The 891,793-nt window shown below is 72.9% G+C and carries 844 protein-coding genes, 8 tRNA genes, 8 pseudogenes and 2 riboswitches; of the genes and pseudogenes, 354 read left to right on the top strand and 506 right to left on the bottom strand.

Features of this window, described 5'->3' with window-relative positions:
* Positions 1-43: 43 nt before the first annotated feature.
* Entirely contained in the window at positions 44-1,000 is a 957-nt protein-coding gene (meaB, locus tag ABFY03_RS25945) for a methylmalonyl Co-A mutase-associated GTPase MeaB (protein WP_319009548.1), read from the bottom strand.
* 30 nt (positions 1,001-1,030) lie between these two features.
* A complete protein-coding gene (locus tag ABFY03_RS25940) occupies positions 1,031-2,233 on the bottom strand; it encodes an acetyl-CoA C-acetyltransferase (protein ID WP_346170954.1) in 1,203 nt (400 codons plus the stop codon).
* Between the two features lie 138 nt (positions 2,234-2,371).
* Between ABFY03_RS25940 and mce the strand changes: the two genes are divergently transcribed.
* The 7 genes from mce to ABFY03_RS25905 all read left to right on the top strand — a co-directional run bounded on the left by mce (position 2,372) and on the right by ABFY03_RS25905 (position 12,440).
* Positions 2,372-2,824 carry a methylmalonyl-CoA epimerase gene (gene mce / locus ABFY03_RS25935; RefSeq protein WP_319009550.1) on the top strand — a complete coding sequence of 151 codons (453 nt, stop codon included), beginning with the start codon at positions 2,372-2,374 and terminating at the stop codon, positions 2,822-2,824.
* Between the two features lie 200 nt (positions 2,825-3,024).
* Positions 3,025-7,350 (top strand): polarized growth protein Scy, encoded by a 4,326-nt coding sequence (gene scy, locus ABFY03_RS25930; protein ID WP_346170953.1) that lies wholly within the window; start codon positions 3,025-3,027, stop codon positions 7,348-7,350.
* 114 nt (positions 7,351-7,464) lie between these two features.
* A complete protein-coding gene (locus ABFY03_RS25925) occupies positions 7,465-8,400 on the top strand; it encodes a coiled-coil domain-containing protein (RefSeq protein ID WP_319009552.1) in 936 nt (311 codons plus the stop codon).
* A gap of 79 nt (positions 8,401-8,479) precedes the next feature.
* On the top strand, positions 8,480-9,493 hold the full coding sequence (locus ABFY03_RS25920; RefSeq protein WP_346170952.1) for an ABC transporter ATP-binding protein: 1,014 nt from the start codon (positions 8,480-8,482) through the stop codon (positions 9,491-9,493).
* A gap of 3 nt (positions 9,494-9,496) precedes the next feature.
* The gene (locus tag ABFY03_RS25915) at positions 9,497-10,276 is read left to right on the top strand and encodes an ABC transporter permease (protein WP_319009554.1); all 780 of its coding nucleotides are present in this window, start codon (positions 9,497-9,499) and stop codon (positions 10,274-10,276) included.
* 179 nt (positions 10,277-10,455) lie between these two features.
* The gene (locus tag ABFY03_RS25910; protein ID WP_319009555.1) at positions 10,456-11,607 is read left to right on the top strand and encodes an ABC transporter ATP-binding protein; all 1,152 of its coding nucleotides are present in this window, start codon (positions 10,456-10,458) and stop codon (positions 11,605-11,607) included.
* Positions 11,604-12,440, top strand: coding sequence for an ABC transporter permease (locus ABFY03_RS25905; RefSeq protein WP_319009556.1), 837 nt, complete (start codon positions 11,604-11,606; stop codon positions 12,438-12,440). The genes ABFY03_RS25910 and ABFY03_RS25905 overlap by 4 nt, the downstream gene beginning before the upstream one ends.
* A gap of 3 nt (positions 12,441-12,443) precedes the next feature.
* Here ABFY03_RS25905 and ABFY03_RS25900 read toward each other — a convergent pair whose 3' ends face one another.
* Positions 12,444-12,770 (bottom strand): ATP/GTP-binding protein, encoded by a 327-nt coding sequence (locus ABFY03_RS25900; RefSeq protein ID WP_319009557.1) that lies wholly within the window; start codon positions 12,768-12,770, stop codon positions 12,444-12,446.
* A 198-nt stretch (positions 12,771-12,968) separates the two neighbouring features.
* Between ABFY03_RS25900 and ABFY03_RS25895 the strand changes: the two genes are divergently transcribed.
* Positions 12,969-14,003, top strand: coding sequence for an LLM class flavin-dependent oxidoreductase (locus ABFY03_RS25895; RefSeq protein WP_346170951.1), 1,035 nt, complete (start codon positions 12,969-12,971; stop codon positions 14,001-14,003).
* Between the two features lie 128 nt (positions 14,004-14,131).
* On the opposite strand, the gene ABFY03_RS25890 is transcribed toward ABFY03_RS25895, so the two are convergent.
* Entirely contained in the window at positions 14,132-14,524 is a 393-nt protein-coding gene (locus tag ABFY03_RS25890; RefSeq protein WP_031006219.1) for an SCO5389 family protein, read from the bottom strand.
* A 227-nt stretch (positions 14,525-14,751) separates the two neighbouring features.
* On the opposite strand from ABFY03_RS25890, the gene nucS reads away from it, so the two are divergent.
* Positions 14,752-15,423, top strand: a complete 672-nt coding sequence (gene nucS / locus ABFY03_RS25885; RefSeq protein WP_319009559.1) for an endonuclease NucS — start codon at positions 14,752-14,754, stop codon at positions 15,421-15,423.
* A 70-nt stretch (positions 15,424-15,493) separates the two neighbouring features.
* Here nucS and ABFY03_RS25880 read toward each other — a convergent pair whose 3' ends face one another.
* The 3 genes from ABFY03_RS25880 to ABFY03_RS25870 form a co-directional block, all read right to left on the bottom strand.
* Positions 15,494-18,202: an ATP-binding protein gene (locus tag ABFY03_RS25880; RefSeq protein WP_346170950.1), complete on the bottom strand. Its 2,709-nt coding sequence runs from the start codon at positions 18,200-18,202 to the stop codon at positions 15,494-15,496.
* A gap of 218 nt (positions 18,203-18,420) precedes the next feature.
* Positions 18,421-18,744, bottom strand: coding sequence for an STAS domain-containing protein (locus ABFY03_RS25875; RefSeq protein ID WP_030210572.1), 324 nt, complete (start codon positions 18,742-18,744; stop codon positions 18,421-18,423).
* A 127-nt stretch (positions 18,745-18,871) separates the two neighbouring features.
* Complete coding sequence (locus ABFY03_RS25870; RefSeq protein ID WP_346170949.1) at positions 18,872-19,720, bottom strand: 3-hydroxyacyl-CoA dehydrogenase family protein; 849 nt, start codon at positions 19,718-19,720, stop codon at positions 18,872-18,874.
* A gap of 346 nt (positions 19,721-20,066) precedes the next feature.
* On the opposite strand from ABFY03_RS25870, the gene ABFY03_RS25865 reads away from it, so the two are divergent.
* Both ABFY03_RS25865 and ABFY03_RS25860 read left to right on the top strand, forming a co-directional pair.
* Positions 20,067-20,201: a hypothetical protein gene (locus ABFY03_RS25865; RefSeq protein ID WP_386723592.1), complete on the top strand. Its 135-nt coding sequence runs from the start codon at positions 20,067-20,069 to the stop codon at positions 20,199-20,201.
* A 13-nt stretch (positions 20,202-20,214) separates the two neighbouring features.
* On the top strand, positions 20,215-20,787 hold the full coding sequence (locus tag ABFY03_RS25860) for a cob(I)yrinic acid a,c-diamide adenosyltransferase (RefSeq protein WP_346170948.1): 573 nt from the start codon (positions 20,215-20,217) through the stop codon (positions 20,785-20,787).
* On the opposite strand, the gene ABFY03_RS25855 is transcribed toward ABFY03_RS25860, so the two are convergent.
* Positions 20,707-21,351, bottom strand: a complete 645-nt coding sequence (locus tag ABFY03_RS25855; RefSeq protein WP_346170947.1) for a hypothetical protein — start codon at positions 21,349-21,351, stop codon at positions 20,707-20,709. The genes ABFY03_RS25860 and ABFY03_RS25855 overlap by 81 nt on opposite strands.
* A 172-nt stretch (positions 21,352-21,523) precedes the next feature.
* On the opposite strand from ABFY03_RS25855, the gene ABFY03_RS25850 reads away from it, so the two are divergent.
* The 3 genes from ABFY03_RS25850 (at position 21,524) to ABFY03_RS25840 (ending at position 25,328) form a co-directional block, all read left to right on the top strand.
* A complete protein-coding gene (locus tag ABFY03_RS25850) occupies positions 21,524-22,720 on the top strand; it encodes a sensor histidine kinase (RefSeq protein WP_319009564.1) in 1,197 nt (398 codons plus the stop codon).
* The gene (locus tag ABFY03_RS25845) at positions 22,717-23,361 is read left to right on the top strand and encodes a response regulator transcription factor (RefSeq protein ID WP_319009565.1); all 645 of its coding nucleotides are present in this window, start codon (positions 22,717-22,719) and stop codon (positions 23,359-23,361) included. Before ABFY03_RS25850 ends, ABFY03_RS25845 begins: the two co-directional genes overlap by 4 nt.
* Before the next feature lie 122 nt (positions 23,362-23,483).
* Positions 23,484-25,328 (top strand): glycosyl hydrolase family 18 protein, encoded by a 1,845-nt coding sequence (locus ABFY03_RS25840; RefSeq protein WP_487222185.1) that lies wholly within the window; start codon positions 23,484-23,486, stop codon positions 25,326-25,328.
* 59 nt (positions 25,329-25,387) lie between these two features.
* Here ABFY03_RS25840 and ABFY03_RS25835 read toward each other — a convergent pair whose 3' ends face one another.
* From ABFY03_RS25835 to ABFY03_RS25715, 25 genes are all read right to left on the bottom strand, one after another.
* A complete protein-coding gene (locus tag ABFY03_RS25835; protein ID WP_150233122.1) occupies positions 25,388-25,834 on the bottom strand; it encodes a DUF2550 domain-containing protein in 447 nt (148 codons plus the stop codon).
* A gap of 147 nt (positions 25,835-25,981) precedes the next feature.
* Positions 25,982-26,356, bottom strand: coding sequence for a F0F1 ATP synthase subunit epsilon (locus tag ABFY03_RS25830; RefSeq protein WP_031006240.1), 375 nt, complete (start codon positions 26,354-26,356; stop codon positions 25,982-25,984).
* A gap of 180 nt (positions 26,357-26,536) precedes the next feature.
* Positions 26,537-27,976 carry a F0F1 ATP synthase subunit beta gene (gene atpD, locus ABFY03_RS25825; RefSeq protein WP_031006242.1) on the bottom strand — a complete coding sequence of 480 codons (1,440 nt, stop codon included), beginning with the start codon at positions 27,974-27,976 and terminating at the stop codon, positions 26,537-26,539.
* Positions 27,976-28,893, bottom strand: a complete 918-nt coding sequence (locus tag ABFY03_RS25820) for a F0F1 ATP synthase subunit gamma (RefSeq protein ID WP_319009566.1) — start codon at positions 28,891-28,893, stop codon at positions 27,976-27,978. Before ABFY03_RS25820 ends, atpD begins: the two co-directional genes overlap by 1 nt.
* 20 nt (positions 28,894-28,913) lie before the next feature.
* A complete protein-coding gene (atpA, locus tag ABFY03_RS25815; protein ID WP_031006246.1) occupies positions 28,914-30,518 on the bottom strand; it encodes a F0F1 ATP synthase subunit alpha in 1,605 nt (534 codons plus the stop codon).
* Positions 30,519-30,655: 137 nt separating this feature from the next.
* Complete coding sequence (locus ABFY03_RS25810) at positions 30,656-31,471, bottom strand: F0F1 ATP synthase subunit delta (protein WP_319009567.1); 816 nt, start codon at positions 31,469-31,471, stop codon at positions 30,656-30,658.
* Positions 31,468-32,013, bottom strand: coding sequence for a F0F1 ATP synthase subunit B (locus tag ABFY03_RS25805; protein ID WP_319009568.1), 546 nt, complete (start codon positions 32,011-32,013; stop codon positions 31,468-31,470). The genes ABFY03_RS25810 and ABFY03_RS25805 overlap by 4 nt, the downstream gene beginning before the upstream one ends.
* A 44-nt stretch (positions 32,014-32,057) precedes the next feature.
* Complete coding sequence (gene atpE, locus ABFY03_RS25800) at positions 32,058-32,288, bottom strand: ATP synthase F0 subunit C (RefSeq protein WP_006346597.1); 231 nt, start codon at positions 32,286-32,288, stop codon at positions 32,058-32,060.
* Between the two features lie 90 nt (positions 32,289-32,378).
* Positions 32,379-33,188, bottom strand: a complete 810-nt coding sequence (atpB, locus tag ABFY03_RS25795; RefSeq protein ID WP_319009569.1) for a F0F1 ATP synthase subunit A — start codon at positions 33,186-33,188, stop codon at positions 32,379-32,381.
* A 225-nt stretch (positions 33,189-33,413) separates the two neighbouring features.
* Positions 33,414-33,827 carry a Cg1360 family ATP-synthase-associated protein gene (locus ABFY03_RS25790; RefSeq protein WP_031006255.1) on the bottom strand — a complete coding sequence of 138 codons (414 nt, stop codon included), beginning with the start codon at positions 33,825-33,827 and terminating at the stop codon, positions 33,414-33,416.
* Positions 33,828-34,110: 283 nt separating this feature from the next.
* The gene (locus tag ABFY03_RS25785; RefSeq protein WP_031006257.1) at positions 34,111-35,418 is read right to left on the bottom strand and encodes an MraY family glycosyltransferase; all 1,308 of its coding nucleotides are present in this window, start codon (positions 35,416-35,418) and stop codon (positions 34,111-34,113) included.
* A gap of 108 nt (positions 35,419-35,526) precedes the next feature.
* The gene (locus ABFY03_RS25780; protein WP_346170946.1) at positions 35,527-36,774 is read right to left on the bottom strand and encodes a serine hydroxymethyltransferase; all 1,248 of its coding nucleotides are present in this window, start codon (positions 36,772-36,774) and stop codon (positions 35,527-35,529) included.
* A 545-nt stretch (positions 36,775-37,319) separates the two neighbouring features.
* Complete coding sequence (locus ABFY03_RS25775; RefSeq protein ID WP_319009571.1) at positions 37,320-37,967, bottom strand: arsenate reductase/protein-tyrosine-phosphatase family protein; 648 nt, start codon at positions 37,965-37,967, stop codon at positions 37,320-37,322.
* On the bottom strand, positions 37,964-38,611 hold the full coding sequence (locus ABFY03_RS25770) for an L-threonylcarbamoyladenylate synthase (protein WP_319009572.1): 648 nt from the start codon (positions 38,609-38,611) through the stop codon (positions 37,964-37,966). Before ABFY03_RS25770 ends, ABFY03_RS25775 begins: the two co-directional genes overlap by 4 nt.
* 37 nt (positions 38,612-38,648) lie before the next feature.
* Positions 38,649-39,494: a peptide chain release factor N(5)-glutamine methyltransferase gene (prmC, locus tag ABFY03_RS25765; protein WP_031006266.1), complete on the bottom strand. Its 846-nt coding sequence runs from the start codon at positions 39,492-39,494 to the stop codon at positions 38,649-38,651.
* Positions 39,495-39,537: 43 nt separating this feature from the next.
* The gene (gene prfA, locus ABFY03_RS25760) at positions 39,538-40,614 is read right to left on the bottom strand and encodes a peptide chain release factor 1 (protein WP_031006268.1); all 1,077 of its coding nucleotides are present in this window, start codon (positions 40,612-40,614) and stop codon (positions 39,538-39,540) included.
* 97 nt (positions 40,615-40,711) lie between these two features.
* Positions 40,712-40,936 carry a 50S ribosomal protein L31 gene (gene rpmE / locus ABFY03_RS25755; protein WP_030761597.1) on the bottom strand — a complete coding sequence of 75 codons (225 nt, stop codon included), beginning with the start codon at positions 40,934-40,936 and terminating at the stop codon, positions 40,712-40,714.
* A 146-nt stretch (positions 40,937-41,082) separates the two neighbouring features.
* Positions 41,083-42,180, bottom strand: coding sequence for an LCP family protein (locus tag ABFY03_RS25750; RefSeq protein ID WP_319009573.1), 1,098 nt, complete (start codon positions 42,178-42,180; stop codon positions 41,083-41,085).
* Between the two features lie 211 nt (positions 42,181-42,391).
* The gene (rho, locus tag ABFY03_RS25745) at positions 42,392-44,392 is read right to left on the bottom strand and encodes a transcription termination factor Rho (protein ID WP_319009574.1); all 2,001 of its coding nucleotides are present in this window, start codon (positions 44,390-44,392) and stop codon (positions 42,392-42,394) included.
* 430 nt (positions 44,393-44,822) lie between these two features.
* On the bottom strand, positions 44,823-45,740 hold the full coding sequence (gene thrB / locus ABFY03_RS25740; RefSeq protein WP_319009575.1) for a homoserine kinase: 918 nt from the start codon (positions 45,738-45,740) through the stop codon (positions 44,823-44,825).
* A 321-nt stretch (positions 45,741-46,061) separates the two neighbouring features.
* Entirely contained in the window at positions 46,062-47,132 is a 1,071-nt protein-coding gene (thrC, locus tag ABFY03_RS25735; protein ID WP_031006277.1) for a threonine synthase, read from the bottom strand.
* A 6-nt stretch (positions 47,133-47,138) separates the two neighbouring features.
* Positions 47,139-48,428: a homoserine dehydrogenase gene (locus ABFY03_RS25730; protein ID WP_319009714.1), complete on the bottom strand. Its 1,290-nt coding sequence runs from the start codon at positions 48,426-48,428 to the stop codon at positions 47,139-47,141.
* A gap of 139 nt (positions 48,429-48,567) precedes the next feature.
* Positions 48,568-49,959 carry a diaminopimelate decarboxylase gene (gene lysA / locus ABFY03_RS25725; RefSeq protein ID WP_319009576.1) on the bottom strand — a complete coding sequence of 464 codons (1,392 nt, stop codon included), beginning with the start codon at positions 49,957-49,959 and terminating at the stop codon, positions 48,568-48,570.
* Between the two features lie 15 nt (positions 49,960-49,974).
* Positions 49,975-50,937, bottom strand: coding sequence for an ArgS-related anticodon-binding protein NrtL (gene nrtL / locus ABFY03_RS25720; protein WP_346170945.1), 963 nt, complete (start codon positions 50,935-50,937; stop codon positions 49,975-49,977).
* Between the two features lie 115 nt (positions 50,938-51,052).
* The gene (locus ABFY03_RS25715; protein ID WP_319009715.1) at positions 51,053-51,514 is read right to left on the bottom strand and encodes a response regulator; all 462 of its coding nucleotides are present in this window, start codon (positions 51,512-51,514) and stop codon (positions 51,053-51,055) included.
* A gap of 169 nt (positions 51,515-51,683) precedes the next feature.
* On the opposite strand from ABFY03_RS25715, the gene ABFY03_RS25710 reads away from it, so the two are divergent.
* The 4 genes from ABFY03_RS25710 (at position 51,684) to ABFY03_RS25695 (ending at position 53,863) form a co-directional block, all read left to right on the top strand.
* Positions 51,684-51,755 (top strand) — tRNA-Arg (locus tag ABFY03_RS25710).
* A 189-nt stretch (positions 51,756-51,944) separates the two neighbouring features.
* Entirely contained in the window at positions 51,945-52,580 is a 636-nt protein-coding gene (locus ABFY03_RS25705; RefSeq protein WP_346170944.1) for a hypothetical protein, read from the top strand.
* A 214-nt stretch (positions 52,581-52,794) separates the two neighbouring features.
* Positions 52,795-53,049: a hypothetical protein gene (locus ABFY03_RS25700; RefSeq protein WP_346170943.1), complete on the top strand. Its 255-nt coding sequence runs from the start codon at positions 52,795-52,797 to the stop codon at positions 53,047-53,049.
* A 1-nt stretch (position 53,050) separates the two neighbouring features.
* Complete coding sequence (locus ABFY03_RS25695; protein WP_346170942.1) at positions 53,051-53,863, top strand: protein phosphatase 2C domain-containing protein; 813 nt, start codon at positions 53,051-53,053, stop codon at positions 53,861-53,863.
* 1,154 nt (positions 53,864-55,017) lie between these two features.
* Here ABFY03_RS25695 and ABFY03_RS25690 read toward each other — a convergent pair.
* The 3 genes from ABFY03_RS25690 to ku all read right to left on the bottom strand — a co-directional run bounded on the left by ABFY03_RS25690 (position 55,018) and on the right by ku (position 59,438).
* Positions 55,018-55,617, bottom strand: coding sequence for a hypothetical protein (locus tag ABFY03_RS25690; RefSeq protein ID WP_346170941.1), 600 nt, complete (start codon positions 55,615-55,617; stop codon positions 55,018-55,020).
* Between the two features lie 1,016 nt (positions 55,618-56,633).
* Positions 56,634-58,136, bottom strand: a complete 1,503-nt coding sequence (locus ABFY03_RS25685; RefSeq protein ID WP_346172302.1) for a M4 family metallopeptidase — start codon at positions 58,134-58,136, stop codon at positions 56,634-56,636.
* 330 nt (positions 58,137-58,466) lie between these two features.
* Complete coding sequence (ku, locus tag ABFY03_RS25680) at positions 58,467-59,438, bottom strand: non-homologous end joining protein Ku (protein ID WP_346170940.1); 972 nt, start codon at positions 59,436-59,438, stop codon at positions 58,467-58,469.
* A 50-nt stretch (positions 59,439-59,488) separates the two neighbouring features.
* Between ku and ligD the strand changes: the two genes are divergently transcribed.
* The 7 genes from ligD to ABFY03_RS25645 all read left to right on the top strand — a co-directional run bounded on the left by ligD (position 59,489) and on the right by ABFY03_RS25645 (position 69,449).
* Positions 59,489-60,373, top strand: coding sequence for a non-homologous end-joining DNA ligase (ligD, locus tag ABFY03_RS25675; RefSeq protein ID WP_319009579.1), 885 nt, complete (start codon positions 59,489-59,491; stop codon positions 60,371-60,373).
* On the top strand, positions 60,370-61,299 hold the full coding sequence (locus ABFY03_RS25670) for an ATP-dependent DNA ligase (protein WP_346170939.1): 930 nt from the start codon (positions 60,370-60,372) through the stop codon (positions 61,297-61,299). The genes ligD and ABFY03_RS25670 overlap by 4 nt, the downstream gene beginning before the upstream one ends.
* Before the next feature lie 299 nt (positions 61,300-61,598).
* Positions 61,599-63,731, top strand: a complete 2,133-nt coding sequence (locus ABFY03_RS25665; protein ID WP_346170938.1) for a HEAT repeat domain-containing protein — start codon at positions 61,599-61,601, stop codon at positions 63,729-63,731.
* A 392-nt stretch (positions 63,732-64,123) separates the two neighbouring features.
* Positions 64,124-64,918, top strand: a complete 795-nt coding sequence (locus ABFY03_RS25660; RefSeq protein ID WP_386723593.1) for a hypothetical protein — start codon at positions 64,124-64,126, stop codon at positions 64,916-64,918.
* Positions 64,915-66,201, top strand: a complete 1,287-nt coding sequence (locus ABFY03_RS25655; protein ID WP_319009583.1) for a HAMP domain-containing sensor histidine kinase — start codon at positions 64,915-64,917, stop codon at positions 66,199-66,201. The genes ABFY03_RS25660 and ABFY03_RS25655 overlap by 4 nt, the downstream gene beginning before the upstream one ends.
* A 198-nt stretch (positions 66,202-66,399) precedes the next feature.
* On the top strand, positions 66,400-67,800 hold the full coding sequence (locus tag ABFY03_RS25650) for an FtsW/RodA/SpoVE family cell cycle protein (RefSeq protein WP_319009584.1): 1,401 nt from the start codon (positions 66,400-66,402) through the stop codon (positions 67,798-67,800).
* Positions 67,797-69,449: a penicillin-binding transpeptidase domain-containing protein gene (locus tag ABFY03_RS25645; protein ID WP_346170937.1), complete on the top strand. Its 1,653-nt coding sequence runs from the start codon at positions 67,797-67,799 to the stop codon at positions 69,447-69,449. The genes ABFY03_RS25650 and ABFY03_RS25645 overlap by 4 nt, the downstream gene beginning before the upstream one ends.
* A gap of 31 nt (positions 69,450-69,480) precedes the next feature.
* On the opposite strand, the gene ABFY03_RS25640 is transcribed toward ABFY03_RS25645, so the two are convergent.
* Positions 69,481-70,599, bottom strand: coding sequence for a ferritin-like domain-containing protein (locus ABFY03_RS25640; protein ID WP_319009586.1), 1,119 nt, complete (start codon positions 70,597-70,599; stop codon positions 69,481-69,483).
* 170 nt (positions 70,600-70,769) lie between these two features.
* Here ABFY03_RS25640 and ABFY03_RS25635 point away from each other — a divergent pair, with 170 nt between their 5' ends.
* The 4 genes from ABFY03_RS25635 (at position 70,770) to ABFY03_RS25620 (ending at position 74,381) form a co-directional block, all read left to right on the top strand.
* Positions 70,770-71,705: an AurF N-oxygenase family protein gene (locus ABFY03_RS25635; protein WP_319009587.1), complete on the top strand. Its 936-nt coding sequence runs from the start codon at positions 70,770-70,772 to the stop codon at positions 71,703-71,705.
* A gap of 138 nt (positions 71,706-71,843) precedes the next feature.
* Positions 71,844-72,566 carry a TetR/AcrR family transcriptional regulator gene (locus tag ABFY03_RS25630; RefSeq protein WP_319009588.1) on the top strand — a complete coding sequence of 241 codons (723 nt, stop codon included), beginning with the start codon at positions 71,844-71,846 and terminating at the stop codon, positions 72,564-72,566.
* Between the two features lie 37 nt (positions 72,567-72,603).
* Positions 72,604-72,933, top strand: a complete 330-nt coding sequence (locus tag ABFY03_RS25625) for a hypothetical protein (RefSeq protein WP_319009589.1) — start codon at positions 72,604-72,606, stop codon at positions 72,931-72,933.
* 89 nt (positions 72,934-73,022) lie between these two features.
* On the top strand, positions 73,023-74,381 hold the full coding sequence (locus ABFY03_RS25620; RefSeq protein ID WP_346170936.1) for a C40 family peptidase: 1,359 nt from the start codon (positions 73,023-73,025) through the stop codon (positions 74,379-74,381).
* Here the strand turns inward: ABFY03_RS25620 and ABFY03_RS25615 are convergent.
* The 5 genes from ABFY03_RS25615 to ABFY03_RS25595 form a co-directional block, all read right to left on the bottom strand.
* Complete coding sequence (locus ABFY03_RS25615) at positions 74,354-75,589, bottom strand: styrene monooxygenase/indole monooxygenase family protein (protein WP_319009591.1); 1,236 nt, start codon at positions 75,587-75,589, stop codon at positions 74,354-74,356. The two genes, ABFY03_RS25620 and ABFY03_RS25615, sit on opposite strands and share 28 nt — an antisense overlap.
* Positions 75,590-75,628: 39 nt before the next feature.
* Positions 75,629-76,270, bottom strand: coding sequence for a GTP-binding protein (locus ABFY03_RS25610; RefSeq protein WP_319009717.1), 642 nt, complete (start codon positions 76,268-76,270; stop codon positions 75,629-75,631).
* Positions 76,271-76,340: 70 nt separating this feature from the next.
* Entirely contained in the window at positions 76,341-76,754 is a 414-nt protein-coding gene (locus ABFY03_RS25605; protein ID WP_319009592.1) for a DUF742 domain-containing protein, read from the bottom strand.
* The gene (locus tag ABFY03_RS25600; protein WP_346170935.1) at positions 76,751-77,263 is read right to left on the bottom strand and encodes a roadblock/LC7 domain-containing protein; all 513 of its coding nucleotides are present in this window, start codon (positions 77,261-77,263) and stop codon (positions 76,751-76,753) included. The genes ABFY03_RS25605 and ABFY03_RS25600 overlap by 4 nt, the downstream gene beginning before the upstream one ends.
* Positions 77,260-80,331 (bottom strand): nitrate- and nitrite sensing domain-containing protein, encoded by a 3,072-nt coding sequence (locus ABFY03_RS25595; protein WP_346170934.1) that lies wholly within the window; start codon positions 80,329-80,331, stop codon positions 77,260-77,262. Before ABFY03_RS25595 ends, ABFY03_RS25600 begins: the two co-directional genes overlap by 4 nt.
* 396 nt (positions 80,332-80,727) lie before the next feature.
* Here ABFY03_RS25595 and ABFY03_RS25590 point away from each other — a divergent pair, with 396 nt between their 5' ends.
* Complete coding sequence (locus tag ABFY03_RS25590) at positions 80,728-81,510, top strand: hypothetical protein (RefSeq protein WP_319009595.1); 783 nt, start codon at positions 80,728-80,730, stop codon at positions 81,508-81,510.
* Between the two features lie 12 nt (positions 81,511-81,522).
* Here the strand turns inward: ABFY03_RS25590 and ABFY03_RS25585 are convergent, their stop codons facing one another.
* Positions 81,523-81,972: a MarR family winged helix-turn-helix transcriptional regulator gene (locus ABFY03_RS25585; protein ID WP_319009718.1), complete on the bottom strand. Its 450-nt coding sequence runs from the start codon at positions 81,970-81,972 to the stop codon at positions 81,523-81,525.
* A 701-nt stretch (positions 81,973-82,673) separates the two neighbouring features.
* Between ABFY03_RS25585 and ABFY03_RS25580 the strand changes: the two genes are divergently transcribed.
* The 3 genes from ABFY03_RS25580 to ABFY03_RS25570 all read left to right on the top strand — a co-directional run bounded on the left by ABFY03_RS25580 (position 82,674) and on the right by ABFY03_RS25570 (position 85,933).
* Positions 82,674-83,507 (top strand): lysozyme, encoded by an 834-nt coding sequence (locus ABFY03_RS25580; RefSeq protein ID WP_346170933.1) that lies wholly within the window; start codon positions 82,674-82,676, stop codon positions 83,505-83,507.
* Positions 83,508-83,733: 226 nt separating this feature from the next.
* The gene (locus ABFY03_RS25575; RefSeq protein ID WP_346170932.1) at positions 83,734-84,618 is read left to right on the top strand and encodes a lytic polysaccharide monooxygenase auxiliary activity family 9 protein; all 885 of its coding nucleotides are present in this window, start codon (positions 83,734-83,736) and stop codon (positions 84,616-84,618) included.
* A gap of 163 nt (positions 84,619-84,781) precedes the next feature.
* Entirely contained in the window at positions 84,782-85,933 is a 1,152-nt protein-coding gene (locus ABFY03_RS25570; protein ID WP_319009598.1) for a carboxylate-amine ligase, read from the top strand.
* Positions 85,934-85,989: 56 nt separating this feature from the next.
* On the opposite strand, the gene lon is transcribed toward ABFY03_RS25570, so the two are convergent.
* On the bottom strand, positions 85,990-88,401 hold the full coding sequence (gene lon / locus ABFY03_RS25565; RefSeq protein WP_319009599.1) for an endopeptidase La: 2,412 nt from the start codon (positions 88,399-88,401) through the stop codon (positions 85,990-85,992).
* Between the two features lie 200 nt (positions 88,402-88,601).
* Between lon and ABFY03_RS25560 the strand changes: the two genes are divergently transcribed.
* Genes ABFY03_RS25560 through ABFY03_RS25545 form a run of 4 tightly spaced genes read left to right on the top strand, consistent with a single transcriptional unit; the run spans position 88,602 to position 93,677 of the window.
* Entirely contained in the window at positions 88,602-89,363 is a 762-nt protein-coding gene (locus tag ABFY03_RS25560) for a TnsA-like heteromeric transposase endonuclease subunit (RefSeq protein WP_386723594.1), read from the top strand.
* A complete protein-coding gene (locus ABFY03_RS25555; RefSeq protein WP_346170931.1) occupies positions 89,363-91,396 on the top strand; it encodes a Mu transposase C-terminal domain-containing protein in 2,034 nt (677 codons plus the stop codon). Before ABFY03_RS25560 ends, ABFY03_RS25555 begins: the two co-directional genes overlap by 1 nt.
* Positions 91,393-92,478, top strand: a complete 1,086-nt coding sequence (locus ABFY03_RS25550; RefSeq protein WP_346170930.1) for a TniB family NTP-binding protein — start codon at positions 91,393-91,395, stop codon at positions 92,476-92,478. The genes ABFY03_RS25555 and ABFY03_RS25550 overlap by 4 nt, the downstream gene beginning before the upstream one ends.
* A complete protein-coding gene (locus ABFY03_RS25545; protein WP_346170929.1) occupies positions 92,478-93,677 on the top strand; it encodes a hypothetical protein in 1,200 nt (399 codons plus the stop codon). Before ABFY03_RS25550 ends, ABFY03_RS25545 begins: the two co-directional genes overlap by 1 nt.
* On the opposite strand, the gene ABFY03_RS25540 is transcribed toward ABFY03_RS25545, so the two are convergent.
* A complete protein-coding gene (locus ABFY03_RS25540; protein WP_346170928.1) occupies positions 93,663-94,616 on the bottom strand; it encodes an SUKH-3 domain-containing protein in 954 nt (317 codons plus the stop codon). The two genes, ABFY03_RS25545 and ABFY03_RS25540, sit on opposite strands and share 15 nt — an antisense overlap.
* Before the next feature lie 113 nt (positions 94,617-94,729).
* Here ABFY03_RS25540 and ABFY03_RS25535 point away from each other — a divergent pair, with 113 nt between their 5' ends.
* Positions 94,730-95,233 carry a hypothetical protein gene (locus tag ABFY03_RS25535; protein ID WP_346170927.1) on the top strand — a complete coding sequence of 168 codons (504 nt, stop codon included), beginning with the start codon at positions 94,730-94,732 and terminating at the stop codon, positions 95,231-95,233.
* A 455-nt stretch (positions 95,234-95,688) separates the two neighbouring features.
* Here the strand turns inward: ABFY03_RS25535 and ABFY03_RS25530 are convergent, their stop codons facing one another.
* A complete protein-coding gene (locus tag ABFY03_RS25530; protein ID WP_319009601.1) occupies positions 95,689-96,330 on the bottom strand; it encodes a TetR/AcrR family transcriptional regulator in 642 nt (213 codons plus the stop codon).
* Positions 96,331-96,540: 210 nt separating this feature from the next.
* Between ABFY03_RS25530 and ABFY03_RS25525 the strand changes: the two genes are divergently transcribed.
* The 7 genes from ABFY03_RS25525 (at position 96,541) to ABFY03_RS25495 (ending at position 105,037) form a co-directional block, all read left to right on the top strand.
* Positions 96,541-96,777 (top strand): hypothetical protein, encoded by a 237-nt coding sequence (locus ABFY03_RS25525; RefSeq protein WP_346170926.1) that lies wholly within the window; start codon positions 96,541-96,543, stop codon positions 96,775-96,777.
* 185 nt (positions 96,778-96,962) lie between these two features.
* On the top strand, positions 96,963-98,033 hold the full coding sequence (gene surE, locus ABFY03_RS25520) for a 5'/3'-nucleotidase SurE (protein WP_346170925.1): 1,071 nt from the start codon (positions 96,963-96,965) through the stop codon (positions 98,031-98,033).
* Between the two features lie 113 nt (positions 98,034-98,146).
* Positions 98,147-98,830: a spermidine synthase family protein gene (locus ABFY03_RS25515; protein ID WP_319009604.1), complete on the top strand. Its 684-nt coding sequence runs from the start codon at positions 98,147-98,149 to the stop codon at positions 98,828-98,830.
* 60 nt (positions 98,831-98,890) lie between these two features.
* Complete coding sequence (locus ABFY03_RS25510) at positions 98,891-99,625, top strand: response regulator transcription factor (RefSeq protein WP_319009605.1); 735 nt, start codon at positions 98,891-98,893, stop codon at positions 99,623-99,625.
* Positions 99,622-100,716, top strand: coding sequence for a HAMP domain-containing sensor histidine kinase (locus ABFY03_RS25505; protein WP_319009606.1), 1,095 nt, complete (start codon positions 99,622-99,624; stop codon positions 100,714-100,716). The genes ABFY03_RS25510 and ABFY03_RS25505 overlap by 4 nt, the downstream gene beginning before the upstream one ends.
* A 269-nt stretch (positions 100,717-100,985) precedes the next feature.
* Positions 100,986-104,771: a multifunctional oxoglutarate decarboxylase/oxoglutarate dehydrogenase thiamine pyrophosphate-binding subunit/dihydrolipoyllysine-residue succinyltransferase subunit gene (locus ABFY03_RS25500; RefSeq protein ID WP_319009607.1), complete on the top strand. Its 3,786-nt coding sequence runs from the start codon at positions 100,986-100,988 to the stop codon at positions 104,769-104,771.
* Positions 104,772-104,854: 83 nt separating this feature from the next.
* On the top strand, positions 104,855-105,037 hold the full coding sequence (locus ABFY03_RS25495; protein WP_019075209.1) for a DUF6104 family protein: 183 nt from the start codon (positions 104,855-104,857) through the stop codon (positions 105,035-105,037).
* Positions 105,038-105,103: 66 nt separating this feature from the next.
* On the opposite strand, the gene ABFY03_RS25490 is transcribed toward ABFY03_RS25495, so the two are convergent.
* A complete protein-coding gene (locus ABFY03_RS25490; RefSeq protein ID WP_346170924.1) occupies positions 105,104-105,919 on the bottom strand; it encodes a hypothetical protein in 816 nt (271 codons plus the stop codon).
* A 178-nt stretch (positions 105,920-106,097) separates the two neighbouring features.
* Between ABFY03_RS25490 and ABFY03_RS25485 the strand changes: the two genes are divergently transcribed.
* A complete protein-coding gene (locus ABFY03_RS25485) occupies positions 106,098-106,967 on the top strand; it encodes a DUF4097 family beta strand repeat-containing protein (protein ID WP_346170923.1) in 870 nt (289 codons plus the stop codon).
* Position 106,968: 1 nt separating this feature from the next.
* Positions 106,969-107,946, top strand: a complete 978-nt coding sequence (locus ABFY03_RS25480; protein WP_346170922.1) for a helix-turn-helix transcriptional regulator — start codon at positions 106,969-106,971, stop codon at positions 107,944-107,946.
* Positions 107,947-107,964: 18 nt separating this feature from the next.
* Here ABFY03_RS25480 and ABFY03_RS25475 read toward each other — a convergent pair whose 3' ends face one another.
* The 3 genes from ABFY03_RS25475 to ABFY03_RS25465 all read right to left on the bottom strand — a co-directional run bounded on the left by ABFY03_RS25475 (position 107,965) and on the right by ABFY03_RS25465 (position 111,886).
* Positions 107,965-109,386 carry a cellulase family glycosylhydrolase gene (locus ABFY03_RS25475; RefSeq protein WP_346170921.1) on the bottom strand — a complete coding sequence of 474 codons (1,422 nt, stop codon included), beginning with the start codon at positions 109,384-109,386 and terminating at the stop codon, positions 107,965-107,967.
* 87 nt (positions 109,387-109,473) lie between these two features.
* The gene (locus ABFY03_RS25470) at positions 109,474-110,439 is read right to left on the bottom strand and encodes a zinc-binding dehydrogenase (RefSeq protein ID WP_319009612.1); all 966 of its coding nucleotides are present in this window, start codon (positions 110,437-110,439) and stop codon (positions 109,474-109,476) included.
* 235 nt (positions 110,440-110,674) lie between these two features.
* Entirely contained in the window at positions 110,675-111,886 is a 1,212-nt protein-coding gene (locus ABFY03_RS25465) for an NAD(P)-dependent malic enzyme (RefSeq protein WP_319009613.1), read from the bottom strand.
* 546 nt (positions 111,887-112,432) lie between these two features.
* Between ABFY03_RS25465 and ABFY03_RS25460 the strand changes: the two genes are divergently transcribed.
* Genes ABFY03_RS25460 through ABFY03_RS25450 form a run of 3 tightly spaced genes read left to right on the top strand, consistent with a single transcriptional unit; the run spans position 112,433 to position 115,147 of the window.
* On the top strand, positions 112,433-113,392 hold the full coding sequence (locus ABFY03_RS25460) for an ABC transporter substrate-binding protein (protein WP_319009614.1): 960 nt from the start codon (positions 112,433-112,435) through the stop codon (positions 113,390-113,392).
* 40 nt (positions 113,393-113,432) lie between these two features.
* A complete protein-coding gene (locus tag ABFY03_RS25455; protein WP_319009615.1) occupies positions 113,433-114,383 on the top strand; it encodes an amino acid ABC transporter permease in 951 nt (316 codons plus the stop codon).
* Positions 114,380-115,147, top strand: coding sequence for an amino acid ABC transporter ATP-binding protein (locus ABFY03_RS25450; RefSeq protein WP_031014262.1), 768 nt, complete (start codon positions 114,380-114,382; stop codon positions 115,145-115,147). The genes ABFY03_RS25455 and ABFY03_RS25450 overlap by 4 nt, the downstream gene beginning before the upstream one ends.
* Positions 115,148-115,209: 62 nt before the next feature.
* On the opposite strand, the gene ABFY03_RS25445 is transcribed toward ABFY03_RS25450, so the two are convergent.
* Positions 115,210-115,959, bottom strand: a complete 750-nt coding sequence (locus ABFY03_RS25445; RefSeq protein ID WP_319009617.1) for a class I SAM-dependent methyltransferase — start codon at positions 115,957-115,959, stop codon at positions 115,210-115,212.
* Positions 115,960-116,074: 115 nt separating this feature from the next.
* Here ABFY03_RS25445 and ABFY03_RS25440 point away from each other — a divergent pair, with 115 nt between their 5' ends.
* Complete coding sequence (locus tag ABFY03_RS25440; RefSeq protein WP_319009618.1) at positions 116,075-116,704, top strand: CGNR zinc finger domain-containing protein; 630 nt, start codon at positions 116,075-116,077, stop codon at positions 116,702-116,704.
* On the opposite strand, the gene sodX is transcribed toward ABFY03_RS25440, so the two are convergent.
* Entirely contained in the window at positions 116,608-117,033 is a 426-nt protein-coding gene (gene sodX, locus ABFY03_RS25435; protein ID WP_346170920.1) for a nickel-type superoxide dismutase maturation protease, read from the bottom strand. The two genes, ABFY03_RS25440 and sodX, sit on opposite strands and share 97 nt — an antisense overlap.
* Before the next feature lie 142 nt (positions 117,034-117,175).
* On the opposite strand from sodX, the gene sodN reads away from it, so the two are divergent.
* Entirely contained in the window at positions 117,176-117,571 is a 396-nt protein-coding gene (sodN, locus tag ABFY03_RS25430) for a superoxide dismutase, Ni (RefSeq protein ID WP_030207400.1), read from the top strand.
* Positions 117,572-117,691: 120 nt separating this feature from the next.
* Here the strand turns inward: sodN and ABFY03_RS25425 are convergent, their stop codons facing one another.
* Together ABFY03_RS25425 and ABFY03_RS25420 are read right to left on the bottom strand one after the other, a co-directional pair.
* Positions 117,692-118,132: a nucleoside deaminase gene (locus tag ABFY03_RS25425; protein ID WP_346170919.1), complete on the bottom strand. Its 441-nt coding sequence runs from the start codon at positions 118,130-118,132 to the stop codon at positions 117,692-117,694.
* Positions 118,129-118,392 (bottom strand): annotated as a pseudogene (locus ABFY03_RS25420) (LLM class F420-dependent oxidoreductase); the annotation flags it as partial. The pseudogene ABFY03_RS25420 and the gene ABFY03_RS25425, both read right to left, overlap by 4 nt.
* Here ABFY03_RS25420 and ABFY03_RS25415 point away from each other — a divergent pair.
* A pseudogene (locus tag ABFY03_RS25415) lies at positions 118,391-118,510 on the top strand (Lrp/AsnC family transcriptional regulator); the annotation flags it as partial. The pseudogenes ABFY03_RS25420 and ABFY03_RS25415 sit on opposite strands and share 2 nt — an antisense overlap.
* Here the strand turns inward: ABFY03_RS25415 and ABFY03_RS25410 are convergent.
* On the bottom strand, positions 118,504-119,481 hold the full coding sequence (locus tag ABFY03_RS25410; protein WP_346170918.1) for a LysR family transcriptional regulator: 978 nt from the start codon (positions 119,479-119,481) through the stop codon (positions 118,504-118,506). The pseudogene ABFY03_RS25415 and the gene ABFY03_RS25410 overlap by 7 nt on opposite strands.
* Positions 119,482-119,669: 188 nt before the next feature.
* On the opposite strand from ABFY03_RS25410, the gene snpA reads away from it, so the two are divergent.
* Positions 119,670-120,317 (top strand): snapalysin, encoded by a 648-nt coding sequence (snpA, locus tag ABFY03_RS25405; RefSeq protein WP_319009624.1) that lies wholly within the window; start codon positions 119,670-119,672, stop codon positions 120,315-120,317.
* 48 nt (positions 120,318-120,365) lie between these two features.
* On the opposite strand, the gene ABFY03_RS25400 is transcribed toward snpA, so the two are convergent.
* From ABFY03_RS25400 to ABFY03_RS25380, 5 genes are all read right to left on the bottom strand, one after another.
* Entirely contained in the window at positions 120,366-120,785 is a 420-nt protein-coding gene (locus ABFY03_RS25400) for a DUF6304 family protein (RefSeq protein ID WP_319009625.1), read from the bottom strand.
* Between the two features lie 42 nt (positions 120,786-120,827).
* Positions 120,828-121,148, bottom strand: a complete 321-nt coding sequence (locus ABFY03_RS25395; RefSeq protein ID WP_346170917.1) for a hypothetical protein — start codon at positions 121,146-121,148, stop codon at positions 120,828-120,830.
* A gap of 36 nt (positions 121,149-121,184) precedes the next feature.
* Entirely contained in the window at positions 121,185-121,772 is a 588-nt protein-coding gene (locus tag ABFY03_RS25390) for a dihydrofolate reductase family protein (RefSeq protein WP_346170916.1), read from the bottom strand.
* A gap of 118 nt (positions 121,773-121,890) precedes the next feature.
* Positions 121,891-122,940: a family 2 encapsulin nanocompartment cargo protein polyprenyl transferase gene (locus ABFY03_RS25385; RefSeq protein ID WP_346170915.1), complete on the bottom strand. Its 1,050-nt coding sequence runs from the start codon at positions 122,938-122,940 to the stop codon at positions 121,891-121,893.
* 80 nt (positions 122,941-123,020) lie between these two features.
* A complete protein-coding gene (locus ABFY03_RS25380; protein ID WP_346170914.1) occupies positions 123,021-124,436 on the bottom strand; it encodes a family 2B encapsulin nanocompartment shell protein in 1,416 nt (471 codons plus the stop codon).
* Positions 124,437-124,688: 252 nt separating this feature from the next.
* Here ABFY03_RS25380 and ABFY03_RS25375 point away from each other — a divergent pair, with 252 nt between their 5' ends.
* Both ABFY03_RS25375 and ABFY03_RS25370 read left to right on the top strand, forming a co-directional pair.
* Entirely contained in the window at positions 124,689-125,279 is a 591-nt protein-coding gene (locus tag ABFY03_RS25375; protein ID WP_319009630.1) for an N-acetylmuramoyl-L-alanine amidase, read from the top strand.
* Between the two features lie 216 nt (positions 125,280-125,495).
* Positions 125,496-126,386: a 1-aminocyclopropane-1-carboxylate deaminase/D-cysteine desulfhydrase gene (locus ABFY03_RS25370; protein ID WP_346170913.1), complete on the top strand. Its 891-nt coding sequence runs from the start codon at positions 125,496-125,498 to the stop codon at positions 126,384-126,386.
* Here the strand turns inward: ABFY03_RS25370 and ABFY03_RS25365 are convergent.
* Positions 126,383-127,975: a Na+/H+ antiporter gene (locus tag ABFY03_RS25365; RefSeq protein ID WP_319009632.1), complete on the bottom strand. Its 1,593-nt coding sequence runs from the start codon at positions 127,973-127,975 to the stop codon at positions 126,383-126,385. The two genes, ABFY03_RS25370 and ABFY03_RS25365, sit on opposite strands and share 4 nt — an antisense overlap.
* A 77-nt stretch (positions 127,976-128,052) precedes the next feature.
* Between ABFY03_RS25365 and ABFY03_RS25360 the strand changes: the two genes are divergently transcribed.
* From ABFY03_RS25360 to ABFY03_RS25350, 3 genes are all read left to right on the top strand, one after another.
* Positions 128,053-128,313 (top strand): UBP-type zinc finger domain-containing protein, encoded by a 261-nt coding sequence (locus ABFY03_RS25360; RefSeq protein ID WP_031013142.1) that lies wholly within the window; start codon positions 128,053-128,055, stop codon positions 128,311-128,313.
* Between the two features lie 287 nt (positions 128,314-128,600).
* Positions 128,601-129,014 (top strand): ATP-binding protein, encoded by a 414-nt coding sequence (locus ABFY03_RS25355; RefSeq protein WP_030492700.1) that lies wholly within the window; start codon positions 128,601-128,603, stop codon positions 129,012-129,014.
* Positions 129,011-130,039 carry an RNA polymerase sigma factor SigF gene (locus ABFY03_RS25350; protein WP_386723595.1) on the top strand — a complete coding sequence of 343 codons (1,029 nt, stop codon included), beginning with the start codon at positions 129,011-129,013 and terminating at the stop codon, positions 130,037-130,039. The genes ABFY03_RS25355 and ABFY03_RS25350 overlap by 4 nt, the downstream gene beginning before the upstream one ends.
* 3 nt (positions 130,040-130,042) lie before the next feature.
* On the opposite strand, the gene ABFY03_RS25345 is transcribed toward ABFY03_RS25350, so the two are convergent.
* Positions 130,043-130,456, bottom strand: a complete 414-nt coding sequence (locus ABFY03_RS25345; protein WP_319009634.1) for a hypothetical protein — start codon at positions 130,454-130,456, stop codon at positions 130,043-130,045.
* A 105-nt stretch (positions 130,457-130,561) separates the two neighbouring features.
* Between ABFY03_RS25345 and ABFY03_RS25340 the strand changes: the two genes are divergently transcribed.
* A complete protein-coding gene (locus ABFY03_RS25340; protein ID WP_319009635.1) occupies positions 130,562-131,530 on the top strand; it encodes a diacylglycerol/lipid kinase family protein in 969 nt (322 codons plus the stop codon).
* Positions 131,531-131,848: 318 nt separating this feature from the next.
* On the top strand, positions 131,849-132,106 hold the full coding sequence (locus ABFY03_RS25335; protein ID WP_003953983.1) for a WhiB family transcriptional regulator: 258 nt from the start codon (positions 131,849-131,851) through the stop codon (positions 132,104-132,106).
* 184 nt (positions 132,107-132,290) lie between these two features.
* On the opposite strand, the gene ABFY03_RS25330 is transcribed toward ABFY03_RS25335, so the two are convergent.
* Positions 132,291-133,757, bottom strand: a complete 1,467-nt coding sequence (locus tag ABFY03_RS25330; protein WP_346172299.1) for a sensor histidine kinase — start codon at positions 133,755-133,757, stop codon at positions 132,291-132,293.
* A 341-nt stretch (positions 133,758-134,098) separates the two neighbouring features.
* Positions 134,099-134,704, bottom strand: coding sequence for a TetR/AcrR family transcriptional regulator (locus ABFY03_RS25325; protein ID WP_346170911.1), 606 nt, complete (start codon positions 134,702-134,704; stop codon positions 134,099-134,101).
* Positions 134,705-134,786: 82 nt separating this feature from the next.
* On the opposite strand from ABFY03_RS25325, the gene ABFY03_RS25320 reads away from it, so the two are divergent.
* Positions 134,787-135,539 carry an SDR family oxidoreductase gene (locus tag ABFY03_RS25320; protein ID WP_319009637.1) on the top strand — a complete coding sequence of 251 codons (753 nt, stop codon included), beginning with the start codon at positions 134,787-134,789 and terminating at the stop codon, positions 135,537-135,539.
* A 241-nt stretch (positions 135,540-135,780) separates the two neighbouring features.
* Positions 135,781-136,566 carry a glucosamine-6-phosphate deaminase gene (nagB, locus tag ABFY03_RS25315; protein WP_319009638.1) on the top strand — a complete coding sequence of 262 codons (786 nt, stop codon included), beginning with the start codon at positions 135,781-135,783 and terminating at the stop codon, positions 136,564-136,566.
* A 108-nt stretch (positions 136,567-136,674) separates the two neighbouring features.
* Here the strand turns inward: nagB and ABFY03_RS25310 are convergent, their stop codons facing one another.
* The 4 genes from ABFY03_RS25310 to ABFY03_RS25295 form a co-directional block, all read right to left on the bottom strand.
* Entirely contained in the window at positions 136,675-138,201 is a 1,527-nt protein-coding gene (locus tag ABFY03_RS25310; protein ID WP_319009639.1) for a glycoside hydrolase family 3 protein, read from the bottom strand.
* 9 nt (positions 138,202-138,210) lie between these two features.
* The gene (locus tag ABFY03_RS25305) at positions 138,211-139,047 is read right to left on the bottom strand and encodes a carbohydrate ABC transporter permease (RefSeq protein ID WP_319009722.1); all 837 of its coding nucleotides are present in this window, start codon (positions 139,045-139,047) and stop codon (positions 138,211-138,213) included.
* Positions 139,048-139,106: 59 nt separating this feature from the next.
* Positions 139,107-140,129: a carbohydrate ABC transporter permease gene (locus ABFY03_RS25300; RefSeq protein WP_319009640.1), complete on the bottom strand. Its 1,023-nt coding sequence runs from the start codon at positions 140,127-140,129 to the stop codon at positions 139,107-139,109.
* A 127-nt stretch (positions 140,130-140,256) separates the two neighbouring features.
* Positions 140,257-141,546: an extracellular solute-binding protein gene (locus tag ABFY03_RS25295; RefSeq protein WP_319009641.1), complete on the bottom strand. Its 1,290-nt coding sequence runs from the start codon at positions 141,544-141,546 to the stop codon at positions 140,257-140,259.
* A gap of 282 nt (positions 141,547-141,828) precedes the next feature.
* On the opposite strand from ABFY03_RS25295, the gene ABFY03_RS25290 reads away from it, so the two are divergent.
* The 3 genes from ABFY03_RS25290 (at position 141,829) to ABFY03_RS25280 (ending at position 144,196) form a co-directional block, all read left to right on the top strand.
* Positions 141,829-142,593 carry a GntR family transcriptional regulator gene (locus ABFY03_RS25290; RefSeq protein ID WP_031013165.1) on the top strand — a complete coding sequence of 255 codons (765 nt, stop codon included), beginning with the start codon at positions 141,829-141,831 and terminating at the stop codon, positions 142,591-142,593.
* 318 nt (positions 142,594-142,911) lie between these two features.
* The gene (locus tag ABFY03_RS25285) at positions 142,912-143,094 is read left to right on the top strand and encodes a hypothetical protein (protein ID WP_319009642.1); all 183 of its coding nucleotides are present in this window, start codon (positions 142,912-142,914) and stop codon (positions 143,092-143,094) included.
* Positions 143,095-143,437: 343 nt separating this feature from the next.
* A complete protein-coding gene (locus ABFY03_RS25280; RefSeq protein ID WP_346170910.1) occupies positions 143,438-144,196 on the top strand; it encodes an AfsR/SARP family transcriptional regulator in 759 nt (252 codons plus the stop codon).
* Between the two features lie 20 nt (positions 144,197-144,216).
* On the opposite strand, the gene ABFY03_RS25275 is transcribed toward ABFY03_RS25280, so the two are convergent.
* Genes ABFY03_RS25275 through ABFY03_RS25245 form a run of 7 tightly spaced genes read right to left on the bottom strand, consistent with a single transcriptional unit; the run spans position 144,217 to position 151,915 of the window.
* The gene (locus ABFY03_RS25275; protein ID WP_346170909.1) at positions 144,217-145,452 is read right to left on the bottom strand and encodes an endonuclease/exonuclease/phosphatase family protein; all 1,236 of its coding nucleotides are present in this window, start codon (positions 145,450-145,452) and stop codon (positions 144,217-144,219) included.
* Positions 145,449-146,456 (bottom strand): glycosyltransferase, encoded by a 1,008-nt coding sequence (locus ABFY03_RS25270; RefSeq protein WP_346170908.1) that lies wholly within the window; start codon positions 146,454-146,456, stop codon positions 145,449-145,451. The genes ABFY03_RS25275 and ABFY03_RS25270 overlap by 4 nt, the downstream gene beginning before the upstream one ends.
* Before the next feature lie 37 nt (positions 146,457-146,493).
* On the bottom strand, positions 146,494-147,426 hold the full coding sequence (locus tag ABFY03_RS25265; protein ID WP_346170907.1) for a UbiA prenyltransferase family protein: 933 nt from the start codon (positions 147,424-147,426) through the stop codon (positions 146,494-146,496).
* A gap of 11 nt (positions 147,427-147,437) precedes the next feature.
* Positions 147,438-148,460: an NAD-dependent epimerase/dehydratase family protein gene (locus ABFY03_RS25260; protein ID WP_319009647.1), complete on the bottom strand. Its 1,023-nt coding sequence runs from the start codon at positions 148,458-148,460 to the stop codon at positions 147,438-147,440.
* The gene (locus tag ABFY03_RS25255; RefSeq protein ID WP_319009648.1) at positions 148,454-149,854 is read right to left on the bottom strand and encodes an aspartate aminotransferase family protein; all 1,401 of its coding nucleotides are present in this window, start codon (positions 149,852-149,854) and stop codon (positions 148,454-148,456) included. The genes ABFY03_RS25260 and ABFY03_RS25255 overlap by 7 nt, the downstream gene beginning before the upstream one ends.
* Positions 149,841-150,908: a lysylphosphatidylglycerol synthase domain-containing protein gene (locus ABFY03_RS25250; protein ID WP_319009649.1), complete on the bottom strand. Its 1,068-nt coding sequence runs from the start codon at positions 150,906-150,908 to the stop codon at positions 149,841-149,843. Before ABFY03_RS25250 ends, ABFY03_RS25255 begins: the two co-directional genes overlap by 14 nt.
* Positions 150,905-151,915, bottom strand: coding sequence for a glycosyltransferase family 2 protein (locus tag ABFY03_RS25245; protein ID WP_319009650.1), 1,011 nt, complete (start codon positions 151,913-151,915; stop codon positions 150,905-150,907). The genes ABFY03_RS25250 and ABFY03_RS25245 overlap by 4 nt, the downstream gene beginning before the upstream one ends.
* 123 nt (positions 151,916-152,038) lie before the next feature.
* Here ABFY03_RS25245 and ABFY03_RS25240 point away from each other — a divergent pair, with 123 nt between their 5' ends.
* The gene (locus ABFY03_RS25240) at positions 152,039-153,196 is read left to right on the top strand and encodes an endonuclease/exonuclease/phosphatase family protein (protein ID WP_346170906.1); all 1,158 of its coding nucleotides are present in this window, start codon (positions 152,039-152,041) and stop codon (positions 153,194-153,196) included.
* Here the strand turns inward: ABFY03_RS25240 and ABFY03_RS25235 are convergent.
* The gene (locus tag ABFY03_RS25235) at positions 153,129-154,055 is read right to left on the bottom strand and encodes an aldo/keto reductase (RefSeq protein ID WP_346170905.1); all 927 of its coding nucleotides are present in this window, start codon (positions 154,053-154,055) and stop codon (positions 153,129-153,131) included. The two genes, ABFY03_RS25240 and ABFY03_RS25235, sit on opposite strands and share 68 nt — an antisense overlap.
* 242 nt (positions 154,056-154,297) lie before the next feature.
* On the opposite strand from ABFY03_RS25235, the gene ABFY03_RS25230 reads away from it, so the two are divergent.
* From ABFY03_RS25230 to ABFY03_RS25205, 6 genes are all read left to right on the top strand, one after another.
* Entirely contained in the window at positions 154,298-155,284 is a 987-nt protein-coding gene (locus tag ABFY03_RS25230; protein ID WP_319009653.1) for a helix-turn-helix transcriptional regulator, read from the top strand.
* Between the two features lie 111 nt (positions 155,285-155,395).
* Positions 155,396-155,650, top strand: coding sequence for a DUF3311 domain-containing protein (locus ABFY03_RS25225; protein ID WP_319009654.1), 255 nt, complete (start codon positions 155,396-155,398; stop codon positions 155,648-155,650).
* Complete coding sequence (gene mctP / locus ABFY03_RS25220; protein ID WP_319009655.1) at positions 155,647-157,272, top strand: monocarboxylate uptake permease MctP; 1,626 nt, start codon at positions 155,647-155,649, stop codon at positions 157,270-157,272. Before ABFY03_RS25225 ends, mctP begins: the two co-directional genes overlap by 4 nt.
* A gap of 89 nt (positions 157,273-157,361) precedes the next feature.
* Positions 157,362-157,865 (top strand): GNAT family N-acetyltransferase, encoded by a 504-nt coding sequence (locus ABFY03_RS25215; RefSeq protein WP_319009656.1) that lies wholly within the window; start codon positions 157,362-157,364, stop codon positions 157,863-157,865.
* Positions 157,866-157,905: 40 nt separating this feature from the next.
* Positions 157,906-158,050: riboswitch (cobalamin riboswitch) on the top strand.
* Between the two features lie 133 nt (positions 158,051-158,183).
* Positions 158,184-160,556: a ribonucleoside-diphosphate reductase subunit alpha gene (locus tag ABFY03_RS25210; RefSeq protein ID WP_346170904.1), complete on the top strand. Its 2,373-nt coding sequence runs from the start codon at positions 158,184-158,186 to the stop codon at positions 160,554-160,556.
* Positions 160,556-161,569 (top strand): ribonucleotide-diphosphate reductase subunit beta, encoded by a 1,014-nt coding sequence (locus tag ABFY03_RS25205; RefSeq protein WP_346170903.1) that lies wholly within the window; start codon positions 160,556-160,558, stop codon positions 161,567-161,569. The genes ABFY03_RS25210 and ABFY03_RS25205 overlap by 1 nt, the downstream gene beginning before the upstream one ends.
* A gap of 68 nt (positions 161,570-161,637) precedes the next feature.
* On the opposite strand, the gene def is transcribed toward ABFY03_RS25205, so the two are convergent.
* From def to ABFY03_RS25165, 8 genes are all read right to left on the bottom strand, one after another.
* Positions 161,638-162,288: a peptide deformylase gene (gene def / locus ABFY03_RS25200; RefSeq protein ID WP_031013186.1), complete on the bottom strand. Its 651-nt coding sequence runs from the start codon at positions 162,286-162,288 to the stop codon at positions 161,638-161,640.
* A 67-nt stretch (positions 162,289-162,355) separates the two neighbouring features.
* Positions 162,356-163,336 carry a tetratricopeptide repeat protein gene (locus ABFY03_RS25195; RefSeq protein ID WP_031013187.1) on the bottom strand — a complete coding sequence of 327 codons (981 nt, stop codon included), beginning with the start codon at positions 163,334-163,336 and terminating at the stop codon, positions 162,356-162,358.
* An 80-nt stretch (positions 163,337-163,416) separates the two neighbouring features.
* Complete coding sequence (locus ABFY03_RS25190; protein WP_319009659.1) at positions 163,417-164,673, bottom strand: HD-GYP domain-containing protein; 1,257 nt, start codon at positions 164,671-164,673, stop codon at positions 163,417-163,419.
* The gene (locus ABFY03_RS25185; protein ID WP_346172298.1) at positions 164,670-166,022 is read right to left on the bottom strand and encodes an HD-GYP domain-containing protein; all 1,353 of its coding nucleotides are present in this window, start codon (positions 166,020-166,022) and stop codon (positions 164,670-164,672) included. Before ABFY03_RS25185 ends, ABFY03_RS25190 begins: the two co-directional genes overlap by 4 nt.
* A gap of 120 nt (positions 166,023-166,142) precedes the next feature.
* Positions 166,143-166,469 (bottom strand): mycothiol system anti-sigma-R factor, encoded by a 327-nt coding sequence (gene rsrA, locus ABFY03_RS25180; RefSeq protein ID WP_319009660.1) that lies wholly within the window; start codon positions 166,467-166,469, stop codon positions 166,143-166,145.
* A complete protein-coding gene (locus tag ABFY03_RS25175; RefSeq protein WP_030492724.1) occupies positions 166,466-167,122 on the bottom strand; it encodes a sigma-70 family RNA polymerase sigma factor in 657 nt (218 codons plus the stop codon). Before ABFY03_RS25175 ends, rsrA begins: the two co-directional genes overlap by 4 nt.
* Before the next feature lie 251 nt (positions 167,123-167,373).
* Positions 167,374-168,018: an alpha/beta hydrolase family protein gene (locus tag ABFY03_RS25170; RefSeq protein WP_319009661.1), complete on the bottom strand. Its 645-nt coding sequence runs from the start codon at positions 168,016-168,018 to the stop codon at positions 167,374-167,376.
* Between the two features lie 30 nt (positions 168,019-168,048).
* A complete protein-coding gene (locus ABFY03_RS25165; RefSeq protein WP_319009662.1) occupies positions 168,049-168,864 on the bottom strand; it encodes an SOS response-associated peptidase in 816 nt (271 codons plus the stop codon).
* Positions 168,865-168,913: 49 nt separating this feature from the next.
* On the opposite strand from ABFY03_RS25165, the gene ABFY03_RS25160 reads away from it, so the two are divergent.
* The 4 genes from ABFY03_RS25160 (at position 168,914) to ABFY03_RS25145 (ending at position 172,435) form a co-directional block, all read left to right on the top strand.
* Entirely contained in the window at positions 168,914-169,597 is a 684-nt protein-coding gene (locus ABFY03_RS25160; RefSeq protein ID WP_319009663.1) for a M50 family metallopeptidase, read from the top strand.
* A gap of 20 nt (positions 169,598-169,617) precedes the next feature.
* Positions 169,618-170,994, top strand: coding sequence for a 3-phosphoshikimate 1-carboxyvinyltransferase (aroA, locus tag ABFY03_RS25155; protein WP_319009664.1), 1,377 nt, complete (start codon positions 169,618-169,620; stop codon positions 170,992-170,994).
* A 3-nt stretch (positions 170,995-170,997) separates the two neighbouring features.
* Positions 170,998-172,008, top strand: a complete 1,011-nt coding sequence (rsgA, locus tag ABFY03_RS25150; protein WP_319009665.1) for a ribosome small subunit-dependent GTPase A — start codon at positions 170,998-171,000, stop codon at positions 172,006-172,008.
* A 103-nt stretch (positions 172,009-172,111) separates the two neighbouring features.
* Positions 172,112-172,435, top strand: a complete 324-nt coding sequence (locus ABFY03_RS25145; RefSeq protein ID WP_030492730.1) for a DMT family transporter — start codon at positions 172,112-172,114, stop codon at positions 172,433-172,435.
* Here the strand turns inward: ABFY03_RS25145 and ABFY03_RS25140 are convergent.
* On the bottom strand, positions 172,327-172,962 hold the full coding sequence (locus ABFY03_RS25140) for a TetR/AcrR family transcriptional regulator (RefSeq protein ID WP_319009666.1): 636 nt from the start codon (positions 172,960-172,962) through the stop codon (positions 172,327-172,329). The two genes, ABFY03_RS25145 and ABFY03_RS25140, sit on opposite strands and share 109 nt — an antisense overlap.
* Before the next feature lie 124 nt (positions 172,963-173,086).
* Here ABFY03_RS25140 and hisN point away from each other — a divergent pair, with 124 nt between their 5' ends.
* The 3 genes from hisN to ABFY03_RS25125 all read left to right on the top strand — a co-directional run bounded on the left by hisN (position 173,087) and on the right by ABFY03_RS25125 (position 174,952).
* Positions 173,087-173,899 carry a histidinol-phosphatase gene (gene hisN / locus ABFY03_RS25135; protein ID WP_346170902.1) on the top strand — a complete coding sequence of 271 codons (813 nt, stop codon included), beginning with the start codon at positions 173,087-173,089 and terminating at the stop codon, positions 173,897-173,899.
* A gap of 140 nt (positions 173,900-174,039) precedes the next feature.
* The gene (locus ABFY03_RS25130; RefSeq protein ID WP_319009668.1) at positions 174,040-174,429 is read left to right on the top strand and encodes a CBS domain-containing protein; all 390 of its coding nucleotides are present in this window, start codon (positions 174,040-174,042) and stop codon (positions 174,427-174,429) included.
* A 106-nt stretch (positions 174,430-174,535) separates the two neighbouring features.
* Entirely contained in the window at positions 174,536-174,952 is a 417-nt protein-coding gene (locus ABFY03_RS25125) for a Fur family transcriptional regulator (RefSeq protein WP_319009669.1), read from the top strand.
* 102 nt (positions 174,953-175,054) lie between these two features.
* On the opposite strand, the gene ABFY03_RS25120 is transcribed toward ABFY03_RS25125, so the two are convergent.
* The 4 genes from ABFY03_RS25120 to ABFY03_RS25105 all read right to left on the bottom strand — a co-directional run bounded on the left by ABFY03_RS25120 (position 175,055) and on the right by ABFY03_RS25105 (position 180,432).
* Positions 175,055-175,128: transfer RNA gene (locus ABFY03_RS25120), tRNA-Met, on the bottom strand.
* A gap of 47 nt (positions 175,129-175,175) precedes the next feature.
* Positions 175,176-177,206, bottom strand: a complete 2,031-nt coding sequence (locus ABFY03_RS25115) for a tetratricopeptide repeat protein (protein ID WP_346170901.1) — start codon at positions 177,204-177,206, stop codon at positions 175,176-175,178.
* 202 nt (positions 177,207-177,408) lie between these two features.
* Positions 177,409-177,482 (bottom strand) — tRNA-Met (locus ABFY03_RS25110).
* Positions 177,483-177,525: 43 nt separating this feature from the next.
* Positions 177,526-180,432 (bottom strand): UPF0182 family membrane protein, encoded by a 2,907-nt coding sequence (locus ABFY03_RS25105; RefSeq protein WP_319009671.1) that lies wholly within the window; start codon positions 180,430-180,432, stop codon positions 177,526-177,528.
* A gap of 135 nt (positions 180,433-180,567) precedes the next feature.
* Here ABFY03_RS25105 and ABFY03_RS25100 point away from each other — a divergent pair, with 135 nt between their 5' ends.
* Positions 180,568-181,107 (top strand): PPA1309 family protein, encoded by a 540-nt coding sequence (locus ABFY03_RS25100; RefSeq protein ID WP_319009672.1) that lies wholly within the window; start codon positions 180,568-180,570, stop codon positions 181,105-181,107.
* Between the two features lie 34 nt (positions 181,108-181,141).
* Here the strand turns inward: ABFY03_RS25100 and ABFY03_RS25095 are convergent, their stop codons facing one another.
* From ABFY03_RS25095 to ABFY03_RS25080, 4 genes are all read right to left on the bottom strand, one after another.
* A complete protein-coding gene (locus ABFY03_RS25095) occupies positions 181,142-182,230 on the bottom strand; it encodes a YlbL family protein (RefSeq protein ID WP_346170900.1) in 1,089 nt (362 codons plus the stop codon).
* Positions 182,231-182,314: 84 nt separating this feature from the next.
* Positions 182,315-182,527, bottom strand: coding sequence for a hypothetical protein (locus ABFY03_RS25090; protein ID WP_346170899.1), 213 nt, complete (start codon positions 182,525-182,527; stop codon positions 182,315-182,317).
* 139 nt (positions 182,528-182,666) lie between these two features.
* Positions 182,667-183,128 carry a molybdenum cofactor biosynthesis protein MoaE gene (locus ABFY03_RS25085; protein ID WP_031013218.1) on the bottom strand — a complete coding sequence of 154 codons (462 nt, stop codon included), beginning with the start codon at positions 183,126-183,128 and terminating at the stop codon, positions 182,667-182,669.
* Between the two features lie 80 nt (positions 183,129-183,208).
* The gene (locus ABFY03_RS25080) at positions 183,209-184,318 is read right to left on the bottom strand and encodes an SDR family oxidoreductase (protein WP_319009675.1); all 1,110 of its coding nucleotides are present in this window, start codon (positions 184,316-184,318) and stop codon (positions 183,209-183,211) included.
* A 191-nt stretch (positions 184,319-184,509) separates the two neighbouring features.
* Between ABFY03_RS25080 and ABFY03_RS25075 the strand changes: the two genes are divergently transcribed.
* Together ABFY03_RS25075 and ABFY03_RS25070 are read left to right on the top strand one after the other, a co-directional pair.
* Complete coding sequence (locus tag ABFY03_RS25075; RefSeq protein WP_319009676.1) at positions 184,510-185,937, top strand: zinc-dependent metalloprotease; 1,428 nt, start codon at positions 184,510-184,512, stop codon at positions 185,935-185,937.
* Positions 185,934-186,455 (top strand): NUDIX hydrolase, encoded by a 522-nt coding sequence (locus ABFY03_RS25070; protein ID WP_319009677.1) that lies wholly within the window; start codon positions 185,934-185,936, stop codon positions 186,453-186,455. The genes ABFY03_RS25075 and ABFY03_RS25070 overlap by 4 nt, the downstream gene beginning before the upstream one ends.
* Positions 186,456-186,522: 67 nt before the next feature.
* On the opposite strand, the gene ABFY03_RS25065 is transcribed toward ABFY03_RS25070, so the two are convergent.
* The 4 genes from ABFY03_RS25065 to ABFY03_RS25050 all read right to left on the bottom strand — a co-directional run bounded on the left by ABFY03_RS25065 (position 186,523) and on the right by ABFY03_RS25050 (position 190,429).
* A complete protein-coding gene (locus tag ABFY03_RS25065) occupies positions 186,523-187,278 on the bottom strand; it encodes an AIM24 family protein (RefSeq protein ID WP_319009678.1) in 756 nt (251 codons plus the stop codon).
* A 19-nt stretch (positions 187,279-187,297) separates the two neighbouring features.
* Positions 187,298-187,978, bottom strand: coding sequence for an AIM24 family protein (locus ABFY03_RS25060; protein ID WP_319009679.1), 681 nt, complete (start codon positions 187,976-187,978; stop codon positions 187,298-187,300).
* Positions 187,979-187,992: 14 nt separating this feature from the next.
* Complete coding sequence (locus tag ABFY03_RS25055) at positions 187,993-189,654, bottom strand: TerD family protein (RefSeq protein ID WP_319009680.1); 1,662 nt, start codon at positions 189,652-189,654, stop codon at positions 187,993-187,995.
* Between the two features lie 112 nt (positions 189,655-189,766).
* Positions 189,767-190,429 (bottom strand): M48 metallopeptidase family protein, encoded by a 663-nt coding sequence (locus tag ABFY03_RS25050; protein WP_386723602.1) that lies wholly within the window; start codon positions 190,427-190,429, stop codon positions 189,767-189,769.
* A gap of 41 nt (positions 190,430-190,470) precedes the next feature.
* Between ABFY03_RS25050 and ABFY03_RS25045 the strand changes: the two genes are divergently transcribed.
* Both ABFY03_RS25045 and ABFY03_RS25040 read left to right on the top strand, forming a co-directional pair.
* Positions 190,471-191,685 (top strand): ThiF family adenylyltransferase, encoded by a 1,215-nt coding sequence (locus ABFY03_RS25045; protein ID WP_346170898.1) that lies wholly within the window; start codon positions 190,471-190,473, stop codon positions 191,683-191,685.
* Positions 191,678-193,027 (top strand): ABC1 kinase family protein, encoded by a 1,350-nt coding sequence (locus ABFY03_RS25040; protein ID WP_319009683.1) that lies wholly within the window; start codon positions 191,678-191,680, stop codon positions 193,025-193,027. Before ABFY03_RS25045 ends, ABFY03_RS25040 begins: the two co-directional genes overlap by 8 nt.
* Positions 193,028-193,036: 9 nt before the next feature.
* On the opposite strand, the gene ABFY03_RS25035 is transcribed toward ABFY03_RS25040, so the two are convergent.
* The 5 genes from ABFY03_RS25035 to ABFY03_RS25015 all read right to left on the bottom strand — a co-directional run bounded on the left by ABFY03_RS25035 (position 193,037) and on the right by ABFY03_RS25015 (position 196,920).
* Complete coding sequence (locus tag ABFY03_RS25035; RefSeq protein ID WP_319009684.1) at positions 193,037-193,219, bottom strand: hypothetical protein; 183 nt, start codon at positions 193,217-193,219, stop codon at positions 193,037-193,039.
* Between the two features lie 99 nt (positions 193,220-193,318).
* Positions 193,319-193,678, bottom strand: coding sequence for a hypothetical protein (locus ABFY03_RS25030; protein WP_319009685.1), 360 nt, complete (start codon positions 193,676-193,678; stop codon positions 193,319-193,321).
* Complete coding sequence (locus ABFY03_RS25025) at positions 193,675-194,043, bottom strand: WhiB family transcriptional regulator (protein WP_031013886.1); 369 nt, start codon at positions 194,041-194,043, stop codon at positions 193,675-193,677. The genes ABFY03_RS25030 and ABFY03_RS25025 overlap by 4 nt, the downstream gene beginning before the upstream one ends.
* 170 nt (positions 194,044-194,213) lie before the next feature.
* Positions 194,214-194,528, bottom strand: a complete 315-nt coding sequence (locus ABFY03_RS25020) for a hypothetical protein (protein ID WP_031013887.1) — start codon at positions 194,526-194,528, stop codon at positions 194,214-194,216.
* A gap of 175 nt (positions 194,529-194,703) precedes the next feature.
* Positions 194,704-196,920, bottom strand: coding sequence for an ATP-dependent DNA helicase UvrD2 (locus ABFY03_RS25015; RefSeq protein ID WP_346170897.1), 2,217 nt, complete (start codon positions 196,918-196,920; stop codon positions 194,704-194,706).
* Positions 196,921-197,116: 196 nt separating this feature from the next.
* On the opposite strand from ABFY03_RS25015, the gene ABFY03_RS25010 reads away from it, so the two are divergent.
* Positions 197,117-197,371, top strand: a complete 255-nt coding sequence (locus tag ABFY03_RS25010; RefSeq protein ID WP_037881113.1) for a mycoredoxin — start codon at positions 197,117-197,119, stop codon at positions 197,369-197,371.
* Between the two features lie 65 nt (positions 197,372-197,436).
* Here ABFY03_RS25010 and nudC read toward each other — a convergent pair whose 3' ends face one another.
* The 7 genes from nudC to ABFY03_RS24975 form a co-directional block, all read right to left on the bottom strand.
* Positions 197,437-198,384 (bottom strand): NAD(+) diphosphatase, encoded by a 948-nt coding sequence (gene nudC / locus ABFY03_RS25005; RefSeq protein WP_319009687.1) that lies wholly within the window; start codon positions 198,382-198,384, stop codon positions 197,437-197,439.
* Positions 198,385-198,440: 56 nt separating this feature from the next.
* Entirely contained in the window at positions 198,441-199,859 is a 1,419-nt protein-coding gene (locus tag ABFY03_RS25000) for a dipeptidase (RefSeq protein WP_346170896.1), read from the bottom strand.
* A gap of 10 nt (positions 199,860-199,869) precedes the next feature.
* Complete coding sequence (locus ABFY03_RS24995; RefSeq protein ID WP_346170895.1) at positions 199,870-203,214, bottom strand: ATP-dependent helicase; 3,345 nt, start codon at positions 203,212-203,214, stop codon at positions 199,870-199,872.
* 106 nt (positions 203,215-203,320) lie between these two features.
* Entirely contained in the window at positions 203,321-204,133 is an 813-nt protein-coding gene (locus ABFY03_RS24990; protein WP_319009690.1) for a hypothetical protein, read from the bottom strand.
* A gap of 73 nt (positions 204,134-204,206) precedes the next feature.
* On the bottom strand, positions 204,207-204,974 hold the full coding sequence (locus ABFY03_RS24985) for a LolA-like protein (RefSeq protein WP_346170894.1): 768 nt from the start codon (positions 204,972-204,974) through the stop codon (positions 204,207-204,209).
* 169 nt (positions 204,975-205,143) lie between these two features.
* Complete coding sequence (locus tag ABFY03_RS24980) at positions 205,144-208,551, bottom strand: ATP-dependent helicase (protein ID WP_386723597.1); 3,408 nt, start codon at positions 208,549-208,551, stop codon at positions 205,144-205,146.
* Positions 208,552-208,904: 353 nt separating this feature from the next.
* A complete protein-coding gene (locus tag ABFY03_RS24975; RefSeq protein WP_386723598.1) occupies positions 208,905-209,297 on the bottom strand; it encodes an MGMT family protein in 393 nt (130 codons plus the stop codon).
* 161 nt (positions 209,298-209,458) lie between these two features.
* Here ABFY03_RS24975 and ABFY03_RS24970 point away from each other — a divergent pair, with 161 nt between their 5' ends.
* Entirely contained in the window at positions 209,459-212,113 is a 2,655-nt protein-coding gene (locus ABFY03_RS24970) for a lysylphosphatidylglycerol synthase domain-containing protein (protein WP_386723599.1), read from the top strand.
* A 7-nt stretch (positions 212,114-212,120) separates the two neighbouring features.
* Here ABFY03_RS24970 and ABFY03_RS24965 read toward each other — a convergent pair whose 3' ends face one another.
* On the bottom strand, positions 212,121-212,861 hold the full coding sequence (locus ABFY03_RS24965; protein ID WP_346170892.1) for a YwiC-like family protein: 741 nt from the start codon (positions 212,859-212,861) through the stop codon (positions 212,121-212,123).
* A 139-nt stretch (positions 212,862-213,000) separates the two neighbouring features.
* On the opposite strand from ABFY03_RS24965, the gene ABFY03_RS24960 reads away from it, so the two are divergent.
* From ABFY03_RS24960 to narI, 4 genes are read left to right on the top strand one after another with little or no spacing between them, the layout of a single operon-like run.
* Positions 213,001-216,642: a nitrate reductase subunit alpha gene (locus tag ABFY03_RS24960; protein WP_346170891.1), complete on the top strand. Its 3,642-nt coding sequence runs from the start codon at positions 213,001-213,003 to the stop codon at positions 216,640-216,642.
* Between the two features lie 2 nt (positions 216,643-216,644).
* Positions 216,645-218,174, top strand: coding sequence for a nitrate reductase subunit beta (gene narH / locus ABFY03_RS24955; RefSeq protein ID WP_346170890.1), 1,530 nt, complete (start codon positions 216,645-216,647; stop codon positions 218,172-218,174).
* A complete protein-coding gene (narJ, locus tag ABFY03_RS24950) occupies positions 218,171-218,800 on the top strand; it encodes a nitrate reductase molybdenum cofactor assembly chaperone (protein ID WP_346170889.1) in 630 nt (209 codons plus the stop codon). The genes narH and narJ overlap by 4 nt, the downstream gene beginning before the upstream one ends.
* A complete protein-coding gene (gene narI, locus ABFY03_RS24945) occupies positions 218,800-219,522 on the top strand; it encodes a respiratory nitrate reductase subunit gamma (protein WP_319009698.1) in 723 nt (240 codons plus the stop codon). The genes narJ and narI overlap by 1 nt, the downstream gene beginning before the upstream one ends.
* Positions 219,523-219,533: 11 nt before the next feature.
* Here the strand turns inward: narI and ABFY03_RS24940 are convergent, their stop codons facing one another.
* Entirely contained in the window at positions 219,534-219,890 is a 357-nt protein-coding gene (locus tag ABFY03_RS24940; protein WP_346170888.1) for an HGxxPAAW family protein, read from the bottom strand.
* A 104-nt stretch (positions 219,891-219,994) separates the two neighbouring features.
* Here ABFY03_RS24940 and ABFY03_RS24935 point away from each other — a divergent pair, with 104 nt between their 5' ends.
* The 3 genes from ABFY03_RS24935 (at position 219,995) to ABFY03_RS24925 (ending at position 223,741) form a co-directional block, all read left to right on the top strand.
* Positions 219,995-220,474: a MarR family transcriptional regulator gene (locus ABFY03_RS24935; RefSeq protein ID WP_319009700.1), complete on the top strand. Its 480-nt coding sequence runs from the start codon at positions 219,995-219,997 to the stop codon at positions 220,472-220,474.
* Positions 220,475-220,540: 66 nt separating this feature from the next.
* Entirely contained in the window at positions 220,541-222,121 is a 1,581-nt protein-coding gene (locus tag ABFY03_RS24930) for an alpha/beta hydrolase (RefSeq protein WP_319009701.1), read from the top strand.
* A 54-nt stretch (positions 222,122-222,175) separates the two neighbouring features.
* Positions 222,176-223,741 (top strand): alpha/beta hydrolase, encoded by a 1,566-nt coding sequence (locus tag ABFY03_RS24925; RefSeq protein ID WP_346170887.1) that lies wholly within the window; start codon positions 222,176-222,178, stop codon positions 223,739-223,741.
* Between the two features lie 76 nt (positions 223,742-223,817).
* Here ABFY03_RS24925 and moeZ read toward each other — a convergent pair whose 3' ends face one another.
* The 7 genes from moeZ to ABFY03_RS24890 form a co-directional block, all read right to left on the bottom strand.
* The gene (moeZ, locus tag ABFY03_RS24920) at positions 223,818-224,996 is read right to left on the bottom strand and encodes an adenylyltransferase/sulfurtransferase MoeZ (protein ID WP_319009703.1); all 1,179 of its coding nucleotides are present in this window, start codon (positions 224,994-224,996) and stop codon (positions 223,818-223,820) included.
* 63 nt (positions 224,997-225,059) lie between these two features.
* On the bottom strand, positions 225,060-225,809 hold the full coding sequence (locus tag ABFY03_RS24915; RefSeq protein ID WP_346170886.1) for a spherulation-specific family 4 protein: 750 nt from the start codon (positions 225,807-225,809) through the stop codon (positions 225,060-225,062).
* Entirely contained in the window at positions 225,797-226,768 is a 972-nt protein-coding gene (locus tag ABFY03_RS24910; RefSeq protein WP_319009705.1) for an NAD-dependent epimerase/dehydratase family protein, read from the bottom strand. The genes ABFY03_RS24915 and ABFY03_RS24910 overlap by 13 nt, the downstream gene beginning before the upstream one ends.
* 125 nt (positions 226,769-226,893) lie before the next feature.
* Positions 226,894-228,459, bottom strand: coding sequence for a hypothetical protein (locus tag ABFY03_RS24905; protein WP_346170885.1), 1,566 nt, complete (start codon positions 228,457-228,459; stop codon positions 226,894-226,896).
* Entirely contained in the window at positions 228,452-230,107 is a 1,656-nt protein-coding gene (locus ABFY03_RS24900; protein ID WP_346172296.1) for a glycosyltransferase, read from the bottom strand. Before ABFY03_RS24900 ends, ABFY03_RS24905 begins: the two co-directional genes overlap by 8 nt.
* Before the next feature lie 279 nt (positions 230,108-230,386).
* Positions 230,387-231,979: a DUF3152 domain-containing protein gene (locus tag ABFY03_RS24895; protein ID WP_346170884.1), complete on the bottom strand. Its 1,593-nt coding sequence runs from the start codon at positions 231,977-231,979 to the stop codon at positions 230,387-230,389.
* 82 nt (positions 231,980-232,061) lie between these two features.
* Positions 232,062-233,042 carry an alpha/beta fold hydrolase gene (locus tag ABFY03_RS24890; RefSeq protein ID WP_346170883.1) on the bottom strand — a complete coding sequence of 327 codons (981 nt, stop codon included), beginning with the start codon at positions 233,040-233,042 and terminating at the stop codon, positions 232,062-232,064.
* A 196-nt stretch (positions 233,043-233,238) separates the two neighbouring features.
* Between ABFY03_RS24890 and ABFY03_RS24885 the strand changes: the two genes are divergently transcribed.
* The 4 genes from ABFY03_RS24885 (at position 233,239) to ABFY03_RS24870 (ending at position 235,315) form a co-directional block, all read left to right on the top strand.
* Positions 233,239-233,454: a hypothetical protein gene (locus tag ABFY03_RS24885; protein ID WP_031014186.1), complete on the top strand. Its 216-nt coding sequence runs from the start codon at positions 233,239-233,241 to the stop codon at positions 233,452-233,454.
* Between the two features lie 279 nt (positions 233,455-233,733).
* The gene (locus tag ABFY03_RS24880; RefSeq protein ID WP_031014188.1) at positions 233,734-234,393 is read left to right on the top strand and encodes a TetR/AcrR family transcriptional regulator; all 660 of its coding nucleotides are present in this window, start codon (positions 233,734-233,736) and stop codon (positions 234,391-234,393) included.
* A gap of 136 nt (positions 234,394-234,529) precedes the next feature.
* Positions 234,530-234,757, top strand: a complete 228-nt coding sequence (locus tag ABFY03_RS24875; protein ID WP_031014189.1) for a DUF3107 domain-containing protein — start codon at positions 234,530-234,532, stop codon at positions 234,755-234,757.
* Between the two features lie 282 nt (positions 234,758-235,039).
* Positions 235,040-235,315 (top strand): hypothetical protein, encoded by a 276-nt coding sequence (locus ABFY03_RS24870; RefSeq protein WP_346170882.1) that lies wholly within the window; start codon positions 235,040-235,042, stop codon positions 235,313-235,315.
* A gap of 84 nt (positions 235,316-235,399) precedes the next feature.
* Here the strand turns inward: ABFY03_RS24870 and ABFY03_RS24865 are convergent, their stop codons facing one another.
* Positions 235,400-236,152: a ferritin-like fold-containing protein gene (locus ABFY03_RS24865; RefSeq protein WP_319009710.1), complete on the bottom strand. Its 753-nt coding sequence runs from the start codon at positions 236,150-236,152 to the stop codon at positions 235,400-235,402.
* A 484-nt stretch (positions 236,153-236,636) separates the two neighbouring features.
* Between ABFY03_RS24865 and ABFY03_RS24860 the strand changes: the two genes are divergently transcribed.
* Positions 236,637-239,327: a DEAD/DEAH box helicase gene (locus ABFY03_RS24860; protein ID WP_346170881.1), complete on the top strand. Its 2,691-nt coding sequence runs from the start codon at positions 236,637-236,639 to the stop codon at positions 239,325-239,327.
* A 137-nt stretch (positions 239,328-239,464) separates the two neighbouring features.
* Entirely contained in the window at positions 239,465-240,376 is a 912-nt protein-coding gene (locus ABFY03_RS24855) for an alpha/beta fold hydrolase (protein ID WP_346170880.1), read from the top strand.
* Here the strand turns inward: ABFY03_RS24855 and ABFY03_RS24850 are convergent.
* Positions 240,360-241,298: an NYN domain-containing protein gene (locus tag ABFY03_RS24850; RefSeq protein ID WP_386723649.1), complete on the bottom strand. Its 939-nt coding sequence runs from the start codon at positions 241,296-241,298 to the stop codon at positions 240,360-240,362. The two genes, ABFY03_RS24855 and ABFY03_RS24850, sit on opposite strands and share 17 nt — an antisense overlap.
* Positions 241,299-241,470: 172 nt before the next feature.
* Between ABFY03_RS24850 and ABFY03_RS24845 the strand changes: the two genes are divergently transcribed.
* Entirely contained in the window at positions 241,471-241,623 is a 153-nt protein-coding gene (locus ABFY03_RS24845) for a hypothetical protein (protein WP_346170879.1), read from the top strand.
* A gap of 87 nt (positions 241,624-241,710) precedes the next feature.
* Here ABFY03_RS24845 and ABFY03_RS24840 read toward each other — a convergent pair whose 3' ends face one another.
* The 4 genes from ABFY03_RS24840 to ABFY03_RS24825 all read right to left on the bottom strand — a co-directional run bounded on the left by ABFY03_RS24840 (position 241,711) and on the right by ABFY03_RS24825 (position 244,877).
* Positions 241,711-242,316: a MarC family protein gene (locus tag ABFY03_RS24840; RefSeq protein WP_319012449.1), complete on the bottom strand. Its 606-nt coding sequence runs from the start codon at positions 242,314-242,316 to the stop codon at positions 241,711-241,713.
* A gap of 237 nt (positions 242,317-242,553) precedes the next feature.
* The gene (locus tag ABFY03_RS24835) at positions 242,554-243,417 is read right to left on the bottom strand and encodes a PHP domain-containing protein (protein WP_346170878.1); all 864 of its coding nucleotides are present in this window, start codon (positions 243,415-243,417) and stop codon (positions 242,554-242,556) included.
* Between the two features lie 121 nt (positions 243,418-243,538).
* Positions 243,539-244,177 carry a DUF6758 family protein gene (locus ABFY03_RS24830; protein WP_319012447.1) on the bottom strand — a complete coding sequence of 213 codons (639 nt, stop codon included), beginning with the start codon at positions 244,175-244,177 and terminating at the stop codon, positions 243,539-243,541.
* Positions 244,178-244,286: 109 nt separating this feature from the next.
* Positions 244,287-244,877: a suppressor of fused domain protein gene (locus tag ABFY03_RS24825; RefSeq protein WP_319012446.1), complete on the bottom strand. Its 591-nt coding sequence runs from the start codon at positions 244,875-244,877 to the stop codon at positions 244,287-244,289.
* 423 nt (positions 244,878-245,300) lie between these two features.
* Between ABFY03_RS24825 and ABFY03_RS24820 the strand changes: the two genes are divergently transcribed.
* Positions 245,301-246,428 carry a magnesium and cobalt transport protein CorA gene (locus ABFY03_RS24820; protein WP_319012445.1) on the top strand — a complete coding sequence of 376 codons (1,128 nt, stop codon included), beginning with the start codon at positions 245,301-245,303 and terminating at the stop codon, positions 246,426-246,428.
* Positions 246,429-246,453: 25 nt separating this feature from the next.
* On the top strand, positions 246,454-246,951 hold the full coding sequence (locus ABFY03_RS24815) for a hypothetical protein (RefSeq protein ID WP_346170877.1): 498 nt from the start codon (positions 246,454-246,456) through the stop codon (positions 246,949-246,951).
* Between the two features lie 12 nt (positions 246,952-246,963).
* On the opposite strand, the gene ABFY03_RS24810 is transcribed toward ABFY03_RS24815, so the two are convergent.
* Entirely contained in the window at positions 246,964-247,449 is a 486-nt protein-coding gene (locus ABFY03_RS24810; RefSeq protein ID WP_346170876.1) for a YybH family protein, read from the bottom strand.
* A 60-nt stretch (positions 247,450-247,509) separates the two neighbouring features.
* Between ABFY03_RS24810 and ABFY03_RS24805 the strand changes: the two genes are divergently transcribed.
* On the top strand, positions 247,510-247,878 hold the full coding sequence (locus ABFY03_RS24805) for a winged helix-turn-helix transcriptional regulator (protein WP_319012442.1): 369 nt from the start codon (positions 247,510-247,512) through the stop codon (positions 247,876-247,878).
* Positions 247,879-247,881: 3 nt separating this feature from the next.
* On the opposite strand, the gene ABFY03_RS24800 is transcribed toward ABFY03_RS24805, so the two are convergent.
* The gene (locus ABFY03_RS24800) at positions 247,882-248,661 is read right to left on the bottom strand and encodes a hypothetical protein (RefSeq protein ID WP_386723657.1); all 780 of its coding nucleotides are present in this window, start codon (positions 248,659-248,661) and stop codon (positions 247,882-247,884) included.
* 327 nt (positions 248,662-248,988) lie between these two features.
* Here ABFY03_RS24800 and ABFY03_RS24795 point away from each other — a divergent pair, with 327 nt between their 5' ends.
* The 3 genes from ABFY03_RS24795 to ABFY03_RS24785 are packed head-to-tail and all read left to right on the top strand — an operon-like array spanning position 248,989 to position 252,006.
* On the top strand, positions 248,989-250,257 hold the full coding sequence (locus ABFY03_RS24795) for a magnesium transporter MgtE N-terminal domain-containing protein (RefSeq protein WP_319012441.1): 1,269 nt from the start codon (positions 248,989-248,991) through the stop codon (positions 250,255-250,257).
* Entirely contained in the window at positions 250,250-250,828 is a 579-nt protein-coding gene (locus ABFY03_RS24790) for a DUF1003 domain-containing protein (RefSeq protein ID WP_319012440.1), read from the top strand. The genes ABFY03_RS24795 and ABFY03_RS24790 overlap by 8 nt, the downstream gene beginning before the upstream one ends.
* A 44-nt stretch (positions 250,829-250,872) precedes the next feature.
* Positions 250,873-252,006, top strand: coding sequence for an Mrp/NBP35 family ATP-binding protein (locus ABFY03_RS24785; protein WP_031014211.1), 1,134 nt, complete (start codon positions 250,873-250,875; stop codon positions 252,004-252,006).
* A gap of 50 nt (positions 252,007-252,056) precedes the next feature.
* Here ABFY03_RS24785 and ABFY03_RS24780 read toward each other — a convergent pair whose 3' ends face one another.
* From ABFY03_RS24780 to sigE, 5 genes are all read right to left on the bottom strand, one after another.
* Positions 252,057-252,659 carry a hypothetical protein gene (locus ABFY03_RS24780; RefSeq protein ID WP_319012439.1) on the bottom strand — a complete coding sequence of 201 codons (603 nt, stop codon included), beginning with the start codon at positions 252,657-252,659 and terminating at the stop codon, positions 252,057-252,059.
* 109 nt (positions 252,660-252,768) lie between these two features.
* A complete protein-coding gene (locus tag ABFY03_RS24775; RefSeq protein WP_319012438.1) occupies positions 252,769-253,221 on the bottom strand; it encodes a sec-independent translocase in 453 nt (150 codons plus the stop codon).
* Between the two features lie 94 nt (positions 253,222-253,315).
* Positions 253,316-254,977, bottom strand: coding sequence for a S1C family serine protease (locus ABFY03_RS24770; protein ID WP_346170875.1), 1,662 nt, complete (start codon positions 254,975-254,977; stop codon positions 253,316-253,318).
* A 75-nt stretch (positions 254,978-255,052) separates the two neighbouring features.
* The gene (locus ABFY03_RS24765) at positions 255,053-255,904 is read right to left on the bottom strand and encodes a zf-HC2 domain-containing protein (protein ID WP_319012436.1); all 852 of its coding nucleotides are present in this window, start codon (positions 255,902-255,904) and stop codon (positions 255,053-255,055) included.
* A complete protein-coding gene (gene sigE, locus ABFY03_RS24760) occupies positions 255,901-256,659 on the bottom strand; it encodes an RNA polymerase sigma factor SigE (protein WP_078868384.1) in 759 nt (252 codons plus the stop codon). Before sigE ends, ABFY03_RS24765 begins: the two co-directional genes overlap by 4 nt.
* 142 nt (positions 256,660-256,801) lie before the next feature.
* On the opposite strand from sigE, the gene ABFY03_RS24755 reads away from it, so the two are divergent.
* A complete protein-coding gene (locus ABFY03_RS24755; protein WP_319012435.1) occupies positions 256,802-257,467 on the top strand; it encodes an O-methyltransferase in 666 nt (221 codons plus the stop codon).
* A 91-nt stretch (positions 257,468-257,558) separates the two neighbouring features.
* Here the strand turns inward: ABFY03_RS24755 and ABFY03_RS24750 are convergent, their stop codons facing one another.
* Positions 257,559-257,726 carry a DUF3117 domain-containing protein gene (locus ABFY03_RS24750; protein ID WP_009997451.1) on the bottom strand — a complete coding sequence of 56 codons (168 nt, stop codon included), beginning with the start codon at positions 257,724-257,726 and terminating at the stop codon, positions 257,559-257,561.
* Between the two features lie 312 nt (positions 257,727-258,038).
* Here ABFY03_RS24750 and chcB point away from each other — a divergent pair, with 312 nt between their 5' ends.
* On the top strand, positions 258,039-258,842 hold the full coding sequence (chcB, locus tag ABFY03_RS24745; protein WP_346170874.1) for a 2-cyclohexenylcarbonyl CoA isomerase: 804 nt from the start codon (positions 258,039-258,041) through the stop codon (positions 258,840-258,842).
* 16 nt (positions 258,843-258,858) lie between these two features.
* Here chcB and ABFY03_RS24740 read toward each other — a convergent pair whose 3' ends face one another.
* A complete protein-coding gene (locus ABFY03_RS24740) occupies positions 258,859-259,443 on the bottom strand; it encodes a DNA-3-methyladenine glycosylase I (RefSeq protein WP_346170873.1) in 585 nt (194 codons plus the stop codon).
* Complete coding sequence (locus ABFY03_RS24735; RefSeq protein ID WP_319012432.1) at positions 259,440-259,769, bottom strand: DivIVA domain-containing protein; 330 nt, start codon at positions 259,767-259,769, stop codon at positions 259,440-259,442. Before ABFY03_RS24735 ends, ABFY03_RS24740 begins: the two co-directional genes overlap by 4 nt.
* Positions 259,770-259,890: 121 nt before the next feature.
* Between ABFY03_RS24735 and folP the strand changes: the two genes are divergently transcribed.
* Positions 259,891-260,751, top strand: coding sequence for a dihydropteroate synthase (gene folP, locus ABFY03_RS24730; RefSeq protein WP_319012431.1), 861 nt, complete (start codon positions 259,891-259,893; stop codon positions 260,749-260,751).
* Positions 260,752-261,027: 276 nt separating this feature from the next.
* Here folP and ABFY03_RS24725 read toward each other — a convergent pair whose 3' ends face one another.
* Together ABFY03_RS24725 and dapE are read right to left on the bottom strand one after the other, a co-directional pair.
* Entirely contained in the window at positions 261,028-261,777 is a 750-nt protein-coding gene (locus ABFY03_RS24725) for an LOG family protein (RefSeq protein WP_319012430.1), read from the bottom strand.
* Between the two features lie 87 nt (positions 261,778-261,864).
* Positions 261,865-262,968 (bottom strand): succinyl-diaminopimelate desuccinylase, encoded by a 1,104-nt coding sequence (gene dapE, locus ABFY03_RS24720; protein ID WP_346170872.1) that lies wholly within the window; start codon positions 262,966-262,968, stop codon positions 261,865-261,867.
* 29 nt (positions 262,969-262,997) lie between these two features.
* On the opposite strand from dapE, the gene ABFY03_RS24715 reads away from it, so the two are divergent.
* Together ABFY03_RS24715 and ABFY03_RS24710 are read left to right on the top strand one after the other, a co-directional pair.
* Entirely contained in the window at positions 262,998-263,909 is a 912-nt protein-coding gene (locus tag ABFY03_RS24715) for a VldE C-terminal domain-containing protein (protein WP_319012428.1), read from the top strand.
* Positions 263,910-264,265: 356 nt separating this feature from the next.
* On the top strand, positions 264,266-264,715 hold the full coding sequence (locus ABFY03_RS24710) for an ATP-binding protein (RefSeq protein ID WP_319012427.1): 450 nt from the start codon (positions 264,266-264,268) through the stop codon (positions 264,713-264,715).
* A gap of 73 nt (positions 264,716-264,788) precedes the next feature.
* On the opposite strand, the gene ABFY03_RS24705 is transcribed toward ABFY03_RS24710, so the two are convergent.
* Both ABFY03_RS24705 and fdxA read right to left on the bottom strand, forming a co-directional pair.
* Positions 264,789-265,883: a bifunctional succinyldiaminopimelate transaminase/glutamate-prephenate aminotransferase gene (locus ABFY03_RS24705; RefSeq protein WP_319012426.1), complete on the bottom strand. Its 1,095-nt coding sequence runs from the start codon at positions 265,881-265,883 to the stop codon at positions 264,789-264,791.
* 92 nt (positions 265,884-265,975) lie between these two features.
* A complete protein-coding gene (gene fdxA / locus ABFY03_RS24700) occupies positions 265,976-266,296 on the bottom strand; it encodes a ferredoxin (RefSeq protein WP_030207635.1) in 321 nt (106 codons plus the stop codon).
* Positions 266,297-266,408: 112 nt separating this feature from the next.
* Between fdxA and ABFY03_RS24695 the strand changes: the two genes are divergently transcribed.
* Together ABFY03_RS24695 and ABFY03_RS24690 are read left to right on the top strand one after the other, a co-directional pair.
* Positions 266,409-267,410 carry a GNAT family N-acetyltransferase gene (locus tag ABFY03_RS24695; protein ID WP_346170871.1) on the top strand — a complete coding sequence of 334 codons (1,002 nt, stop codon included), beginning with the start codon at positions 266,409-266,411 and terminating at the stop codon, positions 267,408-267,410.
* A gap of 7 nt (positions 267,411-267,417) precedes the next feature.
* Positions 267,418-268,275, top strand: coding sequence for a transglutaminase family protein (locus tag ABFY03_RS24690; RefSeq protein WP_346170870.1), 858 nt, complete (start codon positions 267,418-267,420; stop codon positions 268,273-268,275).
* Between the two features lie 185 nt (positions 268,276-268,460).
* Here the strand turns inward: ABFY03_RS24690 and ABFY03_RS24685 are convergent, their stop codons facing one another.
* The 7 genes from ABFY03_RS24685 to ABFY03_RS24655 all read right to left on the bottom strand — a co-directional run bounded on the left by ABFY03_RS24685 (position 268,461) and on the right by ABFY03_RS24655 (position 273,829).
* On the bottom strand, positions 268,461-269,276 hold the full coding sequence (locus ABFY03_RS24685) for an inositol monophosphatase family protein (RefSeq protein WP_319012423.1): 816 nt from the start codon (positions 269,274-269,276) through the stop codon (positions 268,461-268,463).
* A gap of 55 nt (positions 269,277-269,331) precedes the next feature.
* A tRNA-Ala gene (locus ABFY03_RS24680) sits at positions 269,332-269,406 on the bottom strand.
* Between the two features lie 92 nt (positions 269,407-269,498).
* A complete protein-coding gene (locus ABFY03_RS24675) occupies positions 269,499-269,861 on the bottom strand; it encodes a DUF1304 domain-containing protein (RefSeq protein ID WP_319012422.1) in 363 nt (120 codons plus the stop codon).
* A 93-nt stretch (positions 269,862-269,954) separates the two neighbouring features.
* A complete protein-coding gene (locus ABFY03_RS24670; RefSeq protein ID WP_346170869.1) occupies positions 269,955-272,165 on the bottom strand; it encodes a peptidoglycan binding domain-containing protein in 2,211 nt (736 codons plus the stop codon).
* A 151-nt stretch (positions 272,166-272,316) separates the two neighbouring features.
* Positions 272,317-272,670, bottom strand: coding sequence for a DUF6113 family protein (locus ABFY03_RS24665; RefSeq protein ID WP_346170868.1), 354 nt, complete (start codon positions 272,668-272,670; stop codon positions 272,317-272,319).
* A complete protein-coding gene (mshB, locus tag ABFY03_RS24660; protein ID WP_319012419.1) occupies positions 272,667-273,587 on the bottom strand; it encodes an N-acetyl-1-D-myo-inositol-2-amino-2-deoxy-alpha-D-glucopyranoside deacetylase in 921 nt (306 codons plus the stop codon). Before mshB ends, ABFY03_RS24665 begins: the two co-directional genes overlap by 4 nt.
* 41 nt (positions 273,588-273,628) lie before the next feature.
* Complete coding sequence (locus tag ABFY03_RS24655) at positions 273,629-273,829, bottom strand: hypothetical protein (protein ID WP_319012418.1); 201 nt, start codon at positions 273,827-273,829, stop codon at positions 273,629-273,631.
* A 225-nt stretch (positions 273,830-274,054) separates the two neighbouring features.
* Between ABFY03_RS24655 and ABFY03_RS24650 the strand changes: the two genes are divergently transcribed.
* Positions 274,055-276,241, top strand: coding sequence for a S9 family peptidase (locus ABFY03_RS24650; RefSeq protein ID WP_319012417.1), 2,187 nt, complete (start codon positions 274,055-274,057; stop codon positions 276,239-276,241).
* Here ABFY03_RS24650 and ABFY03_RS24645 read toward each other — a convergent pair.
* From ABFY03_RS24645 to ABFY03_RS24575, 15 genes are all read right to left on the bottom strand, one after another.
* The gene (locus tag ABFY03_RS24645) at positions 276,217-277,155 is read right to left on the bottom strand and encodes a hypothetical protein (protein ID WP_319012416.1); all 939 of its coding nucleotides are present in this window, start codon (positions 277,153-277,155) and stop codon (positions 276,217-276,219) included. The two genes, ABFY03_RS24650 and ABFY03_RS24645, sit on opposite strands and share 25 nt — an antisense overlap.
* A gap of 188 nt (positions 277,156-277,343) precedes the next feature.
* A complete protein-coding gene (locus ABFY03_RS24640; RefSeq protein WP_346170867.1) occupies positions 277,344-278,495 on the bottom strand; it encodes an ABC transporter ATP-binding protein in 1,152 nt (383 codons plus the stop codon).
* Positions 278,488-279,471 carry an ABC transporter ATP-binding protein gene (locus tag ABFY03_RS24635; protein ID WP_319012414.1) on the bottom strand — a complete coding sequence of 328 codons (984 nt, stop codon included), beginning with the start codon at positions 279,469-279,471 and terminating at the stop codon, positions 278,488-278,490. Before ABFY03_RS24635 ends, ABFY03_RS24640 begins: the two co-directional genes overlap by 8 nt.
* 6 nt (positions 279,472-279,477) lie before the next feature.
* On the bottom strand, positions 279,478-280,470 hold the full coding sequence (locus ABFY03_RS24630) for an ABC transporter permease (protein ID WP_319012413.1): 993 nt from the start codon (positions 280,468-280,470) through the stop codon (positions 279,478-279,480).
* Positions 280,463-281,386, bottom strand: a complete 924-nt coding sequence (locus ABFY03_RS24625) for an ABC transporter permease (protein ID WP_319012412.1) — start codon at positions 281,384-281,386, stop codon at positions 280,463-280,465. The genes ABFY03_RS24630 and ABFY03_RS24625 overlap by 8 nt, the downstream gene beginning before the upstream one ends.
* A 102-nt stretch (positions 281,387-281,488) precedes the next feature.
* A complete protein-coding gene (locus ABFY03_RS24620) occupies positions 281,489-283,117 on the bottom strand; it encodes a peptide ABC transporter substrate-binding protein (RefSeq protein ID WP_319012411.1) in 1,629 nt (542 codons plus the stop codon).
* Positions 283,118-283,283: 166 nt separating this feature from the next.
* Complete coding sequence (locus tag ABFY03_RS24615) at positions 283,284-284,372, bottom strand: ABC transporter ATP-binding protein (RefSeq protein WP_319012410.1); 1,089 nt, start codon at positions 284,370-284,372, stop codon at positions 283,284-283,286.
* A complete protein-coding gene (locus tag ABFY03_RS24610) occupies positions 284,365-285,414 on the bottom strand; it encodes an ABC transporter ATP-binding protein (RefSeq protein WP_386723658.1) in 1,050 nt (349 codons plus the stop codon). Before ABFY03_RS24610 ends, ABFY03_RS24615 begins: the two co-directional genes overlap by 8 nt.
* Positions 285,415-285,437: 23 nt before the next feature.
* Positions 285,438-286,388, bottom strand: coding sequence for an ABC transporter permease (locus ABFY03_RS24605; protein WP_319012408.1), 951 nt, complete (start codon positions 286,386-286,388; stop codon positions 285,438-285,440).
* On the bottom strand, positions 286,381-287,313 hold the full coding sequence (locus ABFY03_RS24600) for an ABC transporter permease (RefSeq protein WP_319012455.1): 933 nt from the start codon (positions 287,311-287,313) through the stop codon (positions 286,381-286,383). Before ABFY03_RS24600 ends, ABFY03_RS24605 begins: the two co-directional genes overlap by 8 nt.
* 174 nt (positions 287,314-287,487) lie before the next feature.
* Positions 287,488-289,125 carry a peptide ABC transporter substrate-binding protein gene (locus ABFY03_RS24595; protein WP_319012407.1) on the bottom strand — a complete coding sequence of 546 codons (1,638 nt, stop codon included), beginning with the start codon at positions 289,123-289,125 and terminating at the stop codon, positions 287,488-287,490.
* A 453-nt stretch (positions 289,126-289,578) separates the two neighbouring features.
* Positions 289,579-291,480: a translational GTPase TypA gene (typA, locus tag ABFY03_RS24590; protein ID WP_346170866.1), complete on the bottom strand. Its 1,902-nt coding sequence runs from the start codon at positions 291,478-291,480 to the stop codon at positions 289,579-289,581.
* Positions 291,481-291,755: 275 nt separating this feature from the next.
* Positions 291,756-294,122 (bottom strand): ABC transporter family substrate-binding protein, encoded by a 2,367-nt coding sequence (locus ABFY03_RS24585; protein ID WP_346170865.1) that lies wholly within the window; start codon positions 294,120-294,122, stop codon positions 291,756-291,758.
* Between the two features lie 155 nt (positions 294,123-294,277).
* Positions 294,278-295,048, bottom strand: a complete 771-nt coding sequence (locus ABFY03_RS24580) for a transglutaminase domain-containing protein (RefSeq protein ID WP_346170864.1) — start codon at positions 295,046-295,048, stop codon at positions 294,278-294,280.
* Between the two features lie 100 nt (positions 295,049-295,148).
* Positions 295,149-296,177 (bottom strand): glycoside hydrolase family 18 protein, encoded by a 1,029-nt coding sequence (locus ABFY03_RS24575; protein ID WP_319012403.1) that lies wholly within the window; start codon positions 296,175-296,177, stop codon positions 295,149-295,151.
* A 147-nt stretch (positions 296,178-296,324) separates the two neighbouring features.
* Between ABFY03_RS24575 and ABFY03_RS24570 the strand changes: the two genes are divergently transcribed.
* Positions 296,325-298,424, top strand: a complete 2,100-nt coding sequence (locus ABFY03_RS24570) for a TPM domain-containing protein (RefSeq protein WP_346170863.1) — start codon at positions 296,325-296,327, stop codon at positions 298,422-298,424.
* Between the two features lie 50 nt (positions 298,425-298,474).
* Positions 298,475-299,185 (top strand): PspA/IM30 family protein, encoded by a 711-nt coding sequence (locus ABFY03_RS24565; RefSeq protein ID WP_319012401.1) that lies wholly within the window; start codon positions 298,475-298,477, stop codon positions 299,183-299,185.
* A 16-nt stretch (positions 299,186-299,201) separates the two neighbouring features.
* Here ABFY03_RS24565 and ABFY03_RS24560 read toward each other — a convergent pair whose 3' ends face one another.
* From ABFY03_RS24560 to ABFY03_RS24535, 6 genes are all read right to left on the bottom strand, one after another.
* A complete protein-coding gene (locus ABFY03_RS24560; RefSeq protein WP_346170862.1) occupies positions 299,202-301,787 on the bottom strand; it encodes a SpoIIE family protein phosphatase in 2,586 nt (861 codons plus the stop codon).
* A 144-nt stretch (positions 301,788-301,931) separates the two neighbouring features.
* Positions 301,932-302,354: an ATP-binding protein gene (locus ABFY03_RS24555; RefSeq protein WP_319012399.1), complete on the bottom strand. Its 423-nt coding sequence runs from the start codon at positions 302,352-302,354 to the stop codon at positions 301,932-301,934.
* 160 nt (positions 302,355-302,514) lie between these two features.
* Positions 302,515-302,961: a (deoxy)nucleoside triphosphate pyrophosphohydrolase gene (locus tag ABFY03_RS24550; RefSeq protein ID WP_346170861.1), complete on the bottom strand. Its 447-nt coding sequence runs from the start codon at positions 302,959-302,961 to the stop codon at positions 302,515-302,517.
* A 22-nt stretch (positions 302,962-302,983) separates the two neighbouring features.
* Positions 302,984-303,160, bottom strand: coding sequence for an SPOR domain-containing protein (locus ABFY03_RS24545; RefSeq protein WP_319012397.1), 177 nt, complete (start codon positions 303,158-303,160; stop codon positions 302,984-302,986).
* A 155-nt stretch (positions 303,161-303,315) separates the two neighbouring features.
* Complete coding sequence (locus ABFY03_RS24540; protein WP_319012396.1) at positions 303,316-305,109, bottom strand: purine-cytosine permease family protein; 1,794 nt, start codon at positions 305,107-305,109, stop codon at positions 303,316-303,318.
* A gap of 150 nt (positions 305,110-305,259) precedes the next feature.
* Positions 305,260-306,012 (bottom strand): GntR family transcriptional regulator, encoded by a 753-nt coding sequence (locus tag ABFY03_RS24535; protein WP_319012395.1) that lies wholly within the window; start codon positions 306,010-306,012, stop codon positions 305,260-305,262.
* A 195-nt stretch (positions 306,013-306,207) separates the two neighbouring features.
* Here ABFY03_RS24535 and ABFY03_RS24530 point away from each other — a divergent pair, with 195 nt between their 5' ends.
* Positions 306,208-307,560 (top strand): glycoside hydrolase family 18 protein, encoded by a 1,353-nt coding sequence (locus ABFY03_RS24530; RefSeq protein ID WP_346170860.1) that lies wholly within the window; start codon positions 306,208-306,210, stop codon positions 307,558-307,560.
* 215 nt (positions 307,561-307,775) lie between these two features.
* Here ABFY03_RS24530 and ABFY03_RS24525 read toward each other — a convergent pair whose 3' ends face one another.
* Positions 307,776-308,987: a DUF4190 domain-containing protein gene (locus ABFY03_RS24525; protein WP_346170859.1), complete on the bottom strand. Its 1,212-nt coding sequence runs from the start codon at positions 308,985-308,987 to the stop codon at positions 307,776-307,778.
* Between the two features lie 166 nt (positions 308,988-309,153).
* Between ABFY03_RS24525 and ABFY03_RS24520 the strand changes: the two genes are divergently transcribed.
* On the top strand, positions 309,154-310,356 hold the full coding sequence (locus tag ABFY03_RS24520) for a serpin family protein (protein WP_346170858.1): 1,203 nt from the start codon (positions 309,154-309,156) through the stop codon (positions 310,354-310,356).
* A gap of 59 nt (positions 310,357-310,415) precedes the next feature.
* Here ABFY03_RS24520 and ABFY03_RS24515 read toward each other — a convergent pair whose 3' ends face one another.
* The 4 genes from ABFY03_RS24515 to ABFY03_RS24500 form a co-directional block, all read right to left on the bottom strand.
* Positions 310,416-311,990 carry a S8 family peptidase gene (locus ABFY03_RS24515; protein ID WP_346170857.1) on the bottom strand — a complete coding sequence of 525 codons (1,575 nt, stop codon included), beginning with the start codon at positions 311,988-311,990 and terminating at the stop codon, positions 310,416-310,418.
* Positions 311,991-312,378: 388 nt separating this feature from the next.
* Entirely contained in the window at positions 312,379-313,137 is a 759-nt protein-coding gene (locus ABFY03_RS24510) for a DUF4232 domain-containing protein (protein WP_346170856.1), read from the bottom strand.
* 99 nt (positions 313,138-313,236) lie between these two features.
* Complete coding sequence (locus ABFY03_RS24505) at positions 313,237-315,897, bottom strand: AfsR/SARP family transcriptional regulator (protein ID WP_346170855.1); 2,661 nt, start codon at positions 315,895-315,897, stop codon at positions 313,237-313,239.
* Positions 315,898-316,025: 128 nt separating this feature from the next.
* On the bottom strand, positions 316,026-316,583 hold the full coding sequence (locus tag ABFY03_RS24500) for a hypothetical protein (protein WP_346170854.1): 558 nt from the start codon (positions 316,581-316,583) through the stop codon (positions 316,026-316,028).
* Between the two features lie 368 nt (positions 316,584-316,951).
* On the opposite strand from ABFY03_RS24500, the gene ABFY03_RS24495 reads away from it, so the two are divergent.
* The 4 genes from ABFY03_RS24495 (at position 316,952) to ABFY03_RS24475 (ending at position 324,012) form a co-directional block, all read left to right on the top strand.
* Entirely contained in the window at positions 316,952-318,001 is a 1,050-nt protein-coding gene (locus ABFY03_RS24495) for a hypothetical protein (RefSeq protein ID WP_319012386.1), read from the top strand.
* A gap of 688 nt (positions 318,002-318,689) precedes the next feature.
* Positions 318,690-319,394, top strand: coding sequence for a hypothetical protein (locus ABFY03_RS24485; protein ID WP_346170853.1), 705 nt, complete (start codon positions 318,690-318,692; stop codon positions 319,392-319,394).
* A complete protein-coding gene (locus ABFY03_RS24480; protein WP_346170852.1) occupies positions 319,304-320,296 on the top strand; it encodes an effector-associated domain EAD1-containing protein in 993 nt (330 codons plus the stop codon). The genes ABFY03_RS24485 and ABFY03_RS24480 overlap by 91 nt, the downstream gene beginning before the upstream one ends.
* Positions 320,297-320,337: 41 nt before the next feature.
* Positions 320,338-324,012 (top strand): DEAD/DEAH box helicase, encoded by a 3,675-nt coding sequence (locus tag ABFY03_RS24475; protein ID WP_346170851.1) that lies wholly within the window; start codon positions 320,338-320,340, stop codon positions 324,010-324,012.
* A 106-nt stretch (positions 324,013-324,118) separates the two neighbouring features.
* On the opposite strand, the pseudogene ABFY03_RS24470 reads toward ABFY03_RS24475, so the two are convergent.
* Positions 324,119-324,338, bottom strand: a pseudogene (locus ABFY03_RS24470) (tetratricopeptide repeat protein); the annotation flags it as partial.
* Here ABFY03_RS24470 and ABFY03_RS24465 point away from each other — a divergent pair.
* Together ABFY03_RS24465 and ABFY03_RS24460 are read left to right on the top strand one after the other, a co-directional pair.
* Entirely contained in the window at positions 324,306-324,755 is a 450-nt protein-coding gene (locus tag ABFY03_RS24465) for a tyrosine-type recombinase/integrase (protein ID WP_346170850.1), read from the top strand. The pseudogene ABFY03_RS24470 and the gene ABFY03_RS24465 sit on opposite strands and share 33 nt — an antisense overlap.
* Positions 324,665-324,988 carry a tyrosine-type recombinase/integrase gene (locus ABFY03_RS24460; protein ID WP_346172295.1) on the top strand — a complete coding sequence of 108 codons (324 nt, stop codon included), beginning with the start codon at positions 324,665-324,667 and terminating at the stop codon, positions 324,986-324,988. The genes ABFY03_RS24465 and ABFY03_RS24460 overlap by 91 nt, the downstream gene beginning before the upstream one ends.
* A gap of 108 nt (positions 324,989-325,096) precedes the next feature.
* Here the strand turns inward: ABFY03_RS24460 and ychF are convergent, their stop codons facing one another.
* Positions 325,097-326,185 carry a redox-regulated ATPase YchF gene (gene ychF / locus ABFY03_RS24455; RefSeq protein ID WP_319012380.1) on the bottom strand — a complete coding sequence of 363 codons (1,089 nt, stop codon included), beginning with the start codon at positions 326,183-326,185 and terminating at the stop codon, positions 325,097-325,099.
* Positions 326,186-326,446: 261 nt separating this feature from the next.
* Here ychF and ABFY03_RS24450 point away from each other — a divergent pair, with 261 nt between their 5' ends.
* Entirely contained in the window at positions 326,447-327,031 is a 585-nt protein-coding gene (locus ABFY03_RS24450) for a DUF6542 domain-containing protein (RefSeq protein WP_386723650.1), read from the top strand.
* Between the two features lie 39 nt (positions 327,032-327,070).
* On the opposite strand, the gene ppgK is transcribed toward ABFY03_RS24450, so the two are convergent.
* Together ppgK and ABFY03_RS24440 are read right to left on the bottom strand one after the other, a co-directional pair.
* On the bottom strand, positions 327,071-327,811 hold the full coding sequence (gene ppgK, locus ABFY03_RS24445; protein WP_346170849.1) for a polyphosphate--glucose phosphotransferase: 741 nt from the start codon (positions 327,809-327,811) through the stop codon (positions 327,071-327,073).
* A 29-nt stretch (positions 327,812-327,840) separates the two neighbouring features.
* Positions 327,841-328,842 (bottom strand): 4-hydroxy-3-methylbut-2-enyl diphosphate reductase, encoded by a 1,002-nt coding sequence (locus ABFY03_RS24440; RefSeq protein WP_319012378.1) that lies wholly within the window; start codon positions 328,840-328,842, stop codon positions 327,841-327,843.
* A gap of 54 nt (positions 328,843-328,896) precedes the next feature.
* Here ABFY03_RS24440 and ABFY03_RS24435 point away from each other — a divergent pair, with 54 nt between their 5' ends.
* From ABFY03_RS24435 to ABFY03_RS24420, 4 genes are all read left to right on the top strand, one after another.
* A complete protein-coding gene (locus ABFY03_RS24435; protein ID WP_346170848.1) occupies positions 328,897-330,267 on the top strand; it encodes an APC family permease in 1,371 nt (456 codons plus the stop codon).
* A gap of 137 nt (positions 330,268-330,404) precedes the next feature.
* A complete protein-coding gene (xseA, locus tag ABFY03_RS24430) occupies positions 330,405-331,610 on the top strand; it encodes an exodeoxyribonuclease VII large subunit (protein ID WP_319012376.1) in 1,206 nt (401 codons plus the stop codon).
* Positions 331,611-331,670: 60 nt separating this feature from the next.
* A complete protein-coding gene (locus ABFY03_RS24425) occupies positions 331,671-331,904 on the top strand; it encodes an exodeoxyribonuclease VII small subunit (RefSeq protein WP_319012375.1) in 234 nt (77 codons plus the stop codon).
* Between the two features lie 477 nt (positions 331,905-332,381).
* Positions 332,382-332,972 (top strand): malonic semialdehyde reductase, encoded by a 591-nt coding sequence (locus ABFY03_RS24420; RefSeq protein ID WP_319012374.1) that lies wholly within the window; start codon positions 332,382-332,384, stop codon positions 332,970-332,972.
* A 63-nt stretch (positions 332,973-333,035) separates the two neighbouring features.
* Here ABFY03_RS24420 and ABFY03_RS24415 read toward each other — a convergent pair whose 3' ends face one another.
* Complete coding sequence (locus ABFY03_RS24415; protein WP_319012373.1) at positions 333,036-333,560, bottom strand: DUF4245 domain-containing protein; 525 nt, start codon at positions 333,558-333,560, stop codon at positions 333,036-333,038.
* A 127-nt stretch (positions 333,561-333,687) separates the two neighbouring features.
* On the opposite strand from ABFY03_RS24415, the gene glpX reads away from it, so the two are divergent.
* On the top strand, positions 333,688-334,719 hold the full coding sequence (gene glpX / locus ABFY03_RS24410) for a class II fructose-bisphosphatase (RefSeq protein WP_319012372.1): 1,032 nt from the start codon (positions 333,688-333,690) through the stop codon (positions 334,717-334,719).
* A gap of 97 nt (positions 334,720-334,816) precedes the next feature.
* On the opposite strand, the gene ABFY03_RS24405 is transcribed toward glpX, so the two are convergent.
* A complete protein-coding gene (locus ABFY03_RS24405) occupies positions 334,817-335,188 on the bottom strand; it encodes a WhiB family transcriptional regulator (protein WP_030496058.1) in 372 nt (123 codons plus the stop codon).
* Between the two features lie 151 nt (positions 335,189-335,339).
* Complete coding sequence (locus ABFY03_RS24400) at positions 335,340-336,002, bottom strand: DUF1707 SHOCT-like domain-containing protein (RefSeq protein ID WP_319012453.1); 663 nt, start codon at positions 336,000-336,002, stop codon at positions 335,340-335,342.
* Between the two features lie 394 nt (positions 336,003-336,396).
* Between ABFY03_RS24400 and ABFY03_RS24395 the strand changes: the two genes are divergently transcribed.
* Positions 336,397-338,070, top strand: a complete 1,674-nt coding sequence (locus ABFY03_RS24395; protein WP_319012371.1) for a fumarate hydratase — start codon at positions 336,397-336,399, stop codon at positions 338,068-338,070.
* Between the two features lie 166 nt (positions 338,071-338,236).
* A complete protein-coding gene (locus tag ABFY03_RS24390) occupies positions 338,237-338,863 on the top strand; it encodes an HAD family acid phosphatase (RefSeq protein ID WP_319012370.1) in 627 nt (208 codons plus the stop codon).
* A gap of 36 nt (positions 338,864-338,899) precedes the next feature.
* On the opposite strand, the gene ABFY03_RS24385 is transcribed toward ABFY03_RS24390, so the two are convergent.
* Positions 338,900-339,400 (bottom strand): dirigent protein, encoded by a 501-nt coding sequence (locus tag ABFY03_RS24385; RefSeq protein ID WP_319012369.1) that lies wholly within the window; start codon positions 339,398-339,400, stop codon positions 338,900-338,902.
* A gap of 101 nt (positions 339,401-339,501) precedes the next feature.
* Between ABFY03_RS24385 and ABFY03_RS24380 the strand changes: the two genes are divergently transcribed.
* Positions 339,502-340,119 carry a lipoprotein gene (locus tag ABFY03_RS24380; protein WP_346170847.1) on the top strand — a complete coding sequence of 206 codons (618 nt, stop codon included), beginning with the start codon at positions 339,502-339,504 and terminating at the stop codon, positions 340,117-340,119.
* Positions 340,120-340,204: 85 nt separating this feature from the next.
* Here ABFY03_RS24380 and ABFY03_RS24375 read toward each other — a convergent pair whose 3' ends face one another.
* On the bottom strand, positions 340,205-341,731 hold the full coding sequence (locus ABFY03_RS24375) for a ricin-type beta-trefoil lectin domain protein (RefSeq protein ID WP_346170846.1): 1,527 nt from the start codon (positions 341,729-341,731) through the stop codon (positions 340,205-340,207).
* 134 nt (positions 341,732-341,865) lie between these two features.
* On the opposite strand from ABFY03_RS24375, the gene ABFY03_RS24370 reads away from it, so the two are divergent.
* From ABFY03_RS24370 to ABFY03_RS24360, 3 genes are all read left to right on the top strand, one after another.
* On the top strand, positions 341,866-343,266 hold the full coding sequence (locus tag ABFY03_RS24370; protein WP_346170845.1) for a class II fumarate hydratase: 1,401 nt from the start codon (positions 341,866-341,868) through the stop codon (positions 343,264-343,266).
* Positions 343,267-343,365: 99 nt separating this feature from the next.
* Positions 343,366-344,040, top strand: coding sequence for a cytidylyl-2-hydroxypropylphosphonate hydrolase (fomD, locus tag ABFY03_RS24365; RefSeq protein ID WP_346170844.1), 675 nt, complete (start codon positions 343,366-343,368; stop codon positions 344,038-344,040).
* 309 nt (positions 344,041-344,349) lie between these two features.
* Positions 344,350-346,299: a SpoIIE family protein phosphatase gene (locus ABFY03_RS24360; protein ID WP_346170843.1), complete on the top strand. Its 1,950-nt coding sequence runs from the start codon at positions 344,350-344,352 to the stop codon at positions 346,297-346,299.
* A gap of 62 nt (positions 346,300-346,361) precedes the next feature.
* Here the strand turns inward: ABFY03_RS24360 and ABFY03_RS24355 are convergent, their stop codons facing one another.
* A complete protein-coding gene (locus ABFY03_RS24355) occupies positions 346,362-348,629 on the bottom strand; it encodes a transglycosylase domain-containing protein (RefSeq protein WP_346170842.1) in 2,268 nt (755 codons plus the stop codon).
* 273 nt (positions 348,630-348,902) lie between these two features.
* On the opposite strand from ABFY03_RS24355, the gene ABFY03_RS24350 reads away from it, so the two are divergent.
* Genes ABFY03_RS24350 through ABFY03_RS24340 form a run of 3 tightly spaced genes read left to right on the top strand, consistent with a single transcriptional unit; the run spans position 348,903 to position 352,446 of the window.
* Complete coding sequence (locus ABFY03_RS24350) at positions 348,903-349,427, top strand: PadR family transcriptional regulator (protein WP_319012362.1); 525 nt, start codon at positions 348,903-348,905, stop codon at positions 349,425-349,427.
* Complete coding sequence (locus ABFY03_RS24345; protein WP_346170841.1) at positions 349,424-350,098, top strand: ABC transporter ATP-binding protein; 675 nt, start codon at positions 349,424-349,426, stop codon at positions 350,096-350,098. Before ABFY03_RS24350 ends, ABFY03_RS24345 begins: the two co-directional genes overlap by 4 nt.
* Positions 350,086-352,446 carry an FtsX-like permease family protein gene (locus ABFY03_RS24340; protein ID WP_386723651.1) on the top strand — a complete coding sequence of 787 codons (2,361 nt, stop codon included), beginning with the start codon at positions 350,086-350,088 and terminating at the stop codon, positions 352,444-352,446. Before ABFY03_RS24345 ends, ABFY03_RS24340 begins: the two co-directional genes overlap by 13 nt.
* An 88-nt stretch (positions 352,447-352,534) precedes the next feature.
* On the opposite strand, the gene ABFY03_RS24335 is transcribed toward ABFY03_RS24340, so the two are convergent.
* A complete protein-coding gene (locus ABFY03_RS24335; protein WP_319012359.1) occupies positions 352,535-353,497 on the bottom strand; it encodes a LysR substrate-binding domain-containing protein in 963 nt (320 codons plus the stop codon).
* Between the two features lie 133 nt (positions 353,498-353,630).
* On the opposite strand from ABFY03_RS24335, the gene ABFY03_RS24330 reads away from it, so the two are divergent.
* Both ABFY03_RS24330 and ABFY03_RS24325 read left to right on the top strand, forming a co-directional pair.
* The gene (locus ABFY03_RS24330; protein WP_031011300.1) at positions 353,631-354,185 is read left to right on the top strand and encodes a peroxiredoxin; all 555 of its coding nucleotides are present in this window, start codon (positions 353,631-353,633) and stop codon (positions 354,183-354,185) included.
* 2 nt (positions 354,186-354,187) lie between these two features.
* Positions 354,188-354,721: an alkyl hydroperoxide reductase gene (locus ABFY03_RS24325; RefSeq protein ID WP_031011298.1), complete on the top strand. Its 534-nt coding sequence runs from the start codon at positions 354,188-354,190 to the stop codon at positions 354,719-354,721.
* A gap of 67 nt (positions 354,722-354,788) precedes the next feature.
* Here the strand turns inward: ABFY03_RS24325 and ABFY03_RS24320 are convergent, their stop codons facing one another.
* The 5 genes from ABFY03_RS24320 to ABFY03_RS24300 all read right to left on the bottom strand — a co-directional run bounded on the left by ABFY03_RS24320 (position 354,789) and on the right by ABFY03_RS24300 (position 360,484).
* A complete protein-coding gene (locus ABFY03_RS24320) occupies positions 354,789-355,469 on the bottom strand; it encodes a hypothetical protein (protein ID WP_319012358.1) in 681 nt (226 codons plus the stop codon).
* Positions 355,466-356,875 carry an AI-2E family transporter gene (locus tag ABFY03_RS24315; RefSeq protein WP_319012357.1) on the bottom strand — a complete coding sequence of 470 codons (1,410 nt, stop codon included), beginning with the start codon at positions 356,873-356,875 and terminating at the stop codon, positions 355,466-355,468. The genes ABFY03_RS24320 and ABFY03_RS24315 overlap by 4 nt, the downstream gene beginning before the upstream one ends.
* A 100-nt stretch (positions 356,876-356,975) precedes the next feature.
* Positions 356,976-357,698, bottom strand: coding sequence for an aggregation-promoting factor C-terminal-like domain-containing protein (locus ABFY03_RS24310; RefSeq protein ID WP_319012356.1), 723 nt, complete (start codon positions 357,696-357,698; stop codon positions 356,976-356,978).
* 391 nt (positions 357,699-358,089) lie between these two features.
* Positions 358,090-359,415, bottom strand: a complete 1,326-nt coding sequence (phoH2, locus tag ABFY03_RS24305; protein WP_319012355.1) for an RNA 5'-3' helicase PhoH2 — start codon at positions 359,413-359,415, stop codon at positions 358,090-358,092.
* Between the two features lie 307 nt (positions 359,416-359,722).
* Positions 359,723-360,484 (bottom strand): isoprenyl transferase, encoded by a 762-nt coding sequence (locus tag ABFY03_RS24300; RefSeq protein WP_319012354.1) that lies wholly within the window; start codon positions 360,482-360,484, stop codon positions 359,723-359,725.
* A 129-nt stretch (positions 360,485-360,613) separates the two neighbouring features.
* Here ABFY03_RS24300 and mgrA point away from each other — a divergent pair, with 129 nt between their 5' ends.
* Entirely contained in the window at positions 360,614-361,651 is a 1,038-nt protein-coding gene (gene mgrA, locus ABFY03_RS24295) for an L-glyceraldehyde 3-phosphate reductase (RefSeq protein ID WP_319012353.1), read from the top strand.
* A 341-nt stretch (positions 361,652-361,992) separates the two neighbouring features.
* Here the strand turns inward: mgrA and ABFY03_RS24290 are convergent, their stop codons facing one another.
* Positions 361,993-362,730 (bottom strand): A24 family peptidase, encoded by a 738-nt coding sequence (locus ABFY03_RS24290; RefSeq protein ID WP_319012352.1) that lies wholly within the window; start codon positions 362,728-362,730, stop codon positions 361,993-361,995.
* A gap of 29 nt (positions 362,731-362,759) precedes the next feature.
* Here ABFY03_RS24290 and ABFY03_RS24285 point away from each other — a divergent pair, with 29 nt between their 5' ends.
* On the top strand, positions 362,760-363,164 hold the full coding sequence (locus tag ABFY03_RS24285; RefSeq protein ID WP_319012351.1) for a DUF192 domain-containing protein: 405 nt from the start codon (positions 362,760-362,762) through the stop codon (positions 363,162-363,164).
* Here the strand turns inward: ABFY03_RS24285 and ABFY03_RS24280 are convergent.
* Positions 363,125-364,255: a mannosyltransferase family protein gene (locus ABFY03_RS24280; RefSeq protein ID WP_346170839.1), complete on the bottom strand. Its 1,131-nt coding sequence runs from the start codon at positions 364,253-364,255 to the stop codon at positions 363,125-363,127. The two genes, ABFY03_RS24285 and ABFY03_RS24280, sit on opposite strands and share 40 nt — an antisense overlap.
* Before the next feature lie 54 nt (positions 364,256-364,309).
* Positions 364,310-364,699, bottom strand: a complete 390-nt coding sequence (locus ABFY03_RS24275; protein WP_346170838.1) for a DUF7674 family protein — start codon at positions 364,697-364,699, stop codon at positions 364,310-364,312.
* Between the two features lie 155 nt (positions 364,700-364,854).
* Between ABFY03_RS24275 and ABFY03_RS24270 the strand changes: the two genes are divergently transcribed.
* The 6 genes from ABFY03_RS24270 to ABFY03_RS24245 all read left to right on the top strand — a co-directional run bounded on the left by ABFY03_RS24270 (position 364,855) and on the right by ABFY03_RS24245 (position 370,367).
* Positions 364,855-365,724: an endonuclease domain-containing protein gene (locus ABFY03_RS24270; protein ID WP_319012348.1), complete on the top strand. Its 870-nt coding sequence runs from the start codon at positions 364,855-364,857 to the stop codon at positions 365,722-365,724.
* Positions 365,725-365,873: 149 nt separating this feature from the next.
* Positions 365,874-366,407 (top strand): DUF6232 family protein, encoded by a 534-nt coding sequence (locus ABFY03_RS24265; RefSeq protein ID WP_346170837.1) that lies wholly within the window; start codon positions 365,874-365,876, stop codon positions 366,405-366,407.
* Position 366,408: 1 nt separating this feature from the next.
* Positions 366,409-366,753: a hypothetical protein gene (locus tag ABFY03_RS24260; protein ID WP_319012346.1), complete on the top strand. Its 345-nt coding sequence runs from the start codon at positions 366,409-366,411 to the stop codon at positions 366,751-366,753.
* A gap of 117 nt (positions 366,754-366,870) precedes the next feature.
* The gene (locus tag ABFY03_RS24255; protein ID WP_346170836.1) at positions 366,871-367,752 is read left to right on the top strand and encodes a hypothetical protein; all 882 of its coding nucleotides are present in this window, start codon (positions 366,871-366,873) and stop codon (positions 367,750-367,752) included.
* A 30-nt stretch (positions 367,753-367,782) separates the two neighbouring features.
* Positions 367,783-368,277, top strand: coding sequence for a hypothetical protein (locus ABFY03_RS24250; RefSeq protein ID WP_346170835.1), 495 nt, complete (start codon positions 367,783-367,785; stop codon positions 368,275-368,277).
* A gap of 5 nt (positions 368,278-368,282) precedes the next feature.
* Complete coding sequence (locus ABFY03_RS24245; RefSeq protein ID WP_346170834.1) at positions 368,283-370,367, top strand: ATP-binding protein; 2,085 nt, start codon at positions 368,283-368,285, stop codon at positions 370,365-370,367.
* Here the strand turns inward: ABFY03_RS24245 and ABFY03_RS24240 are convergent.
* The 14 genes from ABFY03_RS24240 to ABFY03_RS24175 all read right to left on the bottom strand — a co-directional run bounded on the left by ABFY03_RS24240 (position 370,342) and on the right by ABFY03_RS24175 (position 380,586).
* On the bottom strand, positions 370,342-370,941 hold the full coding sequence (locus ABFY03_RS24240) for a hypothetical protein (RefSeq protein ID WP_346170833.1): 600 nt from the start codon (positions 370,939-370,941) through the stop codon (positions 370,342-370,344). The genes ABFY03_RS24245 and ABFY03_RS24240 overlap by 26 nt on opposite strands.
* 92 nt (positions 370,942-371,033) lie before the next feature.
* Positions 371,034-371,717 carry an OmpA family protein gene (locus tag ABFY03_RS24235; RefSeq protein ID WP_386723653.1) on the bottom strand — a complete coding sequence of 228 codons (684 nt, stop codon included), beginning with the start codon at positions 371,715-371,717 and terminating at the stop codon, positions 371,034-371,036.
* 9 nt (positions 371,718-371,726) lie between these two features.
* Positions 371,727-372,296, bottom strand: coding sequence for a hypothetical protein (locus tag ABFY03_RS24230; protein WP_346170832.1), 570 nt, complete (start codon positions 372,294-372,296; stop codon positions 371,727-371,729).
* A gap of 14 nt (positions 372,297-372,310) precedes the next feature.
* Positions 372,311-372,928, bottom strand: a complete 618-nt coding sequence (locus ABFY03_RS24225; protein WP_346170831.1) for a pilus assembly protein TadG-related protein — start codon at positions 372,926-372,928, stop codon at positions 372,311-372,313.
* 47 nt (positions 372,929-372,975) lie between these two features.
* The gene (locus tag ABFY03_RS24220) at positions 372,976-373,185 is read right to left on the bottom strand and encodes a Flp family type IVb pilin (RefSeq protein ID WP_346170830.1); all 210 of its coding nucleotides are present in this window, start codon (positions 373,183-373,185) and stop codon (positions 372,976-372,978) included.
* Positions 373,186-373,281: 96 nt separating this feature from the next.
* Positions 373,282-373,446 (bottom strand): hypothetical protein, encoded by a 165-nt coding sequence (locus ABFY03_RS24215; RefSeq protein WP_346170829.1) that lies wholly within the window; start codon positions 373,444-373,446, stop codon positions 373,282-373,284.
* Positions 373,447-373,666: 220 nt separating this feature from the next.
* The gene (locus ABFY03_RS24210) at positions 373,667-374,554 is read right to left on the bottom strand and encodes a DUF5936 domain-containing protein (protein ID WP_319012451.1); all 888 of its coding nucleotides are present in this window, start codon (positions 374,552-374,554) and stop codon (positions 373,667-373,669) included.
* A 30-nt stretch (positions 374,555-374,584) separates the two neighbouring features.
* On the bottom strand, positions 374,585-375,529 hold the full coding sequence (locus ABFY03_RS24205; RefSeq protein ID WP_319012337.1) for a type II secretion system F family protein: 945 nt from the start codon (positions 375,527-375,529) through the stop codon (positions 374,585-374,587).
* 12 nt (positions 375,530-375,541) lie between these two features.
* Entirely contained in the window at positions 375,542-376,894 is a 1,353-nt protein-coding gene (locus tag ABFY03_RS24200; protein WP_346170828.1) for a TadA family conjugal transfer-associated ATPase, read from the bottom strand.
* A complete protein-coding gene (locus ABFY03_RS24195; protein ID WP_346170827.1) occupies positions 376,891-377,358 on the bottom strand; it encodes a TadE/TadG family type IV pilus assembly protein in 468 nt (155 codons plus the stop codon). Before ABFY03_RS24195 ends, ABFY03_RS24200 begins: the two co-directional genes overlap by 4 nt.
* Positions 377,355-377,726, bottom strand: a complete 372-nt coding sequence (locus ABFY03_RS24190) for a TadE/TadG family type IV pilus assembly protein (RefSeq protein ID WP_319012334.1) — start codon at positions 377,724-377,726, stop codon at positions 377,355-377,357. The genes ABFY03_RS24195 and ABFY03_RS24190 overlap by 4 nt, the downstream gene beginning before the upstream one ends.
* 3 nt (positions 377,727-377,729) lie before the next feature.
* Entirely contained in the window at positions 377,730-378,989 is a 1,260-nt protein-coding gene (locus tag ABFY03_RS24185; protein ID WP_346170826.1) for a CpaE/TadZ family protein, read from the bottom strand.
* Between the two features lie 9 nt (positions 378,990-378,998).
* Positions 378,999-379,709 carry a Flp pilus assembly protein CpaB gene (gene cpaB, locus ABFY03_RS24180; protein ID WP_319012332.1) on the bottom strand — a complete coding sequence of 237 codons (711 nt, stop codon included), beginning with the start codon at positions 379,707-379,709 and terminating at the stop codon, positions 378,999-379,001.
* A 22-nt stretch (positions 379,710-379,731) separates the two neighbouring features.
* Positions 379,732-380,586 (bottom strand): hypothetical protein, encoded by an 855-nt coding sequence (locus tag ABFY03_RS24175; protein WP_346170825.1) that lies wholly within the window; start codon positions 380,584-380,586, stop codon positions 379,732-379,734.
* Between the two features lie 288 nt (positions 380,587-380,874).
* On the opposite strand from ABFY03_RS24175, the gene ABFY03_RS24170 reads away from it, so the two are divergent.
* Both ABFY03_RS24170 and ABFY03_RS24165 read left to right on the top strand, forming a co-directional pair.
* Positions 380,875-382,596: a chitinase gene (locus tag ABFY03_RS24170; protein ID WP_386723654.1), complete on the top strand. Its 1,722-nt coding sequence runs from the start codon at positions 380,875-380,877 to the stop codon at positions 382,594-382,596.
* Between the two features lie 306 nt (positions 382,597-382,902).
* The gene (locus ABFY03_RS24165) at positions 382,903-384,246 is read left to right on the top strand and encodes a M14 family metallopeptidase (RefSeq protein WP_346170824.1); all 1,344 of its coding nucleotides are present in this window, start codon (positions 382,903-382,905) and stop codon (positions 384,244-384,246) included.
* Between the two features lie 16 nt (positions 384,247-384,262).
* Here ABFY03_RS24165 and ABFY03_RS24160 read toward each other — a convergent pair whose 3' ends face one another.
* From ABFY03_RS24160 to ABFY03_RS24145, 4 genes are read right to left on the bottom strand one after another with little or no spacing between them, the layout of a single operon-like run.
* Positions 384,263-384,787, bottom strand: coding sequence for a hypothetical protein (locus ABFY03_RS24160; protein WP_346170823.1), 525 nt, complete (start codon positions 384,785-384,787; stop codon positions 384,263-384,265).
* A 43-nt stretch (positions 384,788-384,830) separates the two neighbouring features.
* Positions 384,831-385,241 (bottom strand): RidA family protein, encoded by a 411-nt coding sequence (locus ABFY03_RS24155; RefSeq protein ID WP_319012327.1) that lies wholly within the window; start codon positions 385,239-385,241, stop codon positions 384,831-384,833.
* Complete coding sequence (locus ABFY03_RS24150; RefSeq protein WP_319012326.1) at positions 385,234-386,010, bottom strand: IclR family transcriptional regulator; 777 nt, start codon at positions 386,008-386,010, stop codon at positions 385,234-385,236. The genes ABFY03_RS24155 and ABFY03_RS24150 overlap by 8 nt, the downstream gene beginning before the upstream one ends.
* A complete protein-coding gene (locus ABFY03_RS24145; RefSeq protein ID WP_346170822.1) occupies positions 386,007-387,152 on the bottom strand; it encodes a sugar kinase in 1,146 nt (381 codons plus the stop codon). Before ABFY03_RS24145 ends, ABFY03_RS24150 begins: the two co-directional genes overlap by 4 nt.
* 137 nt (positions 387,153-387,289) lie before the next feature.
* Between ABFY03_RS24145 and ABFY03_RS24140 the strand changes: the two genes are divergently transcribed.
* Positions 387,290-388,558 (top strand): amino acid deaminase, encoded by a 1,269-nt coding sequence (locus ABFY03_RS24140; RefSeq protein ID WP_319012324.1) that lies wholly within the window; start codon positions 387,290-387,292, stop codon positions 388,556-388,558.
* 12 nt (positions 388,559-388,570) lie between these two features.
* Positions 388,571-390,169, top strand: coding sequence for an N-acyl-D-amino-acid deacylase family protein (locus ABFY03_RS24135; protein WP_346170821.1), 1,599 nt, complete (start codon positions 388,571-388,573; stop codon positions 390,167-390,169).
* A gap of 33 nt (positions 390,170-390,202) precedes the next feature.
* Here ABFY03_RS24135 and ABFY03_RS24130 read toward each other — a convergent pair whose 3' ends face one another.
* From ABFY03_RS24130 to ABFY03_RS24110, 5 genes are read right to left on the bottom strand one after another with little or no spacing between them, the layout of a single operon-like run.
* On the bottom strand, positions 390,203-391,201 hold the full coding sequence (locus ABFY03_RS24130; RefSeq protein ID WP_319012322.1) for a LacI family DNA-binding transcriptional regulator: 999 nt from the start codon (positions 391,199-391,201) through the stop codon (positions 390,203-390,205).
* Complete coding sequence (locus ABFY03_RS24125; protein WP_346170820.1) at positions 391,198-392,976, bottom strand: glycoside hydrolase family 36 protein; 1,779 nt, start codon at positions 392,974-392,976, stop codon at positions 391,198-391,200. The genes ABFY03_RS24130 and ABFY03_RS24125 overlap by 4 nt, the downstream gene beginning before the upstream one ends.
* Positions 392,977-392,978: 2 nt before the next feature.
* Entirely contained in the window at positions 392,979-393,815 is an 837-nt protein-coding gene (locus ABFY03_RS24120; RefSeq protein WP_319012320.1) for a carbohydrate ABC transporter permease, read from the bottom strand.
* Positions 393,812-394,705: a carbohydrate ABC transporter permease gene (locus tag ABFY03_RS24115; RefSeq protein ID WP_346170819.1), complete on the bottom strand. Its 894-nt coding sequence runs from the start codon at positions 394,703-394,705 to the stop codon at positions 393,812-393,814. Before ABFY03_RS24115 ends, ABFY03_RS24120 begins: the two co-directional genes overlap by 4 nt.
* The gene (locus ABFY03_RS24110) at positions 394,702-396,090 is read right to left on the bottom strand and encodes an ABC transporter substrate-binding protein (RefSeq protein ID WP_319012318.1); all 1,389 of its coding nucleotides are present in this window, start codon (positions 396,088-396,090) and stop codon (positions 394,702-394,704) included. The genes ABFY03_RS24115 and ABFY03_RS24110 overlap by 4 nt, the downstream gene beginning before the upstream one ends.
* Before the next feature lie 156 nt (positions 396,091-396,246).
* Between ABFY03_RS24110 and ABFY03_RS24105 the strand changes: the two genes are divergently transcribed.
* Both ABFY03_RS24105 and ABFY03_RS24100 read left to right on the top strand, forming a co-directional pair.
* Positions 396,247-398,217, top strand: coding sequence for a hypothetical protein (locus ABFY03_RS24105; protein ID WP_346170818.1), 1,971 nt, complete (start codon positions 396,247-396,249; stop codon positions 398,215-398,217).
* Positions 398,214-399,383: an aminotransferase class V-fold PLP-dependent enzyme gene (locus ABFY03_RS24100; RefSeq protein ID WP_346170817.1), complete on the top strand. Its 1,170-nt coding sequence runs from the start codon at positions 398,214-398,216 to the stop codon at positions 399,381-399,383. The genes ABFY03_RS24105 and ABFY03_RS24100 overlap by 4 nt, the downstream gene beginning before the upstream one ends.
* Here ABFY03_RS24100 and mptB read toward each other — a convergent pair.
* Both mptB and ABFY03_RS24090 read right to left on the bottom strand, forming a co-directional pair.
* Entirely contained in the window at positions 399,346-400,755 is a 1,410-nt protein-coding gene (gene mptB, locus ABFY03_RS24095) for a polyprenol phosphomannose-dependent alpha 1,6 mannosyltransferase MptB (protein WP_319012315.1), read from the bottom strand. The two genes, ABFY03_RS24100 and mptB, sit on opposite strands and share 38 nt — an antisense overlap.
* A gap of 46 nt (positions 400,756-400,801) precedes the next feature.
* Positions 400,802-401,257 (bottom strand): hypothetical protein, encoded by a 456-nt coding sequence (locus ABFY03_RS24090; RefSeq protein ID WP_319012314.1) that lies wholly within the window; start codon positions 401,255-401,257, stop codon positions 400,802-400,804.
* Between the two features lie 121 nt (positions 401,258-401,378).
* On the opposite strand from ABFY03_RS24090, the gene ABFY03_RS24085 reads away from it, so the two are divergent.
* The 6 genes from ABFY03_RS24085 to ABFY03_RS24060 all read left to right on the top strand — a co-directional run bounded on the left by ABFY03_RS24085 (position 401,379) and on the right by ABFY03_RS24060 (position 407,754).
* On the top strand, positions 401,379-402,590 hold the full coding sequence (locus tag ABFY03_RS24085) for a pyridoxal phosphate-dependent aminotransferase (protein ID WP_319012313.1): 1,212 nt from the start codon (positions 401,379-401,381) through the stop codon (positions 402,588-402,590).
* Positions 402,591-402,676: 86 nt separating this feature from the next.
* Positions 402,677-403,066 (top strand): SCO4983 family protein, encoded by a 390-nt coding sequence (locus tag ABFY03_RS24080; RefSeq protein ID WP_319012312.1) that lies wholly within the window; start codon positions 402,677-402,679, stop codon positions 403,064-403,066.
* 132 nt (positions 403,067-403,198) lie between these two features.
* On the top strand, positions 403,199-404,323 hold the full coding sequence (locus ABFY03_RS24075) for a hypothetical protein (protein WP_346170816.1): 1,125 nt from the start codon (positions 403,199-403,201) through the stop codon (positions 404,321-404,323).
* Positions 404,320-405,576: a toxic anion resistance protein gene (locus ABFY03_RS24070; protein WP_319012310.1), complete on the top strand. Its 1,257-nt coding sequence runs from the start codon at positions 404,320-404,322 to the stop codon at positions 405,574-405,576. The genes ABFY03_RS24075 and ABFY03_RS24070 overlap by 4 nt, the downstream gene beginning before the upstream one ends.
* Positions 405,573-407,177, top strand: coding sequence for a substrate-binding and vWA domain-containing protein (locus ABFY03_RS24065; RefSeq protein WP_346170815.1), 1,605 nt, complete (start codon positions 405,573-405,575; stop codon positions 407,175-407,177). Before ABFY03_RS24070 ends, ABFY03_RS24065 begins: the two co-directional genes overlap by 4 nt.
* The gene (locus tag ABFY03_RS24060; protein WP_346170814.1) at positions 407,164-407,754 is read left to right on the top strand and encodes a hypothetical protein; all 591 of its coding nucleotides are present in this window, start codon (positions 407,164-407,166) and stop codon (positions 407,752-407,754) included. The genes ABFY03_RS24065 and ABFY03_RS24060 overlap by 14 nt, the downstream gene beginning before the upstream one ends.
* Before the next feature lie 128 nt (positions 407,755-407,882).
* Here ABFY03_RS24060 and ABFY03_RS24055 read toward each other — a convergent pair whose 3' ends face one another.
* Positions 407,883-409,700 carry a phosphoenolpyruvate carboxykinase (GTP) gene (locus ABFY03_RS24055; protein WP_319012307.1) on the bottom strand — a complete coding sequence of 606 codons (1,818 nt, stop codon included), beginning with the start codon at positions 409,698-409,700 and terminating at the stop codon, positions 407,883-407,885.
* Between the two features lie 197 nt (positions 409,701-409,897).
* On the opposite strand from ABFY03_RS24055, the gene trhA reads away from it, so the two are divergent.
* The gene (gene trhA, locus ABFY03_RS24050) at positions 409,898-410,596 is read left to right on the top strand and encodes a PAQR family membrane homeostasis protein TrhA (RefSeq protein WP_346170813.1); all 699 of its coding nucleotides are present in this window, start codon (positions 409,898-409,900) and stop codon (positions 410,594-410,596) included.
* 17 nt (positions 410,597-410,613) lie between these two features.
* Positions 410,614-411,210, top strand: coding sequence for a TetR/AcrR family transcriptional regulator (locus ABFY03_RS24045; protein WP_319012305.1), 597 nt, complete (start codon positions 410,614-410,616; stop codon positions 411,208-411,210).
* Here the strand turns inward: ABFY03_RS24045 and ABFY03_RS24040 are convergent.
* From ABFY03_RS24040 to ABFY03_RS24030, 3 genes are read right to left on the bottom strand one after another with little or no spacing between them, the layout of a single operon-like run.
* Positions 411,176-412,192 (bottom strand): glycoside hydrolase family 26 protein, encoded by a 1,017-nt coding sequence (locus tag ABFY03_RS24040; RefSeq protein WP_346170812.1) that lies wholly within the window; start codon positions 412,190-412,192, stop codon positions 411,176-411,178. The two genes, ABFY03_RS24045 and ABFY03_RS24040, sit on opposite strands and share 35 nt — an antisense overlap.
* A gap of 1 nt (position 412,193) precedes the next feature.
* A complete protein-coding gene (locus ABFY03_RS24035; RefSeq protein WP_346170811.1) occupies positions 412,194-412,850 on the bottom strand; it encodes a vitamin K epoxide reductase family protein in 657 nt (218 codons plus the stop codon).
* Between the two features lie 17 nt (positions 412,851-412,867).
* Positions 412,868-413,371 carry a DUF5949 family protein gene (locus ABFY03_RS24030; protein WP_346170810.1) on the bottom strand — a complete coding sequence of 168 codons (504 nt, stop codon included), beginning with the start codon at positions 413,369-413,371 and terminating at the stop codon, positions 412,868-412,870.
* Between the two features lie 151 nt (positions 413,372-413,522).
* On the opposite strand from ABFY03_RS24030, the gene ABFY03_RS24025 reads away from it, so the two are divergent.
* Both ABFY03_RS24025 and ABFY03_RS24020 read left to right on the top strand, forming a co-directional pair.
* A complete protein-coding gene (locus ABFY03_RS24025; RefSeq protein WP_346170809.1) occupies positions 413,523-413,915 on the top strand; it encodes a tyrosinase family oxidase copper chaperone in 393 nt (130 codons plus the stop codon).
* Positions 413,899-414,765 (top strand): tyrosinase family protein, encoded by an 867-nt coding sequence (locus tag ABFY03_RS24020; RefSeq protein WP_319012300.1) that lies wholly within the window; start codon positions 413,899-413,901, stop codon positions 414,763-414,765. Before ABFY03_RS24025 ends, ABFY03_RS24020 begins: the two co-directional genes overlap by 17 nt.
* An 80-nt stretch (positions 414,766-414,845) precedes the next feature.
* Here the strand turns inward: ABFY03_RS24020 and ABFY03_RS24015 are convergent, their stop codons facing one another.
* From ABFY03_RS24015 to ABFY03_RS23990, 6 genes are all read right to left on the bottom strand, one after another.
* The gene (locus ABFY03_RS24015) at positions 414,846-415,124 is read right to left on the bottom strand and encodes a chaplin (protein WP_319012299.1); all 279 of its coding nucleotides are present in this window, start codon (positions 415,122-415,124) and stop codon (positions 414,846-414,848) included.
* 342 nt (positions 415,125-415,466) lie between these two features.
* Positions 415,467-415,979 (bottom strand): hypothetical protein, encoded by a 513-nt coding sequence (locus tag ABFY03_RS24010; RefSeq protein WP_346170808.1) that lies wholly within the window; start codon positions 415,977-415,979, stop codon positions 415,467-415,469.
* Between the two features lie 123 nt (positions 415,980-416,102).
* Positions 416,103-417,119, bottom strand: a complete 1,017-nt coding sequence (locus tag ABFY03_RS24005) for a hypothetical protein (RefSeq protein ID WP_346170807.1) — start codon at positions 417,117-417,119, stop codon at positions 416,103-416,105.
* A 162-nt stretch (positions 417,120-417,281) separates the two neighbouring features.
* Entirely contained in the window at positions 417,282-417,554 is a 273-nt protein-coding gene (locus ABFY03_RS24000) for a hypothetical protein (RefSeq protein ID WP_319010010.1), read from the bottom strand.
* A gap of 242 nt (positions 417,555-417,796) precedes the next feature.
* Entirely contained in the window at positions 417,797-418,597 is an 801-nt protein-coding gene (locus ABFY03_RS23995; protein ID WP_346170806.1) for a hypothetical protein, read from the bottom strand.
* 275 nt (positions 418,598-418,872) lie between these two features.
* Entirely contained in the window at positions 418,873-419,112 is a 240-nt protein-coding gene (locus ABFY03_RS23990) for a chaplin (protein ID WP_319010012.1), read from the bottom strand.
* A gap of 379 nt (positions 419,113-419,491) precedes the next feature.
* Between ABFY03_RS23990 and ABFY03_RS23985 the strand changes: the two genes are divergently transcribed.
* The 9 genes from ABFY03_RS23985 (at position 419,492) to ABFY03_RS23945 (ending at position 430,212) form a co-directional block, all read left to right on the top strand.
* Positions 419,492-420,553, top strand: coding sequence for a DUF3344 domain-containing protein (locus ABFY03_RS23985; RefSeq protein ID WP_346170805.1), 1,062 nt, complete (start codon positions 419,492-419,494; stop codon positions 420,551-420,553).
* 1 nt (position 420,554) lies between these two features.
* Complete coding sequence (locus tag ABFY03_RS23980; protein WP_346170804.1) at positions 420,555-421,691, top strand: glycosyltransferase; 1,137 nt, start codon at positions 420,555-420,557, stop codon at positions 421,689-421,691.
* Positions 421,688-423,142 (top strand): sugar transferase, encoded by a 1,455-nt coding sequence (locus ABFY03_RS23975; protein WP_346170803.1) that lies wholly within the window; start codon positions 421,688-421,690, stop codon positions 423,140-423,142. Before ABFY03_RS23980 ends, ABFY03_RS23975 begins: the two co-directional genes overlap by 4 nt.
* 1 nt (position 423,143) lies before the next feature.
* Positions 423,144-424,484 carry an O-antigen ligase family protein gene (locus ABFY03_RS23970; RefSeq protein WP_346170802.1) on the top strand — a complete coding sequence of 447 codons (1,341 nt, stop codon included), beginning with the start codon at positions 423,144-423,146 and terminating at the stop codon, positions 424,482-424,484.
* A 130-nt stretch (positions 424,485-424,614) separates the two neighbouring features.
* The gene (locus ABFY03_RS23965) at positions 424,615-426,510 is read left to right on the top strand and encodes a lipid II flippase MurJ (protein WP_346170801.1); all 1,896 of its coding nucleotides are present in this window, start codon (positions 424,615-424,617) and stop codon (positions 426,508-426,510) included.
* Positions 426,407-427,210, top strand: a complete 804-nt coding sequence (locus tag ABFY03_RS23960; RefSeq protein WP_319010018.1) for a polysaccharide deacetylase family protein — start codon at positions 426,407-426,409, stop codon at positions 427,208-427,210. The genes ABFY03_RS23965 and ABFY03_RS23960 overlap by 104 nt, the downstream gene beginning before the upstream one ends.
* Positions 427,207-428,346 (top strand): glycosyltransferase, encoded by a 1,140-nt coding sequence (locus ABFY03_RS23955; protein ID WP_319010019.1) that lies wholly within the window; start codon positions 427,207-427,209, stop codon positions 428,344-428,346. The genes ABFY03_RS23960 and ABFY03_RS23955 overlap by 4 nt, the downstream gene beginning before the upstream one ends.
* Positions 428,347-428,392: 46 nt before the next feature.
* Positions 428,393-429,073 (top strand): YveK family protein, encoded by a 681-nt coding sequence (locus ABFY03_RS23950; protein WP_319010020.1) that lies wholly within the window; start codon positions 428,393-428,395, stop codon positions 429,071-429,073.
* Between the two features lie 2 nt (positions 429,074-429,075).
* The gene (locus tag ABFY03_RS23945; RefSeq protein ID WP_386723656.1) at positions 429,076-430,212 is read left to right on the top strand and encodes a GNAT family N-acetyltransferase; all 1,137 of its coding nucleotides are present in this window, start codon (positions 429,076-429,078) and stop codon (positions 430,210-430,212) included.
* Positions 430,213-430,802: 590 nt separating this feature from the next.
* Here ABFY03_RS23945 and ABFY03_RS23940 read toward each other — a convergent pair.
* Positions 430,803-431,927: pseudogene (locus ABFY03_RS23940) on the bottom strand (glycoside hydrolase family 26 protein); the annotation flags it as partial.
* Positions 431,928-432,087: 160 nt separating this feature from the next.
* Here ABFY03_RS23940 and ABFY03_RS23935 point away from each other — a divergent pair.
* Entirely contained in the window at positions 432,088-433,389 is a 1,302-nt protein-coding gene (locus tag ABFY03_RS23935; RefSeq protein ID WP_346172294.1) for a carboxylate--amine ligase, read from the top strand.
* A 44-nt stretch (positions 433,390-433,433) separates the two neighbouring features.
* Positions 433,434-434,696, top strand: a complete 1,263-nt coding sequence (locus tag ABFY03_RS23930; RefSeq protein WP_346172293.1) for an FAD-dependent oxidoreductase — start codon at positions 433,434-433,436, stop codon at positions 434,694-434,696.
* 75 nt (positions 434,697-434,771) lie between these two features.
* Here ABFY03_RS23930 and ABFY03_RS23925 read toward each other — a convergent pair whose 3' ends face one another.
* Entirely contained in the window at positions 434,772-435,005 is a 234-nt protein-coding gene (locus ABFY03_RS23925; protein ID WP_319010021.1) for a chaplin, read from the bottom strand.
* Positions 435,006-435,179: 174 nt separating this feature from the next.
* On the bottom strand, positions 435,180-435,590 hold the full coding sequence (locus ABFY03_RS23920; RefSeq protein ID WP_319010284.1) for a rodlin: 411 nt from the start codon (positions 435,588-435,590) through the stop codon (positions 435,180-435,182).
* Between the two features lie 214 nt (positions 435,591-435,804).
* Between ABFY03_RS23920 and ABFY03_RS23915 the strand changes: the two genes are divergently transcribed.
* Positions 435,805-436,215, top strand: a complete 411-nt coding sequence (locus tag ABFY03_RS23915; protein ID WP_319010022.1) for a rodlin — start codon at positions 435,805-435,807, stop codon at positions 436,213-436,215.
* Between the two features lie 117 nt (positions 436,216-436,332).
* Here the strand turns inward: ABFY03_RS23915 and ABFY03_RS23910 are convergent, their stop codons facing one another.
* Positions 436,333-436,716: a hypothetical protein gene (locus ABFY03_RS23910; protein ID WP_346170800.1), complete on the bottom strand. Its 384-nt coding sequence runs from the start codon at positions 436,714-436,716 to the stop codon at positions 436,333-436,335.
* A gap of 72 nt (positions 436,717-436,788) precedes the next feature.
* On the opposite strand from ABFY03_RS23910, the pseudogene ABFY03_RS23905 reads away from it, so the two are divergent.
* The 3 genes and pseudogenes from ABFY03_RS23905 to ABFY03_RS23895 form a co-directional block, all read left to right on the top strand.
* A pseudogene (locus ABFY03_RS23905) lies at positions 436,789-437,547 on the top strand (transposase); the annotation flags it as partial.
* Between the two features lie 422 nt (positions 437,548-437,969).
* Positions 437,970-439,004: an LCP family protein gene (locus ABFY03_RS23900; RefSeq protein ID WP_319010023.1), complete on the top strand. Its 1,035-nt coding sequence runs from the start codon at positions 437,970-437,972 to the stop codon at positions 439,002-439,004.
* Positions 439,005-439,099: 95 nt separating this feature from the next.
* A complete protein-coding gene (locus ABFY03_RS23895) occupies positions 439,100-439,498 on the top strand; it encodes a rodlin (RefSeq protein WP_031013054.1) in 399 nt (132 codons plus the stop codon).
* Positions 439,499-439,574: 76 nt separating this feature from the next.
* Here ABFY03_RS23895 and ABFY03_RS23890 read toward each other — a convergent pair whose 3' ends face one another.
* From ABFY03_RS23890 to mca, 3 genes are read right to left on the bottom strand one after another with little or no spacing between them, the layout of a single operon-like run.
* Positions 439,575-441,599 (bottom strand): thioredoxin domain-containing protein, encoded by a 2,025-nt coding sequence (locus tag ABFY03_RS23890; RefSeq protein ID WP_319010024.1) that lies wholly within the window; start codon positions 441,597-441,599, stop codon positions 439,575-439,577.
* Positions 441,600-441,653: 54 nt separating this feature from the next.
* On the bottom strand, positions 441,654-441,896 hold the full coding sequence (locus ABFY03_RS23885; protein ID WP_319010025.1) for a hypothetical protein: 243 nt from the start codon (positions 441,894-441,896) through the stop codon (positions 441,654-441,656).
* Positions 441,889-442,770 carry a mycothiol conjugate amidase Mca gene (gene mca, locus ABFY03_RS23880; RefSeq protein ID WP_319010026.1) on the bottom strand — a complete coding sequence of 294 codons (882 nt, stop codon included), beginning with the start codon at positions 442,768-442,770 and terminating at the stop codon, positions 441,889-441,891. The genes ABFY03_RS23885 and mca overlap by 8 nt, the downstream gene beginning before the upstream one ends.
* 99 nt (positions 442,771-442,869) lie before the next feature.
* Between mca and ABFY03_RS23875 the strand changes: the two genes are divergently transcribed.
* Positions 442,870-443,271 carry a DUF4307 domain-containing protein gene (locus ABFY03_RS23875; protein WP_346170799.1) on the top strand — a complete coding sequence of 134 codons (402 nt, stop codon included), beginning with the start codon at positions 442,870-442,872 and terminating at the stop codon, positions 443,269-443,271.
* A 189-nt stretch (positions 443,272-443,460) separates the two neighbouring features.
* Positions 443,461-443,958 carry a transcription elongation factor GreA gene (gene greA, locus ABFY03_RS23870; RefSeq protein WP_031013045.1) on the top strand — a complete coding sequence of 166 codons (498 nt, stop codon included), beginning with the start codon at positions 443,461-443,463 and terminating at the stop codon, positions 443,956-443,958.
* 74 nt (positions 443,959-444,032) lie between these two features.
* Here the strand turns inward: greA and ABFY03_RS23865 are convergent, their stop codons facing one another.
* From ABFY03_RS23865 to ilvA, 3 genes are all read right to left on the bottom strand, one after another.
* Complete coding sequence (locus ABFY03_RS23865; RefSeq protein ID WP_346170798.1) at positions 444,033-444,878, bottom strand: ABC transporter permease; 846 nt, start codon at positions 444,876-444,878, stop codon at positions 444,033-444,035.
* The gene (locus ABFY03_RS23860; protein ID WP_319010029.1) at positions 444,875-445,912 is read right to left on the bottom strand and encodes an ATP-binding cassette domain-containing protein; all 1,038 of its coding nucleotides are present in this window, start codon (positions 445,910-445,912) and stop codon (positions 444,875-444,877) included. Before ABFY03_RS23860 ends, ABFY03_RS23865 begins: the two co-directional genes overlap by 4 nt.
* 63 nt (positions 445,913-445,975) lie before the next feature.
* Positions 445,976-447,205: a threonine ammonia-lyase gene (gene ilvA, locus ABFY03_RS23855; protein WP_319010030.1), complete on the bottom strand. Its 1,230-nt coding sequence runs from the start codon at positions 447,203-447,205 to the stop codon at positions 445,976-445,978.
* Positions 447,206-447,351: 146 nt separating this feature from the next.
* On the opposite strand from ilvA, the gene ABFY03_RS23850 reads away from it, so the two are divergent.
* The 4 genes from ABFY03_RS23850 to ABFY03_RS23835 all read left to right on the top strand — a co-directional run bounded on the left by ABFY03_RS23850 (position 447,352) and on the right by ABFY03_RS23835 (position 448,866).
* Complete coding sequence (locus tag ABFY03_RS23850; protein ID WP_346170797.1) at positions 447,352-447,852, top strand: MarR family winged helix-turn-helix transcriptional regulator; 501 nt, start codon at positions 447,352-447,354, stop codon at positions 447,850-447,852.
* 65 nt (positions 447,853-447,917) lie between these two features.
* A complete protein-coding gene (locus tag ABFY03_RS23845; protein WP_346170796.1) occupies positions 447,918-448,373 on the top strand; it encodes a sigma factor-like helix-turn-helix DNA-binding protein in 456 nt (151 codons plus the stop codon).
* A complete protein-coding gene (locus ABFY03_RS23840; RefSeq protein WP_319010033.1) occupies positions 448,370-448,618 on the top strand; it encodes a hypothetical protein in 249 nt (82 codons plus the stop codon). The genes ABFY03_RS23845 and ABFY03_RS23840 overlap by 4 nt, the downstream gene beginning before the upstream one ends.
* Positions 448,619-448,674: 56 nt before the next feature.
* Positions 448,675-448,866, top strand: a complete 192-nt coding sequence (locus ABFY03_RS23835; protein ID WP_319010034.1) for a DUF1059 domain-containing protein — start codon at positions 448,675-448,677, stop codon at positions 448,864-448,866.
* 63 nt (positions 448,867-448,929) lie between these two features.
* Here ABFY03_RS23835 and ABFY03_RS23830 read toward each other — a convergent pair whose 3' ends face one another.
* Positions 448,930-450,084, bottom strand: coding sequence for a cystathionine gamma-synthase (locus ABFY03_RS23830; protein ID WP_319010035.1), 1,155 nt, complete (start codon positions 450,082-450,084; stop codon positions 448,930-448,932).
* A 72-nt stretch (positions 450,085-450,156) separates the two neighbouring features.
* Here ABFY03_RS23830 and ABFY03_RS23825 point away from each other — a divergent pair, with 72 nt between their 5' ends.
* Together ABFY03_RS23825 and msrA are read left to right on the top strand one after the other, a co-directional pair.
* Entirely contained in the window at positions 450,157-451,263 is a 1,107-nt protein-coding gene (locus tag ABFY03_RS23825) for a hypothetical protein (protein ID WP_319010036.1), read from the top strand.
* Between the two features lie 79 nt (positions 451,264-451,342).
* The gene (gene msrA, locus ABFY03_RS23820) at positions 451,343-452,002 is read left to right on the top strand and encodes a peptide-methionine (S)-S-oxide reductase MsrA (protein ID WP_319010037.1); all 660 of its coding nucleotides are present in this window, start codon (positions 451,343-451,345) and stop codon (positions 452,000-452,002) included.
* On the opposite strand, the gene ABFY03_RS23815 is transcribed toward msrA, so the two are convergent.
* The 3 genes from ABFY03_RS23815 to ABFY03_RS23805 form a co-directional block, all read right to left on the bottom strand.
* A complete protein-coding gene (locus tag ABFY03_RS23815) occupies positions 451,942-452,340 on the bottom strand; it encodes a DUF1330 domain-containing protein (RefSeq protein WP_319010038.1) in 399 nt (132 codons plus the stop codon). The genes msrA and ABFY03_RS23815 overlap by 61 nt on opposite strands.
* 114 nt (positions 452,341-452,454) lie before the next feature.
* Positions 452,455-453,723 (bottom strand): L,D-transpeptidase, encoded by a 1,269-nt coding sequence (locus ABFY03_RS23810; protein WP_319010039.1) that lies wholly within the window; start codon positions 453,721-453,723, stop codon positions 452,455-452,457.
* Positions 453,724-453,920: 197 nt separating this feature from the next.
* Positions 453,921-454,280: a hypothetical protein gene (locus ABFY03_RS23805; protein ID WP_319010040.1), complete on the bottom strand. Its 360-nt coding sequence runs from the start codon at positions 454,278-454,280 to the stop codon at positions 453,921-453,923.
* A gap of 143 nt (positions 454,281-454,423) precedes the next feature.
* Here ABFY03_RS23805 and ABFY03_RS23800 point away from each other — a divergent pair, with 143 nt between their 5' ends.
* Positions 454,424-455,581, top strand: a complete 1,158-nt coding sequence (locus tag ABFY03_RS23800) for an RNA-guided endonuclease InsQ/TnpB family protein (protein ID WP_346172292.1) — start codon at positions 454,424-454,426, stop codon at positions 455,579-455,581.
* Between the two features lie 166 nt (positions 455,582-455,747).
* Positions 455,748-456,011: a hypothetical protein gene (locus tag ABFY03_RS23795; RefSeq protein WP_319010285.1), complete on the top strand. Its 264-nt coding sequence runs from the start codon at positions 455,748-455,750 to the stop codon at positions 456,009-456,011.
* 15 nt (positions 456,012-456,026) lie between these two features.
* Here the strand turns inward: ABFY03_RS23795 and ABFY03_RS23790 are convergent.
* From ABFY03_RS23790 to ABFY03_RS23765, 6 genes are all read right to left on the bottom strand, one after another.
* Positions 456,027-456,856 (bottom strand): IS5 family transposase gene (locus tag ABFY03_RS23790; RefSeq protein ID WP_428838207.1). Its coding sequence is split into 2 segments (ribosomal slippage): positions 456,027-456,502 and positions 456,502-456,856, totalling 831 coding nucleotides; the frame shifts between segments, so codons are not numbered across the junction.
* 114 nt (positions 456,857-456,970) lie between these two features.
* A complete protein-coding gene (gene hutH / locus ABFY03_RS23785; RefSeq protein ID WP_346172291.1) occupies positions 456,971-458,512 on the bottom strand; it encodes a histidine ammonia-lyase in 1,542 nt (513 codons plus the stop codon).
* 79 nt (positions 458,513-458,591) lie between these two features.
* A complete protein-coding gene (locus ABFY03_RS23780) occupies positions 458,592-459,725 on the bottom strand; it encodes a GGDEF domain-containing protein (RefSeq protein ID WP_319010042.1) in 1,134 nt (377 codons plus the stop codon).
* Positions 459,726-459,810: 85 nt separating this feature from the next.
* A complete protein-coding gene (locus ABFY03_RS23775) occupies positions 459,811-460,599 on the bottom strand; it encodes an enoyl-CoA hydratase/isomerase family protein (protein ID WP_346170795.1) in 789 nt (262 codons plus the stop codon).
* A 51-nt stretch (positions 460,600-460,650) separates the two neighbouring features.
* The gene (locus tag ABFY03_RS23770) at positions 460,651-461,823 is read right to left on the bottom strand and encodes an adenylate/guanylate cyclase domain-containing protein (RefSeq protein ID WP_319010044.1); all 1,173 of its coding nucleotides are present in this window, start codon (positions 461,821-461,823) and stop codon (positions 460,651-460,653) included.
* 115 nt (positions 461,824-461,938) lie between these two features.
* Complete coding sequence (locus ABFY03_RS23765) at positions 461,939-462,790, bottom strand: biotin--[acetyl-CoA-carboxylase] ligase (RefSeq protein WP_319010045.1); 852 nt, start codon at positions 462,788-462,790, stop codon at positions 461,939-461,941.
* A gap of 134 nt (positions 462,791-462,924) precedes the next feature.
* Between ABFY03_RS23765 and ABFY03_RS23760 the strand changes: the two genes are divergently transcribed.
* Together ABFY03_RS23760 and ABFY03_RS23755 are read left to right on the top strand one after the other, a co-directional pair.
* Positions 462,925-464,529 (top strand): acyl-CoA carboxylase subunit beta, encoded by a 1,605-nt coding sequence (locus ABFY03_RS23760; protein ID WP_319010046.1) that lies wholly within the window; start codon positions 462,925-462,927, stop codon positions 464,527-464,529.
* A 20-nt stretch (positions 464,530-464,549) separates the two neighbouring features.
* Positions 464,550-464,762, top strand: coding sequence for an acyl-CoA carboxylase epsilon subunit (locus ABFY03_RS23755; RefSeq protein ID WP_319010047.1), 213 nt, complete (start codon positions 464,550-464,552; stop codon positions 464,760-464,762).
* A 74-nt stretch (positions 464,763-464,836) separates the two neighbouring features.
* Here the strand turns inward: ABFY03_RS23755 and ABFY03_RS23750 are convergent, their stop codons facing one another.
* Positions 464,837-466,228 carry an MFS transporter gene (locus tag ABFY03_RS23750; RefSeq protein ID WP_346170794.1) on the bottom strand — a complete coding sequence of 464 codons (1,392 nt, stop codon included), beginning with the start codon at positions 466,226-466,228 and terminating at the stop codon, positions 464,837-464,839.
* A 36-nt stretch (positions 466,229-466,264) separates the two neighbouring features.
* On the opposite strand from ABFY03_RS23750, the gene ABFY03_RS23745 reads away from it, so the two are divergent.
* From ABFY03_RS23745 to ABFY03_RS23735, 3 genes are all read left to right on the top strand, one after another.
* Positions 466,265-466,930, top strand: coding sequence for a TetR/AcrR family transcriptional regulator (locus ABFY03_RS23745; protein ID WP_346170793.1), 666 nt, complete (start codon positions 466,265-466,267; stop codon positions 466,928-466,930).
* Between the two features lie 215 nt (positions 466,931-467,145).
* On the top strand, positions 467,146-467,274 hold the full coding sequence (gene mmpB / locus ABFY03_RS23740; protein ID WP_319010050.1) for a morphogenic membrane protein MmpB: 129 nt from the start codon (positions 467,146-467,148) through the stop codon (positions 467,272-467,274).
* A gap of 13 nt (positions 467,275-467,287) precedes the next feature.
* Positions 467,288-467,908: a nucleoside triphosphate pyrophosphatase gene (locus ABFY03_RS23735; RefSeq protein WP_346170792.1), complete on the top strand. Its 621-nt coding sequence runs from the start codon at positions 467,288-467,290 to the stop codon at positions 467,906-467,908.
* Positions 467,909-467,914: 6 nt separating this feature from the next.
* On the opposite strand, the gene ABFY03_RS23730 is transcribed toward ABFY03_RS23735, so the two are convergent.
* On the bottom strand, positions 467,915-468,382 hold the full coding sequence (locus ABFY03_RS23730) for a hypothetical protein (protein ID WP_319010052.1): 468 nt from the start codon (positions 468,380-468,382) through the stop codon (positions 467,915-467,917).
* A gap of 373 nt (positions 468,383-468,755) precedes the next feature.
* Here ABFY03_RS23730 and ABFY03_RS23725 point away from each other — a divergent pair, with 373 nt between their 5' ends.
* Entirely contained in the window at positions 468,756-470,510 is a 1,755-nt protein-coding gene (locus ABFY03_RS23725; protein ID WP_346170791.1) for an acetyl/propionyl/methylcrotonyl-CoA carboxylase subunit alpha, read from the top strand.
* Between the two features lie 125 nt (positions 470,511-470,635).
* Here the strand turns inward: ABFY03_RS23725 and ABFY03_RS23720 are convergent, their stop codons facing one another.
* Complete coding sequence (locus tag ABFY03_RS23720) at positions 470,636-471,562, bottom strand: DeoR/GlpR family DNA-binding transcription regulator (protein ID WP_386723627.1); 927 nt, start codon at positions 471,560-471,562, stop codon at positions 470,636-470,638.
* A gap of 225 nt (positions 471,563-471,787) precedes the next feature.
* The gene (locus ABFY03_RS23715) at positions 471,788-473,227 is read right to left on the bottom strand and encodes an NAD(P)H-quinone dehydrogenase (RefSeq protein ID WP_319010055.1); all 1,440 of its coding nucleotides are present in this window, start codon (positions 473,225-473,227) and stop codon (positions 471,788-471,790) included.
* Positions 473,228-473,459: 232 nt separating this feature from the next.
* Between ABFY03_RS23715 and ABFY03_RS23710 the strand changes: the two genes are divergently transcribed.
* The 3 genes from ABFY03_RS23710 to ABFY03_RS23700 all read left to right on the top strand — a co-directional run bounded on the left by ABFY03_RS23710 (position 473,460) and on the right by ABFY03_RS23700 (position 477,173).
* Positions 473,460-473,897, top strand: a complete 438-nt coding sequence (locus ABFY03_RS23710; protein ID WP_031012990.1) for a gamma-glutamylcyclotransferase family protein — start codon at positions 473,460-473,462, stop codon at positions 473,895-473,897.
* A 174-nt stretch (positions 473,898-474,071) separates the two neighbouring features.
* Positions 474,072-474,875, top strand: a complete 804-nt coding sequence (locus ABFY03_RS23705; protein WP_319010056.1) for a purine-nucleoside phosphorylase — start codon at positions 474,072-474,074, stop codon at positions 474,873-474,875.
* 645 nt (positions 474,876-475,520) lie between these two features.
* Positions 475,521-477,173 (top strand): phospho-sugar mutase, encoded by a 1,653-nt coding sequence (locus tag ABFY03_RS23700; protein WP_346170789.1) that lies wholly within the window; start codon positions 475,521-475,523, stop codon positions 477,171-477,173.
* Between the two features lie 61 nt (positions 477,174-477,234).
* Here the strand turns inward: ABFY03_RS23700 and ABFY03_RS23695 are convergent, their stop codons facing one another.
* From ABFY03_RS23695 to ABFY03_RS23685, 3 genes are all read right to left on the bottom strand, one after another.
* A complete protein-coding gene (locus tag ABFY03_RS23695) occupies positions 477,235-477,879 on the bottom strand; it encodes a PH domain-containing protein (protein ID WP_319010058.1) in 645 nt (214 codons plus the stop codon).
* Between the two features lie 212 nt (positions 477,880-478,091).
* Complete coding sequence (locus ABFY03_RS23690) at positions 478,092-478,721, bottom strand: class F sortase (protein ID WP_319010059.1); 630 nt, start codon at positions 478,719-478,721, stop codon at positions 478,092-478,094.
* Between the two features lie 121 nt (positions 478,722-478,842).
* Positions 478,843-480,351 (bottom strand): hypothetical protein, encoded by a 1,509-nt coding sequence (locus tag ABFY03_RS23685; RefSeq protein ID WP_346170788.1) that lies wholly within the window; start codon positions 480,349-480,351, stop codon positions 478,843-478,845.
* 322 nt (positions 480,352-480,673) lie between these two features.
* Between ABFY03_RS23685 and deoC the strand changes: the two genes are divergently transcribed.
* The 4 genes from deoC (at position 480,674) to ABFY03_RS23665 (ending at position 485,433) form a co-directional block, all read left to right on the top strand.
* Positions 480,674-481,639 (top strand): deoxyribose-phosphate aldolase, encoded by a 966-nt coding sequence (gene deoC, locus ABFY03_RS23680; protein ID WP_319010061.1) that lies wholly within the window; start codon positions 480,674-480,676, stop codon positions 481,637-481,639.
* 5 nt (positions 481,640-481,644) lie between these two features.
* Positions 481,645-483,081, top strand: a complete 1,437-nt coding sequence (locus tag ABFY03_RS23675; protein WP_319010062.1) for an aldehyde dehydrogenase family protein — start codon at positions 481,645-481,647, stop codon at positions 483,079-483,081.
* Positions 483,074-483,964 carry an aldehyde dehydrogenase family protein gene (locus tag ABFY03_RS23670; protein WP_319010063.1) on the top strand — a complete coding sequence of 297 codons (891 nt, stop codon included), beginning with the start codon at positions 483,074-483,076 and terminating at the stop codon, positions 483,962-483,964. Before ABFY03_RS23675 ends, ABFY03_RS23670 begins: the two co-directional genes overlap by 8 nt.
* An 89-nt stretch (positions 483,965-484,053) precedes the next feature.
* Entirely contained in the window at positions 484,054-485,433 is a 1,380-nt protein-coding gene (locus tag ABFY03_RS23665) for a TerD family protein (protein WP_346170787.1), read from the top strand.
* Positions 485,434-485,443: 10 nt separating this feature from the next.
* Here ABFY03_RS23665 and ABFY03_RS23660 read toward each other — a convergent pair whose 3' ends face one another.
* Positions 485,444-485,848 (bottom strand): hypothetical protein, encoded by a 405-nt coding sequence (locus ABFY03_RS23660; protein ID WP_319010065.1) that lies wholly within the window; start codon positions 485,846-485,848, stop codon positions 485,444-485,446.
* A gap of 52 nt (positions 485,849-485,900) precedes the next feature.
* Between ABFY03_RS23660 and ABFY03_RS23655 the strand changes: the two genes are divergently transcribed.
* Positions 485,901-486,596, top strand: coding sequence for an ATP-binding protein (locus ABFY03_RS23655; protein WP_319010066.1), 696 nt, complete (start codon positions 485,901-485,903; stop codon positions 486,594-486,596).
* A 135-nt stretch (positions 486,597-486,731) separates the two neighbouring features.
* Here the strand turns inward: ABFY03_RS23655 and ABFY03_RS23650 are convergent, their stop codons facing one another.
* Entirely contained in the window at positions 486,732-487,451 is a 720-nt protein-coding gene (locus ABFY03_RS23650; RefSeq protein WP_030496877.1) for a SigE family RNA polymerase sigma factor, read from the bottom strand.
* 172 nt (positions 487,452-487,623) lie between these two features.
* Here ABFY03_RS23650 and afsQ1 point away from each other — a divergent pair, with 172 nt between their 5' ends.
* The 5 genes from afsQ1 to ABFY03_RS23625 all read left to right on the top strand — a co-directional run bounded on the left by afsQ1 (position 487,624) and on the right by ABFY03_RS23625 (position 491,349).
* A complete protein-coding gene (gene afsQ1 / locus ABFY03_RS23645; RefSeq protein WP_031009200.1) occupies positions 487,624-488,301 on the top strand; it encodes a two-component system response regulator AfsQ1 in 678 nt (225 codons plus the stop codon).
* Complete coding sequence (locus ABFY03_RS23640) at positions 488,298-489,848, top strand: ATP-binding protein (RefSeq protein ID WP_346170786.1); 1,551 nt, start codon at positions 488,298-488,300, stop codon at positions 489,846-489,848. The genes afsQ1 and ABFY03_RS23640 overlap by 4 nt, the downstream gene beginning before the upstream one ends.
* Complete coding sequence (locus ABFY03_RS23635; protein WP_319010068.1) at positions 489,845-490,447, top strand: hypothetical protein; 603 nt, start codon at positions 489,845-489,847, stop codon at positions 490,445-490,447. Before ABFY03_RS23640 ends, ABFY03_RS23635 begins: the two co-directional genes overlap by 4 nt.
* A 39-nt stretch (positions 490,448-490,486) precedes the next feature.
* The gene (locus tag ABFY03_RS23630; RefSeq protein WP_319010069.1) at positions 490,487-491,053 is read left to right on the top strand and encodes a VanZ family protein; all 567 of its coding nucleotides are present in this window, start codon (positions 490,487-490,489) and stop codon (positions 491,051-491,053) included.
* 89 nt (positions 491,054-491,142) lie between these two features.
* Positions 491,143-491,349: a PspC domain-containing protein gene (locus ABFY03_RS23625; RefSeq protein ID WP_319010070.1), complete on the top strand. Its 207-nt coding sequence runs from the start codon at positions 491,143-491,145 to the stop codon at positions 491,347-491,349.
* A 104-nt stretch (positions 491,350-491,453) separates the two neighbouring features.
* Here the strand turns inward: ABFY03_RS23625 and ABFY03_RS23620 are convergent, their stop codons facing one another.
* Positions 491,454-491,837, bottom strand: a complete 384-nt coding sequence (locus tag ABFY03_RS23620; protein WP_031009192.1) for a hypothetical protein — start codon at positions 491,835-491,837, stop codon at positions 491,454-491,456.
* Between the two features lie 182 nt (positions 491,838-492,019).
* Positions 492,020-493,174, bottom strand: coding sequence for an adenosine deaminase (locus ABFY03_RS23615; RefSeq protein ID WP_319010071.1), 1,155 nt, complete (start codon positions 493,172-493,174; stop codon positions 492,020-492,022).
* Positions 493,175-493,277: 103 nt separating this feature from the next.
* On the opposite strand from ABFY03_RS23615, the gene ABFY03_RS23610 reads away from it, so the two are divergent.
* Both ABFY03_RS23610 and ABFY03_RS23605 read left to right on the top strand, forming a co-directional pair.
* Positions 493,278-494,051 carry a GNAT family N-acetyltransferase gene (locus ABFY03_RS23610; protein WP_346170785.1) on the top strand — a complete coding sequence of 258 codons (774 nt, stop codon included), beginning with the start codon at positions 493,278-493,280 and terminating at the stop codon, positions 494,049-494,051.
* An 88-nt stretch (positions 494,052-494,139) separates the two neighbouring features.
* Positions 494,140-494,919: an alpha/beta hydrolase gene (locus ABFY03_RS23605; protein WP_319010073.1), complete on the top strand. Its 780-nt coding sequence runs from the start codon at positions 494,140-494,142 to the stop codon at positions 494,917-494,919.
* Here the strand turns inward: ABFY03_RS23605 and ABFY03_RS23600 are convergent, their stop codons facing one another.
* Positions 494,920-495,897 carry a LysR family transcriptional regulator gene (locus ABFY03_RS23600; RefSeq protein WP_346170784.1) on the bottom strand — a complete coding sequence of 326 codons (978 nt, stop codon included), beginning with the start codon at positions 495,895-495,897 and terminating at the stop codon, positions 494,920-494,922.
* 63 nt (positions 495,898-495,960) lie between these two features.
* Between ABFY03_RS23600 and ABFY03_RS23595 the strand changes: the two genes are divergently transcribed.
* The 3 genes from ABFY03_RS23595 (at position 495,961) to ABFY03_RS23585 (ending at position 499,080) form a co-directional block, all read left to right on the top strand.
* The gene (locus ABFY03_RS23595) at positions 495,961-497,220 is read left to right on the top strand and encodes an MFS transporter (protein WP_346170783.1); all 1,260 of its coding nucleotides are present in this window, start codon (positions 495,961-495,963) and stop codon (positions 497,218-497,220) included.
* Positions 497,221-497,321: 101 nt separating this feature from the next.
* A complete protein-coding gene (locus tag ABFY03_RS23590; protein ID WP_319010076.1) occupies positions 497,322-498,029 on the top strand; it encodes a L,D-transpeptidase family protein in 708 nt (235 codons plus the stop codon).
* Between the two features lie 79 nt (positions 498,030-498,108).
* Positions 498,109-499,080, top strand: a complete 972-nt coding sequence (locus ABFY03_RS23585; protein WP_319010077.1) for a sigma-70 family RNA polymerase sigma factor — start codon at positions 498,109-498,111, stop codon at positions 499,078-499,080.
* On the opposite strand, the gene ABFY03_RS23580 is transcribed toward ABFY03_RS23585, so the two are convergent.
* From ABFY03_RS23580 to ABFY03_RS23520, 13 genes are all read right to left on the bottom strand, one after another.
* A complete protein-coding gene (locus tag ABFY03_RS23580) occupies positions 499,077-499,343 on the bottom strand; it encodes an STAS domain-containing protein (protein ID WP_319010078.1) in 267 nt (88 codons plus the stop codon). The two genes, ABFY03_RS23585 and ABFY03_RS23580, sit on opposite strands and share 4 nt — an antisense overlap.
* A 43-nt stretch (positions 499,344-499,386) precedes the next feature.
* Complete coding sequence (locus ABFY03_RS23575) at positions 499,387-499,974, bottom strand: Uma2 family endonuclease (protein ID WP_346170782.1); 588 nt, start codon at positions 499,972-499,974, stop codon at positions 499,387-499,389.
* A 107-nt stretch (positions 499,975-500,081) separates the two neighbouring features.
* On the bottom strand, positions 500,082-501,359 hold the full coding sequence (locus ABFY03_RS23570) for a thymidine phosphorylase (protein WP_319010080.1): 1,278 nt from the start codon (positions 501,357-501,359) through the stop codon (positions 500,082-500,084).
* Positions 501,360-501,442: 83 nt separating this feature from the next.
* On the bottom strand, positions 501,443-501,844 hold the full coding sequence (locus ABFY03_RS23565; RefSeq protein WP_319010081.1) for a cytidine deaminase: 402 nt from the start codon (positions 501,842-501,844) through the stop codon (positions 501,443-501,445).
* Positions 501,841-503,103: an ABC transporter permease gene (locus ABFY03_RS23560; protein ID WP_346170781.1), complete on the bottom strand. Its 1,263-nt coding sequence runs from the start codon at positions 503,101-503,103 to the stop codon at positions 501,841-501,843. Before ABFY03_RS23560 ends, ABFY03_RS23565 begins: the two co-directional genes overlap by 4 nt.
* Positions 503,100-504,218, bottom strand: coding sequence for an ABC transporter permease (locus tag ABFY03_RS23555; protein WP_319010083.1), 1,119 nt, complete (start codon positions 504,216-504,218; stop codon positions 503,100-503,102). The genes ABFY03_RS23560 and ABFY03_RS23555 overlap by 4 nt, the downstream gene beginning before the upstream one ends.
* Positions 504,215-505,822, bottom strand: a complete 1,608-nt coding sequence (locus ABFY03_RS23550) for an ABC transporter ATP-binding protein (RefSeq protein ID WP_319010084.1) — start codon at positions 505,820-505,822, stop codon at positions 504,215-504,217. The genes ABFY03_RS23555 and ABFY03_RS23550 overlap by 4 nt, the downstream gene beginning before the upstream one ends.
* Before the next feature lie 215 nt (positions 505,823-506,037).
* Positions 506,038-507,090 carry a BMP family lipoprotein gene (locus ABFY03_RS23545; RefSeq protein ID WP_346170780.1) on the bottom strand — a complete coding sequence of 351 codons (1,053 nt, stop codon included), beginning with the start codon at positions 507,088-507,090 and terminating at the stop codon, positions 506,038-506,040.
* A 231-nt stretch (positions 507,091-507,321) separates the two neighbouring features.
* Complete coding sequence (locus ABFY03_RS23540) at positions 507,322-508,527, bottom strand: amidohydrolase (RefSeq protein WP_319010287.1); 1,206 nt, start codon at positions 508,525-508,527, stop codon at positions 507,322-507,324.
* A 128-nt stretch (positions 508,528-508,655) separates the two neighbouring features.
* Positions 508,656-509,828, bottom strand: coding sequence for a hypothetical protein (locus ABFY03_RS23535; protein ID WP_319010086.1), 1,173 nt, complete (start codon positions 509,826-509,828; stop codon positions 508,656-508,658).
* Positions 509,825-510,718: an N-acetylneuraminate synthase family protein gene (locus tag ABFY03_RS23530; protein ID WP_030496851.1), complete on the bottom strand. Its 894-nt coding sequence runs from the start codon at positions 510,716-510,718 to the stop codon at positions 509,825-509,827. The genes ABFY03_RS23535 and ABFY03_RS23530 overlap by 4 nt, the downstream gene beginning before the upstream one ends.
* A gap of 13 nt (positions 510,719-510,731) precedes the next feature.
* A complete protein-coding gene (locus ABFY03_RS23525; protein WP_346170779.1) occupies positions 510,732-511,940 on the bottom strand; it encodes a cytidylyltransferase domain-containing protein in 1,209 nt (402 codons plus the stop codon).
* Positions 511,940-513,265 carry a DUF6716 putative glycosyltransferase gene (locus tag ABFY03_RS23520; protein WP_346170778.1) on the bottom strand — a complete coding sequence of 442 codons (1,326 nt, stop codon included), beginning with the start codon at positions 513,263-513,265 and terminating at the stop codon, positions 511,940-511,942. The genes ABFY03_RS23525 and ABFY03_RS23520 overlap by 1 nt, the downstream gene beginning before the upstream one ends.
* Positions 513,266-513,484: 219 nt before the next feature.
* Between ABFY03_RS23520 and ABFY03_RS23515 the strand changes: the two genes are divergently transcribed.
* Together ABFY03_RS23515 and ABFY03_RS23510 are read left to right on the top strand one after the other, a co-directional pair.
* On the top strand, positions 513,485-514,516 hold the full coding sequence (locus ABFY03_RS23515; protein ID WP_346170777.1) for a glycosyltransferase family 2 protein: 1,032 nt from the start codon (positions 513,485-513,487) through the stop codon (positions 514,514-514,516).
* Positions 514,513-515,838: a polysialyltransferase family glycosyltransferase gene (locus ABFY03_RS23510; RefSeq protein WP_319010090.1), complete on the top strand. Its 1,326-nt coding sequence runs from the start codon at positions 514,513-514,515 to the stop codon at positions 515,836-515,838. Before ABFY03_RS23515 ends, ABFY03_RS23510 begins: the two co-directional genes overlap by 4 nt.
* 59 nt (positions 515,839-515,897) lie before the next feature.
* Here the strand turns inward: ABFY03_RS23510 and ABFY03_RS23505 are convergent, their stop codons facing one another.
* The 3 genes from ABFY03_RS23505 to ABFY03_RS23495 are packed head-to-tail and all read right to left on the bottom strand — an operon-like array spanning position 515,898 to position 519,052.
* Positions 515,898-516,719, bottom strand: a complete 822-nt coding sequence (locus tag ABFY03_RS23505; RefSeq protein WP_346170776.1) for a MerR family transcriptional regulator — start codon at positions 516,717-516,719, stop codon at positions 515,898-515,900.
* 37 nt (positions 516,720-516,756) lie between these two features.
* Positions 516,757-517,413: a leucine efflux protein LeuE gene (leuE, locus tag ABFY03_RS23500; protein WP_319010092.1), complete on the bottom strand. Its 657-nt coding sequence runs from the start codon at positions 517,411-517,413 to the stop codon at positions 516,757-516,759.
* A gap of 58 nt (positions 517,414-517,471) precedes the next feature.
* Positions 517,472-519,052, bottom strand: a complete 1,581-nt coding sequence (locus ABFY03_RS23495) for an acyl-CoA mutase large subunit family protein (RefSeq protein ID WP_319010093.1) — start codon at positions 519,050-519,052, stop codon at positions 517,472-517,474.
* A 205-nt stretch (positions 519,053-519,257) separates the two neighbouring features.
* Between ABFY03_RS23495 and ABFY03_RS23490 the strand changes: the two genes are divergently transcribed.
* Positions 519,258-520,118 carry a L,D-transpeptidase family protein gene (locus ABFY03_RS23490; RefSeq protein WP_319010094.1) on the top strand — a complete coding sequence of 287 codons (861 nt, stop codon included), beginning with the start codon at positions 519,258-519,260 and terminating at the stop codon, positions 520,116-520,118.
* Between the two features lie 156 nt (positions 520,119-520,274).
* On the opposite strand, the gene ABFY03_RS23485 is transcribed toward ABFY03_RS23490, so the two are convergent.
* Together ABFY03_RS23485 and ABFY03_RS23480 are read right to left on the bottom strand one after the other, a co-directional pair.
* Positions 520,275-521,426 carry a hypothetical protein gene (locus tag ABFY03_RS23485; protein WP_346170775.1) on the bottom strand — a complete coding sequence of 384 codons (1,152 nt, stop codon included), beginning with the start codon at positions 521,424-521,426 and terminating at the stop codon, positions 520,275-520,277.
* Positions 521,426-522,121 carry an RNA polymerase sigma factor gene (locus ABFY03_RS23480; protein WP_319010096.1) on the bottom strand — a complete coding sequence of 232 codons (696 nt, stop codon included), beginning with the start codon at positions 522,119-522,121 and terminating at the stop codon, positions 521,426-521,428. Before ABFY03_RS23480 ends, ABFY03_RS23485 begins: the two co-directional genes overlap by 1 nt.
* A 423-nt stretch (positions 522,122-522,544) precedes the next feature.
* On the opposite strand from ABFY03_RS23480, the gene ABFY03_RS23475 reads away from it, so the two are divergent.
* Positions 522,545-523,291 (top strand): Clp protease N-terminal domain-containing protein, encoded by a 747-nt coding sequence (locus tag ABFY03_RS23475; RefSeq protein ID WP_346170774.1) that lies wholly within the window; start codon positions 522,545-522,547, stop codon positions 523,289-523,291.
* A 3-nt stretch (positions 523,292-523,294) separates the two neighbouring features.
* On the opposite strand, the gene ABFY03_RS23470 is transcribed toward ABFY03_RS23475, so the two are convergent.
* The 3 genes from ABFY03_RS23470 to ABFY03_RS23460 all read right to left on the bottom strand — a co-directional run bounded on the left by ABFY03_RS23470 (position 523,295) and on the right by ABFY03_RS23460 (position 526,270).
* On the bottom strand, positions 523,295-523,825 hold the full coding sequence (locus tag ABFY03_RS23470; RefSeq protein WP_319010098.1) for a hypothetical protein: 531 nt from the start codon (positions 523,823-523,825) through the stop codon (positions 523,295-523,297).
* A 66-nt stretch (positions 523,826-523,891) separates the two neighbouring features.
* The gene (locus tag ABFY03_RS23465) at positions 523,892-524,527 is read right to left on the bottom strand and encodes a DUF4328 domain-containing protein (protein WP_346170773.1); all 636 of its coding nucleotides are present in this window, start codon (positions 524,525-524,527) and stop codon (positions 523,892-523,894) included.
* A 105-nt stretch (positions 524,528-524,632) separates the two neighbouring features.
* Positions 524,633-526,270, bottom strand: coding sequence for a beta-N-acetylhexosaminidase (locus tag ABFY03_RS23460; protein WP_346170772.1), 1,638 nt, complete (start codon positions 526,268-526,270; stop codon positions 524,633-524,635).
* Between the two features lie 162 nt (positions 526,271-526,432).
* Here ABFY03_RS23460 and ABFY03_RS23455 point away from each other — a divergent pair, with 162 nt between their 5' ends.
* The 5 genes from ABFY03_RS23455 to ABFY03_RS23435 all read left to right on the top strand — a co-directional run bounded on the left by ABFY03_RS23455 (position 526,433) and on the right by ABFY03_RS23435 (position 530,640).
* The gene (locus ABFY03_RS23455) at positions 526,433-527,047 is read left to right on the top strand and encodes a 2-oxo-4-hydroxy-4-carboxy-5-ureidoimidazoline decarboxylase (RefSeq protein WP_386723626.1); all 615 of its coding nucleotides are present in this window, start codon (positions 526,433-526,435) and stop codon (positions 527,045-527,047) included.
* A gap of 193 nt (positions 527,048-527,240) precedes the next feature.
* The gene (gene sdhC, locus ABFY03_RS23450; RefSeq protein WP_015035721.1) at positions 527,241-527,621 is read left to right on the top strand and encodes a succinate dehydrogenase, cytochrome b556 subunit; all 381 of its coding nucleotides are present in this window, start codon (positions 527,241-527,243) and stop codon (positions 527,619-527,621) included.
* Between the two features lie 8 nt (positions 527,622-527,629).
* Positions 527,630-528,103 carry a succinate dehydrogenase hydrophobic membrane anchor subunit gene (locus ABFY03_RS23445; RefSeq protein WP_031009103.1) on the top strand — a complete coding sequence of 158 codons (474 nt, stop codon included), beginning with the start codon at positions 527,630-527,632 and terminating at the stop codon, positions 528,101-528,103.
* A 24-nt stretch (positions 528,104-528,127) separates the two neighbouring features.
* Positions 528,128-529,882, top strand: coding sequence for a succinate dehydrogenase flavoprotein subunit (gene sdhA, locus ABFY03_RS23440; RefSeq protein ID WP_319010101.1), 1,755 nt, complete (start codon positions 528,128-528,130; stop codon positions 529,880-529,882).
* Complete coding sequence (locus ABFY03_RS23435; protein ID WP_319010102.1) at positions 529,882-530,640, top strand: succinate dehydrogenase iron-sulfur subunit; 759 nt, start codon at positions 529,882-529,884, stop codon at positions 530,638-530,640. The genes sdhA and ABFY03_RS23435 overlap by 1 nt, the downstream gene beginning before the upstream one ends.
* A 67-nt stretch (positions 530,641-530,707) precedes the next feature.
* On the opposite strand, the gene ABFY03_RS23430 is transcribed toward ABFY03_RS23435, so the two are convergent.
* Positions 530,708-531,247 (bottom strand): MarR family winged helix-turn-helix transcriptional regulator, encoded by a 540-nt coding sequence (locus ABFY03_RS23430; protein ID WP_346170771.1) that lies wholly within the window; start codon positions 531,245-531,247, stop codon positions 530,708-530,710.
* Between the two features lie 85 nt (positions 531,248-531,332).
* On the opposite strand from ABFY03_RS23430, the gene ABFY03_RS23425 reads away from it, so the two are divergent.
* Positions 531,333-532,547 (top strand): MFS transporter, encoded by a 1,215-nt coding sequence (locus ABFY03_RS23425; protein ID WP_319010104.1) that lies wholly within the window; start codon positions 531,333-531,335, stop codon positions 532,545-532,547.
* Here the strand turns inward: ABFY03_RS23425 and ABFY03_RS23420 are convergent, their stop codons facing one another.
* Positions 532,548-533,336: an alpha/beta fold hydrolase gene (locus tag ABFY03_RS23420; RefSeq protein ID WP_346170770.1), complete on the bottom strand. Its 789-nt coding sequence runs from the start codon at positions 533,334-533,336 to the stop codon at positions 532,548-532,550. It lies immediately after the preceding gene.
* Positions 533,337-533,461: 125 nt separating this feature from the next.
* Between ABFY03_RS23420 and ABFY03_RS23415 the strand changes: the two genes are divergently transcribed.
* From ABFY03_RS23415 to ABFY03_RS23405, 3 genes are read left to right on the top strand one after another with little or no spacing between them, the layout of a single operon-like run.
* Positions 533,462-533,896 carry a hypothetical protein gene (locus ABFY03_RS23415; protein WP_319010106.1) on the top strand — a complete coding sequence of 145 codons (435 nt, stop codon included), beginning with the start codon at positions 533,462-533,464 and terminating at the stop codon, positions 533,894-533,896.
* Positions 533,897-533,901: 5 nt separating this feature from the next.
* A complete protein-coding gene (locus ABFY03_RS23410) occupies positions 533,902-534,324 on the top strand; it encodes a thiol-disulfide oxidoreductase DCC family protein (protein ID WP_346170769.1) in 423 nt (140 codons plus the stop codon).
* A 10-nt stretch (positions 534,325-534,334) separates the two neighbouring features.
* Positions 534,335-535,129 carry a TetR/AcrR family transcriptional regulator gene (locus ABFY03_RS23405; protein WP_319010108.1) on the top strand — a complete coding sequence of 265 codons (795 nt, stop codon included), beginning with the start codon at positions 534,335-534,337 and terminating at the stop codon, positions 535,127-535,129.
* Between the two features lie 46 nt (positions 535,130-535,175).
* Here ABFY03_RS23405 and ABFY03_RS23400 read toward each other — a convergent pair whose 3' ends face one another.
* The 3 genes from ABFY03_RS23400 to ABFY03_RS23390 form a co-directional block, all read right to left on the bottom strand.
* Complete coding sequence (locus ABFY03_RS23400; RefSeq protein ID WP_319010109.1) at positions 535,176-536,729, bottom strand: ABC transporter substrate-binding protein; 1,554 nt, start codon at positions 536,727-536,729, stop codon at positions 535,176-535,178.
* 207 nt (positions 536,730-536,936) lie between these two features.
* Positions 536,937-538,208, bottom strand: a complete 1,272-nt coding sequence (locus tag ABFY03_RS23395) for a metallophosphoesterase (RefSeq protein ID WP_346170768.1) — start codon at positions 538,206-538,208, stop codon at positions 536,937-536,939.
* Between the two features lie 19 nt (positions 538,209-538,227).
* Positions 538,228-538,455 carry an SCO4848 family membrane protein gene (locus ABFY03_RS23390; RefSeq protein ID WP_346170767.1) on the bottom strand — a complete coding sequence of 76 codons (228 nt, stop codon included), beginning with the start codon at positions 538,453-538,455 and terminating at the stop codon, positions 538,228-538,230.
* A 55-nt stretch (positions 538,456-538,510) separates the two neighbouring features.
* Here ABFY03_RS23390 and ABFY03_RS23385 point away from each other — a divergent pair, with 55 nt between their 5' ends.
* Complete coding sequence (locus tag ABFY03_RS23385; protein ID WP_030687556.1) at positions 538,511-538,750, top strand: SCO4848 family membrane protein; 240 nt, start codon at positions 538,511-538,513, stop codon at positions 538,748-538,750.
* Between the two features lie 285 nt (positions 538,751-539,035).
* On the opposite strand, the gene ABFY03_RS23380 is transcribed toward ABFY03_RS23385, so the two are convergent.
* Both ABFY03_RS23380 and ABFY03_RS37945 read right to left on the bottom strand, forming a co-directional pair.
* On the bottom strand, positions 539,036-540,832 hold the full coding sequence (locus tag ABFY03_RS23380; protein WP_346170766.1) for a recombinase family protein: 1,797 nt from the start codon (positions 540,830-540,832) through the stop codon (positions 539,036-539,038).
* A gap of 54 nt (positions 540,833-540,886) precedes the next feature.
* Positions 540,887-540,961, bottom strand: a pseudogene (locus ABFY03_RS37945) (SCO4848 family membrane protein); the annotation flags it as partial.
* On the opposite strand from ABFY03_RS37945, the pseudogene ABFY03_RS23375 reads away from it, so the two are divergent.
* A pseudogene (locus tag ABFY03_RS23375) lies at positions 540,960-541,949 on the top strand (D-alanyl-D-alanine carboxypeptidase family protein); the annotation flags it as partial. The pseudogenes ABFY03_RS37945 and ABFY03_RS23375 sit on opposite strands and share 2 nt — an antisense overlap.
* A gap of 355 nt (positions 541,950-542,304) precedes the next feature.
* Here the strand turns inward: ABFY03_RS23375 and ABFY03_RS23370 are convergent.
* The gene (locus ABFY03_RS23370; RefSeq protein ID WP_319010113.1) at positions 542,305-543,303 is read right to left on the bottom strand and encodes a YihY/virulence factor BrkB family protein; all 999 of its coding nucleotides are present in this window, start codon (positions 543,301-543,303) and stop codon (positions 542,305-542,307) included.
* Between the two features lie 126 nt (positions 543,304-543,429).
* On the opposite strand from ABFY03_RS23370, the gene ABFY03_RS23365 reads away from it, so the two are divergent.
* The gene (locus ABFY03_RS23365) at positions 543,430-544,704 is read left to right on the top strand and encodes an FAD-binding oxidoreductase (RefSeq protein WP_346172290.1); all 1,275 of its coding nucleotides are present in this window, start codon (positions 543,430-543,432) and stop codon (positions 544,702-544,704) included.
* A 22-nt stretch (positions 544,705-544,726) separates the two neighbouring features.
* Entirely contained in the window at positions 544,727-545,482 is a 756-nt protein-coding gene (gene dprE2 / locus ABFY03_RS23360; protein WP_319010114.1) for a decaprenylphospho-beta-D-erythro-pentofuranosid-2-ulose 2-reductase, read from the top strand.
* Positions 545,483-545,492: 10 nt separating this feature from the next.
* Here the strand turns inward: dprE2 and ABFY03_RS23355 are convergent, their stop codons facing one another.
* Together ABFY03_RS23355 and trpS are read right to left on the bottom strand one after the other, a co-directional pair.
* Positions 545,493-546,074, bottom strand: a complete 582-nt coding sequence (locus ABFY03_RS23355) for a 2'-5' RNA ligase family protein (protein WP_346170765.1) — start codon at positions 546,072-546,074, stop codon at positions 545,493-545,495.
* 105 nt (positions 546,075-546,179) lie between these two features.
* Positions 546,180-547,196, bottom strand: a complete 1,017-nt coding sequence (trpS, locus tag ABFY03_RS23350) for a tryptophan--tRNA ligase (RefSeq protein WP_319010116.1) — start codon at positions 547,194-547,196, stop codon at positions 546,180-546,182.
* Positions 547,197-547,252: 56 nt separating this feature from the next.
* On the opposite strand from trpS, the gene ABFY03_RS23345 reads away from it, so the two are divergent.
* Positions 547,253-547,849, top strand: coding sequence for an RNA polymerase sigma factor (locus ABFY03_RS23345; RefSeq protein WP_319010117.1), 597 nt, complete (start codon positions 547,253-547,255; stop codon positions 547,847-547,849).
* The gene (locus ABFY03_RS23340; RefSeq protein WP_346170764.1) at positions 547,842-548,627 is read left to right on the top strand and encodes a hypothetical protein; all 786 of its coding nucleotides are present in this window, start codon (positions 547,842-547,844) and stop codon (positions 548,625-548,627) included. The genes ABFY03_RS23345 and ABFY03_RS23340 overlap by 8 nt, the downstream gene beginning before the upstream one ends.
* A 28-nt stretch (positions 548,628-548,655) precedes the next feature.
* Here ABFY03_RS23340 and ABFY03_RS23335 read toward each other — a convergent pair whose 3' ends face one another.
* Positions 548,656-549,933 carry a serine hydroxymethyltransferase gene (locus ABFY03_RS23335; protein ID WP_319010119.1) on the bottom strand — a complete coding sequence of 426 codons (1,278 nt, stop codon included), beginning with the start codon at positions 549,931-549,933 and terminating at the stop codon, positions 548,656-548,658.
* 66 nt (positions 549,934-549,999) lie between these two features.
* A riboswitch (ZMP/ZTP riboswitch) is annotated at positions 550,000-550,090 on the bottom strand.
* A gap of 107 nt (positions 550,091-550,197) precedes the next feature.
* Between ABFY03_RS23335 and rocD the strand changes: the two genes are divergently transcribed.
* The gene (gene rocD, locus ABFY03_RS23330) at positions 550,198-551,403 is read left to right on the top strand and encodes an ornithine--oxo-acid transaminase (protein WP_346170763.1); all 1,206 of its coding nucleotides are present in this window, start codon (positions 550,198-550,200) and stop codon (positions 551,401-551,403) included.
* Between the two features lie 102 nt (positions 551,404-551,505).
* Here the strand turns inward: rocD and ABFY03_RS23325 are convergent, their stop codons facing one another.
* Both ABFY03_RS23325 and ABFY03_RS23320 read right to left on the bottom strand, forming a co-directional pair.
* A complete protein-coding gene (locus ABFY03_RS23325) occupies positions 551,506-552,687 on the bottom strand; it encodes a glutathionylspermidine synthase family protein (RefSeq protein WP_346170762.1) in 1,182 nt (393 codons plus the stop codon).
* 18 nt (positions 552,688-552,705) lie between these two features.
* Positions 552,706-553,011, bottom strand: coding sequence for a hypothetical protein (locus tag ABFY03_RS23320; protein WP_319010122.1), 306 nt, complete (start codon positions 553,009-553,011; stop codon positions 552,706-552,708).
* Positions 553,012-553,162: 151 nt separating this feature from the next.
* Between ABFY03_RS23320 and ABFY03_RS23315 the strand changes: the two genes are divergently transcribed.
* Complete coding sequence (locus ABFY03_RS23315; RefSeq protein ID WP_346170761.1) at positions 553,163-554,026, top strand: hypothetical protein; 864 nt, start codon at positions 553,163-553,165, stop codon at positions 554,024-554,026.
* Positions 554,027-554,030: 4 nt separating this feature from the next.
* On the opposite strand, the gene ABFY03_RS23310 is transcribed toward ABFY03_RS23315, so the two are convergent.
* On the bottom strand, positions 554,031-555,050 hold the full coding sequence (locus tag ABFY03_RS23310) for an RNA polymerase sigma-70 factor (protein ID WP_346170760.1): 1,020 nt from the start codon (positions 555,048-555,050) through the stop codon (positions 554,031-554,033).
* Positions 555,047-556,585, bottom strand: a complete 1,539-nt coding sequence (gene pdxR, locus ABFY03_RS23305; protein WP_346170759.1) for a MocR-like pyridoxine biosynthesis transcription factor PdxR — start codon at positions 556,583-556,585, stop codon at positions 555,047-555,049. Before pdxR ends, ABFY03_RS23310 begins: the two co-directional genes overlap by 4 nt.
* A 46-nt stretch (positions 556,586-556,631) precedes the next feature.
* Between pdxR and ABFY03_RS23300 the strand changes: the two genes are divergently transcribed.
* On the top strand, positions 556,632-557,138 hold the full coding sequence (locus ABFY03_RS23300) for a carboxymuconolactone decarboxylase family protein (RefSeq protein WP_319010126.1): 507 nt from the start codon (positions 556,632-556,634) through the stop codon (positions 557,136-557,138).
* 201 nt (positions 557,139-557,339) lie between these two features.
* Here ABFY03_RS23300 and ABFY03_RS23295 read toward each other — a convergent pair whose 3' ends face one another.
* The 4 genes from ABFY03_RS23295 to ABFY03_RS23280 form a co-directional block, all read right to left on the bottom strand.
* The gene (locus ABFY03_RS23295; protein ID WP_319010127.1) at positions 557,340-558,329 is read right to left on the bottom strand and encodes a malate dehydrogenase; all 990 of its coding nucleotides are present in this window, start codon (positions 558,327-558,329) and stop codon (positions 557,340-557,342) included.
* 177 nt (positions 558,330-558,506) lie between these two features.
* Positions 558,507-559,598 (bottom strand): DUF2690 domain-containing protein, encoded by a 1,092-nt coding sequence (locus ABFY03_RS23290; RefSeq protein ID WP_346170758.1) that lies wholly within the window; start codon positions 559,596-559,598, stop codon positions 558,507-558,509.
* A gap of 221 nt (positions 559,599-559,819) precedes the next feature.
* Positions 559,820-560,305 (bottom strand): DUF3017 domain-containing protein, encoded by a 486-nt coding sequence (locus tag ABFY03_RS23285; RefSeq protein ID WP_319010129.1) that lies wholly within the window; start codon positions 560,303-560,305, stop codon positions 559,820-559,822.
* 1 nt (position 560,306) lies between these two features.
* Positions 560,307-561,167 carry a bifunctional methylenetetrahydrofolate dehydrogenase/methenyltetrahydrofolate cyclohydrolase gene (locus tag ABFY03_RS23280; protein ID WP_319010130.1) on the bottom strand — a complete coding sequence of 287 codons (861 nt, stop codon included), beginning with the start codon at positions 561,165-561,167 and terminating at the stop codon, positions 560,307-560,309.
* 270 nt (positions 561,168-561,437) lie between these two features.
* On the opposite strand from ABFY03_RS23280, the gene ABFY03_RS23275 reads away from it, so the two are divergent.
* Positions 561,438-562,001, top strand: a complete 564-nt coding sequence (locus ABFY03_RS23275; RefSeq protein WP_319010131.1) for a hypothetical protein — start codon at positions 561,438-561,440, stop codon at positions 561,999-562,001.
* Between the two features lie 62 nt (positions 562,002-562,063).
* Here the strand turns inward: ABFY03_RS23275 and ABFY03_RS23270 are convergent, their stop codons facing one another.
* From ABFY03_RS23270 to purN, 3 genes are all read right to left on the bottom strand, one after another.
* A complete protein-coding gene (locus tag ABFY03_RS23270; protein ID WP_346172289.1) occupies positions 562,064-563,500 on the bottom strand; it encodes a DUF2079 domain-containing protein in 1,437 nt (478 codons plus the stop codon).
* Between the two features lie 101 nt (positions 563,501-563,601).
* On the bottom strand, positions 563,602-565,161 hold the full coding sequence (gene purH, locus ABFY03_RS23265; protein WP_319010132.1) for a bifunctional phosphoribosylaminoimidazolecarboxamide formyltransferase/IMP cyclohydrolase: 1,560 nt from the start codon (positions 565,159-565,161) through the stop codon (positions 563,602-563,604).
* Positions 565,142-565,771 (bottom strand): phosphoribosylglycinamide formyltransferase, encoded by a 630-nt coding sequence (gene purN, locus ABFY03_RS23260; RefSeq protein WP_319010133.1) that lies wholly within the window; start codon positions 565,769-565,771, stop codon positions 565,142-565,144. Before purN ends, purH begins: the two co-directional genes overlap by 20 nt.
* Before the next feature lie 218 nt (positions 565,772-565,989).
* Here purN and ABFY03_RS23255 point away from each other — a divergent pair, with 218 nt between their 5' ends.
* Positions 565,990-566,721, top strand: a complete 732-nt coding sequence (locus ABFY03_RS23255) for a hypothetical protein (RefSeq protein ID WP_346170757.1) — start codon at positions 565,990-565,992, stop codon at positions 566,719-566,721.
* Here ABFY03_RS23255 and ABFY03_RS23250 read toward each other — a convergent pair.
* Positions 566,718-568,199, bottom strand: a complete 1,482-nt coding sequence (locus ABFY03_RS23250; protein WP_346170756.1) for a cell division protein PerM — start codon at positions 568,197-568,199, stop codon at positions 566,718-566,720. The two genes, ABFY03_RS23255 and ABFY03_RS23250, sit on opposite strands and share 4 nt — an antisense overlap.
* Before the next feature lie 119 nt (positions 568,200-568,318).
* Between ABFY03_RS23250 and ABFY03_RS23245 the strand changes: the two genes are divergently transcribed.
* The gene (locus tag ABFY03_RS23245) at positions 568,319-569,569 is read left to right on the top strand and encodes a helix-turn-helix domain-containing protein (RefSeq protein ID WP_346170755.1); all 1,251 of its coding nucleotides are present in this window, start codon (positions 568,319-568,321) and stop codon (positions 569,567-569,569) included.
* A gap of 78 nt (positions 569,570-569,647) precedes the next feature.
* On the opposite strand, the gene sucD is transcribed toward ABFY03_RS23245, so the two are convergent.
* From sucD to ABFY03_RS23215, 6 genes are all read right to left on the bottom strand, one after another.
* Entirely contained in the window at positions 569,648-570,532 is an 885-nt protein-coding gene (sucD, locus tag ABFY03_RS23240; RefSeq protein WP_031009020.1) for a succinate--CoA ligase subunit alpha, read from the bottom strand.
* 21 nt (positions 570,533-570,553) lie between these two features.
* Entirely contained in the window at positions 570,554-571,732 is a 1,179-nt protein-coding gene (gene sucC, locus ABFY03_RS23235) for an ADP-forming succinate--CoA ligase subunit beta (protein ID WP_319010137.1), read from the bottom strand.
* Positions 571,733-572,141: 409 nt separating this feature from the next.
* Positions 572,142-573,311: a VWA domain-containing protein gene (locus tag ABFY03_RS23230; RefSeq protein ID WP_346170754.1), complete on the bottom strand. Its 1,170-nt coding sequence runs from the start codon at positions 573,309-573,311 to the stop codon at positions 572,142-572,144.
* On the bottom strand, positions 573,308-575,644 hold the full coding sequence (locus ABFY03_RS23225) for a DUF5682 family protein (protein ID WP_346170753.1): 2,337 nt from the start codon (positions 575,642-575,644) through the stop codon (positions 573,308-573,310). The genes ABFY03_RS23230 and ABFY03_RS23225 overlap by 4 nt, the downstream gene beginning before the upstream one ends.
* Positions 575,641-576,798 carry an ATP-binding protein gene (locus ABFY03_RS23220; protein WP_319010140.1) on the bottom strand — a complete coding sequence of 386 codons (1,158 nt, stop codon included), beginning with the start codon at positions 576,796-576,798 and terminating at the stop codon, positions 575,641-575,643. The genes ABFY03_RS23225 and ABFY03_RS23220 overlap by 4 nt, the downstream gene beginning before the upstream one ends.
* Before the next feature lie 119 nt (positions 576,799-576,917).
* Complete coding sequence (locus tag ABFY03_RS23215; RefSeq protein ID WP_319010141.1) at positions 576,918-577,331, bottom strand: hypothetical protein; 414 nt, start codon at positions 577,329-577,331, stop codon at positions 576,918-576,920.
* Between the two features lie 171 nt (positions 577,332-577,502).
* On the opposite strand from ABFY03_RS23215, the gene ABFY03_RS23210 reads away from it, so the two are divergent.
* Positions 577,503-578,843 (top strand): SWIM zinc finger family protein, encoded by a 1,341-nt coding sequence (locus tag ABFY03_RS23210; protein WP_346170752.1) that lies wholly within the window; start codon positions 577,503-577,505, stop codon positions 578,841-578,843.
* A 118-nt stretch (positions 578,844-578,961) separates the two neighbouring features.
* Complete coding sequence (locus ABFY03_RS23205; protein ID WP_346172288.1) at positions 578,962-580,530, top strand: DUF5691 domain-containing protein; 1,569 nt, start codon at positions 578,962-578,964, stop codon at positions 580,528-580,530.
* A 271-nt stretch (positions 580,531-580,801) separates the two neighbouring features.
* On the opposite strand, the gene icmB is transcribed toward ABFY03_RS23205, so the two are convergent.
* A complete protein-coding gene (gene icmB, locus ABFY03_RS23200) occupies positions 580,802-581,212 on the bottom strand; it encodes a coenzyme B12-dependent isobutyryl CoA mutase small subunit (RefSeq protein WP_030494332.1) in 411 nt (136 codons plus the stop codon).
* Between the two features lie 290 nt (positions 581,213-581,502).
* Between icmB and ABFY03_RS23195 the strand changes: the two genes are divergently transcribed.
* Entirely contained in the window at positions 581,503-582,297 is a 795-nt protein-coding gene (locus tag ABFY03_RS23195) for an esterase/lipase family protein (protein WP_346170751.1), read from the top strand.
* Between the two features lie 242 nt (positions 582,298-582,539).
* Positions 582,540-584,081 carry a M23 family metallopeptidase gene (locus ABFY03_RS23190; RefSeq protein ID WP_346170750.1) on the top strand — a complete coding sequence of 514 codons (1,542 nt, stop codon included), beginning with the start codon at positions 582,540-582,542 and terminating at the stop codon, positions 584,079-584,081.
* Between the two features lie 56 nt (positions 584,082-584,137).
* Here ABFY03_RS23190 and pcrA read toward each other — a convergent pair whose 3' ends face one another.
* The gene (gene pcrA, locus ABFY03_RS23185; RefSeq protein WP_319010145.1) at positions 584,138-586,606 is read right to left on the bottom strand and encodes a DNA helicase PcrA; all 2,469 of its coding nucleotides are present in this window, start codon (positions 586,604-586,606) and stop codon (positions 584,138-584,140) included.
* Between the two features lie 135 nt (positions 586,607-586,741).
* Positions 586,742-587,095 (bottom strand): hypothetical protein, encoded by a 354-nt coding sequence (locus tag ABFY03_RS23180; RefSeq protein ID WP_319010146.1) that lies wholly within the window; start codon positions 587,093-587,095, stop codon positions 586,742-586,744.
* A 345-nt stretch (positions 587,096-587,440) separates the two neighbouring features.
* Between ABFY03_RS23180 and ABFY03_RS23175 the strand changes: the two genes are divergently transcribed.
* A complete protein-coding gene (locus tag ABFY03_RS23175; protein WP_346170749.1) occupies positions 587,441-588,571 on the top strand; it encodes a C40 family peptidase in 1,131 nt (376 codons plus the stop codon).
* 24 nt (positions 588,572-588,595) lie between these two features.
* Here the strand turns inward: ABFY03_RS23175 and ABFY03_RS23170 are convergent, their stop codons facing one another.
* Positions 588,596-589,327 carry a response regulator transcription factor gene (locus ABFY03_RS23170; protein WP_319010148.1) on the bottom strand — a complete coding sequence of 244 codons (732 nt, stop codon included), beginning with the start codon at positions 589,325-589,327 and terminating at the stop codon, positions 588,596-588,598.
* Entirely contained in the window at positions 589,324-590,589 is a 1,266-nt protein-coding gene (locus ABFY03_RS23165) for an ATP-binding protein (protein ID WP_319010149.1), read from the bottom strand. The genes ABFY03_RS23170 and ABFY03_RS23165 overlap by 4 nt, the downstream gene beginning before the upstream one ends.
* Positions 590,590-590,757: 168 nt before the next feature.
* Between ABFY03_RS23165 and ABFY03_RS23160 the strand changes: the two genes are divergently transcribed.
* Both ABFY03_RS23160 and ABFY03_RS23155 read left to right on the top strand, forming a co-directional pair.
* On the top strand, positions 590,758-592,125 hold the full coding sequence (locus ABFY03_RS23160; RefSeq protein ID WP_319010150.1) for a PspC domain-containing protein: 1,368 nt from the start codon (positions 590,758-590,760) through the stop codon (positions 592,123-592,125).
* A complete protein-coding gene (locus ABFY03_RS23155; RefSeq protein WP_319010151.1) occupies positions 592,112-592,372 on the top strand; it encodes a hypothetical protein in 261 nt (86 codons plus the stop codon). Before ABFY03_RS23160 ends, ABFY03_RS23155 begins: the two co-directional genes overlap by 14 nt.
* Here ABFY03_RS23155 and ABFY03_RS23150 read toward each other — a convergent pair.
* From ABFY03_RS23150 to guaA, 4 genes are all read right to left on the bottom strand, one after another.
* Positions 592,282-592,797: a DoxX family protein gene (locus ABFY03_RS23150; RefSeq protein WP_319010152.1), complete on the bottom strand. Its 516-nt coding sequence runs from the start codon at positions 592,795-592,797 to the stop codon at positions 592,282-592,284. The two genes, ABFY03_RS23155 and ABFY03_RS23150, sit on opposite strands and share 91 nt — an antisense overlap.
* Before the next feature lie 90 nt (positions 592,798-592,887).
* On the bottom strand, positions 592,888-594,138 hold the full coding sequence (locus ABFY03_RS23145) for a hypothetical protein (RefSeq protein ID WP_319010153.1): 1,251 nt from the start codon (positions 594,136-594,138) through the stop codon (positions 592,888-592,890).
* A gap of 152 nt (positions 594,139-594,290) precedes the next feature.
* Positions 594,291-595,079: a class II aldolase/adducin family protein gene (locus tag ABFY03_RS23140; protein ID WP_346170748.1), complete on the bottom strand. Its 789-nt coding sequence runs from the start codon at positions 595,077-595,079 to the stop codon at positions 594,291-594,293.
* 114 nt (positions 595,080-595,193) lie between these two features.
* Positions 595,194-596,786 carry a glutamine-hydrolyzing GMP synthase gene (guaA, locus tag ABFY03_RS23135; protein ID WP_319010155.1) on the bottom strand — a complete coding sequence of 531 codons (1,593 nt, stop codon included), beginning with the start codon at positions 596,784-596,786 and terminating at the stop codon, positions 595,194-595,196.
* 358 nt (positions 596,787-597,144) lie between these two features.
* Between guaA and ABFY03_RS23130 the strand changes: the two genes are divergently transcribed.
* The gene (locus tag ABFY03_RS23130) at positions 597,145-597,435 is read left to right on the top strand and encodes a chorismate mutase (protein WP_319010156.1); all 291 of its coding nucleotides are present in this window, start codon (positions 597,145-597,147) and stop codon (positions 597,433-597,435) included.
* Between the two features lie 673 nt (positions 597,436-598,108).
* Here the strand turns inward: ABFY03_RS23130 and ABFY03_RS23125 are convergent.
* The 6 genes from ABFY03_RS23125 to ABFY03_RS23100 all read right to left on the bottom strand — a co-directional run bounded on the left by ABFY03_RS23125 (position 598,109) and on the right by ABFY03_RS23100 (position 610,970).
* Positions 598,109-599,932, bottom strand: a complete 1,824-nt coding sequence (locus tag ABFY03_RS23125) for a GMC oxidoreductase (RefSeq protein ID WP_346170747.1) — start codon at positions 599,930-599,932, stop codon at positions 598,109-598,111.
* 50 nt (positions 599,933-599,982) lie between these two features.
* Positions 599,983-601,650, bottom strand: coding sequence for a succinic semialdehyde dehydrogenase (locus ABFY03_RS23120; RefSeq protein WP_319010158.1), 1,668 nt, complete (start codon positions 601,648-601,650; stop codon positions 599,983-599,985).
* Between the two features lie 154 nt (positions 601,651-601,804).
* Positions 601,805-603,472, bottom strand: coding sequence for a serine/threonine-protein kinase (locus ABFY03_RS23115; protein WP_346170746.1), 1,668 nt, complete (start codon positions 603,470-603,472; stop codon positions 601,805-601,807).
* A gap of 191 nt (positions 603,473-603,663) precedes the next feature.
* Positions 603,664-606,612, bottom strand: a complete 2,949-nt coding sequence (locus ABFY03_RS23110) for a protein kinase (protein WP_346170745.1) — start codon at positions 606,610-606,612, stop codon at positions 603,664-603,666.
* Positions 606,613-606,666: 54 nt separating this feature from the next.
* Positions 606,667-609,036: a protein kinase domain-containing protein gene (locus tag ABFY03_RS23105; RefSeq protein ID WP_346170744.1), complete on the bottom strand. Its 2,370-nt coding sequence runs from the start codon at positions 609,034-609,036 to the stop codon at positions 606,667-606,669.
* Between the two features lie 197 nt (positions 609,037-609,233).
* Entirely contained in the window at positions 609,234-610,970 is a 1,737-nt protein-coding gene (locus tag ABFY03_RS23100; RefSeq protein ID WP_319010162.1) for a glycerol-3-phosphate dehydrogenase/oxidase, read from the bottom strand.
* Between the two features lie 253 nt (positions 610,971-611,223).
* Here ABFY03_RS23100 and ABFY03_RS23095 point away from each other — a divergent pair, with 253 nt between their 5' ends.
* The gene (locus tag ABFY03_RS23095; protein ID WP_319010163.1) at positions 611,224-612,465 is read left to right on the top strand and encodes a nucleotide sugar dehydrogenase; all 1,242 of its coding nucleotides are present in this window, start codon (positions 611,224-611,226) and stop codon (positions 612,463-612,465) included.
* Positions 612,466-612,562: 97 nt separating this feature from the next.
* A complete protein-coding gene (locus ABFY03_RS23090) occupies positions 612,563-613,153 on the top strand; it encodes a hypothetical protein (protein ID WP_319010164.1) in 591 nt (196 codons plus the stop codon).
* A gap of 74 nt (positions 613,154-613,227) precedes the next feature.
* Here ABFY03_RS23090 and ABFY03_RS23085 read toward each other — a convergent pair whose 3' ends face one another.
* The 4 genes from ABFY03_RS23085 to ABFY03_RS23070 all read right to left on the bottom strand — a co-directional run bounded on the left by ABFY03_RS23085 (position 613,228) and on the right by ABFY03_RS23070 (position 617,547).
* The gene (locus tag ABFY03_RS23085; protein WP_150230835.1) at positions 613,228-614,352 is read right to left on the bottom strand and encodes a GuaB3 family IMP dehydrogenase-related protein; all 1,125 of its coding nucleotides are present in this window, start codon (positions 614,350-614,352) and stop codon (positions 613,228-613,230) included.
* Positions 614,353-614,458: 106 nt separating this feature from the next.
* Positions 614,459-615,961 (bottom strand): IMP dehydrogenase, encoded by a 1,503-nt coding sequence (guaB, locus tag ABFY03_RS23080; RefSeq protein WP_319010165.1) that lies wholly within the window; start codon positions 615,959-615,961, stop codon positions 614,459-614,461.
* 140 nt (positions 615,962-616,101) lie between these two features.
* Positions 616,102-616,704 carry a sigma-70 family RNA polymerase sigma factor gene (locus ABFY03_RS23075; protein WP_030750140.1) on the bottom strand — a complete coding sequence of 201 codons (603 nt, stop codon included), beginning with the start codon at positions 616,702-616,704 and terminating at the stop codon, positions 616,102-616,104.
* Positions 616,705-616,935: 231 nt separating this feature from the next.
* Positions 616,936-617,547, bottom strand: a complete 612-nt coding sequence (locus ABFY03_RS23070) for a response regulator transcription factor (RefSeq protein ID WP_003948568.1) — start codon at positions 617,545-617,547, stop codon at positions 616,936-616,938.
* A 437-nt stretch (positions 617,548-617,984) separates the two neighbouring features.
* On the opposite strand from ABFY03_RS23070, the gene ABFY03_RS23065 reads away from it, so the two are divergent.
* Positions 617,985-618,359 carry a WhiB family transcriptional regulator gene (locus tag ABFY03_RS23065; protein WP_319010166.1) on the top strand — a complete coding sequence of 125 codons (375 nt, stop codon included), beginning with the start codon at positions 617,985-617,987 and terminating at the stop codon, positions 618,357-618,359.
* An 81-nt stretch (positions 618,360-618,440) separates the two neighbouring features.
* Here the strand turns inward: ABFY03_RS23065 and ABFY03_RS23060 are convergent, their stop codons facing one another.
* Entirely contained in the window at positions 618,441-619,340 is a 900-nt protein-coding gene (locus ABFY03_RS23060) for a LysR family transcriptional regulator (protein ID WP_319010167.1), read from the bottom strand.
* A gap of 90 nt (positions 619,341-619,430) precedes the next feature.
* Here ABFY03_RS23060 and ABFY03_RS23055 point away from each other — a divergent pair, with 90 nt between their 5' ends.
* From ABFY03_RS23055 to ABFY03_RS23020, 8 genes are all read left to right on the top strand, one after another.
* Positions 619,431-620,117 (top strand): MOSC domain-containing protein, encoded by a 687-nt coding sequence (locus tag ABFY03_RS23055; protein ID WP_346170743.1) that lies wholly within the window; start codon positions 619,431-619,433, stop codon positions 620,115-620,117.
* A gap of 94 nt (positions 620,118-620,211) precedes the next feature.
* Positions 620,212-620,985: an SDR family NAD(P)-dependent oxidoreductase gene (locus tag ABFY03_RS23050; RefSeq protein ID WP_346170742.1), complete on the top strand. Its 774-nt coding sequence runs from the start codon at positions 620,212-620,214 to the stop codon at positions 620,983-620,985.
* A gap of 126 nt (positions 620,986-621,111) precedes the next feature.
* Positions 621,112-622,221, top strand: coding sequence for a substrate-binding domain-containing protein (locus tag ABFY03_RS23045; protein WP_319010170.1), 1,110 nt, complete (start codon positions 621,112-621,114; stop codon positions 622,219-622,221).
* Between the two features lie 150 nt (positions 622,222-622,371).
* Positions 622,372-623,688 (top strand): ABC transporter substrate-binding protein, encoded by a 1,317-nt coding sequence (locus ABFY03_RS23040; protein WP_346170741.1) that lies wholly within the window; start codon positions 622,372-622,374, stop codon positions 623,686-623,688.
* Between the two features lie 4 nt (positions 623,689-623,692).
* On the top strand, positions 623,693-624,583 hold the full coding sequence (locus ABFY03_RS23035; RefSeq protein ID WP_319010172.1) for a carbohydrate ABC transporter permease: 891 nt from the start codon (positions 623,693-623,695) through the stop codon (positions 624,581-624,583).
* Positions 624,580-625,428: a carbohydrate ABC transporter permease gene (locus ABFY03_RS23030; RefSeq protein WP_319010173.1), complete on the top strand. Its 849-nt coding sequence runs from the start codon at positions 624,580-624,582 to the stop codon at positions 625,426-625,428. Before ABFY03_RS23035 ends, ABFY03_RS23030 begins: the two co-directional genes overlap by 4 nt.
* A 17-nt stretch (positions 625,429-625,445) precedes the next feature.
* Entirely contained in the window at positions 625,446-626,465 is a 1,020-nt protein-coding gene (locus tag ABFY03_RS23025) for a hydroxyacid dehydrogenase (protein ID WP_346170740.1), read from the top strand.
* A 43-nt stretch (positions 626,466-626,508) separates the two neighbouring features.
* Entirely contained in the window at positions 626,509-627,207 is a 699-nt protein-coding gene (locus ABFY03_RS23020) for an ester cyclase (RefSeq protein WP_319010175.1), read from the top strand.
* 63 nt (positions 627,208-627,270) lie between these two features.
* Here the strand turns inward: ABFY03_RS23020 and groL are convergent, their stop codons facing one another.
* The gene (gene groL / locus ABFY03_RS23015; RefSeq protein WP_319010176.1) at positions 627,271-628,899 is read right to left on the bottom strand and encodes a chaperonin GroEL; all 1,629 of its coding nucleotides are present in this window, start codon (positions 628,897-628,899) and stop codon (positions 627,271-627,273) included.
* 109 nt (positions 628,900-629,008) lie between these two features.
* Entirely contained in the window at positions 629,009-629,317 is a 309-nt protein-coding gene (groES, locus tag ABFY03_RS23010; RefSeq protein ID WP_004955293.1) for a co-chaperone GroES, read from the bottom strand.
* Positions 629,318-629,595: 278 nt separating this feature from the next.
* Between groES and ABFY03_RS23005 the strand changes: the two genes are divergently transcribed.
* Positions 629,596-629,919, top strand: a complete 324-nt coding sequence (locus tag ABFY03_RS23005) for a DUF6234 family protein (protein WP_346170739.1) — start codon at positions 629,596-629,598, stop codon at positions 629,917-629,919.
* A 33-nt stretch (positions 629,920-629,952) separates the two neighbouring features.
* Here ABFY03_RS23005 and ABFY03_RS23000 read toward each other — a convergent pair whose 3' ends face one another.
* Both ABFY03_RS23000 and ABFY03_RS22995 read right to left on the bottom strand, forming a co-directional pair.
* The gene (locus tag ABFY03_RS23000) at positions 629,953-630,123 is read right to left on the bottom strand and encodes a hypothetical protein (protein WP_319010178.1); all 171 of its coding nucleotides are present in this window, start codon (positions 630,121-630,123) and stop codon (positions 629,953-629,955) included.
* On the bottom strand, positions 630,120-631,043 hold the full coding sequence (locus tag ABFY03_RS22995; RefSeq protein WP_319010179.1) for a polysaccharide deacetylase family protein: 924 nt from the start codon (positions 631,041-631,043) through the stop codon (positions 630,120-630,122). The genes ABFY03_RS23000 and ABFY03_RS22995 overlap by 4 nt, the downstream gene beginning before the upstream one ends.
* 127 nt (positions 631,044-631,170) lie before the next feature.
* Between ABFY03_RS22995 and ABFY03_RS22990 the strand changes: the two genes are divergently transcribed.
* Positions 631,171-632,346 (top strand): THUMP-like domain-containing protein, encoded by a 1,176-nt coding sequence (locus tag ABFY03_RS22990; RefSeq protein ID WP_346170738.1) that lies wholly within the window; start codon positions 631,171-631,173, stop codon positions 632,344-632,346.
* Here ABFY03_RS22990 and ABFY03_RS22985 read toward each other — a convergent pair.
* The 8 genes from ABFY03_RS22985 to tsaB form a co-directional block, all read right to left on the bottom strand.
* Entirely contained in the window at positions 632,291-632,947 is a 657-nt protein-coding gene (locus ABFY03_RS22985; protein ID WP_346170737.1) for a hypothetical protein, read from the bottom strand. The two genes, ABFY03_RS22990 and ABFY03_RS22985, sit on opposite strands and share 56 nt — an antisense overlap.
* Positions 632,948-632,957: 10 nt before the next feature.
* Positions 632,958-634,193: an RNA polymerase sigma factor gene (locus tag ABFY03_RS22980; protein ID WP_319010292.1), complete on the bottom strand. Its 1,236-nt coding sequence runs from the start codon at positions 634,191-634,193 to the stop codon at positions 632,958-632,960.
* Positions 634,194-634,254: 61 nt separating this feature from the next.
* Positions 634,255-634,620 carry a YciI family protein gene (locus ABFY03_RS22975; protein ID WP_319010182.1) on the bottom strand — a complete coding sequence of 122 codons (366 nt, stop codon included), beginning with the start codon at positions 634,618-634,620 and terminating at the stop codon, positions 634,255-634,257.
* Positions 634,621-634,734: 114 nt separating this feature from the next.
* Positions 634,735-635,598, bottom strand: a complete 864-nt coding sequence (locus tag ABFY03_RS22970) for a polysaccharide deacetylase family protein (protein WP_346170736.1) — start codon at positions 635,596-635,598, stop codon at positions 634,735-634,737.
* Between the two features lie 77 nt (positions 635,599-635,675).
* On the bottom strand, positions 635,676-635,930 hold the full coding sequence (locus tag ABFY03_RS22965) for a hypothetical protein (protein WP_319010184.1): 255 nt from the start codon (positions 635,928-635,930) through the stop codon (positions 635,676-635,678).
* Positions 635,927-637,033, bottom strand: coding sequence for a tRNA (adenosine(37)-N6)-threonylcarbamoyltransferase complex transferase subunit TsaD (gene tsaD, locus ABFY03_RS22960; RefSeq protein ID WP_346170735.1), 1,107 nt, complete (start codon positions 637,031-637,033; stop codon positions 635,927-635,929). Before tsaD ends, ABFY03_RS22965 begins: the two co-directional genes overlap by 4 nt.
* A complete protein-coding gene (gene rimI, locus ABFY03_RS22955; RefSeq protein ID WP_319010293.1) occupies positions 637,033-637,494 on the bottom strand; it encodes a ribosomal protein S18-alanine N-acetyltransferase in 462 nt (153 codons plus the stop codon). The genes tsaD and rimI overlap by 1 nt, the downstream gene beginning before the upstream one ends.
* A 35-nt stretch (positions 637,495-637,529) precedes the next feature.
* The gene (gene tsaB / locus ABFY03_RS22950; RefSeq protein WP_346170734.1) at positions 637,530-638,189 is read right to left on the bottom strand and encodes a tRNA (adenosine(37)-N6)-threonylcarbamoyltransferase complex dimerization subunit type 1 TsaB; all 660 of its coding nucleotides are present in this window, start codon (positions 638,187-638,189) and stop codon (positions 637,530-637,532) included.
* 123 nt (positions 638,190-638,312) lie between these two features.
* Between tsaB and ABFY03_RS22945 the strand changes: the two genes are divergently transcribed.
* Entirely contained in the window at positions 638,313-638,879 is a 567-nt protein-coding gene (locus tag ABFY03_RS22945) for a hypothetical protein (protein WP_386723623.1), read from the top strand.
* 45 nt (positions 638,880-638,924) lie between these two features.
* Here the strand turns inward: ABFY03_RS22945 and ABFY03_RS22940 are convergent, their stop codons facing one another.
* The 8 genes from ABFY03_RS22940 to glmS form a co-directional block, all read right to left on the bottom strand.
* Positions 638,925-639,101: a hypothetical protein gene (locus ABFY03_RS22940; protein WP_346170733.1), complete on the bottom strand. Its 177-nt coding sequence runs from the start codon at positions 639,099-639,101 to the stop codon at positions 638,925-638,927.
* A gap of 110 nt (positions 639,102-639,211) precedes the next feature.
* The gene (gene tsaE, locus ABFY03_RS22935; protein ID WP_319010188.1) at positions 639,212-639,712 is read right to left on the bottom strand and encodes a tRNA (adenosine(37)-N6)-threonylcarbamoyltransferase complex ATPase subunit type 1 TsaE; all 501 of its coding nucleotides are present in this window, start codon (positions 639,710-639,712) and stop codon (positions 639,212-639,214) included.
* 10 nt (positions 639,713-639,722) lie between these two features.
* Positions 639,723-640,853 (bottom strand): alpha/beta fold hydrolase, encoded by a 1,131-nt coding sequence (locus tag ABFY03_RS22930; RefSeq protein WP_346170732.1) that lies wholly within the window; start codon positions 640,851-640,853, stop codon positions 639,723-639,725.
* A 6-nt stretch (positions 640,854-640,859) separates the two neighbouring features.
* A complete protein-coding gene (gene alr, locus ABFY03_RS22925) occupies positions 640,860-642,011 on the bottom strand; it encodes an alanine racemase (RefSeq protein ID WP_319010190.1) in 1,152 nt (383 codons plus the stop codon).
* 21 nt (positions 642,012-642,032) lie between these two features.
* Positions 642,033-642,902 (bottom strand): L,D-transpeptidase family protein, encoded by an 870-nt coding sequence (locus ABFY03_RS22920; RefSeq protein WP_319010191.1) that lies wholly within the window; start codon positions 642,900-642,902, stop codon positions 642,033-642,035.
* Positions 642,903-642,993: 91 nt separating this feature from the next.
* Entirely contained in the window at positions 642,994-644,445 is a 1,452-nt protein-coding gene (locus ABFY03_RS22915; protein ID WP_346170731.1) for an NAD(P)H-hydrate dehydratase, read from the bottom strand.
* A gap of 329 nt (positions 644,446-644,774) precedes the next feature.
* On the bottom strand, positions 644,775-645,143 hold the full coding sequence (locus tag ABFY03_RS22910) for a holo-ACP synthase (RefSeq protein WP_319010193.1): 369 nt from the start codon (positions 645,141-645,143) through the stop codon (positions 644,775-644,777).
* A 10-nt stretch (positions 645,144-645,153) separates the two neighbouring features.
* A complete protein-coding gene (gene glmS, locus ABFY03_RS22905; RefSeq protein ID WP_319010194.1) occupies positions 645,154-647,001 on the bottom strand; it encodes a glutamine--fructose-6-phosphate transaminase (isomerizing) in 1,848 nt (615 codons plus the stop codon).
* A 130-nt stretch (positions 647,002-647,131) separates the two neighbouring features.
* Between glmS and coaA the strand changes: the two genes are divergently transcribed.
* Complete coding sequence (gene coaA / locus ABFY03_RS22900; protein WP_319010195.1) at positions 647,132-648,139, top strand: type I pantothenate kinase; 1,008 nt, start codon at positions 647,132-647,134, stop codon at positions 648,137-648,139.
* A gap of 18 nt (positions 648,140-648,157) precedes the next feature.
* Entirely contained in the window at positions 648,158-649,108 is a 951-nt protein-coding gene (locus ABFY03_RS22895; protein WP_319010196.1) for a DUF389 domain-containing protein, read from the top strand.
* 79 nt (positions 649,109-649,187) lie between these two features.
* Here ABFY03_RS22895 and glmM read toward each other — a convergent pair whose 3' ends face one another.
* The 4 genes from glmM to ABFY03_RS22875 all read right to left on the bottom strand — a co-directional run bounded on the left by glmM (position 649,188) and on the right by ABFY03_RS22875 (position 653,776).
* Positions 649,188-650,546 (bottom strand): phosphoglucosamine mutase, encoded by a 1,359-nt coding sequence (gene glmM / locus ABFY03_RS22890; RefSeq protein ID WP_319010197.1) that lies wholly within the window; start codon positions 650,544-650,546, stop codon positions 649,188-649,190.
* 141 nt (positions 650,547-650,687) lie between these two features.
* A complete protein-coding gene (rpsI, locus tag ABFY03_RS22885) occupies positions 650,688-651,200 on the bottom strand; it encodes a 30S ribosomal protein S9 (RefSeq protein WP_031012128.1) in 513 nt (170 codons plus the stop codon).
* 42 nt (positions 651,201-651,242) lie between these two features.
* The gene (rplM, locus tag ABFY03_RS22880; RefSeq protein WP_030494272.1) at positions 651,243-651,686 is read right to left on the bottom strand and encodes a 50S ribosomal protein L13; all 444 of its coding nucleotides are present in this window, start codon (positions 651,684-651,686) and stop codon (positions 651,243-651,245) included.
* Positions 651,687-652,153: 467 nt separating this feature from the next.
* The gene (locus ABFY03_RS22875; protein ID WP_319010198.1) at positions 652,154-653,776 is read right to left on the bottom strand and encodes an ABC-F family ATP-binding cassette domain-containing protein; all 1,623 of its coding nucleotides are present in this window, start codon (positions 653,774-653,776) and stop codon (positions 652,154-652,156) included.
* A 56-nt stretch (positions 653,777-653,832) separates the two neighbouring features.
* Between ABFY03_RS22875 and ABFY03_RS22870 the strand changes: the two genes are divergently transcribed.
* Positions 653,833-654,813 (top strand): hypothetical protein, encoded by a 981-nt coding sequence (locus ABFY03_RS22870; protein ID WP_319010199.1) that lies wholly within the window; start codon positions 653,833-653,835, stop codon positions 654,811-654,813.
* A 16-nt stretch (positions 654,814-654,829) separates the two neighbouring features.
* Here ABFY03_RS22870 and truA read toward each other — a convergent pair whose 3' ends face one another.
* From truA to ABFY03_RS22705, 33 genes are all read right to left on the bottom strand, one after another.
* The gene (truA, locus tag ABFY03_RS22865; protein ID WP_319010200.1) at positions 654,830-655,687 is read right to left on the bottom strand and encodes a tRNA pseudouridine(38-40) synthase TruA; all 858 of its coding nucleotides are present in this window, start codon (positions 655,685-655,687) and stop codon (positions 654,830-654,832) included.
* 83 nt (positions 655,688-655,770) lie between these two features.
* Positions 655,771-656,241 carry a 50S ribosomal protein L17 gene (rplQ, locus tag ABFY03_RS22860; protein ID WP_031012120.1) on the bottom strand — a complete coding sequence of 157 codons (471 nt, stop codon included), beginning with the start codon at positions 656,239-656,241 and terminating at the stop codon, positions 655,771-655,773.
* Positions 656,242-656,389: 148 nt separating this feature from the next.
* Positions 656,390-657,412, bottom strand: a complete 1,023-nt coding sequence (locus ABFY03_RS22855) for a DNA-directed RNA polymerase subunit alpha (RefSeq protein WP_004946635.1) — start codon at positions 657,410-657,412, stop codon at positions 656,390-656,392.
* A 138-nt stretch (positions 657,413-657,550) separates the two neighbouring features.
* On the bottom strand, positions 657,551-657,955 hold the full coding sequence (gene rpsK / locus ABFY03_RS22850) for a 30S ribosomal protein S11 (protein ID WP_003956432.1): 405 nt from the start codon (positions 657,953-657,955) through the stop codon (positions 657,551-657,553).
* Between the two features lie 66 nt (positions 657,956-658,021).
* Positions 658,022-658,402: a 30S ribosomal protein S13 gene (gene rpsM / locus ABFY03_RS22845; protein WP_015035595.1), complete on the bottom strand. Its 381-nt coding sequence runs from the start codon at positions 658,400-658,402 to the stop codon at positions 658,022-658,024.
* A gap of 191 nt (positions 658,403-658,593) precedes the next feature.
* Positions 658,594-658,707, bottom strand: coding sequence for a 50S ribosomal protein L36 (rpmJ, locus tag ABFY03_RS22840; protein WP_003956441.1), 114 nt, complete (start codon positions 658,705-658,707; stop codon positions 658,594-658,596).
* Positions 658,708-658,770: 63 nt separating this feature from the next.
* Positions 658,771-658,992 (bottom strand): translation initiation factor IF-1, encoded by a 222-nt coding sequence (gene infA / locus ABFY03_RS22835; protein WP_003956442.1) that lies wholly within the window; start codon positions 658,990-658,992, stop codon positions 658,771-658,773.
* A gap of 163 nt (positions 658,993-659,155) precedes the next feature.
* Entirely contained in the window at positions 659,156-660,007 is an 852-nt protein-coding gene (map, locus tag ABFY03_RS22830; protein ID WP_319010201.1) for a type I methionyl aminopeptidase, read from the bottom strand.
* A gap of 97 nt (positions 660,008-660,104) precedes the next feature.
* The gene (locus ABFY03_RS22825) at positions 660,105-660,752 is read right to left on the bottom strand and encodes an adenylate kinase (protein WP_319010202.1); all 648 of its coding nucleotides are present in this window, start codon (positions 660,750-660,752) and stop codon (positions 660,105-660,107) included.
* Positions 660,752-662,071, bottom strand: a complete 1,320-nt coding sequence (secY, locus tag ABFY03_RS22820; protein WP_346170730.1) for a preprotein translocase subunit SecY — start codon at positions 662,069-662,071, stop codon at positions 660,752-660,754. Before secY ends, ABFY03_RS22825 begins: the two co-directional genes overlap by 1 nt.
* A gap of 217 nt (positions 662,072-662,288) precedes the next feature.
* Positions 662,289-662,744, bottom strand: a complete 456-nt coding sequence (gene rplO / locus ABFY03_RS22815; RefSeq protein ID WP_030494264.1) for a 50S ribosomal protein L15 — start codon at positions 662,742-662,744, stop codon at positions 662,289-662,291.
* Positions 662,745-662,746: 2 nt separating this feature from the next.
* Positions 662,747-662,929: a 50S ribosomal protein L30 gene (gene rpmD / locus ABFY03_RS22810; protein ID WP_005313525.1), complete on the bottom strand. Its 183-nt coding sequence runs from the start codon at positions 662,927-662,929 to the stop codon at positions 662,747-662,749.
* On the bottom strand, positions 662,929-663,534 hold the full coding sequence (gene rpsE, locus ABFY03_RS22805; RefSeq protein WP_030201551.1) for a 30S ribosomal protein S5: 606 nt from the start codon (positions 663,532-663,534) through the stop codon (positions 662,929-662,931). Before rpsE ends, rpmD begins: the two co-directional genes overlap by 1 nt.
* A 45-nt stretch (positions 663,535-663,579) precedes the next feature.
* Positions 663,580-663,963, bottom strand: a complete 384-nt coding sequence (gene rplR, locus ABFY03_RS22800) for a 50S ribosomal protein L18 (RefSeq protein ID WP_319010203.1) — start codon at positions 663,961-663,963, stop codon at positions 663,580-663,582.
* A 3-nt stretch (positions 663,964-663,966) separates the two neighbouring features.
* Positions 663,967-664,506, bottom strand: a complete 540-nt coding sequence (gene rplF, locus ABFY03_RS22795) for a 50S ribosomal protein L6 (protein WP_031012105.1) — start codon at positions 664,504-664,506, stop codon at positions 663,967-663,969.
* A 20-nt stretch (positions 664,507-664,526) separates the two neighbouring features.
* The gene (gene rpsH, locus ABFY03_RS22790) at positions 664,527-664,925 is read right to left on the bottom strand and encodes a 30S ribosomal protein S8 (RefSeq protein ID WP_031012103.1); all 399 of its coding nucleotides are present in this window, start codon (positions 664,923-664,925) and stop codon (positions 664,527-664,529) included.
* Between the two features lie 223 nt (positions 664,926-665,148).
* Positions 665,149-665,334 (bottom strand): type Z 30S ribosomal protein S14, encoded by a 186-nt coding sequence (locus tag ABFY03_RS22785; protein ID WP_003956452.1) that lies wholly within the window; start codon positions 665,332-665,334, stop codon positions 665,149-665,151.
* 5 nt (positions 665,335-665,339) lie between these two features.
* The gene (gene rplE, locus ABFY03_RS22780; protein WP_265864084.1) at positions 665,340-665,897 is read right to left on the bottom strand and encodes a 50S ribosomal protein L5; all 558 of its coding nucleotides are present in this window, start codon (positions 665,895-665,897) and stop codon (positions 665,340-665,342) included.
* Positions 665,894-666,205, bottom strand: coding sequence for a 50S ribosomal protein L24 (gene rplX, locus ABFY03_RS22775; protein ID WP_030494259.1), 312 nt, complete (start codon positions 666,203-666,205; stop codon positions 665,894-665,896). Before rplX ends, rplE begins: the two co-directional genes overlap by 4 nt.
* A gap of 2 nt (positions 666,206-666,207) precedes the next feature.
* Entirely contained in the window at positions 666,208-666,576 is a 369-nt protein-coding gene (rplN, locus tag ABFY03_RS22770) for a 50S ribosomal protein L14 (RefSeq protein ID WP_003956455.1), read from the bottom strand.
* Between the two features lie 97 nt (positions 666,577-666,673).
* Positions 666,674-666,955 carry a 30S ribosomal protein S17 gene (gene rpsQ, locus ABFY03_RS22765; RefSeq protein ID WP_024755411.1) on the bottom strand — a complete coding sequence of 94 codons (282 nt, stop codon included), beginning with the start codon at positions 666,953-666,955 and terminating at the stop codon, positions 666,674-666,676.
* Positions 666,955-667,179 (bottom strand): 50S ribosomal protein L29, encoded by a 225-nt coding sequence (rpmC, locus tag ABFY03_RS22760; RefSeq protein WP_030494258.1) that lies wholly within the window; start codon positions 667,177-667,179, stop codon positions 666,955-666,957. Before rpmC ends, rpsQ begins: the two co-directional genes overlap by 1 nt.
* Positions 667,179-667,598 carry a 50S ribosomal protein L16 gene (gene rplP / locus ABFY03_RS22755; RefSeq protein WP_030494257.1) on the bottom strand — a complete coding sequence of 140 codons (420 nt, stop codon included), beginning with the start codon at positions 667,596-667,598 and terminating at the stop codon, positions 667,179-667,181. The genes rpmC and rplP overlap by 1 nt, the downstream gene beginning before the upstream one ends.
* Positions 667,599-667,603: 5 nt before the next feature.
* Positions 667,604-668,434 (bottom strand): 30S ribosomal protein S3, encoded by an 831-nt coding sequence (rpsC, locus tag ABFY03_RS22750; RefSeq protein WP_030759375.1) that lies wholly within the window; start codon positions 668,432-668,434, stop codon positions 667,604-667,606.
* The gene (gene rplV, locus ABFY03_RS22745; RefSeq protein ID WP_031012097.1) at positions 668,434-668,781 is read right to left on the bottom strand and encodes a 50S ribosomal protein L22; all 348 of its coding nucleotides are present in this window, start codon (positions 668,779-668,781) and stop codon (positions 668,434-668,436) included. The genes rpsC and rplV overlap by 1 nt, the downstream gene beginning before the upstream one ends.
* 44 nt (positions 668,782-668,825) lie before the next feature.
* Entirely contained in the window at positions 668,826-669,107 is a 282-nt protein-coding gene (rpsS, locus tag ABFY03_RS22740) for a 30S ribosomal protein S19 (RefSeq protein WP_030759378.1), read from the bottom strand.
* Between the two features lie 12 nt (positions 669,108-669,119).
* Positions 669,120-669,956, bottom strand: coding sequence for a 50S ribosomal protein L2 (gene rplB / locus ABFY03_RS22735; RefSeq protein ID WP_030494254.1), 837 nt, complete (start codon positions 669,954-669,956; stop codon positions 669,120-669,122).
* Positions 669,957-669,995: 39 nt separating this feature from the next.
* The gene (rplW, locus tag ABFY03_RS22730) at positions 669,996-670,313 is read right to left on the bottom strand and encodes a 50S ribosomal protein L23 (protein WP_030494253.1); all 318 of its coding nucleotides are present in this window, start codon (positions 670,311-670,313) and stop codon (positions 669,996-669,998) included.
* Positions 670,313-670,963, bottom strand: a complete 651-nt coding sequence (gene rplD / locus ABFY03_RS22725; protein WP_319010204.1) for a 50S ribosomal protein L4 — start codon at positions 670,961-670,963, stop codon at positions 670,313-670,315. The genes rplW and rplD overlap by 1 nt, the downstream gene beginning before the upstream one ends.
* Positions 670,964-670,967: 4 nt before the next feature.
* The gene (gene rplC, locus ABFY03_RS22720) at positions 670,968-671,612 is read right to left on the bottom strand and encodes a 50S ribosomal protein L3 (protein ID WP_031012092.1); all 645 of its coding nucleotides are present in this window, start codon (positions 671,610-671,612) and stop codon (positions 670,968-670,970) included.
* Between the two features lie 13 nt (positions 671,613-671,625).
* Positions 671,626-671,934: a 30S ribosomal protein S10 gene (gene rpsJ, locus ABFY03_RS22715; RefSeq protein WP_003948644.1), complete on the bottom strand. Its 309-nt coding sequence runs from the start codon at positions 671,932-671,934 to the stop codon at positions 671,626-671,628.
* 447 nt (positions 671,935-672,381) lie between these two features.
* Entirely contained in the window at positions 672,382-673,620 is a 1,239-nt protein-coding gene (locus ABFY03_RS22710; RefSeq protein ID WP_346170729.1) for an RNA polymerase sigma factor, read from the bottom strand.
* Entirely contained in the window at positions 673,617-673,979 is a 363-nt protein-coding gene (locus ABFY03_RS22705) for a YciI family protein (RefSeq protein ID WP_319010206.1), read from the bottom strand. The genes ABFY03_RS22710 and ABFY03_RS22705 overlap by 4 nt, the downstream gene beginning before the upstream one ends.
* Positions 673,980-674,265: 286 nt before the next feature.
* On the opposite strand from ABFY03_RS22705, the gene ABFY03_RS22700 reads away from it, so the two are divergent.
* Positions 674,266-676,179, top strand: coding sequence for a PIG-L family deacetylase (locus tag ABFY03_RS22700; RefSeq protein ID WP_346170728.1), 1,914 nt, complete (start codon positions 674,266-674,268; stop codon positions 676,177-676,179).
* Positions 676,180-676,315: 136 nt separating this feature from the next.
* Here the strand turns inward: ABFY03_RS22700 and tuf are convergent, their stop codons facing one another.
* From tuf to ABFY03_RS22675, 5 genes are all read right to left on the bottom strand, one after another.
* The gene (gene tuf / locus ABFY03_RS22695; protein ID WP_031012088.1) at positions 676,316-677,509 is read right to left on the bottom strand and encodes an elongation factor Tu; all 1,194 of its coding nucleotides are present in this window, start codon (positions 677,507-677,509) and stop codon (positions 676,316-676,318) included.
* A 161-nt stretch (positions 677,510-677,670) separates the two neighbouring features.
* Positions 677,671-679,797, bottom strand: coding sequence for an elongation factor G (fusA, locus tag ABFY03_RS22690; RefSeq protein WP_319010207.1), 2,127 nt, complete (start codon positions 679,795-679,797; stop codon positions 677,671-677,673).
* Positions 679,798-679,836: 39 nt separating this feature from the next.
* Positions 679,837-680,307, bottom strand: coding sequence for a 30S ribosomal protein S7 (gene rpsG / locus ABFY03_RS22685; protein ID WP_030494244.1), 471 nt, complete (start codon positions 680,305-680,307; stop codon positions 679,837-679,839).
* Positions 680,308-680,309: 2 nt separating this feature from the next.
* A complete protein-coding gene (gene rpsL, locus ABFY03_RS22680) occupies positions 680,310-680,681 on the bottom strand; it encodes a 30S ribosomal protein S12 (RefSeq protein WP_003948652.1) in 372 nt (123 codons plus the stop codon).
* 421 nt (positions 680,682-681,102) lie between these two features.
* Positions 681,103-681,552 (bottom strand): helix-turn-helix transcriptional regulator, encoded by a 450-nt coding sequence (locus ABFY03_RS22675; RefSeq protein ID WP_319010208.1) that lies wholly within the window; start codon positions 681,550-681,552, stop codon positions 681,103-681,105.
* 237 nt (positions 681,553-681,789) lie between these two features.
* Here ABFY03_RS22675 and ABFY03_RS22670 point away from each other — a divergent pair, with 237 nt between their 5' ends.
* Genes ABFY03_RS22670 through ABFY03_RS22660 form a run of 3 tightly spaced genes read left to right on the top strand, consistent with a single transcriptional unit; the run spans position 681,790 to position 683,065 of the window.
* The gene (locus ABFY03_RS22670) at positions 681,790-682,140 is read left to right on the top strand and encodes a WhiB family transcriptional regulator (RefSeq protein ID WP_319010209.1); all 351 of its coding nucleotides are present in this window, start codon (positions 681,790-681,792) and stop codon (positions 682,138-682,140) included.
* Positions 682,137-682,868, top strand: coding sequence for a hypothetical protein (locus tag ABFY03_RS22665; protein WP_319010210.1), 732 nt, complete (start codon positions 682,137-682,139; stop codon positions 682,866-682,868). Before ABFY03_RS22670 ends, ABFY03_RS22665 begins: the two co-directional genes overlap by 4 nt.
* Positions 682,862-683,065 (top strand): MerR family transcriptional regulator, encoded by a 204-nt coding sequence (locus ABFY03_RS22660; RefSeq protein WP_319010211.1) that lies wholly within the window; start codon positions 682,862-682,864, stop codon positions 683,063-683,065. Before ABFY03_RS22665 ends, ABFY03_RS22660 begins: the two co-directional genes overlap by 7 nt.
* Positions 683,066-683,145: 80 nt before the next feature.
* Here the strand turns inward: ABFY03_RS22660 and ABFY03_RS22655 are convergent, their stop codons facing one another.
* Positions 683,146-683,976: an ATP-grasp domain-containing protein gene (locus ABFY03_RS22655; protein ID WP_346170727.1), complete on the bottom strand. Its 831-nt coding sequence runs from the start codon at positions 683,974-683,976 to the stop codon at positions 683,146-683,148.
* Between the two features lie 395 nt (positions 683,977-684,371).
* Here ABFY03_RS22655 and ABFY03_RS22650 point away from each other — a divergent pair, with 395 nt between their 5' ends.
* The 4 genes from ABFY03_RS22650 (at position 684,372) to ABFY03_RS22635 (ending at position 686,284) form a co-directional block, all read left to right on the top strand.
* Positions 684,372-684,779, top strand: a complete 408-nt coding sequence (locus tag ABFY03_RS22650) for a hypothetical protein (RefSeq protein ID WP_319010213.1) — start codon at positions 684,372-684,374, stop codon at positions 684,777-684,779.
* A 118-nt stretch (positions 684,780-684,897) separates the two neighbouring features.
* Complete coding sequence (locus ABFY03_RS22645) at positions 684,898-685,503, top strand: phage tail tube protein (protein ID WP_319010214.1); 606 nt, start codon at positions 684,898-684,900, stop codon at positions 685,501-685,503.
* Positions 685,504-685,592: 89 nt separating this feature from the next.
* Positions 685,593-685,883 carry a hypothetical protein gene (locus ABFY03_RS22640; RefSeq protein WP_031009417.1) on the top strand — a complete coding sequence of 97 codons (291 nt, stop codon included), beginning with the start codon at positions 685,593-685,595 and terminating at the stop codon, positions 685,881-685,883.
* Positions 685,884-685,996: 113 nt separating this feature from the next.
* A complete protein-coding gene (locus tag ABFY03_RS22635; protein ID WP_346172287.1) occupies positions 685,997-686,284 on the top strand; it encodes a hypothetical protein in 288 nt (95 codons plus the stop codon).
* A gap of 45 nt (positions 686,285-686,329) precedes the next feature.
* Here the strand turns inward: ABFY03_RS22635 and ABFY03_RS22630 are convergent, their stop codons facing one another.
* Positions 686,330-687,154, bottom strand: coding sequence for a hypothetical protein (locus tag ABFY03_RS22630; RefSeq protein WP_346170726.1), 825 nt, complete (start codon positions 687,152-687,154; stop codon positions 686,330-686,332).
* Between the two features lie 306 nt (positions 687,155-687,460).
* Here ABFY03_RS22630 and ABFY03_RS22625 point away from each other — a divergent pair, with 306 nt between their 5' ends.
* The 14 genes from ABFY03_RS22625 to ABFY03_RS22560 all read left to right on the top strand — a co-directional run bounded on the left by ABFY03_RS22625 (position 687,461) and on the right by ABFY03_RS22560 (position 699,639).
* Positions 687,461-687,673 (top strand): hypothetical protein, encoded by a 213-nt coding sequence (locus ABFY03_RS22625; protein WP_319010217.1) that lies wholly within the window; start codon positions 687,461-687,463, stop codon positions 687,671-687,673.
* A gap of 93 nt (positions 687,674-687,766) precedes the next feature.
* Positions 687,767-688,753, top strand: coding sequence for a hypothetical protein (locus ABFY03_RS22620; protein WP_319010218.1), 987 nt, complete (start codon positions 687,767-687,769; stop codon positions 688,751-688,753).
* A 30-nt stretch (positions 688,754-688,783) separates the two neighbouring features.
* Positions 688,784-689,992 carry a phage tail protein gene (locus ABFY03_RS22615; protein ID WP_346170725.1) on the top strand — a complete coding sequence of 403 codons (1,209 nt, stop codon included), beginning with the start codon at positions 688,784-688,786 and terminating at the stop codon, positions 689,990-689,992.
* Positions 689,989-691,284, top strand: a complete 1,296-nt coding sequence (locus ABFY03_RS22610) for a phage tail family protein (RefSeq protein WP_319010220.1) — start codon at positions 689,989-689,991, stop codon at positions 691,282-691,284. The genes ABFY03_RS22615 and ABFY03_RS22610 overlap by 4 nt, the downstream gene beginning before the upstream one ends.
* 41 nt (positions 691,285-691,325) lie before the next feature.
* Positions 691,326-692,249, top strand: coding sequence for a phage distal tail protein (locus ABFY03_RS22605; RefSeq protein WP_319010221.1), 924 nt, complete (start codon positions 691,326-691,328; stop codon positions 692,247-692,249).
* An 89-nt stretch (positions 692,250-692,338) separates the two neighbouring features.
* Positions 692,339-693,535, top strand: coding sequence for a hypothetical protein (locus tag ABFY03_RS22600; RefSeq protein ID WP_319010222.1), 1,197 nt, complete (start codon positions 692,339-692,341; stop codon positions 693,533-693,535).
* Positions 693,536-693,584: 49 nt separating this feature from the next.
* Complete coding sequence (locus ABFY03_RS22595) at positions 693,585-694,787, top strand: hypothetical protein (RefSeq protein WP_319010223.1); 1,203 nt, start codon at positions 693,585-693,587, stop codon at positions 694,785-694,787.
* Between the two features lie 37 nt (positions 694,788-694,824).
* Positions 694,825-695,967 carry a hypothetical protein gene (locus ABFY03_RS22590; protein ID WP_319010224.1) on the top strand — a complete coding sequence of 381 codons (1,143 nt, stop codon included), beginning with the start codon at positions 694,825-694,827 and terminating at the stop codon, positions 695,965-695,967.
* A gap of 7 nt (positions 695,968-695,974) precedes the next feature.
* Entirely contained in the window at positions 695,975-697,075 is a 1,101-nt protein-coding gene (locus ABFY03_RS22585; RefSeq protein WP_346170724.1) for a hypothetical protein, read from the top strand.
* On the top strand, positions 697,075-697,713 hold the full coding sequence (locus ABFY03_RS22580; RefSeq protein ID WP_346170723.1) for a hypothetical protein: 639 nt from the start codon (positions 697,075-697,077) through the stop codon (positions 697,711-697,713). The genes ABFY03_RS22585 and ABFY03_RS22580 overlap by 1 nt, the downstream gene beginning before the upstream one ends.
* A 31-nt stretch (positions 697,714-697,744) precedes the next feature.
* Positions 697,745-698,158, top strand: coding sequence for an ATP-binding protein (locus tag ABFY03_RS22575; RefSeq protein ID WP_346170722.1), 414 nt, complete (start codon positions 697,745-697,747; stop codon positions 698,156-698,158).
* 73 nt (positions 698,159-698,231) lie between these two features.
* Entirely contained in the window at positions 698,232-699,143 is a 912-nt protein-coding gene (locus ABFY03_RS22570; protein WP_346170721.1) for a peptidoglycan-binding protein, read from the top strand.
* Between the two features lie 12 nt (positions 699,144-699,155).
* A complete protein-coding gene (locus ABFY03_RS22565) occupies positions 699,156-699,389 on the top strand; it encodes a hypothetical protein (protein ID WP_319010229.1) in 234 nt (77 codons plus the stop codon).
* Complete coding sequence (locus ABFY03_RS22560; RefSeq protein ID WP_319010230.1) at positions 699,376-699,639, top strand: hypothetical protein; 264 nt, start codon at positions 699,376-699,378, stop codon at positions 699,637-699,639. The genes ABFY03_RS22565 and ABFY03_RS22560 overlap by 14 nt, the downstream gene beginning before the upstream one ends.
* 56 nt (positions 699,640-699,695) lie before the next feature.
* Here the strand turns inward: ABFY03_RS22560 and ABFY03_RS22555 are convergent, their stop codons facing one another.
* The 10 genes from ABFY03_RS22555 to ABFY03_RS22510 form a co-directional block, all read right to left on the bottom strand.
* Positions 699,696-703,595: a DNA-directed RNA polymerase subunit beta' gene (locus ABFY03_RS22555; protein WP_319010231.1), complete on the bottom strand. Its 3,900-nt coding sequence runs from the start codon at positions 703,593-703,595 to the stop codon at positions 699,696-699,698.
* Positions 703,596-703,693: 98 nt separating this feature from the next.
* The gene (rpoB, locus tag ABFY03_RS22550) at positions 703,694-707,176 is read right to left on the bottom strand and encodes a DNA-directed RNA polymerase subunit beta (protein WP_319010232.1); all 3,483 of its coding nucleotides are present in this window, start codon (positions 707,174-707,176) and stop codon (positions 703,694-703,696) included.
* A 546-nt stretch (positions 707,177-707,722) separates the two neighbouring features.
* Complete coding sequence (gene rplL / locus ABFY03_RS22545) at positions 707,723-708,109, bottom strand: 50S ribosomal protein L7/L12 (RefSeq protein ID WP_031009366.1); 387 nt, start codon at positions 708,107-708,109, stop codon at positions 707,723-707,725.
* A gap of 111 nt (positions 708,110-708,220) precedes the next feature.
* Positions 708,221-708,751: a 50S ribosomal protein L10 gene (rplJ, locus tag ABFY03_RS22540; RefSeq protein ID WP_030494216.1), complete on the bottom strand. Its 531-nt coding sequence runs from the start codon at positions 708,749-708,751 to the stop codon at positions 708,221-708,223.
* Positions 708,752-708,997: 246 nt separating this feature from the next.
* A complete protein-coding gene (locus tag ABFY03_RS22535; RefSeq protein WP_319010233.1) occupies positions 708,998-709,936 on the bottom strand; it encodes an SCO4651 family lipoprotein in 939 nt (312 codons plus the stop codon).
* Between the two features lie 160 nt (positions 709,937-710,096).
* A complete protein-coding gene (gene rplA / locus ABFY03_RS22530; protein ID WP_030494214.1) occupies positions 710,097-710,825 on the bottom strand; it encodes a 50S ribosomal protein L1 in 729 nt (242 codons plus the stop codon).
* An 82-nt stretch (positions 710,826-710,907) separates the two neighbouring features.
* Positions 710,908-711,342, bottom strand: coding sequence for a 50S ribosomal protein L11 (gene rplK / locus ABFY03_RS22525; RefSeq protein WP_030494213.1), 435 nt, complete (start codon positions 711,340-711,342; stop codon positions 710,908-710,910).
* A 173-nt stretch (positions 711,343-711,515) separates the two neighbouring features.
* On the bottom strand, positions 711,516-712,409 hold the full coding sequence (nusG, locus tag ABFY03_RS22520; protein WP_319010234.1) for a transcription termination/antitermination protein NusG: 894 nt from the start codon (positions 712,407-712,409) through the stop codon (positions 711,516-711,518).
* A 44-nt stretch (positions 712,410-712,453) separates the two neighbouring features.
* Positions 712,454-712,741, bottom strand: coding sequence for a preprotein translocase subunit SecE (gene secE / locus ABFY03_RS22515; RefSeq protein ID WP_319010235.1), 288 nt, complete (start codon positions 712,739-712,741; stop codon positions 712,454-712,456).
* Positions 712,742-712,844: 103 nt separating this feature from the next.
* Positions 712,845-712,917: transfer RNA gene (locus tag ABFY03_RS22510), tRNA-Trp, on the bottom strand.
* A gap of 203 nt (positions 712,918-713,120) precedes the next feature.
* Between ABFY03_RS22510 and ABFY03_RS22505 the strand changes: the two genes are divergently transcribed.
* Both ABFY03_RS22505 and ABFY03_RS22500 read left to right on the top strand, forming a co-directional pair.
* The gene (locus tag ABFY03_RS22505; RefSeq protein WP_319010236.1) at positions 713,121-714,347 is read left to right on the top strand and encodes a pyridoxal phosphate-dependent aminotransferase; all 1,227 of its coding nucleotides are present in this window, start codon (positions 713,121-713,123) and stop codon (positions 714,345-714,347) included.
* Between the two features lie 132 nt (positions 714,348-714,479).
* Complete coding sequence (locus ABFY03_RS22500) at positions 714,480-715,520, top strand: adenosine deaminase (protein WP_346170720.1); 1,041 nt, start codon at positions 714,480-714,482, stop codon at positions 715,518-715,520.
* Here the strand turns inward: ABFY03_RS22500 and ABFY03_RS22495 are convergent.
* The 6 genes from ABFY03_RS22495 to ABFY03_RS22470 all read right to left on the bottom strand — a co-directional run bounded on the left by ABFY03_RS22495 (position 715,510) and on the right by ABFY03_RS22470 (position 718,053).
* Positions 715,510-716,565: a UDP-N-acetylmuramate dehydrogenase gene (locus ABFY03_RS22495; RefSeq protein WP_319010238.1), complete on the bottom strand. Its 1,056-nt coding sequence runs from the start codon at positions 716,563-716,565 to the stop codon at positions 715,510-715,512. The two genes, ABFY03_RS22500 and ABFY03_RS22495, sit on opposite strands and share 11 nt — an antisense overlap.
* A 52-nt stretch (positions 716,566-716,617) precedes the next feature.
* Positions 716,618-717,046 (bottom strand): MaoC family dehydratase, encoded by a 429-nt coding sequence (locus ABFY03_RS22490; protein WP_346170719.1) that lies wholly within the window; start codon positions 717,044-717,046, stop codon positions 716,618-716,620.
* Positions 717,047-717,048: 2 nt separating this feature from the next.
* Positions 717,049-717,501, bottom strand: a complete 453-nt coding sequence (locus ABFY03_RS22485; protein ID WP_319010240.1) for a MaoC family dehydratase N-terminal domain-containing protein — start codon at positions 717,499-717,501, stop codon at positions 717,049-717,051.
* Between the two features lie 82 nt (positions 717,502-717,583).
* Positions 717,584-717,748, bottom strand: a complete 165-nt coding sequence (gene rpmG, locus ABFY03_RS22480; RefSeq protein ID WP_003956487.1) for a 50S ribosomal protein L33 — start codon at positions 717,746-717,748, stop codon at positions 717,584-717,586.
* 115 nt (positions 717,749-717,863) lie between these two features.
* Positions 717,864-717,936: transfer RNA gene (locus ABFY03_RS22475), tRNA-Met, on the bottom strand.
* Between the two features lie 44 nt (positions 717,937-717,980).
* Positions 717,981-718,053, bottom strand: a tRNA-Thr gene (locus ABFY03_RS22470).
* A 207-nt stretch (positions 718,054-718,260) separates the two neighbouring features.
* Between ABFY03_RS22470 and ABFY03_RS22465 the strand changes: the two genes are divergently transcribed.
* Together ABFY03_RS22465 and ABFY03_RS22460 are read left to right on the top strand one after the other, a co-directional pair.
* A complete protein-coding gene (locus ABFY03_RS22465) occupies positions 718,261-719,520 on the top strand; it encodes an amidohydrolase family protein (protein WP_319010241.1) in 1,260 nt (419 codons plus the stop codon).
* Positions 719,521-719,536: 16 nt separating this feature from the next.
* Positions 719,537-720,193 carry an NAD(P)H-binding protein gene (locus tag ABFY03_RS22460; RefSeq protein WP_319010242.1) on the top strand — a complete coding sequence of 219 codons (657 nt, stop codon included), beginning with the start codon at positions 719,537-719,539 and terminating at the stop codon, positions 720,191-720,193.
* Positions 720,194-720,257: 64 nt separating this feature from the next.
* On the opposite strand, the gene ABFY03_RS22455 is transcribed toward ABFY03_RS22460, so the two are convergent.
* Positions 720,258-720,339: transfer RNA gene (locus ABFY03_RS22455), tRNA-Tyr, on the bottom strand.
* A gap of 184 nt (positions 720,340-720,523) precedes the next feature.
* Between ABFY03_RS22455 and ABFY03_RS22450 the strand changes: the two genes are divergently transcribed.
* From ABFY03_RS22450 to ABFY03_RS22435, 4 genes are all read left to right on the top strand, one after another.
* Positions 720,524-721,015: a YajQ family cyclic di-GMP-binding protein gene (locus tag ABFY03_RS22450; RefSeq protein ID WP_031009290.1), complete on the top strand. Its 492-nt coding sequence runs from the start codon at positions 720,524-720,526 to the stop codon at positions 721,013-721,015.
* Between the two features lie 74 nt (positions 721,016-721,089).
* On the top strand, positions 721,090-721,596 hold the full coding sequence (locus ABFY03_RS22445; RefSeq protein ID WP_319010243.1) for a methylated-DNA--[protein]-cysteine S-methyltransferase: 507 nt from the start codon (positions 721,090-721,092) through the stop codon (positions 721,594-721,596).
* Positions 721,593-722,219, top strand: coding sequence for an alpha-ketoglutarate-dependent dioxygenase AlkB family protein (locus tag ABFY03_RS22440; RefSeq protein WP_319010244.1), 627 nt, complete (start codon positions 721,593-721,595; stop codon positions 722,217-722,219). The genes ABFY03_RS22445 and ABFY03_RS22440 overlap by 4 nt, the downstream gene beginning before the upstream one ends.
* A gap of 8 nt (positions 722,220-722,227) precedes the next feature.
* Positions 722,228-723,454, top strand: coding sequence for an APC family permease (locus tag ABFY03_RS22435; protein ID WP_346172286.1), 1,227 nt, complete (start codon positions 722,228-722,230; stop codon positions 723,452-723,454).
* Here the strand turns inward: ABFY03_RS22435 and ABFY03_RS22430 are convergent.
* The 14 genes from ABFY03_RS22430 to ABFY03_RS22365 all read right to left on the bottom strand — a co-directional run bounded on the left by ABFY03_RS22430 (position 723,420) and on the right by ABFY03_RS22365 (position 736,257).
* A complete protein-coding gene (locus ABFY03_RS22430) occupies positions 723,420-724,436 on the bottom strand; it encodes a hypothetical protein (protein WP_346170718.1) in 1,017 nt (338 codons plus the stop codon). The genes ABFY03_RS22435 and ABFY03_RS22430 overlap by 35 nt on opposite strands.
* A 3-nt stretch (positions 724,437-724,439) precedes the next feature.
* Positions 724,440-724,868 carry a YccF domain-containing protein gene (locus tag ABFY03_RS22425; RefSeq protein WP_319010246.1) on the bottom strand — a complete coding sequence of 143 codons (429 nt, stop codon included), beginning with the start codon at positions 724,866-724,868 and terminating at the stop codon, positions 724,440-724,442.
* Positions 724,865-725,728 carry a zinc metalloprotease HtpX gene (gene htpX / locus ABFY03_RS22420; protein ID WP_319010297.1) on the bottom strand — a complete coding sequence of 288 codons (864 nt, stop codon included), beginning with the start codon at positions 725,726-725,728 and terminating at the stop codon, positions 724,865-724,867. Before htpX ends, ABFY03_RS22425 begins: the two co-directional genes overlap by 4 nt.
* 153 nt (positions 725,729-725,881) lie before the next feature.
* Positions 725,882-726,340 carry a large conductance mechanosensitive channel protein MscL gene (gene mscL, locus ABFY03_RS22415; protein ID WP_319010247.1) on the bottom strand — a complete coding sequence of 153 codons (459 nt, stop codon included), beginning with the start codon at positions 726,338-726,340 and terminating at the stop codon, positions 725,882-725,884.
* Between the two features lie 33 nt (positions 726,341-726,373).
* Positions 726,374-727,906: an NADH-quinone oxidoreductase subunit N gene (locus tag ABFY03_RS22410; protein WP_319010248.1), complete on the bottom strand. Its 1,533-nt coding sequence runs from the start codon at positions 727,904-727,906 to the stop codon at positions 726,374-726,376.
* On the bottom strand, positions 727,906-729,483 hold the full coding sequence (locus tag ABFY03_RS22405; RefSeq protein ID WP_346170717.1) for a complex I subunit 4 family protein: 1,578 nt from the start codon (positions 729,481-729,483) through the stop codon (positions 727,906-727,908). Before ABFY03_RS22405 ends, ABFY03_RS22410 begins: the two co-directional genes overlap by 1 nt.
* A gap of 3 nt (positions 729,484-729,486) precedes the next feature.
* Entirely contained in the window at positions 729,487-731,469 is a 1,983-nt protein-coding gene (locus ABFY03_RS22400) for an NADH-quinone oxidoreductase subunit 5 family protein (protein ID WP_346170716.1), read from the bottom strand.
* Positions 731,466-731,825, bottom strand: coding sequence for an NADH-quinone oxidoreductase subunit NuoK (gene nuoK / locus ABFY03_RS22395; RefSeq protein ID WP_319010251.1), 360 nt, complete (start codon positions 731,823-731,825; stop codon positions 731,466-731,468). The genes ABFY03_RS22400 and nuoK (ABFY03_RS22395) overlap by 4 nt, the downstream gene beginning before the upstream one ends.
* Positions 731,825-732,376 carry an NADH-quinone oxidoreductase subunit J family protein gene (locus ABFY03_RS22390; protein WP_319010252.1) on the bottom strand — a complete coding sequence of 184 codons (552 nt, stop codon included), beginning with the start codon at positions 732,374-732,376 and terminating at the stop codon, positions 731,825-731,827. The genes nuoK (ABFY03_RS22395) and ABFY03_RS22390 overlap by 1 nt, the downstream gene beginning before the upstream one ends.
* Positions 732,373-732,936 (bottom strand): NuoI/complex I 23 kDa subunit family protein, encoded by a 564-nt coding sequence (locus ABFY03_RS22385; RefSeq protein ID WP_319010253.1) that lies wholly within the window; start codon positions 732,934-732,936, stop codon positions 732,373-732,375. Before ABFY03_RS22385 ends, ABFY03_RS22390 begins: the two co-directional genes overlap by 4 nt.
* Positions 732,937-733,905: a complex I subunit 1/NuoH family protein gene (locus ABFY03_RS22380; protein ID WP_031009261.1), complete on the bottom strand. Its 969-nt coding sequence runs from the start codon at positions 733,903-733,905 to the stop codon at positions 732,937-732,939.
* Positions 733,902-735,284, bottom strand: coding sequence for an NADH-quinone oxidoreductase subunit C (locus ABFY03_RS22375; RefSeq protein WP_346170715.1), 1,383 nt, complete (start codon positions 735,282-735,284; stop codon positions 733,902-733,904). Before ABFY03_RS22375 ends, ABFY03_RS22380 begins: the two co-directional genes overlap by 4 nt.
* Positions 735,281-735,874, bottom strand: coding sequence for an NADH-quinone oxidoreductase subunit B (locus ABFY03_RS22370; RefSeq protein ID WP_031009256.1), 594 nt, complete (start codon positions 735,872-735,874; stop codon positions 735,281-735,283). The genes ABFY03_RS22375 and ABFY03_RS22370 overlap by 4 nt, the downstream gene beginning before the upstream one ends.
* Positions 735,865-736,257: an NADH-quinone oxidoreductase subunit A gene (locus tag ABFY03_RS22365; protein ID WP_031009254.1), complete on the bottom strand. Its 393-nt coding sequence runs from the start codon at positions 736,255-736,257 to the stop codon at positions 735,865-735,867. Before ABFY03_RS22365 ends, ABFY03_RS22370 begins: the two co-directional genes overlap by 10 nt.
* Before the next feature lie 155 nt (positions 736,258-736,412).
* On the opposite strand from ABFY03_RS22365, the gene ABFY03_RS22360 reads away from it, so the two are divergent.
* The 6 genes from ABFY03_RS22360 to ABFY03_RS22335 all read left to right on the top strand — a co-directional run bounded on the left by ABFY03_RS22360 (position 736,413) and on the right by ABFY03_RS22335 (position 743,868).
* On the top strand, positions 736,413-737,597 hold the full coding sequence (locus tag ABFY03_RS22360; RefSeq protein ID WP_319010255.1) for a sensor histidine kinase: 1,185 nt from the start codon (positions 736,413-736,415) through the stop codon (positions 737,595-737,597).
* Between the two features lie 174 nt (positions 737,598-737,771).
* Positions 737,772-739,058, top strand: coding sequence for a sensor histidine kinase (locus ABFY03_RS22355; protein WP_319010256.1), 1,287 nt, complete (start codon positions 737,772-737,774; stop codon positions 739,056-739,058).
* Positions 739,059-739,230: 172 nt separating this feature from the next.
* Positions 739,231-739,890 carry a response regulator transcription factor gene (locus ABFY03_RS22350; protein WP_031009246.1) on the top strand — a complete coding sequence of 220 codons (660 nt, stop codon included), beginning with the start codon at positions 739,231-739,233 and terminating at the stop codon, positions 739,888-739,890.
* A gap of 276 nt (positions 739,891-740,166) precedes the next feature.
* Entirely contained in the window at positions 740,167-742,104 is a 1,938-nt protein-coding gene (locus ABFY03_RS22345; protein ID WP_319010257.1) for a 2-oxoacid:acceptor oxidoreductase subunit alpha, read from the top strand.
* Entirely contained in the window at positions 742,097-743,149 is a 1,053-nt protein-coding gene (locus ABFY03_RS22340; RefSeq protein ID WP_319010258.1) for a 2-oxoacid:ferredoxin oxidoreductase subunit beta, read from the top strand. Before ABFY03_RS22345 ends, ABFY03_RS22340 begins: the two co-directional genes overlap by 8 nt.
* A 437-nt stretch (positions 743,150-743,586) precedes the next feature.
* Positions 743,587-743,868 (top strand): hypothetical protein, encoded by a 282-nt coding sequence (locus ABFY03_RS22335; RefSeq protein ID WP_346170714.1) that lies wholly within the window; start codon positions 743,587-743,589, stop codon positions 743,866-743,868.
* 42 nt (positions 743,869-743,910) lie between these two features.
* Here ABFY03_RS22335 and ABFY03_RS22330 read toward each other — a convergent pair whose 3' ends face one another.
* Positions 743,911-744,246, bottom strand: coding sequence for a winged helix-turn-helix transcriptional regulator (locus tag ABFY03_RS22330; RefSeq protein ID WP_346172285.1), 336 nt, complete (start codon positions 744,244-744,246; stop codon positions 743,911-743,913).
* A 159-nt stretch (positions 744,247-744,405) separates the two neighbouring features.
* On the opposite strand from ABFY03_RS22330, the gene ABFY03_RS22325 reads away from it, so the two are divergent.
* The 3 genes from ABFY03_RS22325 (at position 744,406) to ABFY03_RS22315 (ending at position 747,219) form a co-directional block, all read left to right on the top strand.
* The gene (locus tag ABFY03_RS22325) at positions 744,406-745,281 is read left to right on the top strand and encodes an NAD(P)H-binding protein (protein WP_319010261.1); all 876 of its coding nucleotides are present in this window, start codon (positions 744,406-744,408) and stop codon (positions 745,279-745,281) included.
* Positions 745,282-745,385: 104 nt separating this feature from the next.
* Complete coding sequence (gene rarD / locus ABFY03_RS22320; protein ID WP_346170713.1) at positions 745,386-746,474, top strand: EamA family transporter RarD; 1,089 nt, start codon at positions 745,386-745,388, stop codon at positions 746,472-746,474.
* 277 nt (positions 746,475-746,751) lie between these two features.
* Entirely contained in the window at positions 746,752-747,219 is a 468-nt protein-coding gene (locus tag ABFY03_RS22315) for a VOC family protein (protein ID WP_319010264.1), read from the top strand.
* A gap of 28 nt (positions 747,220-747,247) precedes the next feature.
* On the opposite strand, the gene ABFY03_RS22310 is transcribed toward ABFY03_RS22315, so the two are convergent.
* The 5 genes from ABFY03_RS22310 to ABFY03_RS22290 form a co-directional block, all read right to left on the bottom strand.
* Positions 747,248-747,688 carry an RNHCP domain-containing protein gene (locus ABFY03_RS22310; RefSeq protein WP_346170712.1) on the bottom strand — a complete coding sequence of 147 codons (441 nt, stop codon included), beginning with the start codon at positions 747,686-747,688 and terminating at the stop codon, positions 747,248-747,250.
* Between the two features lies 1 nt (position 747,689).
* Entirely contained in the window at positions 747,690-748,040 is a 351-nt protein-coding gene (locus tag ABFY03_RS22305) for an RNHCP domain-containing protein (protein ID WP_346170711.1), read from the bottom strand.
* 272 nt (positions 748,041-748,312) lie between these two features.
* The gene (locus ABFY03_RS22300) at positions 748,313-748,795 is read right to left on the bottom strand and encodes a DUF1203 domain-containing protein (RefSeq protein ID WP_319010267.1); all 483 of its coding nucleotides are present in this window, start codon (positions 748,793-748,795) and stop codon (positions 748,313-748,315) included.
* A gap of 55 nt (positions 748,796-748,850) precedes the next feature.
* Positions 748,851-750,014 carry an esterase-like activity of phytase family protein gene (locus tag ABFY03_RS22295; protein ID WP_346170710.1) on the bottom strand — a complete coding sequence of 388 codons (1,164 nt, stop codon included), beginning with the start codon at positions 750,012-750,014 and terminating at the stop codon, positions 748,851-748,853.
* 119 nt (positions 750,015-750,133) lie between these two features.
* On the bottom strand, positions 750,134-750,538 hold the full coding sequence (locus ABFY03_RS22290; RefSeq protein ID WP_346170709.1) for a VOC family protein: 405 nt from the start codon (positions 750,536-750,538) through the stop codon (positions 750,134-750,136).
* A gap of 97 nt (positions 750,539-750,635) precedes the next feature.
* On the opposite strand from ABFY03_RS22290, the gene ABFY03_RS22285 reads away from it, so the two are divergent.
* Entirely contained in the window at positions 750,636-751,067 is a 432-nt protein-coding gene (locus ABFY03_RS22285) for a hypothetical protein (protein ID WP_319010270.1), read from the top strand.
* A gap of 185 nt (positions 751,068-751,252) precedes the next feature.
* Here the strand turns inward: ABFY03_RS22285 and ABFY03_RS22280 are convergent, their stop codons facing one another.
* Positions 751,253-751,954: an alpha/beta fold hydrolase gene (locus ABFY03_RS22280; RefSeq protein ID WP_346170708.1), complete on the bottom strand. Its 702-nt coding sequence runs from the start codon at positions 751,952-751,954 to the stop codon at positions 751,253-751,255.
* A gap of 119 nt (positions 751,955-752,073) precedes the next feature.
* Positions 752,074-753,186 (bottom strand): FAD-dependent monooxygenase, encoded by a 1,113-nt coding sequence (locus ABFY03_RS22275; RefSeq protein ID WP_346170707.1) that lies wholly within the window; start codon positions 753,184-753,186, stop codon positions 752,074-752,076.
* 174 nt (positions 753,187-753,360) lie between these two features.
* On the opposite strand from ABFY03_RS22275, the gene ABFY03_RS22270 reads away from it, so the two are divergent.
* Both ABFY03_RS22270 and lepB read left to right on the top strand, forming a co-directional pair.
* Positions 753,361-754,338 (top strand): TetR/AcrR family transcriptional regulator C-terminal domain-containing protein, encoded by a 978-nt coding sequence (locus tag ABFY03_RS22270; protein ID WP_346170706.1) that lies wholly within the window; start codon positions 753,361-753,363, stop codon positions 754,336-754,338.
* 122 nt (positions 754,339-754,460) lie between these two features.
* On the top strand, positions 754,461-755,114 hold the full coding sequence (lepB, locus tag ABFY03_RS22265; RefSeq protein WP_346170705.1) for a signal peptidase I: 654 nt from the start codon (positions 754,461-754,463) through the stop codon (positions 755,112-755,114).
* Between the two features lie 28 nt (positions 755,115-755,142).
* Here lepB and ABFY03_RS22260 read toward each other — a convergent pair whose 3' ends face one another.
* Both ABFY03_RS22260 and ABFY03_RS22255 read right to left on the bottom strand, forming a co-directional pair.
* A complete protein-coding gene (locus ABFY03_RS22260; RefSeq protein WP_346170704.1) occupies positions 755,143-755,529 on the bottom strand; it encodes a hypothetical protein in 387 nt (128 codons plus the stop codon).
* 60 nt (positions 755,530-755,589) lie between these two features.
* Positions 755,590-756,501 (bottom strand): hypothetical protein, encoded by a 912-nt coding sequence (locus tag ABFY03_RS22255; protein WP_346170703.1) that lies wholly within the window; start codon positions 756,499-756,501, stop codon positions 755,590-755,592.
* A gap of 116 nt (positions 756,502-756,617) precedes the next feature.
* Here ABFY03_RS22255 and ABFY03_RS22250 point away from each other — a divergent pair, with 116 nt between their 5' ends.
* From ABFY03_RS22250 to ABFY03_RS22240, 3 genes are all read left to right on the top strand, one after another.
* Entirely contained in the window at positions 756,618-757,160 is a 543-nt protein-coding gene (locus ABFY03_RS22250) for a VOC family protein (RefSeq protein WP_319010277.1), read from the top strand.
* Positions 757,153-757,956, top strand: a complete 804-nt coding sequence (locus ABFY03_RS22245) for a MerR family transcriptional regulator (RefSeq protein ID WP_346170702.1) — start codon at positions 757,153-757,155, stop codon at positions 757,954-757,956. Before ABFY03_RS22250 ends, ABFY03_RS22245 begins: the two co-directional genes overlap by 8 nt.
* Positions 757,957-758,298: 342 nt before the next feature.
* A complete protein-coding gene (locus tag ABFY03_RS22240) occupies positions 758,299-759,603 on the top strand; it encodes a M28 family metallopeptidase (protein WP_346170701.1) in 1,305 nt (434 codons plus the stop codon).
* A gap of 76 nt (positions 759,604-759,679) precedes the next feature.
* On the opposite strand, the gene ABFY03_RS22235 is transcribed toward ABFY03_RS22240, so the two are convergent.
* Together ABFY03_RS22235 and ABFY03_RS22230 are read right to left on the bottom strand one after the other, a co-directional pair.
* Complete coding sequence (locus ABFY03_RS22235) at positions 759,680-760,858, bottom strand: LolA family protein (RefSeq protein ID WP_346170700.1); 1,179 nt, start codon at positions 760,856-760,858, stop codon at positions 759,680-759,682.
* A gap of 155 nt (positions 760,859-761,013) precedes the next feature.
* Positions 761,014-762,024, bottom strand: a complete 1,011-nt coding sequence (locus tag ABFY03_RS22230; RefSeq protein ID WP_346170699.1) for a polyprenyl synthetase family protein — start codon at positions 762,022-762,024, stop codon at positions 761,014-761,016.
* A 351-nt stretch (positions 762,025-762,375) separates the two neighbouring features.
* On the opposite strand from ABFY03_RS22230, the gene ABFY03_RS22225 reads away from it, so the two are divergent.
* A complete protein-coding gene (locus tag ABFY03_RS22225; RefSeq protein ID WP_346170698.1) occupies positions 762,376-764,376 on the top strand; it encodes a CocE/NonD family hydrolase in 2,001 nt (666 codons plus the stop codon).
* Positions 764,377-764,439: 63 nt separating this feature from the next.
* Here ABFY03_RS22225 and ABFY03_RS22220 read toward each other — a convergent pair whose 3' ends face one another.
* Positions 764,440-765,804, bottom strand: a complete 1,365-nt coding sequence (locus tag ABFY03_RS22220) for a COG1361 family protein (protein ID WP_319007465.1) — start codon at positions 765,802-765,804, stop codon at positions 764,440-764,442.
* Between the two features lie 284 nt (positions 765,805-766,088).
* Between ABFY03_RS22220 and fahA the strand changes: the two genes are divergently transcribed.
* Positions 766,089-767,315, top strand: coding sequence for a fumarylacetoacetase (gene fahA / locus ABFY03_RS22215; RefSeq protein ID WP_319007464.1), 1,227 nt, complete (start codon positions 766,089-766,091; stop codon positions 767,313-767,315).
* On the opposite strand, the gene ABFY03_RS22210 is transcribed toward fahA, so the two are convergent.
* Both ABFY03_RS22210 and ABFY03_RS22205 read right to left on the bottom strand, forming a co-directional pair.
* Positions 767,312-768,130, bottom strand: a complete 819-nt coding sequence (locus tag ABFY03_RS22210; RefSeq protein WP_319007463.1) for a dioxygenase family protein — start codon at positions 768,128-768,130, stop codon at positions 767,312-767,314. The two genes, fahA and ABFY03_RS22210, sit on opposite strands and share 4 nt — an antisense overlap.
* Positions 768,131-768,170: 40 nt before the next feature.
* Entirely contained in the window at positions 768,171-769,088 is a 918-nt protein-coding gene (locus ABFY03_RS22205; protein ID WP_319007462.1) for a helix-turn-helix domain-containing protein, read from the bottom strand.
* A gap of 222 nt (positions 769,089-769,310) precedes the next feature.
* Between ABFY03_RS22205 and ABFY03_RS22200 the strand changes: the two genes are divergently transcribed.
* A complete protein-coding gene (locus ABFY03_RS22200) occupies positions 769,311-769,883 on the top strand; it encodes a hypothetical protein (RefSeq protein ID WP_319007461.1) in 573 nt (190 codons plus the stop codon).
* A 70-nt stretch (positions 769,884-769,953) separates the two neighbouring features.
* Here ABFY03_RS22200 and nuoN read toward each other — a convergent pair whose 3' ends face one another.
* Genes nuoN through ABFY03_RS22130 form a run of 14 tightly spaced genes read right to left on the bottom strand, consistent with a single transcriptional unit; the run spans position 769,954 to position 785,755 of the window.
* Positions 769,954-771,603, bottom strand: coding sequence for an NADH-quinone oxidoreductase subunit NuoN (gene nuoN, locus ABFY03_RS22195; protein WP_319007460.1), 1,650 nt, complete (start codon positions 771,601-771,603; stop codon positions 769,954-769,956).
* Positions 771,600-773,186, bottom strand: a complete 1,587-nt coding sequence (locus tag ABFY03_RS22190; RefSeq protein WP_319007459.1) for an NADH-quinone oxidoreductase subunit M — start codon at positions 773,184-773,186, stop codon at positions 771,600-771,602. Before ABFY03_RS22190 ends, nuoN begins: the two co-directional genes overlap by 4 nt.
* A gap of 5 nt (positions 773,187-773,191) precedes the next feature.
* Positions 773,192-775,084 carry an NADH-quinone oxidoreductase subunit L gene (gene nuoL, locus ABFY03_RS22185; protein WP_319007458.1) on the bottom strand — a complete coding sequence of 631 codons (1,893 nt, stop codon included), beginning with the start codon at positions 775,082-775,084 and terminating at the stop codon, positions 773,192-773,194.
* Between the two features lie 11 nt (positions 775,085-775,095).
* Entirely contained in the window at positions 775,096-775,395 is a 300-nt protein-coding gene (gene nuoK, locus ABFY03_RS22180; RefSeq protein ID WP_031012459.1) for an NADH-quinone oxidoreductase subunit NuoK, read from the bottom strand.
* A complete protein-coding gene (locus ABFY03_RS22175; RefSeq protein WP_319007457.1) occupies positions 775,392-776,216 on the bottom strand; it encodes an NADH-quinone oxidoreductase subunit J in 825 nt (274 codons plus the stop codon). The genes nuoK (ABFY03_RS22180) and ABFY03_RS22175 overlap by 4 nt, the downstream gene beginning before the upstream one ends.
* Entirely contained in the window at positions 776,213-776,863 is a 651-nt protein-coding gene (nuoI, locus tag ABFY03_RS22170; RefSeq protein WP_386723628.1) for an NADH-quinone oxidoreductase subunit NuoI, read from the bottom strand. The genes ABFY03_RS22175 and nuoI overlap by 4 nt, the downstream gene beginning before the upstream one ends.
* Positions 776,823-778,184, bottom strand: coding sequence for an NADH-quinone oxidoreductase subunit NuoH (gene nuoH, locus ABFY03_RS22165; RefSeq protein ID WP_319007455.1), 1,362 nt, complete (start codon positions 778,182-778,184; stop codon positions 776,823-776,825). The genes nuoI and nuoH overlap by 41 nt, the downstream gene beginning before the upstream one ends.
* Positions 778,181-780,676, bottom strand: coding sequence for an NADH-quinone oxidoreductase subunit G (locus tag ABFY03_RS22160; RefSeq protein ID WP_346170697.1), 2,496 nt, complete (start codon positions 780,674-780,676; stop codon positions 778,181-778,183). Before ABFY03_RS22160 ends, nuoH begins: the two co-directional genes overlap by 4 nt.
* A complete protein-coding gene (gene nuoF / locus ABFY03_RS22155) occupies positions 780,673-782,022 on the bottom strand; it encodes an NADH-quinone oxidoreductase subunit NuoF (protein ID WP_319007453.1) in 1,350 nt (449 codons plus the stop codon). The genes ABFY03_RS22160 and nuoF overlap by 4 nt, the downstream gene beginning before the upstream one ends.
* The gene (gene nuoE / locus ABFY03_RS22150; protein WP_346170696.1) at positions 782,022-782,780 is read right to left on the bottom strand and encodes an NADH-quinone oxidoreductase subunit NuoE; all 759 of its coding nucleotides are present in this window, start codon (positions 782,778-782,780) and stop codon (positions 782,022-782,024) included. Before nuoE ends, nuoF begins: the two co-directional genes overlap by 1 nt.
* Positions 782,777-784,099, bottom strand: coding sequence for an NADH-quinone oxidoreductase subunit D (locus ABFY03_RS22145; RefSeq protein WP_319007451.1), 1,323 nt, complete (start codon positions 784,097-784,099; stop codon positions 782,777-782,779). Before ABFY03_RS22145 ends, nuoE begins: the two co-directional genes overlap by 4 nt.
* On the bottom strand, positions 784,096-784,827 hold the full coding sequence (locus ABFY03_RS22140; protein ID WP_346170695.1) for an NADH-quinone oxidoreductase subunit C: 732 nt from the start codon (positions 784,825-784,827) through the stop codon (positions 784,096-784,098). The genes ABFY03_RS22145 and ABFY03_RS22140 overlap by 4 nt, the downstream gene beginning before the upstream one ends.
* Positions 784,824-785,378, bottom strand: a complete 555-nt coding sequence (locus ABFY03_RS22135) for a NuoB/complex I 20 kDa subunit family protein (RefSeq protein ID WP_003998928.1) — start codon at positions 785,376-785,378, stop codon at positions 784,824-784,826. Before ABFY03_RS22135 ends, ABFY03_RS22140 begins: the two co-directional genes overlap by 4 nt.
* Positions 785,379-785,395: 17 nt before the next feature.
* On the bottom strand, positions 785,396-785,755 hold the full coding sequence (locus ABFY03_RS22130) for an NADH-quinone oxidoreductase subunit A (protein WP_030494815.1): 360 nt from the start codon (positions 785,753-785,755) through the stop codon (positions 785,396-785,398).
* 691 nt (positions 785,756-786,446) lie between these two features.
* Between ABFY03_RS22130 and ABFY03_RS22125 the strand changes: the two genes are divergently transcribed.
* Positions 786,447-787,364, top strand: a complete 918-nt coding sequence (locus ABFY03_RS22125) for a C40 family peptidase (RefSeq protein WP_319007448.1) — start codon at positions 786,447-786,449, stop codon at positions 787,362-787,364.
* Positions 787,365-787,445: 81 nt separating this feature from the next.
* Here the strand turns inward: ABFY03_RS22125 and ABFY03_RS22120 are convergent, their stop codons facing one another.
* Together ABFY03_RS22120 and ABFY03_RS22115 are read right to left on the bottom strand one after the other, a co-directional pair.
* The gene (locus ABFY03_RS22120) at positions 787,446-788,732 is read right to left on the bottom strand and encodes a geranylgeranyl reductase family protein (protein WP_319007447.1); all 1,287 of its coding nucleotides are present in this window, start codon (positions 788,730-788,732) and stop codon (positions 787,446-787,448) included.
* Between the two features lie 423 nt (positions 788,733-789,155).
* Positions 789,156-789,851: a demethylmenaquinone methyltransferase gene (locus tag ABFY03_RS22115; protein ID WP_319007446.1), complete on the bottom strand. Its 696-nt coding sequence runs from the start codon at positions 789,849-789,851 to the stop codon at positions 789,156-789,158.
* A gap of 123 nt (positions 789,852-789,974) precedes the next feature.
* On the opposite strand from ABFY03_RS22115, the gene ABFY03_RS22110 reads away from it, so the two are divergent.
* Both ABFY03_RS22110 and ABFY03_RS22105 read left to right on the top strand, forming a co-directional pair.
* Positions 789,975-790,520, top strand: coding sequence for a SigE family RNA polymerase sigma factor (locus ABFY03_RS22110; protein WP_346172284.1), 546 nt, complete (start codon positions 789,975-789,977; stop codon positions 790,518-790,520).
* An 8-nt stretch (positions 790,521-790,528) separates the two neighbouring features.
* Positions 790,529-791,299, top strand: coding sequence for a hypothetical protein (locus ABFY03_RS22105; RefSeq protein ID WP_346170694.1), 771 nt, complete (start codon positions 790,529-790,531; stop codon positions 791,297-791,299).
* Here the strand turns inward: ABFY03_RS22105 and ABFY03_RS22100 are convergent.
* From ABFY03_RS22100 to ABFY03_RS22090, 3 genes are all read right to left on the bottom strand, one after another.
* Entirely contained in the window at positions 791,284-791,883 is a 600-nt protein-coding gene (locus ABFY03_RS22100; RefSeq protein WP_319007445.1) for an imidazolonepropionase-like domain-containing protein, read from the bottom strand. The genes ABFY03_RS22105 and ABFY03_RS22100 overlap by 16 nt on opposite strands.
* Before the next feature lie 7 nt (positions 791,884-791,890).
* Positions 791,891-793,090, bottom strand: a complete 1,200-nt coding sequence (mqnC, locus tag ABFY03_RS22095) for a cyclic dehypoxanthinyl futalosine synthase (protein WP_346170693.1) — start codon at positions 793,088-793,090, stop codon at positions 791,891-791,893.
* 268 nt (positions 793,091-793,358) lie between these two features.
* Complete coding sequence (locus ABFY03_RS22090; RefSeq protein ID WP_346170692.1) at positions 793,359-794,225, bottom strand: menaquinone biosynthetic enzyme MqnA/MqnD family protein; 867 nt, start codon at positions 794,223-794,225, stop codon at positions 793,359-793,361.
* Between the two features lie 285 nt (positions 794,226-794,510).
* Between ABFY03_RS22090 and ABFY03_RS22085 the strand changes: the two genes are divergently transcribed.
* The gene (locus ABFY03_RS22085; protein ID WP_030235313.1) at positions 794,511-794,714 is read left to right on the top strand and encodes a cold-shock protein; all 204 of its coding nucleotides are present in this window, start codon (positions 794,511-794,513) and stop codon (positions 794,712-794,714) included.
* Between the two features lie 119 nt (positions 794,715-794,833).
* Here the strand turns inward: ABFY03_RS22085 and ABFY03_RS22080 are convergent, their stop codons facing one another.
* Positions 794,834-795,718 carry a M23 family metallopeptidase gene (locus ABFY03_RS22080; RefSeq protein WP_346170691.1) on the bottom strand — a complete coding sequence of 295 codons (885 nt, stop codon included), beginning with the start codon at positions 795,716-795,718 and terminating at the stop codon, positions 794,834-794,836.
* A 136-nt stretch (positions 795,719-795,854) separates the two neighbouring features.
* Here ABFY03_RS22080 and ABFY03_RS22075 point away from each other — a divergent pair, with 136 nt between their 5' ends.
* From ABFY03_RS22075 to ABFY03_RS22045, 7 genes are all read left to right on the top strand, one after another.
* Positions 795,855-796,265 carry a DnaJ family domain-containing protein gene (locus ABFY03_RS22075; protein ID WP_319007441.1) on the top strand — a complete coding sequence of 137 codons (411 nt, stop codon included), beginning with the start codon at positions 795,855-795,857 and terminating at the stop codon, positions 796,263-796,265.
* Positions 796,265-796,777, top strand: a complete 513-nt coding sequence (locus ABFY03_RS22070) for a mycothiol transferase (RefSeq protein ID WP_346170690.1) — start codon at positions 796,265-796,267, stop codon at positions 796,775-796,777. Before ABFY03_RS22075 ends, ABFY03_RS22070 begins: the two co-directional genes overlap by 1 nt.
* A 148-nt stretch (positions 796,778-796,925) precedes the next feature.
* Positions 796,926-799,127: an FG-GAP-like repeat-containing protein gene (locus ABFY03_RS22065; RefSeq protein ID WP_346170689.1), complete on the top strand. Its 2,202-nt coding sequence runs from the start codon at positions 796,926-796,928 to the stop codon at positions 799,125-799,127.
* 133 nt (positions 799,128-799,260) lie between these two features.
* Entirely contained in the window at positions 799,261-801,489 is a 2,229-nt protein-coding gene (locus tag ABFY03_RS22060) for an FG-GAP-like repeat-containing protein (RefSeq protein WP_346170688.1), read from the top strand.
* Between the two features lie 119 nt (positions 801,490-801,608).
* The gene (locus tag ABFY03_RS22055; RefSeq protein WP_346170687.1) at positions 801,609-803,885 is read left to right on the top strand and encodes an FG-GAP-like repeat-containing protein; all 2,277 of its coding nucleotides are present in this window, start codon (positions 801,609-801,611) and stop codon (positions 803,883-803,885) included.
* A gap of 23 nt (positions 803,886-803,908) precedes the next feature.
* Positions 803,909-806,167: an FG-GAP repeat domain-containing protein gene (locus ABFY03_RS22050; RefSeq protein ID WP_346170686.1), complete on the top strand. Its 2,259-nt coding sequence runs from the start codon at positions 803,909-803,911 to the stop codon at positions 806,165-806,167.
* 19 nt (positions 806,168-806,186) lie between these two features.
* Entirely contained in the window at positions 806,187-808,448 is a 2,262-nt protein-coding gene (locus ABFY03_RS22045) for an FG-GAP repeat domain-containing protein (protein WP_346170685.1), read from the top strand.
* On the opposite strand, the gene ABFY03_RS22040 is transcribed toward ABFY03_RS22045, so the two are convergent.
* Entirely contained in the window at positions 808,449-808,871 is a 423-nt protein-coding gene (locus tag ABFY03_RS22040) for an ATP-binding protein (protein ID WP_346170684.1), read from the bottom strand. It lies immediately after the preceding gene.
* A gap of 91 nt (positions 808,872-808,962) precedes the next feature.
* Between ABFY03_RS22040 and ABFY03_RS22035 the strand changes: the two genes are divergently transcribed.
* On the top strand, positions 808,963-809,826 hold the full coding sequence (locus ABFY03_RS22035) for a helix-turn-helix domain-containing protein (RefSeq protein ID WP_346170683.1): 864 nt from the start codon (positions 808,963-808,965) through the stop codon (positions 809,824-809,826).
* Positions 809,823-810,068 carry a DUF397 domain-containing protein gene (locus tag ABFY03_RS22030; RefSeq protein WP_346170682.1) on the top strand — a complete coding sequence of 82 codons (246 nt, stop codon included), beginning with the start codon at positions 809,823-809,825 and terminating at the stop codon, positions 810,066-810,068. The genes ABFY03_RS22035 and ABFY03_RS22030 overlap by 4 nt, the downstream gene beginning before the upstream one ends.
* A gap of 46 nt (positions 810,069-810,114) precedes the next feature.
* Here ABFY03_RS22030 and ABFY03_RS22025 read toward each other — a convergent pair whose 3' ends face one another.
* The 4 genes from ABFY03_RS22025 to ABFY03_RS22010 all read right to left on the bottom strand — a co-directional run bounded on the left by ABFY03_RS22025 (position 810,115) and on the right by ABFY03_RS22010 (position 813,606).
* The gene (locus tag ABFY03_RS22025; protein ID WP_346170681.1) at positions 810,115-811,248 is read right to left on the bottom strand and encodes a transglycosylase family protein; all 1,134 of its coding nucleotides are present in this window, start codon (positions 811,246-811,248) and stop codon (positions 810,115-810,117) included.
* A 94-nt stretch (positions 811,249-811,342) separates the two neighbouring features.
* Entirely contained in the window at positions 811,343-812,686 is a 1,344-nt protein-coding gene (locus ABFY03_RS22020; protein ID WP_346170680.1) for an FG-GAP-like repeat-containing protein, read from the bottom strand.
* Between the two features lie 160 nt (positions 812,687-812,846).
* On the bottom strand, positions 812,847-813,020 hold the full coding sequence (locus ABFY03_RS22015; RefSeq protein WP_319012167.1) for a hypothetical protein: 174 nt from the start codon (positions 813,018-813,020) through the stop codon (positions 812,847-812,849).
* Positions 813,021-813,309: 289 nt separating this feature from the next.
* A complete protein-coding gene (locus ABFY03_RS22010) occupies positions 813,310-813,606 on the bottom strand; it encodes a hypothetical protein (RefSeq protein WP_319012166.1) in 297 nt (98 codons plus the stop codon).
* Between the two features lie 174 nt (positions 813,607-813,780).
* Between ABFY03_RS22010 and ABFY03_RS22005 the strand changes: the two genes are divergently transcribed.
* A complete protein-coding gene (locus ABFY03_RS22005) occupies positions 813,781-814,779 on the top strand; it encodes a helix-turn-helix domain-containing protein (protein ID WP_346170679.1) in 999 nt (332 codons plus the stop codon).
* Positions 814,780-815,297: 518 nt separating this feature from the next.
* Complete coding sequence (locus ABFY03_RS22000) at positions 815,298-817,283, top strand: serine/threonine-protein kinase (protein WP_346170678.1); 1,986 nt, start codon at positions 815,298-815,300, stop codon at positions 817,281-817,283.
* 19 nt (positions 817,284-817,302) lie between these two features.
* On the opposite strand, the gene ABFY03_RS21995 is transcribed toward ABFY03_RS22000, so the two are convergent.
* Together ABFY03_RS21995 and ABFY03_RS21990 are read right to left on the bottom strand one after the other, a co-directional pair.
* Entirely contained in the window at positions 817,303-817,701 is a 399-nt protein-coding gene (locus ABFY03_RS21995) for a Zn-ribbon domain-containing OB-fold protein (protein WP_319012163.1), read from the bottom strand.
* Complete coding sequence (locus ABFY03_RS21990; RefSeq protein WP_319012162.1) at positions 817,701-818,150, bottom strand: DoxX family protein; 450 nt, start codon at positions 818,148-818,150, stop codon at positions 817,701-817,703. The genes ABFY03_RS21995 and ABFY03_RS21990 overlap by 1 nt, the downstream gene beginning before the upstream one ends.
* 160 nt (positions 818,151-818,310) lie before the next feature.
* Here ABFY03_RS21990 and ABFY03_RS21985 point away from each other — a divergent pair, with 160 nt between their 5' ends.
* The 5 genes from ABFY03_RS21985 to ABFY03_RS21965 all read left to right on the top strand — a co-directional run bounded on the left by ABFY03_RS21985 (position 818,311) and on the right by ABFY03_RS21965 (position 827,058).
* Positions 818,311-819,456 (top strand): flavin-containing monooxygenase, encoded by a 1,146-nt coding sequence (locus ABFY03_RS21985; protein WP_319012161.1) that lies wholly within the window; start codon positions 818,311-818,313, stop codon positions 819,454-819,456.
* 146 nt (positions 819,457-819,602) lie between these two features.
* A complete protein-coding gene (locus ABFY03_RS21980) occupies positions 819,603-821,825 on the top strand; it encodes an acetate--CoA ligase family protein (RefSeq protein WP_319012160.1) in 2,223 nt (740 codons plus the stop codon).
* 7 nt (positions 821,826-821,832) lie between these two features.
* The gene (locus ABFY03_RS21975) at positions 821,833-822,618 is read left to right on the top strand and encodes an enoyl-CoA hydratase/isomerase family protein (protein ID WP_319012159.1); all 786 of its coding nucleotides are present in this window, start codon (positions 821,833-821,835) and stop codon (positions 822,616-822,618) included.
* A gap of 474 nt (positions 822,619-823,092) precedes the next feature.
* Entirely contained in the window at positions 823,093-826,392 is a 3,300-nt protein-coding gene (locus ABFY03_RS21970; protein WP_346170677.1) for a hypothetical protein, read from the top strand.
* A gap of 60 nt (positions 826,393-826,452) precedes the next feature.
* Complete coding sequence (locus ABFY03_RS21965) at positions 826,453-827,058, top strand: flavin reductase family protein (RefSeq protein WP_319012157.1); 606 nt, start codon at positions 826,453-826,455, stop codon at positions 827,056-827,058.
* On the opposite strand, the gene ABFY03_RS21960 is transcribed toward ABFY03_RS21965, so the two are convergent.
* Complete coding sequence (locus ABFY03_RS21960) at positions 827,045-827,494, bottom strand: hypothetical protein (protein ID WP_346170676.1); 450 nt, start codon at positions 827,492-827,494, stop codon at positions 827,045-827,047. The two genes, ABFY03_RS21965 and ABFY03_RS21960, sit on opposite strands and share 14 nt — an antisense overlap.
* Positions 827,469-828,782, bottom strand: a complete 1,314-nt coding sequence (locus tag ABFY03_RS21955) for an MFS transporter (protein ID WP_346170675.1) — start codon at positions 828,780-828,782, stop codon at positions 827,469-827,471. The genes ABFY03_RS21960 and ABFY03_RS21955 overlap by 26 nt, the downstream gene beginning before the upstream one ends.
* A 131-nt stretch (positions 828,783-828,913) precedes the next feature.
* Here ABFY03_RS21955 and ABFY03_RS21950 point away from each other — a divergent pair, with 131 nt between their 5' ends.
* Positions 828,914-829,909, top strand: a complete 996-nt coding sequence (locus tag ABFY03_RS21950) for a GlxA family transcriptional regulator (RefSeq protein WP_346170674.1) — start codon at positions 828,914-828,916, stop codon at positions 829,907-829,909.
* Here the strand turns inward: ABFY03_RS21950 and ABFY03_RS21945 are convergent.
* From ABFY03_RS21945 to ABFY03_RS21930, 4 genes are all read right to left on the bottom strand, one after another.
* On the bottom strand, positions 829,870-830,469 hold the full coding sequence (locus ABFY03_RS21945) for a hypothetical protein (protein ID WP_346170673.1): 600 nt from the start codon (positions 830,467-830,469) through the stop codon (positions 829,870-829,872). The two genes, ABFY03_RS21950 and ABFY03_RS21945, sit on opposite strands and share 40 nt — an antisense overlap.
* A gap of 10 nt (positions 830,470-830,479) precedes the next feature.
* Positions 830,480-831,700 (bottom strand): MFS transporter, encoded by a 1,221-nt coding sequence (locus ABFY03_RS21940; RefSeq protein WP_319012152.1) that lies wholly within the window; start codon positions 831,698-831,700, stop codon positions 830,480-830,482.
* 359 nt (positions 831,701-832,059) lie between these two features.
* The gene (locus ABFY03_RS21935) at positions 832,060-833,109 is read right to left on the bottom strand and encodes a Zn-dependent alcohol dehydrogenase (protein WP_319012151.1); all 1,050 of its coding nucleotides are present in this window, start codon (positions 833,107-833,109) and stop codon (positions 832,060-832,062) included.
* 30 nt (positions 833,110-833,139) lie between these two features.
* Positions 833,140-834,054 carry an SDR family NAD(P)-dependent oxidoreductase gene (locus tag ABFY03_RS21930; protein ID WP_346170672.1) on the bottom strand — a complete coding sequence of 305 codons (915 nt, stop codon included), beginning with the start codon at positions 834,052-834,054 and terminating at the stop codon, positions 833,140-833,142.
* A gap of 84 nt (positions 834,055-834,138) precedes the next feature.
* Between ABFY03_RS21930 and ABFY03_RS21925 the strand changes: the two genes are divergently transcribed.
* Positions 834,139-835,065, top strand: coding sequence for a cyclase family protein (locus tag ABFY03_RS21925; RefSeq protein ID WP_319012173.1), 927 nt, complete (start codon positions 834,139-834,141; stop codon positions 835,063-835,065).
* Positions 835,066-835,222: 157 nt separating this feature from the next.
* Here the strand turns inward: ABFY03_RS21925 and ABFY03_RS21920 are convergent, their stop codons facing one another.
* From ABFY03_RS21920 to ABFY03_RS21905, 4 genes are all read right to left on the bottom strand, one after another.
* Positions 835,223-835,666 (bottom strand): ATP-binding protein, encoded by a 444-nt coding sequence (locus ABFY03_RS21920; protein ID WP_319012149.1) that lies wholly within the window; start codon positions 835,664-835,666, stop codon positions 835,223-835,225.
* A 329-nt stretch (positions 835,667-835,995) separates the two neighbouring features.
* Positions 835,996-836,859 carry an acyl-CoA dehydrogenase family protein gene (locus tag ABFY03_RS21915; RefSeq protein WP_346170671.1) on the bottom strand — a complete coding sequence of 288 codons (864 nt, stop codon included), beginning with the start codon at positions 836,857-836,859 and terminating at the stop codon, positions 835,996-835,998.
* An 8-nt stretch (positions 836,860-836,867) separates the two neighbouring features.
* Positions 836,868-838,001 carry an acyl-CoA dehydrogenase family protein gene (locus ABFY03_RS21910; protein WP_346170670.1) on the bottom strand — a complete coding sequence of 378 codons (1,134 nt, stop codon included), beginning with the start codon at positions 837,999-838,001 and terminating at the stop codon, positions 836,868-836,870.
* The gene (locus ABFY03_RS21905; RefSeq protein WP_319012146.1) at positions 838,001-839,191 is read right to left on the bottom strand and encodes an amidohydrolase family protein; all 1,191 of its coding nucleotides are present in this window, start codon (positions 839,189-839,191) and stop codon (positions 838,001-838,003) included. The genes ABFY03_RS21910 and ABFY03_RS21905 overlap by 1 nt, the downstream gene beginning before the upstream one ends.
* A gap of 155 nt (positions 839,192-839,346) precedes the next feature.
* On the opposite strand from ABFY03_RS21905, the gene ABFY03_RS21900 reads away from it, so the two are divergent.
* Positions 839,347-840,873 (top strand): class I adenylate-forming enzyme family protein, encoded by a 1,527-nt coding sequence (locus tag ABFY03_RS21900; protein ID WP_386723712.1) that lies wholly within the window; start codon positions 839,347-839,349, stop codon positions 840,871-840,873.
* Here ABFY03_RS21900 and ABFY03_RS21895 read toward each other — a convergent pair.
* A complete protein-coding gene (locus tag ABFY03_RS21895; protein ID WP_346170668.1) occupies positions 840,845-841,294 on the bottom strand; it encodes an STAS domain-containing protein in 450 nt (149 codons plus the stop codon). The two genes, ABFY03_RS21900 and ABFY03_RS21895, sit on opposite strands and share 29 nt — an antisense overlap.
* Positions 841,295-841,493: 199 nt before the next feature.
* Here ABFY03_RS21895 and ABFY03_RS21890 point away from each other — a divergent pair, with 199 nt between their 5' ends.
* Positions 841,494-842,072: a sigma-70 family RNA polymerase sigma factor gene (locus ABFY03_RS21890; RefSeq protein ID WP_319012143.1), complete on the top strand. Its 579-nt coding sequence runs from the start codon at positions 841,494-841,496 to the stop codon at positions 842,070-842,072.
* Positions 842,069-843,270: pseudogene (locus ABFY03_RS21885) on the top strand (maleylpyruvate isomerase N-terminal domain-containing protein). The gene ABFY03_RS21890 and the pseudogene ABFY03_RS21885 overlap by 4 nt, the downstream one beginning before the upstream one ends.
* Positions 843,271-843,666: 396 nt before the next feature.
* Here ABFY03_RS21885 and purU read toward each other — a convergent pair.
* Together purU and ABFY03_RS21875 are read right to left on the bottom strand one after the other, a co-directional pair.
* A complete protein-coding gene (gene purU / locus ABFY03_RS21880) occupies positions 843,667-844,518 on the bottom strand; it encodes a formyltetrahydrofolate deformylase (protein WP_319012141.1) in 852 nt (283 codons plus the stop codon).
* 57 nt (positions 844,519-844,575) lie between these two features.
* Positions 844,576-845,079: an SCO4402 family protein gene (locus ABFY03_RS21875; protein WP_319012140.1), complete on the bottom strand. Its 504-nt coding sequence runs from the start codon at positions 845,077-845,079 to the stop codon at positions 844,576-844,578.
* 143 nt (positions 845,080-845,222) lie between these two features.
* Between ABFY03_RS21875 and ABFY03_RS21870 the strand changes: the two genes are divergently transcribed.
* Complete coding sequence (locus tag ABFY03_RS21870) at positions 845,223-846,512, top strand: ABC transporter substrate-binding protein (RefSeq protein WP_319012139.1); 1,290 nt, start codon at positions 845,223-845,225, stop codon at positions 846,510-846,512.
* 24 nt (positions 846,513-846,536) lie between these two features.
* Here ABFY03_RS21870 and ABFY03_RS21865 read toward each other — a convergent pair whose 3' ends face one another.
* Both ABFY03_RS21865 and ABFY03_RS21860 read right to left on the bottom strand, forming a co-directional pair.
* Positions 846,537-847,982 (bottom strand): hypothetical protein, encoded by a 1,446-nt coding sequence (locus tag ABFY03_RS21865; protein ID WP_346170667.1) that lies wholly within the window; start codon positions 847,980-847,982, stop codon positions 846,537-846,539.
* Between the two features lie 126 nt (positions 847,983-848,108).
* Positions 848,109-849,491, bottom strand: coding sequence for an NsdA family TPR-like regulatory protein (locus ABFY03_RS21860; RefSeq protein ID WP_319012137.1), 1,383 nt, complete (start codon positions 849,489-849,491; stop codon positions 848,109-848,111).
* A 291-nt stretch (positions 849,492-849,782) separates the two neighbouring features.
* Here ABFY03_RS21860 and ABFY03_RS21855 point away from each other — a divergent pair, with 291 nt between their 5' ends.
* The 3 genes from ABFY03_RS21855 (at position 849,783) to ABFY03_RS21845 (ending at position 853,014) form a co-directional block, all read left to right on the top strand.
* On the top strand, positions 849,783-850,463 hold the full coding sequence (locus ABFY03_RS21855; RefSeq protein ID WP_319012136.1) for a bifunctional DNA primase/polymerase: 681 nt from the start codon (positions 849,783-849,785) through the stop codon (positions 850,461-850,463).
* 86 nt (positions 850,464-850,549) lie between these two features.
* Positions 850,550-851,407: an ABC transporter ATP-binding protein gene (locus ABFY03_RS21850; protein ID WP_346170666.1), complete on the top strand. Its 858-nt coding sequence runs from the start codon at positions 850,550-850,552 to the stop codon at positions 851,405-851,407.
* Positions 851,404-853,014: a transporter gene (locus ABFY03_RS21845; protein ID WP_319012134.1), complete on the top strand. Its 1,611-nt coding sequence runs from the start codon at positions 851,404-851,406 to the stop codon at positions 853,012-853,014. The genes ABFY03_RS21850 and ABFY03_RS21845 overlap by 4 nt, the downstream gene beginning before the upstream one ends.
* Positions 853,015-853,070: 56 nt before the next feature.
* Here ABFY03_RS21845 and ABFY03_RS21840 read toward each other — a convergent pair whose 3' ends face one another.
* The gene (locus ABFY03_RS21840; protein ID WP_319012132.1) at positions 853,071-853,442 is read right to left on the bottom strand and encodes a hypothetical protein; all 372 of its coding nucleotides are present in this window, start codon (positions 853,440-853,442) and stop codon (positions 853,071-853,073) included.
* 141 nt (positions 853,443-853,583) lie between these two features.
* On the opposite strand from ABFY03_RS21840, the gene ABFY03_RS21835 reads away from it, so the two are divergent.
* Both ABFY03_RS21835 and ABFY03_RS21830 read left to right on the top strand, forming a co-directional pair.
* A complete protein-coding gene (locus tag ABFY03_RS21835; protein WP_319012131.1) occupies positions 853,584-854,594 on the top strand; it encodes a hypothetical protein in 1,011 nt (336 codons plus the stop codon).
* A gap of 33 nt (positions 854,595-854,627) precedes the next feature.
* Positions 854,628-855,026: a hypothetical protein gene (locus ABFY03_RS21830; RefSeq protein WP_346170665.1), complete on the top strand. Its 399-nt coding sequence runs from the start codon at positions 854,628-854,630 to the stop codon at positions 855,024-855,026.
* Here ABFY03_RS21830 and ABFY03_RS21825 read toward each other — a convergent pair.
* The 4 genes from ABFY03_RS21825 to ABFY03_RS21810 all read right to left on the bottom strand — a co-directional run bounded on the left by ABFY03_RS21825 (position 854,980) and on the right by ABFY03_RS21810 (position 857,713).
* On the bottom strand, positions 854,980-855,456 hold the full coding sequence (locus tag ABFY03_RS21825; protein ID WP_319012129.1) for a glutaredoxin domain-containing protein: 477 nt from the start codon (positions 855,454-855,456) through the stop codon (positions 854,980-854,982). The two genes, ABFY03_RS21830 and ABFY03_RS21825, sit on opposite strands and share 47 nt — an antisense overlap.
* Positions 855,453-856,076 carry a DUF6058 family natural product biosynthesis protein gene (locus ABFY03_RS21820; RefSeq protein ID WP_346170664.1) on the bottom strand — a complete coding sequence of 208 codons (624 nt, stop codon included), beginning with the start codon at positions 856,074-856,076 and terminating at the stop codon, positions 855,453-855,455. The genes ABFY03_RS21825 and ABFY03_RS21820 overlap by 4 nt, the downstream gene beginning before the upstream one ends.
* Positions 856,077-856,130: 54 nt before the next feature.
* Positions 856,131-857,183 (bottom strand): hypothetical protein, encoded by a 1,053-nt coding sequence (locus ABFY03_RS21815; RefSeq protein WP_346170663.1) that lies wholly within the window; start codon positions 857,181-857,183, stop codon positions 856,131-856,133.
* A gap of 119 nt (positions 857,184-857,302) precedes the next feature.
* The gene (locus ABFY03_RS21810) at positions 857,303-857,713 is read right to left on the bottom strand and encodes a hypothetical protein (RefSeq protein WP_319012126.1); all 411 of its coding nucleotides are present in this window, start codon (positions 857,711-857,713) and stop codon (positions 857,303-857,305) included.
* 82 nt (positions 857,714-857,795) lie between these two features.
* Between ABFY03_RS21810 and ABFY03_RS21805 the strand changes: the two genes are divergently transcribed.
* Positions 857,796-858,614, top strand: a complete 819-nt coding sequence (locus ABFY03_RS21805; protein ID WP_321192751.1) for a helix-turn-helix domain-containing protein — start codon at positions 857,796-857,798, stop codon at positions 858,612-858,614.
* A complete protein-coding gene (locus ABFY03_RS21800; RefSeq protein WP_346170662.1) occupies positions 858,611-858,784 on the top strand; it encodes a DUF397 domain-containing protein in 174 nt (57 codons plus the stop codon). The genes ABFY03_RS21805 and ABFY03_RS21800 overlap by 4 nt, the downstream gene beginning before the upstream one ends.
* 72 nt (positions 858,785-858,856) lie before the next feature.
* Here the strand turns inward: ABFY03_RS21800 and ABFY03_RS21795 are convergent, their stop codons facing one another.
* From ABFY03_RS21795 to ABFY03_RS21775, 5 genes are all read right to left on the bottom strand, one after another.
* Positions 858,857-860,068, bottom strand: coding sequence for an FG-GAP-like repeat-containing protein (locus ABFY03_RS21795; RefSeq protein WP_319012123.1), 1,212 nt, complete (start codon positions 860,066-860,068; stop codon positions 858,857-858,859).
* A gap of 76 nt (positions 860,069-860,144) precedes the next feature.
* Positions 860,145-861,368: an FG-GAP-like repeat-containing protein gene (locus tag ABFY03_RS21790; RefSeq protein WP_346170661.1), complete on the bottom strand. Its 1,224-nt coding sequence runs from the start codon at positions 861,366-861,368 to the stop codon at positions 860,145-860,147.
* A gap of 104 nt (positions 861,369-861,472) precedes the next feature.
* Entirely contained in the window at positions 861,473-862,759 is a 1,287-nt protein-coding gene (locus tag ABFY03_RS21785; RefSeq protein WP_346170660.1) for an FG-GAP-like repeat-containing protein, read from the bottom strand.
* Positions 862,760-862,888: 129 nt separating this feature from the next.
* Entirely contained in the window at positions 862,889-863,242 is a 354-nt protein-coding gene (locus ABFY03_RS21780) for a hypothetical protein (protein ID WP_346170659.1), read from the bottom strand.
* A 98-nt stretch (positions 863,243-863,340) separates the two neighbouring features.
* Positions 863,341-864,477, bottom strand: coding sequence for an alpha/beta fold hydrolase (locus ABFY03_RS21775; RefSeq protein WP_386723711.1), 1,137 nt, complete (start codon positions 864,475-864,477; stop codon positions 863,341-863,343).
* Between the two features lie 510 nt (positions 864,478-864,987).
* Between ABFY03_RS21775 and ABFY03_RS21770 the strand changes: the two genes are divergently transcribed.
* Positions 864,988-865,761 (top strand): hypothetical protein, encoded by a 774-nt coding sequence (locus ABFY03_RS21770; protein WP_319012119.1) that lies wholly within the window; start codon positions 864,988-864,990, stop codon positions 865,759-865,761.
* A gap of 52 nt (positions 865,762-865,813) precedes the next feature.
* Here the strand turns inward: ABFY03_RS21770 and ABFY03_RS21765 are convergent, their stop codons facing one another.
* Positions 865,814-866,503: an iron-dependent transcriptional repressor DtxR gene (locus ABFY03_RS21765; RefSeq protein ID WP_319012118.1), complete on the bottom strand. Its 690-nt coding sequence runs from the start codon at positions 866,501-866,503 to the stop codon at positions 865,814-865,816.
* Between the two features lie 184 nt (positions 866,504-866,687).
* Here ABFY03_RS21765 and ABFY03_RS21760 point away from each other — a divergent pair, with 184 nt between their 5' ends.
* Positions 866,688-867,443, top strand: coding sequence for an SIS domain-containing protein (locus ABFY03_RS21760; RefSeq protein WP_319012117.1), 756 nt, complete (start codon positions 866,688-866,690; stop codon positions 867,441-867,443).
* 43 nt (positions 867,444-867,486) lie between these two features.
* Here ABFY03_RS21760 and ABFY03_RS21755 read toward each other — a convergent pair whose 3' ends face one another.
* From ABFY03_RS21755 to ABFY03_RS21745, 3 genes are all read right to left on the bottom strand, one after another.
* Positions 867,487-868,812: a PAS domain-containing protein gene (locus ABFY03_RS21755; RefSeq protein WP_319012116.1), complete on the bottom strand. Its 1,326-nt coding sequence runs from the start codon at positions 868,810-868,812 to the stop codon at positions 867,487-867,489.
* A 108-nt stretch (positions 868,813-868,920) separates the two neighbouring features.
* Positions 868,921-869,583, bottom strand: coding sequence for a response regulator transcription factor (locus tag ABFY03_RS21750; RefSeq protein ID WP_319012115.1), 663 nt, complete (start codon positions 869,581-869,583; stop codon positions 868,921-868,923).
* Positions 869,584-869,669: 86 nt separating this feature from the next.
* On the bottom strand, positions 869,670-870,902 hold the full coding sequence (locus ABFY03_RS21745) for a sensor histidine kinase (protein WP_346170658.1): 1,233 nt from the start codon (positions 870,900-870,902) through the stop codon (positions 869,670-869,672).
* A gap of 107 nt (positions 870,903-871,009) precedes the next feature.
* On the opposite strand from ABFY03_RS21745, the gene ABFY03_RS21740 reads away from it, so the two are divergent.
* Together ABFY03_RS21740 and ABFY03_RS21735 are read left to right on the top strand one after the other, a co-directional pair.
* The gene (locus tag ABFY03_RS21740) at positions 871,010-871,948 is read left to right on the top strand and encodes an ABC transporter ATP-binding protein (RefSeq protein ID WP_346170657.1); all 939 of its coding nucleotides are present in this window, start codon (positions 871,010-871,012) and stop codon (positions 871,946-871,948) included.
* Positions 871,949-871,950: 2 nt separating this feature from the next.
* The gene (locus ABFY03_RS21735; RefSeq protein ID WP_346170656.1) at positions 871,951-872,727 is read left to right on the top strand and encodes an ABC transporter permease; all 777 of its coding nucleotides are present in this window, start codon (positions 871,951-871,953) and stop codon (positions 872,725-872,727) included.
* A 313-nt stretch (positions 872,728-873,040) separates the two neighbouring features.
* On the opposite strand, the gene pdxH is transcribed toward ABFY03_RS21735, so the two are convergent.
* On the bottom strand, positions 873,041-873,694 hold the full coding sequence (gene pdxH, locus ABFY03_RS21730) for a pyridoxamine 5'-phosphate oxidase (protein WP_386723710.1): 654 nt from the start codon (positions 873,692-873,694) through the stop codon (positions 873,041-873,043).
* Between the two features lie 197 nt (positions 873,695-873,891).
* Here pdxH and ABFY03_RS21725 point away from each other — a divergent pair, with 197 nt between their 5' ends.
* Complete coding sequence (locus tag ABFY03_RS21725) at positions 873,892-874,992, top strand: citrate synthase 2 (RefSeq protein ID WP_319012111.1); 1,101 nt, start codon at positions 873,892-873,894, stop codon at positions 874,990-874,992.
* A 20-nt stretch (positions 874,993-875,012) separates the two neighbouring features.
* On the opposite strand, the gene ABFY03_RS21720 is transcribed toward ABFY03_RS21725, so the two are convergent.
* Complete coding sequence (locus ABFY03_RS21720) at positions 875,013-876,077, bottom strand: isopenicillin N synthase family dioxygenase (protein WP_319012110.1); 1,065 nt, start codon at positions 876,075-876,077, stop codon at positions 875,013-875,015.
* 364 nt (positions 876,078-876,441) lie between these two features.
* Here ABFY03_RS21720 and ABFY03_RS21715 point away from each other — a divergent pair, with 364 nt between their 5' ends.
* Both ABFY03_RS21715 and ABFY03_RS21710 read left to right on the top strand, forming a co-directional pair.
* The gene (locus tag ABFY03_RS21715; RefSeq protein WP_319012109.1) at positions 876,442-877,485 is read left to right on the top strand and encodes a M4 family metallopeptidase; all 1,044 of its coding nucleotides are present in this window, start codon (positions 876,442-876,444) and stop codon (positions 877,483-877,485) included.
* A gap of 42 nt (positions 877,486-877,527) precedes the next feature.
* Positions 877,528-878,487 carry a threonine ammonia-lyase gene (locus ABFY03_RS21710; RefSeq protein ID WP_346172282.1) on the top strand — a complete coding sequence of 320 codons (960 nt, stop codon included), beginning with the start codon at positions 877,528-877,530 and terminating at the stop codon, positions 878,485-878,487.
* 20 nt (positions 878,488-878,507) lie between these two features.
* Here ABFY03_RS21710 and ABFY03_RS21705 read toward each other — a convergent pair whose 3' ends face one another.
* The 9 genes from ABFY03_RS21705 to ABFY03_RS21665 form a co-directional block, all read right to left on the bottom strand.
* Positions 878,508-879,128, bottom strand: a complete 621-nt coding sequence (locus ABFY03_RS21705) for a TetR/AcrR family transcriptional regulator (RefSeq protein ID WP_319012108.1) — start codon at positions 879,126-879,128, stop codon at positions 878,508-878,510.
* Positions 879,116-879,847, bottom strand: a complete 732-nt coding sequence (locus tag ABFY03_RS21700) for an enoyl-CoA hydratase family protein (protein ID WP_319012107.1) — start codon at positions 879,845-879,847, stop codon at positions 879,116-879,118. The genes ABFY03_RS21705 and ABFY03_RS21700 overlap by 13 nt, the downstream gene beginning before the upstream one ends.
* A 10-nt stretch (positions 879,848-879,857) precedes the next feature.
* Positions 879,858-881,435 (bottom strand): AMP-binding protein, encoded by a 1,578-nt coding sequence (locus tag ABFY03_RS21695; protein ID WP_319012106.1) that lies wholly within the window; start codon positions 881,433-881,435, stop codon positions 879,858-879,860.
* A gap of 142 nt (positions 881,436-881,577) precedes the next feature.
* The gene (locus tag ABFY03_RS21690; protein ID WP_346170655.1) at positions 881,578-882,246 is read right to left on the bottom strand and encodes an excalibur calcium-binding domain-containing protein; all 669 of its coding nucleotides are present in this window, start codon (positions 882,244-882,246) and stop codon (positions 881,578-881,580) included.
* A 106-nt stretch (positions 882,247-882,352) separates the two neighbouring features.
* Positions 882,353-883,486: an acyl-CoA dehydrogenase family protein gene (locus ABFY03_RS21685; RefSeq protein WP_319012104.1), complete on the bottom strand. Its 1,134-nt coding sequence runs from the start codon at positions 883,484-883,486 to the stop codon at positions 882,353-882,355.
* Positions 883,483-885,396: an acetyl/propionyl/methylcrotonyl-CoA carboxylase subunit alpha gene (locus ABFY03_RS21680; protein ID WP_319012103.1), complete on the bottom strand. Its 1,914-nt coding sequence runs from the start codon at positions 885,394-885,396 to the stop codon at positions 883,483-883,485. The genes ABFY03_RS21685 and ABFY03_RS21680 overlap by 4 nt, the downstream gene beginning before the upstream one ends.
* Positions 885,397-885,404: 8 nt before the next feature.
* Positions 885,405-887,003: an acyl-CoA carboxylase subunit beta gene (locus tag ABFY03_RS21675; protein ID WP_346170654.1), complete on the bottom strand. Its 1,599-nt coding sequence runs from the start codon at positions 887,001-887,003 to the stop codon at positions 885,405-885,407.
* On the bottom strand, positions 887,000-888,721 hold the full coding sequence (locus tag ABFY03_RS21670) for an acyclic terpene utilization AtuA family protein (protein ID WP_319012101.1): 1,722 nt from the start codon (positions 888,719-888,721) through the stop codon (positions 887,000-887,002). The genes ABFY03_RS21675 and ABFY03_RS21670 overlap by 4 nt, the downstream gene beginning before the upstream one ends.
* The gene (locus ABFY03_RS21665) at positions 888,718-889,521 is read right to left on the bottom strand and encodes a TIGR03084 family metal-binding protein (RefSeq protein ID WP_319012100.1); all 804 of its coding nucleotides are present in this window, start codon (positions 889,519-889,521) and stop codon (positions 888,718-888,720) included. The genes ABFY03_RS21670 and ABFY03_RS21665 overlap by 4 nt, the downstream gene beginning before the upstream one ends.
* A gap of 224 nt (positions 889,522-889,745) precedes the next feature.
* Here ABFY03_RS21665 and ABFY03_RS21660 point away from each other — a divergent pair, with 224 nt between their 5' ends.
* Complete coding sequence (locus ABFY03_RS21660) at positions 889,746-890,318, top strand: dihydrofolate reductase family protein (RefSeq protein WP_319012099.1); 573 nt, start codon at positions 889,746-889,748, stop codon at positions 890,316-890,318.
* A gap of 75 nt (positions 890,319-890,393) precedes the next feature.
* On the opposite strand, the gene ABFY03_RS21655 is transcribed toward ABFY03_RS21660, so the two are convergent.
* The gene (locus ABFY03_RS21655; protein WP_346170653.1) at positions 890,394-890,573 is read right to left on the bottom strand and encodes a DUF1272 domain-containing protein; all 180 of its coding nucleotides are present in this window, start codon (positions 890,571-890,573) and stop codon (positions 890,394-890,396) included.
* 140 nt (positions 890,574-890,713) lie between these two features.
* Positions 890,714-891,652 carry an EamA family transporter gene (locus ABFY03_RS21650; protein ID WP_319012169.1) on the bottom strand — a complete coding sequence of 313 codons (939 nt, stop codon included), beginning with the start codon at positions 891,650-891,652 and terminating at the stop codon, positions 890,714-890,716.
* Positions 891,653-891,793 lie beyond the last annotated feature (141 nt).

The raw sequence follows: 891,793 nt of genomic DNA, 5'->3' as shown, positions 1-891,793 counted from the left end.
ACGGGGAGGCCCTTCCGCGTTCCGGCCGGCCGGGGCCGGCCGGTCAGTTGCCGGTCAGGCTCGCCAGGAGCTCGTCGGAGGCCGCGTACGGGTCGAGCGCGCCGGTCGCGATCCGCTCGGCCAGCGCGTCGAGCCGCCGGTCCCCGTGCAGGTCGCCGATCCGCTCGCGCAGCGCCGTGATGGTGATGGTCTCCACCTCGCGGGCCGCCCGCGCCTTCCGGCGCTCCGCCAGCACCCCGTGCTCCTCCATCCAGGCCCGGTGCTTCTCCAGGGCCTCCACCAGCTCGTCCACGCCCTCGCCGCGCGCCGCGACCGTCTTCACGATCGGCGGCCGCCAGTCGCCCGGGCCGCGGGCCTCGCCGAGGCCCAGCATGTGGTTGAGCTCGCGGGCGGTGGCGTCGGCGCCGTCCCGGTCGGCCTTGTTGACCACGTACACGTCGCCGATCTCCAGGATGCCCGCCTTGGCGGCCTGGATGCCGTCGCCCATGCCCGGGGCCAGCAGCACCACCGAGGTGTCCGCCTGCCCGGCGATCTCCACCTCGGACTGGCCGACGCCGACGGTCTCCACCAGGATCACGTCGCAGCCGGCCGCGTCGAGCACCCGGATGGCCTGCGGGGCGGACCAGGCGAGACCGCCCAGGTGCCCGCGGGTGGCCATCGAGCGGATGTAGACGCCGGGGTCGGAGGCGTGCTCCGACATCCGCACCCGGTCGCCGAGGAGCGCGCCGCCGCTGAACGGCGAGGACGGGTCGACGGCGAGCACGCCGACCCGCTTCCCGGCCCTGCGGTACGCGGTCACCAGCGCCGAGGTCGACGTCGACTTGCCGACGCCGGGCGAGCCGGTCAGGCCCACCACGTAGGCGTTGCCGGTGAGCGGGGCCAGCGCCGCCATCACCTCGCGCAGCTGCGGCGACGCCCCCTCCACGAGCGAGATCAGCCGGGCCACGGCCCGCGGCCGGCCCTCCCGTGCCTGGGCGACCAGAGCGGGGACGTCCACCATGCGTGTTTCTCCCTGTGACGTGGTGCTGTCTTACTTGCCGGCGACGCGGATGATCAGGGCGTCGCCCTGACCGCCGCCGCCGCACAGCGCGGCCGCGCCGATGCCGCCGCCGCGCCGCTTCAGCTCCAGGGCGAGGTGGAGCACCACACGGGCACCGGACATGCCGATCGGGTGTCCGAGCGCGATGGCGCCGCCGTTGACGTTCACCTTTTCCGGGGACACGCCGAGGTCCTTCATGGACTGCACGGCGACCGCGGCGAACGCCTCGTTGATCTCGATCAGGTCGAGGTCGTCGACGGTCAGGCCGTCCTTCTTCAGGGCGTGCCGGATGGCGTTGGACGGCTGCGACTGGAGCGAGTTGTCCGGGCCGGCCACGTTGCCGTGGGCGCCGATCTCGGCGATCCACTCCAGGCCCAGCTCCTCCGCCTTGGCCTTGCTCATCACGACCACGGCGGCGGCGCCGTCGGAGATCTGCGAGGAGGTGCCGGCGGTGATCGTGCCGTCCTTGGCGAAGGCCGGGCGGAGCTTGCCGAGGGACTCGACGGTCGTCTCGGCGCGGACGCCCTCGTCCTTCGCGAAGACCACCGGCTCGCCCTTGCGCTGCGGGATCTCGACCGGGGTGATCTCGGCCTCGAAGACGCCGTTCTTCTGGGCGGCGGCGGCGCGCTGGTGCGACAGGGCGGCGATCTCGTCCTGCGCAGCGCGGTCGATGCCGAGGCGGGTGTTGTGCTTCTCGGTGGACTCGCCCATCGCGATGTTCTCGAAGGCGTCGGTCAGACCGTCGTACGCCATCGCGTCGAGCATCTCGATCGCGCCGTACTTGAACCCCTGGCGGGACTTCGGCAGCAGGTGCGGGGCGTTGGTCATGGACTCCTGGCCACCGGCGACGATCACGTCGAACTCGCCGGCGCGGATCAGCTGGTCGGCCAGCGCGATGGCGTCCAGGCCCGACAGACACACCTTGTTGACGGTGAGGGCGGGGACGTTCATCGGGATGCCGGCCTTGACCGCGGCCTGGCGGGCGGGGATCTGCCCGGCGCCCGCCTGGAGCACCTGGCCCATGATCACGTACTGCACCTGGTCGCCGCCGATGCCGGCCCGGTCGAGCGCGGCCTTGATGGCGAAGCCGCCCAGGTCGGCGCCGGAGAAGGAGGCGAGCGAGCCGAGCAGGCGACCCATGGGCGTGCGGGCGCCCGCGACGATCACTGAGGTGGTACCGGTCGTTCCAGACATGAGGCACGGCCCCTTGGGGATGAGGAGTGAACGAGGGTTTACCGCCAATGTACTGAGCGGTGCGGCGCGAGGTCACCGGCCTGCCGGTGTGACGGCGCGCACGTTGCGTAACCACCCCGCCGGGGGTGCACTGGAGCCATGCTGACGCGTATCGACCACATCGGGATCGCCTGCTTCGACCTGGACAGGACCGTCGAGTTCTACCGTGCCACGTACGGCTTCGAGGTCTACCACTCGGAGGTCAACGAGGAGCAGGGCGTCCGCGAGGCCATGCTCAGGATCAACGCCACGGACGACGGCGGCGCCTCCTACCTCCAGCTCCTGGAGCCCACCCGCGAGGACTCCGCGGTGGGCAAGTGGCTGGCCAAGAACGGCGAGGGCGTCCACCACATCGCCTTCGGCACCGCGGACGTCGACGGCGACGCCGAGGCGATCCGCGGCAAGGGCGTCCGGGTGCTCTACGACGAGCCGCGGACGGGCTCGATGGGCTCCCGGATCACCTTCCTCCACCCCAAGGACTGCCACGGCGTCCTCACCGAACTGGTCACCTCGGCACCGGCTTCCGCTGACCACTCCTCAGCGGAGCACTGACCTCCGTATTCCCGGCCCGGTAGAGTGGGCGACTCCGGGCCGGGGCCGGTCGGGGCCGTTCGCGCGGCACCGTAGTCGGGATGTCGGGGTCGTCCGATCTGCCACGATTCCCCGGGGGGCCGTTCTGTCCAGCTGAACGGTGCTCGTCGGAAAGTTGCGACCGGGTTGGGGACTCCCCTGCTCGCAGAGCTCGGGGAAGGATGGACCGCGCAGTGCGGGGCTACGAACGCCAGGAGAGCCACCGAGCTGAAGACGACCATCTCTCGCGGTTCGAAGCCGAGATGGACCGGCTGAAGAAGGAGCGAGAGAAGGCCGTCCAGCACGCCGAGGACCTCGGCTACCAGGTCGAGGTCTTGCGTGCCAAGCTCCACGAGGCGCGGCGCACCATCGCGTCCCGGCCCGCCTACGACAGCGCGGACATCGGCTACCAGGCCGAGCAGATGCTGCGGAACGCGCAGGCGCAGGCCGAGCAGCTCCGCCAGGACGCCGAGCGCGAGCTGCGCGAGGCCCGGGCGCAGACCCAGCGGATCCTCCAGGAGCACGCCGAGCACCAGGCCCGGCTCCAGGCCGAGCTGCACAACGAGGCCGTCCAGCGCCGCCAGCAGCTCGACCAGGAGCTGAACGAGCGCCGCCAGACCGTCGAGGCGCACGTCAACGAGAACGTGGCCTGGGCCGAACAGCTGCGCGCCCGCACCGAGTCCCAGGCCCGCCGCCTGATGGACGAGGCCCGCGCCGAGGCCGAGCAGTCGCTCGCCGCCGCCCGCGCCGAGGCCGCCCGCCTCACCGAGGAGACCGGCCGTCGCGTCGGCGCCGAGGCGGAGGCCGCCCGCGCCGAGGCCGAAGCGATTCTGCTGCGCGCCCGCAAGGACGCCGAGCGGCTGATGACCACCGCCTCCACCCAGGCGCAGGAGGCCACCGGCCACGCCGAGCAGCTCCGGACCGCCGCCGTCGCCGAGACCGACCAGGCCCGCCGCCAGGCCGCCGAGCTGACCCGCGCCGCCGAGCAGCGGATGCAGGAGGCCGACGAGAAGCTGCGGCAGGCCCGCGCCGAGGCCGACAAGGCGCTCGCGGAGGCCAAGGACGCCGCCGCGAAGACGATCGCCTCCGCCGACTCCGTCAACGAGCAGCGCACCCGCACCGCCAAGTCCGAGATCGCCCGGCTGGTCGGCGAGGCCACCGAGAAGGCGGAGCAGCTCAAGGCCGAGGCCGAGGAGAAGCTCCGCGAGGCCACCGCGCACTCCGAGAAGGTCCTCGCCGAGGCCACCGAGAAGGCCCGCGCCAGCGCCGCCGAGGACTCGGCCGCCGCGCTCGCCAAGGCCGCACGCAGCGCCGAGGAGATCCTCAGCAAGGCGTCCGAGGACGCCGCCGAGACCACCCGCAAGGCGTCCGAGGAGGCCGAGCGGATCCGCCGCGAGGCGGAGACCGAGGCCGACCGGCTGCGCTCCCGCGCCGAGGAGCAGGCCGACGAGCTGCTCGGCTCGGCCAAGGACGACACCAAGGAGTACCGGGCCAAGACCGTCGAGCTCCAGGAGGAGGCCCGGCGGCTGCGCGGCGAGGCCGAGCAGCTGCGCGCCGAGGCCATCGCCGAGGGCGAGCGGATCCGCGGCGAGGCCCGCCGCGAGGCCGTCCAGCAGATCGAGGAGGCGGCGAAGACCGCCGAGGAGCTGCTGGCCAAGGCGAGGGGCGACGCCGACGAGCTGCGCGCCAACGCCGGCGCGGAGAGCGAGAAGGTCAAGTCGGAGGCGATGGAGCGCGCCCAGACGCTCCGGACCCAGGCCGAGGAGACCCTGGAGCGGACCCGCGCCGAGGCGGAGCGGCTGCGCGCCGAGTCCGAGGAGCAGGCCGAGTCGGTCCGGGAGTCGGCCGAGAAGGCCGCCGCCGAGCTGCGCGCGGACGCCGAGCGGGCCGCCGAGGCCCGCCGGGCCGAGGCCGCCGAGGAGCTGACCCGGCTGCACGCCGACGCCGAGGCGAAGCTGGCCGCGGCCGGGCAGGAGCTGACCGACGCCCGCGCGGAGGGCGAGCGGATCCGACGCGAGGCCGCCGAGGAGACCGAGCGGCTGCGGACCGAGGGCGCCGAGCGGATCAGGGCGCTGCGGGAGCAGGCCGAGCAGGAGGCCGAGCGGCTGCGGGCCGAGGCCGCCGCGGACGCGTCGGCGTCCCGCGCCGAGGCCGAGGCGACCGCGCAGCGGCTCACCTCCGAGGCGGAGACCGAGGCCGAGCGGCTGCGGTCGGAGGCCCAGGAGACCGCCGACCGGGTACGGGCCGAGGCCGCGGCCGCCGCCGAGCGGGTGGCCGCCGAGGCCGCCGAGGCGCTGTCCGCCGCCCAGGAGGAGGCCGTCCGGCGCCGCCGGGAGGCCGAGGAGACGCTGGAGTCGGCCCGTTCCGAGGCAGGCCGGGAGCGGGAGCACGCCCGCGAGCAGTCCGAGGAGCTCCTCGCCGCCGCCCGCAAGCGGGTGGAGGAGGCGCAGGCCGAGGCGCAGCGCCTGGTCGAGGAGGCGGACGCGCGGGCGACCGAGATGGTCGGCGCCGCGGAGCAGACCGCGCAGGAGGTCCGCGACTCGGTCGCCGGGCTGCGCGAGCAGGCCGAGGAGGAGATCGCCGGGCTGCGCTCGGCCGCGGAGCACGCGGCGGAGCGGACCCGGACCGAGGCGCAGGAGGAGGCGGACCGGGTCCGCGCCGACGCGTACGAGGAGCGGGAGCGGGCGTCGGAGGACGCGGCCCGCACGCGCGCGCGTGCGCAGGAGGAGTCCGACGCGGCGAAGGCGCTGGCCGAGCGGACGGTCGGGGACGCGATCGCGGAGGCGGAGAAGCTCCGTTCGGACACCGCCGAGTACGCGCAGCGGGTGCGGACCGAGGCGACGGACGCGCTGGCGTCGGCCGAGCAGGACGCGGCCCGGACCCGGGCGGACGCCCGGGAGGACGCCAACCGGATCCGTTCGGAGGCGGCCGAGAAGGCCGAGGGCGTGGTCGGCGAGGCGACGGCCGAGGCGGAGCGGATCGCGGCGGAGGCCGAGCGGGTCCTCGACGAGGCCCGGCAGGCCGCCGACAAGCGCCGCCAGGACGCCGCCGAACAGGCCGACACCCTCGTCGGCGAGGCGACCGCCGAAGCCGAGCGGATCGCGGCGGAGGCCGAGCGGGTCCTCGACGAGGCCCGGCAGGCCGCCGACAAGCGCCGCCAGGACGCCGCCGAACAGGCCGACACCCTCGTCGGCGAGGCGACCGCCGAAGCCGAGCGGATCACCGCCGAGGCGGCCGAGCTGTGGGAGACCACCGAGCGGGACGCGGCCCGGCTGCGCACCGAGGCCGAGCAGGTCAAGACGGACGGCGAGGCGCACGCCCAGGCGCTGCGGACCGCGGCCCTGGCCGACGCCGAGCAGATCCTGGACGAGGCCCGTCAGGCCGCCGACAAGCGCCGCCAGGACGCCGCCGAACAGGCCGACGCCCTGGTCGCCGAGGCGACGGCGGAGGCCGGCCGGATCACCGACGAGGCCGGCGAGCTGGCCGACTCGGTGACCGCCGACGCCCGGGCCGAGGCCGAGCGGACGATCGCGGACGCCGCGGGCGAGGCCGAACGGCTGCGGGCCGAGGGCGCCGAGGCGCTGGAGTCGGCCCGTCAGGACGCCGAGCGGATCCGTACGGAGTCGGCGCGGGTCAGGGAGGACGCCGAGGCGGCGGCCGAGCAGATGCGCGCGGAGGCCCGCGAGGAGGCCGACCGCACCCTGGACGAGGCCCGCGAGGCCGGCGCGAAGAAGCGCGCGGACGCGGCCGAGCAGGCCGACCAGCTGATCGCCAAGGCCCGGGAGGAGGCGCTGCGCGCCACCGCCGAGGCGGAGACGCAGGCGGACACGATGGTCGGCGCCGCCCGCAAGGAGGCCGACCGGATCGTCGCCGAGGCGACCGTCGAGGGCAACGCGCTGGTGGAGAAGGCGCGGACCGACGCGGACGAACTCCTGGTCGGGGCGCGGAAGGACGCGACCGACATAAGGGAGCGGGCCGAGGAGCTGCGGGGCCGGATCGAGGGCGAGATCGAGGAGCTGCACGAGCGGGCGCGGCGCGAGTCGGCCGAGCAGATGAAGACGGCCGGCGAGCGCGTCGACAAGCTGGTGAAGGCCGCGGAGGAGCAGCGGGCCGAGGCCGCGGAGAAGGCCAAGGAGATGGTCTCCGAGGCGAGTTCGGAGGCGAGCAAGGTCCGCATCGCGGCCGTCCGGAAGGCGGACGCGCTGCTCAAGGAGGCCGAGCAGAAGAAGAGTTCGCTGATCGCCGAGGGGGAGCGGATCAAGGCGGAGGCCGAGCGGCTCAAGGTGGAGGCGGAGGCCGAGGCGGACCGGCTGGTCGAGGAGGGCCGGCGCGAGCTGGAGACGCTGACCCGTCGCCGTACCGACATCAATGCCGAGATCTCCCGTGTCCAGGACGTGCTGGAGGCGTTGGAGTCTTTCGAGACTCCGTCGGCGGGGGCGAAGGACGGGCTCAAGGCGGGCGCTTCCTCGGGTTCCACTCGTTCGAGTGGCAAGTCCCAGGACGGCTAGCCACTCAAAAGGCTGGACATTCTCCAGATCAAACGGGCATACGCTCGATGACACGCCGCTTCGGCCCCTAGGATTCCCTCTAACACCTCACCGGTCTCATTCGACAGGAACCCCATGAGCGACACTTCCTCCCCCTTCGGCTTCGAGCTCGTGCGGCGTGGTTACGACCGCGGTCAGGTGGACGACCGCATTACCAAGCTCGTCGCCGACCGTGACAGCGCACTGGGCCGCATCACCTCCCTGGAGAAGCGCATCGAGGAGCTTCACCTCGAAACGCAGAACGCCCAGGCGCAGGTGACCGACGCGGAGCCGTCGTACGCCGGTCTCGGCGCGCGCGTCGAGAAGATCCTCCGTCTCGCCGAGGAGGAGGCGAAGGACCTGCGCGAGGAGGCCCGTCGCGCCGCCGAGCAGCACCGCGAGCTGGCCGAGTCGGCCGCCCAGCAGGTGCGGAACGACGCGGAGTCGTTCGCCGCCGAGCGCAAGGCCAAGGCCGAGGACGAGGGCGTCCGGATCGTCGAGAAGGCCCAGGGTGAGGCCAACTCGCTGCGGGCCGAGGCGCAGAAGGACGCGCAGTCGAAGCGCGAGGAGGCGGACGCCCTCTTCGAGGAGACCCGCGCCAAGGCCGCCCAGGCCGCCGCGGACTTCGAGACCAACCTGGCCAAGCGCCGCGAGCAGTCCGAGCGCGACCTGGCGTCCCGTCAGGCCAAGGCCGAGAAGCGCCTCGCCGAGATCGAGCACCGCGCCGAGCAGCTCCGCCTGGAGGCCGAGAAGCTCCGCACGGACGCCGAGCGCCGGGCCCGCCAGACGGTGGAGACCGCGCAGCGCCAGGCCGAGGACATCGTGGCCGACGCCAACGCCAAGGCGGACCGGATCCGCTCGGAATCGGAGCGCGAGCTCGCCGCGCTGACGAACCGCCGCGACTCCATCAACGCGCAGCTGACCAACGTCCGCGAGATGCTGGCGACGCTGACCGGTGCCGCGGTGGCCGCGGCCGGTTCCCCGCTGGACGAGGAGCGCTCCGCCGGCGTGCCGGCCCAGCAGACCCGCTGAGGCCCCGCCCGCCGTCGCGCCTTCGAACCCCCCGTCACTCCGGTGGCGGGGGGTTTCGCGCGCCCTTAGCTTGGTACGCATGATCGAGCTTGACGGGCTGACGAAGCGGTACGGGACGAAGACGGCGGTCGATCATCTCTCCTTCCGGGTCCGGCCGGGCATGATCACCGGCTTCCTGGGGCCCAACGGGGCGGGGAAGTCGACGACGATGCGGATGATGCTCGATCTGGACAACCCCACGAGCGGGACGGTGCGGATCGACGGCCGGCACTACCGCGAGCTGGACGAGCCGCTGAAGTACATCGGGGCCCTGCTCGACGCCAAGGCGATGCACGGGGGCCGGTCGGCGTACAACAACCTGCTGTGTCTGGCGCAGTCGAACCGGATCCCGGAGAGCCGGGTGGCCGAGGTGCTGGACCTGGTGGGTCTGACGGCGGTGGCGCGGAAGAAGTCGAAGGGCTTCTCGCTGGGCATGGGGCAGCGGCTCGGCATCGCGTCGGCGCTGCTCGGCGATCCCGAGATCCTGATGTTCGACGAACCCGTCAATGGTCTGGACCCCGAGGGAATTCACTGGATCCGCAATCTGATGAAGTCGCTGGCCGCGGAAGGCAGAACGATCTTCGTCTCCAGTCATCTCATGAGTGAAATGGCGCTGACGGCAGATCATCTGATCGTGATCGGGCAGGGAAAACTGCTGGCCGACATGTCCATGGCCGATTTCATCCAGCGGAATTCGCGGAGTTTCGTCCGGCTCCGCTCTCCCCAGCAGGAACGGCTGCGGGACGTGCTCCACGCCGACGGATTCGTGGTGGTCGAGGCCGGGAACGGGACCCTGGAGGTCGACGGCGCCACCACCGAGCGGCTGGGCGAGCTGGCGGCGGCGCACCAGCTGACGCTGCACGAGCTGAGCGCCCAGCGCGCCTCCCTGGAGGAGGCGTTCATGCAGATGACGGCGGGCGCCGTGGAGTACCACGCGCACGGCACCGACACGCACGGCGGCGGGCCCGCCGCGCCCGGCCCCGCGTGGGGCGCGCACTCCGGCTGGGGACCCGCGCAGGACCCCGGGGCCGGCTCGACCACCGAGGGGGTCTGATCCATGGCAGCGGTACCGGCGGTCCTGCAGTCCGAGTGGACCAAGATCCGGACGGTCTCGTCGACGGTCTGGACCCTGGCGAGCGCGCTGATCGTCACGGTGGCGATGAGCGCGGCGCTCTCGGCGGTCCTCAACTCGACCTTCGACGACCTGTCCGAGCTGGAGCGGGCCACCTTCGACCCGACCTTCGTCAGCTTCTCCGGGATGGTCCTCGGCCAGCTGGCGATGGTGGTCTTCGGCGTCCTCGTGGTGGGGACCGAGTACTCCTCGGGCATGATCCGCACCTCGCTCGCCGCCGTCCCCCAGCGGGCCACCTTCCTCTTCTCCAAGATCGCGGTGGCGGGGGTGCTGGCCCTGGTGGTCGGCCTGGTCACGAGCTTCCTGTCCTTCTTCCTCGGGCAGGCGCTGCTCGGCGAGCACCGGACGACGATCGGCGCGGACAACGTGCTGCGGGCGGTGGTCGGCGGCGGGATCTACATGGGGCTGATCGCGGTCTTCTCGATGGGCGTGGCGGCGATGCTCCGCTCCTCGATGCTGTCGCTCGGCATCCTGGTGCCGTTCTTCTTCCTGATCTCGCAGATCCTGTCGGCGGTGCCGAAGGCGAAGGAGGTCGCCAGGTACTTCCCCGACCAGGCCGGCTCCAAGATCATGCAGGTGGTGCCGGACGCGCTGGGCTCGGAGAAGGCGCCGTACGGGCCGTGGGGCGGGCTCGGGATCATGCTGGCGTGGGTGGCGGCCGCGCTGATCGGCGGCTACCTGGTGCTGAAGCGGCGGGACGCCTGAGGACCGGGGCGCGCCCTCGGGGCCCGTCCCGGATTTCTCCCTGAGGTTTCGCTTCGGTCTCGCTTCGCCGGAGCGGGAACCGTTCCTGGCTGGATAAGCTCCTGACTCGTACGGGGGCCTTCCGGCCGCGCGCCGCCCTGCCCCTTCGCACACCACCGACCTGTCGATGGGGCTGGAGAATGATCGAGGCAGTCGGCCTGACCAAGCGCTACGGCGCGAAGACGGCCGTGTACAACCTTTCCTTCCAGGTGAGGCCGGGTGTCGTCACCGGCTTCCTGGGCCCGAACGGCTCCGGCAAGTCGACCACCATGCGCATGATCCTCGGCCTGGACCAGCCGACGTCCGGCCATGTGACGATCGGCGGCCACCCCTTCCGGCAGCTGCCGAACGCGCCCCGGCAGGTCGGCGCCCTCCTCGACGCCAAGGCCGTGCACGGCGGCCGCAGCGCCCGCAACCACCTCCTGTCGCTGGCCCAGCTGGCCGGCATCCCGGCCCGCCGGGTGGACGAGGTGCTGGGCGTGGTGGGCCTCCAGGACGTGGCGAGGCGCCGCTCCAAGGGATTCTCGCTCGGCATGGGCCAGCGGCTCGGCATCGCCGCCGCGCTGCTCGGCGACCCGCAGGTGCTGCTCTTCGACGAGCCGGTCAACGGCCTGGACCCGGAGGGCATCCTCTGGGTCCGCAACCTGATGAAGAAGCTGGCCGCCGAGGGCCGCACGGTCTTCGTCTCCAGCCACCTCATGAGCGAGATGGCGCTGACGGCGGACCACCTGATCGTGATCGGCCGGGGCCAGCTCCTCTCCGACATGCCGGTGAAGCAGTTCATCTCGGCGAACTCGGCGGACTTCGCCCGGGTCCGCGTCCCGGACGGCGAGGCCGGTCCCCGGGAGAAGCTGTCCCGGGTGCTGGTCGAGTCCGGCGGCCAGGTCCTCTCCGAGCCGGACGGGGCGCTGCGCGTCACCGGCCTGCCGCTGCCGAGGATCAGCGACCTGGCGCACGAGGCGGGCGTACGGCTCTGGGAGCTGTCCCCGCACCAGGCGTCGCTGGAGGAGGCGTACATGCGGCTGACGCAGGGCGCCGTGGACTACCGCTCCAGCGACGACAAGCTGGCCCACCTCCAGGCCCCGCCGCAGCCCGGCCGGCCGGGGTACGGGATGCCGCCGCAGCCGCCGCTCCCGACGGAGGTGCCGCAGCAGGGCTGGTACGCCCCGCCGCCGCCCGGCCAGAACCCGTACGCGGCCCCGCAGCCGCCCGCCGCCGCGCCGGGCACGCCGCCGCCCGCCCCGCAGCCGAGCCTCCAGAAGCCGAGCGACACCACCGAGGACGCCCGATGACCGCCCCGACGCCGACCCCGACGCCTCCGCCGCCGTACGGCTACGTCTCCCCCATCCCGGTGCGCCGGGCGCACCTCGGGGACGCGCTCGCCTCGGAGTGGACGAAGATCCGCTCGGTGCGGTCGACCATGTGGACGCTGGGGACGATGGTCCTGCTGATGCTGGTGATCGGCCTGGCGGTGGCCGCCGTCGCCGCCACCGAGGGCGGCAACATGGGCGAGGAGTCGGCGCTGCCGCTGGGCTTCTTCGGGATGCTGCCGGCGTCGATCTGCGTGATCACGCTGGGCGTGCTGACCATCTCGTCCGAGTACGGGACGGGCATGATCCGGACCACGCTGACCGCGTGCCCGAGCCGGGCCCGGGTGCTGACGGCCAAGGCGGTCGTCTTCTTCCTGCTGGTCTTCACGGTGACCCTGGTGGTCGCGTTCGCGGTGGCGACCGCGCAGGTCGCGATGGTGGACGCGGCGGAGCCGACGGGCGCGGAGTGGGCGCGGGCCACGGTCGGCGCGGCCGGCTTCCTGGCGGTGCTCGGCCTGCTGTCGATGGCGGTGGGCGCGCTGGTGCGGCACTCGGCCGGGGCGATCACGGTGATGATCGGTCTGCTGCTGCTGCCGCTGGTGGCGGCCCTGTTCATGTTCTCGCCGGCGCTGAAGGGGATCCAGGAGGCGCTCTTCACCTACTCGATCCCCTCCCAGATGATCGCGCTGTACTCCGCGGAGCCACCGTTCGGCGACAGCGGCCCGGCGGGCTGGGAGGCGCTGTTCACCCTCACGGGCATCGCGGCGGTGGTCCTGGGCGCCGCGTACGCGCTGCTGAACAGCCGGGACGTCTGAGCCTCAGTACTTCGGCGCGTTGCGGGACCGCTGCACCCGGGTGGTGCGGCGGTCCTTCGCGTTCCAGCACGCCTTGTGCCAGTGGCGGCGGTCGTCGACGCCGCCGTACTCGGGCCAGGCGACGACGTGCGGGGCGCCGGGCGGGATCTCCTGGTCGCAGCCGGGGCAGCGGTAGCGCTTGCCCGGGGAGCTGGCGCCGGCGACGAGGCGGACGTACCACTCCTCGCCCTGCCAGGTCTCGGTGCGCTGGGAGCCGCCGTACCGGTCGTCGCGGTCCTCCTGCGCCGCCGGCTTGGCGGAGCGGCGGGGGCGGTGGTGACGCGGGGACACAGCACACCTCACGGAGTCGGGGAACACGGACCGTTCTTCCCAGCGTACGGGCCGCGACGGGCTGCCCGGGGCCCCCGTCCGGACGCCCGGACCGAAAATCGCAAGAACTTCATGTTCGGCCGTTGCCTTTGGCACGTGTCAGACGTTGTTGCCGTAGGAGGGGGAGTGAACGCGTCGGCCGCGAGGAGGCAGAAGGCGATGCGCGTAGGGACATTCGTTCTGGCGGCTCAGTTTCCGGGCCAGGGGCAGGGAGAGGCGCTGCACCGTGCGGTGCGGACCGCCGAGGTGGCCGAGGAGGCGGGCCTGGACTCGGTCTGGCTGGCCGAGCACCATTTCGTACCGTACGGCGTGTGCCCGTCGGCCGTGACGCTGGCGGCGCTGCTGCTCGGGCGCACCCGGCGGCTGCGGGTGGGCACGGCGGTGAGCGTGCTGCCGACCGTCCACCCGGTCGCGCTGGGCGAGCAGGCGGCGCTGCTGCACATCGCCTCGGGCGGCAGATTCACCCTCGGGGTGGGGCGTGGCGGGCCGTGGGTGGACCTGGAGGTGTTCGGCGCGGGTCTGGAGGCGTACGAGCGGGGTTTCCCCGAGGCGCTCGACCTGTTGCTGCGCTGGCTCACCGAGGCGCGGGTGGGTGCCGAGGGAGAACGATTCTCCTTCCGTGAGGTGGCCGTGGTGCCCCGGGCCGGCGAGCTGATCGGCGGCGAGCCGTCGCCGGAGGTCGTCGTCGCCTGCACCTCGCAGAAGAGCGTGCGGCTGGCGGCCGAGCGCGGGCTGCCGATGCTCCTCGGCATGCACTGCGGCGACGAGGCCAAGGCGGAGATGGTCACGGCCTGGGCGCGCTGGGCGCGGGAGGCCGGGCGGGATCCGGACGAGATCGCGCGGATCGGCGCCGGGCACGTCTCCGCGGGTGTCGTGCAGCTCGCGGACCGCACGCAGGAGGCGGCGGAGACGCTGGTGAAGGCGATGCCGGGCTGGCTGAAGCAGGGGCTGGACGCGCATGTGACGGTGGACGGCCGGCACCGGGCGATGCGGGACCCGGTGGCGTACACCGAGCTGCTCTGCTCGCTGCACCCGGTCGGCACCCCGTCGCTGGCGGCGGACCGGCTGGCGGCGACCGCGGAGCGCACCGGCATCACCCGCTTCGCGCTGCTCGCCGAGGGCTCCGGCGATCTCGCCGGCACCGAGGAGAACCTGCGGCGGCTCGGCGCCGAGGTCCTGCCCCGCCTGGACTGAGGGCCGGGACCCGCCGCCGCTCCGGCGTCCCCGCGGGACGGTGCGTGTCGGCACGCACCGATCGCGGCTCCCGCTCCGCGGAGCGGCGGCGTTCGAGTCCCGGTGGATCCCGGTGACGACGGCCGGGCTCAGCAGTCGCGCAGTTCCGGCGACTGGTTGAGCAGCTGTCCCCGGATCGAGGTGAAGCGGGCGAGGCGCTCGTCCACCGCCGGGTCCAGCGGGAAGACCGCCACCCGGTGGCAGTTCTGGAAGGCCAGACGCACCCCGAAGTGACGCTGGAGCGCTCCGCGGATCGCGTCGCTCGCCAGCGCGCGCAGCAGCTGACCACGTGCCTGCTCGTTCGGCGGCGGCGTCTGGTTGTCGGCGAACTCGCCGCCTTCCACCTCCAGCTGGGCCACCAGAGAACTGATCATCTCCCACGCGAAGGGCAGGGAGGTCCGGACGCAGTCGACGAAGGCGGCTTCGTCGACCTCGCCTCGCTCGGCCTGTTCCAACAGTGCCGGTGAGACGTCGAGCGACATGGGTTCTCCTCTCGCGACCCCGCGGACGGGGTCTGTGCGGGCAGGGTCGAGGACCGACGTACGCCACGCAGCGTGCACGGACGACGACCTCCAGCTTCCACGGTAAGCGCGCGGTCCGGCCCGCACCAGGCGATTGGGCACACAACAGGCCGATAACCGACGGGTGTTCGTCTCACTCGGGTGCCCGAATCGCGTAGAAGGGCGCTCCTCTTGTAGCGTTGGCGACCATGCGTCTCGTCATTGCCCGTTGCTCCGTGGACTACGCGGGCCGGCTCACGGCCCATCTGCCCTCCGCGCCCCGTCTGATCCTGATCAAGGCAGACGGCAGCGTCTCGATCCACGCGGACGACCGGGCGTACAAACCGCTCAACTGGATGTCGCCGCCGTGCACCCTGAAGGAGGGTGCCGATGGTGAGGCCGGCGTCTGGACCGTGATCAACAAAGCGGGCGAGAAACTGATCATCACGATGGAGGAGATCCTCCACGACTCGTCCCACGAACTGGGCGTGGACCCGGGTCTGATCAAGGACGGCGTCGAGGCGCACCTCCAGGAGCTGCTGGCCGACCGCATCGAGACGCTGGGCGAGGGCTGGACCCTGGTCCGCCGCGAGTACCCGACGGCGATCGGCCCGGTCGACATCCTCTGCCGGGACGCGGACGGCGCCACGGTCGCGGTCGAGATCAAGCGGCGCGGCGAGATCGACGGCGTCGAGCAGCTGACCCGGTATCTGGAGCTGCTCAACCGCGATCCGCACCTCGCCCCGGTCAAGGGCATCTTCGCGGCCCAGGAGATCAAGCCGCAGGCGCGGGTCCTCGCGACGGACCGCGGGATCGACTGCGTGGTGCTCGACTACGACGCCCTGCGCGGCATCGAGGACGACAAGCTGCGGCTGTTCTAGCACGGTACGGCGAAGGGGACGGCCCCGGGCGCGTGGAGCGCCCGGGGCCGTCCCCTTCCGCGTCGCGGTCTCAGCTCACGGTGGCGGTGTCGGAGGCGGTGGGGGTGCCGTCGAGGGTGGAGGAGGCGGAGTTGCTCGGGGCCTCGCTGCTCGACGTCTCGCTCGGCGTCGACGTGGGGGACGGGGGCTGGGAGGTCGTGGTCGGCTCGGGATCCGGACTGGTCGACGGCGACGAGGGCGACGAGGACGGCGACGACGAGGTCGGCTTCGGTCCCGTGGTCGAGGACGGCGGCCGGGTCGTGGTCGGCCGGCCCGGCGGCGGGGTCGTCGGCGCGTCCGTCGTCCCCGTCCCGGTGCCCGGCGCGCTGGTGGCCGTCGGGTCCGGTTCGCCGGAGGTGCTGGTGGACGGCGAGCCCGTCGCCGTCGGGTCCGTGGCGGAGCCGGACGGGGTGGTGCCCGGGGTGGTGGGGCCGGGCGAGCCGGAGGTGCCGGGCGTGCCGGTCTCGGTCGGCTCGCCGGGCTCGCCGTCCGCCGGGGCCCCGTCGTCGGTGCCGGGGACGTCGCCGACGCCCTGGTCGGCGGTGGTGTCGGTGGTGACGGTGCCGGAGGTCGGCGTGTCGTCGTTGCCGGAGGTGGCGCCGAGCGTGACGACGGTGCCGAGGACGGCGACCAGGAGGAGGCCGGCGCCGACGGCGGCGAGGTTGCGGCGGGTGCCGTCGAGGATGCCCGCCTTGAGGCTCCGGCGGGGTTCGTCCGCCGGCGTCGTCTCGGGGCGGGTGATGAGGGTGGGGCCCTGGTCCGCGAAGTCGGGGAAGGCCGGGAAGGCGGGCGGGGTGACGGCGCCGGTGCCGGCGGCGGGGACCGGGGGCAGCAGTGCGGTCGGCGGCTCGGCGGGGGCCGGGGCGGCGGCCCGGGCGGCGGGCACGCCGCGCGGCGGGGAGTCGGTACGGGACGGCAGCGGCGGCTGCGGCGGCTCCTGCCCGCGGCCGAGGTCGGCGACGAGGGCGAGCGCCCGGCGGCCGGCGACGGTGCCGCGCTTGTCGGCGAGGACGCCGCGCAGGCCGATGGACGCCTCCAGTTCGGCGCGGGCGCGGGCGAGGTTGCCGGCGCAGAGGGCGAGGACGCCGAGTTCGTGGTGGAAGTACGCCTCCTCGGCGACGTCCCCGGCGAGCCGGGCGGCCTCCTGGCCGGAACGCAGGGCGCGCTCCCAGGCGCCCCAGTGGAGGCCGGCGGCGAAGGCGGGGGCCGCGGCCCGGGCGAGGGCGACGGCGGTGGCGCGGGGCCCGTCGCCGGCCTCGCCGGATCCGGCCGCTTCCCCGCTCGGGTCGCCGGCCGCGCCGCCCGGCGTACCGCCGACGAGGGCGGCGAGGGCGGCGAGCAGGGCGTCGGACTCGGCGGCGGCCCGGTCGGGGCCGACCGAGGGGTGGCCGGCCCACCAGGCGTAGTGCTGGGCGGCGGTGTGGACGCGGTCGGCGGCGTCGAGGCCGTAGCCGTGGGCGAGGAGCTGGGTGAGGACTCCGCCGGCGAGCCGGTAGCGGGGGCCGACGGGGGTGAGCAGGCCGCAGGCGCGGAGCTCGCCGAGGGCCGCGTCGGCGTGGGTGTCGCCGACGAGGGCCGGGAGGTGGGCGTGGTGCGGGAGTTCGCCGCCGAGGGCGACGGCGAAGCGGAGGGTGGTCTGGGCGGAGCGGCTGAGCCGGGAGGCGAGCAGCGCGGCGGGGGCGGCGCCCTCGCCGAGGCTGGGCAGCGGCACCTCGTGCAGCTCGACGTCGGGGTCCTCGTACGGGTCGGCGGCGGGGCCGGTGGAGCCGGTGCCCGGTCCCGTGCCGGACGGGCCGAACGCCTCCTCCAGCGCGCCGAAGGCGTCGAACTCGGCGGGGGTGACGCGCAGCCGGTCGCGCTGCCGGAGCAGGGCGCCGGCCTGGACGAAGCGGAGGGCCAGGCCCTCGGACTCGAACCAGAGGTCGCCGGCCCAGTTGGCCTCCTCGTCGGTGAGGCGGCGGCCGACGGCGGCCTCCAGGAGGGCGAGGGAGGCGGCGCGGCCGAGGCCGGGGAGGGCGACCTCCTCGATCGGGGCGTCGGCCGAGGGGGCGGGGACGCCGGGGGCGGCGGCGAGGAGGAAGGCGCACTCGGGGGCGGCGGCGAGCAGCTCGTCGAGGGCGGCGCCGCCGAACTCCAGGTCGTCCACGACGACGACGGCGCCGATGCCGGCGAGGTCGGCGCGGAGCCCGTCGGGGTCGGGCCGGTGGTGGGGGGCGTGCAGGACGGCGGTGCGGAGCTCGTGGAGGAGTTCGCCGGTGGTGCGGTGGTGGCCGGAGAGGCGGACGACGCCGTCCGGGGCGAGCGTGGCGCAGTCGTCGGCGACGGCGTCGAGAAGGGCGGTGCGGCCGGAGCCGTCGGGGCCGGTGAGGCGGGCGCTGCGGCCGCGCGTCAGGGTCTCGGTGAGCCGGGCACGCTGCTCCTCGCGTTCCAGGAGGGGCAGCTCGGGGGCGGCGGGGCCGGGCGGCGCGGGGACGGTGGCGGCGCGGGCGGCCTCGGCGCGCTCCTCGGGGGTGCGGCGGCGTGCGGCGGGGGGTTCCTCGCCGGGCGGGCACGCCTCGATCTCGCTGCCGTCGACGGGGTTGACGGTGAGCAGCAGTCCGCCGGAGACGATCCGGGTGACGCGCGCGCGGGCGGGTGCCGCGGCGGCGCGCTCGGGCAGGGCGGTGGGCTGTGCGGGGCGGGCGTCCTCGGCCGCGGTGTCGTGACCGGACTCGTCCGGCCCCCGGTGTATCGGGTCCATGGTCAAAGCCCCCAAGAGCGGTGGTGCGGAGCCCGCCGGCTGGGTGTGTCGAAGGGGTGCGGGCGACCGAACCCTAGACGGTCGCGGGGCGCCCGGGAACAGCCGGGGTGCCGTCGAGCCCAAGACGTCACGGTCTTGTGAGGATTGAGCGTGACGCCTGGTTCGCACAGGGGCTTCACAGACGGTTCACCCCCGGGGCCGGGCCGCGGGCCGTCCGTTCAGACGCGGGGCAGCGACTCCAGGGCGAGGCCGCCCTCGATGGCGAGGATGCGGTGGAGGCGGGTGGCCACGAGGAGCCGCTGCATCTGCGGCGGCACCCCGCGCAGGACGAGCCGGCGGCCGCAGCGGCCGGCCCGCCGGTGGGCGCCCATGATCACGCCGAGCCCGGTCGCGTCCCAGGAGTCGAGCCCGGTCAGGTCGAGCACCAGGTCGCCGACGCCGTCGTCGACGGCCGAGTGCAGGACCGTACGGGCGTCCGCCGCGCTGCGGACGTCGAGGCGGCCCCCGACGACCAGCTCGACGTGGTCGCCCCTGATGTGCATAGTCGCTCCCCGGGAAATGCTCCGTCTTCGCAACAACTGACTGCTGCCTCGGCAGATACGTTGCGCCTTGTCAGCAAACCGATACCGAAATTCACCCCGCGGAGTGATGCGGGATGGCGTACTGCGCTCAGTACGTGTAGAAGCCCTGCCCGCTCTTGCGGCCGATGTCACCCGCGTCCACCATCCGGCGCATCAGCTCCGGCGGCGCGAACTTCTCGTCCTGGGACTCGGTGTAGATGTTGTTCGCCGCGTTGACCAGGATGTCGATGCCGGTGAGGTCGGCGGTGGCGAGCGGGCCCATGGCGTGGCCGAAGCCCAGCTTGCAGGCGATGTCGATGTCCTCGGCGGTGGCGACGCCGGACTCGTACAGCTTGGCGGCCTCGACGACGAGGGCGGAGATCAGGCGGGTGGTGACGAAGCCGGCGACGTCGCGGTTGACGACGATGCAGGTCTTGCCGACGGACTCGGCGAACGCGCGGGCGGTGGCCAGGGTCTCGTCGCTCGTCTTGTGGCCGCGGACGAGCTCGACGAGCTGCATCATCGGCACCGGCGAGAAGAAGTGGACGCCGACGACGGCCTCCGGGCGCCCGGTCACCGCGGCGATCTTGGTGATCGGGATCGCGGAGGTGTTGGAGGCGAGGACGGCGCCGTCCTTGACGATCTTGTCGAGCGAGCGGAAGATCTCGTGCTTCACGTCGAGGTTCTCGAAGACGGCCTCGACGACGACGTCCGCGTCGGCCACGGCGTCGAGTTCGGTGGTGGCGGTGATCCGGCCGAGCGCCGCCTCGGCGTCCTCGGCGGTGAGCCGGCCCTTGGCGACGAACTTGTCGTACGACGCCTTGATGCCGTCGGTGCCGCGGGTCAGGGCGGTGTCGGTGACGTCGCGCAGGACGACGTCCCAGCCGGCCTGGGCCGAGACCTGAGCGATGCCGGACCCCATGAGTCCGGCCCCGATGACGGCGAGCTTCCCAGCCACGAATTCCACCCCTCAACACCTGTTCACTTCTGGCTCTCCGGCGGAGATTAGCGGGCCCGGGGCGCCATGTGACCGTGAAGTAATGCGCGTCACGCTCTCTTTGACGGACGTCACACTCGCGACACCCCCGTGGGGCCCGACGGCCCGGACGGCGGCGCGGCTCCCGGCCGGTGCGGGGCGTGCGGGGCGGGCGTCTCAGCCCTCGCGCACGGCGTACGCCAGGACCCCGCCAGACCCTGCGCTCCCCGTTCCAGATCTTCTTCGGCGCCCTGATGCCGCTGCTCTACCTGCTCCTCTTCGGGCCGCTGCTCACCGGGCTGCCGCTCGGCCGCGAGGGCGACTTCTGGTGGACGCGGTGCGGGAGGCGTACCTCGGGCACTACACGAGCCCGGCCATGCTCTCCGGGGTGCTGGTCGCCGCCGCCCTGACGGCGCTCGCCGTGACGGTCGGCACACGCGCGTTCCGGAGCGCCGGAGCGTAACTAGGCTGGTCCCATGGTCAATCTGACGCGCATCTACACCCGCACCGGCGACCAGGGCACGACGGCCCTGGGCGACATGAGCCGCACCGCCAAGACCGATCTGCGGATCGCGGCCTACGCCGACGCCAACGAGGCCAACGCCGTCATCGGCACCGCCATCGCGCTCGGCCGGCTCGACGAGGGCGTGGTGAAGGTCCTCGTCCGGGTCCAGAACGACCTGTTCGACGTGGGCGCGGACCTCGCCACCCCGGTCGTCGAGAACCCGGAGTACCCGCCGCTGCGGGTGGAGCAGTCGTACGTCGACAAGCTGGAGGCGGACTGCGACCGCTTCCTGGAGGAGCTGGACAAGCTGCGCTCCTTCATCCTGCCCGGCGGCACGCCCGGCGCGGCCCTGCTGCACCAGGCGTGCACGGTGGTCCGGCGGGCCGAGCGCTCGACCTGGGCCGCCATGGAGGTGCACGGCGAGACGATGAACCCGCTCACCGCGACCTACCTCAACCGCCTCTCAGACCTGCTCTTCATCCTTGCGCGGGTGGCGAACAAGGGGGTCGGGGACGTGCTCTGGGTCCCGGGCGGGGAGCGCTGAGCTCCGCTCCCGGCCTGCCTCCGGGTCGCCCGCCGGGGCCTTCTTCGGCCAGACCGCGTAGCTGAGGGCGATCAGGCCGTGGATGCCGACGGCCCGCCAGACTCCGCCGATCGAGGCCTCCAGCTTCGAGGTGTCGCCGGCGGCGCCGACGTACCGGACGGCGGCGAGGAGCAGCGCGGAGGCGACGGCGCCGGCGACCAGCGTGCCGAGCCAGATCTGGGCCTCGTGGCGGGCGCGCGCCATGCCGTGGCGGGGCGGCTTCGGGGGCGGCGGGCCGCCGCCGAAGCGGTGGGCGGCGTGGCCGTCGAGCCACTTCACGGTGCGGTGCCCGTGTCCGACGGTGTAGCCGATGTAGATCGCGGCGAGGCCGTGCCGCCAGCTGGGCTCGGCGCCGTTCCTGAGGTCGATCGCGGAGACGACCAGGAGCAGGACCTCCAGGAGGGGCTCGCACAGCAGCAGCGCCGCGCCCAGCCTCGGCATGCGCAGCAGGTAGCGGGCGCCGAGTCCGGCGGCCAGCAGGACCCAGAACCCCACCTCGCAGACCACGATCATCGTGACGATCACGGGCTTCCCCTTTCCTTCCCCCGTCGGTTCCCTCCCAGCGTCCCGTGCGGGCGGGCCCGGATCGTCGTCGCGGGTGAGGAAACCCGCCTACATCCTTCGATGGAGGCGCGCCCGGGCCCGGATCGGCCCGGACGCCGACGTCCGGGGGCCGGCGGGCGTGTTGGATGGGTACGTGACCCTCCCCCGCCCGCACCGCCATGACGTGCTCATCGCCCTCGCCGGTCTCTCCGTCGGCGTGCTGCTCTGGTCGTACGGGCTGTACACCACCGGCGACCGCGTCTTCGACCAGCGCTGGGCGGCGCTCGTCCCGCTGTCGGCGATGGCCGTGGCGGAGGCGCTGCGCCGGGCGGCCCCGCAGACCGCGCTGCTCCTGGGCACCCTGGCCATCGTGGGCGACCAGTTCACCAACGGGAACCTGGCCACGGTCCTGATGTTCACGGACGTCGTCTACGCGGCGGTCGTCTACGGCACCCCGGCGCAGGCGCGCCGCATCCCGTACACCACCGCGCTGGTCACCGTCGCCGCCACGGCGGCGTTCCTGGTCTGGTGGCAGAACGCGATCGCCCTGCTGGTCGGCGTCATCACCGGCATGGTCTCCTTCCTTCCCGCCGTCACCGGTTCGATCGTGCGCAACCACCGCGAGGCCGCCGAGGCCGCCCGGCTGCGCGCCGAGCAGACGGCGCTGCTGGCCGAGATGGACCGGGCCCAGGCGGTGGTGGCGGAGCGGGCGCGGATGGCGCGGGAGCTGCACGACATGGTGGCCAACCACCTCTCGGCGATCGCGATCCACTCGACGGCGGCGCTCTCCCTGGACGATCCCGGTACCACCCGGCAGGCGCTGTCGGTGATCCGGGAGAACAGCGTGGCGGGGCTCGCGGAGATGCGGCGGCTGATCGGGCTGTTGCGGGACAGCGGCGCGGAGGCCGAGCCGGCCGCGACGGCGACCCTGGCGGGTCTCGACGCGCTCGTCGGGCAGGCGCGGGCGAACGGCACGGCCGGCGGGCTGCGCTTCACCCTGGACGACGCCCGGCGGGAGGGTCCGGGACTGCCGGCGCCGGTGGAGCTGGCCGCGTACCGGATCGTGCAGGAGTCGCTGACGAACGCGCTGAAGCACGCGGTGCCGGGCGAGGTCCGGGTGGCGCTGGCGCACCGGGACGGGGCGCTGCGGGTGACGGTGACGAGCCCGTACGGGCAGCGGCCGGGGCCGCGCGCGCCGGGGTCGGGGGCGGGCCTGGTGGGCATGCGGGAGCGGGTGGCGCTGCTCGGCGGCTCCCTGGAGGCCGGTCCGGTGACCGGGGACGGGGGCGCGGAGGTGTGGCGGGTGCGGGCGGAGCTGCCCGTGGGAGCGAGCGAGGAGGAGCGGGCATGACGGTGCGGGTGGTGGTGGCCGAGGACCAGGCGGCGGTACGGGCCGGGCTGGTGCTGATCCTGGGCAGCGCGCCGGACATCGAGGTGGTCGGGGAGGCCGAGGACGGCGAGCGGGCGGTGGAGCTGGCCCGGGAGCTCCGCCCCGACCTGGTGCTGATGGATGTGCAGATGCCCCGGATGGACGGGGTGACGGCGACCCGTCTGGTGGTGGCGGAGGGGCTCGCGGACGTGCTCGTGCTGACCACCTTCGACCTGGACGAGTACGTCTTCGGGGCGCTGCGGGCGGGGGCGTCGGGCTTCCTGCTGAAGAACGCGGACGCGCGGGAGCTGGTCGAGGCGGTCCGGACGGTGGCGCGGGGGGAGGGACTGATCGCGCCGGCGGTGACCCGGCGGCTGATCGCGGAGTTCGCCTCCCCGTCGCCGCCGGTACGGAGTGACCCGGCGGCCCTGGACGGGCTGACGCCGCGCGAGCGGGAGGTGCTGGCGGCGCTGGGGGCGGGGCTGTCGAACGCGGAGGTGGCGGTCCGCCTGGACATGGCGGAGGCGACGGTGAAGACGCACGTCAGCAAGGTGCTGGGGAAGCTGGGGCTGCGCAGCCGGGTCCAAGCGGCGGTCCTGGCACGGGAGTTGGGCCTTCAGTAGACCGGAAGCGACGTTGGTCTGGACCTCTTGACGATTGGTCCAGACCTTCCTACGCTCGCGGGGCGCGCGCAACTCTCCACGGACCACCCCCACCCCGAACGTCCGCAACTTGAGGAGCACCGTTGAGCACTCAAGCACCGACGCGCCGAAGAGGACTCAAGGCGAAGGCCGCCGCCGGCCTGACCGCCCTGGCCCTCCCCCTCGCCGCGATGGTCGGCCTCGCCTCCCCCGCGGAGGCCGCCACCTCGGTCACCGCGACCTATACCAAGACCCAGGACTGGGGCACCGGCTTCGGCGCCAACTGGACCATCAAGAACACCGGCACCACCACCATCTCCTCCTGGAACCTGGAGTGGGACTACCCCTCCGGCACCAGGGTCACCTCCGCGTGGGACGCCACCGTCACCAACAGCGGCGACCACTGGACCGCCAAGAACGTCGGCTGGAACGGCACCCTGGCCCCCGGCGCCTCCGTCTCCTTCGGCTACAACGGCACCGGCTCCGGCGCCCCCTCCGGCTGCAAGATCAACGGCGCCTCCTGCGACGGCACCCAGCAGCCGGGCGACGCCCCGCCCTCGGCCCCCGGCACCCCGACCGCCTCGAACGTCACCGACACCTCGGTGAAGCTCAGCTGGGGCGCGGCCACCGACGACAAGGGCGTCAAGAACTACGACGTCCTGCGCGACGGCACCAAGGTGACCACCACCACGGGCCTCACCTACACGGACCAGGGCCTCACCGCCGGCACCGACTACAGCTACACCGTCGTCGCCCGCGACACCGCCGACCAGACCGGCCCCGCCGCCGGCCCCGTCGCGGTCCGCACCACCGGCGGCGGCACCCAGCCCCCGCCGAAGGCCGTCAAGATGGGCTACTTCACCAACTGGGGCGTCTACGGCCGCAACTACCACGTGAAGAACATCGTGACCTCGGGCTCCGCGTCCAAGATCACCCACATCAACTACGCCTTCGGCAACGTCCAGGGCGGCAAGTGCACCATCGGCGACGCCTACGCCGACTACGACAAGGCCTACACCGCCGACCAGTCCGTCGACGGCGTCGCCGACACCTGGGACCAGCCGCTGCGCGGCAACTTCAACCAGCTGCGCAAGCTGAAGAAGGCGTACCCGAACATCAAGATCCTCTGGTCCTTCGGCGGCTGGACCTGGTCCGGCGGCTTCGGCCAGGCCGTGCAGAACCCGGCCGCGTTCGCGCAGTCCTGCTACGACCTGGTCGAGGACCCGCGCTGGGCCGACGTCTTCGACGGCATCGACCTGGACTGGGAGTACCCGAACGCCTGCGGTCTCACCTGTGACACCAGCGGCGCCGCGTCCTTCAAGAACATGATGCAGGCCATGCGCGCCAAGTTCGGCGCCAACAACCTGGTCACCGCGGCCGTCACGGCCGACGCCTCCGCCGGCGGCAAGATCGACGCCGCCGACTACGCGGGCGCCGCGCCGTACTACGACTGGCTCAACGTGATGACGTACGACTTCTTCGGCGCCTGGGAGGCGAAGGGCCCGACCGCCCCGCACTCCCCGCTGACCTCGTACGCCGGCATCCCGCAGGCGGGCTTCAACTCCGCCGAGGCGATCGCCAAGTTCAAGGCCAAGGGCGTCCCGGCGAACAAGCTGCTGCTCGGCATCGGCTTCTACGGCCGCGGCTGGACCGGCGTCACCCAGTCCGCCCCCGGCGGCACGGCGACCGGCCCGGCGCAGGGCACCTACGAGCAGGGCATCGAGGACTACAAGGTCCTCAAGACCTCCTGCCCGTCCAACGGCACCGTCGCCGGCACCGCCTACGCCCACTGCGGCACCAACTGGTGGAGCTACGACACCCCCGCCACCGTCACCTCCAAGATGAGCTGGGCCAAGAACCAGGGCCTCGGCGGCGCCTTCTTCTGGGAGTTCAGCGGTGACACCACCAACGGCGAACTCGTGAACGCCATCAACGGCGGACTGAGCTAGCACCCCGGGCACGACGAAGCGGGGGACGGTGCAGCACACCGTCCCCCGCTTCAGCCGTTCTACGCGACGTTCACCCTCTGGCCGGGAGGCGCCGCCTCCAGCCAGGCCATGAAGCCGGTCCGGGCGTCCTCGCTCATCGCGAGCTCCAGCCGGACCCCGTTGTACATGCAGGGCTGGATCACCGAGTCGGACAGGAGCGCCAGCTCCTCCTCGCCCTCCGGCATCCGGCGCTCCAGGGCCACGATGGCCGAGCGCTCCAGGAACCGGCGCGGCCGGGGCGCGTACGAGAAGACCCGGAACCAGGCGATCTCGTCACCGCTGTACCGGGCCACGCCGTACACCCAGCCCTTGCCGGACAGGTCCGGCTCCTCCGGAACGTCCCAGCGCAGCGAACAGTCGAAGGTGCCGCCGGCCCGCTGGATCAGCCGCCGGCGCAAGCCGAAGACGAAGAGCCCGATCACCACCAGTGCGACGACCAGGCCGCACACGAGCAGCGCGAGGAACATCTTCACCGACCTCCTCGCTGCGTCCCGTGACCGGCGCCGCCGGCCTCACCGAATACAACCTGCATCTGCATCGCCTCAGCCGCGGCACGGTCTGGAACATTCCAGCCGTGCCGCGGCTGAGGGCACTACTCTTCGGTCGCGGGTCCGCTAGCGGACCGCTACCGCGCGCAGCCGGACCTCGGCGCGCCGCTCGGCGGCGGCGTCCTCGTCCGACTTCGCACGCTCCAGCGCGCGCTCGGCGCGCTGGGCGTCGATCTCGTCCGCCAGCTCGGCGATCTCCGCCAGCAGCGACAGCTTGTCGTCCGCGAAGGAGATGAAACCGCCGTGGACGGCGGCCACGACGGTGGCGCCCTCGCTCGTGCGGATGGTCACCGGGCCCGACTCCAGCACACCGAGCAGCGGCTGGTGACCGGGCATGACGCCGATGTCGCCGGAGGTGGTACGCGCGATGACCAGGGTGGCCTCGCCGGACCAGACACTCCGGTCCGCGGCGACCAGCTCGACATGCAGCTCAGCAGCCAAGGGTGGGCTCCTCGGTTCACCACCCGGCGGGCCGGCCGGGTGTTGGGTCAAAGTCTAGTAGGGCGCCCGGCACCGAAGTGCCGGAGCCCGCCCCCGGCGGGTGAGAGCCGGAGGATGCAGCTAGGGGGCGTGGTGAGGGGGGCGGGAGCGGATCCCGCCCCCCTCGGGCGAGCACGGGGCTCAGGAGACGCCGAGCTCCTTGGCGTTCTTCTTGAGGTCCTCGAGACCACCACACATGAAGAAGGCCTGCTCCGGGAAGTGGTCGAACTCACCGTCGCAGATCGCGTTGAACGCGGCGATCGACTCGTCGAGCGGAACGTCCGAACCGTCCACACCGGTGAACTGCTTGGCGGCGTGGGTGTTCTGCGACAGGAAGCGCTCGACACGGCGGGCGCGGTGGACGACGAGCTTGTCCTCCTCGCTCAGCTCGTCGATACCGAGGATCGCGATGATGTCCTGGAGGTCCTTGTACTTCTGCAGGATGCCCTTGACGCGCATGGCGGCGTCGTAGTGGTCCTGCGCGATGTAGCGCGGGTCCAGGATCCGGGACGTGGAGTCCAGCGGGTCCACGGCCGGGTAGATGCCCTTCTCGGAGATCGGACGGGAGAGAACCGTCGTCGCGTCGAGGTGGGCGAAGGTGGTCGCCGGCGCCGGGTCGGTGAGGTCGTCGGCGGGGACGTAGATCGCCTGCATCGAGGTGATCGAGTGACCACGGGTCGAGGTGATGCGCTCCTGGAGGAGACCCATCTCGTCGGCCAGGTTCGGCTGGTAACCCACCGCGGAGGGCATACGGCCGAGCAGGGTCGACACCTCGGAACCGGCCTGGGTGAAGCGGAAGATGTTGTCGATGAAGAACAGCACGTCCTGCTTCTGCACATCGCGGAAGTACTCCGCCATGGTCAGACCGGCGAGGGCCACACGGAGACGGGTGCCCGGGGGCTCGTCCATCTGGCCGAAGACCAGGGCGGTCTTGTCGAGGACGCCCGAGTCCTCCATCTCCGCGATGAGGTCGTTGCCCTCACGCGTACGCTCGCCGACACCGGCGAACACGGAAACACCCTCGTGCAGCTTGGCCACACGCATGATCATTTCCTGGATCAGAACGGTCTTGCCGACACCGGCGCCACCGAACAGACCGATCTTTCCACCCTTGACGTACGGGGTGAGAAGGTCGACGACCTTCAGGCCGGTCTCGAACATCTCGGTCTTCGACTCGAGCTGGTCGAACGCCGGGGCCTTGCGGTGGATGGACCAGCGCTCGCCGACCTCGGACTCGGCCTCCGGCTCGTTCAGGATCTGACCGAGCGTGTTGAACACGCGGCCCTTGGTGACGTCGCCGACGGGCACCGTGATGCCGTCGCCGGTGTCGACCACGGGGGCCTGGCGGACCAGACCGTCGGTGGGCTGCATCGAGATGGTGCGGACCATGCCGTCACCGAGGTGCTGCGCGACCTCGAGGGTCAGCGTCTTGGTGCCCTCGCCGGCCGAGTCCGGAACCTCGACGTTCAGCGCGTTGTAGATCTCCGGCATCGCGTCGACGGGGAACTCCACGTCGACGACCGGGCCGATGACCCGGGCGACGCGGCCCGTGGCAGCGGCGGTCTCAACAGAGGTCGTCATTACTTGTCACTCCCCGCGGTCGCGTCGGCCAGGGCTGCGGAGCCACCGACGATCTCGCTGATTTCCTGGGTGATTTCGGCCTGTCGGGCCGCGTTGGCAAGTCGGGTCAGGCTGGTGATCAGCTCGCCCGCGTTGTCGGTCGCCGACTTCATCGCGCGCCGCGTCGCGGCGTGCTTCGACGCCGACGACTGGAGCAGCGCGTTGTAGATGCGGCTCTCGACGTAGCGCGGCAGGAGGGCGTCCAGGACGTCCTCCGCCGACGGCTCGAAGTCGTACAGCGGACGGAGCGTGTCCGTCTCGCCGGCCTCCTTCGCCACCTCGTCGAGGCTGAGGGGCAGCAGCCGGGCCTCGACCGCCGTCTGCGTCATCATCGAGACGAACTCGGTGTAGACGATGTGGAGCTCGTCCACACCACCCTCGGCCGTCGCCTTCTCGATCGCCTCGATCAGCGGCTCGCCGATCCGCTTGGCGTCCGCGTACGTCGGCTCGTCCGTGAAGCCCGCCCACGTGTCGGCCAGCTTGCGCTCACGGAAGTTGAAGTGCGCGATGCCACGACGGCCGACGACGTAGATGTCGACCGCCTTGCCCTCGCCCTCCAGCCGCTTGATGAGCTGCTCCGCCGCCTTGATGGCGTTGGAGTTGAAGGCGCCGGCCAGGCCGCGGTCGCTCGACAGGAGCAGAACCGCGGCGCGGGTCGGGTTCTCGGCCTCGGTGGTCAGCGGGTGCTTGTCGTTGGCGCCCGTGGCCACCGCGGTCACCGCGCGGGTGAGCTCGGTGGCGTACGGGGTCGACGACTGCACCTTGCGCTGAGCCTTGACCACGCGCGAGGCGGCGATCATCTCCATCGCCTTGGTGATCTTCTTCGTCGCGGTGACGGATTTGATGCGACGCTTGTAGACCCGGAGCTGCGCTCCCATGAGTCAGGTCCCTTCCGTCGTCACTTCGAGACGTTGACGGCGGCGGGAGCGGCAGCGTCCTCGCCGAGCAGCTTGCCGTCAGAGGTCTCGAACTGCTTCTTGAACTCCGCGATGGCGTCGGCCACGGCCGTCAGGGTGTCGTCCGACATCTTCTTGCCCTCGCGGATGGAGGTCATGAGGCCGGAGTGGTTCTGGCGGAGGTACGCCAGGAGCTCGGCCTCGAAGCGACGGATGTCGGCGACCGGGACGTCGTCCATCTTGCCGGTGGTGCCGGCCCAGACGGAGACGACCTGGTTCTCGGTCGGCATCGGCTGGTACTGAGCCTGCTTGAGCAGCTCGACCATCCGCTGACCGCGCTCCAGCTGCGCCTTCGAGGCCGCGTCCAGGTCGGAACCGAAGGCGGCGAACGCCTCCAGCTCACGGAACTGGGCGAGGTCCACGCGGAGGCGACCGGCGATCTGCTTCATGGCCGGGTGCTGGGCGGAGCCACCGACACGGGAGACCGAGATACCGACGTTCAGGGCCGGGCGCTGGCCGGCGTTGAACAGGTCGGACTCCAGGAAGCACTGGCCGTCGGTGATGGAGATGACGTTGGTCGGGATGAACGCCGAGACGTCGTTGGCCTTGGTCTCGACGATCGGCAGACCGGTCATCGAGCCGGCACCCAGCTCGTCCGAGAGCTTGGCGCAGCGCTCGAGCAGGCGGGAGTGCAGGTAGAAGACGTCACCCGGGTAGGCCTCGCGGCCCGGCGGACGGCGCAGCAGCAGCGACACGGCGCGGTAGGCGTCGGCCTGCTTCGACAGGTCGTCGAAGACGATCAGGACGTGCTTGCCCTGGTACATCCAGTGCTGGCCGATGGCCGAGCCGGTGTACGGGGCGAGGTACTTGAAGCCGGCCGGGTCGGACGCCGGGGCGGCGACGATCGTCGTGTACTCGAGCGCGCCGGCCTCCTCCAGGGCGCCGCGCACGGACGCGATGGTGGAGCCCTTCTGGCCGACGGCGACGTAGATGCAGCGGACCTGCTTGTTCACGTCGCCCGAGCGCCAGTTGTCGCGCTGGTTGATGATCGTGTCGACGGCCAGGGCGGTCTTGCCCGTCTGGCGGTCGCCGATGATCAGCTGACGCTGGCCGCGGCCGACCGGGGTCATGGCGTCGACGGCCTTGTAGCCGGTCTCCATCGGCTCGTGGACCGACTTACGGGCCATGACGCCCGGGGCCTGCAGCTCGAGGGCGCGGCGGCCCTCGGTCGCGATCTCGCCGAGACCGTCGATCGGGTTGCCGAGCGGGTCGACGACGCGACCCAGGTATCCCTCGCCGACGCCGACGGAGAGGACCTCGCCGGTGCGCTGCACCGACTGCCCCTCCTCGATGCCGCTGAACTCGCCGAGGACGATCGCGCCGATCTCGCGCTCTTCGAGGTTCAGCGCGAGGCCGAGGGTGCCGTCCTCGAACTTCAGCAGCTCGTTCGCCATGGCCGAGGGAAGACCCTCGACCTTCGCGATGCCGTCGCCGGCCAGGCTGACCGTGCCGACCTCCTCGCGCGAGGCCGCGTCCGGCTGGTACGACTGGACGAAGGTCTCCAGTGCGTCCCGGATCTCCTCCGGCCGGATCGTGAGCTCCGCCATCTGGGTTCCCTGCTCTCCTTGTTGGGCCCGAAGTTTCTTAAGGGGTCTGGGGGCCGACCCCCAGGAATCTTCTGCAATCTCTGCACGGCCCAACCGGGCCGCTGTGATGCGTGTTGTGTTGCCGGCGGCTGCTGCCGTCAGCCGGCCAGCCGCCGCTTCGCCTCGCCGAGGCGCTCGGAGACCGTGCCGTCGATGACCTCGTCACCGACTCGCACCGAGATCCCGCCGAGGACCGCGGGGTCCACGTCCAGGTTCAGGTGCATCTCGCGGCCGTACAGCTTCGCGAGGACGCCTCCGAGGCGCTGCTTCTGCTGATCGGTCAGCGGGACCGCCGAGGTGACGACGGCGACCATCCGGTCCCGGCGCGCCGCGGCGAGCTTGGACAGGGACTCGAGTCCCGCTTCCAGGCTACGTCCCCGGGGCTGGGTCACCAGACGGACGACCAGACGCTCGGTGGTCGAGTGGGCCTTTCCGCCGAGCAGGCTGCGGAGCAGCTCGCCCTTGGCGGTGGCCGTGGCGGTCTTGTCCGTCAGCGCCGAGCGGAGCTCGGTGCTGGAGGACACGATCCGGCCGAACCGGAACAGCTCGTCCTCGACGGAGTCGAGGGCGCCCGCCTTCTGGGCCGCGGTGAGGTCGGCGGTGTTCGCCAGCTCCTCGACCGAGTCGACCAGGTCGCGCGAGCGCGACCAGCGGGACCGGACCATGCCGGAGACCAGATCGACGGTCTCCCCGCCCACCTGACCGGTCAGGAGTCGCTGCGCGAGCTCGGCCTTGGCCTCACCCGCCTGCGCGGGGTCGGTCAGGACCCGGCGCAGCGACACCTCGCGGTCGAGCAGGGCGGTGACTGCGGCCAGCTCGTCCGCCAGCTTCGTCGCGTCGACCGAGGTGTTGTCGGTCAGCGCGTCGAGGGACTCGCGGGCGGCGGCCAGTGCCTCACGGCTCGCTCCGTTCATCGGACGGCCTCAGCCTTCTCCTCGAGCTCGTCGAGGAAGCGGTCGATCGTGCGGCTCTGGAGGGCGGTGTCCTGGAGGGACTCGCCGACCAGCTTGCCGGCCAGGTCGCTGGCGAGCTTGCCGACGTCCTGGCGCAGGGAGGCGGCCGCGGCCTTGCGGTCGGCCTCGATCTGCGTGTGGCCGGCGGCGATGATCTCCTCGCGCTGGCGCTGGCCCTCCGCCTTCATCTCCTGGATGATCGCGGTGCCCTGCTCCGTCGCCTCCTGGCGGAGACGCGCGGCCTCGTGGCGGGCCTCGGCAAGCTGTGCCTTGTACTGCTCCAGCACACTCTGAGCCTCGATCTGGGCCGACTCGGCCTTCTCGATGCCACCCTCGATGGCCTCGCGGCGCTCGACCAGAACCTTGTTGATGTTCGGGAGGAGCTTCTTGGCGAGGAAGCCGAAGACGATGACGAAGGCGATCAGGCCGATGACGAGCTCGTCAAGATGCGGGAGGAGGGGGGGCTGGGGCTCCCCCTCGGCCGCAAGAAGCAGAGCGTTCACATCAGTGCCTTCCGTGAAAATGTGGCTGTCGTCGAGAAGCAGGCTTAGTAGACGAAGCCCATGACGATGCCGATGAGGGCGAGCGCCTCACAGAAGGCGAAACCCATGATCTGGTTGGTGCGGATCAGGCCGGCCGCCTCGGGCTGGCGGGCGAGGGCCTGGGTGCCGTTACCGAAGATGATGCCGACGCCGACGCCGGGGCCGATCGCGGCGAGGCCGTAACCGATGGCGGCGACGTTGCCTTCGACAGCAGCAAGGGTCTGGAGAGCGGACATGCCGGTTCTTCCTTCTCTTTCAAGGACCCGGTGGGGGTTGGCCACCGGAGACTGCGGGGTGGGTGGAGGAGCTGGTCCGTGGCAGGGGGCTCAGTGGTGCTCGGAGAGCGCGCCCTGGACGTAGCTGCAGGCCAGGAGGACGAAGACGTACGCCTGGACGGCCTGGATGAAGAGCTCGAAGGCGGTCATCACGAGGACCATCACGAAGGACGTGCCCGCGTAGACGACGCCGATGCCGTTGAGCAGGTACCAGGAGGCCAGCGAGAACATCACGATCAGCAGGTGACCGGCGAACATGTTCGCGAACAGTCGGACCGCGTGCGTGAAGGGCCGGATGATCAGGTTCGAGAAGAACTCGAGGACGACGACCAGCGGCAGGATCGGGCCGAGCGACTTGTCCCAGCCGACGATGTTCTTCCAGCCGCCGACGAAGCCGTGCTTCTTGAAGGTCAGCGTCACCCAGAGCACGTAGACGATCAGCGCGAGGGCCGCCGGGAAGGCGATCAGCGAGGTGACCGGGAACTGGGCGAGCGGGATGATCGACCAGAGGTTCATCATCCAGACGAGGAAGAACATCGAGACCATGAAGGGGACGTACTTCTCGCCGTCCTTCTTGCCGATGATCTCGTAGACGATGCCGCGGCGCACGAAGTCGTAACCGGCCTCGCCGACCATCTGCATCTTGCCGGGGACCAGCTTCGGCTTGCGGAAGGCCGCCCAGAAGAAACCGACCACCACGACCGAGCTCAGGACCGCGAGCAGCATGGGCTTGGTCAGCTCGAAGCTGCCCCACGTCGCGATCGGCTCGTAGATGAACGTGTGCAGGCCCGGAGCCGGGAAGCCACATCCGGTGAAGATGTGGCAATCCGGGTCGAAGGCAAGCGTCTGGTCAGCACTCACCGCGGGCTCCTTCAGCGTGGCGCATAGGTACGGCAACCTCGTTGTGTCGGCGCGGCGCGCAGCCGCGGGTCGGCACTGGACTGGTCTTACGGATAAGGGGGCGGCGGTTCGGCATCGAGCCTCGCGCTGGGACAGGCGCCGCTTCGGATGCCCGCGCCCGCAGTGCCGCAGTTGGCACCGGACGATAGCAGGAAGCAGAACGCGTCTTTATACCGGCCCTACCCCTCACGGCTTCGAACCCGTTTTCTCGGGCTCGACGTACGCGATCTTGGCCTTCATGTAGGCACGGGCCTGGGCCGCGACCCACACCACGGTCGCCGCGAGCAGCGTGAAGGCGAACGCCTTGAAGTCGAACACCGTGGTGCCCTTCAGCAAGGCCAGGAAGACGAAGAGAACCAGCAGCTGGGTCGTGTAGAGCAAGAGCCCCATGGCCTGGAACAGCTGCGGAAGTTTCTTTGCCGTCCGCTGGAGCACCAGCATCCCGATGCCCATGAAGAGGATCACGACCAGGGTGCCGAGCACGGCGCCGATCGCCCCCTTCCCGCCGGCGACGATCCCGCTGACGACCGTGGCGATGGCGCCGACGGCGGCAGTGGGTACGACGGCCGAGAGAAGAAGGCGTGCGTCGGTGGAAGGCATGGCGGTGTCTCCGCTTGCTGGAGGGGGCGATGGTGTCGTCAGGGACGAGCGTATGCCCGGTCCGAGGTGGGTCTCGGGGCCAACAGACCGTCGCACTACGGTCTTTCGGCACTGTCGCCGGGTCTCGTGAACCGTATCACAAACTATTTGAATAGGTCTTTACTCATGGGTGTGCCAACTGTCACACATGAGGGCTACAACGCGCGGTTGTGCGCGACAGCGAGGTGGCTTGTCTGGTATTGGGCGCCGCTGCGGCATTCGGACGGGCGTCCTTGACGCCACGTCAACTCGGCGTTCCGGCCTTCCGCCGGTCGGAGAAGCGCGAACGGTGACCGATGGCCGTCGAGCCGTGCAGCCCGGCCGGCACCGGAACCCGCTCGTCCGCGGCGGCCTCGTGCTCCGGCTCCGGTTCGGGCACCGGCTTGCGGCGCCGGTACCGCGGCGGGACGACGGCCTCCGCCCAGCGGGGCGCCCGCGGCGAGAAGCGCGGCAGCAGGAGGAGCACCAGACCGATGGCGCTCAGCACGGTGATGACCAGCACGATCCACATCGACGTCGAGTGCACCGAGTACGCGAGCGTGCCGAAGGCGATCAGCGCCGACCAGAAGTACATGATCAGCACCGCCCGGCTGTGCGAGTGGCCGATCTCCAGGAGCCGGTGGTGCAGGTGGCCGCGGTCGGCGGCGAAGGGCGACTGGCCCTTCCAGGTGCGCCGCACGATCGCCAGGACCAGGTCGGTCATCGGGATCGCGATGATGGTCAGCGGCAGGATCAGCGGGATGAAGACCGGCAGGGCCGCGTGGGTGGCCTCGCGGGTCGAGCCCTCGAAGATCTTCAGGGTGTCGGGGTCCACCTGGCCGGTGATCGAGATGGCGGACGCGGCCAGGATCAGCCCGATCAGCATCGAGCCGGAGTCGCCCATGAAGATCCGCGCCGGGTGCATGTTGTGCGGGAGGAAGCCCAGGCACATGCCCATGAGGATCGCGGCGAAGAGGGTCGCGGGGGCCGCCGCCTCGATCGTGTAGCCGTACCAGAGCCGGTACGCGTACAGGAAGAAGGCGCCGGTGGCGATGCAGACCATGCCGGCGGCGAGGCCGTCGAGGCCGTCCACGAAGTTGACCGCGTTGATCGTGAGGACCACCAGGGCGACCGTCAGCAGCGTGCCCTGCCACTGGGTCAGGGCGACCGTGCCGACGCCGGGGATGGGCAGCCACAGGATCGTCAGGCCCTGCGCCACCATGACGCCGGCCGAGATCATCTGGGCGCCCAGCTTGATCAGCGCGTCCAGTTCGAACTTGTCGTCCAGGACGCCGATCAGCCAGATCAGCGCGGCGCCGGAGAGCAGCGCCCGCGGCTCGTTCGACTGGTCGAAGACGCTGTTGAGGTTCTGGAGGTGGTCGGCGACGAGCAGGCCCGCGCAGAGACCGAAGAACATGGCGATGCCACCGAGCCGCGGAGTCGGTTCTCGGTGCACGTCCCGCGCGCGGATCTCCGGCATCGCGCCGGTCGCGATGGCGAACTTCCGCACCGGACCGGTCAGCAGATAGGTCACCGCGGCCGTGACACAGAGCGTCAGCAGGTAATCACGCACGGGCTGTCCCCACAGGAATCGCTGGCCATCTCAGCCCCACACCCTAGCCGTGCCGTCCATGTGGTTGGAGACACCGGGGGCCGCGGAACGGTTGCGGCCGCCCCCGGCTCACCGTCCATACGGGGGAAAACTCCTGGTCAGCTCGCGTACCTCGGCCCGTACCCGAGCCGTCTCCTCCGGTTCATCGCGCAGCGCCGCGGTGAACAGGGCGGCGATCCTGGCCATCTCCGGGGCGCCCATCCCCTGCGTGGTGATCGCGGCGGTGCCCAGCCGGATCCCGCGCCCGTCCCCGTAGGGCAGCGCGCAGGTGTCCAGGACCATGCCGGCCGCGGCGAGCCGGGCGCGGGCGGTGCGGCCGTCGACGTCGAGCGGGGAGGGGTCGGCGGTGATGAGGTGGGTGTCGGTGCCGCCGGTGGTCAGCGCGAAGCCCTCCGCGGCGAGCGCGGCCGCCAGCACGCGCGCGTGGTCGACCACCCGATGGGCGTACGCGGTGAACGCCGGAGTGGACGCCTCCCCCAGGGCCACCGCCTTCGCGGCGATGGTGTGCATCTGGGCGCCGCCCTGGGTGAACGGGAAGACGGCACGGTCCACCCGCTCGGCCAGCTCCGCCGTGCACAGCACCATCCCGCCGCGCGGGCCGCGGAGCACCTTGTGGGTGGTGGCGCAGACGACGTCGGCGTACGGCACCGGGTTCGGCGCCGCTCCCCCGGCGACCAGCCCGATGGGGTGGGCGGCGTCGGCGATCAGATAGGCGCCGACCTCGTCGGCGACGGCCCGGAAGAGGGCGTAGTCGGGGTGGCGGGGGTAGGAGATCGAGCCGCAGACGATCGCCTTCGGCCGGTGGTGACGCGCGAGCGCGGCGAGCTGCTCGTAGTCGATGAGCCCGGTCTCGGGGTCGACGCCGTACGGGACGAAGTCGAACCAGCGGCCGGAGAAGTTCGCCGGCGAACCGTGGGTGAGGTGCCCGCCCTGGTCCAGGCCCAGGGCGAGGACCGTGTCACCGGGCCTGAGAAGGGCCGCGTACGCCGCCAGGACGGCCGAGGAGCCCGAGTGCGGCTGCAGGTTCGCGTGATCCGCTCCGAAGAGCGCGGTGGCCCGTTCCACGGCGATCCGCTCGGCGGCGTCGGCGTACGCGCAGCCGCCGTGGTACCGGGCGCCGGGGTACCCCTCGGCGTACTTGTTCGCGAGCGGCGACCCCAGCGTCGCGAGCACCGCCGGCGAGGTGAAGTTCTCCGCCGCGATCAGCTGCAGCGTCTCGGCCTGCCGCCGCGCCTCCCCGAGCAGCACGTCGGCGATCTCCGGATCCTGCCGCCGCAGGACGTCGAGGACCTCATCGGGTGGCGCGCTGACGGACATGGCTGACTCCGTGCCTGGAGGGACGTAGCACCAATGTAGGCGCGCGGTCCCCCCCGCGCCCCCTGGACGTCACCCCCGCGTCGGGACGCCCGTCAGGGCCGTGACGACCGGGAGCCTGTCCTGGACGCGCCCTCTCGCACCGATCGGCCCCGGGGGCCTCCCGGGCTTCGGGGCGCTGCGTCGGCCTCCGGCCGCCGGGGCCGGGGCAGCAGGGCCGCGCTCCCCCGTCACCCCCGCGTCGGGACACCCGTCAGGGCCGTGACGACCGGGAGCCTGTCCCGGACGCGCCCTCTCGCACCGATCGGCCCCGGGGGGCCTCCCGGGCTTCGGGGCGCTGCGTCGGCCTCCGGCCGCCGGGGCCGGGGCAGCAGGGCCGCGCTCCCGCGTCACCCCCGCGTCGGGACGCCCGTCAGGGCCGTGACGACCGGGAGCCTGTCCTGGACGCGCCCACTCGCACCGATCGGCCCCGGGGGGCCTCCCCGGCTTCGGGGCGCTGCGTCGGCCTCCGGCCGCCGGGACCGGGGCAGCAGGGCCGCGCTCCCGCGTCACCCCCGCGTCGGGACGCCCGTCAGGGCCGTGACGACCGGGTCCAGGGCCTCCTGGATCTCGTCGCCGATGGAGCGGAAGACCGTGATGGGGGCGCCGTAGGGGTCGTTGACCTCGTCCGCTTCTGCGGAGGGGGCCAGGAGCCACCCGCGTAGAGCCGCGGCCGCGCGGACCAGGGCGCGCGCGCGTTCGACCACGCCGTCGCGCGGGTCCGGGAGGGTGGCGGGGTCGATGGCGCGGACCAGCCGGGTGAACTCCTTCAGGGTGAAGGTGCGCAGGCCGGCCGAGTGGCCCATCGAGATGACCTGCGCGCGGTGGTCGCGGGTCGCGGTGAGGACGAGGTCGGCGCGGATGACGTGCTCGTCGAGGAGCTCGCGCCCGACGAAGCCGCTGTGGTCGGCGCCGAAGTCGGCGAGGACCAGTTCCGCGTTGGTCTCCATGGGGGCGCCCTCGTGGCCCCAGGTGCCGGCGCTCTCCACGATGAGGCCCCGGCCGAGCCCGTCGCCGAGCCGCTGGCCCAGGGCGTGGCGGGTCAGCCGCTCGGTGATGGGCGAGCGGCAGACGTTGCCGGTGCTGACGTGGAGGATGCGGAAGGTGCCGACGTGCTGCTCGTACCCCGCTATGCCACGCCCCTCAGGGGCGGTCAACTGGCCACCTCGAGGTCGGGTACGACCTTGCGGAGCTCCTCCGGTGACAGCGCGCCCTCGCGCAGCAGCACCGGGACCTTGCCCGTGACGTCGACGATGGAGGAGGGGACGATGCCCGGGGTCGGGCCGCCGTCGAGGTAGACGGAGACCGCGTCGCCGAGCATCTGCTGGGCGGCGTCGCAGTCCTCCGGCGCGGGGTGCCCGGCGGCGTTCGCCGAGGTGACGGCCATCGGGCCGACCTCGGTGAGCAGCTCGATGGCGACCGGGTGGAGCGGCATCCGGATGGCGACGGTGCCGCGGCTGTCGCCGAGGTCCCACATGAGGGACGGCTGGTGCCGGGCGACCAGGGTCAGCGGACCGGGCCAGAACGCGTCGACGAGCTCCCACGCCTGCTCGGAGAAGTCGGTGACCAGGCCGTGCAGGGTGTTCGGGGAGCCGATGAGGACGGGCAGGGGCATGCCGCGGCCCCGGCCCTTCGCGGTGGCGAGGTCCGCGACGGCCTCGCTGGAGAAGGCGTCCGCGCCGAGTCCGTACACGGTGTCGGTGGGGAGCACGACGAGCTCGCCGCGGCGGACGGCCGACGCGGCTTCGCGCAGGCCGGTCGCGCGGTCGGTCGCCTCGTTGCAGTCGTATCGGCGTGCCATCAGTCGCGCTCCTCCTCTGTGGTGGTGCGGTGCCGGCTCATGGCATCGCCTTGCGGGCGGTCGCGAAGCGCGGCCGGTTGTTGAGGTCGGGGTGGTCGGCGGCGTCCGCCCAGCCGGCCTCCTCGTTGAAGATCCACGGCACCTGGCCGCCCTGGGTGTCCGCGTGCTCGATGACGACGAGGCCGCCGGGGCGGAGCAGCCGGTGCGCGGTGCGCTCGATGCCGCGGATGGTGTCGAGGCCGTCCTCGCCGGAGAAGAGGGCCATCTCGGGGTCGTGGTCGCGGGCCTCGGGGGCGACGTACTCCCACTCGGTGAGGGGGATGTACGGCGGGTTGGAGATGACCAGGTCGACCTGGCCGTTGAGCTCCGGGAGCGCGGTGAGCGCGTCGCCCTGGTGGACGGTGACGCGGGAGCCCTCGGCGTTCTTCCGGGTCCAGACGAGGGCGTCCTCGGACAGCTCGACGGCGTGGACCCGGGAGCGCGGCACCTCCTGGGCCATCGCGAGGGCGATGGCGCCGGAGCCGGTGCACAGGTCGACGATGAGCGGCTCGACCACGTCCATGGCGCGGACGGCGTCTATGGCCCAGCCGACCACGGACTCGGTCTCCGGGCGGGGCACGAAGACGCCGGGGCCGACCTGCAGCTCCAGGTAGCGGAAGAACGCCCGCCCGGTGATGTGCTGCAGGGGTTCGCGCGCCTCGCGGCGGGCGATGGCCTCCCAGTAGCGGGCGTCGAAGTCGGCGTCCTTGACGTTGTGCAGCTCCCCCCGCTTGACGCCGTGCACGAACGCGGCGAGCTCCTCGGCGTCGAAACGCGGTGAGGGAACGCCGGCGTCGGCCAGCCGCTGGGTGGCCTGGGCCACCTCGGCGAGCAGCAGGTTCACGCGGTCCTCCGTGGTGCGGGGTGGGGCTGGGGAACGGCCTTGCTCAGGTCGCGGCGAGCTTCGCCGCCGAGTCGGCGTCGACGCACGCCTGGATGACGGCGTCGAGCTCGCCGTCGAGGACCTGGTCGAGGTTGTACGCCTTGAAGCCGACGCGGTGGTCGGAGATGCGGTTCTCCGGGAAGTTGTACGTGCGGATCTTCTCGGAGCGGTCGACCGTGCGGACCTGGCTGCGGCGGGCGTCGGCGGCCTCGGCCTCGGCCTTCTCCTGGGCGGCGGCGAGGAGCCGGGAGCGCAGGATGCGCATGGCCTGCTCCTTGTTCTGGAGCTGGCTCTTCTCGTTCTGGCAGGAGGCGACGATGCCGGTCGGCAGGTGGGTGATGCGGACCGCGGAGTCGGTGGTGTTGACCGACTGGCCGCCGGGGCCGGAGGAGCGGTAGACGTCGATGCGCAGGTCGTTGGCGTGGATCTCGACGTCGACCTCCTCGGCCTCCGGGGTGACGAGCACGCCGGCGGCGGAGGTGTGGATGCGGCCCTGCGACTCGGTGGCGGGCACGCGCTGCACGCGGTGGACGCCGCCCTCGTACTTGAGACGGGCCCAGACGCCCTGGCCGGGCTCGGTGGCGCCGTTGCCGCCCTTGGTCTTCACGGCGACCTGGACGTCCTTGTAGCCGCCGAGCTCGGACTCGGTGGCGTCGATGATCTCGGTCTTCCAGCCGACGCGCTCGGCGTAGCGGAGGTACATCCGGAGCAGGTCACCGGCGAACAGGGCGGACTCGTCGCCGCCGGCGCCGGCCTTGATCTCCAGGATGACGTCCTTGTCGTCGCTGGGGTCGCGCGGGATCAGCAGGAGGCGGAGCTTCTCGGTGAGCTCCTCGCGCTGCTTCTCCAGCTCCTTGACCTCGGCGGCGAAGTCGGGATCGTCGTGCGCGAACTCGCGCGCGGTCTCGATGTCGTCCCCGGTCTGCTTCCAGGAGCGGTACGTGCCGACGATCGGGGTCAGCTCGGCGTAGCGCTTGTTCAGCTTGCGCGCGTTGGCCTGGTCGGCGTGGACCGACGGGTCGGCGAGCTTCTTCTCGAGGTCGGCGTGCTCGCCGACCAGTTCCTCGACCGCCTCGAACATCTTCGGGCTCCTGGTTTCGTCAGTTGCTACGGGGACGCCAAAGCGCCGGTCCCGGCCGCCCCGCTCGGGGGCGGCCGATGACCGGCGCGGGGGCTCGCTACTTCTTGGCGGAGCCGGCGGCCTTGCCGAAGCGGGCCTCGAAGCGGGCGACGCGGCCACCCGTGTCGAGGATCTTCTGCTTGCCCGTGTAGAACGGGTGGCACTCGGAGCAGACCTCGGCACGGATGGTGCCCTCGGTGAGGGTGCTGCGGGTGGTGAACGACGCGCCACAGGTGCAGCTGACCTGGGTCTCGACGTACTCGGGGTGAATCTCGCGCTTCAAGGTGTCTCCTAGTTCCGGGAGGGCGCCGGGTCGTCGCCGCGGGTTGCGGCGGACGTGAACCGGGGCCGACGTACCAGTCTGCCAGGACCGGCCGCATCTCCCCAAACCGGGGTGCGAGCGCCGGTATTCCCCGGGGGTCCGCGGGGCTAGCGGACGACGCCGTCGGCCTTGCCCGTGGCGGTGTCCTTCGTGGCGGAGGCGGGGATCGGGAGGTCGCCCTCGAGGGCCGTCCAGACCTGCTTCGCCTTCTCCTCGACGGGCACGACCCGGTTGGGGTCCACGGGGTCGTACCGGACGGGGAGGGTCACCATGTGGACGTTCCCGGCGGAGATGCCGGTGAGGCCCTGGGCGAAGCCCATCAGCTCCTGGACGGAGTCGAGCTCGGAGTCCGGGGTGATGGCCTTGGTGGCGGCGTCGGCGACGTCCAGGAGCTTCTTGGGGTTGGTGCCGAGGCCGATGCCCTTGACCTGGTCGATGAACGCCTTCATGAAGGCCTGCTGGAGCTGGATGCGGCCGAGGTCGCTGCCGTCGCCGACGCTCTTGCGGGTGCGGACCAGGCCGAGGGACTGCTCGCCGTCCAGGGTGTGGGTGCCGGGCTCCAGGTCGAGATGGCTCTTGGAGTCCCTGATGGCCCGGGTGGTGGTGATCTCGACGCCGCCGAGGGTGTCGATGAGCTTCTTGAAGCCGGTGAAGTCGACCTCGATGTAGTGGTCCATGCGGATGCCGGACATCGCCTCGACGGTCTTGACGGCGCAGGCGGGGCCGCCGACCTCATACGCGGTGTTGAACATGGCGCGGCTCTCGCCGGCGACCTCGGTGCCCCGTCCGTCGGTGCAGGCGGGGCGGTCGACGAGGGTGTCGCGCGGGATGGAGACGACGCTCGCCTTCTTGTGGCCCTCGTAGACGTGGACGACCATCGCGGTGTCGGAGCGGGCGCCGCCCTCGTCCTTGCCGTAGGCGCCGTTGTCGCCGGAGCGGGAGTCGGAGCCGAGGACGAGGATGTCCATCGAGCCGTTGTCGACGTTCTTGGGGCGGTCGGTGCCCAGCTGGGCGTTGATGTCGACGCCCTGGATGTTCCCGTCGAGCTTGAGGAACACGTAGCCGAGTCCGGCGCCGGCCAGGACGAGCACGGCGGTGGCGCCGGACACGGCTATGCCCACCCGGCGGCGGCGTTTGGCGGGCGGTTTGCGGCGGCGTCCGGTGGCGCCTCCGCGTGCGCGCCCGCTCTGGTTCTGCTCGGTCATCGTCTTCCCTCGGGCCTATGGTTCACCTTTTGTGACGGCGAAGCACCCGAAAGGGTTGCATACGGACCTGTGAGGTTTCGGTGAGCGAGCTGCCGACAACGCGCTGTGCCCGCCACTCGATGAGTGGCGGGCACAGTGTTCGCGCAGGTCACGAACGGATCTCGGCCCTGGGGCCGGCCTCCGTCGTGTGACCGAGGTCTCCTCGGCGACCTCAGTCGTTGTTGCCGCCCGGCGTCGTCTTCTGGATCTGCAGCAGGAACTCGCCGTTCGACTTCGTCTGCTTGAGCTTGTCCAGGAGCAGCTCGATGGCCTGCTGCTGGTCGAGCGCGTGCAGCACGCGGCGGAGCTTCCAGGTGACGGCGAGCTCGTCGCTGCCGAGGAGGATCTCCTCCTTGCGGGTGCCCGAGGCGTCGACGTCGACGGCCGGGAAGATCCGCTTGTCGGCGAGCTTCCGGTCGAGCTTGAGCTCCATGTTGCCGGTGCCCTTGAACTCCTCGAAGATCACCTCGTCCATGCGCGAGCCGGTGTCGACCAGCGCGGTGGCCAGGATGGTCAGCGAGCCGCCGTCCTCGATGTTGCGCGCGGCACCGAAGAAGCGCTTCGGCGGGTAGAGCGCGGTCGAGTCGACACCACCGGACAGGATGCGGCCGGAGGCGGGCGCCGCGAGGTTGTACGCGCGGCCCAGGCGGGTGATGGAGTCCAGCAGGACGACCACGTCGTGACCCAGCTCGACGAGACGCTTGGCGCGCTCGATGGCCAGCTCGGCGACGGTGGTGTGGTCCTCGGCGGGGCGGTCGAAGGTCGAGGAGATGACCTCGCCCTTCACCGACCGCTGCATGTCGGTGACCTCTTCCGGACGCTCGTCGACCAGGACGACCATCAGGTGGCACTCGGGGTTGTTGTGGGTGATCGCGTTGGCGATCGCCTGCATGATCATGGTCTTGCCGGTCTTCGGCGGGGCCACGATCAGACCGCGCTGGCCCTTGCCGATCGGCGACACGAGGTCGATGATCCGCGTGGTCAGCACGCCCGGGTCGGTCTCCAGGCGGAGCCGGTCCTGCGGGTAGAGCGGGGTCAGCTTGTTGAACTCGGGGCGGCCGCGGCCGGAGTCCGGCGCCATGCCGTTGACCGAGTCCAGGCGGACCAGCGCGTTGAACTTCTCGCGGCGCTCGCCCTCCTTCGGCTGGCGGACCGCGCCGGTGAGGTGGTCGCCCTTGCGCAGACCGCTCTTGCGGACCTGGGCGAGGGAGACGTACACGTCGTTCGGACCGGGCAGGTAGCCGGAGGTCCGGATGAACGCGTAGTTGTCGAGGATGTCGAGGATGCCCGCGACGGGGATCAGGACGTCGTCGTCGGAGACCTGCGGCTCGCCGGCGGCGAACTCGTCGCGCCCGCGACGCCCGCGGCGGTCGCGGTAGCGGCCGCGCCGGCCGCGGCGGCCGCCCTCGAAGTCGTCGTCGTCCTGGAAGCCGCCCTGCGGCCCCTGGCCCTGGCCCTGCTGCTGCCCCTGGCCCTGGCCCTGGCGCTGCTGGTCCTTGCGCTGGCCGCCGCCCTGCTGCTGGTCGTCGCCCTTGCCGCGCTCGCGCTGGCGGTCGCGGCGGTCACGGCGGTCCCGGCGGCTGCGGCCCTCGGCGCCGTCGACGGCGGCCTCGGCCTTGTCGCCCTGCGGCTCGCCCTTGGCCTCGGTACGCGTCTCGGCCTTGACGGCCTGCGCGCCCTCGGCGCCCTCCGGCGAACCGGCGGGGGCGGTGGCACGGCGGCGGCGGCGCTCGCCGGCCGGCTGCTCGTCGGCCTGCTCGGCGGACTTCGACGGCTGGCCCGGGATGTCGATCTGCTGCTGGGCGGGGGCCGGCTCGGCCTTCTCCGCCTTCGGCGCGGCGGCCTCGGCGGTCTCGCCCGTGCGGGCCTTGGAGGTGGCGCGGCGCTTCGGCTTGGTCTCGGCGGCGGCCTCGGCCTTGGCGGGGGCGGCGGAGCCGGAACCGGCCTGCGCCTCCTTGATGACCTCGATCAGCTGGCTCTTGCGCATCCGCGCGGTGCCCCTGATGCCGAGGCCGGACGCGACCTGCTGCAGCTCGGCCAGGACCATGCCCTCGAGGCCGGTGCCGGAGCGGCGGCGCCGTGCGGTGCCGCCACTGGCAGCACCTGCGGCGGGCGCGGCGGCGTCGACGGTCTCGTCGGCAGTCACGCCCATCAGATCGGTGGTGTCGCTCACGAAGGGTCCTTCCCTGGAGCGGACGTCGGCCCTGTGGCTCGGCGACCGGTTGTGCTGTCCGGCAGCGGTCCTGGTTGGCGGACCGTGTCCGGGGCGGTGGTCCCGCCGGGATGCGGCGAGAGGAGAGAAAACGTGCTGTGGGTCCGGCCCGAGCGCCCCCTGCTCGGCCCTCGCATGGGAAGAGCGAGGGGTGTCGTGCCGGTTCCGGAGCGTGCTCGAAACTGCTCAGGCAGGCTGCTCAGGCAGTTGGGGAGGCTCCCGGAAGAATGGGTGGTCCCTGAGGGGACACTCCGCACCGCTCCACAAAGAGGTCGGGTGCAGACTTGAGGTTAACACTACCGGCTCCAACAAACATTCCCCCTCTCACTCACCGGCAATCGCGTGTTCAGGACGCTGCCCGGCGTCCCGTACGGCGTCCGCCGCCGCGCCCTCAGGGCGCCAGCGGCAGCACGCTCGCTCCGGACGCGTCGAGGTCGAGCCGGTTGGCGGCCCAGCCCTCGCCCGCGAGCAGGGCGACCTTGTCGGCCGTCCCGTTGTCGGCCAGCGCGAGGACCGTGGGGCCCGCGCCGGAGATGACCGCGGGCACGCCGTCCGCCCGCAGCCGGTTCACCAGTGCGATGCTCTCCGGCATCGCGGGGGCCCGGTACTCCTGGTGCAGCCGGTCCTCGGTGGCCGCGAGCAGCAGCTCGGGGCGGCGGGTCAGGGCCTCGACGAGGAGGGCGGCGCGACCGGCGTTGGCGGCGGCGTCGACGTGCGGGACGGTGCGCGGCAGCAGGCCCCGGGCGGTCTCGGTCAGCACCGGCTTCCCGGGCACGAAAACCACCGGAACGATGGAATCCGAGGGATCCATCCTGATCGCCCGCGCGGCGCCGGCCTCGGTCCACGCGAGGGTGAAGCCGCCGAGCAGACAGGCGGCGACGTTGTCGGGGTGGCCCTCGATCTCGGTGGCCAGCTCCAGGAGGGCGGCCTCGTCGAGCTTGGCGTCCCCGCCTATGGTCACGGCGCGGGCGGCGACGATGCCGGCGCAGATGGCGGCGGAGGAGGAGCCGAGGCCGCGGCCGTGCGGGATGCGGTTGGCGCAGACGACCTCAAGGCCGCGCGGCTGCCCGCCGAGCAGGTCGAAGGCCGTGCGCAGGGAGCGTACGAGCAGGTGCTTCTCGTCGCGCGGGAGCGTCTCGGCGCCCTCGCCGGCGATGTCGACGTGCAGCCCGGAGTCGGCGACCCGGACGACGACGTCGTCGTAGAGGCCCAGCGACAGGCCGAAGGCGTCGAAGCCCGGGCCGAGGTTGGCGCTGGTGGCGGGGACGCGCACCCGTACGGCGGCGGCGCGGAACGCGGGACCGGCCATCGCTCGATGACTCTCCTTGACTGCGGCAACGGGGTGTTCAAGAGAAGTGCTGGGGAACCCGGGGGGCCGTTTCGGCCGTTCGGTCGCGAGGAGGCGACCACGGCGACGACACCGCGCATATGCGCCGGGGCGGGTTCGGTACAGCCTATCGAAGGAAGGTTCTGTGGCGACATAGGGCGCACGGGAGGCGCACGATGCGTGTCGCGCGCCAACCTGTGCGCCTATGTACGTTCCTGATCGGGTTTCGACCAGGGGCCTCACCCGGCCGGGGGAACTTCCGCTCGTTCCCGAGCATCCGCTCCCCCGTCCGGGGCATCGGGATCAGGCCAGTCCGAGCCGCTCGGCGGCGGCCGCGGCGTCCACCGGGACGGTGACCGGCTGCGGGGCGCCGGCGACGGCCCAGTCGGGGTCCTTCAGGCCGTTCCCGGTGACCGTGCAGACGATCCGCTGGCCCGGGTCGACCTTGCCCTGCTCGGCGGCCTTCAGCAGACCGGCGACCGAGGCGGCCGAGGCGGGCTCCACGAAGACGCCCTCCTGCGCGGCCAACAGGCGGTAGGCGCGCAGGATCTCACGGTCCGTCACCTCGTCGATGAAGCCGCCCGACTCGTCGCGCGCGGCGATCGCGTACTGCCACGAGGCCGGGTTGCCGATGCGGATCGCGGTGGCGATGGTCGACGGGTCCTTGACGACCTCGCCGCGCACCAGCGGGGCCGAACCGGACGCCTGGAAGCCCCACATCCGCGGCCGGTGGGTGGCCATACCGTCGGCGGCGTACTCGGTGTAGCCCTTCCAGTAGGCCGTGATGTTGCCGGCGTTGCCGACGGGCAGCACGTGGATGTCGGGGGCGTCGCCCAGCATGTCCACGATCTCGAACGCGGCGGTCTTCTGGCCCTCGATGCGGACCGGGTTGACCGAATTGACCAGCGCCACCGGGTAGTTCTCGGAGAGCGAGCGGGCCAGCGTCAGGCAGTCGTCGAAGTTGCCGTCGACCTGGAGGATCTTCGCGCCGTGCACGAGGGCCTGGCCCATCTTGCCCAGCGCGATCTTGCCCTGGGGCACCAGCACGGCCGAGACCATCCCGGCCCGCACCGCGTACGCGGCGGCGGAGGCGGAGGTGTTGCCGGTGGAGGCGCAGATGACCGCCTTGGCGCCCTCCTCCTTGGCCCGGGTGATGGCCATCGTCATGCCCCGGTCCTTGAAGGAGCCGGTGGGGTTGGCGCCCTCGACCTTGAGGTGCACCTCGCAGCCCGTGCGCTCGGAGAGGACCTGAGCGGGGACGAGCGGCGTGCCGCCCTCACGGAGCGTGACGACCGGCGTCGTGTCCGTGACCGGAAGGCGGTCCCGGTACTCCTCGATGATGCCGCGCCACTGGTGGGTGCCCTGGTTGGTCATGGGTCCTTACTCCCCTTCAACACGCATGATGCTGGCGACACCGCGCACGGTGTCGAGCTTGCGCAGCGCCTCGACCGTCCCGGAGAGGGCGGCGTCGGCCGCGCGGTGGGTGACGACGACGAGGGACGCCTCGCCGTCCTTGCCCTGCTGGCGCACGGTATCGATCGATACGCCGTGCTCGGCGAAGACCGTCGCGACCTGGGCGAGGACGCCCGGCTTGTCGGCCACGTCGAGACTGATGTGGTACCGCGTCACCACGTCGCCCATGGGGCTCACGGGCAGCTGGGTGTACGCGGACTCGCCGGGGCCCGTCGCCTCGTTGAGACGGTTGCGGCAGACGGCGACGATGTCGCCGAGGACGGCCGAGGCGGTCGGCGAGCCGCCGGCGCCGGGGCCGTAGAACATGAGCCGCCCGGCGGCCTCCGCCTCGACGAAGACCGCGTTGTACGCCTCGCGGACGGAGGCCAGCGGGTGGCTCAGCGGGATCATCGCGGGGTGCACGCGCGCGGTGACGGACCCGCCGTCGGCGGCCCGCTCGCAGATCGCGAGCAGCTTGATGGTGCAGCCCATCTGCCTGGCGGAGGCGAAGTCGGCGGCGGTGACCTCGGTCATGCCCTCGCGGTAGACGTCGTCGAGGCGCACGCGCGTGTGGAAGGCGATCCCGGCGAGGATGGCGGCCTTGGCGGCGGCGTCGAAGCCCTCCACGTCGGCGGTCGGGTCGGCCTCGGCGTACCCGAGCGCGGTGGCCTCGTCCAGGGCCTCCTGGTAGCCGGCGCCGGTCGAGTCCATCTTGTCGAGGATGAAGTTGGTGGTGCCGTTGACGATGCCCATCACCCGGTTGATCTTGTCGCCGGCGAGGGACTCGCGGAGCGGCCGGATCAGCGGGATGGCGCCGGCGACGGCGGCCTCGTAGTAGAGGTCCTGCCCGTGCTGCTCGGCGGCCGCGTAGAGGGTCGCGCCGTCCTGGGCGAGCAGCGCCTTGTTGGCGGAGACCACGGAGGCGCCGTGCTCGAAGGCGGTGGTGATGAGGGTGCGGGCCGGCTCGATCCCGCCGATGACCTCGACGACGACGTCGATGTCCCCGCGTTTGACCAGGGCGGTCGCGTCGGTGGTGATCAGGGCGGGGTCGATGCCGCCGCGGACCTTGTCGGGCCGGCGGACGGCCACGCCGGCGAGCTCGATCGGCGCGCCGATGCGCGCGGCGAGGTCGTCGGCGTGCGTCGTCATGATGCGCGCCACCTCGGAGCCGACAACTCCACAGCCCAGCAGCGCCACCTTCAGCGGACGCGTACGCATCATCCGACCTCGTTTCTCGTACTTCTGATTCGTATCTCTACGGTTCTGGCGGGGGTGGGAACCAGTCTCACTCACCGGACGGACGATTCAGCCGCCCGTCCGGATCCTGAGACATCGATTCCACCACTCGACTATTTCATCAGCCGACGTCGAGACGCAGGAGATCTTCCTCCGTCTCGCGCCGGACGATGACCCTTGCTTCGCCGTCCCGGACCGCCACCACGGGCGGCCGGAGGGCGTGGTTGTAGTTGCTCGCCATGGAGCGGCAGTAGGCGCCGGTGGCGGGCACGGCGATGAGGTCGCCGGGCGCCAGGTCGGCGGGGAGGAAGGCGTCGCGCACGACGATGTCGCCGCTCTCGCAGTGCTTGCCGACGACCCGGGAGAGCATCGGCTCGGCGTCGCTGACGCGCGAGACGAGGCTGACGCTGTACTCGGCGTCGTAGAGGGCGGTGCGGATGTTGTCCGACATGCCGCCGTCCACGCTCACGTACGTGCGCAGCCCGTCGAGGGGCTTGATGGTGCCGACCCGGTACAGGGTGAAGGCGGTCGGGCCGACGATGGCGCGGCCCGGCTCGACGGAGATCCGGGGGGTGCGCAGTCCGGCGGACTCGCACTCGCGCGTCACGATCTCGCTGAGCGCCTTGGCGATCTCGTGCGGCTCGCGCGGGTCGTCCTCGGAGGTGTACGCGATGCCGAGGCCGCCGCCGAGGTCGATCTCGGGCAGCTCGACGCCGTGCTCGTCGCGCACCTCGGCGAGGAGCTGGACGACGCGGCGGGCGGAGACCTCGAAGCCGGCCATGTCGAAGATCTGGGAGCCGATGTGCGAGTGGATGCCGATGAGCTCCAGGCCGTCGAGCTTCAGCGCCCGGCGTACGGCCTCGGCGGCCTGTCCGCCGGCGAGGGCGATGCCGAACTTCTGGTCCTCGTGGGCGGTGGCGATGAACTCGTGGGTGTGCGCCTCCACGCCCACGGTCACCCGGATCTGGACGCGCTGCCGCTTGCCGAGGGACTGGGCGATGTGGGAGACCCGGACGATCTCCTGGAAGGAGTCGAGGACGATCCGGCCGACGCCGGCCTCGACGGCCCGCCGGATCTCGGCCTCGCTCTTGTTGTTGCCGTGGAAGGCGATCCGCTCGGCGGGCATCCCGGCGGAGAGGGCGGTGGCAAGCTCGCCGCCGGAGCAGACGTCGAGGTTGAGCCCCTCCTCGTGCAGCCAGCGGACGATGGCGCGGGAGAGGAACGCCTTGCCGGCGTAGAAGACGTCGGCGTCCGGCCCGAAGGCCTCGGCCCAGGCGCGGCAGCGGGTACGGAAGTCGGTCTCGTCGAGGAAGTAGGCGGGGGTCCCGAACTCCTCGGCGAGGTCGGTGACGCGGAGTCCGCCGATGGTCGCGATCCCCTGCTCGTCGCGGGCGACGGTCCGCGCCCACACCTTGGGGTCGAGCGTGTTCAGGTCGGCGGGCGGCGCGGTGTAGTGGCCCTCGGGGAGGACGTCGGCGTGCCGGGGGCCGGCGGGGTGGGCGGAACGGCTCATGTCTGGTCAGCTCTTTCAGATCCGGTCGGGTGCGCTGATGCCGAGCACGGAGAGGCCACCGGCGAGCACCGTCCCGGCGGCTTCGGCGAGCGCGAGCCGGGAGCGGTGGGCGGCCGAGGGTTTCTCGTCGCCGAGCGGCAGAACGGTGTGCTGGAAGCCGAGCAGCGCGTCGGCGACGGCTTCGAGGTGCCGGGCGACCCGGTCGGGGGCGCGGTGGCGGGCGGCGGCGAGGAGGACGCCGGGGTGGTCGCGGAGCAGCGCGGGGAGCGGGTCGTCGACCTCGGTCTCGTATCCGGGGAGGACGCCGAGCCGGGCGCCGTTGGCGAGGAGCCGCCGGGTCCGGGAGTGGGCGTACTGGACGCGGAAGAGCGCGTTGCGCTCGTGCCGTACGAGGAGCGGGGGCCCGTCGAGGGGCCGGTCGTGGGGCGCGGCCCGCAGCAGCCGCCACCGGGCGGCGTCGGTCCCCAGCGCGTCGACGTCGTACGTACCGGGGTGGACGTACGGCCGCTCGCCGCCGGCCTCGACGCGGGCGTCGGCGCCCTGGCCGCGCAGCAGCCCGGTGAGGCAGCCGGCGACGACGGCGGCGCGGGCCTCGGCCGGCGGCGCGAACCGCACGGCCTGCCCGGCGAGCGCGTCGCCCTGCCCGTACGAGAGCCCGGCGGCGCGGACGGCCCGGACGAGTGCGGCGCCGTCCTGCGGGCGGAGGGTGAAGTTCAGGAAGCCGGGCCCGGTGATGTCCACGGCGAGGATCCCGGCGGCGCCGTCCAGCCGCTCCTTGAGCAGCGAGGCGATGTCGAGCGCGGGCCGCCCGGCGGGCCGCGCGAGGGTGAGGGCGACGCTGCTGGCGTACTCCCCCACCCCTCCGGGCCGGGCCTTCTCGACCTTGACGCGCGAGGGGACGTCGACCCGCAGCGCACCGTCGTCGACCGCACGGCGCACGGCGTGCTGCACGGTGAGGGAGAGGTCCGCGGGGGTCACGGTCCCAGCCTAGGGGAGGAGGGGGGGCGGAACGCGAACCGGTTTCGCCATCCGGGCACCTGCCCGGCGGTCCCGGCGGGATCCGCGGGGCGACGGGGGTCGTCGCGCCCCCTGCTCACCGCCCCGGGCGCACGCTCCCGGCCGCGGGTCTGCCCTGGCCGCCGTCCCCTGCGGACGGCTCCTCTCCCGCGTCGGGCGCACCGGCCTGTCGCCGCTGCCGGGGCTCCCGGTGCAGCAGCTGCCGGACGACCCGTACGAGCTCCGCCGGCTCGAAGGGCTTGGCGAGGAAGGCGTCCGCGGCCGGGGCGGCCTCGCCCTCCCCGCAGGCGCTGATGATGGCGACGGGCAGATGCCGGGTCCGCGGGTCCTCCCGCAGCTTCTGGGCGGTCTTGATGCCGTCGAGCCGTGGCATGACCACATCGAGGGTGACGACGTCGGGCCGGACGCGGTGCACGACGTCCAGACACTCGGCACCATCGGCCGCGGTCACGACCTCGAACCCCTCGAGTTCGAGATTGACCCTGATCAACTGCCGGATGACCTTGTTGTCGTCGACAACGAGCACCCGCCCGGGCATGCCTGACACGTGAACGAGAGTAGGCCGCCCCGAGGGGCTGCGTCCGGGTTTTGCCCACTTCCGACCCCTGCGAGCGAACACCCCCCTGGTGACGCCCCGGAAATACCTGTTCACAGGCACCCCGCGAGAGCTGGTAAGGTTTCACCCGTCGCCGCCAAGCAGCGACGAAGCCCCCGTAGCTCAGGGGATAGAGCAACGGCCTCCGGAGCCGTGTGCGCAGGTTCGAATCCTGCCGGGGGCACTTCGCAGAAGTGCCACACAGACCCCGTGATCAGCGGAAACGCTGAAAACGGGGTCTTGTTGTATGTGCAGGCGTATGCCGGGGTGAGCGGCCGTGCGACAGGGGTCGCGGCCTATTCGCGGCCTGGGCCGTGGGGTGTCGGCGCAGGTCAGGGCCGGGACTCGGGTGACGAACGAGGGGGAGCAACGGATGGGTTCGGGAGCCGAGGAGACCGCGGCGGAGCCGGTTCGACCGGCGTGGGTGCTGACCCCGTTGGAGAGCGTCGGCCCTCTGCGCTTCGGCATGTCCGCCGACGAGGTCCGCGCCGCTCTTCCGGAAGCCGTCGAGTTGAGCCGCTTCTCCGCCGAGCCCTCCTACCCGGAGATCTACGGCCTCCAGCTCGGCTTCCACCCAGCGGTGCCGGCTGTCTACGCATACTTCGAGGGCACCGGCCGCCTCTTCTGCGTGGCTGCCGACGCCGCCCACGGACCGCGCGTGACTCTGGACGGGCTGGAGCTGACCGGTCGCGTGCCTGCCGTACTCCAGGAGACCGTCCTGGACCTTCATTCCTCGGGCACTCACCACGTGTCGTACGGTCCGCGAGGCAATCCGGGGATCAACGACGTCGGCATGGTCCTGCGCGTCCAGGACACCGAGGACGGGATCCTGACCCGGCCCGTTCTTGTGGGCCGCGAGTGGGCGGACCGCTGCACCGACGACTGGGAGGGATCCGTTCCCGAGTGCGAGTGGCTGGGCCGTCAGTGGTACGTGTACGAGGGGTCGGACATGTACCCCCATCCCCGATACGCGACGAACTGGCCGGCAGGGTGGACTGCTCCGTTCTAGGCGGGGAGGAGAACGCAGAAGGCCCCCGGACAGGTCCAGGGGCCAAAGCGCGTGGGCTTCACGCAGTGCTACTCGCCGACGTCGCCGGTGACGGCCGAAGCGCTGGGCAACGACCCTCGAATCTCCTTCGAGACCCTGCCTGACGGACGCTGGGCACTCAACGAGCGAGAGAGCAGCACCGTCCACACCCCCCAGCGACAACCCCGAAGACCCGATGCCGACGGACATCGCCTACCTCGGCAGACTGCCCAGGCCCGACAGGCGAGGCACCTTCCTCCTCATCGCCGGCGTGCACGCAGCCGGTTCACTCGGCGCGGCTCACTTCCTGTCCGAGAACATCGCCGACATCTACAAGCAGGCGGGCACTGCCCCGTTCTCGATGGTCATCGCCGCCGACTTCGAGCCGGGTACGAAGACGATCGTGGGCAGCCGAGCCGTGACCGACGTCCTGCACCACGAACCGGCCTAACGTGCTCGTTACCGAATCCAGCGTCCCGCGCCCCCACGGGGCCAACGAAGACTTCGCGATCTCCGGCCCCACCGCGGCCGTGGTCCTGGACGGCGCCGGCATGGCACCCGGGATGGAGTCCGGGTGCCGTCATGGCGTGGCTTGGTACGTCGAGCAGCTGGGCAGGCGCATGCATGCCGAGGCAGCCCGGCAGGACTCTCCTCTAGCCGACTGCCTTGCCGCGGCCATCGAGTCGACCGCCAAACTCCACCGCCACACCTGCGCAATCGACGACCCCCTTTCGCCCTCGGCAACGGTGGCCATCACACGGGTACGAGACGACGCATTCGAATGGCTCGTCCTCGGAGACTGCACGGTCCTCATCGACGTTGGCGGAACAGCCCAAGCCCACTCAGATGACCGCCTGGCCCACGTAGCTCCAAAAGCCCGCCAGCTCCTCGCGACACGAACCCCAGGGACCCCAGAACGCCAGAAGGCCCACGAAGCCCTAGTCCACGAAGAACGCACACGGCGCAACACACCAGGCGGGTACTGGGTAGCGGCAGCCGACCCAACGGCGGCACACGAAGCACTCACAGGCATGGAGAAGGTGTCTCACACCCGGCGCGCGGCTCTCCTGACAGACGGTGCGGCAAGGCTCGTCACGACCTTCCACCAGACCGACTGGACTGGCTGTCTGGATCTCCTCAGCGACTACGGCCCCGACCACGTCATCCGCAAAGTCCGCGAAGCGGAGAAGCCCGACCCCGATCTCGGCCGGTGGCCCAGGAGCAAGCAGCACGACGACGCCACGGTCGCCTACGTCCGCCCTTAGGGCTGTTACAGATTTCTCTACCTCATCAAGGCACCCGCCGCGCACGGCGCGGCGCGCGCGGCCCGTCGCCCGGGCCTGCGCTCCTGTCTTCGCCCCGCTCCAGCCCGGCCGCCGGCCGCACGCCTGACAGCTTGGGTTGATGGGTGGTGAACCCGCGATGCGGTCGACGCGGTACGCGGGTACGGCTGAAGACCATGCCTCCGGCGGGGGCGCTCAGGCTCCGGGATGGAGGGGGCTCGTACGCGGGTGCCGGCCGTGCGGTGTTGCGGTGGGGAGCTCCCATCCCATCTGCCGTCGACCCAGGCAGAGCCGAGCAGACACGGCACCGGGCGTCCAGGTCGTTCGTCCAGTGGGGCGCTCCACCTGGACGCCCGGCACCGCGCCTGCTCCACGGTGTGTGGGTCGACGGCAGACGGGATGGGAGCTGGGGAGGATGGGGCAGGGGTGGCAGTTCGTCTTCTGCACCGCCCCTTGGTCTCAGCGTCGGCGCCGGCCCAACGTTGGAAGGCCACCAGACACAGTCCGAACGCTGCTGCTCTTTTCAGCAACCGGCGAAGCCCCAGGGAGCGGCGTACTGCGCCAGCCCGGCTCTCCGGGCTCAGTGGCTTCCGCTTGATAGTCTTCGACGAGCTTCCGAAGGGCGCGCCGACCTTCCTCTGCGTCATCCAGGCCGGTTAGCTGACGGACGGCCCCCCTGGAGCGCGTGAGCAAGTCCTGGACGTACACCGGATTCTTCGGCAGCTCGATGGTTGTGTGCCGTATCCCAGCGATGGGATGCAGAGCCACTCGCGGCTCTCCCCGTTCGTCGATCCACAACCACACACGAATCTGTGGCCAATGCTCATGAACGCTTGCGTCACCCATCCCGGCATGGTGCCCGGCCCAGTTCTCCCTGGGAAGAGGGCGTGGACCCCCGTGCCCCATCCGTGCCCGAGCACGCGGGGAGTCACGGGCAATCACAGTGCCGAACGGGCCTCGGGCACGGAAACGGCCCCTGACCGTATGAACTGGTCAGAGGCCGTTCACCTGCGCGGTGGGTGTGGGATTTGAACCCACGGTGACTCGCGCCACGACAGTTTTCAAGATTCCCTCAAAGAGCGATCTCCCATTTGAGGGTTCATCACCCCTTTCGCCCGAGCAGACAGACCCGCACCTCAATATATGGAAAGTGGCGGCACCTTCACCCTCAAACCCGCCTCGCGCAATTTCTGCTGCCAGTTCACCTCTATCTCCGCAAGGCTACGACGGAGCTCTCCCCACCCTTCAATGGAATTTGGAAATTCTTCTCCCCTGGCCCAAGCACCCATCAACATCCGGGTTTCACTCCTGGAAAGAAAACCCACCTCTGCGATCGAGTACCCGCCCACGTCCCCATCTGTGGCGATGTCGAGGATGTAGCATATCTCGGCGACACGTTGACGCAGCTCGGCATCGAGGATAAATGACTGCTCGAAACCCAACGTCAAGCATATCTTGGTGACACTCAGCACCGTTTCCTCATTGGCTTGATCCACGAGCCTGATTGGGTTTTCAAGATAGGCGGATAAAATGTTTTCTACGGCAACCCTCTCCCTGGCCTCCTTCTCTCTCCTGCTATCGTCTTCAATGGCCTGACTTCGAGCAATATTTGCGTCCTCTAGGGCCTCCTGTCGGGCTATCTGCGCTTGCCGACGAGCTCCCATCCTTCCAATAGTTTCACCACCCAATCCGATTAGTCCACCGAGAAGGACAGTTACGATTGTCCCCCATTCCATATTCCCTCCCTGCTTAAGAACCGCATCTTGCAAGGATGCCGATCGATATCCGCACTTCCCAAGTGCGGCCAGCGCAGTGCGCGGCCACGAGTGGAAGGCAGGCTCTCGGCTAACCATCCCCACGCGCGAGAGTCGGCATGCATCATCGCCAACGACGGTCTTCAACCGCTCTCCTGAAGCGGTGCTCGATCGTGCCTCACGCCCTCTTGGCGCACTGATGCGACATGCCTGAAACCCAGGACTAGCGATCCAGGGCGGCACGATACTAAGCGCAGCCAAGGGAGGGGTGTGTTGCCGATGTTGAGACGGTGGGCACAGCGACGCCACGACAAGGCACAAGCGGAGTACTGGCAAAGCATGGAGCCGGTACTTGAGCCTGAGGAACAGAAAGTTGCTACTGCGCCTGCTCTGAACCTTTGGGACGGCCCACAGCAGGGCGTTCTCTTCCTCACGGACCGCGCCATCTACTGGGGCGCCTGGTTGGGGCAAGGGAGGCAGACCAGGCCCATGTTCGTCCAGGAGCTCCGAGAGTGTCCAAGTGTGCGGATCGGCGAACAGGGCACGTTGGACGTAGCAGTTAGCGGTGAGCACCCAGGATCGTTCGCATCGTTTGCGCCGGCCCCCGGCGCTCAGTGGAGCTTCACCGAGTTCTGTAGAAGCTTCGGTCAAGTCATAGAGAGCAGCAGGCCACTGCCCCAGGCTGACGAGAGTTCTACGGAGACTAGGTAGCAGGCCCCGGACGTCTCGCTGGAGTAACCGCCAGTGCGATGCGCGGCCTACCCGTGGACGGCGAAGGCACGCCGATGCGCTCGCGCGCGTCTGACCAGCGGTAATGCACAGAATGCACGCGCCCTCCGGAGCCGTGTGCGCAGGTTCGAATCCTGCCGGGGGCACTTCGTGAGAAGTGCCGGAAGGACCCCGTGGTCAGCGGAAACGCTGACACGGGGTCCTTTTGCGTGGGCGTGGGTCGGGCTGGGGGTGTGCCCCCGGCGGGTGGCCGGGGGCACGGTGTCACGTCACTTGACGTTGACGGCCTTCCAGGCGGCGTTGACCGCGTTGTACTCGGGGGAGGTCGCGCCGTAGAGGTCCGAGGCCGCCGAGAGGGTGGCGGTGCGGGCGCCGGCGTAGGTGGTGGAGGAGGTCATGTAGGTGGTGAGGGCCTTGTACCAGATCTGGTAGGCCTTCTCGCGGCCTATGCCGGTGAGGGTGGAGTTGTCGTAGGTCGGGGAGTTGTAGGTGACCCCGTTGATCGTCTTGGTGCCGCTGCCCTCCGCCAGGAGGTAGAAGAAGTGGTTGGCCGGGCCCGAGGAGTAGTGGACGTCGAGGCGGCCGAGGCTGCTGGACCAGTAGTCGGCGGAGTTGCCGTCCCGGCTGGGCTTGTCCATGTAGCGGAGCGGGGTGCCGTTGCCGCGGATGTCGATCTTCTCGCCGATGAGGTAGTCGCCCGCGTCGGAGGCGTTGTCGGCGTAGAACTCGACCGAGGTCCCGAGGATGTCGGAGGTCGCCTCGTTGAGGCCGCCGGACTCCTTGCTGTAGCGGAGGTTCGCCGTGGAGGCGGTGAGGCCGTGGGTCATCTCGTGGCCGGCGACGTCGAGGGAGGTCAGCGGCTTGGCGTTGCCGGCGCCGTCTCCGTACGTCATGCAGAAGCAGGAGTCGGACCAGAAGGCGTTGACGTACGCGTTGCCGTAGTGGACGCGGGAGTAGGCGGCGACGCCGTCGCCGCGGATGCCGTTGCGGCCCAGCTCGTTCTTGTAGAAGTCCCAGGTGACGGCCGCGCCGTAGTGGGCGTCGGCGGCCGCGGTCTCGCGGTTGCTCGCCAGGCCGTTGCCCCAGGTGTCGGTGGAGTTGGTGAAGAGGGTGCCGGTGCCGCTGGTGGCGCCCTTCAGGTCGTACGTCTTGTGGCCGCCGCGGGCGGCGTCGGTGAGGGTGAAGCCGGGCGAGGTGCCGAGGGTGACCTGGCCGCTGTACTGGGTGTTGCCGACGCCCGTCTCGATCGCCTCGTAGGAGTGCAGCTCCTTGCCGGTGGTGGCGTCCGTGATGACGTGGCGCTCGCTCGGCGTGCCGTCGTGCTGGTGGCCCGTCTCCACGGTCTCCCACGCGAGGACGGGCTTGCCGCCGGCCGCCCAGATCACCTTGCGGGCGCCTTCGCGCGCGCGGACGGCGGACGCCGTGGTCGGCACGGAGATGCGGGCCGAGGTCGCCTTGGTGGTGGAGCGGGCGCCGTTCTTCTTCTGGTGGACCACGAGGTCGCCGCCGAGGACCGGCAGGCCGTCGTAGGTGCGCTCGTACCGCGTGTGGACGGTGCCGTCCGCGTCCTTGACGACGTCGCGGACGACCAGCTTCTCCCGGTCGGCGAGGCCGATCGCCTGGGCGGTGGCGGCGGCCGAGGCCTGGGCCTGCTGGATCGCGGCGGCCCGCTGGGGGGCGCTGAGGACGAGGGCGGTGGCCCCGGCCTCGGTGCCGGTCTCGTTGACGACCGCGGCTCCGGCGGTGCCCGTCTGGACTCCGACGACGACCATGGCGGCCGAGGCGACGAGGGCGGCGGTGCGGACGACGGTCCGGCGGTGCGAGGACTGCTGGCGGATCACGCGGGCTCCTTCGCTGAAACGCGTGGGGGTTCATGTGGGGGGTGACGCGGAGGGGAGCGTGCCAGGAGAACGCGCTGTTTGACAGGTATACAACAAGAATTTGACCATCTGTTGTCCGAAGGACGGCGCGGGGTGTCCGCTATGCGGCATGTCAACCGGGCGCGGGGCGCGCGGAGTTCGGGCATGACTCGGGCCCCCTGCCTCCGGGGGGGAGGAGGCAGGGGGCCCGTGGCCGTGGCGGTTCCGGGGCGCCGGCCCGGGTCAGGCCGTGCGCTTCTTCGGGGTCGCCTTCCTGGACGTCGCCTTCTTCGCCGCAGCCGTCTTCTTCGTCGTCGCGGTCGTCTTCTTCGCGGCTGCCGTCTTCTTCGCCGCCGTCGTCTTCCTGGCCGCCGGCGCCTTCTTGGCGGTCGTCTTCTTCGCCTTGATGTCCGTGACCTCGGCCGGCTCGCCGCGGGCCTCCTTCGCCTCGCGGACGCTCTTCTCCAGCGCCGCCATCAGGTCGATCACCTGGCCGCCGCCGCCCTCCCCGCCCGGCTCCGGGGGTGCCACGCCCGCGCCGCCCGCCGCCTTCGCCGCGATCATCTCCTCCACGGCCTCGCGGTAGTCGTCGTGGAGGGTGCTGAGGTCGACCTCGCCGAGGGTGGCCATCAGGGCGTCCGCCAGGTCGAGTTCGGCGTCACGGACCGTGACCGGGGTCTCCGGGGCCACGCCCTCCGGCGCGCGGATCTCGTCGGGCCAGAGCAGGCCGTGCATGGCGATCACGTCGTCCACGACCCGGAGCATGCCCAGCCGCTCCCGGCCCCGCAGCGCGTACTTCGCCACCGCCACCTTGTCGCTGCGCTTCAGCGCCTCCCGCAGGAGCGTGTACGGCTTGGCGGCCGGGACGCCGTTCGCCGAGAGGTAGTACGCGGCGTCCATCTGGAGCGGGTCGATATCGGCCGCCGGGACGAAGGCCACGATCTCGATCGTCTTGGCCGTGGGCAGCGGCAGCGCGGCCAGGTCCTCGTCGGTGATCGGGATCATGGTCCCGTCGGCGTCCTCGTACGCCTTCCCGATCTCGGCCTGCGTGACCTCCTCGCCGTCCAGCTCGCAGACCTTCCGGTAGCGGATCCGGCCGCCGTCCGCGGCGTGGATCTGGCGGAAGGAGACGGACCGGCTCTCCGTGGCGTTCACGAGCTTGATCGGAATGCTGACCAGGCCGAAGGATATGGCGCCGTTCCAGATCGATCGCACGGTTCGCTCCCTTCGTACCGGTTTGAGGGGAAACATGGGAGCCTCATCGTATGACGCCCATCACAGAGGTGGCGGGGCGGCGCATCACGCTCAGTAACCTCGGCAAGGTCATCCACCCCGCCACGGGCACCACCAAGGGCGAGCTGATGCACTACTACGCCACCGTCGAGGCCGCGATCCTGCCGCATCTGCGCGACCGGCCCGTCTCCTTCCTGCGCTATCCGGACGGGCCGGGCGGGCAGCTCTTCTTCACCAAGAATCCGCCGCCCGGTACGCCCGCCTGGGTGGCGACCACGCCCGTGCCGCGCACCGAGGACCCGCGCGCCCGGCAGGTGATGGTCCAGGACCTGCCGTCGCTGGTGTGGGCGTCGAACCTGGTCGTCGAGTTCCACACGCCGCAGTGGACCGCCTCCTCCCCCGCCGTCGCCGACCGGCTCGTCCTCGACCTCGACCCGGGGCCGCCGGCCACCGTCGTCGACTGCTGCCGGATCGCGCTCCACCTGCGCGAGCGGCTCGCCGCGGACGGTCTTACCGCCTTCGCCAAGACCTCCGGCGCCAAGGGGCTGCACCTGCTGGTCCCGGTGGTGCCGACGCCGTCCGGGCAGGTCTCCGCGTACGCGAAGCGGCTCGCCGTCGAGGCGGAGGCGGAGCTGCCGCGGCTGGTCACGCACCGGATGACGAAGGCCCTGCGCGCCGGGAAGGTCTTCGTCGACCACAGCCAGAACGCCGCCGCCAAGACCACCGCCACCCCCTACACCCTCCGGGCCCGCGAGCGGCCCACCGTCTCCGCGCCGGTCACCTGGGAGGAGGTCGAGGCGTGCGCGGACCCCGCGGACCTGGCCTTCGTGATGGACGACATCGCGCCACGTCTGGAGCGGTACGGGGAGCTGCTGGGACCCCTGTTCGACGCGGGGCGGGCGGGGGACGTGCCATGAACGACGGCAGCGGTGGTGGCGGTCGGAGCGGCGTCGTGCTCGTGCCGCCGGTGGACGTCATGCGGCCGCGGCCGGCGGACGAGATCCCCGCGCAGGCGCCGCCGCCGCGGGAGCTCCAGTACTCCCTCAAGCTCGACGGTTTCCGGGCGCTCGCCTTCGTCCTGGAGGGCGGGCGGGTGGTGCTCCAGTCGCGGTCCCGGCGTGACCTCGCCCCCGAGTTCCCGGACATCGCGGCGGCGCTGGCGGCCCGGCTGCCGCCCGGGATCGTGCTGGACGGGGAGCTGTGCGCGTACCGCGAGGGGCGGCTCAGCTTCACCGACCTGCTGCGATCGCACGCCGACCGGGTGCGGACCGGGGTGCCCGTCTCGTACATCGCCTTCGACCTGCTCGCCGTGCCCGGCCGGGACGTCCGGGCGCTGCCGCTGCGGGACCGGTGGGAGCTGCTGGGCACGGCGCTGCGCGAGGCCGGGCCGCCGGTGCAGCGGGTGCTGGCGACGGACGACGAGGAGACCGCGCGCGCCTGGTTCCGGGATCTGCGGGAGGCGGGGGTGGAGGGGGTCGTGGCCAAGGCGATGGGCTCGGCGTACCGCTCCGGTGCCACCTGGGCCTGGCGGAAGGTGCGGCACTCCGAGACCGTGGACGCGGAGCTGATCGGGCTGGTCGGCCCGGCCGGGCGGCCCCGCGCCCTGCTGGTCCGGCTGCCGGACGGGCGGACCCTGACGACGGTGCCACGGCTGACCCCGATGCAGTCCCGGCAGGTCGGGGAGCGGGTCGCGGAGGCCGGCGCCGGGCTGACGGCGGAGACCGACCCCGAGCACGGGCCGGTGCTGCGGCTCGCCCGGCCGCAGGCGGTGGAGCTGCGGCAGGCCGCGGGGCGACAGACCGGCACGCCGGCGTTCGTACGGTTCCGGGGCGAGGGCGTCTGAACTCTCCCCTCCCGCGCGGCCTGTACGCGCGCGCGTGCGGACGGCCTGACGCCACGCTCCCGCGCGACCCGTACGCGCGCATGCGCGCGAGGGTGCAGCATCTGCCCCCGGCATCCCGCACGCGCGCGTGCGTGGAGCCGTTTTGGCGGACAACGGCGGGTCCGCGCACCGTACATGGCGGAAACCGAGCGCAACGTTCCACAGCGGTGGGGCGGGTGGCGCCGGTTCGGCGTCGATGTCCTTCCTGTGGTGCACACTTGCTGCCTGATGGAGGGGCTCACGGGGAAGGCGGCCTGGCAATGCTGACGGGGATCGAGGAGGTCGACTGGGCCTCGCTGGGGCACGCCTACGGCCCCGCGGACGACGTGCCGGCACTGCTCCGCGGTCTCGCCTCGCCCGACCCCGCCGAGCGGGAGGCCGGCCTCGACGGCATGTACGGGGCGGTCCACCACCAGGGGGACGTGTACGACTCCACCCTCGCCTGCATCCCCTTCCTCCTCGAACTGGTCGCCGACCCCGCCGTCCAGGACCGCGGCGGCATCGTCGAACTGCTCACCAGCATCGGCGGGATCGAGCTCGACGACGAGGACGACGACCTGGCCGGACCGGCCGGGCCCGGCGCAGGCGACGACGGGTTCGTCCCGGCCGCGAACTTCGCGATGGCGGCGGCCGCGGTGGCCGCGGGCGCCGACGTCTTCCTGAGCCTGGTCGACGACGCCGACCCGGAGGTGCGGCTCGCGGCTCCGGTGGCGCTGGCGTCGCTGCACCCGGACCCCGCGCGCGTGCTGACCCTGCTGCGGGAGCGGCTGACGGTGGAGCCGGACACGGAGGTGCGGCTCGCGCTGGTCGAGGCGGTGGGGCGGATCGCGCTGCGGCACGCCTCGCTGTCCGCCGAGACCGTCGACTGGCTGGCCTGGCTGGCGCGGGCGGCCCAGGACCCGGGGCTGCGGCTCGCGGCGCTCGCGCAGCTCGCGCGATGTTCGCCCGGCCGGATCCCGGACGACATCGTGGGGCGCGTGACGGCGCTCCTGGAGGAGATCCGGACGGCGCCGGAGCCCGACGACGGGGGTGGCGAGCCGGGTCCCGCGCGGATGCCGGTGACGCTCGTGGGGCAGGTGCGCGAGCTGCTCGAAGAGCAGGTGGCGGGGCGGCGGACGCCGTGGACGGAGGAGCTGCTGCGGACCCTGCACGGCGCGCTGGACGACCGGGTGGACGACCGGATCGCGCTGATCACGGCGCAGCTGCGCAGCCCCGACCCGGGGCAGCGGTCGGACGCGATCTGGCTGTGCGGCGGGCTGATACGGCTCTGGCGGGGGCGGTACGAGGAGGTGGTGCGGCTCGTCGGCGAGCAGCTCGCCGATCCGGACGCGCGGCTCCGGGACGCCGCGACCTCCTTCCTGGGGCGGCTCTTCGAGCGGGCGGCGCCGGCGGCCGACGCGCTCGCGGGCGTGCTGGCACGGGGACCCGTCGGGGCTCCGGCCGCGTCCGGCGGGCCGGCGGATCTGACCGGCAGGACCGGACGGGACGGCGCGCTGCTGGCGCTGGCGCGGAGCGGCGACGCCCGTGCCGTACCGCTGCTCGCGCGGGCCCTCGAGGGGCCGGGCGAGGTGCGGCGGGAGCTGCTGTACGCGGTGGACGGCCTCGGGCCGGCCGCGGCGGGGCTCGCGCCGCTGCTGCGGCGGCGGCTGGCGGCGGTGGAGCTGGACGAGGACCTGTACGACCGGGCGGCGCCGCTGCTGTACGCGCTGGCGGCGGTACGGGGCGGCCAGGCGCTGCCCGAGGTGCTGCGGCTGCTGCGCGGGGCGCCGGAGCACCGGCGCGAGTGGGTGCGGGAGGCGGCGGCGCGGACGCTCGGGGCGTTCGGGCCCATGGCCCGGGAGGCCGTACCGGAGCTGCGGGAGCTGCTGGCCGCGGACTCGGCGACGGTCGCCACGGCGGCGGCGCGCGCCCTGTGGGAGGTCGAGGGCGACGCGGACGCGGTGGTGCCGGCGCTGGTGCGGTGGCTGCGGCCGGGTGCGGCGGGCGCCGACCGGTGCGCGGCGGCACAGGCGCTGGGCGCGATCGGCCCGGCGGCGGCCGGGGCGGCGCGGGCGCTGCGGCCGGGGCTGACCTCGCGTGACCTGTGGGAGCGGGTGCGGTGCGCGGCGGCCCTGTGGCGGGTGTCCGGGGAGACGGAGCGGACGCTGCCGGTGCTGCTCGCGGCCTGGGAGGAGAACCGGCACGCGCGCGTGGACATCGCCGAGTGCCTGGCCGAGATGGGCCCCGCGGCGGCGGAGGCCCAGCTGCCGGTCCTCACCGAGCTGACCCGCCGCCGGCGGCACAACGCCCGGGAGGGCGCCTCCGGCAGCCATGACATCCACCAGGACGAGAAGCTCCTGACGCTGTGCCGGGCGACGCTGGCCCGGATGGAGCGCCGGGACGGCGGTCTCTAGGACGGGCTCTGTGCGGCGGGGCGGCGCTCTCTCGCTCGGGCTCTGTCCGGCGGGACGGCGGCCTCCAAAGGGGAATCTGTCCGGGCGGGACGGCGTGGCGTCTTCATGGAGACGCCCCGATGGACCGGCTTCTCGGCGAAGCCGATGAAGGGACCCGCCAGGGGGATGTGCGGCGACCCGGCCGGCGACCCGGTCGTCCGGGGCTGGGCCCGCCCGAGAGGTACGCGACAGCCGCCGGGGCCGGCTTCGCCGCAGTCGGCCGCGCGTCTTCCCGGCCGCCCACGTGCTGAGCCATTCCCGCCCCCGTTCGTTCGAATGACAATTCCGGCAATCAAACAATAGGGGATTCCGCATATCGTTCTTACCGATACCGGCCGATACGGAGGAGCAGCGTGAGACCCCTGACCGTCGGGCTCGCCGCGGCCCTCGCGCTGGGCGCGCTCCTGACCGGCTGCAACGGCGAGGGCGGCCTCAGGAGCGACGGTCCGGTCGAGACAGCGGTGGGGCCGGTGCGGCTCTGGCCGGAGCTGCCGCCCGCGTCGGACCCGCCCGTCGACTACGGGGAGACGGACACCGCCCGGGTCCCGGGCATCACCGTGCGCGGGGCCGACGTGCGGACCGTGGACGCGGTCGCGGTGGTCCGGGCCGAGGTGGCCGCCCACCCGGACACGTACAGCGGCGCCGACGGGGTCTACGAGGAGACCGCCCGGGCCATCCTCGCCTGCGACACCGAGCCGGCGGCCTGCCCGGTGCTCTCGCCGTACTACCGGGACCTCACGGGGAACGGCCGGGACGAGCTGATCGTCGGGATCCGGATGCCCGAGCAGCAGGTCGCCGTCCGGGTGTACCTCGCCGAGCGGGGCGGGCTCACCCGGGTGATGTCCACCGTCGAGCAGGTGATCAGCGTGGAGCTGGCCGGCCGGGACCTGATCGTCCGGGCCGCCTCGGCGGGCATCCCGGGGTACGAGTACCGCACCGCGTGGTCGTGGGACGAGCGGCAGCACAGCATGCTTCCGGCGCGCGACGAGATCGTGCCCGTACGGACGCCGTCGGCGGCCCCGCGCGGCGCCTCCCCGCGTCCGGAGCCGGCCCCCGGTCCGGAGCAGACCCCTGGCCCGGAGCAGACCCCCGGTCCGGAGCAGGCACCCCGCCCGCAGCAGGCACCCCGCCCGGAGCCGGCCCCGTGACCGCGCGCCGCGCCCGCCGGCCCCGGGCGCCCGCCTGGACGGCGACGCTCACCTGGAAGGCCGCGGTCTTCATCGCCGTGATGTGCTGCGCGCTGGCCGCGCTGCTCGGCACGCTGGTGCACGTCTCGGTGACCGAGCAGACCGAACGGGACGCGCGGGAGAAGGCGCTGGCCCGGCTGGTGGAGGTGACCCGGCTGTACGAGGCGGGCGAGCCGCTGCCGCCGTTCGCCGGGCTCGACCCGGACGGGCTGCCGGAGCCGCTGCGGCGGCTGACGGCGCGCGGCGAGCGCGGCACCATGGTCGCCGACCACGAGGGCCGGCCCACCATGTGGGCGGCGGGCCCGGCGGACGGGCACGCCCTCGCCGTCCGGGTCGACCACAGCCTCGGCGCGGGGACCCTCGACGCCCTGGACCGGTCGATCGTCGGCTCCTCGGTCCTCGCGATCGCGGCGACCCTGGCCGTCGGCGTCGCGGCCGTCACCCGGGTCACCCGGCGGCTGCACGCCACCGCGCAGGTGGCCCGCCGGATCACCGCGGGCGACCTGGACGCGCGCGTGGACGACCCCCGGACGAAGGACCCCCGGCGCCCGCAGGACGAGGTGGCGACGGTCTCCGGCGCGCTGGACACCATGGCGTCCTCGCTCCAGCGCAAGCTCCAGAGCGAGCAGCGGTTCACGGCGGACGTGGCCCATGAGCTGCGCACCCCGCTGACCGGGCTGTCGGCCGCCGCCGAACTGCTGCCGGAGGGGCGGCCGGCGGAGCTGGTGCGGGACCGGGTGCGGGCGATGCGGGGGCTGACCGAGGACCTCCTGGAGATCTCCCGCCTGGACGCCCGTACCGAGACGGTCGATCTCGCGGTGCACGACCTCGGGCCGCTGGTCGAGCGGGTGGTGCGCGCCTCGGGCACCGCCACGGAGGTGCGGATCGTCCGGGACGCGGAGGTCGAGACCGACCGGCGGCGCCTGGAGCGCGTCCTCGGCAACCTGGTCGCCAACGCGCACCGGCACGGCCGCCCGCCGGTGGTGGTGACCGTGGACGGGCCGGCGGTGGCCGTGCGGGACCACGGGCCGGGCTATCCGGAGTACCTCCTCGCCTCCGGCCCGCAGCGCTTCCGCACCGAGAGCGGCGCGAAGGGGCACGGTCTCGGGCTGACGATCGCGGTGGGGCAGGCGGCGGTGATCGGAGCGGAGCTGGCCTTCGCGAACGCCCCGGAGGGCGGCGCCGAGGCGCGGATCCGGCTGCCGGAGTACGTACGGCTCGCGGACGACGGCCCGGAGGGATGAACGGCCGGGCGGGACGAACGGCGGGGCGGATGCGCGGCCGGCAGAGACCCGCAGCCCGGAGGGGAGCGGCCGGGCGGGATGAACGGCCCGTGGCGAGGAACGGCCCGGAGGGATCGACACCCCGGAGGGATCGACAGCCTCACGGCACACCGTCACACAAAAGGGACATACGGCATACGGCTTGCTACGTTGCCGACCATGACCGCACCTCGGACCACGGACGCGCCTCCGGCCGCGCCGCCGCCCGGCGTCCGGGGCCCCAAGCGGCGCGGGGTGGAACTGGTGCTGCTCCTCGGCGCCGTCCTCATCTCCGTCTGCGGCTACGCCGAGGTGGGCTTCGCCCACGACGGGGCCGTGCCGCCGGACGCCGCCCGGTACGGGGCGGGGCTCGGGCTCCTCGCGCTGCTCGCGCACCTCGCCGTGCGGTTCCGGGCCCCGTACGCCGATCCGCTCCTGCTGCCGATCGCCCTGCTGCTCAACGGGCTCGGTCTGGTGCTGATCTACCGGCTGGACCTGGAGACCCCCCACGACCTGGCGGCCACCACCCAGCTGGTGTGGTCGACGCTCGGCGTCGCGCTCTTCATCGTGGTCGTCCTCGTGCTGCGCGACCACCGCGCCCTCCAGGGGTACGCGTACGTCTCCGTCGCCGCCGCGCTCGCCCTGATGATCCTGCCGATCTTCTTCCCGGCGGTGAACGGGGCCAGGATCTGGATCCGGATCGGCGGGCTCTCCTTCCAGCCGGGCGAGTTCGCGAAGATCCTGCTGGCGGTCTTCTTCGCCGCGTACCTCTCCGCCAACCTCAGCGCGCTCGCGTACGCCGGCCGCCGGATCTGGAAGTTCCAGTTCCCTACCTGGCGGGTGCTCGGGCCGATCGTGGCGATCTGGCTGCTCAGCGTCGGCGTGCTCGTCCTGGAGCGGGACCTCGGCACCTCGCTGCTCTTCTTCGGCCTCTTCGTGATCATGCTGTACGTGGCCACCGGGCGGACCGGCTGGATCGCGATCGGGCTGCTGCTGGCCGCCGCGGGGGCCTTCCTGATCGGCTCCGTCGAGCCGCACGTGCACGGCCGGGTGGAGGACTGGCTCGATCCGTACGCCTCCATCCGGGCAGGCCACGGGCCCGGGCAGCTCGCCCAGTCGCTCTTCGCCTTCGCCGCCGGCGGGATGCTCGGCACCGGCCTCGGCCTCGGCCACTCGGTCCTCATCGGCTTCGCCGCCAAGTCGGACTTCATCCTGGCGACGGCCGGCGAGGAGCTGGGGCTGGTCGGGCTCACCGCGCTCTTCCTGCTGTACGCGCTCTTCGTCGCGCGCGGCTACCGGGCCGGGCTGGCGCTGCGGGACCCCTTCGGGCGGCTGCTCGCGGTGGGGCTGGCGTCGATCGTGGCGCTCCAGGTCTTCGTGATCGCGGGCGGGGTGATGGGGCTGATCCCGCTGACCGGCATGGCGATGCCGTTCCTGGCGCAGGGCGGTTCGTCGGTGGTGACCAACTGGGTGATCGTGGCGCTGCTGATCCGGGTCAGCGACTCCGCGCGGGCCCCGCTGCCCGAGGCCGCCGAGACCGGCGAGACGGGCGAGCCGGCCCGGGTGGAGGCCGGCCGGTGATCCGGTACATCCGGCGGGCCGCCGCGCTCTGTCTGCTGCTGCTCGCCGCACTGCTGGTCAACGCGGTCCGGGTGATGCTGGTCGAGGCCGGCGAACTGGACGCGAATCCGGCCAACCGGCGGGGGTCTATCGCCCGTTGGGCCGAGCCGCGCGGCGAGATCGTCGTCGACGGGAAGCCGGTGACCGGCTCCCGGGACAGCGGCGAGCAGCTGCGCTGGGAGCGGACCTACCGCCGGGGTCCGCTGTACGCGCCGGTGACCGGCTACGCCTCCCAGACGTACGGCACCACGATGGTCGAGCACGCGGAGGACGGGATCCTCGCCGGCACCGACCCGATGCTGGCGCCGCTGCCGCTGTGGAACGACCTCACCCGGGGCCGCTCCCCCGGCGGCGACGTGGTGACGACGATCCGCGCGCCGATGCAGGAGGCCGCCTACCGGGGGCTCGACGGCAAGCGCGGCGCGGTCGTCGCGCTCGAACCGTCGAGCGGGCGGATCCTGGCGCTGGTCTCCTCCCCCTCGTACGAGCCGGGCGTGCTCTCCGGCACCGGCCCGGACGTGAAGGACGCCTGGACCCGGCTGACCACCTCGCCGAACCAGCCGATGCTCAACCGGGCGCTGCGGCAGACCTATCCGCCCGGCTCCACCTTCAAGATCGTGACCGCGGCGGCGGCGCTGGACGCGGGGGTGGTGCGGGACGTGGACGCGCCGACGGACACGCCGGACCCCTTCGTGCTGCCCGGCACCCGGCAGGTGCTGCCGAACTCGGCCCGGGGGTGCGAGGACGCCTCGCTCGCGTACGCCCTCCAGTGGTCCTGCAACACGGTGATGGCCGGGCTCGGCGTGGACGTGGGCCTGGCCGGGATGGTGGAGGCGGCGGAACGGTTCGGCTTCGACGACACGACGCTGCGGGTGCCGTCCTGGGTGGCGAAGTCCACCTTCGACCGCGACATGAGCCCTGACCAGCTGGCGCTGTCGTCGATCGGGCAGTTCAACACCACGGCGACCCCGCTGCAGATGGCGATGGTGGCGGCGGCGGTCGCCAACACCGGGGAGATCGCGCAGCCGTACCTGGTGGACCGGACGACGACCTCCGGCGGCGCGACCGTGGACCGCACCCCGCGCCGCACCCACCGGCAGGCGATGAGCCCGTCGACCGCGCTGCAGCTGCAGCGGCTGATGGTGAAGGCGGTGGACGAGGGGACGGGCGCGAACGCGGCGATCCCAGGGGCCCGGGTCGGCGGCAAGACGGGCACCGCGCAGCACGGCCTCGGCAACACGGGCACCCCGTACGCCTGGTTCATCGCCTGGGCGCAGGCGGAGGACTCGGGGCGGCCGGCGGTGGCGGTGGCGGTGGTCGTGGAGGACGCGGAGGCGTCCCGCACGGACATCAGCGGCGGCGGCAGCGCGGCGCCGATCGCCCGCGACGTGATGCGGGAGGCCCTGCGCCTGGAGGCGGAGTCCCGCGCGTCCGGCACGCCGGGCGCCCGAGGAACCCGCGGGACCGACCCCCCGCCCCGGCCGCACGGGCCCCCGGGCACCCGCCCGGCCCCTCGCCCGGCCGACCCGCCGGCCACCCGGCCGAGGACCATCCCGCCGTCTCCCCCGCCCCGCCCGCGCGGAGCGCCGGGAACGGCCGGCACGCCCTGATCCCGGCACCGGCCGGCGCGCCGGTGGCGCGCTACCCCTCCGCCGCGCCGGCCTCGATCGCCCGCTCCACCTCGGCGACCCGTTCCCGCTCCTCCGCCGCGAAGCGTTCCGCGTCCAGGTGGTCCGCGATCTCCTCGTCCTGGGTCATCAGGAGGTCGAGGTTGGAGTCGCCGAGGTCGAAGACGCCCATGTCGAGGTAGGCCCTCTGGAGGCGTTCGCCCCAGAGGCCGATGTCCTTGACGCAGGGCACGATCCGGCTGAACAGCAGCTTCCGGAAGAGGTGCAGGAACTCGCTCTGCTCGCTGAACTCCTCCGCCTCCTTGCGTCCGACGCCGAAGTTCTCCAGGACCTCGACCCCGCGGAGCCGGTCGCGCATCAGGTAGCAGCCCTCGATGACGAACTCCTCGCGCTCGCGCAGTTCGGCGTCGGTGAGCTGCCGGTAGTGGTCGCGCAGGGCCATCCGGCCGAAGGCCACGTGCCGGGCCTCGTCCTGCATGACGTACGCGAGGATCTGCTTCGGCAGCGGCTTGTCGGTGGTGTCGCGGATCATGCCGAAGGCGGCGAGGGCCAGGCCCTCGATGAGCACCTGCATGCCGAGGTAGGGCATGTCCCAGCGGGAGTCGCGGAGGGTGTCGTCGAGGAGGCTCTGGAGGTCGTCGTTGATCGGGTACAGCATCCCGATCTTCTCGTGCAGGAAACGGCCGTAGATCTCGGCGTGCCGGGCCTCGTCCATGGTCTGGGTGGCGGAGTAGAACTTGGCGTCGAGGTCGGGCGCGGACTCGACGATCCGGGCGGCGCAGACCATGGCGCCCTGCTCGCCGTGGAGGAACTGGCTGAAGTTCCAGGAGGCGTAGTGGCGGCGCAGCTCGCCCTTGTCCTTCTCGGTGAGCTTGGCCCAGTGCCGGGTGCCGTACAGGGCGAGCGCTTCGTCGGGGGTGCCGAGCGGGTCGTACGGGTCGACCTCCAGCGCCCAGTCGATGCGGCGGGCGCCGTCCCACTGCTTGTCCTTGCCCTTCTGGTACAGCGCGAGGAGCCGGTCACGGCCGGCGTCGGCCATGTCGTACTCCCAGGAGAAGCGGGCCTCTCCGGTGGCCGGGATCTCCCGGCCGGGTCCGGACGGGGGGTTCACGTAGAGCTCGTGCGTCGACATCGACCACTCCTTCCGGCCTGACGGCTTGTCAGCCGCTGCCAGCAGGCTCACACGTTGCTGGACGAAGCGTCAACAAGTCGCGCGGGAGGGATTGACGGGCTTGCTGACGGGCAGTCTGATAGCGAGTGACCGACGGTAACCCGACCCGCCGCCCCCGAGGTGCCTCCGCCATGAGTCCCTTCACCGAACCCGACCTCACCCTGCTGCGGGACGCGCTGGGGCCGCTCCGCGACCGTGAGCGGCTCGCCGAACGGCTTCTGGAGTCCTCCCGCAAGCACTCCCACGACCCCGACGCCGAACTCGACTGGGACGCGCCCTTCGAGGACGGGAAGTGGTACTGGCCGCCGGAGCTGGTCTCGCTCTACGGGACCCCGCTGTGGCACCGGATGTCCGAGGAGCAGCGGATCGCCCTCTCCCGCCACGAGGCCGCCTCGCTCGCCTCGCTGGGCATCTGGTTCGAGATCATCCTGATGCAGCTGCTCGTCCGGCACATCTACGACAAGTCGCTGACCAGCCATCACGTGGGGTACGCCCTCACCGAGATCGCCGACGAGTGCCGCCACTCCATGATGTTCGCCCGGCTGATCCGCAAGAGCGGGACCGGCGAGTACCCGGTGCCGCGGGTCTACCACAACCTCGCCCGCGTCCTGAAGACCGTCTCCACCACCCCCGGTTCCTTCGCCGCCACCCTGCTCGGCGAGGAGATCCTCGACTGGATGCAGCGGCTGACCTTCCCTGACGAGCGGGTCCAGCCGCTGGTGCGCGGGGTCACCCGGATCCACGTGGTCGAGGAGGCCCGGCACGTGCGGTACGCCCGCGAGGAGCTGCGCCGCCAGATGGTGACGGCCCCGCGCTGGGAGCGCGAGTTCACCCGGCTCAGCTGCGGCGAGGCCGCCCGGGTCTTCTCCACCTGCTTCGTCAACCCGGCGGTGTACGACGCGGTGGGCCTGGACCGGCGGCAGGCGGTCGCCCAGGTGCGGGCGAGCGGGCACCGGCGGGAGGTCATGCAGACCGGCGCCCGGCGCCTGACGGACTTCCTCGACGACATCGGCGTCCTGCGCGGCCCGGGCCGCCGTCTGTGGCGCTCCTCGGGACTGCTGGCCTGACCGACGACGACCGGGGCGGGTTCCGGCCAGGGCTCCGGAGCGACGCGGGTGCGGGTTCCGGACTGGCGCCGGGTGCGGGTTCCGGACTGGTTTCGGGCAGGGGTCCGGAGGGGGTGGTACCGGGGTTACGCTGCGGGCATGACGAGCGCCGCCTCTCCCGCGTACCGCCGGCTCAGCGTCGAGGAGCGGCGCGGCCAGCTCCTGGAGGCCGCGCTCGGGCTGTTCGCGCACCGGGCCCCCGAGGACGTGTCGCTCGACGACGTCGCCGAGGCCGCCGGGGTCTCCCGGCCGCTGGTCTACCGCTACTTCCCCGGCGGCAAGCAGCAGCTGTACGAGGCCGCCCTGCGCTCCTCGGCCGAGGCCCTGAACCGCTGCTTCGCCGAGCCGGCGGAGGGCCCGCCCACCGAGCGGCTCGGCCGGGTCCTCGACCGCTATCTGGCCTTCGTGGACGGCCACGACGCCGGTTTCAGCGCGCTGCTGCGCGGCGGGAGCGTCGTGGAGACCGCCCACACCGCCGCGATCGTGGACGAGGTGCGGCGGGCCGCGGCCGGGCAGATCTTCGTGCACCTGGGCGTGGAGCGGCCGGGCGGGCGGCTCGGGATGCTGGTCCGCACCTGGATCGCGGCCGTGGAGGCGGCCTCCCTCCTCTGGCTCGGCGACGGCAAGCGGCCGGACGCCGGCGAGCTGCGCGACTGGCTGGTCGACCACCTCGTCGCGCTCCTCGCCGCGAGCTCCGCGCGCGACCCGGAGACCGCGGAGGTCGTCCGGCGGCTGCTCGCCCAGGAGACCCCCGACGGTCCGGTCGCCGACCTCGCCCGCCGTCTGGTGCCGCTCGCCGGCGAGGCGGGGCACCTGCTCTGACCGCCCGTGCCGGGCGCGGCCGGGAGAGACTGGTGGGGTGAGAAGCGAGAACACCCCCTTCCGCGGCGGCCCGCTCGACGGGCGGGTGCTGCCCATCCTGCTCGGCGCGACCGGCCACCCGCCGAAGTGGTACGAGGTGCCGGTGCCGGCCCACGACGGCCGGCCGCCCGTGCTGTACACGTACCGGCGCGAGCCCGCGGGCCACACCAAGCGGCTCGGCCTCCAGCGCGGCTGGGTCTACGAGTACGCCCCCGAGGGCCGTGAGCGGCGCGAGCTGAAGTGGCCGTGGTCCAAGCCGAGCCCCCGGCCCGCCACGCCCGACGAGAGCGACGAGAGCGGAGCCTCCGGCGGAGGGCCGAACGGGTGAGCCGGGAAGGCGCGCCCCACTTCGTACGGTAATCGGATGAATTGACGCGCCATGATGCCTCCGGAGCCCGCTCTGGAGGTGGTGGTGACGTGTCGCGAAGGCTGCTGCGCACGGTCTGTACGGGAGCGCTGGCCGCGCTGACGGCCCTGGCCGGCACGGCGGCGGCCGTGCCCGTACCGCCCGACCCCCCGGCGGACCCGCCCGCCGGGTCGGCGCCCGTGGCCTGGGCCGATCCGGCGGCGGAACCGGTCGGCCCGGTGGACCCGGACGCGGACACCGGTCCGGCCGAAGTGCCCGCTCCCGCCGCCGCGACCCCTCCCACGGCGGAGACCGACGACGCCGCCGCGCTCGCGCCCTCCGGAGGGGGCTCCGTGGCGACGCTGCTCACCCGGCTCCGCACCCTCTACCGGCGGGCCGAGGAGGCCACGGAGCGGTACAACGCCGCCGAGGAGGCGCTGCGGCTGCAGAACGCCGACACCCGGCGGGTCACCGCCGACCTGGAGAGCGCCCGCAGCGCGCTCGCGCGGGGCCGGGCCGAGGCGGGGCGGCTGGCCCGCGAGCAGTACCAGGGCCGGGGGGCCGGGTACGCCTCCCCGCTGCGGCTGCTCTTCGCCCCGGACCCCCAGTCGGCGCTCGACGCCCGGCATCTGATGGACCGCACGGCCCGCGACCGGGCCTCCGCCGTGCCCCGGCTCCAGGCCGCCGAGCGCCGGGCCGCCGCGCTGGCCGCCGCCTCCCGCACCGCGCTCGGCCGGCAGAAGACGCTCGCCGACCGGCAGCGGACCCGGCGGGACGAGGTGCGGCGGAAGCTCGCCGAGGTCGAGGGGCTGCTCGCCTCGCTCTCCGCCGAGCAGCTGGCGCGCCTGACCGAGCTGGAACGGGCCGAGACGGCCGGCGCCCAGCGCGAACTCCTCGACTCCGGCGTCCTCGACCCCACCCTCACCCCGTCCCGGGCGGGCGCGGAGGCGCTGGCCTTCGCGGTCGGCGAGCTCGGCAAACCGTACGAGTGGGGCGCCGAGGGCCCGGACAGCTACGACTGCTCGGGCCTGACGCAGCGGGCGTGGGCGGCGGCCGGCCGGGAGATCCCGCGCACCAGCCAGGAGCAGTGGGCGCGGCTGCCCCGGGTGGCGCTGGGCGAGCTGCGCCCCGGGGACCTGGTGGTGTACTTCCCGGGCGCCACGCACGTGGCCCTCTACCTGGGCGAGGGCCTGGTCGTGCAGGCTCCGCGGCCGGGCGGCCGGGTGAAGGTCTCCCCCGTCGCGGCGAACCCGCTGCTCGGGGCCGTACGGCCCGATCCCGGCGGCACGGCCCTGCCGTCGTACACCCCGCCGGTCCTCCCGGAGGGCGCCCGGGAGGGCTCGGACGAGGGGTACGACCGGGGGGCGGACGGGGAGTCCGACGGAGGGTCCGAGGGCGGCGGTCAGGCTCCGGCGACCGACGCCAGGTAGGCGGACGCCTTCTCCGGGTCGAAGAAGAAGTCCTCGAAGTCGGCCGGGTCGTCGAAGCCGTTGGCGAAGCGGTCGGCGACCGGCTGGAGCTGTCCGGCCGCGCCGAGCAGGTTCAGGACGTGCTCCGGCGGCGGCGCCAGCATGGCGTTGGTCCACTTGGTGACCGGCTCGGCGGTCTTCCAGTAGCGGTCGAACGCGGACCGCATCCACTCCTCGTCGAAGGGCCGGTCGCCGTGCTCGACGATGGCCGCGAGGTAGGCGGCGGCGCACTTGGACGCCGAGTTGGAGCCCTGGCCGGTGATCGGGTCGTTGGCGACGACGACGTCGGCGACGCCGAGGACCAGGCCGCCGCCGGGGAGCCGGCCGATCGGGTTGCGGACGGTCGGCGCGTACCGGCCGGCGAGGGTGCCGCCGGCGTCGGTGAGCTCGACCCGGGTCGCGCGCGCGTACTCCCAGGGCAGGAACTTCTCCATCAGCTCCAGCGTCAGCGCCAGGTGCTCGGAGGGGTCCTTGACGCCCTGGAAGGCGTCGACGGGGCCGCCGGGAATGCCCTCCCAGAAGAGGATGTCGGCGCGGCCGCCGAGGGTGAGCGTCGGCATCACGAAGAGCTCGCCGACGCCCGGCACGATGTTGCAGCGGACCGCGTCGAAGTCGGGGTGCTCGGGGCGGGGGCCGAGGCCGTGGACGTACGCGACGGCGAGCGCGCGCTGCGGTTCGGCGTACGGGGAGCGGGCGGCGTCGCGGCCGAACATGGAGACCAGCTCGCCCTTGCCGGCGGCGACGAGCACCAGGTCGTAGCGGCCCGCGAAGTAGTCGAGGTCGCCGACGGCCGCGCCGTGGATGACGAGCTGTCCGCCGCGCTGGACGAAGGTCTCCATCCAGCCGGCCATCTTCACGCGCTGGTCGACGGACTGGGCGTAGCCGTCGAGCTTGCCGACCCAGTCGATCAGCCGGGCGGACTCGGGGCCGGCGACGGAGACGCCGAGGCCCTCGATCCTCGGGGCCTGGGACTCCCAGAAGTTCAGGCCGAGGTCGCGCTCGTGCCCGAGCGCGGTGTCGAACATGCACTGGGTGGACATGACGCGGCCGGAGCGGATCTCGTCCGCGGTCCGGTTCGACATCAGGGTGACCTCGTAGCCGTGGGACTGGAGGCCGAGGGCGAGCTGGAGACCGGACTGTCCGGCGCCGACTATGAGTATCTTCCGCATGGGTGGAGCTCCTGGCGAGAACGGGGACGGTGGGGGCGGCTACTCGGGCGTCGCGGAGAGCGCGTGCTCGACCATGGCGAGCAGGGTCTCGACGACGCTGTAGCGCTTGCGCGCGTCCATGATCACCACAGGGACCTCGGGGGTGATCGTCAGGGCCTCCCTGACGTCCTCCGGCTCGAACCGCTCGGTGCCCTCGAAGTGGTTGACGGCGACGACGTACGGCAGGCCGCAGCTCTCGAAGTAGTCGAGCGCCGGGAAGCAGTCCGTGAGGCGGCGGGTGTCGGCGAGCACGATCGCCCCGATCGCGCCGCGCACGAGGTCGTCCCACATGAACCAGAAGCGCTGCTGGCCCGGGGTGCCGAAGACGTACAGCACCAGGTCGTTGTCGAGCGTGATCCGGCCGAAGTCCATCGCCACGGTGGTGGTGAGCTTGTCCGGGGTGGCGGTGAGGTCGTCGGTCTCCTCGCTCGCCCGGGTCATCAGCGCCTCGGTCTGGAGCGGGGTGATCTCCGAGACCGCGCGGACGAAGGTGGTCTTGCCGACGCCGAAGCCGCCCGCGACCACGATCTTCGTCGCGATCGGGGCGCGGGAGTGGTCGAGCTGCCAGTCCTGGGCGCCGTCCTCGGGATCGGGTTCCTCGGGGTCGGATTCCCCGGTGACCGGCCCGGGCTGGGCGGGGATGGCGGCGGGGGGGACGGTCGCCGCCGGGGAGGCGGCGGGGGTGTCGACGGCGGTGTCGACGGCGGTGGCGTCAGAGACGACGGAGTCCACTCAGCACCCTTTCGAGGAGCGCGCGGTCGGGCTGGCCGGTGCCGTGACCGGTCCCGTACACACGGATCTTTCCCTGGTCGGCCAGGTCGCTGAGCAGCACCCGGACGACACCCAACGGCATCTTGAGGAGGGCCGAGATCTCCGCCACGGTCCGCATCCGGCGGCAGATCTCGACGATGGCCCGCATCTCGGGCATCAGCCCGCGCGGGCCGGGGCCGCCGTCCGTGAGGACCTTGCGGGCGATCGGCGCCTCCAGGGCGGCGACGAAGGTCTCGACGAGCAGCACGTGCCCGAAGCGGGTGCGGCCGCCGGTCAGCGAGTACGGGCGCACGCGCGCGGGGCGCCGTCCTTCGCCCCGCGTCGGCAGCCGGTGGGCGGCGGTCAGCGAGCTCACCGGTAGGTCTCCATCGACTTGCGCAGCTCGCTGCGGACTTCGGGGGTGAGGACGTGTCCGGCCCGGCCCACGAAGAGCGCCATGTGGTACGCGACGACGCTCATGTCGCAGTCGGGGGTGGCGTGCACGCCGAGCAGCGATCCGTCGCTGATCGACATGACGAAGACGCTGCCCTCCTCCATGGCGACCATGGTCTGCTTCACACCGCCGCCGTCCATGAGCCGCGCGGCGCCGACGGTGAGGCTGCCGATGCCGGAGACGATGGTGGCCAGGTCGGCGCTGGAGCCGCGCGGGCCCCGGGGGCGGGCGGGCCCGTCGGCGGCCGGGTCCGGGCGCTCGTCGGGGTCGGAGGAGAGCAGCAGGAGCCCGTCGGAGGAGACGACGGCGACCGAGCGGACGCCGGGCACCTCCTCCACCAGGTTGCCCAGCAGCCATTGCAGGTTGCGGGCCTCCGTGCTCAGTCCGTACGTGCTCGTGGTGCTCGTGGTGCTCGTTCCCGTGGCGGTCAACTGCGTGCCTCCTCGACTGTGTCCCCCGTCATCTCCTCTGTGCGCGCGGTGCTTCCTGCTGCTATCTCCGCCTCGACGTCGCGGCGCCCTGCGACGGCGCCGCGGTGGAAGCCGCCCAGACGGCGGCGGAGCGCCTCGGCGTCCACCGCGCCCTGGCGGGGAGCGGTGGGCCCGGCGGGGGCGCGGACCACCTGCGGGGTGCGCTTGGGCAGGCCCTTGTCGGTCACGCGCTCCCACTGCGCGGGCCGCGGTCCGGGCACCTGCGGGTCGTCGACGGGCCCGGCCTGCTCCGGCACGGGCGCGACCGGCGGCTCGGCGGCCCGCTCGTGGCGGTCCGGCTCGGGCGGCGGGTCGGGGAGCCGCACCTGGAGCGTCGTCTCGGAGACGGACTCCACGGGCTGCGGCTCGGCGGCCGGTACGTGCTGCGGCTCGGTGGTCGTGACGGGCTGCGGCTCGTACGGCTCAGGGGCGGGCGCCTCGGGGCCGGCCTCGTACGCGGGCGCGGTCTCGGCCTCGTACACCGGCTCGGGCTCGGGCTCCGCCTCGTACACCGGCTCGGGCTCCGGCTCCGCCTCGTACACCGGCTCGGGCTCCGGCTCGTACGGCGGCGCGGGCTCCGGCTCGTACGGCGGCGCGGGCTCCGGCTCGTACGGCGGCGCGGGCTCCGTGGTGGTGGCCGGCTCGGACTCCGCCTCGCGGAAGGCGCGTTCCGCCGCGTCCACGAGCGGGTCGCGGCTGCGGGACGGAAGCGCGTTGGAGTTGGCCTCGGCCTCCGAGCCGGGGAGGTGGAGCACGGGTACGGCGCCGGTGCCCGCGATCCGTACCGGCTCGGGAACGGCGGCCTGCGGCGCGGTCGGCAGCAGCGGCAGCGGCAGCACCACGACGGCGGCGGTGCCGCCCGGCTTCTGCTCCCGCAGCTCGACGCCGACGCCGTGGCGGGCGGCGAGCAGGGCGACGACGCGCATGCCGAGGCCCTCGCCGTCGAACGCCTCCGGATCGGCGGCGGCGAGGCGGGCGTTGAGGTCGGCGCGCCGGTGCTCGGGGATCCCTATGCCGGAGTCCTGGACCGAAAGCATCACCTCGCCGGTCTCCAGGAGCCAGCCGGAGAGCTGGACCTCGGCGTCCGGCGGGGAAAACGCGGTGGCGTTCTCCAGGAGTTCGGCGACGAGGTGGCTGAGGTCGTCGGCGGCGAAGCCGGCGAGCTGCGCGTGCGGGGGCAGCGACTGGATGGTGACCCGCTCGTACCGCTCGATCTCGCTGACGGCGGCGCGCAGCACGTCGACCAGCGGGACGGGGCCGGTGTGGCCGTGGACGTGCTCGTGACCGGCGAGGACCAGCAGGTTCTCGCTGTGGCGGCGCATGACGGTCGCCATGTGGTCGAGCTTGAAGAGGGTGGCGAGGCGGTCCGGGTCCTGCTCGCGCTCCTCCAGCTTCTCGATGACCCCGAGCTGCCGGTCGACCAGGCCGAGGCTGCGCAGCGAGAGGTTGACGAAGGTGTGCTGGACGGTGCCGCGGAGCCGTTCGAGGTCGGCGGTGAGCACGGCGATCCGGCCCTGGAGCTCGGCGCGCTGGGCGGCGAGTTCGGCCTGGGCGGCCTCCTCGGCGGCGACCAGGCCGGCCCGCTCGCCGGTGAGCCGGCCGGTGTGGGCGGCGAGGGCGGCGAGCTGTCCGTGGAGGGTGTTGAGGGAGCGGACGACCTGGGCGAACTCGTCGTTGCGGCCGGTGAAGCGGACGGCTTCCTCGGTGGCCGGGTCCGGTGCGGCGGCGAGCCGGGCGGCGCCGAGGCGGAGCACGGCGAGCGGCCGGGTGAGGCTGCGGGCGACGTAGGTGGAGACGCCGACGGCGAGCAGCAGGCAGCCGCCGAGGAAGGCGAGGCGCAGTTCGAGGGCGGTGACGTCGTCGTCGCGCAGGGCGGTGAGCCGTTCGACCCGCTTGGCGGCGAGGGCGGACTCGACGCCGCGCATCTGCTCGATGCGGGCGGAGAGCGCCGCGTCGAGGCCGGACGGGGAGGTCCGGGTCTCGCCCTCGGAGAGGGTGGGCTGGTCGGTGAGCCGGCCGAGGGCCTGTTCGGCGGTCTTGACCTCGGGTCCGGCGACGGTCGCGGCGAGGGAGTCGCGGGCGGCGGGGCCGGCGGACCGGTCGAAGTCGCCGAGGGCGGCGAGTTCGCGGACGCGGGCCTGCTGGGCGGCGGCGCTCAGCTGGTCGCGGGCGCGCTCGGCCTCTTCCTTGCCCTCGGGCTCGTCGGCGACGTAGGTGCCGGTGGTGGCGTCGTAGTGGAGGTCGCCGCTGGGCTCGGGCTGCGGGACGGCGAGCGCGGCGAGGAGGAGACCGCGGGTGGCGGACGCCTGCTCGACGGCGCGGCCGAGGTCGGCGGGGGCGCGGCCGGTGCCGGTGAGGCCGGGGTCGGTGGCGCGCGGCGGGGTCCGCTCGGCGAGCTCGTCGGCGAGGTCCTGCAGCTTGGCGATGACGTCGCTGTACGCCTTGTGGGCCTCCAGGGCCGTGCCCTTGCCGGTGACGGCGGTGCGGCGGACGGAGGTGATGCCGGCGAGTTCGCGGCGGAGCGCGTCGGGGGCGGCGGAGCGGATCTCGTCGATCTGGCGGTCGACCCGGGTGGACTTGGCGGGGGTGAGGGTCCGCCGGTCCTTCTTCGGGCCGGTCTGCTCGTCGCGGCCGGCCGCCACGAAGGCGACGACCTCGTCACGCTCGTCGGCGAGGGAGTGGGCGAGGGTGACGGCCTGCCGGTCGAGCTCGGCGAGGGTCACCAGGCGCCGGGACTCGTTCAGTTCGGTGGAGGCGGTGAGGACGGCGGGGGCGCCGGCGCCGAGGACGATGACGCCGACGAGGGCGACACCGGCGACGAGGCGGTTGCGGACGCGCTTGGTACGACCGCCGGGGGTCGGCGCGGGCGCACCGCCGGCGGGTACGCCGGCTGCGGGCGTGCCGACGGCGGGTACGCCGGTGCCCGCTCCGGTGCCGACTCCGGCTCCGGCGGACGGCGTGCTTCCCGTGTTCGACGGGGTGCCCGGGGTCGGCGGCTCACCGGGGGTCTGGCTCCGCGCGCCGTTCATGCTCCGAGGCCGCTTCTTCTGCACCGGTGCTCGCATTCTTGACTCGTCCGCCCACACAGCAGAGGTGACGGCCGGTCACGAGGTTCCGCCCCCCACCCTGGTACGGCTTCCGACCATTCCAGCGCTTCTCGACAGGGGACGGGCATCGGCCGCTCCGCCACCCGAACGAGTGAACAACACTCCTGAGTTGGCGAACAACTTCCGGTGACCGCCGCCAGTGGCATGTGCGGGGCCTCGGCTGGATCTTCGGGGCGGGCTTTGGCAGGATGCCCGCCCGCAGCTCGCCGGAGCTGACGGTTCCGCCGTCCGGACGGGCCACCGCTGGTTGGTACAGGCCATTTTCGGCCCTTTGCAGGTGTTGTGAAGACCGTGCGCGAGCCGGGCACACTGGACATCATGCGCAGCGAAGTCGCCACCCTCCCCGGCAGCCGCGAACGCCCCAACGAGGACTGGGCCGCCGCAGCTCTGCCCGCCTCGGGCGACGGCGGGACGCTGGTCCTCCTGGACGGGGTGACCCCTCCCCGGGGTGATGACGGATGTGTGCACACGGTGCCGTGGTTCACCGCGCGGCTCGGCGGCGCTTTGACCGAACTGTCCGCTTCCCGCGCCGATCTGACGCTGTCCGAGATCCTGTCCCTGGCAATCCGGCGCACCGCGGAGCTCCACGCGGACAGCTGTGACCTTTCTCACGTGCGCACGCCTCAGGCGACGGTGGTGCTCGCGCGGTGGGACACGGAGGCGGTGGACCACCTCGTCCTGTCCGACTCGGTGCTGCTGCTCCAGGCGCCGGACGGCTCGGCCCGGGCGGTGCGGGACGACCGGCTGGACCGGATCCCGCGCGAGGTGCTCCGCTCGCACGAGGCGACGGACCGGCTGCGGAACCGGGAGGGCGGCTTCTTCACGGCGGCCGCGGACCCGTCGGTGGCGGAGCGGGCGGTGACCGGTACGACCCCGCTGGCGGAGGTCCGGGCGCTGGCGGCGCTCACGGACGGGGCCAGCCGCTGGGTGGAGCTGTTCGGGGCGGGCGACTGGACGGAGTGCGCCCGGGTCCTGGCGAAGGAGGGCCCGTCGGGACTGCTCCAGCGGGTACGGGCGCTGGAGACGGCGGACGCGGTGGCGGGCGGGGCCCGCCGCCGGAAGACCCACGACGACGCGACGGGCGTGTACGTGGCGTTCTGACGCGGGTTCGGTTCAGCCTTCCGAGCGCTGGTTGAACTGCTGCAGCAGCCGGGCCAGTTCGGCGACCTCGGCGCGGTCCCAGTCGGCGAGCTTGCGGACGTACCGGCCGCGGCGGGCGTCGCGGACGTGCCGGAAGCGGTCGCGGCCCTCGTCGGTGAGCCGGACCAGGGAGGCCCGCCCGTCGGCGGGGTCGGGGTCACGGGCGACCAGACCGAGCTGTTCGAGGGCGCGCAGCTGGCGGCTCATGGTCGCCTTGCCGACGCCGAAGTAGGCGGAGAGCTCGGTGGCGCGCTGCGGCCCGGCGTCGTCGAGCCGCACGAAGAGCCCGTACGCGGACGACTCCAGCTCCGGATGAACCTCCCGCGCCATCTCGCCGGACTGCGCACGCGCCCGGCGCAGGAACACGGCGAGCTCCCGCTCCAGCGCGAGAAACTCCCGCTCGGCAGGCCCCCCTTCGGGCACCGCCCCACCGACGGCCGCCGCGCCACGGCCGTCACCGCGCCCGGCCGACGCACGACCGCCGACCGCCCCGTCGGCGGCGCCGCCGACGGACTCGCCGCCGGGGACGGTGCCACCGGCGACCGGTCCGGCGGCACCGGCCCCTTCGGCTGCCGGCCCGGCGGTGACGCCGCCGCCGGAGGACTCGCCGGCGGTGACAGTGCCGCCGGAGGTCGACCCGGCAGTCACGGCGCCGTCGGCGGGCTCCCCGTCACTGTCGCTGCCGCCGGCGGTGACGGCCCGCCCCTCGGCGGACCTCCCGCCCGTGAGGGCGCCATCGGCCGCCCCGGCGGCCTCCCTGGCCGCGGCGGGCTCGTCGGCGTGAGGGCCTCCGGGCGACCCGCCGGCCGGGGGGTGCGCAGGGGCGCCGTCCATGCCGGGACCGCCCGCACGCGCGGCGGGGGCGCCGGGGGTTTCCCGGGGCGTGGCGCCGTCTTCACCGGCCGTACCGCCTGTGCGCACGCCGCACCTCCCACGCGTGTTTCGTCGGCTGAAAGTTTCCCGCTGCCGCGGGCATCGCCGCAGCTCCTTCAGTATTTCGCAGGAGTAGACCAACGGCGGAACCCAGGCCCTCTTCCACCCCGGCTGTCTACGTGCGTAGAGTCGCCGACGAGCACGTGACTGACATGTCCACACCACCCCCACGACCCCTCGGGAGTCACGCCATGCGTGTGCGCAGATCCGTCTCCACCACCCTGCTCGCCGGCCTCGCGGCCACCGCCCTCGTCCTGCCCCTCGCCGGCCAGGCCGGCGCCGCCGACCCCCAGGCCCGCGCCGCCGCCCCCGCGCGCGGCACCGCCCACATGGGCATGGGCGTCCTCAAGCACGACGGCCGGGGCGCCACCGAGTCCGGCGGCGTCTCCACCCTCGCCACCTGGACGGAGGGCGTCGACGTCTCCAGCCACCAGGGCAACGTCGCCTGGTCCACCCTCTGGAACAGCGGCGTGAAGTGGGCCTACGTCAAGGCGACGGAGGGCACGTACTACAAGAACACCTACTTCACGCAGCAGTACAACGGCTCGTACAACGTCGGCATGATCCGGGGCACGTACCACTTCGCCACCCCGGACACCACGACCGGCACCGCCCAGGCCGACTACTTCGTCAACAACGGCGGCGGCTGGTCCCGGGACGGCAAGACCCTCCCCGGCGTCCTCGACATCGAGTGGAACCCGTACGGCGCCACCTGCTACGGCAAGACCCAGTCGGGGATGGTCACCTGGATCCGCGACTTCCTCAACCGGTACAAGGCCCGCACCGGCCGCGACGCCGTCATCTACACCGCGACCAGCTGGTGGAAGCAGTGCACCGGCAACTACTCCGGCTTCGCCTCGACCAACCCGCTGTGGATCGCGCGGTACGCCTCCGAGGTCGGCGAACTCCCGGCCGGCTGGCCGTACTACACGATGTGGCAGTACACCTCGTCCGGCCCGACGGTCGGCGACCACAACCACTTCAACGGTGACCTCTCACGGGTCCAGGCGCTCGCGAACGGCTGACGCGCGCGCAGCGCGCGCGAAGAACACGGCACACGGCGGTTCCGGGGCTGCGGCGGCTTCCCCGGGGCCGCCGTTCCGCGCGCTCAGGGGCTTTTTCCGCCCACACCCTTGCCCATTGGTATGGACCAATGCGAGTCTCTATCCCGGTCGCCCGGGTTTCAACTTCCGTGCGCCCCGCGCGCGTTGCTCGTTCCGTACTCCCCCACGCACGAGAGAGAGCCCCCGCATGCCGTCCACCCGCCGCACCGCCGCCGGCGTCGCCGCCCTGTCCGCCGCCGCCGCACTCGTCGGCCTCACCCCCACCACCGCCGCCGCCCACGGAGCCGTCTTCAACCCCGTGAGCCGGGTCGCCGCCTGCTACGCCGAGGGACCCGAGAGCCCCGACTCGCAGGTGTGCAAGGACCTCGTCGCCGACTCCGGCACCCAGCCGCTCTACGACTGGAACGAGGTCAACATCGCCAACGCCGACGGCAACCACCGGGCCCTCATCCCCGACGGCAAGCTCTGCTCGGCCAACCGCGAGAAGTACCGGGCCCTCGACTGGGCGCGGACCGACTGGCCCGCCACCGCCGTCAGCGCCGGCGCCTTCGGCTTCAGGATCCGCGCCACCGCCGCCCACTCCGGCCGGATGACCATGTACGTCACCAAGGCGGGCTTCGACCCGACGCAGCCGCTCAAGTGGTCCGACCTCGACTCCACCCCGGTCGCCGTGTACGACACCACCCGCACCGCCACCGACGGCTACTACTCCTTCACCGGCAACCTGCCCGCCCGCACCGGCCGCCACATCGTCTACATGGTCTGGCAGCGCAATGACAGCCCCGAGGCGTTCTACAGCTGCTCGGACGTCACCTTCGGCGCGGCCGCCGCCTCCGCCACCGCGCTGAAGGCCGAGGCGCCGACCGAGGCCGAACTGGCCGCCGGCGCCGAGCTGTCCACCGTGAGCCACGCGGGCCACGGCGGCGACGAGCAGCCGCCGGCGCTCTCCGCCGAGGCCGCCGCCGCCCCCGACTCCCCGCTGCCGCTCGCCCTGGCCGGCGCGGGCGCGCTCGCCGTCTTCGGCGCGGGCAGCCTGCTCCTGGGCCGCCGCCGCGACTCTTCCGCCTCCTAGGCGGACTCCCCCGCCTGGCCCCCCGGAGTCCACCTCCGGGGGGCGTTTTCGCGCCATCTGTGCGAGGACGGGTGGAAGACGGGACGTTCGTGGACACCCTTGGAGAAAGCACGTTCGAACGCCCGTCAGCGCACCACCGTCCGCCCGTGAAGGAGAGCGCTCCATGCGGAACCAGCAGCGGTGGATCTACCACCGCGGGGAAGGGCTGCGCACGTTCGGGGTGGAGGAGGAGCTCCTCCTGGTCGATCCCGAGACCGGGCTCCCGCAGCCCGTCGCCGGCACCGTCACCGAGATCGCCGCCTGGCACGCCGACGCCGGGCCGCGCACCGAGGGCCTGGAACCGGCGAAGCCCGAGTTGTACGCCGAGCAGCTGGAGATCGGCACCGCCCCCTGCACCACCACCCCCGAGCTCGCCGACCAGCTGCGGCGGGCCAGGCTCGCCGCCGCCGCCGCGGCCAAGGAGGCCGGGGTGGCGGTCGCGGCCCTCGCGACCCCGCCCGTGGACTTCGGCCCCCTGCTCACCCCGGACGACCGCTACCGGCGGATCCACGACCGGTACGCCCACCTCGTCGACGAGGAGTACGCCTGCGCCTGCCACGTCCACGTCCACCTCGGTTCGCCCGAGGAGGGGGTGGCGGTGCTCGACCGGATCCGCCCGTGGCTCGCCCCGCTCCTCGCGCTCAGCGCCAACTCCCCGTACTTCCAGGGCGTCGACACCGGCTACGCGAGCTGGCGCCACCAGCTCTGGCAGCGCTGGCCGATGTCCGGCCCGAGCGAGCTGTACGGGGACGTGGAGGCGTACGAGCGGACCACCCGCGAGATGCTCGCCAGCGACGTGCTCGTCGACGACCACATGGTCTACTTCGACGCCCGGCTCTCCCGCCGCTACCCGACGGTGGAGATCCGGGTCGGCGACGTCTGCCTGGACGTGGAGGACACCGTCCTGCTCGCCGTGCTGAGCCGCGCCCTGGTGGAGACCGCGGCCCGCGACTGGCGGCGGGGGCTGCTCCCCGACCCGGTGTCGACGGTGGTGCTGCGGCTCGCCGCCTGGCGGGCCAGCCGGTACGGGCTCGGCGGCGAGCTGCTCGACCCGCGGAGCTGGCGGCCGGCGCCGGCCGGCGAGGTGCTGCACACCCTGCTCGACCACGTCCGCCCGGCCCTGGAGGACGCGGGCGACCGCGAGCGCGCCGAGGCCGGCGTCGCGCGGCTGCTCGCCCGGGGCACCGGGGCGGACCTCCAGCGGGCCGCGCACGCCGGCGACCCCTCGCTGGCCTCGGTGATCGTCGAGGCCGTGCGCCGTACGACCCCGGCCTGAGCACGGGCGAGGCCCCCGGTACGCGCGCGTACCGGGGGCCTCGTCGTCGGTGCGGGTCAGGCGGCGACCGGCACGGGGACCTCCGCCGGGGCCAGGGCGATCTCCAGCACCTGGCGGACGTCGGTCACCGGGTGGACCTCCAGCTTCTCCAGGACCTCGGCCGGGACGTCGTCCAGGTCGGCCTCGTTCCGCTTGGGGATGACCACCGTGGTGATCCCGGCCCGGTGCGCGGCGAGCAGCTTCTGCTTCAGGCCGCCGATGGGCAGGACCCGGCCGGTGAGGGAGACCTCGCCGGTCATGGCCACGTCGGTGCGGACCAGCCGGCCGCTCAGCAGCGAGGCCAGCGCGGTCGTCATGGTGATGCCCGCGCTCGGACCGTCCTTCGGGACCGCGCCGGCCGGGAAGTGGATGTGCACGCCCCGGTCCTTCAGACCGGTCACGGGCAGCTCCAGCTCCGCGCCGTGCGAGCGGAGGAAGGAGAGCGCGATCTGCGCGGACTCCTTCATGACGTCGCCCAGCTGGCCGGTGAGGGTCAGCCCGGCGGCGCCGGTCTCCGGGTCGGCGAGGGACGCCTCGACGAAGAGGACGTCACCGCCGGCGCCGGTCACGGCCAGGCCGGTGGCGACACCGGGCACGGCGGTCCGCCGCTCGGCCGGGTCCTGGGCGGACTCGGGCACGTGGTGCGGACGCCCGATCAGGGCCCGCAGGTCCTCGGGCGTGACCGTGAACGGCAGCTCGCGGTCGCCGAGTTCGTGCTGGGCCGCCACCTTGCGGAGCAGTCGGGCGATGGCCCGCTCCAGGGTGCGGACGCCGGCCTCCCGGGTGTACTCGCCGGCCAGCTTCCGCAGCGACGCCTCCTCCAGGGCGACCTCGCCGGGCTCCAGGCCGGCCCGCTCCAGCTGCCGGGGCAGCAGGTGGTCGCGGGCGATGACGACCTTCTCGTCCTCGGTGTAGCCGTCGAGGCGGACCAGCTCCATGCGGTCGAGCAGGGCCTCCGGGATGGCCTCCAGGACGTTGGCCGTCGCCAGGAAGACGACGTCGCTGAGGTCGAGTTCGACCTCCAGGTAGTGGTCGCGGAAGGTGTGGTTCTGCGCCGGGTCGAGGACTTCGAGCAGGGCCGCGGCGGGGTCGCCGCGGAAGTCGGAGCCGACCTTGTCGATCTCGTCGAGGAGGACGACCGGGTTCATCGAGCCGGCCTCCTTGATGGCGCGGACGATCCGGCCGGGCAGGGCGCCCACGTACGTCCGCCGGTGGCCGCGGATCTCGGCCTCGTCGCGGACGCCGCCGAGGGCGACCCGGACGAACTTCCGGCCCATGGCGTGGGCGACGGACTCGCCGAGCGAGGTCTTGCCGACGCCGGGCGGGCCGACGAGCGCGAGCACGGCGCCGCCGCGCCGTCCGCCGACGACGCCGAGTCCGCGCTCGGAGCGCCGCTTGCGCACGGCCAGGTACTCGGTGATGCGCTCCTTCACGTCCTCCAGGCCCGCGTGCTCGGCGTCCAGGACGGCCTTGGCGCCCTGGATGTCGTACCGGTCCTCGGTCCGCTCGTTCCACGGCAGTTCGAGGACGGTGTCGAGCCAGGTCCGGATCCAGGAGCCCTCGGGCGACTGGTCGCTGGAACGCTCCAGCTTGTCGACCTCCTTGAGCGCGGCCTCGCGGACCGCCTCGGGCAGGTCGGCGGCCTCCACGCGGGCGCGGTAGTCGTCGGACTCCTCGCCCTCCTTCTCGCCGTTCAGCTCGCGCAGCTCCTTGCGGACGGCTTCGAGCTGGCGGCGGAGCAGGAACTCGCGCTGCTGCTTGTCGACGCCCTCCTGGACGTCCTTGGCGATGGTCTCGGCGACGTCCTGCTCGGCGAGGTGCTCGCGGAGCTGGGCGGTGGCGAGCCGGAGGCGGGCGACCGGGTCGGCGGTCTCCAGGAGGGCGACCTTCTGCTCGACGGTGAGGAAGGGTGAGTAGCCGGAGTTGTCGGCGAGCGCGCCGACGCCGTCGATCTGCTGCACCCGGTCGACGACCTGCCAGGCGCCGCGCTTCTTCAGCCAGCTGGTGGCGAGCGCCTTGTACTCGGTGACCAGCTCGGTCACGGAGCCGGGGAGCGGCTCGGGAACGGTCTCCTCGACCACGGTCCCCTCGACCCACAGGGCCGCGCCGGGCCCGGTGGTGCCGGCCCCGATCCGCACGCGTCCGATGCCCCGGATCAGCGCGCCCGGGTCGCCGTCCGACAGGCGTCCCACCTGCTCGACGATGCCGAGCACACCGGTCCCGGCGTACGTCCCGTCCACGCGCGGCACCAGCAGCACGCGCGGCTTGCCGCCGGCCCCGCGGGCGGCGGCCTGGGCGGCCTCGACGGCGGCCCGGACCTCGTTGTCCGACAGATCGAGCGGCACGACCATCCCGGGCAGCACGACCTCGTCATCGAGCGGCAGCACAGGCAGAGTGAGCGGCACGGACGGCTTGGAGACAGAAGCCATGATCTCCCCTTCGGCAGTCAAGTTGAGCTATGCCGACTCAATGCATGTGAGCGCGGGATTGTTCCCCGGGGGTTGTTCGCTGTGAGCGATCATGCCGGGAGTGTCCGGTACTGGTCGACCTTGCATAGGTCAGCTTTAGGCTGCACGTGATCTTGCATAGGTCAGCGTGACCTTGCATCGAGAGGCGGGGTTAGCTGCTCGTGGTGCATGCGTTAGGGGTGGTACCGGGCGGCGTGACAGGGCCTCCGGCGGAGGGCTTCGAGGTCGGGTACATCGATCTAGGCGGGTCGGAATACCGGCGTCCGCTTTCGGATGTGTGGGCGACGCGGTTCGAGGACGTCGTACCGGTGCGCGAGTTCAAGTCGTACAAGGGGCAGCGGCATCTGCCGGGGCTGTGGTGGTCGTCGACGGCCGGCGGGCACATCGGGTACGAGTCGTGGCTGGAGCGCGATCACGTGATGCTGCTGGACTTCGACCCGACCGTGGTGGGGGTGTCCTCCCAGCCGTTCTGGCTGTTCTGGGCATCGGACGGCGGCAAGGGCATCTCGCACGCGCCGGACTACTTTGCCCGCCGTGACGACGGCACTGCGGTCGTGATCGACTGCCGCCCGGCGAACCGGCGGGGTCCTCGGGACTGGGTGAAGTTCGAGGCGACGCGGGCGGCCTGCGACCAGGTGGGATGGGAGTTCCGGCTGGTGGGGGACCCGGACGAGATCGTGGTGCGCAACGTGCGGTGGCTTGCGGGCTACCGCACTCCGCGGCACCGGGTGGAGCCGGTGGCCTCCGTGCTGCGGGAGGTGTTCGCCGAGCCTCTGCCGCTGATGGACGGGGCCGCGGCGGTGGGGGATCCGATCGCGGTGCTGCCGGTGTTGTTCCATCTGCTGTGGTCGCACGAGCTTGTGGTGGATGTGTCGGTGCCGCTGCACGCCGCCTCGCTCGTGTCGTCGGGAGTGGTGCGGTGATGGGCGGCCAGAACGCCTCGGTGCTACGGCCCGGGGACTGGATCACCTACAACGACAGCGACCACCAGGTGGTGGCACTCGCGGGGACGTCGGTACGACTGCGCTCGCAGGATGGGGCGGAGTCGGTGGTGCTGGCCTCGTATCTGATGACGGCGCCGGACTTCGCGGTCACCGGCACGGAGTCGCTTCCTGCGGTGGAGCCGTTCGGCCTGCTGGCGACGCTGTCGGAGGCCGCGGGGGCGGCTGCGCGCGAGTGGGAACGCCACATCGTGGAGGTGGAGACCGGGCTACCGCCCGGCGCCGGGCCGGGCACGCCCGCGCGGCCGGAGTACGACCCTGCGTCCCGTTCGCTGGTGGAGCGAGCCCAGGCGAAGGCGGATGAGCTGGGTGTGAGTCTTCGCACGGTGCAGGGCAAGCGGTCTCGCTATGCCCAGCAGGGGTTGTGGGGTCTGGTCGACCAGCGTCTGGTGCGGATGTCGGAGGCGACGGGGCGGGCGGATGCCCGGCTGGTGGCGGTGATCAGGGAGGCTCTGGACGCGGAAACGCACACGTCGACGGGGACCCGGTCCCGGCTGATCCGCAGGGTGATCAAGATGGTGGAGGCCACCCACGGCGAGGGAGTGGTGCCGCTGCCGAGCAAGAACACCTTCTACAAGCTCGTCGACGCGCTCTCCGCCGGTCGGCACTCCTTCGGCTCGGCGGTCACGCGGCGCCAGACGGCGAACCGCCCACAGGGGCCGTTCACGCCGACGTTCGCGGACCGGCCCGGAGAACAGGTGCAGATCGACTCCACCCCGCTGGACGTGATGGTGGTGCTGGATTCCGGTCTGACGGCTCGCGCGGATCTGACGATCGCGGTCGACGTCGCGACTCGCACGATCTGCGCGGCTGTGCTGCGGCCGGTGGGCACGAAGGCGGTGGACGCCTCGCTGCTGCTGGCCCGGATGCTGGTGCCCGAGCCGATGCGGCCGGGCTGGTCCCAGTCGCTTCGGATGGCGGCCTCGCGGATGCCGCACCGGCGGCTGCTGGCCGCGGACACGCGGATGGAACAAGCCGCGGCGAAGCCGGTGATCGTGCCGGACACCGTCGTCATCGACGGCGGGAAGGTCTTCATTTCCGACACGTTCATCCGGGCCTGCGACCGTCTCGGTGTCTCAGTGCAGAGATCGCGCCCACGGACGCCTACCGACAAGGCCATCGTGGAGGCCACGTTCTCGGCGATCAACACACTGTTCTGCCAGCACCTCGCCGGCTACACGGGACCGAACGTCTCCCGCCGGGGCGAGCGCGTCGAAGAGCAGGCCGTCTGGACCATCCCCGAACTCCAGGACCTTCTGGACGAGTGGCTGCTGGCCGGGTGGCAGGCCAGGCCGCACGACAGCCTGCGCGACCCGTTCCGGCCGAAGAAGGCGATGTCACCCAACGACAAGTACGCCTCACTGGTGGCAGCCTGCGGCTATCTGCCGCTGGTGCTGCGGGGCGAGGACTACCTGGAACTGCTTCCGGTGGCCTGGCGGGCCGTCAACGACTACGGCATTCGGATCAACTACCGCACCTATGACTGTGCAGACCTGGGGCCCTGGCGGCGCCAGCACTCCGGACACGCCGCGAAACGCGGACTCTGGGAAGTGCACTACGACCCCTACGACCTGTCCCATGTGTTCGTACGCACCCAGCAGGGCTGGATCACCGTCCCCTGGGTCCACCTGCCCTTGGTCAACGCACCGTTCGCGGACTTCACCTGGAGCCACGCCCGCCGCCTGGCCACCGGGGCCGGCCTGGACGACACCAACGAAGCGGTCGTTGCCCGGGTGCTGGACGAACTACTGACCCGGGCCGAGCACGGCCCGGACAAGCACACCGCCAAGGTCGTGGGCCGCACCCGAGCCGCGGCCACCGTCCACGCGCCCGCCTCGGCACCCGAGAGCGAAACCGAAGCAGCACCCAAACCGAGGGCCGAGGCCCAGCCGTCCGCGACGGTGGTGCCCTTCGGGGTCTTCGACGCCCACGCAGAAGCCGAAAGGTGGCTATGAGCAAGCCCTCCCCGTCCCGCACCCCGGACACGGACACGGCCGCGGAGGCTCCGCCGGACAGCCCGCTGACCACCAAGGAGGGCTGGAGGCACTTCGTCGAGCACGAGCCCGTGCCGCCCGGCCTGCTCTCGGCCGCCGAGTGGACTGCGCTGAGCAGGCGGGAGCGGATGCGCGAGGACGAACGGCGCCGGGAGTATCACGCCGATCTCCCGATGGTGAACACCCCCACCATCCGCAAGGTCATCGCCACCTCCCGGCTGCTGATCCAGCTCAACCGCAACCAGATCTCCGCTCGCCGCGGTGTGATCCTGTCTGGTGCCTCAGGCACTGGGAAGACCACCGCTCTGACCCAGCTGGGGCGGGCGCACGAACTCGCCATCCGCAAGCGGCATCCCCGCGACCTGAGCCGACTCCCGGTCGTCTACGTGACTGTTCCGCCGGCAGCCACGCCGAAGATGCTCGCGATGGAGTTCGCCCGGTTCTTCGGCCTGTCCTTCCCCACCCGGGCCAACGTCACCGACATCGTGGACGCGGTCTGCGCGACCGCCGCGCATGTCCATGTCGACCTCGTACTCGTCGACGAGCTCCACAATCTGAACCTCGCGACCCGGTCCGGTGCCGAGGCATCCGACCAGCTGAAGTACTTCGCCGAGCGACTGCCCGCCACGTTCGCCTACGCGGGCATCGACATCGAGTCCCGGGGCCTGTTCGCCGGCACCCGCGGCCGTCAGATCGCCGGACGCTTCGTCGTCATCCCCGCAGCCCCGTTCTCCCACGCCACCGATCAGGACCACGACACGTGGCGGGCCCTGGTCGGGACCCTGGAATCCATGCTCCGGCTGCACAACCACGCCCCAGGCACACTCACCGAGCTGAGCGAGTACGTCTTCCACCGCACCGGCGGCATGATCGGCAGCCTCTCCCAGCTCATCCGGGGCGCCGCGGTACTGGCCATCGAGGACGAGAGCGAACGCATCACCGAGGACCTCCTCGCACTCGTCCCGATCGACTTCGCCGCCGAGCAGTCCGAGAAGCTCACAGCGCCGGCCAAGCCCGCCTCCCGGCGAAGGCGGGCGGCCTGATGCTCGTGCGTCGCCTGCCCGACCCTGTTCCCCCTGCCCAGCATGAGGTCGCGGCTTCCTACATCGGCCGACTGGCCACACTCCACGGCCTCGATATCAACGATCTCTGGGTCCAAGTCACTCAGCGCGAGCAGTCCGGCGGGATGCGCCGGGTCATCGTCCCCGAGCGGCTCGCAGCCCTCACCGGCCGGACCATTCACGCCCTCGCGGGAGCCCTTCCGGAGCTGCGCGATCCAGAGCCGAACTGGGCCATGTTCCGCCATCAGCCACAAACCGGCTGCCACCGCTGCGACTCCAAGCATCCCGGCGGAAAGGTGACCCGGCTCCTCCCACACCATCGCTACGTATGTCTCCGGCACCGCACCTGGATCGGGCCACCTGACGTCAATCAGCCCGCCGCCGACCTCAGCGAGATTCCCGCCATCGTCCACTCCCAGCGCCGTCATCTGCGAATACTGAGCCGTCGCGGCTGGGCCGCCACCTACGACGCGGTGCTGACCGCCTTCAGCTTCTGCGGACATATCTGGGACACCCCCAACCCTCCCGAGGACCGTCGGCATGTCTGGCATACCTGGGACGCGCGCGCTCGTGCCCTTATTCCGGACGATGACGAATCGACGGCCTTTCGCGCCTACAGCACGTCGAAGCTGTTCGCCGCCGTCTATCCCGAGGCCATAGACCTGGCCGTGCTCATCGCCGCGCCCTACTGGCGCCAGCGCGCGAACGGAACCCTCATCGAACAGTTCCAGTTCCTCGACGAGGTCAGCCGCCGGGTCAGCTACCCCTACACGGACAAGCCCGAATTCGGCGACGCCATAGCGCACTGGGCCATTGCCGATTCCTGGCGCCCGCCCTCGGCTCCCACGAACACCTACTCCCCCGCGCGACTAAGAGGGCTCCTTCCGTCCCTTCACGCAACGCAAGCCAGGCGGCACGAGCAGAGTGCCCTCTGGTTCAGCCGGAAACGCAAGGCGGGTTCCCCACTACTCCGTCACCTACACGTCCGCCCAGTCGTCGACCGCGCTTGGGCCCCGGACTACGAACGGACCGAGGGAGCCATCTGGCACAGCAAGAGAACCGACCAGCAGTTCCTCGATCAAATAGCGCGTGAAATCATGAAGCAGACACGCCGCACACCATCAGATCCGGCCTCGCCCACCGATCGATCCAGTCCACATACGACCTCAGGGCTGAGCTGAGCTGGGCATACGAACCGGCATCACTCCAAGGACGAGGTTCTCCATGGCCTCGGGCATACGACCGAACCTGGCCAGCCAGTTGACGACGACATACAACTCGCCGTGCTCGTCAAGGCCGAGGAAGGCGTGGCCGTGGTCGAGTTCCCCCAGCGGAAAGAGGTGCCGCCCAATCTCCTCTCCCCATTCGCCGAAACGGTCGTCTTCGCCCAGCGCAAGCAGTGGGTCGAGTTCGAATGGTTCTCTCGCTCTGGTGATGCCTGAGCCACCGCTAACAACTGTCAGTCCACCGAACTCGCGCAGGAATTCCTCGGCAGCGGAATGAATACGGAAGCCGTCTGCTTCCAGGCGCTCTCGCCACACTGTCGTGTCAACGTTCCGCCCCGGATACCAGCCCGCATCACGCAGCACCGCCTCCACCTCGGCCGACCAGACGTGCGACCCCTTCGTCTGCGCTGCCCGCTGGTCGCGAACAAGTCGGGCCGCGAACGCGACTGCCTCGGCAGGATCGGTCGTTTCGAAGGCGACACGGTCTCCCCGATCAGAGCGGTCCACTACCGAATAGGAATCTGGACGGGCGAACATCGCGGGGAGTGGTTCCCGGCCCCAGTCCTCCCAGTTGTCCGATGTCGACACACTCAGCTGCTGCATCGACATCCAGGGATACATCGAACTCAGCAACGGCTCACGCGCAGCCGCCTGCAGCAACAACCCCAGGGACGGGGAAGACTGGTCCTCCCCGTCAGGTTGGGGAGGGTACTCCTCCAGGAGCTCCGCCCAAGCCTGTGCGCGCTTCGCACCTTCAGATCCCATGCCCCGACGATGCTGCACCCTCTCCGACGTCGTCAACGACGAAATCGTGCCGGTCCCGGCCACGCAAGATGCAAGGTTGTTCTGGGCAGAGGGGCCGCGCATCGCCCAGTTCAACTCTTCGAGCCGCACGTCACCACGCTGGCCCCTGGCAACGTCACATCGGATCGGACAGAGGCCCCGGTTTCCGGCCCCGTCGCGTGTTCCGGCTGCGCCCCGGCGCGGGGCCGGGCATGCTCGGGCCCATGAAGTCTCGTGTGCGGCGTGGACGGGTGTGGGGCGCGGTGCCGGCGGTCGCGGCGGCGCTGGTGGTCGCGGTGGGCGGGTGCGCCGACGCCGACGCCCCGCCGGTCCCGGACCCGAGCGGGAGCGCGGCGAGCACGGAGGCCACCGCCGACCCGCGCTCCGGGGCCGTGCTCGTCGAGGTCGGCGTGAGCGGAGGCTTCGCCGGCGTGGACAACCGCCTCGTGGTGCGCGAGGACGGAAGCTGGACCGTCCGGTCCGGGAACGGCGAGCCGCGCACCGGACGGATGACCGCCGCCGACCTCGCCGAGCTGCGCGCCGCCCTCGACGACCCCGCCTACGCGCGCGTGCCCGAACAGCCCACCGGCCCGCCCGTCGCCGACGGTTTCCGGTACGCCGTGACCTACCACGACCGGACGGTCGTGGCGGGCGACGGCGACCGGCCCGCCGCCCTCCAGCGCGTCTTCGACGCCCTCCCGGACGGCGGCCCGCCGACCTCTCCGTGACACGGTCCGCGCCCCCGTGAACCGCCCGGGGCCCGCCGCGCGATAGAGGGCGTGAGACTGTCACGCCTCGCACGGGGAGGCCCCGCCGGGGGCGAGGGGGACGCCGTCTCCGCTCCCGCGCGGCGCCGGCCGCGCCGGCCGTCGGACTGTCCGCCCTGGTCCTGCCGGGTCCGGCGGCGGATTTCGGCGCGCCCGCCGCCGTACGGAACACGCTCGGGCTCACCGGTCTCGCGGCCGGGGCGCGGTCGAGCCGGCTGCCGCCGGTGACGTACACCGGGCGGTGCATCTGACGCCGCCGGACGCCGGGGCGGCGGTCCGGTGGGGGTGAGTGCTGCGGCCGGGGCCGGAGGGCGCGGCCTGGGCGGTGGCCTGCGGTCTGCTGGGTGCGGGGGCGGGCCCGTACGCGGGGCGGGGCCGCGGCCGGGCCAGCCGGCCGGGGGGCTGGGGACCCGGGGCTACTCGGGTGTCGCGCGGATCGCCGCGTACTGGCGCTGGAGGTAGTCCCGCACCCGGGCGGGCATGTCGAGGGAGTCCGGGTCGAGGGCCCACTGGAGCTGCAGGCCGTCCATGACGGCCACATACTCCCGGGCGACGCCCTCGCAGTCGATGTCCGGGCGGAGTTCGCCGCGCCGGACGGCCTCCTCCAGGCGTTCGACGCTGTGCGCGAGCACGCGCGCGTACCGGTCCTTGAAGTACGCGTGGGCGGGGTGGCCGACGCTGCCGGACTCGCCGACGAGGACGTTGAACATGCGGACGATGCCGGGGCGCCGGGTGTTCTCCTCGATCAGCCGGACGAGGGCGTCGAGGAAGGCCGCGTACGACTCCGGTTCGGTGCCGAAGAGGCGCTCGACGTCGTGCTCCTCGCTCTGCGCCAGGACCGAGAGGAGCAGGTCCTCCTTGCTGCGGAAGTGGTGCAGCAGGCCGCCCTGGGTGATGCCGCAGTCGTGGGCGATGCGGGCGAGGGAGGAGGCGTGGAAGCCCCACTGCCCGAAGTGGTCGACGGCGGTGTCCAGGATCAGCCGGCGGCGGGCGTCGCCGACGGCGTAGCTGCCGCGACCTGCGTTTTTACCGCTCGCGGTGACCTTCTTCTCCGGCATGCGGACACCTTAGCCGGGGCCCCGACCGACCCCCCGGGTCTGTGATCCGGCTCACAGATGACAAACCTAGTACCTACTCGGTTTTCGCGCTTAGCCTGTGCCCGTCGAGGACGGCGCCGCCCCCCGGCGGAGCCCCGCACAGGTTCCGGGGCGCGGCACGCCGGCCCCTCGGCCCCGTCCGCTCGGTCACGAAAGGCAGGTACGGACGCGATGCACCCCTTTCAGGACGCCGGTCGCCCCGTGGACGAGCGCGCGGAGGACCCGCTCTCCCGGATGACACCGGAGGAGAAGGCGGCCCTCGGCGTCGCCTTCGGCCGCGCCCGCCCCGAGGGCCGCCTCCCGTTCGAACTGGCGCACTCGATGGCCGCGGTCGGCGCGGCCCGGCCGGACGTACCGAACGGCACGGAGGCTCCGGTGGTCCCGTACGGGCACGGCCTGACGCTCTGAGCCGCCGAGCCGGACATCGCATCCGAGATATCGGATCCAGGACATCGGATCCGGGATCCAGGACATCGGAACCGGCCACAGACCGCGGGGATCCTGACGCCCCCGCGCGATCCGGGGCCCGCCCGTGGGGGGCCGGGCCCCGGATCCCCCCCCGAGATGTCATGCCCACGAAAGGACGCACCGCCATGCGCCGTACCCTCGCGCTGACCACCGCAGCGGCCGTACTCGCCGGCCTGGGCGCCACCGCCTACGCGACCACTCCCGCCGCGGAGCGGGCGCACGACGGGCGCCGCCCGCTCGCCGGGCTGCGGATCCTCCTCTCCAACGACGACTCCATGCGGGCCGCGAAGTCGAGCAACTCGGACGGGCTCGGCCTGTACGAGCTCCGCCGCGCGATGTGCGCGGCGGGGGCCGACGTCGTGGTGATGGCGCCCTGGCAGGTGCAGTCCGGCAAGGGCACGGCCGTGACCAACGGCGGCGCCCTGACCGCCCAGCGCCGCACCGCGCTGCCCGCCGGGTACGAGGGCGACTGCGCGGGGGCGCCCTCCGGTGGCGCCGTCTTCGGCGTCTGCCTCGCCGAGGGCGGCTGCGCGCCGGACTCCCCCAGCGCGACCCCCGCGGACACCGTGAAGCTGGCCCTGCGCGGGGGCCTGGCGGCGAAGGTCGGCTGGAAGGGCGCTCCCGACCTGGTCCTCACCGGCATCAACTCGGGTCCGAACATCGCCGCGAGCGTCAACGACTCGGGCACCGTCGGCGCGGCCGTGGCCGCGATCGACCAGGACGTCCCGGCGATCGCGTTCTCCTCGTCCGGCGACGAGAGCCAGCTGTACTTCCCCCGCGAGAACTACCGGGCGCACGCCGAGTTCGGCGCGCGGTTCGTCGCGGGGCTGAGGGAGCGGGGACTGCTGACCTCCGCCTTCGCCCTGAAGGTCGACTACCCGGACGTGAGCGCCGGACAGCGGGCGAAGGCCCCGGTGTGGACCCGGGTCGGTGACGGGGCGGTCGTCTACCACGCGTACGAGCAGCGCGGGGCGGGCGACACCTTCGACATCGCGCTCGGCCTGTGCGAGGGGGACGAGAGCGAGGGCGAGTGCGTCGAGCACCGCGCGGACGCGGACTCGACCTGGCTGCTGGGCGAGGGCCACGTGACCGTCGCCCCGATCACCTGGGACCGCACGTACGGCACCCCGGTCGACGCCCGGCGCGAGCTGAAGGCGGTGCAGCGGTACGTGGAGCGCGAGGCGCCGCGCCCGTAGCGGGCGGTGCCGCTCCGTCACCCGTCGCCTCCGAAACGTGTTTGTCCCGGCCGTCCGCGCTCCGCGAGGATGGCCGGGACGACGCGTACCGCACGACGAGACACGGAGTGATCATGAACAGCCCCGTCACCCTCGACCGCCGCGAGGGCCCGTACGGAGAGGTCGTGCTGCGGCGCCGGGACGCCGGGGACCGCACCGACTTCGAGATCATCGCCAACGGCACCTTCCTGATGGACACCTCCGACGGGCGCTCCGAGCGGCTGCTCGTGGACGCGGCGATGGAGGCGCTCCCCGCGCGGGCGCGCGCGGGCGCGTCCGTCCTGATCGGCGGGCTCGGCGTCGGCTTCTCCCTCGCGCACGCCGCCGCCGACCCGCGCTGGGGGCGGATCGCGGTCGTCGAGCGGGAGGAGGCCATCATCGACTGGCACCGGAGCGGCCCGCTCGCCGCGCTCTCCGGGCGCGCGCTCGCCGACGAGCGGACCGTGATCCTGCACACGGACCTGGTGACGTACCTGGAGACGTCCGGCGACACCTATGACGCGCTCTGTCTGGACATCGACAACGGTCCGGACTGGACGGTCACCGAGGACAACGAATCCCTGTACGGGGCCCGGGGGTTGGCGTCCTGCGCGGCCCGGCTGAACCCCGGCGGAGTGCTCGCCGTGTGGTCGGCGCGACCGTCCGGCGATTTCGAGGAGTCCTTGCGGAATGCCGGGTTCAGCGGGGTACGGACGGAAGAGATCCCCGTTGCCCGGGGCGTCCCCGACGTGGTCCACCTCGGCATCCGGCCTGCGTAGCCGGGACGCCGCCGGTACCTCTAGGCTGCTGCACCGACATCGGCGACGCGAGGCGGGGCAATGGAGCAGACACACACCACTCACCAGGGTGCGGCGACTCCGGGGGCCCAGCGGCGCGTCCTGGTCGTCGAGGACGACGCGACGATCGTGGAGGCGGTCTCCGCCCGGCTGCGCGCCGAGGGATTCCTGGTCCAGACGGCGACCGACGGCCCGGCGGCCGTCGAGGCGGCCGAGGCGTGGCAGCCGGACCTGATGGTGCTCGACGTGATGCTGCCCGGCTTCGACGGCCTGGAGGTCTGCCGCCGGGTGCAGGCGCAGCGTCCGGTGCCGGTCCTGATGCTCACGGCGCGGGACGACGAGACCGACATGCTGGTCGGGCTGGGCGTCGGCGCCGACGACTACATGACGAAGCCTTTCTCCATGCGTGAGCTGGCCGCCCGGGTGCACGTGCTGCTGCGCCGGGTGGAGCGGGCCGCGCTCGCCGCCGTGACCCCGCGCAGCGGGATACTGCGGCTGGGCGAGCTGGAGATCGACCACGCGCAGCGCCGGGTCCGGGTGCGGGCGGAGGACGTCCATCTGACGCCGACCGAGTTCGACCTGCTGGTCTGTCTGGCCAACACCCCGCGCGCGGTGCTCTCCCGGGAGCAGCTGCTGGCCGAGGTGTGGGACTGGGCGGACGCCTCCGGCACCCGGACCGTGGACAGCCACATCAAGGCGCTGCGCCGGAAGATCGGCGCCGAGCGGATCCGTACGGTGCACGGGGTCGGGTACGCGCTGGAGACCCCGGCGCCGTGAGCCGGCCGGGGCGGCGCACCGGAGGGGCCCGGCGCCGGATCGTGATCTCGATCAAGACGAAGCTGGGCGCGCTGGTCGTCGGGGCGGTGCTGCTGACCTCGGGGCTCGCCCTGGTGGCGATCCGGACGTCCACCGAGTTCCGGTACATCACGATCTTCGCGATGATCGCGACCCTGCTGATCACGCAGTTCGTGGCGCAGTCGCTGACGGCGCCGCTGGACGAGATGAACACGGTGGCGGGGTCGATCTCGCGCGGGGACTTCTCGCGGCGGGTGCGGGGCGCGGACCGGCGCGACGAGCTGGGCGACCTGGCGTCGACGATCAACCGCATGGCGGACGACCTGGAGGCCGTGGACCGGCACCGCAAGGAACTGGTCGCCAATGTCTCGCACGAGCTGCGCACGCCGATCGCGGCGCTGCGCGCGGTGCTGGAGAACGTGGTCGACGGGGTCTCGGAGGCCGATCCGGAGACGATGCGGTCGGCGCTGAAGCAGACCGAGCGGCTGGGCCGGCTGGTGGAGACGCTGCTCGACCTGTCGCGGCTCGACAACGGTGTCGTCCAGCTGCGGGCGCGCCGTTTCGAGGTGTGGCCCTATCTGTCCGGGGTGCTGCGGGAGGCGAATCTGGCCGCCGCGCAGCGCGGTCTGCCGTCGACGTCCGGCCTGCACCGGCGTACGGACGTGCATCTGCACCTGGACGTGTCGCCGTCCGACCTGACCGCGTACGCGGACGTGGAGCGGCTGCACCAGGTGATGGCGAACCTGATCGACAACGCGGTGAAGCACTCCCCGCCGCACGGGCGCGTGACGGTGCGGGCCCGGCGCGGCCCGTACCCGGAGTCGCTGGAGCTGGTGGTCGAGGACGAGGGTCCGGGCATCCCGGAGCAGGAGCGGCACAAGGTCTTCGAGCGGTTCAACCGGGGTACGGCTCCGGACCGGCAGGGGCCGGGGAGCGACGGGGGCACGGGGCTCGGGCTGGCGATCGCGCGCTGGGCGGTGGATCTGCACGGTGGCGGGATCGGCGTGGCCGAATCGTCACGCGGGTGCCGCATCCGCGTCACTCTTCCGGGCAGCCTTCCCGTCCGCGATTGACGTAGGGTTCGAACCGGAAGCGAACGTTCTGCGTGATCAGTGGCAGGACGTGGTCAGGGAACGGCCGAAGGGGGCCGTAGCCCGCGCTTTTCCGTACCCTCACCGAGGGGGAACCCCGCTTGTTTCCCGCCATTCACGGTGTCGAAACACGCCGTCAAGTGTGACTTGCGCGACGTTGGAGTGCCCGGCCTGCACGTCCCGGCCGGACAGGCGTAGCCTTTATTTCCGCTGTCCATCACCTTGCGAAGCGGAAGAGGGCGGTTGCCGCCGTGTCGTCTCAGTCCCCCAGTACCCCGAGCTCCCCGGCCGACCAAGACGGGCGTGGCGTGAGCCCCGCAGCCGCCTTCGGTGCCAATGAGTGGCTCGTCGACGAGATCTACCAGCAGTACCTCCAGGACCCGAATTCGGTCGATCGTGCCTGGTGGGACTTCTTCGCCGACTACAAGCCGGGTGCGGCGGAGACCCCGTCCGCCCCGGCCGCCACCACGACGACCGCGCCCTCGGCGCAGCAGGCGGGCCCCGCACAGGCCGCACCTGCCGCTCCGGCCGCCGCCGTCCCCGCCCCGGCCCCGGCGCCCGCCGCCGCCCCCGCCGCGGCTCCGGCGAAGCCCGCTCCGGCCGCCGTGAAGCCGGCCCCGGCCGCCGCTCCGGCGCCCGCCAAGGCCGCCCCGGCCGCCGAGGCGCCCGCCGGCCCCGAGCTGATCACGCTCCGCGGCCCGGCCGCCGCGGTCGCGAAGAACATGAACGCCTCGCTGGAGATGCCGACGGCCACGTCCGTCCGCGCCGTCCCGGTGAAGCTCCTGTTCGACAACCGGATCGTCATCAACAACCACCTGAAGCGCGCCCGGGGCGGGAAGATCTCCTTCACCCACCTCATCGGCTACGCCATGGTGCAGGCGATCAAGGCCATGCCGTCGATGAACTACTCCTTCGCGGAGAAGGACGGCAAGCCGACCCTGGTCAAGCCGGAGCACGTGAACTTCGGTCTCGCCATCGACCTGGTGAAGCCGAACGGCGACCGCCAGCTCGTCGTCGCGGGCATCAAGAAGGCCGAGACGCTCAACTTCTTCGAGTTCTGGCAGGCGTACGAGGACATCGTCAAGCGCGCCCGCGTGGGCAAGCTGACGATGGAGGACTTCTCCGGCGTCACCGTCTCCCTGACCAACCCCGGCGGCCTCGGCACGGTCCACTCCGTGCCGCGTCTGATGCCCGGACAGTCGGTCATCATGGGCGTCGGCTCGATGGACTACCCCGCCGAGTTCCAGGGCACCTCCCAGGACACCCTGAACAAGCTGGGCATCTCCAAGGTCATGACCCTGACCTCGACCTACGACCACCGGGTCATCCAGGGTGCCGCCTCCGGCGAGTTCCTGCGGATCGTCGCGAACCTCCTCCTCGGCGAGAACGACTTCTACGACGAGATCTTCAAGTCGCTGCGGATCCCCTACGAGCCGGTCCGCTGGCTCAAGGACATCGACGCCTCCCACGACGACGACGTCACCAAGGCCGCCCGCGTCTTCGAGCTGATCCACTCCTACCGGGTCCGCGGCCACGTCATGGCCGACACCGACCCGCTGGAGTACAAGCAGCGCAAGCACCCCGACCTGGACATCACCGAGCACGGCCTCACCCTGTGGGACCTGGAGCGCGAGTTCGCGGTCGGCGGCTTCGCCGGCAAGTCGATGATGAAGCTCCGCGACATCCTCGGCGTCCTGCGCGACTCGTACTGCCGCACCACCGGCATCGAGTTCATGCACATCCAGGACCCGAAGCAGCGCAAGTGGATCCAGGACCGCGTCGAGCGTCCCCACGCGCGCGTGGAGCGCGAGGAGCAGCTCCGCATCCTCCGCCGCCTGAACGCGGCCGAGGCGTTCGAGACCTTCCTGCAGACGAAGTACGTCGGCCAGAAGCGCTTCTCCCTGGAGGGCGGCGAATCCGTCATCCCGCTGCTCGACGCGGTCATCGACTCCGCCGCCGAGTCCCGCCTCGACGAGGTCGTCATCGGCATGGCCCACCGCGGCCGCCTCAACGTCCTCGCGAACATCGTCGGCAAGTCGTACGCGCAGATCTTCCGCGAGTTCGAGGGCAACCTCGACCCGAAGTCGATGCACGGCTCCGGCGACGTCAAGTACCACCTGGGCGCCGAGGGCACCTTCACCGGTCTCGACGGCGAGGAGATCAAGGTCTCCCTGGTCGCCAACCCCTCCCACCTGGAGGCGGTCGACCCGGTCCTGGAGGGTGTCGTCCGCGCCAAGCAGGACGTCATCAACAAGGGCGGCACGGACTTCACCGTCCTCCCGGTGGCGCTGCACGGCGACGCGGCCTTCGCGGGCCAGGGCGTGGTGGCCGAGACCCTGAACATGTCGCAGCTGCGCGGCTACCGCACCGGCGGCACGGTCCACATCGTCATCAACAACCAGGTCGGCTTCACGGCGGCTCCCGAGTCGTCGCGCTCCTCCATGTACGCCACCGACGTGGCCCGCATGATCGAGGCGCCGATCTTCCACGTGAACGGCGACGACCCGGAGGCCGTGGTCCGCGTCGCGCGGCTCGCCTTCGAGTTCCGCCAGACGTTCAACAAGGACGTCGTGATCGACCTCATCTGCTACCGCCGCCGCGGTCACAACGAGGGCGACAACCCGCAGTTCACCAACCCGCAGATGTACAACCTGATCGACAAGAAGCGTTCGGTGCGCAAGCTGTACACCGAGTCGCTCATCGGTCGCGGCGACATCACCCTGGAGGAGGCGGAGCAGGCGCTCCAGGACTTCCAGGGCCAGCTGGAGAAGGTGTTCGCGGAGGTCCGCGAGGCCACCGCCGCCCCGGCGCCGACCCATGTGCCGGACGTCCAGGCCGAGTTCCCCGTCGCCGTCACCACCGCGGTCTCCCAGGAGGTCGTGAAGCGGATCGCCGAGTCGCAGACCAACATCCCCGAGCGGGTCACGGTCCACCCGCGTCTGCTGCCCCAGCTGCAGCGCCGCGCGGCCTCGATCGACGACGGCACCATCGACTGGGGCTTCGGCGAGACCCTCGCCATCGGCTCCCTGCTGATGGAGGGCACCCCGGTCCGCCTGTCGGGCCAGGACTCCCGCCGCGGCACCTTCGGCCAGCGCCACGCGGTCCTGGTCGACCAGGAGACCGGCGAGGACTACACCCCGCTGCTCTACCTGACCGAGGACCAGGCCCACTTCAACGTCTACGACTCGCTGCTCAGCGAGTACGCGGCGATGGGCTTCGAGTACGGCTACTCGCTGGCCCGCCCGAGCTCCCTGGTGGTCTGGGAGGCGCAGTTCGGCGACTTCGTCAACGGCGCCCAGACCGTCGTCGACGAGTTCATCTCCTCGGCCGAGCAGAAGTGGGGCCAGACCTCCGGCGTCACCCTGCTCCTGCCGCACGGCTACGAGGGCCAGGGCCCGGACCACTCGTCCGCCCGTCCCGAGCGCTTCCTCCAGATGTGCGCCCAGGACAACATGACGGTCGCCATGCCGACGCTGCCGTCGAACTACTTCCACCTCCTGCGCTGGCAGGTGCACAACCCGCACCACAAGCCGCTCATCGTCTTCACCCCGAAGTCGATGCTGCGCCTGAAGGCCGCGGCGTCCAAGGTGGAGGAGTTCACCACCGGCGGCTTCCGCCCGGTGATCGGCGACACGACGGTCGCCCCGGCCGACGTCCGCAAGGTCGTCTTCTGCGCCGGCAAGGTCTACTACGACCTGGAGGCCGAGCGGCAGAAGCGCGGCGACAAGGAGACCGCGATCATCCGTCTGGAGCGCCTGTACCCGCTGCCGGGTGCCGAGCTCCAGGCCGAGATCGCCAAGTACCCGAACGCCGCGAAGTACATCTGGGCGCAGGAGGAGCCGGCGAACCAGGGTGCGTGGCCGTTCATCGCGCTCAACCTGATCGACCACCTCGACCTGGCGGTCGGCGCGGACATCCCGGCGGGCGAGCGCCTGCGCCGGATCTCCCGCCCGCACTCCTCGTCCCCGGCGGTCGGCTCGGCCAAGCGTCACCAGGCGGAGCAGCAGCAGCTGGTCAACGAGGTCTTCGACGCCTGACGTCGGCACCCCGTACGGAGGCCCGGCACCCCACCTGGGGTGCCGGGCCTCCGGCCTGTCCGGGCGGGCCTATCCTGGAACGCATGTACTTCACCGACCGTGGCATCGAGGAACTGGAGAAGCGGCGCGGCGAGGAGGAGGTCACCTTCGAGTGGCTCGCCGAGCAGCTGCGGACCTTCGTCGATCTCAACCCCGACTTCGAGGTGCCGGTCGAGCGCCTCGCGACCTGGCTGGCCCGTCTCGACGACGAGGACGACGACGAGTAGGCACACACCTGCCGGAAGGCCCCTTCCCCCGCGCGGGGGAAGGGGCCTTCCGTCGTTCGGCGCGGGTCAGTGCTCGCGCAGCCGGTCGTAGGCGAGGCCGAGGGCGCCGTGGGCGACGAGGACGGCTCCTGCGGCGGTCCAGCCGCCGGAGCGCCGCCTGAGCCCCCACAGGAGCAGCGGCACGCCCACGGCGAGCTGGGCGCCGCCCAGGAGGCGCGCGCGGGGGCCGCGGACGTACGGGCCGAGGGGGCCCTCCTCCACGGCGTCGAGCTCGTCGAGGACGGCTCCCCGCCATCCGGGCCACTCCAGCTGCTCGGCGCCGTCGGCGAGGGCCGCCTCGCGGAGCCGGTCGGGGGCGTCGCCGGGGTCGACGCCGGCGGGCAGGTCGAGGCCGGTGCGGGCGAGGACGGCGACGAGGCCGACCAGACGGGTACGGGCGTCGGCCTCCGGGTCGGGGAGGGTGAGCGGCTCCAGGGCCTGGACGTCGAGGACGGGGTCGAGGCCGAGGCGGTCGGCGAAGGTGCGCATGGCCTCGTCCTCGCCGACCGGGGTGCCGTCCGCGAGCCAGGTGTAGCCGACGGTGCGACGGAAGCCGGCGGCGAGGGTGATCCCGGCGCGGTCCCGGTCCCACCAGAGCGCGAGGACCGGCCAGGTGGCGGCGGAGACGGCGAGGGCGGTGGCCCAGCCGGTGACGACCCGCTCGACCGGCTCCCCGCCGTCCTGCCAGGGCTTTCCCTCCGGTACGAGGACGCTCCAGTCGGCTCCGGCGGGGGCGAGGAGCAGCCGCTCCCGCAGGAGCTGGGCGGGCGGCCGGACCGCCGTGGGGTCGGCTCGGCACAGCAGCAGCGCCCCGGCGGGGCTCGGTCCGGATGTCGCGTTCATGGGCCCTACGCTAGGCCAGTTTGTCCGTGTACCGAGGTGTTTGCTCCGACCCTGTCAGGGATGAATCAGGGTTGACTCCGTCACACCGCGATATATCGTGAGTCTCGAAGTCGCGATATGTTGCGTCGGCTTGCAGGAATGCTTCGAGGAACGTTCGAGGAAACGGGAGGTCCGCACCATGACCGAGTGGTCCGTCACCGAGCCGGTGAAACTGGCGCCCGACGGTCCCGTGACGCGGCTGCGCATCCGCGTCGTGGGCGGGGCGGTGAACGTGGTGGGCACCGACGGGAGCACGGCCCGGGTGGAGGTCTCGGAGATCGAGGGCCCGCCGCTGATCGTCACCCAGGACGGGTCCACCCTCACCGTCACCTACGAGGACCTGCACTGGAAGGGCATCCTCAAGTGGCTCGACACCAAGGCCCACCGGCGGCGGGCGGTCGTCTCCGTCGCCGTCCCGGCCGGCGCCGAGGTCGAGGTGGGCGCGGTCACGGCGGACACGGTGGTCTCCGGTCTGCGGGGCCGCACCGAGGTGCGCGGGGTGACCGGTGCCACGACGCTCGTGGGGCTCTCCGGCCCGGTACGCGCCGAGAGCGTCTCGGGCGCCCTGGAGGCCCAGTCGGTGACCGGCGCGCTGCGGGTGAGCTCGGTGACCGGTGACGTGACGGTGATCGAGGGCTCCGGCTCTGCGGTACGGGCGGAGACCGTCAGCGGGGACATGGTCCTGGACCTGGACCCGGCTCCGGCCGGTGCCCCGCCGGCCGACATCCGGCTCAGCAGCGTCTCCGGCGAGATCGCCATCCGGCTGCCGCACCCGGCGGACGCCCGGGTCGAGGCAAGCACCACCAGCGGCTCCCTCTCCAACGCCTTCGACGACCTGCGGGTGGCCGGCGACTGGGGCACCCGGTCCCTCACCGGCACGCTCGGCGCCGGCAGCGGCGCGCTCAAGGCGACCACGGTCTCCGGCGCGATCGCCCTGCTCCGCCGCCCGGAGTCCGGCGAGGACCCGGAGTCCACGCCCACCGCCCCCGCGTCCGGAAAGGTGCTCTGACATGCCCCCCGTCTTCGCCCACGGCCGACTCCGTCTCTACCTGCTCAAGCTGCTCGACGAGGCGCCCCGGCACGGCTACGAGGTGATCCGGCTCCTGGAGGAGCGCTTCCAGGGGCTGTACGCGCCTTCCGCCGGCACGGTCTACCCCCGGCTCGCCAAGCTGGAGGCCGAGGGCCTGGTCACCCACACCAGCGAGGGTGGCCGGAAGGTGTACGCGCTCACCGACGCGGGCCGCACCGAGCTGGCCGGCCGGGAGGGAGAACTCGACGCCCTGGAGCGGGAGATCCGCGACTCGGTCGCCGAGCTGGCCGCCGAGATCCGCGAGGACGTGCGGGGCGCGGCGGGCCGGGTGCGCAGCGAGATGCGCGCGGCGGCGAGCCGGACCCGGACGGCGGAGGGCGGCGCCTTCTCCGACGCCAAGGAGGAGTTGCGCAAGGCCACCCGGGAGTGGAAGGAGCAGACCCGGCAGGCGAAGGAGGAGGCCCGCTCGGCGAAGCTCCAGGCCAAGGAGTTCCAGCGGATCGCCCAGCAGGTGCAGGACGAGGTCCAGAACCGGTTCGCCAAGGGCGAGTGGCCGCAGGCCGTCTGGGAAGGCCTCTCGGGGATCACCGCGCAGCTGGGCGACCTCGTGCAGGGCCACCACACCAGGGCCCGGGCCGGGGCCCCGGACAGGCCGTGGGCCGACCCGGAGACGGGCACGGCGGGCACGGCGGGCACGGCCGACACGACAGGCACGACGGCCGGCGCGGGCGCGGGCGCGGGCGCGGCGGCGGAGACGCCCGCGTGGGCGCGGGAGTCGTCCGGGTCGGGGCAGCCGGACCGGGACCTGGACCGGCTGCTCGACCGGTTCCGGGACGAGATCCGGGACGCGGCCCGCGACCACGGGGTGACGGACTCCCAGCTCGCGGAGGCCCGCGACCATCTGGTCACGGCCGCGACCCGGATCACCGGGATGCTCCACCGCCGCTCGGGCGTCTGAGCGGCGCCCGACGCCGGGTCAGGAGCGTGGCGCGGCCCGGGTGACGGTGACGGTGACCCGGGCGCCCGGAGCGGCGAGCACGCGGACCCGGCCCCGGTCGCGGTCGCGCAGGACGAGGGCCCCGCGGGCCGTGGTCTTCCACTCGCCGGGCGGCAGCGCCAGCTCGGTGACGCGGGAGCCGCGCGGCCCGGCGGCCCGGTACTCCAGGCGGTAGACGCCGGCCGCCGGGTCGTACGCGGCGGAGTCCACCCGGCCGGCGACGGCCTCCGCGTAGGGCTCGGCGGTCAGCTCCTTGTTGGTGCGGAAGGCGCCGGTGGAGTCGACGGCGCAGTAGCCGCCGCCGTAGCACCACTCCCAGCCGGTCCAGCCGGAGCCGTAGCGGCCGAGGGAGGCCATGGCCTCCCGGTAGAAGCGGTTCATGTTCGGGGCGGAGTTGTTGAGCGGCCCCCACTCCCCCACCACCACGGGGACCTTGTACTCCTTGGGGTAGAGGGTGATCGCCGCCTCGTAGTTCTCGATCCAGCGGGCCGAGGGGTCGTAGTCGCCGCCCGCCTCCATGGTGCTGTTGTAGAAGTGCGGGGCGTAGACGACCTTCGGGTCGTCGATCCGCCCGAGCCCGGTCGGCACGCCCTCGCCCACGATCGGGGTCGGTTCGACGAAGAGCCAGGAGTCCTGGTCGACCGAGCGGATCGCGTCCGCGATCCGGTTGTACATCGGGGTGATCTGGTCCCGTTCGATGCGCCGGGCGGCCGTCGCCAGGTCCTCGCCCTCGCGCAGTTCGCCCATCGGTTCGTTGATCAGGTCGTAGCCGAGCACGGCCGGGTGGTCCTCGAAGCGGTCGGCGAGCACCCGCCACATGCGGGCCTGGGCCTGCCGGAGGTCCTCGTCCTCGTAGAGGTGGGTGAAGGCGCGCTGGACGGCCGGCTCGAAGTACTCGGAGAACCAGTCGTCGGGGCGCGGGGTGAAGGGAAGTCCGTCGGTCCTGGTGGCCCAGGCGGGGATGCCCCGGTGGTCGAAGGCGGGGCCGAAGACGTCCTGGTGGGCGTCGAGGACGACCTTGACGTCGTGCGCGGCCGCCCAGTCCAGGACCTGTTCGATCTTGCGGAGGTAGCGGTGGCTGTACTGCCCCGGGCGGGGCTCCAGATCGTCCCAGAAGACCAGTAGCCGGGCGGTGTTGAACCCCTTCGCCCGCATGTCCCGGAAGTGCTTCTCGGTGACGGCGGAGAGGGCGGCGTCGCCGCTGTGCGCCTTGTCCCCGACGTTCCAGCCGCGCAGCGTGAGGACGCGGCCCCGGGAGTCGGTGAGGTCGGGGATCCCGTCGCCGCCGGTCTCCGGACCGGGCGCGGGCTCCGCGCGCGCGGCGGTGGCGGAGGCGGTGGGGGCGAGCGTGGCGAGGAGGGAGGCGGCGACGGCGACCGCCACGAGAGTGGTGCGCGACAAGCGGAACACGGAGGACCTCCGGCACGAGGAAGTGAGCGTTGTTCACGTTTCACGTGCCGGAGATCCCATCAGGTCGACCGACCCGTATCAAGAGGTCGTCAGCACGATCTTTCCGAAGAGGTCGCCGGCGGCCATCTTCTCGAAGCCCTCGCGGGCCCGGTCCAGCGGCAGCACCTCGTCGATCACCGGACGGACGCCGGTGGCCGCGCAGAAGGAGAGCAGGTCCTCCAGCTCGTCCTTGGAGCCCATGGTGGAGCCGACCACCTTCAGCTCCAGGAAGAAGATCCGGGTCAGTTCGGCGTGCGAGGGCCGGTCGCCGCTGGTGGCCCCGGAGATCACCAGGGTGCCGCCGGGGCGCAGGGACTTGACCGAGTGGGACCAGGTGGCGGCGCCGACGGTCTCGATGACGGCGTCCACCCGCTGCGGCAGCCGGGCGCCGGGCTCGTACGCCTCGACGGCGCCGAGCTCCACGGCCCGCTTCCGCTTGGCCTCGTCCCGGCTGGTCGCGAAGACCCGCAGCCCGGCGGCCCTGCCGAGGACGATCGCGGCGGTCGCGACGCCGCCGCCGGCGCCCTGGACGAGGATCGAGTCGCCGGGGCGGACACCGGCGTTGGTGAAGAGCATCCGGTAGGCGGTCAGCCAGGCGGTGGGGAGGCAGGCGGCCTCGGCGAAGGACAGCTCCTTCGGCTTGCGCAGCACGTTCCAGCGGGGGACGGTGACGCGCTCGGCGAAGGTGCCCTGGTAGCGCTCGGTGAGGATGGAGCGGGGCTCGTCCGGCCCGACGCCGTGGCCGGTCTGGCCGATGACGGAGTGCAGGACGACCTCGTTGCCGTCCTCGTCGATCCCGGCGGCGTCGCAGCCGAGGATCATCGGCAGCTTCTCCTCGGGCAGTCCGACCCCGCGCAGCGACCACAGGTCGTGGTGGTTGAGCGAGGCCGCCTTGACGGTGACGGTGGTCCAGCCGGGGCGCTCCACGGGCTCGGGGCGTTCGCCCAACTCGAGGCCGTTCAGGGGCTGGTCGCGGTCGATTCGGGCAGCGTAGGCAGCGAACATGGCCCCGACCCTAGGCGGCCGCGGCGATCGCGCGGAACCACACACCGGTGTGACGCGCGTCCCCTCGCGCGTCCCCTCGCCGGACCACCGTCGCCGGACCACCGTCGCCGCGTCCTCCAGGGCGCCGGTCCGGACACGCTGCAGCGGGATGCCGGCACGGCGACAGCGAGAGGGCCCCGCCCGGTCCGATGCGGCGGACCGGGCGGGGCCCTCTCAGGGGCTTCCGCGACGGGTGTCAGCGGCGGGCGACGCCCTCGGCGCGCGCGGCGGCGGCGACCGCGGCCGCGACGGCCGGGGCGACCCGGTCGTCGAACGGCGACGGGATGACGCAGTCGGCGGCGAGCGCGTCACCGACGACACCGGCGATGGCGTCGGCGGCGGCGATCTTCATGCCCTCGGTGATCCGGGAGGCCCGGACCTGGAGCGCGCCGGCGAAGATGCCGGGGAACGCGAGGACGTTGTTGATCTGGTTGGGGTAGTCCGAACGGCCGGTGGCCACGACCGCCGCGTACTTGTGCGCGACGTCGGGGTGCACCTCGGGGTTCGGGTTGGCCATGGCGAAGACGAAGGCGTCCTTGGCCATGGAGGCGACGGCCGCCTCGGGGACCGTTCCGCCGGAGACACCGATGAAGACGTCGGCGCCGGCGAGGGCGGTCTCCAGGGAGCCGGAGAGGCCGGCCTTGTTGGTGAGCCCGGCGATCTCGCGCTTGACGTCGGTGAGGTCCTCGCGGTCGCTGCTGACGACGCCCTTGCGGTCGGCGACGCAGACGTCCCCGATGCCGGCCGACAGCAGGAACTTGGCGATGGCCACGCCGGCCGCGCCCGCGCCGGAGATGACGGCGCGCAGGTCGCCGAGGGTCCGGCCGGTCAGCTTCGCCGCGTTCCGCAGGGCGGCGAGGGTGACGATGGCGGTGCCGTGCTGGTCGTCGTGGAAGACCGGGATGTCGAGGCGCTCCTGGAGCTTGCGCTCAATCTCGAAGCACCGCGGCGCCGAGATGTCCTCCAGGTTCACGCCGCCGAAGGACGGGGCGAGCCGGACGACGGTGTCGACGATCTCGTCGGTGTCGGTGGTCGCGAGGGCGATCGGGACGGCGTCCACGCCGCCGAACTGCTTGAAGAGGATCGCCTTGCCCTCCATCACCGGGAGGGAGGCCTCCGGGCCGATGTCGCCGAGGCCGAGCACCGCGGTGCCGTCGGTGACGACGGCGACGACCTGGGACTTCCACGTGTAGTCGTGGACCAGCTCGGGCTGCTCGGCGATGGCGGTGCACACCTTGGCGACGCCGGGGGTGTACGCGAGGGACAGGTCGTCCTTGTTGCGGACGGGCACGGTGGCCTGGATGGCCATCTTGCCGCCGCGGTGGAGGGCGAAAGCCGGGTCGAAGGGCTCCTCGGGAGCTCCTTCCGTCGTGCTCTCGCTGCGAGGATTGACGATCTCCGCTGCCATGTGGGTGAAACCCCTTATGTCTGTTGTCGAGGGTTGCCGCTCCTGGTGTGGAGCGGTGGGCGGGTCCCGCGGCCGCCGTGTCGGGCAGCCGCGCGGGCGCGCCGCACAACGCGCCCTGAGCCCCGGATGAGGGGTGTAAGGATCCTTCTTACCGGACATGGGGTCCCGCAGACGAGTCCGTATCCCCTCGGTGACACGACTCATACGTACCGCTGCCGGACGCGGACGGAGAACGACTCGTCACCCGTTATCAGGAAACATGCCGGCAGCGCCCGTTTGGCTCTGTTCGTGCCGTCCGAATGGCGAGATCCACCGCAGATTCTTCGGTGAAACGGGAAGGGTGCGAAAGAAGATCCGGCCTTGATGTACCGGCCTGTCGGGGTTCGGGCGCGACCCGTTATCCGATTTTGACATCCGGGGCCGTCGGTTTGAGGCGGTCCGAATGGCAAGATGCCGTAATCACACGAGGTCGCGACACTCGAAGATGCGTACGCGACCATTGGCAACGCCTATGGCAACTCCCTCATACGCCGGAGGATCCCGACCATGACCGCACGCTCCACGCGCTGTACGACCGCTGCCAAGACCCGCACGTCCCGTCTTGCCGCGGTCGCCGCCATCGCGGTCGCCGGCTCCGTGCTGCTGACCGCCTGCGGTGACCAGACCGACGGCGGCTCCACGAAGGAGGGCGGCACCACCGCCAACTCCGCCCCGCTCTTCTCCAAGCTGCCCGCCGACATCCAGAAGGCCGGCGTCATCAAGGTCGGCACGGACGCCTCCTACGCCCCGATGGAGTTCACCCAGGACGGCAAGATCGTCGGTGTCGACCCCGACATCGCCGCCGCCCTCTCCAAGCAGCTCGGCGTGAAGTTCGAGTTCACCTCGGGCACCTTCGACGGCCTGATCACCTCCCTGGAGACCGGCCGCCAGGACATCGTCATGTCCTCCATGACGGACAACAAGAAGCGCCAGGAGGGCCTGGACGACAACGGGAAGAAGATCGGCAAGGGCGTCGACTTCGTCGACTACTTCTCCTCCGGCGTCTCCCTGCTGGTCAAGAAGGGCAACCCGCAGGGCGTGAACTCGCTCGACGACCTCTGCGGCAAGACCGTCGCCGTCCAGCGCGGCACGATCTACGAGGACACCTTCAAGGCCCAGGCCACGAAGTGCGGCTCGAACAAGCTCACGATCCAGGCGTTCGACACCGACGCCGAGGCCCAGACCCGCGTGAAGGCCGGCGGCGCGGTCGCCGACCTGAACGACTACCCGGTCGCCGCGTACATCGCGAAGACCTCCGGCGGCGGCAAGGACTTCGAGGTCGTCGGCAACCAGACGGACGTCGGCCTCATGGGCATCGCCGTCTCCAAGGACAACACCCAGCTGCGCGACGCCATCAAGGAGGCGCTCGACGCCAGCATCAAGGACGGCAGCTACGCCGAGGCCCTGAAGAAGTGGGACGTCGAGGGCAGCGCGGTCAAGTCGGCCACCATCAACGCCGGCAAGTGACCCGCCCGCTCCCCCCTCGCACCACTGAAGGGCAGTCGTGATGACTGACAAGATCAGCAAGGACCCGGCCGCCGCTCCGGCCGGGTCCGGCCCCTCGGGCACGCCGTACGAGGCGATCAAGGCCGTGCCGGTCCGGCACTACGGCCGCTGGGTCAGCGGCGTCGTGGTCGTGGCCCTCCTCGGCTGGCTCGTCTACGCCTTCTCCCAGGGCAACATCATCTGGGCGACGGTCGGAGACAAGCTGTTCGACCCGTCCGTCCTCTCCGGTCTCTGGAAGACGGTCCTCATCAGCGTCACCTCGATGGCGCTGGGCCTCGTCCTGGGCATCCTCTTCGCCGTGATGCGGCTGTCGAAGAACCCGGTCACCGGAGCCGTCGCCTGGCTCTACATCTGGTTCTTCCGCGGCACGCCGGTCTACGTCCAGCTGCTCGTCTGGTTCAACCTGGCCCTGATCTTCGAGTACATCAACCTCGGACCGATCTACAAGGACGAGACCTCGCAGGTCCTCACCCCGTTCATGGTGGCCCTGCTGGGCCTCGGCCTGAACGAGGGCGCGTACATGGCGGAGATCGTCCGCGCCGGCATCCAGTCGGTCGACGAGGGCCAGACCGAGGCCGCGCACGCGCTCGGCATGTCCCAGACGAAGACCATGCGGCGGATCGTGCTGCCGCAGGCGATGCGCGTGATCGTGCCGCCGACGGGCAACGAGTTCATCAACATGCTGAAGACCTCGTCGCTGGTCTCGGCCGTGCAGTACACCGAGCTGCTCCGCGCCTCGTCGAACATCGGCTCCACGGCCGGCGCCGTGATGGAGATGCTCTTCGTGGCCTCCATCTGGTACCTGGCGCTGACCAGCGTGTTCAGCGTCGGCCAGTACTACCTGGAGCGCCGTTTCGCCCGCGGCTCGACCCGTAACCTGCCGCCCACCCCCTGGCAGCGGGTCAAGACGAACCTCACCACGTTCAAGCGTTCCCCGGAGGCGACGGCATGACCGGCGAGCTCATGGTCAAGGCGGAGGGCGTCCACAAGTCCTACGGCGCCGCCCACATCCTCCGCGGCATCGACCTGGAGGTCCGCAGCGGCGAGGTGTTCTGCCTCGTCGGCCCGTCCGGCTCCGGCAAGTCGACCTTCCTCCGGTGCATCAACCACCTGGAGCGGATCGACGGCGGCCGGCTCTCGGTCGACGGGCAGCTGGTCGGCTACCGCCAGAAGGGCGACAAGCTCTACGAGCTGAAGGACAGCGAGGTCGCGGCCCAGCGCCGGGACATCGGCATGGTCTTCCAGCGCTTCAACCTGTTCCCCCACATGACGGCCCTGGCCAACGTCATGGAGGCGCCGATCCAGGTGAAGGGCGAGTCCAAGGCGGTCGCCCGCGAGCGGGCCGAGCGCCTGCTCGACCGGGTCGGCCTGCGGGACCGGATGGGGAACTACCCCTCGCAGCTCTCCGGCGGCCAGCAGCAGCGCGTCGCCATCGCCCGCGCGCTGGCGATGGAGCCCAAGCTGATGCTCTTCGACGAGCCCACCTCGGCGCTCGACCCGGAGCTCGTCGGTGACGTCCTCGACGTCATGCGGGACCTCGCCGAGTCGGGCATGACGATGATCGTCGTCACCCACGAGATGGGCTTCGCCCGGGAGGTCGGCGACTCGCTGGTCTTCATGGACGGCGGCGTCGTGGTCGAGTCCGGCCACCCGCGCGACGTCCTGACCAACCCGCAGCACGACCGGACGAAGGCGTTCCTGTCCAAGGTGCTGTAAGGCGTACGGAGAGGGGCGGTACGGGCCTGGAAGCCCGTACCGCCCCTCTCGCGCGCTCCGGCCTACTTCACGGCCAGCAGCAGGGTGTCCGAGGGCGAGCACCAGACCGGGCGGGCCTCGCCGAAGCCGGCCGCCCGCAGGGTGTCGGCGTGCCAGCCGGCCGAGGGCATGTCGCCGTCGGCGTGGTCGCCGTAGATCTCGAAGCGGCGGGCCGTGGGCTCGGCGAGAACCGGGTCCTTCGCGGCGAGCGCCCACCATTCGGCCCAGTCGAGGACCCCGGATGCCTTCTCCTCGTCCATCCGGGCGTGCCGGCGGGCCCGCTCGGCGGCGTTGATCCGCGGGGTGGCCGGGTCGATCATGTGGTCGGCGTTCATGAAGACCCCGCCGTCCCGGACGAGCCCGGCGACCTGCCCGTACAGGGCGGCCAGCGGCTCGCTGTGGAGCCAGTGCAGGGCCGTGGCCGTGAGAACGGCGTCATACGTGTCGTACGGCAGCGCCTTCGTCCACTCCGGGTCCTTGAGGTCGGCCGTCACGAAGGTGACCCGCCCGTCGCCCTCGAAGGTGCCGCGGGCGATGGCGAGCAGCGCGGGGTCGAGGTCGACGCCCGTGGAGACCGCGCCCGGGAACCTCCGGAGGAGCCTGTCCGTGATACTTCCCGTACCGCAGGCGAGGTCGAGAACGCGGGGCTCCGGCCCCACCAGCGCCTCGACCATGTCCAGCATGACGCGGAACCGCTCCTCGCGGTCCGGCATGTACCACTCCTGCTGGCGGTCCCAGCTCCGCTGCCAGCCCGCCCAGTCGGTGTCGCCCATGTCCGCATCCTCCGTCGTCGTCGCCACAGAAAACCCGAGAACGTAATACCCTCGGAGGGGAAACACCGGTTACCCCCTCGACGCCGACCCTAGCCCGCCGCCGTAAGGACTACAAGTGGAACTGGCCTATTACTCGGATTACGCCGTGCGCCTCGTCAACACCGAGGAGCCGGCCCGCGGCAGGGACGGCCTCACCACGGTCGAGGTGCTCAAGGAGCTCTTCGGCCCCGCCACCCAGATGGCCCGCCGGGTCACCGAGGCCGACCTGCCCCGGTTCCGCGCCATCCGGACCCGGCTGCGGGCCGTCTTCACCGCGGCCGACGAGGGCGACCACACCGGCGCGGTCGACCTGCTGAACTCGCTGCTCCTGGAGTTCCCGGTCAGCCCGCAGATCTCCGGCCACGAAACCCTCGACGAGGAGGGCCGGCCGCGCTGGCACATGCACCTCGCCGACCACGCGTCCAACGCGACCGCCGGATACGCGGCCCTCTCCGCCATGGGACTCGCCTTCCACCTGACGGAGTTCGGCGCCGACCGGCTCGGCCTCTGCCAGGCCCCGCCCTGCCGCAACGCCTACCTCGACACCTCCACCAACCGCTCCCGGCGCTACTGCTCCGACCGCTGCGCCACCCGGGCCAACGTGGCCGCCTACCGCGCCCGCAAGCGCCTGGAGGCCGAACGGGTCGACCTCACCGGCCGCACCGCCGAGAAGAGCCACGAGAGCACCACCCCGGCCGAACGCTGACGCCCCGGCGTCAACGGCCGGTACCGGCCCACCACCCGCCCGAGCACCAGCTCGGGCGGCACGGCCCCGAAGACCCGGCTGTCCCCCTCGGCGTCCGGATTGTCCCCGAGCACCCACCATCCGGCGTCCCGTCGCTCGACCAGCCGCTTCACGACCAGCAGATCCTGCTGGAGCGGATGACGCAGCACGACCACCTCCCCCACCGCCACCCGCGCGCCGTACCGCACGAGCAGCCGGTCACCGTGCAGCAGCGTGGGCACCATCGACACCCCCGTCACCTCGGCGATGCCGAACGGCGCCTCGGCCGCCGCGGTAGCCTCCCGCTCCACTCCTGCTCCCCTCGTCGACTCGTACACGAGTCCGATCCGTTCCCCGGACTTTTGACCTAAGCCCCAGGGGGCGCTCGCGAAAACGCCCTTCTCACCGAGTAATCTCCCACTTGAGAAGACGATCACGAGGAAGGACGGCTCAATGCTCTCCCGCCTGTTTGCCCCCAAGGTCAAGGTCAGCGCCCACTGCGACCTCCCCTGCGGCGTGTACGACCCGGCCCAGGCCCGCATCGAGGCCGAGTCCGTCAAGGCTGTCCAGGAGAAGTACCAGGCGAACGAGGACCCGCACTTCCGGGCCCGCGCCACGGTCATCAAGGAGCAGCGCGCGGAGCTCGCCAAGCACCACGTCTCGGTGCTGTGGAGCGACTACTTCAAGGCCCCGCACTTCGAGAAGTACCCCGAGCTCAACCAGCTGGTCAACGACACCCTGAAGGCCCTCTCGGCCGCCAAGGCGTCGACCGACCCGAAGACCGGCGAGAAGGCCCTCGAGCTCATCGCCGAGATCGACCGCATCTTCTGGGAGACCAAGAAGGCCTGACCCAGGCCCTCTCCTCTCCCCCCTGCCCCACCGCAGGCCAGAGGACGAACGGAACGGCCCGCCCGGTCACCCCGGCGCGGGCCGTCGCCGTTTCCGCGTCAGGGGCGCGGACGAGTCGGGTCATCGGGTGGGCCGGTAGTACGCCGCCACGGGGGTGCGTGCCTCGTCGGGGAGGGCCGGGCCGGTGTGCGGGACCGTCGGCCAGGCGCCCGACGGGGGGTTGAGCGCGACGAGTTGCTCGGTCGACAGGGCGTAGACGACCCGGCCGAGGCCGGAGCGGGCGATGGCGCCGTCGCACATGCCGCACGGCTGGCAGCTGGTGTAGAGGGTGGTGCGGGCGGCCGTGTCCGGGTCGAGTTCGCGGGCCGCCCAGCGGGCGAGTTTCAGCTCGGGGTGGGCGGTGATGTCGTCGTCCCGCCGGACCGTGTTGTGGGCCTCCGCGAGCACGGCGCCGTCCGGGCCGGCCAGGAGGGAACCGTACGGCGCGTCGCCCAGGGCGACCGCCCGGGCGGCGATGCCGATGGCGCGCCGCAGCAGGGCCTCTTCGGCCGAGGTGATCATGATCGAGTGCTCCAGTGGGTGGCCACGAGGGTGAGCGCCCGCCACGCCGCGTCGGGCCGGCGGGTCTCCTCCGGATCTCCGTGGTAGGGGTCGAGGACGACCGTGTCCGCGCCCAGCAGGCGCAGCTGGTCGAGATCGTCGAGGATCTGGTCGAGGGTGCCGACGCCGGCGGGCCGGTCGGGGGCCGCGACCGGTGCGCCGGTGACGCGCAGGGCGATGCGGGGCGCGAACCCCGGCAGTGCGTGCCGCCGCAGGACCGCGACCTCCATGGAACACCTGGAGACCCTCATGGACGAACTCGCCGGCTTCGGCAGCACCACCACGAGCGTCGTCTACAGCCAGACCCTCCCTTACCGCGGTCCCGTCGCCCCTCACTGACGACCGGCCCGCCCCCCGTCCGTGCCGGGGAGGCAGGGGGGTGCCGTGCCGCCGGCGTGGAGCCAGGCGCGGTAGGGGGGTGCGCGGTGGGCGGCTTCGCGGTAGGCCTCGGCGAGGGTGGCGTGGAGGGGGGTCAGGGGGGTGGTGGGGCGGGCGTAGAGGAGGAGGCGGACGGCGAGGGGGTCGCCGCGGAGCGGGCGGACCGCCAGGTCCTCTCGGGGGACCGAGGTCGGCTGGCAGGGGGCCACCGCCTCGCCGAGCGCGATGAGGGAGGCTGCCGTGTGGTAGTCGCCGTGGAGGAGGGGCGGGTCGATCCCGGCGGCCGTCAGGACGCGGCGTAACCCGTCCCATTCGCCGTCGACGGCCGGGTCGACCATCCAGTGGTCGCGGGCCAGGTCCGCGAGGTCCACCACGGGACGGGCGGCGGCGGGGTGGGCCGGCGAGAGGGAGACGAACTGGGGCTCGCGGGCGACGAGGAGGCGGTGCTCCAGGCCCTCGGGGACGCGCAGGGGGCTGCCCTCGACCTCGTGGACGAAGGCCACGTCCAGGCGGCCGGCCGCCACCTCGCGCAGCAGCGTCCGCGCCGAGACGTCGACGCGCAGCCCGACGTCGGTGCCGGGGAAGCGGGCGCGCAGCCGCCGGAGCCAGCCCGGCAGGGCCCGGCTCGCGGTGGAGCCGACGCGGAGCCGGGGGCCGTCGGCGCGGGCCGCCTCGGCGCGGGTCTCGGTGACCAGCGCGGCCATGCCGTCGACGAGGGGCCGGGCGCGGGTGAGGACGGAGCGGCCGAGCGCGGTGGGGCGGCAGCCGGTACGGCCCCGGGCGAAGAGCTCGGCGCCGAGCGCGTTCTCGATGCGGCGCAGCTGGGTGGTCAGGGAGGGCTGGCTCATGCCGAGCTGCCGGGCCGCCTTGTGCAGGCTGCCCGTGTCCGCGATGGCGCAGAGCGCGCGCAGGTGTCTCACCTCCAGCTCCATGGACCGAGCGTAGGGCGGGGTTCCGGTCTCGCACCAGACGCCCGGATCCGCTCAACTGCCCTGAAAATCACGTCAATTGGAGAACAGGTAAGGGGGTGATGCGGTCGTGTTATCGGGGAGTGGCATTCTTCCCCGCGGGCTCGCGGGCCCCGAGACTCTCTCCCGACCCCGATCAGGAGGAGCCCCCCATGCGACACCCCAAGGTCCTCACCCGTACCCTGACCGCCGCCCTCGGCCTCGGTCTCGCGGTCGCGCTCGGTGCCGCGGCGCCGGCCGGCGCCGCGCCCGACACCGCCGCGAAGGCGTATGCCGGCTACGCCGGTTCGGCCGAGGAGGCCCGGGCGAACCAGGCGTTCTTCGACGCCGTCATGACGTCGGTGGCGAAGAAGCGGGCCGCGAACCCGAGCGCCACCGCGGCCGTCACGGTCGTCTACAGCGCGGCCAACGCCCCCAGCTTCCGCACCCAGATCGCCCGTTCCACCCAGATATGGAACAGCTCGGTGGTGAACGTGCGGCTCGTCGAGGGCAGCAACCCGGACTTCCGCTACTACGAGGGGAACGACTCCCGGGGCTCGTACGCGAGCACCGACGGCCACGGGAGCGGCTACATCTTCCTCGACTACCGGCAGAACCAGCAGTACAACTCCACCCGGGTGACCGCCCACGAGACCGGGCACGTGCTCGGCCTTCCGGACCACTACAGCGGTCCGTGCAGCGAGCTGATGTCGGGCGGCGGTCCCGGTACGTCCTGCCAGAACGCCACCCCGAACGCCCAGGAGCGGGCCCGCGTCGACCAGTTGTGGCGTTACGGGCTCGCTTCCGCCTTCAAGGACTGACGGGGCGGACGGGACCGACGGGACCGACGGGGCTGCCGGGCCCCGTCGTCACACGGCCGACAGGAGCCGCCGGCCGAAGTCGGCGCCGTCGGGGAGCTGGCGGCGCAGCCGGGCCAGCGCGCCCTCGAAGTCGCCGCCGGCGACGACCGCCTCGAAGGCGGTGCCCCCGTAGTGCAGGGTCAGGCTGAGGTCGGCGCGCTCGCCGAGGGTGAGCAGGCAGCTGAGCGTGGCCTGTTGGGCGGCGCCGTCGGTGACGACGGGAAGCGGCAGGTCCCACTCCAGCACGCAGCCGGTGAGGGCTTCCCCGCCCTCGCCGGCGGCAGTGAGCGCGGCGAAGCTCGCGCCCGTGTACTCGATTCCCCTGACGCGGACGGTCACCCGCCCGCCGTCGGCCGTGATGACGATCGCTTCCGCACCGCGGCGGTCCCGGTACCAACCGGTCCAGACTTCTGTCGACTCCGATGACATGCGCGGACTGTAGCGGTATGACCGGCTCCGGCGCGCGGCCGGTCACCCAGGGGCCGGACTTCTCCCGTTCTCGCCGTTCTTGCCGGTGACCTGCGTGGTAGTGGCTTCCGTGCCGTCCGGGGCGGGCACCTGGGTGGCTTGCGTGGCATCCGGGGCGGGCGCCTCGGTGGCTTCCGCGCCGTCCGGGGCGGGCGCCTCGAAGAGCGGGCAGTCGGGGTTGCGGCACGGCTGCACCTTCCACTCCGGCACCCAGGCCCCGAGGACCTTGTGCCGGGTGGCGACGGTGGCGCGGGGGCGTCCGCAGGCCGAGCAGGGCGGCGCGGCCAGCGGGTCCCTCAGCGTGCGGGGGGTCTCCTCGCCCATGCCTCCAGGGTAGGCCGCCCCGGCGCGGACCGCCCGCTACCGCTTCCTGGTGTACGTACGGACCAGTACGCCGTTGTCGAAGGCGCGGACGGCGCCGAGCGCGAAGTCACGGGGCTCGAAGCCGGCGCCGAACATCGGCATGCCGGAGCCGTAGACCTGCGGGTAGGTCTTGATGACCAGCTCGTCGATCTCCTCGATGAGCTCGCCGGCGATGGTGGAGCCGCCGCAGAGCCAGATGCCGAGCCCGCCGTCCTCGGCCTTGAGCTCCCGGACGCGGCCGACGAGGTCGTCGGCGATCAGCTCGACGTTCGGGTCGGGCGACTCGGTGAGGGAGCGGGTGGCGACGTACTCGCGGAGGTGGGCGTAGGGGCTGGTGACGCCGGCGTCCAGACCGATCCGGTACGAGCCCAGGCCCTGGATCACGGTGTCGTAGTGGCGGTGGGGGGTGCCGGGCTCGATGCCGAGGACGGGCCACGCGGGCGCGGCGACGGTCTCGGGGTACTCGGTCTTGAGGAACTCCAGGTACTCGCCCATGACGTAGGAGTACGTGGAGGTGGCGTCGCCCTTCGGGTCGCCGATGAAGCCGTCGATCGTGCAGGCGACGAAGTAGGTGAGCTTGCGCAAACCGGGTCCTGTTCTGTTCGGGGCGTGACCGCGAGCGCGACCACGACAGACATAGTGCTTCATCTGTAGTGGTCGCGCAACCCCGAATGTCACGCGCCCCGAAAGGGGGGCCCGGCCCTCAGCTGGTCCTGCGGGTCACGAACTCCGCGAGCGCCAGCAGGTCCTCGGCCGCCGCGAGGTCCGGCACCGCCCGCGCCAGGTGCTCGACGGCCCGGCCCATCCGGTCGGCGGCCTGGGCCTGCGCCCAGTCCCGGCCGCCGGCCCGCTCCACGGCGTCGGCGGCGGCCCGCACCGCGCGCTCGTCCAGGACCTCGCGGGCGTACAGCTCGGCCAGCTCCTCACCGGCGGGGGTGCCGGAGGTGAGCGCCGCGACCACGGGCAGCGACTTCTTGCGGGCGACGAGGTCGGCGCCGGCCGGCTTGCCGGTGCGGTCCGGGTCGCCCCAGATGCCGATGAGGTCGTCGATCAGCTGGAAGGCGAGCCCGGCCTCGCGGCCGAAGGAGTCGAGCGCCGCGACCTCCTCCTCCCCCGCGCCCGCGTAGAGCGCGCCGAGGGCGCAGGAACAGCCCAGCAGGGCCCCGGTCTTGGCGGTGGCCATGGCCAGGCACTCGTCGAGGGAGACCGCGCGGGGGTCGCGCGACTCGAAGGCGCAGTCGGCCTGCTGGCCGGCGCAGAGCTCGATCACGCAGGCGGCGAGGCGCGCGGTGGCCGCCGCGGCGGCGGGGTGCGGGTCCTCGGCGAGCAGCCGGAGCGCGAGCGCGTTCATGGCGTCGCCGGCCATCAGGGCGTCGGGGACGCCGAAGACGGTCCAGGCGGTGGGCCGGTGACGGCGGGTCGGGTCCTCGTCGACGATGTCGTCGTGGAGCAGGGTGAAGTTGTGGGCCAGCTCGACGGCCGCGGCCGCCTTCACGGCCTGGGTCTCCCGGGCGCCCAGCGCGCGGGCGGCGGCGAGCACCAGGGCGGGGCGGATCGCCTTGCCGGCCTGGCCCGTGATGGGGCTGCCGTCGGCGTCCTCCCAGCCGAAGTGGTACATCGCCACCCGGCGCACCTGGCCGGGCAGGGTCTCCACGGTGGAGCGGATCTGGGGGTCCACGGCGGTCCTCGTGCGGTCGAGGAGCGCCCCGGCGCCGGGCCCGTCGGTGACGGGATCCGCGGTCGTCAGCGTCACGGTCTTGGTCGTCCTTCTTCGCGGCGGACCGCGCGGCGGGCGCGTGGTCCGGTGGGGCGGTGGGCGGTCGGCCGGGGCGGTCAGTGCCGGCGGCTGATCTCGACGTTCTCCAGGACGCCGAGGGCGTCGGGCACGAGGACCGCCGCGGAGTAGTAGGCCGTGACCAGGTAGGAGGTGATCGCCTGCTCGTCGATGCCCATGAAGCGGACGGAGAGGCCGGGCTCGACCTCGTCCGGGAGGCCGGTCTGGTGCAGGCCGACGACGCCCTGGTCGGACTCGCCGGTACGCATGCAGAGGATCGAGCTGGTGCCGGCGGCGGTCACCGGGATCTTGTCGCAGGGGAGGATCGGGACCCCGCGCCAGGTCTGGATCCGGGTGCCGCCCATGTCGACGGTGTCCGGCACCAGGCCCCGCCGGTTGAGCTCGCGGCCGATGGCGGCGATGGCCTTCGGGTGGGCGAGGAAGAGCTTGGAGTCGCGGCGGCGGGAGAGCAGTTCGTCGAGGTCGTCGGGGCCGGGGACGCCGTCGTGCGGCTGGATCCGCTGGCCGTAGTCGCAGTTGGCGAGGAGGCCGAACTCCTTGTTGTTGACGAGCTCGTGCTCCTGGCGCTCGCGGAGCGCCTCGACGGTGAGCCGCAGCTGGTGCTCGGTCTGGTCCATCGGGTGGTTGTAGAGGTCGGCCACGCGCGTGTGCACCTTGAGCACGGTCTGGGCGAGGCTCAGCTCGTACTCGCGCGGGGCGGGCTCGTAGTCCACGAAGGTGTGCGGGACGACGGCCTCGCCGACATGACCGGCGGAGACGTCGATGGCAGCCTCCCCGTAGCCGTTGACGGGAGGCTCGGGGCGGCCGGCGACCTCGGCGAGGTGGGAGGCGAGCGATCCGGCGCGGGCGGCCAGCGCGGTCACGTCGGCGCGGGTGAGCTCCAGGACGGTGCACGCGGTCGCGGCGCGGGCTGTCCACTCCCAGGTGGCGTCCCCGGAGAGCAGGGCGTCCTCGCCGAAGTAGGCGCCGTCGGCGAGGACGCCGAGCACCGCCTCGTCGCCGTAGGGCCCCTCGCCGATCCGTTCGACGCGGCCGTGGGCGAGGAGGTGGACGCGGTCGGCGGAGGTGCCGGCGACGGCGATGACCTCGCCGGCCGCGTACGCGCGCTGGGTGCAGCGGGCCGCGAGCTCGCCGAGGGCCGCCTCGTCCTCGTATCCGCGCAGCCCCGGCAGTTCGCCGAGTTCGGAGGGGATCACGGCGACCCGCTCGCCGGTCTGGACGAAGGTGACCCGGCCGTCGCCCACCGCGTGACTGAGCCGCCGGTTGACCCGGTAGGCGCCGCCCTTCGTCTCGACCCAGGGCAGCGTCCGCAGCAGCCAGCGGGAGGTGATCTCCTGCATCTGCGGCGCCGACTTGGTGGTCGACGCGAGGTTCCGCGCGGCGGCGGTGCCGAGACTCTGCTGCGGGGCCTGCCGCTCCTCGAGGACCTCGTCGCCGACCGAACCAACGGACATGGAACTCCCTCTCGTACGTCTGACTTGCGAAAGAAGCCTGTCAGCACGGAGCGTGGCGGCGCCATTACACAATCGGGTGGGACTGTTCGGCGATCTTCGGGGCATGTCGTGCGATTTCCCTCCGGACGGCGGAGCGCGCGAGCCGGCCGTGCTGTCCGGATCGGCTCGCACACGGCCCGAACGGATGGCAGCGGAGGGACAGGCTCCGGTACTCCGGAGACTCGGTCCGTTCCGAAAGGCAAGGAGCACGCCATGGCCGTTCCGCTGTCCGCGAGCAGGATCCTCGGCGCACTGCGCGGCGAGGGACTGTCGGTCGTCGAGGTCGGCGACTGGACCACCCACAACAGGAACCACAAGGGCCCCTGGGGGCCGGTGCACGGGGTGATGGTCCACCACACCGTCACCCGGGGCACCGCGCGGACCGTCCGCATCTGCCGGGACGGTTACGAGGGGCTGCCGGGCCCGCTCTGCCACGGCGTCATCGCCAAGGACGGCACGGTCCACCTGGTCGGCCACGGGCGGGCCAACCACGCCGGGCTCGGCGACGACGAGGTGCTGCGGGCGGTGATCGCCGAGCGGCGCCTGCCGGTCGACGACGAGGCCACCACCGACGGCAACCGGCACTTCTACGGCTTCGAGTGCGAGAACCTGGGCGACGGCGAGGACCCCTGGCCCAAGGTGCAGCTGGAGGCGATCGCGAAGGCGTCGGCGGCGCTCTGCCGGGCGCACGGCTGGACCCACCGCTCGGTCATCGGGCACCGGGAGTGGCAGCCGGGGAAGGTGGACCCGCGCGGCTTCACCATGTCCTCGATGCGCGAGCGGATCGCCGACCTGCTGCGCTGACCCGCCGCGCCGCGCACGCGCGCGTACGGACCCCGGTATCCGTACGCGCGCGTGCGGAGCGGGCCGGCGGCGAGGCACGCGCGCGGGCGCGGGGACCGCTGCCCCCGGGCACGCGCGCGTCCGGCCCCGGCTCCCCCACGCGCGCGGGCCCCGGGCCCCGTCGCCCCCGTCGCCCCCGTCGCCCCCGTCGCCCCCGTCGCCCGCCAGAATGGCCGGGTGGACACGTACGACCTCTCCGCGCTGCGGCCCCGGCTCCCCTCGCCCCTGGAGCCGGTGGAGGACGAGCGGTTCGCCCGCCACGGGCTGACGCTGCTGCTCAAGCGGGACGACCTCATCCACCCCGACCTGCCCGGCAACAAGTGGCGCAAGCTCGCGCTCAACCTGCGCGCGGCCGCCGGGCGGCCGGTGCTGACCTTCGGCGGCGCCTACTCCAACCACCTGCGGGCCACCGCCGCCGCCGGCCGGCTGCTGGGCTTCCCGACGATCGGGATCGTGCGCGGCGACGAGCTGGCGGGGCGGCCGCTGAACCCCTCGCTGGCGCGGTGCGCGGCGGACGGGATGCGGCTGGAGTTCGTGGACCGCGCCACGTACCGGGCGAAGCACGAGCCGGCGGTGCTGGCGGCGCTGCTCGCGCGGGCCCCGGAGGGCGCCTACGTGGTCCCCGAGGGCGGCAGCAACGCGCTCGCGGCGGAGGGGTGCGCGGCGCTCGGGCGGGAGCTGTCCGGGCGGGCGGACGTGGCCGCGGTGGCCTGCGGCACCGGCGGCACCCTGGCGGGCCTCGCCGCCGGCTTCGCCGGCCGGACGCTGGGGGTGCCGGTCCTGAAGGGCGGTTTCCTCGACGGTGAGGTGCGGGCCCTCCAGGAGGCCGCCTTCGGGGGCCCGCGCGGCGACTGGCGGCTCGACGAGCGGTTCCACTGCGGCGGCTACGGCCGGACGACCCCGCGGCTCGACGCGTTCGCACAGGACTTCGAGGCGCGGCATGGACTCGCCATCGAGCGGCTGTATGTGGCCAAAATGCTCCTCGCCCTGGTGTCCCTCGCCGAGGAGCGCGCCTTCCCGCCGGGGACCCGGATCGCCGCCGTGATCACCGGGTCCGGGGACTGCTAGCCGGTCTCCTCGCGGTAGGCGGCGGCCTCCTCCAGGTCGAGGCGGCGCAGCAGGGTGCGCATCATCTCGTCGTCGATCCGGCGCGCGTCGCGCAGCCGGACGAAGACCTCGCGCTCGGCCTCGATCATCTCCCGGGAGAGGCGGCGGTAGGTGTCGTCGGCGGTCTCGCCGGTGAGCTCGTTGACCGCGCCGAGGCGCTCCCAGACGCTGTTGCGGCGGCGCTCCAGGACGGTGCGGAGGCGGTCGGCGAGCGGGCCGGGCAGGGCGTTGCGCTCGTCGGCGAGGAGTTCCTCCAGCCGGGCCTCGGCCGCCCGGGACGCCTCGTTCTGGGCCTGCGCCTCGGCGAGCGTCTCCTGGTAGCGGTCGCGGCCGGGGAGCTTCAGGGCCCGGATGAGCGGGGGCAGGGTGAGGCCCTGGACGACGAGGGTGCCGATGACGGTGGTGAAGGTGAGGAAGAGGACGAGGTTGCGGGCGGGGAACTCGACGCCGTCGGTGGCGACGGGGATGGAGAAGGCGATCGCGAGGGAGACCACCCCGCGCATGCCGGCCCAGCCGACGACCACGGGCGCCCGCCAGTCGACGCCCGGTTCGCGCTCCCTGACCCGGGCGGAGAGACGGGGCAGGAAGGTGGCCGGGAAGACCCAGACGAAGCGGACCACGACCACGAAGACGAAGACCCCGAAGGCGTACCAGAGGGCCTCCCCGATGCTGTACGGGCCGAGCTCCCGGACCACGTACGGCAGCTGGAGGCCGATCAGGGCGAAGACGGCGGACTCCAGGACGAAGGCGACCATCTTCCACACGGCCTCCTCCTGGAGTCGGGTGGCGAAGTCGACCTTCCACGCCTTGTGCCCGAGGAAGAGGCCGACCACGACGACGGCGAGCACGCCGGAGGCGTGCACCTCCTCGGCCGCCGCGTAGGCGATGAAGGGGATGAGGAGGGAGAGGGTGTTCTGGAGCAGCGGTTCGGTGAGGCGGGTCCTCAGCCAGTGGATGGGCACCATCAGGACCAGGCCGACGCCCACGCCGCCGACCGCGGCGAGGGCGAACTCGCCGAGGCCGCCGGCCCAGCTGATGCCCTCGCCGACGGCGGCGGCGAGGGCGACCTTGTAAGCGGTGATCGCGGTGGCGTCGTTCACCAGGGACTCGCCCTGGAGGATCGTGGTGATCCGGTGGGGCAGGCCGAGGCGGCGGGCGATGGCGGTGGCGGCCACCGCGTCCGGCGGGGCGATCACCGCGCCGAGGACGAGGGCCGCGGTGAGCGGCAGGTCGGGGACGAGGACGTAGGCGAGCCAGCCGACGGCCACGGTGGCGAAGAGGACGTAGCCGACGGAGAGCAGCGCGACCGGCCGGATGTTGGCCCGCAGGTCCAGGTAGGAGGAGTCGACGGCGGCCGTGTAGAGCAGCGGCGGGAGGATCAGCGGCAGCACGATGTGCGGGTCGAGGGTGTAGTCGGGGACCCCGGGGGCGTACGAGGCGGCCAGGCCGACCGCCACGAGGAGGAGCGGCGCGGGCACGGGGGTGCGGCGGGCCAGCCCCGCCACCGCCGCGCTCGCCGCCACCAGTGCCACCAGCCGCAGTGCGTCCATGCCGCCCCTCCGCCGTCCCGTCTCGCCGTTCGTCCCGTCAACCCGGTACGGGGCGTCTGCCACGTACCCTGGCCATCATGATCGAGTGCCCGCACGTAGCAGAAATGCCGCGCCCCGAGCCGGCCCCGCTCCACGACACGTGCCCCGAGTGCCTGGCCGACGGGACGAACCCGGTGCAGCTCCGGCTCTGTCTGACCTGCGGGCACGTGGGCTGCTGCGACTCCTCGCAGGGGCGGCACGCGACCGGCCACTTCGGCGCGACCGGGCACCCGGTGATGCGGACCTTCGAGCCGGGCGAGGCGTGGCGGTGGTGCTTCGTGGACGAGGCGCTGGTCTGAGCCGGAGCGGTCCGCGGGCGGCGGCGCGGTTCGAGGGGCGGGCCGGTGGGTACGTCACCCCTCCGCCGGTCGCCGGTTTTTGGCCCCCGCACACCCCTGGCCACCGTCCGCACCCATGGGCCTACCATGAGTGACGGGCCTGGATCGGGGGCCCGGGGGCTTGCGGCGACACGGCAGGATGGATCGCGATAGCGTCACGGCGGACCGCGCAGCCCCTGCGTGACCGCGCCCGGTCCGGGGGCCTTCCCCCGGGCCCCGAATGAGCTTGTGCCACCTTGGAGGTGAGGGTGTCCCAGATCGCAGGCGAGCCCGGGACCCAGGACTTCGTGGAAGTCCGGCTGCCCGCTGCGGGTGCCTATCTGTCCGTGCTGCGTACGGCCACGGCCGGTCTCGCGGCGCGCTTGGACTTCACCCTCGACGAGATCGAGGACTTGCGGATCGCGGTGGACGAGGCCTGCGCGATCCTGCTCCAGCAGGCGGTGCCCGGCTCGGTCCTGAGCTGCGTCTTCCGGCTGGTGGACGACTCCCTCGACGTGACCGTGTCCGCGCCGACGACGGACGGCCGGGCGCCCGAGCGGGACACCTTCGCCTGGACGGTGCTGTCGGCGCTGGCCGGGAAGGTCGAGTCGTCGGTCGCGGAGGACAACACGGTCTCGATCAGCCTGTACAAACAGCGCGGCGCGGGGCCAGGCCCGGCGTGAGGAGCGGGGACGCGACGGCCGGCATCCCCGGTCAGCAGGCAGCAAGGCCGCATGAGGTCGCTACGGAGCAGCAGGCGGACCAGATGAGCGAGCACGAGCAGCAGCACGACGAGGCTCCCCCGGCACCGGCACCCGCCCCGTCCGCGGTCCCGGGCCCGTCCCCGGAGGGCGGCGCCGAGATGACCGCCGACGCGGCGGACTCGGCGGACGCGGAAGCCGTGGACGCCACGGACGTGGCCGTGGACGGTGACGGCGGGGGCGGTCACCACCCGCAGGACCGCAGCGGCGCCCGCGCGCTCTTCGTGGAGCTGCGGTCGCTGCCGGAGGGCTCCCCGGAGAAGGCCGAGCTGCGCAACCGGCTGGTACGGATGCACCTGCCGCTGGTCGAGCACCTGGCGCGGCGCTTCCGGAACCGCGGCGAGCCGCTGGACGACCTGACGCAGGTGGCGACGATCGGCCTGATCAAGTCGGTGGACCGGTTCGACCCGGAACGGGGCGTGGAGTTCTCCACGTACGCGACGCCGACGGTGGTCGGCGAGATCAAGCGGCACTTCCGCGACAAGGGCTGGGCGGTCCGGGTGCCGCGCCGGCTCCAGGAGCTGCGGCTGTCGCTGACGACGGCGACGGCGGAGCTGTCGCAGCAGCACGGGCGGTCACCGACCGTGCACGAGCTGGCCGAGCGGCTGGGGATCTCCGAGGAGGAGGTCCTGGAGGGGCTGGAATCGGCGAACGCCTACTCGACGCTCTCGCTGGACGTGCCGGACACCGACGACGAGTCGCCGGCGGTCGCGGACACGCTGGGCGCGGAGGACGAGGCCCTGGAGGGGGTCGAGTACCGGGAGTCGCTCAAGCCGCTCCTGGAGGACCTGCCGCCGCGGGAGAAGCGGATCCTGCTGCTGCGGTTCTTCGGGAACATGACCCAGTCGCAGATCGCGCAGGAGGTCGGCATCTCCCAGATGCACGTCTCCCGGCTGCTCGCCAGGACGCTGGCGCAGCTGCGGGAGAAGCTCCTCGTGGAGGAGTGAGGATCAGGAGGCGTCCTGGCCGGGGCGCCGGATCCCGAGCGCCTCGGTCGTGGCCGGGTTCACCAGCAGGACGAGCCCGGTCACGGCGAGCACGGCGAGCACGATGCCGTACGGGATCACGCCGTCGGACTGGAGCATCTGCCAGGCGACCGGCAGGGCGAGGACCTGGGTGATCACGGCGGGGCCGCGGCTCCAGGAGCGCAGCCGCCACAGCCCGCGGGCGGCGGCGAGCGGGATCAGTCCGAGCGCGACGAGGGTGACCCCGCCGGTCACGCCGCCGGTCAGGTCTCCGCCGTCGGCCAGCGTCCGCACCAGCATGTACACACCGCCGGCGAGGAGCCCGAGGGCCTCGACGAGGGCCACTCCCGCGGCTGCGGCCAGGCGGGCGGGGCGGGGGGTCTGCTCCGTACTGCTCATGAGAGGCAGCGTAACGGGGACGCCGGCCGGTCCGGGGCCCGGCGGGGGTGTCCGCCGGGCGGGCGGGAGTGGGATCGGTACCACCGGGTAGGTACGCTGGCGGTCATGCGCGCACTTCTCGTGGTCAACCCGGCAGCCACCACCACCAGTGCCCGCACCCGTGACGTGCTGATCCACGCGCTGGCCAGCGAGATGAAGCTGGAGGCCGTCAGCACCGAGTACCGGGGGCACGCGCGGGACCTCGGCCGGCGGGCGGCCGAGTCGGGCGAGATCGACCTGGTCGTGGCCCTCGGCGGCGACGGCACGGTCAACGAGGTCGTGAACGGGCTGCTGCACCACGGTCCCGACCCGGACCGGCTGCCCGGGCTCGCGGTCGTGCCGGGCGGATCGACCAATGTCTTCGCCCGAGCGCTGGGGCTGCCGAACGACGCCGTGGAGGCGACCGGCGCCCTGCTCGACGCGCTGCGCGAGCGGAGCGCCCGGACGGTGAGCCTCGGGCTGGCGTCGGGGACGCCGGACACCCCGGACGAGGAGGTGCCGGCCCGCTGGTTCACCTTCTGCGCCGGGCTCGGCTTCGACGCCGGCGTGGTCGGCCGGGTCGAACAGCAGCGCGAACAGGGGAAGCGGTCCACACACGCGCTCTATCTGCGCCAGGTGCTCCGCCAGTTCCTGGAGGAGCCGCACCGGCGGCACGGGACGATCACCCTGGAGCGGCCCGGCGCCGAGCCGGTACGGGACCTGGTCCTGTCCATAATCTGCAACACCTCCCCCTGGACCTACCTGGGCAATCGCCCGGTGTACGCGTCCCCGGAGGCGTCCTTCGAGACCGCGCTCGACGTCCTCGGACTGAGCCGGCTCTCCACCCCGGCGGTGGCCCGGTACGCCACCCAGCTGCTCACTTCCAGCCCCGAACGGGGCCCTCGCGGCAAGCACGCCACGACTCTGCACGACCTGACCGACTTCACCTTGCATTCGAAGGTGCCCCTCCCTCTCCAGATGGACGGAGACCACCTCGGACTGCGCACCAGCGTGACGTTCACAGGCGTACGCCGTGCACTGCGTGTGATTGTGTGAGTGGAAGGGCCGAAAGTCCTTGCACTCGAACGTTTAGGCGCGCATCCACCCCTTAGAAGTACGGCTGTGACCTAGCCGACACCGAGGAATCAAAAAAAACTTTCCGGAAGGGGTTGTATCCGCTGCCGAGGTTTGCGAGTCTCTTCTTGGCGATCGGGACGGCCCGCAAGACCGGCCTCCACTGAGAGCCAGAACCCCTCCTCACTCCAAGGACCACACCGGTTCATCCGGCAGTCGGCCCTTCACTTGTTGAGGGATTCGTGAAAGCGTTCACATTCACAAGCAACTTGCACGTAATAACCGAGAGAGGTAGCAGCCATGGACTGGCGTCACAACGCCGTTTGTCGTGAGGAAGACCCCGAGCTGTTCTTCCCCATCGGCAACACCGGTCCTGCGCTGCTGCAGATCGAGGAAGCCAAGGCCGTCTGCCGCCGCTGCCCCGTCATGGAGCAGTGCCTGCAGTGGGCGCTCGAGTCCGGCCAGGACTCCGGCGTCTGGGGTGGCCTCAGCGAGGACGAGCGCCGCGCGATGAAGCGCCGCGCCGCCCGCAACCGGGCGCGCAACGCCAGCGCCTGAGCCACCTGCACAGCCTGAGGCACGCGGCGCGTACACCGTGTACGCACTCACCGCCCCCGAGCCGCAGCGCGCAGCAGTAAGCAGTACCCCACAGCATTCGAGCCCCGGACCGATTCACTTCGGTCCGGGGCTCGCTGCTGTGCGTGATCAAAGGTACGGACCACGCGGGGCCCGTCCCTGCGGGTCACTTCTGCGGGCGCACCGGGATGTCCAGGACCACCTTCGTCCCGCCCTCGCTGCCGGGCCGCATGTCGAAGGTGCCGCCCAACTCCCCTTCGACCAGGGTGCGTACGATCTGGAGGCCGAGGTTGCCGGCGGTCTGCGGGTCGAAGCCCTCGGGCAGGCCGCGGCCGTCGTCCCGGACGGTGATGAGGAGCCGGGCGTCGGGGCGGGGCTCGCCGCGGACCGCGTTGACCTCGACCGTGCCGTGCTCGCCCGGGGCGAAGGCGTGTTCCAGGGCGTTCTGCAGGATCTCGGTGAGGACCATGGAGAGCGGGGTGGCGACCTCCGCGTCCAGGATGCCGAAGCGGCCGTTGCGCCGGCAGGTGACCTTGCCCGGGGAGATCTCGGCGACCATCGCGATGACCCGGTCGGCGATCTCGTCGAACTCGACCCGCTCGTCCAGGTTCTGGGACAGCGTCTCATGGACGATGGCGATCGAACCGACGCGCCGGACCGCCTCGTTGAGCGCCTCGCGGCCGCGGTCGGAGTCCATCCGGCGGGCCTGGAGCCGCAACAGGGCCGCCACCGTCTGGAGGTTGTTCTTCACCCGGTGGTGAATCTCCCGGATGGTGGCGTCCTTGGTGATCAACTCGCGCTCGCGGCGGCGCAGTTCGGTGACGTCCCGGAGGAGGACGAGCGAACCGATCCGGCTGCCCTTGGGCTTGAGCGGGATGGCGCGCAGCTGGATGACCCCGCCGCTGCCCTCCACCTCGAAGTTCCTCGGGGCGTAGCCGGAGGCGAGTTTGACCAGGGCCTCGTCGACCGGGCCGCGGGAGGGGGCCAGTTCGGCGGTGATCTGCCCGAGGTGCTGGCCGACCAGGTCGGCGGCGAGGCCGAGCCGGTGGTAGGCGGAGAGGGCGTTGGGCGAGGCGTACTGGACCATGCCGTCGGCGTCCAGCCGGACCAGGCCGTCGCCGGCCCGCGGCAGGGAGTCCATGTCGGACTGTTCGCCGGGGTAGGGGAAGGCGCCGGCCGCGATCATCTGGGCGAGGTCGGAGGCCGACTGGAGGTAGGTGAGCTCCAGCCGGGAGGGGGTGCGGACGGTCAGCAGGTTGGTGTTGCGGGCGATCACGCCGAGGACGCGGCCCTCGCGGCGTACGGGGATCGACTCGACGCGGACCGGCACCTCCTCGCGCCACTCGGGGTCGCCCTCGCGGACGATCCGGCCCTCGTCGAGGGCGGCGTCCAGGAGCGGTCGGCGGCCACGCGGGACCAGGTGGCCGACCATGTCGTCCTGGTAGGAGGTGGGGCCGGTGTTCGGGCGCATCTGGGCGACGGAGACGTACCGGGTGCCGTCGAGGGTGGGGACCCACAGGACGAGGTCGGCGAAGGAGAGGTCGGAGAGCAGCTGCCACTCCGACACCAGCAGGTGGAGCCACTCCAGATCGGAGTCGCTCAGGGCGGTGTGCTGGCGGACGAGGTCGTTCATGGAGGGCACGGTGCGAGCGTACCCGCGGAATTAACGGCTGGTGAACCTGGATCTCCCGGGCTCCGTGTTGGAGGATGGCCCCGGAAACACCGCGTTCAGGTGGATGGACAGACGAGAATGGTCTAGTCCACAATGAGCGCATCGAACTTCACACAGCCTCCATCCTCCCCGCACAGGAGGATGGACGAGGTACCCGGCGCTCTCTGCCCTGACTGCGCCGAGACCTCCCTTCACGGCCGAGGGTCCGCACACCCCCGGCCGGGCACACCCGGGCTGCGGTGCCGGGCGGGTTGAGGGTCCCGCCAGGCGCCGCGGCCCGCGGTCGTTTCCGGGGTGACGCCTCAGGGCCCCGGGGGCGGCGGCCAGGCGCGCATCGCCGACTCGGCCACCGCCGTCAGCTCCTCCGCCGTCGCCCCGTCGCGGGCCTGCTGGGACATGCCCTGGAGCACGGCTCCGCTGAGGCGCGCGAGGACGCCCGGGTCGGTGGCGGCGGGCAACTCGCCGGCCTCGACGTCGCGGCGGATCCGGTCCTCGATGGCGGCCAGATTCGCGTTGCGCCGGGTGCGGAGCGCCTCCTCGACCTGGGGGGTCGAGCAGTTGACGGCGGCGGAGATCACCAGGCAGCCCGGCGGATGGCCGGCCGCGGTGTAGGCGACGGCCGCCTCGCGGAGCATGCGCGCCACGGCGGCGCGGGCGGTGGACTCCTCCTCGAAGGCGCGGGTGGCGAAGGCGCCGTGCGAGACCACGTACTCCGCCACGACCTCCTCGAAGAGGGTCCGCTTGTCACCGAAGGCCGCGTAGAGGCTCGGGGCGCTAATGCCCATGACCCGGGTGAGGTCGGAGACGGAGGTCGTCTCGTAGCCGTGCTCCCAGAAGGCCATCGTCGCCTGCTCCAGGGCCGTGGGCCGGTCGAAGGAGCGGGGGCGGCCGCGCTGTTTCGTCGCCATGGGCGAATTCTATAGCGCGCGTTACGGATCATGGGGTACGGTCTTTCTGTAACGACCGCTAGTAAATGAGGGGGGCGTCGCCATGGGCGTGCTCACGGGGAAGACGGCACTGGTCACGGGCGCGAGCCGGGGCATCGGGCGCGGGATCGCAGAGCGGCTGGGCCGGGACGGCGCGCGGGTCGCGGTGCACTACGGGACCAACGAGGCGGCGGCCAAGGAGACGGTCGCGGCGATCGAGGCGGCGGGCGGCGAGGCGTTCGCGATCGGGCAGGAACTGGGCGCGCCGGGGGACGCGGCGGCGCTGTGGGCGGCCTTCGACGCACGGGCGGAGGGGCTGGACATCCTGGTGAACAACGCGGGCATCGCCGCCACGCGACCCTTCGGGGCGATCGGCGAGGAGGAGTTCGATCGGGTGTTCGCGGTCAACACGAAGGCGCCGTTCTTCCTCGCGCAGCTGGGTGCGGAGCGGCTGCGGGACGGGGGCCGGATCGTGAACGTGTCGACGGGGCTGAGCAGGGCGGCGCTGATGCCGGACCTGATCGCCTACTCGATGGCGAAGGCGGCCCTGGACGTCTTCACGCGGGACCTGTCGAAGGTGCTCGGCCCGCGCCGGATCACGGTGAACGCGGTGGCGCCGGGGATCGTGGACACGGACATCAACGCGGGATGGCTGCGGGGCGGCGAGGAGGCGTGGGCGGGCGCGGCGGCGATGTCGGCGCTCGGCGGGGTCGGGACGCCGGCGGAGATAGCCGACGTGGTGGCCTTCCTCGCCTCGGACGACGCCCGCTGGGTCACGGGGGCCTGGATCGACGCGACGGGGGGCTCGCTGACCTGAGGGGCCCGGCCCCGGCCGTCCGCCTCGGTGCCCGGCATGGGGGCGGGCGCCGGGGTGGTGGCGGTGGGGTTCGAGTGGCTGGGGAGGGGGGTGCGGCCGACGATGGAGGGGGCCGGAGGCGCGGGCCGTCCGGGGTGCGGAACGGCATGAGGAGACGGGCCTCCCTCTGCTAGATTGGGACTTTGATTGGTCTATACCACATGGCCCCTCCCCAGCCCCTCACCAGATCGGCAGGCACAGCGTGGAAGTTGTCATCGTCAAGGACGCCAAGGCGGGCGGAGAGCTCATCGCGGACGGCATCGCCGGCCTCCTGCGCCGCAAGCCCGACGCGCTGCTCGGCGTGGCCACCGGCTCGACCCCGATCCCGATCTACGACGCCCTGATCGCCCAGGTGCGGGCCGGATCGGTCGACGCCTCCCGGGCGCGCATCGCCCAGCTGGACGAGTACGTGGGGCTGCCCGCCGGGCACCCGGAGTCGTACCGCTCCACGGTGCTGCGCCAGGTGGTGGAGCCGCTCGGCCTCCCGGAGGACCACTTCATGGGCCCCGACGGCTCCGCCGAGGACGTCCAGGCGGCCTGCGAGGCGTACGACAAGGCGCTCGTCGACGCCGGCGGCGTGGACCTCCAGATCCTCGGCATCGGCACCGACGGGCACATCGGCTTCAACGAGCCCTGCTCCTCGCTCGCCTCCCGCACCCGCATCAAGACGCTGACCGAGCAGACCCGGGTGGACAACGCCCGCTTCTTCGACGACGACATCGACCAGGTCCCGCACCACGTCATCACCCAGGGCATCGGCACCATCCTGGAGGCCCGCCACCTGGTGCTGCTCGCCACCGGCGAGGGCAAGGCCGAGGCCGTCGCGCAGACCGTCGAGGGTCCCGTCGCCGCGCTCGTCCCGGCCTCCGCGCTCCAGCTCCACCCGCACGCCACCGTGGTCGTGGACGAGGCCGCCGCCTCCAAGCTGAAGCTCGCGGACTACTTCCGCCACACCTACGCGAACAAGCCCTCCTGGCAGGGCATCTGATCCCCGGATCACCCCGGCACACGTCAGGGGCCCGGCACCTGGATCAGGTGCCGGGCCCCTTCGCGTACGGGCCTGCGGGCGCCGGACGTACGGGCGTACCGGAGTCCGTCAGGCGCCGGTGCCGACCACGGCCTCCGCCGCGGCCCGGCCGCAGACCCGGGCGGCGCCGTGGGTCGCGATGTGCAGGGCGCCGCGCGGCTCCGCCTCGTTCAGGCCCATCTCGACGACCACGGTGTCGGGGCGGACGGCGACCAGGCCGTCCAGCGCCGCGGTCATCCAGGGGTGCCGGTGGAGGTCGCGGACGACCGCGACGATCCGCCGCTCCCCCGCCGCCGCGAGCACCGACTCCACGGTGGCCTCGGCGTCGAAGGAGCCGGACGCGGTGCCCGGCAGCAGCCGGTCCAGCTCGGCGGCGACGCCCCACGGGGTCTCGTCGCCGACCGCGAAGTTGGCGACCGGGGTGAAGGAGGCGACGAACGGAGCGCTCGACACCGGGGTGTAGAGCCCGTCGCCCTTGGTGATCCGCAGGGCCCGGCGGGCCGCCACGAGTCCGATGTCGGCGCCGGGCGCGGTCCCCTCCTGCACTGCCGCGCCCGGCACCGATCCAGCCCCCCTCGCCCGGTGCGCCTGGGTCCAGGCCGCCAGGGCGCGCACGCGCGCCGCGGCGTCGGCCAGCCGCTCCTCGGGCAGTTCACCGGTCCGTACCGCGGAGACGAGCGCGTCGCGCAGCCGCAGCACGGTGTCCTCGTCGCACAGCCCGCCGCCGACGCAGATGGCGTCGGCGCCCGCGGCGATCGCGAGGACGGATCCGCGCTCGATGCCGTACGTCGCCGCGACGGCCTGCATCTCCATGCCGTCGGTGACGATCAGGCCGTCGAAGCCCAGCTCCTGGCGGAGCAGACCGGTGAGGATCTGCGGGCTCAGGGTGGCCGGACGTTCGGTGTCGAGCGCGGAGAGCAGGATATGCGCGCTCATGACCGCTTTGGTACCGGCGGCGACGGCCGCGCGGAAAGGCACCAGCTCACGGGCGTGCAGTGTGGCGAGGTCCACATCGATCCGGGGCAGCGCGTCGTGCGAGTCGACGTTGGTGTCGCCGTGTCCGGGGAAGTGCTTGGTGCAGGCGGCGACCCCGACGCCCTGGAGGCCGTCGACGTACGCCACGGTGTGCCGGGCGACCAGGTCCGGGTCCGGTCCGAAGGAGCGGACGCCGATGACCGGGTTCTCGGCGTTGGAGTTCACGTCGGCCGAGGGCGCCCAGTTGAGGTCGATCCCGCAGGCGATCAGCCGGCGGCCGAGCTCGCGGGCGACGGCCCGGGTCAGCTCGACGTCGTCGACCCGGCCCAGGGCGTAGTTGCCCGGGAAGGACGAGCCCTCGTTGACCTCCAGGCGGGTGACGTCGCCGCCCTCCTCGTCGATGGCGACGAGGACGTCCTCCCGCTCGGCGCGGAGCTGCGCGGTGAGGCGGGCGAGCTGGTCGGGGCTGACGACGTTCCGGCCGAAGAGGCCGACGGAGGACAGGCCCTCGCCGATCCGGCGGAGCAGCCAGTCGGGGGCGGTGGTGCCGACGAAGCCGGGCTGGAGCACCGTGAGCGCGTCACGGGTCAGGGTGTCCGAGCCGTGTACGAGTGTGGTCATGGGGCGCCGTTATCCCTTCACCGCGCCGGCGGTCATGCCGCCGACGGCCTTGCGCTGGAGGAAGAGGAACACGATGAGCACGGGCAGGGCGAAGAGCGTCGAGGCGGCCATGGTGGCGCCCCAGTCGTCGCCGAACGCGGTCTGGAACTGGGTGAGCCAGAGCGTCAGGGTCTGGTTGGTCTTGTCCTTGTTGAGCACCAGGACCATGGCGAACTCGTTCCAGGCCGTGATGAAGCCGAAGAGCGAGGTGGACATCAGGCCGGGGGCGAGCAGCGGGAAGATGACCTTGCGGAACGCCTGGCCGCGGGTGCAGCCGTCGATCTGGGCGGCCTCCTCCAGCTCGACCGGGACGGCGGCGATGAAGCCGCGCAGGGTCCAGATGGTGAAGGGCAGGACCATCACGAAGTAGATCGCGGTGAGCAGCGGGATGCTGTTCAGCATCTCGTTGTCGCGGGCGATCATGTACATCGCGATGACCATGACCTCCCAGGGGGCCATCTGGGCCATCATCACGATGAGGACGATGCCCTTGCGGCCCTTGAACCTCATGCGGGCGATCGCGAAGCTCGCGGCGAGGGCGACGAGCAGGGCCAGCAGGACGGCGCCGACCGTGACGATCAGGCTGTTGGTGACGTACGTCCAGAAGAGGTCGACCCCGGTGGCGGTGGAGTAGTTCTCGAAGGTCGGCGTGAAGAAGAAGACCGGGTCCTTGGAGAGGATCTCGCTCTGCGGCTTCAGCGAGGACGAGAACATCCAGTAGACGGGGAAGACGAAGATCAGGGCGAGGACGAGCGCGGTGGCGTTCTTCGCCACGGCTCCGACGGTCAGCGGCTTGCGGGTGCGCAGCTTCTGCGGAGCCGGAGCCGTGGCCGGCGCGGGTGCCTCGGGGGTCTGTGCGGTGGTGCTCACTGCTCGTCCTCCTGCTTCAGGATCAGGCGGAAGTAGAAGGACATGGCCACGAGGAGCATCACGATGGTGAGGATCGAGATGGCCGCCGCGACGCCGTAGTGCTGCTGGCTCATGCCTTCGATGTAGGCGAAGACGGGAAGGGTCTCGGTGGCGCGGTCGGGGCCGCCCTGGTTCATGGCGTAGACCTGGGTGAACGCCTTGAAGACCCAGATGATCTCCAGGAAGGTGGTGATCATGAAGAAGGGCTTCAGGTTGGGGAAGACCACGGACCAGAAGGTCCGCCAGCCGCTCGCGCCGTCCATCCGGGCCGCCTCGTAGAGCTCGGTGCCCACGGTGGTGAGGCCGGCGTACATGTTGAGGGCGACGAAGGGGACGGAGCCCCAGACGACGAGGGCGGTGATGATCACGAAGGCGGAGAAGCCGGTCTCGAACCAGTTGTGCTGCTCGTAGCCGGAGAAGCCGAGCGTGCGCATCAGCCAGTTGGCGACGCCGAACTGCTCGTCGAAGAGCCACCGGAAGACCGTGACGGAGGCGACGATCGGCATGGCCCAGGCGAAGGCGAGCGCCAGCGAGAGCACCAGCCGCATCTTCTTGCCGAGGCGGTTGAGGAGGAGGCCGATCCCGGTGCCGATCGCCATGATCAGCGCCACGTTGGCCGCGGTGAAGGCGACCGAGCGGAGGACGACGGTCCAGAACTCGGAGTTCCCCAGCAGGTCCGTGTAGTTGTCGAAGCCGACCCAGGGGGTCTCGCGGCGGATCAGCTCACGCCGGTTGACCGACTGGAAGGAGAGGATCAGGTTGCTGATCAGGGGGTAGAGCAGCAGCACCGCCATGGACAGCAGGGCGGGCGTGACGAGCAGGTACGGCAGAAGCCCGCCGGGCAGCGAACGTCTGCCGCGCGAGGGCTGAAGGGCTTCCTTCGCGCCGGAAGGGGGTGGCGGAGTCTGAGACTTCCCTGCCGCCCTCCCGGGCGCGTCCTGGGAACCGGCGGTCGCCGTCCCCTGGGAGTCCACGGTCATGGTCTTCTTCCTCGCGGTTCTGGGGCTCCCGCGCCCACCGGGGCACGGCCCGGGGGAGCGGGCCGCAATCACTGCAACGCCCAGGTGGCGTGGCCGGGGGGAAGCCGGCCACGCCACCGGGGTGGGATTACTGCTGGTTGATGCGCTCGGCGATGACCTTGTCGGCCTCTTCGCCGGCCTTCTGCGGGTCCTCGCCCTTCAGGACCTTGGTCATGTAGCCCTTGATCGGGTTGGGCTCGGTCTCGACGTTGGCCCAGCCACCGGTGATCGGGGTGATGCGACCGACCTCGGCGACCTTCACCATGGCCTCGGCGAAGGAGCCGGCCTCGGGGGTGACCTGCGCGGAGGTGTCGACGGGGATGATGCCGCCCTTGTTGGCGGTGCCGTACGACTCCAGCTGCTTCTTGTTGGTGACGAAGGCCAGCCACTCCTTCGCGAGCTCCTGGTTCTTGGAGCGCTCGGCGACGGCGAGGTTGGAGCCGCCGAAGAAGACGGAGCCCGGCTTGTCGGCCGTCTTGCCCGGGATCGGGAAGTAGCCGAAGTCGGCCTTCTTGCCGGCCTTCTCGATGGCGGCGATCGCGCCGCCGGCCTCCCAGCCGAGACCGATCCAGGAGGAGACGCCGCCCTTGGGGACGATGTCGACGGACTGCTGCGGGGTGGCCTCGTCCTTGTCCTTCGGAGCGGTCGAGAAGGACTGCAGCTCCTTGTAGAAGTTCATGGCGGCGGCGGCCTGCGGGGTGGCCAGGCCGCCCTTCCACTTGTCGCCGTCCTTGACCGCGAGCTCGCCGCCCTCGTCCCAGAGGAAGCCGGCGAGGACGTACCAGCTCTGGCCCGGCAGGTAGATGGGCTGCGACTTGGCGTCGGCGGCCTTGAGCTTCTTCAGGCCGTCGATCCACTCGGTGCGGGTCTTCGGCGGGGTGACGCCGGCCTTCTTGAAGGCGGCCTTGTCGTAGATCACGACGCGGCTGGCGGCCCACCACGGAGCGGCGTAGAGCTTGCCGTCCAGCTCGGCCGAGGGCAGCATGCCCTTGCTCCAGTTGTTGTAGCCGAGCTTCTCCTTGTCACCGGTGAGGTCGGCGAGACCGCCGGTGACGGCGTAACCCGTGGTCTGGGTGTTGCCGAGCTCCAGGACGTCCGGCGGGGTGTCCTCGGAGAGGGCCGTGGTGACCTTGGTCTGGATGTCGGTCCACTGCTGGACCTCGACGTTGACCTTGACGCCGGGGTGGGCGGCCTCGAACTCCTTGTTGACGCCGTCGATCCACTCCTTGGGAGCGGAACCGTCCATGACCCAGACGGTGAGCGACTTGTCGCCGCCCTCGGCCTTGTCCTTCTTGTCACCGCTGTCGGAACCACCACACGCAGCGATGGAGACCATCATGCCCGCGACGCCGATCGCCGCGATGAGCTTGCGCTTCACGCCACCCTCCTCAGGGATGCCTGCAACCCCTGCCCACCGCGCGAAGACATACGTCAGGTAATGCTCGTGGGGCTGGGACCTGGTCTTTAATGGTTTAGACCAGTACCCGGAGCTTGGCCTAGACCTTTAGGGGTGTCAAGGGTGTATAAGAAGGGCAGTCGCGTCCGTTATCGGACCGACACCTGAGGGAGGCCGACGACCCGTGACCGGTCCGTGCCACCATGTGAGCCGCGACAGACGGAGGAGCCGGTGACGGCAGCAGCACAGTCGGGAAGGCAGGCCATGGCCACGGAGGCGGGCAGCACGGAGACAGAGGGCGGGGCGGCGACCCGCACCGCGCGCGTGCCCAAGTACTACCGGCTGAAAAGGCACCTCCTCGACATGACGGAGACCCTTCCGCCCGGCACCCCCGTGCCGCCCGAGCGGACGCTCGCGGCCGAGTTCGACACCTCCCGCACCACCGTGCGGCAGGCCCTCCAGGAGCTGGTCGTCGAGGGCCGCCTGGAGCGCATCCAGGGCAAGGGCACCTTCGTGGCGAAGCCCAAGGTCTCCCAGTCCCTCCAACTCACCTCGTACACCGAGGACATGCGCGCCCAGGGCCTCGAACCCACCTCGCAGCTCCTCGACATCGGCTACGTCACCGCCGACGACACCCTCGCCGGGCTGCTCGACATCACGGCCGGCGGACGGGTGCTGCGCATCGAGCGCCTCCGCCTCGCCAACGGCGAGCCGATGGCCATCGAGACCACCCACCTTTCGGCCAAGCGCTTTCCCGCGCTGCGCCGTTCGCTGGTCAAGTACACCTCGCTCTACACCGCCCTGGCCGAGGTCTACGACGTGCACCTCGCCGAGGCCGAGGAGACCATCGAGACCTCCCTCGCCACCCCGCGCGAGGCCGGACTGCTCGGCACCGACGTCGGCCTGCCGATGCTGATGCTCTCCCGCCACTCGCTGGACGCCCAGGGCGAGCCGGTGGAGTGGGTGCGCTCGGTCTACCGCGGCGACCGCTACAAGTTCGTCGCCCGTCTCCAGCGGCCGAACGGCTGAGCACGCCACCGACCCGCGAAGGGGCCCGCCGATCCGTCGGCGGGCCCCTTCCGCTTTCTCCCCCGGCCCCGCGGAAGCCGCGCCACCGCCTTGCACCTTCCGCACGGCAGCAACGTGACACCCCCCATGAACCACCTGGTCAGGGGCGTACGGGAACGGTGAAGGACGGCTGGCGCCAACCGCCCGGACGGTTGATGCCACCCTCGGAGCACTGACAGACCGCGCCCGGTCGAGCAAGCTGGAACACGTCGAAAGGGCCCCCTGGAGGGGCGAACCGACACGAATCCCACCCACCGCTCCGACCGGAGGCATCCCGCCATGCGCTCTTCCGCCCGCCGCACCCTCGCCCTGACCCTCGCCGCGGCCCCGCTCGCCGCCCTCGCGGCCCTGCTCGCCGGCCCGCAGGCCGCCGCCGACTCCCCCGCCGCCCCGGCGCTCGTCACCGCCCCGGAGCCCACCCCCACCCCCACCGCGTCCGGCGACGGCTTCTCCTGGGGCTGAGCCCCCGCGCCCGCACGGATCCGGCCATCTACCTCGTCGGCATCACGCTGTCCGCGCCCGCCGCCACGGACGGCGCCCGCCCCACCCCCGGCGGCGTCCTGCACACCCTGCACCAGGTCGTCCGGCCCACCGACCTCGTCGAGACCAGCCGCGCGCTCGTCACCGGCAGCACCGTCCGCATCGCGCTCTGCGTCGACGACCCGGACGAGCTCGAAGCCATCGGACGCTCTCTGACGATCTGCCACCGCGTCCTGGACCAGGCGCCCGAACTCCGCCACCACCGCGTGACCGACTGCCGCCTCCTGTGACCGAACCTCCGCACGACGAACGGGGAGACCTCGCCGTGTTCCTCCATGTCCTCGGCCCGCTGCGGGCCACCGTCGACGCCCGCCCGGTGCCGCTCGGCGGCCGGAGGGCGCGTACCGTCCTCGCCGCCCTCGCCCTGGAGCCCGACTGGGCCGTCTCCGTCGAGAGGCTGGTCGAGGCCGTGTGGGGGCCGTGCCCGCCGGCCAGCGCCCGCACCCAGATCCGCATCTGCGTCTCCGCCCTGCGCCGGGCCTTCGCCGGGGCCGGGGCGCCGGACGTGATCGAGACCCTGACGCACGGATACCGGCTCCGCGTCGCCCCCGACCGGCTCGACTCCGCGGTCTTCGAGGCCGGCACCGCCCGGGCCCGGGTCCTCGCCGAGCACGGCCGCCGCGCCGAGGCCGTCCTGGAGCTGCGCAACGCGCTCGCCCTGTGGACCGGGCCCGCGCTCGCCGGCGAGAGCGGCCCGGCGCTCGCACCGGGGGTGCTGCGCCTGGAGGAGCTGCGGATCCGGGCGACCGAGGAGCGGCTCCGCCTGGAGCTGGCGCTCGGCCGCCACGCGGACGTGATCGGCGAGCTCCTCGCGCTGACCGCCGCGCACCCCTTCCGGGAGCAGCTGCACGGGCAGTTGATGCTGGCGCTGCACCGGGCCGGCCGCACGGCGGAGGCGCTGGCGGCGTACCGCAGGATCCGGCTGACGCTCGTCGACCAGCTGGGCATCGAGCCCGGGCCGCAGCTCAGCGGCCTGGAGCGGTCGATCCTGCTGGGCGAGCGGCCGGAGCCGCTGTCGGCCTGAGCCGCCGCCCCGCCCGGGGCTCACAGCGTGATCCGGAGTTCCTGCATGCGGTGCTCGGAGATCCCGTCCGTCGGCAGGAGGTCGTAGCGGTGGACCGTGGTGTCGCCCCGGGTGAAGGCCCAGTCCATCCGGAAGAACGGCAGGTCCCGGTTGAAGAGGGCGTCCTCGCCGAACTCCCCCAGCGCGGCGAACTTCCAGCTCAGGGGCAGGAACGACGGGTTCGCCGGAGTGGCGTCCTCGGCCACCTCCGCCAGCCGGCGGAGCGGTCGCATGGAAGCGGTGGCGTTGAAGTCCCCCGCGATCAGCAGCGGCCGGTCGTTGGCCCGAACGTCCCGTTCCAGGCCCTCGAACTCCTCCTGCCGCCAGGCGTGCTTGCGGCGCAGGTAGCTGTCATGGTCGAAGTCCGAGAACGGGTTCAGGTTGTCGAGGGCGAGCGGCACGGTGATGTGCACGTTGTAGGTGCTCAGCACCCGGCCGCCGACCGCGATGTCGGTGCGGAGCACCTTCTCCCGCGCGAACACCTGCCCGAAGTCCGGCTTCCGGCCGAAGGTGAGGCGCGGGCCGGGACCCACCAGCCGCTGGTCGACGATCGGGAAGCGGGAGAGCGTCAGCAGCTCGCCGCGCCGGGCCATCTGGTAGCCGGGGAAGGCCCGGCGCAGGGCGTCGTCGTCGTCGATCCGCCAGTAGCCGTCCTCTCCGAGGCCGGGGGTCCAGCCGACGTGCTCCTGGAGCAGGTAGACGTCGGCGTCACGGGACTTGAGCAGGGCGATCAGCCGGTCGGAGCCGGTGGCCATGGCCCAGTACTGGGTGTTGAGCGAGACCACCCGCAGGGCACCGGCCGGCACCGGCCCCGGCTCGCGCCACAGCGCCGGCCAGTTGAGGCCGGATCCGGTGGTCAGGGCGAGCGCCAGGGCGAGACCGGAGACGACCGCGGCGAGCGGGCGGCGGCGCCCGCAGGCCGCGGCGGCGGCCACGAGCAGCAGCAGCGGGGCCCCGAGGAGGAAGAGCGGCGGGACGACGTCGAGGACGATCGACCAGTGCGGGCGCCCGCTGGCCAGCCACCGCACGACGGCGTACGCCAGCCACAGCACGGCCGCTCCGAGCACGGCCCTGCCGTACCAGAGGCGCAGGGCCCGTGCGGTCCGGCGGACCCGACCGGACGTCCGCTCCGGGGCCACGTCCGGTGAGCCGGTCCCGGGCGGTGCGTCGCCCCCGGGCGGTTCGCCGGTCACGGCCGGGTCGAGTGTCGTCGTCACGTCAGGGCCTCCCCGGGCTGGTACATGCGGCGGAAGCGGACGCTGGTCGCGTACTGGGCGAGTCCGGTGGCGAGGCCGGCCACCACGGCCGTGTTGACCATCAGGTGGGCGCCGGTGAAGAAGGCCGTGAAGGCGAGGCCGCGTTCCCTCGCGACGAAGCGGTACTGGCCCAGGTCGGCCAGGACCGAGCCGCCGAGGGCCGCCGCCGAGACCAGCAGCGCGCCCGGGTGGACGGCCGCGAAGGGCAGCGCCGCGACGGCGAGGCCGCCGAGCGCGGAGGCGGCGGCCCGCCCGCCGGTCTCCATGCCCTGCATGGCCCGGCCCCGGTCGAAGTAGAACGGCACCCGCAGCCGGCTCCGTACGAACGCCTTCCGCAGCAGGGGCCGCATCCGGCTCTCGTCGGAGAGCCGGCCCCGGATCCGGGAGGTGAGCAGCATGGGCCACCGCGCGGCGAGCCGTTCGGCGTGGTCGATCTCCTCGGTCTGGCGCAGGGCGGTGTTGAACCAGCCCGCCTCCATGAAGGCCGCTCGGCGGACCGCGCCGAGGGCGTAGAAGCCGCCGCTGACCTCGCCCTCTGCGCTCTTGCGCCAGTAGTGGTACTGGAGGATGCGGTACTGGCCGACGAGGGGTTCGGGGAAGAGCGGTTCCTTGTCGGGGACGCCGAAGACGGCCCCGTACTCGGGGTGTTCGGCGAAGAGGGCGACGGCCTCGGCGACCGCCTCCGGGTGCATGGTGAGGTCGGCGTCCAGGAAGAAGACGATCTCGCCCTTGGCCCGGCGGACGCCCTCGTTGCGGGAGGCGCCGGGGCCGCCGTTCTCGGTGACGCGGACGAGCTGGACGGGGTGCCGGGCGGCGATCTCGGCGCAGCCGTCCGTACTGGCGTCGTCGACGACGATCACCTCGATGTGCGGGTGGGTCTGGGCGAGGACGGAGCGCAGGCAGAGGTCGACGGTGCGGCGGTCGTTGTACATGGGGACGACCACGGAGACGAGGGGTGCGGACATGGGTTCCTCGATGCTGGGGAGGGTCTGGAGGGGGCGGTCAGCCGGCGAGCTGGGGCAGCAGCAGGGCGCCCCACACGGCGGAGTTGGCGAGCATGAGGCGGTCGCGCAGCAGGGTCCTGACCGGTTCGCCGCCGCCTCCGTCGACCACCACGACCTGGAGGTAGCGGAAGAGGGCCAGGAGCGCGCAGACCACGGTGAGCAGCGCGTACGGGCCGAAGCCGGACTCGGTGCGCAGGTAGAGCAGGTAGCCGACGACGGCGAGGCCGGAGCAGAGCACCAGGACAAGGTCGAGGAAGTGCGCCGAGTAGCCGACGAGCGCGGGGCGGTGGCCGGTGCCGGAGACGCCGAGTTCGTGGCGCCGCTTGCCGAGGATGAGGACCAGGCAGAAGGCGAGGACCGTGAGGACCAGCCACATCTCGGCGGGCCGGCCGGTGGCCTCGTACCCGCCGAGGAGGCGCAGGACGAAGCCGGTGGCGACGACGAAGACGTCGATCAGCGGAACGTGCTTGAGCTTCCAGCTGTAGGCGGCGTTGACCGCGAGGTAGGCGCCCACGACGAGGGCGCCGCCGGGTCCGAGGGCGTGGAGGGCGGGGGCGAGGAGGGCGGAGAGGACGGCGGCCGTGGTCCAGGCGGCGGTGATGCTCATCCGGCCGGAGGCGAGCGGGCGGTGCCGTTTCACGGGGTGCCGCTTGTCGCGTTCCACGTCGGCCACGTCGTTGAGGACGTAGACGAGCGAGGAGGCGAGGATGAAGGCGCCGAGCGCGAGTCCGACGCGGGCGGCGCCGCCGCCGTGCCAGCCGCCGCCGAGCAGTGCCAGCGGGACCACCAACAGGTTCTTGGGCCACTGGCCCGGGCGGAGGAGGGCGAGCGGCGCGGGGAGGGCGCGCCGGCGGCGGGCGGGTGGGGAGGACGGGTCCGGAGCCGGCGTCTCCGCTGTGCGGGTGGCGTCGTCGGTGGTGAGCTGGGTCATGGCACGGCCCCTCAGAAGAAGATCTTCGCGGTGGAGAGCAGCCCCTGCTTCCAGGGGTCCCTGCTGGTGCGCCCGGTGGCGCCCGCCGCCGGGGTGGTGTGCCGGGCGGTGCGCCACCAGTCGTAGGTGCGCAGGACGGCGTCGGCGTTGGAGTGGCGCGGGGAGAAGCCGAGGCGGGCCTTGGCCTTGTCGATGGAGACGTACGAGTCGTCCATCAGCTTGTGCAGCAGCCGCCCGTACACCGGCGAGAGCTTCGCCTTCTGGAGCAGGCTGAGCAGGGCGAGCGCGGGCCGGGCGGGCAGGCCGACGACCCGCTTGCCGTGCCCGGCGGCGTCCAGGACGGCCTGGAAGTCCTCGCGGAGGGTGCCGAACTCGGCGGCGGCGAGGTTGTACGTGTCGTTGGCGACCTCGTCCTCGGCGTGGATGACGGTGACGACGGCGTCGACGAGGTCGTCCACCGCGAACATCTGGATCCTGACGTTCCCCTTGCCGAGGACGGGGAAGTTGCGGCCCTCCTCGGCCCATTCGAAGAGCATGGAGAAGAGGCCCATCCGGCCGGGGCCGACGAAGGTCTTGGGCCGCAGGATCGGCACGCACATGCCCTCGTCCCGGTACCGCTCGGCGATCTCCTCGGCGGCCGCCTTGGCGCGGCTGTAGGTGTCGACGGGTTCGCGCGGGTACTCCTCGGGCGTGGGCACGACGGTCGGCAGGCCGTAGACGGCGGTCGAGGAGATGTGGACGACGCGGGGGGTGCCGGCGGCCGCGGCGGCGGCGAAGACGTTCCGGGTGCCGCCGACGATGATCGAGCGGATCTGCTCGTCGGGGTAGCTGGGCAGGGCGGCGGCGGCGTGGACGAGGACGTCGGCGCCGTCGAGCGCCCTGTCCATCAGCTCGCGGTCGCGGATGTCGCCGGTGAGGACGACGCCGGGGCCGGGGCGCAGGTCGACGCCGCGCACCTCGTGGCCTTCCGCGAGGAGTCGTTCGGCCAGGCGGGAGCCGAGCATGCCGGCCGCGCCGGTGATCGTGATCACCACTGGGAGCTCACCTTCTGCTTGATGAAACGGGCGACGAGGCCGGTGAGGCCGCGGGAGAGGACGTCGTCGAGGGCGCCGATCACGCGCTCGGCCTCCTCGGGTTCGGTCACCAGGGAGGGGCCGATGATCAGCGGGTTGTTCCCGTTGAGCGTGTAGTACGTGTAGATGTCGTGGTCCTGGTAGAGCGCGTTGATGACGGCGCAGGTCACGAGCTTGGTCTTGAAGCGGGGGTCGCGGGCCATGCCGCCGGGGGCGAGCTTGGCGACCAGGTCGAGGATCTTGGGCCCGCCCTCGATGAAGACGCCCCACAGGGCGCCGGCGCCGGCGATCCGCCCGATCTCGTCGGGGTACTGCTTGGCGAGGCGTTCGAGACCGGGTTCGAGTACGGCTCCGAGGGCGCGGGCGCGGGCCGGGTAGTCGTCCTCCACCGCGATGTTGACGGCTTCGAGGGCGGTGGCGCACTCCTCGCCGAAGCCGTAGTAGGTGGTGGAGGTGGAGTTCATCAGGGCGTCGCCGAGGTTGTCGTACGCCTTGCGGAAGACCGGCTCGCGGGCGATGTAGGCGGAGACGGAGGACTTGCCGCCGCCGAAGGACTTCGAGGTGGTGAGGACGTCCGGGACGAGGCCGGGATAGCGCATGAAGTGGAAGAGGGAGCCGGTCTTGCCCCAGCCGGTGTAGATCTCGTCGAAGATCAGGACGATCTTCTCCCGGTCGCAGATCTCGCGCAGCCCGCGCAGGAACTCCTCGGAGCACCACTGGATGGTGGAGGCGCTGAACGGCTCGATGAGCAGGGCGTACACGTCGCCCTTGTGGGCGGCGACGGCCCGGCGGACGGAGTCGAGGTCGCCGTAGCGGAAGGTGTCGACGCCGGGAATGGTGGGGAAGCCGAACTGGGCCTGGCCGGTGAGTCCGCCGGAGCCGAGCAGCTTGCCGTGGAAGGCGCAGTCGGCGCGCAGCACGGTGTTCCGCCTGCCGTTGTGGTACTTGTACGCGAGCTTGACGGCGCCCTCGACGGCCTCGGCGCCGGAGTTCGGCAGGAAGGCCATGTTCAGGTCGCCGGGGAGGATCTCGGCGAGGTTGTGGCCGAGGGCGGCGAGGTAGGGCGAGAAGTAGGTCTTGTGGACCTCCATCCGCTTGTCGCGGGCGAAGCGCTCGCGGGCGGCGAGGATGCGGGGGTGGTTGTGGCCGTGGTTGAGGACGCCGACGCCGCCGGTGAGGTCGAGGATCCGGCGTCCGTCGGTGAGGGTGAGGTGGGCGCCCTCGGCGCTCCGGACCAGCTCGCGGCCGAAGCCGAAGGAGGTCATGAGGGAGACCTGGCTCTTGTTCACGTAGCGGCGGTAGAGGGCGTGGACCTGGTCCACGTCGAGGCGCTCGGCGTCGTCAAGGGTGTACACGGGTGTCGTCTCCGATCGGTGCGGTGAGGGCGTACGGGTGGGGGGTGGGGATGGGGGTCGCGACGGGGGTGGGGGTCGGGACGCGGGTCGAGGTCGGGACGGGGGTGGGGGCAGGGGTACGGGCCGGGGGCTCGGCGGCCGGGGGCGCGGTCTTCCCCGGCGTGCCGTGCCGGAGGCGGGACCAGGCCAGGACGACCGCGGAGCTGCCGAGTTCGGCGAGCACGCAGACCAGCCGGCTGGCGATCGCGGCGGCCGCGGCGAGCCCGCCGGGCAGGACGGTGGCGAGGGCGGCGGTGAGGGTCAGCTCCCGCACCCCCCAGCCGTCGGGGACGATCACGGCGAGGCTGCTGACCACGGTCGCCAGGGCGAAGCCGCCGACGGCCGCGCCGAGCCCGGCCCACGGGGGCGCGCCGACCGCGAGGAGCAGGAGCCACAGGTGGAGGCCGGAGGCGGTCCAGGAGGCGAGGGCGAGGAGGACGGCCCGGCGGACGGCGGTGTCCGGCGGCGGGTCGACGGGGCGGCGGGCGAGCCGGGTCAGGGCGGTGACGGGGCGGGTGAGCAGGGCGGGGCGGACGAGCCCGGCGAGGAAGAGGAGGGCCGGCGGGCAGAGCCAGTACCACTGTCCGGGCAGGGCGGCGGGGGCGGCGGCGAGCCCGACGGCGGCGCCGGTGAGCAGGGTGAGGGCGAGGCTGAGCACGTACGCGGAGGTCATCCGGGCGGCGGGCACCCCGGCCTCGCGGCCGTGGGCGATGTGCGTGAGGACGCCCCAGACGCGGCCGGGCACGTACTTGCTGAGCTGCCCGAGGAAGTAGATCTTGGCGGCGCGCAGGCCCCGGATCGGGTGGTCGCCGGGGATGAGGACCCGCCAGGCGTGGACGGCGAGGACGAGTCCGGCGATGTTGGCGAGGACGGAGGCGGCGAGCAGCGGGAGCGCGTCGGCGCGGGCGAAGGCCCGGGCGGCCTCGGCGCCCTGGTCGCGGACGAGGAGGTACACGCCGACGAGGGCGGCGAGGACCACGACGGGGGTGAGGAGGCGGCGCAGCAGCGCGGTCACCGGACGGCCGTCCTCTCCCGCGGCCGGCCGGCGGCGGCCCGGGGGCGCAGCGAGCGGAGGGCTCCGACGGCGGCGCCGGCGAGCAGGGCGGTGTGGCAGGCGAGGTGGACGGCGGTGAAGAAGGCGGCGAACGCGGGGCCCTTGCGGCGGGCGGCGAAGCCGATGAGTCCGGCGTTGGCGAGGCAGAAGGCGAGCAGTCCGGCGGCGGGCGCGAGCCAGGGCAGCGCCCCGCCGAGGAGGAGCGCCGGGGGCAGGGAGCCGAGGAGGAGGGCCGCGGTGAGGACGGAGGCGGGGGTGTTGGCGGTGAGGTTGGTGCGGCCTCCGGCGCGGGCGGAGCGCAGGGCGGGGACGAGGAGCAGGGCGCGGCGGTAGGTCTCGGCGAGGAGGGGGCCGAGGCGGTGCTCCTCGTCGTGCCGCGCGGCGACCCGGTCGGTGAGGACGATCCGGTAGTGGGGGGCGAGCCGGTCGCTGAACTCCAGGTCCTCGGAGTCCCGCAGCGTCTCGTCGAAGCCGCCGAGCCGTTCGAAGACCTCGCGGGGCACGGCCGCCTGGGCGAAGAAGGCGGTCTCGACGACTCCGGCGCCGCGGGCCCGCCACCAGTGGGCGTGGAGGGTCTTGTACCACTCGACGGGGCCGTCGTCGTAGAGCGGTTCGGGGGCGATGACGCCGTGCACGCAGCCGCAGGCGGGGTCGGCGCGCAGGAGCTCCAGGGCGTTGGCGACCGAGTCGGGGGTGAGGGCCTCGTCGGAGTCGAGGAAGAAGAGGACCTCGCCGGTGGCGGCGGCGATGCCCGCGTTGCGGGCGGCGGAGACGCCCCGGTTGACGCCGTCGCCGAGGAGGGTGCAGGGGTGGCGGCGGGCGATCTCGGCGGTGGCGTCGGTGGAGCCGTCGTCGACGACGATGACCTCGTGGATCGGGTGGGTCTGGGCGTGGACGGAGCTGAGGCAGGCGTCGAGTGTGCGTGCGGAGTTGTGGGCCGGTATGACGACCGACACGGTTTGCGTCATGGGAAGAGCACACCAGGGCCGCGTATGGGTCGCGTATCGTTCCCGTATCGCCTCTTCTCGCAGTTCGAGACGGTCAACAGCACGCCCCCTCAGGGCAGTTGACGGCTGTTAGCGTTCCCGGTCGTGAATCACCGGACGTTCTTCCCGCGCCTGCTCGCCGTCGCCGTGGCGGGGTGGGCCCTGCTGGTCCTGCCGGGTCTCCTGCTCAGCGGGAGGTGGTGGCCGTGGCTGCTGCCGGACCTCGCTCCCCCGGTCCTCTTCCTCGCCGTGCCGCCGGCGCTGCTCGCCCTCTGTCCGGCCGTACGGGACCGGGTGCGGCGGCGGTGGCTCGCCGGCGCCCTCGTGGTGCTGCTGCTCGCGGGGGCGGGCCGGGCCGGGGTGCACTGGGGGGCGCTGCTGCCGGGCGGGGCCCCGGAGCCGGCGCCGGCGGACGCGGTGCGGGTCTTCTCCTGGAACACGCTGTACTGGGACACCACCGACGACCCGGAGGAGTTCCACCGCTTCCTGCGGTCGAAGGACGCCGACGTGTACCTGCTCCAGGAGTACCTGGCGTGGGTGGACGGCACCCCCACGGAGACCGACCGGCTGGGCCCGCTGCGCGCGGCCTTCCCCGGCTACCGGGTGGTGGTGCGCGGGGAGCTGGTGACCCTGTCGCGCTTCCCGGTGGTGGCCACGCCGCCGGTGGGCCGGGGGCAGGCGACGGACGACCGGTCGGTGCCGTGGCGGGAGCGGTTCGAGCGGAACAAGGTGCTGCGCACGGACGTGGACGTGCGGGGCCGGGTGGTCTCGTTCTACAACGTGCACATCCCGGTGCAGCTGGACATCGAGCGCGACTGGCTGAGCCGGGACTTCTACCGGGTGGTCCGGGACACCGACGCGGTGCGCCGGGAGCACTACGCGGCGCTCCTCGCGGACGCCCGGGCGAACCCGTATCCGCTGCTGATCTCGGGCGACTTCAACACGACGTCCGCGATGGGCGATCTGGACGGGCTGCGGGGCGCCTTCGAGGACGCGGTGTCGGCCTCGTCGTCGGTGCTGCCGGTGAGCTGGGACAGCGAGGGGCCGCTGCCGCTGTGGCGGCTCGACTGGACGTTCGCCGGCGGGCCGCTGCGGGTGCACCGCTACGCGCTGACCGACCCGGCCGGCCTGTCCGACCACCGGGGCCAGGAGCTCCTCGTCTCCCCGGCCCCGGCGGCGGACCGAGCGGGGACGGTCAGGCGCCGGCCTCGTCGAGGCGGCGGCGCTGCTCCGGGTCGAGGGTCAGCGCGAGCGCGCCCATGACCTCCTCGATCTGCTCGACGCGGCTGGCGCCGACGATCGGCAGGACGGGCGTCTCCCCGCCGAGCAGCCAGGCGAGCACGACCTGGTTGACGGTGGCGCCGAGTTCACGGGCGGTCTCGGCGAGGGCGGCGAGCCGGGGCGGGGTGCCGGGGTGGTCGTACGCCTCGGGGATGCCGACCTCGGGCCGGGTGTAGCCGCCGGAGAGGAGGGCGCTGTAGGCCCAGACCGGGAGCTGTTCGGAGCGGGCGTAGTCGAGGTGCTCACGGGTGACGTGGACGTGCGCCGGGGAGGGCAGGGCCTTGTCGAAGCGGGGCACCAGGTAGGAGTGGCGGTTCTGCAGGTGGGTGTAGCGGGGGCGGTCGCCGGCCAGGGCGCGGGCGCGCTCGACCCGCCAGGCGGCGTGGTTGCTGGCGCCGAGTTCGCCGGCCTTCCCCTCGTCGACGAGGTCGGCGAGGGCGCCGACGGTCTCCTCCAAGGGGACGGTGCGGTCCTCGACGTGGGTCCAGAAGACGTCGACGCGGTCGGTGCCGAGGCGGGCGAGGCTGGCGTCGAGGGCGGTCTTGACGACCTTCTCGGAGAGGCCCTCCCACGTGTCGGTGCCGGGGTGGGGGCGGGCGCCACACTTGGTCGAGAGGACGAGGCCGTCGCGGTTGCCGCGGGCGGCGAGCCAGCGTCCGACGGTGGTCTCGCTCTCGTCACCGGTGGCCCCGTCGAGCCAGTACGCGTAGTTGTTGGCGGTGTCGACGACGGTGCCGCCGAGTTCGGCGAAACGGTCGAGGATCGCGAACGAGGTGGCCTCGTCGACGGTGGTGCCGAAGGGGAGGGCGCCGAGGACGACGGTGTGCTGCGGGATCGCCATGGGGCGGGGTCCTTTCGCTGGAAGGGCGGAGGAAGAAGAGAACGACGGTGTTGGACTAGACCAATCCCGCTCCATCTTGGATCACCGACTCCCGCTCCCGCAGCGGTTCTCCGGCACCGGTGCCACCGACCTGACGGACTCCCGGCGGCTCCGGATTGGCCTAGACCTGATGAGGGGCGGCCCTTTACGATCGGTCACCGCGCACGCACAGCACACATGGCCACACCCGGGGGGATGACGCCTTGTTGGAGGCGCTGGGAATTCATCGGTCCGCGGAGACCGTCTACCGGCTCATGCTGGAACGGCCCGAGGAGGGCGTCGCGGGCCTCGCCGCCCGGCTCGACTGGACGGAGGACCGGGTCCGCGAAGCCCTCGGGCAGCTCGCCGAGGCCCGCCTCGTCGCCCTGGAGGAGGGCGCCGACACCCCCGTGCCCTTCCACCCCGAGGTCAGCTTCTCCTTCCTCCTCGCCCGCGCCGAGGCCGAGTTGAACCGGCGCCGGCGCGAGGTCGAACGGGCCGAGCGGGCGGTCGCCGACATCCTCGCCTCCCGCCCCGGGACCGCCGGGGCGGGAGGGCCCGGCCACGACGTCGTGGAGCGCGTCGTGGGCCTGGAAGCCGTACGCGACCGGCTCGAAGCCCTCGCGGCGGGAGCCCGCGAGGAGTGCCTCTCCCTCCTCGTGGGAGGCGCCCAGCTCCCCGACACCATGGACGCCAGCCAGCCCCTCGACCAGCTCGCCCTGGAGCGCGGGGTACGCATCCGCTCCGTCTACCAGGAGAGCTTCCGCAACGACCAGCCGACCGTCGACTACGTCCGCTGGTACTGCGAACTCGGCGGCGAGGCGCGGACGGTGCCCGTCGTCCCGCTCCTCATGGTGATCGTCGACCGGGAGGCCGCCCTCGTCCCCGTCGACCCGGAGGACGGCCGGGCCGGCGCCCTCGAAGTCCGCAGCCCCGGCCTCGTCCACGCCCTCGTCGTCCTCTTCGACCGCCTGTGGGAGGCCGGCACCCCCTTCGGCGAGGCACCCCGCCGCGACGCACACGACCTCTCCCCGCAGGAACGCGAACTGGTCATGCTCCTCGGCATCGGCTGCACCGACGACATCGCCGCCCGGCGGCTCGGCGTCTCCCTGCGGACCGTCCGCCGCATGAGCTCGGAGCTCATGTCCCGGCTCGGCGCCCGCAGCCGCTTCGAGGCCGGCGCGCGTGCGGTGAAAGAGGGATGGCTCTGAATGAACCGGACGCCCCCGCCGTCCGTGAGACGGACGGGGGTTCCGCGCAGCCGCCAGGTCCCCTACATTTCCTCGGCATTAACCGGTGATCAGCAAGGGGACGTACGCGCCATGTCAGAAGCCACAACCGGGAAACAACCGGTCATCACGCCGATCAGAGTCGTCATCGGACTCTGCCTGCTCGCCCCGTTCGTGGCGATGCTCTGGGTGAGTTCCTACGCGAAGGTCGAACCCCTCTTCGCCGGCATCCCGTTCTTCTACTGGTACCAGATGCTCTGGGTGCTGGTCTCCACCGCGCTCACGATGGTCGCGTACAAGCTGTGGCAGCGCGACCAGCGCGCCCGCAAGGGAGGTGACGCGCGATGAAGGACGGCGTCAACGGCGTGGCGCTCGGCGTCTTCGTCTTCTTCTTCCTGGCCGTCACGGTCATGGGCTTCCTCGCCTCCAAGTGGCGCAAGGCCGAGAACGAGAACAGCCTCGACGAATGGGGCCTGGGCGGCCGCTCGTTCGGCACCTGGGTCACCTGGTTCCTGCTCGGCGGCGACCTCTACACGGCGTACACCTTCGTCGCCGTCCCCGCCGCGATCTACGCGGCGGGCGCGGCCGGCTTCTTCGCCGTCCCGTACACCATCCTGGTCTACCCGCTGATCTTCACCTTCCTGCCGCGCCTCTGGTCGGTCTCGCACAAGCACGGATACGTCACCACCTCCGACTTCGTCCGCGGCCGCTTCGGTTCCAAGGGCCTGTCGCTCGCGGTGGCGGTCACCGGCATCCTCGCCACGATGCCGTACATCGCGCTCCAGCTCGTCGGCATCCAGGCCGTCCTGGACGTGATGGGCGTCGGCGGCGGCGAGAACACCCACTGGTTCATCAAGGACCTGCCGCTGCTCATCGCCTTCGGCGTGCTCGCCGCGTACACCTACTCCTCGGGCCTGCGCGCCCCGGCGCTCATCGCGTTCGTCAAGGACACCCTGATCTACCTCGTCATCGCGGTGGCGATCATCTACATCCCGATCAAGCTCGGCGGCTTCGACGAGATCTTCGCCAAGGCCGGCGAGGCGTACGCGACGGTCAACCCGGCCACCGACAAGCCGCGCGGCGCCCTGGTGCCGGGCGAGGCCGGCCAGTGGACGTACGCGACGCTCGCGCTCGGCTCGGCGCTCGCGCTCTTCATGTACCCGCACTCGATCACGGCGACCCTGTCCTCCAAGAGCCGCGAGGTCATCCGCCGCAACACCACGATCCTGCCGCTGTACTCGCTGATGCTGGGCCTGCTCGCGCTGCTCGGCTTCATGGCGATCGCCGCCGGGGTCAAGGTCGCCAACGGCCAGCTCGCCATCCCGCAGCTCTTCGAGAACATGTTCCCGGACTGGTTCGCGGGCGTCGCCTTCGCCGCGATCGGCATCGGCGCGCTCGTCCCCGCCGCGATCATGTCGATCGCCGCCGCCAACCTCTTCACCCGCAACATCTACAAGGACTTCCTCAAGAAGGACGCCACCCCGGAGCAGGAGACCAAGGTCTCCAAGCTGGTCTCGCTGCTGGTCAAGGTCGGCGCGCTCGCCTTCGTCCTCACCATGGACAAGACCGTCGCGATCAACTTCCAGCTGCTCGGCGGCATCTGGATCCTGCAGACCTTCCCGGCCCTCGTCGGCGGCCTGTTCACCCGCTGGTTCCACCGCTGGGCGCTGCTCGCCGGCTGGGCCGTCGGCATGGTCTACGGCACCGCCGCCGCGTACGGCGTCGCCAGCCCGACCCAGAAGCACTTCGGCGGCTCCTCCGCCGAGATCCCCGGCATCGGCGAGATCGGCTACATCGGTCTCACCGCCTTCGTCCTCAACGTCGTGGTGACGGTGGTCCTCACCTTCGTCCTCAAGGCCGTCAAGGCACCCGAGGGCGTCGACGAGACCTCCCCGTCCGACTACACGGCCGACGCAGGCGACGCCGGGGTCAGCACGGAGCTCCCGAAGGTCGGGGCCGGGACGCACTGATCCGGCGGTACGGAGAAGACGGACGACGGCGAGGGCCCGGGGCGGAAAACCCCGGGCCCTCGCCCGTCCGCCCCGGCAGACTGCCCCGCATGGACTTCACGATCAGGGCCGTGCGGCCCGAGGAGTACGAGGAACTCGGCGAGATCACCGCGCGGGCCTACCTCGACGACGGACACCTCACCTTCGGCGAGGACGACGACTACCTGCCGGTGATGAAGGACGTGGCCCGGCGGGCCGTCGAGGCCGAGGTGCTGGTCGCCGTCGACGGCGACGGCCGGCTGCTCGGCGGGGTGACCTTCACCGCCGGCGGCGGCGAGTGGGCGGACATCGCCGGCCCGGGCGAGGCCGAGTTCCGGCTCCTCGCCGTCGCCCGCGCGGCCCGCGGCCGGGGGGTCGGCGAGGCGCTCGTCCGGGCCTGCGTCGAACGCGCCCGGGCCCTCGACGGCTGCTCCCGGCTGGTGCTCTCCACCCAGGACCGGATGGCCGAAGCGCACCGGATCTACCGGCGGATCGGCTTCACCCGGCTGCCCGAACGGGACTGGAGCCCGGTGCCCGGGCTCTCGCCGCTGCTCGTCCTCGCCCTGGAACTCTGACGACGGGAGCGACCGGGGACACAACATGTGGGGGGTGCCGCGATCGGCGCCCCCCACATGTATGCTCGTCCTCGCTGTCGCCGCAGGGGAATCCGGTGCGAATCCGGAACTGTCCCGCAACGGTGTGCTTCGTGCCCTTTCCGCACGCGGCGAGTCCGAGCACCTGCGCGCAGTGCGCCCGGTCCGTCCGTTCCGGGTGCCGACGACGTCCGGGCCTCGCGGAATGGGCCGGTGGACGCGGGCGCTTCCGCGCGTACGGATGCGCCCGCCCGCCCCTCCCCCGCCGTGGCCCCGGGCCGAGCGAGGGAGAGCCCCCACGTGACCATCGCGCCTGCGGGTCCGTCAGCCGCCGAGGCCGCCGCGATCGAGAGCGACGGCCCCGGGACCGTACTGCTGCGGACCCTGACCGACCTCACCGCCGACCTCACCGACACCGACCCCGGCCGGGTCGCCGCCGCCGCGCTGCGCGGCCGGCACGCCGGTTCGGACGAGGCGGAGCTGCGCGAACTGGCCACCGAGGCCGCCGCCGGTCTCATCTCCGAGGACCCGGCCTACTCCCGGCTCGCCGCCCGCCTGCTCACGATCACGATCGCCGAGGAGGCGGCCGGGCAGGGCGCGGTCTCCTTCTCCGCCTCGGTCGCCACCGGCCACCGCGAGGGCCTGATCGCCGACCGCACCGCCGACTTCGTCACGCGGCACGCCGCCCGCCTCGACGCGCTGATCGACCCGGCCGCCGACGACCGCTTCGGCTACTTCGGCCTGCGGACGCTGTACTCCCGCTACCTGCTGCGCCACCCGATCACCCGCAAGGTGATCGAGACCCCGCAGCACTTCATGCTCCGGGTCGCGGCCGGCCTCGCCGAGGACGACTCGGTCCGCGCCCTGGACGAGGTGGCGGCGCTGTACGGGCTGATGAGCCGGCTCGACTACCTGCCCTCCTCCCCCACGCTCTTCAACTCCGGCACCCGCCACCCGCAGATGTCCTCCTGCTACCTCCTGGACTCCCCGCAGGACGAGCTGGACTCGATCTACGACCGCTACCACCAGGTCGCGCGCCTGTCGAAGCACGCGGGCGGCATCGGCCTCTCCTACTCGCGGATCCGCTCGCGCGGTTCGCTGATCCGCGGCACCAACGGGCACTCCAACGGCATCGTGCCGTTCCTGAAGACGCTCGACGCCTCGGTCGCCGCCGTGAACCAGGGCGGCCGCCGCAAGGGCGCCGCCGCCGTCTACCTGGAGACCTGGCACGCGGACATCGAGGAGTTCCTGGAGCTCCGCGACAACACCGGCGAGGACGCCCGCCGCACCCACAACCTGAACCTCGCCCACTGGATCCCGGACGAGTTCATGCGCCGGGTCGACGCCGACGCCGAGTGGTCGCTGTTCTCCCCCGCCGACGTGCCCGAGCTGGTCGACCTGTGGGGCGAGGAGTTCGACGCCGCCTACCGCGCCGCCGAGGCGAAGGGCCTGGCCCGCCGGACCATCCCGGCCCGCGACCTGTACGGCCGGATGATGCGGACCCTGGCCCAGACCGGCAACGGCTGGATGACCTTCAAGGACGCCTCGAACCGTACGGCCAACCAGACCGCGGAGCCCGGCACGGTCGTCCACTCCTCCAACCTCTGCACCGAGATCATCGAGGTCACGAACGACGGCGAGACGGCCGTCTGCAACCTCGGCTCGATCAACCTGGGCGCCTTCGTCCACCCCGAGATCCAGGGCATCGACTGGGCCCGCCTGGACGACACGGTCCGCACGGCCGTCACCTTCCTCGACCGGGTCGTCGACATCAACTTCTACCCGACCGAGCAGGCCGGGAACTCCAACGCCCGCTGGCGCCCGGTCGGCCTGGGCGCGATGGGCCTCCAGGACGTCTTCTTCAAGCTGCGGCTGCCCTTCGACTCCGCCGAGGCGAAGGCGCTGTCCACGAAGATCGCCGAGCGGATCATGCTCGCCGCGTACGAGGCGTCCGCCGACCTCGCCGAGCGCAACGGCCCGCTCCCCGCCTGGGAGAAGACCCGCGCGGCCCGGGGCGTGCTGCACCCCGACCACTACGACGTCGAGCTGAACTGGCCGGAGCGCTGGGCGGCGCTGCGCGAGCGGATCGCCGCCGTCGGCATGCGCAACTCCCTGCTCCTCGCCATCGCGCCGACCGCGACGATCGCCTCGATCGCCGGCGTCTACGAGTGCATCGAGCCGCAGGTCTCCAACCTGTTCAAGCGCGAGACGCTGTCCGGCGAGTTCCTCCAGGTCAACTCGTACCTGGTCGCCGAGCTGAAGCGGCTCGGCGTGTGGGACGCGCAGACCCGCGAGGCGCTGCGCGACGCCAACGGCTCGGTGGCCGGCTTCAGCTGGGTCCCGGCCGAGGTGCGCGAGCTGTACCGGACGGCCTGGGAGATCCCGCAGCGCGGGCTCATCGACATGGCCGCGGCGCGCACGCCGTTCCTCGACCAGTCGCAGTCCCTGAACCTGTTCATGGAGACGCCCACCATCGGCAAGCTGTCGTCGATGTACGCGTACGCCTGGAGGCAGGGCCTGAAGACGACGTACTACCTGCGCTCCCGCCCGGCGACCCGGATCGCCCGCGCCGCCCAGGCCGCAGCCCCGATCCCCGTCCAGCAGGCGACCCCCGACGCGGACGCGATCGCCTGCTCCCTTGAGAACCCCGAGTCCTGCGAGGCCTGCCAGTGATGAGTACCGAGAAGAAGAACCTCCTGGACCCGGGCTTCGAGCTGACGCTCCGCCCGATGCGCTACCCGGACTTCTACGAGCGGTACCGGGACGCCATCAAGAACACCTGGACCGTCGAGGAGGTCGACCTCCACTCGGACGTCGCCGACCTCGCCAAGCTCACCCCCGGCGAGCAGCACATGATCGGCCGGCTCGTCGCGTTCTTCGCGACGGGCGACTCGATCGTGGCGAACAACCTGGTCCTGACGCTCTACAAGCACATCAACTCCCCCGAGGCGCGGCTCTACCTGAGCCGTCAGCTCTTCGAGGAGGCCGTGCACGTCCAGTTCTACCTGACCCTCCTGGACACCTACCTGCCCGACCCGGACGACCGGGCGGCGGCCTTCGCGGCCGTCGAGAACATCCCCTCCATCCGCGAGAAGGCGCAGTTCTGCTTCACGTGGATGGATTCCGTCGAGAAGATCGAGAAGCTGGAGACGGCCGCCGACCGCCGCCGCTTCCTGCTCAACCTGATCTGCTTCGCCGCCTGCATCGAGGGCCTGTTCTTCTACGGCGCCTTCGCGTACGTCTACTGGTTCCGCTCGCGCGGCCTGCTGCACGGCCTGGCGACCGGCACCAACTGGGTCTTCCGCGACGAGACCATGCACATGAACTTCGCCTTCGAGGTCGTGGACACCGTCCGCAAGGAGGAGCCGGAGCTCTTCGACGACGCCCTCCAGCAGCAGGTCACGGACATGCTGAAGGAGGCCGTCGAGGCGGAGCTCCAGTTCGGCCGCGACCTGTGCGGCGACGGCCTGCCGGGCATGAACACCGAGTCGATGCGCGAGTACCTCCAGTGCGTCGCCGACCAGCGCCTCCAGCGCCTCGGCTTCCCCCCGGTCTACGGCTCCGAGAACCCGTTCGCCTTCATGGAGCTCCAGGGCGTCCAGGAACTCACCAACTTCTTCGAGCGCCGCCCGTCCGCCTACCAGGTGGCGGTCGAGGGCACGGTCGACCTGGACGAGGACTTCTAGGCCGTCCGGATACGCGAGAGGGCCCCGCACTCCACGAGTGCGGGGCCCTTCGGCGTGGCCGGGGCCGGTCAGTCGTTGGGGACGACCGGGTAGCGCGGGGTGCCTTCGGCCATCTGGCGGAGGGCGTCCTTGCGGTCGCGCTTGGAGAGCTTGTCGATGTACAGGAAGCCGTACAGGTGGTCCGTCTCGTGCTGGAGGCAGCGGGCGAAGTAGCCGGTGCCGCGGACCTTGATGGGGTTGCCGTGCAGGTCCTGGCCGTGGACCTCGGCGAAGTCCGGACGGGCCAGCTCCGCGTAGGCGGTGGGGACCGAGAGGCAGCCCTCGTTGGAGTCGTCGAGGTGGCGGCGGTCGGCCGGCAGCTCCTGGAGCACCGGGTTGACCACGTGGCCGGTGTGGCGGACGCCCTCGTCGTCGGGGCAGTCGTAGACGAAGACCTTCAGGCCGACGCCGATCTGGTTGGCGGCGAGGCCGACGCCCTCGGCGGTCTTCTGGCTGGCGAACATGTCGTCGACCAGCGCCGCGAGTTCGGGGCCGAACTCGGTGACGTCCTTGCACTCGTGGTGGAGCACCGGGTTGCCGACGACCGTGATCGGACGGGAGGTGCCGCGCTCACGGTGGGCGAGCTCGCGCGCCTCGCAGTCCTCCGTGTCCACGATGTAGCCGTCGTCGTCCAGGGCGTAGCCCGTGAAGATCTGCTCGCCCGTCTCCTGCTGCGCCATGTGCCGCCGCGCCTTCCTGAAAACCCGATTCCGTCAGGGGACAGCCTACGGGGCCGGGGCGGAAGGCTCAGCAGACCTCTTCGAGATCGCGCCATTCCCGGCTGTCGGGGCTGTCGGCGACCCAGCCGTCGAGGAGGCCGCGGACCAGGTCGGCCGGGGCGGCGATGCCGCACTCGCGCTCGGGCACCCACAGTTCGCCGGGCGAGCGGTGGCCGAGCGGTCCGGGGTGGCCGGGCTCGCTGTGGTCGTGCGGGTCGACGTGGTCGCCCTCGCCCTCGGCGCTGGGCATGGTCGACTCGGAGCAGGCCCGGCAGAGGAGCCGTACCGACGACGACCAGTCCTCGGCGGCGAAGCCCGCCTCGGCGGCCAGCTGCTCCAGGGCGTCCCGGTCCGCCTCGGTGGCCGCCTCCAGGAGGACGACCCAGGTGGGGACGGGCGACGGGGCCCACAGCTCGATCTCGTCGAAGACCGGGTAGGAGGGGCCGGCGGTGGTGGTCCGCTCGCCGTTCGGGACGCCGTCGTGGAGGACGACCTCGCCCCAGCGGCGGCCGGAGGACGGCAGCGGGATGGAGAGCACCTCGATGCGGGCCGGGTCGAGCCTGCGGCCCCACACCACCTCGGCCTCGCCCTCCGGCGAGAGCCGCACGGCGGCGCTGCCGAGCTCCATCCCGGCGGGTTCGCCGGTGGCGGAGGAGGCTCCGGGGACCTTCAGGCCGTACGCCTGCCAGGCACGGCGGGCCAGCGGCCAGTCCTGGAGGGCGGTGGCGGCGATGCCGACGTTCCACCAGTCGGGGGCGCCGGTCTCCTTGTCGAGCAGGGCCACGGCCCGCAGTCCGGCGGCGCGGGCCTGCTCCCAGTCGTGCCGGAACTTGTGGAGCAGCGCCAGGTTGAACCAGGACTCGGAGAGCCAGGGCTCCAGATCGGCCGCCCGGGTGAGCAGCGCGCCCGCGTCCTCGTACCGTCCGTCGCCGATCAGCGTGAACGCCCGGTCGGTGGCCTGCCGCCACGAGGCGGAGGGCCGATGCCGTACCTTCCCGAAGATCCTCACGATTCCCGCCTGCCCGGTCGCTTCACCCTCTTGTTCGCATCCAACCATGCCGGGTCGGACGCGCGCTCATTACCCATGGGTTACCCCGTGGGGACCGAGGTCACCCCAGGGGTTCCGCCGCGGGCCAGGACCCTGGCCAGGCAGGCGACGACCTCGGGGTGGTAGTCCCGGGCGGTGCCGAGCCGGAGCAGCTCCAGGGCCTCCAGGGCGGCGGCCGCGTCCTCCCCGGCGAGGTCGTCGTAGGCGTTCACGGCGCGGACGATCCGGGCGGCCTGCGGCTGCTCGCGGTACGGGTCGGCCTGCCGCTCGACGACCTGGGCGACGGCGGAGGGGACGCCGGTCATGCGGACGACCTCGCCGCCGAGGAGGGCGATGCGGCGCTGCTGGTCGGCGGGGAGGAGGGCGGTGGCGCCGCCTGCGACGGGGTCGACGAGGGAGAGCTGTCCGATGTCGTGCATGAGGGCGGCGTACTCCAGGACGGCCAGCTCGGCGCCGCCGAGGCCCAGCTCGCGGCCGACGGCGGTGGAGAGGGCGGCGACCCGGCGGGCGTGGCCGGGCGGGGTGCAGCCGGCGATCTCGGTCGCCCGGGCGAGGGAGGCGATGGTCTGCCGGTTGACGGTGCGGACGGCCGCGTACCGGCGGAAGGAGACCTGGGTGAGGAGCAGCGGTACGGCGAGGACGGGCAGCGCCCAGAGGCCGGCGGCGCCGACGCCGAGGGCCATGACGACGCCGGTGGCGCAGACGGCGGAGCCGATGCCGAGGAGGGCGCGGAGTTCGTCGCGGAGGAGGGGGCCGTACGGGTACGCGGTGCGGGCGCGGAGCAGGAGGGCGGCGAGGACGGCGTCGCAGAGGCCGGTCAGTCCGAGGACGAGGACCAGGAAGAGGGCGTAGGCGGCGCCGAGGCCGAGGTGTCCGGTGACGGTGCCGGAGTTGTAGAGCGGCTGGAAGCAGAGGGCGGCGAAGCCGACGGTGAGGAGCCGGCGGGCGAGGTGGTCGAGGTCGGGGCCGTGGCCGCGGGCGATGTGGGGCACGATGCCGGCGAGTCCGCCGGCGCAGACGACGGCGACGATCTGGAGGACGCCGTGGGTGGTGGCGGCGCCGGCGTCGTCGCCGAGCAGGGCGTAGGCGAGGGCGCCGGCGGCGGCGAGCGGGGCGGGTTCGCGTTCTCCGGGGCGGGCGCCCCGGCGGGCCAGTTCTCCGAGGGCGATGAGGGCGCCGAAGGCGAGGGCGTTGCCGGGTTCGGCGAGGCCGTGCCAGAGGGTGTGGACGAGGCCGGCCGCGCCGAGGAGGAGGGCGGCGCCGTGGACGGCGCCGACGGTGACCGCCCCGGGTCTCATGCGGGCTCCTGGGTCTTGGCGGTGAGCGGGCCGGGGGCGCGGGGGGCGGGCACCTGTGCGCCGGGGTCGTCGGCGGTGACGGCGGTCTGCCAGCCCTCGCGGTCGAGGGCGCGGACGAGGGCGTCGACCATCCGGGGGTCGAACTGGCTGCCGGCGCACCGCCGCAGTTCGGCGAGGGCGGTGGCGACGGGGCGGGCGCGGCTGTAGGTGCGGGTGGAGGTCATCGCGTCGAAGGCGTCGGCGACGGCGACGACCCGGGCGCATTCGGGGATCTGCTCGCCGCGCAGCCCGTAGGGGTAGCCGCTGCCGTCGATCCGTTCGTGGTGGTGGAGGACGGCGTCGCGGGCCTCGTCGAGGAAGCCGATGCCGCGGATCATCTCGTGGCCGTACTCGGGGTGGAGTTCGATGATCCGGCGCTCCTCGGGGGTGAGCGGGCCGTCCTTGCGGAGGACGCGGGTGGGGACGCCGAGCTTGCCGACGTCGTGGAGGATGCCGGCGAAGCGGACGGTGTCGAGCCGGTCGCCGTCCATGCCCAGCTCACGGGCGATCAGGACGGAGGCGTGGCCGACGCGTTCGCTGTGGCCGCGGGTGTAGCTGTCCTTGATGTCGACGGCCTGGACGAGGGCGCGGATGGTGGCCTGGTGGGCGGCGCGCTCGCGGTGGTACTGGGCGAAGACCCAGCAGGAGAGGTACATCGGGAGCAGGACGAGGAGGGCGGCGGCGGGGCCGTGGGGGCTGCGCCAGAGGACGCCCATCATGAGGCCGGCGAGGCCGTGCACGAGGTGGGGGGCGAGGGCCCGGCCGAGGAGGCCGTGGCGCATGGCGGCGCGGAGCGGGAGGCGGTCGGCGGCGGCGCGGATGCCGGAGTCGAGGGCGGTGAGGACGAGGCAGAAGACGAGGGCGGCCGCGAGGGCGCCGAGTAACGCGCGGGGCATGTCGGGGCTGCCGCCGGCGGTGCCGAGGGCGGTGCCGGTGCCGAGGGCGCCCGCGGCGTGGGCGGCGGCCCAGGCGGCGAGGGCGGTGGAGGCGGCGCGCCAGGCGCGGCGCCAGCCGGCGGGGGGTTCCTCGACGCGGGCGAGGAGGCCGCCGGGGAGGGCGGTGAGCGCGGCGGCGGCCGGGGGCAGCAGCAGGGCGGCGGCGAGGAGGACCGGGAAGAAGGAGCCGCCGACGGTGCGGCCGAGGACGCGGCAGCGGGCGGGCAGCTCGCAGAGCGCGTACAGGGCGGCGAGGAGCCCGGCCGTCGCCCAAGGGGTGGGCGACGGGGGGTGGAGGGCGGGCAGGGCGCACGCCGCGGCGCCGAGGGCGGCGCAGACGATGGACGCGCGGGCCGTTCGCGGGAGGGGCTTCACGACCGTCACGCGGTCACGCTAGCGAGGACGGCGGCCGCGGAAGGCGGGCCGCCGTCGATTCCTACCATCGGGTGATACAAGCTGACGAGTGCGCGGGCGAGGGCCCGCACACCCGTGCGGTCACTCCTGGGCGGCCGGGGTCTGCGGGGCCGGGCTCTCCGGGGCGACGGCGTCCTGCTCGGGCACCAGGTGCCCGGCGCGGATCAGGTCGATCCGGCCCATGACCTTGGCCCGCAGGTCGGTGGGGACGTCGTCGCTGCCGCAGCAGCGCTTGACGAGCTTCTTGACCGCCTGTTCGAGGCCGTACTTCTCCAGGCACGGGGAGCACTCCTCGAAGTGCACCTCGAACTTGGTGCATTCACCGTCGGGCATCTCTCGGTCGAGGAACTCGTAGAGATGATCCAGGACTTCCGAGCAATCCGTCTCGTGCGGCTCTCCGCAGCTCATGAGTCCGCGCCTTTCAGATCCTTGGACGACTCTCCGGCGCCGGCGGGGACGAGGCCACGCTCGCGGGCGTAGTCCTCGAGCATGCCGCGGAGCTGGCGGCGGCCCCGGTGCAGGCGGGACATCACCGTACCGATGGGGGTCCCCATGATGTCGGCGATCTCCTTGTAGGCAAAGCCCTCGACGTCGGCGAGGTAGACCGCGATGCGGAACTCCTCGGGGATCGCCTGGAGCGCTTCCTTCACGTCCGAGTCGGGGAGGTGGTCGAGCGCCTGCGACTCGGCGGAGCGCAGACCGGTCGACATGTGCGACTCGGCGCGGGCGAGCTGCCAGTCCTCGATCTCCTCGGCGGCGCTGCGCTGGGGCTCGCGCTGCTTCTTGCGGTACGAGTTGATGAAGGTGTTGGTGAGGATGCGGTACAGCCACGCCTTGAGGTTGGTGCCCTCGCGGAACTGGTGGAAGGAGCCGTACGCCTTCGCGTAGGTCTCCTGCACCAGGTCCTCGGCGTCCGCGGGGTTGCGCGTCATGCGCAGCGCGGCCGAGTACATCTGGTCGAGGTAGCCGAGGGCGTCCCGCTCGAAGCGCGCGTTGCGCTCCTCGGTCGTCTCCTCGGGGCCGTCGTCGGTCCCTGTGTCGGTCCCAGTGACCGGACCCACCTCCTCCAGCGCGGTGACGGGGCCGGTGCCGGACCCGCTCGTCTCGGAGGATAGACGAGGAACCGCTCCGCCCGCCGCCCGAATCGGGGCGGCCTTGGGCGCGGGCAGCACGGTCCAGTCGAGCTCCGCGGACCTGGCCCGCTCCGGGCAGATGGTCGAACCCATGCGACGGACTCCCTCTCTCGCTTCTCACACCGACGCTCTCCACAACAGCCCCCGGGGCCCCCGCATTCCCGGGCGCCGGGCGGGTTTCAGCGCAGCGCGGCGAGCCACTCCGCGACGCTCGCGACGATCCGTCCGACGGCCTCGTCCTGCCCGACCGGGGCGCGCTTGGCGACGGCGAAGCCGTGGTCGCCGTACGGGATCTCGACGAGTTCGTAGGCGCCTCCGGCGGGAAACTCCTCCGGCCGCCCGAAGGGGTCGTTGCCGCCCTGGACGACGAGGGTGGGCAGGCCGGTGCCGAGGAGCTCCGCGGCGCGGGAGCTCTCCGGCTTCCCCGGCGGGTGGAGCGGGAAGCTCAGGGCGAGGACGGCGGCGGCACCGAGCTCCGCGCCGGTCCGGCAGGCCACCCGGGCGCCGGCGCTGCGGCCGCCCGCGACGACCGGGAGGCCGGGCGCCGCGAGGGCCGGCCAGAGGCCGCGCCAGCCGGTGTCCAGGGTCTTCGGCGCGGGCGCGACCTTCTTCCCGGCGACCCGCCAGGGCTGCTCGACCAGGGCGACGGTGACGCCCCGGTCGGGCAGCGCGGCGGCGAGGGCGGCCAGGTCGCGGGCCTCGATGCCGCCGCCGGCGCCGTGGCCGAGGGCGAGGACGCGGCGGGCCCGGGGGGCGGTGTGCCAGGTGATGCGGGCCTCACCGGCGTCGGTGGGCACGGTCTCGATCTTCGTCACATGGCCCATCCTGCCGTCCCGGCCCGCGTCCGGCGGCGATCAGAAGAGCGTGCCGACCTCGGGTCCCGCCAGCTCGGTGAGGAGTTCGGGGCCGTTGTTGCGGACGTTGCTGACGGCGGTGGAGACCGGATAGGCCCGCATCAGGCCGCCGGGCGGCGGGGCGAGCAGGGCGCGCAGCTCGTCGGGTTCCGTGGTGGCCGGGTCGAGCCAGGCGTCCCAGCGGTCCTCGGTGAGCATCAGCGGCATCCGGGGATGGATCTCGGCGAGCGAGCCGGGGCCCTCGGCGGGCGCCACGCCCAGCGGGCCGGTCTCGGCCTCGGTGGTGATCACCGAGCAGGTGGCCCACCAGGCGTCCGGGTGCTCGGGCGGGAGCGCGGGGTCGCGCCAGAACTCGTAGAGGCCGGCCATGGCGAAGACCGAGCCGTCGGCCGGGGTCACGAAGTACGGCTGCTTCCGGGGCCGCTTCTTCTTCCCCTCGACCTCCAGGTCGCGTTCGGCGGCGCCGGTCACCCACTCGTAATAGCCGTCGGCGGGCAGGATGCAGCGGCGGGCCTGGAAGGCGCGCTTGAAGGACGGCTTCTCGTGCACGGTCTCGGCCCGGGCGTTGATCATCCGGGCGGCGCCCTCCGGCGACTTCGACCAGGACGGGACCAGGCCCCACTTCAGGGCGCGCAGCTGGCGAACCGGCCGGCGCGATTCCGCGTCCTTCAGAGGGCGTTCGAGGACCGCGTAGACCTCCTTGGTGGGGGCCACGTTCCAGTCCTGCTCCAGGGTCTCCTCCGGCTCCCACTTCTCGATCCCGAAGAGGCCCACGAGGTCCTCGGGCCGCCGGCTCGCCGCATAACGTCCGCACATACGTGCCACACTGCCACGATCCCCGAGCCAGAGAGGAGCGGACCGGAGGATGGACCTCTTCAGCCCGCAGGCCGCCCCGGCGGAATGGCTGGTGATCGCCACCGGCCTCGCCGCGCTCGCCGCCACCGTGCCCCGGCGGATCTGGCTGGTCGCGCGGAACGCGATCACCATCGCCCACGAGGGCGGCCACGCCCTGGTCGCGCTCGCCTGCCGCCGGCGGCTGATGGCGATCCGGCTGCACTCCGACACCAGCGGTCTTACCGTCACCCGGGGCCGCCCGACCGGTCTCGGCGTCGTCCTCACCCTGGCCGCCGGCTACACGGCGGCCCCGCTGCTCGGCCTCGGCGGAGCGGCGCTGCTCGGCGCCGGCCTGGTCGCGGTGCTGCTGTGGGCGGCGACCGCGCTGCTGCTGGCCGTGCTGGTCATGGTCCGCAACGCGTACGGGATCCTCTCCGTCGTCCTCACCGGCGCGCTCTTCGTCCTGGTGTCCTGGCTGGCGGCCCCGGAGGTGCAGGCGCTCTTCGCGTACGCGGTGGTGTGGTTCCTGCTCCTCGGCGGAGTGCGGCCGCCCTTCGAGCTGCAGCGGAAGCGGCGGCACGGCGGGGCGCCGGACTCGGACGCCGACCAGCTCTCCCGGCTCACCCATGTGCCCGCCGGGGTGTGGCTGGCCTTCTTCCACACGGTGTCCCTCAGCTGCCTGATCGGCGGCGCCACCTGGCTTCTGGGCCGCTGACACCCCCGTACAGTGAGGGCATGACCGCAGCATCCCCCGCGCACCCCGATCCGTCGCAGCCCGCCGCCCCCGCCGGCCCGGACCTCTGGCCCGCCCCGTACGCGAGCGGCCCCGTCGACGCGACCGTGACCGTGCCGGGTTCGAAGTCGGTCACCAACCGCGCCCTGGTGCTCGCCGCGCTCGCCGCCGAGCCGGGCTGGGTGCGCCGCCCGCTCCGCTCCCGCGACACCCTCCTGATGGCGGAGGGCCTGCGCACCCTGGGCGTGAAGATCGAGGAGACGGTGTCGTCCAGCTCCTCCGCCGCGGGCGGCCCCGGCGTCACCGGCGAGGCGTGGCGGATCATCCCCGCCCCGCTGCGCGGCGCCGCCACCGTCGACGTCGGCAACGCGGGCACCGTCATGCGCTTCCTGCCGCCGGTCGCCGCGCTCGCCGACGGCCCGGTCCGCTTCGACGGCGACCCGCGCTCCCACGAGCGCCCGCTGCACGGCGTGATCGACGCGCTGCGCGCCCTCGGCGCCCGGATCGACGACGAGGGCCGCGGCGCCCTCCCGATGACCGTGCACGGCGCCGGCGGCCTCGACGGCGGCGTCGTGGAGATCGACGCCTCCTCGTCCTCCCAGTTCGTCAGCGCGCTGCTGCTCTCCGGCCCCCGCTTCAACCAGGGCGTCGAGGTCCGGCACGTCGGCGGCCGGCTCCCGTCGATGCCGCACATCCGGATGACCGTGGACATGCTGCGCGCGGTGGGCGCCAAGGTCGACGAGCCGGAGCACGGCGGCGAGCCGGACGTGTGGCGGGTCACCCCGTCGGCGCTGCGCGGCCGGGACCTGGTCATCGAGCCGGACCTGTCGAACGCGCAGCCGTTCCTGGCCGCCGCGCTGGTCACCGGCGGCCGGGTGACCGTCCCGGACTGGCCGGCCCGCACCACCCAGCCCGGTGACGAGCTGCGCCGGATCTTCACCGAGATGGGCGGCGCCTGCGAGCTCACCGACGCGGGTCTCACCTTCACCGGCACCGGCCGGATCCACGGCATCGACGTGGACCTGGGCGAGGTCGGCGAGCTGACCCCCGGCATCGCGGCCGTCGCGGCCCTCGCGGACTCCCCGTCCACCCTGCGCGGGGTGGCGCACCTGCGGCTCCACGAGACCGACCGGCTGGCGGCGCTCACCCGGGAGATCAACGGCCTCGGCGGCGACGTCACCGAGACCGAGGACGGGCTGCACATCCGCCCGCGCCCGCTGCGCGGCGGCGTCTTCCACACGTACCACGACCACCGGATGGCGACCGCGGGCGCCATCATCGGCCTCGCCGTGCCGGGCGTGCGGATCGAGGACGTGGCCACGACGGCCAAGACCTTGCCGGACTTCCCGGGGATGTGGACCGAAATGCTCGGAGCCTGAACCATGCGGCGCTACGGCAAGCACACCGACGAGGACGACATCCGCCACCGGCCCAACCGCAAGGGCACCCGGCCGCGGACCAGCATCCGGCCCAAGCACGAGGACGCCGTCGAGGGCATGGTCCTCACCGTGGACCGCGGCCGGCTGACCTGTCTGGTCGAGGGCCGGACCGTGATGGCGATGAAGGCCCGCGAACTGGGCCGCAAGGCGGCCGTGGTGGGCGACCGGGTCTCCCTGGTGGGCGACCTCTCGGGCGAGAAGGACACGCTGGCCCGGATCGTGCGGATCGGCGAGCGGAGCTCGGTGCTGCGCCGCACGGCCGACGACGACGACCCGTACGAGCGGGTGGTCGTCGCCAACGCCGACCAGCTCGCCATCGTCACGGCGCTGGCCGACCCGGAGCCGCGCCCCCGGCTGATCGACCGCTGCCTGGTCGCCGCGTACGACGGCGGTCTGGAGCCGTTCCTGGTGCTGACCAAGTCGGACCTGGCCCCGCCCGAGAAGCTCCTGGAGCTCTACGGCGACCTGGACATCCCGCACGTGGTGGTGAACCGCGAGGAGCTGTACGACGGCGGGGCGGCGGACCGGGTGCGGGAGCACCTGGACGGCCGGGTGACGGCCTTCGTGGGCCACTCCGGCGTCGGCAAGACGACGCTGGTCAACGCGCTGGTGCCGGAGGAGAAGCGGCGGATCACCGGGCATGTGAACGCGGTGACGGGGCGTGGCCGGCACACCACCACCTCGGCGCTCGCGCTGCCGCTGGACGTGGTGGACGGCTGGGTCATCGACACGCCGGGCGTGCGCTCCTTCGGTCTGCACCACGTCGATCCGTCCCGGGTCATCCACGCCTTCCCCGACCTGGAGCCGGGCACGGAGGAGTGCCCGCGCGCGTGCAGCCACGACGAGCCGGACTGCGCCCTGGACGCCTGGGTGGCGGAGGGGCACGCCGATCCGGCGCGGCTGTACTCGCTGCGGCGGCTGCTCTCCACCCGCGAGCGGCGCGAGGGCGACTGACCCCGGACGGGCCCGTCTTCCGCCGGGTTTACGGCCGCCTCCAGACCGGTAAGGACATAACCGCACAGGTGCGGGCAATCCGACCGGGTGGGAGGCGGGAACGATGGCGTGGCTGCTGGTGGTGGTCGCGGGGCTCCTGGAGACGGGTTTCGCGGTCTGCCTGAAGCTCTCGCACGGGTTCACCCGGCTGTGGCCGACGATCGCCTTCGCCTGTTTCGCCCTCGGCAGCTTCGGGCTGCTGACGCTCGCCCTGAAGAAGCTCGACGTGGGCCCGGCGTACGCGGTGTGGACGGGGATCGGGGCGGCCGGCACCGCCATCTACGGCATGGTCTTCCTCGGCGACCTGGTCTCCACGCTCAAGATCGTCTCGATCACCTTCGTCATCGTGGGGGTCATCGGCCTCCAGCTGTCCGGCTCGGCGCACTGATCCGCCGTCGGCAGCGCCGGGGCGACGACATGGCTGACGGCGAGCCGCAGGGCCAGTTCGCAGCCGGCCGCCCACCGCTCCCCCGCGCAGCGCGCGGTCGCCGCGAGGATCTCCCCCGGCGCCGGCGGTCCGGCGTCGGCCCGCCGCTGCGCGGGTACGGGGGCGGGCGGGGCGCCCGGCCGGACCGGGCGGGGCCGGGGCAGGCCCTCGGTCCAGGCGCCGGTGAGCAGCGAGCGCAGTATCGGCCGGTCGCCGGCCCGGGCGACGGTCCATTCGGCGACGGCGGCGAGGTCGCGGGCGGACGGTTCGGGCCCGGGGAGCAGCCGGCGGACCCCGTCGAGGTAGGCGTCGGCCTCGTGCCGGACGAGGGCCCGGGCCAGCCCCTCCTTGCTGCCGAACTCGTTGTAGAGGGTCTGCCGGGAGACCCGGGCGGCGGCGGCGAGGTCGGCCATCCGGACGGCGGACCAGGGGCGGCGGGCCAGGGCGGCCAGGGCGGCGTCGAGGAGCGCCTCGCGGGCGGTCGGCATGGGCGCCTCCGGGCCGGACGGTGGTCCCCCAGCGTCGGCAGGGGCGCGGGCGGTGTCAAGAGCGCGGACGCCGGCCGCGAGACGGTTCACCGGGCGGCATCGGGGCGGCGCTAGAGTGCCGGGCATGGCCGATTACCACGATGACCTGCGTCTTGCCCATGCCCTCGCGGATGCCGCCGACGCGGCCACCATGGCCCGCTTCCGGGCGCTGGACCTCAAGGTCGAGACGAAGCCGGACATGACCCCGGTGAGCGAGGCGGACCGGGCCGCCGAGGAGCTGATCCGCGCGGAGCTCCAGAAGGAGCGGCCCGGGGACGCGATCCTGGGCGAGGAGTACGGCGTGGAGGGCACCGGCCCCCGCCGCTGGGTGATCGACCCGATCGACGGCACCAAGAACTACGTGCGCGGGGTGCCGGTGTGGGCGACCCTGATCGCGCTGATGGAGGAGGGCGAGGACGGCTTCCAGCCGGTGGTCGGCGTGGTGTCGGCGCCGGCGCTGGGCCGCCGCTGGTGGGCGGCGAAGGGCCTGGGCGCCTTCACCGGCACCGGGCAGGACGCGGGGACCCGGATCGGCGTCTCCGGGGTGGCCTCGCTGGCCGACGCCTCGTTCGCGTACTCCTCGCTGAGCGGCTGGGAGGAGCGGGGCCGGCTGGACGCCTTCCTGGACCTCACGCGTGCGTGCTGGCGGACCCGGGCGTACGGGGACTTCTGGCCGTACATGATGGTCGCCGAGGGCTCGGTGGACCTGTGCGCGGAGCCGGAGCTGTCGCTGTGGGACATGGCGGCGGTGGCGATCGTGGTGCAGGAGGCCGGCGGCTCGTACACGGGCCTGGACGGCCGGCCCGGCCCGCACAGCGGGAACGCGGCGGCCTCGAACGGGCTGCTCCACGAGGAGCTGCTGGGACGGCTGGGGCACGCGGCGACGACGGGCGCCTGAGCGCGCCCCCGCCCGCCCCCGGGGGCGCCTCGCGCGCCCCCTTGTCGGCCCCCTCCCCCGGTGCGAATCTGAGACTCCCCGCACTTGTGCGTTTGTGAATCGCCTCACGTGGGCGTTTCGCCGAGGAGGTGGCCCCATCCATGCTCGTCCGTGACGCCATGAGCACCGTGATCCTCACCGTCGGCCCCGCCCATACGCTCCGGCAGGCCGCCCGGCTGATGTCCGCCCGCCGGGTCGGCGCGGCCGTCGTCCTCGACGGCGACTCCGGGATCGGCATCCTCACCGAGCGCGACATCCTGAACTCGCTCGGCCGCGGCGAGGACCCGGACCGGGAGACGGCCGGCTCCCACACCACCCACGAGGTCGTCTTCGCGGCGCCCGGGTGGACGCTGGAGGAGGCGGCCGAGGCGATGACGCGCGGCGGCTTCCGCCACCTGGTCGTCCTGGACCACCTCGGGCCGGTGGGCATGGTCTCGGTCCGGGACATCATCCGCTGCTGGCTCCCGGCGCACAGCGTGGCGGCGGACTGAGCGGGGCGGGAGTCGGCCGGGGAGGGGTGGCCGGGCGCGGTTGGCCGGTATCCCACTGGACGGAAGCCGCTCGGCCTGTTTTGCGCCCGCTGTTACGCTGGCCCTCATGAGCGACCTGTTGGAACGACTGCGCGGACGCGGCTGGCGGATGACCGCACAGCGCCGTGTCGTCGCCGAGGTCCTCGACGGCGAGCACGTGCATCTCACCGCGGACGAGGTGCACGCCCGTGCCGTCGAGCGCCTGCCCGAGATCTCCCGTGCGACCGTCTACAACACGCTGGGCGAGATGGTCACGCTCGGCGAGGTCATCGAGGTCGCCACCGACGGCCGTGCCAAGCGGTACGACCCCAACGCCCACCGGCCGCACCAGCACCTGGTCTGCGCCGGCTGCGGCGCGATCCGGGACGTCCACCCGGCGGGCGACCCGCTGCGGGACCTGCCGGACGCGGAGCGGTTCGGCTTCACGATCTCGAACGTCGAGGTCACCTACCGCGGCCTCTGCCCGAACTGCGCGGCGGCCTAGCCGGAAGAGAGCGGCGCCCCCTCGGGGGCGCCTCTTTCGCGTCTCCGCACACGGGAACGCCGAAGGCCCGGACCGTGTGGTCCGGGCCTTCGGGCTACTGAGTAGCGGGGACAGGATTTGAACCTGCGACCTCTGGGTTATGAGCCCAGCGAGCTACCGAGCTGCTCCACCCCGCGTCGGTGAACACCACCTTACGGGACCCCGGTGACAGGAGCAAATCGCTTTATGCCGTGAGCTCCTCGTGGAGCGCCTCGCTGAGCCGTGCCGCCCGCTCGGCGACCTCCGCCGGTCCGAGCTCCACCGCGCGGGCGCACCAGGTGCGGCCCTCGGACAGCTCGCCGCGGCGGGCGGCGAGCAGGCCGAGCCGGAGCGCGGCGCGGCCGTGTCCGGCCCGGGCGGCCCGGGTCCACCAGAGGGCGGCCTCCCGCTCGTTGCCCTCGCGGGCGAGGAGCAGTCCGAGGTTGAAGGCGCCGTTGCGGCTGCCGGCCTCGGCGGCCTCCCGGTACCAGCGGGCGGCCTCGGTGAGGTCGCCGCGGTCGGCGGCGAGCATGCCGACCCGCACCTGGGCGCGCCGGTGGCCCTGCTGGGCGGCCCGCTCGTACCACTCCTCGCACTCGGTCTTCTGGTCCACCGGGGCGCCGAGGAGCACCGGGCCGGGCTCGGGCCGGCGGGCGTCGAGGACCGTGGCCAGCCGGAAGGCGGCCTCGGCGCTGCCGCCGCCGGCGGCGCAGCGCAGGTGCCGCTCGGCGGTCTGCTCGTCGCCGTCGCGCAGGGCGGCGATGCCGACCTGGAGGGCGGCCTCGGTGTGGCCGGCGGCGGCGGCCCGCTCGTACCAGGCGAGCGCGGCCCGGTCGTCGTCACGGCCGGCGTGCAGGATGCCGAGGTTGAAGGCGGCGTCGACCGACCCGGCCTCGGCGGCCTTGGAGAACCACGGCTCGGCGCCGTTCGCGTCGCCGGCCTGGAGGAGCAGCACGGCGAGCGCGTTGGCGGCCTCGCGGTGGCCGGCGTAGGCGGCGCGGCGGTACCACTGCTCGGCCTGCGGCAGGCGGTCCTGGGCGGCGCAGAGCAGCCCGAGGTTGTAGGCGCCGTTGACGTCGCCGGCGTCCATGGCGGCGCGGTACCAGCGCTCGGCGGTCTGCTGCTCGCCGCGGGCGGCGTGCAGGGCGCCGAGGGCGTTGGCGGCGTTGCCGTCGCCGTCCTGGGCGGCGCGCAGCCACCAGACGGCGGCGCTCTCCTCGTCGCCGGCGTCGCGCAGCAGGAAGCCGAGGGCGCAGGCGGCCTTGGCCTCGCCCTCCTTGGCGGCGCTGAGGTACCAGCGGCCGGCCTCCTTCAGCTCGCCGCGGTGTTCGAGGATGGCGCCGAGGTGCAGGGCGGCCCGCCGGTGTCCCCGGGCGGCGGCCTGCCGGAACCACTGCTCGGCCTCGCCGAGCAGCCCGGCGCCGGCGGCCTCGGCGGTCCGGGGCGGGGCGACGGCCCGCGGGCGGTCCTCGCCGGTACGGGTGAGATCCGCCGCGCGGAGCCGGCCGGCCGTGTCGTACGCGTGGCCGACGCGGCCCGCGGCGGCGGCGGGGCCGTAGGCGTGCGGGCCGCGGAAGGTCTCGGTGGCGCGCCGCTCCAGGGCGACCGCCAGGCGGTAGGCGGCCTCGCGGTGGCCCTGCTCGGCGGCGGCGCGGAGCCAGCGCTCGGCGCCGACGTCGCTGCGGTGCTCCAGGAGGTCGGCGAGGGCGTAGGCGCCCAGCGCGTGGCCCTGCTCGGCGGCCTGGCGGAGCCAGTACTCGGCGGCGGGCTCGTCGCCGCGCTCGCGGTGGTGGCGGCCCAGCGCGTGGGCGGCGGGGGCGGAGCCGGCGACGGCGGCGACCCGCCACCAGCCGGCGGCCTCGTCGGGGTAGCCGCGCTGGTGGAGCAGGACGCCGAGGTTGTTGGCGGCGGCCCGGTCGCCCTCGGCGGTGGCGGCGCGCAGGAAGGGCTCGGCGCCGTCGAGGTCGCCGCGGCGCAGCAGCAGGGCGCCGAGGGCGCTCATGGCGTCGACGTCACCGCGCTCGGCGGCCCTCCGGTGCCGGCCTTCGGTCTCGGCCTCGGTCTCGGCCTCGGTCTCCGGACCGGCGTCCGGAAGGGTCCCGGTTCCGGCGGTGGTGTCGACGACCGCATCGACGGCGGCCACTGCCTCGATGATCTCGTCCGCGGCGTTTCTGGCGTGCCGCTGCACAAACCGCCCTGTCTCCAACAGAGTTGCCCTGTCCCCCATAAATACCATCGTCGCACCACCCGCAACCCGCGCACACCCGGTATACCGCAGCCCGTGAGGTCACCTCAGCGTTTTGTCGACATGCCCACAGAGAGACAAGTCAAACACGAGACGCCTCAACTCGCCCCTTCCGTACCGCTCTTCGGCGCCCTCCGTCAGCACGACACGCGACGAGGGCCCGGATCCTTATGGATCCGAGCCCTCGTGTCAGTAGCGGGGACAGGATTTGAACCTGCGACCTCTGGGTTATGAGCCCAGCGAGCTACCGAGCTGCTCCACCCCGCGTCGGTGACGTCACACTATCACGACGCGGGGTGAAGCCCGCAGGTCAGCTGCCGGAAGCCCCCTGCGGCCGGATCTTCGCGCCGGCCTCCGCGGCCTTCTCCAGCGCGGCCTGGAGGTCGTCCTGGGCCTTGCCGTAGGCCGCCCAGTCGCCCTTCGCGAGGGCCGCCTCGCCCGCGTCGTACGCCTTCTGGGCGTCGGCGATGGCCTGCTTCAGCGCCGCGTCCGCCGAGGCCGGGGGCTGCGGGGTGGACGGCGGCTGCTCGGTGCCCGGCGGGGTGGGCGGCGGGGTCGTGCCCTCCACCCCGAAGACCGCGTTGAGGGCGTCCGTGAGGTTGTTCTCGAACACCGTGGTGTCCTTGGTGGTGTCGCCGCCCGGCTGGTCGGCGTCCACGTACGACACCGCGACCTTCTTCAGGAGCGGGTAGAGCGCGTTCCGCCCCTGGGCGTAGACCGGCTCCACGTAGAGGAACCCGCCGTCGAGCGGCACGGTGAGCAGGTTGCCGTACTGGATGTCCGAGTCGGCGCCCTTCATGTCGCGGACGAAGGTGGCCACGTCGGGCAGACCGTTGAGCTTGCTCTGCACCTGCGCCGGTCCCGGCACGTCCTCGGTGACCCGGAGCAGTCTCAGCCGGCCGTACTCCTTGCTGGTGGCGTCGGCGTCGACCGCCATGAAGCCGCCCAGGTTGGGCCGCCCGTTGGGGGTGAACGTCGTGGTCAGCGAGAAGCGCTGGGCCGTGTCCCCGGGCATCTTCATGCTCAGGTAGTACGGCGGCACGGCCACGTTGTCCTTGTTGGTCGGGTCGTCCGGCACCTGCCAGGCGTCCGAGCCGCTGTAGAACTGGGCCGGGTCGGTGACGTGGTAGCGGGTCAGCAGCTCGCGCTGCACCTTGAACATGTCCTGCGGGTAGCGCAGGTGCTCCAGGAGGTCGCCCTTGACCTCGGACTTGGGCTTCACCGTGCCGGGGAACGCCTTCATCCAGGTCTTGAGGACCGGGTCCTCGGTGTCCCACTGGTAGAGGCTGACCGTGCCGTCGTAGGCGTCGACGGTGGCCTTCACCGAGTTGCGGATGTAGTTGACCTGGTTCTGCTGGGCGACGACCGCGCGCTGCTGGTTGCCGACGGTCAGCGAGTCGGCCGTGGTGTCGCCGAGCGTGGTCCGCGAGGCGTACGGGTAGCCGTTGCTGGTCGTGTAGGCGTCGACGATCCACTGGATCCTGCCGTCGACGACGGCGGGGTAGGCGTCGCCGTCGATGGTCAGCCAGGGGGCGACGGCCTCGACGCGCTGCTTGGGCGTGCGGTTGTACAGGATCCGCGAGCCGTCGCCGATGGCCCCGGAGTAGAGGATCTGCGGCTCGCTGAAGGCGACGGCGTACGCGGCGCGGTTGAAGGCGTTCTCCAGGCTGACGCCGCTCTTGCCCTCGTAGCTGGTGGTCTTCTCGCCGTTCTCCTCGTAGTCCAGCTCCTTCTGGGGGCCGCCCACGATCGAGTACTGGTCGGTCTTCTCGCCGTAGTAGATCCGCTGCTGGTACTTCCCGAGGTCACCCGTGGTCGGCAGACCGGACTCGGTGAAGATCGGGGAGCCGTTGGCGTCGGTCTGGGTGCCGCGGGCCAGGATGGCGCCGTAGCCGTGGGTGTAGGTGAAGTGGTCGTTGATCCAGTTCCGCTTCGGGATGCCGCGGATGTTGAGCTCGCGCAGTCCGATGACGACGTCCTGGCCCTCGTAGCGGTCCACGTCGAGCGTCGTCGGGAACTGGTAGTACTTCCGCTTCTGCTCCAGCTGCTGGAAGGTCGGCGAGACGATGTTCGGGTCGAGGATGCGGTAGGCGGCCGCCGAGTCGGCGTCCGCGCGCAGCTTGTCCTTGGCCTTGACCGTCGACTTGCCCGAGTAGTTCTCCAGCTTGGTCTCGTCGATCGCGTACGCCTTGCGGGTGGCGTCGATGTTCTTCTGGATGTACGGGGCTTCCTTGGCCTGCTCGTTCGGCTGGACCTGGAACTTCTGCACGATCGCCGGGTACAGACCGCCGATCAGCACCGCGGAGAGCACCATCAGGCCGAAGCCGATGACCGGCAGCTGCCAGGTGCGGCGCCACAGGGTGGCGAAGAAGAGCACGGCGCAGATGACGGCGATGCAGAAGAGGATCGTCTTCGCCGGGAGGTAGGCGTTGGCGTCCACGTACCGCAGGCCGGTCCAGTTGCCGGTGGCCTTGAAGTCACTGGACTTCACCGCCAGGCCGTACCGGTCGAGCCAGTACGCCACCGCCTTCAGCGCGACGAAGACGCCGAGCAGCACCGAGAGGTGGCCGGTGGCGGCCGCGGTGGCCCGGGCACCGGGGCTGGTGACCCGCAGTCCGCCGTACAGGTAGTGCGTGATCGCCGCGGCGATCAGCGACAGCACCACGGCGGCGAAGCCGAAGGCCAGCAGGAAGCGGTACCAGGGCAGGTCGAAGGCGTAGAACGAGACGTCCTTGCCGAACTGCGAGTCCTTCTCGCCGAAGTCCACGCCGTTGACCCACATGAGCCAGGTGCGCCACTGGCCGGAGGCGGAGGCGCCGGCGATCAGGCCCACCAGGGCGGTGACCGCGAGCAGCACCCACTTCTTGAAGGGGGCGACGCCCATCCGGTACCGGTCGAGGCTCTGCTGCTCCAGCGACATGGCGCTGAGCGGCGGGCGCAGCCGGTACGCCAGCCAGATGTTGAGGCCGACGACGAGCCCCATGAGGACGCCGAAGACGGCGAACAGCCCGATCTTGGTCCACAGGGTGGTGGTGAACACGGACGAGTAGTGGACCGAGCGGTACCAGAGCCAGTCCGTCCAGAACCCGGCGAACATCACGAACGCCATGGCCAGGACGGCCAGCACGCCCAGTGTCATCAGCAGGGTGCGGGCCCGCCGGGACGGCCGGCCGACTCTGATCCTTGGCCCGGACGGGCTGCCGCCACGGTCCGGCATCTGGAAAGCCAACGTGCGCCCCTCGGTGTTGATGCGTCGGAAAACGGGCTCCGCGATCGTAGAGCCCACTGATGCAACTTACTGACGCTTTACCTAGTTCCCGTCTCCGGGGGAAGAGGAGGCAGGATATTGGTCATGTCCAACCTTTCCCCCTCGGGCCCGCCGATGGCCTCCAGTCCCCTCACCCGCGCGGTGCTCGAGATCGACGAGTACGCCTCGGGTCTCGGCTGGGACCGGCCCGCCCGCCTCTTCGCCCTCGTCGACACCGCCCGGCTGCGGGCCCAGGCGCCCTCGCTGAAGCTCGGCGAGGACGCGACCGCCTACACGCCCATCGAGCAGGAGGAGATCCCCAAGGGCAAGCCGCTGGACGAGTTCCTCGGCACCATCGCCTGGCCGGAGGCGGTGGCCGGCTGCGCCCTCACGGTGGAGCGGCTGATGCTGCCGCCGTCGGCCGAGGCCCAGGTCCCCAAGGACCTGAGCGGCGCCAGGCTGAACAAGTGGGTGGCCGCGCACCCGGACCGCCAGGAGGTCCGGATGACGGTCGCCGTGCTGCGGGACGGGACCCGGGAGGCCGCGATCCGGCTGCGCGAGAAGGACTCGCCGACCGAGGTGCTGACCGGCCCCGACCTGGTGCCGGGGCTCGCCGAGGCGCTGGCCGCGACCTTCGAGGGCTGAGCCGTCCGGGGCGCTGGGCCGGTCCCGTACCGGCTCAGCCCTTCGAGCAGCGCGGGAGGCCCGCCGTGTCGCCCGCGCGGAGCTTCTCCAGCGACTTCGTCGCGTCGTCGATCGTGTCGACCTTGATGAGGGTGAGTCCCTCGGGCGTGTCGCCGGCGGCGGTGGCGCAGTTGTCGGCGGGGGTGAGGAAGTACTCGGCACCCGCGTTCCGCGCGCCGACCAGCTTCATCTGGATGCCGCCGATCGGGCCGACCTTGCCGTCGTCGTCGATGGTGCCGGTGCCGGCGACGAACTTCCCGCCGGTGAGGCTCTCCGGGGTCAGCTTGTCGACGATGCCGAGCGCGAACATCAGACCGGCGCTGGGGCCGCCGACGTCGGCCAGCTTGATGTCGATGGTGAACGGGAAGACGTGGTCGGTGCCGGCCTGGATGCCGACGATCGCCCGGTCGCCCTCCTCGGACTTCGCGGTGGTGAGGACCACCTTCCGGGTGACGGTGGCCTCCTTGTGGGCCTTCTCGGCGGCCGCCGCCTCCTTCGCCGGGACGATGGTGAACTCGACCTTCTCGCCCGGCTTCCGTTTGGTCACCTGGGCGGCGACGTCGGCCGGCTTCGTGACCTTCACGCCGTCGACGGCCTTGATCACGTCGCCGGCGTGGAGGGTGCCCTCCGCCGGGGAGTCCTTCACCACGGAGGCGACGACGACCCGGGTGGTGAAGGGGATGCCGAGCTCGTCGAGGGCGGCCACCTTGGCGCTCTCCTGCGACTGGCTGAACTCCTCGGCGTTCTCCTGGCTCGACTCCTCCTCCGTCTTCCCGTCCGGGTAGAGGGTGTCGTGCGGCACGACCACGTTGTCGTGGGTCAGCCAGCCGTAGACGGCCTCGACGGCGTTCATCTTGTAGTCCGCGCTGGTGACCCTGACCGTGGTCATGTTGAGGTGGCCGTCGGTCGGGTAGGTCTTGCGGCCGGAGATCTGGAGGACCGGCTCGCCGCGCGCCTCGCCGAGCGTGTTGACCGTGGGTCCGGGGCTCATCTCCGAGTACGGCACCGGGATCAGGACGCCGGCGATCAGCAGGCAGATCAGGACCAGGGTGGAGGCGAGCATCGTCGCGGTGCGGCGTGGCATGGAACGACAGTACGGGACTCGCCTGTGCGCGCACCCCTGGGGCGGTCCGTACGGGACGCCGTCAGGGCGCGGCCGGGGCGGCCGTCAGGACTCCGCGGGGGCCGGTTCGGAAGCCGGGTGGAACGGAGCGGAGGGGGGCGCGGTCGGGTGGGCACGCTCCATGGCGTCCCGGAAGCGGGCGTAGCCGGCGAGCTCGGCCACGTCACCTATGGTCTTGTTCCTCTGGACCCAGCTTCCCCATATCGCCGCGCCGACGACTGCGAAAAGCGGAATCAGCAACCAGGCCAGCGCTGCCATCCCGACCTCCCATCCCCAGTGAGTTGATCAGCAGATTATTCATCTGTGCCAACAACGCTCGGGCCTGGGGGCCGGTTACGCAAATCGGGCGTTCGGCTACGGGGTGTCGGCGCGCCGCCTTGCGCGGCGCCCCAACCCGTCAGCAGGCTCCCACCCACTCCTCTGTGCCGTCCGAGAAGGTCTGGTGCTTCCAGATGGGGACCTCGTGCTTGAGGTCGTCGATCAGCTTGCGGCACGCCTCGAAGGCCTCGCCGCGGTGCGGGCAGGAGACGGCGACGACGACCGCCAGGTCGCCCACGGTGAGGTCGCCGACGCGGTGGACGGCGGCCAGGGCGCGGACCGGGTAGTCCGCCACGACCTTCTCGGCGACCCGGCGCAGCTCCGCCTCGGCGCTCGGGTGGCAGGAGTAGCCCAGCGCGTCGACGTCGGCGCCGCCATCGTGGTTGCGCACGGTGCCGACGAACAGGGTCGTCCCGCCCGCGGCGTCGTCACCCACGGCCCGGAAGACCTCGTCGACCGAGAGCGGGGTGTCGCGGATCGCGAGCAGCTTGATCGGGTCGTCCGCGGCCAGCTCACCGGGGTGGTCGTGCGTCGTGGTCATGCGGTCCATGGTGCCGCACGCCGCCGACATCCCGGAATAGCGTTTTCGACCGGTGGACCGGGGCCCTCCGTAGGAGGGTCCTACAGGCCGCGCCGCTTCCTCATCTGCCGCACCAGGGCCGCGGTGCCGAGCAGGGCCACCGTGGCGCCCGCCGCGCCCGCCGCCGTGGCGTCCTTGCGGCCGAGCCGGCGGCCCGCGACCGTGTGCCGGCCCTGGACCTCCTCCAGGAGCGCCGCGAGGACCTCCTCGTTGGTCCACCTGGGCCGCCAGCCCGCGTCGTGGAGCCGGCCGACGCTGACCACCCAGGGGTGCATGGTGTAGGCGAGGTCCCCGGCGGGGGACGGGGTGAGGCCGATCCGGTGCAGCCGGGCGGCGGCGCCGAGGGCGACCGCGGAGGGCAGCTCCATGCGGCGGATCCCCGACAGCTCCTCGACCTCCTCCTGCTCCAGCCAGCCCTCGCAGCCGACCGCGAACTCGCCGTCGACCTTCTCCAGGGCCGCGTACTCCAGGGCGCTGACCAGGTCCTCCACGTGGCAGAACTGCCAGGTGGGGCGGGAGCCGGCGACGACCAGGAGGCGGGGCGACTCGAAGTAGCGGGTCAGCGCCGTGTCCGTACCGCCGACGAGGACGGCCGGGCGGACCACGGTCACGTTGAGGCCGGGGTGGGCGCGGGAGCCGCGGCGGCCGAGCCGCTCGACCTCCAGCAGGTCGCCGACGCCGGTGGCCTCGGCGGTGGCGCGGAGCTCGGCGTCCTCGGAGAGCGGGATGTCGTTGTCGGGCAGGGCTCCGTAGACCATCGTCGAGGTGCACAGGACGACCCGGCGGACGCCGGCCGCGGCGGCGGCCGTGAGGACGGTCTGGGTGCCGCGCACGTTGTAGGCCGTCCGGGCGGCGGGGTCGGTCTCCAGGTCGAGGTCGACGGCGAGGTGCACGACGACGTCGGCGCCGCGCAGCTTCTCCGCGATGGCCGGATCCCGTACGTCGAGGACATGCCAGGTGGCCTCCGCCACCTCGCCGCGCCGCTCGTCGATGGCGACGACCTGCCGGACCTCGTCGGACTCGGCAAGACGCCTGGTCAGCAGGGCGCCGACGCCGGTGGCGGCGCCGGTGACCGCGACGACGGGGCCGCGCGCGGCGGACCGGGTTGAGTGGTTTCGCGCTCCGCGAACCTGCGGATCTGGGGAACTCACCGACCGACTCCAGAGGTTGTCTTCAGTACGTACGGGGATGACGCGTACGTACCAGGTGGCGTCCATCCTGCCGCAGGGCACGGCCCGGCGGAGACTTGAGCCCATATCCGACCCGGATGTCTACGCTGGTGTTGTGCAGCGGGCAGTCGCCGCCGGCAGAAGGCCGGTGGCCCTAGGAGCCGAGGAAACCTGTGAGTGACACCCCATTCGGATTCGGCCTTCCGCCGGAGGAGCCGGAGGACGGCGACGAAGGCAAGAAGAAGGACCCCGCCGGAGGTGGCCAGGGGTCCGGCGGCCAGGGCGGCAACCCGTTCGGGGCGAACCCGTTCGGTTTCGGCGTCCCCGGCATGGGCGGCCAGGGCGGCGCGGACAATCCGTTCGCCGCGATGTTCGGGTCGATGAACCCGACGGACCTGGGCGCGGCCTTCCAGCAGCTCGGGCAGATGCTCAGCTACGAGGGCGGTCCCGTGAACTGGGACATGGCCAAGCAGATCGCCCGCCAGGTGGTCGCCCAGGGCACCGCCGACGGCGTCAAGGACTCCAGCGTGGGCCCGGCCGAGAAGTCCGCGGTCGAGGAGGCGGTCCGCCTCGCCGACCTCTGGCTGGACCAGGCCACCTCGCTGCCCTCCGGGGCGAACACGTCGGTCGCGTGGAGCCGCGCGGAGTGGGTCGAGGCGACCCTCCCGGCGTGGAAGGCGCTGGTGGACCCGGTCGCCGAGCGGGTCGGCACGGCCATGGGCGACGTGCTGCCGCAGGAGATGCAGGCCATGGCGGGCCCGCTGATCGGCATGATGCGGTCGATGGGCGGCGCCATGTTCGGCCAGCAGATCGGGCAGGCCATCGGCGCGCTCGCGGGCGAGGTCGTCGGCTCGACCGACGTCGGCCTGCCGCTCGGCCCGGCCGGCCGCGCCGCGCTGCTGCCGCTGAACGTGACGGCCTTCGGCAAGGACCTGGGCGTGCCCGCCGACGAGGTGCGGCTCTACCTGGCCCTGCGCGAGGCCGCCCACCAGCGGCTCTTCGCCCACGTGCCGTGGCTGCGGGCGCACCTGTTCGGCGCGGTCGAGTCGTACGCGCGCGGGATCAAGGTGGACACCTCGAAGCTGGAGGAGGCCGTCTCCCAGCTCGACCCGACCCACCCGGAGCAGCTGCAGGAGGCGCTCCAGTCGGGCATGTTCCAGCCGCAGGACACGCCCGAGCAGAAGGCGTCCCTGGCGCGGCTCGAGACGGCGCTCGCGCTGGTCGAGGGCTGGGTGGACGCGGTGGTCCACGAGGCCGCCAAGACCCGTCTGACCTCGGCGGACGCGCTGCGCGAGACGCTGCGCCGGCGCCGGGCCAGCGGTGGCCCGGCCGAACAGACCTTCGCCACCCTGATCGGTCTGGAGCTGCGCCCGCGCCGGCTGCGGGACGCTTCCCGGCTGTGGGCCTCGCTCACCGACGCGCGCGGGGTCGACGGCCGCGACGCCCTGTGGGAGCACCCGGACATGCTGCCGACGGCGACCGACCTCGACGACCCGGACGGCTTCGTCCACCGCGAGCACCTGGACTTCTCCGAGCTGGACAAGCTGCTCGGCGAGGCGGCCAAGGGCGACGCGCCCGAGGACGGGGACGACGCCAAGTGACGCTGCACGACGACGCGGTCCTCGTCCTCAAGGGGTACGAGGGCCAGCCGGAGCTCCGCGAGCTCTACCTGGAGCACCTGGCCGCGCATCCGGACGGCATGTACAAGCCCTGCTCGGCCGGTCACCTCACCAGCAGCGCGCTGGTGATCGACCCCTCGCGCGGGCGGGTCCTGCTCACCCTGCACAAGAAGCTGGGCATGTGGCTCCAGATGGGCGGCCACTGCGAGGAGGGCGATCCGACGGTCGAGGCGGCGGCGCTGCGCGAGGCCGCCGAGGAGTCGGGCATGGCGGGGCTGACGCTGCTGCCCGGCGGACCGGTGCGGCTCGACCGGCATCCGATCCCGGCGCCGTGCCACTGGCACCTCGACGTGCAGTACGCGGCGCTGGCCCCGGCGGACGGGGTGGAGCGGATCAGCGAGGAGTCGCTGGACCTGAGGTGGTACGCGTACGACGAGGTGGCCGCGGTCGCGGACACCTCGGTGGTGCGGCTGCTGGAGGGCACGCTGGCCCGCCTGTGACGTGAGGTGACGGCGAAGGGCCCCCGGTGTCCTCCCGGGGGCCCTTCGCCGTGCCGCTGCCGTGCGGTCAGTTCCAGGCGTTGTTCTGGTTCTGGCCGTGGGCGCCGTGCTGGCCGACGCCGAACTGGGCGGCGACGCCCTGTCCGATCGCCGCGTTCTGCGGGGGCATGACCTCGCTGGGCTGGACGAGGGCGAAGCCCTGGCCGAGGAAGCTGAGCTCCCAGCCCTCGCCGGTGCTGCCGCGGCGGCTGCGGACGCTGGTGTTGTGCGTCTGGGCCTGCATCTGGACCCGCAGCGAGGTGGACCAGGCGACGATGGCGTCCGCGTCGGCGCTGACGTACTTCTCCGGGGTGACCTGGAGCATCAGCGGCTGGCCGGAGGTCATCAGGGCGACCTTGCCGCGGCCGGTGATGTTCAGCTGGTACTTGCCGGTGCCGGAGACCCCGTACTGGCTGTCGACGGCGATGACCTCGGTGTGCAGGCTGGTGTCGAGCGCGAGCACGTAGGAGCTGTCGACGGTGAGGCCCTCGTGGTCGACCTCGACGACGTGGATGTACTGGGCGAGGTTGGCGAAGTAGACCGTGCCCTGGCCGGAGCAGCGCATCAGGTCGAGGCCCTCGCCGGTGCGGGCGCGGGCCTGCCGCTGGCCGGAGCTCTGGTACTCGCCGTCGAAGTCGACGAGCCCCTGGTACGCGACCATGGCGCCCTTGCGGGCGAGGACGTCGTCGTGGCCGGTGAGGCTGACCCGCAGCAGCTGCGGGTTCTGGATGACGTACCGCTCCTGGCTCTGCTGCTCGGCGTGGTTGAAAAGCGGGCTCTGCATGATGTGTTCTCGCTCCCCCTCAGCCCCGGACCCGCAGGCGGTCGCTGCTGTCCTCGCTGGGCTGTACGACGACGATGCCCTGGCCCGAGAAGGCCATCTGGAATGCCTCGCCGCTGCCCCGCCCGATGAGGGAGGACGCCTTGAAGCTGCGCTTGCCCTTGACCTTGAGCGCCGGCGACCAGGCGACGAGCGCGTCGGGGTCGACGTACGTCTCGTCCTCGCCGCGGCCGCAGTCGACCACGATCGGGGTGCCGCGCGAGGTGAGCGCGACCCAGCCGGTGCCGGCGATCTCCACGTTGAACAGGCCCTGGCCGGCGAACTTGGCGAGGCCCTTGACCCGCTCGACGCCCCACTGGAGGTGGGCGTCGAAGGCGAGGAGGTTGGTGCCGTTGACGGAGATCGAGTCGTTCTGGAGGTTGATCACGACGACGTCGGCGCCGTAGTCGGCGAGGTAGAGCAGGCCGTCGCCGGTGCACTTCATGATCGGCGCGCCTTCGCCGGTGGCCCACTCCTTGGCGACCTGGCGGACGGCGGGCGGGTTGGGCTCGTAGCTGATGAAGCCCTCGTAGGCGACCATCGAGCCGGACCGGGCGTAGAGGTCCTGGCCGGTGGCCATGGCGACCTTGAGCATGGTGCGGCCGTGGTTCTCCATGCGGGCCGCGATGGGGGTCGGGGCATAGCCCGCGAGCTGCTGGTTCATGGTGTCGGGCTCCCTCAGACCTCGTACGGCTGGACGACGATGAAGTTGCCGGGGGCGCCCCGGAACTGGAGGTTCACGGTCTCTCCGCTGTGGCCGGGGTAGGCGTTGCGCCGGAGCCGGACCTGGCTGGAGAGGATGACCTGCGAGGCGGCGGACCAGGCGACGACGGCGTTGCAGTCGGCGAAGGTCGTGGGGGTGACGGGCAGGACCACGGGGACGCCGTGGGTCTTGACGATCACGGTGCCGGTGCCCTGGAACTGCATGGTGAACAGGGCGCCGCCGGGGATGCCGTGGCCCTCGATGCGGCGGACCTCGTACTGGAGCGACTCGTCGAAGGCGAGCACGTTCTCCGCGGAGACGCAGATGGCGTCGCCCTGGAGCTCGATCGGGTGCAGATGGGCACCGTTCTCGGCGAGGAAGACCTGGCCGCGGCCGGTGCAGCGCATGAGCTGCATCTCCTGGCCGGTGGCGTTGCCCACGATCCGGCCGGCGAAGCCGGCGCCCTTGTAGGAGAAGTCGACCTTGCCCTGGTACATGACCATGGAGCCCTGGCGGGCGAGGACGGGGGTGCCGCCCATGGCCAGGTCCACCCGCATGAGCTGCTGGTTCTGCGGGGTCCAGCGGGCGCCGGTGGCGGTCTCCTTGTACGGGGCGAGCGCGGCGGCGAGTCCGGCGCCGGTGGCGGGCGCGCCCTGCGGGACTCCCTGCGGCGGCATGCCCGGGGGCATGCCGGGCTGCTGCCCGTAGGGGGCGGGCTGGCCGTAGCCGGGCTGCTGACCGTAGCCGGGCTGCTGGCCGTACGGGGCCTGCGGCGGCTGCCCGTAGGGGGCGGCGGGCGGCGGGGTCTGGCCGGGGACCTGCCCGTAGGGGGCCTGCGGGGGCTGCCCGTACGGTCCGGGGGCGCCCGGCGCGGGGGCCGGCGGCGGCACCGGGGCGGGGGCGAGCGGCGCGACCATGGTGGGCTGGGTGTGCACCGGCTGCGGGGCGGGCGGCGGGGTCGGTGCCTGCGGGCCGTAGCCGGGCTGGGGAGCGGGGGCCGGGGCGGCGGGGGCACCGAAGGCCGGGGGCGCCGCGGCCTGGGCGGGGGCGCCGAAGGCCGGCGCGGCCTGCTGGGGGGCGGCGGGCGGCTGGGCCGCGGGCTGCTCCTCCTCCAGGACCTCTCCGCCGAAGTTCCGCAGCAGGGCCTCCAGGCCGCCGTCGAAGCCCTGGCCGACGGCGGCGAACCGCCACACGTCCTTCAGGTAGAAGTCGCCGAGCATGACCGCGCGCTCGGTGGAGAACTCGGCGCCGGTGAAGGCGTAGCGGGCGACCTCCTCACCGCCGGCGACGATCCGGATCCAGCCGGGGCCGACCTGCGACATCTGGCCGTTGCCGTCGATGGTGGCGGTGAAGGACAGCTTGTGGATCTGCGGGGGGATCCGGTCGAGGGTGACGCGGAAGGACTCGGTGTCGCCGGACTGCGCCCCGAGCAGCTGGATGGACTCCTCGGGCGACTTCGGCTGGTTGAAGAAGACGAAGTACCGGTCGTCCGACAGGCGCTCGTCGGCGTCGAGTCCGAAGCAGCTGATGTCGAAGGTGAGCCCGGGGGCCGCGATCTGCACGCCCACGTACAGATCGGTGCCCGCGGTCAGATCACTGATCTTGGCCTTGTGGCCGCGTTGGAATTCCCTGGCCATGCGTAACGACCGTCCCCCATCCCGATGGCGAATGACTCGCGTCAGGCTAACCGCTGCGAACGACATTGAGACAGCGCGGGTCGATTCCGGTACGGAATCGGGAAACACGGCCTCAGGCCGGGTGATCGCCGTCCGGAAGGTGCGGGAGGCGGTCGGCGGCGACCACTCCTTCGAGGTAGCCGCGGGCCCGCTCGGTCCGCGGGTACGCCTCCAGGAGCCGCCAGAAGTCGGGGCCGTGGCCCGGGACGAGGAGGTGGGCCAGCTCGTGCAGGAGGACGTAGTCGACGACGTACTCGGGCATCGGCTGGAGGCGGTGGGAGAGCCGGATGGAGCCCTCGGCGGGGGTGCAGGAGCCCCAGCGGCTGTTCTGGTTGGTGACCCAGCGCACCGAGTCGGGCCGGGCCCTGCCGTCGAGGTACCGGTCGGAGAGGCGGCCGGCCCGCTCGGCCAGCTCGGCGTCGCCGCGGGTGGCGCGGCGCTCCTTGTCCTTCTCCTTGGCTGCGAGCTTCTCCAGCATCACCCCGACCCAGCGGCGCTCCTCGGCCTCCGACATCCGGGCCGGGATGAGGACGATGGTGCGGTCCCCCTCGCGGTAGGCGGAGACGGAACGGGTGCGGCGGGCGCTCCTGCGGATCTCGACTGGCACGCCCTCGACGGTACCGGGGCGGCGCGGTGGAATCCCCTTCGCGTGACGTGACCTGTCCGACTTTCCGACCGTACGACTTTCCGGTGGGCCTGTGGACAACTTTCGGCGCGGTTCCGCGCCGGCGGGCAGCCTGGGTCCGGGAGAGAACGCGGAGGAGGACGGGGGCGGACATGCATCCGATGGTGAAGCCGGCGCTGCGCCGGGCGTGGCGGAGTCTGACGTGCGCGCAGTACGGGGTGGCGCCGGCGCACGCGGTGGTGCTCGACCAGGTGGACGCGGCGACGGGCCGGCTGCTGGGGCTGATGGACGGGACGCGCGGGACGGCGCTGCTGCGGCGGGAGGCGGCGGAGCTGGGGCTGCCGGAGGGGCGGCTGGACGCCTTGCTGGGGCGGCTCGCCTCGGCGGGGCTCCTCGTGGAGGCCGGGGCGGGGCGGCCGGGGCGGTCGGGTCCGGCGGCGGGCGCGGTGGACGCGGCGCTGGATCCGCTGCGGGCGGATCTGGCCGCGCTGTCGGTGGTGTGCCCGGAGCCGGACCGGGCGCTGCGGACGCTGGCGGCCCGGCGGGAGCGGCGGGTGCGGGTGCGGGGCGCGGGGCGGGTGGGCGCGACGGTGGCGGCGCTGCTCGCGGCGGCCGGTGTCGGCGCGGTGGAGGTGGTGGACGGGGGCCGGGTGGAGCCGTGGGAGACGGCGCCGGGCGGGCTGCCGGCGGAGGCGGTCGGCGAGCGCCGGGGCGCGGCGGCGCGGCGGCTGGTGGCGCGCTGGGCACGCGGTCCGGTGGCCGCGCGGCGGGCGGGCCGGCGGACGGGGGCCGGGTCCGACGGCGGGGACGGCGGGGTGCCGGTGTCGCTGGTGGTGGTGACGGACCGGGACGGGCTGGGGGTGCTGGTGCCGGATCCGGTGGCGGCGGAGCCCTGGATGGCTGCCGGAGTACCGCACCTGTACGCGGGGGTGCTGGAGGCGACGGGGGTGGTGGGGCCGCTGGTGCTGCCGGGCGGGACGGCATGCGCCCGGTGTCTCCAGGAGGAGGCGACCGACCGGGACCCGGCGTGGCCGCGGCTGCTCGCGCAGTGGCGCTCGGGGGCGCCGCATCCGCTGCCGGCCTGTGACGTGGCCCTGGCGACGGCGGTGGCGGGGCTGGCCGCGGGGCACGCGCTGGCCTTCCTGGACGGGGAGCTTCCGGCCAGCACGGGCGTCCGCTGGGAGGCGGCGGCGCCGTCGCTGGGGTGGCGGTCCGAGCGGCTGGTGCCGCATGCGGCCTGTCCCTGCGGGGCCGCACAAGGCAGGGTGGGGGTGGCCGTCTCGGCAGCGGATGGGGCCCGGTCCACAATGGCGGGGCGCAGCCCTGCGCGGCACGACAGTCTGGGAATTGGAGGGGCGCATGTCTGATCTTCCCCGGAAGGCGGTCACCCGGACCGCCAGGTTGGCCGCGTTGCCGCTGGGCTTCGCGGGCCGTGCGACCTGGGGCCTGGGCAAACGGATCGGCGGGAAGTCCGCCGAGTTCGTCGCCCGGGAGCTCCAGGAGCGCACGGCGGAGCAGTTGTTCAAGGTGCTCGGGGAACTCAAGGGCGGGGCCATGAAGTTCGGCCAGGCGCTGTCGGTCTTCGAGTCGGCGCTGCCGGAGGAGATCGGGGGCCCCTACCGGGCTGCGCTGACGAAGCTTCAGGAGGCCGCGCCGCCGATGCCGGTGCGGACGGTGCACGGGGTCCTGGAGGAGCGGCTCGGCGCGGAATGGCGCGATCTCTTCCTGGAGTTCGAGGACAAGCCGGCGGCGGCCGCGTCGATCGGGCAGGTGCACCGGGCGGTGTGGCACGACGGCCGCGAGGTCGCGGTGAAGGTGCAGTACCCGGGTGCCGGGGAGGCGCTGCTGTCGGACCTGGCACAGCTGAGCCGGTTCGCCCGGCTGCTCGGGCCGCTGGTGCCGGGCGTCGAGGTGAAGCCGCTGATCGCGGAGTTGCGGGAGCGGGTGACGGAGGAGCTGGACTACGCCCTGGAGGCGAAGGCCCAGCAGGCGCACGCCGAGGTGTTCGCGGACGATCCGGACGTGGTGGTCCCGGCGGTGGTGCACCAGGCGGACCAGGTGCTGGTGACCGAGTGGATGGAGGGCGTCCCGCTCGCGGAGGTGATCGCGGAGGGCGGCCAGGAGCAGCGGGACCGGGCCGGTCAGCTGCTGGCCCGTTTCCTGTTCTCGGGTCCGGCGCGGACCGGACTGCTGCACGCCGACCCGCATCCGGGGAACTTCCGGCTGCTGCCGCCGGACGGCGGGGACGGCGCGGACGATCCGTCCGGGTGGCGGCTCGGGGTGCTGGACTTCGGCACGGTGGACCGGCTGCCGGGCGGGTTCCCGGAGATGATCGGTACCTGTCTGCGGATGGCCCTGGCCGGTGAGGCGGAGCCGGTGTACGACCTGCTGCGGGAGGAGGGCTTCGTCAGGGAGTCGGTGGAACTCGATCCGGACGAGGTCCTGGAGTACCTGCTGCCGATCATCGAGCCGGCGGGGGCGGAGTCCTTCCTCTTCACCCGGGGCTGGATGCGGACGCAGGCGGCCCGGATCGCCGATCCCCGGTCCTCGGCGCACCAGCTGGGGCGGCAGCTGAACCTGCCGCCGTCGTACCTGCTGATCCACCGGGTGACGATGTCCACGATCGGGGTGCTCTGCCAGCTGAACGCGACGGTCCGCATGCGGGACGAGCTGTCCGCCTGGCTCCCCGGTTTCGACCTGGAGGCCTGAGCTCCCGGCTCACCACCAGGAGGAGTCGAGGCGGCCCTCGATGGCCCGGATGTTGGCGCGGGCGCACTCCTCGCAGAAGTACTCGCGGCGGCCGTTCTCGACGGAGCAGGTCCAGGTGATCGGGAGGGGGTCGGCGGTCCTGCCGCAGCGTGCGCAGGCCACGGGCTCCTCCCCGGCGCGGGGTTCGTTCATCCTCGTGACGATAGCCCGGCGGGGCGGCCTCGGCGGGGCAACGCACCGCGGGGGCCGGTCCGTTCGGACCGGCCCCCGCGGGGACGCCTGGTGGGGCGCTCAGTGCATGACGGCCATGGCCAGCGCGCGGCGGGCGCGCAGCGAGACGCGCTCGGCGCGGCGCTGCATGCGCCGGGCGGCGATCAGGCGCACGGCCTGACGTTCCGCCTCGGCCTCACGCTGTCGCTCGTGCATATGGGCACGGGCCAGGGCTTCTGGGATGAGTTGCATGTCTCGGGTCCTGTTCTGACGCAGCGCGGGGGCGCCGGCGGGGGAGAAGTCGGGGGTAGCGGAGCGGAGGGGCTCGGTGGCGGACGTGGTCATCGGGGCCTGCTTCTGGGGATCGTGCGTGAGGGGATGGTCGATCGTTCCGGTTCGCCTGGGGGCCTTGTGGGGTGCCTCCCAGGTGAGGGCGGTCATGCCGCGACCGGGTTCTTGCGCGGGCGGCCGCGGGGCCGCTTGCGGGCGACGACCACGCCCTGGACGAAGAGCTCGCCGCCCCAGACACCCCAGGGCTCACGGCGCTCCTTGGCGCCGGCGAGACAGGCCGCGACCAGCGGGCAGGTCTTGCAGAGGGACTTGGCGTACTCGACGTCCGCCGGGGACTCGGCGAAGAAGACCTCCGGGTCGTAGGCCCGGCAGGGAACCGGGACGCCGAGGTTCTCGATGGCGTCGTCGAGCGCGGTGAGCGATGTCAGGGGGGTCAAGGCGTGGTCCTCCGTGAGGCCGGACGGGGGGATCGTTTCGGAAGGCGGTACGGACGGGGCGTGCGCTTCGAGTTGCACGGGTGTCTTTCCTCGTCTGGTCGTTCCGGCCGGTGGGCCGGGTCTTCGGCTGGTACCGGGGTTGCTTGTCCCGAGGCCCCTTCGCTCCGCCGTCCCCGTTCGGGGACAAACAGAAGGGCCGCGGATCCCGGGTGGGGTTCCGCGGCCCTGAAGGCGCCGGCCTGATCAGGTCAGGCTGGATCACTCCAGGGTTCGAGCCCACGGAAGGCCCACATCGTGTGGTGCTGCGTCGTCTGCTGCTTGCCGGCACCGGCTGCCGCGAAGCCATAGGCCGTGAATCCGGCCTTGCCCTCTTCAGCCACCCGTGCCTTGGTCGGTCGCTCGGTGCGCTCGATGACGGCCATGCCACGACCGGACAGACCGGTGACGGGCAGACCGCTGCCAAGGAGCTCAACGGCGGAGAAGCCGAGCGAGCAGGCGGAGACGACCGAGCGATCGGTCATTTTGGCGGTGCTGACGACGGTGTTGCTGTTGATGTTGCTGATCACTGGAATCGCCTCCTCTCGGCGTCTCGGAGAGCTCGGGTGCGAGCCGGGCTCTCGATGTTCATTTGGACAAGTACAGCACGAGACAGCGCTTCTTAAGAAGCCGCTGTTGCGTGGTTAAGAACCTATGGGGCTTGACGGGGCGGGCGCAAACTATTTTTCCCACGAGTTTCGATCAGTCGTCCCCAGCGCCCCTTACACCCTCTTCACCTGCGACTTCCGGGTCTTCACCCGCGCAGATGGCGAGAACGTCGGCTCCGAACCGGTCCAGCTTCCGCGCGCCGACGCCGGCGATCACGACGAGTTCGCCGCCGGAGGCGGGGACCCGCTCGGCGATCGCCATGAGCGTCTTGTCGGTGAACACGCAATAGGCGGGCTGGCCGAGCTCGCGGGCCCGGCCGGCGCGCCAGTCGCGCAGCCGCTCGTACAGGCCCTCGTCCATGTCGGAGGGGCAGTCCTCGCAGCGGAGCAGTTTCATGGCGCCGGCCTCGGTGAGGGTGGCGCCGCAGACCCGGCAGCGGACCGGGCCGCGCGCGCGGCGGCGGGCGGTCCCGGCGGACGGGCCCCCCGGGCCGCCCCGCTCGATGCCGCCGCCGGTGGCACCGTGGCCGGCGGCCCGGCTGCCGGAGCCGGGGCGGAGCCCCTTGAGGAAGCGGCTGGGGACGCGGCCGGGGCGGCCGCCCGGCGAGCGGGAGAGCGCCCAGGAGAGGGTGAGGTGGACGCGGGCGCGGGTGACGCCCACGTAGAGGAGGCGGCGCTCCTCCTCGATCTGCTCGTCCGTCTTGGCGTAGGTGATCGGCATCATGCCGTCGGTGAGGCCGACCAGGAAGACGGCGTCCCACTCCAGGCCCTTGGCGGCGTGCAGGGACGCGAGGGTGACGCCCTGGACGGTGGGTGCGTGCTGGGCGGCGGTCCGCTCGTCCAGTTCGGCGATCAGGTCGGCCAGGGTGGCGCCGGGGCGGGCGGCGGCGAAGTCGTCGGCGAGCCGGGCGAGCGCGGCGAGCGACTCCCAGCGGTCCCGGACCGCGCCGGAGCCGGCCGGCGGGCGGCTGCTCCAGCCGTGGCCGGAAAGCACCGCCCGCGTCTGGGCCGGCAGGTCCTCGGCTCCGTCCAGGAGCGAGTCGTTCGACCCGAAGCGGGCCGCGCCGCGCAGGGCGGCGATCGCCTCCCGCACCTCCTGGCGCTCGAAGTAGCGCTCGGCGCCGCGCAGCTGGTAGGGGACGCCGGCGTCGGCGAGGGCCTGCTCGTAGACCTCCGACTGGGCGTTGATCCGGTAGAGGACGGCGATCTCGCCGGCCGGGACGCCCGCGGCGATCAGGTCGCGGACCCGGCGGGCGGTGCCCTCGGCCTCGGCGGGCTCGTCGCCGTACTCGGTGTAGACCGGCTCGGGGCCGCGCTCGCGCTGCGAGACCAGCTCCAGGCGGTGCTCCGCGGCCCGGCCGCCGGCCTGGTCGAGCAGGCCGTTGGCGAGGTGGACGACCTGCGGGGTGGACCGGTAGTCGCGGACCAGCTTGACCACGGTCGCGTGCGGGTGGCGGGTGCGGAAGTCCAGCAGGTGGTCGGGGGTGGCGCCGGTGAAGGAGTAGATCGTCTGGCTGGCGTCGCCGACCACGCAGAGGCTGTCCCGCTCCCCCAGCCACTCCTCCAGGAGACGCTGCTGGAGCGGGGAGACGTCCTGGTACTCGTCGACGACGAAGTGCTGGTACTGGCGGCGGATCTGCTCGGCGATGTCGGGGCGGTCCTGGAGGATGCCGACGGTGAGCAGCAGCACGTCCTCGAAGTCGATCACCGAGCGCTCGCCCTTGAGCTGCTCGTACATCGCGTAGAGCTGGCCGATCTCGGCCGGGTCGCGGGGGGAGTCCCGGCGGGCGCGGGCGACCGCCGCCGGGTAGTCGGCGGGCACGGTCTGGGTGACCTTGGCCCATTCGATCTCCGAGGTGACGTCCCGCAGCTCGTTCCGGTCGAGCCGGATCCGGCAGCGGGCCGCGGCCTCGGCGACCAGTTGGACCTTGCGCTCGACGAGCCGGGGCAGGGGTCCACCGATCGCTTTCGGCCAGAAGAACTGGAGCTGTCGGAGGGCCGCCGAGTGGAAGGTGCGGGCCTGCACGCCGCCCGCGCCGAGCTGGCGGAGCCGGCCGCGCATCTCGCCCGCGGCGCGGTTGGTGAAGGTGACGGCGAGCACGCTCGCGGGCTGCAGCACGCCGGTCCGCACCCCGTAGGCGATCCGGTGGGTGATCGCCCGGGTCTTGCCCGTGCCGGCGCCCGCGAGGACGCAGACCGGGCCGCGCAGGGCCAGGGCGACCTCGCGCTGCTCCGGGTCGAGCCCGTCGAGCACCGCGTCCGCGGTCTCCGGGACCGCCGGGAAGAGAGGGGAGTGCGTTGCTGCTGTCACTCCGCCATGCTGCCAGGTCGGGCGGGGTCGGTGCGGCGCGTCGTCCACAGGCCGGAGGTCGCGGTCGTACCGTCGCATGATCGTTCCGGGCGGGGGCGGAGAGCGGCGCAGCTCACCCGGCGTGCGGGAATGGGTGGCCGGATGACGTACGTTCTCCCTTCGGCACGACCCCCGACCCGAAGAGGAGCGCCAGGCCATGCAGGGCACTGTGACGATGTACAGCACCGAGTGGTGCGGCTACTGCCGCCGGCTGAAGAGCCAGATGGACCGCGAGGGCATCGCGTACGACGAGATCAACATCGAGCAGGACCCCGCGTCGGCCGCCTTCGTGGAGCAGGCCAACGGCGGGAACCAGACCGTCCCGACGGTCCTGGTGGTCTCCCCCGCCGGCACCGAGTCGGTCATGACCAACCCGAGCCTGGCCCAGGTCAAGCAGGCCCTCGCCGTCTGAGGCCCGCGCCCCGTCCGGGTACGGGAAAGGCCCCCGCTCCTCGGGAGCGGGGGCCTTCGCGCGTCCTAGACCACGTCGCCGGGCTTCGGCAGCGGCTTGCCGTACCAGAGCTCGATCAGGCGGGAGGCGATCGAGATGCCGTACGGCGGCAGGATCTCGCCGGAGGCGAAGCCGGCCTCCAGGTCGTCGCGGGAGAACCAGCGGGCCTCGTGGATCTCCTCGCCGTCCACCTCGATCTCCGGGGAGGTGGCCCGCGCGAAGAAGCCGAGCATCAGGCTGGACGGGAACGGCCACGGCTGGCTGGCCACGTACGAGACCTCGCCGACGGTGACGCCGGCCTCCTCGAAGACCTCCCGGACCACCGCCTGCTCGATGGACTCGCCGGGCTCGACGAACCCGGCCAGCGTCGAGAAGCGGCCCTCCGGCCAGTGCACCTGGCGGCCGAGCAGCGCCCTGTCCTGGTCGTCGGTGACCAGCATGATCACCGCCGGGTCGGTGCGCGGGTAGTGCTCGGCGCCGCAGACCGGGCAGCGGCGGATGTGCCCGGCGGCGGCGATCACCGTGCGCTCGCCGCAGCGGGAGCAGAAGCGGTGGAGGCGCTGCCAGTTCTCCAGGGCGACCGCGTGGGTCATCAGGCCCGCGTCGCGGGGCGACAGGAGGAGGCCGGCCTCGCGCAGGCCCGCCGGGCGCGCCGACTGGTCCATGCGGCCGGGCAGCGAGTCCTTCTGGAGCGCGAAGTAGGAGACCCCGTCGGCGTCGGTGCCGAGGAAGTAGCGGTGGGTCTCGGTCATCGGCGCCTCGAACGCCGGGGTCATGACGAGCTCGGTGGTGCCGTCGGGGCGGTCGTCGATCAGCACCTGGCCGCCCGAGACCACGAAGACGCGGGTGCTCGGGTGGCTCCAGGCGGCCGCGAGCCACGCCTCGTCGAGGCGGTGGTGGGCGGCGCGGTCGATCCCGCTCGGGGCGGTGAGCGAGATCGGACGGTCCGCGAACGCGTTGTTCAGGGTGCTCACAGGTGCTTCCAACTCCCCCGGATCGGTGTCAGTGATTGCGGCGTTCGGCCCGGCGCTCAGCGCTCGCCGGCCCGCAGGGCGGCCGGCAGGTCGCCCCACAGGTAGGCGGTCGTCTCGACGCCCTTCATGAGGAGGTCGAGCTCGACCTTCTCGTTCGGCGCGTGCCAGCCGTCGGACGGGACCGAGATGCCCAGGAAGAGCACGGGCGCGTCCAGGACGTCCTGGAGGTCGGCGGCCGGTCCCGAGCCGCCCTCGCGCGTGTAGCGGACGGTGGCGCCGTCGAAGGCCCTGCTCATCGCCCCGGCCACCGCCGTGAGGGCCGGGTGGCCGAGCGGGGTGAGGCAGGGGCGGGTCGGGGCGCCGAAGACGATCTCGTACCGGACGCCGGCCGGCACGAGCCCGGCCAGCCACTCCCGCACCAAGGTCTCGATCCGGTACGGGTCCTGGCCGGCGACGAGCCGGAAGGACAGCTTGAGGTGGGCGGAGGCCGGGACGATCGTCTTGCCGCCGGGGCCCTGGTAGCCGCCGCCGATGCCGTTGACCTCGGCGGTCGGGCGGGCCCAGACGCGCTCCAGGGTCGAGTGGCCGGCCTCGCCGAGGGTGCCGTGGGACTTGGCGGTGCGCAGCCAGGCCGCCTCGTCGAAGGGGAGCTCGGCGACGAGCCGCCGCTCGGCCTCGGTGAGTTCGCTCACGCCGTCGTAGAAGCCGGGGATCGCGACCCGCTCGTCGGCGTCGTGCAGGGCGGCGACGATGCGTCCGGCGACGGTGGCCGGGTTGGGCACGGCGCCGCCGAAGGAACCGGAGTGGATGTCCTGGTCGGGGCCGTACAGGTCGATCTCGCAGTCGGCGACCCCGCGCATGCCGGTGCAGACGGTGGGGGTGGTCTCGGACCACATGCCGGTGTCGGAGACGATCACCGCGTCGGCGGCGAGCCGGTCGGCGTGCGCCTCGACGAGCGCGCGGAAGTGCGGCGAGCCGGACTCCTCCTCGCCCTCCACCAGCAGCTTCAGGTGGACGGCGGGCGCCGTGCGGCCGGTGGCGGCGAGGTGGGCGCGGACGCCGAGCGTGTGGAAGAACACCTGGCCCTTGTCGTCGGCCGCCCCGCGCGCGTACATCCGCCCGTCGACCACGGTCGGCTCGAAGGGGTCGGTGTGCCAGCCGTCCTCGCGGGCCGCCGGCTGCACGTCGTGGTGGCCGTAGACCAGCACCGTCGGCGCGTCCGGGTCGTCGGAGGGCCACTCGGCGAAGACCGCCGGGGCGCCGTCGGTCTCCCAGACCTCGACCGTGGTGAAACCGGTGTCCTTCAGGGCCCCGGCGAGCCAGTCGGCGCTGCGCCGCACGTCCCCGGCCCGCTCGGGCTGCGCCGACACGGACGGGATGCGCAGCCAGTCGGCGAGGTCGCCGAGGAAGGCGGCGCGGTGCCGCTCGATGTACGCGCGTACGGGGTGGACGACGCTGTCCGGGGTCTCGCTCATGGTCCCGAGCCTATCCGGCGCCGGAGGGTGCCCCGCCCAGCAGGATCGCCTCCAGCTCCGCCCGGCCCGGCAGCCCGGCCGGGCGGGCCACCTCGCCGGTCCGCACGTAGACGAAGGCGGCGGCGACCTCCTCGGGGTCGAGGCCGTGCTGCTCGGCCCAGGCGAGCCGGTACAGCGCGAGCTGGAGGGGGTCGGCGGTGCGGTGGTGGCTGGTCTTCCAGTCGACGATCTCGTACGCGCCCGAGTCCGGGTCCCGGTAGACGGCGTCGATCCGGCCCCGGACCACCCGGCCCGCGAGGGTGAGGTGGACGGGGACCTCCACGCGGTACGGGGTGCGCCGGGCGTACGGCGTGCGCGCGAAGGCCTCCTTGAGGGTCTCCAGGTCGCGCTCGTCGACGATCTCCGGCTCGCCCGCGAAGTCCTCGCCGCCGGGGAGCTCCTCCGGGCCGAGGAACGGCAGCGGGAGCTCGTCGAAGCGGGACTCGACCCACGCGTGGAAGCGGGTGCCGCGGCGGGCCGCGGGCTGCGGGGGCTTCGGCATCGGGCGGGCCAGCTCCCGCGCGAAGCCGTCCGGGTCCTCGGCGAGGCGGATCACCTGGGAGGCGGAGAGGTAGGCGGGAAGGAGGACGTCCCGGGTGGTGGCGCGGGAGCGGTGCAGCTCGGCGGTGAGGGCGGCGAGGTCCCGGTCCCAGGAGGCGATGGTGCGGGCCTCCTCCGGAGTGAGCTCGTGCTCCCGGGGGTGCGGGACCGTGCCGGGGGTCTCCGCCGGGTCGTCCGGCAGCCAGAGGTCGTCGGGGTCCGGGTCCCGGGGGTCGGGCGCCGTCCTGGGGGCGCCGGGCCTCCCCGACCCGCTCTCCGGGGCGAGGGACCACAACGCGGAGCGTACGTGCTCCGCCGCCTGCCGGCGCCGGGCCAGCGCCTCCTCGTCCAGCGGCAGGGGCCAGGGGAGGTCCTGGGTGGACTCCGCGAGGAGGGGGTTCTCGGTGTCCTTCTCCGGTGCCTCCGCCCAGTGCTCGACGTCGCCGTGGCCCCGCTCGCAGTGGGCGTACAGGGCCTGCAGGAAGTCCGAGGGGCCCCGCGGCTTCTTCTGGGTCGGGCCCCACCAGTGGGCGGAGGCGAGGAGGAGGGTGCGGGGGCGGGTGAAGGTGACGTAGCCGAGGCGGAGTTCCTCGGTGTGCTGGTGGTCGGTCATCGCGGCCTTGAAGGACTTCATCGCGGCGGCGGTGAAGGCGTCGAGGTCCGGCAGGGTGGCCGCGTCGCCGCGCAGGGCGTGCGGGAGGACCTGCGGCTGGGAGGTCCAGGACTCGCGTGCGCGGGCGGACGGGAACTGGCCGGCGACCAGGCCGGGAACGGCGACGACGTCCCACTCCAGGCCCTTCGACTTGTGCGCGGTGAGCACCTTGACGGTGTTCTCGCCGCCCGGGAGGGCGTTGTCGAGGCCCTTCTCGAACTGGACGGCGGTGCGGAGGAAGCCGAGGAAGGCGAGGAGGCCGGCCTCGCCGTCGAGGGAGGCGAAGCCGGCGGCGACGTCCAGGAAGTTGCCGAGGGTCTCCCGGCGGCGGGCGGCGAGGGCGTGCGGGGACGCCGACAGCTCGACCTCCAGGCCGGTGACGGAGAGGACCCGGTGCAGGACGTCCATGAGGGGGTCGGCGAGGGAGGCGCGCAGCGAGCGGAGCTCGGCGGCGAGGCGGGCGAAGCGGACCCGGGCCTCGGCGGAGAAGGGCAGGCCGTCGTCGGGGTGGCCGGCGGAGTCGAGGAAGGTGTCGAGGGCGTCGGCGAGCGAGACCACCTCGGCGGGGTCGACGCCCTCGACGGCGGCGGCGAGCCGCTGCCCCGGGTCGGCGTCGGCGCCGGCGTCGCCGCGGTGGACGAGGAGGCGGGCGCGGCGCCCGAGGAGGGCCAGGTCGCGGGGGCCGATGCGCCAGCGGGGGCCGGTGAGGAGCCGGACCAGGTCGGCGTTGGCCCCCGGGTCCTGGAGGACCTCGCAGACGGCGACGAGGTCGGCGACCTCGGGGAGGTGGAGCAGGCCGGAGAGGCCGACGACCTCGACGGGCACGCCGCGGGCGACGAGAGCGGCCTGGATGGCGGGGAAGTCGCCGGCGGTGCGGCAGAGGACGGCCATGGAGCCGGGCTCGCGGCCGGTGCGGACGAGGTGGGCGAGGGAGTCGGCGAGCCAGTCGATCTCCTCGCCGTGGGTGGGGAGGAGGGCGATCCGGACGGTGCCGTCGGCCTCGGCGCCCGGTGCGGGGCGCAGCGCCTCCACGCCCGCGTGCATGGCGCGCAGGGGGGTGGCGAGGCCGTTCGCGAGGTCGAGGAGGCGGCCGCCGCTGCGCCGGTTCTCGGAGAGGGACTGGCGGCGCGCGGGGGTGCCGTCGGCGTGCGGGAAGTGGGCGGGGAAGTCGTCGAGGTTGGCGACGGAGGCGCCGCGCCAGCCGTAGATGGCCTGGCAGGGGTCGCCGACGGCCGTGACGGGATGGCCGGTGCCCTGGCCGAAGAGGCCGGAGAGGAGGAGCCGCTGGGCGACGGAGGTGTCCTGGTACTCGTCGAGGAGCACGACCCGGAACTCGTCGCGGAGGATCGCGCCGACCTCGGGGCGGGTGGTGGCGAGCCGCGCGGAGAGGGCGATCTGGTCGCCGAAGTCGAGGAGGTCGCGGGAGCGCTTGGCGGCGCGGTAGCGGCTGACGAGTGCGGTGAGTTCGCGGCGGGCGGTGGCCGTCTCGGGGAGCTTGCGCAGGTCGTCGTTGGTGAGTCTGGCGTCGGCGAGGGCGGTGAGCAGCTCGGCGTCGTACGCGAGGAGGTCCGCGGGGTCGACGAGGTGCTCGGCCAGTTCGGCGTCGAGCGCGAGCAGGTTCTCGACGAGGGTCGGGAAGGACTTGGTGAGCGCCGGGTACGGACCGGGGGCCTCGCGCAGCACGCGCGCGGCGAGCTGGAAGCGGGTGGCGTCGGCGAGGAGCCGGGAGGTCGGTTCGAGGCCGATGCGCAGGCCGTGGTCGGTGAGGAGCTGCCCGGCGAAGGCGTGGTACGTGGAGATGCGGGGCTCGCCCGGGGGGTTCTCGGGGTCGACCGGGTCGGGGTCGGTGACGCCGGCCCGGACGAGGGCGGTGCGGACGCGCTCGGCGAGTTCGCCTGCGGCCTTGTTGGTGAAGGTGAGGCCGAGGACCTGCTCGGGGGCGACCTGCCCGGTGCCGACCAGCCACACCACCCGGGCCGCCATCACCGTGGTCTTGCCGGAGCCGGCTCCGGCCACGATGACCTGCGGGGCGGGCGGCGCGGTGATGCAGGCCGTCTGCTCCGGGGTGAAGGGGATGCCGAGGAGCTCCTTGAGCTGCTCGGGGTCGGTGAGGTGCGCGGTCACCCTGAAGAGGCTAACCGGGCGGTCGGACATTCCCGCCCCGCACGGTTCTCACCTGCGGTTTCCTGACCGCGGGCGGCCTCCGGGGCAGGGGCGCCCCTCCGGCGGGTCAGGCGGGGGTGCCGGGGTCGAGGCGGGAGAGGTCGACGGTCTCGTCGGCGGGCGGGGCGGTGACCTTCACCGGGCGGTCGAAGTCGGAGAGCGTCATCCTGCCGGGTTCCTCGCCACCGGTCCTGACGACCTGGCGGATGTACGGCTTGCCCTCCTGCGCGACGGAGACGGTGGTGGTCTCGTCGCCGTCCTTCTTCACCAGGGTCGCCACGGGTGTGCCGTCGATCTCGCGGTCGGGACCGCGGGTGAGACCCCGCCGGTCCTCCGGGTCGCGGCCGAGGCCGTCGAGGAGGGAGTCGAGGTCGCAGACCTCGCCGAGGTCGCCGCTGCCGGCCTGGCCGGGGGCGATCTTGAGCCAGCGGCCCTTGACGAGCTCGATGATCGGGGCGATCTGGTTCTCGGGTACGCCCTGGGAGGTCATCGAGATCCGCCAGAACTCCTCGTCACCCTTCATATAGGTGATGTCGTCGAGCCGGCGGAGTTCGGCGGAGCCGTCGTCGACTCCGATCCGGCCCTGGCAGGAGCCCTGGTCGTCGACGGAGAAGTCGACGTCGAGGTGCTGTCCCTCGGTGACCACCTCGCCGGTCATGCGCAGGGAGTCGGCGGAGCGGGTGGCGGCGACGGCCCGGTCGGCGATCCGGGCCGGGGTGAGCCCGTCGAAGGGGTCCGGGGACGGGGCCGCGGCGGCCGGGGCGGATCCGGGCGACGCCGTCGCCGCCCAGGCCGCCGCCGGAGCGGGGCCCGCGACGGCGACGGCCGCGCAGACGACGGCCGCGGCGCGGAGCTTCCGGTGGCTGGACTGGGACCTCATACGAGCCTCCTCGCCCCCCGGACCCTTTCACCAGGGTCGCCCCACGCGCGCGTGGCCGCTACTCAGCGCCGGGTCAGCTGCCGGAGCCGGCCTTCATGAGCTGCTCCATGTCGACGACCTGGTCGGCCGGCGGGGCGGTGACGGTGACCGGCTTGTCGTAGTCGGCGAGGGTGACCGTGCCGGGCTCCTCGCCACCGGTGGTGACGACGCGGAGGATGTAGGGCTTGGCGGAGTCCTTGGCCACGTACAGGGTGGAGGTCTCGCCCTTCGAGTCGGCCTTGCCCTTGAGGACGACGGCCGGGGTGCCGTCGACGTCGGCGTCGGCCTCACGGGTCGTGCCCTTGCGGGGGGTGTCCTCGTCCATGTCCTTGGTGATGGACTTGAGGTCGCAGAAGGCGCCGGGGCCCTCCTCGCCGGCCGGCATCTTCATCCAGCGGCCCTTGAGCAGCGTGGAGATGGCACCGGCCTCCGCGTCGGAGGAGCCCTCCTCGCCGCTGGAGGACTTCCAGAAGGCGTCGTCGCCCTTCATGTAGCTGGTGCCGCCGGTGCCGACGATCTCGGCCTTGCCGCCCTTGCCGGTCTCCATGGAGCCCTTGCAGTTGCCCTTGTCGTCGACGGCGAAGTCGACCTTCATCTCGGTGCCCTCGTCCGTGCCGCTGCCGCTCATGCGGAAGGCGGTGGCGGACTTGGTGGCCTCGACGGCCTTGTCGGCGATCGCGTCGGCGGAGAGGCCCGCGAAGGGGTCGGCGGGCTTGTCGTCGCCCTTGCCACAGCCCGAGACGCCGGCGACGACGGCCAGGCAGATCGTCGCGGCGGCCCAGAGCTTCCGGTTGGCCCTCATGCGCGTACTCCTCAGCGTGTTCGATGCGCTTCGATGTGTTCGAAAGCGAATATTCACAGGTTTCCTTCACGCGGACCTTATGCGGTGCCGCGCAAGCAGTGACGACCCGGGGTGGACAAAGGATGCGCAACCGGGAACGTGACTCGCGTCACTCTCCCGCCCCGCCGGCTCAGTCGACGACCTGTCGGCCCTCGGGGCGGGCGCTGCACGCGGCGCGGAAGGAGCAGGTCGCGCAGTGCGCGCCGGTCGTCGGGGTGAAGCGCTCGTCGAGGACCCGGCCGGCGGCGGTGGCCAGCAGGTCGCCGATCCACTCGCCCTCCGGCGGCTGCTGCGCCTGCACCTTGGGCAGCGCGTCGCCGCCCTCCTTCTTGGGCGCGGCCTGGCGCAGCTGGACGAGTTCGGCGCCGCCGGGTTCGGGGCGGCGCCCGCCGAAGACCTCGTCGAGGGCCCCCTCGCGGACGGCGAGCTGGTAGACGGCGAGCTGCGGGTGGTGGGCGACCTCGTCCCGGGTGGGGGCGGACTTGCCGGTCTTGAAGTCGACGACGTACGCGCGGCCCTCCTCGTCGGTCTCGACCCGGTCCATGGAGCCGCGGATGCGGACCTGGTACTCCCCCGCCTCCAGGGTGACGTCGAAGCCGTGCTCGGAGGCGGCCGGGGTGCGGCCGCCGCGGTCCATGACGTGCCAGCTCAGGAAGCGTTCGAGGGCCACGCGCGCGTGCGCCTTCTCCTGCTCGGACTTCCAGGGGGCGTCGAAGGCGAGCGCGTCCCACACGGTGTCGAGGCGGGCCATCAGGACGTCGAGGTCGGCGGGGGTGCGGCCGGAGGCGACCTCGTCGGCGAGGACGTGGACGACGTTGCCGAAGCCCTGCGCGGCGGAGGCGGGTTCGGCGGCCTTGACCTCGCGGCCCAGGAACCACTGGAGCGAGCAGGTGGCGGCCAGGTTCTCCAGGGCGCTCGGGGAGAGCGCCACGGGCCGGTCCCGGTCGCGGAGCGGCACGGCGGAGCGGGTGGGCTCGTGCAGGCCCCACCAGCGGTCCGGGTGGGCGGCCGGGACCATCGGCTGCCCGTCCTCGTCGGTGAGGGCGGCCAGTGCGGCGAGCCGGCGGGCGGCGGCGTCCCGGAGCGCGGGCGAGGCGTCCGGGTCGACGGTGGTGGCGCGCAGCTCGGCGACGAGCGCGGAGACGGCGAGCGGGCGGCGGGGCCGGCCCGGCACCTCCTTCGGTTCGGTGCCGAGTTCGGCGAGGAAGCGGGAGGGCTGGTCGCCGTCGTCGGCGGGGGCCTTCACGGCGGTGACGACGAGCCGGTCGCGGGCGCGGGTGGCGGCCACGTAGAAGAGGCGGCGCTCCTCGGCGAGGAGGGCGCCGGGGGTGAGCGGTTCGGCGAGGCCGTCGCGGCCGATGCGGTCGGCTTCGAGGAGCGAGCCGCGGCGGCGCAGGTCCGGCCACAGGCCCTCCTGGACTCCGGCGACGACGACGAGGCTCCACTCCAGGCCCTTGGAGCGGTGCGCGGTCATCAGCCGGACGGCGTCCGGGCGGGTGTGCCGGCGGGTGAGGGTGTCGGCGGCGATGTCCTGGGCGTCGACCTCTTCGAGGAAGTTGAGCACGCCGCGGCCGCCGAGCCGTTCCTCGGCGCGGGCGGCGGTCTCGAAGAGGGCGCAGACGGCGTCGAGGTCCCGGTCGGCGTTGCGGCCGGCGGGACCGCCGCGGAGGGCGGCGCGTTCCAGGCGGGCGGGCCAGGGCGTGCCGTTCCACAGCACCCACAGGGCCTCCTCGGCGGTGCCACCGGCGGCGAGCAGCGCGCGGGCCTCCTGGAGGAGACGGCCGAGGCGGAGGGCGCCGCGGGCGTAGGCGGGGTCGTGCGCGGCGAGGCGCTCCGGCTCGGCGAGGGCGCGGGCGAGGAGGACGTCGGAGGGGGGCGGGAGCTTGTCGCCCGCGGCGCGGTGCTCCTCCCGGAGGGCGCGGCCGAGCCTCCGCAGGTCGGCGGGGTCGATGCCGGCGAGCGGCGAGGCGAGCAGCTCCAGGGCGGTCTGGACGTCCAGCCAGGGCGAAGGCGTCTCGTCCGGCGCGGGCGCCTCGTCCGGTGCGGGCTCGGGCCCGGGCCGTGCGGGCGTCTCGTCCGGTGCGGGCTCGGGCGCCGGTGCGGCGCCGTCGGGGGTCGTGCCCACCCGTTCCGCCCCTGCGGAACGGGTGGGCCCGACCGCCGTGGCGACCGCTCTCAGGGCCAGCAGCAGGGGGGCCACCGCCGGTTCGTGGCGGAGGGGGGTGTCGGCGGCGTCGGTCTCCACGGGGACGCCGGCCGAGGTGAGGGCCCTGCGGAGGGCGGGGAGGACGGCGGCGGCGCGGGTGAGGACGGCCATGGCGTGCCAGGGGACGCCGTCCTCCAGGTGGGCGCGGCGCAGCAGGTCGGCGATGTTCTCGGCCTCGGCGGAGGCGGTGGGGTAGGTGTACGCCTCGGCCCGGCCCCCGTCCCGTACCGGCGACAGGTCGCGGTGGGCGCGGACCGCGGCGGCGGGCAGGCGGCTCAGCGGCATCCGCTGGGTGAGCTGCCGGGTGGCCGCGAGGAGGCCGGCGCCGGCCCGGCGGGAGGTGCCGAGGACCCGGACGGGGGCGCCGCCGAAGGCCGCGGGGAAGTCGAGGATGCCGTTCACGTCGGCGCCGCGGAAGGCGTAGATCGACTGGTCGGGGTCGCCGAAGGCGACGACCGTGTTCCGGCCGCCGCCGGTGAGCGCGGTGAGGAGCCGGACCTGGGCGGGATCGGTGTCCTGGTACTCGTCGACGTAGACGGCGTCGTACGCGGGCAGGGTGACGTGCTCGGCGAGCAGGACGGCCCGGTGCACCAGCTCGGTGTAGTCGAGGACGCCCTGGAGGTCGAGGACGTCGAGGTACTCGGCGAGGAAGCCGGCGGCGGCCTTCCAGTCGGGACGGCCGACGCGTTCGGCGAAGCGGCGGAGCGCGTCGGGGCCGAGGCCCAGCTCGCGGGAGCGGGCGAGGACGGCGCGGACCTCGTCGGCGAAGCCGCGGGTGGTGAGGCAGGCGCGGAGTTCGTCGGGCCAGCGGACGCCGCCGAGCCCGGCCCGTTCGAGGTCGATCTGGCCGGCGAGGAGTTCGCGGACGGCGAGGTCCTGCTCGGGGCCGGAGAGCAGCCGGAGCGGTTCGGCGAAGAGCTCGGCGTCCTGGTGGGCGCGGATGAGGGCGTAGCAGTACGAGTGGAAGGTGGTGGCCTGCGGCGGGCGCCGGCCACCGAGCCGGGTGGCCATCCGGTCGCGGAGTTCGACGGCGGCCTTGCGGCTGAAGGTGAGGACGAGGATCCGCTCGGGGTCGGCACCGCGTTCCATGCGGGCGGCGACGGCCTCGACCAGCGTGGTCGTCTTGCCGGTGCCGGGTCCGGCGAGGACGAGAAGTGGTCCCCGGTCGTGCTCAACCACCGCCCGCTGGGCTGCGTCCAGCTGAGGGGGATCCACCGGGGCCGGGGCCGTGCGCACCAGCCGGTACGCGCCGGGGGTCCGCGGCCGGCCCGCACCCGGGTACGGCTGTCCCTGGTGCGGCGGCGTCGGCCGGGTGGTGGAGGAGGAGCTCACGTGGTTGGCCGGTCCTGGTCGGTGGTGAGGTGGTGCGGGCGGTGCGGGCGGTGCCGGTGACGGCGGAGGTGCGGCGAGGGGTACGGAGCCGGGTGCGCGTACGCGCGCGTGCCGGGTCCCGTACACCTGTCCGCACCTGCGCCCGATCCGCCGAATCCGTCGGATCCGCGGAAGCCGTCGGACCGGTCGCCGCGGGCGCCGTGCCCGTCGACGTTACGCGAAACCGGGCGGTCGCGGGCCCCGGTCTCCAGGACCGGACGGCCGGGGTTCCCGGCGCCACCAGGGCGGCACGGGCGGGTGTGAGATCCCGCACGCGCGCGTGGCGCCGTCCCCCGCGCCGCTCCGTGCGCGGGTCATTCCGCTTCGGTGCCGTCCCACCGGGCCCGGCGCATGTCGATCCTCGGTACGTGGTCCCCGGCGGCAGGGCCGCGCTCGCGCAGCGGGGTGCCCTCGTCGCGGTAGTGGCCGAGGGCCCGCAGCTCGTGCCCGGGGAGCAGGGCGCCGTCCGCGCGGACGACCCGCCACCACGGGGCGGAGCCGCCGTAGAGGGCCATCACCCGGCCGACCTGGCGGGGGCCGCCCTCGCCGAGCCATTCCGCGACGTCGCCGTAGGTCATCACCCGGCCCGGCGGGATGCGGTCGGCGACGTCGAGCACCGCCTCCGCGTACGGGGGCAGCTCGCCCGCCGGTCCGGAGCCGTCCGCTCCGCTCGCTCCGGTCTCTCCCACGGGTCCCTCCAGCCTCATCCGCCCCATCCTGCCTCACCCCACCGACATGGCCCTGATGCCTCCGCCGGGCGGCTCTTCGTGCCACCATCGTCCGGGCGGTGACTGGTGAGACGAGATCGACAGCGGCAGTCGCACGCCGAACCGACGGATGTACCCGCAGAGACGACGCAGAGACGGACATGGTGATGGGTCAGGACACACAGCCTCCCGGTGAGGCTCGGCCCGACATGCCCGAACGGGTCTCCGGCGACGAGCCGCTGCTCGCCGCCCGTGTCCACCGGCCCTCCGATCTGATGCGTCTGCTGGCCGGGGTGCTGGCCATCGCCGTCGTCCTCGCCATCGCCGCGTTCGCCCACGGCACCACCTCCGGCCTGGAGCAGGACATCAACAAGGGGGCGGTCGGCGCCCCCGACGTCTTCGTCAAGATCGCCGGGCTGGTCTCGTCGATCGCGATCCTGGTCCTGCCGGTGGCGTTCGCCATCGAGCGCCTGGTGAAACGGGACGGGCTGCGGATCGCCGACGGCGTGCTCGCCGCGGTGCTCGCGCACGGCGTCACGCTGGCGACCGACCTGTGGGTGGCGAAGGCCGCGCCGGACACCATCCAGGACGCGCTGACCCAGGCGGCGAGCGGCGGCGGGCTGACCGACCCGGTGCACAACTACCTCGCGCCGGTGATCGCGTACATGACGGCCGTCGGCATGGCCCGCAGACCGCGCTGGCGGTTCTCGCTCTGGGCGGTGCTGCTGATCGACGCCTTCACCATGCTGGTGGCCGGCTACACCACCGCCTTCTCGATCATCCTCACCGTGCTCATCGGCTGGACCGTGGCGTACGGCACGCTGTACGCGGTCGGCTCCCCGAACGTGCGGCCGACCGGCCAGACCCTCCTCGCCGGCCTGCGCCGGGTCGGCTTCCGGCCGGTGACGGCGCTGCGCGCGGAGGAGGTGCCGGAGACGGCGGAGAGCGGTGACCGGGGCCGCCGGTACATCGTGACCCTGGAGGAGGGGCCGCCGCTGGACGTCACGGTCGTCGACCGGGAGCAGCAGGCGCACGGCTTCTTCTACCGGCTGTGGCGGCGGATCACCCTGCGGACGGTGACCACCCGCCGCTCGATCGTCCCGCTCCGGCAGGCGCTGGAGCAGGAGGCGCTGCTCGCGTACGCGGCGATCGCGGCGGGGGCGAACGCGCCGAAGCTGATCGCCACCTCGGAGCTGGGGCCGGACGCGGTGATGCTCGTGTACGAGCACATCGGCGGGCGGAGCCTGGACTCGCTGGACGACGACGAGATCACCGACGAGCTGGTGCGGAGCGCGTGGCGGCAGGTGAGGGCGCTGCAGTCGCGCCGGATCGCGCACCGCAGGCTGTCGGGCGACGCGATCCTGGTGGACCGTTCCGACCGGGTCTTCCTGACGGACCTGCGCGGCGGCGAGATCGCGGCCGGCGATCTGGTGCTGCGGATGGACATCGCCCAGTTCCTGACCACCCTGGGCCTGCGGGTCGGGGCGGAGCGGGCGGTGGCGGCGGCCGTGGAGGTGCTGGGCCCGGACGCGGTGGCGGACTGTCTGCCGCTGCTCCAGCCGATCGCGCTGAGCCGCTCGACCCGGGCCACCCTGCGGAGGCTGGCGCGGGAGCGCTCGCAGCGGGAGCGGGAGGCGGTCCTGGCGGCCTCCGAGGCGGCCAAGAAGGAGCGGGAGCACGCCAAGGCGGCCGCGCACGCGGGCCTTCCGGCGCCCGGCGCCGACCCCAAGGCGGAGAAGGCCGAGAAGAAGGCCGACAAGAAGGCGGAGAAGCGGGCGCTCGACGAGGCCCTGGACGAGGCCCGCGAGGAGGACCTGCTGGCGCAGATCCGCCGGCAGGTGCTGCTGATCCGGCCGCAGGCGCCGGTGGAGCCGGTCCGGCTGGAGCGGATCAAGCCCCGGACGCTGATCTCGATGATCGCGGGCGCGGTCGCCGCCTACTTCCTGCTCTCGCAGATCGCCCGGACGCCGCTGTCCACGGTCAGCGAGGCGGACTGGCGGTGGGTGGCGGCGGCGGTGCTGTTCTCCGCGCTCAGTTACGTGGCGGCGGCGATGAGCCTGCTCGGCTTCGTGCCGGAGCGGGTCGGCTTCTGGCGGACGGTGGTGGCGCAGGTCGCCGGCTCGTTCGTGAAGATCGTCGCCCCGGCGGCGGTCGGCGGCGTCGCCCTCAACACCCGCTTCCTCCAGCGCGCGGGGGTGCGGCCGGGGCTCGCGGTGGCGAGCGTCGGCGCCTCGCAGCTCTTCGGGCTCGGGGCGCACATCCTGCTGCTGCTCCTCTTCGGCTATCTGACGGGCACGGAGAAGTCGCAGTCGTTCACCCCGTCGAGGACGGTCATCGCGGGCCTGCTGACGGTCGCGGTGCTGGTCCTGGTGATGACGGCGATCCCGTTCATGCGGAAGTTCGTCTCGACCCGGCTGCGCTCGCTGTTCGCGGGTGTGGTGCCGCGCATGCTGGACGTGCTCCAGCGGCCGATGAAGCTGGCCACCGGCATCGGCGGGATGCTGCTGCTGACCGGCGCGTTCGTCCTCTGCCTCGACGCGTCGATCCGCGCCTTCGGGCACGGCCACGTGTCGTACAGCTTCGCGAGCGTGGCCGTGGTCTTCCTCGCGGGCAACGCGCTCGGGTCGGCGGCCCCCACCCCCGGCGGCGTCGGCGCGGTCGAGGGCGCGCTGATCGGCGGTCTCGTCACGGTGGGCGAGGTGCCCATCGACGTCGCCACCCCGGCGGTCCTCCTCTACCGCCTGCTGACCCTGTGGATCCCGGTCCTGCCGGGCTGGATCTGCTTCAACTGGCTGACGAAGCGGCAGGCGCTGTAGTCCGGCGTCAGCCGTACACGCCGACGAGGAAGCCGAGCAGCAGCACGGAGCAGCCGACCTCGACCGCGCCCACCACGGGGACCCTGAGCCCCCGGCCGGGGAGGACGGCGGCGCGGGCGAGGTAGACGGCGAAGGGGAGGGCGAGCCACGGGTCCAGCAGGGCCGCCGCCACCAGCGCCACCGCGTGGTAGGCGACCGAACCCCACCGGTACGCCTGCGAGTTCCGCTCGCGGATCATCGTCTTCACGTACGGGACTGTGCCGGCGAAGTACAGCAGACAGGCCGCCGCCGGGGCGAGGCCGTCGGCGACCGTGCCGCCGCCGAGGCGGAGGGCGACCGGCAGCATCCCGCAGGCGGGGACGACGGCCGCGAGGCCGTTGACGAGGGCCCGTTCCCGGTTGCGGCGGGCGTACAGGACGTTCACCGCGAGGAACGGTGCCGCCAGGGCGGCCGCGATCCCGAGCCACGGCTCGGCCACCAGCAGCGGCAGGCCGAAGGCGGTCGTGGCGCTTCCGAGGACCAGGGCGGGGCGCCGGTGGCGTGCGGCGGCCCGGGGGTTGCGGGAGGCGCGTCGGAGCCGTACCCACTGCTCGGCGTGGAAGACGGCGCAGTAGGCGAGCAACCACGCGACGAAAAGGGGGAGTTGGGGCCAGGAGGGGGAGCCGATGAGGACTCCCGCGAGAGAGGGCACGACGAGCATGGCCCAGGCTCCGTGCTGGTTCGGTATCCACCGTCGGACAACGCTCACCCGGCCAGCCTCACACACCGGGCCCCGGGACAAATGCGGGATTTGGTCACCCCCGCACGGGACCATCGGCCCCCGTTCCGGCCGCTCCGCCCGACCTAGGGTCGAGCTGCTGAACCGGTTCGTCGTGAAGGAGCCTGACGTGCAGCAGGAGCAGCCGGACGCCGCCGAGATCCTCCTCCGGGCGGGGAGGTTCTTCTCCCGTTCCGAGGTCTCCGAGGACCTGCGGACGGTGCACCGCACCGGTGGCCGCGAGGGCGAGTCGTTCTACCGGGACCGGTGGAGCCACGACAAGGTCGTGTACTCCACCCACGGCGTCAACTGCACCGGTTCGTGCCGGTGGAAGGTGTACGTCAAGGACGGGATCATCACCTGGGAGACCCAGGCCACCGACTATCCGTCCGTCGGCCCCGACCGGCCCGAGTACGAGCCGCGCGGCTGCCCCCGGGGCGCCTCCTTCTCCTGGTACAGCTACTCCCCCACCCGGGTCCGGCACCCCATGGTCCGGGGCACCCTGCTCGCGATGTACCGGGAGGCGAAGAAGCGCCTGAAGGACCCCGTGCTCGCCTGGGCGGACATCCAGCGCGACCCGGTGCGCCGCCGCACCTACCAGCAGGCCCGGGGCAAGGGCGGGCTGGTGCGCGCGAGTTGGCCGGAGGCGGTGGAGATCGCCGCCGCCGCGCACGTCCACGCCATCAAGGAGCACGGACCGGACCGGGTGGCCGGCTTCTCGCCGATCCCGGCGATGTCGATGGCCTCGCACGCGGCCGGCGCCCGCTTCCACTCCCTCATCGGCGCGCCGATGCTCTCCTTCTACGACTGGTACGCGGACCTGCCGGTGGCCTCCCCGCAGGTCTTCGGCGACCAGACGGACGTGCCGGAGTCGGGCGACTGGTGGGACGCGGCCTACCTGCTGATGTGGGGCTCGAACGTGCCGGTGACGCGCACGCCGGACGCGCACTGGATGACGGAGGCCCGCTACCGGGGCCAGAAGGTCGTCACCGTCTCGCCCGACTTCGCGGACAACACCAAGTTCGCCGACGAGTGGATGCACCCCCACCCGGGGACGGACGGGGCGCTGGCCCTGGCGATGGGGCACGTGGTCCTGAAGGAGTTCTTCGTCGACCGGGAGACGCCGTTCTTCGCGGACTACGTGCGGACCTACACCGACCTGCCGTTCCTGATCACCCTGACGGAGAGCGGACAAGGGCTGGTCCCGGGGAAGTTCGTGACCGCCGCCGACCTCGGCCGGGACGTCGAGAACGCCGAGTGGAAGACCGTCCTCGTCGACGACGCCACCGGCGAGCCCGTGGTCCCGAACGGCACCCTCGGCCACCGCTGGGGCACCGGCGGCGAGCCCGACTGGAACCTCGACCTCGGAGGAGTGCGCCCCCGGCTCTCGCTCCTCGGCGAGGGCGAGGCCGCCGAGGTGGTGCTGCCGCGCTTCGACGAGGAGGGCGAGGTGCTGCGGCGGGGCGTCCCGGTGCGGCGGCTGGGCGACCGCCTCGTCACCACCGTGTACGACCTGCTGCTCGCCCAGTACGGGGTGGGGCGCCCCGGCCTGCCGGGCACGTGGCCGGAGTCGTACGAGGACGCCGCGCAGCCCGGCACCCCCGCCTGGCAGGAGACGCTGACCTCCGTCCCGGCCGCCCAGGCCGCCCGCGTCGCACGGGAGTTCGCGGACACCGCCGAGCGCTCCCGAGGCCGCTGCATGATCCTCATGGGCGCGGGCACCAACCACTGGTTCCACTCCGAGACCATCTACCGGGCCTTCCTCGCCCTGCTGACGCTCACCGGCTGCCAGGGGCGCAACGGCGGCGGCTGGGGCCACTACGTCGGCCAGGAGAAGTGCCGGCCGGTGACCGGCTGGGCGACCCTCGCGAGCGCCTCCGACTGGGGCCGGCCGCCCCGGCACATGATCGGCGCCGGCTGGTTCTACCTCCACACCGACCAGTGGCGGTACGACACCCTGCCGGCCGCGTCGCTGGCCTCGCCGCTCGGCGCGGGCCGCTTCGCGGGCATGACGGGCGCCGACTGCCTGGCCGCGTCGGCGCGGATGGGCTGGATGCCCTCGTACCCGACCTTCGACCGCAACCCGCTGGAGCTCGGCGCCCAGGACGACCCGGTCGCCGACACCGTGCGGGCGCTGAAGGACGGGACGCTCGGCTTCGCCGGGGAGGACCCGGACGCGCCGGGGAACTGGCCCCGGGTGCTCAACGTGTGGCGGGCCAACCTCCTCGGCTCCTCCTCCAAGGGCAACGAGTACTTCCTCAAGCACCTCCTCGGCACCCACTCCAACCTCCCGGAGGACGGGCCGCGCTGCTCGCCGAGGGACGTGCGGTGGCGGGAGGAGGACGTCGAGGGCAAGCTCGACCTGCTGCTCTCCATGGACTTCCGGATGACGTCCACGACGCTGCTGTCCGATGTGGTGCTCCCCGCCGCCACCTGGTACGAGAAGCACGACCTGTCCTCGACCGACATGCACCCCTTCCTGCACGCCTTCACCCCGGCCGTGGACCCGCCGTGGCAGGCCCGCTCCGACTACGACGCCTTCCTCGCCCTCGCCCGCCGCTTCGGCGAGCTCGCCGAGGAGCACCTCGGGGTCAGGAAGGACCTGGTGGCGACCGCGCTCCAGCACGACACCCCGGGCGGCGAGATGGCCCAGCCCGGCGGGGTCGCGCTCGACTGGTCGAAGGGCGAGTGCGAGCCGGTCCCGGGGCGCACGATGTACAACCTGGCGGTGGTCGAGCGGGACTACGGGGCCGTCGGCGAGAAGTTCGCGGCGCTCGGCCCGCTGGTCGACCGGCTCGGGGTGACGACCAAGGCGATCACCTTCGACGTCGACGAGGAGGTCGCGTACCTCGGCGCCAAGAACGGCCTGGTCAGGGGCGGGATCGCGGACGGGCGACCGCGCCTGGACACCGCGCGGCGGGCCTGCGAGGCGATCCTCTCCCTCTCCGGCACGTCGAACGGGCGGCTCGCCACCCAGGGCTTCGAGAAGCTGGAGAAGCGCACCGGACAGGCGATGGCCCATCTGGCCGCCGAGGCCGAGGGCAAGCGGATCACCTTCGCCGACACCCAGGCCCGGCCCGTCCCCGTCATCACCTCGCCCGAGTGGTCGGGCAGCGAGTCCGGCGGCCGCCGCTACACCGCCTTCACCGTCAACACCGAGCACCTCAAGCCCTGGCACACGCTCACCGGCCGCCAGCACTTCTTCCTCGACCACGACTGGATGCACGAGGTCGGCGAGGCGCTGCCCGTCTACAAGCCGCCGCTCGACATGCACCGGCTGTACGGGGAGCCGGAGCTGGGGTCGACGGACGGGCGGCAGGTCGCCGTGCGGTACCTCACCCCGCACAACAAGTGGGCGATCCACTCCCAGTACCAGGACAACCTGTACATGATGACGCTCGGCCGGGGCGGGCAGACGATCTGGATGTCCCCGCAGGACGCCGAGGCCATCGGGGTGGCGGACAACGACTGGATCGAGGCGGTCAACCGCAACGGCGTGGTCACCGCCCGCGCGATCGTGTCCCACAAGATGCCCGCCGGCACGGTCTACATGAACCACGCCCAGGAGCGCACGGTCGGCGTCCCGAAGACCGAGAAGACCGGCCGCCGGGGCGGCATCCACAACTCGCTCACCCGGGTGATGCTCAAGCCGACCCATCTCGTCGGCGGCTACGCCCAGTTGACCTGGGCCTTCAACTACTTGGGCCCGACCGGCAACCAGCGCGACGAGGTGACGGTGATCCGCCGCCGCGACCAGAAGGTGGAGTACTGAACATGCGCGTCATGGCACAGGTCGCGATGGTGATGAACCTCGACAAGTGCATCGGCTGCCACACCTGTTCGGTCACCTGCAAGCAGGCGTGGACCAACCGGCAGGGCACCGAGTACGTCTGGTTCAACAACGTCGAGACGCTGCCCGGGCAGGGCTACCCGCGCCGCTGGGAGGACCAGGAGCGGTGGAAGGGCGGCTGGGAGCGCACCCGTTCGGGGCGGCTTCGGCTGCGGGCCGGCGGGCGGCTGAAGCGGCTCGGGCAGATCTTCGCCAACCCGGAACTGCCGGAGCTCGACGACTACTACCAGCCGTGGACGTACGAGTACAAGAACCTCACCGAGGCCCCGGCCGGCGACGACCTGCCGGTCGCCCGGCCCGTGTCCCAGGTCACCGGCGAACCCCTCGACAAGGTCGAGTGGGGACCCAACTGGGACGACAACCTGGGCGGCGCGCCCGAGCACGGACCGAAGGACCCGCTGGTCGAGAAGGTGCGACGGGAGGTCGGCGAGCGGATCCGCTTCGAGTTCGAGCAGAGCTTCATGTTCTACCTGCCCCGGATCTGCGAGCACTGCCTCAATCCGGCGTGCGTCTCCGCCTGCCCGTCCGGCGCCATGTACAAGCGCGAGGAGGACGGCATCGTCCTCGTCGACCAGGAGCACTGCCGGGGCTGGCGGATGTGCGTCACCGGCTGCCCGTACAAGAAGGTGTACTTCAACCACGCCACCGGCAAGGCCGAGAAGTGCACCTTCTGCTTCCCGCGCGTCGAGGTCGGCATGCCGACGGTCTGCTCGGAGACCTGCGTGGGCCGGATGCGCTACCTCGGCGTGCTGCTGTACGACGCCGACAGGGTCGCGGAGGCGTCCGCGGTCGAGGACGAACACGATCTGTACCCCGCCCAGTTGGAGTGCTTTCTCGACCCGCACGACCCGGCGGTGGCCGCCGCCGCGCGGGCGTCCGGGATCACCGAGGAGTGGCTGGACGCGGCCCGCCGCTCCCCCGTGTACGACCTGATCGCCACCTACCAGGTCGCGCTGCCGCTGCACCCGGAGTACCGCACGATGCCGATGGTCTGGTACGTGCCGCCGCTCTCCCCCGTGGTCGACGCGGTCGCCGCCTCCGGCAGCGACGGCGAGGACGCCGGGAACCTCTTCGGGGCGATCGACGCGCTGCGGATCCCGGTGGAGTACCTGGCGGAGCTGCTGACCGCCGGGGACACCGTGCCCGTGGAGGCGGTGCTGCGCCGGATGGCCGCCATGCGGTCCTACATGCGGGCGGTCAACCTCGGCGAGGAGAAGGACGAGGCGGTCGCGCGGGCGGTCGGACTGACCGGCCGGGAGATGGAGGACATGTTCCGGCTGCTCGCCGTCGCCAAGTACGAGGACCGGTACGTGATCCCGACGGCCGCCCGCGCGGACGCGGACGCGCTCGCCGACAGCCACCCCCTGGACGAGGGCTGCCCGGTCGCCGGCCGGGTGGACGGCGGCGGCAGCCGGGTCCTGCTCAACCTGGGTCGCACGAGGAGGAGTTCATGACCACGGACACGGTGGTACGGATGGCGGCGGCGCGCTGCCTGAGCTACCCGGACGAGCGGCTGTACGAGGAACTCCCGCTGCTGCTCCGGGCCCTGGGCGGTTCTCCGGCCGGGCTCACCGACTTCCTCGACCACGTCGAGCGGACCCCGCTCCTGGAGCTCGCCGCGCACTACACGGACACCTTCGACACCCGCAACCGCCGCTGCCTCTACCTGACCTGGTGGACGGACGGCGACACCCGGCGGCGCGGTCTCTCGCTCGTGCGGATCAAGCGGACCTACCGCGAGCACGGCCTGGAGTTCGACAGCGACGAGCTGCCCGACTTCCTGCCCGCCGCCCTGGAGTTCGCCGCCCTCCGTCAGGAGCCCGGCACCGCCCTGTTCCAGGAGCACCGGGCCGGTCTGGAGCTGCTGCGGCTGGCGCTGGCCGACTCGGGGACGCCGTACACCGGCGTACTGGAGGCCGTCTGCGGCACTTTGCCCGGGCCCTCGCCCCGGACGAAGGAGGAGGCGAAGGCGCTGGCCCGGTCCGGGCCGCCGCGCGAGCTCGTCGGACTCGAACCCCTCGGGCCCGGCGTGGAACTCCCCTGGCCCACCGTGCCCCGCACCGAAAGGACCCCGGTCTGATGGATCTGCTGCTGTGGGGCGTGCTGCCCTACGTCTCGGTGGCCCTGCTCGTCGCGGGAACGATCTGGCGCGGGCGCCACGACCGCTTCGGCATCACCACCCACTCGTCCCAGCTGCACGAGTCGCGGCTGCTGCGGATCGGCTCCCCGCTCTTCCACTTCGGGATGCTGTTCGTCGTCCTCGGGCACGTGGTCGGGCTGCTGATCCCGAAGGAGTGGACGGGCGCGCTCGGGATCAGCGACCACGCCTACCACCTGGTGGCGGTCTCCACCGGGGCGGTCGCGGGGGTCGCGGCGGCCGTCGGCATCGGGATCCTGGTGTACCGGCGGCTGCGGGTGCCGGCCGTGCGGAAGGCCACCCTGAAGAGCGACCGCCTCATGTACGCGGTGCTGCTCGGGGCGATGGCCCTGGGCATCCTCGCCACCGTCCTCAACTCGACGGGCGCGACGGACGGGTACGACTACCGGGAGGGCGTCTCGGTCTGGTTCCGGTCGCTGTTCGCGCTCAGCCCGGACTGGGGGCTGATGGCGGGCGCGCCGCTCGCCTTCAGGCTGCACGTGCTCTTCGGCTTCGCGCTCTTCGCGCTGATCCCGTACTCGCGTCTGGTCCACATGTTCGCGGTGCCGGTGCGGTACCTCTTCCGCCCGTTCGTCGTCTACCGGCGGCGGCGCCCCGGCCCGATCGCGAACCGGGCGCCGAAGCGGGGCTGGGAGCGGGTCTGACCTCGCCGCCGTCAGGCGCGTACGGGCGCGCGGCCCGCCGCCGGGGGCGTGACCACGAGCGCGCGCGCCCGTCGTCCCGCCATGCGGCAGCCGAGGCAGTCCGGGTGCCCGGCCCGGGCCGCGGTGTCGCGGACGCGCCAGTCCCACTGGGCGGCGGGGCGGGGTCCGGAGGGCTTGCCCCAGCCGGCGAGGTGCAGCAGCCAGGTGGTGAGGGCGGCGGCGGCGAGGAGGGCGGCGCCGAGCGCTCCGGCCCAGGCCGAGCCGAGGCAGAGGGCCGCGCCGGCGGCGGCGCAGCCGAGGGTGGCGAGGGCGGTTCCGGTCCAGCCGGCCAGGGTGTGGCCGAGGTCGACGTCGCCGTGGGCGCTCATGGAGGCTCCCTGAGGGGGTGAGGGCAGGCAGGATGAGGGTGTCGTGGCCCGCCGAGGTCATTTATCTCACGAGCTAAGTATCTTAGACACTAAGGAGTATCGGGGTGCAGGGCAAGAGCCGGCCGCCGGCCACCGCCGCCGAGGCGATCTCGCGCATGGACACCTATGTGGCGCTCGGCCTGATCGGGCAGCAGGAGGTGGCCCAGGCGCTCGGCCTCAACGTGACCGACCTCACCTGCCTCGGCCATGTGCTCGGCGCCGGCGCGGAGCCGCTCTCCGCGGGCGACCTCGCCGAGCGGGCCAACCTCACCACCGGCGCGGTCACCGGCGTCCTCAACCGGCTGGAGAAGGCCGGGTACGCCCGCAGGGTCCCCGACCCGGGCGACCGCCGCCGGGTCCGCGTGGTCGCCGACCCGGCGGCGGTGGTCCGCCTGACCGAGCTGTACCAGCCCTTCTACGACCGGCTCGGGGAGCTCTTCGCCCGCTACACCCCCGAGGAGACCGCCGTGATCGCGGACTGGTTCGCCCACGCCGCCGAAGCGGCCCGCGCCCACCTCGACGCCCTTCGCGACCGCGCGAGCTGAGCCCCTGGACACCCGCTTGGGGGTGCGTCACGGGCGCTCACGGGCGGGGCGCCGGAGCATGGGGACATGCCGATCTCCGCCGCCCAGCGCGCCGCCGCCCTCCTCACCGCCTCCGCCGTCCTCTGGCTGACCGGCTGCTCGGACGACTCCGGCGACGGGACCCCCGCGGCCTCCCGCCCCACCGGCACCGGCGGGCTCTCGGCGCTGACGGAACAGCAGCTGGAGTGGGACACCTGCCCGCCCCCGTCCCCGGCGGAGGGCGGCGGCTCGGCACCGTCGCCGCTGCCGGACGGCACGGAGTGGGAGTGCGCCTTCCTGCGGACGCCGCTCGACTGGTCGCAGCCGGAGGGCGAGACGATCGAACTCGCGCTGATCCGCGCCCGGGCCGACGACAACGCCCGCCGCATCGGCTCCCTGATCTTCAACTTCGGCGGCCCGGGCGGCTCCGGCGTCACCGGCCTGCCCGGCTTCGCCACCGACTACGAGTCCCTCCGCACGCGCTACGACCTGGTGTCCTTCGACCCGCGCGGGGTCGGCCGCAGCGAGCCGGTCGAGTGCGCCACGGACAAGGAGCTGGACGCCTACTACGCGCTGGACTTCACCCCGGACGACCTGGCGGAGGAACGGACGCTGTCCGACGCGCAGAAGGCGTACGCGACAGGCTGCGAGAAGGACTCGGGCACGGTCCTGCCGCACGTCGGCACGGAGAGCGCGGCCCGCGACATGGACCTGCTGCGCCAGGTCCTCGGCGACGACAAGCTGCACTACTTCGGCATCTCGTACGGCACGGAGCTCGGCGGCGTCTACGCCCACCTCTTCCCCGAGCGGGTGGGCCGTGCCGTCTTCGACGCGGTGGTGGACCCGGACGCGGGCGTCGAGGAGGGCGCACTGGGCCAGGCCAAGGGCTTCCAGCTGGCACTCGACAACTTCGCGCAGGACTGCGTGGACCGGGGCGACGAGTGCGCCCTGCCGGGCGCGACGGTCGCCGAGGTCGAGGAGGGCGTCACCGACCTCCTCGCCGCGCTCGACAAGAAGCCGATCCCCGGCATCGGCAGCCGGAAGCTGACCCAGACCCAGGCGACCAACGGCATCGCCCAGTCGCTGTACTCGAAGGAGTTCTGGCCGTACCTGGAGCAGGGCCTGGAGGCGGCGGACGGCGGCGACGGCGCGCTGCTGCTCGCCCTCTCGGACTCGATGAACGGACGCGGGGAGAACGGCAGTTACAGCAACATCCAGGCCGCCAACGCCGCCATCAACTGCGTGGACTTCAAGGAGCGGTACACCCTCGGCCAGGCCAAGGAGCGGCTGCCGCAGTTCCGCGAGGCGTCACCGGTCTTCGGCGACTTCATGGGCTGGGCGCTGTCGAGCTGCTCGCAGTGGCCGGTGCCCGGCGCCTGGGACCACCCCGACGTGTCGGCGCCCGGCGCCGCGCCGATCCTGGTGGTCGGCAACACCGGCGACCCGGCGACCCCGTACGAGGGCGCCCGCGCGATGGTGCAGGCGCTCGGCAAGGGCGTCGGCGTGGAGCTGACGTACGAGGGCGAGGGCCACGGCGCCTACAACGGCGGCAGCGCCTGCGTGAAGAAGGCCGTCGACGGCTACCTCCTGGACGGCAAGGTCCCCGCCACGGGCACCGTCTGCAAGTAGCCGCACCCGAGCCCCCTAGGATGACGGGCCAGTCTCGATCTTGGGGGGTCTCCCATGTCCATACGCCGGCGTCTGACGGTCCTCGCCCTCGGCGGAGTGCTGGTCACCGGCTGTACGAGCGCGGGCTCCCCGGCCGCGGCCCCGTCCTCGGCCGCCCCCGCCTCCTCCGGCACCTCCTCCGCGGCCCCGTCGGACGCCAAGCCCGCTCCGGCCTCCGGCCTCCCCGCCCCCGCCCCCGGCCTGCCCGCCTCCCTCACCGGCCAGCGGCCGGAGTGGGACCGCTGCGACGACGTCGGCGGCGACTGGCGCTGCGCCACCGTGAACGTGCCGCTGGACCACGCGAAGCCGGCGGGCGCCACGCTCCCCGTCGCCCTCATACGCAAGGAGGCGACCGACCCGAAGCGGCGGATCGGTTCGCTGCTCTTCAACTTCGGCGGACCCGGCGGCTCCGGGGTGGACATGCTGCCGCAGCTCTCCGACGAGTACGAGGAGCTGGGCGAGCGCTACGACCTCGTGGGCTTCGACCCGCGCGGGGTGAGCCGCAGCTCCGGCGTCGTCTGCCGCACCGACGCCGAGCAGGCGGCGGCCGAGACCCGCGTCGACTCCACCCCGGACACGCCCGCCGAGGAGGCCGCCTTCCTGAAGGACGCGGCGGACTTCGCCGCCGGCTGCGCCCGCCGCTCCGGCGAGGTGATCCCGTACACCACCACCACGGCCACCGCCCGCGACCTGGACCTGATCCGGCACGTCCTCGGCGACGCCCGGCTGCACTACTTCGGCATCTCGTACGGCACCCAGCTCGGCGGCACCTACGCCCACCTCTTCCCCGGGAACGTCGGCCGGCTGGTCCTCGACGCGGTCGTCGACCCGACCGCCGACAGCGCGGGCCACGCCCGCCACCAGACGATCGGCTTCCAGCGGGCCCTGGACAACTACGCCGGGAGCACCGGGCAGACCCCCGCGGCCGTCGGCGCGCGGATCACCACGCTGCTCGCCTCGCTCGACCGGAGGCCGCTGACGGTCGGCGACCGGCGCCTCACCGAGGGCCTGGCGATCACCGGCATCGCGGTGACCCTCTACTCCGAGGAGAGCTGGCCGCTGCTCACCCAGGCGCTGCGGGCCGCCGAGTCCGGCAACGGCGCCCCGCTGCTGCGGCTCGCGGACACCTACAACGACCGGGACTCGCGGGGACGTTACTCCACCCAGTCGCACTCCCAGCGGGCGATCTCCTGCGCCGACTCCAGCGAGCGCCCGACCGCCGCGCGGGCGAAGGCGCTGCTGCCGGAGTTCCGCCGCCTCTCCCCCGTCTTCGGCGCCTTCCTCGCCTGGGACACGGCCGGCTGGTGCGCCGACTGGCCGGTGAAGGGCGAGGCGAAGACCCCGGCGGCGTCCGCCCCGGGCGCGGCCCCGATCCTGGTCGTGGGCACGACCGGCGACCCGGCGACCCCGTACGAGGGCGCCGAGCGGATGGCGAAGGAGCTGGGCGAGGGCGTCGGCGTCCTGGTCACCAACAAGGGCGAGGGGCACGGCGCCTACGGCACCTCGGAGTGCGTGACGGAGACGGTCGACGCGTACCTGCTCGACGGGAAGGTGCCCGCGTACGGCACGACCTGCGGGTAGCGCGGACGCGCGAAGGCCCCGGACCGACACGCGGTCCGGGGCCTTCGCCACGGTGGGCCGGGAGACCGGCTTCCGGCTAGTAGACCGGCTTCTCGGGCTCGATCTGGTGGACCCAGCCGATCACGCCGCCGCCGACGTGCACCGCGTCCGCGAAGCCCGCGGACTTGAGCACGGCGAGGACTTCCGCACTGCGGACACCCGTCTTGCAGTGCAGGACGATCTTCTTGTCCTGCGGGAGGTCCTGGAGGGCGTTGCCCATCAGGAACTCGTTCTTCGGGATCAGGCGGGCGCCGGGGATCGAGACGATCTCGTACTCGTTCGGCTCGCGGACGTCGATGATGTCGATGTTCTCGCCGTCGTCGATCCACTCCTTGAGCTGCTTCGGAGTGATCGTGGAGCCGAGCGCCGCCTCCTGGGCCTCCTCGGACACGACGCCGCAGAAGGCCTCGTAGTCGATGAGCTCGGTGACGGTCGGGTTCTCGCCGCAGACCGCGCAGTTGGGGTCCTTGCGGACCTTCACCTGGCGGTACTGCATCTCCAGGGCGTCGTAGATCATCAGACGGCCGACGAGCGGCTCGCCGATGCCGGCGAGGAGCTTGATGGCCTCGTTGACCTGAATGGAGCCGATGGACGCGCAGAGCACGCCCAGGACGCCGCCCTCGGCGCAGGACGGGACCATGCCCGGCGGCGGGGGCTCCGGGTAGAGGCAGCGGTAGCAGGGACCGTGCTCGGACCAGAAGACCGACGCCTGGCCGTCGAACCGGTAGATCGAGCCCCACACGTACGGCTTGTTCAGCAGCACGCAGGCGTCGTTCACCAGGTAGCGGGTGGCGAAGTTGTCGGTGCCGTCGACGATCAGGTCGTACTGGCTGAAGATGTCCATCACGTTGTCGGCCTCGAGCCGCTCCTCGTGAAGGACCACGTTCACGTACGGGTTGATGCCGAGCACGCTGTCGCGCGCCGACTCGGCCTTGGAGCGGCCGATGTCGGCCTGGCTGTGGATGATCTGGCGCTGGAGGTTCGACTCGTCGACCTCGTCGAACTCCACGATGCCGAGGGTGCCGACACCGGCCGCGGCCAGGTACATGAGCGCCGGCGACCCGAGGCCGCCGGCGCCGACGGCCAGCACCTTCGCGTTCTTCAGCCGCTTCTGCCCGTCCATCCCCACGTCGGGGATGATCAGGTGGCGGGAGTACCTGCGGACCTCGTCTACGGTGAGCTCGGCGGCCGGCTCGACCAGGGGTGGCAGCGACACGGGGACTCCGGTTGTCGGTATGTCAGTACGGTTGTTCTCCCCGTAACACTGCCACGCCCCTTCTCATTCCGAGACACCCGGTCCGATCCGCGAGACGATTTCGTCCCAGTAGCCGGGCAGCGAGTGAAATGGCGTGTTCTGTCCCGCCGCTCCGCCGGGCCCCCCGCTGCGGTCGGTGAAGAAGATCGTGCCGGCGCCCTGCCAGCGGGCGATCCGCAGCGCCTCGTCGAGATGGGTGCGCGGCACCCCGTGGACGAAGTGGGCGAACTTCCCCTCCGGGTACTCGGCCGTCCACTCCGCCACCTGCGACCAGCGGTAGTCGGTCCAGGCCCCGGAGAAGGTCACCAGCTGGTCCGCCGCCTCCGCGTAACCGGGGTACGGATGGCTGCCGTGCCCCAGGACGAGGTGGGCGTCGCCGCCGAGGAGCGCCGACAGGGTGGTGGTGACCCTTCTCACTCCGGGCAGGTCCGTCCGGTCCGTGGGACAGCGGTCCAGATAGAAGCCGCCGACCCGGTACCAGTCGAGGTACCGCTGCGCCTGCGAGACGAGCTCGCCGAAGGGGCGCGAACCGTGCGCCAGGTCCAGGTGCCCCAGCACCCGCACGCCCGCCTGCCGCAGCCGGCCCGCGGTCTCCAGGCAGTGCGGGTCGGGGCGGCTGCCGGGGCCGTCGGCGACGTTGAGCACCGCCCAGTGCACGGGGGTCCCGGGACGGGTCAGTTCGGCCCATTCGACCGGGGCGAGCAGCGGGTGGGCGTAGCCGGGGGCGCCCACTCCGAGCGCCCGGACCGTCCCCGTGGCGGTCAGATGCGACACGCCGCCTCCATCCAGATGTCGGCGAGCGACTCCTCCAGGTTGATCCGGGGGCGCCAGCCGAGCCGGTCGCGGGCGGTGCGGACGTCGGCCTGCTGCCAGGGCCCGCAGCCGTCGGGGTACGGGAAGGGCGCGGCGGCCAGTTGTTCGGCGATGGTCGCCTCGGTGCGCGGGGGGCCGATGACGGGCCGGTGCGGGATGCCGTGCGGGCCGTCCACCTCGTGCAGGTTGCCCGCGTAGCCGGCGACGCGGGCGAGGACGGCGGCTGCGTCCCGCAGCCGGACGGCCCGTCCGGTGCCGATGTTGACCACGCCCTGGGCGGCGGAGAGGGAGGCGGCGTGGACGGCGCGGGCCACGTCCCGCACGTCCACGAAGTCCCGCTGCACGCCGAGGCCGCTGAGCTTGAGCTCGCCGTCGCCGGCCTGCATGGCCCGGCGCATCGCCTCGGCGAGCCGGCCGAGCGGGGAGCCGGCGGGGGTGCCGGGGCCGACCGGGGAGAAGACCCGGAGCACGACCGCGTCGAGCCCGGAGCCGAGGACCAGTTCGGTGGCGGCGAGCTTGGAGACGCCGTACGGGCCTCCCGGGCGCGGCACGGCGTCCTCGGCGGTGGAGGAGCCGGGCTGGCTGGGCCCGTACTCGGAGGCGCAGCCGACCTGGACCAGCCGGGCGCCGCAGCCGCTGCGCCGCAGGGCCTCGCAGACGGTGGCGACGGCGACCGTGTTGTGCCGGGTCAGGTCGCGGGCGCCGCCCCGGGTGGCGCCCGCGCAGTTGACGACCACGCCGGGGTGGACGGCGTCCAGGAAGCGGGTGAGCGCGCCGGGGCTGCCGGTGGCGAGGTCGAAGCGGACGTCGGCGTCGTCGCCGCGGCCGAGGGCGGTGAGGTGGACCGCCGGGTCGGCGAGCAGCCTGTCGGCGACGAAGCGGCCGATGAAGCCGTTGGCTCCGAGCAGTAGCACCCTCATCGTGCGGCCCCTTCGTGCCGACCGGCCGGTGCTGGGGTGGGAGGGGTCATGGTCTGGGTTCTCCTTGCGGGGTGATGAGAGAGAGGTCGGTGCGCCCGCGGCGTCGGCTCCGCGGGTGCCCGGGGTCAGGGGGTGGTGTGGGCCGAGGCCCGGGCGAGGACGCCGGTCGCGTGGGCCAGGAGGCCCAGCGCGGCGGCGCCGCAGACGAGGGCGGGGAGGGCTCCGGGTCCCCAGGCGGTGACGAGGGTCCGTACGGGGACGGCGAGCGCGTCGAAGCCGGGGAGCGGGAGCCGGGCGGCCAGCACGCTCGCGAGGCCGAGGGCTTCGGCGGCGCAGGCGGCGGCGAGGGCGGCGGCGGTCCGGGGGTGTCCGTGGACGGTGAGCAGCCGGGCGAGGAACAGCAGGGCGCCGAGGGCGAGGACGCCGGCGGTGAGGCCGGTGGGCGCCAGCAGGGCGGTGAGGGCGGCGAGGTGGAGGAGGACGGCGGCGAGCAGCCACGCGCGCGTGGCGGCGGCGAAGTCGGCGAGACCGCGGCTGGCGGCGATGCGGCGGCGGGCCCGGCCGGCGAAGAGGTGGGCGCACCAGGCGGCGGGCACGACGGCGAGCGCGAGGCCGAGGAGCGGCGCGGGGGCGAGGGGCCAGGCGCCGTCGGGTCCGCCGCCGAGCACCTGCGCCAGGAGGCCGTCGCCGGCGACGGCGTACGCGAGGAGCCACAGGATCCAGAGCCAGGCGGCGGGCGCGGGGGCGGCGGCGCGCAGCGGTCCGCGCCGGACGGCGAGGACGAGCGCGCCGGCGAGCGCGAGCGCCCCGGCGGTCGCGGCGGCGACCCGGGCGGCGCCGTCGAGGTGGAGCAGGGCGGGCACCAGGAGCGCGGCGGCGGCGCCGGGGGCGAGCGCGGCGAGCGCCCACGGGGTGCGGGGCTCGGGGGCGTCCTCGGCGGGCGCGGGTTCCAGGTGGCCGCGGGGCACGCGCGCGTACAGCTCCTCGGCGAGCGAGAAGACGTCCCGGTGCCGGTAGCGGGCGGCGGTCCGGTCGGTGAAGCCCTGCGCTTCGAGCCCGGCGGCGATCTCCAGCGGGTCGACGGCGCGGGCGCACAGCTCCCGGTGCCGGTGCATGAGCACCTTGACGGGGTCCCCGGCGGTGCGCCGCGGCGGCTTGACGGCGGGTGCCGGGCCGGCGGGCACGGGTGCCTCGCCCCAGGCGGCCCCGGGGCCGGGGGCGACGGCACCGCCGGGGGCGGGGGCGGGCGGTGCGGTGGGGGTGGACGGCGTCTCGGCCTCGGGCTCCCGCGGTTCCTCCGCGGCTGCCGGTTCCTCCTGCGGCGTCTCCGGCTCTTCCGCCCGGACCGGCTCGGGCGCGGGCTCGGGCTCTTCCTCCCCGTCCTCCCTGTCCTCGTCCTCGTCCTCGGCGGGTGCGGGTGCCGGGTCGGCGGCGGGGCGGCGGGGCGGGCCGAAGGCGGAGAGGAGGTCGTCGAGGGCGGACGCGCCCGGGGCGGGGTCCGGGGAGGCGGGCCGGGGGTCCGCGTGCAGGTCGAGGGTGGGGAGCGCGCCGGCGGGCCCCGCGGCTATGGCGGGGGGTGCGGGTTCCGCGTCCACCGCGGGGGCGCCGAGGAGGGCCTCGGAGCGGGCGTCCCAGGCTCCGGGGCTCGTCGGGGCGGCGGAGCCGCGCATGGGGGTGCCTCCTTCAGGCATCGGGGGCTCCTCTGTCCGCGGTGACGGCCTGCGGCACCCAGCCGCCGGCGAGGTGCGCCTCGGCGGGGCGGGCGAAGGGCACGTCGGACCCGGTGCGGTGGCGTACCGGCGCGTGGGAGAGGAGTTCCAGGTAGATGCCGCGGAACGCGGCGAGGTTCTGTTCGACGGTGAAGAGTTCGAGCGCGCGGGCGCGGGCGGCCGCGCCGAGCCGGTACCGGCGCTCGGGGTCGCGCAGCAGCGCGAGGCAGGCGTCGGCGAGCGCCCGGGGGTTGCGCGGGGGGACCACGAGCCCGGTGCCGCCGATGATCTCGACGACCGCGCCGACGTCGGTGGAGACGGTGGCGCGGGCGCAGAACATCGCCTCGACGAGGCTGGCGGGGAAGCCCTCGACGGTGCTGGAGAGGACGACGACGGCGGCGGAGGCGTAGACGTCCTCCAGGGTGGGGGCCTCGGGTCCGCCGAGCTCCTCGAAGGAGACGGGGTTCTCGCCGACGGCGTGGGCGCCCGCTGCCTCGTCGGGGAAGAGCTGGGCGGCGAGCGCGGCGCACTGCGCGAGGTAGGCGCAGTGGTCGCCGCCCGGTTCGGTCTCGCCGGCGTCGGCGGGGACGGAGACGATCCGCAGCCGGGCGTCGGCGCGGCGGGCACGCAGTTCGGCGAAGGCGTGCAGGAGGGCGACGAGGTCCTTGGCGGGTTCGACGCGGCCGATCCAGACGAGGGTGCCGGGCTCGCCGCTCTCCTCGTCCTCGCCGACGTCGGCGAAGCGTTCGGCGGGCATGCCGGGGTGGACGGTGCGGACCCGGTCGCGGTCGGCGCCGAGCTTCTCCTGCCAGCGGCGGGCGTGGGCGTTGCCGGGGGTGAGGAGGGCGGCCTGGCGGTACGTCTCGCCGGCGAGGCGGCCGTGGAGGGAGGCGAGCAGGGCGCGCAGCGCGGTGGAGCGGTCGCCGGCCTCCCCGTGGAGGTAGTGGGAGCGCAGGCCGACGCCGTACTCGGTGACCAGGAGCGGGGTGCCGAAGAAGCGTTTGGCCAGCAGGCCGGGAAGGGCGACGGGACCGCCGGCGGTGGCGTGGCAGAGGTCGGCGGCGCCGAGGGCGGTCTCGTCGTACCAGTCGAGGGAGAGGGGGCGCAGGGCCCGCTCCAGGTGGTCGGCGAAGGCGAGGTGGTCGTGGAGTCCGGCCGCGGCGGCGGCGCGGCGGGCGCCGGGGGCGCGGCAGGCGGCCTCCAGGACGCGGACGGCGTCGTCGGAGCGGAGCGCGGCGGGCAGTCCGCCGCTGTCGCGGGCGAGGTCGGCGAGGGCGCCGAGGCCGGCGGCGAAGGAGTCGGCGGGGTCCCCGTCGGCGGGGTGCGCGGGGTCGGTCTCGGCGGTCAGGCCGGTGGCGAGGGCGTGGAAGCCCTCGGCGAAGCGGCGGCGGTCGCGCCGGCCGTAGGCGCGGCGGCCGGTGCGCTCGGGCGGGCCCGCGGGGAGGGCGCCCTCGCCGGTGGCGGGGACGGGCCGGGTGTGCGGGGGCAGCGGGGTGGCGGGGAGCGGGCCGCCGACGGCGTACAGGTCGAACTCGTGGGCGGGGAGGCCGTGCACGAGCCGCTGCCACCACGCGCCGGTGTCACCGGTCGCGCACGGGGTGCCACCCTCCGTGAGCAGTCCGATCCGCACGAGCACACACCCCCGGTCTCCCTCGACGTGTCGCCCACCGGTCCCGCCGGTGGCGCGCGCTGCCGGCCCTCGGCGGGAATCCCGCAGCGGGAAGAACGTAAGCGCAGGGGACGGTGGCGCGACGGACGGTTGTCCATCGCACCACCGGAAGGGGTGAATGCACGTAACTTTCCCAGGCCGGTCGCGTTCGGTCGCGGTACGCGCCGGAGGCGTCACGGAGCGTCAGGCTTGCGGGGGCACGTGCCCCGCGGGACCGGTGACGGCCGGAGCCGGCCGGGGTCAACTGCCGGGATACACCCAGGGGTTGGGGCGGCAGGGGATGCCGTCGATCTCCAGGGACTTGGTCTGCTGCTGCATCACCGGCGCCAGGGCGCCCGGCGTGCGGCACGACACGTGGTTGTGGCCGAGCCGGTGTCCGACCTCGTGGTTGATGAGCATCTGGCGGTACGCGAGCATCGCCTTCGGGCCGAAGGTCTCCGAACCCTGCGCCCATCGGAAGGCGTTGATCATCACGCGCTCGGTGGAGGCGGAGTCGCAGGAGACGTTGTCGACGGTGGTGTCGAGACCGGACTTGGCGCACCACTTGCCGGTGGTGCCGGGGCTCGCGAGGGTGATGACGAAGTCGGGCTCGCCGCTGGAGATCCGCTCGAAGGTCATGGCGCCCTGACCGGCCCAGCTGCGCTTGTCGTTGAGCGTCTGCTGGACGGCCCGGGCGAAGAGCCTGGCGTCGAGGCCGAGACCCTTCTCGACGTCCACCCGGTAGCGGTACTTCTGCCCGGCGCCGGGCGCCTTGTCGAGCCCGGGCACCGCCTCGAAGTCGCCGGACCCGGTGAGCTTCGGGTCGATCGGGAACTGGCGGGTCATCAACTGCTCGTACGTGGGCGCCGGTTGCCGGGTGACCGGGACCGGGCTCGACGGGGTGGGCCGCTCGTCGGAGCGGGAGGCGGAGTCCTCCGAGGCGCGCTCGGCGGGCTTCTGCGCGGCGCGCACCGCCGGGGCGTCGTCCTGCCGGTCCGCGACCTGCCCGGCGACGACGATCGCGAGGCAGGTGGTGACCGCGGCGGCCGCGATCCCGGTGAGGGCCCGGCCCTTGCCGCCCCTGCCGGGCGCGTCGGCCTCGTCGCCCGCGGGCGCGTCCGGCCCCGCGGGCGGGGCGGCGGCGGCCCGGCGCGGCCCCGGGATCACCGGCGCGGCGCCCCCGGCGACCCCGTACCGCTCGGGCGCCGGCCGCCCGGCCTCCTCGTCCGCGGGATGCCCCCCGCGCACCGGAATGCCATGAGCGGGCGTGTGCGGAACCCCGTGCGCGGGCGTGTCGTGCGGACCGCCGAGCGGGGCGGGGGTGCCGTGGGCGGGGGTGCCGTGAGCCGGAGTCCCGTGAGCGGGCGCCGGGGCGCCGTGGCGGGGAGCGCCTGGCGCGGGGGCGCCGTAGCGCGGGGTTCCGTGCGCGGGAGTCCCCTGCGCGGGGGCGCCGTAACCCGGGGTCTCGTGCGCGGGAGTGCCGTACGCGGGAGTGCCCTGGCGGGGAGCCCCCGGGGCGGGGGTCCCGTGGCGAGGGCCGCCCTGCGGGGGAGCGCCGTGCCCCTGCGGGCCGCGACCCGGGGTGCCGTACGCGGGCGTGCCGTGGGCGGGAGTCCCGACCGACGGGGAGCCGGGGGCCGGGGTTCCGTACGCGGGAGCCGGCCGGCCGCCCTGGCCGGGGGTCCCGTGCGCCGGGGTCCCGTGGCCGTGGAGGGTGCCGTGGCCGCGGGTGGTGCCGCGGTCGTCCGGGCCGTCGGCGGCGCGGCGGCGCCGGCCCGTGCCCGCGCCGCCGTCCACGACCGGCGTGCGGCCGGTGTCGGCCACCGGCGCGGGCGGGCGCGTCCCGCCCGTCACGGGCGTGCGCGTGCCGTCCGTGCGGCCGGTATCGCCCGCCGAGGGCGCAGGGCCCTTGCGACTATGTCGTCCCACCCCGGGTTCAGCTCCCGTCGTGCCGCGCGTCGTGGTCCGCGATCAGTTCCCGCGCGGCCGCGGCGACCGTCTCGGGGTACTCCATCATCGCCACGTGACCGGCGTCGGGCAGGCTCAGCAGCCGCGAGCTTCGGAAGGCCGCGGCGGCCCTGCGGGCCATCCGGTACGAGACGAGCCGGTCACGACCGCCGTAGATCAGCAGGGTCGGCGCGAGCACCCGCTCCGCCTGCCGCCACAGGCCGTGCTGGCCGCCGAGCGTATAGGCGTCGACGATCCCGCGCGAGGACCTGGCCATGGCGTCCCAGAAATAGGGGAGTTCCAGCCGACGCTCCATCTCCTCGACGGCGTGCCGCAGCCCCTCCTCGGTGACCCGGCCCGGGTCCCCGTAACAGAGCGACAGGACGCCCCGGACGCGCTGCTCGGCGGTCCAGTCGCGGGAGAGCCGGGCGAAGAGCCCGGCGACGCCGGGCACGGCGAGCAGCGCCGTCGGCCAGGCGGTGCGCTGGGCGCGCAGCTCGGGCAGGGCCGGCGAGACGAGGGTCAGGGTGCGGACCAGGTCGGGCCGGACGGCGGCGACCCGGGTGGCGACGGCGCCGCCCATGGAGTTGCCGAAGAGGTGGACGGGACCGCGGCCGGAGGCGTCGAGCAGCCGGATGACGGCCCGGGCGTGCCCGGTGACCGAGTAGTTGCCGTCGTCGGGCGGCGGGGAGTCGCCGAAGCCGGGCAGGTCGACGGCCTCGCCGTCGACGAGGTCGGCGAGCAGCGGCATCAGGGCGGACCAGTTCTGCGAGGAGCCGCCGAGGCCGTGCACGTACAGCGCGGGCGGCAGACCGGAGCGGTCGCCGGGCCGGGAGCGCACGGTGAGGGTGAGTCCGGGGAGCGCGACGGAGCGGAGCTCCTCGCCGTCGGCGACCCGGACCGCACGCGGACGCGGCGCCGGCGGTGCGGTGTCGGCGGTCCGGGTTTCCGGCAGCTCGGTCGAGGACATGGCCGCAATATTACGAGACGATCACGCGCGCACGGGTGTGGGTGCGGTCACAGGACGCGTGGCGCCCGCCGTGAGCCCTCCGGGACCCCCATCGGGTGCCGCTCGGGTGCGGCCCGGCGCGGGTGCTCCTACGCTCGAAGGAAGGGCCATCGGCGCGGGCGGCCGCCCGCGCGCGGGGAGGACGGGAAGGAAGCGCATGACTGTCGATCCGTCCGAGCCGGAATCGTTCCCCGAGGAAGAGGACGCCGTGCTCGACGAGGAAGTCCCGGAGGCCGACGCTGCCGAGCAGCACACGGAACTGCGTCCGAGGGAGGACGAACCGCTCAGCGATATCGACCACGACGCGGCGGACGAGGGCGACGCCTCCGAACAGGCGCGCGTCGTCACGCTCGACGAGGACGACTACCGCTGACCGTACGCGGACCCGCTGACCAGCACCGAAGGACCTCCGCCGCGCGAAGGGCGCCGATCCGCGCGGCCGATCGCGGCCGCACAGCACCGCACATCACCGATCAGCGCGGATTCGGTCGGCGATTCCCGCTGATTTGTTCGGTTTAATCTTGAATAGCCTGTCGACCTCGGCGTCCGGTCCGTGAAATTCTGCGTTCGCACCGCGCACACCCGGGTTACCCAAAAGTACGATGGCGGCGCGGCGCGTCAGCGCACATGGATCGAATTCTTGGGAGGCCGCGTGAGCGCCATCGAGCAGACAGAGGCAGCACGCCCTCGCGGTACGCGGCTGCCGCGCCGTGCCCGGCGGAACCAGCTGCTCGGCGCGGCCCAGGAGGTCTTCGTCGCCCAGGGCTACCACTCCGCGGCCATGGACGACATCGCCGAGCGGGCCGGCGTCAGCAAGCCCGTGCTCTACCAGCACTTCCCCGGGAAGCTGGAGCTGTACCTGGCCCTGCTCGACCAGCACTGCGAGTCCCTGCTCCAGGCGGTCCGCGGCGCCCTCGCCTCCACCTCGGACAACAAGCTCCGGGTCGCGGCCACCATGGACGCCTACTTCGCCTACGTCGAGGACGAGGGCGGCGCCTTCCGGCTGGTCTTCGAGTCCGACCTCACCAACGAGCCCGCCGTCCGCGAGCGGGTGGACCGGGTGAGCCTCCAGTGCGCCGAGGCGATCTCCGAGGTCATCGCCGAGGACACCGGACTGTCCACGGACGAGTCGATGCTGCTCGCGGTGGGCCTCGGCGGGGTCTCCCAGGTCGTCGCCCGCTACTGGCTCTCCAGCGAGTCCCCGATCCCCCGCGACACGGCCGTCTCGCTGCTCACCTCGCTCGCCTGGCGCGGCATCGCGGGCTTCCCGCTGCACGCGGTCGAGGGCCAGCTGAGCGCCGAGGGGCACTGACCGCCCGCTTGTTCCCGTGCCGTGTTCGCTCCTGGCGTGGGGCGGCTGACCCGTGGGCGTCCCCTCACCGGGCTAATGTGTGCAGCGTACGGCGCGTGTTCATCGCGCATGGCTGACCGTTCGGAGGGACATAGCCGTGGAGGTCAAGATCGGCGTGCAGTACGCACCCCGGGAGATCGTTCTGGAGAGCGGGCAGTCCGCCGAGGAAGTGGAGCGCGCCGTCGCCGACGCGCTGTCCGGCAAGGCGACGCTGCTCAGCCTGGAGGACGAGAAGGGCCGCCGGGTCCTGGTCCCGTCGGACAAGATCGCGTACGTGGAGCTCGGCGAGACCGCGGTGCGCCGGGTGGGCTTCGGCACGCTCTGAGCCGCGACTCCCGCGCTGGAGGCCCGGAGGGACACCCGTCCCCCCGGGCCTTCTCGCGTTCCGCGACGCCTCCCGGCGGCCCCGGGCGCGCCCCCGCGCGTACGGCCGTCCGGGTGGCCTCGCGGGGCCGCGCGCGAGGCGTCGCGGGTCCGCCTCCGGCCGCGCGGGCCGTGTGGACGGGGCGCGGCGCCGGGGCGGAGGGAGGATTGCGTTCCGGTGGCCCGGGGTAGGAAGGGGCTTGACCGCACCACCCGCCCCGCACCCCTCGCGAGGTGATCCACCGTGTTCCTGGAAGCCCTCGGCTCCGCCCTGCTCGGACTCGCCCTGGCCTGGGCCGCCGCGCACCGGCTGCCCGACCGCCTCCCCGCCCGGAGGACCGTGCTCCTGACCGGTGCGCTCGGCGCGGTCTTCGGCGCGCTCGTCACTCACGGGGCGCTCGGCCCCGGCCACTTCCTGGCCACGCTCACCGGCGCCGTCGCGGTGGCGGCGGTGCTGCTCTCGCTGCTCGTCCGGCCGGCCGGCCACCGGCTCCGCCGATCATCGCCCGCGGCGTACTGACCGCCGCGCCGCACGCGGAACGGCCGCGCGGCCCGGGACCGAGGTCCCGGGCCGCGCGGCCGTTCCGTGCCGGTGGGCGCCGGCTCAGGCGGCGAGGCCCAGGGCCGCCATCCGCTTGGTGTGCGCCTCGGTGATCCGGGAGAACATCCGGCCGACCTCCGCCAGGTCGAAGCCGTCCGCGACCCCGCCGACGAGCATCGTGGAGAGCGCGTCCCGCTCGGCCACCACGCGCTGGGCCTGGGACAGCGCCTCGCCCATCAGCCGGCGGGCCCACAGCGCGAGCCGGCCGCCGACGCGCGGGTCGGCGTCGATCGCCGCGCGGACCTTCTCCACGGCGAAGTTGCCGTGCCCGGTGTCGTCGAGCACCGCGAGCACCAGGGCGCGGGTGTCCGAGTCGAGGCGGGCCGCGACCTCGCGGTAGAAGTCGCTGGCGATCGAGTCGCCCACGTACGCCTTGACCAGGCCCTCCAGCCAGTCCGACGGGGCGGTCTGGCGGTGGAAGTCGTCCAGCGCCTTCGCGAAGGGCTCCATCGCCGCGGTCGGCTCCGCGTCCACGGCGGCCAGCCGGTCCCGCAGCCGCTCGAAGTGGTGGAACTCGGCGGAGGCCATCTTCGCCAGCTCCGCCTTGTCCTCCAGGGACGGCGCGAGCTTGGCGTCCTCGGCGAGCCGCTCGAAGGCCGCCAGCTCGCCGTAGGCGAGGGCACCGAGCAGGTCGATCACCGCGGCGCGGTACTGCGGCTCGGCGGAAGCCGTGGCCCAGTCCTCGGCGGCGATGCCGGTGGGCGTGTCGGCGGGCTCGGTCTCACCCGTGGGCGTGGCGTTGTCAGGCGTCTCCATGAAGCGCACAATAGCCCGCCCCCCGGGCCCCCGAAGGTCCCGGTCAGTCTGTGTGACCGTGCCCTCATCGCCATTTCGCCCGACACACATGCGCGATTCCGGGGTACAGTGGTAATGCGCCTGCCGAGTATGCGGACATGCTTTCGCACGTACGGACGTACCCGGTGGGCCGACGCATGAATGAGGATGCCCGGTCGGTGGCCCGATCGGCTCCGGCCCGACAGCCCTTCCGGCGCCTGCCGAAGGGTCCCTCAAGCGGTACGACGCTCGAGCGACGGCAGTGGTCCCGTGCCACCCGGCGGTGATCTTCCCCAGGATCCCGCGGGAAGAGCCCGGCACGATGACAGACCCCCTTCGTTCGCCTCGCGCCGCGTCTCACAGAAGAGGCAGCACCCTGACTACGTTCCGAGAGCTCGGAATCCTTCCCGAGACCGCCGAGGCACTCGAAGCCGTCGGCATCGTCACCCCCTTCCCCATCCAGGAGATGACCCTTCCGGTCGCCCTCACCGGCACCGACGTCATCGGCCAGGCCAAGACCGGCACCGGCAAGACCCTCGGCTTCGGTCTGCCGATCCTGGAGCGCGTCACCGTCCCCGCCGACGTCGAGGCCGGCCGCGCGAAGCCCGAGCAGCTGACCGAGGCCCCGCAGGCCCTCGTCGTCGTGCCGACCCGCGAGCTGTGCCAGCAGGTCACCAACGACCTCCTCACCGCCGGCAAGGTGCGCAACGTGCGCGTCCTCGCCATCTACGGCGGCCGGGCCTACGAGCCCCAGGTCGAGGCGCTCCAGAAGGGCGTCGACGTCGTCGTCGGCACCCCCGGCCGTCTGCTCGACCTGGCCGGCCAGCGCAAGCTCGACCTGTCGCACGTCAAGACCCTCGTCCTCGACGAGGCCGACGAGATGCTCGACCTGGGCTTCCTGCCCGACGTCGAGAAGATCATCAACATGCTTCCGGCGACCCGCCAGACCATGCTCTTCTCGGCCACCATGCCGGGCGCGGTCATCGGCCTGGCCCGCCGCTACATGTCGCGGCCCACGCACATCCGCGCCACCTCGCCGGACAACGAGGGCGCGACGCACGCCAACATCACGCAGCACGTCTACCGCGCGCACAACATGGACAAGCCGGAGATGGTCGCGCGCATCCTCCAGGCCCGCGGCCGCGGACTCGCGATGATCTTCTGCCGTACGAAGCGCACGGCCGCCGACATCGCCGAGCAGCTCCAGCGGCGCGGTTTCGCCTCCGGCGCGGTCCACGGCGACCTCGGCCAGGGCGCCCGCGAGCAGGCGCTGCGCGCCTTCCGCAACGGCAAGGTGGACGTCCTCGTCTGCACCGACGTCGCCGCGCGCGGCATCGACGTCGACGGCGTCACCCACGTCATCAACTACCAGACCCCCGAGGACGAGAAGACGTACCTGCACCGCACCGGCCGCACCGGCCGCGCGGGCAACACCGGTACGGCGATCACCCTCGTCGACTGGGACGACATCCCGCGCTGGCAGCTGATCAACAAGGCGCTGGAACTGGACTTCGCCGACCCGGTGGAGACGTACTCCAGCTCCCCGCACCTCTACACCGACCTCGACATCCCCGAGGGCACCAAGGGCATCCTGCCGCGCTCCGAGCGGACCCGCGCGGGTCTCGACGCGGAGGAGCTGGAGGACCTGGGCGAGCCCGGCGGCCGTCGTGGCCGTGGCGGCCGCGCCGAGGCCCCGGCCGCCGAGGAGCGCCCGGCCCGGACGCGCACCCCGCGCCAGCGCCGCCGCACCCGTGGCGGGGCCGACGCCGAGGCACCGCAGGCGACCGCCGCGCCGGAGACCGCCGAGTCCCCGGAGGCCGTGGACGGCCCTCGTCGTCCGCGCCGCCGCCGCACCCGCGGCACCGGGCCGGTCGGCGGCGGCATCCCGGTCGCCGGCGCCACCCCGGTGACCCCGGCCCCCGCCGAGGAGCCCGCGCAGGCCGCCGCGCCCGCCGAGGCCCCGGCCGCTCCGGCCGAGGAGTCGGCCCCGCGCCGTCGCCGCCGTGGCGGCCGTACGGAGACCGAGACCGCCGCCGTCGAGACGGTCGAGGCCCCGGTCGCCGAGGCCCCGGCCGAGGAGTCGGCCCCGCGCCGTCGCCGTCGCGGTGGGCGTACGGAGACCGTCGCCGCCGCGCCCGTCGCCCCGGCCGCCGCCCCCGCTCCGACGTTCGCGCCGCGCAAGCGGCGGGTCCGGCCGCGCGCCGAGGAGACGGTGACCTTCCAGACGGTCGAGTCCGCCGCCGCCGAGCTGGCCGCCGCGCGCAAGCAGTCCGCCCCGGTGCCCGCCCAGTCGGCGGAGCAGCGCCCGGTCCGGACCGCTCCGGCGCAGGCCGCCCCGGTCCAGGCCGCCCCGGTCCAGGCCGTCCCGGCTGATGCTCCGGCCGCCGCCGTCCCGGCTCAGGCCGTGGCCGCGCCGCCGCGTGGCCGGCGCCGGGTGACCCGCCCGGCGACGACCTCGGCCCCCGTGGTCGAGGCCGCCGCCCCGGTCGTCGTCGAGGCCCCCGCGGCCCCGGTCGTCGAGGAGTCGGCCCCGCGTCCGCGCCGCCGTGCGGTCCGCAAGGCGTCCAGCCCGGTGACGGCCACCGCCGCCGCCGAGGCCGTCGTGGTCATCCCGGCCCCCGTCGCCGAGGCTCCGGTCGAGGAGGCCCCGAAGGCGCCGCGCAAGCGGACCGCCGCGAAGAAGACGGCCGCCGCCGTCACGGAGGCGCCCGCCACCGAGGAGGCCCCCAAGGCCCCCCGCAAGCGGACCACCGCCAAGAAGACCGCCGAGGCCACCACCGAGGCGCCCGCCACCGAGGAAGCCCCCAAGGCCCCCCGCAAGCGCGCCGCCACGAAGAAGACGGCCGCCGCCGTCACGGAGGCGCCCGCCACCGAGGAGGCCCCCAAGGCCCCCCGCAAGCGGACCACCGCCAAGAAGACCGCCGAGGCCACCACCGAGGCGCCCGCCACCGAGGAGGCCCCCAAGGCTCCCCGCAAGCGCGCCGCCGCGAAGAAGACGGCCGCCGCCGTGGCGCCGGACGCGTCGGAGCCGCAGAAGGCGACGACGACCCGTCGGCGCACGGTGAAGAAGGCCGCCGAGGCCCCGGCCGAGGAGGCCCCGAAGGCCCCGCGCAAGCGGGTCGCCAAGAAGGCCGCCCCGGCCCAGCCGGAGGCGTAGCGACGGGCCCGGACCACCGGGCAGGACGGCGGCCCGGCCCCTCACCAGGGGCCGGGCCGCCGTCGTCGTTCCCGGACCGGATCGGCGGCCCGGTCCGCGACCTGATCCGGAGGCCGCCGTCCGGTTACAGTCCTTGCATGAGCAAGCCGCGCTCCCTGTCGCTGCCGCCCCGCACCCGGGCCCACCGCCTGGAGACCGTGCGCGGCCGGTTCGCCGTCCTCGACACCGCCCCGGTCGGCGAGCCGCGGGGAAGCGTCCTGATGCTGCCCGGGTACACCGGCAGCAAGGAGGACTTCCTGGCGCTGCTCGGACCGCTGAGCGAGGCCGGGTACCGGGTCGTCGCCGTCGACGGCCGCGGGCAGAACGAGTCGCACGGCCCCCGGGGCCGCGCCGCCTACCGCCGCCGGGCCCTCGCACTGGACGCGGTCGCGCAGGCGGTGGCGCTGCGGGACGGGCCGGTGCATCTGCTCGGGCACTCCTTCGGCGGGCTCGTCGCCCGCTCGGCCGCGGTGCTCGCCCCCCGGGCGTTCCGCTCGCTGACCCTGCTCTCCTCCGGTCCCGGCCGGGTCGCCCGCCCCCAGCGGGTCCGGATCCGGGCGCTGCGGGCCGGGCACGCGCTGCTGGCGAAGGAGCGGGTGTGGCGGACCACGCGGTGGCTGGACAGCCGCGGCGAGGAGCCGGACGAGGCGGTCGACTCGGCCGAGGTGGTGGGCTTCCTGCGGCGCCGCTGGATGCTGACCAAGGTGGCCCAGCTGTCCGGCGCCGGCCGGCTGCTGCTGCGCGACCCGGACGGCGCGGCCGAGCTGGCGGCCCTGGCGCTGCCGGTGCACCTGGCGTACGGCTCCGAGGAGATGGTGTGGCCGCCGGCCGAGCTGGCGGCGGTCGCCGCCCGTACCGGCGCGCACCACACGGTGGTCGAGGGCGCCGGCCACTCCCCCAACGTCTCCCACCCGCGCGAGCTGGCGGAGCGCCTGACCGCCTTCTGGGAGCGGGTGGACACGGCGGCGCCGACGGAGGAGCCGGTCCTCAGGGTCAGTACTGCGCCCTGAGGTGCTGCCAGAAGCCGTCGCGCAGCGCGCGGCGGAGGGCGCCGTGGCCGCGCAGCGAGCGGCTGAGCCGGGACTCGGCCTCGACGAGGAGGTCCTGGTCGACGGCGGCGGGGAGGTACGGGTCGCCGGGCAGGAGTTCGGCGAGCCGGTCGCGGCCGCGTTCTCCGAGCCAGGTGGCGGCGATCTGGGCGCCCATGAAGCGGACCTCGTCGCGCGAGGGCGGCGGCTCGGACTCGTTCTCGTGCATGGTGACCGGGCGCCGGGTGACGTACGGCCGGCAGAAGTCGAGGTCGAAGGTGCGCCTGCTGTCGACCTCCCAGAGCAGCGCCTCGGCCTGGTTGGGGCCGTCGGCGGCCTCGATGCCCCAGAGGTGGACGCGGGCGCCGTAGCCCTGGGCGGCCTCGACGGCGGAGACCAGGTCCTCGTCGCCGCCGACGAGGGCGGCGTCGCTGATGGCGCGGTGGCGGGCGAGCGACTCCAGGTCGGTGCGGATGAGGGAGTCGACGCCCTTCTGCTGGTTGTCGGCGTTGAGGTTGCCGAGGCGGACCTTGACGTCGGGCAGCTCGGCGATCGACTGCTGTTCCGGGGTGTGGATGCGGCGGCGGGCGCCGTCGTACCAGTACACGCGCAGCAGCCGGCTGTCGGCGAAGACCGTCCGGGCGGTGTCGATGAACGCCTCGATCAGGCCCTCGGCGTCGAGGTCGAAGGAGCGCCGGTCCCCGGAACCCGTCACCAGCAACCCGGCCGAAGCATGGACGTAACCGGCGTCGACGAAGATGGCGTGCGTGGACGGGGTCTTGGCGACCTCGGCCAGCATCCGCCGCAGGAGCTCGTTGGTGCGCTCCAGGCCGGCCTCCAGCGCGGCGAGCGCGTCGGGAGCGGGTGCGGCGGCGGGCGGAGCGGGGTGCGTGGCGTCGTTCATCGGCCCCCATTCTCCGCTGCGGGAGGGCGGGCCGCCACATCCGCTACCCGCTGGTAGTTAGCCATCCGAAAATTTTCTTTAGCGTAAGGAATGTTTCGGGTGGGGCAGCCGTTAGACACATACGTACACAGTTCTCCACATGGAGGATCAACTCCGGACGAAGGGAGAAGCCATGCGCTTCGAAATCCTGCGACTCGACGACGTCGACGGCACGCCCGTCGACTCGACGGTCGTGGACGCCGCCTCCGTCAACCGGATCGTGCAGCAGGCCGCCTCGATTGGCCAGCGCATCTGGATCCGACCCGCAGCGACCTCCGCCTCGTAAGAGCACAGGTCCACACCACGCACCGCGCCCCCGCGCGGACTCCGCCGAGGCGGAATCCGCACGGGGGCGCAGTGGTGTCCGGAGCCGTCAGGCGCCGCGGATGACCTGGGTGACGCCGTTGATGATCTGCTGCACGGCGATCGCGGAGAGCATCATGCCGGCGAGCCGGGTGACGAGGACGACGCCGCCGTCCTTGATGACGCGGATGATCCCCAGCGAGTAGCGCATGGCCAGCCAGAGCACGACGTGCATGGCGGCGATGGCGGTCCAGACGGAGATCTGCGCGGAGACGCTGTCGGCGTGCTGAACGGCGAGGATGACCGAGACGATGGCGCCGGGCCCGGCGAGCAGCGGCATGCCGAGCGGTACGAGGGCGACGTTGACGTCCTTGGTCTGCTTCGGCTCGTCGGTCTTGCCGGTGAGCAGGTCGAGCGCGATGAGCAGCAGCAGGAGACCGCCCGCGATCATCAGGGCGGGGACGGAGACGTGCAGGTAGTCGAGGATCTGCTGGCCCAGGACACCGAAGACGGCGATGACGCCGAAGGCGACGGCGACGGCCTGCCAGGCCATCCGGCGCTGGACCTTGGCGGGGCGGCCGGAGGTCAGCGCGAGGAAGATCGGCGTGATCCCGGGCGGGTCCATGATCACGAACAGGGTGACGAAGAGCGAGCCGAAGACGGCGAGGTCGAACACGGTGGGGTGCCTTGCGGTGAGGGTCGAACGGTGGGGTGTGGGGCACCGGACCGGAATACGGGATTCCGGAGTCGGGGCAGGAGGGCCCGCCCACGGTGGACGCGCGGGCTCGGGCGGTACGGAAGGGGGCGGGCGGGTCGGCGGGACGGCACGGCTCCCCGCAGGGGACGCCGGAGCGCCGTCGTTCCGGAGCGGTCCGGTGGCGCGGCGGACCCGGACGGGTCCGCCGGAGAGGCCCTAGGCCGGGACTCCGCCGGCGCCGGGGACGGGGAACGCGCCGGTGGCCCGGCGGGTGATCTCGCCGTAGATCTCGGGGTCGGTGGTGTACTCGCCGAGGCGGCAGGTCTTGCGGCTGCCGTGGTAGTCGCTGGAGCCGGTGACCAGCAGGCCCAGCTCCTTCGCAAGCCCGCGCAGCCGCGCACGGGCGGGCTCGTCGTGGTCCATGTGGTCGACCTCGATGCCGTCGAGTCCGGCCGCGGCGAGGGCGGCGATCGCGGACTCGGGCACGACCTGGCCGCGCTTCACGGCGGCCGGGTGGGCGAAGACGGTGACGCCGCCGGCCGCCTTGACCAGGGCGATCGCTCGCACCGGGTCCAGCTCGTGCTTCTCGACGTGGGCCCGGCCGCCGTCGGCGATCCACTCGGGGGTGAAGGCGCCGGAGACGTCGGGGACGACACCCAGCTCGACCAGTGCCTCGGCGACGTGCGGGCGGCCCACGGAGCCGTCGCCGGCGATCCGGGCGACCTGCTCCCAGGTGACGGGCACGCCCAGCTCCTGGAGCCGGCCGACCATGGCCCGGGCGCGCGGCACCCGGTCGTCGCGGACCAGCTCGCGCTCGGCGAGCAGGGCCGGCTCCTCGGGGTCGAAGAGGTAGGCGAGCATGTGCAGCCCGATGCCGTCGAGACGGCAGGAGAGCTCGGCGCCGGGGACCACGGTCAGCCCCTCGGGCGCGGCGGCGATCGCCTCGGCGTGCCCGCGGGTGGTGTCGTGGTCGGTGAGCGCGACGACGTCGAGCCCGGCCGCGGCGGCGTTCCGCACCAGCTCGGCGGGGGTGTCGGTGCCGTCGGAGGCCGTGGAGTGGCTGTGCAGGTCGATGCGCACGACGCGGTTCTCCAGGGGCTCGGCACGGGCGGGTGACGCTCCAGCATAACGGGCGATCAGCCCCGTGTTGTACGGATCCGATCCCGGCGGCACCTGTTACACCGCCGGGGGCGCCGTCCCGTCAGCCGAGCAGGCGCGGAGTGAGCGCCCCGCAGGGCAGCAGCTCGACCTCGGCGCCCGCGTCCCGCAGGTCGGTGAGGACCAGCTCGTCGTACATGAGGAGCCCGGACTGCTCGGGCCAGACGATCGCCCAGAGCCAGAGCCCGCGGGCCTCGCCGGCGAAGACGGCCCGGTCGTGCGGGGTGCCGGTGACGTGCCAGAGCGGGGTGGGACGGCCGCCGGCGAGGACCTTGGCCTGCGGCGGCTTGTCGATCGCCATGCCGGAGCCGGGGTCGGGGCCGTCGATGCCGGCGTACCGGGCGCCGAGGCCGACGCCCAGCTCCTCGGCGACGAGCAGCAGCTCGCCGATGCCGCCGAGCGGGCCGGGACCGGAGCAGGCGACGGCGGTGGCGCGTCCGCCGCTGCGGTCGTCACCGGCGTAGGTCACCCCGGTGAAGAGCCAGCCGACCGGGAGCGGCCAGGGCATCCAGACGGGCACGTGGGAGCGCTGGACGACGACGGAGAGGGCTTCGACGCTCGGCGGGACGACGGGCTGCAGCGGATGCACGGGCCCGTGCACGTCGCACTGCCAGGAGTCGGCGAAGAGACCGGGCGCCCTGACCCGACCACCACACTTCGGACAACTGGGTTCGCCCCTCATAGGGCTCAACGGTCCTACCGCACGCGCCTCCCGTCAAGAACGGCGGCGGCCGATCACCCGTCCGGCCCGCGCCCGTCACCCGGACGCCCGCCGCCCCCGGCGCGGACCCTCAGTCCAGGGCCACGGACCCCCGCAGCGGATCCCGCAGGTCCGTGCCCTTCGCGAGCCAGCGCTCCTCCAGGGCCTGCGCCCCGTGCACCCGCTTCCAGGCGGCCTCGTTCGGGGTCATCGGCAGCAGCGGCAGGAAGCGCACCGGGTCCATCGGCGCGTCCAGCTCCAGGTCCTCGACCAGACCGCCCGACTCGGCGACCAGGACCGAGCTGAAGCCGGCCCCCGGCCACAGCGGCTCACCGACGTCCAGCGAGGCGCCGGGGGCCACGATCACGCCCTCCACCTGAGGGGTCGCCGCGAGCACCGCCAGCGGGCGCAGCACCTTGTCGGTGTCGGCGCGCCCGAGGCGTACGGTCAGGACCAGTTCGGCGCGGGGACCCTTCACCGGGTCGGCGAGCGCGGCCGTCGGATCGGCCATCGGCGCCGCCGACATGCCGAGCGTGGCGTAGCGCACCAGCCCCTCCTCCGCGTCGACGAAGCGGAGCACCTCGATGCGGTCGGTACCGAGGAAGGTCACCGCGGCCCGCGCGTCCGGCTCGCCGAGGGCCGTACGCAGCCGGGCCTCGACCAGTGCAAGAACTTCTCCCATGCGGCGAGCATAGATCGCGTATGGAACGGGCAAAGTAAGGGATTGACCCTCGGTCGGCTGATAGTGTTGGCCACTGGTCGGGTTTCCCGACTGTGCGTCACACGTCATCCCTCACGAGGGACCGGCCGGAGGAGGTGGGACTGCGATGGACCGAAGTCGATCGGGCAGTACCAGTCGCTCTTCCGCCGCTCCGCACCCGAACCCGGTGCGTTCCTCCCTCCGGTGACTCCGGGTCCCCGAGCCGGGACCCCCCTCCGGCATCGCGTCCGACGGAAGAGCATCCCCTCTTTGCCTGTCTGAGTTGCGACCGTCGTCGCCGCGATCCGCCGGTGCCGCCCGCTTTGTGGACGAGTCCCCTCCCACGTCCTCATTCCGGGTTGCGCCACGCTCGCCGACGGCCTGTCCGTGAAGGAGAGCACGCCCATGTCGATGATCCGTGACCTGCGCGCCGCCGTTCGGCCGAGCCTGCGCCCGAGCCTGCGCAAGACCCCGACCACGTACACGAACTACGACCCGACCCGCGACCACTCCGCCTCCAGCGCCATCGTCGACTGCGCCGTCTACCGCGACGGGCGCAGGATCGACGACCGCGCCTGCCTCACCCCGCGCGGCGCCATGTCGCAGGTGCGGGAGTCCGGCGGCTTCGCGTGGATCGGGCTGCACGAGCCGACCGAGGCCGAATTCGCCGGTATCGCCGCCGAGTTCGGACTCCACCCGCTCGCCGTCGAGGACGCCGTCCACGCCCACCAGCGGCCCAAGCTGGAGCGGTACGACGACACCCTCTTCACCGTCTTCAAGACGATCCACTACGTCGAGCACGCCGAACTCACCGCCACCAGCGAGGTGGTGGAGACCGGCGAGGTGATGTGCTTCACCGGCCCCGACTTCGTCATCACCGTCCGGCACGGCGGCCAGGGCTCGCTGCGCAACCTCCGGCACCGCCTCCAGGGCGAGCCGGAGCTGCTCGCCAAGGGTCCCTCCGCCGTCCTGCACGCCCTCGCCGACCACGTCGTCGACGGCTACATCGCGGTCGCCGACGCCGTCGAACTCGACATCGACCAGCTGGAGATCGACGTCTTCTCGCCGGCCGCGAAGGGCTCCAAGCGCGGCACCGACACCGGCCGGATCTACCAGCTCAAGCGCGAGGTGCTGGAGTTCAAGCGGGCCGTCACCCCGCTGCTGCGCCCGATGCAGCTGCTGAGCGAGCGGCCCATGCGGCTGGTCGACCCCGACATCCAGAAGTACTTCCGGGACGTCGCCGACCACCTCGCCCGCGTCCAGGAGCAGGTCGTCGGCTTCGACGAGCTGCTGAACTCGATCCTCCAGGCCAACCTGGCGCAGGCGACCGTCGCCCAGAACGAGGACATGCGCAAGATCACCTCGTGGGCGGCGATCGTCGCCGTCCCCACGGCGGTCTGCGGGGTCTACGGCATGAACTTCGCGTACATGCCGGAGCTGCAGTGGAAGTACGGCTATCCGATGGTGCTGGGCGGCATCGCCGTCATCTGCTTCACCATCCACCGCACCCTGAAGCGCAACGGCTGGCTCTGACGGGCCTGCCGTTAGGCTTCGGGCCATGACAGAAGAGCTGTTCCTCGTCGAGGAGGCCACCAAGAAGTCCGGCCTCGTCTGGGTCCGGGGCACCGGGCCCGCCCGGGCGCTCTGGCACGTCTGGCACGACGGCGCCGCCCATGTGGTCGGCGACGGCCCCGGTGAGCAGCCGCTGCCCGGCCTCGCCGACGGCGCCACCGCCGAGGTCACCGTCCGCAGCAAGGACAAGGGCGGCCGGATCGTCTCCTGGACGGCCGCCGTGCGGCAGCTCTCCCCCGGCACCGAGGAGTGGGACGCGGCCGTCGCCGAGCTGAAGGGCAAGCGGCTCAACGCGCCCGACGGCGAGGCGATGCCCGAGCGCTGGGCGCGCGAGTGCCGCGTCCTGCGCCTCGACCCGAGCACCGCCACCACCGAGCTGCCGGACGGCTCGCTCGCCGCGGTCCCGCTCCCGTCCCCCGCCACCACCCGCCGCCCGGTCCCGGCCGGCCTGCCGAAGCTGCTGTTCCGCCGGAAGAAGCGCTGACGGGATGCGACGTCACCCCTCGGGCAGTTCCCGCGGGGCCGTCCCGAAGGGGTTGTCGATCGCGTAGCGCCACCGCCCGTCCCCGCCCCGTCGGGCGACGTCGGTCGCGGTGCCCTCGACGCGCACCGGCCGGCCGTCCGGGCCGGCGCCCTCGATGACCCAGTCCACGACCAGCAGCGCCAGGCCGCCGGTGGCGTACACCGTGCGCGGGCGTACCTCGATCGGGATGCCCAGCGCCTGCAGGCGCGCGTTGGCCGCGTGCAGCGCCGGCCCGGCGAGCGGGGCGCCGCCCGGGCCCGCGGCCAGCACCGCGCCCTCCTCGTACACCTCGGCGAGGGCCGCCGGGTCGCCGCTGTTGAAACGGGCCGCGAAGACGGCGGGCACGTCCTCGGGCCGGGTCGCGAGCCCCGGCAGGTCGTCGGGCAGGCGCGCGGACCGGAGTGCGGGCGGGGTCCCCGGCAGGGCCGCGGGCGGGGTCGGGGGCGGAGTTCCGGGCATGGCGACGGAGATCCTTCCGTACGGGAGAATCGGACCTCCGACACGCTAGGAGGCGGCCTCGTGACTCACCGAACGGTTGGCCACCCGCCGGGGCTCCCCGATCACGACCCCCGCGCCCGCGTCGACGCGCCCGCCCCGGACTGCCCGGTGGAGATCGCCCTCGCGGCCCTGCGCGGCCGCTGGACCACCCTCGTCGTCCGGGAGCTCCTCGGCGGCGAACGCGGCTACAGCGAGCTGCGGCGGGCGCTGCCGCGGCTCTCCGACAAGGTGCTGTCCGAACGGCTCGCCCAGCTCGCCGAGGCCGGCGTGGTGACGCGGGTGCGGCGACCGGGCTGGCCGCCGACCGTCCGGTACGCGCTCACGCCGCACGGCCGGCGGCTCGGTCCCGTGCTCCAGGCGCTGTGGGACTGGGGCGCGGCGGCCGGTTGAGGGTCAGGCGCGGGGCAGCTGGCGGCCGTAGTCGAGGGTCTCGTCGCGGCTCGGCTCGGCCAGCGGGAAGTCCTTGTCCCACTCGGAGAGCACCACCAGGCCCGCTCCGCCGCCGCGGGCGAACTGGAGCGGGTACGGGGAGCCCTCCAGGGCCACGTCGAGGGTGCCGCCCTCGCCGTCCGCGCCGCCCTTCACCTTCACCGTGCGGACGCCGCCGATCTGGTCCCGGTCGCCCTTGACGACGTCCCCGTGCAGCCCGATGAGCCCGCGCAGCAGCTGGTCCATCTCGGTGAAGCCGCGCAGCTGCTTGTACGAGGGGTCGTCGCTCGGCACCTTCACGTACTTGTCGTCCAGCTTGTCGGCGGCCTCCGTGTCGGCCTCGCCGGCCTTGCCGTCGCCCTTCTCGTCGTGCCGCCAGAAGCCCGCGTCGGCCTTCAGGTAGAGGGCGTCGCCGACCCGCAGCAGCTCGAAGGTGCTGTTCTTCGTGGTCACCGAACCGGCGGCGCCGTTCTGCTTCAGCCGCATGTTCAGCTTGAAGGTGCCGCCCTTGCTGACCAGGGTCCCGGAGAGCCGGACCGCCTTCGCCGCGTCCGCCGCGGTCCGGGCCTCCTTCTCGATCTCCGGCGCCGACAGTCTCCCGACCCCGTTGGTCCCCTCGTCCGGGTCGGCCGCGCAGGCCGTCAGGCCCACCGTCAGACCCGCGCACAGCGCCAGCGGCACGGCCGCCCTGCGGAACCGGGCGGCGGCCGGCGTCCGGACGGGCGCCGGCGGTACGGACGGGATACGCGATGACGGGGTACGGACGGTCACCTGCGCTGCCTCTCGTTCTTCGGTGGGGGAACGGCCCCGGCCGTACGCACGGCGGAAGGGGCCGCCGGGGGTCGGCCGGAGGGGCCGGCCGGTGCCGGTGGGGGGCGGCAGACCGCAGCGTACCCGGGCCGGGCCGGCGTCCCCGCAGGCAGCCGGACGGCGGCGCTGCCGGAGCGGGGGCGAACACCTCGGGCTAGCCTGAACCATGCGAACCCCGGCAGGGGCCCGCACCGGTCGTGCAGCCCCGCGGGGGCGGCGCGGCGACCCCGGAGATCGTGCGGCACCGAGGAGGCGCGAGGCATGGCGGCAGGCGCCCCCCGGATCTTCGTCTCCCACCTCGCCGGCGTGCCCGTCTTCGACCCGGTCGGCGACCAGGTGGGCCGGGTCAGCGACCTGGTCGCGATGCTCCGCGTCGGCCGCCGCCCGCCCCGGCTCCTCGGCATGGTCGTGGAGGTGCTGAGCCGGCGCCGGGTCTTCGTCCCGATGACCCGGATCACCGGCGTCGAGTCCGGCCAGGTCATCACCACCGGCGTGGTCAACATGCGCCGCTTCGAGCAGCGGCCGACCGAGCGGCTCGTCCTCGGCGAGCTCCTCGACCGGCGGGTCACCCTGGTCGAGAGCGGCGAGGAGGTCACCGTCCTCGACATCGCCATCCAGCAGCTGCCGGCCCGCCGCGACTGGGAGATCGACAAGGTCTTCGTCCGCCGGGGCAAGGGCGGCGCGCTGCGCCGCAAGGGCGAGGCGCTGACCGTCGAGTGGTCGGCCGTCACCGGCTTCTCCCTGGAGGAGCACGGGCAGGGCGCCGAGAGCCTCGTCGCCACCTTCGAGAAGCTCCGCCCCGCCGACCTGGCCAACGCCCTCCACCACCTCTCCCCCAAGCGGCGCGCCGAGGTCGCCGCCGCCCTCGACGACGACCGGCTCGCCGACGTCCTGGAGGAGCTGCCGGAGGACGACCAGGTGGAGATCCTCGGCAAGCTGAAGGAGGAGCGGGCCGCCGACGTCCTGGAGGCGATGGACCCGGACGACGCCGCCGACCTCCTCAACGAGCTGCCGGAGGAGGAGAAGGAACGGCTGCTCACCCTGATGCGGCCGGACGACGCCGCCGACGTGCGCCGCCTGATGTCGTACGAGGAGCGCACCGCGGGCGGTCTGATGACCACCGAGCCGATCGTGCTGCGCCCGGACGCCACCGTCGCGGACGCGCTCGCCCGGGTCCGGCAGCAGGACCTGTCGCCGGCGCTCGCGGCGCAGGTGTACGTGTGCCGGCCGCCGGACGAGACGCCGACCGGGAAGTACCTGGGCACGGTGCACTTCCAGCGGCTGCTGCGCGACCCGCCGTTCACGCTGGTCAGCTCGCTGGTCGACAGCGATCTGCCGCCGCTCGGGCCGGACACCCCGCTGCCGGCCGTGACCAGCTACTTCGCCGCGTACAACCTGGTGGCGGCGCCGGTCGTGGACGAGAGCGGATCGCTGCTCGGCGCGGTCACCGTCGACGACGTGCTCGACCACCTGCTGCCGGACGACTGGCGGGAGACGGAGTTCCACGAGGAGGGGGTGCGCGGTGGCTGAGCGGTCGCAGGAGCGGGACCGGGAGCGGGACCGGGAGCAGCCCCGGCTCCCCCGCATCCGGCTCGACCAGCCCCGGATGCGCCGCGCCCGGCTGCTGCCGGAGTACGACCCGGAGGCGTTCGGGCGCCTGTCGGAGCGGATCGCCCGGTTCCTGGGCACGGGCCGGTTCATCGTCTGGATGACGGTGATCATCATCGCCTGGGTGGTGTGGAACGTCTTCGCCCCGGCGTCGCTGAAGTTCGACGAGTACCCGTTCATCTTCCTGACCCTGATGCTCTCCCTCCAGGCGTCGTACGCGGCTCCGCTGATCCTGCTCGCGCAGAACCGGCAGGACGACCGGGACCGGGTCAACCTGGAGCAGGACCGCAAGCAGAACGAGCGCTCGATCGCGGACACCGAGTACCTGACCCGGGAGATCGCGGCCCTCCGGATGGGTCTGGGGGAGGTCGCCACCCGCGACTGGATCCGCTCCGAACTCCAGGACCTGGTGAAGGAGCTGGAGGAGCTCGGGCAGGAACGCGATCTATTCCCGCCGGACGGCGAGCGGCGGAGTGACGTACCCGACCGTTGACAGCCCTTTCATAGCCACGTGGTCGTCGCCGTACCATCAGTCCTATGGCTACGGAAGACGCGGTGCTCGAAGCACTGGCGACGGTGAACGACCCCGAGATCAATCGTCCGATCACGGAACTCGGCATGGTCAAGTCGGTGGAGATCGGACCGGACGGCAAGGTCGCGGTGACGGTCTACCTGACGGTCTCCGGCTGCCCGATGCGCGACACCATCACGCAACGCGTCACCGAGGCCGTCTCCCGCGTCGAGGGCGTCACCGGCGTCGACGTGACGCTGGACGTGATGAGCGACGAGCAGCGCAAGGAGCTGGCGGCGGCGCTGCGCGGCACCACCGCCGAGCGCGAGGTGCCCTTCGCGAAGCCGGGCTCGCTGACCCGGGTGTACGCGGTCGCCTCCGGCAAGGGCGGCGTCGGCAAGTCCTCGGTGACCGTGAACCTGGCGGCGGCGATGGCCGCCGACGGTCTGAAGGTCGGTGTCGTCGACGCGGACATCTACGGCCACAGCGTGCCGCGGATGCTGGGCGCGGACGGGCGTCCGACCCAGGTCGAGAACATGATCATGCCGCCGTCGGCGAACGGCGTGAAGGTCATCTCGATCGGCATGTTCACCCCGGGCAACGCGCCGGTGGTGTGGCGCGGCCCGATGCTGCACCGCGCGCTCCAGCAGTTCCTGGCGGACGTGTACTGGGGCGACCTGGACGTCCTGCTGCTCGACCTGCCGCCGGGCACCGGCGACATCGCGATCTCCGTCGCGCAGCTGGTGCCGAACGCGGAGATCCTCGTCGTGACGACCCCGCAGCAGGCGGCGGCCGAGGTCGCAGAGCGGGCCGGTTCGATCGCCGTGCAGACCCACCAGAAGATCGTGGGTGTGGTCGAGAACATGGCGGGCCTGCCGTGTCCGCACTGCGACGAGATGGTGGACGTCTTCGGCACGGGCGGCGGCCAGCTGGTCGCGGACGGCCTGTCCCGCACCACGGGTACGACGGTCCCGGTCCTCGGCTCCATCCCGATCGACGTCCGTCTCCGCGAGGGCGGCGACGACGGCCGGCCGGTCGTCCTCTCGAACCCGGACTCCCCGGCCGGCGCCGCCCTCCGTGCCATCGCCGGGAAGCTCGGCGGCCGCCAGCGCGGCCTCTCCGGCCTGAGCCTCGGCATCACGCCGCGCAACAAGTTCTGAGACGCGACGAAGGGCGCCCCGTCACGGGGCGCCCTTCTCCGTGCGCCGGCTCAGGCGTACAGCCCGAGGTCCTTGATCTGCGCGAAGCCCAGGCCGTACGCGCTCATGCCGCGCCCGTACGCCCCGATGTGGGCGTCCGCGGCGGAGCCGGCCAGCACCCAGCCGAACTCGGACTCGCGGTAGTGGAACGGCACCGGCACCCCGTCCACCGGCAGCGACAGCGTCGTCCACGCGGGCCCGTCGAGGTCGTCGGCGAGCTCGAAGGCCGTCTCGGTCTGCTGGTCGAGCCAGTGGTCCCGCAGCCCGTGGTCGAGGGAGGCGGGCCAGGTGTGGGCGAGCAGCCCGGAGCCGGCGAGCCAGGCGGCGGAGGAGACGGTGGTGGCGTCGAGGACGCCGGTGCCGTCGCCGGTGCGCCGCACGGGGTTCGCGGCGACCGTCACGACGACGGCGAACCGCTCCTTGTCCGTGCCGGCGGCCTCGGACTTTATCGACGGCTCGTCACCGTGGCCCACCGAGCCGTGCTGGACGGTGCCGTCCGCCGCCGTGCCGATCTGCATCAGCCGGCGGGGCCCGGTGAACGCCTCGTCGAGTCCGTACCAGGCGAAGGGTGCGCGCAGAAAGCCCTCGGCTTCCACCCGACTCGTCGTCTTCATCTCGGCCGCCTCCTCGTTCCTCCCCGGACTCCGTCCGGGGTACCCCCAACTCAAGGAGGATAGCGACCGGTCGGTGACCGCCCGTGGCAGCCCGTGCCGGACGGCGCCGTCAGGTGGCGTCGGAGTCGTACGGCGGCCGCTCGGGCGCGGCCGGCGGGTCCTGCTTCTTGAGCAGGTCCGGGCCCGAGCCGTTGACCGTCGCGGGGGCCGCCGGGGCGGCGGCGGGGGCGCTCTCGCGCCCGTTCACGGCGTCGGCGACCTCGTTCATCTCCTTGCGGAGGTCGAACGTGGAGCGCAGCTCCTTGAGCTCGCTGAGGTCCTCGTTGCCGTCGAGCTGCTTGCGGATGAAGGTCTTCGGGTTGAGGTCCTCGAACTCGAAGTCCTTGAACTCCGGGCCGAGCTCGCTGCGGATGTCCTGCTTGGCGCTGTCGGAGAACTCGCGGACCTTCCGGATGAAGCGCGAGACGTCCTGCACGACCTTCGGCAGTTTGTCCGGGCCGAAAATGAGCACGGCGAGCACGATGAGCGTCACCAGCTCGAGTGCGCCTATGTCGCTGAACACCTAGTAGCTCCTTCACGCCGGACCAGGGCGGCCCGCACCACGGTACCCGCCCGAGCTGCGGGACGGGTACCTTGCGATGTCCGCCACATGTACCTCAGGTGCCCTGTGCCGATCCGAGCGTGACGGTGCGGGTGAGCTCCTTGCCGTCGCGGGTCAGGGTGAGGACGAGCGCGTCGCCGGGGCGGTGGGCGCGGATCTTCACGATCAGCTCCTCGCCGTTGTGGACCCGCTGGCCGTCGACCTTGGTGATGACGTCGCCGGGACGCAGCCCGGCCTTGGCGGCGGGTCCGTCGGGGGTGACGGACGGGGTGCCGTCCTTGCCCTTCTCGCCGACGCGGGCGCCGTCGCCGTTGAACTGCATGTCGAGGCTGACGCCGATGACCGGGTGGGTGGCCTTGCCGGTGTTGATGAGCTCCTCGGCGACCCGCTTGCCCTGGTTGATCGGGATGGCGAAGCCGAGGCCGATGGAGCCGGCCTGGCCGCCCTCCCCGCCGCCGTCGCCGGAGCCTCCGGCGGCGCGGATGGCGCTGTTGATGCCGATGACCCGGCCCTTGCCGTCGAGGAGGGGGCCGCCGGAGTTGCCGGGGTTGATGGGCGCGTCGGTCTGGAGGGCGTCGACGTAGGAGATGTCGCTGCCGTCGCCCTTCTCGCCGCCGGCGGTGATCGGGCGCTCCTTGGCGCTGATGATGCCGGAGGTGACCGTGTTGGAGAGGTCGAAGGGGGCGCCGATGGCGACGACGGGGTCGCCGACCCGGACGTCGTCGGAGTTGCCGAGCGGGAGGGGCCGGAGGCCGGTGACGCCGGTGACCTGGACGACGGCGAGGTCGTAGCCGGCGTCCTTGCCGATGAGCCTGGCGGAGGCGGTCTCGCCGCTGGAGAAGGTGACGGTGATGTCGCCGGAGGACGCGGCGGCGTCGACGACGTGGTTGTTGGTGAGGATGTGGCCGCGGTTGTCGAGGACGAAGCCGGTGCCGGTGCCGGCCGAGCCGCCGCCGCTGACGTGCAGCGTGACGACGCCGGGCAGGGCGCTGGCGGCGATGCCGGCGACGCTGTCGGGGGCGCGGTCGGTGGTCCCGCCCTCGGCCTGCGGGAGGTGCACGGTGCCGATGCCGCCGTTGCGCTCGACGTAGGCGCCGACGCCGCCGCCGATGACGCCGGTGACGAGGGCGAAGGCGAGGGCGCCGACGAGGGCGAGGCCGCGCCGGGGCTTCTTCCGGGCGGGCGGGGGTACGGCTCCGGCGCCGGCGCCCCAGGGGTCGTACTGGCCCCAGGCGGGCGGCTGCGGCGGCACGGGGCCCTGCGGCGACGGTACGGCCCCGTGCGGGGGTACGGCGGCCTGCGGGGCCGGTACGGGTGCGGCGGGGCGCTGCACCGGCGGTGCGGGAGCCCACGGGCCGGGCTCGCCGTAGGGCGGCGTCCGGTACTCGTCGGGCTCGTGGAGCGGCTGCGGCGCGGCCGCGACCGGCTCGGGCGCGGGGGCCTCGGCGGGCACGGCGGGCTGCGGCGCCGGGGCGGCGGCGGTGGCCGGGGCGGGCTCCGGCGCGGTTTCGGGCGCGGGCGCCGGGGCGGGTTCCTTCGTCATGTCGACCTTGGGGGCGGCGGGCGCCTCCGCGGCCGGCTCCGGAGCGGCGGGCTCGGCCGGGTCCGGAGCCTGGAGGGGGAAGTCGTCCTCCTCCGCCGGGGGCGGCGTGGGTATCCGCGCCGCCTCCGGGGGCGTCGAAGGCCGGCTCCACCAGTTCGGCTTCCCGTCGTTCATGCTCTCCCCGCAACCGCTGACCCGTGGGCGCCCCGGTGTCGGGCGCCCTGACCGAGGATTCAACCAGGTCGGAGGTCAGCGGTGGGAGCCCGGCGGGGTGCCGGGCGGGCTGGGGGCCGGGCTCGGGGCCGGGCCGAAGGCCAGCTGGAGAGCGGGGGCCGTCGGCCGTATGAACGGCGAGAGGGCGAAGAGCGACTGCGTCTGCGCCGCTCGGAGCCGTACCGCCGTGACCGGGCCGGCGCGGTCCACGTCCGCCGGGACGGCTCCTGTGGGGACGGTGCCGCCGGGGACGAGCGGGGCGCTGCCGATCGACTGCGCGCCGCCGGTGGGGCGCTCGGAGCGGTCCGAGCGGCCGGTCGCCGAGCCGGCGGGTCCCGCGGAGGCGCCCGCGCGCAGCGGGGTGACCGCGCTGCCGGTGCCCGGTCCGCCGCGGGCGGTGGTGGTGAGGGAGCTCTCGACGGGCAGGGTGCCGCCGAGGGCGATGGCCGCGAACGAGACCGCGCCGGCGGCGGCGACGGCGAAGCGCCGGCCCCGTCCCGACGGGGCTACGGCGTGGACCCGGAAGCCGGTGGAGGTGTCGGGGGCGACGGGCGCCGCGGTGGCGAAGCCGTCGCTCCTCACCCCGCCGGCCTCCAGGAGCTGCTCCAGCGGGGAGCGGCCGGGATCGCCGGGGCCGCCCGGGCCGCCGGGGAGGCCCTGGAGGCGGGCGAGGAAGCCCTCGGAGGGCTGGGGGGCTCCGCTGGAGGCGAAGACGCTCTTGAGGGCGCGCTGCGCGTCGGCCTCGGCCTTGCAGCGGGCACAGGTGGCGAGGTGGGCCAGGACCCGCTCGCGGGCGTCATGGCCGAGCTCGCCGTCGACGAGCGCGGCGAGCCGGTCCCCGAGGTGGTGCTCCGCGGGGCTCGGGGACGGGGGACGGGTGCCGCTCACGCTGTCCCGGCCTCCCATCCGACGGTGGCCAGGGCGCGCTCGGCGCGGGCCTCGGGCGAGCGGTGCTTGAGCGCCTTGCGCAGGTGGGAGCGGCCGCGGTGGATCCGGCTGCGGACGGTGCCGAGCTTCACGCCGAGGGTCGCGGCGATCTCCTCGTACGACAGCCCCTCGATGTCGCAGAGGACGACGGCGGCGCGGAACTCGGGCGCCAGGGTGTCGAGGGCCTGCTGGACGTCGGCGTCGAAGTGGGTGTCGTTGAACACCTGCTGCGGTGAGGGCTCACGGCTGGGGAGCCGCTCGGCGGCGTCGTCGGCGAGCGCGTCGAAGCGGATGCGCTGCTTCCGTCGGACCATGTCGAGGAAGAGGTTGGTGGTGATGCGGTGCAGCCAGCCCTCGAAGGTGCCGGGGGTGTACGTCGACAGCGAGCGGAAGACGCGGACGAAGACCTCCTGGGTGAGGTCCTCGGCGTCGTGCTGGTTGCCGGTGAGACGGTAGGCCAGTCGGTAGACGCGACCGCTGTGCGTGCTGACGATCTCCTCCCAGGTGGGCGGAGTCCACGCCTGCGATTCCGCATCCGAGGCGAAGGTCGCGGTGGTGGGTGCGGTGGCAGTGCGGTGGCTCTGGTCAGCGGTGTCGGTCACGGATTTCGGCTCACCCGCCGACCTGAGGAGGCGTCGGAACGCCCCTCTCCGATCCACAGGCGCAGCCGCACCTCCCCTATCGGCTCTGGTGGTGTCCAGTGGAGCCCCTACCATAGCCACCTCGCCCGTTAGCTCCGGATAAGAATCTTTACGCGCATTTGAATCGGGGTCACCCGCCGGTCCACGCGCGCGTCCCTCCCCTGGTGAACGCCCGGTCCCATCTGCGGGTTCCCGCTGACAGCGGATACAGTCACCGTTGCGCCAACTAAGGGGACAGGAGAGGGCCATTACCGCCAACCGGCAGACCGACTGGGCGCTCGCCGACGCCTTCGTCCCCGAGGACGACGCACTGCGCTGGGCCCGGGAACGGGCCCGGGAGGCGGGGCTGGCCCCGGTCTCCCAGGGCACCGGTGCGGCGCTGCGTCTGCTGGCCGCCTCGACGGACGCCAAGGCGGTCGCCGAGATCGGTACGGGCACCGGCGTGTCGGGGATCTACCTGCTGCTGGGGATGCGCCCGGACGGCACCCTGACGACCGTGGACGTGCAGCCGGAGCACCAGCAGCTCGCGAAGACGGCGTTCCGGGCGGCGGGCTTCGCCGGCAACCGGGCGCGGTTCATCCCGGGCCGGGCCCTGGACGTGCTGCCGCGGCTCGCGGACGGCGGGTACGACCTGGTCTTCTGCGACGGCGACCGCGCGGAGTACCCGGACTACCTCGCTGAATCGTTGCGCCTGCTCCGACCTGGGGGTCTCGTCTGCTTCGAGGGCGTCTTCGCGGACGGTCGCACGGTCGATTCGGGCGCCCAGCCCGCCGAGGTGCAGCGGGTCCGCGAGCTGCTGCGGACGGTCCGGGAGAGCTCCCAGCTGCTGCCGACCCTGCTGCCGGTGGGCGACGGCCTGCTCTGCGCGGTCCGGCGCGGCTGACCGCCCCCGGGCGGGCGGACCCCGCCCCGGACACACCGCTGCCCCGGACGGCGGGGCCGTACCGGGGCAGCGTGCAGGAAATAGGGGAGGGTCAGCCGACGACCTTCTTCAGGGCGTCGCCGAGCGCCTCGGCCTCGTCCGGGGTCAGCTCGACCACGAGCCGACCGCCGCCTTCGAGCGGAACGCGCATGACGATGCCCCGCCCCTCCTTGGTCACCTCGAGCGGGCCGTCACCCGTCCGCGGCTTCATGGCCGCCATGCTCGTTCCCCTTCCTGAAACCAGCTCATCTTCAGCCGGGCAGCTCCATAGCGCGGAGCACGCGTCACCGGCTTCGAACACATTGCTTCCAGGTCATTATCCCGCATCGCAGGACCCGATGACCAACATCGATCGGCATCGCTTGCGCAACGCGCTCCCGCAAAACCCCACATTTCGGCGTCGGGCCTGCGATACTTCGCCGCCGCGGGTCGCTCCGCGGGCCCCGATTCTTTGACGCAGCTCACATGGGCGGTACGGGTGATCTCCGTCATGCTGGGCTGATCAGCCGACGCACGAGACGAAGGGGTCCCGATGGCCGACACGGTCCTGTACGAAGTGAGCGACGGGCTCGCCACCATCACGCTCAACCGGCCCGAGGCCATGAACGCGCTGAACATCGCGGCGAAGGTGGCGCTGCGGGACGCCGCCGAGGCGGCTGCCGCCGACCCGGCGGTCCGGGCGGTGCTGCTGACGGCGGCGGGCGACCGGGCGTTCTGCGTCGGCCAGGACCTGAAGGAGCACGTCGGTCTGCTCCTCCAGGACCAGGAGACGGGCAGCCGCGAGACGATGAACACGGTCCGGGACCACTACAACCCGATCGTCCGGGCGCTCACCGGCATGAAGAAGCCCGTGGTCGCCGCGGTGAACGGCGTCGCCGCCGGCGCCGGCTTCGGCTTCGCGCTCGCCGCGGACTACCGGATCGTCGCCGACACCGCCACCTTCAACACCTCGTTCGCGGGCGTGGCGCTCACCGCCGACTCGGGCATGTCCTGGACGCTGCCCCGGCTGATCGGCCGGAGCCGCGCCTCCGACCTGCTGATCTTCCCCCGCTCCATCGGCGCCCAGGAGGCGTACGAGCTGGGCATCGTGAACCGCCTGGTGCCGGCCGCCGAACTGGCCGAGGAGGCCCGCAAGCTGGCCCGGAAGCTCGCCGAGGGCCCCACGGTGGCGTACGCGGCGCTCAAGGCGTCGGTCGCCTACGGCGCCGACCACTCGCTCGACGAGGCCCTGGACAAGGAGGACGAGCTCCAGACCCTGGCCGGCGCCTCCGAGGACCACACCATCGCGGTCCGCGCCTTCCTCGCCAAGGAGAAGCCGAAGTACCTCGGGAAGTGACGGGAGCCCGGGGCGGCTACCGGCCGCCCCGGGCCACGCAGTCCGTCAGATGGTCGTCGACCAGGCCGCACGCCTGCATCAGGGCGTAGGCCGTGGTCGGGCCGACGAAGCGGACGCCGCGCTTCTTCAGCGCCTTGGCCAGGGCCGTGGACTCGTCGGTCACGGCCGGGACGTCGGCCAGGGTGCGCGGGGCGGGGCGGGCCGCCGGGTCGGGGGCGTGGGACCAGATCAGGGCGTCCAGCTCGCCGGGGGCCCAGTCGGCGAGCAGCTTCGCGTTGGCGAGGGTCGCGTCGATCTTGGCCCGGTTGCGGATGATGCCCTCGTCGGCGAGGAGCCGCTCGCGGTCGGCGTCCCCGAAGCCGGCGACGGAGGCGATGCGGAAGCCGGCGAAGGCGCGCCGGAAGCCCTCCCGGCGGCGCAGGATGGTGATCCAGGAGAGGCCCGACTGGAAGGCCTCCAGGCAGAGCCGTTCGAAGAGGGCGTCGTCGCCGCGGACCGGGCGGCCCCACTCCTCGTCGTGGTACGCGGTGTAGTCCTCGGTCGACAGGCCCCAGGGGCAGCGCGGCCGCCCGTCGGGGCCCGGGATCGCCCCGCCGGTCATCGCTCGTCGCCCTCCGCCGTCTCGCCGGCGGCCGGCGCGCCCGCGAGGGCCGCCTCCAGCTCCGCGATCCGGGCGTCGCGCTCGGCGAGCTCCGCCGCGAGCCGGTCCAGGACGTCGTCCACGTCCTCCATCCGGTAGCCGCGGGCGGCGACCGGCAGCCGCAGCGCCTCGACGTCGGAGCGGTCCACGGGGCGGCTCAGCGGCAGCGGGTCCACCAGCTGCTCGGGGGCCGCGTCGGGCAGCACCTCGCTGTCGCCGCCGCCGACCACGGCGAGGGTCACGGCCGCGACGACCACGACCATCGTGATGAGCAGAAACCAGAACACCAGCGCGCCTCTCCCGGAGTGGAAAACGTCCCGTGCCGATCGTGCCATGCGCCGCCGACAGTTAGGGTCGCAGACGACTGCACAGGACGCCGTCGACGGGTCGCGAGGGAGGACATAAGGGATGCTGCGCTTGGGACGGCGTGAATTCGGGCCGCACGAGCCGGTGATCATGGCGATCGTGAACCGGACCCCGGACTCCTTCTACGACCAGGGCGCGACCTTCCGCGACGAGCCGGCGCTCGCCCGCGTCGAGCAGGCGGTGGCCGAGGGCGCCGCGATCATCGACATCGGCGGCGTCAAGGCCGGCCCCGGCGAGGAGGTCACGGCCGAGGAGGAGGCCCGCCGCACGGTCGGCTTCGTCGCGGAGGTCCGGCGCCGCCACCCCGACGTGGTGATCAGTGTGGACACCTGGCGGGCGGACGTCGGCGAGGCGGTCTGCGAGGCCGGCGCGGACCTGCTCAACGACGCCTGGGGCGGGGTCGACCCGCGGCTCGCGGAGGTCGCCGCGCGGTACGGCGCGGGCCTGGTCTGCACCCACGCGGGCGGCGCCGAGCCGCGGACCCGGCCGCACCGGGTGGAGTACGAGGACGTGATGGCCGACATCCTGCGGGTCACCGTGGGCCTGGCCGAGCGGGCGGTCGCGCTGGGCGTGCGGCGGGACGGGATCATGATCGACCCCGGTCACGACTTCGGGAAGAACACCCGGCACAGCCTGGAGGCGACGCGGCGCCTCGGCGAGATGGCGGAGACGGGGTGGCCGGTCCTCGTCTCCCTGTCGAACAAGGACTTCGTCGGGGAGACGCTGGACCGGCCGGTGAAGGAGCGGGTGCTGGGGACGCTGGCGACGACCGCCGTGTCGGCGTGGCTGGGGGCGCAGGTGTACCGCGTCCACGAGGTCGCGGAGACCCGGCAGGTGCTCGACATGGTGGCGTCGATCGCCGGTCACCGGCCCCCTGCCGTCGCGCGGCGGGGGCTCGCCTAGGTCGTTTCTTTCGGATCAGGCCGGATCAGGGAGCGGCGTCCGGTGCGTGCGCTCGCAAGGCGGAGGAGGGAGTCGACGCGGTGGGGGCACCTCCCAGCGGTAGCTGGGGGAGTCGGCGACCGACGACAACGCCGCGAGCGTGCGTGCAAGACGCCGCGAGCCCGGCATGATCCGGAAGAGACGGCCTAGCCGGGCCGGGTACGGGAAGGGGCGCCCGCGGCGGGCTCTCCCCCACGCGGCCCCTTCCCGTGACCGCTCAGCGGCCGGCGCGGCCGGTCAGCGCCCGACCTCCTTGCTGACCAGCGCCACCGCCTCCTCCACGTCGTCGGTGACGTGGAAGAGGAGGAGGTCGCGCTCGCTCGCCTTGCCGCCCGCCACGACCGAGTCCTTCAGCCAGTCGACGAGGCCCTTCCAGTACGCGCTGCCGAACAGCACGATCGGGAAGCGGGTCACCTTGCGGGTCTGCACCAGGGTGAGCGCCTCGAAGAGCTCGTCGAGGGTGCCGAGGCCGCCGGGCAGGACGACGAAGCCCTGCGCGTACTTCACGAACATCGTCTTGCGGACGAAGAAGTACCGGAAGTTCACGCCGATGTCGACGTGCTGGTTGAGCCCCTGCTCGAAGGGGAGCTCGATGCCGAGGCCGACCGAGATGCCCTTCGCCTCCCGGGCGCCCTTGTTCGCCGCCTCCATGGCGCCCGGGCCGCCGCCCGTGATCACCGCGAAGCCCGCCTCGACGAGCGCCCGGCCGAGCCGTACGCCCGCCTCGTACTCGGGCGAGTCCGGCTTCGTCCGCGCCGAACCGAAGACGCTGATGGCGCTCGGCAGTTCGGCGAGCGCGCCGAAGCCCTCGACGAACTCGGACTGGATCCGCATGACCCGCCACGGGTCGGTGTGGACCCACTCCGAGTCGCCCTCGGTGTCGAGCAGCCGCTGGTCCGTGGTGCCCGGCTGGACCTGGTCCCTGCGCCTCAGCACCGGTCCGAGGCGCTGCTCCTCCGGCTTCGCCATTCCCTCGGGACTGCCCATGGCCTGCTCCCTCCGCCGATCCACGATCGATCACGATCTTCTTGCTCTTGGGTCAGCGTAGGACTACTGAGGTGACGAAACGCGAAATTACGGGAGACGGGCAGTCAGCCAGTCGCGGAGCCGGGCCTCGCAGTGGTGGATCCGGTCGACGTGGACGTGCTCGTCCCGCTTGTGCGCGTAGATCGGGTCGCCGGGGCCGTAGTTGACCGCGGGCACGCCGAGCGCGCTGAACCGGGAGACGTCGGTCCAGCCGAACTTGGGCATCGCGGTGCCTCCGACGGCCTTCATGAACGCCTCGGCGGCCGGGTGGGAGAGGCCGGGCAGCGCGCCGGGGCTCTCGTCGTCGACGACGAACTCGGCGATGTCGCAGTCCGCGAAGACCTCGCGGACGTGCGCCAGCGCCTGGGCCGGGGAGCGGTCGGGGGCGTACCGGTAGTTGACCGTGACCGAGCAGGCGTCGGGGATGACGTTGGTGGCGACGCCGCCCTCGATCGCGACCGCGTTGAGGCCCTCGTGGTACTCCAGGCCGTCGATGACCGGCCTGCGCGGCTCGTACGCGGCGAGGCGGGCGAGGATCGGCGCGGCGGTGTGGATGGCGTTGGAGCCCATCCAGGAGCGGGCGGAGTGGGCGCGCTCGCCGGCCGTGCGCAGGATGACGCGGAGGGTGCCCTGGCAGCCGCCCTCGACCTGCCCGTCGGAGGGTTCGAGCAGGACGGCGAAGTCGCCCTCCAGCCACTCCGGGTGGGCGGCGGCGATCTTCCCGAGGCCGTTGAGGTCGGCGGCGACCTCCTCGTTGTCGTAGAAGACGAAGGTGAGGTCGCGGTTGGGCTCGGGGACGGTGGCGGCGATCCGGAGCTGGACGGCGACGCCGGACTTCATGTCGGAGGTGCCGCAGCCCCACAGGACGCCGTCGGCGTCGAGCCGGGACGGCACGTTGTCGGCGATCGGCACGGTGTCGATGTGGCCGGCGAGGACGACCCGCTCGGCGCGGCCGAGGTCGGTCCGGGCGACGACGTTGTTGCCGTACCGGTCGACGCTGAGGTGCGGCAGGGCGCGCAGGGCCTGCTCGATCGCGTCGGCGAGCGGCTTCTCGGTCCCGCTGACGGAGGCGAAGTCGACGAGGGCGGCGGTGAGCGCGGCCCCGTCCTGGGCGAGGTCGAGCGGGGTCTCCCGTGCGGTGATGTCAGCCATATGCCGACCCTAACCCGGCCTCCAGTACGGTGGGCCCCGTGTCCGACTCCCCCCGCCCCGCCCGCCGAGGCCGACTCGCCCGTTCGGCCGCCGCTCTCGCCGTCCTGTGCGGCCTCGTGTCGTACATCGCCGTCCACCAGATGACCGGCAGCAAAGGCGCGCCCCGGTGCGCCGTGGGCAGCGGGGACAACCGCTACGAGTTCACCCCCGAGCAGGCGTCGAACGCGGCGACGATCGCCGCGGTCGGGACCTCGCGGGGACTGCCCGAGCGGGCGGTCACGATCGCGCTGGCGACCGCGCTCCAGGAGTCGGCGCTGCGGAACATCGAGCACGGCGACCGGGACTCGCTGGGCCTGTTCCAGCAGCGCCCGTCGATGGGCTGGGGCACCCCGGAGCAGATCATGGACCCGGTGTACTCGGCCGGGAAGTTCTACGAGGGTCTGGAGAAGGTCCCGGGCTACTCGCGGATGCCGCTGACGGTGGCGGCGCAGAAGGTCCAGAAGAGCGGCTTCCCGCAGGCGTACGCCAAGCACGAGCCGGACGCGACGCTGCTGTCCGCGGCGCTGACCGGGCGGGCCCCGGCGGCGCTCTCCTGCACGGCCGACCTGAAGGACGGCCGGTCCGGCGACCCCGCCCTCGTCCGTACGGAGCTGGTCCGGGCCTTCGGCGAGTCGGCCGCGCCCACCTCGGTCTCCGGCGGTGCCAGCGCGGGCCGCTCGGCGGCGGAGCCGGCCGTCCTCGTGGTGCCCGTCCGGGGCGGCGGGGAGCGGCGCGGCTGGGAGCTGGCGCAGTGGGCGGTGGCCCGGTCGGACGCGCTGCGGGTCGCGGAGGTCGCGTACGGAGGCCGGGTCTGGCGCGCGGACGACTCGGGCGGCGGCTGGGAGGCGTCGGAGTCGTCCTCCTCCCCCGCCGCGACGGTCCGCCTCCGGCTCGTCCGCTGACGAGGGCCGCCCCCGCCCGTTCCCGCCTGCCCGACCGCGTGGACGTGACCCCGTGAACCGGTCCGTCCGCGGGGTGGACTGGTGTGCGGTGGGGTCGCCCGGGACGGGGATCGGCCGTCTGGGGGAAGCCGGTCGCGCGGTGCGGCGCGTGGGGCGCCCGGGGGGCTTGGGGCGCAAGAGGAGTGACGGTTCGGCAGTGGGGGGCGCGCGGCGGCGTTCGTCCGCTTTCCTCCCCACCCGACAATACGACGCATGACCCAGCCTTTACCTTCGACGCCCGCAACCTCCCCCGCCCCCGGCTCGGTTGTGCAGCCCGCAGACGCAACGTCCTCACCGTCTTCCGTCGAAGGAGCACCATGTCCCTCCCCCTGACCCGCCGGATCGCCCGTGTCGCCCTGATCGTCGCGGCCGGCGCAGCCCCCGTGGTCGGCGCGGCCGGCTCCGCGAGCGCCCTGGACCAGGGCCTCGCGCCGACCGGCGCGCTCGGTGGCCTGACCGCGCTGGACGCGGCCGACGCGGGTTCGGCCGTCGACGGTGCCGCCCGGACCACGACCGGTGTCGCGGGCGCGACCGGCGGCGAGGCCGTCGGCACGGCCGTCCCGGCCGCCGGCAAGGCCGTGGGCGCGGCCGGCAAGACCGCCACCCCGGCGGCCCAGGAGATCGCCGGCGAGACCGCGGGCAGCGCCGGCCAGGCGCTCGGCGAGACGGCCGGTGCCGCCGCCGACAGCACCGGCGGCACCCCGGCGGCCGGCGCGCTGGGCGGCGCCCCGGCCGGCCAGATGCTGGGCGGCCTGCCCCTCGGCTGAGCCGTCGGCGGACGCACGGAAGGGCCCGGGTCGCACACGCGCCCGGGCCCTTCCGCGTACCGTGACCGCGCGGTCAGCCGAGGCGCTTGACCGCCGCGTCGACCCGCTCGTCCGTCGCCGTGAAGGCGACCCGCACGAAGCGGGCACCCGCCTCGCCGTAGAAGTCGCCCGGGGCGACCAGGATCCCCTTCTCCGCCAGGTACGCCACCGTGTCCCAGCAGGGCTCGTCGCGGGTGGCCCACAGGTAGAGGCTGGCCTCGGAGTGCTCGATGCGGAAGCCGTGGGCCTCCAGGGCGCCCTTCAGGGCGGCACGCCGGGCCGCGTACCGGGCGCGCTGCTCGGCGACGTGGGTGTCGTCGCCGAGGGCGGCGACGGTGGCGGCCTGGACGGGCGCCGCGGTCATCATGCCGCCGTGCTTGCGGATCTGGAGCAGCTCGCCGAGGACGGCCGCGTCGCCGGCGACGAACGCCGCCCGGTAGCCGGCCAGGTTGGAGCGCTTGGAGAGCGAGTGGACGGCGACGATCCCCTCGTACGAGCCGCCGCAGACGTCCGGGTGCAGGACCGACACCGGGTCGGCCTCCCAGCCCAGTTCGAGGTAGCACTCGTCGGAGAAGACGAGGACGCCGTGCTCGCGGGCCCAGGCCACGATCCGGGTGAGCTCGTCCTTCGGGAGGACCTTGCCGGTCGGGTTCGACGGGGAGTTGAGCCACAGCAGCTTCAGGCCGGCCGGGTCCAGCTCCGTGGGGTCGTCGTAGACCACCGCCTCCGCGCCGCAGAGCCGCGCGCCGACCTCGTACGTCGGGTACGCGAGCCGCGGGTAGGCCACCTTGTCCCCGGCGCCGAGGCCCAGCTGGGTCGGCAGCCAGGCGACCAGCTCCTTGGAGCCGACCACCGGCAGCACGTTCTCGTGGGCGAAGCCGGTCGCGCCGAGCCGTCGCCCGCACCAGCCGGTGAGCGCGTCGCGCAGCGCCGGGGTGCCCCAGACCGTCGGATAGCCCGGCGAGTCCGCCGCGGCCACCAGGGCCTCCTGGATCAGCGGGGGCACCGGGTCGACCGGCGTGCCGACCGACAGGTCCACGATCCCGTCCGGGTGGGCCAGGGCGGTCGCCTTGTACGGCTCCAGCTTGTCCCAGGGGAAGACGGGCAGGCGCGAAGAGACTGCGCTCACGGGTTGGCTCACTTCCTCAGTGCGTACGCGATACGCGTCGGTCCCGCACGGCGGTGGAGCCGTACGGGACCGAGAGCGGGTGCAACGAAAGATCAGCCGTTCTGCGGCGGCAGGGCGGCGATGAAGGGGTGGTCGCGCTCGATCTCGCCGAGCTTGGAGGCGCCACCGGGCGAACCCAGGTCGTCGAAGAACTCGACGTTCGCCTTGTAGTAGTCCTTCCACTCCTCCGGGGTGTCGTCCTCGTAGAAGATCGCCTCGACCGGGCAGACCGGCTCACAGGCTCCACAGTCGACGCACTCGTCCGGGTGGATGTAGAGAGATCGCTTGCCCTCGTAGATGCAGTCGACGGGGCACTCCTCGATGCAAGCCTTGTCCTTGACGTCGACACAAGGCTGCGCGATGACGTAGGTCACGCTGTCGTTCCTCCTCGGTAGGGCTGGTCTGCGCGGGAGCGCGGTGTCGTCGATGCCCGCACCTAGTATCTCCGTTCTTGAGGGCGATCCGAACAGGAGGGGCGGAGAAGCTGTGGAATTCACCGGCGGAGGACGGCTTGAGGTCCGTGTCACCAGCGCTGACGTGGGGAAACGTGTCTCCGTTCGGTATGTGACGGACTCCCCGTCGGAGGGTGAACGATTCACGGACGCCGTTGGGGTGCTCACATCCTGGGACGCGGGTGTGCTCACGATCACACGAAAGAGCGGCGAGACCGTCCGGATCCCGGAACCGCGCCTGGTCGCGGGCAAGATCGTGCCGGCGGCGCCGGCCCGCCGCCGCGGCCCCGCCGCCACCTTCCCGGAGCTCTCCCGGGCCGCCGCGCGCGCGTGGCAGCCGGTCGAGAGCGAGATGCTCGGGGAGTGGACCCTGCGGGCCGCCGACGGATTCACCCGGCGGGCCAACTCGGTGCTGCCGGCGGGCGATCCCGGGCTGCCGGTCGCCGACGCGCTGGCGGTCGTGCGGGAGTGGTACGCGGACCGGAAGCTGCCCGCGTACGTGCAGACCGCGACCGGCGCCGAGGGCACCCAGGAGCTGCTCTCCGCCGAGCTGGAACGGCTCGGCTGGACCCGTGAGGTCACGGCCGAGCTGCGGATCGCGGCCCTCGCGCCGCTCGCCGACCGGGAGCCCGGCCCCGTGGAGGTCCGCCTCTCCCGGACGCCCGACGAGGCGTGGCTGCGCCGCTACCAGCGGTTCACGGCGACGAGCCCGGCGGTGCGGCAGGTGCTCGGCGCGGGGCCGAGTGTGTGGTTCGCGTCCGTCGCGGGCACCGGGGAAGTACCGGCCGCCATCGGGCGTTGTGTCGTCGACGGACGGTGGGCCGGCTTCCTGGCGATAGAGGTCGATCCGGAGCTCCGCCGTCGGGGACTGGCCACCGCGGTCATGACCGCGCTCGCCCGGCAGGCCCTCGACGAGGGCGCGTCGGCGGCCTGGCTCCAGGTCGAGAGCGACAACGAGGCGGCGCGGGCGCTGTACGAGGGGATGGGCTTCGCGGTGCACCACCACTACCACCACTACCGGCAGGCGGAGGCGTGAGCGAGGCGTGAGCGCGGAGGACCCCCTGAAGCCGCCGCCCGACCGGACGCCGGACCGGCGGCGGGAGTTCGCGGAGGAGGCCAGGGCCGAGCGGCCCGACCTCGCCCGGCTCTGCCTGCTGATCTGCGCCGTGGCGGACCCGGCCGTCACCGAACAGGACCTGGTCGAGGCCGACGTCGAACTCGACCGGCTCGCCGGGCTCGTCCCGTACGGCACCCGCTTCACCGGCGCGTGGAAGGCCGAGCTGGCGGCGCTCCTCGGCGGCCGCGAGGGGTTCGAGGGGGTCCCCGCCGACTACCAGCGCCTGGAGTCCTCGCTGCTGCACGAGGTGCTGCGGCGCCGGCGCGGTCTGCCGATCCTGCTGTCCGTGGTGTGGATCGAGGTCGCCCGGCGGGCCGGTGCGCCGGTGTACGGGCTCGGGCTGCCCGGCCACTTCGTCGTCGGCTTCGGCGACCCGGCCGACCTGGACCTCGCCGACCCCTTCGCCGGCGGGCTGCCGATGACGGCGGAGGACGCCGAACTGCTGGTGGCGAGCGCGACCGGCGAGGCCCTGGACCGCTCCATGCTGCGGCCGGCCGAGCCGGGCGCGATCGTGCTGCGGATCCTCGGCAACATCCGCGCCTGGGCGACCCCCCGCCCGGAGCGCTCCGATGTGGCCCTGTGGGCGGTGGAGCTGGCGCTGCTGCTCCCGTCCCACCCGGCCCGCCTCCGCTACGAGCGGGCGGAACTCCTCGTCCAGCGCGGCGACTTCCTGACCGGCGCGGCCGAGATGGAGGCGTACGCGCAGATCATGGACGCGGTCGACCCGGACTCCGCCGCCGCGATCCGCCACCGGGCCCAGGCGGCCCGGGCGCGGCTGAACTAGGTCGTTTCTTTCGGATCAGGCCGGATCAGGGAGCGGCGTCCGGTGCGTGCGCTCGCAAGGCGGAGGAGGGAGCCGACGCGGTGGGGGCACCTCCCAGCGGTAGCTGGGGGAGTCGGCGACCGACGACAACGCGGCGAGCGTGCGTGCCAGGCGTCGCGAGCCCGGCATGATCCGGAAGAGACGGCCTAGCCCTGGGCCGGGCTGAACCGGCCCTGGGAGCGGATGAGGTCCATCAGGCGGGCGTGGGTGGGGGCGTCGGCGGCGGCGACGAGCCCGCGGGCGCGGCCCGCCTCCAGGGGGGCGCCGTCGATGCCGGTGACGACGCAGCCGGCGGCCCGGCAGAGGGCGATGCCGGCGGCGAAGTGGACGCTGCCGGTGAGGTCGCCCCCGTCGGTGACGTACGCGGCCCGCTTGCCCGCCGCGACCCAGGCGAGCGCGAGCGAGGTGGAGACCACGCGGGGGCGGAACCCGGCGACGAAGTCCGGGTGGGCGAGGAGGTCGACGGCGCGGAAGCCGGGGGCGCCGGGGAACGGCGGGTCCAGGTTGACGTCGACGAGCCCGGTCGCGGCGGTCGGGGCGAGGGGCTTCCCGTCCTGCCCCCACGCGCGCGTGCCGTCGGTGTGGAACACCTCCCCGTCCTCGCCGCCGAACGGGTCCGCGACGGCCGCCGCCCCGCCGCGCAGGGCCACGTTGACGGCCACCAGCTTGTTGCCGACGGCGTAGTTGAGGGTGCCGCAGAGCGGGTCCACCAGCCACTGGCGGTCGGCGTCGGCCGCGCCCTGCCGGCCGCTCTCCTCGCCGAGGATCGCGTCGTCGGGGCGGGCGGCGCGCAGGACGTCGAGGATGGCCCGCTCGGCCGCGAGATCGGCGGTGGTGGCGAAGTCGCCCGCGCCCTTGTCGATCCGTTCGAGTTCCTGTCCGTGGAGGCCGCGGACGACCTCGGCGCCGGCGCGGGCCGCCGCGGCGGCGACCTCGGCGTCGGTGAGCTCCTGGGTGATCATGGAGCGAGGCTACGTCGGGGGGCGGGGGCGGGCCAGGGGTTCGCGGAAGAGAGGGAGCGGGGCGACCGGATTCGAACCGGCGTCCTCCGAGATGCCATCGCGGCGCATTACCTCTGTGCTACGACCCCGCTCCCAGGCCGCCGAGTCTAGGCGGGGCCGTCCGAGCAGGGCGAACGACTTTCCGGGGCGCGGCGATGAGGGGGCGTCAGGTGCGCCGGGCGCTCAGCCGGCGACGAGGACGGCGGAGAGGGCGAGGGCGCCGGGGAGGGCCTGGGCGAAGAGGATGCGGCGGTTGGCGGTGGCGGCGCCGTAGAGGCCGGCGACGACGACGCACGACAGGAAGAAGACCTGGACCCGGAAGCCGGTCGGGTCGTCGGCGATCAGGCCCCAGACGAGTCCCGCCGCGATGAAGCCGTTGTAGAGGCCCTGGTTGGCGGCCATGGTCGCGGTCTCGCGGGCGAGCCGCGCGTCGAAGCCGGAGAAGCGGCGACCGGCGTCCTTCTCCCACAGGAACATCTCCATCACGAGGATGTAGGCGTGCAGGAGTGCGATGAGGGCGACGAGGATGTCTGCGGTCAGGTGCATGCCCCCATTGTGAGCGGCGGTGCTGCGCCGCCGGACGCCGACACCCCCCGGGCGGGTGCCCGCGGGGGTGTCGGGGTGGGCTCGGGCCGGGGGTCAGCCCTCGCCGCTGAGGTCGATCGTCGCGGTGCGCTCGGCCTTGGTCCTGCCGCGGAGGGCGTCGCGCATCACGAAGGCGACGTCGTCGGCGGAGACCTCGTGCTTGCTGCCGTCGCCCTTGGTGATCATGACGCCGTCGAAGGTGCCTTCGAGGAGGCGGGTGATCGCCTTCTTGTCGTAGACCTCCACCAGGTGTCCGTCGACGGCCTTCATGGAGAGGATCTGCGGCAGCGAGCGGGCCGGGCCGAAGTCGATCTCCTTGCCGCCGGCCCGGATGGTGATCCGGCCGGACATGGCGGGCTGGGCGAACTCCTTCATCGCCCGGTCCAGTTCGGCCTTGGTGACCGTGGGCTTGCGGACGCTGACCGGGAGTTCGACGACCTTGGTCACGCCGGTCTCGACCTGGGCGCGGAAGGCGTCCTTGACGGAGATCATCGAGCGCTGGACGTCGAGGCCCTGGCCGGGCTTGCCCTCGACGGCGGTGACCTTGTTCGGGGCGAACAGGATCGTCGCCTCGGTCGCCGACGAGGAGGAGCCCGCGAGGTCCCGGAGCGCGACCGCGAGCTTCTCGTCGTCGACCGGGAAGACCGGCTTCGCGACCCGCTCGCCGCCGAAGAGGGAGCCGATCACCGAGACCGGGTTGTAGTCGCTGCCGGCGGCGCCCCGGACCGTCTCCTGGCTGTCCAGGGAGAGACCGGCCTTGTCGGGGGCGAGCTGGATCTTCTTGCCGCCCACGGAGAGCTGCAGCGGGGTCGCGGCGCGCTTGCCGAGCGTCGCCTCCAGCTTGTTGACGGCCTCGTCCTTCGTCCCGCCGCCGATGTCCACGCCGAGCACGGTGGTGCCCTTCGGGACGTCGGAGTGGTTGAGGAGGAGTCCGGCGCCGTAGGCGACGCCGGCGATGCCGACGACCCCGGCGGCCACCAGGACCAGCTTGGAGCGGCCCTTCTTCGCGGGGGCGGGCTTCGGCGCGGGCCGGGGGGCCGGCGCCGGCTGGGGGGCCCGCTCCTGGTGCGGGGGCCGGGGCGGCCCGCCCGGGCCGGGCCGGCCGGCGGCCGGGGGCACGACCGGGATGCCGCTCGTCAGGGTGTCGCCGGACACCTTGCCGCCGGCGGGGTCGCCCGGGGCGCCGGGACCGCCGGGGCCCGGCACCGGGGCGGGCTGCTGCGGCGTCAGGATCGCGGTGTCGTCGGACATGCGCGGGGCGCCGCCGGGGCCGTACGGGCCGGGGCCGCCGGGCACCGGACCGCCGGGGACGGGACCGCCGGGGACCGGACCGCCGGCCATCGGGCCGCGGGCCGCACCCGGGCCGGGGCGGCGGGGCATGGCGGGACGCTGGGGGGCGCCGCCGCCGAGGTCGGCGATGCCGCTGGCCGGTCCCGTGGTCGGGCCGGTGGGCTGTCCGTCGTACCGGGGCGAGCCGGCCGCCGGGGTGGCGTCGTACCTGGGCGTCCCCTCGGCGGGCGTGCCGTCGTACGCGGGCGTGCCGCCCGCCGGGGTCCCGTCCTGGGTGCCGGGCGCGGGGCCGTCGTACAGGGGGACGCCGGCGGCGGGGGTGCCGTCGTAGCCGGGGAGGGTGCCGGTGTCGTACAGCGGGTTGCTGACGGGGCGGCTGGAGGGCGCGCTGCCGACCGTGGGGACGCCGGCGGTCGCGGAGCCCGCGAAGCCGGTGCCGGGGGTCTGCGGGCCGCCGGGGGCCTTCGGGGCGGGCGCGGCGGGGGCCGGGGCCGCCGGGGCGGCGGGGCCGGGCGCGGGGGCCGTGGGCGCGCTCTTGCGGGGCGCGAACCAGTCGCTGGGCTCCTTCGCCTTGGGCGCCTCGGCGGCGGCCTGCGGCGGCTCGGGCGCGGCCGGGGCGGGAGCCGGCTCCGGCTCGGGCTCCGGGGCCGGCGCGGGAGCGGTCCGCTCCGGCTCGGCGGTCGCCGCGGCGTCGTCGGCGGCGCCGGCGACGGGCTTGCGGACCACGACGGGCGGGATCGGCCGCGAACCCGGAATGTTGATGCGGATCCGGGTCGTCAGGGTGGTCTCGGTCTTCGGCTCCTCCGGCGGCGCGGCGGGCGCGCCGGGGCCCTCCTCCGGCGCGTCCTGCGCCGGGTGGAGCGACGGATACTGGCGGGATCCGTAAGGCTGGGTTCCCGACGGGTAGGCGGCCCCGCCGCGCCCCTGGGCGCCGGAGGACGAACTGTCGGTCTCTCGACCAGTTTCACGACTCAAAGCAGGATCTCCCGGTTGGCTCCGCCGCCCGCTCTTGCTGATGCTCGTACTGTCCCGGGCGGTTCGGCGGCGCGCACCACCATACTGTCCGGCGCCGCCGGTTATCCGCTCGGTGCGGACTCCGGCCGCCGACGGGTGGCCCGGGGGACGGCTACGGGGTGTTCTGCGGCAGCCTGCTGACGGTGGCGCAGGCCACAGCGGCGCCCATGCCCCCGAAGAGGAAGAGCAGCTCGCCGAGGCCGCCGCCGAAGAGCCCGTCGCCCTCGGGGCGGCCGAGGCTGAGCACGATGACGGCGAGGAGCCAGCCGCCGCCGGCGGCGGCGAGGCCGACCTGGTTCCCGGTGGCGCGCATGCCGCCGTAGAAGAGGGCGGCGGTGCCGAGGAGGGCGAGGAGCAGGCCGAGGGGGAGCCAGGCGGCCTGGACGAGGGCGCCCGCGGTGCCGGTGACGGCACCGAGGACGAGGAGGCCGGCGTAGGCGGCGTACCGGGCGGCGGGGCTGGTCATCGGGCGGTCGCCTCCTCGGGGAGACCGGCGAAGAGGTCGGTCTCGCGCTCGCCGGCGGGGGCCCCGGAGGTGCCGCGGACGAGCTCGTAGTACTCGGTGGTGAAGAGCGGCTGGCCGAGGTCGTTGGAGAGGGCGAACCAGGGGCCGTCGACGGCGACCTGGGTGGCGTGGGCGGCCATGGCGGCGCTCTTGCGGGCCGCGTACGAGGTCGCCGCGGCGAGGTCGCCGCCGTCGATCTCGGTGGTGATCCGCTCCTCGTCGACGACGCCGGGGACGTCGTCGAGGGCGGCGTCCTCGGGGAAGGCGGAGCCCTCGGCGGCCAGGCGGGCGAAGCCGGCCTCGGCGACGGGGCGGGGCACCCGGTTCCAGTAGATCTTGGCGATGGTGTGGGCCGGGCCGAGGTCGGGGCGGTGGCCGGGGTCGGCGGCGAGGTCGGCGGCGCGCATGGCGACCCGGTGGGCCTGGATGTGGTCGGGGTGGCCGTAGCCGCCGTCGGGGTCGTAGGTGACGAGGACCTGGGGGCGGGTCTCGCGGATCACCTCGACCAGGTACGCGGCGGCGGTGTCGACGTCGGTGTTCCAGAAGGCGTTGGCGCGCTCGTTCTGGGGGACGCCCATCATCCCGGAGTCGCGGAAGCGGCCCTGGCCGCCGAGGAAGCGGTGGTCGGTGACGCCGAGGGCGGCCATCGCGGCGGCGAGTTCGCCGACGCGGTGCGGGCCGAGCCGGTCCTCGCGGTCGGGAGCCAGGTGGGCCAGGTCGGGCGGGATGACCTCGCCCTCCTCGCCCAGGGTGCAGGTGACCAGGGTGACAAGGGCGCCTTCGGCCGCGTACCGGGCCATGGTGGCGCCGTTGTTGATCGACTCGTCGTCGGGGTGCGCGTGTACGAGGAGCAGACGACGGGCGGGGAGATCGGTCATGGCCCCACCCTACGAGGCGGGGCCGCCGGAGACCGCCCGGGTCAGAACTTGAGGCCGGCGATCATGCTCGCCACGTTGGTGGTGAGGGTGGTGATGGAGTCGGCGAGGGAGGAGCTGGCGAGGTAGAAGCCCAGGAGCGCGCAGACCACCGCATGACCGGCTTTGAGTCCGGATTTCCGGATCAGCAGGAAGACGACGATCGCCAGCAGCACCACCACGGAGATCGAGAGCGAGAGTGCCACGGCGGTTCACCTCCACCTTCGGTCGGGAATACGAGCGGTTCTTGCGAGCGGGTCGGGCAGGGTTCGTGCGGGTGGTGCGGTCCCCGGGCATGTGCCCGGGGTTCGTACGCGAGTGCATACCCACGCGGGGGCACCCACCAAGCGCTACGGATCATAACTATCCGTACCCGCGCATTGATCGGCGTACAGGCGCGCGAGGGGGCTCACAGCGCTACTTTCAGCCTTATGACCATGCCTCAGCAGTACTCGTCCGCCCCACCCGTGGGGCTCTCCTTCCCGCGTCTGCACGCCAGGACCCAGCGGTTCGGCCTGGGGGTGCCGCGCGGCTTCTCGGTCTCCCCGGACGGGGAGCGCGTCGTCTTCGTCCGCTCCGGCTCGGGCACCGACCGGACGCACCTGCTGTGGGTGCTCGACCTGCCGGCGGACGGCGGGGAGCCGGTGGAACGGGTCGTCGCGGAGCCGTCGGCGCTGCTCGCGGGGGCGGAGGAGGAGCTGTCCCCGGAGGAGCGGGCCCGGCGCGAGCGGAGCCGCGAGGGGTCGGCGGGGATCGTCGGGTACGCGGTGGACGCGACGGTCGAGCTGGCGGCGTTCGCCCTGTCCGGGCGGCTGTTCACGGCCGAGCTGCGGGCCGGGACGGCCCGCGAGCTCCCGGTGCCGGGGCCGGTGATCGACCCGCGGCCGTCGCCGGACGGGCGGCGGGTGGCGTACGTGTCGGGGGGCGCGCTGCGGGTGGTCGGAGCGGATGGTTCCGGTGACACGGAACTGGCGGTTCCGGAGGACGGGCACACGACCTACGGATTGGCCGAATTCATCGCCTCCGAGGAGATGGGCCGGGACCGCGGCTTCTGGTGGTCGCCGGAGTCGGACCGGCTCCTGGTGGCCCGCGCCGACGACCGCGCGGTGCGCCGCTGGTTCATCGCGGACCCGGCGCACCCGGAGCGCGAGCCCCAGCGGGTCGGCTACCCGGCGGCGGGCACGCCCAACGCGGAGGTGCGGCTCTTCCTGTACGGCCTCGACGGCTCCCGCACCGAGGTGGTGTGGGACCGGGAGCGGTTCCCGTACCTCGCGCGCGTGCACTGGTCCTCGGCGGGCGCGCCGCTGCTGCTGGTGCAGGCGCGGGACCAGCGCAGCGCGCGGGTGCTGGCGGTGGACACCGCGGCGGGCACCACCGCGACCGTGCGGGAGGAGGAGGATCCGGCCTGGCTGGAGCTGATCCCGGGGGTGCCGTGCTGGTCGCCGGACGGGCAGTTGGTGCGGGTCGGCGACGAGAGCGGGGCGCGGGCGCTGGCCGTGGGCGAGGAGCGGCTGACGGACGCCGCGCTGCACGTCCGGGCGGTGCTCGACGTGGGCGCGGACGACGTGCTGGTGACGGCGTCGGCGGGCGAGGCGGCGGCGGAGCCGGAGACCGGCGAGGCGCATGTGTACCGGGTGTCGGCCGGGGGCGTGGAGCGGGTCTCGGAGGGCGCGGGCTGGCACGGGGCGGTGCGCTGCGGCGCGGTGACCGTGCTGGTGTCCGCGCGGCCGGAGACGGCGGGCGCGGTGGCGCGGGTGCTGCGCGACGGGAAGCCGGTGGCGGTGGTGGGCTCGTCCGCGGTCGAACCGCCGCTGCGGGCCCGGCCGGTGTTCACGGAGGCGGGTGAGCGGCGGATCCCCTGCGCGGTGCTGCTGCCGTCCTGGTACGAGTCGGGGCAGGGGCCGCTGCCGGTGCTGATGGATCCGTACGGCGGTCCGCACGGGCCCCGGGTGGTGGCCGCGCACAACGCGCACCTGACCTCGCAGTGGTTCGCCGAGCAGGGCTTCGCCGTGGTGGTGGCGGACGGCCGGGGCACGCCGTGGCGGTCGCCGGCCTGGGAGAAGGCGGTGCTGCGGGACTTCGCGGTGACGCTGGAGGACCAGGTGGCGGCGGTACGGGCGCTGGCGGAGCGGTTCCCGCTGGACCTGGGCCGGGTGGCGGTGCGCGGCTGGTCGTTCGGCGGCTATCTGGCGGGGCTCGCGGCGCTGCGGCGGCCGGACGTCTTCCACGCGGCGGTGGTGGGGGCGCCGGTGACCGACTGGCGGCTGTACGACACCCACTACACCGAGCGGTACCTGGGCACGCCCGACGCGGATCCGGAGGTGTACGCGGCGCAGTCGCTGCTCACCGACGACGGTCTGGCGGCGCCGCAGGAGCCGGCCCGGCCGATGATGATCGTGCACGGGCTGGCGGACGACAACGTGGTGGTGGCGCACGCGCTGCGGCTGTCGTCGGCGCTGCTCGCGGCGGGCCGGCCGCACGAGGTGCTGCCGCTGTCGGGGGTGACGCACATGACCCCGCAGGAGCAGGTGGCGGAGAACCTGCTGCTGCTCCAGGTCGACTTCCTGAAGCGGTCGCTGGGCGGCTTCCCGGATCACCAGCCGGGCGGGCGCGGGTAGGGCGGCGGCGGGGTCGCCGCCGGGGCCCAGGGTGCGGGTGCGGCGTCGGGGGCGCCGCGCCCGGCCAGCAGGGCGAGGACGGCGGCCCCGGCGAGTGCCGCGTAGCCGGAGGTGGCGAGGCCGGGGACGTCGACCTCGGGGGCGGTGACGTACCAGACGTCGTAGTGGACGTGGACGCGGATCAGCCGGGCGACTTCGGCCAGGCCGTCGGCGAGCAGGAGGCCGCCGGCGAGGACGCCGAGGGGGCGGGTGTGACGGGCGGCGGCGAGGGCGGAGCCGGCGGCGGTCAGGTAGAGGCCGATCAGGACGAGCGCCAGCCAGCCGGGCGGGACGCCCAGCGCGGCGCCGAGGACGGACCGGCCGCCGGTGAAGCGGTCGACGGCGAACCGGGGGTCGACCCGGGTGATCCAGCGGACCTCCTGGACCAGCAGGACGAGGGCCGCGGCGATGAGCAGGAGGCCGGCGGCGACGGCCGGTCCGCGGCGGGGCCGGGTGGGGGTGCGCTCCTCGGGGGCGGCGGGCGGGCGGCGGCCGGCGAGGGCGGTGACGAGCAGCCCGGCGGCGAGGGCGAGTTCGGTCAGGGCGGTGACGAGGGGGCCGGTGCCGTGGGTCCAGAGGCCGGGCAGGCGGACGGCGAGGACGACGGCGCCGGTGGCGGCGAGCGCCCCGGCGGCGTGCCGGGAGCGCAGGGCGGCGAGGGCGGTGCCGGCGGCGGCGAGGCAGAGGACCGGGTCGAGCAGGGTGGTGGCCGCCCGGATCCGGGAGAGCCGGAAGCGGTCGCCGGCCCAGTACCAGAACAGGTCCTCGGGCGAGCCGAGGGCGGCGAGGTCGCGCAGGATCCAGACGAAGGGGACGAGGGCGAGCCCGGCGGCGAGCGCGGCCCCGGTGAGACGTGCCGGTCGTGTCACAGTCACGCGGCCGATACTCACGGTCAACGGCGGCCGAAACAAGCGGTTCCGGCCAAGGGGCGGGGCGGACGTGACGGAGTAACGGCCGGCGGGGCTCCGGGGAGCCCCGCCGGCCGACGGCACCCGCACGGCCGCACGTTCAGCAGGATCCGATATCCGTATATCGGATCCGATTCCCCTCGATTGCCGGGGTGTTAAAGGGTCTTCGGGCTGCCCGGCTCCTCGGGCCCCTCGGGCCGCTCCTCCGTCGCCCCCGCCTCGCGGGCGGCCTCCGCCGGGGCGGGGCCCTCCTCCAGCGGCTCGGGATGGGGCAGCGACTGCTCCGGCGGGACCACCTGCTTCTCCTCCGCGAAGTGGCAGGCGGAGTCGTGCTTGGCGGGGCTGTCGGTGAGGCGGAAGACGGCCGGGACGGCGAGCAGCGGGACCTCCAGCTCGCACCGCCGCTGCGCCTTCCAGCAGCGGGTGCGGAAGCGGCAGCCGGAGGGGATGTTGGCCGGGGAGGGCACGTCGCCGGTGAGGATGATCCGCTCGCGGTGGGCGCGGGCCTCGGGGTCCGGCACGGGCACGGCGGAGAGCAGCGCCTGGGTGTAGGGGTGGGTGGGGTGGTCGTAGATCTGGGCGTCGGTGCCGATCTCCACGATCCGGCCGAGGTACATGACGCCGACCCGGTCCGAGATGTGCCGCACGATCGACAGGTCGTGCGCGATGAAGACGTACGAGAGGGAGAACTCGGACTGGAGCCGGTCCAGCAGGTTGACGACCTGCGCCTGGACGGAGACGTCGAGGGCGGAGACCGGTTCGTCGGCGACGATGATCTCGGGCTGGAGCGCGAGGCCGCGGGCGATGCCGATGCGCTGGCGCTGGCCGCCGGAGAACTGGTGGGGGTAGCGGTTGATGTACTCGGGGTTGAGGCCGACGACGTCGAGGAGGTCCTGGACCTTGCGGCGCCGGTTCCCCTTGGGCGCGACCTCGGGGTGGATCTCGTACGGCTCGCCGATGATGTCGCCGACCGTCATGCGCGGGTTGAGCGAGGTGTACGGGTCCTGGAAGACCATCTGGATGTTGCGGCGGACGGCCTTGAGGGCGCGCGGGGACATCTTGGTGATGTCCTCGCCCTTGTACCTGATCGAACCGGACGTCGGCCGCTCCAGGTTGACCAGCATCTTCGCGACCGTCGACTTGCCGCAGCCGGACTCGCCGACGATGCCGAGGGTCTCGCCGGCGACGAGCTCGAAGTCGACGCCGTCGACCGCCCTGACCGCGCCGACCTGCTTCTTGAACAGGATGCCCCGGGTCAGCGGGTAGTGCTTGTGCAGGTCCCGGACCTCGAGAATCGCCTCAGCCATGGAGGCACTCCTTCCAGAAGTGGCAGGCGCTGGTGCGCGGGACGGGCGACTCGGTGACCTCGTACAGCGGGGGCACGTCGGTGCGGCAGACGTCCTGGGCCATCGGGCAGCGCGGGTTGAAGGCGCAGCCGGGCGGGATGGCGAGCAGGTTGGGCGGCAGGCCCTTGATCGCGTACAGCTCCTGGCCCTTCTGGTCCAGGCGCGGGATCGAGTCCAGCAGGCCGCGGGTGTAGGGGTGGGCGGGCGCCTTGTAGATCTCGTGGACGGGGGCCCGCTCGATGATCCGGCCCGCGTACATCACGGCGATCTTGTCGGCGACGTCGGCGACCACGCCGAGGTCGTGGGTGATGAGGATGAGGCCCATGTTGAGCTCGCGCTGGAGCTCGGCGAGCAGGTCCATGACCTGGGCCTGGACGGTGACGTCGAGGGCGGTGGTGGGCTCGTCGGCGATGATCAGCTCGGGTTCGAGGGCGAGCGCCATGGCGATCATGATGCGCTGGCGCATGCCGCCGGAGAACTGGTGGGGGTACTGGCCGACGCGTTCCTTGGCCGCGGGGATGCGGACCCGGTCCATCAGCTCGACCGCCCGGGTCCGGGCGTCCTTCCTGCTCATCCCCTTGTGGACGACGAACATCTCGCCGAGCTGCTCGCCGACGCTGAGGACGGGGTTGAGGGAGGACAGGGCGTCCTGGAAGATCATCGCCATCTTGGCGCCGCGGACCTTCCTGCGCTCCTCCTCCTTGAGCTTCAGCAGGTCCTGGCCCTGGAAGAGGATCTGGCCGCCGGTGATCTTCCCGGGAGGCATGTCGAGGATGCCCATGACGGCCTGGGCGGTGACGGACTTGCCGGAGCCGGACTCGCCGAGGACGGCGAGGGTCTCCCCCGCGTCCACGGAGTAGTCGACGCCGTTGACCGCCTTGGCCACCCCGTCCCTGGTGTGGAACTCCACGTGCAGGTCGCGCACTTCGAGCAGCATGGGTCCCTACCTCAGCTTCGGGTCGAGGGCGTCGCGGACGGCGTCGCCGAGCATGATGAAGGCGAGCACGGTGATGGCCAGCGCGCCGGAGGGCCAGAGCAGCATGTGCGGGGCGTTGCGGATGTACGGCGAGGCCGAGGAGATGTCGATGCCCCAGGAGACCGTCGGCGGCTTCAGGCCGACGCCGAGGAAGGACAGGGTCGCCTCCAGGGCGATGTAGGTGCCCAGCGCGATGGTGGCGACGACGATGACGGGCGCGACCGCGTTGGGCGTGATGTGCCGGAGCAGCATCCGGGAGTTGGAGGCGCCGAGCGCGCGGGCGGCCTGCACGTAGTCGTTCTGTTTGGCGGTGATCACCGAACCGCGGGCGATGCGGGAGAGCTGTGGCCAGCCGAGCAGCACCATGAAGCCGATGACGGGCCAGACGGTGTTGTTGCTGACGACGGAGAGCAGGACCAGGCCGCCGAGGATCACGGGGATGGCGAAGAAGATGTCGGTGAGGCGGGACAGGATGCCGTCCCAGGCCCCGCCGAAGAAGCCGGCGAGGCCGCCGAGGGTGGCGCCGAGGAGGGTCACGCCGAGGGTGGCCAGGACGCCGACCTCGATGGAGGCCCTGGCACCGTAGACGGTGCGGGTGTAGACGTCGCAGCCCTGTCCGTTGAACCCGAAGGGGTGGCCGGGCTGGGAGCCCTCCTGCGCCTTGGAGAGGTCGCAGTCGAGGGGGTCGCCGGAGGCGATCAGGGACGGCCAGATCGCGATGATCACCAGGAAGACGATGATCAGCCCGGAGATGATGAAGATCGGGTTGCGGCGCAGGTCGTGCCAGGCGTCGGACCAGAGGGAGCGGGGCTTCTCGTCGGGACCGGTGCCCTTCGGGCCGGCGGCTGATGGACGCTGCTCCAGGGTCTCGGCCTCGTCCATGGCCAGGTCGGTGGCGCCACCGGCGCCGGTGGCGGCGATGGCGCGGCCCTCTTCGAGGGGCTCGGTCGGCTCAGGCATAGCGAATCCTCGGGTCAAGGACGGCGTACAGGAGGTCCACCAGCAGGTTGGCCAGCAGGAAGATCAGGACGAGGATCGTCACGAAGCCGACCACGGTCTGGGTGTTCTGCCGGACGATGCCCTGGTAGAGCTGGTAGCCGACGCCGTGGATGTTGAAAATCCGTTCGGTGACGATGGCGCCGCCCATGAGCGCGCCGATGTCGGCGCCGATGAAGGTGACCACCGGGATGAGGCTGTTGCGCAGCAGGTGGCGGCCGATGACCCGGCGGCGCGGGAGGCCCTTGGCGACGGCGGTGCGGACGTAGTCGGCGCGCTTGTTCTCGGCGATCGAGGTGCGGGTGAGCCGGGTGACGTACGCGAGGGAGACGGAGGCGAGGACCAGGCCGGGGACGATCAGCTCGTCGAAGGGCGCCTCGGGCGAGACGGCCGGGTTGATCCAGCCCCACTTCACGCCGAGGAGCAGCTGGACGAGGAGGCCGGTGACGAAGGTGGGGATGGAGAGGACGACCAGGGTCAGCAGCAGGACGCCGGTGTCGACGGGCCGGCCGCGCTTGAGGCCGGTGAGCACGCCGAGGCTGATGCCGATGACGATCTCGAAGAGGATGGCGACGATGGTGAGCCGGATGGTGACCGGGAAGGCGCTGGCCATCAGCTCGGTGACGGGCTGCCCGTTGAAGGCGGTGCCGAAGTCGCCGGTGAAGACGTTGCCCATGTAGGTCAGGTATTGCTGCCAGACGGGCTTGTCGAGGCCGAACTCCTTCCTCAGCTGGGCGGCGGTCGCCGGGTCGCAGGCGCGGTCGCCGCAGAGTCCGGCGATGGGGTCGCCCATCACGTTCACCATCAGGAAGATCAACAGCGTGGCGCCGAAGAAGACCGGGATCATCTGCAGCAGCCGCCGGATCACGTATCGACCCATGAGGGACTCCGGGGGTTGGGAGAAGGCGTACGGCCCGGCGCGGGAGGGAGGGTCCGCGGGCCGGGCCGTACGGCGCCGTTGTGCTACGGCCTGCCAGACGGGTCAGTTGACCGTGATCGCGTCGTAGACGGGGACGCTGAAGGGGTTGAGGGCGACGTTCCCGACCCGCGTGGAGTAGCCGGCGCTGCCGTTCTGGTACCAGAGCGGGATGGCGCCCATGTCGTCGCGGAGGACTTCCTCGGCCTGCTGGAAGATCCCGACGGCCTTGCTGATGTCGGTCTCGGCGTTGGCCTGGTCCACCAGCTTGTCGAACTGCTCGCTGCTGTACTTGCCGTCGTTCGACGAGGCGTTGGTGTAGTACAGCGGCTGGAGGAAGTTCTGGATGAGCGGGTAGTCCATCTGCCAGCCGGCCCGGAAGGGCCCGGTCATCTTCTGGGTGGTGACCTGGTTGCGGTAGTCGGCGAAGGTGCCGATGGGGTTGCCGACGCAGGCCGTGTTGTTGCCGAGGGCCCGGTTGATGGAGTTGCAGACCGCGTCCACCCACTCCTTGTGGGAGCCGGTGTCGGCGTTGTACGAGATCTTCATCGTGCCGCCGGGGATGCCGCCGCCCTCGGCCACCAGCTTCTTCGCCTGCGCGGCGTCGTACTTGCAGAAGTCGCCGCAGACGTCCTTGTAGCCGCCCTCCTCGCCGAGGACCGGGGAGGTCCAGTCGACGGCGGGCGTGCGGGTCTTCTGGAAGATCGTCTCGGTGATCTGCTCCCGGTCGATGGCCATCGACAGGCCCTGGCGGAGCTTCTCCTGGCCCGGCTTGTTCCACGCGGGGTCGTAGAACGGGAAGGACAGGGTCTGGATGATGCCCGCCGGGGTGTTGATGTACCGGTCGCCGAGGTCGGCGGAGACGTTCTTGAGCTGGGCGGCGGGGACGTCGTCGACGAGGTCGAGGTTGCCGGCGATCAGGTCGGTGTACGCGGTGTTGTTGTCCGTGTAGACCTTGAGGGTGATGCCGCCGTTCTTCGCCTTGTCGTCGCCCGGGTAGTCGTCCCAGCGCTTGAGCTCCATCTGGGAGCCCTTGGCGTACGAGTCGATGGTGTACGGGCCGTTGCCGACGGGCTTCGCCAGCCAGCCGGCGTGGTCGTCGAAGAACGACTGCGGGAGCGGCGCGAAGGCCGCGTACCCGAGGGTGTCGGGCCAGGTCGAGAACTTCTGGGTGAGCTTGACCGTGAAGGTCTGGGGAGAGGTGACCTTGAGGCCGGACAGGGTCTCGGCGGTGGGCTCGCCCTTCTCGGGGTGGACCTGGTCGTAGCCCTCGATCTGGCCGAAGAAGAAGGCGTTCTTCTGGTTGTTCTTCAGGTTCGCGCCGTAGTTCCAGGCGTCGACGAAGGACTGGGCGGTGACCTTCTCGCCGTTGGAGAAGGTCCAGCCGTCCTTGACGGTGATGGTGAAGTTGGTCGAGTCGGTCGTCTCGATCTTCTCGGCGAGCATGTCCTTCGCCTCGCCGGTCTTCGGGTCGTACTGCTTGAGACCGCGGAAGATCATCGACAGCACCTTGCCGCCCTGGACCTCGTTGGTGTTCGCCGGCTCCAGCGGGTTCTGCGGGTCTCCCCACGAGGAACTCACGATGCCGTCGGCCCCTCCGCCGCCGCCACTGTCGTCACCGCCGCCGCAGGCGGTCGCCGCGAGGGCGACGGCGGTGGCCAGTGCGGCCCACTTGGCGTGCGTGGCTCCGCGCATGGAGTGCCTCCCGATTGTCCTGAGCGTGACTTAGGGCCCAATATCACCCGGTATTGACGGGAGTGCACTTTCACGGCGTCCAAGGGAGTGTGCCGTGACACGGAAAGGGCCCCCCGCACCCGGCGGGGGTGCGAGGGGCCCTGGTCCTTCGGGCCGTCACGGTCGGTCAGCCCGCGTGGACGACGTCCCGCTCCTCGGCGAAGTGGCACGCCGACTCGTGGGCCGCCAGGGTGTCCTGGCCGCGGAAGCGCTCCGGGATCGCGAGCACCGGCTGCTCCGTGGCGCACTTGTCCTGGGCCTTCCAGCACCGGGTGCGGAAGCGGCAGCCCGACGGCGGGTTGGCCGGCGAGGGCACGTCGCCCGTGAGGATGATGCGGTCGCGGTTGGCGCGGGCCTGCGGGTCCGGCACCGGCACCGCGGAGAGCAGCGCCTGGGTGTACGGGTGCGTGGGGTGGTCGTAGATCTCCTCGTCCGTACCGATCTCGGCGAGCTTGCCGAGGTACATGACGCCCACGCGGTCCGAGATGTGCCGGACGATCGACAGGTCGTGCGCGATGAAGATGTAGGACAGGTTGAACTCGTCCTGGAGCTTCTCCATCAGGTTGATGACCTGCGCCTGGACGGAGACGTCCAGGGCCGAGACCGGCTCGTCGCAGATGATGATCTCCGGGTTGAGCGCGAGGCCGCGGGCGATGCCGATGCGCTGGCGCTGACCGCCGGAGAACTGGTGCGGGTACCGGTTGATGTACTCCGGGTTCAGACCGACGACGTCGAGGAGCTCCTGCACCTTGCGGCGCCGGTCGCCCTTCGGGGCCACCTCGGGGTGGATGTCGAAGGTCTCGCCGATGATGTCGCCGACCGTCATGCGCGGGTTCAGCGAGGTGTACGGGTCCTGGAACACCATCTGGATGTTCCGGCGGACGGCCTTCAGCGCGCGGCCGGACAGCTTGGTGATGTCCTGGCCCTTGTAGAAGACCTCGCCCGCGGTGGCCCGCTCCAGGTTCATCAGGAGCTTGGCGACCGTGGACTTGCCACAGCCGGACTCGCCCACGATGCCGAGGGTCTCGCCCTGGTAGAGGTCGAAGGAGACCCCGTCCACGGCCTTGACCGCGCCGACCTGCTTCTTGAAGAGGATGCCCTGCGTCAGCGGGAAGTGCTTCTGCAGGTTGCGCACCTGGAGGATCGGCTCGCCGCGCTGGATCGGCGCGTCGAGAGCCGCCGCCACGGCCTCGTCGTTCTTGCTGAGGTCAGCCATGGATCGTCTCCTTCCAGAAGTGGCAGGCGCTCTTGCGGCCCGGCAGATCCGCGCCGTCCTGCTCGGTGACCGGCACCAGGGCCGGGATCTCCGTACGGCAGAGGTCGGTGGCCTTGGGGCAGCGCGGGTTGAAGGCGCAGCCGGTGGGGACCTTGAGCAGGTTCGGCGGGAGGCCCTTGATCGCGTAGAGCTCCTGGCCCTTCTGGTCCAGGCGCGGGATCGAGTCCAGCAGGCCGCGGGTGTACGGGTGCGCCGGGCGGGCGTACAGCTCGTGCACGGGCGCCTGCTCGACGATCCGGCCGGCGTACATGACGGCGATCTTGTCCGCGACGTCGGCGACGACGCCGAGGTCGTGGGTGATCAGGATCAGGCCCATGTTGTACTCGCGCTGGAGCTCCGCGAGGAGGTCCATGACCTGGGCCTGGACCGTCACGTCGAGAGCCGTGGTCGGCTCGTCGGCGATGATCAGGTCGGGCTCCAGGGCCAGCGCCATGGCGATCATGATGCGCTGGCGCATACCGCCGGAGAACATGTGGGGGTAGTCGCTGACCCGCGCCTTGGCGGCGGGGATCTTGACCTTGTCCATCAGTTCGATGGCCTTGAGCTTGGCGTCCTTCTTGGACAGGCCCTGGTGGACGCGGAACATCTCGCCGAGCTGGTAGCCGACGGAGAGGACCGGGTTCAGCGAGGAGAGCGCGTCCTGGAAGATCATCGCGATCTTGCGGCCGCGGATCTTCCGGCGCTCCTCGTCGGACATCTTGAGCATGTCCTCGCCGCGGAACAGGATCTCGCCCTGCGGGATCTTGCCGGGCGGCATGTCGAGGATGCCCATGATGGCCTGGGCGGTGACGGACTTGCCGGAGCCGGACTCGCCGAGGACGGCGAGGGTCTCGCCGGCGTCCACCGAGTAGTTGACGCCGTTGACCGCCTTGGCCACACCGTCACGGGTGTGGAACTCGACGTGCAGGTCCTTGACTTCGAGCAGCGGTCCGTTGTGCTCGCCGCTCTCTCGCGGCGCGGGGACGGACGCGGTCTTGTTCATGGTGCTCACGGTTTACGCCCTCCTCAGCGCAGCTTGGGGTCGAGGGCGTTGCGAACGGCTTCGCCGAGCATGATGAACGCCAGGACGGTGATGCTCAGCATGATCGACGGCCAGAGCAGGACGTGCGGAGCGACGCGGATCTGGTCGACCGCGGTGGAGACGTCGACGCCCCACGAGACGGTCGGCGAGGCGAGACCCAGGCCCAGGTAGGACAGGGTGGCCTCGGCCGAGATGTAGCCGCCGAGCGCGATGGTGGCGACGACGATCACGGGGGCCATGGCGTTCGGCAGGATGTGCCGGAAGAGGATCCGGGGGGTGCCGGCGCCGAGGGCCTTGGCCGCGTGGACGTAGTCGGCCTGCTTGACGGTGATCACGGCGCCGCGCATGACGCGGGCCATCTGGGTCCAGCCGAGGAAGGCCAGGGCCCCGACGACCACCCAGACGGTGCGCTCCGTGAAGGACTGCAGGACGACCATGGCACCGAGCAGGAACGGGATGCCGAAGAAGATGTCGGTGATCCGGGAGAGGACCGCGTCCCAGACGCCGCCGAAGTAGCCGGCGATCATGCCCATCAGACCGCCGACGACGGTGACGATGAGGGTGACGCAGATGCCGACGATGATCGAGGCACGGGTGCCGTGGATCAGGCGGGCGTACACGGAACGGCCCTGCTGGTCGTAGCCGAACCAGCCCTCGGAACCGATGTTGCCCAGCTCGGGCTTGCCCAGGAAGTGCTTCACGAGGTCACCCGTGGTGGGCGAGGCGCTGGTGAAGAGGCTCGGCCAGGCGGAGATCAGCAGCAGGAAGGCGATGAGCACCGACGAGACGAGGAAGTACGGGTTGCGGCGCAGGTCCGCCCAGGCGTCGCCCCAGAGGGAGCGGGCCTTCTCCGGCTTGGGCGCGCCCTTCGGCTCCGTCGCCGAGGGGGGTGCGACGGCGTCTTCGACGGCGGCGGTCTTGGTCACGTCAGGCATACCGGATCCTCGGGTCCAGGACCGCGTACAGCAGGTCGATGAGCAGGCTGGTGACGAGGTAGACGATCACCAGGACGGTGACGAGGCCGACCAGGGTGGTGCCCTCGCGCCGCGTGATCGACTCGGCGATGAGGCCGCCGACGCCCTTCACGTTGAAGATGCGCTCGGTGACGATCGCACCGCCCATGAGGGCGCCGATGTCGGTGCCGAGGAAGGTGACGACCGGGATCATCGAGTTGCGCATGAGGTGGACGCCGATGACCCGGCGCCTCGGCAGACCCTTGGCGATGGCCGTGCGCATGTAGTCGGCGCGCAGGTTCTCCGCCATGGAGGTGCGGGTGAGGCGGGCCACGTAGGCGAGTGAGAGACCACCGAGCACGACGGCCGGGGCGATCATCTCGGACCACAACTGGTCGTTGCTGACGTTCGGTTCGATCCAGCCCAGGTTGAACGCGAAGACCATCTTGATGAGGAAGCCGAGCACGAAGACCGGGATCGAGATGATCAGCAGGGTGAAGATCAGGATGGCGTTGTCGGCCAGGCGGCCGGCACGGAGGCCGGCGATGATGCCGAGGCCGATGCCGAAGATCAGCTCGAACGCGAAGGCCAGGGTGGCCAGCTGGAGCGTGACCGGGAACGCGTCGCCCAGCACCTCGGTCACGGGGCGATCGTTGCGGATCTGCGTCCCGAAGTCGAAGTGCAGGATGATGCCGGTCATGTAGTCCCAGTACTGCTTCCACAGTGGCTGGTCGAGACCGAGCTTGTGCCTGATCGCCTCGATGGTCGACGGGCTGGCGCCCTTGTCGCCGAACAGTCCGGCCACGGGGTCGCCGGGCAGGCTGTAGACCATGAGGAAGATCAGCAGGGTTGTCCCGAAGAAGACCGGGATCATCTGGAGCAGTCGTCGTGCGACATAGCGCCCCATCATGCCTCCGTTGAGATGTGACGGCCGCAGCCGACGGGCCCTCCCGCGGCATGGCTGCCCGGTTTCGGACAGCGTGATGCCACGGGAGGGCCCCCCAGCCACTGCGTAAGGCACCGAGACGGGACTTGACGATCCGCCAAGTCCCGTGACGGCATGCGGACTACGCTCGGGTGATTACTTCTTGACCTCGACGCCGGTCAGGATCGGGTCGCCGTCCTGGCCGTACGCCACGCCGGAGACCTTCTCCGAGTAGCCCGCGTTGACCTTGTAGTACCAGAGCGGGATGGACGGCATGTAGTTCACCAGGTCCTTCTCGATCGCCTGGTACTCCTTGACGGACTCCTCAAGGGTCTTGGCGGAGTCGGCCTTGGCGATCTTGGCGTCCAGCTCCTTGTTGGAGAAGCCGCCCTGGTTGCCGCCCGCACCCGTGCGGAACAGGTCCGAGATGAAGTTGGCGTTCACCGGGTAGTCGAGCACCCAGCCGGAGCGGTACAGGGACTTGACCTGCTGGTTCTTACGAGCCTGGAGGTCGGCCTGGAAGTCCGGCTTGCCGTCGCCGACGCACTCGACGCTGGTGGCCTGGGTGATGGAGTTGCAGACAGCCTCCACCCACTCCTTGTGACCGCCGTCGGCGTTGTACTGGATGGAGATCTTGTTGTTCGGGACGCCGCCGCCGGCCTTGATGAGCTCCTTGGCCTTGGCGGGGTCGAACTTGGTGACCTCGACCGCGTTCGGCTGGTAGCCGAGCACGCCCTGGGCGACCCAGCCGGTGGCGGGCTCGCGGGTGCCGTTGAGCACCGTCTTGGTGATCGTGGCGCGGTCGATGGCCATCGAGAGGCCCTGGATGACCTTCGGGTCGACCTGCTTCGGCTTCTTCCACTGGTCGGCGTAGAAGGCGACGGCGACCGTCTGGATCGCGGAGTACGGCTGGTCCACGGCGCGGTCGCCGAGGTCCGAGCGGTAGACCGGGAGGTCCTTCGGGGCGAGCTGGCGCAGGACGTCGACGTTGCCCGACTTCAGGTCCTCGTACGCGGCCTCGAGGGTGGTGTAGTTCTTGAAGACCACACCGCCGTTCTTCGCCTTGTTCGGGCCGGTGTAGCCGTCGTAACGGACGATCTCGATCTGCTTCTTGTGGTCCCAGCTCTTGAACTTGTAGGGACCGTTGCCGACCGGCTTCTGGCCGGCGGCCTCCGGGTCCTTGAAGAAGGACTCGGGGAGCGGGGCGAAGGAGATGTAGGCGAGCTTGTGGGCGAAGTACGGAACCGGCTTCGCGAGCTCGATGGTGAAGGTGTTCTCGTCGAGGACCTTCAGGCCGTCGAGGGTCTTGGAGGTGGGCTTGGCGCCCTCCGCCTCCGGGTGGACCTTCTCGAAGCCCTTGATGTCGGCGTACCAGGAGGCCAGGCCCTGGGCGTTCTCGACGTTGGCGTTCCAGTTCCACGCGTCCACGAAGGACTTGGCGGTGACCGGGGTGCCGTCGTGGAACTTCCAGCCCTTCTTGAGCTTGACGGTCCACAGCTTCGAGTCGGTGGTGGTGACCGACTCGGCGTTGATCATCTCGAGCGAGCCGTCGGCCTTGTAGTCGACCAGGGTCGAGAACAGGCCGGCCATGACGATGGAGCCGTTGGACTCCATGGTGTCACCGGTCAGCAGCGGCTTCTCCGGCTCGCCGACCTCGATCGAGAAGATGCCGTTCGGGTCGACCTTGCCCTTGGCGTCGTTGCCGCCTTCGCTCTTGCCCCCGCCACAGGCGGTCGCAGCCAGGGCGACGATGATCGCGCCCGTTACCCACTTGGCGCTCTTGGCACCGCGCATGGGTTTCCTCCTCATGAGTCCACTTGTCACTACAAGAAGGGCACTTCGAGACCTGCCGACACCCCTGACGGCGTTGATCCCCCGGTACCCCGAGTGTGCTCGTGAGTCGGCACTCCCCACAGTGCGTGACCCATTGACCCGAGCTCAATGGAGCCAACTATTAAGTACGTCCGGGCTGTAAACCACACTTAAGTGGTCTCGTTTTGACAACATCACCTAGGCCGCGAAGACCGAAATCCGGACAAACTGAGCACAGACAGACACCCCCGAAACGGACCGTTAACACACGTACCGGAGAGCGATGACCGGATTCCGGACGCCGGGCGGGGGCAATGCGTTTGACGAAAAGGGCCTGGCCACTCGCACATTGTGCGAGTGGCCAGGCCCTGCGTGTGAGATGCGGCTCAGCCGATCCCGGGGGTCGTCCGCCGGCCGTCGGGCCGGCGGCGCGACTCAGGCGTTCTTGGCGCGCGAGGCGGAGCGGGCGCGCTCCTTCTGGTCCAGGACGACCTTGCGGATGCGGACGGCCTCCGGGGTGACCTCGACGCACTCGTCGTCGCGGCAGAACTCCAGGGACTGCTCCAGGGAGAGCTTGCGCGGCGGGACGATCGCCTCGAACGAGTCGGCCGACGAGGACCGCATGTTCGTGAGCTTCTTCTCCTTGGTGATGTTCACGTCCATGTCGTCGGAGCGCGAGTTCTCGCCGACGATCATGCCCTCGTACACCTCGGTGCCGGGGTCGGTGAACAGGACGCCGCGCTCCTGCAGGTTGGTCATCGCGAAGGCGGTGACGGCACCCGCGCGGTCGGCCACCAGGGAGCCGTTGTTACGGGTCTGGAGCGGGCCGAACCACGGCTCGTGGCCCTCGTGGATCGAGTGCCCGATGCCGGTGCCGCGGGTCTGGGTCAGGAACTCGGTACGGAAGCCGATGAGACCGCGCGACGGGACGACGAACTCCATGCGGACCCAGCCGGAGCCGTGGTTCGACATGTTGTCCATGCGGCCCTTGCGGACGCCCATGAGCTGGGTGACGGCGCCCATGTGCTCCTCGGGGACGTCGACCGTGAGGCGCTCGACGGGCTCGTGGATCTTGCCGTCGACCTCCTTGGTGACGACCTGCGGCTTGCCGATGGTGAGCTCGAAGCCCTCGCGGCGCATCTGCTCGACCAGGATGGCGAGCGCGAGCTCACCGCGGCCCTGGACCTCCCAGGCGTCCGGGCGCTCGGTCTCCAGGACGCGGAGCGAGACGTTGCCGACGAGCTCGCGGTCCAGGCGGTCCTTCACCTGGCGGGCGGTGACCTTGCGGTCCTTCACGGCGGACTTGGCGTCGGCGCCCTTGCCGGTGCCGCCGCGGCCGACGAGCGGCGAGGTGTTGGTGCCGATGGTCATGGAGATGGCCGGCTGGTCGACCGTGATCAGCGGGAGCGCGATCGGGTTCTCCGGGTCGGCCAGGGTCTCGCCGATCATGATGTCCGGGATGCCGGCGACGGCGCAGATGTCACCGGGGCCGGCGACCTCGGCCGGCTTGCGGGTGAGCGCCTCGGTCATCATCAGCTCGGTGATGCGGACGTTGGAGATCGTGCCGTCCCGCTTGATCCACGCGACCGTCTGGCCCTTGCGCAGCTCGCCCTGCTCGACGCGGAGCAGCGCGATGCGGCCGAGGAAGTTGTCGGCGTCGAGGTTGGTGACGTGCGCCTGGAGCGGCGCCTCCTCGTCGTACGACGGGGCCGGGACGTGCTCCAGGATGGTGGAGAAGAACGGCTCCAGGTTGTCGGAGTCCTGCGGGACCGTGCCGTCCTCCGGCTTGGTCAGCGAGGCGACGCCGTCACGGCCGCACGCGTAGACGATCGGGAACTCGATCTGGTCCTCGTCGGCGTCCAGGTCGAGGAAGAGGTCGTAGGTCTCGTTGACGACCTCGTCGATCCGGGAGTCCGGGCGGTCCGTCTTGTTGATGCAGAGGATGACGGGCTTGCGCTGCTGGAGGGCCTTGCGCAGCACGAAGCGGGTCTGCGGGAGCGGACCCTCGGAGGCGTCCACCAGGAGGACGACGGCGTCGACCATCGACAGACCGCGCTCGACCTCGCCACCGAAGTCGGCGTGGCCGGGGGTGTCGATGATGTTGATCGTGATCGGGGCCCCGCCGTCCTTGGGGTGGTACTTCACCGCCGTGTTCTTGGCGAGGATCGTGATGCCCTTCTCACGCTCCAGGTCGTTCGAGTCCATCATGCGGTCGTCGAGCTGCTGGTGGGCGGCGAAGGCACCGGCCTGCTTGAGCATGGCGTCGACGATGGTCGTCTTGCCGTGGTCGACGTGGGCGACGATGGCGACGTTACGGATGTCGTGGCGCGTGGGCATGGGTGGCTTGCGCTTCTCTCGGATCGTGGGAATCGGCGTCAGTTCCTCTTACGCCCGCCGGGCGGACGCGCCACGGCTATGTCCTATGGTACGGGGCTGCCGTGCAAGGGGCTTCCCCGGATCGATCCGAGAGGGTCTACTGGGACGTTTCAGGGTGGGTCACAGGGTGTGGGGAAAGTCATGCCGCCCGGGTCAAGGGGCCGACGCGATCCTGCCCGCCGGGGTCACCGGCGGGCAAGGAACTTGAGCTGCTTCTGAGGTTGTGACCTGTGGTTTCAGCGATTCGACGGGCTACCCTTGGCAGTTTCGCTCTTCTTGAAACCGATGTCCTGGTACTGCGGGGCGGCGAAGCCCCAGGCGCCGGCGTTCACCACGTCCTTCCTGGCCGCCACCAGCTGGGGGCGCTGGTACAGCGGGATGGAGCCGGCCGCGGCCCAGATCCGGGCGTCGGCCTGGCGGATCAGCTCGCCCGCCTCCTCCTCGTCGAGGGTGGCGGCCGCCTGGTCGAAGAGCTGGTCGATCCGGTCGGTGCCGACCCGCGAGTAGTTCTGCTCGACCAGCAGGGAGCCGTCCGAGGCGGGCTCGGGCTTGGCGAAGATCGGCCGGGCGTCGGTCGCCGGGTAGGCGGAGGCGGGCCAGGAGTAGAGGGCCAGGTCGTAGTCGCCGGAGGCGATGTGGTCCTTGAAGAAGCTCTCGTCCGAGACCTTGGTGATCTCGGTACGGATCCCGACCGCGTCGAGCATCCGGACGATCCGGTCGCCGACCGCCCGCAGCGTCTCCGAGCCGGGTCCGGAGGGCAGGACGAAGCGGAGGCTGAGGGCCTTGCCGTCCTTGCCGAGGGCCTGGGAGGCGGCGGGGACGGCGGCCGGGGCGGCGCTGCCCATGGGGGCGTAGGCGCCGGCGACGCCCTTGTCGGGCTTGCCGTTGCCGGGCTGGGCGGCGGCGCGGGCGCCGGTGTCGAGGGCCTCGGCGCGGGCGAGGAGGGCGGCGCTCTCCCGGGCGGCGGCGGGGGCGGGGGCGAGGACGCGGGTGCTCTCGGGGCCGCCGGGGCCGATCCGGGGGGCGGCGGGGAGTTCGCCGGGCTTGTCGTCGCCGACGATGTAGAGGCCGTCGTCGGAGGCGGTGTCGCCGCTCTCCGCCTTCTTCTTGGCGTCGGCCTCGGGCTCCCCGGCCTTCTTGCCGGTCTTCTTCTCCGCCTCGGAGCCGGCCTCGGTGCCGGCCGGCTTCTTCTGGGCGCCGCCGGGGACCCAGCCGGCGTCGGCGAGGAGCGCGCGGGCCTCCTTGGTGTCCTGGTCGCCGAGGGCGTCGCTGCTGTCGGCGTAGGCGGCCTGGCCGGCCAGGGCGAGGTGGCTGCCGGGCGGCTCGGCCGGGAGGCCGAGCGGCTTGAGCACGGATTCGGCCAGCTCCCGGCGGTCGATGGCGCGGGCGACCGCGCGGCGGACCCGCTCGTCGGCGAGCGGCCCGGACTCGCCGTTGAGGGAGAGCTGGGTGTAGGCGGGCTCCAGGGACTTGCGGACGACGTAGCCGGCGAGGGTGTCCTGGGCCTTGGCGTAGCGGGCGACGGCGGCCTGGTTCTCGGCGCGGGCGGCCCTGACCTCCTCGGCCAGTTCCTCGTCGGAGCCGTGGGCGAGCGCCCAGGAGCCGAGGGCCTTGCCGGGGGTGATCGCGGAGCCGGGGCCGTGCAGCCGGGCGGCCTGGGCGCCGCTGCGGCCGGCGTCGGCGTCCTTGAGGGCGAGGGCGATCCGCTCGGCGGTGGACCGGTCGATCTCGGCCAGGTCGAGCTTCCCGCTCGCCAGGGCGGCCTCGCGGCCGGAGCGCGGGACGGCCCGCAGGACGAGGCTGTCGAGCTTGGCGGGCTGCCCCCACCAGCGGGGGTTCCGGGCGAGGGTGAGGTCGCCGGTCTTCCGGTCCACCTTGCTCAGCAGGAACGGTCCTGCGGTGGCCTTGAGGGTGGTGCGGGCCCCGTCGTTGAAGGAGTTCGGGGAGCCCATCACCTGCTTGGGGTAGAGGGGGGTGAAGAGGGAGCGCCAGTCGGCGTAGGGCTTGGCGAAGGTGACCCGGACCTCCAGGTCGTTCTTGCCCTTCTCGATCTTCTCGATCCGCTCGTAGCCGGCGTTCCTGGCCGTCCAGTAGGCGGTGTCGCGGCCGCTGAGGGCGCGCCACTGGGCGACGAAGTCGGCGGCGCCGATCTCCCGCCCGTCGCTCCAGACGGCCTGCTGGTTGAGCTTGTAGAGGACGACCTGGCGGGGCTCGGTCTCGACGACCTCGGCGGTCTCCAGGTAGTCCGGGTTGAGCCGGGGCCGGCCGCGCTCGTCCAGGGTGTGCAGGGCCGGCAGGACGGCGCCCGCGACGCGGCCGGTGGTGGCGTCGGCGTCGGCCTGGAAGGCGTTGAAGGTGGCCGGCAGGGCGTCCACCGCCCAGCGCAGGGTGCCGCCGTCGTCGACCATGGCGCGCGCGGTGGGCGCGTTGTCCTGGGCGGCGGCCGGGGCGGCGTCGGCGTCGTCGTCGGAGCTGCATCCGGCGAGGACGGTGACGGCGAGGACCGCGCTGGTGAGGGTGGCGACGGAGCGGAGGGTCCGGGAGCGGGGGCTCCTGGACGGACCGGCCCATGTCCTCCCCTGGGGGGCGCCGACCTGGGACATGCTTTTACCCCTTCGTCCGTTTTTGTGCCATTTGGAGATGATCAGACCTATTGGTCATCCCACTGAACGGCACCCGGCGGACGAGGCCCCGCCGACACGGCGAGCGGCCCGGCAAACCCACTCGTGCGGCCCAACGCCGGGCCGCCGGACCGGTCTTACGCGGCTCCCGCGCCCCAGCGCCCGAGGACCGGCTCGGCCAGCGTGCGGGCGGGCACGCAGAGGGTCTGCCCGTGCCGGGCGAACAGCTCGTCGCGGGAGCCGAAGCGGCCCAGGTCGGCCAGGAGGTGGGCGGAGAGGTCACAGGCGCCGGAGACGCCGTCGCAGGCCGCCGGGGCGTCCCACTCGACCCTGGTGCGGGCCACGGCCTCGAAGAGCGTCTCGGCGCCGGTGTTGGCGAAACCGCCCTCCCCCGACGGGCCGGCGTGGTCGAAGAGGCCGGTGATCGGCACCCACCCGCCGTCCAGGCGGAACTCCGGCCAGGCGAGCAGCACCTCTGCCGGGACGAAGGGCCGCAGCCGCGGGAAGCGCGGGTACCAGAAGGAACCGTCCACCAGCAGCCCGCGCACGCGCGTGGCGGTGCCCAGCGACCGGGCGACCGCCTCCAGGACGGCCATCCGCTGGCTGCACGAACCGCGGCCGAGCCGCAGGGTGCGGGAGACCCGGCGCCGGTCCTCCACCGAGTAGACCGGCCGGACCTCGGCCACGAGCAGCCGGTGCGCCGTCCGGAGGCGCTCCCGGTCGGTCCGGTCGCCCCGTGCGGCGGCCTCCTCCCGCACGCGCGCGGTGAAGGCGACGGTGAGCGGGTGCGCGAGGTCCAGGACCGCGGTCGGCCGGGTCGAGCCCGGGGTCGGGTCGGCGGCGGGCTCCACGGCGGCGGGGCGGGCGGCCCCGCGGCTCCGGACGGGCATCAGCAGGCGGCTGGTCATGACGGTGCTCCCCCTCGGTCGGCGGTCGTGCGCCGCCGCCATCCTCCTCCCCCTCGCACGCGCGCGTGCGAGGGGGTCCCCGCGCGCGTGCGGCCGCCGGTCAGCCCGTGCGGAGCCAGCCGGCGCGGTAGGCGGCCCAGTCGCCGGGCTCCTCCGCGAAGTCGACGTACAGGGCGACGCCGAAGCGCTCGCGGCCCGGGTCGGTGCGGCCGAGGCCGAGGCGGACGCCCCGGACGCCGGCGGCGACGGTCTCCGCGTTCTCGTGGTGGCCCAGGTCGTCCTCGTGGAAGAAGGGCAGCCCCATGAGCAGGTCGGTGCTCTTCGGGGTGACCTCCAGGGCGAGCGCGGTCTGCTGGGCCACGTACCCGCCGTACAGGCTCTCCAGCGGCATCCAGGTGTCGTACGACATCACGGCGATCTGGTCCACCCGCCGGGCCACCTCGCCGAAGTACTCCTGCGACCACCACTTGCCCTGGTCCGAGAAGAGGCCGAGCGCGGAGTGGGCGCCCGGCAGCGGGTCGATCTGGTGGGCGGCGACGGAGAGCAGCGCCTTCCGCTCCCGGGTCAGCCTCCCGAGGCCGTCGAGCAGGACGAGGTAGTCGGCGTCGCCGGACTGGAGCGGCTCCAGGTCGAAGTGGACGCCGTCGAAGCCGGCGTCGAGGACCTGGCGGGCGGAGGCCGTGACGGCGTCGCGGGAGCGGGCGTCGGAGAGCCGCAGACCGGTCGGGCCGTCGTTCGCGAGCACGTCGCCGAGCCACGCCTGGACCCGTACGCCGGGCAGCTCGCGGTGGACGCCGTCGGTCAGCCACCGCGCGCGCGGGTGCCGGGCGGCGGGCAGGGTGCCGTCGTGTTCGAGCGGGCCGGCGTGCACGTACAGGTCCTTGATCCCGGTGCCCTTCAGCCGCGCGGCGAGGGCCTTCAGGTCGGCGTCCTTCTTCCGGCCGTCCACCCACGCGTGCCCGATCCAGTACGCGTCCCGGCCGCGCGTGCGGGCGTCGTCGCGGAGGTCGCCCGCGTAGCTGACGCGCAGGGCCAGCGCGCCGAAGAGCGGCGGCACCACGAGCAGCAGCACCAGCCCCAGCGCCCACCAGCGCCCCTTGCGCCACACCCGCTTCAGCCGTCCGTCCATCCGTGCCCCCAGAGCGTCAGGGGCCTCCCCGCCCGCCGGAGACCCTCGTGAAGATCGGCACTGACACGGACGTACGAACACCGCGGTCGGGTTCCGGCGGCGCCCGTCCGGTCGCGAGGCCGCATACCCGTACATAACCTCCCTTCTGTGACCCGAACAGCCATCCGAGCCCTGCTCGCGGTGCTGGTGGCGGTGTGGTGGCCGGTCGTGCCCGCCGCGGCCGGCGCCCGCGCCGACGACCCCGTCGTCCTCCCCGCCGACGGGCAGATCCTCGACCGGGTCGGCGCCCTCCGCGACCGGCGCCCCGAGGTCGCCGAGGCCCTCGACCGGCTCTACGACGACCGCCGGATCCAGCTCTTCGTGGTCTACGTACGGGACTTCTCCGGCCGCTCCGGGCAGGACTGGGCGGACGCCACCGCCGAGCGCAACGGCCTCGGCCGCGACGACGTGCTGCTCGCCGTCGCCACCCACGACCGGCGGTACGGCTACTCCGCCGACCCCGGCTCCCGCCTCACCCAGGCACAGCTCGACGACGTGGCCACCACCGCCGTCGAGCCCGCGCTCCGGGAGAACGACTGGGCGGGCGCCGCGATCGGCGCGGCCGACGGATACGCCGCCGTCCTGGCCGGCCGGCCCGTCCCCGCCCCGGAGATCACCCCCGGCCCCGCCGACCCGGGCGGCACCGACGAGACCTCCGCCACCGACCTGATCCTGCCGGTCGCCCTCATCGGCGGCGCCGGGGCGGTCGCCGCGTACGCGTACACCCGCCGGCGCCGGCGGACCGCGACCCGCACCACGCCCGGCGGCGGCCAGGGGTGGGGCCGGGGCGCGCAGCCCTCGGGGCCGTCCCTGGAGGAGCTGGACGGGCGGGCCCGCCGGACGCTGGTCGCCACCGACGACGCCGTCCGCACCAGCGAGGAGGAACTGGGCTTCGCCACCGCCCAGTTCGGCGAGGAGGCCACCCGCCCCTTCGAGGAGGCCGTGGGCTTCGCCAAGGAGCAGCTGACCGCCTCCTTCCGGCTGCGGCAGCGGCTCGACGACTCCTTTCCCGAGGACGAGCCCACCCGGCGCTCGATGCTGGAGGAGATCCTGCGCCGCTGCGCCGAGGCGGACGCCCGGCTCGACGCGGAGACCGAGGACTTCGACCGGCTCCGGGCCCTGGAGCGGACCGCGCCCGAGGCGCTGGCCGCCGTCGAGACCGCCTTCCGCGAGCAGACCGGCCGGGTCTCCGGCGCCGAGGCGGCGCTGGCCGCGATGCGCGAGCGGTACCCCGAGTCCGCGGCCTCGCCGGTCGCCGGCGACGTCGAACAGGCCAAGGACCGGCTCGTCTTCGCCACCACCCACATCAACCAGGCCCGCCAGTCCGTCGACGGCGGCGACACCGGCGCCGCGGCCGTGCACGTGCGGGCCGCCGAGGGCGCGGTCGACCAGGCGGCCCGGCTGATCGAGGCGGTGGACCGGCGGGCGCGGGAACTGACCGACGCGGAGGAGCGGCTGCCGGGCGCGCTCACCGAGACCGACGCCGACCTGGCGGAGGCCCGGGGCCTCCTCGAAGGGGCCGCGGAGGGCGCCTCGACGGGCGGGCTGCGGGGCCGGATCGCCCGCGCGGAGGCGGTGGCGGCGGAGGTGCGGCGGGCGGTGGAGGCGGGGCGGTACGACCCGCTGGACGCGCTGCGGCGGATCGAGGAGGCGGACACGGCGCTCGACGCGGCGCTGGCCGGCGCGCGGGAGCGCGAGTCCGGCGACGCGCGCGCCCGCGCACTCCTGGAGCAGGTGCTGCTGACGGCCCGTTCGGAGCTCGGAGCGGCCGCGGACTACGTCCAGACCCATCGCGGGGCCGTGGGCAGCGAGGCCAGGACCCGGCTCGCGGAGGCCCGGCGGCGCGTCGAGCGGGCGCGGGAGCTGGCGGCGGACGAGCCGCAGGCGGCACTGGCGGAGGCGCGGCAGGCGGACGCGCTGGCCCGGCGGGCGCAGGAGCTCGCCGAGCAGGACGTGCGCCGGTACGGGAACCCGAACGGGCTGGGCGGTGTAACAGGAGGGGGAGGGAGCGCGGGCGGCGGCCTCGGCGGCGCCGTGCTCGGCGGCATCATCCTCGGCGGGCTGTTCGGCGGGGGTTCCGGAAGGGGAGGGGGCGGGCGCGGTGGCGGTCTCGGGGGCGGCTTCGGGGGCGGAGGTTTCGGCGGCGGGCCGGGCAGCTTCGGCGGCAGCGGCACGCGCGGCCGGCGGGGCGGCGGAGGCCGCTTCTGATGTCCACGTCCACAGCACCCCACCTCGTACGACTCTGCAAGGAGCAGTGCATGAGCAAGCAGACCGTCCTCGGCCGCGTCACCCAGCTGGCGAAGGCGAACATCAACGCCCTCCTCGACCAGGCGGAGGACCCGCAGAAGATGCTGGACCAGCTGATCCGCGACTACTCGGGCAACATCACGGAGGCCGAGGAGGCCGTGGCGGCGACCATCGGCAACCTGCGGCTGATGGAGCAGGACCACGCGGAGGACGTGGCGGCGGCCGCCGAGTGGGGCGGGAAGGCGCTGGCCGCCAGCCGGAAGGCGGACGAGCTCCGGAGCGGCGGGCGGACGGCGGAGGCGGACCGCTTCGACAACCTCGCCAAGGTCGCCCTGGGCCGCCAGCTCCAGTCCGAGAAGGAGGCGAGGACGGCCGAGCCGACGATCGCCGCGCAGACCGAGGTGGTGTCCCGGCTGACCTCCGGGCTGGACCAGATGAGGGCCAAGCTGGCCGAGCTGCGGGCCAAGCGGGACGAGCTGGTCGCCCGTGCCAGGTCGGCGCAGGCGCAGAACACGATGATGGACGCGGTGAAGGACATCGACGTGCTGGACCCGACGAGCGAGCTGAGCCGCTTCGAGGACAAGGTGCGGCGGGAGGAGGCGCGGGCCCTCGGCAAGCAGGAGCTGGCCGCGTCCTCGCTGGACGCCCAGTTCGAGCAGCTGGACGCGCTCGGGGACGAGGCGGAGATCGCGGCCCGGCTGGCCGCGCTCAAGGCGGCCTGAGCCGCTCCCGCGCCGCTCAGAACATGCTGAGGAGCTGGTCCACGGTCGGTTCGGCCGTGGGCCCGCCGCCGGGGAGGGCCAGCTCGAACCAGACGGTCTTGCCGCGCGGGGTGCGGCGCGAGCCCCAGGAGGCGGAGAGCAGCCCGACGAGCTGGAGGCCGCGGCCGCCCTCGTCGGTGTCCTTGGCGCGGCGGCGGCGCGGCTGGACCAGGCCGGCGTCCCAGACCTCGCAGACCAGGGTGCGGTCGCGCAGCAGCCGGAGCCGTATCTCGCCCTCGCCGTACCGCAGCGCGTTGGTGACGAGCTCGCTGACGAGCAGTTCGACGGTGTCGACGAGCGCGTCGAGGCCCCAGGCGGTGAGCTGGGTCCGGGCGAGCTCGCGGGCGCGGCCGACGGAGCGGGGCTCCCGGGGCAGCCGCCAGTCCCCCACGGCCTCGGCGGGCAGTCCCCGGATACGGGCCATCAGGAGGGCGATGTCGTCCTCGCCGTGGCCGGTGTCGAGGGTGGAGAGGACCCGGTCGCAGACGTCCTCCAGGGGTCGGGCCCGGTCGGCGAGGGCCCGCTTGAAGGCGCCGAGTCCCTCGTCGAGGGGGTGGTCGCGGGATTCGACGAGGCCGTCGGTGTAGAGGGCGAGGAGGGAGCCCTCGGGGAGTTCGACCTCGACCTCCTCGAAGGGTTCGCCGCCGACGCCCAGCGGCATCCCCGGGGGCACGTCGAGGAGCAGGGCGTCCTCGCCCGGTTCGACGAGGACCGGCGGGAGGTGGCCGGCGTTGGCGAAGGTGCAGCGTCTGGTCACCGGGTCGTAGACGGCGTAGACGCAGGTGGCGAGGTAGACCTCGGAGAGTTCGGGGCCGCGGTTCTTGTTCGCCCGGGACTGCTGGGCGCCGATGGGGGCGCCGAGGCCGCGGGCGATCTCGTCGAGGTGCGAGAGGACCTCGGCGGGTTCGAGGTCGAGCTGCGCGAGGGTGCGCACGGCGGTACGCAGTTCGCCCATGGCGACGGCGGCGCGCAGGCCGCGGCCCATGACGTCGCCGATGACCAGGGCGGTGCGGTGGCCGGGGAGTTCGATGACGTCGAACCAGTCGCCGCCGACCTCGGTGGCGTCGGTGCCGGGGAGGTAGCGGCAGGCGATGTCGAGTCCGGCGGCCACGGGGTCGCCGGGCGGGAGCAGGCTGCGCTGGAGGATGAGGGCCCGCTCGTGCTCGCGGCGGTAGAGGCGGGCGTTGTCGATGCAGACGGCGGCGCGGGCGGCGAGTTCCACCGCGAGGGCCCGGTCGCGGTCGCCGAAGGGTTCGCTGCCCTTGGTGCGGGAGAACTGCACGAGGCCGACGACGGTGTCGTGGGCGACCATCGGGACGGCCAGCGTGGAGTGGACGAGGTCGCCCTCGTCGCCGGGCACGTTCCGCACGCGGCCGGTGCGCAGCGCTCCGGCGGCGGGCGAGTTGAAGGGATAGCGGTGGACGGCGCCGACCTGGATGGGGACGGAGCCGCCGCCGTCGCCGGCCGGTCCGTGGCCCTCGTCGGTCCTGAGGGGGGTGTCGGAGACGGCGCTGGCGAAGGCGACCCGGCGGAGTTCGGCGCTGCCGGCGCCGTAGCCGACGTCGTGGGAGCTGCCCCAGCGGCCGGGCGGGGCCTCGTCGCCGGTGAGCAGCCCCTGGTAGAGGTCGACGGAGGCGAGGTCGCAGAAGCCGGGGACGGCGACGTCGAGGAGCTCGCGGGCGGTGGCCTCCAGGTCGAGGGAGTTCCCTATGCGGGATCCGGCCTCGTTGAGGAGCGCGAGGTTGCGGCGGGCGCTGGCGGCTTCGCGGGCCGCGTTCTGCCGGCGGGTGACGTCGATGCCGAGCCCGGCGACGCCGACCGGGCGGCCGGAGCCGCTGTGCACCCGGTAGAGGTTGATGGACCAGTGGCGGCGGACCCGGGCGCCGGGCGCGGCGCCGGTGATCCGGAGGTCGGTGACGGAGTCTCCGGTCTCCAGGACGCGGCGGAGGGCGGCGGTCATCCGGTCGGCCTCGGGCTTGGCGAGGTAGTCGTGGACGCCGCGGCCGCGGTGGTCGTCGGCGTCGCCGCCGAAGACGGCGGCGAAGCGCTGGTTGGCGCGCTTGACGGTGAGGTCGGTGCCGAAGAGCAGAAAGCCGAAGGGTGATTGGCCGAAAATGGCCTGGGAGGCGGCGAGGTCGGTCTCGATCCGGCGCAGCGCCCGGACGTCGACGACGATGCAGAGGGCGGCCCGTTCGCCGGTCGCGGTCTCGCTCGGCATCACGTACATCTCGGCGATGCCGTGCGGCCGGTCCTGCTCCGGCGCTCCGGCGGGGCCGGGCATACGGAAGGGGACGAGGCCGGTCCATTCGCGGCCGTCGAGGATCTCCTTGACCCGCTGGTGGCCGCGATCGCGCAGCTCGGGGGGCATGAACGCCTCGACGGGGTCCTTGCCGCGGGCCTCCTGGGCGGTGACGCCGAAGAGGTCGGCCGCCCGGCTGCTCCACTGGTCGACCCGTCCGTCGGGCCCGAGGGAGAAGGAGGCGACCCGGATGTAGTCGTAGATCGAACCGGGCGGGCTGCTCTGCCACACGACGCCGCCCGTCGTCCTGGATATCTCGCTCACGCGACCGTCCCCTCCAGCTCACCGCACCGGACCGGCCATGCCCGCAGTATTCAGCACCGCGGGCTCCGGCGGCACGACGTCCACGATCACAGGGTGGTCTCGGTCGGCTCCTGACCCGCTCCGGTGATCGTCGTCCCTCTCTCTTTACTCACCAGGGAGAGCCAGCTCGAACCATACGGTTTTCCCGGTGGCGCCCTGCCGGGTCCCCCAGCGGCGTGCGGAACAGGCCACCAGACCGAGCCCGCGGCCCCCCTCGTCGTCGGGTCCCGCGGGCCGCTCGGTGGGCGGATCCGGAAGCGGATCGGAGACCTCCACGAGGAGCGCGGAGTGCCGGGGCGGGTCGGTGGCGGCACCTTCGGCCCGCAGGATCCGCACGCCGATGGGCCCGGAGGCGTACCGCAGCGAGTTGGTGACCAGCTCGCTGACCAGCAGGACGGCCACGTCCCCCACGGCCGCGTCGACCTCCCAGGAGCGGAGGGTCTCGCGGACGGCGTGGCGGGCGGTGCGCACGGCGTCGGCCTCCGCCGGGAAGTTCCACTCGGCGCGGACGCCGTCGGTGTCGATCACACGCGATCACTTCCCCAACCGTGGTGCGGCAGGAAGAGGATCACCCTCTCCCGAGGGACCAATGGGGACATACCCGGAATTCAGGGCGAAATATCCCTCCAGGGGCGGTCACGGGCGCACGGTGGCACGAACGGCGTAGGGAGGGCGCCGCGCGCCCGCCCTAGGGGCGCGCGGCGGGGAGTCTGAGCGCCGCTTCCGCGACCGCCGGACGGTCCTGGTCGAGCCAGTCCACGGTGTCCAGTTCGTGGCGGGCGAGCCAGCGGAGCTCGTCGTGGTCCTCCAGGGGGCGGGGTTCGCCGGAGCGGAGGCGTGCGGTCCACACCCGCAGCACATAGCCGGGCCTGAGGGGCCATTCGCCGGGGATCCGCTCGCCGGGAACGGCCTCGACGCCCAGTTCCTCGCGCAGTTCGCGGACGAGGGCGTCCTCCGGACGTTCGCCGGGCTCGACCTTGCCGCCGGGCAGTTCCCAGCGGCCGGCGAGGTCGGCGGGGGCGCTGCGGCGGGCGGCGAGCAGCCGGCCGCCGTCGAGGAGGGCGGCCGCGACGACGACCACGGCACCGGTCCCGTGGTCGGGTCCGGTGCCGTGGTGGGTGGTGCTTTCGGTCATGCCCGCGAGGGTAGCCGGGGCGTCAGCTCGCGGGTGCCGCGCGCTCGACCCAGTAGAGCTGCTTGTGGCCGCGGGCGTCGAGCGTGTCCGCGATCTTCTGGGCCTCGTCCTGGGTCGCGTACCGCCCCACCCGGTAGCGGTTGCCGTTGTCGTCCTGCCGTATGACGAGCCACGGTTGGACGGCGCCGCTGTCGGTCATCAGGCTTCTCCCTCCGCCGGGCCAGACGTCAGCAAGGATCTCCGGGAAACCTCGATCCGCATATGCCCGAGCTTACGCCTGACCTTCACACAGCGGATACGTGTTTTCACCAAGAGACACGGATCGGCCGGGAACCGACGGAAGGCGGCCGAAGGTCACATGCCGGGCGCCGCCCCGGGGAGGGTGGGCACCGGCAGGAGGACGGGACCCGCGGCGCGGGCGGGGTCCTTGCGGCAGGCGTCCCCGCAGTCGGCGTCGAGGGAGCAGCAGAGGGAGCAGACGGGGCCGGAGCGGACCGGGCAGTCGGCGATGTCGGGCAGCTCGTACGCGGTCTCGCACTCGGCGCAGGTGTGGGTGGCCCGCTCGTCGGCGACGTCGGCTCCCGGACCGTTCACCGGGTTGGGGCGCGCCAGGTAGTAGCGCCCCTTCGTCGCCCAGGCGATCAGCGGGCAGAGGACGAGGGCGAGGCCGGCGGCGATGAAGGTGGAGAACGCCTCGGCGTAGCGGCCGAAGAGGCCGAAGAAGGCGAGGATCGAGACGAGGGAGGCCACGGCCATGGCACCGAAGCCGGCGGGGTTGACCGCGTACAGGTAGGCCCGCTTGAACTCGATGTACGGCGGGCTCCAGCCGGCCCGCTTGTTGATGACGAGGTCGGCGGCGACGGCGACGATCCAGGCGATGCCGACGTTGGAGTAGAAGCCGAGCAGCTTGCCGAGGGCGGCGAACATGTCCATCTCCATCAGCGTCAGCGCGATGGCGAGGTTGAGGAAGATGTACCAGACCCGGCCGGGGTGGCGGTGGGTGATCCGGGAGAAGAAGTTCGACCAGGACAGCGAGCCGCTGTAGGCGTTGGTGACGTTGATCTTGATCTGGGAGACGATCACGAAGAGCGCGGCGGCGGGCAGCGCGAGGCCGCCGAGCCAGGGCTTCAGCGCCTCGATCTGCGGCGCGATCGGCTCCAGGGCGTGGGTCCTGCCGACCGCCTCCAGGGCGACGAAGGCGAGGAAGGCGCCGCCGAGCTGCTTGGCGGCGCCGATGACGACCCAGCCGGGTCCCGCGGCGAGCACGGCGAGGTTCCAGCGGCGCCGGTTCGCCTCGGTCTTCGCCGGCATGAAGCGCAGGTAGTCGGCCTGTTCGCCGATCTGGGCGATGAGCGAGAGCGCCACTCCGGTGCCGAGGCCGAAGCCGATCCAGGAGAAGCCGGAGCCGGCGCCCTCGGTACCGCCGAAGGAGGCGAAGGCGCCCCAGGCGTCCGGGGCCTCGAAGGCGAGGACGACGAAGGGCAGGACCAGGCCGACGAGCCAGATCGGCTGCGTCCACGCCTGCACCTTGGCGAGCGCGCCCATCCCGCGGAAGACGATCGGGATGACGATCAGCGTGGTGACGAGGTAGCCGATCTCCAGCGGCAGCCCCACGGCCTGGTGCATGGCCTGGGCCATGATCGAGCCCTCGAGCGCGAAGAAGATGAAGGTGAAGGAGGCGTAGATGAGCGAGGTGAGGGTGGAGCCGAAGTAGCCGAAGCCGGCGCCCCGGGTGATCAGGTCCATGTCGAGGCCGTAGGTCGCGCAGGCCCGGGCGATGGGGATGCCGGTGAGGAAGATGATCACGGCGGCGGTGAGGATCGAGGCGAGACCGCTGGTGAAGCCGTAGGCGAAGACGATCGAGGCGCCGATGGCGAAGTCGGCGAGGTAGGCGATGCCGCCGAGCGCGGTGCCGGCGACGGTGCCGGGCGACCAGCGCCGGAACGCGTGCGGCGCGTAGCGGAGCGAGTAGTCCTCGCGGCTCTCGTCGGCGGCGAGCTTCGCGTAACTGCGCCGGGGCCCGGCCGGCGCCGGGGGCGCGCCCGGCCCCGGCGGGGCGGTGGATCCGCGCTGCTCGGGGGTCGGTTCCGGTCCCGCGGCGGCGGGCGGCTCCGGTTCCGAGGTGGGCGTGGTGACGGTCTCCGCCATGGGGGCTCCTGTCGTCCGGCCGGGTCGCGGGTACGGGGCAGGAAACTAGGAGCCGGTTGTGACGGGGCCTCACCGCCCGGCGTTGCCGGGCGGTAACGCGCCCTGACGTGCCGTTAACTCCCGGTCACGGGAGCGGACACGCCGCTCCGGTCAGCGGACCGGGAGGTGGTAGGAGAGGCGGTAGCGGTCGGCGGGGACGACGATGTCGGCGGTCTCCACCGCCAGGCCGGAGGCGTAGAAGGTGCGCTCCACGACCATCACCACGTGGCCCGGCACCCCGCCGAGGACGAGCAGCTCCTCGGCGAGGCCGGGCCGGGCGCCGACCTCCTCCACCACGTTGTCCACGACGACGTCGATGGCGGCCATCCGCTCGACCACGCCGCAGCCGCCGAGCGGCCCCTCCTCGGGGAGCATGACCGGGGTGCGGCCGGTGACGGCGAGCGGCTCCCAGGAGGTGGCGACCATCATGGCCTCGCCGCCGTCCCGGTAGACGTACCGCGTGCGCATCACGCGGTCCCCCGGCTCGATGCCCAGCCGCGCGGCGGTCTCCCGCCCGGCCGCCTCCTGCTCGCTGCGCGCGTCCCAGGTGCCGCGCGCACCCTCGGCGGCCTGCTCCTGCCGGAAGGGGGTGGCGCCGGACGCCGGGCGGTAGCCGGAGCGGGCGACCCGGCGGGGCACCGGCCGCTCCCGCACGTACGTCCCCGAGCCAGAGCGGCCCTCGACGAGGCCCTCGGCCATGAGCACCTTGCGGGCCTCCAGCGCGACGGTGTCCGACACCCCGTACTCCTCGCGGATGCGTGCCTGCGAGGGGAGGCGGGTATGCGGCGGGAGCGAGCCGTTCGCGATCTTCTCCCGCAGATCGCTCGCCACGCGCAAATAGGCGGGCTGCTCACCGAACGTCACTGGACACTCCCCTCAGGTTGACAGACAGCTACAGCCTGACAACCGACGGTGGCCATCCGCAAGCATGGGCCAGAGTTTCACCCGAAGTGATGAAGGTGAATCGGGTCCGCCCGACCCCTTGACCCCTATTGGTCTGGACCAATAACTTCCTGCTGCGCGTCCACGCTCCATCCCGCCTCGCACAGGAACGAGCCCATGCGTCCCAGAGTCCTGACCACGCTCACCCTCGGCACGGCCGCGGCCGCCGCCCTCGGCCTCCTCGCCGGCCTGGCCCCCGCCGCCGGCGCCCACCCCGGCCCCGGCCCCGGCCCCCGGCCGCCCGCCGCCGAACACGCCCTCAAGCGGGTCGGCTACTTCACCCAATGGGGCATCTACGGGCGGAACTTCCAGGTCAAGGACCTGGAGACGAGCGGCTCCGCGGCCCGGCTGAGCCACATCAACTACGCGTTCGGCATCGTCGACAAGGCCGGCAAGTGCGTCATCGGCCCCGTGCCCGGCTCCGACCCCTGGGCCGACTACGTCCGCCCGGTCGACGCGGCCGGCTCCGTGGACGGCACGGCCGACACCGCCGAGCAGCCGCTGGCCGGCAACTTCAACCAGCTGCGCGAGCTGAAGGCGAAGCACCCGAACCTCAAGGTCATGATCTCGCTGGGCGGCTGGAGCGGGTCGGCGTACTTCTCCGACGCCGTGCGCACCCCCGAGTCCCGCAGGGCCCTGGTCTCCTCCTGCATCGACCTGTACATCAAGGGCGACCTCCCGCGGGACGGCGCCCGCGGCGGCGCCGGAGCCGCCGCCGGCCTCTTCGACGGCATCGACCTCGACTGGGAGTGGCCCGGCTCCGAGGGCAACCCGGGCAACGTCATCCGCCCCGAGGACAAGGTCAACTTCACCGCCCTGGTCCGGGAGTTCCGCACCCAGCTGGACGCCTACGGGCGTTCGCTCCCGCAGCGCAGGCACTACGAGCTCAGCGCGTACGTGCCCACCGCCCCCGCCAAGATCGACGCCGGCTTCGAAGTCGCCAAGATCATGCGGGACTTCGACTTCGTGAACCTCCAGGGCTACGACTTCCACGTCTCCGGCGAGGCGACCACCGCCCAGCAGTCCGCGCTCTTCGCCAAGAACGACTGGAGCGTCGAAGGGACCGTGAGGTCGTGGCTGCGGCGCGGCGCCCCGGCCCACAAGCTGGTGGTCGGCATGCCGTTCTACGGCCAGGGCTGGACCGGCGTCACCGGCGGCGGCGACGGCCTCGGGCAGCCCGCCGCGGGCCCCGCCCCGGCGACCTGGGCGCCCGGCTCCGAGGACTACAAGAACCTCAAGAAGCTCGCGGAGTCGGGGACGTACACGCTCCACCGCGGCCACCGCGGCGGGCACGCCTGGCTCTTCGACGGCACCACCCTGTGGACCTACGACGACCCCGCCGTGCTCCGCACCAAGGCGAACTGGGTCCGCACCCACGGGCTCGGCGGCGCGATGGTCTGGTCGCTCGACGGCGACACCGCCGACGGCGAGCTGATGGGCGCCATCGACCGCGGCCTCACCCGCCGCTGAACCGCCCCCGCTCCCCCGGGACCGCCCGCCGGCGGCTCCCGCGGGGCCGCGGACCGGGCCGCCGGCGACGGCGCGGCCGGGGCACGGGACGGCGGCTGGTCACGGGCCGCCGTCCCCCGCCCCGGCGGCCGCCTCCCGGCGCCGGAACCGGTCCGCGCACGACGGGGCCGGGTCTCTCGCGCGAGACCCGGCCCCGTCCACGTGTTCCCGGGGACTCAGGCGGAGCCGTGCTCGCCCGGGACCACCGGCGGCGCGTCCGTCAGGTCCAGGGCCCGGCGGACCTCGGCGCTGCCGGCCTCCGGCAGCAGCTCCCAGGCCCGGTCGTACTGCTTCCAGAACGTCTTCGCGTCCTTCGCCTCCGACAGCTTCGCCCACTGCTTCGAGGCCGCGTCCAGGCTCGCCAGGTAGCCGCGCATCGGGGCCTGCGCCTCCTTCTCCCAGACCCGGCCCCGCAGGCCGGAGCGGGCGGAGTCGAGGGCCGCGCGCACATCGGCCGCCCAGACGCGGTTGGCACCGAGGTCGTCCTCCGGATCGTCCTCCGGCTCCTGGTAGACGGCGTCCTCGACGGGGTTCACCTCGGTGAGGAAGGCGAGCTGGTCGGGGGTGAGCGTGGTGCGGTCGGAGCGCAGCGAGCCCGTCGTGCGCCGCTCGCCGCCGAGGCCGCAGGCGATGCGGCGCTCGCCCCCGCGCCACGACTCGCGGTCCGGGAAGTAGTAGAGGCTCATGGTGTCGGCGTCCAGCGCCCAGGTGTCCAGGGCGTACTCGGCGGCCATGGCGTCGCACCGCTGCTCGCCGACCCGCTCCAGCTCCTTCTCGCCGGGCCAGCGGTCGAAGGCCGTGACCTCGAACCGGCCGGTGATCTCGCCGTCGTGCGACTCGGCGCAGTCGACGACCCGCACGCCGCGGGTGTACCGGTCCCGGGAGTCGTCGACGAAGCACTCGCCGGTGCGCAGCTCGATCGGCGACCGGGCGGAGGCGGCCTCCCGCATGCCCTCGCCGAACTCCCGCACGGCCACCTGGAGCTGGCCCGTGATCAGGCCGACGAGGACCAGCAGGGTGCTGATCGAGGAGAGCACGATGCCGGCGATCGCCAGCCCCTTGCCGCCCTGTCCGCGCTTCTTGATCTGCCGGAGCGAGAAGACGCCGAGGACGAGGCCGAGGGGCGGCAGACAGCAGACGATGCCGCTGACGAGCGAGCCGATGGCGAGCCCGTTGGTGGTGGCCGGCGGCGGCCCGTAGGGCCCGTAGGGCCCGTAGGGCCCCGGCCCGCCCGCGTAGGGCATGCCGGGCGAGGTGTACGGACCCGGTGCCGCGTACGGGCCGGGTCCCGGGTACGTGCCGGGCGCGGGGTACGCGCCCGGCACGGGAGCGCCCGGCGCGGCGGACGTCCCCGGCTCGGGCGGCTGGGGCGGCTGGGTCGGCTCCACGGGTACGGTGCTCCTGTAGGGGCGGGGACGAACAGACGATCGGGCGCGCATCGTACGCGGTCCGGGGGCGGGGGCGGCCATGCGGGGCACGGAGCGGACGACCGGCACGGCCACGGGGCCGGCGCCGAGCTGGACGCCGTCCGTCCCGGGCGGGACCGTGCGGGCGGTGAACCGCCTCACCGCCCGCTGGGCCGCCTCGCTCCCCGCCGGACCGCGCGGCACCGTCCTCTCCGCCGCCGCCGTCTGGCCCCTGCTCGCCCTCCTCGCGGACGGCGCGGCGGGCCCGGCGCGGGCCGAGCTGGAGGACGCGGTCGGCATGCCCGCGGACCGGGCCGCGGAGGCGGCGCGCGAGCTGGTGGCGGCGCTGGACCGGATCCGCGGCTCGACGTCCGCGATCGGCCTGTGGGCGCGGCCCGAACTGCCGCTGCGCGAGCGGTGGGTGGCCGGGCTGCCGAGCACCTCGCTCGGCCGGTTCACCGGCGACGACACGGCGGACAGGGCGGCGCTGGACGCCTGGGCGGCGGAGCGGACCGGCGGGCTGATCCCGCAGATGCCGGTGGAGATCGACGAGACGGTCCTGCTGGTGCTCGCGGCGGCCCAGACGCTGCGGACCCGGTGGCTGCGCCCCTTCAACGACTTCACGCTGATGCCGGAGACCGGTCCCTGGGCCGACCGGAGCCTGGTGGGGCTGTACCGCCGGACCAGTCTGCTGGACCGGGTCGGCGTCGCGGAGACGCCCGCCGGGCCGCTGACGGTCCTCCGGGTGCTCGGGGACGCCGGGATCGACGTCCATCTGCTGCTCGGCGCGGAGGGTGCCGCGCCCGGCGCGGTGCTCGCCGCGGGGGTGGGGGTGGTCGGCGGGGCGCATCCCGTCGTGACCGGCGATGCGCTGCCGCTCGGAGAACCGGGGCCGGGGCTTCGGGTGGAGCACGTGCGCAGCAGCACGCGCCGGCCCGTACTGGCGGTCGCCACCCCCGCGTTCGACCTCACCGCCGAGCACGATCTGCTGGCCTCCGCGGCCGTGTTCGGGCTGAGCGCGGCGACCGACCGCGACCACGGCCACTTCCCCGGCGTCAGCGACGGGCCCCTGGCGCTCGGCCAGGCGGCGCAGGCCGGGATGGCCCGCTTCACCCGCGAGGGCTTCGAGGCGGCGGCGGTGACCGTGATCGGCGCCGTCGTCGGCGCGGCCGAGCCGCGCCTGCGGTACCGGGTCCGCCGGGTGGAGCTGGACGTGGAGCGGCCCTTCGGCTTCCTCGCCGTGCACCGCACCTCGCGGCTGGTGCTGTCGGCGGGCTGGGTCGTCGACCCGGTGGAGTACACCGAGGCCCCGTACGCCTACGACGAGGACGACGAGGACGACGGGGACTAGCGACGCGGAAGGGGCGGCCACCCGTGGTGGCCGCCCCCTGTGTCGCGTGTGTCACGGGGTCAGAACTGCAGCGCCCAGGAGTCGATCTTCCCGGTGTCGTAGTTCGCGTTGTCCGTCACCCGGAGCTTCCACGTGCCGTTGGCGACCTCGGCGGAGGCGTTCACGGTGTACGTGGTGTTGATGTTGTCCGCGCTGCCGCCGGTGCCGAACGCCTTCAGCGTGTAGGCGGTGCCGTCGGGGGCGATCAGCTGGACCTGAAGGTCGCCGATGTAGGTGTGGACGATGTTCACCGGGACCTGGAGGGCCGACGGGGCGTTGCCGGAGACGCCGCTGACGGTGACCGGGGACTCGACGGTCGCGTTGTCGGCGATGGCGTAGTCGGCGGTGTTCTCGAACTTGGAGCCGGTGGGCGGCGGGGTGGTGCCGCCGCCCACGAACAGCAGCTTGTTCGGGGAGCCGGTGCCGGGGCTGGTGACCACGTTCGGGGTGGCGGCGGTGGTGAGGGCCGTGGAGACCTGCGCCGGGGTGGCCGTCGGGTTGTCGGCGAGGTAGACGGCGGCGGCACCGGCCACGTGCGGCGTGGCCATCGAGGTGCCGGAGATGGTGTTGGTGGCGGTGTCGCTGGTGTTCCAGGACGACTTGATGGAGGAGCCCGGGGCGAAGATGTCCAGGACGCTGCCGTAGTTGGAGAAGCTGGAGCGGGCGTCGCTGCTGGTCGTGGAGCCGACCGTGATGGCCTCGGCGACCCGCGCCGGCGAGTAGTTGGAGGCGTTGGAGCTGTCGTTGCCGGCCGCGACGGCGTAGGTGATGCCGGCCGCGATGGAGTTCCGGACGGCCTGGTCGAGGACGGAGTCGACGCCGCCGCCGAGGCTCATGTTGGCGACGGCCGGCTTGACCGCGTTCCGGGTCACCCAGTCGATGCCGGCGACGACCTGGTCGGTGGTGCCGGAGCCGTTGTTGTCGAGGACGCGGACGCCGACGATCTTCGCCTTCTTGGCGACGCCGTAGGAGGAGCCCGCGACCGTACCGGCGACGTGGGTGCCGTGGCCGTGCCCGTCCTGGGCGGTGTTGTCGTTGTCGATGGCGTCGTAGCCGTTGGCGGCCCGGCCGCCGAAGTCGCTGTGGCTGATGCGGACGCCGGTGTCGATGATGTACGCCGTCACGCCCTGGCCCGCGGTGTCCGGGTAGGTGTAGCTCTGGTTCAGCGGCAGCGCCTTCTGGTCGATCCGGTCCAGGCCCCAGGACGGCGGGGAGGGCTGGGTGGCGTCGACGGTGAAGACGCGGTTCTGGACCACGGACTTCACGGCGGGGTCGGCGGCGAGCTTCTTCGCCTGCGCCTCGGAGAGCTCGATCGCGTAGCCGTTCACCGCCGAGGTGTACGTCCGCTTGATGGTGGCGCCGAACTTGCCCGGGATGGCGCGGCCCTTGGCGGTCTCGGCCTGGGCCGACTCGTCGAGGGTGACGATGTAGCTGCCGGGGATGGTGCCTTCGGCGCCGGCGTTCTCGATGACGCCCTCCGCGGCCGTGGGGGCGGCCGTGGCGGGGAGGGCGGAGAGCGTGCCGAGGGTGAGCGCCGTGACGGCTATGGCCGCGGCGGTGGAGATACGGCGACGCGATGCGCGCATCACTGCCATGTGAGGTGTCCTCCTCGTGGGGGGTGCTCCCGTGGGGAGGGAGCCGAGTGACCGTCACTCACGACAGGGACATGACAAGAACACATGGGGGTCCCGCGGGGCCCGCGCCTTCCGGCCGCCCTGCCGTCGACCGAAAGATTGACCGATCCATAGGAATCACACAAGGGCGCCCGCACGGCCGCAATTTCCTTGCCACGGCGGCGACATGACCGGCGAGTAGCCTTCGGGGGGCCGCGCGCCCCCGCTCACCTGCGGGGTTCCGGCCCGGCCGGCTCGCCCTCGACTCCCCGCCCGCGTAAGGGAATTCACAAGGCCGACACGCGCCGAAGGGCCCGTCTCCGATCCCCCTGGAGACGGGCCCGCCACGGCGAGGGCGCGGCGACGCGGCTCAGAAGTCGTCGGCGCCGTTGCGGAGTTCGTGCGTCCAGTACCCGGTCTTGGCGACGGCCTCGTCGACGGCGACACCGCCCGCCGGGGCGGTCACCACGACGCTGCCCTCGGCCGGTCCGTCGGCCGCGAAGAGGTTCACGTTGAACTCCTTCACCACCTTGTTGTCCTCGTGGACGCCGCCGAGCGAGATCCGCACGTTCGCGTACGCGGGGGCACCCGGGTCCAGGACCACCGGGGCGGCCGGCTTGCTCTTGGCGACCGGCGGCACGTCCTTCGCCGTCTGGATGTCGCCGAAGGCGAGGAGCGGGTGGCCGAGGAGGGTGCAGGCGCGGCCCGAGGTGTTGGTGGCGGTCAGGACGATGTGCTCGGTGGGCACCTCGTCGGCCTTCGCCGCGGTGATCTTCACGTCGCCGTAGGCGCAGGCGGGGGCCTTGGCGTCGGTGCCGCCGCCCTTCGCCGCGTCCGCCCCGTCGCCGCCCGAGGTGCCCGCGGCGCCCGTCGCGCCGGCCGTGCCCGTCGTGCTCCGCGCGGCGGCCGGGGCGGCGGAGGCGCCGCCCTCGCCGGCCGTCGTGGCCGAGGCCGAGGCGGCCGGGGCGGCGGCGGTGGTCTCCGGCGCGGCGGCGGACGGCGCGGTCTTCGCGCTGCCGGCGTCCTTCGCCGCCGTGTCGTCTCCCCCGCAGGCGGTCAGCGAGAGCGAGGCCGCGGCGACGGCGGCGACGAGAAGGGCGGTCCTGGTGGTGCGGTGTGACGTACGCATGCTGGTGATTCCCCCGTGAGGCGTGGAGCGCTCGGTGGTGCGGTCGGTTGTTGCCGAGTACAGCCTGCGGCCCCGCGCTGCCGTCCCGCTTGCGTATCGCTAACGCCCCGCCGCGAGCCGCGCCAGCCGCTCCGCCGCCCGCGCCGAACCCTCCGGGAAACCGGCCGCCTCCGAGTCGGCGGCGGCCCGTTCCAGCTGGTGGGCCGCCTCGTCCAGGCGTCCGATGCCGGCCAGCGCCTCGCCCCGCACGATCCGCAGCTGGGCCTGGACGACGACCGCGTCGGGGGCGACGAGTTCCCCGGCGCGAAGGACGTGCGCCAGCGCCTCCTCGTACTCCCCCGCCCCCAGACAGTGCCCCGCCAGGTGCTGGAGGGTCAGCACCTGGGTGGACGGGTGCCCGATCCGGTCGGCGAGCGCGACCGCCTCCCGCATCAGCGTGCGGGCCCGGGCGCACTCGCCGGTGGCGTCGAGGACGGCCGCGTGGTTGACGACGGCGATGGCCTCGCTGATCGGGTCCCCGGCCTCCGCGGCGAGCGCCGGCGCCCGCTCCAGGTGCACGAGCGCCTGCTCGTTCCGCCCCTCCTGGTGCAGGATCCAGCCGAGCAGCGCCCGGGTACGGGACTGGGCGTCGGGGTCGCCGACCGCCTCGGCGGAGGCCAGCCCCGCCTCCAGGAGCGGGGTCCAGCCGTCCTGGAGCCGCATCAGCATCAGCGGCCAGGCCACCAGGGCCAGCCGCCAGGCCCGGTCGTGCAGCCCGAGGGCTGCGGAGGCGGCCACCGCGCCCTCCAGGGCGGGGCGTTCGGCCACGTACCAGTCGAGCGCGGCGGTCCGGCCCTCGAACTCCGGGACCGCGGCGGGCCGGCGTACGTCGGCGGGCAGCGCGTAGCACGGCTGCGAGCCGGGCTCGGCGGCGGCGTCGGCGGCCAGCCCGGTGTACAGGTAGTGGTCCAGGAGCCGGCGCAGCCCCTCCGGGTCGGCCTGCGGGGCGAGCGCGCGGGCGTAGAGGCGTACGAGGTCGTGCGGGGTCCAGCGGCCGGGCACCGCCTCCGTCAGCAGGTGGGCGGCGGCGAGCCGCTCCAGGTCCGCCGTGGCCCGCGCCGGGGTGGTGCCGGTGAGCGCGGCGGCGGCGAAGTGGTCCAGGTCCGAGCCGGTGTGCAGGCCGAGGGCGCGGAAGGCGCGGGCGGCGGAGTCGGGCAGCTGCTGCACGGTCAGGCGGAGGGCCGCGGAGACGCCGACGTCCTCGACGTCGAGGAGCGCCAGCCTGCCCTGCTCGTCGGCGAGTTCGCCGACCATCGCGCCCAGCGACCGGCCCGGCCGCTCGGCGAGCCGGGCGGCCGTCACCCGCAGCGCCAGCGGCAGCCCGTCGCAGAGCCCCGCGAGCCGGGCCGCCGCGTCCGGCTCCGCGGCGACCCGCGCCTCGCCGAGCACGGTCGCGAGGAGCGCGGTCGCGGCGTCCGGCGGCAGCTGGCCGAGCGGCACCGGGCGGGCCGCGTCGGAGGCGATCAGCCCGCCGAGCCGGTCCCGGCTGGTCACCACGGTCACGCAGTCGTCGCCGCCCGGCAGCAGCGGCCTGACCTGCTCCGAGGAGCGGGCGTTGTCGAGGACGACGAGCATCCGGCGGCCGGCGGTCAGCGTGCGGAAGAGCGCCCCGCGGCCCACCGCCGTCTCCGGCACCCGCTGCTGCGGCACGCCGAGGGCCAGCAGGAACTCCCGCAGCACGACGCCGGTTTCGGGCGCCGGGGTGTCGCTGAAGCCGCGCAGGTCGGCGAAGAGCCGCCCGTCGGGGAAGGCGGCCCGCCGCCGGTGCGCCCACTGCAGCGCGAACGCGGTCTTGCCCACCCCGGCGGGCCCGGTGACCAGGCAGACCGGCCCCTCGCCACCGCCGGCCGCCCGGTCGAGCAGCGCGGTCTCGGCCTGCCGCCCGGTGAAGCCGCGCGGCGCCCGCGGCAGCAGCTCGGGGACGACGGACGGCTCCCGCGCGGGCGGCTCGGGGACGTCGGGCACCGGGGCGAGGACCGCCCCCTGGTCCCGCAGCAGCCCGGCGTACGTCTCGCTCAGCGCCCGGCCCGGGTCGACGCCCAGCTCCTCGGCGAGCAGCCGGCGGGTGCGGTGGTACCAGTCGAGCGCGTCCGACCGGCGGCCGGCCCGGGCCAGCGCCGTCATGAGCGCGGCGGCCAGCGACTCGCGCAGCGGGTGCGCGACCGCCTCGGTCCGCAGCACGGCGGCGGCCCGGCCGTGCTCGCCCAGCTTCCCGTACGCCTCCGCCAGCGCCTCCACCGAGGAGAGCCGCAGCTCCTCCAGGGCGGTGGCGGCGGCCTCCAGCGGACCGCTCGGCACGGTGCCGGTGAGCGCGGGCCCCTGCCAGTACGCCAGCGCCTCGCGCAGCATCCGGACGCTGTCGGCGGCGTGCCGCTGCGCGCCCGCGAGCCCCACCAGCTCCTCGAAGCGATGGGCGTCGACCAGCGATTCGGGCATCCGCAGCAGATAGGCCGAGCCCTGCGTGGTGAGCTCCACCCCGTACGCCTCGGCCCCGTGCGCGGCGAGCAGCGCCCGCAGCCGCGAGACGTGCCCCTGGAGCACCGTCTTGGCGTGCGTCGGCGGCTCGTCCTCCCACAGCGCGTCCATCAGCGCCGTCACGTGCACGGCCGTGTTGGGGCGCAGCAGCAGCGCGGCCAGCAGACTGGTCCGCTTCGCCGGTCCCGGGGCGACGTCGCCGCCCTCCGTGACGACCGCGACGGACCCGAGCAGCCGGAACTCCACCCGTACCTCCGCGTTCCCTGTCCCCCGCAGCCCCGGCCCAGAGAATACGCGTCAGTCGCGCCCCGACCTGCATCGATCCCGCCCTCGGCCCGGTATGCGGCCGAAAACCGGCTTGGCGGGGCCCGCCGTCACCGGGAGGGCACGCGCGGTCCGCCGGGTGCGCCGAGCACGGACCGGTGCGCCCGCCGGACCGGCACGTCCGGATCCGCCTCGCGGGAGAGCCAGGCGCGCGCCCGTTCCAGGGCGGCCGCCCGGCCCTCCGTGGCGTCCTCGGCGAGGGAGAGTTCGTGGCCGTACGCCAGGACCGTGTCGCGGCAGCGGTAGGTGCGCGCCCCCGGCGCTGCCGGGCGCGCGGGGTGCAGGAAGTGCGCGTCCGCCAGGTCGTCGATCCGGTACCCGATGTCGTTCACGGCGGCCCCCTCCAGGGCGGCGGCCCTCTCCACGGTGATCTCCCGCCGGCCGAGGAAGCCGATCTTCCGCAGGAGCGACTCGGTGCGGGCGTCCAGGGTCCGGTAGCCGACGTCGAGCACCGTGCGGACGGTCCGGTCGCCGGCGGTCGGCTCCTCCAGCATCCGGCCGCGGTCGGCGAGCCGTTCGGCGATGCGCCGGAGGGAGACCTGGCCGCCGGCCATCCGGGCGGCGACGATCTCCAGGGCGAGCGGGAGTCCGCCGCACCGGTCGAGCACCTCCCGGGCGGCCTCGGGGTCCGCCTCCAGGGCCGGGCGCCCGACGCTCCGTTCCAGCAGTCTCCGCGCGTCGTCCCCGACGGGTCGATCCTGACCGGTTCCCAGCCCGGCCGGCTGATCTCCCAGGACGTGGTGGTGACGACGACCGCGCCCTCGTCCCCGCCGGGCAGGAGGGCCGCTTCGCGGTCACCTCGCCGTCGCCGGGCCGCTCCCCGCCCGAACCCGGCCCCGGCGCCGGCCGACCCGCCCCGACCCGGGCGGACACCGCTTCTCCTGGCCCCGGTACGGGCCCGGGGCGGGCGGCCCGAGTCCGTGCCGTACCCGTGGGATACGGTGCGACCCCCTGATCGCCGACGACGGAGTTCCCCATGTCCCTTTGGCGCAAGCCCTCTTACCTGGCGGGCGCCCTCGCGCTCACCACCGCCCTCAGCGCGTCGTTCCTCGGCCACGCGGCTCCCGACGCCGCCGCCGAGGGGACGTCCGCGACCGTCGACGACCGGGTGCTGCGGGTCTACAACAACAACATCGAGAACCTGGTGCGGAACAACGCCGACGGCACGTGCACCCGGATATCCGGCCCGGACCACCTGACGTCCGAACTCGTCGACGACAACGGCCAGACGGGAACCGCGGGCGTGAAGGCGCCCGACCTGCTGATCATCCAGCAGGTGCGCGGCCGCGGCCAGGCCGACGCGTACGCCGACCAGCTGTCCGCCAAGTTCGGGGAGCCCGCGGGCACCTACAAGGTGGTCCTCGCCGCCGAGGACCCCGAGGAGTGGGGCCTCACCCACGGCTGCAGCGACCAGTCCCTCGGCGACCTGAAGAAGAAGCAGACCAACGGCATCGTCTACAACACCAAGCGGCTCACCCTCTCCGGCACGTCGCTGTACTGGAGCGCCGGCTGGCTCAAGCCCGTCCCCGGCGTGGACCCCGCCGACGTCTACGCCGACGGCGCCGGCTGCACCCTGTACAAGCCGCCGAACAACGACGACGGCGCCGCCTACACGTACAAGTGGCGGCGCACGAGCGCCATCGCCGCCCGCTTCACCATCACGGGCACGTCGACGTCCGTGTTCGCCGCCACCATGCACCTCCCGGAGCAGAACAAGGACTTCCCCTGCGCCGGCGACGGCATCAAGGGCATCCGCGACACCGGCATCCGCATCGGCACCGACGCGACCAACCTGATGTCCGGCACCTCCATCCGCGTCGTCGGCATCGACGCCAACCGCACCGCCATCCCGGCCGACACCCTGAGCGGCTACGGCATGACCGGCTACGGCACCAAGCCGACCAGCGGCACCCGCAAGATCGACTACCTCTTCGTCCAGGGCGCCGTACGCCCCTCCCCGATCGGCCACACGGTCGACGGCACGAAGTCCAACCACAAGGCCCTGTACGCCTTCATCGACTTCTGACCCCCGCCCCATAAGCGAATGCGCCCTGCCGCCCGTCCGGGCGGCCGGGCGCATTTCGTTCGAGGCCGCTCTGGCCTCCTCGTCGCCCACCGGCACTACGCACGGTCCGGAGAGCACCCAGTTCAGGCGGGGCCTTGTTCGTACAGACATGGACAACCTCGGTGATGGTGAGCGCGCCTCAGCAACCAGAGCCATCACCTACTCGTCGGCGAGGAGCTTCGAGAGCCCCTCGCTGTCGAGGACCAGTGTCCCCGTCGTGACTCAGTTTGCGGCGGGCCACCGCCAGCGGCTTCCTCGGCGAAGACCTGCCGCGCCCGCTGACGTGCCTGCTCGGAATCTGGCCCCTTGCGGTTCTCGTAGTCCGCCAGCTACTCGGCCAGCGCCTAGCCTCGTACGCCGCGGCGTTGATCGCGGAGGACTCCCGCTTGCCCACCAGCGCACGGATCGCCTCCGGGTCCGCTCTCTGCGACGGCCCGAAGAGCGCGGCCGGGGCCCGGAAAGTCGGCTTGCACCCGACGGACAGGCGGCCGCAGATCTTTGCGTGGCAAAGTTCCGACCCCAACGACCCACCATGGGTAACCTTCCACGTACCAGGGGGACACGCGGGGACAACTCGGAAGCACTCCGGCCGGAGCCACGGCTCCGTGGTCCGTCCTGGACTTCTTCCCTCCCGAAAGGGTGACTGCTGATGATCGAGCTCGCTGATCCTGGGTTAACGACGTACGACGTAGTCCTGAGCGCCGACGACCCCGCACGAGGACCGGAACAAGGTCCCGCGGAGGTCCGCGAGCCCGCGGCCCTGGCCGGCCGCCTCCGGCTCGGCGGACCGCATGCCGTGCGGCTGACCCCCGACGAACTCGCCGCGGACCCGGAACTCGCCAGGTACGCCGAGGAACAGGCCGCCCTGTACGAACACCACCTGGTAAGGCTGTCTCTCACCTTCGTCCCCCAATCGGGCGGCCCCCGAATCAAGTTCGCCAACGTGGCCCTCCACCTCACCTCCAGCTGGGGACCGAAGCCCGTCGCCCACTCCATGGACCCGATCCGGTTGACGGACCCAGTGCAGATCGAACAGGTACGTCGCCTCGGACCGCAGCTCTCCCTGCTCGGTGCTGACGCCTCCCTCGGCGAGATGACGCGGACGGTCGGCTACACGACCAATCAGCCCTTCGTTCAGGCCCTCGACCTGGGCGGCTCGACCCCGGCCTGGGACTTCAGGCCAACCGCTGCGACCGAACTGAGCGGCACCTATCCGCTCAGCCTCGTCGTACGCTGTGGAGCGGGCACCGAGACGGAGTTGAGATGCACGGTGACGGCCGGGGTCGAGATGCCACTGCTGCGCCGGTTCAGCCGGGAACTGCCCGATCCGCTGCGACTGAAGGCGTTCCTGTGACGCCTGCGGACACGGACAGCGCCCCTCTTCGCCGACAGGAGGTGCGTGCCCTGGCGGAGGTCTACCACTCGGCGGGGCGGGCCCGGCTGATGCTGCGCGCCGCCGGATTCCCTGGGTGGGCGATCCCGGCCGGAGCGAACACCATGGGCGAGTTCTGGAGCCAGGTCTCCTCAGAGCTGGAGGGCGGGGTGATGGAGGCGGGGCGGATCCGCATCCTGGCCAAAGCGCGCGACGAGCATCCCTTCCATCCCGTGTTCGCCACGGCCAACCAAGGTCAGCTGGAACCGGCGGGGGTTCCGGCGGCGGGGAGAAAGACGGACGAGCGCCTGCGCGTGATGCTGCTGGGCGCCGAGCCCGCCCGCTACGGCACCACTAGGGCGAGCGCCGAACTGCGGGCGGCTGCAAGGGAGGAGCACGGGCGCCTGGACATGCGGCTCTTCCCGGCCGCCAGCGGTGCCGATCTGCGAGAGATTCGCTCGATCCTGCCCCATGTGCTGCATCTCGCCTGCCACGGTACGCACGATGAACTGATCCTCGAGGACGCTGCCGGCGACGCCCACCACCTGGCGGCGGACGATCTCGTCGGCACCCTGAAACTCGTCGCCGAGCACCGCGGTCACCGCCTGCGGGCACTGCTCCTGCGTTCCTGCGAGGGCCAAGAGGTGGCCGAGCGCTTCATGCCGTACGCGGATGTCGTCATCGCCCACCAGGGCAGGCTGGACGCCGAGTGCTCCGTCCTCTTCGCCGCCGCCTTCTACCGCGAACTCGCTGCCTCCCCCCACTCACCCGACGCGCGAGCCATCGAGTCCGCCGCCCACTTCGCGGTCCAGGACACCGTCAACCAGGCCGCCCCGTGCCGCAGTGTCCAGACCCAGCTCATCGTTCTGCCCCGCACGACGTGAACTACCCGCAGCACTGATCCACGTCTCGCACAGGAGCCGTCATGCCAATCAACGACTCGTCCGAGTTTCCCTCGTCGGACGACGTATCCGACGAGGAAGCGACTCGCCCGGCCCCTCTCTGGGACATCTCACAGGAGGACTGGGAGGAACTGCGCGCGGGGCTGAGCGACGCGTATCAGGATTCCGGAGCCAGGACGAGGTTCATGCGCGACCTGAAATTCCCGCCCAACGAACTACCTCCGTCCGCATCGAGCCAGGCAGACTTCTGGGAGCACGTCCGGGAGCGTTGCGAGTCGGGAGCCGTGTCGCTGGGCTGGCGAGACTTCGCCGAGCGCGCGAACCGTGACCAGACGGCCGCACACCAGACGGTCTTCACCCGGCTGGGCGGTGCCGTTGATCTCTCCCCCGACGTGGAACCTCTCGTCGAACCCCCGGAGGAGCCGGCCGATCCCCGGATCGGCGCCTTGGTGCCCACCATCCGTGGCTACGGCGAACTGCTCCCCGCCGGAGACCGCCCGGAGCTGCGGAGCGCGCTGCTGGAGAGTTGGGAGGAACGGCTCGGCTCCTGGGCCGAACTGTCCGACTTCCAGAAACATTTGCTCATTCTGTGCCGGGAGATCATCGACCATCGAGGGTTAGGTCTCGTGTACGCAGTCACCAACAGCGGCAAGACCACCCTGGCCCGGTTCGGCATGACCATGGCGGTCAACTCAGGGAAGACGTCGATGATGCTGCTGCCGATCAAGGCTCTGGTGACCCAGGAGCACTCCGAGTGGCAAGTACTCCAGGACAGCAGCCCGGACATGAAGGGCCTGCGGGTCTACCCGGCCTCGCGGGACTACCCGGAGAACGACCGGCCGGTTGGGGCAGGCTCGTACGACGTCGCACTGGCCATCTACGAGAAACTCGGGGTCTATCTGGTGCACCGGCTGTCGCCGCTGCGCCGCAGTGCCCTCGTCGTGGTGGACGAACTCCAGATGCTGGCGGAGCAGAGCGAGCGGGCCGCGAAGCTGGAGGCCCTGCTCACATTGGTGAAGATGCTCCCCCGGGACCAGCAGCCCGCTCTCCTCGGCCTGTCGGCCGCGCTCTCGCCTGCGGCGGGAGAGACGCTGGAACGCTGGCTCGGGCACGACCGCCTGCTCCGGAAGCACTTCACCAACGTGCGACCGGTGCCACTCGACACCTATGTGGTGGGTCCACGGCGCTGGCTTGTGCAGGAGAGGGCCCATCTGCTGAGCATGCCCGGAGACCACCAGCCGCCCCCACCTCCCTACGAACAGGATCACGAACTCGGCAACATCCGCGACAAGCACGCCAAGGCCCTGTCCCTGCGTTTCGAGGGGCTTCCCGGAAGCAGGCTCTCCACCGCGCCGCTCGCGGCCGCCTTGGTCGTCCAGACCTTGATCAAGGATCGGGACAAGCGGATCATCGTCTTCGTCCCCGGTCGCACCATCGCGCAGAACCTCGCACTGGCCATTCAGGACCTGCTGCAGGCGACCAGCAGTCAGAAGCCGGTCAGCAGGCGTGGTTCCCCCTGGCACGTCGGCCGGTACCACGGGCCCGAGTCGCAGGCCAGGGACGAGGCGGGCCGTCTCTACGAGAAGCTCAGGAACTCTGATCTTCCCCTGTACGACCTGGTCATGCGGGGTCTGCGGCACGGCGTCGCCTTCCACACGGCGGCCCTGGCGCCCACCCTGCGACGCCAAGTGGAGGACGAGTTCAGGGAGCCCGATGGGCTGCTGCGGGTCATCGTGGCCACGGACACCCTGGCCGTGGGCCTCAACCTGCCCGCCGACGTCGTCATCGCAACGAGCGTGTCTGGCTGGGGCGGTGAGGGGGCCAACCGGATACGGCGCCTCCTGCCGGCGGCCGATCTGGACAACAAGGGTGGACGGGCTGGGAGGCGACTCGGGAAAACGGTGACGGACCAGCTCGGGAAGTTCTACATCCTCGTCCCATCCCCGAAGGATCTCCAGGAAATCGACGGACTGGTCCCGGAGCAGGTCAAGGCACTCTCGACCGAGGAGGGCGTGTACCGGACCTTCGTCGCGAGCTCCGAACGCTCGCTCAGAGTCCGGTCACAATTCCGCGACACGCTCCAGATCAGCGGTCTGGTCCTCCAGGTGCTCTGCCAGGGACGCAGTGGGCTCACCCGGCGGCAGTGGCTCGCTCGGGTGACGGAGATCATCGCCGGACTCCTGATCTCCTACGAACCAGACTCCCCGGACATCCCCGAAGCCGAGGACGTGCTGCGGGAACTCGAGACTCGGGACCTGATCGTGTTCAGCGAGGGCGAGGGGTACCGGGGCGGTGAAGAGGTGCTGTCGCTGTCCCCCCTCGGGCAAGCGCTCGGTCAGTCGGGTCTGGAACTGGACGACGCGGCGGAACTGCAGCACCTCGCGCGCCTCGCGATCGAGAACAAGGGCCACCTCGACCTGCTGTGGCACGCGTTCAAGGCCCGGTCCGTGCAGCGGATCACCGCCTGGGTGGCGTTGCCGGGACAGCCCACGAGCAACCACATGCCCTCACTCAAAGGAGCCGTGCTTACCCTCCTGTGCGCACACTGTCTGCCGGACGACTCGGCCGAGGCACCGACGAAGCGTCACTTCTCCCTTCGCTACATCGCTGCCAGAGGGCCAGCCGTACCAGAGCGACTGCTCAACGCAAACAACCAACACATCTCCGACGAGTTGCGCCAGCTCCTGACCATTGACGAGGACGCGCTGACGATGGAGGACGCCAACGCGCTCCTGCGAGCGGTCGTCGCGTGGGAGTGGCTGAACGGGACTCCATACGACGAGATGGCCAAGCGAATCGGGGGCGTGGTCCAGTCATCCGAGCAGCCCGACCGCGGCAAACGGAGGGCACCGTCGGTCAAGCTGTACTACGCGGACGTCGAGCAGCTCTGCGAACAGGTCGCGGGGTACCTGCGCGCCGCAGCCGAACTCTGCGTGGGCGACGACGGGTCCGACCACTCCTTCCGCATGCACGCGCTCGCGCAGCGCGTCGAATCGGGGCTGCCGACTTGGCTCGCGCGTGTCTCGAAAATGCGGATCCCCTCGCTGCACCGCGAACGCCTCGCAAAGCTGGCCGACGGAGAGGAACTGACCCCTCTGTCCGACCTCGTGAACGCCGACGTCATCAAGGCGGTGCTCGACGAGCAGGAGCGCGAGCTCGTCCGAAAGACCATCGAGAGCCGGATGGAGGACGAGCGGAAACAGCTCGAGCGGGTCGGCGGCGAGGTGGCCGGAGAGACCATTCCGGGCACCGAGGGCGAGACCTTCACGGAGCTCTCGGACGACCTCGACAATGCGGAGACGGCCAAGGAGTATCTGGACCGGCTCTGCGAGACCGTGCGGGACATGGGCGTGGACGCCACGGAGACGGCGATGGAAGGCGCGTTCGCCATGTCCGTCTGGACCGCGCCCGGCACCGGGGCCACCGTCGAGATCATGGTGCCCAAGCAGTTCTCGCTCACGGCCGACGGGGCGAAGGCCGTGGCACAGCGGCCCGCCCGGGTCATCGTACGGAGCGCGGACGCCGGCGCGCGGAGGGTACTGGAGGAGCAGGGCACCCAGGCCCGGTTCGTAACCATGGAATACGTGCTCCAGAGCCTGGCGCATCTCGTCCAGGATCTCCAGCACGCCTTCTCGCCGGACCATGTGGTCGAGGAGCTGCGTAAAATTCGGGTCTCGTCGATCGGAAGAGATTGGTGACCGCCCGTGCACCCCTGTGGGGTGCACGGGCGGAGGTGGGGGCAGCTGAGTCGCGGAGAGCGATACCAGCCACCTGCCAGAGAGCCTCGTACGCGCCAGATAGGCAGGCCAGGGCCTCGCGGGCGCGGCGGGTGAGATCGGCGGCGCTGGTGGACCGCGAAGTGGAGCGGATCGAGGTGACGCCTTGCGGGTGCGGTCGGAGGTCATGCCCCCATGAGGACCAGGGCCTGGGTCCAGGCGGCAACCGCCTCGTCGGCGCGGGCCTGGGCAGCGAGGCTGTCGCCGAGGTCGGCGTGAGCGAGGGCGTGGACCCGCTTGTACTGCTCCAGGCCCCGAAGAAGATCGTGCCCCTGGCCGTCGAGCAGGTGCGGACGCTGTCCGAGGAGATACCCGCCCGGTTCAAGGGCCTCGTACTGCTGGGCGCCGCGACCGGGCTCCGCCCCGGCGAGCTCTTCGGCCTTCAGCTCCGGCACGTGGACCTGCTGCACGCGACCGTCTCGGTCGAGCAGCAGATCCAGCAGACCGCCAAGCACGGCGTGTACGTATGCCCGCCCAAGACCGCTCGCTCGCACCGCACGGTCCCGCTCCCCCGCATGGCGGTGGATGCGATGAAGGCCCACCTGCGGGACTTCCCCGCCGATGGGCCGGAGGGCTGGATCTTCACGGCACCGCAAGGCGGACCCGTGGTCTACACGCACTTCATGGCGGTCCCTGGCGGCCCGCCTGCGCGAAGGCCGGCATAGCGAAGGGCGCCGGACCCCACGCCGTCCGGCACCACTACGCCAGCCTGCTGATCAAGCCCGGCGAGTCCGTGAAGACGGTCTCCGAGCGCCTCGGCCACACCAACGCGGCCATGACGCTGAACATCTACACCCACCTGTGGCCCGACTCCGAGGAGCGGACCCGGGCAGCCGTCGACAAGGCGTACGCGGACCGGTCCGCCGATGCCCAGCCGCAGGTCGACGAAGCGGCGTAGCCGTTCCCCCGCGCGCTGGCCGAAGTCGGCACGCGGCGGACTCTGTGCGGACCGCAAAGGCCGCCCAACCCGCTCCGTCGCAGGTCAGACGGCCTTTCGCCGAACGTATTAGACGTTGAAGCGGAACTCCACCACGTCGCCGTCCTGCATGACGTACTCCTTGCCCTCCATGCGGGCCTTGCCGGCGGCGCGGGCTTCGGCGACGGAGCCGGTCTCGACGAGGTCGGCGAAGGAGATGACCTCGGCCTTGATGAAGCCCTTCTGGAAGTCGGTGTGGATGACACCGGCCGCCTCGGGGGCCGTGGCGCCCTTCTTGATCGTCCAGGCGCGGGACTCCTTCGGGCCCGCCGTGAGGTAGGTCTGGAGGCCGAGGGTGTCGAAGCCGACGCGGGCGAGGATGGCCAGGCCGGGCTCCTCGGCGCCGACGGACTCCAGGAGCTCCATGGCGTCGGCCTCGTCCAGCTCGGCGAGGTCCGCCTCCAGCTTGGCGTTGAGGAAGATCGCCTCGGCCGGGGCGACCAGGGCGCGCTGCTCGTCCTTGAAGGCGTCGTCGGTGAGCTCGTCCTCGTCGACGTTGAAGACGTAGAGGAAGGGCTTGGTGGTGAGGAGGTGGAGGTCGTGGAGGAGCTCCGCCTTCTCCGAGCCCTGGACGATGCCCTGCGAGAAGAGGGTGTCGCCGCGCTCCAGGATCTCCTTCGCCGCCTCGACGGCCGCGACCTTGGGGGCCACGTCCTTCTTGATGCGGGCCTCCTTCGCCAGGCGCGGGAGGACCTTCTCGATGGTCTGGAGGTCGGCGAGGATCAGCTCGGTGTTGATCGTCTCGATGTCGTCCTTCGGCGAGACCTTGCCGTCGACGTGCACGACGTTCTCGTCCTTGAACGCGCGGATGACCTGGCAGATCGCGTCGGACTCGCGGATGTTCGCCAGGAACTTGTTGCCCAGGCCCTCGCCCTCGCTCGCGCCGCGCACGATGCCGGCGATGTCGACGAAGTCGACCGTGGCGGGGAGGATGCGCTGCGAGCCGAAGATCTCGGCCAGCTTCTGCAGGCGGGCGTCGGGGACGCCGACGACGCCGACGTTCGGCTCGATCGTGGCGAACGGGTAGTTGGCCGCCAGCACGTCGTTCTTGGTCAGGGCGTTGAACAGGGTCGACTTGCCGACATTCGGCAGGCCGACGATTCCGATCGTGAGCGACACGGTGGCGACTTCCCTAGATACGGATGATGGGTCGATCCCCCAGTTTACGGGGGGTCCGGCCCGGCCCTCACCGGCCGCCGGCGACGGACTCCGGCCGACTTCGCTCGAACTGCGGCCCGACGTCACCCGTAGGGCGTGTCCCGGCCGGGTCCCGCCGCCGGGTCGACCTACGTTGGTGAGGTGGAGCAGCACAGGACAAGTCAGCCGCAAGGCCGCCGACGGCCCCAGCCCCCTCTCACGCCGCCCGGCGCACTGGTGGAGGTGGAGGGGGGCACGGCCGGCGCGGCCACCGTCTACCGGGTCGGCACCCCGGCCGCCGCGCGGCGGCCCGCACCCGTCGTGCAGGCGCTGCGGCGGCTGCCCGCGCCGCGGCTCACCGGGCTCGGCGCGGGGCTCTTCGCCGCGGCCGCGATGCTCGTGGTCGGCTTCCTGGACTGGCTGGTCCTGGACGGGTCGCCGCTGGCGTTCGGGCTGCTGTTCCTGCCGGTGAGCGCACTGACCGCGCTCTGGGTGCGGACCGCCGACCTGGTGACCGCGCCGATCGCGGTGCCGATCGCCTTCGCCGTCGGCGTCGTGCCGATCGCGGGCGGCACCGGCGGCTTCGGCGGCCAGGCGATGGCCGTGGTCACCGCGCTCGCCGTGCACGCCGGCTGGCTGTACGGGGGCACGCTGATCGCCGGCGTCATCGCGAGCGTACGGAAGGCGCGGGACATGGGCCGGCGGCGGCGTCGGCCCGCGGGGGCCCCGTCGCGGCCGCCGTCCGCGGCTCCGCGGGGCCGGACCGGCGCCGGGCCCGCCGCCCGCCCCGACCGGGCCCCCGCGCGCGGCCGGCGCCCGGCCCCGTAGCCGTACACCTCCCCGGCGGAAGGCCGCCATCGGCCGACGTCAGCGGGAGGCCGCCATCGCCGCGCCGACGATCCCCGCGTCGTTGCGCAGTTCCGCGGGGACGATCTCGGCGCGGATGCCGTCGAGGTAGGGCAGGAACCTGTCCGCCTTGCGGCTGACTCCCCCGCCGAGGATGAACAGCTCCGGGGAGAAGAGCATCTCGACGTGGGCCAGGTACTTGCGGAGCCGCTTGGTGGCCCAGTGCTCCCAGCTGAGCTCCTCGTCCTCGCGGGCCTTCGAGGAGGCGCGCTTCTCGGCGTCGTACCCCTTGAGCTCCAGGTGGCCGAGCTCGGTGTTGGGGACGAGCCGGCCGTCGGTGAAGACGGCGGAGCCGATGCCGGTGCCGAGGGTCAGCAGGATGACCGTGCCGGTGCGGCCGCGGCCGGCGCCGAAGGTCATCTCGGCGACGCCCGCCGCGTCGGCGTCGTTGAGGACGGTGACCGGGAGCCCGCCGACGGCCTCGCCGATGAGCGCGCCGGCGTCGGTGCCGATCCAGGCCGGGTCGACGTTGGCGGCGGTACGGACCGTGCTGCCGGTGACGACGCCGGGGAAGGTGACGCCGACCGGGCCGTCCCAGCCGAAGTGCGCCACGACCTCCGCGACGCGGCCCGCGACGTCCCGGGGCGTCGCGGGCCGCGGGGTGAGGACCTTGTGCCGCTCCTCGGCCAGGGCGCCCCGGACCAGGTCCACGGGGGCGCCCTTGATGCCGGAACCGCCGATGTCCACTCCGAAGACGTTCATGGACCCAAGCTAACCGGCGGGGGCGGGTCCTACTCCTTGACGAGCTCGGCGGCCTCGGCGCGCAGGTCGCGGCGGAGCTCCTTCGGGAGCGAGAAGGTGAGGGTCTCGTCGGCGGTCTTGACGAGCTCCACGTCGACGTAGCCGCGCTGCGCCAGCCACTCCAGGACCTCCTGGACCAGCACGTCGGGGACGGAGGCGCCGGAGGAGAGCCCGACCGAGGTCACGCCCTCCAGCCACGCCTCGTCGATCTCGCTCGCGAAGTCCACCAGGTGGGCGGCGGGGACGCCGGCCTGCTTGGCGACCTCGACCATGCGGATCGAGTTCGAGGAGTTCTTGGAGCCGACGACGATGACGAGCTCGGCCTGGCCGGCCAGCTCCTTGATCGCGGTCTGGCGGTTCTGCGTGGCGTAGCAGATGTCGTCCGACGGCGGGGAGATCAGCTGCGGGAACTTGTCCTTGAGGGCGTCGACCGTCTCCATGGTCTCGTCGACCGAGAGGGTGGTCTGGGAGAGCCAGACGACCCGGGAGGGGTCGCGGACCTCGACCTTGGCGACGTCCTCGGGGCCGTCGACGAGCTGGATGTGGTCGGGGGCCTCGCCGGAGGTGCCGATGACCTCCTCGTGGCCCTCGTGGCCGATGAGGAGGATGTCGAAGTCCTCCTTGGCGTACCGGATGGCCTCCTTGTGGACCTTGGTGACCAGCGGGCAGGTCGCGTCGATCGTCGCGAGCCGGCCCTGGCGGGCCTCCTCGTGGACGGTCGGGGCGACGCCGTGCGCGGAGAACATCACGATGTTGCCCGGCGGGACCTCGGTGGCCTGGTCGACGAAGATCGCGCCCTTCCGCTCCAGGGTCTGGACGACGTACTTGTTGTGGACGATCTCGTGGCGGACGTAGACGGGGGCCCCGTACTGCTCCAGGGCCTTCTCCACGGCGATCACGGCACGGTCCACGCCCGCGCAGTAGCCGCGGGGAGCGGCGAGCAGGACACGCTTCGGGCGGTTGGTCGCGGGCGTTGCAGTCATGCGTCCCATCGTAAGGCCGCGTCGGTGACCGTCTGGAGCCCGGCTGTGTCCGAAACTGACGCCATGGCTGAGAACGCGCAGGTGGACGGGGCGACGACGGGACCGGACCACACGAGGCTCCGCCGGACGCTCGGCTTCCGCGACCTGGTCGTGTACGGACTGCTGTTCATCGCCCCGATGGCGCCGGTCGGCGTCTTCGGCACGCTGGACGCCAAGTCGCACGGCGCGGTCGCACTGGTGTACGTCGTGGCGACGGTGGCCATGGCGTTCACGGCCTTCAGCTACGCGCAGATGGTCCGGGTCGCCCCGCAGGCCGGCTCGGTCTTCGCGTACGCGCGCAAGGGTCTGGGCGAGGGGTTCGGTTTCGTCGCCGGCTGGATGGCGATGCTCGACTACCTGCTGATCCCGGCCGTCGCCTACCTCTTCGCGGGGATCGCGATGGAGGCGCTGGTGCCGGAGGTGCACCGGTGGGTGTGGACGGGGATCGCGGTGGTGGTGACGACCCTGCTCAACCTGTGGGGGGTGCGGGCGGCGGCCCGGGTCGGCTTCGCGGTGCTCGCGATGGAGATCGTGGTGCTGCTGGTCTTCGTGGTGTCGGCGGTGGTGGTGCTGGTACGGGACGGGGCGCAGCGCGACTGGTGGTCGCCGCTCGCCGGCGACGGGACCTTCTCGCTCGCGGCGGTGATCGGCGCGGTGTCGGTGGCGGTCCTGTCGTACCTGGGCTTCGACGCGATCGCCGCCTTCGCGGAGGAGGTGACCGGGGGGTCGGCGAAGGTGGCCCGGGCGCTGCTCTTCTGTCTGGTTCTGGCCGGTGCGCTCTTCGTGGCCCAGACGTGGCTGGTGGCGCTGCTCGAACCGGTCTCCTCGGCGGAGCTGGCGGCCGATCCGGCGAAGCAGGGGTCCGCCTTCTACGACGCGGTGGACGCCTCGGTCGGCGGGTGGCTGCACGATCTGGTCGCGGTGTCGAAGGCGATCGGCGCGGCCTTCGCGGCGCTGGCCGGGCAGGCGGCGGGCGGGCGGCTGCTCTTCGCGATGGGCCGGGAGGGGCGGCTGCCGCACGCGCTGGCGCGGACCGACTCGGGCGTGCCGCGGGTGGCGCTGCTCGTGTCGGCGGCGGTGACGATGGTCGCGGCGGTGTGGGCGGCGCGGCGGGACGACGGCCTGGACCACCTGGTGTCGGTGGTGGACGTGGGCGCGCTGACGGCGTTCGTGCTGCTGCACGCGAGCGTGGTGGGCTGGTTCGCGGTGCGGCGGGCGGAGGGCGAGCCGCACTGGCTGAAGCACGTCGTGCTGCCGGTGGTCGGCGCGGCGATCCTGGTCGCGGTGATCGTGGAGGCGTCGCCGGCGGCGCAGTTGGTCGGCGTGATCTGGCTGGGCGTGGGCCTGGTGGTGCTGGCGGTGCAGGGGGCGGGGCGGCGGCCGGCGGGGCAGTGAGCGCCCCGCCCCGGCGGGTTTCCCGGGGCACCTTCCCGGGCGGCCCCCTCGGCGGCTTCCGGGAGGCGGGCGGTGTCGTCCGGGCCGATCGCGGGCGCGCCGATGACGTTGTCGGAGGGCGCGGTTACGCTCGGTGCATGGGTCTGACTACGTCCGCCGAAGCGCCGCTGCCCGTGGGTGAGGTCTCCCGGATGATCGGGGGATGGATCGACCGGCTGGGGGCGATCTGGGTCGAGGGGCAGATCACGCAGCTCTCGCGCCGCCCCGGTGCCGGGGTGGTCTTCCTGACGCTGCGGGATCCCTCGTACGACATCTCCATCGGGGTGACCTGCTACCGGCAGGTCTTCGACGCGGTGGCCGACGTCGTCTCGGAGGGCGCCCGGGTCGTCGTGCACGCCAAGCCGGAGTGGTACGCGCCGCGCGGACAGCTGTCGCTGCGGGCGGTGGAGATCAAGCCGGTGGGGATCGGCGAGCTGTTGGCGCGGCTCGAACAGCTGAAGCGGGGGCTGGCGGCCGAGGGGCTGTTCGCGCTCGACCGGAAGAAGCCGCTGCCGTTCCTGCCGGGGCTGATCGGTCTGGTCTGCGGCCGGGCGTCGGCGGCCGAGCGGGACGTGCTGGAGAACGCGCGGCGCAGATGGCCCGCGGTCCGCTTCGAGGTGCGGAACGTGCCGGTGCAGGGCGTGAAGGCGGTGCCGCAGGTGATCGCGGCGGTCCGGGAGCTGGACGCGCACGAGGACGTGGACGTGATCGTGGTCGCCCGGGGCGGCGGCAGCGTCGAGGACCTGCTGCCGTTCTCGGACGAGCAGCTGATCCGCGCCGTGGCCGCGTGCCGGACGCCGGTGGTGTCCGCGATCGGGCACGAGCCGGACTCGCCGCTGCTGGACCTGGTGGCGGACCTGCGGGCCTCGACGCCGACCGACGCGGCGAAGAAGGTCGTCCCGGACGTGGGCGAGGAGCTGGACCGGGTGCGCGGGCTGCGCGACCGGGCGCTGCGGACGGTCCGGGGGCTGCTGGACCGCGAGGAGCGGGGGCTCGCGCACGCGCTGGCCCGGCCGGTGATGGAGCACCCGCAGCGGATGGTGGAGGTCCGGGAGGACGAGCTGGACGCCCTGCTGGCGCGCAGCCGGCGGGTCCTCGGGCACCTCCTCGATCGGGCGGACTCGGAGCTGGCGCACACCCGCGCGCGGGTCCGGGCGCTCTCCCCGGCGGCGACGCTGGAGCGCGGCTACGCGGTGCTCCAGCGCGCGGACGGGGCGGTGGTCCGCGCGGCCGACGAGGTCGCGGAGGGCGAGGAGCTGCGGGCCCGGGTGGCGGACGGCACGTTCACCGTGCGGCGCGTCTAGGAGCCGTCCGGGGCGGCGGGGATCACGAGGGTCGACGAGAGTCAGGGAGACGGAGAAGAGATGGCAAGCGGTACGGAGACGGCGGCGGCGCTCGGCTACGAGGAGGCCCGGGACGAGCTGATCGAGGTGGTGCGGCGGCTGGAGGCGGGCGGCACGACGCTGGAGGAGTCGCTGGCGCTGTGGGAGCGCGGCGAGGAGCTGGCGAAGGTGTGCCGGCACTGGCTGGAGGGCGCCCGCGCCCGCCTCGACGCCTCGCTCGCGGCGGAGCGCGCGGAGGAGGAGTCCGGGGAGTGAGCCGGGCCGGAGGCACGGGGCGTGCGCCGGGCCGGAGGCGCGGGGCGTGAACCGGGCCGGAGGGGCGGGGAGTACGCCGGCCCGAGGTGCGGGGTGTGAACCGACCCGAGGGGCGGGGAGTACGCCGGCCCGAGGTGCGGGGTGTGAACCGACCCGAGGGGCGGGGAGTACGCCGGCCCGAGGTGCGGGGTGTGAACCGACCCGAGGGGCGGGGAGTACGCCGGCCCGAGGTGCGGAGGAACGTCCGGCCGGAGGAGCGGCGTGCGCCGACCCGGGGGGCGGGGGTGCGCCGGCCGGAGGGGCAGGGGCGCGTCCGGCCGCGGGGGCCGGGAGTGCGTCCGGGTAGACTGGCGCGAGTGAAGCGGATCACTATCCGGATCCGATAGTTGAATTTTCACCAATCCTGGGCGTACTGTCGACGACGTCGCCCGGGATTCCCCACCGGGCGGTCCCCTTGCAGTCCGGAAGGTACGCAGCATGTCCCTCGTTCTCGACCCCGCCGCCCAGGACCTCCTCTTCCGCGAGGCCCGCACCGCCAACACCTTCACCGACGAGCCGGTGACCGACGAGCAGGTCCAGGCGATCTACGACCTGGTGAAGTACGGCCCGACCGCCTTCAACCAGACCCCGCTGCGCATCACGCTGGTCCGCTCCCCCGAGGCCCGCGAGCGCCTGGTCAAGCACATGGCCGAGGGCAACCAGGCCAAGACCGCCGCCGCCCCGCTGGTCGCGATCCTCTCCGCGGACAACGAGTTCCACGAGGAGCTCCCGGCCCTGCTCCCGCACTTCCCGCAGGCCAAGGACATGTTCTTCTCGGAGCGCCCGGTCCGCGAGGGCTCCGCGCTGCTGAACGCCGCCCTGCAGGCCGCGTACTTCATCGTGGGCGTCCGTGCCGCCGGCCTCGCCGCCGGCCCGATGACCGGCCTGGACTTCGCCGGCGTCCAGAAGGAGTTCCTGGACGACGACCACACCCCGCTGATGGTCGTCAACATCGGCAAGCCGGGCGAGGACGCCTGGTTCCCGCGCTCCCCGCGCCTGGCCTTCGACGACGTCGTCACGACCGTCTGACGCGCTCCACACGAGAGAACCCCCCGGTGCCCTGCACCGGGGGGTTCTCTCGTGTGGAGCGCGTCAGACCTTCTGGGCGCGGAGCGCGCCCGCCATCTCCGCGAGCGTGTCGAAGGACGCCGTACCGGTCACGACGGTGGTCGCGCCGCCGTCGGTCCGGACCAGCGCGTCGTACTTGGGGCCCTCCCAGCGCTGCCACTCCTGGCCGGCCACCGTCTGCGTCTTCCCGGTGTTCTTCGCCTCGTGCGTGACCTTGGGCACGAACTTCTTCGGCTCCGTCGTCGACTGGTTCACCGACACGTACTGGGTGTCCGGCGAGAGGAAGCCGAGCTGCCAGGCGTCGCCCTGCTCGCGCTTGTACGAGACGACCGTCGCCTTCCATCCGTCGCCGAGGCCCTGGGGGGCCAGCACCGGGTAGGGGGCCGCGCGCTGCGCCGTGACCAGCTCGACCCGGTAGTCCTTGGCCTTCACCGGTTCCGCGTCCTCGTCGTGCGGGATGAAGAGATACATGACCCCCGCAGCGACCATGATCACCCCGAGGGACTGGAACATCCCGCGTACCGTCTGCCTGCCTCGCTTAGCTGCCACGCCCCATATCGTCGCATCCGGGTCCGGCGCTCATACGTGGGCCCCTCTGCTCAATATGTCGACCTGGCGATAGAGTCGCAGCACCCTCCTTTTTTCCGGCCGTCGTCGTACAGAAAGGTGCGCTCCGATGACCGAGCACCACCTCCCTCCCGAGCTTGAGGTCTCTCCCGAGGCTCCCGACCGCAACCTCGCCCTCGAACTGGTCCGCGTGACCGAGGCCGCCGCCATGGCGGCGGGCCGCTGGGTCGGCCGCGGCGACAAGATCGGCGCGGACGGCGCCGCGGTCAACGCCATGCGGACCCTCATCTCGACCGTCTCGATGAACGGCGTCGTCGTCATCGGCGAGGGCGAGAAGGACGAAGCGCCGATGCTCTTCAACGGCGAGCGGGTCGGCGACGGCACCGGCGCCGAGGTCGACATCGCCGTGGACCCGATCGACGGCACGACCCTGAACGCCAAGGGCATGCCGAACGCCATCGCCGTGCTCGCCGCCGCCGACCGCGGCTCCATGTTCGACCCGTCCGCGGTCTTCTACATGGACAAGCTGGTCACCGGCCCCGAGGCCGCCGACTTCGTCGACATCAACGCGCCCGTCTCGGTCAACATCCGCCGGGTCGCCAAGGCGAAGGGCATGAACGCCGAGGACGTCACCGTGGTCATCCTGGACCGCCCCCGCCACGAGGGCATGGTCAAGGAGATCCGCGAGACCGGCGCCCGGATCAAGTTCATCTCCGACGGCGACGTGGCCGGCTCGATCATGGCCGCCCGCGAGGGCACCGGCGTCGACCTGCTCATGGGCATCGGCGGCACCCCCGAGGGCATCATCTCGGCCTGCGCCATCAAGTGCCTGGGCGGTGTCATCCAGGGCAAGCTGTGGCCGAAGGACGACGCCGAGCGCCAGAAGGCCCTCGACGCGGGCCACGACCTGGACCGGGTCCTCACCACGACCGACCTGGTCAGCGGCGACAACGTCTTCTTCGTCGCCACCGGCATCACCGACGGCGAGCTGCTGCGCGGGGTGCGCTACCGCTCCGAGACCGCGACCACCCAGTCGCTGGTCATGCGCTCGAAGTCGGGCACGATCCGCCAGATCGACTCCACGCACCGGCTCGCGAAGCTGCGCGCGTACAGCCAGATCGACTTCGACCGGGCGAACTGACCCGGCCCGACGACGGCAGCGAAGAGGGGCGCCCCCGTGTGCGGTGGGGGCGCCCCTTCCCGTACGGGCGCGTCGCCGCGGGACCGGCCGCGGACCGTCAGCCGGCCTGCGCGATCCGGTCGGCCGCGGCCGCCTTGCGGAGCTCCACCTCGCGGCGCCGGCGGCGGGCCAGCACCACCCGGCGCTCGGCGGCGGTGAGCCCGCCCCACACGCCGTACGGCTCCGGCTGGAGCAGCGCGTGCTCCCGGCAGTCGACCATCACGGGGCAGCGGGCGCAGACGCGCTTGGCCGCCTCCTCGCGGGCGAGTCGCGCGGCGGTCGGCTCCTTGGAGGGGGCGAAGAAGAGGCCGGCCTCGTCCCGGCGGCACACCGCCTCCGCGTGCCAGGGCCCCTCCTCGTCCGCCCGCGCGGGGGCGCGCTGGGGCGGCACGGGGGCTACCTGGAGGGGCTGATGCGGCAGTTGCAGCACGGTCTACTCCTGACGACGGCTTCGCGAGCGAGCAGCGATGAACGAGCCCTACCCGCTGTGCGCGCGCCTATGCACTGCGTACGGCTCCCATCCGGAGTCCGGAGCGCAGGTGACGAATTCCGGTCAGCCACTGGCCGGAACCCGCCGGAGATCAGTGCCCGAGGTGCTTGCGGATCTTGCTCTGGAGGTCGACGACCCACTTGCCGCGCTTGGGTCTCGCCTCCACGTTCCCGCACACCGCGTAGCCGTTGACCACCACCAGCGGTGCCTGGGGGTCCACCCCTTCCAGGGTGGTGACCTCGAAGTTCCCGAGGACGCCGGTGCCGGAGCCGCGCAGGCTGATGTTCTCCGGGACGCGGATCTCCACGTTCCCGAAGATCGAGGTGGCGTTGATGGTGGTGAGCGGCTGGGCGAAGATCGCCTCGGTCAGGTCGATCTCGATGTTCCCGAAGATCGCGAAGGCGTTGGTGCGGCGGGCGACCCGCCAGCGGCCCTTGCGGGTGGTGCTGGAGAAGACCGCGAGCAACTGGTCCGCGTTCCCCTCCACGTCCTCCGGGCCGTACGCCGCCGGGGCCGGCTGCGGCCGCGCGGCGGACGGACCCCGGTCCGCGGCCGGCAGGTCCCGCACGATCGGCTCCAGTTCGCCCACGGTCTTCGCCCGGTAGACCGCCTCGACCCGCTCCGCGTGCTCCTCCGCGTCCAGCCGCCCCTGCGCCAGCGCCTCGGCGAGGATGTCCGCGACCCGGTCCCGGTCGGCGTCCGAGGCCCGGAGCGCGCCCTGGGGATCCGCGTACCCGGGAGCGGCCGGAGGCACGGGTGCCGCCGGCGCGGCGGGTGGGACCGGCGCGGTCGGCGGGACCGGCGCGGTCGGCGCCTCGGGCGCGGCGGGAGGCGCCGGAGCGACGGGCGGGGCCGGTGCCTCGGGCGGGGCGGGGACGGGCCGCTGCGCGGGGTCGGGCTGCTTTTCGAGGTCCACCCGTCCACCCTGGCACACGCGATAGATCGCGACCAGGGCCCCGAACCCCCATCTCTCCCCTAGGGGACGGGACACGGCGGCCCGCGGCGGAACACTCCACATCGGCGCGGTCCCGCCGCCTGGTGAGCCTTACCTCACAGGATCGGCGCCGCGCCCGCGTTCTACGCTGGAGGGCGCGCCCGCCAACGGAGGCGGCGCGCTGCTGTCTGCCGAGTGAGGAATGGCTGCCGTCATGCCAGAGTTTGCGTACTCCGATCTGCTCCCCGTAGGCGAGGACACCACGCCCTACCGCCTGGTGACCGCCGAGGGCGTCTCGACCTTCGAGGCCGACGGCCGTACGTTCCTCAAGGTCGAGCCGGAGGCGCTGCGCAAGCTGGCCGCCGAGGCGATCCACGACATCCAGCACTACCTGCGCCCGGCCCACCTGGCCCAGCTGCGCAAGATCATCGACGACCCGGAGGCGTCGGGCAACGACAAGTTCGTCGCGCTCGACCTGCTCAAGAACGCGAACATCGCCGCCGCCGGCGTGCTCCCCATGTGCCAGGACACCGGCACCGCGATCGTCATGGGCAAGCGCGGCCAGAACGTGCTGACCTCCGGCCGCGACGAGGAGGCCCTGTCGAAGGGCGTCTACGACGCGTACACCAAGCTGAACCTGCGCTACTCGCAGATGGCTCCGGTGACCATGTGGGAGGAGAAGAACACCGGCTCGAACCTGCCCGCGCAGATCGAGCTGTACGCGACCGACGGCGGCGCGTACAAGTTCCTCTTCATGGCCAAGGGCGGCGGCTCGGCCAACAAGTCCTTCCTCTACCAGGAGACGAAGGCCGTCCTCAACGAGGCGTCCATGATGAAGTTCCTGGAGGAGAAGATCCGTTCGCTCGGCACGGCGGCCTGCCCGCCGTACCACCTGGCGATCGTGGTCGGCGGCACGTCCGCCGAGTTCGCGCTGAAGACCGCGAAGTACGCCTCCGCGCACTACCTGGACGAACTGCCCACCCAGGGCGACGCCGCCACCGGCCACGGCTTCCGGGACAAGGAGCTGGAGGAGAAGGTCTTCGAGCTGACGCAGAAGATCGGCATCGGCGCGCAGTTCGGCGGCAAGTACTTCTGCCACGACGTGCGCGTGGTCCGCCTCCCCCGCCACGGCGCCTCGCTGCCCGTCGCGATCGCCGTCTCCTGCTCGGCCGACCGCCAGGCCGTCGCGAAGATCACGGCCGAGGGCGTCTTCCTGGAGCAGCTGGAGACCGACCCGGCGCGCTTCCTGCCGGAGACCACGGACGAGCACCTGGACGCCGACGGCGACGTCGTGAAGATCGACCTGAACCAGCCGATGGAGCAGGTCCTGGCCGAGCTGACCAAGTACCCGGTCAAGACCCGCCTCTCCCTCACCGGCCCGCTGGTCGTGGCGCGCGACATCGCGCACGCCAAGATCAAGGCGCGGCTCGACGCCGGCGAGGAGATGCCGCAGTACATGAAGGACCACCCGGTCTACTACGCGGGCCCGGCGAAGACCCCCGAGGGGTACGCCTCCGGCTCCTTCGGCCCGACCACGGCCGGCCGGATGGACTCGTACGTGGAGCAGTTCCAGGCGGCCGGCGGCTCGATGGTGATGCTGGCCAAGGGCAACCGCTCGCAGCAGGTCACCGACGCCTGCGGCACGCACGGCGGCTTCTACCTCGGCTCCATCGGCGGCCCGGCCGCCCGTCTCGCCCAGGACTGCATCAAGAAGATCGAGGTCCTGGACAACGAGGAGGACGGCATGGAGGCCGTCTGGAAGATCGAGGTCGAGGACTTCCCGGCCTTCGTCGTCGTCGACGACAAGGGCAACGACTTCTTCCAGAACCCGGCCCCGGAGCCGACGTTCACGCACATCCCGGTGCGCCAGGGCTCCCAGCTCTCGTAACCCCGGGTAGCACTCCGCCGCCCCCGGTCCGCGCGGACGGACCGGGGGCGGCGTCATGTCCCGCTCCGAAAGTCGCTACCGAACGGTAGTCAGCCGGCCACTTACTGGTCAGTATGGGTCGCGAGCATGTCAACCACTGAGACGGTCGACCACTCGGGAGCCCCCCATGCCCTCCACCCGGACCACCGCGACGGCCACCGCCGTCCTCGGCCTGACGGCCCTCCTCCTCGTCGGGCCCGCGCCCGCCGCCTCCGCCGCCGATCCCGACGGCCACCACACCTCCGCCGCCGCGGTCGAGGGGGTGGACTACACGACCTGGCGCCGGGACGTCGCCGCCGTCGTCGCCGAGGCGCGGCCCTACATCGAGGCGCGGGCCGGGGACGCAGGCACCCAGCGGCAGGCGATCGTCCTCGACATCGACAACAGCTCCCTGGAGACGGACTTCCACCCGTTCTGGGAGCTGCCCACCCCGGCCATCCCCGAGATCCGCTCCCTGGTCAGGGACGCGCACGCCCGCGGGGTGAAGGTCTTCTTCGTGACCGCCCGCCCCGGGATCATCCACTCCCTCACCGAGTGGAACCTGAAGCAGGTCGGCTACCCGGTGGACGGGCTGTACGTGCGCTCGCTGCCCGACCTGTTCGCCGAGGTCAGCGCCTACAAGACGGAGAAGCGCGCCGAGATCGAGGCCATGGGCTACACGATCATCGCGAACATCGGGAACAACACGACCGACATCGTCGGCGGTCACGCCGAGCGCGCCTTCAAGCTGCCGGACTACGGCAAGCTCTCGTAGGAGAGCGGGGAAGAGCGGGGAAGAGCGGCAGGAGACCTACCGGGTGATGTGGAACTCCAGCTTCGCATAGTCCCCGTCGGGAGTGGAGCGGATGTAGCCGCGGGCGTCCTTGAAGTCGCCGGTGCCGCCGGTGACCGCGATGTCGAAGGCGGCGGGGGCCTCGTTCGAGGGGTCGAAGGAGGTCAGGTTCTGCCCGGTGAGCTGGCCGCCCGGGCCGCCGTTCAGGACGAAGGTGCCGACGCAGAGCAGGTCGGCCGGGTTTCCGGCGCGCACCACGGTGCACGTGACGCCGTCCCGGCCGACCGACTCGCCGCCCTTGGTGCGCGAGAGGACGTCGGCGAAGGCGAAGGAGTCCCCGACCTCGGGGGCCCGGCCGGTCTCGTCACCGCTCTCGTCCGCCGGGACCTCTTTGGAGTAGAGGGTGAACTCGAAGCCGTCGACGGCGGGTGCGGCGGCGACCGGTGCGGCGGACGCGAAGGCGACGGCGGCCACGGTCGCGGCGCCGAGGGCGCCGATCCTCCTGTAGCTCCCAGTCATGGGGTGCCTCCCTGGCAGGGTGTGGATCTCCCCCCTGCGGGCCGTCCTCACATTGTGCTGCCGCCGTCCGGGTGACGCACGCCGTCGGGGATGATGGGGCCATGCCGGCCAGAGCCCCCTTCCTCCGTACCGCCCTGCTCGCGGCGGCCCTGCTGACCGCCTGCGGTACGACCCCGGAGCCGGCCGCCGCGCCGGCGGCCGCGGCGACGTCGCCCACGCCGACGCCGTCGCCGAAGTCCGTGGTGTCCGTCGGCGGCCCCGGCACCGCCTGCGCGCTTCCCGTCTCCTTCTCGCTCGCCGAGGACTGGCGGCCGGAGGCGATCGAGAACCCCGAGGATCCGGAGTTCGCCGCGCTGACCCGCCAGGGGCCGGCGATCGTGCGCTGCGAGGTCGACGCCAAGCGTGCCGGGAACATCGGCTTCATCCGGGTCTGGACGGCGAAGGGTCCGGCCCGTCCGGCCCTCGAAGGCTTCGTGCGGGCCGCGAAGAAGACCTCGGACGTCGTCTACCGGGACACCCGGGCCGGCGGCGTGCCGGCGGTGGAGGTCACGTACACCTTCCACAACGAGGTGCTGGGCGAGAGCAAGGAGGAGCGGGCCTTCGCGGTCGCCACGCCGAAGGGGGCGGTCATCCTCCACCTCGGCGGCCTGGACACGGAGGAGCACCGCGAGATGCTTCCGGCCTACGAGCTGGCGAAGTCGAGCCTCACCCTCTCCTGAGGCGGCCGTGGCCCCCCGTCCCGCACCGGACGGAGGGCCACGGCGGTCATCGGGCCGCGGGCCGGGCGGACTTCCGGCCCGTCGGCTAAGCGAACCTCTGGTTCGCGGAGCCGTTGCAGGTCTGGAGCCGGACCGGCTCCTTCGCCGCCCCCTGCGTCAGGCAGAGGCCGGTCGCGGCGGCGGGCCGGATCGTGGCACCGTCGCGGACGAACCTCTGGTTGGCGGCGCCGGAGCAGTTCCAGACGATGAGCGCCTTGCCGGCCTGGTAGGCGGCTCCGGGCACGTCCAGGCAGCGGTCCTGGGTGAGTTCGGTGTGGACGGTCTTCCGGGCGGAGTCGTACCACCAGCCCTGGTTGCGGCCGCCGTGGCAGTCCCAGCCGAGGACGGCGGTGCCGTTGGCGGACTCGGAGGCGTTCACGTCGAGGCAGTTGCCGGTCGCCTCGTTCCGCAGCGGCTTGTAGACGTCGTCCCAGGCGAGCGGGAAGAGCGTCGGGGTGCCGGAGGAGTTCACGTCGGCGCAGCTCGCCTCGCGCAGGCCCGAGCCGTAGAGCTGGGTCAGGCAGGAGGCGAAGGCGGCGTGGCCGCTCTTGTTGGGGTGGAAGGACTGGCGGGTGGAGTTCTCGTCGATGCCGCCGGGCTTGGAGAGGTCGATGTAGAGGCCCCGGGCCCAGGTGTCCTCCATGCAGACCTCGTGGCCGTGGAAGAGCCGCGAGTTGTCGAGGTAGACGGCGCCGGTGGAGGCGGCGACCTTGCGCATGCCGCGCTCGAAGGCGGGCACGGCGACGTTCCGGCCCCACTTGGTGTCGGAGTCGTAGCCCATGCCGCCGCAGCTCAGCTTGCCGGGGAAGTTCGGGTTGTCGTGGAAGTCGGGGCCGATGGGGCTGGGGTAGCCCATGACGACGAGCTTGTAGTCGCCGTCGGCGTACCCGGCGTCCCGCATGACGGTCCTGAGGTCGCGGACGGTCTGCTCGACCTTGGGCACGAGGGCGTCGACGCGGGCCTGCCAGCCGGGGGCGTACTTCGGCTCGCAGGTGCCCTGGCTGAGCACGTACCGGGTGACGCAGTCGGTCATGACGGGGCCGAACTGGAGGTCGTCGTTGGCGCCGGCGACGAGCAGCACCATCTTGATGCGGGTGTTGCGGGCCTTGACGGCGAGGTTGTCGCTCTGGACCAGCTCGTCCGCGTACTGCTTGCTCCCGCCGATCCGGATGTTGCCGGTGTAGGCGCCGGAGCAGGAGACGTTGAAGGTGAGGTCGGCGGGGATCCCGGTGCGGTGGATGGCCGCGTCGGGCGAGCGGTGGCACCAGTTGGTGGGGCCGTTGGTGGGCGACTCGTAGCTGCCGACGCCCTCGCCGGAGATCTCGCTGTCGCCGAGCGAGATCAGGCCGGTCCTGCGCTGGTCGAGGGGGCGTTCCTCGGGGCTGCCGTAGATCTTCGTGGCCTCGGCGGCCCGGATCGCCTCCAGTTCGGGCGGCAGGGGTACGGAGGCGACGGCGGCCCTCGTACCGGTGTCGGCCGCTCCGGCGGGGGCGGCGGTCAGGGAGCCGAGGGCGGCGGCGGCCGCGGCGACGGCGGCGATGGGCCACCGGAGTCTGTACCTGGTGCGCGTCATTGCGCCTCCTGGAAGTGGGGTTACCCACGGTTTTTACTGGCCGGTACACGCCTTGGGAATACATCGAACAAGACAAGTGCTCATCTTTTTGAGGATGTTGGGGAAGCTGAGCACGCCCGGGAGGACGAACGACCATGAACGACACCGAGGGCTACCGCGTCGAGCACGACTCGATGGGCGAGGTGCGGGTCCCCGCCCACGCCAAGTGGCGGGCCCAGACCCAGCGGGCCGTGGAGAACTTCCCCGTCTCCGGGCAGCGCCTGGAGCGCGCCCACATCGAGGCGCTGGCCCGGATCAAGGCCGCCGCCGCCACGGTCAACGCCGAGCTCGGCGTGATCGACCGGGACCGGGCGGAGGCGATCGCCGCCGCGGCCGAGGAGGTCGCGGAGGGCCGCTGGGACGACCACTTCCCGGTCGACGTCTTCCAGACCGGCTCCGGCACCTCCTCGAACATGAACACCAACGAGGTGCTGGCCACCCTGGCCGGCGAGCGGCTGCCGGCCGACCGGGCCGTCCACCCCAACGACCACGTGAACGCCTCGCAGTCGTCCAACGACGTCTTCCCCTCCTCCATCCACATCGCCGCCACCGCCGCCGTCACCCGCGACCTGATCCCGGCCCTCGACCATCTGGCCGCCGCGCTGGAGCGAAAATCAGCCGAATTCGCGACGGTGGTGAAGTCCGGCCGCACCCATCTCATGGACGCCACCCCGGTCACCCTGGGCCAGGAGTTCGGCGGCTACGCGGCCCAGGTCAGGTACGGGGTCGAACGGCTCCGCGCCTCCCTCCCCCGGCTCGCCGAACTCCCCCTCGGCGGTACCGCGGTGGGCACCGGCATCAACACCCCGCCCGGCTTCTCCGCCGCCGTCATCGCCGAGCTCGCCCGCGCCACCGGGCTGCCCTTCACCGAGGCCCGCGACCACTTCGAGGCCCAGGGCGCCCGGGACGCCCTGGTGGAGACCTCCGGCCAGCTCAGGACCGTCGCCGTCTCCCTCACCAAGATCGCCAACGATCTGCGCTGGATGGCCAGCGGCCCGCGCACCGGACTGGCCGAGATCAACCTCCCCGACCTCCAGCCCGGCTCCTCGATCATGCCCGGCAAGGTCAACCCGGTGATCCCGGAGGCGGTCCTCATGGTCGCCGCCCAGGTCACCGGCAACGACACCACCGTCGCGGTGGCCGGCGCGGCCGGCAACTTCGAGCTCAACGTGATGCTCCCGGTGATGGCCAAGAACCTGCTGGAGTCCGTACGGCTCCTGGCCAACGCCTCCCGGCTCCTCGCCGACCGCACCGTCGACGGCATCACCGCCAACGCCGAGCGCGCCCGCGAGTACGCCGAGTCCTCCCCCTCCGTCGTCACCCCGCTGAACAAGTACATCGGCTACGAGGAGGCCGCCAAGGTCGCCAAGCGCTCCCTCGCCGAGCGCAAGACCATCCGCGAGGTCGTCCTGGAGGCCGGTTACGTGGACCGCGGCGACCTCACGCTCGCACAGCTCGACGAGGCCCTCGACGTGCTGCGCATGACCCGGCCGTGACACCGCGGCGACCCCGGCGTGAAGCCCGGCCGTCCCCCGCGTGACTCAAGCGTGACGCGTACCGCAGCGCGGGTGGGAGCGCGCCCCTAAGATCTGCGCATGACAGGAGCGGACGGGTCGGGCGACATCCAGCACTGGGCGCCGGGGGAGCACATCCTCTGGCGCTACCGCGGCATCGGCACCGACGAGGTGCACATCTGCCGGCCGGTGACCGTGGTCCGCGACACCCCCGACCTGCTCGCCGTGTGGATGGCGCCCGGCACCGAGTGCGTCCGGCCGGTCCTCGCCGACGGCACCTCCGTGCACGACGAGCCGCTCGCCACCCGCTACACCGCGCCCCGCACCACCGAGCGCGCCCGCTGGTCCGGCAGCGGCGTGCTCAAGCTCGCCCGCCCCGGCGACCCGTGGTCGGTCTGGCTGTTCTGGGAGCGCGGCTGGCGCTTCCGCAGCTGGTACGTGAACCTGGAGGAGCCGCGCCGCCGCTGGGCCGGCGGCGTCGACTCCGAGGACCACTTCCTCGACATCTCCGTCTACCCCGACCGCAGCTGGCTGTGGCGGGACGAGGACGAGTTCGCCCAGGCCCAGCGGGCCGGGCTGATGGGTGCCGAGCAGGCCGAGCGGGTACGGGCCGCGGGCGCGGCCGCCGTGGCGCTCGTCGAGAGCTGGGGCACCCCCTTCCGGGACGGCTGGGAGGAGTGGCGGCCCGATCCCGCCTGGACCGTCCCCGCCCTGCCCGTGGACTGGGATCGCACTCCGGCGCACACGGCGCCATGAGACCCTTGATGCGCCCCCGGGGTTGAAACGTAGGATCGTCCTCCGCACGGCCGACACCGGGCGAACACGACGTCACCGACCGAACGCAGCACAGCAACTGACCACACGTCACCGCACGTCATCGATGAGGGGGAGAGCAGTGCCGGAGCTGTGCCCGGGTGGCGCGCCCCCCGCCCCTGCCGTCGTCCGCGGATCGTCCGCGTCCACCGCGAACACCGCCTCCGGGGGGTTTATCCCCGGCGAACGAGCGGCATCGGCGAGAAGAGCGAGTGCATCGCACCACCGGCCCGGACGGACGGAATCCCACGCGTGACGGAGCATCCCACCTCCCACGAAGGCCGGCAGCCCCTGGCCGACCGGCCCCAGGAACAGACGCGGCCCCGCCAGGAGGCCGCGCCCGCCGGCCTGCCCTCCGACATCCCCGCGCAGCCCTCGGCACAGGTGCCCCAGGCCGCTCAGGTACCCGAGCCGCCCGGACAGCCGGCGCCCCCGACCCAGCCGCCCCAGCCGGCCGGCCCCGCCGCGCCCGCCGTCGCCGTCGCCGTCTCCCCCGGCGCGGCCCCGGCCGGCCGGCGCGAGGGCGACCGGCTGCGGTTCGTCGGCGCCGCGACCCGGCGGATCGCCCGCGGCCTCGACCTGGACGAGATCGTCCTCGGACTGTGCCGGGCCACCGTGCCGGCCTTCTCCGACGAGATCCTCGTCTACCTCCGCGACCCGCTGCCGGTGGGCGACGAACGGCCCGTGGCGCCCTTCGTGCTGCGGCTGCGCCGCACCGACCGGCTGCGGTTAACCCCCGACCTGGAGGGCGACGAGCTCGTCCTCGTACCCGACCCCGACCCGACCCCGGCCGCCGAACTGTGCGAGGTGCGCTCCGGCAGCGCCCTCTCCGAGGTGCTCCGCGGGGTCCGGCCGGTCTTCGGCGACTCCGCCGCCGCCCGGGCCGCCCTCGGCGAGCTCCTCGGCCCGGACCATCCGCTCCCCCGCGGCCTGCGGGCGATACTGGCGCCGCTGCGCGGCCGCCGGCGGGTGATCGGCGCCGCCGTCCTGCTGCGCCGCCCCGAGCAGCCGGCCTTCGAGCCGGACGACCTGCTCGTCGGCGCCCAGCTGGCCACCCACACCGCGCTCGGCATCGACAAGGCGGTGCTGTACGGCCGGGAGGCGTACATCGCGGACGAGCTCCAGCGCACGATGCTGCCGGACTCGCTGCCCCAGCCGACCGGCGTCAAGCTCGCCTCCCGCTACCTCCCGGCGGCCGAGACCGCCCGGGTCGGCGGCGACTGGTACGACGCGATCCCGCTGCCCGGCAGCCGGGTCGCGCTGGTCGTCGGCGACGTCATGGGCCACTCGATGACCTCGGCCGCGATCATGGGCCAGCTGCGCACCACCGCGCAGACCCTGGCCGGGCTCGACCTGCCGCCGCAGGAGGTGCTGCACCACCTCGACGAGCAGGCCCAGCGGCTCGGCGAGAACCGGATGGCGACCTGCATGTACGCGGTCTACGACCCGGTCTCGCACCGGATCACGGTCGCCAACGCCGGGCATCCGCCGCCGATACTGCTCCACCTGGACGGCCGCGCCGAGGTGCTGCGGGTGCCCGCGGGCGCCCCGATCGGGGTCGGCGGCGTGGACTTCGAGTCGGTCGAGCTGGACGCCCCGGCGGGCGCGACGCTGCTGCTGTACACGGACGGCCTGGTGGAGTCCCGGCTGCGGGACGTGTGGACCGGGATCGAGCAGCTGCGGGAGCGGCTCGCGGCGGCGGCCCAGCTGACCGGGCGGGACCACGCGCCTCCCCTGGAGGCGCTCTGCGACGACGTCCTCGACATGCTGGGTCCGGGTGACCGGGACGACGACATCGCGCTGCTCGCCGCCCGGTTCGACGGGATCGCGCCGAGCGACGTGGCGTACTGGTTCCTGGAGCCGGAGGACGCGGCCCCGGGCCGGGCCCGCCGGCTGGCCCGCCGGGCGCTCGCCCGCTGGGACCTGGAGGAGCTGACGGACTCCGTCGAGCTGCTGATCAGCGAGGTGGTGACCAACGCGGTGCGGTACGCGGAGCGGCCGGTGACCCTGCGGCTGCTCAAGACGGACGTGCTGCGCTGCGAGGTCGGCGACGACTCCCCGCAGCTGCCCCGGCAGCGGCGGGCCCGCGAGACGGACGAGGGCGGGCGCGGCCTGTTCCTGGTGAACCGGCTGGCGCGGCGGTGGGGGGCGACCCGGCTGTCCGGCGGCAAGGTCGTCTGGTTCGAGCTCGCGACCCGCTGACCCCGCGGTACGCCGAAGGCCGGTCCCCTCCTGGGGGACCGGCCTTCGTCATGACCGCGGGGTCAGCGGGGCTGCTGGGTGGAGAGGCCGGGCGTGGTGCCGTTCTCGTCGTCGCCGCCTCCGCCGCCACCGCCGTCCGTGAGCCCGGTGTCGGGCGGCTGGACCGTCGCCGTGTTCGTAGGTTCCCGGGTGGGTTCCTGGGTCGGCGGCGGGGTGGTGGTGGGCTTCCCGGTGGGCGGCGGGGTCGTGGCCGCCGTGGTGGTCGGGGCCGGCGGGGTGGTGGCGGTGGTGGCCGGCGCGGTCGTGGGCTCCTCCGTCGGCTCCTCGGTGGGCTCCTCGGTCTCGGTCGGGCCGGTCGTCCAGGTCGGCTCGCCGTAGCCGCCGGTGTTCTCCTCGGTCTCCAGATCGAACCGCGCGTCGGAGCCGCCGTTCAGGGCGCGCTCGGTGTAGTCGCCCCAGATGAGGGCGGGCGTCTTGCCGCCGTTGGCGCGGCCGGGGTTGATGGCGTCGGTGAGGGTGACCTGTTCGGCGATCTTGCCGGAGGTGTCCTCGCCGAACAGGGCGACGGCGGTGACCAGTTCGGGGGTGTAGCCGACGAACCAGGCGGAGCGGTTGTTCTCGGAGGTGCCGGTCTTGCCGGCGGCCTGGTAGTCGCCGGCGGCGCGGAAGCCGGAGCCGTTGGCGACGACGCCGGTCATGGCCTGGGTGACGGTGTCGGCGGCCCGGCGGCTGATGACCTGTTCGCCGGTCTGCTTGACCATGTCGACCTGGCGGTCGCTGTGCTGGGCGCTCCTCACGACCGCCGGGTTGACCTTCTTGCCGTGGTTGTCGAGGGTCGCGTAGGCGCCGGCCATGTCGAGGGTGGAGGCGCCCATGGTGCCGAGCGACATGGCGGGGGTGGCGCCGAAGTCCTGGCCGTCCTTCATGCCGAGGGCGAGGGCGGTCTTCTTGGTCTTCTCCGGGCCGACGTCGACGATCATCTGGGCGTAGACCGAGTTGATCGAGCTGTTGGTGGCCTTCTGGACGGTGACGGGGCCGTACGAGCGGTCGTCCTCGTTCTCCGGGGCGAAGTCGATCGGGCTGCCGACGACCGGCCGCCGGCTGGTGCCGTCGTAGATCGTGTTCAGACCGATCTCGCGCCCGTCCTGGGTCTCGGCGTCGTTGTCGAGGGCGGAGGCGAGGACGATCGGCTTGAAGGTGGAGGCGGGCTGGTAGTCGCGCCGGGTGGCGTTGGACATCCAGTGCTCGGTGGCGCCGACGCCGCCGTACATCGCGACGACCGCGCCGGTCTTCGGGTCGACGGAGGTGGCGCCGGCCTGCACGGTGGCGGCCTTCTTGTCGCCCTTGCGGTCGATCTTGTCCTCCAGCTGCTTGTCGACGGCGGCGACGAGGTCCTTCTGCTTCTGCCGGTCGATGTTGAGCGTGAAGGTCCAGCCGCCGGCCTTGATGTCCTCCTCGCTGACGCCCTGGCGCATCAGCTCCTGGTTGGCGGCCTCGACGATGTAGCCGGTCTGGCCCTCCATGCCGGGGAGCGGCTTGGGCTCGCGCGGGACGGGGAACTTCAGGCCGGCGCGCTCGGCGGCGGGGAGCCAGCCCATCTCGACCATGTTGTCGAGGACGTAATTCCAGCGGTCCTCGACGAGCTTGCGGCCGGTGGCGCTGGCGGAGGTCCAGTCGTACTGGTTGGGGGCCTGGAGCAGCGAGGCGAGGTAGGCGCCCTGGGCGGTGGTGAGCCTGGCGGCGTCGGTGCCGTAGTACGAGCGGGCGGCGGCCTGGATGCCGTAGGCGGAGCGGCCGTAGTAGCTGGTGTTGATGTAGCCGGCGAGGATGTCGTTCTTGCTCATCTCCTCGTCGACCTTGACGGCGATGACCATCTCCTTGAGCTTGCGGGTCGCCGTCTGGTCCTGGCTCAGGTAGAAGTTCTTGACGTACTGCTGGGTGATCGTCGAGCCGCCCTGCTTGCCCTTGCCGGTGAGGGTGTTCCAGGCGGCGCGGGTGGTGCCCTTGATGTCGACGCCGTTGTCCTTGTAGAAGGTCTTGTTCTCGGCGGCGACGAAGGCGTGCTGGACGGGGAGCGGGATCTTGTCCAGGCCGACGATCTCGCGGTTGATCTCGCCGGTGCGGGCGAGGATGGTGCCGTCGGAGTACTTGTAGATGTTGCTCTGCATGGTCGCCTCGGCGTTGGCCGTGGGCACGGGGACCAGCAGGTAGACGGTGTAGAGGCCGCCGATGCCGACGAGGCCGAGCAGGAGGAAGGTGCCCAGCACCTTCTTCCAGGTGAAGAGGCGGCGTATGCCCCGTTTCTTCGCCTTCGTGTCCGGTCGGCCCATGTGTCGTGTCGCTCCGCTCGTCGTGTGTCCCGCCGCCCCTGGCCCGGCGAACCCGCCGGATCAGCTCAGCAAGCTAACACCGACAGTGCGGACATAGGGCAACCGATCACGCCTTTTCAGGACGTGAGAATCAGCACCCACCCCCAGGGGAACCGACGTCCGGGGGGAGGTGATGGTTGCGTGAAGGACCGGTTCCGTTTTCGTGCGCCCCTCCCCCGGCCCGCGCCACCTGGCTATACACCCCGCGTATACACGCCGTGTACAGTGACCGCCATGTCCATCGGTCACACCCTTCTCGGACTTCTCGAAACGGGCCCGCGCCACGGCTACGACCTCAAGCGCGCCTTCGACGAGCGGTTCGGCCACGACCGGCCGCTCCACTACGGCCAGGTCTACTCGACGATGTCCCGCCTCCTGAAGAACGGCCTCGTCGTCGTCGAGGGCGTCGAGCCCGGCGGCGGCCCCGAGCGCAAGCGGTACGCGATCACCGACGCCGGCGTCACCGACGTCGCCCAGTGGCTCGCGACCCCCGAGAAGCCGGAGCCGTACCTCCAGTCCACGCTCTACACCAAGGTCGTCCTCGCCCTGATGACCGGCCGCGGGGCCGCCGGGCTCCTCGACACCCAGCGCGCCGAGCACCTGCGCCTGATGCGCGAGCTCACCCGCCGCAAGAAGGACGGTGACCTCGCCGACCAGCTCATCTGCGACCACGCCCTCTTCCACCTGGAGGCCGACCTGCGCTGGCTGGAACTGACCGCCGCCCGTCTCGACCGGCTCGCCGAGGAGGTCCGCCGATGACCCTCCTCCGTGCCGAGGGCCTCACCAAGGCGTACGGCCCCACCCCCGCGCTCTCCGGCGCCGACTTCGCCCTGCGCGCCGGCGAGGTCGTCGCCGTCATGGGCCCGTCCGGCTCCGGCAAGTCCACCCTGCTGCACTGCCTCGCCGGCATCGTCCGCCCCGACGCCGGCACCCTCACCTACGACGGGCGCGACCTCACCGCCCTCTCCGACACCGCCCGCAGCGCCCTGCGCCGCACCGACTTCGGCTTCGTCTTCCAGTTCGGCCAGCTGGTCCCCGAGCTGACCTGCGCGGAGAACGTGGCCCTGCCGCTGCGACTGAACGGCGAGAAGCGGAAGGCCGCCGAGGCCCGGGCCGCCGAATGGCTCGCCCGGCTGGAGGTCGACGACACCGCGGGCAAGCGCCCCGGCGAGATATCCGGCGGCCAGGGCCAGCGGGTCGCCGTGGCCCGCGCCCTGGTCGGCTCCCCGCGCGTGATCTTCGCCGACGAACCGACCGGCGCCCTCGACTCCCTCAACGGCGAGCGGGTCATGCGGCTGCTCACCGACGCCTCCCGGGACACCGGCGCCGCCGTCGTCCTCGTCACCCACGAGGCCCGCGTCGCCGCCTGGTCCGACCGCGAGGTCGTGGTCCGCGACGGCTCCGTCCGCGACACCGAGTGGGCCGCGTGAGCCCGGGCGGCTGGGGCCGCGACCTGACCCTCGGCGCCCGCTTCGCCGTCACCGGCGGCCGCTCAGGACTGCTCCGCACCCTGCTCACCGCCGCCGGCGTCGGCTTCGGCGTGGCCCTGCTCCTGCTCGCCTCCTCGCTGCCGAACATGCTCTTCCAGCGGGAGGTCCGGGAGTCGGCCCGCGCCGCCGACGCCTCCCACGAGGTCACCACCCCCCGCCCCGACACCTTCCTCCACTACACGCAGCACACCTCCTTCCGGAGCGAGCCGCTCACCGGCCTGCTGATCCGGCCCGAGGGCCCGAAGGCCCCGGCGCCGCCCGGGACGACCGGGGTGCCCGCCGAGGGCGAGATGCTGGTCTCCCCCGCCCTCGCCGACCTCCTCGCCTCCCCCGACGGCGCACTGCTCCGCGACCGGCTCCCCTACAAGGCCGTCGGCACGATCGGCCAGGACGGGCTGATCGGCCCGAACGAGCTCCGGTACGTGGCCCACGCCGGCTTCCTCACCACCGACAACTACGACGGGCGCGCCGAGCGCTACGGCTGGTCGGTGCCCGAGGAGCCGATGAACGCCTTCCTGCTCCTCCTCGTCGTCATCGCGTACGTCGTGCTGCTGCTGCCCGTCCTGGTCTTCATCGCGACCGCCGCCCGCTTCGGCGGCGAGCAGCGCGACCGCCGGCTCGCCGCGCTCCGGCTCGTCGGCGCGGACAACGCCACCACCCGCCGGGTCGCGGCCGGCGAGTCGCTGGCCGGCGCCCTGCTCGGCCTGGTCTTCGGCGCCGGACTGTTCCTGGTCGCCCGGCAGTTCGCCGGGAGCGTGGAGATCTGGGACGTCAACGCCTTCCCGGCGGACGTCGTCCCGCAGACCGCGCTGGCGCTCCTCGTGCTGGCCGTGGTGCCGGTCGCCTCCGTCGTCGTCACCCTCCTCGCCCTGCGCGGGGTGGCCATCGAACCGCTGGGCGTGGTGCGGAGCTCCACCCCGCGCCGCCGCCGGCTCTGGTGGCGGCTGCTGATCCTCGCCGCCGGGGCCGCGCTGCTCGCCCCGACGGTCGGCGACATCGGGATCCAGGACACCGGCATCGACACCGTCACCATCGGCGGCGGCACGATCCTCGTGCTGATCGGCCTGACCGGGCTGCTGCCGTGGCTGGTCGAGTCGTCGGTGAAGCGGCTGCGCGGCGGCCCGGTCTCCTGGCAGCTCGCCGTGCGCCGGCTCCAGCTGTCCAGCGGCACCGCCGCCCGCGCGGTCAGCGGGATCGTGGTCGCGGCCGCCGGGGCGATCGCGCTCCAGATGCTCTTCCAGGCGATGGAGCGGGACCTCACCTCCGCCACCGGCCACGACACCACCCGGGCCCACCTGCAGGCGAGCCTGGACGTGCGGGACGGCGGCGAGGCCGGCCGGGCGATCGACCGGCTGACGGCCGTCGACGGCGTCGTCGCGGCGATCGGCACGATCGACTCGCACGTCTTCCGGCCCGGCCCGCTGCGGCCCGGCGAGGACTTCGCGCCGCTCACCCCGATCGCCGTCGGCGACTGCGCCTCGCTCCGCGAGTACGCCACGCTGCCGTCCTGCGCGGACGGGGACGTCTTCGTGGTCAGGCCGAAGCCGGGCGCCACCGACGCCCCCGACGACGGGTGGATCGCGAAGACGGCCCGCCCCGGCGCCCAGGTCGCGCTCCGCGACCCCGGGGAGCACAAGGGCGCCATGCCGCTGTGGCGGGTCCCCGGCGACACCCGGACCGTGACGGCCCGCCCGGACCCGGCCGGAATGAACCACTACGGGCTGCTCGCCACCCCGAAGGCGATCGACGCGGCCCGCCTGGAACACCCGCGGGCCGAGGTGATGGTCCGGCTCGACCCGGCCCGGCCGGACGCCCCCGAGCTGGTACGGAACGCCTCCCTGGAGGTCGACCCGACCGCGAACGTCCGCGGGCTCAGCGACACCGAGCAGAGCGCCCGCTTCCTCAGCGTCCGCACCGGCATCCTCGTCGGCTCGACCCTGACGATGCTGCTGGTGGCGGCCTCCCTGCTGGTCACGACCATGGAGCAGCTGCGGGACCGCAAGCGCCTGCTCTCCTCGCTGGTCGCCTTCGGCACCCGCCGCACGACCCTGTGCTGGTCGGTGCTGTGGCAGACGGCGGTGCCGATCGCCGTCGGCCTCGCCCTCGCGGTGGCCGGCGGTCTGGGCCTCGGCTCGGTGCTGCTCGCGATGACGGAGCAGCGGGTGCGCGACTGGACGGTCTTCCTCCCGATCGTCGGCATCGGCGCCGGCCTCATCGCCGCGGTGACGCTGCTGAGCCTGCCGCTGCTGTGGCGGCTGATGCGCGCGGACGGGCTGCGCACGGAGTAACCCGTCGGGCGGATGTACGAGGCGGATGGAGGGACGGGGCGCGGGTTCCCGGCGTCGGGGGGCGCCGGGAGCCCGCGCCCGCGTGCGGTCAGGCGTCCGGGCCGAGCACCCGTACGGGAAGCGCCGCCAGCTCCTCGCGCAGCGCCTCGGCCAGCTCCTCGAACTCGGCCTGGCGGGCCGCGCCGGACCGCATCGCGAGGGCGACCCGGCGGGTGGGGGCCGGGGCGGTGAAGGAGCCGGTGCGCAGGGCGGGGTCGCGGGCGGTCTCGACGGTGACGGCGGTGCGCGGCAGCAGGGTCACGCCGAGCCCGCCGGCGACCAGCTGGACCAGGGTCGACAGGCCGGCCGCGGTGGTGGTGACCTCGGCGCCGTCCGCGCGCCCGGCCTCACGGCACACGTCGAGGGCCTGGTCGCGCAGGCAGTGCCCCTCGTCGAGCAGCAGCAGCCGCAGCTCCCGCAACGCCTCGCGGGGGATGTCGTCCCGGCCGGCCAGCGGGTGCCCCTCCTCGGTGACCAGCACGAAGTCCTCGTCGAAGAGCGGGAGTTCGGTGACACCGGGGACGCCGAGCGGCACGGCGAGGAGCAGCAGGTCGAGGCGGCCGGCGGCGAGGCCCTCCAGGAGCGAGGAGGTCTGCTCCTCGTGGACCTGGAGGTCGAGCTCCGGGTAGCGGCGGTGGGTCAGCCGCAGCACGGCCGGCAGCAGATAGGGGGCGACGGTCGGGATGACGCCGAGGCGGAGCACGCCGGTGAAGGGGGCGCGGGCGCCCTCGGCCTCCTCCATCAGCTCGGCGACGGCGTCGAGGACGGCCCGGGCGCGGACCGCGAGGCGCTCGCCGGCGGGCGACAGCAGCACCTTGCGGGTGGTCCGCTCCAGCAGCTGGACACCGAGTGCCTCTTCGAGTGCCGAAACCGCGCCCGAGAGCGCGGGCTGGCTCATGCCGATGGCGGCTGCCGCGTCCCGGAAGTGCAGATGCTCGGCGACCGCCGCGAAGGCCCTGAGCTGGGAGAGGCTGGGCTGCTTGGCGCGCTGGGGGGTGTACGGGGATGCCACTGATAACCACCTTCGATCAACACGACCCACTCTAGCTATTTCCCTGATCAATGCACTGCGTGCCATGCTGTGATCCGTCCAACCCCTCATGGAAGCCCCCAAAAGGGACCCTTCCGTCTCGCAAGGAGAGCGTGTGCTCACTGTCGGTGACCAGTTCCCCACCTACGACCTGACCGCCTGCGTGTCGCTGGAGAGCGGCAAGGAGTTCGCGCAGATCGACCACAAGTCCTACGAGGGCAAGTGGCGCGTGGTGTTCTTCTGGCCGAAGGACTTCACCTTCGTCTGCCCGACCGAGATCGCCGCGTTCGGCAAGCTGAACGACGAGTTCGCCGACCGTGACGCCCAGATCCTCGGCGTCTCCGGCGACTCCGAGTTCGTCCACCACGCCTGGCGCAAGGACCACGCGGACCTGCGTGACCTGCCCTTCCCGATGCTCGCCGACTCGAAGCACGAGCTCATGCGCGACTGCGGCGTCGAGGGCGAGGACGGCTTCGCCCAGCGCGCCGTCTTCATCGTGGACCCGAACAACGAGATCCAGTTCACCATGGTGACCGCTGGTTCCGTGGGCCGTAACCCCAAGGAGGTCCTGCGGGTCCTCGACGCCCTGCAGACCGACGAGCTCTGCCCCTGCAACTGGAACAAGGGCGAGGACACCCTCGACGCCGGCAAGCTCCTGGCCGGTGAGTGACCATGGCGCTCGATGAGCTGAAGGCCGCCATACCGGACTTCGCCAAGGACCTGAAGCTGAACCTCGGCTCGGTCATCGGCAACAGCGACCTCCCGCAGCAGCAGCTGTGGGGCACGGTGCTGGCCTGCGCGATCGCCTCGCGCTCGCCGAAGGTGCTGAAGGAGCTGGAGCCCGAGGCCCAGGCGAACCTGAAGCCCGAGGCGTACCAGGCCGCCAAGTCCGCCGCCGCCATCATGGCCATGAACAACGTCTTCTACCGGACCCGGCACCTGCTGTCGGACCCCGAGTACGGGACGATGCGGGCCGGCCTGCGGATGAACGTCATCGGCAACCCGGGCGTCGAGAAGGTCGACTTCGAGCTCTGGTCGCTCGCCGTCTCCGCGATCAACGGCTGCGGCCAGTGCCTGGACTCGCACGAGCAGGTCCTGCGCAAGGCCGGTGTCGACCGCGAGACGATCCAGGAGGCGTTCAAGATCGCCGCGGTGATCCAGGCGGTCGCCGTCACCCTGGACGCGGAGGCCGTCCTCGCCGAGTAGGCGTCGGCCGACGTACGGAGGAAGGGCCCCGGAGCACGCGCTCCGGGGCCCTTCCCCATGCCCACGGCTACTTCTTGAGCGCCGCCATCAGCGCCAGGGCGTCCTGGGTGAGCGGCACGTCGACCCCGGAGAGGTCGGGCGCTCCGCGCTGGACGATCTCCCCGTCCTCGGTCTCGTAGTGGGTCCGGTACACGTCGAGCTCCAGCACGGCCTGGCCGTCGAGCACCCGCAGGACCCCGCCGTCCTCGCCCGCGTCGCCGAAGAACGCCTGCTCGCCGACGCCGCCGATCGGCTCCATCAGGTCGAAGCCCTTGGCCAGCGCCGCGAACTCGGGCCCGGGGTCGGTCAGCTTGTGCAGGGTGTAGGTGATGTTGACGCTCTGCTCCCGCTCGCCCTCGCCGAAGGCGACCGTGCAGGACCGCCGCTGCAGCGCCGGATCGTCCAGGTCGGGATTGGTCGCGTCGGCGATGCGCTCGCCGAGGACGGCGCCCATGCCCTTCAGCTCGGCCAGCACGCACAGGTCGTCGACCTCTTCGTACCCGCCCAGGTCCACTCCCGGCTCCGACCGGACGAGCCCGTGGGCGTACAGCCCGGCCCCCCACACCGCCGAGGCGACCACCGCGCCGCCGACCGCCCACAGCCAGGGCGCACGGCCCCGGGGCGGGCGGGGCGTGCGCTCCCGCTCCTCGGTCAGCACCTCGACGGTGGCGTAGGGGGCGCCGCCCTCCAGCTCCGGTTCGGATATCACGCCTTGCCCTTCCCCTCGGGCGAGCCGGGCGCCGGGGTGGGCGCCACCTCGAAGGCGGTCGCCCCGCGCGGCTCGGGAGAGGTGAGCAGCCCCGGTTCGTGACTCCACGCCTTCAGGTAGCCGACGACGGTGTTGGCGACCGCGACGAGCGGGACGGCGACGACGGCGCCGCCGATGCCGGCGGTCAGCCCGCCGGCGGCGACCGCGAGGACGACGGCCAGCGGGTGGACGCGGACGGCCCGGCCGAGGATGAACGGCTGGAGGACGTGCCCCTCGATCTGCTGCACCGCCAGGACGACCACGAGCACCATCAGCGCGGTGAACACGCCGTTGGTGACGAGGGCGACCAGCACCGCCAGGGCGCCGGAGATGACGGCGCCGACCAGCGGGATGAAGGCGAAGAGGAAGATGAAGACGGCGAGCGGGACCGCCATCGGCACGTCGAGGAAGTAGAGGCCGAGGCCGATGAAGACGGCGTCGATGAGGGCGACCAGGACGGTGCCGCGCACATAGGCGGTGAGGGTGCGCCAGGCGCGCGGACCGGCGCCGGCGACGCCGGGCCTGGCCTGCGCGGGGACGAGCTTGAGCGTCCACTCCCAGACCTTCTTCCCGTCGTACAGCAGGAAGAGGGTGGAGAACATGGCGAGCAGGATGCCGGTCATGGTCTCGACGATCACGGTCACGCCCTGGAGTCCGGCGGAGGTGATCTGCTCGGCGTTGGCGCCGATGGTGTCGCTGAGGTTCTTGGCGATGTCGTTGATCTGGCGCTCGGTCACGTGGAACGGGCTGTCCAGGAGCCAGCGCTTGAGCTCCTCGATGCCGTCCCTGACCCGGTCGGTGAGGTTGTCGATGTTGTCCATCACCTGCCACACCACGAACCAGCCGACCAGGCCCATCACGACGAAGCCGGAGATGGCGGTGATGGCGGTGGCGAGCCCGCGCGGCACGCCCATGCCCCGCAGCCGGGCGACGGTCGGCTGGAGCAGCGCGGTCACCAGGAGGGCGGCCACGAAGGCGAGGACGACGAGCTGCACGGAGCTGATGACCCGCATCAGCACCCAGACGGTGCCGGCGAGGACGAGCAGCCGCCAGCCGGCCTCGCCGGCGACCCGCAGCCCCCACGGGATGGCGGCGACCGGGTCGGGCCGGGCGGGGACGGCCGGGGCGTAGGCCGGCGGGGCGGGGACGGTACGGCCCTCGGCGACGGCGGCGGGTGCGGCGGCGGGTCCCTCGGCGGGCGCGGCGGCCGGCGGCGCGGTCTCCGGACCCGGCGTCACCGGCGGCCGCTCGTACGGCGGTCCGGCCGACGCGGCCCGCTCGGCCTCGGCGCGCCGGGCGTGCAGTTCGCTTCCGATGCGGCTGATGCCCTCGCCCAGTCGGTTCAGCCAGCCTGGCAGTCTCGACATCTCGTCCCTCTTCCCCCCGTTCGGTCCCTGGCAACCTACACGCAGGAAGCCCCGCACCGTAGGACGGTGCGGGGCTTCCCGGGGTTGAGCGCTCGCCGGTCTAGTACCAGCGGTTGGCCTGCCAGAACGACCAGGCGCCGCAGGGGCTGCCGTACCGGCCGTTCATGTAGCTGAGGCCCCACTTGATCTGGGTGGCGGGGTTGGTCTGCCAGTCGGCGCCGGCCGAGGACATCTTGCTGCCCGGCAGCGCCTGGACGAGACCGTAGGCACCGGAGGACGGGTTCGTCGCCCGGTAGTTCCAGCCGGACTCGTGGTCCACGATGTTGCTGAAGCACTGGAACTGGGATTCCGGGATCATCTGGCGGGCGATCGCCTTGACCTCGGAGATGGAGTACGAGCCCTGGGCGGAGAAGCTCGACGCGTCGCGGACGGCCTCGCGGCTGGCGCGCTCGGCCTCCTCGCGGGCCTCCCGCTCCTCGCGCTCCTTCTTCTCCTGCTCGGCCTTCTCGTCGGCGGCCTTCTTCTTCGCCTCGGCGTCCTCGGCGGCCTTGAGGCGGGCGGCCTCCTCGGCGCTCCTGCGCGCGGTGGCGTCCGCGGCGGCGGCCTGGACGTCGGCCTGCTCCGCCAGGGAGGCGACCTGCACCTGCGCCTGGGAGCCCGCGGGGATGTCCGCGAGCAGGGTGGTGTCGGCCGCGGTGGCCTCGAAGTTGTCGTCCGAAGTGGCCTGGGCGGCGTTGCCCGTGGCAACTCCGACGACGGCGCCGACGGTGGTGACCGCAGTGGCAGACGCCACCGCGAATCCCCGGACCGAGATCCGGCTCACACGGTTTCCTTCCAGCATCGCCCGCAGCGGTGACCACGCGGGCGAAATCGTGCCCCTGGCGCTGGTCTTCGTCGTACCGGGTCACAGAAGACACGGGCCCGTGGTGCTGTGGGCGGCATACGGCGTCGGCTGTGGAGTTGTGCGGTGCTGCGGTGTGCCTCTTCGAACGCTCGAAGGTGCACGGGTGCCGTATGCGGGGCCTGACGGAAGCAAGACTCTGCCGGACGCGGACGCCGCAAGGCAATTCCGTGTTGCGTGTGAAAGCTCACACCTCGTTGGGCGCAGGTGTTTTGACGGATGTTGCGGACACGGGGGCGCCGCCCGGCTAAGCTCCTGCGCTTCGCCGGGCGGCGCCAACTCCCGTACGGGAGTGAAAGGGTACGAAACGGGCTTACAGGTGGCCGTCCTCCAGCATCTCGGTGACCAGGGCCGCGATCGGGGACCGCTCCGAGCGGGTCAGCGTGACGTGCGCGAAGAGCGGATGCCCCTTCAGCTTCTCGACCACGGCGACGACTCCGTCGTACCGCCCCACCCGCAGGTTGTCCCGCTGGGCCACGTCATGGGTGAGCACCACCCGCGAATTCGCCCCGATACGGGACAGAACGGTCAACAGGACGTTCCGCTCCAGGGACTGGGCCTCGTCGACGATGACGAAGGCGTCGTGGAGCGAGCGGCCCCGGATGTGGGTGAGCGGAAGGACCTCCAGCATCCCCCGGGACAGCACCTCCTCGATCACCTCGCGGCCGGCGACCGACGACAGCGTGTCGAAGACCGCCTGCGCCCAGGGGCTCATCTTCTCGGACTCGCTGCCCGGCAGATAGCCGAGGTCCTGGCCGCCGACCGCGTACAGCGGACGGAAGACCATCACCTTCTGGTGCTGACGGCGCTCCAGGACCGCCTCCAGGCCCGCGCAGAGCGCCAGCGCCGACTTGCCGGTGCCGGCCCGGCCGCCCATCGAGATGATGCCGACCTCCGGGTCGAGCAGCAGGTCGAGCGCGATCCGCTGCTCGGCGCTGCGGCCCCGGATCCCGAACGCCTCCCGGTCGCCGCGGACGAGCCGCACGTTCCCGTCGGCGCCGACCCGGCCGAGCGCCTTGCCGCGCTCCGACTGGAGCACCAGGCCGGTGTGCACGGGCAGCTCGGACGCCTCCGGCACGTACAGCCGCTCCTGGTCGTAGAGGAGGTCGATCTGCTCGGCGGAGAGGCTCAGCTCCGACATCCCGGTCCACCCGTTGGCGTCCGTGATGGCGAGTTCGGCGCGGTACTCCTCGGCGAGCAGGCCCACCGAGGACGCCTTGATGCGCAGGGGCAGGTCCTTGGAGACGACGGTGACGTCGTACCCCTCCGCCTGGAGGTTGCGCGCGACGGCGAGGATCCGGGAATCGTTGTCGCCGAGCCGGTAGCCGGCCGGCAGGACACCGGGGTCGGAGTGGTTGAGCTCGACGCGCAGCGTGCCGCCCAGGTCCCCGATGGGCAGGGGGGCGTCCAGGCGGCCGTACCGGACCCGGAAGTCGTCCAGCAGGCGCAGCGCCTGCCGGGCGAAGTAGCCCAGCTCGGGGTGGTGCCGCTTCGCCTCCAGCTCGGTCACCACCACGATGGGGAGCACGACCTCGTGCTCCTCGAAGCGGGACATCGCCTTGGGGTCGGCGAGCAGGACGCTGGTGTCGAGAACATAGGTGCGCCGGTCGGAAAGACGGCGCTTCGTGCTGGTCACCACGGAAGGACAGACCCCCTCTGAAGACCCGAAAAAGGCCGGGGTGCGACGGAATCACCGTTGTCGCGGCGGAATGGGACCGGGATCGGACCGCCGAGCGCGGGCCGAACACCGGCCCTCCGCTTCTCCCGTGCGTGTCCCGCACGGTCGTCCTGGTGCAAGGGGCCTCCCGGGTGGCGGTCTCCGTGCCGCTCACTTCACCAGGCTTATGCCCTCGAACACCGCTCGCCATGCCACGGCATATGACGGCGTGTTCATGAACGTCCGGTGACTCCCCCGGGCCCCCGTTCCGCGCGGAGGGGGGGTGGACTCAGGTGCCGTAGCGCCGGTGCCGGGCGGCGTAGTCGCGCAGCGCCCGCAGGAAGTCGACCTTGCGGAAGGCCGGCCAGTGGACCTCGCAGAAGTAGTACTCGGAGTGCGCGCTCTGCCACAGCATGAATCCGGACAGGCGCTGCTCGCCGCTGGTGCGGATGACCAGGTCCGGGTCGGGCTGCCCGCGCGTGTACAGGTGCTCCGAGATGAGGTCGATGGAGACGGTCTCGGCCAGCTCCTCGAAGCTGGTGCCGCGCTCGGCGTGGTCGAGGAGGAGCGAGCGGACCGCGTCCGCGATCTCCTGCCGGCCGCCGTAGCCGACGGCCACGTTGACCAGTATCCCGGTGTTGGTGCGGGTGGCCTCCTCGGCCTCCTTGAGGACCGTCTGGGTCCTGCCCGGCAGCAGGTCCATGGTGCCGACGTGGTGCACCCGCCAGCGGCCGTCGGCGGCCAGCGCGCGCACGGCGTTCTCGATGATGCCGAGCAGCGGGACGAGCTGCTCCTCGGGGCGGTTCAGGTTGTCCGTGGAGAGCATCCAGAGCGTGACGACCTCGACGTCCGTCTCGGCGCACCAGCCGAGGAGCTCCTGGATCTTGTCCGCGCCTGCCTTGTGTCCCTGCTCGGGCGTCCCGCCGGACGCCTTGGCCCAGCGACGGTTGCCGTCGAGGATGACGCCGATGTGCTTGGGCACCTGGTCGTGGTCGAGACGGCCTTCCACCCGGCGTGCGTAGAGCCCGTACACCAGGTCGCGCAGGTTCACTGTTCTTTACCCCTCCATGGGCGGGCGGTTCGCAAGCCGCCACACTACTGCGGCCGGATGAAGGGTCCCAGTCCGGGAGCGTCACAACTCCGTACGGCTCTGTCACAGGTCCGTGATAAGCAGAGATATGTGACTGAATCCCCCCTCTACCGCGCAGCCGCGGAGCGCTACGACTCCATGGAGTACCGGCGCTCGGGCCGCAGCGGGCTCAAGCTCCCCGCCGTCTCCCTCGGCCTCTGGCACAACTTCGGCGACGACCGCACGCTCGACTCGCAGCGGGCGATCCTGCGCCGCGCCTTCGACCTCGGCGTCACCCACTTCGACCTGGCGAACAACTACGGTCCGCCGCCCGGCTCGGCCGAGCTGAACTTCGGCAAGATCTTCGCCCAGGACTTCGCGCCCTACCGGGACGAGCTGATCGTCTCGACCAAGGCGGGGTACGAGATGCACCCCGGCCCGTACGGCGAGTGGGGCTCCCGCAAGTACCTGCTGTCGTCGCTCGACGCCTCCCTGAACCGGATGGGCCTCGACTACGTCGACATCTTCTACTCGCACCGCTTCGACCCGGAGACCCCGCTGGAGGAGACCATGGGGGCGCTCGCCTCCGCGGTCCAGCAGGGCAAGGCGCTGTACGTCGGCGTCTCCTCGTACAACGCGGAGCAGACCGCCGAGGCCGCGCGGCTCCTGCGGGAGATGGGCGTCCCGGCCCTGATCCACCAGCCCTCGTACTCGATGATCAACCGCTGGATCGAGGACGACGGGCTGCTCGACACCCTGGAGACGGCCGGCATGGGCTGCATCTCCTTCGTGCCGCTGGCCCAGGGCCTGCTGACCGGCAAGTACCTGAAGGGCATCCCGGAGGGCTCCCGCGCCACCCAGGGCAAGTCCCTCGACCCGGGCCTGCTCTCCGACGAGGTGCTGCGCCGGCTGCACGGCCTGGCGGACATCGCCGAGCGGCGCGGGCAGTCGCTGGCCCAGCTGGCGCTGAAGTGGGTGCTGCGCGACCCGCGGATGACCTCGGCCCTGATCGGCGCGTCGAGCGTCGCGCAGCTGGAGGAGAACGTGGCGGCGCTGGCCTCCGCGCCGCTCACGGACGCGGAGCTGAAGGAGATCGACTCCTTCGCCGTCGACACCGCCGGCACCAACATCTGGGCGGGCCGGGGCTGACCTCCCCCGGCGCCTGAGGGCGGCAAAAAGAAAACGGGCCGGTCCGTGGGGGGGGGGATACGGACCGGCCCGAGGGGGGGGTTCCACCATAACCCTTCGTAAGTCGGGTCGCGCGCCACGTGCGCCGAACGAAGCGGCCGGATTTCCCCGGATCCCAAGCGCCCCAAGGGCTCCGGGCCCCTGTGGCGGGTTTGCGCCCCGGCGTGGCGGCGGAGTTCCGTCCCTCCGACGGGGGAACGCCCGGCATTGACGACCGGCCTGGTGGACGCGGGTGGCGTGGCACTCCGCGACGGCCCGGTGGCGCTGCGGAGCCGCGCCGCCCGCGGCGGCGCCGGGTGTGTTCAGGGCAGGGCGGTGAAGGCACCGAGGGCCAGGCCGAGCAGGGCGCCGGAGAGCATGAAGGGGCCGAACGGGATCGCGGAGGAGCGGCCCGCGCGGCCGAGGAGGACCCGCCCGAAGCCGTATCCCGCGCCGAGCAGGAAGCCCAGGAAGGCGCCGGTGAAGAGCACGCCCCAGCCGTACCAGCCGAGGGCGGCGCCCAGCGGCAGGGCGAGCTTCACGTCGCCGAAGCCGAGGCCCTGCGGGCTGATGAGGTGCAGCGCGAGATAGCCGCCGCCGAGCGCGGCCGCGCCGAGCAGGGCGTCGGTCCAGGACCCGGCGTCGTACGGGAGGAGTTCGGCGGCCCCCAGCAGCAGCGGCACGGCGACCGCGAGCGGCAGGGTCAGCCCGTCCGGCAGCCGCTGCACCCGGACGTCGACACAGCCCAGCAGGACGCCGAAGGGCGCGGCGAGCAGCCAGACGGCGAGCTCGGGCCGGGGCCCGCCGGTGGCGGCGGCGAGCAGCGCGCAGACCAGCGCGGTCAGCACCGGCACGGCGAACGGCGCGGGCGTCGTCGCGCACCCGGCCCGGCCGGGCCCGCCCAGCCAGCCGCCGGCCGGACCGACGAGCCGGTGCCCCGCGGGACACCGCTCCCGCCAGGGCTCATCGGGCTGCACGGAGAGCCGGTACGCGGCCCGCGGCACGAGCAGCCCGACGGCGGCGCCCCACAGGGCGGCGAGCACGATCAGCGACGGGTACACGGCCTGACCTTAGGTCTAAGGTCGGGCGCATGGGGCGGAGTTGGCGGGACGGGACGGGCACGCTGGCGGTGCCGGGCGGCGCGGCGGTACCGGTGGAGATCGCGGCCTCGTACCGGGCGCGGCGGCGCGGGCTGCTGGGCCGGGACGGGATCGCGGGGGCGATGCTGCTGACCCCGGCGAACAGCGTGCACACCTTCGGCATGGGCTTCCCCATCGACGTCGCCCATCTGGACCGGGAGCTGCGGGTGCTCTCCGTCGTCACGATGCGCCCGGGCCGGCTCGGGGCGCTCCGGTTCCGCGCCCGGCACGTGCTGGAGGCGGAGGCGGGCGCGATGGCGGGCTGGGGGCTGCGGGTGGGGACGCGGCTGACGGTGACGGCCGGACCGGCACCCGGTCAGGGCGGCCCGGATCCCAGCAGCGTGAAGGCGCCGTAGCCGGCGGAGGCCAGGGCGAGCACGGCGAGGACGGTGGCGGTGGTGCGGGTGCGGAGGCGGGCGAGCGCGGCGGCGGGCGGCAGCAGCAGTCCGAAGGCGGGCATCATCAGGCGCGGCCGGGAGCCGAAGTACGCGGCGCCGACGAGCGACAGCACGACGACGCCGACCGTGTAGAGGAGCAGCGGCAGCGGCTGGCGCTGCCGCACGCACAGCACGACCAGCCAGGCCAGAAGCGCGAGGGCCGCGCAGAGGCCGAGCGCTGCGGGCCGGGGCAGCGCGGCGACGAAGCGGGCGAGGGCGACGCCGCCGTCGACGGAGTTCCCCCAGGCGGCCTGCACCTCGACGTACGCGGTGGCGCTCGACTCGCGGACGCCGACGTACACGACGTACCCGAGCCAGCCGAGCGGCGCGAGCAGCACCCCGGCCACCGTCCGCCACGGCAGCCGCCGGTCCCGGACCAGGGTCACGAGGGCGGTGACGCCGAGGGCGGCGACCAGCGCGGCGGCCGTGGGCCGGGTGAGTCCGGCGCCCGCGCAGAGCAGCCCGGCGAGGATCCACCGCCCGCGCAGCACCGCGTACAGCGACCAGGCGGCGAACGCGGTGAACAGGGTCTCCGTGTACGCCATCGACTGCACGAACGCCGTCGGGTACACGCCCCACAGCACCGCCAGCACCACCCCGGCCCGGGCCGAGACGACGTGCTCGCCGCACCGGAAGATCCCCCAGGCGGCGACGACCGAAGCGGTCCAGGAGACCACCAGCCCGGCACCAGCGGCGTCCAGCGGCGAGACCGCCGACAGGACCCGCTCCAGGGCCGGAAGCAGCGGAAAGAACGCCAGGTCGGAGTGGACGTCCCCGTTCGGCAGCGTGACCGTGTACCCGTACCCGTGCTCGGCGATCCGCACGTACCAGACCGAGTCCCACCGCCCGCTCAACCGGTGGAACCCGTCCTTCCCGACCCCGGCCGCGACCCCGGCGAGCACGACGAGCCCGATCACCCGGGTGACGGCGTAACCGCCGAGGGCGAGCAGAAGCGGGGAGGGGCGCGTGCGGCTGCCGGGGGCGCTGGTGGTGCGGGTGGACGGGGGCATGCGGACGATTATCCGAGGCGCCGGACGGTCCGGGTGCCGGAGGGGAGGCGCTGGTCAGGCACGGGGCCTTATGCGGTCGTAGCGGGCGGACATGATGGGGCCGAGCTGGCCGACGATGGCGTGGCCGGGCTCGTGGGGGGACGGGAGGTCGCCGAGGAAGGAGGTGACGATCACCTCGTCGACGGCGGTGTCGCCGCGGCGGATCTGCTCCTCCAGGAAGTCCAGGGTGCGGCGCCAGTCGGGCTCCGTCTCCTCCGCCAGGAAGGAGCGGACGGTTCCCTGGACGACGTCCCAGAAGAAGACGTGCGGCAGGACCCCGCCCTGCCGGAAGACGTGGCTCTCGTACGCGGCGCGGAACGCCGGGACGTGCGCGAGGAGGTCGTGGACGAGTTGTTCGCCGGCGGTCGGAGGAGCGTCGGTCTGAGGTCTGGAGTGCTGCTGCATCGGCGGCCCTGCCCCGGAAGCGTCGTGGTGGTTCCGTCCAGAATGCTCCTCCCCCGAAACCCTCGGCGGACACTTTTGCGGTTTCCTGGGGACAACTTTCGCCGGGTTTTCCACAGGGGGTGCGAAGTGTCCCTCATCCGTGGATCGTTGGGCGTATGTACGAGTTGTCGATCCTCGCCCGGGGCGGGGTGCTCCTCACCGTCCGGGCGCTCGCGGCGGGCTGGCCACCGGGCCGGCTCGCCACGCGGCTGCGGCGGGACGGCTGGCAGCCGATCTGCCGGGGCGCGTGGGCGGCGCCGGGCAAGGAGACGGACTGGCGGGTCCGGGAGACCGCGCTCCAGCTGCTGCGCCCCCGGCGGGTCTGCCGGTACGACACGGCGGCACGGCTGCACCGGATCGAGCTGCCGGCGGGGATGCCGGCCCCGCCCGGTTCGCGGGCCTCGCTGCCACCGGAGGACGTCTGCCTGCGCCGGGGCCTGCGCGTGACGACGGCCGCGCGGACGGCCGCGGACCTGATACGGGCGTCCGCGAGCAGAGAACAGGCCGTGGTGGTCGCGGACTCGGCGCTGTCCGAGCGGAGGGTGGAAGGCGTACGGAGAGGGCCCCTGGTGCGGTACGAGGAGCTGGCCGCGCAGCTCGCCGTCCGCCGCCCGGGAGCGCCGCGCGCCCGCGCCTGGCTCGCGCTGGCGAACCCGGCGGCGGGATCGCCCGCGGAGACGGTGGCCCGGCTGAGGATGGCCGACGCGTCCCTCCACCCCGAGTGCCAGCCGTCGCTGAGGACGCCGGCCGGCCGGGCCCTCCACCCCGACTTCCTCTTCCGGGAGGCCGGACTGGCGGTGGAGGTCGAGGGCTTCGCCTACCACGGCACCCGCCGCGCCCACGAGCGCGACATCGCCCGCTTCAACGCGCTCCAGTCCTGCCCCGGAATCCGCCGGGTCCTGCGCTTCACCGCCCGGGACGTCTTCGCCCACCCCGAGCGGATGACCGCCGGGATCCGGGCGGCGCTGGCGGAGCTCGCGCGCTGAGCGCGGGCGCCGCGGGGCGGGCGCGCACGCCCGCGCGCACAGCTCCCGCGCCGGTCAACTCCCATGTCACAGCTTGGTTTTCGCGCCGCTGGCCCTGCCCGTTGCTCCGCTAGAGTGAAGCACCGGTTTCCTGGGGAAAGGGGAAGCGAATGTCTCGCCACAACCCGGTAGAGGTGCAGATCCACACCGGGTCGTTATGGGTCGGCGGTGACGCGTACCCCCTGCGGAACATCTCGCACGTGGGACAGCGCAGGCTCGTGCCCGTGAAGAAGAAGATCGGCAAGGACCTCGTCGTCGGCATCTTCCGCATCTGGCTCGTCCTCGGCATCGGCGGGGCGCTCGCCCAGGCCTCGAAGGAGACCGTCGCCTACGTCGTCGTGGTCGCCGTCGCCGCCCTGATGGTCTGGCGTCTCGTCGTGAAGGTCCGGCAGCCCGATCTCCCCGTGCTCTACGGCCTGATCGTGAACACGGCCGGCACCCAGCGGGACACCGTCTGGAGCACCCAGAAGTACGAGATCGACCATCTCGTGCTGGAGATCACCAAGGCCATCAGCACCCCGGGCCAGGCTCAGATGATCTTCAACGTGGAGCACGCCGTCGCCGGCGACCTCATCCAGCAGTACGGCACGGGCAACATCGGACAGGCCAACCACTTCGGCCACGGCAACATCCAGGCAGGGTGACATGAGCAGCGATCAGATCCACCAGTACGGGTCGGGCAACATCGGCAAGGCCACCCACACCGGCTCCGGCGACATCGTCGTCGGCGGCAAGACGGTGGGCGCGGCGGCCACCCCCGCGACCGCCCTCGACGACCTGCGCTCGGCCATCGAGGGACTCCGCACCCACCTGGACGACACCCGCCGCGCGGAGCTCGACGCGGCGGCGGAGGACCTCGACCCCGAGGCCCCGCGCGCCGAACTGGAGGGCCGGCTCACCCGCATCGCCGGCATCGCCGCCCTGGTGGGCGCGGTCGGCGGCCCGGTGGTGGCCGCCGTGCAGGCGGTCCTGGCCGCGCTCGGCGCCTGAACTCCCTGGCCAGGGGCCCCTGTCCGGTGCCACGGTAACCGGGCGGAGGCCCCGGGCGACGCGCGGTAAAGTCCGTGGGCCACGCGTGATCGCCGCCCTGAGGAACAAGGAGCACAGGTGTCCACGGCACCCCCGCCACCGAACAACACGCCCCACCCGTACGCGGGTTCACCGGTCGGGCCACCGCCCCCACAGCCGCCGCCGCGGCGCGGGTGGTACGGGAGCCTGAGCGAGGGCGGGAAGGTCACGGTCATCGGCGCCGTGATCGTCGGTGTGTCCACCCTGGCCGCCGCGATCCTGCCGTCCCTGCTCTCTCCCGGCGACGGGAAGGGGACGGGCGACGCGAAGCCCCCGGCCGCGCAGATCACCACCCAGGAGCCGACGAAGACCCAGGAGCCGACGCCTACGGGTGAGTCCGACCCGACCGGCGAGACCCCTTCGCAGGCGCCGACGGCCACGGAGACGGCGACCGGCGGCGCGACCGACGGCACGACGGGCGCCACCGCGCCGCCGGCCTCGCGGACGTACGTGGGCGTCTACCAGGACCAGGCCATGTCGCTGGGGCTGCCCCGGGGCGACGACGTCGGCTCGATCGACTTCGACGTGCCGGCCACCCGCCGCTACTCCGACGAGGAGTGGACGGCGGAGAAGGAGAAGGCCGAGCAGACCGGCGTGCCCGTCGCGGCCGATCTGACGTACGCGGACACGTCCTACGGCTATCTGGCCCTGCGCAACGGCCGCAACGCCGCGCAGCTCCAGCCCACGGACCCGTCGGAGAAGGGCGAGGACTGCGCGAGGTCGGCGCAGGTGGGCGGCTTCACCGAGGCGGTGATGGACGACTGGACGCTGCCGGCCCAGACGGTGCTGTGCATCCTCACGGACCAGGGCAACGTCGCGCGGGTCACGATCACCGGCTTCATCGGCGGGAAGAAGGACGGCCTGACCGAACCGCCGACCCAGATCTCCCTGAAGGTCACGCTCTGGAAGCCCGAGGGCTGAGAGCAGGAGAAGGAGAAGGAGGGGGCGGGGATGTCTCGTGCGGTGCGGTGGACGATCGCCGGGGTCGCGGCGCTGGTGACGTTCGGTCTGGGCGTGACCCTCGTACGGGCGCTGCCGTGGGGCTGGCTGCCGCAGGAGGACGGGGCCCGGCTCGACACGGCCCTCGCCTTCGGCGCCGTCGCGGCCACGGTGGTCCTGGCGGGGCTCGGCTGGTGGGCCGGCCGCGAACAGCCGCCGCCCGCGCCCGAACCCCCCGCCCCTCCCCGTACGGTCACGCAGACCGCCACGGCCTCCGACGACGCGCAGGTCACCCAGACCGGCGGCGGTGCCCCGCGGGTGGAGCAGCACGCCGAGGCGAGCGGGGAGGCAAGCGTCACCCAGACCGGCGGTCACCTGCCGGCGCGGGGGCCGGGTGCCCCCGCGCCCGCCGGTGACCTGCCCGACGAGGTGGTGCAGCGCGCGGAGGCGTCCGGGCGGGGCCGGATCGTCCAGTCCGGCGGCGACCAGCACGTCGACGGGGTCTGAGTGCGGTGGAGCGGGAACCGTACGGCCTTGGCCCGGAGGCCGACGCGGCGGGCGACCGCCGTGACCGGGTCCAGCAGTGGGCGGAGGCGTCCGACGACGCCCGGGTCTACCAGGCCGCCGGTAACCAGTACTTCTCCTGGCCCGCTCCCCGGAATGTCTGGGGCCCGGGCGGCGGCCCCGCCCCGCGCGCCCTGGCCTCCCTCCCCCCGGACCCGGCGCCGGCGCTGGCCGGCCGGGAGGAGCGGACCGCCGCACTCCTGAAGCACCTCGGCCCGGAGGGGCCGGCGGTGACGGTGGTGACGGGCCTGCCCGGCGTCGGCAAGACCGCCCTGGCCCTGCACACCGCGCACCGCGCCGTCGGCCTCGGGCTCTTCCCCGGCGGGACGCTCTTCGTCCGGCTGCGCGGCTACGCCCCCACCGGCGCCGTCGACGCCGCCCAGGCGCTGGAGGCGCTGCTGCGGGCGCTGGGCGTCCGGGACGCCGATCTGCCGCCGACACCGGAGGAACAGGCCGCGCTGTACCGGTCGGAGCTGGCCCGCCGGGCGGCGGACGGCGGCGCGGTGCTGATCGTCGCCGACGACGCCTCGTCCGCCGGACAGCTCGTCCCCCTCGTCCCCGCCCACCCGGCCCACCGGCTCCTCGTCACCTCCCGCGACGCCCTCACCGCCCCCGACTTCCGCCCCCGTCTCCTCCCCCTCGGCGAACTCGACGCCCCGTCGGCCGCCGCCCTGATCGCCACGGCCCTCGCCGAGGTCGACCCCGGCGACCCGCGCGCCGGGGACGAGCCCGAGGCCCTGGAGCGGGTGACCGCCCAGTGCGGCCGGCTGCCGCTCGCCCTGACGATCGCCGCCGCCCTCCTCACGTACGACCCGGGTCTGCGGATCGCCGACCTCGCGCACGAACTGTCGGACGCCGGGCGGAGGCTGGGAGAGCTGCGGTACGAGGACGGCGACGGGCGCGCCTTCGCGGTCCGTACCGCCTTCGACCTCTCGTACCGGCGGCTGCGGGAGTCGGACGCCCGCCTCTTCCGGCTGCTCTCCCTCAACCCGGGCCCCGACGTGTCCACCGAGGCCGCCACCGCCCTCACCGGCCGCCCCGCCCGCGAGACCCGCGCCGGCCTCGCCGCCCTCGCCCGCGCCTGCCTCCTCGGCGAACATCCGCCCCGTTCCGGCCGCTGGCGCATGCACGACCTGCTGCGGCTGTACGCGTCGGGGCTGCCCGCGGACCGGGACGAGAGGGAGGCCCGGAGCCGGCTGATGCGGTACTACCTGAGCGCGTGCGAGGCCGCCGACGTGCAGCTGCGAGCCGACCCCGGCCTCCCCTCCGACCGCTTCCCGGACCGGGCCGCCGCGCTGGCGTGGCTGGAGGCCGAGCGTCCCAACCTCGTCGCGACCGTGGCCCTCGCGACCGCGCAGGAACCCCAGACCGCTCTGCGCCTCGCCGCCGCCCTCTCCGTCTACCTGCGCCAGAGCCGCCACCTGCACGACACCCACGCCGCGGACGAGTACGTGGTGGCCGCGGCGCTCCGGGGAGGAACCCGGGTGGTCCTGAAGGGTGCCGGCCCCGCCTGGCAGAGGGGCCCGCTCCCCGGCGACGGGGTGATCGTGCACTCCGCCGTGTCCGGGGCGGTCCAGCGCGGCGTCACGCCCGAGGAGCTCGTCCAGGCGCGGAAGACCAAGGAGCGCGGGCAGCGGGAGCGGACGAGGGGCCACGTCTCCGAAGCCGTCGCCACCTTCCGCGAGGCCGTCGACACCTATCGCCTGCTCGGCCACCCCCGTGGCGAGGGCCGGGCGCAGGAAGCCCTCGGTCTCACCCTCCACGAAGCCGGCCGCCACGCCGAGGCCGCCACCGCGTACGCCCAGGCGTTCGGCGCCTACCGCGAGGCGTACGACCTCCTCGCGGCGGCGACGGCCCTCGACCACCTCGGCCTGGCCCTCGGCGCGGCCGGCCGCCACGCCGAGGCGGCCGCCGCCCACATCCGGGCCGCCGTCCTCTTCCGGGGGCAGGGCGACCCCGCCCGCGAAGCGGCGGCCCGCCGCAACGCCGAGCAGGCGGCCCGGGCGCTCAGAGGCCGTCGGGCAGACGGTTGAGGATCCGGAAGGGGAGGGAGAACCAGCGCCCGCCCTGGGACAGGTGCCGGGTGTAGACGCCCTGGAGCACCAGCGCCAGGGACAGATCGACGGCGTCGGCCGGCCCCTCGACCTGCACGTCCAGCCGCAGCGGCCGGTACCAGTCGTCCCGGGTGACCCGCACGAGTACACCCGGCCGCAGCAGCTCGTGGACACACGTGGTGGGGCCTTGGCGGTAGCGGTACGCCCGCCCGGCGAGCTGGATCCGCAAGGCACGGCCGTCGCGGGAGAGCCCGCTGCGGCGCCGGCTCACCGTGCCGGTGTGCGGTCCGACCTGGAGGCGCGGGCGGGACGGCAGCGGCATCTGCGCGTAGTCGATGCCGCTGAAGACGGCGGGCGGTATCCGCCCGCCGCCGACGGAGAACTGCCGGAACGCACCGCCCCGTTCGAGGGCGGCGCCGTACCGCAACTCCACGTACCCGAGGCCGGGCACGGCCCCGGCCCAGGACGGCGGCGGCCCGATCCGGCGGCGACCGGCCTCCGGGTCGGTGTGGTGGAGGGTGAAGGGCGGCGGGGCGGCGTACGAGGTGTTCACGGCGGCCCAGTATGCCCGCGGGGCGTGTGCCACCGGCGGCGCCGGCGCCGCCGGCGCCGCCCGGGTGCGTACCCGGGCGGCGGCGGCCGGGGTCAGGGGGAGGCGGCGGGGGGTGACGTCCTCGGGAAGGAGATCTCCACGCGCCGGTTCTTCTTCCGGCCCTCCTCCGTGCGGTTGTCGGCGATCGGGTAGTCCTCGCTGTACCCGCGGATGTCGTACGCGGTCCCCGGGTCCAGCTCCCGCGCGAGCACCTGCTGCACGGCGACGGCCCGCTCCTTGGAGAGCTTGAGCCCGTGCTCGTACGTCCCCAGGTTGTCGGTGAACCCGAACACCCGCACCCGCCCGGACCCCTGCGTCCGCACCTCCCGCGCGATGGCGCGGATCCGCGCGGTCGCGGCGGGGCTGAGCTTGGCGCTGTTCTTGGCGAACAGGACCTCGGCCTGCAGCGCGAACGTCACGTCCACGTTCGTGTCCTCGCGCCGCTGCTCGCCGCCCTCCTCCTCGACGATCTGCTTGATGTCCAGCACCTTCGCGGGCGCGAGCTGCGCCCCGTCCGGGAGCATCAGGTTCGGGGAGTTGGCGTCGATGACGGGCGGCGGGGAGGAGGAGGTGCTGCCGGGCGGATCGTCGGCGTACGCCGTCCCGGCGCCACCGCCGAGCGGCCAGACCGCGATGACCGCCACGGTCGCGAGCACGGCCAGCCTGCGTCGCCGTCCTGTCGCCGTTGTCGTCGCTGTCGTCGCTGTCGTGGTCGTCGATGTCGATGTCGATGTCATGACAGCGCCTCAGGAGAGCTTGAGGGTGGCGGGTTCGAAGGTGGGCAGCTGGAAGGAGACCTCGGTGGTGGAGGCGGGGGGCGCGGGGAACTGCATGAAGACGGCGGTGGACTTGCCGGGGCCGAGGGTTGTAAGGCTCGTCGTCGTCAACGGGCGCCCATCTGTGTCACGCAAGACGTAGTAGCGCTTCTTACCGATCGAGTCGACGAGCGTTGCCCCTCCAAGCGACTTACCGTGCTTGACCACCTCAGTCTCGTCGCCGCTTGTCTGGGCCGGAACGGCACTCACAGCATCGGAGGTGTTCTTCAGACGCCCCTTGACCGTCAAAAACCCGCCAGCGTCACGCTCGGCCACCGTCACCTCAAGCTCAAGCCCCTTCTGCCCCTTGGCGACGAAGAGCGTCTCTACTGGTTCCTCCGCAGGCTGTTCCGCCTCTGAGGGGGCCGGCTTCTGGGACTGCTGAGTTGTCGCTGCGGGCTTATGGGACACGGGCTCGGCATCGGCTCCACACCCTGCAACGGTCAAAGAGGCTGTCGCCGCGAGGGCGATGAACCCCCCTCTCACGAACGAGACCTTCATGAAGAGCGCTTCCTTTACTCGTCGTCGCCGGTCAGTCGAACACGGAAAAGGTCGTCGACTCCAGGGAGCACCGGGGCTTCCGGGTCGATCTCCCAAGCCTCGCCGTCGCAAGTGAGGCCCGAGATCGGTTCAAGCTCCTCCTCGGGCTCCTCAGACGGCGACGCGGACGGATCCGGCCCAGTGGGCGGCTCAGAAGGCGTGTCAGGGCTCCGCGAGGGCGGAACGAACTTGCACAGGGGCTCGACCACCGCAGAGGCGCTTGCCCTGGCATGTCGCTCATCCGTGCCGGGGACGATCGACTCACCGACAGTCCCCTCGGTTTGCACCGTCACAGTGAAGCCGAGATCAAACGGGACGCAGTCATCGAAATCAAGCTCGGCACCATTGAGAGAGGCGAAGGCAATGGCCCGTCGACAGGCTCGATCCGTAACGTAGCCCTCGCCTTGAACGTACTGTTGCCATTGAGTCGGATCACCTATCACGTCGAGCCACCCCTCCCGGAGCTGGTCACGAGCGTCCTGGGCTGCACCAAGAGCAGCTGCGTCGGCAGCAGTCTGAGCCTCATTGCGTAGAACCGTGGCTTGCCCGACTGCAAAGTAGACGAAGGCCAGAAACAAGATGCCTGCGATCACCGACACATATGCGGGGAACGCTTGGCCGTCGTCTGCCGAGCCACGCCCTACTCGCCGCCGCCTCCGGTGATTTCGCCGATCTTCTGGGTGATCGCTGTCAGGATCGACTGCCCGATGTCCGTCCCGGTGATGGCCACCACGATCGCCACCACCACCACAATGATCCCCAGATACTCCACCGCCGTCTGGCCCCGGTCGCCCCGCGCGGCCAGGTGCAGTCGCGCCTTCGTCAGAGCCTTCAGCATCGCGTCGTACATCGTGGTCCCCTCCGCGTTCGGACGCCTGCGCTCGGGTGCGGTCCTCCGGCCGGCGGGACGGCGTGCCGCACCCGTCGGCCCTCGTACGGGCCCGGGTCATCGGGTGGGCCTGGTGCCCAGCCAGGAGGCTATGGCCTCGGCGCTCGTGCGGGTGCGGAGTTGGCCGAAGACGATGCTTTCGTGAGCCTCGACCGCGGCCTCGGTGATGCGGCGCTTCGCGTCGGTACGCAGGCTGTTCAGGCTTTCGGCGATCGCATCCATCACGCACACCCCTCCCACACTCGGTCAGCACTCTGTCACATGCGGTTGCCCGAGCGAAGGGGGATCGTCAACCTGAGGTGAGATCGAGACAGTTGTCGCGCCTCGGTCAACCGTCGATCCGTCCGTCCCGGGCGCGTCGGGCGCGTCGGGCGCGTCGGGCGGCGGTGTCCTCGGTCGACTTCGGGAGCGAACCGGACGCCCGGGAGGCGGTCCCGGCCGCTCACTCCCCCGCGATCGAGCCGAGGTCCGTGCCCGTGCCCAGGAAGAGGCCCGCGCCGAGCAGGATCATCGTCGCCGGGACCATCAGCGTGGTGATGACCATCGTCGCCTTGGGCACGGCCTTCGCCGCCTTGCGGCGGGCGTTCTGGGCGTCCGTGCGCCGCATGTCCTCCGCGATCTGGATCAGCGTGTCGACGATGGGGGCGCCCAGCTCCTCGCCCTGCTGCAGCGCGGTGACGAACTGGGCGACCTGCTCGGAGTCGTTGCGGCGGCGGAGTTCGTCGAACGCCTGGCGGCGGGTGACGCCCATGTCCATCTGGCGCAGTGTGATGCGGAGTTCGTCGGACCAGGGGCCGGCGTACTTGTCGGCCACCCGCTCCAGCGCCTGGCGGAAGCCGAGGCCCGCCGAGACGACGACCGCGAGGACGTCGAGGAAGTCCGGGAGGGTGCGTTCGATCTGGTCCTTGCGGATGCGGACCGCGGACCAGATGCCGACCTCCGTCCAGAAGGCGCCGAACGCGAAGAGCAGCGCCGCCGTGACGTACGACCCCCTGGTCAGCATCAGCAGGCCGCCCAGGCCCCCGAGGAAGCCGTAGACGGCGCGCCGCGCCCCGTAACGGTCGATGGTCAGGCCGCCCGGGTTGCCCGCCAGGTCGATCCGGCGGCGGACGGCGGCGACCCGCTTCGGGCCCATCCAGCGCAGCACCCTCGGGGACCAGCGCATGCCGAGGCGGTCCACGGCGGAGTCGACCGCGCCGGTGCGGGTGGCGCCGACCTCCAGGGCGAGCCGGAGGTCGTCGGGGAGGCGGGCGTCGGCGCGGTACAGGCGGAGGCCGTACGCGAAGCCGGCGACGGAGAGGCCCGCGAGGAGGGCGATGGCGAGTTCCAGCATGCTTTCCGACATCTGCGGCACCGGCCCCTACACGTCGATCTTCGAGAAGCGGCGGATGACGGCGAAGCCGAGGACGTACAGCGCGCAGGCGACGACCACCGCGCCCTGGCCCAGCGGCGAGCCGGTCATCCGGTCCAGGGCGCCCGGCTGCATGTTGTCGATGAGGAGGAGCGAGCCGAAGCCGATCACGGGGACCGCGTACGCCGTCATGCTCACCTGGGAGAGCTGCGTGCGGACCTCGCGCCGGGTCTCCTTGCGCTGCTCCAGCGTCTCGGTGAGGTTGCGGAGGGAGGAGACGACGGTGCCGCCGGCCCGGTTCGCCAGGACCAGGGTGGTGACGAGGACGACGAGTTCTCGGGAGGGGAGGCGTTCCGCCAGCTCCTCCAGGGCGTCGTCCAGCGGCGTGCCGACCGCCAGCTGCTGGGCCACCTTCTCCAGTTCGTCGCCCGCCGGGGCCTCCATCTCGTCGGCCGCCAGGCTGATCGCCATGCGGAGGGCGAGCCCGGCCTGGGTCGCGTTGGCCAGGATGCGGGAGAGCTCCGGGAGTTGGTTGATGAAACGCTCGATGCGCTTCTGCCGCTGCCAGTTGAGGTAGCCGAGCGCCACCCACACGCCCAGCAGGCCGCAGATCGGCCCGAAGAACGGGGAGAGGGCCGCCTGGCCGACGATCCAGAGGACCGTGACGGACGCCGCCAGGGCGACCGTGAACTCGCCCGGGGTCACGTCCAGCCCGGTCGCGGCGATGCGGCGCTCCACGTTGCGGCCGAGGGCCGTGCCCCGGACCCGCCGGTCCAGGGCCGCGAAACGGCGCCGCCTGCGGCCGGTCGCCTCCGGCGCGGCGGTGTCGTCGAGGCGGGCGACGAGGGCCGCGTGGCGCCGCGCCCCGTTCGCGTACACCTGCACGCCGACGACGCCGAGGACGCAGGCGAGCAGCGCCGCTCCGGTCGTCAGCCAGAAGGGATCGGTGATCACAGGCCAGCCCTCCTACGTGGCTTCTCGAACGGCGAGCTGGGCGTCGTCGGCGGCCACGCCGAACGCCGGCGGTATCGGCTGCCCCGCCATGTAGAGGCGCTCGGCGACGCGGCGCGGCAGCGGGTGGTGCACGTGACGGCCGTGCACGCGCGCGTCGGCGGCGAGCGGTTCGGCCTGGAAGTGGCAGACGGTGGCGAGGAGGAAGCGCTCGCGGCCGTGCGAGGCCAGGATCGCGATCTCGGTGACCCGGCGGGTGCCGTCGGGGTGCCGGGTGAGCTGCACGAGGACGTCGACGGCGCTGTTGATCTGGTCGCGCAGCGCCTCGAAGGGGACCTTCACCTCGGACATCGAGGCGAGGGTCTGGAGCCGCATCAGCGCGTCCTCGGCCGAGTTGGCGTGGACGGTGGCGAGGGAGCCGTCGTGACCGGTGGACATGGCCTGGAGCATGTCGAGGGTCTCGCCGCCGCGGACCTCGCCGACGATGATCCGGTCGGGGCGCATCCGGAGCGAGTTGCGGACCAGATCGCGGATGGTGACCTGGCCGCGGCCCTCGATGTTCGGCGGGCGGGCCTCGAGACGGATGACGTGGGACTGCTGGAGCTGGAGCTCGGCGGAGTCCTCGATGGTGATGATCCGCTCGCCGTCCGGGACCAGCCCGGAGAGGGCGTTGAGGAGCGTCGTCTTCCCGGTGCCGGTCGCACCGGACACGATGATGTTGAACTTCGCCTGGACCAGCCCCGCGAGGAGCAGCAGCATCTGCTCGTCGAGCGAACCGAGGCCGATCATCTCGTGGAGGGTGTAGGCGCGGGGGAAGCGGCGGATCGTGAGCGTGGCGCCGGTGAGGGAGAGCGGCGGGATGATCACGTTGACGCGCTCGCCGGACGGGAGGCGGGCGTCGACCATCGGATTCGACTCGTCCACGCGGCGGTTGACCGTGGAGACGATCCGCTCGATCGTCTGCATCAGCTGGTCGTGCGAGGCGAACCGGAGCGGGAGCAGCTCCACCCGGCCGCCGCGCTCGACGTAGATCTGGTCGGGGCCGTTGACCATGATCTCGGTGATGGACGCGTCTTCGAGGAGCGGTTCCAGGACACCGAGGCCCAGCGCCTCGTCGACGACCCGGCGGATCAGCCGGCCGCGCTCGGCGGTGGAGAGCACCGGGCCCTCGCGGCTGATGATGTGCCCGAGGACGCGTTCGAGCCGGGCCCGGCGCTCGGCCGCCGCGAGGGCGGACATCTCGGTGAGGTCGATCTCCTCCAGCAGCTTCGCCCGGAAGGACGCGACGAGATGCCCGTCCTCCCGGCCGCCGGGCCCGAGGGCGCGCGGGTCGTCCCCGGAGTGGTGGATGCGGGCGCGCAGGCTCATGGCCCCTCCTCGGGCGATGCGGGCAGGGGCATGGTGGCGGTCTTCGTGACCTCGCCGAGGTCCCAGAAGGGGACGACCTGCGGGATCTGGACGGTGACGGTCGCGGTGTACTCCTCGCCCCCGCCGCCGGGTTCGAAGGCGAGGTCGATCCAGCCCGACACGGCCGCCTCCGCCGCCGCCCCGGGGTCGATCGGCGCCTCCCCCGGCGGTACGTCCCTGGTGGCCGCCCGCGCGGCCGCCCGCGCCGCCGTCCCCGCCTGCTGCGCCGCGTACGCCGCCAGGCCGAGCTGGAGCCCGGCGAGGCCGACGATCAGCAGGACGGGCAGGAAGCCGAGGTATTCGAGTGCGACCTGGCCACGGTCCCGCCGAGAAGGGCAGGAAGGGGTACGACTCCGAGGGGCGTCGCCCCGCGGGCCCGGACCGCCCGGCCGGGCACCGGCCCGCCCCACCCTCTTCCGGATCACGGCGTCGTCACCGACCCCTCGTAGACGGCGCCCGCTGTCGCCTCGGCGCCGTCGAAGGCGCCGAGGCCGGGGAAGAGGATCGGGATCTGGACCGTGGCCACGGCCGTGACCATCCCGCCCGCAGGGCCGCTGCAGGTGGCCGACCCCTGCCAGGCCCCGCCGAGGTGGCGGGCGCCCGCCGCCGCGCCGTCGCCGTCGACCGCACAGGCGCGGGCGGCCTCGTCCGCCGCGTTGGCCGCGAGGGTGTACCCGTACCCGACGAGGACGACCTGCCAGAGCAGGGCGAGGGTGAGCAGGATCAGCGGGACCATGCCGGTGAACTCCAGCGCCACCTGGCCCCGGTCTCCGCGCGCCCTCGGCCCGGCCATGGCTCAGCGCCCTCCCCCGCGCCGGCGCAGCCCCAGGGAGCCGCGGTCGCCGGCGCGGGCGAGCTGCTTGCCGGGGGCGGGGGCGGTCGGGGGGCCGGTGAGGCCCAGTTCGGCGGCGAGGGTCCAGAGGGCCTGCTTGACGGTGGAGCGGGCGTCGAGTTCGTGGAGGCGGCCGGCGTCGACGACGGCCTGGAGTTCCTTGTAGGCGGCGGGCACGGTGACGCCGGCGATGCGGGTGCCGGTGATCTTCTGGACCAGGGGCGGCTGGATCTCGGTGGCGCGGGAGTGGCGGTTCACCAGGACGACGCTCGCCTCGGCCTTGCGGACCTGGAGCCGTTCCCACATGCGGACCGTCCGCTTGGCGGCGCGGACGGCGATCACGTCGGGGGTGGTGACGAGGAGGGCGGTGTCGGCCATCTCGACGGCGGCGGCGTTGGCGCTGTCGAGGCGGGAGCCGCAGTCGACGACGACGACCTCGTGACGGGCGCGCAGGGCGCTGACGATCTGGCGGGCGGCGCGGTCGGTGACCTCCTCGCCGCGTTCGCCCTCGGCGGGGGCGAGGAGGAGGGAGAGGCCGGTCTCGTGGACGTAGACGGCGTCCTGGAGGACCCGGGGCGAGAGGTCGGCGATGGCGGCGAGGTCGGCGGCGGAGCGGCGGAACTGGACGTCGAGGTAGGAGGCGATGTCGCCGCTCTGGAGGTCGAGGTCGACGAGGGCGACGGTGCGGCCGGCGGCGCGGGCGGCGAGGGCGAGGTGGACGGCGGCGAGGGTGGTGCCGACGCCGCCCTTGGCGCCGCTGACGGTGACGACGGTGCCGCCGGGGCCCGCGGCGAGTTCGGTGGCGCCGCCGCCGAGGTGGCGGCGGAAGCCGGCGGACCACTGGGCGGCGGCCTGGACGCGGCCGGCCAGCTCCTCGTAGCCGAGGGGCAGGGTGACGAGGCCCCGGGCGCCGGCGTCCATGGCGGCGGCGAGCAGGCCGGGGCCGGTGTCGGCGGTGATGAGGACGACGCCGACGGCGGGGAAGCGGAGGGCGACCTCGCGGACGAGGTCGAGGGCGGGGACGGGGCCGATCCGCTCGTGGACGAGGACGACCTCGGGGAGCGCGTCGAGGGATTCGGCGGCGAGCCGGGCGAGGGTGTCGACGAGCTGGGTGGAGTCGGGGACGGGCGAGGCGGGTTCGGCGTCCGGGAGCTGACCGAGGAGGGTGGCGACGGCCCGGGCGGCGTCGGGGTCGCCGACGGCCGGCAGGATCCTGGTGGGCATGGCCGGGCCTCACTTGTCCTTGTCGAGCGTGTAGGTGCGGTCGCCGGGGGCGGGCGGGGCGGGGGTGCCGTCCGCGGGGGCGACGAGGGCGAGGCGTACGCGCTCGGCGAAGGTGTCGGCGTACGCGACGCGCTGGGTGTCGAGGGGCGAGAGGGCGAAGGTGATCGGGACGGCCTCGACGGTGGCGCGGGAGCCGGCCTTCTGCTGGTTGATCGGGGTGAGGGCGCCGACGTCGATGACGCGGGCGTCGGCGACGAGCAGCCGGGACTGGCTGGGCTCGCCCTTCTTCTCGCCCTCGAAGGTGGCGTAGATGTTGACGGTGGCGCCCGGGGTGATCTTTCCGGCGACGCCGGTGGCGGCGTCGATCATGATGGCGATCTCCTGCTCGCCGGGCTTCAGTGCCGGGCGGGCGACGATCATGTCGCTCTGGAGGAGGGAGCCCTTCTTGAGCGGGGTGACGGCGATCCGGCCGTTGATCTGGGCGAGGTCGGTGACGGCGGTGTCGGGCAGCCAGCGTTTCGGCATCGAGATCTTCTCGAAGTCGCCCGCGGTGAGCGGCCGGTAGGGCTTGACGGCGGACTTGACCCGGTACGCGGTGGTCTCCGGCCCGACCTTGGAGTTCACGTCGCTGATGACCGCGAGGACGCCGGCGAAGGCGCCGAGGGCGCAGAGGACGGAGAGCAGCAGCAGGATGACGCCGCGGCGCTGGCGGGAGTTCATGGCTGGTCTTCCTGGGTCGGGGTCATCGGGTCGGTCCGGCCTGGGCCGGGATGCCGGTCGTCAGCGGGGCGGCGCAGAAGCCGCAGCGGTCGCCGATGAGCTCCATGCCGCACCAGTGGCAGGTCTCGCGGCGTACCGAGGCGACGAGTTGGTGGAGGACGGGCAGGTCGGGGAGGTACGCGGCGAACTCGACGAGTTTCGGGGTGCCCCACCAGCCGGGTGATCCGGCGGGCAGGGCGGTCTCCTCGGCGGGGCCGGCGACGGACCAGCGGGGGGCGAGGTGGGTGGTGGGCCAGTCGCTGGCGAGCTGGCCGCGGGCGACGATGAGGCGGGTGGTGAACTCGGGACCGGTGAAGCCGGATTCGTCGGCGCCGACGCGGACGATCCGGGGGGTGGGCCCGGCGAGGACGGCGAAGTGGGCGCCGGGCAGCCAGCTCTTGAGGTGGGAGCCGAGGGTGACGGGGACGCGGTCGAGGCGGGACACGGAGCCGAGGACGGCGCCGGCGTAGATGTAGTGGGCGAGGAGCCGGGCGGCGGAGGCGAGGACGCCGGGGCTGAAGTCGCAGGCGGAGAGCTGCCGGAGCTGGCGGACGAGGACGGCGGCGCCGAGCGGCGGCAGGTCGGTCCTGACCAGGGCGATCCGGTCGCTCTCCAGGAGGCCGCGGACGGTGTGGAGGCGGTGGGCGACGGCGGGCGGGGCGGCGGAGGGGCAGACGACGAGGACGTGCCCGAAGCGGTCGACGAGCCGACGGAGTTCGGTGACGGAGTCGTCGAGGCTGCGGGCCGCGGGGTCGGCGAGCACGGCGGCGTTGGGCGTCCCGGGGTCGGCGGGCGGCAGCACGAGTTCGGCACCGGTGACCGCGATCGCTGTCGACACGTGAGCCCCCGCCTTCCCGCGCCCCTTCCCCGTGAGGCGCACGTCACGACTGTTCTGCACCTTATCCACGCGGACCGGGGTGGTGAACACACAATCCGTCAACTCCCACCCGCCTCTTCGACGGCCGGACTCTTCGGCTCCGCTTGCCGCAGACCTTGACAACACAATTGGTCTGGACCAACTTGGTGCGACGACGGCGGTGGCCACCTCCCGAATCCCCATCCCTGACCGCAGTTCCTCCGTACGACGACGTACGGCACCTCCAGCTCCCGACTCCCCCACCGGAGGATGCACGTGGACCGCACCACCCCCCGCCCGGCCGCACGGCGCTGGCTCGGCGGAGCGCTCGCGCTGGCCGTCGGATCCGGGCTCGCCCTGGTCGGCGGCGCCGGCACCGCCCTGGCCGCCGACGTCAACAACGCCAAGAACGCGGGCTTCGAGAACGGCCTGACCAACTGGTCCTGCTCGGCCGGCAGCGGCACCGCCGTCGCGAGCCCGGTCCGCACCGGGGCCGGCGCGCTCAAGGCCACCCCCGCCGGCCTCGACAACGCCAAGTGCGTGCAGACCGTGGCCGTGAAGCCCAACTCCACCTACACGCTGAGCGCCTGGGTCCAGGGCGGGTACGCCTACCTCGGCGCGAACAACACCGGGACCGGCACCGGCTCGGTCTCCACCTGGACGCCGGACTCGCCGTCCTGGAAGCAGCTGACCACCACCTTCACCACCGGCGCGTCGACCACCTCGGTCGAGATCTACACCCACGGGTGGTACGGCACCGCCGCCTACTTCGTGGACGACGTGAGCGTCTTCGGCCCCGACGGGGGCGGCGGCCAGGACCCCGACCCGGTCGTCCCGGCCACCCCGGCCGGGCTCGCCGCCGGCACGCCCACCACCAGCACGGTCCCGCTGAGCTGGAACGCGGTCTCCGGCGCGACCGGCTACAAGGTGTACCGGGACGGCTCCCTGGCCGCGACCGTGAGCGGCACCTCCGCCACGGTCACCGGGCTCGCCGCCGACACCGCGTACTCCTTCCAGGTCTCGGCCGTCAACGCGGCGGGCGAGTCCGCCAAGTCCGCCGCGGTGAGCGCCCGTACGGCCAAGACGACCACGCCCGGTCCCGGCCCGGCCGTGCCGAAGCACGCGGTCACCGGCTACTGGCAGAACTTCGACAACGGCGCCGCCAAGCAGAAGATCCGCGACGTCCAGGACGCGTACGACATCATCGCGGTCTCGTTCGCGGACTCGACGACCACGCCCGGCCAGATCGTCTTCAACCTCGACCCGGCCGTCGGCTACACCTCGGTGGCCGACTTCAAGGCCGACATCGCGGCCAAGAAGGCGGCCGGCAAGTCGGTGATCATCTCGGTCGGCGGCGAGAAGGGCAACGTCACGATCAACAGTGACGCCAGCGCCACCGCCTTCGCGAACAGCGCCTACGCGCTCTTCCAGGAGTACGGCTTCAACGGGATCGACATCGACCTCGAGCACGGCATCAACTCCACCTACCTGACGAAGGCGCTGCGGCAGCTGTCCGCCAAGGCGGGCCCGTCGATGGTGCTGACGATGGCCCCGCAGACCATCGACATGCAGTCCACGGGCACGGAGTACTTCAAGACCGCGCTCGCCGTGAAGGACATCCTCACGGTGGTCAACACCCAGTACTACAACAGCGGTTCGATGCTGGGCTGTGACGGCAAGGTGTACAGCCAGGGCTCGGTGGACTTCCTCACCGCGCTCGCCTGCATCCAGATCCAGGGCGGCCTCGACCCGTCCCAGGTCGGCCTGGGCGTGCCCGCCTCCACGCGGGGCGCGGGCAGCGGTTACGTCGCCCCGTCGGTCGTGAACAGCGCGATCGACTGCCTGACGAAGCTGACGGGCTGCGGCACCTTCAAGCCCGCCCAGGCGTGGCCGACCCTGCGGGGCGCCATGACCTGGTCGACCAACTGGGACGCGACGGCCGGGAACGCCTGGTCGAACGCGGTCGGCCCGCACGTCCACGGCCTGCCGTAACCGCACGAACCCCCATCGCGGCGCCGCCGGACCCTCCGGCGGCGCCGTGCCGCGTCTCCGACCGGTGACCGGTCGGGCGGCTTGCGGGCCGAGACCCCGCGGCTTCCGGGCCGACGGCACCGCGCCGCGCCGCGCCTCCCCGCCCCGGCGGCGCCGTGCCGCCGTTTCCGGTCTTCGGTCGCCTAGCGTGGCGACGACCATGGCCGAACTCGCTACCTTGACCCGTCCATGACATGGCCTCACCCTGTGTCCCGGACACCCGCACCTGTTGTCGCACTCCCCCACACTCCCCACCCAGGAGACACCATGCGACGTCCCCGACGCGGCAGAAGGTCCGCCACCCTCGCGGCCCTCGTGGCGCTCGCCCTCGCGGCGCCCCTCTCCGCCCTCTCCTCACCCGCCGGCGCCGACCCGGTGAGCGCGACCCGGGGCGGCGAGGAGGTGATCCGGCAGTACGAGATCGCCGGGCCCTCCACCGTCGCCGCCCGCACCGCGCTCACCGCCACCGGCGCCTCGATCGACGAGGTCGACGCCCGGTCGGTCGTGGTCAGCGCCGACGCGCGGCAGCTGGCCCGGATCGAGGCGCTCGGCTACGAGGCGAACGCCCTGCCGGCCCCGCCCGACCGCGGCGAGCCCGGCCGGTCCTCCCTCGGACCCCTCGACTTCCCCTCCGCCGACGCCAAGTACCACAACCACGCCGAGATGACGGCGGAGATCGACCAGCGGCTCGCCGCCTACCCGTCGATCATGAGCAAGCGGGTCATCGGCAAGAGCTACCAGGGCCGTGACATCGTCGCCATCAAGATCAGCGACAACGTGGCCGTGGACGAGAACGAGCCGGAGGTCCTCTTCACCCACCACCAGCACGCCCGCGAGCACCTCACCGTCGAGATGGCGCTCTACCTGCTGCGCGAGCTCGGCGCGGGGTACGGCACCGACGCGCGGGTCACGAACATGGTGAACGGGCGCGAGATCTGGATCGTGCCGGACCTCAACCCGGACGGCGGCGAGTACGACATCGCCTCCGGCTCCTACCGCAGCTGGCGCAAGAACCGGCAGCCCAACTCCGGCTCCTCGTACATCGGCACCGACATGAACCGGAACTGGGACTACAAGTGGGGCTGCTGCGGCGGCTCCTCCGGCTCCAAGAGCTCGGAGACCTACCGGGGCGCCGCCCCCGAGTCGGCCCCCGAGGTGAAGGTCGTCGCCGACTTCGTCCGCTCCCGGGTCGTCGGCGGGACCCAGCAGATCAGGGCGGCCATCGACTTCCACACGTACAGCGAGCTGGTGCTGTGGCCGTTCGGCTGGACGACCGCCGACACCGCCCCGGGCATGACCCAGGACGACCGCGACGCCTTCGCCGCGGTCGGCGGCAAGATGGCCGCGAGCAACGGCTACACCGCGGAGCAGTCGAGCGACCTCTACATCACGGACGGGTCGATCGACGACTACCTCTGGGGCACCCACCGGATCTTCGGGTACACCTTCGAGATGTACCCGACCTCGTCCTGGAACGGCGGCTTCTACCCGCCCGACGAGGTGATCGAGCGGGAGACCAGCCGCAACCGGGACGCCGTGCTCCAGCTCCTGGAGAACGCGGACTGCATGTACCGCTCGATCGGCAAGCAGGCGCAGTACTGCGCCGGCTGACCGCCCTGATCCGGCGTCAGGAGGCCTCGTCGAAGTAGGCGTCCAGGACCGCGTCCAGCTCGGTCTCCCAGCCGGCGATGCCGCCCCTGTCCGGCGCGACGATCTCGATCGGGTACCAGCGCCGGTCGGGGGTGTGCACGGTGACGGTGAACTTCTTGCCGAAGCGGCCCTTCTCGCTCTCGACGGCGGCGATCTCGTCCCAGCGGAACTCGCACGCCTCCTCGTCGTAGCTCAGCCGCACGCCCTCGGCGTCGGCGACGATCCGCCCCCGCCGGTCGGCGGCCTCGAAGACGGGGCCGTCGGCCGGCGCCGCCGGCTCGGGCGCGTCGTCGTCCTCGGGCGCGTCGTCGTCCTCAGGCGCGGCGTCGACCTCGGCCGGCTCGTCGACCGCGGTCACGTCCTCCGTGACGGCGTCCTCCGTGACGGCGTCCTGGGGCGCGTCCTTCGGCGGGGCCACCGTTCCCGTGAGGCCGGGGATGAATCCCGGGTCGGCCGAAGCGACGCGCAGGGGCTGCTGTATGGGTCCGTTGCTCTGCTCCACGGCGGCAGTATGGCCGACGCTCCTGTGGGCGGGGCAAGCGGGCTCAGTCGAGGACGGCGAGCGCGTCGATCTCGATGAGGAGCCCCTTGGGCAGGCCGACGTAGACGGTGGTGCGGGCGGCCGGCGGGGCCTTGAGGTCCTGCTCCTCGAAGTACTGGTCGTAGAGCGCGTTCATCTCGGCGAAGTGGTCGACGTCCGTGAGGTAGACGCGCATCATCATCACGTCGTCCCAGCTCGCGCCGCCCTCCTCCAGGATCGCCTTGACGTTGGCGAAGGTCTGGAGGGTCTGCTCGCGCAGGGTCGGGCCGGCGGGCGTCGGCGGCTGCCCCTCGACGGCCGGGAGGAATCCGACCTGGCCGGCGACCTGGAGGATGTTCCCCTTCCGCACGCCGTGCGAGAACGTCGCGGGCGGGGTGGTGTGGGTGGCGGGCGTGAGCGCGGTCTTCTCAGTCATCTGCGGATTCCTCGGATTCCTTCGGGGGGTGGGTGCCGGAGTAGTCGTGGCTGATCGCCTCCGCCGTGCGGCGCACCAGCGGCAGCAGGGCGAGCAGTTCCTCGGCGGTGACGACGACGTTGGGCGCCGAGACCGACATGGCGGCGACCACCCGGCCGTCGGCGCCGCGGATCGGGGCGGCGACGCAGTTGATGGACTCCTCGTGACCGCCGAGGTCGGTGGCCCAGCCCTGCTCGCGGACGGTCGCCAGTTCCTGGAGGAAGGCGGCGGCGTCGGGGGTCGAGCGGGGGGTGTAACGGGGGTAGTCGAGCTTGCCGGCGAGGGCGCGGCGTTCGGGTTCGGGCAGGTCGGCGAGGAGGAGTTTGGCGACGGCGGCGACGGTGATCGCGACGGGCTTGCCGATGCGCGAGTACATGCGGACCGGGTACCGGCTCTCGACCTTGTCGATGTAGAGGACCTCGCCGTCCTCGTGGACGGCGAGGTGGACGGTGTGGCCGGTGCGCTCGTTGAGGGCGGCGAGGTGGGGGTGGGCGATCTCGCGGACGTCGAGGTTCTCGACGGCCTCCTGGGCGAGGGCGAAGAGGCGGGCGCCGAGCCGGTAGCGCTGGTCCTGCTGCCGGTAGACGAGGCCGTGCTCGTGGAGGGTGCGCAGCAGCCGCAGGGCGGTGGACTTGTGGACGCCGAGCCGGTCGGCGACCTGGCCCAGGTCGGCGGGGCCCTGCGCGAGCAGCGGCAGGATGCTGAGCGCGCGGTCGACGGTCTGGCTCATCGGTTACGTACCTCCTCGTCGGCCTCCGTACCGGCGGACGTCCACCCGGGGCCGAGGTGCAGTCTCCCCCAGTCCCCGTCGCCGAGCGCGGCGAGGCGGTCGGCGTGAGCGCGCGGCGGCGGGACGGCGAGGTCGCCGGGGCTGGTGAGGGCGGCGGCGGCCATGAGGTGACCGTGGCGGAGCCGCGTCCGCGGGTCGAGGCCGCGGAGGGTGGCGGAGAGGAAGCCGGCGGCGAAGGCGTCGCCGGCGCCGACGGTGGAGACGACGTCGACGCGGGGTGCCGGGACGGCGGTGACCCTGTCTCCGACGCGGGGCGCCGCTGCCCCGTGGGCCGTGCCCGGAACCTCGGTCGCGTCGGTCGCCCCGATTCCGTCGCCCGTGTTCCGGACTTCAGTCGCTTCAGTCGCTTCCGTCGCTGGGGCGGGGAGCTCGAAGGTCGTCGCCAGGCCCCCGCCGCCCTTGACGGCCAGCGCCGCCGGCTCCGGCAGGAGGGAGCGCACGGCGGCGGGGTCGGCGGTGCCCCAGAGGCGTTCGGCCTCGTCGGCGCCGACGAACACCACGTCCGCCCGGTTGGCGAGGTCCCGCAGCACCGCGGCCGCGTCGCCGTCCCGCCACAGCCCCGGGCGGTGGTTGACGTCGAAGGAGACGAGGGGGCGGCCGGGGCGGGGGGCGGTGAGGTCGTAGAGGAGGTCCCGGCAGTCGGGCGAGAGGGCCGCCGTGATGCCGGTGAGGTGGAGGATCCGGGTGTCGGCGACGGTGTCGTACGGGACGGTGTCCGGCGACATGGCGGAGGCGGCGGAGCCGGCGCGGTAGTAGACGACCTCGTGGGCGTCGGTGGCGCGGTCGGCGTCGGTGCGGAAGTAGACGCCGGTGGGCCGGTGCGGGTCGCGGCGGACGGCGCCGGTGTCGACTCCGTACCCTGCGATGGTGGCGAGCAGGTGGTCGCCGAAGCCGTCGGTGCCGACCCGGCCGACCCAGCGGGTGCGGTGTCCGGCGGCGGCGAGGGCGCAGGCGACGTTGGACTCGGCGCCGCCGATGGCGCGGGTGAAGGCGGGGACGTCGGCGAGCCGGCCGGGCCGGGTGGGCAGGAAGGTCACCAGGGACTCGCCCAGGCAGACGACGTCGCACGACGGTCCGGGCACGGTCACGCTCCTGCGGGTCCTCTGGTCCTCCGTGCCGGGTCCATTGACCCGGCCTCGGCCCGGATGTTAGACAGCGGTGAGCGACATACGCAATGGGCGTTGCACATCATGCAATGCGCCGCCCGGAGGAGGGATCCATGCCGACCGACCTGTCGGACGAGCGCGTCGACCACCGCTTCAAGGGCCTGCCGCCGGACGCGGACGGTCTGACCGTCGGCGAGCTGGCCGCCCAGCGCCGCTCCCTCTTCACCGGCGGTTTCACCACCCCGGTCCTCGCCCTCTCCGCCGAGTCCGTCGAACACAACCTGCGTGCCCTGGAGGAGTACGCCGAGCGCCACGGCCTGGCCTTCGCCCCGCACGGCAAGACCTCGATGGCGCCGGTGCTCTTCCGCCGCCAGATCGAGCACGGCGCCTGGGGCATCACGGCCGCCGTCCCCCACCAGGTCCGGGTGTACCGCGCCCACGGCGTCGACCGGATCTTCCTCGCCAACGAGCTGGTCGACCCGGTGGCGCTGCGCTGGCTCTCCGCCGAGCTCGACGCCCACCCGGACTTCCGCCTCGTCTGCTACGCCGACTCGGTGCGCGGGGTCGAGCTGATGGACGACGCGCTGCGGGCGGCCGGGGCGCGCCGGCCGCTGGACGTGGTGGTGGAGCTGGGCGCGGGCGAGGGGGCCAGGACCGGTGCCCGTACGGAGGCGGAGTGCACGGCCGTGGCCGACGCGATCGCCGCGACCGGCACGCTCCGGCTGGTCGGTGTCGCCGGGTACGAGGCCGAGGTGCCGGGCGCCGACGGGGAGTCGGTGCGCCGCTGGCTGCGCCGGCTGACCGGGCTGGCCGCCGCCTTCGACAAGGAGGGCCGCTTCGACCCGGCCGTCGGCGAGATCGTGGTGAGCGCGGGCGGCAGTGCGTGGTTCGACGCGGTCGCGGACGTGTTCGCGGAGATCCCGGAGCTCTCCCTGCCGGTCCTGAGGCTGCTGCGCTCGGGCGCGTACGTGTCGCACGACGACGGCCAGTACCGGGAGAAGACGCCGTTCAACCGGATCCCCGAGGAGGGCGGGCTCCAGCCGGCGTTCCGCCTGTGGTCGCAGGTGGTGTCGCGGCCGTCGCCGGGGCAGGCGTTCACCAACGCGGGCAAGCGGGACGCCGCGTACGACCTCCACCTGCCGGAGGCGCAGGTGGTGCGCTCGGCCCGCACGGGCGAGATCCGGCCGGCCGACGGGATCACGGTCACCGCCCTGTCGGACCAGCACGCCTGGCTGGCCACCGAGGGCGGGGCGGACGTGGAGGTCGGCGACTGGGTGGGGATGGGTCTGTCGCACCCGTGCACGTCCTTCGACAAGTGGCAGCTGATCCCGCTGGTCGAGGCGGACGGCACGGTCGTCGACTACGTCCGCACCTTCTTCTGACGGGGGGCCGGGATGTGGGATCTCGTCTTCCGGGACGCGGAGGTCGTCGACGGCTCGGGCGGCCCCTCCTACCGGGCCGACGTGGCCGTGGACGGGGGCCGGATCGTGTCGATCGTGCGGGAGGCCGCGGCGGCGGGCTGCCAGCGGCCCACCGCCACCCGCACCGTCGACGCGGAGGGCCTGGTCCTCTCCCCCGGCTTCGTCGACATGCACGCCCACAGCGACCTGGCGCTGCTCCGCGACCCGGACCACAGCGCGAAGGCCGCGCAGGGCGTGACCCTCGAAGTGCTGGGCCAGGACGGCCTGTCGTACGCGCCGGTCGACGACCGCACCCGGGAGGAGGTGCGGCGGGCGATCGCCGGCTGGAACGGCGACGGTTCCGATGTGGACCTGGACTGGCGGACGGTCGGCGAGTACCTGGACCGGCTGGACACGGCCCACGGCGGCGAGGGCATCGCGGTGAACGCCGCCTACCTCGTCCCGCAGGGCACGGTCCGGATGCACGCGATGGGCTGGGCCGACCGGCCCGCGACCCCGGCCGAGCTGGACCGGATGCGGCGGCTCGTCGCCGAGGGCCTGGAGCAGGGCGCGGTGGGCATGTCGTCGGGCCTCACCTACACCCCCGGGATGTACGCACCGGACGCCGAACTCACCGAGCTGTGCCGGGTGGTGGCGACTTACGGCGGCTACTACTGCCCGCACCACCGCAGTTACGGGGCGGGGGCGCTGCGCGCGTACGAGGAGATGATCGCGCTGGCCCGGGAGGCGGGCTGCGCGCTCCATCTGGCCCACGCCACGCTGAACTTCGGCGAGAACGAGGGCCGGGCGCCGGAGCTGCTGGCCCTGCTGGACCGGGCGCTGGACGCGGGCGCGGACCTCAGCCTGGACACGTACCCGTACACCCCCGGCTGCACCACGCTCCTCGCCCTGCTGCCGTCGTGGGCGCAGGAGGGCGGCCCGGCGGCGGTCCTCGCCCGGCTCGCGGACGGGGCGGCGGCGGACCGGATCCGCCACGACCTGGAGGTGACGGGCTCGGACGGCTGCCACGGGGTGCCGGTCGACTGGTCGACGGTCGAGGTCTCGGGCGTCACGGATCCGGCCCTGGCGGACCGGGTGGGCCGGCGCCTCGCCGGCTGGGAGGAGGCGCGGACGCTGCTGCTCGCCGACCGGCTGGGAACGACGATCCTCCAGCACGTCGGCCACGAGGAGAACGTGCGGGCGATCATGCGGCACCGGGTGCACACCGGCGGTTCGGACGGCATCCTCCAGGGCGCGAAGCCGCATCCGCGCGCCTACGGCACCTTCCCCGAGTATCTGGGCCGGTACGTCCGCGAGGAGGGCGTGCTCACCCTGGAGGAGTGCGTGGCCCGTCTGACCTCGCGGCCGGCGGCCCGGCTGCGGCTGCCGGACCGGGGCCTGGTGCGGGAGGGGTACGTGGCGGACCTGGTGCTCTTCGACCCGGCGACGGTCGCGGCGGGCGCCACCTTCGACGCCCCGCGCACGCTGCCGGTCGGCATCCCGCACGTCCTGGTCGCCGGCCGCTTCGTGATCGAGGACGGCCGCCGCACGGACGCCCTCGCGGGCCGGGCGATCCGCCGGACCCCGCTCTGACGGACCCGTCCGGCGGGCCCGCCCGCGGCCCTTCTAGCGGTCCTTCGCCGGTCCGGTGGACGCCCGGATGACCAGCTCCGGGTCGAAGAGGAGTTCGCCGGTCGGCACGGACCGGTTGGCGACCAGGGCGAGGACGGAGCGGCCGACCTCCAGGGCGAGGCGGTCGGCCGGCTGCCGGACGGTGGTGAGGGCGGGGTCGGTGAACTCGGTGACCGAGGTGCCGTCGTAGCCGACGACGGAGACGTCCTCGGGCACCGACAGGCCGAGCCGGCGCAGGCCGCGGATGGCGCCGAGGGCCATGTAGTCGCTGGCGGCGACGATCGCGGTGGCGCCCTGTCCCGCGAGGGCGGAGGCGGCGGCCTGGCCGCCCTCGACGGTGTAGGACTGGCGGACCACCCAGCACTCGGCGTCGGTCGAGCCGCGCCGGGTCATGGCGTCGACGAAGCCGCGGACCCGCCGGTCGGCGGGCCGGTTTCCGGCCGGTCCCGAGGCCATGCCGATGCGGCGGTGGCCCAGCCGGTGCAGATGGTCGACGGCCAGTTCGGCGGCGAGGGCGTCGTCGGTGGAGTAGACGGGTACGGGCACCCCGTCGGCGAACTCGCCGTTGATCCCGACGTACGGCACCCTGCGCTGCCGCAGCAGCTCGTAGCTCTCGGTGTCGGCGCCCTCGACGGTGTTGGAGGCGGAGAGGAAGACGACGGCGGCGACGCCCTTGTCGACGAGGGCGGTGAGGTAGTCCAGCTCCTGCACGCCACCGGGGAAGACCGGGCAGAGAACGGTCTTCAGGCCGTGCGGGGCGAGCGCCGACTCGATCCGCTCGGCGACGTCGGCGAAGAACGGGTTGGACACGAACTCGGTGACGACGGCGACGAGTTGGCCCTGAGTGGGGCGCTCGTACCCCAGTTCGGCCATGGCCCGCTCGACGGCCTCGCGGGTCTTGCGGGACACCCCCTGGCGCCGGTTGATCACCCGGCTGACGGTGGCCTCGCTGACCTGTGCGTGGGCTGCGAGGTCGGTGATGCCGACCTTCATCGCGGTCCTTCCGTGAGAGTGAGCGACACCAGGCCGCCGCGCGGGACGGCCAGCGGCCGTGGCCCCTCCGGCAGCAGCGGCAGCGACGTCAGGGGGTTATTCATCATACGTCCGTCGGCCCCGTGGACCCGGGCCAGGACGGGCCCTCCGCCACCGGTGACCTCGACGAGGAGCCGGTCCCGGCCGGAGCCGTTGACGAGGTGGAAGACCCGGTGGGCGGCGGTGTCGAGCGGCACCACCAGGTCGGCGTGCACGCTGGTCAGGCAGGTGTCGCCGCGGACGGCGGTGACCAGCGGGTAGAGGGTGTCGGGCCGGCCGGGCTCGGTCTCCCCGTCGAGCAGCAGCTCCCGGTGCGCACGCCACCAGGAGAGCCAGAAGCGGACGGTGTCCCGGTGGCTCGCGGGCACCTCGTCGAGGCGGACGGAGAGCTGCGGTACGGAGTGGAGGGCGCCGATCAGCTGGCGGGCGACGGCCTCCGGGCTCGCGTCGGCGGACCACATGAGCATGTCGGAGTGGACGGCGCCGCCGGTGGCGAGGAGGGCGGTGTCGAGGGTGCGGACCCGGTTGGCGGTGGCGTCGGCCGGGCAGTCGAAGGAGCGCAGCATGTTCCCGTACGGGGCCATGCCGGGTCCGGTGTACGGCTGGCGCAGTTCGAGGAGCACGTCCGGTCGGACCGCTTCGAGGGCGTGGCGCAGCTCGGCGAGGAGGGTGGTCATGGCGTGGCCGATGTCGCCGCGCCCGTCGCCCGCGTAGACGGCGGCCTCGTCGAGGAAGTCGAGCTTGAGGCCGTCGAGGCCGTGCCGGGCGACGAGGGAGACGCACAGGTCGGTGACGTGCCGGCGGACCTCGGGGAGCCGGGGGTCGAGGACGTGGGCGCCGGGCACTCCGGCGGGGCGCGGCGCGGCGGCGGCCCACCGGGGGTGGCAGGCGGCGCGGGGGCCGAGGAGGAGGGGCGCGACCCAGAGGAGGTAGCGCAGGCCGTGGCCCCGGACGCGGGCGACGTGGGCGGTGAGGTCGGGGAACTTGGCCGGGTCGGGTTCCCAGTCGCCGAGGCCGGCGTAGCCGCGGCCGGAGCCGTGCTTCTGCCAGCCGTCGTCGAGGATGAGCGCGCCGCAGCCGAGTCCGGCGGCGAGGGCGGCCTGGGTCTCGACGGCCGTCGCGGTGACGTCCTGGTTGAAGGCGTACCAGGTGGAGTAGACGGGGACGCGGGCCGCGTCGGGGACGGGCATGGGCGGGTGCGCGGCGGCGAAGTGGGCGCGCATCGGGCGCAGGGCGGCGGCGACGGACGGGGAGCGGGGGGCGAGGAGCAGCCGGTGGGGCCGGTCGGCGGCGGGGAGGCGGAGGTGGACGACGTGGGTGTCGTGTTCCTCGGACACGCCGTAGCGGACGGTGGCCTCGGTGACGGGGTCGGCGGCGGCCCAGGTGAGGACGGTGGCGCCGGAGTGTTCGTAGAGGCTGCCGGCGGCGGGGCCGTCGACGAGGCAGGTGGTGGTGCGGCCGGCCCAGTCGGGGACGAGGGTGCGGTGCCAGCCGGCCCGGGGGTGCCAGTAGCCGGCGGCGTCGCCGAGGGGGACGGCGAGCCGGATCTCGACGGGGGCGCCGGGGGCGTGGACGTCGAGGGCGCGCAGCCCGCCGGTGCCGGGGAGGTCGGTGAGCGTCCAGGTGGGGTCGGCGCCGGGGGCGTGGACGGCGAGGGTGACCCGGTCGAGCAGGGGTGCGGCGGGGGCGGGTGCCTCGTGGGCGGTGGTCAGGGGTTCGGGTGCGGGGGTGTCCATGGTCATTCCTTCACCGCGCCGGCGAGGAGGCCGGAGACGAAGTGGCGCTGGAGGAGCAGGAAGACGACCGCCATCGGGACGGCGGCGATCGAGGTGCCGGCGAGGATGGCGCCGTAGTCGGTCTCGTCGAGCCCCTGGAGGGAGGCGAGGGCGACGGGGATGGTGAAGGTGAGGTCGTCGCGGAGCACGATGAGCGGCCAGACGAAGTCGTTCCACTGGTAGAGGAAGAGGAAGATCGCGAGGGCGGCGAGGGCGGGCCGCATGGGCGGCAGCGCGACCCGCCAGAAGAGCCTCAGTTCGCCGCAGCCGTCCATGCGGCCGGAGTCGAGGAGTTCCTTCGGGAGGGCCGCCATGGACTGGCGCATGAGGAAGATCCCGAAGGGCAGGGCGAGGTTGGGGGCGATGACGGCCTGGTAGGTGCCGAGCCAGTGGAGGTCGGCCATCATCCGGAAGAGCGGGACGAGGGTGATCTGGGCGGGCACGACGAGGCCGAGCATGAGCAGCCCGAAGAGGGTGTCGCGGCCGCGGAAGCGGTAGGTGGCGAAGCCGTATCCGGCGAGGGTGCAGACGGTGCCGGCGAGCAGGGTGTAGACGGTGGCGATGCCGAGGGAGTTGAGGACGACCCGGCCGAAGTGGGCGGTCTCCTGGAGGGTGGCGAGGTTCTCGGCGAGGTGGCCGCCGGGGAGCAGCGGCGGCGGGCTGGAGAAGAGTTCCTGGGAGCTGTGGGTGGCGCCCACGGCGAGCCAGTAGAAGGGGACGGCGACGGCGGCGAGGGCGAGGGCGAGGCCGGAGGTGAGCAGGAGGGAGCGGCCGGTCCGGCCGCGGGTGCTGGTGGTCACGGCTTGTCTCCCAGGAGGCGGAACTGGAGCAGGCCGAGGAGGCCGATCAGGAGGGTGAGCGCGTAGGCGACGGCGGAGGCGTAGCCGAAGTCGAAGTACGTGAAGGCGTGGCGGTAGAGGTACATGCCGAGGGTGAGGGTGGCGTTGTCGGGTCCGCCGCCGGTGAGGACGGTCGGTTCGTCGAAGAGCTGGAGGGTGCCGATCGTCGACAGGACGGTGGTGAGGAGGAGCGCGGGGCGCAGGCCGGGGAGGGTGACGTGGCGGAAGGCGGCGAGGGCGCCGGCTCCGTCGACGGCGGCGGCGTCGTACAGCTCGCGGGGCACGGTCTGGAGGCGGGCGAGCAGGATGACGGCGTTGTAGCCGGTGTAGTGCCAGGTGAGGGCGAGGCCGAGGGAGATCCGGGCCCACATGCCGTCGGTGAGCCAGGGCACGGGGTCGGCGCCGGCGCGGCCGAGGAGCCAGTTGACGAGTCCGTAGTCCTTGTTGAGGAGGACGGAGAAGACGATGCCGTAGGCGACGAGGCCGGTGACCATCGGCAGGAAGAAGCCGAGGCGGAAGACGGAGCGGCCTTTCAGGAGGCTGGAGTCGAGGGCGACGGCGAGGCCGGTGGCGAGGGCCAGCATGAGCGGGACCTGGACGGCGAGGACGACGAGGGTGTTGCGGAGCGCGGTCCACAGCAGCGGGTCGTCGAGGAGCCGGGCGTAGTTGTCGAGGCCGACGAAGGTGTCCGTGCCGGCGACGGTGCGGTGCAGGCTGAGGAGGAAGGACCAGCCGATCGGGTAGAGCTTGAAGGCGGCGAAGAGCAGCAGGGCGGGCAGGACGAAGAGGTACGGGGCCGCCCGGCCGCGCTGTCGGCGGCGGGCGGCCGGGAGCGGCTTCGCGAGGCTCATCGGGCGGTCTTCCGGCCGGTCTGGCGGGCCAGTTCGGCGGCGGCGTCGCGGAGGACGGCGGCCGGGTCGGCGCCCTTGAGGAGGACCTTGGACTGGGCGTCGGTGACGAGTCTGAGGGCGCGGGCGTAGTCGGCGGTGTAGTTGACGGGCGGGGAGGGGGCCTTGAGGGCGGCGAGGAAGATCTCGCCCTTCTTCTGGCCGCCGAAGAAGGCGGACGGCTCGTGGAAGACGGAGTCGTCGTACGCCTTCATGAGGGCGGGTGCGATGCCTTTGCCGCGGTAGATCCGCACCTGGGAGGCGGGGCGGGTGAGGGCGTACTCGACGAAGGTCCAGGCGGCGGCGCGGTGCCTGCTGCCGCCGGCGACGGCGAGGTGGGTGGAGTTGACGGTGGCGGCGGTGGGGCCGCCGCGGCGGACGGCCGGGGGCAGCCGGACCCGCCACCTCCCTGCCTCGGCGGGGACCTGTTCCTCGATGACGCCGCCGAACCAGGTGGGGTAGGGGACGACGGCGTTGGTGCCCTTCTTGAGGGAGCTGATGAGGGTGTTCCAGCCGCCGGAGAGGTCGCTGACGAGCCCGGCGTCGTTCATGGTCTTGATGAGGGTCATGGCCTTGACGGATTCGGGCGAGTCGAGGGTGACGCGGCCGTCGAGGTCGAAGTAGAAGGCGCCCTGGAGCTGGAGCAGCAACTGGAAGAAGTTGGCGGCGTCGGGCTGGGAGGCGGGTTTGTCGATGCCGATCAGGTGGGCGCCGGTCTTCGCCTTGAGGGTCTTGCCGGCCTCGATCGTCTCGTCCCAGGTCTGGAGCGCGTCGGCGTCGACGCCGGCCTTCTCGAAGAGGTCGGCGCGGTAGTAGAAGCCGCCCGAGTTGGCCTCCCAGGGGAGGGCGTTCACGCGGGTGCCGTCGGGGCTGACGGTGCCCCAGAGGCCCTGCGCGAAGGCGTCCTTGTGGCGGGTGGCGCCGAGGGGGGCGAGGTCGGCCAGTCCGCCGGGGAAGCGCTCGACGTAGCCGGGGAGGTAGTCGACGCCGATGTGGAGGACGTCGGCGAGGCCCTGGCCGCCGGCGGCGAGTCCGGCGGTGATCTTCTCCCAGATGGCGGGGTTGCCGATGTCCTCGACGGTGACCTGGATGCCGGGGTGGGCCTTGTTGAAGTCCGGCACGAGGGCCTTGAGTTCGGCGGCGGGTCCCTGCCAGGACCAGACGGTGATCCTGCCCTTCTCCGGGTCGCCGTCGTCGCCTCCGCCGCCGTCCGCCCCGGTGCCGGTGCAGGCGGTGAGGGCGAGTCCGCCGAGCCCGGCGGCGAGTGCGCCACCGCCCATGCGCAGGAGGTCCCTGCGGGCCGGCGGTCTGCTGTCGGTGTCGTGGGGCTGCCTGTCGCTGTCGGTCATGAGCCGGGACAGTACAAGCGGGCCCCTCTACTTGCAATGCATGAGTGAAAACTTTCAGCTGGACCGTCCACTCATCGACGCGGTAACCATTGCAAGGCTTCGTGAGGGTTGCTAGCGTGCCGCGCGCCGACCCCGCCCACTCTCCGGGAGAACCCGATGACGCGTTCCCGTACGGCCCTGGCCTCCGCCGTGGCGCTGCTGGCCGCCCTCGCCCCGCTCACCACGGTCCCGGCCGCCGCCGGCACCCCGGCCCCCGCCGCCCCCGCGGTGCTCACCGTCACCGACCCCGGCTTCGAACAGGGCGGGAGCGGCTGGGAGTTCACCTCCGGCACGGGGACCGCCGTCAACTACCCGCACGCCGGCTCCCGGCTCGCGTACCTCGACGCGGGCGCGGGCCGGAAGGTCTCCCAGACGGTGACCGCCACCGGCCGGGGCGCGTACGTGGTCTCCGCCTGGATCGCCACCGGCGGGCCGGGCGCCCGGTACGTGCTCCGCGTCAACGGCTCCCCCGCCGCAGCCCTGGACCTCCCCGCCACGGCCGGCTACCGCCGCCACACGCTCGGTCCGGTCGCCCTCGACCCCGGAGACCGGCTGGAGATCGCGTTCGAGTCCGGCGAGGGGTGGGTCAACGCCGACGACGTGATGGTCTCCCCCGCCGCGGCCGCGCCCCGGGTCACCTCCAGCGACCCGGAGGCGGCCGCGATGTTCGCCTGGGCCGCGGCCAAGGCGAACAGCTGGGTCCACCTCCCCGGCACCGAGGGCCCGCTGAACGCCGACGAGCGGCAGACCGGCGGCACCGGCACCGGCGTCTACGCGCCCTCCTACTGGGCCGGCTACGCCAACCGCAGCGGCTACTACTCCCGCGACATGGCCCACCAGCTGTCCGGCGCCGCCACCCTCGGCCTGCACGCCGAGAACAGGGCGATGCTCCGCGCGTTCGCCGCCTCCGCCACCGCCGAGCACGCCTACTACCCGGTGTGGGCGCTCAACTTCGACAACCGCACCTATCTGTCCATCGACTACCGCCGCCCCGACCTCTTCGTCCGCGAGGTCCCCGCCGTCTTCGAGCTGGTCCAGAAGGCCGAGGAGGCGTACCGCTGGACCGGCGACCGGAGCTATCTCGACGACCCGGCGCTGTGGGAGTTCTACCGGCACGCCACCGAGGAGTTCGTCGCCCTGCACGACGGGCGGAAGGACAACGGCGACCGGGTGAAGGTCGCCGAGGGCACCGGCAGGGGCATCTTCCAGGGCGTGGCCAGCTACAACGAGCAGAGCGACGAGCCGCTCGCCGAGGCCGGCGACGCCATCGGCTCCCAGTACCAGGCGTACCGGGCGATGTCCTCCCTCGCCCGCGCCAAGGGCGACGGCGCCCTCGCCGCCGACTTCGCCCGCCGCGCCCGCGACCTCAAGCGGTACTTCAACTCCGAGTGGAGCGGCACCGGCTGGGGCGCCGACATGGTCCGCGGCTACACCACCGACGGGCAGCCGCTGACCGGCTGGGGCAAGGAGAACAGCTGGTTCATGCCGATGAAGGGGATCGTCGACCCGGGCGCCCGGCGCGAGGCGTACCTCGACCACATCGAGGCGGAGACGGCGGGCGCGGGCCGCCCCGACAACATCGAGGCCCTCACCTACCTCCCCGACACCTTCCTCGCCAACGGACGCCCGGACACCGCCTGGGCGTGGATGCGGCACATCTACGCCCAGAGGGACGTCCAGCACGTCAACAGCCGCCAGGGCACCAACGGCGACTACCCGGAGGTGTCCTTCACCCTGGTCGGCCAGACCGTGCAGGGCCTGATGGGCGTTCTGCCCGACGCCCCCGCCCGCGCGCTCGTCACCCGGTCGCGGCTGCCCTCGGGCATGGAGTGGCTGGCCGTCGAGGACCTGCGGATCGGCGACTCCGTCTTCGCCCTCCGGCACGACGGCGACCTCCGCTCCACCCTCTCCCACACGGCGGGCACCGCCCCGTACACCTGGGAGGCCCGCTTCCCCGGCGCCGGACGCACGGTCACGGTGGACGGCACCGCCCACCCGGCCACGACGGAGGTCGTCGACGGGACGGCGTACACGGTGGTCCGGGTCAAGGTCGCCCCCGGCCGCACGGTCACGGCCGAGGCCCGATGAACGCGGAGGACGCGACGCGCCCGGAGGGTACGGGCTGCGGGACCTTCCCCGGCGGCGCGGAGCTCTTCCGGCTCGACACCCGGGTGGCCCACCTCAACCACGGTTCCTTCGGCGCGGTCCCGGTCCCGGTGTCCCGGGCGCAGCGGCGGCTCGCCGCCGAGGCCGCCGCCGATCCGGACGCGTTCTTCCTCGGCGCCCCGGACCGGCTGGCCGCCGCCCGGACCAGGATCGCCGCCCGCCTCGGCGCCGACCCGCGGTCCCTGGCCCTCGTCACCAACGCCACCGAGGCCGCGCACCTCGCCCTGGCAGCGCTGCGGCTCGCCCCGGACGACGAGGTTCTGGTCACCGACCACGGCTACGGCACGGTCGTCGCGGCCGCCGCCCGCCGGGCCCGGACCGTCACCGTCCGGCTCGACCCGGCGCTGCCCGACGAGGAGGCGGTCGGGAAAACGGTCCTCGCCGCGCTGACGCCCCGCACGAAGGTGGCGCTGCTCGACCAGATCAGCTCGCCGACGGCCCGGATCGTCGCGGGACCCGGCTTGCTCGCCGAGCTGGCGGCGCGCGGGGTGACGACGGTCGTGGACGGGGCGCACGCGCCCGGGATGCTGGCCGACCCGCTCGCCGGACGGCCCGACGTGTGGTTCGGCAACCTCCACAAATGGGCGTACGCGCCGCCGGGCAGCGCCGTCCTCGCGGTCGCCCCCGCGCTGCGGGACCGGGTGCCCGCGCCGGTGCCGTCCTGGGAGGACCACCGGGGCTACCCCCGCTCGGTCGAGTACCGGGCGACCGCCGACTACACGGGCCCGCTCGCCGCGCCGGAGGGCCTCGACCTGCTCGCGGAGCTCGGCGCCGGAGCCGTGCGGGAGCACAACAGCGCCCTCGCGGCGTACGGCGCGGAGCTGCTGGCCGGTCTGCCGGGGGTGAGGCCGCTGCCGTCCGACGCGCGGCTCGCGATGCGCTCGCTGCGGCTGCCGGAACGGTTCGCCCGGACCCGTCCCGAGGCGGACGCGCTGCGCGAGGAGATCATGGCCCGGCTCGGCTGCCGGGTGCTGGTCTGGCCCTGGGAGGGCGGCGGCGGGATCCGGATCAGCGGGCAGGTCTACAACCGTCCGGCCGAGTACGAGCGCCTCACGCGCGGAGTGCGGTCCCTGCTGGACGGTCGCTGAGGCCGTCGGCCGCGGCGGGCCACCGGTCGCGCCGGAGCCACACCACGCCGAGCGCGAGGACGAGACCGGCGGCGGCGAAGCCGTACCAGGGGGTGTGGCCGGCGGGCTGGGTCTCGTACACGAGGGCCGCCGAGACCACGGCGAGGAGCTGCCCGGCGCGGCTGTGCCAGGCGACGGCCGCGACGGCGGCCGTGCCCCACAGCAGGTACCAGGGCTGCACCATCGGCGAGAGCGCGACCAGGACCACCAGGGAGTGGCCGAGCCCGAGGACCGGGTCGAGCCGCCCCCGCCAGGCCCGCCACGCGAGGACCAGGATGAGCACGGCGGCGGCGAGCAGGCCGAGCTTCTGCACCACGGCCTTGACCGGCTCGGGGTCGTCCGCGACCAGCGTGCCCAGGGCCAGGCCGAGGTCGCTGGTGAGGGAGAGCGGGGTGTGGATGGCCCCGGCGACGGACTGCGTCCGCAGCCAGCCGAAGCCGGTCCCGGCGAGCAGGCTCGCCCCCGCGGCCACCGCCCCGGCGACGGCCGGCGGAAGGACCAGACCCTTCAGGAGTCCGTCCCGGCGGGCGACGATCACGGCGACGAAGAGGAGCGCGACGGCAGCCGGCGACTTCACCATCACGGCGCAGCCGACGAGCACGCTGCCCAGGACCCACCGCCCGCGCACGGCGAGCAGCACCCCGCCGAGCATCAGCCCGGCCATCAGCCCGTCGTTGTGCGTCCCGCCGACGACATGGACGAGCAGCAGCGGGTTGAGGACGGCGAGCCAGAGCGCCCCGTCGCCCTTCCCGAAGCCGCGCACCGCCCAGACGAGCAGCGCGACCGCCGCGACGGCGACCAGCCGCAGCAGCAGCACGGCGGGCACCACGGCCCCGCCGGTCAGCTTCACGACGGCCTCGGCGAGCAGCAGGAAGACCGGCCCGTACGGGGCGGGGGTGTCGGTCCAGTTCCCGCCGACGCTCGCCGCCGCGTCGGCCCCGAGCTCCCCGGGGCCGAGCACCGAAGGGCCGGCGCCGTAGACGTCGTGCCCCTCCAGGACCATCGCGCCCTGGGCGATGTAGCTGTACACGTCGGCGCTGTGCAGCGGCGGGGCGAGCAGCAGCGGCGCGCCCCATGCGGCGAGGGTGCCGAGCGCGCCTCCGGCGGCGCCGCGCGCGAGCAGCACGCCGTACCGCCACCAGGCGGCGACGAGCACGGTCAGTCCGAGGGCGGCGAGCACGGCCCCGGCGGTCTCGGTCGCGGAGGCGCGCGGCGCCCACAAGGGCCCGCCGCCGATCACGGGCAGCGCCCCCGCCGCGTAGCCGCCGACGGCCACGGCGAGCGCGCCGCCCGCCCCGAGCCACCGGCATCCGGAACCACTCACCACCCACATGGGCAGCAAACCTACCCCGGGCGCCGGGGCGGCCCGGGGCCCGGTGTCAGCGCGGGCCCTTCCCGTTGCCGCGGCCGCGCCCGGGCCTGGCCGTCGCGGTTCCGTCGGAGGGAGCGGGGGCGGCGGACTGGTCGTCGGCCTCCGGCGACGCCGTGGTGGTGGAGGCGGAGGAGGCGGCCGAGGTCGGCGTGGGCGTGCCGGAGGAGCCGGCCGTCGGAGCGGAGGACGGGCCGGGGGCGGCCGGGCGGCTCGCGCCGCTGCTCGGGGCGGGCGGTGTCGTGCCGTCCGCCGCCGGGTCCGCCCGGATCAGCGAGGGCAGGCCGCCGCCGTCGGTGCCCCGCTCGGCCGGCCGCTTCGCCCCGCCGCCGGTGAGCGCCACGGCGGCGAGTCCCACCACCGCGGCACCGCCGGCGGCGAGCAGCCACACCGCCCCGCGTCCGCGCCGGGCGGAGGCGTGCCGGCGGCGCCGGGGCATGGGTCTCTCGGGGTCCTCGAAGCTCATGGCCCGCATTGTAGGGATCACGACAGAACGCCCCGGGTGCCCGTCCCCGGGGCCGCGCGCTTCGTCCCGACGTGTCCGAGAACACGAGGCGTCCGGCCCTCCCCCGCCGTAAGCTCTCGTCATGCAGGTGATCCAGTCGACGAAGCTCGCCAACGTCTGTTACGAAATCCGCGGCCCGGTGCTCGAAGAGGCGATGCGGCTCGAAGCCGCGGGTCATCGCATCCTCAAGCTCAACACCGGCAATCCGGCCGCCTTCGGCTTCGAGTGCCCGCCCGCGATCCTGGAGGACGTCCTCCGGAACCTCTCCGAGGCGCACGGCTACGGCGACGCGAAGGGCCTGCTGTCCGCCCGCCGGGCGGTGATGAGCCACTACGAGACCAAGGGCATCCACCTCTCCGTCGAGGACATCTACCTCGGCAACGGCGTCTCCGAGCTCATCCAGATGGCGATGCAGGCGCTGCTCGACGACGGCGACGAGGTCCTCGTCCCGGCCCCCGACTATCCGCTGTGGACGGCCTCGGTCTCCCTCGCGGGCGGTACGGCGGTGCACTACCGCTGCGACGAGCAGTCGGACTGGATGCCGGACCTGGCCGACATCGAGCGGAAGATCACCGACCGCACCAAGGCGATCGTGATCATCAACCCGAACAACCCGACCGGGGCCGTCTACGACGACGAGATGCTCCGCTCGCTCACCGAGATCGCCCGCCGGCACGGTCTGGTCGTCTGCTCGGACGAGATCTACGACAAGATCCTCTACGACGGCGCCACCCACACGCCGACCGCAGCGATCGCCCCGGACCTGCTCTGCCTCACCTTCAACGGGATGAGCAAGAACTACCGGGTGGCCGGCTTCCGCTCCGGCTGGCTCGCGGTCTGCGGCCCGAAGCACCACGCCTCCTCGTACATCGAGGGGCTGACGATCCTCGCCAACATGCGCCTGTGCGCCAACATGCCGGCCCAGCACGCGGTGGCCGCCGCGCTCCAGGGGCGGCAGTCGATCGAGGACCTGGTCCTGCCGGGCGGCCGGCTCCTGGAGCAGCGGAACACGGCGTACGAGCTGCTGACCTCGATCCCGGGCGTGACCTGCGTGAAGCCGAAGGGCGCGCTGTACCTGTTCCCGCGCCTGGACCCGAACGTCTACAAGGTCAAGGACGACCGGCAGATGGTCCTGGACCTGCTGCGGGCCGAGAAGATCATGGTGGTGCACGGGACGGGCTTCAACTGGCACGAGCCCGACCACTTCCGGATCGTGACGCTGCCGTCGGTCGCGGACCTCACGGACGCGGTGACGCGGATCGGGCGCTTCCTGGACGGCTACAGCCAGCCCTGAGGCCCCCCATCCGGACCCGACACAACTTTAGACAGGATCTAAACTAGCCGCTAGGATGGTCCCCGAGCAGTCAGGAGGCCGTCCCCATGTACGAACCGATCCGCACCAAGTCGGTCCACACGACGGGCGGCGACCCCGGCACGTATCCGCACCGCTCCCGCGAGGAGGAGCTGGACATCCAGCTCGCCGGCCACCTCGCCGCCCTGCTCGCCGTGACCGACGAGCTCGGCGACCGCGAGGGCGGCGAGCTGATCGCCCGGCAGGTGGCCCGCCTCCGCGGCGCGCCCCCCGCCCGCCACGCGGGACTGAGCGGCGCCTCCCCCGAGGCGCTGCACCGCAAGGCGCACGCGCTCGCGGGCCGCGCCCTGGTCGTCGCCGCCTCCCGCGCGGACACCGCCGCCGCGATCCTCGCGGCCGAGCGGATGGACGCGCACACCGCGGCGCTGGCCGGGGATCCCCTGGTCGCCGCCCCCTGACGGCCCCGGGCCGCGCGGCACGAACCGCGCGGCCCGGGAGCCACCCATCCCGCCGCCCTTCCGGCGGGTTCCCCTCCGGTTCACTACCGGGATCGTCACTTCACCGCCCGTCCACCCAACTCCCCCTGGAATGTGGGTTTCCGCGAGCACTCTGCCCGCGTGAGACGCATTCTCGGAATCGTCCTGGCCGTCCTGCTCCTCGGCGGCGTGGCCGCCGTCCTCGTGACGGGCGGCGATCAGGACAAGGGCACGGCAACGAAGACCGTGCGAGGAGTCATCGGCTCGGAGAAGAGCGAGTTCTTCGCCGACCCCGACGTCGTGAAGGCCCTGGCCGCCCGGGGCCTGACCGTGCGGACCGAGACCTCCGGGTCCTGGGACATGGAGCAACTCCCCCTGGAGGGATACGACTTCGCGTTCCCGTCCTCGAAGGGACCGGCCGACGAGCTGCGCGCCAAGGCCGCCGACAAGGCCGCCGCCGCGCCGCTGCGCCCCTTCTACTCGCCGCTGGTGGTGGTCGCCCACAGCAACGCCGCCCGGGTGCTCGCCGACAACGGCCTGGCCACCCTCACCGCCCGCGGCACCCGCGGCATCCTGAAGATGGACGCCTACCTGGCCGCCGCCCGCGCCGACCGCAGCTGGCAGCAGCTCAAGGGCGCCGACAGGCACGCCGAGCTGAGCGGGACGCTCTTCATCACCTCCACCGACCCGGTGGCCTCCAACTCCGGCGCGCTCTACCTCGCCGCCGCGAGCTACGTCGCCGACGGCGGCCGGGTCGCCGACGGCAAGGAGGCCGTCGGCCGCACCGCCCCGCTGCTGCGCAAGCTCACCCAGGCGCAGGGCGCCCAGCAGACGGGCTCCGACGCCCCCTTCCGGGACTTCGTGAGCGGCGTCGGCAACCCGCTGGTCCTCGTCTACGAGTCCCAGGTCGCCTCCCAGCTCCTCGCCGGCCGGCCCATGGGCGACCTCGTCGTCCTCTACCCGGACACCACGGTCAACAGCGACCACACCCTCGTCCCGCTCACCGGGGACGGCAAGGAGCTGGGCCGGCTGCTCTCCGAGGACCCGGAGCTGCGCCGCCTCGCCGTCCGGCACGGCTTCCGGCCGCAGGGCGCCGCGCCCGAGTTCACCGAGGCCACCGGGAAGCACGGCGAATACCTCAACCAGACACTCACCGGGGTCCGCCAGGCGCCCGTGCCCACCGGAGCGGTGCTGCGCGACATGGCACGGCGGGCCCGCGACCAGGGGGGCACCGCATGACCGAGCACACCGACCCGCGCGCCGGCGGGCAGCCCCGGAACCCGTACGCCGGGGCACCGGAGTCCACCTTCGTCCTCACTCCGCCCGAGCACGACACCCCGCTCGTCCTCACCCCGCCCGCGCCCGCCCCCGCCGTCCGCGCCGAACAGGCCGCGGGACTGGTGCCGCTGGACGACACCGTCCGCACGGAGATGTCCCGCCGGGCCGAGGAGTACGTCGGCTCGCTCGCCGGACTCGACCCGCGCTCCCCGGAGTTCGCCGGCCGCATCGGCGAGATCGCCGCGCTCGGCTCCGGCGAGATGCGGGCCGCCGCCCAGCAGTCGAACCGGATGCTGGACCGCACCGTCCGCTCGCTCGGCCAGGGCGGCGGCGACGCCTCCGCCCGCGTCGGCTCCTCGCTCGTCGAACTCCGGCGCACCGTCGAGGACCTGGGCCCCCGGGACACCCCGGGCAAGGGCCTCAAGGGCCTCCTGTCGAAGCTGCCCGGCGGCAACCGCTTCCGCGACCACGTCGCCGCGTACGCCTCCTCCCAGGCCACCCTCCAGCGGATCGTCGGCGCGCTCCGCGGCGGCCAGGACGAACTCCGCCGCGACAACGCCGCGCTGCAGACCGAGCGGGCCCGGCTCTGGGAGACCATGGGCAAGCTGCAGGAGTTCGCCGTCCTCACCGAGGCCCTCGACGCGGCCGTCGAACAGCGGATCGCCGGCACCCACGACCCCGCCGAGGCGGACGCGCTCCGCGCCGACGTCCTCTTCCCGGTCCGCCAGAAGCACCAGGACCTGCTCACCCAACTCGCCGTCTGCGCCCAGGGATACCTCGCCATGGACGTGGTCCGGCGGAACAACGACGAGCTGATCAAGGGCGTCGACCGGGCCGCGACGACGACCCTGTCGGCACTGCGGATCGCGGTCATGCTCGCCTCCGCCCTGGAGAACCAGCGCAAGGTCACCGAACAGGTGAACGCCCTGCGCTCGACCACCGAGGACCTCATCCGCGGCAACGCCGAGATGCTCTCCACCCAGGCCGGCGAGATCCAGCGGATCGCCGCCGACCCGGCCGTCGGCGCCGAGACCCTGCGCACCGCCTTCCAGCAGATCTACCGGACGCTCGACGCCATCGACACGTACAAGGTCCAGGCGACCGAGGCGATGGCGGCCACCGTCTCCTCCCTCACGGACGAACTGCGCGAAGCCGGCGCCCACCTGGACCGCAGCCGCCGCACCGGCGCACTGGAAGGCGGCACCCCGGCATGAGACCCCGCACCCGCACGGCCCGGCTGCTCGCCGCCCTCGCGCTCGGCCTCGCCCTCACCACCACCGCCGCGTCCTGCTCGACCCCGGACGACTCGACCGGCGGCCAGGGCTCGGGCCGCCCGAAGGGCGACCTGACCGCGCCCGCCGCCCCCGGCACCCTCCGAGTCCTCGCCTCCTCCGAACTCGCCGACATGGCACCGGTCCTGGAGGACGCCCGCAAGGCCACCGGCGTCACCGTCCGCACCACCTACGCGGGCACCCTCGACGCGGTCGAGCAGATCGCCTCCGGCCGTGCCGAGAAGGAGTACGACGCCGTCTGGCTCTCCTCCAACGACTACCTCAGGCTCCGCCCCGACACCGCCGGCCGGATCACCAACGAGACACCCGTGATGACGTCCCCGGTGGCGGTCGGCGTCCGCCCCGAGGTCGTCACCCGGCTCGGCTGGAACCCGAGGAAGGTCACCTGGTCGCAGCTCCACCAGGCGGTCGCCGCGGGCAGGCTGACGTACGGCATGACCGACCCGAAGCGCTCCAACTCCGGCTTCTCCGCGCTCGTCTCGGTCGCCTCCGGCCTCTCCGGCGCCCAGTCCGCGCTCAGCGAGCGGGACGTCGAGAAGGCGACGCCGAAGCTCCGCGAGTTCTTCACCGGCCAGAAGCTCACCTCGGGCTCCTCCGGCTGGCTCGCCACCGCCTACGGCCGCCGCACCGACATCGACGCGCTCGTCAACTACGAGTCCGTGCTGCTCTCCTCGCCCGGCCCGCTCACCGTGATCCGCCCCTCCGACGGCGTGGTCACCGCCGACTACCCGCTCACCCTGCTCACCGCCGCCCCCGCCGGGGCGAAGGAGTCCGCCCAGCGGCTCACCACGTACCTCCGCACCCCGGAGGCACAGCGACGCATCACCGAGACCACCCTGCGCCGGCCGGTCGTCGCCGGCGTGGCCCCGGCGCCCCGGCTCGACCGGGACCTGCGCCGGGAACTGCCCTTCCCCGGCAGCCGGTCCGTCGCCGACGGCCTGCTCGACGCGTACGACAACACCCTCCGCAGGCCCTCCCGCACCGTCTACGTCCTGGACACCTCCGGGTCGATGGCGGGCGAGCGGCTGACCCGGCTGAAGGAGGCGCTCGCCGAGCTGACCGGGGACTTCCGGGACCGCGAGGAGGTCACCCTGATGCCGTTCGGCAGCTCCGTGAAGACGGGCGAGGTGCGGACGTACACGGTGGACCCGAAGGACCCGGCGCGGGCCAGGGACGCGATCCGCGCCGACGCCGGGCGGCTCACCGCCTCCGGCGGCACCGCGGTCTACTCCAGCCTCACCGAGGCGTACCGCGGCCTGGGCGCCGCACCCCGCGACACCTTCACCTCGGTGGTGCTCATGACGGACGGGGAGAACACCGACGGGATGGCGGCCGACGCGTTCGACGCCTTCTTCCGCGGCCTGCCCGCCGAGCAGCAGCGCACCCCCGTCTTCCCGATCCTGTTCGGCGACTCCGACCGGGCCGAGCTGGAGCACATCGCCGAGCTGACCGGCGGCCGGCTCTTCGAGGCGGCGCAGGGCTCCCTCGACGGCGCCTTCGAGGAGATCCGTGGCTACCAGTGACAAGTGGGTGCTCTACCTGGAGTCCCGCAAGAACCTCACCGGCTGCGTCTGCGGCCTGGCCGGCCTCGGCATCGGCCTGACCGGCGCGGCCGGCGGCCTCTGGCCGCTGGTGGTGCTCGGCCTGTACGCGGCGGGGGCGCTGATCGCCCCGCCGGAGCGGCCCGGCGCCCCGGACTTCCCGAGCGCGGACGAGCAGCTGGAGTCGCTGCGCGCGGACCACGCCACCCTGCGGGAGTACCTGGCGGAGGTGGAGCTGCCGGAAGCGGCGCGGGCGCGGATCGACGAGCTGGACGCGCTGTTCGAGGCGCTGCTCGAACCGGGCTGGGTCAGCGACCCGGACCACCTCCACGTGCTGGCCCGCGCGGTGCGGCAGGACGTGCCGGAGGCGGTCGACGCCTTCGTACGGACCCGCTGGTGGTCCCGGGTGACGCCGGGCTCGGAGCCGCCCGAGCGGCATCTGGAACGCCAGCTGGCCGCGCTGCGCGAGGAGGCGGCCGGAATCGCGGCGGCCCTCCAGGAGGCCGAGGAGCTGCGCCAGCGGGCGCACACCCGCTATCTGGAGGACCGGGGAGCCTGAGGAGATGCGCCGGCCCCGGAGCCTGAGGGGGCTCCGGGGCCGGATGCGTCGTGGTGAACCGTCGTGACCCCACTGGTCAGGGCGGTAGTTCGGGGCAGCCCACCACGAGTCTCGATACTGCTACGGGATCAGCCCAGGCGCTCGACCAGCGCGCGGTACTCGTCCCACAGCTCCTTCGGCGTGTGGCTGCCGAAGGTCTCCAGGTGCGCGGGGACCAGGGCGGCCTCCTCGCGCCAGACGTCCTTGTCGACGGTGAGCAGGAAGTCCAGGTCCTCCTCGGCCAGGTCCAGGCCGTCGGTGTCCAGGGCCTCCCGGGTCGGCAGGACGCCGATCGGGGTCTCGACGCCCTCGGCCTTGCCGTCGAGGCGCTCGACGATCCACTTCAGGACGCGGCTGTTCTCGCCGAAGCCGGGCCACACGAACTGGCCGGCGTCGTTCTTGCGGAACCAGTTCACGTAGTAGATCTTCGGCAGCTTCGCGGCGTCCGCGGTCGCGCCGACCTCGACCCAGTGGGCCATGTAGTCGCCCATGTTGTAGCCGCAGAACGGCAGCATGGCGAAGGGGTCGCGGCGCAGCTCGCCGACCTTGCCCTCGGCGGCGGCGGTCTTCTCGGAGGCCACGTTGGCGCCGAGGAAGACGCCGTGGTTCCAGTCGAAGGACTCGGTGACCAGCGGGACGGCGGAGGCGCGGCGGCCGCCGAAGAGGATCGCCGAGATCGGGACGCCCTGGGGGTCCTCCCACTCGGGGGCGATCGTCGGGCACTGGCCGGCCGGGACGGTGAAGCGGGCGTTCGGGTGGGCGGCCGGCGTCTCGGACTCCGGCGTCCAGTCGTTGCCCTTCCAGTCCGTGAGGTGCGCGGGCGCCTCCTCGGTCATGCCCTCCCACCACACGTCGCCGTCGTCGGTGAGCGCGACGTTCGTGAAGACGGAGTTGCCCCACAGGGTCTTCATGGCGTTGGCGTTGGTGTGCTCGCCGGTGCCGGGCGCGACGCCGAAGAAGCCGGCCTCGGGGTTGATCGCGTAGAGGCGGCCGTCCTCGCCGAAGCGCATCCAGGCGATGTCGTCGCCGATGGTCTCCACGGTCCAGCCGGGGATCGTCGGCTCCAGCATGGCGAGGTTGGTCTTGCCGCAGGCGGACGGGAAGGCGGCGGCCACGTACTTCGCCTCGCCCTGCGGCGGGGTCAGCTTCAGGATGAGCATGTGCTCGGCGAGCCAGCCCTCGTCACGGGCCATGACGGAGGCGATGCGCAGGGCGTAGCACTTCTTGCCGAGGAGCGCGTTGCCGCCGTAGCCGGAGCCGTACGACCAGATCTCGCGGGTCTCCGGGAAGTGCGAGATGTACTTGGTGGAGTTGCACGGCCACGGCACGTCCTCCTGGCCCTCCGCGAGGGGGGCGCCGAGGGTGTGGACGGCCTTGACGAAGAAGCCGTCGGTGCCGAGCTCGTCGAGGACGGCCTGGCCCATGCGGGTCATGGTGCGCATGGAGACCGCGACGTACGCGGAGTCGGTGATCTCGACGCCGATGGCGGAGAGCGGGGAGCCGACCGGGCCCATGCAGAAGGGGACCACGTACATGGTCCGGCCCTTCATCGACCCGCGGAAGATGCCCTCGGAGCCCGCGAAGAGCTCCTTCATCTCGGCCGGGGCCTTCCAGTGGTTGGTCGGGCCGGCGTCCTCCTCCTTCTCGGAACAGATGAAGGTGCGGTCCTCGACGCGGGCGACGTCGGTCGGGTCGGAGGCGGCGTAGTACGAGTTCGGGCGCTTCACCGGGTCGAGCTTCGTGAACGTGCCCTTGGCGACGAGCTCCTCGCAGAGGCGCTGGTACTCGGCCTCGGAGCCGTCGCACCAGACGATGCTGTCCGGCTGGGTGATCTCGGCGATCTCGTTCACCCAGGAGACGAGCTCCTGGTGCTGGGTGGGAAGGGGAGCCGCGTTGTCGCGCGCCACGATTGCTCCTTGTCGAGGGGTGTTTTCGCTGTATGCCCCGTGGGGGCTGCGACCCGGATGCGTCGTAGCTGCTCATCCGGTGCCGACCGCACTCATTTGATCATCCGATGGAAACGCCCATATGTCCAGGGGGGTGCACACGTGAGCATCGCCACTCATATCCGCGACCTACGGGCGCGTAGGTACGATTCCGTGTCATGACTGCAGCCACACCGGAAGTGACACCGGTCGAGCCCGACCCGATCGCCCCGACCCCGTCGCTCCCGCTGAAGCCACGGCTCAGAGGGTGGCTGCACGCGGGCATGTTTCCGGCCGTGATCGTCGCGGGCCTGGTCCTGGTCGCGCTCTCCGACTCCCCGCGCGCCCGCATCGCCTGCGGGATCTACGTGCTGACCGCCTGCCTGCTCTTCGGCGTCAGCGCGCTCTACCACCGGGGGAACTGGGGCCCGCGCGGCGAGGCGATCCTGCGCCGCCTCGACCACGCCAACATCTTCCTGATCATCGCGGGCACCTACACCCCGCTCACCCTGCTGCTGCTCCCGGACTCCACCGCGAAGCCGCTCATGTGGGCGGTCTGGGCCGCCGCGGCCGCCGGCATCGCCTTCCGCGTCTTCTGGGTCGGCGCCCCCCGCTGGCTCTACACCCCCTGCTACATCGCGATGGGCTGGGCCGCCGTCTTCTTCCTCCCCGACTTCATGCGGACGGGTGGCATCGCCGTGCTCGTCCTGGTGATCGTCGGCGGTCTCCTCTACAGCGCCGGCGGCATCATCTACGGCATCAAGCGCCCGAACCCGTCGCCCCGCTGGTTCGGTTTCCACGAGGTGTTCCACTCCCTCACGCTCGCCGCCTTCATCGTCCACTACGTCGGCATCTCCCTGGTCGCCTACCAGGCCTGACCAGGCAGAATGGACCCATGTCCACGGGCCTGAGGGAACGGAAGAAGGAGCGGACCCGCGCGGCGATCCGCCGGGCCGCGCGGTCGATCGCCGCCTCCCACGGCTGGGAGGCGGCCACCGTCGAGCGCATCGCCGCCGAGGCGGAGGTCTCTCCCTCCACCGTCGTCCGCTACTTCCCCGTCCGCGAGGACATCGTCCTCACCGACGACGCCGACGACCGCCTCGAAGCCCTGCTGCGCGCCCGCCCCGCCGGCGAGGACCCCCTCGAATCGCTCCGCGCGGTCCTCACCGAGGCCGTCGGCACCGCCCTGGAGGCCGACCCGGAGGAGATCCGGCTCCGCGCCCGGCTGATGGCCGGCACCCCCGCCGTCCGCGCCCGGCTCACCGAGACCACCGCGGAGACCGGCCGCCGGCTCGCCCGCGCCCTCGCCGACCGCACCGGCCGCGCCCCCGACGACCTGGAGGTACGGGTCTTCACCGCGGCCGTCCTCGGCGCGCTCCGCGAAGCCACCCTCTACTGGGCCGAGCGCGGCCTCACCGAGGACCTGATGGCCCTGATGCACCGCACGGTCGACACCCTCAAGGCCGGGCCGGCGCTCCCAGCGCGCCCCTGAGCACCGCGGCCGACCGCGGGTTGTCCGCGCACCCCCACACCCCGTGCGGGCAGTAGTCGGTCACCGTCTGGTAGACGGGACGGTAGGCGGCGAACCAGTCGAGCATCCCCCGCACGTACGCCGGGTTGTCCCCGTTCCGGAAGAGCCCCCACTCCGGGTACGAGACGGGCTTGCCGTGCGCCCTCGCGAAGGCCACGTGGTGCGCGAGCCCGTACTCCTCGCTCACCTGCTCCTCGAAGGAGACCCCCTCGGGCTGGTCGTAGGCGTCCATCCCGATGATGTCGACGACGTCGTCGCCCGGGTAGCACTCCGGCCACGGCACCGCGTCCCGCCCCCGGCTCGGCGTGAAGTCGAAGCGGAACCGCTGCCCCGCCACCCCGCGCAGCGCGGCGACCGCCGACCGCCAGTACGCCTTCCAGGCCGCCGGGTCCGGCCCGCAGCGGTGCCCGTAGGTGGTGCCGTTCATCTCCCAGCCGAGGACCAGGATCGCGTCGCCGAGCCCGTGCTCCACCAGCCGCTCGCCGAGGGTCCTGAAGTGCCCGTCGAAGGCGCCGGCCGCGCCGCGCCGCAGCCCCGCCCGGACCTCCGCGTCGGTCAGCCCGGCCTCGTTGCGGTCCATCATCGGCACGTTCAGCACGAACAGCCGCCCCGGCCGCTCCGCCTTCCACCGCGCCCACGGCGCGAAGAGCGCCGGATGCCCCTCGATGTTGGACCAGCGGTCGCCCGGCAGATAGGTGTGCCCGACCCGCAGCTCGGTGCCGCCCAGCCAGCTCTCCGCCCCGGAGATGCGCCGCACCCCCTCCGCGTCGGAGCCGGTGAAGAAGCCGGACGGCACCCGCGGCAGCGGTACGGGATCGGGCGCGGCCCCCGTCCCGGTGTGCCGCTCGCCGGGCGCGAGCCGCCCGGGCACCAGCAGCAGCGCGAGAACGGCCGCGAGCAGCACCAGGAGTGCGGCCCACGGCCGGACGGAGGAACGGCTCACCTCAGCCGGTCCAGAAGTCCCACCAGCGGGTCAGGATCAGCATCCCGATGATCCCGAGGTGCAGGACGGGCAGGGCGAAGGCGAAGTCGCCGAGGAAGCCGCGCACCGGCGCCGGCGCGGGCAGCACCCCGGTGCGCACGTTGTGCGCGGTGACGTACCAGAACATGGTGATCGTGGCGGTCCAGGCGAGGCAGCACCACAGGCAGAGCGCGTTGATCTCGTACAGTGACTGCTGCATCAGCCAGGTGCAGAAGCCGACGCCGAAGAGCATCCCGCCGTTCAGCCCCAGCCAGAACCAGCCGCGGTACCGGGCCCCGGCGAGGAGCCCGGCGCCGATGGCGACGACGACGCCGTAGGTGACCAGGCCGAGCATCGGGTTGGGGAAGCCGAAGACCGAGGCCTGCTCGCTCTTCATGATGTTCCCGCAGGACACGACCGGGTTCAGGCTGCACCCCGGCTGGAAGCCCGGGTCCTCCAGGAGCTTGAACTTGTCGGTCGTGATCACCCACGCGGCCAGGATCCCGGCCGCGCCGGTGACCACCAGCAGCCAGCCGAGCGCCCGGCCCGCGCCGACCGTCCCGTCCTGCCGCCGCCCGGCCTCCGCCGCGCCGTCCTCCTGCCGCTGACCCGGTACTCCGCGTACCCCGAGCGTCGTCATCGCGCCGCCCCTTCCGTTCAGCCCTGCACGCGCCGGACCGGCAGCATGACGTGGGCGCAGTCGGCGAGCACCGCCTCGTCGGAGACGAAGGCGCGCAGCCGGTCCTCGTCCACGGGCTGCCCGGGGACGCCCTCGGCCCAGGGCCGCACCGAGCAGAGGAAGTAGACCTTGCCGGTCTCGGCCGCCGCGGCCTGCCACTCGGCGGGCACCGGGCACTGCACCTTCAGGAAGGGCAGGGTGAGCACCGCGGTGCCGGCCTCGACGATCAGCGTGGCGCTGATCCCGGCGTCCTTCTCCAGGTCGAAGAGGCGGTCGCCGACCGAGAGGCCCATGCCCTCCAGGGCCGCGCGCAGCGCCTGCTGACCGGCCTCCGGCCCGTCGCGGCCGTCGCCGAGCGAATACGCCATGAGGAAAGGCGTGCCGGCGGAATCGGCGGTGGCCTCGCTGGACCAGGGAATCACCGTCAGCGTGCCCAGCGGAGAGACGCTGCGCGCCTCGGAAAGGACGTGGGGAGTGGTCATGGAAAGGGATGCTAGTGGGGCAACCACCCTTTCCCCGTACCGAATTCACTCATCCGGCCGACATTCGCCCGCTCGAACTCCCGGCCGCAACGAACACGGGTTTTCATCGTTGAGCCCCTGAGGCCCCCTTGTCGACGCCAGGAGATCGCCGATGCCCTTCCCGCGCCGTGTCGCCCTCCGGTCCCTGTTCGCACTGGCCGTCACCGCCGCCACGGGCGGCGTCCTCGGCCGGATCGCGGCGCGCTCGCCGGAAGCGGATCCCCATCTCTTCGACGAGATGTACGCGGGCCGCCGGATCCGCGGCCTCACCGGGCCGGGGGGCGAGCCGGTGGCCCTGGTGGACGGCCGGCCGCTGCATCTGATGCGGTGCGCCGACGGCGGCTGGGTGAGCCCGCTCGACCACTACGAGTCCTGCCCGACCCCGCTCGCCGCCACCCGCGCGGCCGTGGACGCGGCGGGGTCGGCCCCGCTCTCCCGGTACGCGGCGGGGCACGGCCTCCACTCCGACCCGACGGGAGGGAACCCGCGTGGTGTACACGCGTAAGAACCAGCGCGATCTGACGACGACGGAGCGCCGCAGGTTCGTGGCCGCGGTGCTGGAACTGAAGCGCCGCGGCACGTACGACGAGTTCGTCCGGATGCACATCGACCACTACGTGGCCGACGGCGCCGGCCGGCTGCGGACCGCCCACATGGCGCCGAGCTTCCTGCCCTGGCACCGGAAGTTCCTGCTGGAGTTCGAGCGGGCGCTGCGCCGGATCGACGCGTCGGTGACGGTCCCGTACTGGGACTGGACGCGGGACAACACCCCGGCGTCCTCGCTGTGGGCGGAGGACTTCATGGGCGGCAACGGCCGCCGCTCGGACCTCCAGGTGACCACCGGCCCCTTCGCCCATGCCAAGGGAAGGTGGCCGGTGAAGCACGCGATGACCGAGATCACCTATCTGACCAGGGACTTCGGCCGGCCGCGGGACCCGGTGGCGCTGCCGACCGCGGCCCAGCTGGACGAGGTGATGCGGGAGCGGACGTACGACACGGCCCCGTGGAACTCGACCAGCCCGTCGGGTTTCCGCAACCGGCTGGAGGGGTGGGCGCCGGGCACGGGCAACGAGCGGTTCCGGATCCACAACCGGGTGCACCGCTGGGTGGGCGGCCTGATGCTGGGCGGCGGATCGGTGAACGATCCGGTGTTCTGGCTGCACCACTCCTTCGTGGACCTGGTGTGGTCGCGGTGGCAGCAGCGCAATCCGGGGGCCGCGTATCTGCCGGCGGAGCCGCCGCCGCTGGGCGACTCCCAGTACCGGAAGGTGGTGGCCCGGCACCAGCCGATGGCGCCGTGGGGCGTGACGCCGGCGGAGATGTTCGACCACAGCCTGATCTACCGGTACGCCTGACGGGGCGGGGCGGCCGCGGACATGGGCGTCCCCCCGGCCCTGGTGGGGTCGGGGGGACGTCCGGGGGGCGCGGGGGCGGATCAGCCGCCGTAGCCGCCGTCGCCGTGGTCGCTCGGGCTGTCGATGTTGGCGCAGCTGTTGCCGAAGGCCGGGTTCAGCAGGCCGATGACGTTGACGGTGTTGCCGCAGAGGTTGACCGGCACGTGGACCGGGACCTGGACGACGTTGCCGGAGACGACGCCGGGGGAACCGGCGGCGACGGCCTCGGCGCCCGAGTCGGCGACGGCCAGGCCGGCTCCGGTGAGGGCAACGGCACCGGTGCCGGCCAGGACGGCGGCAGCCTTGGCGATGCGAGACATCAGAACTCCTTGAATGGGTCGAGCGACCGCAGGGATCACGGCCGTCACGCCCGTTCAACGCCGTATCACGGGCAGGGTCACGGCCTTTGGGCCGAACGGGAGCGGGAAATCGGAAAAGCCCGAGGGGGCGGGCGAAATGATGGCCCGCGGTCCGATGTCCCCCCGCCGTCGGATACGACGGGCGGCGCACCGGACCGCGGGCCGCGGCCATGCGACAAGCCTTCCGGTGCAACGACGAGAAGCCCTTGCGGTAGCGGGGAAGAATCGTGTCTTCACCCGCGCGGACCGCGTTCGTACGGAATTCCGAAATGAGGGGGGAGAGGGTGAGAGGAGTGCGAGGGGTCAGTCGCGGCCGGGGGCGAGGCCGAGCTGGGAGTCGAGAGCGCCGCTGAGCGTGGGGGCGACCAGACCGAGCTGCGGCGGGGCGAGGTCGGGCAGTCCGGCGAGGCCGTTGCCCTGCGGCGCCTCGACGGGGTTGCCGACGACGGCGCCGGGGGTGGCGGCCGCCATCTCGGAGTGCGGGGTGGAGAAGAGGGCGCGGCCGGGGTCGCCGCCCTCCAGGAGCTCGGGGAGCGGGGCGTCCACGACGGTCCCGGGCAGGGTGCCGGTGAGCGGGACGCTCGGCAGGGTCACGTCGGGCAGTGCGCCGAGGCCCTTCTGGAAGCCGGTCGGCGCGCCGGGCACCGGTACCGGGACGCCGGTCGCGATGGTGGGCGCGTCCATCGGCAGGACCGGTTCGAGGCCCTGGAGGGGCACCACCACCGGGGCCTCGACGGCGGAGGCCGGGACGGCCATGGCGGCGGAGGCGAGCGCGGTCATGAGAAGGCCCATGCCGGCCTGAGAGCGCAGAGTCATGCCGTGTGAACGAGCCCGTCGGCCGAAACGTCGCGCGTGGTTCCCCCGTGTGCAGCAACGCCAGGGGCCCCCACCGGTGAGGGTGAGGGCCCTTGTTGACGTCACGTCATCGCGGTCCGTACGTCAGTGGCGGCGGGAGCGGACGAGGCGTCCGCCGCGGAGCTGGACGACGGTGCCGCCGATGATGAGGGCGGCGCTGACCGCGGCCGCTCCCCAGAGGGCGGGGTCGCTGCCCGTGTCGGGGAGTTCGGGCGGGGTGGTGGGCGGAGTGGTCGGCGGGACGGTGGGCTCGCAGCCGGGCTCCGGCTCCTCACCCGGCTCCGGCTCCTCGCACTCACCCGGCGGAGTCGTCGGCGGGTTCGTCGGCGGCTTCGTCGGCGGCGTGGTGGGCTCACAGCCGGGCTCCGGCTCCTCACCCGGCTCCGGCTCCTCGCACTCACCCGGCGGAGTCGTCGGCGGGTTCGTCGGCGGCTTCGTCGGCGGATGCGTGGGGGGCTTGGTCGGCGGCGTGGTGGGCTCGCAACCGGGCTCCGGCTCCTCACCCGGCTCCGGCTCCTCGCACTCACCCGGCGGAGTCGTCGGCGGGTTCGTCGGCGGCTTCGTCGGCGGATGCGTGGGCGGGTGCGTCGGCGGCTTCGTCGGCGGATGCGTGGGGGGCTTGGTCGGCGGCGTGGTGGGCTCACAGCCGGGCTCCGGCTCCTCGCCCGGCTCCGGCTCCTCGCACTCACCCGGCGGAGTCGTCGGCGGGTTCGTCGGCGGCTTCGTCGGCGGATGCGTGGGCGGGTGCGTCGGCGGATGCGTCGGCGGGTGCGTCGGCGGATGCGTCGGCGGGTGCGTGGGCGGGTGGGTCGGCGGGTGCGTCGGGGTGGGCTCCTCGGGCTCCTCGCCGTAGCCGCCGTCGGGGTCCTCCGCCGCGTGGGCGCAGAGGTCTCCGACGGCCGACGCCACGTAGTCGCCCAGGTCCATGCTCGCGCCGCACAGTTCCGGCGAGAGGGGGGCGTGGGCCTGGCCGTTGCCGGGTCCCGGCGTGTCCCCGGTGCCGGGGTGCGCGTTCGCGGCCAGTGCGAAACCGCCGGTCAGCGACAGCAGTCCGGTCGCTGCCGCCGCGGTGAGTACTTTCCTGCTGATGATGGACCGCATACCGCTCTTCCTCGAGAGAAAGGGAGAGACCGGCGAGGATCCCCCCTCGCTCCGACCGGCCGCGTCCCCCGCGGACGATCGCGGTGGGACGGTCCAGAGAGTAGGGAGCGGCACACCGTGTGGGGTCGAGGCCACACGGCGACCGGTCAGAAAATCATTCGATCAGCCGCCGAGCGGGCTCGCCGGCAGGCCACCGATCAGCGGGAGGCCCTTGCCGGTCTGGTTCAGCTGGGTGGCGGTGTCGGTGACCGTCTTGACCGGGGAACCCTCGGTGGTGCTGCTGAGCATGTCCGACTTCAGGCCGTTGGCGGCGATCGCCTCCAGGCCGCCGTTCAGACTGGTCGGGGTCAGCGCCTCCGCGGCCATGGCGGGGGCGGCGGCGCCGAGGGCCATGAGGGAACCGGCGACGACCGCGGCGACCTTGGTGGGCTTCATGGGGGAAATCCTTCCTCTGTTTCTTCAACTGGCGTTCCGCACAGGCTTCTTGAGGCATTCCCGTACGTCGCTTCCGTCTTCTGTAACGAGAGGTGCGCTCCCCGGAAACTCCAGGAGGAGGGATTTCTCGACACTGCACCCGATCGAAGGGGACCGGTGCTATTTCCGGATGACCGGGCGCACACATGCCCGTACCGGCCCGGCGGGAGGCCGGACCGGTACGGGTCGGGGGTGCGCGCGGGTCAGCGGACCGGCAGGGGCGGCTTCACCGGCAGCTCGGGCACGGCGACCGGAGGCTTCACGGGCGCCTCGACGGGCAGCTCCGGGGCCTCGACCGGCGGGTCGACGGGCAGCTCCGGCACCTCCACCGGGAGGGAGGGCAGCGCGGGGAGGCCCGGCAGGTCCGGCGCGGGCAGCCCGCTGCCGAGCACGGTGGCGACGGCGAGGTTCACCAGCGAGGTCAGCGTGGCCGTGACCTGCGGGACGACTCCGGCGGCGTTCCCGGAGGTGACGGCGGCGAGCAGCCCGGCGACGGCCTTCTCGACGGAGGCGAGGGCGTCGTCGACCACGTCGGCGGGGGCGGCCTTCGCCGCCGCGGCCGCCTTGGCGCCGGCCGCGACGGGCAGGGTCACGGGCGGCTTCGCGGGCAGCTCGGCCGGGGTGTCGACGGCCGGCGGGGTGACCGGCAGCTCCGGCGTCCCCGGAGTCTCCGGCAGCGGCGCCGGAACCGTCTCCTTGGCCTTGTCGAGAGCGGCCTGGATCTTCGCCTTCAGGGCCTCGGCGTCGGCCGCCGGAAGCTGGCCGTCGTCGGCCTTGAGGGCGGCGGTGAGGAGGTCGGCCACGGGGGTCGCGACCGCGCCCATGTCCCCGAGCGCCTCGGCCTGGGTCAGCAGCGCGGCGGCGTCGGGAAGGGGGGCGTGGGCGGCCCGGTCGGCCGCGCGGGAGGGGCGGTGTTCGTCGGCGAAGGCGGGTCCCGCCATGCCGAGGGTGAGGGCGGCGGATATCGCCAGGGCGGTGAGACGGCGTGAAGCCAGGGGACGCATATGTGTTCCTTTTCCTTATGCGTCGGACAACTGCTCTCCCACCGTGCCTGCGGGTATAGCCCTCCGCAACCGCAGAACTACTGAGCGCCACGCCTCCGTTCGAGTGAATCCCTCCGCCGGACCTGCTCCGCCGAGGGGCGTACGCCGTTGCACCGGACGGCGCACGGGGATGCGTCCGAACGAGTAGCGGCCCAGTCGCCGCAAGGGAAAAGCCGGTGCGCCCACCCGACGGGGTGGGCGCACCGGCTTCGGAAGGACCGATCCGACGTGCGAGATCAGGCGTTGACGCAGGTGTTGCCGAAGGCCGGGTTCAGCGCGCCGATGACGCTGACGGTGTTGCCGCAGAGGTTGATCGGCACGTGGACCGGGACCTGGATGACGTTGCCGGAGCCGACACCGGGGGACTTCACGGCGGCGGCCTCGGCGCCGGCGTCGGCGAAGGCGGCACCGGAGGCACCGGCGACCGCGGCGGCGGCACCCACGGTCAGGACGGCGGCCTTGGCGATACGAGACATGGAGAAGTACTCCTCGATCGATTTCCAACTCGGACTGCGCGGACTGTTCGGCCCGGCTCCCTCAACAACGCCCCGGATATTCATCGGTTGCTCTCCCGAACGGGTGACGTTCAACCGATCTTTGGGCCGCGCGAGGGCCATTCGGGCGACGGACCGGAGAATGGCGCAACACGCTCAACGAGGAACCTGCCGCCCAGATACGGGAGTTAGCGTTTCCGAGCATCTAATGCTTACTATCGCTCCGCGCCGGGGTTATAACGTTCCCGAACGTTGCTTCCGGGCCCGCCGCGCGTTCACCCATTTCGTGCGGACGACACCTCCCCCTCCCCCGGTCTTCACGGGTCTTCCCTTCCTTCTCTCATCAAAGCGGAGAACCTGTATGCGGAATTCAGCGGTTCTTGCTGTGCGTCGCGGCGTGTTGTGCGCCTTGTCGTGCGCGGTGCTGACCGCCGCGCCGCCGCTCGCCTCCGCCGCCGCGCCGCCCGCGCCCGCGGAGGCCGACCGGGTCCCCTTCGCCGCGCGCTACCAGGCCGAACTGCACGGCGGGATCGTGCGCGCCGCCAACACCTCGGCGAAGGGCGCCCGGGGCACCGAGACCTCCAACGACGGGGCGACGATCGGCTACGTCGACGTGGACGACGACCCCCACACGTACAACTCCAGCCGTGCCGAGCTGGCGGTGCCGGCCGGCGCCCGGGTCACCTGGGCCCGGCTGTACTGGGGCGGCAACCTGCGGGTGGGCGAGCAGAAGCCGCCGAAGGACAACGGCCGGGTGCTGATCGCGGAGCCCGGCGGGCGGTACAAGGCGCTGCTCGCCGACACCCTGACGGGTCATCGGACCGCCGACGGCGCCGACGCCTTCCAGGCGTCCGCCGACGTCACCGAACTGGTCCGGTGGGCCACGCCGGGCCAGTGGACGGTCGCGCAGGTCAACGTCGCCATGGGCCGCAGCGCGGTGGGCGGCTGGGGCGGCTGGACGCTGGTCGCCGCGTACGAGAAGGACGGCGAGCCGCTGCGCCGGCTGAGCGTCTGGGACGGCTTCGAGACGGTCGGCCCGCGCTCCGGCGAGCTGCGCGTCGCACTCGACGGGCACCGTTATCCGAAGGGCACCGCAGGGCGTCTCGGAGTCGTCGCCTATGACGGCGACCGGGGAACTTCCGGGGATTACCTGGAGGTGCGGACGAGTCGCCGGAAGGCGACCCGGCTCGGGGATTCCGCCAATTCCGTGAACGACGTGCTGAACTCCAGCATCACCGAATTCGGCGCGGCCGGGACGACGCGCTTCCCGGCCTCCGGGAACACCCTCGGGTACGACTCCGACGTCTTCGATCTGCGGGGGGCGCTGCGCCAGGGAGCCGATCGTGTCCAGGTCCGGCTCGGCAGCCGCGAGGACACCGTCTGGCTCGGCGCGCTCTTCCTGCAGGCGGACGTACGGCGCTGACGTGCGGGCCCCGATCGAGACGGACCCCGGGTCCGTCACCGTCCTGCACGCGGTCCAGCCCGGCGACGGCGGGGTCGCCCGGGTCGTCGTCGACCTGGTGCGTGCCCAGCGCGCGGCCGGGCTGCGCCCCGTGGTCGCCTGTCCGCCCGGCACCGCGCTCGCCGCGGAGCTGCGCGCCGACGGCGCCGAGGTCCACGACTGGCGGGCCGGCCGGGACCCCGGTCCCGCGCTGGTCCGGGAGACCCGCGAGCTGGCCCGGGTGCTCCGGGCCGTGCGGCCCGGGCTCGTCCACGCGCACTCGGCGAAGGCGGGCCTGTGTGCCCGGCTCGCGGTGCGCGGCCGGATCCCGACCGTGTACCAGCCGCACGCCTGGTCCTTCGAGGCGGTCACCGGCACCACCGCCGCACTGGCCCGCCGCTGGGAGCGGTTCGGCGCCCGCTGGACCGACCGGATCCTGTGCGTGAGCGGGGCGGAGCGGCGTACCGGCGAGCTGGCCGGGGTCCGGGCCGCCTGGTCCGTGGTGCACAACGGGGTGGACGTGGCCCGGTTCGCGACCGACGGGCCGGCCGGGAACCCGGCGCCCACCGTGGTGTGCGTGGGCCGGCTCTGCCGGCAGAAGGGCCAGGACGTGCTGCTCGCCGCCTGGCCGGCGGTCCTCGCCGAGGTGCCGGGCGCCCGGCTCGTGCTCGTCGGCGACGGGCCGGACGGGGAGCGGCTGCGGGCCGCCGCCGGTCCCTCGGTGCGGTTCGCCGGCGCCGTCGGCGACACCGTGCCCTGGTACCGGGCGGCGGACGTCGTCGTGCTGCCGTCCCGCTGGGAGGGCATGGCGCTGGCGCCCCTGGAGGCGATGGCGGCGGGCCGGCCGGTCGTCGTCACCGACGTCGACGGGGCGCGCGAGAGCCTGCCGCCCGGCCATGAAGCCCCGTGCCTGGTCCCGCCCGAGGACCCGGCCGCCCTCGCCGCCGCTCTCGGCCGCCTGCTCGGCAGGCCGGAGTTGCGGCACCGCCTGGGCCGTGAGGCCCACGAGCACGTCCTCAGCAGTTTCGATGTGCGGCGCACCGGCGCGGCCGTCGCGGAGATCTACCGCGAGCTGGCCGGAGTGCGGGGCACCGAGCACAGAGAGCCGATTGCGCAGTGACCACGGAAAGTACCAGCGTTCCTTCCTCACCCGGCCCGTGGCCGGTCGCGGGCCCGGCGTTCGGGTCCGCCTCGCTCGCCCCCCGGCGGCGGCTGTCCGGCCGGCTCGCGGCGCCGCGCCACCGCGCGGACGCGCGGCCCCGGCCCGGTGCGGCGGTGCTGCGGGTCGTCGACTGCCTGGCCGTGCTCGCCGGTGGCGCGCTGCTCGGCCCCGCCCATCAGGATCCGCGGCTGCTGCTGCCGGTGGCCGCGCTGCTGCTCGTCCTGCACGGGCGCGGCGGTCTGCACCGGCCCGCGGCGCACGTCCGGCTGCTCGACGAGCTGCCCGCGCTGGCCTCCCGGGCCGGGGTGGTGTGGTGCGTGGCGGCGGCCGGAGCCGCGGCCTGGTCGCCGGAGCTGGCGATCGGGCCGCTGCGGCTGTGCGCGGCGTACGGCGCGCACGTCGGGGTCGCGTCCGTGCTGCGGGCGGTGCTGCTCGCGCGCGGGCGGCGGATCGCCCGGGAGCGGCCCCGTTCGGCGCTCGTGGTCGGCCCGCCGACGGCGGCCCGCCGGTTCGCGGCGGCGGCCCTCCAGCACCCGGAGTACGGGATGCGGCCGGTGGGGATCGTGGGGCTGCCGGACGCGACGGTCGGCGAGCAGCGTCCGGTGGAGGCCGGGCTGCCGCTGCTGACGACGGCGGAGGAGATCCGCCGGGCGGTCATCCAGAACACGGTCCGTGAGGCGGTGTTCCTGTCGGACGAGCCGGAGCTGGTGACCCTCTTCCAGCACTACGGCTGCGTGACCTGGCGGGTCGGCGGGGAGCGGTGCGAGGGGCCGATGGGCGAGCACGTGTGGGGGTACGCCCGCCGTCGGCTCGTCCCGCCGACCGAGCGGCGCGGGGCGCTGGCCAAGCGGGCCCTGGACATCGCGCTGGCCGGTCCGGCGCTGGCGCTGGCGCTGCCGGTGCTCGCGCTGTGCGCGCTGGCGGTGCGGCTGTCGGACGGCCCCGGGGTGCTGTTCCGGCAGGAGCGGGTGGGCCAGCACGGGCGCCACTTCACGCTGCTGAAGTTCCGTACGCTCCGGCCGTCGGACGAGACGGAGTCGGCGACCCGGTGGAACGTGGCCGGGGACCGGCGGATGAGCGCGGCCGGCGGCTTCCTGCGGAAGTCGTCGCTGGACGAGCTGCCGCAGCTGTGGAACGTGCTCCGCGGCGACATGAGCCTGGTCGGGCCGCGGCCCGAACGGCCGTACTTCGTCGCCCAGTTCAGCAAGATCCACGCGGGGTACGCGGCCCGCCACCGGATGCCGGTCGGGCTCACCGGTCTGGCGCAGGTGAACGGGCTGCGCGGCGACACCTCGATCGAGGACCGCTGCCGCTTCGACAACCACTACATCGACCACTGGTCGCTCTGGCAGGACGTCTGCATCCTGGTCCGCACCGCGGCCGGTCTCGTCCGACCGACGGGGAGCTGAGATGGCGACGGCCGTGACGACGGCGCCGGTCCTCGCGGGGACGCCGGCCGCCCGGGAGTGGGCGCGCCGCGCCGGGGCGCTCTCCCCGGTGCTCGCGGTGATCGCGCTGCTCCTGGTGCCGGGCGGCGGTGGGGCGCAGGGCGGGACGGGCGGCACCGGCACGGTCGCCGACGCGGCCTCGGGACTGCTGGTGCTGGTCTGTCTCGTCCGGGTGCTGCGCGGCGGGGCCCGGCCGCTGACCCGGACGGCGGCGGTCGTGCTCGGACTGCCGGTGCTCGGGGTCTGCCTGGCGGCGATCACCTCGAACGACCCGGCGTCGAGCCTGCCGGGCGTCGCCCGTTACGTGCAGGTCTTCGTGCTCGTCCCGGCGGCGGTGCTGCTGATGATCCGGGACCGCCGGGACTTCGCGGTGGTGGCGTGGGGCCTGGTGGCGCTGGCGCTGCTGCAGGGCGCGGTGGGCGTGACGCAGTACCTGACGGGGACGGGCGCCTCGTACCAGGGCGAGGACATCCGGGCGGTGGGCACCTTCGGGGCGACCGACGTGATGGGCATGGCGACGGTGGTGGCGTACGGCCTGGTGATCGTCACCGGGATCGCGCTGGGCTCTCCGGCGGGGCGGACGCGGACGGCAGCGCTGGTCTGCGCGGCGCTGCTGGTGGTGCCGCTGACGCTGTCGTTCAGCCGGGGCGCGTGGATCGCGACCGTGCTGGCCTGCGGGATCCAGCTGCTGCTGGGCGGGGTGCGGCGGGCGGCGCGGGTGGCGCTCGCGGTGGGCGCGCTGGCGGTGGTGCTGGTCGGCGGGCTCGGGATCGGCTCGGCGATGGTGAAGGAGCGGGTCACCAGCATCACCCGGGTGACGGCGGCGCCGGACCAGTCGGTGACGGACCGGTACACGATGTGGGCGGCGGCGGGCCGGATGTGGGCGTCGGAGCCGCTGACCGGGGTGGGGCTGAAGGGCTTCCCTCAGTACCGCGACTCGCACGCCTCGGTGGCGCTCTCGGCCGGCAGCGACACCGCCGGCGCGGGCGCGGGCTTCCGGAAGCAGCCGCTGCTCTCCCCGCACAACATGTACCTGCTGGTCCTCAGCGAGCAGGGGCTGATCGGACTGCTCGCGCTGGCGGGGAGCTGGCTGGCGCTCCTGGTGGGCGCGCTGCGGCGGCGCCGGTCGGGCGCGGACTGCGCGCTGGTCGCGACGGGGCTGCTGGCCTGGCAGCTGATCGACTTCTTCTACGCGGACATCGGCGGCCCGTCGACGGTGCTGATGTCGGTGGTGTTCGGCCTCGCCGCCTGGTGGGCGCTGGCGCCCGGCCGGGAGGGGGCGGCGGAGGTGCGCGGTGCGTGACCCGTGGGCCGGTCCGCCGGATCCCACGGACGCGTGCGTCGCGCCCCCGGGGTCCGGCGGCGCCGGAGCCGTACCGCCGTGTCCGCCGGGACCGCAGCACGGCGAACCCCTGACCGACCCCTGGTCCCCGATGCCCCCGGACGCCACGGACTCCCCGTGCGCCCCGGGGGCCGCCGTGCTGCCGGGGGTCGTGTCCCCGGAGCCGGGCGCCGACGTGTGGGCGCCCGCGCCCGGTTCGGCCGGCGCCTCCGGCGCGCCGCCGGAGGCGCCGGCCGGCGGACCGGGCCCCGCGACCGCCGTCCTGACGCCGCCGCGGACCGGGCGGCGGGCGCACGCCCGGGTGAAGGCCCCGGCGGGCGGGCAGAAGCGGGGGTTCCTCGCGAAGGCGGCGGCGGTGACGGCGGCGCTGACCGCCGTCGGGGCGGTGCTCGGGCTGGTCCGGGACCAGATCCTCGCCGGGTACTTCGGCGCGGGCGCGGAGACGGACGCGTTCCTGGTGGCGTGGACCGTGCCGGAGTTCGCGTCCACGCTGCTGATCGAGGACGCGATGGCGCTGATCCTGGTGCCGGCCTTCTCGCGGGCGCTGGCCCGGCGGACGGGGACGCTGTTCGGGGATCCGGTGCGGGAGCTGGTCCGGGGGACGCTGCCCCGGCTCGCCCTCACGGTGGGGGTGGTCGCCGCGGTCATGGTCGTGGCCGCGCCCGCGGTGGTCGGGCTGCTCGCGCCGGGGCTCTCCGACCCGGGTCTCGCGGTGGACTGCACCCGGCTGACCGCGACCTGTGTGCTGACGTTCGCGCTGGTCGGCTACTGCTCGGCGGCGCTGCGGGCGCACCACGTCTTCCTGCCGCCGGCCGCGATCTACGTGGCGTACAACGTCGGCATCATCGGCACGATGGTGCTGCTGCGCGAGCCGTGGGGGGTGCGGTCGGCGGCCGCCGGCGTCGCGGTCGGCGGGGTGCTGATGGTGCTGGTGCAGGCGCCCTCGCTGGTGCGGGAGCTGCGGGCGCGGCCGGTGCCCTCGCGGGAGCCGGAGGCCCTGGCGCCGGGGGTCGGCGGGGAGGGGCGGCTGGTGGTGTTCGGGCTGATCGCGCCGGTGGTGGCCTTCTCGCTGACCCGTCAGTCGCAGACGCTGGTCGAGCGGTTCCTCGCCGCGCCGCTGCCGTCCGGGGCGATCTCGCACCTGAACTACGCGCAGAAGATCGCGCAGATGCCGATGATCCTGTCGCTGATGCTGTGCACGGTCAGCTTCCCGGTGGTCGCGCGGGCGCTGGCGGCGGGCGATCCGGAGGGGGCGCGGCGGCGGGTCGAGCGGGATCTGCTGCTGGCGGCGGTGGTGGTCCTGGTGGGTGCCTCGGTGGTGATCGCCGCCGCCCCCAAGATTGTCGAACTGCTGTTCCAGCGGGGCGAGTTCGACCGCGCCGACACGGTCGCCACCGCCGCCGTGATGCGGGTCTACGCGCTCGGGCTGCTCGGCCAGACCATGGTCGGTGCCCTCGTCCGCTGCTACTTCTCCGCCGCCCGCCCGCTCTGGTACCCGGCCGCCGCGATGGCCGCCGGGCTCGCCGCCACCGCCGCCGCCGGGGTGCCCGGCGCCGCCGCCTGGGGCGCCGTCGGCCTCGCCGCCGCCAACGCGCTGGGCATCACCCTCACCGCCGTCCTGCTGCTGCGCGGCGCCCACCGGCAGACCGTCCCGGTCCGGCCGGACCGGCTCGGCGAGGGCCTCCTCCGGCTCGCCACCGCGGGCGCCTGGGCGACCGGCGCCGGCTGGCTCTGCTCGGTGGCGATCGACCCGCCGCTGGTCTCCGTCGCCGTCGCCGGCCTGGTCGTCGCCGGCGTGTTCCTGCTCTTCATCGCCTGCGCCGCCAAGGCGCCGGAGATCCCTCCCCTCCCCCACCGCTCCATCCGATTCCGAAGGACCGCCCATGCCCGCCCCCACCGCGCTGCGCCGCCTGCTGCCGAAGCCGCCCCTGTGGGCGAAGCCGCCCCTGTGGGTGGCGATGTACCACTCGATCACCGACACCGCTGACGACCCGTACGGGGTGACCGTCTCCCCCGTGCGCTTCGCCCGGCAGCTCCACTGGCTGGGCGACCGGGGGCTGCGCGGGGTGTCGGTGCGCGAGCTGCTCGCGGCGACGGCCGAGGGACGGGCGAAGGGACTGGTCGGTCTCACCTTCGACGACGGGTACGCCGACTTCCTCGACTCGGCGCTGCCGCTGCTGCGCCGGCACTCCTTCACCGCCACCGTGTACGTCCTGCCGGGCCGGCTCGGCGGCGTCAACGACTGGGACACCGAGGGCCCGCGCAAGCCGCTGCTCACCGAGGAGGGCATCGAGCGGATCGCCGCCGCCGGCATGGAGATCGGCTCGCACGGTCTGACCCACCGGCGGCTGACGGAGGCCGACGACGCCACCCTCGCCGACGAGACCCGGCGCTCCCGGAGCCTCCTGGAGGAGATCACCGGTGGCCCGGTGGACGGCTTCTGCTACCCGTACGGCGCGGTCGACCCGCGGGTGGTCCGCGCGGTCCGCAAGGCCGGGTACGGGTACGCCTGCGGCATCGACCCCGGCCCGCTGACCAGCGCGCACGCGCTGCCGAGGATCCACATCGGCGAGACCGACACCTCCTGGCGGCTCACCGCGAAGCGGGCCCTGCACCCGCTGCGCCGCCGCCACCCCGCCGAACTGATCCCGGCCCGGTCGGGCCCCGCCGCGGCGGTGCTCGGATGAGGGTCCTGCACGTCATCACGGGCCTCGGCATCGGCGGCGCCGAGCAGCAGCTGCGGCTGCTGCTGCGCCATCTGCCCGTCCAGGGGCGGGTGGTGACGCTCACCAACCCGGGCCCGGTCGCGGTCGGCATCGAGGCCGACGGCACCCCCGTCACCCACCTCGGCATGACCGGCAACCGCGACCTGGGCGCGCTGCCCCGACTCGCCCGGCTCGTCCGCGAGGGCGGCTACGACCTGGTCCACACCCACCTCTACCGGGCCTGCGTCTACGGCCGGCTCGCCGCCCGGCTCGGCGGGGTCCGCCGGGTCATCGCCACCGAGCACTCGCTCGGCACCTCGCAGATCGAGGGCCGCCCGCTGTCGGCGGGCACCCGCGCGCTGTACCTGGCCTCGGAGCGGCTCGGCACCTCCACGGTCGCCGTGTCGGCGAGCGTGGCCCGCCGGCTCGCCGACTGGGGCGTGGCGCCGGAGCGGATCGAGGTGGTGCCGAACGGCATCGAGACCGGCCGCTTCGCCTTCGTCCCGCGCGCCCGCCGCCTCACCCGGGGCGTCCTCGGCATCCCCGAGGACGCGTTCGTGGTCGGCGGGGTCGGACGGCTGGCGCCCGGGAAGCGGTTCGACCGGCTGATCCGCGCGGTGGCCTCGGTGCCGGAGGCCCGGCTGCTGCTCGTCGGCGACGGCGAGCGGCGCGAGGAGCTGCGCGCGGTGGCCCGCGCGTGCGGCGCCGAGGGCCGCGTCCACTTCTTCGGCGCCTGCGAGGACCCGCCGGCGGACGGGCCCGCCGGGCCGATGCTGCCCGAACTCCTCGCCGCCATGGACGTCTTCGTCTCCACCTCGCCGGACGAGACCTTCGGGCTCGCCGTCGTCGAGGCGCTCGCCGCCGGACTGCCGGTGCTGTACGTGGCGTGCCCGGCGATCGAGGACCTGCCGGCGGACGCGGCGCCGGGCGCCCGCCGGATCGGCGGCTCGGTGCCCGAGCTGGTCGGCGCCCTGCACCGGCTGCGGACCGCGCACGACCCCGGGCGGCCCGGGCGCCTGCCGGTGCCCGCCGCCGCCCGCCGCTACGACATCGCGCACAGCGCGGACCGCCTGATGACCCTCTACGAGCGGGCCGTCGGAAGCCGCCCCGGCCCGTGAACCCCCTCCTTCCTGCCCCCTGCCCGTCCCAGCGAGAGAGCCCGTCATGACCACCACTCCACCCCGCGCCGTCCGACTGCCCGCCCGACTGCGCTCCCCCGGCCGCTGGGCGGTGCTGCCCGCCGCCGTCGTCGCCGGGGCCGCGCTCGGCGGCGGCTACGGAGTCCTCAAGTCCCCCGAGTACGCGGCCGTCAGCTACGTCATCGTCGTCCCCGGCGAGAAGTCCGACCCGGCGGCGGCGCTCGGCTTCGCCCAGGCGTACGGGCGGGTCGCCACCGACATCGCGGTGACCGGCGACGCCCAGGTGTGGGCGGGCGTCACCGCCGCCACCCTCCGCGAGAGCGTGACGGCGGAGACCTCCCCGGACGCGCCGATGATCTCGATCACCGCCCGCGCCCCGAAGGCCGCGCAGGCCGTGTCGATCGCCGACGGGGTGGCCCGCTCGCTGGTCCTCAACTCCTCGCACGTCGCCGGCAGCACCGGTGTGAAGGTGGTCCAGTTCTCCCGGGCGACCAAGCCGACCGCCCCCGTGTCGCCGTCCGCGCCGCTCTCCGCGCTGGTCGGCGCCTGCGCCGGCGGACTGCTCGGCGGCCTCGCGCTGCTGGTCCGCCCGAAGCGGGCCGCCGGACGCGGCGAGGGCCGCCACTCCCGCCCGGCCGCCCCGGCCGCGGGCGCGGCCGCCGTGCCCGCGCCCGCCGCCCACCAGCCGGAACCGGAGGCGGTGTGACCTTGGGAAGAGCATTCCGGACCGAGCTCTGCCGTGACGCCGAGGGCTTCGGGCGGCTGGCGGCCGAGTGGACCGACCTGTACGGGCGCTGCTCCTCGGCCACCCCGTTCCAGTCGCACTCCTGGCTGCACTCCTGGTGGCTCTCGTACGGCCGTCCCGGCGCCCTGCGGGTGGTGCTGGTACGGGACGGGGCCGGCGCGCTGGTGGCGGCGGCGCCCCTGATGCGGGCGGCCGGGCCGCTGCCGGTGCTGACCCAGCTCGGCGGCGCCATCACCGACTTCACCGACGTCCTCCTCGACGACGCGTGCCCGGAGGCGGCGGCCGCCCTGGCCGGCGCGATCGCCCGGGCGGCCCGCGGCACGGTCGTCGACCTGCGGGAGGTGCGGCCCGGCGCCGCCGCCGAGCGGGTCTTCGCCCAGTGGCGCGGCCCGCGCCGCCGGCTCCCCGACTCCCTCTGCCTGGAGCTGCCCGCCGTCCCCATGGAGGGCCTGCTCGAACGGATCCCCTCCGGGAAGGCACAGCGGGTCCGCGCCAAGCTGCGCAAGCTCGACGCGCTCGGCATCGACGCGCACGTGGTGACCGGCCCCGACGTGCCCGCCGCCCTCGACCGGCTGCTGGCCCTCCACCAGCTCCAGTGGCGGGGCCGCGGGGTCACCGCCGAGCACACCAGCGAGCGGTTCGCCCAGCACCTGACCCGGGCGGTGCGGCCCATGGTGGAGCGCGGCGACGCCATGGTCACCGAGTTCCGGCTCGGCGGGGACGTCGTCGCCGCCGACCTCACCCTCATGTCCCCGCGGCTCGCCGGGGGCTATCTGTACGGCGCCGATCCGGTGCTGCGGGAGCGGAAGGTCGACGTCGCCGCGATGCTGCTGCGGCACGGGGCCCGGGAGACCAGCGCGGGCGGCCGGGCCACGCTGAGCATGCTGCGGGGCAGCGAGCCGTACAAGCACCACTGGCGCCCGGAGCCGGTCCGCAACCGGCGGCTGCTGCTCACCGGTCGCGGCACGGCCCCGCTGCTGTGGCTGCACGCCGGCGCGGCGGACGCGCGGCGGTGGGCGGCACGGCAGGCGCGGGAGCGGGCCTGGGCCGGCCGGCTCGCCGCCCGCCTGCCCGGTCGCGCGCCCGCGTCCCGCGACTGACCGTCAGATCAGAAGGGCCAGACGCCGTTCAGGGCTCCCTTCCAGTCGAGGGCGGCGTCCAGGTCGGCCTTCCAGTCGCTGTCCTTCCAGTCGAGGTCGTCCTTCCAGCCGGTGTCCTTCGGCACGCACACCGGCCCGCCGATCCAGCTCTCCACCCACTCCCCGAGCTCGACCTTCCAACAGTCGGGCTTGGGCTCGGGCTTCGGTTCCGGCTTGGGCTCAGGCTTCGGCTCGGGCTTGGGCTCAGGCTTCGGTTCCGGCTTCGGTTCCGGCTTCGGCTCGGGCTTGGGCTCAGGCTTCGGTTCGGGCTTGGGCTCGGGCTTCGGTTCGGGCTTGGGCTCGGGCTTCGGTTCGGGCTTCGGTTCGGGCTTCGGCTCGGGCTTCGGCTCGGGCTTCGGCTCAGGCTTCGGCTCAGGCTTCGGCTCAGGCTTCGGCTCAGGCTTGGGCTCAGGCTTCGGCTCAGGCTTCGGCTCGGGCTTCGGCTCAGGCTTCGGCTCAGGCTTGGTCGGGTCCACCGGATCGACGGGGTCCACCGGGTCCACCGGGTCGACGGGGTCGACAGGATCCACCGGGTCGACGGGGTCGACAGGATCCACCGGGTCGACGGGGTCGACGGGGTCCACCGGGTCGACGGGGTCGACGGGGTCGACGGGGTCGACAGGATCCACCGGGTCGACCGGATCCACCGGCACCGAGGGCTCCGCCCCGTACAGCATTTCCCGGAACACCCGTGACGACTGCGGATTCCGGTCGCACTGCCAGACGCCGTGCGGGCAGTAATCCGTGATCGTGTGGTACAGCGGTTTGTGGTCGCGGATCCATTCCAGCATCCGCCGCATGTACGTCGGATTGTCGCCGTTCCGGAAGAGCCCCCACTCCGGGTAGGAGATCTGCTTTCCGTGCTCGGCCGCGAAATCGACCTGCTTCTGGAGTCCGTACGGCTCGTTCACGTGCCGGTCGAAATCGGCGCCGGAGGGCTGGTCGTACGAGTCCATGCCGATGATGTCGACGACGTCGTCGCCCGGGTAGCACTCGGTCCACGGCACGGCGTCCCGGCCCCGGCTCGGGTTGAAGTCGAAGCGGAACTTCTGGCCGGGTACGGACCGCATGGTGGCGACGATGCGGTTCCAGTACTTCTTCCAGGCGGTCGGGTCGGGACCGCAGCGGTGGGTGTAGGTGGTGCCGTTCATCTCCCAGCCGAGGACGAGGACCGTGTCCAGGGCCCCGGCCTCGACCAGCCGGCGGGCGAGGGTGCGGAAGTGGTGGTCGTAGTAGCCGGCCGCGCCGAGCTGGAGCTGGCGGCGAACCTCCTGGTCGGGGATGCCGGCCTCGTTGCGTTCCAGCATGGGGACGTTGAGGACGAAGATCCGGTCGGTCTTCGCGTTGCGCCAGTCGGCCCACGCGTCGAGGAAGCCGGGCGGGCCCTCGATGTTGGACCAGAGGTCGCCGGGCAGATAGGTGTGGCCCACGCGGAGCTCACGGCCGCCGAGCCAGCGCTCCAGCTGGCCGATCCGGCTCACCCCGAGCGAACCGGAATCGAGGAAGGCCCCCATGGCGCTGGTGCCGGGGAGAGTCGGACCGGGGTCCTCCGTCGTTAGGGATGCGGCGGCATGGGCGGGTGCCGACAGCACGACCGAACCCGAGGCGAGGAGGCCGGCGGTGATCACCCCCAGCCATGTGCGTCTTCTTCTCGGTGTTCCTCCGACAGGTTCCATGGCCGCTCCTTCACACGCACGCCATTTGACGATCAGTCATTCCGATGTTCAGAAAGTATTCCTAATGAGCCGACCGTGAACTCCGCTTCCCTCCCCTCCGTAGTCCATTAGAGGATTTCATCGCCCAGTTGGGGCACCCGAGATGAAGAGGCCCTTGCCCGTGCCGCCTTTCGACACCCGCGTACCCGCAGTCCTCGTGCGGCTCGACCGGAACCCCTTCCATCACGGGACCCTGGGCGCGGCCCGCTCCCTGGGCCGGGCCGGCGTCCCCGTCCACGCGGTCGTCGAGGCGGTCGGCAGCCCGGCCGCCCGCTCCCGGTACGTCCGCTCCGTCCGCCCCCGGCCCGCCTCCGCGGCCCCCACCGAACTGGCCGCGCTGCTGCTCCGGATCGCCGGCGAGATCACCGACACGCCGTCAGATCCCGTGCTCGCCGTGCCTCTGGACGACATCAGCGCCCTCGCGCTGGCCCGCCGCCGCGCCGACCTCGCGGGCCGGATCCTGCTGCCCGAACAGAGCGAGGAGCAGCTGCTGGAGGTCGCGGACAAGGCTTCCCTCGCGGCGACCTGCGCCGCGCTGGGCCTGCCCCACCCCCGTACCGAACTCCCCACCGGCGCCGACGAGGCCGCCGCCATGGCCTGGGCGCTCGGGCTGCCGGTGGTCGCCAAGTGGAGCCGCCCGTGGCTGCTGCCGGCCGGGTCCGGGCTGCGCAGCACGACGATCCTCCGCTCCCTCGCCGAGGTGCGGGAGCTGTACGGGCGCACCCCGCAGGCCGGCAGCAGGCTGCTGCTCCAGGAGCTGCTGCCGGCCGGCCCGGGCCTCGACTGGTTCTTCCACGGGTACGCGGACTCGGCCGGCCGCTGTGCCGCCGGGGCCACCGGGCGCAAGGAGCGGTCCTGGCCGGACGGGGCCGGTCTCACCGCCGTCGGCCGCTGGGCGCCCAACCCGGAGGTGGACGGGCTCGCCCGCGCGCTCCTCGACGCGCTCGGCTACCGCGGCGTGTGCGACCTCGACTTCCGGCTCGACCGGGCCACCGGCGCGTACCACCTGCTCGACTTCAATCCGCGCCCCGGCGCCCAGTTCCGGCTCTTCGCCGACGCCGCCGGGCTCGACGTGGTGCGGGCGCTGCACCTGGACCTCACCGGGCGGCCGGTGCCGGCACACTCCCCCGCGTACGGCCGCCGGTTCGTCGTGGAGAACTACGCGGCGCTCTCCCTGCTCGCCTCCCCCCGCCGCCGGTACGCCCCCGAGCCGGGCGCCGCCCGGCCGCCCGGCGAGCGCGCCTGGTTCGCCGCCGACGACCCGGCGCCGGCGCTCGCCATGGGCCGCGCCTGGCTCGCCCATCTGCTGCGCCGGGTCCTGGCGGCGGCACGGCGGCGGCTCGCGGCCGGCCGGCCCCGGCATCCGGCCACCCTGCCGGGCCCGGCGACCCGCGGCTCGTCCACCCAGCTCACCCAGCGATGAAGACGGAGGACACGATGGCGAACGCGAAGACGACGGCACGTCCGGTGCACGACCTGGTGGTCGTCGGGGCCGGTCCCTACGGCCTCTCGGTGGCCGCGCACGCGGCGGCCCACGGGCTCGCCCCGGTGACCTTCGGCCGCCCGATGGAGTCCTGGCACGCCATGCCCTCCGGGATGTTCCTGAAGTCCGAGCCGTGGGCCTCCCACCTCTCGGACCCGGCGGGCGCGTACGGCCTCGACGCCTACGCGTCGGCGCGGGGCACCCGCGCCGAGCACGGCGTCCCGCTCCCGGTGTCGTTCTTCGCCTCCTACGGCGACTGGTTCGCCCGGCAGGCCGTCCCCGCCGTCGACGAGCGGCTGATCGCCTCGGTGGCGCCCGCCCCGGAGGGCTTCCTCCTGACCGCCGAGGACGGCGAGACCGTACGGGCCCGCACGGTCGCCCTCGCCGTCGGGGTGCTCCCCTTCCTGGAGGTCCCCGGCCCGCTCCGGCACCTCCCCCGGCGGTACGTCACCCACTCCAGCCACCACGGCGAACTGGACGCCCTCTCCGGACGGGACGTCACCGTCGTCGGCGCCGGGCAGGCCGCCCTGGAGACCGCCGCGCTCCTCGTCGAGGCCGGCGCCGCCGCCGTCCGGGTCCTCGCCCGGGCGGACCGGCTCCGCTGGAACACCCTGCCGCCCGCCCTCGACCGCGGCCTGTGGCCCGCCCTGCGCGCCCCGCACACCGGCCTCGGCTGCGGCTGGCGGAACAGGCTGTACGCCGACGCCCCGGGCGTCTTCCGGCGGCTGCCCGCCGCCACCCGGGCGCGGCTCTTCGGCACGGCGCTCGGCCCGGCCGGCGCCTGGTGGCTGCGCGAACGGTTCGCCGCCGTGGGCGACGTGCGCCTCGGCCACCGGATCACCGCGGCCGCCGTCACCGGCGACGACCGGCTGCGGCTCGACGTCGAGGGCCCGGACGGGACGAGCGTCCTGGAGACCGACCACGTCGTCGCGGCCACCGGCTTCGTGCCCTCCCTCGACCGGGCCGGAGTCCTGGACCCGGCGCTGCGGTCCGCGCTGCGCACGGTCGGGCCGGCCGGCGCCCCCGAGACCGGGGCGCTCTTCGAGTCCTCCTGGCCCGGCCTCTTCCTCGCCGGACTGCTCACCGCGCCCTCGTACGGTCCGTCCATGCGCTTCGTGTTCGGCGCCGGCTACACGGCGGGCCGTCTGGTGAAGGGCGTCCGGCGGCGGCTGCGCACCGGGGGCCGGGGCGGCGCCGCGGTGGGACGGCCCCGCAGCGGTGAACGGGCCGCGCCGGTAGGGGCGTAGACGCGGACCGGCCCCGGGGAGCGGATGCTCTCCCCGGGGCCGGTCCTCGGCCGTCCGCGTGCGCGGAGGCCCGGCTCAGGCGTTGATGCAGGTGTTGCCGAAGGCCGGGTTCAGCGCACCGATGAGGTTGAGGCTGTTGCCGCAGGCGTTGATCGGCACGTGGATCGGGATCTGGATGACGTTGCCCGAGAGGACACCCGGCGAACCGATGGCGGCACCGTGCGCGTCGGCGTCGGCGAAGGCGGGCGTGGCCGCGCCCATGGCCATGATGACTCCGGCAATGACGGCAGCAGCCTTCTTGCACTTCATTTCGTCTGGTTCCTTTCCGCGGCGGAAGATCGGCCTCCGCTGCACACAGGGACAACGACAGGCTTCCGCGAAGGAAACCGTTATGCGTGCTCCGCCTTCGGCATTCACTCCGTTGCGCACACGACACAGGGCCGGAGGAAGGATTTCCTCCGGCCCTGCGGCGCGCTTTCCGGATCAGCTGTTGCCGATGCCGTTCCCGGACAGGACCGGGATGTCCTCGACGAGGTGCGACAGCGGCTCGTCGCCCTTGGCCTGGGTCGAGTTCTCCGCGCACTGCTGGTTCTGCGGGGAGGACAGGACGTTGACGTCCTGGACCGCGACCGGGACGAGGATGCCGACGACCGAGCCGACGTTGCCCTTGACCGGGGCGCCGAGGCACAGCTTGTTCAGCGAGCCCTGGACGGCCGAGAACTGCGGGCTCATGTCGCCCTTGGTCTTCGAGTTGCCGAACGACTGGTGGGCGCCGTTCCCGGAGAGGGAGGTCGTGCCGCCGTCGTTGGCGATGGCCATCGCGGGAGCGGCGGCCGCGGCGGCGACGCCGACGGCCGAAGCGGTGACGGCCGCGGCCGTCATCATCTTCTTGATCACGGTGATTCCGTTTCCAATCGACCTGATTGATGCGACCGGATCAACACGCGGGTCGGTGAGGAGGTTCCGCCGCTTCACCCGATCGACTGGGAACCGCGGCGAGCGCTGCCCCGCGCGCTCCGCCAACGGGGTGACAGGGCGGAACCCGCCGGTCCGGGGCGAGTTGATCAGGGGGCTCCCTGCACGGAGCCGGTTCTAGAAGGGAACTCCCGTGATCAAGAAGGTCATGGCCACCGCGGCCGCCGCCGCCTCGATCGTCGGCGCCTCCGCCGCCGCGGCCACCCCCGCCCTCGCCATCGCCGACGACGGCGGCACCACCTCCAAGAGCGGCAACTTCGCCCACCAGGAGTACGGCAACTCCACCACCCACGGAAACATGAGCCCGCAGTTCGCGCTCGTCCAGGGCTCCCTGAACAAGCCGTGCGTGGGTCTGCCGGCCAAGCTCAACGCGGGTTCGATCGTGGGTCTCGTCCCGATCTCCGTCCAGGACATCAACGTCCTGTCCTCCCCGCAGAACCAGCAGTGCGTCGAGAACTCGACGCAGGCCAAGGGCGACGAGCCGCTGTCGCACATCCTGGAGGACATCCCGATCCTCTCGGGCAACGGCGTGGCCAACAGCTGACGTCCCGCCTCCCCGGCGACGTCCACGCGTCGAGGGGCCGCCCCGCCGGGGCGGCCCCTTCGCGCGTCCGCCGCCCGCTAAGAGCTGTCCCGTAAGTGGTTCTGTGGTCGGTGGGCCTCAGAGGAAGGCCAGCGGGACGTCCTTCTCGATGCAGAGCTGCAGGACGCCCGCCAGCTGGCGGGCATCCTCGATGTGCTGCTGGTGGAGCTGATCGCCGCTCTCCCGTGCCCACTGGTCGGTGATCGCCTCCAGTCGGACCAGGACCGACGCGCACTCGGCAGGTGAGAGGTCCTCACCGCCTGCATCCGGATGATCGAGGAGTGGCTCCAGAGCGGTGGACACCTCGCTCCACGGGCGCTCGCCGCCGAAGCCCCGCATCTCGGAGAGGGCAAACCCCTCGGCCTGAGCCAGACGCCGTCGGAACGCGGCAAAGCCGCTGTAGGACCAGGAGACATCCGGACTGCTGTTGTCTCCGTCGCCTGGGAAAAGCATCAGCCCCATGTGTCCTCCCGGCTTGCCGAATACACAGGATCGAGGACATGGGGCAGTCTCGGCAACTGAGATGATCTTGTTGTGTCTTGTGTGATCACAGCGTCGGAACCGTCCTGGATAGCCCCGTTCACCGGGCTGAGCCCAAGACAGTTCGGGAAGCTGGTGACGGCGCTGCGTCGCGCATGTGCGGACACAGCCCGCAAAGGCCGGCCGTGGAGCCTTTCACTGGAAGATCGGACCCTGCTGGTCACCGCGTACTGGCGCACGAACCTCACCATGCGCCAGCTCGCGCCGCTGTTCGGGGTGTCGAAGTCCGCGGCGGACCGCATCATCGACCGCCTCGGACCGATGCTCGCGCTCCGGCCCCGGAAGCGGTTCGCCAAGGACACCGTGCTCATCGTGGACGGAACTCTGGTTCCCACCCGGGACCACACCGTTGACGAGCGGTCGAAGAACTACCGGTACTCCACCAACCACCAGGTCGTCATCGATGCTGATACTCGCCTGGTCGTCGTGGTCGGGCGGCCTCTCGCCGGGAACCGCAACGACTGCAAGGCGTGGGAGGAGTCCGGTGCCAAGGCCGCCGTCGGCAAGACCCTCACGATCGCCGACGGCGGTTACCCGGGCACCGGACTCGTCATCCCGCACCGCCGAGAGCGCGGCCAGACCGAGCTCCCGGACTGGAAAGAGGAACACAACACGTCCCACAAGCAGGTCCGGGCCCGGATTGAGCATGTCTTCGCCCGCATGAAGACCTGGAAGATCCTTCGCGACTGCCGACTCAAAGGCGACGGAGTCCACCACGCCATGCTCGGCATCGCCCGGATACACAACCTCGCCTCGCCGGATAGGCCCGCGGGCTGCACGACCACCGAGCATGGCCGAGGCGACTCGGAGATCATTTACGGGACAACCCTTAGCGCGGCCAGACGGGAGTGGACATCAGCCGCTCCCATTCCCGGTCGGGCATTCCCGGGACCGTCCGGCCGGCCTGGGCCCACTGGGTCACCAGGGCGGAATAGACGGGGAATTGCCGGGTCGACCGGATCCGGTCGGCGGTCGGCGGCTCGCTCACATACCGGCTCTTCGGAATGAAGGCCATCCGTTCCCATTTCCCGGGACGACCGGGATCAGGCGGCGCCATTCTCGCTCCCTCCGCTGCTATTCCCGCATCATTACACAAGCCTCGCAACGGAGTGATTCGGTCACGCGCCGACGCGTCGCGCATGTGCGTGCGAACGGACTCGAAATACCGTGCGGGTATGAGATTTCCGCCTCCGCGGCGGCTCCTGCTCGTGCCGGCGGCGCTTCTCGCGCTCGCCCCCGGGGCCCTCGCCTCCGCCCTCGGCGATCCCGCCGAACTCCCCGCCCCCGCCCGGGGACTGAACCTGCTCGTCGTCGGCACCGACTCCCGGGACGGGATCACCGCCGCCGAGAAGGAACGTTTCCGGCTGGGCGGCCAGGACTGCGACTGCACCGACGTGGTCATGCTCGTGCACGTCTCCGCCGGGTACGACCGGGTCAGCGTGGTGTCGCTGCCGCGCGACTCGCTCGCCGAACTCCCCGGCCCGCACACCGACCTGCGGACCGGAAAGGTCCACGACTCCCACCTCGCGAAGCTCAACGCGGCCCACGCCGAAGGCGGTTCGGCGCTCACCGTCGAGACCGTCGAGGCGGCGACCGGACTCGACGTGCACCGCTATCTGGAGATCGACTTCCGGCGGTTCATGGACACCGTCGACCAGGTCGAGGGCGGGGTGCCGATCTGTACGACGAAGCCGCTGAAGGACTCGGCGACCGGCCTCGACCTGCCCGTCGGCACCCGGAACGTGGGCGGCGGCGAGGGGCTGCAGTACGTGCGCTCCCGCAAGGCCGACGGGGAGATGGACTTCGGCCGCATGCGCAAGCAGCAGAAGTTCGTCGTCAACACGCTGGACCGGATCCGGTCCGGCGGGATCCTCAAGGACCCGGCGAAGCTGCGGGCGCTCGCCTCGACCCTGCGCGGGACGGAGGCGGCCGAGCGCGGTGTCTCGGTGGGCGAACTGCTCACGCTCGCGGCCCGGCTGAAGGCCGTCGGCCCGTCCCGTACCGAGTTCGCCACCGTGCCCGTACGCGGCTTCAACCCGCTCGTCGAGGGCGTCGGGTCCACGGTCGGCTGGGACGAGGAGGGGGCCGCGGAGGTCTTCGCCCGGCTCCGCGCGGACCGTCCGCTGCCGCCCGGTGACGCGGTCGCCCCGAGCAAGATCTCCGTGGCCGACTACGCACCCGCCCGGGGGTCTTCGCTCATCTGCCCGTAGGCCGTCCGGTGGACATGCCGGAACCTCCGCCCCTCCGACCAGTTGATCAGCACGGCTCGGCACTCAGCGCGGGCCAGTCATCGAAAGGCCAGAACATGAAGAAGCTCCTCGCGACCGCTGCGGTGGCTGTTTCGGTCGTCGGCGCGACGGCCGGGCAGGCGCTCGCGATCGCCGACGACGGTGGCACCACCTCGCTCTCCGGCAACGGCGCGCACCAGGAGTTCGGCAACTCCGCGACCTACGGCGACATGAGCCCGCAGTTCGCGCTCGTCCAGGGCTCCCTGAACAAGCCGTGCATCGGTCTGCCCGCCAAGGTCAACGCCGGCTCCCTCGTCGGTCTCGTCCCGATCGCGGTGCAGGACATCAACGTGCTGTCCTCCCCGCAGAACCAGCAGTGCGTCGAGAACTCGACGCAGGCCAAGGGCGACGAGCCGCTGTCGCACATCCTCAGCGACATCCCCGTGCTGTCCGGCAACGGCGCCGGCAACAGCTGAGCCACGCCGCTCGGCCACGGCGCGGCCCCGTCGTCCCTCTCCGGAGGGGCGGCGGGGCCGTGTCCGTTCGCGGGGCTCAGCCGAGCGCGCGGGCCAGGGCGTCCGGGTCGGTGACGGGTGCGTCGCAGGTGAAGTGACGGCAGACGTACGCGGCGGCCGAACCGGCGACCAGGGGGCGGTCGCGCAGGAGCGGGAACTCCTCGCTGTCGGGGGATCCGGCGGCGAGGACCGCTCCCGGGGTGGCCGCCCTCAGGGCCGTACGGCGCAGCTCCTGGAAGACCGGGTCGGAGGCGTTGCCGACGACGGCGATCTCCCGGGGGCCGTCGAGCAGGGCCTCGGCGACGGCGAGGCCCCAGCCGATGAAGCGGGGGGCGCGCGGACCGAGCGCCTTCACCACGCCGAGGGCTCCCTCGGCGGCGGTCCGGTGGGCCTCCGAGCCGGTGTGTGCCGCGTACGAGAGCAGTGCTCCGGCGGCGGCGGTCCAGCCGGACGGGGTGGCGTTGTCGGTGGGGTCCTGGGGGCGCCGGATGAGGGCTTCGGCGTCGTGGGCCGTGTCGTACAGCGTCCCGCCCTCGCCGGTGAAACGGTCGAGGACGTGGTCCAGGAGGAGGCCGGCGAAGTCGAGCCAGGCGCCCTCGCCGGTGACGGCGGCGAGGGCGAGGAAGCCTTCGGCGACGTCGGCGTAGTCCTCCAGGACGCCCGCGTGGGCGCCGGCCCGCCCGTCCTTCGAGGTGCGGGTGAGCCGGCCGCCGTCGTCGAGGTGGAGGCGGACCAGGAGGTCGGCGGCCTCGGTGGCGCGCTCGACCAGGTCGGGGCGGTCGAGGAGGGCGCCGGTCTCGGCGAGGGCGGCGATCGCGAGGCCGTTCCAGGCGGCGACGATCTTGTCGTCGCGGCCGGGGCGCGCGCGCCGCTCGCGGGCCGCGTGCAGCCGGGTGCGGATGGAGGCGATCCGGCCGGCGTCGGCGGGGCCCGCCTCCTGGGGGAGCTGGAGGACCGAGGCGCCGTGCTCGAAGGTGCCGTCCTCGGTGACGCCGTAGTGGCGGGCGGCGAGGGCGGCGTCGTCCGCGCCGAGGGCCTCCTCCAGCTGGGCCGGGGTCCAGGCGTAGTAGGCGCCCTCGACGTGCTTGCCGGTGCCGTCGTCACTGTCCGCGTCGAGGGCGGAGGCGAAGCCGCCCTCGGGGGTGCGGAGCTCGCGGACCATGAAGTCGGCGGTCTCCAGGGCGACCCGGCGGGCGAGGTCGCTGCCGGTCGCCCTCCACAGGTGGGCGTAGACGCGGCAGAGCAGCGCGTTGTCGTACAGCATCTTCTCGAAGTGCGGGACGACCCAGGCGCGGTCCACGGCGTAGCGGGCGAAGCCGCCGCCGAGCTGGTCGTAGATGCCGCCGCGGGCCATCGCCTCGCAGGTGTCGGCGGCCATCTGGAGGGCGCCCTCGGAGCCGGTGCGGGCGTGGTGGCGGAGCAGGAACTCCAGGACCATCGACGGCGGGAACTTGGGGGCGCCGCCGAAACCGCCGCGGGTGGCGTCGTACTCCCGGGTGAGGCCGAGCAGCGCGGCGGCGAGCTCCTCCTCGCCGGGGAGGCCGTCGCCGGCGACGGCGAGGGAGCGGCCCGAGAGGTCCCGCACGATCCGGTCGGCGACCTCGGCGACCTCGCCGCGGCGGTCGGCCCAGGCGGTGTGGACGCCCTCGAGGACCTCGGTGAAGGACGGCATGCCGTGGCGCGGCTCCGGCGGGAAGTAGGTGCCGAAGTAGAAGGGCGCGGCGTCGGGCGTGAGGAAGACGGTCATGGGCCAGCCGCCCTGCCCGGTGGCGGCCTGCACGGCCTCCATGTAGACCGCGTCGACGTCGGGCCGCTCCTCGCGGTCGACCTTGACGGCGACGAAGTGCTCGTTGACCACCGCGGCGGTGGCCTGGTCCTCGAAGGACTCGTGGGCCATCACGTGGCACCAGTGGCAGGAGCTGTAGCCGACGCTGAGGAGGACCGGGACGTCGCGGCGGCGGGCCTCCTCGAACGCCTCGGCGGACCAGGGCCACCAGTCGACCGGGTTGTCGGCGTGCTGGAGCAGGTAGGGGGAGGTCTCATGGGCCAGTCGGTTCGCCATGGGGCCATCCTGCCGCAGTCGGCCCGTACCGCGCGGGTACGGGCCGACGTGCCGCTACTTCGACGCGGCCGGGGCCTTCGCGCCGCCCTTGCCGGCCTCGGCCGGGTCGGGGGTCTCCTCGAAGGAGACGCGGTTCATGTGGCGGTTCATCGACTTCATCAGCGCCCAGACCGCGAGGGCCAGGGCGGCGAAGACGACGAAGCCGAGGACGCCCGGCGTCACCTTGTTCTTGTCCAGCTCTTCGGCGGCGAAGGGGACCAGCTGCGTCAGTGCGAGGTGTGCGCTCATGTCAGGCATTGTCGCGGATGCCCGCGAAGAGATCTTCCTCGGGGAGGGAGGTCGGCACCAGCGACTTGCTGAGCTCGTACTCCTCCGTCGGCCAGACCTCCTTCTGGATCTCCATCGGCACCCGGAACCAGCCGCCGTCGGGGTCGATCTGGGTGCGGTGGGCGATCAGGGCCTTGTCCCGGATCTCGAAGAAGTCGGCGCACGGGACGAAGGTGGTGAGCGTCCGCTCCTTGCGCTCGAACTCGCTCCACCGCTGGAGCCACTCGCCGTACGGGGACTCCAGGCCCCGGTCGAGGAGGGCCTGGTGCAGCGCCTCGGTGCGCGGCCGGTTGAAGCCCTGGTTGTAGTAGAGCTTCTGCGGCTGGAAGACCGGGCCGAACTCGGCCTCGGGGTACTTCTCGGCGTCGGCGGCGCCGTCGAAGGCCACCATCGTGATCTTGTGCGTCATGATGTGGTCGGGGTGCGGGTAGCCGCCGTTCTCGTCGTAGGTCGTGATGACCTGCGGACGGAAGGAGCGGATCTTGCGAACCAGCGCGCCGGCGGCGTGGTCCACGTCCTCCAGGGCGAAGCAGCCCTCGGGCAGCGGGGGCAGCGGGTCGCCCTCGGGGAGGCCGGAGTCGACGAAGCCGAGCCACTCCTGGCCGACGCCCAGGATCTCCCGGGCCTCGTCCATCTCCTTGCGGCGGACCTCGTGGATGTTCTCCTCGATGTAGGGGTCGCCCTGGAGCTTGGGGTTCAGGACCGAGCCACGCTCGCCACCCGTGCACGTCACCACGAGGACGTCCACCCCCTCGGACACGTACTTGGCCATGGTCGCCGCGCCCTTGCTCGACTCGTCGTCGGGGTGGGCGTGAACGGCCATCAGTCGCAGCTGCTCAGTCAAGACTCGATCCTCAGTGATTAGACGCGGAGGGTGGTCTCTATAGTGACGGAATCGGGGGGAGGAAAATTCCGCCGCCCCCGCCCCCGAGAGGACCGATACATGACAGCGGTGCGAGAGCAGCCGCCAGAGGGGCGCTACGGGCGCTCGGCGGACGAGCGGGCCGACCGGAAGCTGAAGGTGGCCGGAGCGGTCCTCGGCACCCTCTTCCTGGCGATGATCGGCTGGTTCGGCTGGCACTACGTGGTGGACAGCAAGATCAGCGCCGAGATGATCAAGTTCGACGTGGTGAGCGACACCGAGGTGCAGGTGCACCTGGAGATCCGCAAGGACGAGGGCGTCGAGGGCGTGTGCACGCTCCGGTCCCGCTCCGAGGACGGGGCCGAGGTGGCCCGCAAGGACGTCACCGTCGCCGAGCCGGGGTCCCGGGTCGACCGCGTCTACTCCCTCCGGACGACCGCCCGGGCGACCAGTGCCGAGCTCATGGGGTGTACGGCGCGGTAGCGGTGGGTAGGGGACGGGCAGCGAGTCCCGGCGGGTCGGCGCGGTGACCTGGAGCGACGCCATCCCGATGGTTTATGTCCTCCCGCTTTCCGCCACTCATTGTTAGGCTCGTGCTTTCGCCCACCCGGGAAGCGAGGGTTTCCCGCGTAGGGCGATGCTTTGTATTCCCAGTACCTACGAGGAGCACCTGTGACCCAGACCAGCGACAACGTCACCTGGCTCACCCAGGAGGCGTACAACAAGCTCAAGGACGAGCTTGAGTACCTGTCTGGTCCCGCGCGTACCGAGATCGCCGCGAAGATCGCTGCCGCGCGCGAGGAGGGCGACCTTCGCGAGAACGGCGGGTACCACGCGGCCAAGGAGGAGCAGGGCAAGCAGGAGCTCCGGGTCCGCCAGCTCACCCAGCTGCTGCAGAACGCCAAGGTGGGCGAGGCCCCGGCGGACGACGGCGTCGTCGAGCCCGGCATGGTCGTGACCATCGCCTTCGACGGCGACGAGTCCGACACGATGACCTTCCTGCTCGCCTCCCGCGAGTACGCGAGCGGTGACATCGAGACCTACTCTCCGCAGTCGCCGCTCGGCATCGGCGTCAACGGCAAGAAGGCCGGTGACGACGCCGAGTACGAGCTGCCGAACGGCAAGAAGGCCATGGTGAAGATCCTCAGCGCGAAGCCGTACACCGGCTGAGGCCCCGCCTTCTCCACACGTGCGAAGGGCCGGTCCCCCGAGGGGGGCCGGCCCTTCGGCGTGCCGGGTGCCGCTCAGGCGGAGGCGGAGCGGTACTTGCGGACGGAGAGGGTGCGGAAGACGGCGATGATCAGCAGCGACCAGAGGAGCGAGGCCCACACGGGGTGCTGCATGGGCCAGGCGTCGGACTGGACGACGCCGGGGTTGCCGAAGAGCTCGCGGCACGCCTGGACGGTGGCGCTGAAGGGGTTCCACTCGGCGATGGGCCGGATCCAGTCGGCCATCTGGCTGGGGTCCACGAACGCGTTGGAGACGAAGGTGACCGGGAAGAGCCAGATCAGGCCGCCGGAGGTGGCCGCCTCCGGGGTGCGGACGGAGAGGCCGATGAGCGCGCCGATCCAGGAGAAGGCGTAGCCGAGCAGGAGCAGCAGGGCGAAGGCGCCGAGCGCCTTGGGGACGCCCTCGTGGATGCGCCAGCCGACCATGAGGCCGACGATGGCGAGGACCACGAGGGTGAGCGAGGTCTGGACGAGGTCGGCGAGGGTGCGGCCGGTGAGGACGGCGCCGCGGGCCATCGGCAGCGAGCGGAAGCGGTCGACGAGGCCCTTGTGCATGTCGTCGGCGATGCCGGCGCCCGCTCCGGCGGTGGCGAACGTGACGGTCTGGGCGAAGATGCCGGCCATCAGGAAGTTCCGGTAGACGACCGGGTCGGTGTCGCCGCCGACGCTCATGGAGCCGCCGAAGACGAAGCTGAACAGGACCACGAACATGACCGGCTGGATCAGCCCGAAGATGACCATCTCCGGGATCCTGGACATGCGGATCAGGTTCCGCTTGGTGACGACGAGGGAGTCCGCGATCGACTGGGCGATCCCGCCGCGGGGTGCGGGGACGTGCGGGGCGGTGTCGAGGGTGGTCACGCGGCGGGCTCCTTCCGGTGCTTGCGGCCCCGGGCGGGGGGCCGGTCCGCGCCGTCCCCGTGCTCGTCGTCCTGTTCGCGCGCGGCGGCGTGGCCGGTGAGCGAGATGAAGACGTCGTCGAGGGTGGGGCGGCGCAGGCCGATGTCGTCGATCTCGACACCGACGGCGTCCAGGTCGCGGATGACCTCGGCGAGCAGCTTGGCGCCGCCGGTGACGGGGACGGTGAGCCTGCGGGTGTGGTCCTCGACGGAGACGTCGTCGAGGCCGCGTTCGCCGGGGCCGTAGCGGGCGAGGACGGCGCGGGCGGGGGCGATGGCCTCGCGGTCGTGGACGACGACCTCGACGCGTTCGCCGCCGGTGCGGGCCTTGAGCTGGTCGGAGGTGCCGCGGGCGATGACCCTGCCGTGGTCGACCACCGCGATGTCGTGGGCGAGGTGGTCGGCCTCCTCCAGGTACTGGGTGGTGAGGAGCAGGGTGGTGCCGCCGGAGACGAGTTCCTTGATGACGTCCCACAGGGCCTGGCGGTTGCGGGGGTCGAGGCCGGTGGTCGGCTCGTCCATGAACATCACGGGCGGGGCGACGACCAGGGCGGCGGCGAGGTCGAGGCGGCGGCGCATGCCGCCGGAGTACGTCTTGGCGGGGCGGTCGGCGGCGTCGTCGAGGCGGAAGCGCTCCAGGAGCTCGTCGGCGCGGGCTTTCGCGTCCCCGGACCTCATCTGGTAGAGCTGTCCGACCATCTGGAGGTTCTCGCGGCCGGTGAGGTACTCGTCGACGGCGGCGAACTGGCCGGAGAGGCCGATGGAGCGGCGGACCTCGTTGGGGTGGGCGAGGACGTCGACGCCGGCGACGGTGGCGGTGCCGCGGTCCGGTCTGAGCAGGGTCGTCAGGACTCGTACGGTGGTGGTCTTCCCCGCTCCGTTGGGGCCGAGCAGACCGAGGACGGTGCCCTCGGGCACGTCGAGGTCCACCCCGTCCAGAGCGGTGACGTCGCCGAAGGTCTTCACCAGTCCCTCGGCGTGGATCGCGCCTGGCATGTCCACACTCCCGGATCATTTCGGGCATTTCTGCCGATCCTAGGACAGTGCGCGGGGCCGTGCTCAGCCCAGGACCGTGTACCCCGCCTCCCGCAGCGCCCCCTCGACCTCCCGGCAGTGCTCCGGCCCCTTCGTCTCCAGGTGCAGCTCCACCTCGACCTCCGTCAGACCGAGCCGCGGATCGGTCCGTACGTGACTGACGTCGAGGACGTTCGCGTCCACCACCGTCAGCACCGCGAGCAGCGTCGCGAGCGCCCCCGGCCGGTCCGCCACCCGCAGCCGCAGGCTCAGATAGCGCCCGGCCGCCGCCATGCCGTGCCGCAGGATGCGCTGCAACAGCAGCGGGTCCACGTTCCCGCCCGAGAGGACCGCGACCACCGGGCCCCGGAACGACTCCGGGTCGCTCAGCAGCGCCGCCACCGGGCTCGCCCCGGCCGGCTCCACCACCAGCTTCGCCCGCTCCAGGCAGAGCAGCAGCGCCGAGGAGAGCGCGTCCTCCGAGACCGTGCGCACCTCGTCCACGTACTCCTGGACCAGGCCGAACGGCACGTCCCCGGGCCGCCCCACCTTGATCCCGTCGGCCATCGTCACCGGCGAGTCGACCACCACCGGGTGGCCGGCCGCCAGCGACGGCGGATAGGCCGCCGCGCCCTCCGCCTGTACGCCCACGATCCGCACGTCCGGGCGGACCGACTTCACCGCGAGGCCGATGCCGGCCGCGAGCCCGCCGCCGCCGACACCGACGACGATCGTGCGGACCTCCGGGCACTGCTCCAGGATCTCCAGGCCGACCGTGCCCTGGCCGACGATCACGTCCGGGTGGTCGAAGGGGTGGATGAAGACGGCACCGGTCTCCCGCGCGTACTCCTGCGCCGCGGCCAGCGTCTCGTCCACCACGTGCCCGTGCAGCCGCACGTCGGCGCCGTACTCCCGGGTCGCCGCGACCTTCGGCAGCGGCGCCCCGACCGGCATGAACACGGTCGCGTGCACCCCGAGCAGCTGCGAGGCGAGCGCCACGCCCTGCGCGTGGTTGCCGGCCGAGGCGGCGACCACCCCGGCCGCCTTCTCCTCCGGCCGGAGCCCGGCGATCCGCACGTACGCGCCGCGCAGCTTGAACGAGCCGGTCCGCTGGAGGTTCTCGCACTTGAGCAGCACCGGGGCCCCGACCAGCGAGGAGAGATGGCGGCTGCCCTCCAGGGCGGTCGTCCGGGCCACCCCCGCCAGCATCTTCTGCGCCCCGCGCACATCGTCGAGCATCAGGCGGTGCAAGGGGCGTCGCGTACCGAAGGTCATGACCCCAAGTCTCGCAGCTCACCGGCCCTGCGGCCGCCCGGCCCACGGGCCGGGAACGGGTTTGCGCACGGCCGGTACGGAGCCCCTCCCGTCCGCGTACTCTGTCCCCCACACCGACCACCCCCGCACGAGAGAGCCCCCCAGCCATGCCCACATCTCAGGACATGACGACTGAGCTTGATCCCGGTCTCCTCGATGCCCTCCAGCACCAGGTGGCCGTCTTCGCCCGCCGGGCCGAGCAGACCCGCCTCGGCGGCACCGGCCAGCTCCGCAACTCCATGGACCGGGCCGCCTACCTCCTGCTCAACCGGCTCGACCAGGAAGGGCCGATGGGCGTCAAGGCGCTCGCGGCGGGCATGGGGATCGACTCCTCCACCGTCACCCGCCAGGTCGCCCCGCTCGTCGACTCCGGCCTCGTCAGCCGCGCCTCGCACCCCGAGGACGGCCGCGCGGTCGTCCTCCAGCTCTCCCCGCGCGGCCTCGACCGCCTGGAGGAGGTCCGCTCCTCGCGGCGCACGCTGATGGCCGAGGTCACCGACGGCTGGACCGAGGACGAGCGCGCCTCCTTCTGCTCCCTGCTCACCCGCTTCAACGCGGCGCTCTCCGCCCGCCAGGGCGCCTCCGCCGGCTCCCCGCAGAGCGGCTGACCCCGCGCGCGGCCGACCGGCGCACGGGGGTTGACCCCGCCGCGCGCCGGACCCATACATGAGGGATGGGGAAGCGGACCCGATCCGAACACGCCGCCCGCGCCGGGGAGTTCGACGCCTTCGTGGCGGGCGCGGCGGGGCGGCTGCTGCACGTCGCCACGCTGCTCACCGCCGAGACCCGGGCCCGGAACCCGTCCGCGCACGCCCTGTTGACCGCCGCCCTCGCCCACACCTACGCGGTGCTCGACCGGGGCGGCGACGAGGACCCGTACGCGCTCACCCGGGACGAGCTCGCCCTCCGCTTCGCACGCACCGCCTGGCGGCACCGCACCGGCCGCGGCGGGGTCCTCGGCGTCCTCACCCCCGCCGAGCGGCTGGTGCTGGTGCTGCGGCTGTACGAGGGCGTGCCCGAGGAGCAGACCGCCGCGCTGCTCGGGCTCCCGGAGGCCCGGATCCGGGCGGTGTGCGCCCGCGCGGTGGCCCGGCTGCGGGCACCGGGCGGATCGAGGGAGGCCGCGTGAGGCACGGCGAGAAGGAGGCGGCCGTCCGGCGGCTGCTCGACACCCCGCACCCGCCGGTGCCGGCCGGGCTCGGCGCGCGGGCGGCGGAGCGCGGCGGCCGGGTGCGGCGGCGGCACAGGGCACTGCGGCGGGCCGGCGGGGTACTGGCCGGGATCACCGCGCTCGGATTCGCCCTCTGGGCGGCGGAGGCGCGGCCCTGGGAGGCTCCGCCGGCCGCCACGACGCCGCCGTTCGCCGGGCCGTGAGGACGGCTCTAGCCTGGAGGAGGGGGTCGGTCGGAACAGCATCGCAGGAGGCCGACATGACCAGGAAAGCCGCCGACTGCCGCGACACGCCGAGCGTGTCGGGCTGCTCGCTCTACATCTCGGGCGAGGAGGAGGAAGTGGTCCGCGCCGCGACCGAGCACGCGGTCTCCGTCCACGAGCACCAGGACACCCAGGAGCTGCGCGACGAGGTCAGGGCGAGCCTGAAGGACGCGCTGCCCGGGACCTGAGCGGCACCGGGGGCCCGGGTGCGGGATCGCCGCACCCGGGCCCCTTCGGTACGGGGGTGCGGGTCAGCCCAGCGCCTCGCGCAGGTCCGCGATCAGGTCGTCGGCGTTCTCGATGCCCACCGAGAGGCGGACCAGGTCGGCCGGGACCTCCAGGGCGGAACCGGCGACGCTGGCGTGCGTCATCCGGCCCGGGTGCTCGATCAGCGACTCGACGCCGCCGAGGGACTCGCCCAGGGTGAAGAGCTTCGCGCGGTTGCAGACGCCGACCGCCGCCTCCTCGCCGCCCTCGACGCGGAAGGAGATCATGCCGCCGAAGGAGCGCATCTGCTTGGCCGCGATCTCGTGGCCCGGGTGCTCGGCGAGGCCCGGGTAGAGCACCTGCGTCACCTTCGGGTGCCGGGTGAGGAAGTCGGCGACCTTGGTGGCGTTCTCGCCGTGCCGGTCCATGCGGACGGCGAGGGTCTTGATGCCCCGCAGCACGATCCACGAGTCGAACGGACCGGCCACCGCGCCCATCGCGTTCTGGTGGTACGCCAGCTCCTCGCCGAGCTCGGCGTCCGCCGCGATCAGGGCGCCGCCGACGACGTCCGAGTGGCCGCCCATGTACTTGGTGAGGGAGTGGACGACGACGTCCGCGCCGAGCGCCAGCGGCTGCTGGAGGTAGGGCGAGGCGAAGGTGTTGTCGACGACCAGCTTCACCCCGGCCTGGCGGGCGACGCCCGCGACGGCCTCGATGTCGGTGATGCCGAGCAGCGGGTTGGAGGGGGTCTCGACCCAGATCAGCTTGGTGCGGTCGTTGATCGCGCCGCGCACGGACGCGATGTCCGAGGTGTCGGCGACGGAGAAGTCCACGCCCCAGCGCTGGACGACCTTGGCGAAGAGCCGGAAGGTGCCGCCGTACGCGTCGTTGGGGATCACCACGTGGTCGCCGGGCACGAGCAGCGTGCGCAGCAGGCAGTCCTCGGCGGCCAGGCCGGAGGCGAAGGCGAGTCCGCGCCGGCCGCCCTCCAGGGCCGCCAGGTTCTCCTCCAGGGCCGTACGGGTCGGATTGGCGCTGCGGCTGTACTCGTAGCCGCCGCGGAGCCCGCCCACACCGTCCTGCTTGTAGGTGGACACCTGGTAGATGGGCGGGACGACCGCGCCGGTCAGCGGGTCGGCGGTGTTGCCCGCGTGGATGGCGCGGGTCTCGAAGTTCTGGTGGCTGTGCTGGTCGCTCATGGTCAGGAGCGTAGTGCCGGGTGCCGCCCACCGCCGCGATTCGTCCACGACGGCGTCCTGGACAATGGACGCATGGAGATTCTCTGGTTCCTGATCGCGCTGGGCCTGCTCTTCGGCGTCCTCGGCCCCTACGTGCTGCGCCGCCGCGGCGGCGGCATCCGGCAGGTCGCGCCCGGCACGCCCGACGCGGCCGACCCGGAGGCGTACGGCTTCGTCCGGCAGGAGGAGCTGGACGTGCGGATGCCCGGCCCCGACCGGGATCTCCTCGACGTCCTCGACGTCGTGCAGGCCACCCAGGACTGGCGGGCCGCGTCGCAGCTGCTCGCCGGGACCGGGAAGGACGGCGAGGTCCGCTGGCAGCGCGTCCAGGCGTTCGCCGGGGCGGCCTCCCTGGAGCTCGCCGAGAAGCCGGGCGTCGGCGGCGCCTGGCTGCGGGCCTGGCGCTCCGACGCGCCGAAGGACGCGGGCGCCGCGGCCGTGCACGCGGAGTTCCTGGTGCAGCAGGCGTGGCGCTCCTCGGCGGCCGGCTCGGACGACTTCCGGATCATCCTGGAGGAGGCCCGGAAGGTCGCCGAGGAGGCGGCGCTGCTGGCGCCCGGCGACCCCGTCCCGTACATCACGCAGCTCGCGGTCGCCCGCGGACTGGGCTACAGCCCGGAGCAGTTCGACCAGGTGTGGGCGAAGGTCATCGACCGGGCGCCGCAGCACATGGGCGCCCATCTGGCGGCGCTGCACTACTGGTGCGAGAAGTGGCACGGCTCCCGGGAGGAGGCCGACCACTTCGCGACGACGGCCGCCGCGCGCGCCCCGCGGGGCTCGCTGCTCGCCGCGCTGCCGCTCTTCGCCGTCTTCGAGCACGTGCCGGACGTGGTGCTGGTGCAGGACTTCTACCGCACGGCGGTGGTGAGCAAGGCGATGGAGGGCGCGCTGTACGCGGTCCACTCGGCCCGCCCCGACGACCCGATGCTGGCGCACGTACGCCATCTGCTGGTCTGGTTCCTGGTCCGGGGCGAGCGCTGGGCCGAGGCGATGCACCAGCTGGTCCACGTCGACGGGCACGTGGGCGCGCTGCCGTGGACCCTGAGCGGCGACCCGGCGGCCGAGTACACCCTGCACCGGAACCTGGCGGTGGCCGGCTACGAGGCGAACGGCGGGAGCCCGGCGACGCTGCGGCACTGACCGGACCGGCCCCGGGGAACAGGGGTGCGCGCGCCGGCGTTGTGACGACTGCCCGGTCCGCGTCGAGGAGAGATGCCGCATGTTCCTGTCCCGCACCCCCGTCCTGCCCGCCCCGGAGCAGGCCCTGCGCGGCCGCCCGGAGCCGGAGTTCTCCGTGCCCGAGCGGCACACGGTGCTCGGCAACCCGCTGCTCGGGCCGTACCCGGAGGGCCTGGAGACGGCCGACTTCGGGCTCGGCTGCTTCTGGGGCGCCGAGCGAAAGTTCTGGCAGACCGACGGCGTCTGGACGACGCTCGTCGGCTACCAGGGCGGTTACACGCCGAACCCGACGTACGAGGAGGTCTGCTCGGGCCTCACCGGGCACACCGAGGTCGTCCGGGTCGTCTTCGACCCGGCGAAGGTGTCGTACGAGACGCTGCTGAAGGTCTTCTGGGAGTCCCACGACCCGACCCAGGGCTTCCGCCAGGGCAACGACGTGGGCACCCAGTACCGCTCGGCCGTCTACACCCACTCCCCCGCCCAGGCGGAGACGGCGGAGGCGTCCCGCGCCGCCTACCAGAAGGTGCTGAACGCCTCCGGCTACGGTGAGATCACCACCGCCGTCCTCCCGGCCGACGACCGCCCGTTCTACCCGGCGGAGGCGTACCACCAGCAGTACCTGGACAAGAACCCGGCCGGCTACTGCGGCATCGGCGGCACGGGCGTCTCCTGCCCGATCGGGGTGGCGCCGGCGGAGTAGGCCGCGCGCAGGGCCGCGGCGGTCGCGGCCGGCGCGTACCCCTCCGGGGTGCCGTCGACCAGCAGCACGTCGCCCGCCATGTGGCGGGTCCGCAGGGGCAGCAGGGCCTGGTACGGCTCGGAGTCGTACCAGGCCCTCGCCTCCTCGTACGACGGGAAGGCGATGAGGACGACGGCGCCCGGCCAGGCCCCTTCGAGCACCTCCCGCCGGGGTGCGCCGTGCACGAGGAAGCGTCCGCCGAAGGGGTCCAGGGTGGCCTGGATCCCCTCCATATAGGTGAGCACCTCGGGGTCGAGGACGGGCTTCGGGCTCAGGTTCGCCATCGCGTATGCGGTCATGGGACCAGCGTGCCGGGGCGCCGCGGCGGGGTCGATGACCCCGGAGGTCATGGAACACGGGGAAGGGCCCCCTCCGGAGCGGAGGGGGCCCTTCTCGTGGGTCGGACGGGCGGGTCAGACCGCCGAGCCGGCCTTCCAGGCCGACCAGTCCATGTTCCAGCCGTTGAGGCCGTTGTCGGGGGCGATCGTCTTGTCCTTGGAGTTCTTGACGATGACGACGTCGCCGGTGATGGACTGGTCGTAGAACCAGGCGGCCATCTGGTTGGGGTCGCCGGCGCCCTTGACGTCGGCGAGGCCGACGCAGCCGTGGCTGGTGTTCACGGAGCCGAAGATGGAGCGGGCGCCCCAGTAGTTGCCGTGGATGAAGGTGCCGGAGGTGGACAGGCGCATGGCGTGCGGCACGTCCTTGATGTCGTACTCGCCCTTGCCGTCGGAGTCGGTGAAGCCGACGGTGGCGCCGTTCATCCGGGTCTCCTTGAACTTCTCGGAGATCACCATCTGGCCGTTGTAGGTGGTGTTCTCCGGGGAGCCGGCGGAGATCGGGATGGTCCGGATCACCTTGCCGTCGCGCACGACGGTCATCGTCTTCTTCTCGACGTCGACCGTGGAGACCTGGCTGCGGCCGACGGTGAAGGTGACGGTCTTCTGCTGGACGCCGTAGACGCCGTCGGCGCCCTCGACGCCGTCGAGGTCGAGCTTGAGGGTGACCTTCGAGCCGGCCTTCCAGTAGTCGTCGGGGCGGAAGTCGAGGCGGGTCGAGTTGAACCAGTGGCCGACGACCTCCTGACCGGAGCTGGAGGAGACCGTGATGCCGCTCTGGACGGCCTTCTTGTCGGTGATCGCCTTGTTGAAGTTGATCGAGACCGGCATGCCCACGCCGACGGTCGAGCCGTCCTCGGGGGTGAAGTTGCCGATGAAGCTGTTCTCCTTCGACACGGTGGTGAAGGAGGAGTTCTCGTGCGCCTCCAGCCCGCTCGCGTCGACGGCGGTGGCGGCGATCTTGTAGACGGTGGCCCGCTCCAGCTGGCCGGACGGCTTCCAGGAGAGGCCGTCGGCCGCTATCTCGCCCTTGACCTCGGTGCCCTCGGCGGAGGTCATGGTGACCTCGGTGAGCTTGCCGTCGGTGACGGCGACCTTGGCGTCGTTGTTGATGGAGGCGTTCTGCGCGCCGTTCTCCGGCGAGATGGTGATCTGCGCCTTGGAGGTCTTCTGCTCGGCGGCCTCGTCGACCTGGGCCTGCGAGGTGGCGGTGGGCGAGCCGGCCGCGGCCGTGCCGGGGTCGTCGTCGTTGCAGGCCGAGAGCACGAGTACGCCGCTCAGCACCGCCGCCGCCGCGGCCAGGCTCCTGCTGCGCTTGCCGACCGTCATCACACGCTTCTCCATCGTCGCCGATTCCCTGTCAATCCATCAGAACACCCATGACACCCCGTCGGTTCCGGTACCGGGGGGTTTGTGGGGAACACCACTGATCGACACGCGCGGGGGAGCCTTCCGGTTCCCGGTTCGCCGCGCACCGGCGCGAAAAGGGCCCCGGGACGCCGTCCCGGGGCCGTGGACAGGCGGTCCGCACCGCCCCTCCCTCACAGCCGGTCGTCGTCGTCTTCCTCCACCTCATCTTCCTCGTCGAGCTCCCACTCCATGGAGTCGGGGTCGTACTCGATCTCCTCGCTGCTCCAGGCCGCCTGGACGAGCTCGACGCCGGGCAGGTCGCGGACGAGGTCGAAGGGCTCCACCAGGTAGGCGAGGGCCTCGGAGGGGTCCTCCTGGACGGCGGCGCGGGCGTGGTCGCGCTCGTCGGCCGGCATGAACTCGTCGGAGTCGATCCGCCCCTCGGCGGCGGCGGTCAGATCGGCGGGCCCGTCGATCTCCAGGACGATGTCGACGCGGAGGCGGACGTGGCGGGTGGTGGTTCCGGAAGCGGTGGTGTCGGAGGTGCTCATGGCTGGGAGCGTAGGGTCTGCCCGGCCTCGGCTTTCCCGCGACCCGCTGGTTCATCTGCCTCGCAGGTGAACCACTGAGGAAGTCCGGAATACGTTCCGTGAAGAAGCCACCACAGACAGTCGTCGCCAGTGCCGTCTTCTACGTGAAGCTTGTCGCGTGGGTGAAGTTGTCGCCTGCGTCCGCGCATGACGCGGATGCGCTGGCGGCGACCCTGCGTGCCTGCAATCGGGCGGCGAACCATGCTTCCGAGGTGGCGTTCGCCAAGGATCTGAAGCGGCGGAACGTGTTGCAGAAGGAGGTGTACTTCGCTCTCAAGGCGGAGTACGACCTCGGGGCCCAGCCCGCGGTTCGGGTGGTGAAGAAGGTCTGCGACGCCTACGCCACCCTGAAGGGCAACATCAAGGCGGGGAACCTCGGCCGTGAGGGCTCGAAGCGCCGCCTGCGGGCGGAGTCGAAGCCGATCGTCTTCCGGGAGGACGCGGCGCAGCCGTTCGACGACCGCATCCTGACGTGGAACCTCGACGCCCGGAGGGTGTCGATCTGGACGGTGGCTGGACGCATCAAGCACATCCCGTTCGTCTGCTCCCCGGAGGCGCTGAAGCTGCTGGCCTCCCGCAGGGGCGAGTCCGACCTGGTGATGCGCGACGGCACGTTCTTCCTGACCGCCACCATCGAGGTGCCCGAACCGCCGGTGTCCGAGCCGTCCGGGTTCCTCGGGGTGGACCTCGGGATCGTGAACATCGCCACCACCTCGGACGGCGAGATCATGTCCGGCCGCCGGCTCAACCGCTACCGCAGGCGGATGCGGAACCTGCGGTCCAAGCTCCAGAAGAAGCGCACCAAGTCCGCCAAGCGGGCCCTGAAGCGCATCGGGCGCCGCGAGTCCCGGCACGTGGCGAACACCAACCACGTCATCGCGAAGAAGCTCGTCGCCACCGCTGAACGCACCTCGCGCGGAATCGCCCTGGAAGACCTGAGCGGCATCCGGCAGAGGGTCACGGCCAAGAAGGACCAGCGGGCACGACTGCACTCCTGGGCGTTCGCCCAGCTCGGCGCCTTCGTCGAGTACAAGGCACGCAGGGCGGGGGTGCCCGTGGTCCATGTGGACCCGCGCAACACCTCCCGCCAGTGCTCCGAGTGCCGCCACACCCACCGCACGAACAGGGTGGATCAAGCACGGTTCGTGTGCCGGTCCTGCGGGACCGTGATGCACGCGGACCACAACGGCTCCCGCAACATCGCCCAGCGGGGCGATGCCGTGTGGAAGCGGGGCGCGGTCAATCGCCCCAGTACGGCATAGCCGTACCGGACGCAGGGGACCACGCGGCAGCCAGCCGCGCTCCACTTGCAATCACGACCTTCCAGGACCGCGCCGACCAGCCCGGTCCCGCAGGGACGAGAATGTGACTAGCATCTGGCCACCGCGAAGTCCCGCGGGGCTTTCCGTGAGGGAGATCGAGATCGACGTGCCCGCCGCCCGACGTCCGCTGCTGACCGCCACCGCCGCGGGGACCCTGCTGTGCGCCCTCTGGTTCGTCCCGTCGGCGAACGCCTCCGACAGCGCGGCGGGGGCGGGGGTGCGGGGCGGGAGCACCGCGCCCGCGACCGGCCCGCTGGCCGAGACCGGCGGCCCGGACACGACCGCCTATGTGCTGGGCGGGTCGGGGTTCCTCGGGGTGGGCGCCGGGTTCGTGGCGCTGGCGATGCGGCGGCACGGGCGCGCGTCCTAGGAGTTGTCTTCAATGTCACGCCCACATCAGGAGCGAGGCGAGGGTGACGGCTGCTTGGTAGGACTCGGCGGTCTTGTCGTAGCGGGTCGCGATGCCGCGCCACTGCTTGAGGCGGTTGAAACACCGCTCCACCACGTTGCGGCGCTTGTAGAGCTGCTTGTCGAAGGCTGGCGGGCGTCCGCCGCGGCTGCCGCGCCGGAGCCGGTTGCGGACCTGGTCGGATCGCTCGGGGATGGTGTGGCTGATACCGCGCCGTCGCAGCCAGGTGCGGATGGCTTTGGAGCTGTAGCCCTTATCGCCCAGGACGTGGGCGGGCCTGATGCGGGGCCGTCCGGGGCCGATGCGGGGCACTCGTATCGCGTCCATCACGGCGGTGAACTGCGTGCAGTCGTTGGTGTTCCCGCCCGTGACCACGAAGGCGAGCGGGCGGCCGAAGGCGTCACAGGCAAGGTGGATTTTGCTGGTCAGGCCGCCCCGGGAGCGTCCGAGTGCCGGTGGGCAGAGCCCCCTTTTCGGGCCCCGGCGGCATGCTGGTGGGCTCGCACGACGGTGGAGTCGACCGACACCAGCCAGTCGATGTCCCCGGCCGCGTCCGCCTTTGCCTGCGCGGCCCGCAGCATCCGCTCGAAGGTCCCGTCCAGGGCCCACCGGCGGAAGCGGGTGTGCAGCGTTTGCCACGGCCCGTACCTCTCGGGCACATCCCGCCAGGCGGTGCCGGTGCGGAACTTCCACACGATCCCGTTGAGGACTCTTCGGTCGTCCAACCGCTTCCGGCCCCGCAAGGGCGCAGGCAGCAGCGGCCGGACGAACTCCCACTCGGCATCGGACAGTTCATGGCGACGTATCACCCGACCATGATCCACCACTCAAGATCAATTGAAGACACGACCTAGGTCCCGGAACGGCTGAGGGCCGCCCCCGGCGGGGGCGGCCCTCAGGGCGTCCGGGTCAGGGGTCGGTCAGGCCAGCGGGCCGGTGACCGGCTCGACGGCGGCGATCACGCGCCCTTCCCGTACGAAGGCGTCGGCGGCGGCCAGGTCGGGCGCGAGGAAGCGGTCCGGGCCCGGGCCCTCGACGCCGGCGGCGCGCAGGGCGTCGATGACGGCCCGCGAGGCGGGGGCGGGGGTGAGGCCCTCGCGCAGCTCGATGCCGCGGGTGGCGGCGTACAGCTCGACGGCGATGATCCGGGCGAGGTTGCCGACGGCGGTGCGCAGCTTGCGGGCGGCGGACCAGCCCATGGAGACGTGGTCCTCCTGCATCGCCGACGAGGGGATGGAGTCGGCGGAGGCCGGGACGGCGAGCCGCTTCATCTCGCTGACCAGGGCGGCCTGGGTGTACTGGGCGATCATGAGGCCCGAGTCGACGCCGGCGTCGTCGGCGAGGAACGGCGGCAGGCCGTGCGAGCGGTTCCTGTCGAGGAGCCGGTCGGTGCGGCGCTCGGCGATGGAGCCGAGGTCGGCGGCGGCGATGGCGAGGAAGTCGAGGACGTACGCGACGGGGGCGCCGTGGAAGTTGCCGTTGGAGCGGACCTCGCCGTTGCCCAGGACGACCGGGTTGTCGACGGCGGCGGCGAGCTCGCGCTCGGCGACGAGCAGGGCGTGGGCCATGGTGTCGCGGCCGGCGCCGGCGACCTGGGGGGCGCAGCGGATCGAGTAGGCGTCCTGGACGCGGGGGGCTTCGCCGGCCTGGAAGTGGCCGGTGAGGCCGGAGCCCTTGAGTACGGCCAGCATGTTGGCGGCGGAGGCGGCCTGCCCGGGGTGGGGGCGGATGGCGTGCAGTTCGGGTTCGAGGACCTTCTCGGTGCCGAGGAGGGCTTCGAGGGAGAGCGCGGCGGTGACGTCGGCCGACTTGTAGAGGGTGTCGAGGTCGGCGAGGGCCATGATCAGCATGCCGAGCATGCCGTCGGTGCCGTTGAGGAGGGCGAGGCCCTCCTTCTCCTTGAGGACGACGGGCTCGATGCCGGCGGCGGCGAGCAGCTCGCCGGCGGGCCTCACCTCGCCGTCGGGGCCCTCGGCGTCGCCCTCGCCCATCAGCGCGAGGGCGCAGTGGGAGAGCGGGGCGAGGTCGCCGGAGCAGCCGAGCGAGCCGTACTCGTGGACGACCGGGGTGATGCCGGCGTTGAGGACGTCGGCCATGGTCCGCGCGACCTCGGGGCGGACGCCGGTGTGGCCGGAGGCGACGGTCTTGAGGCGCAGGAACATCAGGGCGCGGACGACCTCGCGCTCGACGCGCGGGCCCATGCCGGCGGCGTGCGAGCGGACGATGTTCCGCTGGAGCTGCGTGCGCAGCTCGTGGTCGATGTGCCGGGTGGCGAGGGCGCCGAACCCGGTGGAGACGCCGTAGACGGGCTCGGGCTTGGCGGCGAGCGCGTCGACGACGGCGCGGGCGGCGGCGAGCGCCGCGACGGCCTCCTCCGACAGCTCGACACGGGCGCCGTGACGGGCGACGGCGATGACGTCCTGCGGGGTCGTGCCGGACGTGCCGAGAACGACTGTCTGCATATCCATATTCAGCACCCTACGGATTGAAGACCGACCTGTCACTAGGCAATCCGTCACCGTCCCCCGCCGGGGCGGCCCCTTACGGATCCGGAGGCAGTTCCACCGTCGGGGCGTCGCGGAAGCGGCGCCGGTCGCGGGCGCCGGGCGGGGCGTCGGCGAGGCGGATGACGGTGCCGTCGCGGCCGGCGACGACCGGTTTCGCGGAGCGGGCCGCCTTGGCCTGGTACTGGGCGGCGTCGGCGAGGCGGAAGAGTCGGCGGGCGGACTTGAGGGGGCCGATGGGGTCGCCGGTGGAGGCGACGCCGATGGCGACGCCCTCGCCGAGTTCCAGCTCGGCCGCGCGGACGCAGAGCTCCTCCGCCACCGCGACCACCTCGTCGGCGGTCGGGCCGACCGCCAGCAGGCAGAACTCGTCGCCGCCGAGGCGGGCCGCGAGGGCGCCGGGGAGGCGGGCCCCGCAGCGGGAGAGGACGGAGCCGAAGCGTTCCAGGAGGCGGTCGCCGACGGCGTGGCCGTGGGTGTCGTTGACGCGCTTGAGGCCGTTCAGGTCGCAGACGACGAGGCTGACGACGGAGCCGTCGGCCCGGTAGCGCTCGATGGCCTCGTCGAGGCGGGCGTCGACCGCGCGCCGGTTGGCGAGGCCGGTGAGGGGGTCGGTGAAGGCGAGCTTGCGGACCTCCTCCAGGCGCTCGGCCTGGGCGATGCCGGCCGCGACGACCGCCGTGAGGACGTTCGCGAAGTCCGCGTCCGCCGCGGTGAAAGGTTTCGCCCCCGCCGGCCGGGCCACGTACAGCTCCCCCCACGCCCGGCCGTGCAGCACGATCGGGGCGACGACGCAGCAGCACCTCCCGCGCCGGCGGAGCCCGGCCACCCGGCCGGTCAGCACGGGCGCGTCCGCGCTCTCGACCCAGGCGTGCGGGCCCGCGCCGACCGCCCACCGCTCGTGCAGGAACTCGGTGATCTCGGGGAACTGGTGGACCGGATACGTCTCCGCGTCCGGGAACTCCTCCTCGCCGACGGCCCGGTCCCCGGCGTTCACCAGCACCCGCAGCCGCCCGTGGTCCCTCTCCCAGACCGAGAGGGCGCCGAAGCTCCCGTCGAGACCGGCGGACGCTCCGAGCGCCGCGGCCCGCCAGAACTCGCGCGGGGTGTGCGCCGCCGCCATCCCCTGCGCCAGCGCCACCACGGCCCGCAGCCGCACATCCTCACCCATTCCTCCAGCTTAGGGAGGTTTGATCCGTTTTCCCCACCGAGACGTCACAGAAAGTGACAAGTGGTACGAAATTGGATCAATCGCGTTACTCGCCGGGCCACTCCGGCTTCCGCTTCTCGTTGAACGCCGCCACGCCCTCCGCCCGGTCGCCGGAGAAGGCCACCGAGCGCCAGGCCGCGTCCTCGACCTCCAGACCGGCCCGCAGGTCCAGGCCCTGCCCCAGCCGCATCGCCTTCTTCGCGGCGCGCAGCCCGACCGGCGAGTTCGCGGCGATCCGCCCCGCCAGCTCCAGGGCGGCCGTCCGGGCGTCCTCCGCGAGGACGTCCACCAGGCCCAGCTCCGCCGCCTCGGCGGCGTCCACCCGGCGCGCCGTGAAGACCAGCTCGGCGGCGCGCGCCGCGCCCACCCGGCGCGGCAGCAGCTGCGTACCGCCGCCGCCCGGGATGACGCCGACGGAGACCTCGGGGAGGCCGACGACGGCGGTGGCGTCGGCGACGATGACGTCGCAGGAGAGCGCCAGCTCGTAGCCGCCGCCGAGGGCGAAGCCGTGCACGGCGGCGACGGTCGGCATGGGCAGCTCCAGGACGCCGGTGTAGGCGCCGCGGGCGGTGGGCCGCTGGCGGACCAGCTCGGCGTCGGTGAAGGAGTTGCGCTCCTTCAGGTCGGCGCCGACGCAGAAGGCCCGGTCGTTCGAGGAGGTCAGGACGGTGACCCGGACCTCCCGGTCGGCGGCGAGCGCCGCACACGCCTCGCCGATGGAGCGGGCCATCTCGGAGGAGACCGCGTTCATCGCCTTGGGCCGGTCGAGGACGAACTCGGCGACGTGCCCCTCCTTGCGGACCAGCACGAACTCACCAAAACGCTGCTCGGACATCTCCTGCGCCCTCCCGGTTAACGACGGTTCACATCTGCACCGGGAGGGATCTTAGGTCGGGCGGCGGTTCAGGAGCCAGGGCTCCACGACGCCGAGGCCGCGGACGGACCGCTGCCACATCGGCTGGAGCGCGAAGCGGTACGTCTGCGGGGCCCGGCCCTCCTTCTCGGCGCGGGCGGCCTGCTCCGCCGCCTCGGCCTCGGAGGCGGGCACCTCGCCGGTGCGGGTCAGCTCCTCGGCGAAGGCGCTGTCGACCAGCACGGCGTCCTTCGGCGCTATCGAGGTGAGCCGGCTGGCCAGGTTGACGGTGGTGCCGAAGACGTCGCCCATCCGGGTCGTCACGGTGCCGAAGGCGATGCCGACCCGCAGCGCGGGCATGGTCTCGTCCTGGCTGAGGGTCTCGATCAGGCGGAGGGCGATCTCGGCGGCGATGCCGGCGTCGTCCGCCGCGTACAGCACCTCGTCGCCGAGGGTCTTGATGAGCCGGCCGCCGTGCGCGGCGACGAGGTCGGCGCAGGTGGTCTCGAAGGCCTCGACCAGCTCACCGAGCTCCTCCTCCTCCAGCCGGCGGGTGAGGCGGGTGAAGCCGACGAGGTCGGCGAAGCCGACGGCGAGCCGCCGGTCCACCATCTCCTCGTCGTCGGCGGCCTGCGCGACCCGGCCGGTGGCGGCGGCGAGCTGCCGCCGCCACACGTAGATCAGGAACTCCTCCAGCTCCGGCAGGAGCAGTTCGACCAGCGGGTACGTGACCTCGGCGCGGGTCATGCCGGGCTCGGGCGGCTCGGTGAGGCCCTCCAGGAAGGAGTCGATCTGCCATTCGGCCAGCCGGGCGGTGGTCTGCCCGGTGGAGCGGGCCACCTGCACCGCCATCGGCTCGCTGAGCAGCCCCGCCTCGACGAGACCGGCGAGCCGCCGCAGCGCGAGCACGTCGGCCTCGGTGAGCGCCTTGGCCTGGCCGATGTCGGCGAAGCCCATGGCCCGCCAGAAGCGGGAGGCCAGCTCCATGGAGACGCCCGCGGTGCGGGCGGCCTGGAAGGGCGTGTAGCGGCGGTCGGCGCCGAGGATGAGCTGTTCGAGGCGGATGGCGAGCGGGTCGTCCGGCGGCTCGGCCGTGTGGTCGACGGCGTGGTGCGGGGTCGGGTACGCCGAGGACGCGGCGGCCGTCCCGGACGGCTCGGGGGGCTCGGACCGGCCGTCTCCCGTGTTCGCGTCGTCGACGGTCACCGGCCGCCTCCTGCCCGTTCCCTGCCGCTGCCCACTGTCCTGCCGATCTGTTCGCCTGGATCGCGCTCCACGATACGACAGGTGTGGGCTGGCTCACGCCGGAACGCCCGGGGGATCAGCCCGCCGCGCGCAGGTGGACGATGTCGCCGGCGCCGACCGCCTCGGTGCCGCCGCCCTCCGTGGCGACCACCAGACGCCCGTCGCCGTCGACGCCGGTCGCCTCGCCCTCCAGCATCCGCTCGCCCGGCAGGTCGGCGCGGATCCGGCGGCCGAGGGTGGAGCACTGCGCCTCGTACGCCGCCTGGATCCCGGACGCCCCGGGGTCGCCGTCGGCCCGCGTCCAGGCGCCGTACCAGTCGGCGAGGGAGCGGAGGACGGCCCGGAGCAGGGTGTCGCGGTCGGTGGAGACGGCGTCGGCGAGGAGGAGGGAGCCGGCCGTGGGGACGGGCAGTTCGTCGGCGCGCAGCGAGACGTTGAGGCCGAGGCCGACGACGACGCCGTCCTCGCCGGCCCGCTCGGCGAGGATGCCGCCGGCCTTGCGCTCCTCGCCGTCGACATCGACCAGGAGGTCGTTGGGCCACTTGAGGGAGACGTCGACGCCGGCGGCCTTCACCAGACCCGTGGCGGCGGCGACGCCGGTGAGCAGCGGCAGCCAGCCGAGCCGGTGCGCGGGGACCTCGGGCTTGAGCAGGACGGACAGGAAGAGCCCGGAGCGGGCGGGGGCGCTCCAGGTCCGGTCGAGGCGGCCCCGGCCGGCGGTCTGCTCCTCGGCGACGAGGACGGCCCCCTCGGGCAGTCCGTCGGCGCGCGCGGCGAGGTCGGAGTTGGTGGAGCCGGTGCCGGGGACCACGTCGAGGGAGGTCCAGAGGCCGTCCGGGAGGATCAGCGCCTGGCGCAGCGCGCGGACGTTCAGCGGGGGCCGGTCGAGGTCGGACCAGGGCCCGCCGGATGCGTGGGAGGACGTCATGCAAGCCAGACTAGGTGTGGGATAGACCGCACTGCGCTGCCGTACCCGCGCCGATACGCTACGGACCAACAGGCCGTCAGTAGCCCATTCGCAGTCAACGAACCCCCCGTGACCAGGCAGGGAGCCGCATCCCGATGTCCGAGCCGGCAGAGCAGTACGAGATCGACATTCACACGACCGCGGGCAAGATCGCGGATCTGAGGCGCCGCATCGGCGAGGCCACGCACGCCGGCTCGGAGCGCGCGGTGGAGAAGCAGCACGCGAAGGGCAAGCTGACCGCGCGTGAGCGGATCGCCCTGCTGCTCGACGAGGGCTCCTTCGTCGAGCTGGACGAGCTGGCCCGGCACCGGTCGACCAACTTCGGCCTGGAGAAGAACCGGCCGTACGGCGACGGCGTGGTGACCGGCTACGGCACGGTCGACGGCCGTCCGGTCGCCGTGTTCTCGCAGGACTTCACGGTCTTCGGCGGGGCGCTGGGCGAGACGTACGGGCAGAAGATCATCAAGGTGATGGACTTCGCGCTGAAGACCGGCTGCCCGGTCGTCGGCATCAACGACTCGGGCGGCGCCCGCATCCAGGAGGGTGTGAGCGCGCTCGGCATGTACGGCGAGATCTTCCGCCGCAACACCCACGCGTCGGGCGTCATCCCGCAGATCTCGCTGATCGTGGGCCCGTGCGCGGGCGGCGCGGTGTACTCCCCCGCGATCACCGACTTCACGGTGATGGTGGACCAGACCTCGCACATGTTCATCACGGGTCCGGACGTCATCAAGACGGTGACCGGCGAGGACGTGGGCTTCGAGGAGCTGGGCGGCGCCCGGACGCACAACACGACGTCGGGCGTGGCGCACCACATGGCGGGGGACGAGAAGGACGCCGTCGAGTACGTGAAGCAGCTGCTCTCGTACCTGCCGTCGAACAACCTCTCCGAGGCGCCGGCCTTCCCGGAGACGGCGGAGACCGAGGTGTCGGACGAGGACCTGGAGCTCGACACGCTGATCCCGGACTCGGCGAACCAGCCGTACGACATGCACAAGGTCATCGAGCACGTCGTGGACGACGGCGAGTTCCTGGAGACGCAGGCGCTGTTCGCGCCGAACATCCTGACCGGCTTCGGCCGGGTGGAGGGCTTCCCGGTCGGCATCGTCGCCAACCAGCCGATGCAGTTCGCGGGCTGTCTGGACATCAACGCCTCGGAGAAGGCGGCGCGGTTCGTGCGCACCTGCGACGCCTTCAACATCCCGGTGCTGACCTTCGTGGACGTGCCGGGCTTCCTGCCGGGCGTGGACCAGGAGTACGGCGGCATCATCCGGCGCGGCGCGAAGCTGATCTACGCGTACGCCGAGGCGACCGTCCCGCTGATCACGGTCATCACCCGCAAGGCGTTCGGCGGCGCGTACGACGTCATGGGCTCCAAGCACCTGGGCGCCGACCTGAACCTGGCGTGGCCGACGGCGCAGATCGCCGTCATGGGCGCGCAGGGCGCGGTGAACATCCTGCACCGCCGCACGATCGCGGAGGCGGAGGCGAACGGCGAGGACGTCGAGGCGGTGCGGGCGCGGCTGATCCAGGAGTACGAGGACACGCTGCTCAACCCGTACACCGCAGCCGAGCGCGGTTACATCGACGGGGTGATCCTGCCGTCGGACACCCGCCCGCAGATCGTGAAGGGGCTGCGTCAGCTCCGCACGAAGCGGGAATCCCTGCCCCCGAAGAAGCACGGCAACATCCCGCTCTAGCCCTCGGGAGGGACAGCACGATGATCAGAGTCGTACGAGGCAACCCGACGCCCGAGGAGCTGGCCGCCGCACTGGCGGTGGTCCAGGCCCGGGCCGCGGCCACGGCGGCGGCGGCCGCGCAGGGCGGCGGCCCGGCGGTCCCGGAGGGCTGGTCGGATCCGGCGCGGATCGCGCGGGCGGTACGACAGCGGCCGGGCCCGCGGGCCTGGGCGCGGTCCTACTGGCCGGTGTAGGCGCGGCCCGAACGGTGTGACATGAGCGAAGGCCGGACCCCGTGTGCGGGGGGTCCGGCCTTCGTCGTGCCCGCTCAACGCTTCCTGAGGAAGACGGCGGAGGCGAGGGCGGCGAGGAGGACGAGGACCGCGTTGACGGCGACCGCCCGGGCGATGCCGCCGGGGAGCGTGGCGGCCGTGACGACGACGGCGCTCATCACCGGGGTGCCGAGGGTGATGCCGATCTGCTGGGTCATGGTGGCGATGCCGGTGGCCATGCCCTGCTCGCTGTCGGGCAGGCCGGAGGTGGCGGTGACCATGAAGCCGACGATGGCGAGCATGTTGCCGACGCCGCCGGCGAAGGTGGCCGCGAGGAGCAGTCCGTAGGTGCTCCGCTCGTCGCCGATGCCGAGGAGGGTGAGGGTGGCGGCGGCCTGGAGGGCGCCGCCGGCGACGAGGGCGGCGCGGGGCGAGAAGCGGCCGAGGAAGCGGGGCGCGAGCAGGCCGCCGAGGACGGTGCCGGCGCCGAGGACGCCGAAGGAGAGGCCGGCGGCGAGCGGGGAGAAGCCGAGCACGTCCTGGAGGTGCAGGGTCATCAGGAAGACCAGCGAGGTCTCGGTGGCGAAGGCGGCGAGCCCGGCGAGGTTGCCCCAGACGACGGTGCGGCGGCGGAGGATCCGGAGCGGGACGAGGGGCTCCGGGGAGCGCCGCTCGACGAAGGGGAAGGCGGTGAGCAGGACGGCGGCCGCGGCGAGGGGGACGAGGGTGGCGGGGGCGGCCCAGCCGTGCTCGCCGGCGGCGGTGAGTCCGAGGACGAGGGCGAGCAGGCCGCCGGTGACGGTGACCGCGCCGGGGACGTCGAGCCGGGGACGGGCGGCGGGGCGGCTCTCCTCGATGACGGCGGGGGCGACGAGCAGGACGGCGAGGGCGACCGGCACGTTGATGAAGAAGGCCCAGCGCCAGGAGAGCAGGTCGGTGAGGACGCCGCCGAGGACGGCGCCGGTGGTGAACCCGGCGGACATGAGGGCGCCGTTGAGGCCGAGGGCCTTGTCGCGGAGCGGGCCCTCGGGGAAGGCGGAGGTGAGCAGGGAGAGGCCGGCCGGGGTGACGGCGGCGGTGGCGAGGCCTTGGGCGACGCGGGCGGCCATGAGGAGTTCGGGGGTGGTGGCGAGGCCGCCGGCGAGGGAGGCGGCGCCGAGGACGGCCATGCCGCAGAGGAAGACGCGGCGGCGGCCGAGGAGGTCGGCGAGGCGTCCGAAGAGGAGGGTGAAGCCGGCGGCGGCGAGGGCGAAGGCGGTGGCGATCCACTGGAGCCCGCCGAGGGAGAAGCCGAGTCCTTCGCCGATGACGGGGAGGGCGACGTTCAGGATCGAGAAGTCGACGGCCAGCATGAACTGGGCGACGAGGAGGACGACGAGGACGAGCCGCATCCGTCCGTCCATGCGGGCGGCCGGGGCGGCGGCGGGAGGAGCGTCGAGGGCGACCATGACGGGACCCCTTAATGGGAGACTGGTTCCGTTAAGATGAACGAGACCGTAGCAGACCGAACCGCCTTAACGGAACAGGAGACCCATTTGAGCGAGAGCCCGTCGGCCGTGCCCGGCACCCAGCGCCCCGGAGGCCGTACCGCCAAAGTGCGCCGGGCCGTCCTCGACGCCACCCAGGAGACCCTCGCCACCGGCGGCTTCCCGAGCCTGAACATGGACCAGATCGCCGCCGCCGCCGGCGTCGGGAAGACCACCGTCTACCGCCGCTGGGGCACCCCCGTCGGTCTCGTCGCCGATCTCCTGACGGACATGGCCGAGCAGTCCCAGCCCGCCGCCGACACCGGCACCCTCGCCGGGGACCTGCGCGCCAACGCCGCACTCGTCCGGGAGACCCTCACCGACCTGCGGATGGGCGCCGTCTTCCGCGCCGTCATCGCCGCCGCCGCCTGCGACGAGGAGTGCGCCCGGGCCCTGAACGGCTTCTACCGCACCCGGCTGACCGAGTGGGCCCCGGTCGCCGAGCGGGCCGCCGCGCGCGGCGAACTCCCGGCCGGTACCGACCCGCTGGAACTGCTCCGGGCCGTCTCCGCGCCGCTCTACTACCGCTTCGCCATCACCCAGGAGGAGCTGACCCCCGCCGACGCCGAGCGGGCCGTCACGACCGCCCTGGCCGCCGCCGCGGCCGGCGCGTACGTCGCCTGAGGGCGACCGGGGCGACCCACGGGGGACTTCCGGGGGACGTCCGGGAGACCTCCCGGGGACTTCCGGGGGACGTCCGGGAGACCTCCCGGGGACTTCCGGGGGACGTCCGGGAGACCTCCCGGGGACTTCTCGGGGACTTCTCGGGGGCGACTTCCGGGGCGGCTTGAGTATCCGTACTCAGGCGCTCCGGCCGCCCCGGCAGCAGGATCGGGGGCATGCTGTGGTCCGACCCGGAGAACAAGCCGCCGAAGTTCCTGCGCGAGACCCAGGAGATGCTCCGCAGATCGGGCGTACTCCTGGCGCTGGCCATGGTCGTCCTGATGCTCGTCATGGGCGCGCGCTGAGTACGCTGCCCCCATGACTGCTGATCACCCGGGCGGCACGCCCCGCCGGCTCGTCCTCGCCTCCGCCTCCCCCGCCCGGCTCGGCCTGCTCCGCCAGGCCGGCCTCGCGCCCGAGGTGATCGTCAGCGGCGTGGACGAGGACAAGGTCCACGCCCCCACCCCGGCCGAGCTCGCGCTGGCGCTCGCCGAGGCCAAGGCCGCGCACGTCGCCGCCCGCCCGGAGGCGAGCGGTGCCCTGGTGATCGGCTGCGACTCGGTCCTGGAGCTGGACGGACGCGCCCTGGGCAAGCCCGCCGACGCCGACGAGGCCACCGCCCGCTGGCGGGACATGCGCGGCCGGGTCGGCATCCTGCAGACCGGCCACTGCGTCTACGACACGACGGCCAAGCGGTACGAGTCGGCCACCGCCTCCACGGTGGTGCGGTTCGGCGAGCCGACGGACGAGGAGATCGCGGCGTACGTGGCCAGCGGCGAACCGCTGCACGTGGCGGGCGCGTTCACCCTGGACGGCCGGTCGGCGCCGTTCATCGAGGGCATCGACGGCGACCCCGGCAACGTCATCGGCCTCTCGCTGCCGCTGCTGCGCCGGCTCCTCGCCAAGCTCGACGTGGGCATCACCGAGCTCTGGTCCTGAGCCCCGTCAGGCCGTCGCGGCCCCGGCCTCCCCGGCCGCGGGCTTCCCGGCCGCCGGCTTCTCCGCCGCCGGCTTTCCGGCGGGCTCCTTCCCGTACATCACCAGGGTGAGCACGATCAGCCCGACGACGGTCATCAGGACGGCGAAGGCGCCCCAGCCGATCAGGGCGGCCGCGACGGCGCCGAGCAGCCCGTGCACGACCGCGCAGCCGATCAGCAGCCCGCGCCCGAAGCGGCCGGGGCCGCGGTCGCGGACGCCCGTGAGGAGGGCGACCAGGGCGCAGAGCGCGAGGGCGAGGCCGGAGCCGATGCCGAGGGCCCAGGTGCCGGTGACCATGTGATCGGGGTCGAGCCCGTCGAGGGACATCGACTGGACCTCCACGAACCGGGCCATGATCGCGTTGACGCCGACGATGGCGGGCGCCTCCACGAGGAGCACGGCGGCCGTGACGAGCGCGATCGGTCTGCGGGCCACCTCGGCCACCCCCTGAATTCGGCTGTTACCGACAGTACGGTCGACAGCGCGAAGGCTACTGGCCGGTAAACCCTCGGACAAGAGTGCGGACACGATGGCCGAAGCGCGACGGTCCGGCAAAGAATCATTGAGCCATTCGTAGGGACTCCACAAAGAAACCCGAATGGCGACTGGCTCCACGAACAGAGACCTGCGCCACACCGCGGAGCTACTGTGCCGTCAAGAAACCCTGCGTACCGTGGTGCGACAAGGGATTTCACGACCCGAGCGACCGCCGGTTCACTCTCCGTGTGGGCAAGCTCACCCCTGGGGACGGGTCGAGGGGCCGTGTCGGCAGTCCCTAAACTCAGCTTGTTTCAAGGAGGGAGCCATCGTGCGCAAGGTGCTCATCGCCAACCGTGGCGAAATCGCTGTTCGTGTCGCCCGTGCCTGCCGGGATGCCGGGATCGCCAGCGTAGCCGTCTACGCCGACCCGGACCGGGACGCTCTGCACGTCCGCGCGGCCGACGAGGCGTTCGCCCTGGGCGGTGACACCCCGGCCACCAGCTACCTGGACATGGCCAAGGTGCTCCAGGCCGCGAAGGACGCCGGCGCGGACGCGGTCCACCCCGGCTACGGATTCCTCTCCGAGAACGCGGAGTTCGCCCAGGCCGTGATCGACGCCGGGCTGACCTGGATCGGTCCGCCGCCGCAGGCCATCCGCGACCTCGGTGACAAGGTCGCCGCCCGGCACATCGCCCAGCGCGCGGGCGCCCCGCTCGTCGCGGGCACCCCGGACCCGGTCTCCGGCGCGGACGAGGTCGTCGCCTTCGCCGAGGAGCACGGCCTGCCGATCGCCATCAAGGCGGCCTTCGGCGGCGGCGGCCGCGGCCTCAAGGTCGCCCGCACCCTCGAAGAGGTCCCCGAGCTGTACGACTCCGCGGTGCGCGAGGCCGTCGCCGCCTTCGGCCGCGGCGAGTGCTTCGTCGAGCGCTACCTCGACAAGCCGCGCCACGTCGAGACCCAGTGCCTCGCCGACCAGCACGGCAACGTCGTCGTCGTCTCGACCCGTGACTGCTCGCTCCAGCGCCGCCACCAGAAGCTCGTCGAGGAGGCGCCCGCGCCGTTCCTGACGGAGGAGCAGAACGCGCAGCTGTACGCCGCGTCGAAGGCGATCCTGAAGGAGGCCGGCTACGTCGGCGCCGGCACGGTCGAGTTCCTCGTCGGCCTCGACGGCACGATCTCCTTCCTGGAGGTCAACACCCGTCTGCAGGTGGAGCACCCGGTGACCGAGGAGGTCACCGGCATCGACCTGGTCCGCGAGATGTTCCGGATCGCCGACGGCGAGGAGCTCGGCTACGGCGACCCGGCCGTGCGCGGTCACTCCTTCGAGTTCCGCATCAACGGCGAGGACCCGGGCCGCAACTTCCTCCCGGCCCCCGGCACCGTCACCGTCTTCCAGCCGCCGACCGGCCCGGGCGTCCGCCTGGACGCGGGCGTCGAGTCCGGCTCGGTCATCGGCCCGGCCTGGGACTCGCTCCTCGCCAAGCTGATCGTCACCGGCGCCACCCGCGAGCAGGCGCTCCAGCGCGCCGCCCGCGCGCTCGCCGAGTTCAAGGTCGAGGGCATGGCCACCGCCATCCCGTTCCACCAGGCCGTCGTGGTCGACCCGGACTTCACCGCCGACCCGTTCCGCGTCCACACCCGGTGGATCGAGACGGAGTTCGTAAACGAGATCAAGCCGTTCGCCCCGGCCGGTGCCGACGCGGACGAGGACGAGGCCGGCCGCGAGACCATCGTGGTCGAGGTCGGCGGCAAGCGCCTGGAGGTCTCCCTCCCGTCGTCGCTCGGCATGTCGCTGGCCCGTACGGGTCTGGCCGCCGGTGCCAAGCCGAAGCGGCGCGCCGCCAAGAAGTCCGGCCCGACGGCCTCGGGCGACACCCTCGCCTCGCCCATGCAGGGCACGATCGTGAAGGTCGCGGTCGAGGAGGGCCAGGAGGTCAAGGAGGGCGATCTGATCGTCGTCCTGGAGGCCATGAAGATGGAGCAGCCGCTCAACGCGCACAAGGCGGGCACCGTCACGGGCCTGAGCGCCGAGGTCGGCGCGTCGGTGACGTCCGGCGCCGGCATCTGCGAGATCAAGGGCTGACGTTCCCGCGCACGAGGGGCCCGCAGGCAGCCGCCTGGGGGCCCTTCGCCGTGTGCGGATACGGGAAGGGGCGGCGGCTCACTGCGTACGGGGACGACCCGGGTGGTACGGGTGGGGCGAGGAGCTCAGCGGCGGCGGAGGTCCGCGACGCGGGCCGTGCGCTCCAGGGGCTCGGCGCCCAGTCCGGGGCCGGGGCCGCGGAACTGGCCGCCCGGGATCCTGCCCCCGCGCTGGACGGGGAGCGGCATCTCGCGGCGGCCCCGGACGCCCGGCGGCAGCTGCTCGCCGACGGGGGCGCCGCCCTGCCCGGTGCCGGCCACGGCGATCTGCACGCCCTGGTCGGCGAGGGCCTGGAGCTCGGAGGCGGCCCGCTCGTCGTGCGGCGGGGGCTCGTCGGTGACCAGCCGGGTGATCACGTCGGTCGGCACCGTCTGGAACATGGTGTCGGTGCCGAGCTTGGTGTGGTCGGCGAGCACCACGACCTCGGCGGCGGCCTGGACGAGGGCCCGGTCCACGCTCGCGGAGAGCATGTTGGACGTGGAGAGCCCGCGCTCGGCGGTGAGCCCGCTGCCAGAGAGGAAGGCGCGGGAGACGCGCAGCCCCTGGAGCGACTGCTCGGCACCGCTGCCCACCAGGGCGTAGTTGGAGCCGCGCAGGGTGCCGCCGGTCATGACGACCTCGACCCGGTTGGCGTGCGCCAGGGCCTGGGCGACCAGCAGCGAGTTGGTGACCACGGTCAGTCCGGGCACCCGGGCCAGCCGGCGGGCCAGCTCCTGGGTGGTGGTCCCGGCGCCGACGACGATGGCCTCGCCCTCTTCGACCAGGCTCGCGGCGACGTCGGCGATGGCCGTCTTCTCCGCGGTCGCGAGATGGGATTTCTGCGGGAAGCCGGATTCTCGCGTGAATCCGCCCGGCAACACCGCACCGCCGTGCCGGCGGTCGAGGAGTCCTTCTGCCTCCAGGGCCCGTACGTCGCGGCGCACGGTCACTTCGGAGGTCTGGACGACGCGGGCGAGCTCGCGGAGCGACACGGCCCCATTGGCTCGCACCATTTCGAGGATCAACTGGCGACGTTCTGCAGCGAACACGAAACTGACAGTAACGTGCGTCGCCGTTGCTTTTCAGCACTATGGACCGGATTGCGGAAGATGCACACAGGCGGGGCTCCCGAGTGGTATGGAGAGCCCCGCCATTGATCGTTCTATGCCCCGTTGTGCCGGGGGTTGTCCGAGTCGGCGAACCGTTCCCGCAGGCGGGACCGGTGATCGCCGCCGGCCTCAGCCCTCGGCCGAGGTCTTTCGGGTGTGCAACTGCCGTGCCACTTCGGCGATCGAGCCCGACAGGGAGGGGTACACGGTGAAAGCATTTGCGATCTGTTCGACCGTCAGATTGTTGTCGACCGCGATCGAGATGGGGTGGATCAGCTCGCTCGCCCGGGGTGCGACGACACAGCCGCCGACCACGATGCCGGTGCCGGGGCGGCAGAAGATCTTGACGAAGCCGTCCCGGATGCCCTGCATCTTGGCGCGCGGGTTGCGCAGCAGGGGCAGCTTGACGACCTTGGCGTCGATCTTGCCGGCGTCGACGTCGGCCTGGGTGTAGCCGACGGTGGCGATCTCGGGGTCGGTGAAGACGTTCGAGGAGACCGTCTTCAGGTTGAGCGGGGCCACCGCGTCGCCGAGGAAGTGGTACATCGCGATCCGGCCCTGCATGGCGGCGACCGAGGCGAGCGCGAAGACGCCGGTGACGTCGCCGGCCGCGTACACGCCGGGGGCGGAGGTGCGGGAGACCCGGTCGGTCCAGATGTGCCCGGAGTCCTTGAGCCTGACCCCGGCCTCCTCCAGGCCCATGCCGGCGGAGTTCGGGATCGCGCCGACCGCCATCAGGCAGTGGGTGCCGGAGATGACCCGGCCGTCCGCGAGGGTGACCTCGACCCGGTCGCCGACCCGCTTGGCGGACTCGGCGCGGGAGCGGGCCATGACGTTCATGCCGCGGCGCCGGAAGACGTCCTCCAGGACCGCGGCGGCGTCCGGATCCTCGCCGGGCAGCACGCGGTCACGGCTGGAGACGAGCGTGACCCGGGAGCCGAGGGCCTGGTAGGCGCCGGCGAACTCGGCGCCGGTCACACCGGAGCCGACCACGATGAGCTCCTCCGGGAGCTCCTTCAGGTCGTAGACCTGGGTCCAGTTCAGGATCCGCTCGCCGTCCGGCTTGGCGTCGGCCAGCTCGCGCGGGTGACCGCCCGTCGCGATCAGCACCGCGTCCGCGGTCAGCGTCTCCTCGCTGCCGTCGGCGGCGGTGACGACCACCTGTCGGGAGCCGTCCACGGCCTGCCGGCCGGAGAGCCGGCCACGGCCGCGCAGCACCCGGGCGCCGGCCCGGGTGACGGAGGCGGTGATGTCGTGCGACTGGGCCAGCGCGAGCCGCTTCACCCGTCGGTTGACCTTGCCGAGGTCCACGCCGACGACGCGGGCGGCCTGCTCGACGTGCGGGGTGTCGTCCGCGACGATGATGCCCAGCTCCTCGTAGGAGGAGTCGAAGGTGGTCATCACCTCGGCGGTGGCGATCAGGGTCTTGGAGGGGACGCAGTCGGTCAGGACGGACGCGCCGCCGAGGCCGTCGCAGTCGACGACGGTCACCTCCGCGCCGAGCTGGGCGCCCACCAGGGCAGCCTCGTATCCGCCGGGTCCGCCGCCGATGATCACGATCCGGGTCACTGGGATCTACGCCTCGCGCTCTCGTTCTGCCGGGGGTGTGCGGCCCCCGCTGGGCTGCAGTGCGTACGCCATTGTCCCGCACGCTTCAAGTGCGTACCCCATTCTCCCGCACGCGGCGGACTCCCTCGCGCCGGGGCCCGCGAACGGTCCCCCGCACGGGCCCCGATCGGCCCCCGCGGCCCCCACCTCGGAGTTCACCGGTTACCAGGGTCACTCCCGTACCCTCGGTCCCATGTCGCTCTACGCCGCCTACGCCGGCAACCTCGACGCGCGGCTGATGAGCCGCCGCGCCCCGCACTCCCCGCTGCGCGGCACCGGCTGGCTGAACGGCTGGCGGCTCACCTTCGGCGGCGAGCAGATGGGCTGGGAGGGGGCGCTCGCGACCCTCGTGGAGGCCCCGCGCCAGCAGGTCTTCGTCGCGCTGTACGACATCGCCCCGATGGACGAGGACTCGATGGACCGGTGGGAGGGCGTCGGGCTCGACATCTACCGGCGGATGCGGGTGCGGGTGCACACGCTCGACGGGGACGAGCCGGCCTGGGTGTACGTGCTCAACGCGTACGAGGGCGGGCTGCCGTCCGCGCGCTACCTCGGCGAGGTCGCCGACGCGGCGGAGTCGGCCGGCGCGCCGCACGACTACGTGATGGAGATCCGCAAGCGGCCCTGCTGACCGCCGGTCCGGCGCCCCGTCCGCGCCCGTTTGTCGGAAACGACAAGACAACGATCGCATGTCCGTCCGCGCCGTCATCTACGCGCGTAGGAATTCTCGGGCTAGGCTTCTTCGCGAACGAATTCCGTCCGGGGTCACCTCCCTCGGACCCCCTCCCCGAGGCGAGAAGAGCCAGTGAACGCTACTGCCACCCCGTACGAGGCCGCCGAAGCCGCCGCCGCGCGCCTGCGCGAGCTGACCGGCGTCGAGAACCACGACGTCGCCCTGGTCATGGGCTCCGGCTGGGCCCCGGCCGTCGACGCCCTGGGCGCCCCCGAGGCCGAGTTCCCCGTCACCGAGCTCCCGGGCTTCCCGCCGCCGGCCGTCGAGGGCCACGGCGGCAAGATCCGCTCGTACAAGATCGGCGAGAAGCGCGCCCTGGTCTTCCTCGGCCGCACCCACTTCTACGAGGGCCGCGGGGTCGCCTCCGTCGCGCACGGCGTCCGCACGGCCGTCGCCGCCGGCGTGAAGACCGTCGTCCTGACGAACGGCTGCGGCGGTCTGCGCGAAGGCATGCGCCCCGGCCAGCCGGTCCTCATCAGCGACCACATCAACCTGACGGCCGCCTCGCCGATCGTCGGCGCGAACTTCGTCGACCTCACCGACCTGTACTCGCCGCGGCTGCGGGCGCTGTGCAAGGAGGTCGACGAGACGCTGGAGGAGGGCGTGTACGTCCAGTTCCCCGGCCCGCACTACGAGACCCCCGCCGAGATCAACATGGTGCGGGTGCTCGGCGGCGACCTCGTCGGCATGTCCACCGTCCTGGAGGCCATCGCGGCGCGCGAGGCCGGCGCGGAGGTCCTCGGCATCTCGCTCGTCACCAACCTGGCGGCGGGGCTCTCGGGCGAGCCGCTGAACCACGAGGAGGTGCTCCAGGCGGGGCGGGACTCGGCGGCGCGGATGGGTGAACTGCTGACGCGGGTCCTCGACCGGATCTGACGTACTTCCCCGCGGCCCGGAACGCCGCTCGGCGACGGGTCCCCGCGGGGCGGGGCGGCCGGCCTGGAACGCCGGGCGCGGGGTGCGGGCGGGCCGCTGCGCGGGGCCTTCTCCCCCACCCCGCCCCTTCCCGAAACCGGGCGCGGGCCCCGGACCCCGCACGGCCTACGGCCGTGTCCTCGACAACGCCGGACGGGCGGGATCGTCGGCGCGGCCGAGGCCAGGGTCCGGGCGGAGCCCCGAACCCGGACGGACTGGGCTCCCCGCCCACACGGGGTCCGGGGCCTCCCGTACGGGCCCGGCCACCGTGCGCGTGGGGTCCGGGGCTGGCCCCGATTCCCGGACGGGCCGGGCTCCCCGCCCGCACGGGGTCCGGGGCGGAGCTCCGCTTCCCGTACCGGCCGGGTCCGTCCCGTCGGCATCCCGGGCCTCGTGCCCGGACGGGCTGGATTCGCGGCCCCGCCGGCGTCCGGGTCGCGGGGTCCGGGGCGGAGCCCCGGTTTCGGGAAGGGGCGGGGTGGGGGAAGGCTCCGCGCAGCGGACGAACCCGCACCCCCTCCGCCCGCACCGCCGCACGACCACCCCCACGCTCCCCCTCCCCTCACCCCACCCCACCGACCGCCCGCAGACGAAAGGCGCATCACCGTGACGCAGGACGAACTCCTCGCCCGGGCCCAGGCGTGGCTCGCCGAGGATCCCGATTCCGAGACCCGGGAGGAGCTCGGCGCGCTCCTCGACCGGGGGGACACCGACGAGCTGGCCGTCCGGTTCGCCGGGACGCTGCAGTTCGGCACCGCGGGGCTCCGCGGCGAGCTGGGCGCCGGGCCCATGCGGATGAACCGGTCCGTGGTGATCCGGGCCGCCGCCGGCCTCGCCGCGTACCTGAAGGCGAAGGGGCAGACCGGCGGTCTGGTCGTGATCGGCTACGACGCCCGCTACAAGTCGGCCGACTTCGCCCGCGACACCGCCGCCGTGATGACCGGCGCCGGGCTGCGCGCCGCGCTGCTGCCGCGGCCGCTGCCGACGCCGGTCCTGGCGTACGCCATAAGGCACCTGGGCGCCGTCGCCGGCGTCGAGGTGACCGCGAGCCACAACCCGCCGCGCGACAACGGCTACAAGGTCTACCTGGGCGACGGCTCGCAGATCGTGCCGCCGGCGGACGCCGAGATCGCGGCCGAGATCGACGCCGTCCGGGCGCTGGCCGACGTGCCGCGGCCGGAGGACGGCTGGGAGACGCTGGGCGAGGAGGTGCTGGAGGCGTACCTCGCCCGCACCGACGCCGTTCTGACGCCCGGCTCGCCGCGCACCGCGCGGACCGTCTACACGGCCATGCACGGCGTCGGGAAGGACGTGCTGACGGCGGCCTTCGCCCGGCACGGCTTCCCCGCCCCCGCGCTGGTCGCCGCGCAGGCCGAGCCCGACCCGGCGTTCCCGACCGTCGCGTTCCCGAACCCGGAGGAGCCGGGGGCCATGGACCTCGCCTTCGAGGCGGCCCGGGCCGTGGACCCCGACCTCGTCATCGCCAACGACCCGGACGCGGACCGCTGCGCCGTGGCCGTGCCGGACGCGTCCGTCGAGGGCGGCTGGCGGATGCTCCGCGGCGACGAGGTCGGCGCGCTGCTCGCCGCGCACCTGGTGCACAAGGGCGCCCGGGGCGTCTTCGCCGAGTCGATCGTGTCGTCCTCGCTGCTCGGGCGGATCGCCGAGGCGGCGGGCGTGGGCTACGAGGAGACGCTGACCGGCTTCAAGTGGATCGCCCGGGTGGACGGTCTGCGGTACGGCTACGAGGAGGCGCTCGGCTACTGCGTGGACCCGGAGGGCGTCCGCGACAAGGACGGCATCACGGCGGCGCTGCTCGTCGCCGAGCTGGCCTCGGAGCTGAAGGAGCGGGACCGGACGCTGACCGACCTGCTCGACGACCTGGCGGTCGCGCACGGGCTGCACGCGACGGACCAGCTGTCGGTGCGGGTGGAGGACCTGGGCGTGATCGCGAACGCCATGGCGGCGCTGCGCGAGACCCCGCCGGTGAAGCTCGCGGGCCTGACCGTCGTCTCGGCGGAGGACCTGACCAGAGGCACGGAGTCGCTGCCGCCGACGGACGGCCTGCGCTACCACCTGGACGGCGACTTCAAGGCCCGGGTGATCGTCCGCCCGTCGGGCACGGAGCCCAAGCTGAAGTGCTACCTGGAGGTCGTGGTCCCGGTCGCCGACGCGAGCGGTCTGGCCGCGGCGCGGGCGACCGGCGCCGAGGTGCTGGGCGCGCTGAAGAAGGACCTGGCGGAGGCCGCGGGGCTGTAGCCGGACGAAGGAGGGCCGGTACGGGAATCCCGTACCGGCCCTCCTTCGTGTCGCGACGGCCTCAGCCGGTCGCGCCGAGGACCACCAGGAGGACTAGGCCGACGACGGCGGGGGCGATGATCTCGTACGCCCAGCGCACCTGCGGCGCGCCCTGTGCCCCCGGCCGGCCCTGGTGGGTCTCGGCCATCTCGCGCAGGTCGGCCACGTTCTGGTCGCTCTGCGCGATGCGCGAGGCGTTGTCCCGGACGTCGGCGGTGACCGAGGTGCGTCCGCTGGGGTCGTCCTGGGAGGCGCGGGCGGCCCGGCGGGCGGCCTTCTTCCGCTGCCGCAGCGAGACGGGCACGGCCCACAGCTGGTACTTGACGCCGTCCGTGGTGAAGACCTCGCTGGAGTAGCCGGCCCGGACGTCGGCGACCGATCCCCACGGCAGCAGGATGGCCCGGAAGGGGTTGCGGATCCGGAGCCGGTCCTCGTTGGCGTACACGGCGGGCCGGATGGTGAAGGCGACGATCAGCGGCACGGCGAGCAGCAGGCCGGCGAGGGCCAGCCAGGGCGCCCGGCCCTCGCCGCGCACCAGCGCGTCGGCGACGAAGACGAGCGTCAGGGCGAGCAGGAAGACGCCTCCCGCGATGCCGAAGGACGACCGGTAGACACGGTCGGCGGAGGTCGGCTCGGGGTTCGGCTCGGAGGGCGTGGGGCTCGTCATGCCGCCGATTCTGCCTCAGGAGGCACCGGGAGGCTCAGGCGCCCCGCTCACGGCCCGCCGCGCCCCGTCCGTACTCCGCCCGCTCCCCGTCCGTGGTCCGCCCGCTCCCCGTCGCCCGCGCCCCGCCCGTACTCCGCCCGCTCCCCGTCCGTGGTCCGCCCGCTCCCGGTCCGTACGCCGTCCGCCCCGATCCGCGCCCCGGGGTCCGCCCGTCAGGCGGGGCGGGCGGTGACCAGGTCCGCGTACAGGATGATGTTGTCCGGCCGGTGGCCGTCGACGAGGTCGCCGCCGCAGGTGATGATCCGCAGCTCGGGGCGGCGGGTGTCGCCGTAGACCTTGCGGGTGGGGAAGGCGTCCTTGTCGACCTGTTCCAGCTCGCGGACGCGGAAGACCGCGGCGGTGCCGTCCTCGCGGGTCACGGTGATCTCGTCGCCGACCCGGACCCGGGAGACGTCCTTCAGCACGGCCGGTCCGCGCGCGGTGTCGAAGTGGCCGATCAGGACGGCGGGGCCGGTCTCACCGGGCGTGACGCCCTTGGCGTACCAGCCGATCCGGTCGGCCTGCGCGACGGAGGGCACCTCGACGGTGCCGTCCGCGTTCAGCCCGAGGTCCAGGATGCCGCGGGCGTCGACGCCGGCGGCGGGCAGCTGGACGCGGACGGGCAGGGAGCGGGCGAGCGCCGCGCTCGTGGCGGTGGGCGCCGGCGCGGCGGACGCGGCGATCCGGGCGGGCGGCGGGGCGGGCGGCGTGGGCTCGGGCCCGGCCGAGCAGCCGGCGAGCGCGAGGAGGGCGGCCGCGCACAGCACGGCGGCGGCGGGACGACGGCGACGGTGGTGGCTCATGGGCGGGCTCCGTGACGGGGTCGGCCGGCCGTCACGGGGTGGGTGACGGCCGGCCGGGGTGGGGTGGATCGCTCCGGGCTCGGGTCAGGGGGCGAGGAGCGGGACGCGCGGGGTGGACGGGTCAGCCCCGGGCCCCGGCGGCGCGGCGGCGGAGCACGGTGAAGCCGAGCCCGGCGGCGGCCAGCGCGGCGGCACCGGCACCGGCACCGACCGCGACCGGCGTGGCGGAGCTCTCGGCGGCGAGCTCGGCGCCGGCCGCGACCCCGCCCTTCGGGATGACGGAGGTCTGGCCGCCCTGCGGGGTGGCGCCCCGGCCCGGCGCGCCGGGGACGGCGTTCAGCTTGCAGCCCTTGGGGAGCTTCGGGAAGGCCTGGGTGCCGCCCTTCGCGCCGCCGCCCTGGGTCTTGGTGTAGAGGGACGGGGTGGCGCTGTACGGGTCGACGATGCGGGCGATGATGCCGGCGCTCTTCGGGAGCGCGGGGTGGGCGCGGTCGAGGACGGCGATGACCTTGTTGTCGCCGGCGGTGATGAGCTTCGCCTTCGGGCCCTTGGGGCTCATGATCAGCTTGGCGCCGGTGCCGGCGCCGATGTCGACGAAGCGGGTGATGGTGCACGCGCCGAGGGTGTCCGGGTCGGTGTCGACCGGGGCACTCTCGCCCTGGCCGTTGCTGCCCATGCCGTACGGCTGCGGGGCGGCCTGCTTGGCGGAGCCGGGGACGTAGGCGGCGAACTGGCCGTCCACCTCCAGGACGACGACCGCCGCGCCGAAGTGGAAGACCTTGCGGTCGCCGTGCGCGTAGACGTAGCCGTGGCCGAGGTCGGTGGCGGGGTCGATGAGCTGGAGGCCGTAGGCGCCGTCCTTCTTGCCGAGCTCGAGGACGGTGCCGTTCACGAGCCGGTAGATGCCGGGGCGGGACGGGGCGATGTTGCCGGCCCAGTTGTGGGTGGTGCCGTCCGGGTTGAGGACGAAGAACTCGCCGTTGTTCTGGCTGGCGACGGAGCGGGTGACGGCGCGGAGGACGCCGACCGGCGCGCCCTTGTAGAAGAGCTCGGCGCGGTAGTTCTGCTCCTTGACCTTGTAGATCTTGGCGACGGTGCCGGTCATCAGCGTCTCGGTGCGGACCAGCGTGCCCGTCGCGGTGCCGGGGCCCGTCTCGACCGCGGTCGCGGTCACCTTGCCCTCGAAGGTCAGGGTCACCTTGTACCCGGCGAAGACCTTGGTCTCCTCGGAGGCGTAGCCGCCGCCGGCCTTGAGCTCGCCGAGCTCCTTGCCGCCCTTGATGACGGTGGCGGTGTAGTAGCGGTGCTGCTGACCCCGGTGGTAGAGCTTCGCCGACAGCCCTCCGGCGAGCGGGACGGTGCGGACCGGGGCGACGGAGGGGGTGGCCGACGGAGCGGCGTCCGCCGTGGCGCCGGCCGCGTCGGTCAGGGCGACGGCCGGCTCGGTGGCGGCGGCGGTCGGCGCGGCAGCGGTCGGCGAGGCGGCGGTCACGGACGGCGCGGCGGTCGCCGTGGGCTTCGGCGCCGGGGCCGTACCGGCGGCGAAGGCACTGCCGGCCGCGAGGACCGGGGTGGCGGCGGCGCCGGCGACGAGCGCGGCGGCGAGGGCGGTGCGAAGGGCGGTGCGCATGACGACTCCCGAAGAGGTTCGGTGGCGGATGAAGACGAGTCGCACGCCGCTGATGTCTCCTCGGGGAGGGCCGGTGAGTTCTCGCTGGCTGCTGATAAAGAATCTAAAGATCTTGTATGGGGGATCCGTCCACTCCGTGTCACGGGCGTGTGACAGCCGCCATCGACGTCGACACCCCTTTCACGCCCCCCTGTTCACGCCCTTCACGCCCCCGGCGCGCCGCCTTGCCGGCCGGGCACCACGCCGTCCCGCGCCGCTGACCTCGGCCTCCTCGGACGCCCTCCCCTGTACAGGTCGCTACGCGCGTAGATATGCTCGACTGGTGACCATGCCCACCACTGCATCCGCAGCAGCAGCTTTCGCCGACGTGACCGCGTCCGAGAGCACGCTGCGCCGCTTCCTCCACGGGCTGCCCGGCGTCGACGCCGTGGGCCTGGAGGCGCGCGCCGCGTCCCTCGGCACCCGCTCGATCAAGACCACGTCCAAGGCGTACGCCATCGACCTGGCCATCTCCATGATCGACCTGACGACGCTCGAAGGCGCGGACACCCCGGGCAAGGTCCGGGCCCTCGCCGCCAAGGCCGTCCACCCCGACCCGACCGACCGCACGACCCCGACGACCGCCGCCGTCTGCGTCTACCCCGACATGGTGGCCACCGCCAAGGCCGCCCTCGCGGGCTCGGACGTCAAGGTCGCCTCGGTCGCCACCGCCTTCCCGGCGGGCCGTGCCGCCCTCCCCGTGAAGCTGGCCGACACCGCGGACGCGATCGCAGCGGGCGCGGACGAGATCGACATGGTCATCGACCGTGGCGCCTTCCTCGCCGGCCGCTACCTGGAGGTGTACGAGCAGATCGCCGCCGTCAAGGCGGAGTGCGGCGACCGGGCCCGCCTCAAGGTGATCTTCGAGACCGGCGAGCTGTCCACGTACGACAACATCCGCCGCGCCTCCTGGCTCGGCATGATGGCCGGCGCCGACTTCATCAAGACCTCGACCGGCAAGGTCGCGGTCAACGCCACCCCGGCGAACACCCTGCTCATGCTGGAGGCGGTGCGCGACTTCCGCGCCCAGACCGGTGTGCAGATCGGCGTGAAGCCGGCCGGCGGCATCCGCAACACCAAGGAAGCCATCAAGTTCCTGGTGCTGGTCAACGAGACCGCCGGCGCGGACTGGCTGGACAACCACTGGTTCCGCTTCGGCGCCTCCAGCCTGCTCAACGACCTGCTGATGCAGCGCCAGAAGATGGCGACCGGCCACTACTCCGGCCCCGATTACGTGACGGTGGACTGATCGACATGACCTCCCCCTTCGAGTACGCCCCCGCGCCCGAGTCGCGTGCGGTCGTCGACATCGCCCCGAGCTACGGCCTGTTCATCGACGGCGAGTTCACCGACGCGGCCGACGGCAAGGTCTTCAAGACCGTCTCCCCCTCCACCGAGGAGGTCCTCTCCGAGATCGCCCAGGCGGGCGAGGCGGACGTGGACCGCGCGGTGAAGGCCGCCCGCAGGGCCTTCGAGAAGTGGTCCGCGCTCCCCGGCTCCGAGCGCGCCAAGTACCTCTTCCGGATCGCCCGCATCATCCAGGAGCGCAGCCGCGAGCTCGCCGTCCTGGAGACCCTGGACAACGGCAAGCCGATCAAGGAGACCCGCGACGCGGACCTCCCCCTGGTCGCCGCGCACTTCTTCTACTACGCGGGCTGGGCCGACAAGCTCGACCACGCCGGCTTCGGCCCCGCGCCGAAGCCGCTGGGCGTGGCCGGCCAGGTCATCCCGTGGAACTTCCCGCTGCTGATGCTGGCATGGAAGATCGCCCCGGCGCTGGCGACCGGCAACACGGTCGTCCTGAAGCCGGCCGAGACGACCCCGCTCTCCGCCCTGTTCTTCGCGGACATCTGCCGCCAGGCCGGGCTGCCGAAGGGCGTCGTCAACATCCTCCCCGGGTACGGGGACACCGGCGCCGCCCTGGTCGCGCACCCGGACGTGAACAAGGTCGCCTTCACCGGCTCGACCGCCGTCGGCAAGCAGATCGCCCGCACGGTCGCCGGCACCGACAAGAAGCTCACCCTGGAGCTGGGCGGCAAGGGCGCCAACATCGTCTTCGACGACGCCCCGATCGACCAGGCCGTCGAGGGCATCGTCAACGGCATCTTCTTCAACCAGGGCCAGGTCTGCTGCGCGGGCTCCCGACTCCTGGTCCAGGAGTCGATCCAGGACGAGCTGCTCGACGCGCTCAAGCGCCGTCTGTCGACGCTCCGCCTCGGCGACCCGCTCGACAAGAACACCGACATCGGCGCCATCAACTCCGAGGAGCAGCTGACCCGCATCACCTCGCTGGTGGAGCAGGGCGAGGCGGAGGGCGCCGAGCGCTGGACCGCCGCCTGCGACCTCCCGGAGGCGGGCTACTGGTTCGCCCCGACACTCTTCACGAACGTCACCCAGGCGCACACCATCGCCCGCGACGAGGTCTTCGGCCCGGTCCTCTCCGTCCTCACCTTCCGCACCCCGGACGAGGCGGTCGCCAAGGCCAACAACAGCCAGTACGGCCTCTCCGCCGGCATCTGGACGGAGAAGGGCTCCCGCATCCTCGCGGTCGCGAACAAGCTCCGCGCCGGTGTCGTCTGGGCCAACACGTTCAACAAGTTCGACCCGACCTCGCCGTTCGGCGGCTACAAGGAGTCGGGCTTCGGCCGCGAGGGCGGCCGCCACGGTCTGGAGGCCTACCTCGATGTCTGAGCAGACCCGACTGAACGTCTTCAAGACCTACAAGCTGTACGTCGGGGGCAAGTTCCCCCGCTCCGAGAGCGGCCGGGTGTACGAGGTGAGCGACTCCAAGGGCAACTGGCTGGCGAACGCGCCCCTCTCCTCCCGCAAGGACGCCCGTGACGCCGTCGTCGCCGCGCGCAAGGCGCAGGGCGGCTGGGCGGGCGCGACCGCGTACCTGCGCGGCCAGATCCTCTACCGCGTCGCCGAGATGCTGGAGGGCCGCCGGGACCAGTTCGTCCGCGAGGTCGCGGACGCCGAGGGCCTGTCGAAGTCGAAGGCCGCGGCCCAGGTGGACGCGGCGATCGACCGCTGGGTCTGGTACGCGGGCTGGACCGACAAGATCGCCCAGGTCGTCGGCGGCGCCAACCCGGTCGCCGGCCCGTACTTCAACCTCTCCACCCCGGAGCCGACCGGTGTCGTCACCGTGATCGCCCCGCAGGAGTCGTCGTTCCTGGGCCTGGTCTCGGTGATCGCCCCGGTCATCGCGACCGGCAACACGGCGGTCGTCATCGCCTCCGAGAGGGCCCCGCTCCCGGCGCTCTCGCTGGGCGAGGTGCTGGCCACCTCCGACCTCCCCGGCGGCGTGGTCAACATCCTCTCCGGCAAGGCCTCCGAGATGGGCCCGCACCTGGCGGCCCACCTGGACGTCAACGCGATCGACCTGACGGGCGCGGACGCCGAGCTGGCCCGCGACCTGGAGATCGCGGCCGCGGAGAACCTGAAGCGCGTGCTGCGCCCCCGTACCGAGGACTTCACCGAGTCCCCCGGCACGGACCGCATGACGGCCTTCCTGGAGACGAAGACCGTCTGGCACCCCACGGGTTCGCTGGGCGCGAGCGGCTCCTCGTACTAGCCGCACACCGTCCGGTCCCGCTCCGTGAGGCCCCCGGGTTCCCGCCCGGGGGCCTTGCGCATCTGCGCGATCGATCGCAAGATCCGGTCATGCTGAGGGGATTGATCAAGGGGGACAACGCCTTCGTCCCGACGGCCGCGCTGCGCGTCGCCGTCCGGAGCGGAGTGGACGTCGCGGCGCTGCTCGTGACCGAACAGGGCAGGGTGCGAGGGGACGCCGACATCGTGTTCCACGGTGCCCCGGCCCACGTGTCGGGCGCGGTGCGGCTCTCCCCCGCCGCCGACGGCGACGCCGAGGGCACGGTCTGGCTGGACGCCGACCTGCCGGGCGTCGAGGAGCAGATCGCCCGCGTCCTCGTCGTCGCGTCGACGGAGGAGGGCGCGCTGCGGGACGCCCGCGGCCTGTCCGTGGAGGTCCTCGGGCCGGACGGCGCGACGGTCGTGGCGTACGAGGTCACCGACGCGGGCCCCGAGACGGCGATGGTCGTCGCGGAGCTGTACCGCCGCTCGGGCGGCTGGAAGTTCCGCGCGGTCGGCCAGGGGTACGTGGACGGGCTGACGGGCCTCGCGGTGGACCACGGCGTGGACCCCGACGGGGAGCCGCAGGAGGTCGCGGAGCAGCCCGCGCCCCAGGCCCCGCCCGCCGCCCCCGCCCCGCTCCGGCGCCCCACCCGGGACGAGCTCCTGGACATGACCGAGGAACAGATCCGGGCCCTGACCGAGGCGCATGCCCAGGCACGGGCCCAGGCGCCCCTGCCGGCGGCTCCCGCTCCCGAGCCGCGGCCCGACCCGTCGGCCTGGACGTGCGGGCCCGTCTTCAAGCCGCGCACCGCCAGCGGCCGGGACAACGACGTGATCACCGAGAACGGCCTCCCGCCCGGCCCCGTCATGATCGAACTGACCGTGACGGGCCCCGGCTACACGGGGCTGTGGCCGCTCGACGACTCCAACACCAAACGGTCGTCCATCGTCAGCAGCACGGAGACGGACTTCCGGGGCCGGGTCGTCACCTCCGTCCCCGAGCACGGGCGCCTGCGCCTGCGCCTGGAGGCGGACGGCCCCTGGAAGCTGCGGATCCTGCCCCTGGCGGAGGCCCTGCGCCTGTCGGAGAGCCGGCTGGAGAGCCGGGGCCCCGACGTCCTGCTGCACACCGGGGGGACGGCCGACGCCGTCTTCCGCTACAAGGGCAGCAGCAATTTCATCGTCTACCTCTACCGGCTGGCGGGTCACACCGACCCGACCAGGCTTCCGAAGTCCGGAGGGTCCGCCGTCAACGAGATCGGGGCGCGCAAGGAGACCCTGCCGCTGCCCGAGGGCCCCGTCCTCGTCTGTCTGACCTCGGCGGACGGCCCCTGGGACGTGCGCCTGAAGGACGTGGGCCTCCACAGCGGCGGCCAGGAGGCGGAGAACGCGGCGAAGCTGCCCGCGCCCCGGGGGGCGCGGGCCTGGCTGCGCCGGGTACGGGGCTGAGCCCGCCCGGCTACGGCAGCAGCTTCTGCGTCAGCGGGCCCGCGACCGGCAGGTCCGCGACGGCCCCGCCCTGGGTGAGGTGGTCGGTGACCAGGCCGGTGCCGACCGGCTTGAAGTCGGCGACCTGGGTGCCGACGCCGTTGGCGAGCGGGTCCACCCCGGTCTTCGCCAGCGGGTCGAGCTGCAGCCGGGTCAGCGGTCCGAGCCCGTGCGTGACGCCGGTCAGCGCGCCCGCGCCGGCCGCCCCGGCGTCCGTGCGGGTCAGCGAGTCCACCGGCAACGGCACGGCGGTGGACGGCGCGGCCTGGGCGGCGGCCGCCGCCCCGAACACGGCGGCGCCGGCCGCGGTGACGCCGAGACCTGCCTTGAACAGCAGACCGCGGCGAGGGTCCTTCGGCTCTGCGTGACGGGCCATGAGGGTCCTTCCAGGGGGTGAGCGGGCGGCCACCGACAGTAGTGGAGGTGTGATGCTCGATACCAACGGCCCTCCTCGGTGGTCCCCTGGACGGGGTAATGCCTCACACTGGTGTTCCGTGAGTTCCCAACCGATCCCGACCCGGGTCGTCCTGCTCGCGGGCCCCTCCGGCTCCGGCAAGTCGTCCCTCGCCGCCACCGCCGGTCTTCCGGTGCTGCGCCTCGACGACTTCTACAAGGAGGGCGACGACCCGTCGCTCCCGCTCGTCGACGGAAGCACCGACGTCGACTGGGACTCCCCACGTTCCTGGGACGCGGACGCCGCCGTCGCCGCGATCGTCGAACTGTGCCGTACGGGCCGCACCGACGTCCCCGTCTACTCCATCGCCACCAGCTCGCGCACCGGCACCGACCGCCTCGACATCGAGCGGACCCCGCTCTTCATCGCCGAGGGCATCTTCGCCGCCGAGATCGTGGAGCGCTGCCGCGAACTGGACGTGCTGGCCGACGCGCTCTGCCTGCGCGGCCGCCCGTCCACCACCTTCCGCCGCCGGCTCCTGCGCGACCTGCGGGAGGGCCGCAAGTCCGTCCCGGTGCTGATCCGCCGCGGCTGGCGGCTGATGCGCGCCGAGCGCGCCATCGTCGCCCGCCAGACCGCCCTCGGCGCCCACCCGTGCGCGAAGCCGGAGGCCCTGGGCCGGCTGGCCGCCGCGGCGGCGGGCCGCCACCGCACCCCCGCGAGCCGCTGACCCACCCGTGACGCGCCGAAGCGGGCCGTACGAGACCCCCCGGACTCGTACGACCCGCTTCGTTCTTTCCCCCGTGGCCCCAGATCCCCCCTGAGGCCGTCCCCCGTGGTGCTCCCCCGTGTTCCCCCGTGATCCTCAGGCGACGAGCTCGCCGAAGGACTCCTCCTCGTCACGGCCGAAGCTCAGCACCTCGTCCTCGCGCAGTCGCCGCAGCGAGCGCCAGATGCTCGACTTCACCGTGCCGACACTGATGTCCAGGATCTCCGCGATCTCCGGATCGGTCCGGCCCTCGTAATAGCGCAGCACCAGCATGGTCCGCTGGAGCTCGGGCAGGCGGGCCAGCGCCTGCCACAGCACCGCGCGCAGCTCGGTGCCGCGCATCGCGTCCGTCTCGCCGACCGTCTCCGGCAGCTCCTCGGTCGGGTACTCGCTGACCTTGCGCCGGCGCCAGGCGCTGATGTGCAGATTGGTCATCGTGCGGCGCAGGTAACCGCCGACGGCGGCCTTGTCGCTGATCCGGTCCCAGGCGCGGTACGTGGAGAACAGCGCGCTCTGGAGCAGGTCCTCGGCCTCGAAACGGTCACCGGTCAGGTGGTAGGCGGTGGCGTACAGGGAGGCCCGGCGCTCCTGGACGTAGGCCGTGAACTCGGCCTCCGAACAGGAACGCTCCCCCGTGGCCTCCCCGTACGCCGCTCCCCCGTCAGCGACGGCGACCATGTACGGCGCCTTGCGCTGACGCCCGACGGTGCGAACGCACCCCCGTCCGTTCACACCCCCGGACTTCTCGGTGCTCCGCACGACGTCGTGGAGACGTGTGACGACTGCGCTGGAGGTGGTGCTGTGCAGTGCGTTCATCTCGCGCCCCCTTGTCGGTCGGAGTCTGTGTCTCGGTCCGTGTGCCAAGAAGCTTGCCCGGCGGACATCATGGCGTTGTCCGCCGACTGTCACAGACGTGTCACAGGGCCCGGTTCGGAAGCGCGCCTCCGGGCGGTCGATCTCCGACGGCACATGAGCCAGAATGACCTCCGTGCCTTTTCTGTTGCTGATCGAGGACGACGACGCCATCCGCACGGCCCTCGAACTCTCCCTGTCCCGGCAGGGCCACCGGGTGGCCACCGCCGCGTCGGGCGAGGACGGCCTGCAGTTGCTCAAGGAGCAGCGGCCCGACCTGGTCGTGCTCGACGTCATGCTGCCCGGCATCGACGGTTTCGAGGTGTGCCGGCGGATCCGCCGCACCGACCAGCTGCCGATCATCCTGCTGACGGCCCGCAGCGACGACATCGACGTGGTGGTGGGCCTGGAGTCGGGCGCCGACGACTACGTGGTGAAGCCGGTGCAGGGACGGGTGCTCGACGCCCGGATCCGGGCCGTGCTGCGGCGCGGCGAGCGGGAGTCGACGGACTCGGCGACCTTCGGTTCGCTGGTCATCGACCGGGCGGCGATGACCGTGACGAAGAACGGCCTCGACCTCCAGCTGACCCCGACCGAGCTGCGGCTGCTGCTCGAACTGAGCCGGCGGCCCGGACAGGCGCTGTCCCGGCAGCAGTTGCTGCGGCTGGTGTGGGAGCACGACTACCTGGGCGACTCGCGTCTGGTGGACGCCTGTGTGCAGCGGCTGCGGGCGAAGGTGGAGGACGTGCCGTCCTCGCCGACCCTGATCCGCACGGTGCGGGGCGTCGGTTACCGGCTGGACGTCCCCGCGTGACGAAGGGGAACAAGGGCCTTCTCGCCCGGCTGCGGCTGTCCAGCCTGCGCCTGCGGCTGGTCGTGGTGTTCGCGCTGGTGGCGCTGACCGCGGCGGTGTCGGCGTCGGGGATCGCGTACTGGCTGAACCGCGAGGCGGTGCTCAAGCGGACCCAGGACAGCGCGCTGAACGACTTCCGGTCGGAGATGCAGAACCGGGTGGCGACGCTGCCGCTCCGGCCGACCCAGGACGACCTGCGGCGCGTCTCCGAGGAGATGACCGCGAACGGCGCGGGCTACCAGGTGCTGCTGCTCGGCGAGCGGGCCGCGGGGAAGCCGATCGTGGGCGCCTCGGACCCGGACGTGTTCACGCTGACCGACGTGCCGACGTCGCTGCGGGAGGCGGTGGACACCCGGCGTCCGGTGACGGACGCGAACCCGTACCCGTACCACCTGTTCTGGCAGCGGACCGAGCGGAACGGGACGCCGTACCTGGTCGGCGGGACGCGGATCGACGGCGGCGGGCCCGCCGGCTACATGTTCAAGTCGCTGGCGGCGGAGAAGGCGGACCTCAACTCGCTGGGCTGGTCGCTGGGGATCGCCACCGGGCTCGCGGTGATCGGGTCCGTGCTGCTCGCGCAGGTGGCGGCGACGACCGTGCTGCGGCCGGTGCGGCGGCTCGGCGAGGCGGCCCGACAGCTCGGCGAGGGCAAGCTGGACACCCGGCTGCGGGTCTCCGGCGCGGACGAACTCTCCGATCTGTCACGGACCTTCAACAGCGCGGCGGAGAACCTGCAGAAGAAGGTGGCGGACATGAGCGCCCGGGAGGAGTCCTCCCGGCGGTTCGTCGCCGACATGTCGCACGAGCTGCGGACGCCGCTGACCGCGCTGACCGCGGTGACCGAGGTCCTGGAGGACGAGCAGGACGCCCTGGACCCGATGATCGCTCCGGCGGTGGCGCTCGTGGTGAGCGAGACCCGGCGGCTCAACAACCTGGTGGAGAACCTGATGGAGGTGACCCGCTTCGACGCGGGCACCGCCCGGCTGGTCCTGGACGACGTGGACATCGCCGACCAGATCACCGCGTGCATCGACGCGCGGGCCTGGCTGGACGCGGTGGAGCTGGACGCGGAGCGCGGTGTGGTGTGCCGGCTCGACCCGCGCCGTCTCGACGTGATCCTGGCCAACCTGATCGGGAACGCGCTGAAGCACGGCGGTTCGCCGGTGCGGGTCTCGGTCCGCACCGAGGACGGGCCCGACGGGGAGGAGCTGGTCGTCGCGGTGCGGGACCACGGTCCCGGCATCCCCGAGGAGGTGCTGCCGCACGTCTTCGACCGCTTCTACAAGGCGAGCGCCCAGCGGCCCCGGTCGGACGGCTCCGGCCTCGGCCTGTCGATCGCCATGGAGAACGCGCTGATCCACGGCGGGACGATCGCCGCCGCCAACTCGACGGGCGAGGACGGTGCCGTGGACGGCGCCGTGTTCGTGCTGCGGCTGCCCCGGGACGCGTCGGCGGTCGCCCGCGCGCTGGGCACCGGTTCCCGGCAGGGCAAGGGGGAGGACGCGTGAGGCTGCGTACGGCGGCGATGGTGGCCCTCGCCCTGCTGGCCACGGGCTGCGGGATCCGGACGACGTCGGTGCCGGTGGACGCGGGCGCGGCCCCGTCGCGGGTGCCGTGCAACGTGCCGGAGGCGTCGTCGCCGGCCCAGGGGGTGCCGGTGCGGGCGTTCCTGGTGTGCGGGTCGCAGCTGGAGCCGGTGGACCGCAGGTCGCCGCAGCCGGAGGACAAGGCGAGCGGCGATCCGGTGCGGACCGCGTCGGCGCTGCTCGCGCAGCTCCTCGCGGAGCCGTCGGAGACGGAGCGGCAGGCCGGTTTCACCACGGCGGTACGGGCTCCGCTGTCGGTGGCGGGCGGCCGGGCCGGCGATCCGGAGGGCACGCTGCGGCTCAGCCGGCAGCCGGAGGACCTGGCGCCGGCGGCCCTGTCGCAGCTGGTGTGCACCTTCGCGGGGAGCTCGGCGGGCGCGGGCGGGCACACCGTGCTGCTGGCGGGCCCGGGGGCGTACCCGCCGAAGCGCTACCGCTGTACGACGGAGCTGCGGGAGCGCCCGGAGTCGGCGCCGCCGACGGCCCCGGCGCCGTCCGCGCCGGCGACCCCGGCGGGCTGAACCGGAACCGTTCCCGGCGCGGGCCGCGTCTTGGGGGGCGTGCAGCGTCAAGGTTCGGGCGGGAACGCCGCCGTGGTCGTCCGCGTGACCGGGTTCGTGCTCCTGGTCGCGCATCTGCTGCTCGTCGCCTGGGGCGGACTGCTCCCACGGGACGTGGCCTGGGTGACCGCCCCGAACACGGTGCCGCTGGCCGGGCTGCGGGCCGATCTGGCGCTGGGGCCCGGCGAGGCGGCCCGGCTGATCGCCGAGGGACTGCTGCTGCTCGCCCCGCTCGGGGTGCTGCTGCCGATGTGCGACGGGCGCCTGGACGTGTCCCGGTGGGGTTCGCTGACCCGGACGACGGCGGCGGGGGCGCTGGTGTCGCTGGCCCTGGAGCTGTTGCAGACGGCGGTGCCCGGGCAGGTCGTGGACGTGGACTCGGTGCTGCTGAACACCCTGGGGGTGGCGCTGGCGCACCTCCTGGTGGTGCCGGCCGCGCGGGCGCGGCTGCGCCGCCGCCGGTCCTCCTCCGCGGGCGGTAGCCGGAGCCGGGCCCGGGTCGTGATCGGGAACGAGGCGGATCAGGGTCGTACCCCGAGGATTCCCAGGGTTCCGATCGCCCGGTAGACCGACGTCGAAGGGGCGGCCGCCCCGGCACCATGGAGTCATCGGGAGCCCGACGGAAGTGGCCTCCCGAACCGACGAAGGAGCCCACCATGGCCGCACTTGTCCGCCCCCGTGAAGGCCGGATGATCGGCGGGGTGTGCGCGGCGCTCGCCCGGCGCTTCGGCACCTCCGCCCTGACGATGCGGGTGATCTTCCTGGCCTCGTGCCTGCTGCCCGGCCCGCAGTTCCTGCTCTACCTGGCGCTCTGGCTGCTGCTGCCGAGCGAGTCGCGGACGAAGGCGAGCGCGGCCTGGTGACCGGCGGAGGCGAGCGCGGCCCGGTGACGGGCGGGGCGTGAGCACGCCGAAGGGGCGCGGACCCGGGTGATCCGGGTGCGCGCCCCTTCGGCGTGTGGAGCGGGTCAGCCGATCGGCAGGCCGCCGGCGCCCAGCGGCAGGCCGCCGAGGAGGCCGGTGGCCGCGCCGAGCGGGGTGGCGCCGAGGGCGCCGGTGGCGGCGTCGGTCGGCAGGTTCTGGGTGGCCTGCCCGGCCGCCTCGGGGAGGGTCTTGACGCCCTGGTCGAGGCCCTGGCCGAGGGCGCCCTGGCCCGCGGCGAGGGACTCGCCGGCGCCGTCGGGGAGCGTGGTGAGACCGTCGCCGAGCGGGGCGAGCTGGGTCACGGAGCCCAGCGCGTCGACGCCGTCGAGCGCCGGGAGCGGGGCCGCGGAGGCCGTGCCGGCGGCGGCAGCGGCGAAAGCGGCGCCGAGAGCGGCGACACCGAGCTTCTTGGCGGCAGACTGCTTCATCTGAAAATCATCCTTGACTTGGGGAGCTGAGCTTCGGGCGTCAGGAAAGAAATCCGGAAGAGGGGAATCCGGACATGCAGGAGCTCCGCAAACTAACCGCCCCGCCCTCGCTCCGCAAACACCGGATGACCGCCGGGTGTCGCATTCCCCCGGCGGCCCCGGCGCCCTGACCGCCCTTTTCCTCAGTCGTCCCGGACGGAAGAAGCGCTGGTCGTGGCGGTCTGACGGAAAAGCCACTCGGACTTCAGTTCGGCATATCCGGGCTTGATCACGTCATTGATCATCGCAAGTCGTTCATCGAAAGGAATGAACGCTGATTTCATCGCATTGACCGTGAACCACTGGAGATCGTCGAGCGTGTAGTCGAAGGCGTCGACCAGGAGCTCGAATTCCCGGCTCATGCTGGTGCCGCTCATGAGCCGGTTGTCGGTGTTCACCGTGGCCCGGAAGTGGAGCCTGCGGAGCAGCCCGATGGGGTGCTCCGCGTACGAGGCGGCGGCGCCCGTCTGGAGGTTGGAGGTGGGACACATCTCCAGCGGGATCCGCTTGTCGCGGACGTAGGCCGCGAGCCGGCCGAGCCGCACCTCGCCGTCGTCGCCGACCTCGATGTCGTCGATGATCCGGACGCCGTGGCCGAGCCGGTCCGCGCCGCACCACTGGAGGGCCTGCCAGATGGAGGGCAGCCCGAACGCCTCGCCGGCGTGGATGGTGAAGTGGTTGTTCTCCCGCTTGAGGTACTCGAAGGCGTCGAGGTGACGGGTGGGCGGGTAGCCGGCCTCCGCGCCCGCGATGTCGAAGCCGACGACGCCGTCGTCCCGGTAGCGGTTGGCGAGCTCCGCGATCTCCAGGGCGCGGGCCGCGTGCCGCATGGCGGTGAGCAGGGCGCCGACCCGGATCCGGTGCCCGGCGGCGCGGGCCCGCCGCTCGCCCTCCCGGAAGCCCTCGTTGACCGCCTCGACCACCTGCTCCAGGGTGAGCCCGGCCTCCAGGTGCTGCTCGGGGGCGTACCGCACCTCGGCGTAGACGACGCCGTCCTCGGCGAGGTCCACGGCACACTCGGCGGCGACCCGGAAGAGCGCCTCGCGGGTCTGCATGACGGCACAGGTGTGCGCGAAGGTCTCCAGGTACCGCTCCAGCGAGCCGGAGTCGGCGGCCTCGCGGAACCAGATGCCGAGCTTGTCGGGTTCGGTCTCGGGCAGCTTCGAGTAACCCTGCTCGCGGGCGAGTTCGATGATCGTGCCGGGGCGCAGGCCGCCGTCGAGGTGGTCGTGGAGCAGCACCTTCGGGGCACGGCGGATCTGGTCCGCGGTGGGGTCGTGGGATGTCTGGCTCGTCATTGCCGCACTCTAGCCCCTACGCGCGTAGAACGCGCCTTGTCGGCACCGGGAGGGGCGGGATTTTCCGGTGCGGCGCGGGACGGCTGCCGCCTACGCTGGCCGTATGAGCACCGCCCCCGCCTCCACCGAACTCCGGCGCGTCCACGCCTTCGTGTCCGCCTTCACCCGCCGGCAGGCGGCCCGGACGGTCGACTTCCCCGGCGGCTTCGCGGCCCTCGACGACGCCTACGCGCTCTCGCGCGGTGACAACCACGTCCTGGTCGACGGCCCCACCGATCCCGACGCCCTGCCCGCCCGCACGGAGGAACTGCTGGCGCACCTCCCGCACCGGGCGGTGTACGTGCTCGACGAGGCCACCGCCGCGGCCTGCGCCGAGCCGCTGACCCGCGCCGGCTACGACTGCGCCAAGGTGCTCCTGATGTGCCACCGCGGCCCGGTCCCGGAGCTCGGCGGCGCACGGGAGGTGGACCTCCCGGCCCTGCGCGGGCCGCTCGCGGAGAGCTGGCGCCGGTTCCTGCCGGAGGCGGACGACGACGTGATCCGGGCCCTGGTCGAGCGGCGGGCGGCCCGCCGACGCGGCGCCGCCGACGTGCGCTTCCTCGCCTCCCACGACGAGTGGGGCGAGGTGGCCGCCTGGGCCGACCTGTATCTGGACCCCGCCTCCGGGACGGCTCAGATCGAGGACCTGGTGACGGCCGCCTCCCACCTGCGGCAGGGACACGCGGGGGTGGTCCTGGACACGGCGCTGCGCCGGGCGGCCGACGCCGGGTGCACGACGGTCTTCCTGTCGGCACTGGCCGACGACTGGCCGCGCCACTGGTACGAGCGGCGCGGCTTCGTCCCCGTCGGCGCCGTCCACTGCTTCGAACGGGCGTAGACGGTACGGGCGTTCGCTCACCGGACGATACGTAACAGAGACCGCGCGTACGACTGCCGTACACCTCGGCTTCTGAGACTGTTCTGTCATGGCGCAGTACGCACTCGTGGGGACTGCCGACGGCCGGAGACCCCGGCTCGGTCGGCCTGTCGGGGTTTCACGGTCCGTGGCGGCGGTGGGCGGCGTGGCGCTGCTCCTGCCGGACGGGGACCCGGTGTCGGGGCGCCGGGCCTCGGCCAGGGCGCACGCCGCCGCCCTGCCGATGGGGCGCGAACTCGCCCGCGCGGGGCGGTCGGAGGGGCTGGTCGCCCAGGTCGTGCGCTATCGGGGGCGCGGCTGGAACGGCACCGACGCCGAGCTCGCGGCCGACGCCTCCTGGGCGGTCGCCGAGGCGGTACGCCGCTACGGCGACGTCCCGGTCTGTCTGATCGGCCACGGCATGGGCGCCCGGGCGGCCCTGCGGGCGGCCGGGCATCCGGCGGTCGGCGCGGTCCTGGCGCTCGCGCCCTGGCTGCCCGAGGACGACATGGCCGCCGAACCCGAGCCGGTACGGCAGCTGGTGGGGCGGCGGGTGCTCATCGTGCACGGCACCAACGACGCCCGCACCGACCCCGAGCTGTCCTTCCGGTTCGCGGCCCGCGCCAAGAAGGCGAACCGGGAGACCTGCCGCTTCGAGGTGCACACGGACGGGCACGGACTGCGCCAGTACGCCGACGAGGTGCGGGCGCTCGCCGCCGACTTCGTGCTCGGCGCGCTCTTCGCCCGCCCGGTCACCCGCCCGCTGACCGACGCGATGGCGGCCCCGCCCCCGATCGGCCTGCGGATGCCGCTGGCGGCGGGGTTCGGAACCGGCGCGCGCCGGCGCTGACTACTCCTCCTGCGGGGGCCGCGACTCCTTCGGGAGGAGGTGGCCGCGGCGGCTCAGCAGGAACTTCTTGAAGGCGGCCACCGGGGGCGTGTCCGGATGGCCGTCCAGCCAGGCCACGCCGATCTCGCGGACCGCGCGCGGGGCCGTCACGGTCAGTTCGACCACTCCGGGGCGGGCCACCGCCGGCGGCGGCAGCAGCGCCACCCCGAGCCCGGCCGCGACCAGGCCGCGCAGGGTCTCGGCCTCCTCGCCCTCGAAGGCGACCCGGGGCGTGAAGCCGGCCTCCGCGCACAGGTCGTCGGTGATGCGGCGGAGCCCGTACCCCGGTTCGAGGGTCACGAAGGTCTCCTCGGCGGCCTCGGCGAGCCGGATCCGGCGGCGGCCGGCCAGCCGGTGGTCGTCGGGGACGACGAGCCGCAGCCGCTGCTCGTCGACGCGGCGGCCGACCAGGTCGGGGGCGTCCGGCACCGGTGAGGTCAGGCAGAGGTCCAGCTCGCCGGCGCGGAGCCGTTCGATCATCGCCTCGCCGTAGTTCTGGACGAGGGTGAAGCGGACCTTGGGGTGGTCGACCCGGAAGGCCCGGATCAGCGCGGGCACGGTCTCCGAGCCCATGGTGTGCAGGAAGCCGAAGGCGACCCGCCCGGCCGTGGGGTCGGCGTCGGCCCGTACCGTGTCGGCGGCCCGCTCGACCTCGGCGAGGGCCCGCTCGGCGGCGGTCAGGAAGCGGCGGCCCGCCGGGGTGAGCGCGACGGTCCGGCCGCGCCGGGCGAACAGGGCGACGCCGAGGTCCGCTTCGAGCCGGACCATCGCCCGGGAGAGCGTCGACTGCGGCACGCCCATCTCGGCCGCCGCCCTGGTCACGTGCTCGTGCCGGGCGACCGCGGCGAAGTACGCGAGCCGCGGGGCGAGCAGCAGCCCCATGTCTTCTTCGTTACTGTTCGGTGACAGCCGGGGCTGTGACCTGTACTCATGCGCCACGGGAACGATTACAGCAGATCCGTGCATTGGACGCATGAATCGTGGTCGGCCTACGTTCGTGGCATGCCTTCCGCCAGTACCAAGGCGGACGCCACACCCGCGTCCGCCGACACCCGCCTCGCCCCCGGCACCCCCGGCCACCGCCGGATGAGCCTCGCGCTCTTCGCCGCCGGACTGGCCGCCTTCGCCCTCCTCTACTCCACCCAGGCCCTCCTCCCGGTGATCTCCGCCGAGTTCGGCGCCACCGCCTCGGCCGCGTCCTGGACCGTCTCCGCCGCGACCGGCGCGCTCGCCCTGTGCGTGCTGCCGCTCAGCGCGCTGTCGGAGCGCTTCGGCCGCCGCACGATGATGACCGCCTCCCTCTCGGTCGCGGTGGGCGTGTCGCTCCTGGTGCCCTTCGCGCCGAGTCTGGAGGCGCTGATCGCGCTGCGGGCGGTGCAGGGCGCGGCCCTGGCCGGGCTGCCGGCCTCGGCGATGGCGTACCTGGCCGAGGAGGTGCGGCCCCGGGCGCTGATCGGCGCCATCGGCCTCTTCGTCGCGGGCAACTCGATCGGCGGCATGAGCGGCCGGATCGTCACCGGCTGGGTGGCGCAGCTGTGGGGCTGGCGGGCGGGGCTCGCCGCCGTCGGCCTGACGTCGCTGCTGTGCGCGCTCGCCTTCCGGGCGCTGCTGCCGAAGGCCCGTCACTTCACGCCCGCCACCCTGAACCCGAAGGCGCTGTCCGCCACCGTGCGGGGGCACCTGGCGGATCCGCTGCTGATGCGTCTGTACGGGATCGGCGCGCTGTTCATGACGGTCTTCGGCGCCGTGTACACGGTGATCGGCTACCGGCTGGCGGAGGCGCCCTTCTCGCTGCCGCAGGGCGTGATCGGCTCGATCTTCCTGGTCTACCTGGTCGGTACGGTCTCCTCGGCGGCGGCCGGGAGGCTGGTCGGCCGGCTGGGCCGGCGCGGGGCGCTCTACCTGGCGGTCTCCACCACCACCGCGGGCCTGCTGCTCTCGCTTTCCGAGGCCCTGGCGGCGGTGCTCGCGGGCCTGGTCCTGATCACGGCCGGCTTCTTCGCGGGCCACGCGGTGGCGTCCTCCTCCGTGAGCCGGACGGCGAAGACCGGGCGGGCGCAGGCGTCCGCGCTCTACCAGTCCGCGTACTACCTGGGATCCAGCGCGGGCGGCACGCTCGGCGCGATCGCCTTCCACGCGGGCGGCTGGGCCGGGACCGTCGGGATCGGTCTGGTGGCGGTGGTCGGCGTCGTCTCGATCACCCTGTACGGGTCGCACAGCGCGCGCGTCGAGGCACGGCGGATCCGTCCGGTGACGGCCTGAGCACGCCTGTGTGACCGTCCTGTCACGGATCCGGGTGCGGTGCAACCGGACCCCTCCCCCGCTCGTCCCAAAGAGCAGGACTCAAGGGGGAGTTGACGATCATGAACGGATTCAGGCGACGGGTGGGGAAGAGAGCCGGCATAGCCGCCGGCCTCACCTCGCTGCTCGTTCCCGCGGCCCTCGTGGTGGGCGCCGCGCCGGCCCAGGCCGCGTCGTGCAACGTGACGACGGGCCCATACCAGAAGCAGGTCGAGAAGTTCCTCGGCCGCACCGTCGACGGGCGCCAGTCGCTCGGCGACTGCCAGGCGATCCAGGCGTTCCAGCGCAAGCACGGCATCACGCCCACCATGGGCTACGCCGGCCCGGTCACCTGGCGCACGATGAACACGATGATCCAGCAGAAGGCGGCCGGGACCAACCCGAACAAGGCCGGCAAGTGTCCGACCAACAAGGGCCGGATCGCGTGCGTGGACCTCACCCGCCAGCTCAGCTGGATCCAGGACGGCTCGCGCCTCAAGTACGGCCCGGTACCGGTGCGCACCGGCAAGGACGGCACCGAGACCCGGACCGGCCTGAAGAAGATCTACTGGCGGAACATCAACCACTGGTCGACGCTCTACCACGTGTCGATGCCGTACGCGCAGTTCTTCGACGGCGGGCAGGCGTTCCACTCCACGACCAAGTCGATGTGGAACCCGCCGGGTTCGGGCGGCTGCGTCAACATGCGCTCGGCCGACGCCAAGGCGTACTGGAACCTGCTGCGCAACGGCGACGACGTCTACGTGTACGGACGCAAGCCGGGAACCTGACCCCGGCTGTCGGTGCGCTGCGGTAGCTTCGCTCTCACCGGCACCGAACGGGTGCCGGTGAGGGGTGAGTGGGGACACGATGGGCGAGACCGCCGTGGTGACGACCGATGAACTCGACAAGTACCGGCGTGAACTGACCGGCTACTGCTACCGGATGCTCGGTTCCTCCTTCGAGGCCGAGGACGCGGTGCAGGACACGATGGTGCGGGCCTGGAAGGCGCTCGACTCCTTCGAGGGCCGTTCGTCGCTGCGGTCCTGGCTCTACCGGATCGCCACCAACGTCTGCCTGGACGCGCTGAACGCGGGGAACAGGCGGGCGCGGCCCATGGACCTGTCCGGGCCGACGCCCGTCGCGCAGGCGCAGCTCGTGAAGCAGCCGGAGATCACCTGGCTGGAGCCGATCCCGGACGGGCGGGTGCTGCCCACCGCCGGCGACCCGGCGGAGGCGGCGTTGCACCGGGAGACCGTGCGGCTCGCCTTCGTCGCCGCGCTCCAGCACCTGGCGCCGAAGCAGCGCGCGGTGCTGATCCTGCGCGAGGTGCTGGCGTGGAAGGCCGCCGAGGTCGCCGAGCTGCTCGACACCTCGGTCGCCTCGGTGAACAGCGCGCTCCAGCGGGCCCGGGCGACCATCGCCGAGCAGGCGCCGGCCGAGTCCGACGCGGCGAACCCGCTGGACGAGGAGCAGCAGGCGCTGCTCGAGCGGTACGTGGCCGCGTTCGAGGGCTACGACATGCAGGCGCTGACCGCGCTCCTGCACGAGGACGCGACCATGTCCATGCCGCCGTTCGACCTCTGGCTCCAGGGCCACGACGACATCGTGGGCTGGATGCTGGGCGTCGGCGACGTCTGCCGCGGCTCGAAGCTGGTGCCGACGGTGGCCAACGGCTCGCCGGCCTTCGCGCACTACCACCCGGACCCGGAGGGCGGTTACAGCCCCTGGGCGCTGATCGTCCTGGAGCTGCGGGACGGCAAGGTCGCCGGGATGGACTTCTTCCTGGACACCCCGCGCTGGTTCCCGCTCTTCGACCTGCCGGAGCGGCTGGACGCCTAGAGCACCTGGTCGATGCCGGTGAGGCGGAGCAGGGCGGTGAGTTCGGGTCCTGCTCCGTCGAGGGTCAGCCGGTGGCCGTGGCGGCGGGCCGTGAGCGCGAGCCGGGCCAGGGCGTCGACGGCCGGGAGGCCGTACGCCTCCGGGTGGATCCGGCAGCGCACGTCGCCGGGGGGCGCCGCGGCGAGCGCGGCGCAGAGCCGGGCGACCTCCTCACGGGTCGGCCGAGCGGGCAGGGTCACGACGAGCGGCTGACTGGTGTCCACGAGGGGATGACCGGCCGGGGGGCCGGAACTCATCGCGGCGAGCTCACGCGGAGGGGAACTCCGCGGTGTCGAGGGTGAGGTCGAAGGGGGCGGGAAGAGGGATCTTCTCGCCGAACGGGGCAGCGCTCAGGACGCGGTAGACATCGCCCGTGGGCTGCCCGTAGAGGGTGACGGTGGGGCCGCCGGGCGCGTGGCGGTCGATGAGGAGGTAGAGCGGGACTCCGGCTTCCGCGTAGACAGCGGCCTTCGTGATCCGGTCGGTGCTCGCGTTCGACGGAGAGGTGACTTCGACGACGAGCTCGGCCGCCGTGGCGGGGATGAGGTGACCGGGTCCGTCCAGTTCGGCCAACGGAGCCACGAGGAGATCAGGAATGAAGGCGCTCATGCGGCTCGGGATCGAGACGGACTGCGTCTGGTAGACGCCCCAGTCCTCCGGGATGACGGCGGCGAGCCGTCGCAGAACCCGGTAGGCGATGCTGTTGTGCCGGGCGGATGGCGTGGGTGCCACGGTGATGATCCCCTCGATGATCTCCACCTTGCAGCCCTCGGGCCGGTCCATCGACTCCCAGCGACGGACCAGGTCCTCCCAGCCGTTGCCCGCGTCGTGGGACTCGGCGGCGAGTGCGCTCATGGGGTGCTCCTCATTCGGTCGTCACCGATCCCAGCATGCCGAACGGGACCGGCGGAGGTCCACCGGCCCCGTTCACCCGAAGGTGTCAGTGGCACATGCCAGAGCCGTTACGCGATGCGGTCCAGGACGATCGGGTTCGGGGTGAAGTCCGTGCCCTCGGGGGCGATGTCCCAGGCGGCGTCCAGGGACTTCAGGGCGTAGTCGAACTTCTCCGGGGTGTCCGTGTGGAGGGTGAGCAGCGGCTGGCCCGCCGTCACCGTGTCGCCGGGCTTGGCGTGCAGCTCGACGCCGGCGCCGGCCTGCACCGGGTCCTCCTTGCGGGCGCGGCCCGCGCCGAGGCGCCAGGCGGCGATGCCGATGTCGTACGCGTCGAGGCGGGTCAGGACGCCCGACGAGGGGGCCGTGACGACGTGCTGCTCGCGGGCGACCGGGAGGGTGGCGTCCGGGTCGCCGCCCTGCGCCGCGATCATCCGGCGCCAGACGTCCATCGCGGAGCCGTCCTTGAGGGCCTTCGCCGGGTCGGCGTCCTTGATGCCGGCCGCGGCCAGCATCTCGGCGGCGAGGGCGATCGTCAGGTCGACGACGTCCTGCGGGCCGCCGCCGGCCAGGACCTCGACCGACTCGCGGACCTCCAGGGCGTTGCCCGCGGTGAGGCCGAGCGGGGTCGACATGTCGGTGAGGAGCGCGACGGTCTTCACGCCGCTGTCGGTGCCGAGCGCGACCATGGTGGAGGCCAGCTCGCGGGCGTCCTCGATGGTCTTCATGAAGGCGCCGGTGCCGACCTTGACGTCCAGGACCAGGGAGCCGGTGCCCTCGGCGATCTTCTTGGACATGATGGAGCTGGCGATGAGCGGGATCGCCTCGACCGTGCCCGTCACGTCGCGGAGCGCGTACAGCTTCTTGTCGGCGGGGGCGAGGCCGTCGCCGGCCGCGCAGATGACCGCGCCCGTGGTGTCGAGGACGTGCAGCATCTCCTCGTTGGAGAGCAGCGCGCGCCAGCCGGGGATGGACTCCAGCTTGTCGAGGGTGCCGCCGGTGTGGCCGAGGCCGCGGCCGGAGAGCTGCGGGACGGCCGCGCCGCAGGCGGCGACGAGCGGGGCGAGCGGGAGGGTGATCTTGTCGCCGACTCCGCCGGTGGAGTGCTTGTCGGCGGTGGGGCGGGAGAGCGCGTCGAAGTTCATGCGCTCGCCGGAGGCGATCATGGCCGCCGTCCAGCGGGCGATCTCGTCGCGGTTCATGCCGTTGAGCAGGATGGCCATCGCCAGGGCGGACATCTGCTCGTCGGCGACCGCGCCGCGGGTGTAGGCGTCGATGACCCAGTCGATCTGCTCGGGGCTCAGCTCGCCCTTGTCCCGCTTGGTGCGGATGACGGAGATGACGTCCATGTCGTGGTGCCTCTTTCTACGCGCATAGAGGGGGAACGGAAGGAGCGGCCCTTCCATCGTGCCGGAAGGGCCGCTCCGGTGTGCTACTTGGCGAGGTGGTCCGGGCCGAACGCCTGCGGCAGCATCTCCGCCAGGGTGAGGAACCCGGCGGGCGTCTCCAGGACGAGGTCGGGGCCGCCGAACTCGTACAGGAGCTGCCGGCAGCGCCCGCACGGCACGAGCGACTCGCCCCGGCCGTCCACGCAGACGAAGTGGGTGAGCCGGCCGCCGCCGGTGGCCTGGAGCTGGGAGACCAGGCCGCACTCGGCGCAGAGGCCGATTCCGAAGGAGGCGTTCTCCACGTTGCAGCCGGAGACCGTCCGCCCGTCGTCGACGAGGGCGGCGGCCCCGACCGGGAAGCCCGAGTACGGGGCGTAGGCGCGGGACATCGCTTCCCGGGCCGTGACCCGCAGGGCCTCCCAGTCGGCCTCGGACAGGGCGGTCACTTGCCCTGTCCCTTCCGGTACGGCAGGCCGTCCGCCTTCGGCATCCTCAACCGCTGTGCGGACAGGGCCAGCACGAGCAGGGTGGTGATGTACGGGGCCGCGTCCACGAACTGGCTCGGGACCTGGTCGGTGAGCGCGTACCAGACGAAGAACCCGGCCGCGAAGACGGCGGAGACCACGGCGGGCACGTACTTCTTCTTGTACAGCTGCCAGGCGGCGGCCAGCACCAGCAGGATCGCGACGAGCAGCAGCAGTGCGTGGACGTTCTCGGAGCCGCCGCGGATCTTGAGGCTGTCGGTGAAGCCGAAGAGGCCGGCGCCGAGCGCCATGCCGCCGGGCATCCAGTTGCCGAAGATCATCGCGGCGAGACCGATGTAACCGCGTCCGCCGGTCTGGCCCTCCTGGTAGATGCCGGTGGAGACGATCGCCAGGAACGCGCCGCCGAGGCCGGCGAGGGCGCCGGAGACGACGACCGCGATGTACTTGTACTTGTAGACGTTGACGCCGAGGGACTCGGCGGCGACCGGGTTCTCACCGCAGGAGCGGAGCCGCAGGCCGAAGGCCGTGCGCCACAGCACCCACCAGGTGGCCGGGATCAGCAGGATCGCGACGACGGTCAGCAGCGACAGGTCGGTCACCAGGCCACCGAGGATGCCGGCGATGTCGGAGACCAGGAACCAGTGCTTCTGCTGGAGGTCGGCCAGCCAGTCCGACAGACCCGGGATGGTGATGTCGGTGATCGGGTCGATGCGCGGGGACTGCTTGGAGGAGCCGCCCTCGGCCTCCGCGAACGTGAAGTTCGAGAGGTACATCGTGAAGCCGGCCGCGAGGATGTTGATCGCCACACCGGAGACGATGTGGTTCACGTTGAACGTGACGGTGATGATCGCGTGCAGCAGGCCGCCGAGCGCGCCGCCGAGCAGACCGAGCAGGACGCCCACCCAGGGGCCCCACTGGTAGCCGGCCCAGGCACCGAACCAGGTGCCCAGGATCATCATGCCTTCGAGGCCGATGTTGACCACGCCCGCGCGCTCGGCCCACAGACCGCCGAGACCGGCCATGCCGATCGGGACGGCGAGCCGCAGCGCGCCGGACACCTGGCCGACGGAGGTCAGGTCGTCGGCGCCGGAGACGACGCGGACGAGGGAGAAGAGGACGAGGCCGGCCGCGACGATCAGCAGGATCCAGGGCCAGGTGAGCTTGCGGCGCCCGGTCTTCTTGGGAGCGGCGCTCGGCTTGGCGACGGTACCGGTGCTCATGCCGAGACCTCCTTGTCGGTCTTGATGGCGCCGCCGGCGGCCAGCTCCTCGCCGACCTTCTGCTGCTGGCGGCGGGTGCCGTAACGGCGGACGAGCTCGTAGGAGACGACCACGGCGATCACGATGATGCCCTGCATGATCTGCGTGATCTCCTTCGGGTAGCCCTCGACGTCGAGCGACGAGGACGCCTTGTCGAGGAACGCGAAGAGCAGCGCGGCGAAGAGGATGCCGACCGGGTTGTTCCGGCCGAGCAGCGCGATGGTGATGGCGGTGAAGCCGACGCCGACGGGGAACGACAGGCTGTACGTGTGGGTGTCGCCGAGCAGCGTGGGCATGCCGGAGAGACCGGCCAGACCACCCGAGATGAGCATCGAGGTGAGAATCATCTTCTTGGCGTCGACGCCGCTGGCCTGGGCCGCGGACTCGCTCTCGCCGGTGGCGCGCAGGTCGAAGCCGAACCTGGTGCGGTTGAGGACGAACCAGTAGACGACGCCGAGGGCGAGGGCGACGAAGGTGAAGCCGTAGATCTCGCCGTTGCCCTGGCCCATGTCGATGCCGGGGAACCAGCCGGACTCGGCGATCTTGCCGGTCGTCAGGTCGTTGGAGCCCTCGGGCTGGACGCCGAGGTTCTTCGGCAGGATCAGCCAGGCGATCAGCGAGGTCGCGATGGCGTTGAGCATGATCGTCGAGACGACCTCGGAGACCCCGCGGGTGGTCTTCAGGATGCCGGCGATGCCGGCCCAGAAGGCGCCGGTGAGGATCGCGACGACCACGATCAGCAGGATGTGCAGCGGGCCCGGCAGCTCGACCGAGGCGCCGACCACGGCCGAGACCATCGCGGCGAGACGGTACTGGCCGTCGACGCCGATGTTGAAGAGGTTCATCCGGAAGCCGATGGCAACGGCCAGGGCTGCCAGGTAGTAGATCCCCGTCTGGTTGACGATCAGGACCTGGATGTCCGAGTAGCCGGCGTTGTCGATCATCAGGGTGATCGGCTCGATCGGGTCGAGGCCCGTCGCGAGCAGCACCAGCATGGTGAGCACGAACGAGGAGACCAGCGCGAGCACCGGGCCGGCGGCCCCGATGATCAGCTTGTCCTTGTCGAATTTCATCATCGGGCGTCACCGTCTTCGGACTGCTCGGTGCCTTCGAGGTGGCCGGTGGCCGCGCCGGTCATGGCGGAGCCCAGCTCCTCGGGCGTGATGGTGGCGGGGTCGGCGTCCGCGACGAGCTTGCCGCGGTACATGACCCGGAGGGTGTCGGAGAGGCCGATCAGCTCGTCGAGGTCGGCGGAGATCAGCAGCACCGCCAGGCCTTCGCGGCGGGCGTCGCGGATCGCGTCCCAGATCTGCGCCTGCGCGCCGACGTCCACACCGCGGGTGGGGTGGGCGGCGATCAGGAACTTGGGGTTGTGGCTCATCTCGCGGCCGACGATCAGCTTCTGCTGGTTGCCGCCGGAGAGGGAGGCCGCGGTCACGTCGATGCCCGGGGTGCGGACGTCGTACTCGCGGACGATCCGCTCGGTGTCCTTGCGGGCGGCCTTCGGGTCGAGGATGCCGCGCTTGGAGTTGGGCGCCTCGGTGACGTGGCCGAGGATGCGGTTCTCCCAGAGGGGGGCCTCCAGGAGCAGGCCGTGGCGGTGCCGGTCCTCGGGGATGTAGCCGATGCCGCCCTCGCGGCGCTTGCGCACCGACACCCGGGAGATGTCCTCGCCGTCGAGCGTGATGACGCCCGCGTCGGGGGTGGCCATGCCCATCAGGGCCTCGATGAGCTCGGTCTGGCCGTTGCCCTCGACGCCGGCGATGCCCAGGATCTCGCCCTTGTGGATGGTGAGCGAGATGTCGTCGAGCAGCTTGCGGCCGGCCGCGACCTCCTGGACGACCGTCGTGCTCGACGGGTCCGCGGGGGCGGCGGTGGTCAGCGGGGCTCCGGCGGCGCCGCCCTCCAGCAGGGTCAGGCCCCGCACCTGGAGCATGGCGACGTCGGTGACGGTCGACTCGCGGGTCTCCGGGGAGGGCAGCTCGCTGCCGACCATGAGCTCGGCGAGCTGCTTGGTGGTGGCCGTCTTGGGGTCGGCGGTGCCGACGGTGGTGCCGCGCCGGATGACGGTGATGTCGTCGGCGACCTTCAGGACCTCGCCCAGCTTGTGCGAGATGAAGATGACGGTCAGGCCCTCGGCCTTGAGCTCGCGCAGGTTGTCGAAGAGCGCGTCGACCTCCTGCGGGACCAGGACGGCGGTCGGCTCGTCGAGGATGAGGATCTTCGCGCCGCGGTAGAGGACCTTCAGGATCTCGACGCGCTGGCGGTCGGCGACGCCGAGGTCCTCGACGAGGGCGTCGGGGCGGACGCCGAGGCCGTACGCGTCGGAGATCTCCTGGATCTTCTTGCGGGCCTTGGCACCGATGCCGTACAGCTTCTCGCCGCCGAGGACGACGTTCTCCAGGACGGTGAGGTTGTCGGCGAGCATGAAGTGCTGGTGCACCATGCCGATGCCGCGCGCGATCGCGTCGCCGGGGCTGGAGAAGGAGACCTGCTCCCCGTCGATGGCGATGGTGCCCTCGTCCGGCTTCTGCATGCCGTAGAGGATCTTCATGAGGGTCGACTTGCCGGCACCGTTCTCACCGATGAGGGCATGGACCGTGCCCTTGCGGACGGTGATCGCGATGTCCTTGTTGGCGACGACGCCGGGGAAGCGCTTGGTGATGCCGTGGAGTTCCACGGCGGGGGGGCTGGACGCGTTGATGACGCACTCTCCTTGGCCGAAAGGAGTGGGAGCGGAGGGCAGGGCGGGGCGAAGTTATCGTGCCAGTGCGACATCTACACGCGTAGCGCTGCCGAAAAGTGAAAACCCGTACGGGAATGGGGCCGGGGCCCGGTCCGGTGGGAGTCCCACCGGGGCCGGGCCCGCGGGCAGAAGGTCGTGAGCTGCGCGCCTTACGGAGCGGTCTTGACCGTGATCTTGCCGTCGACGATGTCCTTCTTCGCCTTCTCGACGGCGGCGATGAGGTCGGCCATCGACTTGTACTTCGGGTTGGAGTCGGCCAGGCCGACGCCGTCCGTGGCGAGACCGTAGCGGACCTCACCGGTCTGCGGCTTGCCGTCCTTGACCGACTTGATCAGGTTGTAGACCGAGTCGGAGACGTCCTTGGTGACCGAGGTCAGGATCGAGTCCTTGTACTCGGCGAGACCCGCCTGGTTGTACTGGTCGGAGTCGACGCCGATGGACCACTTGCCGGCCTTGGACGCGGCCTCGATCGCACCGGAGCCGGCGAGACCGGCGGCGGCGTAGATCACGTCGGCGCCCTTGTCGAGCTGGCCCTCGGCGGCGGCCTTGCCCAGGTCGGGCTTGGCGAAGCCGTCGAAGTTCGGCGGCTGGGTCAGGTACTGGGTGAGCACCTTCGCCTTGGGGTTGGTGTCCTTGACGCCCTGGACGTAGCCGGCCTCGAACTTCTTGATCAGCGGGACCTCGACACCGCCGATGAAGCCGACCGTGCCGGACTTGGACGCCTTGGCGGCGGCGACGCCGGCCAGGTAGGAGCCCTGCTCCTCGTTGAAGACGAGGTTGGCGATGTTCTTGCCAGTCACCGAGGTGTCGTCGATGATGCCGAAGGTCGTGTCCGGGAACTGCTTGGCGACCTTCTCGATGGCCGGGGCGTAGGCGAAGCCGACGCCGATGACCGGGTTGTTGCCGGCGCGGGCCAGCGAGGTGAGGCGCTGCACCTTGTCGGCGTCGCCCTCACCGGACGACGGCTCGGCCTCGGCGCCCTTGACGCCCAGGTCGTCCTCGGCCTTCTTCAGGCCCGCGTAGGCGGCGTCGTTGAAGGACTGGTCGCCACGGCCGCCGATGTCGTACGCGATGGCGGCCTTGGTGGCCTTCGAGTCGGAGTCGGAGCCGCCGTCGGAGGACGACTTGCCACAGGCGGTCGCGGAGAGCGCGAGCGCCGCGGAGGCGATGCCCACGGTGGTGATCCTGGTGATCCGGCGCAAGAGGAGGGTCCCTTCAAGACTGACCGAAAGCGCCTCTTCCGGCGCTGGCTTTGCGGCGATCGTAACGCGCGTAGATGTCAGTTAAAGACCCGTTCATGAGTCGTTACCGTATCGACGCGAACCCACGGGCCACAGTACCCGTACACGCTTCGCGATCAAGGCGCAACCCCGTGTCATCAGCAGAGATGGGGGCACCGCCGCACGCCTGGCGGGAGGCGGTGCCCCGGGGGATCAGCTCGCTCCGGCGTCGATCAGCGCGGCGGCGGTGAAGAGCTCGACGGCGGTCCGGATGCACCGCTCGTCGACGTCGAAGTCGCCCGCGTGGAGGTCCCGGACGCGCGGATCGCCGGGGGTGCGGACGCCCAGCCGGGCCATCGCGCCGGGCACGTGCTCCAGGTACCAGGAGAAGTCCTCGCCGCCCAGGCTCTGCTCGGTGTCCTCGACCGAGTCGACGCCGCACCGGGCCGTCATGGCCTCCCGGAGCAGTTCGGCGACCATGTGGTCGTTGACGACCGGCGGGACGCCCCGGACGTAGTTCACCGTGGACTTGGCCCGGTGCAGCGTGGCGATCTCGTCGACGGCGGCGTGCACCAGATCGGGCGCGTCGCGCCAGGCGGGCAGGTCGAGGCAGCGGACGGTGCCGGAGAGCTCGGCGTGCTGCGGGATGACGTTGGGCGCGTGGCCGGCCTCGATCCGGCCCCAGGTGACCGAGAGGCCGGAGCGGGCGTCGACCCGGCGGGCGAGCACGGCCGGCACGTCGGTGGCGATCCGGGCGGCGGCGGTGACGAGGTCGGTGGTGAGGTGCGGGCGGGCGGTGTGGCCGCCGGGGCCGTCGAGGGTGATTTCCAGCCGGTCGCAGGCGGAGGTGATGGGGCCGGTGCGCAGCCCGATCTTCCCCGCGTCGACCTTGGGGTCGCAGTGGACGGCGATGATACGGCCGACGCCGTCGAGGACGCCGGCCGCGACCGCGTCGGCCGCGCCTCCCGGCAGCACCTCCTCGGCGGGCTGAAAGAGCAGCCGCACCGGGCGGGGCAGCCGGCCCTCGCGCTCCATCTCGGCGAGGACGAGGCCCGCGCCGAGGACGGTGGTGGTGTGCACGTCGTGGCCGCAGGCGTGGGCGCGGTTGGGGACGGTGGAGCGGTACGCGACGGTCTTGGCGTCCGGGATGGGCAGGGCGTCGAGGTCGGCGCGGACGGCGAGCATGGGACGCCCGCCGTCGTACGTGCCGATGTCACAGATGAGGCCCGTGCCGCCCGGGAGGACGCGCGGCGCCAGGCCGGCCGCCTCCAGGCGGGCCTTGAGCGCGGCGGTGGTACGGAACTCCTGGTTGCCGAGCTCCGGGTGCATGTGCAAGTCCCTGCGGAAGGCGATCAGTTCGTCGCGCAGGGCGGAGGACAGCGTTCCGGGCAGGGTGGCGGATCCGGGCTCACGGGACATCAACTGGTTCACCCTTTGAAGCGTAGGCCCATCCGGTGATCAACTGCCCGTTGATCACGAAAACTTCAGCCCGTTAGGGGAAAGAATCTCGGTTTGCCGTGCATGGGACACACTCCGTATGGGTATGGTCACCCGAATTCGAGCCGGTCGACCGCCGACGTGTTGCGCGGGGTGAGGCGGTCCGCCCCCGACGCCGTGCCGGCGACGCCCGCCAGGAAGCCCTGGGCCCGCGGCGAGGCGGTGGCCTTCAGCCACTCCGGCGCGATCTCGCAGACGGCCACCTTGACCCCGGTGCCCGCCAGGGCGAGCGGCAGGGTGTGGACGACCGTGGACGGGAAGCTGACGATGGTGGCGCCGATCGGACCGCGCCGGGCGATCAGCTCCAGCGGCAGGTCCGGGCGGACCACCTGGAGGCCGGTCTCGACCGCGACCCGGTGCAGCTTCTCCGGGGTCTCGCGGCGGTGGGCGAAGTAGCGGGTGGCGCCGTGGGTGCGGGCCAGCTGCCCGACCACCCGGAGGTAGTGCTCCGCGTCGACCACCCCGGTCTCGACGAGCGAGGTGCCCACGAGGTCGGCGCCGCCGGTGAGCGGGGGCGGTCCGAAGCGCTCCCGGGTCCACGCGTAGGCGTTCTCGGTGACCTCCGTGCCGGGCGGCGCCTGGACGGGCAGCGAGGTGAAGATCTCCACGGTCCGGCCGGGCCCGGGGGCCAGCCGGCGGCGGGCCAGCGAGGTGACCGGGGCGAGGGCCAGCTCGCGCGGCCCGAGGTCGCCCTTGCGGTGCCAGCGGACCAGCCGCTCCCCGCCCGCGAGCTGGGCGGCGAACTCCATGGTCGCGGTGCCGTCGTCGACGACCGTGACGTGCCGGGGGCCGAACAGGGTGAGCAGCAGCTGGACGTAGCGGGAGAACGGGTCGCCGACGATCACGCGGTCGGCGGCGCGCAGCGGCCCGCCGAGCTCCCGCAGGGTCCGCACGAGCGCTCCGCGCCCCGCCCGCGCCTCCTGCCAGTGCACGGCGAACCCCTCGTCGCGGGCCAGCTGGGCCATCCGGCGCAGCTGGCCCCGCGACATGGGGTCGGTCGGCGAGAGGACCACGATCCGGAGGTCGTCGGCGGCGGAGCCGGCCGGCTCCCCGGGGGCCGGCCCGGAGGCCGGCGAAGACGGGGGTCCCCCCTGCTCGAGCGAAGCCGAGAGCTCGGGGGCGGGCGCCGCGGCCGGGGCCGGGCCCCGGCCGCGCGCGTGCGCCCACTCCAGGACGTTCAGGAGCTGGACGGGGCTCTCGACGAACGCCAGTCGGCCGGTCATGCGGAGACGGGCTCCAGGACGCGGCGGAGCTTCTTCATCGGGCCGAGCTCCGACTCGTACACCTTCTTCACGCCGTCGCCGAGCGCGGTCTCGATGGTGCGGATGTCGCGGACGAGGCGCTCCAGGCCCTGCGGCTCGACGGAGGCGGCCTGGTCCGAGCCCCACATGGCGCGGTCGAGGGTGATGTGGCGCTCGACGAAGGTGGCGCCGAGGGCGACGGCGGCGAGGGTGGTCTGGAGGCCGGTCTCGTGGCCGGAGTAGCCGATCGGGACGTTCGGGTACTCCTCCTGCAGCGTCTGGATGACGCGCAGGTTCAGCTCCTCGGCCTTGGCCGGGTAGGTGGAGGTGGCGTGGCAGAGCAGGATGTTGTCGCTGCCCAGGACCTCGACCGCGTGGCGGATCTGCTTCGGCGTCGACATGCCGGTGGAGAGGATGACGGTGCGGCCGGTGGCGCGCAGCTCGCGCAGCAGCTCGTCGTCGGTGAGGGAGGCGGAGGCCACCTTGTGGGCCGGGACGTCGAACTTCTCCAGGAAGGCGACGGCCTCGGTGTCCCACGGGGAGGCGAACCAGTCGATGCCGCGCTTCTTGCAGTGCTCGTCGATCTGGCGGTACTCGTCCTCGCCGAACTCGACGCGGTGGCGGTAGTCGATGTACGTCATCCGGCCCCAGGGGGTGTCGCGCTCGATGTCCCACTGGTCGCGCGGGGTGCAGATCTCCGGCGTGCGCTTCTGGAACTTGACGGCGTCGCAGCCGGCCTCGGCGGCCACGTCGATCAGCTTGAAGGCGTTCTCGAGGTCGCCGTTGTGGTTGATGCCGATCTCGCCGCAGATGTAGACGGGCTGTCCGGGGCCGGCGGTCTTCGGGCCGAGGGTGCGCAGACGGGTGCTCATGGTGGTGCTTCCTTTATTCGGCGGGGGTGGTGGTGGGGGTGTTCAGCTCGGGTCCGAGGAGCCAGGCGGCGATCTCGCGGATCGCTCCGAAGCCGCCCGGGGTGACGGTGACCGCGCGGGCCGCGGCCCGGACGGAGTCGTGGGCGCTGCCCACCGCGACGGGCCAGCCGACGAGGTGGAAGCAGGGCAGGTCGTTGACGTCGTTGCCGGCGTAGAGGACGCGCGCGGGGTCGATGCCCTCGGCCTCGCACCACTCCTTGAGGGCGAGGTCCTTGCGGTCGATCCCGTGCAGGACGGGGATCCGCAGCTTCCGGGCGCGGGCGGCGACGACGGGGTTCTGTTCGGTGGAGAGGATGAGGACGGGCAGTCCGGCGCGGCGCAGGGCCGCGATGCCGAGGCCGTCGCCGCGGTGGGCGGAGACGAACTCCCGGCCCTCCGCGTCGAGGTGGACCCGGTCGTCGGTCTGGGTGCCGTCGAAGTCGAGGACGACCGCGTCGACGTCGCTGAAGCCGGGGGTGGCCGGCTCGTCGAGGAGCGGCGCCAGGGCCTTGGCGCGGGCCAGGTCGTGCGGGTCGTCGATCTCCAGGACGCGGGCCGGGTCGGTGACGACGAGCGCGGTGCGGCCGAAGAAGCGGTGCCCGTGGGTACGGAAGCCGGCCGCGTCCATCGCGTAGACGGCGCCGGTCTCCAGGTACTCGGGCTCGCGGTCCTGGCGGCGCGGCCGGTGGGCCTTGTCGTGGTTGACGCCGGTGGCGCCGTCCGCCGTCTCCTTCCACAGGAAGCCGTGCGAGGGCGCGGCGGTGAAGGCGGTGTCGGCCTCCCCGTCGACGATCCGGGCGACGGCCTCGGCGACCTCGGCGGAGGTCAGGAAGGGACTGGTGCACTGGACGAGGAGGACCACGTCGGCGGTCCGTCCCGCGGTGGCCTCGAAGGCGTCCAGGGCGTGCAGCACGGCCGACTCGCTGGTGGCGGTGTCGCCCGCGATCGCGGCGGGCCGCTGGACGGCCTCGGCGCCGAAGGAGCGGGCGGCCGCGGCGATGGCGTGGTCGTCGGTGGAGACGACGACGTCGGTGACGCCGACCGCGCCCAGGCAGGCCCGGACGGCCCGGCCGACCAGCGGGATCCCGGCGACCGGGGCGAGGTTCTTGGCGGGGACGCCCTTGGAGCCGCCCCGTGCGGGGATGACGGCGAGCACGGTCGGGCTCGGCTTCTTCGTGGGCATCACAGTTCTCCCAGGCGTCGGACGACGGGGGCCACGCGCTGGACGCCGTGGCGGTAGGCGCCGCGCGCCGCCTCGCGGACGATCCGGCGCAGCCCGCTGTCGCGGACCGGGGGCGCGGTGACGTCCAGGCGGTGGCGGGCGAGGATCCCCGGCAGGTAGCCGGGGGCCGTCTCCGCGGTGTAGTAGGGGCTGATCGGGGGCAGTTCGGGCAGCGCGAGCAGCCGCGCGACCCGCTGCCGGGCGGCGTCGAAGGCGGAGTCGTAGCCGCCGTCGGAGGCGACGCCCTGCCGGGACAGCCACTCCTCGTCGGGCTCGGGCACCTCGCCCCGGTCGAGCCGGTCGAAGGAGGTGAGGAGGCCGGAGCCGATGAAGTGGTGGTTGCCGTTGACCTCGCGGACCCCGCAGTCGGTGAGGATCGCGGTGGGGATCCGGCGGTGCAGGGCCTCCAGGGCGGCCGTGGAGGAGACGGTGACCAGCAGGTCGGTGCGGTCCAGCACCTCGCCCATGTGCCCGTACACCAGGCGGAAGTTGGCGGGCGGGTCGAGGTCGCGCACCAGCCGCTGGTACGGGTGCTCCTCCAGGTGCGTGGTGTGCTCGCCGGGCTTGGAGCGGAGCTTGAGGAGGACCTCGCGCTGCGGGTGCAGCCGGGCGTGCCGGACCAGGCGCTCCAGGACGTACGCCCGCTCGGCCCGGGTGACCGGTACGGACGGCTGGGCGGCGAACACCAGGGTGTCGCGGCCCGCTCCGGGACGGTGCGGGGCACCGCCGAGGAACGGCAGCGCCGCCTCGACGACCGACTCGGCGCCCGCGCCGACCCCTTCGTACACCGCGCGGAACCGGTCCGCGTCGTGGCGGGAGTTGGCGAGGACGACGTCGGCGCCGTGGCGCAGCAGCAGTCCGTCGGCCAGCTTCTCGTAGACCACGCCGACGTAGCCCGTGACGATCACCGGCCGACGGTCGAGACCGAGGTCGGCGAGGCCCTGGAGGACGGCCCGGACGGTGCCGCCGACCAGCGCGAGGACGACGACGTCGTACCCCTCGCCGCGCGACTCCGCGTCCCGCACCTCGCGCAGGAACTCCGCGCCGGTCACCTCGCGCGGGGCGGCCGTGGAGGCGCCCGTCTCGGCGAGCTGGCGGGCGGTGGGGGTGGCCCGGCCGCGGAGGACGAAACCGGTCGGCTCGTCTCCGGGGCCGGCGGGCTCGCGCTCGGAACCCGAGGCGTCCGCCGGGGTGATGCGGCGCGCGGTGAGCGCACCCCATTTCCACCGGGTGTCGGAATCCGCGAGTACGGCGACCCGTACCGCTTCACTGGAACTTGCTGGCACGTCGAGGACGCTAGAAGTCCATTCCGGTCAACGGCCCAACTGGGCCGCAACAAACGGTGAACAGCACCTCTCCGTGATCTGAAGCGGCCCGGGATTCAGCAGTTGGACGGCCCGAAATCCCCTCGGGTAAAGGCGGTTAATCAGCCCGCCGCTTCGTGTTCACCGAAAATCCCCCGGACGGTCGGCGGGGCGGCCGGGCGGCCGCCTAGCGTCGGCCGCGTGGTCAAGCTCTCCGTCGTCGTGCCGTTCTTCAACGTGCAGACATACGCCCCCGACACCCTCGCCAGTCTGCGCGCCAACGCCCGCGACGACTTCGAGTTCCTCCTCGTCGACGACTGCTCGTCCGACGACACCCCGGAGATCCTCGAACGGGCCGTACGCGAACTGCCCGGCGCCCGCCTGATCCGGCACGAGCGCAACGAGGGCCTGGCGACCGCCCGCAACACCGGCCTCGACGCCGCCCGCGGCGAGTACGTCGCCTTCCTCGACGGCGACGACTGGCTCTCCCCCGGCTACTACGGCCGGCTGGTCGCGGCCGCCGAGGACCTCGGCTGCGACTTCCTGCGCACCGACCACACCTCGGTCACCGGCCGCGCCCGCTCCGTCCGCCGGGTGCCCGTCCCGCGCCGCGCCGAGGTCCTCGACCCGCGCGAGGCGATCCTCCCCGCCCACCGCACCACCTCCGTCGACTACCCCTTCGCCTGGGCCGGCATCTACCACCGCCGGCTCCTCGACCGCGGCCTGCTGCACTTCCCGCACGGCCTGCGCACCGCCGAGGACCGGCCGTGGATCTGGCGGCTGCACCGCGAGGCGGAATCCTTCGCCGCCATCGGCGAACTCGGCGTCTTCTACCGGCGCGGAGTGGCGACCTCGCTCACCCAGATCGGCGACGTCCGGCAATTGGATTTCATCCGCGCATTCGACCTCGTCATCGAGGAGACCGCGAAGGACCGGGAAGCCGACCGCTTTCTCCCGAAAGCCGTCCGCACCTATTGCGCGGTGATCGCCCATCACATCGGATCCATCGAGAAGTTCGAACCCGACGTGGCCCGGCAGCTGAAGGCGATGAGCGCCGGCGCGCTGCGCCGGATGCCGCAGGACGTCCTCGACCAGGCGCTGACCGCGATGGGCGGCGACCGGGCCGCGGTCCTGCGCAAGCTGCGCCGCCGGCGCCCCGCGCCCCCGCCGCCGGCCCCGCCGGGCGGCCGCGGCCCGGCCGCCGGCACGACCCCCTCGGAGGTGGCCGCGTGAGCGAGCGCCGTACGACCCAGATCTTCGCCGCGTCCACCCTCTACGGCGCGGTCACCCTGGCCGCCGCCATAGACAGCGGCTGCTTCGGCACCGCCGCCCGGCGGATCCTCCTCGTCACCCACAACGCGCCCGTCCCCGAGACCACCCCGGCCTTCGACGCGTCCGAGGGCTTCGACCGGATCCGCGACCGCTTCGACGAGGTGGTCTCCTGGAACGAGACGATCTCCCCGCTCCACCCCGGCGGCTGGACCCCGCGCGGCCAGGACGTGCCGATGCTCCAGCGCCACCTCCACAAGCTGTGGGGACTCGGCGACGACCGGATCGAACTGGTCCTGGAGTCCATCCAGGTCACCCCCGCCCTCGCCGTCGCCACCCTCCTCCCGGAGGCGGCCATCACCGTCTACGCGGACGGCCTGATGAGCTACGGGCCGACCCGCAACAAGATCGACCCGCTGATCGGCGGCCGTGCCGCCCGCCTCCTCCACCTCGACCTGGTGCCCGGCCTGCGGCCGCTGCTGCTCGGCGAGTTCGGCGCGGTGCCGGAGACCGTCCCGGTGGAGGCGTTCACCAAGGCCGTCGCGGAACTGGCCGGCACCGACGCCCCGGCCGGCGCCGGCGAGGGCCCCGCGCTGCTCCTCGGCCAGTACCTGGCCGCGCTCCACCTGATGACGACCGCCGAGGAGGAGGAGCTGCACCTGAGCATGGTGCGCGGCGCGGTCGCCCGCGGCCACCGCCGGCTCGTCTTCAAGCCGCACCCCACCGCCCCCGACTCCTGGACGGCCGCGCTGGCCGAGGAGGCGGCCCGGCTCGGCGCCGAACTCACCGTGGAGACCCGCCCGGTGCTCGCCGAGGTGCTCTACCGGGAGCTGCGGCCGGCGCTGGTCGTCGGCTGCTTCTCGACGGCGCTGATGACCGCCCGCACCTTCTACGGCCTGCCGGTCGCCCGGGTCGGCACCCGGGAGCTGCTCCAGCGGCTCACCCCGTTCCAGAACAGCAACCGGATCCCGCTGACGGTCGTCGACGCGGTCCTCCCGCCGCTGGTCCCCGGCCCGGAGGACGAGGAGCCGGTGACGGACGCCGCCCGCCTCGACGACCTGGTCGCCGCGGTCGGCTTCGCGATGCAGCCGAACATAAGGGCCGACCTGCGGGAGGCGGCCGTACGCCACCTCTCCGGGCCGTACGCCGAGCGCACCCGGCACCACTTCACCCGCCGCCGGCTCACCGTCCTCGACCTGCCGGGCGGCCTGCCGGTCCCCCGCCACCCGAGGGTCCGCCGCCTGGCCCGCCGGGCGCTGCGGCTGCGCAAGGCGCTGCTGAAGTAGCCCCCGCGTCCCCCCGAGACGGGGCCCGGGACCTGTGCGGAGGTCCCGGGCCCTCGCGGTCACGGGCGGCTGATCGGCTCCTGGAGCTCGGTCACCCACCCGGCCCGGTCCTCCGGGCACTCCAGATAGAGCTCACGGGCGTAGTGCCTCGCCTCGTACCCGTTCGTCTCGATCCACCGGGCCAGGTTCTGCGCGGTCGGCATGATGTCGTCCATCGAGCCCCGGTGCACGATGGTCGCCGCCTCCTCGATCCCCGGCAGCACGTGCACGAGCACGCCCTCGACCGCGGTCCCCTCGGGCACGGTCATCCCCGCGTGCACCAGCACCGACCCGTCCCCCCGGCCCGCGTCCTCGTAGTACGCGAGCCCCGGCCCGAAACCGGTCACCCCCGCGGCCTCCAGCCGGCCGCACAGCTCCTCGTACAGCGGCCCGATGACGGGCGTGATGTCCTCCGGCCCGAAGCTCGCGGCGACCGCGCTCAGCTCGGCGATCCGCACGGCGGGGATCTTCTTGACGACGACGTCCTGTGTGGACATGCGTCCCTCGCTCTCGATGGCTCGGAGCCGCGCACCGACCTGGGCGAGCCGGGCCCGCGCCGCCTCCAGCGCCGCCACCAGCTCGGCCTGGCGCAACCGCAGCATCCCGCGCAGCTCCTCCACGCCGATCTCGTCCCCGAGGATGGCCCCCACCTGTTCCAGGGTGAAGCCGAGGTCCTTGAGCGCGATGACGCGGTTGAGCCGCGCGAGCTGGTCCGCCGAGTAGAAGCGGTACCCGCTGCGCGGGTCGACATGGGCCGGGCGCAGCAGTCCGATGGCGTCGTAGTGGCGCAGCATCCGGACCGACACCCGCCCGTGCCGGGCGAAGTCTCCGATGGTCAACATGACGACCCCTACGGAACGGCCTCACACGGTGTGAGGGTCAAGCGGCGCTGCTGAGCGACAGTTTCACCGCGAAGCCGAGGAAGAGGGCGCCGGCGGCGGAGGTGGCGCCGGCGGAGAGGCGCCTACGGCGGCGGAAGGCGGCGGCGAGGCGGGTGCCGCCGAAGATGAGGGTCGTGAGGTAGAGGAAGCTGCCGAGCTGGAGCAGGGTGCCGAGGACCAGGAAGGAGAGCGCCGGGTACGCGTAGGAGGGGTCCACGAACTGCACGAAGAAGGAGATCAGGAAGAGGATCGCCTTCGGGTTGAAGAGGCTGATGATCAGCGCCCGGCGGTAGGGGTGCTCGGACGGTCCCGCGTCCGGCGCGTCGGCGGTCTCGGCGACGGCCTCGTGCCGGGTGCGCCACATGGCGAGGGCGGCGCGCAGCATGCCGTACGCCATCCAGGCGAGGTAGCCCGCGCCCGCGTACTTCACGACCATGAAGAGGAGCGGGGTGGTCTGGAGCAGCGAGGCGGCGCCGAGGGCGGCCAGGGTCATCAGGATCGTGTCGCCGGTGAAGACGCCGGCGGCGGCCTTGTATCCGGTCCGGGTGCCCTTGCGGGCGGCGACGGACAGCACGTACAGCGAGTTCGGCCCCGGCAGGAGGATGATGAGGACGAGCCCGGCGAGGTAGGTCGGCAGATCGGTGACACCCAGCATGAAGCGGAGTGTCGCACACCGGTACGACACTCCGCTTCGGGTTTCGGCGGGCGGACGATCAGAAGACGTCGCTGGGCACGTAGGTGCCCCAGACCTCGCGGAGGGCGTCGCAGACCTCGCCGACGGTGGCGCGGGCCTTGAGCGCGTCCTTCATCGGGTAGAGGACGTTGTCCGTGCCCTCGGCGGCCTTCTTCAGGGCGGTCAGGGCCGCGTCGACGGCGGGCTGGTCGCGCTCGGCGCGCAGCCTGGCGAGGCGTTCGGCCTGCTGGGCCTCGATGGCCGGGTCGACGCGGAGCGGCTCGTAGGGCTCCTCGACGTCGATCGTGTAGCGGTTGACGCCGACGACGACCCGCTCGCCGGAGTCGGTCTCCTGCGCGATGCGGTAGGCGGAGCGCTCGATCTCGTTCTTCTGGAAGCCGCGCTCGATGGCGTTGACGGCGCCGCCCATCTCCTCGACCTTGGCCATCAGCTCCAGGGCGGCGGCCTCGACGTCGTCGGTCATCTTCTCGACGACGTACGAGCCGGCGAAGGGGTCGACGGTGGCGGTGACGTCGGTCTCGTACGCGAGGACCTGCTGGGTGCGCAGGGCGAGGCGGGCGGACTTGTCCGTCGGCAGGGCGATGGCCTCGTCGAAGGAGTTCGTGTGCAGCGACTGCGTGCCGCCGAGGACGGCGGCGAGGCCCTGGACGGCGACGCGGACCAGGTTGACCTCGGGCTGCTGCGCGGTGAGCTGCACGCCGGCGGTCTGGGTGTGGAAGCGGAGCATCAGCGACTTGGGGTTCTTGGCGCCGAACTCCTCCTTCATGACCCGGGCCCAGATCCGGCGGGCGGCGCGGAACTTCGCGACCTCCTCCAGGATCGTCGTGCGGGCCACGAAGAAGAAGGAGAGCCGGGGCGCGAAGTCGTCGACGTCCATGCCGGCCGCGACGGCGGTGCGGACGTACTCGATGCCGTCGGCGAGGGTGAACGCGATCTCCTGCGCGGGCGAGGCGCCGGCCTCGGCCATGTGGTAGCCGGAGATCGAGATCGTGTTCCACTTCGGGATCTCGGCCTTGCAGTACTTGAAGATGTCCGCGATCAGGCGGAGGGAGGGCTTCGGCGGGAAGATGTACGTGCCCCGCGCGATGTACTCCTTCAGCACGTCGTTCTGGATCGTGCCGGTCAGCTTGTCGGCGGGGACGCCCTGCTCCTCGCCCACCAGCTGGTACATCAGCAGGAGGAGCGAGGCGGGGGCGTTGATCGTCATCGACGTGGAGACCTTGTCGAGCGGGATGCCGTCGAAGAGGACCCGCATGTCGTCGACCGAGTCGATCGCCACGCCGACCTTGCCGACCTCGCCGTGCGCGATCGCCGCGTCCGAGTCGTGGCCCATCTGGGTGGGCAGGTCGAAGGCGACCGAGAGGCCCATCGTGCCGTTGTCGATCAGCTGCTTGTAGCGGGCGTTCGACTCGACGGCGGTGCCGAAGCCGGCGTACTGCCGCATGGTCCAGGGGCGGCCCGTGTACATGGACGGGTACACGCCGCGGGTGAAGGGGTACGCCCCGGGCTCCCCCAGCTTCTCGGCCGGATCCCAGCCCTCCAGGGCGTCCGGTCCGTACACCGGCTCGATGGGCAGTCCCGACTCCGACTCGCGCGCCATTGCTTGTGCCTCCCGATTGACCTGCTGCCGCTCATACTCGGCGGTACCGACCCTCGCGACGGACTGTAGCCGTGGGCGTGCGGCCCGGTGGAGAGCAGCACGCTGGGACCTTGCTCACAGCATGAGCGCTTGCTCGCACAGGTGCGCAACCACGGGGGCGCGGGAAGCATCCCTATGGACACAGTTCATCTCCCGGGGGGCAACCATGAAGCGTTCTTCCGCCATACGCAGAGCCGTTCTCGCGACGGCCGCCGTCGCGCTCGCCGTCACCGGCTGTACGGCCCAGGCGGCCGGCGGCGGGGGCGGGGCGTCGACGGCGCCGACGACCGTGCCGACGGCCACGTCCGGTGACGGGAAGCCGTCCTCGCCCGCCCCGACGTCCGCGCCTCCCACGTCGGCGCCCGCCACCTCCTCGCCCGCTCCGGAGCCCTCGGCGAAGGTGCTGATGAAGGACGGCGACGAGAGCGAGCAGGTGCGGGAGCTCCAGGCACGGCTGCGCCAGCTGGACTACTTCGACCGGGCGCCGACGGGTTTCTACGGGTCGATCACGGCGAAGGCGGTCTCGGGCTTCCAGCGGAAGCGGGGGCTGCCCGCGACGGGGTCGGTGGACGAGACGACGTGGCAGCGGCTGCTCGGCATGACGAAGAAGCCGACGGCGGACGAGCTGAAGCCGTCCACCACCAACAAGCTGGACGCGCCGGACGCGCGCTGCATGACCGGCCGGGTGCTCTGCATCAGCAAGGAGAGCCGGACGCTGGCGTGGATGATCGACGGCCGGGTGGTCTCGTCGATGGACGTGCGCTTCGGTTCGGAGAACACGCCGACGCGTGAGGGCGTCTTCGCGGTGGGCTGGAAGGCCAAGGACTGGACGTCGACGATCTACCACACGCCGATGCCGTACGCGATGTTCTTCAGCGGCGGCCAGGCGGTGCACTACTCGGCGGACTTCGCGGCGCGCGGCTACAACGGGGCCTCGCACGGCTGCGTGAACGTCCGGGACCGGGCGAAGATCGCGGCCCTCTTCGACCAGGTGAAGGTGGGCGACAAGGTCGTCGTCCACTGGTAGCGGACGGGGAGGGAAGAAGGGGCGCGGGTGGGACCGGGGGAACGTGTCCCACCCGCGCCGGGTGCGCGGAGCCGTAGGTACGGGGGGAACCCCGGCTCTCTGCGCGGCCGATGACCAGTCGGCTCACTCAGTACTGCGCCGACGGGCCCGAAAGTGTCACACCCCCGGTTCGGGAGCTCCCGCCGGGCAGAGCGCGAGGGCCTCGGCGGGCGCCCCGGCCATGGTCTCCACCCGGGTTTCGGCGCGGGCGCCGGCCTGCGTCTCGGCCCGCGTGCCGGTCTTCGCCCTGGGCTTGGCCTTGGGGCGGTCCTTCGGGTCGGGGCGGTCCTGGCCGCGCCTGCGGCTGGTGTCGCCGGGGGTGGGGACGGTGCCGTGGGAGAGGTCCGGCGCGTTCCCGTCCTCGTCCTTGGCGTCGCCGTCCTTCTCCTTGTCGCCGCCGGAACCGCCGGAACCGGTGGAACCGCCGGTCTCGGCGGCGCCGGTGGAGGCGGAGTCGTCCGCGCGGCCGCCGAGGAGCCGGTCGCAGTAGACCCGCAGGGTCTCGCCGGTGCGCAGGGCGGTGGAGAGCCGGCGGCGGCCGGCCTCGTCGAGGCGGCCGGAGCGGTAGTCGCGGCAGGCCGCGATCGCGACCTCGCCGGCGTCGCCGCCGCGGGCCGTGGCGGTGGGGTCGGCGGGGTCGCGGTCGGTGCGGTCCTCGCCGCCGGGGGTCGCGCCGGGCGCCGGGCTCCCGGTGCCGTCGTGCGGCCCGGCGGTGGGGCTCGTGCCGGGCGAGGGCGTGCCGGAGGGGTGGCCGGGGTCCGGGCCGCGGGAGGGGTCGCCGTGCCGTTCGACGCCGGAGGTGGGTTCGCCCGGGTCGGTCGGGGTGGCGGTCTCCGCTGCGGTGACCGTACGGGACGGTTCCTTGTCGACCAGCGGCAGGACGCCGGTCCCGGCGGCGACGGCGACGCCCCCGACGGTGACGGCGGCGAGCGCGGCGGCCAGCCCGTACCGCAGGGAGCGGCCCCACCGCCGGCCGGGGCCGGGGGCGGGCGCGAGCCGGACCCGTCCGAGGTCGGCGGGGGCGGCGGACGCGGACGCGGCGGCGGAGGCGCGGGCGGCGGAGGCGGTGCGGAAGGCCGCGAGGGCGGCCTCCTCCCCGGCGAGCGGGGCGCCGGGGGCGGGTGCGGTGGCGGCGCGGGCCGCGTCGAGGGCCTCGGCGAGGGCCGCCGCCCGGGTGCGGGCCGACGGGTCGACGGGGTCGACGGGCTCGCCGCGGAGCAGCCGCTCCGCGGCCTCCGGGTCGAGCCACTGGTACCGCTCGTCGGCCATCACATGTCCTTCTGCGTACGCGGACGCCAATGCGTCACACCGCCGGGGGCTATGAACCCCGGGTTACGGCCGCGCTGGGGTGGCACGCCGTCGAGCGCCTGGCCGCCGTCGGCGGCCTCCTCGTCCGGTTCCGGGCCGGCCGTGCCGTCGACGCCGAGGAGTTCGGCGAGCTTCTTCAGTCCGCGGTGGGCGGCGGTGCGGACGGCGCCGGGGCGCTTGCCGAGGGCTTCCGCGGCGCTCTTGGCGTCGAGGCCGACGACGACGCGGAGGACCACGGCCTCGGCCTGGTCCTGCGGGAGCCGGGCGATCAGGGCGAGGGTGTCACCGGTGGCCAGGGCCTCCAGGGCCTCGCCCGCGGTGTCGGAGTCGGCGGGCTTGTCGGTCAGTTCGGTCTCGTCGCCGCCGGAGGCGGGCCGGCGGCCGCGCATCCGGATGTGGTCGAGGGCGCGGTTGCGGGCGATCCGGGCCGCCCAGCCGCGGAAGCGGTCCGCGTCACCGCTGAAGCGGTCGAGGTCGCGGGCGATCTGGAGCCAGGACTCCGAGGTGACGTCCTCGGCGTCGGCGTCTCCGACCAGTGTGCGCATGTAGCCCAGCAGACGGGGATGCACGGCGCGGTACACAGTCCGGAAGGCGTCCTCGTCCCCGTTCTGCGCAGCGAGCACCGCGGCCGTCAGCTCCGCGTCGTCCCCCAGCACTCCCCAAACCCTGTCCGTCGGTCGCCTTCTGCGCGCGCGTCAGTACGTCGGCCGCGTCGTCGGGGCTGGTCATCGCCGCCGATTCCGCCTCGCGCTCCAGCAAACTACGTCGAGTGCGGGGGTCCCGTCCACGTGGTACGCGCACCTTGTGCAACTTGCAACCTTCGCTCCCCGGGCGGGTGGTGTGACAGAAACCGCACCACCGGCGCTGTATGGAGTACGGAGCCGTGCTGCGGCTCCGTGGATGACGACCGGGGCCTCTCCTGTGGGGGGTGGCGGCCCCGGTCGTCTCCCTTTTTTTGGCCTTCGGCCGCCCGGTTTCTCCCATCTTCAGGCGATACGACACATCACTCGAAAGAGGTCACCACCGAGGACTGTCAACCACTCGTTGACAGTGAAGGACTGTCAACCTAAGGTTGCCTCATGACGCAGCCCATGGTTCCGAACGTCAGCATCCGTCTCGACGAACTCATCGAAGCGATCAAGAAGGTCCACCCGGACACGCTGGACCAGCTCTCCGGCGCGGTCATCGCGGCCGACTACCTCGGCGAGGTCGCCGACCACCTCATCGGCCACTTCGTCGACCAGGCCCGCCGCTCCGGCGCCTCCTGGACCGACATCGGCCGCAGCATGGGCGTGACCCGCCAGGCCGCCCAGAAGCGGTTCGTCCCCAAGGACCCGGACACCGAGAAGATGGACCCGAACGCCGGGTTCGCCCGCTTCACCCCGCGCGCCCGCGCGGTGGTCGTCGCCGCGCAGAACGAGGCGATCGCCGCGCGGAACGACGAGACCGTCCCCGGCCACCTCGCGCTCGGCCTGCTCGCCGAGCCCGAGGGCCTCGCCGTCCTGTGGATCACCTCGCAGGGCGTCACCGCCGAGCAGCTGCGCGAGGCCGTCACGCCGACGCTGCCGCCGGCCGTCGAGGAGGTGCCGTCACTCGTCCCGTACGACGCGGCGGCGAAGAAGGTGCTCGAACTGACCTTCCGCGAGGCGCTCCGGCTCGGCCACAACTACGTCGGCACCGAGCACATCCTGCTCGCCCTCCTCGAACACGAGGACGGCGAGGGCGTACTGAGCGGCCTCGGCCTGGAGAAGGCGACCGCCGAGCGGCAGCTCTCCGAACTCGTCGCCTCCGCGTCGGTCGAGGTCACGGCCCCCGCCGAGGGCTGACCCTCAGGCGGTCCTGGCCCGGCGCGCGACCACCGCGCGCAGGACCCGGCCGCCCTCGACGGAGAGCTCACGGGCCCGGCGCAGTCCGGTCGGGCCGTGGGCGACCGCGTCCAGGACGGCCTGCTGGCGCCGGAGCTCACCGGCGTGCAGCGGGCCGTCCTCGGTCACGTCGAACAGGCGGTGCACGGCGAGGGCCACGGCGGAGCAGTGTCCGGCCCACTCCCGCAGGGGCCGCTCGGCCCACTCGGCGGGTACGCCGTCGAGCATCGCGCGGACCATGGTGACGGTCCCGCCGTCCTCGGCGGCCTCGCCGCCGGCGCCGTCCAGCTCGACCCGCGCCTTCGCGACGGCCTCGGCCCAGACGCCGCCGTCACCGCGCGCCACCGCCGCCCAGACCGGCCGGAGCGCCTCCGCGCGGTCGGGCGCGAGCAGCGGCAGGCACCGGTCCAGACAGGCGAGTCCGGCGGCGGCCAGGCCGCGCTCGTCGGCCCCCTCGATCCGTTCCAGCAGACTCCGACCCGTACTCGACGTCATGGACGCCTCCTCGCCACCCGATGCGGACGCTCTACGTCCACTTCTGCGCCGAAGGGCGCTTTCTCGTCACTTGGCGGCCGAAAGCATGCCAGTGGCCCTGGTGTGCTGCATAGAGGTGAGACGCCGGACGAAGAGGATGGCGAGGACACCGGCGGCCACGATGAAGCCGTATCCCGCCAGGGACCAGGTCGCCGCGGTGGTCAGCGCGTCCAGCGTCTCGGCCTGGTCGTAGAGCGAGCTGGACAGCCGGTCGAGCACCACTCCCACCACGAAACACGTCCACCAGGAGTTGAGCAGGGTGAGCTCCCGGGCGCCGTCGGCCGCGGACGGGTCCCGCCGGCTGGCCCGCCAGACCTCGACCGCGATCTGCCGCGGGATCCACAGGTTGGCGAGCGGGATGAACCAGGCGCCGATGGCCCAGCCCTCCGTCCGGGTCTGGCTGTCCGGGGCGAAGACCCCGGCGTTCTGCCGGACCCGGTGGAACCAGATGAGGAAGACGACGGCGGTCGCGATGCCGGTGAGGGCGAAGGCGAAGGCCGGCAGGGCCAGGCCCCCGGCCTCGATGCCGGCGAACGCCTCGGCGGCGGCGAGCGGGTCGGCGAGGAGCCACCCCTCGGTGCCCGCGCTCAGCAGACAGAGGAAGACGTCGACGCCCAGCAGGACGGTCACGGCCGTCGCCAGGCCGTGGGGATTGCGCAGCAAGAAGGTTCCCCCCAGGGACACGGATCTCAGGAACGCCCCTCCCCCGAGGGGCCGGGCCGGAACCTATGCCAGGGGGAAGCCTTCCGTCCAGGGAGAATCCGCAGGTCAGCCGCGTACCTTCGCCGCCAGCGCGCGGAAGTCGGCCCACGGGCGGGTCGGTGTGCGGGGGTCCCACACCTTCTGGGAGAGCGCCGCGAGCGGGAGGCGGATGCCGGCGGCGACCTGGTCCTGGGTCTGGGCGTTCGCGAGGTCGCACCAGACGGCGAACCGGGCGCCCTGGATCTGCGCGTCGTAGCGGGCCGGGACCGGGGTGGTGCCGCGGACGACCCGCGGGGTCCACTGCTCGTAGATGCGGCGGCCGGTCGGGTAGGTGAAGGCGTTGGGCTCGCCGAGCACGTAGTAGAGGTACTCGTCGTTGAGGTTGACCAGCCTGCGGCCCGCCTGGAGGTACGGGAGCGGGGTCCGGGCTCCGTACTCCTTGCCCGTCCAGTACTCGACCTCGATGTCCTTCGCCGCGCTCACGACGCCGCCGGCGAAGAAGCCGTCGTTCCACGCCTTGAGGGTCTTGCCGGTCGGGCGGACGGTCGCGGCGCGGTCGTTGAGCCAGTCGGTGGCCAGGTCCTGGACGCGGCCGGACGGCCCGTACGCCTTCCGTGCCGCCGCGGCGAGCTGCGGGTAGCTGGCCTCGGGGTCCTTCGCCATGAGCGCCACGTACTCGTCGGCGCCCAGGTGCCAGTAGGCGCCGGGGAAGAGGGCGGCGAACTCGCGCAGCAGGTCGTCGACGATCCGGGCCGCGTCCGGGTCGGAGATGTCGACGGCGCCGCGCGGCGTGCGGCCGGTCGCGCTGACCAGCTGGAGGTCGGGGTGGGCGGCGATGACCGCGCCGAGGTGCCCGGGCGAGTCGATCTCGGGGACGACGGTGATGTGCCGGCTCGCGGCGAGCGCGAGGATCCGGCGGACCTCCGCCTTGGTGAGGTGCTGCTTCGAGACGACCTCGGGGTGCGAGTCGGACTCGATCCGGAAGCCCTGGTCGTCGGAGAAGTGCAGACCGAGCTGGTTGAGCTTGAGGTCGCCCATCTCCCGGATGCGGTCCTCCAGCCACTCGGCGGTGAAGTGCTTGCGGGCGATGTCGACGTTGAGCCCGCGCTGCGGCTTGGCCGGCCGGTCGGTGACGGTGCCCTCGGGCATCGACCCGGCCGACCTGACGGACTGCTTGAGGGTGCGGGTGCCGTAGAAGACGCCGGCCTCGTCGGGGCCGGTGACGCGGACCCGGCCGTCCTTCACGGTGAGCGTGTACGACTCGGGGGCGCCCTGCCCGCCGAGCGCCAGCTCGACGTCGCCGGGGCCCGCGGCGGCCTCGCCCCGGTAGCGCAGGCCCAGCTCCCCGGCGAGCAGCCGGCCCTCGTCGGCGAGGCCCGCGCTGTCCGCGCCGAGCACCACGCCGGCGGTCGCGGCGGGCTTCCAGCCCGGGCCGCGGGCGGGCTCGTGGGAGCGGACGGCGGGGACCGTGCGGGGGGCGGTGGAGAGCGGGTACGTCCGGGTGGGCGTGGGGCTGGGGGTGGGCGTGCGGGTGGGGGACGGCTTCGCGGCCGTGGTCCCCGGGGACGTGCCGCCGGGCGGGGCCGGGGAGGGGGAGCCCGCACCGGACGGGGAGCCGTTCGAACAGGCCGCCACGGCGGTCAGGGCCACCGCGGCCGCCAGGAGTGCCGGGCCGCGCAGGGGGCCCCGTGGGAAGTGCCGCATCACACGGCATCCTCCCGCACCCGCGGCGGACCGGCCAATCGTCCCGCCCCGGATCCTCACCCGGCCGCACGGAACGTCCACGTCCATCCGACGTTCCCAAACTCTCCCGTCCGGGTGAAATTCGCGCACCCGTCGGACACTTCCCCCGTCCCGTCGATAACGTTGCGTCACGCCCACCCCTTTCGTCCCGCCGTCCCGGAGCCCACGCTGACCAGCGACACCCACGCCCCCTGCCGCACCCCGGCTCCGGCGGACGCGCCTGCCATACCCGCCCAGAAGTCCCCCGCCGGCCCGCGCGGCCCGCTGCTGCTCAACGCGGCGGCCCCCGCCGACGCGGTCCGGCTGCTGCTCTCCTGCTGCCACAGCCGGCGCTGGGCCGAGCGGATCGCCGCCCACCGGCCCTACCCCACGGTGGACGCCCTGCTGGCCGCCGCCGAGGAGGCCGGATACGACCTGACCGGCGCCGATCTCGACGAGGCGCTGGCCGCGGAGTCCTCCGCGCTGCCGCACCCGGACGCGCCACCGGCCGCCCGGACCGCGCTGCGCGCCGCGCACGCCGCGTACGAGAGCCGGTTCGGCCACGCGTTCGTCATCAGCCTGGACGGAGTGCGGCCGGGCGAGCGTCTGGACGCCGTCCTGGCCGGAATCCGGTCACGTCTCGGCAACGAACCGGAGGAGGAACGGGCCGTCGCGGCCGACGAACTGCGCCGGCTCGCGCGCTCCCGGCTCGCCTTCACGCTCGCCCAGGGGCTCACCCACCACCACCAGGACCTGTGATTCTGCGCGGAACGGCCCGATTGCGCCGCGGACAGTAGTCCGTCCGTGCCTGTTTGATCACACTGACGGACCCCGCGCGAGCGAACCGACAAGTCGTCGCTACGATGACCGGGGCCGGTGGACCGTACCCGGCCGGGCCAGACCGACAGAGAAGCCGGCCGGGCCCCGATCCCCGCTCCCGGAGGGTTTTTCCGTGCCGGCTGGAACGCTGTACCGCGGCCGGGAAGGAATGTGGTCCTGGGTGGCTCATCGAGTCACCGGCGTCCTCATCTTCTTCTTCCTGTTCGTACACGTGCTGGACACCGCTCTCGTCCGCGTCTCCCCCGAGGCGTACGACGAGGTCGTCGCGACCTACAAGACGCCGATCGTCGCTCTTCTGGAGTACGGCCTGGTCGCCGCCATCCTCTTCCACGCGCTGAACGGCCTCCGGGTCATCGCCGTGGACTTCTGGTCCAAGGGCCCGCGCTACCAGAAGCAGATGCTCTGGACCGTCGTGGGCATCTGGGTCGTGCTGATGGCGGGTTCGCTGTACCCCGTCCTCGGCCACGCCGCACGTGAACTGTTCGGGAGCTGACGCCGCGCATGTCTGCTGACACCACTTCCGCGATCGGTCCCGTCGAGGGCGCCTCCTACGACGTGGACAACCCGGCCCCGTACATCGAGGCCCCCCGCAAGCGCACGGGCAAGACCCCGCGCGCGACCCGCGGCAACTTCGAGATGGCCGCGTGGCTCTTCATGCGCCTCTCGGGCGTCGTCCTCGTGGTCCTCGTCCTCGGCCACCTGCTGATCCAGCTCTTCCTGGACGGCGGCGTCTCCAAGATCGGCTTCGCCTTCGTGGCCGGCCGCTGGGCGTCCCCGTTCTGGCAGGTCTGGGACCTGCTGATGCTGTGGCTCGCCATGCTGCACGGCGCCAACGGCCTCCGTACCGTCATCAACGACTACGCGGAGCGCCCCAACACGCGCCTGTGGCTCAAGGGCCTGCTGTACACCGCCACGGTGTTCACCATCCTTCTGGGCACGCTGGTGATCTTCACCTTCGACCCGAACATCCGCTAGGCACGGGGCTGAGGTAACCACGCCATGAAGATCCACAAGTACGACACCGTCATCGTCGGCGCCGGCGGCGCCGGCATGCGCGCCGCCATCGAGGCGACGAAGCGCAGCCGCACCGCCGTGCTGACGAAGCTCTACCCCACCCGCTCCCACACGGGCGCCGCGCAGGGCGGCATGGCCGCCGCGCTGGCCAACGTGGAGGAGGACAACTGGGAGTGGCACACCTTCGACACGGTCAAGGGCGGTGACTACCTGGTCGACCAGGACGCCGCCGAGATCCTGGCGAAGGAGGCCATCGACGCCGTCCTCGACCTGGAGAAGATGGGCCTGCCGTTCAACCGGACCCCGGACGGCACCATCGACCAGCGCCGCTTCGGCGGCCACTCCCGCAACCACGGCGAGGCCCCGGTCCGCCGGTCCTGCTACGCCGCGGACCGCACCGGCCACATGATCCTCCAGACGCTGTACCAGAACTGCGTCAAGGAGGGCGTGGAGTTCTTCAACGAGTTCTACGTCCTGGACCAGCTGATCACCGAGGTCGACGGGGTCAAGCACTCCGCCGGCGTCGTCGCCTACGAGCTGGCCACCGGCGAGATCCACATCTTCCAGGCGAAGGCGGTCATCTACGCCTCCGGCGGCACCGGCAAGTTCTTCAAGGTGACCTCCAACGCCCACACCCTGACCGGTGACGGCCAGGCCGCCTGCTACCGCCGCGGCCTGCCCCTGGAGGACATGGAGTTCTTCCAGTTCCACCCGACGGGCATCTGGCGCATGGGCATCCTGCTGACGGAGGGCGCCCGCGGTGAGGGCGGCATCCTCCGCAACAAGGACGGCGAGCGCTTCATGGAGAAGTACGCGCCGGTCATGAAGGACCTCGCGTCCCGTGACGTCGTCTCCCGCTCCATCTACACGGAGATCCGCGAGGGCCGCGGCTGCGGTCCCGAGGGCGACCACGTCTACCTGGACCTGACGCACCTCCCGCCGGAGCAGCTGGACGCCAAGCTCCCGGACATCACCGAGTTCGCCCGTACGTACCTCGGCATCGAGCCGTACACGGACCCGATCCCGATCCAGCCCACCGCGCACTACGCCATGGGCGGCATCCCGACCAACGTCGAGGGTGAGGTCCTGTCGGACAACACCACCGTCGTCCCGGGCCTGTACGCGGCCGGCGAGGTCGCCTGCGTGTCGGTGCACGGCGCCAACCGCCTCGGCACCAACTCGCTGCTCGACATCAACGTCTTCGGGCGCCGCGCGGGCATCGCCGCCGCCGAGTACTCCCACAAGCACGACTACGTCGAGCTGCCGGAGAACCCGGAGTCCCTGGTCGTCGAGCAGATCGAGAAGCTGCGCAACTCCACGGGCAGCGAGCGGGTCGCCGACCTGCGCCGCGAGCTCCAGGAGACGATGGACGCCAACGTGATGGTGTTCCGCACGGAGCAGACCATCAAGACGGCCGTCGAGAAGATCGCCGAGCTGCGCGAGCGCTACAAGAACGTGTCCATCCAGGACAAGGGCAAGCGCTTCAACACCGACCTCCTGGAGGCCATCGAGCTGGGCAACCTGCTCGAACTGGCCGAGGTCATGGCCGTCTCGGCCCTGGCGCGCAAGGAGTCCCGCGGCGGTCACTACCGCGAGGACTACCCCAACCGCGACGACGTCAACTTCATGCGCCACACGATGGCGTACCGCGAGGTCGGCGAGGACGGCTCCGAGACCGTGCGTCTCGACTACAAGCCGGTCGTCACGACCCGCTACCAGCCGATGGAGCGTAAGTACTGATGGCTACCCCCGTTCTGGACAAGGTGGAGAAGGAATCCGCCGCCTCGCCGTACATCACGGTCACCTTCCGGATCCGCCGCTTCAACCCCGAGGTCTCGGACGCGGTGGTCTGGGAGGACTTCCAGGTCGAGATCGACCCGAAGGAGCGTGTGCTCGACGGTCTCCACAAGATCAAGTGGGACCTGGACGGCACGCTCACCTTCCGTCGCTCCTGCGCGCACGGCATCTGCGGTTCCGACGCCATGCGGATCAACGGCAAGAACCGTCTCGCCTGCAAGACGCTGATCAAGGACCTCAACCCCGAGAAGCCGATCACGGTCGAGCCCATCAAGGGCCTCACCGTGATGAAGGACCTCGTGGTCGACATGGAGCCCTTCTTCCAGGCGTACCGCGACGTCATGCCGTTCCTCGTCACCAAGGGGAACGAGCCGACCCGCGAGCGCCTGCAGTCCGCCGAGGACCGCGAGCGCTTCGACGACACCACCAAGTGCATCCTGTGCGCCGCGTGCACGTCGTCCTGCCCGGTCTTCTGGAACGACGGCCAGTACTTCGGTCCGGCCGCGATCGTCAACGCGCACCGCTTCATCTTCGACTCGCGTGACGAGGCGGGCGAGCAGCGCTTGGAGATCCTGAACGACAAGGACGGCGTGTGGCGCTGCCGCACCACGTTCAACTGCACGGACGCCTGCCCGCGTGGCATCGAGATCACCAAGGCGATCCAGGAAGTGAAGCGCGCGCTGATCACGCGTCGCTTCTGACCTCCGCGGTACGCGGCAGGGCCCCGTCTCCTCCGGGAGGCGGGGCCTTCGCCGTCTGCCGGGCCCGTCAGCCGTGCCAGTGCGGGGTGGCCCGGTCCGCCTCCGCGGCGAGCATGACGCGGCGGAGCAGGTCGTTGAGGGTGGTGCGCTCGGCGGGGGTGAGGACGCCGAGGAGGCGCTCCTCCTCGTGGCCGAGGACGTCCATGGCGCCGAGCCAGGTGGTGCGGCCCTCGTCGGTGAGGCCGACGACGACCCGGCGGCGGTCGGTGGTGGAGGGGGTGCGCCGGACGAGTCCGCGCTTCTCCAGGGCGTCGAGGCGGCCGGTGACCGAGGCGGGGGCCAGGTCGAGGTCCTGGGCCAGTTCGGAGGGGGCGGCGGAGCCGCCGCGGCCGGCCAGTTTGTGCAGGGTCTCGAACTCGTGGCGTTCGAGGTCGAAGTCGACGAGGGACTGCTCGCGGACCCGGCGGAGGTGGACCGAGAGCTTCTTCATCCGGGTGACCGCGCCTTCGACGACGGGGTCGAGATCGGGCAGCACGGGCTGCCAGCGGGCCACGTGGCCGTCGGTCCAGTCCTGCTCCTGGGGCGCTGCGGGGTCCGGCTGGTTCATGGGGTGATCGTACGTGCGGGTCGTGGCCCGGCCCCGCATCGATATTTCGTTGCCGAATTATTCGGCACCGAAATACCCTGCGGTCATGCCGCCTGCCGCCACCGCCCCGCGAGCCGTCCGCCACCCGCTCCGCACCCGGTCCTTCCGCCTGCTCTTCACCGGCCGGGTGCTCTCGCTCACCGGCGACGCCGTCATCCCCACCGCCCTCGCCCTCGCCGTCCTGGAGGCCACCGGCTCCACCGGCGCGCTCGCGCTGGTGCTCGCGGCCGCGATGGTGCCGAAACTGCTGCTGCTGCCGGTCGGCGGCGTGCTCGCCGACCGCTTCGACGCCCGGACCATCGCCCTCGCCATGGACCTCGTCCGCTGCGCCGCCCAGCTCCTCGTGGGCCTCCAGCTCCTCGGCGGCAGCCCCACCCTGTGGCTGATCGCCACCGCCTCGGCCGTCGGCGGCGCCGCCGGGGCCTTCGCCATGCCGACCGGCTCCCCGCTGGTGAAGGGGTCCGTCGCGCCCGAGGCCCTCGCCCGCGCCAACGCCGCCATGGGGATCGCGAACAGCGCCACGCGCGTGTGCGGCCCCGCGCTCGCCGGCGCGCTCGTCCTCACCGTCGGCCCCGGCTGGGCCTTCGTCCTCGACGCCGTCTCCTTCGCGGTCAGCGCCGCGCTCCTGGCCGCCCTGCGGATCGACCGGGTGCCGCTCCCCCGCCGTTCCTTCACAGCCGACCTGCGCGAGGGCTGGCGGGAGGTCAGGAACCGCGACTGGTACTGGACCAGCCTCGTCGCGCACAGCGCCTGGAACGGCGCCGCCGCCGTCCTCATGACCCTCGGCCCCGCGATCGCCGTCGACCGGCTCGGCGGCGCCGGCACCTGGGTGCTGCTGCTCCAGACCGGCGCGGTGGGACTGCTGGCCGGCTCGCTCCTCGCCGACCGCCTGAAGCCCTCCCGCCCCGTCCTCACCGCCAACCTCGCCCTCGCGAGCTACGCGCTGCCGCTGCTCCTGCTCGCCGCGGAGGCCCCCGCCCCGGCCGTCATCGCCGCGTACGGGCTCGCGCAGGCCGGACTCGGCTTCCTCTCCCCCGTCTGGGACACGGTCGTCCAGCGCGCCGTCCCCGAGCAGGTCCTGGCCCGGGTGGTCTCGTACGACTGGCTCCTCTCGCTGGCCGCGATGCCCGTCGGCTACGCCCTGGCGCCCCTCGCGGCCGACGCCTGGGGCCCGGGCGTCCCCCTGGTCGCGGCGGCCGTCCTGGTCGGCGGCTGCTGCCTCGCGACGGCCCTGGTACCGGGGGTGCGGAGCGTGCGCTGATCAGCGCCCGGCCGCGGCGGGGGCGCCGAGTTCGGCGAGGTGGTCCAGGAGGAGTCGGAGGGTCTCCTCGGGGCGCTCCAGGGGAGGCAGGTGGCCGGCCCAGTCGAGTTCGACGCGGCGGGCGGCCGGGAGGAGGGCGGCGGTCTTCCCGGCGATGGCGCGGAAGTCGGGGACGTCGTGGGCGCCGGAGACGACGAGGGCGGGCACCGCGATGGTCCTGAGGTCGTCCTCGGTGACGCCGGAGGGCCGGGCGCCGTGCTCGTCGGGGACGCCGAGCTGGAGCTCGAAGGCGCGGCGCTGCATGGTGTGGACGAGGGCGCGGGCCGCGTCGCCGGCGTCGGGGCCGAGCCACAGCTCGACGTTGAGGGCGGTGGCGGCGTCCAGGTCGCCGGCGTCGAGGAGGGCCTCCTCGCGGGCGAAGAAGGCGCGGAGTTCGGGTCCGGCCGCGTGGTCGACGGGTGCGGCGGCGCAGAGCAGGGTCAGCCCGGCGACCCGCTCGGGGTGACGGACGGCGACCTCCAGGGCGACCTCGCCGCCGAAGGAGGAGCCGACGAGGACGGCCCGCTCGACGCCGAGGTGGTCGAGGAGGTCGCGTACGTCGTCGGCGTGGACGTGCGGTGCGTCGGCGGGGGTCTCGCCGAAGCCGCGGAGGTCGCAGCGGACGACGTGGTGCCCGGCCTCGGCGAGGGCGTGGAACTGCCCGTCCCACATCCGGCGGTCGCAGACCCCGGAGTGCAGCAGGACGACGGTCTGGGGGCCGGTGCCGGCCGTGTCATGAGAGAGCGTCACCCGCGTGACTCTAGGCGGCCCGGACCCCGCGGGCCACCCCTTTCGACCCCGGACTTGAACACGTTCAAGAGCAGGTCTACAGTCATGCCTGCCAGCATTTGAACGCGTTCAAAGGAGCGTGGGGCATGGACCTCACTGTCGTCGCGTACATCGCCTACCTGCTGATCAGCGTGGCCCTGACCATCTGGGTCGCCCGCACCCTCAGCCGTAACGGAAGGGTCTTCCTCTCCGACGTGCTGCACGGGAACGAGAAGCTCGCGGACGCCGTCAACCACCTCCTGGTGGTCGGCTTCTACCTCGTCAACTTCGGCTTCGTCGCCCTGTACCTGAGCCAGGACGCGGCCGTCCTCGACGCCCGGGCGCTCTTCGAGGCCCTCTCCGTCAAGCTCGGCGTCGTCCTGCTCGTCCTCGGCGTGATGCACCTCGGCAACGTCTACGTGCTCAACAAGATCCGCCGCCGCGGCGTCATGGAGCGCGAGCAGGTCCCGCCCGTCGCCCCGCAGGGCTGGACCGCGGCCCCCAAGAACGGCCCGTGGGCCCCGCCCGCGCCGCAGGCGTGACCACCGTGTCGACCCCCACGACCCCCGTGGGACGGCTGACCGTGCTGTACGACGCGGAGTGCCCGCTCTGCGTCCACCTGCGGCACCGGCTCATGCGCCGGCTGCAGCTCGTCCCGCTCGACCTCGTCCCGGCCGGCTCGCAGCGGGCCCGGCAGCTCTTCCCCGACCTCGACCACGCCGCCACCCTGCGGGAGATCACCGTGGTCGGGGACCGGGGCCAGGTCTACCGGGCCTCGGCCGCCTGGATCGTCTGCCTCTGGGCGCTGGCCGAGCACCGGGCCACCGCCCACCGGCTCGCCACCCCCGCCGGGCAGCCCCTCGCCCGCGCCGCCGTCCTCGCCGCCGCGAAGTGGAGGGAGGCGCTCAGGGATCCGGAGGGCTCCGGCTGCGAGGACGGGCGCTGCGACGTGCCCGGTCCGCCCGGCTAGGCTCGGCCCCGTGAAGGACGCGAAGGAAGAGAAGAAGGCCCCGGACGCCGCCGGGGCCCCGGCCGCTCGGAAGGCCCCGGACGCTCCGAAGGCCCCGAAGAGCGAGCAGACCCGGACGCTCATCCTGGAGACCGCGCTGCGGCTCTTCCGGGAGCGGGGGTACGACAAGACCACCATGCGGGCGATCGCCCAGGAGGCCGGGGTCTCGGTCGGGAACGCCTACTACTACTTCGCGTCCAAGGAGCACCTGGTCCAGGGCTTCTACGACCGGATCGCCGAGGAGCACCAGGCGGCGGTCCGGCCCGTCCTGGAGGGCGGCGAGAAGGAACTGGTCGCCCGCATCAGGGGCGTCCTCCTCGCCTGGCTCGACATCGCCGAGCCGTACCACGAGTTCGCGGCCCAGTTCTTCAAGAACGCGGCCGACCCGGACAGCCCGCTGTCGCCCTTCTCGCCCGAGTCGGAGGGACCGCGCGAGGCCGCCATCGAGGTGCACCGCCGGGTGATCTCCGGCGCCTCGGTGAAGGTCGACCCCGAGCTCTCCGAGGCCCTGCCGCAGCTGCTGTGGCTCCAGCAGATGGGCCTGGTGCTGTTCTGGGTGTACGACCGCTCCGAGGGCGCCGCCAACAGCCGGCGGCTCGTGGAGCGGCTGGCGCCGGTGACCGCGCGGGCCATCGCGCTCTCCCGCTTCCGGATCCTGCGCCCGCTGGTCAAGGAGACCCACGAACTGCTCGCCGACTTCATGCCGACGGCGGCCGGGATGGCGGCGTCGGGGCGGCCCCGCAGGACCGCGCCGAAGAAGGACTGACCGCGTCGGCGGTCAGTCCTTCCCGGTCGTCGGTCCGCGTCGGCGGTCAGAGCCAGGACAGCTCCCACAGGCGCCAGATGCCGGTGCCGTCGGAGAGGTTCTGCGAGCCGCCGACGGACTCGGTGGCGAGGACGTAGTCGTTCTTCTGCCAGAGCGGGATCAGCGGCACGTCCTCGGCGACGTGCTCCTGGATCGACTTGAAGTCGCCGGTGGTCCGGGAGCGGTCGTCGAACTGCTGCGTCTCCTTGATCAGCTTGTCGACGGTCTTGCTGGAGTAGCCGTTGTCCAGGGTGTTCCCGGTGCCGACGAGCGGGGCCGTGAAGCTGTCCGAGTCGGGGAAGTCCGGGAGCCAGCCGACCGTGTAGGCGTCGTAGGCACCGCTGGTGTAGCCCTTCTGGAAACTCTGCCAGTCGGCCTCCACCACCTTCACCTCGAACAGGCCGGTCTCCTCCAGCTGCTTCTTGATCAGGGCGGTCTCGGCCTTGTACGTGGCGTCCTGGCGGTAACCGAAGGTGAACGCGACCGGCGTCTCCACGCCGGCGTCCTTCAGCAGCTTCTTCGCCTTCTTCTCGTCCGGCGCCGGGTAGCGGTCGTAGAAGGCCGTGCTGTGCCCGACGAAGCCCTGCGGGATGAGCGAGTACAGCGGCTCGACCGTCCCCTTGTAGGCGCCGGTGGTGATGGCCGGGCGGTCGAGGATCGCCGCGATCGCCTGCCGTACCGCCGGCTCGCCCATCGGCGACTCGGACCGGGTGTTGAAGACGATGTTGCGGATCTCGGCGCTCTCCGCCTCGGTGAGCCGGGTGCCGCCGTTGGTGTCCAGGTTCTCCACGAAGGACGGCGGCAGCTGGCGGTGCGTCACCTGCACGTCGCCGGACTTCCAGGCGTTCGCCAGGTCCTCGGACTGCTTGAAGTACTTCACGCGGACCGGGCGGCCCGTCCCCGCGAGCGCGCCCCGGTACTTCGGGTTGGGCTCCAGGAGGGCGCTCTCGCCCGGCTTGTACTCCTTGAGGACGTACGGGCCGGTGCCGTCGACGCCGTTGTCCTGGCGGAGCGTGTCGGCCTGGTAGCGGTCGCGGTCGACGATCGAACCGGCGCCGGTGGCCAGCTTCAGCGGGAAGGTGGCGTCCCGGGCACCGAGGTTGAAGGTCACGGTCCGGCCGTCGGCCCGCACGTCCTTCAGGGTCGGGAAGAGCGGCGCGGGGCCGACGTCCGCCTTGATCTTCAGCATCCGGTCGAAGGAGAACTTGACGTCCTCGGCCGTCACCTTGCGGCCACTGGGGAAGGTGAGGTCGTCACGGAGGACGCACTGGTACGTGGTGAGCTTGTCGCCCACGAACTTGCAGCTCTCGGCGGCGTCCGGGGTCGGGGTGGTGAAGCCCGGCTTGAAGGTCAGCAGCGACTGGTAGACGTTGCTGTACATCGCCCAGGAGCCGGCGTCGTAGGCGCCGGCCGGGTCGAGCGAGGTGACCTCGTCGGTGGTCCCGACGGGGATCGGGTCGGTACGCGCCTCGTCGGAGGGCAGGAGTTGCCAGCCCCCCACCCCCGCGGCCACCAGTACTCCACAAGTGATGAGGATCCGGAGACGGACCGTCGACCGCATTGCCGTGCTTCCTTTATTTCGTGCAAAAACCCCAAAGAGCGACGGCCCCCGAATCGTCGCGTTTGCGCCACCCAATCACACGGGTTTCACATGGGGAAGAGGAAATCTTCACAGCGCATGCATATGTCCGGGAAATGCGAATTTAAGTCGATGAGCAGCACGTATCCACCCCGGCGCAGGGAGTGACACTCTCCGCTTCCGCCCCGATTACGCCTGTTTCGAGGCGAGTTGGACGACGGTGACATCGGACGGCGCGCCGACCCGGACCGGCGGCCCCCACGCGCCCGCGCCCCGGGAGACGTACAGCTGGGTGTCCCCGTACCGTTCGAGTCCGGCCACGGTCGGATTGGCGAGTTCGGCAAGGAAGTTGCCCGGCCAGAGCTGGCCGCCGTGGGTGTGACCGGAGAGCTGGAGGTCCACCCCGTGGGCGACGGCGTCGTCGATCACGATCGGCTGGTGGGCGAGGAGCACGGCCGCCCGGGACCGGTCGCGGTCGCCGAGCGCCCGCCCGAAGTCCGGCCCCCGGCCCTCGCTCTCGCCGGCCACGTCGTCCACGCCGGCCAGGTCGAACCCGGCGGCGATCTCCAGGCGCTCGTTGCGCAGCGGCCGCAGGCCCAGCTCGCGGACGTGGTCGACCCAGGCGTCGGCGCCGGAGAAGTACTCGTGGTTGCCGGTGACGAAGAAGGAGCCGTGCCGGGCGCGCAGCCGCGCCAGCGGTTCGGCGGCGGACCCGAGGTCCGCCACGGAGCCGTCGACGAGGTCGCCGACGACGGCGATCAGATCGGGCTGGGTGGCGTTGATCGTGTCGACGATCCGCTGGGAGTGGGCGCGCCCGAGGATCGGCCCGAGGTGGATGTCGGAGACGACCGCGATCCGGTACCCGTGCGCGGCCCGCGGCAGCTTGGCCAGCGGCACGGTCACCCGCTTCACCCGGGGGCCGCGCAGCACCCCGTACGCCCCGTTCGCCACCGTCCCTGCGGCGACGGCGACCGCGGCCCCGCCGACGACCCGGGACACGAAGAGCCGTCGCGACACCTCGGACGCGGGCGCTTCCGCGACGACCACCGGCTCGGTCGCGGCCTCGGCCTCCCGCGCGCTCTCCGGGGCGGGTACGGGAACGGGCGCGGGCGCCGGTACGGCCACCGGCGCGGCGACGGCGGCCCGCCGGGCGAGGACCCGGGTCAGCACCGGCCGCACGGCCTCGCCGACGACCAGCGCCAGCACGACGTACAGCAGCAGCGCCAGCCACAGGAACCCCGGCCAGGCCACGACCTGCTGGACCGCGAACGGCACCCCGGCCCGCCCGGAGACGAGCGCGGCGAGGGAGAGCAGCGGCAGCACGACCACCAGGGCCGTACCGACGCGCCGGGCCCGGCCGCCGGGCGCGGTGACGTCCCGGACCAGACGACGCCACACGTACCAGTGGACCGCGCCGAGCAGCGCGAGGGCCACGACCAGGAAGAGCACGAAGGCGACCACGCCCGGAACCTCTCTCGTGTCAGTCGGAGGAACGGCGGGAGGCGCGCACCCCGCGCAACCCGATCACGCCGATCACCGTCCCCAGGACAAAGGACGTCACGGCGAGCAGCAGATGGACCCAGAAGTAGGCCGTCGGGTCCCCCGCGTCGTCGAAGGCCAGACCACTCCCGTCGTTCCAGAGATTCTTGACGAAAGTGATCCACGAGCAGCTAACCACTAGCGTACAGAGACCCAGCCGCAAGATCACCGCAGACCCGTTCGATACTGGCAGGGCACGGCCACCCCACCCCGGAGGACACCCCATGAAGCTCAGCCGCCGCGTCTCCTGGTTCCTGCTCGCGTTCGGCGTCTGGTCTTGGGTGATCTGGGTGACCTTCGCGAAGAACCTCTGGAAGGACGGGAGCGGCCTCGCGTTCGACGACGCGGGCAACCCGACGGCGTACTTCTGGGTCCACCTCGCCCTGGCTGTCACGTCGTTCATCCTAGGGACGGCCGTCGGCGTGATCGGGCTGAGGGGCGTACGGGCGAACGCGGGCAAGTAGAAGCCCCGCCCACGCCCTACGGGGGGAAGCGCACGGACGGGGCTGCCGGGGAGTCACCCCGCTCAGTGCCCGCGCCGCCGGATCGGCTGACGAGTGGCAGCGTTGCGCGACCACCGCAGTTCCCGGCAGGCGGGCGGCGTGAGACCGAAGTACGCCCCGCACTGCGCGCACCACGACAACCCGTTCTCGGGACCACTGGGGCACTCGTCGAAGCAGCGCGGGCACCGGCCCACGGAGCCTTCTCTCACACGCTCAGGTCGTGCTCTCCGGCCTTGATGGCGGCGCTCAGGTCCGCCCACTAACAGTCTGAACCGTCATGGCTTCGCCCGCTGGTCGGCCTCGTGTGGCGGCCAGGGTCTCTTCGTCGTCCTCGTGGTCCTCACCCGACTCAAGACGACGCCAGTTGAGTGTCACCCGATCCTCGACGGCGATGTACTTCCGGGTCTCGGGGTCCCGGCCGGGGCCGACGGAGACGCCCTCGACGAAGAGATCGAGGAACTCGCGGCGCTTGAACACGTCCCACGCCGCCCAAGGGGACTCAGGGCCCAACGGGTCCTTCCCCGGTTCGAACCATTCCGACGGCACCTCAATCGCTGCGGTCGTCTTCTTGTTCAGCTCTTCCAACGTGGCTGTGCACTGGTCCTCGAAGGTCCGGTACTGCGCCATCGTCGCGCGCCACATGGCCAGCTCTTCGCGTCCTCGGTAGAGGCCTGCCTTGCGGTCGGCCTGGAGTTCGGCGATGGAGTTCCGCACGTGATCGAGATGCGCCGTCGTCTCACGGATCTCCTCCTGGACTCCGGACAGGTCACGCCGTAGCGCGAATCGAAGGGCGGCCTCGGCCACCCATTCCCTGTCCTCTTCGTCGTCCATGTCTACTGCGGCAAGGCGTGCCCAGACGCGCCCGGCCACGTAGTCGTCTGCGTCCTTGCGCTTGATGCTCAGGCCGCCATGCCCCTTGGGGTTGGCGCACATGTAGTAGTCCTGTCCGCCGTTGTTCTTGCTCTGCCCCATGGATCCCGTGCAGATTCCGCAGGTGGTGAAGCGCCAGCCGCTCAGGAGCGTGGGTGTGGCCTCTCCGCCCGGTTGCCGGTTGGTCTTGTTGCGCTTGCTGCGCTGCTCCTGGAGTTCCCACCACTTGGCCCCCGGGACGACGCCACGGTGAGGCGTCAGGGGTGCCCCGCCCTCATTCCGAGCGATCACGTTCACGTACGCCTTGCCGCGCTTCACGCGCTCGCTGGCGAAGCCACCGATGGCCGGGTGGGAAAGGATCCAGCGCACTGTCTGGGCTCGCCAGCGGATCGGGCTGTCCCCCTTCGACACGCGGCGCTTCTTGATGGACTCCATCCGCTTCTCGGTGGCACGTCGCTCGGCCTCGCCGGGCGCCGGTACGTCCTCCGATTCCAGCGTCGCCGCGATCTTGTTGTCGGAGATTCCGGCGAACGACATCTCCACCATGCGCTCGACGATCGCAACGTGGCCGGGATTGTCCTCGTCCGGCTCAAGGACGGAAACGACAAGGTTGCCGATCTTCTCGCGCACCGCCCGCATGCCGTAGGGCGCCGAGCTGGAGTGCCGGCCGCCGACCGCCCTGATCTCGTCCTTGGCTCCGCGCAGGCGCTCCGCCTTGATGTCGCTGTCCTGCTTCGCCAGTGCGGCGATCAGCGCGAAGATCGCGACGCCGATCGGGTTCGAGGTGTCGAGGAACGGTTCGAGGACCGAGACGAAACGGACCCCGTACTTCTTGAACTCCTTGTCGATCTCCAACGCGTCATGCGCGCCCTTGCGGGTCAGCCGCGACAGTTCGTTGACCACCACCACGTCGACCTCGCCCGCGCGGACAGCCGACATGAGGTCTTCGAACCCCGGGCGGATGGCGTGGGGATCCCAACCGGACCGACCGACGTCTTTGAACGTGTGAATCACCTTCCACCCCCGGCTCGCCGCCAGCGCCTCACCGGCTGCCACCTGGGCTTCCGGCGACGCCTCGGAGGAGTCGGGGCGCGCCTTGGACTGCCGGGCGTAGACGGCCACCCGCACGGTGTCCAGTTGCTCGGCTCCCACGGGCGAAACGAAGGGGGTCAAGGTCTCTCACCTGCTCTTTCCTGTCGTTGAAGCCCTACCGGTTAGCTACATATAGAAAGTGATCCACATGAACCAGCTCCAGACTCCGAACGCGAGCAGGAACCAGGAGACGCGGCGGCTGAGCTTCATGGGCTCAGTATCGCCGTCCGTGCCCGGGGGCCTGCGTCCGGGTGGACGGGGGCGGGGGAAGGGGACCGCGGGGTTCGGATCGGGGGGCGGTGCCTGTACGTTCTCGGTCGTGTCTGCTTCGAAGAAGGCCGCTGGTGCGGTCGCCGCCGCGCTGTTGCTTCCGCTCGCGATCGCCGCCGGGCCCGCTCGGGCGGACGAGCCGGTGAAACCGGGGGGTACGGCGACGGCCACGGCCTCGGCGCAGCCGAAGCCGCCGGCGAACATGTCGTCGGTCGGCGGGGTGCTGCTGGGGCTGCCGGGGACCCAGGTGAAGCTGGGGACCGGGGCGCCGGTGCTGCCGAAGGAGCTGTCGGCGCGGTCGTGGATCGTGGCGGACGCGGAGAGCGGCGCGGTGCTGGCCTCGCACAACGCGCACTGGCGGCTCGCGCCCGCGTCCACGCTGAAGATGCTCTTCGCGGACACGCTGCTGCCGAAGTTCAAGGACCGGAAGCAGACCCACCTGGTCACCGCGCAGGACCTGGCCGGGCTCGGCGAGGGCTCCAGCCTCGTCGGGATAAAGGAGAAGCAGACCTACACGGTCCGGGACCTGTGGCTGGGGGTCTTCCTGCGCTCCGGGAACGACGCCGTGCACGTCCTGACGCAGATGAACCAGGGCCTGACGAAGACCGTGGCCGAGATGAACGCGCACGCGGCCGAGCTCCAGGCGCTCGACACCCACGTGAAGTCGCCGGACGGCTACGACGCCCCGGGGCAGGTCTCGTCGGCGTACGACCTGACGCTGATCGCCCGCAGCGGCATGCAGAAGGCGGAGTTCCGGGAGTACGCGGCGACCCCGCGCGCGGCCTTCCCCGGCGAGGCGAAGCCGGGCAAGAAGCGCGAGACCTTCGAGATCCAGAACACCAACCGGCTGCTGACCGGCGACTTCGGCATCGCCCCGTACCCCGGCATCGCCGGTGTGAAGAACGGCAACACCACGCACGCGGGCGCCACCTTCACCGGAGTCGCCGAGCGGAACGGGCGGGTGCTGCTGGTGACGGTCATGAACCCCTCGTCGAAGGAGCAGCACGCGGTCTACAAGGAGGCCGCGCGGCTGCTGGACTGGGGGTTCGCGGCGTCCGGGAAGGTGACGCCGGTGGGTGAGCTGGTGCCGCCGAAGGACGCGCGTCCGTCGGCCCGTCCGGTGGGCGGTACGGAGTCGGGCGCGCCCGCGCCGGGCAAGGAGCTTCCGGAGACGGGCGGGCCGGCCGTCGCGGCCGCCTCCGAGGAGGGCTCGGGCGGGGTGGGGATCGCGCTCGCCATCGCCGGCGGGGTGCTGGTGCTGGTCGCGGCCGCGGTCTTCCTGGTCAATCGCCGCTGGCCCGCGGCGGACGGCGGGGGCCGTCTTCGCCGGCCCCGTTCCCGTCCTCGTTCCGGGGCCGCCGATCCGGCTCCTGAGCCGGGGTCGGAGTCGGCGTCGAAGCCGGAGTCGGATCTGGCTTCGTAGCGGTCGGGGGGAGTGACCCCACCGCCGTCCAGGCGGAGCAGAACAGCAGGAGTTTCGCGGTGAAGTTGATCCAGAGGAGCAGCGCCACCGGCACGCCGAAGGCGCCGTACATCGACTTCGCCGCGACCTCCCGCATGTAGCCGCCGAGCAGCAGTTTCAGGAGTTCGAAGCCGGCCGCGGCGATCAGCGCGGCGACCACGAGCCGGCGGCGCGGCGGGTCGACGCCCGGCAGCGGCTTGAGGACGTAGAGCAGGATCAGGAAGTCGGCGGCCATCGCGACGAGCACGGCCGCGCCCTGGAGCAGGACGCCGCCGGCGCCGCCGCCGGAGATGCCGAGCCGGTCGGCGCTCCAGCCGACGGCGGTGGAGCCGAGCCAGGAGGCGGCGAGGGAGCAGAGGGCGACGGCGCCGAGGCCGACGAGGATGACGGCGTCCTTGCCCTTGCGGAGCACCGGGTTGCCCTCGTCGGCGTCGTCGAGGCCCCAGACCGCGCGGAGGCAGTCCCGCATCGAGCCGATCCAGCCGATGCCGGTGAAGAGCAGCAGGGCGCCGGCGACGAGTCCGACGGTGCCGGCGTTGGCGACGAGTCCGCCGATGTCGAGCTGGTCGGAGATGCCGGGGACCTGGTCGGAGAGCTTCTCCTCGATGCGGGCGAGCTGGTCGTCGGTGAGCAGTGCGGCGCCGATGGCGGCGGCGACGGTGATGAGCGGGAAGAGGGCGAGGAAGGAGAGGAAGGTGATGGCGGCGGCGAGCCTGCTCCAGTGCACCTCGTCGAGCCGCTCGTAGGAGCGCCATGCGTGGGTCTTCATGAGCCGGGCGACCCAGGGGCCGATGACGGGGAGCTTGGTCAGCCAGTCCATGGGTCGAGGATCCCCCGGGGGCGGGCGGCGGGCGGGGACCGACACCGCGCGTCGGGACACGGCAATACCGGCATAAGCGACAGACACGGCGATACGGTCACTCTCATGGCTGTCGAACCCCTCGTCCTGGACGACGACTTCGTGCCCCTCACGGGCGCCGGGCGCACCGCTCCCTCGCTCGCGCTGCTGGTCCGCCCGCGCTCGGCCGCCGAGGCCGCCGGGGCCGTCGTGCGGCGGGGGCCGCGTGGTGCGGTGGCCCGGGGCCGCGGCCGGTCCGGCGGCGACGCGGCGCAGAACGCGGGCGGGACGGTCCTGGACCTGGCCGCGCTCGACCGGATCCGCGGCCTGGACGGGGCGGCGCGCCTGGTGGTCTGCGAGGCCGGTGTGGAACTGGGCGCGCTGGCCCGGGCGTTGCTGCCGCTCGGGCTCCATCCGCGGGCCGGGGCCGGCCCGTGGACGGTCGGCGGGGCGATCGCCTCGGGGTACGGGACGGGGGTCGCCGCGCTCGAACTCCTCTGCGCGGACGGGGAGTCCAGAACGGTCCGGCGCGGTGAGCCGCTCTTCGACGCGACGGTCGGCGGTCTCGGTCTGACCGGGGTGGTCCTGTCGGCGACGCTGGCGGTGCGGCCGGTCGAGACGGCGTACCTGCGCGAGCGGACCGCCCGTTTCCGGGACGTGGACGCGCTGCTGGCCCACTGGACGGGCGGCGGTGCGCCCCGGGAGCCGTACGCGCGTGCCCGGGTCGGGCTCGCCGGGCGGGGCCGCGCCGTCCTGGCGACCGCCGCGCCGGTCCCGTACGCCGGTCTTCCCCGGGGGCACCGGGCCCGCCGCGCGCCGCTGGCCCCGCCGGCCTTCGCGGGGCTGCCGGCCTTCCCGGGGGTGGGGTCCCTCCTGGGGGTGGGGTCCCTCCCGGGGGCGGGGACGGGTGGGCTGCGGCCGTTGCCGGGGCTGGTACGCGCGCGCGTGCTCCCGGCGTACGGCCCCGGCTCCGCCGGCGCCTTCGTACGCTACCGGTGCGCCGTGCCGGAGGGCCGCGAGGAGGCGCTGCGCGGGATCCTGGCGCTGCTGGCCGGCCGGCGCTCCCCCGCTCGTGGTGCCCGGCACGCGCGCGTGGAGCGGGTGTACGCGGACGGGACGGGGCCGCTGGCGTTCCCGGTGCGCGGCTGGTGTCTGACCGTCGACGTGCCCGCGGGGGCGCGTGGCCTCGGGCGGTTCCTCGACGTCCTCGACGAGCGGGTGGCGGCGGCCGGCGGGCGGGTCTGTCTCGCCGAGGACGCCCGGCTGCGGCCCGTGCTGCTCCCCGTGATGTACCCGCGGCTCGCCGCCTTCCGGGAGCTGCGGGCCGCGCTCGACCCCGGGTCCGTGTTCCGCTCGGACCTCTCCCGCCGTCTCGGCCTCTGAAAACGATCAGGAGTGATGCGTCGTGAAGGACGCCTTCGGTGCCCCTCAGTCCCTGCTGCTGCTCGGCGGCACGTCCGCCATCGGGCTGGCCACCGCGCGCCGGCTGATCGCCCGCCGCACCCGTACGGTCTGGCTGGCCGGCCGCCCCTCCCCGGAACTGGCGGCGGCCGCCGGGTCGCTGCGCGCGCTGGGGGCGGAGGTGCACGTGGTGCCGTTCGACGCGCTGGACACGGACGTCCACGCGGAGCGGCTCGGGCGGGTCTTCGCCGAGGGCGACGTCGACCTGGTGCTGCTGGCCTTCGGGGTCCCCGGCGACCAGGCGCGCGACGAGTCCGATCCGGCCGCGGCGGTGCGGGTCGCGCAGACCAACTACACGGGCGCCGTCTCGGCGGCGCTGGTGTGCGCGGGCGCGCTCCAGGCGCAGGGGCACGGGTCGCTGGTGGTGCTGTCGTCGGTGGCGGGCGAGCGGGGGCGGCGGGCCGACTTCATCTACGGCTCGTCGAAGGCGGGGCTCGACGTCTTCGCGCAGGGTCTGGGGGACGCGCTGCACGGGACGGGGGTGCACGTGATGGTGGTGCGGCCCGGTTTCGTGCGCTCGGAGCGGACGGCGGGGCGGCCGGAGGCGCCGCTGGCGACGACGCCGGAGGCGGTGGCGGGCGCGATCGAGCTGGGGCTGCGGCGGCGCTCGGAGACGGTGTGGGTGCCGGGGCCGCTGCGGCTCGTGGCGTCGGCGCTGCGGCACGTGCCGCGGCCGCTGCACCGGCGGCTGCCGGTGTGACCGTACGGCCTCAGGAGGTCGTACGGACCGGGGCGCCGCCCTGGGAGGGGACGGCGGAGACGGGGCGGCCGCTGCCGAACTCGTAGTCGCACAGCTTCCGCCAGACGCCGTCCGCGCCCTGCTCGTAGAGCGCGAAGGAGGCGCAGGTCCAGGCGGCCTCGTAGTCGGCCAGTTCCTCGTACGCCCGGTCCATGGCCTCCTCGGCGATGCCGTGGGCGACGGTGACGTGCGGGTGGTACGGGAACTGGAGCTCGCGGACGAGCGGGCCGGCCTCCGCGCGGAGGCGGGCCTGGAGCCGGTCGCAGCCGGCCGCGCCCTCGGCGAGGGTGACGAACACCACCGGGGAGAGCGGGCGGAAGGTGCCGGTGCCGCTCAGCCGGATCGCGAAGGGGAGGCAGTCGGCGGCGACGTCGGCGAGGTGCGCCTCGATCTCCGGCAGCCGGTCCTGGTCGACCTCGGTGGGCGGGACGAGGGTGACGTGGGTGGGGATGGCGTGCGCGGCGGGATCCCCGAAGCCCGCGCGCCGCTCCTGGAGCAGGCTGCCGTGAGGCTCCGGGACCGCGATCGAAACGCCGAGCGTTACGGTCCCCACGTCGTTCTCCTCCGTCGTCCGGGTCGGTCGGTGTGTGGTGGTACAGCCGCCAGTGTGCGGCCTGCACCACCCTTTCGGCCAGAGTCCTCGGACCCTGGTGCCACGTCAGTGCTTCGCGGGCAGGAAGCCGATCCTGTCGTACGTCTGCGCCAGCGTCTCGGCGGCGACCGCGCGGGCCTTCTCCGCGCCCTTGGCCAGGACCGAGTCCAGCGTCTCCGGGTCGTCCAGGTATTCCTGCGTGCGGGCCCGGAAGGGAGTGACGAAGTCCACCATGACCTCGGCGAGGTCGGTCTTGAGGGCGCCGTACATCTTGCCCTCGTAGCTCTTCTCCAGGTCCGCGACGGGCGTGTCCGTGAGGGTGGACATGATCACGAGGAGGTTGGAGACGCCGGGCTTGTTCTCCGGGTCGAAGCGGATCACCGTGTCGGTGTCGGTGACGGCGCTCTTGACCTTCTTGGCGGTGACCTTCGGGTCGTCCAGGAGGTTGATCAGGCCCTTCGGCGTGGACGCCGACTTGCTCATCTTGATCGCCGGGTCCTGGAGGTCGTAGATCTTCCCGGTCTCCTTGACGATGTACGGCGCGGGGACGGTGAAGGTCTCGCCGAAGCGGCCGTTGAAGCGCTCCGCGAGGTCGCGGGTGAGCTCGATGTGCTGGCGCTGGTCCTCGCCGACCGGCACGTGGGTGGCCTGGTAGAGGAGGATGTCCGCGACCTGGAGGATCGGGTAGGTGAAGAGGCCGACCGTGGCGCGGTCGGCGCCCTGCTTGGCGGACTTGTCCTTGAACTGGGTCATGCGGGACGCCTCGCCGAAGCCGGTGAGGCAGTTCATGACCCAGCCGAGCTGCGCGTGCTCGGGGACGTGGCTCTGGACGAAGAGGGTGCAGCGCTCCGGGTCGAGGCCGGCGGCGAGGAGCTGGGCGGCCGCGAAGCGGGTGTTGGCGCGGAGCTCGGCCGGATCCTGGGGGACCGTGATCGCGTGCAGGTCGACGACCATGTAGAAGGCGTCGTGGGACTCCTGGAGCGCGACGTACTGCCGGATCGCACCGAGGTAGTTGCCGAGGTGGAAGGAGCCCGCGGTGGGCTGGATCCCGGAGAGCGCGCGAGGACGACGATCAGAGGCCATGCACATCATTCTCTCAGGTGCGGGAACCGATCCCGGACTTCCGGTGTACCAAGAGTGTGAGGACACGGGAGGGGGGCTCGGCCGTCGTCGACGAGAGCGCCGTGATCGCCCGGGTGCGCGCCGGAGAGCCGGAGGCGTACGCGGAGCTGGTCCGCGCGCACACGGCGGTGGCGCTGCGGGCGGCGGTGGCGTGCGGGGCGGGTGCCGAGGCCGAGGACGTGGTGCAGGCGGCGTTCTTCAAGGCGTACCGCTCGCTGGGGAGTTTCCGGGAGGGGGCGTCCTTCCGGCCGTGGCTGCTGAGCATCGTGGCCAATGAGACGAGGAACACACTGCGTTCGGCGGGCCGGCAGCGGGCGGTGGCGGGGCGGGAGGCGGAGCTGCTCGCGGGTGAGCCGCTGATACCGGAGTCGGCGGACCCGGCGGTGGCGGCGGTGGACGGCGAGCGGCGCCGGCGGCTGCTCACGGCGCTGGACGGGCTGCCGGAGGAGCACCGGCGGGTGGTGGTGCACCGCTATCTGCTGGAGCTGGACGAGGCGGAGACGGCGGAGGCGCTGGGCTGGCCGCGGGGGACGGTGAAGTCGCGGCTGAGCCGGGCGCTGAAGCGGCTGGGGTCGGCGTTGGGGACGGCGGAGGGAGGTGAGGGGCGTGCGTGAGGACGAGGGTGCCGGGGGGCTGCCGGAGGAGCTGCGGGAGCTCGGGCGGTCGCTGCGGGTGCCGGACGTGGACGGGGAGTCGATGGCGGAGCGGGTGCTGGCCCAGCTCCTCGCCGAGCGGGTGCCGGCGCCGGTGGCCGTGGCGGAGGCGGAGACGGAGCGGTGGGGGTGGTTGCGGCGGCGGTGGCGGGCACTGCTCGCGGCCCTGTCCGGGGTGCTGGTGGTGGCGGTGCTGACGCCGCCGGTGCGGGCGGCGGTGGTGGAGTGGCTGGGCGTGGGCGGGGTCGCGGTGGAGTACGTGCCGGGGGCGCCGCCGGTGGCTCCGGCGAAGGTGCCGGGGTGTCCGGAGCCGGTGCCGGCGGCGGAGGCGGCCCGGCGGGCGGGGTTCGAGCCGCTGCTGCCGGAGGGCGCGGTGGGGGCGGTCACGGCGGTGACCGGGCGGGCGCCGAGGGCGGTGCTCGGGGTGTGCTGGCGGACGGCGGAGGGGGCGGTGGTGCGGCTGGACGAGTTCCCGGGCGAGCTGGACCCGGGCTTCGTGAAGGAGACGCGGGTGCAGCCGGAGCCGGTGCTGCTCGCGGACGGGACGGCGGCGTACTGGTTCGCCGAGCCGCACCGGCTGACCTTCCCGCTGACCTCGGCCGACGGCCGGTGGCGCCATGAGGTGCGGGCGGCGGGGCCGACGCTGCTGTGGGTGCGGCCGTCGTCCGGTCTGACGCTCCGGCTGGAGGGCATACCGGACCGGACGGAGGCGCTGCGGGTCGCGGCCTCCGTCCGGTAGGCGGGTGGGGCGTGCCCCGGGGCCGGTCCTAGGCGGGGAGGCCGGGGGCCGGGTGGGCGGCCATGAGGTCGGCGACCTCGGCGCGGATCTTGGCGAGGGTGGACTCGTCCTCGGTGGCGGCCGCGGTGACGGCCCGGTCGATCCAGTCGGCGACCTGGTCCATGTGGGCGGGGGTGAGGCCGCGGGAGGTGAGGGACGGGGTGCCGATGCGGAGGCCGGAGGGGTCGAAGGGCTTCCGGGGGTCGTAGGGGACGGTGTTGTAGTTGGTGACGATGCCGGCCCGGTCGAGGGCCTTGGCGGCGATCTTGCCGGGGACCTGCTTCGGGGTGAGGTCCATCAGGATCAGGTGGTTGTCGGTGCCGCCGGAGACCAGGTCGAAGCCGCGGGCGAGGAGGGCGTCGGCGAGAGCCTTGGCGTTGGCGACGACGGCGTGGGCGTAGTCGCGGAAGGAGGGCTGGGCGGCTTCGCGGAGGGCGACGGCGATGGCGGCGGTGGTCTGGTTGTGCGGGCCGCCCTGGAGGCCGGGGAAGACGGCCTTGTCGAGGGCCTTGGCGTGCTCCTCGGTGGACATCAGCATGGCGCCGCGCGGGCCGCGGAGGGTCTTGTGGGTGGTCGTGGAGATCACGTCGACGTGGCCCACCGGGGAGGGGTGGGCGCCGCCGGCGATCAGGCCGGCGATGTGGGCGATGTCGGCGACGAGGACGGCGCCGGCCTCGCGGGCGATCTCGCCGAAGGCGGCGAAGTCGATGGTGCGGGGCAGGGCGGTGCCGCCGCAGAAGAGGATCTTGGGGCGTTCGGCGAGGGCGAGGTCGCGGACCTGGTCGTAGTCGATCAGACCCGTGTCCTGGCGGACGCCGTACTGGACGCCGCGGAACCAGGAGCCGGTGGCGGAGACGCCCCAGCCGTGGGTGAGGTGGCCGCCCATGGGCAGGGCCATGCCCATGACGGTGTCGCCGGGCTTCGCGAAGGCGAGGTAGACGGCGAGGTTGGCGGGGGAGCCGGAGTAGGGCTGGACGTTGGCGTGGTCGACGCCGAAGAGGGCCTTGGCGCGCTCGACGGCGAGGGTCTCGACCTGGTCGATGATCTGCTGGCCCTCGTAGTAGCGGCGGCCGGGGTAGCCCTCGCTGTACTTGTTCTGGAGGACGGTGCCGGAGGCTTCGAGGACGGCGGCGGAGACGTAGTTCTCGCTCGGGATGAGGCGGAGGGTGTCGGCCTGGAGCCGTTCCTCGGCGCCGACGAGAGCGGCGAGCTCGGGGTCGGCCGCGGTGAGCGCGGGGTGGCCGGCGGTCTGCTGGGGCGTGGTCACGTGTTCCTCCGGGAGTACGTCGGAACGTCCCGGGCGCGAGGTGTCCGCACGGGACGCGGGGCGGTCCCGCGATGCCCAGGCGAGCGGCACCTCGTGTGGTGGAGCGCGCGCGGCTCCCCCGGGGTCGGTTCCCCGTACGCCAGTCGCCGCGCGTGTTCACAGACTAGCGGGCGCGTCGTCGTCGGAGGTTTCTTCGTCCGGGATGCGAGCGACGATAAGAAGGGGGGCACACCCAGCCCCGGCCGCAGGACGATCGGAGATCCCGTGTCGAGAACGCAAGACGAGATCGCTGCCTCGGACGCGCACAGCGCCCACAACTACCACCCCCTGCCCGTCGTCGTCGCCTCCGCGGAGGGCGCGTGGGTGACGGACGTCGAGGGGCGCCGTTTCCTGGACATGCTCGCCGGCTACTCGGCGCTGAACTTCGGGCACGGCAACCGCCGGCTGATCGAGGCGGCGAAGGCCCAGCTGGATCGGGTGACGCTCACCTCGCGGGCCTTCCACCACGACCGCTTCGCCGAGTTCTGCACGCGGCTGGCGGAGCTGTGCGGCAAGGAGCGGGTGCTGCCGATGAACACCGGGGCGGAGGCGGTCGAGACGGCCGTGAAGACGGCCCGGAAGTGGGGGTACGAGGTGAAGGGCGTGCCGGACGGGCACGCGAAGATCGTGGTGGCGGGGAACAACTTCCACGGGCGGACGACGACGATCGTGTCGTTCTCGACCGACCACGACGCCCGGGACCACTTCGGTCCGTACACGCCGGGCTTCGAGATCGTGCCGTACGGCGATCTGACGGCCCTCGAGGCGGCCGTCACCGAGAACACGGTGGCGGTGCTGCTGGAGCCGATCCAGGGCGAGGCGGGCGTGCTGGTCCCGCCGGCCGGATACCTGCGCGGGGTGCGGGAGCTGACGGCCCGGCGGAACGTGCTCTTCATGGCCGACGAGATCCAGTCGGGTCTCGGCCGGACCGGCCGTACCTTCGCCTGCGAGCACGAGGACGTCGTGCCGGACGTGTACATCCTGGGCAAGGCGCTGGGCGGCGGCGTGGTGCCGGTGTCGGCGGTGGTCGCGGACGACGAGGTGCTGGGGGTCTTCCGGCCGGGCGAGCACGGTTCGACCTTCGGCGGCAATCCGCTGGCCTGCGCGGTGGCGCTGGAGGTCATCGCGATGCTGCGGACCGGGGAGTACCAGCAGCGGGCGGCCGAGCTGGGCGAGCATCTGCACGCGGAGCTGGGGCTGCTCGTGGGCGGCGGCGCGGTGGAGGCGGTGCGGGGGCGCGGCCTGTGGGCGGGCGTCGACGTCGTGCCGTCCCGCGGCACGGGCCGGCAGATCTCGGAGCGGCTGATGGAGCGGGGGGTGCTGGTGAAGGACACGCACGGTTCGACGATCCGGGTGGCGCCGCCGCTGGTCATCTCCAAGGAGGACCTCGACTGGGGCCTGGACCAACTCCGCGCGGTCCTCACCCCCTGAAACGCCCGCCGTTCCGTTGTGCCCCGCGCCCGGCGGGGCGGGTGGGCACGACGGAACGGCACCGCCGGCGCCGCCGCGGGAGTACGTGCCGGAGGGGTGGCGCTACAGGATGACGTGCGGGAGGAAGCGGGCGTACTCGTCGGTGACGGGGCCCGCCGACTCCCGGATGCCGAGTCCCGCGGCCTCGTCCTCGACGACCCACGCGCCGAGCAGCGTGCGGTTGCCGTCGAAGTCGGGGAGCGGGGCCAGGCCCTGGTAGCAGCAGGGCTCGTCGCGGACGAGCGGCTCGCTGCCGGGCTCGTGCAGGGTGACGCCGGCGCCCTCGCGGCCGAGCAGCGGCTTGGCCGCCCAGCCGGTGGTCGTCGCCAGTTCGCGGGGCCCGTCGAGGTAGGCGGGCAGCAGGTTGGGGTGGCCGGGGTAGAGCTCCCAGAGGATCGCGAGCAGCGCCTTGTTGGAGAGCAGCATCTTCCAGGCGGGCTCGATCCAGCAGGTGGTGCCGGAGCCGCCGCCGTTGTCCAGCGTGGACAGGACGTGCTTGCCGAAGCGGTCGGTGACCAGCCACTCCCACGGGTAGAGCTTGAAGCAGCTGCGGATGAACCGCAGCTTCTCGTCGACGAAGCGGCGGGAGAGCCGGTCCCAGCCGATCCGCTCCACCGAGAGCGCCTCGGTCGCGAGGCCGGCCTGCTCGGCGGTCTCGCGCAGGTACGCGACCGTCATCAGGTCCTCGCCGAGCTCGTCGCTCTCGGAGTGGGCGAAGTGGACGGGGCCGGGCGGCAGCAGCGGCGCCTGCCGCTTCCAGGCGTCCACCAGCCGCTCGTGGAGCGAGTTCCACTGGTCGGCGCCGGGGAAGCGCTCCTCCATCCAGAACCACTGCGGGCTCGCCGCCTCCACCAGGGAGGTCGGGGTGTCGGCGTTGTACTCCAGCATCTTCGCCGGGCCGGTGCCGTCGTAGACGAGGTCGAAGCGGGCGTAGAGGGAGGGGAGTTCGGCGCGTCGGCGCCAGGACTCGGCGACCCGCTCCGCGACCCGCGGGTCGGTGATGCCCAGATCGGCGAAACGGTTCCGCTCGACGATGTGCGCGGCGGCGGCGAGGCACATGGCGTGCAGCTCCTCGACGACCTCCTCCAGCGCCTCGACCTCGGGCAGCGTGAAGGAGTAGTACGCGCTCTCGTCCCAGTACGGACGCAGCGAACCGTCCGGGTAGCGGGTCAGGGGGTAGACGAGCCCCTGCTCCTCGACCGTCTCCTGCCAGCCCGGACGGGGCTCGATGGTGTGCCGTTCCATGGTGCCGGTCCGCCCGTCTCAGCCGCCGCTCGACCCGGAGGACGAGCAGCCGAAGCCGCCGGTCTCGACGGCCTTCTTGTCGAAGCTGCCGCCGGTCACGCGCGCGTTGCTGACGCGACCGCCGTAGTAGTAGGCGCCGCGGGCGTACGAGCCGTCGTCATCGTCGTCGTCCCCGCCGCCGGTGTCGCACCGGTAGCCGGGCAGCTCCTCCAGCGTCACCGGGTCCGCGCACCTGCGGTCGGGTTCGGCGCCGCAGGCGGTGATCGTCGCCGCGAGCACGCCCATCCCGCCGAGCACCACCGTGCTCGACCTGAGCCTCCGCATGTCCCTCGCCCTCCCCTTCGCGTGGCCGCGCACCGTCGTGTGCGCGTGGCGTGTCCGCGCGGCCGTTCGTATGACCGCGGGGCTCGCGACCGCACAGTGTAGGCCGCCGCTTTCCGGCCTCGGCACCTAGAGTCCCTATGTGCTCTTCGGTATGGTTTGCGCGCTCGGATCGGCGCTGTGCTTCGGCGCCGCCACCGTCTTCCAGGCCGCCGCCGCGCGCGCGGCCGAACCCGGGACGGGCAGCGGGGTGGACGTCGGACTGCTGTGGCGGGCGCTGCGGCAGTGGCGGTACGCCGTCGGGCTCGGCCTCGACGGCCTCGGCTTCCTCCTGGAGGTGGTGGCCCTGCGCGCCCTCCCCCTGTACGCGGTCGGCGCGGCGCTCGCCGCGAGCCTCGCCGTCACGGCGGCGCTGGCCTCCCGGATGCTCCGGGTCCGGCTGCGCCCGGTCGAGTGGGGCGCGGTGGCGGCGGTCTGCGCGGGGCTCGCCGCGCTGGCGCTCGCGTCGGGCCGGGAGGGGCACCGGCCGGGCCCGCCGTGGCTGCCGTGGGCGCTGCTCGGGATCGCGGCGGGGGTGCTGCTGCTCGGCGCGGCGGCCGGACGGCTGCCGGTCCGGCCGCGGGCGCTGGTCCTCGGCCTCGGCTCCGGGATCGGCTTCGGGGTGGTGGAGGTGGCGGTGCGGCTCCTCGACGGGATCGACCTCGCCGACCCGGCTCTGTGGGCGCTGCTGCTCGGTGGCGGGGCGGCGTTCCTGCTGCTGACCTCGGCCTTCCAGCGGGGCGCCGTGACGACGGCGACGGCGGGCATGGTCCTGGGCGAGACGCTGGGTCCGGCGGCGGCGGGCGTCGTCTGGCTCGGCGACCGCACCCGCGAGGGCCTCGGCTGGCTGGCCGTCACGGGCTTCGCGGTGGCGGTCGCCGCGAGCCTGGCGCTGGCCCGGTTCGGCGAGCCGCCGGAGGCGCCGGCCGCGCCGCACCGGCCGGACCCGCGGGACCCCCTGCGGACCGAGTCGCCGTGACGGCTCAGCCGCCGCCCTCCGGGTAGGCGGCGAACCGGCGGGTCGCGTGGCCGAGCTTGTCCGGGTTGGAGACGAACCACACCTCGCCGATCCGGCCGTCCGCGCGGAGCGCCACCGTGGCGACGCCGGTGATCCGCCCGCCGACGTGCTGGACGATCCCGGGTGCGCCGTTGACCTCGGCGACCGTGAGCCGGGAGCCCTCCTCGGTGCGGCGGGCGACACCGGCGAGGAAGCGGACCACGTGGTCGCGGCCCCGGACCGGCCGGAGGGCCGCCCGGACCTTGCCGCCGCCGTCGCTCCACCACACGACGTCCCGGGCGAGGACCTTCTCCAGCCCCGCCAGGTCGCCGTCGCGGGCGGCGGCGACGAAGGAGTCGACGAACTCGCGCCGCCGTCCGGGCGCGGGCGGTTCGAAGCGGGCGGCGGCCCCGGCGTCGTCGGCCTCGGCCACCCGCCGGGCGGCCCGCCCGTACAGCTGGCGGCAGTTGGCCTCGCCGAGGTCGAGGAGGCCGGCGATCTCCCGGTGCGGGTAGCCGAACGCCTCGCGGAGCACGTACACGGCCCGCTCGGCGGGGGTGAGCCGCTCCAGCAGGAGCAGCAGGGCCGTGGACACGTCGTCGTGCCGCTCGACGGCCTCCAGCGGCCCGGTGCCGGCCTCGGCGAGGACCGGTTCCGGCAGCCAGGTGCCGGTGTACGACTCGCGGGTGGCCCGGGCCGAGGTGAGCCGGTTGAGGCAGAGGTGGGTGACGACCTTGGCGAGCCACGCCCCGGGGTGGGTGAGGGCGCCCCGGTCGGCGCCGCTCCACCGCAGATAGGCGTCCTGCACGACGTCCTCGGCCTCCGCGGCCGAGCCGAGCATCCGGTAGGCGAGCCCGAAGAGCCGCCCCCGGTGCGCGGTGAACTCCCGCGCGGCGGCCTCCGCGTCGCCAGGACGGGGACGCCCGGCGGGGCCGGAGTGCGCGGCGGGGTGCCCGGCGGGGGTGGGGTGCGCGTCCGTGGCGCGGTCGGGGTGGTGGTCCGTCACGGTGCCAGCCTTTCAGAGGCGGCGGGGCCGTCCTCGGGCGCGTCCCCCTCCCCCACGCCCTCCAGGACCCGGCAGAGGGTCTGGAGGGCGCCCTGCCAGGCGCTGTCGGGCGGGGTGCCGTAGCCGATGACGAGGCCCTCCAGGGAGGGGGCCGCGTCCGGGTGGCGGAAGCGGTCGAGGCCCTGGACCGCCAGCCCCTGCCAGGCGGCGGAGCGGAGGGCCGCCTGTTCGGTGCCGGGCGGCAGTGCGAGGACGGCGTGCAGGCCGGCCGCGATGCCGCCGACGCGGATCCCGGGCGCGTGGGCGGCGAGCGCGGCGACGAGCTGGTCGCGGCGGTGCCGGTAGCGCAGCCGCATGGCCCGCACGTGCCGGTCGTGCGCGCCCGAGGCGAGGAACTCCGCGAAGGCGAGCTGGTCGGGGGTGCCGCACATCCAGTCCACCACCCCGCCCTTCGCGGTGGCGACCTCGTCCACCAGGCCCTCCGGGAGGACCAGCCAGGCGAGCCGCAGGCCGGGGGCGAGGGACTTGCTGGCGGTGCCGAGGTAGACGACCCGCTCCGGGTCGAGGCCCTGGAGCGCGCCGACGGGCTGCCGGTCGTAGCGGAACTCGCCGTCGTAGTCGTCCTCCAGGACGAACCCGCCGGTGGCCCGCGCCCAGTCGACGACCGCCGCCCGCCGGTCGGGCGGCAGGGCCCCGCCGAGCGGGAACTGGTGGGCGGCGGTCAGCAGCACCGCGCCGACGTCCGCGCCCAACCCGTCGACGCGGGTGCCGTGTTCGTCGAAGGGCAGCGCCGGGGTGGCGAGGCCGGCGCCGCGCAGCAGCCCGGGGTACATGCCGATGCCGTACGACTCCACCGCCACCGCCCGCGCCCCGCGCGCCCGCAGCACCTGCCCCAGCAGCATCAGGCCGTGCGCGAACCCCGCGCAGACCACGATCCGTTCGGGCCGGGCGTGCACGCCGCGGGCCCGGGCCAGGTACTCGGCGAGGGCGGTGCGCAGTTCGGCGCGGCCGCGCGGATCGCCGTACCCGAGGGCCTCGTTGGGGGCGGCGGTCAGTGCCCGCCGGTACGCCTTGAGCCATTCGGCGCGCGGGAAGGCGGCGAGGTCCGGGGTGCCGCTCCGGAGGTCGTACGCGGGGGCGGGCGCCCGCCGCCGGGAGGCGCGGACGAGCTGCCCCGAGGGCGGCTGCCACGGCGTGCCGCCGGGCGCGAGCGCGTCCGGCGCCGCGGGGGCGGCGGGGGGCTCCGCCGATGCGGGGTCGGGCCGGGGCGCGGCGCGGCGGGCGACCCGGGTGCCGGAGCCCTGGCGGGCGGTGAGCCAGCCCTCGGCGACCAGTTCGGCGTACGCGTCGGCGACGGTGTTGCGGGCGATGCCGAGGTCCGCCGCGAGCTGGCGCGAGGACGGCAGGCGGCTGCCGGGCGCCAGCCGCCCGCCGCGCACGGCCTCGCGGAGGGCGTCCATGAGGCCGGCCCGCAGCCGGGTCCCGCGCAGGTCCAGGTGGAGGTCGGCACCGAAAGTGGCCCAGTCGTCCCGCATGGGAATGGACCATAGCGGCATGCCGGCGGCTCCGTACGGTGGCGCCATGACCACCACCACCGCGCACTCCCCCGCCCCGGCCCTCGCCCACGAGCACACCCCGCGGATGAACTTCGCCGAGCGGGTCCCCGAGTTCTACCGGGCGATGATCCGGCTGGAGCAGGAGGCCGCCAAGGGCGTGGACCCGGTGCTGTACCACCTGATCAAGATCCGGGCCTCGCAGATCAACCACTGCGCCTTCTGCCTCGACATGCACACCAAGGACGCCCTCGCCGAGGGCGAGACCGTCGAGCGGGTCGTCCAGCTGGCCGCCTGGCAGGAGTCCCGGCACTTCTACACGGAGCGGGAGCTGGCCGCGATCGCCCTCACCGAGGCGGTCACCGTGCTCACCGACGGCTTCGTCCCCGACGAGGTGTACGCGGCGGCGGCCGAGCACTTCGACGAGGCCGAACTGGCCCGGGTGATCGGCGCGATCGTCGTCATCAACTCCTGGAACCGGATCGCCGTCACCACCCGCATGGTCCCGGGCCACTACACCCCGCGCTCGCACTGATCGCCCGCGGGAAAGGGCGGAGCCCCCGGGCGTACCTGCCGAGGTACGCCCGGGGGCTCCGTCACGTCCGGACTCAGATGAGGCCGAGCTCGCGGACCGCGTCGCGCATCGACTCCCGACGCTCCCCTCGCACCGCTCGGCCCCAGGGGGCCTCCCGGGCGTCGGAGAGCTGCGCCCGACTCCGTCCGGCGGGTGGGTGGCTCAGATGAGGCCGAGCTCGCGGACCGCGTCGCGCTCCTCCGACAGCTCCTTGACGGAGGCGTCGATGCGGGCGCGGGAGAACTCGTTGATGTCCAGGCCCTGGACGATCTCGTACGCGCCGTCCTTGCAGGTGACCGGGAAGGAGGAGATCAGTCCCTCCGGGACGCCGTAGGAGCCGTCGGACGGGACGCCCATGGAGGTCCAGTCGCCCTCGGCGGTGCCGTTGACCCAGGTGTAGACGTGGTCGATGGCGGCGTTGGCGGCCGAGGCGGCGGAGGAGGCGCCACGGGCGTCGATGATCGCGGCGCCGCGCTTGGCGACGGTCGGGATGAAGGTGTCGGCCAGCCACGCCTCGTCGTTGACGACGTCGGCGGCGTTCTTGCCGGCGATCTCCGCGTGGAAGATGTCCGGGTACTGGGTGGCGGAGTGGTTGCCCCAGATGGTCAGGCGCTTGATGTCGGTGACCGAGGCGCCGGTCTTCTGGGCCAGCTGCGTCAGCGCGCGGTTGTGGTCCAGGCGGGTCATCGCGGTGAAGCGCTCGGCCGGGACGCCCTTGGCGTTGGCCTGGGCGATCAGGGCGTTGGTGTTGGCCGGGTTGCCGACGACCAGGACCTTGACGTCGTCCGCGGCGTGCGCGGCGATGGCCTCGCCCTGCGGCTTGAAGATGCCGCCGTTGGCGGCGAGCAGGTCGCCGCGCTCCATGCCCGGACCGCGCGGGCGGGCGCCGACGAGCAGGCCGATGTTCGCGCCCTCGAAGCCCTTGTTCGGGTCGTCGAAGATGTCGATGCCCTTGAGCAGCGGGAACGCGCAGTCGTCGAGCTCCATGGCGGTGCCCTCGGCGGCCTTGACGCCCTGCGGGATCTCGAGGAGGCGCAGCTTGACCGGCACGTCCGCGCCGAGCAGGTGGCCGGAGGCGATGCGGAAGAGCAGCGCGTAGCCGATCTGGCCGGCCGCGCCGGTCACGGTGACATTCACGGGAGTGCGGGTCATGGCGATCTCCGTAAGACAAGACAGCTGGCGGTGGGGTTTCCCTGCCCCTGAGGCTGAATACCGCTCCATGATCGATCGATGTCTCGATGTGAAGAGATATCCGGCGGTCAGGCTATCGGACCCGGACCCCTGCGCACCCCCACCCCCTTGTGGTGCGGCTCACCTCGCGGCGCCGTTTCACTCTCCCGTGCAGCCGTCCTCCCCGCCGGCGAGCATCGCGCAGGCGCGGGCGGCGGCGCCGGAGGCGACCGGGATCATCGCGGTGTACGCGTCGGTGTCGCCGCCCTCGGGGACGTTCGCGACCTGGACGGCGGTGCCGTGCTGGACGCTGACCTCGTCGCCCGCGGCCGCCCCGGTGATCCGGGCCCAGGCGGCGGCGCAGACCCCGCTGTACCGGACCTCGACGAAGGCGGGACCGATCCGGGTGCTCGCGACGGTGGTGGCGAGGGGTCCGCCGCAGCCCATCCGCTCCGGGTCCTGTCCGCCGCAGTCGGCCCCGGTGCAGCGGACCCCGTCGGGGAGGCTGGGGGCGGGCTCGGGCGCGACGGTGGTGGCCGACGGGGTCGGGGCGGCGGTGGGCGCCGCGGAGCCGCCCGGGCCGCCGAGGTCGGCGAGGAGGACGGCGGCGGTGACGACGAGCGCGGCCCCGGCGATCCCGGCGGCGTAGAGCAGCGGGGTGGCCCGCCGGGGCTTGCGGGGCACGGATCCGGGGGCGGGGTCGGGCGCGGGGTCGGGGTCGGGCGCGGGTGCGGGTGCCGGGTCGGGGGCGGGTGCCGGGTCGGGGGCGGGTGCCATGGTCGGGCCGTGGGCCGGAGCCGGCGGGACGACCTTCCGGATGCGCAGGGTCCGGTCGGCGGGCGGCGCGTCCTGCGGTCCCGGGCGCGGGTCCGGTACGCCCTCCGGGTCGCGGCGCCCGTCCCGTACGCCGTCCCGCGCCGGGCCGGGGGGCGGCCCCGGGTCCGGGGTCGGCCCCGCCACCGCCACGGCCCGCTCGCGCAGGAGCCGTTTCCAGGCGCGGTCGGCGTGCTCCCACGCGGCGGTGAGGGGGCCGAGGTCGGCGCCGGTGATGTCGGAGAGCGCGACGACGGCGCTCCTCGGCACCGGCCGGCGGGCGTGGAGGAAGGCGTCCCAGTCGGCCCGGTCGTGTCCGGTGCGTTCGACGACGGCGACCACGCCGAGGCCGCTGCGGTCGATGACCAGCCGCAGCCGTTCCACGAACGTCCGCACGTCCGGGTCGAGTTCGCCGGACAGCGCCTTCCACGCCGACATGCGCATCCCCCTCGTCGATGTTCCTCGAAGGATGGCAGCTCCCGGGGGCGAGCGGGACCCCGAACGGAGGGTCCGGATGTACCGGAATGGTCACCTCCGTGCCACAGCGGGCGGCCCGAACTTGCCCTTCGTTGGCGCGTACATGACCCTTGATCACGACGGCGCCCGCCCTCCCACGGGGGAGAGGGCGGGCGTCGTCGTCGCGTTCCCGGCGCGCGGGCTCAGGTCACCGTCAGATGGAGGATGTCCTCCAGGAACGGGATCTTCAGCCAGGGCCTCGGCTGCACCATGAGCGCGAGCAGCACGATCAGCGAGCCCATCACGCCGTACGTGATCATGTCGGTGAAGCGCGAGCGGACCGCGAGCATGCCCACCGAGGGCAGCACCCGCCGCAGCACCGCGCCGAGCAGCAGCGCGGCGCCGACCAGCATGGTCCCGACCCGGAAGGACTGCGGGAAGGGCTCGGTCCCCACCACGAGCAGCCCCACCGCCGCCGTCCCGAGCACGAAGAGCAGCGGCCACTGGCGGGCGGGCGCCGGAGCGCCGCCGCCCGCCGCACGGCCGCCGCCCTCGGGCCGGGCCGTGTCGGTGGTGACGGTCGGCGGCCGGCGCGAACCCCGCACCCGGCGGACCTTCGACACCCGGCCGCGCGGCAGCTCCCGCGGGCCGTCAGGGCTCCCGGGGGTGACCGGGCTCCCCGAGGTCATGTCAGCGCGCCGCGGCCGCGCGCTCCGCGGCCTCGACGACGTTCACGAGCAGCTGCGCGCGGGTCATCGGGCCCACGCCGCCGGGGTTCGGGGAGATCCAGCCGGCCACCTCGGCGACGTCCGGGTGCACGTCGCCCATGATCTTGCCCTCGGCGTTGCGCGAGACGCCGACGTCGAGGACGGCCGCGCCCGGCTTCACGTCCTCCGGCTTGATCAGGTGCGGCACGCCGGCGGCGGCCACGATGATGTCGGCGTTCCGCAGGTGCGCCGAGAGGTCACGGGTGCCGGTGTGGCACTGCGTCACGGTGGCGTTCTCGGAACGGCGGGTCAGGATGAGCGGCATCGGGCGCCCGATGGTGACGCCGCGGCCGACGACGACGACCTCGGCGCCGTTGATCTCCACGCCGTGGGCGCGGAGCAGCGTGACGATCCCGTTCGGCGTGCAGGGCAGCGGGGCGGGCTCGTTGAGGACGAGCCGGCCGAGGTTGGTCGGGTGCAGGCCGTCGGCGTCCTTCGCCGGGTCCATCAGCTCCAGGATGCGGTTCTCGTCGATGCCCTTCGGCAGCGGCAGCTGGACGATGTAACCGGTGCAGGCCGGGTCCTCGTTGAGCTCGCGGACGACCGCCTCGATCTCCTCCTGCGTGGCGGTCGCGGGGAGTTCGCGCTGGATGGAGGCGATACCGACCTGCGCGCAGTCGCGGTGCTTGCCCGCGACGTACTTCTGGCTGGCCGGGTCGTCGCCGACCAGGACGGTGCCGAGACCGGGCGTGACGCCCTGCTCCTTGAGGGCCGCCACACGGACGGTCAGGTCGGACTTGATCGCGGCCGCGGTGGCCTTGCCATCGAGAATCTGGGCGCTCATGGAGGACATCCTCCCGGATGACCCCCGCCTTCTCCCAATTCGCTCCCCGGCCGCTCCCGCCACGGGTTCCGGCGGGCCCGCGCGGGGCGGAGGGAAGGGTTGCACTCGCACAACTCGGGTGGGTTCCGACTGGACAACACCTCTCGGCTCCGACGACGATATCGAGCCAGTGCCGCGGAAAGTGCCGGGGGGAATCCGCTCACGTGCCGTGAAAGTCCCTCCTCGCGGGCCGCGTCCGTCCCCGCACGAGAACTTCACGGAGGAACCCCGATGAGCTTCGGCGACCCGAACAACCCCTACGGCCCGCCGCAGGGCCAGCAGCCGGGGTACGGCTACCCGCAGGCCCCGCAGCAGGGCTACGGCTACCCCGCGGCACCGGGCGCGCCGTACGGCGCCTACCCGGGCGGCATGCCGTACGGCGTGCCGATGGCCATGCCCGGCACCGTCAAGGCGGCGCGGGTGATGCTCTGGATCATCGGCATCCTCCAGATCATCGCCGGCATCGCCCTCGCCGCCATGGGTGGCACGTTCGCGAGCGAGGCGGGTCTCGGCTCCGGCGCCGACGCCGCCGTGACCGGCATCATCGTCGGCGTCGGCGTCCTCGTCGCCGCCTTCGGCATCTGGGGCGTCGTCATCGCCGCCAAGTGCGCGAACGGCGGCAACGGCATCCGGATCTCCGGCATCGTCTACGGCTCGCTGGCCACGGCGGGCGGCCTGGCGAACCTGGCCCAGGGCGAGGGGCGCTCCACCGTCGGCCTGGTGATCGGCATCCTGCTCATCGTCTTCTTCGCGAAGGCGGACGCCGCCGCCTGGTTCAAGCGCCCGCGCTACTGAGCCACGCGGTACGCCGAAGGGGCCCGGTTCCTCCCCGGAACCGGGCCCCTTCGGCGTGTCCGCTACTTCCGCTTCAGCACCGCGAAGCCCTCCGAGCGGTGGACGATCTCGTACGACGCCTCCGGGTGCAACTGCGAAGCCGTGACGGCCGGGTCCGAGGTCTGGCCGGACCAGCCCCGCAGGTCGAGCGCGAGGTAGTCGGGGGTGGCGCCCTTCGAGGTGCCCACCCAGTAGACCGTGTGGTCGGCGGTGAGGTGCGCGAGGAGCGGCACGTCGGCCTCCACGCTCGCCCCCGCGGGGACCGCCGCGACGGCCGCCCGCGCCTGCTCGGCGCGGGGGTCGGCGGCGTACGTCTCGGACTTCAGCAGCTCGCGCAGCGGCAGGTTCGCGGCGAGGGTGAGCGCGACGGCCGTGGCCGCGGCGACGGCGACCTTCCCGTACGCGGCGAGCCAGGGGCGCGGCGAGGTGCGGACCGCGCGGACGGCGTCGACCAGGGCCAGGAAGACGATCGGCATCAGGACCGCGCTGTAGTGCCAGTGCATGCCCCAGTGGTTGGCGTCCTGGGAGACGAAGCGCCAGCCGAGGGTGGGCAGGACCAGCAGCGCCAGCGGGGAGCGCAGCGCGAGGAAGCCGGTGATCGCGAAGAGGTGGAGGACCATCTCCCAGCGGTCGCCGGAGGTGAGGGCGTCGGCGGCGATCTGGACGAAGGAGGTCTCGGCGCCGGTGCCGGTCTTCTCGATCTTGGCCCAGTAGTCGTACTGGCCGAGCTTGCTGGCGGCCGGGATGAGGACCAGGACGGTGAGCGCGAAGAAGGCGGCGCCGAAGGCCGCGAGGGCGGCGCCGAGCTTCTTCTGGCCCTTGAGGGCGAGCACGACGCCGACCATCGCGACCGTGAGCCCCATGTCCTCCTTGACGAGGACGAGCGGCGCCGACCAGGCGACGGCGGCGGTCCAGCGGCCGAGGAGCAGGGCGCGGCAGGTGAGGGCGAGCAGCGGGACGGCGAAGGCGATCTCGTGGAAGTCGGACTTCACCGCCTCCTGGAGGCCCCAGGAGAGCCCGTACGCGACGGTGAGGGCGAGGCCGGTGGCCCGGCTGCCGAGGATCTGCTGGGCCGTGCGGCCGACGATCACGGCGGAGCCGGCGAAGAGCGCGGCCTGCGCGAAGAGCAGCGCGACCGGGGACGGCCAGAGCCAGTAGAGCGGGGCGAGGAGCGCCGTCACCGGGCTGAAGTGGTCGCCGAGTATCGGGAAGCCGGGTCCCTTGATGTCGGAGACGGGCAGCCTGAACTCGGCGTAGGAGCGGACGGCCTGCCCGAAGATGCCGAGGTCCCAGGAGGGGGTGCGGAAGTGGTCGTACTGCACCCAGGAGTAGAGGAAGTACAGGCCGGTGAGGACGGCCGCGATCAGCACGTACGGGAGGTACGGCACGGGCGCGGCGGCGGTGTCCTCGGCGGGCCGTTCGCCGGCGGGATCCGCCGACGGTCGTCTCAGTACGTCCAACACCACGTCTCCACTACTGCCGGCCGGGCCAGGGCCTGACCATTAGACCAGAGACGGCTGTGGGGCCCTCCTGTTCCGGAGGGCCCCGCAGTCGCGTGCCGTCAGTGCGCGAAGTGGCGGGTGCCGGTGAGGTACATCGTCACGCCGGCCTTCTTCGCGGCCTCGACGACGAGCTCGTCGCGCATCGAGCCGCCGGGCTGGACGACCGCCTTCACGCCGGCCGCGGTGAGGATCTCCAGGCCGTCGGGGAAGGGGAAGAAGGCGTCGGAGGCCGCGTAGGAGCCGCGGGCGCGCTCCTCGCCGGCCCGCTCGACGGCGAGCTTGGCGGAGTCGACGCGGTTGACCTGGCCCATGCCGACGCCGACGGAGGCGCCGTCCTTGGCGAGCAGGATCGCGTTGGACTTGACCGCGCGGCACGCCTTCCAGGCGAAGGCGAGCTCGGCGAGCTCCTCGGCGGACAGGGCCTCGCCGGTGGCGAGGGTCCAGTTCGCCGGGTCGTCGCCCTCGGCCTGGAGGCGGTCGGTGACCTGGAGCAGGACACCGCCGTCGACGGCCTTGACCTCGACCTCGTTGACGGGGCCGCGGTCGGCCCTGAGGACGCGGATGTTCTTCTTCTTGGCGAGGATCTCGACGGCGCCGTCCTCGTAGCCGGGGGCGACGACGACCTCGGTGAAGATCTCGGCGACCTGCTCGGCCATCGCGACGGAGACCGGGCGGTTGACGGCGATGACGCCGCCGAAGGCGGAGACCGGGTCGCAGGCGTGGGCCTTGCGGTGGGCCTCGGCGACGTCGGCGCCGATCGCGATGCCGCACGGGTTGGCGTGCTTGATGATCGCGACGCAGGGCTCGCTGTGGTCGTAGGCGGCGCGCAGGGCGGCGTCGGTGTCCGTGTAGTTGTTGAAGGACATCTCCTTGCCGTGCAGCTGCTCGGCCTCGGCGAGGCCGCCCGTGCCGTCGACGTAGAGCGCGGCGCCCTGGTGCGGGTTCTCGCCGTAGCGCAGGACGTTCTTGCGCGCGTAGGTGGCGCCCAGGAAGTCGGGGAAGCCACTGTCGTCGGCGGCGGCGTAGTCCTCGGCGAACCAGGAGGCGACGGCCACGTCGTACGCGGCGGTGTGCTGGAACGCCTCGGCGGCGAGCCGCTTGCGGGCGGTCAGGTCGAAGCCGCCCGCCTGGACGGCGGCGAGGACGTCCGCGTACCGCTCGGGGCTGGTGACGATGGCGACCGACGGGTGGTTCTTGGCGGCGGCGCGGACCATCGACGGGCCGCCGATGTCGATCTGCTCGACGCACTCGTCCGGGGTGGCGCCGGAGGCGACCGTCTCGCGGAACGGGTACAGGTTCACGACGACCAGGTCGAAGGGCTCCACGCCCAGCTCGGCGAGCTGCTCGCGGTGCGACTCCAGGCGCAGGTCGGCGAGGATGCCGGCGTGCACGCGCGGGTGCAGGGTCTTGACGCGGCCGTCCAGGCACTCGGGGAAGCCGGTCAGCTCCTCGACCTTGGTGACCGGGACGCCGGCGGCGGCGATCTTCCCGGCGGTGGAACCGGTGGAGACGAGCTCGACACCGGCCTCGTGCAGACCGCGGGCCAGCTCCTCCAGACCGGTCTTGTCGTAGACGCTGACCAGCGCGCGGCGGATGGGCTTAACGGTGTCCGTGTTCACCGATCTGAACCTTTCGTCCCTCAATGCGGTAGCCGTGCCGGGCGAGGCGCCCCACGACGTCGACGAGCAGCGAGCGCTCGACTTCCTTGATGCGCTCGTGCAGAGCGGCTTCATCGTCCGACTCCCGCACCTCGACCACGCCCTGGGCGATGATCGGGCCGGTGTCGACGCCGTCGTCGACGAAGTGGACGGTGCACCCGGTGACCTTCACGCCGTGGGCGAGCGCGTCACGCACCCCGTGGGCACCGGGAAAACTGGGGAGGAGCGCCGGGTGGGTGTTGACGACCCGGCCGCCGAAGCGGGCCAGGAACTCCTTGCCGAGGATCTTCATGAACCCGGCGGAGACGACGAGGTCCGGCGCGTACGCGGCGGTGGCCTCGGCCAGGGCGCGGTCCCACTCCTCGCGGCTCGCGTGGTCCTTCACCCGGCACACGAAGGTGGGGATCCCGGCGCGCTCGGCCCGCTCCAGACCGGCGATGGCGTCGCGGTCGGCGCCGACGGCGACGATCTCCGCGCCGTAGCCCTCGGGGTCGGCGGCGATGCCGTCGAGCAGGGCCTGGAGGTTGGTACCCGACCCGGAGACCAGAACGACAAGGCGGGCGGCAGCCACTGGGTCACTCTTTCCGTGGTTCTTGTGCGGTCCTACGAACGAATCGTGCCCGTCGATACGGGGAACCCTACGAATGGCTCGACCGTCAGCAACGATACCGGCACACGGGACGGCCCCCACGGGACGGGGGCGGAGGAGGGGGGTAGCGTCAGGGTCCGACGCCGGTGTGCCACCCGGTGCGACGACGGTCACGACGACAGAGGGAAGACGTCCAGCAGATGCCGGATCGCCAGTCCACGAACGACAACAACCCGTTCGCCCCGCCGCCCGAGGGCAAGCCCGACCAGCCGTGGCAGCCGCGCGGGCCGGAGGGCTCGGACGGCCGGGACGGCCGGGACGGCGAGGGCGCCGAGCCGTCGTCGTCGCCCGTGACGGGCTCGTCCGACGGGCGCTGGAGCCCGCGCCAGCCGGGCCGTTCCTCGGACGGGTTCGGGCGCGGTCCGGAGCGCCAAGGCGGCCAGGGCGGCGCCGGCGGCCAGGGGCCGGAGCGGCCGGGGCTGCGCTGGGACCCGACGGACCCTGCCCAGCGGCGGGCGCGGTACGCGGTCCTCGGCGGCATGTGGGCCTTCTTCTTCGCGATCTTCGACATCCCGGAGCTCGCCCTGCTGCTGGGCGCCCTCTCGCTGTACTGGGCGATCAGCTCGCTGCGCGCGAAGCCGAAGCCGGCGGTCGAGGTGTCGCCGGAATCACAGGCCGCGTCCCAGCCCTCGGGACGGCCGTCCACGGCGTCGGGCGCCCCGAACCCGGCCCGCTCGATGCGGACGGCGGCGATCAGCGGCCTGGTGGCCTCGGCGGTGGCCCTGGCGATCGTGGGCCTCGGCTTCACGATGCAGCTGGTCTACAAGGACTTCTACGAGTGCCGGGACGACGCCCTGACCCACGCGGGCGCGGTCGCCTGCAACGACCTGCTGCCCAAGCCGCTGCGGGACGGCTTCGGGGTGCGCGACTAGTCGGGCGCCCCCGGCTCGCTCCCGTCCGCCCCGGTCGTCCCCGACGGCCGGGGCGGTTCCGTGCGCGGGGCCGGCGGGACCGGCGGGGGCGCCGGGGTCAGGGGGGTCTCCCAGGAGGCGGGGAGGTAGTCGTACGGCTCGTAGCCCTCGTCGTCGAGGGGGAAGCCGGGGTCGGGCCGTTCCGCGGCGGCGGGCGAGGCGGCCGGGACGGCCGGGGCACCTGCCGCGGCCGGGACCGGCTCCGGGGTCCTCGGCCGCTTCGGCGGCTTCGGGATCCGGGGCCTCCTGATCCGGGGCTCGCGGCGGCCCCAGGCCCGTACCGCCAGCGCCGTCGGCAGGCCGACGCCGACCCCCCACAGCACCGCCGCCGCGCCCGCCTGCCACCACACCGGGCCGAAGGCGAGCAGCCGGCCCGAGCCGAGCGGGCCGCCGGCCGCGCCCGCGAGGACCGCGACCGCCGCTCCGGAGGCCCAGGACGCGCCCAGCGCCGCGAGCGCCGTCTCACGGGCCTGGCCGGTGCCGGTCGCCCGGCCCACCGAGCGGCCGAGCGCCACCGCCGCGACCAGCGGCACGGCCGCCGCGGCCCACTGCGGCCAGCCGCCGCGCCCCTCCGGCGGCAGCGCCGCGAGGAGCGGGAAGGGCGGCACGGCGGGGTCGCCGACGAGACCGAGCGGGGTCGCGAGCGCGCCCGTGCCGAGGGCGAGGCCGGGCCCGAGGCCGTACGCCGCCGCCCAGACCGCCGCGTTCGGCACCAGGGCGAGCACGAGCAGGGCCAGCGTCACCCGTCCGGACCACTCCCCCGCGAGACCCTCGTACGAGGCCCGCGCCGCGCCGGCGTGCCAGACCAGCGAGGTCCCCGCCAGCACCGCCCCGCCGGCCAGCAGCGCCGCCAGCCCCGTGCCCGCGCCGCGCAGCGCGGCCGCCGCCTCCTCCCGGCCGGGCAGCGGCCGGCCCAGCGCGGTCCAGACGCCGGCGCCCGCCGCGCCGAGCACCACGCCGGGCAGCCACAGTCCGGCGGTGATCAGGTCGGCGGGCAGCGGGCCGCTCTCGCTGTAGACCACGATCACGGCCGCGACCAGCAGATATCCCCCGGACACGGCGCCGAGCGCGCCGGCCGGCGAGGGGCGCGGGCGGCTCGCGTCGGCGGGGTCGAGGGTGGACCGGGCGGTCCGGAAGACCAGCCACACCGGCAGCACGGCCGTCAGCAGCGGCACGATCCCGAGCGTCGCGGGCACCCCGCTGAGGGTGTCGGTGCGGACCAGGTCCACGCCGTGGGCGAGCAGCCACAGCCCGGCGGCGAGGTGGAGGGCGCCGTCGGCGCCGCTGTCGGGGAACGGCGAGCCGATCCAGGCGACGATCACCAGGACCGCGAGCGCGCCCACGCCGAGGCCGGCGGCGACCCCGCCGCGGACGCAGGCGGTGGCGAAGGCGGCGGAACGCCCGCCCTGGACCAGGGAGTGCTCGGTCAGCTGGGTCACGGGGCCATGCTGCCAACGACACGCGCTTTCGCGGCGTAACAGGCAAACATCCGTTGTGTCGCTCAAGATACGTTTATGTACTTTTCCGCCCAGAGGCGTGCTGCGGGAGGTCGACGCCGATGAGCCAGACGAGCCGGGGCGGCGACACCGCGCCCCCCTCCACCGCCACCGCGCTGCCGACGCCGAAGGAGCGGCGCCGGCTGCGCGAGGCGCTCGCGCTGAGCGAGGAGCAGGTCGCCGAGGCCTTGGGCGTCACGAAGGCCACGGTCAAGGCATGGGAGACCGGCCGTTCCTCTCCCCGCGGCCGCAAGCGCGAGGCGTACGTGCGGCTGCTCAGCGGCGCGCCCGCCGACCGGGGCCCGACCCCCGCCCCCACCGGCAACGTGCGGCCCAGGGCCGCCGCCAGACGCGCCGCCAAGCCCCCCACGGCCCCCGCCCGCACGCCCGCCGTCGCCGCCGCCCCCGGCCGGCGCGCCCCGGCCCGGCCCGAGGAGCGCCTGAAACCCGAGCCGCAGCCCGAGCCGGAAGCCGCCCAGGCCCCGCCTCCGGCCCCCGTCCCGGAACCGTCCGGGCTCACCCCCGAGCAGGCGTTCGACGCGCTGTACGGGCACGCGGCCCCCGGGCTCGTCCACCAGACGTATCTGCTCACCGGGCGCCGCGGACTCTCCCGGGAGGCCGTCGAGCACGCCTTCCGCCACGCCTGGGAGCACTGGCCCGAGGTGGCCGTGGACGCCGACCCGGTCGGCTGGGTGCGGGCGGCGGCGTACGAGTACGCCCTCTCGCCCTGGCACCGGCTGCGCCGCGCCCACAAGCACCCCGACGCCCCGCCGACCGAGGCCGGACGGCGCGCGCTGCTCGGCGCGCTGCTCGACCTGCCGGCGCCGTACCGGCGGACCGTGCTGCTCTACGACGGGCTCGGGCTCGACCTGCCCGACACGGCCGCGGAGACGGAGGCGAGCACCCCGGCCGCCGCCAACCGGCTGCTGTACGCGCACGCGTCGATCGGCCGGGCGGTGCCGGAACTGGCCGATCCCGAGGCGCTGCGGCGCCGGCTCGCCGCGCTGGTCGCGGAGGCGCCGACGGCGACGCTGCCGGAGGCACGCGCGGTCCGCGGCGGCAGCGAGCAGCGGGCCCGGCGGATGACCCGGACGGTCGCCGGGGTGACGGCGGCCCTCATCGGCGTCACGGCCCTGACGGCGGCGACGGCACCGACCCGCTACATCCCGGACATCGCGCCCGGGCAGGTCGTGAACGGCGTCCCGGTGCGCGGCGGGCCGCAGAAGCTCGGCGAGGAGGACGTGGAGCTGCGCGACAGGCTGCGGTCCGAGCCGAACCCGGGTCCGGAGCGGCTGGTCCCCTTCACGGGGTAGCCGACACGCGAGTGGGCCCCGCCCCCGCCCGGTCTCCCGGGAGGGGCGGGGCCCACTCGCCTACGGTCTCGCCGTGCTTCAGCCCGCGAGGATGGCGCGCGCCAGCTTGGCGGTCTCGGTGGGGGTCTTGCCGACCTTCACACCGGCGGCCTCCAGGGCCTCCTTCTTCGCCTGGGCGGTGCCGGAGGAGCCGGAGACGATGGCGCCGGCGTGGCCCATGGTCTTGCCCTCGGGCGCGGTGAAGCCCGCGACGTAGCCGACGACCGGCTTGGTGACGTTGGCCTTGATGAAGTCGGCCGCACGCTCCTCGGCGTCGCCGCCGATCTCGCCGATCATGACGATCAGGTCGGTGTCGGGGTCCGCCTCGAACGCCGCGAGGGCGTCGATGTGCGTGGTGCCGATGACCGGGTCGCCACCGATGCCGACGGCGGAGGAGAAGCCGAGGTCACGGAGCTCGTACATCATCTGGTACGTCAGCGTGCCGGACTTCGAGACCAGGCCGATGCGGCCCGGCTTCGTGATGTCGCCCGGGATGATGCCGGCGTTGGACTGGCCCGGGGTGATGAGACCGGGGCAGTTCGGGCCGATGAGGCGGGTCTTGTTGCCCTTCTCCACGGCGTACGCGTAGAACGCGGCGGAGTCGTGGACGGCGATGCCCTCGGTGATGACGACGGCGAGGGGGATCTCGGCGTCGATCGCCTCGACGACGGCGGCCTTGGCGAAGGCCGGCGGCACGAAGAGGACCGAGACGTTGGCGCCGGTCTTCTCCATGGCCTCGGCGACGGAGCCGAAGACCGGGACCTCGGTGCCGTCGAAGTCGACGACGGTGCCGGCCTTGCGCGGGTTCACGCCGCCGACGATGTTGGTGCCGTCACCCAGCATGAGCTTGGTGTGCTTCATGCCCGTGGCACCGGTCATGCCCTGGACGATGACCTTGCTGTCCTTGTTGAGGAAGATAGCCATGGCTGTTCTGTCCCTCTTCCCTTACTTCGCAGCCGCGAGCTCGGCGGCCTTGTCGGCCGCGCCGTCCATGGTGTCCACGCGCTGCACCAGCGGGTGGTTGGCGTCCGACAGGATCTTGCGACCCAGCTCCGCGTTGTTGCCGTCGAGGCGCACGACCAGCGGCTTGGTGACCTCCTCGCCCTTCGAGGCGAGGAGCTCCAGGGCCTGCACGATGCCGTTGGCGACCTCGTCGCAGGCGGTGATGCCGCCGAAGACGTTGACGAACACGGACTTGACGTCCTTGTCGCCCAGGATGATCTCCAGGCCGTTCGCCATGACCTCGGCGGAGGCGCCGCCGCCGATGTCGAGGAAGTTGGCCGGCTTCACGCCGCCGTGGTTCTCACCGGCGTACGCGACGACGTCCAGGGTCGACATGACCAGGCCGGCGCCGTTGCCGATGATGCCGACGGAGCCGTCGAGCTTCACGTAGTTGAGGCCCTTGGCCTTGGCGGCGGCCTCCAGCGGGTCGGCCGCGGCCTTGTCCTCCAGGGCCTCGTGCTCCGGCTGGCGGAAGTCGGCGTTGGCGTCCAGGGAGACCTTGCCGTCGAGGGCGATGACCTCGCCGGAGGCGACCTTCGCGAGCGGGTTGACCTCGACGAGGAGGGCGTCCTCGGCGACGAAGGTCTTCCACAGCGTCACGAGGACGTCGGCGACCTTGTCCGCGACCTCGGCCGGGAACTGGGCGGCGGCGACGATCTCGCGGGCCTTCTCGATGTCGACGCCCTTGTTGGCGTCGACCGGGACCTTGGCGACCTTCTCGGGGGTCTCCTCGGCGACCTGCTCGATGTCCATGCCGCCGGCGACGGAGGCGATGGCGAGGAAGGTGCGGTTGGTGCGGTCGAGGAGGTACGAGACGTAGTACTCCTCGACGATCTCCGGAGCGGTCTCCGCGATCATCACCTTGTGGACCGTGTGGCCCTTGATGTCCATGCCCAGGATGTCCGTCGCGCGGGCGACGGCCTCGTCCGGGGTGGCGGCGAGCTTGACGCCGCCGGCCTTGCCGCGGCCGCCGACCTTCACCTGGGCCTTGACGACCGACTTGCCGCCAAGACGCTCGGTGGCCTCGCGCGCCGCCTCAGGCGTGTCGATGACTTCACCGGCCAGCACCGGTACACCGTGCTTGGCGAAGAGGTCCCTCGCCTGGTACTCGAACAGGTCCACGCGCGTCCCTTTTCTAGATGATCGCGGTTCGTTGTCTGCGTGGGCGTGCCGCGGAGGGCAACGTGACTGCGCTGTCACTAGGGAGGCGTACACGGTGTCCGTGGACGCGGCATGTCCGTCTCGCAGGTTATCCCCGTGGGACGTGGGTCCCTAAATCGCAGATCACAACCGGGCGGTGATACGGGTCACAGAACGTAGGGACGAGGGGGCTGTCCGTGGACCTCCGGCCGGACCCCTCCGGGCCCGACGAGGCAGGCGGGGGACGGGGGTTGCGCCCCTCACGCCACGCCGGTGCGGCAGGTGAGGGGCGGCCCGCACCGGATGTGATATGGGCCTCAGTCGGCCCCCGGGCACCCGTCCGGGTGGCCCGGCGGCGACGGATTCCGCACGCGTCCGGTGGGCGTACGGATCAGGCGGTGTCGGGTATCGGCAGCGGCCGCTTCTCCAGGGCGGCGGCCATCACCTCGGGGAAGAGGTCGGGGGTGCAGGCGAAGGCGGGGGCGCCGAGGGCGGCGAGTGCGGCGGCGTGGTCGCGGTCGTAGGCGGGGGCGCCCTCGTCGGAGAGCGCGAGCAGGGCGACGAACTGCACGCCGGACGCCTTCATCGCGGCGACCCGCTTCAGCATCTCGTCGCGGATCCCGCCCTCGTACAGGTCGCTGATGAGGACGACGACGGTGTCGGCGGGGCGGGTGATCCGGGACTGGCAGTAGGCGAGGGCCCGGTTGATGTCGGTGCCGCCGCCGAGCCGGGTGCCGAACAGGACGTCGACGGGGTCGTCGAGGGCGTCGGTGAGGTCGACGACGGCGGTGTCGAAGACGACGAGCCGGGTGGCGACGGCCTGGAGCGAGGCGAGGACGGCACCGAAGACGGAGGCGTAGACGACGGAGGCGGCCATGGAGCCGGACTGGTCGATGCAGAGCACCACCTCCTTGCGGACCGCCCGGGAGGCGCGGCCGTGGCCGATCAGACGCTCGGGGACGACCGTGCGGTGCTCGGGGAGGTAGTGCTTGAGGTTGGCCCGCAGGGTGCGGTCCCAGTCGATGTCCCGGTGGCGGGGGCGGCTGATCCGGGCGGTGCGGTCGAGGGCGCCGGTGACGGTCGCCCGGGTACGGGTCGCGAGCCGGGCCTCCAGGTCGGCGACGACCTTGCGGACGACGGCCCGGGCGGTCTCGCGGGTGGTCTCGGGCAGCGCCTTGTTCAGCGACAGCAGGGTCCCGACAAGGTGGATGTCGGGCTCGACGGCCTCCAGCATCTCCGGCTCCAGGAGGAGCGCGGCGAGCCCGAGCCGGTCGATGGCGTCGCGCTGCATGACCTGCACGACGGAGCTGGGGAAGTAGCTGCGGATGTCGCCGAGCCAGCGGGCGACGGAGGGCGCGGAGCCGCCGAGCCCGCCCCTGCGCTCACCGCCGCCGTCCCGGCCGTCCCTGCCGTCCCTGCTGTCGTAGAGGGCGGCGAGGGCGGCGTCCATGGCGGCGTCGGTGCCGGACAGGGCGCGGCCGGTGCCCTCGGCCGCGGCGCCGCCGAGGACGAGCCGCCAGCGGCGGAGCCGCTCGTCGGCGGGGGCTGCGGTGTGGCTCATGCGGATGCCTCCGTTGCGGTCGCCTGCGGGTCGGGGACGCCGAGGACGAGGTGGAGCAGGGGCAGGACGCCGTCGGCGCGCTCCTCGTCGAGCACGGCGGCGAAGCCCGGGACGAGGGCGGCCGGGCCGGGGGCGGCGGCCTCGGGCCCGCGGGCGACCAGCTCGCCGAGGGTGCGGCGCACCCCGGGCTCGTACGCCCCGAAGGTGCGCCGCAGCAGCGGCAGGACGTCGGTGAACGCCTCGGCGGGTACACCGGCGAGCCAGCCGTCGAGGAGGGCGAGGAGCCGCTCGTCGTGGACGAGGAGCAGGCCGCCGCCGGACCCGCCGACGAAACCGTCGATCCAGGCGGCGGCGTCGGCGGGCGGGGTGCCGGGCGAGAGGGCGAGGCCCATGAGCCGGGCGGTCTCGTCGTCCGGGAGCCCTCCCTCGTCGAGCAGGGTCCGTGCCGCCCGGCCCCGGATGACGCCGGGCACCCGCTCGGTCTCGGCGAGCCGCCGCAGCACCGCGGCCCAGCGGGCGGCGAGGGTCCCCGGCCCGGTGGCGCCGGCCGGTTCCGGGAGGAGGCCGATCGCCGTGTGGACGGCGTCCAGGCGGTCCCGCATCTGCGCGGCGGCGTCGGCGTCGAGGTGGACGCAGGCGGGCGGGAGGCCCACGCAGATCCGCTCGGCGAGTCCGGCGGCGACGCCGGCGAGGGCGGCGGTGTCGGTGCCGCGCACGTCCCCGTACCGCAGGGAGCGGGCGAGGGCGGGGAGCGCGTCGGCGAGGTGCGCCACGTCGGTGTCGAGCGCGGCCCGGTCGGCGAGGGCGCCCAGGACGGCGGGGAGGGCGTCGGTGAGCCCGGCGAGCAGGCACCGCTCGGCGAGGGCGGTGATCGCGCCGAGGGTGTCCGCGGCGAGCGCGCGGGACTCGGCCCGGGCGGTGGCGGCGGCCTCGACGGTGGTGCCCCAGACGCCGGCCTCGGCGACCCGGACGTGCAGTTCGGGCTGCCAGCGCAGCCGCCAGGACTCGCGGAAGGTCCCGGTGCCGGTGCGTCCGGCGGTGGGTTCGCCCCAGTCGACGCCGAGGAGCCGGAGCCGGTGCAGGAGGCGGCTGCGGGCGGCGTCGGTCTCGCCGCGCAGGTCGAGGTCGAGTGCGCGCTCGTCGGCCTCGGGCTTGAGGCGGAGGGAGCGCTGGAGCCGGTTGAGGTCGCGCTGGAGCGGGACGGCGGGGGCGGCGGGCGGGACCTCGCCGAGGACGTCGCCGACGACGAGCCGGTCCCGGACGAGGGCGAGCGGCACGTCGGAGCCCTCGCAGAGGACGGCCCGGACGGCGTCGGTGGTCTCGTCGAGCCCGGGGCGGGGCCGGCCGCGGAAGGCGGCGAGGGTCTCGGCGAGCCGGACGGCCTCGATGACGTGGGCGGAGGAGACGGGGTGGTCGGCCTCGCGGAGCAGAGCGGCGACCTTGGTCATCCAGCGTTCGACGGGCCGGTCGGGGGCGGCGAAGAGGTGGCCGTACCAGCCGGGGGACTCGATGCCGGCGCCGTATCCGGAGCGGCGGGCGAGCCGGCGGTGGGTCCAGGGGACCCAGGTCAGTTCGGCCTTCACCTTGGGCAGGCCCCTGAGGAGGGCGCGGTCGGCGGTGACCGTGGCCCGCCGGGCGAGCGCGGGCACGTGCCAGGCGCCGCAGACGACGGCGACGGCGTCCCCGAACTCCTTGCGGGCGGCGCGCAGCCGCAGCCGCATGTGGGCCTCGCGGACGAGGTCGCGCGGGTGTCCGCCGTGGCCGTACCGCTCGCGGAGGGCGGTCATGGCGTCGGCGAGGGCGGCGAAGGGGGCGAGCGGGTCGGTGTCGCCGCGGAGTTCGACCACGTCCTCCCACCACTGCTCGGGGTCCTCGCGGCCGGCGGCACGGGCGAGTTCGGCGAGCGGGTCGATCCGGCCGGCGCCGTCGGCCTCGTCCTCGCCGTCGCCCCAGGTGGGGTCGGAGGCGGCGAGGGTGTGGGCGGCGGGCAGGTCGGCGAAGCGGACCGGGACGTCCCGGTCGAGGGCCCAGCGGACGGCGGTCCACTCGGGCGAGAAGGCGGCGAAGGGCCAGAAGGCGGCCCGGCCGGGGTCGTCGGCGGCGTGCGCGAGGAGGGCGACCGGCGGCCGCATCTCCGGGTCGGCGGCGAGGGCGACGAGCCCGTCCGCCTCGGCGGGTCCCTCGATCAGCACCGCGTCGGGCCGGGCCGCCTCCAGGGCGGCGACCACTCCGCGCGCGGAGCCGGGTCCGTGGTGCCGCACCCCGAGCAGCAGGGGCCAGGCCACCCGCTCGCGGGCGTCCGCCGCGGCGGGTGCCGTGGCGAGGGCCGTCATGCGCTCACCTCGCGGCAGGCGCGGTAGAAGTCCTTCCAGCCGTCGCGCTCTCTGACCACGGTCTCCAGGTACTCCTGCCAGACGACGCGGTCGGCGGCCGGGTCGCGGACGACGGCGCCGAGGAGTCCGGCGGCGACGTCGGAGGGGCGCAGCACGCCGTCGCCGAAGTGGGCGGCGAGCGCGAGGCCGCCGGTGACGACGGAGATGGCCTCGGCGGTGGAGAGCGTCCCCGAGGGGGACTTGAGCCGGGTCCGGCCGTCGGCGGTGACGCCGTCGCGGAGTTCGCGGAAGACGGTGACGACCCGCCGGATCTCCTCGACGCCCTCGGGCAGGGCGGGCAGTTCCAGGGAGCGGCCGAGCTGTTCGACCCGGCGGGCGACGATGTCGACCTCGTCCTCGGGGCTGGCGGGCAGCGGCAGCACCACGGTGTTGAAGCGGCGGCGGAGTGCGCTGGAGAGGTCGTTGACGCCCCGGTCGCGGTCGTTGGCGGTGGCGATCAGGTTGAAGCCGGGGACGGCCTGGACCTCCTCGCCGAGTTCGGGGACGGGCAGGGTCTTCTCGGACAGGATCGTGATGAGCGTGTCCTGCACGTCGGCGGGGATGCGGGTCAGTTCCTCGACGCGGGCGGTCGCCCCCCGGTCCATGGCGCGCATGACGGGGCTGGGGACGAGGGCGGCGCGGCTGGGGCCCTCGGCGAGCAGCCGCGCGTAGTTCCACCCGTACCGGATGGCTTCCTCGGGGGTGCCGGCGGTGCCCTGGACGAGCAGGGTGGAGTCGCCGCTGACAGCGGCCGCCAGGTGCTCGGAGACCCAGGTCTTGGCGGTGCCGGGGACGCCGAGGAGGAGCAGGGCCCGGTCGGTGGCGAGCGTGGTGACGGCGACCTCGACGATGCGGCGGGGGCCGACGTACTTGGGCGTGATCACGGTGCCGTCGGGGAGCGTGCCGCCGAGGAGGTAGGTGGCGACGGCCCGCGGCGAGAGGCGCCAGCGGGCGGGCCTGGGGTGGTCGTCGGCGGCGGCGAGCGCCGCGAGTTCGTGGGCGAAGGCGTCCTCGGCGTGGGGCCGGAGGGCCTCGGCGGCGGGCCGCCGCCGGCCCGGGCCGGTGTCCGTCACGGCACCGGCGCCGGGCTGCGGGATGGTTTCGGGCACGGTCATGGATCCCCCTCCAGATCGTTCGACCTGCTGTGCGATCCACGGTGCACCACGGCACTGACAATCGGCTTCCGCCGCAGGTCGGAGGGGGGTTTCGGGCCCGAAGAGCGGGTCGGGAGGGGTCAGTTGAAGACCGGGGAGACGGCGACGCAGCCGCCGGCCATGGCCAGCTCGCCCTTGGCCTCCTTGATGACCTTGCCCTGGTAGACGACCTTGCAGACGAGGTCGGCGGGCTTGGTGGTGACCGGCATGACGGCGGGCGGCATGATGCCGTGCAGCTTCACCGTCTTGCTCCACGGCGTGGTGGGCTTCTTCTCGGTCTCGACCTGGGGCTGCATGGCGGTGCCGTCGCCGGCGTGGTACTCGATGGACGTGACGTCGGTGCCGGTGACCTCGTAGGTCACCTCGTAGCTCTCGGTCACGGCCTTGTCGACCTCTTCGGCGGCCTTGTCGGCCGCCTCGGAACAGGCTCCGAGTCCGAACGCGAGGCCGAGGGCGGCGAGGGCCGAGACGGCGGTGCGGACGGTGCGGTTCATGGTGGTACTCCCCCTGCACGGGTCAGTGCGGTTGCAAGGTCGCGCGCTGGTTCGCGCGAGCCCGCACAGCACCGTAAAGGACCGGTAAAGCTGCCGCGCCGCCGGGTCGGCCTCCGGAGGCGAACCAGCAGGTCAACTGCGTTGTCAGTGCCGGAGAATACCGTCAGGTACATGAATGCCATGGGGGTGCGCTGGACGGTCGAGCAGGTGCTGGCACTGGCTCCTGACGAGGCCTCGCGCAGAGCGGGGAGCGGACTCGGGACGGCCGGGCCGTGGAGCGGCGCGGGCTGCGGCGACGGGGCCGTCTGGGGGCAGTGCAAGGGCAGTGGCCGCACCCCGTACCGGACGGTCGTGGAGACCGCCGGCCCGGCGTACTCGTGCAGCTGCCCGAGCCGCAAGGCCCCGTGCAAGCACGTGCTGGGACTGCTCCTGCTCTGGGCGGCCGACGGCGCGGCCGTGCCGGACGGGGCCGAGCGGCCGGAGTGGGCCGCGCGATGGCTCGCGGGGCGCCGGGCCGGGGCCGTGGGGGCCGCGCGGAAGGCTCAGGGGGGTCCGCCGGCCGATCCGGAGGCCGCCCGCCGGCGGGCGGAGCGGCGGGCGGCCCGGGTGACGGCGGGCGCCGAGGAGCTGGAGCGGCGCCTCGCGGACCTGGTGCGCGGCGGGCTCGCCGCGGCCGGGCAGCAGGGGTACGGACTGTGGGAGGAGACCGCGGCCCGCATGGTCGACGCGCAGGCGCCGGGGCTCGCGGGCCGGGTCCGCGAGCTGGGCGCGATACCGGGCTCCGGCCCGGGCTGGCCGGTGCGGCTCCTGGAGGAGTGCGCGCTCACCCATCTCCTGGACCGGGCGTGGCTGGCCGCCGACCGGCTGCCCGCCCCGCTGGCGGCGACGGTGCGGACCAGGGTCGGGCTGCCCGCCGCGCCCGGCGGCACGGCGGTGCGGGACCGGTGGCTGGTCCTCGCCCAGTACGACACCGGGGACGGCCGGCTGACGACCCGTCGCCTCTGGCTGTACGGGGAGGGGAGCGGCCGGACGGCGCTGCTGCTCTCCTTCGGCGCGGCGGGCCGCGCGCCCGCGCTCGCGCTGCCGGTCGGCGCGGTGGTGGACGGCGAGCTGACGCCGCACGCGGGTTCGGGACAGCTCAGGGCGGAGCCCGGCGAGTCGCTGGTCCCGGTCGGCGGTCCGGCGGTGCCGCCGCCGGGCGGCCCGGTGGGGGCGGCGCTCGACGCGTACGGGCGGGCGCTGCGGGAGGATCCGTGGCTGGACTCCTGGCCGGTGACGCTCGCCGGGGTGGTGCCCGCGCGGGCCGGGTACGGCTGGCAGCTCGCCGACGCCGACGGCCGCGAGGCGCTTCCGCTGACCGGCGGCGACCGGTCCCGCCCCGGCCTGTGGCGCCTCCTCGCCCTCTCCGGCGGCGCCCCCCTGACGGTCTTCGGTGAATGCGGCCACCGGGGCTTCACCCCCTTGGCGGCCTGGTCCCCGGAAGCCCCCTCGGAAACGGTCCCGCTGCTGTGACCGCCCGCCCTCCGTGCGCGCCCCCCGCACGCCGCCGCACAGACGAGCGCCCAGTCCGGACCGAGGAGGAAACGTGACGCCGACCGAGACCCCGCCCGACACCGCCTGGGACGCGCTGATGGCCGCCGCCCTGCTCGGAACCGACCGCCGTCCGCCGTCCGGCACCCGCGGCCCCGACGCCGCCGAGGCCCTGCTCGACACCGCCGCCCGCCACACCCTGCGCCGCCGCGCCGGCCTGCGCCCCGGCCCCGCCGCCGTACCGCCCGCTCCGTGCCCGGACGACCCGCGCCCGCCGCTGCCCGCCGCGGCCCGCCGCCGGCTCGACCGGCTGCTCGCCGGCCGTGCCGCGCCCGCGCCCTCGGGCGGCCGCCGGGGCACCGCGCCGGACCTCGCCGAACTGCTGCCGCAGTGGCTGGCGCTGGCCGTGGAGCGCGGTTTCAAGGCGCCGTCCGCCGCCCTGCCGGCGCTGCTCGACGCGGCCAGGGCGCGCACCGACCTGCGGCCCCAGGCGCTGGCGCTCGCCGGGCCGCGGGGGCTCTGGCTGGCCGGGCTCAACCCGGACTGGCGGTTCGCGCTGCGGGGCGGCGGCGCGGGCGGCAGGCTGCCGGACCCGGAGGACGCCGACGCGGTGCGGGAGCTGTGGGAGGAGGGCCTGTTCGCGGAGCGGGTCGCGCTGCTCGGAGCCGTACGGGCGAAGGATCCGGCGGCCGGGCGGGCCCTGCTCGCGGGGACCTGGGCCGGGGAGCGGGCCGAGGACCGGCTGATGTTCCTGGACTCGCTGCGCGCGGGCCTCTCGGCGGCGGACGAGGAGTTCCTGGAGGCGGCCCTCGCCGACCGCAGCCGCAATGTCCGGGCCACCGCCGCCGAGCTGCTCTCCGCGCTGCCGGGCTCGGCGCTCGCGGGCCGCATGGCGGACCGGGCGGTGACCTGTGTGGGCCTGGACCGGACGGCGGCCGTGCCGACGGTGGTCGTGGAGGCCCCGCACGAGTGCGACGAGGAGATGCGCCGGGACGGTGTGGCGGCGGTGCCGCCGTCGGGCCGGGGCGAGCGGTCCTGGTGGCTGGGGCAGCTGGTGGAGTCGGCGCCGCTGTCCTGCTGGCCGGCCCGGTTCGGCGGGCGTACGCCGGAGGAGATCGTGGCGCTGCCGGTCGCCGACGACTGGCAGGCGGAGCTGCACGCGGCCTGGTGCCGGGCGGCGGTGCGGCAGCGGGACGCGGCCTGGTCGCGGGCGCTGCTCGGCGCGCCGTCGGTGCCGCCGGCGACGGGTCCGGGCACCTCGTCGCTGGCCGAGCGGGCGCAGCTGCTCGCGACGCTCGATCCGGCGGAACGGGCCGGGTGGGTGGCGGCGTTCGTGGCGGCGCACGGCCTGTCGGAGGCGTTCCAGCTGCTCGGTGTCTGCGCGGTGCCGTGGGCGGAGCCGCTGGGCGCGGCGGTGATCGACGCCCTGGACATCGCGCGGGACGCGGGCAGCTATCCGTGGAGCTTCAGCGGGGTGATGGGGCTCGCGGAGCGGTGCCTCTCCCCCGCGGCCGCCCGGCAGCTGGAGTCGCTGGCGGCCGCGGTCCCGGAGGCGGAGGACGCCTCGCCGGGCGCGGGCGCGTACTGGGCGGAGGCGTTCCAGCGACTAGTGGCGACGCTGGACCTGCGCGCCCGGATGCGCGCGGAACTGGACGACACCAGAGCTTGAGGGCGGCGGTCCCGCGGACGGCCGGGAGCCCTGAGCGCGGCGGGTCCGGCGGACGGCCGGGGGCCTGTGCCCGGGCGGGTACGCGGACGGCCGGGAGCCCTGAGCGCGAGTCCGGCGGACGGCCGGGAGCCCTGAGCGCGGCGGGTCCGGCGGACGGCCGGGGGCCTGTGCCCGGCGGGTCCGCGGACGGCCGGGAGCCTGTGCCCGGCGGGTACGCGGACGGCCGGGAGCCTCGTCGGGGGGCTCCCGGCCGTCGGGGCCCGGGCGGGTGTCAGGCGGCCGTCACGCGGACGTTCGCGTTCACCCAGTCGACGATCGACGCGGTCGTGGCGCCCGGCGTGAAGATCTCCGCGACACCCTTCTCCTTCAGCGGCGGGATGTCCGCGTCGGGGATGATGCCGCCGCCGAAGACCTTGATGTCCTCGGCGTCGCGCTCCTTGAGGAGCTCGATGACCTTGACGAAGAGCGTGTTGTGCGCGCCCGAGAGGATCGAGAGGCCGATCGCGTCGGCGTCCTCCTGGATCGCGGTGTCGACGATCTGCTCGGGCGTCTGGTGCAGCCCGGTGTAGATCACCTCCATGCCGGCGTCGCGCAGGGCGCGCGCGATGACCTTGGCCCCGCGATCGTGGCCGTCGAGACCCGGCTTGGCGACGACCACGCGGATCGGACCGGTCACACCCATCACTGCCTCCACATGCGACCCCCGCGCAACTGTGCCGGGGAGGTGAACGAACGTTATCGACAGCATCCCGCAACGGGCCGTTTCGCGGAGCCCGGCGAGGGGGAAATCACACGTGGGACACGTTCGTTCCGCGGCCCGCCCCGCTCCGGCCCTCCTCCTGGGCCACTCCAGCCGCCCGCGGGGCCAGGTCGCGAACGGAGCCGCGACGCCGGTCGCCGGAGCTCCGTGCCGTCGTCCGTACGGCACGGGGGTCCGGCGCTCCGGCGTACGTGCCGCACGGGAGGTCGGCGATGGAGCTCGCCAGGATCACCGCCCTGCTGAAGGCCACCACCCTCGAAGCCGCGGTCCTCACCGGCCGTCTCGTCCTCTATCCGTCGGGGCTCGTCTCCGGCCGCCCCGCCCCGGGCGCGCCGCCCGACGGTCCGGCGGCGGCCGTCGCGGGCGGCGGACGCCCGGTGGTGCTGCTGCACGGCTTCGTCGACAACCGCTCCGTCTTCCTGCTGCTGCGCCGCGCGCTCGCCCGGCACGGCCGCACCCGGGTCGAGTGCCTCGACTACTCCCCGTTCACCGGCGATCTGCGGACCGCCGCCGAGGAGCTGGGGCGGCGGATCGACGGGATCCGGGAGCGCACGGGCCGGGCCGAGGTGGACGTGGTGGGGCACAGTCTGGGCGGGCTGATCGCCCGGTACTACGTCCAGCGGCTGGGTGGTGACGTACGGGTGCGGACGCTGGTCACGCTCGGCACCCCGCACGCGGGCACGACCGCCGGGACGCCGCTCGCCGACGCGCACCCGCTGGTGCGGCAGATGCGGCCGGGGTCGGAGGTGCTGCGGGAGCTGGCGGCTCCTGCGCCGGGCTGCCGGACGCGGTTCGTGAGCTTCTGGAGCGACCTGGACCGGATCATGGTGCCGGTGGAGACGGCCCGCCTGGACCACCCCGATCTGCTGGTCCACAACGTGCGGGTGAGCGGGATCGGCCATCTCGCGCTGCCGGTCCATCCGACGGTGGCCGCCGGGATCCTGGAGGCCCTGGACGCCGGCGGGGCGGAGGAGGCTGCGGACGAGGGGGCGGTCTCGGTGGCGTGACGCCCCCGCGCCGGGCGACACCCCCGACACCGTTCTTCGAACGTTTCTCGAACACAAGGCCAAAGCTCTGTGCGTGAGCTGGCGAAACACGGCCGATTGCCCGTTTCCTGCGCCCGGCGGACCTTCCGAAGATTGTCGGTCGCGCATACCGCCGGGTACAGTCGCGCCACTGCTTCCCCCCGGGACACCCCCTGTCGGGCCCGCCCCGGACTGGTCCTGCTGCCGAGGCGAGAGAGACGTTGGTGAACGACCAGCACCCCCACGCCGGGTACGCCGGAGACGGCGCCCACTCCACCGGCAGCTTCGCGACCGACCCGCTCTTCGGTTCCTGGTCCGACGGCGGTCAGGCCGGCCACAGCGGCCAGTGGGACCTCGGCCAGTACGCCGCCACCGGCGCGTACGACACGACGGGCCAGTGGGACACCACCGGCCAGTGGTCCACCACCACCGCGACCGCCACCTTCACGGACCCCTACGCGACGGCGACGCCGTACGGGCAGCACGAGCAGTACGACGCCACCGGCCAGTGGGACGCCTCCGCCTGGACCGCGGCCCAGCACACCGGCCAGTACGAGACCCTCCACTCCGGCGGCTACGCGGCGCAGGGTACGTACGGGCACGAGGCGTACGACGCGACCGGCCAGTGGGCCGCCCCCGCCTTCGCGACCGACACCGGCGCCTACGACGCCACCGCCTGGAACCAGGCCGCCGACCTCGCCGAGCCGGTCGTCCCCCAGCAGTACGTCCCCCAGGCCGAACAGGTCGACCACACCGCCGAGTTCGCGTTCGCCTACGAAGCGGCCCCCGAGCCCGAGGCGGCGCCGTACGAGCCGGAGGCGGCGTACGAGCCCGACACGACGACGTACGAGGCCGAGGCCGCGTACGAACCCGAGGCCGGGTACGAGACCGAGACGTACGAGCCGGTCGCGTACGAGGAGTCCGAGGACGAGGTTCCCGCGCCCGCCGCCGAGGTCCGTACCGACGCCGCCACCGCCGCCCGCCCCGTACGCCGCTCCGCCGGCGGGAGCCGCGCCCGGCGCCGTACCCCCGCCAAGCGCTCCGCCCTGCTGACCGTCGCCGTCCCCTCCGCCTGCGTCATGGGCGTCGCCGGCATCGCCGCCGCCTCCGTCAGCGGGCTCACCGGCGCCGACCCGGAGGGCACCCAGCAGAAGAACACCACCGCGCTCGCCGCCGCCGACCCGGCCGCCGTGAAGCAGGTCCCCGCCAACACCGCCCTGGACACCCAGCTCAGCGCCCTCGACGCCGACGTCCGCGACTTCGGCGACCGCGCCAGCCGCACCCAGGAGCGCATCGACCTCAAGGCGCGCCAGGCCGCCGAGAAGAAGAAGCGCGAGGAGGAGGCGGCCCGCAAGGAGGCCATGCGGCCCAAGTTCATGCTGCCGGTGAAGCTGCACCAGCTCAGCGCCCGCTTCGGCCAGTCCGGCGTCAACTGGATGTCCGTGCACACCGGCATCGACTTCCCCGTGCAGTACGGCACCCCCGTCATGGCCGCGACCGACGGCACCGTCCGCACCCAGTGGAACCCCGCCTACGGCAACATGGCGATCGTGACCGCCGCCGACGGCACCGAGACCTGGTACTGCCACCTCAGCAGCACCAAGATCCGCTGGGGCCAGGTCAAGGCCGGCGACGTCATCGCCTACTCCGGCAACTCCGGCAACTCCACCGGCCCCCACCTCCACTTCGAGGTGCGCCCCGGCGGCGGCTCCGCGATCGACCCGCTGTCCTGGCTCCGCAGCCACGGCCTCGACCCGACGAGCTGACACCCCGCGTACGCGGAAGGGGCCCGGTCCGATGGACCGGGCCCCTTCCCGTACCGCTACAGCTTCTCGACCGGCGCGTACCGCAGCAGCAGCCGCTTCGGCTTCTCGTCGCCGAAGTCGATCGTCGCCTGGGCGTCCGAGCCGCCGCCCGTCACCGCGAGGACGGTGCCGAGCCCGAACTGGTCGTGGGTCACCCGGTCGCCGACCGTCAGCGCGACCACCGGCTTCTCCGTGCCCGCGCGGCGCGTCGCGAACCCGGACGGGCCGGAGCGGGCGCGCGACGAGGAGAGCGAGGACGTCAGCGAGGAGGCGATCCCCGAGGTCGGACCCGCCGGCTTCGCCACCGGCCCCGTCCGCTTCCACTCCAGGTACGCGGGCGGGATCTCCTCCAGGAAGCGGGAGGCCGGGTTGTACGAGGGCTGGCCCCAGGCGCTGCGCATCGACGAACGGGTCAGGTACAGCCGCTCGCGGGCGCGGGTGATGCCCACGTACGCCAGGCGCCGCTCCTCCTCCAGCTCCTTGGTCTGGCCGAGGGCCCGCATGTGCGGGAAGACGCCGTCCTCCATGCCGGTGAGGAAGACCACCGGGAACTCCAGGCCCTTCGCGGTGTGCAGGGTCATCAGCGTGATGACGCCGGAGCCCTCCTCGTCCTCGTCCGGGATCTGGTCGGAGTCGGCGACGAGCGCGACCTTCTCCAGGAACTCGGCGAGCGTCCCCGCCCCCTCCTCCTCGCCGCGCTCCTGCTCGAACTCCAGGGCCACGGCCGCGAGTTCCTGCAGGTTCTCGATCCGGGTCTCGTCCTGCGGGTCCGTCGACGCCTGGAGCTCGGCCAGATAGCCGGTCCGCTCCAGGACGGCCTCCAGGACGACGGCGGGACCCGCGCCGGACTCGGCGATGGTGCGCAGCTCGTCCATGAGCGCGTTGAACCGCTTCACGGCGTTGGCCGAGCGGGCGGCCATGCCGTACGCCTCGTCGACCCGCTTGAGGGCCTGCGGGAAGGTGATCTTCTCGCGCAGCGAGAGGGCGTCGATCATCGCCTCGGCGCGCTCGCCGATGCCGCGCTTCGGCACGTTGAGGATCCGGCGCAGCGGCACGTTGTCCTCGGGGTTGGCGAGGACGCGCAGGTAGGCGAGGACGTCCCGGACCTCCTTGCGCTCGTAGAAGCGCACCCCGCCGACGACCTTGTAGGGCAGGCCGACGCGGATGAAGATCTCCTCGAAGACGCGGGACTGGGCGTTGGTCCGGTAGAAGACCGCCACGTCGCCGGCCTTCGCCTCGCCCTTGTCCGTCAGCCGGTCGATCTCGTCGGCGACGAACTGGGCCTCGTCGTGCTCGGTGTCCGCGACGTAGCCGGTGATCTGCGCGCCGGCGCCCGCGTTGGTCCACAGGTTCTTGGGGCGGCGGGACTCGTTGCGCTCGATGACCGCGTTGGCCGCGGAGAGGATCGTCTGGGTGGAGCGGTAGTTCTGCTCCAGCAGGATCGTCGTCGCGTCCGGGTAGTCCTCCTCGAACTGGAGGATGTTGCGGATGGTGGCGCCGCGGAAGGCGTAGATCGACTGGTCGGCGTCGCCGACCACGCACAGCTCGGCCGGGCCGAGGTCCTCGTAGCCGGTGCCGACCAGCTCGCGGACGAGGGTGTACTGGGCGTGGTTGGTGTCCTGGTACTCGTCGACGAGGACGTGCCGGAAGCGGCGGCGGTAGTGCTCGGCGACGTCCGGGAACGCCTGGAGCAGGTGCACCGTCGTCATGATGATGTCGTCGAAGTCCAGGGCGTTCGCCTCGCGCAGGCGCGCCTGGTACATCCGGTACGCCTCGGCGAGGGTCTTCTCGAAGCCGTCGGCGGCCTGGTCGGCGAAGGACTCCTCGTCGATCAGCTCGTTCTTCAGGTTGGAGATCTTGGCGCTGAAGGACTTCGGCGGGAACTTCTTCGGGTCGAGGTCCAGGTCACGGCAGACCAGCGCCATCAGGCGCTTGGAGTCGGCGGCGTCGTAGATCGAGAAGGACGAGGTGAAGCCGAGCCGCTTCGACTCGCGGCGCAGGATGCGGACGCAGGCGCTGTGGAAGGTCATCACCCACATCGCGGCGGCCCGCGGGCCGACCAGCTGCTCGACGCGCTCCTTCATCTCGCCGGCGGCCTTGTTGGTGAAGGTGATCGCCAGTATCTGGCCCGGGTGCACGTGCCGCGTGCCCAGGAGGTGGGCGATGCGGTGGGTGAGGACCCGGGTCTTGCCGGAGCCGGCGCCGGCCACGATGAGCAGCGGGGAGCCGGTGTGGACGACGGCGGCGCGCTGCTGCTCGTTCAGCCCCTCGAGGAGGGCGGCCGGGTCGACGGCGGGGCGGTGGGCGCCGTCGCGGTAGTACGGGTCGCGGGGCGGGGGCGCGTCGAAGTGCTCCCCGAACAGGTCGTGCGGGACCTCCTCCGCGGCCGGGGCGCCGTGCTCGTCGTCCTCGGGCGGGGGCGGCACGTCCTCCGGGGAGTGGGACTGGAGGCCGGCCAGGAAGCTGTCGTCAAAGAGGCTGCTCATCGCCTCCCGAGTCTAGGACGCCGCGCCGACAACCGGGCCCGCCTTCGGCCTGCTCCCGGTGTGAGGGCGCACACCGGGAGCGCGCCGGGGGGCCGGGCCCCACGGGGCGGGGCCGGGCCCGGGAGGGCCGGGGGGTCAGGTCCAGAGGGTGGCGATGAAGATGTTCGCCGTGGTCAGGCCGCCGACGGCGGCGAAGAGACCCTTGTCGGCGGTCTCCTCGTCGCGCTTGACGTAGACGATGCCGAGGATCACCACGAGGATCAGCAGCTTGATGCCGACCTTGAGGTTGTTGACCGTCTGGTCGTCGGCCTGGTTGAGGCCGACGAGCGCGACGCCGGTGACCAGCATGGTCAGCGCGCCGTGCAGCATGGCCGGGGTGAAGCGGGCCGTGCCGGCCCCGATCGCCTTCATCTGGGTGAGGAATCCGCCCAGCAGGGAGGCGATGCCGATGATGTGGAGCGCGACGAAGACATTGATGAGGACGTCCATGGGGCGGAGCCTAACCGGGCCCCTAGCACTGCTCGCGGGCCGGGTCCACCCACTCTCCCGCATCGGTCGTCGGCCCCCTGGAAACCGTCGCCGGCCCCCCTCGCGGACGAAAGCGAACGGTCCTCGGAGGTCATCCGGCGCCAATAGCGGTCAAGCCGCCGCCGGGGCGTGACCCCCGGGTCTAGCGTCCTGCCCCAGGTGGCCGGCTCCCCACCCCGCCGGTTCACCCGGCGGTGCCGGCCATCCCCGCCGGAGAACCCCGGCGGCGGCCCGTCTCCCCTGTGCGGTCCGCCGCCGGCCCCGGCCGGCACCGTCCCCCACAGGGAGAGGATGTGACCCGCCCTCGTGGCAGCTCACCGAAAACCCCGGCCGGCCCCGCTCGGCCGCCCCGCGGCCCGCACGGCCGCCACGCTCGCCCTGGCCTCGGCCGCCACCGCCACCCTCTTCGAGGGCGCGGGCCACGCCGACCCGGCCCGCCCCGACCGCACCCCCGCCCAGGTCAGGGCCGAGGTCGACCGGCTCTACCAGGAGGCCGAGGCCGCGACCGAGCGGTACAACGGCGCGAAGGAACAGGCCGACGTCGCCCGCACCTCCTTCGACGAGCTCCGCGACGAGGCCGCCCGCCGCACCGAGCGGCTGAACACGGCCCGCCGGAGCCTCGGCGCCGTCGCCGCCGCCCAGTACCGCTCCGGCGGACTCGACCCGGCCGTCCAGCTCGCCCTCACCTCGGACCCCGACCAGTACCTGGAGCGGGCCGCCCTCGCCGAGAAGGCCGGCGACCGGCAGGCCGCCGCCGTCACCGCCGTACGCCGCGAACTCGCCGCCCTGGCCCAACTGCGCGCCGAGTCCGCCGGCCGGCTCACCGCGCTGCGCGGCCACGAGGCCGAGCTGCGCCGCCAGAAAGCCACCGTCCTCGGCAAGCTCACCGCCGCGCGGGAACTCCTCGCCCGGCTCACCGCCGAGGAGCGGGCCCGGTACGAGGCGGCCGTCGCCGCCCGCACGACCGCGCCAGCCACGACGACCGCCACCGCCCGCCCCGGCACCCCGGGCACCGCCACCGGCGCCACCGGCTCCCTCGCCCGCGCGGACCGTGCCTCCGGCGACCGGGCCCCGGTGGCCGCCCCCACCGGCCGCGCCTCCGCCGCCATCTCCTTCGCCCGCGCCCAGCTCGGCAAGCCGTACGTCTGGGGCGCCACCGGCCCCTCGGCGTACGACTGCTCGGGACTCACCCAGGCCGCCTGGCGCGCCGCCGGGGTCTCCCTGCCGCGCACCACGTACACCCAGATCAACGCCGGGCGCCGGGTCTCCCGCTCCGAGCTGGCCCCGGGCGACCTGGTCTTCTTCTACTCCGGGATCAGCCACGTGGGCCTCTACATCGGCGGCGGCCAGATGATCCACGCGCCCCGGCCGGGCGCCCCGATCCGGATCGCGCCGATCGACGAGATGCCGTTCGCGGGCGCCACCCGGGTCGCCTGACCCCGGCGGCCCGGCCCGGCTCCGTCAGACCAGCCGGCGCGCGGCGGCCCAGCGGGTCAGCTCGTGCCGGTTGGAGAGCTGGAGCTTGCGGAGCACCGCGGAGACGTGCGACTCGACGGTCTTCACCGAGATGTAGAGCTGCTTGGCGACCTCCTTGTACGCGTAGCCGCGGGCGATCAGCCGCAGCACCTCGCGCTCCCGCTGGGTCAGCCGGTCCAGGTCCTCGTCCACCGGGGGCGCGTCGGTGGAGGCGAAGGCGTCCAGGACGAAGCCGGCCAGGCGCGGCGAGAAGACGGCGTCGCCCTCCTGGACCCGGAAGATCGAGTCCACCAGGTCGTCGCCGGTGATCGTCTTGGTGACGTAGCCGCGGGCGCCGCCCCGGATCACGCCGATCACGTCCTCCGCCGCGTCCGAGACGGAGAGCGCGAGGAAGCGGACCGGATCCTCGGCGGCCGCCATCACGGCGGCGCAGCGGCGCAGCACCTCGACCCCTCCGCCGCCGGGCAGGTGCACGTCGAGGAGGACGACCTCCGGCCGGGTCGCGGTGATCACGCTGACGGCCTGGTCGACGTCGGCGGCCTCGCCGACGACCTCGACCCCGGTGATGTCGGTCCGGCCGATCTCGGCCTGCACCCCGGTACGGAACATGCGGTGGTCGTCGACGAGGACGACCCGCACCCGTCGGCCGGGCCCGCCCGCCGCACCCGGCCCCGTCGCCCCGTCGGCCCCGGTCGTCGCCCCGGTCTCGTCGCTCATCCGTCCGCCCTCTCCATCTCCAGCTCGACCTCGGTGCCCCCGCCCGGCACGGCCCGCAGCCGGGCCGTGCCGCCGTTGCGCTGCATGCGGCCGATGATCGATTCTCGTACGCCCATTCTGTCCTCGGGGACCTCGTCCAGGTCGAATCCGGGGCCGCGGTCGCGCACCGACACGAAGACCGTGCGCCCCTCCACCTCCGCGTACACCTGGACCGCCCCGCCCTCGCCACCGTACTTCGCGGCGTTGACCATCGCCTCGCGCGCGGCCTTCATCTGCGCGACCAGCTTCTCGTCGAGGGGGCAGTCGCCGACCACCACGACCTCCAGCGGCACCCCGTGCTTGTCCTCGACCTCGGCGGCGGCCCGCTTCACCGCCTCGGCGAGGGTCGTCGGCTCCTCGTCCCCGCCGGTGCCCTCCGGCTTGTACAGCCAGTTCCGCAGCTCCCGCTCCTGGGCTCGGGCGAGCCTGCGGACCTCTCCGGCGTCGTCCGCGTTGCGCTGGATCAGGGTGAGGGTGTGCAGCACGGAGTCGTGGACGTGGGCGGCGACCTCGGCCCGCTCCTGGGCGCGGATGCGCAGGGTCCGCTCCGCGGTGAGGTCCTGCGACATCCGTATCAGCCACGGGCCGGCGAGCAGCGCTATGCCGGTGAGGACGGCGACGGCGGCGGTCAGCGCGGTGCCGATCTGGGCGACGGAGCCGCGCACCACGACGAAGACGGCGAGGCCGGTGCCGACCAGGGCCACGCCGACGAGCCCCCGCACGAGGTGGAAGCCGCGCCCGTGGGTGACCGCCCGTCCGGTCCAGGTGTCGCGGCGGGCGTTGTCGGCCTGCCGCCACACCAGGACGACACCGAGGCCGATGAGCATCGCCGGCCACACGTACCGGCCGGTCTCGCCGTCGATCCTCAGGTTCGCGATGAAGACGGACGCGCCGATCGCGAGGGCGACGAGGGCGAGGATCTGGCCGCGGTCGGGTTTGCGGAGCCGGCGTCTGCCGTCCTCGGTGCGCTCGAAGACGGTGAGGGGCTTGTCCCGGCCGCCGACGCCGAGCGGGACGACGATCCAGAAGATCGCGTAGAGCAGCAGCCCGAGGCCCTCGGTGAACACGAGCACCGCGAAGACGGCGCGGACCCAGGCGACGGGCAGGCCGAGGTGTCCGGCGAGACCGCGGGCGACACCGCCGAGCCACCGCCCGTCGGCGCTGCGGTAGAGCCTGCGCACGGGCGGTTCGTCGAGGTCGGTGACACGAGCGGTTGCGGACATGCACCGATCGTCACACGTCCGGCCCTTTGCGGGCATCAGGGTCCGCCCTGAGATCGCCCCCTGGTTCGCCTCGGGGTCGTCACCGGCGTGGCGCGGAGCCGAATATCAGGGTCGCGCCAGGGTCGTTCCCGGTGCCGTCCGGGGGTCACGGGCGGTCACCATGGACGCATGACGAGTTCGACGCCTTCGCGGCCCACGCAGCACGAGGCCCCACCGGTGGCCGGGGACGCCCCCGCGGCTCCTCCGCGCCGTTCGCGGACGAGCCGAGTGGTCGGCGGCGTCTGCGGCGGTCTCGGCCGGCACTTCGACATGGATCCGGTGATCTTCCGGATCGTGCTCGCGGTGCTGGCGGTGACGGGCGGCATCGGTCTGCTCTTCTACGGCTTCGCGTGGCTGCTGATCCCGCTCGTGGGAGAGGACGAGAGCGAGGGCAGACGGCTGCTGACCGGCCGGGTGTCCGGGTCGGCGCTCGCGGCGATCCTGATGGCGCTGGTGGGCTGCGGGATCTTCCTGTCGACGCTGCGCACCAGCTCGATGGTGGGCTTCGCGGTGCTGCTGGCGCTGGTGACGGCCGGCGCCGCGTACTGGTCGCAGCGCCGGCACACCGCCGAGGAGGAGGCCCAGGGCGATCCGGAGGCGCGGCCGAAGGCCCCGCATGTGCGGGTCCCGGTGCCGCCGGAGGCGAAGGCGCCGCCGCTGACGTACGTCGAGAGCCAGATGATGTCGTGGTGGCGGGACCCGATCGTGAAGGACGGTTCGACCGGCAAGGTGGCCTTCGGCTACATGTGGGGGCCGGTCGGGATGGTCGACGCGGAGGGCCGGGTCGGCGGCGAGGTGCCGAAGCCCGGCAGCCGGTGGGGCGCGCCGGCGGATCCGTCGCGGCCGGAGCCGTCGGTGCGGCGCAGCCCGTACTCGATCGCGGGCCTCGTCCATCTCGTCGCGCTGGCCGCGGCGGTCACGGGTACGGCCCTGACGTGGGAGTCGCAGCCGCTGGGCGTCAGTCTGGCGACGGGGCTCGCGGCGGCGCTGGCCGTGTTCGGTCTGGGGCTGGTCGTCAGCAGCTTCCTGGGGCGCACCGGGTTCGGCACGATCTTCCAGGTGGTGGTGACGGCGGCGCTGCTGGCCGGCGCGGTGGCGCTGCCGGAGAAGATCACCACGGAGTGGACGCGCCAGACGTGGACGCCGGCCGCGGTGACCGCGGTGGCGCCCCGGTACGACCTGGGCGCGGGGGTGGGGACGCTGGACCTGTCCCGGCTGTCGGTGCCCGAGGGGACGACGGTGAGGACGGCGGTCGACGTGGGCGCGGGGAAGCTGGAGGTGGTCGTGCCGGAGGACGTGGTGGTGACGCTGCACGCCCAGGTGGGTCTCGGTGATCTGCAGCTGCCCGGGCAGCCGGCCGACGACATCGACATCGCCCCGGACCGCGACGAGACGCGGACGCTGAACCCGCCCGCCGGCACGGAGCCGGCGGGGACGCTGGACCTCTCTCTGGAGGTCGGTCTCGGACAGGTGGAGGTCACCCGTGCTGCTTCATGAGTTCCGTCCCGGCCGGCTGGTCGTCGGGCTGGCCGCGCTCGGCCTGGCCGGCGCCTACGGCGGGGACCTCGCCGGCTGGTGGGCGGTGCCGTGGTGGCTGGCGGTCCCGGTGATGTGCGGCGCGCTGGGCCTGGCCGGGCTGCTGACCTGGGTGGCCTACGGCCTGCGGCGCCGTTCGGCGAGAAGACGGTCGGCGGAGAGCACCGGGGCGCCGGCGAGCAGCAGCGGCAGCCAGGCGATGAGATAGGCGAGGTCGTTGCCGAGGTAGTAGGGGTTCACCTGCCAGCTCACGGTGAGCCAGAGGCTCAGCGAGATGAGGGCGCCGCCGAGGGCGGCCACCCGGGCGAAGAGCCCGAGGAGGGTGCCGAGGCCGACGGCGATCTCCCCGAAGGCGAGGGCGTAGCCGAAGCCGGTGGGGTTGTTGAGGGCGAGGTCGACGAGCCATGGGAGGGCCGAGGAGTCACGGACGCCTCGCATGGTCTCGCCGATGGAGCCGGTGCCGGTGTCGGCGAGGAAGGCCGGGTCGGTGAGTTTGTCGAGGCCGGCGTAGACGAAGGTGACGCCGAGGAAGATCCGGAGCGGGAGCAGGGCGTAGCGGGAGGCGGTGGCCTTCCAGGCGTCCGTGCGGTCTCGCAGGGTCGGCCCGCCGGGGCGGTCCTGGTACGCGCTCATGATCGGTCACCTTTCCACGCCCCGTACGACTGTTCGCGGACCGATTGTCTCCGCTCGTGCTGTGAAGGGACACGCGGAGGGGCCGGATGTTCAGTCGGCGACGTCGATCGTGACCCGCTCGGTCTCGAATCCGGCGGCGGTGACGACGGAGACCTCGACCCGGCCGGGCTCGACGTCGGCGGGGAGCGGCACGGTCAGGACGGTGTCGGTGGGGTTGGCGAAGCCGCCGGGGACGGGCACCAGGGGCACGTGGGCGTGGACGGCGCCGATCCGGACGACGAGCCGGGTCAGCGGGTCGGGGGCGGCGGCGCCGGGCGGGACGAAGCCGTGGCCGCGGATCTCGATGTCGTCGCCGACGCGGATGGGGGCGTCGAGGTCGCCGGCCTCGCGGGCGCGGACGACGGCGTGGACGACGGGCGGGCCGCCCTCGGTGCACTTGGCGGCGAGGTGCCAGACGGCGGAGACGGCGACGAGGAGGGCGAGGGACCAGGGCGGCGCGGGGAGGCGGTCGGGGGCGGTGGCGAGCCGGACGGCGGTGAAGACGAGGACGGCGCCGGAGACGAGGACGTACTGGACGTCGGCGAGGTCGGCGCGGCCGTTGTCGTCGCAGAGGAGGTCGGCGGCCCGGGGGCGGTCGGCGCGGACCTTCTGGAGCCGTCGGCCGGCGATCCGGGTGGAGACGACGAGCCGGGCGGTGACGGCGACGGCCGAGACGAGGGCGAGGACGGTGACCAGGGCGGCGGCGCCGGAGAGGCCGAAGGCGGTGGCGGTGAGCGAGCGGAGGGTGAGGAAGAGAAGGGCGTAGCAGAGGAAGAGGAGCCAGGCGGCGGCGACGGCGCGGGTGGTGGAGAGCCGGTTGTCCTCGCCGGTGAGGGGGGCGAGCAGGCCGCCGCGGGCACGGTGGGCGTGGGCGGCGGCGGTGAGCGGGACGGCGAGGAGGAGGGCGGTGCAGAGGCCGGCCGTGCGGGCGGCGGTCCAGCCGGTGCCGAGGGCGGTGAGGGCCTGGCCGAGCAGCAGGGCGAGGACGGCGGCCCAGATCGCGGCGAGGCTGCCGGTGCGGACGCGGGCGAGCCAGGCGAGGCCGGCCTCCCGGCCGTGGGCGGTCACGGCGCGGGCGGACTGGGCGAGTTCGTCGGAGACCCACTGGCGGGCGGCGACCGGGGAGTGGGCGACGGCGGCGGGGACGCCGTGGCCGGCGGCGAGTTCCTCGCGGCGGGCGAGGAAGGCGGCGACGGCGCGGCGGTGGCCGGTCTCGCCGCAATGGGCGCAGCCGGCGCAGGCCGTCGGATGGTCGCCGGCGCCGTGGCGCCCGCCGTACTGTCTCGCCTCTTGTACCGCCACGGTGCCGCCACTTCCCGAGTTCCCGAGCTCAACATGCCGCTGATTCCTGGGAATTGTGCCGTACCGAGGGGGCTCGGGAGGGCCGCGTGCGCCCCGCCGGAGAGTGATTGGCGTGCCATCGCCTTGACGTACAGAAGGGTGAAGCGATGGTGCTACGACAGGAGTTCGGGCTCCGCTCGGCTGATCCTGCGCCAGAGCGGCTGGTAGTTGATCCACGCGACGAGGTCGCTGCCGAGCTGTTCGCGGGTGGCGACGGCGTCCTTGTGGTCGATGAGGACGGGTTTGCCGGCGGCGCGGGCGGCGAGCTGGATGCGGGCGCAGCGGTCCATGGCGATGAACCACCAGGCGGCGGCGTCGACGGAGGAGCCGACGGTGAGGAGGCCGTGGTTGCGCAGGACGATGCCCTTGAAGGGGCCGAGGGCGACGGCGACGCGGCGGGCCTCCTCGGCGTCGACGGTGACGCCGGTGTAGGCGTCGTAGAGGGCGTGGTCCTGGTAGAAGGCGCAGGCTTCCTGGGTGAGGGGGTCGAGGAGTTCACCGAGGGCGGCGAGGGCGCGGCCGTGGGTGGAGTGGGTGTGGGCGACGGCGACCGCGTCCGGGCGGGCGCGGTGGACGGCGGCGTGGACGGTGAAGGCGGCCTGGTTGACGTGCTGGCCGCCGAGGACGACCTGGCCCTCGCCGTTGGCGAGGACGAGGTCGCTCGCGGTGAGGTCGCCGAAGGGCGCGCCGAACGGGTTCACCCAGTAGCAGTCGTCGTACTCGGGGTCGCGGACCGTGATGTGGCCGGAGACGCCTTCCTCGTACCCGAGCCGTCCGAAGAGCCGGAGCGCGCCGGCGAGCCGCTGTTTGCGGTGGGCGCGTTCCTCCTCGGCCGTCGCGTGCACGGGCGGCATGGCGAAGTGGAGCCGGTCGACGGGGACGGGGGCCGGTGTCTCGGTCATGCGCCGGAAGGTAACGCCCGGCCGGTCAAGTCACCAGAGTCCGGACGTGAACACGGCGAAGCCGCCGCCCTTCGCGGGGCGGCGGCTTCGGCCGGGCTCAGGGAGCGGGAGGGGTCACTCCCACTCGATGGTGCCCGGGGGCTTGCTGGTGACGTCGAGGACGACGCGGTTGACGTCGGCGACCTCGTTGGTGATGCGGGTCGAGATCTTGGCGAGGACCTCGTAGGGCAGGCGGGACCAGTCGGCCGTCATGGCGTCCTCGGAGGAGACCGGGCGCAGGACGATCGGGTGGCCGTAGGTGCGGCCGTCGCCCTGGACGCCGACGGAGCGGACGTCGGCGAGCAGCACGACCGGGCACTGCCAGATCTCGCGGTCGAGGCCGGCGGCGGTGAGCTCCTCGCGGGCGATGGCGTCGGCCTCGCGGAGCAGGTCCAGGCGCTCCTTGGTGACCTCGCCGACGATGCGGATGCCGAGGCCGGGCCCGGGGAAGGGCTGCCGCTGGACGATCTCCTCGGGCAGGCCGAGCTCCTGGCCGACCATCCGGACCTCGTCCTTGAAGAGCTGCCGCAGCGGCTCGACGAGCTCGAACTCGATGTCTTCGGGGAGGCCGCCCACGTTGTGGTGGGACTTGATGTTGGCGGTGCCGGTGCCGCCGCCGGACTCGACGATGTCCGGGTAGAGGGTGCCCTGCACGAGGAAGGCGACCTCGGGGCCCTCCTCCTGGAGGATCTCCAGCTGCGCCTGCTCGAAGACGCGGATGAACTCGCGGCCGATGATCTTGCGCTTGGTCTCCGGGTCGGAGACGCCGGCGAGGGCGTCGAGGAAGCGCTTCTCCGCGTCGACGACGACCAGGCGGGCACCGGTCGCGGCGACGAAGTCCTTCTCGACCTGCTCGGTCTCGCCCTTGCGCATCAGGCCGTGGTCGACGTAGACGCAGGTCAGCTGGTCGCCGATGGCCTTCTGGACGAGGGCCGCGGCCACGGCGGAGTCGACGCCGCCGGAGAGGCCGCAGATGGCGCGCTTGTCGCCGACCTGGGCGCGGATGGCCGCGACCTGCTCCTCGATCACGTTGCCGGTGGTCCAGGAGGGCTGGATGCCGGCGCCGCGGTAGAGGAAGTGCTCCAGGATCTGCTGGCCGTGGGTGGAGTGCAGCACCTCGGGGTGGTACTGGACGCCGTAGAGCTTCTTCTCGTCGTTCTCGAAGGCGGCGACCGGGACCACGTCGGTGGAGGCGGTGACGGTGAAGCCCTCGGGGGCGGCGGAGCAGGCGTCGCCGTGCGACATCCACACGGACTGCTCGACCGGGGTGCCCTCGAAGAGGGTGGAGCCGGCCTTGGAGACGTGCAGCGGGGTGCGACCGTACTCGCGGGCGCCGGTGTTGTCGACGGTGCCGCCGAGGGTCGTCGCCATCAGCTGGAAGCCGTAGCACATGCCGAAGACGGGGACGCCGGCCTCGAAGAGGGACCGGTCGAGGCGCGGGGCGCCCTCCGCGTACACGGAGGACGGACCGCCGGAGAGGATGATCGCCTTCGGGTTCTTGGCCAGCATCTCGGCCACCGGCATGGTGGACGGGACGATCTCGCTGTAGACCCGCGCCTCGCGGACGCGACGGGCGATGAGCTGGGCGTACTGGGCGCCGAAGTCGACAACGAGGACTACGTCCGGGTTGGTGACGTCGGGCGCGGCAGCGGGGGACGCTGATGACACTACGGCGGCCTTCCGGCGGTAGGAGGGTTCCCGAAGGAGGGGGCTATTTGTCGATTCTACCGGCGCGCGCGTGTCTCTTTTCGTCTCACCATCCGAACGCGGGTGGCCTTCGTCTCACCATCCGGGCCCGGCTTGCCCCGGCACGGAGGGCGGGGTCCATACTGGGCGCCATGCGCACGCACTCGACCTTCCTGTTTACCTATGGCAACCGGCCCACCGGCTGCCATGGTCGTGCTGCTTGAGCAACTGACAACAGCGACTTCCCAGGCGCCCCGGGCCGACAAGGCCCGGGGCGTCTGGCGTTTCCCGGGCCGTGCCGATCCGGGGCCCCACCCCACGAGGACACCAGGAGCCCCGCATGACCACGAAGACCCCCACCGAGCTGACCGGCGCCCGCACCGACGAGGCGGCCTCGCTGATCGGTGACGCCCGCGAGCGGATCGACGCGCTGGACGACCGGATCATCGGTCTCATTCAGGAGCGGATGGCGATCTCGGCGGTGATCCAGGAGGCCCGGATCTCCTCCGGCGGGCGGCGGGTGAACCTGGCCCGCGAGATGGACGTGCTCGCCCACTACCGGGACGCGCTGGGCAAGCCGGGGACGGCGCTGGCGATGACGATGCTGGAGCTGTGCCGGGGCCGCATCTGAGGCCGCGCCCCGGCCTCACCCGAGGGGTGGGGTCCCGCACCCGCGTTCGGTGCCGGACTCACCCGTACGGCGCGTGACCGGCCCCCGCCGGGCTTCGTTGAGCGGGGTGTCCGTGCCAGCCAGGGGCGGGCCCGTAAGAAACCACGCGTGGCTTCGCTGGGGCGTGTGACGTGCTTCTGGCACGTCGTGGGACCTCGCTCCAGCGCGCGTGACCGGACGGCAGGGGACAGCAGCCCGGTCACCCAGAAAGGGCGGTCGGTCCCGGGGACGCCCGGGGCCGACCGCAACCGGCTCTCCCTCCCCCACCGCTCCGCCCCGTCCCCTCGACCCGTCCCCTCCGACTTCCCTCCCCCGATGCGGCGCGACCCCCCGGCGCCGCTCCGCTCGGCACCGCCGCTGCCCTGACACCGGTGCCGACCCAGGGGCCCGTGCCGCGACCGGAATCGCGGCACGGGCCCCTTTCGCACGCCTGTGGACCCCGCATCCACACCCCTCCCCGGCATGTGACGCGCGTCACACAAAGATCCCGTGCAACGCCTACAACCAAAGGCGGGGCCCGGGGGTCATCTATGCAGCAACACCGAAAAGCCGGAAGGGCGCTGCACTCGGAGGGGGGTGCAGCGCCCTTTCCGTGCGTCCGGGAGGGGACGCGACGAAGGTCAGGGTTCCGGGATCAGGGCGTCTTCTTCGGCGGGACCGCCGGGATGCCGAGGAAGGGCAGCCGGAGGGCGCCGAACGCCTCGGCCGGGACCGCCGGGGACTTCGGTTCGACCGCCGCCACGCGCACGTACGCCTCGCCCTGCCGGGGCCGCGGATCCTCCTCGCCCTTGTTGGGCCAGAAGGACATGGCCCGCTCGGCCTGGGCGGTGATCGTCAGGGACGGGTTGACGCCGAGGTTGGCGGAGACCGCCGAGCCGTCGACGACCGAGATGCCGGGGTGGCCGTAGAGCCGGTGGTACGGGTCGATGACGCCGGACTCCGCGTCGGCGCCGATCGGGCAGCCGCCGAGGAAGTGGGCGGTCAGCGGGGTGCCCATCAGCTCGCCGATGTTGGAGCCGGGGAAGCCGTTGATCTCCTCGGCGATCAGGGTGGCGGCCCGGGTCGCGGCCTCGATCTGCGTCGGGTTCGGTGCCCCGTGCCCCTGCCGGGCGGTGAGCAGGCCCTTTCCGATGCCGCCGGGCTTGCGGTAGGTCGTCAGCGAGTTGTCGAGGGACTGCATGACGAGGCCGATGATGGTCCGCTCGGACCAGCGCCGGGTGGAGAGCGAGCGGAGCGCGAGGACGGGGTGCCGGGCCATGTTGAGGGCCCAGTTGCGCACCCGGTGGGCGCCGTAGGGGACCTGGAGGACGGTGAGGCCGCCCATCGAGTTGGAGCCCTTGCCGTAGCGGACGGGCTCGATGTGGGTGTTCTCGTCGGGGTGGACGGACGAGGTGATGGCGACGCCGCGGGTGAAGTCGGCCTTCTGGTGCCCGTGCTTGCGCCGGTAGCGGCGGTCGGTGGTCTGGGCGCCGACCAGGCCCTCGGAGTTGGTGCGGGTCAGCTCGCCGAGCCGGGCGGAGATCCGGGGCAGCAGACCGCTGTCCTTCATCCGGTGGAGCAGGGTCTGGGTGCCGTAGGTGCCGGCGGCGATGACCACCCGGCGGGCGGTGAAGGTGCGGCCCCTGCCCTTCCTGCGGTTGTCGGTGGGGAGGGTCTTCACGGCGTAGCCGCCGCGCGAGTCCTCGGTGACGGCGACGACCGAGGTCATCGGGTGGACGACCGCGCCCGCCTTCTCGGCGAGGTAGAGGTAGTTCTCGTTGAGGGTGTTCTTGGCGCCGTGCCGGCAGCCGGTCATGCACTCGCCGCACTCGGTGCACGCCTTGCGGGAGGGGCCCGCGCCGCCGAAGAACGGGTCGGCGACCTCCGCGCCCGGCTTCGCCTTCGCCGTACCGACCCCGTCCTCGCCGACGGCGTCCCGTCCGTCCCCGAAGAAGACGCCGACCGGTGCCATGTGGAAGCTGTCGCCGATCCCCATGGCCTGGGCGGCGGCCTTCAGGTGCACGTCGGAGGGGGTCATCGTCGGGTTGAGCCGGACGCCCAGCATCCGCTTGGCCTGGTCGTAGTACGGGGCGAGCTCGGCCCGCCAGTCGGCGATGTCCTTCCACTGCGGGTCGTCGAAGAACGGCGCCAGCGGCTCGTAGAGGGTGTTCGCGTAGTTGAGGGAGCCGCCGCCGACGCCCGCGCCGGCCAGCACCATCACGTTGCCGAGCAGGTGGATGCGCTGGATTCCGTACAGGCCCAGCGTCGGCGCCCACAGGAAGTTCTTCAGGTCCCAGGAGTTCTTCGGCAGGGACTCGCGGGTGAAGCGGCGGCCGGCCTCCAGGACGCCGACCCGGTAGCCCTTCTCGGTGAGCCGGAGGGCGGTGACCGAGCCGCCGAAGCCGGAGCCGACCACGAGGACGTCGTAGTCGTACGCGTCGTCCTCGTCCTGATTTCGGGCAGGGGGTACCGCGGTCATGGCTCTCCTCGTGAGGAAAAGGGTCGGACGGGCAGGGGTTCGGGGCCGCGTCAGCTCAGGCGCAGGGCCTTCAGCGCCTTCAGGGAGAGGCTCATCACCTTCGCGTACGCCTCGTCGTCCATCCCGAAGGACGGCGCGAGCGGCATCAGGCGCTGCTGGGCGACGGTCTGGGCCTCGGTGTACTTGAGGATGCCCTCGGAGCCGTGGCGGCGGCCGAGGCCGGAGTCCTTCATGCCGCCCATCGGGGCGCGGACGCTGCCGTACGCGGGGGCGTACCCCTCGTTGATGTTGACGGTGCCGGTGCGCAGCCGGGCGGCGACGGCGTGGCCGCGGCGGGCGTCCGTGGTCCAGACGGAGGAGTTGAGACCGTACGCGGTGGCGTTGGCGCGCTCGACCGCCTCGTCCTCGTCGGTGAAGCGGTAGATCGAGACGACCGGGCCGAAGGTCTCCTCGGCGCAGACGGCCATCGGGGCCTCGACGCCGTCGAGGATGGTCGGCTCGTAGAAGAGGGGGCCGATGTCGGGGCGGGCGACGCCGCCGGCGACGAGCGTGGCGCCCTTGGCGACGGCCTCGTCGACGTGCCGCGTGACGGCCTCCAGCTGGCGCTCGCCGACGAGGGAGCCCATGTCGGCGCCGTACGCGAGGGAGTTTCCGAGCCGCATGGCCCTGGTGCGTGCGGCGAAGCGCTCGACGAAGGCGTCGGCGATCGACGCGTGCACGTAGAGGCGCTCGATGGAGATGCAGAGCTGGCCGGCGGAGGAGAAGCAGGCGCGGACGGCGCCGGCGGCGGCCTTCTCGACGTCGGCGTCCTCGAGGACCAGCATGGCGTTCTTGCCGCCGAGTTCGAGGGACACGCCGACGAGACGGGCGGCGGCGCCCTGGGCGACCTCGCGGCCGGTGCGGGTGGAGCCGGTGAAGGAGACGTAGTCGGCGTGCCGGACGACCTCGGGGCCGACGACCGGTCCCTCGCCGAGCACGACCTGGAAGACCTCGGCCGGGAGCCCGGCCTCGATGAGCAGGTCACGGGCCCAGAGCGCGGTGAGCGCGGTCTCGGTGTCCGGCTTCATGACCAGTGCATTGCCCGCCACGAAGGCGGGCAGGGCGTCGCCGACGGAGAGTTCGAGCGGGTAGTTCCAGGGGGCGATCTGGCCGACGACCCCGCGGGGCTGCCGCAGCTCGGTGACCTTGGTGAGGGTCGGGACGACGCCGGTGTGGCGCTTGGGGCGCAGGTACGAGGGCGCCTTGCGGCCGTAGTGGCGGGCGGCGACGGCGACCGCGAGGACCTCCTCGTGGGCGTGCAGCCGGGCCTTGCCGGTCTCCAGCTGGATGAGGTCGAGGACCTCGGACTGGCGGGCGAGGACCAGGTCGTGGAAGCGGAGCAGGACGGCGGCGCGGGCCCGGACGGGGGTGGCTGCCCAGGCGGCCTGCGCGGCGCGGGCGCGGGTGAAGGCCTCGGCGACGTCCTCGGGGGTGGCCTCGGGCAGGTCCGCCAGCTTCTTCCCGGTGAAGGGGGTGTGGTTGGCGGTGCGGCCGGAGCCGATGACGCCCCGGGTGAGCCGGGCGACCAGCTCGGGCGTCACCACGTCGGCGGCGGTCCGGGCGCCGGCGGGCGCGGGGGCGACCGGGTTGGTCGCGCCGGCCGGGGTGGCGGGGCGGGCCGCCTGCGCGGCGTCGGCGGGAACCGGGGGAGCGGCGGTGGCAGCCTGCGAGTCCGTCATGCCGCCGAGCGTAGGCGCCGTTCCGGTCTTTGGGTACCCGCCGGTAACGCGTTTTCACGCCCCGCACACATCGCGCCAGTGATCACTGGCGCGAAAGCCCTGATCAGGGGCTCACCGCGCTCACGGGGGTCCCCGGGAAGATTTTTCCGGGCCGTCAGGCGCCGGGTGCCCGCCAGTGCTGGAGGACGATGTCGAACTGCTCCCGGGTGGTCTCCCAGCTCGACTGGGGCGAGGTCATGTAGATCGCGTACTCGGTGCCGTCGTCGGCGAAGTACATCTGGTCGATCGCGTGCCGCGGCCCCGGGAAGTTCTGCTTCTCGGTCCAGGTGAACTCCCACAGCGCGGACCTGACCTGGTCGCGGTAGGTGTTCTGGTTCAGCCACACCCGCTGGTAGTCCATCCGCTTCCGGAGCGTCTTCTCCAGGTCCAGGAGGTGCTGGTACGGGTTCTCGAAGTCGGGGCTCCTGTCGATGCTGATCCGGAGGCGGTGACGGCCGCCGTCCGGGGTGTAGTCGATGTTCTCGCCGTCCTTCTGGCGCTTCCAGCCGTCCGGGACGACCAGGCTGAAGCCCGCCGGGTCCTCGACCCGCCGCCAGCCCTCGGGGACGTCGTCCGCCGCCACGCCCTTGCGGTCGGCGGGTGTGCTGACACCGGTACTCGGACCGGGGCCTGGCCCGCGGCCGCCGTCGCCTCCGCCGTACTGCATCACGGCGAAGACGGCGCCGCCCGCGACGACGGCGCCGAGCACCGCGGTGAGGACCGCGGAGCGCCAGCGTCCCTTCCCCGCGGCCGGCGCGGGGGCGGGCGCGGGTGCGCCGGAGGCCGGGGCCGGCACGGACGGCCGTGTGGTGGCGGTCTGCCCGGGGGAGGGCCACTCCGCCGTACGGGGAGCCGGTACGTCCTCCGGGCCGGACCCCCCGGAAGCGGGCCGCTCCACGTCCAGCCGCATCCGCTGCGTCGGCACGTACGCCTGGGCGGTCTGCGGGCTGCGGCCCTCCATCGCGTCCAGCAGCATCCGCTCGGCCTCGTCCGCGTGCGGCCGCTGCTCCGGGTCCTTGCGCAGCAGCGCCACGATGACGGAGGCGAGCGGTCCCGCCTTCGCCGGGTACGGCGGCTCCTCGCCGACGACGGCCTGCATGGTGCTGATCGGGGACGTGCGGCGGAACGGCGAGGTGCCCTCGACCGCCGTGTACAGGGTGGCGCCGAGCGACCACAGGTCGGAGGCCGGGCCCGGATCGCCGCCCCGGACCCGCTCGGGCGCCAGGTAGTCGATCGAGCCGACGAGCTCGCCGGTCCTGGTGATGGTGGAGTCGCCCTCGATCGCCGCGATGCCGAAGTCGGTGATGAGGACCCGCCCGTCCCGGGCCAGCAGGACGTTGCCGGGCTTCACGTCCCGGTGGAGCACCCCGGCCGCGTGCGCGGCCCGCAGCGCGCCGACGACGTGCAGGCCGACCCGGGCCGCCTCGCGGGGCGCGATCGTGCCGGCCTCCTTGACGGCGTCGGCGAGCGAGGGTCCGTCGACGAACTGCATGACGATCCAGGGCCGGTCGTCGTGTTCGAGGACGTCGTGGACGGTCACCACACCGGGGTGGGTGATCCGGGCGGCGGCCCGCGCCTCCTTCTGGGTGCGGGCGTGCAGCACCAGCCGGTCGGCCTCGGCGACGAACCGACCCGCCGTCAGCTCCTTGACCGCCACCACGCGGTGCAGCACCTCGTCGTGCGCGCGCCAGACCTTGCCCATGCCGCCGCGCCCGATGGACTCGCCCAGCCGGTACCGCCCGGCGAGCAACAGCCCCGCCCCTGTGCCCTGAGAATGTTCCACGTGCCCCCGCCCCCGTTGCTTCCGATGCCAGGTTACGGAGGAGGGGACGGCGGACGGAACCTCGGGGCCCGCAAAGGAACCGCACCGTGACCGCCGGGCGCCCGCGGGGGCTCCGGTGACGGCCCGTCGACGGCCGTCGGCGGGCCGTCGGGGGCCCTCGGAGGGGCCGTCGGCGGGCGTCGGCCGGAGGCTCAGCGACCCGGTCGGAAGCCCTTCACCGCCTCGTCGTAGATCTCCGACACCTTGTCCCGGTCGCTCTCCGGGCCGATGACCTGGACGACGTGGTAGCGGCCGCCGTCGATCAGGGCGAGGTTGCGGACGAAGACCTCACGGCCGGTGCTGTCGAGCCAGGTGTACTGCCCCTCGGCGGTGGGCGTGCGGCCGATGTCGACCCGCCGGGCCTTCACCAGCTGCGCCCAGCTGGACTGCCGGTACGGCTCCAGCTCCCGCTCCCGGGAGTTCTGGTACTCCAGCGGGTCGGAGCCGTGGTCCCGCACGCTGTCCCGGCCGGGCACCACGATCAGCGTGAAGTCGCCTCCGACGTAGCGGACTTGCCCCGCGTCGTTGACGGGGCTGCGCCGCCAGTCGCGCGGGACGCCGATCCGGAAGCCCTCCGGGTCCTCGCGGAGCGCGTATCCGGCCGCCAGGGCGGGGCCGGAGGCGGAGGCGGGCGGGGCGGAGGGGGTGGGCCGGGTCGACGGCGCCGACGGGCTCTGCGCCGGGGAACTCGGGGTGGCGGGCGGGGCGGCGGACGACGGGCTCCGTGCCGGGGGCGCGGAGGCGGACGGGCGGGCGCCGGCCGGCTCCTCGCCGGTGCCCGTCCGGGGCAGGGCGACCGCGGCGTACGCGAGGGCGCCGCCGGCCAGCAGCAGGACGAGCAGGACCAGGCGCCGCCCGAGGGAGCGCGGGGCGGCCGGGGGGCGCGCGGACCGGCGCGGGGGCTCGGGCTCGGCGTCCTCGTCGCCGTACTCGTACCCGTACTCGGGTGCCTGGTGGGGTGCGTACTCCTCGCGGTGCCCGTCCTGGAAGAACGGTGCCTGCGGCTGCTCCTCCGGTACGGGGGCGGGCGGGGCGGCCTGCTCGCGGCGGGGCTCCTTGCCTCGCCGGTGCCGGTGGCGCCCCGACCCGGCGGACGCGCGGCGGCGGCGCACCAGCTCGCCCCGGCGGCGCAGGATCGGCAGCCGCCTGGCGTCGAACGGCCGCGGGGGCGGCGCCGCGAAGTCCACCTCCGGCTCCGGCGCGGACCGGACCAGCGACCGCAGCCAGCCGCGCAGCTCCTCGAAGTCCGGGCGCTCGGTGGGGTCCTGGCGCAGCAGCGACTCCACCACCGGGCGCAGCGGGCCGCACTCCTCGGCGAAGGCGGGCGGCTCGGCGCAGACCAGCTGGACCAGTTCGGCCGCGCTGTCCTCGGGGTAGGGGGCGTGGCCCTGGACGGCCCGGTAGAGCAGGGCGCCGAGCGCCCACAGGTCGGTGGCGGGGCCGATGGGCGGGGCGAGCCGCCAGTTCTCGTGCACGGGCCCGGCCTGTTCGGGCGCCCAGCGCTCGGTGACGGCGCCGACCACCGCGATCCGGGTCTGCCGGGCCCGCTCGGCGGCGAGCCGGGTCTCCGGGCCCCGGTACCGCTCCGTCGGCGGCCCCGGCTGCGCGGGCACCGCGGCCCCGGCGGGCGGCGGGGACGGGCGGACGGGCTCCGGGGTGGCGGGCGCGTACCCGGCGGGCAGCGCGGGCCGGCCGGAGCCGGGCAGCACGGAGCCGCCGGCGGGGACGGGCGGCGTGCCGTCCCGGGAGGCGTGCGGCCCGTCGCTCCAGGTGCCCTTGAGCATCAGGCGCGGCGGGCGAGGGGCCCGGTCCCCGCCGTAGCCCTCGTCCCCGTCGTCCCCGTCGTCGCCGTCGTCCTCGTCGTCGGGCGTCCGCGCCCACCACTGGGGGGCCGGGCCGGGGCGGGTGGCCTCGGGGAGGGCGGGCGCCTCGGGTTCGGGGGCGGGTTCGAGGGTGGGTCCGAGGGCCGGTTCGGGAGCGGGTTCGAGGGCGGCCGGGGGCTCCGGCGGGCGCGGGGCCGGGAGCGGGCCGGTGTCGCCGCGCCGCGCGGCGGCGGCGCGGGTGGCCGCGCGGTAGGCGGCGATGGCCCCCGCCCTGGCCGCCCGCAGATCGGCGCTGGGCGGCACCGCCGGAGCCTCCGGGGGGCTGACGGGGCGCGGCGTCGGCGTCGCCCGGCCGTAGGGGTCGACGCCGTACGGGACGGGCTCCGGCTCCGGCGGCGGCTCGGGTGCCGCGTACTCGCCGGTCTCGTACACCTCGTGCTCGGCGGTGTCGTGCTCGTACGCCTCGGGCTGGTAGGTCTCGGGCTCGTACGCCTCGGGCTCGTCGCTCTCGTGCGTCTCGTACGGCTCGTACGGCTCGTGCGCCTCGTGCGTCTCGTGCGTCTCGTACGGCTCTTCCGTCTCCTCCTCGTACTCCTCGTACTCCCCGTGCTCCCCGTGCTCCCCGTACTCCTCCTGCTCCCCGAACTCGGGCGCGGGCGCGCGGAAGGCGGGGTCCTCGGGGTCGGGGACGGGGGCGTAGCCGCAGAGGGCCTCCTCGGCGGCGCCGGCGGCCAGGCCGGTGAGGACGACGCGCCCGTCGTCGCAGACCAGGACCGTGCGGGCGGTGATGTTGCGGTGCACCCAGCCGTGGGCGTGGAGGGCGCGCAGTGCGGTGAGGACGTCCGCGGCGATCTCGGCGGCGCGGAACGGGTTGAGCGGGCCCTCGGCGAGGAGCGCGGAGAGGGGACGGGAGGCGACGTACTCGCTCACTATCCACAGCGAGCCGGCCTCCGCGAAGACGTCGAAGACCTGGTCCAGTAAGGGATGGTCGGGGATCTGGGCGGCGGCCTGGGCCGCCTCGATCGCCCGCCGGACGACCGGCTCGGCCGGCCGGCGGGTGGCCCCGCCGCCCCCGTACGGGCCCGTGGGCGGCGGGCCCTCGTCGAGGACCTCGGCGTCGACGAACTCGGGCAGGGGGACCTGACGGATCCGCACCTCCTGCCCGCTGTACGTGTCGAAGGCGCGGGTCTCGACGAGGTCGACGAGCGCGTCGGCGCCGGCGGGCGGCAACGGCAGGCGGTAGCGCTCAGCGAGCACTCTTCCCGCGTACTCGTCCACGGCGCCTCCCCCTGCGCTTCGGTCGTCCCCCGTCCCTCACGATACGGGCGTCGGTCAGTCCTTGGGGCTGAACGTGGCGAACGCGGTGTCGCGCAGCGTCCGGCACTCGGCGCCGTCCCACTCGGCGGCACGGCAGGTGATCATGATCGAGTAGCCGTGCTTCGCGTCGACCTTGAAGCCGCGGTTGAGGACGCGGACCCGCTCGCCCTTCTGGTTCCGCTCGAACTTCCAGTCCGCGACGGTCGGGTAGCCCTTCCACGACACCGTGTCGATGCCGAGGTGCTTGTAGCCGGAGCTGGTGAGGCGGACGCCGCCGACGGCGGCGAGCCAGGCGGCCTTCGCGTCGTCCTTCGGGCTGGCGTTGAAGTCGACCTGGACGCGCGGGAAGCCGCCCTTCTCGCTCCATATGGCGCCCCCGCTGTAGCCGTCTATGGGGCGCATGACGAAGGAGGAGGGCATGCCCATGGAGAAGTGGAAGCGGTCGTTGGTGACCAGGGTGTAGCCGGCCGGGAGCACGGTGCCGGCGCTCGGCTTGGCGGTGGGCGTGGTGCCGGTCTGGCCGGTGGAGGTGCCCGGGGTGCCGGTGGCGGTGCCCGTCGCCGCGGAACCGGCGTCGGCGGAGCCGCCGTTGTCGCCGGGCTGGGCGTCGCCCTGCTGGCTGGGGTCGCCGGTTCCGGTGCCGGAGCCGGCGTCGGTGCCGGAGCCGCCGTCGCCGCCGGCGGTGGTCCCGGCCGAGGCGGTGGTCTCGCCGCCCTTGCCCTCGGCGCCCTTGTCGTCGCCGCTGAGGGAGACCGCGAGGATGGTGCCGAGCACGGCGAGGACGGCGACCGCGGCGATGATCACCAGGGTGCGCCGGGGGACGACGTCGGTGAGCGGGGCGCGGACCGGCGCCGGACGCGAACCGCTCTGTGCGGGCACGGGCCGGGCCTGCTCCCGGGCGCCCTTCTCCTTGGCGGTCCTGTCCTTGGCGCGGTCCTTCGTCTTCGCCTCGGCCTTGGCCGCCGCGGCCGCGTTCCGTACGGAGGCGAGGGCGCCGCGCATCCGCTCGGCGGCGGGCTCGGGCGCCTTCTCCCGGCCGGCGACCGGGGCCGCCGGCTCCCGCTCGGGGCGGGTCGGCAGCGGAACGATCCTGGTCACCTCGGGCGACGGCTCCGGCGCGGCCACGGGGGCGTCGAGCACGGCGCGCAGCAGCACCCGGGCGCGGGCGTCGTCGAGCCGCTGCGCCGGGTCCTTGGCGAGCAGCCCGTAGATGACCTGCTCGAGCTCGGGGCCCGCGTTCTTCGGCGGGTCGACGGGCTCGGTCATCACGGCGGTGAGGGTCGCGATCGCGGAGCCCTTGTCGTACGGCGGGCAGCCCTCGACCGCCGCGTACAGCAGACCGCCCAGCGACCACAGGTCGGCGGCCGGGCCGGGCTTGTGGCCACGGGCGCGCTCGGGCGAGATGTACGAGGGGGCGCCGACGAGCATGCCGGTGGAGGTGATGGAGGGGTCGCCCTCCACCTGGGCGATGCCGAAGTCGGTGAGGACGACGCGGCCGTCGTCGGCGATGAGGACGTTGGAGGGCTTCACGTCGCGGTGCAGGATGCCCTCGCGGTGCGCGGAGCGCAGCACGTCGAGGATGGCGAGGCCGACCTCGGCGGCGCGGCGCGGGGTGAGGACGCCGTCCTCGCGCACGGCGTCGGCGAGCGACTTGCCCTCGATGAGCTCCATGACGATCCACGGGCGGTCGTCCTCGTCGACGACGTCGTAGACGGTCACGGCGCCGTTGTTGCGGATCTTGGCGATGGCCTTGGCCTCGCGCAGGGTCCGGGTGATCAGGCGGCGCTTCTCGTCCTCGTCGATGCTGCTGGGGAAGCGGAGTTCCTTGACGGCGACGGTGCGGCCGAGGGTCTCGTCGACGGCGCGCCAGACGGTGCCCATGCCGCCGCGGCCGACGAGGGCGCCGAGCCGGTAGCGGCCTGCGAGCAGCCGGCCCTCGGTCTCGGCGGTGGTGGACGAGGAGCCCTTGCGGAGCCGGTCGGCGGCGGGGCGCTGCCCGTCGCCGTCCCCGGCGCCGAAGCCGGCCCGCCCGGTGGACGGCTCGGTCCCGGGCACCCGGTCGCGCGGCGCCTTCGCTCCGGCGCCCGGCTTCGCGTCCTGGGGCTCACCGTCCCGCGGCTTCGCCTCCCGGGGCGCGTCCTGAGGCTCCGTCGGCTCCGGGGCGGCGTCCCCGGGGGTCGCCGCCGCGGCCTCCGGCCGGGCCCCGCCGTCCGGTTCCGTGCCGGCGGCCGTCCCGCCGGGCGCTCCCGCGCCCCGCTCCGCCGCGTCCCGCTCCGCCTCGCGCGCGGCCGGAACCGTCCCCCGCCCGCCGTCGGTCGCGGCCCCCGCGGCGGCGTCCCGCCGGGGGTCCTTCGCCGTGTCCCGCGACTGCTCCGACTCCGACATGCGTCCCCTCTGCGATCCCTGATCTCCGCCGCGCCCGCCGCACTCCGCACGCTGCGGCAACCCGCCCTGGAAGAGAGCCCATTGTCCCTCACCTCGCGGCGGGCGGCGCCCCCGGGTCCAGACTCCGGTATGACGACGCGCCACCGGTGCCCCCGGGTTCCCTCCCGTACCGGACGTACCGTCAGACGGAGCCCCCGTCAGATCGGGACGATGTCGGGCGCACCGAGCCGCGCGGCGTCCGCCGTCTGGTCGTCGGGCTGCCGCTGGGACTCCCGCTCCGCCTCGACCCGCTTCCGGTAGTGCTCGATCTCTCTCTCGGTCTGTCCCTCGTCCCAGCCGAGGACCGGCGCCATCAGCTCCGCCGCCTCGCGCGCGCTGCGGGTGCCGCGGTCGAAGGTCTCGATGGAGACGCGGGTGCGCCGGGTGAGGACGTCGTCGAGGTGGCGGGCGCCCTCGTGCGAGGCCGCGTAGACGACCTCGGCGCGCAGGTAGTCGTCGGCCCCGGCGAGCGGTTCGCCGAGCGAGGGGTCCTCGGCGACGAGGGCGAGCAGTTCCTCCGTCAGGGAGCCGTACCGGTTGAGCAGATGCTCGACGCGGACGACGTGCAGGCCGGTGCGGGCGGCGATCCCGGCCCGCGCGTTCCACAGCGCCCGGTAGCCCTCGGCCCCGATCAGCGGGGTGTCCTCGGTGACGCAGGGGGCGACCCCTCCCCAGCCGCTCCGCCCCGAGGACCCTCCGAAGCCGAGGCCGTGCACGGCCTCGTCGACGGCGTCCTTCGCCATCACCCGGTAGGTCGTGTACTTACCGCCGGCGACGACGACCAGGCCGGGAACGGGATGGGCGACGGTGTGCTCGCGGGAGAGCTTGCTGGTGGCGTCGGACTCGCCGGCGAGCAGGGGGCGCAGACCGGCGTAGACGCCCTGGACGTCGTCGCGGGAGAGCGGGGTGGCGAGCACGGTGTTGACGTGTTCGAGCAGGTAGTCGATGTCGGCGCTGGAGGCGGCGGGGTGGGCCTTGTCGAGGTCCCAGTCGGTGTCGGTGGTGCCGATGATCCAGTGCCGGCCCCAGGGGATGACGAAGAGGACGGACTTCTCGGTGCGCAGGATGAGGCCGGTGGTGGAGTGGATCCGGTCCTTGGGGACGACGAGGTGGATGCCCTTGGAGGCGCGGACGTGGAACTGGCCGCGTTCGCCGATGAGGGCCTGGGTGTCGTCGGTCCACACCCCGGTGGCGTTGACGATCTGCTTGGCCCGGATGACGTACTCGCCGCCGGTCTCGACGTCCTGGACGCGGGCGCCGACGACCCGCTCGCCCTCCCGGAGGAAACCGGTGACGCGGGCCCGGGCGGCGGCCAGGGCGCCGTAGGAGGCGGCGGTGCGGACGAGGGTGAGGACGAAGCGGGCGTCGTCCATCTGGGCGTCGTAGTACTGGAGGGCGCCGGTGAGGGCGTCCCGCCGCAGGCAGGGGGCGACACGGAGGGCGCCCTTGCGGCTGAGGTGGCGGTGGACGGGGAGGCCGCGGCCGTGCCCGGAGGAGACGGACATGGCGTCGTACAGGGCGACGCCGGAGCCCGCGTAGACCCGCTCCCAGGCCCGGTGCTGGAGCGGGTAGAGGAACGGCACCGGCTTCACCAGGTGGGGGGCGAGCCGCCCGAGGAGCAGTCCGCGCTCCTTGAGGGCCTCGCGGACCAGGGCGAAGTCGAGCATCTCCAGGTAGCGGAGGCCGCCGTGGATGAGCTTGCTGGAGCGGCTGGAGGTGCCGGAGGCCCAGTCGCGGGCCTCGACGATGCCGGTGGAGAGCCCGCGCGTGACCGCGTCGAGGGCGGTGCCGGCGCCGACCACGCCGCCGCCGACGACGAGCACGTCCAGCTCGCGCTCGGCCATGGCCGTCAGCGCCGCGGCGCGCTCGGCGGGTCCCAGTGTCGCTGTCCTCACGGCTGCCGCCTCCCGTCGTCGTGCGTCCCGGCTGTCCCTCGTCGTCGCAGCGGTGAACCGGACCGCGTGTGGCCCGGCTCACAGTCCCGATTCTGGACCGGTCCGGCGGCTTCGGCCACCGCCCCCGCACAGACCTGTGGATAACACTCGGCGACCTTCGATCATGCAATGCCGCATATCGGTCATATTTACTCCTAGTCTGACATTGCGTACGCACGTCGTCACGGCTACCGGGAAGGACGGCCCACCCCCCATGCCCGCAGACCTCGCCGTCATCGGCCTCGGCCACCACGGACTCCCCCTCGCCCAGGCCGCGACCGCCGCGGGCATCGCCACCGCCGGCTTCGACACCGATCCCGGCCCGGTCGCCGAACTCACCGCGGGCCGGCCCCCGGTCGACGGCTCCCTCACCGCCTCCGAGCTCCGCCGGATGCTCTCCGGCGGCTTCCGGGCCACCACCGACCCGGCCGAACTCGGCCGGGTCCGCACCGCGGTGATCTGCGCCGCCACCCCGCCCGGCCCCGACGGCGGCCTCGACCTCACGGCCGTCACCGACGCCGCCCGCGCGCTCGCCGCCCGGCTCCGCCCCCACACCACCGTCGTCCTGGAGTCCCCCGTCCCGCCCGGCACCACCGAGGGCCCGCTCCGCGCGCTCCTGGAGGAGGGCTCGGGCCTGCGGGCCGGCCGCGACTTCCACCTCGCGTACTCCCCCGGCCGCGTCGACCCCGGCGCGCGCCTGCCCGGCCTCGCCGGCACCCCGAAGGTCATCGGCGGCCTCACGCCCGCGTGCACCGAGTCCGCCGCCGCCTTCTACGGCCGCTTCACCGACAAGGTGGTCCGCGCCCGCGGCCCCCGCGAGGCCGAGACGGTCAAACTCCTGGAGACCAACTTCCGGCACGTCAACATCGCCCTCGTCAACGAGATGGCGGTGCTCTGCCACGAACTCGGCGTGGACCTCTGGGACGTCATCCGCTGCGCCGAGACCAAGCCCTTCGGCTTCCAGGCGTTCCGCCCCGGCCCCGGCGTCGGCGGCCACGGCGTCCCCGTCGAGCGGCTCGGCGGCCACCACCCGCTCCGCCTCGTCGAACTCGCCGGCCAGGTCAACCAGCGGATGCCGCGGTACGTCGTCCAGCGCGCCGCCGCGCTCCTCAACGAGCACGGCAAGTCCGCCCGCGGCGCCCGGATCCTGCTGCTCGGCATCACGTACAAGCCCGACCTCGCCGACCGCGAGGGCTCCCCCGCCGACGAGATCGCCCACCGCCTCATGGACCTCGGCGCGACGGTCAGCTTCCACGACCCGCACGTCCCCGACTGGCGGGTGCGCGACCTCCCCGTCCCCCGCGCCGACTCCCTCTACGAGGCCGCCGCCCACGCCGACCTGACGGTCCTGCTCCAGCACCACCGCGTCTACGACCTCCAGGGCCTCGCCGTGAAGGCCCAGCTCCTCCTCGACACCCGCGGCGCCACCCCCGCCGGCACCGCGCACCGGCTCTGAACCCAGGTAACAGGTGGGCCACTGTCGGAGCGGGCTGCTAGTCTCCCGCCCCATTGGTCGCACACCCGTGCGGCATCCGTCTTGGGGGACCACCACCATGAGCCAGCCCGTTCCGCCGCCCGGCAACCCGTACGCCCAGGGCGCGCCCGGCCAGCAGCCCGCTGGCCAGAACCCGTTCGCGCCGGGCGCGCCCCAGCAGCCCGCGGGGCAGAACCCGTTCGGTCAGGCTCCCGACGGCCAGAACCCGTTCGGCGCCTACCCGCCGGCGCCCGCGCCCCGCCGGAACAACATCGGCCTCGGCATCCTCGCCGCCGTCGTCGCCGCGCTGGTCACCGCCGGCATCTACGGCGCCGTCCTGGGCGGCGTCGAGGTCGAGATCGGCTGGGCCGCGGTCGGCGTCGGCTTCGCGGTCGGCTTCGCCGCCGGCAAGGTCGGCGGCACCAACCCCGTGCTGCCGATCGTCAGCGCGGTCCTGGCCCTCGGGGCCGTCTACCTCGGCCAGCTCGTCGGCATCGCGGTCTTCGCCTCCAAGGAGTTCGGCCTCTCCTTCACCGAGCTCTTCTTCCAGCAGTTCGGCATGCTGACCGACGCGTGGAACGAGGGCAAGGACGCCATGACCTTCCTCTTCCTCGCGCTCGGCCCCGTCGCCGCCTTCTCCGGCGCCCGGAAGGCCGGCGCCTCCGACTGACCGGAGCACGCGCGCGTACGGGAGAGGGCCCCGCACCGGTCGGTGCGGGGCCCTCTCCCGTACGACGGGAAGCGTCAGCGGCGGTGCTGCGAGTCCGCGACGGTCACCTCGACGCGCTGGAACTCCTTGAGCTCGCTGTAGCCCGTGGTGGCCATCGCGCGGCGCAGGGCGCCGAAGAAGTTCATCGAGCCGTCCGGGGTGTGCGACGGACCGGTGAGGATCTCCTCGGTGGTGCCGACGATGCCCAGGTCGACCAGCTTGCCGCGCGGCACGTCCTCGTGAACGGCCTCCATGCCCCAGTGGTGGCCCTTGCCCGGCGCGTCGGTGCCGCGCGCCAGCGGGGAGCCGATCATCACGGCGTCCGCGCCGCAGGCGATCGCCTTCGGCAGGTCGCCGGACCAGCCCACGCCGCCGTCGGCGATGACGTGCACGTACCGGCCGCCGGACTCGTCCATGTAGTCGCGGCGGGCCGCGGCCACGTCGGCGACGGCGGTCGCCATCGGGACCTGGATGCCCAGCACGTTCCGGGTGGTGTGCGCGGCGCCGCCGCCGAAGCCGACCAGGACGCCCGCGGCGCCGGTCCGCATCAGGTGCAGGGCGGCGGTGTACGTGGCGCAGCCGCCGACGATGACCGGGACGTCCAGCTCGTAGATGAACTGCTTCAGGTTGAGCGGCTCGGCCGCGCCGGAGACGTGCTCGGCGGAGACCGTGGTGCCGCGGATGACGAAGATGTCCACGCCCGCGTCGACGACGGCCTTGGAGAACTGGGCGGTGCGCTGCGGGGAGAGCGCAGCGGCGGTGACGACGCCGGAGTCGCGCACCTCCTTGATGCGCTGCCCGATCAGCTCCTCCTTGATCGGAGCGGCGTAGATCTCCTGCAGACGGCGGGTGGCGGTGGCCTCGTCCAGCTCGGCGATCTCGTCGAGCAGCGGCTGCGGGTCCTCGTAGCGGGTCCACAGGCCTTCGAGGTTCAGCACGCCCAGACCACCGAGCTCGCCGATCCGGATGGCGGTCTGCGGGGAGACGACCGAGTCCATCGGGGCGGCCAGGAAGGGCAGCTCGAAGCGGTAGGCGTCGATCTGCCAGGCGATCGAGACCTCCTTCGGGTCCCGGGTGCGCCGGCTCGGTACGACGGCGATGTCGTCGAACGCGTACGCCCTGCGGCCGCGCTTGCCGCGCCCGATCTCGATCTCAGTCACGATATGTGGCCTTTCCCTCTATGTCTGCGCCTACCAGTATCCCCGACACACGCGTGGGGGGCGGCTCCGGCCACATGCCGGAACCGCCCCCTCCCGTCCGCGCGGACTACTTCCTGCTGTAGTTCGGCGCCTCGACCGTCATCTGGATGTCGTGCGGGTGGCTCTCCTTGAGGCCCGCCGAGGTGATCCGGACGAAGCGGCCCTTGGACTCCATCTCCTCGATGGTGGCGGCGCCCACGTAGCCCATCGTCTGGCGCAGGCCGCCGACCAGCTGGTGCACCACGGAGGAGAGCGGACCGCGGTACGGCACCTGGCCCTCGATGCCCTCGGGCACAAGCTTGTCGTCGGAGGTGACGTCGGCCTGGAAGTAGCGGTCCTTCGAGTAGGACCTGCCCTGGCCACGGGACTGCATGGCGCCGAGCGAGCCCATGCCGCGGTACGACTTGAACTGCTTGCCGTTGATGAAGAGCAGCTCGCCGGGCGACTCCTCGCAGCCCGCGAGGAGGCTGCCGAGCATCACGGTGTCGGCGCCGGCGGCGAGCGCCTTGCCGATGTCGCCGGAGTACTGGAGGCCGCCGTCGCCGATCAGCGGGACGCCGGCGGCGCGGGCCGCGAGACCCGCCTCGTAGATCGCGGTGACCTGCGGGACGCCGATGCCGGCGACGACGCGGGTGGTGCAGATGGAGCCGGGGCCGACGCCGACCTTGATGCCGTCGACACCGGCGTCGATCATCGCCTGGGCGCCGTCGCGGGTGGCGACGTTGCCGCCGATCACGTCGACGTTCACGCTCGACTTGATCTTCGCCATCCAGCTCAGGGCGTTGCTGTTGTGGCCGTGCGAGGTGTCGACGATGAGGAAGTCGACGCCGACGGCGGCGAGCGCCTGGGCGCGCTCCAGCGCCTCGGGGCTGGCGCCGACGGCCGCGCCGACGAGCAGCCGGCCCTCGGCGTCCTTGGCGGCGTTCGGGTACTTCTCCGCCTTGACGAAGTCCTTGACGGTGATGAGGCCCTTGAGCACGCCCTCGTCGTCGACGAGCGGCAGCTTCTCGATCTTGTGGCGGCGCAGCAGCTCCATGGCGTCGACGCCGGAGATGCCGACCTTGCCGGTGACCAGCGGCATCGGCGTCATGACCTCGCGGACCTGACGGCTGCGGTCGGTCTCGAAGGCCATGTCGCGGTTGGTCACGATGCCGAGGAGCTTGCCGTCGGGGGCGGTGACCGGGACGCCGCTGATGCGGAACTTGGCGCAGAGGGCGTCGGCCTCGGCGAGGGTCGCCTCCGGGTGGACCGTGATCGGGTCGGTCACCATGCCGGACTCGGACCGCTTGACGAGGTCCACCTGGTTGACCTGGTCCTCGATGGAGAGGTTCCGGTGGAGCACGCCGACGCCGCCCAGACGGGCCATGGCGATCGCCATGCGGGACTCGGTCACCTTGTCCATCGCCGCGGACAGCAGCGGGATGTTGACCCGGACGTTACGAGAGATGCGGGACGAGGTGTCGACCGCGTTGGGGAGAACCTCGGAGGCTCCCGGCAGCAGCAGCACGTCGTCGTAGGTCAGCCCGAGTGTCGCGAATTTTTCGGGCACTCCGTCGACGTTGGCAGTCATGACACCTTCCCAAATGGCCTTGATCGGTGCGGGATGTCCATGCTAACGGGCCCGAGCGGTGTCTCATTCCACGATCAAGATCAGCGGCAAGCTTTGGACCTTCGTACGTGTACGCAGGGGACGGTGCCGCCCGGTGGGGCCTACTGCTCGGCCAGGGCCCGCAGCCGGCTGAGGGCGCGGTGCTGGGCGACCCGGACGGCGCCCGGGGACATGCCGAGCATCTGGCCGGTCTCCTCGGCGGTCAGCCCGACCGCGACCCGGAGGACGAGGAGCTCGCGCTGGTTCTCCGGGAGGTTGGCGAGGAGCTTCTTGGCCCATTCGGCGTCGTCGCTGAGGAGGGCGCGCTCCTCGGGGCCGAGGGAGTCGTCGGGCCGCTCGGGCATCTCGTCGGAGGGCACGGCGGTGGAGCCGGGGTGCCGCATGGCGGCGCGCTGGAGGTCGGCGACCTTGTGTCCGGCGATGGCGAAGACGAACGCCTCGAAGGGGCGGCCGGTGTCCTTGTAGCGGGGCAGGGCCATCAGGACGGCGACGCAGACCTCCTGCGCGAGGTCCTCGACGAAGTGGCGGGCGTCACCGGGGAGCCGGTTGAGCCGGGTGCGGCAGTAGCGCAGCGCGAGGGGGTGGACGCGCGCGAGCAGGTCGTGGGTGGCCTGCGCGTCCCCTTCGACGGCACGGTGGACGAGCGCACCGATCTCCCCCTGCCCGGCAGGCATGGGGGAACCCATGGTCTCGTCGTCGCGCATCGCTCCATGGTGCCTTGACGCCTGTCCGTCCGCGGCACCGTGTCCGTAGTTGTGCACCGAAGCGTTATGAGCAGGTGCGCCGGGATTCATCTCTGGCGCCCTCCCCTTCCGCTCGATCGACTCGTCCCCGAGGAACTCCACACCTCAAGGATGCGGCATCGGGCGGGGAATCGACACAGGCCCGCCCCGTCCGCCGCTCGGCGGACGGGGAGGAGGCGTGCGTCCGCCGGTTCAGCGGACCAGGCCCCAGCGGAATCCGAGCGCGACGGCGTGCGCCCGGTCGGAGGCGCCGAGCTTCTTGAAGAGGCGGCGGGCGTGGGTCTTGACGGTGTCCTCGGAGAGGAAGAGCTCGCGCCCGATCTCCGCGTTGGACCGGCCGTGGCTCATGCCTTCGAGGACCTGGATCTCGCGCGCGGTGAGGGTGGGCGCGGCGCCCATCTCGGCCGAACGGAGCCGGCGCGGGGCGAGCCGCCAGGTCGGGTCGGCGAGCGCCTGGGTGACGGTGGCCCGCAGCTCGGCGCGCGAGGCGTCCTTGTGCAGGTAGCCACGGGCACCGGCGGCGACCGCGAGGGCGACGCCGTCGAGGTCCTCGGCGACGGTGAGCATGATGATCCGGGCGCCGGGGTCGGCGGAGAGCAGCCGGCGGACGGTTTCCACACCGCCGAGGCCGGGCATGCGCACATCCATCAGGATCAGGTCCGAGCGGTCGGCGCCCCAGCGGCGGAGGACTTCCTCGCCGTTGGCCGCGGTGGTCACGCGCTCGACGCCGGGCACGGTCGCGACCGCGCGGCGAAGCGCCTCTCGGGCAAGCGGGGAGTCGTCGCAGACGAGGACGGACGTCATGACTGACCTCCGCGACTCTCGCGGCTGATGCGCGTCACCTTGGGCCTCCAGGGCTGGTACGTATCGTCACCTGCGCGGTTGACGCTCCCGGACACCTGCCCGATCGCTTGTTCATTCAACCGCCTCGCACTCTCAACGATGGTCACTCGAAAGAGTTACGGGTCGGACGAGACCTTCGGCACTCCATGTGAGGGGCCGTGCACGGAGAAGAGCGTCGCAGGTCGTGCGTCCACACAGCAGAAGCTATGCCCCATTTAGCGGGTTTTCTTCCCTTTTCGCGGTGTCTGTGGCTAGATTCGCAATGAGTCATATTTACATCTACTTCGACAGTAGTCGGACACATCCGGCCCGACCGGGGCCCGAGGAACCCCGGGGCGACCGCCACTTCCCGCCCACCCACCAACCCGTTTCGACACGGTTTCAAGGGGACTAGCGCAATGGCAGATTTCTCCCGCCTTCCCGGACCCAACGCCGATCTGTGGGACTGGCAACTGCTCGCGGCCTGCCGCGGGGTCGACAGCTCCCTGTTCTTCCACCCCGAGGGAGAGCGCGGCGCGGCACGGAGTGCGCGTGAGAACTCGGCAAAAGAGGTCTGCATGCGGTGCCCGGTCCGCGCGCAGTGCGCGGCACACGCACTCGCCGTGCGGGAGCCCTACGGCGTCTGGGGCGGCCTCACCGAGGACGAACGCGAAGAACTCATGGGACGCGCGCGCAACCGTCTGATCACGGCGGCGCCGGCGACGGCGATCGCCGGACGGGCCGCGCCCACGGCGGCGTCGGCCGCCGGACGATCGACCGTGGGACATGCGTGAAGGAACGTTTCCTCGTGAGCTGAGGCCCTGACTCGGGGCCTCCGGGAACCCGGGCGCACGCGCGCGTGGCCCCGGGCGGGGCTACGCCCGCGTGGCGGCCCGGGACAGCTCGTCGAGGGTGGCCGCGACCGCCGGGACCTGGGCCAGGTCCGGCAGGGTCAGCGCCACGATCTCCCGCTCCACGGCAGGCTCGACGGCCACGGTCCGCGCGCCCTTGGGCCGTACGGACTCGATGGCCAGCTCCGGCAGGACGGCCACGCCGAGCCCCGCGCCGACCAGCCCCACCACGGCCGGGTAGTCGTCGGTGGCGAAGTCGATGCGCGGGGCGAAGCCGGCCTCCTCGCAGACGTCGACGAGCTGCCGGCGGCACCGGGGACAGCCGGCGATCCAGGAGTCCCCGGCGAGCTCGGCGATGGAGACCGAGCCGGCGCCGGCGAGCGGGTGCGCCTCCGGGACCAGGCCGACCAGCCGGTCGGTGAGCAGCGGGCGGACCACCAGGTCGTCCCACTCGCCGGCGGCCTGGCCGGACCCGTACCGGAAGGCGAGGGCGATGTCGCAGTCGCCCTCGCGGAGCATCTCGACGGAGCGCGGCGGCTCGGCCTCGACGAGGGAGACCCGGGTGCCGGGGTGGGCGGCGCGCAGGGCGGCGAGCGCGGTGGGGACGAGGGTGGAGCTGCCGCTGGGGAAGGAGACCAGGCGGACCCGGCCGGCCCGCAGCCCGGCGATGGCGGCGACCTCCTCCTCGGCGGCGGTGAGTCCGGCGAGGATGCCGGCGGCGTGCCGGACGAGGACCTCGCCGGCCTGGGTGAGGCGCATCTCGCGGCCGGTCCGGATGAGCAGCGGGGTGCCGGCCGAGGACTCCAGGGCCTTCATCTGCTGGCTGACGGCGGGCTGGGTGCAGCCGAGTTCGCGCGCGGCGGCGGAGAAGGAGCCGGTGGCGGCGACGGCCCGCAGGACGCGGAGATGGCGTGCCTCGATCATGGGTCGAGCATAAGCGACTCTTGGATTCGGGTGCGAATCTTCGATCAGATCTTTGAGGCCGAGGGGTCGGGTCGTGCCTACGCTGCCCCCATGACGACCTTGCTGAGTGTGAACGCGGGACGGGCGAAGCGCGTCGCCTACACCGATGCCGCCTCCGGGACGACGGGCATCGACAAGCGCCCCGTCGACGGCCCCGTACGGATCGAGTCGCCCGGGCCCAACGGCGTCGGGGCGAGCGGCGTCGCCGGGGACGACGTGTGCGACCTGCGCTACCACGGGGGCGCCGACCGCGCGGCGTACGCCTTCGCCCGCGAGGACCTGGACCGCTGGGAGCGGGAGCTGGGCCGGGAGCTGGCGAACGGCTCCTTCGGGGAGAACCTGACGACGGCCGGCCTGGACGTGAACGGGGCGCTGATCGGCGAGCGCTGGCGGATCGGCGCGTCGCTGATCGTCGAGGTCACCGGCGGCCGGGTCCCGTGCCGCACCTTCCAGGGGCACCTGGAGGAGCGGGGGATCGACCCCAGGGGCTGGGTGAAGCGGTTCACCCAGGCCGGCCGGCCGGGCGCGCTGCTGCGGGTGATCGAGCCGGGCGAGGTGCGGGCCGGCGACCCGGTCACGGTGGTGCACCGGCCCGACCACGAGATCACGGTCGCCTTCCTGCACCGGGCGGCCACGACCGAGCGGGAGCGGCTCGCGGAGACGCTGGTGGCCGCCGAGTGGATGGAGTCCGGCCTGCTCGCGGCGGCCCGCAAGCATGTGGAGAAGTACGGCTCCTGAGACCGGGGCCGTACGGGCGGGCGGGCGGAGCCACGGGGCGGGGCCGGGGCCGCAGGGGCGCGGGGGCGTCGGTTCCGGGCACTACGGTTCCGGTATGACCACTGCACTGATCACGGGAGCCACCGCCGGCATCGGCGCCGCCTTCGCGCGGCGGCTGGCGGCCGACGGCCATGACGTCGTCCTGGTGGCGCGGGACCTGAAGCGCCTTCGGGAGCAGGCGACCGAGCTGCACGACCGGCACGGGGTGGAGGCCGAGGTGCTCGCCGCGGACCTCTCCTCCGAGGACGGGATCGGCGCGGTCGAGGCCCGGCTCTCCGACCCGCGCCGGCCGGTCGACCTGCTGGTGAACAACGCGGGCTTCGGCAACAAGGGCCGCTTCCTCGACGTGTCGATGGCCGACGAGCTGCGGATGCTGACCGTGCACTGCGAGGCGGTGCTGCGGCTGACCTCGGCCGCGGCCGCCGCGATGAAGGGGCGCGGGCGGGGCGGGGTGGTCAACGTGGCCTCGGTGGCGGCCTTCGTGCCGCGCGGCACCTACGGGGCCTCGAAGGCGTGGGTCGTGCAGTTCACCCAGGGCGCGGCCCGGGACCTCGCGGGCAGCGGGGTGCGGCTGATGGCGCTCTGCCCCGGCTTCGTGCGCACCGAGTTCCACGAGCGGGCCGGGATGGGGACGGACAACATCCCCGGCTGGATGTGGCTCGACGCGGACAAGCTGGTGGCGGCGGCCCTGTCGGACCTGGCGCGGGGCAGGACCCTGTCGATCCCGGACCCGCGCTACAAGGCCCTGATGGGCGTGGTGAAGCTGGCGCCGCGCGCGCTGCTCGGCGGGGTGTCGTCGAAGGCGGGCCGCAAGTACGGGCCCCAGTAGGCGCCTCCGGTAGGCCCGTCCTCGATCGAGTCGTCAAGAGATTCGGAGCGAATGATCGAAACTCCCGCCGTTCGATCATTTTCGTCTAAGGTCGGGGAACCACCACACCGCGAGGGGGAACCGCACGTGCGCGAGAGTGCCGCCGAACGACACGCCCGACTGCTGGACCTGGTCCGCGAGCGCGGCACGGTCCGCGTCGCCGAGCTGGCCGGCCTCCTGGGGGTCTCCCCCGTCACCGCCCGCCGCGACGCGGAGGCGCTGGCCTCGCGGGGCCTGCTCGACCGGGTGCACGGCCAGGTCTCCTGGCCGCGCGCCGCCGCGCCGGGCGCCGCGCAGCCCGGGCCGGGCGCGGGCGAGGGGCTGGTGCTCGGGCTGCTCGCGCCCTCCGCCACGTACTACTTCGCCGAGGTCATCCGGGGTGCGCACGAGGCGGCCGCCCGGGCCGGCGCCCGGCTGGTGCTGCGGATCTCGGACTACCGCCCGGAGGAGGACCGCGCCCGCACCGAGGGGCTGCTCGCGGCCGGTGCCGAGGGGGTGCTGGTGGCGCCGGGCTGGCGCGGGCCCGAGGACCGGTACGCGTACGGGGACTGGCTGACCCGGCTGCCGGTGCCGGCCGTGCTGCTGGAGCGGCGGGCCGAGCCGGGCAGCCCGCTCGACGGGCTCGACCGGGTCTCCTCGGACCACGCCCACGGGGTGCTGCTCGCCCTGCGCCACCTGATCGGTCTCGGCCACGCGACCCCGCTGCTGGTGGCCCGCGGGGACTCGCCGACCGCGCTCGCGGTGCGGGCCGGGTACGCGGAGGCGCTGGCCGTGCTGGGCCGGGAGGAGCCCCGGCCGGTGATCGACTCCGTCCCGGCCGAGGCGGATCCGGAGGGGTTCGGGCGCGCGGTGCGGGCGCTGTACGAGGAGGTCCGCTCGGGGCGCGCGAGCGCGGCGCTGGTCCACAACGACGTGGACGCGATCGAGATCGTGCAGCGGCTCGCCCCGCTCGGCGTGCGCGTCCCGGAGGACCTGGCCCTCATCGCGTACGACGACGAGGTCGCCGCGCTGGCCGACACCCCGCTGACGGCGGTCGCCCCGCCCAAGCGGCAGGTGGGCAGGCACGCCACGGAACTGCTGGTGGAGCGGCTGACCGGGGGTGCGGACGAGGAGGCGGCGAGCCGTCACGTGAGCCTGCTGCCGCGGCTGCGGGTGCGGGCGTCCTGCGGGGCCGCCCGCCCGGTGCCGCCGCTCTGACACCGGCCGGGGTGCCGGCCCCGCGGGATGCCCGCACCGCTGATCGATCTGATCTTTTTTCGATCATTCAATCTTTCGCTCTTGACTTCGCTCACGAACGGTCCCAGGATCACGGCCAACCCGTCCGCGCCGCCGATCAGGAGCCGTGCCGTGAGTCTCAGCCGGAGCAGAACGTCCCGCGCCATAGCCGGCGCCGCCACCGCCCTCGCCGTCCTCACGGCCTGCGGCGGAGGCGGTGACGCCGCCGATTCCGCCGCCGGGAAGCCCGTCACGATCACCTTCTGGGGATGGGCCAAGGGCTCGAAGGACGTCGTCGACGCCTTCAACGCCTCCCACACCGACATCGAGGTCACCTTCGAGGAGATCCCCTCCGGCAACGCCGGCGGCTACGCCAAGATCTCCAACGCCGTGAAGGCCGGCAACGCCCCCGACCTGGTCTCCATCGAGTACCCCTCGCTCCCCGAGTTCGTCTCCTCCGGCGCCCTCCAGGAGATCGGCGACGTCTTCCCCGAATCCGCCCGGGCCGGCCTCCTCCCCCAGGCCGTCGACCTCACCACCCTCGGCGGCAAGAACTGGGCCGTCCCCTTCGACGCCGCCCCGCAGGCCCTCTACTACCGCAAGGACCTCTTCGCGCGGCACGGGATCGAGGTCCCCACCACCTGGGACGCGTTCCGGAAGGCCGCCGAGCAGGTGAAGAAGGCCGACGCCAAAGCCCGTATCGCCACCTTCTTCCCCGACGACCCCACCACCTTCGAGGCGATGGCCTGGCAGGCCGGCGCCCAGTGGTTCAAGGCCGAGAACGACACCTGGAAGATCGACACCACCGACCCGGCCACCGCCAAGGTCACCGCCTACTGGCAGGGCCTCCTCGATGCCGGCCTCGTCCACAAGAACGCCTCCTTCAGCCCCGAGTGGACCGGCTCCCTCAAGAACGGCACCACCCTCGCCTACCTCGGCGCCTCCTGGGGCGCCGGCGTCCTCAAGGGCACCCTCCCCGAACAGGCCGGCAAGTGGGCCGTCGCCCCCATGCCCAGCTGGGACGGCAAGCCCGCCTCCGGCATGCTCGGCGGCTCCACCTTCGCCGTCCCGAAGAACAGCACCAAGAAGGCCGCCGCCGTCGAGTTCGCCACCTGGATGGCCACCACCGAGGCGGGCGTCAAGGCCCGCATCGCCTCCGGCACCTCCAGCGCCTTCCCCGCCGCCACCGCCCTGCGCCCCGCCGCCAAGAAGGCGTTCGACGCGAGCTTCTACGGCGGCCAGGACATCTACGCCCTCTTCGAGGCCGCCGGCGCCTCCATCACCCCGCAGTGGTCCTGGGGCCCCACCACCGGCACCACCAACACCGCCATCAAGGACCGCTTCGGCGCCGTCGCCCCCGGCGGCCCCACCCTCGCCGACGCGGTGAAGGCCGGCCACGACGCCACCGTCGCCGAGCTCACCAAGCGCGGCCTTAAGGTCGAGGGCTGAGCGCGTGAAGGCCCGCACCCGTGCCGCGGCACTCCTGCTGACCCCGTTCTTCCTGCTCTTCACCGCGGTGCTGGTGGTGCCGATCGGATACGCGGTCTGGCTCAGCCTCTTCACCGAGAAGCAGTCGGGACTGGGCTTCGGCGGCTCCGAGACCGTCTTCACCGGACTCGGCAACTACGCCGCGGCACTGGGTGACCGGGCCTTCCGCGACGGCTTCGGCGTGCTGCTCGGCTACTGCCTGCTCTACCTGCCGCTGCTGCTCGCCGGGGCCCTCGGCCTCGCCCTGCTCCTCGACACCGCCCTCGCCCGCGCCCGCCGCTTCTTCCAGCTCGCGCTCTTCCTGCCGCACGCCGTCCCCGGCATCATCGCCGCCCTGATCTGGGTCTACCTCTACACGCCCCAGCTCAGCCCGGTCGTCCAGGCGATGGAGGCCGGCGGGATCGGCTTCGACTTCTTCTCCCCCGAGGGCGCGCTGCCGTCCGTCGTCAACATCGCCCTCTGGGAGTGGCTCGGCTACAACCTGATCATCTTCTACGCCGCTCTCCAGGCCATCGACCGCTCCGTCCTCGAAGCCGCCACCGTCGACGGGGCCGGCGCCTGGCGCACCGCCTTCGCCGTCAAGATCCCGCTGCTCCGCGGCTCCCTGGCGATGGTCGGCCTCTTCACCGTGATCGGCTCCCTCCAGCTCTTCACCGAACCGCTGATCCTCAGCAGGGGCACGGGCTCCGCCGTCACCTCCACCTGGACGCCGAACTTGTACGCGTACTCCGCCGCCTTCGACCGCAACGACTACGGCCTGGCCGCGGCCGCCTCGATCCTGCTCGCCCTGACGGCCGCGCTGCTCTCCTTCGCCGTCACCCGCCTCACCCGGGGCCGGAAGGAGAAGACCGCATGAGCGCCCCCCGCTCCCGCTGGCTGTCGAAGACCGCCGTCAACGGCGTCCTCCTCCTCGCCACCTGCTACATGCTCTTCCCGCTGGTCTGGCTGGTCACCGCCGCCACCAAGGACGCCGGCGGCCTCCTCGCCGGGAACGCCTTCTCCTTCGAGGGCTTCGACCTCGGCGGCAACCTCGCCCGGCTCGCCGAGTACCACGACGGCGTCTACTTCCGCTGGTACCTCAACAGCCTCCTGTACGCCGGCGTCGGCGCCGCCGCCTGCGCGCTGATCAGCGTCGCCGCCGGATACGCCTTCCACGTCTACGACTTCCGGGGCAAGGAGAAGCTCTTCGGCCTCGTCCTCCTCGGCGTCCTCGTCCCCACCACCGCGCTCGCCCTGCCGATGTACCTGCTGGCCAGCGAGATCGGCATCGTCAACACCTACGCCGCCGTGCTCCTGCCGGTCCTGGTCAACCCCTTCGGGGTCTACCTCTCCCGGGTGCTGTGCGCCGCCTACGTCCCCGACGAGGCCCTGGAGGCCGCCCGGATCGACGGCGCCGGCGAGCTGCGGGTCTTCTGGTCGATCGGTCTGCGCACGGTCATGCCCGGCTTCGTGACCGTCTTCCTCTTCCAGTTCACCGCCGTCTGGAACAACTTCTTCCTCCCCCTGGTGATGCTCTCGGACCAGAAGCTCTTCCCGCTGAGCCTCGGCCTCTACGCGTGGAACAGCAACGCCCACGCCGAACCGGACTACTACCCCCTCGTCGTCACCGGTTCGCTGCTCGCCGTCGTCCCCCTCGTCGTCGCCTTCGTCTCGCTCCAGCGCCACTGGAAGGCCGGACTGACCGCCGGCAGCGTCAAGTGAGGAGCACAGGTCCCACCATGCACCCGACCACCGACAACCGCCCCGCCCTCCTGCTCGCGATGGGCCCCGGCGTCGCCGGCCGGCTCCTCACCGACGCCCACCGGACCCGGCTCGCGGAGCTCACCCGCACCGACCCGCACCTGGTCGCCCACGACCTGACCGCCCCCGACCCGCGCACAGCCGCCGCCCTCGCCGAGGCCGAACTCCTCCTCACCTGCTGGGGCGCCACCCCGCTCACCCCGGAGGTGCTGGCCCGCGCCCCGCGCCTCAAGGCCGTGGTGCACGCGGCCGGTTCGGTCAAGCACCACGTCACCGACGCCTGCTGGGAACGCGGCCTCCGGGTCACCAGCGCCGCCGCCGCCAACGCCCTGCCGGTCGCCGAGTACACCCTCGCCGCGATCCTCTTCGCCGGAAAGCGGGTGCTGCGCTCGGCCCAGCGGTACGCCGAACTCCGCTCCGGCCACGCCTGGCTCGCCGAGTCCGCGGCCTGGGGCAACTACCGCCGCACGGTCGGCATCGTCGGCGCCTCCCGCATCGGCCGCCGGGTCGTCGAACTGCTGCGCCCCTTCGACGTCGAGGTGCTGCTGTACGACCCGTACCTGACGGTCCCGCCGCCCGGCGCGACCCTCGCCGGCCTGGACGAACTCTGCGCCCGCAGCTCGGTGGTCTCCGTGCACGCGCCCCAGCTCCCGTCCACGTACCGCATGATCGGGGCCCGCCAGCTCGCCGCCCTGCCCGACGGCGCCACCCTGATCAACACCGCCCGGGGCTCGCTGATCGACGAGGACGCCCTCCTCCCCCACCTGACGGCGGGCCGCCTGCACGCGGTCCTCGACGTGACCGACCCGGAACTCCCTCCGCCGGACTCCCCGCTCTACACCCTCCCCAACGTCCTCCTCACCCCGCACATCGCCGGCTCGCTCGGCAACGAGCTGCACCGGATGACCGACCAGGCCCTGGAGGAGATCGCCCGCTACACCCGCGGCGAGCCCTTCGCCGAGGAGGTCAGAGCCGCCGACCTCACACACTCGGCCTAGACTGGAGGGGTCCATCCGCGGCTTCGCCCGGTCGGAGGCGGCCATGACCTTCGTGCAGATCATCGAGTGCAGGACGAGCCGGGTCGAGGAGCTGAACCGGCTCATGGACCGGTGGGTCGAGGAGACCCGGGGGAAACGGACCGCCACCCACAGCATCGTCGGGACCGACCGGTCCGACGCCTCGCACGTCGTGGAGATCGTCGAGTTCCCCTCGTACGACGTGGCCATGCGCAACTCGCAGCTGCCGGAGACCGACCGGATCTTCCGGGAGATGGTCGCCCTCTGCGACGAGATGCCGACCTTCACGGACCTGGACGTGGTCCGGGACGAGGCGCTGTACAAGGCGAACGCGCGGCAGATGTTCGAGCGGATGGCGAACGGCTCCGACCTGGCGCTGCTCGACGTCCTGCTCGCCGAGGGCTACCACGACCACGATCCGACGAACCCGCAGGACACGATCGGGATGGACGCGGTCCGGCGCGAGGTGGAGATGTGGCGCGCGGGCTTCGACTTCGCGTTCACGATCGACGACCAGATCGCCGACGGCGACCGGGTCTGCACCCGGTGGACCTGGCGCGGCACCCACGTCGGCGACTTCATGGGCCTCCAGCCGACCGGCATGGAGGTCACCATGACCGGCACCACCATCCACCGCTTCCGCGACGACGGGAAGATCGTCGAGGGCTGGTGGCAGTACGACCTGCTCGGTCTGATGGGGCAGCTCGGCGCGGTCGAGACCTGAGGAGGAGACACCGAGGCCCGGTGCCCCCGCGACGGGGGCACCGGGCCTCAGGACGTGGGAACGTCAGTGGGAGTGGCCGTGACCGTGGCCGTGGCCGTGGTCCGCCGGCTCCTCCTCCTTCTTCTCCACCACGAGGGTCTCGGTGGTGAGGAGCAGGGAGGCGATGGAGGCGGCGTTCTCCAGGGCGGAGCGGGTGACCTTCACCGGGTCGATGACGCCGGCCTTGACCAGGTCGCCGTACTCGCCGGTGGCGGCGTTGAAGCCCTGGCCCTTGTCGAGCTCGGAGACCTTGGAGGTGATGACGTAGCCCTCCAGGCCGGCGTTCTCGGCGATCCAGCGCAGCGGCTCGACGGCGGCGCGGCGGACGACGGAGACACCGGTGGCCTCGTCGCCGGTCTTGCCGAGGTTGTCCTCGAGGACCTTGACGGCGTGGACGAGCGCGGAGCCACCACCGGAGACGATGCCCTCCTCGACCGCGGCGCGGGTCGCGGAGATGGCGTCCTCCAGACGGTGCTTCTTCTCCTTCAGCTCCACCTCGGTGGCGGCGCCGACCTTGATGACGCACACGCCGCCGGCCAGCTTCGCGAGGCGCTCCTGGAGCTTCTCGCGGTCCCAGTCGGAGTCCGTGGCCTCGATCTCGGCCTTGATCTGGGCGACGCGGCCCGCGACGTCCTCGGACTTGCCGCCACCGTCGACGATGGTGGTGTCGTCCTTGGAGACGGTCACGCGGCGGGCGGTGCCCAGCACGTCCAGACCGGCCTGGTCGAGCTTGAGGCCGACCTCCTCGGCGATGACGGTGGCACCGGTGAGGGTGGCCATGTCCTGGAGCATCGCCTTGCGGCGGTCACCGAAGCCGGGGGCCTTGACGGCGACGGCGTTGAAGGTGCCACGGATCTTGTTGACGACGAGGGTGGAGAGGGCCTCGCCCTCGACGTCCTCGGCGATGATCAGCAGCGGCTTGGAGCCACCGGCCTGGATGACCTTCTCCAGGAGGGGCAGCAGGTCCTGGATCGAGGAGATCTTGCCCTGGTTGATCAGGATGTACGGGTCGTCGAGGACGGCCTCCATACGCTCCTGGTCGGAGACCATGTACGGGGAGAGGTAGCCCTTGTCGAAGGCCATGCCCTCGGTGAACTCCAGCTCCAGGCCGAAGGTGTTGGACTCCTCGACGGTGATGACACCGTCCTTGCCGACCTTGTCCATCGCCTCGGCGATGAGCTCGCCGACCTGCTGGTCCTGCGCGGAGAGCGCGGCCACGGCGGCGATGTCGGACTTGTCGTCGATCGGACGGGCGGTCGCGAGGAGCTCCTCGGACACGGCCTTGACCGCGGCGTCGATGCCCTTCTTCAGGGCGGCCGGGGAGGCGCCGGCGGCGACGTTGCGCAGACCCTCGCGGACGAGCGCCTGGGCGAGCACGGTGGCGGTGGTGGTGCCGTCACCCGCGATGTCGTTGGTCTTGGTCGCCACCTCCTTGACGAGCTGGGCGCCGAGGTTCTCGTACGGGTCCTCGATCTCGACCTCGCGGGCGATCGTGACACCGTCGTTGGTGATGGTGGGGGCGCCGAACTTCTTGTCGATGACGACGTTGCGGCCCTTGGGGCCGATCGTCACCTTCACCGTGTCGGCGAGCTTGTTGACGCCGCGCTCAAGGGCGCGACGGGCGTCCTCGTCGAACTTCAGGATCTTCGCCATGGGAGCGATTCAGCCCTCTCGGAAATCGTGTGGAGAAAACAAACCGCGCCCCTGGACGCCCAAGAGATCAAGGGGTCAGGGGCGCGGTTCAAAGCAGGTACGTCGTCTCTTACTTCTCGATGATCGCGAGCACGTCGCGGGCCGAGAGGACGAGGTACTCGTCGCCGTTGTACTTCACCTCGGTGCCGCCGTACTTGCTGTAGAGCACGACGTCGCCGACCTTGACGTCGAGCGGCAGGCGCTCGCCGTTCTCGAAGCGGCCCGGGCCCACGGCGAGGACGGCGCCCTCCTGGGGCTTCTCCTTCGCGGTGTCCGGGATGACCAGGCCCGAGGCCGTGGTCTGCTCGGCGTCGAGCGGCTGGACCACGATGCGGTCCTCGAGCGGCTTGATGGCAACCTTGGAGCTGGCGGTCGTCACGATCCGACCTCCCCCTTCGGAGATCTCGCGGGGTTAACTGTCTGAGGTGGCGACCAGGTGGATCCGTCGTCGCGGGTGCCGGACCTGCCCGTCGCTGTGTTGGCACTCTCCGGTGGGGAGTGCCAGAGCCGAGACTATGACCGCGATTAGCACTCGGTCAAGCGGAGTGCCAATTCCTCACCTCGTGGCGGTGCCGGTACGGCTCGCGGGCGCCGCGATTCGGTCTCGATCCGGGGAACGCGCGTGCGGAGGACGGGGTTCCGTACGAGGGTGCCGGTGTGACGCCTCCCCGGCCCCGGGTCCGCCCGGCCCTCGATCTCGCCTTCGCCGTCCTGCTGCTGGCGGCGGACGCCGCCGCCTGTCTCATGGCCGTGCTCATGATGGGGCTGCGGGGCCTGGGCTGGGGTGCCCCGCCGGACTTCGGCCCGCCCCCGTTCGACTGGGTGCCCGTCGGATGGTTCGCCGCTCTCGCCGCGGCCGTCGCGGCGACCGGCTGGGCCCTGCGCAGCCACGGCTGGCGCGCGGCGGCCTGGACCCAGCTGGGCGCGGCGGGGCTGCTCGCCCTCGGCACGGCGGCGGCCACCGTGTCCTCGGGCGGCTAGGTCGCGAGCCCGGCACGATCCGGAAGAGACGGGCTAGGGGCGCGTGACCTCCTCCGCGCGGACCGGGCCGCGGTCCGCGTCCCGGACGTCGCCGACCCGCTCGACGGCCTTGCGGCCGAGGCGTTCGAGCGGGTCCACGGCGGAGGCGCAGCCGGTGAGGCCGAGGAGGAGGGCGGCGACCACGAGGGGGCGGAGCCGGCTCATACGTAGTCCTCCAGGCGGGCGACCGCGTACCCCTTGGACGTGATCACGTTCATGGCCCGGCGGATCATGTCGGGCATGCTGCCCTTCCAGTCCTCCTCGCCGCGGAAGTGGGTGAGGACGATGTCGCCGGGGTGCAGGTCGCGGTCCCACTCGCGCCACTCCATGTGGTCGGGGAACGCCTCGGAGGCCCAGAGCGGCACGGCCTTGACGCCACAGGACTTGGCGGCGCGCAGGGTGTCCTCGTTGTAGTTGCCGTACGGCGGGCGGAAGAGTTCGGGGCGCTTGCCGTACTTCTTCTCGATGACGTCCTGCATGCCGCAGATCTCGCGCTTCTGGCGGGCGTAGGAGAGGCCGGGCAGGTACTTGTGGTTGAGGGTGTGGTTGTGGAGGGAGACCCCGCGCGGCTGGGACTTCTGCATCTTCCCGAAGTAGGCGTAGTCGTCGCTGACGACGTAGTCGCTGAGGAAGGCGCTGTAGGGGATGTCCAGGTCGGCCATCATCCGGATGAGCTCGGGGTCCTTCTCGGCGCCGTCGTCGATCGTCAGGAAGACGATCTTCTCCTTGGTGGGGACGGTGGTGAAGACGGGCGGGAGGCCCTCGCCGTCGGTCTCGAAGCCCTTCCGGGTGGTGATCCTCGGCTTGGTCTTCGGCGGGGCGGGCGCTTCGAGGGGGGTCAGCCTGAGGCCCCACTTCTTCGCGGCGGCGGCCCGGGCGGCCCGCCGCTTCGCCAGCGCGGCCTTCTTCTCCCGGGCCAGCTGGGCGGCGGTCTTCACCGGGGCCTGCTGGCCGGCGGCCGGGGCGGGGGCGCCGCCGGTGCCGGCCGCCGGGCCGTCGGAGCCGTCGGAGCAGGCGGCGGTGGAGGTGAGCGCGGCGACGAGGAGCGCGGCACCCAGGGCACGACGGGAGTGACCCTTTGCCATCATTTCTTCCTTTTGTCGTACGACCGGTATGGCGCCGCATCCTGTCAGCGCGACCCGCCCGTTCGGCCGCGACACCGCCGTGGCGGCCCCACGGTCCCCCACCCGGCCCACAGGGAAGAATGGGACGGTGACCGACCTCGCCGCCTTCACCGCCCTGCTCGCCCCGGAGGGCCAGGCCCTCCTCGCCGCCCTGCGCGACTACGACCCCGCCCAGGAGCTGGCGGTCGCCTCCCGGCTGCGCCGCGACCACCCCGCCGAGCTGGTCTCGGCGGCCCTCGGGCAGGCCCGGCTGCGGCAGCGCGCGGTGGCGAAGTTCGGCGCCGAGGACGCGTACCGCATGTACTTCACGCCGAACGGCGTCGAGCAGTCCACCCGCGCCACCGTCGGCAGCTACCGCGCGAACCGGCTCAAGGCCCTCGGCGTCGGCTCGGTCGCCGACCTCTGCTCCGGCATCGGCGGGGACGCGCTCGCGCTCGCCCGCGCCGGCATCTCCGTGCTCGCCGTCGACCGCGACCCGCTCACCGCCGAGGTCGCCCGCGCCAACGCCGCCGCGCTCGGCCTCGACGGCCTGATCGAGGTCCGCTGCGCCGACGTCTCCGAGATCGACACCAGCCCGTACGACGCCGTCTTCGTCGACCCCGCGCGGCGCGGCGGCCGGGGCCGGATCTTCGACCCGGAGGCGTACTCCCCGCCGCTCTCCTGGGCCCTGGACGCGGCCCGCAGGGCACCGCGCGCCGCCCTGAAGATCGCCCCCGGCATCCCGCACGAGACCGTCCCGGACGAGGCCGAGGCCGAGTGGATCTCGGACGGCGGCGACGTGAAGGAGGCGGTGCTCTGGTTCGGCACGGAGCCGGGCGCGCGCCGCGCCACCCTGCTGCCCTCCGGCGCGAGCCTCACCGGCCGGGGCCTGCCCGACCCGGCGGTCCGGCCGGTCGGCCGCTACCTCTACGAGCCCGACGGCGCCGTCATCCGCGCCCATCTGGTCGCCGAGGTCGCCGAGGAGCTGGGCGGCGGCCTGATCGACGAGACCATCGCCTACGTCACCGCCGACGCCCTGACCCCCACCCCGTACGCCTCCGCCTACGAGATCACCGACGAACTCCCCTTCAACCTCAAGAAGCTGAAGGCCCTGCTCCGCGAGCGCGAGGTGGGCCACCTGACGGTGAAGAAGCGCGGCTCCGCCGTCGAGCCCGAGGAGATCCGGCGGAAGGTGAAGCCCAAGGGCCCGCACTCCGCGACGGTGCTGCTCACACGTGTCGCGGGCGCCCCGACGATGCTGATCGGCCGGCCGGCACGACCCTGAGCACCATCCGGAAGTGCCCGACGGCCTTGATGAGCCCGATCAGGCCGTTGATCCAGAAGATCATGGCGACCCCCATGCCGTACGCGACGAGGCCGTAGCCGTTCGCCGGGTCCGTCCCTGCGGGCACGGCGAAGCCCAGCCACAGCCCGAGGCCGCAGAGGACGGCGGAGACCGCCGCCCAGCAGGCGCTCGCGACCGGCGCCCGCAGCCGCGCGTCCGTCGGCCCGTGCCGGTCCAGGGCCGCCCACAGGAGCAGCCGCTCCCGCACCACGCGGTCCCGGCGCACGCCGCGCACCACGAGCCAGACGCCCGGCACCAGCACCCCGAGGCCGAGCAGGGCGACGACCAGGGTGAGGAGGAAGGTGATCGGGTCGAGGATCGCCCCGTAGCCGAGTTCGGCGAGCAGCACGCCGACCATGCCCCAGCCCAGCTGGAGCACCAGCACCGCCCCGGCGAACAGCGCGAACCTCCCCCCGCCGAGCAGCCGGCGGGTCAACTCCCCCACCGCCAGGGCCCGGTCCGCGAGCAGCGCCTCCCGGTCGGGCCAGCTGCGGAGCTCGGCGGGCGGGGGCGGCGGGGGCAGCGGTATGCGCGAGGACATACCCAGCACCCTAGGCGGTCCCCTCCCCCAACTCCCTTTCCCGTCCCCGCAGCAGCGCCCGCTCCCGCGCGTTCCGGGTCAGCTCCGCCGCCCGCGCGAACTCCGCCCGGGCCTCCGCGTCCCGGCCCAGCCGGGCCAGCAGGTCGCCGCGGACGCTGGGCAGCAAGTGGTACCGCTCCAGGGCCGGTTCGGCCGCGAGCGCGTCGACGAGCGGGAGGGCGGCGGCCGGGCCGTCGGCCATCGAGACGGCGACCGCCCGGTTCAGCTCGACCACCGGCGACGGGGCCAGCTCCATGAGCCGCCCGTAGAGCCCGGCGATCACCGCCCAGTCGGTCTCCCCGTAGGAGGCCGCCCGCGCGTGGCAGGCGGCGATCGCGGCCTGGAGGGCGTACGGGCCGGGGGTGCGCTCTCCCCCGGCCTCCGTCCGGGGGGACTCCCAGGCGCGGGCGAGGGCGGCGTAGCCGCGGCGGACGAGCAGCCGGTTCCAGCGCCGCCGGTCCTGTTCGGCGAGGAGCACCGGCCGCCCGTCGGGGCCGGTGCGGGCGGGGGTGCGCGAGGCCTGGAGTTCGAGCAGGGCGGCGAGGCCGTGCACCTCGCTCTCGCCCGGCATGAGGGCGGCGAGCCCGCGGGCCAGCCGGAGCGCGTCCTCGCAGAGCCCGGGGCGCAGCAGGTCGTCGCCGGCGGTGGCCGCGTACCCCTCGTTGAAGATCAGGTAGACGACCTCCAGGACGGAGCCGAGCCGCGCGGCCCGGTCCTCCCCGTACGGCACCTCGAACTCCACGCCCGCCTTCGCGAGCGCCCGCTTGGCCCGGGTGATCCGGGCGGCGACGGTCGCCTCCGGGACGAGGAAGGCGCGGGCGATCTCGTCCGTCCGCAGCCCGCCGACGAGCCGCAGGGTGAGCGCCGCGCGGGCCTCGGCGGAGAGCACCGGGTGGCAGGTCGTGAAGACCAGCCGGAGCACGTCGTCGTCGATGTCCCCGGGGCCGGAGGGCTCCGGGTCGTACGACTCCTCGGGCAGGCTCCGGCCGACCTCGGCGAGCTTGCGCGCGTACGTCTCGCGGCGCCGCACGAGATCGACGGCGCGGTGCTTGGCGGTGGCCGTCAGCCAGGCGCCCGGCCGGTCCGGGACGCCCGCCTCGGGCCACTGCTCCAGGGCGGCGACGAGCGCGTCCTGGGCGATCTCCTCGGCGATGCCGACGTCCCGGACGATCCGCGTCACCGTGGCGATGATCCGCGCCGACTCCATCCGGAAGACCGTCTCCAGCGTGCTCTCCACCGTCACGCCTCATATGACAGCACGGCGGGGATCAGCCCTCCGGCATCTCCTCGACCTCGCGGACCTCCAGGCCGACCTTCCAGTGCGGCGGGTGGACGGCGAGGAACCGCTTGCCCCACTCGACGGCCTCGGCCATGTCCTTGCACTGGAGCATCGCGTAGCCGCCGACGACCTCCTTGGTCTCGGTGAAGGGGCCGTCGGTGAAGGACAGCTTCCCGTCCGACCAGGTGATCCGGGTGGCCTCGGCGGTCGGCTTCAGCCCGGCGGTGTCCACCATGGCGCCGGCCTTGGTGATCTCCTCGAAGAGGGCGCCCATCCGCTCCTCGAAGCCGGGGTCGGCGCTCTCCATGTCGATGGTGTTCTCCTCGATGCGGACGAGGGAGAGGAAGCGGGGCATGGTGACTCCTGGGGGTGCGGTGGCGGGGCCGTTCCCCGCCTTCCACACATACGTCGAACGGCCCGGGCCCGCATCGACACCACGCCCGGACTTTTTCCCGCCGGCCGTCTCCGCTCAGACGTAGTCCTCCAGGCGGGCCACCGTGAAGCCCTGTTCCTGGATCTTCCGCAGCATCGTCGCCGTCATCTCCGTCATCGTGCGGCCCTTGAGTTCGGCGGGGCCGCGGAAGTGGGCGAGGACGATGTCGCCGGGGTGGAGCTTCCGGTCGCCGCGCTGGTACTGCATGTTCTTGATCTGCATGGACTCGCGCCAGAGGACGATCGCGTCGACCCCGCAGCTGCCGGCGGCGGCGCGGGTGGCCTCGTTCCAGTTGCCGTAGGGCGGGCGGAAGAGGCGCGGGGCGGTGCCGTACCGCTTCCGCAGCTTCTCCTGCTGGCCGCAGATCTCGCGGCGCTGGGCCTCCGGGGAGAGGGTGCGCAGGTTCGGGTGGGTGAGGGTGTGGTTGGCGACGCCGTGGCCCTGGGCGACGAGCGGGTCGAAGTAGCCGTAGTTCCCGCTGATCACGGAGTCGGTGAGGAACATCGTGAAGGGGACGCCGAGCTCGTCCATCATCCGGGTGAACTCGGGGTCCTTCTCGGCGCCGTCGTCGATGGTGAGGAAGACGACCTTGTCGGTGGTCGGGATGTCGCTGATCACCGGGACGGGGCCGCCCGGCGCCCGCTTCACCGGCTTGACGGCGGGCGGGGCGGGCGGCGCCGGGAGCGGCGCGATTCCCCACTTGCGGTACGCGGCCGCCCGGGCCGCCTCCGGGGCGGCGGCCGGTTCCGGGGCGGCGGCCGGTTCCGGGGCGGCGGCGACGCCCGCGGAGGGCGTCGCCGGGGCCGGGGCGACCGGCCGGGGCGGGGTCTCGGCCGTGCAGCCCGTCATCAGGAGGGTCACCGCGGTCAGCGCCGCCCACATCACGATCTGCTTCTTCACGGGCTGTGGGATGCCCGATCAGATCGAAAGGTTGCCCGATCGTCGAATGATTCGCCTATTCGACCGCCGTTCGTCCCCTATTCGACGGCTTCGAAGCGCCAGCGGTGGACCGGGCGGGTGATCAGCTCCGGGTCCGGCTCCGGCAGCTCGGGCAGCTCCGCGTCGAGGCCGTCCGCCTCCCACCAGGTGAGCACGAGGACCCGGTCCTGGGGGGCGCGGAAGAGCTCCCGGCGGAGCGGTTCGCGGGCCAGGACCCGCGCCCGGGCCCACTCCAGGAGCTCGGCGCCGCGGCCCTGGACGGCCCGCGCCTCCCACATCAGCGTGACCCTCACGAGTACAGGTTCTCCTTGCTGATCTCGTGCACGTGGTCGTGGTCGTGGTCGTGGCTGTGGCCGGGGACGTGGGGGTCGGTCACCGGGAGCGACGAGTCCGCCGACAGCTCCAGGTCGGAGGCGGCCCTGCCCCGGGCGACCATCTCGGAGCCGAGCGCGGCCACCATGGCGCCGTTGTCGGTGCACAGACCGGGCCGGGGCACCCGGAGCCGGATGCCGGCCCGCTCGCAGCGCTCCTCGGCGAGGGCCCGGAGCCGCGAGTTGGCGGCGACGCCGCCGCCGATCATCAGGTGGTCGACGCCCTCGTCCTTGCAGGCCCGGACGGCCTTGCGGGTGAGGACGTCGACGACGGCCTCCTGGAAGGAGGCGGCCACGTCACGGACCGGCACCTCCTCGCCGGCCGCCCGCTTGGCCTCGATCCAGCGGGCCACGGCGGTCTTGAGGCCGGAGAAGGAGAAGTCGTACGCCGGGTCCTTGGCGCCGCTCAGGCCGCGCGGGAACGCGATGGCGGCCGGGTCGCCCTCCTTCGCGAGCCGGTCGATGACCGGGCCGCCGGGGAAGCCGAGGTCGAGGACCCGGGCGATCTTGTCGAACGCCTCGCCGGCGGCGTCGTCGATGGTGGCGCCCATCGGCCGCACGTCGGAGGTGATGTCGGTGGAGAGCAGCAGCGAGGAGTGCCCGCCGGAGACCAGCAGCGCCATCGTCGGCTCGGGCAGCTTCCCGTGCTCCAGCTGGTCGACGCAGATGTGCGAGGCCAGGTGGTTGACGCCGTACAGCGGCTTGCCGAGGGCGTAGGCGTACGCCTTGGCGGCCGAGACGCCGACGAGCAGGGCGCCCGCCAGGCCGGGGCCGGCGGTGACGGCGATGCCGTCGAGGTCCTTCGGGGAGACGCCGGCCGTCTTCAGGGCCCGTTCGATCGTCGGGACCATCGCCTCCAGGTGGGCCCGGGAGGCGATCTCGGGCACGACGCCGCCGAAGCGGGCGTGGGTGTCGACGCTGGAGGCCACCGCGTCGGCGAGCAGGGTGGTGCCGTGCACGATGCCGACGCCGGTCTCGTCGCAGGAGGTCTCGATGCCGAGCACGAGGGGTTCGTCAGCAGCCATCAGATATCGGTCCCAGTTCCTTGAACAGTCAGTCGCATCACGAGCGCGTCGACGTTGCCCGGCTGGTAGTAGCCGCGCCGGAAGCCGATGGGCTCGAAGCCGAAGCGCTCGTACAGCCGCTGCGCCCGGGTGTTGTCCACGCGCACTTCGAGCAGGACCTCGTCGCACTCGAAGGCGGTGGCGTGCTGGAGGAGGTCGGTGAGGAGCCGGGCTCCGAGCCCGGTGCCCCACTGCTCGCGGGCGACGGCGATGGTCTGCACGTCCCCGAGGCCGCCGGCCGCCGCCAGGCCCGCGTACCCGGCCAGCTTTCCGGCGGGCGTCTCGGCGACGACGTACCGCCGGGTGGCCGCGGGCCCGCGCGCGTGCGCCAGCTCGGACCAGAACATCCCCTCCGACCAGGCGTCCTCGGGGAAGAGGTCGGCCTCCAGGGCGAGCACCTGCGGCAGGTCCCACCAGCGCATCTCGCGCAGGACGGCGCCGGTCGTCAGTGCGTCGCTCACTGGGGCGTGACCACCTTGTAGTTCTTCGGCACCTGCGCGTCGGGCCGCCGCAGGTACATCGGGAGGGGGTCGAGGAAGCCGTCTCCGCCGGCCGCGATCCGCTCGGCCGCGAGGGCGGCGAGCGCGGCGGCGGACTGGTGCTCGGGGCCGCGGGCGTCGGGGAAGGCGTCCGGGTAGAGCAGGGCGCCGACGCCGACGACGGGGAGTCCGGCGAGCCGGTCGGCGATGTCGGCGGGCCGGTCGACGGAGGCGTCGGTGACCCGGGTGCGGGCGTCGTCGTACCGCGCCCAGTAGACCTCCTTGCGGCGGGCGTCCGTCGCCACGGCGAAGGGGCCCTCGATGCCGGAGGCGTACGCGAGGCCGTCCAGGGTGCACAGGCCGTGCACGGGGACGCCGCCGAGCGCGGACGCGAAGGTCGTGGCGGTGACGAGCCCGACCCGGAGGCCGGTGTAGGGGCCCGGGCCGACCCCGACGACGATCCCGGTCACCGCGTCGAGCGCGGTCCCGGCCTCCTTGAGGACCCGGTCGACGGCGGGGAGCAGCAGCTCCCCGTGGCGGCGGGCGTCGACGCCGGTCGACTCGGCGACGACGGACGTGCCGTCGTGGAGGGCGACGGTGACGGCGGGGGTGGCGGTATCCATGGCGAGCAACAGCACGCGAACAGCCTACGGCGCCACGGGCGGGCGATGCGGCGCGCGGTCGTTCGGGGACCCGGCTGCTACCGTCAGGCGCGATAGCTCGGTCAGGCTCAGGCACGTACGTACGAAGAGGTGGAGACGGTGGCAAGGAGCAGCTCGGGATTCGTGGCCGGGCTCACCGCGGCGGCCGTCGCCGTGGTCGCCTTCCTCGCCTACCAGGCGTCGGCGAGCGTGCCGGCGGACCTCGCGGAGCGGCCTCGGACGCCGGGCACGGTGGCGCCGTCGGCCTCGGCGTCGACCGGGGCGAAGAAGCCGGCGAAGAACCCGACGGCCGTGCCGGCGGCCTCGGGCACGGGCCAGCGCGTGGTGTATTCGCTGAGGGACCGCCGGGTGTGGCTGGTCGACGAGAAGAACAAGGCGGTCCGGACCTTCACGGTGGCGCCGAGCTCGGTCTCCCCGGAGCCGGGGGCGTACGCGGTGACCTCCCGGTCGGGTTCGGTGACCGGCTCCGACGGGGTGCAGATCGAGCACGTGGTGCGCTTCGCGAGCGTGGACGGCGTGACGGTCGGCTTCAGCGCGGCGGTGGACGGCTCGATGCCGTCGCCGGACCCGGCGAAGAAGACCGGCGGCATCCGGATGAAGCGGGCGGACGGCGACGCGATGTGGACCTTCGCGTCGATCGGCGCGAAGGTCGTCGTCGTCTCCTGACACCGGGGCCCTGCCGACCGCCGTCTCCCGGCGCCCGGCCCAGGGTTACGCGGCCTCGTCCCGGAGCTCCGGGTCGGGGCCGGTCTCCTCCGCCGCGGGCGCGAGGGCGGGCCGCGGCGGGGTCGAGACGGCGCTGGCCGCGGCGCAGGAGGCCAGCAGCTCGCTCATCGAGACGCGCTCCTCGGCGGTGCGGTCCTCGCGTTCCGGCATCTGCGTCGCCATGCATGCCTCCCGTAGGTTAGGTTCACCTAACCAGCTCGTGCCTCCATGTCACCACGGCGCGGAGCACGGGCGCAACATTTTCCCGACATGCTGTCGGAACCTACGGACGCTCAGAGCAGCGCGAGGTCCTCGTCGGCCCAGCGGCCGCCGATGCCGCGCAGCACCACGGTGCGCCGGTCGTCGTCGGTGTCGCCGGTGACCCGGTGGATGAGCACGTGCAGCCGGTCGTCGGTCAGCTCCTCGACCTTGCCGTCGCCCCACTCCACGACCACCACGGACTCGGGCAGCGAGACGTCGAGGTCCAGGTCCTCCATCTCGTCGAGGCCGCCGCCGAGCCGATAGGCGTCCACGTGCACCAGGGCCGGGCCGCCGGTCAGCGACGGGTGGACGCGGGCGATCACGAAGGTGGGCGAGGTGACCGCGCCGCGCACGCCCAGGCCCTCGCCGAGGCCGCGGGTCAGTGTGGTCTTCCCGGCGCCCAGCTCGCCGGTGAGCATGACGAGGTCGCCGGCCCGCAGGAGTTTCGCGAGCCTGCGGCCGACCTCCCGCATCTGCTCGGGGGAGTCGACGGAGAGGGTGGCGCCGGAGACGGGCGGGTGCGCTGCTTCCATACCCGCCAACCTATCCGTTGTCCGGACCCTCCCCGGCCCTGGCCAGCAGGGCGGTCAGCGCGTCGGTGACGGCGTCGGGGCGCTCCAGCATCACCAGGTGGCCGGCGTCGGGGACGACGACCAGTTCGCCGCCGGGCAGCTCGGCGGCGATGGCCTCGGTGTGCGAGGCGGGCGTGACGAGGTCCTGCTCGCCGGCGAGGGCCAGCGCGGGCAGGCCGCGGAAGGCGGCGAGGGCGGCGAGCTTGTCGTGCGCGCCGAAGGCCGGGTAGAACTGCGCGACCACGTCGACCGGGACGGACTCGATCATCCGCTCGGCGAAGCGGACGACGGCCGGGTCCACGTCCTGCGAGGCGAAGGAGTACTTCTTCACCAGACCGGCGAAGAGGTCGGCGGTGGCCCGGCGCCCCTTCTCGACCAGCTCGGCCTGGGAGCCGAGGGCCCGCAGCACCCCCGGCAGGACCCGCCGGACCGCGTTGACGCCGGCCAGCGGCAGCCCGTACGAGACCTCCTCCAGGCGGCCCGGGGAGGTGCCGACGAAGGCGACACCGGCGACCCGGTCCCGGATCAGCTCGGGGTGGCGGTCGGCCAGCGCCATGACGGTCATGCCGCCCATCGAGTGCCCGACGAGGACGAGCGGCCCCTCGGGCGCGGCGGCGTCGACGACGGCCTTCAGATCGCGGCCCAACCGCTCGATGGTGACCGGCTCGCCCGCGCCGCGAGCGGAGCGGCCGTGTCCGCGCTGGTCCCAGTAGACGGCCCGGACCCGGCCGCGCAGGGCGGCGCGCTGGTAGTGCCAGGAGTCCTGGCTCAGGCAGAAGCCGTGCGAGAAGACGACGGTGACCGGACTCGACGCGGCCCCGCCGGCCCCGTCGACGTCGTCGGTCTCGTCGGTCTCGTCGACCTCGTCGACCTCGTACGCGAGGACGGTGCCGTCGTCGGCGAGCGCCCGGCCGGGGGTGCCGCGGAGGGTGCCGTACGGGCCGGTGGCGTCCAGGGCGAGCCGGGCCTTCTGGCGTACCGAGCGGCCCACCGTGAGCCGTTCGACCGCCACTCCGGCCGCCGCGCCGGCGGCCAGCACGCCTATCGCGGCGCCGACGATCCCCGCGCGCCGCCAGCCCCCGCCCCCGCTCGTCTCCCCCACGCCGGACTACTCCCCCAGGTACACGCGGGGCACCCGCGCACCGATCCGGGTCACGATCTCGTACGCGATGGTGTCGGCGGCCTCCGCCCAGTCCTGGGCCGTCGGCTCACCGTGCTCGCCGGAGCCGAAGAGGACGGCCTCGGTGCCGGGGGCGGGCCGGTCGCCGCCGAGGTCCACCACGAACTGGTCCATGGCGACCCGCCCGGCGACCGTGCGGACCGTGCCGTCGACCAGGACCGGGCCGCGCCCCGAGGCGTGCCGGGGGACGCCGTCGGCGTAGCCCACCGGGATCAGGCCGAGGGTGGTCTCGCCGCCGGTGACGTAGTGGTGCCCGTAGGAGACGCCGTGGCCGGGCGGGACCTCCTTCACCAGGGCGACGCTCGCCTTCAGCGACATCACCGGGCGCAGGCCGAGCTCGGCGGAGGTGCCGAGCTCGGGCGCGGGCGAGACGCCGTACATCGCGATGCCGGGGCGGACCAGGTCGAAGTGGGCCTCGGGCAGGGTGAGCGTGGCGGGCGAGTTGGCGATGTGCCGGACCTCGGGCTCGACGCCGGCCTTCTCGGCGTAGTCGAGCATCGAGCGGAAGACCTCCAGCTGGGCGGCGATCGACGGGTGGTTGGGTTCGTCCGCGCAGGCGAAGTGGGACCAGAGGCCGGTGACCTTGACGAGGCCCGCCTTCTCCGCCTTCAGGGCCTCGGCGACCAGCGCGGGCCAGTCGGCCGGCTGGCAGCCGTTGCGGCCGAGGCCGGTGTCGGCCTTGAGCTGGATGCGGGCGGTGCCGCCGGTGCGGCGGGCGGCGGCGGTGACCTCGTCGAGGGCCCACCGGCCGCTGACCGCCATGTCGAGCCCGGCCTCGATGCCCTCGTCCCACGGGTCGCCGGGCGTCCACAGCCAGCAGAGGACCGGGACGCCGGTGATCCCGGCGGCGCGCAGGGCCAGCGCCTCCTGCGGGGTGGCCGTGCCGAGCCAGTCCGCGCCCGCGTCGAGGGCGGCGCGGGCGCAGCGCTCGGCGCCGTGTCCGTACGCGTCGGCCTTGACCACGGCCATGACGCGGACGTGGGGGGCGACGCGGGCGCGCAGCGCGCGGACGTTGGCGCGCAGCGCCCCGAGGTCGATCTCGGCGCGGGCCCGTCGGGGCGGGAGTGCTGTCTCAGTCATCGCGCCCAGTCTCTCAGGTGGTCACAGTCCCGGCCGCTTGCCCCAGATGTAGACCCGGTCACCCTTGCGGAGGACGGACCAGAGCTTCTCCGCGTTCCGGTAGCTCAGGTTGACGCAGCCGCGGCTTCCGGTGGGGGTGGCGATCGGCCCGTAGACGCCGTGGAACGCCTGGCCGCCGTCGAAGAACTGGGAGAACGGCATCGGCGTGTCGTAGATGGTCGACCAGTGGTCCTTGTGGCGCCAGTAGACGGAGTGCCAGCCGGTGCGGGTGCGGTAGCCGGCCCGTCCGCTGCGGATGTTGACCACGGCGTACGTGACCTTCTTGCCCTTCTGCACCCACATCAGCTCGCGGTTCAGGTCGACGCAGGCGACCGGGTAGGAGCGGACGGGGCACTTCCCGGCGGCGTTGGGGTTCTTGCGGGCGGCGAGGAGTTCGGCGCGGCCCCAGGTGACGGGGCCCGCGTAGCCGTTGGCGGGCTTGATCTTCTGCCGGGTCTGAAAGGCGCGGATGGCCCTGCAGTCGGCGGCGGACTGCTTCCCGTCGACCTTGAGCTTCAGCAGCCGTTCGACCTGGCGCTGGTAGAGCCCGGTCGTGGCGGTGCAGGCGGCCTTGACGGCGCCGCGCGGGAGGTACTCGACGAGTTCGTCGACCTCCTCCTCCGGTTCGGGGACGGGGATCTCGCCGTCGGGGGCGGTCGGCGGCAGGACCTGGTCGGGGGTGTCCATGGGGTACTCGGGGCGCCCGGCGCCGGCGATGCCGGGCACGAGGGCGTCGGCGGGGGCGGGTTCGGGCGGCGTGGGATCGGGCTCGTCCCCGTACGCGGGGGCGGTGCCGGCCAGGAGGGCGGCGGCGAGCAACGGCGGCAGGATGCGGCTTCTCCATCTGATCACCGGTCCATCCGAACCCGCCCCGGACGGCCCCGGCACGTGCTGCCCCCCGGGCGGAGCAGCGGAGTTGGGCCGACCGTGGGCGTGTCGGGGGTCAGGACTCCCGGACGTCGCGCCAGGCGGCGCGGAGGGAGTCGGCGACCTCGGTGGCGGTGATCGGGCCGGGGCCGGCGGCGGCCCGGCGGGCGGCGAGGCCGTGCAGGTAGGCGGCGCAGGAGGCGGCGTCGACGGGGTCGAGGCCGGCGGCGAGGAGGGAGCCGGCCAGGCCGGAGAGGACGTCGCCGGAGCCGGCGGTGGCGAGCCAGGGGGTGCCGGTGGGGTTGACCCGGACCGGGCCGGTGCCGCCGGGCCCGCAGACCAGGGTGGTGGAGCCCTTGAGGAGGACGGTGGCGCCGTAGCGGGCGGCGAGTGCGCGGACGGCGGCGAGCCGGCCGGCCTCCACGGCCGCCCGGTCGGTGCCGAGCAGGGCGGCCGCCTCGCCGGCGTGCGGGGTGAGCAGGGTGGGCGCGGTCCGCTCGCGCACGGTGTCGGGGTCGAGGACGCGCAGGCCGTCCGCGTCGACCAGGACGGGCACGTCGGAGGCGAGCACCTCGGCGACCGCGACTCCGGTGCCGGGCCCGTCGCCGAGCCCCGGTCCGACGGCCCACGCCTGGACGCGGCCGGCCTTCTCCGGCGGCCCCGAGTGCACCAGGGTCTCCGGGTGGGCGGCGATCACCGCCTCGCGCGCGGGGCCGACGTACCGGACGGCCCCGGCGCCGCCGCGCAGGGCGCCGGCGACGGCGAGGACGGCGGCGCCGGGGTAGCGGGCGGAGCCGGCGACGATCCCGAGGACGCCGCGCCGGTACTTGTCGCTCTCGGCGCCGGGCGCGGGCAGTGTCCGGGCCACGTCCTGGTGCTGGAGCGCCTCCGCGTCGGGGACGGACGGGAGGGTGGCGGCGAGCCCGATGTCGACGAGCCGCAGGGCGCCCGCGTACTCCCGGGCGGGGTCGACGAGCAGGCCGGGCTTGTACGTGCCGAAGGTGATCGTCGCGTCGGCGCGCAGGGCCTCCCCGGTGACCTCGCCGGTGTCGGCGTCGATGCCGCTGGGCAGGTCGACGGCGACGACGACCGCGCCGGAGCCGCGCGCGGCCCGGGCGACGGGGACGGCCTCGGGGCGCAGCCCGCCGCGCCCGCCGATGCCGGTGATGCCGTCGAGGACGAGGTCGGCGGCGGCCAGCGCCTCGTACGGGTCCTCGGTGACGCGTCCGCCGGCCGCCCGGAGCGCGGCGAGTCCGGCGCCGTGGGCGCGGGGGCCGAGCAGTACGGCGGTGACGCCGGCGCCGCGCCGGGCGAGCCGGGCGCCGGCGTAGAGGGCGTCGCCGCCGTTGTCGCCGCTGCCGACGAGGAGGACGACCCGGGAGCCGTACACCCGCCCCTTGCCGAGCAGCGAGCAGCAGGCGGCGGCGAGTCCGGCGGCGGCCCGCTGCATCAGCGCGCCCTCGGGCAGCCGTGCCATGAGCGCGGCCTCGGCGGCCCGGACGGTCTCCACACGGTGAGCGGTACGCATGCCCAGCAGTCTGCCGCAGACCCGGCCCCCACGCCCGTGGCCGACCGACGCCCCCCCGGGACCGGGGGCCACGGCGCCGACCTCTCCGGCACCGACAGCCCGCCCCGGGCGGCACCGGGCCCGCCCCCGGCGCCGAGGAGGCAACGCCCCCTTGGCCGTCACCACCGCCCTGGCAAGGCCGCGAGCGTCCGCCGCCGGACCCGGCGACACCGCGAGCGCCCCGCGCCGGCGGCGCGTCGAGGCGGCGGCCCCGTCGCCCTGCGGGTACGGAGAAGGGCCCGGTGGCCGCGCTTCCGCGGTGCCGGGCCCCGTGCTCGTCCGGGTGCGTCTCAGCCCTCGGCGATCACCACCGCCGAGGCCACCCCCGCGTCATGGCTCAGCGAGACGTGCCAGTGCTTCACGCCCAGTTCGGCCGCGCGGGCCGCCACCGTGCCGCGCACGCGGATCCGGGGCTGGCCGGTGGACTCGGCGTACACCTCCGCGTCCGTCCAGTGCAGGTTGCCCGGCGAGCCGAGCGCCTTCGCCAGCGCCTCCTTGGCGGCGAAGCGCACCGCGAGGGAGGCCGGGCCCCGGCGCTCGCCGCTCGGCAGCAGCAGCTCGGCCTCGACGAAGAGGCGCTCGATCAGCGCCGGCGTCCGCTCCAGGGACGCGGCGAAGCGGTCGATCTCCGCCACGTCGATCCCCACCCCGATGATCATCTTTCTTTCCTCACTCCACCGTCACGGACTTGGCCAGGTTGCGCGGCTGGTCCACCTCGTTGCCCCGCGCGGTGGCCAGCTCGCAGGCGAAGACCTGGAGCGGCACCGTCGAGACGAGCGGCTGGAGCAGCGTGGGCGTGGCCGGGACGCGGACGAGGTGGTCGGCGAAGGGGACGACCGCCTCGTCGCCCTCCTCGGCGATCACGATGGTCCGGGCGCCCCGGGCCCGGATCTCCTGGATGTTGGAGACGATCTTGTCGTGGAGGACCGAGCGGCCCTTCGGCGAGGGCACCACGACGACGACCGGCAGGTCCTCCTCGATGAGCGCGATCGGCCCGTGCTTCAGCTCGCCGGCCGCGAAGCCCTCGGCGTGCATGTACGCCAGCTCCTTCAGCTTCAGCGCGCCCTCCAGGGCCACCGGGTAGCCGACGTGCCGGCCGAGGAAGAGGATCGTGTCCTTGTGGGCGAGGGAGCGGGCGAGGGCCCGGACGGGCTCCATCGTCTCCAGGACCCGCTCGACCTCCTCGCCGATCCGGGCGAGCTCGCGGACGACGGCGTGGATCTCGTCGCCCCACTTGGTGCCGCGGACCTGGCCCAGGTAGAGGGCGAGGAGGTAGCAGGCGACGAGCTGCGTCAGGAACGCCTTCGTGGAGGCGACGGCGACCTCGGGCCCCGCGTGGGTGTACAGCACGGCGTCCGACTCGCGCGGGATCGTCGAGCCGTTGGTGTTGCAGACGGCGAGGACCTTGGCGCCCTGCTCGCGGGCGTGCCGGAGCGCCATCAGGGTGTCCATGGTCTCGCCGGACTGCGAGATGGCGATGACCAGCGTCCGCTGCCCGAGGATCGGGTCGCGGTAGCGGAACTCGCTGGCCAGCTCCACCTCGCAGGGGATCCGGGTCCAGTGCTCGATGGCGTACTTGGCGATGAGTCCGGCGTGGAAGGCGGTGCCGCAGGCGACGATGACGACCTTGTCGGCCTCGCGCAGCACCGCGTCGGGGATGCGGACCTCGTCGAGGGTGAGCCGCCCGGAGGCGTCGATCCGCCCGAGGAGGGTGTCGGCGACCGCCTTGGGCTGCTCGGCGATCTCCTTGAGCATGAAGTGGTCGTAGCCGCCCTTCTCGGCGGCGGAGGCGTCCCAGTCGACGTGGAAGGCGCGGACGTCGGCCGGCGCGCCGTCGAAGTCGGTGACGGTGACCCCGTCCCGGCTCAGCTCGACGACCTGGTCCTGGCCGAGCTCGATCGCGGACCGGGTGTGGGCGATGAAGGCGGAGACGTCCGAGGCGAGGAAGTTCTCGCCCTCGCCGACGCCGACGACGAGCGGCGAGTTGCGGCGGGCGCCGACGACGACGTCGGGCTGGTCGGCGTGGACGGCGACCAGGGTGAAGGCCCCGTCGAGCCGCCGGCAGACCAGCCGCATGGCCTCGGCGAGGTCGCCGACGGACGAGAACTCCTCCGCCAGCAGGTGGGCGACGACCTCGGTGTCGGTCTCGGAGAGGAGGGTGTGGCCCCGCTCGGCGAGCTCCTCGCGCAGGGCGGCGAAGTTCTCGATGATGCCGTTGTGCACGACGGCGACCCGGCCCGCGTTGTCGAGGTGCGGGTGCGCGTTGGCGTCGGTCGGGCCGCCGTGGGTGGCCCACCGGGTGTGCCCGATGCCGACGGTGCCGGCGGCCAGCGGCCGGTCGACGAGTTCCTTCTCCAGGTTGACGAGCTTGCCCGCCTTCTTCGCGGCGGCGAGCCCGCCGTCCGCCAGCACGGCGACCCCGGCCGAGTCGTACCCCCGGTACTCCAGCCGCTTCAGCCCCGCGACGACCACATCAAGCGCCGACTGCCCGCCGACGTATCCCACGATTCCGCACATGGCGGCAGCCTACGGCCGAAGCGGGCGCCGGGCCCGTACCCCGCCCGGAGCGGGGGCGGCCGCCGTCAACCGTGCGGCACGTGACCCACCCCACGACCCACGCGGCGCGGGAAGCCGGGACAATGGCGGGGTGATCACTTCGCCGCCACGAAGCGCCAACGGCAACGGAGCCGGAAGCGGAGGCCCCCGCAGGGCCGCCGAGCCGACCCCGTACGTCGACCTCACCCGCGCCGAGTGGAGCGCCCTGCGCGACAAGACCCCGCTCCCCCTCACCGCCGAGGAGGTCGAGCGGCTGAAGGGCCTCGGGGACGTCATCGACCTCGACGAGGTGCGGGACGTCTATCTGCCGCTCTCCCGGCTGCTCAACCTGTACGTGCAGGCCACCAGCGGCCTGCGGGGGGCGCTGAACACCTTTCTCGGGGAGAGCGGCGAGCAGCGCGGCACGCCGTTCGTCATAGGGGTCGCCGGATCGGTCGCGGTCGGCAAGTCGACGGTGGCGCGCCTCCTCCAGGCGCTGCTCGCCCGCTGGCCCGAGCACCCGCGGGTGGAGCGGATCACCACCGACGGCTTCCTCTACCCGATGGAGGAACTGAAGGCGCGCGGGCTGATGTCCCGGAAGGGCTTCCCCGAGTCGTACGACCGGCGGGCGCTCACCCGGTTCGTCGCCGACGTGAAGGCGGGCAAGGAGGAGGTCACCGCCCCGGTCTACTCGCACCTCATCTACGACCGGGTGCCGGGCGAGGAGCTGGTGGTGCGCCGGCCCGACATCCTGATCGTCGAGGGGCTGAACGTGCTCCAGCCGGCGCTGCCCGGCAAGGACGGCCGGACCCGGGTGGGCCTGGCGGACTACTTCGACTTCTCGGTGTACGTGGACGCGCGGCCGGAGGACATCGAGGGCTGGTACCTCAACCGCTTCCGCAAGCTGCGCGAGACCGCCTTCCAGGACCCGTCCTCGTACTTCCGGCGGTGGACGCAGGTGTCCGAGGAGGAGGCGCTGGACTACGCCCGCACGATGTGGCGGACCGTCAACAAGGTCAACCTGCTGGAGAACGTGGCCCCGACCCGCGGCCGGGCGACGCTCGTCGTCCGCAAGGGCCCGGACCACAAGGTGCAGCGCCTCAGCCTGCGCAAGCTCTGACCTCCGTAAGCTCGGGGGATGTTGCATCTGCGGATGATCGTGCCCCCCGACCGCACGGAGGCCGTGACCGAGCTGATCGGGTCGACGGTCGGCACCACCCATGTGGTGGTGCTGCCGGGCGCGGCCCGGAACCCCTCCGGGGACGTCGTGATGTGCGACGTGGCCCGCGAGGCGGGCGACGAACTCCTGCACGGGCTGCGGGAGCTGAAGCTGGATCAGGACGGTTCGATCGCCGTCGAGAACATCGACCTGTCGATGTCGGAGCGGGCCGACGCGGCCGAGGAGGAAGCCCCCGGCGAGGGCGCGGACGCGGTGCTGTGGGAGCAGCTGGCGGACGCGACCCACGAGGAGTCGACGCTCTCCTTCACCTATCTCGCCTTCATGCTGCTGGCGACGATGATCGCGGCCTGCGGCGTGGTCCTGGACAACGCGATCCTGATCGTGGGCGCGATGGCGGTCGGCCCGGAGTTCGGGCCGCTCGCCGGGGTGTGCACGGCGATCGTGAAGCGGGCCCCGCGGCTGGCGGCCCGCTCGCTGGTGGCGCTGCTCGTCGGTTTCGTGGCGGCGATCGCGGTGACGACGCTGTTCAGCCTGCTGATGGACTGGCTGGGCCTGTTCAGCAAGGCGCAGCTGGACGCGGCGCGGCCGCAGACCGCGTTCATCTGGCAGCCGGACCCGTTCTCCTTCGTCGTGGCGCTGCTCGCGGGCGCGGCCGGCACCCTGTCGCTGACCTCGTCGAAGGCGGGCGCCCTGGTGGGCGTGGCGATCTCGGTGACGACCGTGCCGGCGGCGGCGAACGCGGCCGTGGCGCTGAGCTACGGCGAGGTCGGCCAGACGTGGGGCTCGGTGCAGCAGCTGCTGCTCAACCTGCTCGGCATCATGCTGGCGGGCACCCTGACCCTGCTGCTCCAGAAGTGGCTGTGGGAGACCCAGCGGGGCAAGCTGAAGCGCCGGCTGCGGAGGGGCTGAGCCCCCGCCGACGCGTGGATACGGGAAGGGCCCCGCCGCACCGGAGTGCGCGGGGCCCTTCCCGTATCCCTCGGACGGTCTAGCCGAGCGCGGACTTCACCACGTCGGCGAGGCGCTGCGCGACCGAGCGGGCCTGCTCGATGTCGGCGGCCTCGACCATGACGCGGACCAGCGGCTCGGTGCCGGAGGAGCGGAGCAGCACCCGGCCGGTGGTGCCCAGCTCGCGCTCGGCCTCGGCGACGGCGGCGGCCAGCTCGCCGGAGGTGGAGACGCGGGACTTGTCGACGTCCTTCACGTTGATGAGGATCTGCGGCAGCCGCTCCATGACGGAGGCCAGCTCCGCGAGGGACTTGCCGGTGGCGGCGACCCGGGCGGCCAGCATGAGGCCGGTGAGGGTGCCGTCGCCGGTGGTGGCGTGGTCGAGCACGATGACGTGCCCGGACTGCTCGCCGCCGAGGGCGAAGCCGTGCTCCTTCATGGACTCCAGGACGTAGCGGTCGCCGACCGCGGTCTGGACGAGGGTGAGGCCCTCGCGCTCCATGGCGAGCTTGAAGCCCAGGTTGGACATGACGGTGGCGACGACGGTGTCGCCGCGGAGCGTGCCGGCCTCGCGCATGGCGAGGGAGAGCACGGCGAGGATCTGGTCGCCGTCCACCTCCTCGCCGGTGTGGTCGACGGCGAGGCAGCGGTCGGCGTCGCCGTCGTGGGCGATGCCGAAGTCGGCGCCGTGCTCGACGACGGCGGCCTTGAGCAGGTCCAGGTGGGTGGAGCCGCAGCCGTCGTTGATGTTGAGGCCGTCGGGGGCGGCGCCGATGGTGACGACCTGGGCGCCGGCGCGGGTGAACGCCTCGGGCGAGACGCGGGCGGCGGCGCCGTGGGCCTCGTCGAGGACGACCTTCAGGCCGTCGAGGCGGTTCGGCAGCACGGACAGGAGGTGGGAGACGTAGGTCTCGAAGCCCTCGTCGTAGTCGCGGACGCGGCCGACGCCGGCACCGGTCGGGCGGTCCCAGGGGGCGCCGGTGCGGTGCTCCTCGTAGACGGCCTCGATCTTGTCCTCCAGGTCGTCGGCGAGCTTGTGGCCGCCGCGGGCGAAGAACTTGATGCCGTTGTCGGGCATGGCGTTGTGGCTGGCGGAGAGCATCACGCCGAGGTCGGCGCCGAGGACGCCGGTGAGGTGGGCGACGGCCGGGGTCGGCAGGACGCCGACGCGCAGGACGTCGACGCCGGCGCTGGCGAGACCGGCGACGACGGCCGCCTCCAGGAACTCTCCGGACGCGCGCGGGTCACGCCCGACCACGGCGGTCGGCCGATGGCCCTCGAAGGTCCCCGCCTCGGCGAGCACGTGCGCCGCCGCGACCGACAGGCCGAGCGCGAGCTCCGCCGTCAGGTCCGCGTTGGCAACGCCGCGTACGCCGTCGGTGCCGAAGAGTCGTCCCACAGCTGTCCTCCGAAAATGCGTGCCCAAGGGTGAAAAAGATCCCGGTGAAAGGTCCGGGGTGAAAGAGGTTAAGAAAAAACGTACGCCCCGACGGCACGCGCAGTGCGCCGGGGCGTACGTACAAGCAGTGCGAGCAGGCGATTAACGCTTGCTGTACTGCGGAGCCTTGCGGGCCTTCTTGAGACCGGCCTTCTTCCGCTCGACCGCGCGGTCGTCACGGGAGAGGAAGCCGGCCTTCTTCAGCGCCGGGCGGTTGTTCTCGACGTCGGCCTCGTTCAGGGCGCGGGCGACACCGAGGCGCAGGGCACCGGCCTGGCCGGAGACACCGCCACCCGCGATGCGGGCGATGACGTCGTAGCGGTTGTCGAGCTCGAGCACCTTGAAGGGCTCGTTGACTTCCTGCTGGTGGACCTTGTTCGGGAAGTAGTCCTCGAGCGTACGCCCGTTGATCTTCCACTTGCCGGTGCCCGGGACGATCCGGACGCGGGCGATGGCGTTCTTGCGACGGCCCAGGCCGGCGGCCGGCTGCGGGTCGCCGAAGCGGGACGCGAGGGACTCGGAGGTGTAGTCACCCTCGACGATCTCGGTCTCGGTGGTGTACTCCTCGACGCCCTCGAACTCGTCGATGGGGGTCTCGGGGGTGGTCTCGGCCACGATGCTCCTCAGATTTCTTTCGTTCTTAGGGGGTGGCCGGAACTACTGCGCGACCTGGGTGATCTCGAACGGGACCGGCTGCTGGGCAGCGTGCGGGTGGTTCTCGCCCGCGTAGACCTTCAGCTTCGAGAGCATCTGACGGCCCAGGGAGTTCTTGGGGATCATGCCCTTGATGGCCTTCTCGACGGCCTTCTCGGGGTTCTTCTCCAGAAGCTCGTCGTAGCGGACGGAGCGCAGACCACCCGGGTAGCCGGAGTGGCGGTACGCCATCTTCTGGGTCTTCTTGTTGCCGGACAGGTGGACCTTGTCGGCGTTGATGATGATGACGAAGTCGCCCATGTCCATGTGGGGGGCGTAAACCGGCTTGTGCTTGCCTCGCAGGAGGTTCGCAGCCGTCGTCGCCAGACGACCCAGGACGATGTCCTGCGCGTCGATGATGTGCCACTGGCGAGTGACATCGCCGGGCTTGGGGCTGTACGTACGCACTTCGTAGCCTTCGCTTCTTCAGTGGATGGAGTCCAGACACACCTGAAGCGATCATGCAGCTGGGGCACACACTGCCGGGACACCGCCCGTATGCGAGCCACTGGTAACTGCTCCAGGGAACCGCGCAAGGCCTCTCCGCGTGAGAACGACGAAGCCAATACGCATAACAAACCAGAAGCGTACCCGCGCTCCCCCGACCGGGTCAAAACGCGCCCGGCCGACGAGCCCGTCCGCTCCAGGGCGCGCAGCGTCTGCGTCAGCAGCCCCTGCCCGACGCCGCCCTCGCGCGCCTCGCCCCCGCCCGTCGTCCGCCGCCCGGGTCAGCGCGCCCGTTCCACCCTCCGCTCGTCCCGCACCGGCTCCGTGGACCCCGCCCTCGCGCCGCCCTCGCACGGCTCGGACCCGGGGGGCCTCCCCGGCTTCGGCCGGCTGCGCCGGACTCCGTCCGTCGGCCCCCGCCCGTCGGGTCAGCGCGCCCGTTCCACCCTCCGCTCGTCCCACACCGGCTCCGTGGTCTCCCGGACGATGCCGTCCGAGCCGAAGACCAGGTAGCGGTCGAAGCTCTTGGCGAACCAGCGGTCGTGGGTGACGGCCAGGACCGTGCCCTCGTAGGACTCCAGGCCGTCCTGGAGCGCCTCGGCGGACTCCAGGTCCAGGTTGTCCGTGGGCTCGTCGAGGAGCAGCGCGGTCGTGCCGGCCAGCTCCAGGAGGAGGATCTGGAAGCGGGCCTGCTGGCCGCCGGACAGCTTGTCGAAGGGCTGGTCGCCCTGCCGCTCCAGCTCGTACCGGCGCAGCATCGACATCGCCGCGCCCCGGTCCTTCGCGTGCTCGGTCCACAGGATGTCGACGAGCGGGCGGCCGGCCAGCTCCGGGTGGGCGTGGGTCTGGGCGAAGTGCCCGGGGACGACCCGCGCGCCCAGCTTCCACGTACCGGTGTGGGCCACCGACGCGTCCCCGGCGAGCAGCCGCAGGAAGTGGGACTTGCCGGAGCCGTTCGAGCCCAGGACGCCGACCCGCTCCCCGTAGAAGATCTCCAGGGAGAAGGGCTTCATCAGGCCGGTGAGCTCCAGATTCTCGCAGGTCACGGCCCGGACGCCGGTCCGGCCGCCGCGCAGCCGCATCCGGATGTCCTGCTCGCGCGGAGGCTCCGGCGGCGGGCCGGCCTCCTCGAACTTCTTCAGGCGGGTCTGCGCGGCGGCGTACCGGGACGCCATCTCGTGGCTGACCGCGGCCGCCTGCCGCAGGTTGACGACCAGCTTCTTCAGCTGCGCGTGCTTCTCCTCCCAGCGCCGCTTCAGCTCCTCGAAGCGGGCGAACCGCTCCCGCCGCGCCTCGTGGAAGGTGTCGAAGCCGCCGCCGTGCACCCACACGTCGGAGCCGGCCGCGCCGGGCTCCACCGCGATGATCTTCTGCGCGGCGCGGGAGAGCAGCTCCCGGTCGTGGGAGATGAAGAGCACGGTCTTGCGGGTCTCCCGCAGCCGCTCCTCCAGCCACCGCTTGCCCGGCACGTCGAGATAGTTGTCCGGCTCGTCGAGGAGCAGCACCTCGTCGGTGCCGCGCAGCAGCGACTCCAGGACGAGCCGCTTCTGCTCACCGCCGGAGAGCGTCCGCACCTGACGGAACTGCGCCTTCTCGTACGGCACGCCCAGCGCGGCCATGGTGCAGATGTCCCACAGCGTCTCGGCCTCGTACCCCTGTACCTCCGCCCAGTCGGCGAGGGCCTGCGCGTACGTCATCTGCGCGGCCTCGTCGTCGACCGTCATGATCAGGTGCTCGGCCGCGTCGACGGCCTTCGCGGCCTCCCGGATGCGGGGGTGCGCCACGGAGACCAGCAGGTCGCGAACGGTCGACTCGTCCCGTACGGAGCCGATGAACTGCGGCATCACGCCGAGCCCGCCGCTGACGGTGACGGAGCCGCCGTGCGGCTGGAGGTCTCCGGCGATCATCCGCAGGAGGGTGGTCTTGCCGGCGCCGTTGGCCCCGACGAGCGCGACGACGGCGCCCTCCCCGACCCGGAAGGAGGCGTCCCCGAGCAGGACCCTCCCGTCGGGAAGGTAGTACTCCAGATGCGCGGCCTCGACATGTCCCATGGGGTGCATTGTCACCGCCCGCGTCCGCTTCCCCCAAGCGGTTTAGGATGCGCGGCATGAGCTTTGGGGGACCGCAGTGGCCGCAGGAGCCGCAGCAGCAGGGGCAGCAGGGGTACGGACAGCCGCACGGGTACGGGTACCCGCAGCAGCCGGGGACGTACGGACAGCAGCAGCCGCAGCACGGGTACGGCTACCCGCCGCCGCAGGACCCCTTCGCGGGCGGACAGGGCGACGGCACCCCTGACTGGGGCGCCCTCGCGGCCGCCTCCGAGGCCGGCAGCCGCCGCAAGCGCCGCCTGCTGATCGCGGGCGGCGTCCTCGCCACGGTGGCGGTGGGCGCGCTCGTCGCGGCCGCCGTGGTGGCGACGAACAAGAAGAACGACGAGGCCAAGAACGGCGGCCCGACGCCGACGGCCCCGGTCGCCACGACGGCCTCCCCCACTCCCGCGCCGACCTTCTCCTCCGTGGCCCCGCCGCCCCCGCCGGACCCGAAGGACTACATCACCGATCCGAAGAAGGACAAGGCGCCGCTGACCACCGACGGGCTCTACCCCGGCACCAAGCTCACCATGTTCGGCCGCCCCTACAAGAAGGGCGCGACCTCCGCGACGAAGAACTGCGCCTCGGTCACCACCGGCGGCCTCGGCTCGGTGCTCCAGAAGAACGGGTGCGAGCGCGTGCTGCGCGCCACCTACGTCAAGGACGGGGTGGCGATCACCGTCGGCGTCGCCGTCTTCCCCTCCGAGAAGGCCGCCCTGGCCGCGAAGAAGCAGGCCACCGGCGGCATCGCGCCGCTCGCGGGCAAGGGCGTCGGCACCTTCTGCCACGCCACCGTCTGCCTGCGCCGCGCCAACTCGGTGGGCCGGTACGCCTACTTCACCCAGGCCGGCTTCACGAACGGCACCAAGGTCACCACGAAGGACAAGCCCGTCTTCCAGGCCAGCGACGACCTGGGCACCTTCGTCTTCAACCAGATCTACGCCCGCGGCAAGAGCCAGGCGAACGCGGCGGCGGCCGCCTCGGCCCCGCCGCGCTGACCCGGTCGCCGCCGGCTCAGCAGCAGCCGGCGACGCCCGGCAGGGTGCGCTTGTTGCGGGCCTCGCGGCTGCGGGCGGCGAGCTGGTCGTCGGCCGGGTAGCCGACCTCTTCGAGGGTCAGGCCGTGCGGGCGGACGACGTGGACCGCGGAGTCGCGCACGCCGGCGGCCAGCACCTTCCCGGGCCAGTCCACCGGCCGGTGCCCGTCGCCGACGAAGAGCAGCGCGCCGACCAGCGAGCGGACCATGTTGTGGCAGAAGGCGTCGGCCTTGACCGTGGCCTCCAGGATGCCGTCGGGCCGCCGCTCCCAGCGCAGCGCCTGCAGCGTGCGGATGGTGGTCGCGCCCTCGCGCTTCTTGCAGTACGCGGCGAAGTCGTGCTCGCCGACCAGCGCGGCGGCGGCCTCGTTCATGGCGTCCACGTCGAGGGTCCAGTCGTGCCACAGGACGTGCCCGCGCAGCAGCGGGTCGACGCCGCCGGGGTGGTCGGTGACCCGGTACGCGTACCGCCGCCAGATCGCCGAGAACCGGGCGTTGAAGCCCTCGGGGGCCTCGGCGACGCTCCACACCCGGACGTCGTGCGGGAGCCGCCCCGCGAGCCGCCGCAGCAGCTTCTCGCGGTGCTCCCGCCACAGCTCCTCCGGCAGGTCCACGTGCGCGACCTGCCCGCGCGCGTGCACCCCGGCGTCGGTCCGGCCGGCGACGGTCAGCTCGTACGTCTCCTGGGACCGCGTCACGGTCCTCAGCGCGTCCTCGATCTCGCCCTGCACGGTCCGCTGGCCGCGGGCCTGCTTGGCCCAGCCGGAGAAGTCGCGGCCGTCGTAGGAAAGGTCCAGCCGTACCCGTACGAACCCGGGCTGCACGTCATCACTCACCGGGAAATCCTCTCAGACGCACGGGAACGGGCCCGCACCCCAGGGGGTACGGGCCCGTTCCGTGAGAAACGTCGGAAGAACGCTTACGCGTCCTTCGCCTCGTCCTCGGTCGCCTCGACCGCGGCGGCCTCGTCGGCCTCCTTGACGGCGCGCTTGGTGGCGGCCTCGGCCTCGGCGACGGTCGCCTTCTTGGCGATCTCGCCCTCGACGAGCTCGATCACGGCCATCGGGGCGTTGTCGCCACGACGGTTGCCGATCTTGGTGATGCGGGTGTAACCACCCGGACGCTCCGAGTAGCGCGGGGCGATCTCGGTGAAGAGGGTGTGGACGATGCCCTTGTCGGTGATCGTCTGCAGCACCAGGCGACGGTTGTGGATGTCGCCCTTCTTCGCCTTGGTGATCAGGCGCTCGGCGACGGGACGCAGACGGCGGGCCTTGGCCTCGGTCGTCGTGATGCGGCCGTGCTCGAACAGCGACTTCGCCAGGTTGGCGAGCAGCAGCTTCTCGTGAGCGGCGGAACCGCCGAGGCGGGCACCCTTCGCGGGACGCGGCATGGTGTTTCTCCTTGTGATCTGCACCGGCCGTGTGAGGTACCGGTGTCAGTATCCGAGCAGGCGGTTACCTGTCGGAGACCCCGGCCCCGTAAGGGGCGCGGGGAACTGCGCGATCAGCCGAAGCGGACCCGCAGCAGAACTACGACCGTCAGTACTGCTCGGTCTCGACGAACCCGGCGTCCGCGTCGTCGTCGGCGCCGAAGGCGTCCGCCGCGGCGGTCGGGTCGAATCCGGGCGGGCTGTCCTTGAGCGCGAGGCCCATGCCGGCCAGCTTCGCCTTGACCTCGTCGATCGACTTCGCACCGAAGTTGCGGATGTCGAGCAGGTCGGCCTCGGAGCGCGCCACGAGCTCACCCACGGAGTGGATGCCCTCACGCTTGAGGCAGTTGTAGGAGCGGACCGTGAGCTCCAGCTCCTCGATCGGCAGCGCGAGGTCGGCGGCGAGGGCGGCGTCCGTCGGGGACGGGCCCATGTCGATGCCCTCGGCGTCGATGTTCAGCTCGCGGGCGAGACCGAACAGCTCGACCAGGGTCTTGCCGGCGGACGCCATGGCGTCGCGCGGGCGCATGGCCTGCTTGGTCTCGACGTCGACGATGAGCTTGTCGAAGTCGGTGCGCTGCTCGACTCGGGTCGCCTCGACCTTGTAGGTGACCTTGAGAACCGGCGAGTAGATGGAGTCGACCGGGATACGGCCGATCTCCTGGCCCACCTGCTTGTTCTGGACGGCGGAGACGTAGCCGCGACCGCGCTCGACGGTCAGCTCCATCTCCAGCTTGCCCTTGGCGTTCAGGGTCGCCAGGACGAGGTCGGGGTTGTGCACCTCGACACCGGCCGGGGGCGCGATGTCGGCGGCGGTGACCAGACCCGGGCCCTGCTTGCGCAGGTACATCACGACCGGCTCGTCGTGCTCCGAGGAGACGACCAGCTGCTTGATGTTGAGGATGAGGTCGGTGACGTCCTCCTTGACGCCCGGCACGGTGGTGAACTCGTGCAGGACACCGTCGATGCGGATGCTGGTGACGGCGGCACCCGGGATCGAGGAGAGGAGCGTACGGCGGAGGCTGTTGCCGAGGGTGTAGCCGAAGCCCGGCTCCAGCGGCTCGATCACGAACCGGGAGCGGAACTCGTCGACGACCTCTTCGGTCAGCGACGGACGCTGAGCGATAAGCATGTGTGTTCCTTCAGTCGTGGACGCCCACTATTTGACGCCCGACGGGGGTCTTGCGGTACTGCGTACTGCAAGGGTACGGGCGGTACGCCCCCCGAAGGGGACGCACCGCCCGAATGCCCAGGTCAAGCAGGCGACGCGTCAGACGCGGCGGCGCTTGGGGGGACGGCAGCCGTTGTGCGGCGTGGGGGTGACGTCCTGGATCGAGCCGACCTCGAGGCCGGTGGCCTGGAGGGAGCGGATCGCGGTCTCACGGCCGGAGCCGGGACCCTTGACGAAGACGTCGACCTTGCGCATGCCGTGCTCCTGCGCGCGGCGGGCGGCCGACTCGGCGGCCATCTGCGCGGCGAAGGGGGTGGACTTGCGCGAGCCCTTGAAGCCGACGTGGCCGGCGGAGGCCCAGGAGATCACGTTGCCGGACGGGTCCGTGATCGAGACGATCGTGTTGTTGAACGTGCTCTTGATGTGCGCGTGGCCGTGAGCGACGTTCTTCTTTTCCTTGCGGCGCACCTTCTTGGCAGCGCCCTGACGACCCTTGGGGGGCATCTCTTACTCCTACGGGAGGTGGTCGGTCCTACAGCGAAGACCGCTTGGTCAAGCGTCCGCTGAGGACTACTTCTTGCCCGGCTTCTTCTTGCCGGCGATGGCGCGACGCGGGCCCTTGCGGGTACGAGCGTTCGTGCTGGTGCGCTGACCGCGGACGGGCAGGCCACGACGGTGGCGAAGGCCCTGGTAGCAGCCGATCTCGACCTTGCGGCGGATGTCGGCGGCGATCTCGCGGCGGAGGTCACCCTCGGTCTGGAGGTTGGCGTCCACGTACTCGCGGATCTTGACGAGGTCTTCCTCGGCAAGGTCGCGGACACGGGTGGACGGGTTCACGCCGGTCGCGGCGAGAATCTCCTCGGACCGGGTACGCCCGATACCGAAGACGTAGGTGAGTGCGACCACCACGCGCTTCTCGCGCGGGATGTCAACACCGGAAACGCGTGCCATTCAATGGCTCCTGTGTTCTCGGGGGTCTGCTGCAGAACCGTTCCCGGCTGCCGTATGAGGTACAGATCGGGTCCCCGGCCCCCGCCGGAGGTGCCGTCAGCCGTGCGTGAACGGCCGGACGGGCTCTGCGTATGTACGTATTGCTATGCGTCGCGCGAAGAACTGCGAGGTGCAGGTTCGGTCGGCGTGCGTCAGCCCTGGCGCTGCTTGTGGCGCAGGTTGTCGCAGATGACCATGACCCGGCCGTGACGGCGGATCACCTTGCACTTGTCGCAGATCTTCTTGACGCTCGGCTTGACCTTCATGGGATGTGAGGTTCTCCGGGTCAGTGCCACCACCCGCGCGCGGAGGCGGGGTGCGGGCAAGATCTACTTGTACCGGTAGACGATCCGGCCACGCGTCAGGTCGTACGGAGACAGCTCCACGACGACCCGGTCGTCCGGGAGGATACGGATGTAGTGCATCCGCATCTTGCCGGAGATGTGCGCGAGGACCTTGTGACCGTTCTGGAGCTCCACCTTGAACATGGCGTTCGGGAGGGACTCGATCACGGTGCCCTCGATTTCGATGGCACCTTGCTTCTTGGCCACGCTTCGCCTTTCGAATCGGCTACCTTGATCGACTCTCACTCCCCGGTGCGGACACACGGGTACACGAGAGCCGACGCATCAGTCTACGCCAGGCACCTGGAAAAGACGAATCCGGGGAGTTTGCCCAGCACGGAAGATCGTTACTCGCCCGCAGGGGCGGGGGTTACGCCAGCGGGTCCGGGGCGGCGGTGACGCCCAGCTCGGCCAGCTTGGCCTTGCCGCCGTCGACGGCGGTGAGGACCAGGGGGCCCTCGTCGGTGAGGGCGACGCTGTGCTCCCAGTGGGAGGACCAGGTGCCGTCGGTGGAGACGACCGTCCAGTCGTCCGCCAGGACCTCCGTGTGCGGGGTGCCCAGGGAGACCATCGGCTCGATCGCCAGGCAGAAGCCGGGGACCAGCTTCGGGCCCTTGCCGCGCTTGCGGGAGACGTAGTTCAGCAGGTGCGGGTCCATGTGCATCTCGGTGCCGATGCCGTGGCCGCCGTAGTCCTCGACGATGCCGTACTTCCCGAGGCTGTGCTCGCCGACCGCCGGCCGCGGCTGCCGCTTGATGTACGACTCGATCGCCTTCGAGATGTCGACCAGGCGCGCGCCCACCCGCATCGCCGCGATGCCGGCCCACATCGACTCCTCGGTCACCCGGGAGAGCTCGATCAGCTCCGGCGCGTGACCGGTGCCGACGAAGGCGGTGTACGCGGCGTCGCCGTGCCAGCCGTCCACGATCGCGCCGGCGTCGATCGAGATGATGTCGCCGTCCTTGAGGACGGTCTTCTCGTCGGGGATGCCGTGGACCACGACCTCGTTGACCGAGGTGCAGATGGTCGCGGGGAAGCCGCCGTACCCGAGGAAGTTGGACTTCGCGCCGTGGTCGGCGATCACCTTGCGCGCGACCTCGTCGAGGTCCTTGGTCGTGGCGCCCGGCACGGCCGCCTCGCGGGTCGCCGCGTGGATGGCGGCGACGACCAGCCCCGCCTCGCGCATCTTCGCGATCTGCTCCGGGGTCTTGATCTGCACCATCGTGGGCGGGGCCTTTCCATCGAGTACGGGGAACAGAACAACGATACGGCCGCGGCGCCCGTCAGGGGCACCGCGGCCGTACCGCGTGAGCGTGGGGTTACTTCTTCAGCGCGTCCATCGCACGCGCCGTGACCTCGTCCACCTTGCCGAGCGCGGAGATCGTCGCGACCAGGTTCTGCGCCCGGTAGTAGTCGATGATCGGCTCGGTCTCCGTGTGGTAGACCGCCAGGCGCTTGCGGACGGTCTCCTCCGTGTCGTCGTCGCGCTGGTACAGCTCGCCGCCGCAGACGTCGCAGACGCCCTCGGTCTTCGGAGCGGAGTACGTGACGTGGAAGACGTGCGCGGAGTCCTTGCGGCAGATGCGGCGACCCGCGATCCGCTTCACGACCTCGTCCTCGGGGACCTCAAGGTCCAGGACCGCGTCCAGCTCGATGCCACCGGCCTTGAGGAACGCGTCCAGCGCCTCGGCCTGGGCCACGTTCCGCGGGAACCCGTCGAGCAGGAAGCCGCCCTCGGCGTCCGCCTGGCGCATGCGGTCCTCGGCCATCCCGATCGTCACGGAGTCCGGCACGAGCTGGCCGGCCTTCATGTACGACTGCGCCTCTACGCCCAACGGCGTGCCCTGCGAGATGTTGGCACGGAACAGGTCGCCCGTAGAGATGTGCGGGATGCCCAGGTTCTTGGCGAGGTACGCAGCCTGCGTGCCCTTGCCCGCACCGGGCGGTCCGACGAGGACGATTCGCATCAGCGGAGGAACCCTTCGTAATTGCGCTGCTGGAGCTGGCTCTCGATCTGCTTCACGGTCTCCAGCCCCACACCCACGATGATGAGGATGCTCGTCCCGCCGAACGGGAAGTTGGCATTGGCACCGCCGAAGCCTGCCAACGCCATCGTCGGCACAAGAGCGATCAGACCCAAGTACAGCGAGCCCGGCCAAGTGATCCTGTTGAGCACGTAGCTCAGGTACTCGGCAGTAGGTCGACCGGCCCGGATACCCGGGATGAAGCCACCATACTTCTTCATGTTGTCGGCGACTTCCTCGGGGTTGAACGAGATCGCCACGTAGAAGAAGGCGAAGAACACGATCAGGAGGAAGTACGTGGCGATGTAATACGGGTGGTCACCCTTGACGAAGTGGGCTTCGATCCAGGTCTTCCACCCCGCCGTGGAGTTCGAGAACTGCGCGATCAGCGCCGGGATGTAGAGCAGCGACGAGGCGAAGATGACAGGAATCACACCTGCCTGGTTCACCTTCAACGGGATGTAAGTGGACGTACCGCCGTACGACCTGCGGCCGATCATGCGCTTCGCGTACTGCACCGGGATGCGGCGCTGGGCCTGCTCGACGAAGACGACGAGGGCCACCATCACGAAGCCGATGAGGATGACGGTGCCGAACTCGATCCAGCCCTGGGCGAGCTTGCCGCTCTCCTTGATGGCCCAGAGGGCGCCCGGGAAGCCGGCGGCGATCGAGATGAACATCAGGATCGACATGCCGTTGCCGATGCCGCGGTCGGTGATGAGCTCACCGAGCCACATGACGATGGCGGTGCCCGCGGTCATGGTGATGACCATGGTGGCGATGGTGAAGATCGAGGGGTCCGGGACGACCTGGTCGGCCACGCTGCAGCCGCTGAAGAGGGCACCGCTCTTGGCGGTGGCCACGAGACCCGTGCCCTGGAGGATCGCCAGCGCGATCGTCAGGTAGCGGGTGTACTGCGTGATCTTCGCCGTACCGCTCTGGCCCTCCTTCTTGAGGGCTTCCAGACGCGGGATCACGACGGTGAGCAGCTGCAGGATGATGCTCGCCGTGATGTACGGCATGATGCCGAGCGCGAAGATGGTGATCTGCAGCAGTGCGCCGCCACTGAACATGTTCACCAGGCCGAACAGGCTGTTGTTGCCCTCGCTCGCCTGGTCCACGCACATCTGGACGGCCTCGTAGCTGACGCCGGGGACGGGGATGTGGGCCCCGAGGCGGTACAGCACGATGATCGCCAGCGTGAAGAGCAGCTTCTTGCGCAGGTCGGGCGTCTTGAACGCCCGGGCGAAGCCGGTGAGCACGGTGCCTCCTGCGACCCCCGCGCTAAGCGTCAGAGGTGACGGTCTTGAGATTCGATAAGGACTGATTGAGATCGGTCCCGGCTCCGGCGGTCTATACCGCATGAGCATGGACGGTGCACGCCACCTTACCGGCGACCATGCCCCCCTAGGAACGACCAACCGGGGATGCCCCTTTTGGGAGGCATCCCCGGTCGGATGTTCAGGCCATCGAGTCGTCTCAGACGAGCTCGGTGACGGTGCCGCCGGCGGCGGCGATCTTCTCCTTGGCGGAGCCGGAGACGGCGTCGACCGTCACCTGCAGCGCCACGGAGACCTCGCCGGTGCCGAGCACCTTGACGAGCTGGTTCTTACGAACCGCACCCTTGGCGACCAGGTCGGCCACCGTGACCTCGCCACCCTGCGGGTAGAGCGCGGCCAGCTTGTCCAGGTTCACGACCTGGTACTCGGTGCGGAACGGGTTCTTGAAGCCCTTGAGCTTCGGGAGACGCATGTGGAGGGGCATCTGCCCACCCTCGAAGCGCTCCGGAACCTGGTAGCGGGCCTTGGTGCCCTTGGTACCACGACCGGCCGTCTTACCCTTCGACGCCTCACCACGACCCACACGGGTCTTGGCGGTCTTGGCGCCCGGGGCGGGACGGAGGTTGTGGATCTTGAGCGGGTTGTTCTCCGCCATGATCAGTCGACCTCCTCAACCGTCACGAGGTGGCGGACGGTGTGCACCATGCCGCGGAACTCGGGACGGTCCTCCTTGACGACCACGTCGTTCAGGCGCTTGAGCCCGAGCGAACGCAGCGTGTCGCGGTGGTTCTGCTTGCTGCCGATGTACGACTTCGTCTGCGTGATCTTGAGGCGAGCCATTACGCACCCGCTCCCGCACGCGCACGAAGCAGAGCCGCGGGGGCGACGTCCTCGAGCGGCAGACCACGGCGAGCCGCGATCTCCTCGGGACGCTGCAGGCCCTTCAGGGCCTCCACGGTCGCGTGCACGATGTTGATCGCGTTGTCGGAGCCGAGCGACTTCGACAGGATGTCGTGAACGCCGGCGCACTCGAGAACGGCGCGCACCGGGCCACCGGCGATAACACCGGTACCGGGGGAAGCCGGCTTGAGCAGGACGACGCCCGCGGCCTTCTCACCCTGGATGGGGTGGGGGATGGTGCCCTGGATACGGGGGACCTTGAAGAAGTGCTTCTTGGCCTCCTCCACACCCTTGGCGATGGCGGCCGGCACCTCCTTGGCCTTGCCGTAACCGACACCCACGGTGCCGTCACCGTCGCCCACCACGACCAGCGCGGTGAAGCTGAAGCGACGACCACCCTTGACAACCTTGGCGACGCGGTTGATCGCGACTACGCGCTCAACGTACGCGGTCTTCTCGGCGGCGGCAGCGCCACCGTCGCGGCCCTTCCGGTCCCGCCGCTCGCCGCCACCGGCACCGCTACCGCGGCGCTGGGGTCCAGCCATTGGAATACCTCTCTCTGTTACGTCCGTTAGTCCCGGAACCGGGGCTTAGAACTTCAGCCCGGCTTCGCGGGCGGCGTCAGCCAGAGCGGCAATGCGCCCGGCGTACCTGTTGCCACCACGGTCGAACACGACGGCCTCGACACCGGCGGCCTTGGCGCGCTCGGCGACCAGGGCGCCGACCTGCTGGGCCTGCGAGGACTTGGAGCCCTCGCCACCGCGGACGGAGGCGTCCAGGTGGGACGCCGACGCCAGGGTGTGACCCTTGAGGTCGTCGATGACCTGCGCGGTGATACCGCGGTTCGTGCGCGTCACGACGAGACGCGGACGCTCCGCCGTACCCGACACGTTCTTGCGGATGCGCAGGTGACGGCGCGCCTTCGCGGCGCGCTTGTAAGCGTCGCCCTTGGCGATCTTGACACCGTATGCCATGGCTTACTTACCAGCCTTTCCGACCTTGCGGCGGATGACCTCGCCCGCGTACTTGACGCCCTTGGCCTTGTACGGGTCGGGCTTCCGCAGCTTGCGGATGTTCGCGGCGACCTCGCCGACCTTCTGCTTGTCGATGCCCTCGACCGAGAACTTGGTCGGCGACTCGACCTTGAAGGAGATCCCCTCGGGGGCCTCCACCAGGATCGGGTGGCTGTAGCCGAGCTGGAACTCCAGGTCGGAGCCCTTCGCGGCCACGCGGTAACCGACACCGCTGATCTCGAGCGCCTTGACGTACCCCTGGGTCACACCGGTGATCATGTTGGCCACCAGCGTGCGGGACAGGCCGTGGAGGGCCTTGTTCTGACGCTCGTCGTTCGGACGGGTGACGTTCAGAACGCCGTCCTCGCCCTTAACGATCTCGATCGGCGCGGCGACGGTGTGGGTCAGGGTGCCCTTGGAACCCTTCACCGTGACCGTGCGGCCCTCGATGGTGACGTCCACGCCGGCGGGAACCGTGATGGGGAGCTTGCCGATTCGCGACATTGCTATTCCTCCGTTCCCGACTACCAGACGTAGGCGAGGACTTCCCCACCCACGCCCTTCTTCTGCGCCTGCTGGCCGGTCAGGAGACCGTGGGACGTGGAGATGATCGCCACGCCCAGGCCGCCGAGGACCTTCGGCAGGTTGGTGGACTTCGCGTAAACCCGGAGGCCCGGCTTCGAGATCCGCTTGATGCCCGCGATGGAGCGCTCACGGTTCGGACCGAACTTGAGGTCGATGACGAGGTTCTTGCCGACCTCGGCGTCCTCGACCTTCCAGCCGGTGATGAAGCCCTCCTGCTGGAGGATTTCCGCGATGTGCGACTTGATCTTGCTGTGCGGCATCGTCACGGTGTCGTGGTACGCCGAGTTCGCGTTACGCAGACGCGTGAGCATGTCTGCGATCGGATCAGTCATGGTCATGAATTGGCCTTCGGCCTCTCTCGCCGGGGTTTCCTGGTGCACCATCCCTCTCCCCGATCCGAGACGGGGCGGGTGCGGTGCGGTGGACCTACGGCGTAGTAAGTCGTACGGGCGGCGGACGCCCAACCCCACTAGCCTAAGCCATGCGGGACCGGGAGTCCGCCAACCCAATGCCTACCGAGAGACTCCGGTCATTCGCCAACGCCCAAAGGGCGAAGGGGAATTACCAGGAGCTCTTGGTCACGCCCGGCAGCTCGCCACGGTGAGCCATCTCACGGAGGCACACGCGGCACAGGCCGAACTTGCGGTACACGGAGTGGGGGCGACCGCAGCGCTGGCAGCGGGTGTACGCACGCACACCGAACTTGGGCTTACGGGCAGCCTTCGCGATGAGAGCCTTCTTCGCCATCTCGCTTACGCCTCCTTGAACGGGAAGCCGAGGTGACGCAGAAGGGCACGGCCCTCGTCGTCGTTGGTCGCCGTGGTGACCACGGTGATGTCCATACCCCGGACACGGTCGATCTTGTCCTGGTCGATCTCGTGGAACATGACCTGCTCCGTGAGACCGAAGGTGTAGTTGCCACGGCCGTCGAACTGCTTCGGGGACAGGCCGCGGAAGTCGCGGATGCGCGGCAGCGCGAGCGACAGGGTGCGGTCCAGGAACTCCCACATGCGGTCGCCACGGAGCGTGACGTGGGCACCGATCGGCTGGCCCTCACGCAGCTTGAACTGCGCGATGGACTTGCGGGCCTTGGTGACGGCCGGCTTCTGACCGGTGATCGTGGTGAGGTCGCGGATCGCGCCCTCGATCAGCTTCGAGTCACGGGCGGCGTCGCCGACACCCATGTTGACCACGATCTTCACGAGGCCGGGGATCTGCATGACGTTCTCGTACTTGAACTCGTCACGCAGCTTGCCCGCGATCTCCTCGCGGTACTTCGTCTTGAGACGCGGAGTGGTGGTAGCCATCAGATGTCCTCACCCGTCCGCTTGGCAACGCGGATCTTGTTGCCCTCGTCGTCGAAGCGGTAACCCACACGCGTGACGACCTTCTTGCCGTCCTTCTCCACGACCAGCTGGACGTTGGAGACGTGGACCGGAGCCTCGGTCGTCACGATGCCACCGGCCTGGTTCGGGCCGGCCTTGGTGTGCTTCTTGACCCGGTTGACACCCTCGACCAGGACGCGGTTCTCAGCCGGCATGGCCGCGATGACCTTGCCCTGCTTGCCCTTGTCCTTGCCGGTGATGACCTGGACCAGGTCGCCCTTCTTGATCTTCATGCTTACAGCACCTCCGGCGCGAGCGAGATGATCTTCATGAACTTCTTCTCGCGCAGCTCACGGCCGACCGGGCCGAAGATACGGGTGCCACGAGGGTCGCCGTCGTTCTTCAGAATGACGGCGGCGTTCTCGTCGAAGCGGATGTACGAGCCGTCCTGGCGGCGGCGCTCCTTGACGGTGCGAACGATGACCGCCTTGACGACGTCACCCTTCTTCACGTTGCCACCGGGGATCGCGTCCTTGACGGTGGCGACGATGACGTCACCGATGCCCGCGTAGCGGCGACCCGAACCACCGAGAACACGGATGCAAAGGATCTCCTTGGCACCAGTGTTGTCGGCGACGCGAAGTCGCGACTCCTGCTGGATCACGTCTATCTCCTGATTGTCTGCCGGTTCCCGGCAGGGGCACCGGAGTGCCCCTGCCGAGCCTGGCGGAACTGTTCCTAGGGGGTCCCCCTAGGAGGGATTACTTGGCCTTCTCGAGGATCTCGACGACGCGCCAGTGCTTCGTCGACGACAGCTTCCGGGTCTCCATCAGGAGGACGCGGTCGCCGATGCCGGCAGCGTTCTGCTCGTCGTGAGCCTTGAGCTTGTTCGTACGGCGGATGACCTTGCCGTACAGCGCGTGCTTGACGCGGTCCTCGACGGCGACGACGACGGTCTTGTCCATCTTGTCGCTGACGACCAGGCCCTCGCGGACCTTGCGAGCGTTGCGCTCGGTCTTCTCAGTCACGTTGCTCTCGCTCATCAGGCGTTCTCCACCGTCTCAATGCCGAGCTCACGCTCACGCATGAGGGTGTAGATCCGGGCGATGTCCTTACGGACCGCCCGCAGACGGCCGTGGTTCTCGAGCTGACCCGTCGCCGCCTGGAAGCGGAGGTTGAACAGCTCTTCCTTGGCCTCGCGGAGCTTGGCCACAAGCTCCTCGTTGCCCAGCTCGCGCAGCTCGGACGCCTTGGTACCGGCCGACATCACAGCTCACCTGCCTCGCGCTTAACGATCTTGCACTTCATCGGCAGCTTGTGAGCCGCACGAGTCAGAGCCTCACGCGCGATCTTCTCGTTCGGGTAGGACAGCTCGAACATCACCCGACCGGGCTTGACGTTCGCGATCCACCACTCCGGCGAACCCTTACCGGAACCCATGCGGGTCTCGGCAGGCTTCTTCGTGAGCGGACGGTCCGGGTAGATGTTGATCCAGACCTTGCCGCCACGCTTGATGTGGCGGGTCATCGCGATACGCGCGGCCTCGATCTGGCGGTTGGTCACGTAGGCCGGGGTGAGGGCCTGAATGCCGTACTCGCCGAACGCAACCTGCGTGCCACCCTTGGACATGCCATTGCGCTTCGGGTGGTGCTGCTTGCGGTGCTTGACCCTACGGGGGATCAGCATTTCGGTCAGGCCTCCGTTCCGGTGCTCTCGGCAGCCGGAGCGGCGGCGGCCTCGGCCTTGGGGGCCTCGGCAGCGGGAGCCTGCTGCGGCTTGCGACCGCGACCGCCACGCTCGCCACCGCGGCCACCGCGGCCGGCCGGGCGGTCAGCACCGCCACGGGCCGGACGGTTGCCGGCGCGGGCGGCGGCGTTCTCGGCGCGGACCTCGGCGATGTTCTTGACGTCGCCCTTGTAGATCCAGACCTTCACGCCGATGCGGCCGAAGGTCGTCTTGGCCTCGAAGAAGCCGTACTCGACGTTCGCGCGGAGCGTGTGCAGCGGCACACGACCCTCGCGGTAGAACTCCGAGCGGGACATCTCGGCGCCGCCGAGACGGCCACCACACTGGATCTTGATGCCCTTGGCGCCGGCCTTCATGGCGGACTGCATGCTCTTGCGCATGGCCCGACGGAAGGAGACGCGGGAGGAGAGCTGCTCGGCGACGGCCTGGGCCACGAGCTGAGCGTCGACCTCGGGGTTCTTGACCTCGAGGATGTTCAGCTGGACCTGCTTGCCGGTCAGCTTCTCCAGCTGGCCGCGGATCTTGTCGGCCTCGGCGCCACGGCGACCGATGACAATGCCCGGACGAGCGGTGTGGATGTCCACGCGGACGCGGTCGCGGGTGCGCTCGATCTCAACCTTCGAGATGCCGGCGCGCTCCATGCCGGACGTCAGCATCCGACGGATGGCGACGTCTTCCTTGACGTAGTCCTTGTACAGCTTGTCGGCGTACCAGCGGGACTTGAAGTCCGTGGTGATGCCGAGCCGGAACCCATGCGGGTTAACCTTCTGGCCCATTACCGGGTTCCTTCCTTGCTGCTGACGACCACGGTGATGTGGCTGGTCCGCTTGCGGATCCGGTAGGCACGGCCCTGGGCACGCGGACGGAACCGCTTCAGGGTCGGACCCTCGTCGACGAACGCCTCGCTGATGTACAGCGAAGAGGCGTCCGTGTGGTCGTAGTTGTGCGCGGCGTTGGCAATGGCGCTGTCGAGCACCTTGCCGACCGGCACGGAGGCTGCCTGCGGAGCGAATCGCAGAACAGCCTGAGCCTCCGTGGCATCCATGCCACGGATCAGGTCCACCACGCGGCGGGCCTTCATGGGCGTGACGCGGATGTACCGCGCCTGGGCCCTGGCTTCCATGGTTGTCCCTCTCAGTTACTTACGTGTCTGAATGCGATCCGCTACTAGCGGCGCTTCGACTTCCGGTCTTCCTTGACGTGACCCCGGAAGGTACGCGTCGGCGAGAACTCGCCGAGCTTGTGCCCGACCATCGACTCGGTGACGAACACCGGGACGTGGGTCTTGCCGTTGTGCACCGCGATCGTGTGCCCGAGCATCGCCGGGATGATCATGGAGCGACGGGACCAGGTCTTGATGACGTTCTTGGTACCGGCCTCGTTCTGAGCGTCCACCTTCTTGATGAGGTGGCCGTCGACGAAGGGTCCCTTCTTGAGACTGCGCGGCATCTAAACCCGCTCCTAGCGCTTCTTGTTCGTCTTGCGGCGGCGGACGATGTACTTGTTCGAAGCCTTCTTCGGCGAACGAGTACGACCCTCCTTCTGACCCCACGGGGAGACCGGGTGGCGACCACCGGAGGTCTTGCCCTCACCACCACCGTGCGGGTGGTCAACCGGGTTCATCGCCACACCGCGAACGGTCGGGCGGACGCCCAGCCAGCGCTTGCGGCCGGCCTTACCCCAGTTGATGTTCGACTGCTCGGCGTTGCCGACCTCGCCGATGGTGGCGCGGCAGCGGGCGTCGACCAGACGGATCTCGCCGGACGGCATGCGGAGGTGGGCCATGGTGCCCTCCTTCGCAAGCAGCTGCACGGAGGCACCCGCGGAACGGGCGAACTTGGCGCCACCGCCGGGACGGAGCTCGATCGCGTGGATCGTGGTACCGACCGGGATGTTGCGGAGGGCCAGGTTGTTGCCGGGCTTGATGTCCGCGCCCGGGCCGTTCTCGACGCGGTCACCCTGCGTCAGACCCTTGGGAGCGATGATGTAGCGCTTCTCGCCGTCCGCGTAGTGGAGCAGCGCGATACGCGCGGTGCGGTTGGGGTCGTACTCGATGTGAGCGACCTTGGCCGGCACGCCGTCCTTGTCGTGACGACGGAAGTCGATCACGCGGTAGGCGCGCTTGTGGCCACCGCCCTGGTGACGGACGGTCACACGACCGGTGTTGTTACGGCCGCCCTTGCTGTGCAGGGGGCGGACCAGCGACTTCTCCGGCGTGGACCGCGTGATCTCGACGAAGTCGGCTACGGAGGAGCCACGACGGCCCGGCGTAGTCGGCTTGTACTTGCGGATACCCATTTCTCAGTCCTCGTCCGATATCGGACGACTCGACCGCCGTCAGGCGGTCGGGCCGCCGAAGATGTCGATTCGGTTGCCCTCGGCGAGGGTCACGATGGCGCGCTTGGTGTTGGCGCGCTTGCCGAAACCGGTGCGGGTGCGCTTGCGCTTGCCCTGGCGGTTGATCGTGTTGACCCCGGTGACCTTGACCGAGAAGACCGCCTCGACGGCCTGCTTGATCTGGGTCTTGTTGGCGCCCGGCGCGACGATGAACGTGTACTTGTTCTCGTCGAGCAGCGCGTAGCTCTTCTCGGAGACAACCGGCTTGACGAGGACGTCGCGCGGGTCCGTGAAGGTCTTGCTGGTGATCTCGGCCATCAGGCGTCGTTCCCCTCGTTGTCGTCGGCCTTGGGGCCAGACACGAAGGACTCGAAGGCGGCCTGGGTGAAGACCACGTCGTCGGATCGCATCACGTCGTACGTGTTCAGCTGGCCCGGCTCCAGGATGTGCACCTGGGGCAGGTTGCGGGCGGACAGCCACGCGGCCTCGTCGGCACGCTCGGCGACCAGGAGCAGGTTCTTGCGCTCCGAGATCTTGCCGAACAGCGTCTTGGCGGCCTTGGTGGAGACGGCACCCTCGACCACGCCGGAGACGACGTGGATGCGGGAGTGGTTCGCCCGGTCGGAGAGGGCACCGCGGAGGGCGGCGGCCTTCATCTTCTTGGGGGTCCGCTGCGAGTAGTCACGCGGCACGGGACCGTGCACGACGCCACCACCGGCGAACTGCGGGGCGCGGGTCGAACCCTGGCGGGCGCGGCCGGTGCCCTTCTGGCGGTACGGCTTCTTGCCACCACCGCGGACCTCGCCACGCGTCTTGGTCTTGTGGGTGCCCTGGCGGGCAGCCGCAAGCTGCGCGACGACGACCTGGTGGATCAGCGGGACGCTGATCTTGGCGTCGAAGATCTCGGCCGGGAGCTCGATGGTCCCCGCCTTGTCGCCGGCAGGCGACAGAATGTCAATGGTGCTCATATCCTCAGGCCCCCTTGGCCGCGGTGCGGACCAGGACGAGGCCGCCGTTCGGACCAGGAACCGCGCCCTTGATGAGCAGCAGGCCCTTCTCCGCGTCAACGGCGTGAACGGTCAGGTTCTGGGTGGTCACGCGCTCGTTGCCCATGCGGCCGGCCATGCGCATGCCCTTGAAGACGCGGCCCGGGGTGGCGCAGCCACCGATCGAACCGGGCTTGCGGTGCACGCGGTGGGCACCGTGGGAAGCCTTGCCACCACGGAAGTTGTGGCGCTTCATGGCACCGGCGAAGCCCTTGCCCTTGCTCTTGCCGGTCACGTCGACCTTGATGCCCGCCTCGAAGACCTCGGCGGTGATCTCCTGGCCGAGGGTGTACTCGCTGGCGTCAGCGGTACGGATCTCGACAAGGTGACGGCGCGGGGTGACGTCGGCCTTGGCGAAGTGGCCCTTGAGGGGCTTGTTCACCTTGCGCGGGTCGATCTCGCCGAAGGCGATCTGGACCGACTCGTAGCCGTCGACGTCGTTCGTACGCACCTGGGTCACGACATTCGGGCCGGCCTTGACGACGGTCACCGGGACGACCCGGTTGTTCTCGTCCCAGACCTGCGTCATGCCGAGCTTCTCGCCCAGGATGCCCTTGATGTTCTTAGCCATCTCGCGCGTCACCTCAGAGCTTGATCTCGATGTCGACGCCAGCCGGAAGGTCGAGACGCATCAGCGAGTCAACCGTCTTCGGCGTGGGGTCGAGGATGTCGATGAGGCGCTTGTGCGTGCGCATCTCGAAGTGCTCGCGCGAGTCCTTGTACTTGTGCGGCGACTTGATGACGCAGTACACGTTCTTCTCAGTGGGCAGCGGCACCGGGCCCGCGACCGACGCACCAGTGCGCGTCACCGTCTCGACGATCTTCTTCGCCGAGGAGTCGATGACCTCGTGGTCGTAGGCCTTGAGCCGGATGCGGATCTTCTGTCCCGCCATGGCTACTTCGTAGTCCTGTCTCTTTGTTAACGCCCTGGAACCCGGTCGGTTTGCGTCCCTCCTCCGACCCACGCGGTCGGGCGTGTCGCACTCCCTCTACGAAGAATTCCCGAAGGATTTCCCAACCAAGGGGGTGCGGGCCGAAGACCGCGGAGCGGGGGTGAACACCCACCGGGCGCCTGGCTGGTACCCCGCTGACGCTTCCCGGAAGATTCCCGTACGTCCGCCCCTGAGAAGGGGCGACGAGTACTGTGGGACTCGCTTCCGGTCCTCCCGGCGGGAGGCGCGCAGCATCGGCACTCAACCGAGCAACCCCGCTAGTCTGCCATACCGGGCGTCCGGGCCGCCAATCGGGGTCGAAGACTGTACCCCACGTCACGTACGGGTACACGCAGGGGGCGCGCGGGTTCCCCGTACACACCCCCGGCACCGGCCCCGCAGGCCCGTTCAGCCCAGCCGCCGGCCCCGCTCCGACAGGTGCCGCCGCTCCGGTGCGCTCGTCGTCCGCCGCGCCGCCTCCCGGTACGCCCCCGCCGCGGCCTCCGGCTCGCCGGCCAGCTCCAGCAGGTGGGCGCGGGTGGCGAGCAGCCGGTGGTGGCGGGCCAGCCGCTTGTCGGCGGCTAGCTCGTCCAGCAGCGCGAGACCGGCCCGCGGGCCGTCCACCATGGCCACCGCCACCGCCCGGTTCAGGGACACCATCGGGTTCGGGCCGGCCTGCTCCAGAAGGTCGTACAGGGCGAGGATCTGCGGCCAGTCGGTCGCCTCCGCCGACTCCGCCTCGTCGTGCACCGCCGCGATCGCCGCCTGGATCTGGTACGGCCCGACCCGGCCCTTCGGCAGGGTGGCGCTGATCAGGGCCACGCCCTCCGCGATCAGCGCCGCGTCCCAGCGGGTCCGGTCCTGCTCCGCCAGCGGCACCAGCTCGCCGTGCGGACCCGTGCGGGCCGGGCGGCGGGCGTCGGTGAGCAGCATCAGCGCCAGCAGACCCGCCGTCTCGGTGTCCTCCGGCACGAGCCGGCGCAGCAGCCGGGCCAGCCGGATCGCCTCCGACGACAGCTCGGGCGCGGTCAGCTCCGCGCCGCCGCTCGCCGTGTACCCCTCGTTGAAGACCAGGTACAGCACGTGCCGGACCTCGGCCAGGCGGGCGGTGCGGTCCTCGCCCTCCGGCAGCGTGAGGGCGTCCCCGGCCGCCCGGACGGTCTGCTTGGCGCGGCTGATCCGCTGCGCCATCGTCGCCTCCGGCACCAGGAAGGCCGCCGCGATCTGCGCCGTGGTGAGACCGCCGACCGCACGCAGGGTCAGCGCGATCCGGCTCGGCGGCGACAGGTCCCGGTGGCAGCAGAGGAAGAGCAGCGCCAGCGAGTCGTCCGCCTCCTCCCCCGCCTCGTCGGCGGCGGGCGCGAGCAGCTCCGCCGCCGGGGTGGCCAGCGCGACCGTGTCCTCCCGGCGCCGGCGCGCGGCCTCGCTGCGCACCTGGTCGACGTACTTGCGGTGGGCGACGGCCAGCAGCCAGCCGCCCGGGCGCTCGGGCACCCCCTGCTCCGGCCACTGCCGGGCCGCCGCGATCAGCGCCTCCTGGACGGCGTCCTCGCAGCCGTAGAAGTCGCCGTGGCGGCGGACGAGCGCGCCGAGGACCCGTGGGGCGCTCGCCCGCAGCAGCTCCTCGACGCCGGCGGGCTCGCTCACACGTCCGCCGCGGACTCGTGCAGCACCGGCCACAGCTCCACCGGGTCCACGTCCGCGAAGGGCATGTCCGCGGCGATCGCCTGGGCGCGCTCCAGGGACTCGCAGTCCAGCAGGTAGAAGCTGGCCAGGTACTCCTTGGTCTCCAGGTAGGGGCCGTCGGTGACGGCCGGGGCGCCGCCCTCCCGGCGGACCAGCATCGCGGCGGCGGCGTCGGCGAGCCCGTAGGCGCCGAGCAGCTCGCCGGTCTCCCGGTACTTCCGGTTGAACGCCTCCTGGCGGGCGATCGCCTCCGGCCACGCCTCGGCCGGGAACGCGTCCCACTTGGCCTGGTTGCCGTAGATCATCGCGACGTACTTCATGCCGGGTGTCCTCCCCGTACCCGCGCGCCCCGTCGGCGCGCTGTCACCCTACGGTCGGAGCCGGGGCGCGGCCCTTCGACATCCCGCCGGAAAGATCTTGGAGAGAGTATTCCGGCCTCCGCCCGCGGGGGAAGGCCCCGGCCGCCGGCCCGCGGGCAACCCCGGCACCCCGCCGGCCGTCTAGCCAGGGACGACCTCCGGGGGAAGGGCCACCGCCGTGCACATACCGTCCCGCCGTACGCTCCTGGCCACCGCCGTGGGCGCGGCCCTGGCATCGGGCTGTTCCGTGCCCGTGCCAGCCGCCCGCCGGGCCTCGCCGGCCGCGGATCCGGCGCCGGGCAAGCCCTTCGCGGGCGGGGAGCCGGGGCGGGCGCTGCTGCTCCAGATCGTCGCGCACCCCGACGACGACCTGTACTTCATGAACCCGGACGGGCAGCGGCTGCTCGACGCCGGGGTGCCGCTCGTCTCCGTGTACGTGACCGCCGGCGAGCACACCGGCGTCAACCGGGTCGCGGGCATGCCGAGGACGCCGCCGGACCGGGCCGCGTACTCCTCCGCCCGCCGCCAGGGCCTGCGGCAGAGCTACGCGGCGGCGCTCGGGCTGCCGCTGTTCACGCCGTGGCGGCGGGAGGCGCTGGCGCTGGGCGGCGGCCGGACGGCCGAGCGGGCGGTCCTCGCGCACGGCGGCCGCCGGGTGGAGCTGGTCTTCCTGGACCTGCCGATGCACACCCCGCGCCGGTACATGGCGCTGCCCGCGCTCTGGGAGGACCGGGCCCTGGAGCTCTCCGCGCACCGCTCGGCGGGCTCGCCGGTGACGCGGCCGGGGCCGTACGACCACGACGGCCTGGTGGCGGCCCTGACCGGGCTGCTGCGCCGCTACCGGCCCACGGTGGTGCACACCCTCGACCCGGACCCGGACGTCCAGCCCGGCGACGAGGCGACCCGCCGCCGGAACTCCGAGCAGCCGGGCTACTCGGACCACGGGGACCACACGGCGGCGGCCTGTTTCGGCTGGGCGGCGCTGGTCCGCTGGGTGGCGGAGGAGACGCGCGCCGGGGCGCCGGTCCCGGTCTTCACGGCGACCGCCTTCCGCGGCTACTACAACCGGCACTGGCCGAAGAACCTGCCGCCCGCCGTGCTGGCGGGGAAGGCGGCCCGGCTGGTGCCGTACGGCGGCGACCCGTCCTGGGAGTGCGGCAACCCGTCCGGCTGCGGCGACTACGGCGTCGGCGGCGACCGTCCGCTGACCAACCGCAAGGGCTGGGTCCGCTCCACCCACCGCCGCTGGCCGGGCCCGGGACTCGCGCTCGCCGAGGAGCCGGACGGGCGGCTCGCCGCGTACGGGGTGCTGGGGCTGCGCGCGGTGCGCCGCCGGGAGACCTCCCCGGGGATGTGGGGCGAGCCGGAGGACCTGGGCGGCGGGCCGCTCGCGCCGGCACTGGGCACGGCGGTGCTCCCGGACGGGCGGGTGCTGCTCTTCGGGGTGCGGTTCGCGGCCCTGGAGGGGCGGGGCGGCCCGAACCGGCGGGAGGTGGTCCTGCTCGAACAGCGCTCCCCCGGCGGCCCGTTCCTGGCCTGGCGCGGACTGGGCGCCCCGGACCGGGGCGCGGACCGCAGCCGCCGGCTGGGCGCCCCGGTGGCGGTGGCGGCTCCGGACGGCCGGGTGCGGCTGTACGTGCGGAACGCGGCGCGGGGCGTCGCCGAGCGGGTCCGTGAGCCGGACGGCGGCTGGGGGCCGTGGCGGGCGCTGCCGGGGGACGCGGTGGTGCAGGACGGTCTTGCCGTCTCGCTGGACCGGGCCGGCCGGACGCACGTGTACGCGGCGGGCGCCGGGTCCGTACGGCACTGGGTGGACGGGCGGGAGGCGCCGGGGGCGCTGCCGCCGTCGGGTTCGACGGTGGCGAGCGCGGACGGCGGGCTCTACCACCGGGCGCCGGCCTCGGCGCGGCTGACGGGCCCGGACGGGGCGGACGCGGGTCTCGACGGCTTCGGGGAGGTACGGGCGGTCCACTCTGCGGCGCTGGGCACGGTGCTGCTGGGGACCGACACCGCGGGGCGGCCGTGCGTGCGGGCCGGCGGCCGGCTGCGGACCCGTGTGCAGGGGCCTCCGGCGGTGTCCACCGCGCTCCACGCGGGCGTCCGCGGGGTGACGGTGGTGGGGCTCGGCCCGGACGGGCGGCTCTGGTCCTGGCGGCCGTAGCGGTCGCCGGCCGCCGGTGACCGGCCGCCGGTCACCGGTCACCCGTCACCGGGAACGCGAGAAGGCCCCGCACCTTTCGGTGCGGGGCCTTCCCTCACTGCTAGCAGCTCGTGCGAGCTACCAGGTCAGTTCAAGATCAGGCGTTGATCTTGACGACCTGGCCGGCGCCGACGGTCCGGCCACCCTCACGGATGGCGAACTTGAGGCCCTCCTCCATGGCGACGGGCTGGATCAGCTCGACGGACATGGAGGTGTTGTCGCCCGGCATGACCATCTCGGTGCCCTCGGGGAGGGTCACGACGCCGGTCACGTCCGTGGTACGGAAGTAGAACTGCGGGCGGTAGTTGTTGAAGAACGGGGTGTGACGGCCACCCTCGTCCTTCGACAGGATGTACGCCTGGGCCTCGAAGGAGGTGTGCGGCGTGACCGAGCCCGGCTTGATGATGACCTGGCCGCGCTCGACGTCCTCGCGCTTGATGCCACGGAGGAGCAGACCGACGTTCTCACCGGCCTGGCCCTCGTCGAGGAGCTTGCGGAACATCTCGATGCCGGTGACCGTGGTGGTGGTCTTCTCGGTCTTGATGCCGATGATGTCGACGGTCTCGTTGACCTTGAGGACACCACGCTCGATACGACCGGTGACGACGGTGCCACGACCGGTGATCGTGAAGACGTCCTCGATCGGCATCAGGAACGGCTTGTCGACGTCACGCTCGGGCTGCGGGATGGACTCGTCCACGGCCTTCATGAGGCCGAGGAGCTTCTCGCCCCACTCCTTGTCGCCCTCGAGGGCCTTGAGCGCGGAGACGCGGACGACCGGCAGGTCGTCGCCCGGGAACTCGTACTCGGAGAGGAGCTCACGGACCTCGAGCTCGACGAGCTCCAGGATCTCCTCGTCGTCCACCATGTCGGCCTTGTTCAGGGCGACGACGATGTACGGAACGCCGACCTGGCGGGCCAGGAGCACGTGCTCCTTGGTCTGCGGCATCGGGCCGTCGGTGGCGGCGACCACGAGGATGGCGCCGTCCATCTGCGCGGCACCCGTGATCATGTTCTTGATGTAGTCCGCGTGACCGGGGCAGTCGACGTGGGCGTAGTGACGCGACTCGGTCTGGTACTCGACGTGCGCGATCGAGATCGTGATACCGCGCTGGCGCTCCTCGGGAGCCTTGTCGATCTGGTCGAAGGCCGAGGCCTCGTTCAGGTCCGGGTACGCGTCGTGCAGCACCTTGGTAATGGCGGCCGTGAGGGTCGTCTTACCGTGGTCGATGTGACCGATGGTGCCGATGTTGACGTGCGGCTTAGTCCGCTCGAACTTCGCCTTCGCCACTGGGGTCCTCCTGTGGAGTGGTTCTGAACGCCTTGCTTCATCGGCGCCAGGTGATCTTTGCTGGGGTGCCGCCCGGCAGGGGGTATCCCTCTCGGGACGGCCCCCCACCGGTCGGTGTCAAGCCTAAAGCGTGTGAACGCGGTGCGTTGAACGCGGTTGCGTTACTCGCCCTTGGCCTTCGCGATGATCTCCTCGGCGACGTTCCGCGGAACCTCGGCGTAGGAGTCGAACTGCATGGAGTAGCTGGCACGGCCGGACGTCTTGCTGCGCAGGTCGCCGACGTAGCCGAACATCTCCGAGAGGGGCACGAGGCCCTTCACGACGCGGGCACCGGCCCGCTCCTCCATGGCCTGGATCTGGCCACGGCGGGAGTTGATGTCGCCGATGACCTCACCCATGTAGTCCTCGGGCGTGGTGACCTCGACGGCCATCATCGGCTCAAGGAGCACGGGAGAAGCCTTGCGCGCGGCCTCCTTGAAGGCCTGCGAGCCGGCGATCTTGAAGGCGAGCTCGGAGGAGTCGACCTCGTGGTACGCACCGTCGTGCAGGATGACGCGGACGCCGGTCATCTCGTAGCCGGCGAGGATGCCGAACTGCATGGCCTCCTGCGCACCCGCGTCCACCGAGGGGATGTACTCCTTGGGGATGCGGCCACCGGTGACCTTGTTCACGAACTCGTACGAGGCCTCGCCGCCCTCGATCGGCTCGATGCCGATCTGGACCTTGGCGAACTGACCCGTACCACCGGTCTGCTTCTTGTGCGTGTAGTCGACGCGCTCGACGGCCTTGCGGATCGTCTCGCGGTAGGCCACCTGCGGCTTGCCGACGTTGGCCTCGACCTTGAACTCGCGACGCATGCGGTCGACGAGGATGTCGAGGTGGAGCTCACCCATACCACCGATGATGGTCTGGCCGGTCTCCTCGTCCGAGTGGACCTGGAAGGAGGGGTCCTCCTCCGCGAGACGCTGGATGGCGACACCCAGCTTCTCCTGGTCACCCTTGGACTTGGGCTCGATCGCGACCTGGATGACCGGCGCCGGGAAGTCCATGGACTCCAGGATGACCGGGTTCTTCTCGTCGCACAGCGTCTCACCGGTGGTGGTCTGCTTCAGGCCCATGACGGCGACGATGTCGCCGGCGCCCACCGAGTCGATCTCCTCACGCTTGTTCGCGTGCATGCGGTAGATCTTGCCGATGCGCTCCTTCTTGCCCTTGACGGAGTTCAGCACCGCGGTGCCGGCCTCCAGGCGACCGGAGTAGATCCGGACGAAGGTGAGCTTGCCGAGGTGCGGGTCGCTCGCGATCTTGAACGCGAGGGCGGCCAGCGGCTCGTCGTCGGACGGCTTGCGCTTGACGACGACCTCGGCGTCCTTGACGTCCTGGCCCTCGATGGCCTCGACGTCGAGGGGCGACGGCAGGTAGCGGACGACGGCGTCGAGCAGGGGCTGGACGCCCTTGTTCTTGAACGCGGTGCCACAGAACACCGGGGTGACCGTGGTGTCGCCGCCCTTGCCGGAGGCGATGGTGATGCGACGGATCGCGGTGTAGAGCTGCTCCTCGGTGGGCTCCTCGCCCTCGAGGAAGAGCTCCATGAGCTCCTCGTCGTTCTCGGCGACGGCCTCGACGAGCTTGGCGCGCCACTCGTCGGCGAGCTCCTGCTTGTCGGCCGGGATGTCGACGACGTCGTACATCTCGCCCTTGGTCGCCTCGGCGGACCAGACGAGGGCCTTCATCTTCACGAGGTCGATGACGCCCTGGAAGTCGGCCTCGGCACCGATCGGGAGCTGCATGACGATCGGGGTGGCGCCGAGGCGGCCCACGATCATCTCGACGCAGCGGAAGAAGTCGGCACCCGTGCGGTCGAGCTTGTTGACGAAGCAGATACGCGGAACGCCGTAGCGGTCCGCCTGACGCCAGACGGTCTCGGACTGGGGCTCGACACCGGCCACGCCGTCGAACACGGTCACGGCACCGTCGAGCACGCGCAGGGAACGCTCCACCTCGACGGTGAAGTCGACGTGGCCCGGCGTGTCGATGATGTTGATCGTGTGGTCGACGTTCTCGAGCGGCCAGTGGCAGGTGGTGGCAGCGGACGTGATCGTGATGCCACGCTCCTGCTCCTGCTCCATCCAGTCCATCGTGGCAGCGCCGTCGTGGACCTCACCGATCTTGTACGAAACGCCGGTGTAGAACAGGATCCGCTCGGTGGTGGTCGTCTTGCCCGCGTCGATGTGGGCCATGATGCCGATGTTGCGCACCTTGGCCAGGTCAAGCGAAGTGGTAGCCATAAGGCTTCAGTCTTCTCTCGGTCTCGATGGGGGTTGCGACTACCAGCGGTAGTGCGCGAAGGCCTTGTTGGACTCGGCCATCTTGTGCGTGTCCTCGCGCTTCTTGACCGAAGCACCCAGGCCGTTCGAGGCGTCCAGGAGCTCGTTCATGAGGCGCTCGGTCATGGTCTTCTCGCGGCGGGCGCGGGAGTAACCGACGAGCCAGCGCAGCGCGAGGGTGGAGGCACGACCGGGCTTGACCTCGATCGGCACCTGGTAGGTGGCGCCACCGACACGGCGGGACTTGACCTCGAGAGCCGGCTTGACGTTCTCGAGGGCGCGCTTCAGCGTGACGACCGGGTCAGCACCGGTCTTCTCGCGGAGGCCCTCCATGGCGCCGTAGACGATGCGCTCAGCGGTGGAGCGCTTGCCGTCGAGCAGGATCTTGTTGATCAGCGACGTGACAAGAGGAGAACCGTAGACCGGGTCGATGATGACCGGGCGCTTCGGGGCGGGGCCCTTACGAGGCATTCTTACTTCTCCTTCTTGGCGCCGTAGCGGCTGCGGGCCTGCTTGCGGTTCTTGACACCCTGGGTGTCGAGGGAGCCGCGGATGATCTTGTAACGAACACCAGGCAGGTCCTTCACACGGCCACCACGCACGAGCACGATGGAGTGCTCCTGCAGGTTGTGTCCCTCACCCGGGATGTAGGCCGTGACCTCGATGCCGCTGGTCAGACGCACACGCGCGACCTTACGGAGGGCCGAGTTCGGCTTCTTCGGGGTGGTCGTGAACACACGCGTGCAGACGCCACGGCGCTGGGGCGAACCCTCGAGAGCGGGCGTCTTGTTCTTCTCGACCTTGTCCTGCCGGCCCTTCCGGACCAGCTGCTGGATCGTAGGCACTACTTCTCCGGTTTCTGTGTGCCGTAAGTACTACTAACCTGGAACATTCTCCGACCCACGCGGTCGGGCGTGTCGGATCCGGCGGGCCTCCGCTGAGTGCGGAATGGGCGCGGATCACGGTGGCCGGTCTTGGACTCACCGTGCGGTTGTGGACACGCACAGGAGCCCAGGCACACCCCAGGCACAAGGCATGAGCGTACCTATCGCACGGACTGCGGTCAAAAGAAAAGGCCCCCCGCCGCCGGGGCGGGGCCCGATGGATCTTGGGGCCCCCGCGGCCGACCCCCTCCGGACGGCCCGGCGGGCGCACCGCACCACCCCGTGAAGCACACGGACGGCCCGCTGTCCACCGCACGCACGGCGCCCCGGCGGGGCCGGGGCGGGACGGGCGCGGCGCGCGCGGGGCCGGGCCCGGCGACGGTCAGTCGCGGGCGGTGCGGCGGGGCTCGGCGCGGGGGTCTTCCGTCTCGGGGGCCGCGTCGGGCTCCAGGAACTGGCTGACCACCTTGACGAAGACGCCCATGCGCTCGTCGGGGACGCCGAGCCAGCGGGCGAAGTCCTCCATGGTGGGCTGCCAGTCGGTCGGCGGGAGCAGGTCCGCCGCGAGGGGGAGTTCCTCGGGGGTGACCCGGCCGGAGCGGATCAGCATGTCCCGGACGGAGACGCCGAGGAGCGGCGCGATCCTGCGCATGGTCTCCAGGTCGGGCATGCTCTGCCGCTGGAGCAGACGGGTCACCGCGGCCCGGTGGACCCCGGCCTCGTCGGCGATCCGGGACTTGCCGCCGCCGCGCGGGCTGTCGATGTCGTATCCGCGCCGTCTCATCAGGTCTTCGACCCAGCCGGCGAACTCGTCGAGCCCTTGACTGTTCATGCTTTACCGCTCCCTCATCATCCCCACCCTCCGGGCCCCTCACTCTAGCGTGCTTGCGCGCACGGAATTACGTGCTTTCGGGCACGCAATCGTGTCGAATCGATGGAGACCCCTCCACATCGCTAGTTGCGAGCTCGCACGCAACATGCGAGTCTGCTGCCGCCGCACTCGCCGGCCCTGGACGCCAGGCCCCCGTGGCCCCGCGCCCGGCGGCCCCGGACCGTGGAGAGAACCGTCTTGTCCCAGCCCGACCCGACCCCCTGGCAGGCCGCCGCCGCATGCGCCGGCCTCTCCCCGTCCGTCGTCTTCGCCCGCCGCGAGCGGCAGGCCGCCCCCGCCCTGCGGGCCTGCGCCGCCTGCCCCGTCCCCCGCGAGTGCGAGGCGGCCGTCGCCCCCGCCGAGAGCTGGTTCGACGGCGTCTGCGCGGGGCGCCTGTGGCGCAACGGACGCCCCGTGAAGCCCCGTTCGGTTCGCCGCCCGAAGCCGGGCGCCGCCGCTCCGCGCGGCCCGCTCGATGCCCGTACGGTCGCCGCGCAGCTCGACGCCGTGCTCCTCCCCGCGGCCGGCCGTGCCGGAGGGACCGCGTGACCGGGGACGCCGGCGCCGAGTCCGTCCTGCGGGACGCGCTGCTCTGGGCCGCCGCCCTCGTCCGGCAGTTCCCCGAGCTCGCCGAGGAGCTGGCGCCGTCCCGCCGCTCCCCCGCCGGCACCGCGCCCGCCGCCGCGCGCCCCGGCGACGCCGAACTCCTCCGCCAGGAGCGGCGCGAGGCGCTGCTCCTGGAGCAGCGGCACGGGCTCGCCGTCCCCGGCCACGGTGCCGCGCCGATCCGGCTGCACGTCTCCGACTGCATCCGGGACGTCACCGACGGCGTGGTGGAGCTGGAGGAGGCCGTGTGCGCGCGCCTCGGACTGCCGCGGCCGCCACGGGCCGGGGTGACCGACCGGCTGCGCCGGGTCGTCGGGCTCCTCGACTCCATCGCCGCCCACCCGGACCTGGCCCGCCACGTGCGGGACGAGATCCGGCGGATGGCCCGCCGGTGCGCGCGCACGCTGGGAGCGGCGGAGTCGGTGGTGCGGGTGGCCGGCCGCTGCCCGTGGTGCGACTCGGTCTCGCTGCGCGCCTTCCCGGACCGGCGGGCGGTGCTGTGCGTCAACCCCGCCTGTGTGTGCGCGGACCCGGTCTGCGGCTGCCAGGACGACCCCGCCTACCGGCACCTGTGGCGGGAGGACGAGTGGCGGGAGCTGGCGGACGCCTCCGGGGCCCGTACGGAGGAGATCGAGGCGGCGATGGACGACACCGAGGAGACCCCATGCTGAGCACGCCCCGTCTGCCGGTCCTGATCCCGGGGCCGCTGGCCGCCGAGGAGGCCGGGGTGGCGCCGGCGACCATCCGCAAGTGGGTCCAGCTGGGCCATCTGCGGGCCGCGGGCCGGGCGGGCCGCGCGCAGCTCTTCCGCCTGGAGGACGTCTTCGCGGCGGAGCGGGCGGCCCGGCGCCGGCCCCGTACCGTCTGATCGCCCGCCCTGAACGACGGAGCGCCCCGTGTCCCCCAGGGACACGGGGCGCTCCGTCGCTCCTTCACGCCTTCACGCCTTCACGCCTTCAGGAAGGCGTGGAGCGAGTCGGTGAGGGTCTCGGTGAAGCGGGCGCGGACGGGCTCGCCGACGCGGTCGAGGGAGAGGTACGGGTTGAGGTCCTCCAGCTCCACCAGGAGCAGCTCGCCGTCCCGGGTGCGGCAGGCGTCGACGCGCTGGACGCCGTGGCGGAGCGTGTTCCAGTCGATGAAGCGGCGGGCGAAGGCGAGGTCGGCGGGGGTGGGCTCGTACGGCTCCAGGACCCAGCGGCGCTCGGGGTCGGGGGCGTACAGGGCGTACTGGAAGAGGTCGTCGACGAAGACGAAGGAGACCTCGTACGCGAAGTCGATCCGCGGCTGGACGAGGAGGCCCCCGTCGAGGTCGAGGTCCGCCAGCTCCTCGTACGGGAGGAACCTCAGCCCTATGGAGTCGGCACCGGCCTTGGGCTTGACGGCGTAGCGCCCGGCTTCCGGGAGCCGGCCGAGGTCCTCGCGGCGGTCGACGGTGGGGATGACGGGCAGTCCGGCGGCGGTGAGGTCGAGGAGGTACTGCTTGCCGGCCATGTCGCCGCGCCCGTGGAGCGGGTTGTAGACGCGGGTCCCGAGGGCGGCGGCCCGCTCGCGGAAGCGGTCGTACGCCTCCTGGTGGTGGAGGACCGGCCCGCTGTTGCGCACGACGACGGCGTCGAAGGCGTCCATGAGCGCGACGGCGTCGCGCGGGTGGCACAGCGCGAGGTCGAAGGAGCCCCGGAGCCGGGCGGTCAGGTCGATGTCCTCGTCGCAGTAGCGCCGCCCCCGGGCCGGGTAGGCGAGGTCGGTGACGTAGAGCAGACGGGGACGGTCGGCGGACATGGGCGGCTCCTCCGGGAGGTGTGCGGGGCGACGGGGCGGGCCGGGGCGGTCCCGGAACCGTACGGGAGGGCCGGAAACCCTCCCGGGCGCAGGCCGGGTCCTGGTCGGCGACTGTACGGGCTGAGCCCGGGGCGGGCTGCGGAGGGCAGGCCCGAGGCGGTCGCGGACCCGCGGGAACCCTCGTCGCGGGAGGCCGCGGCCCATTCGGCGCGGTTTTAGTTGCGTGCGCGCACGCTCTCTGTCACAGTTGGTGCAGCGGCGGAGCTGTGCCCCGGAGACGGGGCGCGGGTCCGCCGTCGGTCGTCCGGGCGTGCTGCCGCGCCCCTCCCCCTCCCGCCGGCGCCCCCGGACGGCCGCCCCCTCCGACCCACCGCCCCCTCCCGAGGAGAACCGCGATGACCACTCCCCCGAGTGCGTTCCCGGACGTCGAGAAGCTGGTCGTCGACGTCCTCAAGGCCGACCCGGCGCTGGCCGGGGCGGTGATCGCCGTCCAGGCGCCGGCCGGCTTCGACGGGACCCAGGCCGCCGTCCTGGTCAACCGCCGCGGCGGCGCCTGGATCGGCGACCTGCACGTCGACATGCCGCTGATCGAGTTCGAGGTGTACGGCCCGACCAAGCACGACGCCCACGTCCTCGCCAACGCCGCCCGGCGCGCCCTGCTCGCCACCCTCGGCAAGCAGATCGGCGTCAACGTCGTCCACGACGTGGAGGAGCAGGACGGACCGCGCTGGCTGCCCGACTACCTCTACCGCGGCGCCAACCGCTACCTCTGCGTGCTGCGCCTCTCCCTGACCGTCTTCTGACGGTCCGCCGGACCCGTCCGGCCCCCAGACCAGGCCCTGCCGTCCGGCGGGGCCTTTGCCGTACCCGGGTTCCTTCGCCCGGGCTCGGCGCCCTCACCCACACAAGGAGAAACCCACCATGGCAGGAAACAACTCCGCCGAGATCCGCGTCGCCGGCACCGGCAAGCTCTTCGTGGCCGCCGCCGGCGCCGCCGCCCCGACCTTCGGCGCCGACCCGGCGACCGACTGGGCCGCGACGACGTGGACGAACCTCGGCTACACCACCGGCGACGGCGTCACCTTCTCCAAGAAGGACAAGCTGGAGCCGATCGACACCTGGCAGTCGGTCTCCCCGGTGCACTTCATCTACTCCAGCCGCGACCTCTCGCTGAAGTTCTCGATGCTCCAGTTCAACGAGGACACGCTGCCCTTCTTCATGGGCGGCGGCGAGGTCAAGGCGGAGCCGGCCGCGTCGACCGACTCGTACAAGTACGAGATCGCCGAGCGCCCGTACGCGGACGTCCGCGCGCTCGGCCTGGAGTTCACCGACGTCAAGGTCGGCGGCACCGCGGTCACGTACCGCTTCATCATCCCGCGCGGTCAGGTCACCGCCTCCGACGACATCAAGCTGGCCCGCAAGGCGGCGTCCACCCTGGGCATCACCTTCACCGCGATGTCGAACGGCGCCGGCCAGCCGCTGGCGACCTTCCTCATGAAGGACAACCAGTACGGCACCTCGGCCTGATCCCCCTCCGGGGCGGGACGGCGGTCCGCCGTCCCGCCCCGGGCCCCTTCTCCTCACCGCACGCACCCGACCAAGGAGTACGCATCGCCATGGCCCGTTTCGACGTCAACGCCGCCCGTGCCCAGCGCCAGGAGGCCCACGGCCGCACCTGGTCCTTCGAGCTGGACGGCGACACCTTCACCCTTCCGACGGAGCTCTCCCGCGCGACCGCCAAGGGGCTGCGCAAGCTCGACGACAACGACGTGGACGGCCTGCTCGCGCTCCTGATGGGCGCGGAGCAGTTCGCCCGCTTCGAGGAGCACGACGTCACCATGCAGGACATCGCCGCCGTCCTGGAGGCGTACGGCAAGGAGACCGGGCTCGGCCTGGGGGAAGACTGAGCCTCGTCGAGTTCGTCGACGAACACGCCGAGGCCCTCGAGGCGGACCTCCTCCGCTACTACGGGACCGACCTGCTCGACTGGCACCGCGGTGAGCTCTCCAGCCGGCGGGTGCTGGTCCTGATCAAGCACCTGCCGCGGGACAGCGCCCTGCAGCGCGCCCTGCACGGCGAGGCCGCCGAGTGGTCGGTCACCGACCATCTGCTCGCGGCCACGGTCGACCATCTGGCCATCTCCAACTGGATGTTCCAGTGCGTCAACGGCTCCGAGGACGGCGACCAGCCCGATCCCCCGCAGCCGGTGCCCCGGCCGGGCGCGGGCGGGGAGGAGACCCCGGACGGCGGGCCCGAAGAGGCCCCCGAGGCGGTCTCCGCCGGCGACCTGGCGCGCTTCTTCGGCTGACCGCCGGCCGGCGCGCTCCCCCGGGCCCCCGGGGTCCGTCTCCCGTCAGGGGGCGGATCCCGGGGGCGCTTCCGGTGTCCGCTCGGCGGCCAGCTCCTCCTCCAGGGCCTTGGCCCGCTCGGAGAGGCGCCGGCCCCGGCCCGGGCGCTGCTCCCCGCCGGTCTCGGCGTCCCGGCGGTCGCCGGGCGGGCCCTGCTGGCCGGGGATGTGGGCCAGCGGGGGCACGATCGGGCGGCCGCCCTTGCCCCGCACGACCTTCCGGACCGGCTGCGGGTTCCGGCGGACCCGGCTCTCCTGGGCCGTGACCGGCGGCTCCGGGTCGGGATCCGGGGCGGGCTCCTTGCCGTGCTCCGGCTCCGGCTCGGGCTCGGGGTCGCGCTCCGGGTCCGGTGCGCCCGGTCCGGGGGCGTACGGACCGGGCTCGGGCGCGGGGCGCTGTTCGAACAGCTCGCGCTCCCGGCGGATCCGCTCCTCGGCCTCGACGACGGCGGCGGGCGGTTCGAGGAGGCGGGCGAAGGGCAGCGCGATCACGCGGGCCCCGTCCTGCGGTCCGGCGTCCGTCCGGCGCTGGGGCCGGCGGACGCCGCGGGCGTCGTTCTGCCCCTGGGCGTACGCGTCGGCGACGCGGCGCTCGTACTCCCTCCGTATGCGCGGGAGTTCGTCGGAGACGGCCTCCGCCCAGCCGGAGGTGAAGGCGTTGGTCTCCCGGCGGTCGATCTCCGACCGGGGGATGACGACGAGCTCCTCGGGGGCGTGGCCGTGGACGTGGACGAGCTCGGAGAGGCGTGCGAAGAGGTGGGGCAGGTCGGGGTGGAAGGCGAGCCAGTCGACCACCCGCTCCCGCCGGTTCGCTCCGGGCTCCGTGTCCATGCGTCAGTGCTGCCTTCCAGCCCCCTGGGGTCCCCGCGCGCCCCTCGCGCCCCTCGCTCGGCCGGAGTGGTCGGGTCCGGGGAGAGCGCCCTCCAGGTTACCCGGTCGAACTTTTTCTTCGATCACCGCCAACTCGTTCGGGGACATGACGAGAAGACGCGCCGTCAGCCCCAACCTGCTCGACAAACATCGAACAGATGTTCCACACTCTGTTCGCACAGTAGTTCGAAAACGTGGTGCCCCCGCTCTCCGCACGCACGCGGCGCCGCCACGCACGCACGGGCAAGCAACGGAAGGCAGGCGTCCATGACTCAGCCGGGCGAGGCATCGCGACCGCACATCCCGCTCCAGGACCGCCTCCGCCGGCTCCTCGACGGACCCGCCGCCCTCGACAAGCGCGCGCTCCTCGGGACGCTGTGCGCCGAGGTCTCGCGGCGCGAGACCGTCGCGTACGCCGCCGGCTGGAACGACGCGCTCGCGGCGGTGCGGCGCGGCTCCCGCCCGGAGGCCGGCGCCTAGCCGCCTCCGCCTGCCCCTGCGACCAGGCCCCTGCCGGGATCCGGCGGGGGCTTTTCGGCGCTTGGCCCGTACGGGCCGGAAGCGGAGCAACCCATGGCAGAAGTAACGACCGAGGACCTCTCGATCCAGATAGGCGGCCTCCGGCACTACGTACGGAAGGTGGACGGAGGCTGGCTGCCCACGACCGAGTGGACGCGGCAGCACTTCGCACCGACGTTCAAGCTCGTCGAAGAGCTCAAGAAGCAGAGCGACGAGATGCACAAGGAGATCGTCAAGAACCCGGTCACGGAGTACTGGGAGGCCGCCGGCTTCGACGGCATCGCCGCCGGCATCGAGAAGCTCTACGAGGGCGAGGGCCTCGGCACGGCCTTCAAGTACTGGATGTCCAACGGCGCCGGCGCCTTCGCCGCCATCGTGATCGGCGGCATCGGCGTCTACCTCGCCGGCAAGCTGACCAACATCCAGCGCTCGATCCAGGAGTTCTTCAGCCGCGACGGCCTCATCCGGGGCTACGACGCGGACGGCAACGTCACCCGGCAGACCCGCGAGGCGATCGAGACCCGGGAGCGCCGGGTCGCCAACGGCGGCACCAGCCTCGCCGACCTGGTGGGCAACGAGACCAACGTCGCCCAGACCCGTGCCCTGCGCGAGCAGCTCGCCCTGCTGAACCCCGAGGTCCTCAAGTTCAACAACCGGGCCCCCGCCTTCATCAGGAACTTCGACCTGCTGCCGAACGAGCGGAAGGCCGGAAAGGCCGCGGCCGCCGTGGACAAGATCGCCGACGCCGTCGGCCGGATCAACAAGGACGCGCTGGCCTCGGTCGCCCGCAACATCGGCAAGCTCGCCGACCGGATGGGCCAGGCCGACCCCCTGCACCTCTCCAAGGTCGCCGAGGCGATCGGGCGGCTCGTCGCCGCCGCCAAGGACCTGAAGCCCGAGATGATCCCCAAGGCGCGCCCCATCCAGGACACGGCGACCGCCATGGACAACCTGGCGCAGAAGGTCCAGCCCCTGGAGCAGGCGCTGCGGGAGCTGCGGACGGCGACCGGACAGCTCAACACCGTCCTCGACGGCAACTGACCCCACCCCACCCCGAAAGGAGGTACACCCATGTCTCTCGTCAGGAACCTCAGGAACGCCTCGACCGCCCTCGGCGGCTTCAAGTCGCAGGCGTCCGGCGCCGGCACCTCGGTCAGGAGGGTCGGGGACGCCGGCCGGTCCGCGTCCGGTCAGCTCAGGACGCTGCGTACGAACGCCCAGGGCGCCGGCACCCAGCTCAAGAACCTCAAGACCGCGTCCGACCAGGCCGAGCGGGCCATGAAGAAGGCCGGCGACACCGCCCAGTCGGCCGGCGGCAAGCTCGGCAGGTACGAGTCCGGCGCCGGCAAGGCCGCCAAGGGCCAGGACAAGCTCAACAGGTCCATGAAGGGCAACTTCCTGGTCCGGCTGCTCGAACTCTTCATGCCGCTCATCGAGGCGATCGTCGACATGGCGCTGCGCTCGAAGACGATGCAGACGGTCCTGAAGAAGGCGTTCAGCGCGATCAAGAGCGTGATCAGCTCGGTCATGAAGGCCATCGGGCCGATCATGAAGAAGGCCGGGGCGCTGATCAAGACGGTCTGGAACGGCATCAAGAAGGCCATCTCGACCGTCGTCAAGGCCGTCGCCACCGTCATCAAGACCTACGTGAAGATCTGGAAGACGGTCATCACCACGGTCATGAAGGCGATCAAGACGGTGATCAGCACCGTCTGGAACGGCATCAAGCGCGTCATCACCCCGGTCGTCAACTGGATCAAGTCCGCGATCCCCAAGGCGTTCAGCGCGGTCAAGGACAAGATGTCCTCGATCTGGAACGGCCTCAAGTCCATCGCGTCCCGCGCCTTCGACGGCATCAAGAACGGCGTCAAGGGCCCGATCAACTCCGTCATCGGCCTGATCAACCGCATGATCGGCGCCCTCAACAAGGTCAAGGTCAGCGTCCCCGGCTGGGTCCCCGTCGTCGGCGGCAAGACCTTCGGCGTCTCCATCCCGACCATCCCGATGCTCGCCACCGGCGGTGTCGTCATGCCCCGCACCGGCGGCGTCCCCGCCATCCTCGCCGAGGCCGGCGAGGCCGAGGCCGTCCTGCCGCTCTCCAAGCTCGACCGGCTGCTCGCCCTCACCGCCCGCCGGGCCCGCCAGGCCGGCGGCCCGTCCGCCGGCCACGTCGGCGCCGGACTGCACATCGAGCACTACCACGCGGCCCGCGACAACAACCCGAAGGCCACCGCCGACGCCCTGATGTACCTGGTGAAGGCGCGGGGAGCCCGGGCGTGAGCGCCGCACCGGCGATGCCCCGGTTCCGCCCGGTCATCGGCCCGATGGACGCCCTGCGGCAGGGCGCCACCGGCGCCCGCGGCGCGGTCACCGGCCTCCGGCAGGGCGCCCAGCGCGCCTCCGCCGGCGTCACCGCCCTCGGCGGCGCCGCCCGCACCGCCGGCACCGCCGCCCGTACCCTCGGCCAGAACGCCGCCGGCAGCCGCGCCGCCCTCGACAAGCTCCGCCGCTCCCCCGCCGCCGCCCGTCTCAAGCGGGTCGCCACCGCCGCCGGCAAGGCCCGCCGGGCCGCCGGGAAGATCGGCACCGGGGCCGGCGCGGTCCTCGGCCTCCTGCTGCCGCTGCTGCCCGTCACCGACGTCATCGCCGGCCTGATGGGCACCTTCGGCACCGTCATGACCGTCGCCTCGGTCGCCATGACAGGCGTCAACGTCGCCATGCGGGCCAACCCGCTCGGCTTCCTCGTCGGCCTGATCGTGCCCATCGCGGCCCACCTCATCGAACTGGCCGTCAACTCGCAGACCGGGCAACGGCTCATCCGGCAGGGCCTCCAGCAGGCCCTCAAGGGATTCCAGGCGATCTGGACCTTCCTCCAGCCGGTCCTGAAGCTCGTCGGCAAGGCCGTCGGCACCTACGCCAAGGCGTACCTGACCGTCTTCACGACCGCCCTCAGGATCGTCGGGGCCGCCGTCGGCGGGATCTCGAGGATCGGCCCCGCCGTCCGCTCCGCCTCGCAGGCGCTCACCGGCATCGCCTCCCGCACCATCGGCGCGGTCAAGGCCGTGGTGCAGCCGGTCGTCCGCTGGATCACCGAGAAGATCCCCGGCTTCTTCCGCACCGCCAAGGACGCCGTCTCCAAGGCCCTGCGCGGCATCGGAGAGCTCGTCAAGGGCGGGCTCAGCGCCGTCCTCGGCGTGGTCAAGGGACCGATCAACGGCCTCATCGCCTTCGCCAACTGGATCATCGACGGACTCAACAAGCTCAGCTTCGAGATCCCCCTCACCGGCAAGAAGTTCGGCGTCGAACTCGACAAGCTCCCCCTGCTCGCCGAGGGCGGCATCGTGTCGCCCGGCACCCCGGACGACCACCGCATCGACCCGGTCGCCCAGCTGGAGCACCGGCGGGTCCCGGCCCTCACCGAGCCGCTGCCGCGGCCGCACCGGATCCGGGACTTCCACGAGGAGCCCGGCGCCGGCCCCCGCGGCACCGCCGAGGACCTGCTCTTCCTGCTGACCGCCCACTCCGGGCCGTCCCCGGCCGACTGGCCGGTCCTCGCCGCCGCCGGCTCCTGACCGCCCTCCGTACGCCCATCCGAAGTGAGGTGACGGCCGCCATGGCCGAGACCACGACCCCGTACGCCGGAAACTCCCACACCGCCGACCTCGCGCCCGGCTCTCTCATCACCCAGGACGGGCAGATGCAGTGGGCCGGGCTGCTCATCGGCCCCGGCACCCCCTTCGCCGTCGACAAGTCCGGCCTGTCCGGCTGGGAGGACCTGCCCGAGTACGACTCCTCCGACGCCGACCGCCCGGCCTCCCACGGCGCCTGGCCCGGCTCCCGCTACGCCAAGCCCCGCAAGACCGGCGGCACCATCGTCCTGATGCCCGAGCACGGCGGCGCCCCCGCCGCCGTCCGGGCGCTGCGCCAGGCGCTGGCGCTGCTCGACGAGGAGCGCTGGCTCGCCGTCCGGCTGCACGGCGAGACGCTCGCCGTGCGCGCCCGGATCGCCCAGCGCGTGGTCCCCGCCGACCAGGGCTTCGCCACCCAGGGCAGCTCCCGCATGTCCGTCCAGTGGCTCGCCGCCGACCCCCGCCGGTACACGGTCAACGAGCAGATCGCCACCACCACCCCGCCGCAGCCGGAGGCCGGCCTCACCTGGCCGCTGACCTGGCCGCTCTCCTGGGGCGAGGCCAAGTCCACCGGCGACGCCGTCGCCGAGAACACCGGCTCCGCCCCCACCCACCCGGTGATCGTCTTCCGCGGCCCCTGCTCGATGCCGAGCGTCACCGAGCGGGTCAGCCGCCGCCGGCTCCGGTACGCGATCGACCTGGCCGCCGGCGACGAACTCACCGTCGACACCCGCGCCGGCACCGTGATGCTCAACAACTCCGCCTCCCGGCTGCACACCGCGATGGCCGACTCCACCCCGGAGGAGCTGTTCGTCCTGGAGCCCGGCCGCAGCGACCTGTCCTTCCGGCCCGAGGAGGGCCCGGAGACGGCCCTCATGACCGTCCGCTGGCGCAGCGCCGAGTGGTGACGGGCGCCTGACCCCGCGCCGCCGGGCGGCCGCCGCGCGCCGCCGCCCGGCGGCCGTACCGCATCCCTCCCCTACCCCGAGGTGACCCCATGACCGTACGAGCCGCCTGGCTCCAGCCCACCGGCCAGACCCGCGAGGACACCCGACTCACCCTCGCCGCCCTCCTCACCCCCAGCGGCCAGAGCGCCGAAGAGACCCCGCTCCGCTCCCGGCCCGGCGTCCTGCCCGGCGGCCTGCTGCTCACCGGCAGCGCGCCCATGCAGGCCACCATCGGCACCGGCCGCGCGATCGTGCAGGGCAAGGACACCGCCCAGGGCGCCTACCTGGTCGCGGTCACCGCGCCGGAGACGCTGACCCTGGAGGACGGCAACGCGGAGTACGACCGGATCGACCTGATCGAGCTCGCCGTCGTCGACGACGCGTACGACCAGACCGGCACCACCGAGGCCGTCGTCCGTCTCGTCAAGGGCACGCCCGAGGCCACCCCGAAGGTCCCCGCCAGTCCCCCCGGCAGCGTCCTGCCGCTCTACACGATCCGGGTGCCGCGCGGCGTCTCGGCCGGCACCGGCGGCATCGCCTGGGACACCTCCGCCGTCACCACCCAGCACTGGCCGGTGGTCGCCCTCGGCGGGATCATGCCGACCAGCGGCTACAAGGGTGCCTACGCCGGCCAGTACCGGGACGCCGCCGGGCTGCTCCAGCGCTGGGACGGCACCGCCTGGGTCTCGTACCCGAAGGCGATCGGCGGCATCGCGCCCAGCACCACCGCCACCGGCGGCTACACCGGGCAGTTCCGGGACACCGGCAAGGGCCTCCAGCGCTGGGACGGCGGCGCCTGGCAGTACACGGAGGGCGCCACCACCGTGCTGTTCGGCGCCACCCAGTGGACGACCGCGCAGCAGCAGACGATCCCCTCCGGCACCTGGACGACGCTCAGCCTGCCGACCGTCGAGGTCGACGACACCGGCGGCTTCAACGGCACCACCACCTACACCGTCAGCCGCGCCGGCTGGTACCGGATCACCGGCCACGCCACCTTCGCCAACGACAGCCAGACCGGCATGCGCGGCTGCCGCATCCTCGTCAGCGGCGTCGGCCAGGCCCGCTTCACCTGGCTCGTCCCGGCCGGCAACGGCGCCGTCAGCGTCGGCGGCAGCGGCCTGCTCCAGCTCGGCGCGGGCGACACGCTCCAGCTCTCCGGCTTCCAGAACAGCACCGTGCCGGTGAAGACCCTCGGCGGCTCCGGCTACGGCTGCACCCTCGCCGCCGAGTGGATCAGGTCCTGACCCCGCTCGCCCGACGACCCCACCGCCCCTCCCACGATCGGAGAACCCCGTGAACCTGCGCAGCAGCTGGCTCGCCGTGACCGGCCAGACCCGCGAGGACACCCGCCTCACCCAGCTCGGCGTCACCACCCTCGCCAACCCGGTCCAGGTCCGCTCCGGCATCCTGCCCGGCTCCTACGACGGCCAGTACCGGCTCGCCGGCTTCTGGACCTTCGGCTCCGCCCCGATGACCGCGACCGTCTCCGAGGGCCGGGCCGTCATCCAGGGCGAGATCTCCCAAGGCGCCTACCCGGTGACGCTGCCGAACTCCGAGACCGTCACCTTCGCGCCGGGCAACGCCCAGTACAACCGCATCGACCTGATCGTCCTGAAGATCTACGACTCGCTGTACGACGTCGACCCGCAGAACGAGCGGTACGAGGCGAAGCTGGAGGTCATCCAGGGCACCGCCGACCCGAACCCGCAGCCCCCGGCCGCCGGGCCGCGCTGCCTGGCGCTGTACGAGGTGCTCGTGCCGGCCGGCGTCAGCGCGGGCAACGGCGGCATCCCCTGGGACAGCGCGCTCAAGGACCTGCGCACCCCGGTCGTCGGGCTCGGCGGCATCCTCCCGCTGGAGGGCCCGGCGCAGCCCGGTGCCTACCCGGGCCAGTTCCAGGACACCGGCAACAAGCAGCCGCTCCAGCGGTGGAACGGCGGCGCCTGGGTCTCGTACCCGGAGGAGATCGGCGGGATCATCCCGAACTCGGCCTCCAGCACCCCCGCGAGCTACACCGGCCAGTACCGGGACTCCACCACCGGCATCCTCCAGCGGTACAACGGCACGGCCTGGGTGCCGGCCGTGCCCGGCCCGTACTTCGCCGACAGCACCGACCAGGGCGAGACCGTGTCCGGCACCTACACCTCGACGCTGGCGGGCCGCACCACCAACCCGCTCAGGGTCTCCTTCACCGCCCCGCCGTCGAAGGCGGTCGCCGTCGCCTTCGGCTGCCGCATGCGGGCCCGCGACGACCTCTACTCGTACATGGCGCTCGAACTCTCCCGGGGCGGCACGGTCGTCTCCCCTCCCGAGGACGAGTACGGGATCTACTCCGCGAGCACGACGACGACCACGGCCTCCTCCGTCCGCCGGATCTCCAACCTGACCCCGGGCGAGACCTACACGCTCACCGCCTTCTTCCGGGTCGTCCCCACCACCCCGGCCGTCAAGGCGTTCTTCGACAACACGTACATCAAGGTCGACCCGCTGCCGTAGCCGGCCGCCGCCTCCCCCCCACCGAAAGGAGAACCCCATGGCTGTGCGTCCCGGCTGGCTGCTGCCCACCGGCCAGACCCGCCAGACGACCCGCCTGACCCAGGTCGGGGCCGTCACCCCGACCACCCCGCTCGCCTCCCGCTCCGGCGTCCTGCCGGGCTCCGCGGACGGCCAGTACCGGGTCGGCGGCCTGTCCATGACCGGCAGCGGGCCGATGACCTCGACCGTCCACGCGGGGCGGGCCGTCGTCCAGGGCCCGCCGGAGCAGGGCGCGTACCCCGTCACCCTCGACGGGGACACCGTCCTCACCTTCGGCGACGGCAACCCGCTGCACCCGCGGATCGACCTCGTCGTGCTCCGCGTCCGCGACGCCGACGCCGACAACGGCGGCGCCTACGAGGCCGGTCTGGAGATCGTCGTCGGCCAGCCGTCGGCCACCCCCGTCGCTCCGCCCGCGCCGGCCACGTCGCTGCCGCTGTTCACCGTCCGCGTCAAGGCCGGGACCTCGGCCGGCACCGGCGGCATCGACTGGACCGGCGGCGACCTGACCGACCTGCGCACCACGGTCGCGGCCGTCGGCGGCATCCTGCCCGTCTACAACAACGCCGGTGTGCCGGGCTCCTATCCGGGCCAGTACCAGGACAACCACACCGCCCGCCACCTCCAGCGGTGGAGCGGCACCGAGTGGGTCGCGTACCCCCGGGAGATCGGCGGCATCGCGCCGCAGAGCGCGCTCTCGGTCGGCAGCTACGCCGGCCAGTTCCGCGAGCACAACGGGGTCCTCCAGCGGTGGAACGGCACCGTCTGGGCGACCTACCACCCGCCCGTGGAGTCCGAGACGACCACGTCCGGCGCGGTCGCGCTCCCCAACTGGGCCCTCGTCTCCTACGACGCCCGGCGCACCCGGAGCGGGCTGTGCACCATGACGGTCACCGTCAACCGCACCGGCCCGCAGATCGACGCCAACAGCGCCGGCAACATCGTCGACGAGCCCCTCTGCACCCTGCCGGCCGGCTGGCGCACCGCCGTCGGCATGGACGCGGTGGTCTCCGACGGCTTCGCCGAAGGCACCGCCTGGCTCTCCACCAGCGGCCAGGTCACCCTGCGCACCTGGTCCTCGAACGGCGCCCTCGTCAACGGCCGGAACGTCCGCGTCAGCGCCACCTACATCCTCCCGTGAGGTCCGCATGAGTCTCGACACGCCCTACCGGGCCATCTTCTGCGACCTGGTGACCGACCACACCCTCGACATCCTGCCGCTGCGGGACGTCTCCTTCGAGGACTACATCGGCCGCGCCGGCTCGCTCTCCGGCACCGTCCCCGTTCCCGACCGCGCGATGGCCGACCGGGCCCACCAGATCAAACCCGGCCGCACCACCGTCTACCTGGAGCGCGGCGGTTACCTGTGGTGGGGCGGCATCGTCTGGACCACCAACCTCCAGAGCAGCGACCGGGGCGTGGTCACCCTCGGCGTCCAGGCCGCCACCTTCGACTCGTACGCGGGCCGCCGCCGGATCCGCACCGACATCAAGTACAACCAGGTCGAGCAGTTCGACATCGCCCGCGACCTGTGGGACCGGCTCGGCGCCGGCCTCGGCGCGAGCCGCGTCGAGCCGGGCGACGACGTCCCCTCGGAGCCCGTGCCGCGCACCGTCTCCTACCGGCTCGGCGACGAGACCGCCTACCAGGAGGCGCTCGACCAGCTCGGCGCCTACGAGGACGGCTTCGAGTACCAGATCCTCGTCTACCGCGACCCGACGCACGGGCAGCGGGTCCGCCGGCTCCGGCTCGGCTCCCCCAAGATCCGCACCGGCGCCACGGACATGGTCTTCGACCGGCCCGGCACGATCCTCAGCTACTCCCTGCCGGACGACGCCACCCGCGGCGGCACCACCTCGCTCGCCCGCGGCGCCGGCACCAACGCCAACGCCGCCGCCGAGTCCCGGCCGACGCTGTCCGCGGAGGTCACCGCGACCGGGCTGCCGGACCGCTGGCCCCAGCTGGACATCTCCACCGACTACAACGACATCAGCGACAAGGCCGCGCTCGACGCGCTGGCCCGGGCCGCGCTCACCGAAGCCGAGGGCTCGGTGCAGATCCCCGAGATCAGCATCCGGCTCTCCGGGATCGTGCCCCCGGCGCTCCTCGGCCGCACCGCCCGCATCCGGATCACCGACGAATGGCACCCGACGGGCCTCGACGCCCGCTTCCGGATCGTCGGCGTCAAGGTCCGGCCGGCCGAGCGGGGCCGCCCCGACACCGCCGAACTCGCCCTGGAGAAAGCCTGATGGCACTGCTGCCCGAGGACATCATCGACCGGCTGATCCAGATGGAACGCCGGCTCAACGCCCTTTCCACGGCGGTCCACACCCGCCCGCCGCTGACCGAGATCACCAACGGCTCGCTGACGCTGAAGCGGCAGCCCAAGCCGGAGGACCCGGTCACCGTCGTCGCCCACCTCACCACCAGCGGCCCGGGCGGCACCAAGCCCGTGCTGCGGTTCAACGACGCCTACGGCCACGAGATCCTCTCCGACGACATCCTCAGCGGCGGCCTCGCCCGGCCCTGGCTGCCGATGCTGCCGCCGCAGGACATGGCCTCGGCGAACTGGCCGGCGACCAGCGTCACCACCGCGTGGACGACCATCGCCCAGTCGCAGAACCCGATCTGGCAGCCCAAGATGCGGCTCCGGATGTTCACCCGGGTCTCCTCCGGCGCCACCGGGCAGATCCGGGTGATGGTCGGCGGCGTCCAGTTCGGCGCGACCGTGGCCGCCGGCACCGTCTTCGACCACACCGGCGTCGTCACCGACGACATGCAGGCCGACTTCGGCAAGGACGTCACCGTGGAGATCCAGGCCCAGGTCACCAGCGCCTCGGGCACGGTCTACGCCAAGCCGGTCCTGATGCACGGCCGCCAGACCTGACCCGCCCGCCCCGCTCAGAGAGGACAGCACCGTGATCCCCGACCCGAACCAGCCCTGGGGCGTCGAGATCGACTACGCGGGCCGCGGCACCGTCGCCGAGGGCGGCCACACCGTCGCCCTGCGCCTGTACGACAACACCCTCGGCGGCCCGCTGCAGCTCGACCCGATGACCGGCGAGTACCCGGCGGTGTACGTCACCGCCCAGGTCGTCGAGGACGGCGAGAGCGGCACCCAGCTCCGCGGCCACGGCCTCGCCATGGTCCAGCCGGCGAACGGCCGCCCGGTCGTCCCCGACCCGGCGGCGGTCGTCCGGGCCGTCACCGCCGCGCTGGCCGACTTCGAGACCCGCCGGGCCGCCTCCGCCGCGCTCTGCGCCGCCTGGGCCCCGGCACCGGCCCCCGCCCCGGAGCCCGAGCCGGCGCCGGAACCGGAGCCCGCCCCGTAACCCCGCGCACCGCCCCGCACGCCCGCCCCGCGCCGCCGACGGCCGGGGCCTTCGCATGTCTGGAGGAGAACAGTTGGCCACTCCCCTCTCCGCGGACCGGCTCCTCGCCGCGCTCCGCGCCGAAGGCGTCACCGTCGTCGAGCACCCCGGCTGGCGCACCCACCACCGCAACCACGCCGGCGCCTGGGGTCCCGTCGCCGGCGTGATGATCCACCACACCGTGTCCAGCGGCACCGCGTCCTCCGTCGCGCTGTGCGTCGACGGCTACGCCGGCCTCCCCGGCCCGCTCTGCCACGGCGTGATCGCCAAGGACGGCACCGTCCACCTGGTGTCCGGCGGACGCGCCAACCACGCCGGCGGCGGCGACCCGGCCGTGCTGCGGGCCGTCGTCACCGAGGCGTACGGCGACCGGCCGCCGGCCCCCCGCGAGCACCAGGGCAGCCCCGGCGCCGTCGACGGCAACTCCCGCTTCTACGGCTTCGAGTGCGTCAACCTCGGCGACGGCACCGACCCCTGGCCGGCCGCCCAGCTCGACGCCGTCGAACGGGTCTCCGCCGCGCTCTGCCGGGCCCACGGCTGGGGCGCCAGGTCCGTCATCGGCCACCTGGAGTGGTCCGACTGGAAGAGCGACCCCAAGGGCTTCGGCATGCCGGGGATGCGCGACCGGGTGCAGAAGCGGCTCGGTGCCGCCCCCGCCGCCCGGCCGACCGCGCCCGCGAAGCCCGCCGCCCCCAGGCACCACCCCTTCCCCGGCACCCAGTTCTTCCGGAACGCCCCGAGCTCCCCGGTGATCACGGCGATGGGCCGCCGGCTGACGGCCGAGGGCTGCGGGCGCTACCGGGTCGGCCCCGGCCCCCGCTGGTCCGAGGCCGACCGCCGGTCGTACGCGGCCTGGCAGCGCAAGCTCGGCTTCCGCGGCGCCGACGCCGACGGCTGGCCCGGCGCCGCCTCCTGGAACGCGCTGAAGGTCCCGTACACCCCGTAAGGAGAGACCCCCATGTCCGAAGCCGCGAAGCGCACGGCCCGTACCGTGCTGCAGACCGCCGTCGCCCTCGCCCTGGTCCTGCCGGCCCTCGTCGACGCCTCCGGCCTCCCCGCCACCCTCCCCTGGGTCGCCGGAGCGCTCGCCGTCGCCGGCGCCCTGACCCGGGCCATGGCGGTCCCCGCCGTCCAGCGCCTGCTGCCCTCCTGGCTGCGGACGGACCGGGACGGTGCCGATGACCGAGGCTGACCCGAACGACCCGGTCGCGGTCGCGCTCGAACTGGAGCGGCTCCGCGGCACCCTCGAAGCCGGCTTCGCCCGCGTCGACGGCTCGCTCGCCCTGCTCGTCCAGCGCAGCGACCAGACCGACAAGCAGCTCGCCGACCACGAGGCCCGGCTCGACGCCCTGGAGCGCGCCCGCTGGCCGCTCGCCTCCGTCGCCGCCCTCACCGCCGGAGCGGGCGTCCTGGTCGCCCTCTGGGAAGTGACCACCCGCTGAAACGCCGCAGGGCGGCACCCCCGGAAAGGGGTGCCGCCCTGCGGTTTCACGCGCTCTTACTGGTTGTACGGACCGTAGTCGTAGTCCTCCAGCGGAACGGCCTGGCCGGAGCCGGTGCCGAACGGCGAGTAGTCGAGGTCGTCGTAGCCGACGGACGAGTACATCGCCGCCTTGGCCTCCTCGGTCGGCTCGACCCGGATGTTGCGGTAGCGGGACAGACCCGTACCGGCCGGGATGAGCTTACCGATGATCACGTTCTCCTTGAGGCCGATGAGGCTGTCGGACTTGGCGTTGATCGCCGCGTCCGTCAGGACTCGGGTCGTCTCCTGGAAGGAGGCGGCCGACAGCCAGGACTCCGTGGCCAGCGAGGCCTTGGTGATACCCATCAGCTGCGGACGGCCGGAGGCGGGGTGACCGCCCTCGGTGACCACACGACGGTTCTCCTGCTCGAACTTCGAGCGCTCGACCAGCTCGCCCGGGAGGAGCTCCGCGTCGCCGGACTCGATGATCGTCACGCGGCGGAGCATCTGCCGGATGATGATCTCGATGTGCTTGTCGTGGATCGACACGCCCTGCGAGTTGTAGACCTTCTGGACTTCGCCGACCAGGTGGACCTGGACCGCGCGCTGACCGAGGATCCGGAGCACGTCGTGCGGGTTGGTGGCACCCACGGTGAGCTTCTGGCCCACCTCGACGTGGTCGCCCTCGCCCACCAGCAGACGGGCACGCTTCGAGATCGGGTAGGCCGTCTCGTCGGTGCCGTCGTCCGGGGTGACGACGATCTTCTTGGTCTTCTCGGTCTCCTCGATGCGGACGCGACCGGCCGCCTCGGAGATCGGGGCGACACCCTTCGGCTGACGCGCCTCGAAGAGCTCGACGACACGCGGCAGACCCTGGGTGATGTCGTCACCGGCCACACCACCGGTGTGGAAGGTACGCATCGTCAGCTGGGTACCGGGCTCACCGATGGACTGGGCGGCGATGATGCCGACCGCCTCACCGATGTCGACCAGCTTGCCGGTGGCCAGCGAGCGGCCGTAGCAGAAGGCACAGGTGCCGACGGCGGACTCACAGGTCAGGACCGAGCGGGTCTTGACCTCCTCGACGCCCGCGTTCACCAGTGCGTCGATCAGCACGTCACCCAGGTCGACGTTGGCCGGCGCGATGACCTTGCCGTCGACGACGACGTCCTCGGCGAGCATCCGCGCGTACACGGAGGTCTCGACGTCGTCCGTCTTCCGCAGGACACCGGCCTCGTCCTTGGCCGCGATCCGCAGCTTCAGACCGCGCTCGGTGCCGCAGTCCTCCTCGCGGATGATGACGTCCTGCGAGACGTCCACCAGACGACGGGTCAGGTAACCCGAGTCGGCGGTACGCAGGGCGGTGTCGGCGAGACCCTTACGGGCACCGTGCGTCGAGATGAAGTACTCGAGGACGGACAGACCCTCGCGGAAGGACGCCTTGATCGGACGCGGGATGGTCTCGTTCTTGGCGTTCGACACCAGACCACGCATACCGGCGATCTGCCGCATCTGCATCATGTTTCCTCGGGCACCCGAGTCAACCATCATGAAGATGGGGTTCGTCTTGGGGAAGTTCGCGTTCATCGCCTCGGCGACCTCGTTGGTCGCCTTGGTCCAGATCGCGATGAGCTCCTGCGTGCGCTCTTCCTTGGTGATCAGACCGCGCTCGTACTGCTTCTGGACCTTCTCGTCCTGCTCCTCGTAGCCCTTGACGATGGCCTTCTTGGCCTCGGGCACGACGACGTCGGAGATGGCCACGGTGACGCCCGAACGGGTCGCCCAGTGGAAGCCGGCCGCCTTCAGGTTGTCGAGCGTCGCCGCCACGATGACCTTGGGGTAGCGCTCCGCCAGGTCGTTGACGATCTCGGAGAGCTGCTTCTTGCCCACCGAGTAGTCGACGAACGGGTAGTCCTCGGGCAGCAGCTCGTTGAAGAGCGCGCGGCCCAGGGTCGTCTTCAGACGGAACGAGTCACCCTGCTGCCACTCCGGCTCGCCCTCCTCGGCGACCGGGGGGACCCAGCCGCGCGGCGGAACGGTGCCGATCGGGAAGCGGATGTCGATCTGCGACTGCAGCGACAGCTCGCCGGCGTCGAACGCCATGATCGCCTCGGCCGTGGAGCCGAACGCGCGCCCCTCGCCCTTGACGTCACGCAGCTCGCCGTCGGTGGTGAGGAAGAACAGACCGAGGACCATGTCCTGGGTCGGCATCGTCACCGGACGGCCGTCGGCGGGCTTGAGGATGTTGTTCGAGGACAGCATCAGGATGCGGGCCTCGGCCTGCGCCTCCGCGGAGAGCGGCAGGTGGACGGCCATCTGGTCACCGTCGAAGTCCGCGTTGAACGCGGTGCAGACGAGCGGGTGGATCTGGATGGCCTTGCCCTCGACCAGCTGCGGCTCGAAGGCCTGGATGCCGAGGCGGTGCAGCGTGGGCGCACGGTTCAGCAGAACCGGGTGCTCGGCGATGACCTCTTCGAGGACGTCGTACACGACCGTGCGGCCGCGCTCGACCATCCGCTTCGCCGACTTGATGTTCTGCGCGTGGTTCAGGTCGACCAGGCGCTTCATCACGAACGGCTTGAAGAGCTCCAGCGCCATGGCCTTCGGCAGACCGCACTGGTGCAGCTTGAGCTGCGGGCCGACGACGATGACGGAACGCGCCGAGTAGTCGACACGCTTGCCGAGCAGGTTCTGACGGAAACGACCCTGCTTGCCCTTCAGCATGTCGCTGAGGGACTTCAGCGGACGGTTGCCGGGGCCCGTCACCGGGCGACCGCGACGGCCGTTGTCGAAGAGGGCGTCGACCGCCTCCTGGAGCATCCGCTTCTCGTTGTTCACGATGATCTCGGGGGCACCGAGGTCGAGCAGACGCTTCAGACGGTTGTTGCGGTTGATCACACGGCGGTACAGGTCGTTCAGGTCGGAGGTCGCGAAGCGGCCACCGTCGAGCTGCACCATCGGACGGAGGTCCGGCGGGATGACCGGCACGCAGTCGAGAACCATGCCCTTGGGGCTGTTCGCGGTCTGCAGGAACGCGGAGACGACCTTGAGGCGCTTGAGCGCACGGGTCTTCTTCTGGCCCTTGCCGGTGCGGATGATCTCGCGGAGCTTCTCCGCCTCCTCCTCCAGGTCGAAGGACTCCAGGCGCTTCTGCAGCGCCGCGGCACCCATCGAGCCGTCGAAGTACGTGCCGAAGCGGTCACGCAGCTCGCGGTAGAGGAGCTCGTCGCCCTCCAGGTCCTGGACCTTGAGGTTCTTGAAGCGGGACCAGACCTCGTCCAGACGGTCGATCTCGCGCTGCGCGCGGTCGCGCAGCTGCTTCATCTCGCGCTCGGCACCCTCGCGCACCTTGCGGCGCACGTCGGCCTTGGCGCCCTCGGCCTCCAGCTCGGCCAGGTCGGACTCGAGCTTCTTGGCGCGGTTCTCCAGGTCGGAGTCGCGGCGCTGCTCGATCTGCTGGCGCTCGACGGAGACGTGGGCCTCCAGCGACGGCAGGTCGCGGGTACGACGCTCGTCGTCGACGTACGTGATCATGTACGCCGCGAAGTAGATGACCTTCTCCAGGTCCTTCGGGGCGAGGTCGAGCAGGTAGCCGAGGCGCGACGGAACGCCCTTGAAGTACCAGATGTGGGTGACGGGAGCGGCCAGCTCGATGTGGCCCATCCGCTCACGGCGCACCTTGGCGCGGGTGACCTCGACGCCACACCGCTCACAGATGATGCCCTTGAAGCGGACACGCTTGTACTTGCCGCAGTAGCACTCCCAGTCCCGGGTCGGACCGAAGATCTTCTCGCAGAAGAGTCCGTCCTTTTCGGGCTTCAGGGTGCGGTAGTTGATGGTCTCCGGCTTCTTGACCTCGCCGTGGCTCCACTGACGGATGTCGTCAGCGGTGGCCAGACCGATCCGGAGCTCGTCGAAGAAGTTGACGTCGAGCACTATGCGTCAATCCCTCTCAGGGTTGTAAGGCTGTGGGGTCTGATACGGGGGTCCTGGGGCCGGCGGACCTTGATCACTCAAGGTCCGCCGGACTCCCGTCAGACCTCTTCGACGCTGCTCGGCTCGCGCCGGGACAGGTCGATGCCGAGCTCCTCCGCTGCGCGGAAGACGTCCTCGTCGGTGTCGCGCATCTCGATGGACATGCCGTCCGAGGACAGCACCTCCACGTTGAGGCACAGGGACTGCATCTCCTTGATGAGCACCTTGAAGGACTCGGGGATGCCGGGCTCAGGGATGTTCTCGCCCTTGACGATGGCCTCGTACACCTTCACGCGGCCGGTCACGTCGTCGGACTTGATCGTCAGCAGCTCCTGGAGGGCGTACGCGGCGCCGTAAGCCTCCAGCGCCCACACCTCCATCTCACCGAAGCGCTGGCCACCGAACTGGGCCTTACCACCCAGCGGCTGCTGGGTGATCATCGAGTACGGACCGGTCGAACGCGCGTGCAGCTTGTCGTCGACCAGGTGGTGCAGCTTGAGGATGTACATGTACCCGACCGAGATCGGGTCCGGGAACGGCTCGCCGGAGCGGCCGTCGAACAGGCGCGCCTTGCCGGTCGGGAGCACCATGCGCTCGCCGTCCCGGTTCGGGATGGTGTGCTGGAGCAGACCGGCGAGCTCGTCCTCACGGGCACCGTCGAAGACCGGGGTCGCGACGTTGGTGCCGGGGGCGACCTGGTCGGCGCCGATGGCCTGGAGGCGCTGCGCCCACTCGTCCGCGAGGCCGGAGACGTCCCAGCCTCGGCTGGCGAGCCAGCCGAGGTGGATCTCCAGGACCTGTCCCGGGTTCATTCGGGACGGGACACCCAGCGGGTTGAGGATGATGTCGACCGGGGTGCCGTCCTCGAGGAAGGGCATGTCCTCGATCGGGAGGATCTTGGAGATGACACCCTTGTTGCCGTGGCGGCCGGCGAGCTTGTCACCGTCGGTGATCTTGCGCTTCTGGGCGACGTAGACGCGGACCAGCTGGTTCACGCCCGGGGGGAGCTCGTCGCCCTCCTCGCGGTCGAAGACGCGGACGCCGATGACCTTGCCGGTCTCGCCGTGCGGGACCTTCAGCGAGGTGTCACGGACCTCACGGGCCTTCTCACCGAAGATCGCGCGGAGCAGGCGCTCTTCCGGGGTCAGCTCGGTCTCACCCTTGGGCGTGACCTTGCCGACCAGGATGTCGCCGGCGACGACCTCGGCACCGATGCGGATGATGCCGCGCTCGTCGAGGTCGGCGAGGACCTCCTCGGAGACGTTCGGGATGTCCCGGGTGATCTCCTCGGGGCCGAGCTTGGTGTCACGGGCGTCGACCTCGTGCTCCTCGATGTGGATCGAGGAGAGGACGTCGTCCTGCACGAGGCGCTGCGACAGGATGATCGCGTCCTCGTAGTTGTGGCCCTCCCACGGCATGAACGCCACGAGCAGGTTCTTGCCGAGCGCCATCTCGCCGTCTTCGGTGGCGGGACCGTCGGCGAGGACCTGGCCCTCGATCACGTGGTCGCCCTCGGAGACGACGACCTTCTGGTTGACCGAGGTGCCCTGGTTCGAGCGGGAGAACTTGTGCAGGCGGTACGTGTTGTACGTGCCGTCGTCGTTGGCGACCGTGATGTAGTCGGCCGACAGCTCCTGGACGACACCGGCCTTGTCGGCCTTGAGGACGTCACCGGCGTCGGTGGCACAGCGGTACTCCATGCCGGTGCCGACGAGCGGGGCCTCCGCCTTGATGAGCGGAACGGCCTGGCGCATCATGTTCGCGCCCATGAGGGCACGGTTGGCGTCGTCGTGCTCGAGGAACGGGATCATGGCGGTCGCGACCGACACCATCTGGCGCGGCGAGACGTCCATGTAGTCCACGTCCGACGGCTCGACGTAGTCGACCTCGCCGCCACGCTTGCGGACCAGGACGCGGTTCTCCGTGAAGCGCAGCTCGTCGTCGAGCGCGGCGTTGGCCTGCGCGATGACGAACCGGTCCTCCTCGTCGGCGGTGACGTAGTCGACCTCGTCGGTGACCTGGCCGTCGACGACCTTGCGGTACGGCGTCTCGATGAAGCCGAACGCGTTGACGCGGCCGTACGAGGCGAGCGAACCGATCAGACCGATGTTCGGGCCTTCGGGGGTCTCGATCGGGCACATGCGTCCGTAGTGGGACGGGTGCACGTCTCGGACCTCGAAGCCGGCCCGCTCACGGGAGAGACCACCGGGACCCAGCGCGGACAGACGACGCTTGTGCGTCAGACCCGAGAGCGGGTTGTTCTGGTCCATGAACTGGGACAGCTGGCTGGTGCCGAAGAACTCCTTGATGGAGGCGACGACCGGCCGGATGTTGATCAGGGTCTGCGGCGTGATCGCCTCGACGTCCTGGGTGGTCATCCGCTCGCGGACGACGCGCTCCATGCGGGCCAGACCCGTGCGGACCTGGTTCTGGATGAGCTCGCCGACGTTGCGCAGACGACGGTTGCCGAAGTGGTCGATGTCGTCGGTCTCGACGACGATCTCGTTGCCGTTCTCGCCGATCGTCTCGGTCTCGCCCGCGTGGAGCTTCACGAGGTACTTGATCGTGGCGATGATGTCGTCGGTGGTGAGGATGCCGGCGTCGAGCGGCTCGTCGGCGCCGAGCTTCTTGTTCACCTTGTAGCGGCCGACCTTCGCGAGGTCGTAGCGCTTCGGGTTGAAGTAGAGGTTCTCGAGCAGCGTCTGAGCGGCCTCGCGGGTCGGCGGCTCGCCCGGGCGGAGCTTGCGGTAGATGTCGAGCAGCGCGTCGTCCTGGCCCTGGGTGTGGTCCTTCTCCAGGGTGGCGCGCATGGACTCGTACTCGCCGAACTCCTGGAGGATCTGCTCGGTGGTCCAGCCGAGGGCCTTCAGGAGGACGGTGACCGACTGCTTGCGCTTGCGGTCGATGCGGACGCCGACGAGGTCACGCTTGTCGATCTCCATCTCCAGCCAGGCACCCCGGGACGGGATGATCTTGGCGGAGAAGATGTCCTTGTCGGACGTCTTGTCGATGGAGGAGTCGAAGTAGACGCCCGGGGAGCGGACGAGCTGCGACACGACGACACGCTCGGTGCCGTTGATGACGAAGGTGCCCTTGTTGGTCATGAGCGGGAAGTCGCCCATGAAGACCGTCTGGGACTTGATCTCGCCGGTCTCGTTGTTGGTGAACTCGGCGGTGACGAAGAGCGGGGCGCCGTACGTGAAGTCACGGTCCTTGCACTCGTCGATGGAGTTCTTCGGCGGCTCGAAGCGGTGGTCGCGGAAGGTCAGCGACATCGACCCGGAGAAGTCCTCGATCGGGGAGATCTCCTCGAAGATCTCCTCCAGACCGGACTTCGTGGGGACGTCCTGTCCCGACTCAAGGGCAGCCTCGACGCGAGCCTTCCAGGCGGCGTTGCCGAGCAGCCAGTCAAAGCTCTCGGTCTGCAGCGCGAGGAGGTTCGGAACCTCGAGGGGCTCCTTGATCTTTGCAAAGGAGATGCGCAGCGGGGCGGTGCTTGCGCCGGTGTTCATGTTGTTCGAGGCGTTGCGCGAGGCGGCCAAGAGGGGGTCCTTCCGAGGGCTCGGACTCACTACGCGCGTACCGGTCCCCAGCAACGCTTCACGGCAGACGTTTCCTGAAGTGGCCGAAAGGCCAGGTCAGACGGGGTCGGTCCATGAAGCTGATGCGAAGGTATGCCCCTGGTGACGGGCAGGGGGCAGCTAACAGGCAGCGCAAAGGGACAGTGTAGCCACTTGGCTCACTGATGTCCAGGGCGACTGCTTGGCGACCCTCGTTGCTCTCAACTCCGCGGTACTCGCGCCGTGTGGCGCACCTCGATACTGCCCGTTCGGTCGTCGATCCATGCCTCGGAAACGGATCGTTGTGACGACGCGTCCTGAGAATTGCGCGCGGCGTGCCGTTCGTCAAGGCCCCCGCCTGTGACCGGCGCACGGCGAAGATCACCATACTCCGCTTCCGGAGACCCGCACGACCCCCGCCACGCGGGTCCCGGGAACGCCGAAAGGCGACCACCCAGATGGATGATCGCCTTTCGGTGCCTCCGCGTTACACGGGGGCGAGAGTCAGCTCAGCGAGCCGAAACGGTCTTACTTGACCGTGACGGTGGCGCCGGCGCCCTTGAGGGCCTCGGCGGCCTTCTCGGCGGCGTCCTTCGCGACCTTCTCGAGGACCGGCTTCGGGGTGCCGTCGACGAGGTCCTTGGCCTCCTTGAGGCCCAGGGAGGTGAGCTCGCGCACGACCTTGATGACCTGGATCTTCTTGTCGCCGGCACCCTCGAGGATGACGTCGAACTCGTCCTGCTCCTCGGCGGCACCGGCAGCGTCGCCACCACCGGCGGCGGGGGCGGCAACGGCGACGGCCGCGGCGGCGGTGACGTCGAACTTCTCCTCGAAGGCCTTCACGAACTCGGAGAGCTCGATGAGGGTCATCTCCTCGAACTGGGCGAGGAGGTCGTCCTGAGAGAGCTTCGCCATGATGGGCGATCCTTCCACTAATTCGGCAGGTGCCGATGTGTCTATAGAGGCGGGCGTAACGGCCCGCTACGACCCGCGCACTAGGCGGCGCGGGTCAATGCGCGAGCCGAATTACTCGGCACCGCCCTGCTCGGCCTGCTTGGCACGGAGCGCGTCCACGGTGCGGACGAGCTTCGACGGCAGAGCCTGGAAGAGCTGAGCAGCCTGAGACTGCTTGCCCTTGAAGGCGCCGGCCAGCTTGCTGAGCAGAACCTCGCGGGACTCGAGGTCCGCAAGCTTCTTGATGTCGTCGGCGGAGAGAGCCTTACCGTCAAGGACACCGGCCTTGATGATGAGGTTCGGGTTCTCCTTGGCGAAGTCACGCAGGGCCTTCGCCGACTCCACCGGGTCACCGGTGACGAAGGCGACCGCGGTCGGACCAGCGAAGTGCTCGTCCAGTGCGGTGATCCCGGCCTCGTTGGCCGCAATCTTGGTCAGCGTGTTCTTCACCACGGCGTACTGGGCGTTCTCACCGAGCGAGCGACGCAGCGTCTTGAGCTGCGCGACGGTGAGACCCCGGTACTCGGTCAGCACGGCGGCGTTGGAGCTGCGGAACTGGTCCGTGAGCTCGGCCACCGATGCAGCCTTGTTGGGCGTCGGCATAGTGCGTTCGCCTCCTTCCGGGTGATGAGGACCGCTCAGAAGGGGCTGAACAAACGAAACGCCCCGGGCGCAGGCGCACGGGGCTCAGCTCGACCGGATGCAACATCCGGGAACTCTCCACAGTCACCTGCGCGGGTCGTCCGCAGTCAGCGGATCCTTCGGCCACCGCACCCGGTAGGGCACAGCAACGACCAGCGGTCTTTGGCTTCTGTGGAAGAGTACGTGACGTCGGGCGTCAGGGGCAAATCAGCCCTGAGCGCCCGCGGCGTCGCCGGCGTCCTCGAGGCCCTCGCCCATGTCCTTGAGCATCTGGAAGAGGTCGACGGTCTCGTCGGCCGGCGGGGCCTGGACGGCGGCCTTGGTGCCGTAGTCGCTGTAGTCGGCGCGGAGCTGCGCCTTGCCCTCCGCCATCTCCATGCCGACGTCCATGCGGGCCGGGTAGCCGTCCTTGTTGACCCAGACCTCGGTCTCGTAGCCCTTGAGGCCGGTCTTCTTCACGTTCTCGATGAGCTTGTCGTGCTCCTCCTCGGAGAGGAGCTTCGAGGATTCGTTGGCCGCGAGCATCTGCTCGAAGGTGAGTGTGCCCTTGTAGTGCTCGGTCTCCATGCCGTTGATCTTCTCGGCACCGACGTGCTTGAGGTTCGGGGAGTCGAGCAGCAGGGCGAGCTGCTGGGACGGGTCCTGGTTCATGCTGTCCAGGCCGCCGGTCATCTGCTTCTGGAGGGCCTTGTCGCCGGACTCCGCGGCCGCGGCCTTCAGGTCCAGCTTCATCCAGCGCTTGCCGTCCATCTCGGCGGCCTGCTTCTCGCCCATGTCCACGTACATGACGTTGTCGAGCATGAGCATGCGCATCTGCTCCGGCGCGTCGGGGTCGCCCGCGCTCAGCATGGAGCCCTTCACCGTGAAGTCCATCGCCGCCGGGTCCCAGCTCTGGACGCCGGTCATCTCCATGGTGCCGGAGTCGGCGCCGACGCCCTCGACCGTCATGGTCATCGTGACCTTGGCGGCCTTCGCGGCGGAGGTCTTCTCGTACGCCGCCGTCAGGGCCTGCAGCGGGTCGCCGAGGCTGCCGACGGCCTTGCCCGCCGCCTTCGCGTCGCCGTCGTTGCAGCCGGCCAGGCCCGCGACGAGAGCCGCCGCGGAGAGGGTCGCGACGCCCGCGCGCTTCCAGGTGGACTTGCTCATAGGTGTTCCCCACCCCTTGATCATCATGATCATCGTCTTTGCGTTCTCTTGAACCGTAACGCACGCCTACGACAGCGAGGACGCAATAAAAGCCGCCCCCCGTTCCTCCGGAGAGGAACGGGGGGCGGCTTTCAGACTGACTGCGTCAGAGCCGGAAGGCTCAGACCGCGGCCGGGTCCTCCTCGACGAGGAGGTTGCGGGTGCGGTTCGAGTCGACCGGGATGCCGGGGCCCATCGTGGTGCTGATGGCGGCCTTCTTGATGTAGCGACCCTTGGCGGCGGACGGCTTCAGACGGAGGATCTCCTCCAGGGCCGCGCCGTAGTTCTCCACCAGCTGCGTGTCGTCGAAGGACGTCTTGCCGATGATGAAGTGCAGGTTCGAGTGCTTGTCGACGCGGAACTCGATCTTGCCGCCCTTGATGTCGTTGACAGCCTTGGCGACATCGGGGGTCACGGTGCCGGTCTTCGGGTTCGGCATGAGACCACGCGGACCGAGCACGCGGCCGAGGCGGCCGACCTTGCCCATGAGGTCCGGGGTGGCGACCACGGCGTCGAACTCGTTCAGGCGGTTGCCCTTGGCGATCTCGTCGATCAGCTCGTCGGAGCCGACGATGTCGGCGCCCGCGGCGACCGCGGCCTCGGCACGCTCACCGGTCGCGAAGACCAGGACCCGGGCGGTCTTGCCGGTGCCGTGCGGGAGGTTCACGGTGCCACGGACCATCTGGTCGGCCTTGCGCGGGTCGACACCCAGGCGGAAGGCGACCTCGACGGTGCCGTCGAACTTCGTGGTGGAGGTCTCCTTGGCAAGGCGGACGGCCTCGAGCGGGGCGTAGAGCTTCTCCCGGTCGATCTTGGCGTCCGCAGCGCGGAGGGACTTGCTGCGCTTCACTTCTGCTCCTGTGATGTTTCAGGTGTGGAGTCGTGGTGCGGACCAAGCGCTGGTCCTACCACTGAGGTCACGAGGGGGGTGATCAGCCCTCGACCGTGATGCCCATGGAACGGGCGGTGCCGGCGATGATCTTCGACGCGGCGTCCAGGTCGTTCGCGTTGAGGTCGGGCATCTTGGTGGTGGCGATCTCGCGGACCTGCGCCTCGGTGATCTTGGCGACCTTGGTCTTGTGCGGCTCGCCGGAGCCCTTCTCCACGCCCGCGGCCTTGAGGATCATCTTGGCGGCCGGCGGGGTCTTGGTGATGAAGGTGAAGGAACGGTCCTCGTAGACCGTGATCTCCACCGGGATCACCCAGCCACGCTGCGACTCGGTCGCGGCGTTGTAGGCCTTGCAGAACTCCATGATGTTGACGCCGTGCTGGCCGAGCGCGGGGCCGACCGGCGGGGCCGGGTTGGCCGCGCCGGCGTTGATCTGGAGCTTGATAAGCCCCGTGACCTTCTTCTTCTTGGGAGGCATAGCTCTCTCCGGGTCCTAGTGAGAGTTTTCAGCCGATCCATCCGGTCATCCGGATGGAGGCATACCGCACAACGATAACGGGTATAGCTGCGCGTCCAAAAACCGAGCAGGTCAGAGGGGCTGTGGCAGCCCCTCTGACCTGTCCGGAAATCTGTGCTGGATCCCGAGAACGATCAGTTCTTCTGGATCTGGTCGAAGCTCAGCTCGACCGGGGTCTCGCGACCGAAGATCTCGACGAGGCCCTTGACCTTCTTCGAGTCCGGGTTGATCTCGTTGATCGTCGCCTGGAGGGTGGCGAAGGGGCCGTCGGTGACGGTGACCGAGTCGCCGACCTCGAAGTCGAGGACCTGGACCTCCAGCTTGCGGGCCGGAGCCGGCTTGCCCTCGGCCTCGGCGGCCTCGCGGGCGGCCTTCTCCTCGGCCTCCGGGGCGAGCATCTTGACGATCTCGTCCAGGGTCAGCGGGTACGGGTCGTAGGCGTTGCCCACGAAGCCGGTGACGCCGGGGGTGTTGCGGACGACGCCCCAGGACTCGTTCGTCAGGTCCATGCGGACGAGGACGTAGCCGGGGAGCTTGTTCTGCTTGACGTTCTTCCGCTCGCCGCCCTTGATCTGGACGATCTCTTCCTCGGGCACCTCGGCCTGGTAGATGAAGTCCTCGACGTTGAGCGAGACGGCGCGCTGCTCCAGGTTGGCCTTCACGCGCTTCTCGTAGCCCGCGTAGGTGTGGATGACGTACCACTCGCCGGGCAGGGTGCGCAGTTCCTCGCGGAGCGCGGCGACCGGGTCGACCGGGGCGGCCGGCTCGGCCTCCTCCTCGGTCTCCTCGACGGCGGCCTCGACCTCGTCGGCCTCGTCCTCGTCGGTCTCCTCGACCTCGTCGGCGGCCTCGGACGCGTCGTCCTCAGCGTCCCCGGCGTCCTCGACGGCGGAGTCCTCGGCGGTCTCGTCCGCCGCGGCGTCCGCAGCCTCGGCCTGGTCCTCGTCCTCGTCGGCGGCCTCGATGGCGTCCAGCTCGTCCTCGGCGGGCTCGGACTCGAAGGCGTCGTTCAGGTTCGCGTCAGACACGGTGGCTGCTTCTTCCTGCGATACAGATGGGGTGGAACAAAAAGTCAGCCGAAGACGTACTTGACTGCTTCCTGGAAGCCAAAGTCAATCACGGTGACCAGGCCGATCATCACGACCACGAAGATGATCACGACGGTGGTGTACGAGGTGAGCTGGCTGCGCGTGGGCCAGACGACCTTGCGGAGCTCCGCGACGATCTGGCGGTAGAAAACGGCGAGACGGCCCAGAGGGCCCTTCTTCCCGCGCTTGCCGCCCTTGCGGCTCTTCCTCTTCGACTCCGACGCGTCGTCTTCGGCATCAGGCATGTCGATGGAGCCTACGGCGTCCGTCACGATCTCTCACCTGATTCCGGGTCGGCCGTGCCGCGCCCGGGTGGAGCCGCACGGCGGTGCAATGAAGTACGTACATGCGCACAACACCTGGCGGTGTGTGTAGCAGGGCCGGAGGGACTTGAACCCCCAACCGCCGGTTTTGGAGACCGGTGCTCTACCAATTGAGCTACGACCCTTTGCGGTGTCCCCCAACCTACCCCATCAGTGATCGGGTCGGTGCGGGCCAACGAGGAGTGAGTGTACGTGGTCTTGGGGCCTCTCGTCGAACAGGAACCCCGACGACCTGCCGACGGGCCTCTTCCCGACCGGTATCGACCGCTCCTGTCCGCTCACTGAAACCTGCGTGCCGGGCCGGGAAACGGTCTGGGACGATGGCCGTATGAGCGCTGCTACCCCTCCCACCGAGCGTCGGGTCTCCGCCCGGATCGGTGCGATCTCCGAGTCCGCCACCCTCGCCGTCGACGCCAAGGCCAAGGCCCTCAAGGCCGCCGGGCGCCCGGTGATCGGTTTCGGCGCCGGTGAGCCCGACTTCCCCACCCCTGCCTACATCGTCGACGCGGCCGTCGAGGCGTGCAAGGACCCGAAGTACCACCGCTACACGCCGGCCGGCGGCCTGCCCGAGCTGAAGGCCGCGATCGCCGCCAAGACGCTCCGCGACTCCGGCTACGAGGTGGACGCCTCGCAGGTCCTGGTCACCAACGGCGGCAAGCAGGCGATCTACGAGGCGTTCGCCGCGATCCTCGACCCGGGCGACGAGGTCATCGTCCCCGCCCCGTACTGGACCACCTACCCGGAGTCGATCCGCCTCGCCGGCGGCGTCCCGGTGGAGGTCGTCGCCGACGAGACCACCGGCTACCGCGTCTCCGTGGAGCAGCTGGAGGCGGCCCGCACGGAGAAGACGAAGGTCGTCCTCTTCGTCTCCCCGTCGAACCCGACGGGCGCCGTCTACAGCGAGGCCGAGACCGAGGCCATCGGCCGCTGGGCCGTCGAGCACGGCCTGTGGGTCCTCACCGACGAGATCTACGAGCACCTGGTCTACGGCGGTGCCACCGCCGCCTCGCTGCCGGCGGTCCTGCCGGAGCTGCGCGACAAGTGCATCGTCGTGAACGGCGTCGCCAAGACGTACGCGATGACGGGCTGGCGCGTGGGCTGGATCATCGGCCCGAAGGACGTCGTGAAGGCCGCGACCAACCTGCAGTCGCACGCCACGTCCAACGTCTCCAACGTGGCCCAGGTCGCCGCGCTGGCCGCCGTCTCCGGGAACCTGGACGCGGTCGAGGAGATGGGCAAGGCCTTCGACCGCCGCCGCCAGACCATCGTGCGGATGCTCAACGAGATCGAGGGCGTCGTCTGCCCGACCCCCGAGGGCGCGTTCTACGTGTACCCGTCGGTGAAGGGCCTGCTCGGCAAGGAGATCCGCGGCAAGCGCCCGCAGAGCTCCGTCGAGCTGGCCGCGCTGATCCTGGACGAGGCCGAGGTCGCGGTCGTCCCCGGCGAGGCGTTCGGCACCCCCGGCTACCTGCGCCTGTCGTACGCGCTCGGTGACGAGGACCTGGTCGAGGGCGTGTCCCGGATCCAGAAGCTGCTGGCCGAGGCCCGCGACTGATCCCGCGCGCCTGATCCGCCGTACGTGACGGGCCCCGGTTCCCCAGGAACCGGGGCCCGTTTCTACGTTCGGTCGGGTATCGATCGGGGAATCGCCGTGCATACCGCCATTCGGGTAAGGCAGGATCGGGCAATGGAGCACCCCCGCGATCTCACCCTGTTGCCCAAGGCCCACCTGCACCTGCACTTCACCGGTTCGATGCGGCCCTCGACCCTCATCGAACTGGCCGACAAGTACGGGGTGCACCTGCCCGAGGCGTTGAAGAGCGGTACGCCGCCGCAGCTGCGGGCGACCGACGAGCGCGGCTGGTTCCGCTTCCAGCGGCTGTACGACATCGCCCGCTCCTGCCTGCGGTCCCCCGAGGACATCCAGCGGCTGGTGCGGGAGGCGGCGCAGGAGGACGTGCGCGACGGGTCCGGGTGGCTGGAGATCCAGGTCGACCCGACCTCGTACGCGCCGCACCTGGGCGGTCTCATCCCGGCCCTGGAGATCATCCTGGACGCGGTCGACTCGGCGGCCCGGGACACCGGCCTCGGGATGCGGGTGCTGGTCGCGGCCAACCGCATGAAGCACCCGCTGGAGGCGCGCACGCTGGCGCGGCTCGCGGTCCGGTACGCGGACCGGGGCGTGGTGGGCTTCGGGCTCTCGAACGACGAGCGCCGGGGCATGGCCCGGGACTTCGACCGGGCCTTCGCGATCGCCCGCGAGGGGGGCCTCCTGGCGGCCCCGCACGGCGGCGAGCTGACCGGCCCGTCGTCGGTCCGGGACTGCCTGGACGACCTGCGGGCGGCCCGGGTCGGGCACGGCGTGCGGGCGGCCGAGGACGAGCGGCTGCTGCGGAAGCTGGCCGAGCGGGGCGTGACCTGCGAGGTGTGCCCGGCGTCGAACGTGGCGCTGGGCGTGTACGAGAAGCACGAGGACGTCCCGCTGCGGACCCTCTTCGAGGCGGGCGTGCCGATGGCGCTGGGCGCCGACGACCCGTTGCTCTTCGGCTCCCGGCTGGCGGCCCAGTACGAGATCGCCCGCCGCCACCACGGCTTCACGGACGCGGAGCTGGCGGAGCTGGCCCGCCAGTCGATCCGGGGCTCGGCGGCCCCGGAGGGCACCCGGGAGAAGCTGCTGTCCGGGGTGGACGACTGGCTGGCCGCGCCGGTGGGGCTCGCTACAGGCTGACGCCGACCGTCACGGGTTCGTTGACGAGGGTGACGCCGAAGGCGGCGTGGACCCCGGCGACGACCTCGCGGGCCAGGGCCAGCAGGTCCTCCGTGGTCGCCTCGCCGCGGTTGGTGAGGGCGAGGGTGTGCTTGGTGGAGATCCGGGCGGGCCCGGAGCCGTACCCCTTGGTGAAGCCGGCCTTGTCGATGAGCCAGGCGGCCGAGGTCTTGGTGCGGCCCTCGCCGGCCGGGTAGGCGGGCGGGGTGACGTCGGGGCCGAGCCGGTCGGCGACGCGCGTGAGGAAGGTCTCGTACTCCGCCGCCGTGAGGATCGGGTTGGTGAAGAAGGAGCCGGCGGACCAGGTGTCGTGGTCCTCGGGGTCGAGGACCATGCCCTTGCCGGCGCGGAGCCCCAGCACGGTCTCGCGGGCGTGGGCGAGCGGCACCCGTTCGCCGGCCTCGACGCCGAGGGCGCGGGCGGTCTCCGGGTAGGCGATCGGCGCGGAGAGCCCGCCGGCGTCCTCCAGCGCGAAGCGGACGCGGAGCACGACGTACCGGTCGGGGTGCTCCTTGAAGAGGCTGTGGCGGTACGAGAAGGCGCACGCGGCGTTGGTGAGGGTGACGGTCTCCTCGGCCCGGCGGTCGTAGGCGACGACCTCGGTGATCGTGGCGGAGACGTCCTGGCCGTAGGCGCCGACGTTCTGGATCGGGGTGGCGCCGGCCGAGCCGGGGATGCCGGCGAGGCACTCGACGCCGGCGAGCCCGGCCTCGACGGTCCGGGCGACGGCGTCCGTCCAGACCTCGCCGGCGGCGAGCTCCAGGCGGGTCCCGTCGAGGGAGAAGCCGGTGGTGGCGATGTGCAGGGCGGTGCCCTCGAAGCCCTTGTCGCCGATGACCAGGTTGGAGCCGCCGCCGATGACGAGCAGCGGGGTCCCGGTCGCGTCAGCCTCGCGGACCGCGGCGATCACCTCGTCGTCGGTGGTGGCCGTGACGAGCCGGGTGGCGGGGCCGCCGAGCCGGAAGGTGGTCAGGGGGGCGAGGGGGGCGTCCTTGAGCTGCTGCACGGGCTCAAGGGTACTCACGTGGGTGCCCCGCCCCCCTGACCGAAGGCGTCGGTCAGGCCAGGCGTACGACGGCCCGGCTCATGCCCAGCACCTTCTGGCCCGCGCTGGTCGCGGTGAGGTCCACCCGGACCTGGCCGTCGTCCAGCTTGGCGGCCACCTTGGCGGAGACCTCGATCACGGCGCCGACGCCGTCGTCGGGGACGACGACCGGCTTGGTGAAGCGGACGCCGTACTCGACGACGGCGGCGGGGTCGCCGGCCCAGTCGGTGACGACGCGGATCGCCTCGGCCATGGTGAACATGCCGTGGGCGATGACGTCCGGAAGTCCGACCTCGACGGCGAACCTCTCGTTCCAGTGGATCGGGTTGAAGTCCCCGGAGGCGCCCGCGTACCGGACGAGGGTGGCGCGGGTCACGGGGAAGGTCTGCGCGGGCAGCTCGGTGCCGACCTCGACCTCGTCGTAGGCGATCTTCGCGGTCATGGTCAGGCCTCCTCGGGGGCGCGGGAGACGAGCTTGGTCCAGGCCGTGACGACGTGCTCGCCGGTCGCGTCGTGGACCTCTCCGCGGATGTCCAGGATGTCGTTGCCGGCCAGCGACTTGATCGCCTCGATGGTGGAGGTGACCGAGAGGCGGTCGCCGGCGCGGACGGGCCGGGTGTAGGCGAACTTCTGGTCGCCGTGGACGACCCGGCTGTAGTCGAGGCCGAGCTGCGGGTCCTCGATCACCTGGCCGGCGGCCTTGAACGTGATGGCGAACACAAAGGTCGGCGGGGCGATCACGTCGGGGTGGCCGAGTTCCTTGGCCGCCTCGGAATCGGTGTAGGCGGGATTCGCGTCGCCGATCGCCTCGGCGAATTCGCGGATCTTCTCGCGGCCGACCTCGTAGGGCGCGGTGGGCGGATAGGTCCGGCCCACGAAGGACTGGTCGAGCGCCATGCCTCGATACCTCCTGTGATTTGTTGCCGACAAACGCCACGAGGCCGCCCCCTGGTGGGGACGGCCTCGTGAACGAGCCTGATTAGCGCGTCTCGCGGTGCGCGGTGTGCGAGTTGCAGCGGGGGCAGTGCTTCTTCATCTCAAGACGGTCCGGGTTGTTGCGCCGGTTCTTCTTGGTGATGTAGTTCCGCTCCTTGCACTCCACGCAGGCCAGCGTGATCTTCGGGCGGACGTCGGTGGCAGCCACGTGAGTGCTCCTTGACGGACGGATGGATGGATGGGCGCACCCCCGCACCAGAAGTTTGGGGGAACATGAAAGAGTAGCCGATCGCAGGACCGACCCCACAATCGGCTACCGTGTGTAGCGGTGACCGGACTTGAACCGGTGACACAGCGATTATGAGCCGCTTGCTCTACCGACTGAGCTACACCGCTTAGATGTCAGGAGCCCCGCCCGAAGGCGGGATTCCCAGCACCAGAGCCCCAATACGGAATCGAACCGTAGACCTTCTCCTTACCATGGAGACGCTCTGCCGACTGAGCTATTGGGGCGAGCGAGGAAGACATTACACGGTCTGCGGCCCATCACCCAAATCCGTTTCCCGGGCCCGCCCCCGCCGGCCTCCTCCCCCGCCCCGTACGCCACTCGTGGACTCATCGGTACGACTATTGCGCTCCTCCTCGAAGGCGGCGCCGCCCGCCCCTAGGCTCTGCCCCACGCTGCGTGATCTCGATCTTGGTGACTTGGTGAGGAGCCCGATGTCGGCCGACAGCAAGCAGCCCCGTCAGCCCTCGGACGACGGGGGGCGGGCGGCCACCGAGGACGCGAACTCGCTCCTGCTGTCGAACGCGCGGCTGACCGACGGACGGACCGTGGACGTGCGCCTGGTGCGCGGCCGGATCGAGGCCGTCGGCACCGCCGGGAGCCTGAGCACCGCCGGCGCCCGGGTGGACCTGACCGGCCATCTGCTGCTGCCGGCGCCGGCCGAGCCGCACGCCCACGCCGACACGGCACTCTCCGCCGAGAGCCCCGGCCCGGTCTCGTACGCCCCCGAGGAGGTGCAGCGGCGGGCCACCGAGGCGGCGCTGCTCCAGCTCGGCCACGGCGCGACCGCGCTGCGGGCCCACGTGCGGATCGGCGGCGTGGACGCGCTCGGCCCGCTGGAGGCGGTCCTCCAGGCCCGGCGCTCGCTGCGCGGCCTGGCGGACCTGACGGCGGTGGCGGTGCCCCGGCTGCTCACCGGGGCGGCGGGCGCGGACGGGCTCGCGATGCTGCGGGACGCGGTGAAGATGGGCGCCGGGGTGGTCGGCGGCTGCCCGGACCTGGACCCGGACCCGGCGGGGTACGTGGAGGCGGTGCTGGAGGTCGCGGCCGAGCACGGGGTGCCGGTGGACCTGCACACGGACGGCGACGACCCGGCGCGGCTCGCCCGGTTCGCGGCGATGGCCGGCGGGCTGCGGCCCGGAGTGGCGATCGGCCCGTGCGCGGGGCTGGCCAGGCTGCCGGAGGACGTGGCGGGCCGGGCGGCGGACCGGTTGGCGGCGGCGGGCGTGACGGTGGTCTGCCTGCCGCAGGGGGGCTGCGCGGGCACGGAGCGGCGGGGTGCGGCCCCGGTGCGGCTGCTGCGGTCGGCGGGGGTGCGGCTGGCGGCGGGCAGCGGCTCGCTGCGGGACACGGCGAACCCGGTGGGGCGCGGGGACCCGCTGGAGGCGGCCTTCCTGCTGGCCTCGGTGGACGGGCTCGACCCGGCGGAGGCGTACGGGGCGGTGAGCGCCGCGGCGCGGCTGGCGATGGGCCTCCCGGAGGTACGGGTGGAGGCCGGCTTCCCGGCGGAGCTGGTGGCGGTGCGGGGCGAGCGGCTCGCGGGCGTGCTGTCGCTGGCGTACAGCCGGATCGTGGTGCACCGGGGGCGGGTGGTGGCGCGGACCAGTGCGGTGCGGGAGTACTGCGACTCGGCGGCCGCCCTCGACCTGCCGCGCCAGGCCCGGACCGATCCGGGAGGCCCGGCGGCCCGCTGAGCCGTACGGTCGGAGCATGCGCATCGTCATCGCTGGAGGACACGGACAGATCGCCCTGCGCCTGGAGCGGCTGCTCTCGGCGGGCGGACACGAGGCGGTGGGGCTGATCCGCCGCCCGGAGCAGACGGAGGACCTGCGGGCGGCGGGCGCGGAGCCCGTCGTGCTGGACCTGGAGTCGGCGTCGGTGGAGGAGGTCGCGGAGGTCCTGCGGGGCGCGGACGCGGCCGTCTTCGCGGCGGGCGCGGGCCCGGACAGCGGGGCCGCCCGCAAGGAGACGGTGGACCGCGCGGCGGCGGTCCTGTTCGCGGACGCGGCGGAGCGGGCCGGGGTCCGGCGCTTCGTGGTCGTCTCGTCGATGGGCGCGGACGCAGACCACCCCGGCGACGGCGTCTTCGACGTCTACCTGCGGGCGAAGGGCGCGGCGGACGACGCCGTCCGGTCGCGGACGGGCCTGGAGTGGACGATCCTGCGCCCCGGCATGCTCACGAACGACGCCGGCACGGGCCTGGTCCGCCTGGAGGCGAGCACGGGCCGCGGCCCCGTCCCCCGCGACGACGTGGCGGCGGTCCTCGCCGAACTGGTGGACTCCCCCGGCACGGCCGGCCTGACTCTGGAACTGGTCTCGGGCTCGACCCCCGTCGCGGTCGCGGTGACGGACGTGGCCGGCAACTGACCGCGGCCCCACCCCCGGAAACGAGTGAAGGTCCCCGGTGCGGACACCGGGGACCTTCTTCACGTGGCGACGCCAGGATTCGAACCTGGGTAGGCTAAGCCGACGGATTTACAGTCCGCTCCCATTGGCCACTCGGGCACATCGCCATGGGTTGTTGCCTTGGTTCCCACCGCTGTTCTGCGGTGTTCCCCGGCAACGACGTAAACAATACCTGATCCCGGGGGGTGGTTCGCCACCGGATTGATCGGCGGGTGATCAGAGGTTCGGGCGGTGGCTCACCCCCTAGGCTTTGGGGGTACCCCACAGCACCCGAGCAAGGAGCCACTAGTCATGGCCGACTCCAGTTTCGACATCGTCTCCAAGGTCGAGCGGCAGGAGGTCGACAACGCCCTCAACCAGGCCGTGAAGGAGATCTCGCAGCGCTACGACTTCAAGGGAACCAACGCCTCGATCTCGTGGTCGGGCGAGAAGATCCTGATGCAGGCGAACGGCGAGGAGCGCGTGATGGCGATCCTCGACATCTTCCAGTCCAAGCTGATCAAGCGCGGGATCTCGCTGAAGTCGCTGGACGTCGAGGGCGAGCCGCAGCTGTCCGGCAAGGAGTACAAGCTCTTCGCCTCGGTCACCGAGGGCATCTCGCAGGAGAACGCCAAGAAGGTCGCGAAGACCATCCGTGACGAGGGTCCCAAGGGCGTCAAGGCGCAGGTGCAGGGCGACGAGCTGCGGGTCAGCTCGAAGAGCCGGGACGACCTGCAGGCCGTGCAGGCGCTGCTCAAGGGCAAGGACTTCGACTTCGCGATCCAGTTCGTGAACTACCGCTGATCCCGCGTCCGGCCGGCCAGGGTCGTGTCCGAAAGCCGCCAGCCGTGCGGCGGTGAGGCTCGCACACTGGAGGCATGGACGACATCACCGTGTACGCGTACGCCGACGGCCCCCTGGGCGAGATGCTGCTGACCGGGCAGGTCTCGACGGGGGGTCGCGCCGTGCTGCGGTCGCTCTCGCTGCCGGGGCAGAAGGGGGCCGTGGCGGTCGGGGACGGCTGGGTCCGCGACCAGGCGGCCTTCGCCGGGGTCGCGGGGCAGCTGGAGGAGTACTTCGCGGGGCGGCGGGAGCGGTTCGACGTGCCGGTGGCCGCGGACGCCGGGACGGCGTTCCAGCGGCGGGTCTGGGCGGCGCTGGAGGAGATCCCGTACGGGACGACCGTGAGCTACGGGGAGATCGGGCGGCGGGTCGGGGCCGGCGGGCCCGGGGTCCGGGCCGTGGGGACCGCGATCGGGCGGAATCCGCTGCTGGTGGTGCGGCCGTGCCACCGGGTGATCGGCGCGGACGGGAGTCTGCGCGGGTACGCGGCCGGCCCCGAGCGCAAGCGGTCGCTGCTGGATCTGGAGGGAGCCCTCGCGTGACCGAGGGGCTGTTCCCGCGCGAGAGGGCGGAGCCGGCGCCGGGCGCGGTGCACGTGCCGGGGTGGCTGCCGGTCGAGCGGCAGCGGGAACTGGTCGCGGCCTGCCGGGAGTTCGGGCGCGGGCCGCTGGCGTACCGGCACACCGTGCTGCCCGGCGGGGGCGTGATGTCGGTGCGGTCGCTCTGTCTGGGGCGGCAGTGGGTCCCGTACCGGTACCTCGACTCCGTCGCCGTCGAACTGCCGGACTGGCTGGTCGCGTTGGGGCGGGCCGCGGTGGCCGAGGCGTACGGGGACGACGGCGGCTTCGCGCCGGACACCGCGCTGGTGAACTTCTACGGGGACGGCGCCCGGATGGGCATGCACCAGGACAAGGAGGAGCGGTCCGGGGCGCCGGTGGTGTCGCTGAGCCTCGGCGACCGGTGCGTCTTCCGGCTGGGCAACTCCGAGGGCCGGGGGCGGCCCTGGAACGATGTGGAGCTGGGCTCGGGGGACCTGTTCGTCTTCGGCCGGGAATCGCGGTGGGTGTACCACGGCGTGCCGAAGGTGTTTCCCGGGACCGCCGATCCGTCGCTCGGGCTCACCGGGCGGCTCAACATCACTCTGCGGGAGACAGGTCGATCGTGACCACGGAAATGCGCCGGTCCCTCGGCGTCCTCGACGCCGTCGTCGTCGGACTCGGCGCCATGGTGGGGGCCGGGATCTTCGTCGCCCTCGGGCCGGCGGCGGGTGCCGCCGGGACCTCGGCCGGACTGCTGACGGCGCTGGGGCTCGCCGCCGTGGTGGCGTACTGCAACGCGATGGCCTCGGCCCGGCTGGCCGCCCTTCATCCGGAGAGCGGCGGTACCTATGTGTACGGTCGCGAACGACTGGGGCCCTTCTGGGGTTATCTGGCGGGCTGGGCCTTCGTGGTGGGCAAGACGGCCTCCTGCGCGGCGATGGCGCTGACCGTGGGGGCCTATCTGTGGCCGGACCAGGCGCACGCGGTCGCGGTGGCCTCCGTGGTGGCCCTGACGGCCGTCAACTACGGGGGCGTGCAGAAGTCGGCGCTGCTCGCGCGGGTGATCGTGGCGGGGGTGCTGGCGGTGCTCGCGGCGGTCGTCACGGCCTCGTTCGCGGGCGCCCCCGGCGGCCGGTTCGGGCTCGGCGGGGAGGTCACCGCGGGCGGGGTGCTGCAGGCCGCCGGTTTGCTCTTCTTCGCGTTCGCGGGGTACGCGCGGATCGCCACGCTCGGCGAGGAGGTGCGCGATCCGGCGCGGACGATCCCCCGGGCGGTGCCGATCGCGCTGGGCCTCGCGCTGGGTGTCTACGCCCTGGTCGCGGTGGCGGTGCTGGTCGCGGTCGGGCCGGTCGCGCTGGCCGGCTCCGACGCGCCGCTCGCCGACGCGGTCCGGGCGGCGGACGCCTCCTGGCTGGTGCCGGTGGTGACCGCGGGGGCGGCGGTGGCGGCGCTGGGCTCGCTGCTCTCGCTGATCCTCGGAGTGTCCCGTACGACGCTGGCGATGGCCCGGGACGGGTATCTGCCCGGCGGGCTCGCCGCGGTGCACCCGCGGTTCCGGGTGCCGCACCGGGCGGAGCTGGCGGTGGGCGCGGTGGTGGCCGTGGTGGCGGCGACGGCGGACGTGCGGGGCGCGATCGGCTTCTCGTCCTTCGGCGTCCTCGTCTACTACGGCATCGCCAACGCCTCGGCGTGGACGCTGGGCGGACGGAACCGGGTGCTCGCGGCGCTGGGCCTCGCCGGGTGCGCGGCACTGGCCGGGTCGCTGCCGCTGGGGTCGGTGCTGGCCGGGGCGGGGGTGCTGGCGGCGGGCGTGGTGGCGTACGCGGTCAGTCGAGGACGACCCGGACACCCTCGGCCCTGAGGCCGTCGACCCATTCCCGGAAGGTGGCCGGGCGGGGCTCGGTGCGGAGCGGGGTGACGCCGAGGCAGGCGCGGGCGATGTCGGCGTGGTGCCAGATCAGGGTGCAGCCGGAGAGCTCGGCGCCGAGGGCGCGCGGGGAGCCGAAGGGGTAGGCGAGGCCGGGGCCGTGGACGGCCTCGGTGAGGGCGCAGACCAGGCCGTCCTCGTCGGTGATCCCCCGGCCGTCGAGCGGGTACGTGGCGCCGGGGCCGGGTTCCGGCAGGTCGTACGAGCGGAGGCCGGCCTCGTGCCGCCAGACCGCGCGGGCGGCTCCGGTGAAGCGGCGCCAGGTGCCGGGCTCGGTGGGGCCGCGGTGGTCGTGGAAGAGGTCCCAGACCTCGCGGGTCGGCGCCGGTATCAGGCCGGTGCGGGGGAAGGCCACGGTCAGGTCGAGCAGGCCGTGGTGGTCGCGGGCGGTGTCCCAGCCGGTGACGGGGCCCGCCGCGCCCTCGTGCGCGTGGCTCCCGCTGTCGCGCAGGACCCGGTAGCGGAGCTCCTCGAAGTCCGGGGTGCCGGTGGCGAGGGCGTCGCGGAGGGCGCCGCGCGGGGAGCAGCCGAGGAAGGTGACCTCGGTGGGGAGGGGGTCCGGGGCGGGGAGCGGGATGAGGTGGGCGCAGGGGACGGCGCCGGGGGCGCCGCCGTGGAGGCGGCGGGGCGGGCCGGCGGCCTCGATGGTGACGACGTCGCCGCGGGCGTCGAGGACCCGGACGGCGGTGAACCGCCAGGGGCCGTCGGGGGTCTCGACGTCGAGGGTGCCGAGCGGGGCGGTGCCCTCGACGATGGCCTGGGTGACGGCCCGGGCGAGCTCGCCGCGGGGCTCGCAGCCGCGGAGTTCGTGGCGGAGGCGGGGGTGCGGGGCGGGGTCGCCGTAGAGGCCGTCGACGTCGTGGCAGAGGGCCAGGACGTGACGGCCGGAGAGCAGGGCGTAGCGCGCTTGGTGCACGGGTCAGAAGCCGGGGCGGCCGTGCTGCTGCTGCCCGTACGCCTGTCCGCCGTACGCCTGGTCGGTGGGGACGATGTCCTTGCCGAGGGGCAGCAGGGAGACGGGGATGAGCTTGAAGTTCGCGATGCCGAGCGGGATGCCGATGATCGTGACGCAGAGCAGGACGCCGGTGACGACGTGGCCGAGGGCGAGCCACCAGCCGGCGAGGACCAGCCAGAGGACGTTGCCGACGCAGGAGGCGGCGCCGGCGCCGGGCTTGTCGACGACGGTGCGGCCGAAGGGCCAGAGGGCGTAGAGGCCGATCCGGAAGGACGCGAGGCCGAACGGGATGCCGATGATCGTGATGCAGAGGACGAGGCCCGCGGCGAGGTAGCCGAGGAACAGCCAGAAGCCGGAGAGCACGAGCCATATGACGTTGAGGATGGTCTTCACGGACGGCGACCTGCCATCTCTTCGAGGCGAGCGATCCGCTCGGCCATGGGCGGGTGGGTCGAGAACATCTTGGACAGCCCCTGCCCCGGGCGGAAGGGGTTCGCGATCATCATGTGGCTGGCGGTCTCGATCCGCGGCTCGGGCGGCAGCGGGAGCTGCCTGGTGCCGGCTTCGAGCTTCCGGAGGGCGCCGGCGAGGGCGAGCGGGTCGCCGGTGAGGGAGGCGCCGGAGGCGTCGGCCTCGTACTCGCGGGAGCGGGAGATGGCCAGCTGGATGATCGAGGCGGCGATGGGGCCGAGGATGACGATCATCAGGTAGCCGAGGAGGCCGGGTCCGTCGTCGTCGCTGGAGCGGCCGACGGGGATCAGCCAGGCGAAGTTGACCAGGAACATCACCACGGAGGCGAGCGCGCCGGCGACCGAGGAGATGAGGATGTCCCGGTTGTAGACGTGGCTGAGCTCGTGCCCGATGACGCCGCGGAGCTCGCGCTCGTCGAGGAGGGCGAGGATGCCCTCGGTGCAGCAGACGGCGGCGTTGCGCGGGTTGCGGCCGGTGGCGAAGGCGTTGGGCGCCTGGGTCGGCGAGATGTACAGGCGGGGCATCGGCTGGCGCGCCTGGGTGGAGAGCTCCCTGACCATCCGGTAGAGGGCGGGGGCCTCGAATTCGCTGACGGGCCGGGCGCGCATGGCGCGCAGGGCCAGCTTGTCGCTGTTCCAGTACGCGTACGCGTTGGTGCCGATCGCGACGACGAGTCCGACGATCAGGCCCGTACGGCCGAAGAAGCTGCCGATGAGGATGATGAGGGCCGAGAGCCCTCCGAGGAGTACGGCGGTCCTCAGCCCGTTGTGCCGGCGGTGCACGGTACGCCCTCCAAGTGGTGCGGCAGGGGAACCCTTTGCTTCGTGGTCCACGCGTCCAGTGGACCCTCACGTACTGGTCAACGCCAGGCGGGAGGCTGCGGTTCCCCCGGCCGCACCGGGGGCGTGTTACGCCGTTCGGGTGATCCCGGCCCGTCAGCGGGCGGCGGGGATCTTCTCCAGGCCCGTGAGGGCGGCGGCGGTGGGCTCGACCTCGCTGGTGCAGTGGGCGCAGCGGGTGGCGATGGCCGGGATCTCGGTGAAGCAGCGGGGGCAGTCGCGCTTCTCGGACTTGGGGTCGGCCGCCTCCTCCTTGGCGAACCGCTCCTGCACCTTCGCCATGGGGACGACGAAGAGGAAGTAGAGGACGAGCGCCGTGATGACGAAGGCGATGGTGGCGGAGATGGCCAGGCCGTAGGGGAAGACGGTCTTGCCGACGTTGAACTTCGCCTCGCTGAAGTCGCCGACGGAGCCGGTGGCGAGGCCGATGAGCGGGGTGATGAACGCCTTGCTGAAGCCGGTGACGACGGCGGTGAACGCCGAGCCGACGGCCAGACCGATGGCCATCGAGACGACGTTCCCGCGCAGTATGAAGTCCTTGAATCCGTTCAGCACGGCGTGTTGCTCCTAGGGGGTTCCATGGGGGGGTCAGAAGAGGCCGGCCGTGGCGAAGCGGAGGGCGAACTGCGGGTAGCCCGACAGGACGATTCCGGCGACGGCGGTCAGCGCGATCGCCAGGGTGACGGGCGTGGGGGCCCGGTGCGTGGTCCGTTCCACGGCGTTCTCCGGCGTGCGGAACAGCAGGGCCGTCCACCGCAGGTAGTACGCGAGGCCGATGACGACGTTGACGCCCATGACCACGGCCAGCCAGCCGAGGCCCGCGTCGACGGCCGACGAGAACACGGTCACCTTGGCGAAGAGGCCGATGATACCCGGGGGCAGACCGGCCAGATTCAGGAGGAAGAAGGCGAGCGCGAGGGCGGCGGCGGGGCTGGTGGCGTACAGCCCGGCGTGGTCGGCGATCCGCTTGCCGGGGTGGGTACGGGCGACGAGGGCGACGACGGCGAAGGCGCCGAGGTTCACGACGGCGTACATGAGGGCGTACGCGACGGTGGCGCCGACCTGGTCGTCGCTGGAGTACGCGGCGGCGGCGATCGGCACCAGGAGGTAGCCGGCCTGGGCGACGGAGGACCAGGCGAGCAGCCGGATCGCGCTCCCCGCGCGCGTGGGGTCCTGCCGGAGCGCGGCGACGTTGCCGGCGGTCATGGTGAGGGCGGCGAGGACGGCGAGGGCGGGGCCCCAGACGTCGGCGTACGAGGGGAAGGCGACGACCGTCACCAGGATGAGGCCGGTGAAGCCGACGGCCTTGCCGACCACCGACAGGTAGGCGGCGACGGGCAGCGGGGCGCCGCTGTAGGTGTCGGGGACCCAGAAGTGGAAGGGGACGGCGGCGATCTTGAAGGCGAAGCCGACGAGGGTGAGGGCCACGCCGGCCTCGGCGAGGGTCTGGAGCTGTCCGGGGACCTCGTCGAGACGGGCGGCGATCTCGGTGAGGTGGAGGGTGCCGGTGGCCGCGTAGACGAAGCTGACGCCGAGGAGGGTGACGGCGGTGGCGGTCACCGAGGAGAGGAAGAACTTGAGGGCGGCCTCGCTGGAGCGCCGGTCGCCGCGCTTGAGGCCGACGAGCGCGAAGGCCGGGAGCGAGGCGACCTCCAGGGCGACCACGAGGGTGGCGAGGTCGCGGGAGGCGGGCAGCAGGGCGGCGCCGGCGGCGGAGGACAGCAGCAGGAACCAGTACTCGCCGGCCGGGAGCTTCGCGCGCGTGGCGGGCAGCGAGAGCAGCGCGGTGAGGAGGGCGCCGCCGAGCACCAGGAGCTGGATGACCAGGGTGAAGGTGTCGGCGGTGTAGCTGCACCCGGCGGTCTGGGCGTGGCTGTCGGTCTGGGCGCCGGCGGTGAGGCAGAAGGTGGCGCGGTCGCCGGAGCGCAGCGGCAGGAGCAGGGCGAGGGCGGCGGCGAGGCCGGCGATCGAGATCCCGCCGAGGAGCTGCTTGCGCTCGGCGGGGACGAACAGGTCGGCGACGAGGACGCCGAGCGCGACCAGGGCGGTGAGCGTCGGGGGTGCGATCGTCAGCCAGTCGACGGACTGGACGAGGGAGGCGTCGGCGGTGCTGGCGGACATCACTGGGTGCCTCCCGCGAGGAGCTGCTGGACGGCCGGGTCGGTGAGGCCGAGGAGGACCGCGGGCCAGAGTCCGGCGAGGACGGTGAGGGCGACGAGCGGGGTCCAGGCGGCCAGCTCGTACGGCTGGACGTCGGCGAGCTCCGGTTCGCCGGCGGGGCGCGGGCCGCCCATGCAGACGCGGCGGACCACGATCAGCAGGTAGGCGGCGGTGAGCAGGGTGCCGAATCCGCCGAGGGCCATGAAGACGAGGTACGCGGGGCGGCTCAGCCCCTCGGCGGGGTCGAAGGCGGCGAAGAGGGCGAGCATCTCGCCCCAGAAGCCGGCCAGGCCGGGCAGGCCGAGGGAGGCGACGGCGGCGAAGGCGAGGAGGGCGCCGAGGCGGGGGGCGCGGCCGTAGAGGGCGGCGCCGGTGGCTCCGGCGAGGGTGTCGAGGTCGGCGGTGCCGTACCGGTCCTTCACGGCGCCGACGAGGAAGAACAGCAGGCCGGTGATGAGGCCGTGGGCGATGTTGGCGAAGAGGGCGCCGTTGACGCCGGTGGGCGTCAGGGTGGCGATGCCGAGGAGGACGAAGCCCATGTGGCCGACGGAGGAGTACGCGATCAGCCGCTTGAGGTCGCCCTTGGCGCCGGGCCGCGCCAGGGAGAGGCAGGCGAGGGAGCCGTAGACGATGCCGGCGGCGGCGAAGGCGGCCAGGTAGGGGGCGAGGGTGTGCATGCCGTCGGGGGTGATCGGCAGCGCGATGCGGACGAAACCGTACGTGCCCATCTTCAGGAGCACGCCGGCGAGGAGGACCGAGCCGACTGTGGGGGCGGCGGTGTGCGCGTCCGGCAGCCAGGAGTGCAGCGGCCACATCGGGGTCTTCACGGCGAGCCCGAGCCCGATCGCGAGAACGGCGATGACCTGCACCGATGTGGTCAGTCCGCGGCCGTTGTCGGTGGCGAGTGCCACCATGTCGAACGTGCCCGCCTTGATCCCGATCAGGAGCAGGCCGAGCAGCATGACCACGGAGCCGAGCAGCGTGTAGAGGATGAACTTCCCGGCGGCGGCGCGCCGGCCCTCGCCGCCCCAGCGGGCGATGAGGAAGTACATCGGGACGAGGACCATCTCGAAGGCGAGGAAGAAGAGGACCAGGTCGAGGACGGCGAAGGTGGCGAGGGTGCCGGCCTCCAGGACGAGCAGCAGGGCGACGAACGCCTTCGGGGACGGGCCCGTGGGCGGCTTGAAGTAGGAGTACAGCGCGCAGAGGAAGGTCAGCAGCGCGGTCAGCACCAGGAGGGGGAGCGAGATGCCGTCGACGCCGAGGTGGATCCGCACGTCGAGTGCCCTGATCCAGCTGATGTCCGTGGTGGCCTGCATCGTCGACGGGCTGTCGTGGTCGAAGCCGGCGGTGAGGACGAGTGCGGCGAGGAGGATGACGCCGGTGACGGTGGCGCCGTGGCGGAGCACCGCCTGCTCGGGCGACGTCCCCTTCAGTCCGGGCGGGGCGGGCAGGAGCGCCGCGACGGCGCCGAGGAGCGGCGCGGCGACGATGAACGCGAGGAGGAACTGCATCACGGATTCGCTGATATCGATCACGGCTCACGCTCCGGCGAAGGCGTTGGCGAGGGCGACGGCGGCGATCGCCAGGACGACGGAGCCGGCGAGCAGGGCGCTGAGGTAGGTCTGCGTGTTGCCGGTCTGGGCGCGGCGGACGAGCCAGCCGAGCCCCTTGGCGGTGCTCGCGGCACCGCTGACGTAGGTGTCGACGACCTCGCGGTCCAGGAAGCGGACCAGGGAGGCGGCGCCGAGCACGGGGCGGACGAAGGCCTTCCGGTAGAGGGCGTCCAGGTGGAAGCCGGCGGCGGCCGGACCGTACAGCGGGCCGAGGAGGGCGCGGCCGGGGTCGGCCGGGTCCTCGGCGGGGTGCGGCAGGTGCAGCGCCTCGGCCTCGACCAGACCGGCCTCGGCGTCCGGGTGGGCGACGTGCGGGGTGGCCACCGCCGGGGGGACGGCCCGGGCGGCGAGGCTCCGCCAGACGGCGTACGTGACGGCGCCGCCGGCGACGGCGAGGCCGGTGCCGAGGACGGCGGTGGTGAGGGTCGGGGTGAGCGCCTCGCCGTCGAACCAGTCGTCGAGGTAGGCGGCACTCAGACCGAAGCCGAGGGAGGGGACGGCCAGGACCCAGAGGACGGAGGTCATCGCGATCGGCTGGCGCCCGTGACGGGGGGCTTCGGCGCCGCGGCCGCGGAAGGTGCGGAGCCAGAGGCGGAGCGCGTACGCGGCGGTGAGGAGGGCGGTCAGCAGGCCCGCGACGAGGACGGTCCAGCCGGCCCCGGCGGGGACGCCGGGGCGGTCGCCGAGCGCGGTGTGCTCGGCGGCGACCAGGACCGCCTCCTTGGAGAAGAAGCCCGCGAAGGGCGGGATCGCGGCGAGCGCGAGGAGGGCGACGGTCATCGTCCAGTACGCGTCGGGGATCCGCTTCGCCAGGCCGCTCATCCGGGACATCGCGGTGAGCGAGTTGGTGCCGGCGGCGTGGATGACCGCGCCGGCGGCGAGGAAGAGCAGCGCCTTGAAGGCGGCGTGCGAGAGGAGGTGGAAGACGGCGGCGCCCCGGTCGCCGACGGCGAGCGCGCCCGCCATGTAGCCGAGCTGGCCGATCGTCGAGTAGGCGAGGACCCGCTTGATGTCGTCCTGGGCGAGCGCGGCGAGCGCCGAGCCGACCATGGTGACCGCGGCCATCACGGCGAGCACCGTCATCGCGGCGGCGGAGGCGGCGAAGACCGGGAGCAGCCGGGCGACGAAGTAGATGCCGGCGGCGACCATGGTGGCCGCGTGGATGAGCGCGGAGACCGGCGTCGGGCCGGCCATGGCGTCGGGGAGCCAGGTGTGCAGGGGGAACTGCGCGGACTTCCCGGCGACGCCGGCGAGCAGCAGCAGCGCCACCACGGTGGGGTGGTCGAGGCCGCCGCTCGCGACGGTGGACAGGATGCCGTCGATGCGGAAGGTGCCGGCGTCGGCGGCGAGGGCGAAGAGCCCGAAGAGGAAGGGGACGTCGCCGAGCTTGGTGACGAGGAAGGCCTTCAGGGAGGCGGAACGCGCCTCGGGGGTCTCCCAGTAGTGCCCGACGAGGAAGTACGAGCAGATGCCCATGATCTCCCAGCCGACCAGGAGCACCATCAGGTCGCCGGAGTAGACGACGAGGAGCATCGCGGCGGTGAAGAGGGAGACCAGCGCCGCGTACGAGGGGTAGCGGCGGTCGTCGCGGAGGTAGCCGGTCGAGTAGATCTGCACGCAGCTCGCGACCACGCCGACGAGGACGGCGACGAGGGCGGCGAAGCCGTCGATGTGGACGCCGAGGGTGATCGGGACGGAGCCGGTGGGGGTGAGCTCGGTGGCCGCCTCGATGACCGTGTTCCCGCCCTGGCGGACCGCGACGAGGACGGCGAGGACGGCGGCGGCGAGCGTCGGCAGCACGGCCAGCGGCCGGACGAAGCCGGGCGCGGTGCGGCCGACGGCGAGCCCGGCGGCGGCGCCGAGGAAGGGCAGCAGGGGGACGAGGACGGCGAGGGTCGTGGTGGTCACGCGGTGGCCTCGGCCTTCTCGTCGGCGGGCTGCGGCTGGTCCGCCGCGCCGGTCTCCGCGGTGTCGCGGAGGCGGTCGACGTCGGCCGTGCCCCGGTTGCGGTAGACCATCAGGACGATGGCGAGGCCGATGCCGATCTCGGCCGCCGCGATGGCGATGGTGAAGAGGGTGAGGGCCTGGCCGGCGTGGAGGGCGTCGCGGAGCCAGACGTCGAAGGCGACCAGGTTGAGGTTGACGGCGTTGAGCATCAGCTCGACCGACATCAGGACCAGGATCGCGTTGCGGCGGGCGAGGACGCCGTACAGGCCGACGCAGAAGAGGAGCGCGGCGAGGACGGCGGGGTAGGCGAGGTGCATCAGTCCCGCTCCCCTTCCGGCTTCTTGCGGGACAGGACGATGGCGCCGACCAGGGCGGCGAGCAGCAGCACCGAGAGCGCCTCGAAGGGCAGCACCCAGTGCCGGAACAGGATCTCGCCGGTCACTCCGGTGGAGCCCTGCGCGGGCCCGTCCAGGTCGATCCAGGTCGTGCGGAAGGCGTCGGCGACCACCCAGACGAGGGCGGCCGCGGCGGCGACCGCGACGGCGAGGGCGACGGGCCGGTTGCCGGAGTCGGCGTCCGGGGAGCGGCCGATCGGCGCCTTCGTCAGCATGAGCCCGAAGAGGAGGAGGACGACGACCGAGCCGACGTAGATCAGGACCTGCACCCAGGCGATGAACTCGGCGGTCAGCAGGAGGTACTCGACGGCGAGGCCGCCGAGCGCGACCACCAGCCAGAGCGCGGCGTGCACGAGCTGCCTGGTGGTGACGGAGACGATCGCGGCGCCGAGGGTGACGAGGCCGACGAGGAGGAAGGCGATCTCGGCGCCGGAGGGCGAGAGGAAGCCGGGACTCTGCGCTGCCAGGTTCACTGGGGGCCCTCCTGCTGCTGCGCCGCCGCGGCGGCCTGGGCGGCGGCCTTCTCGGCGGCCTTGCGGGCGGCGGCGATCTCCTTGGGCTCCTCGGCCGCCGGGTCGAGCGCGGGCGGCTCGGGGACGGTCCACATCCAGTCGCGGAGCTTGTCCCGCTCGTGGGTCAGCTCCAGGATGTCGGTCTCGGCGTACTCGAACTCCGGCGACCAGAAGAGGGCGTCGAAGGGGCACACCTCGATGCAGATCCCGCAGTACATGCAGAGGGAGAAGTCGATGGCGAAGCGGTCGAGGACGTTCCGGCTGCGCTCGCGGCCGCCGGGGGCGGCGGGCGGGACGGTCTCCTTGTGGGAGTCGATGTAGATGCACCAGTCGGGGCACTCGCGCGCGCACAGCATGCAGACCGTGCAGTTCTCCTCGAACAGCGCGATCACCCCGCGCGAGCGGGGCGGCAGCTCGGGCTGCGCGTCCGGGTACTGGGCGGTGACGCTCCTGCGGGTCATGGTGCGGAGGGTGACGGCGAGGCCCTTGGCGAGGCCGGAGCCGGGGATCTTCGGGGACATCTAGCTGATCGCCACCTTCACGATGCCGGTGAGCGCGATCTGCGCCAGGGCGAGCGGGACGAGGGTCGTCCAGGCCAGCTTCTGGAGCTGGTCCTCGCGCAGCCGCGGGTAGCTCACCCGCAGCCAGATGACGACGAAGGCCAGGACGGCGGTCTTGAGGAGCGTCCACAGCCAGCCGAGGCCGTCCGCGCCGCCCGGGCCGTGCCAGCCGCCGAGGAAGAGGACGGTGGTGAGGCCGCAGAGGACGACGATGCCGGCGTACTCGGCGAGCAGGAAGAGCGCGAAGCGGAGGCCGGTGTACTCGGTGTACGCGCCGAAGATGATCTCCGAGTCGGCGACCGGCATGTCGAACGGCGGGCGCTGGAGCTCGGCGAGGCCGGCGACGAAGAAGACGAGCGCGCCGACGATCTGCCACGGCACCCACCACCACTCGAAGGCGTCGAGGACGCCGGTGAGGGAGACGGTGCCGGCCGCCATCGCGACGGACGCGGCGGCGAGCAGCATCGGCAGCTCGTACGCGAGCAGCTGGGCGGCGGTGCGGAGGCCGCCGAGCAGCGAGAACTTGTTGGCGGACGCCCAGCCGGCCATCAGGCTGCCGAGCACGCCGACGCCCATGACGGCCAGCACGAAGAAGATGCCGGCGTCGACGAGCGCGCCGACGGCGCCGTCGCCGGGGCCGACCGGGATCGCGACGAGGACGAGGAGGTACGGGAGGAGGGCGACGGCCGGCGCGAGCTGGAAGACCCGCCGGTCGGCGTCCTTCGGGACGACGTCCTCCTTCTGCGCGAACTTCACGCCGTCCGCGACGAGCTGCGCCCAGCCGTGGAAGCCGCCGGCGTACATGGGGCCGAGCCGGCCCTGCATGTGGGCCATCACCTTGTGCTCGGTCTGCCCGACGACCAGCGGCAGCACGAGGAACGCGGCGAAGACGAGCAGCAGCCGGACGGCGACGTCGAGTGCGTCGTTCACGCGGGATCGCCTCCGGCGGGGTCGGGGTGGGTGTCGGTGTCGGTGTCGGTGTCCGAGGCGGGCTTCGCCTCCGGGGCGGGGCCGTCCGCGTCGGGCGTCGTGCCAGACGCGGGCGCGTCTGCGGCGGGCTGCGCCTCCGGCGCGGGGCCGTCCGTGGCGGGCTTGGCGTCAGGCGCCGACGCCTCCGGGGCGGGCTTCGCCTCCGGCGCGGCGGGGGTTTCGTCGAAGGCCGGGCGGGCGTGGTGCCAGGGGGCGTCCGTGCTGCGGGTGCGGGGCGGCGGCGAGGGGGCGGCCGGGGCTTCCCCGGCCTGCTCCGCCTGCTGGCTCGCCGAGCCCTGGCTCGCGCTGCGCATGCGGCGCGGGGTGCCGGGGGCTGCCGAGGCCGTCTGGCTCGCCGAGCCGTCGGACGCCGAGCGGGTGCGGCGGCCCGGGGGCGCGCCGGTCTCCGGGGTCGCCGGGGGCGCGCCGGCTTCCGGGGCTGCCGAGGCCGTCTGGCTCGCCGAGCCGTCGGACGCCGAGCGGGTCCGACGGGCCGGGGGCGCGCCGGTCTCCGGGGTCGCCGGGGGCGCGCCGGCTTCCGGGGCTGCCGGGGGCGTCTGGCTCGCCGAGCCCTCGGACGCCGAGCGGGTGCGGCGGGCCGGGGGCGCGCCGGTCTCCGGGGGCGTCTGGCTCGCCGAGCCGTCGGAGGCGGTGCGGGCGCGGCGGGGTGGCGCGGATTCCTGGCCCGTCGTGCCTTCCGCCGCGGTGCGGGTGCGGCGGGGGCGGTCGGCGGCGGCTCGGGTGGGGCGTTCGGGGGCCGGGGGGAGCTGGCCCTTGAGGGGGCCCCATTCGTTGGGGTCAGGGACGCCCGGCGGGAGCATCTGGCGGCGCTTGGGGCCGCCGTCGTGCGCCTCGCCCGGCTCCTTCGCGCCCGGCCACGCCTTGGCGACACGGGCCGCGAGGACGAAGTCCTTGCGCAGCGGGTGGCCCTCGAAGTTCTCGGGGAGGAGCAGCGGGGTGAGGTTCGGGTGGCCCTCGAAGACGACGCCGAACATCTCGTGGGTCTCGCGCTCGTGCCAGGCCGCGCCCGCGTACACGCCGATGGCGGTGGGGAGGGCGGGGGCCTCGTGGGGGACGGTGGTGCGCAGGAGCAGGCGGCGCACCCGGCCGGCCTCCAGGGCGACGACGTGCGCGCACACCCGGAAGCCGGTGCCCGGCTCGTCGACGGCGCTCAGCCAGTCGAAGTAGGTGCAGCCCAGCTCGTCCCGGGCGGTCCGCAGCGCGTCGAGCCATTCCGTGACGGGGATGTCGACGGTCAGCAGGTCGTACGCCCTCTCGGCCGCCGCCTCGTCGCCGAACAGGTCCGTGACGGCTTCGGGGAGGGAGTCGTAGCGGTTCATCGGTCGTCGCCTCCCGGCGGCGGAGTGACCAGCGGGCTGGTGAGCTGGGAGACCGAGGCCGGCGCCGTCGTGCCGTACCGCTCGCCGAGGTTCTCGCGGGCGATCTTCTCCTGGAGCTTGAGGATTCCCTGGAGGAGCGCCTCGGGGCGGGGCGGGCAGCCGGGGACGTACACGTCGACGGGGATGATCTGGTCGACGCCCTTGGTGACGGAGTACGAGTCCCAGTAGGGGCCGCCGCAGTTCGAGCAGGCGCCGAAGGAGATGACGTACTTCGGCTCGGGCATCTGCTCGTACAGCCGCTTCACGGCGGGCGCCATCTTGTCCGTCACCGTGCCGGAGACGATCATCAGGTCGGCCTGGCGCGGGCCCGGCGCGAAGGGGATCACGCCGAGGCGGATGAAGTCGTGGCGGGCCATCGACGCGGCGATGAACTCGATCGCGCAGCAGGCGAGGCCGAAGTTGAAGACCCACAGGCTGTAGCGGCGGCCCCAGTTCAGGACCACCTTCATGGGCTCGGGGGCCAGGCGGGAGAGCGTTCCCAGCTTCGGCGCGGGCAGGGGCACGGCGCCCCCTGCGGGTGTTACGTCCATGCCAGGACGCCCTTCTTGTACGCGTAGAGCAGGCCGACGGCCAGGAAGCCGAGGAAGACGAACATCTCGACGAGGGTGGTGGCGCCGTAGCCGGGCGCGGCGAAGACCGTGGCCCACGGGAAGAGGAAGATCGAGTCGACGGCGAAGATCACGTAGAGGAAGGCGTAGACGTAGTAGCGGACCTGGGTGTGGGCCCAGCCCTCTCCCACGGGGTCGACGCCGCACTCGTAGGTGAGCAGTTTCTCCGGGGTCGGCACGACGGGCCGGAGCAGCCGGCCGGCGCCGAAGGCGACCGCGACGAAGAGCACGCCGACGACGGCGAGCAGGCCGACGACGGAGTACGTATCGAAATAGTCCGCCGCGACTACGGTCGGTTCCCGCACGTCCGCCGCCCCTCAGTCCCTCGCCGCCGTCTTCACGGACGCGAGTCTAGGCCCTGCTAAAAGGAGCGTAAGCAGGTGTGGGTGGGGTTATCCCCCGGGGCCGACACCCACCTCCCCCATGGCCCGGAGGGCGCGGGGGCGGGCAGGCTGGGGGCATGACCGCTGATCACCCGAGCCCTTCCTCCCCCGCCGCCGCGGCCGTGGACCCGCCCGCGCGGCGGCGGACCGCGTACGGGAAGGAGACCTGGAAGGAGATCTCCTTCCTCCTGCTGAACCTGCCGACCGCCCTCGTGGGCTTCGTCTACGCCGTCACCTCCGTGGTCGTCGGGGTCGCCCTGTCGGTCACCGTGGTCGGCCTGCCGCTGCTGGCGGCGGGCCTGGCGGGGGCGCGCGGGATCGGGCGGTCCGAGCGGGCGCGGGCCCGGGGGCTGCTGGACGTGGAGGTGGCCGAGCCGTCGCCGCTGCCGCGGGCCGGCGGTGCGCTGCCGTGGCTGTGGACGCGGCTGAAGGACCCGGTGGCGTGGCGGACCCAGCTGTACGGGCTGATCCGGCTGCCGTGGGGTGTCGTCACCTTCTCCGTCACCCTGGTGTCGCTGGTGGCGCTGTGGCCGGTGCTGCCGTTCATCGCGCGGGGGCTGGCGGCGGCGGACCGGGGCATGGTGCGGGGGCTGCTGTCGCCGTCGGACGAGCTGGAGCGGCGGATCGCCGAGCTGGAGTCGGACCGGGGCGTGGTGGTGGACACGGCGGCGGCGGACCTGCGGCGGATCGAGCGGGACCTGCACGACGGCGCCCAGGCGCGGCTGGTGGCGCTGGCGATGGGTCTGGGCCTGGCAAAGGAGAAGCTGCACGAGGATCCGGACGCGGCGGCGGCGATGGTCGCGGAGGCGCACGGCGAGGTGAAGCTGGCCCTCCAGGAGCTGCGGGACCTGGCGCGGGGCATCCATCCGGCGGTGCTGACCGACCGGGGGCTGGGGGCGGCGCTGTCGTCGCTGGCCGGGCGGTGCACGGTGCCGGCGACGGTGACCGTCGATCTGGACGAGCGGCCGGCGGAGGCGATCGAGGGGATCGCGTACTTCACGGTCTCGGAGCTGCTGCAGAACGTGTCCAAGCACGCCCGGGCCCGGTCGGCGTCGGTGGAGGTGTGGCGGGCGAAGGACCGGCTGCTGCTCCAGGTGCGGGACGACGGTGTCGGCGGCGCCCGGCTCGACGGGGGCGGCACGGGTCTGGCCGGGCTCGCGGAGCGGCTGGGGGCGGTGGACGGCGTGCTGGTCGTGGAGTCGCCGGGTGGCGGCCCGACGACGGTGACGGCGGAGCTGCCGTGGCGGGCGCGCCGGGGCTGAGCCCGCGCGCCCTCCCCGGGGTGGGGTTATCCCCCCTCGGGAGACGCCGACCCGCCTCATGGTGCGGAGGGGGTGCCGGACGGAAACCTGGAGCCGTACTCACCGCTCCCCTTCTCTCCTCGTCTCTCCCTTCCTCCCCTCCCCGTTGCCCTCCTCTCCGTGAAGGACGTCCCGATGGCCTCGCCGCTCGTTCCCTCCGCCCTTCGGGCCCCCTTCCAGGGGCGGACCTGGCGGGCCTTCCTGTTCACCCTGGTCGGGCTGCCGCTGAGCGTGGTGGCGTTCTCGCTGGCGATCTCGCTGACCGCGGCGGGCGCCGGGCTGCTGATCACCTTCCTGGGGGTGCCGGTGCTGGCGGCGTCGCTGGTGGTGTGCCGGGGCTTCGGGGCGGTGGAGCGGGCCCGGGTGCGGGGGCTGCTCGGCGCGGACGTGCCGGCGCCGGAGCCGGTGCGCGGGCGGACCGGCGGGCCGTTCTCGTGGATGGCGGCGGTGCTGCGGAGCGGGGCCTCGTGGCGGCACCTGCTGTACGCGCTCGTGCACTTCCCGTGGGCGGTGTTCTCGTTCTGCGTGTCGGTGACGGTCTTCTCGGTCGGCTGGGGCCTGTTCACGTATCCGGTGTGGCGGTGGGTGTTCCCGGCGTACCTGAGCCAGGACGGGATCCAGCTGTACGGGGACGAGCACCGCGCCCTGTACGTCGACTCGCCCTTCGAGGTGGGCGTCGCCTTCGCGGTCGGGCTGCTGGTCGTGCTGGCGTGGCCGCCGGTGGTGCGGGGGCTGACCGCGGTGGACCGGGTGCTGGCGGCGGGGCTGCTGGGCCGGGGCCGGCTGGCGGAGCGGGTGACGGAGCTGGAGTCGGACCGGGGCGCGGCCCTGGACACGGCGGCGGCGGACCTGCGGCGGATCGAGCGGGACCTGCACGACGGGCCGCAGGCGCGGCTGGCGTCGCTGGCGCTGGACCTGGGGATGGCGAAGGAGACGCTGGCCCGGGACCCGGAGGCGGCGGCGGTGCTGGTGGACGAGGCGCACGGCGAGGTGAAGCTGGCGCTGAAGGAGCTGCGGGACCTGGCGCGGGGCATCCACCCGGCGGTGCTGACCGACCGTGGCCTCGACGCGGCGCTGTCGGCGGTGGCGGCGCGCTGCCCGGTGCCGGTGTCGGTGACGGTGGAGCTGCCGGGCCGTCCGGTGCCGGCGATCGAGGGCCTGGCCTACTTCACGGTCGCGGAGCTGCTGCGGAACGTGGAGCGGCACGCCCGGGCGCGGCGGGCCTCGGTGGACGTGTGGCGGTCGGAGGGGCGGCTGATGCTCCAGGTGCGGGACGACGGCGTGGGCGGGGCGGACCCGGCGCGCGGCGGGGGTCTCGCGGGGCTCGCGGAGCGGCTGCGCTCGGTGGACGGGGTGCTGGCGGTGGACTCGCCGGAGGGCGGTCCGACGACGGTCACCGCGGAGCTGCCCTGGCGCGCCTGAGGCGCGCGCACCGGGCGGGGGGCGCTCGCGGTTCCCCTTGATGTTTCTTTCCGGCGTCCCCTTTCGCGCGGCCTTTCCTGCGATGCTGATCACGCGATGCCGACCGGGTCGCACGGAGACGAGCAGGAGCATGGGGGCAGCGGGCGTGGGTGTGGGTGAGGTGGCGGGCCGGGTGCGCGTGGTGATCGCCGAGGACTCGGTGCTGTTGCGCGAGGGACTGACCCGCCTGCTGACGGACCGGGGCCACGAGGTCGTCGCGGGGGTCGGGGACGGCGACGCGCTGGTGAAGACGGTCGCCGAGCTGGCGGACGCGGGCGCGCTGCCGGACGTGGTGGTGGCCGACGTGCGGATGCCGCCGACCCACACGGACGAGGGGGTGCGGGCGGCGGTGCGGCTGCGCGCGGAGTATCCGGATCTCGGGGTGCTGGTGCTGTCGCAGTACGTGGAGGAGCAGTACGCCACCGAACTGCTGGCCGGTTCCACGCGCGGTGTGGGCTATCTGCTGAAGGACCGGGTCGCGGAGGTCCGCGAGTTCACCGAGGCCGTGGTGCGGGTGGCCGAGGGGGGTACGGCCCTGGACCCGGAGGTCGTCCAGCAGCTGCTCGGGCGGAGCCGGCAGCAGGACGTGCTGGCGCACCTGACGCCGCGCGAGCGGGAGGTCCTGGGTCTGATGGCCGAGGGCCGGACGAACTCGGCGATCGCGAAGCAGCTGGTGGTGAGCGACGGCGCGGTGGAGAAGCACATCGGGAACATCTTCCTGAAGCTGGGCCTGTCGCCGAGCGAGGGCGACCACCGCCGGGTCCTCGCGGTGCTGACGTACCTCAGGTCCTGAGCGGGCCGGCGTCGTGCCGCGGGGCGGGACCCGCCCTCACCCTTGATCTTCTGACACCCTGTCAGATACGGCCCTTCGGGCCCCTGGGGGTCCTAGGACGGAAGAACGAGTCGGAATGCCGCGTTCCGGAGCAATCCGGGTAGGCGCAGAACGGGACAACGCAGGACACATGGGCGTCTCAGCCGGGAGCCCATCATGTGAGAATCCCCGGGACCGCCCACCCCGCAGTCGTAGGGTGGGCGAAGAGTCCCGCTTGCCGCTAGGGAGGTCCAGTAAGTGACCAGCCAGGTCAGTAGCGAGGCCGGCGAGGCCCTGCTCGGGGAGCAGCGCAGCGCCCCCGCGGAGGCCCGCAACGGCGCCGAGAAGGAAGTCCGACGCCTCGACCGGGTGATCATCCGGTTCGCGGGCGACTCCGGTGACGGCATGCAGCTCACGGGTGACCGCTTCACCTCGGAGACGGCGTCCTTCGGGAACGACCTGTCGACGCTGCCGAACTTCCCGGCCGAGATCCGCGCCCCCGCAGGCACCCTGCCCGGCGTCTCGTCCTTCCAGCTCCACTTCGCCGACCACGACATCCTGACCCCCGGCGACGCGCCGAACGTGCTGGTCGCGATGAACCCGGCCGCGCTGAAGGCGAACATCGCCGACGTGCCGCGCGGTGGCGAGATCATCGTGAACACCGACGAGTTCGCCAAGCGGGCGATGGCCAAGGTCGGCTACGCCACCTCGCCGCTGGAGGACGGCTCGCTGGACGGCTACCGCGTCCACCCGGTGCCGCTGACGACCCTCACGATCGAGGCGCTGAAGGAGTTCGGCCTGTCCCGGAAGGAGGCCGAGCGGAGCAAGAACATGTTCGCGCTCGGGCTGCTGTCCTGGATGTACCACCGGCCGACCGAGGGCACCGAGGCCTTCCTGCGGTCCAAGTTCGCGAAGAAGCCGCAGATCGCCGAGGCGAACGTGGCCGCCTTCCGGGCCGGCTGGAACTTCGGCGAGACCACGGAGGACTTCGCCGTCTCCTACGAGGTCGCCCCCGCGACCCGCGCCTTCCCCACCGGCACGTACCGCAACATCTCCGGGAACCTGGCCCTGTCCTACGGGCTGATCGCCGCCTCGAAGCAGGCGGAGCTGCCGCTCTACCTCGGCTCCTACCCGATCACCCCGGCCTCCGACATCCTGCACGAGCTGTCGAAGCACAAGAACTTCGGCGTCCGGACCTTCCAGGCCGAGGACGAGATCGCCGGCATCGGCGCCGCGCTCGGCGCGGCCTTCGGCGGCTCCCTCGCCGTCACCACCACCTCCGGCCCGGGCGTGGCCCTGAAGTCCGAGACGATCGGCCTCGCGGTCTCCCTGGAACTGCCGCTGCTGATCGTCGACATCCAGCGCGGCGGCCCGTCCACCGGCCTGCCGACCAAGACCGAGCAGGCCGACCTCCTCCAGGCGATGTACGGCCGCAACGGCGAGGCCCCCGTCCCGGTCGTCGCCCCCAGGACCCCGGCCGACTGCTTCGACGCGGCCCTGGAGGCGGCCCGGATCGCCCTCACCTACCGCACCCCGGTCTTCCTGCTCTCCGACGGCTACCTCGCCAACGGCTCCGAGCCCTGGCGGATCCCCGAGGTCGCCGACCTGCCCGACCTGCGCACCGCCTTCGCCACCGGCCCGAACCACACCCAGGCCGACGGCACCGAGGTCTTCTGGCCGTACAAGCGCGACCCCGAGACCCTCGCCCGCCCCTGGGCCGTGCCCGGCACGCCCGGCCTGGAGCACCGCATCGGCGGCATCGAGAAGCAGGACGGCACTGGCAACATCTCGTACGACCCCGCCAACCACGACTTCATGGTCCGCACCCGCCAGGCCAAGGTCGACGGCATCGCGGTGCCCGACCTGGAGGTCGACGACCCGGACGGCGCCCGGACCCTGGTCCTCGGCTGGGGCTCCACGTACGGCCCCATCACCGCCGCCGTACGCCGCATCCGCCGCGAGGGCGGCCACATCGCCCAAGCCCACCTCCGCCACCTCAACCCCTTCCCGAAGAACCTCGGCGAGGTCCTCAGGGGATACGAGAAGGTCGTGATCCCCGAGATGAACCTCGGGCAGCTCGCCACCCTCGTCCGGGCGAAGTACCTCGTCGACGCCCGCAGCCACAACCAGGTCAACGGCATGCCGTTCAAGGCCGAGCAGCTCGCCGCCGCCCTCAAGGAGGCCATCGATGCCTGAGAACCTGCTGAGCCTGGTGCCCAAGGCCGAGGCCGCCCAGACGATGAAGGACTTCAAGTCGGACCAGGAGGTCCGCTGGTGCCCCGGCTGCGGCGACTACGCCGTCCTCGCCGCCGTCCAGGGCTTCATGCCCGAGCTGGGCCTGGCGAAGGAGAACATCGTCTTCGTCTCCGGCATCGGCTGCTCCTCCCGCTTCCCGTACTACATGAACACCTACGGGATGCACTCCATCCACGGCCGCGCCCCGGCCATCGCCACCGGCCTGGCGACCTCGCGCCGCGACCTGTCGGTGTGGGTGGTGACCGGCGACGGCGACGCGCTGTCGATCGGCGGCAACCACCTGATCCACGCCCTGCGCCGCAACGTGAACCTGAAGATCCTGCTCTTCAACAACCGGATCTACGGCCTCACCAAGGGCCAGTACTCCCCCACCTCCGAGGTCGGCAAGATCACCAAGTCGACCCCGATGGGCTCCCTCGACGCCCCCTTCAACCCGGTGTCGCTCGCCCTCGGCGCGGAGGCCACCTTCGTCGCCCGCACGGTCGACTCCGACCGCAAGCACCTCACCGAGGTGCTGCGCCAGGCCGCCGACCACGACGGCACCGCACTGGTGGAGATCTACCAGAACTGCAACATCTTCAACGACGGCGCCTTCGAGGTCCTCAAGGACAAGGACCAGGCCAAGGAGGCCGTGATCCGCCTGGAGCACGGGCAGCCGATCCGCTTCGGCGCCGAGAACGAGAAGGGCGTCGTCCGCGACCCGGCCACCGGCGACCTGGAGGTCGTCACGGTGACGCCGGAGAACGAGTCGCGCGTCCTCGTCCACGACGCCCACGCGGCCTCGCCGACGACCGCCTTCGCCCTCTCCCGCCTCGCCGACCCGGACACCCTCCACCAGACGCCCATCGGCGTCCTCCGCTCGGTGGAACGCCCGGTCTACGACACCCTCATGGCCGACCAGCTCGACCGGGCCGCGGCCCAGCAGGGCGAGGGCGACCTCACCCGCCTGCTGGCGGGCAACGACACCTGGACGGTGGTCGGCTGACGCGGCGGCCGGACACGGCGAGGGGCACGGCCTGCATGGCCGTGCCCCTCGGTTTTTCCCGGCAACTCCACTTCTTTTCACCGGATTTGACGCAACAGTGACTACTGGTCGAGGCAGGGCGCTCAAAGCCTCGGCGCATGATGAAAATCGGACTCTTCGCCAGTTCGGTCGTACTCGCGATGACCATGACGCCCCCCGCGCCCCTGACCTCGGTTGGCACGGAAACGTCTCGGCCGCCCGCCGAGACCCACTGCCACGACGCGAACGGGCGAGGACAGTTGACGTGCTTCGCGACGGAACGCGGAGCCGAACTCGACCTCATGGAACGGGGCGGCCTGCCTTCTGCGGTCACCACGGGCGCCAATCGGCCACTAGCAGTCGCGGGCCCGGAAGAAACGCGCACGGAGTCCGCCGCAGCGGCGACGTGCCATCCATGGGTGACCATCCGCTACTTCGACGGCGACAACGGCTCGGGGTCATCGGTAAACCTCTACTGCGACTACCCGAACCTCGGCACGGTCGGCTGGGACAACCGCGCCAACTCCGCGATCTGCATGGTCTGCCCCAGCCTCATCGGCGGCTCGGACCCGTACCACGTGAACCGGATGGTCAGCTTCCAGGAGTACAACATGTACGTCGCGGCACTCACCCATACGTTCAACAACTTGAAGAACGTGACGCCCAACATCGTCTCCTCGAACCGTCTCTACTTCGACTAGGGCCGACGCTTCAGAGGGCGGTCGTCAGGCAGGGCGCCCATGTCACCCGCGCTCCGCGTCGTAGCGGGCGCGGGCCGCCTCGACGGCGGGGACCCGGGACTCGGTCCAGAGGGCCAGCTCCCTGACGCGGCGGGCGGACTCCTCGCCGAGCGGGGTGAGGCTGTAGTCGACGCGGGGCGGGATGACGGGCCGGGCCTCGCGGTGGACGAAGCCGTCGCGCTCCAGGGTCTGGAGGGTCTGGGTCAGCATCTTCTCGCTGACGCCGCCGATCCGCCGCCGCAGTTCGCTGAAGCGGTACGAGCGCTCCAGGAGGGCGATCTGGACGAGGACGCCCCAGCGGCTGGTCACGTGCTCCAGGACGAGACGGGACGGGCACATGGTGCCGTCGGCGCCGGCCAGCAGGGGGGTCACGGGAATCTCGGCACTTACCTTCACACCAGTACCTTACTTCAAAGTGGGTACTTTCGATTGGTTAGCGCACCTCGTACGGTAAGTGCATCGCCCCGATCACCGCACCGCGAAGGAAGAGAGAGCCCCATGAGCATCGTCGTCACCGGAGCCACCGGACAGCTCGGCCGTCTCGTCGTCGACGCCCTCCTCGCCGACCCGACCGTCCCCGCCGGCTCCGTCGCCGCCGTGGTGCGGAACAAGGAGAAGGCCGCCGACCTGGCGGAGCGCGGCGTCGAGCTGCGGATCGCCGACTACAGCCGCCCCGAGACACTGGCCGACGCCTTCGCGGCGGGCGACCGGGTGCTGCTGATCTCCGGCAGCGAGGTCGGGCAGCGGGTGCCGCAGCACGCCGCCGTGATCGACGCGGCCAAGGCGGCGGGCGTGGCCCAGCTGGCGTACACCGGCGTGCTCGGCGGCCCGGACGCCGACTTCGACCTGGCGGCGGAGCACAAGGAGACCGAGGCGCTGATCCTGGCCTCGGGGCTGCCGTACACCTTCCTCCGCAACGGCTGGTACAGCGAGAACTACACGGCGAACCTGGCCCCCGTCCTCGCCCACGGAGCCGTCGTCGCCAACGCGGGCGAGGGCCGGGTCGCCTCCGCCTCCCGCGCCGACTACGCGGCCGCCGCGGCGGCGGTGCTGAGCGGGCCGGCCGCGGAGCACCTGAACCGGGCGTACGAGCTGAGCGGCGACGAGGCGTGGTCGCTGGCGGAGTACGCGGCGGAGGTCGGCGCCCGCGCCGGCCGGGAGATCGCGTACACGAACGTGCCGGCCGAGACGCACCTGGAGATCCTGACGGGCGCCGGGGTGCCGGAGCCCTTCGCGGCGATCCTCGTCGACGTCGACAAGGCGATCGAGCGGGGCGCGCTGGCGATCCGGACCGGTGACCTGGCGCGGCTGATCGGCCGCCCGACGACCCCGATCGGCACCACGATCGGCGAGGCGCTGGCGGCGGCGGAGTAGTTCGCCCTTCAAGGTCATGACCGTATAGCGGTACACACATGACAGCCTGCCCTGTGCGGCGCTACCTTCGTCGGAACAGCGCGGCGCAGGGCGGGAGGCTCCTCATGGGCGGAAGAGAGACGGACGGAACGGCCGGAACGGTCGGAACGGCCGGGACGACGGAAGGCGGCGAGAGCCGTGCCGGCCTGCTGTACGGCATCGCCGCGTATGCGATCTGGGGCCTGTTCCCGCTCTACTGGCCGCTCCTCAAGCCGGCCGGCGCGGGCGAGATCCTGGCGCACCGGATGGTGTGGTCGTTCGCCTTCGTCGGCCTCACCCTCCTGGTGCTGCGCCGCTGGGGCTGGGTGCGGGAGCTGGCGGCCAGCCCGCGCAAGCTGGGCCTGCTGACGATCGCCGCGACCGTCATCACCGTGAACTGGGGCCTCTACATCTGGTCGGTGAACAACGGGCACGTCGTCGAGTCCTCGCTCGGCTACTTCATCAACCCGCTGGTGACGATCGCGCTCGGCGTCCTCGTCCTGAAGGAGCGCCTCCGCCCGGCGCAGTGGGCGGCGGTCGGCATCGGCTTCGCGGCCGTGCTGGTCCTGGCGGTGGGGTACGGGCGCCCGCCGTGGATCTCCCTCGTCCTCGCCTTCTCCTTCGCCGTCTACGGCCTGGTGAAGAAGCAGGTCAACATCGGCGGCCTGGAGTCGCTGGCGGCCGAGACGGCCGTCCAGTTCCTGCCGGCCCTCGGCTACCTGGTCTTCCTCGGTTCGCGCTCCGAACTCGCCTTCGGCTCCGAGGGCGTCGGCCACATGGCGCTGCTCGCCTCGGCCGGCGTCGTCACGGCGGTGCCGCTGATCTGCTTCGGCGCGGCGGCGATCCGGGTCCCGCTCTCCACCCTGGGCCTGCTCCAGTACCTGGCGCCCGTCTTCCAGTTCCTCCTCGGCGTCGTGTACTTCCACGAGGCCATGCCGCCCGAGCGCTGGGCCGGCTTCTCCCTGGTCTGGCTCGCCCTCACGCTCCTCACCTGGGACGCCCTCCGCACCGCCCGCCGCAGCCGCGCGGCGGTGGCCCGAGCGGCCGAGGAAGCGGCGACCCGCCTGACGGCCGAGGAGACGAGCCCCCGCCCGACGGCCGGGGAAGCGGCGACCCGCCCGACGGCCGAGAAGGCCGCCGGTCCCCTTCCCGCCCCGGACGACGTCCGCGCCTGACCGCGCGAAATCCGATGGCCGGAGCGCGGCCACCAGGCGTACCGCCGGAGATCGGCCTGCCCGCCGCGCGGGACGGGCGGTTCCGGGACGCTGGAAGCGGGACCGGATGACGTGGATCAAGCCGTCGCTCCCGGCGACCTGGCAGCGGGAGCTGCGCCGGGCGCGGGTGCAGTGGGATCCGTGGCGGCACGCGGCTGCTGGACCGGGTCCGGGGCTGAGGGCCGGGGGTCCGGCATTCCGGTGGCGGCGTGGGGGCGGGTGGGGGAGGGTCGGGAGGATGGAGCCACTGCACTGGAAGCTCGTCGTCGACTGCGCCGACCCGCACGCCCAGGCCGCGTTCTGGGCGGCCGCCCTCCGGTACGAGGAGGAGGACCACAGCAAGCTCGTCGGGCAGTTGCTCGGCGCCGGGGCCGTACCGGAGGCCGTGACCGTCACCGTGCACGCCGGGGAGCCGGAGGAGCGGCTCGGGTGGCACGACCTCGCCGCGGTGCGGCACCCCGACGACCCCGTGTCGGAGGAGAACGGGGCCGGCCTCGGCCGGCGGATCCTCTTCCAGCGGGTGCCCGAGGCGAAGACCGTGAAGAACCGGCTGCACCTCGACGTGCACGCCCCGCCCGGCACCCGGGACGCCGAGGTGGAGCGCCTTGAGGGGCTGGGCGCGGCGGTGCTGCGGCGGGTGGCGGAGCAGGGCGGCGCGTGGGTGGTGATGACCGACCCCGAGGGGAACGAGTTCTGCGTGCAGTGACCCGCACCCCCCGGGGGCGGCCGGCGGCTCACAGCGCCAGGAGCGCCCCCTGGGCCACGCCCGGCACGCCCGGGTCCCGCAGCGGGCGCAGGGCGATCCGCATCAGGGCGAGGGCGTTGTCGTCGTCGGCGATCCGGTTGGCGCTGAGTTCGCCGCAGGACCGGCACTCGTGGACGAGGAGCCATTCCCCGTCGGGCCGGACGGAGACGCCGATCGGCGCCATCCGGCCCCGGCAGGCGGACGCCCGGTCGCCGGGGATCCGCCCGTCGACGTGCAGGCTGGCGAGGCAGGTCGGGCAGTGGTTGCGGTGCGCCGTGCCCGGCGCGGCCAGCGGGACGACGAGCCGGCAGGCGACGCACCGGAAGTCCTGCTCCCGGTGGCCGCTCCGCTGCCCGTGCAGCACGTCCTTGCGTCGCTGGGCGCGCCGCCCGCCGCGGCGCCGGTCGTCGGTGCGCGTACGGCGGGCCACGTCAGAGGTCCCCGAACGCTTCGAGCGGGAACGGCGGCTGGGCCAGCGGCCGCACCGCCATCCGCATCAGGATGAGCCGGTTGTCGTCCTCGGCGACGGGGCTGGAGGTCAGCTCGTCGCAGCGGACGCACCGGTGCACGACCATCCAGTCGCCGGTGCGCAGCACGGCGATGGAGATCGGCGTCATCCGTGCCCGGCAGTCGCTGGCGCCGCCCTCGACGTGGTCGTGGACGTGCCGGGAGTGCAGGCAGGACGGGCAGTGGTTGCGCCTCTGCCCGCCGGCGGCGTGGGCGTGGACGGTGAGTCCGCACCACACGCAGGTGAAGGTGTCGATGGTGATGGTGATGGTCACCCGGAGGCTCCTTGCTGAGGAAGGGTCACTGACAGCAGGAGTCGGCCGAGCGGGCCTCGCGCAGGGGACCGCCTAGGCGGTGAGGGCCAGGGACTGAGGCGCGCTCGGCGCGGGCCGGGGCATACAACACCCTCTCTGCGGGCCGGGGGCCCGGACGTACGGCGGAGGGCCCGAGGCCCTTCCGCCGACGGACGGATCGAAGCGCCTCCGACGGTAGACACCGCGCCCCGCCCGCCGCCACCGGTTTTCTCCGCCTGCCGCCGGGGCCTCCGTCAGGGCCGCCGCACCTCGAAGTGGAAGCACCCGTACTCGACGGCCCGTACGTGCACGAGCGCGACCTCCGGGTCCGCGAAGGCCTCGGCGAACGCCTCGTCGAGGCCGGGGAGTTCGACGAGGCGCCCGCCGACGATCCGTCCGTCGGCGCTGTAGCGGCGGACGGTGCGCAGCGCTCCCGGCCGCTCGAAGGGGTACCCCTCGGCCGGCTCGGGCCCCGCGCACGCCTCGGCGTGCACGAAGACCGGCCCGACCTCGTCGTACGCCCCCGGCCGGGCCCCCGTGGCCGCCGCCCACCGCCGCAGCGGCGCGTACGAGACGAGCGCGATCCGCTCCCCGGCCCGCGCCCCGCGCAGACAGCACCGCAACGGCTCGCCGCCCTCGGGGGCGACGTACGGGACACAGGCCCGCCCGGCGTCGTCGACGGACCGGAGGGCGGCGAGTGCGTCGGGCCCGACGGCCCGCGGCGTGAAGGTCTTCATCCCCCCAGCCTCGCCGCGCCCTCCGCCCGGGGCTGGCCGAATTCGGACCTCACGCTCAGCGCAGCGCGAGGGCCACGAGCTGGGTGACGGCGTCCGAGGCGAAGTTGTCGTCGCTGACGAGGATCAGCGTGCGCTCGCCGGAGGGGAGGGTCGGCCCCCAGGTCATGCCCTCGGTGTTGTCGACGGCGGAGAGGCCGAGGGTGTGGAAGTCGGCGACGAGCGTCTTCCGCATGGGGACGGCGTCCCGGCCGACCAGGGCGTCCACGGCCCGTACGTCGGTGGCGCCGCGGGTGGTGGCGTCGAAGAGGCGGATCTTGTATCCGGAGCCGGCGACCCAGGTGCGTTCGAGGACGAGGTAGCGCTCGGGGTCGTCCGGGAAGGCGAGGATCGAGGGGACGCCGGTGTCGGGGCCCCACGGGCTGGTCGGGTCGGACTCGGCGAAGATCTTCTCGATCGGGTACGCGAACTGGCCGAGCACCCGGCCGGCGCGGCTCTGCCGGGTGACGCGGACGAGCGCGCCGTGCGTCGTGTCCGGCACCGGGCCGTCCTGGACCAGCGGGCCCTCGATCGCGCTGGTCACGACCTTGCCGCGGGCGCCGAAGGTGAGCGCCTCGACGGCCTGGTTGCGGCGCGGGCCGCGGTCGGCGGTGATCAGGTAGTTCTCCGGCAGCCGCAGGGTGCCGTGGTGGGTGCCGTCAGGCGCGGAGATCTCGATGGACGGCTGGATCACCGGCTGGCCCTCGACGGCGGGCCGGTCGCCCTCCTGGCCCCACCAGTAACGGCACTTGACCGGGTCGACGCGGATCTCCTCCGGGTCGATGGCCTTGCCGTCGCCGAGCGCCGGCGACGGGTAGACGGAGCCGTCCGGCTGGAGGAGGGGGCGGGTCCCGGTGAAGTCGACGGAGTGCACGCCTGCGGCGTCGACGTCCAGCTTCGCGGTGTAGAAGCGGGCGGGCTGGAGGAAGGAGCGGTCGTCGCTGATGAAGACGTACTCGCCGGTGCACCGGTCGCGGTCGATGCCGGAGAGGCCGCCGACCGTGGTGCCGCGGAAGTCGAGCTTGTGCGGGACGATCTTCTCGCCGAGCAGGCGGGCCTGTACCGCGCGCTGGGTCTCCGCGCCGGGGGCGCCGGGCGGGGGCGCGGCGGCCACGGCGGGGGCGAGCGTGGACGTCAGGAGCAGAGCCGCGGCGCAGGCGCGGCGGATCAGGGAGGCACTCATGCGGATGATCATGGCGCGGCAACCGCCGGCCCCGCAGTCACCCAGGGGAGTGGTCCTCCGCCCGTCCGGGACCGATCGTCGGATGATCCTTTCGGCGCCGAACGGCCGCGCAGGAGGCGCTACTTCAGGACGGCGTCCTCGCCGACGGGGGCGATGCGGCGGCGGAGCAGGCAGAACTCGTTGCCCTCCGGGTCGGCCAGGACGTGCCACTCCTCCTCGCCGGTCTGGCCGACGTCCGCCGGTACGGCGCCGAGCGCGAGCAGCCGTTCCAGCTCGGCGTCCTGGTCGCGGTCGGTCGCGTTGACGTCGATGTGCAGCCGCCGACTGCCGTTCCGGGGCGCGTCGTTGGGGCTGAGGACGAGCGTGGGCTGCGGGCCGCCGAAGCCGGTGCCGGGCGGGCCGATCTCGATGCTGCCGTCCTCCTCCCGGTTCAGTTCGACGTATCCGAGGACCTCGCTCCAGAACGCGGCGAGGCGCTCGGGGTCGGCGCATTCGAGGACCAGCTCACTGATGCGGCATGCCATGCGGACAGGGTACGGAACCGGCGCCGCCGGAGGGGGCGTTGTCAGACCCCGGTCCTAGGCTGCGACGTGATCGGAACGGCGTGGAAGGGGCGGGGCGGTGGGCGGTAACAGCTGGTGGCAGACGGGGCCGTACGAGAGCGACCTGGCGGTCGCCTTCCGGCGGGCCCAGGAGGCCGAACTGGCCCGGGACGACCGGGGCTTCCCGGGCCGTACGGTCGAGGAGCTGTGGCGGAGCGAGGACTGGGCCGAGTACATCTTCACCGGCGGCACCGCCACCGTCCTGGACCAGATACGCACGGTGGCCGCCACCGAGCCGGAGGAGGGCCCGTACATGCGCCCCCTCACCGAGGAGGAGGTCCGCGCCTGGTGCCCGCACGGCCGGCCCACGCGCGCGGAGTGGAAGGCGGCCCTCCGCGCCGACGCGTACCTCGACGACCTCTTCCCCACCCGCGGCCTCGGCCGGTGCACGGTCCTGTACGAGGACGGCGCACCGGCGGAGATCGGGTACTGGGGCGTGACGGCGGACTAGGTCGTTTCTTTCGGATCAGGCCGGATCAGGGAGCGGCGTCCGGTGCGTGCGCTCGCAAGGCGGAGGAGGGAGTCGACGCGGTGGGGGCACCTCCCAGCGGTAGCTGGGGGAGTCGGCGACCGACGACAACGCCGCGAGCGTGCGTGCAAGACGCCGCGAGCCCGGCATGATCCGGAAGAGACGGCCTAGGACACGTCCGCGGCTCGGGTGTTCGCGATGTCGGCGAGCAGGCGGGCGAGGGCGTGGGGGCGGGTGGTCATCGGCCAGTGGCCCGCGTCGATGTCGCGGTACGCGAGCCGGCGGGCGCGGGCGAGTTCGGGGCTCTCGCCGGCGGCGATCCACCGCTCGGCCTGGGCGGGGGTGAACTCGGGGCAGACGACCGTGACGGGGACGTCGAAGCGGCGCTCGTCGGTCAGCCGGACGATGCCCTTGGCGACCCCCTCGGGGACGGGGACGGCGGCGGCCGCGAAGCGCTCCCGGGTGGCCGCGTCCAGGTCAGCGGCGTCGGGGCCCTCGAAGGGGCCCCAGCCCGGGAAGGGCACGGCGCCGTCCTCGACCGGGAAGAAGTCGGCGTAGGCCCGGCCGTCGGGGGCGGGGAAGCCGCCGATCAGCGCGACCCCGGCGAGCCGGTCCGGCCGGGCGTCGGCGGCCAGCCAGGCCAGGGTGGACGCCGCCGAGTGCCCCACCACCAGGGGCTTTCCGGGCGCCGCGTCGACGGCCGCGAGCACGGCGGCCCGCTGGTCCGCGAGCGTCGCGGCGGCGGCGCCGTCGCCCTGGCCGGGGAGGGCGACGGGGACGGGACGGTGGCCGAAGGCGGCGAGCTCCGGCACGACGTCGTCCCAGGCGGATGCGTCGAGCCAGAGACCGCCGATGAGCAGGATGTCCATGATGCCTCTCCCGTGGGGTGTCGGAGCCGGGCCGGGCGCCGGGGGCGGGCCGGGGCCGGGCCGACGCACGCTAGCGGACGGCTCTGACAACGAGCGGCCGGAAGGGTACGGGGCCCGGTTCAGGCGTCCAGCACGATCGCGTTCTTGGCGCGCGCGACGGACTCCTCGGAGGCGGGGCCGCCGGGGTTCTCGGTGGCCAGCGCCTGGTTGAGGTCGACGAAGGGCCGTATCCGCTCCTCGTAGCGGGCGAAGGCCGTGCCGTGGTCGCCGCCGTCCCGCTCGAGGCAGTCGGCGAGGACGTAGGCGCCGACGAGCGCCAGGCTGGTGCCCTGGCCGGAGAGCGGTGAGGGGCAGTAGCCGGCGTCGCCGAGCAGGGTGACGCGGCCGCGCGACCAGCGGTCCATGCGGATCTGGGCCATGGCGTCGCAGTAGAAGTCGGGGGCCGTGCGGGCGGCCTCGGCAAGCCGGGCACCCTCCCAGCCCACGGTGGCCAGCTTCTCCACGACGGTACGCCGGAGGGCGTCGGCGGTGCGGAGTCCGGGGGCGAGCGGCCCCGACTCGAAGCCGAAGGCGACCCGCAGCTCGGTGTTGTCGCGCACGGGCATGATGCCGAAGCCCACGCCGTCGCCCTGGAGCCACATCTGCCAGTCCTCCAGGGCGAGGAAGTTCTCCGTGCCGAAGACGGAGAGGTAGCTGCCCAGGTGGTGGGAGAAGCCCTCCTCCGGGCCGAAGGCGAGGCGCCGCACGGTGGAGTGGAGCCCGTCGGCACCGACGACGAGGTCGAAGCGGCGGGACGGTCCGTGCGCGAAGTCGGCGCGCACGCCCGTCTCGTCCTCGTCGAGGCCGGTGAGGCTGTCGCCGAAGAGGTACTCGACGTCGGCGCGGGTGTGCTCGTACGCCATCCTCACCAGGTCCTCGCGCAGCACCTCGATGTCGTCGCTGTCGAGCCGGCCGCTGCTGAAGGTCGACTCGGTGGAGCGGTGGACCTCGTTGCCTTGCGGGTCGAGGACCGACATGCCGCGCATCCGGGTCCGCAGCCCGCGCGCCCGGTCCAGCAGGCCCGTCCGCTCCATGACGTCGAGCGCGACGCCGCGGACGTCGATGGCCTGGCCGCCGGGGCGGGGGGCGGAGGCCCGCTCGACGACGGTGGGCTCGAAGCCGCGGCGGCGCAGCCAGTGGGCGAGGACGGGGCCCGCGATGCCGCCGCCGGAGATGAGCACGGTCGTGTTCATGGGGAGCTCCCTCTGGATCCGCTTCAGTGGTTCGTACGATGTACGCACTGAACGTACGCCGTACGCGCAGACCGCTCAACAACCCTTCAAGCTTCCTGTACTAGGCCAGACGCCCCCTCGCCGCCATCGCCGCCGCTACCCTCTGCCCTAGTACAGACAGGAGAGGCGCGGGATATGACGCAGCTCACATCCAGGACCCCGGGCGGCCCGCCGCCCTATCTGCGCATCGTCGCCGAGATCCGGCGGCGCATCGCGGACGGCGAACTCGCCCCCGGGGACCGGATCCCCTCGACCCGGCGCATCGCCGAGGAGTGGGGCGTGGCCCTGGCCACGGCCACCAAGGCGTTGACGACCCTGCGCCTGGAGGGCCTGGTGGAGGCCCGCCCCCGGGTCGGCACGGTCGTCGCGGGCGCGGCCCGGCCTCCCGCCGCCCCCTCCGAGGAACCCGCGCAGCGGCCCGTCCAGGAGCGGGAGCGGGAACAGGAACTGAGCCTCGACCGGATCGTCCGCACCGCCATCGGGATCGCCGACGCCGAGGGCCTCACCGCGCTCTCCATGCGCGGGGTCGCGGCCCGCCTCGGCGTCGCGCCGATGTCGACGTACCGGTACGTGCCGAGCAAGGAGGAGCTCGTCCTCCACATGGCCGACGCCGCGTTCGGCGAGGAGACGTACCCCGCGGAGGCCCCCGAGGGCTGGCGCGCCCGCGTCGAACTGGGCGCGCGGGCGATGTGGCGCCTGTACCGGAAGCACCCCTGGCTGGCGCAGCTCGGCTCCCTCTCCCGGCCGCTGCTCGTCCCGCGCCTCCTCGTCCACGGCGAGTGGATCCTGGCCGCCCTCGACGGCCACGGCCTCGCGCCCACCGAGCTGTTCGACATCCACGTGCTGATCTACAGCCACGTCCAGGGCCTGGCCGTGCACCTGGAACGGGAGGCGCACGCCGAGGCGGCCACCGGCCAGTCGGAGGGCCAGTGGATGGACAGCCGCGCCTCCGATCTCCAGGCGCTGGCGGAGTCCGGCCGGTTCCCCACCTTCGCCAAGGTGGTCGGCGCCTTCGAGGACGGCTACGACCTGGACCTCGACGCCCTCTTCGAACGCGGCCTCACCGCCCTGCTGGACGGCCTCACGCCCCTCGTCGAGGGCCGGCGGCCCTGACGAGCGGGGTACCACGCTGTGAGATGGGCCTCCACGGAAGCCGGATGCGCCATCGGCCCGGGAACCCCTAACCTCGGCGGGTCCGCCCGGCCTTGGGCGGGGAAGCGGAGGGAGGAACGTTCATGCGGGAGCGGAGAGCGGGCAGGCGGCTGAGGGTCGCGGCGTGGGTGATGATCCCCCTGGGCCTGGCGTCGGTCCTGGGGGGCATCCTGTACTTCTTCACGGCCCACCGCGGGGTCTCGGTGATGGGCGACGCGATGGCGCCCACGCACCCCCGGGGCAAGCTGGTGCTCGTCACGGACGTCGACGCGGAGGACATACGCCGGGGCGACGTCCTCCTCCTCCAGGTCCCCGGCCGGTACCGCGGCGCACCGGTCATCCAGCGGGTGATCGGCAAGGGCGGCGACCACGTCGCGTCCGACGGCACCCGGGTCACGGTGAACGGCGAACCCCTCGACGAGCCGTACCTGAAGAAGGACCTCCTGCCCCCGACGCCGGTCCCGTTCGAGGCGACGGTCCCGGAGGGCCGCCTGTTCCTGATGGGCGACAACCGGGGCAACGCGAACGACTCCCGCTACTTCCTCGACGAGCAGGACGGCACCGTCGCGACCGCCGGCGTCCTCGGCCGCGTCAGCGAGGGCTTCCCGCCGGCGGTGCTGACGGCCGGAGCCCTCGGCGCCGCGCTGATCCTGGGCGGCGTCGGCACGGGTTACGCGGCGTGGCGCCGGGCCCGGTCCGCGCCGCCCGCCGTAAGGACCGGAGGGCCCGGCCGCTGACGGCGCGCCTCCGGCGCGGGGCGGGGGGCTACGACCCGGGCCGGTCCCGGCAGGAGGCCGGGTCCGCGACGACCGCCTGACAGGCCACGAGGCCCGCGGCGTACTGCATCGGGTTGGACTCGACGGCCACGTCGAGCTGTTGCACGGCGGCGCGCAGCGCGGACCGCGTCGCGTAGGGGTAGCAGTCCCCGTGCTCCCGCACGATGTCGGCCGCCGTCCGGACCTTCATCGGCCCGACCTGGTCGGTGGTGTCCAGCTTCACCCAGTCGCCGAAGAGGCCCTCGACCGTCTGCCGCACCTCCGCACAGGACGGACCGTCGTCCCGCCCGGCCGTCCGCTCCCCCACCACGTACCCGCCCCCGGCCACGACCACGGCACCGGCCGTGGCCAGGGCGAACGCCCACCCTCGTCTCATGGGCGCTCACCCTAGGCGGGGCCGTACCGCATCGCCCACCCCTTTACCGCGCCCGCGGCCTCAGGCCGAACGCCACGCCCACGCCAGCGCCGCCCCCGGTGTCACGCACGACAGGAACGCCGCCACGCGGACCGGGACGCTCGTCACGTCCCAGCCCAGGACGGTCGGCAACAGGAGCAGCAGGCCGAGGATGAGGATGCCGAGGGCGGGGAGGTGGACGGCGGGGCTGAACCGCCGTATGCCGCGCGGCATTTCGTACCGCAGGACCCCCGTGAGCAAGGCTCCCGCGAAGACGACCGGCATGAGGGTGACGATCAGCAGGCGCGTGCCGATCACCCCCACGCCCCACCGGCGGCCGTCCTCCAGGACCGGCGAGTCCGGTCGCGGGTCGCGCGGCGCGAAGTACACGTCGATCCGCGAGCCCGGCGCGGGCGGCTCGTACCGCGTGTACATCCCGGGCACGGTCACCTCGCGCGGACCGTCGGCGTACGGGAGGCTCAGGACCAGGTCCGTGTGGAAGAACACCGGCTCGTCGGAGGCGTTGTCCCCCCGGACCGGGTCCCCGGCGAGCCGGACGACGGTGACGGAGTACCTCCCGTACCCCGCCGCCTCCAGACGTTCGGTCTCCCGCCCGTACTCCGGCGCCACCATGAACCCGAGGTCGAAGCAGGCCAGCGTGGCGAGCGGCACCAGCCAGGCGACCACCCACGCCGGCCCCCGCCCGCCGACGGGGGCGAGGCCGACGTGCTCCGGCGCGCGGCGCGAGGCGACGATCCAGGCCCCGGCGAAGACCACGGCCAGCGCGGCCGCCCCCGCCTCGACGCCGAGCGGCGGATACGGGCTGACGCCCCACAGGGCGCAGCCGACCGCGCCCGCGGCGCTCAGCAGCGCCGCCCATCCGGTGAACGTCGTCCACCCGCTCCGCCGGTACGTCGGCCGCGTCCGCGCCCCCGCCTTCTCCAGCCCCACCATGCCCCGGCCCCTCCCCCGCGCGAACACCGTGCCGCGCGCGCGGAGACGCTACCTCCTCGGCCCGGCGGCGGGCTCGGCTTGACCCTCACGCGGCGTGAGGCTGAAAGGTGGGCCGCATGAGCGACAAGAACCACTACGACGCCTTCGAGATGAGCCCCGTCCCCACGCCCGGGCCGGACGCCGTGCCGCCGGAGCCGTTCCACGGGATCTACGGCATGCCGTCCTTCGTCTCCGTGCCCACCACCGACCTCGCGGAGTCCGTGGACTTCTGGACCCGCGGGCTCGGCTTCTTCGAGCTGTTCGCCGTCCCCGGCGTCCTCGTGCACCTGCGCCGGTGGGCGTTCCAGGACGTGCTCCTCGTCGCGGCGGAGAGCGTCCCCGACGAGCCGCCGGCCACGAGCTACAGCTTCTCCGGCGTGCTCGGACAGGTCGACGCCCTCGTCGAGGCGTGCCGCGCGCTGCGGCCGGACTCGGTCGACGGGCCCCGGGACACGCCCTGGAACACCCGGGACGTGGAGGTGATCACGCCGGAGAACGCGCGGGTCGTCTTCACGGCGGCGAAGCCCTTCGACCCGGCGAGCCAGGAGGCCCGGAACCTCGCGGCGATCGGGATCACGCCACCGAAGGGGCACGGCGGCGACAATGGGGCCCATGTCTGACGACGTGGACCCCGGCCTGACCGTCGGCCAGGTCGCGGCGCGGCTGGACGTCACCGTCCGCGCGCTGCACCACTGGGACGAGATCGGGCTCGCGCGGCCGTCGCTGCGCACGGCCGGCGGGTACCGGCTCTACACCGGCGCGGACCTCGAACGCCTGCACCGCGTCGTCGTCTACCGCGAGCTCGGCCTCGGCCTGGACCGGATCCGGGACGTCCTGGACGACGCGGGCACGGACGTGACGGGCGCGCTGCGGGCCCAGCGCGCGCAGGTCGACCGGCGGATCGAGCGCCTCCAGCGGCTCGGGACCGGTCTCGACCGGATGATCGAGGCCCACGAGCGCGGGCTGCTGCTCACCGCCGAGCAGCAGGCCGCGCTCTTCGGCCCCGACTGGGACCCGGAGTGGTCCGCGCGGGCCCGTGAGGCGTACGGCGACACCCCGCAGTGGCAGGCGTACGCCGAGCGCTCCGCCGCGCGCGGCCCGGAGGAGTGGCAGGCCGTCACCGAGACCGTCACCGCCCTCGAACGCGCCCTCGGCGAGGCGATGGACGCCGGCGTCGAGCCCGGCAGCGCGGAGGCGGGCCGGCTCGTCGCCCGCCACCGCGAGGTCTTCAGCGCCGCGTACTTCCCGCTCACCCGGCAGATGCAGGTCTGCCTCGGCCGCCGCTTCGCGACCGACCCGGAGTTCGCCGCCCACTACGACGGCATCCGCCCCGGCCTCGCCACCTGGTTCCACCGAGCCGTCGACGCGGACGCCCGCACCCACGGCGTGGACCCCACCACCGCGACCTGGCAGTAGGGCGCGGCCTGCCGCTCCGTTGTGGGCCCTCGCCCCCTGCGGAACACCGGCCGGAGCGCCGGTCACAGGGGTCGGTGGGGGGCGTCGCACGGGGTCGGCCGGGGGCGTCGCACGGGGTGGTGTTCGCTCAGCGAACTCCCTTGACCGGATTCAGGTCTTGACTGGACATCATCATGTCACTGAGCATTCAGCACGCGCACACCCACCGCAGGGATCCCCATCACTCCCCTGCGGTTCACGCGTCGCCCGCACCACTCGCACAGCTCCAACGCCTCGCGTCACCCACGCCGCGAGGCGCTCGCACGTTCCGTCCCATCCCCGTTCGGAATCCGGAGCCCCCACATGAACCTCTCCGCGAGAATCGCCGCCCTGGCAGGTTCCTCGGCGCTCGTCCTCGGCGCCCTCGCCGGCGCCGCGCCGGCCACCGCCGCGCCGGCCGGAGCCACCGCCGCGCCCGACATCCCGGTCGCCAGCGTCAAGCAGCACCTGGCCGACCTCCAGTCCATCGCCACCGCCAACGGCGGCAACCGCGCGCACGGCCGGCCCGGCTACAAGGCGTCCATCGACTTCGTGAAGGCGAAGCTGGACGCGGTCGGCTTCACCACGACCGTCCAGCAGTTCACGTACAACGGCACCACCGGCTACAACCTGATCGCCGACTGGCCGGGCGGCGACCCGAACCAGGTCGTCATGGCCGGCTCGCACCTCGACTCGGTGTCCTCGGGGCCCGGCATCAACGACAACGGCTCCGGCTCGGCCGCCATCCTGGAGGCCGCGCTCACCGTCGCCCGCACCGGCTACCAGCCCACCAAGCACCTGCGGTTCGGCTGGTGGGGCGCGGAGGAGCTGGGCCTGGTCGGGTCGAAGTACTACGTGAACAACCTGCCCACGACCGAGCGCGCGAAGCTGAAGGGCTACCTCAACTTCGACATGATCGGCTCGCCGAACCCGGGGTACTTCGTCTACGACGACGACCCGGTGATCGAGCAGACCTTCAAGAACTACTTCGCCGGCATCGGGGTCCCGACCGAGATCGAGACCGAGGGCGACGGCCGCTCCGACCACGCCTCCTTCAAGAACGTCGGCATACCCGTCGGCGGTCTCTTCACCGGCGCCAGCCGGGTCAAGACCAGCGCCCAGGTGTCGAAGTGGGGCGGTACGGCGACGGCCTTCGACCGCTGCTACCACTCCTCCTGCGACACCACCGCGAACATCAACGACACGGCCCTGGACCGCAACAGCGACGCCATCGCCCACGCGCTGTGGACCCTGTCCGGCACCACCACGACCCCGCCCACCGGCACGGTCTTCGAGAACACCGCCGACGTCTCCATCCCGGACAACGGCGTCGCGGTGACCTCCTCGGTCGACGTCACCGGCCGCACGGGCAACGCGCCCAGCAACCTCTCCGTCGGCGTGGACGTCGTCCACACCTACATCGGTGACCTGGTCGTCGACCTCATCGCCCCCGACGGCTCGGTCTACAACCTGCACAACCGCTCCGGCGGCAGCGCCGACAACATCAGCCAGACCTACACCGTGAACGCCTCCTCCGAGGTGGCCAACGGCACCTGGAAGCTCCGCGTCCAGGACAAGGCGTCCGTCGACACCGGCTACATCAACGGGTTCAAGCTGACCTTCCCGTAAGCCCCCAGGGCACACGAACCACCCGGGTGGGTCGGTGATCAGAGACCCCGACCCACCCGGGCCACCACCTCCGGCCCTACCGGGCCGCGTCGGCCGCGTCCACCAGCGCCTGCGGGGTCACGGCGCCGACGTAGACCGTGCCGTCCTCCGTCATCAGCGCGTTGACGATCTTGGTCTTGAAGACGGTGCCGGAGCCGAACTTCCCGCTGACCTTCTCGCCGAACGAGTCCAGGAAGCCCTGGACCTCCTTCGGCGCCTCGTCCGTCTTCGGGGCGGGCGCGCCGGAGTCGAAGCGGGCGATGGCCGTCCAGCCCTCGCCGATGACGTTCATCTCGCCCTCGTCGCCGCCGAGACCGCCACCGAGTCCGCCGCCGAGACCGAGGTCCCCCAACTCCTTCTCCAGGTCCTTGCCGGCGTCCTCGTGCGACTTCTCGATGTCGTCGCCCTCGGTGACCTTCGCGCCCTTCGGGACGGTGAAGTCGAACTCGGAGGCCGCCGGCTTCCCGAAGTCGACCTTGGTGAAGCCCGCGTCGACGACCGGCTTGCCGCCGCTCGTGGAGTCGAGGGTGAACTTCAGCGGGGTGCCGGTGGCCGCGTCGACCGCGATCGTGACCGAGTCGACGGTCGAGCCCTGCTGCTTCGGCTCGATCACCAGCCGGTACGCGTCCCGGCCGGCCACCTTCGCGGTGCCGCCGACGGTGAGGGAGGTGGTGTCCCCGGCGGCCTTCAGGACCTCGTCGGCGAGCTGCTGCGGGCTGGCCGGCAGCCCCTTCTCGGGGGCCTCGCCGGGTCCCTCGACGCCCTTCTCGTGGAAGACCTCGTTCGAGCGGGAGTCGTACGCCCACACCTCGTCGCCGTTGTGGACGAGGCTGTACTGCTCCTTGCCGTCGAGCAGCGTGAGCTTCTGCCGCTCGGGGCCGTCGGCGGCGATCTTCAGGGTGTGGGTGCCGGAGACGAGCTTGGTGAGCTGCGCGGACGGGTCGGCGGAGCCCTCGCCGCCGGCGGCACCGCCCGCGATCCCGCCGAGCAGTCCGTCGAAGGCCGGCAGGCCCAGGTCGGTGGAGACCTTGAAGGTGCCGGACAGCGTCTGGGTGTCCGAGGCCGCGATCTTCTCGATGAGCTGCTGGGCGGTGATCTCGGGCAGGTCCGGGTCGCCGGACGCGGCGAGCGCCGGAACCAGTCCGATGGTCGCGGCGGCGATTCCGGCCACCGCGACCGGGACGACGTACCGGCTCGTCTTTCGCTGTGCTGCCATGGTCTCTGATCCCTCCGTGCCCTGGCGGACTGCTGTTCTCGATGTCTCCATCTCACCAGGGCGGGGGCCGGGAATCGTCAGCCCCGGGGATCAACCTCGTGTACCCCTCCGGGATGACATCCCCTAGGGAAGGGGATGACGTTCGTCGGCTCGGGTCAGCCGGCGCGGTGCACCACCGCGTCGCACAGCTCCTGGAGGGCCGCCTTCGCGTAGCCGTCGGGCAGCGGCGCCAGCATGGCCCTGGCCTCCTCGGCGTACCGCACGGTGTCCCGGCGGGCCTGTTCCAGGGCGGGGTGGACGCGGAGCCGGCGGAGCGCCTCGGCGTGCCGGGCGTCGTCGGTGAGGTCGCCGTCGACGAGGGCGACGAGTTCCAGGTCCTCGGGGCGGCCGTGGGCGGCTGCGGCGGCCCGCAGGCGGAGGACCGGGAGGGTGGGGACGCCCTCGCGGAGGTCGGTGCCGGGGGTCTTGCCGGACTCGTGGCCCTCGGAGGCGATGTCGAGGACGTCGTCGGCGAGCTGGAAGGCGACGCCGAGCCGCTCGCCGTACTGGGTGAGGATGTCGACGACGGACTCGTCTGCACCGGACATCATGGCGCCGAAGCGGCAGGAGACGGCGACGAGGGAGCCGGTCTTGCCGCCGAGGACGTCGAGGTAGTGGTCGACGGGGTCGCGGCCGTCGACGGGCCCGGCGGTCTCCAGGATCTGGCCGGTGACGAGCCGCTCGAAGGCCTCGGCCTGGATCCGGACGGCCTCGGGGCCGAGGTCCGCGAGGGTGTGCGAGGCGCGGGCGAAGAGGAAGTCACCCGTGAGGACGGCCAGCGAGTTGCCCCAGCGGCTGTTGGCGCTGGGCACGCCCCTGCGGACGGCGGCCTCGTCCATGACGTCGTCGTGGTAGAGCGTGGCCAGGTGGGTGAGCTCCACGACGACGGCCGCGGGCACGACGCCGGGCGCGTAGGGGTCGCCGAACTGGGCGGCGAGCATCACGAGCAGCGGCCGGAACCGCTTGCCGCCGGCGAGCACCAGGTGCTGCGCGGCCTCGGTGATGAAGGGGACATCACTCTTGGTGGCGTCGAGGAGGCCGGCCTCGACGGCCGCCAACCCGGCCTGGACATCGGCCTCAAGAGCCTGGTCCCGCACGCTAAGACCGAACGGCCCGACGACGGTCACGAGGGGGTCTCCTGTCTGCTGACGCCTGCTGACGATCACATGGCGACGATCACATGGTTTCGGTGGTGATCACACGGTGGTCGTGGTCACACGGATTGTCGATGTGTCGCTGGGATTCACTCAAGCCAGCGTATCCGGTCACGTTTCGATCACCGTGGGCGCCTTCCCGTCGCCCCCGGTATGTTCGTGATCGGCTGATACGACATGGAGTGTACGAATTGTCCCAAGCGGCGATCGGCAAGGACACCGGGAGCGGCCGCCCCCGGAGGACGACCGGGCCTCCCCGGGCCTTCCCGGGCCGTCCACGCGGCCCGATCGTCCTCCGCGCGCCGCGTCCATTGAGGTGACCTGATGACGAAGATCCGTACCGACTTCCCGTACGAGACCCGCCACGAGGACATCCGCATCCCGCTGCCCGACGGCACCCGGCTGTACGCGCGCGTGTGGCGGCCGGTCACCGACGAGCCCGTCCCCGCGCTCCTGGAGTACCTCCCCTACCGGCTCACCGACTGGACCGCGCCCCGCGACTGGCAGCGCCATCCCTGGTACGCGGGCCACGGCTACGCCTCCGTACGGGTCGACGTCCGCGGCCACGGCAACAGCGAGGGCCTGCCCGGCGACGAGTACGACGCCGTGGAGCTCGCCGACGGCGTCGCCGTCGTGAACTGGCTCGCCGACCAGGAGTGGTGCACCGGCAGGGTCGGCATGTTCGGCATCTCCTGGGGCGGCTGCAACAGCCTCCAGATCGCCGCCCTCGCCCCCGAGCCGCTCAGGGCGGTCGTCACCGTCTGCTCCACCGACGACCGCTACGACAACGACGTCCACTACATGGGCGGCTCCGTCCTCGGCGTCGACATGCACGCCTGGGCCGCCACCATGCTCGCCTTCGTCTGCCGTCCGCCCGACCCCCGGTACGCGGGCGAGGAGTGGCGCGCGCTGTGGCTGCGCCGCCTGGAGGCCGTCGAACCCCTCGTCCACACCTGGCTCTCCCACCAGACCCGCGACGACTACTGGAAGCACGGCAGCGTCTGCGAGGACTACCAGGCGATCCGCGCTGCCGTCCTCGCCGTCGGCGGCTGGCACGACCCGTACCGCGACACCGTCCTCCGGCTGGTCGAGCACCTCCCGCGGGACCGGGTCCGCGGCATCATCGGCCCCTGGTCGCACCAGTACCCCGACCGCGGCCTGCCGCCCGGCCCCGCCATCGGCTTCCTTCAGGAGACCCTCCGCTGGTGGGACCACCACCTCAAGGACGCGCCCGACGACGTCATGGCCGAACCGCTGCTCCGCGCCTGGATCAGCGACTCCCACCCGCCGGCCACCGTCTACGAGGAACTGCCCGGCCGCTGGGCGGCGGACCCGTCCTGGCCGTCCCCGCACGTCACCCCCGTCACGTACGGCTTCGGCGGCGAGCCCGTCGTCGTCTCCTCGCCGCAGCAGACCGGCCTCGACGCGGGCCGCTTCTTCCCCTTCGGCAACGACGCCGACCTGCCGCCCGACCAGCGCGACGAGGACGCCCACTCGGCCTGCTTCGACTTCCCGGTGCCGCAGGACGGCGGCCCCATCGAGATCCTGGGCCGGCCCTCGGTCGAGGTGCGCCTGACGGCCGGGGCGCCGACCGGGCAGGTCGTCGCCCGGCTCTGCGACGTCGCCCCGGACGGCTCCTCCACCCTGGTGACCCGCGGCGCGCTCAACCTCTCCGCCCGCCACGGCCGCGACCGGGCCGTGGACGCGCGGCCCGGCACCCCGGAGACCTGCCGCTTCGAGCTGAACGGCATCGGGCACGCCTTCCCGCCCGGCCACCGGGTGCGGCTCGCGCTCTCCTCCGCGTACTGGCCGTGGATCTGGCCGCAGCCCGACGCGGCCGGCTTCACCCTCGACCCGGCCGGCTCCTCCCTCACCCTCCCGGTCCGCGCCCGTACGGAGGACGCGGTCTCCTTCGAGGAGCCCGAGCAGGCCCCGCCGCTCGGCGTGTCGTCCCCCGGCACCCTGGACGAGTCCCGCCCCGAACGGCTGGTGCTCCGGGACGTCGCCAAGGGCGAGTGGACGCTCCAGGTGGACCCCAAGTACGGCGGCACGCGCGTGTACCCGGACGGCCTGGAGTACACCGAGGACGCCGTCGAGACGTACACGATCGCCGAGGACGACCCGCTCTCCGCCCGCACGGGCTCGGAGTGGCACCTCCGGCTCCACCGGCCGGAGCTCGCCTGGGACGTCACGATCGACACCCGCTCGGAGATCACCTGCGACGCGGACGCCTTCCACACCTCCGACGAGGTCGTCTGCAAGGAGGGCGGCGAGGTCGTCTTCCACCGCACCTGGGAACAGCGGATCCCCCGCACGGCGGGCTGAGCCCGGGGCCGTACGGGGATCGCGGTGCTACTCAGACGTCGGCCTGCTCAGGCGACGGCCCACTCAGGCGTCGGCCTTGCGACGGCGGGCGACGAACACCGCGCCCGCGCCGAGCACGACGGCCGCGCCGGCGGCGGCGCCGAGCCGCGGCAGCGTGTCGTTCGCACCGGTCGCGGCGAGCTGCCCGCCGGTGGTCACCGGCGTGTTCGAGGAACCGCCCTGCTGGGTGGTGTTCGAGGTGGCGGCGGGGGCCGGCGTGGACGTCGACGGCGACGGCGCCGCGCTGGGCTCGTCCGTCGGCTCCTCCGACGGCGCCGGCTCCTCGTCCTCCTGCTCGACGATGTCGAAGCCGACCTCGGCGTACTCCTCGCTGATGGCGCAGTCGCCGTCCTCGTACTCGTACTCGCTGGTGGTGAAGGCGATGCCCTCACCGGCCGGGGCGTCGTCCGCCACGCTCAGGCGCAGGGTGACGTCGACCTTGCCGCCCTTGCCGATCCGGCCCAGCTCGATGGGGTCGTCCTCGAAGTCGAGATCGGTCCACTTCGGGTTGGCGGCGGACTTCCAGTCGATGGAGAAGTACCGGTCGAGGTCCGGGTTCTCCTCGTCGAGGACGTCCTCCCAGGACTCCGGCAGGTGCGCGGCGAAGAGGTACGAGCGGACCGAGGAGAGGTCGCGGTCCGAGGTGTTCCGCACCGTGAGCGAGAAGTCGGCGCTGGAACCGATGGTGATCGTCTCGGGGCCGGTGAGGGTGGAGACGACGGAGCCGTCCTCGACGCAGGACGTGCCCTCGCCCTCGTACGCCTCCAGGGCCGCCTCGGCGTCGGCGAGCTCCTTCTCGGCCTTCTTGATCTCGGTCTTGAGACGCTCGCTCTCACGGGTCATCGCCACCAGGGCGTCGTCGCGGGCCGTGTCGGCCGCGTCGAAGCGCGTCTTGGCCTCCGTCTCGGCGACGAGGGCCGCCTCGGCCGTCTCCTCGGCGGCGGCGAGGGCCTGCTCGGCGGTGGCCTTGGCCTCGGCGGTGGCGTTCGGGTCCGCGTTGACCGCGTCGAGGTCCGCCCGCGCGTCGGTGACCGCGGTGTCGGCGGCCACCCGGGCGGCCTTGGCCTCGTCGTACGCCTGCTTGGCCTCGTCGTACTCGGCCTTGATCTCCGGGTCGACGTTGTGGGCGAGGATGTCGTCGACGAGCGCCTGGCGCTCGTCCTTGAGGCGCTCGACCTTCGCCTCGGCCGTCGCGACGGCCTCGATCAGCTTCTCGTACTCGGCGAAGTCGTCGTCGTCAGGTCCGTCCTGGGTGTCCTGGACGTCCTGGGCCGAGGCGTCGGCGGCCGGCTTCGGGGTCTCCGCGACGGCCGTGCCGGCGGAGAGGAACACGACCGGCGTCGTGACGGCTGCTGCCACGGCGGTCGCGAGAATGCGGCGGATCTTCACGTGGGGACCTTTTCCTGGTCAGGGAAGAAAGAGAGCGGCGACGCGCGCCCGCGGACTCTTCACGCGGGGGCGACGCCGTCTTGATCGTATGGCGCGAAACGGCCTTCCGACAGGGACGTTTCACCAGCTCGGGACGGGATCCGCCGACCCCGGCGGCACAAAGCGCGCATACGCGGGCGGTTGCTCTCTTAGGCCCCGGTTTCTCTGTGATCCATGTCATCCTCGCCCGGCGGCCCGCCCCGTAACGTGTCCCTCACCCATCATCGAAAGCGAGGCACGCACCGATGCCCGAGCACAGCCCGCTCGACCTGGCCGAGGGCGACCCCTTCGGCCCGCACAACCTCCCGTACGGCGTCTTCACCACCGCCGACGAGCCGGGCCGCCGCCGGCTCGGCGTCCGGATCGGCGGGTACGTGCTGGACGCGGGGGCCGCGGCGCACGCGCTCGGCTCCCCGTACGCCTCCCTCCTCGCGCAGCCGAGCCTCGACGCGCTGCTGGCCGCCGGGCGGACCGCCTGGCGGGACGTCCGGCGCGCGCTGACGGCCTGGGTGACGGTCCCGGCGCACCGCCCCGAGATCGAGCCGCTGCTGCACCCGCTGGACGCGGTGACGCTGCACCTGCCGTACACGGTCGCGGACTACGTGGACTTCTACGCGAGCGAGCACCACGCCACCAACGTGGGCCGCATGTTCCGCCCGGACGGCGAGCCGCTGACGCCCAACTGGAAGCACCTGCCGATCGGTTACCACGGCCGGGCGGGCACGGTCGTGGTCTCCGGCACCGACGTGGTGCGCCCCTCGGGCCAGCGGAAGACGCCGGCCGACGCGGCGCCGGTCTTCGGGCCGTCGGTGAAGCTGGACATCGAGGCGGAGGTCGGCTTCCTGGTCGGCACCCCGTCGGAGCTGGGCCGCCCGGTGCCGCTCGGCGCCTTCCGGGACCACGTCTTCGGTCTGACGCTGCTGAACGACTGGTCGGCGCGGGACGTGCAGGCGTGGGAGTACGTGCCGTTGGGCCCGTTCCTCGGCAAGTCCTTCCAGACCTCGGTGTCGGCGTGGGTGACGCCGCTGGAGGCGCTGGACGCGGCCCGCACCGCGCCGCCGGCCCGGGACTTCCCGCTCCTCCCCTACCTGGACGACGCGGCGGAGGAGGAGCCGGGCGGCTTCGACGTGCGGATCTCGGTGGAGATCAACGGGGAGGTGGTGGCGGAGCCGCCGTTCTCCACCATGTACTGGACGGCCGCGCAGCAGCTCGCCCACATGACGGTGAACGGCGCCTCCCTGCGCACCGGTGACCTCTACGGCTCCGGTACGGTCTCCGGCCCCGAGGTCGGCCAGCGCGGCTCGCTCCTGGAGCTGACCTGGAACGGCCGGGACGCGATCGAACTGGCCGGGGGCAAGCGGACGTTCCTGGAGGACGGCGACGAGGTCGTCCTCACCGCGTGGGCCCCGGGCCCCGACGGCACCAGGGTGGGCCTGGGCGAGGTCCGGGGCCGGATCGTCCCCGCGGCCTAGCCCACCCGCCAGAGGGCGGGGACGTTCGGGGGCTCCCAGCCGGCCTGGGCGGTGTGCGCCTGCAGACACACGTAGCCCAGGCCGCCGTAGGTGACCCGGTCCCCCGCCGTGTACGACCGTCCGGCGGTCCAGGTGCCGCCGGGCGGGGCGGTGGTCGCCGTGGCGGTGGGCGTCGGCCCGGGGTCCTGCGGCACGTCGATGACGAAGTCGAAGGCCGCCTCTCGCCCGCCGCCCGCGTCCCGCACGGTCATCAGCAGCCGCGGATCGAAGATCGTGTCGGTGTTGTTCCGGGGCTCGTTCGGGAAGTACAGCTGGGTCGTGAGGATCGGCCGCCCCGGCGCCTGCACCTTCACGTGGAGGTGACGGGTGCGGCCCGGGTAGAGCCCCGGGACGATCGTGGTCAGCCTGAACGACCCGTCGGCGCCGGTGAACTGGTGCCCGCGGAACCTGAACCCCGTGTTGTCGTAGGCCCCGTTGGCGTCCGCCTGCCAGAAGTCCAGCAGCACCCCCGGCACCGGTCGGCAGGCCCGCCCGAACACGTAGCCGCTGACGGTCAGCCGGGTCCCGGGGCCGTCCGGCATGCTGGTGCGCAGCGGCGAGTTGGGCTTGAAGTAGGGGCCCTCCGTCTGCGGGAGGGTGAGGTCGTCGCCGTCGTCGCACTCCGGCGTGAGGTCGAGCGGCGTTCCGCCGTCGGTCAGGGTGCGGGCGAGGGCGGGGACGCCCATGAGCACGGCGGGCGCGGCCATGCCGGCCGCGAGCGCGGCCCGCAGCACGGTCTTGCGGGTGACGTGCCCGGTGCTGGTCTCGCTGTCCATGTGCCTGGCTCCTCAGGTGGGGGCTGGGATCGGCACGAACCTACGAGCCCGGGCCGTCGCCTTCGATGGACGGAGCGGGCCGGTCGTGGTGTTTTCGGAAGCCCCCGGGAGTGCACCCCACCTCACGCCGGAAGAAGCGGCAGAAGTACGCGGGGTCCCCGAACCCCACCCGTGCGGCGACCTGGCGCACCGACAACGTGGTGGCCACGAGCAGCCGTTGGGCCTCCCGCACCCGTGCCTCCCGCAGCAGCGCGGCGGGCGTCCGGCCGGTGGCCGCGCGCACGGCCTCGTTCAGGTACCCGGCCGACACCCCGAGCCGCCCGGCGCACTCCCGTACGGAGAGCCCCTCGGCGGCGGCCCGGTCGGCGAGCCCCAGGAAGTCCCCGGCGAGCCCCCGCTGCGGCGCCCCGGCCCGCCCGCCGGGCATCCGGGCGGCCCGCACGAGCAGCACGTGCAGCAGCGACCGCAGCACCCCGGCGAAGCCGTCGTCCCCGCGCCGGTACTCGTCGGCCAGCTCGCCCATGAGCAGCGAGGTCCGGGCGTGCGCCGCCGGGTCGAGGTCCACCCACGGCCGCTCCCCGAGCCGCCGCAGCAGCTCCTCGTCGCCCGCTCCGCCGACCAGGAACTCGGGCGTGAACAGCACCAGCGACCCCTGGAGGCCGCGCACCCCCTCCCACCGGTGGACCTGGCCGGGGAGGATCACCCCGAGCTGCGGCGGCCGTACGGCGTACCGCTCGGTGTCGAGCACGTGCGCGCCCGTCCCCTCGACGACGTGCACGATCTCGTAGAAGGTGTGCCGGTGCGGAAAGTCGGCCCGGGACATCGGGCCCATCGCATCGAACCCACCGGCGGCGAACGGCACTTGCTCGGGCAGCCGCACTTCGAGCCGGTGCACCGGCGGCTCCCCGCCCCGCGGCTCGCGGCACGGCGTCCCGGGTAGGACCGTGGTCCCGCGCATCCACCCCTCCCCGACTGGTACAGACCATTCCCGGTCCACGATCCCACGCCGTCCGGGCCCTGTCAGGAGGCCCGGGCGTCACCGCGCGTAGCCACCCCTCTGGGCCAGTCCCGGGTGCGGGCGGGAAGGGGGCGTTCGATGCTCCTCACGGCGGCTCTGGGGAGGAGACGCCCCCGAACCGGCGCCTGATGGGCGCTTCCCTCATGCGAGGAGTACATCCCGATGTCCGCACGACCCCGTCCCGTCATGGCCGCGTGCGCGCTGGCCGCCTCCGTCGCGCTGGCCCTGGGCGCCGCCGCCCCGGCCGTCGCGGCGGCGCCCGTCGCCCCGGTCGCCGGCGGCGACCACGGGTGGCCCCATCCGGACCTGGCGAAGACGTACGAGGCCACCAAGAAGTACAAGGACGAGCAGAAGGCGATCGCCGACGGCTACCTGCGCACGGACGTGTGCGTCGAGGACACCAGCCCCGAGAAGCTCGGCGGCATGGGGTACCACTACGTCAACCCGGCCAACGTCGGGTCGAACGACCCCGCGCGCCCGGCGGCCGTGCTGTACGCGAAGAACCACGAGACCGGGAAGCGCGAGCTGGTCGCCGTCGAGTGGGTGATCCCGAACACCGGTCAGCCGGCCCCGACGATCTTCGGCCGGACCTTCGACGGGCCCGCGGTGATCCCGGGCGTCGGCGACGTCTACACGCTGCACGCCTGGATCTACAAGAAGAACCCGGCCGGCCTCTTCACCCCGTACAACCCGCGGGTGCACTGCGTCTGCCCGGAGGACGCGCCCACGGCGTAGGCACGCGGAAGGGCCCGGCTCGCCCCCGAGCCGGGCCCTTCCTGTCAGCGGTCCGAGCGGTCCGAGCGAGTCAGCGGACGAAGACGCCCGCCTGGCTCGCCAGGTCCAGGAAGTACTGCGGCGCGAGGCCGAGGACCAGGGTGACGACCACGCCCGCCGTGATGGTGAGCGTCGTCAGGACCGAGGGCACGGCGACCGTGGGGCCGTCCGCCTTCGGCTCGCTGAAGAACATCAGCACGATCACCCGGATGTAGAAGAACGCCGCCACCGCCGAGGCGATGACGCCGACCACCACGAGCGCGCCCGCGCCGCCCTCCGCCGCCGCCTTGAAGACCGCGAACTTGCCGGAGAAGCCGGAGGTCAGCGGGATGCCGGCGAAGGCCAGCAGGAAGACCGCGAAGACCGCGGCGACCAGCGGCGAACGTCGGCCGAGCCCGGCCCACTTGGACAGGTGGGTGGCCTCGCCGCCCGCGTCCCGCACCAGCGTGACGACGGCGAACGCGCCGATCGTCACGAAGGAGTAGGCGCCCAGGTAGAACAGGACCGACGAGATGCCGCTCGGCGTCGCCGCGATGACACCCGCGAGCAGGAAGCCCGCGTGCGCGATCGACGAGTAGGCGAGCAGCCGCTTGATGTCGGTCTGGGTGATGGCGACGACCGCGCCGCCGAGCATCGTGACGATCGCGACGCCCCACATGACCGGCCGCCAGTCCCAGGTGAGCCCGGGCAGCACCACGTACAGCAGGCGGAGCAGCGCGCCGAAGGCGGCGACCTTGGTGGCGGCGGCCATGAAGCCGGTCACCGGGGTCGGGGCGCCCTGGTAGACGTCCGGGGTCCACATGTGGAACGGGACGGCGCCGACCTTGAAGAGCAGGCCCATGAGGACCAGCGCGAAGCCGATGAGCAGCAGCACGTCGTTGCCCATCGTCTCGGCGAGCGCCGGGTTCACGGAGGCGACCGCGCCGTCGACGACGTCGGCGATGGCGGCGTACGAGACGGAGCCCGCGTAGCCGTAGAGCAGGGCGATCCCGAAGAGCAGGAAGGCCGAGGAGAAGGCGCCGAGCAGGAAGTACTTGACGGCCGCCTCCTGCGACATCAGCCGCTTGCGGCGGGCGACGGCGCACAGCAGGTAGAGCGGGAGGGAGAAGACCTCCAGCGCGATGAAGAGGGTCAGGAGGTCGTTGGCGGCCGGGAAGACCAGCATGCCGGCGATCGCGAAGAGCGCGAGCGGGAAGACCTCGGTGGTGGTGAAGCCGGCCTTGACGGCCGCCTTCTCGTGGTCGCTGCCGGGGACGGCGGCGGCCTCGGCGGCGAAGGAGTCGACCTTGTGGCCGTGGTCGGCCGGGTCGAGCCTGCGCTCGGCGAAGGTGAAGACGGCGACGATCGAGGCGAGCAGGATCGTGCCCTGGAGGAACAGGGCCGGGCCGTCGACCGCGATGGCGCCCATGGCCGCGATGCGGGCCTTGGTGGTGCCGTAGCCTCCGGCCGCGAGGCCGACGACGGCGGCGAACGCGGCCGCGAGGGCGAGCACCGACAGGAAGACCTGGCTGAGGTAGCGGCCCCTGCGGGGCACGAATGCCTCGACGAGGACACCGAGGACGGCCGCGCCGACCACGATCAGCACCGGGGCGAGCTGGGTGTACTCGATCTTCGGTGCCGGGATCTTGTTCAGCGGCTCGGCAGCCGTCGTCCACAGGCTGTGGACAGCGAGGGCGTTCACTTGGCCGCCTCCACGTTCTGGACGGGAACTTCGGGCTGGGGGTCCGTCCGCTGCACGTCCGACATCGTGTGCCGGACCGCCGGGTTCACGACGTCCGTCAGCGGCTTCGGGAAGACGCCGAGGAAGAGCAGGACGGCGATGAGCGGGGCGACCACCGCCAGCTCGCGCGGCCGCAGGTCCGGCATCGCGCGCACCTCCTCCTTCACCGGGCCCGTCATCGTCCGCTGGTAGAGGACGAGGACGTACAGCGCGGCGAGGACGATGCCGGTGGTGGCGATGATCCCGGCCACCGGGTAGCGGGCGAAGGTGCCCACCAGGACCAGGAACTCGCTGACGAACGGGGCGAGTCCGGGCAGCGACAGGGTCGCGAGACCGCCGATCAGGAAGGTGCCGGCCAGGACCGGGGCGACCTTCTGCACACCGCCGTAGTCGGCGATGAGCCGCGAGCCGCGCCGGGAGATCAGGAAGCCGGCGACCAGCATCAGCGCGGCGGTGGAGATGCCGTGGTTGACCATGTAGAGCGTGGCGCCCGACTGGCCCTGGCTGGTCATCGCGAAGATGCCCAGGATGATGAAGCCGAAGTGGGAGATCGACGCGTACGCCACCAGGCGCTTGATGTCCCGCTGGCCGACCGCGAGCAGCGCCCCGTACACGATGCTGACCAGGGCGAGGACGACGATCACGGGCGTGGCCCACTTCGACGCCTCAGGGAAGAGCCCGAGGCAGAAGCGGAGCATCGCGAAGGTGCCGACCTTGTCGACCACCGCGGTGATGAGGACGGCGACCGGGGCGGTCGCCTCCCCCATCGCGTTGGGCAGCCAGGTGTGCAGCGGCCACAGCGGCGCCTTCACCGCGAAGGCGAAGAAGAAGCCGAGGAAGAGCAGCCGCTCGGTGGTGGTCGCCATCTCCAGCGAGCCGTTCGCCCGCGCCTCGGCGATCTCCGTGAGCGAGAAGTTCCCCGCGACCACGTAGAGCCCGATGACCGCGGCCAGCATGATGAGGCCGCCGACCAGGTTGTAGAGCAGGAACTTGACCGCCGCGTACGAGCGCTGCGCCGCCGCGTTCTCGTCGGTGCCGCCGTGCGCCCGGTCGCCGAAGCCGCCGATGAGGAAGTACATCGGGATGAGCATGGCTTCGAAGAGGATGTAGAAGAGGAAGACGTCGGTGGCCTCGAAGGAGAGGATCACCATCGCCTCGACCATCAGGATCAGGGCGAAGAAGCCCTGCGTCGGCCGCCACCGCTTCGACTGCGTCTCCAGGGGGTCGGCGTCGTGCCAGCCGGCCAGGACGATGAAGGGGATGAGCAGCGCGGTGAGCGCGATCAGCGCCACCCCGATGCCGTCGACGCCCAGTTCGTACCGGACGCCGAAGTCCTTGATCCAGGAGTGGGACTCGACCATCTGGTAGCGGTCGCCGCCCGGTTCGAACCGGGCGAAGACGACCCCGGCCAGCACCAGCGTGACCAGCGAGACGGTCAGCGCCAGCCATTTGGCGGCGGTACGGCGGGCGGCGGGCACGGCGGCGGTCAGGATCGCACCGACCGCCGGCACCGCTGCCGTCGCCGTAAGGAGCGGGAAGGACATGAGAGTTACACCGCCCTCATCAGCAGGGTCGCGGCGATGAGGATCGCCGTACCGCCGAACATGGAGACCGCGTACGAGCGGACGTGGCCGTTCTGGAGCTTGCGCAGCCGGCCGGAGAGCCCGCCGACGCCGGCCGCCGTGCCGTTGACCACGCCGTCCACGAGCGTGTGGTCGACGTAGACCAGCGAGCGGGTCAGATGGGTGCCGCCGGTGACGAAGACGGCGTGGTTGAAGTCGTCCTGCAGCAGGTCGCGGCGGGCCGCCCGGGTGAGCAGCGAGCCGCGCGGGGCGACCACCGGGACGGGCCTGCGGCCGTACTGGAGGTACGCCAGGCCGACGCCGATCACCATGACGGCCACGGTGGCGGCGGTGACGGTGGCGGCGCTGATCGGCGGGTGGCCGTGCGCGTAGCCGGTGACCGGCTCCAGCCACTCGACGAAGCCGGCGAACTCGAAGAAGGCGCCCGCGCCGACCGAACCGACGGCCAGCAGGACCATGGGGATGACCATGGACTTCGGCGACTCGTGCGGGTGCGGATCGTTGCCGTCCGCGTCCGGCTGCCAGCGCTTCTCGCCGAAGAAGGTCATCAGCATCACACGGGTCATGTAGTACGCGGTGATGGCGGCACCGAGCAGGGTCACCGCGCCGAGGATCCAGCCCTCGGTGCCGCCCTTGGCGAAGGCCGCCTCGATGATCTTGTCCTTGGAGAAGAAGCCGGACAGGCCGGGGAAGCCGATGATGGCGAGGTAGCCGAGTCCGAACGTGACGAAGGTGACCGGCATGTACTTCCGGAGGCCGCCGTACTTCCGCATGTCGACCTCGTCGTTCATGCCGTGCATGACCGAACCGGCGCCGAGGAACAGCCCGGCCTTGAAGAAGCCGTGCGTCACCAGGTGCATGATCGCGAAGACGTAGCCGATCGGGCCGAGGCCCGCCGCCAGGATCATGTAGCCGATCTGCGACATCGTCGAACCGGCGAGGGCCTTCTTGATGTCGTCCTTGGCGCAACCGACGATCGCACCGAAGAGCAGCGTGACCGCGCCGACGATGGTGACGACGAGCTGGGCGTCCGGCGCCGCGTTGAAGATGTCGGCGGAGCGGACGATCAGGTACACGCCGGCGGTGACCATGGTGGCCGCGTGGATGAGGGCCGAGACCGGGGTCGGGCCCTCCATCGCGTCCCCGAGCCAGGACTGCAGCGGCACCTGGGCCGACTTGCCGCAGGCCGCGAGGAGCAGCATGAGGCCGATCGCCGTCAGCTTGCCCTCGGAGGTCTCGCCCGCCGAGGCGAGCACGGGGCCGAAGGCGAAGGTGCCGAAGGTGGTGAACATCAGCATGATCGCGATCGACAGGCCGATGTCGCCGACCCGGTTGACCAGGAACGCCTTCTTCGCGGCGGTGGCCGCGCTGGGCTTGTGCTGCCAGAAGCCGATCAGGAGGTACGAGGCGAGGCCGACGCCCTCCCAGCCGAAGTACAGCAGCAGGTAGTTGTCGGCGAGGACCAGCAGCAGCATCGCCGCGACGAACAGGTTCAGGTAGCCGAAGAAGCGGCGGCGCCGCTCGTCGTGCTCCATGTACCCGATCGAGTAGACGTGGATGAGCGTGCCCACGCCGGTGATCAGCAGCACGAAGGTCATCGACAGCTGGTCGAGCTGGAAGGCGATGTCCGCCTGGAAGCCCTCGACGGGGATCCAGGAGAACAGGTGCTGGTGCATCGTCCGGTCCTCGGCGCCCTTGCCGAGCATGTCGGCGAAGAGGGCGAGACCGATGACGAAGGAGACGGCCGCGAGGAGCGTGCCGAGCCAGTGCCCGGTCTTGTCGAGCCGGCGGCCGCCGCACAGCAGGACGGCCGCTCCGAGCAGGGGCGCCGCGATGAGCAGCGCAATCAGGTTGTCCACGGTTCAGCCCCTCACAGCTTCATCAGGCTGGCGTCGTCGACCGAGGCCGAGTGGCGGGATCGGAAGACGGACACGATGATCGCGAGCCCGACGACGACCTCCGCGGCGGCCACGACCATCGTGAAGAAGGCGATGATCTGGCCGTCGAGGTTGCCGTGCATGCGGGAGAAGGCGACGAACGCGAGGTTGCAGGCGTTGAGCATCAGCTCCACGCACATGAAGACCACGATCGCGTTCCGCCGGATCAGCACCCCGACCGCACCGATGGTGAACAACAGGGCGGCGAGGTACAGGTAGTTGACGGGATTCACCGGCCGGCCTCCTCTTCTTCCCGGTCGCGTCCGAGCCGCTCCGAGGAGCGCTGCTCCAGGGCCTTGAGATCGGCGAGCGCCTCCGTCGACACGTCCCGCACCTGGCCGCGCTTGCGCAGCGTGGAGATGACGGTGAGCTCGGACGGGGTGCCGTCGGGCAGCAGGCCCGCGATGTCCACCGCGTTGTGCCGGGCGTAGACGCCGGGGGCGGGCAGCGGCGGGAGGTGCTTGCCCTCGCGGACGCGCTGCTCGGACAGCTCGCGCTGGGTCCGGGCCCGCTCGGTGCGCTCCCGGTGGGTGAGGAGCATCGCGCCGACGGAGGCGGTGATCAGCAGGGCGCCGGTGATCTCGAAGGCGAAGACGTACTTGGTGAAGATGAGGGCCGCCAGGCCCTCCACGTTCCCCCCGTGGGCGGCGTTCGCCGCGCCGAGGCCGGTGAACTCGGTCAGCGCCGCGTTCCCGATCCCGGCGAAGAGCAGGACGCCGAAGCCGAGGCCGCAGGCGGCGGCCCACCAGCGCTGGCCCTTGATGGTCTCCGTCAGCGAGTCCGCGGCCGTGACGCCGACCAGCATGACGACGAAGAGGAAGAGCATCATGATCGCGCCGGTGTAGACGACGATCTGCACGATGCCGAGGAAGTACGCGCCGTTGGCCAGGTAGAAGACCGCGAGGACGATCATCGTGCCGGCCAGGCAGAGGGCCGAGTGCACGGCCTTCTTCATCAGGATGGTGCACAGCGCGCCGATGACGGCGACGGTGCCGAGCACCCAGAACTGGAACGCCTCGCCGGTGGAGGTGGCGTAGGCCGCGAGCGCGCTCATCGGCCGACCACCTTCCCCGAGGCGGGCTCGTCCTCGCCGAAGGTCGACGCGCCCTCCTGCGGACCCTCGCCCTTGGACACGGCGACCTGGCGCTCGGTGCCGGGCGCGGCCTCGGTGACGAGGCCCCGGTAGTAGTCCTGCTCGGTCATTCCGGGGAAGATCGCGTGCGGCGTGTCGACCATGCGGTCGTCGAGGCCCGCGAGCAGCTGCTCCTTGGTGTAGATCAGGTTCTCGCGGGAGGAGTCGGCCAGTTCGAACTCGTTGGTCATCGTGAGCGCGCGGGTGGGGCACGCCTCGATGCACAGCCCGCACAGGATGCAGCGGGCGTAGTTGATCTGGTAGACGCGGCCGTACCGCTCGCCGGGCGAGTAGCGCTCCTCGTCCGTGTTGTCCGCGCCCTCCACGTAGATGGCGTCGGCGGGACAGGCCCAGGCGCACAGCTCGCAGCCGACGCACTTCTCCAGGCCGTCCGGGTGGCGGTTGAGCTGGTGCCGGCCGTGGAAGCGGGGTGCCGTCGTCTTCTGCTGTTCCGGGTACTGCTCGGTCAGCCGCTTCTTGAACATGGCCTTGAAGGTCACGCCGAAGCCGGCCACCGGATTCTGGAAGTCAGACACGATCCGTCCCCCTTTCGTCACTCTCGGTAGCAGTATCGGGGCCACCACTGACAACGAGGTCCCGCTGGTGTCGGGGCCCGCGCCGGGGCACGGGCGGCAGGGTCTGTCCGGGCTTGGGCGGTACGGGGAAGCCGCCGGCCATCGGGTCGAAGGTCCGCTCCTCGGCGGCGGGCCCGGCGGCGGCCTTCTCCTTCTTGTCGCGGAAGAGGTCGGCGACGAAGGAGAGCAGCAGCACCACGAGGACGGCACCGGCCACGTACAGGACGATGTTGGTGAAGGCGATGTCCTCGTTGCGCAGCGCCCGGACGGTGGCGACCAGCATCAGCCAGACCACGGAGACCGGGATGAGCACCTTCCAGCCGAGCTTCATCAGCTGGTCGTAGCGGACGCGGGGCAGGGTGCCGCGGAGCCAGATGAAGAAGAAGAGCAGCAGCTGCACCTTGAGGACGAACCACAGCATCGGCCACCAGCCGTGGTTGGCGCCCTCCCAGAAGGTGCTGATCGGGTACGGGGCCCGCCAGCCGCCCAGGAAGAGGGTCACCGACACCGCGGAGACCGTCACCATGTTCACGTACTCGGCGAGCATGAACATCGCGAACTTGATGGACGAGTACTCGGTGTTGAAGCCGCCGACGAGGTCGCCCTCGGACTCCGGCATGTCGAAGGGGGCGCGGTTGGTCTCGCCGACCATCGTCACGATGTAGATGAGGAACGACACCGGCAGCAGGATGACGAACCAGCGGTCCTGCTGGGCCTCGACGATCGCCGAGGTGGACATCGACCCCGAGTAGAGGAAGACGGAGGCGAAGGCCGCGCCCATGGCGATCTCGTACGAGATCATCTGCGCGCAGGAGCGGAGGCCGCCGAGGAGCGGGTACGTGGAGCCGGACGACCAGCCGGCGAGCACGATGCCGTAGATGCCGACGGAGGCGACCGCGAGGATGTACAGCATCGCGATCGGCAGGTCGGTGAGCTGCATCGTGGTGCGCTGGCCGAAGATCGACACCTCGTTGCCGGCCGGGCCGAAGGGGATCACGGCGATGGCCATGAAGGCCGGGATGGCGGCGACGATCGGGGCCAGGACGTAGACGACCTTGTCGGCCCGCTTGACGATCACGTCCTCCTTCAGCATCAGCTTGATGCCGTCCGCGAGGGACTGGAGGAGGCCCCAGGGGCCGTGCCGGTTGGGGCCGATGCGCAGCTGCATCCAGGCGACGACCTTGCGCTCCCACACGATGGAGAAGAGCACGGTCACCATCAGGAACGCGAAACAGAAGACGGCCTTGATCGCGACGAGCCACCAGGGGTCCGTCCCGAACAGGGAGAGGTCTTCGGCGGCGAGGGGGGTGTTCACGCCTGCACCTCCGTCGAAGGGGTGGCCGGGCCGATGCGGACCAGGTCGCCGGGGCGGGCGCCGGTGTCGGCGAGGACGCCGTGGCCGGCCGAGTTCAGCGGGAGCCAGACGACCCGGTCGGGCATCTCGGTGACCTGGAGGGGGAAGGCGACCGCGCCGGCGGGGCCGGTGACTTCGAGGAGGTCGCCGTCCTTGACGCCGGTGTCGGCCGCGGTGCCGGCGGAGAGCCGGGCGACGGCGGCGTGGCGCGTGCCGGCCAGGGCCTCGTCGCCCTCCTGGAGCCTGCCGAGGTCGAGCAGGAGCCGGTGGCCGGCGAGGACGGCCTCGCCGTCGCCGGGCCGGGGCGCCGGGACCGCGTGCGCGCCGGGCTCGGAGGCCCGCTCCTCGGTCCAGCGGCCGAGCCGGTCCAGTTCGCGCCGGGCCGCCTTCAGGTCGGGCAGGGCGAGGTGGGCGTCCATGGCGTCGGCGAGCATGTGGAGGACCCGCAGGTCGCTCGGGGCGAGCGTCCTCGTCATCTGCTCGGGCTTGAGCGCGGCCTCGAACATCCGGACGCGGCCCTCCCAGTTCAGGAAGGTGCCGGGCTTCTCGGCGACGGCGGCGACCGGCAGGACGACGTCGGCGCGCTCGGTGACGGCGCCGGGGCGCAGTTCGAGGGAGACGACGAAGGCCGCGTCGAGGGCCTCGCGCGCGCGTGCCGGGTCGGGCAGGTCGTCGACGTCGACGCCGCCGACGAGGAGCGCGGCGAGTTCGCCGCCGGCCGCGGCCTCCAGGATCTGGCCGGTGTCGCGGCCGTAGCCGTGCGGGAGTTCGCGGATGCCCCAGGCGGCGGCGACCTCCTCGCGCGCGCGGGGGTCGGTCGCGGGCCGCCCGCCGGGCAGCAGGCTCGGCAGGGCGCCGGCCTCGATCGCGCCGCGCTCGCCGGCCCGGCGCGGGATCCACACGAGCCGCGCGCCGGTGGCGGCGGAGGCGCGCAGGGCGGCGGTGAGCGCGCCGGGCACCCCGGCGAGCCGCTCGCCGACGGCGATGACGGCACCCTCCTGGCGCAGCGCCTCGGAGGCGGCCCAGCCGGTGGAGTCGAGGCCGACCCGGGAGGTGAGGGCGTCGAGCCATTCGGTCTCGGTGCCGGGGGCGGCGGCGAGCAGGGTGCCGCCGGCCTTCTCCAGGCCGCGGGTGGCGTGGGTGGCGACGGCGTACGTCCTCTGCCCGTGCTTGCGCCACGCCTTGCGGAGCCGCAGGAAGACGCCGGGGGCTTCCTCCTCGGACTCCAGGCCGACGAGCAGCACCGTCGGCGCGGCTTCGAGCGAGGTGTACGTGACCCCGGAACCGTCCAGGTCCCGGCCCCGTCCGGCGACGTACGCGGCCAGGAAGTCGGCCTCCTCGCCGGAGTGGATCCGGGCCCGGAAGTCGACGTCGTGGGTGTCGAGGGCGACGCGGGCGAACTTGGCGTAGGCGTAGGCGTCCTCGACGGTGAGCCTGCCTCCGGCGAGGACGCCGGTGCGGCCGCGGACGAGTCCGCGGGCGGCGGCCTCCAGCGCCTCCGGCCAGGAGGCCGGTTCGAGGACGCCCTGGGCGTTCCGGACGAGGGGGGTCGTCAGCCGGTCGCGCTGCTGCGCGTACCGGAAGCCGAACCGGCCCTTGTCGCAGATCCACTCCTCGTTGACCTCGGGGTCGTCCTGCGCGAGGCGGCGCATGACCTTGCCGCGCCGGTGGTCGGTGCGGGTGGCGCAGCCGCCGGCGCAGTGCTCGCACACCGAGGGCGACGACACCAGGTCGAAGGGGCGGGAGCGGAAGCGGTACGCCGCCGAGGTCAGCGCGCCGACCGGGCAGATCTGGATGGTGTTGCCGGAGAAGTACGACTCGAAGGGGTCGCCCTCGCCGGTGCCGACCTGCTGGAGCGCGCCGCGCTCGATGAGCTCGATCATCGGGTCGCCGGCGACCTGGTTGGAGAAGCGGGTGCAGCGGGCGCAGAGCACGCACCGCTCGCGGTCGAGCAGCACCTGGGTGGAGATCGGGACCGGCTTCTCGTAGGTCCGCTTGACGCCTTCGAAGCGGGAGTCGGCCTGGCCGTGGGACATGGCCTGGTTCTGCAGGGGGCACTCGCCGCCCTTGTCGCAGACCGGGCAGTCCAGCGGGTGGTTGATGAGCAGCAGCTCCATCACGCCGTGCTGGGCCTTCTCCGCGACCGGCGAGGTCAGCTGCGACTTGACGACCATGCCGTCGGTGCAGGTGATGGTGCAGGAGGCCATCGGCTTGCGCTGGCCCTCGACCTCGACGATGCACTGGCGGCAGGCGCCGGCGGGGTCGAGGAGGGGGTGGTCGCAGAAGCGGGGGATCTCGATGCCGAGCTGTTCGGCGGCGCGGATGACCAGGGTCCCCTTGGGAACGGAGATCTCGGCGCCGTCGATGGTCAGCGTGACGGTCTCTTCCCTGGAGTGCCTCTGCGGTCCGTCCGGGCTGCCGCCGCCCGACGCACCGGGCGTGGTGACGGTCATGCGGTCACCTCCTTGTGGTTGTCCGCCCAGGCGGTCGACTTGGCCGGGTCGAAGGGGCAGCCCTTGCCCGTGATGTGCTGCTCGTACTCCTCGCGGAAGTACTTCAGCGAGGAGAAGATCGGCGAGGCGGCGCCGTCGCCGAGGGCGCAGAACGACTTGCCGTTGATGTTGTCGGCGATGTCGTTCAGCTTGTCGAGGTCGGACATCACGCCCCGGCCGGCCTCGATGTCGCGGAGGAGCTGGACGAGCCAGTAGGTGCCCTCGCGGCAGGGGGTGCACTTGCCGCAGGACTCGTGGGCGTAGAACTCGGTCCAGCGGGTGACGGCCCGGACGACGCAGGTGGTCTCGTCGAAGCACTGGAGGGCCTTGGTGCCGAGCATGGAGCCGGCGGCGCCGACGCCCTCGTAGTCGAGGGGCACGTCGAGGTGTTCCTCGGTGAACATGGGGGTGGAGGAGCCGCCGGGGGTCCAGAACTTGAGCCGGTGTCCGGGGCGCATGCCGCCGCTCATGTCGAGGAGCTGGCGCAGGGTGATGCCGAGGGGTGCCTCGTACTGGCCGGGCGAGGCGACGTGCCCGCTCAGCGAGTAGAGCGTGAAGCCGGGGGACTTCTCGCTGCCCATCGAGGTGAACCAGTCCTTGCCGCGGTGGAGGATCGCGGGAACGGAGGCGATGGACTCGACGTTGTTCACCACGGTGGGGCAGGCGTAGAGGCCGGCGACCGCGGGGAAGGGGGGCCGGAGCCGGGGCTGGCCGCGGCGGCCTTCGAGCGAGTCGAGGAGGGCGGTCTCCTCGCCGCAGATGTACGCGCCGGCGCCGGCGTGCACGGTGAGTTCGACGTCGAGCCCGCTGCCGAGGATGTTCGTGCCGAGGTAGCCGGCCCGGTAGGCCTCGCGGACGGCCTCGTGGAGGCGGCGGAGGACGGGGACGACCTCGCCGCGCAGGTAGATGAAGGCGTGGCTGGAGCGGATCGCGTAGCAGGCGATCACGATGCCCTCGATGAGGGAGTGCGGGTTGGCGAAGAGGAGGGGGATGTCCTTGCAGGTGCCGGGCTCGGACTCGTCGGCGTTGACGACGAGGTAGTGCGGCTTGCCGTCACCCTGCGGGATGAACTGCCACTTCATGCCGGTGGGGAAGCCGGCGCCCCCGCGTCCGCGGAGCCCGGAGTCCTTCACGTAGGCGATGAGGTCGTCGGGGCTCATGGCGAGGGCCTTGCGCAGGCCCTGGTAGCCGTCGTGGCGCTCGTACGTCTCCAGGGTCCAGGAGTCGGGCTGGTCCCAGAAGGCGGAGAGCACCGGTGAGAGGAGCTTCTCGGGGCTGCTGGAGTTGATCTCGGCGGCCAATGTCATCACTCTCCCTCCTGACCGGCTGCCTCGCCGCGCGGGTGGACGATCCGGGTGTGCTGCGGGGCCTCGCCCTTGGCCAGGCGGAGGCCGACGAGGGAGGCCGGGCCGGCGCCGCCGGTGGCCGCGACGGCGCCGGGGCGCTCGTCGGGGAAGCCGGCGAGGATCCGGGCGGTCTCCTTGAAGGTGCAGAGGGGGGCGCCGCGGGTGGGTTCGACGGTCCGGCCCGCGCGGAGGTCGTCGACCATCTTCTTGGCCGACTCGGGCGTCTGGTTGTCGAAGAACTCCCAGTTGACCATCACCACGGGCGCGAAGTCGCAGGCCGCGTTGCACTCGATGTGTTCGAGGGTGATCGCGCCGTCCTCGGTGGTCTCGCCGTTGCCGACGCCGAGGTGCTCCTTGAGCTCCTCGAAGATGGCGTCGCCGCCCATGACCGCGCAGAGGGTGTTGGTGCAGACGCCGACCTGGTAGTCGCCGGACGGCTTGCGGCGGTACATCGTGTAGAAGGTGGCGACGGCGGTGACCTCGGCGGTGGTCAGGCCGAGCATGTCGGCGCAGAACTGCATGCCGGTGCGGGTCACGTGGCCCTCCTCCGACTGCACGAGGTGCAGCATCGGCAGGAGCGCGGAGCGGGAGCCGGGGTAGCGGTCGATGATCGCCTTCGCGTCCTCCTCCAGCCGGGCCCGGACGTCGTCCGGGTAGGCGGGGGCGGGAAGCTGGGGCATCCCGAGGCTGACGTTGCCGCTCGTCGGGGTCTCTGTCATCGGTCGACGCCTCCCATCACGGGGTCGATGGAGGCGACGGCGACGATGACGTCGGCGACCTGGCCGCCCTCGCACATCGCGGCCATGGCCTGGAGGTTGGTGAAGGACGGGTCGCGGAAGTGGACGCGGAAGGGGCGGGTGCCGCCGTCGGAGACCACGTGCACGCCGAGCTCGCCCTTGGGGGACTCGACGGCCGCATAAGCCTGGCCGGCCGGGACCCGGAAGCCCTCGGTGACCAGCTTGAAGTGGTGGATCAGGGCCTCCATGGAGGTGCCCATGATCTTCTTGATGTGGTCGAGGGAGTTGCCGAGGCCGTCGGGGCCGAGGGCGAGCTGCGCGGGCCAGGCGATCTTCTTGTCGCCGACCATGACCGGGCCGGGCTCCAGCCGGTCGAGGCACTGCTCGACGATCCGCAGCGACTGGCGCATCTCCTCCAGGCGGACGAGGAAGCGGCCGTAGGCGTCGCAGGTGTCGGCGGTGGGGACCTCGAAGTCGTAGTTCTCGTAGCCGCAGTACGGGTCGGTCTTCCGCAGGTCGTGCGGGAGGCCCGCCGACCGGAGGATCGGTCCGGTGGCGCCGAGGGCCAGGCAGCCGGTGAGGTCGAGGTAGCCGACGTCCTGCATGCGGGCCTTGAAGATGGGGTTGCCGGTGGCGAGCTTGTCGTACTCCGGCAGGTTCTTCTTCATGGTCTTCACGAACTCGCGCACGGCGTCGACGCCGCCGGGCGGGAGGTCCTGGGCGAGGCCGCCGGGCCGGATGTACGCGTGGTTCATGCGCAGGCCGGTGATCAGCTCGTACAGGTCCAGGATCATCTCGCGGTCCCGGAAGCCGTAGATCATGATCGTGGTGGCGCCGAGCTCCATGCCGCCGGTGGCGATGCACACCAGGTGCGAGGAGAGCCGGTTGAGCTCCATGAGCAGAACCCGGATGACGCTCGCCCGGTCGGGGACGTCGTCGGTGATGCCGAGCAGCTTCTCCACGCCGAGGCAGTACGCCGTCTCGTTGTAGAACGAGGTGAGGTAGTCCATGCGCGTGACGAAGGTGGTGCCCTGCGTCCAGGTCCGGTACTCGAGGTTCTTCTCGATGCCGGTGTGGAGGTAGCCGATACCGCAGCGGGCCTCGGTGACGGTCTCGCCGTCGATCTCCAGGATGAGCCGGAGCACGCCGTGGGTGGACGGGTGCTGGGGGCCCATGTTGACGACGATCCGCTCGTCGTCGGCCTTCGCGGCGGACTGGACGACCTCGTCCCAGTCGCCGCCGGTGACCGTGTAGACGGACCCCTCGGTGGTCTCGCGGGGGCCTGATGCTGTGCTGTTCACGAGTACGACCTCCGCTGGTCCGGAGCCGGGATCTGGGCGCCCTTGTACTCGACGGCGATGCCGCCGAGCGGATAGTCCTTGCGCTGCGGGTGGCCCTGCCAGTCGTCCGGCATCATGATCCGGGTGAGGGCCTGGTGGCCTTCGAAGACGATTCCGAAGAAGTCGTACGTCTCGCGCTCGTGCCAGTCGTTCGTCGGGTAGACGGCGGTCAGCGACGGGATCCGCGGGTCCTCGTCGGGGGCCGAGACCTCCAGCCGGATGAGCCGGCCGTGGGTGAGCGACCGCAGGTGGTACACGGCGTGCAGCTCGCGGCCCTTGTCGCCCGGGTAGTGGACGCCGGAGACGCCGGTGCACAGCTCGAAGCGGAGCGCCGGGTCGTCGCGCAGCGTGCGGGCGACCCGGACGAGGTGCTCGCGCTCGATGTGGAAGGTGAGCTCGCCGCGGTCGACGACCGTCTTCTCGATGGCGTTCTCGGGGACGAGCCCCTGCTCCTCCAGGGCGCCTTCGAGCTCGTCCGCGACCTCGTCGAACCAGCCGCCGTACGGGCGGACGGCCGCGCCGGGGAGGCGGATGGAGCGGACGAGGCCGCCGTAGCCGGAGGTGTCGCCGCCGTTGTTCGCGCCGAACATGCCGCGCTGGAGCCGTACCTCCTCCCCGTGCTCACCGCGCTGGCCGGGCAGGTTCTGCGCGGACAGCTCCTTCTCGGGGTTCGGGGTTTCGTCGCTCAACGGAGCAGACCCTTCATCTCGATGGTCGGCAGCGCCTTGAGCGCCGCCTCCTCCGCCTCACGGGCCGCCTCCTCGGCGTTCACGCCGAGCTTGGACGTCTGGATCTTCTGGTGGAGCTTGAGGATCGCGTCCATCAGCATCTCCGGGCGCGGCGGGCAGCCGGGCAGGTAGATGTCGACCGGCACGATGTGGTCGACGCCCTGCACGATGGCGTAGTTGTTGAACATGCCGCCCGAGGAGGCGCAGACGCCCATGGAGATGACCCACTTGGGGTTGGGCATCTGGTCGTAGACCTGCCGCAGGACGGGCGCCATCTTCTGGCTGACCCGGCCCGCGACGATCATCAGGTCGGCCTGGCGCGGGGAGCCGCGGAAGACCTCCATGCCGAAGCGGGCGAGGTCGTAGCGGCCGGCGCCGGTCGTCATCATCTCGATGGCGCAGCAGGCGAGGCCGAAGGTCGCGGGGAAGACGGACGCCTTCCGGACCCAGCCCGCGGCCTGCTCGACGGTGGTCAGCAGGAAACCGCTGGGCAGCTTCTCTTCGAGTCCCATGGGTGCTCCTCAGCCCCTCAGTCCCATTCCAGGCCGCCGCGCCGCCACACGTAGGCGTAGGCGACGAAGACGGTGAGCACGAAGAGCAGCATCTCCACGAGCCCGAAAAGCCCCAGGGCGTCGAAGGTGACGGCCCAGGGGTAGAGGAAGACGATCTCGATGTCGAAGACGATGAAGAGCATCGCCGTCAGGTAGTACTTGATGGGGAAGCGGCCTCCCCCGGCGGGAGTCGGCGTCGGTTCGATGCCGCACTCGTACGCCTCAAGTTTTGCCCTGTTGTACCGCTTTGGCCCGATTAGCGTGGCCATGACCACGGAGAAGATCGCAAACCCCGCACCCAGGGCACCGAGCACGAGGATGGGCGCGTACGCATTCACGCTCCTCGCTCCTTCCAGTCGTCCTTGACCGTTGGACCGCACTGTCGGCTCGCGGCACCCCGCGGCGACCTCCGGGAAGATCGCCCACATGTGAGGCAGTTCACAAGCCCGACGTCCGCGTATCTTAAGCCCGCCCCTCTGTGATCTGCGACACGGGGGTCGCCAACGGATTTGTGATCTCCACCACCTGACGAAGGATCATGAAGTCGGATGAGCGGTGATCTTGTCGCGTGAAGCGCCCAGGTGATCACCAGGTGTGACATTCGGACCGGAAATCGCTGGTCGGAACGGGTGGCGCTCTATCAAGAGATGGCGCGTGCAAGCAAATTGGCAGTGGACGCGTCCGGGTGATATAGGCATCGGCGTCGCTCGTCCGGGGGGCCGGGGGGACCGAAGTGGACGCCCCGACTCCGTGTGCGCGCGTTCACGAGACGGAGATGTGACCTGCGTCACTCCCTCGCGGCCCGGAAAAAGCGGGGCTTGGCCATCGGCATCAAGAGGTGGTAAGCGAAGGGCAATTCGGGCATCTCATCGAAAACCCATGATCAAGGGCGCAATGAGCCGTGACCGTTTTGCCCGTTACGGCGTCAATAAGGGCGCCAAGGAAGCGGATTAGACGGTTCCGGTCGTAACTGTGGCGCAACCCACGTTTCTTGAAGGGAACCGTGAAGCCCTGATAGCGGTTGTACCCATGTCCCACACCGCTCACATACCCAGCCACCGGAAGCCCCGCCGCAGCGCCTCGAAGCTCGCGCTCCGCGCCGGAGTTGCCGGTGGCGTCCTCAGCACCATCGCGGTGGCCGGTGCTGCCGGCCCGGCGAGTGCCGAGCCGGTGACCGAGACCATCGAGATGCCCACGCTGGGATCCCTCGGCACTGACCTCTCCAGCGCCGTGGCCGCCTCCGCCGAGGCGTCCCAGCAGGAGGCCCTCGACCAGAGCCTGGAGGCCCAGGAGGCCGCCGCCCTGGAGAAGGCCGCCAAGGAGGCCAAGAAGGCCAAGGCCGAGGCCGACCGCAAGGCCGAGGCCGAGCGCGCCGAGAAGGCCCGCCAGGAGGCCGAGGCGAAGGCCGAGCGCGAGCGCGCCGAGGCCGAGGCCCGTGCCGAGGCCCAGGCCCGCGCCTCCCGCGACGCCGCCCGCACCCAGCTGTCCACCACCTCGGCGTCCGACTCCTCGTCCTCCTCGTCCTCGGACTCGGGTTCGTCGAGCGACAGCGGCTCCTCCGCCTCCTCGGAGTCGACCACCCAGGCCGCCTCCGGCACCGCCGCCGCCATCGTGGCCTTCGCGCGCGCCCAGATCGGCGACGCGTACGTCACCGGCGGCACCGGCCCCAACTCGTGGGACTGCTCCGGCCTCGTCCAGGCCGCCTACGCCGCCGCCGGCATCGACCTGCCGCGCATCTCGTACCAGCAGTCCTCCATGGGCACCTCCGTCTCCCTGAGCAACCTCCAGCCGGGCGACGTCCTCTACTGGGGCAGCCGCAGCGGCTCGTACCACGTCGCCATCTACGTCGGCGGCGGCAAGTACGTCGGCGCGCAGAACTCCTCCACCGGCGTCGTCGAGCGCTCCCTGGACTGGGACCCGCCGTCGGGCGCCGTGCGCATCCTCTGATCGTCCGCGATCGGAGCCGTACGAACGAAGGGCCGTCACTCCTCGGGGGAGCGACGGCCCTTCGGGGTGTCCGGGGGCGGGTTACGCCTTCGGGGCGACCTTCGAGAGGCCGTTGATGATGCGGTCCATCGCGTCGCCGCCGGTCGGGTCCGTGAGGTTGGCCAGCATCTTGAGGGTGAACTTCATCAGCACGGGGTGGGTCAGGCCGCGCTGCGTCGCGATCTTCATGACCTTCGGGTTGCCGATGAGCTTCACGAAGGCGCGGCCCAGGGTGTAGTAGCCGCCGTAGGTGTCCTTGAGGATGCGGGGGTAGCTCTGGAGGGCCAGTTCGCGCTGGGCGGGGGTGGCGCGGGCGTGGGCCTGGACGATGACGTCGGCGGCGATCTGGCCGGACTCCATCGCGTAGGCGATGCCCTCGCCGTTGAAGGGGTTGACGAGGCCGCCCGCGTCGCCGACCAGCAGCAGGCCCTTCGTGTAGTGCGGCTGGCGGTTGAACGCCATCGGGAGGGCCGCGCCGCGGATCGGGGTCGTCATGTTGTCCGGGGTGAAGCCCCAGTCCTCCGGCATCGACGCGCACCACGCCTTCAGCACCTCGCGCCAGTCCAGCTCGCGGAAGGCGGAGGAGGAGTTGAGGATGCCGAGACCGACGTTCGACGTGCCGTCGCCCATGCCGAAGACCCAGCCGTAACCGGGGAGCAGACGGTCCTCGGCGCCGCGCTTGTCCCACAGCTCCAGCCACGACTCCAGGTAGTCGTCGTCGTGCCGCGGGGAGGTGAAGTACGTGCGGACGGCGACGCCCATCGGGCGGTCCTCGCGGCGGTGCAGGCCCATCGCGAGGGAGAGGCGGGTCGAGTTGCCGTCGGCGGCGACGACCAGCGGCGCGTGGAAGGTGACCTCGGTCTTCTCCTCGCCGAGCTTGGCGTGCACGCCGGTGATGCGGCCGGTGCGGTCGTCGATGACCGGGGCGCCGACGTTGCAGCGCTCGTAGAGGCGGGCGCCGGCCTTCTGCGCCTGCCGCGCCAGCATCTCGTCGAAGTCCTCGCGCTTGCGGACGAGTCCGTAGTCCGGGTACGAGGCGAGGTCGGGCCAGTCCAGCTGCAGCCGGACGCCGCCGCCGATGATCCGCAGGCCCTTGTTGCGGAGCCAGCCGGCCTCTTCGGAGACGTCGATGCCCATGGAGACGAGCTGCTTGGTGGCGCGCGGGGTGAGGCCGTCGCCGCAGACCTTCTCGCGCGGGAACGCCGTCTTCTCCAGGAGCAGCACGTCGAGTCCGGCCTTGGCCAGGTAGTACGCGGTGGTGGAGCCGGCCGGGCCCGCCCCGACGACGATCACGTCTGCGCTGTGCTCGGAGAGGGGCTTCTCGGTCACGGCGAATCTCCCGAAAGGTCGGCGAAGAGGGTCGTAGGGAAGTCTAGGCCGGACCCCCCGCCCCGAACCGTCACGGGGCGCCGCCGGGGTCCTACGCCGCGCCTCCCCCGCACCGCGGGGCGCCGCCCACCCTCCACGTCCGGCTTCCGCGCCGGGCGCGGGTCTTCGGGACGGCCCCTTCCGCCGGGCCTAGGCTTCCGCGCCTGAACCCGCACCCGCTGTACGGCTTCGTACGGGTGCGGGTCCAGGCTCGGGGCGCGGAGGCACCGCTGGGGTGCCGTTCCGTTGTGCCCACCCTCCCCCAAGCTCTCGGCTTCGCTCGAGCAGGGGGGACCCCCATCGCCCCAGCGGAACGATTGCCCACAACGAAACGGCGCCGGCCCGCAACGGAGCGGCGGCGGCCGTCCGCGACGGGGACGGGCGTCAGGGGTGTTTGTAGCCTCGGTGCAGGGCGACGATGCCGCCGGTGAGGTTGCGGTGGGCGACCTTCGACCAGCCGGCCTTCTGGAGGAGCCCCGCGAGGGTGGGCTGGTCCGGCCAGGACTGGATGGACTCGGCGAGGTAGACGTACGCGTCGGGGTTCGAGGAGACCGCCCGGGCCACCGGCGGCAGCGCGCGCATCAGGTACTCCTCGTACACCGTGCGGAACGGGCCCCACGTCGGGTGCGAGAACTCGCAGATCACGACCCGGCCGCCGGGCTTCGTCACCCGGTACAGCTCGCGCAGCGCCTGCTCGGTGTCCTGGATGTTCCGGAGCCCGAAGGAGATGGTGACCGCGTCGAAGACGTCGTCCCGGAAGGGCAGCTTCGTGCCGTCGCCCGCCGTGAACGGCATCCACGGGTGCCGCTGCTTCCCGACCCGCAGCATGCCGAGCGAGAAGTCGCACGGGACGACGTACGCGCCCGCCCGCGCGAAGGGCTGCGAGGAGGTGGCGGTGCCGGCGGCGAGGTCGAGGATCTTCTGCGCGGGGCGCGCGTCGACCGCCTTGGCGACCTCCTTGCGCCAGCGGCGGTCCTGGCCGAGCGAGAGCACGTCGTTGGTGAGGTCGTAGTTGGCCGCCACGTCGTCGAACATGGAGGCGACTTCGTGCGGCTGTTTGTCCAGGTTGGCTCGGGTCACGGAACCCATTCAAGCAGCCGCCCGAATCTCTCCCCGTACCGCTTCAACCTTTCGGGCCCGGGCGGGCTCAAGGACGGTCGGAACACAGCACACGAGGGCGAGGAGAGCAGGGATGCGGTGGCAGTGACGACCGAGGCGAGGGCCGCGGGGGGCGGGGCGGCGGACGTCGGGACGGAGGCCGGCTTCGAGGAGTTCGCGCGCGCCGCGCAGCAGCGGCTGTACCGGACGGCGTACCTGCTCTGCGGGGACGCGGAGGGGGCGCGGGACCTGACCCAGACCACGCTCGCGAAGCTGTACCAGCACTGGCGGCGCGCGGGCGCGGCCGAGCATCCGCACGCGTACGCCAAGACCGTGCTGACGCGGACGTTCCTGGCGGAGCGGCGGCGCCGGCTGCGGGACCTGCTGGCGCTCGGCCGGGCCGGGGGGACCCTGCCGGAGGCCGTCGCCGACCACGCCGACCTGCGGGTCACGCTCCTCGCGGCGCTCGCCGAGCTGCCGCCCCGGGCGCGGGCGATGGTCGTGCTGCGCTACTGGGACGACCAGAGCGTGGCCTCCGTCGCGGCGCTGCTGCGGTGCAGCGAGGCCACCGTCAAGAGCCAGTGCTCGCGCTCGCTCGCCCGGCTCCGCGTACGCCTGGCCGACGCCGGGCTCTCTCTGACAGGAAGGTGAGGTCCACCGTGGAAGACCACCTCGACGGCGTTCTGCTGCGCGACGCCCTGGACCGGACGGCGGACGCGCTGCCGCCGCTGCCCGATCTCGTCCCTCTGGCGGTGCGCGAGGGGCGCAGGCGCCGGGCCCGCTCCCGGCTCGCGGCCGGTACGGCCGCCTTCGCCGTGGTCACGGCGGGAGCGCTCGGCCTCGCGCTGCTGCCGGGGGCCGGCCCCGGTGTGCCGACGCCGGCCGCCTCGACCGTCGACGGCGAGGGGCTTTCTGCGGCCGAACGGGAGCGCCGCGCCCGGTTCCAGCAGAGGATGGCGGCGCTGCTGGACGAGAGGCTGCCCGCGAACGTCACCGGCGTCCGGCCGGTGGAGGGCCAGGTGAGCGAGTACGCGATCGAGGCCGACGGCGAGGTCTTCCGCATGGTCGTGTCGGTGCGGAAGGCCGCCGATCTGGCCCTGCGGCACTGCGAGGAGGCGCCGGCGGGGAACTCGCCCTGCGAGCGCGACGCGTTGCGTCTCGGACCGGTCAGCGAGTGGAGCGACAGGGTGACGGTGGGGTACCAGTACCGCAGGAGCCAGGTCACGCTCATCGTGTACGGCGGGAAGGCGGAGGCGCCGGTGAACGCGAAGGGACTGTTCACCGTCACCGGGGACCCGCGCTTCCTGGAGCTGGTGAGGGAGGCGGACGCCGATCCGATGGAGCCGCAGGAGCCGCCGCTGACCGCGGTCCAGGTCTCACCGGGAGAGGTCCCCGACTTCCTCTCCGAGGAGGCTCAGCGGGCCCGGTAGACCAGCCGGCCGTCGATGACCGTCGCCACGCAGGTCGACGCGCCCCGGCGGACCAGGGTGGCCGGGTCGGGGACGTCGAAGACGGCGAAGCGGGCCGGGCCGCCGGGCGTGGGACGGGGAAGGAGGATCAGGGGGGTCGGGGAGAGGGACGGCGGGCCCGGGAGGGTGTCCGGGCGGCGGCCGGTCGCCAGGCCGGCGCGGCGGACCGCGTCGGCGGCGGCGCGGGTGCGGAGTTCGCCCGCCACCGCGACCGTGCCGTGCGCCAGCATCCGCTGGACGCCCCGGCGGGCGCTGGCGCCGAGGCGGGCCGGGTCGGCGCGGAAGAGCTCGGCCGCCCGCTCCCCCGTGATCGGCGCGGTGCCGAGGTCGTCGGCCTCGCGCGGGTCCGGGTGGTAGGTCCGCTCCAGGAGCTCGGGGGCGTACGGGTTGAGCAGGCCGGGCAGCAGGATGCCCGGCCAGCGGCGGAGGCGCGCGTCCTGGTGTGCCTCGGCCAGTTCCTCGTACGGGCCGACGGCGGCGATCCGGGGGCCGTCGACGAGGACGGCCAGTTCCGGGGATGCCTCGGCGGCGTGGAGGGTGAGCACCGGCGGGTCAGTTGGCGTCGAGGAGCTTCAGCTCCGGGTGCGCCGTGCCGCCCTCGATCGCGACGGACGAGATGTGCGAGGCGACGCGCTCGTCGACCGGGTCGTTCGCCGGGTCTTCGTGGACGACGAGGTGCTCGTACGTCGTGGCGCGCTGCGCCGGGACGCGGCCGGCCTTGCGGATCAGGTCGATGATCTCCAGGCGGTTGGAGCGGTGCTTGGCGCCGGCGGAGGAGACGACGTTCTCCTCCAGCATGATCGAGCCGAGGTCGTCGGCGCCGTAGTGCAGCGACAGCTGGCCGACCTCCTTGCCGGTGGTCAGCCAGGAGCCCTGGATGTGGGCCACGTTGTCGAGGAAGAGCCGCGCGATGGCGATCATGCGCAGGTACTCGAACAGGGTGGCCTGCGTGCGGCCCTTGAGGTGGTTGTTCTCGGGCTGGTACGTGTACGGGATGAAGGCCCGGAAGCCGCCCGTCCGGTCCTGCACGTCGCGGATCATCCGCAGGTGCTCGATCCGCTCGGCGTTGGTCTCGCCGGTGCCCATCAGCATGGTGGAGGTGGATTCGACGCCCAGGTTGTGGGCGATCTCCATGATCTCCAGCCAGCGCTCGCCGGACTCCTTGAGCGGCGCGATGGCCTTGCGCGGCCGCTCCGGGAGCAGTTCCGCGCCGGCGCCGGCGAAGGAGTCGAGGCCGGCGGCGTGGATGCGGGTGATCGCCTCCTCGACGGAGACGCCGGAGATGCGGGCCATGTGCTCGACCTCGGAGGCGCCGAGGGAGTGGATGACCAGCTGCGGGAAGTCCTTCTTGATGGCGGCGAAGTGCTTCTCGTAGTACTCGACGCCGTAGTCCGGGTGGTGGCCGCCCTGGAACATGATCTGCGTGCCGCCGAGTTCGACGGTCTCCGCGCAGCGGCGCAGGATGTCGTCGAGGTCCCGGGTCCAGCCCTTCTCCGTGTCCTTCGGGGCGGCGTAGAAGGCGCAGAACTTGCAGGCCGTGACGCAGACGTTGGTGTAGTTGATGTTCCGCTCGATGATGTACGTCGCGATGTGCTCGGTACCGGCGTAGCGGCGGCGGCGCACGGCGTCGGCGGCCGCGCCGAGGGCGTGCAGGGGCGCCGAGCGGTACAGGTCGAGCGCCTCCTCGGGGGTGATCCGGCCGCCGGCGGCGGCGCGGTCCAGAACGGACTGGAGGTCGGCCTTCTCGGTCACCGGTTCGTCCCTTTCGGAGGGTTGTTGGCAGACCGCCCCAGCGTACGCCAGCGGGGGTGGGCCGCCGGGCCGGGGTCCGCGTCGGAGTGAATTTCCGATGAACGTTCTGCCGCGTGATTCCCGGGGGCGGAATGGGGAGGCGCGGATACGGGCCCCGGCCGGGAAATGCGGGCGGGAATTGCCGGACGGCGGTACGGGTGCCTATGCGGCGCGGGCGGCCCTATCCGGCGGCGCCCCCTTTGCGGCGCCCCCTTTGCGGCGGTCGTGCCTATTCCGGCGGCAGCAGTTCGACCGTCACATCGGCCGGAAATCCGGTCGTCGGGCCGGTGCGGCGGGCGAACTCGCGTACTCCGGCGAGTTGCTCGGGGCCGAAGCGGAAGTCGAGCGTGCGGAAGTAGCGCTCCAGGAGCTCGGCGTCGAATGCCTCCCAGCGGGCGGCCTGTTCGGCGACCTTGGTGACCTCGTCGAGGGAGAGGTCGCGGGAGGCGAGGAAGGCCCGGTGGACGTTGTGGACGGTCTCCGGTTCGCGCTCCAGGTACTCCTTGCGGGCGGCCCAGACGGCGAAGACGAACGGCAGTCCCGTCCACTCCTTCCACATCAGGCCGAGGTCGTGGACCTGGAGTCCGAGCCGGGGCGCGTCGTGCAGCGAGGCGCGCAGGGCGGCGTCGCCGATGAGGACCGCGGCCTCGGCCTCCTGCATCATCAGGCCCAGGTCGGGCGGGCAGGTGAAGTACGCGGGCCGGACGCCGTGCCGCTCCGCGAGCAGCAGCTGGGCGAGCCGCACCGAGGTCCGGGAGGTGGAGCCGAGCGCGACGCGGGCGCCGTCCAGCTCCTCCAGGGGGCGCTGGGAGACGATCACGCAGGACATGACGGGCCCGTCGCAGCCGACGGCGATGTCGGGGAGCGCGACCAGCCGGTCGGCGTGGCGCAGGTACTCGACGAGGGTGATCGGGCCGATGTCGAGGTCGCCCCGGACGAGCCGCTCGCTCAGCTTCTCGGGGGTGTCCTTGGTCAGCTCCAGATCGAGGAGCGTCCCGGTCCTGGCGAGCCCCCAGTAGAGGGGCAGGCAGTTCAGGAACTGGATGTGCCCGACGCGGGGCCGGCTGCGCTGGTGCTCGTCGTTCGCATTGTCCACATCGCGAGGCTAGCCGCGTCTCGTACGGTGGACATCGCCGGGGGAGATCCGGGCCGGTCCCCGGCGTGGCGCGTCAGCGCCTTAGGGTCGGGATCAAACATGCGGGTGACGTGATCTTTCCCTCTATCGCGTCGCACACGCTGCGTGCTACGCTCGACGCAAGTTGCAGTTTGGTTTCCCTTGCAGTACAGAGCCTGCGGAGCATGTGACCCGCAGGCTTTTGTAGTTTTCAGACTTGTTTGCAGGTTCTGGAGCAGGGCGACCCTTTGGCCCATAGGAGGGCTCATGGCTACCGGAACCGTCAAGTGGTTCAACGCTGAAAAGGGCTTTGGCTTCATCGCCCAGGAAGGCGGCGGCCCGGATGTCTTCGTCCACTACTCCGCGATCAACGCGAACGGCTTCCGTTCCCTCGAGGAGAACCAGGCGGTGAGCTTCGACGTCACCCAGGGCCCGAAGGGTCCGCAGGCGGAGAACGTCACCGCGATCTGAACGCCGTAGTGGCGATCGAGATCTTCTAGAGCAGTACCCAAGGAGCCCCGCTCCGTGCCGCCTGTCGGCACGAGCGGGGCTCCTGCCCGTTTCCGGGCGGGTCGGCCGCAGGCCGGCGGTCAGCAGTTCGGGATGACGGTTCCGTTGTTGTCGCGCGCCTCGTCGTTGCCCCAGCGGGACAGGTAGTAGGCGGAGACGTACGCGCCGTAGCCGTTCTTGCCGGCGTAGACGGTGTCGAGGTCGGTGCGGAGCCACCAGTGGTTGTAGTTGCCGGAGGCGTCACGGATCTCCTGGCCCCAGACCTTGCAGTAGACGTAGTTCGTGCCCGCGTTCAGGACGCCCTGGGGGTCGTTCGTGTTGGCGGCCGCGTAGCCGGTGGCGTTCGCGAAGGTGTCCACCCAGTACTTCCCGCCGCCCCCGCCCGAGCAGCCGTTGTCGCTGGTCAGGTGCTTGGAGCCGTACGAGCCGGGGTAGGGCGCGAGCGAGACGCCGTTGATCACGATGGTCTGGCCGACGCCGTTGTAGAGCTGCTCGTAGTGGATGTGGGCGCCGGAGCTGTTGCCGGTGGAGCCGGTGGTGCCGATCTGCTGGCCCTGGGAGACGGCGGCGCCGTGCGCGACCGAGTAGGCGTTCAGGTGGAAGTAGTACGTCTTCCAGCCGCCGCCGTGGTCGATCACGATGTAGTTCCCGGCGCCGCTCGGCTGGGAGTAGCGGTAGGCGGTGCCGGAGGCCGAGGCCAGGACCGGGGCGCCGGCGGTGGCGCCGCCGTCGGAGCGGAAGAAGTCGAGGGCCTGGCGGACCTCGGCGGAGTGGTGGCTGTAGGTCCACTTCTGCCCGCAGGCGAAGGGGGCCTTGAAGAGCGGCGCGGCATGGGCGGTGCCGGCGGTCCCGAGAACCGTGAGCAGCCCGGCGAGGAGCGCGAGCAGGGCGGTGAGGGCGGGGACGCGGGCGGGCCCGCCGGGGGCCTTCCGGGCCGTGGGCCGAGTCGTACGCGGGTGACGCATGGGTCCTCCGTGGCGTCGGGGCGTGAGGTGACAGGGGTTGACGCGCGTTGACCGACCACAGGGTGCCGGAAGTCCGGGCGCCGCAGTAGCCCGCGTGCACCACATGCGGACCGGCCCCGATACGTACGCTGGACACATGACCGAACGGAAACCGCCGGGCGTCAGCTTCGAGTCCTTCGTCGACAAGCAGATCCGGGAGGCCGCCGAGCGCGGGGAGTTCCGCGAGCTCCCCGGCTTCGGGAGGCCCCTTCCGGACGACACCGCGCCCTACGACGAGCTGTGGTGGGTCAAGCAGAAGCTGCACCGGGAGGGCGTGGCGGTCCTGCCGCCGGCGCTCCAGCTGCGCAAGGACGCCGAGGACGCGGCCGCGGCGGTCGCGGAGGCCGGCTCCGAGAGCCAGGTCCGGCGGATCCTCGGCGAGATCAACACCAAGATCGCGGAAGCCCTGCGCCGCCCGCCGGCCGGTCCGCCGCTGAACCTGACGCCCTTCGACGTCGAGGCGGAGCTGGCCCGGTGGCGGGAGGCGCGCGACCCCAAGGGGGCGTGATGAACAGTGCCGGCCTGCTGCTCGACTCCTTCGGCCGAATCCGGGAGGCCGTCCACGCGGCCGTGCAGGACCTCGGCGAGGAGGAGCTCGCCGCCCGGATCGACCCGGACGCCAACTCGATCGCCTGGCTCGTCTGGCACCTCACCCGCATCCAGGACGACCACCTGGCGGGCGCCTTCGGCACGGAGCAGCTGTGGCGCTCCGACGGCTGGCGGGACCGCTTCGGCCTGCCGTTCCCGCCCGCGGCGACCGGCTACGGCCATACGTCCGCGCAGGTCGGGGCCGTACGGGTGCCGGCGGAGCTGCTGCTCGGCTACCACGACGCGGTGCACGACCGGACGGCCTCGCTGCTGGCGCCGGTGACGAACGCGGACCTGGACCGGGTGGTGGACACGGCCTGGGACCCCCCGGTGACGCTGGGCGTCCGGCTGGTGTCGGTGATCGCGGAGGACCTGCAGCACGCGGGGCAGGCGGGGTACGTGCGCGGGGTGGTGGAGCGGACGGGCGGGTGAGGCGCGGCCCGCAACCTCTCCTGCCCCGCCGGAGGTTGGCGGGACATCTATCGAACGAATCCGCGATCTTCCGTACAACCACGCGACCCGATCGCGAGTCTGACCCTGCACGGCACGCCCCGTGCCGGGTCTTCCCGTGGGGGTCTCCTTGCAGTTCCGCACCACCCGTCCGCGTCTCGCCGCGGCCGTCACCGCCGTCCTCGCCGTCACCGCGCTCGGCGCGGGCACGCTCGCCACGGCGCCGGCCGCCTCCGCGGCCACCTCGGGGCCCGTCGCGGCCGCGCAGGCCGAAGCGCTTCCGGTGCTCCCGGCCGGTTCCTCCGTCACGAGCGGCGGCTCGACCGGCTTCCTCACGTACGGCGACGCCGGCCTGGTCTGGACGCCGTTCGACGGCAGCGCCGCGACCCCCGTCGACCTCGTGTACGACAACGGCGGCTGGGTGCCGACCGGAAGCGACGTGGTCGCCGTCAGCAACCACGGCAGTTTCTCCCAGGCGACCGCCGTCACCCTGCGGGACATGCGCGACCAGGCCGCGCCCGTGGTCGAGATCGACCTCGGCGCGCTGGACGCGCACCTCGTCGCCGTGCTGGGCCCGAAGAGCGTGCTCGCGGAGGTGACGGCGGGCGATGGCACGTCGGAACTGCACGTCGTGACCCAGGACGGCGCCGAGCCGACGACCCGGAAGATCACGGGCCTGCCCGCGGGCGCCGACCGGTTCCTCACCCATGCCGCCGCCGAGGGGGGCCAGATCCTCGTCGGATACGAGACGGGCCCCGTGGACGCGCGGACCGGCGGCCGGGCCGTGATCGACGCCGCGGCGGGAACGGTCGTCGAGACGTACGACTCCGGCGCCCTCGGTTACGCCCCCAGCGCGATGACGCTCTCCCCGTCCCACGTCGCCTGGACGGAGTGGAGCGGCCCCAGCAGGGCCGTCGTGTCCGTCGAGCGCGCCACGGGCGTCCGGAAGACGACCCTCCTGGGTCCTGACGACGAGTACAGCGTCGCGCTCGTCGGCGACTGGCTGGTGTACGGCAACGACTGGCGCCCCGGCCGGGCCGTGTCCCTGACCGACGGCCGGGCCGTCGACCTCGCCGAGTCCGTGACCGGTCTCGTCTCGCGGGGCGACGGCAGCGCGCTGCTGAGCGGCCGTACGGCCGAGGGCGGCACCGGGCTGTTCCGGCTCGACCCGCGCGCCGGCGACGCCCCGGCCGTCACCAAGGTGGCGGAGATGGACCCGTCGGAGCCGCTGGAGATCGAGCAGGTCCACATCCCCGACAGCGTGAACCTCGACAGCACCGGCGGCAAGGCCACCCTGGCGTGGACGCTCTCGCGCGCCGACGTCCACCTGACCGTCACGCTCACCCACACCGCCACCGGCCGGGAGTTCCACGCGGACGTGCCGGCGCCCGGCACGGGCACCCGCTTCTCCTTCACGTGGGACGGCGTCCTCGACGACGGCACGGACGCGCCGAACGGCAGGTACGCGGTCGAGGCCGAGGCGATGCGGGTCGACGGGGTCGGCGAGCCCGCCTACCAGGGCTGGCTGACGAGCATCCAGCGCAACGCCAACCCGCACGACTTCACCGACAACGGCTCCACCGACGTCCTCGCCCGGGACGCCGCCGGTGTCCTGTGGCGCGACGACCTGCGCGACCGGCCGGTGAGCGGTCAGGTCAAGTCCGCACAGCGCACCCGGATCGGCTCCGGGTGGAACACGTACAAGCAGATCGAGGCCGTCGGGAACATCGGCGGCAGCGCGACCGGCGACCTCATCGCCCTCGACGGCTCGGGCGTGCTCTGGTCGTACGCCGGGAAGGGCGACGGCACCTTCGGCACCCGGGTGAAGGTCGGCGGCGGCTGGGGCGTCTACAACAAGCTCACCGGCGGGTCCGACCTCGACGGGGACGGGCGGTCCGACCTGCTCGCGACCGACGGCTCCGGGGTGCTGTGGTTCTACAAGGGCACCGGCGACCTCGCCAGGCCGTTCGCGACCCGGGTCCGCGTGGGCGGCGGCTGGGGGATCTACAACCAGCTCACGGCCGTCGGGAACATCGCCGGCACCGCCGCCGGCGACCTCGTCGCCCGCGACACGTCCGGCGTCCTCTGGCTCTACCAGGGCACCGGCAAGGGCACCTTCCTCGCCCGCACCAAGATCGGCGGCGGCTGGGGCGCGTTCAGCCAGCTCGTCGGCGCCGGGGACGTCGACAACGACGGTCGGCCGGACCTGCTCGCCTACGGGCCGGGCGGCACGTACGTCTACCACGCGAACGGCACGGTCTACGGGACCTTCACCCGCCTGAACACCTCGGTGTTCGTGGGCGAGGGCAGCAAGTTCAGCAACATCGCGTAGCCGCACGGCCGGGCTCGCCCGTGAAGAACCCCGAGGGGCCTGCGGGCCCCTCGGCGAAGACCTGTACCGATCTCCGTCCTTCACGCAGGCCCTCGCGAATTCCCTCACGAATTCCCTCACGATCGGGAGCACAGTGAACCACCACATCACCGGGCGCCGGCTCGCCGCCGCCCTCGTCACCCTCGCCACCGTCGGGGCCGTGACGGGCACCCTCGTCACCGCCCCCGCCGTGGCCGCCCCCGTCGGCGCGACCGCCGAGCGGTGCGTACCGTCCGCGGCCGGGCTGCTGCCGGTCGGTGCCGAGGTCGTGGCCGCGGGCGCCTACGGCTACCTCACGACCTGCACCGACGAGAACGGCGAGGAGCGGCTGAGCCTGCACAAGCCGGACGGCACGGTGACGCCGTACGGCAACACGCGGGCGTACGACAGCGGTTCCGACTGGATCGTGACGCGGAACGAGGTGGGCGTCACCGCCCACAACCCGCTCACCGGGGCGTACGCCAACCACTCGCTGAGCGGCGAACTGGCCGGTGTGGCCTACGACGTCGCCTACGAGAGCCGCCCGACGGCCGACGGCCTGGGCCGCGAGCTGTGGCAGCTGACGCACACCAACGGCGTCGTCAGCAAGCTCAAGCTGTCGAACCTCTTCAAGGGCGAGCGCGAGACCGCACACAAGGTCGTGGCGGCGGGCCGGGACGCGGACGGGCGGCCCACCGTCCTCATCATGGGCCAGGGCGAGCACCAGGTGAACGGGAACTGGGAGCCCCACTCCTGGAGCGTCGTGATCCCCGTGCCCACCGGCTCGGTGGTGCCCTACGGATACGGCCCCGGCTGGAACTGGGACGTCGCGACGGTGACGGGCGCCCTCACCCCGAAGTACAAGGCGACCGTCACGCGGGCGACGGACGGCGGGCACACCCTGACCGCGACGGTCCTCGGAACCACCACCGTCAAGCGGGTGCCGCTCACCGACATCCAGGGCGTCCCGGTCCTCGCCGGGATCGTCGGCGACACGGCCTTCTACGCCGCCCGGCGTGACCCCTCCGCCGGGTCGGACGTCCTGACTCCGCTGTACGCGCGGAACCTCGCCACGGGCGGAGCCCCGTACAAGGTCCTGGAGAACTTCTCCTCCGTCGCCCGCCACAGCGACGGAAGCCTCGTGGTGCGCGGCGCGACGTCCAACGCCGACGGCGTGTTCCGCATCGGCCGGAACGGCGAGCTGACACCCGAACTCGTCGCCGACACCGGCGCGGTCGTGGCGCTGAAGGTCGTCTCCGCTTCCGTACCCGCGACGGCGAACCTGGAGAAGGCCGGGACCAGCGTCCCGATGTCGGTCGAGCTGACCCGCGCCGACGCGGACGTGCAGCTCACCCTCACCCACCAGCGCACCGGCAAGAAGCTCACCACCCACATGATCCCGCCCGTGCACGGGGAGCCCCGCTTCGCGTACTCCTGGAACGGGATCATCGACGGCATCAGCGCCCCGAACGGCACCTACACCTGGCAGATCACCGCCAAGGGCGCCGACGGCACCGGCCCGCTGCCGACCAGCGGTTCCCTCGTCGTGTCCCGCTCGGCCAACCTGCACGACTTCAACGACAACGGCTCCACCGACGTCCTCGCCCGGGACGCCGCCGGCGTGCTGTGGCGGGACGACCTGTACGACTGGCCGGTCGACGGCCAGGCGAAGCCGGCCAAGCGGACGAGGATCGGCACCGGCTGGAACACGTACAAGAAGATCGAGGCCGCCGGGACCGTCGACGGCGGCGCGACCGGCGACCTGATCGCCGTCGACGGCTCGGGCGTGCTCTGGTCCTACACCGGCAAGGGCGACGGCACCTTCAACACCCGGGTGCGGGTCGGCGGCGGCTGGGGCGTCTACACCCAGCTGGCGGCGGGCTCGGACTGGCAGACGGCGGACCGCTCCTCGGACCTGTTCGCCGCCGACACCTCCGGCGTCCTCTGGTACTACCGGGCCACCGGCGACCCGGCCAAGCCGTACTTCCCCCGGATCCGGGTGGGCGGCGGCTGGGGCGTCTACAACCAGATCACGGCCGTCGGGAACATCGTGGGCGACGCGGGCGGCGAGCTGATCGCCCGCGACAAGGACGGCGTGCTCTGGCTGTACCAGTCCAACGGCTTCTCCTTCCTCCCGCGCGTCCGGGTCGGCGGCGGCTGGGGCGGTTTCAGCCAGCTCGTCGGCGCGGGCGACGTCACCAACGACGGCCGCCCGGACCTGATCGCGTACGGGACGGGCGGCACGTACGTCTACCGCTCGAACGGCACGGCGACGGGGGCGTTCACGCGGCAGCCGACGACGCTGTACGCGGGCGAGGGCGGCAAGTTCACGAGCGTGTCGTGAGCCCGGCCTGACGAACGGGGTTTCGACCTGAGAACTGTCGTACAACCCTGAACGGCCTTCAGGAGTCCTGTGGTCGAGACGCACCGACGTCTCGACCACAGACTTCGGGAGGAATCCCCTTGAAGCACCTCAGCCCGGCCGGCCGCCCCGTCCGCCGGCGCCTCGCCGTCGCCGTCACGGTCGCTCTCGCGGTCACGGCCGGCACGGCCGCGACCGCCGCGCCCTCGTTCGCCGCGCCGGCCGTTCCGGTGGCCGCGTCCGCCTCGGTGGAGCAGTCAGGACCCTTCGTCATCGGCACCGACGATTGGCTGGACGGCTCGGGGGCGAACGGCTTCGTGACCAACACCGTCGTCAACGACGGCACGGACGTCGCCTATCGGTGGCACCGGCTCGAGGATGGAGCGGTCACCCCTCTGCCCAGATACTCCGACCTGAGCCCCAGGCCCGTCACGACTCCCGACAGCGACCGCGTCGCGGTGCAGACGGGCCGGAGCGGGTACCGGCTGCTGGACATGGCTGGCGGCGCGTCCGTCGACATCGACACCACCTCCGTCGGCACGAACGCGTACCTCTGGGAACTCGCGGGGGCCTCTCTCGTGATGGTGCGGTACGACGGACCCCAGCGCGAGAGCGTGCACCTGGTCTCCAAGCCCGCCGGAACGGTCGTCCACCGCCAGGTGTCCGGCCTTCCCGCCGATGCGGACGTCAACAACATCATGTACTCCCCTGCCGGCGTCCTGGCCGTCCAGTACAGGGGTACGGCCGGCGGCGTGACCGGACAGCGCCTGGCCGTCGTGGACCTCGCGACCGCGAAGGTCGTGGAGGACCGGGCCGTGCCCCGCTTCTCCCCCAACGGGAGCATCGCGGTCTCGGCCACCCACCTGGCGTGGACCGAATCGGACTCCCAGAACAACGTGACCCTGGTGACAGCCCGCCGGGGCACCACGCAGACCACACGGCACCCGACCTTCGCGACCAGCTGGAGCTCCGTGTGGGTCTCCCTGCTGGGTGACTGGGCCGTGTACGGCACATCCGGGAAGGGCCTGACGGCCGTCTCCCTCACGGACGGGACGACCGTCACCGGTCTTCTCGGCAACCTGGGAGCGGTGACCGGGGCCGACAGCGCTCTGCTCGCCCAGGGCACCACGCCCGAGGGCGGCAAGGGCGTCTACCGGATCGCACCCGGCGCGGACGGACGGCCGACGGCGACCGTGCTGGCCACCAACGGAGCGACCACGCCGACCACCGTCCTGACCGAACAGGTGCCGGCCACCGCCGACTTCCGCCGCGCCGGCGCCAAGGCGGTGCTGCGGTGGACGTACGGCCGCAGCGACGTGCGGGTGCACCTCCGGGTGACCCACACGAAGTCGGGCAGGAGCTGGTCCCAGGGCCGGCCACTCACGGGCACCCAGACCGAGGCGACGTTCGACTGGGACGGGACGCTCGGCGGCTACGACACCCAGGCCCACCGCTTGGCCTACACCGGGACGGCCGCCTACAACGGGGCCTACACCTGGGAGATGACCGTCGAATCGATGAGCGGGGTCGGCGGCAAGGTCGTGCGGACCGGCACCCTGACCGTCGACAGCGGCATCGCCGCGCACGACTACTCCGACAGCGGCTCCCCCGACCTGCTCTTCCGGGACGGCTCGGGCCACCTCGCCTCGTACGACGTCCGGCAGTTCCTCGCCGCCCCCGAGCGGGACTGGGAGCGGACCGAGCGCGGCGGCGGCTGGTACGTCTACGACCGGCTGCTGTCCGCCGGGAACCTCGACGCGTCGCCGTACGCGGACGTCCTGGCCCGCCGCAAGGACACCGGCGACCTGTGGCTGTACCCGGGCACGGGCCACTCCCTCGCCACGCCGGTCCGCGTCGGCGGGGGCTGGAGCACCTACGACAAGCTGGCGGCGGGCTCCGACCTGACCGGCGACGGCCGCCCCGACCTCGTCGCCACCGACCGCTCCGGCGTCCTGTGGCTGTACAAGGCCACCGGCGACCGCACCAAGCCCTTCGCGCCCCGCACGCGGATCGGCGGCGGGTGGAACACGTACGACCTCCTGACCGCCCCCGGCAACCTCGGCGGCGCCGCCTCCGGCGACCTGCTCGCCCGCGACCGCGACGGCGTCCTGTGGCTCTACCTCGGCAAGGGCGACGGCACCTTCGCGCCGCGCGTCCGGGTCGGCGCCGGCTGGGGCGTCTACGGCCAGGTGGTCAACATCGGTGACGTGAACCGGGACGGCCGCGCCGACCTGATCGCGGAGAGCGGCACGCAGCAGGACCCCTGGCTCACGGTCTACAAGGGCACCGGCGACTGGAAGGCCCCCTTCGGCAGAGCCGAGACGATCGGCATCCCTCCGTACGACTCCCCGTACGGCACCCGCCCCGTCGTCTTCTGACCCTTCTCCTCCCCTGGACCACCATGAAGCAGCACCACCGCACCCCCCGCCGCCTCGCGACCGCCGTCGCCGTCACCCTCGCGGTGACGGCCGGCGGCCTGGCGGCCACCCCGGCGGCCGTGGCGTCGCCGGCCGCCGCCGTCGGCGCCACCGCGGAGGCGGAGTCCGCTCCCGCCGTCATCGACCCGACGTCGGCCCTGCGGGGCTGGGGGTCGTCCGGCTTTCTCAGCCGGGTCGGGTACGAGTCCGAGGGGCTCGACTACCGGTGGACCCGGTACGCGGACGGCGTCTCGACCACGCTGCCCTCCACCGCGACGCCCTACGTGGGCGCGGTGGGCGGTGACGTCGTGGTGCGCCAGGACGGCACCGCGTACCACCTGTACGACATGGCGGCGGGCGGCGAGCCCGTCGCCGTCGACACCGCGTTCCTCGGGCCCTCGGCGAAGCTCGAGCGCCTGGTGGGACGCACGCTGGTGATGCGGACGGAGGACTCCCTCCGGCGCCACACCCTGCACGTCGTGTCCACGGCGGAGGGGGGCCAGGCCGCGGGCCGGGCGATCACCGGCTTTCCGGCGGACACGAGGATCGACTTCACCCGGCCCACCGTGCCCGGCCTCCTCGTCGTCCGTTACACCGGCACGGTGAACGGCGTCAGCGGGAAGCGGCTCGCCGTCGTGGACCTCGCGGAGGCGAAGGTCGTCGACGACCGGTCCGTCCCGGCCGTGCACACGGCTTCCAACGTCTCGGCCTCCGCCACGCACGTGGCCTGGGTGGAACGGCTCGCCGGCGGCGTGTCGGTCGTGGTGACGGCCCGCCGGGGCTCGACCGCCACCGTCCGGCACACGGTGGCAGCCCAGGAGAAGGGGCTCTCGGTCTCGCTGGTGGGCGGCTGGGTCCTGTACGGCGTGACCGGCGGGTACACCGCCGAAGGCCCCAACCCGCTCCACCCGCTGCGGGCGGTCCCGGTGACCGGCGGAACGCCCGTCACCCTGCTCGACAGCACGACGACGTACTACGGCGGCGGGACCGAACTCCTCGTCCAGGGCGGCACGTCCGCCCACGGCGAGGGCGTGTACCGGATCGTCCCCGGCGCCGACGGCGGGCCCGTCGTCACCCCGGTCGCGCTCACCGGCCTGCGGACGACACTCGGTGTGGTGGCGCAGTCGGTCCCGACCACCGCCGACTTCAGCGCGCCCGGCTCGTCGGCCCACTTCGACTGGCGGTTCGGGCGCGGCAGGGCCTGGGTCGACTTCCGGATCACCCACTCCGCGTCGGGCCGCACGTGGACGGAGAGCCGTCCCGTGGACGACGACCGGATCGCCTCGCCCGTGTTCGGGCACATCGGATTCGACTGGAACGGTCTCTTCGAGGACCAGATCTCCGCCCCGACCGGCACCTACACCTGGACGATGACCGCCACGCCGACCAACGGCGTCGGCGGGGTGCTGAAGAAGTCCGGCACCTTCGAGGTCACGAACAAGCCCGTCCAGCACGACTACTCGGGCAGCGCCTTCCCGGACCTCCTGACGCGGAACAGGGACGGGCAGCTCGTGTCGTACGACACCCGCCAGATCCTCTTCGAGCCCCACGCCTGGCTTCCGTGGACCGGGACGAACCGGGGCGGCGGCTGGAGCGTCTACGACCGGATCCTCGCCACCGGCAACCTGGACGCCGGTCCGGCCTCCGACCTGATCGCCCGCGACCGGTCCGGCGTCCTGTGGTTCTACGCGAACAAGGGCACCGCCCTCGCCAGGCGCACGCCGATCGGCGGCGGCTGGAACACGTACGACAAGCTGGCGGCGGGCTCGGACCTGACCGGCGACGGCCGTCCCGACCTGGTCGCCACCGACCGCTCCGGCGTCCTGTGGCTGTACAAGGCCACCGGCGACGGCACCAAGCCCTTCGCCCCGCGCAAGCGGATCGGCGGCGGCTGGGGCACGTACGACACCATCACCGCCCCCGGCAACCTCGGCGGTGCGAAGGCCGGCGATCTCCTCGCCCGCGACCGCTCCGGCGTCCTGTGGCTGTACCTCGGCAAGGGCGACGGCGCCTTCGCGCCGCGCGTCCGGGTCGGCGGCGGCTGGGACCGGATGTACCACCTGATCCCCATCGGCGACTTCGGCCGCGACGGCCGCCCCGACTTCCTCGCCGTCACCCTCGACCGTGCCGGTCGGACGGTCTTCCTCCGCTACAAGGGCACCGGCGACTGGCGCGCGCCCTTCGAAGGAGCCGTGACGACCCCGGTGGACTGGGACGCGGCCCGCTCCGACCTCCTCTTCTGACCTTGGAGACACCTACCTCATGAGGCACCACAGAAGCACCGCCCCGCGTCTCCTGGGCGCGGCCCTCGCCGTCACCCTCGCGGTGACGGCCGGCGCGACCGCGACCGCCCCGGCGGTCGCGGCGTCCCCGTCCGCCGTCATCGCCGCCGTGCCCGCCGGTGCCGCGGCCACAACGCCCGTCCTCAAGCCCGGGGACAAGGTCTGGGGGATCGGCAAGACCGGATTCCTGAGCAGGGACGGGGACGATCCGACCCTCATGCACTGGACCCGCCTCGCCGACGGGGCGGTGAAGACCTTCCCGTACCAGCCCCGCATCTTCCTCTCGCAGGACTCGGACGTCGCGGTCCTCCAGGGCTCCGGCACCGCCGTCCTGAGGGACATGGCGGCGGGCACGGACCTCTTCTCCGTGCCCCTCCCGTGGGAGCGGTACGGGGGCGCCGTCGGCTCCCACCTCTTCGCCCGCGCCGACCTCTCGGGCCACGGCCCCCTGGACGTCTACTCCCCCGGTCCGAACGGGCCGGAGCGCCGCACGGTGACCGGGCTGCCCGCGGGCGCGTCCGGACTGCACGTGGTGGCGGGTGCGGACGACGAGGCCCTGGTGAGCTATATCACCGGTGACGGGACGACCACGGCATCCCGTCACTGGGCGGTCGTGGACCTCGCCTCCGCAACCGTCTCCTCCTCCCGCCGGATCGGGTTCGGGGGCGCAGCCGGGGAAGACGCCTACGCCGTCTCCGCCGGGCACGTCGCCTGGACCGAATACGAGTCGGGTGCGGGTACGAGCATCGTCGTCCTCGACCGCGCCACCCAGAAGGTCCAGCGCCTCCCGATGCCCAGCCCGGGCAGGCTGCTCCTGGGCCTGACCGGCAGCTGGGTCACCTACTCCCGGCCCGGAGGTCTCCTGAGCGAGAAGGAGAGCCCGCTCCACGCGCTGACCGCCCGCAGTCTCACCGGCACGACCACGCGCAAGCTCCTCGACCACACGGTCTCCGCGTCCGACACCGCCGGCGACACGCAGAGCCTCGTCGGCGGCACCGTCGCCGGCGGCGAGGGCCTCTACCGGATCGCCCCCGGCACGGACGGCGCCCCGGCCGCCACCCGGCTCGCCACGACGGGCGAGCCGACGCAGGTCGCCCTTCTCCGCCACACGGTCCCCGCGACGGTCGACCTCGACCGCACCGGCGGCGCGCTCTCCATGGCCTGGTACCTCAGCCGCAACAACGTCAACATGTGGGTCACCCTCCGCAACACCCGCACAGGCGAGTCGCTCACGGAGCCCGTCGACCCGTCGACGGGCGAGGAGGACCCGCAGCCGATGCGGTTCGACTGGAGCGGCACGCTCGACTGGCAGAGCACCTCCGGCTTCTGGACCTCCGCCTCGGCCGGCCCGTACACCTGGCAGATCACCGCGACCCCGCTCAACGGCATCGGACCCGCCCTGAAGGCGTCCGGTTCCTTCACGGTCACGCGCAAGACCGGCACGCACGACTACGACAGCGACGGCTCCCCGGACATCCTGGCCCGCGACACCTCCGGCAACCTGTTTCTCCAGGACGTCCACCACCGAGCAGACTGGCAGGAGACCTACCAGAACCCGGAATCGCCCGTCGGCGGAGGCTGGCAGGTGTACGACCGGATCGAGGCCGCCGGGAACCTCGCCGGCGGCCTCGCCCCCGACCTCGTCACCCGCGACCGGGACGGCGTCCTCTGGCTGTACCAGGGCACCGGCAACGGCACGGCCCCGTTCACCGCCCGCACCCGGATCGGCGGTGGCTGGAACACGTACGTCCACCTGACCGGCGGCAGCGACCTCACCGGCGACGGCCGCCCCGACCTGGTCGCCACCGACCGCTCCGGCCGGCTGTGGATGTACCGGGGCACCGGCTCGGCGACCGCGCCCCTCGCCGCCCGCCGGCTGATCGGCAGCGGCGGCTGGCAGGGCTACGACCGGATCGCGGCCACCGGGAACCTCGCGGGCGGTCCGGCCGGCGATCTCGTCGCCCGCGACCGCTCCGGCGTCCTCTGGCTCTACCTCGGCAAGGGCGACGGCACCTTCGCCGCCCGCACCAGGATCGGCAGCGGATGGCAGCGCTACGACGACCTGATCGGGTCCGGCGACGCCGACCGGGACGGCAGGCTCGACCTGTACGCGGCCTACGTCGACTACGGCATCCCGAAGCCGTTCCTCTACCGGGGCACGGGCGCGTGGCAGGCGCCGTTCCACCCCGGGGAAGGGGTGTACGCCCTCCAGCGCGGCCGGACGTTCGACCTCTTCGCCTGATCAGCGGCCGGTCAGCGGGACCGTCGCCCAGACCGTCTTGCCGACCTGGCGGTCCTTGACGCCCCAGGTGGTGGTGAGGGTGGCTACGAGGAGGAGTCCGTAGCCACCCTCGTCCGGGTTCCGGCACGGTGACGGGCGACGCTCCGCCCGCGCGTCCGCGAGCTCGACCGTCACGTGGTCGCCCGTGTGCTCCATGCGGAGCTCGAAGTCGCGGCCCGGGACCCGGCCGTGCCGGACCGCGTTGTTCGCCAGCTCGGCCACCACCAGCTCCGCCGCCTCCGCCGCCTCGCCCGTGACGCCCCAGTCCCGCAGCTGGTGCGCCGCGAGCAGGCGGGCCAGGCGCGCGCCCCGGGGCGTGGGGCTCAGTCGCAGCGCGAACTCCGGCGCGGGCTCACTTCTTTGAGGGGTGATTTCCGGCTTCATGACGTCGAGAGTGGCGCCCCCGCCGTACGCTGACCAGCAGCGACGCCACGACGCTGGGTAACTGTACGGGTACGCCAAGAGGGCGGTACGGATGTCGGGGAAGCACGAGGAGCGGCCGGAGAAGCCCTCCGAAGTGGACGGTACGGCGCACTTGTTCAAGGCGCTGGGGAAAATCATCAAGGTGCTGCGCACGAACGCGGGCCTGAGCCAGGCGCAGCTCGCGTCGGCCGCGCACTGCAGTGAGGATCTCGTCTCGGCGATGGAGAGGGGGGTGCGGACGCCGCAGCCGGATTTCCTGTTGCGGGCGGAGGAGGCGTTGAACGCGGGCGGGGTGCTGGCGGCGGCCGTGGAGGACACGGAGAAGGCGCTGGCGCAGGCGCGGACGAGACACCCGGACTGGTTCCGGAGTTTCGCGGCTGCGGAGGCGGAAGCGGTGGCGTTGCACTACTTCGCCCCGCAGGCCGTGCCGGGCATCCTGCAGACGCAGGGATACGCGGAGGCCGTGTTCCGGCATCGTCGTCCGCTGTACAACGAGGCGACTGTTGAGAAGCGTCTCACCGACCGGCTGGCCCGTCAGGTCATCTTCGAGAAGCAGCCGGCGCCGACGATGAGCTTCGTCATCGAAGAGGCCGCCCTCCGCCGCCCACTGGGCGGACGAGATGCCTTTCGGGAGCAGCTCCGGCGCATCATCGCGGTAGCGAAACTCTGGAGTGTGCACCTTCAGGTCATGCCGATCGACTGCGAGGAACACCCCGCCCTGGAAGGCCAGTTCACGCTTCTCACACTGAAGGGAAAGCGGGAGGTCTCGTACATCGAGAGCTACCAGCACGCACGCCTCATCACCGACCCCGACGAGGTCCGGATGTACAGCGAGCGGTATGGGATCATGCGCGCGCAGGCACTCACGCCCCGGGAGTCCCTGGAGCACCTCGAGAAATTGCTGGGAGAGCTATGAGCACCGCACATCTGGCCTGGTTCAAGAGCAGCTACAGCGGCGGCTCCGGCGGAGAGTGCATCGAGGTCGCCTACGACTGGCGCAAGTCCAGCTACAGCGGCGGCGAAGGCGGAGAGTGCGTCGAAGTCGCCCTTCACCCCACCACCATCCACGTCCGTGACTCCAAGGTCCCCCACGGCCCCCAGCTCGCCCTCTCCCCCGCCGCCTGGGCGGCGTTCGTCGCGGGGGCGCCTCGGGCGTGAACGGCGGAAGCGCCCGGCCCCAGGAGGGGCCGGGCGGTTCGGCGCGTCAGATGAGGTGGCTCATGCCGCTCCAGCCCTGGCCGATCTTGACGCCGGGCTTGAGGCTGTTGCTCATGCTGGCGTAGTGGTACAGGTCGCCGGTGCCGGCGATGGTGGCGACGACGTCGGCGCGGCCGTCGCTGTCGATGTCGGCGAGGGTGAGCTTGCCGATGCCGCCCCAGTTCTGGCCGATCTGGATGGCCGGGGCCACGCCCGTGCTCGTACCGACGTACAGGTTCAGGTTGGCGGTGGCGTCGACCTGGGCCACCAGGTCCGCCCGGCCGTCGCCGTTGAAGTCGCCGGCCGCCAGCTTCGACATGCCGGACCAGCCCGAGCCGATCTGCTTCGTGTACGTGACATCCGTGCCGGTACCGCTGTAGAGGCGCAGGCTCGCGTCGTCCTTCCGGACCGCCGCGATGTCGGCCTTGCCGTCGCCCGTGAAGTCGCCGGCGACGAAGTCGTCCATGGCGTTCCAGCCGGTGCCGATGACCGTGTGGGACTTGAAGCCTCCGCCGCCGTTGCCGAGGTAGAGGTGGAGTTCGCCGGTGGCGGCCGCACGGGCCACCAGGTCGCCGTCGCCGTCGTTGTTGAAGTCCGCCGCCTTCACCTTGTCCATGCCCCCCCAGCCCGTACCGGCCTCGCTGGAGGCGAACTGGCCCTCGCCGTTGCCGGCGTACAGGCGGAGCTTGCCGTCGGCGGCGCTGACGCTCAGCAGGTCGTCGTTGCCGTCGCCGGTGAAGTCGTGGTCGCGGGGGACGGCGGGCTGCGTGGGGTACGGGTCCTGGTCGTCCGCGCCGAGGCCGGCCCGGGGCCCGCAGGTGGGCCAGGCGCCTTCGCCCTGGGCGGCGAGGACCTTCTCGCCGATGAGGATCTGCTCCATCTTGGACGCCTGGTGGGGGTAGGCGGCGTAGGTGCCGCCGCCGTAGGCGTCCCAGGTGGACTTCAGGAACTGGAGGCCGCCGTAGTAGCCGTTGCCCGTGTTGATGGACCAGTCGCCGCCGGACTCGCACTGGGCGACCTTGTCCCAGGTGGCGACGGACGCGGCGGAGGCCGGGGACGCGGCGGTGAGGGGCAGCAGGGCGGCGAGGGCGGACGCGGCGAGGAGGGGGAGGGCGGTGCGGCGCGGGGCGTGCGAGGACATGGCGGGCTGACCTTCTGTCGGAGGAGGGAGCTGGGGGTGGGGGTGGGGAGGTGGGGGCCCGTCCCCTCGGGGACGGGCCCCCACCGGTCGCCGCTTAGATGAGGTGGCTCATGCCGCCCCAGCCCTGGCCGACCTTCACGCCCGCCTTGAGGCTGTTGCTCTGGCTCTTGTAGAGATAGAGGTCGCCGGTGCCGGCGATGGTGGCGACGACGTCGGCGCGGCCGTCGCTGTCGATGTCGGCGAGGGTGAGCTTGCCGATGCCGCCCCAGTTCTGGCCGATCTGGATGGCCGGGGCCACGCCCGTGCTCGTACCGACGTACAGGTTCAGGTTGGCGGTGGCGTCGACCTGGGCCACCAGGTCCGCCCGGCCGTCGCCGTTGAAGTCGCCGGCCGCCAGCTTCGACATGCCGGACCAGCCCGAGCCGATCTGCTTGTCGTAGTAGACGTCCGTGCCCGTGCCGGCGTAGAGGCGCAGGCTTCCGTCGTCCTTCCGGACGGCGGCGATGTCGGCCTTGCCGTCGCCCGTGAAGTCGCCGGCGACGAAGTCGTCCATGGCGTTCCAGCCGGTGCCGATCACGGTGTGGGACTTGAAGCCGCCGTTGCCGTTGCCGAGGTAGAGGTGGAGTTCGCCGGTGGCGGCCGCACGGGCCACCAGGTCGCCGTCGCCGTCGTTGTTGAAGTCGGCCGCCTTCACCTTGTCCATGCCGCCCCAGCCCGTACCGGCCTCGTGCGAGGCGAAGTCGCCGTCGCCGTTGCCGGCGTACATGCGCAGCTTGCCGTCGCTCGCGCTCACGCCGAGGAGGTCGTCGTTGAGGTCGCTGGTGAAGTCGCGGTCGCCCTTGCTGTACGAGGCCGGGGTCGCGCCGACCGGGGAGATGTAGGCGCTGATGCGCTGGCCGATGCCGCTCGGGGTGTCGCCGACCTGCTTCTGCGAGGCGCTCACCGCGACGTCGGCGACCCGGTCGCTCCAGTTGCCGTGGGTGGTCAGGATCGAGCCGTCCGCGTTGACGGCGGTGACCATGGCGACGTGCTGCGCCCAGCCGCCCGAGTAGTTGAAGACGACGGCGTCGCCGACCTGGGGCTGGTACGAGGACGAGGTGTGCAGGGTGCCGTTGGCCTGGCCGTAGGAGTAGAAGGAGGAGGCCGCCGCGGTCGTTCCGTTGACGTTGAAGTCGGAGTTCTTCCAGACCCACTTCACGAAGTCCGCGCACCAGGGCTCCGCCTCGGTGCCCGTGGAGGTGTTGCAGCTCGTCAGGAAGCCGGTGCCGCCGAGGGAGTTGGTCGAGCAGGCGTGGTCGCCGAGCTGGGCCCGGGCCAGGGCGGCGGCCTGCGCGGTGGTGTCGGCGAAGGCCGGCGAGGTGGCGAGGCTGACCGTGCAGCCCATGGCGGCCAGGATGACACCGGTGGCGGAGAGGGTACGACGAGCGCGAAAAGACATGGACATGTCAGATCCTTTGGTCGGGTGGTGCCGAGAAGTGGTCGAGGGGCCCGCGTGGTGCATGTGACTGCTGCCCTGCAGGAGCAGCGGTCAGGGGCGACCGGGGCGGCGGGCGGAGAAAGCGAGGAGAGAGAAGGAAGAGCAGGGAGAGCGGGAGGACTTACTGCCAGATCATGTCGTCGGGGGTGACGACGACCGGCTCCTCGCCCAGGGGCCCGGCCGCGGTGATGCGGGCGACGGCCGGGCCGGCGGCGGAGTCCGCGGCCTGGGCCACGGGGGCGGCGACGGCGAGGGCGGCGACCGCGGCGGCCAGGGCGATACGGGTGCGGATCATGGCGTGAGTCCTTTGCTGGGAGTCCGGGCCGCGGGCAGCGCCCGAGGCCGTGTGGAGGCGTGTCCGGGCGGGTGCCCGGGGGGTGGCCCGAACCGGTTCGCATCCCGCGGTGACGCGTTCCCGGTCCCTGCCTGCCGGTCGGTGTTCCCTGCCGGCGACGACTACTTTCGTCGCCGGCAGGGGGGTCCGGAAGGGCTTCCGGGTGGCCCGAAAGGGCCTTGGACCGTTCCGTCCACGCGCCGCCCCGGCTGTCCGGAAGAGGACGGCGGCCCGCCGGGGGGGGCGACCCTCACTCGAAGAAGGGCGCGAGGAGGGGTGCCTGGGCTCTCAGCAGCGTCCACCCGCTCAGCTCGGGGCAGTTGAGCAAGGCGCGCAGACAGACCGCGCGTGCGGTCGCCTCGGCGTCCTGGAGCCGCTCCGACAGGAGATAGAGCCCGATGACGGGGTGGGGCAGCGCGTCCGCGTGGACGGCCACGTGCTCGACCCGCTCCCCCGGCAGGACCTGGCCGAGGACGAGAGCGCGGGTGTCGGGAGGGAGCGTCGACGCGCCACCGAGCGCCCGCAGGCTCGCGTGGATGAGATACATGCGTACGAGCCAAACAGGAAGGTAGACCCGGGGACAACGTTTGACGCGGGTCGCTTCGGGCCATGGACGCTTCCGGCCAGGACCCGGCGGAAAGCTGCCCGCTCACCAGCCGTTATGGCATGATCACGACCCCTGAGCAGGTTCGCTGGTGCTGTCTCTCGCGGGGGGTTGGAGATGCTGGCCGTACTGGGCCTCGACACGCGCGCCGAGTCCGTCTACCGCTCGATGCTCGCGCACCCCCAGGCGGGCGTGGCCGCCCTGGCCCAGGCGACGGGTCTCGCCGAGGAGGAGGTGCGGGACGCGCTCGACCTGCTGAGCGAACTGGCGCTGGTCCGGCCGTCCGCCGAGCAGGAGGGGCGGCTGCGGGCCGTCTCGCCGGACATCGGCATGGAGATCCTGCTCGCCCGGCAGCAGGCCGAACTCGCCGCCCAGCAGCAGCGCCTGGAGACCTCGCGGGCCGCGGCGGCCCAGCTGATCGCCGACTTCGCCGACCTTCGGCCGGCGGAACCCAGCCCTGGCGTCGAGCAGGTGATCGGTCTCGACCGGATCCGGGAGTGCCTGGCCCGGCTCACCCGTGAGATGACCACCGAGGTGATGACCTTCGCGCCCGACGGGGCCCACACGCCGGAGTCCATCGCGGCGGCCCGCCCGCTCAACGAGGAACTGCTGAAGCGCGGGATCCGGATGCGGACGATCTACCTCGACAGCGCCCGCAACAGCCCGCACACCGTCGAGTACGTGAACTGGCTGTCGGAGCGCGGCGCGCACATCCGTACCGCGCCCATCCTGCCCACCCGGATGATCATCACGGACCGCTCGACCGCCGTCATCCCGGTGAGCAGCGACGACACCGCCGCCGGAGCCGTGGTCCTGACCGGGCAGGGCACGCTGAGCGCGCTGTGCGCGCTCTTCGAGACGACGTGGGCGTCCGCGCAGCCGCTGGGACAGCCGACGGTCCGGGACGCGGAGGGCCTGACCGGCCCGGAGGCGACCACGATCCGCCTGCTCTCCGAGGGCTTCACGGACGAGGCGATCGCCAAGCGCCTCGGCGTCTCCCAGCGCACGGCGCGGCGCATCGCCACGGACCTGATGGATCGCCTGGGCGCCCGCAGCCGCTTCGAGGCGGGCGTGCGGGCGGTACAGCGCGGCTGGCTTCCGAGCCACCCGTCCTGACGGCCCCCGCCGACCGCCGGGCCACCCCGCCCCGAGGGCTCCCTGGCCGCCGCCCGGCGTGGCCGCCGACCGCCGCCCGGCCCGGACGGCCCCTGGCCTGACGGCCCCCGGTCTGACGCCCCCTGGCGCTGTGCGGCCGGCCGGTCAGCCCTCCGGCCGCCCCGGCCGCCCACCCTCGGCGGCCCTCGCCGCCCGCCGGCCGGTCGCCCGGTCGCCCGGCCCGAGAAACGCGGATTCCTGCCCGGCCATCCGGCGCCCGGCGGTCCTCGCCGCCCGCCGGCCGCCGCCCGGTCGCCCGGCCCCGGCGGTCTTCGCCGTTCACCACCGACCGCCCGGCACCGGCCCGGAGGGGACCCGCTGGGCCGCCGGACGCACCGGCCACCCCACCCCCCGCCGCCACCACCGTTCACCGAATCTTCAACCCGCTTCCCGTCCCAGCGACTTGAGTGGCATTCAGATGCCGATCGCACTGGGCTACCCTGTGCCCCATGCAGGGGGAACTGGAAAACGACTCTAGTTTGCGCGGCAGCGGCGCGATGCCGCTGGACGCGGACGACCCGCGCCGGATCGGGGCCTTCCGCCTGCTCGGCGTGCTCGGGTCCGGCGGGATGGGGCGGGTCTACCTGGGCGCGGTCCCGGGGACGTACGCGGCGGTCAAGCGGGTGCTGCCGGCGCTCGCCGAGGACAAGGACTTCCTGAGCCACTTCGGGCACGAGCTGGACAACCTGGCCCGGCTGCCCGCCGGGGCCAGCACGAAGCTGCTGGCGAGCGACCGGCTCGCCAAGCCGCCGTGGTTCGCGACCGAGTTCATTCCGGGCGTGACGCTCAACGACGCGCTGCGGCTCAACGGCGGGCCGCTGCCGGCCGGCGCGCTGTGGCGGCTGCTGCGGGAGGCCGGGGCGGCGCTGCGGACGGTGCACGCGGCCGAGATGGTGCACCGGGACCTCAAGCCGTCCAACGTGATGCTGACCGGGGGCGGGCTCTCGCTGATCGACTTCGGGGTGGCCCGGGCGGCGGACCAGAGCCGGCTGACCAAGACCGGGATGATCATCGGGACGCCCGCCTACATGGCCCCCGAACAGGCCGTCGCGGACAAGCGGTTGACCGGTGCGGCGGACGTCTTCGCGCTCGGCAGCCTCGTCCTGTACGCGGCGAACGGGCGGCCGCCGTTCGGCGACGGGTCCGGGCACGACCTGCTCTACCGGGTGGTGCACGGCGAGCCCGACTTCGGGCGGCTCGCGGAGACGGACCCCGACCTCGCCGATCTCGTGCGGACCTGCCTGGCCAAGAAGCCCGAGGACCGGCCGACCGCGACCGAGCTCGTCGGGCACGCGGACGCGCGGGCGGCCGGGGTGGACTGGCCGGAGCCGGTGGCGGCGCGGATCGCCGCCCGGACCGCCTTCGCGGCCGGGGCGCCGACCGCCGAGGCGCTGGCCGAGCTGGAGGCCGCCGACCCGTCGAAGGACGTCGCCACGGCCCCGCTGACCCCGCAGCCGCCGGTCCCGCCGCCCGCCGACACCGGGTACGCCCTGCACGGGCGGCCGGCGGGCGGGTCCGACCGGCGGCGGCGGAACCGGATCGTCATGATGGCCGTGCCCGTCGTCATCACCACCGGTACGACGCTGACGCTGACCCTGGGCCCGTACGAACTCGGCCGCGCGGGCGCGGAGGGGCGCCCCTCCGCCTCCCCGACGGCCGTCCTCTCCCCCTCCGTACAGACGCCGTCCTCGGCCGCGCCCGGGGCGAAGCCGTCGCCGTCCTCCGCCAAGCCGTCCCCGACGAAGCCGTCGGCCTCGGCGACCTCGGCGGCCCCCGGCGCACCCCCGCCGCCACCACCGCCCGCCGACGGGGGCGGGGCCGTCACCGGTGGGGGCGGCGGGGGCTCGTCCACCACGACCGGCGGGGGCGGGAGCGGAAGCGGAGGCGGCGGTACGTCGTCGTCCGGCGGCTCCACCGGCACCTCCGGCGGATCGGCCACCGGCGGGACGACCTCCGGCGGCTCGGCCTCCGGCGGTACGACCACCACCCGGCCGACGACCACGGCGCCCCGCCCCACCACGGCCGCGCCCAGGCCGACGGCGACCTCCGGCGGGGGCGGTTCGGGGCCTTCGGGGACGTACTCGCTGGAGAACGCGACGAGCGGCAACTGCCTGGCGGAGAACGACCAGGGCTACGCCGTCGTCGTCACCGTGATGGCGTGCGGCTCCAAGCCCGAGTCGACCTCCTACGCCTGGACGTACCGGCCCAACGGCGACGGCACCTTCCGGCTGGTCAGCAGGAAGTCCGGCCAGTGCCTCCAGTTCACCAGCGCCATCGACGCCTCGATCGCCACCTGCAACGGCGCGAGCAACCAGTCCTGGAAGTTCGGCACCTCCACGTCCGCCGGGCGGCAGGTGAAGAACGTCAGCAACGGTCAGTGCCTGACGAACAGCACCTTCGTGATCGGCTACGCCTGCCAGACGTCGTACGCGACGCAGTTCTGGCGGAACATCGGCGCGCTCTGAGTCGACCCGCCCCGCGCGTCTACGAGGCGGCCGTGAAGACGGGCACCGCGACCCCGTCGTCCCCGGTGCGGAAGGCGACCCGCAGCTCCATGTCCACGCGGAGGTCCGGCTCCGGGACGTCCACCACCTCCGTCATCATGCGGGGGCCCTCCGCGAGGTCGACCACGGCCGCCACGTAGGGGACGCGGTCGCCGAAGGGCGGGAGGTCGTTGCGGTGGACGACGGACCAGGTGTGGAGCGTGGCGCGGCCGCTCGCCCGCTCCCACACCACGTCCTCGCTCCAGCAGTGGGGGCAGAACTCGCGGGGGTAGTGGTGGGGGCGGGCGCAGGCGCGGCAGCGGCGGATCAGGAGGCGGCCCTCGGCGGCGGCGTCCCAGTAGGGGCGGGTGAAGGCGTCGATGTCCGGTGTGGCCGTCATCAGAAGAGTCCGATCGCGGAGTCGAGGGACCAGGTCTGCCAGGACATCGCGAAGAGGGCCACCAGGGAGATCAGCGCCATCATCGCGTTCTGCCCCTGCTCGGCCCAGTCGTGGATCATCAGCACGAGGTAGAGGAGGTTGAGGAGGAGGCCGCCGACGAGGGCGACCGGGGTGAGGAGGCCGGTGACCAGGCCGAGGCCCAGGGCGAGTTCGGCGTAGACGACGACGTACGCCATCAGCCTGGGGCGGGGGGCGACGACCGTCTCGAAGCCGGTGCGGACCGCCGCCCACCGGTGCCTGCCGGCCACGTCCGCCGCCCAGGCGATGCCCGTGCCGCGCTCGAACCAGCCCTTGCGGTCCTTGTGGCGCCAGCTCTCCAGCCACCACAGGCCGAGGCCGATGCGGAGGACGGCGAGCCATTCGGCGCCGGTGAGCCAGACGGTCTGCATGGATGGTCCTCCTCGGCGTGCCACCAGAGATCTGACGGTACGTCAGTTCAGCGCAGGGCCCCCGGCCTCCGCAAGGGGTCGGTGCGCGTGACCGTTTCGCAACCGAAATTCCCTCTTGACCGAGACCTACTGCGTGTACACGTCATTACGCTCAGCATTCATGGTCACCACCCCCCAAGAGCCGGTGTACGTCATCGGCGCCGGCCCCGGCGGGCTCGCGGTCGCCGCCACCCTGCGCGCCCGCGGCGTCCGCGCCGTCGTCCTGGAGAAGTCCGGGGCCGTCGGCACCTCCTGGCGCGGCCACTACGACCGGCTGCGGCTGCACACCACCCGGCGCCTCTCCGGGCTGCCCGGGCTGCGGATACCCCGGGCGTACGGCCGCTGGGTCGCCCGCGCCGACCTGGTCCGCTATCTGGAGGCGTACGCGGAGAAGCACGAGCTGGACGTCGTCACCGGCGTCGAGGTGCACCGGATCGAGCGCGCGGCGGACGACACCGGCGGCTGGGTGCTGCACGCGACCGGCGGGCGGCGGCTGACCGGCCGGGCCGTCGTCGTCGCCACCGGCTACAACCACACCCCGCGCGTGCCGGCCTGGCCCGGCCTCGACACGTACGAGGGTGACCTCGTGCACGCCCGCGAATACCGGAACCCGGAGCGGTACGCCGGGAAGGACGTGCTCGTCGTCGGCATCGGCAACACCGGCGCCGAGATCGCCGCCGACCTCGCCGAGGGCGGTGCGGGCCGGGTCCGGATCGCCGTCCGCACCGCCCCGCACATCCTCCGCCGCACCACCGCCGGCTGGCCCGCCCAGCGCAGCGGCATCCTCGTCCGGCGGCTGCCGGTCGGACTGGTGGACCTGATGGGCCGCGGCCTCGCCCGCTTCGCCTCGCCCGACCTCACCGCCCACGGGCTGCCCCGCCCGGACACCGGCCTCGCCAGCCGGATCCGGGACGGCGCGATCGCCGTCCAGGACGTCGGCCTCGTCGCCGCCCTCCGAGCCGGGAAGGTCGAGGTCGTGGCGGCCGTCGAGGCCCTGGACGGCCGCGAGGTGGTGCTCGCGGACGGCACCCGGATCGCCCCGGACGCGGTGATCGCCGCCACCGGCTACCGCCGCGCCCTCGAACCCCTCGTGGGCCACCTCGACGTCCTCGACGAGCGCGGCCGGCCGGTCGTGCGCGGCGCCCGCAGTCCGCGGCACGCCCCGGGGCTCTACTTCACCGGCTTCACCAACCCGATCTCCGGGATGCTGAGGGAGCTGGCCATCGACGCGGAGCGGATCGCGCGGCGGATCGCCCGCGCGAAGTAGCCGTCCGCCCCGAGACCCCGCCCCGGCGGGGTCTTCGCGCTTCCTGCACACCGCCCCATTCCTGACTGGGCGTCAGTTCTGTAATCTGACTGAGCGTCAGGTCACTTGTCCGGGACGCGTCCTGCACGGAAGGGCGGAGCGCAACCATGCTTGGATCGACTCACGGCACCTTCACCACCGGTCTGCGCGCCCGCGTGGAGGCCTGCGGGGAGTCGCCCCGCACCGCCGTCCACGGGCACGCCGCCGCACCCGGCGACCGGGACGTCAGCGGGCGGCCGCTGCACGCCGAGGTCCCCGACCTCGACCGCTTCTTCCGGCCCCGGTCCGTCGCCGTCGTCGGCGCCTCCGACGCCGAGGGCCGGCCCAACACCGGCATCACCAGACAGCTGCTCGCCTGGGCCGAGCGGGTCGGCGCCGAGCTGATCCCCGTGCACCCGACCCGTACCGCCGTGTTCGGCATCGACTGCGTGCCCTCCGTGAAGGAGCTGGCCGGGCCCGTGGACCTGGCCGTCCTGCTGGTCGCCGACCCGCTGCCCGTCATCGAGCAGCTCGGCGAGGCCGAGGTGCGGTTCGCGGTCGCCTTCGCCTCCGGCTTCGCCGAGACCGGCGCCGACGGGGCAGCCGCGCAGCGACGGCTCGCCGAGGCCGTGCGGCGCACCGGCATCCGGCTCCTCGGGCCCAACACCAACCTCAACGCCTTCGAGCGCTTCCGCGACGACCTCGAAGGCCCCGCCGTCGCCCTCATCACCCAGTCCGGGCACCAGGGCCGACCCGTCTTCACCCTCCAGGAGCTGGGCGTCCGGCTCTCCCACTGGGCGCCGACCGGCAACGAGGCCGACCTGGAGACCGCCGACTTCCTCTCGTACTTCGCCTCCCTCCCGGAGGTCGGCGCCATCGCCGCGTACGTGGAGGGGCTGAAGGACGGCCGGTCCTTCCTGCTCGCCGCGGACCGCGCCGCCCGCGAGGGCGTGCCGGTGGTGGCGGTGAAGGTCGGCAGGACCGAGACCGGGGCCCGCACCGCCGCCTCGCACACCGGGAAGCTGACCGGCGCGGACCGGGTGGTGGACGCGGCCATGCGGCAGTTCGGGGTGATCCGCGTCGACGGCCTCGACCAGCTCCAGGACACCGCCGCCCTCCTCGCCCGCGCCCGCCGCCCGCTCGCCGACGGAGTCGTCGTCTACTCGATCTCCGGCGGCACGGGCGCCCACTTCGCCGACCTCGCGACGGCCGCCGGGCTGACCCTGCCCACGCTCCCGCGGGCGAAGCAGGACGAGCTGCACCAGTGGATCCCGGAGTACCTGAACGTCGCCAACCCCGTCGACAACGGCGGCCACCCGGTCGGCGACTGGCGCGGCCGGAAGATCATCGACGCGATCCTCGCCGACCCGTCGGTGGGCGTGCTCGTCTGTCCCATCACCGGCCCCTTCCCGCCCATGAGCGACAAGCTGGCGCAGGACCTGGTGGAGGCCGCGGAGGCCACCGACAAGCTGGTGTGCGTGGTGTGGGGCTCCCCCGTCGGCACCGAGGACGCCTACCGGACCACCCTCCTCGGCTCCTCCCGCGTCGCCACCTTCCGCACCTTCGCCAACTGCATCGGCGCGGTGAAGGCGTACCTCGACCACCACCGCTTCACCGCCGGCTACCGCTCCCCCTTCGACGAGGCGCCCCGCACCCCGTCCCCGTCCTTCCGCAAGGCGCAGGCGCTGATGCGGCCCGGGCAGCGGCTCAGCGAGCACGCGGCGAAGCAGCTGCTGCGGGCGTACGGCATCCGCGTGCCGCGCGAGCAGCTGGTGACGAGCGCCGCGGCCGCCGTCCGGGCCGCCGGGCTCGTCGGCTACCCGGTGGTGATGAAGGCGTCCGGCGCGCAGCTCGCCCACAAGACGGAACTGGGCCTGGTGAAAGTCGGGTTGACGTCGGCGAGCCAGGTCAGGGACGCCTACCGGGACCTCACCGACATCGCCCGCTACGAGCAGATCGACCTCGACGGCGTCCTCGTCTGCCAGATGGTGGGGAAGGGCGTCGAGATGGTGGTCGGGGTGACCCGCGACGACCTGTTCGGCCCGACGGTCACCGTCGGCCTCGGCGGCGTCCTCGTCGAGGTCCTGAACGACACCGCCGTCCGCGTCCCTCCCTTCGGGGAGCGCGAGGCCCGCTCGATGCTGGACGAGCTGCGCGGCCGGGCGCTGCTCGACGGCGTGCGCGGCGCCCCGCCGGCCGACGTCGACGCGCTGGTCGAGGTCGTGCTCCGGGTCCAGCGGATGGCCCTCGAACTCGACGGCGACCTCGCCGAACTCGACATCAACCCGCTGATGGTGCTGCCGCGCGGCCAGGGCGCGGTGGCGCTGGACGCGCTCGCGGTCTGCCGATAGGAGCCCCATGTCCGAGGTCCTGCACACGGTCGAGAACGGCGTCTCGTGGATCACGCTCAACCGCCCCGAGGCGATGAACGCGGTCACCTGGGACCAGCGGGAGCGGATCGTCGCCCTGCTGGCGGAGGCGTCCGCCGACGCGTCCGTGCGCTGCGTGGTGATCACCGCCACCGGCCGGGGCTTCTGCGCGGGCGCGGACCTGCGCGGCGCGCCCTCCCTCGGGGACCGGGTCGCCGGTGACGTGGCCCGGATGATCCGGCAGGGCGCGCAGCGCTTCGTCGCGGCCGTCATGGACTGCGAGAAGCCGGTGATCGCGGCGGTGAACGGCACGGCGGCGGGCATCGGCGCACACCTGGCGTTCGCCTGCGACCTGGTGCTCGCTGCGGAGTCCGCGCGCTTCGTCGAGGTGTTCGCCCGCCGCGGCCTGGTCCCCGACGGCGGCGGCGCGTACCTCCTCCCCCGCCTGATCGGCCCGCAGCGCGCCAAGGAGCTGATGTTCTTCGGCGACGCGCTGCCGGCGGCGGAGGCGAGAGCGCTCGGACTGGTGAACCGGGTGGTCCCGGCGGACGACCTGGAGAAGACGGCCCGCGCCTGGGCGGAACGCCTCGCCCAGGGCCCGACCCGCGCCCTCGCCCTCACGAAACAGCTGGTCAACGCGTCCCTGGACGTCGACCGCGCGACCGCCTTCGCGGCGGAGGCGACGGCCCAGGAGCTGAACATGACGACCCGCGACGCGCAGGAGGGCGTGGCGAGCTTCGTGGAGCGGCGGGAGGCGCGGTACGAGGGGCGATAGCGGGTCGGTGGCCGTCGTACCCCGCCCGTAGAGTGTGGCCCGCATATGCCACACCGCTCCGGGGGGAACGGAAGAATGCCGAACTTCGCGCGCTCGCGCGGCAGATCCAGACGTCTGCACCCGAGATCCACCAGAAACCTGCTCCTCGTCCCCGCCCTGCTGGCGGCCCTCGCGGCCCCGCTGCTGCCGGCGGGGACGGCCCTGGCGGCGACGCCGTCGCCGACGACGGCCGCGCCTTCGGCACCCGCGGCGGCCACGCCGTCGGAAGCGCCGCCGGCGGCGCCCGCGGAGACGGACCCGACGCCGACGAACCCGACGCCGACACCGGCACCGTCGACGCCGGAACCGTCGACGCCGACCGACCCGACGCCGACCGACCCGACGCCGACGGACCCGACGCCCGAGCCCACGGCCGGCGCGTGCCCCGTGCTGCCGCTGACCCCACTCGGCGCGCCGGGAGACCCCGCAGGCGCCGTGACTCTGGGAGCGGACGAGGAGACCTGCTTCACCATCACGGCGGAGAAGCAGGGGCTGCACCGCGTCATGCGCGAGGGCGCCGCCAACATCCACCTCACCTTCTTCTCGGGCGACACCCAGGTGTCCTGCCTGCGCGACGAAGCCGGCGAGCAGCTCTGCCCGCTCGCCCCCGGCACCTACACCCTCCGCGTCCGCAACGACGCGTGGGCGGACTCGCTGCGCTTCTCCGTCGTCCCCCTGATGCCGGGGCCGGAATGCACGGAGATCCCCGGCACCGGTTACGACACCGCCCCGGCGACCGGCACTCCGACCGGCGGGCTCGGCCTCGTCTGCCGCGCCTTCCGCGCCTCCGTCGGCGACCGGATCACCACCGATCTGCGTGCCGGAACGTCCTACCTCTTTTCCTGGATCACCGACGACACCGGCCGGCGGATCTGCCCCTCCCCCTCCTCCTACGGCCTCCCCGGCTGCGTCCTGCCCCAGGGCACCGGCGGTTACCGCGTCCTCGGTGATCTGTCCCGTGCCGCCGACCCCACCGCGGAGTACGCGCTCCGGGTCCGCCGCCTGTCGAACCCTGCGGGCTGCACCCCGATCGTCCCGACCGTCTACGGCACCGCCGCCGCCCAGGCGTCACCGCCGAGCGGCTGCCGGAGCTTCACCCCGCCGGCGAACCGGCGCTACGAGATCCGCTCCCTCAACGCCGCCGGCTGGGAGACCGGCCTGGAGGTGTACCACCAGGACGGCCGGGAGATCTCCTGCACCGGCCTGAGCGGCTGCGTCCTCGCCGGGGGCGTCACCTACGCACTCATCAGCGAGGACCTCGTCGAGCTGCGCGACCGCGTGTCCGCCGAGGGCTGCACCGACGACCTCGTCCTTTCGGCCCTGTACCGCGGCACCCTCACCGCCGCGGGCGAGACCGACTGCCTCACCCTGCCCGCCCCCCAGGGCTCCCGCCTGGTCCTGCGGCCGGACGCCGCGGTCCACCTGGCCGTGCTGGACGCCACCGGCAGTCGGCTGTGCTCCGTCCGCGACGGTGACGAGGCCACGACCTGCACCCTGACGGGCACCGCCCCGCACCGGCTGCTCGTCACCCACGCGGTGACCGCCGGGCCGGTCGGCGCGTACCGGATCCTCGTGGACCGCGGCGACACGCCGGGCGACTGCCGCGTCCTCCCGTCCGGGGACTTCACGGACACCACGCCCGGCGCCGGGCTGACGACCGGTGACGGCGTCTTCGCCGACTGCCTGACCATCCCGGCGGCCGACCACTCCGCGAGAGAGCTGCTCCAGCTCCGGCGGACGGCGGGAGAGTCGGTGGCCGCACTGGCCGTCCTCGACGCGTCGGGCAAGTGGGTCTGCTCCCTCCGGTCCGAGAGTGGGTCCGCGCAGGAGGTCTGCGGGCTGACCCCGGGCGTGGCGCACACCGTCTTCTTCCACGGTCACGACGAACCGGCCGAGTACGCCGTGATCCGCAGGGATGTCACCGCCACCGTCGGAGGCTGCCCGAGCACTCCCGCGGCCCCGGTCGGCGGCCCGTCCCTCGAAGGCAGCCCCGGTCCGGTCGACTTCCCCCGCTGCCGCCAGGTGTCCGCCTCCGCCGCGGACAGGCTCCAGCTGACCGTGCGCGGCACGCACGACGCGGCGGAGACCGTCGTGTACGACGCGAACGGCGTGGCGGTCTGCACGGAGTCGCCGGAGACATGCGCTCCCACCGGCTCCACCCGGTACCAGGTGGTCGTCACCCCGCACGCCGGGACGGCCCTTCCCGCCCACCGCGTCGACGCCCTGCGCATCGGCACCGGCACCGTCCCCGCGCCGGAGTGCACCCGGCTTTCCGACGTGAGCCACGGCTTCGGACCGCTCACCGGCACGCTGAGCGAGCAGAAGTCCGCGCTGTGCGTGGTGCTGCCGACCGCGTCGAGCGACGCGTTCACCCTGGACTTCACGCCGGACACCGTCCACACGGCCTGGCCCCGGGCGTGGCTCCACGACGTCGCCACGGGCGTCGACTCCTGCGAGAGGGCGACCGGCTACGGGTCCCCCGAGTACAGCTGCGACCTGGGTGGCGAGGCGAAGACGTCGCTCCCGACCACGCTCGTGATCGGACTGCCCGATCTGGCCGGTGCCCCCTCCACCCCGATCCGGGCGGAGGCCGTGTGCACCGTCTACGAAGGCGTCTGCGGCCTCGTGCCGTGGACGGTGACGTCGGTGACCCCGGGCACGGTCGGCGCCGGCAAGATCACGATGAAGGTCACCGGCACCTCGCTCAGCAGCCGGACCAGGGTCGTCGTGGACGAGTACACCGAGCCGTACGCGTATTACTACGGGGCCACGTCCACCACGGTCTCCGTCGCCCCCGACCGCCGCAGCATGATCGTGGCGCTCGACCTGACCGGCGCGCCGACAGGGCGACGGCTGCCCCTCCACGTGGACTCGGGCAGGGGCGTGGAACACCGTCCCGCCCCGATCACCGTCGTGGACCCGCTCGCTCCCACCGGCCTGCCCGCCGTGACGGGCACGGCGGCCGTCGGCGCCAAGGTGACGGCGGCCCCCGGCCCGTGGTCGCCCGTGCCCGAGGGATACGCGTACCAGTGGAAGGCGAACGGCGTCGCGATCTCCGGCGCCACCGCCTCCGCGTACACGATCCCCGCCGCCCTCCAGGGCAAGCAGCTGACGGTGACGGTGACCGCCCGCAAGGCCGGCCACCCGAACGCGACCGCGACCAGCCGGGCCGTGACCGTGAAGGGCGTCGCGCCGAAGCCCACCACGCCGCCGTCCCTCTCCGGAACCGTGCGGGTCGGGTCGAAGGTGACGGCCGTGGTCGGCAGCTGGTCGCCGGTGCCGACCTCGTACGCCTACCAGTGGCGCGCCGACGGCGTCGCGATCTCCGGCGCCACCGGCTCCGCGTACACGCCGACCGCCGGCGTCCGCGGCAAGAAGCTGAGCGTGACGGTCACCGCGCACCGCACCGGGCACCTCAGCGGCTCCGCCACCACCGGCGCGGTCACGGTCGGCTACGGGCTCGCGCCCAAGGCGACCACGGCGCCGTACCTCACCGGCACGGTGCGGGTCGGGTACACGCTCACGCTGAACCGCGGCACCTGGACGCCGGCGCCGACCTCGTACGCCTACCAGTGGTACGCCAACGGGCGGGCGATCAGCGGGGCGACCGGAACCGCCTTCAGGCTCACCAGCGCCCAGCGCGGGCAGGCGATCACCGTGAAGGTCACCGCCCACCGGACCGGACACGTCTCCGGTCACGCGTGGACGAAGGCGACCGGCGCCGTCGTCGGCTAGTGCGCGCCGCCGCCTCCCCGGGTGTTCCCATCTGACGCTGCGTCAGTTTCAATGCTGGGCATGATGGGACACGCGGGGATGGCGGCCAGCGCCGTCCGACACCTGAGAGCGGCCGGGGCGCCCACGGCCGTCGAACCCCTCCCCCGGCCCGCCCTGCGGGCCGTGCGCGAGGACGAGCGGGCGCCCCTCGACCCGGCGGAGTTCCGGCGCGTGCTCGGCCACTTCGCGAGCGGCGTCACCCTCGTCACCACCACCGGCGACGCCGGACCGACCGGCTTCGCCTGCCAGTCCTTCGCCTCGCTCTCCCTCGACCCGCCGCTCGTGGCCTTCATGGTCGCCCGGACCTCGACCACCTGGCCCCGCATCGCCGCCGCCGGCACCTTCTGCGTCAACATCCTGGGCGCCGACCAGGGGCCGCTGTGCCGGGCCTTCGCGGTCAGCGGCGCCGACAAGTTCGCGGGCGTGGAGTGGTCCCCCGCGCCCGTCACCGGCGCGCCGCGGCTGGCCGGGGTGCCGGCCTGGATCGACTGCACGATCACCGCCGTCCACACCGGTGGCGACCACCTCATCGTCGTCGGCCGGGTGGAGGCGCTGGACGCGGTGGAGCAGGGCGGGGATCCGCTGCTGTTCCACCGGGGGCGGTTCGGGGGGTTCAGCGGCGGGTGAGGACGCGGCGGGTGTCGGGAGCCGGATCACCCGCGTAGTAGACGATCCGCGGGTCGGACGGGGAGCCGTCCACGTCCCAGGGCTGGAAGAAGCCGCAGTCGTTGAAGACGTTCACCGCGTTGTGCCGGCGCGGCCGAGTCTCCTCCAGGAACCAGGTCGCGGCGTCGTCCTCGCAGCGCTTCCCGACCCCGCTCCCGTCGTCGTACAGGTCGTACTCGATCCCCCGCACCTCGGCCGTCCCGTCCGCGCGCAGCGTCACCACTCCCCCCTCCCCGTCCTCGTACCGCCCCACCAGGTCCGCCCTCCCCGGCTTCGGCGGGTCCTGCGGGCCCAGCGCCCCCGCGTACGTGCCCGCCCCCGCGATCGTCGCCGCCGCGGGCACCGCCAGGAGTGCCCACAGCAGCCACGGCCTACTTCTCCAGCTCCCCGTCCCCATGGGCTCCATCATGCCGGGGGCGGCGGATGACGAGGGCCATGAGGGCGGCCGCCGCGCACAGTGCGCCCGAGGCGTACCAGACGACGTCGTACGAGCCGAAGACGTCGCGGGCGACGCCGCCCGCGAAGGCGACGGCGGCGGCGCCGACCTGGTGGGAGGCGAGGACCCAGCCGAAGACGATCGCGGAGTCCTCGCCGTAGTGCTCGCGGCACAGCGCGATGGTGGGCGGGACGGTGGCGACCCAGTCGAGGCCGTAGAAGACGATGAAGAAGAGCATCGGGGGGTGGATCGACGGCGCCAGCAGCATCGGCAGGAAGAGGAGCGAGATCCCGCGCAGGGCGTAGTAGACGGCGAGCAGCCGGCGCGGGGAGAAGCGGTCGGTGAACCAGCCGGAGGCGATCGTGCCGACGACGTCGAAGACGCCGATGACGGCGAGGAGTCCGGCGGCGGCCGTCACCGGCATGCCGTGGTCGTGGGCGGCGGGCACGAAGTGGGTCTTGACCAGGCCGTTCGTGGAGGCGCCGCAGATCGCGAAGGTGCCGGCGAGGAGCCAGAACGGGCCCGTGCGGGCGGCCCGGAACAGGACGGTGACCGCGCGGCGGGCGGCGCCGGTGACGGGGGCGGGCTTCTCGGCGTACTCCCCGCCGTACGGGGCGAGTCCGACGTCCGCCGGGTGGTCGCGGAGCAGCAGCCAGACGAAGGGGACGACGGCGAGCGCGGCGAGGGCGGTGGTCACGGCGGCCGGGCGCCAGCCGTGGTGCTCGACCAGCCAGGAGAGCAGCGGCAGGAAGACGAGCTGGCCGGAGGCGCCGGCCGCCGTCAGGATGCCGGTGACCAGGCCGCGGCGGGCGGTGAACCAGCGGTTGGTGACGGTCGCGGCGAAGGCGAGCGCCATGGAGCCGCTGCCGAGGCCGACGAGGAGCCCCCAGTAGAGGACGAGTTGCCAGGCGGCCGTCATCCAGACCGTGAGCAGGGAGCCGAGCGCGATCACCGAGAGGGCCGCCGCGACGACCTTGCGGATGCCGAAGCGGTCCATGAGGGCGGCGGCGAAGGGGGCGGTGAGGCCGTAGAGCGCGAGGTTGACGGAGACGGCGAGGCCGATCGTGCCGCGCGACCAGTCGAACTCGGCGTGGAGCGGTTCGATCAGGAGGCCCGGCAGGGAGGCGAAGGCGGCGGCGCCGATGATGGTGACGAAGGTGACCGCCGCGACGGACCAGGCGCGGTGGACGCGCGGAGCGCGCGGAGGGCGGGTGGAGGCGGAGGGGCGGTGCTCCGTTGTCTGGGCCATGCCACCGAGCATCCCGGCCGCGTCCCGCCCTCACCATTGGCCGGACTGTCAGCTTTCCAAAGGATCGGGCCACCACGGTCGGGGCCGTGGGTGCAGACTTGGGGGGAAACGCATCGAGTCGGGAGAGGTCCATGGGAGAGAGCGCGCCGAAGCCGCCCCACCGCGTCGTCGTCCTCGCCCTGCCCGGACTGCTCCCATTCGAGCTGGGCATCCCGCACCGGATCTTCGGCCGCGCCAAGGACGCCGCGGGGCGGTCGCTGTACGAGATCCTCACCTGCGCGGTCGCGGCGGGGCCGGTGCAGACGGACGCGGACTTCGCGGTGCACGTGGAACACGGCCCGGAGGCGCTGGCCACGGCGGACACGGTCGTCGTACCCGCCTCGTACGAGCTGGGGCCGGTCTACGAGGAGGGCAGGCTCACCGAGGAGCTGGCCGCCGCCCTCGCGCACGTCCGGCCGGGGACGCGGCTCGTCGCGATCTGCACGGGCGGGTACGTGCTCGCCGCCGCGGGCTGGCTCGACGGGCGCCCGGCGACCACGCACTGGGCGTCTGCCGACCACTTCCAGCGGCTCTTCCCGACGGTCCGGGTCGACGCCGACGTCCTCTTCGTCGACGACGGCGACGTGCTCACCTCGGCGGGCGTCGCCGCGGGGCTCGACCTGTGCCTGCACATCGTGCGCCGCGACCACGGCGCGGCGGTCGCCAACGAGGTGGCCCGCCGCACGGTCGTCCCGCCGCACCGGGACGGCGGCCAGGCCCAGTACATCGCCCGCCCGGTCCCCGAGTCCGGCACGCACACCACGACCGGGGCGCGCGCGTGGGCGCTGGCGCACCTGCACGAGCCGATCCAGCTGCGGGACCTGGCCGAGCGGGAGGCGATGAGCGTCCGCACCTTCACCCGCCGCTTCCGTGACGAGGTCGGCGTCAGCCCCGGCCAGTGGCTCACCCAGCAGCGGGTCGAGCGGGCCCGGCACCTGCTGGAGACCAGCGACCTGCCGGTGGACCGGGTGGCCCAGGACTGCGGCTTCGGCACGGCCCAGTCCCTCCGGGTGCACCTGATGACCGCGATCGGCGTGACGCCGACCGCCTACCGGCGCACCTTCCGCCTGGGCTTCTCTCCTTCGTGATCGTCGTCGTCCCCGCCGCCGGCGGCCGGGGTCCCGGTCGTGTCCCCGTCGGCGTCGGCGTCGGCGTCGACGGAGTCGATCTGCCAGGCGACCGTCCCGGTCGCCGCGCCCACCGGGGTGATCGCGACCGGCAGTTCCGCCGGGGCGTCCGCGATCCGGCGGCCGACGGGGACGCCGTCGCACGGCACGGTCGCCGGGTCGCCCCGGCCGGTGACCACGACCTTCACCGCCCCCGTCCCGACGCAGGCGACGGAGAGCCGGTACGCAGCCCCCGGCTCCAGCACGGAGCGGAGGTGCGCGCCCTCCGCGGCCGGCGAGCTGCCGGACTCCACGAACCCCGGGTCGTCCATGGACCCGACGGCCTCCTGGGCGCGCCGCTCCCGCTCGTCCTCCGCGCTCTCGGTCTCGGTCTCCTCCACGGCGGCCGGCTCCGGCGCCTGCTCCTCGCCGGCCGCCACCGGCGGGGCGTCCGCCGACGTCGGGGCGTCGCTGCACCCGGCCACCAACAGGGGCACGAGGGCGAGGGGGACGAGCAGGGCCGGCGGCCTGCGGAGTGCCATCAGGGGTTCCTCACGTCGAGGGCGCGCGTACGGACTTCTCCTGCTCCGGACGCGGCTCCGCGCCGTCCCGGTTCCGTACGAGCCTCCGCTCGCCGGCCGCGCCGACGGCAACCAGCACCAGCGTCAGGCCGACGCCCCACAGGATCGCCGTGGACGGCGCGACCACCTTCAGCAGGCCGCCCGCGAGGGTGCCGCTCGCCGCGTAACCGGCGCCCACGGCCGCGTACATCATCGAGTAGCCGGCGGCGAGCGCCGACGGCGGCAGCGCGCGGCGCAGCGCCAGGTTCCGGGTGAGCATGGCCGGTGCCTGGAGCAGGCCGGCCGCGACCAGGGCGGCGCCGAGGGCGAGGGCGCCGGGCAGCAGGGCCACCAGCGCCACTCCGGCGGTCACCCCGAGGACGAGCACGAGCGACTGCACCGCGAGCGGCCCGGGCCAGGAGGGGCGGAGCCCGTACAGGAAGGATCCGGCGACCGAGCCGATCGAGAAGCCGGCCAGGAGCGGGCCCGCCCAGCCGATGCCGATCCCGCGCTGTTCGAGGAGGGCGGGGAGGATCAGTTCGGCGAGCGCGAGGAGGGTCAGCGAGGCGGCGCCGAGCACGTACACCGGCCAGGCGGCGAGCAGGGCGCGGCGGGCCGCCCGGTCCTTGGTCTGCGGTTCGGCCGCCCATCCGGCGGGCAGCAGCCACAGTCCGGCGAGGCCGAGTCCCATCAGGACGGCCTGGAGCAGCAGCGGCACGGCGGGCCCGGCGCCGAGCGCGAGCCCGGTGGTGAGGGCGGGGGCGGCGGCCCAGATGCCGAAGGTGAGCATGGACTCCAGGCTCAGCGCCTGGGTGACGGACCGTTCCTCCACCATGCTGGTGAGCAGCGCCCGCAGTCCGGCGGAGACGGCGACGGGCCCGGCTCCCGCCAGGAACGCGAGCAGGCCGAGGGCCACCGGATGCGCCCCGGAGGCGAGCCCGAGCCCGGCGAACCCGGCTGCCCCGACGGCGAGTCCGGCCGCCATCTGCGGGCGGGCCCGCTCGGCCCGCATCCGCAGCCCGAGGACGGGCGCGGCGACGATCTCCCCCACCACGTACACGGCGGCGAGCACCGCCCCGAGGCTGTACCCGCCGGGCCGCTCCCGCACCAGGAAGACCAGGGCCAGCGGCGCCATGGCCACCGGCATCCGGGCGGCGGTGGTGACGGCGCACCACGTGAGGACGGGGCGGGTCGCCAGCTCGCGGTAGGACATGCGCCCGACCGTACTGGCGGCCGTTCGCCCGCCGCACCCGGAAAACCGGCCCCGGGCCGAGCCGTTGCCCAGGCCGCGCCCAGGCCCTGCCCCCGGCCCCGGCCCCGACCCCGGCCCAGACCCCGGCGCAGACCCAGACCCTGGCCCCGGCCCAGACCCAGGCCCAACCCCTGGCCCGACCGAGACCCGGACCCGGACCCTGGCCCCGGCCCAGACCCAGACCCTGGCCTCGGCCCTGGCCCCGGCCCCGGCCCAGACCCTGGCCCCGTCCGGACCCGGACCCTGGCCCTGCCCCCTGCCCGTGGCCCTCGGCCCCGGCCCCCGGCCCCCGGCCCCTGGCCCGGCCCCCTGCCCCCGGCCTAGAAGACGAGCACCCCCCGGGCCACCTTTCCCGCCTCCGCCTCCTCGCGGGCGCGGTCGAACTCCTCCACGGGGTAGGCGGTGGTGACGAGTTCGTCGAGGAGGAGGGCGCCGGTGCGGTACAGCCCGGCGTAGAGCGGGATGTCCTTCTGCGGGCGGGAGGAGCCGTACCGGCAGCCCAGGATCGCCTTGTCGAGGAACATCGCGGCGGGCGGGAAGCTCGCCTCCGCCTTCGGCGCGGTCATGCCGAGCAGGACGGCCTGTCCGTGCCGGTCGAGGAGGTCGATCGCGGTGCGGACGAGGCCGGTGTGGCCGACGCACTCGAAGACGTGGTCGGCGCCGGTGGGCAGGACCTCGCGGACGCCGTCGGCGGAGCCGAGGAAGTGGGTGGCGCCGAAGCGGCGGGCGAGTTCCTCCTTGGCGGGGTTGGTGTCGACGGCGACGATCACCGACGCGCCCGCGATCCTGGCGCCCTGGACGACGTTGAGCCCGATCCCGCCGGCGCCGATGACGACGACGGTGTCGCCGCGGGCCACCGCGGCCCGGTTGAGTACGGCTCCGACGCCGGTGAGGACGCCGCAGCCGAGCAGCGCGGCCGAGGTGAACGGCACGTCGTCCGGGATCTTCACGGCCTGCACGGCCTTCACGATCGTCCGCTCGGCGAACGACGAGTTGGACGCGAACTGGAAGAGCGGCCTGCCCTGCCGGGAGAACGGCTGCCCGGGCATCCCGATGGCCTTCCGGCACATGGTGGGCCGGCCGGTGTCGCAGTCGGGACAGGCCCCGCAGTTGGCGAGCGTGGACAGCGCCACGTGGTCGCCGGCGGCGACGTGCCCCACCCCCTCCCCGACCGCCTCGACGACCCCGGCCCCCTCGTGCCCGAGCACGACGGGCGACGGGAACGGGATGGTCCCGTCGATGACGGACAGGTCGCTGTGGCAGAGCCCGGCCGCCCTGATCCCCACCAGCACCTCGCCGGGTCCCGGGTCCCGCACCTCCAGGTCCGCGACGACCTCGACGCTCTTCCCGTCGAACACCACACCGCGCACGACGATCCCTCCCTCTCCTGAGAGCCTGGACTACTGGTTCGGACGGTCCCCCGCCGCGGCGGCCCGGGCCATCTCCTCCAGCCGGGCGAGCATCGGCATCGGATCGACGCCGACCGTCCCGGGCAGGAAGTCGGCGATCCGCTCCGGCGTCCACGCCCCGCCCTCCGCGTACCCGGCGCGCAGCTCCCGGGGCTGCGCCCAGACCGCGATCTTGGGTCCGGCGACGGTGTACACCTGTCCGGTGATCGACTCGGCGCGGGCGCGGTCGCTGAGCAGGTAGACGACGAGGGCGGCGACGTCCTCGGGCTCGCCGATCTCCTGGAGCTCCATGGGGACGTTGGCGGACATCCGGGTGCGGGCGACGGGGGCGACCGCGTTGGCGGTGACGCCGTACTTGTGCAGGCCGAGCGCGGCGCTGCGCACCAGCGAGATGATCCCGCCCTTCGCGGCGGAGTAGTTGGCCTGGGCGACGGAGCCCTGGTGGTTGCCGCTGGTGAAGCCGATCAGGGCGCCGGAGCGCTGTCGGCGCATGACGGCGGAGGCGGCGCGGAAGACGGTGAAGGTGCCCTTGAGGTGGGTGGCGACGACGGGGTCCCACTCCTCCTCGGTCATGTTGAAGAGCATCCGCTCGCGCAGGATCCCGGCGACGCAGACGACCCCGTCGATCCGGCCGTACTCGGCGAGGGCCACGTCGACGAGCCGCTGCCCGCCGGCCATGGTGGAGATGTCGTCGGCGACGGCGACGGCGGTGCCGCCGGCCGCCTCGATCTCCTTGACGACGGCGACGGCGACCTCGCTGGTCGGTGCGCCGCCCTCGATGGAGACGCCGTAGTCGTTGACGACGACCTTCGCCCCCTCGGCGGCGCAGGCGAGGGCGACCGCGCGGCCGATGCCGCGTCCCGCTCCGGTCACGGCGACGACCTTGCCCGCCAAGAAGTTCCCCATCTCCGGCCCCTTCCCGCAGTTTCTGACGGTCCGTTAGATTCTATGGGCCGTCAGATGCAGGAAGACAAGCCCCCGGAGGCCCCGATGTCCCTCCCCGCCGCTTTCCACGAGATCGCCGAACGCGTGAACAACTGGGGCCGCTGGGGCCGTGACGACGAGATCGGGACGCTCAACCTGATCACCGACGCGACGGTCCGGGAGGCCGCCGCCGGCGTCCGCACCGGCCGCCGTGTGGCCCTTGCCGTGGAACTACGGCAGGACGGCGTGCAGACCGGGATGATCCCGGGGCGGGTCAATCCGCTGCACGTCATGGTCCAGGTCAACCAGGAGCTCTTCGGCCCGGGCACGGTCGCCACCAGCGACGACGCCGTGACCCTGGGCCTGCAGGCGGGCACCCACTGGGACGCCCTCACCCACGCCTCGCACTCGGGCCGGATCTACAACGGCCGCCCCGCCGACACCGTCACCCCGCACGGCCGGGCCGCCTTCAGCGGCATCCACACGGCCCGGCACGTCGTCGGGCGCGGGGTGCTGCTGGACGTGGCGGCGGCGAAGGGCGTGGACCGGCTGCCGGGCGACCACGCGGTGACCCCGGAGGACCTGGACGAGGCGGCGGAGTACGGGCGGGTGACGGTCGGGGCCGGCGACATCGTCCTCGTACGGACGGGGCAGATGCGGCTGTACCTGGCCGGGGACCGGCACGGGTACGCGTTCCCGTCGCCCGGGCTCTCGATCCGTACGCCGGAGTGGTTCCACGCGCGGGACGTCGCGGCCGTCGCCAACGACACCCTCACCTTCGAGATCTTCCCGCCGGAGATCGAGGACCTGTGGCTGGGCGTGCACGCGCTGGACCTCGTCGAGATGGGGATGCTCCAGGGCCAGAACTGGAACCTCGAAGAGTTGTCCACAGCCTGTGCAGAAGAGGGCCGCTGCAGCTTCCTGCTCTCCGCGATGCCGGAGCCCTTCGTCGGCGGCACGGGAACGCCGGTGGCGCCCGTCGCGCTGTTCTGACCATCGGATCCGCGGGTGGCGGCGCGCCCGTGGGCGCCCCGAGCACGGTACGGACCGCCGCCACCCGGCCACGACCCGCACACGCCGAGGGCGCAGGGCCCTCGGCTCCCCTCACGACGAATCGCTCACCCCAGGGTGGGCAAAACGGAACGAACCGTCAACAGTGCATCCGTCCGGGTGACACGACGCCGCCGGCCCGCGCGGGCTCCACGGGCGTGCGGTCCACCTCGCACCAGATGCTCTTGCCGGCCCCCTCGGGCTGCCAGCCCCACCGGTCGGCGAGGCCGTCGACCAGCTCCAGACCTCGCCCGTTGGTGTCCTCACCGGCGGCATGCCGGGGCCGGGGCGGCAGCTCGCTGCGGTCGGCGACCTCGACCCGCACGCCGCCCTCCGCGGCGAAGAGCATCCGCAGCACGGCGGGACAGCCCGTGTGCACCACGGCGTTGGTCACCAGCTCGGAGATGAGCAGCACCAGCGTCTCCGCCAGCGGCTCGTCGTCCCCTATCCCGGAGCCGGCCAGCCGTTTCCGGGCCCACCTGCGCGCACGCCCCACCTCCGCCGGGTCCGGCCCGACCTCCAACTGAACCTGAAGCACCTGCACCGTTCACACCATCCGAACCGGCGGACACACCTTTACGGAACGTGATTCCCTTGTGAGACAGCATGGTTGACGTACAGTCACCGCAACAAGCGCTTCGGGCATATTCCAGCGCGAAGGAGTACGCGTGGTCCATACTGTGCGACGCACGCGGCGGGGAGTCGAACGCGGGGCGCGACCCGCGCTCACAAGCACTCGCATCCCACGGAGAGTACCGGAGCGGAACCCCGACTCCGGCCCGTGACGACCCTCCGAAGGACACAACCCGATATCGACCTCCGCCCCAGATTCGAACACGCTCCGTCACCAGTTCGCACCCGGTCCGGTCGGGTTCAGAGCGCGGCGGCCACCTCCTCCGCCGCCCGGTCCCCCGGCAGCACGAGCGCGGCCCGCACCCAGGCCCGTTTCAGGTGCAGGTGGACGTCCGCCTCCCAGGTGAAGCCCATCCCGCCGTGCACCTGGAGGCAGTCCCGGGCGTTGGCGACGGCCGCCTCGTCGGCGAGCAGCTTGGCCCCGGCGATCTCGACCGGATCGCCGGTCACGGCGGCGCCGTGCACGGCGGCCCGCGCCAGCTCGGTCCGCACCAGCATCCCGGCACACAGGTGCTTCACGGCCTGAAACCCCCCGATGACCTGCCCGAACTGCTCCCGCTGCCGGGCGTGGGAGACGGCGGCCTCGGTGGCCCAGGCGGCGGTCCCGACCTGCTCGGCGGCGGTGAGCAGGACGGCCTCCGGCGCCCATCCGCCGGCGCCGGGGACCCGGTGAAGCGGCGTCAGCGGATCGACCGACCGCACGGCTACGGCTCCGGTCGCGTCCCCGCGCACCACGTCGGCGGCGTCCAGCCAGGGAACCAGTCCCTCACCGGAGACCTCGGTCACCACCGTGAGTCCCTCCGCGGCACCGGGAACGGACCCCGCCGCCCCGTGCGTGGCGACCAGCGGACCGGGCACCAGCCACCTCCCCGCCTCCTCGAACAGCAGCACCGCCTCCGGCAGCCCGAGCCCCACGCCGCCCTCGTCCTCCGGCAGCCGCAGCGCGAAGAGGCCGGCGTCGCCGAGCTCCTTCCACAGGCCGCGGTCGAGCCGCCCGGGCTCGTCGACGGCCGCCCGCAGCGCGTCGCGCCCGAAGCGACCGGCGAGCAGCTCCCGTATTCCGCGGACGAGGTCCCGCTGGTCCTGGCTCAGTCGGAAGTCCACGGTCCGGTTCACCGTCCCTTCGGCAGGCCGAGGATCCGCTCGGCGACGATGTTGCGCTGGATCTGGCTGGTGCCGGCGGCGATCGTGTACGAGAGCGAGGAGAGCCGGTCGAGGTTCCACTCGCGCCCGAGGTCGAGCGCGTCCGGGCCGAGGACCTCGGCGGCGGTGTCGTACAGCTCCTGGCGCGCGTGCGAGTAGTGCAGCTTGAAGACGGAGCCGCCGACGCCGGGGACGCCGCCGGTGGCCTGCGCCTCGCTGACGTTCCGCTGGGTGAGCCGCCACAGCGCCAGGAACCCGGCGGAGAGCCGCCCGAGGCGGCGGCGCAGGGCGGGGTCGTCCCAGCGGCCGTTCTCCCGCGCGGTGCGGGCGAGTTCGCCGAGCAGGCGGCGGCAGGCGACGACCTCGCCGACGAACGCGGTGCCGCGTTCGAAGGACAGGGTGACCATGGTGACCCGCCAGCCGTCGTTCTCCTCCCCGACCCGGTTCGCGACCGGCACCCGCACCTCGTCGAGGAACAGTTCCGCGAACTCGGTGGACCCGGCGAGCGTCCGCAGCGGCCGGACCGTCACGCCGGGCGCGTCCATGGGCAGCGCGAGCCAGCTGATCCCCCGGTGCCGGGGTCCGTCCGGGTCGGTGCGGACGAGCAGTTCGCACCAGTCGGCGACCTCGGCGTGCGAGGTCCAGATCTTCTGCCCGGTGACGACGTACGCGTCCCCGTCCCGCACCGCCCTGGTGCGCAGCGAGGCCAGGTCGGAGCCGGCGCCGGGCTCGCTGAAGCCCTGGCACCAGACCTCGTCGCCGCGCAGCACCGGCTCCAGCCAGCGCGCGCGCTGCTCGGGGGTGCCCTCGGCGGCGATGGTCGGCCCGGCGTGCAGGAGGCCGACGAAGTTGGCGCCGACGTAGGGCGCGCCGGCCCGTTCGGTCTCCTCCAGGAAGATGAGCCGCTGGGTCGGCGAGGCGTCCCAGTGCACGTGCCCGTACCCGGCGTCGTAGAGGCGTCGCTGCCAGCCGCAGTCGTACGCCCTCCGGCCCGGCCAGTCGAGCGGGTCGGGCCGCTCCGGCAGCCGGGGGAGCTCGGCGGCGAGCCACTCCCGCAGCCGGCCGCGGAACTCCTCCTCGGCGTCGCTGTAGGCGAGGTCCATCAGACGATGCCGAGGTCGAGCATGCGGATGGCGTTGCCGCGCATCAGCTTGTAGACGGTCTCGTCGTCGAGGCCCTGGACGTGGTCGAGGGCGACCTCCTTGGTGTGCGGGAAGGTGGAGTCGACGTGCGGGTAGTCGGTCTCGAAGGTGGCGTTGTCGCGGCCGACCACGTCCAGCGAGGCGATGCCGTGCTTGTCGCGGAAGAAGCAGCAGAAGATCTGCCGGTAGTAGTAGGTGGACGGCGGCTCGGGGACGAGGTCGCGGACCCCGCCCCAGGCGCGGTGCTCCTCCCACACGTCGTCGGCGCGCTCCAGGGCGTAGGGGATCCAGCCCATCTGGCCCTCGCTGTAGGCGAGCTTCAGGCGGGGGAACCGCACCAGGACGCCGCTGAAGAGGAAGTCCATCATCGAGGCCATCGCGTTGTTGAAGCTGAGGCTGGCCTGGACGGCGGGCGGGGCGTCGGGGGACGCGGCCGGCATCTGGCTGCTGGAGCCGATGTGCATGTTCACGACCGTGCCGGTCTCCTGGCAGGCGGCGAAGAAGGGGTCCCAGTAGCCGGAGTGGATCGACGGCAGGCCCAGGTGCGTGGGGATCTCGGAGAAGGTCACCGCCTTCACCCCGCGGGCGGCGTTGCGGTGGATCTCGGCGACGGCGAGGTCGATGTCCCAGAGCGGGATGATGCAGAGCGGGATGAGCCGGCCGCCGCTGTCGCCGCACCACTCCTCGACCATCCAGTCGTTGTACGCGCGCACGCACGCGAGGGCGACCTCCTTGTCGTGCGCCTCGGCGAAGGTCTGGCCGCAGAAGCGCGGGAAGGTGGGGAAGCAGAGCGACGCCTCGACGTGGTTGAGGTCCATGTCGGCGAGGCGCGCCTTGGGGTCCCAGCAGCCGCGCCGCATCTCGTCGCGGGTGATGCCCTCCAGGGTCATGTCGTCCCGGTCGAAGCCGACGGCCGCGATGTTCCGCTTGTACGGGAACTTGAGGTCCTCGTAGATCCACCAGTCGGTGGGCGGGCCGTCGGGGTCCATGGTGATCTGGTACTTCCCGCCGACGTAGGCGAGCTCGCCGATGCCGGCGGTGAGCGCCCGGGGGCCCCGGTCGCGGTACTTCGCGGGGAGCCAGGTGTCGAAGAGGTGGGCGGGTTCGATCACGTGGTCGTCGACGCTGATGATGCGGGGCAGTTCGGTCATGACCCCTCCAGTTATCTGATGGATCGTCAGATCCCGATGAGGTCAGGCTAGCCCCAGGGGTCTGGACCGACAAGGACCGGCCCTCTACGCTCTCCGCACGATCTGACGGGCAGTCAGAAGTGCCGTCGGAGATCCCGCACGGAATGGAGGCCCCGGTGACCTCGACCGAAACCGCACAGGCCCTGGCGCTGGGCGAGTCCCGCACCCTCTGGGAGCTCGTCGAACGCCGCGCGGGTCTCACCCCCGACCGGCCCGTCCTCCTCCAGGGCGACCGCGTCCTCACCTTCGGCGGGCTGCGCGAGCGCGCCGAGCGCTGCGCCGCCGGCCTGTACGGCAGGGGCGTGCGCCCCGGCACCGTCGTCGCCTGGCAGCTGCCCACCCGGATCGAGACCGCCGTGCTCTCCTTCGCGCTCGCCCGCCTCGGCGCCGTCCAGACCCCCGTCATCCCCTTCTACCGCGACAAGGAGGTCGGCTTCGCGCTCCGCGAGTCCCGCGCCGCCCACTTCGCCGTCCCCGGCGTCTGGCGCGGCTTCGACCACACCGCGATGGCCCGGCGGCTCGGCGCCCCCGGGATCTTCACGGCGTACGCCCCCGAGGACCTGCCCGACGGCGACCCGGCCGTCCTCCCCCCGCCGCCCTCCTCCGGCACCGACGTGCGCTGGATCTACTGGACCTCCGGCACCACCTCCGACCCCAAGGGCGTCCTGCACACCGACCGCTCGCTGCTCGCCGGCGGCGCCTGCCTCGCCCACGCGCTGCGCCTCACCGCCGCCGACGTCGGCTCGATGGCCTTCCCGTACGCCCACATCGCCGGGCCCGACTACACGGTGATGCTGCTGCTGTACGGCTTCCCCGCCGTGATGCTCGAACACTTCGCGCTGCCCGAGTCGCTGGCCGAGTACCGCCGGCACGGCGTCACCGTCGCCGGCGGCTCCACCGCCTTCTACTCGATGTTCCTCGCCGAACAGCGCAAGAACCCCGGCGAACCCGTCATCCCCACCCTGCGGCTGCTCGCCGGCGGCGGCGCGCCCAAACCGCCCGAGGTCTACCACGCGGTCCGCAAGGAGCTGGGCTGCCAGCTCACCCACGGCTACGGCATGACCGAGGTTCCCATGATCACCATGGGGGACCCGGAGGACACCGCCGACCACCTCGCCACCACCGAGGGCCGACCGCCCGCCGGCATGGAGATCCGCGTCGCCGACGACGGCGGGATACGGCTCCGCGGCGAGGCCGTCTGCCGCGGCTACCTCGACCCGGCGCAGACCGCCGCCGCCTTCGACGAGGACGGCTTCCTCATCACCGGCGACGTCGGCCACCTCACCCCCAGCGGCCACCTCGTCCTCACCGGGCGCGTGAAGGACATCATCATCCGCAAGGGCGAGAACATCTCGGCCAAGGAGATCGAGGACCTGCTCCACGAGCATCCGGCCGTCGGCGACGCCGCCGTCATCGGCCTCCCGGACGCCGAGCGCGGCGAGCGGGTCTGCGCCGTCGTCGAACAGCCCGCGGGCGCCCCGCCGCTGACCCTGCCGGACCTCACCGCCTTCCTGCGCGCGGCCGGGCTCTCCGTCCACAAACTGCCGGAGCAGCTGGAGGTGGTGGACGCCCTGCCGCGCAACGAGACGCTGCGGAAGGTCCTCAAGTACAAGCTCAGGGAGCGGTTCGGGGCAGCGGGGTAGGACGCGGCAGCGGGGCGGACGCGTCCGTCCCGGAGCGCGGCGCCGGGACCGGCGGCGGGGCGGGCGCCTCGCCGGCCAGGGCCGCCGTCACGTCCTCGTACACCTCGAAGAGGCGGGTCACGCCGAGCGCGGAGAAGACCCGGGTCACATGGCCCTGGCTCTCCTCCGCCTCGGGCAGCACCAGCCGCAGCCGCCCGCCGCAGGAGCGCAGCAGCCGGCGGGCGGCGACGAGCACGCCGATGCCGCTGGAGTCGCAGAACCGCACCCCGGACAGGTCGACGACGAGGTCGTGCCGCCCGGCGGCGACGGCGTCGTGCACCCGCCGCCGTATCTCGGGGGAGGTCACCAGGTCCAGCTCACCGCGCAGCGCCAGCACCGTCCACCCGCCGCGGTCGTCCTCGTCGGCCTCGATCGTCGTCACGGACGGGCGCCTGCCCCGGGGCGTCCGGCCGAAACCCCTGCCGCCGGGTATGACGCTTTCCTTACCATCCGGTCCCCCGTGAACGTCGCACTTGCGGCAAACCTGCGTGCGTTGTCGGCCGGTCGCATTAGTTTGGAGTGGACGGACCGTCCGACGGTCCGGGACCGGCGCGGCGGGAGCGGAAGGTGGAGGGGCTCGGATGGCGAACGACACACCACCGCGCTGGGACCGCAGGATGCAGCAGCGGCTCGCGCGCGGCGAGGCCGCCGCCCTCGGCGAGCTGTACGACCGCTTCGCCTCCCTCGTGCACAGCCTCGCCCACCGGGTCCTCGACGACGACCAGGCCGCCGACCAGGTCACCCGGGAGGTCTTCCTCGCCATCTGGGAGAACCCGGAGGCGTACGACCCCCGGCAGGGCAACCTGCGCTCCTGGGTGGCCCGGCTGACCCAGCGCCAGGCCGTGAACCGGCTGCGGCAGACCGAGGCGACGGCGTACGCGGAGACCGGCGTCGGCTCGGCGGAGGAGCTGGAGGCCAAGGTCCGCCGGGCCTCCGCCGCAGCCCGCGCCGACTACATCGTCACCTCGATGCCGGCCCCGCTCCGCAAGGCACTCGAACTGGCGTACTTCCAGCGGCGGGACTACCGCCAGACCGCCGCCGACCTGTCGATCAGCCACGAGGAGGCGCGGCGCCGGCTGCGCCTGGGGCTCCAGCTGCTGTCGACGGCGAACACCCGGCCCCTCGACGGACCGCCGGGCGGCTACGGGCGGGCGCTGTGACGGGGGCGAACGGCGAGGACGACGACCTCGCACGCGCCGCCCGGATACCGGGCCCGCGGGACGCCGCCGACGACCACGCGGACCTGTCGCCGCCCCTGCTGCTCTCCCACACGGTGCTCAAGTCCCTGCTCGGGGCCTGGGCACTGTCGGCGTGTTCGGCCGCGGAGACCAGGGCCGTCGAGGACCACCTGACGGTGTGCGCGCCGTGCGCGGAGGAGGCGCTGCGGCTGCGGGACGCGGTGGCGCTGCTGCACGAGGACCGGGACCTGGACCTCGACCCGCTGCTGCGGTCGCGGGTCCTGGAGAACTGCCTGGGCCGGCGGCCCGCCCGCATCCCCGTGCCCGCCTGGGCGACCCCGTACGACGCGGAGACCGCCCGGCTGGACGCGCTGCTGCGGGACATCGGCGAGTCCGAGTGGCACGCGCCGGTCCGGCTCAAGTGGTACGAGGACGACCGGCTGGTGCGGCGGAAGTCGACCGTCGCCGGGGTGATCGGCCACCTCCTCGCGGTGGACGGCCTGCTGTCCGGCGCGCTCGGCCTCGCCGACCCGCTCGGTCCCGACGTGCCGGAGCTGTCGCCGGCGGAGCGGACGGAGGCGTTCTGGGAGTCCCTGGACCGCCCGCCGAACCGGTCGCTGCGCGAGCCCTGGCGGGACCAGAGCCACGCGCTCGTCCGGACGGTGTCGTTCGCGGGCCGCGGCGTCTCCGACCTGACCGTCACCTACGGCGACTTCGCGCTCCCCCTCAAGGACGCGCTCCTGGAGCGGGCCTTCGAGTGCTGGGTCCACGCGGACGACATCGCGAACGCGGTGGCCTATCCGTACGACCCGCCGAGCGGGCCGCACCTCCACGGCATGATCGACCTGGCCGCCCGTCTCCTCCCGGCGGCGGTCGCCCACCGGCGCCGCACCGGCCGCGCGGCCCCGGCCCGCCACCTGGTCGCCGCGGGCGCCCCCGGCCGCTCGCTCCACCTGGAGGTGGAGGGCGCGGGCGGCGGCCACTGGTACATCGCGCTGGACTCCCCGGCGGCCCTCGGCTCCCCCGACCACGTGGTGGCCCAGGTCGCCATGGACGGCGTCGAGTTCTGCCAGCTCGTTGCGGGCCACATCTCCCCTCAGGAGGCGGCGGCCGGCCAGGACGGCGACCGAGAAGCCATCACGACGTCCTCTCAGCCGCCGCCTCCCTGAGCCGCCTGTAACCCCCGACTTCCGCACCGCCGGGCCCTCCGTGTGGGCAGGCGTTCCGCAGGGCGGCGCCCACCCTGCCCGTTCGCCGGGCCTCCGTGTGGGCAGGCGTTGCGCGGGGCGGAACGGGTGGGCACACGGCACGGCGCCGCTTGCCGCGCCCAGGCTTCCGCGCCTGAACCCGCACCCCGTGCACGACGCCGTACCGGTGCGGGTCCAGGCCCGGGGGCGCGGAGGCACCGCTGAAGGTGCCGTTCCGTTGTGCCCACCCTCCCCCAAGCTCTCGGCTTCGCTCGAGCAGGGGGGACCCCCATCGCCCCAGCGGAACGACTGCCCACAACGGAGCGGCGCCGGCGCCGGGCCCGGGGTGGGCGCCGCGCCAGCGGAACGGGCGCCCGTGCCGTGGCGGGTTACGCGAAGACGACCGTGCGGCGGCCGTTGGGGAGGATGCGGCGCTCGGCGTGCCACTTGACCGCGCGGGCGAGCGCCTGGCACTCCACGTCGCGCCCGATCGCGACCAGCTGGTCCGGCGTCACCTCGTGGCCCACCCGCTCGACCTCCTGCTCGATGATCGGCCCCTCGTCGAGGTCCGCCGTGACGTAGTGCGCCGTCGCCCCGATGAGCTTCACGCCGCGCGCGTGCGCCTGGTGGTACGGCTTGGCGCCCTTGAAGCTCGGCAGGAAGGAGTGGTGGATGTTGATGATCCGGCCGGAGAGCGCCTTGCAGAGGTCGTCCGACAGGACCTGCATGTAGCGCGCGAGGACGACCAGCTCGACGTTCTGCTCCTCGACGAGCGCCAGCAGCTCCGCCTCCGCCGCCGGCTTGGTGTCCTTCGTCACGGGGATGTGCCGGAAGGGGATGTCGTACGAGGCGACGAGCTCCGCGAAGTCGGTGTGGTTGGAGACGACGGCGACGATCTCGACCGGCAGCGCCCCGATGGAGGACCGGAAGAGCAGGTCGTTCAGGCAGTGGCCGAACTTCGAGACCATCAGCACGACCCGCATGCGCTCGTCGGCGCGGTGGATCTGCCAGTCCATCTGGAAGGAGTCCCCCACCGCCGCGAAGCTCGCCCGCAGCTTGTCCACGGTCACCGGCGCCTCGGCCGAGAAGTGGACCCGCATGAAGAAGAGGCCCGTGTCACGGTCTCCGAACTGCCGGCTGTCCTCGATGTTGCATCCGGTGATGAAGAGGTAGCTCGACACGGCGTGCACGATGCCCTGCTTGTCCGGGCACGAGATGGTCAGGACATACTGGTCAGTCATGCCGACAGCGTGCCACACCGCACCCCCCGGCCCCCACCCCGTCCGCTCAGCGGAACGTCACGCGCGCGTGAGGATGCTGAGGACGTCCAGGGAGCGCGGGGGCGCGTCCGGGTCGTCCCCGTCGGCGGTCGCGAGCCGGACGTGCGCCTCGCGGGCCGCGTGGACGGCCTCGGGCCAGCCCGGGTGCTCCTGGTAGGCGGAGAAGGGCGCGTCGGGCCCGACCTGGTGGAGGATCCGCAGCACCCGCAGCACGGCGAGGTCGACGAGCTGCGCCTCGGCGGAGTCCCGGAAGATCGCGCCGACGTAGCGCTCGGCGGACCAGTTGTCGAGCCAGGTGTCCTCGACGAGCCGGTAGACGGCGTCGGTGACGTCCCCGTATCCCTCCTGGCCGGCGAGCCAGACGGACCGGTGGAACCCGGGATCGGAGAGCATGTGCAGCGCCGAGCGCACCTGGGTGCGCCAGCGCCACCACGGCATGTCGTTGAGCGGCATGCCGCCCATGGTGGAGGAGCGACGGCCGCGACGGGAAGAGTTCACCGGACCGGGGACGGAACTGGACATCGCTCGATCGTACGGTTCCCCACCGACAACCGGACTCGGCCCCTCCCCTTAGCGGCCGCGACCCCCGTAATTCACCTCCCCGTCACCCACCGTTGAACGCCGCACACTCCCGCGTTACCCCTGGGCCGGAAGTGTGCGTGCTCATGACCGGTAGGCGACTGTCCTCACTCCTCGCGTCCGTCACCGCCGCGGCGGCCGGCGCGTCGATCCTCACCGGGTGTGGCGTGCTCCCTGGTGCCACGGGGGGCTCCAGGGAGCCCGTCACGGTGATGACCTGGGCCCCTGACCAGACCCGTGCGACCAACATGCCCGGCATGCCCGCCATGGCCCAGACGTACGCGCGCTGGGTGAACTCCCAGGGCGGCATCGACGGGCACGAACTGCGCGTCCTCACCTGCAACGAACAGAACACCCCGGCCGGCGCCGCCGCGTGCGCCCGCCGCGCGGTCCGCGAGAACGCGGTCGCCGTCGTGGGCTCGTACAGCCAGAACGGCCGGGCCTTCATGGCCCCCCTCGAAGCGGCCGGCATCCCGTACATCGGCGGCTACGGCCTCACCGACGACGAGTTCACCAGCCACCTCTCGTACCCCGTCAACGGCGGCCTCGCCGCCCTCATCGCCGGGCACGGCATGCAGCTCGCCGAATCCTGCCGCAGGGTCTCGCTGGTCCGCCCCGACACCCTCGCCGGCGACCGGCTGCCCAAGCTCCTCGACGCGGGCCTGAAGAAGGCGAGCAGGCGCGGGGCCGTCGACATCCCGGCCGTCGAGGACGCCACCGAGTACACCGAGCAGGCCGCCAGCGCCCGCGAGGAGGCCGGCACCGAGGACGGCTGCGTCGCCGCCGTGCTCGGCGAGCGGACCCAGACCTTCTTCGACTCCTTCCGCCGCCTCCCGAAGGCCACCGGCGGCGCCCAGGCGGCGGACGACGAGGACGACACCGCCGAGTCCGTCCGGATCTCCTCCGTCCTCGGCAGCGTCGGCCAGCCCGTCATCGACCGCACCGGCGGCGCCCGCAGCCCCTTCGAGGGCGCGTACGTCACGGGCTGGTACCCGGAGGCGGACGACAAGAGCTGGGAGCCGATGCGGAAGGTCATCCAGGAGCACGCCTTCGCCGACAACCGGGTCGACCCGACCGACACCGGCGTGCAGACCACCTGGATCGCCTACACCGTCCTCAAGGAGGTGATCGAGTCCCTCGACCGGGACACGATCACCTCCGCCCGGATCGCCGAGGCCCTCGACCGGGGCGCCCAGGTGGACACCGGCGGCCTCACCCCGAAGCTGCGCTGGATGTACGAGGACCTGCTCGGCGCCCCGGACTTCCCCCGGATCGTCAACCACGCGGTGACGTTCCAGGTGGTCCGGAAGGGCCGGCTCGTCGCCCAGAAGCCCGGCTTCGTCGACGTCGGCCCCACCGTCAGCCACGGCGGCTGACCGGCCCGGTCCGCCGCCCCGCCGCTACAGCTGGGTGGCGGACCGCTTCGTCAGCCCGTACTTCCCGGCGGTCGGGTTCCACAGCCCGGCCGCCTCCTTCTTGGCCTTGGTCGCCTCGGCGCTCTTGTCATTGGCCGCCTTCAGCCGGTTGGTGCTCTTGGCCTGGCCGCCCTTGCAGGCGTTCTTGGCCTTCATCTGGTCGGCCCAGCCCGCGTAGTGGTCGTCGGCCGCGGCCGAGGCCTGCCACGCGCGCGTGAGCGCCGACGTCAGCGCCTGGTGGTCCGGAAGCCGGTCCACCTTGATCGTCTGCAGCTTGGTCACCAGGCTCCGGCGCTGCTCGGCCGCGCCGCGCAGGTCGGCGGCGGCCTTGTCGAGGTTCTTGCACTGCTTGATCGCCTCGACCGAGCTGATCACCGTGTCCCGGCTGTCGTTGCTGGTGGCGAGGAGCTTGTCCAGCTCCCGCGCCTGCGGCTCCGCCGGGTCGTCCTTCTTCTCCGGCGCCTGGGAGGCGCCGTCCGTCGCGGGCGCCTGCGAGCTCGGGGCGACGCTCGTCCCGGCCGTCGGCTCCTTCTCGTCGTCGCCGCTGCTGAGCAGGGCGCCCACGCCGAGACCGACGACCGCGCAGCCGACCACCACGGCCGCGATCAGCGCGACCGGCGCCTTCCGGCGCGCGGGCTCCGGCTCGTCGTCGTAGTAGTACGCGTCCTGGTGCCCGCCCGGCGCCTGGTAGCCGCCCCCGCCCTGGTAGCCGTACTGCTGCTGCGGCGCCTGCTGGTGCTGCGGCGGGTGCTGCTGGTACGGGGCCGGGGCCTGCTGCTGGTACGCCGGGGGCGCGGGCTGCGCCGGCGCCGAGTCCCGGAACAGGCTGTCGAACTCCGCGGGCGGCTGCGTCGCACCCGGACCACCGGGCATGGGACCACCGGGCACGGGACCACCCGGCACCGGACCACCGGGCACGGGACCGCCCGGCACCGGCGCCATGTACTGCGTCGCGTCCGAGGCGCCCGCCGGGGCCGGCGGCTGCGGCAGTCGGCCGGTCCCCAGGAACTGGGTCTGCGCGCCACCGCCCGGGCCCTGCGGCGGCACCGGCGCGATGTGCTGGGTGGCCTGCAGGTCGGCGACCGGCGGCGGGTAGCCGTACCCGGCCGGCGGACCCGCCGGCGGCGCACCCCCCGGCACGGGCGGGATGTGCTGGGTCGCCTGCAGGTCGCCGTGGGCGGCGACCGGCGGCGGGTAGCCGTAGCCGGCCGGCGGACCGGCCGGCGGCATCGGGGCGCCCTGCGGCTGCGGCGGCACCGGGGCGATGTACTGCGTGGCCTGGAGATCACCGGCGGGCGGCGCCTCGGGGGGCAGCGGCTGCGCGGGGGGCAGCGGCTGCCCGCCCGGCTGGGCCTGGGCGCCCGCGGGCCCCCAGGCGCCGCCCCACGCCTGCGCGCCCCCCTGCTCCGGACCCTGTCCGTTCTGCGTCACCGGGACTCCTACTGATAAACCTACGGAATCGTCGGCTCACGCTACCGGGTGCGTCCAGGGCTCCGCACACACGTGTGAGCCCGGTAACACCCTTCGCACGGAACGGAACCGCCCGCGAACCCTCCCTCAGGCCGCGTGCACCTCCAGACGCGCCTCGAACTCCCGGACCACCGGCTCGCCCGCGAAGGGCTCCAGGCGGTCCCTCAGGTCCTCCAGGTACTCCGCCCCGCGCGACGACCGCAGCGTGCCGAGCAGTTCGAGCGCGCGCGTGCCCGCCCGGCACGCCTCCTCGATCTCCCGCTGCTGCACCCGCGCCGCCGCGAGCAGCGCGAACCCGATCGCCCGCCGCCGCGCCCGCGTCTCCGGATGCCCGGCCAGCGACTCCTCCGCCGCCCGGACCGCCGCGCCGGCGCGCCCCAGGTCCCGGTAGCAGTGCGCCAGTTCGTCCGCGAGGTACGCCCCGTCGAAGTGCGCGATCCACACCGGGTCGTCGCCCGACTCCGGATCGGCCGCCTCCAGCGCGCGTACCGCACGGCCCGCCGCCGCCTCGAAGGCCCGCCCGTCCCCGAGCAGGGCGTGCCCCCGCGCCTCCGCCGCCAGGAACATCGCCTCGGCCCGCGGCGGCACCCTGCCGCGCGTCCCCTCCTGCGCGGCGCGCGCCAACTGGGTGATCTCCCGCGGGTTCCCGAGCTCCGCCGCCAGGTGGCTCATCGACGCTGCCAGCACATAGCCGCCGTAGCCGCGGTCCCCGGCCGCCTGCGCCAGCCGCAGCGCCTGGATGTAGTACCGCTGCGCCAGGCCCGGTTCACCGGTGTCCACGGCCATGTACCCGGCCAGCTCGGTGAGTCGGGCCACCGCGCCGAACAGCTCCCGTCCCACCGACTCCCGGTACGAGCCGGACAGCATCCCGGACACCACGCTGTCGAGGTAGTGGACCACCACCGGGCGGACGTGCCCGCTGCCGAAGCGCCGGTCCAGGTCGACGAGCGCCGCCGTCGTCTCCCGTACCGCCGCGACGTCCGCGCGGCCGACCCGGGCCCCGGCCGTGCGCGCCACCTGCGCGTCCGGGCCGCCGATCAGCCAGTCCCTGCTGGGCTCCACCAGCGCCGACGCGGCGACCGACGAGCCGGTCAGGAACTCGCGGCGGCCCACGTCGCTGCGGTACAGCTCGCAGACCTGCTCGATGGCGCCGAGCACGGTCGGCGCGAACTGGAGGCCGACGCCCGCCGCGAGGTTCCGGCCGTTGGCCATCCCCACCTCTTCGATCGTCACCGCCCGCCCCAGCTTGCGGCCGATCGCCTCGGCGATGATCCCGGGCGCCCGGCCGCGCGGCTGCTGCCCGCGCAGCCAGCGCGCCACGGAGGTCTTGTCGTACCGCAGGTCGAGACCGCGCTCCGCGCCCACCATGTTGACCCTGCGGGCGAGACCGGCGTTGGAACACGCGGCCTCCTGGATGAGCGCCTGGAGCCGTTCGTTGGGCTGTCGCGGCACGAGTGGCCTGGCTGCCATGAGAGGAACCCCCAGACGGGACGGGTACGGACACGAAGTGATCACTGCCCTGCGGATATCCGGTCAATGCCGATGTGAACACGCGAAACCGGACACGTCGGCCGCGGGTCCGCGACCCCCGCCCCGCCCCCGTCGCGTGCCCGCCCCGCCCTCTTCCGTACCCCTTCCCCGCTCCCCGGTCCCCCGCGCGCCCCCGCGCGTGCACCCATGCGCCCCGCATGCAGGATCGATGCCTCACTCCCGGCGCCGCCGCGCCCGTAACCCCAGGTGACGGGGGCAGTTGTCTTCACCGTGGATGAGACCATCGGAGTCACGACGGAAGCCGCGCAGATCCCCCAGCAGCGGGGCGAGCAGCTGCTCGACAGCGCCGTGCGGTATGCGGAAGAGCGGCACTGGGACGTGTTCCCGGGGACCTGGCTGGAAGCGGTCGACGGCCGGGAGCACTGCTCCTGCGGCACCGCCGACTGCCCGCTGCCGGGTGCCCACGCCGTGAAACCCGACTGGGCGACACTGGCGACCGGGAGCGCGGTCGGCGCCCGCCGCATGTGGTCGAAGCAGCCGAAGTCGTCGATCCTCCTCCCCACCGGCCGCACCTTCGACGCGATCGAGGTGCCGGAGGCGGCCGGTTTCCTCGCGCTCGCCCGGATGGAGCGCATGGAGCTGACGCTGGGCCCGGTGACCTGCACCCCGGACCGCCGGATGTTCTTCTTCGTGCTGCCCGGCGCCTCCGCCAAGGTCCCGGACCTGATCCGCAAGCTGGGCTGGGCCCCGGCCTCGCTCGACCTCGCCACGCGCGGGGAGGGGCACTACGTGGCGGCGCCGCCCACCCGCATCGGCGGCCGGGGCGCCGTCCAGTGGGCGCGGCGGCCCACGCCGGCCAACCGCTGGCTGCCGGACGCGGAGGAGCTGATCAGCGCGCTCGCGTACGCGTGCGGGCGCGAGGCGGCCGAATCACGGTCCCGCCGCCAGTGACCTGGGGTTTTCCCCCGGCCGCCGTTTAGGCTGGCCGAAATGGCGCGAACAGCGCCGTACGGGGACGACCGAAAGGTTGACGGACCATGCCCGACCAGGCATCTGACGGTACGTTCGAACCGACGGGCGCCGCACCGGAACCATCCGGTGCGGCGCCCGCGGTGCAGGTGGAGGGGGTGTGGAAGCGGTTCGGCCAGCAGATCGCCGTGCACGGGATCGATCTGGTGCTGCCGGCGGGGAGGTTCATCGGGCTCGTCGGGCCGAACGGCGCCGGCAAGACCACCACCCTCTCCATGATCACCGGCCTGCTGCGGCCCGACTCCGGCCGGATCCGGGTGGCCGGCCACGACGTGTGGAGCGACCCCGAGTCGGTCGCCCGGGTGAAGGCGAGGATCGGCATCCTGCCGGAGGGACTGCGGCTCTTCGAACGGCTCTCGGGCCGTGAACTCCTCGCGTACAGCGGGCGGCTGCGGGGGCTGCCCGGTGCGGAGGTCGACAAGCGGGCCACCCAGCTCCTCGACGTGCTGGACCTGGCCGGTTCGCAGCACAAGCTGGTCGTGGACTACTCGACCGGCATGCGGAAGAAGATCGGGCTGGCGGCGGCGCTGCTGCACAACCCGGACGTGCTCTTCCTCGACGAGCCCTTCGAGGGCGTCGACCCGGTGTCGGCGCAGACCATCCGCGGCGTCCTGGAGCGGTACACGACCTCCGGCGCGACCGTCGTCTTCTCCAGCCACGTGATGGAGCTGGTGGAGTCGCTGTGCGACTGGGTCGCGGTGATGGCCGGGGGCCGGATCCGGGCGCAGGGTCCGCTGGCGGAGGTGAAGGGCGACGCGGCCACGCTCCAGGAGGCGTTCCTGGAGCTGGTGGGCGCGAACGGCCGGGCCGCGGCGGGCGATTCGCTGGACTGGCTGGGCGGCGGCGCCCAGGGTGACGGCCGATGACGGCGACGGCCGCCGAGCCGGCGCTCACGCCGGTCTTCGTCCGGCTGAAGCTGTCGCTGATGCGGAACGGGCTGCGGCAGTCGGGCGGGCGCACGGTCGCGTTCGTCGCCTCCCTGGTGGTGGTGCTGCTGATCGCCGCCTTCATGGTGCTGTCCTTCCTGATGCTGCGCGGGCACGAGGCGGCCGGGGCGGTGTCGGTGCTCACGGTCGCGGTGTTCGCGCTGGGCTGGGCGGTGATGCCGCTGTTCCTGCCGAGCGGGGACGAGACCCTGGACCCCTCGCGCCTGGTCATGCTGCCGCTCCGGCCGCAGCCGCTGGTGCGGGCGCTGCTGGTGGCCTCCCTGGTGGGGATCGGGCCGCTGTTCACGCTCTGTCTGGCGGTCGGGGCGGTCGCCTCGGTGGCGCACGGCGCGGCGGCGGCGGTGTTCGCCGTCCTCGCGGTGCCGCTGGTGCTGCTGGTGTGCGTGGCGCTGTCGCGGGCGATCGCGACGGCGAACGTCCGGCTGCTGACCTCCCGCAAGGGGCGGGACATGGCGCTGCTGAGCGGTCTGGTGATCGCGCTGGGCATCCAGGCGGTCAACTTCGGGGCGCAGGCGCTGGGCCGGGCGAAGGACCTGTCGGCGCTGGACACGGTCGCGTCGGTGGTGGGCTGGCTGCCGCCGGCCTCCGCGGTGGCGGCGGTGCGGTCGGCGGCGGACGGTGACCTCGTGCTCGCCGTGGCGCGGCTGCTGCCGTCGCTGGTGCTGCTCGTGGTGCTGCTGTGGTGGTGGCGGCGGAGCCTGGTGCGGCTGATGGTCGAGCCGGACGGTTCGACGGTCGGCGCGGCGCCGGACACGGTGCGGGACCCGGCGCAGGGGCGCGGCCTGGCCGCGCGGCTGCTGCCCGGGGGGCGTACGGGCGCGGTCATGGAGCGGTGCTTCCGCTACATCTGGCGGGACCCGAAGACGAAGGCGGCGTGGGTGTCGGCGCTGGCGGTCGGCGCGCTCGTGCCGATGTTCAACGCCTTCCAGGAGGCCGGTTCGGTCTACTGGGCTTGTTTCGCCTCGGGGATGCTGGGCGTGCAGATGTTCAACCAGTTCGGGCAGGACTCGTCGGCGTTCTGGATGGTCGCGCAGACCATCGCGTCGCCGGCGGACGCCTACGCGGAGCTGCGGGACCGGGCGTACGTGATGATCGCGATCACCGTTCCGTTCACGGTGGTCGTCGCCGTGGGAACGGCGACGGTCACGGGCGGCTGGTCGCAGCTCCCGGAGGTCTTCGGCCTGGCGTTCGCGCTGCTCGGCGCGATGCTGGCGCTGGGGATCGTGGCCTCGGTCCGCTACCCGTACGCGGTCCCCCAGGACTCGCGCCGCAACGTGGCGCCGGGGCAGGGCGGCATGGCGATGGCCGCGATCTTCGGGGGCATGGCCGGCGGTCCGCTGCTGTGCGCCCCGCTGATCGCCCTGCTGGTGTGGCTGCGGGTCAGCGACCAGCACGCGCTGCTGTGGCTCCTGCTGCCCCTGGGCGTCACCTACGGCGCCCTGCTGACCTGGGGCGCCCTGAGGCTGATGTCGGGCCGCATGGTGAAGCGGCTGCCGGAGATCCTGGCAGCGGTCAGCAAGGGCTGAGCCCCGGGGGCCTTCCGACACGGGCGCGCGCGGGAAGGCCCCCCGCGTCCGGCGGGTCAGCGGAACTCGTGGGTGACGGTGATCGGGCCGACGATGTGGGCGTTGAACTCGTCCAGGTCCTCGGCCGGGACCCACAGCTCCAGGATGGTGCGGCCGCCGGCCTGCTGGACGGGGTAGCGGGCGAGGAAGGCGGAGTCGACCTCGAAGCGGGTGACGTAGCCGGCGCCGCTGTGCTTCACGTTCCAGTCGCGGGCGATGCGGATCGCGTAGTCCTCGTTCAGGACCGGGTAGAAGATCGGCTGCTCGGGCAGCCGGGGCGGCCAGGCGCGCCAGTCCAGCGCGCGGACGAGGGCGAGCTCCTCGGGGCCGGTGGGGCGCCAGAGGGTCGTCGTCGGCCGGGGCTGGGGGCTGGTGCCGGTGCTGGTCATGGCGGGGAACGTATCGGGGCGGTGCGCGGGCGGCCAGGGGTTTTCTCCGCGGGGCGAGTTGCCGGAAAGGGCCTCGGAGCCGCCAAGAGTTCGGCCAGGATGGGTACTTGGCGTCGAACACGGGGGTACGGGAGGGCTGGCGTGACGGTCGGCGGGGACGCGGTGCGGCGGGGGCAGGGGTGGTGGCTGGGGCTGGTCGGGGCGGCGACGGTCGTGCTCGTGGTGGTGTGCGTGGGCGAGGCGTCGACCTCCTCGGCGGACCGGATGCTGAGGACGATCGCCTCGGTCGCGGTGGTCCCCGGCGTGCTGGCCCTGTCGCAGTTGCTGCTGCTGCGCAGCAAGCGGATCGAGCCGGCGACGATCGGTGTGGCCGGCCTGGGCGCGGTGATCCTCGGCGTGAACGCCTCCGACAACGGCGGCATGCTGTTCGGGATGCTGCTCGCGCTGCTGGCGGCGGTGCCGTTCGCCTTCCTCAGCGGCTTCCTGTCGCTGAACGCGCAGACGGGGCACGCGCTGTTCTCGGCGGTCGCGCTGCTGATCGGCGCCGAGACGCTGGTCGGTGACATCGCGCCGGAGGGCACGGTGCTGGTGCGGTCGTCCTGGCTGACGGGGCTGGACTACAACGGGGCGCGGATCCCCGGCCTGTTCCTGATCGGGGTGGCGCTCTTCCTGGCCGTGGCCTGGTACCTGCCGCGTCAGGAGCGGCGGCTCGCGGTGCCGGAGCCGGGCTGGCTGCGGGTGACGGTGCTGCTGTTCGTGCCGGCGTTCCTGCTGGCGGCGGTGGCCGGGTTCGCGTTCACGGCGCGGATCGGGTCGACGACGCAGGCCGGGCTGAGCCGGGAGTTCATGATCGTGTGCCTGCTCGGTCTGACCGCCGGCGGGTGCAGCCTGCGGAGCGGCGAGGGCACGGTCCTCGACGTGGCGGTCGGCTCGCTCTTCGCGGGCGCCCTGGAGACGCTCCTCAACCTGAAGAACGTCGGCTTCTCGACGCAGTCGACGATCCTGTGCGTGGTCGCGGTGCTCTTCATCTTCGCGGACCTCGCCCGCCTCCGCAGGACCCCCGCGTCCGAGCCGCCGCAGCCGCCCCCGCCGGCGTACCCGCCGCTCCCGGGGCAGCCGGGCCCGGTCGCGGACAACCCGTACGCCCGCTGAGGCGGTCCGGGGCTCCCATGAGAGCCTGCGGGCATGTCGTCCTCCCTGGTCCCGCCCGACGTGGCCGCCTTCGTCGCCGCCGCCTCCCGTCTGCCACTGACCGCCCTCCAGGAGATCCGGCACGCCACGGCGGTGGCGGTCGCCTCGGGGGCCTTCGACCACGCCGTGGTGCCGGCGTTCGACGCGGCGCGCTTCTCGGCCCTGGACAAGCTGGTCCGTGACTCCTTCCGCCCGCGCGCCGAGGAGCTGCGGGCCGCCCGGCCGGGCGGCGGGCTGCACTCGGCGATCTCCCGGACGACGACGGCCGCGCAGGCGGTCTGGAAGCGGGACCGGCTCACCGCCGAGCAGTACGCCACGCTGACCGGCGTCTTCCCCGCGTACGGGGTCACCGTGCCGGACCATCCGGATCACCGGGCCGACCCGGCGAGCTGAGGTCGTCGATCCGGGCGCGGAGCCAGGCCGGGTCGGGGTTGGTGTGGGGGCGGCCGGCCAGCAGGACGGTGGGAACGGTCTCGTTGCCGTCGTTCACGGCCCGTACCGCCGCCGCGGCCTCCGGGTCCCGCCAGATGTTCACCCAGTGGGCCCGGCGGGCCCGCCCGCCGAGGCGGACGCGGAGCCGCACGCAGTACTGGCAGCCCGGCCGCCAGTAGACGACGGGCCGGCCGTCCGCCTCGCTGCGGCGCACGGCCTCGGCCGAGGTGAGCGAACGGGGGAAGACCAGCGGCGAGTTGGCGCCCGCCAGGAGCAGCAGCGACGCCAGCAGGGCGGCTCCCGTACCGGCGTCGCCCCGGGCGAACGGGGGCGCGGCGAGCAGCACGCCGACGAGCGCGAACACCGAGGGCAGGGACCAGGCGCGTATCACCCGGCCAGGCTAGCCGCCGTCCCGCCGCGCGGGTGGCGGGCGCGGACGGCGTCGACGCAGGTGTCCCGGGACGTCGGGCCGCCGAAGCGGAGGCGGTCGTAGGCGGTGAACGCCGGTTCCAGGGCGTCGAGTTCGTCGACGAGCGCGTGCAGCCGCGCGGTCCAGTCCGCCGCACCGGCGTCCGGGGCGTTCTCCGCGGCGGAGATGGCTCCGGTCAGGAACTCCTTGCGCCGGATCGCCGCCGGGGTGACGGCGTGCAGGCAGACGTACCGGCCGCTGAGGTACGCGTCCCACTCCGCCCGCCCGACGGACTCGTCGTCCCAGTGCGCGACGAACCAGCCTTCGAGGAGGTCCGTCCCGCCGGCCCGCTCGGCGAGGGCGAACAGGTCGCGCGGGACCATCTCCGCGCCGTCGGAGCGCAGGTACCCCGGGAGCGGCAGCCGCCGCGCCAGCATCAGCCGCCGGGCCTCGTCGGCCTCGCGACCACCGGCGGCGCACAGCTCGTCCAGCGGGACGAACTGCGCGCTGACGTACGCGTCGTCGGCGGCGGTCATCGGGTGGTCGCCGTTCACCTCGCGGAACCGCGCGGTGACGCGGAGCCGGAGCTCGTTCTCGGGCACCAGTGCCTCCTGGGGGCCGGGCGCGCGGGCCGGTCCCGCGCGGCTCTCCGCACGCTAGCCGCGGGACGGTTCGGCCCCCGCCGAACGTTCCAGCGCCTTCCAGGCGAGCCCCGGGCGCTCCGCGAACGCCTCGGCGACCCGGCCGCGCCAGTCCGGCCCGGCGGCGGGGCGGCGAGCTTCCCGTGGCCGGTCGCGCCGGTCGGCCCGGAGCGCAGCCTCGCGGCGGCAGGGGCCGCACAGCGTCTCGCCCGCGACCGGCCGGAAGGCGTGGGGCTTGTCACCGGGCCCCTGGCAGTTCACCAGGGCGCCGGGCACCGGGCCCGGGGCCTCGCCGGGCGGGTCGGCCACCGGCTCCGGCGGAAGCTTCTCCGTCAGCCGGTGCCGGAGGAACCCGACCGCCGAACGGACGCCGGTGCGCGGCAGATGCGCCGTCAGCGCGTGCCGCAGGTCCGCCGCCGAGACCCCTCGCCGCAGCCACTCCGCGGCGAGGGCGGCGAGCCCGCGCGCCTCCCGGACACCGAGGCGCAGGTCGCGGTCGGCGTGGTGGAGCGTGAGGAGGAGGCGTTCGGCGTGGACGAGTTCTCCCCCCGTGTCAGCCGAAAGCTCCGGTTCCGAATCCGGCTCCGGCTCCGGCTCCGACTCCGGGTCCGGTTCCGACTCCGGTTCCGGCTCCGTCGAAGGCGCGGGGCCGCTGGGGGGTGGGGGGTTGGTCTTCTCCCCGTCTTCATCTGTGGAGGAACAACCGGTCTCCGGGGTGCCTGGCCCACCGACCGCCGGATCGGGCACAGTCGGTGACCGGTCGCCGTCCCGTACCGCCCTCGCCTCTTCACGCGTGAGGCTGACGTTCGTGACGAGCTGGGTGGTCTTCCAGAGCCCCTGACCGTCCTGCCATCGCCACTCGTGCAGATGTCCGCACGCGGTGAGCGATTCCTTCGCGTTCTGGTACGCCCGGGGCTTCATGCCCAGGTCAGCGGCGTGCTCGCCGAGCGGCTTCGCCGTGGCCGCACTCTCCGGGAGCCCCTGGAGGTAGACGAGGAGGACTTTCGCGTCGCTGGTCAGTCGCGGATTCCGGACGACACTGTGCGAGACCTTCGTGTACGCCGACAAGGGCGCGATAGCATGCCGAAGCATTTCTGGTGGAGCTCCAGTCCACTGGTAGTGAAGGCCCTCGGATGGTGTTGGCGCACCGCCGGGGGCCGCTCCCTTAACGGAGCGTGACGCTTGCGTCACGCTACCGCACGTTTCACCGTCTGGTGCAACAACTCTCCCTCCACGAACGGATCTTCGAGCGTCGGGAGCGACCTCCAGCCCAGCGGCCACGTCGTCCCGTCGAACGCCGGGATCCCCACGTACGACTCGCCCCCACGGCCCCCGCCCAGCACCCGCACCGGAGCCGGCCACGCGAACCCCGAGGCCGTACCCGGCGCCAGCAGGAAGTAGAGGTTCCGCCCCCGGGCGGCCTCCCGCACGATCGGCCCCGCGTGGAAGTCCGTGAACTCCATGAGGTGGTACGCCACCTCCTCTCCCAGGACACCGGGAACCCGTACAGCGTCGAAGTGCACGCCGGCGAGCCGGAGGACGTGACCGGCGGCGGGCACCCAGGACGGCTTGCCGTCAAGCGACTTGCTCAGATTCATGACGTCAGCTTCCCGAGCGTGCTGTCCTGTCACCAGGGGCAACGTGATGTTGTGCAGGACTGTGCACTCGGGGAGGCGGGGTGTGAACAAGGAAGCCAGGCAGGCTGCGGGGACGGCCAGGGCGTTCGGGAGGATGGTGCGGTTCTACCGGGAGCGGGCCGGTGTCTCTCAGGAGCGGTTGGGGTCCGCGACCGGCTATTCCAAGTCCCAGGTGGCGATGATCGAGCGGGGCGAGCGCCGGGCTCGGGGGAACTTCGTCGCCATCGCGGACGACACGCTGGGTGCACAAGGTGCACTTCTGGAGCTCGCGGAGGAGGTGCCGCTCAGTGCGGCGCCCGCGTGGTTCGAGGACTACCTGGAGGAGGAACGGAAGGCCGTCTCGATCTCCTCATTCGAAAGCCGGGTCCTGCCTGGCCTGTTGCAGACGCCTGAGTACGCGCGAGCCGTCTTCAACTGTGCCGTCCCTCCGTGGGAGGACGACGAACGCGAGGCCATGATCGAAGGCCGCATGGCCCGCCAGGCGGTGCTGCACCGGAAGCCCGCGCCGCTCGTCAGCTTCGTCCTGGAGATGGGAGTGCTTACGCGCCCAATTGGGGGCGCCCGCGTCCTCAAGGACAACCTGCTGCACGTTCTCGACGTTGCGCGGCTGCGTCACGTGGAGCTTCAGGTCCTGCCGGACGACTTGGAGGCGCACGCGGGCATCAGTGGCCCGTTCATCCTGCTGGAAACCGAAGGCCGCGAGCGGCAGCTCGTCTATGTCGAGGGACAGAGCGGCAGGTACTTTCTCACGGAGCAGCCCGAGTTGGGGGACGCCTTCGCCCGCTACAACACCCTGCGGTCCCAGGCGCTCTCGCCAGTGGAATCGGCACGATGGATCGAACAGGTGGCACAGAAGCTATGAGCACAGACCTCAACTGGTACAAGAGCAGCTACAGCGTCGAGCAGGGCGAATGCGTCGAGGTCGCCTCCTGTGTGCACTCCGTGCACGTCCGTGACTCCAAGGACACCGACCGTCCCTCCCTCTCCGTCTCCCCCGCCGCCTGGGGCGCGTTCCTCGCCCAGGTGAAGTAGGCGCGGCGCGGCGTACGCGAAAGGGCCTCCGCCCCGCTCCGGGGTGGAGGCCCTTTCCCAAGGTCCGGCCGGTCAGAACGCGCCGTTCAGGCCCCACCAGTTGCCGTCGGTGTAGTCCCACGCCGCGAGCGCGCCGGTGCCGAGGCCCCGGTAGGTGCGGAGTTCGTCCGCGTGCTCGGGCTCGAGAATGGGCCGCCTGGCGATCGTCGCGAGGTCGGGCTTGCCGTCGCCGGTGAAGTCACCGACGGAGAGGAACGTGCCCATCACGTTCCAGCCGCCCGTGCCGACCAGCTTGCGGGCGCCGAGGCCGCCGGAGGTCGTACCGGGGTACATCCACAGCTTGCCGGTGGACGCCTCGCGGGCGTACACGTCGACGCGGCCGTCGCCGTTCGTGTCACCGGGGCCGGTCAGCGCGTTCATGCTGTTCCAGCCGCCGGAGCCGATCAGCTTGCGGGCGCCGAGGGTGCCGGAGGCCGTACCGGGGTACAGCCACAGCCTGCCGGTGGCCTTCTCCACGGCGAGGAGGTCGGCTCGGCCGTCGCGGGAGAGGTCGCCGACGGCGGCGATCTGGGACATGCCGTTCCAGCCACCCGCGCCGATCAGCTTGCGGGCGCCGAGGCCGCCGGTGCCCGTGCCCGGGTAGAGCCACAGCCTGCCGGTGGACGCCTCGCGGGCGATCACGTCCTCCTTGCCGTCACGGGAGAAGTCGCCGTGCCGGACGAGGGCGTTCATGCCGTTCCAGCCGCCGGCCCCGACGAGGGTGCCTGTGAAGCCGCCGGGCAGGTACCAGAGGCGGCCTGCCTTGTCGCGGACGAGGACGTCCGCCTTCCGGTCGCCGTTCAGGTCGCCGAAGCCAGCGGCCTTCGGGGAGGTCTCCGCGTACCACGTCGGGTACGCGTCGCCGCCGCACTCGCGCTCCGTGGCGACGAGCCCCACCGAGCTGGTGTGCGGGTTCGGCACGATGTCGTAGCCGCGGGGGTCCTCGTTCGGGTCCAGCGACCAGTAGGTGCCGAGCTCGTAGTTCGGCAGGTCGTAGAGACAGGCGAACTTCGAGCTGCGGTTGATCTGGGACCTGAAGGTGTTGTTCCAGGTGCCCAGGGTCGGCAGGGACTTGTTCGTCTTGAACATCGTCCCCGTGGTGTCCTCCGTCTTCCAGGCACAGAAGTAGCCCTTCGGACAGTCGCTCGCCGCCGCCTGTGCGGGGGCGGCCGTCGCCACCCCGAGACCCCCCAGGAGCGTGATGCCGAGCAGGGACGCCAGGCCGCGTCTCATCGTCTTGCGCATTGCTTCCCCTCCCCCATGCCGTGTGCGAGGGGCGGCAGCCGCCCCTCGCACACGGGTGTTCCGTTCACGTGGTGAGTCAGAACTGGCCGTTCAGGTCGAACCAGGACTCGTCCTCCATGACGCCCGGCTGGAAGCCGTTCGTGGACTTGCCGTCGTACGCGACCAGGAGGCCCGGGCCGCGGCCGTAGTTCGACGAGTAGCTGCTGTTCGTGATGGCGGCCATGTCGGCGTAGCCGTCGCCGGTGCGGTCGCCGACCGCGAGGAACGCGGCCATGCTGTTCCAGCCGCTGCCGATCAGGACGCGGGTGGCGAGGCCGCCGGTCTTGCCGGGGTACAGCCACAGCTTGCCGGTGGAGGTCTCGCGGGCGAGGAGGTCGGCCTTGCCGTCCTTCGTCATGTCGCCGAAGCCGACGAGGGCGTTCATGCTGTTCCAGCCGCCCGCGCCGATCAGCTTGCGGGCGCCGAGCGCGCCGGTGGACGTACCGGGGTACAGCCACAGCTTGCCGGTGGACTTCTCCACGGCGAAGAGGTCGGAGCGGCCGTCGCCGGTGAGGTCGCCGAAGGCGGTGAGGTGGTTCATGGCGTTCCAGCCGCCCGAACCGATGAGGAGGCGGGTGCCGAGGGAGCCGGTGCCCGCGCCCTTGTAGAGCCACAGCTTGCCGGTGGACGCCTCGCGGGCGATCACGTCCTCCTTGCCGTCGCCGGAGAAGTCGCCGTGCCGGGTGAGGGCGTTCATCGCGTTCCAGCCGCCGGCGCCGACGAGCTTGCCGCTGCTGTCGCCGGGGAGGAACCAGAGGCGGCCGGCCTTGTCCCGGGCGAGGACGTCGGACGTCTTGTCGCCGTTCAGGTCGCCGAAGGCGGGCGCGGTGGCCTGCGGGTTCGCGTACCAGTACGGGTAGGGCTCCCAGCCGCCGCACTCGCGCTCGGTGGCGACCAGGCGGACGGAGCTGACGCCGTTGCTGCCGGGGCCGCCCCACTCGGTGCCCGAGGGGTTGGGGGCGACGGAGCCTACGTTGCCGTCGTATCCGTAGTTCGCGTCGTCGTGGAGACAGGCGAACTTGCTGGTCCGGTTGGAGACCGTGCGGAACTGGTTGTCCCAGGTGCCGAGCGTCGCGACGCTCGCGTTCGTCTTGTACATCGTGCCGGTGGCGTCGTACGTCTTCCAGCCACAGAAGTAGCCCACCGGGCAGTCGGCCGGCGCCGCCTGGGCGGGGGCCGCACCGGCGCCGAGGACGCCGAGCGTGGTGAGGCCGAGCGCCGTGGCCGCCGTGGCCACGCGCCGGCGCAGAGATATGCGCATTCGTTCCCTCCGTCATGACGGCGCGGAGCCGGGCCCTGCCCGCTCGACGCGCCGTAGGGCGGAAATGTACCCCGCCGGTCGGCGGGGTACGAGACCGAGGGGGCTCAGAAGACGGTGCTCATGTCGTTCCAGGAGCGGTCGTGGCCGTCCCAGCTGCCGGGGGCGAAGGTGCCGTTGTCCCTGCCGCCGTAGATCATGAGGCAGCCCTGGTAGGAGCACGAGGTGCTGCGGAAGGCGTTGTTGGTCAGGGCGATGAGGTCGTTGCTGCCGTCGTAGCCGTGGTCGCCCACGCCGACGAGCTGGGCCATCGCGTTCCAGCCGCCGCCGATGAGGGCGCGGGAGCCGAGGGTGCCGGTGCGGCCCGGGTAGAGCCAGAGCTTGCCGGTGGCGGGTTCGCGGGCGACGAGGTCGGCCTTGCCGTCGCCGGTGACGTCGCCGAGGGCGGTCAGCGCGTTCATGCTGTTCCAGCCGCCCGCGCCGATCAGCTTGCGCGCGCCGAGGGTGCCCGAGGACGTGCCGGGGTAGAGCCACAGCTTGCCGGTGGACTTCTCGACCGCGAGGAGGTCGGAGCGGCCGTCGCCGGTGAGGTCGCCGAAGGCGGTGAGGCGGGTCATGGCGTTCCAGCCGCCCGTCCCGATGACCTTGCGGGCGCCGAGCGCGCCCGTGCCGGTGCCGGGGTACAGGTACAGCTTGCCGGTGGACGCCTCGCGGGCGATCACGTCCTCCTTGCCGTCGGCGGAGAAGTCGCCGTGCCGGGTGAGGGCGTTCATCGCGCCCCAGCCGCCGCCGACGAGCTTGCCGCTGCCGTCGCCGGGGAGGAACCAGAGGCGGCCGGCCTTGTCGCGGGCGAGGAGGTCCGCCTCGTCGTCGCCGTTCAGGTTGCCGAAACGGGAGGGCCCGGCCGGGTTGGGCTCGGCGTGCCACGTCGTGTAGGCGGGGCCGTAGCACTCGCGCGCGGTGAGGACGAACTTCAGCGAGCTGAGCGAGTGCATCCCCATGTAGCCCCACTCGGTGCCGCCCGGGTCGGGGTCCCGCACGCCGACGCTCCAGTACGACGTCGTGTAGCCGGGCTCGTCGTATCCGCACACCCACTGGTTCGTGCGGTTGGAGACCGCGCTGATCTGGTTGTCCCAGGCGCCGAGCGTCGCCGCGCTCTTGGTGAGCTTGAGCATCTCGCCCGTGGCGTGATCGGTCTTCCAGGCGCAGAAGTAGCCCCTCGGGCAGTCTTCGGGCTCCGCCTGCGCGGGGGTGGCGGCCGGGCCGAGGGTGGCGAAGGCGGTGAGCGCGGTGAGCACGGCGAGGCCGAACGCGGCCGGCCGGGTGGCCTGGGCGGCGCGGGCCTCGGACCGGGCCGCCGGGCGGCGGCGGTTCAGCCGGGACAGCAGTGACATGTACGGGTTCCCTCCGGATGCGGCGCGGAGCCGAGCCCTGGGAGCTCCCCTTCTCGACGCGCCGTGGAGGGAAGGTACCCGGTACCGGACGACGGACCCCCGGTGGGGTGCCGTTCGGGGCGGGCGCCCTCAGACGTCGCGCATGCCGGGGAAGCCGTACCCCTCGGGCTCCTCCCAGGGGACGTCCTGGTCGTCCACGTGCACGTGCCACTCCGCCCCCGGCAGGGCGCGGCGCAGCTCCGTGACCGCGTCCAGGACGTGGACCAGCACCGGGAGGAGGCGGTCGGGGTCGCGGGGCAGTTTCGTGGAGCCGGCCAGGAGCGCGTCCGGCTCGGGGCCGGGGTCCCCGTACAGGTACAGGCTCTCCTCGTCGTCGTACGGGAACGCCGCAAGGTGCGCGGCGGTGGCGCGCTCGACGGCGGCCGCCTCGGCCGGGGTGAGGGGGGCCGGGCGGCGCGCGGAGTAGTACACGGAGACGCTCATGAGGGGGAGCGTAGGGCGGGGGTACGACAGTCGGTCCGGGGCCGGGGACGGGGTGGGGGGCGGAGGGTCGGGGGGGGCGTGGGGTAGTACGCCAGGGGTCAGGGGGTCAGGACGCCCGCGAGGAACGGGCCCACCGCTTCCGCCCAGGCCTCCGGGTGGGTGTAGTGGAGGAGGTGGCCGGCGTCGGGGATCTCCGCGTAGGCGCCGTGCGGGAGGACGCGGACCATCTCCTGGGCCTCGGCGCGGCCCAGTTCGCCGTCGAGCCCGCGCACGACGAGGGTGGGGCAGCGGACCTGGGCGAGCGAGTCCCAGTGGGCGTCGTGGACCCAGGTCTCGCGGGAGGTCAGCATCTGGGCGGGGTCGAAGACGGGGTGCCAGCCGTCGGCGCGCTCGGTCATCACCTCGGCGAAGAACGCGCCCCGCGCCGGGTTCGGCGTCTCCACCCACGGGTCGTCCGCGCCGAACCAGCGGTGCACCGCGTCCAGGCTGGGGAAGGGCGCCGGCCAGCCCCGGAACCAGTCCTGCCAGGCGCGCTGCGAGGCCGCGCCGAGCGCCGAGGCCCGCATGTCGCAGATGACGAGGGCGCGGACCAGGTCCGGGCGCTCGGCGGCGAGCTGCCAGGCCGTCAGGGCGCCCATGGAGTGGCCGACGAGGGTGACGGGGCCGAGTCCGAGCCGCTCGATGACGGCCGCCGCGTCCGCCACGTACGCCTCGCGCGTGAACGGGCCGCCGGGCGGCTTCTCGCTGGCCCCGTGGCCGCGCTGGTCGAGGGCGATGGTGCGGTGTCCGCCGGTCAGGAGGCCGGCGGCGGAGGCCCAGTGGCCCGCGTGGCCCATCAGGCCGTGGAGCAGTAAGACCGGGGCGCCGGTGGGTGCGGCGAGGGGCTCGGCCGGTTCGGGCGGCGCCGCGCGGTCCTCCGGACCGGTGGGCTGGCGGGCGATGCTCACGGCGGTGGCGCGCGGGGTGCCGGGGTGCGGGGCGGCCGGGCTCCCGACGGCCTGGTGCGCGGCGGTCGGACGCACGGCGGTCTGGTGCGCCGGGGCCGGATGCACGGTGGTCCGGTGCGCGCCGGACGGGCTCGCGCCGGCGGGGCCCGCGCCGCCCGTGCGGGCCTCCGGGCCGGTGGCCGGGTCGCCGGCCTCCGCCGTGGCGGCCGTGCGGCCCGCGACGGCCGTGTAGTCCCAGGCCGCCAGCCGGATGCCGTCGGCTCCGGTGACGTCGAGTCGTCGCGCCATGATCTGGCACCCCCTCTTTCCCGTCGAACCCCGCCAGACTATCGAACCCGCATTCGAAAATGCGCTTCTGCCACCCAACACCCCTCGTTCGAGTGACAGGGCTCAAGGATTGGCGCGCGTGGCCGAGGGGAGATCTTCAACGGGAGGCGGACCGCTCGGGGAAAACGGTCCGAGGGGACCGACCTTGAGAGCTCGGGGCTCCAGGTCGGAACAGGGGAGGACAGGCCCCGGCGCCACACGGCGCCGGGGCCCTCTGTCGCCCGGGACACCACGCCGGAGGCAGCCGCCGGGACGCGCGGCAGTCGGCGTACGGCCCCCGTCGGTCGCATGGCCCCCACCCTTCCGCGCATCACGCAGCGCACGCAGCTCGTTCCAGCCTGGCACGCCGAGCGCACGCGCGGGGGCGATTCCGGCGTAAACGGGGCGCACTGCGGATCCGTCGCCCGACCGTGGCGCATTCGTGACCACCGGCCCTACAACCCCTCCCCCGGCACGCGGGTCGACATGTTCATGCGCAGTCCCCAAGTCCTCGCCAAAGGCGACCACATCGCGATCCTGAGGGACGGTCACCTCACGATCGAGCAGGACCGGATCGTCACGACCGTGCCGCTCGCCGCCGTCGACGAGGTGCGCCAGACCGGTGCGACCTCTCTCGTCCTCGTCCTGACCGACGGCGTCACCCGCCGGCTCCCCGAGGGCAACACCTACTCCGCGCCCGCCTTCCGCACCGCCGTGACCGAGGCCCTGCCCGCGGAGCGCGACCCCGCCGGCAGCTCCCTCCTCACCACCGAGGAGGGCCGGGACTACATCCCCGTGTGGGCGGTGTGGCTGGGCGTCGTCGGCTTCCTCGGCGCCTACACGGCGTACGTCTGGTGGACCGGCGCCACGCACGGCGGGGGCATGGGCACGGCCGCGTTCGGCGCGGTCCTCGGGCTGCTCTTCGGCGGTCTCGGCGTCCTCGGGGCCGTCCTCAGCGCCCGGGACCGGGTGCTGCTCGCCCGCCGGGGCATCACGGTCGTCGCCACGCGCGCGTACTACCCCAACGGCAAGAAGGCGAGCTACTACAAGTTCACCGACGCGAGCGGCAACGAGCTGACCACCTCCTACGGCTCCGGCCGGAAGACGCACGAGATCCACGTCGTGTACGACCCCGAGGCCCCGTCGCGGCGTCACGCCGCCGCCGAGCCGGCCTACGCGACCGTCGTCAAGCACACCCTCGGCCTGCTGACCGCCGGCGCCGTCCTCGCGCTCGGCCTGTGGGGCGCGCTCGCGCCCTACGTGTGACGAAGGGGGCCGAGGACGCGCTCACGCGTCCCGGCCCCCTCGGCGCCCTACGTCAGCGCTTCGCGACGAACACGTGCGCCGCGACCTCCGCGTCCAGCTCCGCCGCCTCGCCGCTGCTGCCGACCAGGACGCCGCCCGCCGACTCCGACACGGACACGACCGAGCCGGGCTGCACGCCCGCGCGCCGCAGCGTGTACATGAGCTGGGCGTCCGTCTGGATCGGCTCGCCGATGCGGCGGACGATCACCGTCTTGCCGCCGCTCGCGTCCAGGTCCGCCAGCGACACCATCGAGTCGTCGAGGAAGGACTCGGCCTCGGCCTTCTCGCCCAGCTCCTCCAGGCCCGGGATCGGGTTGCCGTACGGCGACTCCGTCGGGTGGCGCAGCAGCTCCAGGACGCGGCGCTCCACGGCCTCGCTCATCACGTGCTCCCAGCGGCACGCCTCCGCGTGGACCTGCTCCCACTCCAGGCCGATCACGTCGACGAGCAGACACTCGGCGAGCCGGTGCTTGCGCATCACGCGGGTCGCGAGGCGGCGGCCCTCCTCGGTCAGCTCCAGGTGGCGGTCGCTCGCCACGGCGACCAGGCCGTCCCGCTCCATGCGGGCGACCGTCTGGCTCACCGTCGGACCGCTCTGGTCGAGCCGCTCGGCGATCCGGGCACGCATCGGGACCACACCTTCCTCTTCCAGCTCCAGGATGGTGCGGAGATACATCTCCGTGGTGTCGATCAGTCCGGACATTCGTGCCCCTCGATGAGTCGTGCGCTGGCCCTGCACCAATTCTTGCGCATCCGGCCGACAAGCGGGCCGCCCCCGCCCCGGAGCGGGAGAACTGGGGACAGGGGGACGGCGGAGGCGGTATTGACAGACCAATGGTCCAGACCGCACCGTGATCGGCGACCTCGACGAGAAGGAGCTTCCTCACATGGGCGAGAGCAAGCTGGCCGGACAGTTCTTCGACGCCGCGATCGGTCTGCTCCAGGAGGTGCGCGACGGGGACTCCGCCGAGATCGCCGCCGCCGGAGCCGCCGTCGCCGAAGCCGTCGCGAACGGCAACCGGCTCTTCGCCTTCGGCGCCGGGCACTCCTCGCTCCCCGCCCAGGACGTCGTCTACCGGGCCGGCGGCTTCGCCCTGATGAACCTGCTCGCCGTCCCCGGCGTCGTCGGCGTCGACGTCATGCCGGCGACGCTCGGCTCCGCCCTGGAGCGCGTCGACGGGCTCGCCGGGGCCGTCCTCGACTCCTCGCCCGCCGCCGCCGGCGACGTCCTCTTCATCATCTCCCTCTCGGGCCGCAACGCCCTGCCCGTGGAGATGGCCATGAACGCCCGCGCGCTCGGCCTCACCGTCGTCGGCGTCACCTCGGTGGCGTACGCGACGGAGACGAAGTCCCGGCACGTCTCGGGGACGTACCTCAAGGACCACTGCGACATCGTCCTCGACTCGCGGATCGCCGTCGGCGACGCCGAACTGACCCACGAGGGCATCGAGGCGCCCTTCGCCCCCGCCTCCACCGTCGTCACCAGCGCCCTGATGCAGGCCACCATGGCCGCCGCCGCCGAGGAGCTGGTCCGGCGCGGCATCGAGCCGCCGCTGCTGCGCTCGGGCAACGTCGACGGCGGACACGAGTGGAACGGGCGCGTGATGAGCGAGTACAAGGACCGGATCTTCTACCGGCACTGAGCACCGGCAGCCGCCGCCACCCGCACGCGCGCGCGGCCGCACGTCAGGCGAGCGGCGGTACGTCCAGTGCCGCCGCCACCCGGGCCGCCACCGTCTCCGCGTAGAGCGCGTCCTGCCGGTCGAAGCCGCCCCGCGCCGCCGTCCGCAGGAAGGTGAGGACGCCGACCGTACGGCCCCGGGACCGCAGCGCCGTGCACAGCGCGTGCGCCGTGTCCGCCGGCCAGTGGCGCTCCGCCGCCCACTCCGCCGCGTCCCGGCCCGCGCTCACCCGCACCGAACCCGCCCGGTCCCACGCCTGGAGCGCCGGATGCTCGGGGCCGTACCGCTGCGGGAATCCACCGCACAGGCCGTCCGCGTCCGGGGCGCCCGCCGGGGACGCCACCGCGCGCGTCAGCCGCCGGTCGCCCGCCACCCGGTCCACCAGACCGTGGTCGGCGAACCCGGCCAGCGCGAAGTCCAGCAGCACCGCCACCGCCTCCGCCGGATCCGCGTACTCCGCCGCCGCCACGCCCGCCCGGTGCAGCTGGCTCCACCGGAACCGGGTCCGGTCCGCCTCCCGCGCCGCGAGCCGCTCCGCCGTCACGTCCTGGAAGACCCAGGCCACCCCCAGCGGCACCGGCTCCTCCGTCATCGGCGACGCCAGCCGCACGAACCCGCTCCGCCAGCACCGCCGCCGCTCCCCGGCCCCCTGGGCCGCCGCCAGCGTCACCCACAGGTCCGCCGGCGCCGGCGGACCGCCCTCCGCGAGCACGTGCTGGAGCGCGCCCTCCAGCTCCTCCACGCCCCCGGCCACGACCTCGCCCAGGGGGCGCCCCAGGAGTGTCGTCCGTCCGGTGCCGATCGCCCGGGCCGCGTAGCCGTTGACGACCGCCGGACGCAGATCGGCGTCGATCAGCACGACCCCCCAGGGGGCGTCGTCGAACAGCGCCTCGCTCAGCGCGATCGACCGCTCCAGGTCGATCTGCACGTGCACCTCGCTGAACGCGCAGTACACGCCCGCCGGCCGCCCGTCGGCGTCCCGCACCCCCGCCGACTGGCTGCGCACCAGCACCCGGCCGCCGTCCTTGCGGAGCAGCGCCAGTTCGTGCACCTGCCGGCCCGGCGTCCGCATCGCCCCCATCACCCGGGCGAGCGTCTCCTCCGCGTCCGCGCTGCGCGCCGCCCAGCCGTCGAATCCGCGCCGCCCGACGGCCTCGGCCGCCGGCCACCCGAGGATCCGCTCGGCCTCGCGGTTCCAGTGCGTCACCACCCCGCCCGCGTCCAGCGCGCACAGCGCCGCGTCCATCCCGTCGAGCAGCGCGGCCAGCAGATCGCCGCCCGCTCCCGGCACGGAAGCGGTGTCCCGCGCGGACCCCGTGAAGGCACTCACCTGGAACTCCCCCCGGTAACCCCCCTGATGCAGGCCATTCAACTGGAACGTGACCCAGAACACACCGGGTTCGGCGAAACGGATTCCCTCAACGGATTCCCTCACGGGTCACGTCGGCGAGACGAAGCCCGACTCGTAGGCGGCGATGACCGCCTGGGTGCGGTCGCGGGCGCCCAGTTTGGCGAGGACGGAGCTGACGTGGGACTTGACCGTCTCCGTGCCGACGACGAGACGGGCCGCGATCTCCGCGTTGGACAGGCCCCGGGCCATCAGGCGGAGCACGTCCTCCTCCCGCTCCGTCAGCTGGGCGCGGAGCAGGGCCTCGTGGGCCTCGTTGGCGGGCCGGTCCCGGGCGTAGGACGCCGCCATGTCGCGTACCGCCGCCGGGAAGAGGAGCGAGTCTCCCTCCGCGACCAGCCGGACGGCGTGGACGATCTCGGCGGGGCGGGCGCGCTTGAGGAGGAAGCCGTCGGCGCCGGCGCGGAGGGCGCCGTAGACGTACTCGTCGTTCTCGAAGGTCGTCACCACCAGGATCTTCGGCGGCGCGTCGACCGTGCGGAGTACGGCCTGGGTGGCCTCGATGCCGTCCATGAGGGGCATCCGGACGTCCATCGCGACGACGTCGGGGCGCAGGCTCCGGACGAGGGGGATGACGGCCGCGCCGTCCGCCGCCTCGCCCACCACCTCGATGTCGGGCTGGGCCTCCAGGACGGCCCGCAGGCCCGCCCGCACAAGGGGTTCGTCGTCTACGAGGAGGACCTTGATCGTCATCCGGTCAGCCTAGCCAGTACGAGGGAAGCCCCGGCGGCCGTCACCGCAGGGCAGGCCCAGCGGCACGCCCACCGCAGGGGGCGGCGTCACCGCAGGGGCAGGGTCACCGCCACCCGCCACTCGCCGTCCTTCACCCCCGCCTTCGCCTCGCCGCCCAGCAGCGCGGCCCGTTCGCGGATGCCGCGCAGGCCGCTGCCCGAGCCGGGGACGGCCTGCGGCCGGCCTTCCGGCAGCGGGTTGGTGACCAGGAGGCGCAGCCGGGACCGCTCCGCCGTCACCCGGACCTCGACGGGCACCTGGCCCGCGTGCCGCAGCGCGTTCGTCAGGGCCTCCTGGAGCATCCGGTACGCCTCCCGCGAGACGGGCCCGGGCAGTTCCTCCACGGAGCCGGTGATCTCGGCGTCCACGCGCGCGCCCGAGGAACGGGCCGAGTCCAGGAGGCGGACGGCCTCGTCGAGACCGGGGCTGGCGCCGCGCGGCCGGCCCGTCTCGCGCAGCAGGAGCAGCACCCGCTCCAGGTCCTCCAGGGCCGCCCGGCCGGTCTCCTCGATGGTCGCGAGCGCCCGGTCGGTGAACTCGGGGTCCTTCGCCGCCCGCGCGGCGCCCGCCTGCACCACGGCCAGGGTGAGGGCGTGGCCCAGCGAGTCGTGCAGCTCGCGGGCGATCCGGTTGCGCTCCAGGAGCCGTTCCGTGCGCTCCTCCAGGGCCGTCATGCGCTCCTTCACGGACGGGCCGAGGAGCCGGCGCGCGGTCCGCGTGTCCAGCCGGCCGGCGCCGACGACCAGCGCGAGGAGGGCGAGCAGGGGGAGCGGCGCGAGGGCGGGCAGGCCCAGGTCCGGGGCGGGGGTGAGGGCGGCGAGCAGCGGCTCCTCCACGACCGCGCCCGCCAGCACGAGCGTGCACTGCGGCAGCCAGATCGACGCCAGCAGGACCGCGAGGCCCGCCTCCATCCGGAAGACCAGCCACAGGGCGGTCCTCCCCCGATCTGTCCAGGACGCCGACGGGGTCGCCGAGATGCCGGTGGCGGCGTCGGTCGCGCGCCGCACGCGCGCGTGCTTGCCGGGAAGCAGCATCAGGCGCGCCTGGAGGCCCTCGGCGCGGCGGGCCGAGGGGAGGAGGGCGATCGCCGCGACGGGCGGGACGGGCAGGGCGGCCACGATCAGCCATTCCGCGAGGCCCGGGTCGGTCAGGCCGGGATAGACGAGGCCGGCGGCGAGCGGCACGATCGCGCCGACCATCAGGTGCAGCCACCGGGTGTAGGTGACCGCGCGGACCAACGGCCGTACGAGGCTCAGGAGGGACAGCGGCGGAGCGGACATTCGGTGATCATCTCAAGGGGTGGTACGGGGGCGGCTCCCCCGCACGGGGGAGACGGTCCCCTCCGGCAGGGGATGGCCGGAGACCGCCCGGCGGCGAGGCTTGAGCCATGACCAGCATCGAGATCAAGAACCTCACCAAGGAGTACGGCGGCAGGACCACGACCCGGGCCGTGGACGACCTCACGTTCCGTGTCGAGCCCGGCCGCGTCACCGGGTTCCTGGGCCCGAACGGGGCCGGGAAGTCCACCACCATGCGGCTCGTCCTCGGTCTCGACCGGCCCACCTCGGGCACCGCCACCGTCGGCGGCCGTCTCTACACGACGCTCGACGAGCCGTTGCGGACGGTCGGCGCCCTCCTCGACGCGCAGGCGGCGCACCCGTCCCGGACCGGCCGGGACCATCTGCGCTTCCTCGCCGCGAGCAACGGCCTGCCGGCCCGCCGGGTCGACGAGGTGCTGGCGGAGACGGGCCTGGAGCCGGCCGCCCGCCGCCGGATCCGCGGCTACTCGCTGGGCATGCGGCAGCGGCTCGGCATCGCCGCCGCGCTCCTGGGCGACCCGCGGGTGCTGATGCTGGACGAGCCGGCCAACGGCCTGGACCCGGAGGGCATCGTCTGGATCCGCGAGCTGCTGCGCCGGCTGGCCGCCGAGGGCCGGACGGTGCTGGTCTCCAGCCACCTCATGAACGAGACCGCGACCTTCGCCGACCACCTGGTGGTGCTGGGCCGCGGCCGGCTCCTCGCGGACGTGCCGACGCGGGAGTTCATCGACGCCCACAGCCAGGCGCGGGTGCGGGTGCGCACCGGCGATCCGGTCCGGCTGCGGGCCACGCTCCTGGCGAAGGGGTGGACGGTCGGCGCCTCCGCCGACGCGGACGGCCGGTGGGTGGTGGAGGGCGCCTCCGCCGAGGAGATCGGGGCGGTCACCGCCCGCGAGGGCATCCCGGTCTTCGAACTCGCCGACGAGCGCGCCTCGCTGGAGCAGGCGTACCTGGCCCTCACCTCGGACGCCGCCGAGTTCACCGCCCGCACCCCCCAGGAGGTCTGACCGTGTCCACCACCACCACCGCGCCCGCGCCCGTCCGCGCCGCCGTCACCGTCCGGACGGCCCTGGCCTCCGAGTGGATCAAGATCCGTTCGGTCCGGGCGAGCTTCGGGTCCCTGATCGCCGTGGTCGGCGTCGCGCTGGGGCTCAGCGCGCTGATCTTCCCGCTGATCGGCCAGGCGGAGGCCGAGAACGGCGAGGACATCCTCTTCGGGATCTTCTATCCGATGAACTTCGTGCAGATCGCCGCCATCTCCTTCGGCGCGACCGCCGCCTCCTCCGAGTTCCTGAACGGCGCGCTGCGGAACTCCCTGGCGGCCGTGCCGAACCGGACCCTGTTGTACGGGGCGAAGACCGCGGTCGCGGCGGCGGTCTCGCTCGTCGCGGGCCTGGCGGCGGGCTTCGGCATCTTCCTCACGGCCAACGCCTTCCTGGGGAAGTACGCCCTCGGACTCGGCGACCCGGGCGCCCTGCGCGCGTGCGTCGGCGCCGGCGTCTACCTCGCCCTCATGGCCCTGTTCTCCCTCGGCCTGACGTTCCTGCTGCGCAGCGCGGTGGCGGTGCTGAGCATCATGATCCCGTTCATCCTCATCGTCTCCTTCGTCGTCGGAGGAGTCTCCGAGGGCGCCGCCATGTGGCTGCCCGACCACGCCGGCCAGCAGATCCTCCACCAGAACCCCACCGGCCCCCTGGGCCCCTGGACGGGCCTCGGCGTGATGGCCCTGTGGACGGCGGCGGCCCTCGCGGCGGGCTGGTGGTCCCTGCGCCGCCGGGACGCCTGAGCCGGCACGGCGGCAGCCCCGAAGATCCCGGGGATCACGGAAATTAATCGCTTGTCGCGGCCCCCGAGGGGTTCGTAGGGTGTGGGTACACGCGAAAGGAGGTGATCCGAAAAAATGGTTTCTTTTCGGACTCGTGAGGTGACTGCGGGCTAAGGCCTGCCGTCGCACGATGTGCACCTCGGCAGGCCAGCTGCCGAAACCCAAGCAGTCACCCGACCCGTGGGCCGCCGGTAAGTCCGGCCGGCTCCCGTCCGAACCTAGGCGGACGGGACCAAAGGCCCACGGGTCGTCTGCGTGTTCAGGCCCCTGAGGCTCAGGGAGCCAGGCGTTCCACGTGCCAGCCGTCCGTCCCGCGGACGTAGCGGAGACGGTCGTGGAGGCGGTTCTCGTGGCCCTGCCAGAACTCGACCGTCTCCGGGACGACGCGGAAGCCGCCCCACTGCGGGGGCACCGGGACCTGCTCGCTGTCCGGGTAGCGGGCGGCCAGTTCCTCGTAACGGGCCAGCAGCTCCTCGCGGGAGGCGATCACCGACGACTGCTCGCTCGCCCAGGCGCCCAGCTGGGAGCCGTGCGGCCGGGTGCGGAAGTAGGCGGCGGTCTCGTCGCGGCCGGTGCGGGCGGCGCGGCCGGTGACGATCACCTGGCGGGCCAGCGGGTGCCAGGGGAAGAGCAGCGAGACGTACGGGTTGGCGGCCAGCTCGGTGCCCTTGCGGGAGCCGTAGTTGGTGAAGAAGACGAAGCCGGCGTCGTCGTAGTGCTTGAGCAGGACCGTCCGGGACGAGGGACGGCCCTCGGGGGTGGCGGTCGAGACGACCATCGCGTTCGGCTCGTGGATCGCCGGGCTGGCGGCGGTCTCCTTGAACCAGGTCCCGAACTGCTGCATCGGTTCGGGTGCGAGGTCGGCCGCGGTCAGTTCCTTGGTGCGGTACTGCTCGCGCATGGCGGCGGGGTCCAGGGCGTCGGTCACGGGGCCATCCTGCCGCAGCGCCCCAGTGTGCCCGCCACGGCGGGGCGCCAATCCTTCGTCGCCGGTTCGGCGCAGTGTGCCGGATGTCACGCTTCCCCGCATCATCGGAACCGTACAGACTCATCGGCTGGATGACTGTTCAGTCCCACCAGCGACCGCCGTTAGGTTGATCGATCATCGATAGAGGGAGCCGCCTGATGTCCGACTTCGTACCGGGCCTCGAAGGAGTCGTCGCGTTCGAGACCGAGATCGCCGAGCCCGACAAGGAGGGCGGCGCGCTGCGCTACCGCGGGGTCGACATCGAGGACCTCGTCGGCCACGTCTCCTTCGGCAACGTGTGGGGTCTGCTCGTCGACGGCGCCTTCAACCCCGGCCTGCCGGCCGCCGAACCCTTCCCGATCCCGGTCCACTCCGGCGACATCCGGGTCGACGTGCAGTCCGCGCTCGCCATGCTCGCCCCGGTGTGGGGCCTCAAACCGCTCCTCGACATCTCGGCCGAGCAGGCCCGCGACGACCTCGCCCGCGCCGCCGTCATGGCCCTCTCCTACGTCGCCCAGTCGGCGCGCGGCCAGGGTCTGCCGATGGTGCCGCAGAGCGAGATCGACAAGGCCGAGTCCGTCGTCGAGCGGTTCATGATCCGCTGGCGCGGCGAGCCGGACCCGAAGCACGTCAAGGCCGTCGACGCCTACTGGACCTCGGCCGCCGAGCACGGCATGAACGCCTCCACCTTCACCGCCCGCGTCATCGCCTCCACCGGCGCCGACGTGGCCGCCTCCCTCTCCGGCGCCGTCGGCGCCATGTCCGGCCCGCTGCACGGCGGCGCGCCGTCCCGCGTCCTCGGCATGGTCGAGGAGATCGAGCGGACCGGCGACGCCACCGCCTGGGTGAAGCAGGCCCTCGACAAGGGCGAGCGCCTGATGGGCTTCGGCCACCGCGTCTACCGCGCCGAGGACCCGCGCGCCCGGGTGCTGCGCCGGACCGCGAAGGAGCTGGACGCGCCGCGGTACGAGGTGGCCGCCGCGCTGGAGAAGGCCGCTCTGGAGGAGCTGCACAACCGCCGTCCGGACCGGGTGCTCGCGACGAACGTCGAGTTCTGGGCGGCGATCGTGCTGGACTTCGCCGAGGTCCCGGCGCACATGTTCACGTCGATGTTCACCTGTGCCCGGACGGCCGGCTGGTCGGCGCACATCCTGGAGCAGAAGCGCACCGGCCGCCTGGTCCGCCCGTCGGCCCGCTACACGGGCCCCGGCCGCCGGGACCCGCGCGACATCGAGGGCTACGCCGACATCGCCGGCTGAGCCCCTCCGGACCGGCGCCCCTAGAGCTGCTGGTCCCGGCGGAGGAGGAGGTCCGCGTGGTGGCGCGCCGCGACCAGCGGGTGCGCGCGGACCTTCCCCTTCAGCTCGTTGCGGCCGTACTCCGCGTAGAGCGGGTTGGCCGGGTCGACCGTCACGCCCGGCGCCCGGTCGGCGTACGGGAAGTCGAGCGGGGCGATCCGGGCGTCGAGCCGCGGGTTGTAGAAGAACGGGACGGAGTACCGCTCCGTCGCGCCGGGCGGGGAGACCACCCGGTGGTTGGTGGCGACCAGATAGCCGTTCGTCGCGACTTCGAGGAGTTCGCCGAGGTTGACGACGAAGGCGCCGGGCAGCGGCGGCACGTCGTGGAAGTTCCCGTCCTCCCGCTGCACCTGGAGCCCGCCGACCTGGTCCTGGAGCAGCAGCGTCAGGAAGCCGTAGTCCTTGTGGGCGCCGACGCCCTGGTCGTCGCCGTCGCCGCTGCTGCCGGGGTAGCGCACCAGCTTGAGGTGCGGGTGGGCGCGGGGCCCGAAGATGTCGGCGTAGAAGTCCTCGCGGGCGCCGATCGAGGCGAGCAGTTCACGCAGCAGCTTCTCGGCGACGCCGCTGAGCCGGTCGATCCAGTGCAGGGCGGCGGTGCGCAGCTCGGGCAGGGCCTCGGGCCACTGGTTGGGGCCCTGCAGCCACCAGTACGGGGGCTCCCAGGGCGCGGGCGCGCGGGCGGGCCGCTCGGCGCCGATGTCGAGCTGGTCGCGCCAGTCGCGGGCGCCGCCGGTCTGCTCGTCGCCGACCCGGGTGTAGCCGCGGAAGTGCGGCGAGTTGAGGTTGTCGACGGCGCGCCGGTCGGCCTCGGGGAGGGCGAAGAAGGCGTGCATGGCGTCGGTGAGGGCCCGGGTCTCGGCCTCGGTCACGCCGTGTCCGACGAGCTGGAAGAAGCCGACGTCGTGCGCGGCGGAGTGCAGCTGGGCGTGGAGCAGCCGGCGGGCGTGCGGGCCGCGGTCGGCGGCGGAGAGGTCGACGATGGGGAGCTGCGAGGGATACGACGAGGAGGGGGTCGTGGGGGCGGCGGTGGGTGCGCTGAGGCTCATGGATGCGTCCGCGGGGTGTACGGGTCCCGGGGCGGCCGCCGGGGTGGGGCGGGGGCCGCGGGTGCCGGTCGACAGGGGTCGGTTCGGGGACCCTGCGGGGCGGGCTTGTGGTGCCCCTCGGGTCAGGCGGCGCGGCGACAGCTCATGCTCGTGACGCGGACGAAGTCCACGTGACGGCGGCGTACGAGCAGAGGCATGCGACCAGCGTACTGCGGAGGGCGCCGTTCGCCTGTGGCCCGCGTCACAGCGGATCGAGGGGGTCGGGGTCTGGCCGTGGGGACGGCTCGTACGCGAAGATCGCCGCCTTGCATGTCACGCGCATGCCAATCATCTCGTCGCCGCGTCCCCGCGCAGGAGGATGTCCATGACCGCCCGCCGCACCACCCGCCGCCTCCTGGCCGCCGCCGTCGTCACCCTGGCCGCCGCCTCGCTGACCCCCGCGGCCACGGCCGGCGCCGCCGCCCCCGCGCCCGCGCCGCAGGCCCGCGTCTTCATGGTCAACCCGGTCCAGGCGACCGGTGACCAGTCGCTCGCCGACCACAAGGACGCGGTCACCGACGTGCCCGCCTCCGCCTACGCCCTCGCCACCCTCCGCAACCTCGACGCGAGCGGCGGCCTCTCCGGGAGGTGGGCCGCCGTCCGCTCCGAGACCGGCAACCCGGCGAAGGTCGCCCTGGCCGCCTCGTACGACCGCTCCGACGACGAGTTCGAGCAGGTCATGGCGTACTTCTGGGTCAACGAGGGCCAGGAGTACCTGCAGAGCCTCGGCTTCGGCACCGAGCTGCCCGGCGCCAACGACCGCGTCCAGCCCGTCCGCCTCAACCAGTGGGGCGCCGACAACTCCTACTTCACCGACAAGAAGGCCGAGATCCGCTTCGGCAAGGGCGGGGTGGACGACGCCGAGGACGCCGAGGTGATCCTCCACGAGTACGGCCACGCCGTGCACCACGCCCAGGTCCCCGGCTTCGGCACCTCCGTCGAGGCCGGCTCCATCGGCGAGGCCTTCGGCGACTACCTCGCCGTCGCCGTCGGCAACCACGCCGTCGCCAAGTACGGCTGGCCGATGAAGGCCGACGAGGCGTGCGTCGCCGACTGGGACGCCACCGGCTACAGCGCCGCCCCGCACTGCCTGCGCCGCCTCGACGGCACCAAGACCTACGCCGACCGCGAGGGCGAGGTCCACGCCGACGGCGAGATCTGGTCCCGCGCCCTCTTCGACATCCGCAAGGCCCTCGGCGCCCGCACCGCCGACCGGATCATCGTCAACGCCCAGTTCGGCTTCGCGCCCGACACCAGCTTCGAGGCCGCCGCCCGCACCACGATCGCCACCGCGCAGCGCATGTACGGCACGCAGGCCGCCGCCGCCGTGCGGGACGCCTTCCGGGCGCGGGAGATCCCCGGCGTCTGACCTGTCGCCGGAGCGGAGGCGTACGGCACAGTGGACGGCGTGCTGATCACCGTCGCGGACGTCGAAGCCGCTGCCGAACGCCTCACCGGACACGTCGTACGGACCCCGACCCTCCCCAGCCCCGGGCTGACCGAACTGCTCGGCGCCGACGTCACCGTCAAGCTGGAACTCCTCCAGCGCACCGGCTCGTTCAAGGCCCGCGGGGCCGCCGCCAAGCTCCTCGCGCTCGGCCCCGCCGAGCGCGAGGCGGGCGTCGTCGCCGTCAGCGGCGGCAACCACGGCATCGGGCTCGCCGTCATGGCCGGCGCGCTCGGGGTCCGCGCCACGGTCGTCATGCCCCGGTCCGCGCCCGCCCGCGCCGTCGACCGGGCCCGGGCCGCCGGGGCCGAGGTGCGCGTCGCCGCCACCATGAAGGAGGCCTTCGCCCTCATGGAGGAGCTGTGCGACGAGGGCCTCACCCTGGTCCACCCCTTCGACGACCCGCTGGTCGTCGCCGCCCAGGGCACCGTCGCCCTGGAGATGGCCGAGGACGCCGGGGAGCTCACCGACGTCCTCGTCAGCATCGGCGGCGGGGCGCTGATCTCCGGCGTCGCCACCGCGCTGCGCGCCCGCCGCCCCGGCGTGCGGGTCTGGGGCGTGGAGACCGACGGCGCGCACGCCATGACGGCCGCGCTGACCGCCGGCGGACCGGTGCCGGTCGAGCTGACCTCGGTGGTCAGCACGCTGAGCGCCCCCACGGTCTCCGCGCTCACCCACGCGCACGCGGCCGCGCTGGTCGAGGACGTGATCACGGTCTCCGACGCGGAGGCCGTCCGCGGCACCCTCGACCTCGCCGAACACGCCAAGGTCTGGGCCGAGCCCGCCGCCGGCTGCCTCCTCCCGGCGGCCCGCACGGTCCTCGACCGGGTCGGCCCCGGCGCCCGCCTGGGCCTGGTCGTCTGCGGCGGCAACGCGACCACGGCCGACGTCGCCGCCTGGGCGGACCGCTTCGGGGTCGGCTGACCCCCGCGCGTCCCGATCCCCTACGCGTCGGCCAGGGCCTCGTCGATCAGGCGGGCCCACTGGGCCACCACCCGGTCGCGGCGGGTCGTGTCGTCGCTGAGGAGGGTGGCCAGGCCGAGGCCGCGGCCCATGTCGAGGAGGCCCTGGACGGTCTCCCGCACCCCGGGCCGCGACTCGTCGGCACCGAGCAGCTCGACGGCGATCCGGTGCGACTCGCGGCCCACCCGGGCCTCCAGCTCCGCGACCCGGTCGCGGAGCTGGTCCTCGTGCGCGGCCGCCACCCACAGCTGGAGCGCGGCCCGGAAGAGCGGCCCGGTGAAGAGGCCGACGAGGGCGGCGACGGTCTGCGCCCGGTCGTCGGTGGGCAGCGCCCGCAGCGCCTGCGAGCGCTCCTCCGCGACGTACTCGACCGCCGCCGTGAACAGGTCCTCGCGGGTCGGGAAGTGGTGCTGGGCGGCGCCCCGCGACACGCCCGCCCGCTCGGCGACCACGGCCACCGTGGAGCCCGCCCAGCCGTACTCGGCGAGGCAGGCCACGGCGGCCTCCAGGAGCCGCTGCCGGGTGGCGCGGCTCCGGTCCTGCTTGGGGCTCCGGTCGGACGCCGCGGGTCCGTCGTGCCGGGGCGCGGTCACAGCCGCCATTCGGGGTCCCGTCGTTCGAGGAAGGCCGTCATGCCCTCGCGCGCCTCGGCGGAGGCGAAGAGCGTGGCCGATCTCTGCACGAGTTCCTCCGCGTCGCGCTCGAAGGTCTCCAGGACTCTAGCGGTGACCAGCCGCTTCGCCTCGCGCAGCCCCTGCGGCGAGCCGGCCCGCAGACCGTCCAGGATGGCGCCGAGCTCGTCGTCGCCGGCCGTGACGAGGCCCATGGCCCGCGCCTCGGGGACGCCGAACCGCTCGCCCGTCAGGTAGTGCCGGGCCGCCGCCCTCGGCTCCAGGCGCGGCAGCAGGGTCAGCGAGATCACCGCCGGCGCCACCCCGATCCGTACCTCGGTGAGCGCGAAGTCCGCCCCCTCCCCCGCCACCACGACGTCACAGGCGCCCAGCAGCCCGAGGCCGCCCGCGCGGGCCCGGCCGCCGGCCGTGACGTGCCCGACGACCGGTTTGGGCAGCTCCACCACCTGCCGGAGCAGGTCGACGAAGGCGTACGGGCTCGGCGGCGCCTTCAGGTCCGCGCCCGCGCTGAACGTGGTGCCCGTGTGGGTGAGCACCACCGCGCGCACGGCGGGGTCCTTCCCCGCCGCCGCCAGCGCCTCGCCGAGCTCGGCGACGAGCGCGGCCGACAGGGCGTTGCGGGTGTCCGGGGAGTCGAGGGCGAGGGTGGCGATCCCCCGCTCCTCGGTGACGGCGATCAGGCTGCTCATGTACGGCCCCTCAGTTCTCGCGCGGCTCCCGCAGCTCGCGCCGCAGGATCTTTCCGGAGGCGGCCCGGGGCACCGCCTCGACGAACTCGACGGCCCGGACCTTCTTGTACGGGGAGACCCGGGCGGCCACATGGGCCATGACCTCCTCGGCGGTCAGCCCGGGCGCGGCCGGCTGGCGCACCACGAACGCCTTGGGCACCTCCGTCCCGTCGGCGTCCGTCACCCCGATGACGGCGGCGTCGGCGACGCCCTCGTGGGTGAGGAGGAGGGCCTCCAGCTCGGCCGGGGCGACCTGGAAGCCCTTGTACTTGATGAGTTCCTTCACCCGGTCGACGACGTACAGCCAGCCGTCGGCGTCGACCCGTCCGATGTCGCCGGTGTGCACCCACCCGTCGGCGTCGATCATGGCGGCGGTGGCGTCCGGCCGCCCCAGGTACCCCTTCATCACCTGCGGGCCCCGGATGGCGATCTCGCCCTCCTCCCCCGGCGCGGCGTCCTTCGACGGGTCGTCGAGCGACAGGATCCGCATCTCGGTGGAGGGCAGCAGCCTGCCGACGGTGCCGGGCGGAGGGTTCTCGACGGACAGCGGCGTGACGTGGGTCCCCGGGGACAGCTCGGTCATCCCGTACGCCTGCCGCACCGGCGGCAGTCCGAGCCGCGCCGAGCACGCCTGCGCGAGCGCCGCGTCGAGCGGGGCGGCGGCGGAGACGATGTACTCCAGCGAGGACAGGTCGTAGTCGGCGACGGCCGGGTGCTTGGCGAGCGCGAGGACGATCGGCGGCGCCACGTACAGGGCGTTGATGCGGTGCTTCTGGATGGCGCCGAGGAAGGTGTCGAGCTCGAAGCGGGGCAGGACGACGACGGTGGCGCCCTTGCGGAGCGGCGCGTTCATCAGGGCCGTGAGGCCGTAGATGTGGAAGAAGGGCAGGACGGCCAGGATCCGGTCGCCCGGCCCCATCGGGATGAACGGCTCCAGCTGCGCCAGGTTGGTCGCGATGGAGGCGTGGGTGAGCATCACGCCCTTGGGGACGCCGGTGGTGCCGGAGGAGTACGGGAGGGCGGCGACGTCCTCGGCGGGGTCGACGGCGATCTCCGGCTCGGGCGCGGTCGAGCCGAGGAACTCCTGGAGCGACCTGGTGCCGTCCGCGGCCGTGTCGCAGACGAAGATCTCCTCGATGCCGCCCGCGAGTGCGGCGGCGGCCCGGGCGGCCGGCAGCAGCGGCGAGACGGTGACGATCCAGCGCGCGGCCGAGTCGCGCAGCTGCTTGGCGAACTCCTCGGGCGTGGCCAGCGGGTGGACCGTGGTGACGGAGGCGCCGGCGCGGGTGGCGGCGTAGAAGGCGACCGGGAAGAGCACGGTGTTGGGGCTGTGCAGGGCGAGCACGTCCCCCTTCCGCACCCCGGCCTCCGCGAGCCCGGCGGCGACCCGCCGGTGGAAGGCGTCCACCTGCGCGTACGTCAGGGACAGCTCCCCGGCGCCGTCGACCAGCGCGGGCGCGTCGCCGAAGGCGGCGGCCCCGCCGAGGACGGCGTCGTGGATGGGGAGCGACAGGGCGGGGACGGGCTCGTACGCGCTGTGGAACACCATGCGTGACCTCCTGGAGAGGTGGGAAGGTGGTCGCCAGGATCGCCTGTGCGGGCACCGCCTGGGGAGACCCTGTCAGCCCCCCGTAAAACAATCAAGCATGCCTGCATGGTTTATCGGGGGGCCGTACGCGCGCACGGGCGGGTCACTCGCAGGCGATGCCGTCGCCGTCGCGGTCCAGGTGGCTGCCGTAGCCGGGGTCGCCGATGCGGATGGGGTCGGCGCCGGCGGCGCGGACGGCCGTGCAGTTGGCGTAGTAGACCTGCTCGGGCTCCGGCTCGGCCGTCTCCGGCGGCTGGGTGGTCTGGACGGGCTTCGGGGCCCGCGTGGTCGGGGCCTGGGTCGTGGGCTCGGGGGCCCGGGTCGTCGGCTCGGGGGCCCGCGTGGTGGGCGGCTCGGTCGTGGGCTCCGGCGTCGGGGTCGGCGTCGGCGTGGGCGCCTCGGTCGTCGGCTCCGGGGTCGGCGAGGCGGTGGTCGGCTCCACGGTCGGCGTCGGCGTCGGTGTCGGGGTCGGCGTCGGTGTCGGGGTCGGCGTCGGGGTGGCCGTCGCCGACGCCGTCACCGCCGGCTTCGGGTCGTCGCCCGGCGTCTTCTCCTTCTCCGGTTCGCTGACCAGGATCAGCAGGAACCACAGGCCGGAGAGCACCGACGCCACGATCTTCGTCCGGGTCGTCCACCGGCCCAGCCACGCCAGGGCTATGCCCGCCGGCGGGAACACCACGAGCAGCGTGATGATCAGTGCCGGGTGCTGCCACCACCGGCGCGGGGGCTGCCACGCCGGGGCGGGCTGGTACGGGTTGGTCTGCGGGTACACGCGCGGCTCCAGGGCCTGAAGGGACGACGGCACCGAGCGGGGTGCCGTGGCCGTGGATCGTACTCAGGATCTTCACAACCGGCGTGCGGAATCCCGGATTCTTGCCTCAGTACGACTTGGGCAGCCCCAGGGAGTGCGTCGAGACGAAGTTCAGGACCATCTCCCGGCTCACCGGGGCGATCCGGGCCACCCGGGACGCCGGGATCAGCCGGGCCAGGCCGAACTCCTTGGTGAGGCCGTTGCCGCCGAGGGTGTGCACGGCGGTGTCGACCGCCTTCACGCACGCCTCGCCCGCCGCGTACTTGGCCATGTTGGCGGCCTCGCCCGCGCCGAGGTCGTCGCCCGCGTCGTACAGCCTCGCCGCCTTCTGCATCATCAGGCGGGCCAGTTCGAGCTCGATGTGGGCCTGGGCGAGCGGGTGGGCGATGGCCTGGTGGGCGCCGATCGGCGTCTTCCAGACCTGCCGCTCCTTGGCGTACGCGACGGCCCGGCCGAGGGCGTACCGGCCCATGCCGATCGCGAACGCGGCCGTCATGATCCGCTCCGGGTTGAGCCCCGCGAAGAGCTGCAGCAGCCCCGCGTCCTCGTCGCCCACGAGCGCGTCCGCCGGCAGGTGCACGTCGTCGAGGGTCAGCTCGAACTGCTTCTCGTCCGCGTCGAGTTCCATCTCGATGTGGCGGCGTCCGAAGCCCGGCGTGTCGCGCGGGACGATGAACAGGCACGCCTTGAGGCTGCCGGTGCGGGCGTCCGAGGTGCGGCCGACGATCAGGGTGGCGTCGGCGATGTCGACGCCCGAGACGAAGACCTTCCGGCCGTTGAGGACCCAGCCGTCCTCGGTGCGGGTGGCGGTGGTCGTGATCCGGTGGGAGTTGGACCCGGCGTCCGGTTCGGTGATGCCGAAGGCCATCGTCCTCGACCCGTCGGCGAGCCCCGGCAGCCAGGCCGCCTTCTGCCCGTCGGTGCCGAAGCGGGAGATGACCGTGCCGCAGATCGCCGGCGACACCACCATCATCAGCAGCGGCGCGCCGGCCGCGCCGGCCTCCTCCAGGACGATGGACAGCTCGGCCATGCCGCCGCCCCCGCCGCCGTACTCCTCCGGCAGGTTCACGCCCAGGTAGCCGAGCTTCCCGGCCTCGGCCCACAGGGCCGCCCGGTCGAAGCCGGGACCGTGGCGGCGGCCCAGCGCGGCGACGGCGGCGCGGAGCTCGGTGTGCTCGGCCGGTTCGATGTCGGTGCTCATACGGTCTGGTCCTCCTGTGCATCGGTCTGTACGACGGCGAGCAGGGCACCGACCTCGACCTGACGGCCGGGGGCGGCGTGGAGCGCGGTGAGCGTGCCGGAGGCGGGAGCGGCGACCTTGTGCTCCATCTTCATCGCCTCCAGCCAGAGCAGGGGCTGCCCGGCCGCCACCCGGTCACCGACGGCGAGCCCGTCGGCGACCCGGACGACGGTGCCGGGCATCGGCGCGAGCAGGGAGCCGGGGAGGACCTGCTCGCGCGGGTCGGTGAAGCGGGGGCGGGCGGCGAGCCGGTGCGGGCCGACGTGGACGAACCCGTCGCCGTGCGCGGCGACCGCGAAGTCCCGCACCACCCCGCCCACTTCGAGCCGGACGCGGTCGGGCGCGGCGCTCACCACCCGGACCCCCTCGGGAGCCGTGACCTCGAAGCCGCCGTCCCGGGTCGGCCGGTAGCGGACCTCGTGCTCCCCGTACGTCTTGGTCTGCTCCCCCGAGCGCACGTTCCGCCAGCCGCCGCCGAACCGGCCGCCGTTGCGGACCGCGTCCGCGAGGGCGGCGGCGACGGCCGCGTGCGCCTCGCCGTCGCGCGGGCGGGTCAGCTCGGCCAGGTGCCGACCGTAGAAGCCGGTGCCGAGCCGGCCGGCGTCCTGGAAGCCGGGGTGCCGCAGGGAGGCGACGAGGAGGTCCCGGTTGGTGACGGGGCCGTGGATCACGGCCCGTTCGAGGGCGTGGGCGAGCCGGCGGACCGCCTCGGCGCGGGTCGGCGCGTGCGCGACGACCTTCGCGAGCATGGCGTCGTAGTGCACCGGCACGGTGTCCCCGGAGGCGTAGCCGGTGTCCAGGCGGACACCGCTCACCCCGAAGGCGTGCAGGACACCGGTCTGCGGGGCCCAGTCCGCCGCCGGGTCCTCCGCGTACAGCCGCGCCTCGACCGCGTGGCCCCGCGGCTCGGGCGGCTCCGGCGGCAGCGGGGCGCCCTCGGCGACGGCGATCTGGAGGGCGACCAGGTCGACGCCGTACACCTCCTCCGTCACCGGGTGCTCGACCTGGAGGCGGGTGTTCATCTCCAGGAAGTGCGCCCTGGGGGTCCCCCCGGGGCGGGCGGAGCCGAGAGCTCGGGGGACGTCGGCGACCAGGAACTCCACCGTGCCCGCGCCGACGTACCCGACGGCCTTCGCCGCCGCCGCCGACCGCTCGGCCAGCTCCTCGGCGAGCGCGGCCGGCAGGCCGGGCGCCGGGGCCTCCTCGATCACCTTCTGGTGCCGGCGCTGGAGCGAGCAGTCGCGGGTGCCGAGGGTCCAGACCGTGCCGTGCGCGTCGGCGAGGACCTGCACCTCGACGTGGCGCCCGTCCTCCACGTACGGCTCGACGAACACCTCGCCGTCCCCGAAGGCGCTCTCCGCCTCGGCCGACGCGGCCTTCAACGCCGCTTCCAGGTCGGCGAGTTCACGGACGATCCGCATGCCGCGCCCGCCGCCGCCCGCCGCCGCCTTCACCAGGACGGGCAGGTCGGCCGCCGTGACGTCGCCGAGCGGGGCGACGCCCATCAGCTCCTTCGCCCGGGTCTTCGAGGCCATCGCCTCGATGGCCTCCGGCGGCGGCCCGATCCACACCAGCCCGGCCGCCGTCACGGCCCGGGCGAAGTCCGCGTTCTCGGAGAGGAAGCCGTAGCCGGGGTGGACGGCGTCCGCGCCGGCCGCGAGCGCCGCCGCCACGACGAGATCGCCGCGCAGGTACGTCTCCGCGGGCGCGGCCCCCGGCAGCCGTACCGCCGCGTCCGCCTCCCGCACGTGCAGGGCGTCCGCGTCGGCGTCGGAGTACACGGCGACGGTGGAGATGCCCAGCTCGCGGCAGGTGCGGAAGACGCGGCAGGCGATCTCGCCACGGTTCGCGACGAGGAGAGTGGAAATCACCTGGGGCCTCACATTCGGAAGACGCCGAAGCCGCCGCGCGCGCCCTCGACCGGTGCCGTGTGGATCGCGGACAGGCACAGCCCGAGGACCGTGCGGGTGTCGCGGGGGTCGATGACCCCGTCGTCGTAGAGCAGGCCGGAGAGGAAGACCGGCAGCGACTCGGACTCGATCTGCGCCTCGACCAGCGCCCGCAGTCCCGCGTCCGCCTCCTCGTCGTACGGCTGCCCCTTCGCCGCCGCCGACGCCCGCGCCACGATCGACAGCACCCCGGCGAGCTGCTGCGGCCCCATGACGGCCGACTTGGCGCTGGGCCAGGCGAAGAGGAACCGCGGGTCGTAGGCCCGGCCGCACATGCCGTAGTGCCCGGCGCCGTACGACGCCCCCATGAGGACGGAGAGGTGCGGGACCTTCGAGTTCGCCACCGCGTTGATCATCATCGCGCCGTGCTTGATGATGCCGCCCTGCTCGTACTCCCGGCCCACCATGTAGCCGGTGGTGTTGTGGAGGAAGACCAGCGGGATGTCCCGCTGGTTCGCCAGCTGGATGAACTGCGCGGCCTTCTGCGACTCGGCGGAGAACAGCACGCCCCGCGCGTTGGCGAGGACCCCCACCGGATAGCCGTGCAGACGCGCCCAGCCGGTCACCAGCGACGCCCCGTACAGCGGCTTGAACTCGTCGAAGTCGGAGCCGTCGACGATCCGGGCGATCACCTCGCGCGGGTCGAACGGCGTCTTGAGGTCGCCGGGCACGATCCCCAGCAGCTCCTCCTCGTCGTACTTCGGCGGCTGCGCGAGCGGCGGGTCCGGGTGCGCCTTGCGGTGGTTGAGCCGGGCGACGATCCGGCGGGCCTGCCGGATCGCGTCCGCCTCGTCGACGGCGTAGTGGTCGGCGAGGCCGGACACGCGCGCGTGCATCGCCGCGCCGCCCAGCGACTCGTCGTCGCTCTCCTCGCCGGTCGCCATCTTCACCAGCGGCGGCCCGCCGAGGAAGACCTTCGACCGCTCCTCGATCATCACCGTGTGGTCGGACATGCCGGGCATGTACGCGCCTCCGGCCGTCGAGTTGCCGAAGACGACCGCGACCGTCGGGATGCCGGCGGCGGAGAGCCGCGTCAGGTCGCGGAAGAGCGCCCCGCCCGGGATGAAGATCTCCTTCTGGGAGGGCAGGTCGGCGCCGCCGGACTCGACCAGCGAGATCACCGGCAGCCGGTTGGCGTACGCGATCTCGTTGGCGCGCAGCGCCTTCTTCAGCGTCCACGGGTTGGAGGCGCCGCCGCGCACGGTCGGGTCGTTGGCGGTGATCAGGCACTCGACGCCCTCGACGACGCCGATGCCGGTGACCAGCGACGCGCCCACCGGGTAGGCGCTGCCCCAGGCGGCGAGCGGGGACAGCTCCAGGAACGGCGAGTCGGGGTCGACGAGCAGCTCGATCCGCTCGCGGGCCAGCAGCTTGCCGCGCTTCCGGTGCCGGGCGGTGTACTTCTCGCCGCCGCCGGCGAGGGCCTTGGCGTGCTCGGCGTCGAGGGCGGCGAGCTTCTCCAGCATGGCGGCGCGGTGGGCCGCGTAGTCGGGGCCGGTGGGGTCGAGGGCGGAGGCGAGGACGGTCACGACAGTTCCTCCGGGAGGTCGGGGCGGGCGGCCGACGGCAGCAGTGCGTCAGGGATGTCGACGTGCCGGGAGCGGAGCCATTCGCCGAGGGCCTTGGCCTGCGGGTCGAAGCGGGCCTGGGAGGCGACGCCCTCGCCGAGCAGTCCGGCGACGGTGAAGTTCAGCGCCCGCAGATGGGGCAGCACGTGCCGGACGACCTCCGACTTCCGCGTCTCCGGCAGGAGTTCGCGGAAGAGGTCGACGGTGAGGGTGTGGGCGAGCCACCGCCACTCCGCCTCCGTCCGCACCCACACCCCGACGTTCGCGTCCCCGCCCTTGTCGCCGCTGCGGGCGCCCGCGATCCGCCCGAGCGGCGCCCGGACGACGGGCCCCGCCGGCAGCGGCGGCGGCAGCTCCGGCTCGGGTACGGCCTCCAGGGCGCGGGTCCGCGCCGGTGCGGGGACGGCGACGCGGGTGCCGTCCGGCAGGACGGCCGTGTGCGGGACGTCGGCGGCGGGCACGGACGCGGCCTCGAAGACGCCGTAGGGGGCGCCCTTGCCGGGCGGGGCGGTGACGTGGAAGCCCGGGTAGCCGGCGAGGGCCAGCTCGATCGCCGCGCCCGTCACGGTCCTGCCGACCTTCCCCGGGTCCTGGTCGCGGACGACGAGCCGGAGCAGGGCGCTCGCGGTCTCCTCGGTGGCCGCGTCCTCCCGGTCGGTGCGGGCCAGCTCCCAGCGGACCTCGGCGGGCGGGTCGGCGGCGAGCGCGGCGCCGACCTGTTCGCGCACGAGCGCGGCCTTGGCGTCGATGTCGAGGCCGGTGAGGACGAAGACGACCTCGTTGCGGTGGCCGCCGATCCGGCAGCGGCCCACCTTCAGGGTGGGCGGCGGCGCCTCGCCCCGCACCCCGTCGATCCGCACCCGGTCGGGCCCGTCCTGGGTGAGCCGGACGGTGTCGAGCCGGGCGGTCGCGTCGGGTCCCGCGTACCGCGCACCGCCCGTCTCGTACAGCAGCTGGGCGGTGACGGTGCCGACGTCGACGAAGCCGCCGGTGCCGGGGTGCTTGGTGACGACGGCCGACCCGTCCTCGTACAGCTCGGCGAGCGGGAAGCCGGGCCGCAGGAGGTCACGGCCGGCGTGCTCGCGGAAGAACGCGTAGTTGCCGCCGGTGGCCTGGGGGCCGCACTCCAGGACGTGCCCGGCGACGACGGCCCCGGCGAGCCGGTCGTACTCCTCCGGGCCCCAGCCGAAGTGCCACTGCGCGGGACCGGTGACGAGCGCCGCGTCGGTCACCCGGCCGGTGACGACGACGTCGGCGCCGGCGGCGAGACAGGCGGCGATCCCGCCGCCGCCCAGATAGGCGTTGGCGGTCAGGACGCCCGGCTCGGGCGGCAGCAGGTCGCCCTCGACGTGCGCGACCCGGGTGGGCAGGCCGAGCTTCGCGGCGAGCGTCCGCAGGGCGTCGGCGAGCCCGGCCGGGTTGAGCCCGCCGGCGTTGGCGACGATCCGGGTGCCGCGCTCGTGGGCGAGGCCGAGCCCGTCCTCCATCTGCCGGAGGAAGGTCTTCGCGTACCCGCCGGAGGGGTCCTTCAGCAGGTCGCGGCCGAGGATGAGCATGGTCAGCTCGGCGAGGTAGTCGCCGGTGAGGACGTCCAGCCGGCCGCCGGTCAGCATCTCGCGGACGGCGTCGAACCGGTCGCCGTAGAAGCCGGAGGCGTTCCCGATCCGCAGCGGCGTCACCGGGCCCCTCCCCTGGGCGCGCGCCCGGCCCCGGCCGGCCCGGCGAACGCCTGGGCGATGCGCAGCCAGTGCTCGGCGTCGGCGCCCTCGGCCCGCAGGCCGGTGTCGTCCCGGTGCACCCGCTGGGTGACGAGCAGACAGAAGTCGAGGGCGGTCCCGGTGACCCGCTGGGCCGCGTCCCCGGGCCCGTACGCCCACACCTCCCCGTCCGGCGCGACGAGTTCCACCCGCACCGGCTCGGCGGGCGGCTGCTCGCCCCGCGCCAGGTAGGCGTAGCCGCGGGCCCGGTGTCCGATCCAGGCGACGTGCCGCAGCCGCGCGGTGGGCGTCCGTACGACCCCGAGGGCGTCGGCCACGTCCTGCCCGTGCGCCCAGGTCTCCATCAGCCGCGCGGTCGCCATCGCCGGCGCGCTCATCGGCGGCCCGTACCAGGGGAACCGTCCACCCGGCGCCACGCCGAGCAGCGCCTCCCGCAGCCGCTCCCGCCCGTCCCGCCAGCGCGCGAGCAGCTCGGCGGGCGGCAGCGCAGCCCCCTCCTCCGCCCCCTCGTCGACGAACCGGTCGGGCGCGGCGAGCGCCTTCTCGACCTCCACGGCGAACGCGTCGGCGTCGGTGACGGCGAGCAGCGCGGCCCGGTCGGTCCAGGCGAGATGGGCGATCTGATGGGCGACGGTCCAGCCGGCGGCGGGCGTGTCGAGCGCCCACCCCTCGTGCCCCGACCCGGCGACGATCCGGTCGAGTTCCTCGCCTTCGGCGGACAGGTCGGCGATGACCGCGTGAACGGCGCCGGGGTCGGACACGGTGCGCTCCCCTCGGGAGGACGGACGTGAGGACGGCGTGAGGACGGCCTGAGGACGGCCTGAGGGTCGGAGCATGGCAGCGATCCGAGAAACAATCAAGCACGCTTGCTTGAAAATACGACGGGGAGGGCCGATGAGTTTCCGCGGAAGCGCCGGTCCTAGACCATGAAGACAACGACAGGCACAGAGAAGCCACTCCGAGCACAGAGAACCGAGGAACCTCCATGCGCACGCTCATCAGCTCCGCCTTCGTCTCCCTCGACGGCGTCGTCGAGGCCCCCGGCGGCGAGGAGGGCTACCGGAACTCCGGCTGGACCTTCAAGGACATCGAGTTCCTGCCCGAGGCGTACGAGATCAAGGGCCGCGAGCAGCAGGAGGCGACCGCGATGCTGCTCGGCCGCACCAGCTACGAGGCGTTCAGCCCCGTGTGGCCGGGCATGGCGGACTTCGCCGACTACAAGGAGATGCCGAAGTACGTCGTCTCCACGACCCTCACCGACGACGACCTGGTCTCCGACTGGGGCCCGACGACGATCCTGCGCTCGGTCGAGGAGGTCGCCGCCCTGAAGGAGACCGAGGGCGGCCCGATCATCGTGCACGGCAGCGCGACCCTGAACCGCGCCCTCTCCGACGCCGGCCTGATCGACCGCTACCACCTGCTGGTCTTCCCGCTCCTCCTCGGCGCCGGCAAGCGCCTCTTCAGCACGACGGACAAGGACGCCCAGAAGCTGAAGCTCGTCGAGCACGAGGCGTACGCCAACGGCATCCAGAAGCAGGTCTTCGACGTCGTCCGCTGAGCCCGGGCTCAGACGGGTGTCCGGGGCTCACGAGGTCTGGGGCATACGCGAGCCGGAGGTTACGAGAGCCGGGACCTACGTGGTCCGGGTCGGCCTCGGGACCAGCTCCCCGCCGCAGTTGGGGCAGACGCCGGACATCTCCTCCGTGCAGGGCACGCAGAAGGTGCACTCGTACGAGCAGATCCGGGCGGGGCCGTCCGCCGGCAGGGCCGCCGTCTCGCAGCGTTCACAGCGGTCGCGCATCTCAAGAGCCATGCGTCCATGATCGCCGGGCGCGCCGGGGGCCGAAACAGCGGAACGGCCGCGGAACGACAGGATCGGGCCACGTACGAGCCGCTCGGCCGGAAGGCGGCCGGAGGCGCCGCGGCCGGACGGGCCCGGCGCCGCCCGACCGCCTACGGGGTCGGGGCCGCCGCCTCCACCCGCTTCGTCTGCGTCCGCACCGCGCCGATGCTCGCCCCGATGACGAACGCGATGGCGAGGGCGTCGGTGGCCGACAGCGCCTGGTGGAGGATGAAGAAGCCGGCGGCCGCCGCGATGGCCGGTTCCAGGCTCATCAGGATGGCGAAGGTGGGGGCGGGCAGGCGGCGCAGGGCGAGCATTTCGAGGGTGTACGGCAGCACCGAGGAGAGCAGCGCGATGCCGAGGCCCAGGCCGATCGTCGACGGCACGAGCAGCGCGTCGCCCGCCGACGCGATGCCGAACGGCAGGCTGAGGACGGCGCCGAAGGCCATCGCGAGCGCCAGGCCGTCGGCCTGCGGGAAGCGGCGGCCGGTGCGGGCGCTGAACACGATGTACGCCGCCCACATGGCGCCCGCGGCGAGCGCGAAGCCCGCGCCGAGCGGGTCGAGCCGTTCGAAGCCGCCGCCGCTGAGCAGGGCGACGCCGCCGAGCGCGAGGCCGGCCCAGAGCAGGTTGACGAGCCGTCGGGAGGCGACGACGGAGAGGATCAGCGGGCCGAGCACCTCCAGGGTGACGGCGGCGCCGAGCGGGATCCGGTCGACCGACTGGTAGAAGAGCATGTTCATGCCCGCCAGCGCGATGCCGAAGCCGACGACGGTCCCCCAGTCGGCGCGGCCGTAGCCGCGCACCTTCGGCCGGCAGACCAGCAGCAGGACGAGCGCGGCGAGCACCAGCCGCAGCGTGACGACCCCGAGCGCGCCGGCCCGGGGCATCAGCAGGACGGCGATGGCCGAGCCGAACTGCACGGAGAGCCCGCCGGCGACGACGAGCGCGACGGGGCCGAAACGGGCGGCGGTCCTGGGAGACGGTCCCGAAACCGGCCCCGCGCTCGCACTCGCACTCGCACTCGCGCCGGCACTCGGCTGCGCCACCGCGCCGGAGGCGGCGGGCGCGGCGGCAAAAGCGGGCGCGGCGGCCGGACCCGGGGCCACTCCCGTCGCCCCGGCCCCCGCTGTCACCTGGCTGTCCACGGCCACCACTCCTCCGCTTCCCGGCCCTCAGGCCCTTCAGAC

Origin of the sequence: Streptomyces roseofulvus (genome assembly GCF_039534915.1) — a bacterium.
Classification (GTDB): Bacteria; Actinomycetota; Actinomycetes; order Streptomycetales; family Streptomycetaceae; genus Streptomyces; species Streptomyces roseofulvus.
The sequence above is the reverse complement of the archived record's forward strand: the minus strand, read 5'-3'. Positions and strand labels throughout refer to the sequence as shown.

Excerpts from the sequence above, each read along its gene's own strand:
- meaB (WP_319009548.1), bottom strand. The coding sequence starts at position 1,000 with ATGGTGGACGTCCCCGCTCTGGTCGCCCAGGCACGGGAGGGCCGGCCG.
- ABFY03_RS25940 (WP_346170954.1), bottom strand. The coding sequence starts at position 2,233 with ATGTCTGGAACGACCGGTACCACCTCAGTGATCGTCGCGGGCGCCCGC.
- mce (WP_319009550.1), top strand. The coding sequence starts at position 2,372 with ATGCTGACGCGTATCGACCACATCGGGATCGCCTGCTTCGACCTGGAC.
- scy (WP_346170953.1), top strand. The coding sequence starts at position 3,025 with ATGGACCGCGCAGTGCGGGGCTACGAACGCCAGGAGAGCCACCGAGCT.
- ABFY03_RS25925 (WP_319009552.1), top strand. The coding sequence starts at position 7,465 with ATGAGCGACACTTCCTCCCCCTTCGGCTTCGAGCTCGTGCGGCGTGGT.
- ABFY03_RS25920 (WP_346170952.1), top strand. The coding sequence starts at position 8,480 with ATGATCGAGCTTGACGGGCTGACGAAGCGGTACGGGACGAAGACGGCG.
- ABFY03_RS25915 (WP_319009554.1), top strand. The coding sequence starts at position 9,497 with ATGGCAGCGGTACCGGCGGTCCTGCAGTCCGAGTGGACCAAGATCCGG.
- ABFY03_RS25910 (WP_319009555.1), top strand. The coding sequence starts at position 10,456 with ATGATCGAGGCAGTCGGCCTGACCAAGCGCTACGGCGCGAAGACGGCC.
- ABFY03_RS25905 (WP_319009556.1), top strand. The coding sequence starts at position 11,604 with ATGACCGCCCCGACGCCGACCCCGACGCCTCCGCCGCCGTACGGCTAC.
- ABFY03_RS25895 (WP_346170951.1), top strand. The coding sequence starts at position 12,969 with ATGCGCGTAGGGACATTCGTTCTGGCGGCTCAGTTTCCGGGCCAGGGG.
- ABFY03_RS25890 (WP_031006219.1), bottom strand. The coding sequence starts at position 14,524 with ATGTCGCTCGACGTCTCACCGGCACTGTTGGAACAGGCCGAGCGAGGC.
- nucS (WP_319009559.1), top strand. The coding sequence starts at position 14,752 with ATGCGTCTCGTCATTGCCCGTTGCTCCGTGGACTACGCGGGCCGGCTC.
- ABFY03_RS25880 (WP_346170950.1), bottom strand. The coding sequence starts at position 18,202 with ATGGACCCGATACACCGGGGGCCGGACGAGTCCGGTCACGACACCGCG.
- ABFY03_RS25875 (WP_030210572.1), bottom strand. The coding sequence starts at position 18,744 with ATGCACATCAGGGGCGACCACGTCGAGCTGGTCGTCGGGGGCCGCCTC.
- ABFY03_RS25860 (WP_346170948.1), top strand. The coding sequence starts at position 20,215 with ATGGTCAATCTGACGCGCATCTACACCCGCACCGGCGACCAGGGCACG.
- ABFY03_RS25845 (WP_319009565.1), top strand. The coding sequence starts at position 22,717 with ATGACGGTGCGGGTGGTGGTGGCCGAGGACCAGGCGGCGGTACGGGCC.
- ABFY03_RS25835 (WP_150233122.1), bottom strand. The coding sequence starts at position 25,834 with ATGTTCCTCGCGCTGCTCGTGTGCGGCCTGGTCGTCGCACTGGTGGTG.
- atpD (WP_031006242.1), bottom strand. The coding sequence starts at position 27,976 with ATGACGACCTCTGTTGAGACCGCCGCTGCCACGGGCCGCGTCGCCCGG.
- ABFY03_RS25820 (WP_319009566.1), bottom strand. The coding sequence starts at position 28,893 with ATGGGAGCGCAGCTCCGGGTCTACAAGCGTCGCATCAAATCCGTCACC.
- atpA (WP_031006246.1), bottom strand. The coding sequence starts at position 30,518 with ATGGCGGAGCTCACGATCCGGCCGGAGGAGATCCGGGACGCACTGGAG.
- ABFY03_RS25810 (WP_319009567.1), bottom strand. The coding sequence starts at position 31,471 with ATGAACGGAGCGAGCCGTGAGGCACTGGCCGCCGCCCGCGAGTCCCTC.
- atpE (WP_006346597.1), bottom strand. The coding sequence starts at position 32,288 with ATGTCCGCTCTCCAGACCCTTGCTGCTGTCGAAGGCAACGTCGCCGCC.
- ABFY03_RS25790 (WP_031006255.1), bottom strand. The coding sequence starts at position 33,827 with ATGCCTTCCACCGACGCACGCCTTCTTCTCTCGGCCGTCGTACCCACT.
- ABFY03_RS25780 (WP_346170946.1), bottom strand. The coding sequence starts at position 36,774 with ATGTCCGTCAGCGCGCCACCCGATGAGGTCCTCGACGTCCTGCGGCGG.
- ABFY03_RS25770 (WP_319009572.1), bottom strand. The coding sequence starts at position 38,611 with ATGGCACGCCGATACGACTGCAACGAGGCGACCGACCGCGCGACCGGC.
- prfA (WP_031006268.1), bottom strand. The coding sequence starts at position 40,614 with ATGTTCGAGGCGGTCGAGGAACTGGTCGGCGAGCACGCCGACCTCGAG.
- ABFY03_RS25750 (WP_319009573.1), bottom strand. The coding sequence starts at position 42,180 with ATGACCGAGCAGAACCAGAGCGGGCGCGCACGCGGAGGCGCCACCGGA.
- thrB (WP_319009575.1), bottom strand. The coding sequence starts at position 45,740 with ATGGCCGGTCCCGCGTTCCGCGCCGCCGCCGTACGGGTGCGCGTCCCC.
- thrC (WP_031006277.1), bottom strand. The coding sequence starts at position 47,132 with ATGACCAACCAGGGCACCCACCAGTGGCGCGGCATCATCGAGGAGTAC.
- ABFY03_RS25730 (WP_319009714.1), bottom strand. The coding sequence starts at position 48,428 with ATGCGTACGCGTCCGCTGAAGGTGGCGCTGCTGGGCTGTGGAGTTGTC.
- lysA (WP_319009576.1), bottom strand. The coding sequence starts at position 49,959 with ATGAGCCGTTCCGCCCACCCCGCCGGCCCCCGGCACGCCGACGTCCTC.
- ABFY03_RS25715 (WP_319009715.1), bottom strand. The coding sequence starts at position 51,514 with ATGCCCGGGCGGGTGCTCGTTGTCGACGACAACAAGGTCATCCGGCAG.
- ABFY03_RS25705 (WP_346170944.1), top strand. The coding sequence starts at position 51,945 with ATGGGTTCGGGAGCCGAGGAGACCGCGGCGGAGCCGGTTCGACCGGCG.
- ABFY03_RS25700 (WP_346170943.1), top strand. The coding sequence starts at position 52,795 with ATGCCGACGGACATCGCCTACCTCGGCAGACTGCCCAGGCCCGACAGG.
- ABFY03_RS25690 (WP_346170941.1), bottom strand. The coding sequence starts at position 55,617 with ATGGAATGGGGGACAATCGTAACTGTCCTTCTCGGTGGACTAATCGGA.
- ABFY03_RS25685 (WP_346172302.1), bottom strand. The coding sequence starts at position 58,136 with ATGGTCGTCGTCGGAGTCCAGACGGGCACCGCCGGAGCCGCGGTCGTC.
- ligD (WP_319009579.1), top strand. The coding sequence starts at position 59,489 with ATGACGCCCATCACAGAGGTGGCGGGGCGGCGCATCACGCTCAGTAAC.
- ABFY03_RS25670 (WP_346170939.1), top strand. The coding sequence starts at position 60,370 with ATGAACGACGGCAGCGGTGGTGGCGGTCGGAGCGGCGTCGTGCTCGTG.
- ABFY03_RS25665 (WP_346170938.1), top strand. The coding sequence starts at position 61,599 with ATGCTGACGGGGATCGAGGAGGTCGACTGGGCCTCGCTGGGGCACGCC.
- ABFY03_RS25650 (WP_319009584.1), top strand. The coding sequence starts at position 66,400 with ATGACCGCACCTCGGACCACGGACGCGCCTCCGGCCGCGCCGCCGCCC.
- ABFY03_RS25640 (WP_319009586.1), bottom strand. The coding sequence starts at position 70,599 with ATGTCGACGCACGAGCTCTACGTGAACCCCCCGTCCGGACCCGGCCGG.
- ABFY03_RS25635 (WP_319009587.1), top strand. The coding sequence starts at position 70,770 with ATGAGTCCCTTCACCGAACCCGACCTCACCCTGCTGCGGGACGCGCTG.
- ABFY03_RS25630 (WP_319009588.1), top strand. The coding sequence starts at position 71,844 with ATGACGAGCGCCGCCTCTCCCGCGTACCGCCGGCTCAGCGTCGAGGAG.
- ABFY03_RS25615 (WP_319009591.1), bottom strand. The coding sequence starts at position 75,589 with ATGCGGAAGATACTCATAGTCGGCGCCGGACAGTCCGGTCTCCAGCTC.
- ABFY03_RS25595 (WP_346170934.1), bottom strand. The coding sequence starts at position 80,331 with ATGAACGGCGCGCGGAGCCAGACCCCCGGTGAGCCGCCGACCCCGGGC.
- ABFY03_RS25590 (WP_319009595.1), top strand. The coding sequence starts at position 80,728 with ATGCGCAGCGAAGTCGCCACCCTCCCCGGCAGCCGCGAACGCCCCAAC.
- ABFY03_RS25580 (WP_346170933.1), top strand. The coding sequence starts at position 82,674 with ATGCGTGTGCGCAGATCCGTCTCCACCACCCTGCTCGCCGGCCTCGCG.
- ABFY03_RS25575 (WP_346170932.1), top strand. The coding sequence starts at position 83,734 with ATGCCGTCCACCCGCCGCACCGCCGCCGGCGTCGCCGCCCTGTCCGCC.
- ABFY03_RS25570 (WP_319009598.1), top strand. The coding sequence starts at position 84,782 with ATGCGGAACCAGCAGCGGTGGATCTACCACCGCGGGGAAGGGCTGCGC.
- lon (WP_319009599.1), bottom strand. The coding sequence starts at position 88,401 with ATGGCTTCTGTCTCCAAGCCGTCCGTGCCGCTCACTCTGCCTGTGCTG.
- ABFY03_RS25555 (WP_346170931.1), top strand. The coding sequence starts at position 89,363 with ATGGGCGGCCAGAACGCCTCGGTGCTACGGCCCGGGGACTGGATCACC.
- ABFY03_RS25550 (WP_346170930.1), top strand. The coding sequence starts at position 91,393 with ATGAGCAAGCCCTCCCCGTCCCGCACCCCGGACACGGACACGGCCGCG.
- ABFY03_RS25545 (WP_346170929.1), top strand. The coding sequence starts at position 92,478 with ATGCTCGTGCGTCGCCTGCCCGACCCTGTTCCCCCTGCCCAGCATGAG.
- ABFY03_RS25535 (WP_346170927.1), top strand. The coding sequence starts at position 94,730 with ATGAAGTCTCGTGTGCGGCGTGGACGGGTGTGGGGCGCGGTGCCGGCG.
- ABFY03_RS25530 (WP_319009601.1), bottom strand. The coding sequence starts at position 96,330 with ATGCCGGAGAAGAAGGTCACCGCGAGCGGTAAAAACGCAGGTCGCGGC.
- ABFY03_RS25525 (WP_346170926.1), top strand. The coding sequence starts at position 96,541 with ATGCACCCCTTTCAGGACGCCGGTCGCCCCGTGGACGAGCGCGCGGAG.
- surE (WP_346170925.1), top strand. The coding sequence starts at position 96,963 with ATGCGCCGTACCCTCGCGCTGACCACCGCAGCGGCCGTACTCGCCGGC.
- ABFY03_RS25515 (WP_319009604.1), top strand. The coding sequence starts at position 98,147 with ATGAACAGCCCCGTCACCCTCGACCGCCGCGAGGGCCCGTACGGAGAG.
- ABFY03_RS25510 (WP_319009605.1), top strand. The coding sequence starts at position 98,891 with ATGGAGCAGACACACACCACTCACCAGGGTGCGGCGACTCCGGGGGCC.
- ABFY03_RS25495 (WP_019075209.1), top strand. The coding sequence starts at position 104,855 with ATGTACTTCACCGACCGTGGCATCGAGGAACTGGAGAAGCGGCGCGGC.
- ABFY03_RS25490 (WP_346170924.1), bottom strand. The coding sequence starts at position 105,919 with ATGAACGCGACATCCGGACCGAGCCCCGCCGGGGCGCTGCTGCTGTGC.
- ABFY03_RS25485 (WP_346170923.1), top strand. The coding sequence starts at position 106,098 with ATGACCGAGTGGTCCGTCACCGAGCCGGTGAAACTGGCGCCCGACGGT.
- ABFY03_RS25480 (WP_346170922.1), top strand. The coding sequence starts at position 106,969 with ATGCCCCCCGTCTTCGCCCACGGCCGACTCCGTCTCTACCTGCTCAAG.
- ABFY03_RS25470 (WP_319009612.1), bottom strand. The coding sequence starts at position 110,439 with ATGTTCGCTGCCTACGCTGCCCGAATCGACCGCGACCAGCCCCTGAAC.
- ABFY03_RS25465 (WP_319009613.1), bottom strand. The coding sequence starts at position 111,886 with ATGGCAGCGGAGATCGTCAATCCTCGCAGCGAGAGCACGACGGAAGGA.
- ABFY03_RS25460 (WP_319009614.1), top strand. The coding sequence starts at position 112,433 with ATGACCGCACGCTCCACGCGCTGTACGACCGCTGCCAAGACCCGCACG.
- ABFY03_RS25455 (WP_319009615.1), top strand. The coding sequence starts at position 113,433 with ATGACTGACAAGATCAGCAAGGACCCGGCCGCCGCTCCGGCCGGGTCC.
- ABFY03_RS25450 (WP_031014262.1), top strand. The coding sequence starts at position 114,380 with ATGACCGGCGAGCTCATGGTCAAGGCGGAGGGCGTCCACAAGTCCTAC.
- ABFY03_RS25445 (WP_319009617.1), bottom strand. The coding sequence starts at position 115,959 with ATGGGCGACACCGACTGGGCGGGCTGGCAGCGGAGCTGGGACCGCCAG.
- sodN (WP_030207400.1), top strand. The coding sequence starts at position 117,176 with ATGCTCTCCCGCCTGTTTGCCCCCAAGGTCAAGGTCAGCGCCCACTGC.
- ABFY03_RS25425 (WP_346170919.1), bottom strand. The coding sequence starts at position 118,132 with ATGATCACCTCGGCCGAAGAGGCCCTGCTGCGGCGCGCCATCGGCATC.
- ABFY03_RS25410 (WP_346170918.1), bottom strand. The coding sequence starts at position 119,481 with ATGGAGCTGGAGGTGAGACACCTGCGCGCGCTCTGCGCCATCGCGGAC.
- snpA (WP_319009624.1), top strand. The coding sequence starts at position 119,670 with ATGCGACACCCCAAGGTCCTCACCCGTACCCTGACCGCCGCCCTCGGC.
- ABFY03_RS25400 (WP_319009625.1), bottom strand. The coding sequence starts at position 120,785 with ATGTCATCGGAGTCGACAGAAGTCTGGACCGGTTGGTACCGGGACCGC.
- ABFY03_RS25395 (WP_346170917.1), bottom strand. The coding sequence starts at position 121,148 with ATGGGCGAGGAGACCCCCCGCACGCTGAGGGACCCGCTGGCCGCGCCG.
- ABFY03_RS25380 (WP_346170914.1), bottom strand. The coding sequence starts at position 124,436 with ATGTCCGTTGGTTCGGTCGGCGACGAGGTCCTCGAGGAGCGGCAGGCC.
- ABFY03_RS25375 (WP_319009630.1), top strand. The coding sequence starts at position 124,689 with ATGGCCGTTCCGCTGTCCGCGAGCAGGATCCTCGGCGCACTGCGCGGC.
- ABFY03_RS25365 (WP_319009632.1), bottom strand. The coding sequence starts at position 127,975 with ATGGACGCACTGCGGCTGGTGGCACTGGTGGCGGCGAGCGCGGCGGTG.
- ABFY03_RS25360 (WP_031013142.1), top strand. The coding sequence starts at position 128,053 with ATGATCGAGTGCCCGCACGTAGCAGAAATGCCGCGCCCCGAGCCGGCC.
- ABFY03_RS25345 (WP_319009634.1), bottom strand. The coding sequence starts at position 130,456 with ATGAGCAGTACGGAGCAGACCCCCCGCCCCGCCCGCCTGGCCGCAGCC.
- ABFY03_RS25340 (WP_319009635.1), top strand. The coding sequence starts at position 130,562 with ATGCGCGCACTTCTCGTGGTCAACCCGGCAGCCACCACCACCAGTGCC.
- ABFY03_RS25335 (WP_003953983.1), top strand. The coding sequence starts at position 131,849 with ATGGACTGGCGTCACAACGCCGTTTGTCGTGAGGAAGACCCCGAGCTG.
- ABFY03_RS25330 (WP_346172299.1), bottom strand. The coding sequence starts at position 133,757 with ATGAACGACCTCGTCCGCCAGCACACCGCCCTGAGCGACTCCGATCTG.
- ABFY03_RS25325 (WP_346170911.1), bottom strand. The coding sequence starts at position 134,704 with ATGGCGACGAAACAGCGCGGCCGCCCCCGCTCCTTCGACCGGCCCACG.
- ABFY03_RS25320 (WP_319009637.1), top strand. The coding sequence starts at position 134,787 with ATGGGCGTGCTCACGGGGAAGACGGCACTGGTCACGGGCGCGAGCCGG.
- ABFY03_RS25310 (WP_319009639.1), bottom strand. The coding sequence starts at position 138,201 with ATGACCACACTCGTACACGGCTCGGACACCCTGACCCGTGACGCGCTC.
- ABFY03_RS25300 (WP_319009640.1), bottom strand. The coding sequence starts at position 140,129 with ATGACCGTGGACTCCCAGGGGACGGCGACCGCCGGTTCCCAGGACGCG.
- ABFY03_RS25290 (WP_031013165.1), top strand. The coding sequence starts at position 141,829 with ATGGCCACGGAGGCGGGCAGCACGGAGACAGAGGGCGGGGCGGCGACC.
- ABFY03_RS25285 (WP_319009642.1), top strand. The coding sequence starts at position 142,912 with ATGCGCTCTTCCGCCCGCCGCACCCTCGCCCTGACCCTCGCCGCGGCC.
- ABFY03_RS25270 (WP_346170908.1), bottom strand. The coding sequence starts at position 146,456 with ATGTCCGCACCCCTCGTCTCCGTGGTCGTCCCCATGTACAACGACCGC.
- ABFY03_RS25265 (WP_346170907.1), bottom strand. The coding sequence starts at position 147,426 with ATGACCCAGCTCACCACCGACGACGCCACCCGCACAGCGGAGACGCCG.
- ABFY03_RS25245 (WP_319009650.1), bottom strand. The coding sequence starts at position 151,915 with ATGACGCAAACCGTGTCGGTCGTCATACCGGCCCACAACTCCGCACGC.
- ABFY03_RS25235 (WP_346170905.1), bottom strand. The coding sequence starts at position 154,055 with ATGGCGATCCCGCAGCACACCGTCGTCCTCGGCGCCCTCCCCTTCGGC.
- ABFY03_RS25225 (WP_319009654.1), top strand. The coding sequence starts at position 155,396 with ATGTCAGAAGCCACAACCGGGAAACAACCGGTCATCACGCCGATCAGA.
- mctP (WP_319009655.1), top strand. The coding sequence starts at position 155,647 with ATGAAGGACGGCGTCAACGGCGTGGCGCTCGGCGTCTTCGTCTTCTTC.
- ABFY03_RS25215 (WP_319009656.1), top strand. The coding sequence starts at position 157,362 with ATGGACTTCACGATCAGGGCCGTGCGGCCCGAGGAGTACGAGGAACTC.
- ABFY03_RS25205 (WP_346170903.1), top strand. The coding sequence starts at position 160,556 with ATGAGTACCGAGAAGAAGAACCTCCTGGACCCGGGCTTCGAGCTGACG.
- def (WP_031013186.1), bottom strand. The coding sequence starts at position 162,288 with ATGGCGCAGCAGGAGACGGGCGAGCAGATCTTCACGGGCTACGCCCTG.
- ABFY03_RS25190 (WP_319009659.1), bottom strand. The coding sequence starts at position 164,673 with ATGAGACCCGGGGCGGTCACCGTCGGCGCCGTCCACGGCGCCGCCCTC.
- rsrA (WP_319009660.1), bottom strand. The coding sequence starts at position 166,469 with ATGAGCTGCGGAGAGCCGCACGAGACGGATTGCTCGGAAGTCCTGGAT.
- ABFY03_RS25170 (WP_319009661.1), bottom strand. The coding sequence starts at position 168,018 with ATGGGCCATGTGACGAAGATCGAGACCGTGCCCACCGACGCCGGTGAG.
- ABFY03_RS25165 (WP_319009662.1), bottom strand. The coding sequence starts at position 168,864 with ATGTGCGGACGTTATGCGGCGAGCCGGCGGCCCGAGGACCTCGTGGGC.
- ABFY03_RS25160 (WP_319009663.1), top strand. The coding sequence starts at position 168,914 with ATGGACCTCTTCAGCCCGCAGGCCGCCCCGGCGGAATGGCTGGTGATC.
- aroA (WP_319009664.1), top strand. The coding sequence starts at position 169,618 with ATGACCGCAGCATCCCCCGCGCACCCCGATCCGTCGCAGCCCGCCGCC.
- rsgA (WP_319009665.1), top strand. The coding sequence starts at position 170,998 with ATGCGGCGCTACGGCAAGCACACCGACGAGGACGACATCCGCCACCGG.
- ABFY03_RS25145 (WP_030492730.1), top strand. The coding sequence starts at position 172,112 with ATGGCGTGGCTGCTGGTGGTGGTCGCGGGGCTCCTGGAGACGGGTTTC.
- ABFY03_RS25140 (WP_319009666.1), bottom strand. The coding sequence starts at position 172,962 with ATGCCGACCGCCCGCGAGGCGCTCCTCGACGCCGCCCTGGCCGCCCTG.
- hisN (WP_346170902.1), top strand. The coding sequence starts at position 173,087 with ATGGCCGATTACCACGATGACCTGCGTCTTGCCCATGCCCTCGCGGAT.
- ABFY03_RS25130 (WP_319009668.1), top strand. The coding sequence starts at position 174,040 with ATGCTCGTCCGTGACGCCATGAGCACCGTGATCCTCACCGTCGGCCCC.
- ABFY03_RS25125 (WP_319009669.1), top strand. The coding sequence starts at position 174,536 with ATGAGCGACCTGTTGGAACGACTGCGCGGACGCGGCTGGCGGATGACC.
- ABFY03_RS25115 (WP_346170901.1), bottom strand. The coding sequence starts at position 177,206 with ATGGTATTTATGGGGGACAGGGCAACTCTGTTGGAGACAGGGCGGTTT.
- ABFY03_RS25105 (WP_319009671.1), bottom strand. The coding sequence starts at position 180,432 with ATGCCGGACCGTGGCGGCAGCCCGTCCGGGCCAAGGATCAGAGTCGGC.
- ABFY03_RS25100 (WP_319009672.1), top strand. The coding sequence starts at position 180,568 with ATGTCCAACCTTTCCCCCTCGGGCCCGCCGATGGCCTCCAGTCCCCTC.
- ABFY03_RS25095 (WP_346170900.1), bottom strand. The coding sequence starts at position 182,230 with ATGCCACGCCGCACCGCGACGATGCTCGCCTCCACCCTGGTCCTGATC.
- ABFY03_RS25090 (WP_346170899.1), bottom strand. The coding sequence starts at position 182,527 with ATGGCAGCGCTGGCCTGGTTGCTGATTCCGCTTTTCGCAGTCGTCGGC.
- ABFY03_RS25085 (WP_031013218.1), bottom strand. The coding sequence starts at position 183,128 with ATGACCACGACGCACGACCACCCCGGTGAGCTGGCCGCGGACGACCCG.
- ABFY03_RS25065 (WP_319009678.1), bottom strand. The coding sequence starts at position 187,278 with ATGCAGAGCCCGCTTTTCAACCACGCCGAGCAGCAGAGCCAGGAGCGG.
- ABFY03_RS25060 (WP_319009679.1), bottom strand. The coding sequence starts at position 187,978 with ATGAACCAGCAGCTCGCGGGCTATGCCCCGACCCCCATCGCGGCCCGC.
- ABFY03_RS25055 (WP_319009680.1), bottom strand. The coding sequence starts at position 189,654 with ATGGCCAGGGAATTCCAACGCGGCCACAAGGCCAAGATCAGTGATCTG.
- ABFY03_RS25045 (WP_346170898.1), top strand. The coding sequence starts at position 190,471 with ATGCATCCGATGGTGAAGCCGGCGCTGCGCCGGGCGTGGCGGAGTCTG.
- ABFY03_RS25040 (WP_319009683.1), top strand. The coding sequence starts at position 191,678 with ATGTCTGATCTTCCCCGGAAGGCGGTCACCCGGACCGCCAGGTTGGCC.
- ABFY03_RS25035 (WP_319009684.1), bottom strand. The coding sequence starts at position 193,219 with ATGAACGAACCCCGCGCCGGGGAGGAGCCCGTGGCCTGCGCACGCTGC.
- ABFY03_RS25030 (WP_319009685.1), bottom strand. The coding sequence starts at position 193,678 with ATGACCGCCCTCACCTGGGAGGCACCCCACAAGGCCCCCAGGCGAACC.
- ABFY03_RS25010 (WP_037881113.1), top strand. The coding sequence starts at position 197,117 with ATGCAGGGCACTGTGACGATGTACAGCACCGAGTGGTGCGGCTACTGC.
- ABFY03_RS25000 (WP_346170896.1), bottom strand. The coding sequence starts at position 199,859 with ATGAGCGAGACCCCGGACAGCGTCGTCCACCCCGTACGCGCGTACATC.
- ABFY03_RS24990 (WP_319009690.1), bottom strand. The coding sequence starts at position 204,133 with ATGAGGTCCCAGTCCAGCCACCGGAAGCTCCGCGCCGCGGCCGTCGTC.
- ABFY03_RS24985 (WP_346170894.1), bottom strand. The coding sequence starts at position 204,974 with ATGAGGGCCAACCGGAAGCTCTGGGCCGCCGCGACGATCTGCCTGGCC.
- ABFY03_RS24975 (WP_386723598.1), bottom strand. The coding sequence starts at position 209,297 with ATGAGGCTGGAGGGACCCGTGGGAGAGACCGGAGCGAGCGGAGCGGAC.
- ABFY03_RS24970 (WP_386723599.1), top strand. The coding sequence starts at position 209,459 with ATGGTGATGGGTCAGGACACACAGCCTCCCGGTGAGGCTCGGCCCGAC.
- narH (WP_346170890.1), top strand. The coding sequence starts at position 216,645 with ATGCGCGTCATGGCACAGGTCGCGATGGTGATGAACCTCGACAAGTGC.
- narJ (WP_346170889.1), top strand. The coding sequence starts at position 218,171 with ATGACCACGGACACGGTGGTACGGATGGCGGCGGCGCGCTGCCTGAGC.
- narI (WP_319009698.1), top strand. The coding sequence starts at position 218,800 with ATGGATCTGCTGCTGTGGGGCGTGCTGCCCTACGTCTCGGTGGCCCTG.
- ABFY03_RS24940 (WP_346170888.1), bottom strand. The coding sequence starts at position 219,890 with ATGAGCGCCCACGGCGACGTCGACCTCGGCCACACCCTGGCCGGCTGG.
- ABFY03_RS24930 (WP_319009701.1), top strand. The coding sequence starts at position 220,541 with ATGCCGATCTCCGCCGCCCAGCGCGCCGCCGCCCTCCTCACCGCCTCC.
- ABFY03_RS24925 (WP_346170887.1), top strand. The coding sequence starts at position 222,176 with ATGTCCATACGCCGGCGTCTGACGGTCCTCGCCCTCGGCGGAGTGCTG.
- ABFY03_RS24910 (WP_319009705.1), bottom strand. The coding sequence starts at position 226,768 with ATGAGGGTGCTACTGCTCGGAGCCAACGGCTTCATCGGCCGCTTCGTC.
- ABFY03_RS24905 (WP_346170885.1), bottom strand. The coding sequence starts at position 228,459 with ATGCCTGAAGGAGGCACCCCCATGCGCGGCTCCGCCGCCCCGACGAGC.
- ABFY03_RS24890 (WP_346170883.1), bottom strand. The coding sequence starts at position 233,042 with ATGTCCTCGACCGAGCTGCCGGAAACCCGGACCGCCGACACCGCACCG.
- ABFY03_RS24885 (WP_031014186.1), top strand. The coding sequence starts at position 233,239 with ATGACTGTCGATCCGTCCGAGCCGGAATCGTTCCCCGAGGAAGAGGAC.
- ABFY03_RS24865 (WP_319009710.1), bottom strand. The coding sequence starts at position 236,152 with ATGGAGACGCCTGACAACGCCACGCCCACGGGTGAGACCGAGCCCGCC.
- ABFY03_RS24860 (WP_346170881.1), top strand. The coding sequence starts at position 236,637 with ATGACCCTTCCGGTCGCCCTCACCGGCACCGACGTCATCGGCCAGGCC.
- ABFY03_RS24855 (WP_346170880.1), top strand. The coding sequence starts at position 239,465 with ATGAGCAAGCCGCGCTCCCTGTCGCTGCCGCCCCGCACCCGGGCCCAC.
- ABFY03_RS24850 (WP_386723649.1), bottom strand. The coding sequence starts at position 241,298 with ATGAACGACGCCACGCACCCCGCTCCGCCCGCCGCCGCACCCGCTCCC.
- ABFY03_RS24845 (WP_346170879.1), top strand. The coding sequence starts at position 241,471 with ATGCGCTTCGAAATCCTGCGACTCGACGACGTCGACGGCACGCCCGTC.
- ABFY03_RS24830 (WP_319012447.1), bottom strand. The coding sequence starts at position 244,177 with ATGAGGGGCGAACCCAGTTGTCCGAAGTGTGGTGGTCGGGTCAGGGCG.
- ABFY03_RS24825 (WP_319012446.1), bottom strand. The coding sequence starts at position 244,877 with ATGGGAGAAGTTCTTGCACTGGTCGAGGCCCGGCTGCGTACGGCCCTC.
- ABFY03_RS24820 (WP_319012445.1), top strand. The coding sequence starts at position 245,301 with ATGTCGATGATCCGTGACCTGCGCGCCGCCGTTCGGCCGAGCCTGCGC.
- ABFY03_RS24815 (WP_346170877.1), top strand. The coding sequence starts at position 246,454 with ATGACAGAAGAGCTGTTCCTCGTCGAGGAGGCCACCAAGAAGTCCGGC.
- ABFY03_RS24810 (WP_346170876.1), bottom strand. The coding sequence starts at position 247,449 with ATGCCCGGAACTCCGCCCCCGACCCCGCCCGCGGCCCTGCCGGGGACC.
- ABFY03_RS24795 (WP_319012441.1), top strand. The coding sequence starts at position 248,989 with ATGGCGGCAGGCGCCCCCCGGATCTTCGTCTCCCACCTCGCCGGCGTG.
- ABFY03_RS24785 (WP_031014211.1), top strand. The coding sequence starts at position 250,873 with ATGGCTACGGAAGACGCGGTGCTCGAAGCACTGGCGACGGTGAACGAC.
- ABFY03_RS24780 (WP_319012439.1), bottom strand. The coding sequence starts at position 252,659 with ATGAAGACGACGAGTCGGGTGGAAGCCGAGGGCTTTCTGCGCGCACCC.
- ABFY03_RS24770 (WP_346170875.1), bottom strand. The coding sequence starts at position 254,977 with ATGAACGACGGGAAGCCGAACTGGTGGAGCCGGCCTTCGACGCCCCCG.
- sigE (WP_078868384.1), bottom strand. The coding sequence starts at position 256,659 with ATGGTAGGGGCTCCACTGGACACCACCAGAGCCGATAGGGGAGGTGCG.
- ABFY03_RS24750 (WP_009997451.1), bottom strand. The coding sequence starts at position 257,726 with ATGGCGGCCATGAAGCCGCGGACGGGTGACGGCCCGCTCGAGGTGACC.
- chcB (WP_346170874.1), top strand. The coding sequence starts at position 258,039 with ATGGCCGACACGGTCCTGTACGAAGTGAGCGACGGGCTCGCCACCATC.
- ABFY03_RS24740 (WP_346170873.1), bottom strand. The coding sequence starts at position 259,443 with ATGACCGGCGGGGCGATCCCGGGCCCCGACGGGCGGCCGCGCTGCCCC.
- folP (WP_319012431.1), top strand. The coding sequence starts at position 259,891 with ATGCTGCGCTTGGGACGGCGTGAATTCGGGCCGCACGAGCCGGTGATC.
- ABFY03_RS24725 (WP_319012430.1), bottom strand. The coding sequence starts at position 261,777 with ATGGGCAGTCCCGAGGGAATGGCGAAGCCGGAGGAGCAGCGCCTCGGA.
- dapE (WP_346170872.1), bottom strand. The coding sequence starts at position 262,968 with ATGGCTGACATCACCGCACGGGAGACCCCGCTCGACCTCGCCCAGGAC.
- ABFY03_RS24710 (WP_319012427.1), top strand. The coding sequence starts at position 264,266 with ATGTCCCTCCCCCTGACCCGCCGGATCGCCCGTGTCGCCCTGATCGTC.
- ABFY03_RS24685 (WP_319012423.1), bottom strand. The coding sequence starts at position 269,276 with ATGATCACCCAGGAGCTCACCGACGCCGAGGTCGCCGCCGCGGCGGCC.
- ABFY03_RS24675 (WP_319012422.1), bottom strand. The coding sequence starts at position 269,861 with ATGCACCTGACCGCAGACATCCTCGTCGCCCTCATCGCACTCCTGCAC.
- ABFY03_RS24665 (WP_346170868.1), bottom strand. The coding sequence starts at position 272,670 with ATGACCAGCCCCGCCGCCCGGTACGCCGCCTACGCCGGCCTCCTCGTC.
- mshB (WP_319012419.1), bottom strand. The coding sequence starts at position 273,587 with ATGACCGATCTCCCCGCCCGTCGTCTGCTCCTCGTACACGCGCACCCC.
- ABFY03_RS24650 (WP_319012417.1), top strand. The coding sequence starts at position 274,055 with ATGACCATGCCTCAGCAGTACTCGTCCGCCCCACCCGTGGGGCTCTCC.
- ABFY03_RS24640 (WP_346170867.1), bottom strand. The coding sequence starts at position 278,495 with ATGGCTGAGGCGATTCTCGAGGTCCGGGACCTGCACAAGCACTACCCG.
- ABFY03_RS24635 (WP_319012414.1), bottom strand. The coding sequence starts at position 279,471 with ATGCTGCTCGAAGTGCGCGACCTGCACGTGGAGTTCCACACCAGGGAC.
- ABFY03_RS24630 (WP_319012413.1), bottom strand. The coding sequence starts at position 280,470 with ATGCCTGAGCCGACCGAGCCCCTCGAAGAGGGCCGCGCCATCGCCGCC.
- ABFY03_RS24625 (WP_319012412.1), bottom strand. The coding sequence starts at position 281,386 with ATGGGTCGATACGTGATCCGGCGGCTGCTGCAGATGATCCCGGTCTTC.
- ABFY03_RS24620 (WP_319012411.1), bottom strand. The coding sequence starts at position 283,117 with ATGCGCGGAGCCACGCACGCCAAGTGGGCCGCACTGGCCACCGCCGTC.
- ABFY03_RS24615 (WP_319012410.1), bottom strand. The coding sequence starts at position 284,372 with ATGGCTGACCTCAGCAAGAACGACGAGGCCGTGGCGGCGGCTCTCGAC.
- ABFY03_RS24610 (WP_386723658.1), bottom strand. The coding sequence starts at position 285,414 with ATGAACAAGACCGCGTCCGTCCCCGCGCCGCGAGAGAGCGGCGAGCAC.
- ABFY03_RS24605 (WP_319012408.1), bottom strand. The coding sequence starts at position 286,388 with ATGCCTGACGTGACCAAGACCGCCGCCGTCGAAGACGCCGTCGCACCC.
- ABFY03_RS24600 (WP_319012455.1), bottom strand. The coding sequence starts at position 287,313 with ATGGGGCGCTATGTCGCACGACGACTGCTCCAGATGATCCCGGTCTTC.
- ABFY03_RS24595 (WP_319012407.1), bottom strand. The coding sequence starts at position 289,125 with ATGCGCGGTGCCAAGAGCGCCAAGTGGGTAACGGGCGCGATCATCGTC.
- typA (WP_346170866.1), bottom strand. The coding sequence starts at position 291,480 with ATGCCCACGCGCCACGACATCCGTAACGTCGCCATCGTCGCCCACGTC.
- ABFY03_RS24585 (WP_346170865.1), bottom strand. The coding sequence starts at position 294,122 with ATGTCCCAGGTCGGCGCCCCCCAGGGGAGGACATGGGCCGGTCCGTCC.
- ABFY03_RS24580 (WP_346170864.1), bottom strand. The coding sequence starts at position 295,048 with ATGACCAGCCGCCTGCTGATGCCCGTCCGGAGCCGCGGGGCCGCCCGC.
- ABFY03_RS24575 (WP_319012403.1), bottom strand. The coding sequence starts at position 296,177 with ATGGACGGACGGCTGAAGCGGGTGTGGCGCAAGGGGCGCTGGTGGGCG.
- ABFY03_RS24565 (WP_319012401.1), top strand. The coding sequence starts at position 298,475 with ATGAGCAAGCAGACCGTCCTCGGCCGCGTCACCCAGCTGGCGAAGGCG.
- ABFY03_RS24550 (WP_346170861.1), bottom strand. The coding sequence starts at position 302,961 with ATGACCGAAAGCACCACCCACCACGGCACCGGACCCGACCACGGGACC.
- ABFY03_RS24545 (WP_319012397.1), bottom strand. The coding sequence starts at position 303,160 with ATGACCGACAGCGGCGCCGTCCAACCGTGGCTCGTCATACGGCAGGAC.
- ABFY03_RS24540 (WP_319012396.1), bottom strand. The coding sequence starts at position 305,109 with ATGGCGGAGACCGTCACCACGCCCACCTCGGAACCGGAGCCGCCCGCC.
- ABFY03_RS24530 (WP_346170860.1), top strand. The coding sequence starts at position 306,208 with ATGCGTCCCAGAGTCCTGACCACGCTCACCCTCGGCACGGCCGCGGCC.
- ABFY03_RS24515 (WP_346170857.1), bottom strand. The coding sequence starts at position 311,990 with ATGGCAGTGATGCGCGCATCGCGTCGCCGTATCTCCACCGCCGCGGCC.
- ABFY03_RS24510 (WP_346170856.1), bottom strand. The coding sequence starts at position 313,137 with ATGCGTACGTCACACCGCACCACCAGGACCGCCCTTCTCGTCGCCGCC.
- ABFY03_RS24495 (WP_319012386.1), top strand. The coding sequence starts at position 316,952 with ATGTCCCTTTGGCGCAAGCCCTCTTACCTGGCGGGCGCCCTCGCGCTC.
- ABFY03_RS24485 (WP_346170853.1), top strand. The coding sequence starts at position 318,690 with ATGATCGAGCTCGCTGATCCTGGGTTAACGACGTACGACGTAGTCCTG.
- ABFY03_RS24480 (WP_346170852.1), top strand. The coding sequence starts at position 319,304 with ATGCACGGTGACGGCCGGGGTCGAGATGCCACTGCTGCGCCGGTTCAG.
- ABFY03_RS24475 (WP_346170851.1), top strand. The coding sequence starts at position 320,338 with ATGCCAATCAACGACTCGTCCGAGTTTCCCTCGTCGGACGACGTATCC.
- ppgK (WP_346170849.1), bottom strand. The coding sequence starts at position 327,811 with ATGAACGTCTTCGGAGTGGACATCGGCGGTTCCGGCATCAAGGGCGCC.
- ABFY03_RS24440 (WP_319012378.1), bottom strand. The coding sequence starts at position 328,842 with ATGGGACGCATGACTGCAACGCCCGCGACCAACCGCCCGAAGCGTGTC.
- ABFY03_RS24435 (WP_346170848.1), top strand. The coding sequence starts at position 328,897 with ATGGCTGAGAACGCGCAGGTGGACGGGGCGACGACGGGACCGGACCAC.
- xseA (WP_319012376.1), top strand. The coding sequence starts at position 330,405 with ATGGGTCTGACTACGTCCGCCGAAGCGCCGCTGCCCGTGGGTGAGGTC.
- ABFY03_RS24425 (WP_319012375.1), top strand. The coding sequence starts at position 331,671 with ATGGCAAGCGGTACGGAGACGGCGGCGGCGCTCGGCTACGAGGAGGCC.
- ABFY03_RS24420 (WP_319012374.1), top strand. The coding sequence starts at position 332,382 with ATGTCCCTCGTTCTCGACCCCGCCGCCCAGGACCTCCTCTTCCGCGAG.
- glpX (WP_319012372.1), top strand. The coding sequence starts at position 333,688 with ATGACCGAGCACCACCTCCCTCCCGAGCTTGAGGTCTCTCCCGAGGCT.
- ABFY03_RS24395 (WP_319012371.1), top strand. The coding sequence starts at position 336,397 with ATGCCAGAGTTTGCGTACTCCGATCTGCTCCCCGTAGGCGAGGACACC.
- ABFY03_RS24390 (WP_319012370.1), top strand. The coding sequence starts at position 338,237 with ATGCCCTCCACCCGGACCACCGCGACGGCCACCGCCGTCCTCGGCCTG.
- ABFY03_RS24385 (WP_319012369.1), bottom strand. The coding sequence starts at position 339,400 with ATGACTGGGAGCTACAGGAGGATCGGCGCCCTCGGCGCCGCGACCGTG.
- ABFY03_RS24380 (WP_346170847.1), top strand. The coding sequence starts at position 339,502 with ATGCCGGCCAGAGCCCCCTTCCTCCGTACCGCCCTGCTCGCGGCGGCC.
- ABFY03_RS24375 (WP_346170846.1), bottom strand. The coding sequence starts at position 341,731 with ATGACGCGCACCAGGTACAGACTCCGGTGGCCCATCGCCGCCGTCGCC.
- ABFY03_RS24370 (WP_346170845.1), top strand. The coding sequence starts at position 341,866 with ATGAACGACACCGAGGGCTACCGCGTCGAGCACGACTCGATGGGCGAG.
- fomD (WP_346170844.1), top strand. The coding sequence starts at position 343,366 with ATGACAGGAGCGGACGGGTCGGGCGACATCCAGCACTGGGCGCCGGGG.
- ABFY03_RS24355 (WP_346170842.1), bottom strand. The coding sequence starts at position 348,629 with ATGGGCCGACCGGACACGAAGGCGAAGAAACGGGGCATACGCCGCCTC.
- ABFY03_RS24350 (WP_319012362.1), top strand. The coding sequence starts at position 348,903 with ATGTCCATCGGTCACACCCTTCTCGGACTTCTCGAAACGGGCCCGCGC.
- ABFY03_RS24345 (WP_346170841.1), top strand. The coding sequence starts at position 349,424 with ATGACCCTCCTCCGTGCCGAGGGCCTCACCAAGGCGTACGGCCCCACC.
- ABFY03_RS24325 (WP_031011298.1), top strand. The coding sequence starts at position 354,188 with ATGGCGCTCGATGAGCTGAAGGCCGCCATACCGGACTTCGCCAAGGAC.
- ABFY03_RS24315 (WP_319012357.1), bottom strand. The coding sequence starts at position 356,875 with ATGTCGAGACTGCCAGGCTGGCTGAACCGACTGGGCGAGGGCATCAGC.
- ABFY03_RS24285 (WP_319012351.1), top strand. The coding sequence starts at position 362,760 with ATGGGGCGGAGTTGGCGGGACGGGACGGGCACGCTGGCGGTGCCGGGC.
- ABFY03_RS24280 (WP_346170839.1), bottom strand. The coding sequence starts at position 364,255 with ATGCCCCCGTCCACCCGCACCACCAGCGCCCCCGGCAGCCGCACGCGC.
- ABFY03_RS24275 (WP_346170838.1), bottom strand. The coding sequence starts at position 364,699 with ATGCAGCAGCACTCCAGACCTCAGACCGACGCTCCTCCGACCGCCGGC.
- ABFY03_RS24270 (WP_319012348.1), top strand. The coding sequence starts at position 364,855 with ATGTACGAGTTGTCGATCCTCGCCCGGGGCGGGGTGCTCCTCACCGTC.
- ABFY03_RS24265 (WP_346170837.1), top strand. The coding sequence starts at position 365,874 with ATGTCTCGCCACAACCCGGTAGAGGTGCAGATCCACACCGGGTCGTTA.
- ABFY03_RS24260 (WP_319012346.1), top strand. The coding sequence starts at position 366,409 with ATGAGCAGCGATCAGATCCACCAGTACGGGTCGGGCAACATCGGCAAG.
- ABFY03_RS24250 (WP_346170835.1), top strand. The coding sequence starts at position 367,783 with ATGTCTCGTGCGGTGCGGTGGACGATCGCCGGGGTCGCGGCGCTGGTG.
- ABFY03_RS24235 (WP_386723653.1), bottom strand. The coding sequence starts at position 371,717 with ATGACATCGACATCGACATCGACGACCACGACAGCGACGACAGCGACG.
- ABFY03_RS24230 (WP_346170832.1), bottom strand. The coding sequence starts at position 372,296 with ATGAAGGTCTCGTTCGTGAGAGGGGGGTTCATCGCCCTCGCGGCGACA.
- ABFY03_RS24220 (WP_346170830.1), bottom strand. The coding sequence starts at position 373,185 with ATGTACGACGCGATGCTGAAGGCTCTGACGAAGGCGCGACTGCACCTG.
- ABFY03_RS24215 (WP_346170829.1), bottom strand. The coding sequence starts at position 373,446 with ATGGATGCGATCGCCGAAAGCCTGAACAGCCTGCGTACCGACGCGAAG.
- ABFY03_RS24200 (WP_346170828.1), bottom strand. The coding sequence starts at position 376,894 with ATGAGCCTGCGCGCCCGCATCCACCACTCCGGGGACGACCCGCGCGCC.
- ABFY03_RS24190 (WP_319012334.1), bottom strand. The coding sequence starts at position 377,726 with ATGGCCGGGCCGAGGGCGCGCGGAGACCGGGGCCAGGTGGCGCTGGAG.
- ABFY03_RS24185 (WP_346170826.1), bottom strand. The coding sequence starts at position 378,989 with ATGCCCACCAGGATCCTGCCGGCCGTCGGCGACCCCGACGCCGCCCGG.
- cpaB (WP_319012332.1), bottom strand. The coding sequence starts at position 379,709 with ATGAACTCCCGCCAGCGCCGCGGCGTCATCCTGCTGCTGCTCTCCGTC.
- ABFY03_RS24170 (WP_386723654.1), top strand. The coding sequence starts at position 380,875 with ATGCACGTGGACCGCACCACCCCCCGCCCGGCCGCACGGCGCTGGCTC.
- ABFY03_RS24165 (WP_346170824.1), top strand. The coding sequence starts at position 382,903 with ATGCGACGTCCCCGACGCGGCAGAAGGTCCGCCACCCTCGCGGCCCTC.
- ABFY03_RS24155 (WP_319012327.1), bottom strand. The coding sequence starts at position 385,241 with ATGACTGAGAAGACCGCGCTCACGCCCGCCACCCACACCACCCCGCCC.
- ABFY03_RS24150 (WP_319012326.1), bottom strand. The coding sequence starts at position 386,010 with ATGAGCCAGACCGTCGACCGCGCGCTCAGCATCCTGCCGCTGCTCGCG.
- ABFY03_RS24140 (WP_319012324.1), top strand. The coding sequence starts at position 387,290 with ATGCCGACCGACCTGTCGGACGAGCGCGTCGACCACCGCTTCAAGGGC.
- ABFY03_RS24135 (WP_346170821.1), top strand. The coding sequence starts at position 388,571 with ATGTGGGATCTCGTCTTCCGGGACGCGGAGGTCGTCGACGGCTCGGGC.
- ABFY03_RS24130 (WP_319012322.1), bottom strand. The coding sequence starts at position 391,201 with ATGAAGGTCGGCATCACCGACCTCGCAGCCCACGCACAGGTCAGCGAG.
- ABFY03_RS24125 (WP_346170820.1), bottom strand. The coding sequence starts at position 392,976 with ATGGACACCCCCGCACCCGAACCCCTGACCACCGCCCACGAGGCACCC.
- ABFY03_RS24115 (WP_346170819.1), bottom strand. The coding sequence starts at position 394,705 with ATGAGCCTCGCGAAGCCGCTCCCGGCCGCCCGCCGCCGACAGCGCGGC.
- ABFY03_RS24110 (WP_319012318.1), bottom strand. The coding sequence starts at position 396,090 with ATGACCGACAGCGACAGGCAGCCCCACGACACCGACAGCAGACCGCCG.
- ABFY03_RS24105 (WP_346170818.1), top strand. The coding sequence starts at position 396,247 with ATGACGCGTTCCCGTACGGCCCTGGCCTCCGCCGTGGCGCTGCTGGCC.
- ABFY03_RS24100 (WP_346170817.1), top strand. The coding sequence starts at position 398,214 with ATGAACGCGGAGGACGCGACGCGCCCGGAGGGTACGGGCTGCGGGACC.
- mptB (WP_319012315.1), bottom strand. The coding sequence starts at position 400,755 with ATGTGGGTGGTGAGTGGTTCCGGATGCCGGTGGCTCGGGGCGGGCGGC.
- ABFY03_RS24090 (WP_319012314.1), bottom strand. The coding sequence starts at position 401,257 with ATGAGCTTCGAGGACCCCGAGAGACCCATGCCCCGGCGCCGCCGGCAC.
- ABFY03_RS24085 (WP_319012313.1), top strand. The coding sequence starts at position 401,379 with ATGCAGGTGATCCAGTCGACGAAGCTCGCCAACGTCTGTTACGAAATC.
- ABFY03_RS24080 (WP_319012312.1), top strand. The coding sequence starts at position 402,677 with ATGTACGAACCGATCCGCACCAAGTCGGTCCACACGACGGGCGGCGAC.
- ABFY03_RS24070 (WP_319012310.1), top strand. The coding sequence starts at position 404,320 with ATGACCGAGCACACCGACCCGCGCGCCGGCGGGCAGCCCCGGAACCCG.
- ABFY03_RS24065 (WP_346170815.1), top strand. The coding sequence starts at position 405,573 with ATGAGACCCCGCACCCGCACGGCCCGGCTGCTCGCCGCCCTCGCGCTC.
- trhA (WP_346170813.1), top strand. The coding sequence starts at position 409,898 with ATGACTGCAGCCACACCGGAAGTGACACCGGTCGAGCCCGACCCGATC.
- ABFY03_RS24045 (WP_319012305.1), top strand. The coding sequence starts at position 410,614 with ATGTCCACGGGCCTGAGGGAACGGAAGAAGGAGCGGACCCGCGCGGCG.
- ABFY03_RS24035 (WP_346170811.1), bottom strand. The coding sequence starts at position 412,850 with ATGACGACGCTCGGGGTACGCGGAGTACCGGGTCAGCGGCAGGAGGAC.
- ABFY03_RS24030 (WP_346170810.1), bottom strand. The coding sequence starts at position 413,371 with ATGACCACTCCCCACGTCCTTTCCGAGGCGCGCAGCGTCTCTCCGCTG.
- ABFY03_RS24025 (WP_346170809.1), top strand. The coding sequence starts at position 413,523 with ATGCCCTTCCCGCGCCGTGTCGCCCTCCGGTCCCTGTTCGCACTGGCC.
- ABFY03_RS24015 (WP_319012299.1), bottom strand. The coding sequence starts at position 415,124 with ATGTCTCGCATCGCCAAGGCTGCCGCCGTCCTGGCCGGCACCGGTGCC.
- ABFY03_RS24010 (WP_346170808.1), bottom strand. The coding sequence starts at position 415,979 with ATGACTCTGCGCTCTCAGGCCGGCATGGGCCTTCTCATGACCGCGCTC.
- ABFY03_RS24005 (WP_346170807.1), bottom strand. The coding sequence starts at position 417,119 with ATGCGGTCCATCATCAGCAGGAAAGTACTCACCGCGGCGGCAGCGACC.
- ABFY03_RS24000 (WP_319010010.1), bottom strand. The coding sequence starts at position 417,554 with ATGAAGCCCACCAAGGTCGCCGCGGTCGTCGCCGGTTCCCTCATGGCC.
- ABFY03_RS23995 (WP_346170806.1), bottom strand. The coding sequence starts at position 418,597 with ATGCGTCCCCTGGCTTCACGCCGTCTCACCGCCCTGGCGATATCCGCC.
- ABFY03_RS23990 (WP_319010012.1), bottom strand. The coding sequence starts at position 419,112 with ATGTCTCGTATCGCCAAGGCCGCCGTCCTGACCGTGGGTGCCGCCGCC.
- ABFY03_RS23985 (WP_346170805.1), top strand. The coding sequence starts at position 419,492 with ATGCGGAATTCAGCGGTTCTTGCTGTGCGTCGCGGCGTGTTGTGCGCC.
- ABFY03_RS23970 (WP_346170802.1), top strand. The coding sequence starts at position 423,144 with ATGGCGACGGCCGTGACGACGGCGCCGGTCCTCGCGGGGACGCCGGCC.
- ABFY03_RS23965 (WP_346170801.1), top strand. The coding sequence starts at position 424,615 with ATGCCCCCGGACGCCACGGACTCCCCGTGCGCCCCGGGGGCCGCCGTG.
- ABFY03_RS23960 (WP_319010018.1), top strand. The coding sequence starts at position 426,407 with ATGCCCGCCCCCACCGCGCTGCGCCGCCTGCTGCCGAAGCCGCCCCTG.
- ABFY03_RS23955 (WP_319010019.1), top strand. The coding sequence starts at position 427,207 with ATGAGGGTCCTGCACGTCATCACGGGCCTCGGCATCGGCGGCGCCGAG.
- ABFY03_RS23950 (WP_319010020.1), top strand. The coding sequence starts at position 428,393 with ATGACCACCACTCCACCCCGCGCCGTCCGACTGCCCGCCCGACTGCGC.
- ABFY03_RS23925 (WP_319010021.1), bottom strand. The coding sequence starts at position 435,005 with ATGAAGTGCAAGAAGGCTGCTGCCGTCATTGCCGGAGTCATCATGGCC.
- ABFY03_RS23910 (WP_346170800.1), bottom strand. The coding sequence starts at position 436,716 with ATGGGGCTGATGCTTTTCCCAGGCGACGGAGACAACAGCAGTCCGGAT.
- ABFY03_RS23900 (WP_319010023.1), top strand. The coding sequence starts at position 437,970 with ATGAGATTTCCGCCTCCGCGGCGGCTCCTGCTCGTGCCGGCGGCGCTT.
- ABFY03_RS23895 (WP_031013054.1), top strand. The coding sequence starts at position 439,100 with ATGAAGAAGCTCCTCGCGACCGCTGCGGTGGCTGTTTCGGTCGTCGGC.
- ABFY03_RS23890 (WP_319010024.1), bottom strand. The coding sequence starts at position 441,599 with ATGGCGAACCGACTGGCCCATGAGACCTCCCCCTACCTGCTCCAGCAC.
- ABFY03_RS23885 (WP_319010025.1), bottom strand. The coding sequence starts at position 441,896 with ATGCCTGACATGAGCGCACACCTCGCACTGACGCAGCTGGTCCCCTTC.
- ABFY03_RS23875 (WP_346170799.1), top strand. The coding sequence starts at position 442,870 with ATGACAGCGGTGCGAGAGCAGCCGCCAGAGGGGCGCTACGGGCGCTCG.
- ABFY03_RS23860 (WP_319010029.1), bottom strand. The coding sequence starts at position 445,912 with ATGCCAGGCGCGATCCACGCCGAGGGACTGGTGAAGACCTTCGGCGAC.
- ilvA (WP_319010030.1), bottom strand. The coding sequence starts at position 447,205 with ATGACCTTCGGTACGCGACGCCCCTTGCACCGCCTGATGCTCGACGAT.
- ABFY03_RS23850 (WP_346170797.1), top strand. The coding sequence starts at position 447,352 with ATGCCCACATCTCAGGACATGACGACTGAGCTTGATCCCGGTCTCCTC.
- ABFY03_RS23845 (WP_346170796.1), top strand. The coding sequence starts at position 447,918 with ATGGGGAAGCGGACCCGATCCGAACACGCCGCCCGCGCCGGGGAGTTC.
- ABFY03_RS23835 (WP_319010034.1), top strand. The coding sequence starts at position 448,675 with ATGACCAGGAAAGCCGCCGACTGCCGCGACACGCCGAGCGTGTCGGGC.
- ABFY03_RS23830 (WP_319010035.1), bottom strand. The coding sequence starts at position 450,084 with ATGAGCGACCAGCACAGCCACCAGAACTTCGAGACCCGCGCCATCCAC.
- ABFY03_RS23825 (WP_319010036.1), top strand. The coding sequence starts at position 450,157 with ATGGAGATTCTCTGGTTCCTGATCGCGCTGGGCCTGCTCTTCGGCGTC.
- msrA (WP_319010037.1), top strand. The coding sequence starts at position 451,343 with ATGTTCCTGTCCCGCACCCCCGTCCTGCCCGCCCCGGAGCAGGCCCTG.
- ABFY03_RS23815 (WP_319010038.1), bottom strand. The coding sequence starts at position 452,340 with ATGACCGCATACGCGATGGCGAACCTGAGCCCGAAGCCCGTCCTCGAC.
- ABFY03_RS23810 (WP_319010039.1), bottom strand. The coding sequence starts at position 453,723 with ATGGAGAAGCGTGTGATGACGGTCGGCAAGCGCAGCAGGAGCCTGGCC.
- ABFY03_RS23805 (WP_319010040.1), bottom strand. The coding sequence starts at position 454,280 with ATGAGCACCTCCGACACCACCGCTTCCGGAACCACCACCCGCCACGTC.
- hutH (WP_346172291.1), bottom strand. The coding sequence starts at position 458,512 with ATGCAGACAGTCGTTCTCGGCACGTCCGGCACGACCCCGCAGGACGTC.
- ABFY03_RS23780 (WP_319010042.1), bottom strand. The coding sequence starts at position 459,725 with ATGGGTGAGGATGTGCGGCTGCGGGCCGTGGTGGCGCTGGCGCAGGGG.
- ABFY03_RS23775 (WP_346170795.1), bottom strand. The coding sequence starts at position 460,599 with ATGTCCGAGCAGCGTTTTGGTGAGTTCGTGCTGGTCCGCAAGGAGGGG.
- ABFY03_RS23765 (WP_319010045.1), bottom strand. The coding sequence starts at position 462,790 with ATGACGTCCTCCCACGCATCCGGCGGGCCCTGGTCCGACCTCGACCGG.
- ABFY03_RS23760 (WP_319010046.1), top strand. The coding sequence starts at position 462,925 with ATGTCCGAGCCGGCAGAGCAGTACGAGATCGACATTCACACGACCGCG.
- ABFY03_RS23755 (WP_319010047.1), top strand. The coding sequence starts at position 464,550 with ATGATCAGAGTCGTACGAGGCAACCCGACGCCCGAGGAGCTGGCCGCC.
- ABFY03_RS23750 (WP_346170794.1), bottom strand. The coding sequence starts at position 466,228 with ATGGTCGCCCTCGACGCTCCTCCCGCCGCCGCCCCGGCCGCCCGCATG.
- ABFY03_RS23745 (WP_346170793.1), top strand. The coding sequence starts at position 466,265 with ATGAACGAGACCGTAGCAGACCGAACCGCCTTAACGGAACAGGAGACC.
- mmpB (WP_319010050.1), top strand. The coding sequence starts at position 467,146 with ATGCTGTGGTCCGACCCGGAGAACAAGCCGCCGAAGTTCCTGCGCGAG.
- ABFY03_RS23735 (WP_346170792.1), top strand. The coding sequence starts at position 467,288 with ATGACTGCTGATCACCCGGGCGGCACGCCCCGCCGGCTCGTCCTCGCC.
- ABFY03_RS23720 (WP_386723627.1), bottom strand. The coding sequence starts at position 471,562 with ATGGTGCGAGCCAATGGGGCCGTGTCGCTCCGCGAGCTCGCCCGCGTC.
- ABFY03_RS23710 (WP_031012990.1), top strand. The coding sequence starts at position 473,460 with ATGTCGCTCTACGCCGCCTACGCCGGCAACCTCGACGCGCGGCTGATG.
- ABFY03_RS23695 (WP_319010058.1), bottom strand. The coding sequence starts at position 477,879 with ATGACGAGCCCCACGCCCTCCGAGCCGAACCCCGAGCCGACCTCCGCC.
- ABFY03_RS23690 (WP_319010059.1), bottom strand. The coding sequence starts at position 478,721 with ATGAGCCACCACCGTCGCCGTCGTCCCGCCGCCGCCGTGCTGTGCGCG.
- ABFY03_RS23685 (WP_346170788.1), bottom strand. The coding sequence starts at position 480,351 with ATGCGCACCGCCCTTCGCACCGCCCTCGCCGCCGCGCTCGTCGCCGGC.
- ABFY03_RS23675 (WP_319010062.1), top strand. The coding sequence starts at position 481,645 with ATGACCTCCCCCTTCGAGTACGCCCCCGCGCCCGAGTCGCGTGCGGTC.
- ABFY03_RS23670 (WP_319010063.1), top strand. The coding sequence starts at position 483,074 with ATGTCTGAGCAGACCCGACTGAACGTCTTCAAGACCTACAAGCTGTAC.
- ABFY03_RS23665 (WP_346170787.1), top strand. The coding sequence starts at position 484,054 with ATGCTGAGGGGATTGATCAAGGGGGACAACGCCTTCGTCCCGACGGCC.
- ABFY03_RS23660 (WP_319010065.1), bottom strand. The coding sequence starts at position 485,848 with ATGGCCCGTCACGCAGAGCCGAAGGACCCTCGCCGCGGTCTGCTGTTC.
- ABFY03_RS23655 (WP_319010066.1), top strand. The coding sequence starts at position 485,901 with ATGCTCGATACCAACGGCCCTCCTCGGTGGTCCCCTGGACGGGGTAAT.
- ABFY03_RS23650 (WP_030496877.1), bottom strand. The coding sequence starts at position 487,451 with ATGAACGCACTGCACAGCACCACCTCCAGCGCAGTCGTCACACGTCTC.
- ABFY03_RS23625 (WP_319010070.1), top strand. The coding sequence starts at position 491,143 with ATGGCCGCACTTGTCCGCCCCCGTGAAGGCCGGATGATCGGCGGGGTG.
- ABFY03_RS23620 (WP_031009192.1), bottom strand. The coding sequence starts at position 491,837 with ATGAAGCAGTCTGCCGCCAAGAAGCTCGGTGTCGCCGCTCTCGGCGCC.
- ABFY03_RS23615 (WP_319010071.1), bottom strand. The coding sequence starts at position 493,174 with ATGACGAGCCAGACATCCCACGACCCCACCGCGGACCAGATCCGCCGT.
- ABFY03_RS23610 (WP_346170785.1), top strand. The coding sequence starts at position 493,278 with ATGAGCACCGCCCCCGCCTCCACCGAACTCCGGCGCGTCCACGCCTTC.
- ABFY03_RS23605 (WP_319010073.1), top strand. The coding sequence starts at position 494,140 with ATGGCGCAGTACGCACTCGTGGGGACTGCCGACGGCCGGAGACCCCGG.
- ABFY03_RS23595 (WP_346170783.1), top strand. The coding sequence starts at position 495,961 with ATGCCTTCCGCCAGTACCAAGGCGGACGCCACACCCGCGTCCGCCGAC.
- ABFY03_RS23590 (WP_319010076.1), top strand. The coding sequence starts at position 497,322 with ATGAACGGATTCAGGCGACGGGTGGGGAAGAGAGCCGGCATAGCCGCC.
- ABFY03_RS23585 (WP_319010077.1), top strand. The coding sequence starts at position 498,109 with ATGGGCGAGACCGCCGTGGTGACGACCGATGAACTCGACAAGTACCGG.
- ABFY03_RS23575 (WP_346170782.1), bottom strand. The coding sequence starts at position 499,974 with ATGAGCGCACTCGCCGCCGAGTCCCACGACGCGGGCAACGGCTGGGAG.
- ABFY03_RS23570 (WP_319010080.1), bottom strand. The coding sequence starts at position 501,359 with ATGGACGTCATCTCCGTCATCCGCACCAAGCGGGACAAGGGCGAGCTG.
- ABFY03_RS23560 (WP_346170781.1), bottom strand. The coding sequence starts at position 503,103 with ATGAGCACCGGTACCGTCGCCAAGCCGAGCGCCGCTCCCAAGAAGACC.
- ABFY03_RS23555 (WP_319010083.1), bottom strand. The coding sequence starts at position 504,218 with ATGATGAAATTCGACAAGGACAAGCTGATCATCGGGGCCGCCGGCCCG.
- ABFY03_RS23540 (WP_319010287.1), bottom strand. The coding sequence starts at position 508,527 with ATGTCCCGTGAGCCCGGATCCGCCACCCTGCCCGGAACGCTGTCCTCC.
- ABFY03_RS23535 (WP_319010086.1), bottom strand. The coding sequence starts at position 509,828 with ATGACCGGCCGACTGGCGTTCGTCGAGAGCCCCGTCCAGCTCCTGAAC.
- ABFY03_RS23530 (WP_030496851.1), bottom strand. The coding sequence starts at position 510,718 with ATGAGCACCCGTCTGCGCACCCTCGGCCCGAAGACCGCCGGCCCCGGA.
- ABFY03_RS23525 (WP_346170779.1), bottom strand. The coding sequence starts at position 511,940 with ATGCCCACGAAGAAGCCGAGCCCGACCGTGCTCGCCGTCATCCCCGCA.
- ABFY03_RS23505 (WP_346170776.1), bottom strand. The coding sequence starts at position 516,719 with ATGTTGACCATCGGAGACTTCGCCCGGCACGGGCGGGTGTCGGTCCGG.
- leuE (WP_319010092.1), bottom strand. The coding sequence starts at position 517,413 with ATGCTGGGTGTCACCGATCTGCCGACCTACCTCGCCGGGCTCGTCCTC.
- ABFY03_RS23495 (WP_319010093.1), bottom strand. The coding sequence starts at position 519,052 with ATGGCGCGCGAGTCGGAGTCGGGACTGCCCATCGAGCCGGTGTACGGA.
- ABFY03_RS23490 (WP_319010094.1), top strand. The coding sequence starts at position 519,258 with ATGAAGCGTTCTTCCGCCATACGCAGAGCCGTTCTCGCGACGGCCGCC.
- ABFY03_RS23485 (WP_346170775.1), bottom strand. The coding sequence starts at position 521,426 with ATGGCCGACGAGCGGTACCAGTGGCTCGACCCGGAGGCCGCGGAGCGG.
- ABFY03_RS23475 (WP_346170774.1), top strand. The coding sequence starts at position 522,545 with ATGACGCAGCCCATGGTTCCGAACGTCAGCATCCGTCTCGACGAACTC.
- ABFY03_RS23470 (WP_319010098.1), bottom strand. The coding sequence starts at position 523,825 with ATGACGTCGAGTACGGGTCGGAGTCTGCTGGAACGGATCGAGGGGGCC.
- ABFY03_RS23460 (WP_346170772.1), bottom strand. The coding sequence starts at position 526,270 with ATGCGGCACTTCCCACGGGGCCCCCTGCGCGGCCCGGCACTCCTGGCG.
- ABFY03_RS23445 (WP_031009103.1), top strand. The coding sequence starts at position 527,630 with ATGTCTGCTGACACCACTTCCGCGATCGGTCCCGTCGAGGGCGCCTCC.
- sdhA (WP_319010101.1), top strand. The coding sequence starts at position 528,128 with ATGAAGATCCACAAGTACGACACCGTCATCGTCGGCGCCGGCGGCGCC.
- ABFY03_RS23435 (WP_319010102.1), top strand. The coding sequence starts at position 529,882 with ATGGCTACCCCCGTTCTGGACAAGGTGGAGAAGGAATCCGCCGCCTCG.
- ABFY03_RS23430 (WP_346170771.1), bottom strand. The coding sequence starts at position 531,247 with ATGAACCAGCCGGACCCCGCAGCGCCCCAGGAGCAGGACTGGACCGAC.
- ABFY03_RS23425 (WP_319010104.1), top strand. The coding sequence starts at position 531,333 with ATGCCGCCTGCCGCCACCGCCCCGCGAGCCGTCCGCCACCCGCTCCGC.
- ABFY03_RS23415 (WP_319010106.1), top strand. The coding sequence starts at position 533,462 with ATGGACCTCACTGTCGTCGCGTACATCGCCTACCTGCTGATCAGCGTG.
- ABFY03_RS23400 (WP_319010109.1), bottom strand. The coding sequence starts at position 536,729 with ATGCGGTCGACGGTCCGTCTCCGGATCCTCATCACTTGTGGAGTACTG.
- ABFY03_RS23385 (WP_030687556.1), top strand. The coding sequence starts at position 538,511 with ATGAAGCTCAGCCGCCGCGTCTCCTGGTTCCTGCTCGCGTTCGGCGTC.
- ABFY03_RS23370 (WP_319010113.1), bottom strand. The coding sequence starts at position 543,303 with ATGGACTGGCTGACCAAGCTCCCCGTCATCGGCCCCTGGGTCGCCCGG.
- trpS (WP_319010116.1), bottom strand. The coding sequence starts at position 547,196 with ATGGCCTCTGATCGTCGTCCTCGCGCGCTCTCCGGGATCCAGCCCACC.
- ABFY03_RS23325 (WP_346170762.1), bottom strand. The coding sequence starts at position 552,687 with ATGGAACGGCACACCATCGAGCCCCGTCCGGGCTGGCAGGAGACGGTC.
- ABFY03_RS23320 (WP_319010122.1), bottom strand. The coding sequence starts at position 553,011 with ATGCGGAGGCTCAGGTCGAGCACGGTGGTGCTCGGCGGGATGGGCGTG.
- ABFY03_RS23315 (WP_346170761.1), top strand. The coding sequence starts at position 553,163 with ATGGTTTGCGCGCTCGGATCGGCGCTGTGCTTCGGCGCCGCCACCGTC.
- pdxR (WP_346170759.1), bottom strand. The coding sequence starts at position 556,585 with ATGCGGGACGACTGGGCCACTTTCGGTGCCGACCTCCACCTGGACCTG.
- ABFY03_RS23300 (WP_319010126.1), top strand. The coding sequence starts at position 556,632 with ATGACCACCACCACCGCGCACTCCCCCGCCCCGGCCCTCGCCCACGAG.
- ABFY03_RS23295 (WP_319010127.1), bottom strand. The coding sequence starts at position 558,329 with ATGACCCGCACTCCCGTGAATGTCACCGTGACCGGCGCGGCCGGCCAG.
- ABFY03_RS23290 (WP_346170758.1), bottom strand. The coding sequence starts at position 559,598 with ATGTCGGCGTGGAAGGCGCTGTCCGGCGAACTCGACCCGGACGTGCGG.
- ABFY03_RS23285 (WP_319010129.1), bottom strand. The coding sequence starts at position 560,305 with ATGACCTCGGGGAGCCCGGTCACCCCCGGGAGCCCTGACGGCCCGCGG.
- ABFY03_RS23280 (WP_319010130.1), bottom strand. The coding sequence starts at position 561,167 with ATGAGCGCCCAGATTCTCGATGGCAAGGCCACCGCGGCCGCGATCAAG.
- ABFY03_RS23275 (WP_319010131.1), top strand. The coding sequence starts at position 561,438 with ATGAGCTTCGGCGACCCGAACAACCCCTACGGCCCGCCGCAGGGCCAG.
- ABFY03_RS23255 (WP_346170757.1), top strand. The coding sequence starts at position 565,990 with ATGCCGGATCGCCAGTCCACGAACGACAACAACCCGTTCGCCCCGCCG.
- ABFY03_RS23245 (WP_346170755.1), top strand. The coding sequence starts at position 568,319 with ATGAGCCAGACGAGCCGGGGCGGCGACACCGCGCCCCCCTCCACCGCC.
- sucD (WP_031009020.1), bottom strand. The coding sequence starts at position 570,532 with ATGGCTATCTTCCTCAACAAGGACAGCAAGGTCATCGTCCAGGGCATG.
- ABFY03_RS23230 (WP_346170754.1), bottom strand. The coding sequence starts at position 573,311 with ATGAGCCACACCGCAGCCCCCGCCGACGAGCGGCTCCGCCGCTGGCGG.
- ABFY03_RS23225 (WP_346170753.1), bottom strand. The coding sequence starts at position 575,644 with ATGACGGCCCTCGCCACGGCACCCGCCGCGGCGGACGCCCGCGAGCGG.
- ABFY03_RS23220 (WP_319010140.1), bottom strand. The coding sequence starts at position 576,798 with ATGACCGTGCCCGAAACCATCCCGCAGCCCGGCGCCGGTGCCGTGACG.
- ABFY03_RS23215 (WP_319010141.1), bottom strand. The coding sequence starts at position 577,331 with ATGAACCGCACCGTCCGCACCGCCGTCTCGGCCCTCGCCGCCCTCGGC.
- ABFY03_RS23210 (WP_346170752.1), top strand. The coding sequence starts at position 577,503 with ATGAATGCCATGGGGGTGCGCTGGACGGTCGAGCAGGTGCTGGCACTG.
- ABFY03_RS23205 (WP_346172288.1), top strand. The coding sequence starts at position 578,962 with ATGGCCGCCGCCCTGCTCGGAACCGACCGCCGTCCGCCGTCCGGCACC.
- icmB (WP_030494332.1), bottom strand. The coding sequence starts at position 581,212 with ATGGGTGTGACCGGTCCGATCCGCGTGGTCGTCGCCAAGCCGGGTCTC.
- ABFY03_RS23195 (WP_346170751.1), top strand. The coding sequence starts at position 581,503 with ATGGAGCTCGCCAGGATCACCGCCCTGCTGAAGGCCACCACCCTCGAA.
- pcrA (WP_319010145.1), bottom strand. The coding sequence starts at position 586,606 with ATGAGCAGCCTCTTTGACGACAGCTTCCTGGCCGGCCTCCAGTCCCAC.
- ABFY03_RS23180 (WP_319010146.1), bottom strand. The coding sequence starts at position 587,095 with ATGGACGTCCTCATCAATGTCTTCGTCGCGCTCCACATCATCGGCATC.
- ABFY03_RS23170 (WP_319010148.1), bottom strand. The coding sequence starts at position 589,327 with ATGAGCGACGAGACCGGGGCGACGACCGGGGCCGACGGGGCGACGGGG.
- ABFY03_RS23165 (WP_319010149.1), bottom strand. The coding sequence starts at position 590,589 with ATGTCCGCAACCGCTCGTGTCACCGACCTCGACGAACCGCCCGTGCGC.
- ABFY03_RS23160 (WP_319010150.1), top strand. The coding sequence starts at position 590,758 with ATGACGAGTTCGACGCCTTCGCGGCCCACGCAGCACGAGGCCCCACCG.
- ABFY03_RS23150 (WP_319010152.1), bottom strand. The coding sequence starts at position 592,797 with ATGAGCGCGTACCAGGACCGCCCCGGCGGGCCGACCCTGCGAGACCGC.
- ABFY03_RS23140 (WP_346170748.1), bottom strand. The coding sequence starts at position 595,079 with ATGACCGAGACACCGGCCCCCGTCCCCGTCGACCGGCTCCACTTCGCC.
- ABFY03_RS23130 (WP_319010156.1), top strand. The coding sequence starts at position 597,145 with ATGACCACGAAGACCCCCACCGAGCTGACCGGCGCCCGCACCGACGAG.
- ABFY03_RS23125 (WP_346170747.1), bottom strand. The coding sequence starts at position 599,932 with ATGACCGCGGTACCCCCTGCCCGAAATCAGGACGAGGACGACGCGTAC.
- ABFY03_RS23120 (WP_319010158.1), bottom strand. The coding sequence starts at position 601,650 with ATGACGGACTCGCAGGCTGCCACCGCCGCTCCCCCGGTTCCCGCCGAC.
- ABFY03_RS23105 (WP_346170744.1), bottom strand. The coding sequence starts at position 609,036 with ATGTCGGAGTCGGAGCAGTCGCGGGACACGGCGAAGGACCCCCGGCGG.
- ABFY03_RS23095 (WP_319010163.1), top strand. The coding sequence starts at position 611,224 with ATGCCCGCAGACCTCGCCGTCATCGGCCTCGGCCACCACGGACTCCCC.
- ABFY03_RS23090 (WP_319010164.1), top strand. The coding sequence starts at position 612,563 with ATGAGCCAGCCCGTTCCGCCGCCCGGCAACCCGTACGCCCAGGGCGCG.
- guaB (WP_319010165.1), bottom strand. The coding sequence starts at position 615,961 with ATGACTGCCAACGTCGACGGAGTGCCCGAAAAATTCGCGACACTCGGG.
- ABFY03_RS23075 (WP_030750140.1), bottom strand. The coding sequence starts at position 616,704 with ATGCGCGACGACGAGACCATGGGTTCCCCCATGCCTGCCGGGCAGGGG.
- ABFY03_RS23070 (WP_003948568.1), bottom strand. The coding sequence starts at position 617,547 with ATGACGTCCGTCCTCGTCTGCGACGACTCCCCGCTTGCCCGAGAGGCG.
- ABFY03_RS23065 (WP_319010166.1), top strand. The coding sequence starts at position 617,985 with ATGGCAGATTTCTCCCGCCTTCCCGGACCCAACGCCGATCTGTGGGAC.
- ABFY03_RS23060 (WP_319010167.1), bottom strand. The coding sequence starts at position 619,340 with ATGATCGAGGCACGCCATCTCCGCGTCCTGCGGGCCGTCGCCGCCACC.
- ABFY03_RS23055 (WP_346170743.1), top strand. The coding sequence starts at position 619,431 with ATGACGACCTTGCTGAGTGTGAACGCGGGACGGGCGAAGCGCGTCGCC.
- ABFY03_RS23050 (WP_346170742.1), top strand. The coding sequence starts at position 620,212 with ATGACCACTGCACTGATCACGGGAGCCACCGCCGGCATCGGCGCCGCC.
- ABFY03_RS23030 (WP_319010173.1), top strand. The coding sequence starts at position 624,580 with ATGAGCGCCCCCCGCTCCCGCTGGCTGTCGAAGACCGCCGTCAACGGC.
- ABFY03_RS23025 (WP_346170740.1), top strand. The coding sequence starts at position 625,446 with ATGCACCCGACCACCGACAACCGCCCCGCCCTCCTGCTCGCGATGGGC.
- ABFY03_RS23020 (WP_319010175.1), top strand. The coding sequence starts at position 626,509 with ATGACCTTCGTGCAGATCATCGAGTGCAGGACGAGCCGGGTCGAGGAG.
- groL (WP_319010176.1), bottom strand. The coding sequence starts at position 628,899 with ATGGCGAAGATCCTGAAGTTCGACGAGGACGCCCGTCGCGCCCTTGAG.
- ABFY03_RS23000 (WP_319010178.1), bottom strand. The coding sequence starts at position 630,123 with ATGAGCCGGCTCCGCCCCCTCGTGGTCGCCGCCCTCCTCCTCGGCCTC.
- ABFY03_RS22995 (WP_319010179.1), bottom strand. The coding sequence starts at position 631,043 with ATGGCAAAGGGTCACTCCCGTCGTGCCCTGGGTGCCGCGCTCCTCGTC.
- ABFY03_RS22985 (WP_346170737.1), bottom strand. The coding sequence starts at position 632,947 with ATGTCCTCGCGCATACCGCTGCCCCCGCCGCCCCCGCCCGCCGAGCTC.
- ABFY03_RS22980 (WP_319010292.1), bottom strand. The coding sequence starts at position 634,193 with ATGGAGTCGGCGCGGATCATCGCCACGGTGACGCGGATCGTCCGGGAC.
- ABFY03_RS22975 (WP_319010182.1), bottom strand. The coding sequence starts at position 634,620 with ATGCCCCGCTTCCTCTCCCTCGTCCGCATCGAGGAGAACACCATCGAC.
- tsaD (WP_346170735.1), bottom strand. The coding sequence starts at position 637,033 with ATGGCTGCTGACGAACCCCTCGTGCTCGGCATCGAGACCTCCTGCGAC.
- rimI (WP_319010293.1), bottom strand. The coding sequence starts at position 637,494 with ATGCGCTGGTGGGACCTGCCGCAGGTGCTCGCCCTGGAGGCCGACCTC.
- ABFY03_RS22940 (WP_346170733.1), bottom strand. The coding sequence starts at position 639,101 with ATGGCGACGCAGATGCCGGAACGCGAGGACCGCACCGCCGAGGAGCGC.
- tsaE (WP_319010188.1), bottom strand. The coding sequence starts at position 639,712 with ATGGAAGCAGCGCACCCGCCCGTCTCCGGCGCCACCCTCTCCGTCGAC.
- alr (WP_319010190.1), bottom strand. The coding sequence starts at position 642,011 with ATGACTGAGACAGCACTCCCGCCCCGACGGGCCCGCGCCGAGATCGAC.
- ABFY03_RS22915 (WP_346170731.1), bottom strand. The coding sequence starts at position 644,445 with ATGCGTACCGCTCACCGTGTGGAGACCGTCCGGGCCGCCGAGGCCGCG.
- ABFY03_RS22910 (WP_319010193.1), bottom strand. The coding sequence starts at position 645,143 with ATGATCATCGGGGTGGGGATCGACGTGGCGGAGATCGACCGCTTCGCC.
- glmS (WP_319010194.1), bottom strand. The coding sequence starts at position 647,001 with ATGTGCGGAATCGTGGGATACGTCGGCGGGCAGTCGGCGCTTGATGTG.
- ABFY03_RS22895 (WP_319010196.1), top strand. The coding sequence starts at position 648,158 with ATGTTGCATCTGCGGATGATCGTGCCCCCCGACCGCACGGAGGCCGTG.
- ABFY03_RS22875 (WP_319010198.1), bottom strand. The coding sequence starts at position 653,776 with ATGGGACATGTCGAGGCCGCGCATCTGGAGTACTACCTTCCCGACGGG.
- ABFY03_RS22870 (WP_319010199.1), top strand. The coding sequence starts at position 653,833 with ATGAGCTTTGGGGGACCGCAGTGGCCGCAGGAGCCGCAGCAGCAGGGG.
- rplQ (WP_031012120.1), bottom strand. The coding sequence starts at position 656,241 with ATGCCGCGTCCCGCGAAGGGTGCCCGCCTCGGCGGTTCCGCCGCTCAC.
- ABFY03_RS22855 (WP_004946635.1), bottom strand. The coding sequence starts at position 657,412 with ATGCTTATCGCTCAGCGTCCGTCGCTGACCGAAGAGGTCGTCGACGAG.
- rpsK (WP_003956432.1), bottom strand. The coding sequence starts at position 657,955 with ATGCCCCCCAAGGGTCGTCAGGGCGCTGCCAAGAAGGTGCGCCGCAAG.
- rpsM (WP_015035595.1), bottom strand. The coding sequence starts at position 658,402 with ATGGCACGCGTTTCCGGTGTTGACATCCCGCGCGAGAAGCGCGTGGTG.
- rpmJ (WP_003956441.1), bottom strand. The coding sequence starts at position 658,707 with ATGAAGGTCAAGCCGAGCGTCAAGAAGATCTGCGACAAGTGCAAGGTG.
- map (WP_319010201.1), bottom strand. The coding sequence starts at position 660,007 with ATGGTGCAGATCAAGACCCCGGAGCAGATCGCGAAGATGCGCGAGGCG.
- ABFY03_RS22825 (WP_319010202.1), bottom strand. The coding sequence starts at position 660,752 with ATGCGAATCGTCCTCGTCGGACCGCCCGGTGCGGGCAAGGGCACGCAG.
- rplO (WP_030494264.1), bottom strand. The coding sequence starts at position 662,744 with ATGGCGGAGAACAACCCGCTCAAGATCCACAACCTCCGTCCCGCCCCG.
- rpmD (WP_005313525.1), bottom strand. The coding sequence starts at position 662,929 with ATGGCTCGCCTCAAGATCACGCAGACGAAGTCGTACATCGGCAGCAAG.
- rpsE (WP_030201551.1), bottom strand. The coding sequence starts at position 663,534 with ATGGCTGGACCCCAGCGCCGCGGTAGCGGTGCCGGTGGCGGCGAGCGG.
- rplR (WP_319010203.1), bottom strand. The coding sequence starts at position 663,963 with ATGGCATACGGTGTCAAGATCGCCAAGGGCGACGCTTACAAGCGCGCC.
- rplF (WP_031012105.1), bottom strand. The coding sequence starts at position 664,506 with ATGTCGCGAATCGGCAAGCTCCCCATCACGGTTCCCGCCGGCGTGGAC.
- rpsH (WP_031012103.1), bottom strand. The coding sequence starts at position 664,925 with ATGACCATGACTGATCCGATCGCAGACATGCTCACGCGTCTGCGTAAC.
- ABFY03_RS22785 (WP_003956452.1), bottom strand. The coding sequence starts at position 665,334 with ATGGCGAAGAAGGCTCTCATCGCGAAGGCTGCCCGTAAGCCCAAGTTC.
- rplX (WP_030494259.1), bottom strand. The coding sequence starts at position 666,205 with ATGAAGATCAAGAAGGGCGACCTGGTCCAGGTCATCACCGGCAAGGAC.
- rpsQ (WP_024755411.1), bottom strand. The coding sequence starts at position 666,955 with ATGAGCGAGAGCAACGTGACTGAGAAGACCGAGCGCAACGCTCGCAAG.
- rpmC (WP_030494258.1), bottom strand. The coding sequence starts at position 667,179 with ATGTCGGCCGGTACCAAGGCGTCCGAGCTGCGCGAGCTGGGCAACGAG.
- rplP (WP_030494257.1), bottom strand. The coding sequence starts at position 667,598 with ATGCTGATCCCCCGTAGGGTCAAGCACCGCAAGCAGCACCACCCGAAG.
- rpsC (WP_030759375.1), bottom strand. The coding sequence starts at position 668,434 with ATGGGCCAGAAGGTTAACCCGCATGGGTTCCGGCTCGGCATCACCACG.
- rplV (WP_031012097.1), bottom strand. The coding sequence starts at position 668,781 with ATGGAAGCCAGGGCCCAGGCGCGGTACATCCGCGTCACGCCCATGAAG.
- rpsS (WP_030759378.1), bottom strand. The coding sequence starts at position 669,107 with ATGCCGCGCAGTCTCAAGAAGGGACCCTTCGTCGACGGCCACCTCATC.
- rplB (WP_030494254.1), bottom strand. The coding sequence starts at position 669,956 with ATGGGTATCCGCAAGTACAAGCCGACTACGCCGGGCCGTCGTGGCTCC.
- rplW (WP_030494253.1), bottom strand. The coding sequence starts at position 670,313 with ATGGCCGAGATCACCAGCAAGACCTTCACGGACCCGCGCGACGTCCTC.
- rplD (WP_319010204.1), bottom strand. The coding sequence starts at position 670,963 with ATGAGCACCATTGACATTCTGTCGCCTGCCGGCGACAAGGCGGGGACC.
- rplC (WP_031012092.1), bottom strand. The coding sequence starts at position 671,612 with ATGGCTAAGAACATCAAGGGCATCCTGGGCGAGAAGCTCGGCATGACG.
- rpsJ (WP_003948644.1), bottom strand. The coding sequence starts at position 671,934 with ATGGCGGGACAGAAGATCCGCATCCGGCTCAAGGCCTACGACCACGAG.
- ABFY03_RS22705 (WP_319010206.1), bottom strand. The coding sequence starts at position 673,979 with ATGAAGTACGTCGCGATGATCTACGGCAACCAGGCCAAGTGGGACGCG.
- fusA (WP_319010207.1), bottom strand. The coding sequence starts at position 679,797 with ATGGCTACCACTTCGCTTGACCTGGCCAAGGTGCGCAACATCGGCATC.
- rpsG (WP_030494244.1), bottom strand. The coding sequence starts at position 680,307 with ATGCCTCGTAAGGGCCCCGCCCCGAAGCGCCCGGTCATCATCGACCCG.
- ABFY03_RS22675 (WP_319010208.1), bottom strand. The coding sequence starts at position 681,552 with ATGAACAGTCAAGGGCTCGACGAGTTCGCCGGCTGGGTCGAAGACCTG.
- ABFY03_RS22660 (WP_319010211.1), top strand. The coding sequence starts at position 682,862 with ATGCTGAGCACGCCCCGTCTGCCGGTCCTGATCCCGGGGCCGCTGGCC.
- ABFY03_RS22655 (WP_346170727.1), bottom strand. The coding sequence starts at position 683,976 with ATGTCCGCCGACCGTCCCCGTCTGCTCTACGTCACCGACCTCGCCTAC.
- ABFY03_RS22650 (WP_319010213.1), top strand. The coding sequence starts at position 684,372 with ATGACCACTCCCCCGAGTGCGTTCCCGGACGTCGAGAAGCTGGTCGTC.
- ABFY03_RS22645 (WP_319010214.1), top strand. The coding sequence starts at position 684,898 with ATGGCAGGAAACAACTCCGCCGAGATCCGCGTCGCCGGCACCGGCAAG.
- ABFY03_RS22640 (WP_031009417.1), top strand. The coding sequence starts at position 685,593 with ATGGCCCGTTTCGACGTCAACGCCGCCCGTGCCCAGCGCCAGGAGGCC.
- ABFY03_RS22630 (WP_346170726.1), bottom strand. The coding sequence starts at position 687,154 with ATGGACACGGAGCCCGGAGCGAACCGGCGGGAGCGGGTGGTCGACTGG.
- ABFY03_RS22625 (WP_319010217.1), top strand. The coding sequence starts at position 687,461 with ATGACTCAGCCGGGCGAGGCATCGCGACCGCACATCCCGCTCCAGGAC.
- ABFY03_RS22620 (WP_319010218.1), top strand. The coding sequence starts at position 687,767 with ATGGCAGAAGTAACGACCGAGGACCTCTCGATCCAGATAGGCGGCCTC.
- ABFY03_RS22615 (WP_346170725.1), top strand. The coding sequence starts at position 688,784 with ATGTCTCTCGTCAGGAACCTCAGGAACGCCTCGACCGCCCTCGGCGGC.
- ABFY03_RS22605 (WP_319010221.1), top strand. The coding sequence starts at position 691,326 with ATGGCCGAGACCACGACCCCGTACGCCGGAAACTCCCACACCGCCGAC.
- ABFY03_RS22600 (WP_319010222.1), top strand. The coding sequence starts at position 692,339 with ATGACCGTACGAGCCGCCTGGCTCCAGCCCACCGGCCAGACCCGCGAG.
- ABFY03_RS22590 (WP_319010224.1), top strand. The coding sequence starts at position 694,825 with ATGGCTGTGCGTCCCGGCTGGCTGCTGCCCACCGGCCAGACCCGCCAG.
- ABFY03_RS22585 (WP_346170724.1), top strand. The coding sequence starts at position 695,975 with ATGAGTCTCGACACGCCCTACCGGGCCATCTTCTGCGACCTGGTGACC.
- ABFY03_RS22580 (WP_346170723.1), top strand. The coding sequence starts at position 697,075 with ATGGCACTGCTGCCCGAGGACATCATCGACCGGCTGATCCAGATGGAA.
- ABFY03_RS22565 (WP_319010229.1), top strand. The coding sequence starts at position 699,156 with ATGTCCGAAGCCGCGAAGCGCACGGCCCGTACCGTGCTGCAGACCGCC.
- ABFY03_RS22560 (WP_319010230.1), top strand. The coding sequence starts at position 699,376 with ATGACCGAGGCTGACCCGAACGACCCGGTCGCGGTCGCGCTCGAACTG.
- rplL (WP_031009366.1), bottom strand. The coding sequence starts at position 708,109 with ATGGCGAAGCTCTCTCAGGACGACCTCCTCGCCCAGTTCGAGGAGATG.
- rplJ (WP_030494216.1), bottom strand. The coding sequence starts at position 708,751 with ATGCCGACGCCCAACAAGGCTGCATCGGTGGCCGAGCTCACGGACCAG.
- ABFY03_RS22535 (WP_319010233.1), bottom strand. The coding sequence starts at position 709,936 with ATGAGCAAGTCCACCTGGAAGCGCGCGGGCGTCGCGACCCTCTCCGCG.
- rplK (WP_030494213.1), bottom strand. The coding sequence starts at position 711,342 with ATGCCTCCCAAGAAGAAGAAGGTCACGGGGCTTATCAAGCTCCAGATC.
- ABFY03_RS22505 (WP_319010236.1), top strand. The coding sequence starts at position 713,121 with ATGAGCGCTGCTACCCCTCCCACCGAGCGTCGGGTCTCCGCCCGGATC.
- ABFY03_RS22500 (WP_346170720.1), top strand. The coding sequence starts at position 714,480 with ATGGAGCACCCCCGCGATCTCACCCTGTTGCCCAAGGCCCACCTGCAC.
- ABFY03_RS22490 (WP_346170719.1), bottom strand. The coding sequence starts at position 717,046 with ATGACCGCGAAGATCGCCTACGACGAGGTCGAGGTCGGCACCGAGCTG.
- ABFY03_RS22485 (WP_319010240.1), bottom strand. The coding sequence starts at position 717,501 with ATGGCGCTCGACCAGTCCTTCGTGGGCCGGACCTATCCGCCCACCGCG.
- ABFY03_RS22465 (WP_319010241.1), top strand. The coding sequence starts at position 718,261 with ATGTCGGCCGACAGCAAGCAGCCCCGTCAGCCCTCGGACGACGGGGGG.
- ABFY03_RS22460 (WP_319010242.1), top strand. The coding sequence starts at position 719,537 with ATGCGCATCGTCATCGCTGGAGGACACGGACAGATCGCCCTGCGCCTG.
- ABFY03_RS22450 (WP_031009290.1), top strand. The coding sequence starts at position 720,524 with ATGGCCGACTCCAGTTTCGACATCGTCTCCAAGGTCGAGCGGCAGGAG.
- ABFY03_RS22445 (WP_319010243.1), top strand. The coding sequence starts at position 721,090 with ATGGACGACATCACCGTGTACGCGTACGCCGACGGCCCCCTGGGCGAG.
- ABFY03_RS22435 (WP_346172286.1), top strand. The coding sequence starts at position 722,228 with ATGCGCCGGTCCCTCGGCGTCCTCGACGCCGTCGTCGTCGGACTCGGC.
- ABFY03_RS22410 (WP_319010248.1), bottom strand. The coding sequence starts at position 727,906 with ATGTCCGCCAGCACCGCCGACGCCTCCCTCGTCCAGTCCGTCGACTGG.
- nuoK (WP_319010251.1), bottom strand. The coding sequence starts at position 731,825 with ATGCACCTCGCCTACCCCGCCGTCCTCGCCGCGCTCCTCTTCTGCGTC.
- ABFY03_RS22385 (WP_319010253.1), bottom strand. The coding sequence starts at position 732,936 with ATGTCCCCGAAGATCCCCGGCTCCGGCCTCGCCAAGGGCCTCGCCGTC.
- ABFY03_RS22375 (WP_346170715.1), bottom strand. The coding sequence starts at position 735,284 with ATGAACCGCTACGACTCCCTCCCCGAAGCCGTCACGGACCTGTTCGGC.
- ABFY03_RS22370 (WP_031009256.1), bottom strand. The coding sequence starts at position 735,874 with ATGGACGTAACACCCGCAGGGGGCGCCGTGCCCCTGCCCGCGCCGAAG.
- ABFY03_RS22360 (WP_319010255.1), top strand. The coding sequence starts at position 736,413 with ATGACCGCTGATCACCCGAGCCCTTCCTCCCCCGCCGCCGCGGCCGTG.
- ABFY03_RS22355 (WP_319010256.1), top strand. The coding sequence starts at position 737,772 with ATGGCCTCGCCGCTCGTTCCCTCCGCCCTTCGGGCCCCCTTCCAGGGG.
- ABFY03_RS22340 (WP_319010258.1), top strand. The coding sequence starts at position 742,097 with ATGCCTGAGAACCTGCTGAGCCTGGTGCCCAAGGCCGAGGCCGCCCAG.
- ABFY03_RS22330 (WP_346172285.1), bottom strand. The coding sequence starts at position 744,246 with ATGTGCCCGTCCCGTCTCGTCCTGGAGCACGTGACCAGCCGCTGGGGC.
- ABFY03_RS22325 (WP_319010261.1), top strand. The coding sequence starts at position 744,406 with ATGAGCATCGTCGTCACCGGAGCCACCGGACAGCTCGGCCGTCTCGTC.
- rarD (WP_346170713.1), top strand. The coding sequence starts at position 745,386 with ATGGGCGGAAGAGAGACGGACGGAACGGCCGGAACGGTCGGAACGGCC.
- ABFY03_RS22315 (WP_319010264.1), top strand. The coding sequence starts at position 746,752 with ATGGAGCCACTGCACTGGAAGCTCGTCGTCGACTGCGCCGACCCGCAC.
- ABFY03_RS22300 (WP_319010267.1), bottom strand. The coding sequence starts at position 748,795 with ATGAAGACCTTCACGCCGCGGGCCGTCGGGCCCGACGCACTCGCCGCC.
- ABFY03_RS22295 (WP_346170710.1), bottom strand. The coding sequence starts at position 750,014 with ATGAGTGCCTCCCTGATCCGCCGCGCCTGCGCCGCGGCTCTGCTCCTG.
- ABFY03_RS22290 (WP_346170709.1), bottom strand. The coding sequence starts at position 750,538 with ATGGCATGCCGCATCAGTGAGCTGGTCCTCGAATGCGCCGACCCCGAG.
- ABFY03_RS22280 (WP_346170708.1), bottom strand. The coding sequence starts at position 751,954 with ATGGACATCCTGCTCATCGGCGGTCTCTGGCTCGACGCATCCGCCTGG.
- ABFY03_RS22275 (WP_346170707.1), bottom strand. The coding sequence starts at position 753,186 with ATGAACACGACCGTGCTCATCTCCGGCGGCGGCATCGCGGGCCCCGTC.
- ABFY03_RS22270 (WP_346170706.1), top strand. The coding sequence starts at position 753,361 with ATGACGCAGCTCACATCCAGGACCCCGGGCGGCCCGCCGCCCTATCTG.
- lepB (WP_346170705.1), top strand. The coding sequence starts at position 754,461 with ATGCGGGAGCGGAGAGCGGGCAGGCGGCTGAGGGTCGCGGCGTGGGTG.
- ABFY03_RS22260 (WP_346170704.1), bottom strand. The coding sequence starts at position 755,529 with ATGAGACGAGGGTGGGCGTTCGCCCTGGCCACGGCCGGTGCCGTGGTC.
- ABFY03_RS22255 (WP_346170703.1), bottom strand. The coding sequence starts at position 756,501 with ATGGTGGGGCTGGAGAAGGCGGGGGCGCGGACGCGGCCGACGTACCGG.
- ABFY03_RS22250 (WP_319010277.1), top strand. The coding sequence starts at position 756,618 with ATGAGCGACAAGAACCACTACGACGCCTTCGAGATGAGCCCCGTCCCC.
- ABFY03_RS22245 (WP_346170702.1), top strand. The coding sequence starts at position 757,153 with ATGTCTGACGACGTGGACCCCGGCCTGACCGTCGGCCAGGTCGCGGCG.
- ABFY03_RS22240 (WP_346170701.1), top strand. The coding sequence starts at position 758,299 with ATGAACCTCTCCGCGAGAATCGCCGCCCTGGCAGGTTCCTCGGCGCTC.
- ABFY03_RS22235 (WP_346170700.1), bottom strand. The coding sequence starts at position 760,858 with ATGGCAGCACAGCGAAAGACGAGCCGGTACGTCGTCCCGGTCGCGGTG.
- ABFY03_RS22225 (WP_346170698.1), top strand. The coding sequence starts at position 762,376 with ATGACGAAGATCCGTACCGACTTCCCGTACGAGACCCGCCACGAGGAC.
- fahA (WP_319007464.1), top strand. The coding sequence starts at position 766,089 with ATGCCCGAGCACAGCCCGCTCGACCTGGCCGAGGGCGACCCCTTCGGC.
- ABFY03_RS22210 (WP_319007463.1), bottom strand. The coding sequence starts at position 768,130 with ATGGACAGCGAGACCAGCACCGGGCACGTCACCCGCAAGACCGTGCTG.
- ABFY03_RS22205 (WP_319007462.1), bottom strand. The coding sequence starts at position 769,088 with ATGCGCGGGACCACGGTCCTACCCGGGACGCCGTGCCGCGAGCCGCGG.
- ABFY03_RS22200 (WP_319007461.1), top strand. The coding sequence starts at position 769,311 with ATGTCCGCACGACCCCGTCCCGTCATGGCCGCGTGCGCGCTGGCCGCC.
- ABFY03_RS22190 (WP_319007459.1), bottom strand. The coding sequence starts at position 773,186 with ATGTCCTTCCCGCTCCTTACGGCGACGGCAGCGGTGCCGGCGGTCGGT.
- ABFY03_RS22175 (WP_319007457.1), bottom strand. The coding sequence starts at position 776,216 with ATGAGCGCGCTCGCGGCCTACGCCACCTCCACCGGCGAGGCGTTCCAG.
- ABFY03_RS22160 (WP_346170697.1), bottom strand. The coding sequence starts at position 780,676 with ATGACCGTCACCACGCCCGGTGCGTCGGGCGGCGGCAGCCCGGACGGA.
- nuoF (WP_319007453.1), bottom strand. The coding sequence starts at position 782,022 with ATGACATTGGCCGCCGAGATCAACTCCAGCAGCCCCGAGAAGCTCCTC.
- nuoE (WP_346170696.1), bottom strand. The coding sequence starts at position 782,780 with ATGACAGAGACCCCGACGAGCGGCAACGTCAGCCTCGGGATGCCCCAG.
- ABFY03_RS22135 (WP_003998928.1), bottom strand. The coding sequence starts at position 785,378 with ATGGGACTCGAAGAGAAGCTGCCCAGCGGTTTCCTGCTGACCACCGTC.
- ABFY03_RS22125 (WP_319007448.1), top strand. The coding sequence starts at position 786,447 with ATGTCCCACACCGCTCACATACCCAGCCACCGGAAGCCCCGCCGCAGC.
- ABFY03_RS22085 (WP_030235313.1), top strand. The coding sequence starts at position 794,511 with ATGGCTACCGGAACCGTCAAGTGGTTCAACGCTGAAAAGGGCTTTGGC.
- ABFY03_RS22080 (WP_346170691.1), bottom strand. The coding sequence starts at position 795,718 with ATGCGTCACCCGCGTACGACTCGGCCCACGGCCCGGAAGGCCCCCGGC.
- ABFY03_RS22075 (WP_319007441.1), top strand. The coding sequence starts at position 795,855 with ATGACCGAACGGAAACCGCCGGGCGTCAGCTTCGAGTCCTTCGTCGAC.
- ABFY03_RS22070 (WP_346170690.1), top strand. The coding sequence starts at position 796,265 with ATGAACAGTGCCGGCCTGCTGCTCGACTCCTTCGGCCGAATCCGGGAG.
- ABFY03_RS22050 (WP_346170686.1), top strand. The coding sequence starts at position 803,909 with ATGAAGCAGCACCACCGCACCCCCCGCCGCCTCGCGACCGCCGTCGCC.
- ABFY03_RS22045 (WP_346170685.1), top strand. The coding sequence starts at position 806,187 with ATGAGGCACCACAGAAGCACCGCCCCGCGTCTCCTGGGCGCGGCCCTC.
- ABFY03_RS22040 (WP_346170684.1), bottom strand. The coding sequence starts at position 808,871 with ATGAAGCCGGAAATCACCCCTCAAAGAAGTGAGCCCGCGCCGGAGTTC.
- ABFY03_RS22035 (WP_346170683.1), top strand. The coding sequence starts at position 808,963 with ATGTCGGGGAAGCACGAGGAGCGGCCGGAGAAGCCCTCCGAAGTGGAC.
- ABFY03_RS22030 (WP_346170682.1), top strand. The coding sequence starts at position 809,823 with ATGAGCACCGCACATCTGGCCTGGTTCAAGAGCAGCTACAGCGGCGGC.
- ABFY03_RS22025 (WP_346170681.1), bottom strand. The coding sequence starts at position 811,248 with ATGTCCTCGCACGCCCCGCGCCGCACCGCCCTCCCCCTCCTCGCCGCG.
- ABFY03_RS22020 (WP_346170680.1), bottom strand. The coding sequence starts at position 812,686 with ATGTCTTTTCGCGCTCGTCGTACCCTCTCCGCCACCGGTGTCATCCTG.
- ABFY03_RS22015 (WP_319012167.1), bottom strand. The coding sequence starts at position 813,020 with ATGATCCGCACCCGTATCGCCCTGGCCGCCGCGGTCGCCGCCCTCGCC.
- ABFY03_RS22010 (WP_319012166.1), bottom strand. The coding sequence starts at position 813,606 with ATGTATCTCATCCACGCGAGCCTGCGGGCGCTCGGTGGCGCGTCGACG.
- ABFY03_RS22005 (WP_346170679.1), top strand. The coding sequence starts at position 813,781 with ATGCTGGCCGTACTGGGCCTCGACACGCGCGCCGAGTCCGTCTACCGC.
- ABFY03_RS21995 (WP_319012163.1), bottom strand. The coding sequence starts at position 817,701 with ATGACGGCCACACCGGACATCGACGCCTTCACCCGCCCCTACTGGGAC.
- ABFY03_RS21990 (WP_319012162.1), bottom strand. The coding sequence starts at position 818,150 with ATGCAGACCGTCTGGCTCACCGGCGCCGAATGGCTCGCCGTCCTCCGC.
- ABFY03_RS21985 (WP_319012161.1), top strand. The coding sequence starts at position 818,311 with ATGGTCACCACCCCCCAAGAGCCGGTGTACGTCATCGGCGCCGGCCCC.
- ABFY03_RS21980 (WP_319012160.1), top strand. The coding sequence starts at position 819,603 with ATGCTTGGATCGACTCACGGCACCTTCACCACCGGTCTGCGCGCCCGC.
- ABFY03_RS21975 (WP_319012159.1), top strand. The coding sequence starts at position 821,833 with ATGTCCGAGGTCCTGCACACGGTCGAGAACGGCGTCTCGTGGATCACG.
- ABFY03_RS21965 (WP_319012157.1), top strand. The coding sequence starts at position 826,453 with ATGATGGGACACGCGGGGATGGCGGCCAGCGCCGTCCGACACCTGAGA.
- ABFY03_RS21960 (WP_346170676.1), bottom strand. The coding sequence starts at position 827,494 with ATGGGGACGGGGAGCTGGAGAAGTAGGCCGTGGCTGCTGTGGGCACTC.
- ABFY03_RS21955 (WP_346170675.1), bottom strand. The coding sequence starts at position 828,782 with ATGGCCCAGACAACGGAGCACCGCCCCTCCGCCTCCACCCGCCCTCCG.
- ABFY03_RS21950 (WP_346170674.1), top strand. The coding sequence starts at position 828,914 with ATGGGAGAGAGCGCGCCGAAGCCGCCCCACCGCGTCGTCGTCCTCGCC.
- ABFY03_RS21945 (WP_346170673.1), bottom strand. The coding sequence starts at position 830,469 with ATGGCACTCCGCAGGCCGCCGGCCCTGCTCGTCCCCCTCGCCCTCGTG.
- ABFY03_RS21940 (WP_319012152.1), bottom strand. The coding sequence starts at position 831,700 with ATGTCCTACCGCGAGCTGGCGACCCGCCCCGTCCTCACGTGGTGCGCC.
- ABFY03_RS21930 (WP_346170672.1), bottom strand. The coding sequence starts at position 834,054 with ATGGGGAACTTCTTGGCGGGCAAGGTCGTCGCCGTGACCGGAGCGGGA.
- ABFY03_RS21925 (WP_319012173.1), top strand. The coding sequence starts at position 834,139 with ATGTCCCTCCCCGCCGCTTTCCACGAGATCGCCGAACGCGTGAACAAC.
- ABFY03_RS21910 (WP_346170670.1), bottom strand. The coding sequence starts at position 838,001 with ATGGACCTCGCCTACAGCGACGCCGAGGAGGAGTTCCGCGGCCGGCTG.
- ABFY03_RS21905 (WP_319012146.1), bottom strand. The coding sequence starts at position 839,191 with ATGACCGAACTGCCCCGCATCATCAGCGTCGACGACCACGTGATCGAA.
- ABFY03_RS21890 (WP_319012143.1), top strand. The coding sequence starts at position 841,494 with ATGGCGAACGACACACCACCGCGCTGGGACCGCAGGATGCAGCAGCGG.
- purU (WP_319012141.1), bottom strand. The coding sequence starts at position 844,518 with ATGACTGACCAGTATGTCCTGACCATCTCGTGCCCGGACAAGCAGGGC.
- ABFY03_RS21875 (WP_319012140.1), bottom strand. The coding sequence starts at position 845,079 with ATGTCCAGTTCCGTCCCCGGTCCGGTGAACTCTTCCCGTCGCGGCCGT.
- ABFY03_RS21870 (WP_319012139.1), top strand. The coding sequence starts at position 845,223 with ATGACCGGTAGGCGACTGTCCTCACTCCTCGCGTCCGTCACCGCCGCG.
- ABFY03_RS21860 (WP_319012137.1), bottom strand. The coding sequence starts at position 849,491 with ATGGCAGCCAGGCCACTCGTGCCGCGACAGCCCAACGAACGGCTCCAG.
- ABFY03_RS21850 (WP_346170666.1), top strand. The coding sequence starts at position 850,550 with ATGCCCGACCAGGCATCTGACGGTACGTTCGAACCGACGGGCGCCGCA.
- ABFY03_RS21845 (WP_319012134.1), top strand. The coding sequence starts at position 851,404 with ATGACGGCGACGGCCGCCGAGCCGGCGCTCACGCCGGTCTTCGTCCGG.
- ABFY03_RS21840 (WP_319012132.1), bottom strand. The coding sequence starts at position 853,442 with ATGACCAGCACCGGCACCAGCCCCCAGCCCCGGCCGACGACGACCCTC.
- ABFY03_RS21830 (WP_346170665.1), top strand. The coding sequence starts at position 854,628 with ATGTCGTCCTCCCTGGTCCCGCCCGACGTGGCCGCCTTCGTCGCCGCC.
- ABFY03_RS21810 (WP_319012126.1), bottom strand. The coding sequence starts at position 857,713 with ATGAATCTGAGCAAGTCGCTTGACGGCAAGCCGTCCTGGGTGCCCGCC.
- ABFY03_RS21800 (WP_346170662.1), top strand. The coding sequence starts at position 858,611 with ATGAGCACAGACCTCAACTGGTACAAGAGCAGCTACAGCGTCGAGCAG.
- ABFY03_RS21795 (WP_319012123.1), bottom strand. The coding sequence starts at position 860,068 with ATGCGCAAGACGATGAGACGCGGCCTGGCGTCCCTGCTCGGCATCACG.
- ABFY03_RS21790 (WP_346170661.1), bottom strand. The coding sequence starts at position 861,368 with ATGCGCATATCTCTGCGCCGGCGCGTGGCCACGGCGGCCACGGCGCTC.
- ABFY03_RS21785 (WP_346170660.1), bottom strand. The coding sequence starts at position 862,759 with ATGTCACTGCTGTCCCGGCTGAACCGCCGCCGCCCGGCGGCCCGGTCC.
- ABFY03_RS21780 (WP_346170659.1), bottom strand. The coding sequence starts at position 863,242 with ATGAGCGTCTCCGTGTACTACTCCGCGCGCCGCCCGGCCCCCCTCACC.
- ABFY03_RS21775 (WP_386723711.1), bottom strand. The coding sequence starts at position 864,477 with ATGGCGCGACGACTCGACGTCACCGGAGCCGACGGCATCCGGCTGGCG.
- ABFY03_RS21770 (WP_319012119.1), top strand. The coding sequence starts at position 864,988 with ATGCGCAGTCCCCAAGTCCTCGCCAAAGGCGACCACATCGCGATCCTG.
- ABFY03_RS21765 (WP_319012118.1), bottom strand. The coding sequence starts at position 866,503 with ATGTCCGGACTGATCGACACCACGGAGATGTATCTCCGCACCATCCTG.
- ABFY03_RS21760 (WP_319012117.1), top strand. The coding sequence starts at position 866,688 with ATGGGCGAGAGCAAGCTGGCCGGACAGTTCTTCGACGCCGCGATCGGT.
- ABFY03_RS21750 (WP_319012115.1), bottom strand. The coding sequence starts at position 869,583 with ATGACGATCAAGGTCCTCCTCGTAGACGACGAACCCCTTGTGCGGGCG.
- ABFY03_RS21745 (WP_346170658.1), bottom strand. The coding sequence starts at position 870,902 with ATGTCCGCTCCGCCGCTGTCCCTCCTGAGCCTCGTACGGCCGTTGGTC.
- ABFY03_RS21740 (WP_346170657.1), top strand. The coding sequence starts at position 871,010 with ATGACCAGCATCGAGATCAAGAACCTCACCAAGGAGTACGGCGGCAGG.
- ABFY03_RS21725 (WP_319012111.1), top strand. The coding sequence starts at position 873,892 with ATGTCCGACTTCGTACCGGGCCTCGAAGGAGTCGTCGCGTTCGAGACC.
- ABFY03_RS21720 (WP_319012110.1), bottom strand. The coding sequence starts at position 876,077 with ATGAGCCTCAGCGCACCCACCGCCGCCCCCACGACCCCCTCCTCGTCG.
- ABFY03_RS21715 (WP_319012109.1), top strand. The coding sequence starts at position 876,442 with ATGACCGCCCGCCGCACCACCCGCCGCCTCCTGGCCGCCGCCGTCGTC.
- ABFY03_RS21705 (WP_319012108.1), bottom strand. The coding sequence starts at position 879,128 with ATGGCGGCTGTGACCGCGCCCCGGCACGACGGACCCGCGGCGTCCGAC.
- ABFY03_RS21700 (WP_319012107.1), bottom strand. The coding sequence starts at position 879,847 with ATGAGCAGCCTGATCGCCGTCACCGAGGAGCGGGGGATCGCCACCCTC.
- ABFY03_RS21695 (WP_319012106.1), bottom strand. The coding sequence starts at position 881,435 with ATGGTGTTCCACAGCGCGTACGAGCCCGTCCCCGCCCTGTCGCTCCCC.
- ABFY03_RS21685 (WP_319012104.1), bottom strand. The coding sequence starts at position 883,486 with ATGAGCACCGACATCGAACCGGCCGAGCACACCGAGCTCCGCGCCGCC.
- ABFY03_RS21660 (WP_319012099.1), top strand. The coding sequence starts at position 889,746 with ATGCGCACGCTCATCAGCTCCGCCTTCGTCTCCCTCGACGGCGTCGTC.
- ABFY03_RS21655 (WP_346170653.1), bottom strand. The coding sequence starts at position 890,573 with ATGGCTCTTGAGATGCGCGACCGCTGTGAACGCTGCGAGACGGCGGCC.